Below are 919,567 nucleotides of genomic sequence, written 5' to 3'. Positions count from 1 at the left end.
TTGCTGAGCTGGAACGGGCACCATGTTGCCGTACTCGATGAGGGAGTGCTGTTTGAGAAGTTGCTGAGGAGTATCCAGTGAGCGGTGATTTGAGCGGCTTTTCCATGATGGAACTTTTCCGGATTGAAACGGAAAATCAGGCAGCAGTGCTGACTGAGGGGTTACTGGAGCTGGAGCGAGATCCGACGTCGGCGGCCACCCTCGAAGCCTTGATGCGGGCAGCGCACTCCATCAAGGGGGCGGCGCGCATCATTTCTCTTGATGGTGCTGTGCGCATTGCCCATCAGATGGAGGACTGTTTTGTTGCCGCCCAGGGCAGGGAGGTCACGCTTGGGGCTGCCGACGTTGATGTCCTTCTCTCCGGTGTGGATATGCTTTCTCAGATATCCAACCTGAAGGAGGGTGATGCAAGTGCATGGTTTGAAGGCCATGCGGAGGCAATGGATGCACTTGTGGCGGCCATGGCTGCGATCCTTGATGGGGGATCCGGTGATGTGGGAAAACAGGACTCTGCAAACAGGGCTGTGCAGAAGGGCGATGAAGAGGACGAGATGACCTCTGTCCCTGAAGTGAAAGCAGCTGTTAGGGAAGGCAGAGATGGCGATGGTGGCAGGGAGGAGTCGAAGGATCGGGTGTTGCGTCTGAGCTCTGAACATCTTGATCGCATGCTTGCCCTGGCCAGTGAGATGCAGGTGGGGTGGCAGTGGCTCAGGCCGTTCTCCGACTCCATGTTGATGCTTAAGCGCCGCCTGGGGGAACTGGAGAAAATGCTGGCAGGCCTGGAACCCGCTGTTACCCAGGCAGATCCATCTACAGGAAGTTACAGGATCAAAAGCGCCCGCAGCAAGGCTGAGCAGTGTCGGGCTCTGCTTGCAGAGCAGCAGGAAGAGCTGGAGATGCACAGTCGCTCTGTCTCCGGTCTGTCTCACCGCCTCTACCATCAGACGGTTGCCAGTCGAATGCGTCCATTTGGGGATGGGATACCTGGATTCCGGCGCATGGTGCGAGACTTGGCAAAAGATCTGGGAAAGAAGGTTCGTCTCGACGTCTCAGGCCTGGAAACCACTGTAGACAGGGACATTCTCGAAAAAATTGAGTCACCACTGAACCATCTCATTCGCAATGCCATTGACCATGGCCTGGAGTCGCCTGTAGAGCGTCGCGACCAGGGCAAGCCTGAAGAGGGGGTGATTCAGCTTGAGGCGATACATCAATCGGGAATGCTGCGTATTTCGGTGAGCGATGATGGTCGCGGACTGGATCTCGATGCATTGAGGGCGAAGGTGATCCGCAATGGACACGCGACCAAAGAGATGGTGGATCGCATGACTGAATCCGAGTTGATGTCATTTCTGTTCCTGCCCAAATTCACCATGAAGGAGAGCGTGACCGAGATTTCCGGCCGTGGTGTGGGTTTGGACATCGTTGCCAGTATGGTCAGGGATGTGCGGGGTAATATTCATTGCACTGCGCAGCAGGGAAATGGTATGCGTTTTGAGCTTCTATTGCCCATTACCCTTTCAGTTGTTCGCTCCCTTCTTGTGAATATCGCTGGTGAGCCTTATGCGTTTCCATTGGTTCATATCAACAGAACCCTGAGATGCAACCGGGATGAGGTTGAGCGGGTTGAGGGTCACCAGTTCATCACACTGGATGGTCAGCAGGTTGGACTGGCTTCAGCCAGAGAGGTGTTGGGGTTGCCGGGTGCAGACTCCGATGGCTGCTATTCGATCGTGGTGGTAGGAACCATGGAGTCGCGGTATGGCTTGATCGTAGATGATTTTCTCGGTGAGCGGGACCTGGTGGAGAAGGTGCTGCATCCGAGGTTGGGCAAGGTGAAAGATATCAGTGCCGCAGCAGTGACTGCAGATGGATCGCCGCTGCTGATTTTTGATGTCAGTGACCTGCTGCGATCTGTTGCCAAGCTGGTTGGCGACGGGAAACTCGGCCGCGCCAGCCATGGCGGCGCCAGCAGCAAGGCCGTTGCAAAGCGCATTCTGGTCGTAGATGACTCGCTTACCGTTCGGGAAGTAGAACGTAAGCTTTTGGTTTCCAAGGGTTATGAGGTTGAGGTCGCTGTGGATGGCATGGATGGACTGAACACGGTGCGCTCGGGAGCGTTTGACCTGGTGATCAGCGATGTCGATATGCCCCGTATGGATGGTATCGAGTTTGTCAGCCATATTAAGCGTGATGCCAGGCTCAGGGATACGCCGGTAATCATTGTATCCTACAAAGAGAGCGACGAGGACCGCATGCGCGGTCTGGAAGCGGGCGCCGACTCCTATCTGACAAAAAGTAGTTTTCACGATGAAACACTGGTGGAGACAGTGGAGGATCTCATTGGCAAGGCATCCTAGGGAAATGCGGATGCCGGCGGGGAGGGGCGTATGAGAATCGGCATTGTAAATGATGTGCCGATGGTTCAGGAGCTGTTGCGCCGAATTATATCCAAAATGTCCGGCCATGAGGTTGCCTGGCTGGCTTCGGATGGTGAAGAGGCGATAGCGAAATGTAGCAGTGACAAGCCGGATCTTGTGTTGATGGATCTGATCATGCCCGGTATCAATGGCGTGGAAGCTACGCGCCGTATCATGCAGGAGAGTCCGTGTTTGATCATGGTGGTTACAGCTTCTGTAGAGGCGAATCAGGGACTGGCTTTTGACGCGATTTCAGCAGGCGCCATCGATGTAGTGAAAACACCGGAAGCTGTTATGGAGAGCGAGTCCGGTCCTTTTCAGAAAAAGATAAATAATATCAGTCGAATTATTGGTAATGGTAACGTGGCTGCTGATGGTCGCAGCAATGGGAAAACTGGCATCAAAACCAGGCATGATGAAGTTCCATCCAAGGATGCGATGTTAATCGGTATCGGCGCTTCTACAGGCGGGCCGGCCGCATTGGTGGAAGTGCTGAAGACATTGCCTGCATCATTTCCGGCAGCCCTGGTCGTTGTTGTGCATGTCGATGAGGAATTTGCCCCGGGCATGGCTGAATGGATGGGCGGACAGATCAATCTTCCCGTTCACCTGGTGCGTGAAGGTGAGCGTCCCAAGGCGGGGGAGGTTCTGTTTGCCGCAACCAATGAACACCTTGTATTGAATCATCATCAAAGGTTCCACTACACGGCTGAACCGGTGGAGTGTCACTATCGTCCATCTGTGGATGCGTTCTTTTCAAGCCTTGCCCTGAACTGGCGGGGAGATGCGATTGGCGTATTGTTGACCGGTATGGGGCGTGACGGGGCAAAAGGGTTGAAAAGCATGCGTGAGCATGGTTGGCTGACCATTGCTCAGGACGAGGAGAGTTCCGCCATTTATGGCATGCCCAAGGCTGCCGCCATGATTGGGGCGGCTGTCAAGATTCTACCACTAGATAAGATCGGCCCGGAACTGGTTCGTAAGGCCAGAAAGTGAATAACAGGAAGTTGCGCGGCCATGGCTGCACTTACGGAGGAAGTAATGTCCAGCGATATCGATAATTCAGCGCCAGTTGGCATGCGTCAGTCGCACTCCATCATGGTGTTGCTGGTGGATGACCAGCCAATAATTGCAGAGACGCTTCGGCGAATGCTTGATGGTGAGAGTGACATCGATTTTCATTACTGTTTGGATGCCGGGGAAGCGTTGGATATGGCTGCTGCGATTCATCCGACGCTGATTCTTCAGGATCTTATCATGCCCCGTGTGGATGGGCTTGATCTGGTGCGAGAGTATCGCCGTCATCCCGAATGCAGGGAGATTCCAATTATTGTGCTCTCCGCCAGAGAGGACCCAAAAGTGAAGGCAGAGGCCTTTGCCAGAGGGGCTAATGATTATGTGGTGAAGCTTCCTGACAGGGTCGAACTGCTCGCGAGGATTCGCTATCACTCGCAATGGTATATTCATAAGCGTCAGCGTGATGAGGCGTATCGCTCTCTGCAGGAGAGCCAGAGGCAGATGGAGAACATGAACCTGAAGCTCATGCATCTCTCCACGCATGATAGCCTGACGAATATCCCCAATCGATATCATTTTGATCAGATGTTCAGCGGTGAGTGGAGTCGCTCAGGACGCGACAGCACGCCGCTCTCCATTGTGATGATCGATATCGATGAGTTTAAAAAATATAACGATGCACTGGGGCATCCGGCTGGGGACAAGTGTCTCGCGGCTGTGGCAAATGTATTGTCGAATAATCTGCATCGACCCGCCGATCTTGTTGCCCGCTATGGCGGAGAGGAGTTTGTTCTCCTGCTGCCGGGAACGGATGCGGCTGGGGCTAAGGTTATCGCCGAGAAGATGGCTTCCGAGATTGAAAAGCTAAAGGTGCCGCATCCTGATTCATCTGTATCAGACCACATCACAATCAGCCTTGGCGTGGCCGCTACTATTGCCGACAGGACGGGGCGACCGGATAGCCTGCTGCATGATGCGGATGAGGCGCTCTATGCCGCCAAGAAGGCGGGGCGCAACCAGATCAGGGTGGCTGGAGAGTGACAGGCGTGGATGCGACCCCGTCTACACCTGTTGCGGCCAAGGTGCCTTATAAGGTGCTTCTGGTGGATGACCAGGCCATTATATTTGAAGCCCTTCGCCGCATGCTGGCAGAGGCCAGGGATATTGAGCTGCACTATTGTGGCGAAGGTGCCAGGGCGCTGCAGATGGCCGGAGAGATCGAGCCGGATGTTATCCTGCAGGACCTGGTCATGCCGGATGTGGACGGCTTGATGCTGGTGAAATTCTTCCGGGCCAATCCGAATACCGCAGACATCCCCATTGTCGTGCTGTCGTCCAAAGAAGAGGCCAAAACCAAAGCTGATGCTTTTCACAATGGAGCCAATGATTATCTGGTTAAGCTGCCGGATCAGATCGAGATGGTTGCTCGACTGCGGTACCACGCAGCTACCCATAAAACACTTCTGGAACGAAATGCTGCTTTGGAGAAGTTGAAGAGGATTTCGCGAACCGATGGGCTGACAAATATTTTTAACCGCCGCCATTTTGACGAGAGGCTGGAAAATGAGTTCCTGCGTGCCAGGCGAAAGAAGTTGTCGCTTGCAGTTGTGTTGCTGGATGTGGATCACTTTAAACAGTTCAATGATAACTATGGCCACCAGGCAGGGGATGATTGTTTGGTGAAGGTGGCGGAGGCACTGCGTTCATCGATCAGGCGCCCTGCAGATGTGGTGGCCCGATACGGTGGTGAAGAGTTTGTCGTTATCCTTCCGGAAACAGACCGGGAAGGGGTATTGCATGTTGCTGAGAGAATCCGCAAGGCAGTCATGGAGATGAATATTCCGCATGAGCATTCATCCGTATCTGATGTTGTTACAGTAAGCCTCGGGATCGCCTACGCTGTTCCTTCCGAAGATGCAGAAGAGGGGCAGGCTGAGTCACTTGTAAAGCTGGCCGACCAGGGGTTGTACAAGGCCAAGGAGTCAGGTCGCAACAGGGTGGCTGAAGCGGCTTAACAGGCGGACTCTGAGCCTTGGCTCTCCGGTGACCATGGTGCATCACCCTTCATGAATCCGCGCTGACCGTTGGTAAGGACTACTTCCGGCCTCTTGTACGGCGTCGGTTTTGCCTGCGTCCGGGGTTTTCCGCATGTTTGAACGCTGGACGCCCACTCCTGTCGCTCCCCGCTGGAATCAGGTGGTCGGGTCCATTGCCGATCAGGTTGGAACGCCCCATTTTCTTAAGCATGTCACGAAGCAGCGGCCAGTTGGCGGGATCGTGATACCTGAGCAGCGCCTTGTGCAGCTCCCGCTGTTTTTTGCGCTTCGGCGTGAATACCTGTTCAGAGCTTCTGCTGATCTTGCGTAACGGGTTGCGGCCCGAATGGTACATGGCACTTGCCGTGGACATTGGCGATGGCAGGAATGCCTGCACCTGATCGGGCCTGAAATCGTTACGTTTAAGCCAGAGGGCGAGGTTCACCATGTCCTCATCACTGGTTCCGGGGTGTGCGGCAATAAAATAGGGGATCAGGAACTGTTTTTTGCCCGCTTTCTTCGAGTAGCGATCAAACATCTTTTTAAAGCGGTCAAAACTGCCGATGCCCGGTTTCATCATCTTGTTCAGTGGCCCATCTTCGGTGTGTTCAGGCGCAATCTTGAGATAACCGCCGACATGGTGGGTCACCAGCTCCTCAATATACTCGGGTGACTCCACCGCCAGATCGTAACGCAGTCCGGACGCGATAAAGATACGCTTGATGCCGGGAAGGGCGCGCGCTTTGCGGTAGAGGCGGATCAGCGGTGCATGGTCGGTGTTGAGGTTTTTGCAGATGCCCGGAAAAACACAGGAGGGCTTGCGGCATGCCGCCTCAATCTCGCGGGATTTGCAGGCCAGCCGGTACATATTGGCGGTTGGGCCTCCGAGGTCGGAGATGGTGCCGGCAAAGCCCGGGGTTTTGTCACGGATGTTCTCGATCTCCGTGAGGATTGAGTTTTCAGAACGGCTCTGAATGATGCGCCCCTCATGTTCGGTGATCGAACAGAAGGTGCAGCCACCGAAACAGCCGCGCATGATATTCACCGAATTTTTGATCATCTCGTAGGCCGGAATATGCATGCTGCCATAGGATGAATGTGGAGTCCGCGAATAGGGGAGGTCGAAGATGCTGTCGATCTCATTTGTGGTGAGCGGTATGGCTGGCGGATTGATCCAGACATCACGCTCGCCATGTTTCTGTACAATTGCGCGCGCATTACCCGGGTTGGTCTCCAGGTGCATCAGGCGGGAGGCATGCGCGTAAAGCACGGGATCCCCTTTGACCGCTTCGAACGAGGGCAGGCGGATGACGGTTTTTGAACGATCCAGCCGGATGTGGGAGATGGGAATGGTAACTTCATTCGCACCACTCTCTTCGATCTCAGTGGTTGGGCAGGCAACATCTGACATGGCATAGGGATTCGGGTGCGCGATCAGTTTTCCGGGAGTGTCGATTTCACTTGAGTCGACCTCAGACCAGTCGGGCGGGACTTCGCGCCGCATCACGGCAGTGCCGCGAATGTCGCCGATGGCAGTGATCTGTTCGCCGGAAGCCAGCCGGTGTGCTATCTCGATAATCTGCCGTTCACCATTGCCATAGACTAGAATGTCGGCCTTGGAGTCGGGCAGTACAGATCGGCGCACGTTATCTGACCAGTAGTCGTAATGGGCAATCCGGCGAAGGCTTGCCTCGATACTGCCAATAACAACCGGCACTCCCTTAAACGCTTCGCGGCAGCGCTGCGCATAGACCGTAACTGCGCGATCAGGTCGTTTGCCGGCCACGCCGTTCGGCGTATAGGCATCATCAGAGCGAATGCGCCGTTCAGATGTGTAGTGGTTGACCATCGAATCCATGTTGCCTGAGGTGACGCCGAAAAACAGATTTGGTTTGCCAAGCTGACGAAACGGATCTGCCGATTTCCAGTCGGGTTGAGAAATAATGCCGACACGGAATCCTTGAGCTTCCAGAATGCGGCCGATCACTGCCATGCCGAAGCTGGGGTGATCGATATAGGCATCGCCGGTAACAATAATGATATCGCAGCAATCCCAGCCAAGCGCATCCATTTCAACCCTGCTCATCGGCAGTTGCTGTGAAGCGGTGAGCTCAGGTCGGTGTTTCGGCCAGCTGTTCAGGGGGCGCGCTCCGGGAATGGGGATAGTGGTCATGGCCGCAGGCTAACAGCCAATCGCGATGGATGCTTATATTGGAAGTGAAGGGGCGTGTGGCGGCGTGCTGCTGTTCTCAGCTGCAGATCACTGTTTGCCGCAGCAGCGCTTGCTCTTCAGGCCGCTTCCACACGGGCATGGCGCATTTCTACCGACTTCACTGACACTGTAACTGCCGTCCAGATAGCGCCAGTGGCCATCAGCCTGTGCAAAGCGGCTGGTTTCGTGAAGCACCTTGATTTTGCCACCTTCGCGGAAGCCCGCGATAAATTCGACGCTGTTGTCTGAAGCTTTCACGATGGTGAGGCCAAGCCAGTCAGTTGAGGTTGGTGATACGCGAGATGGACGGGTTCTCGGGTGCCAGCTCTTATGCAGATAATCCCAGCAGCCGAGAACGTAGGCAGAGTAGCGCGAGCGCATCAATGCCTCGGGGTTTGGGGCAGTCGCACCTTGAATAATTGGTTCGCAACACTCGGCAAAAGCCCTGCCGCTACCGCAGGGGCATGTCTCCGTCTTAGCCATTGATCTCATCCGGATCGATGATATGGCGCACAATATCCTCTTCAGTGAAGTTCTCGCCGCATATCGTTTTTTTATGCAGTGATATGCCGGCCTCATGAACGGAGTTTCTGCTGCCTGAAATCAGGTGATGCCACTCGAAGAGGGGCTTTCCCTCATGCAGCAGGCGATAGGCGCAGCTTTCAGGAAGCCATGCATAATGGGCGTCACTGAGCTTGCGGATATTAATGCACTCGGGGATGAGTGCGGTACGGTTTGCGTAGTCAGTGCAGCGGCAGGTCGAGTCATTGAATAACCGGCAACGGATATCGGTATAGAGCACCTCTCCGCTATCTTCATCCTCAAACTTCCAGACACAGCAGCGGCCACAGCCGTCACAGAGGCTCTCCCACTCTTCACTGTTCATTTCCGATAACGTTTTTTCTTTCCAGAACATTGCGCCTTCACTCATTTTGCGAACCCTACCCACATTCCCCCACCCATAAAGCTTGTTGTTTGGTGCCGAAAAAGGCGGTTGTCAGCTGTGGCGGAATGGTTCTCTCAATGTGATATGCACCCGGATGGGGTTGACAAGGGTGGATTGGTGGCCAATATTGGCATTTGGTGGGGAATTGTGGGTAGGTGCTCCATTTCAGGGCGAGGGAGAGGAACAACGGCAATGTTTCAGGGTGAGTTCAGCAACAACATGGATGAGAAAGGGCGCGTCAGCATCCCTGCCGCCTTCCGTGATGTGTTGAAGAATTGCCATGCCGACGAGAAAATCATTATCACCCGCTCACACAATACGCCTTGCCTTATCGCCTATCCGACGCGTGAGTGGAAGCGCTTGCAGGTCGCGATCAAGGATATGCCGGCGAACCTCAAGCGCCATTTCATTCGTGCTGTAATTACGCCGTCCCAGATCTTTTCTCCGGACCGGCAGGGGCGCATTTTACTGGCAGGTGTGCTCAAGGAGCATGCATCACTTTCGCGCGAAGTACATTTTGCGGGAACTGGTGAGACATTCGAAATCTGGGATAAGAGCAGCTGGAGCAAGCAGGTCGAAGCGGCCCTTGTGGCTCTCCAGGATTTCGAGCTGGATATGTGATGTGGGCGACGACAACAGATATGCCGAACACATCCCCGTCCTTCGAGACGATTTTATCGAGGCGCTCTTTACCGACCCCGATGGCTGTTACGTGGACTGCACCTTCGGGCGAGGCGGCCACAGCCGGGAGTTGCTTGCCAGACTCTCCGAAAAAGGCCGACTGCTTGCCATCGACCGAGATCTTGAAGCTGTTGCAGAGGGAGAAAGGCTTGCAGCAGAGGATGCTCGCTTCACCATCGTGCATGCAGACTTTGCCAGTCTCGGCGAGACCCTCGATGAGTTGGGGTGGCTTCAGGTGAGCGGCATCGGCTTCGACCTCGGTGTCTCATCGCCGCAGGTGGATAGTGCCGAGCGCGGATTTTCATTTCAAAAGAGCGGCCCGCTTGATATGCGCATGGATCTATCTTCAGGCCAGCCATTGAGCGTGAAGCTTGCACATGTTTCTGAACGTGAACTGGCCGATATCATTTACCGCTACGGTGACGAGCGTTATTCGCGCCGCATTGCCAAGGCTATCCTCAGGGCGAGACACGACGGTGAATTGAATACGACCTCCGATCTTGAGAATATCTGTTTCCACTCCGTACCTAAGCAGGCGCGTCACAGTGGAGCCCATCCGGCCACACGTACCTTTCAGGCGCTACGCATCTGGGTGAATGCGGAGATGGAGCAGATTGATGCAGGTATCCAGGCAGCCGTGGATCATCTTGCTCCCGGTGGCCGTCTGGCGGTGATCTCATTTCACTCCGGCGAAGATCGACGCATCCGAAACCTTATTGATGCGCTGGTGCATCCCTGTACCTGTCCGCCTCAGATGCCGGTCTGTGTTTGTGGGAAAACCCCGTCCATGCGCTGGTTGCAGAAAAAGCCGGTTCGCCCGGGTGAGGCTGAAATTGCAGCCAATCCACGCAGTCGATCATCACTGATGCGTGTGGCTGAACGCATTTCGGAAGCTGAGGGTAAAAAGCTGGCTGGCTACAGCGGAAGGGTGCAGTGACGGGCTCCCTTCTGAGGCCGTGGCTATTGGTGCCTGTGTTGGCTGGCTCGCTCGCTGCCGGGCAGATTTGGCTTTCGCATCTTCGCTATGAGCTTTCACTGGAGACACAGAAATTAAACACTGAGAAGCAGGATGTGCTGAGTGAATCGGGCAAGCTTCGCCTCGAGTTGGCCAGTCTGACCCGACCTGAGCGCCTGCGTAAGCTGGCGCAGGAGAAGCTGGGCATGAAGCCGCCAGGTCCTGCACAGGTGGTTCATCCGTGAGTGACAAGCAGAAGGTGTATGTCCGCCGCCGCATCGAGGCGGTTGCAGGGCTGCTCGGCCTGGGGTTGCTGATGCTTGTGGTTCGTGCTGTGGACCTGCAGGTGTTGCAGGCTGATTACCTGACGTCACTTGCCGAAAAGCAGCATTATCGCCAGTACACAGCAGTTGCTCCTCGCGGACCAATTCTTGACAGCAAGGGTCGCACTCTGGCTGAGAGTATCGAAATACCATCTATTGCCGCTATGGCCGATGAGGTGCCGGAAGGGCGCGTAGGTGAGCTGGCCCGGGCTCTGGGTCTTTCCACATCAAAGGTGAAGCGGAAGCTGGAGAGGAGTCGTGGTTTTGTCTGGCTTGCCAGGCAGGTTCCCCCCTCAGTAGCAGACAAGGTCATGGCTCTGGATATTCCCGGCGTTCGCAGAGAGAGGGAGTGGCGTCGTTACCATCCGCTTGGCCCGGAGACCGGTCATCTGCTCGGCTTTGTCGGCGTGGATGGCAAAGGTCTTGAGGGTATTGAGCGAAGCTGGAACAAGGCGCTGACAGGAGAGGCGGGTATTCGCCAGGTGCGCCGTGATGCGCGCGGCCACTCCCTGCCGGATGGTGTCTGGGTGCGTGAGGCGACGGCAGGTGAATCGATCCAGCTTACAGTTGATGCATCAATCCAGAGTATCGCTTATGCGGCGCTGGCTGAAGGTGTGCGCAGCCAGAATGCCAAGGGCGGCTCCGTCGTTGTCATGAGGCCTTCTGATGGTGCTGTTCTCGCCATGGCCAACTGGCCGGGATATAACCCGAACAATTTCCGCCATTTTAAACCGGGGCAGTGGCGTAACCGTGCCGTAACCGACGTTTTTGAGCCGGGCTCGACCATGAAGCCTTTCTCTGTGGCTGCAGCGCTTGCATCGGGTAAATGGCAGCCTGATTCTATTGTCTATTGCGAGAAGGGGGCGATGCAGGTCGCTGACTACACGATCCATGATGACCATCCGGAAGGGTGGCTTGATCTTACCGGCATAGTGGTCAAGTCCAGCAATATCGGGGTGGCCAAGCTGGCGCTCGATATCGGCCCCGACCCTGTTTACGAGATGTTGAGGCGGGCTGGGTTTGGCCAGCGCAGTCACATGGGGCTGGGTGGAGAATCGCCTGGCATTGTCCTTCCCCCAGAGCGGTGGGGGCCAGTTGAGACAGCCAACATCGCCTTTGGCCAGGGTATCGCAGTAACGCCGTTGCAACTTGCAGCGGCCTTTTCCGTTTTAGCTAATGAGGGTTTGTACGTGGCGCCAAAGCTGCTCAAAAGCGGGGCGCCTGCTGCTGCTGAAGAGAATCACAGGGTGATGGATGCATCAGTGGCGCGACAGGTTGTGAGTATGCTTGAGTACGCCACCAGCGAGGACGGCACAGGCTCCAAGGCGGTGCCTGCAGGTTATCGCGTGGCGGGAAAAACCGGCACAGCCCAGAAGCCGGATGAGCACGGCCGCTACAGCAAGGGTAAATACACCGCCGTATTCGCAGGCCTGGCCCCTGTTGATAATCCGCAGCTGGTGATTGTGGTAGTGGTCGATGAGCCGCAGAAGAGTATGTATGGCGGCCAGGTTGCCGCGCCAGTCTTCCGGCATGTTGCAGAGAGTGCACTACCGTACCTTGGCGTTCCGGCCCAGATCAATAACCAGGGTCAGTGGCAGACCATCGAGGCAGCCGCTGAGCCGCCGGTCTTTGCTGCTGAAAGTGCTTACGGCATGTCGATGCGCGAAGTTCGCCGTTTTGCGGCTGAACGCGGACTGCGGCTGCATGTGCACGGTTCCGGCTGGGTGAGCCGGCAGAAGCCTGCTAACGTGGCAGCGCTCAGTAGCGGCGATGGCCTTGAGGTGTGGCTCAATGAGTAATCAGTGGCAACCGCATGCTGCGGAACTGGCTGAAGGGCTCTCGTTGATCGAGCTCTCAGACGGGCTTGGGCATCTCGATTTGGGCGACTCCGAGGATGTGATGGTTATGGGTGTTTGTGACGACTCCCGCCATGCCATGCCCGGTTACGCGATGCTCTGCCTGCCTCGCAGTGAGGGCAAGGCGACCCAGTTTGCAGAATCGGCAAAAGAGCAGGGGGCGATCGCTATCATCAGTGTCGGGGTTTCCGTTGATACTGATCTTCCCCACCTGCATCTTGAGTCAATTGCAGAGGCTGGCTTGTTGCTCCGCCGCATGTTTAAAACTGAACAGGCGTCGACCCATTTCTATGGCATTACCGGCACCGACGGGAAAACCAGTGTGGCCTGGATGTTGAGAGAGGCGCTGGCCAGATACCAGAGTGCACCTATATGGAGTAGCGGTACGCTGGGTTGGATGCGCAGTTCAAATAACATATGCGACATTGGCAATACCACGCCATCACTATTGACGATGCATGCCATGTTGAACGCGGCCTGTCAGGAGGGCGTTCATGCGGTTGTCTCGGAGATTTCATCACACGGTATAGCACAGGGTCGCATCGCAGGCCTGAACTTTAAAACGGCCATATGGACCAATATGGGGCATGATCATCTGCAGGACCATGGCGGTTATGAGCCTTATCTGGCAACCAAGGCCGGTTTTATAAGCGACTGCGCTGCGCATGGAGGCAGCGTGGTTGCCAACGCAGACCATGCCGATATTCGTGAGCGGGCTCCGGAGAGTACCAACTGGTACGGGCACGGGCTTGATCGTGATGATGTAAACCTGGGCTGGGAGCAGGAGTTGCCCGGATTGCTGCGCCTTAGCTGTGCTGGCGAAGAGGTGGTGATCGAAGATATCCCGATCGGTGATTTCCATGCCGAGAATGTCGCATGTGTGGCGCTGACACTGATGGTGTCGATGGGGATTGAGCTGCAGGCGTTGCCTGAACTGCTCACTGGCATTACCGCACCTCCGGGCCGCATGCAGGATGTGGCAGCCGGTTACGGTCAGGTCTTTATCGATTATGCACATACCCCTGAGGCACTGGAGCGCTGCCTGAAGGCGGCTCGCAAACTGGTGCGCAATCGCCTGATCGTCGTGTTTGGCTGCGGTGGTGAGCGAGACCGTGAAAAGCGCCCCCAGATGGGTGGCATTGCAGCCGAGTTTGCGGACGCGGTCTGGATCACGTCGGACAATCCGCGTGGTGAGCTTCCAGCTGTAATTGCCTCCGAAATCGAGGCGGGAATGGCTCAGCCTTATCGGGTGGAGCTGCACCTGCAGCTCGATCGAGAACAGGCAATTGCCGAGGCGGTAGAGGTCTTGGCAGAGGGCGACATTCTGGTCATCGCCGGCAAGGGGCATGAGGCATACATGGAGGTGTGTGGAAGGCGCATGCCATGGAGTGATGCCGAAGTGGCTGAGCGCTATCTGCACAGAAAACATCCGGGTTCTGGCTTTGATGGTGAAAGACTATGCGCCTGAGTGGAGTTGATATCATGACAGCTACCGGCGGCCGCTGGCATGGGTCTGTGCCTGAGATGGTCGCAGGCATTGCAACCGACAGCCGTAACTTCCAGCCGGGAGCCGCTTTCCTTGCCCTGCGCGGACCGAGTTTCGATGGACATGCATTTGGCGCATCGGTTGCAGATCGTGCGGTGGCGCTGATCGGTGACAGCGAGGGCGTTCCTCTCTGGGCCGACCTTGATATCAGTAAGCTTGAGGTGAAGGACACTCTGCAGGCGCTTGGCAATATTGCGCATGCATGGCGGTTGCGCCTTGAAAAAACAACGGTCATAGCGATTACCGGCTCATTCGGTAAAACCAGCCTGCGCTCCATTCTCGAGGCCGGCTTTACGGCGCTGGGATTCAACATCGCTGCGACCCGCGCCAATCTCAATAATCTGATCGGTGTGCCGCAGACGCTGCTTGCAGTGCCTGTTGAGGCCGAAATTGCCGTCATTGAGTGCGGGATAAGCGAAACCGGTGAAATGGCGCGCCTGGCTGCAATGGTGCAACCTGACATTGCGGTACTGACCGGCATAACGGGTGCCCACGCAGAGGGGCTTGGCGGCCTGTCCGGCGTAGTCAGCGAGAAGGCACTCCTGCTTGAGCACCTGAATGAGAATGGCTGGTGCGCACTGGGCGGGGGCGTGTCGGGCTTGCTCCGCTCGAACCGGATCAGCGCCCCTCTCAATGCAATTGATGTCGATCAAACGTCGGAAAGCGATGTTGTCTGCTGGCAGCTCGTCGGGCGTGAGTTGCTGATGTCATGGAGAGGCCAGGAAGCCTCGCTGCAACTGGCGCTGCCTGCTGCCCACTGGGCGTCAAACATTGCTTTTGCAGCATCCATTATGCTCCGTTATCTGGACAGTACCGGCCGAGAGGCTGAGCTCGCCAAGGTTGCAGACGCCATCTCCGGCTGGCAGCCGCCGGCTGGTCGCATGCAGCAGTGCGAAGGGGTAAACGGATGCCTGGTGCTTGATGACTGCTACAACGCCAATCCCACCTCCATGCAGGCCGCGATTAATACATTGCGTTCACTTGATGGCGGAAGAATTGCAGTGCTTGGTGATATGGGCGAGCTGGGGGAGGATTCTGATGCGGCACATGGCAGCATTAATCTTCAAGGCGTGGACCGCATCTATCTGATCGGCCCCCGTATGCAGGCGCTTGCAGCGATCCACCCTGAGGCCAGCTGGTTTGCCACATCCGATGAGGCCATTGCCGCACTTGCCAATGAAACGTTCGATGAGGGTGACACGGTGCTGGTCAAGGCATCACGCTCGATGCATCTGGAGTCGGTTGTGCAGCTGCTCTGCAGGGCGGAGGTGGCGCATGCTCTATAATCTTCTCTATCCGCTGGCTGACCAGTTCTCTATCTTCAATCTGTTCCAGTATATTACCTTCCGAACCGTGTATGCGCTGGTCACTTCACTGGCACTCTGCTGGATTCTCGGCCCCTGGTTTATCAATCGCCTGCGCGTGAATCAGGGTAAGGGGCAGCCGATTCGCAGTGACGGGCCGCAGACGCATCTGGTCAAGCAGGGAACACCAACCATGGGCGGCCTGCTGATCCTGCTGGTGATGACCATCGCCACGCTGCTATGGGCCGACCTCACCAACGGCTTTATCTGGCTGGCTCTGCTGGTGACGCTCGGCTATGGCCTGATCGGATTCCTGGATGACTATCTGAAGATCATGCGCCACAATCCGGACGGGCTTGCAGGGCGCTGGAAGCTGTTGCTGCAGTGCCTTTTTGGTGGGGTTGCGGCTGCCGGACTGATCATTATGACCGATCCGATTGTCGATATCCCGTTCTTCAATATGCAGTGGGATATGGGCTGGTTCTACGTGATCTTCGTCCTCTTCGTGTTAGTGGGGACCTCCAATGCGGTGAACCTGACCGATGGCCTCGATGGCCTGGCCGTGGCGCCAACATTCATGGTGGCAAGTGCACTGGCCGTTGTGGTCTACCTTGCCGGCCATGCCAAATTCGCCGCTTATCTGATGATCCCATTTGTACCCGGATCCGGAGAGCTGGCTGTATTCTGTGGCGCGCTCGTGGGCGGCTGCCTCGGGTTTCTCTGGTTCAACACCTATCCGGCACAGGTATTCATGGGCGATGTTGGCGCACTGGCGCTTGGCGGCGCACTCGGCTTCGTGGCATGTGCGGTTCACCAGCAGATTCTGCTGGCCATCGCCGGCGGTCTGTTTGTACTTGAGGCGGTCTCTGTGATGGTGCAGGTGGCCAGCTTCAAACTTACCGGTAAACGCGTGTTTCGCATGGCTCCGATTCATCACCACTATGAACTGAAAGGGTGGCCGGAGCCGAAGGTGATCGTCCGCTTCTGGATTATCTCGATACTACTGGCGCTGGTGGCGCTATCCACCCTGAAGATCCGATGAGTATGATGGAACAACATACAGGCAGTGACCACGATCGGCTGACCGCGGTGATTGGCATGGGTAAAACCGGGCAATCGGCGGCAGCTTTCCTGTTGCACCATGGCCTTGCCTGCGAAGCCTTTGATGAGAAACGGGTTGAAGTGCCCCGGGAACTTGATATGCCACTGCATATCGGAAAGCTGAAAGCGGCCGACCTGCAGCGTTTCTCGCGCATTATTGTCAGTCCTGGCGTCAACTGGAATCATCCGGCACTGGTCGAGGCACGAAACAGCGGTGTCCCGATGTACGGGGATCTTCAGCTGTTCGGTGAACAGTATCACGGCAACATTATTGCCGTGACCGGCACCAATGGTAAAACCACGACCGTGTCGTTGATCGGAACGCTGCTGGATACGCTACCTGGCGGCATCGAAGCGGGTGGAAATATCGGCACACCCATGCTGGATCTGCTGGGCGATGAAGAGCCGGCCAGAGTCGTGCTTGAGCTTTCCAGTTTTCAGCTGGAGCGCGCAGCTCCGATTCGTCCCCGCTGGGCCGCACTGTTGAATATTCAGCCGGATCATGCCGACATGCATGCTGATGCTGCTGCATACCGCGCTGCAAAACTACGCCTGTTTGCAAACCAGGGTGAAGGTGACAAGGCGATGCTTCCGTGTGATGTTGAATGGGATGCGCTGGCCGATGAGTTACGCGGGCGCGGTGTGTATGTGAGGCGTTTCGGTGTTGGCTATCCTGAAACGATGGACTGCGGCGTGCAGATGCTGCCAAACGGATCATGGCAGCTCTTTTGGCACCATTATGAGATTCCTGAGTTCATCTCTTCGGACGAGCTTCCCTCCAGGGGTGTTCACCAGCACCTGAACCTGGCCGTGGCAGCACAGGCCGCAACCGACTTCGGAGTCTCAATCAGCGTTGTTCGGCAGGCACTCACCTCATTCCGCGGTCTGCCACACCGTCTACAGTCGCTTGGTATTGTGGCTGGGCGCGAGTGGCTCAACGACTCTAAGGCGACCAATCCCGATGCGGCGATTGCAGCACTTAAATCATTTCACCAGGTGGTGTGGATTTGCGGAGGCCTAAGGAAGGGGCTGGATGTGTCGGTGCTTAAAGAGGCTGTTGCCAGCCATGTTGAGCACGTATACATCATCGGCAAGGATCCAAAGCCGTTCGTTGAGCTGGCAGACGCGGCTGGTGTTCCGGCCACATTCGCCAAAACAATGGAGCAGGCTGTGAAGCTGGCATCCAGGTCACAGGCCGGGCTTTCGGTGCTGCTTTCGCCAGCAGCTGCCAGCCAGGATCAGTTCGCGAATTATGCAGAACGGGGCAATGCATTTGTTAATGCGGTCAAGGCGCTGGAGGCGAAAGCATGAGTGCCAAGGGTGCAAAACATCTGCTGCCAGCAGATCCGATCCTCACCGGCTGCGTATTGGCACTGCTGAGTTTCAGTGTGCTGATGGTATACAGCACAAGCATCAGCGTGGCTGAGGTGCGTTATAATGATCCACTGCGTATCATCGGCCACTGGCTGGTCTATATTCCTGTTGGTCTCACAATCATGTGGCTGCTTTCGCGCGTGGAAGTAACCTGGTGGCGTGCGATTGCACTGCCGGTATTGGCAGTTGCCATTGTCATGATGGTCGCGGTGCTGGTGCCGGGTCTTGGGCGTGAAATAAATGGCGCCCAGCGCTGGTTCTCGCTGCTGGGGCTTACGCTGCAACCGGTTGAGTTGCTTAAGCCTGCCGTGGTGATCTACATGGCCTACTATATGGGCTCTTTCCCGGATCGTCTGAACAGTTTCTCAAGCGGGCTGGCACCGATGCTGGTAGTTCTGCTTGCCTCGTTGGCGCTGCTTCTTTTGCAGCCGGATTTCGGAAGCGCGGCACTACTCTCAGCTGTCTGTTTTGCCATGTGGTTTGTGGGCGGGGTACCAATACGCCACCTGGCTTTGTTAACCCTTACCTTTGTGCCGATGGCAGTCATTGTGCTGATCGCAGAGCCCTATCGCCTGAAACGTTTAACCAGCTTTCTTGAGCCGTGGAGTGATCCCTACGGAAGCGGCTATCAGTTAATCCAGTCGATGATTGCATTCGGAAGTGGCGGCGTGGTCGGTACCGGCGTGGGTCAGGGTGTGCAGAAGCTGTTCTATCTGCCTGAAGTGTTTACCGACTTTATCTCGGCCAGTATCGGTGAAGAGCTCGGGCTGGTCGGCATTGTGGCGTTGATCCTGCTCTTTTCACTGCTGCTTGGCCGCGGCATCTGGCTGGCTATCCAGTGCGAGGAGATGTTCCCCCGCCTGCTGGTGCTGGGTTGCGTCATGATTCTCGGTATTGCTTTCATTATTAACCTGGGTGCGGCCATGGGATTGCTGCCCACCAAGGGTATGCCGATGCCGTTTGTATCCTACGGTGGCAGTGCGTTGATAGGCGAGTGCGTACTCATCGGGCTCATCCTGTCAGTGCAGCGACACAGGCCCGGTAACATGCGCCTGCCGCGCAACCCGAAAGGCTCAAAACAGAAAAGCAGAAGCGCCTCGAACAACGGGCAGGAGCATTTCGCATGAGCCGCTCTGCCTTGCTATGTATTGCCGGTGGCGGAACCGGAGGGCATGTCATGCCTGCGCTGGCTCTGGCCGATGCTGCACGTACACGCTGGCCGGAGCTGAGGGTCTCATTTATCGGGGCCGAGCGAGGGCTGGAGGCGAAGTTGCTGCCGGAACGTGGTGAAGATGTGCTGCTGCTGGCCATGCACGGCGTCAAAGGCGCAGGTCTGTTGCAGCGTTTGCGTGCTGTGATCTGGGAGCTTCCCAAAGCGGTGGCGCAGATTCGCCGGTCGTGGCGGGATCGTCAGCCCGACCTGCTGGTCGGTGTCGGCGGTTATGCCAGCGTCTCCGGCGTGGTTGCGGCGCTGCTCAACAGGGTGCCGGTGGTTCTCTATGAACAGAACGCGATGCCAGGCCTGGTGAACAGGACGCTGGCCCGATTCTGCCGCCGTATCATGCTCGGCTTTAGCGAGGCATCTGAGCATCTGGGTGACAGCGTTGCCCGTTCCGTGACAGGCAATATCGTGCGTGACGAAATTGCGGCGGTGCAGTGGCAATCCCATACCCCTCCTTGCCTGCTGGTGATGGGCGGCTCGCAGGGAGCATTGGTGCTCAATCACAGTGTCCCTGAGGCGTGCGCCATGCTGGCGAAAGAGGGAAGGGAGTTCACCGTTGTTCATGTGGCAGGAAAGGATGAAGAGGCACGCAAGCAGGCTGCACGTATCTATGCGGATGCAGGCATCAAGGCGGATGTGCTGGGTTTCTGCGACGATATGGCCGGTTTTTATGCAAAAGGCGACCTGCTGATGGCACGAGCCGGGGCCATGAGCGTTACCGAAGCGGCCATCTGCGGCATGCCTTGCCTGTTCGTGCCACTGCCATCTGCAGCCGATGATCACCAGCGTTTCAACGCTGAAAGCCTGGCAGGTGCCGGCGGCGCAGGCGTACTGATTCAGGGTGCAATGACGAATGAGAGTCTGGCGGCTGATCTGGACGGCTTGCTGTTCGATCGCGACAGGCTTGCGAAGATGTCAGAAGCGGCCAGAGCATGGGCACCGCACGATGCAAGCAGCAGACAGCTGGATGTGCTGGCGGAGTTTTTGCCGCTGGCTGGAGATAAATCATGAAAATGCGTGTGCAGCATATCCACCTGATCGGTATCGGCGGTATCGGCATGAGCGGCATTGCCGAACTGTTATTCAATCAGGGTTTCAGTGTGCAGGGCAGCGACGTGGCCGAAAGTAACAATGTCAGGCGGCTGCGAAGCCTCGGTATTGCAGTTGCGATTGGTCATGCGGCAGAGAACCTCGGTGATGCGCAGGTGGTGGTGGTCAGCTCTGCAATCGACAAAACCAATCCGGAAATTGCTGCGGCGCACGCTGCCGGTATTCCCGTAATTCCACGTGCCGAGATGCTCGCCGAGTTGATGCGAATGAAGCAGGGGGTAGCTGTAGCCGGAAGTCATGGCAAGACAACGATGACGTCACTGATTGCACATGGCATGGAGGCTGCAGGCCTTGACCCGACCTATATTATCGGCGGTCGCCTGATCGCTACCGGTAGCAATGCCCGCCTCGGCGCCAGCGAGTGGCTGGTGGCAGAGGCTGACGAGAGCGATGGCTCCTTCCTTCGCCTCTCGCCAACTATCGCAGTGGTCAGCAATATCGATCCTGAGCATCTCGATCACTACGGTGACTTCGAAGCGCTGCTTGAGGCGTTCCACACCTTTGTCTCGCTGGTTCCATTCTACGGGCGTGTGGTGCTGCATCATGAGCATCCGTATGTGGCAGCACTGCGTGAGCGCCTGCACAAGCCTGTAACCACCTATGGCAGCAGCCCGCAGGCGGACCTGCATCTGATTGAGAGCAGCGCTGACAGCGAAGGGCAGGTTTTCCGGGCGGCGCATCGCGAACTGGGCGATCTGGGCCAGTTCAGGCTGCCGATGCCGGGTCGCCATAATGCCGAGAATGCACTGGCAGCCATTGCAGTCATGCTCGATCTTGGCATTGAAATCGACACGATTCGTGCATCACTTGCCACATTTGAGGGCATTCAGCGCCGCTTCCAGCGTACCCGTGTCGGTGAAGGCGTACTGGTGGATGACTATGCCCACCACCCCAAAGAGGTGATGGCTACCCTGGCAGCGGCACGCGACTGCTGGCCGGAGAGACATCTGAGTGTGATCTTCCAGCCGCACCGGTTCACGCGTACCCGCGACCTGATGGATGAATTTATGGGCTCCTTCGATGCCGCCAACAATGTGGCTCTGTTGCCGATCTATGCGGCAAGCGAGGCTGAGATCGAGGGGGTTAGCAGTCAGCGAATGCTTGAAGGCATGGTTGCGCGCGGGCATCGCGGTGTTTCTCTCGCGAATGATCTGGCAGAAGCGCACGCACTGGCCTCGCAGGCGCTTGCGCGCGGTGATGTCGTGTTATTGATGGGGGCGGGTTCAATCGGAACGCTGGCGCAACAGATGCGCGAGGAGAATGGCGCATGATCCCCTCGCAGGCGGAAACAGACGATGCGTGGCACATGCCGCTGGCAGCGCTCGGCTCGCTTCGTGAAGGCGAGTCGATGGCAAGGCACACGACGCTCGGCGTCGGCGGTCCTGCGCGCTGGTTTTTCAGGCCGGCCAACCGTGCGGCGCTTGTCAGAGCCATGCAGCTCTGTCCGGCAGAGATTGGGATTCTTCCGCTGGGGCGCGGCAGCAACATGCTGGTGCCCGATATCGGCATCTATGCACTTGTGGTGGACCTTAGTGAGCTCAACGAACTCTATCTGGAGGGGTGCATGGTGCGCGCAGAGGCGGGTGTGCGCATGAGCCGCTTTGCCCGCCAGTGTGCCGAGCATGGTCTTTCCGGTTGCGAATTTATGGCAACCGTACCGGGCGATATCGGTGGTGGTGTGGTGATGAATGCCGGATGCTTCTCTCAGCAGGTATCGGATACATTGAAAAGCGTTGATGTGATGCTGCGCAGCGGTGAGATGGTCGAGTTCGATGCCGATGAGCTTGAGATGAGTTACCGCCATGTCGAACTGCCGAACCAGAGTATTGTCGTCAGTGCAAGTTTTGAGCTGCGTCCGGACAGTCCGGATCAGATTCGCGAGCGCATGCGTACCATGCGTAGCCGCCGCAGCTCCACACAGCCGTTGGCGCAGCCCAACTGCGGATCGGTGTTCAAGAATCCTGAGGGGGATCATGCCGCCCGATTGATTGAGGCGGCAGGGCTCAAAGGATTTTCCATCGGAGGTGCCCGTATCTCCAGCCAGCATGCCAACTTTATTGTCAATGAGGGTGAAGCGAGCAGTGCCGATATCGTCGAGCTTATCCGGCGTGCACAGCGCGTGGTGAAAGAGAAATTCGAGATCGAACTGGAGCCGGAAGTGCGCATGGTGGGAGAGTGGATGTGAATATGTCGCGATTCGGCCGTGTTGGTGTACTAATGGGCGGCGTCTCTTCTGAGCGTGAAATTTCGCTTCGCTCAGGCCATGCTGTACTTAAAGCACTGCAGCATGCCGGTGTGGATGCCGTGGCTGTTGATCTGCAGCGCGACTGGAGCAGAAATATTGAGCAGGCAGGTATTCACTCTGCCTTTAACCTTCTACATGGCACGTTGGGCGAAGATGGTTGCGTGCAGGGAATGCTTGAGGTGATGGGGATCCCCTATACCGGTTCGGGGGTGATGGCCTCGGCGCTATGCATGAACAAGTTACTCAGCAAGCAGTTGCTCAGCAGCGCCGGTATTAAGGTGCCGTTGGATATCGCCATCAACGAAAACGGACCTTTGCGCTATCCGGTGTTCCTCAAGCCAGTATCGGAGGGCTCCAGTATTGGGCTGCACCTGCTCGAGTCGAAAGCGCAGTGGCTGGAGCTTAATATTCATGGCTCCGAGAGCTGGATGGCCGAAATGCCAGTGAATGGCGTGGAGATTGCCGTGTCGGTGCTTGACGGCAGGGCGCTGCCGCCTGTCGAGGTATCCCCGAAATCGGGTGTCTATGACTACACATCTAAATATACCGCTGGCGCCACTGAATACTTCTGTCCTGCCAGGCTGCCGGCTGAAACCGTTCGTTACTGCATGCAGCGCGCCGAAGAGGCGGTTGCCGCACTGCACTGCAAGGGTGCGCCACGCGTGGACATGATCGTTGATGGCGGTGGTGAGCCGCTCGTGCTGGAGATCAATACGCTGCCCGGCATGACTGAGACCAGCCTGCTGCCCAAGTCAGCCGCTGCTGCCGGCATCAGTTTCGAAGATCTCTGCCTGCGTATTCTGGCAACCGCATCGCTGGAGAACGGTGGTCTGATGGGGGGTGGAAGATGAGCAGCAGTCGTAGCAACCATCGCCGTGTTGACCCCGAGTTGATGAAGGCGCGTCGCATGCGTCTGATCTCCCGTATCGGAAAGATGTTTCTGTTCGCAGGCCTGACCACTGCAACGCTGGCTACCGGCTGGTGGCTCAATGGACAGATGAGCGTGACCAGTTGGAAGATCGAAGGAGAGATGGAACTGAAGAGGGCAATTGCAGAGCAGCTGGAAGCGATGGAGAACCGCGATTTCCTGCATACCCGGCCTGACCTGTTGCGGGCGACATGGATGCAGCAGCAGCCGGATCTGGCAGCAGTGGAGATCACGCGCGTATTGCCTGATGCCCTGCATATACGGGCTATCAAGCGGGTTCCGGTGGCGCTCTGGCAGGATGAGAAGGGCGAACTGCAGCTGATTGATGAGAAAGGAAGTGCTTATCGGGCATTGCGCCGCGGAGAGTCGCCAGACCTGCCTCTGCTGCGTGTAGCCAGGGATGAGCTGAATGGCGCACATAAGCTGCTTGGGCTGTTGGCCAAACATGAGTCCAGCACACTCACTTCACTGAGTGAAATCAGAGCGGGAAGCACCTTCTGGCAGATATATTTTTCGAAGGGCGTGACATGGAAGTTGCCGTTCGGTGAAGAGCGGGGCTCGCTTGCACAGCTTTCTACGCTGTTACAGCAGCCACGCTGGCGTAACCGGAACTGGCAGATCGATGCGCGTCTGCAGACGCGCTGGTACATCCGGCCAGCCAGATATGGGGGAGTGATCTAATGTTGAAGCATGATCAGCTACTGGTGGGGCTCGATATCGGCACAAGCAAGATTGCCTGTGTCGTAGCCGAGTCATCGCCGGACGGAAAAGTGGATGTCATCGGAATCGGCACACATCCGTCCAGAGGATTGAAAAAGGGCGTGGTCGTCAATATCGAAAGTACTGTGGAATCGATCAGGCTTGCTGTTGAAGAGGCTGAACTGATGGCCGGCGTCGACATACAGTCTGTTTTTACTGGCATTGCCGGCAGCCATATCCGCGGCTACAACAGCCACGGAGTTGTGGCGACCAAGAACGGTGAAGTGACACAGGAGGATGTGGATCGCGTGGTGGATGCGGCGCGAGCCATGAATATCCCTGCCGATCAGAAGATCCTCCATATCCTGCCGCAGGAGTACATTATCGACAGTCAGGACGGCATCCGTGAGCCGATCGGCATGAGCGGCGTGCGTCTGGAGGCGAAGGTGCACGTGGTCACAGGTGCGGTTTCTTCGGCCCAGAATATCGTTAAATGCTGCAATCGCTGCGATCTGGATGTCTCAGACATGGTACTCGAGCAGGTAGCCTCATCCGAGGCGGTACTGATGCAGGATGAGAAGGATATTGGCGTGGTACTGGTCGATATCGGCGGCGGCACCACCGATATCGCGATCTTTCTGAACGGTTCTATTCGGCACACTCACGTGATTCCGATCGGCGGCGATCACCTGACCAACGATCTGGTGATTGGACTACGCACCAGCGCACGCGAGGCGGATCAGCTCAAGCGCAAATACGGCGCGTGCATGACCACGCTCGTGCCGCCGGAAGACCAGATTGAGATCCCCAGCGTCGGCGGGCGGGCTCCACGGCCGATGCCGAGGCAGGTGATGGCACAGATTCTCGAGCCGCGCGTCGAAGAGCTGTTCGAGATGATCAAGGATGAACTGCAGCGCTCCGGTTTCCAGGAGCTGGTGGCTGCAGGCATGGTGCTGACGGGTGGCTCATCGCTGCTCGAAGGCATGGTTGAACTGGCGGAGGACATTTTCGACATCCCTGTGCGGTTGGGACGCCCGCAGGGAGTTGGTGGACTGGTGGATGTGGTATCCAGTCCGATGTACGCAACCGGTGTAGGGCTGATTCTGTACGGGCATCGCTACCGTCAGGGTCCGCAAAAACTGAGAGCGACAGACCGGAATATCTTCGGGCGCGTATGGAAGCGCATGCGAAGCTGGTTTGGCGATACAGCTTAAAAGGGAAACAGTAACAAAGAGAAGAAACACAAAACACAAAACACAAACGGAAAATATAAGGGAACTGGAGGACCAAACAATGGCAACACTTTTTACATTTGAAGATACATCGGCCCAATCGGCCAACATTAAAGTTATCGGTGTCGGCGGCGGCGGCGGTAACGCTTTGAACAACATGATTACCCAGAAGCTGCGCGGTGTTGAGTTTATTGTCGCCAATACCGATGCCCAGGCAATCGAGCGCAACGATGCTGACATCAAGCTGCAGCTTGGTGCAGATATCACCCGCGGCCTTGGCGCCGGCGCCAACCCCCAGATCGGTCGTGAAGCGGCTGCTGCTGAGAAAGACCGCCTGCGCGAATTCATGCAGGACACTGATATGGTCTTTATCACCGCCGGCATGGGTGGTGGTACAGGAACCGGTGCTGCACCGGTGATTGCAGAAGTGGCCCGTGAGATGGGCGTGCTGACCGTGGCGGTTGTAACCAAACCGTTCAACTTCGAGGGCCGTCGCCGTATGCGCCAGGCAGATGCAGGTATTGCAGAGCTGCGCAAATATGTCGACACCCTGATCACCATTCCTAACCAGAAGCTGATCGGTGCCGTAGGCAAGAATACCAGTATGCTGGAAGCATTCCGCAAGGCAGATGATGTGCTGCTGCAGGCAGTGCGCGGCATTGCCGAGCTGATTACCCATACCGGTTACATGAACGTCGACTTTGCCGATGTGAAGGCAGTAATGAGCGAGACTCGCGGTGTGGCGATGATGGGTTCGGGCGTGGCAACGGGCGAGAGTCGTGCCATGGAAGCCGCCGAACGCGCCATCTCTTCCCCTCTGCTTGAGGATATCGATATTCACGGTGCGCAGGGAATTCTGGTGAATGTGACCGGCAACGAGGATATGACCCTGGCCGAGTATGACGAAGCTGTATCGATCATTCACAACATGGCCGATGAAGATGCCAATATCATCTGCGGTATGGTATACGATAAGGATGCCGGCGAAGAGGTACGTGTAACCGTCGTGGCAACAGGTCTATCGGGCGAATCTCAGCTTCACCTGGCCACATCCGATATGAAACCGGAGAGCGTAAAGCTTCCGCAGATTCCTGCAGCACAGATCGGCGTGGTGCAAACAGCTCCGGTAGCGGCCAAGGTGACAACAAGTGGCCAGCCGCAGCCAAAACCGTTCGGCAATATCGACTTCAACGATGACGAATTTGCCGTGCCAACCTTCCTGCGCAGGCAGGCCGATTAAGCGGCCTGACAGGGTAGAATATTTGGCTTTTACGGTTTTTATGGCAGGGTTACGCGTTTGTTAAATGGCAGCAATGTTGTCGATAGTGGAATTGTGGGTTAAATCACATTGAATTTCAGCTATTTACATAGAGTTGCCGCCGATGATGTTCAAGCCATTGACGTCATACAAATGCTATGCCCATCACGGAAGGAGGCATAAATGATTGCACAGAGGACGCTGGATCATTCGATTCGCTGCAGTGGCATCGGTCTGCACTCCGGCCGCAAAATCAATCTGGTTTTGCATCCGGCAGACGAAGACACTGGTATCACGTTCGTTCGATCCGATCTCGGAGTTGAGATTCCGGCCAAGGCCGATTTCGTCACCGATACGCGTCTCTGCACAACCATCGGCCATGATGGTGCTCAGATCTCCACGATCGAGCATCTGCTTTCCGCATTTGCAGGGCTGGGCGTGGATAACGCCCGCATTGAAGTCAGTGGTCCAGAAGTTCCCATTATGGATGGATCATCCGCTCCGTTTGTGTTTCTGATTCAGTGCGCCGGTATCCGCGAACAGTCCAAGGCAAAGAAGGTCCTGCGAGTCCTGAAACGTGTAGAAGTTGAAGAGGGCGACAAACGTTGCGCGCTCTACCCTGCAGGCGGCTTTAAGATCAGCTACCTGCTCGATTATGATCATCCCCTGCTGCGCAAGCGCAAGGTATCGATCAATTTCGCCCACCAGGCCTATACCCGTGAAATTTCCCGCGCCCGCACCTTCGGCTTCCTGCATGAGGTTGAGGCGCTGCAGAAAGCGGGGTTGGCACTGGGCGGTTCGCTTGAGAATGCCATCGTGCTCGATACCCATCGTGTCGTAAACGAGGGGGGGCTGCGCTATGAAGATGAGTGCGTCCGCCACAAGATTCTCGATACGCTGGGGGATCTCTCCCTTTCAGGTTATCCGATTGTCGGTGCCTTCGAGGGCGAGTTGACCGGGCACGATATGAACCACAAGCTGGTAACAGCCATGCTTGCCGATCCTTCGAACTTCCGTATCGAAGAGTTGGTGGCGGAAGATGCTGCCGCTGAAGAGGCTGCAGGCGAAGCCCAGCACGCTTAACCTCCAACATCCGAATAATTTCTGTGTTTTGACTGGCCGGGCTTCCCTCCCGGCCTTTTTTATTCTATTTCGGCATTTGTTTCAGCCGGTTTCGTGGAGCCTTGCTCCGGTTCGTCAAATGCATATATACCCTGCATTGAAACCACTAACATTTGACCGGCAGTCACTTTGGCCTAATAGTGGCTAAGTAACTTTATTCAGGAGATAGATATGGCTAAAGGCTTAATGGACTTCGCCGCAGAGGCAAAAGCAAAGGTGAGTGAAATTTCTACCGACGAGGTCGATGCGCTCATGGGGAATAGTGCCCTCTTACTTCTTGATGTTCGTGAGCCTGGAGAGGTTCGCGAGGGCCACATACCTGGAGCAATTAATGTTCCGCGCGGCCTGCTTGAGGCAAAAGCTGACTTAACCTATCCGCATCGTGAGCCGACACTGGAAGACCGGGATCAGTGCGTGGTTGTCTATTGTGCAAGTGGTGTGCGCAGCCTGCTGGCTGCTGCTACGCTTCAGGAAATGGGTTTTTCCGACGTAGCATCTATGGCTGGTGGATTTGCTGCATGGGAAGCGGAAGGGCATGAAGTTGTTACTGAATCGTGGTGACGGGCAATGACAGGTTGTTTAAGGCTGTTCCGTTGATCGCTGAAAATTCATTCCGGTTGGAGCGAAAGTCGATTCGAGTGTAGGGGCAGCAGACTGGAAATGCGCCGCCCGAGCCGGACATATCCGCAACGCGCGTCATCCTGCTGCCGCTGCTTCCTTCCGGACCTGACGGGGTTCACAGGGGTTCACCGTGCGGGGCCCGACCCGGGCGACACCTTGGTTCCACATGCTGTGGAAACGGGTGAAAACTGGCGGAGAGAGAGGGATTCGAACCCTCGGTACTCCGTTCAGAGTACACACGCTTTCCAGGCGTGCTCCTTCAACCACTCGGACATCTCTCCAGTTTTCCATGCGGAGCTTCCCGCAAGGGCGGCGGATGTTAGGGGCTTAGGTGGCTGATCGCAAGGGATTAGGCACGTAATATTCCGAGGCTGCATTTCGGGCCTTCAGGCAGGCCGGAGAATGGTGGTGATCCACTTGCCGATCTGTTTGATCTCATCAAGACAGACACTGTGTTGCATCGGATAACTGTGCCATTCGATCTTGCAGCCTGCAGCAGCAAGTTTGCGTCGAGAGTTGTCACCCAGTGTATAGGAGACAACGGGATCGTGGATGCCGTGCGCCATGAAAATCGGTGTGGAGATAGCCTCGGGTTTGAGTTTTTCGATCTCATGAGGAAGGAGCAGGTAACCTGAGAGTGCCATGATGCCGGCAAGGGGTTCACTCTGCCGCAGTCCGACATGCAGGCTCATGGCTGCTCCCTGCGAGAAACCGGCAAGGATAATGCGACTGGCCTTGATGCCGCGCACCTGTTCCCTCTCGATCAGCATGCGTATATCGGCTGTGGAGGCCTTGATTCCTTCACGATCATGCTCGATGCCGAGGTCGGTCTGCTTGATGTCGTACCATGCCGGCATGATATAACCGCCGTTGAGCGTAACCGGCATGGAGGGCGCATGCGGAAAGATAAAGCGAACGGCAAGGTCGGCCGGCAGCCCGAGCTGCGGCACAATCGGTTCGAAGTCGTGGCCGTCGGCACCGAGGCCGTGCAACCAGATGACGGCGGCATCCGGACTGGGGCCGGTCTCGACCTTGATATGGGGAAGGGTGTGCAGGACCATGGGCATATCATGTACGATTTCTTTTCGCTTGTCTTTTTGATTTAATTTTTACGCGTTGTCCCTATGATGCATACCCCATGAACGGCAAACATATCCATATTCTCGGTGTCTGCGGTACGGCCATGGCGGCGATCGCATCACTGGCCAAATCCTGCGGCTATCGCGTCACCGGTTCCGATGCCGGGGTCTATCCTCCGATGTCCGATTACCTGGCCGAGCTTGGTGTGGCAATTGCCCCCTTCGATATCGCCAATCTCGAGCCTGCACCGGACCTCTGCGTGGTTGGAAATGCCATGGGGCGTGGCAATGTCGAGGTGGAGGCGATTCTCGAACGCGGGCTTGCCTACTGCTCCGGTCCTGAGTTTGTCGGCAACCATATCCTGCCGGGTCGCCACGCCGTGGTGGTGGCGGGGACGCATGGCAAAACCACCTGCGCATCACTTATGGCGCATATGCTGGAGGTGGCGAACAGAAAGCCCGGCTTCCTGATCGGTGGCGTACCGGAGAATTTCGGTGGCGGGGCTAGGCGAGGTGAGGGTGAGCCCTTTGTGCTGGAAGGGGATGAGTACGACACCGCCTTCTTCGATAAGCGCAGCAAGTTTCTCCACTATCATGCCCGCACGCTGATTCTCAACAATCTTGAGTATGACCATGCCGATATCTTTCCGAACCTCGAAGCGATCAAAACACAGTTCCATCACCTGATCCGCACCGTGCCTGCAAACGGTACAATCATCGCCAATGCCGATGAGGAGCATGTCACTGATGTCCTTAGCCGTGGCTGCTGGACGCCGGTGGTGCTCTTCGGCCGTTATCCGAATGCGCATACCCGCTGGCAGTGGGAGGCTCTAAGCGAGGATGGGGCGGCATTCCGTATCTACCGCGACAATAAAATCTGGCTTGAGGCGGAGTGGGAGATGATCGGTATTCATAATGCGGCCAATGCCTGCGCAGTGGCCGTGGCAGCATCGTCGATGGGAGTCAGCCGCGAAGATATTGCTGCTGCCTATGAGAGCTTTGCCGGCATCCGTCGCCGCATGACGCTGGTCGGCGAGGCGGGAGGCATCAAGGTGTTCGATGATTTCGCACATCACCCCACGGCCATCACCAATATGGTTGCTGCAGCCAAGGCCTCGATGCGCAGGGGAGGCAGCAAGGGCGAGCTATGGGTGATCGTTGAGCCGCGCTCCAACACCATGCGCACCAGAATACATCAGGAGCGATTGCCGCTCTGTTTTGCGGCAGCCGACCATGTGCTCCTTGCCGAGCCTTCGCGGCGAAACCTGCAAGATCACGAGGTGCTTGATGCCGGGGCAGTTTGCGCTGCGATCGGTTCTCATGCGTGGCTGTTGCCTGACGCCGATACGATTGTCGCCCAAGTCAGAGAACGAGCAAAAGCCGGAGATCATCTGCTGGTGCTGTCCAACGGCGGCTTTGATGGAATTCACGGGAAATTGCTCAAGGCGCTTGCCTGAAAGTAACAGGGCGCAGGGTTTTGTATTTATGCCATGCTTTGGATAGTATGAGCGCGCTTCAGTTTGAAGCCACACGGGAGGGGATATGCCGACGACAATGAATAATATTGCCAAACAGGGTGCCAATGGCGCTGCGATGATGCCGATCATCCAGGGCGTCGGACGTGCTGCGATTGAGATTGCAGCGGTTCTGCGCGGAGCTGTTTTCAGGGGCGCGCTGGGCGTGGCTGGCAGTGAAAATGTGCAGGGCGAGCAGCAGCAGATGCTGGATGTTCTCTCCGACGAGATATTCCTGGATGAGATGCGCTCCACCGGCTTTGTCTGTGCAGTAGGCTCCGAAGAGCAGGAGGAGCTGCTGGTGATCGACGAGTATGCGCATGCCGATTATCTGGTGTTGGTTGATCCGCTCGACGGCTCCTCCAACCTCGATGTTGACGGGCCTGTCGGCACGATCTTCTCCATCGTGAAGCGCAAAACCCCCAATAGTGAGCGTCCGCACGTATCCGATACGCTGCAGTCAGGTCAGGGAGTGATCGCCGCAGGCTATGTGCTTTACGGCCCTTCGCTGATGTTGGTCTGCTCGGTTGGTGATGGCGTGCATGGCTACACATTCAACCCTGCCGATGCGCGTTTCGAGCTGAGCCATGGAGATATCCGGATTCCTGAGACCGGCGGTTACTACTCGGTCAACGAGTCCAACAAGGATAAGTGGCTTGATGGCATGGGTGACAACCTTGACCGTATGAAGGCTGAAACAGGACTCGGTATGCGTTATGTCGGTGCGATGGTTGCGGATATGCACCGTACCCTTCTCAAGGGGGGCGTATTCCTCTATCCGGCTGATGACAAGAATGCGACCGGCAAGCTGCGTCTGCTTTACGAGGCAATTCCAATGGGCTTTGTGATGGAACAGGCCGGCGGCAAGGCGATGAGCAGCGGTATCAATGTGCTCGATATCGAGCCTGAAGCGCTGCATCAGCGTGTGCCAGTTTATCTGGGCTCAAAAACCAACGTCGACGCGCTGCTCGGCTGATTGGAAGGCTTTCCGGCCTTGGCCGATAATGAGCTGTTTCTAAAAACGTATTTAAGGGAAATCGGTGTGCAGACACCGGTTTCCCTTTTTACTTCAGAAGAGAGGATTGTGGCTGAACCTGCCGCTGCTGCAGAGAAGGGAACCGTCCCTGTTGCGGAAGGGGAAGTTTCTGTCGCGGCTCCTGCAATCGCCTCTGTCGATATTCCCGTGGTAGAAGCTGCTTCCGGATCGCTCGAAGATCTGGCAAGGCAGGCCTCAACATGCCGCCTCTGCAGTTTGGCCGATACGCGAACGAATGTGGTGTTCGGGGTGGGTAATCCGCAGGCTGATATCGTGTTTATCGGCGAGGCGCCCGGTCGTGATGAGGATATCAAAGGCGAGCCGTTTGTAGGTCGTGCCGGACAGTTGCTTGATCGTATGCTGACTGCGATCGGCATGGATCGTGAACAGGTCTATATCATGAATACGATCAAATGCAGGCCGCCGAATAATCGCGATCCCCGTGTCGATGAGGTGCAGGCCTGCAACCTCTGGTTCGAGCAGCAGCTTGAGCTGCTGCAGCCGAAACTGATCTGCCTTCTCGGTCGCGTAGCTGCACAGACGGTGCTGGAGACCGATTCGCCGCTCGGTTCGCTGCGTGGCCGCTGGCACGACTATCAGGGTATCCCGGCCTGGGTGACCTACCATCCCGCTTACCTGCTGCGTTCTCCGCAGCAGAAACAGAAGAGCTGGCAGGACCTGCAGGCCCTTCTCTCCCGCCACCGTGAAATAAGAGGCTGAATCAGTTACAGGTTTGCGGCTTTAGATCAGGACAGTGCCGACATAAAAGCCGGTCAGTGTAATCAGTGAAATGGTAATATCGAATTCTAACATGCTAACCCCTCCCAGAGTGTTGATGCGGAGAAGTATCTGTCGATTCGAAGCTGTGACTGTGTTTTATGTCACACAAAAGGTGTCTGCCAGGGCAGCCCTAGATGGAAGCGGCTACGAAAAAACAGGCCAGAGTCAGCGCAGTGTATGCGATATCGAACTTGATCATATTCTACTCCTTTAAACAGTGGGGGCGGCACCCTCTGCGGAAAAGCCGGTGGGGATGTGATCCGGATCACTACTATGGAAAGAGTTTAGGGTTGCAGAGTATCGCATGGATGAATCAGGGTTGTGCTCCTGTATTGTCTGGAAGTGGTAGCGCTTTTTTGCTGCTGCAGTTGTTTGGGGGTATCTGATGATGAAGCTGTTAATGAAGAGTCTTGTATTCGCAATGATATTTGCATCTGCTGTAGGTATGGCCAGTGCCGAGGATGCCCGTCGCCATGTCGAGATTCAGACAACGAAGGGCAGTATTGAAATTGAGCTGTACGCCGACAGGGCGCCTGAAACCGTGAATAATTTTCTCAGGTATGCGCTTGCCGCCGCATATGACGGTACCGTTTTCCACAGGGTAATTCCGGGCTTCATGATTCAGGGCGGTGGTTTTGAGGCGGACTTCAGAGAGCGGCCAACTGCTTCCCCGATCAGGAACGAAGCCGATAACGGCCTGAAAAACCTTCGCGGCACCCTGGCTATGGCGCGCACCGGCGACCCGCATTCGGCCACCTCGCAGTTCTTCATCAACCTGAAGGATAACGGCTTTCTCGATTTTAGATCCCGCAACATGAATGGTTGGGGGTATGCCGTGTTCGGCAAGGTGACCAAAGGCATGGATGTGGTTGACGAAATCTCCATGGTACAGACCACATCCGTAAGGCAATACGATGATGTGCCCGTCGTTCCCGTCGTGATCAAGGGTGTTACTGTCCGATAACGTACTATTGCAAGATGGAGCCGATGAGCGGATTTGAACCGCTGACCTGCTCATTACGAGTGAGCTGCTCTACCAACTGAGCTACATCGGCCGGCCTGATTTGCGGCTGCCTATTTTACCCGTTAAATGGCTTGGCTGTCGATAAGCGACTGAATCGCAGCCAGCAGGGCAGGGGCTGCTGTTTCGGTGCGCATAATGCGAGGGCCGAAGGTCAGGCTTTTAAAGCCAAGGGAAGCAAGGAGCTCTATGTCACGCGGGCTCCAGCCTCCTTCGGGGCCAATCGCCAGTGTGATATCTTTTGCAGCGATGATGTTCTCTTTTTCGGCAGACCAGTGGGTGTCGGTTTCCGGATGTAGGGCGTAACAGAGGCCTGTTGCGGGACTGTCGGTGAGTTTGTCGAGCCAGTTGATCTCCGGCATGGCGGTACGTTCGCTCTGCTCTGCGGCTTCTGAAATAATTTTCTGCCAGCGCTCCAGGCGCTTGTTCAGCCGTCCTCCTTCCAGTTTCAGGGACGAGCGCTCGCTTCGCACAATATGAAAGCTCGCCGCCCCCAGTTCTGTCCCTTTTTGAAGGATCGAGTCAATTTTTTCACTGCGACAGGCGGCCTGCACGATATGCACGCGACAGGGCATTTCGCGATCGATATCGGAAAATGATTGCAGGTGAATGGTCGCCCTCTGTTTGGAGAGGGTTTTGATCGTGCCTGAATATTCGCCTGCTCGGCCGTTGAAAAGAATCACGCAATCACCGGCGCCCAGGCGCATCACAGTGTGCAGGTAGTGGCTCTGATCGGCAGGCAGCTCAACGCTGCTGCCGGGAGCAAGATCGCAGTCGATATAAAGGCGGCATGTCATGGCTGGAATTGGGCCCGATTTGGAGTTGAAGCGCAAGCCGAAAACAAGCGGCAATGTTGTGTGATTCATCTTGACCCGGGCGCTGCTTGCAACAGGATGTGGAGATGTTCTTCGGGTCCCTTCAAATACAAAACTGGCAGCCGGTCCGTTACTGGAAAGCAGAAGAGGCGGGTGTGAGTCGCGACGTTGCTGCCGTACTGACAGTGGCCGGATCGCTGACACGGTTTCTTGAGCGTCACTACGGAATCAGGCTGGAAGTGCGCCTGCATGATCAGTTTGTGGATATAGCTCAGCCAGAAGAGGCCGAGCTGCTGGGTTGCAGCAATAACGCCACATCGCTGCGGCGCCAGGTGTCACTGATGCATCGGGGCTCGGTGCTGTTTGATGCCGAATCTGTGCTGCCGCTTGAATATCTGCCTGCCGATCTGATGTGCGATCTGGAGGAGGGGAAGAGACCGCTTGGCAACCTGCTTCTTGATCGCGGACTGTCGCTTTCTCGCTCCGATCTCAGTGTGACTCAGATTGAGTGCGAGGGAAATAATCATGGTCGCTGGGCTCGCCGCTCGGTTCTGCGTTCGCCATCGGGTACCCGGGCACTGGTTGTTGAGGTGTTCCACCCCGAGATGTGGAAGAGGCTTGAGTCTACCTCACGCCGGTACACCACTTGAGGCCCTGAGCTGTTGCAGTTTTTACCTGTTGGCTCCATCTCTGACTGGTACAGGCTTCTTCGTATCGATCGTCCTGTCGGGTACTGGCTGCTGCTCTGGCCGACGATGTGGGGGCTGTTTGCCGGTGCGCAGGAGCTGCCATCCTTTAAGAATCTTTTCATCTTTGTGGCCGGTGTATTCCTGATGCGTTCGGCCGGTTGCGTGATCAACGATTTTGCCGATCGCGAGTTTGATCCGCATGTCGAACGCACTAAACAGCGACCGGTTGCGGCCGGCAACATTGCGCCGGGAGCGGCACTGGCGGGCTTTATCCTGATGATGCTGACAGCCCTGTTGCTGGTCTCTCTGACCTCTCCCTATGTGATCGCGTTGTCGGTGGTCGGTGCCGTCCTGGCCGGGCTGTATCCTTTTCTTAAGCGTTACACCCATTTTCCGCAGGCGTGGCTCGGTATGGCTTTCGGCTGGGGTGCTGTGATGGCCTGGGCGTCCGAGACCGGTAGCGTCTTCGATTCGCCGGTTCCCTGGCTACTCTTTTTCGCCAATGTTTGCTGGTCGCTCTCCTATGATACGGCTTATGCCATGGGGGATCGTGCTGACGATGTGAAGATCGGCGTAAAATCGACGGCGATATGGTTTGGCGAGCGTGCGGTAGTCGCAGTCGTTCTGCTGGGGATGGCGACCATGTTACTGCTGGTGATGGCAGCATCGCTCGTCGATGGCTTCTGGGTGGCGGCCGGCTGGGGTGCCGCCATGGTATTGCAGGTGATGCTCTGCGCCCGTCTGATGCGCGAAGGGGAACCATGGGGCTTCCCGTTTTTCCTCAACTCGCACTGGGTCGGGGCGCTGTTTGCATTCGGCCTGATTCAGCAGGGGCTGTTCGGCTAGCCCACCTCCCGGTTCATCGTGAATCAAATCGGCGGCTTGTGGTTTGGTCTTCCTATACATTAGCATGTGCCGTTCACGGGGGCGATTTGGCTTCGACGAAGATGCTGAACCCTGTGGCGCATGTCGGGTTGTTGGTCCCGTAAAAAACTGGCAGTTTGTTATAATTGCAAACGACGACGTAGAACTAGCTTACGCTGCGTAAGTTACCCCGTTCCTGAGGTGCCCATCCATTGGGAGTCCGGGGCCATTTAGATGGGATCGCCACTACAGGCTGGAGACTCGTGGTCTGTAGGGTTAAACAGTTACGAATCGACCCCTTGGGCACTTTGTCCGTTCGGTTTCCTGGGGGTGCTGTCTGGACGGACTAAACATGTAGTGCCATTGGCTGATGGTTTTCGGACGCGGGTTCGAGTCCCGCCGCCTCCACCAAAACAGAAGGACCGCCGCAAGGCGGTTTTTTTGTTTTGGCGGAGATATCCGGAAGGGGAGTGTGCCAAGTCCGGTTCGATCATTCGGCTATCCTGCCGAATTGGATGATGTCCGGCGGAGAGGACAGGATCGCCGATCACCGTGACCGTAAAGTCGGCCCGATGTGGTTTTATTGCCCTCATGAGGGGCGAGGGCAGGATGGCTGAGATGGTTAGCTATTACTTTCTCTGCAATGCCTTATTGAGGGGCCCCTTCTGTAATACAGCCCGGTTTCTGTCGTGGCAAATAAACCCTCAAAATCTTTGGATATTTTTGCATGTTGCGGCCGTATTTAATGTTTATGTATCCATATTTCCCCTTAGCTTTCATAAGGTTAAGAGGCGTTAATAAACTTGACCGGATGGGTCTCCGGTGGTAGCAAGCACACCCTGCTTTTGAGGGTAAATGCAGGGGTTTCAGTTTAGAGAGGAGGGGGTTCCATGGGCGCGGCTTATCTCGCGAACGAATACGCACCAATCTTTATCTTTATTATTATCGCCATAGCTATGGGTGCGGCTCCGCTTGTTCTTACCCTTTTTCTGGCAGAGCAGAAGCCTGATGCTGAAAAGCTTTCTGCCTATGAGTGCGGCTTCGAGGCCTTCGAGGATGCCCGTCTTCAGTTTGATGTCCGCTTCTACCTTCTGGCGATCCTGTTTGTTGTCTTCGACCTTGAAAGCGCCTTCCTGTTTCCTTGGGCGGTTGTGCTTGATCAGATCGGTCTTTTCGGATTTGTTGAGATGGTGCTGTTCCTGCTGGTGCTGCTGGTCGGATACATTTATGCGTGGAAGAAAGGAGCCTTGCAATGGGAATAGAAGGCATTCTTGAGAAGGGGTTTATCACCACGACTGCTGATAAACTCATTAACGGTGCCCGTTGTGGCTCACTCTGGCCGATGACTTTTGGTCTGGCCTGCTGTGCGGTTGAGATGATGCATGCCGGAGCCTCCCGTTACGACCTCGACCGCTTCGGAATCGTTTTCCGCCCAAGTCCGCGTCAGTCCGACGTAATGGTGGTGGCTGGTACGCTCTGCAACAAGATGGCGCCTGCGCTGCGTAAGGTGTACGACCAGATGTCCGAGCCGCGCTGGGTGATCTCCATGGGGAGTTGTGCCAATGGTGGTGGTTACTATCACTACTCCTATTCGGTGACGCGTGGTTGTGACCGTATAGTGCCGGTGGATATTTATGTGCCCGGCTGCCCTCCGACAGCTGAGGCTCTGTTATACGGCTTTATCCAGCTGCAGGAAAAAATCAAACGTACCAACACGATTGCCCGGTAGGTTAAGATGACTGAAGAAAAGTTGCAGGATGATATAGGAGTGGCTGCAGCCACTGAAGCCTCGCCAGAAGAGAAGTCTCTGCGTGAGAAGTTTGGCGATCAGGTGTTGAGTGTTTCTGCCGGTCTGGATTGTGAAGTCGTGGTTCTGGCGCGCGAATGTATTGCTGAAGCCTGTCACTATCTGAAAAACACGCTCGGCTTTGAGCAGATCATGGATCTCTGTGGTGTTGATAACAGCGCGCTGCCGGGGTGGAGCGATGCCAGTCCGCGTTTTGAGGTTGTCTACAATCTGCTCTCTGTCTCCAAGAACAGGCGGCTTCGCCTGAAGGTTGGTGCGAACGAGCGTGATCTGGTCGACTCTGTGACCGAGGTCTGGCCGACTGCCAACTGGTTTGAGCGCGAAGCCTTCGATATGTATGGCATTATCTTCAACCATCATCCGGACCTGCGCCGCCTGCTGACCGATTATGGTTTCGAGGGCTATCCGCTGCGCAAGGATTTCCCGCTTACCGGGCGTGTGGAGATGTTCTTCGATGAGGCGCAGTGGCGCTGTGTTTATCGTCCGAACCAGTTGACTGAGCGCGTGCTTGTAGAGCGAACCTGGCCGGGGGTGGATCGTGGCTGAGATTAAAAACTATACCCTTAACTTCGGTCCCCAGCATCCGGCCGCGCATGGTGTATTGCGCCTTGTGCTTGAGCTGGACGGTGAGGTGGTTGAGAAGGCTGATCCGCATATCGGCCTGCTGCACCGTGGTACCGAGAAGCTTTTTGAATATAAAACCTACCTGCAGAACGTCCCCTATTTTGACCGTTTCGACTATGTCTCAATGATGGCCAATGAGCATGCTTATGCGCTGGCTGTTGAGAAGATGCTCGGCGTCGAGGCGCCGGAGCGTGCCCAGTATATCCGTACCATGTATGCCGAGCTTACCCGTATTCTCAACCACTGCCTCTGGCTTGGTGCGGTGGCTCTCGATATCGGTGCGATGACCGTGTTCCTCTACTGCTTCCGTGAGCGCGAGGATATCTTCGATTTCTACGAAGAGGTGAGCGGGGCGCGCATGCATGCGGCCTATTTCCGTCCGGGTGGCGTTTCCAAGGAGTTGCCGGATGGTCTGCTGGGCAAGATCAAGGCGTTCACCGAGCGTTTTCCGACCTATGTTGATGAGTATGAGACGCTGCTGACCGAGAACCGTATCTGGAAGCAGCGCAACGTGGATATTGCCATTGTTGATAAGCAGGCGGCGCTTGATTGGGGTTTCTCTGGCCCGATGATTCGCGGTTCGGGTATTGAGTGGGACCTGCGCAAGACGCAGCCTTATGATGCCTATGATAAGGTTGATTTCGATATTCCGGTCGGTGCGACCGGCGATTGCTATGACCGCTATCTGGTGCGCGTTGAGGAGATGCGCGAGGCCAATCGTATCATCGTTCAGTGCATCGAGTGGCTTGAAAACAACCCTGGCCCTGTAAAAATTGAAGATTACAAGCTGACTAATCCGAAGCGCGCAGAGATGAAGGGTGACATGGAAGCGCTGATTCACCATTTCAAATATTTCCAGGAAGGTTTCCATGTGCCTGCCGGAGACGTTTATCAGGCGGTAGAGCATCCAAAAGGTGAGTTTGGCGTTTATATCGTGTCTGATGGTTCCAATAAGCCATACCGGATGAAGGTTCGTGCGCCGGGCTTTGCCCATATCGAAGCGCTCGATTATATGTGCCGTGGCCACATGATTGCTGATGTTGTGGCGATTCTCGGTACGCAGGATATTGTATTTGGGGAGGTCGACCGATGAGTGCGGATACGGTTCGCTTCAGTGACGAGCGCCTGGCTGAAATTGCAGAGCTGGTAAAGCGTTACCCGGGCCCGCAGTCTGCCCTGATGCCCGTGCTCTATATGGCACAGGAAGATTTCGGTTATATCTCCATGCCGGCGCAGGAGATGATTGCCGATCTGCTGGGTATTCATCTGATGCGTGTGCGCGAGGTGGTGACTTTCTACACCATGTTCAAGGAGCAGCCTTCAGGGAAATATCTGCTTGAGGTTTGTACCAATGCGGGCTGCATGCTCAATGGGGCCTACGAGCTGGTTGACCACATGTGCGATTCGCTGGGCATCAAACTGGGTGAGACCACCCCTGACGGCATGTTTACCATTGCTGAAGTGGAGTGTGCCGGTGCCTGCGGTGGCGCCCCGGTGGTGCAGGTTAATAACATCTATCACGAGAAGGCGACGCCTGAAACAATGGATGAGCTGATCAGCAAGTGCCGTGCGGAAGGGGGTGAGGCATGACTATCTCCTCCGATCCTAAGCAGGTCACCCAGATCTGTTTTGACCGCATCAATATTCCTGATCAGCACAAGCTTTCAGTGGCGCGTGAAAATGGCGCTTATGAGTTTCTGCCTACTGTGCTCAAAGAGTTCGATTCGGCGAAGATTATCAATGAAGTAAAAACCTCCGGTATCCGTGGTCGTGGCGGTGCAGGTTTCCCGACTGGGCTGAAGTGGTCTTTTGTGCCGCGCAACACCGGCAAGCCAACCTATCTGCTCTGTAATGCGGATGAGGGCGAGCCCGGCACCTTCAAGGATCGCGACATTATGCGCTTTGATCCGCATCTGCTGATCGAGGGTATGATCATGGCCGGTTTCGCGCTTGGTGTGCGAGATGCCTACATCTATATCCGTGGAGAGTTTCTGCATGAGGCGAATGTGCTGAATGCAGCGATCAAAGAGGCGTATGATGCCAACCTGCTGGGCGAGAATATTCTCGGAACCGATTATTCGATGAATCTTACCGTACATCGCGGTGCGGGCGCCTATGTCTGCGGTGAAGAGACTGCGCTTATTGAATCACTCGAAGGCAAGCCGGGCCGTCCGCGCTTTAAGCCGCCGTTTCCCGCTGTTGAGGGTTTCTACCGCTGTCCCACCGTGGTGAACAATGTTGAGACGCTGGCCACGGTTCCGGCGATCCTTAAGTTCGGCGGTGAATGGCACGCTTCGATCGGTATTCCTAACAATACCGGCTGCAAGATTTTTTCGGTTTCCGGGCATGTTAATAAGCCGGGCAACTATGAAGTGCCGATGGGTACATCCCTGAAAACACTGATTGAAGATTACTGCGGCGGCCTGCAGCACGGCACCGTACCTAAGGTGATTATTCCAGGTGGCTCATCTACGCCCTGGCTGACTGCCGAGCACTATGATACCCCGTTGACCTATGATGATCTGATGAAGGCGGGCTCTTTCCTGGGTTCTGGCGCTATTATTGTCATGGATGAGACGGCTGATCTCGTGGCCGTGACACGCAGACTTGCTCACTTCTACGCCCATGAGTCGTGCGGACAGTGTACGCCGTGCCGTGAAGGTACCGGCTGGCTCGAGCGTGTGATGAAGCGTGTTGAGCACGGCAAGGGTCGGGGAGATGATGTGAAGGTTCTCAAGGAGGCCTCTGAGCATATGGCGGGCCGCACGATCTGTGCGCTGGCTGAGGGTGCTGCGGCGCCGGTGCTCTCCCTGCTTAAGTTCTTCCCCGAAGATGTCAAAGGCCGACTGGCGGAGAGTGCAGAATGACCTCGCTATTTATTAATGAGAATGAAGTCGAAGTAACACCGGGAACCAGTATTCTGGAGGCATGCCGTCAGAATGGCGTTGATGTTCCCTATTTCTGTTACCACCCCGAGCTATCCGTGGCAGCCAACTGCCGTATGTGCCTTGTCGAGGTTGAGGGTTGGGGTAAGCCTGCTGCGTCCTGTTGCACACCTGTTTCCGAGGGTATGAAGGTTAAAACCCAGACTGAGACGCTGGCCAAGGATCGCGAGATGATCATGGAGTATCTCCTGATTCATCATCCGCTTGATTGCCCTGTCTGTGACCAGGGTGGCAGCTGCAAGCTGCAGGATTATGCAGTTGAACATGGCGCCTCAAAAGGGCGTTATGTGGAGCCCAAGCGTGCGGTTGTAAACTACAACCTGGGCCCGTTCGTGAATACCTGCATGACCCGTTGCATTCACTGTACCCGTTGTGTCCGTTTTGCTGACGAGGTGGCTGGTACTGGCGACATCGGAATCCTGAATCGCTCCGACCACATGACCATTAATGGTATTGTCGAAGAGGCGCTCTCATCCGAGCTCTCGGGCAATCTTCCCGATATCTGTCCGGTTGGTGCGCTGCTTGATAAACCGTCTCACGATGTCTCCCGCCCATGGGAGATGACCCGTCACGGCAGCACATGTACCCAGTGTCCGAATGGCTGTGATATCTCCATTGAGTCGCGCGGTGACGAAGTGATCCGAATTCGTCCGGTGGATGGCAGCCCTGAGCCATGGATCTGTGACCGTGGCCGCTACGTTTATGATGCCTTCCGCTCCGACAACCGTATCCTTGAACCGAAGGTTCGCATTGATGGTGAGCTGCAGTCGGCCGACTGGGGCGACGCTTTTGACCGGACTATTGATCTCCTGAAAGATAAAAGGGTGGGTGTTGTTTTCTCATCGCAGTGGAGTGTTGAGGGGCTGGTGGCAATCCGCCTGATGCGTGATTCCCTGTTCCCGGATGCCAAGGTCTCTTTTGACCTGCATCGCCGTGACCTGCGTCCGTTTGCCTTTGAAGAGGGGCTGGCGATGACCACCGCTCAGATCGAAGATGCAGATCAGGTCGTGATCCTCGGTTCCGACCTGCGCCAGCGTCTGCCTCTGCTGATGCAGCGTCTGCGCAAGCGTAGTCGTGCCGGCAAGCCTGTGTCACGCATTGGCGCCATGAACTACCGTGCCGATATGAAGATCAGCAGCGATGCATTGATCCGTCCACGCGACTGGCCTGCTGTGATTGCACGTGCCATGGAGCAGGTCTCCGAGCTGGGTAAAACCGCCGCCGGTTTTGATGCCTGGGTGGGTGCTGTTTCCGAGCGCCATGAAGCAGGCAAGGTGCTAGCCGATGCATTGATGGGTGAGAGCTGTGCGCTGCTTGTGGGTGAAGAGATTCGTTCACATGAAGATGCGGCAGCGCTGATTCACGGGCTTGATCTTCTGATGCGTGCCTGTGGTCATGCCGAAGCCGGCAACGATGGCCGCAACCTGATTCCTGAAGGGGTTAACGCCCAGGTTCTCTCTAACGTATTTGCCGATGCGCGTAGCAGTGCAGGTGAGATTTTTGCAGCCGCATCTGCCGGTGAGCTTGATGCGCTGGTTCTGATTGGCAACGACCCGGTCGGCGATGGACTGTTCCCAACCGCTGCCAAGGCTGCATTGAAGAAGGTTCCGCTGGTTCAGATCGGTTCGATCTCCGGCGAGATGGGTGAGTATGCCGCGGTACAGCTTCCGGCTGCGGCCTATTCAGAGATCGAGGGTACCTTCGTCAATATGGAAGGGCGCGTTAGAGTGGCCAGCAATCCGCTCAAGTCACTCGGTCAGGAGCGTCCGCTCTGGAAGGTGATGATGCGCCTGATTCAGGTGATGGGTGGTGAAGTTCCAGTGGTTAGTCTGGATGAACTGCGACAGGCCGTTTGCAGCCGCATGTCCGGCCTCTCCGATGCATGGTGTGAAGGCGGGTCTGAGGTCTTCATAGCGCCTGCGCGCAACAAGGACGCCACAGCAACGCCTGCTGAAAGAAGGGATAGTTTCGAACTTGATGTGGTCAGTCGCTACTCAATGTACCGCGAAGGCATGTGGGCGAGGGCTTCGGCTCTTCTCTCCGAAGCAGGTCGTATCAATGCTCTGGACGATGTGCTGGTGCACCCGGAGACACTGGCGGCCAAAGGGCTTGCTGCCGGTTCGCTGAAGGTTAAAACCTTCCTTGGTGAGCAGCTGTTGAATGTCGGAGTGCGCGAGGATGTGGCACCGGGCGTTCTGTTTGTTGCCAAACGTGGCGTGGCCGGAGATCTGTCTGATGTGACGGCGGCCTCGATTGCTGGGGGTGCTGTATGACAATTGCTGATATGGCCATTCAGGCAGGTATCTGGGCGCTGGAGATCCTGGCGATTGCAGTGCCGGTCGCTCTTTCAGTTGCCTATATCACCTATTTTGAGCGTCGAATCATCGGTTGGGTACAGATTCGTAAGGGCTGTAACCGCGTAGGCCCTGCCGGCCTGCTGCAGCCACTCGCCGACGGCCTCAAGCTGTTCCTGAAAGAGACCATTATTCCGGCTCGTGCCAACAAGTTGCTGTTTGTCGCCGCGCCGATTCTGTCACTGGTGCCGGCACTTATTGCCTTTGCCGTGGTTCCGTTCGGAGAGACCTCACTGTTCGGTATCTGGGAAACCCCGCGTGTGATGGCAATCGCCAACCTGAACATGGGGCTTCTCTATGTGATGGCGATCTCTTCACTCTCCATCTACGGTGTGTTGATGGCGGGCTGGGCCTCCAACTCCAAGTATCCGATCGTCGGCTCGATCCGTTCTACCTGCCAGATGATCTCCTATGAGATATCCATGGGCTTTGGTCTGGTGACCGTGATGATGCTGGCCGGCTCCCTGAATCTTTCCGAGATCGTACATGCACAGGCCGGTGGAATCCTGCACTGGTATATGATCCCGCTCTTCCCGATGCTGCTGGTCTATTTTATCTCAGGCTGTGCAGAAGTAGGGCGTACGCCGTTCGATCTGACCGAAACAGAAGAGCTGGTTGCCGGTTATCACACCGAGTATTCAGGCATGTGGTTCGCGACCTTCTCGCTGGCTGAGTATGGCGCGATGATCCTGATCAGCCTGATGACATCGATTCTGTTCCTTGGCGGCTGGTATGCGCCGATTCCGGCCCTTGATTTTATCCCCGGGACAGTGTGGCTGCTGGGCAAGTCGGCATTCCTTATCTTTGTGTTCATCTGGTTCCGCGCCACGTTCCCACGTTACCGCTATGACCAGATGATGCGCCTGGGATGGAAGATCTTCCTGCCGTGGACCCTGGGCTGGATCTTTGTTGTCGGAATGTTCATCTACACCCCGGGACTGGACTCCATTATCGACTTCTGGCTGGCGTGGAGGTGACGGTATGCTGAAACGAGCTTTAAAAACCTGGTTTCTCTGGGAACTACTGATTGGTCTGTCTGTTACCGGCCGTTATCTGTTCAAGAAAAAGATTACCGTGGAGTACCCGGAAGAGCGCACACCGTTATCGCCACGCTTCCGCGGTCTGCATGCGCTGCGCCGCTACGAGTCGGGAGAAGAGCGCTGCATTGCCTGCAAGCTTTGCGAAGTGGTCTGCCCTGCAACGGCTATTCTGATCGAGTCGGAAGAGCGTGAGGACGGTTCGCGCCGCACCACCCGTTACGATATCGATTTTTCCAAGTGTATTTACTGCGGCTTTTGCCAGGAGGCCTGTCCGGTTGATGCCATTGTTGAGACGCAGGAGTTTGAGTACTCATGTGAAACACGCGATGGCCTCTACTACACCAAGGATATGCTTCTCGCCAACGGTGACCGCTTAGAGAAACAGATCGCAGCGAATCTCGCTGCCGATGCGCGCTACAGTTAAGCGCGGGAATTAGGAGGAGAGATGCTCGAAACCGCGTTTTTTTACATGTTCGCCGGCCTGACCGTGCTGGGCGGCATGGGTGTGGTGCTGGCGCGCAATACCATGCACTCGGTAATGTTCCTTGTGTTCTGTTTCTTTAATGCATCAGGCCTTTTCTTCCTGCTGGATGCTGAGTTCCTGGGCATTATCCTGATTCTGATCTATGTGGGTGCCGTGATGGTGCTGTTCATGTTTGTCGTCATGATGCTTGAAGTGAACGCCGCCAAGCTGCGTGAAGGGTTTCTGCAGTATCTGCCGCTGGGCGGCATGATCGCAGCGATTCTGATGATCGAGTTTATTGCGGCATCCAGTTCCGGCGTCTTTGCCGAGGGTGCTATGGCAACTGCTGCGCACTTCGGCCAGGAAGTTAATAATACCAAAGAGATCGGCCAGATACTCTATACCAAGTATCTGCTCGGCTTCGAAATTGCAGCGATTATCCTGCTGGTGGCGCTGATCGGCGCGGTCGTATTGACGATTCGTGAACGTAAGGACGCCAAGTACCAGAACATGACTGCACAGGTGAAGGTGCGCAGAGAAGATCGTGTGCGCAAGGTGAGTATGTAATGATTGGACTCTCTCAATACCTGATTGTTTCCGCGGCGCTGTTTTCTCTTGGCGTGATCGGTCTGTTTTTGAACCGGAAGAATGTAATTACGATTTTGATGTGCGTTGAGCTGCTTCTGCTTGCAGTGAACATCAATCTTGTAGCCTTTTCTCACTATCTGAATGACCTGTCCGGTCAGATATTTGTCTTTTTCGTGTTGACGGTTGCTGCCTGTGAAGTGGCGGTAGGCCTTGCGATTCTCGTTTCGTTCTATCGACTGCGTCGTTCGATCGAAATTGAAGATATCAACACACTTCAGGGATAAGGGGGAGTACCAGTGCAAGAGACCGCATTAACGCTGAGTACAACCGAACTGCTTGCAATTCCTGCGTTGCCGCTGATCGGCGCCATGGCTGCTGGACTGTTCGGCTGGGCTTTGAAAGAGAAACTCTCCCATACCATCACCTCCGGCTCGGTGATTCTCGCAGCCATCCTTTCCGTACATGTATTTGTGCAGGTGCTGGGTGGTGCCTCCTTCCACGGAAATTTCTGGACCTGGATGATTGCCGGTGACTTTGTTGTTCCTGTCGGTATGCTGATCGACCCGTTGACCGCCATCATGATGATGACGGTAACCATTGTTTCAGCATGCGTGCATATCTACACCATCGGTTATATGCATGGGGATCCGGGATATCCACGCTTCTTCGCCTACATCTGCGCCTTTACCTTCTCGATGCTCGTATTGGTGATGGGTAACAACTTTTTCACCCTATTCTTCGGCTGGGAGGCTGTGGGCCTGTTCTCCTACCTTCTGATTGGTTTCTGGTTCAAGCGTGAAAGCGCCAACAAGGCGGCCATGAAGGCATTTATTGTAAACCGCGTTGGTGACTTCGGTTTCGCGGTTGGCATTCTGGCTGTCTGGTACTATTTCGGTTCGGTTGAATACAAGACCGTTTTTGCCATGACGCCTGATTTCGTGGCACAGAATGTAACGCTCGGCTTTATGGGCTGGGAGGTTACGGCGATCACCTTTATCTGCCTGGCGCTGTTCGTTGGTGCAATGGGTAAATCGGGCCAGGTTCCCCTGCATGTCTGGCTGCCAGACTCCATGGAAGGTCCGACTCCGATCTCAGCACTGATCCACGCTGCTACGATGGTTACCGCGGGCGTATTCATGGTGGCACGTCTTTCTCCGATGTTTGAATTCTCCGAAACAGCACTCGCTGCGGTGGTTCTGGTTGGCGCTATTACCGCATGGATGTGCGCAACCATCGGCCTTGTACAGAATGACATCAAACGGGTAATTGCATACTCCACCTGTTCGCAGCTGGGTTACATGTTTGTGGCCTGTGGCGTATCCGCCTACTCAGCCGGTATTTTCCACCTGATGACTCACGCCTACTTCAAGGCGCTGCTTTTCCTGGCAGCAGGCTCCGTCATTCACGCGGTGATGGCCGAGCAGGACATCCGCAAGATGGGGCAGCTTCGCAAGTATATGCCGATCACCTATGTCACCATGTTCTTGGCTGCGCTGGCGCTGGCCGGTGTGCCGCCGTTCGCAGGATTCTTCTCGAAGGATCTGATCATCGAGGCGACCATGGCCCGCGAGTTCACCGAGTATGGATGGGTGGGTACCTTTGCCTCTTTCGCCGTGCTTACCGGTGTGTTCATGACCGCATTTTACACCTTCCGCATGTTCTTCCTCACTTTCCACAACTCGGATCGTGTCGATGAGCATACCAAACATCATCTGCATGAATCGCCGAAGGTGATCACCATTCCGCTGATCATCCTTGCGATAGGTGCCGTTGTATCAGGCATGTGGGGCGTCGTGGCGCTCGATATCGCCAATCCCGATGTTGCCATGGGTTTCTTCCGCGATGCAATTTTTGTACTGGATGAGCATAACCCGCTGATGGTTATGGCTGAGGAGGGTGGTGCTCACGGTGCTATCGGTCTGATGTTGCATGCCCCGTTTACGCTGCCGTTCTGGTTGGCGTTGGGTGGTATCGGCCTTGCATACGTCATGTATTTCAAGGAGACCAAGATACCGGCCAAGATTGCAGCAGCAGCAGGCCCTGTTTACACCTTCCTGCTCAACAAGTGGTACTGGGACGAGCTCTACGACAAGATTTTTGTGCGTCCGGCCCGCTGCCTCGGAACCATGCTATGGCAGGGCATTGATCTTGGAGTAATCGACAAGGGCGCGATTCACAAGGGTATTATCGACAATATCGTGGCCGGGGCTGCTCGCATGCGCGCTATGCAGACCGGCATGGTATACCACTACGCATTTGCAATGGTGATAGGTGTCTTCGGATTCCTGACCTATCTGCTGCTGAAGGCTTAAGGGGAGAGAGATGGAGTTGCATAACGTTCTGGACTTTCCGATTCTCTCGCTGAGCATCTTCCTGCCGCTGGCCGGCGCGCTGGTGATCTGGCTATTCGTGAAGGGTGATGATGCCGTGAAATGGGCGAGCCTGGCTGTTTCCATTGCCACCTTCGTTGTCACGCTGCCGCTTGCTCTGGTGTTTGATACAACAACTGCACATATGCAGTTTGAAGAGTTCCAGCCATGGATCAGCAGTTTTAACATTAACTACCATCTTGGTGTCGATGGTATCTCCATGCCGTTTATCGTGCTGACCAGCCTGTTAACCGTGATCTGCGTTATCTCGGCCTGGCGATGCATTGAGAAGCGCGTGAAAGAGTACATGATCGCATTTCTGGTGCTTGAGACCACGCTGATCGGCGTATTCTCGGCGCTTGATGCAGTTCTGTTCTACTTCTTCTGGGAGGCGCTGCTTATCCCGATGTACCTGATCATCGGTATATGGGGCGGCAAGAACCGTGTTTATGCAACATTGAAGTTCTTCCTCTATACACTGGCCGGCTCCGTACTGATGCTGATTGCACTGCTGGCGATGTATTTCGAAGCCGGTAAGACGTTCAGTCTGCTGGCTTTCATGGATTACCCGTTCAATCTCGAGTGGCAGATCTGGATCTTTATCGCCTTCTTCATCGCTTTTGCAGTGAAGGTGCCGATGTGGCCGGTGCATACCTGGCTGCCTGATGCGCATACCGAGGCGCCTACGGCAGGCTCTGTGATTCTGGCAGGCATTCTGCTGAAGATGGGAGCATATGGTTTCCTGCGTTTCTCTCTGCCGATGTTGCCGGACGCTTCGCAGTATTTTGTACCGTTTATGGTTGCGCTTTCGCTTGTCGCCATCGTTTACATCTCATTCGTGGCGATGATGCAGACGGATATGAAGCGCCTGATTGCTTACTCATCAATTGCCCACATGGGTTTTGTAACACTGGGTACATTCATGTTCACCCAGGCTGCCGTTGAAGGTGCGGTGATCGGCATGATCTCACACGGTTTCGTGGCTGCTGCACTCTTCCTCTGTGTCGGTGTCATGTACGACCGGCTGCATACGCGTGAGATCGGTGATTACGGTGGTGTGGTGAATGTGATGCCGGTATTTGCTGCTGTCATGCTCTTCTTCTGTATGGCCAATGTGGCATTACCGGGTGCATCTGCATTCGTCGGCGAAATCATGGTTCTGATAGGTACCTTTGAGGCTAACCCTGTCTATATGGATGTCTCCACCAAGTGGGTGGCGATTGCTGCCACGACAAGCGTGGTGCTTTCTGCCTGTTATACGCTCTGGATGTACAAGCGTGTTGTGATGGGTGACCTGGTTAAAGATTCGGTTAAATCGATGAAGGATATGACAGCGCGTGAGTTCGGTTTCTTTGTGCCGCTGATGCTGCTGACTCTCTGGATGGGTTTATATCCTGTGCCAGTACTCGATCTACTGCATGTATCAGTTGAACACCTGATTGCGCAGGCAACAACAAGTAAGCTGGATGCAGCTGCCGCACTGGTTCAGGCGATGCCTGTAGTCGATGCAGCCCATCATTGAGGAATTAAAACATGGCTAATGTGACTTTCCCGTTCCCGTTTCCTGATCACCTGATCACGCTGTTGCCCGAGATGATTGTTGCGATCATGGCAATGGCACTGTTGCTGATTGATGTCTTTATCACCAAGGGCAGCAAGGTGACCGCATATCTGGCAATTCTGACCACCATCGTTGCCGGTGTTGCAACCGTCAGCCTGCAGAGCAGCGAGCCGCTGGTGGCATTCTACGGCTTCTTTGTATTCGATTCGTTCGCGGTTTTCAGCAAGGTTCTGATCTATATCGCCACAGCTATGGCGATGATTCTCTCTCTGGAGTTCATGAAGGATGAGAAGCATGTCGGAGAATATTATGTGCTGATGCTGTTTGCCATGCTCGGTATGATGCTGATGGTCTCCTCCAACAACTTTGTCACCATGTATCTCGGTCTTGAGTTGATGGCTCTCTCCGTCTACGTGCTGGTTGCATTCCAGCGCGAGGTGTTGCGTGCCAACGAGGCTGCGCTGAAGTATTTTATTCTTGGCGCGCTCTCTTCCGGTATGCTGTTGTACGGTGTCACATTCCTCTATGGGGTAACGGGAAGTTTCGAGTTTGCCGTTATGGGTGAGAAGCTTACGCAGGGTGGCGGTGCGACATCTGCCGCAGTGATGCTTGGTCTTGTGTTTCTCATTGCCGGCCTTGGCTTCAAGGTCTCGATGGCACCCTTCCATATGTGGACTCCGGATGCCTATGAGGGGGCACCATCCCCGATTACTGCATTCATGTCCGTTGCTCCGAAGGTGGCGGGTTTCGTGGTCTTCATGCGTATCGTCGTTGACCTGCTGCCATCACTTCAGCCCCAGTACGAGGCAATCCTGACCGGCATGGCTGTGCTTACGATTGCTATCGGCAATCTGGCTGCAATTGCCCAGCGCAACATCAAGCGTATGCTTGCCTATTCTACCGTTGGTCATGTGGGTTTTGTAATGCTTGGCCTGCTGGCCGGAACGGCTGCCGGATTCTCAGGGATTCTTGTGTATCTCTCTATTTATCTGGTTATGACCATGGGTGTGTTTGCTGTCATTATCCTGATGCGTCGAGAAGGTATCCAGGGCGAACTGCTGGATGACTTTGCAGGCCTGTCAAGGGTCAGGCCCGGTTATGCGCTGGCGATGGGACTGTTCATGTTTTCAATGGCGGGCATCCCGTTTCTAGGCGGCTTCTGGGCGAAGTATGTTGTGTTCATTGCGGCAGTCGAAGCAGGGCATCTCTACCTGGTGCTGTTTGCACTTCTCTTCTCTGCGGTCGGTGCGTTCTATTACCTGCGCGTAGTGAAGTATATCTATTTCGATGAGGAGCGTGTTGCTTTTAACTTTATCGAAAGTAAACCAATGCAGGCTACCGTAATTGTTACTGCAATCCTTATTGTGGCTATTGGTGTATTCCCTGATCCGCTGCTTGAAATGTGCAGGCAGGCGTTGGGAGGGCTGGTATAATCAAGGCTGGTTTCTGCACTTCATCTGTAACTGTTGGATGGGTGAAAAGCGCAGAAAGTTAGCTTGCTAAGCGGGGTGGCTGCCGATATAATGCGGCACGCTCTATTCGAGGGGAGGGGTGATCACATTACATGTGGCTCTTCGCTCAACCTGAAGAGGCTTGAATGTCTTTAGTAAAAGTTGCTGCAGTATCACGAATTGTACGTCAGCAGCTGTTGGTCGGGCTTCTCGGGTTTGTCGTTCTGGCGCTGTTTGGTCAGATCGAAGGTGCGTTATCACTGGCATTCGGCGTGGCTGTAATGGTGGTGAACGCGATCTGGCTTGCAAGGCGGCTGGATCGAACGCAAGGCATGGATATTGATTCAGGCAAGCGGTCGATCTATACGGGGGCAGTTCTTCGTTTTGTTGCGATGATTGCCGCGCTGTCGATTGCATATCTGGCTGGTTTGCATCTGCTGTTTGTTGCAGCAGGAATATTCGCAGCGCAGGCGGTGGTATTCATCTCTGCGATAGTGAGTTTTAGAAAAGAACAGAAAGGAGAGGGACTTGGCTGATCAGAGTCACGGCGACGGCGGAATTGCCGGCCATCTGCAGTATTGGACTGTTAAGTTGGATGAGTCCAATCCATTTATGCAAATCCATGTTGATACGATGCTCATCACAATCGTTGTTGCTGCATCCATGTTCGGGTTTGCACTCTGGCTGAAAGGCCGGCTTGTTGAGGGTGCGCCAAAAGGCGCCCAGAATTTCATGGAGTCTGTAGTCGGGTTTGTCGATCAGACCGTGAAGGACAACTTCCCTGTGCATAACCCGCTGATTGCACCGCTTGCATTTACAGTGTTCTGCTTTATTGCGCTTATTAATACACTGGACGTTCTGCCTGCCTTCCTGCTCGGTAACGTTGCACATCTGTTCGGTGTTGACCACTTCCGTCCGGTGCCGACCAACGACCTTAACCTTCCGGCTGCAATGGCTGTCTCGGTCTTTGCGCTGGTGCTTTACTACGAGTTTAAGCTCAAACCTGTTCATTTTTGCAAAGAGCTTCTGATGGAGCCGTTCACCAATCTGGTGCCCGGATTCCTCAAGCCGATTGTGATGCCTATTAACCTTATTCTGAAAATCGTTGAAGAGCTGGCCAAGCCTCTGAGCCTCTCCTTCCGACTGTTCGGAAATATGTTTGCTGGTGAAGTTATCTTCCTGTTGATTGCCTTCCTGCTGCTTGGCGGCGGTGCGGTTGGCATGGCAGCTGGTTTCTTTGTTGGCTTGGCATGGTCTGCATTCCACCTGTTCATTGGTCTGCTGCAGGCATTTATCTTCATGATTCTCACGGTGGTGTACTTATCCATTGCACATCAGCCGGTAGAACACTGATTATTTATAACGATAGGAGTATATAAATATGGACGCAACAACAATCATCACAGCTGCAACCGCAATTTCGGTCGGCGTTATCCTGGCTGCTGCAGGCATGGGTTCTGCAATTGGCTGGGGTCTCATCTGCTCGAAGGCTCTGGAAGGCATTTCCCGCCAGCCAGAAATGCGCCCACAGTTGATGTTTAACATGTTCATCTTTGCAGGTTTGATGGAATCTTTCCCATTCATCATCATGGCTTTCGCTCTGTGGTTCCTGTTCGCAAACCCATTCCTGGGTTAATAGATAGAGCATTGGAATTTAAAGAGGAGGTCGTATGAGTATAGACCTGACATTTATCGGTCAGATCGTTGTGTTCCTAACACTGGTATTCCTGATGAAGAAGTACCTGTATGGACCAATGGCCGACCTTATGGAAGCTCGCTCGCAGAAGATTGCAGACGGACTTGCCGCAGCGGATGCTGGTAAAGAAGCCAAGGCGAAGGCCGAGGCTGAGATTGCCGAGCAGCTTAAGGTGGCTCGCACCAAGGCTTCAGAAGTGATTGCATCAGCTGAGAAGCGTGCAGCTGAAATCAACGAAGCAGCAGTGGTCAAGGCGCGTGAAGAGGCTCAGCAGATCGTTGACTCTGCACGTGAAGAGGTGAATGCCGAGCTTAATCGTGCTCGTCAGACTCTTCGTTCTGAAGTCGCTGACATCGCCATGCTGGCAGCTGAGCGTGTTGTGGAATCCGAACTGGATGCCAAGCGTCACGCCAAGCTGGTCGAGGGTATCGTCAGTGCAGGGTTTGGTAACGCATGAGCACGTCACAGATCTCTCGTCGATACGCCCGCGCGCTGTTCGATCTGATTCAGGAAGGCGCAGACCTGCGTGGCGACCTTGAGAAGGTCGCGGCAGTTGTAGCCACCGATGAGGTGGCTGACTTTCTGGCTTCGCCTGAGTATCCGGCTGAGCTGAAGAAGCAGGTGATAGTGAAGTCTGCTGGCGGCGTGTCGTCTGAAGTAGATCGTCTGGTCGCGCTGCTGGCCGATCGCGGTAAGGCATCGTTGCTTTCTGAGATTCACTCCTTTGTGGAGGAGATGCTGCATCAGGCTGAAAGCGAGCTTGAGGCAGACGTGGTTGTTGCGACCGCGATGGACCCTGCCCTGCAGGAGAAGCTGTCGGCTGCGCTGACCGCTTCAACCGGCAAAAAAGTTCGGCTTAATGTCTCAGAGGATAACTCTATTCTCGGCGGCATGGTTATTCGAATTGGTGACCGTAAAATTGATTACTCGTTGCGTGCAAAACTTAACGGCCTGCGCCGTACCTTGGCAGCGTAAACAAACAGATTGAGTATTAGAGGAATATACATATGAAGCTCGATACCGCAGAAATTAGTTCGATTATTAAGGAACAGATCAAAGGCTTTGAAGCTGCTGCTGCAGATGCCAATGTCGGTCGCATCATCTCCGTTGGTGACGGTGTTGCGCTGATTCATGGTCTCTCCGGGGCAATGGCCGGCGAAATGCTGGAGTTCCCGGGTGGAATCATGGGCATGGTGCTCAACCTTGAAGAGGACAGCGTTGGTGCTGTGATCTTCGGTGAGTTCACCGAGCTTGGTGAAGGCGACGAAGTAAAATGCACCGGTAAAATCTTTGAGGTTCCGGTTGGACCAGAGCTGAAAGGCCGCGTTGTTAACGCACTTGGCCAGCCAGTTGACGGCAAGGGTCCGATCAAGGCTTCAGGTTTCGACGCTGTAGAGAAGATCGCTCCTGGTGTGATCGAGCGTAAATCTGTGGATCAGCCGCTTCAGACTGGAATCAAGGCAATTGACTCAATGGTTCCTGTAGGTCGTGGCCAGCGTGAGCTTATTATTGGTGACCGCCAGACAGGTAAGACAGCAATCGCTATTGATACCATCATCAACCAGAAAGAGACTGGCGTAACATGTGTCTACGTAGCAGTTGGCCAGAAGGCCTCCACCGTTGCATCCGTAGTACGTACCCTGAAAGAGCATGGTGCACTGGATAACACCATCATCGTAGCTGCATCTGCATCCGAGTCTGCTGCACTGCAGTATATTGCGCCATACTCCGGCTGCACCATGGGCGAGTACTTCCGTGATCGCGGCGAAGACGCACTTATCGTATATGATGACCTTACCAAGCAGGCATGGGCATACCGTCAGGTATCTCTGATCCTGCGTCGTCCTCCAGGCCGTGAAGCATACCCTGGTGACGTATTCTACCTGCACTCCCGCCTGCTTGAGCGCGCATCACGTGTTGACGAAACCTATGTTGAGAAGTTCACCAATGGTGAAGTGACCGGCAAAACTGGTTCCCTGACCGCACTGCCAATCATTGAGACTCAGGAAGGCGACGTATCTGCATTCGTACCAACCAACGTAATTTCCATTACTGACGGTCAGATCTTCCTTGAGACCAGCCTGTTCAACTCTGGTCAGCGCCCAGCCATTAACGCGGGTCTCTCAGTATCCCGAGTTGGTGGAGCTGCACAGACCAAGGCGATGAAGAAGGTTGGTGGCGGTCTTCGTCTTGACCTTGCTCAGTACCGTGAGCTGGCTGCATTCGCCCAGTTTGCATCCGATCTTGATGCTGCTACCCGCATGCAGATCGAGCGCGGCAAACGTGGTATGCAGATTCTCAAACAGGATGAGAACAATCCTCAGTCCGTTGCTGAAATGACTGCTTCACTCTACGCCCTGAACAACGGCGACCTCGATGATATCGAAGTAAACAAGATTGTAGCATTTGAAAAAGCATACCTGGCTTACCTTAACTCTCAGTGTTCTTCGCTTGTTGAAGGACTGAATGCCAACCCGGCACTGAATGAGCAGGTAGAAGAGGGTCTTCAGAAAGCTGTCGCTGACTTCAAGTCAACCGGCACTTACTGATAGGAGTCTATTGTGGCTTCAGCCAAGGAAATTCGCACTCAGATCAAGGCCATCCAGAACACCGGTAAAATTACCAAGGCGATGGAGATGGTTGCGGCATCGAAGATGCGCAAGGCTCAGGATCGTGTGGTTGCTGCACGCTCCTACGCCGAAGGTGTCAAGCGCGTTGTCGGTAACATGATGAATGCACATGCTGAATATCAGCATCCATTCCTTGTTGAACGTGAAGAGATCAAGAAAGTCGGCGTTATTATTGTTACGACGGACAAGGGTCTCTGTGGTGGTCTGAATACTAACGCACTCAAAGCAGCGCTTGGTCTTATGAAAGAGCAGACGGCTGATATTGAAGTGTTCACCATCGGTCGTCGCGCTGGCATGTTCATGCGTCGGGTCGGAGCACACATAAGCGGTGTTGCTGAGAATATATCTGACAGCCCTGAGCTCTCCGATATTCTTGGTGTGGTAACACTTGCGATTGAGAAGTATGAGGCTGGCGAGCTGGATGCAGTTCATCTCGTATTCAGTGAATTCGTCAACACCATGACCCAGCAGCCAACTGTTATGCGTCTGATGCCATGCCCGGTTCCTGAAAATGAATCAACAGCAGGATATTGGGATTACCTTTATGAACCGGAAGCAAAAGAGGTTCTGGAAGGTGTTCTTCGACGTTACGTTGAGTCTCTGGTTTATCATGCAGTTCTCGAGAACAAGGCCTGTGAACAATCAGCACGAATGGTTGCGATGAAGGCTGCAACTGATAATGCGAAAGATATCGTTAAGGATCTCAGCATTACATATAACAAGGCCCGTCAGGCCGCCATTACGCAGGAGCTGGCAGAGATCTGTGCCGGCGCAGCTGCGGCTGGTTAAATAGTTTAGATTTTTAGGAGAGGTCGGAAAAATGAGTACAGGTACCATTGTTCAGGTGATCGGTCCGGTAGTGGACGTCCGTTTCAATGCAGGCGAGCTGCCAAAAATTTATAACGCACTGGTGATGTCAGACCCGCAGCTGACGATGGAAGTCCAGCAGCATCTCGGTGACAACACTGTGCGTGCGGTAGCTATGGGTGCAACTGACGGACTCAAGCGCGGTATGCAGATTAAGGATACCGGTTCTGCAATCAAGGTTCCTGTCGGAAAGGCAACCCTTGGCCGTATCATGAATGTGCTTGGCGAAGGAATCGACTTCGAAGGCGCTGACGTTCCTTCTGAAGAACGCTGGGAAATTCATCGTGCCGCTCCGAGCTTCGATGATCTCTCTCCTGCTGCAGAAATTCTTGAGACCGGCATCAAGGTGATCGACCTGATGGCCCCTATCGCCAAGGGCGGTAAGGTTGGTCTGTTCGGCGGTGCCGGCGTGGGCAAGACCGTAAACATGATGGAACTGATCAATAACATCGCGAAGGCGCACGGTGGTTTCTCCGTATTCGCAGGTGTTGGTGAGCGTACCCGTGAAGGAAACGACTTCTACTACGAGATGAAGGAGTCCAACGTACTGGACAAGGTAGCACTGGTATACGGCCAGATGAATGAGCCTCCAGGCAACCGTCTGCGCGTTGCACTGACCGGCCTGACCATGGCTGAGTACTTCCGTGAGGAAGGCCTCGACGTTCTGATCTTCATCGACAACATCTACCGTTACTCACTGGCCGGTGTTGAGGTATCCGCACTGCTGGGCCGTATGCCGTCGGCAGTGGGCTATCAGCCAAACCTGGCTGAAGAGATGGGCCGTCTGCAGGAGCGTATTGCTTCTACCAAGGTTGGCTCGATCACTTCCGTACAGGCAGTTTACGTACCTGCGGATGACTTGACCGACCCTGCGCCGGCAACGACTTTCGCGCATCTGGACTCCACCATCGTACTGTCCCGTCAGATTGCAGAGCTGGGCATCTACCCTGCAGTGGATCCACTCGACTCTACTTCCCGTCAGCTTGATCCTAAGATCATCGGTATTGAGCACTATGACGTTGCCCAGGGCGTACAGCAGACACTGCAGCGCTACAAAGAGCTTCAGGATATCATCGCCATTCTTGGTATGGATGAGCTCTCAGACGAAGACAAGATGACTGTACAGCGTGCCCGTAAGGTTCAGCGTTTCCTGTCACAGCCATTCCATGTTGCTGAGGTGTTCACAGGTTCTCCAGGTGTTTACGCCAAGAAGGATGAGACCATCAAGAGCTTCAAGGGTATTCTGGCTGGTGAGTATGATCACCTTCCGGAGCAGGCCTTCTACATGGTCGGCGGCATTGAAGAGGCAGTCGCTAAAGCTGAGAAGATGGCGGCTAAGGGCTAATGGCTTCTACCATGCAAGTGCTGGTCGCTACAGCCGAGCGCGAGGTCTATCGTGGCGAAGCTGAGTTTCTGGTTGCTCCCGGAGCGGCCGGCGAACTCGGTATTCTGCCAAAACATAGTCCTCTGCTCAGTGCTCTGACCACCGGTGAACTCCGCATCACCAATGGCGAAACCGTTGATGAGGTGTTCGTGTCAGGCGGCTTTATGGAAGTTCAGCCTGATATGGTTACTGTTCTTTCCGATTCGGCCGAGCGTGCCCATGATATTGATGAGGCATCTGCAATCGAAGCTGAACGCAAGGCGAAAGAGCTGCTCGATATGCAGAAAGACGATATCGATTATGCTGCAGCTGAAGCTGAGCTGGCCATGATGACCGCACGTCTGATCTGGCTCAGGAAGAAGAAGCAGAAGTAACGTTATACAATAATCAAAAAGGGCTGCACATCGTGCGGCCCTTTTTCGTTTGCAATTAAGTCACTGCAATCCTATTTTCTTGGCCTATAATTGGCCCTGAATCATCTTCAGTTCCCGTCGTTTCATTGGAGGATATCTATGAGCAAACTCCACCATCCGGACTTGCAGGTCTGCGTGCTGGCTGCCGGTAAGGGAAAGCGCATGCGCTCTAACCTGCCAAAAGTACTGCATAAGGTATTAGGCAGGGCAATGATTGATCATGTTCTTCACACGGTTGAGGGGCTGATGCCGAAGGCGATTGCAGTGGTGACCGGACACGGTTCCGAGATGGTGTGTGAGCATGTAGGTCAACCGGCCAACCTTGAGTGGGTGATCCAGGATCAGCAACTGGGAACCGGCCATGCCGTAAAACAGTGCGAGAAGGTGATCCGTAACGTTCGTGATGTGCTGATTGTATGCGGCGATACACCATTGCTGTCTGTCGAGACGCTTGCCATGCTCGTAGGCAGCCACCGCACATCCGATGCTGATGTTACTGTTCTGACGGCACGGCCAGCCAATCCATTTGGCTATGGACGCATAGTTCGTGACGATAACGGGCATGTCATGTGCATTGTTGAAGAGAAGGACGCAACAGATGAGCAGCGTCAGATCAACGAGGTAAGCAGCGGCATCTACTGCGTACGCCACGAAGTGCTGTTCGATCTTTTGCATGCGATCGGGAATACCAATGCCCAGGGTGAGTATTACCTGCCCGATATCGTGCCTCTTGCGCTTAAGGCCGGGCAGTCGGTCGAGGCCGTGACGATGGATGATGCCGATGAGATGCTGGGTGTGAATGATCGCGTCCACCTTGCTCATGTCGAAGATATTATGCAGCGCCGCATTATCGAGGACTGGCAGCGTCGCGGTGTGACGATCGAGAAGCCTGATACCGTGAGAATTGAGGCGGGAGTGAATATCGGTATCGATACAGTGATTCAGGCTGGCTGTTATCTGATTGGCTCTACGCAGATCGGAGATGAGTGCCGTATCGGCCCCAATGCTGTGCTGGTTGATGCATGGCTTGATGACCGGGTGAATGTTTATGCCTTCAGTCATATTCATCAGGCGAGCGTCGGTTCAGATGCGCTGATCGGACCCTATGCCCGTCTGCGTCCGCAGGCTCAGCTTGATGAAGGCGTTCATATCGGCAACTTCGTAGAGGTGAAGAAATCGGTGATCGGACGTGGCAGCAAGGTCAACCACCTGACATATATCGGGGATACCAATATGGGGGCAGGCTGTAATATTGGTGCCGGAACCATCACCTGTAACTATGACGGGGCCAACAAGTTCGTGACTGAAATCGGAGATAACGTATTTGTCGGCTCCGATACCCAGCTGGTAGCGCCAGTTAAGGTGGGAGACAATGCCACGATCGGAGCGGGCAGTACTATCGTCAAGGATGTTGCCGAGGGAGGGCTGACGCTTTCGCAACGCAACGCACAGCGTCATCTCGCAAGCTGGAAGCGACCTCAGAAGAAGGTGCGCTGATGTGCGGAATTGTTGGGGCAATTGCCGATCGTAATGTACTACCCCTGCTGCTGGAGGGTTTGCAGCGCCTGGAGTACCGGGGTTATGACTCTGCCGGCGTTGCCGTCAGGGATGCTGCCGGGGAAATGAAACGATTCAGGGCTCTTGGCAAGGTTGCTGTGTTGAGGGATATGGTTGAGCAATCCGATATTACAGGTAACCAGGGTATTGCCCATACCCGCTGGGCAACTCACGGGGCGCCGGCAGAACGTAATGCCCACCCGCATATGAGTGGCGTCCGGGTTGCGGTCGTCCACAATGGAATTATCGAGAATCACAATGCGCTGAGAGATGCCCTGCTTGCCAAGGGCTATGTATTTACCTCTGAAACGGATACTGAAGTGATTGCGCACTTGATGGCGGACAAGCTGGAGTCCGGCAAGGAGTTGCTGCAAGCAGTTGTGGAGGCAACTGCGGAGCTGGATGGGGCCTATGCACTTGCTGCCTCCAGTCCCGAGGACAGTGATCGTATTATTGTTGCGCGTGAAGGTAGCCCTCTGGTGATCGGACTCGGAGAAGGGGAGAACTATATTGCCTCCGACGTTGCAGCACTGCTGTCGGTTACCCGGAAGTTTATCTTCCTGGAAGAGGGTGATGTGGCTGAGGTTCGCCGCGATGGCGTATCCATCTACAACGCTGATGGTGAGATGGTTGAGCGACCTGTTAAGAACTCGATGCTCTCTAATGCCAGTATCGACAAGGGCCCATACGCCCACTACATGCTTAAGGAGATTTATGAGCAGCCGGCGGTGGTTTCGGAAACCCTTGAAGGGCGCATTCACAAGGGGCGGCTGCTGGAAGACAGCTTTGGCCATGAAACCAAGGCGCTGCTGGATAGCACAAAACATGTTCAGATCGTGGCCTGTGGTACGAGTTACCACGCTGGCCTTGTCGCACGATACTGGCTTGAAGAAGTAGGTATCCCCTGCAGCGTCGAGGTGGCCAGCGAGTACCGATATCGCAGGGTGGTGGTGCCGTCTGGTTCCCTTCTGATCACCATTTCGCAGTCGGGAGAGACAGCCGATACGCTTGCCGCACTGCGCGGCAGTCGTGAACAGGGATATATCGGCAGCCTTACTGTCTGCAATGTTCCTGAAAGTTCCCTGGTGCGTGAGTCGGATGTCTGTTTTATGACCCGTGCAGGTACTGAGATCGGGGTGGCCTCTACCAAGGCCTTTACCACCCAGCTGGTGGCACTGCGTCTTCTGACTGTCGCGCTGGGCCGCCGATACGGATTAACCACTGAGCAGGAAGAGGCCATGGTTAATGAATTGCACTCGCTGCCACGCCAGATTGAAGTGGTGCTTGAGCTGGCTGATGAGATCCAGATTATGGCCAGTGATTTTTCCGATAAGCACAATGCCCTGTTCCTCGGCCGCGGCCCGTTCTATCCGGTGGCCATGGAGGGTGCCTTGAAGCTGAAGGAGATCTCCTATATTCATGCCGAGGCTTATCCTGCAGGTGAACTTAAACATGGCCCGCTGGCGCTGGTGGATGAGAGTATGCCGGTGGTTTGCGCGCTGCCCGATGACCCGCTTCTGGAGAAGGTTCTTTCAAACCTGCAGGAGGTGCGTGCCCGTGGCGGTGAACTCTTCCTCTTCTCTGATCACAAGGTGAAAATCGGACTGGATCGTTACCAGAGCCTGACGCTCTCAGACATCTTTCCTGGCACAGCGCCGATTGTTTACAGTATTCCACTGCAGTTGTTGGCATATCACGTGGCCGTGATTAAGGGAACCGATGTCGACCAGCCGCGCAACCTTGCTAAATCAGTAACGGTTGAATAGCGAGACGATTACTGGCCGATGATAATGGGCGGCCTGCTGGTTCGCCCATTAATGTCTTGGACGTCAGTTACAGAAAGCTTGAGGTGTGCTCCTCTTTGAGTTCCTTTAGTTCCCTGTCCAGACGCGCGACAGTTTCTTCAAGGCGGCTGATGCGTTCGAGCACTTCATCAGAACTCCTGTTTGAAGGCGGGGAGGACGGTTGAGCCGGGATTGCAGCGAGATCAGGCATGCCGCAGAGCAGATGGGCATATCTGTCTTCACGCTGGCCATGGCTCCTGGGGATCTGGATGACCAGAGCTTCATCACGATCCATAAGCCCCTGTAGGGTTTGCAGAATTTCATCGTGATCGGTGAAATTGACCATGCGGCTGGTATTCACCTTGAGCTCATTCAACGTGTGTGGACCCCGAAGCAGCATAACACAGAGAATAGCACGTTCTTTGGATGACAGGTGCAGTTTGCGCGACAGGAACTGCTCGAAACGGTCGGCACGGGCGAGCGTATTGGCGGCAATTAAACCCTCATGGCGCAGTTCAGTGATAATGGTGCCAACCTGCTGCGGGGTAAGATTCAACACCGGATTACGGCTCGATTTTTGATTGCAGGCGGCTACCAGCGCATTAAGTGTGAGCGGGTAGTAGTCCGGCGTGGTCATCTGTTTCTCCATCAGGCAGCCGAGTACGCGCGCCTGAAGGTCGGTAAGCATGGCATCTGAATCCAAAACAATATCACTCATATTATCTCCTGTTGCGGGTCAGTGAGGAAGGATACACCGGGCAGGTTGCTGCTAAAACCAAAGGTTACCAGATAAGGCTGAATCCACTCTCAAAAGAGAGGTGCTTGCCAGTCAGGGGGTCTTCAAAAGCAAGTCTTTTAGCCAGTAGTTGCAGCGGGTTGTCATAGTTGGGGGGATCTTCGGGTGGCTGGTAGTCGGGATAGAAGCGGTCACCAATGATATGCGAGCCAATCAATCCCAGATGCAGGCGTAGCTGGTGCGTCTTGCCGGTGATCGGCTCCAGCTCGAATTTTGCCAACTCTCCCCGGGCTTCGCCGAGTTGAATACGGGAGCGGGCATTGCGCTCCCCCTCCACATTGCGGAAACGAACCCACGGCTCGCCGCGTTCAATGCGGCTCTCGATCAACCACTCCCTTTCTTCCGGATTGGCCGGAAGCGTGGCAATTGCCTCATAGGATTTCTCAATGCCGCCGTAGCGAAAAAGGTCAAACCAGGGACGCCGGTTTTTCTCATCAACGGTGAAAAGGACGAGCCCTGCAGTCTCGCGGTCCAGCCTGTGAACCGGAACCAGGTGATTCAGGCCGGTACGCCGCTTGAGCCGGTGCAGCAGGCACTCGTTGACATATGAGCCGCTCGGAGTGACTGGCAGAAAGTGCGGCTTGTCGGCAATGAGGATCGACTCATTCTGAAACAGAATGTGCTCTTCAAATGGGATGGGGTGCTCCTGAACTACTTCGCGAAAGTAGCGCAGGCGGGCATTGACTCGAAAAGGTGTGCCCTCGCTTACAGTTTTGCCTCGCTCGTCGCTTATCTTCCCCAGCTTCAGGCGTTCGCGCCAGATATCACGACCGACATAGGGGAAGTGGTTGTCAAAGAAATCGAGCAGGGAGGGGTAAGGTGCCGGCAGGTTCGGTAGTGTCACAAAGGATGGTGAGGGTGCTGTGCTCTGTGGCTCTCCGGAGGTCATGTCGCGAATGATGCTGAACCGTTACCAAGAGTGCCAGAGTCAAGGTTCCCTTTGACACTTTCTGTTACTGTTTCTAAGCTGACGAAGCATGAAAATTAACGGATCGACAAAGCTTTATGGGATTATCGGATGGCCGGTGAAACATTCACTTTCACCGACTTTTCAGGCATCTTTCCTTGAGCAGCAACAGATTAATGCTGTTTATCTTCCCTTTGCAGTGGAGCCGGATATGTTGCCAAAGGCCATGGAGGGACTGCGTGCACTGGGTGTTGAAGGATTTAATGTGACAGTTCCGCACAAGGAGTCCGTGTTTCGTATGGTTTCACCTGACGGTGATGCCGGGATTATCGGCGCCGTGAATACGGTGCGTCGTACGCCAGGCGGCTGGGAGGCGACCAATACCGACTGGCGCGGCTTTGTCGCCGTCATAGATGGTCTTGCCGTGGCTGTGGCCGGTAAGAGTGCGCTGCTGTTCGGCGCCGGTGGAACTGCGCGAGCCGTATTGCATGCCCTGGCTGTACTTAAGTTGAACAGCGTCTATGTCTGCAACAGAAACCCGGATCGATTGGCTGCTTTTGTGGAGGCAGGCCGACGCAACTATCCTGACATGGATATTCATGCTGTTGCATGGGAGCAGGAGGCTGTCACCCGTGCCTGTGGGGAGGCGATACTGCTGGTCAATACCACCTCGCTCGGCCTGGAGCCGGGCCAGCACTTTCCATTTGAACTTGGCGGGGAAGGTGTTGCAATTGATGCCGTCTACAAGCCGGATGGAAATACCGCTTTCTGCAGGGCAGCACAACCTGCGCGCAACAGTGTTGACGGTCTGCCCATGCTGATTGCCCAGGGTGCGGAGTCCTTTGCCTGGTGGCACGGATGCGCGCGCCCGGCTTTGATCGGAACCTTACGTAATATTGAGATGAGTCTGGGTAGAGACCCTCTGGCCCTGCCCGGCTGGCAGGCAAGCTGATGAATCGATCACGTCTGGGCGACATTCTTCTGCGTCAGCACCGTATCACACGGGAGCAGCTCGACCGTGTTGTGCGTGAAGCAAAGCTGAATGGCGAGTCGCTGACCAAACAGCTGGTTAAACAGGATATCTTTACTGAAGAGCAACTGGTTGCTTTTGTGGCGCGAACCTTCGGCTGTCCGGTGGTGGACCTGAATAAGGTTGAGATTGATGAGGGGGCTTCCAAGGTTCCGTTTGATATTCTTCGCAAGAATATTGTGCTGCCGCTTAGAACAGAGGGCAACATACTCAAGCTTGCTGTTGCCGACCCCTATGACATCAATGCACTGGATGAGATTGCCTTTATCAGTGGCAAGCAGATCAGTCTGGTAATAGCTCCGGAAAGTGAACTGATCAAGAAGCTTGATGCCCTTAACGAGACCGAATCACACCTTCATGATGTCATGGCCGATCTTGGCGCAATGGATGTCGAGGTGGTTGAGGTACTCGATGAAGAGGTCGATGAGATTTCACTCTCCGCAAAAACGGAAGCTGCTCCGGTCGTACGCCTGATCAATCTGATTCTGCTTGATGCGATCAAGCGCGGGGCCTCGGATATTCATCTCGAGCCTTACGAGAAGGTGTTGCGTGTTCGTTACCGTATCGATGGCGTGCTTCATGAAATTATGCGTCCGCGCATGAGTATGCGCGATGCGATGATCTCACGTCTGAAAATTCTGGCACGGCTCGACATCTCCGAGCGACGCATTCCACAGGATGGACGTATCAAGCTTCGCCTTTCACGCGCTAAAACTGTTGATTTCCGTGTTTCAGTCCTGCCCACGCTGTTTGGAGAGAAGGTTGTTCTTCGTTTGCTTGACCCCTCCAGCCTCCAGCTGGATATGACCAAACTCGGTTATTCTCTGCAGGCACTGGGATGGCTGAAGGAGAATATTAACCGTCCCTACGGCATGGTGCTGGTGACGGGGCCGACCGGTTCCGGTAAAACCGTGAGCCTCTATTCAGCAGTTGCAGAGCTGAATCAGCCCGGGGTTAATATCTCCACGGCTGAGGATCCCGTGGAATTCAACTTTATGGGTATCAATCAGGTGAATGTGAAACCCGATATCGGCCTCGACTTCCCTGCCGCCCTGCGCTCCTTCCTGCGCCAGGATCCCGATATTATTCTGATCGGTGAGATCCGTGACTATGAAACGGCCGCCATCGGCATCAAGGCCGCACTGACCGGACATCTGGTGCTGGCCACGCTGCACACCAATGATGCGCCATCCACCATGACCCGTCTGGTGAATATGGGGGTGGAGTCATTTCTGGTAGGCTCTGCTGTGAATCTGGTTTCAGCCCAGCGTCTTGCTCGCCGCATCTGTCCGGACTGCAAAGAGGATGAGAAGGTGCCCCACGCGGCACTGCTTGAGGCGGGCGTGCCAGAGGCGGAGCTTGATCAGTACCGCCCCATGCGAGGTAAGGGGTGTCCGACCTGCAGCGGTACAGGCTATAAAGGGCGTACTGGTATATATCAGGTGATGCCTGTGTTTGATCAGATTCGCGACGCGGTCTATGCCGGTGAAAATTCCGACAGGATTAATGCGATTGCGGTATCCATGGGTGTGAAGACATTGCGCATGGAGGCGTTGGAGAAGGTGAAACGTGGTGAAATATCTCTTGAGGAGTGTCTCAGAGTGACGGTGGCTGGTTGATGGCGATATTTGTCTGGCAGGCGAAGAACAAGCAGGGTGTTCCCCAGAGTGGCGAGATGGAGGCGAATAATCGCGAAATTGTCTCGGCAAAACTTCGGCGTGCAGGGCTTAGCGAAATCAAGGTTAAGAAGAAGCCGATAGAGATACACCTGTTTCCGGAAAAGGTGGATGAGAAGGATATCTCGGTTTTCTTCCGCCAGCTCTCAACCATGATTAATGCAGGTCTGCCGCTGGTGCAGTGCTTTGAGATGGCAGAGAAGGGCTCGGACAAGAAGGCGATGAATAAGCTGCTCAGAGAGGTGCGACAGAGCCTTGAGGGAGGTAATCAGCTTGGTGAGACGATGCGGAAGTTCCCCAAGGAGTTCGATCGTCTGACCTGTTCGCTGATCGAGGCAGGCGAACAGGGAGGTATTCTTGACTCGATCCTTCTCAGGCTCTGCAGTTATAAGGAGAAGGCGCTGAGTCTGAAGCGCAAGATCAAGTCCGCCATGGTTTATCCGGCATCGATTCTGGTCATCTCTTTTATCGTGACCAGCATCCTGATGATCTTTGTGATTCCGGTCTTCGGCGAAATGTTTGCCGACTTCGGTGCGGACCTGCCGGCACCGACTCAGATCACCATGGATATTTCAGAGCTGTTTGTGGAGTACTGGTATATTGTGGTCGGTACACCAGTTGCACTGTTTTTTGCCGTCAAGTCAATCTATAAAACGCCGAAGGGACGCTACCAGATCGACAAACTTCTGCTGGCGCTGCCGGTATTGGGTGATGTGCTTCGCAAAGCAGCCGTGGCAAGGTTCTGCCGTACATTTTCTACTCTGGCTGCGGCCGGCGTACCGATTCTTGAGGCGATGGACACTGTGGCCGAGACCTCGGGCAATGTGGTGATTGAAGAGGTTATCCTCTCATCGAAGGACTCCATTGCACAAGGTCAGACTCTGACTGCACCGCTTGAGGCCAGTGGTGTTTTCCCTATCATGGTTACCCAGATGATCTCGATCGGTGAGCAGACCGGTAGTCTGGAGGAGATGCTGGGCAAGATCGCCGACTTCTATGAGGAGGAGGTCGATACTGCAGTGGAAAACATGCAACAGCTGATGGAGCCGATCATTATGGCATTCCTCGGCGTGGTGATTGGCGGACTGGTAATCTCCATGTATCTGCCGATCTTCCAGATGGCCTCGATAGTCTGATCTTTGCGTATCATGTATTGGCTTAAGCCAAACAGCTTACCCAAGAGCCGGAAAAACTACTGTATATGATAACGCTATACCTCCGGGTGCTGGCGGGCAGTGCCATCGCACTAATTATTGCTACCTGGTTCTATCAGGATGCCGCCGAACTCCAGCAGCAGGTGATGGTTGCCGCGGGGTTGCTGTTTCTGCTTCTGCTGGTGATGCAGGCACTGCTCTCCTACAGTAATTTCACACCCCGCAACCAGCTGATGTTCTGCTATGGCGGTGATGCACTGCTGGCAGGGCTGCTGGTGTTTTCTACCGGAGGTGTGACAAGTCCGTTCGCATTTCTTTCAGGCCTGATCATTATTGCCTCAGGCCTGCATGGCATGCGTCTGCTTCCACAGTTGACGTCAATCATTGCCTGTATCTGCTACCTTGCTGCTGCATATGCGGCGGCGTGGAAGATACATTACTCACTGCTTGATGCGCAGCAGTCAACGCATGCACTGCTGCAGGTGTCGGCGCTGCTGCTGGTCGGTGGCGTGATGGCCTTTATCTCCAGACGGCACTCGGCACTGCGCGCGGTCAGCGTCCAGGCTGTGCGGCAGCATCGCCAGCTCAAGGATCTTTATGACCGTGTCATGCTATCCATGCATGAGGGGATGGTGGTGCTCGATGAGGATCGTCATCTCTCCGATATGAATGCTGCAGCGAGAAGGCTGCTTGGATCATTGCAGCTGGAAGAGTTACTCTCCATGCCTGACCTGAATAGATATTTTGAACGGCCTCACGCCCCCACGTGCCAGTTTGATTATAAACACAATGATAAGATCATTCTGGTGCGGGTGACCCGGCTGGATGCGGGCCATGATGCGATGTGGCTGTTAACTCTGGTGGATATCAGTGATGTGCGCAAAATGGAGCAGGAGCTGGTGCAGCAGGAGAAGATGGCTGCTTTGGGGCAGATGGCGGCGATGCTGGCACATGAGATCCGCAACCCGATTCAGACCATGACTCAGGGGCTGGAGTTTATCGATAAAGGGAAAAAAAGTGATGGCATAAATATTAAACATATCCTGCACGATGAGATGTTGCGATTGAATCGCCTGGCCTCAACAATGCTCGATTATGCCAAGCCGATGGTTCCGGCGCCGGAGTCTGTCGATATTTCCGAGCTGATAGCAGCTGCAGTCGCCCAGTATGAGATGACAGGTTCCAGCCGCATTCTATGGAGCTGTGATATTGACCAGATCAATCTCGATCCGGACCATTTCCGGGTGGTGCTTGATAACCTTCTTTCCAATGCCCTGGCCAACAGCAGTAAGGGCGCTGTGCGCATCGACATGCATGCAGAAACGGGTGTGTGGAAGCTTAAGGTTTGCAATCCCGGCAAGGTGCCCGAGAATATCAGGGGGCGGATATTTGAGCCGTTTGTAAGCGGCAGGTCTTCTGGAGTGGGGCTCGGGCTGGCCACTGTTCAGCAGGTGTGTCGAGTCAATGGTTGGCGAGTCGATATCAACTGTCTGAAAGAGTCCACCTGCTTTACGGTAACAGGTGAGATCGGGACAGCAAAAAACAGTGACGGTAAGCTGGCGGCCGCGGGAGAAAATAATGGCTGATATTCTGCTTGTTGAGGATGAGGCGAACGCCAGACAGATACTCTCTCTGGGGCTGAATATGCAGGGGCACCAGGTGAGTGGGTGCGCGTCGGCAGAAGAGGCTGAGCAGTTGATGCAGGCGCAGAACTTTGATGTGGTGCTGACAGACCTGCGCATGGATGGGCGTGATGCAGGCATTGATGTCATCAGGGCCGGAAAGCGTTTGTTGCCCGATGCCAGAATTCTCCTGCTTACCGCCTATGCCAGCGCCGATACGGCTGTGGCAGCGATGAAAGAGGGAGCATTCGACTATCTGACCAAACCGGTGTCGGCTGACGAGCTGGCTGTGGCTGTGGAGATAGCTCTTGCCGACATCGCTTCTGCCGACAGTGCGCATGAGGCTGAAGCGGAAGATGAACTGGCCGTGAAAAATGAGATGCTGATCGGTGAGTCAGAGCCGATGAAGCGGGTGCGTTCGCGGCTCATGCGCGCAGCACAATCCGATTTTACAGTTTTGATCGGTGGCGAATCGGGGACAGGAAAGGAGCTTGCGGCACGTACCGTGCACACCTCCTCCAGTCGTGCCGGTGGACCGTTCGTGCCGGTGCATTGCGGGGCGATTCCCGAGGGGCTGTTTGAATCTGAACTGTTTGGACATCGCAAGGGGGCATTTACCGGAGCTGACCTTGACCGGCCCGGTCTGATCGAGTCCGCCAATGGTGGCACCCTGTTCCTGGATGAGGTCGGGGAGATGCCGCTATCGGTTCAGGTCAAGTTGCTGCGTGTCTTGCAGGAGCGGCGTGTCCGGCGTGTTGGCGATGACCGGGAGCACGATGTGGATGTACGAATTATCGCCGCCACAAATCGCGACCTTGAAGCGGAAGTGCGTAAAGGCACCTTCCGTGAGGACCTTTTTTTCCGGCTGAATGTTGTGCCTGTGCACATGCCTCCCCTGCGTCAGCGCAGGGAGGATATCCCGGTGCTGGCCAGGGCTATTGTGCGGCAGTGGAGTGGGGGACGTTCCACCCTGAGTGAGGGCTGCCTGAAGCGTCTGTCTGAGTTTCCGTTTACGGGCAATGTTCGCGAACTTGAGAACCTTCTGCAGCGTATGCTGGCCCTCAGCGAGAGTGGCGATCTGGATGTTGCCCTGCTCAATGAACTCTACCTGGCACCGCAGCCTGTTTCTGAGATCTCGCTCTATCATCTTCAGCAGCAACAGCAGAATCTGGATGAGTGGATGGAACTGGTGGAGCGGCAGCTGATTGATGAGGCGTTGGCCAGAACCGGGGGGAATATTACGCGCGCGGCGGAGGAGCTGGGTATCAGCTTCCGCTCGTTGCGTTACCGGCTCAAGAAACTGGGGCTCTCCGGAGGAGATGAGTGACACTGTTTGTGTTGGCAGTGGGTATTCTCGGACTGATCTTCGGCAGCTTTGCCAATGTGTGTGTGCACAGGATTCCACGCCGCGAGTCGATCGCCTTTCCGGCCAGTCACTGTCCGGCCTGTAAGCATCCCATTGCATTCAGGGATAATGTCCCGCTCGTTTCATGGATCCTGCTAAAGGGGCGCTGTCGCCACTGTCACGAGCCTATATCGTGGCGTTACCCCCTGCTTGAGGCGATCATGGGATTGAGCTTTGCGGGGCTGGCCTGGCTCTATGGGCCGACGCCGATTCTGCTGATGGCGCTTTCACTGTTTTTTCTGCTCTGGATACTGACCCTGATCGACCTGGAGACATGGCTTCTTCCCAACGCACTGACCTTTCCCGGCATTGCACTCGGGCTCGCCTTTTCATGGTGGTTTGGTTACCTGCAGGAGGCACTGATTGGAGCCGTGGCCGGTTACTGGATCTTCTGGCTGGTCGCCCGCATATTCCTGCTGGTGACCGGTCGTGAGGGGATGGGATACGGTGACTTTAAACTGCTGGCAATGCTGGGCGCATTTATGGGCTGGCAGGCCCTCCCGTTTATTATTCTTGCTTCATCGGTTGCCGGTGTTGTGGTCGGTTCAATCTTTCTTCTGCTTTCACGTCGCGGCATGCGGGCCGAGATTCCATTTGGCCCCTACCTGGCGGTGGCAGGCATGCTCTGGTTTGTCGCAGGCGGGGAGATTGTGGCGTGGTATACAGGGCTGCTCGGGGTAAGCGGGTGAACAGACCGCTGCGAATCGGACTGACCGGCGGTATCGGCAGCGGCAAAAGCGCAACGGCTGTCATGTTTGAAAAACTGGGCGTTCCGGTTCTTGATCTCGACAGGGTGGGGCATGCGGTCATTGCGCCCGGTACAAACGGATCAGCACAGCTGATCGAGGCCTTTGGTGAAAACTTTCTCAATAAGGACGGCACAATCAACCGCGCAGCACTTGCAAACCACTGTTTTAGCAGTGATGCGGAGACCGCAAAGCTCAATGCCATTATGCATCCGCTGATCTGGCGGGCGGAGGAGCAGTGGCTTGAGAAGCTGCAGGCCCCCTATGTCATTGTTGAGGCATCCGTTCTGCTGGAGTCGGGAGGCGTGGGCCGTATGGATGGTGTGATCGTTGTTCTGGCCGATGAGAATGTTCGCCTGAACAGGGTACTGGCGCGTGGCGATCGCAATGAGAAACAGTTTCGCACCATAACGGCACGGCAATGCGGCGATGATCAGCGCAGGCGGGCCGCCACATGGCTTATAGAAAACAATGGCTCCCTGCAGGCACTCGAGGCCGAGGTGAATGCCATACACCGCAAGATTCTTGCTACACTATAGCTAAACGTCTGCCCGGGGAGATGGGAATCCGGAGGGCGGGGATAGTCAAAGAGAGGAGGGGGAAGTATGGCGGCCATCATGCAGAGATCCGGCTTGCCGCTGATGGTGGCGGCTGGAACAATGTGAATGATCCACTGCTGCAGGAGGGGCTGGCCGAGCACAAAGATTACTGATCCGCCCGTATCAAATCTTACTGTTACAGATTGATTCGTTGATGTAGTCTCTCAGGGTTGACATGGGCAGGATGCACATTTAGCAATGCATCCGTTGCCGGTTTTCTCTGGCGTTCCGGCTATCCGTAGTAACTGTCACCTATCAGTAATTCATCAAAGACGTATCAGGTTTCATCTATCCGACCCGTCTATTCACTTGGAGTATTCAATGTCTAACGAAATCGAAGTAGCGCAGGAAGTGGATGCTTCTGAGGCTAAGCCTGCTGATGAGAAACCTGCACGCCGTGGCAGGCCTCGCAAAGTGGTAGAGGCTGCTCCCGAGGCAGCTGTTGCTGCGGAGAAACCTCGTCGCCGAGGCAGGCCTCCCAAGGAGAAGGTTGAAGCTGATGCAGGCGAAAAAGAGGCGCCGCCAGCTGACGTGGCAGCTGAGGAGAAGCCGCGTCGGCGCAGCAGAACGCCCAAGGCCGAAACTTCGGAAAGTGAAGTTGAGGCAAAGGCAGATGCTTCATCCACAAACCATGATGAGGCAGCCAGGGATCAGTCTCAGGAGCATGGCAAACGCCCGCGCTGGAAGAAGGGTGACCGTAACAATAAACCAGACCGTAACGGTAAGCGCGGTCGCCGCGATGATTCCGATGAAAGAATTTCTGACGAAATGGAAGGGGTGACGCTGAACCTGAAGGAGGTTTCGGCCAAGTCACCTACCGAACTGCTGGAACTCGCCGACCAGTACGATATCGAGAATGCCGCCGGCATGCGTAAGCAGGAGCAGGTTTCCGCCATCCTTCGTGCCCACGGGCTGCGTGGCGGCACCATCTACAGTGAGGGCGTGCTTGAGATTCTGCCGGACGGATTCGGCTTCCTGCGCTCTCCCGATGCCAACTACCTTTCAGGCCCGGACGATGTCTATGTCTCGTCGCACCAGATCCGCCGCTTCTTCCTGCGTAAGGGCGATACCGTAGCCGGAGAAATCCGCTCGCCACGCCGCGGCGAGAAATATTTTGCACTGAAAACAGTCGACACCACCAATGGCCAGTCACCCGAGCAGGCGCGTACCAAGGTGCTCTTTGACAACCTGACGCCGCTCTATCCGGATGAGCGCCTGCATATGGAGGTCGAGAATCCAACCAAGAAGGATATCACCGGCCGTATCATCGATATCGTATCGCCGATCGGAAAAGGGCAGCGCGCTCTGCTGGTGGCACCGCCACGTACCGGTAAAACGGTGATGATGCAGTCGATCGCACACTCGATCGAGGCCAATCATCCGGCTGTGGAGCTGATCGTACTTTTGATCGACGAGCGTCCGGAAGAGGTGACCGACATGAAGCGTTCGGTGAAGGGGGAGGTTGTCTCATCCACCTTCGACGAGCCGGCACAGCGCCATGTACAGGTCTCCGAGATGGTGATCGAGAAGGCCAAGCGACTGGTGGAGACCGGCAAGGATGTGGTGATCCTGCTCGATTCGATCACCCGACTCGCGCGCGCCTACAACACCGTTGTGCCATCCTCGGGCAAGATTCTTACCGGTGGTGTGGATGCCAATGCGCTGCACCGCCCGAAACGCTTCTTCGGCGCTGCCCGTAACATCGAAGGTGGCGGCTCCCTGACCATTATCGCCACCGCGCTGATCGAGACCGGCTCCAAGATGGATGAGGTGATCTTCGAGGAGTTCAAGGGTACCGGTAACATGGAGATCAAGCTTGATCGCAAGCTGGCGGACAAGCGTGTATTCCCCTCTATCGACATCGCACCGTCGGGCACCCGCAAGGAGGAGTTGCTTACGCCGCGCGAAGATCTGCAGAAGGTGTGGATCCTGCGCAAGATACTCTCACCGATGGGCACCATTGATGCGATGGAGTTCCTGCTTGATAAGCTCGGCACCACCAAGAACAACGCCGAGTTCTTTGATCGCATGAATCAGTAGAACAAGATGTAGCTAAAACAAAAGGCCGGCTTTGCCGGCCTTTTTTATTGCCTTAATGCATCCGGAAGATGATGGAAGCGGGGGATATGGAAGTCCCAGTGGCCTTCCGGCTCCTGGGTGATCCAGACCGTTTTGCAGCCGAGCTCCCGCGCCACCTTCAGGTTATCGGCCATGTCGTCGACCACCAGCGTGCGCCCCGGATCGCACCCCTCATTTTCGATCAGCAGCGCCAGCGTCTCCTTGCACGGCTTGGGGATGTAATCGTTGAAGCGGATATCGTAGATGCGTTCGAAGTGATGGCGGATGCCAAGCGCGGCAAGAATCCTCTCGGCATGCTCGGTAATGCCGTTGGTGTGGATCACCTTACGCCCCGGCAGCCGGGCCAGCGCCGCATCGAGTTCCTCGTCCTTTTTCAGGATTTCATGTGCGTCGATGTCGTGTACGTCGTGCAGGAAGCCCTCCGGCTCCATGCCGTGGTGCAGCATCATGCCGCGGAGCGTGGTGCCGTACTCCTTCCAGTATTTCACCCTGAGCCGGTCCGCCTCTTTTGCATCGACACCGAGTTCTCTGGCGACATAGGCGGTCATGCGTTTGTCCATACGGGCGAAGACGCCGGTATCGGCGGCATAAAGCGTGTTGTCGAGGTCGATGACGGCTAAATCGAAAGGCACGCTCGGATGCTATCAGGTGACCGGGCGATCAATAACCACTGTTTTTTCAATGGCAGTTTCCGGCCGCGGTCTCAAGCGGACATTCGTTTACATGAATCATTATGTTCTCTCTATTGGAGGTTCAACTGGAGTAACAATAGCTACTCCTTTTCTATTAGAGGCAGATAAATGTGCACAGAGGTACCAAGGCCAGGTGAGCTGTTTATATCAATTATGCCATTGTGATTCTGAACTAGGCCATAGACAACAGACAAACCAAGGCCTTGCCCAATTATTTTATTTTTTGTGGTAAAAAATGGCTCAAAAATATGCTCCATATCTTCATGTGGAATCCCTGTTCCGTTGTCTTTAACTTCCAAATGAGCAAATAGGGTGTTTTTTTGCTCAGGATGACGGCTTCTGAAGTCATCATCTGCCTCAAACATGCCACTCTCAAACTGAATTGCCGGATGTAAAACATCAGCAATTGCATCAACCGCATTTTCGAGCAGATTGTTAACGATCTGTTTGATCTGCATGGGTGAACCACGTATGTAGAGGTCATTTTCAGCGAGGTCAATATAGAGGGAAATATTTTCAGAAACATCGAATTTATGTGTGCCCAATACCTCTTTAACACATTCGTTAAGGCTTATTTCATCTTCTTCAATCATCTCTTTCTGGGTAAAAGTAATGAGCTGTTTAATTACCCCCGTCATTTGAAAGCATAGCTCCTCTGCAATTTCCAGCTTATTAAAGATAGATGGAATAGCTAAAGCCTCTTTTTTTGCCAGATAAAGATTGCCGGTAATCCCCCCCATCTTGTTGTTGAAATCATGAGCTATGCCGCCTATCAGCGTACCCAGTGCCTCCATCTTCTGGGTATGATGTAGTCTCTGCTCTAGAAGTTTTTGGTCGGTAATATCTTCTCCGGAACTCAATGTTGAAACAATGTTACCCCTCTCATCTCTAAATACAGAATTATGCCATGCGACAATCCTTTCTTTGCCATCCTTGGTAACCACAGAGTTTTCATAAAACTCAACAGGTTCTATTTCTCCGGCAATAAGCTTTTCGAAAACCACACCTGCACCGTTTCTATGTTCTGCTGGTAGAAAGTTTTCAAACTAGTTTTTGCCTAGAATATTTTCTTCAGGGTATCCAAGAACTTCGCACGTTTTTTTATTAGCTAGAATGACCTCCTTATCTTTGTTGATTGCAACCATCATAACGCTGGCGGTGTTTAAATATGACTGAGCAATATCACGTTCCTTTTGTATGGCTAGTTCAGCTTTTTTTCGTTTATCTACCTCATGCTCTAGTTGTGAACTCAAGTCGATAAAGCGAGGGAGTTCGCCCATGACCTCTTTAATTAGCCTAGATGCTGGCAGTTGTAATTTTTCCATCCCCAACCAAGGTAAAGGTTCAATCTGATCTTTAGATGACCAGACAATCTCGAATTGCCCATTAGCATTAGCCTTTCCAATAAGCGCTAATTTTGGAGTGTGATTATTCTCTATTATTTGGAATTGACCAAGTGGGCTATCAATCCAAAGCTTTTTCAAGGCCCGATGAATATCTTCCCGTCGGATGCTACCAGCAGCGTTCGCAGCTTTTCCCCATAAGTGGAGTTGAGCATAGGCTGTAGCCATTGGATCGGAGGTTACGGCACATCTATTAATGTTGTTTTGAACCTTTTCAATAAAGGCTCGATTTTCAGCTGTATTAACTGTTTGGAAATAGCTCCAGCAAGTGTAGTGGCCATTGATTTCTTCTGTGATGCTTTCTGCCTCAGTCTCTCCTATGCTGACTGCCATCACAGGAAACTCTTCTGCATCCATACCTTTTTGATGTAACTGCTTATAGAAGAATAAGTTTGAATCACCGTTGAGAGTGTTAAATACAACATCCGGCTTGTGCTGCTTGATCAAATCAATGGTGCTAGAAAATTTCTTATCCCCAAGTGGGTGATAAATATCTTCAACTATTTTACCACCTGCTTGCAGAACAATGGAGCGAATAAGGCGATTAGCTGTCCGTGGAAACACATAGTCAGAACCGACCAAGAAAAAACTTTTCCCTAAGTGCTCAATGCACCACTGAACAGCTGGTTCGATCTGTTGGTTAAGGGTGCTTCCTGTGTAATAGATGTTCGGGGATTGTTCGATGCCCTCATACTGAATGGGGTACCAAAGCTGAGTGGAAGAACCCTCAATAACATCTTTCACTGCCTTTCTAGAAGCAGAGGTCCAGCAGCCAAATATGGTGGGTATCCCAGATTGCCTTAGTTCGCGAGCTTTTCTGGAAAATTCGAGCGGATCGGAAGCTCCATCTGCGATGACAGTTTCTACCTGTTCTCCTAGAACTCCACCTGTCTCATTTATCTCATCAATGGCCATTTTAATGATTTGTACAAGCGGAGCTTCACTTATGGCCATGGTACCAGTTAAAGAATGAAGGATGCCAATACGTATCATATAACTATTATAGCCTTTTTGCTAAATGTCTGCTTCTGGCCGCTTTCAGCCAGCGGCGACTCTTGATGTTAGCTGGCCGGCAAAGGAGTCGAGAAGGTTGCTTCTGAAGATCGAGACCAGAACCCAGAGCATGGCCAGCGGCAACAGCAAGACCTGCACGACAAAGATGGCGAGATAGGCGGTCATCAGGTTGAGCAACGAGGTGATGATGCTATCCGCATTCTCCACCATGGTATCCAGCGCTTCTTTCGTCCGTTTCACCTTGTCGGCAGCCCCGGATGTCATCGACGAGAAGAGCCCCTGATTCTGCTCCGGAGCCATGCTGCTCATCTCATCGTATCGATCTGAAACGATGCCGAGCTTGGTAGTCGCCTCCTCGATGCCGGGCTCAAGCCAGCCGCTATAGAGTGCATCGCTGACGATGGCAGAGAGCGGCAACATGAATCTCAGCAGCAGCAGGATCAGTCCCAGTTTAAAAATGAGCTGCATCAGCGGGGCGGATGCCTGCCCGAGCCAGAGTATCGGCACGGCCAGCAGCAACAGTAGCGCAATCGTCTTGAAGGATAGCGCTTCACCGATCTCGTAACCCAGCTTCTGGATGCCGAGCGAGGCGATGGCTGTCACCAGCATCGAGGAGAGCCGTTCGGTCATATCGTTGATCGGATCGAGCACCTGGCCGGCAGCGATCGAAAGGCCGAGGCCGCCGGGAGCCACCTCGATATGCGACTCCTGTACCACTGAAACCACCGCATTGACGCCGCGCGTGGTGGCGTAGGCGATGCCGGCCGCCTTGATCGATTCGGAGAAGTAGCTGTCGGCCGCCGCATCGACGGCAGGCAGTTTGATGAAGGAAGCGCCATAGAAGAGGGCGCTGGCGATGAGCAGCAGCAGGGCTGCTTTCAGCCGGTTATTCATGGCGCTGGCGGGATGGTTATCCCTTCTGGTCGGTAGCGACCAGCCAGACCGCATGCAGCACACCGGGCAGCACGCCGAGCAGGGTCAGCACGATATTGATAAAGAAGTGCTTGCTGGCGCCGACCTGCAGGAATGCGCCGACAGGTGGCAGAAAGATGGCAAGAATGAGGTTCACGATATTCATGGATCACTCCCGGATGGTGGAATTCAGCCGATTGTCATGATCGTGCAGCGGCTTGTCGATAGGCGTGGTTACAGGTGATGCACTCTGCCTCTAGTTGACCGCATTGCGGGCGTTTTCAATCTCGGCCATCGTCTGCCTGTACAGCGTGCTGCTGTCATCGATGCGGACAGCCTGCTCGATTGCCCGCATCGCCTCTTCAAAGTGGCCCTGCTCAAGATATACCTGGGCAAGGTTGTTGAGCGGCTGGGCGGCATCAGGATGGGTCTTTGTGGCAGCGCTGAATGCCATGGCGGCACCCTGCAGATCGCCCTGCGCATAACGGATATTGCCAAGGCCGATATGCGCCGCAAGGCTCTCCGGCCACTGTTTCGTGGCGGCTTCATAGGCCTTCATCGCCGCACTGTTTTTTCCGGATCGCTCGAGCGCCACGGCTGCGCGCAGATAGGCACCCTCTTCAGCGCCTGCAGGAAGCGATCCTGCAGTGGCAACGACCATGGCCCATGAGCCGGCCCTTACCCAGGTGCGTTCAAAGGTGGAGAGAGGAATCGTATAGCCGGGTATATCACCCGAATGCAGGCTGATGCTCTTGCTGCCAAGGTCGTAAGCGGTAACCACCGCATAGTGCCACTGCGGTGCAAAACTGAGGCCGAGGTTCTGGAATACCACTACCGGGTGGCCCGCTTCGATCTCTTTGAGGATCGAAGCCAGTTGCGGTTTGAGGGGGTAGGCCATCAGGCCGTAACTGCGCGGCAGCGCTTTCATCTCAACCTGCAGAGAACCCTGCCTGCCCGGAATGAACAGGCTGGAACGCAACGATTCAGGCGTAACCGCCACGCCGGCATGGTTCATTGCCATGGCCAGCGAGGCCGGTCCGCACTGGAAATCCTGCTGCGGATAAAAAGGGACACCGGCAACCTGCGCCGAGACTTTCATATCCGCCGGTTTATCATTGGCCAGCGATGCGCTCTGCCTGGCGGCACAGCCGCCAAGCAGGGTCGCAGCCAGCACTACACCTGCAAAAAGGCGGGTGTAGCGGAGCCTTTTAACGGCCATGATGGTTCACGAACGGGAAGACGCTGGTCAGACCAAGTACGTCGGTGATCAGCAGTACCAGAAAGATGAATACTGCAGCGCCGATCACTTCGCCGATAAGGCCGCCTGCGGGCAATTCATCAATCTTGCCGGCTAACATCTGTACCTCTTCATCGTTCAGCTGAGCAACGCGAATCTTTGCTTCATCCGCCGATACTCCGTGACTCTGGAGCTCCTGTTGTACCTCAGCGCGATCCAGGAACGCGACAAGCTTTTCGCGATCCGTCTCGCTCTGCTGTGATATCACGACCGCTTCAGTCGGAACCATGGCAGCATGGGCAGAGGGCAACTGGATGCTCATCACCGCCATGGTCAGGGCCATGAATGAAACAGCTGTTTTCTTAAGGAACTTTCTCATATGTTTACTCCTTGTTCATACGTTGAATATTTTTCATCTGTTCTACCAAGTATGAATATTGCGAGATGGTATGAGGAGGCGATGGCGATTCTGTGATGCAGCAGACAATTCACCGGTTATGCAAAATGCTTGAAAGCTGCTGTGGCAGGAGCTCCCGTTGAAAATGGAGACCCTGCTGATTCTTGGCTGCGGATATGTCGGCGAAAAGCTGGCCGTAGCAGCTGCCGCTGAAGGCATGCGGGTGATCGCCACGACCCGAAACAAGCATCGTGCAGATGCGCTGGCAGGAATCGGCATAGAAGCTGTCATTGTACCTTCTCCTGCCGATCTGGCGGCAACACTGCTGGCCGAGGTTGATGCGGTTGTCGACTCGATACCGCTAACCCGCAGCGAGGGCGGGCTGTACGCATCTCAGTTGAATTGGCTGACGCAGCTTGCACCCGGGCTCACTAACACCAAGTGGGCGGGATACCTTTCCACCACGGGCGTCTACGGCGATGCAGGAGGTGCCTGGGTGGATGAGGCCTATCCATGTCATCCCAGCAGTGCACGTGGCGGTGAACGCTTAAAGGCGGAGCAGTGCTGGCTTGAATCCGGACTTCCGGCCGAGGTGTTCCGGCTTGCCGGCATCTACGGGCCTGAGCGTAACATACTGGGGTGGCTCAAAGAGGGCGGTTACAAGGCGGTGGCCTGGCAACCGGCGCACTGGTCCAACCGCATTCATGTCGATGATATCGTGGCGGCACTCATGGCTGCGATGCATGCGCCCGTGATGGGGCGTATCGTCAACCTGGCCGACGATGAGCCGCTGCCGCACAGTGAATATGTCACGCAGCTGGCCAGCCTGATCGGGGCGCCGGCTCCCGAGATATTGAGTCCGGAGAGGGGGGAGCGGGAGTTGACTCCGATGGCGCTGGAATTCTTCCGCGATAACAAGCGCATCAGTAACCGGCTTCTGCACCGGGAACTGCTGCCCAACCTGAAGTATCCCTCATTCAGGGATGCCGTCTCCGAGCTCATGCAACATGAGCGGCTGCTTTTCTGCTAGAGTTACAGAATGGATGCTGAACAGTTTCAGGCCGCTGCCGAAAAGTTGCTCAACCAGTTGCCGGCCAGGTTCCGCAAGGCGATGGAGAATGTGGTGATTGTGGTGGACGATTTTGCCAGCAGCAGGGTACTGAAAGAGATGCATGCAGACTCACCCTATGATCTGCTTGGCCTCTATGAGGGGCATCCGATTACCGAGAGAGAAGCGGTCGATTCCGGCATGCTGCCCGATATGATTCACCTCTACCGCTTGCCTATTCTGGCTATGCAGAGGGATTCAGGGTTGAGTGTCGAGTCCTGTATCTATGATGTGCTTATCCATGAGATCGGCCACTATTTTGGCTTCTCCGATGCTCAGATGGAGGTGATCGAAGCAGAAAGGGGGGCAATACATTGAATAGCAGTTTTGAAACCATAGCGGTGCTGCAGGCGCAGCTTGCTTCTATTCTGGCAGGCAAGGATGGTGTTATCCGTCAGCTGCTGATCACGCTGCTCTCTGGCGGCCACCTGCTGATCGAGGATGTGCCGGGTGTGGGTAAAACCACGCTGGCACATGCGCTTGCCAACAGCCTCGACAGCGATTTCGGCCGCATCCAGTTTACCGCCGACCTGCTGCCGGCCGACATCGTCGGCGTGGAGATATTCGATCCGGCCAAGCAGCAGTTCGATTTTCATCCGGGGGCGGTATTTCACCACATCGTGCTGGCCGACGAGATCAACCGTGCCACGCCCAAGGCCCAGTCTGCACTGCTCGAAGCGATGGCCGAAGGGCAGGTGACGATCGAGCGGGAGACACGGAGACTTCCGCAACCATTTTTCGTGATCGCGACGCAGAACCCCAATGAACATATGGGCACATTCCCGCTGCCGGAATCGCAACTCGACCGCTTCTTTATGCGTATTTCGATCGGTTATCCGGATAGCGAGGCGGAACGCAAGGTATTGCTTGGCGAAGCTGGACAGGTGCGGCTTCATACACTGCAGCCGGTAGCAAACTGGCATGATATTCTGGCCGCACGTCAGTCGATTGCTGAACTCGATGTTTCCGAGGCGCTTCTGGATTACCTTCTGAAGCTGCTTGAAGAGAGTCGCAGTGGCGAGTGGCTGAAGCAGGGGATCAGTCCGCGAGCAGGACATGATCTGATGCGAGCCGCCCGTGCCGAAGCATGGCTGGCAGGTCAATCCTATGTCACGGCGGCTGACCTGCAGTCGGTTTGGCTGTCATGCCTGGCACATCGCGTGCTGGCTGCGGGCGACAGTGTTGAGGCACTTGCTGCGCTATTGGAAAGTGTCCCGGTTCCAGCCTGAAAGCGGGCGGATTCGTGTGAACAGGCTCTGAATTGGCTTACGATCCGGCTGATCTCAAGCTGCCACACTGGCTGTTACGTCTCCTTGATGTGCTGGTCGCCATCCGTATTCCGCTCGGTTTTGGCTGGAAGATCGGCCTAACCAGGCCCGGTATCATCTTTTCAGCGGCCATCACAGGCGTCTGGGCGGCCGCATTTTATTCCGGCAACAACCTGCTCTACCTCTGTGGCGCGATGATTACAGCGGTGAGCGTGGCCTCGGTCAGCAATACTGTTCGCATGCTTCGCCGCTTTCCTGATCCCGGATCGCTGTTGCCGATAGTGCAGGCGGGCAGTGTGACGGTGCTGCGCAGAAGCGGTGCCCTGACCTCTCCGGCAGCAGCGATGGTTGATGTCGATCTCTCTTATTCTACCGGGAACTTCTCCCTTATGGCCCGCTGTGAAGGTGAAGAACTTCGACTGGAGGGTCGTCTCAGGCCGCAGCGGCGAGGGGTCTACAGCTGCAGTTCGCTGACTCTCTCGACGGACGCTCCGCTTGGTCTGTTTCCGGTTGTTTTCCGGCGCAAGGGAGATGGCGATTTGGTCGTGATGCCTGAACCTGTGCCCTGGTACCCAAACAGAGGCAACGGCAGAACCCAGGCCGGGCAGACTCCTGCCGGCGGCGATGAGTGGCTTGATCTCCGCAGTTATGTGCCGGGCGATCCGCTTTCAAGGGTGCACTGGCGCAAGGCCTCCGGTGATATCAGCAGCTGGAAGGTCAAACGATTTGCATCGGAAACAGAGCATTCGCATGAGATGCTGCTGCGAGTTGATCTGCGATTGCCTGCGGGGATGGATGCATCTGCATTTGAGCGAATGCTCGGGCGTGTCTGGTTCTGGGTTCTGGAGCAGCGTGGTGATGCAACGCTGCTTCTTGGGCAGCAAACTTTTGAGTTGGTTGAAGGTTTAAAGTCAGGCGCACTCCAGCGTGCGATTGCCTCTGCATCTCCTGAAACGACCCCGGCCATCGGCGAGGGCGGCTTATTACTTGCGGTGGCCGATGAATAGCTCCAGCAGCCTGTTGCGAGCAGAGCGGTTGACGCTGGCGGTGCTGCTCTGCGGTGTGGCAGCGCTCGCATTATCGGATTTCGTGAGCCCCTTCTACTGGCTGCTTTCGGTCGTGGCGGCGCTGTTTCGCCTCTGGCGTGGACCTGAATTTAAATTGAGTGAAATGCAGGCCAGCCTTGTCGGCTGGTTCGGTTTCGTCTGGGTTATTCTTGAACTGTTTCTCGGCAGGGAGCTGGTGGTCGCATTTACCGATTTCCTGCTGATCCTCGCCTTTGCCATCGTCGTTGAAGCGGCCACGCCGCGTAATCACCTGCATCGCATGCTGGTAGGCGTTTTTCTCGTTCTGGCAGGAGCCGTGCTGACCGATTCAGTGCTCTATGTTCTGCCACTGTTTGCCATGATGTGGTCTCTTTGGCGTGCAGCATCCTGCCTTTACGGTCTGAATTGGCAGGGCGGCGACCTTGCCCTGCTGCCGCTGCGCCAGGAGATGCGCTGGATGTTGCTGATGATGGCGGTGACCGGACTGCTTTTTGTTATCCTGCCGCGTTTTGAGTTCCACTCGCTGCTCAAGGCCGCACAGCCACGTATGGAGACCAGTGGTTTTTCCGATCTGGTTCAGTTGGGCGACTTTGCCAGAACTCTCGATGCGCGGATTGCAATGCGGGTAGAGCCGGTCGACCTGACCGCAGATGGCGTTGCTGATTTTCAGAAGTGGGCAATGGGACGCTACTGGCGTGGCTCTGTTCTCTCCCGCTTTACCGGTAACGGTTGGCAGAAAGTGGTATCGAAAGAGCAGTTTCATCTGGGCAGGGGTGAAGACTTTGTGGCGGGCGGCGGGGAGTCGATCCGGGTGGCGATGTACAGGGAGGCCAGTGACCACGCTTATATCCAGCTGCCGCAGGGGTTGATTAGAATCCACGACCTGCCACAGCCTGTCCGTTTTGATTCGGCTATGGCCGTCCAGTTTGCCAAAGCACCATCGCGTCGTCTGCGCCTGTTGATGGATGTGGCTTCATCTCGGGAACTGGCTGTGATGCCGGAGCCGCAGGGGTGGGAGCGCTCTCAGTCGAACATTCCGGATGCTGTTCGCAGTTGGGTGGCGCAGTTTAGCAAAGAGGGGAGCGGGCAGGGCGAGGCACTCTCCCGTGTGGCGGCTGAATTGCGCAGCTGGGATTATGATCTGAATGCGCCCATCGATGCTGCAAGGCCGGTAGAATCATTTCTGAACCTGAAACGCGGCCACTGTGAACTGTATGCCACTATGCTGGCACTGGCGGCGCGAACGCTCGGAATCCCCTCCAGGGTAGTGAATGGATATCTGGGTGGCGACTGGAACGAGGTGGGCGAGTTTCTGCAGGTCAGGCATCTCAACGCACACAGCTGGGTTGAGGTGTGGCTGAACGGTCGCTGGCAGCGCATGGATGCTACGCCGGCAGCGCGCTCCGGATTGCTGGAAATAAGTTTCCCGACACTGGAGCAGCTATGGGAGTCGGTAAAACTGGGCTGGTACAGGTATGTGCTCGAGTTTCAGAATTCTGATCGCGTCAATTTCATCAGAGCGCTCTGGCAGAGCCTCAGGGTCTACGGGGAGTGGCTGCTTTCAGGAGTGCTGGCCACAGGCATACTGCTCATCTTCTGGCGTTACGGGAAAAGGTTACGTTTGTTGAATAAGCGGAAACAGGTCGGCTCACTCTGGCCTGAACTGGATCACTGGCTGACCAGGCGTGGTGTGGTGCGGCCGCCGCACGTTCCGCTCCGCAGTGCTGCCGTGCCAGAGGGTGTAAACCACGATTTGTGGCGGAGATTTGTTCGCCAGTGGGAGGCGCAGGTGTATGGAAAAGAGGCGGTATGGAAGAAATCCGACCTGAAGCGCCATTTACGTGCGCTTTTGAAAAGCTACTGATACTATTTCCGCCAAATCACTGAATTAGGGAGTTGCATGTGGGTATTCTTGAAGGCAAAAAAGGCCTGATTCTTGGCGTTGCAAACAATAAATCGATTGCCTGGGGCGTTGCACAGGCAGCCAAACGTGAAGGTGCGACACTGGGTTTTAACTATCTTGGCGAACAGATGGAGAAGCGTGTCCGTCCTCTGGCAGAAAGCCTGAATGCTGAGATCATCGAGCCGATGAATGTCTCTGAAGAAGCAAGTATTGATGCCTTTTTTAACAAGGTGAAAGAGACCTGGGGAGAGATCGATTTTCTTGTTCACTCCATTGCCTATGCGAACAAGGATGCCCTGCAGAATCGTTTTTCTACTACCACGCGCGAGGATTTCCATCTGGCACTTGATACCTCCGCCTACTCCTTTATCGCCTGTGCGCAGCGCGCTGCCCCAATGATGAAAGAGGGTGGCAGCATGGTGACCATGTCCTACCTTGGCGCCGAGCGCGCTGTTCCCGGTTACAACGTGATGGGTGTTGCCAAGGCTGCTCTTGAGGCCTCTACGCGTTATCTGGCTCAGGACCTGGGCGTGGATGGTATCCGTGTAAACTCCGTTTCAGCCGGTCCTATCCGTACGCTGGCTGCATCTGCCGTTGGCGATTTCCGCAAGCTGATGGAGAAAAGCGCCCGCGGTGCCATGCTCAAACGCAATGTTACGCAGGACGAGGTGGGTAATACGACCGTTTACCTGCTCTCCGATCTTTCGTCGGGCGTGACCGGCGAACTGCACTATGTTGATGCCGGATTCCACATTGGCGCCGGCGACACTGGCGTCGAGTAGAGCATCTGAATGTCAGGATCTTCTACCGGGCAGATATTCCGGGTTACCACTGCAGGTGAATCTCACGGCGCGGCTCTGGTCGCGATTGTAGAGGGGTGCCCGGCCGGTATCACACTTTCCGAAGCCGATATCCAGCCCGATCTTGATCGCCGCAAGCCCGGCCAGTCCAAGTACACCACCCAGCGGCGTGAGGCCGATGAGGTGGAGATTCTTTCAGGGGTCTTTGAAGGCAAGACTACAGGTTGTCCGATTGCCCTTTTGATCCGTAACACCGATCAGCGCAGCAAGGACTATTCGGAGATCATGGATAAGTTCCGTCCGGGCCATGCCGATTTTACCTATTTTGAAAAGTATGGTCTGCGCGACTACCGTGGCGGTGGTCGTTCGTCGGCGCGTGAAACCGCGGTGCGTGTGGCGGCCGGGGCAGTTGCCAAACGGCTGCTGGCAGAATCTGGTATTTCCGTTATCGGATGGGTCGATCAGATCGGGCCGGTCAAAGCGGATGCAGCAAAGTTCGACCGCGATGAAATCACCAGAAACCCGTTTTTCTGCCCCGATGCCGAGGCGGCAGGAAAGATGGCCGATCTGATGGATGGTATCCGTAAGCAGGGCGACTCCATTGGCGCAGGCGTTAGCGTTGAAGCACACGGTATGATTCCGGGGCTTGGCGAACCGGTGTTTGACAGGCTTGATGCCGATATTGCCAAGGCGTTGATGAATATTCCTGCCGTTAAGGCGGTAGAGATCGGTGATGGTATGCGCTGTATCGAAGCGAAAGGTTCTGAGTTTGGTGATGCGATACGCATGGACGGTTTCCAGAGTAATCATGCCGGCGGTATTCTCGGTGGCATCTCCAACGGTGATACGGTGCGAGCACGCATGGCGCTGAAGCCAACCTCATCGATCCTGAAGAGCCGGCCGACCATCGATATTCACGGCAACGAGACCGAGATTGTCACCAAAGGACGCCATGACCCTTGTGTCGGCATCCGTGCCGTACCGATTGCTGAAGCGATGCTTGCACTGGTGATTGCCGATCACCTGCTACGCCATCGCGCCAGCAGGCTTTAAGGGCAGCTGTTTTAAGGGCTAACGGGCTCCAGCCAGGCCGTCTGTATGCCTGTTCGGCTCCTGAGATCCTGCAGCTTTATCTTTGCATCCATTCCACTGACAAGCTCACTGCTGTGTAGGCGATACCAGCGCTGATTATCAATAGTCACCGTTTCCAGCTCAGAATCAACCATCCTGCTTCTCAACATATGCAGTGCATTGGTAGCAGCGGTTTCCGACCTGAATGATGCAAGGTTGATACGAAACATGTTGCCGGAGAGTGGTTCGGCTTCTTTTTCAGCCGGGGCATCAATGTTTTTATCTGAAGGGTGTGTGGCATTTTCAGGCTCAGCTGAATTTTCATCAGCTGCAGGTGCGCTTTCGATGCTTTCTGTTCCGGATTCAGCGGGGCGATCAAACTCATCCTCCTGCCAGCCATCATCCTTGGAGCCCCAGTCCTCCTCCTCCCAGCCATCATCACCGAGTGGTTCCGCTTTGGGCGGGTTGCCATCATGAATCAGATAGAGACGATTCTGCCGCCACGCCTCTCGCGTGAAGATATAGGGATCGAGTGCCAGTTCGTCGCGCATATCGGAGGCCTCAAGCAGCTGGGCACGCTGGTCGACATATTTAACCACCGCGATAGGAATGGTAACGGCCGGAACCATGGTGAATGAGAGCCAGAACAGTGGGTCGGTCGCTGTTGCAGTGATGAAATCGGGCGTGTTACGCAGCGAATTCGGTCCCAGCAGCGGATAGACGATATAGGCGCTCTCGCCGACGCCCCACACGGCCAGTGTCTGGCCGAGATCCTCATCGTGCCGTTCAAGACCCATTGAGGATGCAACATCCACGAGGCCACCAGCCCCGAGTGTGGTGTTGACCAGAAAGCGGAACAGGTCACTGAATCCCTGTTCCCCTTTGCCCTGCAGGAAGTCGTTGAGCACGGTGTTGAGATATGTCGCATTCTCAAAGAAATTGGATACGGCGGTTCGCATTGGTTTGGGAACTGCGGCAGTGTAACCGCGCGCCAGCGGTTTCAGCGTAACCCGGTCGATGCCGTCATTGACCTTGTCGGTGACGCGGTTGACCGGCTCGATGGGGTCGTAATTGTTCTGGGGGGTTGCGCATGCAGAGAGCAAGGCTGCCAGAAGCAGGGCAAGTATCAGGTTGAATGGGTGCCGGTTCATCACAGCCCAATTATGCCATCTGGGTGGACGATTGCACGAAATTGAAGGCGGTAGTGAAGCATCAGCCAGCAATTACGGACACGGATTGGAATAGCGCTGAAAAACCGCTTCAATGTCGGCAATACACTCATCTGTCAGGGTGACCTCGCTGCTTGCAATATTGTCAGACAACTGCTGCATGCAGGTTGCTCCTATGATTGTAGCAGAAACAAACGGCTGTTGCCGAATAAATGCCAGGGCCATCTGTGCAGGGTCAAGCCCGTGTTTTATCGCCACCTCCACATAGGCTGCAACCGCCTTTTCGGCAATGGGGCCGGAGTAACGGGTGTAGTGCTCAAACAGTGTTAGTCTGCATCCCTGGGGCCGCTTACCGTTCAGGTATTTTCCGGATAGCGCACCGAAGGCGAGTGGCGAATAGGCGAGAAGCCCCACCTTTTCGCGGCAGGCAATCTCAGCAAGGCCAATCTCGAAGCTTCTGTTCAGCAGGCTATAGGGGTTCTGTATTGAGACGATACGTTCAAGCCCCATCGTTTTTGCACATTGAAGAAACTGCATGGCTCCCCATGCAGTTTCGTTGGAGATGCCGATATGGCGCACCTTGCCTGCTGATACAAGCCCTGAGAGCGCTTCCAGCGTTTCAGGGATCGGGGTGAACGACTCTTGTTCATGGTGAGCATAATTCAGTTTGCCAAAATAGTTGGTGCTGCGCTCCGGCCAGTGGGTCTGGTAGATGTCAATATAGTCGGTCTTGAGACGCTTCAGAGAAGCATCGCATGCTGTCACGATATTGGAGCGATCAAGCTTTGCTTCGCCATTTCGGATATGCGGGCACCAGGCAGTCGGGCCGCACACCTTGGAGGCGAGGATGATGTTGCTGCGATTGCCCCTTCTGCTGAACCACTCGCCGATAATCGATTCTGTAGCGCCGTAGGTTTCCGGCCTGGGAGGAATGGCATAGAGCTCGGCCGTATCGAAAAAGTTGATGCCGTGCCCAACGGCATAATCCATCTGGGCGAAGGCATCATCCCTGCTGTTCTGCTCGCCCCAGGTCATGGTGCCCAGGCAGATTTCACTGACCTCTATCTCTGTATTACCGAGCCTGTTCTGTTTCATGCTGTGGCCATGGCTGATGAAATCGGGTTTCGCTTCGTCATAAGGGGCCTTTTCTGTCCAGCATTGTTGCCAGGGTATGATCGAGCAGCTCAACAGAGTAGGGCTTGTTGAGGATGACTGTTCCCTGCAGACGGTTATCCCGTTCAATCTCCTGGCGCTTGTCGTAGCCTGTTGCAAATATGATGGGAATGAAGGCATCCTGTTTTCGCAACCTGCCGGCCAGTTCAAGCCCGCCCATTTTCGGCATCACCACATCGGTAAGGATCAGGTCGATCCCGCCCTGTTTGCTGTTGAAGAGATCCAGCGCTTCAATGCCGTTCTCGGCTTTCTCTACCCTGTAGCCCAGTTGCTCCAGTACCTCCCCAATCACTTCAAGCACCGATGGTTCATCATCGACAAGCAGGATGGTTTCTCCGGCGCTGCTCCTTGAAAGGGTTTCCGTAGCGGAGTGCTCCTCCGGGTCTGCTTTAATAATTGGCAGGTAGATGTGGAAGGTGGTGCCCCTGCCAACCTTGCTTTTAACCTCAATGATGCCGCCGTGGGAGTGAATGGCCCCGAATACCATTGAGAGGCCAAGTCCTGTGCCTTTGCCAACCCCTTTGGTGGTGAAGAAGGGGTCAAATATGGATGACAGGTGCTCCTCGGCTATACCGTAGCCATTGTCCTTAATGGTGAGATGGGCGTAAGGGATGTTTTTGGCGGATTCATGCTGAGCCAGAAAAGCGGAGTCGGGAAGAAACCTGTTCAGGCGAATATGGATGACCGGCTGTTTTACATCCTCAACGGCATCACGTGCGTTGTTCATCAGGTTGAGAAGTACCTGTTGCAACTGCGTGATATCAGCTGAGACCTTCATGTTCTCACTGATCTCCAGCGTGAGATCGACATCCTCCGGGATCGAGACCTTGTGTAGTTTGTAGGTCTCATTGAGGAAGGGGGTAAGTAGAACGGTTCTCTTTTGTACCACATCTTTTTTTGCAAAAGTGAGAAGCTGTTTGATCATCTCGGCCGCCCTGCCGATCAGCTTCTGAACATTTTCGAGTTTCTCGGCAACCTTCGGTTGCCCCTCGGTCGCTTTTCCGATCAGGTACACATTGCCGGTAATGCCCGCCAGCATATTGTTAAAGTCGTGGGCAATGCCACCAACGAGTGTGCCGATGGACTCCATCTTCTGCGCCTGATAAAACTGCTCTTCCAGCGCCTGAATCTTGGAAATGTCCTCGTGTACGCCGACAAAGTGGGTGATTGTTCCATCGCCATCACGGATCGGCGACAGTGTCAGCATAGCTGGATAGGTAGAGCCATCCTTTTTCTTCTCGATGATTTTCCCCTGCCAGATATTACCCTGATGAATGACCTCACGAATCTCGTCTATCTGATCAACATACCCATCTGCCCGGAACAGCCCGGGTGTTTTACCCAGTGCCTCCTCGCTGCTGAAGCCGGTGATGCGGGTGAATGCCGGGTTTACATATTCGATCTTACCATCGCGATTGGTAATGGTGACCACTTCGCTGGCCTGTTCAATGGCGCTCGAGAGTTTCTGAAGCCGCTCCATGTCGATGCTGCGCTCAATGGCAAGGGCACAGAGCTTTGCTGCATTGGTAATGGCCTCGATCTCACTCTTGCTGGGTGACGCGGGATGGTCGTAGTACATTGCAAAAGTGCCCAGCACCTCACCCTTGGAGTCAAAAACCGGTTCGGACCAGCAGGCGCGCAGATGGTGCGACAGGGCAAGTTCCACATAGGGTGCCCAGAGCGGATCATGCTCAATATCATCGACGATGACGCGTTTTTTGAGAAATGCCGCAGTTCCGCATGAACCCACGGATTCCCCGATTTCCAGCCCCTCAACGGCCTGGGTGTATGCATCTGGAAGGCTGGGTGCGGCCCCGGTGTAAAGCTTCCCGTCTCTCAATCTGAGGATCGAAGCTTTCATGTTCGGATAGATGGCTTCGTAGCTATTCACGATCTCTTCAAGGATGTGGAGCAGCTTTTTGTCACCGACAATCATCTCAAGGATTCTGGTGGTCGATTGCATCAGCTGTTCTGTCTGTTTCTTCTCCGAGATATCGAATATATTCCCTTCCAGCCAGGCTACGCTTCCATTTTGTGAATAAACCGGTTTGCCGCGTTCGTGCACCCAGCGAACTGCGCCATCTCGACAGATGATTCGATATTCAAGATTATAGTGGTTACCCCCCTTCACGGCCTGTATCACTTGTGCTGAAACCGACTCCGTGTCATCGGGATGAATAATGCTGGCAAAGGAGCGAACCCGATTGCCTAAAAAGTCGGAAGCGGGATAACCGCTGAGCAGCGCAATCGAATCGTTGATGTAATCCATGGTCCAGCATTCATCACATGCACAGCGATAGGTGACACCGGGCACGTTCTCTACAAGCGTCCTGAAATGGGATTCGCTTCGTTTCAGAGCTTCGGTACGGGCCTTGACCATACGCCTTAGCAGGACGGTCTGCAGGGCAAAGATGGCAAGCAGAGCCAGCAGGGCGAATACAGTCAGCTGCCAGGCGTAGTGGCGAATGATGGTTTTCAGGTCGGTCTCAGGTTCGTAGAGCATGCCGTCGAGCTGGAAATCGGCGGGGATCAGCCCGAGGCCGCGGTAGGTTGCGGCGATCTTCTGCCAGCGCTCCTCGCTCATGTAGCCCAGAGCCACCACATCCTTGAGGATCAGTTCGCTGGTTTTTACCGCTTCGTGGTAGAGCTGGTGGCGTGACAGCGACTGGCTGTTGTACTTCTGAATGATCAGCTCGATCGCTTCATCCATATGATCCAGGGCGTACCGCCATCCGTTCATGCTGGCGCGGATCATTGCATCGACCCGTTTGGGGTGTTTGGCAACTTCAGCCTCTGAGGTGACAAGAATATCACCGTAGAAGTCGATGTCTAAATCCCGCGGGTCGAGGAGACGGTGGGGGATGCCCATCTCGTCGAGCTGGTGCGGCTGGTCGGTGGTGTAGACGCTGAAGGCGTCGGTATTGTGGTTGATCAGATCCTGCAGGTTGAAGCTGGTGTCCTGGCGGATAATGTCGCCTGGCCCCAGCCCAGCCTTCTTCATCGCCGCCAGTATCACCGCATCCATGTGGCCCGACTGCATCATTGCCCGCCTGCCCTTAAGCTCGGCAAAGGTATGGATGCCGGAGTCGGCGAGTACGGCGAGTGCCAGCGGCGAGTGCTGGAAGAAGGCTGCGAGCGTTTTGACCGGCTTGCCGGCTGAGCGAGCCATCAGCACGCCGGTATCGGTGATGCCGTAGCGCCCTTCGCCCTTGAGTACATGCTCGATCGGGTTGTTGCCCGGGCCGCCCTCCAGCAGTTTAACGTTCAGCCCCTCATCCCTGTAGTACCCTTTCTCGATCGCCATGTAAAAGCCGGCAAACTGGAAGGCATGCCTCCATTTCAGTTGCAGTTCGATCTGTTCTGCAGCGCCGGTGGAGGAAGCCCCCAGAAAAATGAGTGAGAAGAGGGCGAAAAGGGATCGAATCGGGTGCAGGGTTTTTACCATACCCATTTTATCATACCCTGCAGCACACTGCTGTTGAGAAAGCGGTTATGGTGATAATCCCATTCGATCCCGGCGGACAGGTTATCAAACTCCTGGCCGAAGAGATTGCCGATATCAAGCAGCAGCTGCGGCTGCATGCCAATTTCCGTACCGTTACTGTCAGAGCCATAAATATCGATAAACCCTTCAAATGACATCCATGTGCCGAAGGGGACGCTCCATACCGTGGTGGTCTGCCAGGTGCGGCGGTTAAAATTGTCTTTGCGAAGATAGGCGTGGATGCTGAGCAGGTTGAAGCCGGGAATCGAGAGATCCGTGCCCAGGCCGATCAATTCTGCATGAAACCCATCACCATCACGATTGAGCTGACCTGCGAGAAAAAAGTCTTTGAATATTCCGATCGACAAATCATGGCCTGAGATGGCGGAAAGGCTTAGACGGGGAGCCCACTCGGAGTAGATGCGCGTGTGGCTGCCGGTAGGGGAGCCTGCAAAGTCGAGGAAGTTTCCGGAAAGGAGATCGACAAAGAGATAGTTATCGCCATAAGACCAGGTGCTGAAATGCTCCAGCGTGAGGGTAGTCATATTGCCATCGGAAGTATTGTTGCCGTAATAGTTGTCGTGGAAATTAGTGCCGTATAAGAGTTGCAGGTTGGTGGTTGAGAAGTTGTCCGCGAGTGATGCCGCCGGGGCATAACAGAGCAGTGAAGCGCAGAGAAAAACAGTTCTGAACAGGCGCTTAAGATTGCCGTGCATTATAGATATCTCTGTTAAGTTCTGCGTATCTGTTTAGAACGCCGATAGCTTCATCCCGGCAGATGTCCGTTTCGACTGTAATTCCACGCTCATTCAGGGCAGCGCTCCAGTCGGACAGCTTCGGTCCCTCGTCAAAGCCGATGGCTCGCGCATCTTCATCGCGTGCGCCGCATGCAAGGTGGCGGATGCCTGACCACGGGATCGCCCCGAAACACATGGCGCACGGCTCACAGCTGGTAACCAGTTCAAAGCGGGGGAGCCCCTCCGCACCCAGGTCGAAGGAGCCGAGTTTCTGCTGGGCAATAGTGATGGCAACCATTTCGGCATGGGCTATTGAGCAGTTTGAAGGGACGACAAGGTTCACGCCTGCTGCCAGCAGGGTATGAGAGCTCATATCGAAGATTGCAGCCCCAAACGGACCACCGCTCTCCTGCTCGATATTGCGGCGGGCAAGCCGAATTGCCAGCTGCATGCGTGAGGTTTTGTCAGGATATACGCTCTTATCCTCCGCCATGAAATCCGAGAGCCACGCAGGCAGTTCAATGATGATGCTGGAGGGCGCCGAAGTCATGCTAAGAAGTTAGCAGGGTGAAATAGAACAATCAAAAAAAATGTCATTCACGCGCATTCAACCGGAGGCTGGTCATTCGGTGTCTCAATGAACCTTCAACAACTCAACCTCGAAAATAAGCGTTTCATTGGGGCCGATGGCATCACCAGCGCCGCGCGCACCATAGGCGAGATTTTCCGGAATAAAGAGCTGCCATTGCGCCCCCTCTTTCATCAGCTGCAGTGCCTCTGTCCAGCCAGGAATTACACGGTTGGTCTGGAAAATCATCGGGTTGCCACGGCTGTAGGAGCTGTCAAATTCGCGGCCGTCAATGGTGGTGCCGCGGTAGTGTACGGTGACATTGCTCTGCAGCGCAGGGGAGATTCCTGACCCTGCTCTCAGGACTTTGTATTGCAGGCCGCTGGGAAGGGTAATGACCCCCTCTGCCGAAGCGTTGTGCTGAAGAAAAGCGGCGCCTTTGGCGGCATTGTCAGAAGCCAGCTGGGGATCGAAGGGTTTGGCTGGTTCGGATGAACAACCGATCAGCAACAGGGTCAAGAGCAGCAGGAGTGATTTCTTCATCATCAGTTCATCCCCGGACAGCAGCCACCGGTTCCACAAGCCGGGAGAGGTGAGCAGGGCGCGGTTCCGCAAGCGGTATCGGGAGCGCCTGATGTGACGGCGTGAGCCGAAATCAGTTTCTGCAGGCTCAGGCTGTTGCACTGTTTGCAGGAAACAGGTTCAGAGCTGTTGCGCACCAGTGTCTCAAATTTATGCTGGCAGTCGTTACAGCGATATTCATAAATTGGCATGGCTATCTCCTTGGCTGCAATTGTACATACTGACCAGAGCGAGAGAAGCTAATATCAAGCAGCAGACTTGAATGGTATGCTGCTTGCCTGGGTATATCATGGGGGCTAGAAAGCAGGGATGAGTTTTACGATGGGAAGTGGGAGTGTATCGGTATTCGACGACAGGCGGAAAGTGCTGTTGCTGGTACACCTTATTTCTGCGATTACCCTCGCTTTTTTCAGCCTGATTCACTACTTCGACCCCGACTGTTTTGCCCTGTTTGCAGCTGAAGCCATGCTGGCAGTGGTGATGGTCGTCTCCTGCTGGTTTATCCGGAACGGTGCAGATCTCATCATCATTGAAAATTCGCTGATGCTTTGTGCCGTCACTCTTTTCACCGCACTGATCTTTTTTAACAGTATTGCGAACACGGGGATTTACTGGGTCGCGGGCTACCCGTTTGTGGCCAACTTTGTCCATCCGGCCAGGCAGGCTAAATACTGGGTCATCGCATTTGCGGTCGAGCTGGTCGCAGTTGGCGGGTTGATCTCATCCGGCGTGCTTACCTTGCCCTATTCAGCTATCCAGATTTTTTGTCTGGTCTCCGTAATACTCTTTTTCGGAATCCTTGCCTATATCTACAGGTCTCAACTGGAACTTCGGCAGCAGCAGCTGGCCGAGGCCAACAGCCATCTGGAGCAGCAGCAGTACCGCATGCAGGTGATTCTCGACCACTCGCCGATTGGTATCTGGATGGTTGATCGCAACCTTAATTTTCAGTTTGTAAACAGAACCTGTTCAGTGTGGGGGGAGATCTCTGAGTCTCAGCTTCAGCAGATAGAAGCCGGCTCGCTGCCTGTTCCCAAGGCGTTGGCAGAGAAGTGGATGGCATCGGATCAGCAGTGCCTTGATTCTGAAGAGGCATATCATGCTCAGGAAGAGATAGAGGTTGATGGTGTAGTCAGGACGTTTGATATTACCAAGGTAAAGGTGGTGGATAGCCAGGGAGATTTTCTGGGCATTGTTGGTTTTGCCAACGATATTACTGATAAGGTCATCGCTGAAATGGAGCATGAGTCTCTGGAGAGGCAGGTGCAGCACTCACAGAGGCTGGAGGCACTGGGGATCATGGCTGGTGGTGTGGCACACGATTTCAATAATCTTCTGACTGCCATTCAGGGGGGGGTTGAGCTGGCCAAGATGGAGACGGGTCTCAGTGATTCCATGCAGGAGTCGCTTGCCTGTATCAATTCGGCCGCATATGCAGCAACCGATCTCTGCAGGCAGATGCTGGCCTATTCGGGCAAGGGGCTGATGAAATATGAGCCGATCAATGTTCGTGGGTTGATTGAGGAGATGCATCCGCTTTTCGAAGTCTCAATTGGCAAGCATATCTCGTTTGAGCTTGATTTCGACCACTCTAAGGGGCTGATCGAGGGTGACAGATCTCAGGTCAGCCAGGTGCTTCTGAACCTGGTGACCAATGCGGCCGAGGCAATTGGCAGCGATAAGCAGGGGCGGATTCTTCTCTCACTTCATCATCAAGATATTGGAGAGGGGAGGGTTGATCCGGTTTCGGGTGTTGAGATGAAGCCGGGTTGTTATGTGGTGATCGCGGTCAAGGATAACGGCTGCGGCATGGAGCCTGCGGTGATCGAACACATGTTCGATCCCTTCTTTACGACCAAGTTTACCGGCCGGGGCCTGGGCCTGAGTGCCATTCTTGGTATTCTCCGTTCCCATCATGCAGGCATGGAGGTGCAAAGCATTCCCGGAAAGGGCAGTGATATTTCAGTCTGGTTCCCCTGCTATTGCAAGGATGGGTTGTTCCCTGAAACGGACAAGCAACCAGCGCTTGTCGCAACTGAAAAGGCAAAGGTGCTGGTGGTTGATGATGAAGGATCTGTGGCTGCAGTGGCCAAAAGAATGCTGGAGAAACTTGGGCAGCAGGTGGTTGTAGCCTCAAACGGCATGGAGGCGATAGAGCTGTTTTCGAAAGAGGCTGATATCGACTGGGTGCTGCTCGATGTCACCATGCCGGAGATGGATGGCGTGGCATGCCTGAAGGCGCTTCGAACGTTAGATCCGGATGTTTATGTCACGATGTCGTCGGGATATGACGCAGAGAGTGCGCTGAATAACTCCGCCGGCTGCCAGCCCGACGATTTCTTAAGCAAGCCTTATACCTTCGCTTCTTTGCGCACGGTTGTTGAGCATGCTGCAGCCCGGAAAAAGAATGGCGCAGCCTCGGCTTAAAGGGTGCCTGAAAACCACCTCTCTGTAGTTCTCATGATATGACTATTCGCAACTGAAGCCGATGGCTGCATGACTGCCATCGCAGTAGGGTTTGCTTTTCGATGCGCCGCAGCGGCACATTGCGCTTTTGCCACACACCCTTGCCGGCTTGCCGGATGAATCGCAAATGGTATGTGGGCCAACCAGATAGAGCGGCCCATTTCTCAGCGGTTTGATGTCGAGCTTACCTGCTTGGGGTTCCTCATCGGGATTGAACGGAGGAACCTCACCCGCATCGTTGAATCCGGCTTCGTTATGGGCGCCATCGCACCATGGTTTGTTTTTTGATGCGCCGCAGCGGCACAGAGTAGCTCGCGGGCTATCCTGCCCCTCACCATTGATCGTAAAATCAGCTCGGATATGCAGCGGTCCGTTGGCTTCTACGGTAACGCTGTTTGCCTCAGGAGCCTGCTCATTGTCCCCCTCCTTTCGTTCATAACGAAGGGCGCCGGATGGGCAGGTTGCAATCAATTGGGCCAGCGCTGTCACGTCGGCGGCATCCGGATAAATCCATTGCCCTTTGACGTCGGGCCTGAATACATCTGGCAGCCCCTGCACACACTTTCCAGAATGGATGCAGCGCGAAGCATCGAAACAGACTGTAATCGCATGGCCTTCGTATCTCTGCTGTTTGCTCATCATTGCCCCCTAATCTACAAACGGACCGTGCTGGTTGATCGGTTCGTGATGAGGGTTTCCGAAACACCACATGAGCCTCGCGCCCTGTTCACTTTTCAACTCAATCAACTGCTCACTCTCGATAAATAGTGCCTGGCCATTTTCGGACATTACTCCATTGGCTGTGAATTTTCCTGCAACAGCATAAACAAAGCCGCGAAAAGCGGAAGCAATGTTATGTCTGTAGGTGCTGCCAGGTTGAAGCTGGATATCGAGATACTCCACCTCGGTATGCAGCTCTAGCGGCGATCCGGTGCCAACTATAGTACGAACGGTTACACCATCACTGCAGTTCTCAGGGATCTCTCTTTCTTGTAGCTGCTGGTAGTCAGGATCAATTGATTTCAATCGCCTGGGCAGGTTAATCCAGAGCTGGATACCGTGGGCGTGACCATCCGGGAATTCCGAGTGAACCAGGCCGCGGCCAGCAGTAAAGCGCTGCGCACCGCCGCCATGGATGGCACCGTGGTTGCCGAGATTGTCGCTGTGATTCATGCCGCCATCAAAGAGGTAGGTGATCGCCTCAAAACCACGGTGCGGATGATCAGGGAAGCCTCCACCTGAGATGTCGAAGTGATCCCACAACACAAAAGGATCATAATTGCGCAGGCCTGCCAGCGGCATCAGCCTTTTGACTGTTACGCCATCGCCTTCAGGAACAATTGTTGCTGTATGAATGCTGATGCTCATGATCCGCTCTCTACGCCAGCGTAACGAATACCGGAGAGATCGCACACCTCTTTTTTCCAGCTGGTCAGGTCATTGATGTTGAACTCATTGAGGTGTTGGTGGCCACAGGCCCGGGCCATGGTCTGCATAAGCTCTACCGATGCGCTGAAGTAGCGCTGCAGTCGCAGGGCTGAATGTTCAACATTCAGACGCTGTCGCAACTGTTTATTTTGCGTGGCGATGCCTGCCGGACAGTTGTTGGTATTACACATTCTGGCGGCCACACAGCCAATGGCTTGCATGGCAGAATTCGCGATTGCGACACCCTCTGCGCCCAGGGCCATGGCTTTAATAAAATCCGGTGCAAGTCGTAAACCGCCGGTGACAATCAGCGTAACCCGGCCACTTGCTCCCTGCGCATCAAGGTATTTCCTGGCTCTGGCCAGTGCCGGAATGGTGGGCACACTGATATGATCCCTGAACAGTTCAGGTGCAGCTCCCGTACCTCCTCCGCGGCCATCAAGAATGATGTAGTCGGCACTTGCATCAAGTGCGAACTGGATATCTTTTTCAATATGATTGGCGCTGAGTTTAAAGCCAATGGGAATGCCGCCGCTAATTTCTCTGACATGATCAGCAAATTTCTTGTAATCGGAAGAGCTGGATAGATCTTTGAAGGTTGGTGGTGATATTGCTGGCTCCCCTTCTGGGATTCCACGTACCTGGGAAATTTTACCGATATTTTTGTTGCCTGGCAGATGACCACCGGTGCCGGTTTTTGCGCCTTGCCCCCCCTTGAAATGAAAAGCCTGCACCTTACCGAGTATATCTTCTGTATAGCCGAACTGAGCACTTGCCAGTTCATAAAAGTAACGTGAGTTGGCAGCCTGTTCTTCAGGCAGCATGCCTCCTTCTCCAGAGCAGATGCCAGTGCCGGCCAATTCTGCACCTATGGCCATTGCTGTTTTGGCCTCTTCAGACAAAGAGCCAAAGCTCATATCCGAAACAAACAGCGGGATATTCAGTTGCAGTGGTTTTTTTGTCTCAGGTCCAATCACCAGCGCAGTTCCTACCGGATGATCTTCCATGAGGGGTTTTGTGTGCATCTGGGCTGCCAGAATCTGAATGTCATCCCAGTGAGGAAGCAGGTGCCGAGGAACACCCATGGATGTCATCGGACCGTGGTGACCAAGCTTGGATAAACCTTCATTGGCCAGTTGATGAATCAGCGTCACAGTGGGCTCTTCAGGGGTGGGGACTGCCAAAGGGCGGTCTCCCTGTTTGGTTTTGATGCCGGGGCCTTCTTTGCCCACCTGCTGGTCAGAAAACTGGGCATGGGAGCCGTCACAGAATGGGGTGCTGCCTGTGTGTTTGCAGGCGCACAAAAATGCCTCCTGATCCTCATCGGAAACGATGACACGCGGAGTGAATGAAGTGCCGATATGTGAGCCATCACAAAATGGCTGACTCTTCGACCTGCCGCAGGTGCAGAAGTGGTACTCCTGACCTTTGCTCAGATTCACCTGAACGGGTTTGTTATCGGCAACGATTGGTTTGTCCATATGGGCTCCTGATCTTATATGATGAAGGTTCGGTTATGCGGCGCATCGAAGTCCAGTACAGGTCCTTTCGGAACGATGCGTGTCGGATTGATAGACTCGTGGCTAAAGTAGTAATGCTCTTTGATATGGCTGAAGTTCACGGTCTCGGCGATGCCGGGCTGTTGATAGAGGTCGCGCAGATAACCCGAAAGATTCGGCATATCTGCGATGCGGTTGCGGTTGCATTTGAAATGGCCAACGTAAACGGCATCAAATCGGATCAGTGTGGTGAAGAGGCGCCAGTCCGCCTCGGTAATGCGGTTGCCAACGAGGTAACGTTGAGCAGTCAATCTCTCCTCTACACTATCGAGTGCAGAAAACAGATTATCAAATGCCGCTTCATAGGCATTCTGGGCTGTGGCAAAGCCGCATTTATAAACACCATTATTAATGTTGGGGTATACAAAGGCATTAATCTCGTCGATCTGGTCGCGCAGATCGGCAGGGTAGTAATCATCCCGGTTGCCGGTCAGGTCATTGAAAGCAACATTAAAGATGCGAATGATTTCGGCCGATTCATTACAAACGATAGTTTCCCGCCTTTTGTCCCAGAGAATCGGTACGGTCACACGCCCCGTGTACTGTGAATCGGCCTTTGCATAGAGCTGATGTGCATGGTTAAAACCGTAGAGCGGTTCCGGCTCGCTAAACTGCCAGCCCCGGCTCAGCATATGCGGGTCAACAACTGTGACGGGAATAATATCCTCCAGCCCTTTGAGTTTGCGAAAGATCAGCGTGCGGTGTGCCCATGGGCAGGCCATCGAGACATAGAGGTGATAGCGATCCGGTTCGGCAGGGAACCCTTCTCCACCGAACTGGCAATGGAACTTCGATGGCGCGCGGTGAAATTTACCGTCTTTGGAGGCCCACTTTCCGTCATCTCCCTCCCAGCGGCCATCGATCATCATGCCCATCAATCGTTCTCCAGTATTGGATAGTCGGTGTAACCATGCTCATCTCCGCCGTAGAATGTGGTCTGGTCCGCTTCGTTCAGCGGTGCGTTGCGGCGGAAGCGTTCGGGAAGGTCAGGGTTGGCGAGGAAGGGCACACCAAAGGCGATCAGGTCGGCCGAGTCTGAATGAAGGGTATCTTCTGCACGTGTCTGATCAAAACCACCATTGGCGATATATGCGCCATCAAAACAGTCCCGAAGCTGCCGGCAGTCAAATTCGCTGCTCGCTTCGCCGGTCATGCTTACCTCCACGACATGCAGGTAGGCGAGCCCTAGGCCGCTGAGGCTGGTTGCTACATGGTTGAATGTTGCCTGAGGATTGGTGTCGCTCATGTCGTTGAAGCCGTTGACCGGCGAGATGCGCACACCAACCCTGTTGAATCCGATTTCACTGCCAACCGTGTTCACGATTTCAACCAGCAGGCGAGTGCGGTTTTCCAGTGAACCTCCATACCTGTCTGTGCGTTTGTTGCTGCCATCACGAATAAACTGATCGATCAGATAGCCGTTGGCGGCATGGATCTCGACACCGTCAAAACCGGCATCTTTGGCGCAGGTCGCTGCATGGCGGTACTGCGCTACGATGGCGGGTATTTCGGAAGTGTCCAGCGCTCGCGGCGTGACAAAGGGTTTGAGCCCTTCATAAGTGAAAGCATCACCTGCAGGCCGGATAGCCGACGGCGCAACCGGCAGCTCGCCAGCATGAAAATCAGGGTGGGAAATACGACCGCAGTGCCAAAGCTGTACAAAGATATGGCCGCCCTCTGCATGCACTGCATCGCAAACCTGTCTCCAGCCAGCAACCTGTTCAGCCGTGTAAATGCCTGGCGTGGCCGGATAGCCGACTGCCTGCGCGGATATCTGAGAACCCTCAGTCACGATCAATCCGGCTCCTGCGCGTTGCCGGTAATATTCAGCCATGATCGCGTTAGCAATGCCTTCAGGCGCCCTGTTACGCGTCATCGGTGCCATGACCATACGGTTATTCAGTGTGAGGCCTGCGAGGTTGGCAGGGGAAAGCAGTTTGTTACTCATCTTGGCTCCTATGTCCCGGTTTCGAGTGAAATTGATCACTATTTGCAACGCCTATGCTGACGATGCGTGGCATTTCTATATAAATGGGTTTAACATAAATGCCTGCACGCCGGGAGGAGAGGAGAGGGGATTCTCCCGGCGTGCATCTCAATCGCCTTACTGGCGGACCCCTTCAATGGAGAAGAAGAGCTCTACGTTTTCAGCTGCAGCGCCCAGCATGCCGCCTTTAAGCATATTGTAATCGGAGAGGTGCAGGGTGGTGGTGCCTGAAAAACCACGGCGGAACCCTCCCCATGGGTCTTTGCCAGCTCCTATCTGGGTCACATCAAAGGCGATCTCTTTGGTAACACCGCGCAACGTGAAGTTTCCTTTCAATACTCCTTTGCCGTTGCCTTTGTCTTCATAAGCGGTGCTGGTAAAAGTCGCCTTGGGAAATTTAGCAACATCAAAGAAATCTGCGCTGCGCAAATGTTTGTCACGCTCGGCATGGTTGGAGTCGATGCTTGCCACATCGATTTCGGCCGTAACGCTGTTGTTCGCCGGGTTGGTCTCATCATAGGAGTATGACCCGTTAAATGTGTTGAAGTTGCCGATCAGCCAGCTATAGCCCAGATGTTTGATCTTGAACTGGATAAAGGCGTGCTGCCCCTTGATGTCGAATGCATAGTTTTCGGCTGCCTGAGCGGGCATGATGAAGGCCAGTAGAAGCAGTAGTGGTGCAAATAGGTATTTCAGTTTCATTTCATTTTTCTCCTTGTTGTGTGTTGTTGCTATTAACGCCCAGCATACGCAGTAGCGTAATATCTTTGTCGATCACATGATGTTTCAGGGCAGCTCCCGCATGCATGACGGCAAGTCCGACAGCTGCCCATGCCGCATAGAGGTGAACCATGCCAATCAGATCAGCCTGATCTTTGGTGAATGACAGGGTGGCCGGCACAGTGAACAGGCCGAAGATATCAATACCGACACCTCCGGCGGTGGGGATCAGATAGCCCGTAGTGGTGAGGATGAAGAGAAGCAGGTAGTGCAGGCGATGAACTGCCAGGGCTACAAGTTTCTCCCATGTTTCTCCCATCAGCTTCGGGCGGACATTGTTCAGTCTCCAGCCGAAGCGGAAGATGAGCAGGAAGAGAAGTAGCATGCCCACAGCTTTGTGGATATAGGGCGCGTCGTGGTACCAGTTATCATAATAGTTGAGTTCCACCATCCAGAGGCCGAGTCCGAACATGCCGAAAATAGCAATCGCCATCAGCCAGTGAATGACAATGGTAACCAGACCGTAAGAAGTGGGTGTATTGCGCAACATTTGTACTTTGCCTCCGATACGCCTGTTCATTTAGCGTAGTGCAACTATCGTGGCCCTGCTGATATAAAAAAAGCATAAATAACCGATAGACATGATTAGTATTTCGAATCATTATGGTTGCATGACACTGGAACAGTTGCGTGCCCTCTGTGGCGTCGTGGAGAAGGGCGGCTTCCATGCCGCATCCGTTGCGCTCTTTCGCAGCCAGTCCGCGATCAGTATTGCCATCAAGAATCTCGAACAGGAGCTGGGTATCTCCCTGTTTGACCGGGGCGGCTATCGGCCTCAGCTCACTCCGCAAGGGCAGGTGCTCTACGGCAAGGCGAAAAGCATCCTGTCGCGCAGCGAGGAGCTCTCCAGCATTGCCCGTCACTTCGCTGAAGGGGAGGAGACGGAGGTCTCCATTGCACTTGGAGCGATTGCACCGGTTGAGAATGTGCTCGATGTAATCAAGCAGGTTTCGGAAGCCGCGCCAGCCACGCGCATGAGTCTTCAGATCGAGAATATGGGTGGCACATTGGAGCGTCTGCTTGAGAAGGATGTCGACTTTGCCATTGCAGAGCGTTTTATGCCGGTACCGTACACTGAGGAGGTGCGGCTAACCTCAACCGAGATGGTATCAGTCATCTCTCCTGACTTCCCGCTGGCCACGCACTATCCGGCCATCACAGTTGCCGACCTTGAACAGTATGTGCAGGTGGTGGTTCGCGATACCAGCCGGAATTCACCCAGACAGACAGCCGGCGTACTTGAGGGTGCGCACCAGTGGCTGGTGAATGATTTCGATATGAAAAAGAGGATGATTTTATCCGGTGCAGGCTGGGGTCGTATGCCACGCCATCGTGTTTCCGAAGAGCTGGACGATGGTCGACTGCTGGAACTTTCTGGCAAGGAACTTGATCCACTGAAGATCGATATCTATCTCTTCCGCCGCGCCAATGAGCCGATGGGCCCCGTCGGGGAACGCCTCTGGAAGCTTCTCCAGCAATGCCAGTTTTAACTGACGCCCAATTGCTGAATGTGGGTGTATTGTGTACACTGGCTACAGGATCGAGGGTGAAACTTATGCGTGTGAACAGATGCCCAAACTGAAGCATGAAGAGCAGCATCACGGCCATCAGTGGGGCTTGCGGGTCGGTACGGAAATTGTCGCCTCAACCATGATTGGGCTTGGCATCGGTTTCTTTCTCGATCGCTGGCTTGATACCCGCCCCATTTTCCTGATTGTGTTTGCCGTGTTCGGGCTGGCTGCAGGTTTCATTAACCTCTATCAGTTAATGGTGGTTGATATGCAGAAGAATAACGGAGTGGATGAACCGTGAGTCTGGATATGGGCGGGGCACTGGAGCATTTCAGGGTGATCGTTCATTACGAACTTCATCTGGGGCCGCTTGATATATCGATCTCCAACACTGCTGTTTTTATGTGGCTGGCGGTTGCTATCGTGGCGGGCACTCTGCGCCTGATGCTGGTCAGGCCGGAACTGGTGCCGAAGCCGGGCCAGTTGCTGGCTGAAATGCTTTACGGGTTTGTTGCCAGGCAGACATGCTTGAATATTCATGGAGAGGGCGAAAAATATATCCCCCTGATGTTCACTTTGTTCACTTTTATCCTTGGCTGTAATCTGGTCGGATTGATTCCCGGTGCATTCACGCCTACATCACAATTGGCAGTTACCGGCACGCTGGCAGTGGGTGTTTTTCTGTATGCCTCAGGGTTACGTTTCTATCGCCATGGCTGGGGCTTTTTTCATGCCTTTGCACCGCAGGGGGTGCCGAAGATCATGCTGCCATTGATGGTGCCGATCGAACTTCTCTCATTTCTAGCCAGGCCGGTTACGCTGGCGCTTCGTCTGTTTGCAAATATGACGGCCGGGCATATGGCGTTGGGCGTGTTGGCCGTGCTTGGTCTGGCAGCACCTTGGTTTTTACAGTGGTTGCCGCTCGGCTTTACCGTGGTGCAGATTGCGCTTGAGTTGATCATCGCCTTTATTCAGGCCTACATCTTTGTGGTGCTGTCGTGTGTGTACATAGATGATGCGCTGGCCGATCACTGAGTTATACTCTAACCTTATTACATTCCCGATGCGTTAGGAGGGTTTCATGGATGTTGCAGCAATGATTCCGATTGGTATGGGCCTGGCTGCACTCGGCATGGCTGGTGCCGCAGTTGGAATCGGCATGATCTTCAGCAAAATGATTGAAGCGGTTGCACGGCAGCCTGAGGCTGAACCAACACTCGCCAAATATGCCTGGATCGGATTTGCGCTGGTTGAGACCATCGCGCTCTATGCGCTGGTTATTGCATTCATTATCATGGGACAGGGATGACCCTTAATCGCTCCAAACAAGAACAATAAACAGGAAGTTTCATGCCACAGTTTGATACCACGTTTTTCTCATCACAGATATTCTGGACAATCATCTCATTTGTCCTTCTTTTTGTCGTGCTCAGCAGATGGGTGCTTCCGCGTATTGCCTCGATTCTGCAGGAGCGAACCCGCCTGATTGAGCAGGAGATTGAGGAGGCCCGCCAGAAACGCGAAGAGGTGGAAGAGCTCAGGCTCGATTACGCTGAGAAGCTTTCCAGTATCGACAGTGAAGCGAAAAAGCTTTTTGATGAATCTGAGAAACGGATTCTCGAACGGCGCAGTCAGCTCATGGGTGAATGGAAAGAGGAAATGGAGCGTCGCAAGCGCGAGTTCCGGGAAGAGTCCGAAGTGGCACGGCAGAAGGCGATCAGGGAGATTCGTGCACAGTCAGCAGAGCTTGTTGTGGAGGCTGCCGAAAAGGTGATTCACCAACGGCTCGATGAGCGCGAAGCCCGGCAGATTCTCGAGGAGACCATTGAGGATATGGAGAGGCATCCCCCTAAAAAAAGTTAGTCCTCTATATACATCGCTTTATCGTCCGATAGTGCAAGCCAGCCCTTGGCGATACGATAGATCACCCAGACTGCGGTGCCCATCATTATAAACCATCCGATACCCAGCATCAGCGTGACGATGCCGATAAATGACCAGAGCAGAGCAAACCAGAAGGTTCTCATCTGCCAGCGAAAGTGCGAAGCCACCCAGGTGTCTGCCACATCATCCTTTTTGACATAGTTAACAATGATTGCAGCAATAAATGTTACAGCCAGGAGAAATGAAGCAGCCTGCAGGGCATAAACGATGGTGGCGGCCTTTTTAGCCGATTCGATGGATGGTTCAGGCACGATTTCAGGCTGACTGTTCATTTTCATCCTCCTCCATCTGCTGCACCTCCAGGACTAATTTTCCGCTCATGCCGCCGGCCTCGATCCTGCGATGCGCCTCGGCCGCCTGCTCAAGCGGCAGGGTGTCGGAGACGAATACTGAGAGCTGTTTCTGATCAAACAGCTGGGCGCACTGTTCAAGTATATCACCCTGATGCGCTGCAGCCCCGTTCATGCCGAGCACCATTGGCGTCAGCATCAGTTCCTGAGAAATGCGGAGATTACGGAGACGGATGGTTTTCCAGTCAGCATCGTCTGGAACCTGAAGAATGGTAACAATATCTCCGTAAACCTTGGTGGCAGGTACCAGCTGGTTGAATGCATCGCCGCCGACAGTGTCGAATGCAATATCCACGCCCTCATGATGTGTCCACTCAAGCAGAGCTCCGGTCACATTCTCTGTCCGGTAGTTGATGATCAGATCAGCGCCTAATTCCCTGACCAGGTTTTTCTTTTCATCGGAACTTACCGAAGTTGCCACCTCACAACCGGCCAGCTTGGCCAGCTGGATGGCGACATGGCCGACGCCACCTGCGCCGGCATGGATGAATACCTTCTGGCCCGAGCCGATGCGGGCGCGGTCAAACAGTGACTCCCATGCCGTGATAAGTACAAGCGGAGCTGCAGCTGCATCGATGAAATCGAGATAGTCGGGCTTCATGGCCGCATAACATTCCGGAACAGCAATGTATTCAGCATAGTTGCCTGCTTTCTGCCCCAGGCCGCCGTAACAGTAATAAACCGCATCTCCCGGCTCAAAGCGGGTAACATCACTGCCTACTGCTTCGACGATGCCGGAACCGTCACAGCCGAGAATGGCGGGCAATCCATCAGGGAAGTAGAGGCCGCGACCACGCAGCTTGGTGTCGATCGGATTCACACCCGCAGCCATCACCTGAACAAGTATTTCTCCTGCTTCGCATGTCGGCTTTGCGACCTCTTCGATCGTTAGTACGTCCGGGTTGCCCGCTTGCTGCATGATTACTGCACGCATAAATAGATCTCCTGCCTGATGAATTGTGAATGTCATATTTCAGCATAGTTCGCCGATCATGGAAAGCCACTGACATTTCTGCAGCCAAGGCGTAAAATCGCGCCTCTATCCACTCAAGGCACAGGCTCTATTCATGAAAGCATCTCAGCAGGTTGAACTTTTCGATACCACACTCCGTGATGGTGCCCAGACCGCGGGTATCGCTTTTTCTGTTGAAGATAAGATGCGAATCGCAAACCGTTTGGCCGAGTTCGGTATGGATTGGATAGAGGGCGGATGGCCTGGGGCCAGCCCCAAGGATGACCTCTTTTTTGCGCAGATGAAGAATCGCAACTGGCCGAACAGCAGGCTGGTGGCATTTGGCTCTACAGCCAGGCCGGGTCACGCTGCAAGCAAGGATCGCGGCCTGAACAACCTTGTCGAGTCGGGGGCAGATGCCGCCTGTATTTTTGGGAAAAGCTGGGATATCCATGCCACCAAGGCGCTTGGCATCACACTGGAGCAGAACCTTGAACTTGTTTCCGAGTCGGTCGCTTACCTGAAACAGCGCCTCGATTACGTGATGTTTGATGCCGAACACTTTTTTGATGGCTACAGGGCCAGTCCCGACTATGCCATAAAGGTGCTTAAGGCGGCTGCAGATGGTGGTGCGGATGCGCTCGTGCTCTGCGACACCAATGGTGGCTCGGTACCCTCCTATCTGTTTGATGTGGTGCGCGAGGTTGTGGCCCGTTTCCCTGATAAAATCATCGGCATCCATGCGCATAACGACAGCGAGCTAGCAGTCTCCAACACTATTTCTGCAGTGCAGGCGGGGGCACGACATGTGCAGGGAACCGTTAACGGTATCGGTGAGCGCTGTGGCAATGCCAATTTGATTTCAGTAATTCCGATTTTGAAGCTGAAGCTGGGCATCGACTGCGATGTTTCCGATGTGGAGCTGCAACAGCTCTCGTCACTCTCCCGTTTTGTGAACGAAATGGCCAACCGGCTGCCGTGGCAGCATCAGCCGTTTGTCGGTCAGAATGCATTCGCTCACAAGGGCGGTATTCATGTCTCTGCGATCCGGAAGCAGAGCAGCCTCTATGAGCACATCGATCCGGCCCTGGTCGGTAACGAGCAGCGCGTTATGGTCTCCGACCAGGCAGGGAGAAGTAATATCCTGAGCAAGCTGCAGTTGCTGGAGCCAGAGGCGGGGCTGGCTGCGGATGATCCTGTTGTTGCCGAAGCGGTAACACGGATCAAGGAGTTGGAAGCTGCCGGATACGCTTTTGAAGGTGCAGATGCATCATTTCAGCTATTGCTGCGCAGGGCCATGGGTCGTTTCAGGCGTCATTTCGAGTTGGTGCGTTTCCGTGTTTATGATGAGAAACGCGGCCATCATGATATGCCTGAGGCTGAGGCAACTGTGCAGGTGCGTGTCGGAGGCAAACTGGTTCACTCAGCCGCGCTTGGAAATGGTCCGGTGAATGCCATGGATAAGGCATTACGGGCAGCACTGGTTGATGTCTACCCTGGCCTCAGTGCCATGCAGTTAAGCGACTTTAAGGTGCGTGTTCTCTCCACCAAACAGGCTACTGAGGCAATGGTTCGGGTGCTGATCGAATCGAGCGACGGGCATCGAAAATGGAGTACTGTCGGTGTCTCTACCGATGTGCTGGAGGCGGCCTATCGGGCGCTCAATGATGCCATCGAGTACAAACTTGTGATGGATCAGGTGCCGCCGCCTGACGAACAGGACAGACAAAGTAGCTCTTAGATCCTGGTTTTCATCTATCGATATTATAAATAATAATCTATAACAACTGCATTGGAGGTGGTGATGAGCCCTGAAAATTTGCAGAATAAAAGCTGTATGCCATGTAAGGGTGGCGTTGCCCCGATGGATCGCCAAGATGCGGAGCGGATGCTCATAGAAATTCGAGGATGGGAACTTTCAGATGATGCCCGGCAGCTACGACGAACCGTTACATTCAGCAATTTTGTTGATGCCCAGCTGTTTGCAACAACAGTAGGAGAGCTGTCGGAATCGGAGGGGCATCATCCGGATATAAGTTTTGGCTGGGGATATTGCACGATTACATTTTATACGCACAAAATTGGCGGATTGCACGAGAATGATTTCATCATGGCGGCCAAAGTAAATTCACTTATGAAGTGAAGGTGTCAAAAAGTCTGTCTGGCAGGAGAATTCTGGCCAGCCTGATGCGTTGTCTATAGTCCCAGTTCGAAAAAGCCGGCATCCTCAGAGGGCTTACTCTCTATTGGAGAGTTGATCGCTGGCGACTCCTCACTGGGGGCAGTGCCGCTGCGGAAGGCCTCAAGAAACACCTCTTCACTATCCGGGCCGGGCAGCAGCCCTGTTTTGGCATCGATAACAACCCACTCAACATCTTCCGGTGGTGTGAAATCCTCTACCGGACGACCTTCGTGGAATGCCTGCATTGATTCCAGCCATGCTGGCAGTGCGGCATGGGCGCCGGTTTCCCTGCGACCCATCGGGGTAGGGGTATCACGGCCTGTCCAGACGCCAGTCATGATTTGTGGGGTGTACCCCATGAACCATGCATCAACCTGTTTGTTGGTGGTGCCGGTTTTGCCTGCGGCTGGCCGATTCAGGGCTTTGGCGCGCTGGCCTGTGCCGCGTTCGATTACGCCTTTCATCATGTTGGTGATCAGGAAGCTGTCAACCGGATCAAGCACCTGTTCTGCCGGGCGCATGGCGTCATTGGCGGACATCGTAGGCGTGACATGGCAGACCTGGCAGCGGTTGCCTGATACTGAACGATGCAGGGTGTTGCCATTACGGTCCTGTACTTGCTGAACGGATACTGGTTCCCATCTCTTTCCCTGGCTGGCCATGATGGCGTAGGAGTTGGTAAGTGCTTCCAGTGACACCTCGGTGGCACCCAGTGCCAGCGCGAGTTGGGAGGGGAACTGGCGCTCCATTGGGTAGATCTGCAGATCATTCAGAAAACGGCTGATGCCGATATTCTGCAGTACCTTGATTGATGCGAGGTTGCGTGAATGCTCCAGTGCATTACGCAGCGGAACAGGTCCTGCAAAATTATCCTTATAGTTTTCCGGCCTCCAGAATTCGTCGCTCTGCTCACTGTCAAATACCACCGGTGTATCCATGACGATCGTGGCTGGAGTTGATCCGTTAGCCAGTGCAGATGCATAGAGGAACGGTTTGAAGGCACTGCCGGGCTGACGCATAGCCTGATGAACCCTGTCAAAGCCGGCGGCCTGATAATCATAGCCGCCAACGCGCGCCAGTACGGTGCCTTTCTCGAGGTCGATGGCGTAGAGCGCCGACTCAATCGAAGGTTCCTGAGCAAGCCGGACTCCGCCCTTTTCGGTTCCCTGCAGACGAATTTCATCACCAGCGATCCAGCTGCGCGAGCGCTTTCTGAACGCTGCAATCTGCTCTGCAGTAGCGCCATCTTCCTGATATTGGGATAGTGACTTCCATGTCCAGGAGGGTTTGCTCAGTTGCCAGCGGTTTCTGCCATCATCAACGGTCAGGTCGCCATTGGTTAGTTTGACAACCAGTGCGGGAATCAGTTCGTCCGTGGCTGGTGCTACAGGTTTATCTTCGCGGGCCTTTCTCCACGATTCCAAAAGTTCCGACCATGTTTCGGGGGCATGGTTAACCGGATAGCGGTAGAACTGGCGTTGTTCAATCTCAAGTACGTTATGGCGAACCGCACGGATAGCGGCCTCCTGCATCTTCGGGTTGAGTGGGACAGTGATGGTAAGCCCCTGTCTGCGCAGGGTTTTGAGGCCGAAATGATCCGTCAATTGGCGCAGAACGAGATCGGCATAGGCATCGTTAAGCTTGGGTGTCTCCAGCTCGGCTACCTCAAGCGGCTCGTTCAGGGCTGCTTCTACCTCGGCCTCTTCAGCGTAACCGCTGTCACGCATCAGGTGCAGGATGGTGTTGCGTCTCTGTAGCGCTTTTTCCAGGTTGATGTGGGGCGCATATTTCCCAGGTGCTTTCGGAAGTCCTGCGATCGTGGCGCATTCGCCAAGGGTCAGTTCATCCAGTGGTTTATGGAAATAGCGCCATGCTGCAGATGCAACACCGTACGATCCACGACCGAGATAGATGTGGTTGAGATAGAGGTAGAGAATCTCATCCTTTGAGAATGCCTCTTCAATACGATAAGCCAGAATCGCTTCGCGAATCTTGCGGGTGTACGAGCGTTCGGAACTGAGTAGAAAGTTTTTGGCCACCTGCTGGGTGATTGTTGAACCACCCTGTACGGTTTGTCCCGCTCGCAGGTTAGCCAGTGCTGCTGAGAGAATTCGGGCGGGGTTGATACCAGGGTGCTCGTAGAATTGTTGATCCTCAGCTGCCAGAAATGCCTTTTTGAGAGGACCGGGAATCTGTTCGAAAGGTGTCAGGATTCGGTGTTCATCTGCATACTCTGCGATGAGTTCGCCTTCACTGTTGTAAACGCGGGAGACAAGCGGAGGCTGATAATCTGATAGGGCAGTAAGTTTTGGCAGGTTGCTGGAGAACAGAAGATAACCTATCGTAATGCACATCACAGCAATAATGCTAAAGGAGAGTACGATTTTCGCGATAATGGATAGAATGCGCATTGATGCCAATTCAAGCGGAAGCATGGGAAGCAGGCAAGTCGAAGTTCTGGAGAGCAGGGACAGCTTTTCCGGACAGTACGGCTTCTCCCTGCTCGAGATGATTATTGTAATCGTTATTGTCGGCGTGATGAGTTCTGTCGCGATCCCGGCCTTCTCTTCGTGGAAAGAGAAGCAGTCGGTTCGAAGTGCATCACAATCGCTGCTATCCCACATGAAACAGGCTCGGGTTCAGGCAGTGGCGGAGAACCGTAGCGTGAGTCTTTCGTTTACTTCGACCGGTTACACCTATGATGCTGATTTGTCGGGAAGTTGTGGGCAGTGCAGTGCACAGGCAGTCAGCCTTGGACAATATTCCAGCAAGCTCTCCCTCTCTCCCACGACAACCCGCACATTTACCAGTCGTGGTACAGCCAATGCGGGAACAATTACTATTACCGCCGGCACTACCAGCCAGGCGATCAGCCTGAACATTATCGGCAGGGCATATCTGCAATGAAAGCCAAGAGCATGAGTTCCTCTTCCGGGTTTACGCTTATTGAGATCCTGATCGCACTGGTGGTTGTCTCCATTGGAGTGATGGCGTTAGGGAGCTTCGGCATTACCACGATGAGCAGTGGTCAGACCTCGCGCGAGCGATTGACTGCCGTGCATTTGGCCGAACAGGTTCTCGAATTCTGGCAGCAGGATGCCAATGACAGGGTTCCTTCGATTGCATCGGATTGTGCCATGACAACGATGGGGAGTGTCCCCACATATCCGACAAGTAATACTTGCACGCCCGCTACAGGAGTGGGTATTGAATATACAATAACTACCAACAAAACTACTGCCACAGGCCCGTTGGCATCCAATTTGAGCAGCATGCAGAACTTTATTCAGCCAACCGGTTACGCAAATGTGCCGCAAACCAAGCTGGTGACTGTAACCTGGGCGCGCAGGGGGCAGACCCGCTCAGTCTATCTTACCCATTTGACCAAGGTGTATTAGATGCGCACTCAAACTTTTCAGCGAGTGAACCGCATGGATCAGGAACGCGAACAGGGTTTCACCCTGATCGAGATGGTGATCGGTATGGCCATCGGGCTGATTATTCTGGCCGGGCTTACAGCGCTGTTTGTCTCCTATAACGATACTGGCAGGGCGGTTGCTTCCCGAACTGAACGGATGACAGACCTATATCTGGCATCCCATATTCTGCAGGCGGAGATTCGTCAGTCGATTAGTGCCCAGTCGCCGACCAGGAACGTGCTGGCTGACTTGACTGCACGGGGTGTGACCAACCCTGCAAGCTATCCAACCAACAATGCCACTTTTGCAGTGCTGCCATACTGGCATGCGGCCAGTAAAACGCTCACGTATCAGGATCTGGAAGGGAATGTGGGGATTGTTCAATACCAGAGAACGAGTAATGACAGGGTTTATTGGCTCCGCCCCGGCGCCTCTTATTCAACTTTTCAGGAGTTGATACGAGATCTTGATACAACAAATGGCATGACAGTTTCCTCAGGAAGCGGTGTGGTAACGGTAACTTTGAGCTCCAGTTATGTGAATGAGAACGATGAAACCAAAACGTTAAGTTTGACGTTCAAATCATGGCCGAGGAACTGAATATGCTGGCAACTCCTTTGACAAATCGGAACAGGGCGCGAGAAGAGGGTTTCGTGCTGGTTACGGCAGTGATAATGCTCGGATTGTTAACGCTTCTCTCGCTGGCGATGTTTTTCACTTCACGAACTGCGACACAGACCAGCGCATCTGCCCAGACTTCAACGGAAGCATACTATTATGCTGAAACAGCGGTCAATTATATCGCCTGGGCACTGGCCAATGATGCCGAGTTTGATGCCTATACCAATTACCCCGGCGCTTATGATCATGCCGGCTTTGGTGAGCCTCCACTTCCAGCAGGATTCACGGCGGGGTATTTCAGCACAGTGGGCGACTACTTGGAGTGGGGTGCTTACCGGTACCATCCAGGGCCTCTTTCCATCAGTGATTCAGGCAGCGGCATCACCGGACAGGTGCTCTATTTTGACAATTCGCCGATGAAGGATAGGGCGGTCTGCTTTCAGGATGATGCCATCTTTTCCAACTGTATTGATGTGGGGACAGATCCGGCAACACGTGTGGCGCCAACAATGTATCATATCAGTGTCAGTCTGCCTCGTTATATCAAGATGGATATTGCAGCAGATGGGACCATCACCCCATCCATTCCTCAGCTTCCGCATCAGAATCCACCCGTCGTTGGGCAGGATATTCCCGAAAACGGTGCAGTGGTCTGGATTACAGCAGGGGATCAGAACAACAGTGAGCGTGATATTGAGATTTACCCGCTGGATCCGGCTGGCATCTATTCTGGCGATGGCATTGTTGCACCGTCCACTTGTGCCGGTGGTCAGATGCCTTCCAACTGCCCTTGTGATGTCGCGACAATCACGCCAACAACAGCTGGCTGCAGTGCCCATGAGAAGGCGGATCCTGCAGTTCCAGATACACTCGGCGCTTATGGCGCAGCGGGTATGGGTGATTGGGTTTCCGGATACAGGATCGTGGCCTATGCAATTGGCTACGTAAATGGCAAGGCATCCCATATGATACGGGCAGTAATTCGATAAGCTGATGGAATCCAGGCGGTTTCCGGAGTGCTGTGATGCAGATTTTGCGTCAGTTAGTGTGATATCAGTCACTTCCATATTTATTGGAATGCTTTATGTTTGGTTGTGAAGTTGGTTTTATGTGTTGGCGCTTAATAATAAGACGCCGTAATCTGTGGTTGTGTGAGGGAAGATGCATGATCATATGTATCGAGGAGAAGGTATGAAGAACATGATGTTTCTAGCGGTGTTTGCGCTGTTTTATTCACTTTCGGTTGCTAATGTTGGCAACGGAATTTCGACGGGCATTCCTGCTGCACAAGCAAAACAAGAAGATAAGGTGACGATTTGTCATTTACCGCCAGGAAACCCGTCAAATGCTCAGACCCTTTCGGTTGGCGCATCTGCAGTAGCTGCACATCTGGCTGAGCATGGGGATTATCTGGGAGAGTGCGGTGCTGCAGTTGTAGAAGAGGATCGCTCCGGAGACTCTGGTTCGGATGACTCCGGCAAAGACAGCGGCTCTGATGATTCCGGTAAAGATTCCGGCAAAGAGAGTGTCTCTGATGATTCCGGTAAAGATAGCGGCAAAGACGGCGAATCAAAAGATGATGGCGAAGAGGCTAAAGTGGATGTCTGCCATGTTACCGTTACAGGTGGTGGCTCCAAGGATAAGGATGGTGGCGGTTCACAGACCACAGATGTTCAGACCCTGAACATCAGTGAGTCGGCACTGGCAGCACATCTTGCACATGGCGATATTGCTGGCGAATGCCCGACAACTCCCACCTGTTTTCTGTGTGGTGCTGGCGGTCCCGGTGATGGAACCTGCTCATGTCCTGACGGATCAGCTGGTTCGTTCGTCTCCGGTGCAGCGGTTGCACCTCAAAGTATCCGTTCGGTTCAAGGCCAGTGACCGATATAACCTAATCAGACCAGCTTTGGTCTTACAGGAGGTAATATGAAATATATTCGATTTGTGATGTATGCAGCTGTAGTTGCGATAAGCGTCCCATTTTCAGCTATCGCTGATGATATTGCGGGGTTCTGTGATTGCAGTGAAGCAGATACTTCCAGCAGCAAGGTGACCATCTGCCATTACCCTCCGGGTAAAGACAGCAATCGTCATACGATTGAGGTGGCACAGCCGGCAGTAAGTGCACATTTGGCACATGGCGATGTCTTGGGTCCATGTCCAGAGGACGAGGGTGAGGATAAGGATAGCTCACCTGAGGCTATTGCCGGGTCACCATGTACTTGTGCCGATGGTTCCGTGGGTTCTTGGGTCCATGGTGAGGTGAAAGGCCCCGAGTCTATGCGAGAAGTTCACGGTCAATAACCCTTTGCATGTGAACTGAAAACAAAAGCCGCCGTCTAATAGAGGGCGGCTTTTTTTATTCACAATGTTGGATGGGAGATGCCTTATCGGACTGAGGGAATGCTGTTTCTTTATGTTGCTTCTCTAGTTACGATCAGCTGATGCGACGCAACCTCTTTTTCGGATTGATGCTGGCATCGGGCCTTGCCGGCATCTCCTATGAAATTCTCTACGGTCGGATTCTCGGCAACCTGATTGGCGATCAGTTTGCCGTGTCAGCGGCGATTCTCATTACATTCCTTCTCGGTATCGGTGTCGGTTCCCGTTATGCATGGCGGCTCTGGCCATGGCTGTGGCTGATTGAAGCTGCCATCGGCATCTGCGGTGCAGGTTTTGTTCTCGGTGGCGATCTGATCGATCAGCTTCTCTATGCAGGCATTCCGTTCGTTCCATCCGGTTTAAGCGGAACCATTCTGATCTGTATTATGCTTCTGATTGTTCCGGCATTTCTGATTGGCTGCAGTGTGCCTCTGTTTGCAGGCTACATGAGCCGTCTCTTTTCCGGAGCTGTTTTTTCTGGGGTTTACGCAGTTTATAATGTCGGTGCAGCCCTTACTGCACTGCTGATCGAATACCTGCTGATTCGCTGGTTGGGAATTACAGGTGCCACGCTTGGCTTTGTGGCTGTTAATATTGTCATAGCACTGTTGCTTAAAGTCGCATTTGCCGATGTTGCCCAGCCTCCGGCTCTGTCCGACCAGGGTCGGTTAAGGCTGTCACCGCGTCGCTGGCAGGCTCTGATTCCCGTTAGCATGGCTTCGGCCGTTTTTCAGTTATTCATGATCAAGCTGGCTGAAATGTTGTTGGGACCATTTCGCGAATCATTTGCGCTGGTGCTCTCAATCATTCTTCTCGGTATTGCAGCCGGGTCCATGCTGGTGCGCAGTTTCGGGGTACGGTTTCACACACTGCTGCTCGCTGCGATGGCCGGCCTGCTTCTGCTGATTGTTACGGTTGAGCCGGTGGCATATCTCTATGCCGGCTACTATGAACAGGCATCCGAAAATTATATTACATCAGTGCTGCTGAAATGGAGTGTGCTTGCACTGCTGATGGGAATTCCTGCGATCGCTTTCGGAGCGACGATTCCCGCGCTACTTGGTCGAAAGAGGGGGGATGTGAGTCGCGAATCCGGCCACCTTCTTTATGTTGCTTCACTGGCGAATGTGACTGGCTTTTTGTTGATGGTGTTTGTTCTGCACCGCTATCTCGATTATGGCATACAGCTGGTCATGATTGCTTTACTGGTAGCACTCTCCTGGCTTATGTATGCCCGTTTGAATATCCAGGCAGTCACTGTAACGCTGTTGCTTCTTGTGCCTATGATGCTGTTTGAGAAGGTGAAGTGGGATGAGGATCTTCTCTATGTAAGTTATACGAAATTTCGTGCTGTCGATAAGCTGGAGCGGGCCCGAAAAGAGTTCGATTTCCCTGAGAAGTTCAAAGGCTATCAGGATGTTTTTTCAATCAACTGGATCAATGGAACGCCGTATTTCTTTATCAATGGTTACACCAGTATTCCACTCGACAGTCCGTCGGAAAAGGTAGTGGGTGCTCTCTCTTCTATCCATGCACCAGGGCTTAAGCGCGCTCTTGTTCTGGGGCTGGGGAGTGGTGCAACTGCTTCAGTTGTGGGTGAGATGTTTGAGGCTACCGATGTGGTTGAAATCAATCCTGTGGTACGGGAAAACCTGTTTCGCATGCGCAAGTGGAATCTTGAAATCGAATCCAATCCACGGGTGAATATTATAGTTGATGATGCCATTCATTTCAGCAAGGCGTCGGATGAGTCGTATGACCTGATTCTCAATACGGTGACCACGCCGCTCTATTTCAGCTCAGCCAAATTATATACACAGGATTTTTTCGATGTGGTAAAAAAACGGCTTAGGCCTGACGGTGTTTACGTGACTTGGATGGATGGACGGGTCGGAGACAGAGGGGCGGACATTATTCTCAATACCATTGCCGGCAGCTTTAACTACTGCGCGATATTTTATATCAAATCCTCCTATTTTATGCTGATCGCTTCCGACAAGCCGGTTTTACCATCACAGGTAACATCGATTGCAGCAAACAAGAAGCTGCGTGAGCACTTTCTCAAAGAGTATGGGTTGCTGGTTGAGTGGATGCCCTACCAGCTGCTGAACAGTCGGGCCTTTGATCTGGTCGGCAATGCGGGATTGCCGCTGAATAGGGCCGATTATCCGGCGCTCGAATTTGAGATGGCCAAACTCAGTAGTCGCGGCATTGGAGAGTTCAAGTTGCGGTTACTGGATGAGATGGGAATGCACCATTTTGATGAAGCATCGTTCGGCCAATCTGTTAAGTTTTCAGCAGCAGTGGCCAGACAGGCCGATATCATGCTTGGTGATAGCTCGATAACGAGGCGGTTTCATGCAGTCGCAGAGGGGTTGGACGGAAAGACGCTCTCTCTGGAGATGGCTGCCCACCGCGAATATGTAGAGGCGGTCGTGGAGGCAGGCAACGTCGATGCACTGCATCAATACGGCTATAAGCTGATGCGAAAGGGGCGTTATGGCTTGGCGCTGGAGGTGTTTCGACAGGTTGTGTTGCTGGATGCAAACCATAACAACAGCAATTTCAACATTGCTGCATGTTATGAGTACCTTGGCAACTATCCGCTTGCACTAAGCTACTACCAAAAAGAGCTGTCGGTTGATGCTGGCGATTTTGATGCCACTTACCGTATCGGGCGAGTGTATGTGAAATCAAAACAGTACGTTAAAGCGGTAGGATATTTACAGTCGATTCTGGAAGGTGCAGGTGCTTCCTATCATGGTCGGATATATCATTATCTCGGGCGTGCCTATGAAGGTTTGGGGCGAGACAAAGATGCAGAAAAAGCCTATGAAAAGGCAGAGCGCGCCACTGCTTCCGGCAACTGAATTCGGATGTGAGGCTGTTCATATGCAGTTGACTGCAAAGTTGGCTCACTTTGATATAAGTAACCTTGACTTAATCGCTTATAATAAGGTACTTTGCACGAGTATATGCCAGTAATGCTTAAGCTACGGAGGGCAAGTGTCTTTTTTTTCAAAGCGGTCTGAGGCGGTCATGGGTGTGGATATCAGTTCGACCGGGATCAAACTGATTGAATTAACCCGCTCAGGTTCAGGATATGAGCTCTCATCCCTGGCAACAGTCCCTTTGCCACGGGATGCCATCGTGGAAAATACAATCATTGATTCCACCGCCGTTGCAGAGGCGCTTCGTGAGGCGGTCAATATTGCCAAGCCTTCTACCAAGAGTGTGGCTCTGGCGGTATCCGGCAATGCAGTCATCATTAAGACGATCTCTATTCCTGAAGTCAGTGAATTTGAGCTTGAGGCCCAGATCCAGATCGAGGCCGATGAGCATATTCCGTACGATATCGATGATGTGTTCCTCGACTTTTATATTCAGGGCATGACACCGGATAACCCTGAATTGATCGATGTGGTTCTGGTCGCCTGTAAGCGCGAAATTATTGAAGATTATCAGATGGTTATGTCTGAAGCGGGGTTGACAGCAAAGTGTGTTGATTGCGCAGTATTTGCCTTGGAGAACGGTGCTGAGGCGGCTGGCGTTGAACCGGCATCCCCATCCGATGCCCAGGCGGTTGCTGAAGAGGATGCCGATGTATATGCACTGGTCAATATCGGCGCCAACATGATGAACATCAATGTGTTGATAAATGGTAAAACGGCCTTTGTCCGCGATCAGTTCTATGGAGGAAAACAGCTGACCGAAGAGATACAGAAAGAGCATGGCGTCAGCTATCAGGCAGCTGAACAGCTGAAAATTGAAGATTTCGAGAGCATTCACCCTGATGCGCTGGAGCATTTCTATCTGGGTCTTACTTCCGAACTTGTGCGTTCACTCGACTTCTATTCTGCCAGCAAAGCGGAGTTTCCTGTGCGCAGGATATTGTTATCAGGCGGTTGTGCACTGATCCCTGATATCGCAACCGAGCTTGAACAGCGGCTTGGTATTGATACAGCGATTCTCAATCCGTTCGATCATATCAAAATTCCATCGAAAAAATTCGACAAGAAGCACCTGCAGAGAATTGGCCCCATGCTGATGGTGCCGGTAGGCCTTGCAACACGGAGCTTTGACGAATGATCCGTATTAACCTGATTCCGTATCGTGCTGCTAAACGTCAGCAGCAGATTATGCAGCACCTATTTATCTTCGGCGGTGTGATATTAATCGCAGCACTGCTCAGTCTGGCTGCGTACTCCGCCGCTTCGATGCAGCTCTATGACCTTAAGGATGAGACGGTTAAGCTGCAACAGCAGAATGCCGAGTTGAAAAAGAAGATCGGTAAAATTCAGAATCTTGACAACCTGCGTGCGAATGTTCAGAGGAAACTGGATATTATCGACCGTTTGCAGGAGGGGCGTTTCCGTTCTTTGAAAACGCTGAACGAGATTGCCCAGGTTATTCCCGATAATGTCTGGATCAAATCGGTAAAAGATAGTGGTGATAAAATTGAACTCACCGGCCTTGGTGAAAGCAATAAGGCTGTCGCCAACTTTATGCGCAAGCTGGATAGCTCACCGCTGTTTACCGATATTCAACTGCTGGTGATCAGCCGGGTATTGGTGGATGGACTCCCGGTAAGAAGCTTCAGTTTGAACGTCAACCGAGCTGATGAGAACACAGAGAGAAACAGTGAGAATTCTGCTGTCAGCAAGAGGGGGGGAGTGTGATGTTTGATTCCCTGAAGGTTTCCCTTGTCGAAATGTTGCGGCCCGTGCTTCCGCTACCTGTCTGGCAGAAGTTGCTGGTGCTGGCTATCACCTTTGTTTTGATTGTTGGAGCCTATATCTATGTGGGCTGGCTTCCGATTCAGGAAGAGATTGTCAGGGAAGAGCAGGCACTTGAGATGCAGAAGGTGCTGCTGGCCAAGAACCAGCGGCTAGCACAAGACCTTCCCCGCAAGCAGAAAGAGTATGCCCAGCTCGAGAAGCAGCTGAAAGTGGCTCTAAACATGCTGCCGAAGAAGTCACAAATCCCTGACCTTCTGGAGAGTGTGTCATGGGCGGGTAAGGATTCGGGCCTCGAATTCAGTATCTTTAAGCCTGAAAGAGAAGTGGCCAAGCAGATTTATGCCGAGGTTCCCGTGGCACTGGATGTGACAGGGACTTTCCGCCAGTTGTTGACCTTTCTCAAGCGGGTAGGAGAGATGCCTCGTATTGTTGATGTGAAGAACCTGACCCTGACACAGGCGAATGATAATGAACTAACGGTAAAAGGACAGGCGGTTACATACAGGTTTGTTGAAGAGGCGCCCAAGAGTACAAAAACGGGCCGGGGCAACTAGGTGCGTGCTTTGGCCGGGAGACAGGTTATGGGGTATATCATGAAACAATGGAAAGATGACAGAATATTGGGTTGGTCCGGCAAGGTTGTGGGAATTTTCGCCTTTCTGCTACTGCTGAGCGCAAACAGTGTTCAGGTGAATGCAGCCACCATCCAGGGCATGCAGCTTCTTTCTGAGAGTGATGGGCAGCGACTGAACATTGCCATGGATGAGGCTGCTGAATACCAGGTGTTTAATCTTGAAGGGCCTACAAGGCTGGTGCTCAACTTCCCAGGTGCAGCTATGGCTGAAGGCGTGGATGATATCGCAGGTGCTGGCGCCGTGGAGAGTGTATACCCCAAGCGTGACAGCAGTGGCGTCCGTATCGAAATCGCGCTGGTCAAAGGGGCCAAATATGAGATCGTTGAAAAAGGTAATGATCTTCAGGTGTCAGTGACTCAGGTGTCCAGTAAACCAGCTGGCCAGAGTGATGGCGCGGTTCTGCAGGATATTACAGTAAAGGATAAGGGGAATATCACGGAACTTATTCTGCATGGGCGTAACATGGACTCTAACCACAATGCGCTTGTGACCAATGGTGGAAAAACCATGGTGGTTGATTTCTGGGGCGGTAGTTCAAGCCTTCCGAAAGAGCACTACACCTATTCTGCTCAGCGCCTGAATGATGTAACGGTCGGATCTGCCGAGGGCCGTATGCGACTTGTTGTATCCCTGCGTGGCGGTGATTCCAGCCACCAGATTGATGCGGACAGTAACACGATGGTGCTGCGGATTGGCCAGATTGATGCGAAGAAGAGCACTGCCGGACTCAGTGTTGAGGCGGTTGATTTTCAGCCGGATGACAGGGTGGCACACCTTGTTATTCGAACCAATGAGGCCAATCCGGTTGTTAAATTAAATGATGAAAACGGCAATGTAACGCTGGATATCAAGAATGCCTCGCTGGCGCCGGGGCAGGAACGTTCGCAGGATGTGAGCGCCTTTTCAGGCCCGGTTAAGCAGGTGGACAGTTACGCTGTAAACAGGAATGTACGGATTGTGGCAAGGCTGCGTCAGAAGGCCGAGGTCTCCTCCTTCCAGAACGGTAATGTGCTTACGCTGACTCTTACACCGGAGAGTCTCGTTGCTTCTGGAAAGGCGGATGCTGCAGCCAGAGATGAAAAGGCCTATACAGGACAGAAGGTCAGCTTTAATTACAAAGATATTGATATTCGCAATGCACTGCAGCTGATTGCAGAGATGAGCGAGCTGAACATTATTATGTCGGATGATGTTTCGGGTGTATTGACGATGAGACTGGTGGATGTGCCATGGGATCAGGCGCTGGATCTTATCCTGCAGGCACGTGGTCTTGGTAAAGAGCAGAGCGGTAACGTTATTCGCATAGCCCCGCTTGGTGTGTTGAAAGCGGATGCCGACGCTCGCAAGCTGGCCAAGGAGAGCGCCGAAGATGTGGCACCACTGGAAACAGAGTTTGTTACGCTCGGTTATGCCTCGGTGAATGATGTTCAAACCATTTTACAGGGTGGTTCGGTTGCAACAGCAACGACTACTGATGGTGCCACAACGACAGAAAGCACTGGCGGCAGCGGTGAATTGAAGCTGCTCTCCAGCCGAGGCTCCATTCTGCTCGATGAGCGTAGTAATACGATGATTATTACCGATACGCGCGAACGGCTGAACAATATCAAACGACTTGTTGCTGTTATAGACAAACCCACTCAGCAGGTTCTGATCGAGGCTCGCATTGTCGAGGCGTCAGACACTTTCTCACGCGAATTGGGTGTCAGATGGGGCGGGAATGCTACAAAAGCATTAAATAACAACTATACGCACAATGTATATGGAGCTGCAGGGCCTAATGCCGCTCTTGGTGGAGCTGCAGGCAATGTGGTCGATTTGGCTGCTGCTGGCACCGGGTTAGGAGCCGTTGGATATACATTGACGAAGTTGGGCGGCAACCTGAACCTGAATCTGGAACTTTCTGCTGCTGAACAGAATGGCGACATCAAGGTGGTATCAAGTCCCCGGGTGTTTACCAGCAATCTGGTTCCTGCAAAGATTGAACAGGATACGCAAATTCCTTTCCTTGTGACGACGGTAAGTGCCGGCGGAACAACTACTGCGACAGAGATGAAAAGTTCACTACTGTCTTTGAAGGTTACTCCTCAGGTTACCGCAGATAAACGAATCGTAATGGAACTGACCGTTAATAAGGACACGCCCGTACCGGATGCTGCCGGTGGCCCGCCATCTATCGATAAGAAAACCGTAGAGACCAAGCTGTTGGTTAATAATGGTGAGACGGTCGTACTGGGTGGCATCTACACCCAGACTGAGTCTGAACAGGTGAATGGTGTACCCCTTCTTAAGGATATTCCGCTTCTTGGGTACCTGTTCAAAAATAAGACGATAACGGATAACCGGAACGAACTTCTGATCTTTATCACCCCGACTATTATCGGAGATGAGCTCTCTACCCTCTGATTTGAAGAGGAATCAGTCAGGGAGGCGGCCAGCAATGGCCGCCTCTTCTGTTTTATAGTACTGATTCCGCTATTGCATCAGCCAGCGTTAACCCGCTTTCAGTCAATGCCAATGAATGTCTATTCAGGTTGAGCATTCCCTGTTTTTCCCATAATTCCAACTGAGCTGAGAAATGCTCCCAGACGTCGAATCCAAAGCGGCTTCTGAATGCAGGCCGGTCAATTCCGTTTGTGCGGCGGAGCCCAAGCCATACCGCTTCTGCTGCTGCATGCATGCAATCAAGCTGCTCCTGACTGTTAATCGCAGAGCCTTTGTCCGCAACCGAGGCGATATAACGCTCAGGCGTTCTGATATTGCTATAGCGGTTGATACCGCTGTTGCCATTTGCGCTCCATTCATCCCATTTTCCGGAAGCTCCGGCTCCGATACCGATATAATCGTGATATCGCCAGTAGCCGTCGTTGTGGCGACATTTGAATCCCGGACGTGAAAAATTGGAGATCTCATAGGCCGCTAAACCATAATCCAACAATCTTTTCCGGGTTTCAGTGAACATCTCCAGAGCCAACTCATCATTCGGCAGGGGTAAAGGGGAGCTGGCGTGGCTTGCGGCCAGCCTGGTATGCGGTTCTATAGTCAGCTGATAGCAGGAGAGGTGTTCCGGTTCCAGATTAATGGCGCTCTGCAGGGTGTAAAGCCATTGATCCATAGTCTGGTTCGGAAGGCCGTAAATCAGGTCAAGATTGATATTATCAAAGCCGGCCTTTCGGGCCGCATGAAATGCTGTGATCGCCGTACGACTATCGTGAATACGTTCCAGCCATTTAAGTTCATGGTCACGCAGGCTCTGTACACCGATCGAGAGACGGTTCACCCCAGCCTGACGAAATCCAGCGAAGTGCTCTACATCCACGGTTCCCGGATTGGCTTCGAGTGTGACCTCAAGATTATCCTCAAAGCCAAGCAGCTGTTCTGCCTGATCAATGAGCGATGCGATCAGCTCGGGAGGTGCCAGCGATGGAGTGCCGCCGCCGAAAAATATTGATGACAATTTCCTGCTGCTAAACATGGGGCTGCAGGCCCAATGAGTCATCTCGCTCTTTAGTGCCTGTTGATAGCTTTCCCAGTCGGGTTTTGTGCGTTCATGTGAATTAAAATCGCAGTAGTGACATTTATGTACGCAGAAGGGTGTATGAACATATAGAAGTAGTGGCGAACAGCGGAGTTCGGTCATGGTATGGATCGATGTGGAGGGTTACTGCAGGACGATTTCGTAGTGATCCGGTGCGAACTGCTCATTGCTCTCCAGTGTAATCTCCTTGCCGAGAAACTGTTCCAGTTGCTCCACACCTTTATTCTCTTCGCCAAGCATCAGATCAATTATCTCGGGGTGCGCAATGACCATCAGTTTTTCGCAGGGGTAGGCACGTGCCTCCGCAACTACCTCACGAAAGAGCTGGTAGCAGATCGTTGTGGAACTCTTGGCGCTGCCGACACCGTGGCAGCGGTGACACTCCTTCAGCAGTATGCGCCCAAGTGACTCACGCGTGCGTTTGCGGGTCATTTCGACAAGTCCAAGTTCCGAGAGTTGTACAATATGCGTTTTGGCCTTGTCCCGTTTCAGCGCCTCTTTCAGCACCTCCATCAGCCGCTGTCTGTTCTCCTGCTCTTCCATATCGATAAAATCGACAACGATAATGCCGCCCAGATTACGCAGCCGCAGTTGGTGAACGATCTCGTGCACGGCCTCAAGGTTGGTTTTGAAACCGGTCTCCTCCATGTTACGGGAACCGACAAAAGAGCCGGAGTTCACATCGATGGCGATCAGCGCCTCGGTTTGGTCAATAACGATATAACCTCCGGATTTTAGCGGTACGCGTCGCTGCAGCGCACGGTCAATCGCATCTTCAACCCCGTAAACATCAAAGATGGGGCGCTGTCCGGGGTAGTAATAGAGCTTTTTGGCGACCTCAGGCATAAAGCGACGGGCAAACTTTTTCATGCTCTCGTAAGCCTCTTTCGAGTCGATATGAATCTTTTCAACTTCGCTGTCGACATAATCGCGCATTACCCTCAGGTAGAGGTTAAGCTCTTTGTGAATCATGGTGCCGAGCGATGAACCTTTTGAGCGCTTCTCGATATCGCCCCATAACCTGAGCAGGAAATCCAGATCCTCGCGCATATCCTCTTCATTGCGCCCTTCGGCGACGGTGCGGATGATCAGACCACCATGTTTCGGGCTCAGTTTCTCGCCAATTTCCAGCAGTCGCTCGCGCTCTTTGGGCTCCTCTAGTCTGCGCGCTATGCCGATATGGTCGAGATGGGGGAGGTAAACAAGGTAGCGTCCGGCCAGTCCGATCTGGGTCGTAAGGCGTGGACCTTTTGACGCGATAGGCTCACGGGAAACCTGCACCATAAGCTCTTGCCCATCCTTGATCAGGCTGTCTATTGCCGGAGCGTTTCGGCGGGAGTAATGGGACTCTGGGGACTCATTGTCATTTCCGGTTTCATCACCACTCTCCATCTCATCGCTGATGACATCGTCATCCTGTTTGGCGGTTGCGATATCACCGGCATAAAGGAAGCCTGCCTTTTCCATGCCGATGTCGACAAATGCCGCCTGAATGCCGGGCAGTACCCGCTGCACCCTCCCCTTGTAGATGTTTCCTTTCAGGCCGCGTTCGCTCTCGCGTTCGATATATATCTCTTCAGCCAGATTGTTTTCAATCCGGGCGATCCGCGTTTCAAACGGAGCTACATTGACCAGCAGTTCAATACTCATTGCATATCCTTCATTTCAGCAATCATATGCAGGGTTGTGGCAACCGGCAAACCGATAACATTATCGAGAGGCCCTTCAATCGCTTCGATAAACGATGCTGCGCCCCCCTGAATGGCATAACTGCCCGCTTTATCCAGTATCTCGTTGTGCAGCAGGTAGGTCTCGATCTCGGTTTCACTGATTTCACGGAACCTCACACTGGTGCGAATACAGTCACTTGCGATGTTTTCACCCACCCGTACACATACGGCAGTGAGGACCTGGTGTTCATGTCCCGAGAGCTTCATCAGCATCTGTTTGGCATGGGTGAGGTCACGTGGCTGTCCGAGCGCTTCGCCGTGGATTGCAACCAGGGTGTCGGCCGCGATAACTGGGATATCGCTATCGACCTTGCAGGCAAGCGCCTTCTCTCTGCAGAGCCGTTTAACGGTATCCTCCACGCTTTCTCCAGTGAGAGCTGTTTCGTCGATATGCGATGGACGCACTTCGACGGCAAGGCCTGCGGCCTGCAAAAGGAAGAGGCGGCGGGGTGAACGGGAGGCGAGAATAACTTCCATGGGCGTAGCATAGCCTGCCTCAAGCTTGACGGCACGAACATCCCGCTTACGATGCACAGCCCGTGAGTGAGACAATGATTTCCCCGCTGGAGCGTGCAACCGAGCTGTGCAGGATGGATATGGAACGGGTAGATGCCTGTATCCATGAGAATCTGCAGTCCGATATCATGATGATTCCGGCTATCGGCCACTATATCGTTAATAGTGGCGGCAAGCGTCTGCGCCCATTACTCTCACTTCTGATTGCCCGCCTGTTTGATTACAGCGGAGACCGCCATATTCCGCTCTCCGTAGTAGTCGAGTTTATTCATACGGCATCACTGTTGCATGATGATGTTGTCGACTCATCGGATCAGCGTCGCGGCAGCCCGTCCGCCAACGGCGTCTGGGGCAATCAGGCCAGTGTGCTTGTGGGCGACTACCTCTTCTCCCGAGCTTTCCAGATGATGGTTGCCGATGGCGATATGGCAATGCTTAAGCTTATGAGTGATGTCACCAATGCCCTTGCAGAGGGGGAGGTGCTGCAGCTTTCACGCACCTTCCATATGGAGATGACTGAAGCCGAGTGTCTGGAGGTGATTGAGCGTAAGACAGCGGTTCTGTTTAAGGCGGCTACTGAGGTTGGGGCACATGTTTCCGGTGAGTCTGCCGATGTTGTGGCTGATCTTGCCGATTACGGAATGTGCCTCGGTGTCGCATTCCAGCTTATGGACGATGCACTCGACTATCTTGCTGAAGCGGAAGAGGCTGGTAAGCCTGTCGGTCACGATCTGGAGGAGGGGAAGATTACCCTGCCTCTGATCCATGCCATGCAACGCGATGCTGAGTTAAGAAAACGGGTTGAAGATATTGCCGAGCGAGGGTGCTATGAGGATGGCGATCGTGAGTGGGTGCGTGAGCGCGTGACGGCCCAGGATGGCGCTGGCTATGCAATGCAACGCGCCAGAGATTATGCCGAACGCGCCAAACTGCGTCTTCCTGAAAACAGCAACAGTGAAATCAGGTTGTTACTTGGCGAACTGGCCGATTTCTCTGCACACAGGCCTTTCTAGAGAGATTCCTGTTTGCACATTCGGTCTCCTTGATGTGCAGACTTCCCTTCATTAAAATGCGGCATCTTCGACCGGGCGGGGTGTGGCGCAGCCTGGTAGCGCGTACCGTTCGGGACGGTAAGGCCGGAGGTTCGAATCCTCTCACCCCGACCATTTTCTAATAATGGTATTCTTTATCAAGACCTTACAGCGCTAAAATTTATTGAACTCCTAACTTGTACATGTGGCTGGTACATCCGCCTGTACAACTAACGGAGTTTTCGTGGCTGTAGAGTATCTTCAGAAAAATAAATATTTTGTCTTTTATTACCGCAGAGTCGTTCCAGAAGATTTACGCCCCATCATTCGGAAACGGGAAATTAAAAAAAGCCTGAGGACTAGGGAAAGGTCTCTGGCTATTCTCCGTCATAATGCTTTAAATATTGAGGTAGAGAAGTATTTCCGAGAACTGAGGGGGAAGGGGAAAATGGCGGATTCTTTCGATCCACTTCGAGATATGAAAATCAAACAGGATGCGATTGCTACACATATAGCCCAAGGCGATGCAGTTCTTTCTGGCGTAGTGAATGCACTTAGAGGCCGCCTGCTATATTTCTCTGACCCTGCCAAGCCTATTCCAGCTGTTCCTATCGAAGTAAAGGGAGCTGAATTGTTTAGAGTGGGTGCTAGTGAGCCAATTCCCCAGATTACTATAGCTACTGCCCTAGCCCATGCGGATGCAGCAGGTATCCAAGCAATGATAGATGAAACTTCTTTTATTGGAGATGCCTCCGTTCAAGTCAGCTGGGAAGACCCTGAAAATGCTGACGAGTTTGATGCAATCCAAGAGAGACTGCTTACCGACAAGCTCAAGCGATTAGGGCTCTTTGAAGATGCAAAGATGCTTCAGGAAATTAAGAATAAAAAGACACCACAGGTTCCTTCTTCTGATTCCCAAGCAACAAAATTGTTGAATAATACGATGACTTTTTCAGAACTGGCTGAGGAATATCTGGCTACTAGACCTGATATAAAGCCAGAGACGTTGAAATTGTGTAAATCAGTATATGCTTTGTTCATTGAAATAATGGGTGATATCAAAGTGTCGTCCATAACACATAAGACAATTACAGATTTTCTATCAACGCTGAAAAACAAAATGCCAGCTAATGCGCGAAAAAAATATCCCAATCTATCTATTAGCGAAATTCTTGAACAAGATCATGAGAAAAATGGCGTGCCTTTGTTGGCAATAAAAACCATTAATAAATACAACAGCACTATCAGTCCCATGTTTAATTATGCAGTAAACAACGATCTGATGGATAAGAATTATACTGAGAATAAAACTCTTCGTTCGTCAAAAACTGAGGAGAATGAAAAAGAACCATTTACACAGCAAGAGGTTCAGAAGATTTTTTGTGAAATGGATGTTTGGGTGAAGAATGATAGGAGCAAGCCAGAGAATTTCTGGATTATGCTTATTGGGGCTTTTACCGGTGCAAGGCTTGGTGAAATTTGTCAGCTCAAAATTGATGATGTGAAACATATTGCCCAAGATGATAGCAGTGGTTGGGTTTTTGATATCAATGAACTGGATGACAAAGAAGTAAAAAGAACGTCAGCTATTCGGATGGTTCCAATCCATAGTGAATTAGTGAAATTGGGATTTCTTGACTATGTTGAGGAGAGAAAAAAGAAAGGGTCCAACCAAGTCTTTGATTTAAACAGGGGACCAAACGGATCATGGTCTTACTACATGAGCAAACGGTATGGATATCGCTTCAGAAAGGGGCGTTTTGGAAAGTCATTCCACAATTGGCGGCACACAGTCTGCGATATGCTGATGAAGAACCCAGGTGTTCTCTCAGAGGAGCAGGATGCGCTTGTTGGTCATAAGCTTTCCGGAGAGGGACGTACCACATACGGTAAGGGGTTTGGTTATATTACCCTGAAAAAGACAGTGGAAGCGATCAAATATGATGTTGATTTGTCCCATCTCTATACAAAGTAGGAATGCCTATACTGCAATATCTATGTATTGACTGAATATAGTCGCCAGCAACAAGTACATAACTCCTGTCAGACAACAGGAGGAATGACACATGCTTTATATAAAGGGAAAAGTAAATTCAGTAAGTCTAAAGGAACCGGATGGGAAAAAGCCGTTTTACAATGTTCAATTTGCCCATGAGAACGATAACGGCTCCATCTTCACAACTTGGTGCAAAATATATTCGACTAAGAAAATCAGCATCGGTGATGAGCTAGAGGTTCAAGTAAAGGTTAGCGCTTGGGCTAAAGATAAATTTCAGCTCGTTGGTTTTGTGAACTAAATGGAATCGGCGACTATGAAAACGATTCCAAAGCATTATCAGATAGATATCGAATCAATCACCGCAAATCACTTGGAAGCCTTGTGTGAAAGATACGGATTAAGTGATGAGCAATTGATATCTCATGCATTGAGATTGGCCGAGAAAGACTTGGTTGAGTTTGAGGCTCGTCTTGCTGCTGCACAGATGAGGTACTGCGATGAAGCTGAATAAGGCCAGGCCCCATGCAATTCCTAAAGACCCAGAAAAAGCTGCTGCTGAGAGACTTCAGAAACGGAAGTCTCTCGGAAGTGCGCTGCTATTTTTTATCGGCATGGGGTTAGCCATATGGCATCTCAAAAGCCCTGATACATTCAATGCAGCAGTTAACTATGTCATAAGAGTTTTGCAGTCATGAATGTAAAGCCAATAACAAAAAAAGAGCTGAGTGAATGTGTTGAGCTGTTCAATAATCTCAATCTATATGGAGAGGATGAGACCAATTGGATTTATCCGAACCTGTTTCGAGATGCGGACGCTGTGTTATATGTAGTGGCACCACATTGCATTGATCCAGATCGATTTGAGAAGGCCTTGTACGGGCTATCCACCATATTCAATCGAACAATTACAGGGGTGAAAGATTTAGGTTCTCATCGCTGGGAATTATTAGAGGATAAATTGCCTGAGTTGGTTCCTTACTCAGAGAGGCCTGACAATATCCCGTTCGGGAGCTTCTGGTTGGGAACATATGCGGATGGCTCTCCAATCATTTTAGACTTCGAACATAGCCCTGTATTGATGGTTGCGGGTGCTTCTGGATCAGGGAAGTCGATGTTGTTTCGTGTTCTCTTAAAGGAAATAGAGCGAACTTGGGGAGCTGAGGCCATCACAATTGTTGAGGGTACTAAAGATGGAAACGACTTTAGGCGCCAACCCTGTAAAAATCTGGCAACAGATCTTGAAGCTGCCCTTGAAGTATATCGGGAAATGGCTCGTGTCTTTGATGAGCGAAAGGAAGTTATTCGCGAGCTTGATGTCGATAATTGGTTGGAGGCTCGTGATATGGGCTATGAGTGGTTTCCACAGTATGTACTTATGGACGAATCACCGCTTTTCCTGACAGAGCCAAGAAAAGGGGATCAATTTTTTGATGAGAAATCTGAAATAATTCAAATAGCCACACACCTTGCAATGAGGGGGCGTTATGTTGGTTTGTTCCAAATATTTGGTACTCAAGATCCTAGCAGTTCTAGCGGTTTGCCATCGGGTATTATGAATCAGGTAAGGCTAAAAGTCGGCTATGGTATGAGAACGGCAGAAATGGCTAGAGCTTATTTTGGCCAATCGACTGCAATTGCCAGTGATCTTGTGAGTGGAAAGGGCATTGCCATGCTGGGAGCTGCACCAACCCTGTTTAGAGGTGCGTTATTAAAAGTTTGATCAGGAATGTAGTTTTTGTGCGACTGCGATGTTTAGGTCCTTGGCACTAAATGGCTTCCTTAACACCACTTCATCATTTTGTTCTAGAGCATTTGGTAAATCATAGCCACTGATATATAGGACCTTAACATCACTGCCTTGATCCGAACGGATGGATTTAATGGCATCAGGACCATTCATTTCCGGCATCACAATATCTGAAATGATAAGCTTAATCTTATCGCAATGGTCGTGATAAAGCTGAATGACTTCTTTGCCTGATTTGGCTAACAATACATTATATCCAAAGAGTTCTAACATCTCCTTAGTTGCTTCCCGAATGGCCTCATTGTCGTCAGCTAATAGGATGGCTTCACCATGTCCTTCGAGGAAATTCGTTTGTTCTAAATCAGTTCCGCTTATCTCCTGAGATATAATTGGGAGATAGATCTTGAATGTGCTTCCATGCCCAAGTTCGCTGCTTACGCCTATGCAGCCCATGTGAGATTTAATAGCACCATAGACCATTGCTAGCCCAAGGCCTGTTCCTTGTCCTGCGGGCTTAGTCGTAAAGAAGGGTTCAAAAATATGGTCAAGATTCTCAGGTTTAATGCCAGTGCCATTGTCAGAAATGCAAATGCAAACGGCACGCTTCAATGAGCATTGTTCATTAACATATAGTTGAATTGAGACGTCAGGCTCAGCTGCCTCCAACCTAACTGTTATCTTTGGGTTTTCTACTGAAGACACAGCATCTCTGGCATTGTTTAATAGGTTCATGAGAACCTGTTGAAGTAGATTAACATCTCCGTTGATGTTTAGTTCATCCGGAGAAATTTCTTGGATTAACTTGATGTTTTCAGGAAGAGCAACCTCATAAAACTTGATGATCTCCTTAACAAAGGTGGACAGTTTCAACGGATGCAATTCACCAGCATCAACTCGTGAAAAGGTCAGTAGCTGGCGTATCATGCCAGATGCCTGATCTGACTGCTTTTGAATCATTGATGCTTTCTCTTTGACTTTTGGTAAGTCTTTAACAGCACGTTCAATCAAATAGGCATTACCCATTATGCCAGCCAAAGTGTTGTTGAAATCATGGGCCACGCCTCCAACGAGGGTTCCTAAGGCTTCCATCTTTTGAGACTGTTGAAACATGCGTTCAATATCATTGAACTCGGTAAGATCCTCCTGAACTCCAACATAATGCGTAATGTTTCTATCATTATCTATGATAGGGGATATCGTGAGTTTCGCGGGATAGAGAGTGCCGTCCTTTTTTTTGTCGATAATGCTTCCTTTCCACACTCTGCCACTGCTAATTGTGTTCCAAAGATGCTGGTAAAATGCTTTATCTTGCTTGCCGCTATTTAGGATTGCGGTCGATTTACCAATTAATTCAGCTTCCTTATAACCTGAGAGACGCTCAAGGGCAGGGTTGACATATTCAATGATGCCATGGTTATCCGTTAGGATAACTGCCTCGTTAGCGCTTTCTATAGCTTTAGATAACTTAACCTGCTCTTCCTCAAGTTTTTTTCGCGCATCAATGTTGTGTAGGAATACAGTGAACCCATCAAAAATCGGGGTCTTGAAGTTAGATACGGATGCCTCAACAGCAAACGTTGAACCATCAAAACCTTTGGCTCTTAGCTCTTTGAATCGAATTGCCTCAAGGTAGTCAGTAGTAAACTCGGAAAGTTGAAGAATGTCTGTGATGTGCTTGCCCATCATGCCAACAGAGTTGGTGTTCCACTGATTTAACGCGGCTGGATTTGCATCGGTAATATATCCAGTTTTATTGCATGTGATAATGCTTTCAAGGGCGGAATTTTGAATCAACCCTTTTATATTTGCCTCGGATAGCTTTTGGTCCGCTTTATCGAATCGGGCTTTTATTATTAATAATCCACCAGCCAATAAAAGGGCAAAGAAATATTGTGCTAAAATTTTAGTGGCGAGCGTACTCTTTTCGGCTTGAAACTGACTCCGTGGAATATGGGCAACTGTAATCCAGTCAGCCCCCCCATGGCTTTTGTGCCTAAGCATAGAAGTTAGTTCATGAAATGGCTCAATATATTCATAAATAAACAATCCGTTTTCGGTTTCTAGTTGGGCATGAGCATCGGATGCATTCTTAATAATCAACCATTCATCTGGAAAGTCATTGGCAAAGTTGAACTCTTTACCTTCATCAAACATAAAGCCCCAAAGCTTTGCGCTGTCATTTTGATGGAGGTAAAATCCATCCTGATTCAGAATCATGATATTTCCAATCGATGCTTCATCAGAGGTCATATTATGAGCCTGCTCATAAGCGTTCAGTAGCTCTTGTGCTAGATAGTTGATGACCAGAACACTAGAAATTTTTCCTCTTGAATTGAAAATTGGCGTGGAAAACCTGATCATAGGCTTAAGAGGATATTCAACCTCTCCATGTTCAATATTGAGATCTAAAGGGGAGATATAAAATTCATTCTTGGCGAGTTTCAGGGCTTCAGAAAAGTAGTATCTGTCTCTCTTGTTTTGGAGTTCATGCGTCGGGACGATCACAGCACCATCTTCCGTCTTGTTGATGCGAACGATTTCCTGACCAGATAAATCAATTAGCCTGATTTGGTCATAGCGTGATTTCTCGGTTAAAATGATTTTAAATTGCTGGGCGATGGTGGGGATATCTCTTCCCTTATTGACTTCGTATAGAGAGGAGAGGATTTTCAAATCGCTGATAATAGATTGGAATCGTCCAGATATCGTGAATTCACTGCGTTCCATGTTCAACATTTCAAGATCAATGATCTGGGCTTTTCTAGCATTATATTCAAAGTCGTAATACTCGTAGGAGGCCCAGCCTATAACTGAAGCCATGGCTAAGAAGAGTAATACGGTTTTTCTATATGGCTTGCCCATTTCTTTTGAATGGTCTCCAAAGTTTATTAACTTTATCCCTGTGAACATAACTTTGGAAAGGAGCATTGTCTAGGACTTGATAGATAAGCCATATCTCAAAACATACTGTGTATAGCGAGTTTGCTCTGATTTAGCCGCCGCTAGGAAGTAGTTCTATGGATGGAAAAGAAAACACCATCAGAACTACTCACTCCACCAGAATATTATTACCTGCAGATATTTAAGGAGGATGTGGTTTACAAGACGCGATCTGACTACTGTGATATCAGGCGTCATAAGAATAAAACTAAAAAAGATGAGAGCGAAGAGTCTTCACGAGGCAGGATTCAGGAGTTCTCGAAAAAGTCCAAATATCGATTGATCCATCAACTCCGTAATTCTCAGCAAACATTCAAGCAGTTCATCACGCTTACCTATCCAAAGGACTATCCAATGGATGGGGCTATCGTAAAGAGCCATCTAAATACCTTACTCACTAGGCTTAGGCAGGAATTTTCTGGCATTCATTATCTATGGGTGATTGAAGCCCAAAGTAGAGGAGCTCCACATTTTCACATCATAATAAACCAAGCGATCCCCACGAAGAAGAAAATCGATAAGGATGGCCAATATTTTTATTCAGAGTGCTGGTCTAAGAGATGGTCAAAGATCACTGGCAATGAGAAGGATAAACATCACGTTCGACGTGGATTCAGGATTGATCCGATAACCACATCAAATGGAAAAAAGCTGGCCAGCTACATGGCCAAGTATTACTCCAAAAATGAGCAGAAAGAATTCGCAAAAGATTTTATTAATATTGGAAGGTTTTGGGGGGCTACAAGAGGCTTTACGCAGCCAATCGTGCAGGGGGTATATTGTGCATCAGAATTGAAATGGATGCTCAAGCTGTGTTTTCACTATGCCAATCTGGAGAGGTCAAAGGCTGGATTGAAGCGATATGCCTTTGATGCTGATCGGGGTTGTTCTATCTGGGGGTTCAGGAAAATCTTCTTCGAGAAAGTCGTCCCTCTGTTCGGAGATCGGTTGAGTCGGCCATATAAGGATCTGGAAAAGCCTCCGACTCTTTATGGATAGGCTTGTATTTGTACATTGGACTTGTACATTCCGTTATCATCGGAGTTCAGCAGGAGAAGCTAGGTCTTGCCTGAATGCCTTATTATTAAATGGTTCATTGGTGAAGTGGGTTAGGTATTGGTCAGAATCCTCTCACCCCGACCATTTCTTTTTTATATTCAACAGTTAGATCGGTTTTGACTGGCCTTTTGCGATGTAGATCACAGATTGACAGGTGTTTCCCCTCAAGTATGGCTGCAATCTGAAAGTAATGCGCGAGGTTTGATATGACTGCAGTGAGAAAGAAACCGGCAATAAAAAATGAGGTCAAGATACTGACCATTCCTAAAACTTCAGCCAGCCGCAAACTGGCGGATAAAGAGAGCGCAGTTGATCTGGTTGTATCCAAAGGTGATCTGGCCGTGGTACCGCAATTGGTTGCATCACGTCCAGCCAGCCGGGTGGATGCCAAGCCACTCGATCTCGATGTGATTATTGAAGATGTGGCGCATGCCATTGCCACTACCCAGGACCATTACAAGTGCATCATGTTTACGGATCTGGAGAGCTCCACTGAGTATAAGCGCTCCATGGGACACACCAAGGGCTATATGCGCAATCGCCTTTTCTGCGATATCTGTGAACGTGCAGTAGAGCGATATAACGGCCATGTCGTGAAGCGACTCGGTGATGGTGTCATGGTGGTGTTTGAACGTGCCATCGATGCCGTGATGGCTTCACTGATGATCAAGAGCAGTATTGCCAATGGTCGTAAGAAACTGAAGAAGATCGTCGGTGCGATGGATTACCGGATCGGCATCACCTGTGGTTATGTGAAAGAGATTCCGGGTGATACCAAGGATTATATCGGACATGCCATGGACAAGGGGGCACGTATTCAGAGCAGTGCACGCCGCAATCAGATTCTGATCGATGAGATCGTTTACGGTCTGATTCATACAAAAATTCGCGACTATTCAGGTGATATTGTGATTGGTTCGCCAAAGAATATGACACTCAAGGGTGTTGGAACCAGCACTCTCTATGAGGTTTCACCGAAGCAGATGGGGCTTGAATCGAGCCTCGGAAAACGCATGAAGAGCATGCTCAGCTAATTATTATTGGTTCCCTGTTAATTGCCCTGCAGCTTGCTGCGGGGCTTTTTATTGTATTGATGCGCCAGGTCACATCTGCCTTCCGGTCGGGTCGTTAAATTTTTTATGCAACCACGCAGTAGGAGGCGCACATGAAATCCATTACGCTATTGATATCTTCGCTGTTCATACTATCGGCATCTGCCATGGCTCAGGAGAAGATCGAGTCTCACAGGGCATTTGATACAAGGGCAGATAGAACTACAACAGAGGGTCAGTTTGTAACCAGTAGCAGTAAAGGTGCCTTGAACAGTGGCCGGTCCGCTTTCAATCGATCTGGCAAAGCCAGCAGGCATCAATTCGATGATGATGCTTATCTGCGTCGTATCTCCTACAGACGCTAATCAGATTCAGCTAAAACAAGTTCGAGTAGTGCTTGCGCAGAGGTGACTGTGTATTCGCCTTCACCAAGTCCACAAGCATCCAGTCCAAGCGCTCCGATGTGGGTGCGGGTAAGTGCGGTGACATGATTGCCGACAGCTGCAAACATGCGTCGCACCTGATGGTAGCGCCCCTCGTGCAAAACCAGTGATGCACTGGTTTCACCAAGCACGGTCAGTTCCGCAGGCAGGCATGGCTTATCATCGCCCTCGAGCAGCAGTTCACCGCTGGCAAAGATTTCAGATTCATTGCCTGCCAGCGGGCGATCGAGCGTCACCGAATAGGTTTTTGCAATATGTTTTTTAGGGCTGGTCAGCATATGGTTGAGCTGTCCATCATCGGTCACGATCAGCAGGCCTGATGTCTCTTTATCCAGCCTTCCTACACTTGATAGCGGCGGTTTGCGATCGATCCAGCGTTCAGGAAAATCAGCAAAGATAAGGCGGCCGTTTTCCTTGCGTGAGCAGACTGTTCCGATCGGTTTGTGGTAAATCAGGGTAAGGCCGTGCGGGTGATCAAGTGACTTACCTTCAAGCTGAACCTGATCGGGCAACACCTTCTGAGCGGGGGAGGTGGCCGGTTTACCATCCACGGTGACCCACCCCTCCTTGATCCATAAGCGCACATCCTTTCTGGCCCCGTAACCCAGATTGGAGAGCAGTTTGTCCAGCCTGTCAGCTTTCTGATTGTTCATCTTACCCCTCGTATTACTTTAAATCCTTCTGTCTCGATCAATGTTTGGCATGATTTCAGTGCCGATTTCAGCACCTGCTCATACGGTAGTTTACGATTGGCCACCAGATAGATCAGGCCACCCTGTTTTAGCGAGCGGCAGCCGTTTTCGATGATCCGTTGCCCAAGTTCGACATCGCGCGTCTGGCCGGTATGAAAGGGGGGATTGCAGACGATCCACTCCATATTGCCGGGCAAAACTTCACTGGCTGCGTCCAGCCAGTGGCTCTCATATTTCTCTCTCCACACGATACAATTCTGTTCACTACAATCGAGCGCCAGCCGATCGGCCTCGACCAGGTGGATCTTCTCAATGTTTTCATTTGTGCGCAGCAGGTAATTGCTGAGAAGCCCGTAACCACAGCAGAGGTCCATGCCGGTGCCGGAGAGCAGAGGCAGCTGCTTGAGCAGCAGTTCGGAGCCTCGGTCAGGCCGATCCCAGCTGAACAGTCCCGGCCGGGAGATCAGCCCGTGCGTTGCTACATGTTGAGATTCTCCAGCATTCAGCCAGCTATCGGCTGCTTCTCTATCGAGTGATGCTGTTTTTCTGGCCGAGAAGATGCGGCATTTCGATTTCGATGAGGAGACGATGTTACCGGCCAGTTTCTTAAGCGCTATTTCATAACTTTTAGCACCATGATTGTTTGCACATGCGACCATCAGCTTGCCGCCATCACCAAGCATCTGCATCGCCATGGCTATCCAGTAATGCGTCTGTTGCCTGTTCTTGGATGGAAGAAGAAGGATCAATTGGTAATTCCCGTTATTGCTCTGAAGCGTCTCAGTTGCATTCAACCCCATCTGCCGGATCGCATTATTTTCGGGTTTGAAGTGCTGCCAGAGATCAAGCTTGCTGCTTTGTTCATGCAGCGCTGTCAGTAGTGCATCAGCATGTGCATTGATGACCAGCGTTCGTCCGGCTGGCTGCTCAAGGGCGGTTTTGTACAACAGTTCGGTGGCAGGCATGGGCGCAGACTGTAGGAAGTGAGATAAGCGCTGTCTATGGATAGAGCGCTGGAAATGAAAAAGGAGCTGCATCTCTGCAGCTCCTTTTCATGTGGTGGGCAGGGAGGGAATCGAACCCCCGACACGTGGATTTTCAGTCCACTGCTCTACCGACTGAGCTACCTGCCCTCAGTCACCCCTTTCGGGAGGCCGGATTATGGGAGAAAGGCGCGCGGATGCAAGCATCAATTGCACCTCTTTCAGCCATCAATTGAAAACTGTCCCTCGAATGTTTTACTGACAATTCCTTCAAGAATTACATTGTCGATTGAGCCTGAAACGATCACCTCACCGCCCGGCATTTCGATCTTCAGCGGGCGGACCTCTCCTTCAACAGCCCAGACAGCAGCAGCGGTCGCACAGGCGCCGCTGCCACAGGCAGGTGTGCGCCCTGCACCGCGCTCAATGATGTCGATGTAGATATGGTCAACCACCTGGCCGGTGACGATTTCGACGTTACGGTCAGTTGGAAACTTCTCTGTGGCTTCGAAAAAGACGCGGTGTTCATTGCCGATCTCAACATCGACATGCGCATCTGTTTGATCGGTAATCGTGGCAGCACCCATTTCGACACGCACGCCGGTTTCGCCGCGCGATGCCGTGACGGTTCGATCAGCAAGCTTGATCGAAATGCTCTCTTTGCCAGAGTCATGCATCAGCAATTCGCCGACACAACGCAGGCCGTTGCCACAGTTGGCGGCTTCGCTTCCGTCACTGTTGAAGATGCGAAGGGATGCATCGGCACTCGCGCAATTTTCGAGAACCAGCAATTGGTCACAGCCGATACCGTAGCGGCGTTCGGTAATTTGGCGCACGAACGTATCTGTCAGTTCCGGAAGTTCGCAACTCAGGCCATTTAACACGACGAAATCGTTGCCCTGAGCCTGCATCTTGGTGAATGGAACAGAGCTCATTTGCGGTGCTCGACTTCGACTGTGGTGTAAACGCCACCACGCACATTAAACACGGCCTGTACTTTAATATAACGGGGATCGAGCAGTCCGATCAGGTCATTGGCGATCATGTTGGTCACTTTCTCGTGGAAGTGTCCCTCATCCCTGAAGCTCCAGTAATAGAGCTTGAGTGATTTGAGCTCCACACAGAGCTGATCCGGAACGTAATCAAGCTTGATCTCGGCAAAGTCAGGCTGGCCTGTTTTCGGGCACAGACAGGTGAACTCCGGTGAATCGATACGGACATGGTAGTCACGTTCGGGATTGGGGTTCTCGAATGTCTCCAGATAACGGGTCGGCTTGTTGATCACTGCGCCAAGTTTTTCACTCATGCTTAAACCTCAAAGTTTTCAATAATGTCGGTGTAGATCGCAGTCAGCGTTGCAAGCTCGCTCACGGCAACCTGCTCGCCGACCTGATGGATTGTACTGTTGGTGGTGCCAAGTTCCGCCACCGGCACCCCCGCTGCGGCAAGAAACCTTCCGTCGGAGGTTCCCCCGCCGGTATCGCGCAGAGTTTCGATACCGGTTACACGTCTGATGCTGTCCGAAACCAGATCGAGGAATGGACCGTCCGCAGTTGAAAATGCAATTGCAGAGTGATCAAACTCCAGCGTGACATCACACGCTTCGCAGCACGCCTCGATGGTGCATTTGATGCCATCAAAATTGTTGGCCGGATTATATCGGATATCAATCAACGCTTCGCAGAAGCCTGGGATAACATTGGTAGCGCCGGTGCCGCCGTTCACGTTGGTAATCTGGCAGCTGGTCGCCGGGAATCCGGCTGCAGGCGTGCCCCAGTCGATGGTGGCAATTTTGGCCAGTGCAGGGGCGGCGTGATGAATCGCATTGTCAGCATCCTGCGGATAGGCCGAATGCCCCTGCTTGCCGTGAAATGTTGCCTTGATCTGCACCACGCCGCGCCTACCGCGACGGATCGTGTCACCAACCATTTCAGAGCATGAAGGCTCACCGACGATGCACGCATCTGGCAGTGTGCCATCCGCCTGCATCCTCTCGATAATACGGATGGTACCGTCGACCGACTCACCCTCTTCATCGGAGGTGATCAGCAGCTGGATGGTTGGGATGGGAGTGTATTCACCGCACAGCTTGCCGACCGCAGCAATCCAGCAGGCGACTGCACTCTTCATGTCCTGTGCGCCGCGGCCATGTAATATGCCATCCACGATTTCACCGGAGAACGGATCAAACTGCCACTTCTCAACCGGGCCGGTTGGCACCACATCGGTATGCCCTGCAAAGGCGAGGGTTCCCGGAAGTTCACCCATGCGGGTATAGATACTGTTGGTTACACCACCGGCATCCACCGATGTACGTACAAAGCCGAGTGGGGCAAGCATGCGCTCAATGTAGTTCTGGCAGCCACCATCATCAGGCGTCACCGATTCGCGACGAATCAGTTTTACTGCAATATTGGTGGCGATTTCAGACATGCCGGCACCCTAATCAAAACCCGCTCCCGGTGGTACTCCTTATCTGAGTGATGGATGTTTGAGTGTGCGGTGAATACAAATTTAAAAACGAATGAATTAGAGCTCGTCAATTCTCAGAAAGCTTTCAGCGCGGCGGGAGATGCCGTTGAACAGCGGGTGGGCGGCAGCGAGCCCTTCGATGGCCATCGTGGTGGCAGGGGAGATATCTGCATAGCTCTCCATGAAGGTGGTCTTACCTTCCTTGCGGCGTACATAGAGCCTGCATTCGGCACCCGTCTGCTCTTTCACGAGCTTAAGCCATTTCTTCATTTCGGACATGTTAAGGTTTTCGGCGTGATACCAGATAAAGGTGGACTGTGACTCAGGCATGGCATGCCTCCAGAACCTCAACGGATGCGCCGTTCTCAAGCGACAGAGCCACAGATTCCGATTCTCCAACATCAACCGGCAACAGGGCTATACCAAAACAGTTCCCTTCGTGGTCGATAGCGGCACTCTTCAGCTCGCCGATCTTTGCTGTGGTTTGCACCGGACAGGGAATGGTGTCCGGCTGACCGCTAATCGATACGCGGTAGAGTTTTTTCTTGATGCCGCCTCGCCAGTTCATGCGGGCGGTCACCTCCTGGCCGACATAACACCCCTTATTGAAGGATACGCCATCGAATTCGATCAGGTTGGCATTAAGCGGATGTATACTCTCATCCCATTCGGTGCCGAAGTCGGGGAAACCGCGAATCACGCGCATCGCCTCAAACTCCGTTTCGTCCAGCATTACATGGTTCGAGAGTGCAACATCAATCTTTTCTTTGCTGCTGATAACCCAGAACCCGCGCGGACTTTTCGGCATCACCAGTGCAAAGGTGTCGTCAGATTCACTGCGGCTGCAGGCCAGCCAGCCATTGCCGGGTTCGGTCAGTTCGAACTTGTGCAGCAGTTCAGGCGCATTGGCCCCTTGTATGGAGCAGATGGCAAGGGTATCGACGATACCGATGCGAAGCGTATGGCCGAGCGCAAACTGGCGTAGTCGACCTACCGTGATTTCTGCCTTCGCAGAGGGAACGAGCAGAATCAGTTCCTCATCACGCCCCTGAATAATATAGAGTTCGGATACCGCTTTGCCCTGTGGGGTGAGCAGACAGGCGTGGATGCCGCACTCGGATGTCAGCTTGCCCATGTCCTGAGTGACCTGCCCCTGCAGGTAGTCGCGCACAGTCGAACCGGATGCCTTCAGTACGCTCCATCGGCTGCGTGGAGCGGCCACGGAAGATTGCAGAAGCCGGTCTGCCGTAGCGGAGGAAAGACGGGGGAGTTTGATGGTCATATGGCGGATTCTATCACTCTTCATCCGAAGCTATAAGTGTCTTTGCACACCTATTCATAACCCCTTCATCAAAAGTCCATCCTCACAACTGTAATGGTTTTCCGGATCGCGGCTATGCCCTAAGGTGCGACTCCGCTATAGTTTCGCCCCGCGGTATTTTGCCGCGTTTCTGGAGGAGTGAATGACACATCAGGCAAACAGCACGGATATCGCAGAAAACAGCTATGATGCAGAGCAGCCGTTTCCGAATTCGCGCAAGGTATATATCGAAGGCTCAAGACCCGATATCCGAGTGCCGATGCGTGAGATTACGCTCTCTCCCACGAAGACCACTGCAGGTATTGAAGAGAATCATCCGATTCTCGTTTATGATACCTCCGGCCCATACACTGACCCCGATGTCGAGATCGATCTGGAGAAGGGTATTCCGGCCGTGCGTGAGCCATGGATAGCCGAGCGTGATGATACCGAAGAGCTGACCGACCTCTCCTCTGATTATGGTCGTGAGCGCCGTGACGATGAGGCGCTGGATAGTCTGCGTTTCACTCATCTGCGCAAGCCGCGCCGTGCTAAAGCAGGTGGAAATGTCTCCCAGATGCATTATGCCAGAAAGGGGATTATCACCCCTGAGATGGAGTATGTGGCGATCCGTGAAAATCAGCGCCGTGAGCATCTGCGCGAGATCACCAGGCAGCATCCCGGCCAGAGTTGGGGTGCTTCGATTCCACAGGTGATCACGCCTGAATTTGTACGCGACGAGATCGCCCGCGGCCGCGCAATTATTCCTGCAAATATCAATCACCCTGAACTGGAGCCGATGATTATCGGTCGCAACTTTCTGGTGAAGATTAACGGTAATATCGGAAATTCGGCTGTCACCTCCTCAATAGAAGAAGAGGTGGAGAAGATGACATGGGCGACCCGCTGGGGCTCCGATACCATCATGGATCTCTCTACCGGCAAGAATATCCATGAAACGCGCGAGTGGATTATCCGTAATGCTGCCGTACCGATCGGCACAGTGCCGATCTATCAGGCGCTGGAAAAGGTGGATGGCGTCGCCGAAAACCTGACCTGGGAAATTTTCCGTGATACCCTGATCGAGCAGGCTGAGCAGGGTGTGGACTACTTCACGATCCATGCCGGCGTGCTGCTGCGTTATGTGCCGCTTACCGCCAAACGCCTTGCCGGTATCGTGTCACGCGGCGGCTCGATCATGGCCAAGTGGTGCCTTGCCCACCATAAAGAGAATTTCCTTTATACCCATTTCGAAGATATTTGCGAGATCATGAAACAGTATGATGTCGCTTTCTCGCTCGGCGACGGCCTCAGGCCGGGTGCCATTGCAGATGCCAACGACGAGGCACAGTTTGGTGAGTTGCGCACGTTGGGAGAGCTGACCAAGATCGCCTGGAAACATGATGTTCAGGTAATGATCGAAGGGCCCGGTCATGTGCCGATGCAGATGATCAAGGAGAACATGGACGAGCAGCTCAAGCACTGCGATGAAGCGCCGTTCTATACGCTCGGGCCGCTGACTACTGATATTGCCCCTGGTTACGATCACATTACCTCCGGTATCGGTGCCGCACAGATCGGCTGGTACGGCTGTGCCATGCTCTGCTATGTCACGCCGAAGGAGCATCTGGGATTGCCAAACCGTGACGATGTGAAAGCCGGCGTTATCACCTATAAAATTTCGGCACATGCTGCCGATCTGGCCAAAGGGCATCCGGGCGCGCAGCAGCGCGACGATGCACTCTCCAAGGCAAGGTTTGAGTTCCGTTGGGAGGATCAGTTCAATCTCTCCCTCGATCCTGATACGGCGCGCGCCTATCATGATGAAACGTTGCCGAAAGACAGCGCCAAGGTGGCCCACTTCTGCTCCATGTGTGGGCCGAAGTTCTGCTCGATGAAGATCACGCAGGATGTTCGCGACTACGCCAGGGAGCATGGCCTTGAAACGCGTGAAGCGATCGAGGAAGGGATGCACGAACAGGCCGAAACATTCCTGAAGACAGGTGCGGAGATCTACCACAAGGCCTGACAGAAGCTGTATCACGAAGAGCTCTAACCAGCGAATCCGTTGCATATTTGCATGCAGTAAACGTCACTTTACATGCGCAGCGCGCGAGTGCCACTGCAGTTGGATCGCACAGTAGTGATCTGAATATCCCGGCTCTTGAATGAAGTTCCCTGAAGATTATGATCGTTTGGTGAAAGGCGAAGTTTTATATCGCTCTCTTACGGTCTATAATCATGGTATCAGGAGGATATTATGCCCAATTCGAAAGTTCTTGCGCGCGATATCATGAATGAAAATCCACCTTACTGCGATCTGGACACTTCAGTTGATGAGATCGCCAGGCGTTTCGCCGAGGAGGATCTTTCCGGCATGCTGGTTGTCGATGAGGAGAAGCGGTTGCTGGGCGTCATTACCGAAAGCGATCTTATCGACCAGCAGAAGAATCTGCATGTGCCGACCGCAGTTGCGCTGTTTGATCTGGTGATTCCAATGGGTGAGGCGAGATTTGAAGATGAGCTTGCCCGCATGCAGGCGATGAATGCCGAATGCCTGATGAATGCCGATGTGTTGACCGTGAATGCCGACACAAGCCTCAATGAGATCGCATCAATCATGGGGGATCAGAAGATTCACCATCTGCCTGTGCTTGATGGTGAATCGGTTGTGGGTGTGATCTGTAAACACGATGTCATCAAGGCCCTGGTTGAGGCCCGATAATCTAGTGAAAATAAGCTGTAACAGTGAGGATGAGACTATCGCGATAGCGAGGCGGTTTGCCGCCACGCTCAAGCAGGGCAGCGTGGTGGCGCTATCCGGCGAACTTGGCGCCGGTAAAAGTTTTTTTTCGCGCGCGGTGATGCGCGCCCTTGGCGTGACGGACAAAGCACTTCCAAGCCCCACGTTTGCAATCATTCAGGAGTATAGCGGGTCGGATTGCCGGGTGGCCCATATGGACTGGTATCGTCTTGAGGATGCTGATGAGATAGAGATGCTCGGTGTGCGTGACTATTTTCAGCCACCGTGGATTACACTGATCGAGTGGCCGGAGCGCGCCCGTGGTGCGTTGCCGGATGCGGTGATCTGGGTGTCGTTCAGCACCACGGGGGTCGATTCGAGGGAGGTGGACTTTGGAGGCTTCTCCTTTGCCTGATCCGGTTCCGATGCCTGAAGAGCCTCCCATCAGGAGAATCAGGCGCCGCTTTATTGTTCTCTACCTGTTTGTCGCACTGGTCTCAGTAATGCTCACCATGCTGCCGCTTGTCGTGCATCAGGTGGCACTTTCATGGCTTGAAGATCACGGTGTCACTGAGGCACGAGTCGATAATATCGACATCAATATTCTGGTTGGAGCCTTTGTGATCGAAGGGTTGCAGGCAGGTGACGGTCTGAAAATAGATCGACTTGGCCTGGCAGTCGACTGGTGGCCTCTCTCTAAGAACCATATCCATGTTGTCGATCTGAATATCACAGGTTCAACCATCCATCTGCAGCAGAATGATCAAGGCGGCTGGCAGCTGGGCGATATTAAGCTTCCCGCTACTGCGGAAGAGAGCGCTGCCGGGAGTAGCGAGGTGACTGATCCATGGTATGCAGTTGTCGATAAACTGACGCTTGAAGATGTGACTGTGAAGGTTAACGGTAAGGCCTTTGTACTGAACCTGCCGGTTAAAAACCTCGAGCTGCATCTTTCCGCTCCGGATGGGGGTGTGCAGCTGCTGGCCCAGAGCCTGCAGACAGGCAGTACAAATTTCTCAGGCTACGGTTACAAGGTCGGATTGCAGTCACTGGATTTTTCAGGTGACCTCTCTTTTTCGGCCGCTGCGGGTGATATCACTGAATCGCTGAAGGTTGAGAATACTTCCCTTGCAATCAAAGGTGTTGGATTGGCCGATGAGCAGGGGGCTCAGCTACTCTCGCTTGCTGATTTCAATCTTAGCGGTCTTGCTGTCCGGCAGATGAAAGAGGTGGCCATTAATTCACTTGCTTTGCAGAGGGCCATCGTGGAAGCGGCACTGACCGGTGCGGGCCGGCTGTCACTGGGGTCAATGCAGGCAGGCGGTTTGGAGGCCACACTCAGAGAGGACAGAACTCCATCAGCGATCAGACTAGCGGATTTGAGCCTGAAGCGTTTCGATGTTGAGCAGCAGCAGGGTTCGACAGCCGCGGATCACATCACGCTCGGATCACTGCATGCAACCGGACTGGCAACGAAGCTGGGGGCTGCTTCGGCACCGGAATCGATCAGGCTTGCCCTGATTGAGCTTCGGGAGTTGGCTGTTCGGCAGCAGAAAGGTGCTGAGCCGCTTGGTACGATTGGCATGATTTCGCTGAAACAGTTTGGCATGCAGGGCAGCGATCGCGGTACATTTGATTCCCTCAAGCTGCAACAGGTATCTCTCCCCTCATCTGGCAACCGGTCGCTCGGTTCGATCGGTACGGTGACGGCTTCGAAGGCCGAATTTGATGAGGAGAATGGCTATCGGCTGCAGTTGCTTGAGGTTGATCAGCTGAAGCTCGACCTGCTGAAGCGAAATAACGGCAAAATGGCTGTGCTTGATGAGCTGGAGAGCAAGCCTGCTGCTGCCAGGCCAGAGCCGGCAAAAAAATCGGTTAAGGCCAAGTCAGCTAAAGGTGACCCGGTTGTCATAGTTGAACGGCTGCAGGTAAATGCCGGCAGCTATATCCGTTTTCGCGATGAGTCGGTTCGCCCGGCAATGGATACAAGTATTACGGTCAGCCGCTTTACCTTTGCGCCGCTGGACCTCTCCGGCAAACGCAGTGGCAGGCTCGATGTCAGGACCCGGGTGGGAAAAGCCGGCCGCCTGAATCTGGGAGGAAGAATCAACCCCTCCGAGCGCAGCTTTATGACCGACCTGACAGTTTCACTGAAAAGCTTCGATATGCCGCGTCTGACCGGATATCTGGAAGGGGATTTCGGCAAGACTATTGATACCGGCCAGCTCTCGCTCGATAGCAGAATAGGTATCAAGAAGAGCGTCATCGATGCAAAGAACACCTTGATGATACGAAAGCTCACTCTGGGAGACTCTGACAAGAAGGGAGAAAAGGCTGAAGAGATCGGCATGCCGATTAATATGGCGCTGGATATGTTGCGCGATGATCGCGGCGATATCGAACTGGATGTGCCGATCACTGGTGATCTGAATGATCCGAATATCAATATCAGCGATGCGATCAATCAGGCGCTGGCTTCAGCCCTGTCTGCCGGCGCACTGACTATGGCAACCATGTTCCTGCAGCCGTACGGGGCAATCATGATGGCTGCTGATCTGGCAGGGGATGCGCTAAGCAGCAGCTCAAAACCCAAACTGACGCCTGTGCAGTTTGCACCGATGGCGACATCCCTGAATGCAGAAATGGGTGGTTATGTCGGCAAGATCGGCGAGCTCTTAAACAGCAAGCCACTGAGGTTGCAGATATGTGGTTTCGCAACATCTGCTGAAGGTGCTCAAATTGCCGAGAAGCGTAAGGCAATGAGTGCCGAGGCTATCGAAGCCTGGCTTCTGGAGATGGCGGAAGCACGATCGGACTTTGTGATGAATGCGCTGCTTCAGAAAGGGATCGATTCGGAGCGGTTGTTCAACTGCCGAGCCCAGATAGATAAGCGCGAAAAAGGCGCGGGGCCAAGGGTTGACCTCCTTCTGGACTAAGTAGGAACTTAAATCGACAGCTCCAGGTCGTCATCATCTCCGGAACGTTTCTGAAGAATCTCATCGACCCCCGATTTTCCTTCGCCCTTGGAGTCATCGATGTTCTTCATCTTCATCTTAAGGCGCAGATTGTTGGCAGAATCGGCATTTCTGAGCGCCTCGATTTCTGAGATAACGCCATCCTGCCAGAAGTGGAACAGTGCCTGATCAAAGGTGCACATGCCGTGCTGCTCGCCCGCTTCCATTACCTCCTTAATCGTGCCGATTTCACCTTTAAGGATCAGGTCGGCAACGCGCGGGGTATTGATCAATACTTCAATAGCCGCCACTCGCTTACCTCCTGCGGTTTTTACCAGCCGCTGTGAGAGAATGGCGCGCAGGTTCATGGCAAGGTTCATATAGACCTGCTGATGCTGTTCCTCAGGGAAGAAGTTGATAATGCGCTCAAGCGCCTGATTGGAGTTGTTGGCATGCAGTGTGGCCATGGCCAGATGTCCGGTTTCGGCAAAGGCGATGGCATGCTCCATCGTGTCGCGTTCGCGAATCTCACCGAGCAGAATCACATCGGGAGCCTGACGCAATGTATTCTTTAATGCTGCCTGGAATGAAACGGTATCTGAACCGACTTCACGCTGCGTGACAAAGCACTTTTTGTGCTGGTGCATGAATTCAACCGGGTCTTCGATCGTAATAATATGGCCAGCCTGATTGGTGTTTCGCCAGTCCACCATGGCTGCCAGCGAGGTCGATTTTCCTGAGCCGGTGGCACCGACCATCAGTACCAGCCCGCGCTTGGTCATGGAAATATCCTTGAATACCTCAGGAAGGTTGAGCTGATCGATGGTGGGAATGTCGGTCGTAATCTGGCGGATTACCATGCCAACGGTGCCGCGCTGGCGATAGATGTTGACGCGGAAGCGGCCAAGGCCCGGAAAAGCGGATGAGAGGTTCATCTCCATGGTGGAGGCGAAATCGGCTTTCTGTTTTTCACTCATCAGTTCGCCGGCGAGTCGTTCGACGGTGATCGGATTGAACTCCTTATCACCGAGCCTGTGAATCACGCCATTGATGCGGTAACCCGGCGGGGTGCCGGCCATCAGGTAGAGGTCGGAGGCATCCTTATCCACCATAACCTGCAGTAGCTGACGAATGGAAATGTTCTCGGTCATGGTAATGCCCCTCAATGGAATGAACTTAACGCTATTATAGAAGAAAGTCTTGTTCTACAAAACAGCAACATTTTTATCTGAAGTTGATGCCTGATAACCTGCCGGCCAGACAGTCGTTCAGCCCCACGGTTTCTATGATGCTGAATTGGCCGTGTAAAGGGAGTGGTATGGGAAAAGCGGGTCATCAAAGGTTGCAGGTATCTCCGATTCTGATCGGGCTGATGGGGTGCGGGAAAAGTAGCATAGGCCGAAAGGTGGCCGGGCGCTTAGGAATCCCCATGATCGATCTGGATCACTATATTGTTGAAAAGGCGGGCAGGTCCATCCCCGAGATATTTGCCGAGCAGGGCGAAGAGGCCTTTCGTGATATGGAGAGTGAAGCGTTGCGCGAGGTGCTCGGCCGGCATGCGGTTGTCGCCACCGGTGGGGGGGCAGTGATGCGCGAAAAGAACCGTGTGTTGCTGAAAAAACATCCGCCGGTAATCTGGTTAAAAGCTTCGCCGGAATTTCTGGCCAGACGCATTGATGGCGACAGCAACCGGCCGTTGATTGCAGGGGGTGGGACGTTGAAGAAGTTGCAGCAGCTTGCTGAGGTCCGTTACCCGGTTTATGAAGCGTGTGCTGATTTTATTCTCTTACGCAGCGATATGGGCAAGAACAAGTCGACAAAGGCGATTATTGCATTTCTGAAAAAGTGGCAGGAAAAAAAGTTATAGCACCATCTTGACTTCAGGGTGCGCATTCATGGCCCGGTAGAGGCTGTCGATCTGTGATTTGCTTTCGGCGGTAAAGGTGACAGTGACCGAGAGATATTTTCCCGTTTTGCTCGCTTTCGACTGTACTGCCGCCTCGCCAAGTTGTGGAATAAACTGGCGGGCAATCATCACAATTTCACTCTCAAAGCTGTCGCTGTTGCTTCCCATCACCTTGATAGGGAACTGACATGGAAATTCCAGCAGGGTCTCTTCATGCATTGTCGGTCTCCGGCATTGAACTGGCGCCGCATCCTAGCATCAAGGTTTGCCAATGGTGAATTGCTGAGGAGCCCCGTTGTCTAGACCATCAAAGACGATTATCAGTTCATAATCCTGATCCGTCTCTTGCAGCAGTGCCATGCCCTCCGCTTTTCCTCCATCCGGCACTGCAAGCTCTCCGATCAGCGTGATGCGTCCAGCACCGTTCCGATCCTTGCCTGGCAGGAGATCTCTGCCGTTCCAGTGCAGCAACTGGAAACTTACCGGCTCATCGCCGACGGGGCCGGCCAGCAGAAGAAAGCCATCGGAAACCGTGGCCATGTCGCGGATACCGCGGCCGCCGAGGTTTACATATAGCGTTCTGGCGGTTGTGGCAGCATTGTCGAAATCGAACTGAAGCACCGGCAGGTAGCCGTCACGCAGTACCGGAGCGCGAAAACCCGCATAGAGCAGCCCGTCTCTGGCGGCAAGCCCTTCAATGTCGATGCCGTTCTCCTTGCCCGGGATTCTTGTGAACGGGGCCAGGACAGGGTCAGACTCGATAATTGGAAGCAGCGAAATCCGGTCCTGCTTCACGATATTTCCGGCGCCATCAAGGTGCAGGCGTATGAGGCTGTTGCGACTGGCTTCACGCTTGATTGATGCGATGCGTTTGCGGTTTTTTTCATAACTGGCATCCGGATCGAGCCGTTTTCTGGCCAGCGAGTGCGAGCCGATGACATAGATGTTCTGCGCATCAAGTGCGATAGCCTCAATGTCAATTTCCCTGCCTGTTGAATTGTCGCCACGGTGGATCGTGAAGGATGAGACAGTGCTGTAGTTGCTGGAGCCTGTTTTCTTGAGCCATTGAATGACATTTTCGCCATTGTGACGGGCTTCATCGGCGCCAATAACCAGCATGCCGTTATGGCCGCTGATGGCGCTGATATCTCGACTTGCCACGATATCTCCGCTGAAGCTGACCGCTGCAGGGGTCGGCAGGGAGCCGGCTTCAGCAGGAGATGATATCGTAATGAGCAACAGAAGGAGTCTGATCACTTACCTTTGTTTGAGAGAGGGCAATCCCTCTTTCCCTGCCAGCGCGCTTTTTTTGCCGCCGCATACTCATCCTTGGAGAGTTTGCCATCCTTGTCGGCATCAGCAGCAGCAAAAAAGTCGTCGATGCGTTTGGCCTTGCGCGCTTCCCGGTCGGCGTCAGTGATGAAGCCGTCACCGTTGGCATCGAGATGGCTGAACTTCTCTTTCATGCGTGCATCGTGCGCAGCGGTAAACTCTTTCAGAGATACTTTGCCATCCTTGTTGCTGTCCATGCTGGCTGAACCTGCTGTGCATTGATGCGGGCCGCTCGGACAGTTTTTGTGGTCATCGCAATCCTTATGGCCGAGCGGACATGTAGCATTGCTGTCGCAGGCGTGGCCGCCGTGCCCATGGCCGTGGTGTCCGGCAACGGCTGCGGCAGGCAGCGAGATGGCAGCAGCTGCAAAGATTGAAAAGAGAAAAGTTTTCATATTGATCCTCCGGATTGTGAAAAAGTTGAACTCAGGAGGGGACGATAGAAGGGCGTAGATGAATGTTCAATGAACTGTTCTGAGATCCGATATGATCAAGCGGCGCAAGCTTTACAGGTGATATGCGGCATAAACCGGCCTGGAATGACCCCAAAGATGTAAAAGTGTGGGTTTTATGCGGTGTACGCGCGTTAAGCATCCCCCTATACTCCGGCGCCATGACCGAAATCGCACTGATTCTGCTCTCAGCCGTACTGGTGAATAACTATGTGCTGACCAAGTTCCTTGGCATCTGCCCGTTTCTCGGCACCTCCAGCAAGGTGGAGACGGCGATCGGCATGTCATTTGCCGTGATGTTTGTCATGACACTGGCATCAACCGCCTCGTGGCTGGTGCAGCAGTATGTGCTGGTGCCGCTCGATCTCGAGTATCTGCAGACCATCTTCTTTATCCTGATTATCGCCTCACTGGTGCAGTTTATTGAGATGATGATCCATAAAACCAGCCCGGTACTTTATCAGGGTCTGGGTATTTTCCTGCCGCTAATCACCACCAACTGTGCGGTACTTGGTGTGGCGATTCTCAATGTTCAGCAGGAGCAGACATTTCTCACCTCGGCGCTCTATGGATTCGGGGCTGCACTCGGTTTTGCACTGGTGCTGATCCTCTTTTCCGGGATCCGCGAACGAATCGAGATCGCACCGGTTCCGGAACTGTTCAAGGGCTCTCCGTTGGCACTGATTACTGCCGGCATGATGAGCCTGGCATTCATGGGCTTCTCCGGCCTCGTGAAGCTCTGATAGCCCATGACACAGCTGTTGTATGCACTGCTCAGCCTGGGCGCATTCGCGCTTGTGGCCGGTATTGTCCTGGCTGTGGCGCAGAAAGTGTTCCATGTCGAGGGCGATCCGATGGTGGAGAAGATCGATGCACTGCTACCGCAGACACAGTGCGGCCAGTGCGGTTACCCGGGCTGCAAGCCTTACGCCGAAGCGGTATCGTGCGGGGCAGCCGATGTGAACCACTGCGTGCCTGGCGGTGAGCGTACGATGCTGGCGATTGCAGATCTGATGGGGGTGGAGCCGAAGGAGCTCGAGGAGGAGGCATCCGCACCGATGACCGCCTTTGTCCGTGAGGATGAGTGTATCGGATGCACGCTCTGCATCAAGGCCTGCCCGGTTGATGCGATTGTCGGCGCGCCAAAACAGTATCATACCATTATCTCCGATCACTGTACCGGTTGCACGCTCTGTATTGAGCCGTGCCCGGTCGACTGTATCGACATGTTGCACAAGCCTGAGTTGATAGAACACTGGTCCTGGCCGTTGCCGGATACAAAACGTGCACAGCTCGGTCACGAAAGGCGGGAAGCCCATGCCGGCCATGCTTAGAAAACTGGCCCAGCGGCTGGGCGTACTGCAGCACAGCTTTGCCGGCGGTGTGCATCCCGAGATGTATAAGGTGACGGCTGCCCTGCCGATCGAAGAGGCTGCGATTACCCCGGTGCACATCCTGCCGATGAAGCAGCATATCGGAGAGGCCTGCTCTCCACTGGTGCGGGTGGGTGACAGGGTGTTGCGCGGCCAGAAGATTGCCAAGTCGGAAGGCTATCTCTCCGTGCCGGTACATGCGCCGACTTCAGGGCGTGTTGTAAAGATTGAAGAGCACGCCATCCCGCATCCGTCGGGTATGGGCATGCCATCCATCTTTATCGAGTCCGATGGCGACGACAAGCGTGATGAGAGTCTCGACCCGCTATCGGGCTGGCGCGAGATGAATCCGGCCACGTTGCGTGAACGAGCCCGTATGTGCGGCCTTGCAGGCCTTGGTGGAGCGGTGTTCCCGACTTTCATCAAGCTGATTCAGGATAAGCGTTTTCCGATTGAGACGGTGATTCTCAATGGTATCGAGTGTGAACCCTGGCTGACCAACGACCACCGCCTGATGCTTGAGCAGCCGGATGAGATTCTCAGTGGTTTGGCCATCATCATGCATATGGTGGGTGCCTCCTCCGGCATCATCGCCATTGAGGACAACAAGCCGGATGCGGCGGATGTGATGCGCGAGGCCCTGGCACGCACACCCGATATGGAAGGCGTGCGTGTTGTCGTGCTGCCAACCCGTTATCCGCAGGGTAGTGAGAAGCAGCTCATCTATTCACTGACCGGAAAAGAGGTGCCGGCAGGGCGCCTGCCGATGCATATCGGTGTGATCTGCCAGAATGTCGGAACCAGCAGGGCATTGCACGATGCGGTTGTACTCGGACATCCGCTTACCGAAAGACTGGTGACTGTCAGCGGCGATGCGGTTACCAATCCAGCCAATATGCGCGTTCGCCTCGGCATGCCGGTGCGTAGCCTCTTTGCCAGCCGTGGCCTGGATGATCTGAATGGTCTGCATATCCTGCATGGCGGCCCGATGATGGGTGAGCGGCTGAAGAGCGTGGATGTTCCGGTCATCAAATCGACCACCGGACTGCTGGCCATGCGCACCGAAACGATGATGCTGGCGCATACCGAGGAGCAGCCCTGTATCCGCTGTGGCCACTGCAGTGAGGCGTGCCCGATTCATCTGGTCCCCAATCTTCTGGCCGATGCCTGTCGCAGCGATCAGTTCGACAGGGCTGAGAATTATCAGCTTTTTGACTGCATTGAGTGCGGCAGCTGCTCCTATGTCTGCCCGGCCAATATTCCGCTGGTACACTACTTCCGTTACGGCAAGGGGCAGATTGCGCAGCAGCGCCGCGAACAGGTTTTTGCCGAGGCATCCCGTAAACGCTCTGAGGCGCGCGATGCTCGTATCGCCCGTGAAAATGCGGAGAAGGCGGCGCGCCGTCAGCGTGTGCGCCGGGAGAAGGCACCGGTGAAGCCGGTCGAGAGTAAGGGTGATATTAACGCCGGAGATGAACAGAATCGTGAGGAGAAGAGCTGATGCCGGTGATGCTTAGCCCGCCGCATGCACATGGCGGCGATTCAATTCGCATGACCATGCTGACCGTAGTGCTGGCGCTGTTGCCGGCTACCGCCATGAGTGTCTACCTTTTCGGCTGGCTTGCGGTTCTTTTGATCCTCACCTGCATGGTTACCGCCCTTGTGACCGAGGCGATCTGCCTGAAATGGATGGGGCGACCGCTCTCCACGCTGCTTGATAATTCGGCGGCACTGACCGGCCTGTTCCTGGCACTGACACTGCCTGCGGCGGTGCCGTGGTGGATGGCGCTGCTCGCCTCCGTGTTTGCCATCGTACTCGGCAAACAGATTTATGGCGGGCTTGGCTATAATATTTTCAACCCGGCGCTCTCTGCACGGATTATCCTGCTGATCTCTTTTCCGCTGCATATGACGACCTGGATTGTGCCGATGTCGGCGGCCGGGCCGGTTCTCGATCTCTATGACTTCCAGCTCTGCCTGAGTTTCTTCCTGACAGGCCCCGATGCCCTGAAGGTCGGCTTCGATGCGATCTCGATGGCAAGTCCACTGGGATATGTGAAGACCGAGGCGACACTTGGCGTGCCTGTAGCTGAGGCTTTGAAGGCGTACGACTACAGTTATCTGGATGCATTCCTCGGCTTTGAGGCGGGCAGCATTGGCGAAACCAGCGCACTGGCGCTGCTGATCGGAGGCATTTTCCTGCTTACCCGCCACACCATCACCTGGCATATCCCGCTCTCCTATATCGCCACCGTACTGCTGCTGGCCGGGATCTTCAATGCAATCAGCCCGGATCAGTTTACACCGCCACTATTTCACCTCTTCGCCGGTGGTCTTATTCTCTGCGCTTTCTTCATGGCCACCGATCCTGTTTCATCTCCTGTGACGCCGATGGGGCAGGTCATCTTCGGAATCGGTTGCGGCATCCTGACATGGAGCATTCGCAGCTTCGGGGGCTATCCGGAGGGCGCGATGTTTGCCGTGCTGCTGATGAACTGTGCGGTGCCACTGATCGATCACTACTTCCGTCCGCGCGTATTCGGTTACGGCCGCGGGGAGAAGTCATGATTTTTGATCGCGATCAGGGACGCATGGTGTTGGCGATTGTTGTCGTGGCCGTGGTTGCCGCGGCGATTCTCGGCGTGACCGATATCGTGACCCGTGGCCCGATTACCCAGGCACAGAAAGAGGCGCTGCACAATGCGTTAACGCAGGTGTTGCCCAGGCATGCCAACGACCCGCAGGCCGATCTTCTCTCGGTTGACGGGGTGGAGATCTACCCCGGAAAGGATGCGCTCGGTAACGTGCTCGGTTTCGCCTGGGAGGTGATTGCACCTGATGGCTATTCAGGCTCCATCCGTATTCTGGTCGGCACAAAACCGGATGGAAAAGTGTACGCCATTCGCGTCACCGATCACCGCGAAACGCCGGGTCTTGGCGATGGTGTCGTGAAAAACAGCAACTGGCTGCAGAGTTTCAGCGATCGCGAAGTTGAAGGGACCCGCTGGAAGGTAAAAAAGGATGGCGGTGACTTCGACCAGTTTACCGGAGCGACGATTACGCCGCGTGCCGTCGTTAAAGCGGTGGCCGCTGCTCTGGGCTTTTACAACAGCCACAGGCAGGCTATCTTCGATGCTGTGACTCAGCAGAATAGCGATCCGGAGGCAGCGAAGGTTGAATAGATCTGAAATCTTTTACGACGGCTTCTGGCACAACAACACCATCTTTGCCCAGTTACTCGGCATGTGTCCGCTGCTTGGCGTGACCACTTCGGCCGAGAATGGATTCTGGATGGGTGCGGCAACCATGCTGGTACTGCTGGGCTCGAACCTGGTGGTGTCGCTGGTACGTGATCTGATTCCGAAGAATGTTCGTATTCCGGCCTATATCACGATCATTGCAGCCTTTGTGACTGTGGTCGGCATGGCGATGAACGCCTGGATGCATGAGATGTATCTGGTGCTCGGTCTGTTTATTCCGCTGATCGTGGTGAACTGTGCCATCCTTGGCCGTGCCGAGGCATTTGCCAGCAAGAACTCCGTATCCGATTCGGTGGTCGATGCGCTGGCTGTCAGTGCGGGATTCACCTTTGCGCTGGTGGTTCTCGGAGGTGTGCGCGAGCTGTTCGGGCAGGGGGAACTTTTCGGCTTCGTGGTGTTTGGCGAATCGTATCCCGACGTGCTGATGTTTATCCTGCCGCCCGGGGCATTTATCGCGCTCGGATTTATTCTGGCCGGCGTGAACCTGATTAACCGCAAACTTAAAGCGCGTGCAGCTGCAGCCCCTGTGGTGGCTTCAGAGGCATTGGAGGCTCAAACATGAGTACGGAAGAGTTCTGGGGCATTGTTGTTATTGTCGGAGCATTCCTCTGGTGGCTCTCCTATGTTGCAACTGCAAGGATGCGTCATGGAAAAAACAAGGAGCGCGAGGAGCAGGCGCGGCGAAACCTTGAATGGCTTGCCAAACAGCAGGCCGAAGAGGCTACGTCTGAACAGGAGTCGCAACAGAAGGAGGGGAGCTGATGCCTTACCTGCATATCCACACCAATGTGAAAATCGAAAATCATCCGGATTTCCTGGCCCGCTGTTCGCATCTGGCTGCGGTGGCACTGGAGAAGCCGGAGTCCTATGTCATGGTTGAACTCTCCGATAACTGTTCGATGGTCTTTGCCGGTTCCGATCTGCCGCTGGTCTTTGTCGAGCTGAAAAGTATCGGGATTTCGCCGGCCGACACCTCGCACGTATCCAATAAATTTTCCAAAATGATTCACAAACTGCTCGGCGTGGATATGTCCCGTATCTATATCGAGTTCGAATCTCCGGAACGTGACATGTTCGGCTGGAAAGGCGGAACGTTCTAAGGATGGCGGTTCGTGAAATCCTGATTCATCCCGATGATCGGCTGCGCGAGATAGCCGGTCAGGTTGAGTTTCCGCTCTCCGAAGAGGTAAAGCAGATCATCCGGGATATGGCTGATACCATGTACGATGCACCGGGCGTGGGCCTTGCCGCCACCCAGATCGGCGTGGCTTTGAAGATTGCTGTTACCGATACCGTCTGGCGCAAGGAAGAGGTGCGCCATGATGGGGATGAGCCCGGCGGTGTACGGGATCTGAAGGTGTGGATCAATCCTGAGTTTATCTGGAAGTCCGATGAGATGGCCTCATGGGAAGAGGGATGCCTCTCGGTGCCAGAGGTTTACGGTGATGTGTCGCGGCCGGCCGCCGTCACCCTGCGCTGGCAGGATATTGATGGAGCAGTGCATGAGCGCGATTTCGAAGGTTTCGAGGCTGTGGCACTGCAGCACGAGTTTGATCATCTGATCGGCAAACTCTTTATCGATTATCTCAGCCCGCTGAAGCGACGCATGATCACCAAGAAAATGAAGAAGCTGTATAAGCAAGGAAATTAGACCAATGGGTATTGGTCTAATTTCCGCGATAGTGAAAAAGAATTGATTTGATGCGCATTGTATTTGCCGGAACTCCCGGTTTCTCCGTCCCCTGTCTGGAAGCGCTGATCGAGGCTGATGGCGTCGAGGTGGTCGGCGTGGTGTCGCAGCCGGATCGTAAAGCAGGCCGCGGCATGAAGCTCACCCCCTCTGCGGTGAAGCAGGCAGCAATGGATGCCGGTATCGATGTCATCACCCCGGATCGGCTGCGCGATAACAGTGAAGCACTGGAGTGGCTGAGGGATAAGGCTCCCGATTTTCTGGTTGTGGTCGCCTTCGGCATGATTCTTCCCAGGCCGTGGCTCGATGCAGCATCGATTGCACCGCTCAATGTGCATGCATCGCTGTTGCCGCGCTGGCGTGGTGCGGCCCCGATTGAGCGCAGCCTGCTGGCCGGTGACCCTGAAACCGGTGTCTGCATCATGCAGATGGAGGAGGGGCTCGATACCGGCGGCGTTTATGGCTGCAGAAAACTGCCGATCAGCGAAACAACGACCGGAAGCGATCTCTGGTTTGCGCTTGCGCCGCTCGGCGCCGAGCTGCTGATCGAAATGCTGCCGAAGATTGCAGCAGGGCTTAAGCCCGAGCCGCAGCCGGATGCGGGCGTAACCTATGCTGCGAAGATCAGCAATGAGGAGCGTATTATCGACTGGTCAAAGCCGGCTGCCGAGATCGACCGGCTGGTGCGCTGCTTCAGCCCGCGTCCGGGCGTGCGCACTCAGCTTGCGGGAAAATGGCTGAAGCTGATTGCAGGCAGCGTGGTCACAGGCGCGCACAATATGCTGCCCGGCCAGATCGTGAAGGTGGAGGGCGGCCTCGATATCGCCTGCGGTGATAAATCTCTCTACCGCATCAGAGAGCTGCAGCCGGAAGGAAAAAAGGCGATGGCCGCAGTCGATTTTCTGCGTGGCGCGCAGCTGCAGAAGGGTGACTCCCTTTCCTGAGGCGAGGCTCTGCCGATACCAAAGCGCGCCTTTTGCGCTAAACTTAAACCATGTATCTGATCAAGCGGCTCCTGTTTGTTGTCATGATGACCTTTGTCGGCGTGTCGGGTTACATGGCGCTGTTTGAGGATCAGTTCATCTATTTTCCCAGTCGGGATGTGCAAGCCACGCCGGCTGATTATGGCATGACTTTCGAGGAGTTGTTGGTAGGAACGGAGGACGGTATAACGCTGCACGGCTGGTATATGCCAGAGCCGCTGTCGCATTTCACCGTGCTCCATTTCCACGGCAATGCCGGCAATATCAGCCACCGCCTGTCGCTGTATAAAGCATGGCAATCACTGGGTCTCTCCGTTTATGCATTCGATTACCGTGGTTATGGAAAGAGTGAGGGCACACCGGGTGAGGCGGGTCTCTACGCGGATGCACGTGCCGTATGGTCTGATCTGACGATTCGCCTTGGCGTTAAACCGCAGCATGTGATTATTGCCGGGCGCAGCCTGGGCGCAGCAGTGGCTGCAAAGCTGGCCAGTGAGGTCAATGCCGCGGGTGTTGTACTGGAGACGCCGTTTTCAAGCATCCCCGATATGGCCGCCCTGCATTATCCCTGGTTGCCTGTTCGCTGGCTCGCAAGGACGAACTTTGATACTGAGAGCATGGTGCGCGATGTACATATGCCCCTGCTGATGATTGCTGCACGTGATGATGCCATTTCCCCTGCACAGATGGCTGATTCGATCTTTGCCGCAGCCAATGCGCCGAAGACGAAAGTAGAACTGCCGGGAGGTCATAACGATTTCGATCACTACTCCTCGATGGCATATGGCGAGGCGTGGCGTGAATGGATTGCAATGCTGGGGAGGCGTGACGGCTCAGCTGTTCCGGAGCGCTGAAGCCGGTTCGTTCAATCGCCGTGGTGGATGCCGTCAACTTGTCGGACAGCAGATGTTTGTAGTTACTGCATGAATCTTCGTAGTAGCCATTTTTCAAGTTCGACAAGAAACAGTACCGAACTGGCCACTGCAACGATCCTGAGCCATGCATCCGGACCGATATCTGCGGTTCCGAACATCATCTGCATCGGAGCCGCATAGGTGAAGGCGATCTGAAACAGCAGCAGCAGAGCGATGGCATAGAAAACATACCTGTTGCCGCCGATCCCCTCTCTGGTCAGGGAGGGGGCCAGCAGATAGCGGGCATTGAACAGGTAGAATATTTCGAACATCACCAGCGTGTTAACCGCTATGCTGCGCGCGACGGCCAGATCGGCACCATGAATCCGCTCCCATACAAACAGACCGAATGTGCCGGTTACGATCACCAGAGACACAAACAGGATTCGCCAGATCAGGAAGCCTGACAGGATCGGTTCCATCGGTTTTCGAGGTGGCCGTCGCATGACATCGCTCTCCGGCGGCTCGAAGGCCAGCGTCAGGGCCAGCGTGACTGCCGTGATCATGTTGACCCAGAGAATCTGCGCAGCAGTGATGGGCAGCGCTCTACCCATGATAATGGCTGCAACGATGATAAAGGCTTCGCCGCCATTGGTCGGAAGAATAAAGAGGATGGATTTCTTGAGGTTGTCGTAGACCGTGCGGCCCTCCTCGACAGCCTTGGCGATGGAGGCGAAGTTGTCGTCGGTGAGTACCATTTCCGAGGCCTCTTTGGCGACTTCCGTGCCGTTGATTCCCATTGCCACGCCGACATCAGCACGCTTGAGAGCGGGGGCATCGTTCACACCGTCACCGGTCATCGATACCACTTCGCCGTTCGCCTGCAGGGCAGTTACCAGCTGCAGTTTCTGCTCAGGTGACACGCGGGCAAAAATATCGTGGTCGCCGGCCACTTTCTGCAATTCGCTATCGTTATACTCCCGCATCTCCACGCCGTTGATGACCGACCTGCCAAGGCCAATACCCATCTGTTCTCCGATGGCAGCAGCGGTAACGCCATGGTCGCCGGTAATCATCTTTACCCGGATGCCTGCCTTCTGACAGGCCTGAACCGATGCGATCGCCTCGTTGCGGGGCGGGTCGATAATGCCGACAATACCAAGCAGCGTCAGTCCCGATTGCACATCATCGAAGTTGAGCATCTGCTGTTCAGTTGGGACGGCTCGAAATGCGATGGCAAGCAGGCGCTCTCCGCGGACGGCCATCCGGTACATCTCATCTTCCCAGAATCGGCGGTTCAGTGGCACATCTTCACCAAACCTGCGTTCCATATGGCACATCTCCAGCACTGATTCGGGAGCACCTTTCAGGTAGATAAACCCGTGCCCTGCATGATCATGGTGCAGGGTAGCCATAAACCGGTGTTCCGATTCGAATGGGATGGCATCGATACGCGGAAACTGTCTCTGCATCAGCGCCTGATCCAGGCCGGCTTTCAGGGCCAGCGTGATAAGCGCACCCTCGGTAGGATCGCCGTGAATCTGCCAGAGGCCATTCTTCTCCTTCAGGCTGGCATCGTTGCAGAGCAGAGAAGCCAGTGCCAGCTCCCTCAGCTGCGGATGCTGATCAAGGCTGGTCTCTTCACCACTCCTGATAAAGGTGCCGTGCGGGTCGTAGCCGCTGCCGCCCACCTCGATCAACCCGGTGGCGGTGATGACGCTTTTCACGGTCATCTCGTTGCGGGTCAGCGTGCCGGTTTTATCCGAGCAGATGACAGTCACCGAACCCAGTGTTTCGACCGCCGGAAGGCGACGGATAATGGCATTGTTTCGGGCCATGCGCTGTACGCCGATAGCCAGCGTAATGGTCATAATGGCCGGCAACCCCTCAGGTATGCCCGCTACGGCAAGGCCCACAGCAGCCAGGAACATCTCGCTGGCTGTATAGCTCTGGAAGAGAACGCCGAATGCGAAGGTAAGCATGGCCAGCACGCCGATGCCGATGGAGAGCCAGCGACCGAACTGGTCCATCTGCCTGAGCAGGGGTGTGGTCAGTGTCTGTACTGTCTGCAGTAGTCCGCTAATACGGCCGATTTCGGTGCCATCGCCTGTTGCGACGACAATGCCAAGTCCCTGACCGTAGGTTACAAGCGTACCTGAGAAAGCAAGGTTCTTTCTGTCACCGATCGAAGCATTTTCAGCGACCTTGCCGGTCATCTTCTCCGCCGGCATCGACTCGCCGGTGAGCATCGCCTCCTCTATTCGCAGTTCACGCAGCTTGAACAGGCGCAGGTCTGCCGGCACCTTGTCGCCGGATTGAAGCGACACCACATCACCCGGCACCAGCTGTTCAGCCGGCAGATTCATAAAATGACCATCCCGTTTTACCATCGCCTGCTGCGAGAGCATGTTACGGATGGCATCGAGTGCCTTTTCCGCCTTGCCCTCCTGTATGAAGCCGATGATGGCATTGATAATCACCACGCCGAAGATCACGCCGCTATCCACCCAGTGGCCCAGCATGGAAGTGATAATGCCTGCACCGAGCAACACGTAGATGAGCACATTGTGGAACTGCATCAGGAACCGCTTGAACGGGCTCTGTTTCGGCGGAGGTTTGAGGCGATTCTCTCCGAAGCGGTTTAACCGCTCTGAAGCCGCCGTGGAACTCAGGCCATCCATGCCGGAAGCCATGGCAAGAAATGCCACTTCGGCATCGACTGAATGCCATGAAAGATTCTGTTCGATATCAGGCCCGTTCACAGTTTCATCTCATCAAATATAAGGCATAGCTTGATCCTCTACCTTATATGAGTATCGCACTGGAGGTGTTGATTGTCCATTGCAGCCGAAGGAGGGCTCTAGCCAACCGATAGGATCGGATCAACAATGATGTTGGCCATGTGAGGGGATTTGCCTGCATCACTTATGCAATAAAAAAGGCCCCGGGGAAAATCCGGGGCCTTTTTTCTGAAGGGGATTACAAAGTCTACTCTGCCAGTTCAGCGTTGTGGTAAACGTTCTGCACATCGTCGCAGTCGTTGAGCATGTCGAGCAGCTTCTCGAAGGTGGCCGCATCCTCACCACTGATGGTGACCGCGTTCTGTGGCACGTAGGAGATGTCCTCCACGTCGAATTCAAGGCCGGGCATGGCATCAAGCAGTGCGGTGCGGGCGTTGTTGAATTCGCTGCTCGGGGCAAAAACAGTAATGATGCCACCCTCATGCTCGATGTCGGTCACATCGACATCGGCCATCATCAGCGCCTCCAGAACCGCATCCTCATCATCACCCTTAAAGGAGAAGATGGCGAGATGGTCGAACATGTGGGCAACCGCACCGGGCCCCCCGAGCTTGGCATCGTTTTTGGTGAAGCAGAGGCGCACGTCGTTGAAGCTGCGGGTACCGTTATCGGTGAGGCAGTCGACAATCAGCATGGTTCCGGCGGGGCCGAAGCCCTCATAGCGCGTGCTTGTAAAATCCTCGCCACCGGCGCCGCTCGCTTTATCGAGTGCCTTGTCGATGATGTGTCCCGGCACCTGATCCTTTTTCGCTTTCTCCATCAGGCGGCGCAGGGTCAGGTTGGTATTCGGATCGGTGCCGCCGTTCTTGGCGGATACATAGATCTCACGGCCATATTTCGAATAGACCTTGGTCTTGGCTGCGGCCGTTTTGGCCATCGATGCCTTGCGGACTTCAAATGCTCTTCCCATAGCTGGTAACTCTCTCTGCTCTGACTGGATTGGCGGCGAAAGGTAGCAATTCGTCAGCGCTCACGCCAGAAGGGTATGGATCGTTGTGTTACAGCTTCATTTTAAAACAGACCGATATAGTATAATATAGTGAATGGGTACCCGTTCACCTGAAGCGGAGTAAGTCAGGAGCGCCGATGATCAGGCTGGAAATGATTCGCGGCAAACTGATTATGCTCGCCATTGTCATGGTTGCGGCCGTTCTTGTTGCCACGGCCAGCGTGGTCTGGATTCTCTACCAGACGTCAATCACCGAAACAGCCGAGCGGCTTACCGAAAGCGTGCAGAGCCATGCCAGAATCATGGAAACGATTGCAGAGCACGACCGACAATATCAGCTAGACCTTGAAGACAGCCATGATAGCGCGCTGGACCAGATCAGGCGGGCGAACGAGCAGTTCCAGTTCGGCCATGGCGGCGAATTCACGCTGGCCAGAGAAGAGGGGAATCAGATCGTCTTCCTGCTCAGAAACCACCAGGAAGGCATGGATATTCCTAAGCCAGTTTCATTTTCTGAATCAAACCATGCTGAGCCGATGCGGCGGGCACTGAATGGGGAGTCGGGCTGGATGATTGGCCGTGATTAGCAGGGCGTCGAGGTGATGGCAGCCTTTGAACCGGCCAGAACCCTCAACTACGGCATTGTCGCCGTGGCCGATGTGGTGGAGGCAATAAGCAGCCACCGCCCATATCGCCCGGGACTGGGCATCGGTGTGGCCCTGGATGAGATCAGGTCGAAACGTGGAGCGCAGTTCGATGCCGAGGCTGTGGATGCCTGCCTGAAACTGTTCGAAGAGAAGGATTTCGAATTTTAACGATGCTCTATCACGGATAAAACCGGATATAAGGCCTGGATCACCCCCTGTGAAGGCTGCGCCAGGATTCAGCATAGGGGCTCTTACACAGGTTCCGGATAAACAGGCTGGCCGCTTCCAGGTTCTCCGAAGCATCGCTACTCAGGGCTTCACCGAGTTCGAACTGGTAGCCGCGGATGCGCATCAGGAAGGCGGGCGGGGCATCTTTTCCATAAACGGTGTGGAAGGCGTGTAGCAGGGCATGCGGCGTCATCGCATGGCTGGTGTAGCTGTCATCCTTCTCGGCTGAAATTTCCGAGAAGTGGAAAGGGGCAACGCACGATGCATCGGCATCAATGAAAAGGATCGCATCGCGGCCGGTTAAATCGGTGACATGCTCCACCTGCAACTGCATATCATCCTGGCACTCTATGCCGGGAATATTCTCCGCCTGAATGGCAGCAACAAGCTCCGGGCCGAGCGCATCATCGCCGCGACCCGGGTTGCCATAACCGAAGATCAGGATGTTCAAAGTGTCCGGGTAATCGAGCCGTTTGACCCTTTGGCGACGCGATCGACCATGCGCCCGTCAGGCGCGAGAAGCTCGACCACCAGCGGCATCTTGCCAAGCGCATGTGTGGCACAGGAGAGGCAGGGGTCGTAGGCGCGGATCGCAACTTCCAGATGATTCAGCAGCCCCTCGGTGATCTCGTTGCCATCGAGATATTCGTTGGCTACCGAGCGCACCGATTCATTCATTGCCTGATTATTGCTGGTGGTCGATACGATCAGGTTGGCCTTTTTGATCGTGCCATCTTCATTGACCTTGTAGTGGTGGAACAGGGTGCCGCGCGGCGCTTCAATCACGCCGATGCCCTCCTCCTGTTTCTCGCCCTTAGTGATCAGGTCGGTGCCGAGGATATCGGGGTCGAGCAGCAGTTCCTGAATCGCCTCGGCGCAGTGGAGTACTTCGATCATACGCGCCCAGTGGTAGGCGAGCGTGTCGTGCACGAAGCCGCCTCCAGCGAACGCCTTGAAACGCTGGCGTGCACTTTCCGCCAGTGGTGTGGAGATAAAATCGCAGTTATTGATACGCGCCAGCGGACCGACGCGGTACCAGCCGTTGTCACGGCCGAGTTCGGTGAGATATGGGAACTTCATGTAGCTCCACGAGCGCACCTCTTCACGGATAATGTTGTAGTAGCCGCGGTAGTCGAACTGGTCGAAGATGTTGCCGCCGTCGGGGCGGCTGGCACGCAGTCCGCCGTGGTAGAGTTCCAGCTCTCCGTTTGTGCCGACCATGCTGAGGTAGTTGCTGATGAGCCTGCCGAAACCGTGGTTCTCCGGATGCTCCATGTGGATCTTTTCGTTCAGCGCCACGGCATCCGCCGCCCAGCCGAGGACGTCGTCGATATCGCCAAGCAGCCGGTCGCGCTCTTCGATAGTGAGCGACTTGTTCATGCCGCCCGGCACGGTGGCCGCACCATGCACACGTTTACCGGCGATCACCTCGATCACCTGCTGCCCGTACTTGCGCAGCCGTACACCCTTGAGTGCCAGATCGGGGAAATCCTCGATCACGCCGACGATGTTGCGGTGTTCGAGATTGGAGCCGAAACCGAAGAGCAGATCGGGTGATGAGAGATGGAAGAAGTGCAGCGCATGGCTCTGCAGTGTCTGCCCGAAGTGGAGCAGTTTGCGCAGCTTCTCGGTGGTAGGTGTCAGGTCATAGACGCCGACCAGCTGGTCAACCGCCTTGGCCGCCGCCAGATGGTGCGAGACAGGGCAGATTCCGCACAGTCGCTGCACGAAGTAGGGGACCTCCCAGTAGGGTCGTCCCTGAATAAACTTTTCGAAACCGCGGAACTCGACGATATGGAAGCGCGCCTCGCGCACATGGTTTGCCTCATCGAGCAGCAGCGTGACTTTGCCGTGGCCTTCGACGCGGGTGACCGGATCGATGGCGACACGGCGCAGGTTTGACTGGTTCTGTTCCATTTCCTGGTTCCTCAATCGTAATGCAGCATGCTCTTGGGCAGGCTGGGCTCTTTTCCTTCGAGAAGGTCGGTCAGTACCTTCACAAATGCATCGGCAGATGGTGGGCAGCCGGGCAGGTAGTAGTCCACCTTCACTACCTCGTGCAGCGGATGCACCTTTGATAGCAGCAGTGGAATCTCCACATCATTCGGAATGTGCGGGTTATCCACGCCGATCATATCGAGGAACGCCTCTTCCAGGCACTCCTGAAGGGTGAAGTGGTTGCGCATGGCAGGCACGCCGCCGTTGATGGCACAGGCGCCAACAGCGATCAGGATCTTGCAGTTCTCCCGGAACTCCTTGAGCACGTGAACATTATCTGCATTGCAGAGTGCCCCTTCGACAAGCCCGATATCGCAGGGATCGCAGTGCTTGATATCATTGATAGGGGAGCGGCTGAACTCAACATGCTCAAGTAGCCCTACAATGCGTTCATCCATATCGAGGAATGACATGTGGCAGCCGAAGCAGCCGGCCAGTGAGGTCGTGGCAACTCGAACTTTAGACACCGTAAACACCTCCCTCATTTGGATCGCGCTCTTCACCCTCATCGTGATGCGCACTCTTCTTCAGAATGACCTCTTCGAGATCGGTCTCGGCGACAGAGTGCAGGTCGAAGGTGCGTCGACCGATCGGCACCTCATATCCGTGATCCTTGATCAGGATCGCACCGACCGGACAGATATGGGCGGCCAGATCATCCAGTTCGATATCGGAGTCGCCCAGCTTGCCGGTGGGTGAGTTGACAATCAGATGGCGTCCGGTGCCACGACCTGAAATGGCGAAGACATCCTTGCCATCAATCTCCCGACTGGCGCGCACGCAGAGTTCGCACATGATGCAGCGGTCACGATCGATCACCAGCGAGGAGTGGGAGGCATCCACCTCACGGCGCGGATAGAACTGCGGAAAGTGGCCATCGAGCATGTCCAGATGGTATGCCACCGCCTGCAGCGTGCAGTCGCCGGTCTTTTCGCATGATGGACAGAGGTGATTGCCTTCGACGAAGAGCATCTGGGTGATTGTCTTGCGAACCTTTTTGAGTGCAGGGGTATCGTTTTCGATCTCCATGCCTTCACTTGCCGGCATCGTACAGGAGGAGACGGCGCGGCCGTTGACATCGACGGTACAGAGTTTGCAACTGCCATGAGGGCTTAGCCCCGGCCTGTGGCAGAGGTGCGGGATATAGATGTCTGCAGCCAGTGCTGCATCCATGATGGTCTGCCCCTCCTCGAAGGGGACTTCTACGCCATCGATTTTAATGAATTTACTCATAGGTGTGCCTCAGCATCATCACGGTGTGTAAGTTGCCGGGCCTCTTCAAGCGATGCATCCAGATTGAACTCCGGTTCCATCTCCTGATGCAGCAGGCGTGCTTCAAACAGTTCAGGGAAATATTTCAGACCGTCACGGATCGGATTAGGCGCCGTCATGCCCAGGCCGCAGTGGGAGCGGCGGGATACCAGTGCTGCGGTAGCTTTCAGCTCATCAAGGTCATGGGCAGTGCCGTGGCCGCTGGCAACCTTGTCCATGCCGTTTTTCAGCAGTGCCGTACCGACACGGCACGGGGTACAGAAACCGCAGCTCTCATGCGTGAAGAAGCAGGTGAAGTTGCGAATCACCTCCAGCAGGTTGCGGGAGTGATGGAAGATCATCAGAGAGCCGCCGGTGGCGAGATCTTCAAAGGCGATATGGTGATCGAAGTGGGACGGATCAACCAGTCGACCGGAGGGGCCGCCAACCTGTACCGCCTGCACCTGCACCGCACCGCAATCCTTCAGGATATCGTTGATCGAGACACCGAAGGGGTATTCGTAGATGCCGGGGCGTGCGCAGTCTCCTGAGACGGACAGAATCTTGGTGCCTCGTGATTGCCATGTGCCTGCTCCACGGAACCAGCGTTCACCATGAAGTACGATCGCAGCGGCGGCAGCCAGCGTCTCGACATTGTTGACCACGGTCGGTTTGCCCATGTAGCCGTGGGTAACGGGAAATGGCGGACGGATGCGCGGATTGCCCGGTTTCTCTTCCAGCGATTCGATCAGTGCGGACTCTTCGCCGCAGATATAGGCGCCGGCGCCAACCACGATCTCAATATCGAAATCAAAACCCTCGATGCCGAGTATCTTCTCGCCGAGGAGGCCGGCTTCACGCCGTTCGGCAAGCCTATTCTCCAGCCGGTCAAGCAGATAGCGGTATTCGGCACGCAGGTAAATATATCCCTGTCTGGCACCGATAATGCGGCCGCAGAGAGCCATGCCCTCAAAAACGGCATCGGCATAGGAGGTCAGCAGTACACGGTCCTTGAAGGTTCCGGGCTCGCCCTCATCTGCATTGCATATGACATAGCGGGTATCGCCCGCCGCCTCACGGCAGAATTGCCATTTCTGGGCCGTGCTGAAGCCGGCACCGCCGCGCCCCCTCAGGTCGGAGAAGCGGATTTTCTCAAGGGCGGCATCGGCACCACCTGCTTCAACTGCATGCAGTGCAGCACCCGGGGTAAACGACTCTTTCAGCAGCAGATCGGAACGGTGGATGTGGTTGTTGATCTCAAACCACTCTGCAGGCCACTGTTCTACAGGGGTTGCAGCCTCTATGAGCTTTGCGATCGCCTCGATTCGACTGCCGTCCAGTGAGTGCAGCGGACGGCCGTTGACAAGCAGCGAGGCGCCATGATCGCACATGCCGATGCAGGAGGTCTCGCCAATACTTACTGCTCCGTCACTTCGTGTTTTGTCGGCTGTGACATGCAGCAGTTCGCACAACTGGCGCATCAGGGACGGGCTGCCGCAACTGGTACAGTTGCTGAACAACAGATCGTATGTTCCGCGAGGCTTGCTATGGAAGAAGGCGTAAAACTCCCTGACTGCTTCCACCTGTGCGCGCGGCAGCTTCAGCTTTTCAGCGATGCTGTTCACCGCCTGATCTGAGATAAAGCGGTGCTCTTCCTGATGTGCATGCATTACATGCAACAGGTGCTCGGGTGGCTGAGTATTCATGGTCATAGGATTCAATTATAGTGGATTGGACGATGTTTTGTCAGAGGGGATTCTACTCCTCCTTTTCTCTACTGTGAAGGGGGCATGCTGGTTTGACCGGGAACTTCGCAGCGATAATTACGGGTATAAACAGGCTGGGGCTATAGCTGCACCTGAAAGCCCGGGAAGATCTGCCTAACGGAGCTCCTGCCAGAGCGACTCCAGCTTCTTGAGCGAAACCGGTACGCTTGTTTTCAGCTCCTGTGCAAAGAGGGATACGCGCAACTCTTCAAGTAGCCACCGGAAGGCGTCGATGGCAGTGGTATCGCCCTTCGTTTTTTGCAGGGTTTCAAGTCTGGCAGCACAGTGGCTCCAGAGTTGTGCGATGGCGGCGGTATGCTGGCCATCCTGCTTCAGATTGCGGCCGGCTTTGCCAAGCCGGATTTTGGCCGCCTCGATGAAGCGGGGGTAGTGGTAAAGCCATTCGGCGGGTGTTGCGGCTACGAAGCCGGGGTAAACCAGGCGTAGAAGCTGCTGCCTGATGTCATCGACCACGGGCTTGAGTTGGGGGGACCTGCTCGCTGCAAGTGCTGCAATTAGCTCGGTGTGGGCAGTGAGGGCTGTGCTCACGCAATCGGCCAGTTTCCTGGCATTTGCGACGATATCCGCTCTCCCCCGGTCAAGACGGGCAAGGAATGCCTCCTCGCTGCGAGGCAGAGGGTCGGTCATGAATGTCGCATCGAATGCGGCTGAAATCAGTTCATCCTTAAGTGTTGCGGGATCGGCAATCAGGGCATACTGCAGGGCCAGTTTCTGCAGCTGCGGTGTACTCTTCTTCAGCATCTCCACCTGCTGGTGCAGGTGCAGCATGAAGAGCCGGCAGAGGCCTGTGCGCATGCTTGCTTGTGCTTCATGGCGGCTTTCGAAGATGCGTATGGCGACACTGTTGCCGCAGTCACAGAGGGCCGGGAAGAGCACGATCTGTACCCCCTTGCGCACCACCTGAATCGCTTCCGAAAGATCACCGAGATCCCAGCGGGTGATCCCTTCGCGCTGAATCTCTTTTGCCGCATCGAGCGACTGCACGCTGCTGCGACTGGCTTCGGCAAACTGCTGCTGCAGCGCGATCAGGTCATTGCCAATGGCAACGGTCTTGCCGCCATCGCCGATGATGCGGAACTTCATCTGCAGGTGGAGCGGCAGCGCCCCGTTGTTCCAGTCGCTGTGGTACGGTGTTATGCCGGTCATCGTTCCAAGTGTGCGGGAAAATTCATCAAGCAGATTCCCCTCTCCGAATGCCATGCGTTCGGCAGCGGCTTTGGCGAACTGCGGCGCGGGAACGAAGTTCCGCCTGAGCGACTTGGGCAGCCCCTTGATCAGCGCGACGAGCTTCTCCTCCAGCATGCCCGGTACCAGCCAGTCAAATCGGTTCGCATCAAGGCCGCCGAGCGCCGCCATCGGCACGCTTACGGTGACGCCATCGGCCTTGTGAGTCGGATCAAAGTGATAGCCGAGTTTCAGCTTCGCCGGCCCGTCGCTGAAGTAGTCCGGGAAAGCCGTGTGATCGACCTCTGCATCCTTATGATGCAGCAGGGTATGACGGTCGAGATAGAGCAGTTGCGGCTTTTTCTGCTCCGCCTGTTTGCGCCACTGTTCGAAGAGCTTGCCGCTATGAACACCCTCCGGAACGATGGCATCGAAGAAATCGAAGATGGCCTGCTCCTCGGCCAGCAGATCGCGTCGCCGTGATTTGGCTTCAAGCCCCTCAAGTTCGCTAACCAGGCGGCGGTTGTGCTGCATGAATTTTGCATGCGTGCGATATTCGAACTGCACCAGAGCATGGCGGATGAAGAGTTCGCGACAGAGTTTCGGATCGACAGGACCATAGTGAATATGGCGTCTTCCGATAATGGCAAGGCCGTAAAGGCTTACCTTTTCATAGGCCGCTACCTGTGCCCGTTTTTGTGACCAGTGTGGTTCGCTGTAGCTTCGTTTGAGCAGGTGCGGTGCAAGTCCCTCCAGCCAGGCCGGGTCGATGGCGGCAGCAGTACGGCCATAGAGGCGGGCGGTTTCAACAAGCTCGCCGCATACCACCCATTTCGGCTGTTTCTTAAAAAGAGCGGAGCCGGGGAAGAGTGCGAATCTCAGGCCGCGGGAACCGAGATAGTTGCGTTTTTCCTGATCGTAGAGGCCGACATGGCTTAGAAGGCCCGCGAGAAGGGCGCGATGGATCTCATCGCTGCTGGCAGGCTCTCTGTTTGGCGTCATCTTCATTTCGCGCACCAGCCCGAGCAGCTGGCCGTGCAGGTCGTGCCACTCCCGCAATCGTATATAGGAGAGATAACGTTCATGGCAGAGCTTGCGCAGTTTGGAGCGGGAGAGGTGACGCGCCTGCTCGTGATACCAGTTCCAGAGCTTCAGCCAGCCGATAAAGTCGGATGCCGGATCTGAAAATAAGCGGTGTTTCTCATCGGCTTGCTGCTGCATATCCATCGGCCTCAGGCGCGGATCCTGCACCGACAGGGCTGCGGCGATGATCAGCAACTCATGCAACGAACGTTCACGATCGGCCTGCAACAGCATGCGGCCGATACGCGGATCGACCGGCAGCCGCACAAGCCTCCTGCCGATCGGAGTGAGTCTCTTTGCCTCATCGACCGCCTGCAGCTCTTCGAGAAGCAGATAGCCATCACGAATGGCCCGTTTGTCCGGCGCATCCATGAAGGGGAACTTTTCCAGATCGCCGAGTCCCAGGTTGCTCATCTGCAGGATCACACTGGCCAGATTGGTGCGGCGAATTTCCGGATCGGTCTGAGCAGGGCGGTTGTTGAAATTATCCTCAGCATATAAGCGGATACAGGTGCCTGCAGCAATGCGTCCGCAGCGTCCTGAACGCTGGTTGGCCGAGGCCTGCGAAATCGGCTCGATCGGCAGCCGCTGCACCTTGGTGCGGGCGCTGTAGCGGCTGATGCGTGCCAGCCCCGAGTCGATGACAAAGCGGATGCCAGGCACGGTCAGGGATGTTTCCGCCACATTGGTGGCGAGCACGATGCGGCGCCCCTTGTGTGACTGGAATACGCGATCCTGTTCGGCAGGCGAGAGGCGGGAGAGCAGCGGTATGATCTCGGTGTCACGCATGGTGTGGCGATGCAGCACCTCCGAGACTTCCCGGATTTCCCGCTCGCCCGGCAGGAATACGAGAATATCACCCAGCGGGTCCGCTCCTGCCAGTTCATCCACTGCCTCGACGATTGCATCCGGTAGTGCCCGATCCTGCTCATCCTCATCTCCCTGAAGCGGTCGATAGTGGATATCGACCGGATAGCTGCGTCCGGAGACCTCAATGACGGGGGCATTGTTGAAGAAGGATGAGAAGCGTTCCGTATTGATTGTGGCGGATGTAATGATCACTTTAAGCTCGGGACGATGAGGTAACAACTGCCTCAGGTAGCCGAGCAGGAAGTCGATATTGAGGCTGCGCTCATGCGCTTCATCGATGATGATCGTGTCATAAGCGAGCAGTTTCGGATCACTCTGAATCTCGGCCAGCAGGATGCCGTCGGTCATCAGCTTGATGTAACCACTCTTTTTTGTCTGGTCGGAGAAACGCACCTTGTAGCCGACATGTTCTCCGATCCGGCTGTTCAGTTCCGTGGCGATGCGCCCGGCCACAGAGCGGGCTGCAATACGGCGTGGCTGGGTATGGCCGATCTGGCCAGCAACACCTCGCCCCAGCTCAATGCATATTTTGGGGATCTGTGTGGTTTTACCCGATCCTGTCTCACCTGCAATGATCACTACCTGATGGGCCTTTATCGCCGCTGATATTTCGTCACGCTTTCCCGATACCGGCAGCTCTTCCGGATAGGTGACAGCAGGTCGGTTTTCGGTGCGCCGGCTGAAGCATGCAGTGGATGCAGCGATCTCTTCGGCCAGTTTGGCAAGTGAGCGGTCAACGGGTTTCCCCTGTTTGTGACGCTGCCGTAGTCCGTGCAGCCGTTTGGAGAGGCCACGGCGATCGGTCAGCATGCAGGTTTCCAGCTGTGCGGTGAGGTCGTTAATGGTTTGAAGGTCTCTGCCCATAGGAGCGCGGCAGTATATCGGATTGCGGCTTCAGCGCACCCTCAGTCTGGTTGCCTGATGTTGATCAGTATTAGGCTGGAGAGGCTCAGTCCTGTTTGTTGAGCGTGTAGTGGTTTCGCAGTTCTGCATCGCGATCTGCCAGCTTTTTCGCCAACTCGGGCTCATCTTCCAGCAGATCCTGCAGGTCATCGCGATCGAGAACATTGACCACGCTTGGAATCATCGCTTCCACCTCGGCTTTCAAAAGATCGGCCATCACCGCATCTTTATCCATCAGTGCTCTTTCGCCGAAAAACTCGCCTGCCATCAAGGTCCCCTCATGGCTGGATCCATTCAGGTCGAAGGAGATGCGTACTACGCCGCGGGCAATGATAAACAGGCTGTCGCTTGCCTCATCAAGGCGCACGAGAAACTCGTGCTCGAGCAGGCTTCTGGTTTTTACCAATGCTGCAATCAGTTCGAGTTCCCTGCGCTCCAGTGTCGAGAATAGCGGCACCTGCCGCAGCATGCTGACCGGATCGTTGTGGATCGGCTCCACCTGTTGACCACGCAGGGCGCTTAACTGCCGGGAGATTTCACTCTCAATATTCTTGGCAATCCCCTCGGGAAGGATGCCCTGTTCCGCCTTCTGTTCTGCCGTTTCAAGCTCGGTCAAAAGGATCATGCGCTGCCCGAGCCTTTTCTGCATCGAGGTGACGAACTCCGGATACTGCTCTCCCACCCGGTAGAGTTGCTTGGTGGCCAGTTCATGCCATGCGTGGTATTTTTTTATGACCTCGTCGGCGGCCTCTTCACTCATGAGTTCGCTTTTTGCGAGTTTTTTCAATGATTTGATAACATGCCTGCTACCCAGAAAATGGGCCCATATCTGTTCATAATCGCGAATAATGCGGGACATGCGCATCTTCTCGGCGACCGGCATCAGCCAGGGCATGGCATCGGCCATGCGAAAGAATGTCTGCTCGAGCGCCCGTTTGATGCGGTGGGAGTGCACGTGCTCAAAGGCGCCGTTGTAGCGCAGGGCATCAATCTGCATATTCAGCACCAGCGACAGCTCCCGGAAAGCACCTTCGCTGATGTGTCCCTGATTGTACATTTCGGTATAGAAACCTTTCTCCTCTGTAAGAGCACGGAGATAGAGCAGGTTCACTTCATTCAACTTGTCCATCTCAGTGGCCCGCAGTTGGCCGATCTGCTGCATGGCCGAGCTGATGGCATGGTCACACTCTACGGTCAGGTTATGGGCTATTCGGCTTGAGAAGAAGCCACCCTCCTTAAGCCTGGGCAGCTGCTTCATCGCCCGTCGCCTGGAGACCAGGCCGAGTTCAATAAATGCAAGCCGGTCGGCAAGCGGCGGAATATCAAGCCCGAATTTTCGCATAATCGTTTCGATCGAGAGCCCCTGTACCAGCAGGGTAAAGAGCACCGCTCCCATCACCATGGCGACAAAGAGATCGGAGTACTCAAAATTCGGCAGGCTGAGTACGATTGCCAGCGCGATGGCGCCGCGCAGCCCGCCCCAGTACATGATAAACTGGTAGGGAAAACTGATCGGCCGCGAACCGGGTAGTCGCCCGATCAGTGGAATAAGCAGGAATACCACGATTGCCCGCGCCACCAGCATGGCCAGAACAACCCAGGCAAGCATATCGAGTGTCTCCCACAGGGCATTCAGATCCACCTTCATGCCGACCAGCAGAAAGAGCAGCGCATTGGCGATAAAGGCAAGAAGTTCCCAGAAGTGTTCCAGATAGATGCGAACCGATGCGGAGATACGGATGCGTCCCCAGCTTCCCAGCATGAGTCCGGCGCCGACTGTGGCCATCACGCCGCTGACATGAAAAATCTCTTCAGCCAGAAGGAATGAGAGGTAGGCAAGTGCAGTGGTCAGGCCGATTTCGATAAACGATTCCGACTCGATCCAGCCGATAATCTTACCGGTGAGGTATCCAAGTCCTATACCAACCGCCAACCCGCCGAAGAAGAGGACGAAGAAGCTGACAATGCCGCTGGCGACCGAGGCATCACCATTATGCTCGATCACCATGCCGACCAGAATGCCGGCCACAACGATTGAAGTAGCATCGTTAAAGAGGCTCTCGCCTTCGATCAATGTGTTAAGGCGGTCCGGAGCGCCGATCTGGCGGAAGATCGAGATTACAGCGACCGGATCGGTGGCGCTTAAAATTGCGCCGAGAAGAAGTGCGATGGTAAACGGCATGGCCGTTGCCCACCAGAGAATGCCGCCGATCACGAAGGTGGAGATCAGCAGTCCAGGCACTGCCAGCGTCATCACCGGCCCGATATTATGGATCAGCCGCCGGGCATCGAGGTTGTAGCTGGATTCGAAGATCAGGGCGGGAAGGAAGACGTAGAGAATGATATCCGGGGATATCTTCAGCGCCTGGAAAATCGCGAAACTGTGTGGATATATCTGAAAAAGTGAGTTCAGGGCAATGCCGACCAGAACCAGAAGAATGGTAAATGGCATGCGGACACGCTGAGCCAGAAACTGTATAAACAGTGCAACGAGAAGCAGGCTGAAAATACTCCATACGACGGCACTGACCAGAGAGGTGTGTTCCATATCCTTATCATAGACCATGGCGGCTGTTAGCTTAAGCGGAAACAGCTGTGGGTTGGGCTAATATGAGTCGCAATTTAAGGCGGTGCTTCCAGTTGAATGCGGCGCTGCTATACTGAAAACAGTCGCCTGTCTGAAAAAATGTTCAATGGGCAGGCAGGCGACTTCCTTAAGCTGCTGCTGTTTCCAGTGATCACGGCTGTAGTTCGGGGCCTTTGCCGGCAGTAGCAGTTTCCCCGAGGCAAACGGAGGGTGTCATGAAGGTGATTTATCTGCATGGATTTGCCAGCTCCGGAGAGAGCAGTAAAAGCAACTGGTTGCGCGACTATTTTGCTGGCGGTGCAAATGAATTTATCTCACCCGACCTGCCCAACAAGCCTGGTGAGGCGGCACTGTTCCTGGATGGTTATCTGGCTGACTTTGCAGATGAGGCGGTTTGTCTGATCGGGACTTCACTTGGCGGTTTTTTTGCTGCCTGTTATGGCGGGCGATTTGGCTGGCCTTGCGTATTGATCAACCCTTTGGCCGATATCGACGACCTGACCGGCTCAGCTATGGGTGAAAACACCAATTTTGCCACAGGTGAGCGATTTATCATGGATCAGAATGACGCCGACATGCTGACCGCTATGAGTGAAGCACTGGATGTCGGAAAGGTTCAATCACTGCTTCTGCTCGACAAGGGAGATGAGTTGCTCGATTATCGCAAAGCTCTGGCGCGCTATGGTGAATCATCTCAGGTACACCTTTTCGAAGGCGGCTCCCACCGCTTCGATCATCTGCCTGAGTCAATTTCGGAGATCATGGCACTCACAAGCTGCTAAAGAACCGGGGTTTCATTTCTCACTGATATTTTTTATTAGACATCCGGCTAGCTATCGGTTTCCAATATTTACTCTATAATGAGGACAGGAAGTTTATTGCTGGACCATCGGAGATGGGTTAAGTGTTTGAAAAACGTAAAGAAAAACGCCTGATTGTACGTGATCTTACCAAGGGGGAGCTCTATCACCCCGGCACAGGTCAGTATTTCACAGTGGAAAAGGTGCGGGATGTATCATCAAAGGGCGTGGGCCTGAATGTTAACGGCTATCTGCGCCAGGGAGAGCAGGTGCGCATCGGGTTTAAGCATGGGCGCACCCATCTGCAGATGTACGGGCATGTAGCCTGGTGCTCACAGGCGATGGATGACTTATCTGACGGCGATGTTAAGAGCAGCTCATTCATGATGGGGATCAGCCTGTAACCGGGGACAGGGCTCGGTGCGCTGTGGAGGGGGAGCAATGCAATACGATCTCATATTTGAAGGCGGCGGGGCCAAGGGCTCGGTGTTTGTCGGTGCCATGGATGAATTTACCTCGCGTGGCCATACCGCAAGACGGTTTGTCGGCACATCCGCAGGTGCAATCACTGCAACATTGATGGCGGCAGGTTTCACGCCGGCCGAAATGCTTGCGGCAGTGAACGAGAAACAGGCGGATGGCTCGCCCCGTTTTGCCAGCTTCATGGACATCCCTGAATCGTTCGAAGAAAAGGATGTCCGTGAGAGCCTGACCTGGTCGATACTGGATAAGGCCAGCCCCTCTTCCGAAGGTCTGTTGGCGCGGATGGTAGGCAGAACCAACGAAAAAATTGTTGCACAACTGATGAAAGTGGATGCCTACCGTGAGACCTTTTCATTTCTGGAGCGCGGCGGTCTCTATGAGGGGCGGAAATTTCTCGAGTGGATGGCCGAAAAACTGGATAGCAAAATAGCAGGATTAGGAAATGCCACTTTTGCGCAGTTTCATGAGAAAACAGGAAGTGATCTGAGTCTTGTCGTGACTGATACGGCAGCGAAGGAGATGCGGGTTCTCAATCACCGCACCGCACCCGACTGCCCTGTTGCATGGGGCGCCCGCATGTCGATGAGTATTCCGTTTGTCTGGCAGGAGGTGCGCTGGGACGCTTCGTGGGGAGAATATATGGGGGAATCGATCGCCGGTAACACCATTGTCGATGGTGGCGTACTCTCCAACTTTCCGCTCAAGCTGCTCACCTCAAATGATGAGGCGGTAAAGGCGATCATGGGTGACGAGGATCCCGATGAGGTAGCGAACCTCGGCTTCATCATTGATGAGTCGTTGCCGGTTCCAAACTCAGGAGATGCAGCGGCGGCAGGGGAAGCTGAGAATGGTGGCATGCTGGGCAATATCAAGCGGATCAAGACCGTTCATCGCATCACCCGTCTGGTCGATACCATGACCGATGCGCACGACAAGCTGGCCATTCTGGCGCATGAAGATCAGGTCTGCCGCCTGCCTGCAAAGGGTTACGGCACCACGGAGTTCGATATGAGCCAAGAGCGACTCGATGCGCTAGTCGAAGCCGGCCGCCAGGCGATGCGCTCCTATTTTGAGGCACGCAGATAAAACTTTAGGGCTTGATCTATCTCGGTACTCTGCTGGCTTGACCGCAAGAGGGGGGATCAATACGATTCGCCGCCCTTGCAAAAGGGTTACCCAGAATAGGCTCGTAGCTCAGGGGTAGAGCACCACCTTGACATGGTGGGGGTCGGCGGTTCGAAACCGCCCGAGCCTACCATTTCCTAGCCAGTGCAAATGGAAACTAGGGTCGGACTGATTCCAATCAGCCCGGCCCTTTTTATTTTCAGGGCCTTGGCGCTAGGATGCAGCGCCTACACGCTTGGAGGATCACCACTGCCATGAACATTAATCTGCCTGACGGCTCATCACGCACCCTGAATGAGGGCGCAACCGCCTATGATCTTGCCGCCGATATCGGAGCGGGGCTGGCACGTGCAACGATTGCCGCTACGGTGAACGGAAATCAGGTGGATGTTTCCCATGTATTGCGTGATGGCGATGCCGTGTCCCTTATTACCGAGAGGTCTGACGAAGGGCTTGAGATTATCCGCCACTCCACTTCTCACCTGATGGCGATGGCGGTGCAGGAGCTTTTCCCGAAATCACAGGTAACCATCGGCCCTGTGATCGAGGATGGCTTCTACTACGACTTCGCATTCGACCGCGCTTTCACCCCTGACGATCTGAGCAAGATCGAGGATAAGATGCGTGAGATTTCCAATCGCAAGCTCGATATCAGCCGGGAAGAGTGGGACCGCGATGAGGCGATTGCACATTTCGAATCCCTTGGCGAGATATACAAGGCGAAGCTGATTGGTCGAATCCCTGCCGGTGAGACCGTGAGTCTCTATAAGCAGGGTGAATGGTCCGATCTCTGCCGTGGCCCGCATGTGCCGAATACCTCCATTCTCAAGCATTTCAAACTGATGAAGGTGGCTGGTGCTTACTGGGAAGGCAACTCCGACAATGAACAGCTGCAGCGTATCTACGGTACCGCTTGGGGATCCAAGGGGGATCTTAAGGCCTACCTGACCCGCCTTGAAGAGGCAGAGAAGCGCGACCACCGTAAGCTTGCCAAGGCGCTGAATCTGTTCCACCTGCAGGAGGAGGCGCCGGGCATGGTGTTCTGGCATCCGAAGGGGTGGAGCGTCTGGCAGACGGTGGAGAACGAGATCCGGCAGGTGATGCGCGATAACGGTTATCTGGAGATCAAGACGCCGCAGGTGGTCGATCGCAAGCTGTGGGAGAAGTCCGGTCACTGGGACAAGTTCCGCGACGATATGTTCACCACCAGTACCGATAACCGTGAATACGCCATCAAGCCGATGAACTGTCCGTGCCATATTCAGGTATTCAACCAGAATCTGCACTCATACCGTGATCTGCCGCTCAGGCTGGCCGAGTTCGGCTCCTGCCACCGTAACGAGCCATCAGGAACACTGCATGGCCTGATGCGTCTGCGTAACTTTGTGCAGGATGATGCCCATATCTTCTGTACCGAAGGGCAGATTCAGAGTGAGGTCTGCAATTTCATCGATCTTACCTATGAGGTTTATAAACGCTTCGGTTTTGAAGACGTCATCATCTTCCTCTCCGATCGCCCTGAAAAGCGCGTTGGCACCGATGAGCAGTGGGACAAGGCGGAGTCATCTCTGCATCAGGCGCTGCAGTCGAAGGGGATCGAGTACGGCCTTAATCCGGGTGAAGGCGCTTTCTACGGCCCGAAGATCGAGTTCTCACTGAAGGACTGTCTGGGCCGTGTCTGGCAGTGCGGCACAATCCAGGTCGATTTCTCAATGCCGGGCAGGCTCGATGCGGAATACGTGGCTGAGGATTCTTCACGCCAGACGCCCGTGATGTTGCATCGCGCGATTCTCGGATCGATGGAGCGCTTTATCGGTATCCTGATTGAGCATCACGAGGGTAAATTCCCGTTCTGGCTGGCACCGGTTCAGGCTGTGGTCTGCAATATCACCGATTCGCAGGCCGAATATGTCTCTGAATTGACGCAAAAGTTGCTGAATGCGGGATTTCGTGTAGATATGGACTTGCGAAACGAAAAGGTCGGCTATAAAGTGCGCGCCCACACTTTGGAGCGGGTGCCGTTCATTCTTGTTGCCGGCGATCGGGAACGCGATGAAGGAACCGTGAGTGTACGTGACCGCAGCGGTCAGAATCTCGGTACTTTCAGTGTCGATGATTGGATCGCGAAGATGCACGAGATGCAGGCTGATCACGCATAGAGTGTTGAAAAGAAAGACGTTTTTGGAGATTTAAGGAGTCTTGTATTAAAAAGGAATTGCCAATCAACCTGAATATCGACGCCCGCGAGGTTCGAGTGGTTGACGATACAACAGGTGAGCAGCTGGGAGTGCTTGCACTGGCTGAAGCAGTAGCAAGAGCAGAAGCAAAGGGTCTCGACCTTGTGCTGATGGCAGCAAAAAGTAATCCGCCGGTCTGCAAGATCATGGATTACGGCAAGTACAAATACGAGCAGAGCAAGAAAGCCAACCTTGCAAAAAAACGTCAGCATGTGATGCAGGTAAAAGAGGTGAAGGTGGGTGCCAACACCGACGCGCATGACATGGAAGTGAAGATGAAGGCAGCGAAGAAATTCCTGTCTCAGGGTAACAAAGTGAAGGTTTCACTGCGTTTTCGGGGTCGTGAGATGGCTCACACCAGTCGCGGTCTGGACCAGATGAAGTTTGTGGCAGCACAGGTTGAAGAGTTTGGTAAACCTGAAAAGATGCCGAATATGGAAGGGCGACAGATGATCATGATCATCGCGCCGATTAAGAAATAAGAGTTACTCTCCGTGGTGTAAAAGGCCCCGGAGGGGCTTTTTATGTTTATAAGAGAAGGAAGATAGAATCATGCCTAAGATGAAATCAAACAGTGGTGCAGCGAAGCGCTTCTCCAAAACCGGCAGCGGCAAGTGGAGGCGCAATAAGGCTTTTTCAAGCCATATTCTGACCAAGAAGTCACCGAAGCGTAAACGTAATATGCGCGGTACTGAAATGGTATCAGCTGCAGATTCAAAAGCGCTGGAACGTCTGGTTCCAGGTCGCGGTTAAGTAGTTTTAGGTTAGGAGAGAGATATGCCTCGCGTTAAATCCGGAGTTCAGGCGCACGCCCGCCATAAGAGCGTTATCAAAGCTGCAAAAGGTTACCGTGGTCGTCGCAAGAGCTGCTTCCGCGTAGCAACCCAGGCGGTTGATAAGGCGCGTCAGTACGCCTATCGCGACCGTAAGGTTAAAAAGCGTGATTTCCGCAGCCTGTGGATTGTTCGTATCAATGCGGCTGCTAAAGCCAATGGTATGAACTACTCAACCTTCATGCATGGTCTGAACAAGGCTGGCATCGAGCTGGACCGCAAGGTTCTGGCCGATATCGCGGTTCGCGATGCTGATGGTTTTGCGAAGCTGGCAGAAACAGCTCGCACACAGATTCAGTAAATAGACTTATCCGGTTTCGACCGGTCATAAGTGGATGATGAAATCGAAGGCAGGGCTGTTCGCAGTCCTGCCTTTGTGTTTTTATAGATGCGGCCTCAGAGCGTCCTGCCTTCGGCCTTGGGCGCATGGCGAAAAGTGTGGTTGTCACCATGCTTGCTAAAGCCACCCATCCAAGGGTGGATAGGGGGAGTAATAGATGAGTGAGATTGAATCTCTGAAGAGTCAGCTGGAGGTGCTGCAGTCCAAGGCGCTGGATGCGTTTTCTCAGGCAGCAAGCCTGAATGATCTGCAGCAGCTGCGTGTTCACTATCTTGGCAAGAAGGGCGAGTTGACCGAAGTGCTCAAAGGCGTGGGTAAGCTGCCACCCGAAGAGCGTCCGGTAATTGGTCAGTTTGTGAACAGAACCAAACAGGCATTGGCTGAAGCGCTTGATCTTGCTGAAGCCGAGCTTGCAGTGAAAGCGAAGAGTGAGCGCATTGAAGCTGAGCGTATCGATGTGACACTGCCTGGACGAAGCTCCCCGCGCGGAGCGCTGCACCCTGTACAGAAGGGCCTGGACGAGATGACCGAAATCTTCTCGCAGATGGGCTTTCAGGTTGCCGAGGGGCCAGAGGTCGAGGATGAGTTCCACAACTTCGATGCGCTGAATATCCCGCCGGAGCATCCGGCACGTGCCATGCATGACACCTTTTTCATCAAGAATGCGGGTGACCAGCCGCTGCTGCTGCGCACCCATACTTCGCCGGTGCAGATTCGTGCCATGAAACGTTTTCTGGAAGAGGGGCATGAGCCGCCGCTGGCCGTGGTTGCGCCGGGGCGTGTCTACCGCTGCGATTACGATGTGACTCACTCGCCTATGTTTCATCAGGTTGAAGTATTCAAAGTTGACCGCAATGTCTCCATGGCGCATCTGAAAGGCGTACTTAAACATTTCCTCTCCACCTATTTTGGCAAGGAGGTTTCGATCCGCCTGCGTCCGCACTATTTCCCGTTTACCGAGCCATCCGCTGAGGTGGATATCGGTTGCGTGTTCTGTTCCGGTAAAGGTTGCCGTATCTGCAAGAACAGCGGCTGGATCGAGGTGTTGGGTAGCGGCATGATCCATCCGCATGTTTTGAAGTCGGTCGGTATCGATTCAGACGAGTACTCCGGATTCGCGTTCGGCCTCGGTGTGGAACGGCTGGTGATGCTCAAACAGGGCATTCCGGATCTGAGGCTCTTTTTTGAGAATGATGTTCGATTCCTGCGCAGAATGGGGGCGATGTAAGATGAAAATTCCATTTTCTTGGTTGAAGAAACATGTTGAACTTACCAAGTCGCCTGCAGAAATCGCAGATGATCTGGTGCGTCTGGGGCATGAGGTTGAGGGTGTCGAAGAGCCGCGTGCTGCGGTAAAAGGGGTGCTGGTAGGCCATATCCTCTGCAAAGAGCCACATCCCGATGCCGATAAACTGAGCCTGCTGAAGGTTGATGTTGGGCAGGATGCTCCGCTGGCTATCGTTTGCGGCGCTTCAAACATGGATGCTGGTGACAAGGTTCCCGTCGCCACTATCGGCACTTGCCTTCCCAACGGCTTGACCATCAAGAAGGGAGCGATCCGCGGACAAACCAGCTTCGGTATGTGCTGCTCCGAAACCGAACTCGGCCTTGCCGATGAGTCGGCAGGCCTGCTGATTCTTCCCGAAGATGCACCGGTAGGGTGCGAGGTGGGTGAATATCTCGGGTTTGAAGAGGCGGTGATTGATCTCTCCATTACCCCGAATCGAGGCGACTGCATGAATGCGCGCGGAATTGCCCGTGATCTGGCCGCTGATGGCGATCTGAAGCTTGCAGAGATCGATGATGTTGCGCTTGCGCCGGATGGCGCCGTTTCTGCGCCCTCGATCAGCATCGATAACGAGACGGACTGCCCGCTCTATCTTGGCCGCCGTATTGAGGGTGTAACGGTGCAGGACTCTCCGTCCTGGATGCAGGCCGGGTTGATCATGGCAGGCATGCGTCCGGTCAATGGTATCGTCGATGTGCTTAACTATGTCATGCTCTTTTTCGGCCAGCCGATGCACGCTTTTGATGCCGATAAGTTGAACGGCTCTGTCTCTATTCGTTCGGCGATGAAGGATGAGCCCTTTGCTGCACTCGATGGCCGTTCACTGAAGCTTCACGCAGGTGACCTGGTGGTGAGTGATGCATCCGATGTGATTGCGCTTGCCGGTATCATGGGCTCCGAGCCGTCCGGTGTGACCGAAACAACAACAAATATTTTGCTGGAGTCGGCTTTCTTCCGCCCTGCACGTGTAAGTGAAACCCGCCGCTCGCATGCGATGGTTTCCGAGGCTTCCATGCGTTTTGAGCGCGGGGTTGATCCTCAGATGGTGGCCACCGCCATGCAACAGGCGACAGCAATGATAACCGATCTGTTCGGAGGCAAGGCGGGTGAGTTAACTGTGTGTGGCAGTAGTGACAATATCAATGCCGGCAAGACGGTTCACTGCTCTGTAGCCAAACTCGAAACGAGACTCGGGGTGGAAATACCCGAATCGGTAGACGATGTGCTCCGCCGAATGGACTTCGGCATTGCACGCAGCGGTGATAAGCTGGAGGTGCAAGTGCCACAGTTCAGGCACGATATCTCGATCCCGGAGGATATCTCTGAGGAGTACGCGCGCGTAATCGGCTTTGATGCCATTCCTGAGGTTCTTCCTGCACTGGCAACGACAGCACCTGCCAGAAAGGATACCTCGATCCATGAAGCGGTAGCCGGCGGTTTCCTGCAGGTAGTGACCTATGCATTCATCTCTCGCGAAGAGCAACGCCTCTTCGTGGACAATGACGGTGCGGATATTGAGCTTGAGAACCCGATCTCCGATGCGATGAGCGTGATGCGCCGCAGTCCCTGGCCGGGCCTGCTCAATGCAGCGAAATACAACCTGAATCGCCAGCAGGCGGGAGTGGCTCTTGCTGAGCAGGGGCGTACCTATATGCGCACAGCCAAGGGTAACAGTGAGCGCAATGTTCTGGCCTGGCTGATGACAGGTGAGGTGGAGTCCGATGCATGGTACGGCAGTGCCAGGAGTGCCACATTCTTTGATCTTAAGGGGGCAGTGGAGTCCTGGCTTGCAGGTCGAGGACTTACTGGCCGTTTTATCGCTGATGATTCCATTCAGGGGCTTCAGGCAGGCCAGAGTGCGAAGATCCTCATTGGTCGCAACGAAGCTGGCCGTATCGGTCGCGTCGATGGCGATATTGCCGAGAAGTTCGATATCGATGCTCCGGTCTTCGTTGCAGATATCGATCTGGATGCATTGCATGCAGGAAAACAGGCGAAGTTTATGGCGTTACCGGAGTTTCCGGGGGTCGAACGTGATCTGGTATTCCTGATGGATCGCAAGGCGTTCGTCCATGGAAGTGGAAACGATGCCATCCTGCAGCAGGTTAGAAAGGCTGGTGGTAAACTGCTCACTGATGTGAGTATCTTTGACCTCTATGAAGGTAAGGGGGTGCCGGAAGGGATGATCAGTGTAGGTGTCCGTTTTACCCTGCAGGATCCTTCCCGTACACTGACCCAGCAGGACTCCGATGCCACTTCCAAGGCGATTATCAATGCCATGCAGAAAATGTTTAGTGCGGCCCTAAGGGGTTAATCTTGGGTTGCGCTCACCGAGCATCCTCTCCCCGGGTTTTTAGCGTTTGGCAAGCGTGTGGTTTTGCTGCACTTGCAAAAGCCGCCCGTGAATGGGCGGGCCGCCATCGCTCGACAACTGGGCTCTTTTCAATATGACTTTGCTGGCGGGAGTCGATGAAGTAGGGCGGGGGCCGTTGGCCGGTCCGGTAGTCACGGCTGCAGTGATTCTGTCGCCGGACGACCCCTATCTGGGCAAGTACCGCGATTCAAAGAAGGTGGCTGAGAAGAAGCGGCTGAAGCTCTATCATCATATCCGCAGGCATGCAGTGGCCTATTCAGTTACTATGGCTTCAATCGAAGAGATCGACGAGCTCAATATCCTGCATGCAACCATGCTCTCAATGCGGCGCTCCGTGGAGGGTCTGTCTGTTGCTCCCTCAAGGGTGCTGGTCGATGGCAACCGGATTCCTGATCTCACCGTGCCTGCCGAAGCGATTGTCGGTGGCGATGATTCGGTTCAGGAGATCGCAGCAGCGTCAATCATTGCCAAGGTGGTTCGCGATCGTTTGATGCAGCGTCTGGATTATCTGTTTCCCGGCTACGACCTTTCAAAACATAAGGGGTACGGTACCAAGGTGCATATGGATGCTCTCAGAGAGATCGGCCCCTCTCCGGTGCACCGTAAATCCTTTGCCCCAATCGCCAGGCTTCTCTGAGGCCTGCTTATAAAATATAACGCGACAGATCCTCATCGGCACTGATTTCGCCGACCTCCCTGCGCACATAATCCGCATCCACCTCAATGGTGCTGCCGCCCCTGTCCGATGCTTCAAAACTGATGTTTTCCAGCACACGCTCCAGCAGCGTATGCAGGCGACGGGCGCCGATATTTTCGGTTGTTTCGTTCACATGCACCGCAATGCGTGCAATCTCCGAGATGCCATTATCGGAAAATTTGATGCTGACATTCTCGGCATCAAGCAGGGCGGCATACTGGCGCGTCAGCGAAGCCTCGGGCTCAACCAGAATGCGGCGGAACTCCTCCTCGCCGAGTGCTCCGAGGTTAACGCGGATCGGGAAGCGCCCCTGCAGCTCAGGAATCAGATCCGATGGTTTGGCCAGATGAAATGCGCCGGAAGCAATAAAGAGAATGTGATCGGTTTTGAGGTGTCCGTAACGGGTATTCACCGTTGTCCCCTCTACCAGTGGTAGAAGGTCGCGCTGTACCCCTTCACGGGAAACCTCACCACCAGAGGCGCCAGCCCCGCTGCGGTGGGTGATTTTGTCCATCTCATCGAGGAATACAATGCCATCGTTTTCGGCGCGAAGAATCGCCTCCTCCTTGATGCTATCCATATCGAGAAGGCGATCGGCCTCCTGTTGCTGGATGACTTTCAGCGCATCTGCGACATTCATGCGTTTGCTTTTTTTCTGGCCGCCCATCATGCCACTCAGCATATCCTTGAGATCCATTGCTTCGGTGCCCTGGCCGGAGAAGAGCTGCATCATTGGCGCTTCCTGCTGTTGCTCCACATCAATCTCAACCTGACGCTTGTCGAGCTCGCCCAGGCGAAGCTTGTGGCGCATCTTCTCGCGAGAATCATTGCTTACTGCATTCGGTTCGCTGCTGTGCGGACCGTTCGGTGCAACAGGATGCGGAATAAGGATATCGAGCAGACGATCCTCGGCCATCTTCTCGGCTTTGGTTTGCACCCGCTTCAGATGCTCTTCGCGTACGATCTTGATGGCGGTATCCACCAGATCGCGGATGATCGTCTCGACATCCCGGCCAACATACCCGACTTCTGTAAATTTGGTCGCCTCCACCTTGATGAAGGGGGCATTGGCAAGTCGTGCCAGTCTGCGGGCAATCTCGGTCTTGCCGACACCTGTGGGGCCGATCATCAGGATGTTCTTGGGTGTAATCTCTTCACGCATAGGTGAGGGGACCTGCTGACGACGCCAGCGGTTGCGCAGGGCGATGGCCACTGCACGCTTAGCATCATCCTGGCCAACGATATAGCGATCCAGTTCGGAAATAATTTCACGCGGGGTCATGGAGTGGCTCACTGCTTCGGCTCCTTGTTAATCGATTCAATGGTGATATTGCTGTTGGTGTAGATGCAGATATTGGCGGCAATGTTCATTGCCTCGCTGATCGCCTCTCTGGCAGAGAGATCACTATGGTTGACCAGCGCCGTGGCTGCAGCCTTGGCATAGGCGCCACCGGAACCGATCGCAGCCACACCATCGTCCGGTTCGAGCACATCACCGTTGCCTGAGATCAGCAGTGTGTTGTCGATATCGGCGACAATCATCATCGCCTCGAGCTGGCGCAGGTATTTGTCGGTACGCCACTCTTTTGCAAGAGAGACGGCAGCACGCATCAATGAGCCGCCATGCTCATCGAGTTTGGCCTCAAAACGTTCAAACAGATTCATGGCATCGGCGGTGGAACCGGCAAAACCGGTGAGAATAGCGCCATCTCTAATCGTGCGAACCTTGCGTCCACCATGCTTAACGACGGTGTCGCCTAACGTGACCTGGCCATCGCCGCCAATGGCGACTTCTCCATTTTTCCGGATACAGCAGATCGTGGTTCCACGCATTTTAATCGAGCTCATGGTACACCTCACTTGCAACAGAAACAGAAGCCCAACTCTAGCGATGATCAGAAGTGACGTCAGCTGCGATTCAGGGATTGACGAACGGGGTTCAGATGCCTATTGTCCGCCGCCTTCGAACAGAGGATCAATCGGGGCGTAGCGCAGCCTGGTAGCGCATCTGCTTTGGGAGCAGAGGGTCGGGAGTTCGAATCTCTCCGCCCCGACCATTCCTTTTTTGAAGTTGTATCAAGCGATTGACGCGATCTGGCGAGCGCCTGTAGCTCAACTGGATAGAGCAACGGCCTTCTAAGCCGTAGGTTGCAGGTTCGAGCCCTGCCAGGCGCGCCACTGGATAATGTATGGTGGACGTAGCTCAATGGTAGAGCCCCGGCTTGTGATGCCGGTGGTTGGGGGTTCGAGTCCCCTCGTCCACCCCATTTATACATGATTCAGATATGGGCCGTTAGCTCAGTTGGTAGAGCAGCTGACTCTTAATCAGCGGGTCGTAGGTTCGAGCCCTACACGGCCCACCATATAAGACCTTGTTTTATAAGGTGGAATTTAAAAGGAGCCCTTTGTGGCTCCTTTTTTCTTTATCCTGATTTATTGTCATCTGATAAAGAGCCCGTAAATCGCCAGCATCAGAAGAGCTAAACCCACAAGATAGGGTAGCAGGCGCATGATTTGGGGTAGCAGCAGAACCACAATCATGGCCAGGGCAAATGATCCGGCAATATCAAAAAAGAGTGGATCCGCAATAATCTCATCAAATGTCATTTCTACATTCTAGGTGCGAGGTGATGGTGTTAGCAAATGAGTACCTTTGCCCGGGTGAAAAAAAAGCCCTCCCGGAGGGGAGAGCCTTGAAACTGTCGTCATCAGCTATCAAAAGCTGGTGGTTGAATCGGCACCTGTATCATTACAGGTAGGAGGTGATGACTCCCAGGGTGCCGATTACTGCTGTCACCATGACAATGGTGAATATCTGGTCTTTTTTGATCTGCTGAGCGGTCATGTTATCCTCCTGTGATTGCATAGCGGGGTGAACTGTATCGAGGCCAAGGCGATGAGATGTGATGCAAGTCACGGGCTATCTCTTCACTTAAGTCTTACGGCAAGCGACAGGTTAAGGGGATGATGCGACCGGGGCTCCCGAAAAACTTAGGGATGATTTGTAACTTCGGTTGTGTATATTTATCACATGATTGTTTAAGGGGTTCCTTCATAAAGATTGAACATGAAGCCATGGAGGTTATCATGAAAGTTGCCGAAAAATTCAAGTCTGAGAACTGGGCGCTGATTATTGCCAGCGTTATTATGATTGGCCTGGTTGGGGTTGCTTCAACAGTTCTTTAGCTCTCGTATGGGGCATTATAGTTTGCCTGCTGAGTGTTAACAGTTAGAAACACGCGACATCGCAGGGGTTTCGCGTATACACTTTCCCATCATGGACGCCGTAGACAACGACATTATCGATAAAATTAGTGATATCGCCGATCAGTTGCCAAAAGAGCAGCGCCGGCAGCTTCTCGATCTGATCTCCACCTGGCAGACCAATACGCGCTATGCCCCGCGTGAGGCTTATTATGAGATGCTCACCTTCACCTCGAATCGAGGCAAGCACTCCGGACATGCCCGAGATGTCAGCACTACCGGGCTATTCATTGAGACCACAGAGAGCTTCGAGGTTGGCGACAGGGTTAATCTCGAACTTACATTTATTTCAGCCCCCAACCCTCTCCGTTTAAAGGGGGCCGTTGTGCGCAAGACAGAAAATGGAATAGGTGTGCGTTTCGACATGAGAAGCAAGTCGCATGTGAGAGAGATGGAGTCGATCGTTGCCAAGATGAGGCTTATCTTCAGAGGGGGCTAGTCCCGCATATTCCGGCTCACTCTTGCTTCTCAGTTTTCACAGCCGCTTGGAATCTCTTCAGGCTTACAATTCTTATTTAAATTTGGTTCTAAAAACGGTCTTTTCTATCCCGGATATCTGTAAACACCTTTTCGGGGTTTGCATCAACGCCTCTTAAGCTGGCGTAATAACGACAGAATTCAGCATTTAATGGCCTGAGAAAAGGGTTGGTGCTGATCTCATCGGCGATGGTGGAGGGAATGGTTGGCTGGTGATCTGCCCTCAACTGTTTAGTGCGAACAGTGCGTTCGACCAGTAAGCCATTGCTGGGATCCACTGTTTGTGCAAACTCAAGATTGGCAAGGGTATATTCATGAGCGCAGTAGATTCGGGTTTCCCCGGCCAGTTCTGCCAGCCGGGTTAAACTGTTCCACATCTCTGTTCTGGTACCTTCGAAAACTCTTCCGCAGCCCGCACCGAACAGCACATCACCGCAGAATAGGGCATCGTCTATCACATAAGCGATGTGGCCACTGGTGTGCCCGGGCAGTTGAAGAACCGTGATCTCCAGACCGGCAATGCGGGGAGGGGACTTTTCTGAAACTGCAATATCGATGGCCGGAATGCGATGCGCATCATTTGCAGGCCCGATCACCTTGCAACCGAACTTCTGTTTCAACGCCTTGTTGCCATCGGTGTGATCCCAGTGATGATGGGTGTTGATAATGTGAGTCAGCGTCCGGTCATGCGCTTTGCAGAACCGGGAGATGCTTACGGCCTCTGCCGGATCCACTGCGATAAGCGCACCGGAATTGTGTGCATCAATCAGATAGATATAGTTATCCTTCAGTGCGGCAAACTGATGGACTGTGAAATTACTATGTTGGTATGACCACATGTGCAGTAGCTTAGCTCGATTTAGGTCAACAGGGGAGTAGTCATGTCGAACGGTTCAACAAGGGCGGTGTTAACGGCCGTTGCCGGTAATAGCATGGTAACCGTTGCCAAGTTTATCGGTTTTGCACTGTCCGGCTCCAGCGCGCTACTGGCCGAAGCGGTGCATTCGCTGGCGGATACTGCCAATCAGGCGCTGCTCTATCTCGGTCTTCGGCGCTCTCAGCGTGAGGCCGACACAAGCCATCACTTTGGCTACGGGCAGGAACGCTATTTCTGGAACCTGGTCTCCGCCGTTACCATCTTCTTCCTTGGCTGCGTTTACACGGTTATGCATGCGGTTGAGCAGTTGCAGGACGAGCATACTCCTGAACTGACATGGATTCCGTTTCTGATTATCGGTTTTGCCTTTATCGTCGAGGGCTACTCTTTCTTCGTAGCCCTCGTTGAATTCCGTCGTCAGAGCAGGGAGGCCGGGAAAACATTCCGGACATATTTTGTGGAAACGCGTGATCCGACGACGCTGGCTGTGCTGATTGAGGATGCGGTGGCTGTGTTTGGCCTGATTCTGGCACTGGCCGGTATGGCGCTGGCCGCATATACCGGTTCAGCCATCTTCGATGGTGTTGCCGCGATCTGCATCGGCCTGTTAATGGGCGGATTGGCCTGGTTTCTTGCCGCCACAAACAGGAAATATCTGCTTAACCGCTCCGACGATGAAGTCAATAATGTGGCGATCCGCCTCTGGCAGGCAGATGATAAGGTTCAGCATATCGAGCGGGTCAACAGTATTGTACTATCTCCCGATGACACACTGCTGATGGCGGAGATCGAACTGCGCGAGGAGGCGATATTCTCCAACATGAGTGATGAGGAGATTCGTCAGGCAATCCGCTTTATGCGTAAACTTGGGGAGATTCGTCATGCGCTTGAGGAGGATGTCAGCCGTATTGCTCCTGTGACGCGTCATATCTTTATCGAGTTCACAACCCCGAAGGATAAACCTGATAATGAGTAGGGTGGTGCGGTGACGGAAAGTTTACTACAATTGCTTTTCAAGATTTTAATTCAAATATTTCCGGAGGAATGAATAATGAGTGTACTGGTAGGCAAACAGGCCCCTGACTTTACTGCGGCTGCCGTGATGGCGGACGGTTCGATCAATGAGGGCTTCTCCCTCTCAGACTATAAAGGAAAGTATGTTGTCCTTTTCTTCTATCCGCTGGACTTCACCTTTGTGTGCCCATCCGAACTGATTGCATTCGATCATCGTATCAAGGAGTTCGAGGCGCGTGGTGTTCAGGTAATCGGTTGCTCGATCGATTCCCACTTCAGTCATGTGGCATGGCGCAATACTGCCGTTGATGCTGGCGGTATTGGTCCAGTGGCTTACCCGCTGGTTGCGGATCTCTCCAAAACCATCGCTGCCGACTATGATGTGCTGATCGATAACGATTCTGTTGTGGATGAAGATGGCGATGCCATTCACCTGCTGGGCGGCACCATTGCGCTGCGTGGCTCTTTCCTGATCGACAAGGATGGTGTGGTGCAGCATCAGGTAGTTAATAATCTGCCGCTGGGTCGCAATGTGGATGAGATGCTGCGCATGATTGATGCCCTGCAGTTCACCGAAGAGCACGGAGAAGTATGTCCTGCCGGTTGGAACAAGGGTGATAAAGGCATGGTTCCTGATGCGGACGGTGTTGCATCCTACCTCGCGTCCGAGGCAGGCAAGCTCTGATTTTTCACTGCTTATAAAAAAGGCGGCTCGAATGAGCCGCCTTTTTTATTGCCTGAAATAGGCTTTAAACGTGTCTGGCAACAAGCTCCAGCCAGTAGTGAACAAGTGTTTTACTGTATTCATCTTCGCCAGCATTTTCCAGACGAGTCAGTAGATCATCAACGTAATCAATCGGAATGTGATATGCCGATCCGGAAGTTTCCCAGCTGTCGCCAGACTGCATCAGTCGCAGGCCTACGATATCATCGATATCGAAAATGCTGCTGGCAGAACTGTCTTCAATGGTGATTGGTTCAGAGCCAGCATCTGGGTGCCGCTCTATTGTAAAGCTCTTGTTGGTTTGCACATCGCTGACACGATAGAGGCGCAGAGGGCGCTCTGCCAACTGGGAGAGGTAGCTTTTCTGTTCATCATCCAGGCCAAGGTCGGCATTCAGAATCAGTTTCAAGGCGCTGTTCTCGCCTTCGATTTCATCGAACTTACCTTCTGCGACCAGCTCTTCAAGAAGGTTTACATCATGGATACTACGGATGCCAGGGTGGGCGGTGCTGATCCCCTGTCTTTGCTGTGGCGACAGGTCTTTCAGCCATACCTTGTCAACCCAATTAGAAATCTCTACCTCATGGGCGCGATTGATCCAGCCGAGTGCAATCTGGACGCCGCGGCGACGGTTGGAACGGCTTGCTCCTGCGCCGCTATCTTTGGCCAAACAGCACTGCTTGTATTTTTTTCCGCTGCCGCAGGGGCAGGGATCGTTGCGTTGAACTTTACGGGCCACAATATCTCCTGATGTACGCTGTGAGGATTTCTGCGGCGACTCTAATGCAAAATGCAGGTAGATGTTAAGCCTGAAACCAAATTATTATTCATTCCCATCTCTGATGATGATTGCCATTGCCATCTCACAACTCCATGCTATCTTTCCGGCCCTGAAATTTCCGGGCTGGAAAGTTTCGGATTTGTAACGAAGGAAGGGTGACAGAGCTGGCCGAATGTACCGGTCTTGAAAACCGGCGTAGGGAAACCTACCGTGGGTTCGAATCCCACCCCTTCCGCCAGTTATCGTGGCATGATATTGCTACGATGAGGATGACGAGATGGTCCAACGGAGAGATGGCTGAGTGGTCGAAAGCGCGCCCCTGCTAAGGGTGTATAGGCTAAAACCTATCGAGGGTTCGAATCCCTCTCTCTCCGCCACTCGTGTGATGGGGCGTTTCAACTCGGTTGTTCTGCTTCTTCTTGTTTTCGCTATGGGCCTGTTGTTAACGGGCTGTGAGCAGGAAAAGGCTAACCAGATCGAGTGGCAGCTGCCGCTGGAGAAAAAGCAGGATCCTCATTCCGGTCAGGTTGCGGATGCAGTGCCTGAATGGGCTGCTCTACAGCGTGGTGAAGCGGAGTTTGTCTGGCTTGAAAAGGCCACGGCCCGTCTTCACAGTTCGACGGTTGCTTCAGGCGGTGTGGCAGAATTTTCAGGCTGGGAAATCCGGCTGTTAGGTTTGGCCACGGGTCTCAGGACCGAAAATAGAGCTTTTCTGAACGATGGAAATGTGGATAATCCCGCCGCCTTCGTAGTGATCAGCCGGGATGGAGAGATTCACTACCGCGGCTGGCTCTATCAGAAATTTCCGGAGTTGTTCGGTATGGACGATCCGGCATGGAAAGTTTGGCTGAAAGGCATTACGCTTCGGCCCGCTTCGCAAGAGGCACACAATTAGCTCCCTTAGCTCAGCTGGATAGAGCATCTGACTACGAATCAGAAGGCCGGGCGTTCGAATCGCTCAGGGAGCGCCATATAGAAAGGGCTCGCGGAAAACCGCGGGCCCTTTATCTTTTCAACCGATTTCAATTTTTTTGGCACTCAATTTCGATGTGTGGATTTGAGACATGATGCAAATCTGTTGTTCATTCACTGGAATTATGTCTATAGTGATTCTCCAGATAATCCTATCAAGGGGGAAATAATGAAATATTTACTAATGATGTTTATGGCTTTGGGCCTGACGCTTGCCGGATGTTCAAGTGAAAAAGCGGAAGCTCCGGCTCCAGCACCTCAGGCTGAAGCTCCGGCCGATGAAGGCATGGTTTCCGATCAGGTTACCGAAGTTGTGGATGAGGCTGTTCAGGCAGCCGGTGAGGCAGCTGACGCGGCTGTCGAAGCAGGCGAGGCCGCAATGGATGCAGCAGCTGAAGCCGCAGGTGATGCGGCCGATGCTGCCAGTGAGATGATGGCTGATGAGCCGGCACCAGTGGCACCTGAAATGCCAGCTGCACACTGATTGTGTCGATGCGGGGCGCTTAGTTTCCCGCTAGTTGAAATAGAAGGCCCACAGAAGACTGTGGGCCTTTTTTTATTACAGATTCACTCCGAAATCAAAATCCTGGGCTATACTTATAGTTCGCACACCCAATCAGGAGGGAACGAATGAGATATATTTTAACAATTTGCATTGTTGCAGCCATAGCGATAATCGGCTGTAAAGGTGAAAAGGAGCAGGCTACAACATCTGCACCAGCGGTTACCACTCAGAGTGAGATCTCTTCAGAAGTTTCAGCTGACGCCGAGGGGGCGGTCTCAGAAGAGGAACTGTCCATAGATGTTGAGGGGGAGGCGGGTACAGATTCTCCTGCTGAAACAGCCGGGATCGTAACAGCCGATTCGAGCACTGCTGAAACCGATGCTCTGGCGGCAGATAAGGCAGCAGACAAGGCAGCAGCAGACAAGGCAGCAGCAGACAAGGCAGCGGCAGATAAGGCAGCGGCAGACAAGGCAGCGGCAGACAAGGCAGCAGCAGACAAGGCAGCAGCAGACAAGGCAGCGGCAGATAAGGCAGCGGCAGATAAGGCAGCGGCAGATAAGGCAGCAGCAGACAAGGCAGCGGCAGACAAGGCAGCGGCAGATAAGGCGGCGGCAGACAAGGCAGCAGCAGATAAGGCAGCAGCAGATAAGGCAGCAGCAGATAAGGCAGCAGCAGATAAGGCAGCAGCTGCAAGTGCGGGTAGTGCCACTGCAGGTGCCGGAAAGGTTGGCAAGTGCAAGGCATGTCACACCTTTGATTCCGGCGGGGCCGATAAGATGGGGCCAAACCTCTTCGCCATTCACGGCAGGAGTGCCGGTAAGGCTCCCGGTTTTAAATACGGAAGCGACCTTCAGGCAGCAACATTTGTCTGGGATGAGCAGAAACTCGCTTTGTGGGTTTGTGACTCACCATCTGCGATTAAGAGTCTGACCGGAAACAGCGGCGCAAAAACCAAGATGAGTAAACAGAACAAATGTGGTGGCGATGCGCAGGATATCGCTGCTTATTTGAAGTCACTCAAGTAGAAATTTCTATATTGCAATGAAAAAGGCCTCCGCTCCGGAGGCCTTTTTTGTGAATCTGTTCTAGTTGCCAGCCTGCTGCTTGGTAAGTCGGACCCGCCGTATCCATTCGCCGCGAAAGCTCAGCACTTCAACGTTCAGGTCGGCAATAGCCAGACATAGCCTTCCTTCGGGAACATCGCCGAGAAGCTGGACGATCAGGCCGCCTATGGTGTTTGCACCCTCTTCAGGCAGGTCGCTATCCAGAGTCTGATTTATATCGTGCAGTGCCACTGTTGCCGCAACCACGATGCTGCCATCCGGTTGGGGCCACATGTCCAATTGGGGTGGAAGGTCAGATTCATCGTGAATTTCTCCGACGATCTCCTCAATGATATCCTCAAGTGTTAGCAGGCCTTCAATATCTCCGAACTCATCCACGACAACTGCCATGTGCTGGTGGTTGGCCTGAAAATCGAACAGCTGCGCCAGTGCATTCTTGCTTGCCGGAATATAGGAGGGCGTTTTCCAGATCAGGGCATCACGCAAAGGGATCTCCCGGTGCTTCAGCTTGAGCAGATCGCGCAGATGAACAATGCCGATGAGATTGTCCGGCTCGTTGAGATATACCGGATAGCGGGAGTGGGGGGCTTTGGAAACCTCCCTCAATGTTTTCCCGACGCTTAAGTCGCCATCCAGCAAGTGCATGTTCGGCCGCGGAGTCATCAGCGCTTTGACCGCCACCTCGTGCAGCGTAAGGCTGTTGTTGAGCATCTGCTCACGTGCCTGATCAAGTACGCCTGATTCGGCGCTCATATCGATCAGGCTGGCAAGCTCCTTGTGGGTGAGTGGCGTATCCTCTTTTGCAGGCACACGCATGAGACGTTTAAGGATGCTGATAACCATGTTCAGGATTTTCACCAGTGGCCCCAGCATGGTCTGGGTCATGTGCATGGGGCCTGCAACCCGGCAGGCAATGCTCTCCGCATGCGCTACAGCGATCGTTTTGGGAAGGATTTCGGCAAAAATCAGAACGACCACGGTCATGGCGACAGTTGCATAAAGGATGCCCGCTTCACCGAACTTGGCGACAAACAGGGCTGTTGCCAGTGCCGATGCGGCGATATTAACGAAGTTATTGCCCAGCAGAATCGTGGAGAGCATGCGCTCGGGGTGGTCCAGCAGTTTTTCGGCTTTCTGTGCGCCCCTGTCACCATGCTCCTGGCGGACGCGAAGTTTAACCCTGCGAGCGCGAGTCAGCGCTGTTTCAGAGCCAGAAAAAAATGCGGAGAGCAACAGCAGGAATATGAGGATTCCAACTGTCAGGGGGATTGAGAGATTTGCAATGTCCATTTTTAGGGGGTCAGTTTATCCAGGTGTTAATCAATTTGACGCCAAAGTAGGCAAGAATGAACAGCACATAGGCCGTCAGAACTGCCCGACTGGCAATTCTGGTCGGCCAGCTCGCCTGGCTGCGCTTAATCAATAGCATAATGAGTACTATCAGGGTGAATACTGCCAGCAGAACCTTGTGATTGAGTAGTGCAAAATGCTGGTACTCTGTCCACTGCCAGAGCAGTCCGGTAAGGATACTGATCGCAATCATGCCGGTGGCAATTTTAACCTGCGCGATCATATGACGCTCGATCTCAACCAGGGAGGGGAGCGCCTGTATCAGGCCGAAGGAGCGTTTTTTCTTCAGTGCCCGATCGAGAAGAATCTGCATCAATGCATGAATCGCCGCCAGTGTCAGTACTGCATAGGAGGTAAGCGCAATCAGCAGATGTCCGGTCTCCAGCAGCGATGAGGTGCGCACCCAGTTCGGCGCATGCGCTTCCGGAAGAATCGGGGTCAGCAGTAGCGGAATGGCAGTCAGCGGCAGCAGGAAAAGGCCTAGCCCCTGAATACCGTGGCGGAGAATTCCAAATGTATAAACCACCTGCACAATCAGTGTAAATACCGCCGTACTGGTGGCAAGCGTAAAGTTGATGCCTTCAGTAGTAACCGATTCCAGCAGGTGGATGGCCCAAACATTTGCACCGATCGCAACTGCCATAAGGCTTGCGATGGTGCTGGAAATCGTGCTGCTTTTTCTGTCATGGGGCTGTTTTGCATCGCGCCAGAGCATGAATGCACCGACCAGTGTGATCAGGGCGGCTGCAAAAAACAGAATCGATGACGTCATTTCACTTCCTTAAATAGGCACTTGTGCTCTTGAAATACTGAACAGGCGGCATGATAGCAGGGTTATATCCGATGAATAGTAACTGTGCAACGGCGTGGACATCGGACTGATGCTAACCAAGTTGACCATGTCGGTAAAAGCCGCACAATCGGGACAATGAAAGTTGGCCTCTTATTACTCGCTGCCGGTAGTGGTAGCAGATTCGGTGGTCCGGTGCCCAAGCAGTATGTCGAGGTGCAGGGAAAGCCGCTGTTTCTCTATACGCTGGAGCATCTGGCAGCCGATTCACGTATCAAGGTTGTGCAGCCGGTTATCTCGGAAGGAGATATCCGTTTTGAGCAAATGATCAAGGGGCAACACTATCCGTTTGATTTGAGAAAACCTGTAAGCGGTGGGGCAGAGCGTTCGATCTCCATGCAGCGCGGGTTAAATGCGATGCCGGATGATGTGGAGCTGGTGGCGGTTCACGATGCGGCAAGACCCTTGCCCAGCCCTGAACTGCTGGCCGATGTGCTGGATGTGGCCGAGCGCTTTGGCGCGGCTGTGCCGGGATTACCTCTGACCGATACGGTGAAACGGGTGGATGCAGAAGGGAAAGTGATAGAGACACCCGACCGCAATTTCCTCAGAGCGGTGCAGACGCCGCAGGTAGCCCGAAAAGCGTGGTTTGAAAAAGCACTGGAACTTGAGGAGGGGCGGTTGCATCTGCACACCGATGACGCCTCACTGCTGGAGGCGGCCGGCTTTGAGGTCCATGTCAGCCGGGGCGATATAAAGAACAGGAAAATCACTACTCAGGAAGATCTCGGGTGGCTGGAGTCGCAGTTATTGGCAAGGGGGCTATAACAGTGAAGTTGGATATTCGGATCGGACACGGTTTTGATGTGCATGCGTTTGCGAAAGGCCGGAAGCTGATACTTGGCGGTGTCGAGGTTCCTTATGAGATGGGGCTTGCAGGCCACTCTGATGCGGATGTGCTGATCCATGCACTGTGTGATGCCCTGCTGGGAGCCGCCGGTATGAATGATATCGGCCACCATTTTCCAGACAGTGATATGCAGTATAAGGATGCCGACAGCACGCTCCTGCTGGTCCATGTCATGGGGCTGCTCAGAGAGAAGGGGTGGGGTGTCGGAAATGTGGATATTACGCTGATGGCTCAGGCTCCCAAACTGGCCAGCTATATTGGGAATATGAGAGCGAGGATGGCTGGCCTGCTTCAGCTTGAGCAGGATGCAGTCAATATCAAAGCGACAACAACTGAGAAGCTCGGCTTTGTTGGGCGCAAAGAGGGTATTGCCTGCGAGGCTGTTGCCCTGATCGCAAAACTCTAAGGCGCAGTTATCCCAGGCGCGGGGTGAGCATGATATCACCTGCGGATTCCGGCACAGATTCGATTACAAGAACAAATTCCCTGCGGCTCAGCGGTGCCGCACGCTTCAACTGGTCCGGCATAGCAAACGGGGCATGGGTGATGGTTTCGGTGCCCGGTATTTCACTGATCGGAAGAAGTCTTTTCTCCAGAACCTGATCCGGTTGAGTGTTCGAATAGAAGGTAACCTCAATCGCTGGGTAGGGAACACTGCTATCCAAGAGGTTTTCAATGGCGCCTGATACAACCAGAACCCGGCTTGAATCATCACGGGTTGTCCAATCCATGCCAACACTCTCAGGAACGATCAGCCAATCCTTCTCTCTGGTCTGTATCGGAAGATGAATATTGATCAATGTGCTGCGCAGCCATCTGTTATCCAGCCATGCATCTTTCTGAAACCAGATGCCTGCGGCTGAAATAATAAGCAGGACTGTAATCAGCCATGGCCAGAGATGGGGTGGATTATGCGCCGGAGCAGTGAGCTCAGGCGCCGCTTCTTCAACGGTAGTTTCGGTCAGCGGGTTGATATCCGGGTGCTCCTGGGTCGGCTCAGGCGCGAACGCGGATCCGCACTGACTGCAGATTACGCTGTCGACCCCGATTTCAGTCTCGATTTGGTAAGTTTTCAGGCAGTGAGGACAGGTGATTTGCATGCCCGCATCTTGAATCGTCGTTTTCGATTTGTCAGCAAAGCGGCAATGACTTATCTGTTTGATCGGACATGGTGACATTGCTGCTGCCGCAGGCTACCGTTTCCACATGTCGCACGAATTACCCCTGATCCAGATGCAGCAGCTGATGTTACGTTACCCGACGGGCAAGGTAGCGCTTTCCGGCGTTACTCTGGATATTCCACAGGGCCAGTTTGTCTATTTGATCGGCGAAAGTGGTGCGGGAAAATCGTCATTGATGAAGATGCTCTACGGCGGTGTGCGTCCAAGTTCCGGTCAGCTTTCCATACAGCAGATTGATATGCGCCAGGCGAGTGAGGCCAAAATCCGAAACATCCGGCAACGCACCGGCATCATTTTCCAGGATCACAAGCTGCTCTTCTCGCGCACCGTATTCGAGAATGTGGCGTTACCGCTTCGTGTGCAGGGTTGGAAAACCGATCGTCTGATTCCGCGCGTGCGCAAAGTGCTGGAGTATGTCGGCCTTGCCGATCGTCTCTGGTCCTATCCGGAAGCGCTTTCTGGCGGCGAACAGCAGCGTGTGGCGATTGCCCGGGCAATGACTGCCAATCCCACCGTTATTCTGGCCGATGAGCCCACCGGAAACCTTGATGTTGATACCGCAAGCAGGGTACTCGACTATCTAATGGACCTTAACCGGCAGGGGACTACTGTCATTATGGCGACGCACGACCTGCATCTTCTTGAGTCACACCCCGGACGCGTTATTCAACTGCATGCCGGATCTCTGGCAAGGGATAGCCTGTGAAAAAAAACAGTGCAAACGAACTGATTCCCGAGAAGGTGAATCCGAGGCTTCCGGGCGGATTTCATCTGCCTCCATTTGGAATTCACCAGACACTTGCGGTGATCATTGTCTGTATTGCCCTCTGGGCGGTAGGGGCAATATGGCTGGGCGTACAGGCGGCGAGCCAGTGGGTAGGCGGCTGGCAGGATGATATCCATGTTCATGTTTATCTCGACAACTCCAAATCGGCTCAGGAGGAGGAGCTGGCTAGCGCCCTTGAATCAATCCCACAGGTCTCCTCTGTGCGCAGGATATCTCAGGCTGAGGCGGCTCGCTGGATGCAGGAGTGGCTGGATAGCGCCGGTCTGAGTCAAAAGGAGTTGGCCGAGCGTTTGCCGATCACATTTGAACTCTCTATCAATGATGAGAAGGCGGAGTTTCTCTTCACAGATATTCGCGATGCAGCCATGCGGTATGGTGGCGAGGTGAATGAGAGCGAAGTCAGCATGGCAAAGGCACACGAGTGGATTTCCCGGGCGGAATACCTTGCCTTGTTCGCCTCGCTGATTCTGGCACTGGCCATGGCCCTGATTATCTCGAATACCCTGCGTATGATGCTGTTGGCCCGTGCTGACGAGATCCATCTGATGCGTCTGATGGGGGCCAAGGAGTGGTTTGTGCGTATGCCTTTCATTCTTGAGGGAATGCTCCTTGGCGGAGTGGCAGGCATTGCTGCATGGCTTATGCTCTGGCCGTTGATTCTTGGGGGAGAGGAGTGGCTCGGGATGCTTCAGGTTGATCTCAACGCCTGGGTTCTGTTGCCGCCTCTGCTGCTTGGGGGGGCTTTAGTTGGTGCTTTCGGCGCAGTTGTTGCGACTGCACGTGTGGTTTCCACCGAACACTCTGGTTGAATTTTCAGGAATTGACGAAGCGCTCAGGTCACATTAAGGTGCGCGCCCATCGTAATTGGGGGATCGTCTAACGGCAGGACAGCGGACTCTGACTCCGTCAATCAAGGTTCGAATCCTTGTCCCCCAGCCAAATCGTATAAGGGCCTTCGAGAAATCGGAGGCCTTTTTTATTGACTCTAAGGGGAGATTAATTGTTTTCCAGGTAGGCGGAGCACCTGCTCTGTCAAGGTCATGTGATCAAATGCATCGATGTCCGTTTACGTTCTGTCTGTTGAGTCGTAGCATTGAGAAGTATGTTAAGCATAATCCGTTTCCCGGTCGGTAATGGCTACTTGGTATGTTTTCTTGTTTGATTCTCAGTATCTGCCGAATGAAGTGTTCTTAGAGGCCAATTTTAGTGTTTGAAACGTTTGAAACAGTGGTTCTGGTCATCAATACTGGCAGCTCTTCCATCAAGATGGCGCTGATTGATATGCCGTCTGAACAGATGCTGGCCGAGGGTGTTGCCCAGCGTCTGGGTGAGGCCGATGCGGAGCTGAGCTGGAAGATTGCGGATGAAATACAGCAATTCGATCTCAATTGCTGCACTCTCGAAGATGCCATGCAGAAGATGCTTGATCTGCTGTTCGGCAAAGTGGGTAAGGGGCTTGTTACAGCCGTTGGCCACAGGGTGGTGCACGGTGGCGAACGGTTTGTTGCGCCGACACTTCTGGATGATGAAGTCATTGCCGAGATCGAATCCCTGTCGCATCTTGCCCCGTTGCATAACCCGTCAAACCTTCTGGGGGTTCGGGAGGCGATGCGCTATTTGCCGGATGTTTCCCATATCGCGGTTTTTGACACCGCCTTTCATTACGCCATGCCCAAACACGCAAGCCTTTATGCTGTGCCATACCACTGGTACAGCCAGTATGGGGTGCGCAGATACGGTTTTCATGGCACCAGCCATCACTATGTGGCCGAGGCGGCGGCGAAGTGCCTTGGTCGCCCGCTTGGCGAACTTCGCTTAATAACAGTTCACTTGGGGAATGGCTGCAGCGCGGCAGCGGTAGCCAATGGTGTAAGTGTCGATACCACGATGGGGATGACTCCGCTTGAGGGGCTTGTGATGGGCAGCCGCAGTGGTGACGTCGACCCGGGGCTGCACGAATATATGGTCAGAGAGAGCGGAGAATCACTGGCATCTGTTACCGATGCTCTGAATCGTCAGTCAGGGCTTTTGGGAATCTCTGGTCTTAGCAATGATATGCGCACACTGCTCAATGCAGCTGATTCGGGGAATGAACGGGCTGCTTTGGCAATTGAGATATTCTGCTATCGGCTGGCAAAATCTTTGGCCTCTCTTTCTGTTGCGCTTGGCCATGTCGATGCTGTTGTGTTTACAGGCGGTATCGGTGAGCACGCCAGTGTGATACGGGAAAAAACTACTGAGCAGCTTGCATTTCTCAGCATAAAACTCGATGAAGAGAGGAATAGCAGGCATGGCAGGAGTTCAGGCGGGTTTATCACGCATCCTGAGAGCTCCACGCCTGTTCTGGTTGTTGCAACCAGTGAAGAGAAGATGATTGCGCGCTATGTGTGCAAAGTTGTAATTCAAGAGGATATAGCCACATGAGTCACGCCTTTTTACTTGTTTCAACAGGATCAGGCGCTGGGCTGACCACTGTCAGCCTGGGCTTGGTGAGGGCGCTGGATCGGTTGGGTATCCGAGCAGGTTTCTGCAAGCCTGTGGCACAGCTGCATGACTATGACCGTGGCCCTGAGCGTTCTACCCGGTTGATCGAGCATATGACAGATATTGATGCACCTCAGCCGATCAATCTGAGGCGGGCAAAGGCGCTGCTGGGGTCCGGCCGGGAAGGGCTACTGATGGAAGAGGTGATTGCCCTGTTTCAGCAGAGTGCCCGCCATTCCGATGTGGTGGTGGTTGAGGGGCTGGTGGCAGATGCGCATGCCGGGTATGCCACAAGACTCAATACCGCCATAGCCCGGGCTCTGGATGCCGAGGTTATCCTGGTCGGCAAACCCGAGGCCGACCTTGAAGAGTATGTCGATATTGCTGCCAATGCCTTCAGCGGTTCCAACGGAACTGCACTGATCGGCACCATTCTGAACAGGGTAGGGGAGAGCAGTGAAGAGAAACCATGTCTGCAAGCCGATCTGTTACAGACTGGCTCAGGTGGCAATGAGGCAGTTCGCACGGATGAGATGTGCAAAAAAATGGTTGAAAAACCATTTCACTTTATTGGTGCTATTCCCTGGCTGCCTTCACTGGTTGCGCCGCGTACAGCTGATGTAGCCCATTATCTTGGCGCTGAAGTTCTGCACGCCGGTGAAATGCAACAGCGCCGGGTGCAGTGTATGGAGCTGTGTGCCCGTACGCTTGCCAATACACTTAGTGTATATCAACCGCATACGCTATTGATATTCCCCGGTGATCGCGAAGATATCTTTGTGGCAGCGTGTATGGCGGCTATGAACGGGGTGCAGATTGCAGGTATCCTGCTGACCGGAGGCTTGCGCCCCAGTTTCGGTGTCATGAACCTGTGCGAGCAGGCGATTCGAACCGGTATTCCACTGCTGCTGGTCGAGAGCAGCTCTTATCAGACCGCTTCTAAACTGGCTCACATGCCATCGGCCGTGGCTGTTGATGATTTCGATCTGATCGACCAGGCGATGGATCATGTTGCCAATCACCTCGATGCTGAGTGGATTAAGACTCGTTGTGCTATTGATCGCAAACCGCGCCTGTCGCCTGCGGCGTTTCGTTATCAGCTTATTCAACAGGCAGTTCAGGCAAGAAGGTCGATTGTGCTTCCGGAAGGGGATGAGCCGCGCACCATTTTGGCGGCTCAGCAGTGCCAGCAGCGACAGATTGCTGACTGCGTGCTGCTCGGGGATCCGGAAAAAATTCACCAGAGTGCGCTGTCACAGGGTATAACACTCGATGATGGCATCACTATCATCGATCCGACTGTTGTTCGTCACCGCTATGTTGAGCAGATGGTGGCCCTAAGGCATCACAAAGGCATGACACCTCAAATCGCAGAGGATCAGCTTCAGGATCGTGTTGTGCTGGGTACCATGATGCTGGCGATGGGCGAAGTGGAAGGACTGGTTTCAGGTGCTTTGCACACGACAGCAAACACTGTGCGGCCCGCCTTTCAGCTGATCGGAACCAGTGAAACCGCCAAGCTGGTTTCATCCATCTTTTTCATGTGTTTGCCTGACCAGGTGGTCGTGTATGGTGACTGTGCCATCAATCCTGATCCGGATGCGGCGGAACTTGCCGATATTGCAATTCAGAGCGCAGACTCCGCTATCCGTTTCGGTCTTGAACCCAGAGTGGCGATGATCAGTTACAGTACTGGAGAGTCGGGATCGGGGCAGGATGTCAACAAGGTGCGGGAGGCAACCAGAATTGTTCGCCAGCGCAGGGCAGATCTGATTGTTGATGGGCCCATGCAGTATGATGCTGCAGCCATTGCTTCTGTTGGCAGAAACAAGGCGCCGCAAAGCGAAGTGGCAGGCAAGGCCAACGTGTTTATCTTTCCCGACCTAAATACCGGCAACACCACCTATAAGGCGGTACAGCGAAGTGCCCACGTGGTCAGTATCGGTCCCATGCTGCAGGGCTTGCGCAAACCCGTGAACGACCTCTCACGAGGGGCGTCGGTAGAGGATATCGTTTATACCATTGCCCTGACAGCCATTCAGGCGCAGTGATCTGAATGCGCTCCTAAAAAGGTATCACTACTGATTGTTCAATGCTCCTTTACAGATTGATGTGAAAGCTTTTTTTGCTTGATTTATTCAGCCGAAAACTGTATATTGTATTCGGAAGCTGAAGTGGCGTTGTGACTTATATCTTTGAGCCGATACGCTAATTTTGGGAGCTTACCTATTCCGGCTGTGTGAACACCTTAACTGGAGTGCCTGATGTCGGAGTGCTGCGCCCACCTGAACTTAAAGGGTTCAGTCCATATAGGTCACAGCGCCACTGCAGCTTCCGCTGAATCCTCCAGAGCCCGCGCAAATAGCGGGCTCTGTTTTTTGTGCCTACCCCCGCCAATGTCTTTGTGATTTTGACTGTCGTCAATGTGAATAACTTTTAACATATGGTTAACCAGACTCTCAGGTGATAGCCGATAATGTCCGTCGTGTCTGGCGCTATTCCTCCCTCCCCTCCCTAGTGTTTCGCGTCAGACATTAGGCTCCGGCATCCGCCGGAGCCTTTTTATTTGCTCCTCTGTTTCCATTCTGCTGATTGCTGATAGAGGCTTATTACGGTTTGATCCGACTGATGGTTGTTCCATTTTTTTTGCATCGAACATGCTGCTGACTGCTGCTACACTCTCGCCTGATGAGATGTTTTCAGCGATATGTATTGGTCAGTCTGATTCCGCTACTAGCGGGTGTTTTTTTTGCTGCCTGTAGCCCCGCTTATGCAGAGGGCTCGAGCGAATTAGAAGTTATTGTCGATGAAAAGGTCATCTATTGCTCTGCCATGCTAAACGGTAGCGATGATGCATTTTTGCATGCCATGAAAGATGGTATTTCGGTGAGCACGGTATGGTACGTTCGGGTGGATAGGGTGCGCGATTACTGGCTTAACAAGAACATTGCCAAGATCGCTGTGGTTCGCCGAGTTGTGCCCGACCTCCTGTCAAGAAGTTGGTTGCTGGAGGATGTGGCCAGCGGCATCTCACAAAGGGTTTATGATCTTTCGGCTGCAACGCGATTTCTGGCAAACCTTGAGCAGTTCCCAGTGCTGGATAAAAGTCTCCTTGAGTCTGGTGCGTTGTATGTCATGAACGCTTCGGTAGAACTGTATACGGGCGAAGTGAATGATGCATGGTGGGCCAGCCTGTTGAAGCCGGAAGAGGCATCAATGAAACAGGTGTTTCAGCTTCCGTGAAGCCAACCGGGGTGATGCGTCTGATCCCGCTGATGCTGGCGGCAGCACTATTGACGCTGACCGTTGTTCTCTGGCCAGCTTCAAATGGGGAATCGGTTCTGCTTGCATGGGTCAACGTGTCGATCATGCTGATTCTTTCGCTATTTCTTGTTCAATATGGGATCAAGTTGATCCGGGAGAGGAAGGCACCACCACCCGGATCGCGCTTAAGAGCCAAACTGGTCATTGCTCTGGTCGGCATGCTGCTTGTGCCTGCGATGATGATTCAAATGGCTGCAAATCAGATGGTCGAGCGAGGCATGGATGTCTGGTTTGATGTGCGAGTGGATAAGCTTCTTGATCGTGCGCTTACCTTGGCTCAGGGGTTCTATGAGCGCGTTGAGAAAGATATGAAACGCAGCATGTTGAACTATATCAGCGACGCTACCCTGCTTGCAGCGGCTTCCGGCAAGCTGGATTACCGAACGGTTTCAACCTATCTGAACGAGATCAGGGAGCTTGAGGGTTGGCAGAAGGCGGAGCTTTTCGATATCAATGAGCTGCTGATCGGAGGTGTTCAACTGGGTGAGTTGACCTCGTTGAAAGCAACTCCCTTAAGTGATGCTGCCAGATTATCAATGCGGCTGGGCAGGCTATCAACGGAGTTGATTACGCGTGGAGATGGAGAGGTTGCTGTCGGTTATGCCCCCATCGTTGGTCCGACAACCGTGATAGGTTTGCTACGAGTAGAGGTTCGTTTGCCTGCAGGAATGATTCAGAATGCGAGGGCAGTGGAAGCAGATTACCGCAGCTACAGGCAGTTGGAGCATAACCGCCAGAATATTGGTGAAACTTTTACCCACGTCATGCTGTTTGTAACACTTCTGGTTGTACTCATCGCAGGTCTGGTAGGGCTGTTGTTTGCACGCAGATTGACAACGCCGGTCGGTGATCTGGCCAATGCGCTCAGACGCGTAACCGAAGGTGATCTGAATGTGGTCATCTCAGAGTCATCCAGCGATGAGTTGGGTTCCCTGGCTCACTCTTTTAACACCATGGCGAATCGCCTGAAGTTGAACGTTGAGGCTATTGAACAGGCGCAGCAGGAACTGACGAAAGCGCTGGATAATAGCCGACAGCGACAATATGTACTGGAGTCGCTGCTGGCCAACCTTCATACGGGTGTGCTGCTGGTAGATGGCGATGGACGTGTCCGCCTTCTAAATCAGGCGGTAAGGGACATTCTGCTCCTCCCCGATAACTGGATGCCAAGTGTTGATATTCTCAAGGCAAGTAAAGGGAATCTCCGTGATATCGGGGAATTTTATGCCGAACTCAGCCACCAGCAGGAAGACCATCTTCAGCGTGAGTTCGACATCGACCTTTCCGAAGGGCGGAGCCTGCATGTTCTCGCTAGAGGAGCCCGCCTGGCCGAAACCGGCTCGACCGGTTTCTCAGGATATCTTCTGGTGATTGATGATATTTCCGAACTTGCAGAGGCGCAGCGAAATAAGGCATGGGCCGAAGTGGCCAGACGCCTTGCGCATGAGATCAAGAACCCGCTGACACCGATCAAGCTATCGGCAGAGCGATTACAGCGGCGTTTTCGGGGTCAGGTTGATGACGAACCGGTCTTCGACACCTGTACCCATGCCATTATTGCACAGGTAGAGCGGTTACAGCGCCTCATTGCAGACTTCTCTACACTGGCAAGAATGCCACAGCCAAAAGTTCGTCAGGCTTCTGTCTGCTCCCTTCTGTTGGAGATGCTGGAGCTGTTCAACACCTACGACCGGCTACAGGTGGCAGAGTGTGATATGGGCTGGACCTGTCTGTGTGATCCGGATCAGGTGCGTCAGGTTCTGATAAATCTGGTGGATAATGCTCTGACCGCAACTGATGGCGTTGAAGGGGGAGCGGTCCGTCTCTACGCAGCCACGTCGGAGGAGTTTGCCGAATGGCATGTGGAAGATGATGGTGAAGGTGTTGAGGCTTCAGTAGCATCTCAGCTATTTGAGGCATATTACTCCACCAAGGAGAATGGTTCCGGTCTTGGGTTGGCGATTGCCAAGCGTATCGCAGAGGATCATGGAGGCAGCCTGATTCTTGTTTCCCCGGCAAAACCGACACACTTTTGTCTTCGCCTGCCCAGGCATTGTGAACAGATGGAGGAATCATGACTGCACGAATCATGATTGTGGATGATGAACAGCCGATTCGCGACTCGCTGCAGGGGTTGTTCGAAGATGAAAATTACCTGGTTGTCAGCGCTGCATCGGGCGAAGAGGCAATTGCCAGATTACGCAAACAGAGCGTCGATTGCGTACTGCTCGATATCTGGATGCCGGGCATTGACGGCCTGGAGACATTAAGCCGCATCCAGCAGGTCGATGCTGGCCTGCCGGTGATTATGATGAGCGGGCACGCCACAATCGATACAGCTGTGCGTGCAACACGCCAGGGTGCGTTTGATTTTGTTGAGAAACCACTCTCTTTCGACCGTCTGATGATACTTGCGCGAAATGCTGTGCAGAAACGGCGTCTGGAACAGGAAAACAGTGATCTCAAGCAGCAGGAAAAAGAGCATCAAAGCCGCAGGGAGTTGATCGGCAACAGCGCTGTGATCAAAGAGGTGAAAGCGTTGATCAAAAGGGTGGCACTGTCGGATACGCCTGTCCTGATACTTGGTGAGCATGGTACCGGAAAGGCCGTGGCTGCAACGCTGCTGCATGAGGCCTCCAAGCGAAAAGAGGGTCCTTTCATTGAAGTGAATACAGCCAGTGTGATGGCCAACCGCCTCGATTCAGAACTTTTCGGCCATGAAAAGGGGGCATTTACAGGTGCCCTGCATTCACAGCGTGGTCGTTTTGAAGCGGCGCATCAGGGAACCCTCTTTTTTGATGAGGTGGCTGAACTTAGCCTGAGTGCTCAGGCCAAGATATTGCGCGTTTTGCAGGAGAGGGTGGTACATCGACTGGGCAATCCCGCCCCTATGCCGGCCAATGTCCGGCTGCTGGCTGCAAGCTCACGGGATCTCGAACAGGCGCTAAAAGATGAGCAGCTGAGAGAAGATTTCTACTATCGACTGAACGTTGTTTCGATTCGCATGCCGTCTTTAAGAGAACGGATTGAGGATTTGCCGTTACTTGTCGAAACACTGGCGACTGAGCAGGCTAACGAACTGGGAGGAAAGCCGGTGCGTTTCAGTTCAGAGGTTCTTAGTCAATTAATGCGATACAGTTGGCCGGGTAATGTGCGGGAGCTGCGCAACTATATCGAACGTTGTCATATCCTGATGCCCGGTGAGGAGATGTGCAGCGGCAACATGCTGCCGCCCGATCAGTCAACGGCACAGGTCATGCAGGCTGCTGCTCCGGCAAAGCCTGCAGTCACTCTTCCGGGAGTCGATGCTGACAGTTTCCATGAAGCCCGCGAAGTGTTCGAGCGCACCTTCCTTTTGCAGAGTCTGGAGAAGCATGACTGGAATATCAGCCGCACAGCCTCTGATATCGGCATGGAACGAAGCCAGTTGCACCGAAAGATCAAGGCATTCGGGCTGGTTCCGCCTGAGAGGGAGTCACTATGAATGTTGTAATTCTTGGCGCCGGTGAGGTTGGTTATCACATTGCCCATCGACTGGCTCGGGAGGGCAACAATGTGTCAGTTGTTGACCAGGATGGAGAGCGCCTGCAGGTCATTGCTGATGCCATGGATGTGAAAACGATCTGCGGCAAAGCCTCGCATCCGAGTATTCTTGAGGCTGCCGGGGCGGGGAGTGCCGATCTGCTGATTGCCGTCACCACCAATGACGAGGTGAACATGCTAGCCTGCCAGGTGGCCCACTCACTGTTCAAGGTGCCTACCAAGCTGGCGCGAGTGCGTGAGGCTGACTATGCGCAGAACCGGGAACAGCTGATCGGTCGTGATGACCTTCCTATCGATGTCATTATCTCTCCGGAGGGTGAGGCGGCCAAGGTGGTGATGGGGCGTCTGAATGTATCCTCGGCCCTGGATGCGAGGGAATTTTTTGACGGTGAGATTCAACTGGTTGAATTTGTAGTGCGTCCCAAGAGTCTTCTATCCGGCCTCTCGTTAAAGGAGTTTCCGGAGGTGATGGGAAACCTTGGTGTTTATGTCGTAGCCCACGAACATAATGGGCGCTGGACGGTTCCAAAGGGTGATACCGTACTACTTGCCGGCGACAGCATCTATGTGGCGGTATCCCGCAGGCAGCTTGATAAGCTGATGGAGATGCTGGATATGGCATGTCATTCACCGCAAGGTCGCAATATTATGATAGTTGGCGGTGGACACATTGGCTTTAAGGTGGCGAGTGAACTGGAGCGTGCCGGAGCAATGGTCAAGTTGATTGAGCATAGTAACGAGCGTGCCGAATGGCTCTCCGATCAGTTTAAGAATGTTGTGGTGATTCAGGGAGACGCACTGGATCAGAAGCTTCTTGAAGAAGAGAATATTGATAAGATGGATGATTTTCTGGCGCTGACCAATGATGATGAAACAAACATCCTCAGCAGCCTGATCTCCAAACGGTATGGCGTCCCGCATGTGGTGACACTGGTAAACCGTTCAATCTATACGCAACTGGTGCGCCAGATTGGCCTGGATGTCACCGTTTCACCGCGCCTATCTACTGTAGCCTCCATTCTCAGCTATGTGCGCAAGGGTCGCATCCATGGCATGGCGTCTATTGCGGATGGTAATCTTGAGGTGCTTGAGGCTGAAGCCCTGGAGACCAGTGCAGTCCTGAATCGCCCCCTGAAAGAGCTGGCATTGCCTGAGGATACCGTGATCGGTGCCATCCTGCGTGATGGTAAAATTATTGTGCCCAATGGCTCCGTAGAGGTGGAGACACATGATCATGTGCTGATCGTTACTACGAGTGCTTCGATCTCAGCAGTTGAGAAGCTGTTCGAAGTGCATCTTGAATTCTTTTAGGATTATACATTGCATCCCAAAGGCGTAATCTGGACGATCGGAATTCTTGTTGCTCTCTATGGGGGCAGCATGATGATTCCTGCATTGGTGGCGCTCTATTATGGCGCCGGCCACGCAGTTGAGTTTCTCGAAGCGGGAGCCATTGTGATTCTGTTTGGCGCTTCCATGATGCGCTACGGCGGCAATCCTCCCAAGCAGCTTAGCCACCGCGATGGATTTTTGATTGTTGCTCTGGCATGGCTTGTCCTCTCTCTGCTGGGGGCAGTTCCGTTCTGGACCACCGGCACCTTGCCCTCTGTTATTGATGCCATGTTCGAATCAGCTTCCGGCCTGACAACTACAGGAGCAACCGTACTGTCAGGACTGGATAATCTTCCGCACTCGATCCTCTTCTGGCGCTCCATGCAGGAGTGGCTGGGCGGAATGGGAATCATCGTACTGGCGGTAGCGGTCATGCCGCTTCTGGGAGTCGGTGGCATGCAGCTGTTCAAGGCTGAAACACCGGGACCGGTGAAGGATAAATTGACTGCCCGGGTAACTGAAACGGCCAAGCTGCTCTGGTATCTCTATCTCGGCCTGACCGTCGTTTGTGCCGTCTCCTATTGGCTGGCAGGAATGACTCCATTTGATGCGATTAACCATGCCATGTGCACAGTCGCCATCGGCGGATTCTCGACCCACGATGCAAGTTTCGGCTATTACCACGACATCCCTTTGCAGTTAATGGCGATTCTTTTCATGATTTTTGCAGGTATTAACTTCACACTGCACTTTGCCGCCGCCCTGCATGGTTTCTCACTGCGTACCTATCTGGAGGATGAGGAGTTCAAGGCCTATATCAGCTGGATTGCCGTGATGCTTATCGTCATTGGCGGCATGATCGCATGGACCGGGCAGGATGAGGCTATCCATGTGGTGTTTAACGTCGTCTCCATTGCCACCACGACCGGTTTTGCCGTCAGTGATTACAGTCTCTGGCCACCGGGTGCCACGATGCTGCTGTTGATGACAATGTTTGTCGGCGCCTGCGCAGGATCTACGGGTGGAGGCATGAAGGTGGTGCGTATCCTGTTGCTGTTTCGACAGGGTATGCGTGAGATCCGCAGGTTGGTGCATCCGCACGGTGTGATTCATGTCAAAATGGGCAGCCAGCGCATCTCCTCCAAGGTGACGGAAGCGCTTTGGGGCTTTGCTGTTCTGTTTATCGTCTGTTACATCATTATTGCCACATTGCTCGCCTTTACCGGCGTGGATATTGTCACGTCATTTACTGCTGCAGCGGCCTGTATCACCAATACCGGACCGGGTTTTGGCGAGGTCGGCCCTTCCGGTACCTATGCGGGGCTCCCTGATATGGCCAAGAGCGTACTGATTTTCGGTATGATTCTGGGCCGTCTTGAGATCTACACATTCTTCGTATTGCTGGTGCCGGAGTTCTGGCGCGATTAACAAGCGGTTGAAACATTCCATATTTCATTGAAGGGGTTGATATGATTGAAATTTCAGTAAAAGCAGGGCATGCCCACAAACAGCGTGATGACGCGGTTGTTATTCCGCTGCTTGAGGGACGCAAACTGACCGAATCCGGAAAAACCCTGCAGCAGGAGACAGGCAAGGTATTGCCTTCATTCCTGCGTAAGTTTGACCTCACCGGCAAATTCGGCGAATCGGCAATACTGTACGATGTCGATGGCGCGCATAGCCAGCGAATTGTCCTGCTCGGGGCAGGCGAAGAGAAAAAGCTGAACCTTCAGAAGCTCCGGACACTCGCAGCAAAAGCTGCACGCGGACTTGATAAGAGCGGTGCGCGCGATGTCTCTTTCTACCTCCCTGAACTGCAGGTGCGTGGTACAGATGTGAGCGAACGTGTGCAGGCTATCGCAGAGGGTGTCTGGCTGGGGCTCTACAGTTTTGAGAAGTACAAGAGCAAACCCGAAGAGAACAAGCGGGCGCTGCGTTCGCTGACTATCATGATTCCATCGCGCAAGGACCTGGATGATGCAGCTGATGCAGTATCACGGGCAAAAGCGGTTGCGCTCGGCACCAACTTCGCCCGCGACCTTGCAAATGAACCGGGTAATGTCTGTACACCTGAGTATCTTGGTGATCAGGCCAAGGCCCTGCGTCATAACAAACTGAAAGTCACTGTCATGGACAAGAAAGCGATCGAGAAGGCGGGATTCAGAGCGCTGCTGGCAGTGAATCAGGGTTCGGCCAAAGAGCCCCGTTTTATCGTGCTGGAATACAGTGGTGGCAAGAAGGGCGATGCACCTGTCGCACTGGTCGGTAAGGGGTTGACCTTTGATGCCGGCGGCATCTCTATCAAGCCCGGGCCGCAGATGGATGAGATGAAGTTCGATATGTGCGGGTCTGCTTCCGTGCTCGGCATTTTCAAAGCGGTGACAGAGATGAATCTGCCGGTCAATTTACTTGGCGTGATTCCCTCCACCGAGAATCTTCTCGGATCTGCCGCCTACAAACCGGGCGACATTATCACCAGCTACAAGGGGATCACCATAGAGGTGCTCAATACCGATGCCGAGGGGCGTATCATCCTTTCCGATGCACTTGCCTATGCTGCTGAGAAGAAGCCGGCAGAGATCATCGATTTTGCCACCCTGACCGGGGCATGTGTGATTGCTCTGGGTGCACATGCATCCGGCTTGATAGGTACAGATGAGAAGTTGAAGAGGTCGTTAATGCTTTCCGGTGACTACACATACGACCGGGTGTGGGAGTTGCCGATGTATGAGGAGTATCAGGAGCAGATCAAGTCCGAGATTGCCGATATCAAGAACATCGGCGGCCGCGAAGCGGGAACCATTACTGCAGCCTGTTTCCTCTCCCGGTTTGTTGATGATATCCCTTGGGCACATCTCGATATTGCCGGCACAGCCTGGAACATGAAGGGAACTGAAATCTCAGCCAAGGGCGCAACCGGTGCAGGTGTACGGCTGGTTGTCGATTATCTCTCCAGAAAGGTTGCTTAAAGCCTCTATCTTCCCCCCATCTCTGCAGCAAAAAATGCCGGAGAGGTGGGGGGTATTTTCCTGTTATATTGCCGTGTATTGTTATAACACATTGAAATAAAAGGGCTTCTTCTCTGGCCTGCGTCTTGCTTCTGATCTGATATGCAAGCCATTCCGAAATTGACGCCATTTCCGCAATCTTTCGCCGTTCAGAAGGCGAAGCCAGCTGCGTTAAAAGAGCACTCTGCTGCGCAGCTCACGCCTGCAATGGCGCCGGCCAAACCTGCAGGGGCAGGGGAACCGGCCAAGTTTGGCCTTCTTGATTTTATCGATATGATTAATCCGCTGCAGCATCTGCCGGTCATCTCTACGATCTATCGTAAACTGACCGGGGATGAGATTGGTGATGAAGCCCGCATTGTGGGCGGCGCTATCTTTGGCGGACTGCTTGGCAGCTGGATAACAGGCGTTGCTTCAGCGGTAGCGAATGTCTTTGTCAGTCACTCAACAGGCAAAGATATCGGCGATCATGTCATGGAGGCAGCAGATGCGCCGAGTCGAGTCCACTCTCAGGGAGTGAATACGGCAGCTGATTCACAATTCTCGCACTCATTTGCAGAAACGGCTGAAGCCAGAGTGGAAAGTGCAGAAACCGCCATGCCCAAACAGCCTCTTCCTGCTTCACATGCTGTTAAGGGTGGAAGGGGAGCAAGCCACGACATGATAGTGGGCCGGTATTCTGGTTCGGAAACGCTTGCACCACAGGAGAAGCACGGAGAGATGCTTTTTGCCATCAACCTGTACAGGGAGCAGATGGATATTGATGACTTCAGGAAAGATGTTCACTTCTGGGTTTAATCCACACTGGAGATAGAAACCAGAGAAGGGTAGCCCAAAGCGCTATCGTACAAATGTTTCACAGTAAGAATCTGGTGTGTATAGTCGCTTTGGGATTGAGGCGTGCAGCGAGTTTGTTCATGATATTCGCCTGTATGTCCTGCTGGAGGGTGTGGCTTGTGAACAAGAAAAATCTGCAGAGTCGTTATCAGAAAGTTATCATCAAGCTGGTAAACGGAAAGAGCCTTGATGGATATCTGTTCGGCTTTTCCCCTATCATGACAAAACTCCACTATATCGAAGTAGACAAGTCCGGAGAGGAGCATGCCAGTAAGCTCGATGCTCAGGATATTGCCTATATAGGTATGCAGGACTCCAAAGATGCGTCTCCTGAACGACCTACAAAACTTCTGCATATGGACGAGTTGAAGGTTGTAACAGTGCATTCGGAATCTTTCAGGGTGATGGCACTGCCACCTGCAACACATGCCCTGGGTTTTTTCGCCATAGGAAAGGATAGTGACTTCCCCTTTCAGCGGATATTTTTCTATGACCATGGCATTCGTCTTCAGGAGAAACCCGACCGGCTTGGAGATCTGCTTGTGGATCAGGCGATTGTTTCAGCCGAAGATATTGAAAGGGCGCTGAAGGAGCACTCACAGAAGGTACTCCCGATCGGCACAATTCTGAAAGAGCATGGTAAGCTTAGAGATAAGGAGCTGGATCACGCGGTCAACTTGCAGCACAAGTCCAAAATGAAACTTGGCGATCTGCTGGTAGATCAGGATCTGGTGACCATCACTGATGTTGAACAGGCGCTGGAGGAGCAGGCAGAACACCAGAAGAGTAGCAAGGAAGATAAGCCGTTAGGACATATTCTCGTCAATCAGGGCAAGGTTCAGCGGGCTGATATCGACTCTGCACTGCTGGTGCAGAGCCGCCGTAGAATGCGGCTTGGAGAGCTGCTCATAGAGGCTGGACTCATTACTGATAGTGACCTTCAGTTTGCACTGGAGGAGCAGAAGGTGCGCGGCCAGCGTATTGGCGAGATCCTGCTCAATTCGCAAATTATTTCCGAAGATCAGCTGTTGTCGGCGTTGGCCAAGAAGTTCCGCCTGCCAACGCTTGATCTGGATGAATATGAGATAAACTCGATGGCAAGCTTTGAGGTAGGGCCGGATATTATCGAAAAGTATCAGGTTTTGCCGATCGATTCTGACCATCGCTCGATTACCATCGCTCTTGCCGACCCGATGGGGCTGGATGCCTACGATGGCATCAGTTTCAAAACCGGAAAGAAGGTGAATGAGGTTCTGGTGAAAACCTCCCAGTTGAAGGCGCACCTTGAACAAATGATGTATGAAGAGATCGATTCCGACGAACTGGATGTTGAATTTGTTCATCAGGAGGATTTGGAGGAAGAGGAACCGATCGATGAACTGGAGATTTCTCAGTCGGCCAAAGAGTCGCCGATCATCAGGCTTGTAAACAGATTGATTCGCAGCGGTCTTCGCAAGAAAGCATCTGATATCCATATTCTTCCACAGGCCAAGAAGATCACGTTGGCCTATCGCACGAACGGCGAACTGATATCCGAGAATGCTCTCGATAAAAGTTTGCACCGCCAAATCGCCGCACGCATAAAAATCCTTTCAGGCATGGATATCTCCGAGCAGCGGTTGCCGCAGGATGGCCGGCTGATTCTTAAAGAGGGTAAACATACCTATGAGTTCCGAGTCTCCTGTATCCCTAACACTTTCGGAGAATCACTCGTTCTTCGCGTACTGAGCAAGGAGGTGGCTGCAGATCTCGATACGCTTGGACTGCGCGACGAGGACATGAAACAGCTGGCGGTCATGTCACGCAAACCCTTCGGGCTTATTCTTGTAACAGGTCCAACCGGTTCCGGTAAATCAACCACGCTATTTGCTGTGCTTAAATCCATCTCGGACCTTCCGGCTCATATCCTTACCATTGAGGATCCTGTGGAGTCGGAGATTGAGGGGGCCAACCAGATTCAGGTGCACCAGAAGATCGGTATGACCTTTGCAAGAATTCTTCGCAATGTGCTGCGCCATGATCCCGATATTATCATGATTGGTGAGATGCGTGATGCGGAGACAGCCGAGATTGGTATCGAAGCGGCACTGACAGGACATCTAATGCTCTCCACACTGCACACAAACTCTGCTGTGGACACGATCATCCGCCTTAATGATCTAGGCATTCCCAACTACCTGATTGCCCCGGCACTGCTCGGTATTATAAGCCAGAACCTTCTCAAGAAACTCTGCCCGGATTGCCGTCGCGAGATCGATAAGAGTGACCCCTCTTTCACCATGATTCGAGACCTTGGTCTGGAAGAGCCCGAGCACCTGTATGAGAAGGTGGGTTGCGACAATTGCGATCAGAGCGGTTATACAGGCAGGGTCATGCTTTACGAATTCCTTGTTGTGAATGAGGCAATTCGTCAGGCCATTCACGACGGTATTAGTGGAGGAGAGCTGAAGAAAATCGCTATGGAGAATGGATTGCAGCCAAAATCAGTGCACGCACTGAAGATGGCGGCAGCTGGTGAGATCGATCATCACGATTTTATTTACTCTCTGGTATAAACAGCATCGATGTTCCGCATTAGTAGAATAGCTATCGGCAGATGAGTAGGCTCTCACCTATGCAGGATATGGACAGTTCCCATGCGCTTTTCCGACTGATCAACGATTCCCATTCACCCATTGGTGATGCCTTCTTTGGCGTTGTCAGTGGTCTTGGCGACGGACTGGTGATCGCTCTGCTTGCCTCTCTGCTCATGTTATATCGCCTGCGTCTCGGCATGGTTGCTTTGAGCGGATATCTGCTGTCCGGTTTGATAGCCCAGATATTTAAGCGGATTTTTGATATGCCGCGCCCGCCTGCGGTCCTTGAAAATGTCCATGTGCTGGGTTCCGCATTCACATCCCACAGTTTTCCATCAGGGCATGCCACCTCGGATGGCGTTCTGGTGCTGGTCGCTTTTCTTCTCTGGTCGGTGAAAGATTGGCGCAGCTGGGCACTTGCCACGCTGTTCCTGCTTGCTGCTGTAGGGCGCGTCTATGGTGGCGTCCATTTCCCGATTGATGTTGTTGCAGGTCTGGGCATAGGCATTATTACCACCTGGTTGCTCTGGCGCTGGTCGGAGAAGTGGCCAGTTAACCATTGGTTAAAGTCCGACTGGTCGTGGAAAATTCCCGCTCTGATCGTAGCTGGTGAAGCGGCAGTTCTGGGGCTTGGATATCGCATGCAACCGGACACAGCGCAGTCACTGGCACTTGTGTTGCCGATAGCGTCACTGATTATCCTGATGCAGGTGTGGAAAAGACGTTCATGAGTGATGATATGAAGGTTCATTTTGAGCTTCTGGAAAAGCCGGACCGGGTGGAGGGGATTGCACGCCTATTGCTGAGAAGGGGAAGGTTGACCCCGCATCTGTTGGTTCTATGTCCCGATAAGGGGTTTGCAGCCCAGTTGAGTGAACGGCTCTGGACTATTCACCCCGAATCGTTTCTGGCCAATGCAGTTGCAGGGTCGGACAGTCAGGCCAATGCGATGCAGCCGATCCTGCTTGCCACCGGGATCGTACGGGACAACAATCCCGAGGTGGTAATAAACGGTTGCCTGGAAGTGCCGCCTGATATCTCCGGATTTTCCCATCTGGTTGATTTTGTCGATGGCTGGGATGAGTCATTGAAGCAGATGTCACGAGAGCGCTTCCGAACCTATCGACAGATGGGGCTGGATCCAAAATATCTGGGGGTGAAGTCATGAGCGACTCCGAGCACGATATGGAACGTAGAGAGTACTACCGCCATCCGGTAGATGTGCCAATTCAAATCTTTCCTCAGAAAGAGCCGCCTGAACAGGTTTCCGTACACGAAATGAGCGAGGGTGGCCTCTCCTTCCAGACCAATGTCTTCCTTGAAAAAGGCGCTGTGCTGAAGATCAGGATCCCCTATATCAAGCCAAAATTTGAGGCGCTGTGTGTGGTTCGCTGGAGACACGTTTCAACCGGCGGCGGACTGTTTGAGATAGGTGTGAGGTTTCTCAGCGAGGAGACCTCATTCCGTGCCAGAATGGTGGAGCAGGTCTGCAGCATCAGGGAGTACCAGCAGCAACAGACAATAAGGAATCGCAAGCTCACATTCGAAGAGGCGGCAAGCGAATGGATTGACAAGTTTGCCGACCATTTCGGAAAATCCTGAGTGGATCGCTTCTCCAGCGAAACCTTCGCATTTCTCGAAGCTCTGAGTGAGAACAATAATCGCGAATGGTTCGCCGATAACAAACAGCAGTACGAAAACCTGGTCCGCTCACCGGCACTGCATTTGATTCAGTCGGTGGGCGAACGTCTGCCGGAGATATCGCCTCACTTCAGAGCTGATGCGCGCAAGATGGGCGGTTCACTGATGCGCGTATTCCGTGATACCCGCTTTTCAAAGGATAAAGCCCCCTACAAGACCAATATCGGCATTCAATTCAGGCATGAGGCGGGCAAGGATGTCCATGCGCCGGGATATTACCTTCACATCAGTGCAGCCGAATGTTTTGTCGGGGTCGGTACTTGGCATCCTCCGGCTGATGCACTTCTGAAAATACGTAAGCTGATCGCTGATGAACCCGATCTTTGGCTGGAAGCCCGTAATGATGGTGACTTCAGCCGCTGGTTTAACCTTGTAGGCGATAGCCTGAAATCTGCACCGCGAGGTTTTGAAAAAACTCATCCGATGATTGATGACATTAAGCGAAAGGATTTCATCGGCCTTAGTGATCTTGCACCCGCCCTGATCGAGCAGGATGATCTGGCAGATATCGCCTGCGACTATTTTAAAGCGGGGCACTCTCTGATGCGGTTTCTCTGCAGGGCTCAGCGGGTTCCGTTTTAACAAAGAATTTCACAGGTTGCCCGTTGGTTAGCAGGCCGTAGGATGGCGCTCCAATCTGCAACCTGTACCGAGGATTCTCCATGAGCCAGCACGAGCTTGCTAAAATTTATGACCCGCAGGCGGTTGAACCCGCCGTAAACGACCAGTGGCTGAATTCGGATGCCTTCCGCCCGAAAGCTGCCAGTGGGGAACAATCCGATGATGCTTACTGCATTGTGATTCCTCCTCCGAATGTCACCGGAAGCCTGCACATGGGTCACGCCTTTACTTTTACGATTCAGGATATGCTGATTCGCTGGCAACGCATGAAGGGCAAATCGGTGCTCTGGCAGCCGGGTACGGATCATGCCGGAATTGCAACGCAGATGGTGGTTGAGCGCATTCTCGATAAAGAGGGGGTTCATCGCAGGGATCTTGGCCGTGAGCGTTTCCTTGATCGTGTATGGGAGTGGAAAGAGGAGTCTGGCGGAACCATCGTCTCTCAGCTGAAGCGACTCGGCGCATCATGTGACTGGAGCCGTGAGCGTTTTACCCTTGATGAGGGTTTGTCCGATGCGGTTCGTGAAGTGTTTGTCCGCCTCTATGAAGAGGGGCTGATCTACCGAGGCAAGCGTCTGGTCAACTGGGATCCGGTGCTTGAGACGGCGGTTTCCGATCTTGAGGTTGAACATGATGAGGAGCAGGGGCATTTCTGGCATATCCAGTATCCGCATGCCGATGATCCGACCAAACATGTGATTGTTGCCACCACACGTCCTGAAACCATGCTTGGTGACGGTGCGGTGGCAGTACACCCTGATGATGAGCGTTACAAAGATCTGATTGGTAAACAGCTGATCCTGCCGCTCTGTAACCGTACGATCCCGGTAATTGCCGACGAGTATGTTGATCCTGAGTTCGGTACAGGCTGTGTGAAGATTACACCGGCGCATGATTTCAACGATTATGATGTCGGCAAACGCCATGATCTGCCGCTGCTGAATATCTTCACCAATCGCGCCCATATCGCTGAGGAGGATTGGATTCCCGAGCAGTATCACGGTCTGGATCGTTATGAGGCGCGTGAGCGCATGGTGGCTGATCTGGAGGCTGAGGGGCTTCTGTACAAGGTTGAGGATCATATGCATAAGGTCGGTCGCGGTGACCGCTCACACGCGGTGATTGAGCCATATCTGACCGATCAGTGGTATGTCGATATCAAACCACTTGCAGAACCTGCCATTGCCGCCGTTGAAGATGGTGATATCAAGTTTGTGCCGCAGCACTGGGAGAAGACCTATTTCGAGTGGATGCGCAATATTCAGGACTGGTGCATCTCCCGACAGCTCTGGTGGGGGCACCGTATTCCTGCCTGGTACTGTGAGGATTGTGATCATATTACGGTAAGCCGGGAGGCCGCCGTGTGCTGCAGCGGCTGCGGTTCTACCAAGATCAAGCAGGATGAGGATGTTCTCGATACCTGGTTCTCTTCCGGCCTCTGGCCATTTTCCACCCTTGGCTGGCCTGAAAATACGGAGGAGATGGAGAGGTTCTACTCCACCAATGTGCTGGTCACCGGCTTTGACATTATCTTCTTCTGGGTTGCCCGCATGATCATGATGGGCATGAAGTTCACCGGCAAGGTTCCATTCAAGGATATCTATATCCACGCACTGATCCGCGATGCACAGGGACAGAAGATGTCCAAGTCCAAGGGTAACGTGATCGATCCGCTGGAGATTATCGGCGATTATGGTGCCGATGCGCTGCGCTTTACACTGGCACATATGGCGACACCGGGTCGTGATGTGAAACTCGACGTCAAACGTATCGAGTCGAACCGCAACTTCATGAACAAGATCTGGAATGCGGCACGCTTCGTATTCATGAATCGTGGTGATGCCAGGCCGGATGCATTAATCCAGCCAGAAAATGATGTGAATCGCTGGATTTTGAGCGAGCTGGACAGTTGCACCCGTGATGTCGAGAAGGCACTGACCGAATACCGCTTCAACGAGGCGGCCGGCACCCTCTACAACTTCATCTGGGGCAGTTACTGCGACTGGTATGTGGAAGCGGCCAAGGTGGCCCTCTACGGTGATGATGAGGCGGCCAAGTCGGAAACGCAGATTGTGATGCTGACGGCCCTGGATGGCTGGCTGCGCCTGTTGCACCCGATCTGCCCGTTCATTACTGAAACGCTGTTTCAGGAGCTTCATGGTCCCGATGCGAGGCTCGTGACCGATAACTGGGTTCAGGGTTATGCGACAGATGCACAGGCCGTTTCACGCATGAATCGTGTGATGGAGGTGGTTACTGCGATTCGTTCGGTGCGTGGTGAGATGAATGTGGCACCTGGCAAGCGCATTGATGCGATTATCGCCTGCGGTGCTGATGTTCAGGCCGATCTTGAAGCAGAGAAAAAACTGCTGATGAGTCTGGCCAAGCTTGAGTCACTTGCATGGCAGGATGCCGATTCCGAGGTTGATGGTGCTGCCGTTGCGCCTCTGGCTCATGCCAAGGTATACCTTCCATTGGCTGGTCTGATCAATGTTGAAGAGGAGACCGCCCGTCTAGAAAAGAATATTGCCAAGCTTGAGAAGGATATCGCCTTGAATGAAGGTAAACTTGCCAATCCGAAGTTCTGCGGCAGTGCACCCGAGGCCGTAGTGGCCAAGGTCCGGAGCGATCTTGATGAGGCAATAGCCAAACGGGATGAAATGGTCGCAGGCATAAAGCGTTTGAGTTCGCTATAGCCATCTTCGGAACCATGTTGGTTGATAATAGAGGGGGCTTCGGCCTCCTTTATTAATAATATGCCCCTGGCTGTTTAACAGTTGCAGGCATTTCAGTTTTACAGTTTCGGAAGCGTGATGGTGACGCAAAGTCCTCCATCAACATGGTTGGCGGCTGTGATCGTACCACCATGCAGTTCGATAGCATTTCTGGCAATCGCCAGCCCCAAGCCGTAACCGGAAGCGCGCTGATGGCGCTCGCGGGCTTCGGAGCCGCGCACAAATGGCTCGAACAGTTTCAGAAGAATCGATTCATCCACACCATCACCATGGTCCCGGATCTCGATTACTGCATTATCTCCGGATGTAACCAGCGAAACTTCGACACCATTTCCGGCAGGTGTATGCCTGATGGCATTTCGAATCACATTGTCGAGCGCACGCGTGATCCATAAGCGGTCGCCTGTAATGCGACCTGGCGCCTGCTCAGTAAACAGAATGGATTTATCTTCCGCTTCCGCCTCAAAAACCGCATCGGCAACCACCGCATTAACAATCTCGTTCAGATTGAGGGGCTGTCTCTGAATTTCTACGCCACCCTGCTCGATCCGGGCTAGTGTAAGTACTTCTCCGATCAGTTCGTTCAGTAGCTCTGCCTCTTTTTCAATACGATCCAACTCTTCGTTCGTGCTTTCAGAAGCGGAATTTCTTGCCAGCTGCAGTGCCACTTGCAGGCGTGCCAGTGGAGAGCGAAGTTCGTGCGATATGTCGCGCAGGAGCTGTTTATGGCTCGCGAGCAGTTGAACAAGCTGATCGGTTGTGCTGTTGATGCTTCTGCCCAGCTCTCCCAGTTCGTCGGTTCTGCCAGTAACGGCACTCTCCACGCGTCTATCAAGTTCACCTTCACCAAGCCGTTCGGTTGTGTGCTGCAGGCTTTTAATGGGTCGGGTTAGCATGCGTGTAAGAATAGTGCTGACTGCAGCAATGGTGAGCAGTGCAACAAGAAGTTGCAGAAGCCGCATGGTGCCGCCGCTCTCCCGCATCTCATCATCTGAGAGAAGCGTGCTTGCCACCCAGAAATAACTGCCTTGCTGACCCGACAGAGGCAGCGCAACAGCCAGCATGGGGGGGCGGATCAGGGTGATTTGGCTGCCTTCAGCTTTAGCCTGATCCAGCAGCTCAGACAGATGTTCAGGCAACGGTCTGACATGCCTTCCCTGGCCGAAACCGCCAAGTAAGGCTCCATCACTCTCCAGAAGCCTGCCGTAGGCATTCTTGCTGCGCATGTTCTGGCGAAACCATTGCCGGTAACCCTCTCTGCCTTCAAGCTCGTAAATCTCGACAGCGACTTTTCCAAGAGAGGTGAGTTGGGAGACGCGTGATTCAATGATGATGCTCTCCGAGCGCCACTTCTCGCCAAGCCAGCTGGAGAGGCCGGCAGTGACAAGCAGTGTTGCCATAAGCAGAAGGAAAACTTTTGTGAAGATGCGCACTGCTTATTCCGGTACGAACAGCCAGCCGACACCGCGTACGGTTTTGATGCGCGGTTCATCATTGCCAAGCGGTGAAAGTTTTTTGCGCAGGTGACCGATGTGCACATCCAGCGTACGGTCGAATGGACCATAGTGTTTACCGAGTGCCGCCTTGCTCAATGCCTGTTTGTCGACCACTTCGCCAGCCTTTTCCATGAGGGCTGCCAGGATATTGTATTCGGTGGCGGTTAGATCAAGCGGTTGCTCCCGTTCGGAAATTGTGCGCGATTGCGGCTGCCATGTAATGCTGCCAAAAGACTTCTCTGCATTCGGTTTCTGTTGCTCCGGCATTTCGCTTCTGCGGAGGATGGCCCGGATTCTGGCTGCCAGTTCGCGTGGATTGCACGGCTTGGGCAGGTAATCGTCTGCCCCGAGTTCAAGGCCGATGATGCGATCCATCTCTTCGCCACGCGCCGTCAGCATGATCACCGGCACCTGGCTGAAACCGCGCAGCTCGCGCAATACATCCATGCCGTTTTTTACCGGCATCATGATATCGAGAATCAGCAATTCGAAATCGTTGGCCCTGACCTGCTCCAGTCCGGCCTCACCATCATGGGCGCAAGCCAGTTCAAAACCTTCACCGGCAAGAAAGCGCTGCATCAGTTCACAGAGTTCAACATCGTCATCGATCATCAGAATAGCCATGTCGCCATATTGCCACGAAAAAAGGGTTCGGGAAGCTGCTTTTACGCTTCCTTTACATTGATTTGCATATCTTTTGCACAAGCAATGCCCAACTTTGCATGCAGAGGATCACCATTCGTCATGCGCCGGAGAGCGTAGTGAATTGACCAAGGAGCATATAATGAACGAGCAAAAGGTAATGAAACGAGAAAACGGATTGAGAACTGTCGTCTTCTTTGTGGTTGCATCGGCGCTGTTTGTCGCGGGTGCCAATATGGCCTACGCGTTTGGCGGACCCGGTGGTGAAAAGAGCATGGAGCGCCGCGTCGAGAGAATGGCTGAGAAACTGGATCTGAGTGATAGCCAGCGCAACCAGTTCAAACAGATTCACGAAGAAAACAGAGCTGAAGGGAGAGCACTGCATGATGCCATGCACAAAAACCGCCAGGCACTGCGCAGCCTTGACCCTTCAGCCAAGGATTACAGCAAACAGGTGGCAAGGCTTGCCAGTGAAAAAGCGGAGCTTACCCGGCAGATGGTGATCCACAGAAGCGAAGTGCGTGCCGAAGTGCATGCGATGCTGACACCCGAGCAGCAAGAGAAAGCCAGACAGATGAAAATGGATCGCAAAGGAAAACGCTTTGCTGACGGATCGGGAGGCGAAGGCCGGGGTCACTGCAAATAAAATCGTGTCTGCTGAATGAACTGGCTCAGGCACTGATGAAACGCCCTGTAAATGCAGGGCGTTTCTTTTGCTGTTTAACGGCTATTATGCGCCCATGCCACTAATGACCCTCAACCATCTCGACAAAGCGTTCGGCCCGCAGGTGCTTCTCGATGACGTGAATCTCGCTATCGGACGCGGTGTGCGTATCGGTCTTATCGGCCGCAATGGCGAGGGAAAATCCACACTGCTCAAGATTATGGCCGGCTTGATCGAAGCGGATAGCGGCGAGGTGACACTGCGATCGGGAACAAGGGTAGCCTATCTGCCGCAGGCACCTCACTTCGATGCAGGGGTTACTGTTTTTCATGTGGTGGCCGACGGGCTCGGTAACGTGGCGAAGAGTCTGGAGTCCTATCACGATGCACTTAAGAAGCTGGAAAATGACAGCTCGGATGCCATGCTGAAAGAGGTGGAACGCCTGCAGGAGGAGCTTGAACACAGCGGAGCCTGGAAGCTGCATACGCGAATCGAGACGGCAATATCGAAGCTTAAGCTGCAGGCAGATCGCGATGTGGGTGAACTCTCCGGTGGCTGGTTGCGCAGGGTGGCGCTGGCTCGTGCCGTGGTGGCAGAGCCCGATGTGCTGCTGCTTGATGAGCCGACTAACCATCTTGATATTGAGTCAATCGAATGGCTGGAGGAGTTCGTTGCCTCTTTTCCGGGATCGGTACTGTTTATCACCCATGATCGCTACTTCCTTGATGCCGTGGCTGAGGAGATTATCGAACTGGATCGTGGTCACCTGACCCATTTTCCCTGTTCCTATGCAGAATATCTGGAGAAGAAGTCCGAGTTGCTGGCGATGGAGGAGAGCCGGTTTCGTAAATTCGACAAACTTCTGGCCGGAGAGGAGCGCTGGATCAGACAGGGGATTCCTGCCCGGCGTACCAGGAACGAGGGGAGAGCACGGGCGCTGGAGGATTTGAGGAGGCAGCGGGCGAGTCGAAGGCTTCGTGGCGGTGATGTGGACCTGCGCGTCTCATCCGGCATTAAACCCGGTAAGATGCTGATGGAGGCTATCGAGGTTTCGCACGCATTTGACGAGACCGTGATCTGCCAAAAGTTCAGCCACAAGATCATGGCGGGCGATCGGGTGGGGCTGATTGGCCCCAACGGTATCGGTAAAACGACCCTGCTCAATATTCTGCTTGGAGAGCTGGCCCCCGATTCAGGCAGGGTGCGCCACGGTGTTCGCCTTGCCCCTGCATTCCTTACCCAGATGCGTGAATTGAATGCGGATATAAAACTAAAGGATGTACTGCTGCCGCAGGGCGGCAACTATGTGCATATCGGCGGACACGAGCCGCGCCACATTGTCAGCTATCTGCAGGATTTTCTCTTCGACAAGGAGCGTATGAACACACGTGTGGCGGCGCTTTCAGGCGGTGAGCGGGGGCGATTGATGCTGGCAAAGCTGCTGCTGGAGCCTGCAAATGTTCTTGTTCTTGATGAGCCGACGAATGATCTCGATATCGGCACACTTGCCGTACTGGAAAAAGCATTGGCCGATTATGAAGGCACCGTGATTCTTGTTTCGCATGATCGCGCTTTTATGGATCGGGTCGCCTCGCGTGTACTCGCCTTTGAGGGAGATGGCGTGATCGTTCCGATCGAGGGCGGTTATTCCGATTACCAGGCGTGGAAGATTCGACAGCAGGAAAAGGCGCAGCTGCAGACAGAGCAAGAGAAAAAGCGGGCGCCTGCCCAGAGCGCGCCCAAACCGGTGAAAAAGGCGACCAAGCTTTCCTACAAAGAGCAGCGTGAACTGGATCAGCTGCCGCAGGATATTGAATTGATGGAGATGGAGAAGGGGGAGATCGAGGCTCATTTCTGTGATCCTGACTATTTCACTACTGATCCCGAGGCTTTCCAGAAGGATCAGCTACGCCTGCAGGAGCTGGAAGCAGGGCTTGAAGCAGCCTATGGCCGATGGGAAGAGCTGGAAGCCAAGCAGGAGATGCTGGCAGCTTAAGGTGCGCTCAGGTTAATCCAGCAGTAAGCGGATTGTGCTGCTTAGCTCTTGAATTCTAAATGGTTTGGAGAGGACAGGTATCGATTCAATGCCTTGCAATGACTGTAGCGAGTCAGCTTTGTCGTAACCTGTTGCAAAGATGATTTTTGCCATGGGGTCTCTTGCCAGAATCTCCCGGGCAGCATCGGGGCCTCCGACTTCGGGCATCACGACATCCAGAAGAATCAGATCAACTTTAATTGACTTGCAGAGCTCCACAGCCTCTCTGCCGTTTTCTGCCATCATGGTTTTATAGCCCAGCATTTCGAGCGCTTCTGCTGTTGTGTGACGCAGATGGCTGTCATCATCAACAACCAGGATGATTTCGCCGTGACCCTCTGCAGCTTTTGACGAGATGCCAATCTTTCTGGCGACCTCTTTTTCATCGGAAAGGGGGAGATAGATATGGAACTCAGTTCCAAAGCCGGGATTGCTTTTTACCTCGATAAAACCGTGGTGGGATTTGACGATGCTCATCGACATTGAGAGGCCGAGGCCGGTGCCTTTTCCTACCTCCTTGGTTGTAAAGAAGGGGTCAAAGATACGATCAAGATGGGCTTTTTTAATGCCTTGGCCGTTGTCGCACAGCAAAATATGAGCGTATCGTCCCACTTTGGCATCCAGATGTTTTGTACAGAATGACTGATCGGCCTCAATCTGTTCAATCTGAAAGCTGATGGCGGGATCTTTGACCTTCCTGACTGCATCCACGGCATTGCCGAAGAGGTTCAGAATAAGCTGCTGAAGCTGGGTCGGATTGGCAACAATGACCATCTCATGCGAGCTGATCTGTTTATTCAGTTTGATATTCTCAGGAATCACAATCTGATGCAGCTTGAATGCCTCTTTGATAAAGCTGGTGAGTGAAATCGGACTCATTTCCACCTCTTCACTGCGGGCAAAAACCATCATCTGTTTGATCATCTCGGCAGCCTGAAAGCCCACCTTCTCAACATCCTCAATTTTCTCCTTCATTTCAGGCATGCCATGCATCTTCTTTTTCACCATGAACAGGTTGCCGATCATACCTGCCAGCATGTTATTGAAGTCATGGGCGATGCCACCAACCAGGGTTCCAAGCGCCTCCATTTTCTGCGCCTGACGGAACTGTGCCTCCAGTGTTTTATGCTCACTAAGGTCTTCATGAATGCCGACGAAATGGGTGATCTCTCCACTGTTGTTGCGGATCGGAGATATGGTCAGCATTGCAGGGTAGAAGCTGCCATCCTTACGTTTTTCGATGATTTCGCCCTGCCATACCTCTCCGGATTTGATCGTTTTCCACATATTCTCGTAAAATTCATCATCCTGATTCCCGCTGTTAAGCAGGGCCGGGGTTTTGCCGATCACCTCATCTTCGCTATAGCCTGTATTGGAGCAAAATGCCTGATTAACGTATTCAATGACGCCATCGTAGTCAGTAATCAGGACTGCTTCACCAGCTTGGTCAATGGCTTTGAAAATCTTATCAGCCTGACTCTCCAGCTGTTTATTCTGGATGATATTGGCAATCGCATCGGCAACTGCAGTCAGGAATGTCGATTCTTCCTCATTGGGTTTGTGGCCGGGTTGTACATAGAGATTGATTACACCAAGCAGCCCTGCGGGCCTGAGAATCGGAACACAGTAATGGCCATGGTTTTCCATCTCATGCGTACGTGTGGTGTGCTCGGCATCCAGGGATGGCTTGAAGATCAGCGCCTTCTGTTCGGCAGCCATGCCGCAGAGACAGCGGCCGTACTCCACGCTTGAACAGAGGCTAAGCAGCTGATCTCCGAGGTTGCGTTTAGCTATCATCGTTAATTCCGATTTTTTGTCATCGGCAAGAAAGATGCTTCCTTTTTTATCCAGAGCCAGCCATTCAATCTCCAGAATCTCATCCAGAACTTTGTCGAGTGTTTCGGAAAGAGTGAGGTTTTCCAGTGCAAGCGATAGAATTTTAGAGAGGGAGTGGTTGATATCTGCACGCTGCTTCATCGCAACGGCAGCTTTTTCCGAGATCGAATAGGCCTCGTCGAAAAGGGCAATGATAATGATGGTGCCCTGAACCAGAAATGCGACGATCAGGATGAATATTGCCAGGATCAGCGGATCAATCGTTGCTTCAAAGTGAAGCTTTTCTGCACGCTCAAAGAAAGTCATGCCCTCCATGGCAGTGTAGTGCATGGCTGATACTGCAGTACCCATCACAACGGCCGCCGCTGATTTGGTGCCAAGCTGGCTGAAGATGCGGCTGTCACGCAGCCTGTTGGCAATCAAGAGGGCGGCGGTTGAGGCGACAATGGCGATCACAATAGCCAAAATAACGATGGAATGATCGTGGTGCATGGTCGCATTCAACCGTATGGCAGCCATGCCGGAGTAGTGCATGCCCGCAATTCCAAGTCCCATGACCGTTCCGATCAGATAGGTTGTCGGGGAAGATGGACTCAGCCCGACACCTGAGTGAAGAGGATAGATGGCAATGGCGCTGACCACGACTGCCAGCAGCAGAGACATAGCGGTAAGTGCGATATCGAACTGCACCGGAATCGGCATCTGCAATGCAAGAATGGCAATAAAGTGCATGGTCCAGATGCCTGCACCGAGACTCAGGCCGAATGTGGCCACCCATGCCAGCGACTGTTTGTTGGAACTTGAGGCGTAGATACGGGGAACAGTCGCGAGGGCGACAAACGAGGCGCCCATTGCCGCCATAACAGAGACAACGACCAGCAGCCAGTTATATGTTCCCAATATTTCCATTCCGGCCCCTAGCCTATATCAGAGAAGTAAGGCTAGCGCAGGAAGGGGCTGGCTTCAAACGCCTGTTGTTTGCTTCTGACTGAAGAATATTACTCTGAGAATGGTCGAAAGCATAATGGTGGAAAAGGCTGATCCCTCCCTCCGTTTGTTTTAACAGCTCGAAAGATCAGAATATAAACGCTGAATGATCTAAAACACTGCAACTTCCTTGATCTGGAGTTAGATTGCCGCACTATGCCAAAATTACTGTTTCATTTCGGAGAGCTCTCTTTAAAAGGGAAGAATCGCTCCATCTTTGAGCGCCGTATGGCGCAGAATATCAAGCGGGTGATTGAGCCGGTGCTCAAACGCGGTGGCTTCTATCGCGAGTATGGCCGTATGACCGCCGATGTTGTGTCGGTCAGCGATGAGTTGCTCGATCTGCTTGCCCTGATTCCCGGTATCCGTAATTTCTCTGTCGCCCATGAGTGTGCCCTCGATCTTGAGGCAATACAGAATAAGGCGAAAGAGGCGGTGGTTGCTGATTTCGGGCCCGATGTTGCAGGCAGACCATTCCGGGTCACCAGCAGGCGCAGCAATAAACAGTTTCAATTCACATCACCTCAGCTCAATTTCGAGGTCGGCGGTTTTCTGAAGAACCAGCTCAATCTGGCCGTGAACCTGAATAACCCCGAGATCGATATACGTGTTGAGGTGGCGAAGAACTCCGCCTATATCTATACCCGCAAGATTATAGGTATCGGCGGACTGCCGGTTGGTTCATCTGGACGTGGAGTCGTGCTCTTCTCCGGCGGCATTGATTCGCCGGTTGCTGCCTACTCCATGATCAAGCGTGGTATGGAGGTGGTGCTGGTGCACCTCTACAACAGCACAATCAACCGTGATTTTGTTAAGATCAGGGACCTTGCGCGTCAGATATCCCTCTATCAGGGTCGTGTGAAACTCTATCTGATCGATCTGGAAGAATTTCAGCGCCATGCCATTGCCCATGTGCCAGCCGAGTATCGTATGATTATCTACAAGCGGCAGATGATTCGTTCGGCAGCCAAGATTGCTCACCAGGAGAAGGGGCAGGCACTGGTTACCGGTGATTCGCTCGGTCAGGTAGCAAGCCAGACCCTGGCCAATATCCACGCCATATACGATGCCTCCGACCTGCCGCTTCTGTCACCACTTATTGCATGGGATAAAGAGGAGATTATCGCACTTGGCCGCCGAATCGGGACCTATGAAATCTCTATCGAGGAGTATTGCGACATCTGCTCCTTCCTGATTGCCAAGCATCCAGAAACCAACGCCAGGCGGGATCGTGTGGCGGAACTCGAGAGCCTGCTACCGGTTGAGGGTCTGGAGTGCCCGACCCGACTTATCCGCTTTGATGGAGGACGGGAGCTGGATGCCTGACGGTAATTCTCCGAACGGTTTCAAACGAGGTCTCGGACTATTTCTGTTCTGGATATCGTGGCTGCTGTGGGGATTGATGCTGGTCGCGCCGTTCCTGATTGATGCAGAAGCATCCACAATCGCTGTGGCTGCCACGACGCTGCTGGTGGCTGCCGAATTGAGCTTTGCGGCAAGCCTGCTTCTTCTTGGGCGACCCTTTTACGATGCCTTTAAGGCGAAACTGAGACCGCTGTGGCGGAGGGTTCGCGGCAGTAACGAATAACTATTTTCCGGTTTTCTTCTCTTTTGCGGTTTGATCAGGTTTATCTTTAAGTCGGCGCGAGATGTTTTTTTCACTGCTGCTGAATGTGAAACGACCTGAAAGCGTACACCCCTTCATGCCGGGGTCACACTTCCTGTCCGGTACCCTGCGACACATGCCGTCCACCTCGTATGGACAGCCCCAGCCACTGCTCAACTGCCACCTCTCTTTTTGCGGCTGCGAACGAATTTCACCACCAGAAGAACAGTTGGTAGCAGATGCCAGAAGAGATCAAAGATATCGATCGGTTTTGACAGCGTGCCGTCAGCCAGCATCTTCAGTTTTTCGATCAGGTGCGGTTCCGGTTCAAATGGCAGCATAGCCATCAGTACTGCAATTGCGATCAGGGCCAACCAGGGCAGTTCATCCAGCCATTTCATCATTGCACTCCTGTTGGTCAGCTATTGGCGACAAAGGCATGGAAGTCCTTTGTCAGTGTTTCAACCGCAAGCTGATAGAAGCGTTCACCATCTGCAACTGTGGCAAGCTGGGGGCTGGAGCCAATGCGCCCGTCGGGAAATTTGCGCCTGAAATCTGCCGCATCGTAGAACTCATCCGTCGGAGCAACTGCCGGCTCCATCTCGGCATGTTTTACCGCTTCCGGGTGAGCATGATAACTTAATGCCACTTCGCTGACTGTGGCATGGTATCCCTCGGCGTTTCCATATAGCTCTTTTGCCAGTGCTGCAATTGCCGAGTCGCGCCACCAGTTGGCCAGCCGGCAGCGGGGGCTTGTTTTATCATTGCCATGGCCGGCATAGATCTCGGAAAAAGCTGAAGTGACGGGTGCGATGTTGCCACCGTGGCCGTTAAGGAAATAGAAGTGGGTAAAGCCGTGTTGTCTGAATGAACCTACGATGTCGATTACAACTGCCATCAGCGTGGACGGGCTGAGTGTGGCGGATCCGGCGAAGGCCATGTGGTGCTGCGACATGCCGTAACTGATGGTTGGCGCCACCAGCATATCCTCTTTCTCAGCCATGCCGGCTGCAATATGGGTCGGGCAGATACTGTCGGTGCCGATCAGACCGTTCGGACCATGCTGCTCGGTTGAGCCGATAGGGATTATGATCGCTGTCGAGCGCTCCAGATAAGCTTCGATCTCCTGCCAGGTGCTCAGTGCAAGTAACATGGTTACCTCCGCATCACGTTTTGTGGCACGCTAACCGGAAACATTTATTTTTCGAGTCCGCTGCGCATCGGAAAAAAAGCGGCTATAATAAAAGTGTAGTCAGGAGCAGACGATGCCGGATATTCGTATACTACAGACCGACATAACCCGCCTGCATGTTGATGCCATCGTCAACGCTGCCAACAACACATTGCTCGGTGGTGGCGGGGTGGATGGTGCGATTCATCAGGCTGCAGGCCCCAAGCTTCTGGAAGAGTGCAGGAGGCTGGGTGGTTGTGTGACCGGCGATGTGAAGGTGACTCAGGGTTATGAGCTGCCTGCAAAGTGGGTGATTCATGCCGTCGGCCCTGTCTGGCAGGGGGGCATTTACGGCGAGCCGGAACTGTTGGCCAGCTGTTATCGCAATGCGCTTGCAGTTGCCCACTATAAGGGACTGGAGTCGATCGCTTTTCCTGCGATCTCTACAGGAGTATTCGGCTATCCTGCAGTGCGTGCGGCCAAGGTGGCTGTGCGCGAGGTGCTCGATTTTCAGGATTTTCACGGCGGGTCTGAACTGGTCATCTTTGCCTGTTTCGACGCTGCGATGCTGGACCTCTACCGGGGGTTGCTGATTTAACCCTTATCCTCTTCTTTCAGTTCTTTAAGGCCGGTGATCATGGCGCGCGGCAGGTTTTCTCCATGCAGCAGGCTTGAGACTGCTACGCCGGCAAGATGCAGGAAGATCAGTATCAACATCAGGTTGACCGTGAATTCGTGTATCTCCTCCCAGAACTCCTCATCGCCGTGATCTCCATAACCGCCATTCCAGTCATCATCGGCATGGACGACAGATATCTCCATCGACACACCTGCCAGCGGCCCCTTGCCCTCGGCAGCGTAGGCTTCAAGGCCGGTCCAGGTGACGAGTGAAAGCACCACCAGCATGACTACCACCATCACTCCTCCAGCCGGATTGTGGCCGAGGTAGTGTTTGGGGTGTCTGGTCGCCAGGCTCCTAAGATAGGCTTTGACCTCTGATGGGCGGTAGATGAAGTTGGAGAAGCGGGCATATTTCGTGCCGACCAACCCCCAGATCAGGCGCAGGGCGATCAGGGCAGCGATAATATATCCAGCCCAGGCATGCAGAGATTCAACCTCTCCTTCACCGCTGAGGTAGGCGAGGACGAAAAATATCACCAGGGACCAGTGAAACAGGCGTACAAAAATATCCCAGACCTTAATCGATTGCGGCATTCAGTGGCCTCCTGATAGAAAAACTGTGCGCAGGGTAGTGCCGGTTTCTTAAACCAAAATGAATCGACTTCTTTGGATCGCTCATCTGTAAACGGGAACCCTTCCACTTGCGGCTTTTTTGCATAGAGTGCGCGCATGAATAATGCAATCGGTATAATTCTCGTTTTTTTCATTCTCGTTGCAGTTGTGGTGGTGACGAACTGGCAGGAGAAAACAGGCAAGAAACTCAGTGATTTCACATGGTATCGTTATGCCAAGTGGCTGGTTCTCAGCGTTCTGGTTCTTGGTGTCCTGAGTGTCCTGATTCTTTCAATCTACGGTGCAGCCACACTCTGATTTTGCAGTTGTGGAGGCACCTGTTAAGCAGGCCTCTTCATCCTGATCACCTCGGATAGTGAGGCATACTCATCTGCACCGAGTCTGGCGACTGGATTCAGTTTCTCTGCATCCACTTTAATACGCCCTTCGATCGTTCTGTCGATAACGGATTCATCAAGATGGATCGATTTAATCTCTCCGAAAATCAGCGATTGGCTGCCATGGCCGATCTTCCGGATTTCGAAAAGTTCGCACCCGTAAGCCACCTTTGCCGCTTTCAGGCGGGGCAATGGAAAGCCATCAAATGGCACAGTTTCCAATCCCAGTCGATCCACCTCGGATACATCCGCGGGTAACGTTTCGGCACTCGCATTCATCGCATCAATCAGTGACATATCAGGGATATGTACTACAAAGTTGTTGCGTGCCTCGATATTTCTGCAGGTGTCCTTCTCTTCGTGCTCCGATTTTCTGCCGACTGAAATCATGATCAGGGCCGGGTCTGAGCAGACGGCTGAGAAGTAGGAGAAGGGGGCGATGTTAAAGCTGCCGTTGCTGTGTTCTGAGAGTATCCAGGCGATCGGGCGTGGTATCAGCGTCTGAATAGTGTGGAAATATCGCTGGCCAGGTGTCAGTTCATCAAAGTTGATAATCATGATTGCTCTCCTTTTGGCCAGTTTATCTCTCGGGGTTCACCGGGTACAAGTCTCGATTTAGGTTCTCGGCATGAACCGGTTTCTATGTGATGAGATGATGGTGCGGTTGGGGAAATGGCTCAGGGCGGCGGGTTACGATACTGAGATTGCTGGCGCTGGAAGCAATGATAGTGATCTGCTTGAGGCTGCCATTGTTGAGTCGCGAATCCTTCTGACCCGTGATCGCAAGTTTCTTGAGCGAACAGGAGCTTCCGGCGTGGTAGTTTTGCTTTCTGGCAATGATCTGCAGGGCTGGATTGTGCAGCTCTCTCGATTGCTGGGGCTCAACTGGCTGCATGCCCCGTTTTCCCGCTGTCTGCTCTGTAACGGTGTGCTGGAGGCGGGGCCAGGCCCGTATCTCGACAGAGTGCCGGATTACGTGGTGCGGGAGCATATTCCATGTTACCACTGTGGAAGGTGCGCCAAGCCCTACTGGGAGGGAGGGCATGTGGAGCGCATGCGGCGCCGGCTTATCTTATTTCAGACGATCTGTGACGTTTAAGTGATCAGCAGGAAGACCGAGCAGCTTGAAAATGGCTATGGCGAGAATCAGGCATGCGGCAACAAGGAACCAGACTGCCCAAACGGGTGGCGTGATAAATGCTGCGGTCATGCAAAGCGGCGCCAATGGTCCGGGGTTTCTCATCATAAGCAGCTCCTTGCTGCTATTATAGCAGGTCTTATTGAGACTGCTTTGATTTGAGCGATGAGGCGATTAGTTTGTGGGTATGAGCGCTGTTCCGAATTTTTATCTGCTGGATGAATGCGGCCTGAATATGCAGGCAATATTTAACCTTGCCGAGTTGCCGGAAGAGATACGGATCGCTGTTGAAGATCAGGTTCAGGACTATTCAGATTACACTCAGCTGATCCTCATTGCCCACGGTGGCAGATGCATGTGGAAGGCTGTACAGGCCTCTGAATTCAGGGGGGTGGCTGATCCGATCGATAGTTTTTCGGTCAACAGGGTGAAGCGCTGGGCAGCCGAGGAGATGCCTGAGGTCTGCTCAGAGATAATCTATCCGGCACCAAATCGTATTGTGCCGCTGCAGGCCCTGGGAGGGTTGGCCGGCTGGCACCACGACTCTCCATTCCGAATTGGCATCAACTGGAAATGGGGTTCATGGTTTGCCTATCGTGTGGCTGTCCTTGTCGACACTGATTTCGATCCGACAGAGCGAATGGATGATCCTTCCCCCTGCGATAGCTGTATCGAAAAACCCTGCCTTACTGTCTGCCCTGCATGTTTGCCTGATTGCGGCGAAATTTCCATGGGCTGCTGCATCAATTACAGGCTGTCGGACGGGTCTGCTTGCAAGACTCAATGTCTTGCCCGTTCAGCTTGCCCTGTCGCCCCTGAGCATCGCTATTCGAACGAGCAGATCGACTATCACTATGGCCGCTCAATGCGGACCATTGAGGCATGGCAAAAAAATCGCTGAACCTTTCCCGACTGCAATATTCCCTCTTTCAAATAATATTCAGCTGTTGACACAGCAGGGTGGACTCCCACCATTGGCACTCCTCTTTGGAGAGTGCTAAATAAATTCACTCGGGGGGTTGAATCGGCGTAAGCTGATTCCTATATACCAGTTTCCATATTAACTTATTGAAAGGAGAAACATCGATGGCAACAACAGTCCGTCCTTTACACGATCGCGTAATCGTCCGCCGCTTGAACGAGGTGGAGAAATCAGCTGGAGGCATCATCATCCCTGATTCCGCTAAAGAGAAGCCGATTGAAGGTGAAGTGATTTCAGCAGGTAAGGGTAAAATCCTCGAGAACGGCGATGTTCGTCCGCTGGATGTCAAAGCAGGCGACAAGGTGATCTTCTCCAAGTACGCAGGTACTGAGATCAAGCTTGACGGCGAAGAGTTCCTGATGATGCGCGAGGATGACATCCTCGGCGTAATCGAAGGATAATAAACCTGCACACTTTGCACTGATGATTTGCCGTCTGATATTGGCGAGAAATCACAGGGATTTTAATTATTTCATAAACTGAATTAGAAAACATAGGAGAAAAAAGAATGGCTAAAGACATTCAATTCGGCGAAGAGGCCCGTGCTAAAATGATGGTCGGCGTCAACAAACTTGCTGACGCAGTAAAAGTGACTCTCGGCCCGAAAGGCCGTAACGTTGTACTGGATAAATCTTGGGGCGCACCAACCATCACCAAGGATGGTGTTTCTGTAGCGAAAGAGATCGAACTGGAAGACAAGTTCGAGAACATGGGCGCTCAGATGGTAAAAGAGGTGGCTTCCAAAACTGCGGATATCGCAGGTGACGGCACCACCACAGCTACCGTTCTGGCACAGTCCATTGCCAAAGAGGGTGTAAAAGCAGTTGCTGCCGGCATGAATCCGATGGATCTCAAGCGCGGTATCGACAAAGCAGTTACTGCTGTGGTTACCGAACTGGCAAGCCTCTCCAACGAAGTACAGAATCAGGAAGAGATTGCTCAGGTGGGCACCATTTCCGCCAACGGCGATTCCGAAATCGGTCAGATCATTGCGAATGCCATGGAGAAGGTTGGCAAAGAGGGTGTGATCACTGTCGAGGAAGCGAAGGGTCTGGAAACAGAGCTGGATGTGGTTGAAGGCATGCAGTTCGACCGCGGCTACCTCTCCCCTTACTTCGTCACCGATACAGAGCGCATGGAAGCATCTCTGGATCACCCGTACATCCTGCTGTTCGAGAAGAAGATCTCCAACATGCGTGAGCTGCTGCCGGTTCTGGAAGCTGTTGCGCGTACCGGCAAACCACTGCTGATTATTGCAGAAGACATTGAAGGCGAAGCGCTTGCAACGCTGGTTGTGAACAAGGTTCGCGGTGTGGTTAACGTGGCTGCAGTGAAGGCACCTGGCTTCGGTGATCGTCGTAAGGCGATGCTGGAAGACATGGCTATCCTGACCGGAGGTAAGGTGATCTCTGAAGATCTCGGTCTGAAGCTTGAGAATGTTACCCTGGAAGACCTGGGTACCGCCGGCAATGTGAAGATCAGCAAAGACACCACTGTTATTGTTGACGGTGATGGTGAAAAGAGTGCGATCGAAGGTCGCGTTGCTCTGATCCGCAAACAGGTTGAAGATTCCACCTCCGATTACGACAAAGAGAAGATGCAGGAGCGTCTGGCCAAGCTGGCTGGCGGTGTTGCCGTGATCAAGGTCGGTGCTGCGACTGAAGTGGCGATGAAAGAGAAGAAGGACCGTGTCGATGATGCACTGCATGCAACCCGCGCCGCGGTTGAAGAGGGAATTGTCGCTGGCGGTGGCGTTGCTCTGATCCGTGCACGCAAGGCGCTTGATAATGTTGTGGGTGTTAACCACGATGAAGATACCGGTGTGAAGATCATCCGTCGTGCGCTCGAAGAGCCACTGCGCCAGATCGTTTCCAACGGTGGTGGTGAGGCATCTGTTGTGGTCAATGAAGTATCCAATGGTGAAGGCCACTACGGATATAACGCACAGACCGAAGCCTACGGCGACCTGGTCAAGATGGGCGTAATCGATCCGACCAAGGTAACCCGCTCTGCTCTGCAGCATGCGGCATCTATTGCTGGCCTGCTGATCACCACTGAAGCGATGGTTGCGGAGATCCCGAAGCCTGAAGCTGCTGCGCCAGATATGGGCGGCATGGGTGGTATGGGCGGCATGATGTAAGCTCTCCTAAGGGAGTTTCATTCAGCGGCATTATCGCGATGCATTTAAAGGGCGATCCGGAAGGGTCGCCCTTTTTTGTTTTAACGGAACAGGAGATGCATCCATTGTTCAGGTTTTAGGGTTATCGGACTTTTCAGGGCTACAGCCGTTGCTCTGAAAACGTTGCTTCGGTAGCGTCGCCAGTCCTTATATTTATAGGGGAGCGGGGGCCATTGCCGGTTTCAGTTTCTCCTGATTTTTGAACCGGGGTTTATCATGCTCGAATCGATGCGTAATCACGCGCAAGGCTGGATCGCTAAAATCATTCTCGGCGGTATTGCACTCTCATTTGTACTATGGGGTGTCGGCGACTATTTCATGGGCGGGGGCGCTGAACCGGTAGCTTCAGTGAATGAGAAGCCGATCGGCCAGAACGAGTTCTATGTTGAGTATAACCGGCAGCTTGAAGCCTATCGTCGTATGCTGGGCAACCAGTTTTCCAAGGAGCTGGCGGAGTCTCTGAACCTGAAAGAGACAACGATCCAGACCATGATCAATCGCAGACTTATGGTCGATACAGCCAGCAAGCTTGGGCTTGTTGCACCTGAGGCTATCGTGCTGGCCACGATACAGAATGAGCCCTCATTCCAGTCTGCAGGCAGCTTCGATCCACAGCGCTACCAGATTCTTACCCGCAATATGGGTTACGGATCGGCTCAGGACTTTGAGAACGAGATGCGCATCAATATTATGGTTGATGCACTGCAGCAGGCCCTTACTCAGTCCGTACACATCTCCGAGGCCGATATTCGTGATGCCTTCAACAGTGAATATGAACAGCGTGTGCTTGCCGCCATCATTGTTGATCCGGATACTCTTCTTTCATCAGTGAAGGTTGAGGAGGCCGATGCCAAGGCTTGGTACGAGGCACATAAAGAGGCCTATATGTCTCCGGTTCGTGTCCGTCTTGACGCAGTGGAGATCAACCCGATCGATCTGGCTGCCGATATCTCGGTGAGCGAAGCCGAACTGCAGAGTGCTTATGAAGAGCGTAAGGCCGAATACACTGAAGAGGAGAGCCGCAAGGCTTCTCACATCCTGGCAAAGGTGGCCGGTGATGCATCCGAAGCGGTTCGTCTTGCTGCTCGCGAAAAGATCGAGAAGGCACTGGCACGTATCAAGGCCGGCGAATCTTTCGCAGCCGTGGCCGAGGATGTCTCTGAGGATGTGACAGCAAGCAGTGGTGGTGATCTGGGATGGTTCAAGGCGGGCGTCATGACCGCAGCATTTGATGAAGCGGCCTTCTCTCTCGATAAGGGCGATCTCAGTGAGATTGTGGAGAGCGAGTTTGGATTCCACCTGATTATGCTGGAGGATGTTCGCCCCGCAGCGGTTAAGTCTTTTGAAGAGGTGAAAGAGACGCTACGCATGCAGTTGCTGCAGGCACGCGTGATGGACGAGGCCTATAAGCTTTCTCAAGATCTTGATGAAGCTCTCGGCATGGAGGATTCACTCAAGGCCGCTGCCGAATCCGTGAACCTGAAAGTGACGAGTATTGATCCTGTCAGCATGGATGAGGCGATCGCCCAGCCTCTCCTGTTCGATTCCGAGGTGCGCGCCAAGGTGTTTGCCACCATGCCGGGCCAGGCAGTAGAGATCATTGAAGCCGGAAAGGGGCGCTATGTTGCATTCGAGGTGCTTGAGCGCATAGATCCTGAGGTGATTGATTTTGCTAAGGTGGCTTCGCGTGCATTTGAGGATGCCCGTCAGGATGAAGCACACAAGCAGGCGAAAAAACTGGCCGATGAGATTCGTGGGATCAGCGACAAATCACTGGACGATCTTGCGCAGCAGTATGGGCAGGCCAAATATATCTCTAAGCCGGTTCGCAGCAATGGCGATGGTGACAACGCTGCTGGCTGGTTAACGCCTGAGCTGTTGAGTAAGGCATTCCTTACTGCATCCGGCAGCTGGGTGGATGACAGTCTGAGCGTCTCACAGGGTATTGCCGTGGTGCGTGTGGAGCAGGTTATTGCTCCGGATGAGACAGAGTATGAGGCGAAGCGTGAATCGATTGCCAAGACGGTCAGGCAGGCTGAAGGTCAGGCCCGTTTTGCTCGCTGGATGGCCTCTGTTCGCGACCGTGCTGAAATCATGGTGGACGAGAAGGTTCTGGACAGGTTCTGACAGCTCTCTGAGCTATAAAAAAGCCGCCTTCGGGCGGCTTTTTTTATGTGCCAGCGAAGGCTTCTTTTTCGACTACCAGATAGCTTTAAAGCGGTGGTGGATGTTCATACCTTTTTCGGAACATTGACCAGCCATGGCTCGATCTCGGCCATTATCCGTTCCAGTACATCTCCTTTGTCGCCCATAAAGAGAGCGGCACTGGCATTGAGCTCTTTCAGTTCATCAGGATGTGTCAGCAGGCGTGAAATAACCTGTTCAAGATCAGAATCGTCAGCAGAAATAATGGCTGCCTGGTGGCGCTGCATCTCATCCATGATTTCGCGGAAGTTCTGAACGTAGGGGCCAGTTACAGCGCCGCGACCGCAGATGGCTGCCTCCAGAGGATTGTGGCCGCCAATATTGGTCAGGCTTCCGGCAATGATCACGGCATCAGCCACCGTATAGAGTTTTCCCAGAACACCCATGGCATCGATCAGGATAACATCTGAATCGGCCGCTGCAGAAGCTTCGCCTTGCCGTTCCGACCAGCGAGCCAGCTTCAGTCCTCGTGCTCTGATTATCTCAGCCACCTGATCGAAACGTTGCGGATGGCGTGGCACGATGACCGTTAGTAAATCCGGGCACACGGCATGCCATGCCGGCCACATATCGAGAACTTTTTCATCCTCGGATTCATGGGTGCTGGCTACGAGCAGAATCGGGCGATTGGCACCGGAGTCGAGTTGCAACCGCAGTTCATTAGCATCCACTTCAGGAGCGGTGATCGCATATTTCAGGTTGCCTGCTACATGCACCTTGCTGTGTTCTACACCCATTGCAACCAGGCGTTCAGCATCAATTGAACCCTGTGCCAGAAAGAGAGAGACGGGTTTCAGGAACCGTTTCCAGAGGAAGCGGCTGGCGTAATAGCGGGGAAAAGAGCGGTCGGAGATACGTGTATTAATGCCCACGACAGGGATTTCCGCCCTGCGGCATGCTGAGAGCATGCCGGGCCAGAATTCGGTTTCAGCGAGCAGCAGCAGGGCAGGTTTCAGGACTCGAACAAATCGAGTGAATGCCGAAGGGATATCCCAAGGCAGATAGGAGAGGGAGATATGCTTGCCAAGCAGTCGATCAGCATGGGCATAACCTGTTGCTGTGACTACTGTAAGGTGGATTTCATAACCTCTGTCGAGAAGCCTACGGATCAGTGGCGCAACCGAGCCTACCTCACCAACCGAACAGGCGTGCACCCAGATGCAGCCCGGCAGTGATTCAGGCAGTTGTAGCATCAACTGCTGCTTCCATTTGATTATATCCCGGTTCGGTTGTTCTGCAGCCTCGCTCATAGCCCTATTCGAACAGGAACGCACCGCTTGCGCCAGTTTGAAGCGCGCATTTCATTACAGCATGGAGGGAACAAGCTAAAGCCGAAAACGATAAAGGCCCCGTTTTCACGGAGCCTTTATCTTAAAGGGTGTCTGATGTCGGGGAGGGAGGGGAGGGAGGGTGACACCAGACAATGCGGACTTTAGCGGTGCTGCAATGAGAAGGCGGTGAATCCGGCATTAAAAAATATTTATAATACCCGAGTAAAACAGTGCGATAATATCAGTTTTGCGTCACCTTTCTTCCCATCATTCTCTGCACCCTGTGCTTGATATCCATGGCAATGCCTAGTGCAGCCGGCACTGAGAAGAGCGTGATGATGGTTGAGAACATCAGGCCCCAGGAGAGCGCCAGCGCCATTGGTGCAACGAATGGATCGTGGCCTCCCCAGCCGTATGCGGTCGGCAGAAGTCCTACCACGGTTGTAATGGCTGTTAGCAGTACGGCGCGCAACCGGCGTTTGCCGCTCTCGATAATCGCATTGCGCCAAGGCACACCATCAAGGATCTGACGCTGGATAAACACGGCCATCACCAGTGATGAGTTAACCACTACGCCGGTCAGTGCCACAAACCCCATCATTGCCATGAATGAGAGAGGGGCACCGTGCAGGAAGAATCCGACAACAATACCGATTACTCCGAAAGGGATGGCCAGCATGACGAGGATGGGATAGCCGACGCGGTTAAACTGCACGGCGAGGATGGAAAAAATACCAAGCAGGGCGAAGAGGAAGCTGAATACCAGTCCGCGTACTGACTCGTCAGTCTTCTCCTGTTCACCACCAAGATTGAAGTGAACCGCCTCCGCATCACCTGCGAGCCACTTCTGCTTATTCTCGAGTACGATATCGTTAAGTTCCTTTGAGGTAATGTTCTTCTTATCCACCTCGGCAGAGACATTGATCACGCGCCTGGCATCCTTATGGCGGATGCTGCTGGTGCCTTCGTGCTCCTCAAGTTTGGCGATGCGGTGCAGCGGAATCAGGCCTCCCCTCTTGTTGGGGATCTCAAGCTTCATCAACGTGTCGACATCGTGTTGGGAGGCCTCGGGATAGCGAACCGTAACATCTATCTCCTCTTTGCCGCGCTTGATTGTTGAGACACGCAGGCCGTCGAATGCCGCCCGGATATGTGTTCCAGCAGTGGCCAGATCAACTCCTGCATATGCCGCCAGTTTGCGATCCATCACAATACGGATCTCGGGATCTCCCGGTTCCAGATCGCTCTCTACCGCATAGACGCCATTGATAGTCGCAAGCATGGCGATCAGTCGCTCGGCAACCCGTGACATTGTTGCTTCATCGCCGCCGGTCAGCTCCACCTGCAGGGCGCGGCCGACCGGAGGGCCGGGACTCTCCATGGCGAAGCTGATGTCCACATTCTGGAAGAGGGGCGGTATCTCCTCTTTGAGCAGGCTCATGACATCGTGTGCCTTCACATCGCGCTCAGTGAACGGGATCAGGATAATGCGTTCGAAGCCGAAGCGATCGCCGATCTGTTTCAATGCTTCCCGCTGGTCGGCACTGTTTTCGCCGGCAATCATCGTGGTGGTTTCCAGGATCGCCGGATCGATGCGTTTACGCACCTCGGTATCGAGCTTCTTCAGGGTGTCGCGCATCTCTTCCAATGTTGTGCCGGTCGGCATGGTGAGGCGCAGGTAAAAGGTGCTCTCTGCACCGGAAGGGAAGAGCTGGAACTTCATCGTGCCGGCCAGAGCAAAGGCGGCAATCAGGCCTGCAACGGTAAGCAGTATGGTGAGGTAACGCAGCTTGACAGCCTTCTCAAGCAGCCAGGTATAGATATTGGTGATCCAGATAAAGAGCGTTCTCTCTTTCGGATGTTTGTTGGGATTGGCCACATCACGGATGTGGTTGGGCAGGATAAAGATCGCTTCGAACCATGAAAAAGCAAGCAGAATGACTACCACCAGTGGAATATTGGCAATAAATTTGCCGATAATTCCATCCATGAACAGCAGCGGCATGAATGCGACGATCGTGGTCAGTACGGTTGCAGTAACCGGTCCGATCAGTTCATAGGTTCCTTCAATGGCAGCCTGTTCGGGCGAGAGGCCCCGCTCCATGTGATAGGTGGCGTTCTCACCGATAATGATCGCATCATCGACCATCAGTCCCAGCACCATAATAAAGCCGAACATCACCAGCAGGTTGAGGGTTATACCCATGGCGTAGAGGACGCCGATGCCGGCGAAGAAGATGATCGGCAGTCCCCATGCGGTTGTCAGTGCAACGGCCGGGCGCAGGAAGAGCATCAGCATAACCAGAACGAGTGCCAGACCTATGGTGCCGTTGCTGGTAAGAACACCCAGCCGAAGCCGGGTAATGGTGGAGAAGTCATTGTAGGCACTGACGTTCACTTTTTCGCCGTATTTCTGTGGGATTGTACCAAGATAGTCACGCACCCGATCCACCAGATCGATAATATCAGCATCGCCCTTTTTAATGACGATCATCGTAATCGCCGGGTCGCCCTTGGCGCCGACGTAGCGGTAGGGACGCTCAAGCGTTTCGGTGACATCCGCGACATCCTTCAGATAGAGCGCCTGCCCCTTCTCATTGGAGCGCAGGACAAGGTTGCCTGCATCTGCAGCCGATACAAATTCACCGGTAATACGGATAATGCTCTGACCGTCGGGCTCCTTCAGACGACCACCCGGCGCATTTACATTCCAACCCTTGACCAGTGCGATGATATCGTTGATCGAAACACGACTGGCGCGCATCTTCTCCGGATTAGGAACAATGCGGATCTCCTCTTTGCGGCTACCCTGAACGAAGACGTTGGCAACACCTCCGATATCGCGGATATCATCCTCGATCTGCGAGCTTAAATGTTTGAGCTCCAGATCTTCGAAATCGCCGAAAATGGAGAAGGTGAGAACAGGCGTCTGTTCCGATTTTACCTCCATGATGGTCGGATCGAAAGGGAGGTCGATCGGGAGATCAGCACGGTTGATCGCCTGTTGAATATCTGAAACGAGACGCGAGCGGTCGGCAAAATTGGGGTCAACCTCAATGGTGATCTGCATGGTGCCGGAGAAGGCGGTGGAACGGATCACATTGATACCGTCGATCCCCTTAAGCTCCTGCTCGATCGGGGCAACCATCAGCCGCTCCACTTCACGAGGGGCGGCGCCCGGATAGGCACCGGAAACGGCAATCACATCGAAATTCACGCTCGGGAATGCTTCGCGTTGCATGCTGATGCCTGCATAGATTCCACCCAGCAGCAGAATGATGGAGGTGAGGTTGACCAGAACCCCATGCCTGACGAAGTAGGCGATCATATTTTTCATGAATTATTGTCCGTTGCCACTGATGTCGATATGCAGCGATTCAAGCAGGCTACCTTCTGCCCAGCGCAGCTGTGTGGCTGCCAGTTGGAGGGTAAGTGCCTGTAGATCGGCATTGAGTTCAGCACTCAGCAATTCGCCTTCAAACTGCACCAGCGTGGCGGTGTCGGAGCGCCCTTCGCGATAGCGCTTCATTTCGGCTCTGAATTTTCGCCGTTCAGCTTCAGCCTGTCTGCGGGCTGCCTCAAGTGTGGGTCTGCCATTGCGCAACGAAGTAATGGCGGTGGCAAGGTCATTGCCGATCTGTTCAAGGGTGCTTGCGCGTTGTGCAATGATGCGCTGCCTCTGCAGTTCAGCTTTCCGGACAGCGGCGCGCGCAGAATTTCGACCAAGCACTTCAGACAACTCGACAGAGAGTGCTGCGTAGTGGTCGTTGGGGCTGAAGCCACCGGCTGCGGCCCCGCCTGCACTGGTATCAAGTGCCCGGGTGCCGATCTCTGCGACCAGATCCAGTTGCATATTGTCATTGTTGCGTGCGATTGCGAGTTGCGCTTCTGCAGAGTCCAGCTGTGCCTGCAGCAGTTTTAATTCAACTCTCTTCTGTTCGGCAACCTCTCGCGCCAGTTGCATGGAAGGGATAGTGAATTCCGTGACGGGTTCGTTCTGCAGTGTGATATCACTCTCCGGATTGCGAAGCATCAGTCGGTTCAGATTGTTCTGGCTGGATGCCCGGCGTGCATGCGCTCGCTGCTGGTCTGTCTTACGTGCCGCCAGCAGCGCTTCCGCCTGCAGGCGATCCGCGGTTTCGATTAAGCCGAACCCCTCACGTACGCGCTGGTAAGCAAGCAGATCTCTGGCGCGCTGCACCGCCTGTTCGGCAATACGGATGCTGATATCGTCGGAGGCGAGCTGATACCATGCGTTGGTGGTATTCAGCGCCAGCATGCGGGCGGTTACAACCTGCTGCAGATCGGCTGTGCGCAGGCCGGCCTCGTTGGCCAACAGCGACTGGCTGTAGTCGGGCCGGTCGTTGCCTTTCAGGAGCGGGTGACGGTAGTTCAGATTGATCTGGTTGCGGTAGGCCGGATTGAAAGCATTGAGCTGGGCAGCCAGAGGCGATGGCGGGTAGGCCTGACTGGTGCGGTTGTATTTGAAATTAGCCCCCAGTGTGCCGCCATTCTCAAGTGGTTTGGCTATGCTGCCTGAGAGCTGGCCAAGCCGGGTTTCGGAGGGTTGAAAGCTGCTGGAAGTTGGAGTGGTCTCCTCGCTGGCACCTATGCGGGCGGTTATCACCGGATCGAGCATTCCTTCAACAGACCTGATGCCACTTTGGGCAATCTGACGGTCAATACGCTTGATCTCCAGATCAGGGTGTTTGGCAATGACTGTTTCAATCGCTCTTTTCAGATCCATCTCTTCGGCCATGGCAGGCAGAGTTATGCCGGCAAACAGCAGAGTGGTGAAAATCATACGGTAGAACGATATGCTCATATGGCTCCCTTCACAGAAAAAATCGCACTTTACGTATCTAAGATGAATGCTTGGTAAAAAATTGATGATGTCAACTGTTGGCAAGGTCAACCTTTTTTGATTATGGTTCAGGGATGGGTATTGAAATGCCAAAACGGTTTGAAGATGGATTGGGATACCTTATTCATCATCTGATGTATGCGCTGCGCCAGAGGCTGGCCGAGCAGTGCGCTGCGTCCGGTTACCCTATTACCGCCGATGAACTGGCTCTGCTGATGATTGTTTATCAGTCCGGTGACAGGTCAGGTCTTTCTCAGAAGGAGCTGGGAGACACGCTGGCCAAGGATAAGGCAGTGATCACGCGACTTATCAACAGTCTTAGTAGCAAGGATCTGGTGGTTCGCAGCAGTGATGAGAAAGATCGCCGAGTCATGCGCGTCTGCCTGACCAAGGTGGGAAAAAAGGCGGCAGAGACGTTGCATCCGGGCCTTATTGATATACTCAGTCAGGCTTATAGCGGCATCAGCCAGGAGGAGTTCATGCTTGCCCGTGATGTGCTCGGTCGCATGCTTAAGAACGTCAGGGAAAGTTCCTGCAAATAAGCGGTTTCTGCACAAAAAAACGCGGCCCTCTTCAGGGCCGCGCTTATCTTTTCAAGTATGTTGTGAATTTCGATCAGGCGCGTTCGACGAATTCACCTGTTTCGGTATTAACTTTCACGCGAGTGCCCGATTCCAGATACGGCGGCACCATGATTGAGGCTCCGGTTTCCAGACGTCCAGGTTTGTAGGAGCTGGTAGCAGTCTGTCCCTTCAGTGCCGCATCGCACTCGATAACTTCGAGAACCACGGTCTGCGGTAACTTTACATTCAGGGGGCGATCTTCATGAAACTCGACCTGAACCATCATCTCAGGCAGCAGGTAGGCAAGCGCATCTTCCAGGATCTCTGAATTCAGTGTGATCTGGTCGTAGGTCTCCATATCCATGAAATGGTAGTCATCGCCATCTGCGTAGAGGTACTGCATATCCCGCTGGCTGAGCACGGCGCGCTCAACACGTTCGCTCGAGTTAAAGCGCTTGTTGGTTTTGGTGCCGGTTTCGACATTGCGCATCTCAAGCTGCATGCAGGCCACGCCTTTACCCGGAGTGACATGGGTGGCTTTCATTACGCGCCAGAGACCGTTGTCGATTTCGAGAATATTGCCGACTCTTACGCTGGTTACATTCATCTGCATGGGTACTTCCTCGTTGTTGCTCTGCTGAGTCGCGATCAGTCAGAGTCAAACTCTCTTGTGAAATGGGGCGGGACAATAGCTATTTGCATCATTTCCGGCAACAATTCGCAGCAGGCCACTTCTGGCCGTTGCAGGGAGTCATCATGGTTTTCCATCAAATTCAATCTGTGCAGATGAGCCAGTGAGCCGTTCCCATACGCTTCAGGAGGCGATGGATGATTTTGTGCAGGCTCGGTCTTCGCACTTTTCCATCGACTCTTCCGTGCACTCCTATGAGGAGCAGTGCATGGAGATGCTGTCGCAGTATCTGATCCACTACTCCGATCTGTTTCAGGACACTGAATTCAGCGATGAGGCTGACTTTGCCGAATGGGAAGAGGGGCTGGAGCAGCATATGGCCGACCTGCTCGAAGGTGATGTCGAGCCATCGAGCGACCTTGGCATGCTGCCACTGGATGCGCTTGACCCTGAGCACCTGCGCGATTTTCTCGGCTGGTTCGCCGTGCGCGAGTCGAGCAATGCCGAGCTGATTCAGGCCTTTGCCAATGTGCTGCAGGCATGGATCAAGTTTATATATCAGCGAGGCTGGTTCAGTCACGATGAGTACCGTACTTTTCATGAAGAGCTTGCCGAAGTGGCTCCGGATGCAGTTCGGGTGGCGCGCCTTTCCCGGGTGCTGTTTCATTTTGTCCGAACCGGCGGTGGCGTCTCTCCGCGCCTGCGCGGTAAGCGCTTCTCCCGCTTTGTTGAGGGGCATGGGCGCATCGTCGAGGTTAATTCGAAATCGATTGTTTTCGACTTTGATAACATGAATGAGAAGATCGGCCCTGTTCTCCTGCCGCAGGTCATACTCGAGATGATCGAGGAGGGCGACGTCTTCGATGTCGAACTGGGGCTGCGCGATGACAGCTGGGTGATTGTCGATGTCGGCCCGGTCTATCCTGCATCCGTCTATGTCGAGGTGGAGGAGTATCAGGGGTTGGAGAAGATCTCCTAGTAGATAAGCCGGATAGTATCCGCGATCCGGCGCGCTTTTGCCCTTGCGGCCTCAATGCTCTCATCCCTGGCAAGGGTAACGGCCATGCGTCGCTTGCCGTTCAGCCCCGGTTTCCCGAACAGCCGCAGTTGAGTGTCGGGCTCGGCCAGTGCTGTACCAAGATTCCCGAACGCGAGCAAGTCAGACTCTCCTTCCGCGACAATAGCATATGAGGCGGATGGGCCGTGCTGTGCAATATTCGGGATCGCCAGTCCAAGGATGGCGCGTACATGCAGTGCAAATTCGGAAATATCCTGGGAGATCATGGTTACCATGCCGGTATCATGCGGCCTGGGTGACACCTCACTGAACCAGACCCGGTCTCCTTTGATGAACAGCTCTACCCCGAACAGGCCGAAACCGCCCAGGTTTTCAGTAATGAGATGGCCGATCCTCTGGGCTTCGGCCAGCGCGGTGTCGCTCATCGCTTGCGGCTGCCACGACTCCCGGTAATCGCCATCAATCTGGGTATGACCAATCGGATCACAGAAAGAGGTGCCTCCGGTATGACGGATGGTGAGCAGGGTGATTTCATAATCGAAATCGACGAAGCCTTCGATAATCACTTTGCCGCGTCCGGCCCTTCCTCCTTCCTGAGCATAAATCCAGGCTGCAGCAATATCTGCTTCGCTACGAATCAGGCTCTGCCCTTTACCTGATGAACTCATTATCGGTTTGACGATACAGGGCATACCTATTGCTGCAACAGCCAACCTGAACTCCTCCTCACTGGCTGCAAAGCGATAGGAGGAGGTGGGTAGCCCCAGCTCTTCTGCAGCAAGGCGACGAATGCCTTCGCGATTCATGGTCAGGTTGGCGGCGCGTGCCGAAGGGATAACTGTAAAACCCTCATCCTCGAGTTCAATCAGTGTGGCGGTGGCAATCGCTTCCACCTCAGGAATAATAAAATGCGGCTGCTCGCTTTCGATCAACGAACGTAAGGCTGTTGCATCGAGCATGTCGATCACATGGCTGCGGTGTGCCACCTGCATGGCCGGAGCATTGGCATAACGGTCTACAGCGATCACCTCGATCCCGAAGCGCTGCAGTTCGATCGCAACCTCTTTGCCAAGCTCACCCGACCCAAGCAGCAGGGCGCGCCTGGCAGTGGATGAGAGAGGGGTTCCGATGGTGATTGATGAAGTAGGCATGGGGGCTCCAGGTTTGCAGTTCTGAGGGGCGTTGTTTGGCGGCTCGTCCTCGGGGGCGAATATATCTCCTTTCTCGAACAGATGAAGCGGTTATAGTTCAGGCAGATTGAGATGACCCCTGTCAACAGTGCGCGGTGTGCACTCAGGGGGTCATAATTCGGAGGCAGGCATGTTCCATGGTACGATGACCGCACTGGTCACACCATTCTCGAACGGAAACATTGATGAAGAGGCGTTTCGCGAGCATCTGGAACGGCAGATTGAATCCGGTGTTAATGGTCTGATTCCTGCCGGCACAACCGGTGAAGCGGCCACGCTCTCATTCGATGAGCACAAGCAGGTGATTCGTATTGCGGTAGAACAGGCGGCCGGCCGCGTGCCGGTGATTGCGGGAACAGGTAGCAACAATACGGCTGAATCGATTGAACTGACGGCTGCCGCAAAGGCGATTGGAGCCGATGCAGCGCTGCTGATCTCCCCCTATTACAACAAGCCGACCCAGGAGGGTATCTACTGCCACTACAAGGCGGTAGCCGATGCTGTGCATCTGCCGCAACTGGTTTACAATGTTCCAGGACGCACCAACTCCAATATTTTACCGGAAACTGTCGGCAGACTTTCCCATATTGCCAATATTGTCGGTATCAAGGATGCCACGGCGAACATGGAGCAACTTGCCCAGACCTTGGCTGCCTGTAACGATCGCATTGAATTCTATTCAGGAGACGATGCATCTGTGTTGCCGTTCATGGCAATGGGCGGCAAAGGGGTGATCTCGGTTGTCTCCAATATTGCGCCCAGGACGATGCTGGCTGTGACCGATGCCATGCGCGCGGGCGATCTGGCACGCGCTCGTGCTGCTCAGTTTGCCATGTGCGAACTTAATCGCATGCTCTTCGTGCAGTCCAATCCGATTCCGGTGAAGGCTGCTTGTGCTGCACTCGGCTGGATGCGCGGTGAAATGCGCCTGCCACTGTTGCCGATGAGTGGTGAACCGCGCGATAATCTATACCGGGTAATGGAATCTTTTGAATTCGAAGGCGAACGGCTGGAGCTTGCTTAAAACCGAGGCTTCAATGTCTCGCCTTCGCCTGATCTTCAGCTTCAGGCGGCTGGTACACTCCTTCGCCTATTTCGGCGCCACGCTGGCGGCGATTGCGGTTTTCGTGCTGGTGCTGATGCTGGCCGAATCGGCCGTATATCTGAGTACGGGACAGCCGGTTTCGGTCTGGGCGATGGTGATTGCGGCTGTTGCTGCCGCTTTCGGTTTCGCACCGCTTGTGCAGTCGATGCAGCGTGTACTCGACCGTCTCTTCTTCCGCCACCAGCTCGACACGCTGGCTGCAATCAGGCAGCTGGGGGCGGGCGACCTTGCCCAGTTGCCCCTGCAGGATATCGAAACAGCACTTCTGGAGCGCATCTGCAGCGTGAGTCATCGCCGTTATGCCGCACTTGATGAGCGCAACAGGCCCGATGGTGGCTGGTACACCTTTCCTGCCACCGCGCCGCTGATTGATCACCAACCTGAGGATGGTACGCATAAGGATTATGATCTCTGCCTGAAACTGCCTGATGCCAGCGGCGAGGCCTATCTCTGGCTGGGGCCGAGGCTGGATGGCTGGCCAATGGACAGCGAGGAGCGGGCGAGCCTGGAAAGTCTGGCGAAATTCTCTGCCGTGAGTCTGGAACATGCACGCCTGACGCACCAGCAGGCTGAGGCTGCCAGGCTTGATTCGCTTTCGCGTATTACCAAACAGCTGCACTCTCACGATATGAAGAACCGCCTGCACGACCTTTCGTTTCTGGCCCATCACCTTGGATCCGGCAAGCTTGATGAGGAGGATGTGGTGCGCATGCTGACAGCGATCCGCAAAGTGACCGGCAGGATGCAGACGCTGATGCAACGCATGAATGATCCCAACGCGCCGGTCGACCTTGCTATTGCTCCGATCGATCTTGTTGCCCTGCTCAAAAGAAGTGTGCGGGATCGCCTCTGGCCAGAATCCATCACCATTGCAGCGCACTACGAAGTGCTCCCGGCTGTGGCCGGGGATGCCGATCAGCTGCAGGGCGTTTTCGAGAACCTCTACGATAATGCTGTGCAGTCGATGCAGCGGCAAGGGGAGGTTCGTATTGAGACACGCGTGGTGAAAAATGAACAGGGTGAAGATGTGGCCGAGGTCAGGGTGAGCGACCAGGGCTGCGGCATGAGTAAGGATTTCCTGAATAACAGGCTGTTCAGGCTGTTTGCCACAAGCAAGAGCAATGGCCTTGGTGTGGGGCTCTATCTTTCACGCCGGATAGTCAATGCCCATGGTGGAAACATTGCGGCAGAAAGTGATGGGCCGGGCAAAGGTTCCACCTTTTTCGTACGTCTGCCACTGTGGCAGGATCAGCTTGCAGAATAGGTGACAAATGGAGAATCGGATATGAAGCAAACGGTGCTGGTTGTAGATGATAACGATATCAATCGGCTGAATCTTAAACTGCTGTTGAAAGAGTCCTACCAGATTCTCGAGGCGGGTGATCTGGAGGTAGCGGACAGCATGCTCTCTGGAAACCGGGTTGATCTGGTGGTACTTGATCTTGCTCTTCCTCCCGAACCTGACAATCCGGAGATCGGCATGGGTTATCTGCAGCGACTCAGAAAAGAGAGTCCCGATACGCCGGTGGTTGTCATTACCGGCCACGATGAACGCTCGTTTGCCTTGCGTGCCCAGAAAATGGGAGCGCTGGATTTTTTCGGCAAACCGTTCGATCCTGATGAGGTAAAGGCCACCATTGATCGAAGCATGGAGGCACGCTGGAAGGCAATGCGCGAGCAGGAGATGGAGCGCGCGCTGCAGAGCCAGCTCAACACCGAACTGCTCGGAGAGTCCGGGGAGATGTGTGAGCTCAGGCAGTTGATCGAACAGGTGGCCTCGGCACCTTCGACCGTGCTGATCAGGGGGGAGACCGGTACAGGCAAGGAGCTTATTGCCCGCACACTGCATGCTGCAAGCAGCCGTGCAGAGCAGCCCTTTATTGCCATCAACTGTGCAGCCATGAGCGCCGACCTTCTGGAGAGCGAACTGTTCGGATATGAGATGGGTGCTTTTGCCGGTGCCGGTAAGCGTAAACTGGGCTGGTTTGAACGAGCCAGTGGCGGCACGCTTTTCCTCGATGAGGTGGCAGGGTTGCCGCTGCCTGTTCAGGCCAAACTGCTGCGGGTGCTTGAAACCGGCGAGTTTTCACGACTGGGTGGCGATGCAATGCTGCGTTCGGATGTGCGCCTGATCTGTTCGACCCGTGAAGACCTGGAGCGCAAAGTCTCCGATGGCTCATTTCGGGATGATCTCTACTACCGTATTCATGTGGTAGAGATTGTGGTGCCGCCGTTGCGTGAGCATCTCGACGATCTGCCGAAACTTGCCGATGCAATCCTGCTGCGTAAGGCGGCCATGTGCGGTAAGCGTATGGAGGGGTTCAGCGAGGATGTGATAGAACAGTTTTCCCGTTACAGCTGGCCCGGCAACGTACGCGAACTGGAAAATGTGATTGAACGTGCCGTGGTGCTTGCGGCCGGTGATGTGGTTGAATCAATCCCGTCACTGGTCGGTCCGCAATTTGTGGCCTCAGATGATATCGATCCTTTGCAACTCTGGTTTCAGCAGCTTCCCGAGAGTGGTATCAAGGCTGAAAAGGCGGTTGCAGAGTTTGAGCGCCAGCTTGTTGAGGCGGCGCTTGAGCGTAACCACCATATCAAGGCGAGGGCAGGGCGCTGGCTTGGGTTTGGCGAGCGGGCGAAGGACAAGATGCGCTACCTCTGTGATAAGTATGATATCGATGTGCAGGAGGGTTTATGAGGGCCATGTTCCGGCACCTTCTGGCAGGGCTGATCGGCCTCTTTGTTGTTTGGCAGGTGGATATTACGCATGCGAACGAATCGGACTATCTTTACTATCGCGATGCCAATGTTCCGCCATTTCAGAAGTCGCGAGAATTCTTTGATATGCCGGACCGCCCCGGAATCTACGAGGTCACCATGGTTTCAGATACCGTTGGGCCGCTCACCTTCAGGGTTGTACGGGTGCATGGTGACAAAGAGGAGACCCAGCAGCAGAGCCGCAGCTACAAGATTGGCGCGCATGAGTTTCAGGCTCGCTTCAACAATCCGAGTGGTGCGGATGATCTGATTGTCGAGATTGCCAACTCCAACCCGGCAGCTGTTGCCAAGGTTGCTGTTTTTGTCGTAGAGCTTCCCAAGCACTGATTAGATTGGGTTTGCCCTCTCTGTTCACAGCCTTTAACCTGTTTCCCATGCGTCTGTTATATCCCGTTATAGCACTGTTGTTCCTGCTGCAGTTTTTCCCCGTAGTGATCTCCGCTCATGAGGGTGATCTGGCGCCGGTGAAGCTGCACCTGAAATGGAAACATCAGTTTCAGTTTGCAGGTTACTATGCCGCGATTGAGAAGGGTTTTTATGCCGATGAAGGGTTACATGTCGAGCTGATTGAGGGAGGTCCAGACAAGTCTCCGACAGCGGCCCTGTTGTCAGGTGATGTGGAATTTGCTGTTGGCAACGCCAGCGCAGTGCTGGATCGATCAGAGAGCAAGCCAGTTGTCATTCTTGCCTCCGTTTTTCAACATACGGCTCAGGTAATCTACACCCGTCCCGAAATCAGCTCCCTCAAAGATCTGAAGGGCAAGAAAATAGTCATGCTTCAAAACGGACGGCGTGAACTGGAAGCTTATGCCCTGTTGAAGAAATTTAACATTCACAGATCGGACTTCATTAGCCTGCCGGCCGGCAGTGCAGAAGATCTCGTCTCTGGAAAGATCGATGCATGGCCGGGATACAGCAGTAACGAGGCGTTCCTTTTTACCCAGCGCAAGGTGCCGTTTCGTATGTTCAGGCCGCAGGACTTTGGCATGGATATTTACGGAGATACGCTGCTGACTACTGAATCGGTAATCAACAACCAGCCAGAGCAGGCAGACGCTTTCTATCGCGCCACGATCAAAGGGTGGGAGTATGCGCTGGGGCACGTCGATGAAATGATCGAGTTGATCAGGGCAAAGTATGATACCCAGAAGAGATCGCATGAATACCTGAAATTCGAGGCCGATATCATCATTGGCCTGGTTGATGCGGATTTGATCCCAGTTGGTTTTTCAAACATAAAGCGCTGGCAGCATATAGCAGATCTGTTTGAAGAGATGGGCTACCCGGTTGCCGGGGTCGATTGGGATAAATTTATTTATCGCCCTCAGCCGCCGTTGGCGCATTTACTGAATAACCACCTTTATCCCTACCGGTTCTGGATAGGTATCGGGCTGCTGCTGCTGCTGATTATGATCCTCTTCACCTATAACCGGCAACTTCATCGTGGCATTCGAAAGCGGACGCATGAACTCGAGGAGCTCTCGACCGAGTTCAGGGAAATTCTCGATCATATGCAGGATGCTTACTACCGTGCCGATCTGGATGGAAAACTGATTTGGGTGTCAGCTTCGGCTGAACGACAGCTGGGCTACAGGCGCGACGCGATGATCGGCAGGATCCTGGATGATTTCTATTATGAAAAGGGTAGCCGGGAGAGGTATTTGCAGGCGCTCGAGGATAGTGGAGGTAGGCTCAGCCACTATGAGATATGCCTGAAACATAAAGATGGCTCCCGCTTTTGGGCAGAGGTGAACTCCCACTACTGGCATGATGGTGAGGGTGAGCTTGCCGGTGTCGAGGGCAACGTCCGTGATATCAACGAGCGTAAAAGGGCACAGCAGGAGAGCGAGGAGCTAACCGGCCAGCTGCAGCAGGCACAGAAGATGGAGAGTATCGGCGTGCTTGCCGGAGGCATTGCACACGATTTCAACAATCTGCTGGTAGGTGTCATGGGCAATGCCGAACTTGCCCTGCTTGATGCACCTGAAAATGGAGATATGCGCCACTATCTGCAGCAGATATTCAAGGCATCGAGCAAGGGGGCTGATCTGGTAAGGCAGATGCTTGCCTATTCCGGCCAGGGTCGCTTTACGATGGGGGAGCAGAATCTCAACGCAGTGATTCGAGAGGTGTCGGAGCTGTTGAGCACAGTGATTGGAAGAAAGATTACTCTGAATATGGAGTTTCAAGACGGGCTGCCCAAGCTGCAGGGCGACCGTAACCAGCTGACACAGATGCTGATGAATCTGATGACCAACGCTGCCGAATCCATGGAGGGGAAAACCGGAACGGTGACACTGAGAACCGGTGTACAATACCTGACTGCGTCTGATTTTTCTCGCGTCTATCTCAAGGATGATCTGAAGGATGGAGAGTACATCTTTGTTGAAGTTCAGGATAGTGGCTGCGGCATGGACAGTAATACCCAGAAGCTGATTTTTGACCCTTTCTTTACTACCAAAGAGACCGGAAGCGGGCTTGGACTGGCAGCACTTCTCGGGATCGTGAGAAGCCATGGTGGAGCTTTGATGCTGAAGAGTGAAGTGGGTGCGGGTTCCTGTTTCACGATCTATTTCCCGGCCCTTGCCACGACCGCGATAACAGATGCAGAGGAGGCTCATCTGCCGGGGAGCGAGCTTCCCGGGCAGTTGCAGGGAACAGTGTTGGTGGTGGATGATGAGGAGTCGGTGAGCGATGTTGCGAGAAGAATTCTTGAACGCGAAGGGTTGAATGTGATCTCTGCCGCTAATGGGGAGGCGGGCCTGGAGCAGTTCAACAAACATGCCGATGAGATTTCATTGGTGCTGCTTGATCTGACCATGCCTGTGCTGGACGGTGAGCAGACCTTCCGCATGATGCATGCAGTGCATCCCGAGATCCCCGTACTGCTGAGCAGCGGCTTTTCAGAAACTGAGGCTGTTTCCCGATTGCAGCAGCAGGGGTTGGCAGGTTTTGTGCGTAAGCCCTATACCCGTAATGCGCTGTTGCATGCAGTCGTTGAAGCCAGAGCCAAAGCAACATCCTCCTGAAACCTTGGAAATCAGTTCCTCGGGCCCTATAGAGATATTAATCGATTTGTTACGAGCAGGAGTTGATGTATGGATATGAACAGGATGACACAAAAGGTGAGCGAAGCGATCGCCTCTGCCCAGACGCTGGCTACCCGGCTGTCTCATCAGGAGGTGGATGGTGAGCACCTGCTGGCAGAACTGCTTTCACAAGCCGATGGTCTGGCACCTCGCCTGATCGAACAGATCGGCACTTCAGTCGACCTTGTCAAATCCAAGGTGGAAGCATCACTCTCCAGGCGACCGAAGGTGACGCTTGGCGCCACCCAGGCCAACACACTCTATGTGACCCATCGTCTTCAGCAGCTGTTTATCCACGCTGAGAGTGAGGCGAAGCAGCTCCAGGATGAGTATATCTCGGTGGAGCACCTGCTTCTCGCATTTATCGAGGAGGGGAGCAAAAGCGATGCCGGCAGGATTTTTAAAGAAACGGGGATCACGCGCGACTCTTTCATGAAAGCGCTGGAGAAGGTTCGTGGTCATCAGCGCGTTACCAGTGATGCCCCCGAGTCACAGTACGATGCACTGAAAAAGTACGGCAGCGATCTTGTTGAACTGGCCAAACGCGGCAAGCTTGATCCGGTGATCGGTCGCGATAGCGAGATCCGTTCGGTGATCCGCATTCTGTCACGCAAAACCAAGAACAACCCGGTGCTGATCGGCGAGCCAGGTGTGGGAAAAACGGCAATTGCCGAGGGGTTGGCGCAGCGCATTGTTTCCGGCGATGTGCCGGAAGGGCTTAAGGACCGCAATCTTTTCTCACTCGATATGGCTGCCCTGATGGCCGGTGCCAAATACCGCGGTGAGTTCGAAGAGCGGTTGAAGGCGGTGCTCAAGGAGATCAAGGAGTCGGAGGGGCGCACGCTGCTCTTTATCGACGAGTTGCATACGATCGTTGGCGCGGGCAAGACCGAGGGAAGTTCTGACGCGGGCAATATGCTCAAACCGATGTTGGCCAGAGGCGAGCTCCACTGTATCGGGGCAACGACGCTGGACGAGTATCGCAGATATATCGAGAAGGATGCAGCACTTGAGCGCCGCTTCCAGCCAATCATTGTTGATGCACCCAATGTTGAAGACACGATCTCAATTCTGCGTGGCCTGCGCGAACGTTTCGAGCTGCATCACGGTGTACATATCGCCGATGCCTCCCTGGTTGCGGCGGCCACCCTCTCAGATCGCTATATCTCCGACCGGTTCCTGCCCGATAAAGCGATCGACCTGGTCGATGAGGCGTGCGCATCAATCCGCACCGAGATGGACTCGATGCCCGCTGAACTGGATGAGATTACCCGTAAAACCATGCGTCTGGAGATTGAGGAGACCGCACTTAAGAAAGAGAAGGATGCCTCAAGCCTTGAGCGGCTGAAACAGCTGCGCAAGGAACTTGCCGACCTTCAGGATCGTCGCGATGTGATGCGCGCGCAGTGGGAGAAGGAGAAGGGGGCGATCGGACGTGTTCAGGAACTGCGGGAGAAGATCGATAAAACCCGTTTAGAGATTGAGGCGGCCGAGCGCAAATACGAACTGGAGAAGGTGGCGAGCCTTCGTTACGGCACATTGCCGGAGCTGGAGAAGGAGCTGTCTGAGGTGGAGAAGCAGGCCAGCGATCATCGCAGCCTGTTGCGTGAAGAGGTGAGCGAGGAGGAGATCGCCCAGGTGGTGGCTCGCTGGACCGGTATTCCGGTCACACGGCTGCTGGAGGGAGAGCGCGATAAACTGCTCAGGCTGGAGTCGCTGCTGCACGAGCGGGTAATCGGTCAGGATGAGGCGGTAAAAGCGGTGGCAGATGCCGTGCTGCGTGCCCGTGCAGGCATTCGGGACCGACAGCGGCCGATCGGATCATTCCTCTTTCTCGGCCCCACAGGCGTGGGTAAAACCGAACTGGCCCGTACCCTGGCGCGCTCCCTGTTCGATGCCGAGTCGAACATGGTGCGAATTGATATGTCCGAATATATGGAGAAACACACGGTATCCCGACTGGTTGGCGCACCTCCGGGTTATATCGGGTTTGAAGAGGGGGGGCAGCTGACCGAAGCGGTACGGCGCAAGCCTTATTGCGTGTTGCTGCTCGATGAGGTGGAGAAGGCGCATCCGGATGTGTTCAATATCCTGTTGCAACTGCTCGATGATGGACGCCTGACTGATAGCCATGGCCGTACGGTCAACTTCCAGAACACCATTGTGATCATGACCAGCAATATCGGCTCCCAGTACCTGCTCGATGGTATCGATGTGCATGGAAATATCAGTGAATCGGCTCGCGCGGAGGTGATGGGGGCGCTGCGCAGCCACTTCCGTCCCGAGTTTCTTAATCGCGTCGATGATACGGTGCTCTTCCAGCCACTGGGTGAAGCAGCCATTGCAGAGGTCGTGGGACTGTTTCTGGGTGAGTTGAGGGGGCGGCTTCATGATCAACAGGTTGAGCTCGAGGTAACCGATGCCGCTGTGGCATGGCTGGTCAGCGAAGGTTACGACCCTGTTTACGGGGCCAGGCCTTTGAAACGCTTTATCCAGCAGCAGCTGGAAACACCCGTTGCCCGACTGCTGATCGCAGGCGAGGTAATGCCGGGAGGCTCTATCGTGGTGGATGCGGATTCTGCCGGGATAAAGGTGAGCAATACCATTTCAGGATAATTTGGAGGCGAAAAACCTGTGAGTTCCCCCACAGGGGGGAGAATTTTCGACTGCCTATCTTTTTTAGACGACTTAGGGTTGACACCATGAGGCGGCATGCGTAGCAAGTCATCTCCAAATTCGAGAGGAGGATTTTTTCATGAAAAAAGCACTGATGATCGCAGCTGCAGCTGCATTCGCAATGGGCGCAATGGCAGCATCTGCCGATGCGAGCGCACTGGGCAAATGTAAGGCTTGCCACAACCTGGATTCTGCTGACAAGAAAGTTGGCCCAGGCCTGAAAGGTATTGCCGGCGGCAAGCAGGGCGCTCTGGAAGGCTTCAAGTATGGTTCATACCTGAAGGCTCAGAACGCTGCTGGCGGAGTATGGGATGACGCAGCTCTGGAAGCATGGGTTTGCGGTTCCAAGGACGTAGCTAAGGCTGCCGGTGGCAAGTCCAAGATGCCTAACCAGAAGGTTTGCGGCGACGATGCCAAGGCTGCTGTTGCTGAGCTGAAAGCTCTGTAATAGGTCTTAACCTAAATCAAAGCGGCCCATGTTTTCATGGGCCGCTTTTTTTATGCCTGCTATTAGAGACGATATACAAAAACAAGACCGGACGCTTTTCGAAGGGGAGGGGAGGGGAAAGGCGCCCGGTCCGTGCTTCTCAGCAAGAAGAGAGTGAAGCACTGTTGCCAGTTATCCAGTGAGCAAATCCTGTGCTGTTACGATTATAGACCACTTTTCCCATCGTGGATAGGAGAAAATGGAAATTATGCTGATCAAGTTGGCAACTGTTGCTTTTGCCTCGGATAATCGAAGCGGGAGAAGCACAGTTAAGCGGCTTTAGTACTGCTTCGGATTGGTGAGCAGCTCAATGATCGGTTTCGAATACCCCATCTTGGACAGCTCTTTTAGTGCAATATCCTGATCAATTGCATCCACGAAATTGGTGTCAGGTGCGAACAGCTTGCAGATGCGGTGATACTTGATGTAGTAGGTGTTACCCGCTTCGAATTCAAATATCTCTCTACCCTGGTCGAACTGCGTGTAACGGGTCAGCATATTCTTGATCTCTATGACATACATGCCGGGTGTGGCCTGCACATGGGTGTAGGCGTTATTGCCGAGCGTGGCGACATCCTCGCCATTGGCCAGGAAATAGAGCGGGTCGGTCAGGTTGCAGAGATCGGCAGGGCGGTAAAGGATCACCAGCGCCTTGCTCTGATCGCTTAATGCTACCGGCTTGAACTTCTCACCGAGTGAAATACAGCCTGCAGTGAAGAGGATAAGACCGATGATAACGGCTCGGGAGATGAGGCGACTACCACTCATATGACGTAATATCCTCCACGTTTCATCTTTGTTCAAGTGATTCCATCATGGCTTCACGCATGCGGAACTTCTGCAGTTTGCCGGTTACGGTGATCGGGAACGCATCCACAAAGCGGATATAGTGAGGCACCTTGAAGTGTGCCAACTGTTCCCGGCAGAAACAGCGCAATTCATCCTCGCGCATCACTTCCCCTGCATGGAGCTCAACCCAGGCGGCCACCTCTTCACCATAGAAGTCATCAGGAACCCCGAATACGGCGACTTCGGCCACCTTCGGGTGTGAAAAGATCACATCCTCGATTTCGCGCGGATAGATGTTCTCCCCGCCGCGGATAATCATCTCTTTCAATCGCCCGGTGATGCGGAGATAGCCATCCGCATCCATCGTGCCGAGATCGCCGGAGTGCAGCCACCCTGCACCATCAATTGTTTTAGCCGTAGCCTCATGGTCGCCGTAGTAGCCCTGCATGATGTGGTAGCCACGGAAACAGATCTCACCGACTTCACCGATCGGCTGTATTGCACCGCTCTCTGTATCGATAACTTTGACCTCCTGATGCGGCAGGTTAACGCCTACTGTTTCGGTGCGCCGATCAATGCTGTCCTCCGGGTGGGTCAGATGGGTTAGTGGCGAGGCCTCAGTCTGGCCGTAGCCGATCAGGATCTCATTGCAGTGCATCTCTTCAATCACCCTTCGCATCAGTACCGGTGGGCAGGGGGCGCCGGCCATGATGCCGGTCCTCAGGCTTGTCAGGTTAAACTGTCTGAATGCGGGATGCTCCAGTTCGGCGATAAACATTGTCGGCACACCGTGCAGTGCTGTGCAGCGTTCCTGATCAACGGCTTTGAGCACAAGTTCAGCATCGAAATGTTCGCACGGGATCACCGCACAAGCCCCGACGGAGAGGCAGAGCAGGTTGGCTAGCACCATGCCGAAGCAGTGGTAGAAGGGAACAGGTATGGCCAGGCGATCGGCTTCGGTGAAATGCATGGCGCGAGCAGAGAACCAGGCATTGTTAAGAATGTTGTGATGGCTCAGGACGACCGCCTTGGGGAAGCCGGTCGTGCCTGAGGTATACTGGATGTTGATCGCGTCATCGATATCGAGACTCGCGGTGGCCTCATCAAGCCGGGCCGGCTCAATTTTCTCTCCGGCGGCGAGAACCTTCCGCCATGTGCTGAAACCGGTGCAGGGAGGCTGTGTGGCTTCAGGATTCATCGGATCATAGAGCACCACATGCCGCATGTTCGGAAATTTTTCGCAGCCAAACTCGTCTGCAGACAACCTCTCCAGTTCGGGAATAAGATCTGTCAGCATCGATACGTAATCACTCTTTCTGAACGATGGAATGGTGAAGATGGCTGAAAGCTCAGAGTGCCCGATGGCGTAGGCAAGTTCATTCGGACGGTAGGCGGGATTGATGTTGACCAGCACTGCACCGATGCGGGCGGTGGCCATCTGCAGTTGCAGCCACTCGATATTGTTGGTGGCCCATATGCCGACACGCTCCCCCCGTCTAATGCCGATGCCGAGCAGGCCGAGCGCCAGCCTGTCGACCTCTTTGCCCAGTTCAGTGTAGGTCAGGCGCCGCTGCTGCGGAAGCGATACCACCGCCTCGCGATCACCAAAGCGGGCAACAATGCTTGCAAAGTGTTCCGGAATTGTTACCCCCAGCAGGGGCATATCGCCGCCGCGGTGAAAATAACTGTGCTTCATGAGGTCTCGATCTGCTTCCAGTAGCTGTCAATACGCTGCTGGATCTCTGCAAGCAGCTTCTCGTTGCGGCTGGGGCGGAAGAGGTGAGCAAAGCGCGTCTGCCGTTCCAGATACGCCTCTACCGGCAGACGTTTGCGCACTACCTTGGTATGTACGACTTTGCCATCGACATACTCCTTCAGTGGCCAGATACCTGTTTTAACAGCCAGTTCACCGATCTCCACACTCTCCTGCGGATCAAATCCCCATCCGGTCGGACAGGGGGAGAGGGCAGTAATCAGTTTCGGCCCCTTCAGTTGCGTTGCCCTCTCGACCTTGCGTGCCAGGTCGAGAGGCTCAGCCCCGATCACTGTTGCGGCATAGGCCGGACGACCTGCAATCCAGATGTCGAAGATCGACTTCTTGTAACCAGGGTAACCGCGAGGGCCGGTGCTTGTGGAGGTTCTGGCACCATGTGGCGTCGCCTCTGAATACTGCTGGCCAGTATTGCCGTAACCCTCGTTATCGTAGCAGAGGTAGATGAAATCCAGCCCGCGTTCGATGGCGCCCGAGGTGGCGGAGAGGCCCATGCCGTAGGCGCTGCCATCACCGGTCAGTACCACTGTGGTGAGGTCATCACTTTTCTCCATGCGTCCCTGCTCTAACAGGATGTCGAGCGCATCGCGAACCCCCTGTGCGCCGGCAGGCGCGCTGGCCATGGCGGTGTAGAGCCATGAGCCGCGAAACGGTGTGAAGGGGTAGATGGCAAGCAGGGTCATGCAGCCTGCTGCATTGATGAATACCGTCTTCTCACCGAGGATATCATAGAGCTGGTGAATTACCTCCAGGCCGCCGCAGCCGGCACAGGCCGGGGTGCCGCTGCCGAACAGGTGGGTGGAGGGGATATCTTTCAGTCGCTTAAAGCGCTGTTCACTCAATGGTTACCTCCTGTGCGCTCGACATGGGCGATCGTCTGCAGCTTTTCGATCTGTTTTAACTCATCCTCACTGTAGAGCAGGCGTGGCGGTGGTGTTACGCCCGAGTCGACTGCACTCTTCAGTATGGTGGCAATCTCGAAAAACTCCTCGCTGCTGATGTCGCGCCCGCCAAGTCCTCCGATAAAGCTGGCTACGACAGGGGGCATGTCGGGTCGACCGTAGAGCGCGGATGTAAGTTCGCTATAGAGGACGCCGCCGCTTCCCATTGAAATATTCTGATCGATCACCGCCACGCCCTGTTTGCCGCGCAGCAGCGATCGGATTGCCTCAGCCGGATAGGGACGAAGCAGGCGGGGACGAAGCAGGCCGATCTTCCACCCAGCCTCGCGCAGACGGTCGACCGCAGCTTTCGCTTTGGTGGCAAAGCAGCCGATCATTACAAAGGCCATGTCTGCATCCTCTGTCCTGTATGCTTCCACGGCAGGGTAATCCCGCCCGAAAAGTGTATTGAATTCGGCCGCGATCTCTTCAAAGCCCTGCACTGCCTGCATGGCGGCCAGATGCGTTTCGTAGCGGAAGTAGGAGTAGGGGGAGCCCCCGAGCACGGCCATCGCCTGGCTGGTGGGGGCACTTGCACGGAAACGTACATTTTCAGCATCATAATCGCCGACAAAGGCGGCTGCCGCATCAGGATCGGGAATCTCCACCGGTTCGCGGGTGAAGGAGAGGTAGAAGCCATCAAGGTTGACGATCACCGGCAACCGCACCTGGCTCGATTCGCCCAGGCGGTAGGCAATCAGTACCGCATCGAGCACCTCCTGGCAGGTGGCGCAGTGAATCTGCAGAAAACCACAATCCCTTGCCGCCATGATGTCGTTGTGATCAGGCTCGAGGGTGATGGGTGCAGCCAGGCCGCGCGACACATTGACCAGTACGAACGGAGCGCGCCAGCCAGCCACGGTATAGAGCATCTCCATGCCGTAGAGCAGCCCCTGACTCGAGGTTGCAGAGAAGACACGCACACCGGTTGCGGCAGCCGCACCCGCAGCGGTGATCATTGAGTGCTCCGAATCGAGAGTCACCAGTCGGCCAGGCATGGCGCCATGGTCGATCCAGTCGGAAAGGGTTTCGATAATCTCGGTCTGCGGTGTGATCGGGAAGGCCGGGATGTAAGCGGCTCGCGCCAGCCTTGCGCCCCAGGCGGCAGCTCCGTTGCCGGTCAGCAGGGTTCGCTTCACGATTTCTCTTCCTCCGGTTTCGATTTGGCCGTCGATTCCGCAATCGCCGAAATGGCATGAGAGGGGCACTGGGCAAGGCAGACAAGACAGCCCTTGCAGTGGTCATAATCGATCTGCGGCTCTCCAAGTTCGGAGACGTTGATGACTCCGTCGGGACAGAAGCTGCTGCAGATCCACCAGCAGCGCTTGCACTGCTCCGGATCGATCATCGGACGCATCGTCCGCCACAGTCCGGTATTGACCAGTACGCTGGTGGCGCCTGCATGTATGGCGGGGGCCGAGATACGCGCCGCTTCGAACGGCATATCGACCCATGCCGGAGCTTTGTAACTGGCGAATGCCACATCGTCACTGCCTGAGACAATGCCATGGTAGCGGGATACCTGTTTATAGCTTTCAAATGCGTTGTGAAGGTTTTTCTTGATGGTCTCAGAAGCCATATCTTCAAGTTCCTGCCTGATCGCTCTATCCAACCCGTCTTTGGAGATCAGCCCGGTCAGCTGTGCGGCAGCGGCCGCGCAGATGGTGCCGAGATAGGGTAGTGCACTGCGATCGGCTTCACTTTCGCCTGCCGCGATGACAATGATGGTGCTCTCCAGATTCAGTCTTTTTCCCCAGGTTTCTGCATCGATACTGCTGTAGATCAGCAACACCGTGTGGCTGTCAATGCCCTGCAGGATACCTGCTGCAGGCATGCCGATAAGGGAGTCATCAGCTACGGCAACGAGATCGGGGCGGGATATGATGCCACGCTCATAGATCGGTTCTTTGTCTGCACGCACATAGGCGAAGATCGGTGCTCCGCGTCTCTCGGCGCCGTAACGTTGGGCATCCTGAACCTCGAATCCGGCATTGAAGAGGGCGGTGCCGAGGATACGGCTTGCCGTTTTTATTCCCTGACCACCCCTGCCATGGAAACGGATGCGCAACACGGGCTGCTCTAGATGAATCCAGGCGCACTGGAGAATGTGTTATAACGGCGGAAGCCCATCACCTTGTGAATGCGCTTAAGTGCCAGTTCCACAGCCGCCTGCCGGGGCAGGATCTTCTGAGCACGTGCAGCCTCCAGTACCTGTTCTGTATTGCGGCGTACTTTCTCCTCGATTGCAGCGAACACCACCGACTCGCTTGCACCGCGGTACTCCATCGCGGCACAGATCACGCCCCCTGCGTTGGCGATGAAGTCGGGAACGATCAGAACACCTTTTTCGTGCAGCCGGCGCTCAGCATCAGTGGTAACCGGGATATTGGCACCCTGTACCATCAGCTTTGTGTTTAGCCGTTCGACATTGTCGGAATTGATGACATCGGGACGGGCTGCCGGAATCCAGATATCGCACTCGATATCGATCACATCATCGCGGCCAAGCGATTCCCCGCCGATATATTCGGAAACAGAGTGACCTGCCTTTTTCAGTTCAAGCAGGCCATCCAGATCGAGTCCCTGCCTGTTACTGACAGCACCGTGGGAATCGGCAACGGCAACAATGCGGGCACCTTTCTCAGCCAGATAGCGGGCGGCATGTCTGCCGACAGCACCAAAGCCCTGAATCACCACGCGGGCATCCTCAATATTGAAGGCGCAGTAGTTGAGTGCCACATCGGTGGCATGGCTCAGCCCCCAGCCTGTGGCCCCGATCTGGTCAAGCGGGATGCCGCCAAGCTCACGCGGCAGACCGACCACACGCCCGATCTCATCGCGCACCCAGGCCATGCACTCCTCATCGGTGCCCATGTCGGGCGCGAAGATGTAATCCTCTTCATAACGCAACGAACTGGCCATGGCGCGCAGCAGTTTCTCTTTTCTCTTTTTCGGCATCTTGGGGTCGCCCACCAAAACGGCCTTGCCGCCGCCGTGGGGGAGTCCGGCGGCGGCGTTTTTCATGGTCATGGCACGGGCAAGGCGGACACACTCTTGGATGGTGACATCCCTGGCCATGCGTACGCCACCGATTGAAGGGCCGGCGGCGACATTGTCGACTACCAGAATACCCTTCAGTCCGAGCAATGGTTCATAGACATGGATGATTTTGGCGGGGCCAAGGTCATCACCCAGTTTGAACAGTTCCTTCATAGATTCGCCTCTCAGTCGATGAAATGACTTAACAGCATGGCTTTCATTACTAATAATAGCATACCTTCGACATCTTTGTGCGGAGGGAGGGGTATATCTATGACCATATCGATAGCGGATATCAGAGAGGCGGCAGAGCTTATTCAAGGCGTTACGGTTGACACCCCATGCACCCGTTCCCGACTGCTTTCCAAGAGATGTGCTGCCGATATTGTGCTGAAGTTCGAGAATCACCAGTTCACCGCATCGTTCAAGGATCGTGGTGCGCTGGTGAAACTGCTTTCGCTCAGTGAGTCCGAAAAGCAGCAGGGTGTCATTGCCATGAGTGCTGGCAACCATGCACAGGCCGTAGCCTACCATGCCAGCAGGCTCGGTATTCCCGCCACGATCGTGATGCCTGCCCATACGCCACACCTCAAGGTGAAGAACACCCGCGCCTTCGGTGCCGATGTGATCCTCTTCGGTGACGGTTTGAAGGAGGCGCGTCAGCGGGCCGAGGAAATGGCCGCCGAGTCGGGGCTCACCATGATCCACCCCTATGATGATTTGAAGATTATGGCGGGACAGGGAACGGTTGCTGTTGAGATGCTTGAATCATTTCCAGATCTTGAAATGCTGGTTGTGCCGATAGGTGGAGGCGGGTTGATATCAGGAGTTGCAGTCGCTGCTAAAGCAATCAATCCGGAAATCAGGATTATCGGTGTGCAGACAGAGCGCTTCCCCGCCATGAAGCAGGCGCTGGCGGGTAACCCTGTTGAGTGCGGTAGCCGTACAATCGCTGAAGGTATTGCCGTAAAAACTCCGGGAAGGCATACACTTCCGATTGTTCGTGAGCTGGTGGATGAGATTCTGCTGGTGGATGAGGATCTGATCGAAGCGGCGGTTGAGATGCTGCTCGAGGTCGAGAAGAGTGTTGTCGAGGGGGCTGGAGCAGCGGGGCTGGCAGCAGTGCTGGCGCATAAAAACAGGTTTCAGGGCAGACGTGTCGGGCTGATTCTCTCAGGCGGCAATATCGACATGTTTACCCTCTCTTCCGTCATCCAGCGGGGACTGGTGCGCTCAGGCTCTCTGGTACGGATTTCCGTCGATATTCCTGATGAACCGGATGCACTTGCCAGAATTACAGCACTGTTCGGCAGAGAGAATGCCAATATTGTTCAGGTCTATCACCAGCGCGATTTTACCCACCTGTCCATTCGCCAGGTGCGGGCCGAATTTCTGCTGCAGGTGCTCGGCAGAGCCCATCTGGATGAGCTGCTCGAACTGTTGGTTGCCGAAGGCTACGAGGCAACCGTTCACGGCTCTGAGTAATATGGGCTCCATTGTTTTCTGCGCCACAGTATTTGAAATTCTCTGCTATAATGAATCTGTAATTTGAACGCAGTATCGGGACGTTCAGTTTAACACCAGATCAGGCTGGAGGAGAAGATGCCCATACCGAGCCCGTTTTTCCTGCGTAACTGTTCGGCTGCACTCGAGAAGAGGTCTGTCGAGGAGTTACATGAAATGATTGAGGTTGCGGCCTACTTCCTTGCCGAGAAGCGGGGCTTTGAGGGTGATCACCGGTTATATGATTGGCTGGAGGCAGAAAAGATGATCTGCCACATTTATGGTGAGGGGCGATGCCAAAGCGAGATGTGAAACTCATGGGATCTGGATGGAAGAGCGGATGGTTTCCAGCTGACCAGTGATGGAGGAGGAGAGCGATGCGAAAACTTGTGGCAACAACAGTGATTCTGTTTGCTGGCTGTCTGATGGCGGCATGTGCTTCCGAGCCCGCGCCCAAGGCGGAGTTGAAGAATATGGGTGATGCCGATACGCATGCGGTATCCGACCAGGTGATCAGGGCAGTCATGCAGAATATGAAGTCCAAAGCCATAGAGAACGAAGAACTGGTATTTAACAGTGAAGAGGAGAAAGAGCGCTATTTCCGTGAGGCGTTCGATGTTGCCAATTCGGTGCAATCATCTGCTGATTTCATCACAGGCATTGGTGAGCGCCTGGAGTTAACCCGTCAGGAACAGCTGGAGTTTTCCAGGCTTGCCTACCAACTCAGCCAGCAGGCAGGTGAAGTCAGGAAGCTTGCCGTTTCAGAGAAAGCCAATGCGGTGCGCAACAAGATGAATCAGATGATCGGCACCTGTAACAGCTGCCATGATCGTTTCAGGGTGATGCCTGCTGCTGAGTGAGTGTAAGCAATATGCACTAGCTAGAAGTTAAGCCAATAGACTTATTTCCTTAAAAGACAAAGGGCCTGCAGTGATCAGCTGCGAGCCCTTTATTTATTTGGTTGCGGGAGCCGGTTTTGACCAGCTTTTACTGGAACGTGGTTGCTTTAGCAGGGTGATTCTCAGGCTGGAATTTCCATAAATACCTTATCAACCGACAGGGTGAATTGGTTGGCAGCTTTGGAGCCGTGTGAAGCTTGGGAATTCTAAGCTGGAACGTGCTATTATAAGAGTACTGAAAGGGGGATAGTCAGTATGGGTATTAAGCCGAAAGTAGTAGTTAGTCGTTGTCTGGGATTTGAAGCTTGCCGATACAATGCTCAATCAATTCAGGATGATTTCGTGAACAGAATAAAGCCGTTTGTTGATCTGACAACGATCTGCCCTGAAGCAGATATAGGGTTAGGAACGCCACGGCAGCCGGTGCGGCTCGTCCAAATACAAGGGCAGGTGAGAATGATACAGCCAGCTACAGGTAACGATGTGACTGATGCCATGCGCGACTATATTAGCGAGCAGTTACCTAAGTTTAGCAATGTGGATGGGTTTATCATGAAGGGCAGGTCACCATCATGTGGGCCATCAGTGGTAAAGGTATATTGCAGCAGCCAAAAAGGTTCATCGGCGATAAAAGGTGTTGGCTTGGTTGCTCATGCAGTGAAGGAAAAGCTCCCTTTTATTGCAATGGAAGATGAGGGGCGGTTAAAAAATTTCCATCTTCGGGAAGCATTCCTGATGCGACTCTATGCTCTGGCCCGGTTGCGCGAACTTCTTACCGCACCTTCAATAATGGCATTAACTGAATTCCACGCCAGGCATAAGTTGCTGCTGATGTGTTATCATCAGGAGAATATGCGACTGTGCGGCCGTATAGCAAGCAATGGGGATAAAGAGTCGTTATCAATAGTCATGCACAAATATGCTGAGAACTTTCGGAAAGCATTGCAGAGGGAACCTAGCCAAAAAAATATTATCAACGCTCTTTACCATGGATATGGCTGGATTTCTGATGAATTGAAATCGGAAGAAAAGAAAATGTTTGTTGATGCTATCGAGGAGTATCGGGATGACCGCATCACTCTGGCGACGTTGCAGCACCTTCTCAAATCGTACGTTATTCGGTTTGATCACATGTACCTTGGCTCTCAATATTTTCTGGATCCTTACCCGAGAGGGTTGTGTGATCTTTCAAACTCTGGACATTAAGGGATATCGCCTTGTGAGATCCAACTGGCGGTTTTGATGAAGAAACGAATCATTTGGATAGTAGCAGCTTTGCTGTTGATTTCTTTCGCGCTTTGGGGGCCTATTGTGAGTAATGTCGAGCAAGCTAGGTATACTGTGATTGAAACGTACGGAGAGATCGAAATCAGGGATTATGCTCCGATGATTGTGGCGGAAACCGAAGTGGCCGGTGAACGGAAAGATGCCATCGGCCAAGGGTTCAAAGTTATCGCCGATTATATTTTCGGCAATAACAGACAGTCTAATAAGGTGGCGATGACTGCGCCGGTCATGCAGCAGCCCAGTGGAAAAATAGCCATGACCGCACCAGTCATGCAGATGGCTGAAAACAGTGTATGGAAAATTCGATTTGTGATGCCGTCAAGTTATACTATGGCCACATTGCCAATTCCGAATAATGATAAAGTGAAGTTGCGGGAACTTCCTGGAAAACGCTTTGCGGTTATCCAGTTTTCTGGAACAGCAAGCCAATCAAGCATCAAAGAGCATAGTGAACTTCTTGCTGGTTTTATAAGCAGGCAAAATATGGCTGTGTTGTCTGAGCCAATATTCTCTTTTTTTAATCCACCCTGGACGCTCCCTTTTTTGCGAAGAAATGAAGTTATGCTGGAAATTTCTCGGTAAATGGTAATGCGTTAAATACAATCGACTGGGCGCTTGTTGATAAGAAAGACAAAGGGCCCGCAGTGATTAGCTGCGAGCCCTTTGTATGTTTGGTTGCGGGGGCCGGATTTGAACCGACGACCTTCGGGTTATGAGCCCGACGAGCTACCACTGCTCCACCCCGCGTCAGGGAGGCCGAACTATAGGGAGGCAACGCTCTCTGTCAACCGCTTAAAACGATGTCTGCTGTCTGCTGTTGACCGGCCAAAGCGTATCTCTAAAATCGGGATGTAACAGGGCGGCTGAACGGATGGCTGCATGCAAAGGATAGAAGATCATTACTCCCCAACCTTCATTGATACTTTTCGATTGTGACGGCACGCTGACCGATTCCCATGGCGCTATTGTTGAGGCAATGCAGCAGGCTTTTGAGAACAACGGCATTGCCAAGCCGGACGCTGAGTGCGTCAACCGGATTATCGGCCTCTCGTTACGTGAGGCAGTAAGAAGGCTGCTTCCGGAATCATCTGATGAAGCATTGCAGGAGCAGGTGAGGCAGGGCTACCGCGAGAGTTATCGCATCGCCGAGCAGCAGATCACCCTCTATCCGGGCGTGCGAGAGGTGCTCGATGAGCTCAAATTGCGCGGTTACTGGCTTGGTGTGGTGACCGGCAAGTCGCATCCGGGGCTGTTGCGTGTTCTTGAGAACTTTAATCTGCGCGATTACTTCTATGTGATCCGGACCGCAGACTGTACCCATTCCAAACCACATCCTGCCATGGTGAGCGAGTGTATGGTGGAGATGGGGGTACGGCCCGAGCAAACAACGGTAGTGGGCGATGCGCTCTATGATGTGCAGATGGCCAGGGCTGCCGGGGTGAGGTGCATCGGGGTATCCTTCGGTGTTGGCGAAAGTGAAGCGCTGCTGCAAGCGGGTGCCGAATGCGTGGTCGACGACTTTTTCAGCCTGCTGGACCATTTTCCCCCACTTCCGTGACCCATCGCTTTGGCCCACGATGCCACTGTCACTGATCCATGCTAGACTACCGGTAAGCAGGTCGTAAAAAGCGATTGATACAAGGAGTTTGCTATGACAACAGCGGTTACTAAAACAGTCCGTTATTCCCTAATAATTCTCGGACTACTGATTGTCGCACTGTTGGTCGCGCCTTTCTTTATCGATGTGAATACCTATAAAACCCAGATTGAGCAGGGTGTTGAAGATGCCACCGGGCGTAAGCTTACGATCGGCACGATCAGCGCATCACTTTTCCCTTGGATCGGCGTTGAACTGGAGGATGTGCATCTCGCGAATCGGGATGGCTTTGCTGCACGCGATTTTGCCAGCGTACAGAAGCTGAATGTGAAGCTGGCACTGTTGCCGCTGCTCTCGAAAAATATTGAGATCAAACACTTCGAAATTACATCACCCAATGTTTATCTTGAGCGCCATAAGGATGGCCAGACCAACTGGGGCGATCTGGTTGCATCCGAAGCAAGCTCTGGCGCTGCTCCTGCTGATTCGGCAGAAATGGCTACGGCAGATGCACCTGCATCTCCGGCACTGGCTGCCCTGCAGGCGGAGTCGCTGACACTTACAGATGGCGAGTTTACCTGGGCCGACGCTGAATCTGATCCTGTTGTGCTCTCCGCGTTGAATGTTGAACTCAATGATGTGCAGCTTGAGCGCCCTGTGGGTGTTAAGGTTTCAGGAAAACTCTCCGGTAACGCCTTTGATGTGGATGCCACAGTCGGGCCGCTCGGCGATCTCGCCAAACTCGATCCGGTGCAGCTGCCTGTACAGGGGCAGATCAAGGCCGACAAGGTCGAGCTGAAGGCTTTCAAGGAACTGATTAAGGAGTGGCCCGAACAGCTGGGCGATATCAACAGCGCATCGATCGGGCTGAATGCCAAGATGGAGCAGCGACCGGATGGGTTGAGGCTGGGTGAGGGCGAGGTTGTTCTCAATTCGCTGCTCAATATCAAGCTGGGCTGGAAGGTCGATATGGCCAAGCCTGATACCCTTGAGGTGCGTCGCGCTGCGCTTGCCGTCAACGGCAAGGATCTCTTGGAAGCACGCGGTAGTGTGAACCGGCTGACAACAGAGCCTGCATTCCAGCTGCGTGTTGACGGACAGCCGCTGGAACGCAGCTGGCTGGCCGCTTTTGCTCCTGAATTGAACAGCCTCTATGCGGGGCACCCTTCGCCATGGAAACAGATTAAGTTCGGGACACTTCTGGCAGGTGATGCCAAACAGGTGGAGATCCGGGACATGCAGCTGATGCTTGACCAGGAGCTGGTGCAGATCTCCGGTGCCGTGGTTTATGCTGTTCCCGATATACGCCTGCGCATTGCAACACGTGCACTGCACATGGACCCGTGGCTTCCACAGCCTAAAGAGGAGCAGGCAGCGTCAGGTGGAGTTGCTGCGGGCGGCCCCGCTTCTCCTGCTGCTGCAGGCAAGGTTGCGACCAAAGCCGCTGAAAAACCAGCTGAAGAACCTGATCTGCGTTTTCTGAAGCCGTGGCGAGTCACAGCCAAGGTGCAGGCAGATACCCTCTATTTGCGCGGGCTGCAGATGGGTAACTTCAATGTGAATATTAACGGCTCCGGAGGACAGTTCGATCTCAATCCGCTCCGTTTCAACCTTGCCGGCGGTAGCGTCACAGAGACGGCGAGCCTTAATGCGGCAGCTTTTCCGGCCAGCTGGAAAGAGTCGGTTCATATTACCGATGTGCAGGTCGGACCGCTTCTCAAGGCGCTGGCCGATATGGATATGCTCGAAGGCAAACTCTCGATGGATACCAATCTTAAGGCGACCGGCCTTACCCCAGCCGCTATGAAAACGCTGAATGGCGGTGGTAATGTGCTGATGGGCAATGGCAAGATCAAGGGTTTCGATATTGCCGGGGCGATTCGTAAATTTACCAATCCAATGGCGGCAATGGGACCTAAAGAGACAGACTTTTCACAGCTGTCAGGGAGTTTTACCGTCGACAATGGTATCGCCACCAATCAGGATCTTTTCATGGCATCTCCGCTGCTGCGTGTTACCGGCAACGGCACGGTTGACCTGGTCAGAAAACTGCTGGACTACCATATCAAACCACGTGTGGTCGGAACGCTGATAGGGCAGGGCGATTCAGCGGCAGTACGCCGCGGCCTGACCGTGCCGCTGCATATTACAGGACCGTTTGATGCACCGAGTGTAAAACCTGAGATCAGTGCATCGACAATTATTGAAAATGCACCTGCACTGCTGAACAAGGGCAAGGTTGGCGGCGCGCTCGGGAAAATTCTCGGCGGTGGAGCGCCTGCAAATCAGGATGCACCTGCCGATCAGCCGGCACCACCCCCTGAGTCACCTGAGAAGAAACTGCTGAAAGGGCTTGGCGGCGCCTTCGGTTTTTAGGAGCGTATAGCGTCAGGTGGTAGGGGTCGTCTCCGGGCGACTGAAGAGGAGAGGGAATTAATGCATCTGTTTGAACATCTCCGGTTGCATCCGGAGCGCCCGCAGATACGACAGATCAGGCGTGCTGTCGAACTGCTAAGGCAGGGACTGTTTGTCGCCGTGCCTACCGAGACTACCTATGTGCTGCTCTGTCTTCCTGAGTCGGGGAAGGCAGTCGCCAATATCACCAGATTAAGGCAACTGGATAGTTCGCACATGTGGTCGGTGGTATGTGCCGATCTGTCGCAGGCTGCCACCTGCGTGCGTATGGACAACCATGCCCACCGCATCCTTAAACGCTGCCTTCCTGGCCCCTATACCTTCATCCTGCCTGCCAGTTCATCATTACCTAAACGTATTTTCGGGAAACGCCGCGATGTCGGCATCCGGATTCCGGCACATCCTGTCTGTCAGATGCTGCTTGATGAGATAGGAGAGGTGCTGCTGGCTACAACGCTTCAGCTGCCCGGTAGCGCTGAACCCGAATATGATCCGGATGAGTTTGTGTTGCGCATCAAACACCTCTCCTGCGCTATTATGGATGCAGGATGGTGCGGCATGGTGCCGACTACAGTTGTCGATCTCTGTGGCGATGAGCCCGAGCTGCACCGGCAGGGAGCAGGAGAGTGGCCTGCCTGAGGGGTCATTTCTGTTCAAGTATGCTGACGATCGGAAGAAAAAAGTCTAAAGTCTGCAAAATTTTTTCACGATGAGGTTTTGAATGAAAAATTTTCTAGAGAAGCTGCTGTGGAGCTCGCGATACATGACAATTCTGGCCGTCTGGTCCTGCATTGTCGGCATGGCGCTTCTGTTTACGCTATCTGCCATAGATATGGGCAAGCTGCTTGTCGAATTTGTCGACGTTTATGTCTTTGGCCATGATGTTCCGAACTTCCATACTGTAGTGGTAAGCCATGTGATTACGGCCGTGGATGATTTCCTTCTCGCCATAGTGCTGCTGATTTTCGCCCTTGGTGTCTATGAATTGCATATCGATAAGCTCGACTTTATCCGTGAAAATGAGACGGCCGGTAAACTGCTGCAGATCGAAAGCCTTGATGACCTTAAAGACCGTCTTGGCAAAGTGATTCTGATGATCCTTATCGTCTCATTCTTCAAGAATGTGCTGAGCGTCAAATTCGATGACCCGCTCAATATTCTCTATATGGGTGGCGGCATATTCCTCGTAGCGCTGGCGAGTTATTTCGGCCATAAGGGCAGTCACTAACAAAAGGCTGTGACCAACAGAGATCTGTTTCGCCGCATTCTCGACGTCGGCCTGTTTGCGGCGACGATTGCAGCAGTTGCCCTCTCCTTTATCGAGGGTCTGCCTGAATGGGGGCTGATGGCGGTTCTGATTCTGTTTGTGGTGATGTTCTTCACCCGCTGGTGGGTGGCTGAGGATCGCAGAACATGGATGAAATCCAACTGGTTCGACCTGCTGCTGGTGGTTCTGCTTTCATCGCCGCTGCTGCGAATGCTGATGGCCCTGCGTATAGCCCACCTGCTACCGGCATTGAAGATCGGTGCATTGATCCGCTCCAACAAGGAGCGGCTGTTGCGTCTGCTGGTGCTCTCGGGTGAAAGCCTTCCCGCGGCGATGGCGACGCTTTTCGGTCTGGTCTTTGTTTTCGGCGCAGTCACTTTTTCTCTCGAGCATGGACATAATCCGCAATTCGGCGAACTCTCCGATGCGCTCTGGTGGGCTTTTGTGACCATTACGACCGTTGGTTACGGCGATATCGTTCCAATCACTGCTGGTGGCCGTGTGGTGGCCGTGATGACCATGGTTTTCGGAATCATCATCTACTCGCTGCTGGTGGCTAACCTGACCGTGTTCCTGAATGAGTACGGCAGGCGCCAGATGAAGGTATCTGCTATCGCTGTTGAGGATGACGCTGTGGATCGCGAATCGGATCAGAAGTAACAGGCCTTTGTCTTTGTCGCATGACCAGTGAAGCACTTAAACATCAAAATAAAAAAGGAGACCATTTGGTCTCCTTTTTAATGGTTCAGGTATCAACTAGCTGAGTGTGGTGGCTGCTTTAGCGATACGGTTAACAGCATCCTCAAGCACCTCCTGGCTGACGGCATAGGAGAAGCGAATGTGTCCCGGGGAACCGAACTCGGTGCCCGGCACCAGTGCAACACCGGCCTCTTCCAGTAACCACTCACACACCTTCACATCATCACTCAATGTGATTCCGCTTGGCGTGGTTTTCCCGATCCAGCCGTCCACTGAGGGGAAAACATAAAATGCACCATCAGGCATGATGGCATGCATGCCGGGGATGGCATTGATTGCCTCTACCAGCCAGGTGCGACGGGTCTCATAGGTGCGGACCATCTCATCAAGCTCATCGGTCGGGCCTGTCAGGGCAGCCAGGGCCGCCTTCTGGGCAATCGAGTTGGGGTTTGAGGTGCTCTGCCCCTGAATCTTGCCCATCGCCTTGATGATGACGGAAGGGCCTGCACAGAAGCCGATACGCCAGCCGGTCATGCAGTAGGCCTTGGATACACCATTGAGAGTGACAGTCTGATCCTTCAGGTCCGGGTTGACCTGCGCAAACGTGGCGAACTTCTTGCCATCAAAAAGGATCTTTTCATACATGTCGTCAGTCGCAACAATCAGGTCGGGATATTTACGAACGACCCTGCCGATATCGGCCAGCTCTTCCGCCGTATAGGCCATGCCTGTCGGGTTAGAGGGGGAGTTCAGGAAGAGTACTTTGCTATTCTCGCAGAGCACCTCTTCCAGCTGCGCTCCGGTTATCTTGAAGCTGTTCTCCGCTGTCGTGTTGACGATTACCGGAGTTCCCTCTGCCAGTTTCACCATATCCGGATAAGAGACCCAGTAGGGGGCGGGAATAATGGCACGGTCACCGGGGTTCATCACCGCCATCAGCAGGTTGAAGATACACTGTTTGCCGCCGGTGGAGACCATAATATCTTCAGGTGAGTAGTCGAGATCGTTGTCCCGCTTGAACTTTTCGGCAACTGCCTTGCGCAATTCAGGGATGCCCGCCACTGCAGTGTAGCGTGTGAATCCGGAGTTGATCGCCGCTATGCCTGCTTCACGGGCAGCCTTCGGCGTTTCGAAATCGGGTTCGCCAACGGAGAGTGAAATCACACTTTTTCCGGCAGCCCTCATTTCTGCAGCCTTGGCTGTGATCGCCAGTGTGGCGGATGGTTTAACCTGTTGAACGCGATTGGAAAGTCTTCTCATAATACCCTTAATGATGCCACGGAAACGGGAATGCTCAAGTGGCTTCGCGAGCCCGTTGCCTTACTGCAGCAGCTGCCACGAAAGTAGCGGCCAGTTGCCTCCGAGTGAGTAGGTTTTCGCCTTATCTTTGCTCTGCACTGCGCCGGATGTAGCGCCATCCATGGCGATTTCCGCTTTGCCGAGAAGCCTGACGCCATTGTAATCGAGCATCAGGTTGCTGATCTCTGTCTGATGTTCATTGATGCGGAAGCGGAAGCCGAATTGCTTGAATGCGTGCGAGATTCGTTCGGGCTTTTTAATGCCGAGATGCTCGCTCAGTGTGTCGGCTTCGCTCTGCCTGTTCCATTCTCCGCTATAGATCAGGATATCACCGTTGCTCTGCAGCCAGCTTTGCGCATTTAACTCGGGCAGTTTCCCATGCAGTTCGATGTTGGCATGAAGCCTTCCTTTCAAATCGGCCTGCAGCAGTGGTTTCACACCACCCAGTTGCTCTATTTGGATAGCTTTCAGGCGAACCACGCCAGCAATACCATAACTTCCCGATGCCGGGATGATCTCCAGTTTGGATGAGATAAGATGACCGTTGGCAAGCGAACCCTGAACATTCTCCAGTGCAATACTACCTTTGTGGACGCGGTAGTAGCCGTGTATGGCGCGGATACGGTTGCCCAGCAGAGCAACTTCGCCTTTGTGGATACGGCCGCGGATGTTCAACCCGTCGAGAAAAGAGGGAAGAGGCGGAAGCGCGTTGAAATCGAGCGATGCATCTAGGACATCGACATCGCCGGCATTTCTGGCGAAGTTCACCTCGCCCTGCAGTTCTGACTCTCCATAAGTTCCTTTGAGTAGCAGTTGTGATGATTTCAACAGCCCGTTTGTGGCTGTGACTGAGCCACTGTAGTGCCACTCGGGTGTTCCGAACGCATTCAGCTTCAAGTTTCCGCTCATCTGGTCGAACCAGTTGATATCTTTCTCTGAACCCTTACTCCAGGCAGTTTTGCCACTGCCTTCGACGTCGCCACGGTATTCGCTCAGTCCGCCGGGTAACAACACAGCATGGTTGTGCAGCTGATCGAAATGGAGGTGAAGCCCCTCAACTTCGATTTTGTGATTCTTTGTGTTCAACCATCGCGCCACCTGCAGTGATGAGTTGTCCAGAGTGCACTCTCTCAGCGTGATGACGTCCGGAATATTTTCAACCTTCGGCCACCTCAACTCCACATTGCAGGCAGCATCGATATTGGCGGGTTTGTCGAACAGAGATGGATAAGAGAGGGATGCCTGTTTCGCATCAAGATCCATTCTCAGGATTTTGCCGCTGATATGCTGCTGCAGTTCAATGCTTCCATTCATCATGCCTTTGGCATCAAGTTGCGGCTCGATCTCCAGCGAACTGAGCAGAAGGTTGGCAAGTGGCTCCCAGAGCGGCGCTTCGACATCACTTGCCTGAATACGCATCTCCTTTTTCCCGGATTGTAGCTGCATGCTTTCAATCGAAAGCTCCCCTTTAGCCTTTGGCGAAGTGAGAAGTACTCTGGCCAGCCAGCTTTTGCTGTCGCCCCGCAACTCAGCGGTTTGCATCTCAATCTCCGGTAGCGGGTACTGCTGCTCTTTGTGCAGGAACGAGGCATCTTTCAGTCGGAAGGCTGCGCTGCTGTCCCACCCCTGAGCACTCCACTGAACGAAGGCATTGATATCGGTCAGGCCGCTGATCTGTTGGTGGAAGGAGACAGATTCCGGCACAAGCGGGAACCATGTTTCCAGTTCGATGTTGTTGGCATCGAGACCCGTTTCGCACGCATCCTTCCGGCACTCGCCATTGATCGCGATCACCGCAGTCTCATTGAAATGGATGAAGCTGTCGTGCCAGATCAGTACGCCTGCTTCGGGATGCTCAAGCTTGCCGCGCAGTCTTAGCGGGGGGTCGCCGCTCTCCTCCAGAAGGGTCAATTCACCGAAAACCGCCCATGTCTGGTTGCGGGTAATGTCGAGTGTCAGTGAGCCGCTGATTTTCCCCGGAGACCCTTCAAACCAGGCGAAGACCGACTTTGGCGTGACTGTGCGCAGCCGGGTGGCCGGCACGCGATCGAATTTAAGTTTGCCGAAACCAGTTGAAATCTCGCCGTTGTAGAAGTTCAGCCGTCCATGCCCACCAACCGAGTGGCCGTCCTGTTTGGCCTGCAGTTCCCACAAGGTTTCCCTGTTGGCACCAATGTTTCTCAGCTCCAGATGCAGATTGTTCAGCAGGTCTTCGTCATCAAAGGTGCGAATCTGGCATCGAACCAGGTTGATGCGTTCAAATGGCAGCGAAGAGACCGCAGTGGAAGTCGGTTGCAGCGCTCTCGGTTGTACTTGAATCACGGCATCGTGGATATCCAGAGTATCGACCTCGATCTTCCCGAGCAGCAGCGGCAGCAAGCGGATGCCGATATTCATGTGACCGGCATTAACCCTGTAGTGCTCCTGCTTAAGCGTCACCTGATCCAGTCTCAGTCCGATACCATGCAGAAAAGAGAGCGAAGCCTTTTCTGCTTGCAGGCCGGCATCACTATAGCTCTCCATTTCGCGCTGCACATGGCCGTTGATGCTCTCAATATTGAGCCGGATAAGCAGCGTAATCGTAACGACAAGCAGAAGTGCGCCGGCTATAGCTATCCTGCGCACTTTCCTGGTCACTAAACGAATCAGCCTTGAAGCAGTTCTATCAGACGCTGATTGACCACTCCCGGATTGGCCTTGCCACGAGAAGCCTTCATCACCTGACCGACAAAGAAGCCGAGCAGCTTATCCTTGCCGGCGCGATAACCGGCCACCTGATCCGGATTGGCATCCATGATCTCTTTGATGATCGTGTCGATTGCACCGGTATCGGTCACCTGCTTAAGCCCCTTGGCTTCGATGATCTCATCAGCGGAGTCCTTTGAGGCCATCATGGCATCGAGTACATCTTTAGCAGTTTTTCCGTTAATGGTGTTGTCGGCGATACGCTCCAGAAGGCCAGCCAGACGGCTTGGAGATACCGGCGACTCGGTGATCTCCTTACCCGCCTCTTTCAGGCGTCCGAGCAGCTCATTGGCCATCCAGTTGGCACAGCGTTTCGGATCGGCCGGGTGGGCTGCAACCAGTGATTCATACCATGAGGCCAGTTCGCGTGTCTGGGTCAGCACATCGGCGTCGTAGGAGGAGAGGCCGTATTCTGTTTCGAAACGGTTGCGCAGCTGCCCTGGAAGCTCAGGCATGCCGGCGCGGATCGCATCGACCTCTGCCTGAGAAATACGCAGCGGCGGCAGATCAGGCTCGGGGAAGTAGCGGTAGTCGTGCGCCTCCTCCTTGCCACGCATGGAGCGTGATTCGCCCTTGTTCGGATCGAAGAGGCGGGTCTCCTGCACCACTTTACCACCATCTTCGATCAGTTCGATCTGGCGATTCACTTCATACTCGATCGCCTGTTTGATAAAGCGGAAAGAGTTGAGGTTTTTCAGTTCGGCACGAGTACCGAGCGGTTCACCCGGGCGGCGGACTGATACATTTGCGTCACAGCGGAACTGCCCCTTCTCCATATTGGCATCAGAGACATCAAGGAAGCAGACCAGCTGATGCAGTTGTTTAAGGTAGGCGATCGCTTCATCCGCAGAGCGCATATCAGGTTCTGATACAATCTCCATCAGCGGCACGCCGGAGCGGTTGAGGTCGATGTGAGAAACCCCGTCCAGCCCTTCGTGCATGGATTTTCCGGCATCCTCTTCCATGTGGATGCGGGTGATGCCGATACGTTTCTCGCCATCCTTGACCGGGATATCAAGATAGCCGTGCTCGACGATCGGCAGCGGGAACTGCGAAATCTGGTAGCCCTTCGGAAGATCCGGATAGAAATAGTTTTTGCGATCGAATTTCGACTCAAGATTGATGCGGGCATTAATCGCAAGCCCGGTCAGGACCGACTTGGTAGCCGCCTCCATATTCAGAACCGGCAGCTGCCCCGGCATGCCGAGACAGACCGGGCAGGTCTGAGTGTTGGGGTCGGCACCGAATTCGGTGGAGCATCCGCAGAAGAGCTTGGTCTTGGTGTTGACCTGAACGTGAACCTCGAGTCCGATAACAACTTCCCAACTCATGCTTCACCTCCAAAACCTGCCGGGACCCTGAGCCAGTCGGTGGCACCTTCATATGCCGATGCAGCCCCGAGAATCAGATCCTCGCGCCATGCCGGTGCAATCCACTGCAACCCGACAGGAAGCCCGTCAACAAAGCCACACGGCTGCGAGAGCCCCGGCAGCCCCGCCAGATTGACGGCAATAGTAAAGATATCGGCGAGGTACATGGTCAGCGGGTCATCCGTCTTTTCGCCCAGCTTGAAGGCGGTGATCGGGCTGGTCGGTGTGGCAATCAGATCAACCTTTTCAAAGGCGTTGATGAAATCCTGACGGATCAGCGTGCGCACGCGCTGCGCCTTGATGTAGTAGGCGTCATAATAACCGGATGAGAGTGCAAAGGTGCCGGTAAGAATGCGTCGTTTGACCTCAGAGCCGAAACCTTCATCGCGGCTGCGGGTGTACATGTCGAGCAGATCCTCAGGATCCTTGCAGCGATGGCCAAATCGAACACCATCGTAACGAGACAGGTTGGCCGATGCCTCACTAGGTGCGATGACATAGTAAGCTGCCACAGCCGCTTCGGTATGCGGAAGCGAGATGTCGATAATCTCGGCACCGAGCTCTTCACACTTGGCCAGTGCAGCTTCGATTGAGGCGCGAACATCCGCATCCATACCATCGATAAAATACTCTTTAGGCTTACCGATCTTTATTCCCTTCATATCTGTTTTGTCGCAGGCGCCCAGCCAGTCGACACTTGGAGCATCGGTAACCGAGGTGGAGTCCATCGAATCGTGGCCGGAGATCGCTGCTGTGATCATGGCGGAGTCTTTTACTGTGCGCGTCATTGGCCCTGCCTGATCAAGGGAAGAGGCGAAGGCGATGATGCCGCGGCGGGAGACGCGGCCGTAGGTTGGTTTAAGTCCTGTAATGCCGCAGATAGAGGCGGGCTGGCGGATTGAACCACCGGTATCTGTGCCAAGCGCTGCCGGGGCAAGGCCCGCGGCTACAGCTGCAGCGGAGCCGCCTGATGAGCCGCCCGGAATACGGTCGGTATCCCAGGGATTGCGACAGATGCCGAAGGCGGAGGTTTCAGTGGATGAGCCCATGGCAAATTCATCCATATTGGTCTTGCCGACCAGCACGGCACCGGCCGCTTTCAGCCTGGTGATTACATGTGCATCGTAGGGGGCATGGTAACCGCGCAGAATGTTTGAGCAGCACTGGGTAGGCCCGTCCTGTGTACAGAAGATATCCTTGATGGCAATCGGCAGCCCTTCCAGTGGACGGGGGCCATGTTTGGTGCGGTAGGCATCAGAGGCCTCGGCCTGTTCAAGTACATGCTTGGCATCGATATCGACAAAGGCATTGAGCGTTTCGTTATAGGTATCAATGCGGCCAAGGTAAAGTTTGGCCAGATCAACAGCAGTCGTTTCGCCGCTATCAAGCTTCGTTTTCAGTTCGGAAAGGGAGGTAAATGGCATTATTCGATCACCTTTGGGACAACATAAAGTCCTGATTCGGTTTTAGGAGCAGGGGCCTGCAGTTCATCACGGCGGTTGCTGTTGGTTACAACATCTGCGCGCTGCGGTATGGCGACATCGTGGGGGTGTGCGGTCGGCTCGATGCCATCGGTATCGACGCCGCTCAGGTGCTCCACATAGCCAATAATACTGGTCAGCTGCGGACCGAGCTCGGCGGCCTCGTCATCGGTCAGGCGAATGCGTGAAAGCATCGCTACTTTTCTTACGTCAATTTCCATACTTTTGCCTCTCTCTGAAATCGCTGCGAAGCATAGCCAAAATCAGGTTCTTACTCCACCGGTAAGCTTAGCCGCAGAATCTGCTAGTATTGCGGCATGGTCACCGAATCAGGAGGGTGTTTCAGTTGAACAGGGTGTTCACCATAGCAGTGGTTTTGCTTGCCTTTACACTTGCCGGTTGCTCTGCTCATAAGCCGGTTTCACAGGGTGCGGAACAGCAGAAGATCGATGCGTTGACCGCTGATCTTCTGTTGCTGGATCGCGCCATAGATCGACAGGCTGCAGTTATTGTTGCACGCACAGCGGTTCACTACTCCCTTGAACTGGCCGAAAAGTATGAAATTTTCGGCCCGCCGCGCATGCATAATCTGCTGGTTAATTTCGGCTTCAGGGAGCGTGGCCTCTGCTACCAGTGGGCCGATGACCTGCTGAAAAAGTTACTAAGCCTGAACTCGACCCGTTTTGATTTCTTCTACGCGGTAGCCAATCTGGGCAGTGATCTGCGTGAACATAACTCGGTGGTGGTGAGCGCCAAAGGGGCGGCTTTCGAAACAGGCATTGTTCTTGATGGCTGGCGGTATTCGGGTGATCTCTACTGGTCTGCAGTGAGCGAGGACAGCTACGAATGGTCGCAGCGCTATCCTGATCCGGGGCAGCAAACGTTGCGTTAAAGCCCTGTTTCCAGACACGACAGTAAGAATTTACAACATGGGGCAGGTCACAGAAATGTGATTTGGCCCCGCATAGGCTCTGCACTGAATTTTGCTGTGAGGTAGTGGCATGAGTGCAGAAAAGAGACCGATGGCTGACAACGGTGATGGTATGGAAGAGGAATCTAAGAGGCATCTGAACACTCGTCTTGATGAATTCATTTCGAGAGAGAAGCAGGAGCTGGTCGCCGGGGATGAGGATGAGGGGCAACAGCAGCGGCTGGATGACTTTCTGGATAAGCTGCATAAAGTCCATGATGAGGCTGCCGTGGCCGTCAATGAAGAGCCCTCACGGGAAAGTCGCTTCAATGTGTATAATATCGAAGAGCTGAACGAAAACAGAGCCTCTGGCAGGGGAGGTTCCAAGGCCATTCAGGCAGTCGCTGCGATTGTGGTGGCAGGCGTATTGGCAGGCGTTCTTTGGCTGGCGGGAGAGCAGCCCCCAAGGGCTGAAAAGAGGTTGGCAGATACTCCGGAAGCCAGCCAAGCAGAAGCGGTATCTGCTGCACCTCCGGCAGAGGAGAAGGCGAGAGCTGAGGAGCCGGTAGTCGCAGCAGTCCAGGCTAAAAAGCTCACGGTGGTGCTTTCGTTCGGCAATGTCAGAAGTGGCCCGAGCGGAGGGGCGGATGTGATCACCCAGTTGAAAAAAGGGGATGTGGTTACCGAACTGGAGGCCAAATGGGGATGGCATAACATCCGTCTGGCTGATGGTCGGGAAGGGTGGGCATACCAGAGCCTGTTTGTAGTGCCGGCAGCGGCAAGCGTGGCGCAAGATGTTGCAGCAGAGGAGTCTGAGGTAAAAGCAGCTGCCGTTGAAGCATCGCAAGCCACGCCGGAAGCGTCCGTTTCGACGTTGCAGGTTAGCCCGGAATCAGAAGTGGCTTCAGAACCACAGACGAAGCCGGAGGTTGCGGTAGCAGAAGAGGCCGCGACCCTTTCGGATGAGCCTGCCAGTAGTAGCGTGACGGATATGGCACCGGTTCAGGAACAGCAGGAGAAAACCTCCGAGTAGCCCGCCATTGCCAGGAAACAGAGAAGGGTGCTAGCTGAGTCAGGAGCGGCTATCATTACCTTATGGCGTTATTGATTCAGCGAACTCTGTATGGCCTGTTGGCATCACTGCTGTTGCTCTCCTGTTCCTCGCAGCCGGAGTTGCCAAAGCTGTCCCCCGGAGCGGTGATTCTGGCATTCGGTGATAGTCTTACCTACGGAACGGGTGCAAGGCGGGACGAGGCCTATCCGGCGATTCTTGGGAACCTGACCGGCCACAGGGTTGTCAATGCAGGTGTGCCGGGCGAGGTGACTGAGGATGGGCTCAAGCGCTTGCCCGGCGTGCTTGATGATCTGCGTCCGGAGCTGCTGATTCTCTGCCACGGCGGCAATGACCTGATCAGGAAAAAGGGGAAAGCGCAGGCATCGGCCAATCTGCGCAGTATGATTGAAGAGGCACGGCAGCGCGGTATTCCGGTATTGCTGATAGCTGTGCCGGAACCGGGCATCCTGCTTTCTGTTCCAGAGTTTTACAGCGCGATTTCTGAAGAGATGCACCTTCCGCTTGAAGATTCCATTCTGGCAGAGCTGCTATCATCCAGATCACTGAAATCCGATGCAATTCATCCCAACGCTGAGGGCTATCGGCTTATGGCCGAGGCGGTGTACCGGAGGATGGCGGAATCCGGGGCGCTGTAGCGGCCAGGGTGGCATGCTGCTATAATGAATCTGCTGCGGTGCTGCCTTTTGCCGCAACTGGAGGTCACCATGAATCCGTTGTCTGCTGTTTTGCTGACCAGCTTGATGATACTCTCATCCCCTGCACTGGCGGCGCATCCCGATGCCCCCTCTAAACAGGTCGGAACGCTGACCTGTACCATCCTGCCTCACACCGGAATCAATCTGCTGATTCATTCAACCAGGGATATCCGTTGTGAATTCAAGTCGACCTCAGAAGGGGCTGTCGAGCGATATAAGGGAGAAACCGGAATCGGTTTTGGTCTTGATGTTACTTTCAAGAAAGGTTCGGTTCTGGTTTATTCGGTTCTTGCCGATCATTTCAAACAGAACACGAACCAGCTGGCAGGAAAATATTCCGGTGCCAGAGGCAGCGTTACCACCTTCGGTGCAACGGTTGGGGATATCGCCCCGATTGAGAAGGATGACGGAACTGTTTCCCTGCAGCCGATCAGAGTCCGGAACAAGGGGGTCGGAGCAACACTCGGCTTCACCTATATCTATCTGGAGCCGGATAGTGATTAAGCCGCTGAATTAACCGCCTGAGTCTGTTACCGATTCAAACATCTCCAGTTTCGAGGGGGCGATAAACCATGCTGGCGGTGTCTGCCCGGCCTTTTCATGTGCTTTGCGGAAGGCCTCCGACCTGGTCCATGCTTCAAAGGCTGAGCGGGACTCCCACATGGTCATCACCACATGCTGATTTGTCGTATCAGATTCTGGCCTTAATACAGCGTTACGGATAAATCCCGGTTCGCCATCGACAAGGCCCGCGCGCTCCCTGAAACGCGCCTCAAAGGCTGGCCAGTGTTCGGGATCGATTGTGAAGCGATTCATGGTTACAAACATGCTCTCTCCTTCTTTGCAGCGCTCTCCGCTTTGATCCATTCGCCGATATCGCGATATACAGGGAGCATATCGAATGGCGTCCGCTTTCTGAAGGGGTTGAACCAGAAGTTGCGCCGGATCAGTTCAAAATGGTCGCAGGGGAGTGTGGCGATATGATCTCCCCACTGTCCCGAAGTAACGGAAACCTGACTGTCGTTGTCACCCTCATGCTGCTGAATACAGCGGCCATAACGGCGGACTATCCACGGTTGCTCATGCAGCGGCCGCTTTGCAGTGTAGCTGCGATAGATGATATGCGGCTGATCGGGAGTGGTGCTGTTGAAATGCGCCATCTTTTTCATAGTCAGGCAGCGGATGCCGGCAAAGATTCGAAACGGGGATATATGGCGGCAGATGTGGTCTGCAGCAGAGGAGCCGTGGTGAGGCGAAGCCAGCGTTGTCAGGCTTGCCACTTTCTCACCGCCACCAAGCCGGCTTATCCAGAAACGGGCATCAATTCCGCCCATGGAGTGGGCAACCAGGTGCAGTGCTCCCGCTTCCTGTTGCAGTTGGCGGGCAAGAGAGTTGCCACGTGCCTCAACGCTTCCCGCCCATGGCAGTCGTGGTGCGATGACGCGCATCCCCATGCTTTCAAGCAGCGGGCGTACGCCCTGAAAATATTCTGACCAGAGGAGTTTTCTGAAACCAAACAGGCCATGAATCAGTACGACCGTTGGTCGTGAACTCATTGCTTCTTGTTATGAATCTTCAACAGTGAAAGCTGTGGTGAGCGTGGCCCCTCAATCGGTACGGGATAGTCACCCGAGAAGCAGGCATCGCAGTGTGCCTCACGGGGCTTGCCAACTGCATTGTACATGCCTTCGAAGCTGACAAAGGCGAGCGAGTCGGCGCCGATCGCCTTGCGCATCTCTTCCAGATCCATTTTGTTGGCCATCAGTTCATCGGCATCCGGTGTGTCGACGCCGTAGAAGCAGGAGTATTTGGTCGGCGGGCTGGAGATGCGCATGTGAATTTCAGCAGCACCTGCGGCGCGTACCATCTCGACAATCTTTCGGCTGGTCGTGCCGCGAACAATAGAGTCATCCACCAGAACCACGCGTTTGCCGGCGATAAGTTCGCGGTTGGGGTTCAGCTTCAGTTTTACGCCAAAGTTGCGGATCGACTGTTTGGGTTCGATAAACGTGCGGCCGACATAGTGGTTGCGGATCAGCCCCATCTGGAAGGGGATGCCGGAAGCTTCAGCGAAGCCCATAGCAGGCGGAACACCGGAGTCAGGAACGGGAACAACGATATCTGCCTCGGCGGGTGACTCTTTCGCCAGTTCCATGCCGATTTTATACCTTGCCTTGTAGACATTGATGCCCTCAAGCGTGGAGTCAGGGCGAGCAAAATAGACATATTCGAAGACACAGAAGTGCGGCTTGCATGGGCCAAATGGCCGGTAGCTTGTCAGGCCGGTATCCTCAATAACAACCATCTCGCCCGGTTCAATATCGCGCACATATTTGGCGCCGATCAGGTCGAATGCACAGGTCTCCGATGCCAGCACCCAGGAGTCGTCCAGTTTGCCGAGCACCAGTGGGCGGATGCCGTCACGGTCGCGAACGCCTACCAGTCGTTTCTCCACCAGCACCAGCAGCGAGAAGCCGCCGGCCAGCTGCCTGACTGCTTCGATCAGGCGTTCAGGCATGGTGGCTGCCTGACTGCGCGCTACCAGGTGAATCAGCACCTCGGTATCAGAGGTGGACTGGAAGATCGAGCCGTTTTTCTCAAGCTCTTTGCGCAGATCAGGGGCATTGACGATGTTGCCGTTATGGCACATGGCGATGCCGCCATGGGCATATTCATATGAGAAGGGCTGACAGTTGCGCAGGCCTGAGTCACCGGAAGTGGAGTAGCGCACATGGCCGATACCATGTCTGCCCTTAAGTTCCTTGATCTCGGATTTGTGGAAGATGTCAGCAACAAGCCCCATGCCGCGATGGGTGTGGAAGCTGTGGCCGTCGGTGCAGACCATGCCGGCAGACTCCTGGCCGCGGTGCTGCTGCGAGTAGAGACCGAGGTAGGTAAGGTTGGCCGCCTCGGGGTGATCGAACACGCCGAATACACCGCACTCGTCGTGGAAATGATCGTTCTTGTCGCATTCAACGCTCATAGATGCCTCATTGTGTACTGTTTTCCAGAATGGCTTTCAAAGCTTCCTTGTCTTTAACCGGAATTGCAACATCCGTCAGACGGGCGCTGCTGTTCTGCGGAGCTGCTTTTTTCGCTGCTCCCTGTCTCGAGAAAGGGTAACCTTCAGGGATCACGCCACCGAGCATTTCACCCAGTTCAATGGCGTAGGGGCTGAGCATGCTCTGTTTCAGCCAGGGCGCATCGGGCTTGCTGTAGGATGTGTAGACCAGAAATGCGAGCGCGATCAGCAGCATGCCGCGGGCGGCACCGAAAAAGATTCCGAGCGTACGGTCTGTTGCGGTGAGTGCAGCCAGATCAACCAGCCGGCGGATAATCGCGCCGATCAGTCCGACCAGAATCATAACAATAATAAAAACGAGGGCGAAGCCGGCAATGTCTGCGACGGTTGCATTGCCGATCCACTGACCGAGGAAATCTCCGGTCTGGCCGGAGAGGCGGCTGGCGGCCAGAAATGCCAGGACAAGCCCGATCAGAGAGATCACTTCGCGAACAAATCCGCGCCAAAGCGACAGGACCATCGAGAGGCCGACAATTGCAATCAGAATATAATCAACAAAATTCAATGTTGTCCTCTATTAATCCGCACCCGAAATCCTTTCAGGTCAACAGTTTCTGTACTGCGTCAGACAGGTGTCTGACCGCTGACAGCCGGAGTGGGGAACCGCTTTCGCCGCGCATGTTAGCAATGATATTTGCCTTCTGCACCCTCTGGTGATTTTCCCCGGGCAGCAGCAGATGCGTGAAGCCCAGGTTTGCCGCCTCCCTTGCCCGAGACTCCGGCTGCCCGACCGGGCGAACCTCACCAGTCAGGCCGACTTCGCCGAACAGCGCCACATCATCAGCCACAGGCCGCTCCTGAAATGCAGAGACCATGGCCAGCAGCACGGCAAGATCGGCAGCAGGCTCGGCAATGCGGGCGCCGCCGGCAATGTTGACGTAAACATCGTGCTGCGAGAGCGGTATCCCGATGCGCCGCTCCAGCACGGCAGTGAGCATGGCGACACGGCCTGTATCGAGGCCGACCGCTGAGCGCTTTGGTGTGGAGTAGACCGTTGGCGCAACCAGTGCCTGCACCTCCACCAGCAATGGGCGTGTTCCCTCCATGCAGGCAAGCACGACGGAGCCGGGGGTGTCGGTGCTGCGTTCGGCAAGAAAAAGGCGCGAGGCGTCGCGGATGCCGATCAGGCCGCGGTCGGTCATTTCAAAAACGCCGATCTCGCCTGCCGGACCAAAACGGTTTTTAACCGTTCTCAGAATTCTATGGGCGTGGCCGCGATCCCCTTCGAAATAGATCACCGCATCCACCATGTGCTCGAGCACGCGCGGGCCCGCCAGCGCCCCCTCCTTGGTCACATGTCCGACCAGGATCAGGGCATGGCCTGTCTGTTTGGCATTCTGGATCAGGGCTGCAGCACAGTCGCGCACCTGTGAAACCGTGCCGGGCGCACTGCTCAGGCGATTGCTTACCGTGGTCTGGATGGAGTCGACGATCACCGTTTCCGGTTTGACTTCACCGATAGTCGCCAGCATCGATTCCAGTTCGCATGCGGAAACCAGCAGCAGGTTCTCATGCATCGATTCGATACGTTCGCCGCGCAGGTGCACCTGCGTGATCGACTCCTCGCCGGTAATATAGAGTACCGGTCTGTTGCCATGAGCCGCCAGTCTGGCCGCTGCCTGCAGCAGCAGGGTCGATTTTCCGATGCCCGGGTCACCTCCGATCAGGACGGCGGAACCCGGCACAATTCCGCCCCCCAGAACCCGGTCCAGCTCTTCAATGCGTGAGGAGCGACGCGGGTTCGATTCGCGGTTGATGCTGGTGATCGGTGATGTGGCAAGTGCTTTGCCTTTACCGCCGGTTCGTTTCAGGCCGGCCTCTATCACCTGCTCACTGATGCTGTTCCAGTCGCCGCAATCGGGGCACTGGCCTATCCATTTGCGATGTTCTGCACCGCAGCTTTGGCAGACAAATATCGATTTCGCCATCCCTCTGTTAACCCACTGAAAAGTGACGTGCGCCGAGCAGCTGCAGCCCTGCAAGGGTCAGGTACGGGTCAATATGGTTGATCTCAGGAAGATCCTCTTTAAGCAGCGTTATCAGTCCGCCCGTCGCTACAATCGGAGCATCCCCGTAACCGGGCTCTTCGCGAAGCCTTCTGATGATGCCGGCATAACTTTCCACCGCTCCCCAGTAGCTGCCTGCCTGCATGCTGCTGGCGGTATCGCGGGCAATCAGGGCTTTGCTTTTGCTTACGGATACCTCGGGCAGTTTGGCCGCACGTTCGCAAAGCGCTTTCAGTGAAATCTCAATGCCCGGCAGGATAAGGCCGCCTGCATAGTGGCCGGAGGGTGAAACGATATCGAAGGTGGTGGCGGTACCGCAGTCGAGTACGATTACCGGCGCACCGAACGATTCCCTTGCCGCAATCGCATTGACGATGCGATCGGCACCCACCTCGCGCGGGTTTTTATAGTCGACCGCCATCCCCGTTCTGACCTCGGATGAACCGACAAAAGCAGGGCTCCTGGCGAAGGTGCGCTGGCAGGCCACCTTAAGCGTGCCATCCAGGTGGGGGACCACACTTGCGACCAGAATGCCGTCAATATCGCTGGCAGCCTGACCGGACTGCTCGAACATGCCATGCAGCTGCCAGGCAAGTTCATCGGGTGTCATCTGCCGCTGGCTGGAAAGACGCCAGTGGGTGAGCAGCTCCTGACCCTCATAGAGGCCGAACACCATCTGAGTATTGCCGATGTCAGCAACAAGCAGCCGCTGTCTGTCTGGTGGATATTTGCTCATCTTAACTCCAGGTCGCCCGCAATGATGCGCTCTGTGCCGCGGATTGTCTTCAGCAGCAGGGCGCCATCCTGATCCAGCGCCGTGGCGATGCCATCGATGTAATCTTTGCCGTTGTGGACGCGCACCTTCTGTCCTGATGCGGCATGCGCTCGCCACCAGGCGGCATGAACGGGGGCAAAACCCTGCTCCAGATAGATGTCGTACCAGTAGTCCAGCGCATTGATCACTGCAGCAGCGACATCGAGCCGCGATGCTCTGCTGCCGGATATGGTGAAGAGGTCGGTGGCTCTCTGGGTGATGTCGGAGGGCCACCCCTCGACGGGGGCCCCGAGGTTGATGCCGAAGCCGAGCACGACCGAATGAACGCGCCCCGGTTCGGCGCGCATCTCGGTGAGAATACCGGCCAGTTTGGCATTGCGATGAAGAATGTCGTTCGGCCACTTGATGCGAAGATCCTGCGCGAAATCACCCAGTCCGTCATGCAGGGCAACCGAGGTGAGCAGCGAGAGTTGCGGCACCTGTTCCGGCGGCAGGTCGGGGCGAAGCAGTACGCTGCATGCGAGCGAATCGGCCACGGTATGCCAGCGGCGCCCGAGGCGCCCTTTGCCGGCACGCTGCCGCCGTGAAATTATGACCAGTCCCTCTTCAGCCCCTTTTTCCGCCTCAGCCATGGCATCGCGGTTGGTTGAATCGGTCTCGTCGAGTACCAGGATCTGGCGGCCTATCCGCTTTCCGTTACAGCGTCCAGCCAGCACGCCGCTGCTGAACACTTCCGATGCAAGCGAATACCCCTGTCCCGAGTGGGCCACGATATCTGCACCACTCTTGCGAAGCTGTTCGATATGTTTCCAGATGCCGGTGCGCGACAGCCCCAGCTCTTTGGCAAGCATGTCTCCGGAGACCGGTTCCGGACTTGCATCAAGCCTTGCCAGAATCTTTTCGCGGACAGCGTTCACGACTGTCTGCCGGTAATGCGCATGGAGAGGTCGAGCGCAGGGGCCGAGTGGGTAATGGCGCCGATGGCGATGCGGTCGATGCCGGTTTCGGCATAGCTGCGGGCGTTGGCAAGGGTGATGTTGCCTGAGGCCTCGAGGATGATTGATGCGGGCACGAGAGTGCGGGCAACAGCAACGGTTTCAGGAGTCATGTTGTCGAGCAGGATAATGTCCGGGAGGGCAGATACCGCCTCCTCTACCTCATCCATGGTTTCGCACTCAACCTCGACCCAGATGCCGCTGCTCTCTTCCCTGCAGGCGCGAATCGCACTGCTGATCGAGCCGCACGCCTCGATATGATTCTCCTTGATCAGCATGCCGCTCTCAAGGTCAATGCGGTGGTTGATGCCGCCACCGTGAAGCACTGCCTGTTTTTCAAGCCGGCGCAGCCCCGGCGTCGTTTTGCGCGTATCGGCCACTTTGCAGCCGGTGCCGTTTACCGCCTCGACAAAAGCACGGGTGGCGGTGGCAATGCCTGAGAGGTGCTGCAGGAAGTTGAGCGCCGTGCGTTCGGCAGCCAGCAGGGCGCGAAGCGGGCCGGTGAGTTCACAGATAATATCCCCGGCATTCACCTGCTCAGAATCATTGCGATGCCAGTTGCGGCCGATTGCGGCATCAACAGTGGCAAACACCTCGTCGGCAAGGGTGATGCCCGAGAGTGTGCCCGATGCCTTGGCGCTGATACGGGCGCTGCCAACCGCATCCGCAGCGATAGTGGCCATGCCTGTCAGGTCGTTGAAGGCGGCATCTTCGGCAAGTGCGGTCTGGATGAGTTGGCTGTTATTCGTCTGCATTCTGTGAACTCTATGAACCTGCGGTTAAATGTCATCTTAAGGTTGTTCAAATGGGTGTAACTGCTGACGGTTCGTGTATATATTGTCGGCATGAGCGACCAATCGGATAGCGCTGCAACGGTGATGGCGCCGGAGCAGGAGAAGGCAACCATTCTGGTTGTTGATGACACCCCTGAGAATATTGATGTGTTACGCGGTATTTTGCGGTCGGAATATAAGGTCAAGGTGGCGATCAACGGAGAGCAGGCACTGAAACTCTGCTTCTCTGATTCACCGCCCGATCTGATCCTTCTCGATATCATGATGCCGGGCATGGATGGCTACGAAGTGTGCAGGCGATTGAAGGAGAGCCCGCGCAGCGAGGGGATTCCGGTGATCTTCGTGACTGCGATGAATGAGACCCGCGACGAAGTTCAGGGCTTTGAAGTGGGGGCTGTCGATTATATCAATAAACCGATCACGCCCGCGATCGTGCATGCGCGGGTGCGAACCCACCTGAAGCTCAGATCCGCTTACCGGTTTATTCGCGACACCTTCGGTCGTTACCTTTCAGAGGAGATTGTCGACAGCCTGATCGATTCGCCGCACGGCCTGAAGCTTGGTGGTGAAAAGCGTGATGTGACCGTACTGATGTCCGATCTCAGGGGCTTTACCTCGATCGGGGAGCGGCTGCCCGCCGAAACCGTGGTCGATATGATCAATATCTATCTCGGTGAGATGACCGAGGTGATCCAGAAACATATGGGCACCATCGATGAGTTTATCGGCGATGCCATCCTGGCCATCTTCGGCGCACCGATTGAGCGTGAGGATGACGCGCTGCGAGCGGTGCGCTGTGCGGTGGAGATGCAGCAGACGATGGAGAGGGTGAACGGGCGATACGTGGAGCTTGGGTATCCGGCACTGCAGATGGGAATCGGAATCAACAGCGGTGCAGCCATCGTCGGCAATATCGGCTCGAAAAAGCGCAGTAAGTACGCCGTGGTCGGCAGGGTGGTGAATACCGCATCGAGGATCGAGTCCTATACCGTAGGGGGGCAGATCCTGATTTCCGAAGAGACGCGCGATGCTTGTGCGGTTGAGGTGCGCATCGACGATGAGCTGAAGGTAACACCGAAGGGTATCAGCGAGGAGATGACCATCTTCGACATCGGCGGTGTTTATGGGGATGAACCGTTGCTGCTGCCGGAAAAAGTCGATGAGCCATTGGTCGAGCCCGCTTACCCGCTGGATGTGCAGGTGTGCCGGCTTGAGGGCAAGTTTGCACGCGAACCGTTTGGTGGGAAAATACTCAGGCTGAGCCATTCGGTGTTCGAGATGCAGCTAGAGAAGGAGAGCACGCCGCTTACCAGCCTGAAGGTGATACTGCCGGATGGCATATCCGAGTTATATGTCAAAACGATGCCCTCCCGTTCAGATGACCCATACAGGGTGCATGTCCGGGTGAGTTATATGCCGGAGGAGGCGGAGGCTTTTGTTAGCAGGCTTCTCACGGAGGTGGGGCAGTGAGCCTGCTGTTGCACATCTCTGATTCGCATCTCTATGAAGATCCGGCTGGCGAGTTGAAAGGGGTGCGTCCACGTGACAGCTATGCGTCTGTGCTTAAGGCTGCACATGATCGCTTCCCCAATCCCGATGCGGTCGTGCTCGGAGGCGACATGGCGCAGGATGAGGCTGCTGCCACGTATCGGAAGGTGGCTGAGATGCTTCCATGGCGTGTGCCTGTGATGATCTCTCCCGGCAACCATGCCAATATTTCCGTTCTCAAGGCGTCGCTGATCCCGGCCCTGGAAGAGCACTCCGTTTATAGCGACCATCTGCAGCTTGAGCACTGGCAGGTGATTACGCTCAATTCGCACAGGCCGGGAAGCATTGCCGGATTCTTGCGTCTCAGTGAGCTCAACCGTTTGCGTGCGCTGCTGCAGACCGGTGGTGACAAGCACACGCTGATCGCACTGCATCATCCTCCGCTCGATGTGGGCAGTCGCTGGCTGGATGCCATCGGGCTTGAGAACAGGGATGAGTTTTGGGAACTGATTGCTGATTTTCCGCAGGTCAGGGTAATCCTTGCCGGGCATATTCATCAGGCATTCGATACTTTCCATGACGGGGTTCGGGTGCTCGGATCCCCATCGACATGTATCCAGTTTAAACGCAGGAGTGATGATTTCGGCATGGATGATATCTCCCCGGGCTATCGCTGGATAAGGTTGATGGATAATGGCCAGATTCAGACAGCGGTGGAGCGCATTAACGGGTTTATTCCACCGGACCTGAACAACATCGAACCCTATTGATCATCTGATTGGCATAGGTGTGAGCTGCTGCTTCCGGCCATTCGGCAACTAAGGGTTGCCCGGTAGTGTGCAGATAGGGTTTCAGGAGGTTGTTTTGCCAGATGTCAGTGCACTGATTCAGTTGGGTTGGAAGCCATATTACCAGCAACAGCTCACGCTTGAGGAGTGGGAAAGCGCCACAATGGGGCGAGTGATCTCGCAGGAAAGAGGCGTAATCCATGTGCAGACTTCAGAGGGCAGGAGATCGATTCATATCTCTAAAGGTATGCCTGCGTTCGCGGTCGGCGACTGGGTTGTACTCGACGCATCGGGAAAATTTATCCGTCTGCTCGAGAGGCTTTCGCTTTTTTCCCGCAAGGCCGCCGGCACGAAGGTTTCAACTCAATTGATTGCTTCCAATATCGATACGGTGTTTATCGTCAGCTCCATGAATCAGGATTTCAACCTCAATCGTATTGAACGCTACCTGGCGTTGGCCAATGAGGCAGGCGTTGAGCCTGTAATTATCCTGACAAAACTTGATACCTGCGAAGATCCGGATCAATACATAGAACAGATAAATGCGATGGATCGGTTTCTTGAAACAGTTGCCGTGAACAGCCTTGATTCGGACAGTGTGCGCAAGCTGGATGCCTGGTGCGCAGAAGGGAAAACACTCGCCTTTCTTGGCTCGTCCGGTGTTGGCAAATCAACACTGATCAACACCCTGCTTGGAGAGCATGTCCAACATACCAGTTCTATCCGGGAAGATGATGCAAAGGGTCGCCACGCCACGACATCGCGATCCATTCACATGCTCCCCTCGGGCGGACTTCTGCTCGATACGCCTGGTATGCGGGAACTTCAACTGGCCGGCTGCGAGCAGGGGGTCGATGAAACCTTCCGCGAAATCGGTGAGCTTGCCGGGCAGTGCAGGTTTAAGAACTGCCAGCATGAGAATGAGCCCGGATGTGCCGTCCGTGCTGCAATTGAATCAGGGGATCTGGATGGGCGGCGCCTTGCCAATTACCTGAAGCTGATGAAAGAGCAGGAGCTGAATGCCGCCACCCTGGCGGAGAAAAGGGCGAAAGAGAGGGAGTTCGGGCGTTACATACATGCCTACAAAAAGTCTAAGTCAGGTAAAAAATAACCGCGCCATGTGAACAGATAGAGCCATGCAGGGCTTTCATGTCCAATGGTGGCTGACTCCTGCAGGTCATCAGGGAGCAATCTCGGCCATTCGTTCGAGTCCTGCCTGGCTCCCCAGTCCGGACAAATCTGGGCACTATTGGAATGAGGTGATTCCTATCAACTTTTGACTATCTCAAACCAGTCAGATGCAGCCATCTCTTCAAATTAACGATTATCATTGCTACAATAATAATGATAAGGAGCTATTTGTTTAGTTAGAAGTCGATTGGAGAAAGACATGGAACAATGCTATGAGTACTTAGGTTGTCACAATGTAGATTGCCCAATGTATAGACTGAAGGCGCCCATGCGCTGCTGGGAAGTAGAAGACACATTATGCAACAACCATGGCATTGAGCTTGAAAGGAGTAGTCACCCATACGCAAAGAAAGAAGATGTGTGTGCGCTTGGCTGCATCTACTACCATGAAGCAAAGGGTAGGGTATAAACTCCCAATTCAGTAACATTTAAATCTAATTATGGCCGCAAGTAGTCATTCAACTCAGTTGGTTCGAGTGACTCAAGGTTCCCCAGTCCGGACAAATCTGGGTGCCACTGGATTGAGACTAGCGCTCTAGCATTCTGACCGTCTTAGAACGGCCAGAAGCAGGCATTTGTATATCATGCTAAAGTAGGCTGAAACAGGATGGTTTTTCAGTTCACCATATTTAGTCGCAACTCAATCAACCGGAGGGAAGCAATGACAAGTTCAAATAATGAACAGGTTCAGAGTTTTCTGGACGATATTATTGTCAGCGATCCTGATAAATCAGATATCATAGAGAAACTTCGCAAAGTCGTATTCCAGACTGATTCGAATATCAATGAGCGAATGATGTATGGCGGCATAATGCTCTCTCTAGAAAGGGATTTTGGAGGTATCTTCGCTTACAAAAACCATGTCTCGTTCGAATTTTCTTTCGGAGCCAGCTTGGATGATCCAAGCAACATACTGGAGGGAGGTGGTAAGTTTCGCCGCCATATAAAAATCCACGGCTTGGCTGATATTGAGGCCAAGAAAGTAGCGTCTTTTGTTAAACAGGCATTAGAGCTATCGATAAACAGCTAAGGCTATGAATGACAGCTCTCGGCCAGCAACAGACACTCGACCTCGCCAGCTTCACCAAGTCAGAATAGTCACCAAAATGGTGTCTAATATATGTTATATTCCAAAACGATAAGAGCAGAAATCTTGAAAGGTAAGGCATGATTCATCGAATCTTGGACAAATCAAAACAAAAAGAGGTAGAAGAGCTATTCACTTCTGTATTCACCTCATCAGAGGGCGAAAAGGAAGGAAAATTGATTGGCAGCCTTTCTTTACAGTTGGCATCAAACATCGACAATAAAGAAATAATCTGTATCGGCGCATACGAAGATGAAACACTCATCGGTTGTATTTTTTTCACTCGCCTTCATTTTAGTAAGCCTATTCTGGTTTACATGCTCGCCCCAGTTGCAGTGAGCGCTGAACATCAGGGCAAAGGAATCGGTCAGGCTTTAATCAATTACGGGCTTGATGAACTGAAAAGGCGCGCTGCTAATGTTGCTGTTACATATGGAGATCCATCCTTTTATTCAAAGGTAGGGTTTCAGGCGCTTTCAGAAAATGTAATTAAGGCTCCGCTAAAGCTCTCAATGCCTTTTGGCTGGCTTGGGCAGTCTTTAACGGGAGAGCCAATTCCTACTATCAGTAAACGTCCCCTGTGCGTTAAGGAATTCATTGACCCCGTCTATTGGTAACCAAAAAAACATAATAATCACATGCACCCGGACAGAAAAAGCGCCGCGCGTTCCCCGCGCTGCTTTTTTGCTGCTGGTGATGTGAAGCGTTATACCTGATAATTGAATGACCGAAACTGGCCGGAAGCAGCCCTTCGTGAAGTTGATGCAGGCAGAAAAACAGAAACGGGCGCAGCCAGTGCGCCCGTTTTTTCATCGTTTCATGGGTTTATCCCGTCGCTTTAGTTGCTGTAATCGAAGTCTTTGTAGGAGATGTAGAAGAAGGCCAGTATATATAGGATGATAAAGACAACCGGGGCCACCTTGATAAACAGCGGCAGCTTCTTGGCCTTCTCTTTCAGGTTGCGCAGCAGCGGTGCGAGCGTGACGCGCTGGGACATAATGATACTGGTCTGGCGATCCATGATGGCGGTAAGGATGGTGTAGGCCAGTTCATGATGATTCTTCATCAGTTCGGTGAAATCTTCCTGTTTAAGATCGTAAACCACGCAATCTTCGAGGGCGGTTACGTCGGCACTCTTGCGCTTGCTGTTCAGGAAGCTGAGTTCGCCGAAAATGGTTCCGGATTCGATCTCGGCGAGAATGACGCGGCCCTCGTAGCGGTTATTATCCTCAACCTTGGCCTTGCCGGAGCGCATGATCTCTAGCGTGCCACCGGCCTGCCCCTCGGTAATGATCTTCTCTCCGGCAGAAAAGTTGGAGACGGTTATGCAGTCAAGGGCGCTGCGTTCAGCCGCCGTGACCTCTCTTTTCAGTATGTTCTTTTCCAGCCATGAAATATCAATTGCCATCTGTTTCTCCTGTGAAACCATCTCTGCACACCACTGTTTTCATGCGCTGTGCCATACCTTTTATGTTGCGTACGCTGACCTTTAGCACTCTTCCTTCAGTGAGATTAATCACCAATGCACAGGCCCTGACTGCAGCCTGATTATAGCAGCCACATCACGGCACCGGTAGTAAACATCGCAGCCGGTGCATTCCAGCGCCCCGGAACCACCGCGCGGCTCGCTGAGGTGGTCATGGCCGCGATCAAAGTGGCAATGAAAAGTATCTGCCAATCCGTGCCGTGGTAAACATGCAGGCTCCAGCAGAGCAGGATGGTGCAGGCCGCAATCAGAATCAGATGGCCGGCGAGCGTCTGGCTGGGGTGGGCCGGAAAGCCCAGCCTGCGGAAATTGAATTTAACGCTTCCGAAGCGGTCAATGAGGGCTGCAGCAGGAAATGCCAGGCAGAAACAGAGGGCCAGCCCGAACCCGAATTCAGGTATCGCCTGAAACCATAACGCGGCGATGAATATTGAGGCGATAGCCTGGGTCAGTGGAGGCAGGTTGGGGCGGAAGTAGATATCCATACCCAGATCATCCGCATCAGGGCTCCATGTCCAGGCCGCCCGCAGATGCTGCCAGAAAGGGGAGTTCACCGTGACGGCAGCGAGACTGAGAAGCGCCAGAAGGGCAACCCCGATCCAGAGCCAGCGGCTGTCCGTATAGACCGGCCACATCAGAACCCAGATCGCCAGCAGCGGGGGGATGGCGTGCTGGATGGTGTCCGGTGCAATGCCGCGGCGCAGCATCATGACCGAGAACCAGGCCAGTTGCAGGATACCGAACAGTACCAGTGCACTCAGGACAACGTCGCTCATAACTATGGATTCCAGCATGGCGGCAGGTTAGGGGCTGGAGGCGATTACAGCAAATGGGTTGTGAAGCTGCCTGCCTTTGCCGAAACTCCGCGAAGCCGTTAGATTGCTGTTCGAGTTTTAAGAGGAGGGATGGATGACCCAGGACGAAATGAAACGGAAAGTAGCTGAAGCAGCGCTGGCATATGTGAAGCCGGGTACGATTGTCGGTGTTGGTACCGGCTCTACCGCCAATATGTTTATTGATGCGCTGGCGGGTATGAAGGATGAAATTCTCGGCGCAGTCGCAAGCTCCGACGCCACTGCGGAACGGTTGGCCGGGCACGGAATTCCGGTTCTCGACCTCAATGATGCCCTGACGAGGGTGGATACTTTGTCCGTCTATATTGATGGCGCAGACGAATTCGATCCTGAGCGCAACCTGACCAAGGGCGGGGGCGGTGCCCTGACGCGCGAGAAGATCGTCGCGGCAGCCTCTTCACAGTTCATCTGTATCGTTGATGAGAGCAAAAAGGTCGAGTATCTGGGCGCATTTCCGCTGCCGATCGAGGTGATTCCGATGGCGCGTGAGCTGGTTGCATTTGAGGCGGCCAAGCTAGGCGGCAGGCCTGTATTGCGTGAAGGTTTCACGACCGATAACGGTAACATCATTATCGATGTGCATGACCTTAAGATTTATGAGGCCCGTAAGATGGAGGATCACCTCAACAGTATTCCGGGCGTGGTTACCAACGGTATCTTCTCGCATCAGGGGGCTGACATCGTTCTGATGGGTACACCTGCAGGCGTCGTTAGCCTCTGATCGGATCACGCAGCAGGCGTAGCGGCTTCATGGCCGGGACGGCTTCTGGGTGACGCCTCCTGCTGCCGGGTGATTCGAGTCTGTTCTATTAGAAAATCCGCACTAGAGTCCGCCGCATGCAGGTCAGCGATTTCGATTTCGAGCTTCCGGAATATCTAATAGCCAAAAGGCCGTTAGAGGCACGTGATGCCTCGCGCCTTCTCTGTATCCCCGAAGATGGCGGCGCGCTTGTCGACTCAATGATCCGCGATCTTCCGCTGCTGGTGAAGCCGGGTGATGTCTGGGTGCTGAACGATACCCGCGTGATTCCCGCCCGGCTGGTTGGCAATAAGCCGAGCGGCGGCAGGGTGGAGATACTGCTGCTGGAGCCTGCCGGCGAGAACAATGTCTGGCTCGCCTGGGGTAAATCGAACAAGCCGCTGAAGCCGGGCACCATCGTTGTGTTTTCAGACAGTTTCAGTGCTGAGGTGCTCACGCGTGATGGCAAGAATGTTGAGGTGCTGTTGTGTGCCGATGATGTGCCGGCCGCCATTGAATCGCATGGTCACATGCCGCTTCCCCCCTATATTGACAGGCCTGATTCCCGGGAGGACCGTGAACGTTACCAGACCGTGTTTGCCAGGCATGCCGGCGCTGTGGCGGCGCCAACTGCCGGGCTGCATCTGACTTCAGAGTTGATGGCGGCCATGCAGCAGGCGGGAGCAACCTTTGCCCATGTGACACTGCATGTCGGCCCAGGCACCTTTCAGCCGGTTCAGGTTGATGATGTGAACAGCCATGTGATGCATGAAGAGGCGTATATTGTGCCCGAGCAGACGGCCGAGACAGTCAATCGTGCCAAGGCGGAGGGGCGACGTATCGTGGCTGTGGGTACCACCTCCCTGCGTACGCTGGAGGCTGCCTCCGCTGCAGGGGAGCTGAAAGCAGGTGCGGGGCGTACTTCCATCTTTATCTATCCCGGTTACCATTTCCGCACTGTGGACGCACTGCTGACCAATTTTCATTTGCCGAAATCGACCCTGATCATGCTGGTGGCCGCACTTGCCGGTCGTGCAAGGGTGCTGGATGCCTACACCCATGCAAGGGAGTCCGGTTACCGCTTCTACTCCTATGGCGATGCGATGTTCGTGCCGAAGTTGTCTGACGCATGAAGCTGTTGATTGCCCAGATAGCCCCCAGAGTCGGTGATCTTGAGGGTAATGTCCGCCTGATACATGAGGCGTTGCGGGAGGCTGAGCATCAAGGGTGCGATCTGGCTGTTTTCCCGGAATTGACTGTTACCGGCTATCCGCCTGAAGACCTTCTCAAACGACCGGCATTTATGATCGCCGTGGATAAAGCGGTTGGGCAGGTGATTGCAGGCACATCTGCCGTATGCGCTGTATTTGGTGCCCCCCGTCGTGACGGAGAGTCGCTGCGCAACTCGGTGCTGTTGGCGCAGAACGGCAAACTGCTGGGTGTTTATGACAAACAGCGATTGCCCAACTACGGCGTTTTCGATGAGCAGCGGTATTTCTCCGCAGGCAATGGCACGAATGCGGTTGTGGAGGTGAACGGCCACAGGATTGGCGTTGGCATCTGTGAGGACCTTTGGCACGACGATCTGGCCAGGCGGCAGGCCGAAATGGATTGTGACCTATGGGTCAATCTCAATGCTTCCCCTTTTCATACCAATAAGCAGCTGGAGCGCGAAGCGCTGGTCAGACGCCGGGCAATGCAATTCGGCGTGCCGCTTGTCTATGTGAATCCGGTGGGTGGCCAGGATGAGATCGTATTTGATGGCGGCTCCCATGTGGTGGATGGTGCAGGAGATCTGGTTCTGCGTGCCCCCCTGTTCGAGAGCTGGGTCGGCACTGTCGATACCGAATCAGAGGAGGGGAGGATCATAAGCCCGCTTCCTGAAGCCATTGAGCAGGTGCACAGGGCACTGGTGATGGGGGTGCGCGACTACGTACACCGCAATGGATGCAGACAGGTGGTGATCGGCCTCTCGGGCGGTATTGATTCGGCACTGACTGCGGTGATCGCTGTGCAGGCGCTTGGCGCTGAGAATGTACTGGGTGTGCTGCTTCCCTCACGTTATTCGAGTGATCACTCGATTTCGGATGCCGAAGCCCTGGTCGCCAATCTTGGCATTGAAGCGGTTACACTGCCGATTGCCTCAGGAGTATCTGCCGCTGAAGATATTTTGGCCGACACCTTTGCCGAATGGGGCAAGAGTGAAGCGGATGTGACCGAGGAGAACATCCAGGCGCGCATCCGGGGTTTGCTGCTGATGGCGATCTCCAATAAAACCGGGCGCATGCTGCTGACTACCGGCAACAAGTCGGAGATGGCGGTTGGATATGCCACCCTCTACGGCGATATGGCCGGTGGCTTCGCCGTTCTCAAGGATGTCTATAAGACACAGGCCTTTGAACTTTCCCGCTGGATCAACCGGAGTGAAGAGGTGATTCCGTGGAATACAATTAGCAAGCCTCCATCGGCGGAGCTTCGCCCCGATCAGAAGGATTCCGACTCACTGCCCGATTACGAGGTGCTCGATGCAATCCTGAAGGCGAATATCGAGGAGCGGCTGGGCGTGGATGAAATTGCTGCGCGAGGTTATAATCGGGCGGAAGTTGAGCGTGTGGTACGTATGCTGCAGCTGGCGGAGTACAAGCGCAGGCAGGCGCCACCGGGTGTGAAAATTACCGAACGTGCCTTTGGCCGCGATCGTCGTTACCCGATCACACACCACTTTTATGAGTGGGAGAAATAAACTGCAGGATGATTAGTGGGTGCAGGCCTCTGCCTGCAGTCGTTATCAAGGAGAGTCCATGAAGAAGATCGAAGCAATTATCAAGCCGTTCAAAGTCGATGACGTTAAAGATGCACTCAGTGAGCTTGGTATTGACGGCATGACTATTACAGAAGTGAAAGGTCATGGTCGCCAGAAGGGGCATACCGAACTCTATCGTGGTGCCGAATATGTGGTTGATTTTGTCCCGAAAGTGAAGGTGGATGTGGTGGTTGGCGATGATCGCGTCGATGAGGCGCTTGCGGCGATCTGCTCTGCTGCTTCAACCGGCAAGGTGGGGGACGGCAAGATCTTTGTGTCACCGGTTGAGCAGGCCATCCGTATCCGTACAGGCGAGCGAGACGACGAGGCACTTTGATTCTCAGGCGATTGCCTTTTTGTGCGGCTTGTGACAAAGTCGCGCTTCTCATTTTACCGGGTGGGACTTTCTAATTGAACAGGAGAAATAGTTGTGAGTGACGCAATCAAAAAAGTCTTCGACATGATCGAAGAGAACGAGTGCGAGTTTGTCGACGTACGTTTTACCGATACGCGCGGCAAGTGGCAGCACGTTACCTATCCAATTCATCAGTTGAGTGAAGATTCATTCGAAGACGGTTTCGCCTTCGACGGCTCATCCGTTGCCGGCTGGTGTGATATTAATAATTCAGACATGGCGCTGATTCCTGATCCGACAAGTGCGAATATCGATCCATTCTTCGAGTCTTCCACGCTGGTGCTGGTTGCTCAGGTGATCGATCCGATTACCGGCCAGGAGTATAACCGCTGCCCGCGTCAGATTGCCCAGCGCGCACTGAACTACATCCGTTCAGCCGGTATCGCCGATACCGCATACTTCGGTCCTGAACTGGAGTTCTTCATTTTTGACGGTGTAACCTTCAGCAACGAGATGGGTAGCTGTGGCTACCAGATCGAATCCGAAGAGGCCGCCTGGAACTCCAACAAGAACTTTGCCGACACCTCTGAAGGTCTGATGCGTAACTCAGGTCACCGTCCACGTGTGAAAGGCGGTTACTTCCCGGTTCCCCCAATCGACTCACTGCACGAGATTCGTAACGACATGTCCCTGGTGATGTCCGATCTCGGTATTCATATGGAAGCGCATCATCATGAAGTTGCTACTGCCGGTCAGTGTGAGTTGGCGATGAAATTCGCTGAGTTGATCCAGAAGGCGGATGAGGTTCAGTGGTACAAGTATGTTGTGCACAACGTAGCCCATGCCCACGGTAAGACTGCAACCTTCATGCCTAAGCCGATCTACGGCGACAACGGCACTGCCATGCACGTGCACCAGTCCCTGTGGCTGAATGGCAAGAACCTGTTCGCAGGCGACAAGTATGCCAACCTCTCACAGGAAGCGCTCTGGTACATCGGTGGTATCATCAAGCATGCCAAGGCACTGAATGCGATCACCAATGCCTCTACCAACTCCTACAAGCGTCTGGTTCCGGGCTTTGAAGCACCGGTTATGCTGGCTTACTCCAACCGTAACCGTTCCGCCTCTATCCGTATCCCGGTTGTAAACTCCGATCCGGCTCGCCGCATCGAGGTTCGCTTCCCGGACTGCACCGCCAACCCGTACCTGGCATTCACTGCCATGATGCTGGCTGGTCTGGACGGTGTGGCCAACAAGATCGATCCGGGCGAAGCTGCAGATAAGAATCTCTACGATCTTCCACCGGAAGAGGGCAAGAAGATTCCAACCGTCTGCGGTGGTCTGGAAGAGGCTCTGAAAGCGCTGGATGCAGATCGTGACTTCCTGAAAGTCGGCGGTGTCATGGATGACGACATGATCGATGCCTACATCGAACTGAAGATGGAAGAGCTCAATGAAGTTCGTATGCGTCCGCATCCGAAGGAATTTGAACTGTACTACTCAGTATAATTCCATTTCCGGAAACAATAAAAAGGCCGCCCCATGGGCGGCCTTTTTTATTGGCGATGAAGGGTTCAGTGGGTTTGCGGATCACTCCACTTGATTAGAAAGTTCTGGTCCGCATGCAGATTGACCCAGCGCTGAAAATGGTTGCGCTCGATAAGTATCCACGGACCGGGCCTGGTGGAAAACAGGACGTGATCGGCCACTCTCCGTACATTCCAGGGGTTTCCCATTTTATTTGACCAGCGTCTTCCGAAATTGGAAATACCGGTTACTTTAACGATCTGCTGCTGCATAACTGGTCCTCCATTCTGTTTGTTGGATCAGTCCGGAGCGTCTCTGTCTGATCCTTTACTCTCTCTATCGGTCCGCTTGAGAAGAAATTAAGGGAATCACTCCCAGCCTCTCTGAAGGTTTTCACTCTGAGGATTGAACAGGTATAGTTATGCAATGAGTGAGCAGATCGATTCCATCCTCCAGTATGTACCTGAAAACCTGCATGGCGATGTACGGCGCCTGTTTAACATTTCCCCCCAGTTCTCGCAGCTGATGCGCAGTGCCGGAGAGGAGGAGTGCAGGCTGTTGTTCAGGCCGCTTGAAGAGGCAGTGCTGCCGGATGCCGGAGAGACATGGGTGCCGCCAAGCCAGAGCAGCGATCTGGTTGCCTGCATGTCTCATTTGCGCCGCTGCAAGCATCGCGGGCACCGCCACCTGATCTGGTGGGAAATGGGTCTGCGGGGTGACATGGATATCTCCTGCCGAGCCATCGCCGACCTTGCGTCAGGGCTTATGGGCGAGGCGGTAAGGATGGCAGAACGCCTGATCGCACCCCGTTACGGCCATGTTGAAGGAGGCTCTTTCTGTGTGATAGGGCTTGGTAAACTCGGCGGCCGTGAGTTGAATCTCGGCTCGGATGTCGATCCGCTCTTTATATGGCAGGGCAACGGTAATACGGTGGGCGGGCGACAATCGATTCCTGCTCCTGAATATTACATGCATCTCTCACGCATGCTGATTCGCCTGATGAGCGAACGTACTGCGGACGGCATTGTCTGGCCGGTGGATATGCGTCTGCGGCCGGGCGGCGACGGATCCGCCATAGTCCAGCACCTTGAAGCAACCCTTTCCCACTATCTTGAATATGGCCAGACCTGGGAGCGGGCAATGTTGATCAAGGCGCGTCCCGTGGCCGGAGATATGCAGCTGGGTGACGCCTTTATCGAGGGTATTGCACCCTTTATATTCAGACGTTACCTCGATTATACCACGGTGGCAGCACTGGCGGAGATGAAGCGGCGTATTGATGGCCAGGCAGGTTCTGGCGGTATTGCCCCGGGTTATGATGTGAAGCGCGGCAGGGGCGGCATACGCGAGATCGAATTCATCATCCAGTCGATGCAGCTGCTGCATGCCGGACGCAACAAGGATCTGAGGATTCAACCAAGCATGCAGGCGATCGATCGGCTGATGGATGCGGGTGTGATTGCAGAAGAGGATGTAAGCGAATTGAAAGCGGCCTACCGCTTCTGGCGCCGTATCGAGCACGCGATTCAGTCCCGTCGTGGCGAGCAGACCCATAAATTGCCTGATGATTATGCCGATTACCTGAGTACCGCGACCGGCATTGCGGATATTGAGCAGCAGATGGTGCACCACGCCGCCATTGTTGAGAGCGCATTCGGCAAGTTTGTGAAACCGGTCGGCGAAGAGCAGAAGGAGAGGGACTGGCTCTCCGGCGCAAATGAGGGGCTGCAAGGTCGCTCTGATGAGGATCGTGATCGTATGCTGCTGGCGCTTGAGAGGGTTGATGCATGGCTGTTACGAGGGCTGCTTCCAGAACGGAGCAGAGCCCAGGTGAGCCGTATCCTTGATCAGGCGATGCCGAAATGGCTTGATGATGAAAATGGTGTTACAGCGCTTGAAGCGTTTGCAGACCTTATCCGTTCGGTTTCAGGGCGTGCGACCTGGATCGATCTTCTGGCCACGCATCAGGGTGCGCTGGATTGGCTGATCGGTGTGCTTTCGGCCAGCCGGTATCTTGCTGACCACATTGTAAAAGACCCTTCCTGGCTGGAGTGGCCGCTGATGACCGAGCATAGCGAAGCGGATATCAGGGATATCTGTGCCGGCCTTGATTCACTGGATCAATTTGATGATATCGAACAGGCTCTGGCCGATATCGGGCGCTGGGTGGATCGGGCGCGCCTTCTCTGTGCTCTGGCAGTGGATGCGCATACGGCAGATGCAATGACTGTCGGCGGATGGATGGCAGATATGGCTGATGCTGCAACGTCTGCAGTGATTCGCCTCTGCCTTTCTCAGATGGATTTACCTAAGGATTTCCCGTTCGTGGCATTGGCGATGGGTAAACACGGATCGCATGAGATGGGGCTGGTTTCCGATCTCGATATGGTGTTTGTGCTGGTGCATGACAATCCCGGAGAGATGTGCGGTAAACGGAGTTTCGGTGAGCATGCCCAGCGTATCGGTCGCAGGGCGATCCAGTACCTGACAGCAGCGCCACCGTTTGGTGCCGGTTTTGAATTCGATGCCAGGCTTCGGCCATCGGGCAGTAGCGGCGTGCTGGTGACCAGTCTGAAGGGCTTCCATGACTATCAGCTGGGTGAAGCGCAGACATGGGAGCACCAGGCGCTCTGCAGATCCAGGGCGGCGGCTGGCCCCCAGGATGCAAAGGCGGCAGTGGAATCCGTTGTTGCTGAGGTATTGAACAAGCCTCGGGATCGAAAAGCGCTGGCAGCCGATGTATTGGAGATGCGCAGCAAGATGGTTGAACACCTCTCCAGCAGATCTGATGAGATCATCAACCTGAAACAGGATGAAGGCGGCCTCGTCGATATCGAGTTTCTGGCACAGTATGCCAGGCTGGCATTTGGAGGAGCTGCGCGCAGGACGATCGATGTTCTGCGTGACATTCCGGACTGCGCGCCGGCTGCCTGGAGAGAGGAGGGTGGCTGGCTGGCCGATAGCTATCTCGATTACCGCCAGATGGAGAATGCATTGCGGGTGGAGCTTTGGCGCTCTATCGGAAAACTTCCCAACAGAGCGGAGGCGACCGAGTGGGAGACGATGCGCCGTCATGCCGCCATCACCACGCCTGATGCGCTGAAAGATCGCATGCAGAGGGTTCGCGCAGCTTACAATCGCTTACTTGTCACCTGAACTTTTCAAGAGATTGGTTGGAGGCAGGGGCGAGAATCGAACTCGCGAATAAAGGATTTGCAGTCCTCCGCCGTACCACTGAGCCACCCTGCCGTTATCAACCACTTACATAAGGGGATTATCCCTTTTAAACCTGGAGCGGGTAACCGGGCTCGAACCGGTGACCTCGACCTTGGCAAGGTCGCGCTCTACCAACTGAGCTATACCCGCGAAGAGGGCGAATATTGCCTTCTGTTCAGGCGTTGTCAAAGGGGATCGTGGTTTTACAGTGAAAATGCAGGGTCTGATTTGCCAGTGATAAGGTTTCTGTTTCGATCCGATGGATTGGTTGGAGGCAGGGGCGAGAATCGAACTCGCGAATAAAGGATTTGCAGTCCTCCGCCGTACCACTGAGCCACCCTGCCGTTATCAACCATGAAGAAAAAAAAGGGGGGCGCTGCCCCCCTTTAATCTGGAGCGGGTAACCGGGCTCGAACCGGTGACCTCGACCTTGGCAAGGTCGCGCTCTACCAACTGAGCTATACCCGCGAACGGCGCGAATAATGGCGAATGATCGGGTGGTGTCAAGCATTGACTTTCGGGATGAAAGTAGATCAGATTGTATCTCATGGCCTGCAGTCGATATGACGATATCCACCCGATGTGTCAGGCCCTGATCTTATCCAGCAATATCCATAACCAACTACCGGGAGATGTCTCTTGATCGATATACAGCAACGCAAGATCTACATTCTTGATACCAATGTGCTGGTGCACGACCCGAATTCCCTGCAACACTTCGATGAGCATGATGTTGTGCTGCCGATTGTGGTGCTCGAAGAGATGGATAAGGTGAAGAAGGGTCTGGATGAACTGGCCCGAAATGTGCGCGAGGCTTCACGCCAGCTCGATGAGTTGAGTGAGGCGTGCGATGACCTTTCAAAAGGGTGTGAGTTGCCTGGAGGCGGCAGGCTCTTTTTTGAAATGTCTCACCAGAAGGCGCTGGACCTGTTGCCGGAGTCTCTGGCCAGAGGTGGTGGTGATAACCGGATTATCGCGGTCTGCCTGTCGGTAAAGCAGGAGCATCCTGATCGTCAGGTCATTCTGGTATCCAAGGATATCAATCTGCGTGTCAAAGCGCGTGCTCTCGGGCTGAAAACTGAAGATTACCGCTCCGATCGTGTGATCAGCGATCTCTCCATTCTGCCAAGCGGCAAGGTTCGTCTGGATGAAGAGGTCTGGACGGCAATGGCTGAAGGAATGGAGATGCTGGAGCATGACCGCGGCAATCACTTTGTGGTTACCTGGCCTGAAGGGATGGATATGCCATTTCTTAAATCATTCGTGGTTCTTCCCGGTGAGCGCGAAATTGCCATGCATTGCACCCAGATCGATGAGAATCGCAGGGTACATCTGTGCGATATCACCTCATACCGTACAGAGCGGCATGCCATCTGGGGCATTCAGGCCAGAAACCTTGAGCAGAACATGGCGATGAACCTGTTGATGGATGCCGAGCTCGATCTGGTCGCGATGCTGGGGCTTGCCGGTTCCGGTAAAACCCTGCTGGCGCTTGCAGCAGGTCTGCATCAGACGCTGGATATGGGCTTGTATGAGAAGATTCTGGTTACCCGCGCCACCGTTCCTATGGGGCAGGATATCGGCTTCCTTCCGGGTACCGAGCGTGAAAAACTGGAGCCGTGGATGGGTGCAATTACCGACAACCTCTCCATCCTGCTTGGCGATGAAGCCCAGAATATCGGCGATGTCCTGGGCCAGCACCGGATCGAGATTGCCGCACTCTCCTTCGCACGAGGGCGAACTTTTACGAAGACATGGCTGATTGTAGATGAGGCGCAGAACCTGACGCCGCACCAGATGAAAACGATTGTAACGCGTATGGGTGAAGATTCGAAAATTATCCTGCTGGGTAACAATGCACAGATCGATACGCCATATCTCACCGCGCACACCAATGGCCTTACGCTTGCAGTGTCAGCCTTTGCCGGCTGGGAGCATGCCGGACATATCGCACTGAAGGCGAGTGAAAGGTCAAGGCTTGCCGCCAAGGCTGTCGAAGTTCTTTAACAGGGCGAGCTGGATATTACCCGGGACTTTACGATTCAACAGGGGTTCTGAGCCAGGTGAACGCATCATCCTTGGTTTTCACCACTTTCATGATCTTGCTGCTGGAAAGCAGGTTCCGATAGGCGACATACATTCTGGCAAGGCCAAAGGTGAGCGGTGAGGTTGCAATGATGGCGAGCCTGGTCTGTACCCCCTCGACATCCGATTGATGAGAGAGCTTGCTGAGCTCAATGATCCCTTTTGTTGTCAGGTTGATTTCGGCGGCGTGACTGAAGTCGAGCAGCTCGTCGTAGTTGTGGTATTCGCTGTCGCACCGGTACTCCTGCAGGTAACTGCTGAGCGCAGCAATGAGATCCTGGTCTGACACGTGGCCGTCCCAGGTGGTAATAATCACTCTGTGCTCTCGATCAACGTAGTGTTTGGCGGTCATCTCATCCCATTGTAATGCATACGCGCATCACGTCCCTTCAGTTGTCTTGAAATATAGTATAGACCAGAAAATGGGAGCTGCCAGTCAGATTGCCCCGGTTGGCGCGTGGGTGATGAAAACAGCAAGATAGAGAATGGTGCCCGCGACCATCGGGTGTTTCATCAGATTCTTGAATTCAACCATGCTCTCCTCCTTGTATAACCTGTCTGGCTGGGTGCGATCATAATGGAGGGGTGATTGCTGGATGTAAGACCTGTCACAATTGCTTGTCCCGCATGCAACAAGGCGTTTTAAAGCAGAAGGGGCGTTTGTGGCCAGCTGTTGCTTGAACCGAGAAAATGAACCCACGCCTCATCTGGTCGGCGATATTCTGCAAGTTGCAGTGCGAGTACATGCAGGTCTGCATCGGAGATGTCGCTGGTTTGCTGCTGGCGCGCTTTGATTCTCTCCCTTAACAGGGAGGGCTCTATATCCAGCCAGTAGAAGTAGGGTGGTGTGTCACAGGTATCGGCGAGTGCTTTAAGCCGCCGGCGTGAATCAGGATGGATAAATGTTGCATCGAGGATGACCGGGAAGCCCGCATCAAGGGCGGTATTGGCAGCAGCAAACATGGCCCTGTAGGTGAGTATATGCATCTCCCGGCTGTAGAGCTCCAGCTCAGGGTATAGCGGGGCAATCCGTTTGCGTGTGGCATCGCTGCGAATGATGACCGCGCGCTCAATGCCACAGCCGATGAGCGCCAGGTGGCTCTTGCCGCTACCGGAGAGGCCGGCGACTGCGAACAGGTTGCCCCTGCGTGATTCGGTGTATTGCAGGGCCAGGTCAAAATATTTTGCCGCTTCGTCAAGTTGTGCCTGACGCTGAGGGCCATCCAGTTCATCAGCCAGCAGGCAGGCTACCTTGCCGCGTACCGAGGCGCGGTAGAAGAGGTAGAGCGGCAGTAGTTCAAGACCATCGTAATCACCCGAAAACTCAAGGTAACGGGAGAGAAAGCGCATGCCCAGATCGGCTCTTCCGTGGGCATCGCAATCCATGATCAGGAATGCCACATCATTCATGGTATCGATGGTGGCAAAGTCATCATTGAACTCAATACAGTCGAACAGGCGCGGGCGATCATCAATCAGGGTGATATTTTTCATATGCAGATCGCCATGGCAGTGGCGAATGCATCCTTTACGCTGACGAATTTCAAGCAAGTGCTGCAGTGGTGGCAGCTCCTCTTCTGCAAATTGCATTAAGACTTCGATCGTCTGCCTGTTCAAACCGCTCTCCAGATGCCTTGATGCTGAATTCAGGTTCGTTTCGATATGGGATCTGAGCAGCCCGATATGATCGATATCGTAATTGGGTTCGGACTCGGCATGAAATTCTGCGGTATCGGCAGCGAGCCGGTCCATCCATGCTGCATTGAAGCTGTCTGATGCAAGTCTTTGATCGAGCAGGTCATTCTGGGAGAAACGGCGCATTTTCAGGCAGTAATCGACAATGTTTCCACGCTCCCCGAATGAATAGTTACCGTGCTCTTCGCTGACCGGAACGGTATCGATATAGATTTCCGGCGAGATCCTGCGATTGAGCTCCAGCTCCCGTTCACAGAAATATTTGCGTTTGGCGAGTGTGGTGAAATCAAGAAAGCCGAAGTCGACCGGTTTCTTGAATTTATAGGCGTAGTCACCGGCCAGGATCACCCACGAGATATGGGTCTGGATCATCTCGATATGCGCTGCCGGATGCGGATAGATGGCAGGCTCGAAAAAAGGGCGGATATGGTCAGGGAGCTGTTCCATGTTTAATCCTTACCTTTAAACAAAACAGGCCCCGACAAAAGCCGGGGCCTGAAAGTTGTGCAGCAACAAAAAAATCAGCCGTTATGGATAAACATGCCACGGTTGATATCACCAATGCTGATCATGCCGACAAGCTTGCCATCATCGACAACCGGGATTCGACGCAGGTTCTTCAGGCCCATATAAGAAGCTGCTTTCAGCACCGGAGTGTCGGAGGCGACGGTCATCGGATCGGGTGTCATGACATCCCTGATCTTCATGCACATGACACGCTTATAATTTTCTTCCATATCCTCGAAATCGCGAGCGGTTTTTGCGTCATGGATATACTCGCCGAAATTCGGATACAGCGGCAGCATGGTGTCGCGAATGGTGACGATGCCGATCAGCTTGCTCTCATCTTTGTCATCAACCACAGGCAGCGAGCCACAGCGGCGCATAACCATTTTTTGCGTTGCATCGTGCAACGAGTCGCCTGCCTTGCAGGTTAGACTGCCCCGAGACATTACATCTGAAACTTTCATGATTCCCCCTAACAATCGAAACTTTCCATAATGCGTCTGCATTACAGTGGCGAGCATAGACCCATTTTTCATTTTGTGCACCCGCTTTATCAGCAAGTAATCAGTTGACAGTCTAGTGCGAAACGGTATTGTTCCGCGCCCATATCAAGGGCAGTTGAGAGGCTGCAAGGAGCAAGTAAACGTGGCAAACCATGCATCTGCACTGAAACGTGCACGACAGGATCAGAAAAAACGTCTGCAGAACCGCACGCAGAAATCTTCTATGCGTACTGCAATCAAGAAGGTACTGGCTGCTGTTGATGCCGGCGACAAAGAGAACGCAACTGTTGCACTGCGTGAGGCTACTTCGCTGATCGATCGTGCCGGCCGCAAGAACCAGATTCATTCCAATCAGGCAGCCCGTCGCGTCTCCCGCCTGAATGCAAAGGTTAAAGCGATCGCCTGATAGCGCGCATCCGATTTTCTAAAGCCCGTCCGACTATTTGTCCGGCGGGCTTTTTTTTGTTCCTGATAATGTAGGGTTCGTTCAGCGGAATCCGGAATGGAGTTTAGGAGAGCGAATGAAAATCCTGATCATTGGCGCATCGCGCGGCATCGGCCTGGAACTGGTGAAACAGGCAATTGATGCAGGACACTATGTAACGGCTTTAATGCGTGACAAGTCGGTATTCGACGACCACCCGCATAAACGGCTGAAGGTGCGACAGGGGGATATCCATACCCGTAAGATCGTTGAGGGGGCATGCGTCGGGCAGGATGCCGTGTGCATTACCGTGGGTATGGTTCCATCCAGCAAACCGGTCAACCTCTTCTCTGAAGGGAGCAGGAATGTTCTGAGCGGCATGAAGCGTGCCGGGGTCAAACGGCTGCTGGCGGTAACCGGAATCGGCGCAGGCGATAGCGAAGGCCATGGTGGTTTTCTTTACGACAAAGTGACGCGTCCGGTTTTGCTGAAACATCTATATGACGATAAGAACCGTCAGGAGGAGATCATCCGGGCAAGCGATTGCGACTGGACCATTATTCGCCCTGCACTGCTGACCAGAACAGCCAAAACAGGTAACTATCGCGTGTTAACCGACCTGACGGGCGTTAAGGCGGGAAAGATCTCGCGTAAAGATGTTGCCCATTTCATGCTGGGAGAACTGGAGCATCCCGAGTATATTCACCAGACACCGCTGCTGACCTACTGATTCAAAGGCGGTACGCTTTTCAGGCTTGAATCAGCGTCCCAGTGCCTTGATCTCTTTGGCCGCCTTTTTAGCGATATTGGATGCCGCCTCCAGCTGATCCACCAGTGCAGAGTCGATTGCTGCTTCAATCAGCAGGGCCAGCTCTTCGTAATGCTCGGCGCTCAGGATTGAGCTGGCATCGTCCGGAATTATTTTCTTGAACGATTTAACAACATGGTGTGCATGTTTTGACTGGCTGGATTCCATAAATGTTCTCCCGATACTTCCGATTAAAATGACGATGGCAGAGCGTCTTTGCTGAACAGTTCGGCGGCACTTCCCACCAGTTTCGGATCGGGTGGAAGAACCACTTCCGGATCTTTGTCAGGGTAGGGCAGGCTGTTAAGTATGTAGCGCATACAGTTGATGCGGGCACGCTTTTTGTCATTCGACTTGATCACGGTCCATGGAGCATCGGCGGTGTCGGTATAGAAGAACATAGCCTCTTTCGCTTCTGAATAGTCATCCCACTTGTCCAGCGAAGCGATGTCGACAGGGCTCAGCTTCCACTGTTTGAGAGGATCCTGCTTGCGAGACTGGAAACGGCGCAGCTGCTCATCACGCGATACGGAGAACCAGAATTTGAAAAGTTTGATGCCGCTGCGAACCATCAGGCGCTCCAGTTCAGGGGTCTGGCGCATGAATTCCAGGTAATCGGTGGGCGAGCAGAAGTTCATCACCCGCTCAACACCGGCACGGTTATACCAGGAGCGGTCGAAGAGCACGATTTCGCCCTCGGTTGGCAGGTGTTGAATGTAGCGTTGGAAATACCACTGTCCCTGCTCGCGGTCATTCGGTTTTTCCAGTGCAACAACATGGGCGTGACGAGGATTGAGGTGTTCATTAATACGTTTGATGGTGCCGCCCTTGCCGGCGGCATCGCGCCCTTCGAAGATCATGACAATCTTCTGGCCTGAATCACGAACCCAGTTCTGCATCTTCAGAAGTTCGATCTGCAGCTTGTTTTTCTCTTCCTCGTAATCGGCATTTTTCAGTTTCTCTTTGTACGGATATTCACCGCTCTTGAAACTTTGCAGGAGGGCCGCTTTCGATGAGAGATCCAGCTTCTCATCCAGCGCTTTCGCAGCCGCTTTCGGCTCCTTGTTTAACTCCAGGACATTATTCTCTTCCTGTGTTTTAGCGGTTGTCATGGCAAGCCCTCCTAAAGGACTTGGCATTATATCGAATGATTCTGGCGAATCAATGATAGCGACTCAGCGTGTGACTTATTGGTTCAGTCATCCCCTTTGCCGGGAACAAGATCGGGATTGGCGGCCCTGAAGCCGAAGAAAACGCCGATGATGGCAAGTGGTATGCCAAGCCCCCACAGTATCTTGTCGCCAGCCTCAGCCCGGTATTCAAACAGTATCAGGACGCCGAACAGGCAGACGCCGAAAATAATAATGTCCATAACCCGGGTACTCTTTTTCATAAATAATCACTCCAAATGACCGATTGGCCGCCATGGTAACCGCCCCGGGATACATTGAAAACAGAGCTGTTCGGCAGAACTCCCTGCTCTCCTCTGTGCGATTCGGGGTGGCCCAAACAGGCATTTATTGTGAATTAAGGTTTTATTCATCTCCTGTCACCATTATGCTGCGTGCGCGTCAGAGCTGAACGCCGAACACATGGAGTACTGTTTGTCCGAGAATATCCGCGAGATACCTTACAACTACACCTCATATTCAGATCGGGAAATTGTCATCCGCTTTTTGGGCGAGGATGCATGGGATGATCTGAATGTGCTGCGTACCCAGCGGCGTACCGGCCGTTCCGCCCGTATGCTGTTCGAGATTCTCGGCGACCTCTGGGTGGTGGAGCGCAATGTGTTTCTGCGTAACGACCTTCTGAATAACCAGAAACGGCGCCAGCAGATGCATCAGCGCCATTACGACCGACTGGCGCGCATCACCAAGGGTGCTTCGGACAATCCGCGTGCCCAGAAGGTGGCGGCCTGCACCGGCCGTATGCTGGAAGATTTTTATACATGGTTCGACCAGGAGCCGGTCAAACGAAAAAAGGCTCGCCGTGCTTTTGCCAGACACACCCACCCGAACAATGTTCATTTCGATGCGTTTACGCTGACCCATCATGCCACTGATGCCACCGATTGGCGTCACCATGCACCGTTCTGTGTGTTAACCCCCGATTCGGCCGATGAGATCCCGGGATTGATCCGTGCGGTCGCCGAACTGGAGCTGGTGGTCATTCCACGTGGCGGCGGTACAGGCCTCTGTGGCGGCTCGGTACCGCTCTCCAATAATGCGGTAATGATCAACCTGGAAAAACTGGATTTTATCGGTGATGTCGAAACAAATGATGTCGGTAAGATGGGTAAAGTAGCCACGATCAAGGCAGGTGCTGGTGCGGTTACAGGCAAGGTGATGGAGGCGAGTCTCCCCAATGTGTTTGCTACCGATCCGACCAGTCTATGGGCTTGCACCATCGGTGGTAATGTCGCCTCCAATGCCGGCGGCAAACATGCAGTGATATGGGGAACCTGTGTCGATAACCTGCTCAGCTGGAAGATGGTGACCGCAGAGGGTAACTGGCTTGAGGTTACCCGCATGAACCACAATATGGGCAAGGTGCATACCGAGAAGGAGGTGGAGTTTCACCTCGTGCATACCGATTCGATATCCGGCCACAGGATCAGCGAAGAGAAGCTGCTGCTTCCCGGTTCGGTATTCCGGAAGGAGGGTCTCGGCAAGGATGTTACGCGCAAGGCAATGGGTGGTCTTCCCGGTATCCAGAAAGAGGGTACTGACGGGCTGATTGTTGAAGCGACATTCGTACTGCATCGTCCGTTTGCGGTCACGCGTACCGTCTGCTGTGAATTTTTCGGTCAGGAGCTCTCCGATGCGACCAAAGCGATGGTCGATATCAAACACCATGTTGATGGATTGCCGGAAGCCCATCTGGAAGGGCTCGAACATTTCGACGAAAAGTATGTCAAGGCGATAGAGTATATCTCCAAATCGACCCGTCGAGAGGCGCCACGTGTTGTCCTGCTGATCGACGTTTCCGGTGATGATGAGGCTGCTGTCGGCAGTGCCTGCGCCGATATCTGCCGCATTACCTCCAAGGGCAATGGCGAAGGCTTTGTGGCCATTACACCTGCCGACCGTAAACGCTTCTGGGGCGATCGTGGCCGTATGGCAGCTATCGCACGCCACACTCGGGCCTTCAAACTCAATGAAGATGTGGTGATTCCTCTCGATCGCCTCTCCGAGTACAACGATTACGTTGAACATTTGAATATCGAGAACTCGATCACCAACAAGAAGGAGGCGCTGGAGTCGATTGCCGCCTATCTTCACAATGCCCGTGACCGCATCAGCGGCAACCGGCTGGAGACAAGCGACCTGGATCTGGATGATGATCCATACCTGACCGAAAAGCTGGACGGCTGCCTGAAACTGATCGCCACAACGCGTGAGAACTGGTGTCGCCTTCTGAAAAAACTGGATGAGCCGGCCAAAGAGGTGGCGCATCTTCTTGAGGGGATCGAATACAAGCGCAATGAATCTCTTTTTCGGGTGATCCAGCGCGGTGCCAAGCGCATCTCCTATCGCAATGAGGTGGAGGGGCCACTCTGCGACATGCTGCGGGGCCATGAATCGCTGACCGAAGGCGTGAAGAAGGCGCATAAGCAGGCGCTTTCGGGCCGAATTGTGGTCGCCACCCATATGCACGCAGGCGATGGTAACGTACATACCAATATTCCGGTCAACTCGAACGATTACCCCATGATGAAGAAGGCGCACCGTGTGGTGGAGAAGGTGATGGCCAAGGCGGTGGAGCTCGGTGGCGTGATCTCCGGTGAGCACGGAATAGGCATCACCAAGCTTGAATACATGGACAGGGAGTTGCTGAAGGAGACGGCTGATTACCTCAAGCGCGTCGATCCCGATCACCTCTTTAACCGCGGTAAGCTGATGCCCGATACAGATCTGCAGCTTAGCTATACGCCGAGTTTCAACCTGCTGAAGATGGAGTCGATGATTCTTGAGGCGGCGGATCTGACCGAGCTCTCCGATGAAATCTCACCCTGCCTGCGCTGTGGAAAGTGCAAGCCTGTCTGCAATACGCATTTTCCGCGCGCCAATATGCTTTACAGCCCTCGCAACAAGATTCAGGCGACCGGTGCGATGATCGAGGCATTTCTTTACGAGTCGCAGACCGGATCGGGAATCTCGTTCGAGCAGTTCTCCGGCATGCAGGATCTGGCCGATCACTGCACAATCTGCCACAAGTGCGAAACACCGTGTCCGGTCAATATCGATTTCGGCCATGTCACCGAAAACATGCGCGCGCTGCTGAAATCCAAGGGGCAGGCGAAGATGAACCTCGGTTCGAAGCTCTCGTTGATGTTCCTTACCCTGCAGAACCCCAATGCCGTCCGCTTTATGCGCGAGACTGTGATTCGCTGGGGTTATTCGGGCCATCGCATGCTTAACAGGCTGGGCAGAATGAGCGGGCTGGTGCGTAATACTCCGGCAGCGAGCCGTAACCTCGAAGGCGTACAGGCCCAGGTGATTAATTTTATTGAACGGCCACTACCGGCTCTCAAGGCTGGCACTGCACGCCAGCGGCTCGGTATCGAGTCGAGCGACAAGAACATGATTCCGGTTCTTCGCGATCCCAACAAGGCCAATGGACGGGCGGTATTCTACTTCCCCGGCTGTGGCTCGGAGCGACTATTCTCAGAGGTTGGGTTGGCTACACAGGCGATGCTTTTCGATCTCGGCGTCAATGTGGTGCTTCCTCCCTCCTATCTCTGTTGTGGTTACCCATCAACGGCCAGCGGCGACCATGAGCAGGGTGACAAGATTTCATACGACAACAGGGTGCAGTTTCACAGGATCCGCAATGCGCTCTCCTATCTCGATTTCGAGGCGGTGATTGTTTCCTGTGGTACCTGTTACGACCAGTTGACCAAGTATGAACTGGAGCAGGTTTTCCCCGGGGCACCACTGATTGATATCCACGAATACCTGATGGAGCAGGGTGTGAAAACCGAGCGAGTAAGCGGTGCAGAATACATGTATCACGTGCCTTGCCACTCTCCGCTGAAACGTCACGGCAGCAAGGCGGCGATTGAGTCGCTGCTGGGTCAGGATGCGGTGAAATCGGAAGAGTGTTGCGGCGAAGCGGGCACCATGGCGGTGGCGCATCCGGCTATTGCCGGCAAGATCCGCACCCGCAAGGAAGAGCAGATGGAGCTCGCGCGCGCCCAGTTGCCCGGCAAAGGGGAGCAGAAGGTGCTTACCTCCTGCCCGTCGTGTCTGCAGGGCCTCTCGAGACTGGAGGGGCAGAGCGGAGTGCAAGCCGACTACATCGTCATTGAACTGGCCCGCCATCTGCATGGTGAAGAGTGGCAGAAGCAGTTCATTAAGAAGGTGAAGAGCGGCGGCATTGACCGCGTACTAATGTAATCATGCCGGCTGCAAGGCTGCTGCTGATCGCATGCCTCTTTTCGCTGGCAGCCTGTGCCAGCGGACCACCGAGAAATGTTGATAATGCCTGCGCCATATTCAAAGAAAAGGATGACTGGTACGAGTACAGTTACGACTCATTCAAGAAGTGGGGCGTGCCGGTACACGTGCAGCTGGCAATTATCTGGCAGGAGTCCCGTTTCCGCGCTGATGCCAAGGCCCCTAGGGATTATCTGCTCGGCTTTATTCCATTTGGTCGCAAATCCGATGCCTACGGTTATGCGCAGGTGAAGGATGATACCTGGGATTGGTACAAGGATAAGGCTGGCAGCTGGGGAGCCGATCGCGATGATTTCGAGGATGCCACCGACTTTATCGGCTGGTATGGCAACTACTCCTATAAAACACTCGGAATCTCCAAATGGGATGCCTACAACCAGTACCTTGCCTATCACGAAGGACACGGCGGCTGGAAACGCAAAACCTATAATAGAAAACCGTGGCTGATTCAGGTGGCCAAGAAGGTGAAGGCGAAGGCCTCGATCTACAGTGCCCAGCTCAAACAGTGCCAAAATGACCTGGATCGTGGCGGATGGTTCTGGTGAGTAATCACAATGCATCAGAGCTTGAAATGAACCGGGGCTGACTACCCTTGCCGGCATCGTATGCCGGAAATGAAAGGGCCCGGATCAACCGGGCCCAGTCTGTTTTTTTATACGTTGGAGTTATCTTCCACTGGGGTGTCACCATTGCTCTCGGGTGCTTCCTCAGGGGCTGCCTCTTCATCAGCCGGGGCTGCTTCTTCATCAGCCGGGATTGCCTCTTCAGTAACAGCAGCATCGGCTTCATCAGCTGCTGCAGAAGTTTCTACTGCCGCAGGTGCTTCAGCTACAGCTTCTGATGCAGGAGCGGTACTGCTTGCGTCATTGTTTCCGCTGCAGGCAGACAGTGTCATGGCCGCAACAGCAGCGAGTACCAACAGGTGGAGCTTATTCATATCTTTTGTGTCCTTGAAGGGCGCGTGTACGCCAAATAATTCCCCCACGGGGAGGCCGCACTGTAGGGTCAAAAAAATCACAGTGTCAACTGGGATATTTGGGGCTCTGTGCCGGGTTGATACAGCAGCAGATAAGCGCGATGCCGGTTATTCGGAGTGCAGCAGGAGTGACAGCAAGAGGGCGAGTAGCAGTATCCAGAAAAGAACCACGAAAACTGCCGCGCTCCTGTTTTTTGGCAGCCGTATCGGATTACGGATCGCCTCATCACGACACGCTTTCCAGACATGGTCTGGGATCAGGTATATGGCGAGCCAGATGCCGGCAGATACCAGCAGCAGGTCATCAAGGTAACCGATCACCGGGATGAAATCTGGAATCAGATCAATGGGTGAGAGTGCATAGGCGACAACCGCGGCGGCAATCATGCCGGCCAGCCATGGTGTTTCAGGATGTCGGGCAGCAAGATAGAGTGCCTGCAGGTTGGTTTTGAGTTCGCCAGCCCATGCCCGCAGCCGGGCTCTTATATTACGCCTCTCCATCTTCGATAATGGTGCAGACAATCGAGCGGCTCTTACGGGGACCATCAAACTCGCAGAAGAAGATATTCTGCCAGCGCGACAGGCCAAGACGCCCATCGATCAGCGGAATGGTTTCCGAGGGGCCGACAAGCCCCGCCTTGAGGTGCGAGTCGCCGTTGCCATCCTGCTGATCGTGCAGCCAGATCCCCCTGGGGATCAGTTTCTGCAGCAGGTGAACCACATCACCCTGCACACTCTCATCCCAGTTCTCCTGAATCATTATGGCGCAGGTTGCTCCCTGTGCATAGACGGTAACGATACCGTTTTTGATGCCTGATTCGTGCACCATGGCCTCAACCTGATGTGTGATATCAACCAGCTGCTCACGGCGATCGCTGGAGATCTGAATCGTAGAGCGCATGCCTTCTCCTGAAACAAGTTTCTTCCTTTGCCATATTATAGTCCAATATGGAGAGTGTCATTTTATGAATGCCACGATTATATCCCGCCGCGGAGTATCCGAGTGAGCCTGTTGCAGCTGTACCCAGGGCAGCGGATGTGCGACCTGAAGGGGCTTTACCTCGGATTGAACCTGCACAGGCAGGCTGCCGACGGAGATCTGCTGATCTACTCGAACTACATCGCCAGTCTGGATGGACGCATTTCACTGACACTCGATCACGAGCACGACACCGAGGTTCCCTCAGCCATCATCAACAAACGCGACTGGCGCCTCTATCAGGAGCTGGCTGCACAGTGCGATGTCATGATTACCTCAGCCCGCTATTTCAGGCAGCTGGATCAGGGCAAAGCTCAGGATCTGCTGCCGGTGGGGCAGGAGCCTGAGTATGCCGATCTTGTGCAATGGCGAGAGCAGAACGGGCTCAAACCTCAGCCCGCTGTGGCTATTCTCTCTAATAGCCTTGATATTCCTGTAGCTTCGCTGGAAACATTGGCCGGACGACGGATTCTGATCTTCACCGGCATAGATGCCGATGGCTCGAAAGTTGTCCCGCTGGAAGAGGCAGGGGCCGAAGTGATTGTTATGGAGAGTGCCGAGGTATCAGGCACAGAGTTGAAAGCCGCGCTATCAGGGCTTGGTTATCGCAGCGCCTACATGATCGCAGGCCCTAAAGTGCACCGCACCCTGCTTGCCGACAGGGCAGTCGATTACCTCTTTCTCACAACCCGCTTGCGCTTGATTGGCGGCTCTGGCTTTGACACCATTCTGACCGGGGATATAGGGAATGCTCTCGACATGCATCTGTGCACGCTCTATCTGGATCAGGATGAGACAACTGCACAGCTCTTCTCACAGTTTGCGTTGCATGAGGATTAACAGAGGTTCATATTATCCGACCCGGGCCATGGAAGGCGCGGTCAGGCATGTTGCCTGATTGGGAGGATTGATGCTGCAACGGATTGGCTTTAGCGGATTGGGAGTTATATTGGCGGTGCTGTTCTGGCCCGCTGAGGCACTGCTGCATGTTATTGTCTATGGCGATGAGAGTTTTCTGGAAAACCTGCTCAGTGGCGATGCCAATGAAACCTGGATGCGCTTGATGATTTCCTCAACCCTGATCGGCTTCGGCTTTTTCGCACAGCGCGCATTTGGCCGGCAAAAATCCCTCCAGACGCGGTTGCAGAAGAAGAGCGAGCGGTTGCAGGAAATTATCGACCGCAGCTACGATGCCTATGTCAGCGCTGATGAAGGTGGGAATATCATTGAGTGGAACCGCAGTGCCGAAATTCTGTTCGGCTGGCCACGTCAAAAGATTATCGGCAAACCGCTTGAGACCATAATTCCGGAGCGTATGCGTGAAGAGCATCGGCGTGGCATGCGCCAGTATCTGGAGAATAATATCGGTTCCTGGCTTTATAAGCCGATGCGGACTCAGGCACTGCATCGCGACGGTTTCGAGTTTAATGTCGAGATGGTGGTCACGCCGCTAAACAGCGAAGGCTCCATCGAATTCTTTGCCTTTATCCGCGAACAGACGGACTGAAACTTCCCCTCATTATCAAGGAGTATAGATGATTAACCTCTACGGCATTCCCAATTGCGATAGCATGAAAAAGGCGCGCAAATGGCTGCATGAGCATGCTGTCGATTACACCTTCCATGATTATAAAAAGGAGGGGGTGGATGCTGCCCGGCTTTCTGGATGGGTGGAGAGGGTGGGCTGGGAGCCACTGCTTAACCGGCGCGGACTTACCTGGCGTAAGCTGCCGGATGCAGCTAAAGCTGATCTCGATGAGGTGCGTGCAGTCGCGTTGATGCAGGAGTTTCCCTCAATGATCAAACGACCTGTTCTTGTTGTTGGTAAACGAATAGAGGTGGGCTTCTCTGAGCAGCGCTATAGTGAAATCTTTCAGTGAGTTCGCACCAGCATAGAAAAATCACGATCCCCGGACCTGTCGGGGGTCTGCAGGCACTTTATCATCCTGGAGAAGAGGGGAAGCCAGCGGTCGTGGTCTGCCACCCGCATCCGCAATTTGGCGGCACAATGCGCAACAAGGTTGTCTACTGGATGGCCCGCGCCTTTGAGGGGCAGGGGTGCTCCGTGCTGCGTTTCAATTTCCGCGGTGTCGAGGAGTCTGAAGGAGCGTGGGACGAGGGTCGTGGTGAAGCTGATGATGCCAGGGCGGCACTTGAGTGGATATCTCAGATGCATCCTGATGAAGCCCTCTGGCTGGCCGGTTTTTCGTTTGGATGTTATGCAGGGCTTCAGGCGGCGAGAACGGATAGCCGCGTATGCCATATGTTTGCCGTTGCACCGGCAGTAAACTACTGGTCATTCGCATTTATGCGGGGTGAGACGCGCCCGGTAACGGTGATTTCAGGAACCGATGACGAGATCGTCCCGTTTGAACGGGTCAGGACCAGTGTAAGGGGTAAACCGCACATCCACTTTTATGCCATTGAAGGGGCGGGACACTTTTTTCCGAACCACATGCCGCAGATGACCGAAGCGCTGCTCAAGGATGCCTTCGGCAATCATTAGACCTCTCTCCTATTTTACACTCTTGATCAGGGTGCCCGGAGCCGGTTTTTCATCTACGCCCAAGCCATTGAGCGCAGCCAGCTTTTCAGCGGTAAAGCGGCCGAGCAGATTGTTTCGCTGTGCTGCCAGACTTTGCCATGAATCGCCTGCCTTCCACTTGTAAATTGTAATCTTCGGAATATCCCCGTCTTTGACTTTGTCGTAGCGGCGGAAACTGTTGGCAATCTGACTGAACTGGTCGACATAGTTGTTAAACTGATCGCGATCGCTCCACATCGAAAGCATGTAAGCCTTTCTGCCGTCAATAAAGACATGTGCATCAATCATGGCCTGACTGACCTTGGGAGCAGACTGACGAACCTGCCCGTGCGCATATGGCATACCGCTTCGAACACCCTTCTCAAGCTTGAGGATATGTCTGTCGGTGAACATTCTTTTCACAATCTCTTCAGCCGTCAGCCGCTTCTGCATCTCATTCATGGTGAGCATAAAATAGACATCCTTCTGCCGGATACGGGCTGTCAGTGCCATGGGAGAGTTGGTGATCACCCAATCCTTTGGAAAGGCAAGCTGAATGCCCAGCTCCGGATGCAGGAAGCGGCGCCCGACTACCGCACCCTGTTCGGCACTGTCGCCATAGGCATACCCATCGACTGCGGCCAGCAGTGCTTCCCTGTTGACCATGCCGGTGCGACCCTGCAGTGCGGAAGCATTGGCGATAGCCTCTTCAATACGCTGGGATGTTTCAGGGTGCGAAGCGAATGCGCCGTGATATTTCTCGACCTTTTCGCCTGCATCGGTCCTCTCTTTGGTGTCGATATCATCCAGCCGTTTCAATGTTTTCAGAATGCCGATCGTCGCTTTCGGATCGTAACCGGCCCTGGTCAGGTAACGGATCGACAGCTCATCGGATTGCAGTTCGGCATCTCGGCCATATCCCTGCAAGATGGCAGTGGCCATCAGATCACTGACCATTCCGGCAGCTTGCGGAATCGGAACAAAGATTGAGGTGATCATCATGCCTGTCTGATAGGCGCGAGCCTTGGAAATCTGCTGCACCGAGTGGCGGGCGGTGACATGGCCCGCCTCATGCCCCAGCACGGCAGCCAGTTCCGCTTCATTGTTCATGTGGTTGATCAGCCCACGATGGATGAAGATATAACCGCCGGGCAGCGCGAATGCATTAATGGTGTCGTCATCAACGACATGGAAGCGGAAAAAGAGATCCTTGCGATCTGCCGTGGCGGCAACTCTCTGTCCGACCGAGTCGACATACCTGGCCAGCGGATCGGAATCAGGAAGCAGGACCATGTTTTTTCTCATCTCGGCAAACACCTGTTTACCGATGGCCAGTTCCTCCTCCTCCGTCATCATGACGAAGTCCTGCTGGCCTGTGGCTGGATTGGTTGCACAGGCAGAGAGCAGGCATATCAGAACTGTCAGGACGATGTGGTTGAATTTCATCTTTAGGCCTCCTGATATTTCATGCGTGAACGGGGCTGGGTTGAGTCATACTATTCCAGATCGTAGGGGGAGTGCAAAGCTAGAAATAGTCCGCCATTAGATGAAGTGCGTATTTTTCCCCGCACCATGACGAGTTGTCCCTGCTCCACAATACTCGATGCCCTGAACCACTTTCTGCTGCTTCGCGGCACTGTGACGGTCAGCTTTCCAAGCTGAAACCGCCACTTCTCTACCGTTTTGGCTTCACCGCGAATCAGGTGGAACTGGCCGATATGCCTGTCTGTGACATTGTCGGCATCAAGAACAGCGAAGGTGTCGGTTTTCCAGATGCCGCGTCTGGCATTGCGTGCCTCTGCTTCCGCTTTCAGAAGCCTTTCACTCCACCTGAAATTTGGAGCGAAGGTGTAAACGTGGGCCATGCCACTGCGCAGAAGCTGTTCGTTTATCCAGATGCCATTTCGCAAGTAAATCTGGGCCAGGGTGCGATCATAACTGTCTTTCATGTCCCGATCGGTTTTAAGACGAACCGTTTTGCCGGATATCAGCTGTTCAAGAAGTCGTTTTGCCTCGCCACCGAGTGGCTGTCCGGGCTCTTCGTTGTGGGCCACTTCGGGGGTGTTGATGCCGAGCAGGCGAATTTTTTCACCAGTTGTGGTGCGGAAGGTGTCGCCGTCGAATACTTTGTCGACCTCCACCCATCGTGACTGACTGACAACCGAGAGGGTGCCGGCATGCGCGCTGCCTGCTGCGAATAGCAGCAGCGCGACAAGCGTGTTAACCGTTTTTAGTAACAAGGCTTCCTACAAGCTCTGAATAGGAGGCAAGGCCGTGGCGCTGCAGGTATTCGGAGAGGCCATCAAGCAATTTTCCGCACATCAGGGGATCGTAGAAGAGTCCGGTGCCGATGCCGATGGCATCAGAGCCTACAACTGCAAATTCAATGGCATCCCTGGCACAGGTAATGCCTCCCTGGCCGAGAATAGGGATGCTCTGTTTTGCTGCAATGGCGCGTGTCTGGTGAATCTTCCAGAGAGCCACCGGCTTGATAGCGGGTCCCGAGAGACCGCCGGAGATATTGTCGATGACCGGTTTGCGTTTCTCGATATCCACCGCCATGCCGACCAGCGTATTGATCACAGAGAGTCCGTCACTGCCCGCCTCAATGACCAGCCGTGCGGTTTCAGCGATATCGGCACTGTTGGGTGAGAGTTTGGTGATCAGAGGCTTCTTTGTCATCGGGCGCATCGCCTCAACGACACGGGCTGCCATGCAGGGATCGTTGCCGAAATGGACACCCCCCGCCTTAACGTTGGGGCAGGAGATATTGATCTCGATTGCCGTGACCGGTGAATCATCAAAAATGCGTGCCACCTCGGCATACTCTTCGGGTGAAGTGCCGTTTGCATTGGCCCAGAACTGGGTTTCGTGATGTGGCAGTCCGGGAAGAATATGCTCCACCACGTAACGGGCACCCGGATTCTGTAGCCCGATCGCATTTAGCATGCCGGACGGGGTCTCGTAAACGCGGTGTGGTGCATTTCCCATGCGCGGCTCCACCGTGGTTCCCTTGAGGATGACGGCGCCGATGTCACGATTGTCCCAGCCCTCGACACGGGTGTACTCTTCTCCGAAGCCAACACAGCCAGAAAGCAGGACGAGCGGAGTCTGAAGCGTAAGGCCGGCAAAGGAGACGGAAAGATCAGGTGTATTTGACATGGGGCAATGCTAACCTGATCGTATGTTGCAGCCTAGCTTGTTTGTGACGTCTGCCATAGCATTGGATGAGATTCAGACCTGCATTGCCGGCAATGGTGGTCAAGTCGTATAAGGATTGTGTCGATGAATGAAACCGAGTTGAAGAGCAATCTCTCCATGCGTAAAGGCATCCGCTGGAAGCTGATGATAGCCGGGGCCGGCACCATCGTCGCAATTGTATCGCTGCTGACTGTGCTGCAGGTAGCCAGCCAGAAAGAAGTCATGAAAAAGTCGCTTGATGCTCACACATCTTTCCTCAAGGCACAGATGGATAAAAAAGCGGACAGGGCATCTGTGCAGATGGCCGGCCATCTGACCGATCTTGTCGCAACCTTTCGATTGTCGCTTGCCTACCAGTATGTCAGTGAACTGGTGCGCGATGTTGATGATCTTAAATATGTGATCCTGATGCAGGAGGATCAGCCCAAAATTGCGTTTGGCCCCAATCTGAGCAGTGAAATCAGGCAGGAGATTCTCAGGGGGCATGCATCCGAATTTGCAGTTAGTCAGACCGGGAGCATCAAACACGACTTTGTCGTTGGTGATCTGGCCTTTATGGAATCGATCGTGCCGATCCGGATAGAGGGTGAGCAGTGGGGCGTTCTCCGTCTCGGGTTTTCACTGCAGGAGCTGAACCAGTCGCTGAAAGAGTCGGAGGCCTATGTCGCGGAAGAGATCAATAACCTGGTACTGCAGGCAACACTGACAGCGCTGCTTTTTCTGTTCGTTGGCTCGATTCTGGTCTACTTTCTGGCTGGCATGTGGACGCGTCCGATTAGGCAACTGGTGGCCTTTTCCCATGAGATCGCCAATGGTGATTTCGATGCCACGCCGCATATCAGCACAAGGACCAATGATGAGATCGGTGTGCTTGTATCCTCGCTGGAGGAGATGGCAGCCAGCCTTCGCGAATCCTATGCCAAGCTGGAAGATCACAGCCTGTTGCTGGAGGAGCAGGTCGAGATTCGCACCAGGGAGCTTGCCGAGGCGCGTGACAAGGCCATTGCCGCCACGCAGTCAAAAAGCGAGTTCCTGGCCAATATGAGCCATGAGATCCGTACGCCGATGAATGCCGTGATCGGGCTGACCCACCTGACGCTAGATCGTGAAACCGACAAACAGCAGCGCAACTACCTGACGAAAACGCTTGAGGCATCCGAGGTGCTGCTCTCCATTATCAATGACATTCTTGATTTCTCCAAGATCGAGGCGCATAAAATGGAGCTGGATCGGATCGATTTTGAAATGGATGAGGTGATGCACAATCTCGCCAGTATCGGTGGTGTACGCGCCAGTGAGAAGGGACTCGACTTCCTGATCGATTTCCCTCCGCATATGCCTCGGCTGAATGGAGATCCGCACCGGCTTGGCCAGGTGCTTCTGAACCTGGTGAACAATGCGGTTAAATTTACCGAAGAGGGGCAGGTTATCGTTTGTGCCCGCCTGCAGCAGTCCGATGTTTCCGGCCATTTGATCCGTTTTACCGTGACCGATACCGGCATCGGTCTTACCGAGGAGCAGCAGTCCAGGCTATTCCAGGCATTTACCCAGGCCGACAGCTCGATTACCCGCCGCTTCGGAGGTACGGGCCTCGGTCTTGCCATCTGCAAGCAGCTGGTTGAGATGATGCACGGTGAGATCGGCCTGGACAGCGTTGAAGGCAAGGGTAGCAGCTTCTATTTCACTGCCCGGTTTGAGGCAGCAAAGGAGAGTGAATCACAAACATTCGATGTTCCCCACGAACTGCAGAGGCTACGTACTCTGGTTGTCGATGATAATCCTACATCCAAGCTCATTCTCTCACGCTTTATCGAAAGCTTCGGCATGCGACCGGAGTGTGTCTCGACTGTGAAAGAGGCAGCCAAAGAACTTAAAGCGGCTGATGATCCATATGGTTTGATGATTGTTGATTGGACACTGGAAGAGACACAGGGTCTTGAAACACTGGGCCTGATTAAGAAGGCAGCCAGAGTAAAAGCGTTTCCACCGGTCATCCTGACTGCCAACTACGGACAGAGCATTTCTGATGAAGATGCCAGGGCGGCAGGGTTTGCGATAACGCTGTTAAAACCCGTGACTGCCTCCTCGATTCTGGAGTCGATCGTATCCGTATTCGGTTACAATAATGTAAGTGAACAGACGCAGGAGCAGGAGAAGAGCGCAGGCAAGAGTGTGAGCCTGCATGGCGCAAGGCTACTGCTGGTCGAGGATAACCCGATTAACCAGATGGTGGCCGAAGGGCTGTTGATGCGGGCCGGTGTAAGCCTGTTTGTGGCCCATAACGGTCAGGAGGCTATCGATGCTGTACGCAGTGACAGCTTTGATGGGGTACTGATGGATATGCAGATGCCGGTCATGGATGGCCTTGAGGCAACGCGTATTATCCGCTCGGAACCGGCGTTTGCCGATTTGCCGATCATCGCCATGACGGCCAACGTGCTGCCTTCAGATGTGCGAGACTGTTTTGAGGCTGGCATGAACGATCATATTGCCAAACCGATTGATCCTGCAGACCTCTACTCCAAGCTGGAGAAGTGGATCAGCAGCTTCCGGCTTGGTGAATCGGGGATCAGCCAGAGTATAGAAGGGGGTGGCCTGCCGAAGTTTGAGGGTATCGATACGGCCGATGGTCTAAGGCGTGTAGGTGGCGATCCGCAGCATTACCGCAACATTCTCGGCAAGTTTGTTGAGAGTCAGGGAGATGTGATTGCCGAGCTTCGACAGGCAATGGCTGGCGGTGATGGTGAGAAAGCGATCCGGTTGATGCATTCGCTCAAGGGTGTGGCGGGTAATATCGGTGCTAAAACGTTACATGCTGAGGCAGCTCGTCTGGAGGGGCTGCTTCAGGATGGTGGCACGATAGCAGAAGATGATTATTCCAGTGTTGAAAAAAGTATGGCAGAGGTCATTACATCAATAAGTAGCGGGATCGGGGGAGAGCAGGCGGAGATCGAGCCGGAGTTTCCCGAAGGTCAGGAGGAGGCCGTTGAGGCCGAGCTCAGTGGTGAGTTTGACCGTGAGCAGGCCGATGCCGTACTCGCACGCATGCGTGCTATGCTTGAGGATTATAACGGTGATGCGGTGGATCTGCTTGGTGAGCTTGAGGCTGTGCTGGCCAATACAGCCATTGCTGCGAAACTTCCGCGCATGAAAAAGTATCTCGACGGTTACGATTTCGACGCCGCACTGCTGCTGCTCGAAGGGGTTGAGCAGGATGTCAGGAAAGCCTGACAGGCCTAGCTGGGCTGCTCGGGAGATGAGCCGATCAGGTCGCGGGCATGCAGGGTCTGTCCACGCATCTCTTTAGAGTCGTCCGACAACAGGTAGAGATAGGCGGGAACCACGGTTGCCGCTTCCGGCACCATATCCGGATGTTCGCCGCCGTAGGTGCGCTTGAACAGCTTGGTGCGGACACGCCCCGGATTTAGCGTATTGAACCGGTAAGGTTTTTCGGGATGTTCCATCTGCCACATGGCTGCAGCATAGGCCAGCGCACGTTTGGCCAGTCCGTAGCCGTGCCAGTTGGCCTTATCCTCGGAAACCATTTCGCACGTGGTAAAGATGATCGATGCGGAAGGGGCGCGCTTGAGTAACGGCAGCATGATCTGGGTCAGCATGTTCGGTGCCGTGAGATGGATATCGAGCATTTTCCTGAAATCCTTCGTTTTCACATACTGCATCGGCGTGCAGCGCTCGATCTCGCCGGCGCAGTGCACCAGCCCGTCGAGATGCGGAATCTGATCTTTCAGGGCGAGGAACAGTTTGCCGTAATTATCGAAATCATGGAGGTCGAAAGGGATGCAGAGGCAGCGCCCGCCCAGTGACTCGATGCGCTCCATTGTCAACTGCAAACCCTCTTCGTTGCGTCCCAATGCAATCACGTTGGCACCTGCTTCACCCAATGCCGCCGCAACCTGCTGGCCGATACCATCGGATGCGCCGGTTACCATAATGATTCTATCTTTGAATTCTGACATCTGATTCCCCCTGCCTGCGGCATAGTAACGATAGCTTCCGAAAAGCACATCCTCTGATATGCGCTGCGAATTCGAAGCCGATACTGATCTTGCGAGGGGCGGCTGAATCGAAACACTGCTTTTGATCCATGGAGATATTTCTCACTACAGAAATCGAGTCTGGTGCCGATAAATAGATATTATGGGGCTGCGATCATGTTGATCTTCTTTTTCGTATTTACTGTGGTTCTTATCGCCATCGTGGGGTACATCAGGTTTGTTGCAGGGACGAACCGCTCTAAAGGAACGATGAATTAATACTGTTACAGTTTCGATTCAAGATTCGAATAAATGAAACAAATACACACTTTGCATATGGTTTGCAGATTCAACAGGTGGGGCTAAAAAATATAATATGTTTCATGTTGTAGATGATAACGAGCACGTTCGTGAGCTCATTGTTGAGTTGCTCGATGTCGCCGGATATGGCGGCAAGGCTTTCTCCTGCCCGTTTGAATATCTCGATTATGTAAACAGTGACAGCTACATCTCCCCGGTTGCGATAATCACTGATGTCCGGATGCCCAGGATGAACGGCTATGAACTGATTGAAGAAGTTCGAGAGAAATTTCCGAATCAAAAGTTCGTGGTTATTTCCGGCTATGAGGGAAAAGATGGAGCAGTTAGAACAGATCCCTGCCACTTTTTGTCCAAGCCGTTTAACCCCGAGCAACTCATAGCCGTAGCGGATGCAATCGTAAGATGTGATATGTAGAGTCTTTCAGCAGTCGGTTCGGTATCTACAGCCTTGCTAGAGGAGTCCGATCAGGAAGCGTGGCGTTGTGCATCGGGCTGTTTTCGATTGTCAAAATAACAGAAAACAGTAACGGCACGCGGTATATATCAGAAAGAACATACTCTTATAGTCCCGGGACAGGTGCCTGATACCACACTCTGGCTTGAATCGTTCTGCTTAACCCATAGCTTGCGCGGACATTTTTTCCGGAGGCTCATCATGGCCGATTATCAGTATATCTATTCGATGCAGGGGGTCGGCAAGGTTGTTGCCGGCAAGAAAGAGATTCTCAAGGACATCTGGCTCTCCTTTCTGCCGGGTGCGAAAATCGGCGTGCTGGGCCTGAACGGTGCCGGCAAATCGACACTGCTCAAGATCATGGCCGGTATTGATACGGAGATTCTCGGTGAGGCGCGTCCTGCTCCGGGTATCCGCATCGGTTATCTTTCGCAGGAGCCGGAGCTCGACCCTTCCAAGGATGTGCGTGGCAATGTCGAGGAGGCGGTGCAGCCGATCAAGGATGCACTGGCTGAACTCGATGCGGTCTATGCAGCTTACGCCGATCCCGATGCCGATTTCGACGCCATTGCCACCAAGCAGGCCAAACTCGAAGCAATTATCGAGGCGGCCGACGGCCACAATCTCGATCGCAAGCTGGAGATCGCTGCGGATGCACTGCGTCTGCCTGCATGGGATGCCGATGTGACCAAGCTGTCCGGTGGCGAACGCCGCCGTGTGGCGCTCTGCAGGCTGCTGCTTTCAGCCCCCGACATGCTGCTGCTGGATGAGCCGACCAACCATCTCGATGCCGAGTCGGTGGCTTGGCTGGAACGCTTCCTTCATGACTATTCAGGCACCGTTGTGGCAGTAACCCATGACCGTTATTTCCTTGATAACGTAGCCGGCTGGATTCTTGAACTCGATCGCGGCCGCGGTATTCCGTTCGAGGGCAACTACTCATCATGGCTGGAGCAGAAGGAGAAGCGCCTTGCCATTGAGGAGAAGCAGGAGACTGCACGCCAGAAGGCGATGAAACATGAATTGGAGTGGGTGCGTCAGGGGGCCAAGGGGCGCCATGCCAAGTCCAAGGCGCGCTTGAAGGCATTTGATGACCTCTCAAGCCGCGAGGTGCAGGAGCGTAACGCTACCAAGCAGATCTATATCCCGGTCTCCGAGCGTCTGGGCGATACCGTGATCAAGGCTGAAGGAATCAAGAAGGGTTTCGGTGACAAGGTGCTGGTGGAGAACCTCTCCTTTAACCTGCCCAGAGGAGGTATTGTCGGCATTATCGGTGCCAACGGTGCTGGCAAAACCACGCTCTTCCGGATGCTCACCGGCCAGGAGCAGCCCGACTCGGGCACGCTGACCATCGGCGAGACGGTTCAGCTCTCCTATGTCGACCAGTCGCGTGATGCGCTCGACGGCAACAAGACCGTCTGGGAGGAGATTTCCGGCGGTGCTGATTCAATGCTGCTCGGCAGGGTCGAGGTGCCGAGCCGTGCCTACTGTGGACGCTTCAACTTCAAGGGCGGCGATCAGCAGAAGAAGGTGAGCGTGTTATCCGGCGGTGAGCGCAACCGCGTGCATCTGGCCAAGATGCTGAAGTCGGGTGGCAATGTACTGCTGCTGGATGAGCCTACCAACGACCTTGATGTTGAAACCCTGCGTGCGCTGGAAGAGGCGCTACTCGACTTCCCGGGTTGTGCTGTGGTGATCTCGCATGACCGCTGGTTTCTCGACCGTGTCGCCACGCACATGCTTGCATTTGAAGGTGAGGGGCATGTCGAGTGGTTCGAGGGCAACTTCGAGGATTACGAGGCGGACAAGCGCCGCCGTCTCGGTGACGACGCCACCGAGCCGCACCGCATCAAGTACAAGAAGCTGGTCTGATCAAATCAACAAGGGCGGCCATTGGCCGCCCTTTTTAATGTCCCGTTCTGTATTCGGGTGGTTTTTTCCTGAGGCACAGATGCGTACACTTTGGCGGCAAAGAGTCTGGAGGTGTGTATGGATAAACCAGTAATAGTGATCGGGATCGGGGAGATCGGGTCGGTGTTTGCTCGGGGTGTTATGAGACTCGGCTACCCGGTCGTTCCTGTGACCCGAGAAATGGATATGACGCTGGTGGCGGATGATTTTCCGGAGCCGGAGATGGTCGTGGTCGCCGTGGCTGAGAAGGATCTGCATTCCACGCTGGCGCAGATCCCCGATGCATGGTGCGACCGGCTGGTGCTTTTGCAGAATGAACTGTTACCGCGCGACTGGGAGCCGTACGACTTCGAGAATCCCACCGTCATTTCGGTCTGGTTCGAGAAGAAGAGGGGGATGGATTCGAAGGTGGTGATCGCATCACCCGCCTTTGGCCCCAATGCAGGCGTGTTGCGCGAGGCTCTGGCTACGCTCGATATCCCGGTGCGCGAACTGGATAGTGACGAGTCGCTGCTGTTCGAGCTGGTGCTGAAAAACCTCTATATCCTGACCACCAATATCGCGGGACTGGAGTGCGGCGGCAATGTGCGCCAGCTCTGGTTGGAGCATAATGACCTGGCCTGCTCGGTAGCTGGCGATGTATTCGATATCCAGGAGTACCTCACCGGCAAGAAGCTCGACCGAAAATTTCTTATCGAAGGGATGCTGAAAGCATTCGACGGCGACCCTGAGCATGGCTGTATGGGACGTTCGGCACCGGCACGTCTGGAGCGGGCGCTGGCCATCGCTGATGAGGCGGGGCTGGAGGTGCCGACCCTGCGCCGCATTGCCGCGGCACAGAAGTAAGGCTGTCTGAACAGGAGGGCGGTATGAAAAAATATCTGATCGGAAAACCGATGCGATTCTTTTTCCTTGTAGTGAGCACGATTCTCTTGACAGGTATCTGGCTCACCGGCTTTGGAACGGCGCACTGGCTGCTCTATATTCCGGCGATCTTTTTCCTCTTTGCCGCTGCTACCGGCATCTGCCCAGGAATTATCTTCTCTAATCTGCTTTTTGGTGGGAAGCGCGATACTGAGTAACAGGTCACAATACTTCTGAGTAGAAACGATAAGTATTTCGTCCTGCTTCCTTGGCTTTGTAGAGAGCTTTGTCGGCGTGATTGATCAGCCTATCTTCATTGTCAGCATCGGCTGGATAGGCGGCCAGACCGATACTGATTCCGATATTGATTTGTTGATTCTCTATCGTGAATGGCTTGGTTAGCTCGCTGATGATTCTCTCGGATATTTCAGATGCGCGATCTCGAGAGTCGGGATGCACGAGAATGATGGCAAATTCGTCGCCACCCAAACGCGCAACGACATCGGTATCACGGCAATTTTTTGCCAGAATAGCAGCGGCCTGCTTCAGTAGCGAGTCACCAACCTGATGGCCAAAGGTATCATTAACAGGTTTGAACCTGTCGAGGTCAAGCAGCATCAGAATGACAACTTTCTTCTCGCGACGAGCCAACTTTAAAATTTCATCAAAACGACGGTGGAATTGATTGCGATTGGCAATGCCGGTTAACTGGTCGGTCATTGCCAAGCGTTGAATCTCATCCTGAGCAAGCTTGCGTTCCGTGATATCCTGCACTGTTCCATCAGAGCGGATTACATTGCCATTGTTGTCGCGCTGGTGCGCGCATACCTCATGCACCCAGCGTACTTCTTTGTTATCTTTTCGTATAATGCGGTGAATGATGTCATACGGCATATCATTATTGAGCGACTGCTGGTATCGCTGGCCCACCATATCAAGGTCGTCTGGGTGGATGGTGCTTAGGAACCCTTCGTAACTGGCCTCGAACTCACTTTGGTCAATGCCGAAAATATTAAAGATCTGATCCGACCAGCTGAGTTCATTATTTGTCAGATTAAGGCTCCAGCTACCTATATTGGCTACTTTTTGAGCCTGTGATAAGTCATCCTGCATCTTCTTTTGTTCTGTGATATCGGTTCGAATGGCAACGTACTGGAAGGGTCGGCCTGCCTCGTTTAAAAAAGGTACAATTGTGGCATTGACCCAGTAGTACCCCCCATCTTTTCGTCTGTTTTTGATCTCTCCGTGCCACACTTTGCCTGAGCCGATAGTTTGCCAAAGTTTCTCGTAGAATGCTTGGGAGTGTTCCCCAGACTTCAGAATACGGTGATTCCGATGAAGCAGTTCCTCCTGATGATAACCACTGATTTCGCAGAACTTACTATTGGCGTAGACAATGTCACCGGCGGCATCCGCAATGCTGACGATAGCATGCTGATCTAGGGTCGCCTTTTGAAAGGCTAGCTCCCTGTTGACCTCAAGAAGCTTCCGCTCCTTGTCTCTTAATTCCAAAGTAAGGGAAAGCACTGAGGTGCAGCGTGTCAGGAAGTCGACATGTTTCTGATTATACTCAGTGCCGTGGGGAAGGTAGAGGACCAGCACACCAAGTACGTGCTTGCCAGAGAGAATCGGTACGCTGTAGTGCCCATGCGGAGGCATGTCTGCATACATTTTTTCGTGGCCCTCGTTAATACAGCTAGCATGAACTGGCGAGCCTGTTGACGCAGCCTTGCCACAGAGACATTCACCAAAACTGATTTTGGCACAGCCGTCGATGATGGAGTCATCCAAATTGCGTTGTGCTTCCAGCTTCAGAACCGGCTTTTCACCGGGGCGCTTAATAGTGAGAAAAATGCCTGCCTTGGGCTGCAAAGAGAGCCAGCTTAGCGAAAGTAGTTCATCCAGAAAAAGGTGCAGCATCTGATTCTGATCAACACTTGTAGATGCGATCGAGAATAACCGGCTCAGTGTACGGCTGTTCTCTTCATGTTGATTTATGGGCTCACTCTTGGCCATTTTCGCCTCCTAATTGCTGGCAAATGGTGCATTTGGCGACTGTAAGCCTATTTTCTATGCGATCTTTTTGCCGCTTGCAAGGGCTAGTGGAAGTCAGTATTCACTGCAGTTCAATCGGATTCGGTCACCAGGTCGGCACCGAGTTCCTTCGCGAATAGTTATCTAGGCCAGCGATTACGGCACCCGGCGTCTGCAAGGATGTGTCGTGTATTGCGTCGACGCGGCAGAAACAGAGAGGCCCGGTAATGCCGGGCCTCTCTGTATATTGAGAGTGATAAGCTTAGCTGATCTCCATCAGACACTCGTCCGGGTTGACGCTGTCACCCTCGGCGACATGGATTGCCTTGATGGTACCGGAGACAGGTGCAAACACCTGATTTTCCATCTTCATCGCCTCGACTGTCATGACGGTATCACCGGCCTCGACATGGTCGCCAACGGCAACGCTGACGGTCACCACGCGACCCGGCATCGGTGTGGTAACATCGCTGTCACTCCGCGCTTTAGGCCTGCGAGAGCCTTTGGATGCCTTCCTGGTGTCGATCCTTCCCTCGATGGATGGCACCACCTCGGTGAGCGATTCCACCATCACCTCTTCAAGGATGTTATCCACCTTCACATAGAACGGACGCACATCCTCGCTCTTGTGGCCGGAGCCCTCGATCTTGATGTTGTACTGCTCGCCGTGGATGGTGATATTGAACTCGGTAGGCGCCAGCGATTGTGCTGTAACCACCTCTGAGTGTGCTCCAGCCGGTTCTGTCGGGGCCTCAAGCGGTTCCGGGTTGAAATGACCGCTTTCGCGCTCTTCGAAGAACTGCAGTGCTATGGTCGGAAACATCGCATAGGAGAGAACATCCTCCACCGATTTCGCTTTGTCACCGATTTCCCGGGTCAGGGCGTCCATCTCATTCTGCAGCAGATCGGCCGGCCGCACATCAATCGGTTCCTCATCGCCAATCGCCAGCTTTCGTACATCCTCGTTGATTATGCCGAGTGCCTTGCCGTACATCCCCTTGAGATAGGACTTGGTTTCATTGGTAATCACCTTGTACTTCTTGCCCGAAACGACATTGAGTACCGCCTGAGTGCCGACGATCTGGCTGGTCGGGGTGACCAGTGGCGGGTAACCAAAATCCTTGCGCACGCGAGGAATCTCATCGAGCACCTCATCCATCTTATCCTGTGCACCCTGCTCTTTGAGCTGGTTGGCGAGATTGGAGATCATGCCGCCGGGAATCTGGTTGATGAATACACGGGTATCCATGCGGGTGGCATCGGACTCGAAGCGGGAATATTTCTTGCGTACTTCACGGAAGTGGGCAGCTACAGCCTGCAGTGCCACCAGATCGAGCCCTGTGTCGTACTCGGTGCCGGCGAAGGCGGCTACCATCGATTCGGTCGCCGGATGGCTGGTGCCGCCTGCAAGCGGGCTGATAGCCGTGTCGATAATGTCACAACCGGCATGCACAGCTTCCCACTGCACCATCTCGGCAACGCCGGATGTGGCGTGGCAATGAAGGTGCAGCGGAATCGAGACCTCGTTTTTAAGTGCTGAAATCAACTCACGGGTGTTGACCGGGGTCAGCAGGCCGGCCATATCCTTGATTGCCAAAGTGTCGCACCCCATATCCTCAAGCCCTTTACCGAGATCGACAAAATACTCAAGCGTGTGCACGGGGCTGGTCGTGTAGCAGATCGTGCCTTCGGCGTGACGGTTATTGGCCTTCACCTGTTTGATTGCCGTACGTACGTTGCGCAGGTCGTTCATGGCATCGAAGACGCGGAATACATCCACACCGTTGGCCGAAGCCATATCGACGAACTTCTGCACCACATCATCGGCATAATGGCGATAGCCAAGCAGGTTCTGACCGCGCAACAGCATCTGGATACGGGTGTTCGGCAGCGCTTTGTTCAGCTCGCGCAGGCGTACCCAGGGCCCCTCCTTAAGGTAACGCAGGCAGGTGTCGAAAGTGGCGCCGCCCCAGGCCTCGACCGACCAGTAACCGATTTTATCCAGTTTGTCGCAGATCGGCAGCATATCATCGAGCCGCATACGAGTGGCCAGCAGCGACTGGTGGCCGTCACGCAGGGCCAGTTCGGTAATCGCCAGTTTTTTCTTTGCTTCATTCATAATTATATTCCTTCAGCAGGGTGCATTTTTCGGCACACGGACGTGCCGCAGCTAAGCCGTAAGCGACTGCAAAACGACGCTTTTGCAGTCGCATCCAAAGGGACATGACAGGAAGCCATGAACCCATATCCATTATGCGTCACAGACCGCAGTGGGCTGCAATCGCCACTGCTACAGCCGCCGCGATATCTTCACGCGTCTTCTTCTGTTTGTAGTTGAGCAACTCGGGATGCTTGTCCATAAAACCGGTATCGAATTCGCCCTGCATGAACACATCCGATCCGGCAATCGCGCTGTAGAATGGCAGAGTGGTGCGTACGCCGCGGATGTCGTACTCGGCCAGGGCACGCTTGGATCGGCGAACGGTGCTCTCCCAGTCAGGACCGGAAACGGTCAGCTTGGCACACATTGAGTCGTAGTGGGGCGGGATCTCGTAGCCGGCATAAACGCAGCCGTCGACACGGATACCCGGTCCGCCGGGCGAGTTATAGCGGGTGATGCGGCCCGGTGTCGGCAGAAAACCGTTCTTCGGATCTTCTGCATTGATCCGGAATTCGATGGCGAACCCGTGAAACGAGAGCTCCTCCTGTGTGAAGGGCAGCGGCTTGCCTTCGGCAATGGCAATTTGCTGTGCCACGATATCCACATCGGTGATGGTTTCGGTAATGGTGTGCTCTACCTGCAGGCGCGTGTTCATCTCCATAAACCAGAAGTTGTGATCCTTATCGACGAGGAATTCGACCGTACCGGCATTGACATAGTTGACTGCTTTTGCCGCTTTCACGGCCACGGCACCCATCTCAGCTCGCAGCTCAGGCGTCAGAAAATTACTCGGGGCAATCTCGATGAGCTTCTGGTTGCGGCGCTGGATTGAGCAGTCACGCTCGAAGAGGTGCACCACGTTGCCATGCGAATCGGCCAGTATCTGGAATTCGATATGGTGCGGCTCGACAATGCACTTCTCCATGAACAGGGCATCATCGCCGAATGCGGCAGTGGCTTCTCGTTTGGTGATATCATAGTTCTCGCGCAGCTCGGCATCATTGTCGCAGCGACGGATGCCGCGTCCGCCGCCACCGGCAGCAGCCTTGAGCATCACCGGATACCCCATGTCGTTGGCAAGCACGAGAGCTTCATCAATGCTGGAAAGTTCACCCTCGGACCCGGGGATGACCGGCACGCCGGCAGCAATCATCGACTCGCGCGCCTTGGTCTTGCTGCCCATGTCGCGGATGGCATCGGGGGAGGGGCCAATATAGGTCATGCCAGCTTCGGTCACGCGCCGTGCAAACTCATCGTTTTCGGAGAGGAATCCGAAACCGGGGTGCACGGCATCGCAGCCGGTCTCAACAGCGATGGTCACAATACGGTGGATGTTGAGATAGCTCTTGACCGGATCAGGTCCGATCATCACCGCGAAATCGGCCTTTTTTACATGCAGCGCGTTGGCGTCGGCCTCGGAATAGATGGCAACTGCCTTGATGTCGAGTTCACGACAAGCGCGAATAATTCGGATGGCACATTCGCCGCGATTGGCGATGAGAATGCGTTTAAACAATGTCACGCTCCTTGCCCTGATGGGGTGGCGATCATACCGGTTGGCCTGCCTCGCAGTAAACCGGTTTGTTTCTCAAGTGGAGGGTGTTCCAGACGACAAAAATGATGCGACCTGATCCGGAAATGCGCGCGTATCAACAGGCTTGGCAATATAACCCGTAAAGCCCGCCTCAAGAATTTTCTCCATGTCGCCACTCATGGCGTGGGCAGTCAGAGCGACAACAGGGGTGTTGCAGAGCGCGGGTATCGCTTTGATCTGCTGCAGGATCGCGTAACCATCCATTTTCGGCATCTGAATATCGAGCAGGATCAGATCCGGGAATAGGTTCTCGATCTGCTCAAGGAATGCTTTGCCATCCTCTGCTGTGGTCACTTCTGCACCGTGGGCCTCCAGGATGGCGCTGAAGAGCATCAGTATGCCCTCGGTATCATCCACGACGGCTATTTTTATGCCTGAAAAGTCCCTCATTTGATGACCACTTCACCATGGTGACAATAGGCGAGCCTGTTGCCCCCCTTTGCTTTGGCGATCTGAATCAGGCTGTGGCAGTTTTGCATAAGTTTTTCAGCTGTATCACCATCCTCCGGGAAGAGAGATATGGACGCGCAACAGGTTAGGCCATGTTCACCCAGCATATCTTCGCCAGGGAACGGGTAGGCCTCGATCAGGTTTTTCAGCCGTTTTGTCACCAGTAGTGCCCCCTCCAGTTCGGTCTGGGTCAGGATCATTGCGAACTCATCTGTCCTGTGGCGGGTGGCAATGTCGGAGCCTCTCAAATTCTTCATGAAAAAGTCGCCTACCTTGCGCAGGGCCGAGTGTACATAACCCTCGTTTGCGCATTCACTGAAACGGGCAAACTCATCAAGATCAACAAGTATGCAGGCGAGATTCTGATCGTTGCGTTTGGAGCGGGAGAGCTCCTGTCCAAGGCGGATCTGGAAGTAGCGATGGTTGAGCAGTCCGGATATTTCATCTTTGAGGCCGGCCTGATACGGGTAGAGGGTCTCAAAATAGTGGATCTCCTGCAGCAGTTGTCCCTGGGTGAAGGCCTCCTTGCTGACACACTCTTCAATATGTCCCATCAGGCGCATCCTTTCGGCAACCGTCAGTTCTTTGGCTGTGACAACGATGATAGGGATATCCTGGGTGCTGGGATGCTGCTTCAGTTGCTCTGTCACCTCAAATCCATCCATGCCGGGCATCATGAGGTCCAGAATGATAACATCCGGCTCAACCTGTTCGGCCAGCCTCAGGCCATCAGGGCCGTTGGCTGCAGCGTGCACCCTGTATCCCTGTGCTGAGAGGGTGGCGGTATAGAGTTCACGGATGTTTTCGTCATCGTCGATGGCCAGCACATGCATGGTGCGGTGTTTGCTGTGCAGGCCTTTGCCGAGATTATGCAGCTTGGAGGTGAGTAGTTCACGGTCAATCGGCTTGGTCAGATAGTCGGTGGCACCCAAGGCAACGCCCAGCTCCTGATTCTCTGAAACGGAGCAGATGATGACAGGAATATCGCAGGTCTCTGCCTCACTCTTTAGTTCCTGGAGTACTTCCCAGCCATCTTTGTCGGGCATCATGATATCGAGAAGAATGAGAAACGGCCGTTTTTTGATGGCAATATTCAACGCTTCATCGCCATTTCTGGCATGGCAGACCCTGTAGCCGGCCCCGGAGAGGTAGAGGGTGGTTATCTCCAGCGAGTGGGCATCATCATCGACGACAAGAATCAACGGCGCATTTTCCCTGACTCTGCTCGAACCCAATGGAGGTTCTCCAATCAGGTCAGGCCCAGTTGCCGGGATACCAGATGATTTGGCCGCTTTAGGTCGCTTGGTTTCCACCGGCAGCGTGAAGGTAAAGCAGCTGCCTTGGCCAACCGCACTCTCCACCGTGATGGTGCCGCCATGCATTTCAATCAACTGTTTGGTGAGTGTCAGTCCAAGTCCGGTGCCCTCAAAGTTACGCGAATGAGATCCGTCAACCTGCTCAAACGGATTGAAGATGATCTTCTGATCCTCAGGGCTGATGCCGATACCCTGATCGTATACTGCGATCGATAGGGAGGCGTAAAGCTCCTCCTCGCCACTGATAAAGGAGGCCTTGTCGAAATTGACGACAATCGTGACCTCACCACCCTCGGGACTGAACTTGATCGCATTGGAGCAGATATTGTAGAGGATCTGCTTGAACTTCGTGCGGTCGAGGAAGATGTCAGGCAACCCGGCGTCACACTGGAGGTTCAGTGTGACGTTCTCTTTGGTTGCATACCCCTCAAGCACCAGCATGATCTCCTCAAAGAGCGTTGCAACGCTGACCTTCTCTAGCTTGAGACTCATTTTTCCGGCCTCTATCTTCGAGAGATCAAGGATGCCGTTAATCAGCTCCAGGAGATGTTTGCCGGATACATTGATGTTCTTCAGGTACTTGCTCTGGGCCTCGTTGAGGGGGCCGATAAAGCCGTCGAGAAGAAATTCGGAGAAGCCATTGATCGAGGTGAGCGGGGTGCGTAGTTCGTGTGACATGTTGCTCAGGAATTGCGATTTGGCCTTGTTGGCGCGGGTTAGTTCCTCGTTGGCCTTCGTCAGGTCTGCAGTGCGCTCCATGATGCGAGATTCCAGATGTTCGTTGAGCGACTTGAGTTCCTCTTTCTCCTGTTCAATGGCCTGAAAGAGATGTGCTTTCTGGATCGCGTGTGCCGCCTGATTGGCAAGCAGATCAAGAATGCAGACCTGATTCTCATCATAGTCACGGGGGGTGAAGTCATTGACGTAGAGGATGCCAACAATATCACCGCCCAGCGTCAGCGGTACTGCAACAAGCGCTTTTACCCCTTCATTGGCAAGGACGGTGTTGAGAGAGAATGTGTCTGATTTGGATATATCGTTGATCACGAATGGTTTGCGCTCGGTAAGGATGCGCTCGGTCAGCCCTCCCTCCCTGATGATCCACGGCTCCTGCGTTTCAAACCCTTCGGAGAAGCCGGAAGCCGTATGCAGGGAGAGGGCCCGGGTTGAATGATTGTAGAGCGAAATGGTTCCCGCCTGGGATCCGGTAACCTGCATCGCTTCGTGCAGCACAAGCTTGAGCATCAGTGACAGGCTGCCGCTGGTGTTGAGCTGGCGCCCGACACGGTTGAGTTTCTCGAACTCGGCGAGCATGCGCTCAACCTGTTCCTTTTCATTTTTTCGCTTGCGTACCTGATCATAGAAGAAGTGTGCGGCCTTCCCCTCCATTATCTCCACATCGGTTGAGAAATGCTGGCGTAACTGTTTGGAAACTTCGCTGCAGCCTGTGACATTAATAGCCATGTCACATTCAGGAAGTTTATCAACACTGTAACAGATGGGGATGGCTCTGGTTTCAGCCAGCTGCAGTGCCGGCGCATCAATGCGGGAGTCAGAAATTGCAACCACCTCAATGTTACTGTCATCCAGCAACACATCGAGTAGGGCTTTGCCGCCTTGGCCCGCCCCCGCAATTGCAAGCCTGAATGTACGCTGCTGCGTCACGCCACTTCTGGCTGCTGCAGGTATTGCCTGACACACTGCAGGACTGAAGGTATATCGAATGGCTTGCTGATAAAATCCGTTGCGCCGCGAGAGATGGCTGTTTCGCGTTCTTCATCTTCAGGAAGAGCGCTTACCATGACGATGGGCAATTCAGTACCATAGAGTTCGCGCAACCTGGCCAGTACCTGGTAACCGGTCATGCCTGGCATGGTGATATCCATCAGCACGAGCGACGGACGTCTCTCTTCGGCAAGGGCTAGTGCGCGGGCTCCATCAGCCGCCTCCCTTACGACATAGTTCGAGGACTCAAGAACTGCGACCTGCATTTCACGGATCGAGTCGTTATCATCAACAATTAGAATCATGGTCACTCCTGTGAGTGGATGGAAAGTTGACGCAATGTCTATCTATATAATTTCTAAATAACAAGCCATTTTGTCTGATTTGGTCATTAATTTGACGAAACAGCCTTGCCTGACGGCAATCAGGTGCCAGGCAGGGCAGAAGATCGTCATATTTTCGACATGGATCACTTTTGATCCGGCCTGATTGTCATCAGTTCCGCCGCTTGCCGATATTGTGAAATCGCGTAATGTCCGCAATCATCTTTACTGGTAACTTCAGTTGCTTGTAAAGGCCGTTATTGGGGGAGTACTGCAATGTTTGGACTTGGAACAACAGAGCTGATTTTGATCCTGATTATTGTCGTGGTGCTATTCGGCGCCAAGCGGTTGCCACAGGTTGGGGCAGGGCTTGCCAAGGGAATCAAGAGCTTTCGCAGCAATATTTCTGATGATGACAAAAAGGACGAATCTTCGGTCGATTCTGCTGACGAGTCTGTCGAGAAAAAGTAACAGCTCCCATTGGGGTTTGAACTACCATGCCTGATATCGGATTTTTGGAGCTGCTTCTTGTCGGCGTAATCGCCTTTCTGGTGCTGGGGCCTGAGCGTATGCCAGAGCTCTTCTCACAGGTCGGTCGCGTGGTGCGCAAAGGACGCGACTGGGTCAGTGATGTAAAACGCCAGATCGATGAGGAGACCGCACCGCTATCAACACCGGTTACCGAGATCAAGGATGCTCTGAGCGAAGGCGATATCAGCGACATCAACAAAGAGATTATGAAAAAGCACGGGCAGGTGATCGATCCGGCCGTAGCGCTTGGTTCTGCAGCCGGCAAAGCTAAAGATGGGGATCCGCAGAATAGAGATGAGGCTTCGAAGTGAGCCGGGATGAGATGGAAGAGAAGGGGGCGCTGGACGATTCGGGCAAGAGTATTCTCCTGCATCTGGCTGAACTGCGCCGCCGCTTCAGCATAGCCGTTGTCGCATACATGATCGGCGTCATGGTGCTGATAAATTTCTCTGAGCCGGTATTCGATTTCATCTCTGAACCACTCAGGGCAGCACTGCCTGAAGGCACGCCATTGGTGTTTCTCAATGCTCCTGATGTCTTTTTTACCTACCTGAAGATCGCGCTGGTATTAAGCCTGTTTGCCACTTCACCTGTAACCCTCTATCAGTTCTGGGCTTTTGTAGCCCCCGGCCTCTACCGTCACGAGAGAGAGGCATTCTCATCCTACTTCTTCGGCAGTCTGGGGTTGTTGCTGGCCGGCGGTGCTTTCGCCTTTTATATTGTATTTCCACTGATCTTCGAGTTTTTCCTCAGCTTCTCCACGGAGAATATCCAGGCCATGCCGGCGGTGAAGGAGTACCTCTCGCTGGTGCTGAAGCTGCTCTTCGCCTTTGGTGTCAGCTTCCAGATCCCGATTGTGATCATGCTGCTGGTTCGGCTGAATATTGTGGATGCCGAGTCACTGGCGGACAAGCGTCGCTATGTGATAGTATGGGCATTCGTCTTTGCAGCCATTCTCACTCCGCCCGATATCATCTCTCAGGTACTGTTGGGGGTTCCGATGTTGCTGCTCTATGAGGTCGGTCTCTATCTCGCGAAGATGAAAAAACGGAAAACCGAAAAGGAAATTGAAAATGTCTAAGCTGTTCGTCGCGATTGCCATTATGCTCATGCCAACACTCGTCCTGGCCCACAGCGGCCATGGTCATATCGAGGCCGTATCCATCTGGCACTGGTTACTTGAATTCGATCACATCGGCTGGATTGTCCCGGTAGCAATTGTTCTGTTTGTGGCTGTAAAGCGTGGATGGCTGAACAAAAGCGTGTGAATCATATCTTCACTTCTGATCAGGAGAGGCTCTGTAAGAATGCGTTAGAAGATATCGGGGCTGTTTCTCAAGCAATTAATGGGGATGGGGTGGATTCCCCTGCCGGAATGTGCTCATTTTCCCTAAACTGATTTTTCACCTATACTCGTTGTGAGCAGGGTATCTCTCAGGTGCACTGCTTGGAGCCGCTTCAACCATTATCGCGAGACAGGGCAGAAGGCGTGGCAGTTTGCATGATCGTTATATCAAGGTGTCTGCACCAGCCGCTGAATTATGGCTGAAACTCTTATATCTATTACGGAGAAGCTTATGGGGTTTCTGAACAGACAGGTGTTTCTACTGGGGAACCTTGTAGAGCGCCTTTGGCCATTTAATAGGGAGGCCGGGACAAAAATGCTCCTTAGCCATGGGGGCGATACAGATGAATTTTATTCGGGTAGTGAGAAGCGCAGGCATGTGCGCTTCCCGGTCTCCCTCTCGGTGCGGCATAACCTGGAGTTGCCACTGCTCTGCAAGGATTATGTGCTCAATGCGAGCAAGGGCGGCGTTTTTATTCAGTGCGAGGATCCTTTTCCGGTCGACACAATTCTTATACTCCACTTCTATATCCCGCCGGAGGAGAAGCTGCTGGCCGAATTCAGTGGTGAGGTTACTGAGATTAGTGACGGCTCGAAATATGCAGCCGGTATGCATATAAAGTTTTTTCACTACAGTGATGAAGATATGAAACGCTTTTTATCGTATCTTGAAGAGAGCAAGAAACTGCTGGATGTTAATGGCTGACACGCTTCATGCTTAGCCGTTGATCAGGACAGCCTCTCCGACAGCACTGTTCTCAAACAGGTCAAGCATATCTTTGTTTTTCATGCGGATGCAGCCGTGCGAGGCGGGGGTGCCGATCTTATCCTCTTCGTGGGTGCCATGGATGTAGATAAAACGCCGATGTGTATCAACCTTGCCGCGGCGGTTTTTACCGGTTTCGCAACCTGTCAGCCATAAAATGCGGGTAAGAATCCAGTCCCTGTCCGGATCATCGTTTTCAGGATCATAAATGCAGAACGGCTCGCGTGACCGGAATGCCGTGAGCAGTGGCAAGCCATCCCCGATCTTTTTGGCAATGCGGTGCCTGCCAAGCGGTGTTTTAAAACTCCCCGAAAGGTTGCCAGCACCTTTGGCTGCAGTGGAAACAGGGTAAGCGTACCAGACGCCTGTTTTACGCCGGTGGTAGAGCATCTGTTCAGAGAGCGAGATAATTATCACTGGGCCAGTGTAGCCCGAACATTTGAATATTTCACGACTACTATTGCATTGTCTCTGGCAGTCGCTTCGCTAGAGTGCCAGTCCCTGATGACGAGAAAGGCATTCAAGCGATGAAAGAGAGACACGAACATATCCTCGGCGAAGTGGTGCGGGCCTACCTCGGCTCCGGCCAGCCTGTTGGATCACGCACGATTTCCCAACAGGGAGACCTTGGTCTTTCCCCTGCATCGATCCGCAATGTGATGGCCGAGCTCGAACGGCAGGGAATGCTTGCCTCACCGCATACCTCTGCTGGACGCGTGCCGACCGATTCGGGGTTGCGTTATTTTGTTGATTCACTGATGGCGGTCGATCCAGATATCAATCGTCAGCTGGAGACATCCATGCCGGGGCACCTCGGCAACGCATCCGAGCGCAGCATGCTGTTGAAAAAGGCCACCGATGAGCTGGCGAGTCTGACCCATTTTGCCGGCATGGTGTGGGTCCATGAACAGGGGTTCAACCGCATCAACAGGATCGAGTTGGTGCCGGTCTCATCCGAAAAGGTGCTGGCGGTGATTGTGACCGATAGCGGCGAAGTGCAGAACCGCCTGGTTGCACGCCCCAGGGAGATCGGTGACCAGAGGCTATACGAAATCTCTCAGCGGCTTAACGAACTGCTCTCAGGCTGCAGCCTTGAAGAGGTACGGTCACGACTGCAGCGCGAGATGGAATCAGATCGCCTGAGGGTGCGACATCTTCTCGAGGACTTGAAACGTTGGGCCGATGCCCCCACAGAGGGTCAGACTGAGATGTTTGTCAGCGGTCAGCGCCAACTGCTTGAGATGCCTGAGTTTGCCGTGGTGGATACGATCCGCTCGCTGATGGCTGCGATTGAAGAGCGTGAACAGCTGTTGCATCTGGTTGAACAGGTGGAGCGTGAAGAGAGTGGCGTGAAGGTGTTTATCGGCTCCGAGCATGCGCTGGTGAACATGGAGCAGGTATCCGTGGTGCTGTCGCACTATTCGGGACCGGCCAATATTGTCGGCACGCTTGGTGTGATCGGGCCAAGACGCATGCACTACGAACGTGTGATGCCGATCGTGGATTGTACGGCCAAGTGGGTGAGCAGAATGCTCTCCGGTGGCCTTAACGCGAAATAAGACAGGTAGAGTAGGAGTGGCACATTGACTGCAAAGAAGAAAAAAGAAGCGAAAGCGACAGTGGAAAAGGATCAGGCGATTCAGCTCGATGAGAATGGCGATGAGGTGATGCCTGAAATCGAGATTGAGGTCGATCCGCTCGAGGCTGCCGAGGCAGAGATTGCTGAGCTCAAAGACAGGCTTCTGCGCACGCATGCAGAGATGGAAAATCTGCGCAAGCGTACCGAACGCCAGATTGCTGATGCACATAAATTCGGCGTAGAGAAATTCGCCACCTCACTGCTCGATGTCATGGACAATCTTGAGCGTGCTCTGGCCGTTGAATCGGGTAACGAGGAAGCTGTGCGTGAAGGTATTCAGCTGACGCTGAATAGCTGGCACGAGATGATGAAACGCTTCGAAGTGGTTCGCATCGATGCAACTGGCGAGGTGTTTGATCCGCACCTGCACGAGGCGCTTTCACAGATGCCGAGTGAGGAGCCGGCAGGTACGGTAATCGCCCAGCATGTTGCCGGTTACACGCTGCACGGCCGCCTGATCAGGCCGGCCAAGGTGCTGGTCTCCAGCGGCCCTGCATGATTCTAACGGGTGGCAAGAGGGCTGTGGCTTTCAGCCGGAGCAGGGTTCTCTTACTCAAAATATTTTTATTAAGGGGTTGAAAACGGGAAATCCTCCCCCCATAAACACTTTCAAGACAGTTTTAACGTAAGTTTTTACCTATATTCAGGAGTACGAAGAAATGGCAAAAGTAATTGGAATTGACCTCGGCACCACCAACTCGTGTGTAGCCGTAATGGAAGGCGACAAGGCTAAGGTGATCGCCAACAGCGAAGGCGACAACACCACCCCGTCCGTTGTTGCATTTACCGCTGATGAGCGGTTGGTTGGCGCATCTGCCAAGCGCCAGATGGTGACCAACCCGGACAAGACATTCTACGCGGTGAAGCGACTGATCGGCCGCAAGTTCGATTCGGCAGAGGCGAAGCACCATAAGGAGCTGGTCTCCTATCCGCTGGTAAAAGCCGACAACGGCGATGCCTGGTTGGAGGCTGACGGCAAGAAGATGAGCCCGCAGGAGATCTCTGCGATTACGTTGCAGAAGATGAAAAAGACTGCCGAAGATTATCTGGGCGAAACTGTAAAGGATGCGGTGATTACCGTTCCTGCCTACTTCAACGACTCCCAGCGCCAGGCGACCAAGGATGCCGGCGCAATCGCCGGCCTGAATGTACTGCGTATCGTTAACGAGCCGACGGCTGCGGCACTCGCTTACGGTCTGGATAAAACCGAAGAGAATCACCTGATTGCCGTTTACGACTTGGGTGGTGGTACTTTCGATATCTCGATTCTTGAGATCGGTGACGGTGTTTTCGAAGTGAAGGCGACCAACGGCGATACCTTCCTTGGCGGTGAGGATTTCGACCAGGTGCTGATCAAGTATCTGGCAGCAGAGTTCAAGAAAGAGCATGGTGTTGACCTGATGAAAGACAAGCTGGCTCTGCAGCGTCTGAAAGAGGCAGCCGAAAAGGCCAAAATCGAACTCTCTTCAAGCACTCAGACCGAAGTGAACCTGCCGTTTATCACGGCTGACGCATCCGGACCGAAACATCTTCTGATCAAGCTTTCACGTGCCAAGTTCGAGAGCCTTGTTGGTGATCTGGTCGAGAAATCGATCGAGCCATGCAAGCAGGCGCTCAAGGATGCCGGTGTCAAAGCTGCAGATATCCACGAAGTGGTGCTGGTCGGTGGTATGACCCGTATGCCGCTGGTGCAGCAGAAGGTGCAGGAGTTCTTCGGCCGTGAGCCGCATAAGGGTGTAAATCCGGATGAGGTGGTTGCGATCGGTGCTGCGATTCAGGGTGCGGTACTCACAGGTGATGTGACCGATGTACTGTTGCTGGACGTAACCCCGCTATCCCTCGGTATTGAGGTTGAGGGTGGCCTGTTCAACAAGATTATCGAGAAGAACACCACCATTCCGACCAAGAAGAGCCAGACCTATACTACGGCTGCCGACAACCAGACGGCCGTGACCATCAAGGTGGCACAGGGTGAGCGCGATCTTTTCGCGGCCAACAAGCAGCTCGGCCTGTTCAATCTTGAAGGTATTGCGCCGGCACCGCGCGGCATGCCGCAGATCGAGGTGACCTTCGATATCGACGCCAACGGCATTATGCACGTGCATGCCAAGGATAAGGGTACCGGCAAGGAGACCTCCATTCGCATCGAGTCCGGCTCCGGCCTCTCTGAGGAGGAGATCGAGCGCATGAAGAAGGATGCTGAGGCCAATGCTGATGCGGATAAGAAGCTGAAAGAGAAGATCGAAGCGAAGAATCGTGCCGATGCACTGGTCTACTCCACCGAGAAGTCGCTGAAAGAGCATGGTGACAAGGTGGATGAGGCGACTCGCAAGGAAATTGAGGAGGCACTCGAGGCGCTGAAGAAGGCGATCGAGGGTGGAGATACCGACACCATCGCTGCCGCTGAAGAGAAGCTTGCTGAGAAAGCACAGAAGCTGGGTGAGGCGATCTACCAGCAGATGCAGCAGGAGCAGGCTGAAGCTGCAGGTGGCGAAGCTGCCGGTGCGTCATCCAAGAAGAATGATGATGATGTTCTCGATGCTGAAGTCGTGGATGAAAACGACAAAAAGTAAGGCGTGAGCCGAGACGTGAGAGGAGCGGGGGCTTTAGGGTCTGCCGCTCCTTTTCACATCTGTTCGATGTGAGCAGAGAGCGTGAACGAGTAACGATAGCAGGGAGTGAGTGTGTCCAAACGCGATTATTATGAAGTACTGGGTGTAGCCAAGGATGCCGATGAGAACGCCATCAAGCGTGCTTATCGAAAACTGGCGATGAAATACCATCCGGACCGTAACCCGAACGATGATAAGGCGGCGGAAAACTTCCGCGAGGTGACCGAGGCCTACGAAGTGCTCACCGATGAATCCAAACGCAAACGATACGACCAGTATGGCCATGCAGGTGTGGATGAGCAGATGCAGGACTTCTGGGGCCGTGGGGGCGCCCAGGATTCACATGCCTTCCGTGATTTCGGCGATATGTTCGGTGATGTGTTCGGCGATATGTTCGGTTTCGGCGGCGGTGGTCGTGCCACGCGTGGTGCAGACCTGCGCTACAATCTCACAGTTACCCTCGAAGAGGCGGCGAGTGGAAAAGAGGTTGAACTCAATATTCCCAAGCATGAAAACTGCGACACATGCCATGGCAGTGGTGCCAAGCCCGGTTCTAATCCGGTTCCATGTTCTACCTGTGGCGGCCATGGTCAGGTACAGATGCAGCAGGGTTTCTTCGCCGTGCGCCGTACATGTCCTAGCTGCCACGGTTCCGGCACACGTATCGAATCGCCATGCCAGAGTTGCGGTGGTTCGGGCCGAACAAGAGTGAACAAGAAGCTGAAAGTGAAGGTGCCGGCCGGTGTTTATGATGGTGCACAGGTGCGTGTCAGCGGTGAGGGCGAAGCGGGTGAACATGGAACGCCGGCGGGTGATCTCTACATTGTTATTTCACTCAAACCGCACAAGATCTTCGAGCGCGATGGTGCCGACCTCTACTGTACGATGCCTGTGACATTCCCGCAGGCCGCTCTGGGTGCGGAGGTCGATGCTCCGACGCTGGAAGGCAAGATCAAGATCAGGATTCCTGCCGGAACCGAGGGTGGGCGCGTATTCCGTCTGCGCGGCCACGGTGTGCCGGATGTGCGTGCCGGTGGCCAGAAGGGTGACCTCTATGTGCGCATGCAGATTGCCGTGCCGAAGAAGATGAGTTCGAAGCAGGAGCAGTTGCTGCGTGAATTTGCCGATGAGACAGGTGATGATGTCTATCCGGAGCGCTCCTCTTTTCTGGGAAAGGTTAAGGATTTCTGGGAAGATCTTTCCAAGGAGGGCAGGTAATGTCTGACATGAGAATCATTGTAGTCGGTGCTTCCGGACGCATGGGACGTATGCTGGTGCGTGCGGTCAGCGGCAGTAAAGGCACCATTCTGGCCGGTGCGACTGAGCGGCCGGGTTCACCGTTTATCGGTCGCGATGCAGGAGAACTGGCCGGTGTCGAAACACTGGGTGTTGGGGTTGTCGACGACATCAACAGCTGTGCGGAGGCTGATGTGGTGATCGATTTCACTTCCCCGGTGGCGACGCTGAACCATGCCAATTTTGCGGCCAGTCGCGGCATGGGTATGATCATTGGGACAACCGGGTTTGAACCGGGGCAGCTCGACGAGCTGAAGGAGATCCTTTCCGGATCACCTGTTGTGATGGCAGCCAACTATTCGGTAGGCGTGAATCTGGCGTTAAGCCTGATTGAGCGGGCTGCTGAGGTGCTGGACGAGGATTACGATGCCGAGATATTCGAGGCGCATCACAAGCATAAGGTGGATGCTCCGAGTGGTACGGCACTGGCTATGGGGCGTGCGCTGGCAGCAGGCCGCTGCGTACCGCTGGAAGAGGTGGCGGTTTACTCCCGTGAAGGCATTACCGGTGCCAGAAAGCCCGGATCGATCGGCTTTTCGGTGGTACGAGGCGGCAATATAGTCGGCGAACATCAGGCGATGTTTATCGCCGATGAAGAGCGTATCGAGATCAACCATGTCGCTGCTGATCGTATGGTTTTCGCCAAGGGCGCCGTACGCGCTGCCTCGTGGTTGATGGATAAGAGTGCAGGCTGGTACGATATGCAGGATGTGCTGAACCTGAGAAACTGATCAGCTCCGGCATTGTGTAGCATTGAATTGAACCCGGCCTGCGTGGCCGGGTTCTTTGTTTTACTGCCCATATTCAGGGGTGCGACAAAATGTCGCGCCCTCTGATTGTTCCTGCTAAGCTTATCCTTAATGAAACACATCCCGGGGAACGGATAAGGAATTCGCAATTAACATCACGGAGGTGTATGAGTATGGATAGAGATCAGACGGAACATCTGGATATAGAGCGTCGTACGATGCTGAAAGGGGCCGGTGCACTGGGGCTGGGTGCACTGGCATCGAGTGCGGCACTGGCCGGCATCGGTGAGGCGTTTGCCGCCGATGACCATTCGATGCACCACGGCCATGCCACCGGCGCCAAGAATGCAAAGATGATCGAAGCGCTACACAACTGTATGCGCACCGGGGATGACTGCATTCACCACTGCCTGATCGAGTTCAAGGCGGGCGATACCGCCATGGCCGACTGCGCCAGGATCGTGCTGGAAACCGGCGCTTTCTGTGCAGCCCACGCCAAGCTGGTGACGATGGACTCAGCATATATGAAGGAGTTGTGCGAACTCTCCATCAAGATGTGCGGTGCCTGTGAGAAGGAGTGTCGCAAGCACGAGAAGAAACATTCGACCTGCAAGGCGTGCGCCGATGCCTGTGCTGATTGTATCAAGGAGTGCAAGAGCTACCTGAAGGCGTAGTTCTTAGTACGCTGAAAACATACTGGCCCGGGTTTGTCCCGGGCTTTTTATTATCTGCGACAATTTGCCCAATTGGATGCAAGGCTACGATGGCTATTGTTTCACCCCAAGTCGGGCATGAGGGCTGGCCCAAGCCAACTGGCTCTCTTGTCCGCACAATTCTCGTGCCATATTTCCCTCCGGAACATATTCGCAAGCCCGGTCCTCACTCAGGCCGGGCTTTTTGCTGTTTGAAGTGTAATTGTAAATGATTCTATGCGCTGAAAATGGAAGGTTGTGCCGGAGCAGCAGGACTATCCCGGGGATGAGACAACGACCATGCCCCTCCGGCACATGCGTATCATGTGGGACAGGCTGTTGATGGGAATGCGACAATTTGTCACATCTGCTGGCGCTCTCTCTTATGTAGCCTGCCAGCTTATTTTCAGAGAGGCTGTCGGCATGGTAGTTTGCAAGCAATGAAGGGTTCGGATGTTTGTTGATAACGCGCTTCGGGATGTGGCAGGTGCCTATAACCTGAAACGTCTTTTCGTCTTCAGAAGTGCTGTGATTGCAAGTGAACTGGCCGCTACCGGTCTTGCCGTCTATCTGCTTGCGGTGGAGCTGCCTCTGCTTCCTATGCTTGCAGTCATCGCAGTATATGCCGTGTCAAATGTGATACTTTGGCTTCGAATCCAAAATAGACCTTCGGCATCGGCAAATGAATTCTTTCTGCATCTGGTGGTTGATGTTATTGCGCTTGCTGCTCTGCTCTATTTTGCTGGCGGCTCAAGCAATCCTTTTGTATCCCTGTTCTTGCTGCCACTGGTTATTGTGGCGGCGACGCTTCCCAAGCGCTACGTCTGGGCGATGGCTTCAGTAACACTTGGCTGTTACACGTTCCTCATGCTGATCAATGTGCCATTAACACAGGAGATGGCGGTTCACGGACATGCATCGCATGGCACTCATGCTGGCCATGCAGCCCCAGCAGGCGACTTTAGCCTGCATGTGTTGGGTATGTGGTTCAGCTTTCTGCTGGCTGTCGGATTGATCCTCTTTTTTGTAGTCTCAATGGCTGAAGCACTGCGCCAGCGAGACCAGAAACTGGCTGAAGCACGCGAGAAAAACCTGCGCGATGAGCATATGGTTTCACTTGGTACGCTGGCTGCGGGAGCTGCACATGAACTCGGTACTCCGCTGGCAACCATGGCCGTGCTGACCAAAGAGATGGAGCAGGAGTACAAGGGCCAGCCAGAATTGGTGGAGAAAATTGAAATCCTTCGCTCACAGGTAGACCGCTGTAAGGCGACCTTGGGTCAGATTAGTGCCAGTGCAGGGCAGATGAAAGCCGAGAGCGGACATAGTGAAGATGTCAGAAGCTGTTTGAATCACTGTATTTCGCGCTGGCAGGAGTTGCATCCCTCGACATCAATACATGTTTCGTTGGAGGGAGATGAGCCGGTTCCGAGTATTGTTGTCGACGAGACCCTGAATCAGGCTGTAATCAATGTGCTGAACAATGCTGCCGATGCCTCGCCGGAACAGATTGAACTGAACGCCATGTGGTCTGTTGCGGAACTCAGACTGGAGATACGGGATTTTGGCGAAGGGCTTACTGCGGCTGCATTGGATGCACTAGGGAAACCATTTTACACCACCAAAAAAGATGGGCACGGGCTTGGCTTTTATCTGGCCAGTGAGGTGGTGCGAAGGCTTGGCGGTGAGATGAATATCAGTAACCATCCCGATGGTGGTGCCCTTGTTAACATTCGTCTGCCACTGCAGAAGTTGAAAACGGAGTAGCTGATGGAGTCAAACAGAGATCTGCCGAATCTGCTGCTGGTCGATGATGATGCGCTGTTCTGCCGCATCCTCTCATCTGCGCTGGAGAAACGCGGGTTTGCCGTTCAGGTGGCGAACAATGTTGCTGATGCTATTGAACTGGTGGGTGATGCAGCACCGGAATATGCCGTGGTGGATCTGAGTATGCCTGGTGATTCCGGTCTGGTGCTGGTCGAGAGGCTTCATCAGCTGGATGAACACACCCGCATTGTTGTGCTTACCGGTTATGCCTCAATTGCTACGGCAGTGGAGGCGATCAAGCTTGGCGCCACGCACTATCTGGCTAAGCCTGCAGATGCTGATGAGGTGGTTGCGGCACTACAGAAAAAGAGTGGCGATGCCGCTGCCGAAGTTGCCGAGCAGCCGATGTCGACCAGACGGCTGGAGTGGGAACATATCCAGAAGGTGCTGATGGAGTGCGACGGCAATATTTCAGAAACTGCCAGAAGGCTTGGTATGCACAGGCGTACCCTGCAGCGAAAACTGGCCAAGCGACCTTCCAAAACATAAATGGCTTCTACCTGGACATATCGCTGAAAGCAGGGTGATCAGAAATTGGCAATTGCCCTGATCATGTTCTCTTTTTCATTGTTACTCAGGTGGCCGAAATGATCATCTACCCACCTGACTGATGTGACAGGACAATAGGTTCTGCACTCGTGTCTTCTGACAGGGTTTGCACCATGACAGCAGATGCCATCAACTTTATAGAGGCAGTTCGGGTCCGAATGAAAATGAATCGGAATATCTAGTTTTGTGACATCCATGTCTAACATAGGTCGGTAACATAGGAAAAAATCCCGTGCTGTTCCAGAGAAATGTTCAGCTCCATTCTGATATAGATCGATGCGTCAATGAAGCCTGATTCAGGAGGCCCAAACGCATGCGATCCGGAAAGCATGCGACAAATTGCCATGCGGCAAAATGCCGCGCGACATTTTGCCTAATTTTCACTTTATAACTTCCTCCTAACCTTCGCCTCCACTTCTGGAAGGGGAGGTAAAGCGATGGATATAAGTATGCTGATCGACAAAGGCGGCCCGGTAATGTGGGTGTTGCTCGGTTACTCGGTTGTGGCAGTCGCTATTGTGGTCGAACGACTTATACATCTGCAGCTGTTGCCTAAAGTAAACAGTGGCCTCGACAACCTCTACACAGCAGAGGGAAAACGCGTTTCTCCTGAAACTGCGATTGCTGTTGGTGTGAAGGAGGCAGCTGAACAGGGTGTAAAGGATCTCGCCAGGGTGGCCTCGCGTATTGGTTCCGAGCAGTTGGCTCGTATGGAGACAGGGCTGCGCACGCTGGCATGGCTCGGTAATACCGCACCGTTACTCGGGCTGTTCGGCACCATCACCGGCATGATCAAAGCGTTTCAGGTGATCGAGGCCGCTGGCGGCAAGGTGGATGCAATGGTTTTGGCCGGAGGTATCTGGGAAGCGATGGTGACTACCGGAGCAGGCCTCGCCGTAGCGATCCCCATTCTTTTTCTGCTGCACTTTCTCGAAGGTCTGGTGGATAAACGCGCCAAGTCGATGCAGCGGGTGGCATCCATGGTGATTGAGCAGCTTCCACATGCTCCGGAATACAGTGTCAGCGATCAGATTAAACACGGGGACTCTCTGGCCCATGCAATTTGAGGGAACACGCAGGAGTGGCCAGGCCCCGAATCTGACACCGCTGATCGATATCGTTTTCCTGCTGCTCGTCTTTTTCATGCTTACCGCTCACTTTATCAATGATGAGGGGTTGCCGATTGAGTTGCCCGAAGCGGTGAGCGCCACTGCACTTGACGAGAAGGAGCCGCTGGAAGTGGTGATTGAACGTTCCGGCGCACTGCGCATTGATGGCAAGGTGATCTCTTATGAAATGCTTGCCGGGCAACTGGCCGATGTGCTGGCTGGTCGCAGTGACAAGCGGGTGGTGATCCGCGGTGATAGCGGTGTGACGCTGGGCGATTCGGTGCGCGTGATCGATGCTGCGCGTCAGGCCGGTGCCACTGGCGTCGATATCGTTACCGAGAAACCCAAGGGGTAGATGATGTCCGGGGAGGGGAGAGGCATACGGCAGATCGGACTGCGCTCAGCGGCAGTTACACTCTCCCTGCTGCTGCACGGGCTGCTCTTTATCGGCTTTGGCGGCGTAACCTCTGCTCCCGCACCGGATCCGATCAATCCATCTGTAACACGCCTGAGTTTTCTGACCCATGCTCCCGAGCCTGCCCCGGTGCCGGAGCGGATTCAGGAGAAGCCTGAGAGGGTGGAAGCGAAAAAGATCGAAAAGGTAAAACGTCCTGAAGCGAAGAAGGTAGCGAAGGTGAAGCCGCAGGAGGCGAAACAGGAAGCACAGCCTGAAACGGCAGTGCTCCAACAGGCGGTAGCGGAAGCAAGTCAAGCTGCTCCCCAGATTAATGAAGGGGTTATCCAGCTGGAAAAGGAGCGCTATCTGGCTGATGTAATGGCACGTATTGAGGAGCACAAGTGGTATCCGAAAGCGGCACGACGTCGGGGAATAGAAGGCGAGGTGAATGTTCGCTTTGTCCTTTTTCCGGATGGATCAGCACGCCAGCTGATGGTTGATAACGGCCCTTTGCTGCTGCTGTCGGCGGCCAAAGAGGCAGTGGAGAGGGCTGTTCCGTTACCGAAACCACCATCAAATGTTCACTGCCCGCTGGAGTGCGAGTTTCGTATGCGCTTCAGGCTGGATGCGACCTGATAAAACGATTTTATTAATACTTAAGAGGAAGGTGGTACGATGAACCTGAAAATGAAAAAGCATGTGACAGCGGCCGCATCGCTGCTGGCCATGCTGATGACACCATGGATGGCCGAAGCAGAAGATATGGGGCTGATGCGAGTCGATTCGACAACGATCGATGACCGTTTTGAATCCAAGCGCGGAGAGCCCTCCAATGTCGCAGTGATTTCCGGAGCCAAAGTTGAAAAAGCGCATGCCGAGAACATCAAGCAGATCCTTGATGCTATTCCGGGAGTGACGGCGGAGCTGCAGAGTCAGGATTCGCTGAAGATTCATATCCGCGGTGTCGAGAACCAGCGTTTCATGGGTGAGAAGCCGGGTGTGGCCGTGGTGATTGATGGCGTACCGGTGTTTGAGCGTACGGGACGAGTGAATATCAATATGGACGACATCGAATCGATCAAGGTGATCAAGGGTGGCGCCTCCTATCTCTTCGGTGACGATGCGCTGGCAGGAGCGGTGATTATTACCACCAAACGCGGCGCCAAAATGGCTGGTGGTAGCGTTTCCGCTGAAGCTGGCAGTTTCGGTTATAAACGTGGCATGGCACGTGCCGGTTTTGCTACGGATGTGGCATCGGGCCATGTGCAGGCCAGCCGTCGCGATGCCGACAGTTATTACTTCCAGGGAAAATATAAAGCCGACTACCTGAACGGAAAACTGCAGTTTTACACATCCGACTCCAGCGACCTCACCTTCGGCTGGGAGGTGGCCAAGCGTTTCAAGGACAGCCACGGAACAGTCACAGGTGTGACGCAGGCGGCAGTCGATCCGACCAGTGTCGATGGCCGCGATTTTGCCCGTAACTACAATGTCGACCTCGGCAAGTTCTACCTGACCTATGCCAATGACATCTCCGAAACCAGCAACCTGATGGTTAACCTCTACCAGTTCGGTGATCACACCCGCTTCTGGACCGCTCCGATTCGCTATGATGTGAACCGTCTGCCTGTGACCGATGTGAATGCCTACCAGAACGATAACGACTACAAGCAGATTCAGCGCGGCATCAAGGGCGAGTGGCGTGGTAGCAGCGAAAGTGTCGGGTGGATGGGCGGAGTCGACATTCGCGATAACAGCTACAAGAACCGGGTGACCATTCTGGCCGATCACCGTACCAGCCCGAGTCCGTTCGGCGGCGTGGTTACTGCCGGAACGCTGATTACCAGCGACAGGACGAAAGAGCGTATGTATGCCGGATACGGGGAGCTTAAATTCCGTGTAACCGATGCATTGACGGCGACCGCAAACGGCCGTTACGACCATATCCGACTCAGTTATGAGGATTACCTGCCGGCTGCAGCTGCACCCTTCCTGCAGAAGAAATTCAATGTCGGCTCCTGGCGTGGCGGCTTGAACTACGATATTAGCGACTCGGTATCACTATACACCAATGTATCGACCGGTTTCCGTGCCCCGACCATCCAGCAGCTTTTTGCCGGCACCATTTCGCTGACCGGCACTGTGGCTGCAAATCCGAACCTGACACCTGAACAGGCTACTAACTATGAGATCGGCCTGCGCGGCAAGGTCGACATCGGCGCAGGTGATGTCGAGTGGGACATCGCGGCATTCCAGATTGATCGCAAGGATTTCATTCTCAACGTGGCGGGTCAGTATGCCAATCCGGCGACCGGTGTGATGGACCAGTACCAGAATATCGGCGGCATGCGTAACCGCGGCATGGAAGTCTCCCTGAAGAGCGACCAGAGCCAGTTCTTCTCCATGGATGTGGCCTACACGCTTCTTGATGCCAACTTCACCCGCTACGACAACTTCAACCTGCTGCTGGGCAACCGCTTCAGCCCGATGCCCGGAGCGAATGCCATCGTCAACTACAACAACAGCGGCAAAGTGGTTCCACGTGCGCCGAAACATAAGCTGTTTTTAGCGGCGCGTATCAAGCCGTTCGAAGGCTTTACGCTCACCACCGAAATGAACGCCCAGAGCAGCTACTTCGCCGACGAGATCAATCAGGAGAAGATCGGCGGGCATGCCATTTTCGACCTGATTGCCAACTACGACTTTGCCACCGGCAGCAACAACCGGGTGAAATGGTCGCTCTATGGACGCGTGGATAACGCCTTTGACCGCACCTACTACAACACCGCACGCGGCTACTACGACAGTAATGCCGACTTCGTCTACAACGCCGAGGACCTCTCCATCGTGGTCAATCCGGGCCGCCGCTGGAACGCCGGTATTACGGCAACATTTTAATCCATAGAACGAGGGAGAAGGATATGAAAAAACAACTGCAACATCTGATGATTGCAACTTCGGCAGCTCTGCTGCTCTCCGGCACGGCTATGGCCTGTGGTGGAAAGCAGTGCTCTGCTGAGGACTGCAGCTTTAAAGGTGAAAAGGCAGCAAGCTGTTCAAAGGGAGATGCAAAGTCCTCCGGATATCATAAGAGGTCGGGACACCACAATATTCCGGGCAACAGCCCGGACTATGTGCGCAAGATTCTCAAGAATGGAAACCTGAACGACAAACAGCGTAAAGAGGTAGGAGAGCTTCTGGTTGCAGCCGAGACCGGTGCAGCCAAAGCACATGCGGAAGCACAGATTACGGTTGCCGAGTTCCGTACAACGCTGCATAGCGGCGATCTGAAGGATCGCGATATCAAGGCGTACGCGAAGCGTATGGGGGAGCTGCGTGCAGCCAAACTTGAAGCGAACCTGATGGCATCGGTGAAGGCTTCACGCCTGCTTACCGATGAGCAGAAAGCAGGGCTCTATTCCGGCAAGAGCTGGAAAGGCAGCAAAAAGTGAAAGCGAGATTATTGATGGGAGCCACGCTTGTCGTGGCTCTTTTCTCCTTCACCGCCGAGGCGTCGATGCACTGGGTACCTGCGCCAGCAGTGAAGGGTCATGGACATGCCGGTCACGGCGGCGGCCACGGTGGCGGGAACAGTCGCCATGCAGGTGAAACATACCTGCTGCATGGTGGCGAAGGTGCAGAAACTCAGCTGATGAGCCCTCATCTGGCTGTTAAGGCACTGCAGCCGGAGCAGGGCAGGGTCAGCGTGAAAGCGATGGGTACGGGCAATTATCATGCATTGGTAGCAAAACGCAGTGCGGGTGAGCTGCATGAGTCGGCCATTCGTTATATCTACATGAATGGTAAACCATCGGGTGTGTCGCCATCGCTTTTGATCGGTCACGAAAAATCGGCACTGGAGATTGAACCGGCGCCATTGGCACGGGAACACTGGCGCTACTACTCCGGAACGGATGCCGTGTTTGTGATTCGCTACAGGGGTGAGCCGCTTGCCGGAGCCAGCATGTCAATGACAACGGGCAATGGCAGTAGCGCAGAATTCACAGCCGATGCCACAGGCCGTGTGACTGTTCCGTTGCCTCAGGATTTTACCTATGAAAAACCGGGGCGGGCTGCCAATCCACCAGCTGAATTTTTACTGACAGCCAGGCATGGCGATGATGGCCAGAGATTTATCACGACCTTCTCATATGACTATCACATCAATCCTCAGCACTGGCAGTCCACAGAGCTTGGTCTTGCTATGGTTGGCGGCGGTATGTTGCTCGGTGGCTTTATGACGCTAAGGAAGCGTCGTCGTAAGGAGAAAAAGTAATGCCTGTCTGGAAAAATTTATCGGTCATTCGCAAGGTGGTACAGCTGCTGGCATTCCTGTTTCTGGTTTATGGGTCGGTGTTTGTCGGCTTCTACTCGGCGGATAAAATCTCCGGCGCATTCCCGGCGCTTGCCTGTGCCTATGATGCGAAGACAGCGGATTACTGCGTACTGATTCCGCTTCAGCATCAGCTCGGCCACGGCGTCGGGCGCGCTATCGGTGCAGGTACCTTCGCCCTTAGCATGCTGCTTCCGGTTCTGACGACGCTGGCGACATTCCTGCTGCTCTTCGTGCTGCTCAACAAGGCATTCTGCGGCTGGCTCTGTCCGCTCGGCTTCTTCCAGGAGGTGCTCGGTATGATCGGACAGAAGCTGCGTCTGAACCGTACAGAGTCTCTGGATGAGAAAGTCGTGGATCGCATACGGCCTGCCAAATGGCTGATGCTGGGGCTCTTGGTAATCCTCTTTCCGCTCGCTTCGGGAATCGGCTTTGTCGGCCATGAACTGGGTGATCCCTTCTGTAAAATCTGTCCGAGCCGCATTCTCACCTCGCTTGCGGCAGGGCAGCTCAATCAGCTCTATATTGATACCTCGTCAACCGGTTACATGATCCTCTCGATTATTGCCGATACGCTCTTTGGTCTGATTCTGGTGCTGTCGCTCACCATGCGTCAGCCCTTCTGCCGCATCTGTCCGATGCTGGCAATGCACGCGATCTTCAAGAAGATCGGGCTGGTCAGGCTTGTGAAGAACTACACGCCCCGCTGTGACAAGTGCGGCCTCTGTGCCAAGGCTTGCCCGATGGATATCCGCGAGATCCACACATCGAAAGAGAAGGATATCCTGATGCCCGACTGCACCCTGTGCGGACGTTGTGTGGAGTTTTGCCCTGATAAAGGGGTCATGGCGATGAAGTATGCGGTGATTCCGATCAAGGTCTCCGATCCACAATACTTCAAAGAGCGCAACAGGGCACAGAAGCAGTGGGAGGGTAAACAGAAACCTTCCCGTCGAGTCAAAAAGGATTGATGGTGGAGGTGCTTCTCTCATCCATGCTGGCAACATTCATCATCGGCCTCTCATTCGGGGCCGGTGCATGTATGTTCACCTGTATTCCGACACTGGGCGTGATGCTCTTATCCCAGGACCTTGGAGCAAAAGAGACATCACTGCAGACGTGGCGCTTTAATGCCGGCCGCATGGGCGCTTATGCACTGCTGGCAACAGTATCAGGTTTGGTTGGCGCATCACTGGTCGGGCTGCTTGATATGAGTCATGCCAACCTGATCTTTGCTGCCATGCTGCTCTTCTCTGCCGTGCTTTTATGGCGTAAGGGGAGAGTCGCTGGCTGTTCTTCCCGCAAGAAGAAACAGATCAGGGCTGGACTCTTCGGCATCGGCTTTGCGATGGGGTTGCGTCCCTGTGCACCGCTTGCCGGTGTGATGGCTGCCGCCGCAGCTACCGGTTCAGGCGCATACGGTTTGCTATTGGGCCTCTCATTCGGTGCGGGTGCAATTGTGGTTCCACAGCTTGTCTTCGGCTACGGATTGGGAAGGGCTGGCGGCGAAATCCGCTCGCAGCTAAGGGGACGTCAGCAGCAGCTTTCAAGAGTCGGTGCATCGGTGCTGGCCTTTGTCGGCATCAGCGTTGGTATGGGGTGGTTGTCGCTTTAATTTCCTGAGAATATTTTTCCTTGCAGGGTGTACGTTCGTACACCATACTGCAGCGCATGGTGAGTAAAGACCCTTTCTACCTCGGCCGACTGCAGGATTATTATGCACTGCACCGCCTGATTCCATCCTATGCGGAGATCGCCGCCCTTGTCGGCGTGAGCAAGCAGGGGGCGGTTAAATTTGTCGATCGCATGATCTTTGCCGGTTACATCAGCAAGGGGCCGGGCGGTCGCCTTTCACCGGCCAATATGTTTTTCGCACGTCCGCATGTCGGTAAGGCACCGGCCGGTTTTGCGAGCCCTGCCACCGAGGCGCTTGGCGATGCGATTACCATCGATGAATATCTTGTTGAACATCCATCCAAGACCGTATTGGTCGAGGTGCGTGGCGAGTCGATGATCGAGGCGGGTATCCACGACGGTGATTTCCTGATCGTTGAACGCAACACCAACCCCTCTCTGGGTAAGGTGGTGGTGGCTATCGTCGATGGCGATTTCACGATCAAATACCTGCGTTCGGGCAAAGATGGCATGTATCTCGAGCCTGCCAATGCCGATTACCCCAATATCTATCCAGAAGAGTCTCTCGACATCTACGGCGAAGTCGTCGGCCAGTTTCGTAAATTTTAACAACGGGCAACGCTCCGGTTGCCCACTCGGGTTGGTGGAAACATGACAATGGTCAGCAACTGGCCCAATGCGATTGCGCATATCGATTGCGATGCCTTTTATGCCTCCTGCGAGATGGCGCGCCGACCCGATCTGAAGGGGAGGCCGATCTGTGTGTTGTCGAGCCAGAATGCGATCGTAGTCGCCAAGAGTTACGATGCCAAGGCGCTCGGAATCACCACCGGCATGCCGGTATGGGAGGCGAAAAAGCTTGCCCCTCATGCCGAATACCTTGCCGCCGATTTCCGCTACTACGGCCAGATTTCCGATAAGATGTTTGCCATCCTGCGACGCTACAGCCCCGAGGTCGAAGTTTACTCGATTGATGAGGGGTTTATGGAGATGAACGGTATTCGCACACTGTGGCGAAAATCGTTCCGCCAGCTTGCCGACGACATTCGGCTTGCTATTGTCCGCGAAACGGGCATTACCGCCTCGGTTGGTGTCAGCGTGACGCGTACGCTGGCCAAGATGGCATCTGAGTCGAACAAGCCGAATGGTACGACGGTGATACCCGGGAAGCGTATCGAACGCTTTCTCGCCGATATTGCAGTTGCTGAAATTCCCGGCATCGGCAGAAACCGTACAGCGCTGTTGCGCAAGTTCGGTGTTCATACTGCACTACAGTTCACATGTGTTGAGGATGGCATGATGACCCGTCTGTTGGGGCGGCATGGTCTGGCCCTGAAACGGGAGCTTTGCGGAATTTCAGTCACAGGCGTGGAAACAGAACCGCCGTTGCCGAAAAGTGTCGCCCGCACCGCCTCGATAGGGCAGCTGACAACCTCGCGCGAGATTGTGAGTGCACACCTGAGCTATCACACGATGCGACTGGTATCTGAGCTTGTTGCCAAGCACCTGCTGACCCGTCACATCCATGTCTTTCTGACGCTGGCAACATTCGAGCGCAATGGAGCCGATATCCGGCTCGAGATTGAAACCGGCAGTCTGCGGCGGATTATGGCGGCGGTGAAAACGGGGTTTGCTAAACTGTTCCGGGCAGGGGAGAGCTATCGCGGCTGCGGTGTGGTGGCGACCCATATCAGCCACGCAGCTTCGGCCACGCCCGACCTCTTCGGTTTCTCGAAAGAGGATACCCGTCAGCTTGATCTGATGCTGACGGTCAACCGTATCAATAAGAAGTATGGTGATTCCACAGTCTCTCTCGCCGCCATTCAGATGGTGAAAGGGAGGAAAAACCGACCGCGCTTTCACTATCCGCTGATTATGGCTGGTTAACGCGAAGCTTGCTCAATGGCGACGGATAACAACATATCAAACCTGCAAACTGTTACAGAGGTGTTATAATCAGGTGTAAGGCCGCTGAACATAGGCTTACAGGAGGTCTCCTATGCATAAATTATTGTTTGTATCACTCTCCACATTTCTGATGCTCGGACTGAATGCAGCATGTATAGATACAGCATATGCGGGCATTACATCGGTCACCCACAAAGTGGTGCGTAGCGACGGTTCCCAGGCCACGAAGGATGATAAACACGAATTCAATGGCGGAAGCAGAAGTTTCTTCGAGAATATCAATGAGCCAAGCACCATGCTTGGGTGGGTGGAGGATGTAACCGAATCCGAGGCCTACCGGGAAGGGTGGGTACGCATCTATCTTGACTGGCCGGTCACCCTCAAATCAATCGTCCTTCACAAGGCTACTACTGGCGATAAGAGCATAGGCGATGGTTGGGTGAATCTTGAAGTGCAGACGGTTAAGGGCAAGTGGGTCAGGGTGTTTAATCGTCAGGCTCAGGATGTGAAGAAACCCGTGAGCATCAGTAAAGAGCTGCAGGCGATCGGGCCTACCAAGGGTGTGCGCATCACGTTCAGGTCGCCAACCAGTATCAGGGTCGGGCCTATCGATCTCAATTTCTAAGCACCTTTTCCTGCTAAAGCGTCGGCAAAGATTATCGCTTGCGCTTTGGCGCTCTTCTTCTACCATTTCAGGCCGCTGATCAGGAGGGGATTATGGGCGTTGTAGATGTGATTGCGCAGATTAAAGAGGGGAAAAGCCTTGCAGGATCCGATCTTGCCGGCCTCGATTTTTCGGGTCAGGACCTTTCAGGAGCCGATCTCTCCGGTGCCAACCTTCACGGTTCAAAGTTCAATGGAGCCACGTTGAAGAACGTAAACTTCTCCGGAGCTGATCTGGGCCACTGTGATTTTGGCGGCTCTGATATGAGCGGCTCTGACATCACCGGAGCGAACCTCGATGGTGCCGAGATGATCAATGTGAATCAGAAGGGTATGCGTATTGATCGTGATCGCCTGATTTCCCGCGTACGCAGTGGCTGGACATTGGACGGTGTCGACCTCTCAGGCATGAACCTGTCCGGTGAGGATCTGCGATATGCCAAAATCACCTATGCAAATATGCAGGGGTGCAACCTTGAGGGTGCTGACCTTCGCGGTGCGGTGCTGTATGAGACCGACCTCTCCTGGTCGAACCTGACGAATGCTGACCTGCGCGGCGCAAGTCTGAAAAGGGCCAACCTGACCAAGGCCAACCGTCAAGGTGCCAAGATACGCAAATGGGCACTCAAGCGCGCATTTATTGCTGGTAAGACCGCTTACCTCGATTAATCACACTACCAGTGCAGTAGTAGGCGCTATTCACGACAAACAAGAGCTGCTTGCAGTTGCATGCATCCATCTCCTGCATGAGAAGCTGAGCGCATAACGCTATTTTGGCGCTTTCAATCTGCTTTCTACTCACCGTTACCCATCTCCGGTGTCCTCAAATAATTGAAAGCACGCTTGCTATTTCACCGGCTTTTCGTTAGAAAGCGCGCCCGCTCGAAGGGGCAAATTCGCACACCGTCATTTCCATTGTGCCCGGAAGGGTGAGAGGCGGTGGAGGATAATAACAATCGGAGGACTTAAATGTCTCAGTTTACTATGAAGCAGCTGCTTGAAGCAGGTGTGCACTTCGGTCACCAGACCCGCCGTTGGAACCCAAAAATGGCACCGTATATTTTCGGTCAGCGTAACGGCATTCACATTATCGATCTGCAGAAAACTCTGCGTCTGGCCAATGAGGCCTACTCATTTATGAACGCGCTGGCAGCTGCCGGTGGTCGTGTGCTGTTCGTTGGCACCAAGCGTCAGGCCCGCGATGCGGTTAAAGAGGAGTCACTGCGTGCCGGTCAGTTTTATGTAAATCACCGTTGGTTGGGTGGTACGCTGACCAACTTCTCAACTGTTCAGCAGTCTGTTCGCAAGATGAAAGATCTTCAGCGCCAGAAGGAAGAGGGCGTGTTTGAGCTGCTGACCAAGAAAGAGGCCCTGCAGATGCAGCGCGCACTGGATAAGCTGGAGCGTTCACTCGGCGGTATCAAGGATATGGTTGAGCTTCCTGACTGTCTGTTTGTGGTTGATGTGCGCAAAGAGGACCTGGCTGTGAAAGAGGCCCAGAAACTGGGTATCCCGGTTGTCGCTGTCGTGGATACCAACTGCGACCCATCCGGTATCGATTATGTTGTTCCTGGTAACGATGATGCCATTCGTGCTGTTCGCCTCTTCTGCAGCAAGATTGCTGACGCGCTTCTGGAAGGTGCCGAAGCATGGACACTTGAGAACAGTGAAGATGGCGCCGACATCGTTGAGGCGATGGCTGCAGGCAGTGAAGAAGTTGAAGCAGACGTTGCAGCCGAGCCTGCAGCCGAAGCTTAATAATATTGAGATTACGGAGAATATAGAATGAGCATTACGGCCGCAGATGTAAAAAAACTGCGTGAAACGAGCGGCGCAGGCATGATGGATTGCAAAAAAGCATTGACTGAAACCGGTGGTGATTTCGATGCAGCGGTTGATCTTCTTCGCAAGAAGGGACTGGGTGCCGCATCCAAGAAAGCCGGGCGCGTAGCAGCAGAGGGCGTTGTTGTATCCGTATCCGAAGGCAATGTCGGTGTTGTACTGGAAGTAAATGCCGAGACCGATTTCGTAAGTAAGAACGAGAAATTTGTTGGATTTGCAAATGCTGTTGCCGAGCTGATCATCAAGCAGAACCCTGCCGATGTTGATGCGCTGAAGGCTATGGACTTCGACGGGGAACACACTGTTGAACAGGCGCTTTCGCAGCTGATTGCGACTATTGGCGAGAATATGAGTATCCGTCGTTTTGAGCGCACTGAAGCAAGTGGCGTGGCCTCCTATGTGCATGGCGCCGGAAAGATCGGCGTGCTTGTCGGTTTCGATGGTGATGTTGATACCGATCTGGCTCGTGGTATTGCCATGCATGTGGCCGCTGCCAATCCGCTATTCATCGCCCGCGGCGATGTTGATGCGGATACCGTAGAGCGTGAGCGTGCGGTGCTTTCCGAGCGTGCTATTGCCAGTGGCAAGCCTGAAGCGATCGTAGACAAGATCGTGACCGGTCAGCTGAACAAGTTCTACTCTGACATCTGCCTGCTTGAGCAGGATTTTGTTATGGATACGGACCAGAAAGTCGGCAAGGCGCTGGGTAATGTAACAGTAACCGCCATGACTCGTTTTGCGCTTGGTGAAGGCATCGAGCGGAAAGAGGAAGATTTCGCTGCAGAAGTTGCTGCTCAGATTCAGGGCGGTTGATTGCAGATGAGTGATGTTCGTCTCGAAAGCAGTGAGCAGCGCCCCTATAAGCGGGTGCTGCTCAAGCTTTCCGGCGAAGTATTAATGGGGGAGACCTCATACGGTGTTGATCCCGAAACCATAAACCGGCTGGCCAGAGAGATAATCGAGGTACAAAACGCCGGTGTTGAACTGGCCATCGTAATCGGTGGTGGCAACATTTTTCGGGGCATGAGCGGCACCGCCTCTGGAATGGATCGCGCCAGTGCCGATTACATGGGCATGCTGGCTACGGTCATGAACTCTATCGCCCTGCAGGATGCAATCGAACGCAATGGTGCAACTGTGCGAGTGATTTCCGCCCTGCATATCAGGGAAATAGCCGAACCCTATATCCGGCGCCGTGCTGTACGCCATCTTGAGAAAGGGCGTATTTTGATCTTTGCTGCAGGCACAGGTAATCCCTATTTCACAACAGATACAGCTGCCAGTCTTCGCGCCATGGAGATTCAGGCCGATGCAGTGATCAAGGGAACCAAGGTGGATGGTGTTTACACATCCGATCCGGCCAAGAACCCTGATGCCATACGTTATGAAACACTTACATTTACTGAAGCGCTGACCAAGCGTCTGGGAGTCATGGATGCTACAGCCATGTCACTCTGCCGTGACAATCATATGCCGATTGTGGTGTTTGATGTGACTACACCGGGTCAGATGCTGAAAGCCGTGTCCGGTGAGCCTGTCGGCACACTGGTTCAGGAGGGGTGAGCATGTTTAAAGATGTCGAAAACAGAATGCAGAAATCCATTGCTGCGCTGAAGTCGGATCTGGCAACGATCCGGACGGGACGAGCCAATGCGGCTCTGCTCGATCATGTTCGGGTCTCCTATTACGGGTCTGAAGTTCCAATCAATCAGGTGGGAAACCTTTCCGTGCCCGAGCCGCGTATGTTGATGATTACGCCATGGGAAAAGAACCTGATTGCTGATATCGAGAAGGCCATTCTTAAATCTGACCTCGGCCTGAACCCCACCAGTGATGGTGAAGTTGTGCGTCTTGTGCTTCCAGAGCTCACCGAGGATCGACGCCGGGATTTGGTGAAGCAGGTGAAAGCCGCGGGTGAAAAGTCCAAGGTGTCCATTCGCAATATCCGTCGTGATGCCAATGATGAAGTGAAGCATCAGGTGAAGGATGAGGGGCTTCCTGAAGACGAGAGCAAACGTTTGCAGGATCAGATTCAGAAGATTACCGACAGGTTTATCGCTGAAGTTGACGAGATTATCGAGCATAAAGAAACTGAAATCCTGACTGTCTGATGTCTTCATCAAAACAGGCGGCCAAGCCTGGCATTCCATACCATGTCGGTATTGTCATGGATGGCAATGGACGATGGGCTAAGGCGCACGGCAAGCCTCGCCTGGAGGGACACCAGAAGGGTGCCGAAGTTGCCCGTAGCGTCGTAAAGTGGGCAAAAGAACTGGGTGTTCGCCAGCTCTCCCTGTTTGCCTTTTCAACTGAAAACTGGAACAGACCAAAACTCGAAGTGCGCGGGCTTATGAGCCTGCTTGCGATAATGCTGCCGAAAAGTGTTCCTGACATGATGGAGAATGGTGTCCGCTTCAGGGTTCTGGGCGACGTTTCGCCACTCCCTGCCAGTGCCAGACGTGCGGTAGAGAAGGCTTCTGTCGAGACCGAAGGAAATGATGGGATGGATCTGGTTCTTTGCCTTAATTATGGCGGTCAGCAGGAGATTGTTGCCGGTGTTAAACAGGCTGTTCGATGGATTGGTGAACAGAGCGACACTGAATCGGCCCTTGCAGAACTTACCCCGGAAAAGTTCCGCTCTCTGCTCTGGAGGCATGATCTGAATGAGCTAGACCTGTTGATCCGGACCGGTGGAGAGCGCCGCATCTCCAACTTTCACCTCTGGGATGCGGCATATGCAGAGCTCTACTTCAGTGACGTGTTCTGGCCGGAGTTTACCAAACAGGATCTGAAAGTTGCCTTGGATGATTATGCAGAGCGCGAGCGGCGCTATGGCAAGACCAGCGAGCAGGTTAGCTGATGAGTGAACTGAATAAGCGCATCATTACAGCCCTGGTGCTGGTTGCCCTTGTCTGGGTCTGGTATTTCAGGCTGCCGTCACCATGGTTTGAAACTGTACTGGTACTGATCGGGTGGGGGGCTACCTGCGAGCTGATCCTGATGATGAAATTAAGAGGTTCGATGATCTATATGGTTTCCTCTTTGCCTCTCTGGATTGCCTTTCTGGAGTCGCCGCAGGTCACCTGGCTTCTTCTGGCGGCAATCTTCTGGTTCGGCCTGTTCGTTATGACATCCCGGGAACACGAGGCCTCTTTCGGCAGCTTTTTCGCCTTTATCTGGCTCTTCTCCTGGATATATCTGTTTGCCCTTGCCGTTGCTTCAACGCACGGTTCAGAGATGGGCCAGGGGCTGGTGATTGGTGCCTGTCTCGCAGTCTGGGCTTCTGATATAGCGGCGTATTTTGTTGGGCGCGCAATTGGCAGGCGCAAACTCTGTCCTGCAATCAGTCCGGGAAAATCGATAGAGGGGCTGGCAGGAGGGGTGCTTTTCGCTGTGCCTGTGGCAGTGGTGTGCTGGCTGGCATGGGGTGTTCTTCCATTTGGGTTGGCTTTGATGCTTGCTATTATCACGGTATTTTCAGGCGCACTTGGCGACCTTTCAGAGTCAGCGGTGAAACGTTTGGTCGGCGTCAAAGATAGTGGGCGCTGGTTGCCGGGCCATGGCGGTATTCTTGATCGAATTGATGCCATTATCATGGCTGTGCCGGTGGCGTGGCTGCTGTGGGGGGTGATGGTGTGAAGATAACGTTGCTCGGTGCCACGGGTTCCATCGGCTGCAGTACAGCCGATGTGATGCTGCAGCATCCCGATAAGTTCTCCGCCCATGCACTCGTAGGACATCGCAATCATGGGAAGATGCTTCAGCTTGCTGAACAACTCAGGCCCGAATGGGTTGTTATGACTGATGAAAGTGCTGCCTTGGAGCTGCAAGGGCGACTTCCTGCAGGTGTCCGACTTGAAGCGGGTATGGCTGCAGCAACAGAGCTCGCTGCAGCCTCTGAGACAGATATGGTGATGGCCGCCATGGTCGGATCTGCCGGGTTGCCGGCTACGCTTGCAGCGGTAAAGGCCGGAAAACGGGTCGGGCTTGCCAATAAGGAGTGTCTGGTTACTGCCGGCAGAATATTCATGCAGGCTGCGCGCGCCTCGGGTGCCGAGGTAGTGCCAGTGGATTCAGAGCATGCTGCTGTACATCAGTGTATGCATGGGCATGACCATGGTTCGGTTACACAGGTAATTCTGACTGCATCGGGAGGTCCGTTCAGGGATCGTGATCCAGCCTCGCTTCGTAATGTGACGCCGGAAGAGGCGATTGCCCATCCGAACTGGGATATGGGAGCAAAGATCAGTGTCGATTCAGCGACCATGATGAACAAAGCGCTGGAGCTGATCGAAGCGCATTGGTTGTTTGATCTTCCTGCCGAAAAGCTCTCTGCCATCATTCATCCTGAGAGCATCATCCATGCCATGGTAGAGTATCATGACGGTTCGGTGCTGGCGCAGTTGGCGATGCCTGATATGCGTATGCCGATTGCCTATGCGATGCAGGCTGAACCGAGACTTTCAACCGGTATTGCGTGGCTCGATATGGCAAAAACAGGAGCGCTGCATTTCCAGGCTGTGGACAGTACACGTTTTCCGGCTATGCGACTGGTGAAAGATGTCATGCAGGGTGAGGATTCGCTTTCCATTGCATTCAACGCTGCCAACGAGGTGGCCAATGCAGCTTTCCGCGAGCGACGCATCGGATTTACTGATATTGTGATGACTGTCGAAAAGGTGCTCTCGCAGGTGGAAAATGTCCCCGTAGGGCAGTTGAGCGATGTATGGTTGCATGATGAGCATGCCAGGGATCTGGCCAACGAGGTGATATCCTGATGCCGGAAATTCTGCATACAACTTTGGCCTTTGTCGTGGCGATCGCTCTGCTGATCGCCGTGCATGAATACGGCCACTTTTCTGTAGCCCGCAGGCTTGGGATTAAAGTGGAGAAGTTCTCCATCGGATTCGGTCCTGCACTCTTTTCTTGGCGCAGCCGCGACGGAGAGGTGTTGTATGTTATCGCGGCTATTCCTCTCGGCGGTTACGTGAAAATGCTCGGTGAGAATCCCGATGAGAAGGATCAGCAACTGAGTGAAGCTGACAGGATCAGAGCTTTCAATAACCAGCCGGTTTGGAAACGTGCAGCTGTTGCTGCAGCGGGGCCTGTATATAATTTTCTGTTTGCCATCGTTGCATATATGATTGTCGCCTGGCTTGGACAGGCAGTGCTTCCCCCGACCATAGGTTATGTTGCACCCGCTTCGATTGCCGAGCAGGCAGGGCTTCAGGTTGGAGACCGCATTGTACAGGTGGGAGAGCGTGAGGTGAACTCCTGGCAGCAGATGGAAGAGTTGCTGAAGGGTTATGTTGGCGATTCAGCCACCCTGCATGTGGATCGCGACGAGAGGCCTCTTTCGCTTTCCCTGTCACTGCCTGTTCAGGAAAAGGATGCCCTGCTGATAGACGTGGCTGACGAAGTGCTCGGTTTCAACCCCGGCCTCACTGTTTCGATTGAAGAGGTGATGCCGTCATCTGCGGCAGAGCGCGCCGGGCTGAAGAAAGGCGATATTATTGAGCAGGTGAACGGATACACGATAGGCAATGTGAATCAGTTTATTGCCCAGGTGCAGAGGCACGCCGATGAAAATCTGAGCATGGTGGTAAAGCGTGACAGAACTACGCTGAGCCTGACTGTTATACCGGTTGCAGATGAGGATCAACAGGGGCGACTGGGCGTACGCCTGGCATCACAGTCGCTGCATGGGACTGAGATCTACCGCATGGGTGTTTTTGAAGGGGTTCAGTACGGTTTTGTCAGAACCTGGGAGATGACGGTGCTAACCCTTGGGGTGTTTGGCAAAATGGTGACATCGGCGATTTCACCGGATAATCTCGGGGGGCCGATAGCCATTGCCCAGCTGGCGGGAAAGACCGCTGATCTGGGTCTGGTCTATTTCATGAGTTTTCTGGCATTGATTTCAGTGAATCTCGGGGTGCTGAATTTGTTGCCAATCCCTATTCTGGATGGTGGTCTTCTGGTTTATCTGGGATTGGAGAAATTGAGGGGCAGGCAGCTGTCACCACGTTTTATGGAAATTACGCAGGTGATTGGGCTGGCACTGATCGTTACGTTGATGGTATTTGCATTTTATAACGATCTGTCGCGCCTGTTCAGGGGATAATATGTTTCGCTTAAGACAATTACTGCTGAGTATGGGGATAGTGCTGTCGCTGATTTCAGCTGCTACACCACCTGCCACAGCTGAAGCAGCTGCTCAGCCAGTGGTTTCTCAAATTCTCTCCATTGAAGTTGAGGGTAACCGCTTTGTCGAAAAAGAGATGGTGCTTTCCAAGATGGGAAGCAAGGAGGGACAGGAGCTTAGCCGCAAACAGTTGAGCCGGGATGTTCGTACCCTCCACAGGTCCGGTTTTTTCTCCGATGTGCGTTTTACTGGTACCAGGGTAGAGAAGGGCATTCATCTGGTTTGCCATGTGACTGAATATCCGCTAATCGCTTCACTTGAATTTGAGGGTAACGAGGAGCATACGAGCAAGGATTTGCAGTTACGCATGAAACTGAAACCCGGCCAGATGTTCAGCCCGTCGAATCAACAGTCAGATCTGAACACCTTTCGCAAGGGCTACCTTAAGGATGGATATTACCAGGTTGATGTAAAGTTTATCGCCACCCCGAGAAACGATGGTCGTGTTGATCTGCTGGTTAAAATACACGAGGGAGAAGTTACGCACATTGAACGTATCCGCTTTGTTGGCAACGAGATATTCAGCGATGATACGTTGAAAGGTGAGATTTTTTCGAGCGAATCAAATCTGGCCAGCTGGTTTTCTGATAAAGACGTCTTTGATCAGAAGCGCTTTGGTGCAGATGCTGAAATGCTGCGGCAGTTTTACCTGAACAATGGTTATCTCGATTTTCAGATCGAGTCTCAACAGATCAGCATGACTCCGGATAAAAAGGCCTTCAATCTTACCTTTAATGTTCATGAAGGTAATCAGTACACGGTGTCGGGCGTGGATGTTCAGGGTGATCTGGTCCCAGATAGAGATGCGCTGATTGATCTCTTGGAAGTAGAGGCTGGTGACACCTACGATCATTCTGACATGCAGGCTACGCTTCAGGCACTGACCGAGAGGGTCAATGATGAAGGCTATGCCTTTGCGACAGTAACCCCTTTGATGAACCGCAAGCTGGATGAGCGAACAGTTGCGATAAATTTCGACATTGAAAAAGGTGCCGAGGTTTACGTTGAGAGGATCGAAATCCAGGGTAATGAGAAAACCGAGGACGCTGTTATTCGCAGGCTGGTGCAACAATCGGAAGGGGAGCGTTATTCCGGTTCGCAGATACAACAGAGTAAAGAAGATGTGATGCGTTCGGGTCTGGTTGAAGATGTGCGCACCTCTATTGCAAAAGGCAATACAGCTGGCAAGGCTACGATGAAGGTGGATGTGAAGGAGAGAAGAACCGGTTCAATCTCCGGGGGTATTGGCTATTCACAGCAAGAGAAGGTGATTTTTAACGCGAAAGTAAATGAAACCAACCTGTTCGGGAAAGGCTATAAGGCAAGCTTGAATGGTGAATATGGACGTATTACCAAGAATGTTACCGCAAACCTGACAGACCCTTATCTGTTCGCTGATAATATCAGTGGTTCAATCAATGCGAGCCATACTGCTACTGATCCTATAGCAACGACTAACTATCGAACGACTAAAAAGGGTGTCGGATTAGGGTTGGGAGTGCCCATCTCAAGTTATGTTTCTTACGGGCTCAATTATCAGTACAATCAAACTAACCTGACCATCGCGAATGCAGCCCAGGTAACTTCATTATTCGTTCTGGCTCAGCAGGGTAAACAGACCACGGGTGAATTGACCCAGCGTCTGACTTGGGATAGCAGGGATAGAATGATTGCAACTACCGAAGGTTATTATGACCAGTTGACATTCAGCGTCGCTGGTCTTGGTGGTAATGAGAAGTTTTATGAGGCGGCTTTTGAAAGCAAATCTTATTTTTCATTTGGCGACAAAAATGTCATAACTTTCAATCCCAACCTCTCAGCATCCATGATAAGCGGTTATTCAAATATGGATACTCCCCTATACCGGCGCTACTCCATGGGTGGCGTCGGAAGTTTGAGAGGTTTTGACACCCTTGGCGTATCTCTGCGTGACCCTGTAACCAAAGAACCCGTAGGTGGTGATAAACAAGTATCCGCATCGCTTAATGTTTTCTTTCCGATTCCGTTTATTGATACGACAGGGGTTCGTGCTGTTGTTTTTGCGGATGCGGGAACAGTTTGGGGCGCTGTTAATGCAACTGTCGGCGGAACTACAGTGAGTGTGACAGAGGCACTGTCTTTATCACGAGTCAGATATTCGGCAGGGTTTGGCTTTGAGTGGATGTCACCCATCGGACCTATTGGTGTAATCTGGGCCTATCCGATCCGTAAGGTTGCCGGAGATGTCGAAAGAAGTTTTGAATTTGTATTAGGAACGTCATACTAGTAGAAGAAATGGTTGGAAAGGAGTTGTTTAAATGAATAAGAAGATAGGAATTCGATCATTGCTGTTATCGATGGTGGCTGTCTCATTTGTAGGCATTTCAGCGGTGCAGGCAGAAGGCTTGAAGATTGGTTATATCGATGTCAAAAGCGCAATGGAAAACACAGCTGACCATCAACGGGGAATGAAGCGCTTGCAGGCTTTGCAGGATCAGAAGGTCAAGGAGTTGCAGGCACTGGGTGGAAAGATAAGCCAGCAGGAAAAAGATCTTCTGGGGCAGTCGATGGCCATGTCTCCTGACCGCCTGGCACAGAAGCAGCAGGAGCTGAAAGCAATGCGTACGGATTTTCAGCGCAAGCAGCAGGATGCTCAGGAAGCACTTCAGGCAGAACAGAATCGTCTTCAGATGAGCATTGGATCTAAGTTTGAAAAAGTTGTCGGCAGCTATGGAAAAAAGGGTGGCTTCGACATGATCATTGCCAAACCAGTAACCCTCTACATCAATCCGAAGCATGATATCACCGCTGATATCACCAAGCTCCTTGATGCAGAAAAGTAAGAGCATCGTTTGAAATCAATTACCCTCGGTGAAGTTGCCGGTATTGTCGGCGGCAAGCTAGGTGGCCCTGCCTGTGAGAAGCCTGAGCTTCGAATCACTGGCGTTAATACCCTTGCGGATGCAGGAGAGGGTGAGGTTTCGTTTCTGGCCAACCAGCGCTACAAAAGTGAACTGGAGAGCACATCGGCAGCGGCGGTGCTGATTTCGGATGCAGCGGCTGCACCCGATGGCCTGGGAAGCATTATTGTCGATGATCCGTATCTTGCATTCGCCAAGCTGCAGCGGTTCTTTTATCCGAGGGCTATTGCATCAGGTCAGCGCCATGCATCGGCAGTTATCGATGGTTCTGCAAAATTGGCGGATGATGTGGATGTTGGCCCCTTGGCAGTGATTGGGGCGAATGTGACAATTGGCTCCGGAACAATTGTCGGGCCGGGTTGCGTTATCGGTGAAAACAGCCGCATAGGAAGTATCTGCATCCTCCATGCCAACAGCGTGATTGCGCATAACTGTGTGCTTGGGAACGAGGTGATTCTACAGCCCGGAGCCACAGTAGGGGCGGATGGTTTCGGGTATGCCTGGGCAGGCAAACGGTTTCTGAAAATACCGCAGGTGGGGCGGGTAATTATTGAAGATGATGTTGAGATCGGTGCCAATGCGACAGTGGACCGCGGTGCCATAGGCGACACCGTGATCGAGCGCGGCGTTAAGCTTGATAACATGGTTCAGATTGCGCACAACGTGAGGGTCGGGGCCTATACCGTGATGGCCAGTCAGGTAGGTATCTCCGGCTCTACAAAGATCGGGAAAGGATGCCAGTTCGGAGGTCAGAGCGGTACAGCCGGCCATCTTGTGATTGGTGACGGATGCAAGCTTGCCGGACAAAGTGGTGTGATAGGAGATCTTGATGCGGGCGGCGTCTATGCCGGAACCCCGGCAATTCCACACCGACTCTGGCTGAAGGTTTCAGCACTGATGATGAAACTGCCGGATATGTGGAAGGCACAACAGAAATAACCCCATTGGCGGGAATCAGTAATACATTGTTTATGGAGAGTAACATGCCGGAATTTAACATTGACGAGATTATGCAGTATTTGCCTCATCGTTATCCGTTTCTGCTGATCGACCGCATTCTCGACTTTGAGAAGGAGAAAAGCATTCGTGCTCTGAAGAATGTAACGATCAATGAACCACAATTTACGGGCCATTTTCCAACGCATCCGGTGATGCCTGGAGTCCTTCTTGTCGAGGCGATGGCGCAGGCCGGCGGCATGCTGGCATTTCAGTCTGTAGAGGATGATCGTGATTACCTGGTCTATTTCACAGGCATAGATGGCGTTCGATTCCGCAAACCGGTTCGTCCTGGCGATCAGGTGATTTTTGAGCTGACCTGTCTCAGGCGACGCGGCTTTATGTGGAAACTTCGTGGTGAGGCATTTGTCGATGGCAAACTTGTTTGCGAAGGTGATCTGACGGCTACATTGGTGCCGCAAGAGAGCGCATGAGTCCGCAAATTCATCCTACCGCGATCGTCGATGCCGGAGCGGAGATCGGAGATGGAGTAAGCATCGGCCCATATTCCATAGTTGGTGCCAATGTAAAGATTGGTAATAATTGTGAACTGATGAGTCACGCTGTCGTTACCGGCAACACTACAATGGGAGAGGGTAACCGTGTATTTCCCTTCTCATCCATAGGCCAGATTCCCCAGGACCTTAAATATCACGGTGAGCCTTCAGAGGTAATTATCGGCGATAACAACCAGATTCGTGAAAATGTAACGATCAATGCCGGCACTGAAGGGGGCGGCATGGTGACCCGGATTGGCAACAATAACCTGCTGATGGCTTATACCCATATCGCCCATGACTGTATTCTTGGCAACAACATCGTGCTGGCGAACTGTGCAACTCTTGCCGGTCATGTCGAGGTAGATGATCAGGCCATCATCGGTGGTCTTTCCGCAATTCAGCAGTTTGTTCGAATCGGAAAGCTTGCCATGATCGGCGGCATGAGCGGCGTTACCAAGGATGTTGCTCCTTACTGTCTGCTGGCCGGCGGATATAGAGCCGGGCTATCTGGTCTGAATCTGGTTGGCCTTAAACGCAAAGGGTTCAATGCCAGTCAGGTGGGCCGGCTGAAAGAGATTTACCGTATCCTGCTGCAGGAGAGTGGCAAGCGGGATGAACGGCTTGCCGAGGCCGAAGCCCTGTTGCAGGAGGGGGATGATGTCGCACGCGAGATTATCGAGTTTGTGCGCAGTGCCAAACGTGGACTGATGACTCACGGTCGCGAGTCGGACTAAACAAGCCTTACCGTCATGAACAGGATCGGACTCATCGCCGGATATGGCCACTTTCCGCTGGAATTGGCCAGGGCACTGACCAATGCCGGTTTTGAGGTTCATACGGTTGCGGCACGTGAAGAGACATTTCCTGAGATTGAGAAACTTACCGCCTCAACCTGCTGGCTTCATGTCGGTCAGATTGGTGGCATGATCAAGGCCTTTAAGCGAGCCGGTGTCGAGCAGGTGGTAATGGCCGGCAAGGTGCGCAAGCTCCACCTGTTTCGCAATTTCAGACCTGATTTGACCGCCATGAAGGGGTTGATGCGGCTGAAAGACAGGCGCGATGACTCCATTCTTAATGCCATAGCTGACCTTCTGCAAGAGGGTGGACTTACCCTCATCGATCAGACCCTTTATGCCGGAGAGATGCTGGCTGGCAGTGGCCACCTGGCTGGTCCGGTGGCAAAAAAGCGCATGGCCGACATCGAATTCGGTTTTGCGCAGGCCAAGGGTATTGCGGGTTTGGATATCGGTCAGACCATTATTGTTCAGAATCAGGCGGTTCTTGCTGTCGAGGCGATTGAAGGCACGGATGAATCGATCAAGCGCGGTGGTTCACTCGGGAGTGGAGAGGCCGCGGTGATCAAGGTGGCAAAACCTGATCAGGATCTTCGCTTCGATGTTCCTGCAGTCGGTCCGGATACGCTTGAAACGATGAAAGCATCGGGATGCAACCTTCTTGCTGTTGAAGCAGGAAAAACACTGATGATCGAGCGGCAGCGCTTCTTCGAACTGGCGGGGCAGTACGGTATTTCTGTCTATGGTTATTCAGAAGATTAATCTTCTCAATTTCTGTGCGGGTTTGATCTGATGACTCGCTTCTTTATCAGTGCTGGCGAAACCTCAGGTGACCTGCATGCTGCAACCGTGGTGAAAGAGCTGAAGGCCCGTTTTCCTGATTCAACCATTCATGGTATTGCAGGCAGCCAGATGGTCGACGAAGGGTGTTTGCCGGTACGCCACATGAGCGAACTCAATGTGATGGGGCTTGCCGATGTGCTCCGCTCTCTCTCCAGAATCAAGGAGATTGAACGCTCTGTTCTCGACTGGTGCTCAAATGAGAGGCCGGACGTCGCCATCCTTGTGGACTTTTCTAGCTTTCATATGCGACTGGGGCGAAAGATACGTGCGCTAGGTATTCCTGTATTGCACTTCATCGCCCCCAAGTTATGGGCATGGGGCGGTTGGCGGGTCAGGAAGCTGAAAAGATCGCAGGATCGACTGGCCTGTATCCTGCCCTTCGAGCCTGAGTGGTTTCAAAAGCACGGCATCGAGCATGCTGCCTATGTCGGAAATCCAAGTGCGGCAGGTTGTGCGGATGGCTGGTCAGCCGCTGAATTAAGAGAGAGGCTGGAGGTGGGTGAGAAGCAATCGCTGCTGGCGTTGCTCCCGGGAAGCCGGCCGCAGGAGCTCAGGGCGCACGTGCCGATTCTGGCAGAGTTGCTGCAGCGTGTTCGAGGTGAAGCCCCCGACCTTGCATGCGTGGTTCCTGTTGCTCCCGGAGTCGACAAGGCCGTCCTGGAACCATTACTGAAACTGGGTGCAAAGCAGATCGATCGTACAGCCGATGGATATGCGATGCGGGCAGATGCTGCGGTTGCCGTGTCGGGCACGGCAACGCTTGAGCTTGCGCTCTGGAATACCCCCACCGTACTGGTTTACCGCGGATCACCCCTGATGGTGTTTCTGGCGCGAAAACTGGTCAGCCTGCAGTGCGCAGGCCTTGCCAACATCATTCTTGGTGACCGTTTTGTGATGCCTGAATTGATTCAGGAGCATTGCACGGTCGATAACATCATGGCCGAGCTTATGCCACTCCTGTGCCATGAGGAGGCTGCCCGAAAGCAGCGTGAAGAGTTCTCCGAACTTCGGCGCATTTTAGGCGATAAACAGGCCGCTTCAGGTGTGGTGGAAATGGTAGAAGAGCTGCTCTGATTACCCCTCGTATTTTTTCGTCCATTTGATTTTCTGGTTGCAGTCGTAGCCAGTGGGAGTGGGTATTGTGGCCGGATCAGGCAAACGTATTGATCGCAAGAATTCGAATAATACGTTGTGCCCAAGGGGGTAGGGCATCAATACCACTGGACAGAAGAACATCTCCGTAGTTTGCCCGCGCACGAGATTGTCATGGGTCACACCAGAGCCAGTGTGAATGATGATAGGAATTAAACAGCTTCCGGGTTCCTCAGCGGGGGATTCGTACCTTCGCCATGCGCTCCTGGATTATCTCGATTTTCCTGTCGATCCAGTCAGTGCTGCGCCTGTCGTAGAAACGCGGGTTGGGCAGGATCGCTGCCAATCGGGCAGCCTGCCATGACGAAAGCATTGAGGCAGGTATTCCGAAGTGGTGGCGTGCCGCAGCTTCGGCGCCGTAGATACCGCGGCCCCACTCTGCATAGTTGAGGTAGAGTTCTAAAATGCGATGCTTGGAGAGTGTTGTCTCAATCATCACTGTAATGATCGCCTCCTCACCTTTGCGCAGCAGCGAACGATCACCGGACAGGAAAAGATTCTTGGCCAGCTGCTGACTGATGGTGGATCCCCCGGCGGCAAAACGTCCCTTTTCGATGTTTTTCTCAAGCGCATTCTGGATTCCCTCCCAGTCAAAACCGCTGTGCTCGACGAAGGTGGCATCCTCGGCGGCAATTACCGCACGTTTCAGGTTATGCGAGATACGGCTGTAGGGAACAGGCATATGCGAGAGTTTTGCATTGGGATTCTTTTCTTGCAGCACTTCAAGCGATTGCTGCATAAATGCACTCATCTCAGGATATTCACTGCGCCATTGCAGCAGCTGTGCAAGCACCCAGAGGTGCCAGATGATCACAACCAAGGCCAGCGCCAGTAAAGCCCCCCTGATCCAGCGCCGTAGCCGGTCAAAGCGGGGGCGCTTGGCAGGTTTCCTGTATTTTATCTGATCCGGCATGGCTGGAGAGTTATACATTCTGTTGTAAACTATTCAATGAGGAGTGCTCTGTCTCTGTACGTTATATCACAACGAAAAAAAGAGGGCCGGCTAAATGCCGGCCCCAGGATTGTGCAGGGAATGGGTGGGGGGAGATTATGTATGCTTCTTAATCCACATCTCATACATCGAGACGACCCACATAAAGGCAAAAGCGATCGCCATTCCGATTCCGCCAAACATCACCAGCCATGCAAATGCAGGGTCGAACTTCGTTAGCCACCACGATGCAATATCGAGTACCTGCGAAACATAGGGCATCGCAATGGCGGACGCCTTCAGCCAGAGCGGCACTCCGGTGGAGAATGAGAAGATCAGTCCGACAAACATGAAGATAAAGGCGATGCCGAAGAGGTGGATATGCGATACACGTGTCAGTGATGCGAAGCTTGCACCACTGTCGGTTTCTGAAACGTGTTTTACGCTCTCATAGGTGCTGAAGTCAGGCAGCCCCATATCAGCGTTATGACAGGCCAGACAGTTGTTTTCAAAGATTGGTTTGATGGTTGCATTGAACTGCTGTTCATCCGCTCCGTCGCGGGCCCACTTGATGATCTTGAATCGATCCTCTTCAGATGCATTCTCTTTCATTGAGCCGTTGAGCTTATTCTCAATGACGGAGCCGTTACGGTTGCCATAGTAACTGTAGACGATGTCATCAATGGAGAGGCCGATTTTTCCATCAGCCATACCGTGGGTGAAAAGGATCTGGGTAAAGGCCATCATATAGCCGATACCTACGAGGATCAGGTAGCTGCTGAACAGAACCTTTAGAGAAATGTTGATATTGCTGAATGACCAGTTTGGCATGTTTACTCCCGTTTCCAGCTTGGTTTGAATGAATAATCGGCGATATAATACATGGTATTATTATATTATCAACAACTTATATAAGAGTGTTGAGATGTGAATAGGAAACTGGCAGCCGGAATAAATAACAGCAGGTGAGGCGGTCGATTCGGATATGCCGGTATGTATGAGGTGAATAGAAAAAAGCCAGATTTTCATTCAAATTTCAGGAGAACGCGATACTTGACCGGCTACCTGCATTATTGATAATGCGCGCCTGCTTTAAATCGCCCGGAGGTAAGCATGCAGCGACAGTGGCTCGTGACATTGCAGAATCTTCCGGCAGCGGGCAGAAGCTGGGACATCGATGTGCCCCGGAGAGTGTTGCAGGACGAGCAGTTCGGAAGCGTCAATGTGGTTTCTGACCTGTGCGGGGATGTACACTGGAATGTGTCACTTGAGCATACAGGTCAGTTGTATCGGCTCTGTGGAGAGTGGCGTGCCGTAATAGCACGCGAATGTTCCCGCTGTAATGCGGCATTCAGCTGGCAGGTAACCGGCCAGACTGAGCGCCAGTTTCAACTTGGTCGTGAACCGGTTGACGATGAGAGCGGGGTGGATTGTGAATACATCGCACCGCCCGGTGAAGTCAATCTGGTGGACGTGCTGCGCGAGGATATCTGGCTGGCATGGAAGGCCGATGTGATTTGCAGTGAAACCTGCAAAGGCTTGTGTCAGGGTTGTGGGAGCAATCTCAACAGTGAAGCCTGCAAGTGCAAGCGTGATGAGAGTGATCATCCATTTGCCGCACTGCGCAATTTGAAGCTTGATGGTTAATATTTCACCACTGGTGAAAGGAGAGTAAGTAATGGCAGTTCCAAAGAGAAAAACAAGCGCGTCCAAGCGCAACATGCGTCGTGCACATGATCGTATCGTACCTGCTGGCATGAGCGAGTGTCCTGAGTGTGGTGAAATGATGCGTCCGCATCATGTATGTCCTCATTGCGGCACCTACAAGGGTCGCGAAGTTACCTCTTCAAGCGAAGATTAAACCGGTCTTTTGAACAGTATCAGCAGACGAGGCAATTTCATTGTCTGAACCTGCTCACACGACAGGCGAGGGGAGCCGGGAAATACGAATCCTGGTTGATGGACACGGCGGCGATGCGGCACCCGCGATGGTGCTTGACGCGCTTCAGATGGTCCTCGCTCCAGGCTTCTCCGCACAGTTCTCTGGAACGCTGACGCTTGGCATCGTAGGCCAGGAAGAGGTGCTTGCACCCCTGCTGCGCGCGCGCGGAATTGATAGTCGGGTTTCACTGATCCCGGCTACTGATGTTATCGGTATGTGCGACTCTCCGTCGCATGCGTTGCGACGCAAGAAGGATTCATCAATCCACGTCGGCGCACGCATGGTGCGGGATGGTTACTGGGATGCACTGGTTTCTGCCGGCAATACCGGCGCACTGATGGCGATCTCCAAACTTGTTCTGAAAACCCTTCCTGGCATCGATCGCCCTGCGATCGCTTCAATGATTCCGGCTGTTGATGATGGCCGCACGCTGATGCTCGATGCCGGCGCCAATTCCGAATGTACCTCTGACCATCTTGTCCAGTTCGCAATCATGGGTTCCTGTTATATGCAGGCCACCGAAGGACTGGATGCACCGCGTGTCGGTCTGCTTAATATCGGCAGTGAAGATATCAAGGGCACTGATGTGATTAAGCTGACCTCCAGCAAGCTGGCTGAAACCACCCTCAACTACATTGGTAATGTTGAAGGTACCGACCTGTTCGGCAACGATGTCGATGTCGTGGTCTGCGATGGCTTTGTCGGTAATGTGGCACTGAAAACGATGGAGGGAACTGCCCGTTTTCTGGCCCACAGCATGAAGAAGGAGTTAACCAGCGGTGTCGTGGCCAAGGCCGGAGCTCTGATGGCCAGAAGTGCTTTGAACCGTTTCAAGGACCGCGTCAATCCGGGCAAGTACAATGGAGCACCGCTACTGGGTCTGAACGGTATTGTGGTGAAAAGCCATGGTGGTGCTGATGCCGAAAGTTTCGTCAGCGCTGTTTCTGTTGCCTGCCGCGAGGTGGATGAGAATCTGACCGATCGTATTACCCAGTCCGTACAGGAGATGGTCGAATCATGAGCTTGCGATCGGTCCATATAACCGGTATCGGTGGATATCTTCCCGATCGTATCATGACCAATGCCGATCTCGAGAAGATGGTGGATACCACTGATGCCTGGATCCGAGAGCGTACAGGCATTCGCCAGCGCCATATTATTGCCCCGGAGCAGATGACCTCCGACCTTGCAGTCGAGGCGGCAAAAATTGCGATGGCCGATGCCGGTGTCACAATCGATGATATCGATGCATTGATCGTGGCGACCACGACCCCAGACCTTATTTTTCCGGCCACGGCAACTGTGGTTCAGTGTAAGCTGGGTGGTAAGGATTTTCCGGCCTGGGATATCCAGGCGGTCTGCTCAGGTTTTGTATACGGGCTGGCTCAGGCTGAAGGCATGATGCGGGCCGGTATGTTCAAGCGCGTCCTGCTTATTGGCGCTGAGGCGATGAGCCGTATTATTGACTGGAGGGATCGCGGTACCTGTATCCTTTTTGGTGACGGAGCAGGTGCAGTTGTTCTTGAGGCAGGGGAGCCTGATGCTGAGAATGGCATGATCGGTTCCGTGCTGCATGCTGACGGCGCCTACCGCGACCTGCTTAAAGCACATCACCCTCATCCCCCGTCAAGTCCGGAGATGCATCACTCTGAAAAACATCATGAAGCTGCTGATTTTGAGATCGATTCTGCTGGCGCCGCTGCTGTCGAGATGAAGGGCAACGAGGTGTTTCGCGTTGCAGTAACCAAGCTTGGCGATGTGGTGAAAGAGATTCTGGCCAAGTACGATATGAAGGATTCCGATATTGACTGGCTCGTTCCGCATCAGGCCAATATCAGGATTATTCAGGCGACAGCGAAGAAGCTAAAGATGGATCTGGATCGGGTAGCGCTGACAGTTGAGAAGCATGGAAACACCTCATCAGCAAGTGTTCCGATGGCACTGAACGACCTCTATATATCTGGGCGCCTTGAGAAAGGGCAGTTGATTCTACTTGAGGCATTTGCAGGCGGTTTCGCCTGGGGTGCGAACCTCGTGCGCTGGTCCAAATAATTTTTCGAATTTAGGATTTTATCATGGCTGATTTTGTATTTCTGTTTCCCGGTCAGGGTTCACAAAGTAAAGGTATGCTCGACCCGTTTCAGGATGTCGATGTTGTAACACAGACACTGGAAGAGGCATCGGACGCACTCGGTTACGATATGGCTGCACTCATTCGTGATGATGCCGATGAGAAACTCGGCCAGACCGAGTTTACTCAGCCGGCACTTCTGACTGCTTCTACTGCCATGTTGCGTCTCTGGCAGCAGCGAGGAGGTGCCGCCCCGTCACAGGTGGCCGGTCACTCTCTGGGTGAGTACTCCGCACTGGTGGCAGCTGGAGCGATCAGTTTCTCCGATGCGGTGCAGCTGGTGGCGTTTCGCGGCAAGGCGATGACCGAAGCAGTGCCTGCCGGCGTAGGCAGCATGGCCGCGATTCTTGGTTTGGCTGACGATATAGTCGAAGGGCTCTGCGATAGTGCATCAAGTGAAGACGAAAAGGTCTGGGCGGCCAACTACAACTGTCCCGGACAGCTGGTTGTTGCCGGTCATGCTGCGGCAGTCGAGCGCATGATGATTATGGCGAAAGAGGCGGGAGCCAAACGTGCTTTGCCGCTGGCTGTCAGTGCGCCATCACATACGCCCCTGATGCAGCCTGCCGCAGATGCCATGGCTGCGCGGTTGCAGGAGATTTCATTCAATACGCCTGTTTGCCCAGTATGGGGTAATGCAAGCGCAACGCCTGAACAGAATATCGAGAAAATCAGGAATGCACTGGTTGCTCAGCTGGTGTCACCTGTGCGCTGGACAGAAACCGTGCAGAAGCTTGCTACATCCGGCATCACCATGGGTGTGGAGATGGGGCCGGGCAAGGTGCTTTCAGGACTCGTCAAACGAATCGAGCGTGATATGCTTGTTGGGGTAAGTGTCAACTCGGATCAGATTGATGCTAGCATTGCACTGATTGCAGGGGAGTGAGGGGATTATGAGCGAAACAAGAACTGCACTGGTCACCGGCGCAAGCCGCGGCATAGGCCTGGTTGTTGCCAAACAGCTGGCAGCAGCCGGATATAACCTTGCCATCTGTGGTACTACTCAGGCCACCATCGACAAGGCAGCCGACGCTATTCGTGCAGAGAGTAATGTGGAGGTTCTGGCTAGCGCTGTTGATGTCTCCGATCGTGATCAGATTCAGGGCTTTGTGCAGGCAACTGCCAAACATTTCGGTCGCCTTGATGTGATGGTCAATAATGCCGGTATTACCCGCGATAATCTCGCCATGCGCATGAAGCCGGAAGAGTGGGATGCAGTGATCAATACCAATCTGTCATCCGTGTTCAATGCCATGCAGGCGGCGCTCAAGCCGATGATGCGTGCACGTGGCGGCCGCATTATCAATATCTCGTCGGTTGTCGCTGGAATGGGTAACCCCGGTCAGCTCAATTACTGTGCAAGTAAAGGCGGCGTAGAGGCGATGACCCGTTCCCTGGCCCGCGAAGTGGGTTCGCGCGGCATAACCGTAAACGCTGTAGCACCTGGTTTTATTGCAACCGACATGACTGCAGAACTGGGCGATGATGCCCATGCCAAGCTCTCCGAGCAGATTCCTCTGGGTCGCCTCGGACAGCCGGAGGATATTGCTGCTGCCGTAGCCTTTCTGGCCAGTGACGCAGCCGGTTATATTACCGGCCATGTTCTGCATGTGAATGGTGGCATGTACATGTAAAAATATATTTATGCGGCACATGGATGTGCCGCTTGTTTCAATTCTGAAAAAAGGGTTGAAACGTTTAACAGAGTCAGAATCATATTATTGACTTTGTCTGGTTGGAAAATAGATGGACATGTTTTCTGACTATAACTATTTTATCTGTGCGCTGCTGAGCAGCAGGCAGAAGTGGTTCAGACTTGTGTGGCTATGAACCATATGATAGAAGCCGCATCTATTTTTTTCGGGAGGACTTTATGTCTGCAGAAATCGAAGCTAAAATCATTAAAATTGTTTCCGATCAGCTGAATGTTGATGAGGAAGAGATCAATCCTGATTCATCATTCGTAGATGACCTGGGCGCTGATTCACTGGACACCGTAGAGCTGGTGATGGCTTTCGAAGAGGAGTTCGGTGTTGAAATTCCGGACGAAGATGCAGAAGGCATCCAGAGCGTACAGAACGCAATCGACTATATCGCTGCCAAAGCTGAATAATATCTTATGACCAGACGCGTAGTCGTCACTGGTGTTGGGCTGGTTACCCCGCTCGGCACCGGTACCGATGTAACATGGGAAAACCTTAAGGCCGGCAAATCAGGTATCCGTCGCATCAGCCACTTTGATGCTGAGGCGACGGGTATGGCCTGTACCATTGCCGGTGAGGTTCCGGACTTCAATGTTGAAGATTTCATCAATCGCAAGGATGCGCGCAAAATGGATAAGTTTATCCAGTTTGGCGTAGCCGCGTCATTGATGGCGCTTGAACAGTCCGGCCTGACCATTGATGAAACCAATGCAGAACGTGTCGGTGTCGCTGTAGGCGCCGGCATGGGTGGTCTGGTGAGTATCGAGAATACCATGCGCGCTTATGAGGCCGGTGGTGCCCGTAAAATCTCACCATTCTTTATTCCGCAGACGATTATCAATATGACATCAGGCTGGGTATCGATGCTGACCGGTGCCAAGGGCCCGAATACTGCTGCAGTAACGGCCTGTGCCACAGGTACGCATGCTGTCGGTGATGCCTTTGAGATCATTGCGCGCGGCGATGCCGATGCGATGGTAGCCGGTGGTACAGAGGCTGTTGTCTGTGAGCTGGCTATTGGCGGTTTTTCCGCTGCCCGTGCACTCTCCACACGCAATGACGAGCCTGAACGCGCATCCCGCCCCTGGGACAAGGATCGCGACGGTTTCGTGATGGGTGAAGGTGCAGGTGTGCTTGTACTCGAAGAGCTTGAGTCAGCCAAGGCACGCGGTGCTGTGATTCTTGCTGAAGTGATCGGTTATGGCATGAGCGGCGACGCCTACCACATGACTTCACCATCTCCGGGAGGCGAAGGCGGCGGTCGCTGTATGAAGGCTGCAATGCAACGTGCCGGGATCAATCCTGAGGATGTCGATTATATCAATGCACACGGCACATCAACACCAGCAGGCGATGTGGCTGAAACACAGGGTATCAAATCGGTATTCGGTGATCATGCCAGAAAACTGATGGTTTCATCATCGAAATCGATGACAGGCCATCTGCTTGGCGCTGCCGGTGGTATTGAGGCTGCGTTCTCGGTGCTGGCTGTACACAATGGTGTGGTTCCTCCAACCATTAACCTGGACAACCAGGATCCTGAGTGTGATCTGGACTATGTCCCGCATGAAGCAAGGGACGCTAACATTAAGGTGGCTATATCCAATTCATTCGGATTTGGTGGTACCAACGCAACAGTCATCGTTCGCAAGTTCGATTAATCGGCGAGTAATCTGACGTGATATTCCGCGTCATATCGAATCATGGCCGTAAGCTTTCCGCTTACGGCCTTTTTTCTGCCTTTCCAAGCCACTTTTCCGCCATTCTTGAAGACCCCTCAGGAGCAGGTCGGCAATTCCTGGTCTCCCGGCATGGCCACTCCGTCTCGTTGCAGCAGGATGCCAGTGACGAACATGCTGAGCTTTTTTTCAATAGCTGGAAATCTGCTGTTAGCGGAAATCAGGAGCAATCACCTGCTATCCGTTGTCTCTTTTATGCTGCCTATGAAGCAGGTTCACTGATTGAGGAGCTTCCTGCTGCCAAGACAGCCGTTCCCGGCCCAATACTGTGGACCCACTATCCTGGCTTCTCACTCTGCTTTGATCATGAGTCGATCTATCTTGCGGCCAGGGATGAACAGGCGGTGACAACAGTGCTGATGATGTTCGATGAGGTGGGAGATTTGTGTGTTCCGGCCACATCGTTGCAACTTCTGACCAAGCCGTCAGTGACTTCGGCGGAGTCGTATAAAGCGTCAGTATGCAAGGTGAAGGAGTACATCGGAGCAGGGGATATCTTTCAGGCCAATATCGCACGTTTTTGGTCAATGCCGTTTGCGCACAGGGATCTTGCCTGCCTCTATGATCAATTGCGCAGTGTAAATCCGGCACCATTCTCCTCATTTGTGCGGATTGGCAGTGGCAGGGGGCAGTTAAGCCTGATTTCTGCATCACCGGAGCGACTCTTCCGCATCCATGCCGATGGCGAGGTGGATACAAGGCCGATTGCAGGCACGAGAAGGCGGGCTGAGGGCGATAAGGACGCATCGTTAAGGGCTGAGCTACTGCTATCGGAAAAAGAGCGCGCAGAGCACATTATGCTCGTTGATCTCGAGCGCAATGACCTTGGTCGGGTTTGCAAACCGGGCAGCGTAGAGGTGAATGAGCGCATGGTGGTCGAACAGTACGCCACGGTTCAGCATATTGTCTCCAATGTCCGCGGCCAACTGGCTGAGGGGAGGGATGTGGTTGATCTGTTTATGGCCATGTTTCCCGGAGGCACGATTACCGGGTGTCCCAAGGTGCACTGCATGGAGATTATCCGTGAACTTGAGAATAATGCCCGAGGCCCCTATACCGGCGGACTCGGTTACGTGGCATGGGATGGCTCAAGTGACATGAATATCCTGATTCGTACATTCTGGCACTATCAGGGGCAGCTGAACTGGGCAGCAGGAGCGGGCATTGTCGCAGACTCTGATCCCGAACATGAACTGATCGAAACCGAACATAAGGCTGAAGGGCTTCTCAGGGCGCTATCATCTCACTGAGGCCATCTTTATAAGCAGCCAAACCATGATTTGTGCTATAAATAAAGTATGACCGGATTAGGTACTTTATTTGTTTCAATCGGTGCAATATTTCTTGCCAGTCTTGCCATTGACTATCTTGGACGACGAACATGGCTTCCCCGCGTTACCCTTCTGTTGCTGTTCGGCCTTCTGATCGGACCTTCCGGCCTAAACTTACTTACAGCTGACTCCCAACAGTGGTTCCCCTTGATGACGGATATTGCACTACTGATGGTTGGTTTCCTGATTGGAGGGAATTTAAGTAAACGCAATTTTGAACAATACGGCCGGCTGGTGTTATCTGTTTCGTTGTTTGAATCGACACTGACCGCCCTGCTGGTTCTGATTGGACTGTTGTTCATGGATGTTGATTTGGCGGTTGCATTGATGCTGGCTGGTATTGCCACGGCAACGGCGCCAGCTGCTACTGTGGCGGTTGTAGATGAAATCAAAGCCAGAGGGGTGTTTACCCAAACCCTTCTCGGGATTGTAGCTATTGATGATGTGTGGGGGCTTGTCGTATTCAGCGTGTTCTTAAGTGCTGCGGCAGTTTATGTGGGAGATGGCGCAAGTGCTGCCCCTATTTTAATGGGATTATGGGATGTGTTTGGAGCTATTCTGGTCGGTATGCTTCTTGGTGTTCCTGCAGCATATCTTACCGGACGTGTCCGCACAGGTGAACCAACCCTGATCGAAGCAATAGGGGTAATTTTCCTTTGCGGAGGAGTTGCTATATTTCTTGAAGTTTCGATCTTGCTCGCAGTGGTGGCAATGGGGGCGACAATCATCAACCTTGCCAGTCATCATAATCGTCCATTTCATGCAATTGAGCACATTGAGTGGCCATTCATGATTCTGTTTTTTGTACTGGCCGGTGCGTCTCTTCATGCGGATGCGCTTCTGCACATAGGGCTGCTTGGCATGGCATATATTTTACTGCGTGCGGCAGGTAAAATATTGGGTGCCTGGGTTGGTGCGACGATAAGCAGAGCTCCGGCTCCAGTCAGGACATGGACTGGAATCGCATTAATGCCACAGGCTGGCGTGGCGATGGGCATGGCGCTCGTTGCCTCGCAACGCTTTCCCGAGTCCGCTGAGACGATTCTCACGGTTGTAATTGGCGCGATCGTAGTGTTCGAACTGCTCGGGCCGATTCTGACACGTATCGCACTGACCCGTTCAGGGGATGTGACAGAGTAAGAAACGGAATAGTGGTATCCGGGAGTAATGCACCATAGCTCTGGGTTTTCTTCTCAGGCAGGGACATATGCAGGGAGATATTATGCTACAATCCAGATATGGATCTCCTGCTTAGAGAAGACAAGGTTTTTCTTGTTAAAATCATGGCTGTCATGATTGTGCTGGCAAGCGCAGTCATCCTCTTGGGGTGGGTCTTCGAGCTGTTCGATATTTTTCTTTACCCACCGATTATGCCGCAGTGGATAGGTGTGAGATTCAGCGCTTCACTTTCATTTCTGTTCAGTGGCTTGCTGCTGCTTCAAATTGCCAGAGCGCATCAAAGCCGCCATGGCGACTTCAGTAATGTCATGGCCGTATCGTGCATGGGGATATTTCTGATTATCATCGGCATGCTGTTCACCTCGTTTTATGCCCAGACCTCAGTTGACCAGATGCTGCTTGGCAATGCGGCCAATGCAATCAAGGGGGATCTCTCTGCCGCACCCTCCATCGGAGCCATGGTTGCCTTTAGCTTGATTGCGCTGGTTGGTGTTCTGAGCATGATCAACCTGCCAAAGCCTTCGCGGCTTTTTACAGCAGGTCTTGTTGTCGCTGCTATCGGAGGAATGTCGGTTGCCGGATATTTTCTCAATATTCCAATCCTCTGCCTGGATCTTGCAGGTGTCTGTACCGGTATGGAACTGACATCGTCAGTGCTGTTCTTCATGCTGGGACTGGGATTTGTTATTCTCGGTACGATCAGAAAGAGGCCCGGCAGTTAAAGCAGGCTGTTTATTACTGTAGGTGGCAGGCAGACAACTCCCCATCATCTGATAGGGGTGTTAATCGTCGAAGCCGCCCGGTGCATTGTTCTCGAAACGGGTGTAACGATGGATAAAGGTGAGTTTCACATCACCGATCGGGCCGTTACGCTGTTTGGCAACGATAATCTCGGCGAGCCCTTCGTTCTCCGGCTTTTTGTGATAAACCTCATCGCGGTAGATAAACATGATGACGTCCGCATCCTGCTCAATCGCACCGGATTCACGAAGATCGGACATCACAGGACGTTTGTCGGCACGCTGCTCAAGCGAACGGTTGAGCTGTGACAGGGCAATTACCGGCACATCCAGCTCTTTGGCCAGCCCTTTCAGAGAGCGGCTGATCTCGGATACCTCCTGTGCCCTGTTCTCCGAGTCAGAGCGACCACTCATCAGCTGGATATAGTCGATCAGAACCAGATCGAGCCCCTTATTTTCGCGTTTAAGCCGGCGACACTTGGAGCGAAGTTCCATCACCGAGATGGCAGGAGTGTCATCGACAAAAATTCGCGACTCGGCCAGTGAGCCGCTGGCTGCAGCCAGTTTGCGCCAGTCATCCGATGAAAAGCGGCCGGTTCTCAGGTGTTGCATGTCGACGCGCGCCTCACAGGCGAGCATACGCATGGCGATCTGCTGACAGGACATTTCGAGTGAGAAGACGGCAACGACACCGGAGTTACTATCATCAGATCGCAACGAAGCATTCTGGGCAAGATTCATTGAAAAAGCGGTTTTACCCATACTTGGACGGCCGGCAACGATAACCAGGTCACCGCGCTGCATGCCCGATGTCATCTTGTCGAGATCATCGAAACCTGTGGTGACACCGGTAACCAGTTTCTTGGAAGCATAACGCTCTTCAAGCTCTTTGTAGCTCTCGAGCATCAGGTCACTCATTCTGCTGAAGGCAGGGCGGGAGCGATTATAGTTTTCGGCGATAGCGAGAATATCCTTCTCGGCAAGATCAAGGTGGTCATTGACGTCGCGAGCAGTCTCTTCATAGACGTTGCGCGTGATCTTGCTGCAGGTGCTGAGAAGGTCTCGCAGTACGGAGCGCTCGCGAACGAGGTCGGCGTAGTGTTTAACGTTGGCAGATGTAGGGACAGCAGTGACCAGGTCAGCCAGATAGGCTTCGCCACCGCATGAAGCAAGTTCATCCCTGCGTTCGAGCTGATCTTTGATGGTCAGCGCATCGACCGGCTGGCCGCGCGATGAAAGCTCCAGAATTACATTGAATATCCTGGCATTGGCTTCGACATAGAAATGATCCGAATGCAGTGAGCCTTCCAGTCTCTCCAGTGCCTCAGGATCAAGCATGATTCCCCCGAGCACCGCCCGCTCAGCATCATGGGCGTGAGGCGGGGTACGCTCTCTGAGCGTATCGGGGCGCAGGGGAATCGCTTGACTCAAAGCTGCTCGGAAGTGACCTTGATTGTCAGTTCAGCCGTTACATCCGGGTGCAGGCGCACACGGAACTGGTGATCACCAACAGCCTTGATCTGGTCATCCAGCAGAATATTGCGGCGTTCAACAGCATAGCCGTTCTCAACCAGCAGTTCAGCCAGGTCGTGGGTGCTTACAGAGCCGTACAGGTGCGTACCGTCAGATGTGGCACGTACGATTTCAAGACTCAGTCCGGCCATCTTGTCGGCCTCTGCCTTGGCGGCAGTGAAAACCTCTTCCTGCTTTTTCTCCAGCTGAGCACGACGACGCTCAAAAATACTGCGGTTACCTGCAGTAGCGAGCGAGGCCTTACCATTCGGGATCAGGTAGTTACGGCCATAGCCAGGGCGAACTGTTACTTCGTCACCAACATTACCCAGACCCTCTACGCGTTCCAAAAGAATCAATTGCATTTTATCCTCCAGCAGCCGGAATGTTCCGGCGATAATCAAACCAAATATCCATCAGGCCGACAATCACAAAAGGTACGATCATTGCAGACCAGATGAGTAACATCAAATACATCAGACCGATCGAGAAAGTGAGTCCTTTCGCTTTCAGCCAGCTGTGAGCTACTGCCACACCCTGAGCTGCCAGCAGACCGCCTATGACGATCGCGGCATTGGCTACAAGGTAGAGCAGATCACCCGTAACAATCATCACCAGCAGCATCAACAGAACAAACAGATACGCCAGTGTCTTGCCAAATCCGAGTGTGAGCATACTTGCCTCACTTCCCCGGTAAAAACCAAATTTCTTTGCCCAGTGGCGGGCTGTGCCCGTATTGCCCCACCAGGTCATCCACAGTGCCAATACCAGCAGGGCCGGCATGACGGCTACCATCGACTCTCTGAACATCTGCATTGCCTGCATCTGTTCGGCTGGCATCGTTTGCGGCAGTTCCGCAAACATCGGTGCCAGCAGCAAATCAATCCATTCACGCACGCCGGTATCCTGAACTGCGGCAGCAAGCAATAGTCCGATAAGTGCCATCAAACCACTACCAATCGCCACATACTCGGCACTGCGGCGGATGCCGTTCTCCTGCATCATGGCAGTTGCCGAGAGAATCGGCAGCAACCCGTAAAGCAGAAGTGTTACAATACCTGCCGTAAGCGAAAACCCACTCACCAGGGTGATCGCAGCGGCACTGATTGCTGCTACATGCAGCGCAAAGGTAAACCCTCCACCAAAGGTGACCAGTGCAACAAGAGCAGGGGTCATCAAATTCAGTGCCATGCCCAGCATCATAAGCAATAGGGCAATGGCCGGATTTGCAACCGGAATCACTATCGGCAGCCACATAGCCAAAAGCATGGCGGTCATCACTGCCGCACAGGGCAGCCGCCGGGTCAAAATAAAATCGACCAGCGGCGGCATGGCCTGTGGTTTTGGTGCCTGACTTTCCATCAGATCACCCTGCGATCAAATGGATCAATCGTGATGCAGCGGGGTGAACGCGACCAGAGCCAGAACGCGGGCACGTTTGATAGCCGTGGTCAGCGAACGCTGGTGCTTGGCACAGGTGCCAGTTACGCGCGAAGGCAGGATTTTGTAACGCTCGGTAATGAAACCGCGCAGCATATCCGGATCCTTATGGTCGATGGTCAGGCTCTTGTCTGCACAGAATTTGCAGAACTTGCGACGGCGCTGAAAACGGCCCTGAGGGCGGTCGCCCTGTGGGCGGCGAGGACGGTCGCCCTGTGGGCGGTCGCCTTGCGGACGTTCAGTGCGCTGCTGGCGGTCACCCTGAGCTGGTGCAGCAGTTGTTTTTACTTCTTCACTCATGTTTCTACTCCTAAATCTCTTCTCAGGCTTTATTCCGGATCATCAGCCTTTCGGCATGAGTCGACCCAGATCTCTACCTGTCCCCAGCAGGGTTCACCGTCCCTGCTGTAAAATCGTCTGCGCAAACACCCTTCCACGATCACATGCTTCTCTTCGAGTGCAGAGATACGGTTGCATATCTCTCCGGTTGCCCGAAGTGGCATCGGCTGTTCATCCTGAACACCAGAACGAACCGGGCCCAGTTGTGGGCGTGGAATTACCAGTTCTGCAATCAGTGCCAGAGAACCATCCGGTGTCCAGCGTTTACGCAAATTGCGTAGCCGGCCCGTAAGACGGGCGCGGTTAAACTCAGGCGCTTGCTTCTGCTCCATCAGCAGCCTCAACGGCTTTCTCTTCAGCAGCGGCCTCAGCGGCAGCTTCAGCTTTCTCTTCAGCAGCAGCCTCTTCACGCTTGGCAGCAGCCTGTGCGCGACGCAGCAGTGGAGATGGCTTGTCAGAAAGTTCGGTCAGCTTGGTGGTCAGGGTGCGGATAATGCGCTCTTCAAGGCTGATGGCGTGCTCAAGCGTCTTGATCGCTTCAGCGCTGCCGTCAGTTACCAGCAGCATGTAGTTGCCACGCTTACGGTTGGCAATGGAATATGCCATCGGACGTGAACCCCAGTTTTCGCGTTTGACAATGCGACCACCGACTTTTTCGACTTTGGCGACCAGTTCATCGGTCAGCTTCTCGGTGTTTTCCTGAGAGATATCAGGATTAACGATAAAAATAGTTTCGTAATACAAAACGGCGCTCCTCTCGGTGTACAAACGTACGCCCCGGTACCCATATGCGCGTCCGGAGCAAGGTATGTAATCTGCATGGTTATCCACGCAGTGGCGCCGCATCATAAGCAGTAAAGTGACGATTGCAAGCATGTGATGGCTCATCTTTCTGCTACGGCTATGTGGCAGTCATTCAAGAAGCGGAGTTGCAGCATGGATATGATACATTTTCTTACCATTGGCGTATTGGCCTGCTGGATTGCCGGAACAGCTTGCTGCAGCGGTGCCGGGCGCCCTGGGTTCCGATCTTTCTTGTGAGTTGGCTGACGCACTGACTTCCTGCACCCCGTTGCGATCCATATGCTATAATCATTAGTGATAATAGTTGCAGGCAAAAACACTTCAGGCCGAGTATCGGTTGTCACTCTCTTGGCAAGCCGGATGCTGATACGATCAATCAGGAGGAGCGCATGAAATATATCCGATTTTTTGAGGAGCTGGGTCTATCCGATGTTGCTCTGGTCGGCGGCAAGAATGCTTCTCTTGGTGAGATGTACTGCAAGCTGACAGCGAAGGGGATTAAGATTCCCAACGGTTTTGCAACTACGGCCGATGCTTACTGGCACTATATTGAACAGAATAACCTGAGCGATGAGATTGCTTCAACGCTTGAAGGGCTCGACACAGGCAATATGAAGCGTCTGGCTGAGTGCGGCCAGCACCTTCGTTCTATCATTGCCCATGCCAAAATGCCGGACGATCTCGAGGAGGAGATCATTGAGGCATACAGGCGGTTAAGCAAGCAGTACGTCGAGCATCCGCTGGCTGTTTCCGTGCGTTCATCGGCAACGGCCGAGGATCTTCCCGAAGCATCATTTGCAGGCCAGCAGGAGAGTTATCTTAATGTGCGTGGTGCAGCCCATGTCGTCGAACATGTCAAACGGGTGTATGCCTCGCTGTTTACCAATCGTGCCATTTCATACCGGGTCGATAAGGGATTCGACCATATGAAGGTCGCACTCTCGGCCGGTATTCAGAAGATGGTGAGGAGTGATCTTGCATCGGCAGGTGTGATGTTCTCCATTGATACGGAGACAGGATTCAACGATGCGGTTTTTATCACCGGCTCCTACGGTCTCGGTGAGAATGTAGTGCAGGGTACCGTTCGCCCGGATGAGGCATATGTATTTAAACCGCTGCTTAAAGAGGGATACCGGTCGCTGCTTGGCCGTACTCTGGGTGAGAAGGCGCAGAAGATGGTCTATTCCGAATCGCTGAAACACCCGACCAAGAACGTTCATGTGCCGCTGGAGGAGCAGCGGGTCTACTGCCTCAGCGAGGATGAATTGATAACGCTGGCAAAGTATGCGGTCGCCATTGAAGAGCACTACTCCGGGCTGGCAGGTCATCTGCAGCCGATGGATATCGAATGGGCCAAGGATGGCGTATCGGGCGAACTGTTCATTGTTCAGGCCAGGCCGGAAACCGTTCACTCCCAGCGTGATTATCAGGTGCTCGAGTCCTATAAGCTCAAGGAGTTGTCAGCCATTCTCGCTCAGGGCAAAAGTGTGGGTGGCAAGATCGCCGCAGGTCGTGCCCGTGTGATCAAGGATGTATCGCAGATCGAAGAGGTGGAGGCAGGCGAGGTACTGGTTACCGACATGACCGACCCGGACTGGGAGCCGATCATGAAGAGTGCGGCAGCCATCGTTACCAATCGTGGTGGCCGCACCTGCCATGCCGCCATCATTTCACGCGAGTTAGGGTTGCCTGCCGTGGTGGGAACCGGCAACGGTACCGAAACGATTACCGACGGAGATATGGTGACCGTCTCCTGTGCCGAAGGTGAAACCGGCTATGTTTATGAGGGGGAATTGAAGTTCAGGTGCAAGACGCTGAATGTGGGCAAGCTGGAGCGCCCGAAAACCAAGATCATGATGAATGTGGCCAGCCCCGACCGCGCATTCGCTTTCAGTGCCATCCCCAACGATGGTGTCGGCCTGGCGCGTCTGGAGTTCATTATCAACAACAGCATCGGCATCCATCCCAATGCGATTCTCGAGTTTGATAAGATTATCGAAGCCAGAGTGAAACGGGAAATCAGAAGCCGGGCCTCGGGCTACAATTCACCGGTCGACTTCTATGTGAAGAAACTGGCAGAGGGTGTCGCGACAATTGCCGCCGCTTTTTACCCGGCCAAGGTGATTTTCCGTATGTCCGATTTTAAATCGAATGAGTATGCCAATCTGATTGGTGGCGAAGGCTTTGAGCCGAAGGAAGAGAATCCGATGATTGGTTTCCGCGGTGCATCACGCTACTACTCCGATGCATTCAGAGAGGCCTTTGCGCTCGAGTGCCGTGCCATGCGTCTGGTGCGCGAGGAGAAAGGGCTGAAGAACGTCTGTCTGATGATTCCTTTTACCCGCACACCTACCGAAGGAGAGAAGGTGCTCGAGGTCATGGAAGAGCACGGCCTGAAGCGGGGCGAAGATGGTCTGGAGATCTATGTGATGTGCGAGATACCAGCCAACGTGATTGCTGCCGACGCATTCCTGGATATTTTCGACGGGTTTTCGATCGGCTCCAACGACCTTACCCAGCTGACCCTTGGCGTCGATCGCGACTCAGCCCTCGTTGCACATATTTTCGATGAGCGCGAACCGGCCATTCTGGAGATGCTGAAAATGGCGATATCGGCCTGCAAGCGGCGGAATAAATATATCGGCATCTGTGGCCAGGCACCGTCGGATTATCCCGAGATCGCAGAATTCATTGTACGCGAGGGAATTGAGTCAATGTCGCTTAACCCGGATTCGGTGCTTGAGACGACGCTGCGCATTCTGGAGCTGGAGAAAGAGTTGGGCCGCTAGCAGCAGGATGGCGTCATTATGACAGACATTGAAAATCCCATGGTTGAGGCATGCCGGGCGGAAGTTCCGCCGGAGCTGCTTAAGCGTATTCATCAGGTTCCAACCGATGAGGTGCTGGAGCAGCTGAGCACTTCTGAACAGGGACTCGAAAATGCCGAGGTGCGGGCACGGCGCAAATGTTACGGCATCAATCGCCTGTCCGAGAAAAAAGAGATGCTGATCGTACTGCAGTTTCTGCTGCAGTTTCACAATCTATTCTCCTATCTGTTGCTGGCAGGTGCAGCACTCTCCTTTCTCAGTGAATATCTGGTGCCTGGAGAGGGCTCGTTTTACATCGCCTGGGCGCTGCTCGGCGTCACGTTGCTCAATGCGATCTTCACCTTCTTCCAGGAGCAGAAAGCCAAGAAGGCGATGAAGGCTTTCAGGAACCTGATGACCTCTCAGGCGGTGGTGTTGAGGGGTGGCGAGCGGATACAGATTGAGTCCGAACATCTGGTACCGGGCGATATCATAGTGCTTGCGGAGGGGGACCGAATTACCGCAGATGCACGCCTTATCGAGCAGAGTATGCTGAAGGTGGATCACTCCGCCCTCACCGGTGAAAGCGAGCCTCAGCTGAGAAGTCTCAATGCCACCAGTGGCAATGTGTTGCGCAGCCGAAATATGGTCTTCAGCGGTACGCTGGTTCAGTCGGGAACAGGCACAGCGGTGGTGGTGGCAACCGGCGACCATACCCAGATCGGTAAAATTGCCCGCGAGACCAGCGAAGTCGAACAGGTGGAGTCTCACCTGCAGCGCCAGATCGCCCATTTTATCCGTATCATCTCCTATATCGCCATCTCCCTTGGTATTTCGTTCTTCCTGCTGGACTACTTAATAGCCCGTAACCCGATCTGGATCGATCTCGTGTTTGCCATCGGTATCATCGTTGCCAATGTGCCGGAAGGGCTATTGCCAACGGTGACACTGACCCTCTCGCTGGCCGCCCAGCGTATGGCGAGGCTCAATGTGCTGGTGAAAAATATCGATGCGATCGAAACCCTGGGAAGCCTTACCGTGATCTGCTCGGATAAGACCGGTACCCTGACCGAGAACAATCTCAACGTGCATGCCATCTGCATGAACGATCTCTGCTACGACTTCGACCGCAGCCAGGGTCGCCTGTTGCTGGAGCAGAAGCATGTACATCTGCGCAATATCCCCGGCATGCAGGATTTCAACGATATTCTTGTGCTCTGCAATAACAGTACGGTGAGTCGGGAAAAGAGCTTCGGCGATGCCACCGAGCTCTCCCTGAAAAGTTTTGTCAGCGCTTTTAGCAATATCAGCTATATCGCTGAGAACCAGCCACGGCTTCACGAAATCCCATTCTCATCAGAGAGCCGCTTCATGGTGACAGTTAACAGCTACAACACCAATGCCCGCGCTTATCTCAAGGGAGCGAGCGAGGTGGTGCTGGAGATGTGTACGCACTATTTCGAGAACGGCCGCTGCAGCGAACTGACTGATGAGGTGCGTAAAAAATTATTGGAGTGGGATGTCAGTTATGCCGGGCAGGGGTTCAGGGTTCTCGGCTGTGCTATCAAGGAGGTGGAGGATGAGCATGGCGATCTTGAAGGAGGATTCTGTTTCTACGGACTGGTAGTGATGCAGGATCCGCCACGCCCCGAAGTGGCCGAGTCTGTGCGCCTCTGCAAGGAGGCGGGTATCAGGGTGATCGTGATTTCGGGCGACCAGGAGTCGACGGTCGAACATATCGCGCGCCAGACCGGGATTATCGAGGGTGATTCGGCGGTGGTGGTTAACGGTGCCGATCTTCCCGAGCTCAGTGATGAGCGGCTGAAAGAGCTGCTGCAGAGTCCCGAGCTTCTCTTTGCCCGTACGCTGCCGCGCGACAAGCTTCGCATTGTTACCCTGCTCAAAGAGATGGGGGAGGTGGTGGCTGTAACCGGTGATGGTGTTAATGATGCGCCGGCGCTGCGCAGGGCAGATGTCGGTATTGCCATGGGGCGAAGCGGTACAGAGGTGGCCAAAGAGGCGGCGGATATTGTGCTGCTTGATGACAACTTCACGTCAATCGTCAGTGCAATCAAGGCAGGGCGCGCTGCCTACGACAATATCAAGAGTTTTATCACCTACATCCTCACCAGTAACACCCCTGAGATCGTTCCGTTTCTTCTCTTTATCCTGCTCGGCTGGCCGCTGGCACTGCCGGTGCTTCTGATTCTGGCTATTGATCTCGGTACCGACATGATCCCGGCCATCGGACTCGGTGTGGAGAAGCCGGAGTCGGATATTATGCAGCGGCCGCCTCGCGACCCTTCAGCAAGGCTGCTTACATGGCGCATGATTGCCAGGTCTTACGGCTTTATCGGGCCGCTGCAGACGGCGTTCTCTTACATCATCTTCTTCGACATTCTTTTTGCCGGCGGCTGGAGTTGGGGCAGGGAGCTTGCGGTGAACGACCCGCTCTATATGCAGGCGATCACCGGCTTCTTCGCGACGATTATCATTACGCAGATGTTCAATGTCTTCGCCTGCCGCACCACCAAGCTTTCCGCCTTCAGCAAGGGGTTGTTCAGCAACCGCCTGATTCTTGCCGGTATTGGCAGCGAACTGCTGCTTCTTGTCGTTATCGCTCTGACGCCTGTAGGTCAGACGATATTCGGTACGGCAGCGTTTGATCCCGGCTACCTACCGCTGATGTTGCTGTTCGGAGCGGTTATCCTGCTCTGCGAGGAGCTGCGTAAATACCTTTACAGAACGCGCGGCATCTTCGGTCTGGAGTAGGCCGCCGGCCTGTTAAAGAAGCGGCATGAATGTATAGGATGCTTCTGTACAATATTGAGGGGAAGTCATAGATGAAGGTTGTGGAAACGTACAGCGTGGCGACCGAAGGTGTATCGCATGATCCGGATATCCTGAAACGGGTGCTGTTGCACGAGTCGGAGCTGCCAGGCTCAGTACGCTTCTCCCATGCAACATTCACGCCAGGCCAGAAGGTGGCTGCACACTGCCATGAGGATATATGCGAGGTGTTTTATATCCTTTCAGGCACCTGCAGGTTCACCGTGAATGGGGAGGCTGTTGACGTGCGAGAGGGGAGCGTGATCCGGATTGATGCGGGTGAGATGCATGAGGTGATCAATGTCTCCAATATGGATTTGACTATGATCTATTTCGGCCTGAAAGTCGAAAAAACAGGCCCCGTTGTGAGGGGCCTGTAGTTCCAATGGCATTATTTCTCTTTGTAGTTTCCGAGTACGCAGTACTTGGTGAAGGTGCCGGCATCGTTGGCTGACCACTCACCTTTCGGTGTCTCTTTCATCTTCTCGCACCACGCCTTGGTTCCCGGTTCCGGCGAACATGCGGAGAGAGAGATCAGGGCGATCAGGGCAAAGATGGCTGTGATAATTCTGTTCATAACGGATTCTCCTGAAAGTTGGTACTGCAATTAATCTAGAAGATGTTTGATCTCTTCGAAAGTAAGCGGTGCAGGCAGGCGTGCGCCAAGCTGGGAGACCACGACACCTGCTGCATGCGATCCGAGGTGGCCTGCTTTCTGCCAGGGGATGCCATTGGTGATACCGTAGAGCAGGCCTGCGGCATACATGTCACCGGCACCGGTGGTGTCGATGGCTTCAACCTCAACTCCTTCAACTGGGTATGCCTTACCCTCATGCATGATGATCGAACCGTTTTTGCCGAGTGTAAGCGCAACGTTTTCGCAGTGAGCATGGATGGCATGGGCGCAGTCGATAGGGTCCTCCAGGCCGGTCAATGCCTTGGCCTCCTCCTCGTTGCAGAAGAGAAGATCGACAGGGCCTTCGATCAACTGCTGGAACTGCTCCTTGAAGAGATGGATCAGGAATGGATCGGAAACAGTCAGTGCCACCTTTACGCCATGCTTCTTGGCGAATTCGATCGCTTTGAGTGCGGCTGCCTTGGTGGAATCTCCGGCAAAGAGATAACCCTCAACGTAGAGATATTTTGCCTTGGCGACCTCGCTCTCGACGATGTCATCTTCATCAAGGGATGAGGAGATACCGAGATGGGTAAGCATGGTACGTTGAGCATCCGGTGTGATCAGTACCACGCAGGTACCGTTTTGTCCCTCGGTCTGTGGAACTTCGATGGTGATGCCGAGGTTTTTCATCTCATCGAGATACTGCCTGCCGAAACTGTCTGCACCCGTTTTGCACGCATAGGCCGATTTCCCCCCCATATCGGCAATGCCGACAATGGTGTTGGCCGCAGAACCACCAGAGCAGTAGTTCACGCTGTGATTGGCCAGTGCAGCCAGGATCTCTTGCTGCCGCCCCTCATCAACCAGTGTCATGACCCCCTTCTCAATGCCCATCTCCTCAAGAAATGCATCATCGCAACGCACCTGCATATCCATAATGGCGTTGCCTACGCCGAAAACATCGTATCCCATCTGTTTCTCCCAAAAGTAATATGCGGCGTATCCTGCCACTGCGCCTCTTGAATACCACTCTAACGATGCCGAGTGAGCTTCTGATGGAGGGTGAGGGCTCAAGGCGCTATGAAACCAGGGGAAAATATACACGCTACAATCAGCTTTTCCCGGCTGGTTAGAGTCTGTTCTATTGTCTATACTGGATGACATGACTCTGCGGATATCACTTATATTACTCGCTGTTTTATGCTTCTCCCCGCAACCTTCCCGGGCATCCGCTGATCCACAGGCGCACCAGTATCGTCAGCTGATTGAGCAGTTTAAAAAGAATATTCGGGGCCCCTTTCATGGCGTACAGTGGTTCTGTAAAGACGGGTCAGTCTTGCCACCAAAAGAGAATGCATGCCGTTTACACGGAGGGGGGCGTCAGCACGGAGACTGGAGCGATCAGGCCTATGCGATGCGTGCCAACGGTTATCTTATTGCCAATCTGGTCGCAGGGCTTAACCCCGAAGATTATATTGGTCTTGCTCCCAAACTGGATGAGTTCAAGCAGGTTCTTCTCGAGCGTTATCTGATCAGGGCGGATGATGGCTGGGTATTTCGCAGGGCCCGTTATTATCGTGGCGCCATCCAGGTTGAGGATGAGCAGGTGGCAGCGAACAAAATCGTGACAACACTGCTGGATGACCCTGCCTGGACGTCGCCAGAACGGTACCTTTTATTGCGTGAGACGGTACGGCTGCTTCCTCTTGCCGTGGAGCCGCAGCTGGGAGCGAAAATTCGTCAGGCAGCTACAGAAATTTCTGAGGAGGATGAAGGCTTTTATGGCCTTCGCATCAAAATCCACAGTATGCCTGATGCCGCAGACCCGCAAAGGGTTCGTACCTATGCGCTCAAGTCGGGCCTTGGAAACCTGCAGGGGGCCTATGAGTCGCTGGCCGCTGATATGGATGCCCTTTATGCCCCTCATACTGCGATCAGTCAGCTCAATCAGCTGGCCGAAGAGTCTTGGAACAGGCGTTTCAAGCAGGAGATGCTTGATACTGTAGAGGCTCTTGGCTCTGCAAGAGGGGCTGCAGAGACCATTGCCGTGGCCGCCTCCAGATCTCAGAGGTTTCGCTCCATGCTGCAGAAGCAGAACAGGTATACGGTACACAACAGATTGAGGTTCTTGAGAGCATCGCTGGTTCTGGAGCAGGAGATCTATGCCCGGGGCAATCAGCTACTTGAAACGCCGGGGCGGGCGAGCCGTTCTGACAGGCTGTCATGGCTGCGCCATCTGGCCGCTGCAGTGCATGCAACAGGCCTTATCTCTGATCGCCAGTGGCGGGCGGTTCGGGATCAACTGGACAGGTTGATTGCAAACGATTCACTTACCGCAGCTGAATATTACAGAGGGCTTCGTTATGTGGCGCGCATGACCCAGTGGTCACAGCGTGCAATGGAGTACCATTTTGCAACCACAGTAGAACGATGGGGGGATTTGAGTGAGCTGGTACAGAACTATGTTCCTGATCGGGTTCGCAGCTCGCCTCTGTTGCCATTTACCCGCGTACTCGACACCCTGATAGCCGATGCCGGGCAGCTAAGCGGAATAAGACACACGGTTTTTGGCCGTGAAGTTGCGACAGGTGTGCGAGGGCTTAATCCGGGGCTGCAGCGGGGAGTCTTGCTGCTGGATCCTGAGCAGGGCGGAGATTTGCGCAGTGATGGCATCTATATTCTCCAGTCAACGCGTCAGGAGCTGACGCCGGTTGCAGGCATCATTACCCGCGGTGAGGGCAGTTCCATGTCTCATGTGCAGTTACTTGCACGCAACATGGGCATCCCCAATCTGGTTGTTGATGAAAGGCTGTACAGAAGGATCAAGGGCCATGTGGGTGAGCGTATTGTTGTAGCCATCAGCCATCAGGGCGTGGTTTCTATAGAGCAGGATAGTCCGAAGTGGGAGGCGGTGTTCGGTACAGAGTCTCCTTCTGAGATGGTCAGTATCAATGCTGATATGGATAAGCTGGATCTGAATGACACGGCGCTTAAATCACTTGGCTCCATTCGCAGTCGTGATTCGGGACGAACAGTCGGCCCTAAAGCTGCCAATCTCGGGGAGCTGCATCACTTCTACCCGCAGATGGTCAATCCGGGCATTGTCATTCCGTTCGGGTTTTTCAAACAGCATCTGGAGCAGCCTCTGTTTGATGGTGGCCCTTCCGTGCTAACCTGGATTAAATCCGAATATGACCGTCTTGCTCTTGTTACGGATGGCGATCAGAAAAGCCGTGAAACGCAACTGTTTCTCGATCGTTTGAGAAAATGGATTGTGAACAGTAGCCCGGACAATTCGCTTAAGAACAGCCTGCGAAATATGCTTAATGAAACGTTCGGAGATGATGGCAGTTACGGTGTGTTTGTCCGCAGTGACACCAATGTCGAGGATCTGCCCGGCTTTAGCGGCGCAGGCCTTAATCTCACAGTTGCCAATGTGGTCGGTTTTGATGCGATTCTCAAAGCGATCCTGCATGTATGGGCCTCACCATTTAGTGATCGTTCCCATGCATGGAGGCAGTCATATATGGAGGAGCCGGAGCATGTTTACCCGGCTGTGCTGCTGATGAAAAGTTTCCCCTCGGAGAAGTCGGGAGTTCTGGTTTCCGCCGCCATCGAAAGCGGAGATCGCAGCTTGCTCTCAGTCGCCGTCAATGAAGGCATAGGTGGTGCCGTTGAGGGGCAGGCAGCCGAGGAGATCAGGGTGGAGCGAATCAGTGGCGGCGTTGAACTTATTGCTCAGGCATCCTCTCCTGTACAGAAGGTGCTTAACCCGGAAGGAGGGCTTCAGGTGATGCCTGCCTCAGGAAAGCAGAGCCTGCTCAGTAGTGCGGAGATCGAACAGTTGCTGAGCCTGATTGCCGATGTAGAACGGCGGTTTCCCCTGCCCAGAAATGCGCAGGGTGTGCCGGTGGTGGCAGATATCGAATTCGGGTTCCGGCAAGGCAAGCTGGCGCTGTTCCAGATTCGTCCATTTGTTGAGAGCAGCAGGGCCAGAAGCAGCCAGACTTTGATCGATATGGACCGAGATATATCTCGAAGGGGTGCGCGTTTGGTTCAGATGAATCGGCCGCCGCTGGTTTCGGAGTTGTTATGATGATTAGGCCGCTGCTGCTTATGCTGTCAATGATGGTTCCCTCTCTTCTGCACGCTTTCCCTCTGGATGGTGCGGAAGAGACAGGTATATACCGTCTGGAGGGCTATCGCCTTGCCCAGCAGGGACGGGTTCCGGGTAACCGGCTTCACAGCGGGGCGCAGTTGAAGACCGAGCAGGTGCAATTAAGGCTGCAGGGGAAACTGGAGCGGGGATTGCCTGCTGCAGATCCGTGGCTCACAAATGAGGTGGTGAAATTGCTGGGAGAGGATGCCCCGTATTACAGTATCTCGCTTCTTGATATCACGGATAGTGAACAACCCAGATATGCGGAGCATCAGGCCAGTGTGATTCATAATCCTGCCAGTGTCGGAAAGATGATGGTGCTGCTAGCTCTGTTTCAGGCTCTCGCCGACATTTACCCCGACGATATAAATGCCCGCAAGCGCATTCTTCGCGACACGGAGATTGTCGCAGATGAATTTATCGGGCGCGATCATCACAAGGTGCCATTCTGGCTGCCGGGTGAAATGCGCCTGCTGAAGCGGCGGCTGGCAGAAGGCGATCGTGGCAACCTCTGGACCTATCTTGACTGGAGCGTTTCTGCCAGCTCCAATGCCGCCACGGCCATGGTACAGAAACAGCTGTTGTTGCTTCGCCATTTTGGCAAAGCCTATCCTGTAAGCAGGGCGGAAGAAGATGCCTATTTCGGGCAACATTCAAGGCGGCAGTTGGGGGATCACCTGTTGCAGGCACTGCTGGGGCCAATACTTCGAAACGGCATGGATACCGACCTGTTGCGGCAGGGAAGTTTTTTCTCATCTACCGGCAAACGCCGTGTGGCAGGAAAAACCAGTGTCTGTACAACGCGGGAGTTGATGAACTACCTGCTTCTTATGGAGCAGGGGCGGCTTGTCGATGCGTGGTCCAGCCTGCAGATCAAACGCCTGCTCTATATGACGCAGTATCGAATCCGTTATGCCCATTCGCCGGCTCTGAATGATGCAGCACTCTATTTCAAATCCGGATCATTCTATAAATGTAAGCCGGAAGAGGGATATCAGTGCGGTGCATACAAAGGCAATAAACTGAATCTGATGAATTCTGTGGCAGTTATTGAGGCACCGGCAGGAGCACCAAAGCTCAATTATATCGTGACCCTTACATCAAACGTTTTGAGGAAGAACTCCGCGGATGAGCAGCAGAGGCTAGCGACTCGTGTGCACCGGCTGTTGCAAAAACTTCATCCTGCTCATGCAGGTCAACAATAATCTCATCCATCTCCCGGATCAGTTTTTTCATCCACTCGCCACCTTTGGGGTCCCGGGCAAGCGCGACGGCAATGTAACGGCGGCCATCATGTTCGATCAGCGCACTGTCGGCATGATAGGAGCGCCATGTTCCCGATTTCCGGTACATCTCCAGATTTCCATGGGGGCTATCCTCCAGTCCCTTGACAAATTTATGGCTGATGCCGGGTTTTGAGAGAATAGTTTTCATCTCCCTGGAGTGTTTCGGAGAAACAAGCTGTCCGGTTTCCAGAAGGTAGTAGTAGCGTGCTGTCTGAAGTGCAGTAGCCCCATGCGACAGCTGATGCAGCGGATCGCGGTGAAATGCCTTGCTGCCTGCGTACTCCTTGCCGACCCAGAGGCCGCCGTTGTGGTTCGGGTCGTAAAGCCTGTATTTCGGGGAGGCCAGTACCTTGTTGATATAATCGCCGCCAACCTTTCTGATCATCTCCGTTGCAGCTGTATTCGATGAGTGCCGGATCATATCGGTCATCGTTTTACGCAGCTCATCATCCAGCGGCAGCTTCCCTTCCGATATGCGTTCGAAGGCGGCCAGCAAAATAGCGATTTTCGGCAGACTGGCAGCGTACATCATTTCGTCACCGTTGATCTGGGCCATGGCGGGAGCAGAGGGGTCAGTGACGTCCACGAGCGCTACGGACAGCCGTTTGTCATGAATTGCTCTGCTCAGGTGAAGGGAGGCGATGCGCTTCTCCAGCATTCTCTGCATCTTCGGGCTGGCATGATCGCGAACAGTCGGGTGCGTCTTCTTGAGTGTCGTGGTTTTATGGTGGCGGGTTTGATGGTGGGAGCTGTCGACGGCGACTGATTTATGTGGCACCAGCATAAAGAAGAGCAGGCCGGTCATTAATCGGAACCATAATTTGACTGCCATACGAGACTTGCGTGCCATGTGAACACTCCCGCTGAAACGGTGTTCCAGCTGTACAAGTGACTTAACTATACGCCATAATCGTTATATATGTCAAAGCTTCGCTATCGGCCGTTTTTGCGCTGCGCACTTCTTTTCAGTAATTTTTTTCTGATTATCACGGCACTCTACCACCTCAAGCCGGTCAGCCGTTCGATCTTTCTGGAGGCGATTGGCAGTGATCTGCTTCCCTACGTCTGGATCGCCACGGCCCTGACTCTCGGGGCTATTGTCTCCTTCTACTATCGGCTGGTGGCGCGTTATTCCCGCCTCCATGTGGTGATTACAAGCGTACTTATCGTTATTGCGCTGCTGGTCGTTTTTCGCCCCTTATTGGTTGATCCGGATCGGATAACTGCTTTCGCCTTCTATATTTTTGTCGACATTCTCAGCGTGGTCCTGGTGGAGCAGTTCTGGAGCATCACCAATTCGGTCTACTCTGAAGAGGAGGGGAGGCGCTGGTACGCTTTTATCGGAACCGGAGGACTGGTCGGGGGTGTTGCCGGAGGTCTGGCTACCGGTATCCTGATCAGGCAGACATCACTACAGAGCACCGATCTGCTGCTGGTAGCAGCAGCCATCCTCTCTCTGCTTATTCTGCTGACCATGGTGATGTATCGAACAGGCCTCTACCGCGATGATCATGCAAAAGAGAACGGCAGACATGTTGAAGAGGGCAGCTGGCGCGCAGTACTTTCGCATCGTTACCTGAAACTGATTGCCGCAATCGTACTTCTGGCCCAGATCATTGAACCTCTGATCGAATACCAGTTCATGACAGCCATCGAATCGGCGATATCGGGCAGGGAAGAGCGCACGGCCTATCTGGGCGAGTTTTTCAGCCTTCTCGGGCTGATTGCGATATCCGTGAATCTTCTCATTGTCCCTGTTGTGCACCGCTGGCTGGGGGTAATGGCTGGTCTGGCAGCGCAGCCGCTTGCCGTTGTGGTAAGTTCACTTTTCTATATCTCCGCGCCGGGCCTTGCTGCCGGGGCCGCACTGAAGATTGCCGACCGCGGACTCTCCTATTCAATTAATCGTGCTTCAAAAGAGCTGCTGTATGCATCCGTCAATCCGTTGCTGATTTTTCAGGCCAAGGCGTGGATCGATATGTTCGGATACCGTTTGTTCAGGATCATCGGCTCACTGTTGATCCTGCTGCTGACGCAGTGGCTGCCGCTCTCTATTGCAAGCCAGGATCTGAGCTGGCTGGTTCTGCTGGTCTGTATGCTTTGGGGTCTGTCGCTGGTGATGCTGGGCAGGGAACATGCCCGGAGAATGTTGCATGGAGAGAAGTCGTAACTCCTGAAAATAGAGGAAACTGCAAGCGGCTCCCTCTGCTGTTGAGATTACATCAAGCCGTTCGTGGTCGTGTGTGCAGAGGCCGAAACCATCTGCGGTGCAGCGGCATCAGCCGAGGCGAAGCCGGCATGTTTGAAAATAATATCATCCATTTCGCGGATCAGGCGGGTCATCCACTCACCACCTTTCGGGTCGTTGGCCAAAGCGACGGCAATATAGTGGCGACCGTTATGTTCGATCAGGGCGCTATCGGCGTGGAATGAGCCCCAGCTTCCGGACTTTCTGTACATCTCAATGTCGGGGTAGCTGGCAGAGAGGCCTTTGACAAATTTGTGGTTGATGCCCGGTTTCGACATGATGGCTTTCATTTCCTGAGAATACTCAGGAGAAACAAGGCGGCCGGTCTCAAGCATGTAGTAGAAGCGTGCAACCTGGATGGCGGTTGCTCCGTGCGACAGCTGGTGCAGGGGATCGCGATGGAAGGCGCTGCCTTTGGCATACTCTTTACCTACCCAGAGGCCACCATTGTGGCGAGGGTCGTAAAGCCTGTATTTCGGGGAGGAGAGGACCGTGTTGATATAATTGCCGCCAACTTTTCTGATCATGGCCGTGGCAGCACTGTTGGAGGAGTGGCGGATCATGCTGGTCATGGTCTCACGGGTGTTGTCGTTGAGCTGGAGTTTTCCCTCTGCGATGCGCTCAAAAGCGGCCAGCAGGATGGCGATCTTCGGAAGGCTTGCTGCATACATCATTTCATCGCCATTGATTTGTGCCATGCTCGGGTCTGACGGATCGGTTACATCCACGAGAGCAACGGAGAGGCGCTTCTGCTGAACGGCTGAAGTGAGCTTGAGCTGCTTGATACATCTGTTCAGTCGCTGCTGCAGCGCGGGATCATGTTGCTGGCGAATGGAGGGGGCTGAGGTATCCGATGAGAAGGCAATGCCGGGCATAAGAAGCATAAGGCCGGAGCAGAAAATCATCAGCAATTTCGTTCTCATGGCCTGCCTCCTTTGAAATTAAGCGGCTGCATCATATTTGCGCCTTTTATCTTTAGCAACTTTCCGGCCACTTACGCAAACACAATCCGCTTTTTTCCTGTGTGCAAATCTACAGTAGTGGAAAAGTAATAAAGTGACTTTGCTTACGCTTTTGAATCGCCCTTATGCGGCGTATGGGGTGATCAGGAGTCCTGCTTGTGGTCCTGAACGAAGAGGGAGTTCATGCGCCGGATAATCTGCGGCAGCACGTTCATGCGGGAACGATCCAGGTGCAGGCGCAGGCGAGGCAGGTGATCGAAGCAGTGGTCGTCTGACTTCGGCCAGTGGAACACCTGGTCGATCTCACCTTCACTCAACACATCAGAGAACTCCGCATTCAATCGATCCAGCGCATCTGCTGATAACGGGTTGAGGATGCGCAGCAGTACTGCCTTGCCGACATAACGGAAACTGTGGTAGTTGACGTAGTAGTCGCGAATATGGGCTGTCGCCACCTCAATGCTGTCGGTATGGAAGAGCAGGTGGTTGTCATCGGCATCGATCACCCCATCCTTGACCAGCCTGCGCATCCAGGAGTGCATAAACGGGCCCCAGAAATCGTCACCCGGTGCCTCCAGAAGCACGACCGGTATTGGCGGATTGCGACCGGTCTGCAGCAGTGTCAGTGTCTCAAAAGTCTCATCCAGCGTGCCGAAGCCGCCCGGGGTCAGCACCACCGCATCGCTCTCCTTCAGAAAGAAGAGTTTGCGGGTGAAAAAGTACTGGCAGTAGAAGTGGCGGGGGGACCCGATCATTACCGGGTTGGGCTGCTGCTCCATAGGCAGGTTGATATTGATGGCAAAGGAGTTCATCTCGCCGGCCCCCTCGTTGGCCGCCTGCATCATGCCGCCGCCACCGCCGGTGATGATCATGAAACCGGCATCGCGGAGTGCTGCGGCACAGTTCATCGTCTGGATATAACGCGGATGGTCCGGTTTGGTACGCGCCGAACCGAACACGCTCACCTTGCGCAGTGCCTGATAGGGCTGGAATACGTCGAGCCCCTTGCGAAGCTCGCCCATGGTTTTGGCCAGCATTTTTACATCGGCATTGCTGTATCCGTCCGAGACCAGCCGTAGCGCCTCGACAAGGATCGCCCTTTTGTAGGGGGAGTCGTGGGCGTAGTCGGCAATCAGCTTGCGGGCATGCTCGTGGACCTTTTCGGGAAGCCCCTCAAGGCCTGAAGGATCAGTCAGTTCCGAGTTCAAAGTGTTGGTCCGTATGTCGGCTTACTGGGGAGCGTCGATGACGATATCGATACGACGGTTCATGGCCCGACCCTGCGGGAACTCATTGCTGGCGATCGGGCGCACCTCGCCGTAACCAAGCGCTTTCAGGCGGCTTCCATCGGCTCCGGCTTCGATCAGGACATCACGCACCGATTCGGCCCGCTTCAGCGAGAGTTGCTGGTTCGGCTTCACATCGCCCTGGTCGTCGGTGTGCCCCTCGATGCGAACCGTTCTGTCGGCATAGACATCAAGGGCGCCTTTGAGGCGGGAAATCAGATCGAAATATTCAGAGGTGACTTTGCTGCTTCCTGATGTGAATTGCAGTCCGACCATGCGCAGCAGCAGCGAACCGTCGAGGTTGACGAAGATCTCCGCATCACCCTCTTTGAACTGGTTGCGCAACCGCTCCTGCATTTTTTTATCGGCGGTTTCCCGCTCCAGCTTGGCGCGGAATACCTCTTTCATGTCGGTCAGCTGACTGCGCTGCGCCTGCATCTGCTCATCGCTCTCGACAACCATTCTGGCTTTTGCCTCAGCTTCGCGCTCTGCCTTCTTGCGAGCTTCGCGCTCTGCAGAGAGGCTGCCTTTCAGCCGCTTGGTTGCATCAAGAAGCTCCCGGGGTGAATTGGTGACCAGCAGAACGTTATCGGGCGTCTCAATGTCGAGCTCTTTGGCGAGATTGTGACGGAACGTCCTCTCCCTGATAATGATCTCTTCATAACTGCTGCTCTCTTTTTTCCAGAGCTTGACCTGTTCACACACCGCATTCGCTTCGGCTGCAAGCGCGTAGGCCTCGCTCGGTTTGGATGGCGGAGTGGCAAAGAGGCCGTCGATATAACCGCGCAGCTCGGCCAGCTTCTCGCTGGCTGCCTGGTGGGTGACCGGCGCATAGCGTTTGGAGCCGCATGACCTGGCCTTGGAGATAAGACGTGCCGTGATAACGGATAGCTGATCAAGGTTGCTGTTCAGCACCTTGCTGTAGGCCGATTTTGCGGTGGCAGCATGCTCAAGGGTCCTGTTCAGTTCACCGCGTTCGCGGGTCACGATGGCCTGGTTCAGTGCGTTCTCGGCTTCGACCATCTGCTGGGAAGCAAGCGGCTTTCCCTCTTCAGGGGTAGTGGAGACAATCTCTGCAACGGCACTGGTTTCACTGCGTAGCGCCAGCAGCGATGCGAACTGTTGGCGGAAGCCTGCTGCCGTGGATTTCGCCTCAGCAAGCTTCTCTTCCGCCTTCTTCACTGCAGCAGCAGCTTCACCTTCTCTCTGCTCCCCATCTGCAAGCATGGCGGCACCAAGGTAGGCCTCCACGCGCGAGGTGGTGAGGGGAGCATAGCGGTGGTCGCCACTCTTTTTGAATGCGAAGATCTCCTGCTCGAGCGATTTAATGGTGCCGGCCTGGGCTGCGACGGGCAGCGCGATCAGGGCGGTGAGCAGGAGATAAAGAGCACGTTTAACCAAGGTTCAACATCCTTTCGAGCGAGAGTTTGGCCCAGCGTTTCTGTTGTGCAGGCACTGTGATCTGATGCGTGATATCACCATCCCTGATCGAGGTGAGGGCTGCACAGAGGTGTTGCGGATCGGTGCGGAACATCGTCGAACACATGCAGACCATCGGCGAGAGGAACCAGACCGGTTTGTCCGGGAACTGCAGCCGCAGGCGGTTGACGAGATTCAGCTCGGTGGCGATGGCAAAGCTGGTGCCGCTCGGGGCTTCGGAGACATGCCGGATGATCATCTCGGTGGAGCCGACAAAATCGGCCGTTTCGCACACCTCGCGCGAGCACTCGGGGTGGGCGAGGATCTCGATGCCGGGATGGTTTTTGCGCATGGTGTCGGAATGCTCAGGCTTGAAGAGCTGGTGCACCGAGCAGAACCCCTTCCAGAGGATCAGTTTCGCCTTTTCGATCGCTTCAGGGGTGTTGCCGCCCAGCGGCAGCGCCGGATCCCAGATGATCATCTCGGCGTCGGGGATACCCATCGCCAGCGCCGTGTTCTCGCCCAGATGCTGGTCGGGGAAGAAGAGAATCTTTTCGCGGTTGCCCCAGCTCCACTCAAGGATGCGGCGCGCATTGCCGGAGGTGCAGACGATGCCGCCATGCTCACCGCAGAACGCCTTCAATGAGGCGGTGGAGTTGATGTAGGTGACCGGAGTAACGCACTCATCCGGATTGATCACTTCGGAGAGCTCACGCCAGCAGCGGTTCACCTGCTCATCATCGGCCATGTCGGCCATCGAGCAGCCGGCAGCCAGATCGGGCAGGATCACCGCCTGATCATCGCCGGTGAGGATATCGGCGGTTTCGGCCATGAAGTGAACGCCGCAGAAGATGATGTAGGGGGCGGAGGTTTCAGCCGCCTTCTGCGCCAGCTTCAGCGAGTCGCCTGTCACATCGGCAAAGGCGAACACCTCTTCGCGCTGGTAGTGGTGGCCGAGGATCAGCACCTTGTCGCCCAGTTCGGATTTGAGGCTTCTGATCTGCTCGATAATGTCTGTTTCAGGGGTGTCGTATAGCTGCGATAGCAGCGCCTGTGTCGTCATTGGCAAAGTGTCCGACCGCAATGTGGCGATGTCAAATATTCTGCTCGGAAATCAGGAATAACAGATGCACGTGCATCGCATGCTGCCTGCGGTTACGCTTCGCCTACATCAACTTCGGAGAGTTCCATGCCTGTTTACCGTTCACGCACATCCACCCAGGGCCGCAATATGGCCGGTGCCCGCTCGCTCTGGCGCGCCACCGGCATGAAGGATGGTGATTTCGAGAAGCCGATCATCGCCGTGGTCAACTCATTCACCCAGTTCGTACCGGGTCATGTGCATCTGAAGGATATCGGCCAGATGGTGGCGCGCGAGATCGAGGCGGCCGGCGGAGTCGCCAAGGAGTTCAACACCATCGCCATCGATGACGGTATCGCCATGGGTCACGGCGGCATGCTCTACTCGCTGCCCAGCCGCGACCTGATCGCTGACTCCGTCGAGTACATGTGCAACGCCCATACCGCCGATGCCATGGTCTGCATCTCCAACTGCGACAAGATCACGCCGGGCATGCTGATGGCGGCGCTGCGCCTGAATATCCCGGCCGTATTCGTCTCCGGCGGCCCGATGGAGGCCGGCAAGATCACGCTGAACAACCGTGAACTGCATCTCGACCTCGTCGATGCCATGGTGATGGCGGCAAGCCCCGATGAGACCGATGCCGATGTCGAGGCGGTCGAGCGCTCGGCATGCCCGACCTGCGGCTCCTGTTCCGGCATGTTCACTGCCAACTCGATGAACTGCCTTGCCGAGGCGCTCGGCCTGGCCCTGCCCGGCAACGGTTCGCTGGTTGCCACGCACGGCGATCGTCGCGAACTTTTCCTCAAGGCCGGTCGCCTGATCGTCGAGAATGCCAAACGCTGGTATGAGAAAGAGGATGCGAGCGTTTTACCGCGTTCTGTGGCCACCTTCGAGGCGTTCGAGAATGCAATGGCGCTCGATATCGCCATGGGCGGCTCATCGAATACCGTGCTTCACCTGCTCGCCTGTGCGCAGGAGGCGGGGGTTGCCTTCACCATGGCCGATATCGACCGGCTCTCCCGCAAGGTGCCGAACCTCTGCAAGGTTGCACCAGCCACTCAGGCCTACCATATGGAGGATGTGCACCGCGCCGGCGGCGTGGTCGGCATCCTCGCCGAGCTGGATCGTGCCAATCTGATCCATCGTCACGTGCCGACCGTGCACGCCACAACCCTTGGCAATGCGCTGGATGGATGGGATGTGATGAATCCGGCCAATGAGGAGGCGCGCCACCTCTACAGGGCGTCACCGGGCGGCATCCCGACCCAGGAGGCGTTTATCCAGAGCGAGCGTTACAAGAGCCTCGATGATGATCGTGCATCCGGCTGCATCCGCGATTATGAGCACGCCTACTCGAAGGAGGGGGGATTAGCGGTTCTGTTCGGTAACATTGCCGAGCGTGGCTGCATCGTGAAAACCGCAGGCGTGGACGAGTCGATCTGGCAGTTCACCGGTACCGCACGCGTATTCGAAAGCCAGGAGGATGCGGTCAACGGCATTCTCAATGATAAGGTCGCTGCAGGCGATATCGTCATCATCCGCTACGAAGGGCCGAAGGGTGGCCCCGGCATGCAGGAGATGCTCTACCCGACCTCCTATCTGAAGTCGAAGGGGCTGGGTAAGTCCTGCGCTCTCTTGACCGACGGTCGCTTTTCCGGCGGCACCTCCGGCCTCTCCATCGGCCACGCGTCGCCTGAAGCGGCCGAGGGCGGTGCCATTGGTCTGGTGCAGGAGAATGACAAGATCGCCATCGATATCCCGGCCCGCTCGATCAACCTGCTCGTCTCCGACGAAGAGCTGGCCAGCCGCCGCGCGGCGATGGAAGCCAAGGGCACTGCAGCCTGGAAGCCTGTGAATCGTGAGCGTGTCGTCTCCAAGGCGCTGCAAGCCTACGCAGCGCTGACTACCTCTGCCGACAAGGGCGCTGTCCGCGATCTCGACCAGCTGAAGTAATCCAACCTTACTTCGACAACTCAAAGCCCTCTGCGAAAGCAGGGGGCTTTTACTTGATATAGAGCGGCAGATTCTCCGACAGGAAATCGACCAGCAGCTTCACCTTGCGTGAGAGGTGCTGGCGGGAGGGGTAGAGCGCCGAGATCGAGGTGGATGGCGGGGCATACTCCGCGAGCAGCGGTACCAGTCTTTTCGAAGGCTTATGCGCGCTGGCGATACACCTTCAGCACATTCGGTAACTGCCGGATTTTATCGGAGACCTTCTGCAGCTGTTCCAGATCTTCGATCTCCATCATGATCTGCATATCTGCCGTTTGCGTATCTCTGTTGGAGAGGGTCTGAACAGCGACTACGTTTACCTTCAGATCGGAAAGGATGCTTGTGATGTCTTTTAACAGGCCCGTGCGATCAATGGCCTCGATTGCCAGGGTGATAGCAAAGGTCTGATATTCATGATCCGCCCACTCGACAGAGATCAAGCGTTTCTGCTTTTCCTCTTCGAGGTTGAGGATGTTGATGCAATCCCGCCTGTGAACCGAGACCCCTTTGCCGCGTGTGATGAAGCCGATAATCTCATCTCCGGGAACGGGCCTGCAGCAGTTGGCCATATAGGTAAGCAGGTTGCCGACTCCGCACACGTGGATCGCTTGATCATGCGAGCCTGTCTGTTTCGGTCTCGGTTTCTGAGGTAGTGATTGAGCCGGATCATCAAAATAGATCTGATTCAGGGCGGAGGTGAGCTGACGGACTGTGATATCGCCGCGTCCGACCTTGGCGTGCCACTCTTTTTCACTGTTCACCCTGAAATGGGCGAGCAGTTTCTGTGTATCGGGATTGGAGATGTGCATGCGTTTGAGCTCGCGATCGATGGCGGTTTTGCCATCGATCACGTTCTGCTCGTAATCCTGTTGCCGGAACCACGCCTTGATTTTCGAGCGAGCCCGGCTGCCGGTGATGTAACCCAGGTTGGGATTGAGCCAGTCGCGGCTGGGGCTGGCGTGATTGGTGGTCAGAATTTCAACCTGTTCACCATTCTGAAGCTGCGTGGTCAGCGGTACGATATGACCGTTCACCTTGGCGCCGCGACATCTGTGACCGACCTCTGTGTGGATCGCGTAGGCGAAATCAAGCGGGGTGGCACCCTGCGGCAGGTCAATGATTTTACCTTCCGGGCTTAACACAAAGACACGATCCGAGAAGAGCTCTGTCTTAAAGCTGGCAAGAAACTCCTCATCACTGTTTTCAGGTGTTTCCAGCAGTCGTCTGATCGAGTGAATGGTTTTTTCCAGTACCTCATCCTGTTCGGTGCGCTCTTTATAGCGCCAGTGTGCCGCGACACCAAATTCTGCGAATTCGTGCATCGCTCTGGTTCTGATCTGAATTTCGACAGGTTTCCCTTCCGGTCCGTAAACGGCCGTGTGCAGGCTTTGGTAGCCATTGGCTTTGGTGTTGGCGATATAATCATCAAACTCGTTGGCGATATAGTGCCAGCGGCCATGGATCAGCCCGAGCGCGGTATAACACGCTGCGATGGACTCCACCGTGACCCTGATGGCCAGCACATCAAACAGCTCTGAAAACTGTTTGTTCTTATGCGTCATCTTTGACCAGATACTGTAGATATGCTTTGGCCTGCCATAAACCCTGGCCTCAATGTCAGAACTCTTCAGCAGCGTATCAATCTCTGTAACCACCTGTCGGATATAGGACTCACGACCTGCTCTTTTCTCCTCAAGCAGTGTTGCAATGCGCTTATAGGTTTCCGGTTGCAGATAGCGAAAGGAGAGATCTTCGAGCTCCCACTTCAGTTGGCCGATACCGAGTCTGTTGGCAATGGGTGAAAAGATTTCAAGTGATTCAGATGCGACCGCTTTTTGTGTCTCTGTATCTGCTTTTGCCAGCTCCCTGAGCCGCTGCACCCGGTAGGCCAGTTTGATGAGCACCACGCGCACATCATCAACCATGGCCAGCAACATTCTTCTCAAGCGCTCAGACTGTTCATGCCCATCCGATTTGCCGGCTCTGAATTCATGAAGCTTTTCGAGGCTTCTGACCATCTGAAGTATTTCGTCAGAGAACTCACGTTGAATCACCTTGTGAAATTCCGGGCTACGCAGGCGGCTGTCACTGAGCAGGCATACAATAATCGTTGTCTCATCAGCGCTTAAATGGCTGAGCAGTATCGCCACATCGAGGCTGCTGGGCAGTTCAGATGCAACATCCTGTGCTCCCCAGACATAGTGGCATGCCTTTTCCAGCAGGGGTGAACTTTGATAAAGATGCGCTGAATGATTGACGAGCATGTCGATATATTCCGGGATAGAATATTGCGAGGTGAGATTGTGCTGTTCTCTGGTCTTATTCATCAATCGTATGGGTTACATTCCTTTCATGCTGTTTGCACATCATATGCAAGGTCAATGGGGAGGCTAGCCTTTTTGTGCACAGGATGAGGGGACAATCAGCTTTCACGTAAGCCGGGCAGGAAAAAGATTCAGAAACGGGTAGGGTGCCGCCGGATTATTCGAATGATCCGATCTTCTTTTCAACGGTACCCAATCAATGACTGATAAAACAATCGTAACGCACAACGGCAATTTTCATGCTGATGATGTATTCAGTGTCGCACTGTTCAGGAGCCTTCTTCCATCCTTTACGCTGATCCGCACACGCGACCCGGAGCTGATCGCCAAGGCCGATATCGCGATCGATGTGGGTCTTGAATATGATCCGGAGCGAGACCGTTTCGATCATCATCAGCGAGGTGGAGCAGGGGAGCGTGAAAATGGCATTCCCTACTCCTCATTCGGCCTGATCTGGCAGAAGTATGGGCTGGAGCTTTGCCACGGTAATCAGGAGGTAGCGGATGGTGTGGATGCAGGACTGGTCTCCACGATTGATGCCATCGACTGCGGACATGTGGAAGGGGTCCAGCAGGGCATCAGTCTCAGCCATGCCATCGGCATGTTTAACCCCACCTGGCAGGAAGAGCCCCGCTTTGATGATGCATTTAACGAAGCGGTCGATTTTGCCGCACGCGTGTTAACGCGCTTTATTGCGGCCGCGAACGGCGGCATCAGTGCCAAAGCCATTGTGGCGAAAGCGATCGAGCAAGCAGCCGATCCTCGCGTGATCATTTTGGAACAATACACCCCGTGGAAACGCACTGTTCGGAATCTTTCTGAAGAGGCGCTCTATGTGCTTTACCCGTCCCAGACCGGCGAGTGGCGCATCCAGACCGTACCGGTTGAGCACGGCTCATTTGAAAACAGGAAGCCGCTGCCTGCGGCATGGGCAGGGCTATCCGGCGCCGAGCTGCAGAAGATGACCGGTATCGATGATGCCATGTTCTGCCATAATGGCCTCTTTATTGCAGGTGCGGTATCATTTGAAAGCACCATGAAGATGGCCAATATGGCCCTTGAAGCAGCGTAAAAGAGGAGCAGGGTTCCCCAGCATGAGCCAGGGTTTTGAGATTCAGGTATTCAACCGTTACCGGAACGCGATGGAGATCGAGAAGGTCTATGGCGACGGCATGGTGAAGTTCGCCTACGGCAATCCGATCGGGCGGCTGCTCGGCCCCGTTATTGCCAGTAAACTGCTCAGCCAGATATACGGCAAGTCCCAGGATAGCCTGAGCTCGGCCGGGAAGGTTGCCCCCTTTATCAAGGCCTTCAACATCCGGATCGATCAATTCGAGAAGGGATCGTTCGCCGACAAGCCGATCGAGGCATCCTACCGGTCATTCAATGAGTTCTTTATCCGGGCGTTCAGGGAGGGAGAGAGAGCCTTTACCCCCAATGATCACGAAATGGGTGCATTTGCCGAAGCGCGCTACTTCGGCCATGCGGCCATGCACGATGAACTCACGGTCCCGGTGAAGGGAGCGATGCTGCGCGCGGTTGACCTGATCGGTGATCATGCACTGGCCGAAGACTTTATCGGCGGCCCGCTGATGATCGCACGGCTCTGCCCGGTCGATTATCACCGCTACCACTATCCCGATGATGGCAAAACTCTGAAAGCATTCTCCGTTCCCGGCGATCTGCATTCGGTCAATCCGCTGGCGCTGAGATACAGGCATGATATCTTCATCAAGAATGAACGCCGGGTCGCAATCCTTGAGACCGAACATTTCGGCAAGCTCGCCTACATCGAGGTGGGGGCCACCTGTGTGGGAAAAATCGTGCAATCCTTTGATGAATCGAAAGCGTTCAAGAAGGGTGATGAAAAAGGCTACTTCCTCTTCGGCGGCAGCACCGTGGTGCTATGCGGAGAGAAGGGACGGTGGGTGCCTTCCGATGATATCCTGACCAATACCAAGGCAGGTGTAGAGACCTATATCCAGCTTGGCGATGTCGTTGCAGAGACCTACTGATCAGGGCGTTGAGAGCCAGTTACACGGACACAATAGTTCATACCGCCAAGCCTTCTGCGAAAGCAGCGGGCTTTTCTATTTCGCGCATCGGTTCGGTCGGGGAAAATCTGCAGCGGAGCGCCGTACCCGATGTGGAGACCGTTGAGTTCGCGGGTCACCGAGCCGTAAAAGGCGAAGTGGCGGGGGTGCAATGCGCCTTGCGCAGCTATGCAGCGTTGTTCTTTCTCCGCCTTTCGGCCACTGCCGCCAGCAGGGTAATGGCAACGGCGGTGAGGATGGTGCCGATCGCAACGGAGACCCGGCTCAGATATTCCGGTGCCAGCGTCAGCAGCAGTCCCAGCCCCAGCATCATCAGGCCGGAGAGCAGCTTGAGCAGACGCCCCTCCCTGGGCTGCAGTTTGCGGCTCCCCATCGTGCGCACGAACAGCAGCACGATGAGCAGCAGCGGCAGGACGTAGATAACATTATAGGCCACCAGATAGAGGTAGTATGTGCTTGTCGGCAGTTCTGCCAGCGTCAGCGTGCGGGTGTAGATGAGCGGCAGGCCGGAGGTGCAGAGCAGCTCGTAGCTGTTGGCCGCGATGGCCAGCACGATGGTGCCCAGCAGCGTTGCTGCAAGGCTCCTTGCCTGTATCAGCCTGCGCATGCGCTCAAACAGCGCCGGCTTGGCCGCATCTGAGATCGAGAGCGAAGGGCCGGCTCCGGCAAACAGGTAATCCTTGATATTGAAGAGGGCCATGGCGATGGCGATCAGGCCGGCGGTGAGCGTGATCCAGCGCATCTGCCCGAAGAGCAGGAAGATATTGAGCCATGCGGCCATGAAGAGGAAATAGATCAGGCCGGAGAAGAATACGAATACCGTGCCGATCAGCAGCATCAGGCGCTGATTGCGTGCATGCACCAGCAGGCTCAGCAGCAACAGCAACACAAAGAAGGCGCAGGGGTTGAAGGCATCCAGTCCGGCCAGCATCAGGGTGATAACCGGCAGCGACATCCCTTCCAGCTCAATGTCGGTGGCCGTCGTCGCCATCTGCTGCTGCTCGGGGGCTCTGCCCGCCGCAAGCGCGCTGTGGCAGGCGCTCAGTTTATCGCGCAGGTAGGTGCCGGTCGTCGCCTCCCTGTCGAAGCCGACAACCATCTCGCCACAGAAGAAGAAGGCAGGTACGGCACCTTTTTTCTCGCCGAAGGGGGCGGCCATCTGCTGGTAGCGTTGCTGATGTGCAGGGTTGCCGCGCAGGTTCATCGACTGCAGCGCAAGCCATGGATGGCTTGCTGCCAGCTTCTCGACGACAGGCTTGGCCTCGAGGCAGTGGGGGCATGCGTCGGACCAGAAGAAGTAGAGCACCACATCAGCTTTTCCGGCAGCACTGCGATCAATCGGGGGGGATCCCTCCTGGCCATAAAGCAGCGGCGCTGGCAGCAGCAGCACAAGCAGGCATAGTGCCTTGAGCATTCTGTTCATGGCTGCAGGCTATCCGTTCTCATTACGCTTATGATAGCAGGGTTTCAGGCAGTCGGCTTCCGGTGTGCCGGTGTGATCTCCGGGCTCTGCTCCCCATCGGTGAGGGAGGTGGTGCCATCCTGAATGGTGCACTGCAGGCAGATGGCGCTTGTGCTGATTGCTACCTGCTCTCACGCGGCGATGAAATGATCGGGAGAACCAAATTGTTCGGTTGCTTTCGAATCTCTATAGGCATGGCCCTGATCTTTTCATAAATGTTGTGCAGGCGTCGAATCGGCCACCAGTCGTAGAGGTAGATCTGGATCGGACGCCACATCGCCACCCAGCCACAGATCATCAATCCCTCCTCAACAATATCGTGCAGTAGCCCTGCATCCAGCGCCGTAGAGAGCAATTCGCGTAAAAACAGGCAGCCGAACAGAAACAGCAGGCCGATCATCAGTGAGGTGCGCCCTTGCAAGAAGATGAAACGCAGGTTCATATCGGCCTGATGGGCGCGGTAACCGAAATAGTTTTCAATGGCTTCGGGAATCGAAGCGGCATCCTGACCGGCGTACTCATCTTCAGGCAGGTAGATCACCAGCTTCAGCGGCGTGGCCAGCGGAAAGTCCTTCGCTGTGTCGAGGATGTAGTTCTCGGCATCGGCATCCAGATCCTTTTCGATAAAAGGGGCAGGATCGAGAGAGTTGAAAAGGCGCTTTGCCTCGCGCAGGTGAACCTCAATAAGGTAGCGGCCATCCTCGCGGCTGTAGTGCTCAGCAAGGCGTGCTTCTGTTGAGAAGATATGCATTCCCTTAGCGAAGATGGCGCAGTGCCAGATGGCAGGTATGGAGAAAGATAAATGACATAGCCTAAACCTCGATCCCAAGCAGCTGTTCGCAGATTACTCCAGGGATATGTTGCTTGCCAAGCATGCAGCTGTTTTTACGGTTTTTCGGTGACCTGTAAAACAGGGGGAGCAGAGCCGGTTGGTTTTCGCCATTCAATGGAGAGTCTGCTTATTTCCAGTTCGGGGGCCTATTCATCAGGAAAAAAGATCCCTGCAGGGACGGAAATATTTTCCCCCCGGCAAACAACTCCACCCTTCATGGAAAATGTAATATATTGATATTAAAGGGGTTTGTTCCAAACCGGCCGTTGGCCGAGAACTTGCAGCAGTAATCCCAGATAAACGTCAGATATCCGGGGGGCAGACTATGCAACTAGGCTCAAGAATTTCAGGTACACCAAGGCAGCTGCCTCAGAACAGGGTGGGAGGCATAGCATCCAAGGGTAACCCGGAAGCTTATCTGTTAGGCCAATTTGACCAGCCTGAATGTTCAATAAATGAAATGATTGAGATGACAGGGGCCATTCCTCTTTTTGATGACATCGATGGCTCGCAGATCAGAGCCATTGCTGCACGCATGAAAACCGCGCACCTGGCTGAGAAGCAGCCTCTGTTTAGCGAGGGCGAAGAGAGCGATTTCATGTGCTTTATTGTGTCCGGAACAGTCGACGTCTACAAACGCGCGCAAACCGGAAACCTGATCGCTGTCTCATCGCTTTCCCGCGGCCGCAGCATTGGCGAAATGGCACTGATGGATAGCTATCCGCGCTCTGCCACTGTGATTGCCCGTACCCCGTGTACCTTGCTGATGATCACGCGTGAAAACTTCGATAAGATTTTAGCGGACCATCCACGTGCCGGGATCGCCTTCATGAAGGCGCTTTCCCAGGGGCTTAGTCTGCAGCTGCGCAGGACATCGGGGCAGCTTGCCGATGCGTACGAATCCTCGGGCTCAGGCGCGATCCTTCCTGATCCGAAGGAGATGACAGCATTGAGTGTCGCAAACAAAACCACGAAACTCATCGATCACATCATCAACAGAAAACCGACCGACTGGACACCGCTGATCAGGCGCTTTATCTGACCGAGGTGCTCACTTCAGTGATAGCTGCAGAAATGACGTAGCCGGGAGGATGGTTCAATGCCTATACAAAATTCTGTAGATACCAATGAGCGAATTGTTTACTCCACTTGTGTCGGAAAAATGAGTAAGGAAGATTTTATTGAGTACGTGAAGGAGATATGGAGCCATGGCGATTATTATGGCTTCAATGAACTGTTCGATGTGACCCGGGGCGACTGGAGCGAGTTTAACTTTTCATATCTCATCGAGGTGGCAAAGAATGCGGCTATGTTGCGCACGATCGACCCTGAATCGAAATTGGCCTGGGTGGTACTTGAAGGCAAGCAGAGGGAACTCACAGAATTTTACAAGTCGGTGAAATTACTGACTCAGGGCAACAGGTCACGCTCTCTGGAGGCTTTTTACTCAAAGGGTGATGCCATGCGTTGGCTAAGGAAAAAATAGAGTCGCCTGACTGCCGCGACAATGAAAAAGGGCAGCTACCGTAATCGACCACGCGTGACGGCTGCCGAAATTGTTTATCGCACTTACGAAATAGTACTTTTAGGCTGCAGATCACTGCCTTCATGGCTGAAATCCGCCTTGAGAACAGTATGCCATGCTGTCGGAACAGCTTTTTCGCGCATTGAGGAATTGTCTCTATAGGGCTATCTTCCCACGCGCTTAAGAATTCCCCGGAAAAGGATAGGTAATCATGGCAAGAAAGTTTAATTTCAGTGCAGGCCCGGCAATGCTGCCGACTGCTGTAATCGAGCGCGCGCAAGCCGAAATGCTGGATTGGAACGGCTCAGGCATGTCCACGATGGAGATGAGCCATCGCGGTAAGGAGTATATGTCCATCGCGGCAAAAGCTGAGGCTGACCTGCGCGATGTGATGGGTATTCCCGACAACTACAAGGTGCTCTTCCTGCAGGGCGGCGCCTCTTCCCAGTTCGCCATGATTCCACTGAACCTGATGGGCGATAAAACCAGTGCCGATTACATCAACACCGGTATGTGGTCGAAGAAGGCGATTGCCGAGGCCAAGCGTTACATTACCGTCAATATCGCTGCCGACACCTCCGATAACGGCTTTACCTCCGTACCGACACAGGCGGAGCTGAAACTGGACCCGAACGCCGCCTACGTGCACTACACGCCCAACGAGACCATCGGCGGTGTCGAGTTCGATTACATCCCTGAAACCAACGGCGTGCCGCTGATTGCCGACATGTCCTCCACCATCCTGTCGCGCCCGATCGACGTCTCCAGGTTCGGCATGATCTATGCCGGTGCGCAGAAGAACATCGGTCCTGCGGGCCTGACCATCGTCATCATCCGTGATGATCTGCTCGGTAAGGCGACCGATATCTGCCCGACCATGTTCAACTACGCCACCCATGCCGACAACGACTCGATGTACAATACGCCTGCCACCTACAGCTGGTATATGGCCGGGCTTGTATTCGAGTGGCTAAAAGGGCTGGGCGGTCTGGAAGGGATGGCTGCGATCAACAAGCGCAAGGCGGAGAAGCTCTATGCGGTTATCGACGGCAGCGACTTCTACGCCAACCCTGTGGCGATAAACGCCCGCTCTTGGATGAACGTACCGTTCACGCTGGCCGATGCCGAACTGGATGCGGCATTCCTGAAAGGGGCTGCAGAGAGGGGACTCGTGACCCTGAAAGGGCACCGCTCCGTCGGCGGTATGCGTGCCTCCATCTACAACGCCATGCCGGAAGCCGGTGTCGATGCACTGGTTGCCTATATGCAGGAGTTTGAAGCGGCCAACGCTTAAGACCAAACTGCTCAGACGGTTTGCGACGTTTGAGCCCGTTCAATCAAAGCCCCCTTCCGATCCGTATTGGCAGGGGGCTTTGTCGTTTCAGATGTACTATGGTCCTAGGGGCTACTAGAATTTGGGCATGGGAACATCAGCGTCAATGCCATCAACAGAACCACAATATTTTGAGATCGTCATTATCGGCAGCGGCTTTTCGGGGCTGCTTGCGGCTGTCCGTCTGCAGAAAAAGGGGTTTGACGATTTTGTCCTGCTGGAGCGCAGCCCCGAGTTAGGGGGTACCTGGCAGGTTAACTCCTATCCCGGGGCCGAGGTGGATATTCCCACCAGCCTGTATTGCATCTCCTTTATCCCCTTTCCGTTCAGTAAAACCTTCGCCCCGCAGCGCGAACTGCTCGCATATACCAACCACATCATCGACAGGTTCGGCCTGAAAAAATACGCCAGAACAAACCAGACAGTCACCAGCCTCACCTATGACGAAAGCAGATGCCTGTGGCATGTGCATACCGAGTCGGGCGAGCACTACAGCTGCCGCTTTGTGATCGACAGCAGCGGCGTGCTGGCCAACCCGCATATTCCCGATATCAACGGTGCGGAGACCTTCAAGGGCGCGATATTCCACGCCGGTCACTGGGATCATTCGGTGGCTTATGAAGGCAAACGTGTCGGGGTGATCGGTTCGGGATGTTCCGGGGCGCAGATCGTGCCCGCCATGGCCGACAAGGTTTCCCGCTTAACCCTCTTTATGGGCAAGGCGCAGTGGATCCTTCCGCGCTCGGACAGGGAGTACAGCCCCCTTGAGCGCCATATCCGCACGCTGCCGGGCATCCGCCATCTCATCCGTCTCTTCGTCTTTATCTTCTATGATATCCGGTTTATCGCCTTTCGCCGCTATCCGCTGATCTCAAGGCTCGCACCCTTCATGAAAAGCCATTATCGCAGAAGGCTGAAAAAGCAGCTCGAAAAATATATTCAGGATGAGACGTTGCGTGCGCATATGATGCCCGATTACGAGCTGGGCTGCCGTCGTGTTATCCCGACCAACAGCTATCTGCCGGCGCTTGCCAAAGCAAATGTCGATGTCGATATCAGCGGCATTGATCGCATCACGCCTGCAGGCATCAGAACCAGAGATGGCAAAGAGATCGACCTGGATATCATCGTCTATGCCACGGGCTATTACGCCTATTCGGATATGAAACGGGCGCTGACCTTTCAGGTGTTTGGCAAGGGTGGCCGTAACCTCAACAGTGAGTGGGAGAGCAGCGCCATCTCCTCTTACAAGGGCATCACCATGGCGGGTTATCCCAACTACTTTAAAGTGAACGGCCCGAACACCGGCTCCGGCCACAGCTCGCAGATCTCCTATATGCAGGTGGCGACCGATTATATCGTGCAGGCGATCAGTGCCGTGAAGGCGGATGCGAGCATCAGGGCGATCGAGCCCAAACAGGAGCTTCAGGATGCCTACGTTGCTGAGATGAGAGCGAAGATGCAGAAGACGGTCTGGCAGGAGGGCAGTACCACCGCCTTCTACAGAAAGAACATGTGTGAGGAGGTGACCAGCCTGTCGCCTGAACCGGTGACCGGTTTTATCTTGTCACGCAGATGGTTCCACCTGCGTGATTATAATCTGCTGAAGTAACACACGAGCTACTCCGCCACATCATACTGCTCCGAAGGCTCTCTGCTGACTCCCGGAATATTGGCAGTTTTTTCCCACGCGCTTAAACAGCGTTTTTATGCTGTGAGTTGCGGATAACCTTCAGGGTCACTATCCAGTGCTCCGAGAAATGTGATGGAGTGGATCTTGTCCCTCGATATTCTGGCGGTTTGATTATTCGCAGCCAGTACAAATGAAATTGTCAGGGTTTGTACCAACTTGCCTTTGATATCATCGCCGTGAATGGTCCTGATCTCATCCGTGGCCGGGAACCCTGTTTCATCTGCCCGCTTCAAACAGATATGGGAGATGTTCTCTTTTTTCACGGTGACAACACCAAAGGAGGTTTTGATTTTATAATCATTTTTAAGAACTTTCCCAGCCAGAGTCTGACCGTTGCGTAATATAAGTTGATCTTCTGCGTATGCCATCTGTTGCTCCATTGTTGCCAGAAACCAGTCCGGCTAAATCGTATCGCCCTCAATAATGCACCCATATCTCACTGGACAGAGGTGAAAAGGGGAGACAAGCAACTCGACTTACTCATCAATCGGACATCTTACACCAATATTGCAGGATTACCGAATGGTAGACGCATACGCCTTCGAACTGTCTGTGGAGCTCACCGGTTTCTTTTAAGGAAGGCGATGATGTTATCCAGATCATCACCGGAAAGGCCTCTGAAATTCATCTTGGTGCGGGCATCCGGATTGCCTGAAACCTTCTTGACGGCCTCTTTTGTATTCTCGCCAAGCCAGATCTTCAGGTTCTCCTTATCCCAGCTCCATTTTCCGGCCCCTAACCAACTGCTGTAGTTGAAATCATCCATGCTGCCGGCCTTGCGGCCATAGACGCCTTTCAGGCCGGGTCCGAATTTCTTTTTGGTCGAAGTGATATTATGGCAACTGGCGCACTTCTTCATGGCCAGAGCTTCGCCTGCAGCCGCATCGCCGCGAGGTGTCACTGTTATCTTTCTCTCGATAATTGTCCGGTTATCGGCCCTGTCGGCGACAAAATATTTCAGGGTGTAGGTACCGGGCCGAGCTGTGTTGACCATGCCGCCCTGTTCAACCCTGGCAGTGAGGTCGCCATCAACTTCGTCCATTGCCGTAAAGCCGGCTTCGATATACTTCTCATCTTCAACCAGAGTGAGTGAATCACCGCCTTTAAGGGTGATGACCGGCGGAGTCATATCGACGGTGCGAAGGACCGTGACAAAGCGCGAAACCTTTTTGGCGCTGTTACCGGCCCTGTCGCTGACGTTGTAGCTGATCATATAGGCAGCTGGGCGTGATGTGTTGACCTCGCCGCTTACGCGAATACGACTGGTAAGGTTACCATCCACCATATCCCACGCTGTGGCTCCCGGATCGATAAACTCCTCCCCCTCATTGATGGAGATGGAAGCCTCGCCCCTAAGCTTGATCACCGGAGGTCTGGTGTCGGCTTTGGCAGCGGGCGCCGGCTTGGTTTCGGGAGCGGGTTCGGCGACCTCTTCAACTACAGTCTCAACCGCCGGTTCGGTGGCAGGCTCAGCGGTGTCCTCAATGACAGTCTCAACTGCCGGCGCTGTAACGGCAGTGGCTGCTGGAGCAACAGGTTCCGGAGCAGCTTTCACTGCAGGTTCGGCAGCGGGTTCAGCAGCGGCCTCAACCACCTTCACAAACCTGAATACGGAAGCTGCCGCGTTACCGGCCGCATCGTTCACATTGTAGGCCACGGCATAGGTGCCTGGTTTGGAGGTGTCGAGCGTGCTGACAGAGCGGATGCTGGCCGAGATGTCGCCATCGACATCATCGCTGGCTTTGGCTCCGGCATCCCTGTAACTCTCCCCAACCTGGATCGTGACCGAATCGGCACCGATCAGCTTGATTACCGGCGGTGTCGAGTCAGGTTTTGCGGCAGCAACGCTCGCAGGCGCTGCCAGCATCATGAAAGTAATTGCGAGTGTAAAAGATAGTCCGATCACAGTGTCCTCCCTGAACCAATCCCCTAAATTAATAGCGTATGGCATCAAATTGTCAATGTTGGTTATTGCCGGCGACCGCAATTTTCCAGGCCGGGCAGATGCGGGCGCGGCCGGTTAGCAGGCAATAAGCCCGCGCTGGCTGAACTGGTCGATGACCCGCTTCACAAGCGCAGGGGAGGGTGGCTGAACCTCTTTAAGCTGGTATGTAAATCCCAGTTCTTCCCATTTGTGCTCCCCCATCTTGTGGAATGGCAGCACCTCCACGCGTTCGACTCCCTGCAGCGCCGCGACGAAATCGGCCAGCTTTTCAACATCATCGAATCCATCGCTGTAACCCGGCACCAGCACGTAGCGAATCCACATCTTCTTGCCCATGGTGGAGAGGCGCTGTGCAAAATCCAATGTCGGCTGCAGCGGCTGGGAGGTCAATGCCAGATGCTTATCCGGGTCGATATGTTTGATATCGAGCAGAACCAGATCCACATCATCAAACCACTCATCTTCCAGATGTCCTGCCAGAAAGCCCTGCGTATCCAGCGCGGTGTGCAGATGCAGATCGTTCTTTGCAAGATAGAAAATCTCGCGGATGAAATGGGCCTGCATCAATGGCTCGCCACCGCTGATCGTCACTCCGCCGGCAAAGCGGAGGAATGATGCGTACTCGGCGATCTCTCCGAGCACGGCATCGACAGTCATCACTCTGCCGTTATGCAGTTTAATGGTGTCGGGGTTATGGCAGTAGAGGCAGCGGAACTGGCAGCCGGAGACAAACAGCACAAAGCGCATGCCGGGGCCATCGACGGCGCTCCCCATTTCAAAGGAGTGGACAAAACCGGACAGGCGACCCTGCTCATCAATACAGGCAGGCGTGATATGTCCCGGCGGTTTTTGTTCGCTGTCCTGAATCATGCGTGGAATGTGTATGACCTCTTGATATGGCTGCCTTGCCATCAATAGTGATAGCAAGGCAGCGCTGAGTTTAAAGCTCTTTAGAAGCTCAGGTGGAAAGTGCGGTTGATGACATCGAGTTGTTGCTCGCGGGTCAGCTTGATGAAGTTCACCGCATAGCCGGATACGCGCAGCGTCAGCTGAGGATAATTCTCGGGATGCTCCATCGCATCAAGCAGGGTATCCCTGTTCAACACATTCACATTGACATGGAAGCCGTTGGCATTGCAGAACAGATCAACGCAGTTGGTCAGATTACTTACACGGTCAGAGAGGGTGTGCCCGAGTGCGCCCTCCGTGCAGGTCGCAGTCCATGAGATGCCGTCGAGTGCGGCATGGTAGGGTAGCTTGGCAACCGAGGCGCCCGAGGCGATAAAGCCTTTTGTGTCGCGTCCGTTCATGGCGTTGGCCCCGGGCGCAAAAGGTTCGCCGGTGCGGCGACCATCCGGTGTATTACCGGTTTTCTTGCCGTATACCACATTGGAGGTGATGGTCAGTACCGACTGGGTTGGCACACTGTTACGATAGGTTTTGTGTTTGCGGATCTTCTCCATGAAAGTCTCAACCAGCCAGACGGCAATACTGTCCGCACGGTCATCATTGTTACCATATGCCGGATATTCGCCTTCGATCTCGAAATCCCGGGCCAGGCCCTGTTCATCACGGATGACACGCACCTTGGCGTGCTTGATGGCGGAGAGCGAGTCAGCTGTTACGGAGAGGCCGGCAATGCCGCAGGCCATGGTGCGCAGGATGTCACGGTCATGCAGCGCCATCTCGATGCGCTCATAGTGGTATTTGTCATGCATGTAGTGGATGGCGTTAAGCGCTTTGATATAGGTTCTGGCAAGCCACTCCATCATCGCATCGAACTTCTGCACAACCTCATCGTAATCAAGGAACTCTGAATCGATCGCTTCAAAACCGTCGACAACCTTGACGCCGGACTTTTCATCCACGCCGCCATTGATTGCATAGAGCATGGTTTTTGCCAGGTTGCAGCGGGCACCGAAGAACTGCATCTGCTTACCGATACGCATGGCCGATACACAGCAGGCGATGGCGTAGTCATCGCCCCAGTGTTCGCGCATCAGGTCATCAGACTCATACTGGATGGCACTTGTTTCGATGGAGACCCTGGAGCAGAAATCCTTAAACCCCTTGGGCATCGCATTTGACCAGAGAACGGTAAGGTTGGGCTCGGGAGCAGGGCCAAGATTAAAGAGCGAGTTAAGGAAACGGAAACTGTTCCTGGTTACAAGTGTTCGCCCATCTTCACCCATACCTCCAATCGCTTCGGTAACCCACGCCGGGTCGCCCGAGAAGAGCTGGTCATACTCCGGTGTGCGCAGGAAACGCACGATGCGAAGCTTGATGACCAGGTCATCGATCAACTCCTGTGCAGCAGATTCATTGAGGACTCCGGACCGGATATCGCGTTCAATGTAGATGTCGAGGAATGTTGAAATACGGCCGATCGACATGGCGGCGCCGTTTTGCTCTTTGATCGCAGCAAGGTAACCGAAGTAGGTCCACTGCACTGCCTCCTGTGCTGTGGCTGCCGGCCTGCCGATATCGAAGCCGTAGCTTGCCGCCATCTGCCTGAGCTCTTCCAGTGCTCTGATCTGTTCAGATAGCTCTTCGCGGCTGTGCAGCACCGCTTCGCTGAACTCCACATCATTGAGTTCGGCCTTTTCGCGCTGCTTGTCCGCAACCAGAAAATCGACGCCGTAAAGTGCCACACGGCGGTAGTCGCCGACGATACGTCCGCGGCCGTAGGCATCCGGCAGACCCGTGATGATACCGGAGCGGCGGCATGCGAGGATATCGGGGCTGTAGACATCAAAAACACCCTGATTGTGATCTTTGCGGTAGCGGCTATAAGCCTCCCTTACGGACTCAGCAAGCTCAAAACCGTAGGCCTTGAGGCCTGCTTCGACCATGCGCAGGCCACCGTTTGGTACGATAGCGCGCTTCAGGGGCGCATCGGTTTGCAGGCCCACAATCAGTTCAATATCCCTGTTGATGTAGCCGGGTTTGTGCGCAGTAATGGAAGAGCCAATTTCGCTGGAAACATCCAGTACACCCTTCAATCGCTCCTGCTCAAGCAGTGCCGAGATTTCCGTCCAGAGCTGTCTGGTGCGCTCTGTTGCATGGCTGAGAAAGCTCTCATCCCCCGTGTATGGGGTATAGTTCTGCTGAATAAAATCGCGCAGATCTATACGCTCTTGCCACTGGCTACCCTGAAACCCAAGCCAGGCTTGCGAATCTGAAGCTGTTTCTGATGAATTCATGATGTTCCTCTTAGTAAAATACATTTCAATAGCCGTAGGCCTTGAAATTGTTGTGATCGCATGAATGCGATCAGGTGTTAGCGGGGAATGGACGGAGCCTGTCAGGCGTCAGGCTGCGGGGATACGGGAATATGCCTCAACAGCGCCCATACAGGTCGCAGTGGTGGCGAACCGAAGCAGGCGCCACACTTAATGGTTTACGACTTGTATATACGGAAGACATGGGTTTGATCTCTCTGGTTGGAACATATTGTAACTGGAAACGCATTATAAAGCTCCCTCCCTTTCAGGGTCAACTTATAAACGGCATTAAACTTTCAAAATGGTACTGTTTAATTGTGACAGCAATATGTTTTGGCTAGGCGGGATGGATCGTGATCGCCGGACTAGGTGGAATAAAATATGATTATACCGGCCACCAGCGTACAGACAACGAAATAGGGCAGGGCCATGTAAACCATACGTCCGTAACCCAGGCGTATTTTGGGGGCCAGTGCAGAGGTGAGCAGAAACAGGAAAGCGGCCTGTCCGTTAGGTGTGGACATGCTGGGGATGCCAGTGCCCATCACCACTGCCACCGACTGCGCATCAAAGGTCTCGCGCGTGATCAGCCCCTGATCGAGCAGCAGTGTGATCTGATCCATGTAGATGGTGGCAACGAATACATTATCGCTGATTGCGGATAGAAAGCCGTTGGTAATGAACACCATGAAGACCTGAATACTGCCATCAAGACTCATCACCCAGTGCATAATCGGATTGAACATCGACTGGCTCTGAATCATCGCCACGATCACATAGAACATCACCAGCAGTGCTGCGAACGGTAACCCCGGCATGAACGCTTCTGCGATTTTGTGCTCATCCGTCACGCCGGTGATAGCGGTTGCAAGAATGATAACACCAAGGCCGATCAGACCGATCTCGGCAAGATGCATGGAGAGGGCCACCACCATAAGCAGCCCCACGATCGCCTGAAATTTCATCACCAGCCGCTGGGTTGGGGTGGTGGATTCTCGCAGTTTTCTGTCTTCGTCGGCAAGAATCTGGCGAACGTTGACAGGCAGCTCGGCGCCATAATTGAACCAGCCGAACCTCTCAACCACCAGACATGTGGCAATGCCGGCCAGCAGGGTCGGGATGGTGGCCGGTGAAACCATGGCGAGGAAAGTAACAAAATCCCAGCCGGCCTCATTGCCGATCACTAGGTTCTCAGGTTCGCCTACAAGTGTGCATACGCCACCGATGGCCGTGCCGATGGCGCCATGCATCAGCAGCCCGCGCAGGAATGCACGGAAGTTGTCCAGGTCCTGGCGGTGCAGTTCATCGATATGATTATCATTCGGGTCGGGGTCTTCATGGTATCCGACTTTGGAAACCACCAGTTCGTAGACATCATAGAAGCTCGTGGCGATGGCAATAAGGATGGCGAGAATGGTGAGTGCATCGAGAAACGCGGAGAGGATGGCGATCACCACGAGCGTGGTCACATTCACGATGAGGCGTGATTGAATCCCCAGCAGCACATGATTGATGACACGGAACAGCACATCCCTGAGAAAGTGGACGCCGGCCACCATAAAGATCACCAGCAGTATTACGGGCAGACCATGCTCGACCTCTTCGTATACCATATGGGTGTCGGTCAGTTGCAGAGCCAGCGCCTGGATTGCGAACAGGCCTCCCGGCTGCAGAGGGAAACATTTCAGTGCCATAGCCAGCGTGCCGATAAACTCGACAAGGATAAACCAGGATGTGATCAGCGGGCCTGCGGTGAAATAGAGGACGACGTTGAGTGCCAGACAGAAGAGAACGAGCTTTTTGTACCAGAGGGGCGATCGACCGAGAAAAAGATGAAGCGATGCTGAAACAGTAGGATAAGCGGGGGATGATGCGGTGTTGGTGCTGCTCATGATTTTCTCCATTTTGAAAACGGGCGGCATACTACACGATAAAGAATAAAAATCAGGCGTAAAAACAGAGACAGGTGTTCGCAAGAGATCAGGTGTGTGCGCGCACTCCTCAGTGGCGGTTGCGCATGAAGTCAGCGATGCCGTAGAGGGCTTGCATCAACTCATCGCGCAGGCAAGCGTCTTCGACAACCTCATCGAGTGCATGCCTCATGCAAAGCATCCACTGGTCGCGGGCCGATTCATCGATGGCAAACGGCATGTGGCGCATGCGAAGGCGCGGGTGGCCATACTTTTCGATATAAAGTGAAGGGCCGCCCATCCAACCGGAGAGAAACATGAAGAGCTTCTCTTCTGAAACCTTAAGGCTCTTTGCATGCATATCACGGATCGGCCTTGCCTCTGCCAGTTCATCCATGTGTCGGTAGAAGCGCTCTACCAGAAGGCGCAGCGGAACTTCGCCGCCAATGCGCTCATAAAGTGTTCGGGTGTCCCTGCTGATTTGCATGGCTGCAGGCTATCTGCAGCGTGGCAGTGGTGAAATAGCTTTGCAGAAGCTAATCTGGAGCTGTGGAGCGACAGCGTAGAAGAGGGGGTCAGTCAGCCAGTCATGAAACAGGTTACCGTTTGCATCAACCATCGCGCCAACCCCAGTCAACCCTCTTGCGAGGCGAGGGGGGTGGCGAAGCCCTGGCGCAGTGGCTGGAGCGGGAGGTTTCGGCCAGAGGGTGGGATATCGAGGTTGATCGTTTTGAATGTCTGGGACGTTGCAAAGATGGTCCGGTTATCAAGCTCTCTCCGGGCGGAGGCTTTATCTGCGAAGTTACTCCGGACAGGCTGAACGAAGTACTGCCGCAGATCGAAGCATTCCTGGAGGCTGCCGATTAAACCGCACGCTATCCTTAAAATGGGGCAGGTAGTTCAAACGCCATTCGTTTTTGGCTGAGCGGATGGATAAAGCTGAGGCGCTGAGCATGCAGCATCAGTCGTTCACCCGCCTCTCCATAGAGCTCGTCACCAACAATCGCAGCATTCAGCCCATCGCGGTGTGAGGCATGAACACGCAGCTGATGGGTCCGTCCGGTATGTGGATAAAACCAGATGCGGGTGGTTTCACCCTCCCGCCTGATCACCTGCCAGCGGGTTGTTGCAGGCTTGCCATATTCAAAGCAGACAAGTTGCCGTGGTCGATCGTCAAAGTCGACACGCAGGGGCAGCTCGATCATTCCCTCAGAGTGCCCCGAAAGCGGCCTTGATAACAGCGCCTCATATCGCTTTTCGACACTGCGCTGAATAAACTGGCGCTGCAGGGATTTGTTGATACAGAGGTTTTTTGCCACCAGCAACAGGCCTGAGGTGGCCATATCCAGTCTGTGCACAAGTCGCAGCTCAGGATTGTCTGGATAGCGCTGTTGCAGACGGTGGTAAACAGAATCCTTTATCTCCATACCGGGCGCCGACATCAATCCTGCAGGTTTGTTGATCACCAGCAGGGTCTCATCTTCATAGACAATTTCTGGCTCATCGGCATCAATGTTCTGACCGTAACAGGGCTCGGGTTCAACCTTAAGGCCGCGTAACATAAAGGGCAGAATCGGCCGGCACTTGCCGCGGCAGGCCGGATAAAACTGTCCGTGGTGTCTGACTCCGCTGGAGGGGGAGGCTCCCCACCAGAATTCGGCCATGGCCAGGGGTTGCATCTGATGACAATGGGCATAGTGAAGCAGCTTGGGGCCAGCGCAATCCCCGGCTCCGGCCGGAGGGGTGGCATCGGCAAAAAAGTGGGTGATGGCCTTCTCTTCATGAAGAGGGTTGTTGAGCAGGTAGGATTCAAAAAACTGCTGATGCAGCCGGCGTGACAGTTCGCTTCGTTGATCTTTTATCTCTCTTATCCGCTGTTCAATCGCATCCAGTGGCTGCTGCAACTGCTGCACACTTTTATCCCATTTGGCTCTGGTGTTGGTCGCTTCGCGTTTATGATGCTGACTGGCCAGCGCCAGTGCTTCCATCTTTGCCAGCCGTTCGGCTTCCGGAAGGGCTGCAAGCGCCTGCCGTTCTGACTTTCTGGCTTCTCTGGCCCGAATATGGCGCTGCCTCAGTTCAGACAGTGCCATGTCACGCTGCTGCTGCAGAAGTGCTACCTCCCTCACAAGGGTGGCGTGCTCTTCAGAGGCCTCCAGTTTTTTCAGCTCTTCTGTCAATTCTGCCAGCTGCCTGTTTCCGAATGATAATGCGCTATCCTCTCCGGCCAGTTCAAACAGCTGAGGAACGAACCCCGGGTGCTGCCACCTGCCACCCATCATGCCTGAAAAGGCACTTAAATATCCGATGGCGCCATCCACATCCCGCACGACCAGCACGCCGAACATTTTTCCGTGAAGCTGAGGAGAATAACCGCCAGGCCAGCAGCTCTCCGTCGCAAGCTGCTGCTGAAGCAGCAGGGCTGCATGCCGGGCCAGCGGATGTGGTCGGCTTGAAAAAGGGGAGGGCATCACTTCCGGAACATCACCTGCAGCCGGGGGTGTGGGAAAGAGGGAGATCAGCTTATTGCGTCCTGCGTTCTTCATGGTTCGCAACGCTAACCGGTTTTCCGCATTTCGAAAAAGCTACTGTTATGTTTGAGGTGTCGGGATAGTGGTTTCTTCTCTGAGCAACTAGCTCCTTGTCATCCACGGAGAAGATGTATTCAAAGCAGAGAAATATTGTCATGGTTGCACTGTAGAAGAACCTCTTCTTGGTGTTGACGCGAGGTGTTTACAATATGAGGGAAGTTACAATTTCAAGTGAACCGATCGAACTCAATAAATTGTTGAAGTACGAAAGCATGGTTGCCAGCGGTGGTGAAGCAAACCAGGTGATCACTGAAGGGCAGGTGCGGGTCAATGGCCAGGTGGAGACCCGCAGAAGGAAAAAGATCGTTGCCGGCGATATCATTGAGTATCGCTCCGAAAAAATCCGTATCCGGCTTGCATGAGGCTTTGCGTGGTTTATCTGCTTCTGTAAAGCAGCGGCATGGCCCTATTTGGCCACTGTAACCTGCATGCTGTTGGAGGGCTTGGAAACACCGCTGCTGTTTCTGGCGATCACCCGGTAGTGCCAGACACCTACCTCCGGATTATCACTGAAAAGCGGCAGTTTTGCGACTGCATCACCGTAAAATATGACCGGAATTGCATCGGATATGTCACTGGCAATGGTCTGCCAGTCGCCGTCATCGCCATGTTTGCGCTGAACATCGTATGAAACTGCGCCAGCTGAACCTTTCCAGTTGATCTCAGCTGGTTTTTCAACTGGCAGGAGTGCAGGGGCTTCGGGCAGAGGTTCCGGTGGAACCGGCAGCCCCTGAATGGTGTAAGCGCCCTTTTTCAGCGTGGCAATCACCCCGGCTTCATCAGCCGGCAAGGTGGAGGGGAAGCCGGGATAGTGCAGCGAATCGCTGGCGCCATTGAAATCAGAGTGGTAGTAGAAGCCACCCTGTTCGGTGCGGAAACGCAGCGACCACGCTAGGCAGCCTGCGGCCCCGGAGTCGATGGTGCGCCTGACGATATCTCCGACAGTGAATGCCTCCGAGGGGTTGAACTCACCATAGAAATAGGCCTTGCCGGCTTTTGCCGCAGAGGCGGCGAAGTCGGTGAACTCAGCATCGGTATAGTGAGTGGTGACGATGTCGATATTCTTGTCCTGCAGTGAAACGTCGGGAATATGCTTGTGTCCGCCATCGATGATCAGATGGTTCTGGTCATGCTTTTTGATAAATGCGGCCATCTCACTGATCCAGTCGGGGCTCGCTTTGTCGATCTCATTGCCGAGTTCCCATGCCATGATAGTCGGATCGTCCCTGTATTGAATGCCTGTGATCGTGTTTTTGCGCTTCAGCAGCCAGCTGATAAATTTTTTAAACTCTGATCTGGCCTTTGCATCGTTCCAGAAGTCAGCTGTGCCTGCCAGCGCTGCCCACTCTGCAAAGCCGCCAAACCATGCCCAGTTATCAACCAGTGGAATGATCACCCGGACACCTTCGGCCGCTGCAATGGCGAGCCCACGGTCGACATCTTTGAACAGCTCCTCGTTGTAGCGAATGCGGCCATCCTTGTCGGCATAAATATGCGCCAGGTCGCCCGCAAGGTTTTTGCCACCCTCAACCGAAAAGGTGTAGGAACGGAACAGCTGTCCACCAAGGCGTTTGACTGCTTTGACAGCATCGCGCTGCTCAAATTCAGTGACTCTGTGCCACTTGTGTCCCTGTTGGCCGGCACGATCCTCGAGAATAAAGTAGTTGGGGATATTGACCGAAATGAAGCGGAATGGCTTGTTGCCATCGAGAAGGGTGCTGTCATCGCGAGAGATAAAATGATCAAAGGCCATGGCATGATTGAGCGGAAGCAGCAGCGCGAACAGCATCAGGAGAGCCGAAGGGGTTGTAAGGAGTTGTCTGTCGAAGAATGCTCTTATCATCGCTGTTTCTACTTATAGAACATAACTGACCATTGTCCACTGAATGCGCGGCTGGAAAGAGCTATCCTGGTTGCTTCCTGTGTCATGGTATGGGGGGTCAATGTGCTTCAGCCTTCTGTTTGTTTGACACAGTCACGGCTGAAAATCCGGTACTGCTGCTTGCCGGAGCTCTTGGCCAGGTACATGGCCGTATCCGCTTTCTTGACCAGATCATCCGCGTTATTACTGTCATCTGGAGCGATGGCAATGCCGATGCTGCAGCCAATATTACATGATATTTCAGCAGCCATGGTAGGGTTGCTGAAACGGTTAAGTATCTTCTCGGCAACCTGAATGATGTCTTCAATGTTGTTCAGGTTCTCAAGGATGATGACAAACTCGTCGCCGCCAATGCGTGCTACGGTGTCGGAGTCACGTACCATATCTCCCAGCCGCGTGGCGATAACACAGAGCAGCGCATCACCGATGTCGTGTCCATGGTTGTCGTTCACAGCCTTGAACCCGTCGATATCTATAAACATGAGTCCGACCTTGTGGTTTTCACGAACAGCATGAGTCAGTGCGTGCTCCAGCCGGTCGGTGAACAGGGTTCTGTTCGGAAGTCCGGTGAGCTGGTCGTGATGTGCCAGATGCGACAGCTTCTGTTCCAGGTTTTTCTGTTCCGAGATGTCATTAAATATACTGACGAAGTTGGTTAGCTCTCCAGCTTCATTGCGCAGTGCGGTGATCGAGAGCCATTCTGGATAAATATCACCGTTTTTGCGCCGGTTCCAGATTTCCCCGGCCCACATCCCATCGCGAAGCAGGGTTTCCCACATGTTGCGGTAGAAGTTTGCCGACTGTTTTCCCGATGAGAGGATGCGCGGATTGTTGCCAATCACCTCCTCTCGGCTGTAGCCGGTAATCTCACAGAATGCCGGATTGACCAGCACGATATTGGCTTTGTCGTCGCAGACCAGGATGGCGTTGGAGTCGCTCTCCATCACCTTGGCAGCCAGAATCAACTCTCGTTCGGTTCGTTTCTGTAGGGTGATGTCACGTCCGGCATGGATAATATGAGATGGCTTTTGCGAATCGTTTTGCATGACTGACAGGGTAATCAGCACTGGAATCTCATGGCCATCGTGATGAAGAAAGTTGCGTTCAATGCTCTTGATTTCATTCTCTTGCAACAGTTTCTGACGCCCAGGGAGCGTCAGCTCCTGTCCACCTTTGATCAGTTCATCGATCGGTTTTCCGAGCAGTTCATCCATTGAATAACCCAGGGTGGTCAATACGGCAGGATTAGCAAACTCGATACGCTGCTCCATATCAGTGACGAATAGCATTTCACCCATTGAACGCATGACTGTTTCAAAATACTCCCTCGACACGGTTGTACGGTTCAAGGCATCTGTCATATGGTTGAAAGACTCTCCGAGCCTGCCTATTTCGGTTTTGTATCTTGTTTCCACTCTGGTCTGAAGGTCGCCATCAGCAATGCTCGCAGTTGCTTCAGCAATACTCTCCAGTGGTGCAAGAATCTGTCTGCGAATGAATATGAAGAGCAACAGTCCAATGACGAATGCAACCGACAGGCCGTAGATGATTGTGTCTTGCAGTGCCTGAGCGATCCGATCTTGTGCATGAGCAACCGATGTAGTGACACGGAGTACGCCACGAACAGGGGATTTGTCATAGCCGTGGCAACTCATACAGGCTTCGCCGGATTTGATCGGAAGCAGGAAGGTAAGCTCAGCGCGCTCCTCATCCAGGCTGCTGAACGACTTGCCCCGCAACGGTTCGGCAAAAGCGTCGCTGTCGATATCTGATATTTTACGAGTGGGAAGCAGTGGGCGATTGAATGCATCGGAATCAAGAAAGCGATTAACCTCAGCAATGGTATGACCATCCCGAAAGGCCTCACTCTGATCTTTGCGGAGAACCTGCACAGAGAGAAGCTGCGGGCTCTCCGAGACACGCTCTATCCAGTCGATGGCGAATTCAGCATTACCTGAGAGCATAAGGGTCTGCAGGCTGCGGGAGAGGCCATCGGCCATAAAGGAGGCGCGCTCTACCTCCTCTTCATAGATCGAAGACTTCTGATTGTTGAACAGCAGGAACTGACTGACAGCAAGGGTCGACAGCAGCACCAGAATCAAGGTGATCTGGAAACGGGTGTTGAGCCGGTTAAGCCAGCGTATCCTGTTCGGTTTCGAAATACTTTTTTTCAGAGCCCTTCCCCTGATTCGTGCTGTTCTCATATAATACTATCGGCAACATACAGGAAACCATGAGTTTGAATATAGTTTCACGGAGTTAGGCGCGGTTATCGAGTTCTGAGCAACAGAAGAGACAATAACGCCCACTTCATGACCGCTGTGACCGGTGTGTTGAATATCGATCGCGTTGTTATGGTTTATATACCCAGCCATCTTTGATGCCGTATTGGGATGCCAGCTTCTGCCTGTATAACTCGGCTGTCTCCTTGTCGGGGAAACCGCTGATGCGGATACGGTACTTGAGGGTCTTATCAATATAGAAGGGGCTGATCTCGGCCGGAATCTCGAGCGCAATCAGTCGATCCCTCTCTTTTGCGGCCGCCTCTTTGTCCTCCATGGACATCAGGTTGACAGCCCAGCCGGTAACCGGTGCAGTTGTCGGTGCCGGGGATGGCTCTTTGGTGAGAGTTTCTGGAGAGGGCTCTGAAATCACCCTGCCGAATTTCGAGTCGATACGCTTGGACTGCATCTGCAGCGAACCTTCCAGATGCTCCTGTTGCGACTCCAGTACACGTACACGCCTGTTCAGCTCCTGGGTAACCTCAAGATAACGTGCTTCGCTCCGCTCTGCTGCTGCTTTGAGCAGTGCTTTCTCCTGCTCCCAGGTGGATGTGTCGCTGCTGGCGAAATGGAGAAGCATGGCTGCTGATGAGATCAGGATAGCGATGATCGAAAGAGCAGCGGATAGCTTGCCGCCTCCTGCCTGTTGCAGTGGTTCGCTATCTTTTTCCGGTTCAACCTCCGGCTCCGGAGCGTAAGGTGCACGCATTACCGGCTCACTGCGATAAGGGGCAACCGGCTCCATCTCCGGGATGGTACCTGTTTCCGGCACGTTTCCAGTCTCACTTTCTACCCCAAAAGGGGAAGATTCAGGGTGATCAAAGTCGATATCCACCTCATCCAGGGATGTTTCACTGGCAAACGGCGTGGTCCAGGTGAAGGTGTCATCATTCGTGTCTTGATCGGCGCTGTTGTTGGGATCCAGCTCTTTTTCCATCTTGTCACTCATCGTCAGTGCTCCCGACTAGGATATACTTTTATTGTAGCGAAAACCTGGCCATTCGCGAGCAGGTGTTACGCCCCGTTAGCTGCCCGTGTTGATCGACTCCTTCATTGCGGCGACGCCCGTCTCGCCGACCCAGCCGCTGCTGGCATCGGGGAATGCATCGGCATAGGGGAGATAGGGTTTGATATCGAGCACAGGAGTACCATCGAGCATGTCGTGGCCCTGGATATGCAGGGTGCGCCCCTCGACCCTGGTCAGACGCACTGCCGAAAGTCCGATGCTGTTAGGGCGGTGCGGGCCACGTGTGGCGAATAGACCGCGACGCACCTTGGGACCGCGGGGTGGTGTGACGGTCGGATTCCAGCCCTGGTTCAGATGCATCCAGTAGATCACCCAGATATGGGAGAAGCCATCAAGATCCTTGACCGCCTGGTCGAGGTTCATGCCGTCGTTAAGTTCAATGGTTGCAGACTGTGGATCATCCAGCGAAGGCTGACGCGGTACGGCAAAACGCTCACGATAGCTACTGTGCACGACGCCAATCGGCTGCATGGTGATCTCAAGTTCACTACTTTCTGAATGCGAGAAATCGTCCGTGTAGTTTTTTGGAGGGGTGCCTTTTGGCGGCTTGCGTCCCCAGCCCGGTTCGGCAGGGGAGGCCGGTCTCTTTTTACTCATGCCGTTTCGGGTTCCTGCTCACGTACCACCAGCTTGCCAGCTTCGCAGTCGATGGTGGCAATGCCGCCTTTCTGTAGAGCACCGAAAAGAATGGCATCGGCCAGAGGTTTTTTGATCTGCTCCTGGATCAGCCGCGCCATTGGCCGGGCACCCATCAGCGGATCGTGGCCGTTGCGGGCCAGCCAGCGCTTGGCTGCATCGGATACGTCGATCTCCACCTTTCTCTCCAGCAGTTGCGCTTCGAGTTCGATCAGCAGCTTGTCCACCACATGAAGGATCACCTCTTCGGAGAGCTGTGAGAATCCGATTATGCTGTCCAGCCGGTTGCGGAACTCGGGTGTGAAGATGCGCTTGATCGCATCCTCATCCTTGCCCTGCTGTGGGTTCGGATTAAAGCCGATAGAGCCCTGCTGGATCTCGAAGGCACCGGCATTGCTGGTCATAATCAATACGATATGACGGAAATCCGCCTTGCGTCCATTGTTGTCGGTCAGGGTGCCGTGATCCATGACCTGCAGCAGCAGATTAAAGAGGTCCGGATGCGCCTTCTCGATCTCATCCAGCAACAGGACCGCATGAGGGTTTTTGCTGACCGCTTCAGTAAGCAGGCCACCCTGATCGAAACCGACATAACCAGGAGGTGCGCCGATCAGGCGGGAGACGGTGTGCGACTCCATATATTCGGACATGTCAAAACGAATCAGCTCCACGCCCATAATGCGCGCCAGCTGGCGTGCAACCTCGGTTTTCCCCACACCTGTCGGGCCGGTAAAGAGGAATGAGCCGATCGGCTTTTCGGGGTGTGAAAGGCCTGCTCGTGAGAGCTTGATGCTGGCAGAGAGCATGTCGATCGCTCTGTCCTGACCGAAAACAGAGAGTTTGAGGTCGCGATCAAGATGAGCCAGCCGTTTTTTGTCGGATGCGGATACCTGCTGCTGCGGGATGCGGGCCATCGTGGCGATCATCGATTCGATATCGTGAACGTTGATCTGAGTGCGCCGTTTCTCTTCGGGGCGAACGCGCATGGCCGCACCAGCCTCATCAAGCACATCAATGGCTGAGTCGGGAAGATACCGTTCATGAAGGTGACGCTTGGCGAGTTTGGCGGCCTGTTCTATGGCTGCCTGGCTGTAGCGCACGTTGTGGTGCTCCTCAAATCGGGACTTCAGCCCTTTCAGGATGTCGATTGTCTCTGCAATACTCGGTTCCGGCACATCGATCTTCTGGAAGCGGCGGGAGAGCGCGCGATCCTTCTCGAAGAGGTTGCGGAACTCCTGATAGGTGGTGGCACCGATGCAGCGCAGTTCACCGTTCGCAAGTACAGGTTTAAGCAGGTTGGAGGCATCCATGGTGCCACCACTGGCGGCACCGGCACCGATAATGGTGTGAATCTCGTCGATAAAAAGGATGGCATGATCCTCTCTCTCCAGTGCGTGCAATACTGCTTTAAGCCGTTCCTCAAAATCGCCTCGGTATTTTGTGCCGGCCAGGAGTGCACCCATATCGAGCGCATAAACCGTGGCATTGCGAATCACATCAGATGTTTCACCCATCGCGATTTTCAACGCCAGGCCTTCGGCAATGGCTGTTTTTCCTACACCTGCCTCACCGACCAGGAGCGGGTTGTTTTTTCGACGACGGCAAAGGGTCTGGATGCAGCGGTCAAGCTCGATTTTGCGACCGATCAGTGGATCGATCTTTCCTTCAGCAGCACGCACGGAGAGATTGATGCAGAAGCGTTTAAGTGGCGATGCGTTGGAGTCGCCCTGTTCGTGTTCAATAGCCGGCGTGTTCCTGCCCTGCTCATCCTGAGCAGGCTCGTCGCTGTAGGCTCCGTGGGCGATAAAGCTGACCACATCGAGTCGGGTGATGCCCATGCGATTAAGAAAATGGACAGCGTGCGAATCCTTTTCGGAGAAGATAGCCACCAAGACGTGGCCACCATTTACCTCATGTTTTCCCGATGCCTGTACATGCATGACTGCTCGCTGAATTACACGCTGCAGACCAATGCTGGCCGTGGTTTCACCGGCATCATGCGGCAGGATTGCAACATGGTCCCGGATAAACCCTGTAAGTTCCTGACGCAATTTTTCGATGTCGGCACGGCAGCCGAGCAGTACACCGAGCGCATTGGGGTTATCCAGCAGACCGAGCAGGAGATGTTCAACAGTGACAAACTCATTCCTGCGAACATGTGCATTGTGGAATGTTTCGTTCAGTGTCTCTTCAAGCTCTTCACTCAATATTCCCATGGTCACATCCTTGATCCGATTTCAGCACCATCCATGTGCATCATTCATCGTCCATCCAGTAGTTCATACACTGCAACAGCAATAACTGTGCCGTCAATATTGTCGCTGCGCCGACTCTATAATTATAGCACGAAACTATTCGTCCGGTTCGCGCTCCATGATGCAACGCAGAGGGTGGCCACCACTGCGACTGGCAGCCTCGACCTGATGTATCTTTGTCTCAGCAATACCCCTTGGGAATACGCCACATACGGCACTTCCCTGCAGGTGAATTTGCAGCATCAGCGTGTTGGCCGTCTCTTCCGATTTATGGAAGTAGCGCACCAGAATATCAACCACAAAGTCCATCGGGGTAAAGTCATCGTTAAGCATAACCACAGAATACATGGGGGGTCGTTGCAGTTGAGGTTCGGTCGTTTCTGCATCAGGCTTATGCACTATTTCCGGCATATGGATATCGCTCATGGCAGCGATGTTAGCGGGCTGGAAAATTCTTCCAAGGGATAAGCGACACGGATCGACCTGTCTCTTGGAAAACTCTGACAAGAGGAGCGAACAGATGGCAGAACTGAAATGCATCCTGTGGGATGTGGATGGAACTCTGGCGGACACCGAGCGTGATGGGCACCGTGTAGCTTTTAATATGGCTTTTGACGAGGCGGGACATGCGCGTGAATGGGATGTGCCAACCTATGGTGAGTTGCTGGAGGTGACCGGCGGCAAGGAGCGTATCAAGTTCGATATCGAGCGCGGCGGCATGCCAGATATGGAGCATGAGGAAGTTGCAGGATTGCATGCGCGCAAGACCATTCATTACCAGAGTCTGATTGCCGAGGGGCGCATTCCACTGCGACCGGGTGTACGCCGTCTGCTGGAAGAGGCTTATGAGGCTGGTATTACTCTGGGTGTGGCCACGACCACCACGCCTGCAGCACTTGATGCCCTGATCGAGCACTCGCTCGGCAAGGAGTGGTTCGACCGTTTTGCCGTGCTGGCTGCGGGTGACATCGTACCGGCCAAGAAGCCTGCCCCCGACATCTACACCTATGCGATGGAGCAGCTTGGTGTAAATCCTGAAAACACACTGGCTCTCGAGGATTCCGAAAATGGCTGGAAAGCAGCCAATGCTGCCGGGCTCAAATGTGTGGTAACGGTGAACGATTATACCCGAAACCATGATTTCACCGGCGCTGACCTGGTGGTGTCCGAGTTGGGCGAGCCGGAAGGCGAAGCAGTCGAGGTTCTGCAGGATTTACACACACTCGATGTTCACCATGTGAAACTGAGTCACCTGAAAGCGATCATGCATGACTGATCCTATCGCACTCTTCGACACCCACTGCCATGTCGATTTTTCGCATTATGCGGATGATCGTGACGCCATGTTTGAACGTATGGCGGCAGCGGGGGTCGAAGGGTGCGTTGTGGTTGGTGTCGATTTCAGCCACATCAATGATCTCAGGGCACTGTCCGAGATGCGCAGCAATGTCTGGTTCAGTGTGGGCGTGCACCCCAACCATGAGGTGGAAGTCGAACCCTCCATCAAGCAGTTATGCGAACTGGCCGCTCATTCACGCTGCGTGGCGATCGGTGAGACCGGCATGGACTTCTTTCGACATCATGTGGCGCCTGAAGTGCAGGAGCAGCGTTTCCGAACCCATATCCGGGCGGCAAAGGCCATGCGTAAGCCGGTCATTGTGCACAATCGCGATGCCGACAGTGAATCGATCCGTATCCTGCAGGAAGAGAACGTATCGGAATGCGGGGGTATCATGCACTGCTTTTCGGCCGATATGGAAACAGCCAATGCAGCTATCGATATGGGTATGTCGATCTCCTTTTCAGGCAATGTAACCTTCAAACGAAATGAGGAGCTAAGGGAAGTGGCGGCGATGGTGCCGGACGATCTGTTGCTGGTAGAGACCGACGCACCCTATCTGGCGCCCGTGCCTTTTCGCGGTAAACGCAATGAGCCGGCATATGTGAAATATATCGCCGAGTGCATTGCCGGGGTGCGGGGTGTAACGCTCGCTGAGCTTGCTGCCCGGACCACCCGCAATGCAAGAGCACGTTTCGGAATCTGAGCCGTAGCCCCATCGCCAATATGGAAACTCCTGCCGTTTGAGGGTGCGGGAGAGTTGAACTATACTTGTTATTAGACGGGGCAGGGATTTGACTCTTCCGCACGGTTGTTCTGCAGGCTGGTGAAACCTCCGTTCGGTTGTCGCCTTTTCCGGAGGTGTTTCATGCAAAGGCTTCTTGGTGATCAACTTAGGGACAACCAGCTTGTCACTGATAAGCAGATTGAGCAGGCGCTTGAAAAACAGAGGCTGCACGGGGGCAGCCTTGGTAAAAACCTTGTTGATCTTGGCTTCCTTGCCGAGGAAGAACTCGATGCATTTATAAGCCGCAGACCGCAACCACCACAATCAATTGAAGAGACCGGATTAAGACGCTCATTTATTGTCGATCTGGTCATCAAGCATCTCTCTACGCTAGGCGATTTCACACTGGAGGATGTTGTGGATCGGGTGAAACTTCCGGCAACAGTTATCGATGAGGTTCTGGAAGAGCTTCAGCATAAGAAGCTGATAGAGGTTATCGGGTCATCCGGATTTGGCAGGCTCTCCAATCGTTATGTGCTGACTGATCATGGGAAAACCCGGGCACAGACCCTGATCAAGAGCTCGCACTATATTGGCCCTGCACCTGTCTCACTGGATGCCTATCGCCGAATGATAGAGATGCAGCCGGTGCAAAACATCAAGGTGAGGGCATCTGATGTAGAGGAGTCATTTTCACACCTGGTCATCACTGACGATCTGCGAGCCCGGCTGGGTCCAGCTGTCAATTCCGGCTGCGCACTGTTTCTTTACGGCCCTTCAGGTAATGGCAAAACGTCGATTGCTGAAACCATTGCGAACATGATGCCGGAGACCGTTTATATCCCCTACGCAGTTCTTGTCGATGATGATGTGATAGTTCTCTACGATCCGGTGACGCATGTGGCAGTCGATCAGGAGGAGCCGGAGAGTGATGCCCGCGAGGTAATGAGGCATGATCTTCATGATTCGCGCTGGCTGGAGATTGAGCGCCCGATTGTGATGACCGGTGGCGAACTTGTTCTTGATATGCTTGATCTTGAATTCAATCCGATTACCCACTTTTATCAGGCACCGCTGCAGATGAAGGCGAATAACGGCATTTTCATTGTCGATGATTTCGGTCGCCAGCAGATGAACCCGCAGGATCTGCTCAATCGCTGGATCGTGCCACTTGAACGGCATACGGACTTCCTCTCGCTGAAGAGCGGCATCAAGTTCGAGATCCCATTCGATCAACTGGTCGTTTTTGCCACCAATATTGAGCCGAAAAAACTTGTCGATGAGGCCTTCCTGCGGCGTATCCGGTATAAAATCAAGATCGATCATCCAGCCGAGCATGAATTCAGACAGATTTTCAAAAGCGTTTGCGAATACAATGGCATTGTCTATCGGAAGGAGATGGTCGATTTTCTCTTAGAGCGTTTCTATCGGCCTACGGGAAGGAAGCTTAATGCCTGCCATCCACGCGACCTGATCAACCACATCATCGACTATGCCGAGTTTAACGAGCATAAGCCTGAGCTGACGGAGGCAAGTCTGACAGCTGCCTGGAACAGCTACTTCGTAGATATGTAGGGGGCTCTCTGCAGCGTAAATTGAGGGCAGGGGCACAGTAGACTATACTGGAAGTACCCTGGCTCGGGTTGCTGATGATGCCGTTCGGCCACTTTGAGTATCAATGGAGTCGCCGTGGAGGTGAGAGATGGAAAGACTGCTTGGAGATCAACTCAAGGACAAACGCCTGCTGACCGATGATCAGGTAAAACAGGCGCTTGAAAGACAGCGTCTGCATGGTGGGCGTCTGGGCGACAACCTGGTTGCACTTGGATTCCTGAGCGAGGAGCAGCTGGGGTCATTCTTCCATCGCAAGCCCCATTCACCTGACTCAATCGAGGATACCGGGCTCAGGCGTACGTTTATCGTTGACCTTGTCATGAAGCATCTCTTTACACTGCGTGAATTCACGCTGCATGATGTGGTTGAGCGTTTGAAACTTCCCACCCCGATTATAGATGAGGTGCTGGAGGATATTCAGCGCCACCAGATGATCGAGGTGAAAGGGTCATCCGGCATGGGGCGGATGACCTATAGATACACTTTGACCGACCGTGGAAAGGCTCGTGCACAGGAGCTGCTGGGTATTTCCCGCTATGCGGGTCCTGCACCAGTACCGCTCTCCGTCTATCGGCGCATGATCGAGGTACAGACAGTCAAAAACATTCTCGTGGAAGAGTCATCGGTTCTGAAGGCATTTTCTCATCTGATCGTCAGCAATGAGCTGCTGACCCGGCTGGGGCCGGCCGTAAGCTCCGGTCGTGCCCTGTTTCTCTATGGGCCACCTGGAAACGGTAAAACAGCGATTGCCGAAACCATTGCCAGGGTGATGCCGGAGACGGTCTATATCCCATACGCGGTACTGGTCGATGATGATGTGATTATGCTTTACGATCCGGTGACGCATCGGGCTGTGGCACAGCAAGGGTCGCCGGAGAATGAACTGATCAAGCGAAATCTGCCTGATGCCCGCTGGCTGGAGATTGAACGGCCGATCGTGATGGCAGGCGGCGAACTCGACCTCTCCATGCTTGATCTCGAGTTCAATCCGGTTTCCCGCTTTTATCAGGCTCCGCTGCAGATGAAAGCCAATAACGGTATCTTTATTATCGATGATTTCGGGCGCCAGCAGATGGATCCGCAGGATCTTCTTAACCGCTGGATTGTGCCGCTGGAACGTCACACCGACTTTCTCTCTCTGCAGAGCGGCATGAAGTTCGAGATTCCGTTCGATCAGCTGGTGGTCTTCTCCACCAATCTTGAACCCAAGAAGCTGGTGGATGAGGCGTTTCTTCGCCGTATCCGCTATAAAATCAAGATCGATCATCCGACCGAGCAGGAGTATGAGAAGATCTTCAGGGCCGTCTGCGATGCCAACGGAGTGGAGTATAAGCAGGAGATGCTCACTTTCCTGATGGAGCGCTTCTATCGACGTTCCGGCAGGCCTCCGAATTCCTGTCACCCCCGGGATCTGATTGATCACATCATCGACGATTCGCACTACCATGGCCATAAACCGGAGCTTACAGAGAAGAGCCTGACCGCGGCATGGGAGACCTATTTCGTAGAGTTGTAGTCAATTACAATACCGTAGCTGCTGGCTGTCGCAGCAGTCATTACGCGCGTTATCCGCAAGCGTTAATTAAGAGCGTTATTGGACTTATTCTCCCCTGAGACGCTTGATAAATACGCACCCGTAGACTATAGATATACAAGCCGTTGATGGCTGGGGGAAGTGATGTTTGAGTTAATGAGCGGGCAAGATGCAAAGGCTGCATTGAAATTTCTATTTAATGCGGCACTCGATATTGAGGTGGAAACTGATCATCAGAAATTCATTGATAAGGTACTGTATCATGCAAGGCTGATATTTAATGCATCGGCTGGAAGCATCTCTCTGATCGACGGCGAACATCTTCAGTTCATGACGCTGCAGAATGATGAAATTGACATCACTCAGCTTATCGGAAGCCATCGCAGGATTCCTCTTCGTAAAGACAGTATTGCAGGCTATGTGGCGGTCACTGGCAAAATGCTTCATATCAGTGACCCATACAATCTGCCAGAAGGTGTTCCATACCGCTTCAATTCAGCCGTTGACAAGAAAACCGGATTCAGAACCGAAGCGATTCTGGCTGTTCCTCTGCGCCATCCCTCGGAAGGGGTGATCGGAACGCTCGAAATTTTGAATCCAAGGGAGAAGATATTTCATGAGCTGAATATTGGCATCGCCAAGGGTTTTTCATCGATTGCTGCTGCGAATATTGTCAGTAAGCGTCTTCAGGGGTCATTAAAGAATGCCTATCTGGAAACCCTGGCGCGACTGGGCCTTGCCGCTGAGTATAAGGATGAGGACACATTCCAGCATATCCAGAGAATCAGGCACTCATCCAAGATTATTGCGCGTCATCTGGGGTTTTCTGAGGAGGAGCAGGAGAATATTTTTCATGCGTCAGCCATGCATGATGTTGGAAAGGTGAGTATTCCGGACGGGATCTTGAACAAAAAAGGCAAACTTGATGCAGAGGAGTGGAAAATCATTCAGACCCACCCGGAAAAAGGCGCATCGATACTGGGGGGATCCGACACAGAGATACTCCAGATGAGTGAACAGATTGCCAGGTATCACCATGAGAAGTGGAATGGGAAGGGGTATCCCGAAGGGCTGAGGGAGGAGCAGATTCCGCTGGTTGCCAGAATTGTTGCGGTTACCGATGTATTTGATGCGCTTGTGCAGGAGAGACCCTACAAAAAAGCGTGGCCATTGCAGGATGCTCTCGACCTGATACAGAGAGAGCGAGGCGAACACTTTGATCCAAATGTGGTGGATGCCTTTTTTGCCTGCCAGAAAGAGATCGTCAATATCCAGCGGGAGAACGGGACGATTGTTGAATAATCGGCAGGGGTAGTCCGCCTCGATACTATTTGACTGCGTAAACCTGAATGGGTTGTGATTTGCCATGCACGTGTGTTGTCGGCATCGCTTCAACTGTCAACGATCCTTCCATGGCTTTGGCGATATCCTCACTGATCAGAATATCGGTTCCCCATTTTTTGTTCAGCCCCTCAATACGCGAGGCCATGTTTACCGTATCGCCGATGACGGTGAACTCCATGCGCTCCCGGCTACCGACACTGCCGGCCACCATTTTTCCGCAGTGGAGCCCCATGCCGATTCGGAGTGAGTGTTTGCCAGCTGCTTCCTGCGTGAGGTTGAATTCGTGCAGGGCATGTCGCATCTTCAGGGCTGCCTGAACTGCATGGTTGATATGATCGGGTTGTGGTGTCAGTACGCCGAACACAGCCAGCAGGCTGTCACCGCCGAATTTATTGATCCAGCCACCTTCCTCCTTGATGGTGGGTTCAACGACCGAGAAGTACTCATTGAGTATGGCGACAACCTCTTCGGCTGACATCGTTTCGGACATGGCGGTAAAATCACGGATATCCGCGAACAGCACGCTGGCATTGACCTCTTTGCTGTTGAAGCTGGTGCCGTTCTGCATGACATCATCTGCAAGTTCCCTGGCCACATAACGGCCAAATGCATCACGCAGCCGTTCACGCTCCATCAGTTCATTGACCATCCGGTTAAAGCGCCTGTAGATGTCGGCAAACTCATCCGTTGTTCGCTCAACCAGCGAGATGTTGAGATTGCCTTCCTCCACTTTGGACATGGCATCGGAGAGCTCGGTTACCGAGTCGCCTGCCTCATCTGCCATGCGCAGAAATATCAACAGAGATATAACGAAACCCACGGTCACCACCAGAAGCATCCAGCCGACCATGCCGGGAACAAAACCGAGCGCGTCGTCGTAACCAAGCTGCAGCAGAAATTGGCGGATATCGATCAGCATGGTGGTGCCGAGAATGATCATCGGGGGAAGTACCACAAAGGTCGATACAAACAGCAGCTTACGCCTCATGTCGAGGGGGATAACCCTGTTTCGCTGTTCGGGTGAAAGATCGCCACACACCTTGTGAGCCATCCTGACAACGTGAAACATGATGCCAGCAACAGCATAATATTCGAATATTGCGTGTGCGATACCCATCATGACGGCAACCAGCAGGGCAACCATGGCCTGCCATAGCTCTAAGCCGAATCCCATAAAGAGGTTGGCAATAATCGCCATCAATGAGAAGGCGACTGCAAATGCGGGTGCCTGAAAGAGGAGAATGCGTCGCACAGAATAGATCTGAAAATTCTTGGCCTGAATAGTTGCCGCTGCAGCCATATCGCTATCAGCCTCAACCTCAGGCGCTTGCAGAAAACGCCGGATCGGAAGGAAGTCGCGCCGCATGGTAATCCGGCCGGCAAAATACATGGCCACCCCTCCTGCTGGCAGGATCAGGAATAACCCCAGAAGCTGCTGATATGTGGTCAGCGAGAGGCCGAAGTAGAAGAGCAATGCACCAATGCAAATGGGCCAGAACGCGCCTGCGATACAGATGCCCCGTAGTTCCTGATATACATCTTCAGCCGGTAAGTCGTTGTAGCTGACATTAAAAGGCCAGAAGAATCTTCGAATAAACTCCATGAAAATCCCTTCCCGGTAACTTTCCGCTGTATCTCCGTTAACTCAATTATAACAGGAAGTTCAATGATTGTTAGCGTTTGGTATGTTGCTCTGAAGCATCTGGCGTGTTCCTTCAGATGGCCGAATAGATTTCGAATGGCTCGAACTTGGGGCGGGCTTTTTTTTCTGCTATAAACATAAGAGTGCCGGCTTTGCGTCATTCTGGCCGGCAGTCAGGGAAACAGTGCAAGCTCTATTTATTACAGACACAGCTTGCTGCCGGGGGGGCAGGGAATCATGATTTCAGTGAGCAAATTATTCTTTTTGCAGAAAACTGTGTTAAGGGCTGTGGTATTGCTGCCACTGGCGGCCGCGCTGATTTTTTCCGCATGTGCAAAGCAGGAGCAACCGGCCGAGGCGAAGCTTCCCGTACCGGAAGTGTCGGAAAGTGATAAGCGATTGATCGAATCCCTGCCGGAAAAGACGCTGACATTTAATGATATCAGACCGGTTCTGGAGAAGCGCTGCATCGTCTGCCACGGCTGTTACGATGCCCCGTGCCAGCTCAAGCTCTCTTCGCATGAAGGTGTTACACGTGGCGCCAACAAGCTGAAGGTATATAACAAAATGCGCTTTTCCTATCAGGCGCCAACCCGCCTGTTTATTGATGCCAACTCAACCGAAGCGTGGCGTCAGAAGCAGTTCTTCAGTGTGCTGAACGATGATGGAAATCATTCGGCGGAGGAGAACCTGAAACGCTCACTGCTGTATCAGATGCTCAACCTGAAGCAACACTACCCGATGCCTGATTCCGGCCCATTGCCGGCGGATATGGATATCAGCCTTGATCGCGAACAGGTCTGCACACGGCTTGATTCGTTTGGCGATTTCGCCGACAAACACAGGAACTGGGGCATGCCTTATGCAGTGCCCAACCTTTCCGAAAAGGAATATAAACAACTGGTGCAGTGGCTGGCGCAGGGTGCACAGCCATCAGAAGAGACAAGGCCATCTGCCGAAGCGGTAGCTCAGGTCAGGAAGTGGGAGGCTTTTTTCAACGGCAGTAGCCTGAAGGAGAGGTTGGTAAGCCGATATATCTACGAACATCTGGTGCTTGGCCATCTCCACTTCGAGGGGACAGGACGCGAGTTTTACCGGCTGGTGCGTTCGCGAACTGAAACCGGAGCGATCGCCGAAATTCCATCGGTACGACCCTATGATGATCCGGAGGGGTCGTTCTATTATCGCCTGAGGCTTTATGATGCGAGCATCGTGGAAAAGAGCCATATCGTCTACGAACTATCGGATGCACGCATGGCCCGTTACCGTGAACTGTTCCTGGAACCGGACTATAAGGTGACGAAACTGCCGCCCTATAATCCACCCGAAGCATCGGATAAAGGCGACAGGTTTTGGGTCAAAGTGAAGAAGCTGTTCGGGCTATACGATGATAAAATGCTTACGCCCTTCACCATCTTCAGGGAAATCCCTGCCCAGGTTCGTTACCAGTTCCTGCTTGATGACGCGCGCTTCTTTATCAATGGCTTCATCAAGGGGCCGGTCTGCCGCGGTTTGAGCGCACTCAGTGCGATCGAGGATCACTTCTGGCTCTTTTTCCTGAAGCCTGAAAATCCGCCTGCACCGTACAGTCAGCATGGCCTGGATGGTGAATTCCTTGCCGACATGGACCAATACCTGCATCTGCCCACGGAACTGGCTGATACAAGTCGCCTGTTTGCAGGCTGGATCAAGTATTGGCCCGATGAGCAGAAGTATATGCAGGCCAAGCTTGATTATTACAGGAGCCAGAAGCTGCCACGCCTTGCGTTCGACAAGGCACTGGATGATTTTGTCTGGAACGGCGTGAACATGGAAGGAGAAGCCAACAGGAATGCGGCGCTAACTGTGTTCCGCCACTTTGATAGCGCTTCAGTTCACTACGGGATGCAAGGAGGAACCCCGGAAACAGCCTGGTTTATCGATTATCCTGTGTTTGAGCGCCTGCACTATCTGCTGGTGGCGGGGTATAACCCGTTTGGCACCCTCGGTCATCAACTGGGCGCACGCCTCTATATGGATTTTATGCGCATCGAAGGGGAAGACAACTTCCTCTACTTCCTGCCCATGGATGACCGTGAGCTGCTTTACTATTCGTGGCATAAACTACGCGGAAAAACTTCGCCCGAACAGCGCAAGGCGACCCGTGCATGGCTAAAGGTGGATTCGGTAGGCGGATACAGTACGCAGCAGGAGCAGCCACCTGCAAACGACGAGCAGAAGATGGCGAAAGCGAAGCGCTCCAGGGACGAGCTTTTCAAAAATCTGAAACAGCATCTTTCAGCAGTCGAATCTGAATGGAGCAGCCCAGGCCGCAATGAGCGAAGTCAGTGTGCTGACGCAGCCAGCGATCGAGCTATGCAAAGGGTGATCGATAGCCTGCACAATAAAGTGCTGAAGAATTTCCCTGAGGTGTCATTTGTCAGGGTGAAAGGGAGCGTTCACACGTGCGATCGTGCCTACACCTTGATTCGCAACAAATCGTATAGGGAAGACAGCTTTGCAAAGCCGGGACAGCGCTCCGTGGAGGCAATGCAGGAGGATACGTTTACCCTGATCAAAGGGCTTGCCGGCTCTTATCCCAACTTTTTCTTCGATCTGAATCTGCAGGAGCTGGATGCGTTCGTTGCCGCCAGTGAAGAAGCACGCACCGAACTGGATTACCGGCGTGTGTTGAACCGCTACGGCATAAGGCGTAGTAACCCTGAATTCTGGGAGATGTCCGACTGGTTTCAGGGGCAGCATGTCAGTGCGCAGCCGGTTGAAGCAGGCATTCTTGATCTGAGCCGTTACATGGATCCACAGCCGGAGGATGCCAGCCCGAATCCCTGATTCTGCGCACCGGCTGTTGCCGCTAATGCTGATTCGATGGAAACGGCGGTGAAAGACGCTACTATTCGCCGATGTTCACTGGAATTATTCAGGACGTCGGCACGATTTCGGCTATTCGACGCGAACCTGAACAGACCCACATTGTATTCAAAACGAAACTCGCGATGGGCAACTGGGCACTGGGCGATTCAGTTGCCTGCAACGGTTGCTGCCTGACCATCACTCAATTCCCGGCAAACGATGCCTTTGCTGCAACGCTGTCGCAGGAGACACTGAACCTCACCATATTCTCGGCCGCACACGAGGGTGATGCAGTCAATCTGGAGCCCGCACTGCGCATGGGTGATGCGCTTGGTGGTCACATGGTGACAGGCCATGTTGATGGCGTTGGTTTGGTGAAGTCGGTCAAAGCGATCGGAGAGCATCGTGAATATGCCTTTTCGCTGCCTGAAAAGCTGGCACGCTATGTGGTAGTGAAGGGATCAGTGGCGATCAACGGGGTGAGCCTGACGGTGAACCGCGTGGATGGTTGCGACTTTACCGTCAACCTGATTCCCCATACCTTGTCGCACACGAATCTGGGGGCCCTCAAAGCGGGCGATCGGGTGAACATCGAAACTGATATGTATGGTCGTTATGTCGAACGGCTGATGCACTTTCCAACGGAGAATTCATGACACTGGCTACAACTGAAGAGTTGATCGATGAGCTGCGCGCTGGACGCATGATTATCCTCGCCGATGACGAGGATCGCGAAAATGAGGGCGATCTGGTCATGGCGGCCGAGTGGGTGACACCTGAAGCGATCAACTTTATGGCAACGCACGGACGCGGCCTGATCTGCCTGGCACTGACGCAGGAGCAGACGGATAAGTTGCAGCTGCCGCTGATGGTCTCCAATACCAATTCAAAGTTTAAAACCAATTTCACCATCTCGATTGAGGCTGCCGAAGGGGTGACCACCGGCATCTCAGCATACGATCGTGCCCATACCATCCGTACCGCCATTGCCGATGGCGTGAGGGCGGATGACATTCATACGCCGGGGCATGTTTTCCCGCTGGTCGGGCGCGATGGCGGGCTACTGGTGCGTGCGGGTCACACAGAAGCGAGTATCGATCTTGCCCGCCTTGCAGGGCTCAAGCCTTCAGGTGTGATCTGCGAGATCATGAATGAAGACGGAACCATGGCGCGCATGCCTGAGCTGAAGAAGTTTGCGAAAAAGCACAATCTCAAGGTTGGTACTATTGCCGATGTGATCCGCCATCGCCTGCAGCACGATTCACTGGTCAGGCGTGAAGTTGAGGTGCGCATGCCGACCGAGTTCGGTGAGTTCCGCATGATTGGCTACACCAATGCGGTCGACAAGGCCGAACATGTGGCGCTTGTAATGGGTGAACCGGTTGCGGACCGGGCATGTATGGTGCGTGTGCACTCGGAGTGTCTCACCGGTGATGTCTTCGGATCGCGCCGCTGTGACTGTGGTTCTCAGCTTCATGCCGCAATGCGGCAGATTGCCGAAGCAGGAGAGGGTGTCATTCTCTACCTCAGACAGGAGGGACGCGGTATCGGGCTTCTGAACAAGCTCAAAGCGTACAACCTGCAGGATGCCGGCCACGATACGGTATCGGCCAATGAGAAGCTCGGATTCAAGCCGGATCTTCGCGACTACGGCATCGGAGCACAGATTCTGCGTGAACTGGGGCTGCGTAAGCTGAAGCTTTTGACCAATAACCCCAAGAAAATCGTTGCACTGGATGGTTATGGACTTGAGGTGAGTGAGCGCGTGCAGCTGCAGAGCAGTCCGCATGAAGATAACATCGCCTACCTGACCACCAAGAAGGAGAAGATGGGCCATATGCTGAATATGAAAGGTGAAAAATAATGAGTCTTGATGCACCACATTTGGCCGGCAATGTCGATGCCAGAGGTTTGAAGGTCGGTATCATTGTCAGCCGGTTCAACAACGATATTACCGAAGCACTACTTTCCGGGGCGGTTTCAGCCCTGCTCGAACATGGTGGCTGTGAAGAGGATATGACCATTGTGCATGTACCGGGCGCTTTCGAGATCGGCACTATTGCAGCAAAGATGGCCAACAGTGGTCGTTTCGATGCGATTGTCTGCCTTGGCTGCGTCATTCGCGGCGATACGGCCCATTTCGATTATGTCTGTCAGGGGGCGATGGATGCCATCGGCAAGATTGCCCAACGCGGTGATGTCGGTGTCGGTAACGGTGTATTAACGGTAGACAGCAACGAGCAGGCATTTGAACGTATCGGCGGTGCCCACGGGCATAAGGGCGAGGAGGCTGCGTTGACTGCCGTTGAGGTTGTCAGGCAGTTGCAGGCGCTCGATCAGGGAGAGGGGGCATAATGGCTAATCGGCATCAGGCAAGGGAATCGGCACTGGAGACATTTTATGCCTGGCACAGCGCCCAGCAGGACGGAGGCATGATTCCGGGACTGATCAGCAGTCGGCTTCAGCATGAAGAGCGTGATGATCAGGATGAAAACTACCTGCGAGAGCTGGTTTATGGCGTTACTGACAATGTCGATGCGCTGGATGAGATCATCAAAACGGCTGTACGGGGCAGGAGCCTGCGGTCTGTGGCTTCGATCGAGCTGAATGTAATCCGTATGGCGGTGTGGGAGATGCAGAACCGGCTTGAGATTCCTTATCGTGTAATCATTAACGAGGCGCTTGAATTAACACGTGATTATGCGGGGGAATCACCGCGTGGTTTTATCAATGGCGTGCTGGATAACCTGGCCAAACAGCTGCGCCCGAATGAGGCAGGTGTCCGCTAGCGCACAGCTGTCTCTCTTATTTCTCTAATTTAACCCTGTTGCGCCAGAGGGTCGCTATTTCGATTTTTATGTAGTTGAGGATGACGCCGGCAATGACACCGTAGGCGGCAGCGATCAGGATGCTTAAAGCTCCCTGACGCAGTGTGATAATTTCGATAAGTTGCAGGTCAAACCAAGCCAGAGAGTTGCCGACCAGTGTGATGAGCAGCGGGCTGACAAACATCACGGCTGCCATGATGGCAAGTTTTTTCAGGTAATCTTTATCGAATGTCATCAACAGAATCAGCAGGGCAACAATACCTGCGGAACCAAGAAAAATGCCTGAAATGATTGCCATATCCATCGATATATCTCCTTGCATCGGAAAAGTGCGGAGGCGATTTATGCCATCAATTTGATGAAATAGACATGAAATTCGCATGCGGCTGGAGTAGTCGATGAAATTTTCAGGAAGGTTGCTCTGTGTATGGATCGGCCGATATGCAAGAATAGCGACATGGATGCAGTATCCCTGAAGAATATGATCCGCGATAAGGCTAAAGCACACGGCTTTTCGCTCTGTCATGTAACGCGTCCCGAGATTCGAAATATTCATCGTGGAGCGCTTGAGTACTGGACGAATGCCGGCATGCAGGGTGAGATGGCATGGATGGCAGAGCCTGTTCGGCTTGACAGGCGTAAGGATCCGGCAACGATGCTGGACGGGGTGAAAAGCGTTATCTCCCTGGCCATGCGCTATACGCCACCTGAACATTCTCTTGACGAAGCGAGAAGCCGGAAGCATTCCGGCGTAATTACCGCTTATGCCCACGGTGCCGACTATCACGACATCATGAAAAAACAGCTTAAGGCTCTGGCGTTTGAGCTCGATACGCTGCTTGGCGTACATAACCAGCGTATTTTCGTGGATACGGCGCCGGTTCTCGAACATGCCATTGCAGAGAGTGCTGGTCTTGGTTGGCAGGGTAAACATTCGCTTACCATTCAGAAAAATCTCGGCTCCTGGTTCTTGCTGGGTGAGATATTCACTACGGCTGAACTTGAGCCGGATCAACCGGCCAGTAATCACTGCGGCAGTTGCTCGGCCTGTATTGATATCTGTCCTACGCAGGCGATTGTTGCCCCCTACGTGGTCGATGCGCGTCGCTGCATCTCCTATCTTACAATTGAATTTGACGGCTTTATTCCTCGTGATCTGCGGCCGCTGATGGGTAATCGTATTTACGGCTGTGATGACTGTCAGGTGATCTGCCCGTGGAATGGGCATGCTGCGAAAGAGGGGGTTCAGTTTGACGATCTCCTCACGCCAAAAGGGGAGAATATTCTTCCCGACCTTGTTAGTCTGCTGCAGCTTGACGAAGAGGCGTTCCGGATACGGTTCCGCAAATCGCCGATCAGGCGGACAAGGCGGCGCGGCCTGCTGCGTAATGTCTGCATTGCCATGGGCAACTCCGGCGAAGCGGATTTTATTGTTGTACTGCTGGATGCCCTGCATGACGGGGAACCTCTGATCCGCGGCCATGCGGCGTGGGCTCTGGCCAGATTGACCGCTCCGGTTAACCGGCAAATGGTATTGTCGGCTCTTGCAGAGCAGGCCGACCACGAAAAAGAGCCGGCTGTTGAGCAGGAGATTCAGTCGGCCATTAACGACATAAGGGGAGTGTGATGACAACACCCAAAGCTTTTATTTTCGATCTCGATGGAACTCTGGTGGATGCACTGCCGGATATTCAGGCCAATGCAAACCGCGCCCTGGAATCGCTCGGTTATGATTTGCGCCTGAGCCTGGCTGATACCCAGCCGCATGTTGGCGGAGGCGCACATAAACTTGCCTCCAATGTGCTGGGGCTTCCGATGGAGCACGAAGAGACCATGGCGCTTTATCACGCCTTTGCGGATATCTATGAGCAGCACCCGGCCGATTTCGGCAAGCCGTTTCCAGGTGTGATGCAGGTGCTCGACACCTTGAAAGAGAAGGGGATTCCGATCTCCTGCGTTACCGCCAAGCCTGCCAAGGCACGCGTTAAGGTGCTTGATCAGATGGGACTGACCCCTTATCTCACACTGGCACTTTCCCCCGAGGACGGCTTTGCCAAGAAGCCTGCACCGGATATGCTGTTCGAGTGCTGCAGGGCGATGGGCGTGTCCCCTTCCGAGACGGTCATGGTTGGTGATACACGTTTTGATGTTGAAGCGGGTTTTAATGCCGGATGTATGGCGGTTGCTTTTGCCGAGCACGGTTATCAGGACGTCCCTCCTGAGTATGCCGACCGTGTTATTTCCCTGCCTGATTTTACGGACCTTCTGAAACTGCTTGATGACTAAAGTCAGCGGTATCTACGGCATTTTGCCTGCAGACCTGCAGATGGCCGATCTTCTGGCAAAGGCCGAGGCGGCTCTGAAGGGTGGTGTCCGAACTCTGCAGTTTCGTGATAAGAAGCAGGGCTACAAGCGGGCAATCAAGCGGGCCAGGGCACTGCGTGATTTGACCCGGGATTATCAGGCGCTGCTGATCGTCAATGATTCGGTCAAGCTGGCCGTCGATTCGGAGGCGGATGGCGTGCATCTGGGGCGCGACGATGCCCCGAACCTGATTCAACTCAGGAGTGAGGTGGGGGATGACCTGATTGTCGGAATTACCTGCCGGGCCGATGCCGCATTTGCAAAAACGGTGCTGAAAGAGGGGGCAAACTATGTCTCTTTCGGGGCTGTCTGGACGACAATGACCAAGCCGGAAGTTCCGGAGCTTGGACTGGCGAGGCTTGCCAAGGCATGCCAGATGTTTCCCGATGCCGATGTCTGTGCCATTGGCGGTATCACGGCTGGCAATGTGGTGCAGGTTAAGGCGGCCGGTGCAGATTGCGCAGCGGTGGTTTCCGGGCTCTTTGCAGCTGACGATATTGAGGCGAGGGCACAACTGCTGACAGCGTTGTGGAGCCGGGCATGAGTGCAGCCGGTCGCCCTGTCTGTCTGACCATCGGTGGCTCGGACTCCTGCAGTGGGGCAGGTGTTCAAGCTGATCTGAGGGTGTTCGAGGCAATTGGCGTACATGGATGTTCTGCCATTACAGCGCTAACTGCACAGAACCCTGCTGCCATCACACGCGTTGAACCGGTTTCTCTGGCGCAGCTTGATGCCGAAATCCATGCCATTTTTGACTATTTTGATGTTGCCGTGGTTAAAACCGGGATGCTGGTCGATGCGGAACATGTGGCGCTTGTTTCAGCTCTGCTTGATCAGCTGCATGATGGCCTTTTGGTTGTTGATCCGGTGATGGTCTCCAGCAGCGGCAGGTCTCTGCTGGACCAAGGCGGAGTAGATGCTTTGCAGCAAGCACTGTTGCCGCTGGCAACGCTTGTAACCCCGAACCTGAACGAGGCTGCAGTGCTGCTGGGTGAATCAATCACCGATGCTGAGAGTGCTGCCACTCAACTCTCTGAACGGCTGGGACGCGCCGTGCTTCTTAAAGGCGGCCACTCGGAAGGAGATGTGCTGATTGACCTTCTCTGTGACTCTGATGGTGATACCCGGCGGTTCTCGCATGAGAGGCAGCCTTGGAGCGAACTGCAACGCCACGGCACCGGCTGCCGGCTTGCTTCTGCCATTGCCGCGCATCTTGCTGCAGGCGACCTTCTCTCTGAAGCGGTTGCCAGATCAGTCACGTTTCTGCAAAATCAATAATCTCCATAACTGCTTGAAAATAAAAGAGAAATGCGAAAAAGCTTTATTTTTCCTACTGCGACGCTACAATGCACAACCATTTTGACAGGCTGAAGCCTGCCCGGAGGATTTAATGATCAAGCTTTATTCCGATGCACACTGCCCCAATTCGCATCGCACACGTATCGTACTGGCCGAAAAAGAGTTGCCGGTTGATACCGAAGAACTGGAGTCGGAGAACCTTCCTGCGGAATTCCTGAGGATCAATCCGTACGGCAAACTCCCTACAGTGATCGATCGGGATATCGTGTTTTTTGAATCTTCCGTGGTTAACGAATACCTCGATGAGCGCTACCCGCATCCGCCTCTCAAACCCGGTTCGCCCGCTGAACGTGCCCAGATGCGTTTGGCTGTTCTGCAGCTTGAACGCGAACTCTATGTCCTCTATGAAGAGTGCCAGAACGGGCGCAAAAAGAAGGATGCCGTCAAGAAGATGGAAGCCTATTTCGATTCCCTGAATACCTACCTCGGCCGTACTGAGTATTTCATCGGAGAACAGTACACACTGGCGGATGTTACCTTGGCGCCGATTCTGTGGAGGCTGCCATCTATCGGTATTGATACGGCCAAATGGAACAACCTCGAAGGTTATATGGATCGCCTGTTCGAACGTTCGGCGTTTGAACGTTCGCTCTCCGAACATGAGCAGATGCTCCGCGACTACTGATTATGGCTCCGGAGAGGTGTTCTAGTCAGAACACCTCTCCATCTTTTACTACTCTGCCTGAGGAAATGTGACTCGCCTCATCGATGCTTGAGGGTGTAGCACGCAAGGTACTTAAATAATGCGCGATGGAGTTGTACATGTTTGAAGTACTTCACAAAGGGCAAGCAGGTTATGATTCAGCAACCGCCTTTGTACATAAGGTTTTTGCCCGTGTTTATGGTGCGGATATCCAAAGGTTTATGCCCAACTTTATCCGTATTCATGACAGCAAAAACCGGACTGTTGCAGCAATGGGCTTCCGTGATGCCGCAACCGGACCTCTCTATCTTGAAAACTATCTGGACGAACCCATTGAAGTAGCCATCTCTCGCTATATGGGTGTCGCGATTGATCGTTCCGAGATCGTGGAGGTTGGTAATCTTGCTGAAGCGAAACCGGGAGATGCGCGCATGGCAATTATCGGGGCGACCTCCTATCTTTATACTGCCGGGTACCGCTGGGTTGTATTTACCGGTGTAACGCGCCTGCGTAATGCATTTGTGCGTCTCGGGCTTTCGCCCAAGCAGCTGCTCGAGGTGGATGAACGGCGTTTGCCTGAGGATGAGGTGAAACAGTGGGGAAGCTATTACGACGGTGATCCGGTTGTCTGTTTCGGATCGATTCAGGGTGGTCATGACAACCTGCAGGAGCTGTGGGCTGCACTGCGCGATACATGGGCTGCAGCGGAGATTGAAGGCGAGAAAGCAGCCCGGATTAAAAAACAGACATGAGCAGGGTTCTTGATGCCATTCGGCAAGTTGCCGCCGAGTCTCCGGAGAGGATTGCAGTTGAGAGCGGTTATCCGGCTGTCTGTCTGAGTTACGCAACCCTGTCTGACGATATTGAGCTGCTTGCTGATGCGGTTCGTGATGCTGATGTGAGCGCATTGGCAGTTGTCGGTGATAACGGCGCAGGATGGATTATATCCGATCTGGGCTCTCTTTCGGCAGGGATTCCTGTCATTCCCGTACCTCACTTTTTCTCTCCCTCCCAGACTTTCCACCTGTTCAGGGCGGCGGGCATCGATGGTGTGCTATCCGAAAAGGCCGAGCCGGTTCACAGGCTTTGCGAAGCGATGGGGCTGGGATCTGTCGAGCCGAAAACGATCGAGCTGGGATCACTTACGCTCCATCTCTTCAAACTCCCTGTTCTGAAGGCTCACCTCCCTGCAGGCTGTGCCAAGGTTACTTTCACCTCCGGTTCGACAGGTGATCCCAAAGGGGTTGTGCTCACGCAGTCGGCGATGGAGCAGGTTGCAGCATCGCTCGCCTCTGTTACCGGAGCCGAGAGCCAGGATCGTCACCTCTCCCTGCTCCCCTATGCGACGCTGCTTGAGAATATCGGCGGACTTTATGCGCCGTTCCTGGTCGGGGCGACAGTCTGCGCACCGGGGCTTGCCGCTGTCGGCCTTAGTGGTGCTTCAGGGCTGGATGTGCAGCGATTCGTCGGCATGCTGGTGGCTTCAGGGGCGACCACCTGTATCATGATCCCGCAGATGCTGCATGCACTGGTCGCTGCGGTCGAAGCGGGAGCCCCGAAGTCTGCATCACTGCGCTATATTGCAGTGGGTGGAGCGCCGGTTTCCCCCAATCTTCTTGAGAGGGCAGAAAGGCTGGGGATGCCTGTCTACGAGGGTTATGGCCTTTCCGAAGCGGCCAGTGTGGTTGCCGTAAACAGTAAGGCGGCAAACAGGCCGGGCAGCGTCGGCAAACTGCTGCCGCATGTTGAACTCTCCTTTGCCGAGGATGGCGAGATTCTTGTCGGCGGCAGCCTCTTCGAAGGCTATCTTGGTGAACCCCGTGTTGCCGGAAAGATGTGGGCGACCGGCGATATCGGTCATCTTGATGATGATGGGTTTCTCTACCTTTCCGGTCGCAAAAAACATATTTTTATTACCGCTTATGGGCGAAATGTGTCGCCGGAGTGGGTCGAGCGCGAACTCTCTATTGAATCTGCCATTGCGCAGTGCTGCGTATTCGGAGAGGCGCGCCCGTTTAATGTTGCAGTTCTCGTGCCACGTGCAGGCGTAACTGAAGAGCAGATAAAAGCTGCTGTTTCTGCAGCCAACGCACGTCTTCCCGATTACGCGCAAATATCACGCTGGCTGGTTGCCGATAGCCCGTTTAGTATTGCCGAAGGCCTCTGGACCGGAACCGGAAGGCCTCGTCGGCAGCAGATTTATGTACGATACCAAGAGGCGCTAAACGCCCTTTTTGAGGAGTCCTGAATGGCATTTTACGATGATCTAATTGCGTCAACCGAAGTTGAACGCAACGACCTTCTTTCCATTCCTTTTATCCAGATGGGGGCGGCAGGAAAACTTAGTCTTGAGAGTTATATCGCTTTCCTGACACAGGCCTACCACCATGTGAAACATACCACGCCACTGCTGATGGCTACAGGTGGCCGCCTGCCCGGACGGCTCGAGTGGCTGCGCGATGCTGTGGCTGAGTATATTGAGGAGGAGTTGGGGCATCAGGAGTGGATTCTCAATGATATCGAGGCATGCGGCGGTGATAAGGAGGCGGTGCGCCATGGTACCCCTGCGGTTGCAACTGAACTGATGGTGGCCTATGCATACGATACGGTTTACCGCATTAATCCAGCCGGATTCTTCGGCATGGTGCTGGTGCTGGAGGGGACCAGTGTGTCGCTGGCGACGCATGCGGCCGGCAATATCGAAAAGAGCCTTGGCCTGCCGAAAAAAGCGTTCTCCTACCTCAACTCGCACGGTTCTCTTGATGTCGGTCATGTTGATTTCTATGAGAAACTGATGAACCGTCTTGATAGTGATGAGGATAAAAAGGCAGTCATTCACTGCGCCAAGGTATTCTATAAACTCTATGGTGATATTTTCCGTTCTTTGCCATTGATTCCACTGGGAGATAAGTGATGAATATCAGCGGAAAAAGGGTGGTTCTTACCGGTGCTGCAGGCGGTATGGGTAGAATCCTGACCACGGAACTGGCTAAGCGTGGAGCAAAGCTGGCGCTGATCGATGCCAACGGCGAGGCACTGGAAGCTATTGCAAACCGAATTGAGGGTGCGCATGCCGTAACGGGAGATCTTGCTTCCGTGCAAGGCTGCAAGAAAGCTGCCGACCAGTGCAGTGAACTGCTGGGCGGCATAGATCTTTTGATTAACCTGGCAGGGCTGAACAGCTTTGCCGCTTTTGAAGATGAGCGTGCTGAGAAGATAGAGTTGATGATGCATGTGAATCTGCTTGCTCCTATGTGGCTGACCCGGGCTTTTCTGCCTGCCATGCTGGATCAGGGCAGTGGTCGCATCGTGAATGTCGGATCCATTTTTGGATCCATCGGTTTTGCCTACTTTTCAACCTATTCAGCCAGTAAGTTCGGCCTGCGTGGTTTTTCCGAGGCGTTGCGCCGTGAACTTGCCGACAGCGGTGTCGGTGTCACCTATATCGCGCCAAGGGCAGTGAAGACACCGATGAACAGCGATGCTGTGATGCGAATGGGTGAGGCGACCGGCATGAATATGGATGAGCCGGTCGAGGTGGTTGAAAAAATTATCGCTGCCATAGAAAATGATAGAAAGGATGTTTACCTGGGTTTTCCGGAATCGCTGTTTGTACGCATCAACGGACTTCTGCCGCGTATCGTGGATGGTTCACTTGCAGCCAAGGATCGCATAGCACGAAAATTTGCCAAAGGAGAGAAATAGGAGATGAAATTGATCAGATTGTTCTCAGCAGGAATTATTGCTTTGTCACTGTCACTGTCGCTGATGCAGGCGTCTGTGGCTGTTGCGGATGAGGTGGATGAGGCCGTGCGTGGCCTGCAGGCGGAGTGGGCTATTGCCAACTACAAAACCGCTGAAGAAAACAAAGAAGCTGCATTCAAGGCCCTGGTTGATAAAGCGGCTGCTGTGAGCAGTAAACATCCAGAGCGTGCCGAGCCTAAGATATGGGAAGCGATCATCCGCGCTGGCTTTGCCGGAGCCATGGGGGGACTCTCTTCCATGACCAATGCCATGCCGCAGATGGAGAGGGGGCGTGACCTTCTGCTGGAAGCAGAAAAAATTGATGCCACATCCATGAATGGTTCCGTATATACAACGCTTGGCAGTTTTTATTATATGACACCCGGCTGGCCAATTGGATTCGGTGATGACGACAAGGCCGAAGCGTACCTGAAGAAAGCGATCGAGCTGGCACCGGATGATATGGACGCAAACTATTTCAACGGCGATTTTCTGCTGGAGAAGAAAAAGTACAAAGATGCGATTCCATACTTCGAGAAAGTGGTAGCACTTCCTGATGTGGAGGGGCGTCCGATCTACTCAGAGGGCCGTAAAGAGGAAGCCGCGGCCAAGCTGGAAGTTGCCAGAAAAAAAGCACGCTGACCTGTTTGCAAACTGATTATAACCGGGGGCTGCGGCCCCCGGTTGTTTTTTTGTACCCATGCTGAAACATGCATATTGCCTGCTGTTCATTGTAGGTTGGCATGAAGTTGGAGCGCAGGGTGTTTTGTTTGCGGGCATTCTTTGGAGTAGGCGCTCTGTCCAGGCATCTTCGCATCCAGTGGCCGCCTTGATATAAAGGTCAAACCGGGCTTCCGACTCAGCAACACGTTGTTTCAGGATAAAATTCAAGCTATTATAGAAGTATGAGTAAGGATAACGTGTTTGCGGGAAAGCGTCGCGCCCTCGTCAAAAGGGTGGGGGATAAAACAGAGAAGATCTATTGTGATGATCATCCTGCTAACCAGGCTACATTCAAATGCGTGAAATGCGGACACCTCTTCTGTGAAGAGTGTGTTGGTGGCGAGGATGAGGGAAAAGCCTACTGTGTGGGCTGTAAAGGCTTTTATAAGCAGGAAGAGCAGAAACAGCTGCAGGCGGAGAAGAAGAGGAGCAGGAAGGCTTCATCAGGGGCGAAAAAAGCTGAATTTATTCTTGCCGGCCTGATGATTTGCCTGATTCTAGTGCTCGGAAATTATGTCTATCAAAACAGCGAGTCACCGATTGCAGCAGACACCGAGGTGTTTACAGCTGAAGAGCTGGCGGAAGACCAGCAGCTTCTCAATACGGCAGATCGGGAGCTTGCTGAACTGGACCTGGAAATTGAGGCCATGCTGCAGGATGAAAATGTGGCTGTTGAGTTGCCTGGTGCGACCAATGAGTAGGCGTGAATCCGGATTTACTCTGATTGAAATCATGATTGCAATAGCCATCATGGGAACGCTTGCAAGCATCTCCATACCTGCCTATCGAATATATAAACAGAATGCAGAAATGGATGTGGCTGAAATCAATCTCCGTAACGGCCTGAAATATTTCGCGGCAGGCGAAGAGTATCACCCTCCGACCGGGTCCCTCGGCGATCTGGTTCTCATGGGTTACCTGCCAAATATTCCAAACGATCCGTGGACTTCGAAAGCGCCAGTGGTTGATGGCACCGAGGAGTTGGTTGACTGGTTCTACTCCAATGATGGACAGCAGATTACCCTCTATGCGATAAGCGGTAGAGGTTCAGGTATCATCTTGATGGAGAGCCTTGGCACGGCTGCACCCGGAACGATAGGTGCGGTTGGTGGCGGCGGCGCTGGTGGTGGAGCCGGTGGTGGGGCCGTAGCTCCACCCGCTTCTGTTTCCAAGGCTGCAGCTGCAGCCTTGAAGAAGGCCGCAAACTGGACAGCCAAGGCAACCAAGACCCAGAAGCAGCTTACAACGCTTGCCTCTACACTGGCCAAAATGGAGGCGGCACTGGCTAATGCACAGGCTAAGGCTGCAAATAACCCGACAAAGAAAAATAAAGATGCTGTGAAAACAGCCCAGCAACAAGTAAACAATACGAACAAGAGCATCGCCAAAGCCCAGAACAATCTGGCGAAATATCAGACCCAGGTTGATAAGTGGACGGCAAAAGCAGCCACCCTTTAACTTCCCTGTGCCTTTTTTCATATAAGCTAGTAAGGTTTGCCTTCTCTGCTTAATGCACGTTCGAGGTGACCATGTTGAAAATCGCACTGATCATTGCTGCTCTTTTCGGGCTCTCGGGTTGTGTCGTCGGGGCGGTGGCCGGGGCTGCTGTCGATGTTGCGGTTGAGGTGGTTAAAGTGCCGTTCAAGGTGGGCGGGGCAATTGTCGATGCGGTCAGTGATGATGAAGGGGAAGAAGCTGCAGAATCTGATGCTGCTGACCCTGAGGAGCAGGCTCAGATGGCCGGTGATATCCCTCCAGACGAAGGCGCTCATCTGTCAGCCGATACAGCCCCGCTGGACGAGTAACTCTTTAGCACTTTTGTGCATCTTCTTGATATTTATCTCTGCTTTCAGTGCATCAGAGTGGTTGCCAACTTTTTCTGAAAAAACCAGCTGAAGCGGTCCTTTGCCGCGCAAAAATTTGGCCCCTTTGCCTGAGCAGTGTTCTTCGAATCTGCGATCCACATCGGTGGTGATGCCTGTATAGAGCTGGCCACCACTGCAGCGGACCAGGTAGAGGAACCAGCCGCCTTCACTCTCCGGCAACTTCAAGTTCCTCGCCGACTTCCATCCACGCCTGCTCAACCTCCTGAAGTTTTATTCCAAGCTGTCTGTGTTCGATGGTGAGCCTTTTCAGATGTTCGGCGCCGGCACTTTCATAGAGATCGGGATCTGCGAGTGCTGCATCGAGCTCATCTTTGCGTTTGTGCAGCAGTTCAAGTTCCGACTCCAGCTTTTTCAATCGGTTTCGCAGTGGTTGCAACGCTCTGCGCTGTTCAGCCTTGCTTCGCCGTTCATCCTTTCTCGATGGTTGGGCAGGCTGTTTCTCCTGTGCATCGCGTTGCTCTAGAAGCCATCTGGCGTAATCGTCCAGATCTCCGTTAAAAGATATGACAGAGCCTTTAGAGACAAGCATCAGGCTGTCGCAGACACTCCTGAGCAGGTGTCGGTCATGGGACACCAGTATCATCGCTCCTTCAAAACTCTGCAGAGCCAGATTCAGCGCATGGCGCATCTCAAGGTCCAGGTGGTTGGTCGGTTCGTCCAGCAGCAGAAGGTTGGGTTGCTGGTATACAATCATGGCCAGAACCAGGCGCGCTTTTTCCCCTCCTGAAAACGGTTTGACCGGGGCCAGAGCCATGTCACCGCGGAAATCGAAACCGCCGAGAAACTGTCGCGCCTCTTTTTCCGACAGCTGCTCATCAAGCAGCCGCAGATGCTGAACAGGTGAGAGTTCATCATGAAGCTGCTCCAGCTGATGCTGGGCGAAGTAACCGATCGAGAGCTCCTTTGCCCGTTCGCAACTGCCGTGCAGCGCATCAAGCTCTCCTGCCAAAAGCTTTATAAGCGTCGATTTACCCTCACCATTTGGCCCGAGAAGGCCGATTCTCTCCCCCGGCAGCAGGGAGAAAGAGATATCAGAGAGAACAGTTGTATCGCCATATCCTGCCGCGGCCTTATGCAGGCGCAGTAGCGGGTTTGGGATTTCACCAGGATGGCTGAATTCGAAGGAGAAGGGGGAGTCTACATGCGCCGGCGCTATCAGCTGCATGCGTTCCAGCGCCTTGATGCGGCTCTGCGCCTGCGTGGCCTTGGTCGCCTTTGCCTTGAAGCGATTGATAAAGCTGGTCATGTGAGCAATCTCTTTCTGCTGTTTTTCGTAGCCGGCCTGCTGCAGTGCAAGCTTCTCGGCTCTTAAGCGCTCAAAATCGGAGTAGTTGCCTGAATAGAGTGTTAGCTGCTCATGTTCGATCTGGGCGATCTTGTTGACACAGCGATCAAGGAAATCACGGTCATGTGAAATCAGCAGCATCGCCCCTCGATAACTATTCAGCCACTTCTCAAGCCAGACCACTGCTTCAAGGTCGAGATGGTTGGTCGGTTCATCGAGTAGCAGAAGGTCGGAGCGGCACATCAGTGCATGTGCAAGGTTCAGGCGCATGCGCCAGCCGCCGGAGAAATCGGCCACGGGTTTCTCTTCACTGCCCACGGCAAAGCCAAGGCCATGCATCAGGCGTGCGGCACGGGCGTGGGCGCTGTATGCGTCGATGGCGGCCAGTTTGTCATGTAGTTCGGCAACCCTGATGCCATCACCTGATGCTTCAGCCTCTTGCAACAGTCTCTTTAAGCGGGTTAGCTCCCCGTCACCCTGCATAATGAACTCAATGGCAGGAATCTGCAGGGCAGGGGTCTCCTGAACAACATGCGCAACGGCGATGTTTCTATCCATGCGGAAATTGCCACTATCCTCTTCAAGCTTTCCCTGTACGAGTGCGAAGAGTGATGATTTTCCAGAGCCATTGGCGCCGGTGATGCCGATGCGGTCTCCGCTGTTCACCGTAAAACTCATCTCACCGAACAGCAGTTTGCTGCCACGCCTTAGTGATACCTTGTCAAAATAGAGCATGCGGCATTTTAGGGGGATGCGAATGAATTGCATCCATGCATTTTTTTTACACAGATGGCAGAATAATCGCATTAAGGAGGGGGACGATGTGGTTACAGAAGCGAGTTCGACTACAGGCTAAGCAGAGAGGTTTTCATCTTGTAACACACGAGCTTGTCGCACAGTTGCCCGAACTTTCGCAATTCAGGGTGGGGATTGCTCATCTCTTTATTCAACATACCAGTGCCAGCCTGACGATCAATGAGAATGCCGATCCTGATGTTCGCAGGGATATGGAGTCTCACTTCAATCACTTTGTACCTGAAAATCAGCCATACTACTTTCACACGCTGGAGGGCAGCGACGATATGCCGGCGCATATCAAGGCGAGCACAATTGGCGCCTCGATCTCTGTTCCGATCAGTAATGGCCGCCTGGCGCTTGGCACCTGGCAGGGTATTTATCTCGGAGAACACCGTGACCATGGGGGCTCCCGGCAGGTGGTTATCACGCTGCATGGCGATGCCGCTTGAGGCGGGCTTGGTTGATTAACGGACTGGATACATTTGCTCGATAAAAGCATTAAACCTGCAAAGGCCTTGTCGCATAAGGGTTTCCGGATTCTCTCCACAGAGGCTGTGGATAACTCAGTGGATAGAATTCGCTCCAGTCATGAAAGTCATACGGTTGTCACATCCTTCCGTTGCCTGCCTAAAAAATAATCATATTTAATAGTATATATAATTCAATATCTTATGCTTTCTGGTTAAAGTTTATTTTATTCTGCCGAGGTAACTTCTGCAAGTAAGTGTTGAAGAGTTTCCGGCGGTGGATAAATCTGCTGTTCCCTAGCTGGAGGTATATGTTTCAGCGATTTGATATGGCTGTAACCGGCACTGCAAGTGCTCCCCTTGCCTGCAAATCAACCTTCATGTTTTTGGTGCGGCACTATTGATAACGAGCAATAAATTGACCCGGCATTCAGCCGTCGTAGCATCCCGGAATGCGCATCGCGGTCTATATCTCCGGACACGGCTTTGGCCACCTTGCTCAGATGGCGCCGGTGCTGAATCGTTTGTATCAGAAGAGGCCTGAGTGCCAGTTCCTGATCCGGTGTGCCCTTCCCGAATCGGAGTTGCGGGGACGACTCGATTTCGACTTCGAATTAGAGTCCGAGGTGGTTGATCTTGGCGTCATCCAGAAAAGTGCTGTTGATGAGGATCGGGAAGGCTCCATTGATCTGATGCGCGGGTGGACCTCCATGATGCCTGAACTCATCGCACGCGATGCAGCATATCTGAAAAACTTTGCCCCCGATCTGGTATTATCGAACATCTCGCCGTTAGCTTTTCCGGCTGCTAAAACACTAGGCGTTCCTGCTGTCGGACTTGCGACACTGGACTGGCATACCATCTATTCACACTGGCTGGATGCAGGAGATCCGGTGATTAAGTCACTGAAGCAGGCATATGAAGCGTGCGATCTGTTGCTTACACCGCCAATGGCGATGGATATGCAGGTGTTTTCAAAACAACAGCATATTCCGTTGCTTGTAGCCAGCCCGAATGATAATGCGTTTGCATTCAAAGCCGGCTATGCAAAGCGGGCGCTGGTAATCTTCGGCGGTTCAAGGCATCCCGCCTATGATATATCTGCTCTGGCTGATATGCCTGAATGGCTCTTTATGATTCCTGATGCACCTGCCGGTGCCCCTGAAAATGTACAATCGGTAGGTTTCAGCAAAGCCCTGAGGCCGATTGATCTGATGCCGCATGTGGATGCGGTTGTTTGTAAGCCCGGTTACGGAGTCTTGGCTGAGTGCTGGCGGACGGAAACTCCGATGGCATGGGTGGAGCGCCCAGACTTTCCTGAGTTTCCGATGCTTAAAGTGTGGCTGGAAAAGTGTTTTCCAAGCTGTGGCATGAGTCGCAGCAGTTTCCAGATGGGCGACTGGTTACCGGCTCTCGATGGTGCGCTTGCTTCTCAGCGGCAGTTTCCAGCGCTGGAAGAGGATGGCGCAGATGTGGCGGCGCGAGCCATTCTCTCTCTCTGCCAGCAACGCAACTAACCTCGGAATCCGCCAATCTTCTATCAAAGTGCCATATCTATATGGCGTAAGGCGTGACCCACCGCTACACTGCCGCGCCAATGAGTAAGATCAATCAATCCCATATCCGAAATTTTTCTATTATTGCCCATATCGATCATGGCAAGTCCACGCTTGCCGATCGTCTGATCGAGGTGACCGGGGCACTCTCTGAGCGCCAGATGAAGAAACAGGTGCTCGACTCGATGGAGCTTGAGCAGGAGCGCGGCATTACCATCAAGGCACAGACCGCAACCCTGAATTACAAGGCGAAGGATGGAGAGATCTACCAGCTTAACCTGATCGACACACCGGGCCATGTCGATTTCACCTACGAGGTATCCCGTTCGCTGCAGGCGTGCGAAGGTGCGCTGTTGATTGTCGATGCTGCCCAGGGTGTGGAGGCACAGACGCTGGCCAATGTCTATCTGGCCATGGAGAACGACCTCGAGATCATTCCGGTGATTAATAAGATCGACCTGCCAAGCGCCGATATTGAAGAGGCCAAGCGCCAGATCGAGGATGTGATCGGGCTGGATGCCTCTTTTGCGATTCCGGTCTCCGCCAAAACAGGGCAGGGCATTGAGGATGTGCTTGAAGCGATTGTTGAGCATGTACCGCCGCCGCAGAACCTGGATGAGAAACCGCTGCGTGCGCTGGTGGTTGACTCATGGTTCGACTCCTATGTGGGAGCAGTGGCTCTGATCCGTGTCTTCGAGGGTACAATCAAGAAGGGGGACCGCTTCCGGCTGATGTCGATGCCGACTGCCGCCTCCTACGAAGTGCAGGATCTCGGATACTTTGTTCCGGCACCATTCTCCACGCCGCATCTGGATTCCGGAGCCGTGGGCTTCCTGATCGGCGGCATCAAGAAGCTGGCCGACCTGAAGGTGGGTGATACGGTAACCACACTGAAGAATGGCGCCACCGAGCCGCTGCCTGGATACCGGGAGCCGAAACCGATGGTGTTCTCTGGCCTCTATCCGGTTGATTCCGCAGATTACAACGAGTTGCGTGACTCGCTTGAGAAACTGCATATGAATGATCCCGCCTTCACCTTCGAGCCTGAAAACTCCTCGGCGCTGGGGCTGGGGTTCCGCTGCGGGTTCCTCGGAATGCTGCATATGGAGATCGTGCAGGAACGACTTGAACGCGAATATGATCTTGACCTGATCACCACGGCTCCCTCGGTGATCTATCGCATCTATAAAACCGATGGCACCATGATCGAGATATCCAATCCGAGCGAGTTTCCGGATCCCGCAGGCATCGACCGCATTGAGGAGCCGACGGTGCTGGCCAATATCTTCATGCCCGAAGAGTTTGTCGGTGCGATGATGAAGCTCTGTCAGGAGCGCCGCGGTATGCAGCAGGATATGAAATTTATCGGACAGGGGCGTGTCATGCTCACCTATCGTCTGCCGCTGGCTGAGATGGTGATCGATTTTTACGATAAGCTGAAATCGGTTTCGCGCGGTTATGCATCGATGGATTACGAGCTTGCCGACTTCTCGCCTGACGACGTTGTGAAGCTCGATGTGCTGGTGCATGCCGAGCCAGTTGACGCACTCTCCCTGATCGTTCACCGCTCGATCGCCGAGTCGCGCGGACGTGATCTGGTAAAGAAACTGCGCGAGCTGATTCCGCGCCAGCAGTTCGATGTTCCCTTGCAGGCTGCAATCGGGGGCCGTATCTTGGCCCGCGAGACAGTCAAGGCAGTTCGCAAGAATGTGACGGCCAAGTGCTACGGCGGCGATATCACCCGTAAACGCAAGCTGCTGGAAAAGCAGAAGGCGGGTAAGAAGCGGATGAAGTCGATCGGAAGTGTTGAAGTGCCTCAGGAGGCATTTCTGGCTGTACTTAAGCTTGGGGAGGGTAAGTGAGCAGAGCAAACAAACCTGTATGGCGTGAGTGGATCGAGAGTCTGCTGATTATTGCGGCTCTGGCTGTTGTGATCCGTAGTTTTGTGGTTGCTCCGTTCAAGATTCCCTCGACCAGCATGGTGCCGACACTTGAGATCGGCGATTACCTTTTTGTGCTGCGCTATCCCTACGGTTTCCGAATTCCCTTTACCGATACCCAGATTCTCTCCAAGCAGGCCAATCGCGGCGATGTGGCTGTATTTGTCTACCCTGAAGACAAGAGCAAGGATTATATCAAGCGTGTGGTGGGCATCCCCGGCGATAAAATCACCTATCGCGACAATATCCTCTTTGTGAATGGCAAAGAGATGCCGCTACAGCAGAAGGGAAAACGTGCCTATTACATGGCTGACGGTACGGCCGATGTTTCCGACGTCTTTGTTGAGAATCTGACGGGCATCAGCCATGAGGTGTTGCTCAAGCACTATTCGATCAAGGATGGTGAGTGGGTAGTGCCTGAGGGGCACTACTTCGTGCTGGGCGACAATCGCAACAATTCGCGTGATTCACGCTTCTGGGGATTTGTCCCTCAGTCTTACATGGTGGGGCGTGCGGCTATCATCTGGTGGTCATGGGACGGCATCAAAGGTTCCGTTCGCTGGGATCGTCTGGGTCATGTTATTGAATAATTCACCGTTTGCAGCTGGATCCCTTGCCGCAGCACGGAGAAGCGAGCAGGGCATTTTCAATGCTTAAGGTAGCCTTCTGGCTGACAGTGATCGGTTTTTCTGTCTGGACGGGTGCTCAGGTTTTTCATGCCCACTACATCAACTGGAAAATTGAGGATGTATTTCATGGCGTGGTGAAAAACATGCGCGATGCCAGCGGCGTGGAAATTCGCGAGCAGCTGCCCAAACTCTACAAAATCAACTATCTCGCCCCCTCCGATCTGCCGGAGGAGTTTCGTGATAACCTTCTGATCAGGCGTGAAGGGGAGCTGCTTGAGATATCCTCCGTCTATTCGGTTGTGATCTGGCCATTCGGGCCGGTGCAGCAGCTTGATGAGAGCGGGGAGTATGATCCCGATCAGCTGGAAGGTATGGATATCGTGCGTGACAAATCACGCATCGACATCAAATTTGAGCCCTATGCATTTTCCGAGTGAGGCAGTCAGGCCGCCTCTTTTTGGAGTGAAATCGTGATGAATAATGCAGAATCACTTGAAAAGAGGGTTGCATACAGTTTTTCAGACAGGTCCCTTTTAGAGCGTGCCCTGACACACCGCTCGGCATCGATTGCCATGCAGGTTCAGCACATGGAACGACTCGAGTTTCTCGGTGATGCAGTGTTGGGGCTGGTGATCTCCGAATTCCTGCATGACACCTTTCCTGAAAAAGCGGAGGGCGACCTCTCACGCATGCGTTCAGCACTGGTCAGGCGTGAGAGCCTGCTGGAGGTGGCTGCAGCATGGCGGTTGATTCCACATCTGATTGTCGGTGACAGTGAAAAGAGCAAACAGGGGATCAAGTCGCCATCTATTGCTGCCAACGCAGTTGAGGCGGTGATCGGAGCCGTTTTTGAGGATGGTGGCTGGGAGTCTGCACGCAGAGTGGTGAAGGCGGCATGGAAACCGCTGATCGTTGGTATCGGGCGTGTGGATACACGCGATGCCAAGAGCCGGCTGCAGGAGTTGACTCAGGCCAGGGGTTGGGGTCTTCCGGAATATGAATTGAAGGATAATGGGGTCGGTGTAACCCCCCGTTTTGAGGCGGTCTGCCTGGTGCAGGGAAAAGTGAGCGGTAGCGGAAGTGGCGGGCGCAAGAAGTTGGCGGAGATTGAAGCTGCCGAGCAGGCATGGAGTAGTTTGAATGACGAGTAACAGCGATTTTCATTGTGGTACAGTAGCACTGCTAGGGCGTCCTAATGTTGGCAAGTCGACGCTGATGAACCGGATCATCGGGGCCAAGGTGGCGATTGTGACGCCTAAGCCGCAGACCACACGCCATCGCATTCTCGGTATCTTTACCGATGAAGAGCGCCAGATCGTATTCGTTGATACGCCGGGTATTCACAAGGGCTCCAAACAGCTTAACCGCAATATGGTTCGCATCGCCTATGCGGCAGCCGAAGAGGCCGATGTGCTGGCCATCATGCAGGATGCCAGCCAACCGATGGATGTCGGTACCCGCATGCTGATCGAACGCTTTGCCGACGGCAGGCTTACGCAGCCGCGTATTCACGTGCTCAACAAGGTGGATAAGGCCAACAAGGACAGGCTGCTGCCCCGCCTGCTGGAGACGCAGCGTCTTGATCCGGGTGCGGTGGCCTATGTGCCGGTATCCGCAAGAAAAGGGACCCAGACCGATGAGCTGCTCAAGGAGCTGACGAAGTGCCTGCCTCAGCAGCCGGCGATCTACGATCCGGATTGGTTTACCGATCAGAGCCAGCGCCAGCTTGCTGCCGAATATGTACGCGAGCAGGTGTTTCTCTCCATGCATCAGGAGATTCCGTTCCAGACAGCCGTTGATATCGAGCGCTTCGAGGAGGCCGATGACCTGATTGAGATCGATGCTGTAATTCTGGTCGGTTCCGAGCGACACAAGCCGATGCTGATCGGCAAAGGCGGGGAGCGCATGAAGGCGGTGGGCACCAGGGCGCGTATGGGCCTTGAGGAGATTCTCGGTTGCCGCGTTCGTCTTAATCTCTGGGCCAAGGTGGATGCGGACTGGTTCGATCATCCGGGTAAGCTGATGGATCTTGGCCTTGGAAGTGAGTCCTAGGTTGAAGCTCAGAAACTCCTGCTCATGGGTGGGTGAACTCAGTAAACCAAGTATAACCACGAATTTATTTCATCTCAGCAGAGAGAAATGAAGCCTCTCGACATATCTGACAATGAGTGAAGCGACAGATCAGGCGCTGCTGGTCAGGCGAATCCCTTATGGCGACACATCGCTGATATGCCACTTTTTCACCGAGAAGCACGGCCGTATCGCTCTGATGGCGAGAGGGGCCAGACGCCCAAAAAGCAGTTTTCGGGCCACCCTTGAACCGCTCTATGAACTGCAGATCAGCTGGCATCCTGGCAGAAGCGGCATGGGTACACTCACCGACGTGAACAGGGGCAGAGCTCTGCTGAATCCGGCGCAGGTTCTGGATGGGCAGGAGCTTGTCGCCATTGCCTCGCGGCTGTTTCAGGAGGGGGACCTTCACGGTTTCAATGAGTTGAACTCTGGCTTTGAAGTGCTCTCATCCTGCAGTCAGCAGCCGCTTCCCGCCGCTGTATGGAAGCTCCTGGAGCAGACCGGCTGGTTGGGGGATATGTCGCACTGTTGGCTCTGTTCAGTCCATGTGGAGGGGAGCATGTACTGGAGTGAGGGGCATCTGCTCTGTAGCGCATGCGGCAAAGGTATGGAAATATCCGCAGGTCTCAGGAAGTCGATTGCGGCGCTGATGCATGGCGAGCGTGTGCTGCTCTCCGAGCAGAATGCTGTAAGGTGGCGCGAGATGATTCGCCTGATCCTGCAACAGCATGGCGTCAAGGCGACAGACAGTTTTAAGTGTTAGGGAAGGTTTATGATTCATCTGGGTGTAAATATCGATCACATTGCCACTATCCGGCAGGCGCGCGGAACCGCTTATCCCGATCCGCTTGATGCGGTGCCTGTCTGCATGGCCGGTGGTGCCGACAGTATTACTGCACACCTGCGTGAGGATCGCCGACACATTCAGGATCACGACATGGAGCGGCTTGCCGCTATCGAAGGTCTGCACCTGAATATGGAGATGGGTGTAACCGATGAGATGGTGGCGATATGTGAACGACTGAGGCCTGCCGCCTGCTGCCTTGTTCCGGAGAAGCGCGAAGAGCTGACCACCGAAGGCGGCCTTGATGTGGTTGCGCACAAGGCGCGTCTGGCTCCTGCAGTTGCGCGCTTGTCAGCTGCCGGTGTTCGCGTCTCGATGTTTATCGACCCGATCCCTGAGCAGATCAGGGCGAGTCGCGAGATCGGAGCTGCGGTGGTGGAGTTGCATACCGGTCACTACGCGAACTACTCGGGTGAAGCGCAGGCCAAAGAGCTGGCTGCTCTTGCCGATGGCGCCAAGCTTGCCAGTGATATCGGCCTGATCGTGCATGCCGGCCATGGACTGACGATTGAGAATACACCTGCGATCTGTGCAATTCCCGAAGTCGAAGAGCTCAATATTGGCCATGCCATTGTTGCCGATGCGATTTTTAAGGGGTTACAGCAGGCGGTGGCTGATTTCAGGGCGGTGATGGTTCGCTGATGGCGATTATCGGCATCGGTACCGACCGGGTGGTGATCGCCCGCATTGCTGCTTCAGTCGAGAGGTTCGGGGATCGCTTCGTGCAGCGCGTTTATAGCGAAACCGAGATCGAGCAGGCCAATGCCAAAGGGAATGTCGTACGCCGGCTGGCAATGCTGTTTGCCGCCAAAGAGGCCGCATCCAAGGCGCTGGGAACCGGTTTCAGGCGGGGTGTCAGATTGCAGGATATTGAAACGGTACACCTTGCCTCAGGTAAGCCGGAAATCTCTCTGCATGGTGCTGCAGCCAGTATTGCAGAGACTCTCGGTATCGAGACTGTTCACATCTCGTTAACCGATGATGACGGCATCGCCATGGCCTTTGCCATTGCCGAGGGTGCTGGAAATATTGCATAGGGATGCAGCTTTGGAGGGAAGGTACTCAAGAGCGGCCTGGGCTCTATTACTGATCTGCTACTGTGGCCTGATTTTCTACCTCTCCGACCGATCCATGGTGGCGGTTCCCGATCTTTTCAGCTGGCAGGATAAGTTTATTCATGCCCTGGCATATGCCCTGATGGCATTTTTCTTCTGGAGCGCTGCCGTCGGCGCGATTTCAACCCATGCAAAACTGGCGCTGTTGACGCTGCTGTTCTGCGCTATCTATGGCGCGACCGATGAGTGGCATCAGTCGTTCATCGCCGGTCGAGACGCCAGTCTCTTTGACTGGCTGGCTGATATCACGGGTGCTTTGCTATTGACAGCTGCCCTTTGGAAAAGAGAGCGTGGGCTATTAGAACGCGAGTAAAAACTTAAGAGGGAGCTGTTGATCGGGAACTCTTGGGGTAGGGGGTATGAATGGGAATTACCAGGATTTTAACCGCCGCTCAGATGCGCAAAGCGGATGAGATTACCATAGCATCAGGCTTGTCTGGATTTGATCTGATGGACAGGGCCGGCCGTGCAGTTGCCGCTTCAGCACTCAAGTGTATACCCGATTACAGCCGTATCGTTGTCATTGCCGGCCCCGGCAATAATGGCGGCGATGGCTTTGCTGCAGCCCGCCATCTGCGTAAATACAGGATTCCAGTAACCGTTGTTTCGCTCGTCCCCGTTGACTCACTCACTGGCGATGCCAAAGAACATGCCGTGCAAGCCATCAAGAGCGGCGTGAAGGTCAGAGAGTCTCTGTCGAATGAGGCTATCGGTGAGGTGGAGCGCTGGCTCGGTCGCTCATCTATCGTGATTGACGCCATTTTCGGCACCGGCCTTGGCCGGCCAGTGGAAGGATTCATGGCTGAAGTGGTCGCCAGAATCAATGCCTGTGACAGGCCTGTATTCAGTATCGATATTGCCACCGGGATCTGTGCGGATAGTGGAAGTGTGCTGGGTACTGCGGTGAAGGCTGATGTTACGCTGCCCATTGCCGCTTCCAAGTGGGGGCACTGGCTTTTAGACGGACGCGATTATACAGGCAGGCTTCTTGAAGTGGCTGATATCGGCATCAGCGATGAGGCCATTCAGGCTGCATGGCGTGATACCTGTGATTGTGATGAGAGCGAAGATCACTGTTTCTGTGTGAACAGTACCTGTCTTATTAATGATACTTACCTGAATACTGCCTGGCCGCCGCGTCCGCGGCTTTCGCACAAAGGTTTTTTCGGGCATGTCTGGATCTTCGGCGGCTCGCCCGGATTTACCGGTGCTCCGCAGCTTGCCGGACTGGGGGCATATGCTGCCGGTGCAGGTCTGGCCAGTATCGCATGTCCAGAAGATGTATGGCCGGTCATTGCCGCGGCAAACCTTGAAGTGATGACGCACCCGGAGTCATCCACAGCCTGGCAGAGAGGAGATGCCATTGTGGCCGGACCCGGCTGGGGCAGGGAGCGCGGCGAACTGCTTTCCACATTGCTGGATACAGACAAGCCGCTGGTTGTGGATGCGGACGGGCTTAATATTATTGCATTTACCCCTGCTTTGCAGGAGAAGCTGGCCGCTCGGGCTGCACTGACAGTGATAACGCCGCATCCTGGTGAGGCTGCCCGCCTGCTGGGTAAGGATGTCGGAACTGTTCAGGATGATCGTAAGCGGGCAGTGCTTGAACTGGTTCAACGCTACAAATGCTGGGTTGTGCTCAAAGGTTCTGAAACACTGGTTGCCTCTCCCGAACGTGATATTTATCTGAATCCGTTTGGTTCACCTCAGCTGGCCATTGCGGGTTCAGGCGATGTGCTTGCCGGCATGATCGGAGCCCAGTTGTCACGCAAGAAAGGGGATGGGGCCACACTTGCCGAGCTTATCTCATCGTGTGTGGCGCTGCATGGAAAGGCAGGGTCACTGGAGGGGTGGTATCTTCCCGGCGAACTGGCTAAGCTTGTTTCTGTAATGCGCCAGAATCTTGAAAGGGGTGATGGCAAGGAGAAGTAGTTGCGACACGCTTTGGTGATCTCAAAATTATTTCATGCGGCAGCAACCTGATTATGGCTGAACGTCCACTCTCTCCACGCATCAGTATCTATCGCTGGCATCCGACCATGATCGCCAGCCTTGCACACCGTGCCAGTGGCCTTGTCCTGGTTCTCTTTGTTCCACTCTATCTATGGCTTCTGCGTGGCATGACCGGCAGCAGTGAGCAGTTTGAAGCCACCTCCGCGTGGCTGCATTCAGGCCTGGGTCAATTGTTTCTCTGGGTTGCGGGTGTCTCACTGGTCTATCACTTTGTAAACGGTGTTCGTTTTCTCTCTATCGATACGGGCTGGTTTGAGAGTCGCTCAGCCCTCCGCTCCAGTGCCTTTGTGGTGCTCGGGATAACTGCAGTTGCCGCTGTGATACTGGCGGTGATTCTGTGAGGACGGTGAAGGAGCCGGGGGCGGCACACAGCGGTCTCTCCGACTGGTACTGGCAGAGGCTCTCTGCTGTGGTCCTGCTATTGCTGCTGCCGCTTCCTTTTTATCTTCTTACCGCCGTTTACAGTGGCAATCTCGATCAGCAGGCTCTGCTTGATATTATCGATCATATCTACTCGAGGGTTCTGCATACGTTGCTGATCCTGGCGTTGATTGTGCACGCCTATATGGGGCTCAAGGTGATTCTTGAAGATTACGTACACCGTATCTTCTGGCGCGTGCCGCTGATCGGAGCGATGCTGGTGATTATGACCGGCTTTGGCGTCTGGTGGCTGGCACTGATCTGGGCCTGGGCGTGAGGAGGTTCGGATGACCTATCTCTCAAACGAGAAGGTAACCAACCACTTTCACGATGTGGTGATCATCGGCTCAGGTGGCGCCGGCATGCGCTGTGCACTGCAGCTTGCCGATGCCGGACACCGCGTCGCCATTGTGACCAAAGTGCTGCCGACCCGCTCCCACACTGTGGCGGCACAGGGCGGCATCAATGCCTCGCTCGGCAATGTCCTATCCGACCACTGGCAGTGGCATATGTATGATACGGTCAAGGGTTCCGATTATCTCGGGGATCAGGATGCGATTGAGTTTATGTGCCGTGCAGCTCCACGCATTGTGCGCGAACTGGAGCATCAGGGGGTGCCGTTTTCGCGTCTTGATAACGGCTCAATCTACCAGCGTCCGTTCGGAGGGCAGTCGCGCCAGTTTGGCGAGGGAGGTCAGGCTTCACGCACCTGTGCGGCAGCCGACCGAACCGGACACGCCATCCTGCATACTCTCTACCAGCAGAATCTGCGTGCCGGCACCCATTTCTATGAGGAGTATTTCGCACTCGACCTGATTACCGACGATGACGGCTGTCACGGTGTGATGGCCTGGGATATTGCAGGTGGCGGCTACCATCTGTTCCAGGCCAAGGCCGTGATTCTGGCTACCGGTGGCGCAGGGCGAGTGTTCAAGGTGACCACCAATGCCCATATCTGTACAGGCGATGGCGGTGCACTTGTGCTGGATGCCGGGCTGCCGATGGAAGATATGGAGTTCTTCCAGTTTCATCCCACCGGCATTGCCGATGTCGGTCCGCTGATTACCGAGGGGGTGCGCGGAGAGGGCGGTTACCTGCTCAACTCTGAAGGTGAGCGGTTTATGGAGCGTTATGCGCCGACTGCCAGGGACCTGGCCAGTCGCGATGTGGTGTCGCGCGCTATTGCGCTGGAGATTCGCGCCGGCCGCGGTTGCGGACCGAAAAAGGATCATGTCCTGCTGAAACTCGATCATCTGGGCGAAGACCTGATTATGGAACGGCTGCCCAATATTCACGAACTGGCGCTTCGTTTTGCCGGTGTGGACTGCACGAGGCAGCCGATTCCGGTGCAGCCTACGATGCACTATACCATGGGTGGAATTCCGACCAACCTCCATACCGAAGTCGTGCGTTGCGGCGGGGATGGGGAAGTGGCGGTGCCGGGACTCTATGCGATTGGTGAGGCCGCATGTGCATCGGTGCATGGCGCCAATCGCCTGGGTGGCAACTCGTTGCTTGAGATTGTCGTGTTTGGCCATGCCTGTGGTGAGCGGGTGAACGGTTTCCTGAAGCAGCGCCGTTATCATCCTCCGCTTGACCCCGATTGCTGGAAGCCTGCCGTGGCGCGGGTTGAACGCTGGTTTAATTCGATCGGCAGGAGTGAGAGCGGCCCCAGGATTGCCGATGTGCGTGTCCGCATGCAGTCGATCATGTCCGACCATTTCAGCGTCTACCGTACTGAGGGTGTGATGCGTGAAGGGGTTGAGATGATCGAGGCACTTGCTGAAGAGATGTCGGAAGCCCATATCGAGGATGGTTGCCGGCTGTTTAATACCGAACTGATCGAGGCGATGGAGCTGGAGAATCTCATGGCACTGGCACGCGTTACTGCCGCCGGAGCGCTGGCACGCACCGAATCGCGCGGCGCCCATGCGCGTGATGACTGGCCTGAACGCGATGATGAGAAGTGGCTGAAGCATACGCTGGCCAGTATCAGGGATGATGCGGTTGAGCTCGATTACAAGCCGGTACGGATGAAACCGATGACCATCGAATCCTTCCCGCCGAAAAAGAGGGTTTACTGATGGCTGAGATGATCAGGCTGTCCGTATTCCGTTACGACCCTGAAAAGGGTGGCGAGCCCCATATGCAGTCGTTTGAGGTGCCCTTGTTGAACGCTGGTATGAAATTGCTCGATGCGTTGAACTACATCAAGTGGGAACTGGATGGGACGCTCACTTATCGCCGCTCCTGTGGTGAGGGCATTTGCGGCTCAGATGGGCTAAATATCAATGGTGTCAACGGGCTTGCCTGTATTACCCCCATCGAAGGTTTGAAGCAGCCGATTCATGTGCGGCCGCTGCCGTCGATGCATGTGATTCGTGATCTGGTTGTCGATATGGATCACTTCTTCGACCAGTACCGCCAGATTCAGCCCTGGTTGCAGACCATTACACCGGTGCCTGAGCATGAGCGACTGCAGTCGCCCGAAGACCGGGCACGGTTGGATGGCTCCTATGAATGTATTCTCTGTGCCTGCTGCACCACTTCCTGCCCGTCCTGGTGGTGGAACGGCGATCGTTTCCTGGGCCCTGCAGCACTGTTGCACGCCAATCGCTGGATTATCGACTCACGTGATGAGGCTACGGGTGATCGCTTGGATCAGGTGGAGGATGCATTCCGCCTCTATCGTTGCCACCAGATCATGAACTGCATGGAGGCATGCCCGAAAGAGTTGAATCCGACAGCGGCAATCGACCATATCAAGCGCAAGCTCTTGGCGCGAAAATCCTGATATCAGCTTTCCTATGGGTGAGACGGAGTTAAAGCTTCGCCGTATGCGTTACCGCTTGAACAGGCAGGGAATGCTTGAGCTTGATGCATGGCTATCTCCGTTGCTGGAGGCGGAGACGGATGATGTGCGGGTTTTGGATGCCATCGAGATGCTGCTAAAATGCGAACCGCCCGAATTGCAGAACATGATGGCGGGGAGATCCGAGATTCCGAAAGCGCTGGAGAGGTGGTTGTGCAGGTAAATATTCGTGCTGTAACAGTGTTGTTGCTGACCATATTCGTGGCCGCCTGCACGCAGGCGGTGAAGCCTGCCACCGAGGTTGAACCCGAAGCTGCAGCCTCTCTGCTGCTGTTTGAACCGGATCATGTCGATATGGGTGCGGTTAGGGAAGGTGATGACGCCGTTGTCTACCTGCGGGTGCGCAACTCCGGCGACTCGATGCAGCAGATTGCCGATGTGCAGACCTCTTGCGGCTGCTCCGTGGCCGAGCCCGAGGAGCGCCTGATTATGCCGGGCAATTTTACCCGCATTAGGGTGTCGATCGATACCTTTGCCAAGCTGGACGATGTCAGAAAGTGGGTGCTTCTTACCGATGCAGAGGGAAGAACCAGCAAGGCGTGGCTTACACTTACAGTGCGCCCCAATCCGCATATGGGTAAAACGTCGCGTTCGATCTTCGATGGCAAGTGCGGTGCCTGCCATTTTGAACCGGCCAGCGGCAAGGTGAAGGGGCCTGATATCTATGCGGCTGTCTGTTCCATGTGCCATGGCGAAGGGGCTATGGGGGGGGTAGCACCGGCCATCGCACATATCCGGGAGAAGGATGTTTTGGCCTCCCTGATTGCCAACGGTACAGGCTCACAACATATGCCCGGATTTGCCACGCATGCAGGTGGTCCGCTCACTGATAAGCAGATCAATGCACTGAGCGACTGGTTATCGAAGCTGGACGAATAGAGCAAAAATCGCTATTTTCCGGCCTCTCAAAGAAGGGGGCCTTTTCATGAAAAAAGATACTGTAATTGCACCGTCCATCCTGTCGGCCGATTTCGCTCGTCTGGGTGAGGAGATCGCTGCTGTCGACAAAGCTGGCGCTGACTGGATTCATTTCGATGTGATGGATGGCTCGTTTGTGCCGCCGATTACCATCGGTGACAATATCTGCAAGGCGATCCGCAGCTATACCGACAAGCCGATCGACGTGCATCTGATGGTCAACCATCCTGATACGCAGGTTGAGGCCTTTGCCAATGCCGGTGCCGATATCATTACCGTGCATCAGGAGGCGTGTACCCATCTTGAACGCACCCTGCAGCTGATCCGTTCCTACGGTAAAAAGGCGGGTGTGAGCCTGAATCCGGCTACACCTGTTTCCACCATCAAGCATGTACTGCACTGCACCGATCTGGTGCTGCTGATGAGTGTGAACCCGGGTTACGGTGGTCAGTCCTATATTCATGCGGTCACTGAAAAGATTCGTGAGGCGCGTAAGATGCTCGACGATGCCGGTTCTGATGCGTGGCTGGAAGTTGATGGCGGTGTGAATGTTAAGACCGCTGCCGAGGTTGGTGGCGCTGGAGCTGACGCGATCGTGGCCGGTTCGGCTGTTTACAATGCACCGGATTATGCCAAGGCAATCAAGGATATCAGGGATCTGGCCGAAAAGGGCTGACAACTTTCTGATACGTTCTCCTTCCTGAAAGGTTGGGTTCGTAAGCATTGAAGCCCGCTACTCGTACTACGAGTAGCGGGCTTTTCTTTTACTCATCGGGGATCCGAATTCAGGGTAACCCTGCACGGCTTGTGGTTTGTGCGGCTTGCCTTTTTATTTTCTCATTTTATCTTCCAGAATCCGGAGATCCTGTTAGTATCAGGGGTTGACCGGATATTGAGGGGCTGATAGTCATCACCCTTTAGATTTATCTGAAAAATAGGGAGGGGGTTCTATGACAGATCAAGCAGATCAGTCGCGTCGTAACTTTCTTTATGTTGCTGCCGGAGGCCTGGGTGCAGTAGCTGCAGCCGGAACCGTGGTACCGTTTATAGGCAGCATGCTGCCTGCTGCGGATACACTGGCGGCTGCAAAGACAGAGTTTGACGTATCGACTGTTGAAGCGGGACAGCTTGTCACTATTCAGTGGCAGGGTAAGCCTGTATTTGTTGTTCACCGTACAGCTGAATTGCTGGCACAGGTGGATGGGCACGACGATAGTTTAAAAGATGCCAATTCAGAGGCGATTGCCGAGGTTCAGGCTGAGTGGATGGATACTGCTGAGAAACGCAAGTACCGCGCAATCAAGCCGGAGTACCTTATCGTAGTTGCAAGCTGCACGCATCTGGGTTGCATTCCATTATTTAAGCCGAGCGCAGGGCGCAAGGACTGGGGTGATTCGGTTCCTGCCGACTGGCCGGGTGGATGGCACTGCCCGTGTCATGGTTCCTACTATGACATTTCAGCGCGCGTTATTAACGGATCACCTGCACCGCATAACCTGCATGTGATGCCATATACATATACATCCGACACCACTGTGGTGATCGGTTAATTCAGGGGGAGGGAAAAAGTGTTAGATAAAATTATGAAAACACAGCTGTTCGCCTGGATTGACAAGCGAACTGGTGCTGAGGCGATCATCAAGTCTCAGTTGACGGAGTATCCGGCACCAAAGAATCTGAACTACATGTGGAACTTCGGTTCCCTGGCACTGCTGGTGCTGGTACTGCAGATTCTGACCGGTATTTTTCTGGTGATGTATTACAAGCCATCGGCTGAAGCTACATTCGGCGGTTTTACCGTCGCATTCGATTCGGTTGAACGTATCATGCGAGACGTGAACTTCGGCTGGCTGATCCGCTATATGCACGCGGTCGGCGCTTCGATGTTCTTTGTTGTGGTCTATATGCATATCGGCCGCGGTCTTTACTACGGATCATTCAAGAGTCCGCGTGAGTTGCTCTGGATCATCGGTGTTGTGATTCTGCTGATTATGCAGGGTGCCGCATTCTTCGGTTATCTGCTGCCATGGGGCCAGATGTCCTTCTGGGGTGCAACGGTGATTACCAACCTGTTTGGTGCGATTCCGGTGCTCGGTGAGTATATCGGCCAGTTGCTGGTTGGTGGCTTTGCTGTAGGTGACCCTACACTGAACCGCTTCTTCTCGCTGCACTACCTCTTCCCGCTGCTGCTGGCGGCGATTGTTGGCGGACATATCCATGCGCTGCATGTGGTTCACTCCAACAACCCTGAGGGCATCGATCTGCACAAGCCTGAAGAGCAGATTCCGTTCCATCCTTACTACACCATCAAGGATGCATTCGGCGTAGCGTTCTTCCTGCTGTTCTACTGCTACATCGTATTCTTCAATCCGCAGATGGGTGGCTACTTCATCGAGGTGGATAACTACGTGCCTGCGAACAACCTGCAGACGCCTGCGCACATTGCGCCGGTCTGGTACCTGACGCCTTGGTACACGATTCTGCGTTCGTTCGAGAGTAAGCTGCTTGGTGTGGCTGCAATGGGAGCATCGCTTGCGATCCTCTTCGTGCTGCCGTTCCTCTGCCGCTCTGCAGTTCGTTCGGCCCGATACCGTCCTGTCTACAAGATCATGGTCATCATGTTCTTCGTTGATGTGATTGTGCTGGGCTACTGCGGTCATTCGGCTCCAACAGCTACGCTGAAGGTTGTCGGCCAGATTGCCACTGCATACTACTTCCTCTTCTTCGTAGCTCTGCCGTTCCTGCCGAAATTCGAAAAGACGAAGCCTTTGCCGGAGGGGATTTAAGATGAAAATGACTAAATTCTTGATGGCAATGATTGCTGCAGCGGTGATGGGTTTCTCCACACAGGCCGTGGCCAGTGGTGGTGGCGCTCACCTTGAGCATGCCAATGTTGATACAACCGATCAGGAGCAGATTCGCCGCGGCCTGACCGTATTCACCGATGTCTGCATGGGCTGCCACTCAGCAAAGTATCTGACCTACCGTGGTCTGATGGCTTACCCTGAAATCGGCCTTACGCGTGAAGAGGTGGATGAACTGCGTGGTGAGAAGTCACTGATGAGTGGCATGATCTCCGATCTCTCCATCGAAGATGCTGTGGTATCCTATGGTAAGGCTCCGCCTGATCTTTCACTGATCGTTCCGGGCCGTCGTGGTGGTGCAGACTATGTCTACTCACTGCTGACTGCTTATGAGCACGACCCTGAAGGGAAGGTTCCGGACGGTAACTGGAATAAGGTATTCCCGGGTAACCGTATCGCGATGCCGGATCCGCTATCATGGCTTGATCATGATGCAGCCGATGAGGCTGAGCTGAGGCAGCAGGCAGAAGATGTTGCTGCGTTCCTCACCTTGGTCGGTGATCCACACCAGAACACCCGTCGTGCCATTGGCTGCTGGGTAATGGGCTTCCTGATCCTGCTGACGCTGGTGCTCTGGCGCCTGAAGGTGGAAGTCTGGAAAGACGTAAAGAAACACTGATCTGAAAAGTCAGCAGCATAAATCGAAGGCCCGCCAATAGGCGGGCCTTTTTTATTGTGTGATACATGCCTTGAAGGCGGGGTATTTGGTATATATTCGTTGTGAGTCAGCAAAGCCAAGGCCAGAACAGGTTCACCCTGTCAGGATTTCGCTTGTGACCAGTAACAGCAGTACGAGCAGAATGGCGAGTATCAATTGGAAACGCCTTAACCAGAAATTTTCCATGGTTCGGTTGCCTCCAGTCATCAACATGAGATTCTGCCATTATAGCATAACGTAAATCACCTGCACTTTATCAGTGCTGTTTCAACTGCCACTTCAGTCCAGATTGCCCGTGAAGTAATGCGATGAGTGGTAATTGTTTTATTTTAATGATATTTCGCTGTATTATCTCGTTCTTTCTGGCTGCAAGCTTTCAATGTGAAAGGAGATTGAAAACCATGCAGTAGATGGGTGGTAAGCCATGGATGGTGAGTTGGACAGGCTAAGATTGCTGAAGCACGAGCAGGTTAAGCTGCTCTACGCAGCCATGCCTGCATCCGCTTTTGCAACGTTTATCAATGCTGCAGTGCTGGCTTTTGTTGAATGGCGTGTGGCAGATCCGCTGCTGTTGAGATCCTGGCTGGCTGTAATCCTGATCGTCACATCTTTCCGTTTGGCTATGGCGCTTAAGTTCAATAAGGCTCAGCCGGGCCCTGATCAAGTAGCCAAGTGGAATATCGGCTTCAATATCGGTGCCGCTTCTGCCGGCCTGATGTGGGGCAGCGCATCGCTCTTGCTGTTCAGTGAAGCATCCCTCGTACATCAGGTGTTTCTGGCGTTTATTATCGGGGGGATGTGCGCCGGTTCAGTGACCTCGCTGTCACCGCTGCGACTACCGGTATTCAGCTTTATACTACTCTCTCTTGTCCCGCTTATTGTCCGTTTCTTTATGGGTGCTTCAGAAGTGTCCTATGCCATGGCAGGTATGCTGTTTCTGTTCCTGATTGTGGTGCTGGTGAGTGCAGGCAGAATCCATCTCAATTTCAGGCAAAACATCGAACTGCGGATGCAGAGCGAGTTCAATGCCGCGGCACTTGTTGAGAGCGAGGAGCGCTTTCGCGAACTCTTCGAAGGCAACCGCAGCGTTGAACTGGTGATAGATCCTGATGATGGCAGCCTTGTCGAGGTGAACCGCGCTGCTGAGGAGTTTTACGGCTATGGCAGGGGGCAGCTGCTGGCCATGAATATTTCCGACATCAATACCCTTTCAAAGGAAGAGGTGAAACAGGAGATGGCGCTGGCCAGATCGGAGAAGCGCACCCACTTCATGTTCAAGCATCGCCTCGCAAGTGGGGAGGTCAGGGATGTGGAGGTGCACTCCGGCCCCATCGCATGGAACAAGAGGAGGCTCCTGTATTCGATCGTTCATGATGCGACCAAACGCGTACGCGCAGAGTTTATTAATAGACGAACCTCCGAAATCCTCGAGATGATCGCCTTGGCGGAGCCGGAGCAGAAGGTCCTGGATGCGATCTGCCTGATGTATGAAAAGATCAACCCTGAGATGAAAGCATCCATTCTGAAGCTGCAGGGCGATCAGCTGTTTCATAGTAGTGCCCCAAGCCTGCCGGAAGCATATTGCAAAGCGATCAATGGTATGAAGATCGGGGAAGGTGCCGGTTCCTGTGGTAGTGCGGCTTATCTGGGCAGGCAGTTTATTGTTGAAGATATCGCCAGCGATCCGCTGTGGGCCGATTACAAGGATGCAGCACTGCATCATCATCTGCGTGCCTGCTGGTCAGAGCCGATTTTCGGGCATGACAGGAGAGTGCTTGGTACCTTCGCGATGTATTTTGATCATTCTGCTGCTCCGGACAGTGATCAGATGAATGAGATCAGAAATGCCTCGCGGCTGGTTTCTCTTGTCATGGAAAAAGAGCGGCGCGAAGCAATGCTGCGTAAGCTTTCACAGGCCACCGAACAGGCCGGTGAATCTGTCCTTATTACAGACAGGCATGGAAATATTGAGTACGTGAACCCCTCATTTACCCGAATCACGGGCTATGCAGCGGAAGATGTGCTGGGTAAAAATCCCAGGGTCCTCAAGAGCGGCAATCAGACAGATGAGTATTACAAGCGGCTGTGGGCAACGATCTCGAGCGGCAATATCTGGCACAATGCAGTCATCGACCGGCGCAAGGATGGCAGCCAGTACCCTGCAATGATGACAATCTCACCGATTCTGAATGAGTCGGGGGAGATTACCCACTATGTCGGCATCCAGCAGGATATGACAGATCATGAACTGCTGGAGGAGAAATTCCGGCAGGCCCAGAAAATGGAGGCGCTGGGAACCCTGGTCGGCGGCATTGCCCATGACTTCAACAACATGCTTGCAGGTATGACCGGCAATATCTACCTGATTAAACGGAGCCTCGCAGGCTCTCCGGAGATTGTAAGGAAGCTTGATGCGGTTGAAGCTCTCAGCTTCCGTGCTGCTGAGATGATCAAGCAGCTGCTTGTCTTTGCCAGAAAAGGGCGGATCGAGATGAAGCCTTTCGGGCTGACCTCATTTGTTAAAGAGGTGGCAAAACTGCATAAGGCGAGCATTCCCGAAAATGTCAGCTTCCAAAGTGACTATTGCAACGATGAACTGGTGGTCAACGGTGATGCCACGCAGTTACAGCAGGTGCTGATGAACCTCTTGAACAATGCCCGGGATGCCGTGGCCGGCATTGATGATCCGATGATCACGCTGAAGATTGAAGAGTATATTGCCGATGAAAGGTTTGCCGGCCGCCATCCCGATATTGAAAGCAGACAGTTTGCCCACCTGATCGTTGCCGATAATGGGTGTGGAATCAGCGATGCCGAAAAGGAGCATATCTTTGAGCCCTTCTTTTCCACCAAGGAGGTCGGCCTGGGTTCCGGGCTTGGACTCTCCATGGCATATGGGGCGATCCAGAGCCATCACGGCATGCTCGAAGTGGAGAGCAAGATTGGCAAGGGGAGTTCATTTCATATCTACCTGCCACTGCTGGAGGAGAAAACGATCCAGGTCGTTTCTGATGAAATCAGGGAAGCTGTTTCCGGCAAGGATGAACTGATTCTGGTTGTCGATGACAATGCCGAAATACGGGAGACCAGCAGGGAGGTGCTGGAGAGTATAGGCTATCGGGTAGTAGAGGCCTCAAACGGTCTTGAGGCTGTCGATGCCTATATTGCAAAGCAGCAGGAGATTGCAGTCATTATCATGGATGTGGTGATGCCCAGACTTAGTGGTGTGAAGGCGGTCGAACGCATCAAAGCACTCAACCCTGATGCTAAAGTGCTCTTTTCCACCGGATATGACAGGGATGAAACATTGAAGGGTGAAATGCCTTCGGACGACTATGTGGTTCTTTCCAAGCCGTACAGTATTGTGAAGCTGAGCAATGCTATCCGGGAGCAGATTGACTCATAAGGGGTGTTCCCGTCTGCAGGTTTGGGTCAGATCCATGGATGGGGATGGCGGTTTTTCCCTTCCTTGACCGTAATCGGCCTGCTTCGTAGTCTCAGCAACCCTTTACGGGCCACCTTCCAGCGGAGAAAAAACCTTATTCATGCGCGAATTTGAAAAGATCAAACGCCTTCCACCCTATGTGTTCGCAGTTGTAAACCAGCTGAAAATGGAGCTTCGCCATGCTGGTGCGGATATTATCGATCTCGGCATGGGTAATCCTGACCAGCCGACACCACAGCATATCGTCGATAAACTCTGTGAAGCAGCGCAGGACGGACGCAATCACCGCTACTCGATGTCCAAGGGCATTCCCGGGCTTCGCAAGGCAATCTGTGGCTGGTACAAGCGCAAGTTCGATGTCGATCTTGATCCCGAGACGGAGGCGATCGCCACCATCGGTTCGAAAGAGGGGTTGGCACACCTGGCTGTGGCAATTACCAGTCCCGGCGACCTGATTCTGACTCCGAATCCCGCCTACCCGATCCACCCCTACGGTTTTATCATTGCCGGTGCCGATATCCGCCATGTTCCTATGGGACCCGGACGTGACTATTTTGAAGAGGTGCAGAAGGCGGTTAAGGACTCATGGCCGAAGCCGAAGATCCTCGTGGTCAACTTTCCCTCCAATCCGACTGCCGAGGTGGTCGACCTCGATTTCTATGTGAAGCTGGTCGATTTTGCCCGCGAAAACGATCTTATCGTTATCTCAGACATTGCTTATGCAGAGATCACCTTCGATGGTTACCAGTGCCCATCCATTATGCAGGTGCCAGGCGCCAAGGATGTGGCGGTCGAGTTTTATTCGCTCTCCAAGACATATAACATGCCGGGCTGGCGTATGGGTTTCATGGTGGGCAACAGGGAAATTGTCGGCGCACTTGCCAAGATCAAGTCCTATCTCGATTACGGTACCTTCCAGCCACTGCAGATTGCTGCCTGCGCAGCACTGAACGGCCCGCAGGATTGCGTGGATGAGATTCGTGCCATGTATCAGTCGCGCAGGGATGTGCTGATCAATGGTATGCACCAGATGGGCTGGATGGCTGAGAAGCCGAAGGCGTCAATGTTTGTCTGGGCTGAAATCCCCGACGAGTTTAAGGCGATGGGTTCGCTTGAGTTTTCCAAGCGCATGCTTAAAGAGGGTGGGGTTGCTGTCTCACCGGGAATCGGTTTTGGCGATTACGGAGATCACTACGTTCGTATTGCCCTGATTGAGAACGAGCACCGGACACGGCAGGCACTGCGAGGCATGCGACAGTTCCTGAGCGCTGGCGGCTGATTTGCAGATACGGTCCCGGAGCATCATGCCCCGGGCCTTGAGCGCTTCACGAATTTCGCACAATTCTTGAAGCTTGCTGAAGCCGCCATGCATCGGTGGGGGAGTTTTCTCCCGTCAGGTACGCTTCGCTGAAAAGTAGATTGGAGAGAATAGATGACTGAATTGAGAGTAGGGCTGCTGGGACTGGGTACGATCGGTATCGGTGTTGCCCGTATTCTGATAGAACAGCAGGATCTGATCAGCCGTCGCCTCGGCAAGCAGGTGCGACTGGTGGCTGCCGCTGATCGTGTTCTGGACCGTGATTTCGGACTCGATCTTTCCGGTGTTCGCTTAAGCAGTGATGCATCCGAAATTGTAACTGCCGATGATGTTGATCTGGTGGTCGAACTGATCGGCGGATATGAGCCGGCCCGTACCTTTGTGGTGACTGCACTTGAGCATGGCAAGCATGTGGTTACCGCCAACAAGGCGCTGATTGCCAAGCATGGTGAGGAGCTTTTTCCGCTGGCGGCAGCCAAGGGTCTGCAGATCGGTTTCGAGGCCGCTGTAGGTGGCGGCATTCCCTGCATGAAGGCGCTGCGTGAAGGTCTTGCGGCCAACGCCATCGAATCGGTTTACGGTATTCTCAACGGCACCTGCAACTTTATCCTTACCAAGATGGAGAACGAGGGGGCCGACTACGCGGATGTGCTGAAAGAGGCGCAGGCGCTCGGATATGCCGAGGCCGATCCCACCTTTGATGTCGAGGGCATCGATACCGCGCATAAACTATCGATTCTGGCCGCCATGGCCTTTGGTTCGAAGATCAAGTTCGACGAGGTCTATACCGAGGGCATAAGCAAGATTACTGCTGCCGATATCGCATCTGCGCATGAGATGGGTTATCGCATCAAGCTGCTCGGTATTGCCAAGCCGCATGCCAACGGTGAACTGCAGCAGGTGGAGATGCGTGTGCATCCCACACTTGTTCCTGTCGATTCGCAGATTGCACAGGTATCCGACTCCTATAATGCCGTACAGATCTCCGGTGACTTTGTTGAGCACACCATGTATTTCGGCCGCGGTGCCGGCGAGCGCCCGACCGCATCGGCTGTTGTGGCTGATATCATGGATATCACAAGTGGTTTTCCGGATGGCATTGCCCATCTGGCGCCACCGATGGGATTTGTGGAGAGTTCTCGCCGCGAAATACCGACCATGCCGATCGAAGATGCCGTCTGTGAATATTACATTCGCCTGATGGTGAAGGATCAGCCGGGCGTGATTGCCGCGGTCACCTCGATCCTTGCTGATCACCGCATCAGCCTGGAGGCGCTGATCCAGAAAGAGCGCCATGCCAGCAACACCGTCCCGATTGTCATGATGACACACGAGACAACCGAAGGAAATCTGCAGGCGGCGGTCAGTCGCATTACCGGCCTTGATGCCGTAGAAGAAGATGTGCTGATTCTCAGAAAAGAATCAGCTGTCGCTTAAGGAAGGGTAAAATGCCTCGATATGAAGGAATCATTAACCGTTACCGCGCTTTTCTGCCTATAGAGAAGGATGATGCGGTCATCACACTCTATGAGGGCAACACCCCGCTGCATGAGTCGCATAACCTGCGCAATGCGATCAATCCCGAACTGAAGATTTTCCTCAAGTTCGAGGGTCTGAACCCGACCGGCTCGTTCAAGGACCGCGGCATGACCATGGCGGTGACCCAGGCCTACAACAGCGGTTCACGCAAGATCATCTGCGCCTCCACAGGCAACACCTCCGCATCGGCTGCCGCCTACGCCGCCAACTGTGGTATGGAGGCCTATGTGCTTATCCCCGATGGCAAGATTGCGCTCGGCAAGATGAGCCAGGGCATGCGTTACGGCGCCAAGGTGATCCAGATTCGCGGCAACTTTGATGATGCGCTGGAGCTGGTGCGCGAGATCTCCGCTGACGGTTCGATCTCGCTGGTGAACTCTGTCAATCCATACCGTATTCAGGGCCAGAAAACCGCATCGTTTGAAATTGTCGATGAACTCGGCTTTGCCCCTGACTTCCACGCATTGCCGGTCGGCAATGCCGGAAATATTACCGCCTACTGGATGGGTTATAAGGAGTACCACGAAAAGCGTGTCTCCAAAAACCTTCCGAAGATGCTCGGTTTCCAGGCTGCTGGAGCTGCCCCCATCGTGCTGGGGCACCCGGTGAATAATCCTGAAACGATCGCAACCGCCATCCGAATCGGCAAGCCCGCTTCATGGAAGCAGGCTGAGGCTGCGCGCGATGAGTCGGGTGGTGTCATTGATATGGTGACCGACGAGGAGATTCTCGAGGCATATAACATGCTGGCATGCCTCGAAGGTGTATTCTGCGAGCCTGCCTCTGCGGCATCGGTAGCCGGCATTATCAAGCTCAACAAGGCCGGTTACTTCCAGCCGGGTCAGAGCATTGTCTGCACGCTGACCGGTAACGGACTGAAGGATCCCGATACCGCAATGAAGGGCGTTGCATCACCGGTCACCATCGATGCCACCGAAGATGCGGTGCGCAGGGTTCTGGAGTCCTGATTCGGAAACTTCGATGACGCCTTCGCTGCTGATTATTACTCAGGCGTTTATTTCAAATCAGGATGGAGTCACGCTCCATCCTGATCTTTTTTTGTGGCAGCAGCAGTTGACTTCTCGCAAGAAGGTCTGGTTCCAATGCGCTGAGCGCACGCCTGTCGAATGGTATGCACTGCTGCAGGGTGTTGATGCAACAGCGCTGCTCGCCGGCAGGGTTGATAATCTGTCCGATAATATCTCTCAGTGCTGGAGTGTTACCCCGTATCACGCCATGCTGGGCCGTGATTCGGTTCGGCTCTATCCTGAAGGGCTTTTCACATGGTCTGAGGCTGACGCAACATGGCTCTGCGATACACTCAATCCGTTGCTGGGCGAAGAGGGGATGAGTCTGCACCACCATGGTGCGGCACTGCTGCTTGGCTGCCAGGAACCACTTGATGCCAATCCACTCTCCTTTGCCGCCATCTCCGGAAAAGCGATGCCGAACCGTCATCACGAGGGGGCGGATGGTGGCCGGCTCAACCGGCTGATCGCCGAGATTCAGATGGTTCTGCACCAGCAGCAGCCGGAGCAGCGGCAGGCAGGTGAAGTGGAAATAAGCGGCCTCTGGTTCTCGAATCCCGTTGCATGGCCGCAAAACCCGGAGGAAAAAAACTACGGGGTGGCGACACGCAATCCGCACCTCGCAGCCATGGTTGATGGCCGTAATGCCGCAGTCATTATCAGCGAAGCAGAACGCGTGGAGGGGCTGCTGAAGGGGAGTTCGCCACTGCCCAAGCATGTGGTTTTGGCAGGCGAGGGGTATGCACTGCTTTTAACGAAATCGTTACTGCCAAGGATAGGGGCGGTTTTATGCTCCCCTAAGTCGTCGAAGCCTGAGTCCGAACTGCTGGCATATGCACGAGCATGGCTTTAACTATTAATTAATCTTGCCCAACCATTGCCTGTGGGTGTTGTCTGAAAGGGCAGGCCATGCTTATCGGGAACCTTTCAGCAATCATGATGCATGCCGACCCATGTTGTTTTAAAAGCCGCTGATATGATCTCTTTTAGCTGTTGTTGAGGGTGATCTCGGCTCTGAGATAGCCGTTTTCCCGAATATTGAATGTGAACCACTCCTGAAAGAGTAACATCACCATGCCAGATGGAGCCCACTCTTCGTGGTTTTGTAATACCCGTATTTTTCAAATTCCCTGATGTCCAGATTTAGATGTGCCATGGCATTAAACCTGCTTGGAACACTTTACATGTGGCAAGTAAGCTGAATCCGAATGCTGTTTCGGCTAATGGAAGAGCAATTGTTGCCGATACCATATTTGATGATGTTGGAAATAAGCATGATGAAACTAATACATAGAAGAGGGCACTTATGAAAAAAAACCTTCCGGTTAACCAGCAGGAGAGAGATTATGATGCCAAGGCAAGCATCCTCTCTACAACCAATGCTAAGGGAGTTATCACCTATGTGAATGATGACTTTCTTGATATCAGTGGCTTCGAAAAAAGTGAACTGATCAATAAAAGCCATAATGTTGTAAGGCACCCCGATATGCCTGAGCTGGCCTTCGGAGATCTCTGGGCCACGATCAAATCAGGCAAGTCATGGATGGGCATCGTCAAGAACCGCTGCAAGGATGGCAGCCATTACTGGGTTGATGCCTATGTTTCGCCGATCAAGACGAATGGTGTTATCTCTGAGTATCAGTCAGTGCGGCGCAAGCCGGATCGCAAGCTTGTTAATCGGGCCGAGCGCTTCTATAAGAAGATCTATTCAGGCTCTCTTCCATGGTATTTCAACATTCCGGTACCGGGGCTCAGGACAAGACTGATTCTGGCTATGGCCGTTGTGCTCTATGCTCTGCTTTTCCATCTGGTTGAGGGTATTGATCCATCTGCTGCATGGCAGGCTTTTGGCACTGGCCTGCTTTTGTCCGCCGTGATGATTTATGCCATTTCATGGCCGTTTGCAAAACTCGTATCTGCATCCCGCAAGGTGATAGATAATAAGGTGATGCAATATGTTTATACCGGTCGACGGGATGATATGGGTCAGCTCATGCTGGCAATGAAAATGCTGGAATCAGAAAGCGGTGGCATTGTCGGGCGTATGGCAGACTCATCAGATAGGATTGCCGGAGACTCTGGACAGCTTCGACATGCGGTGGATCAGAGTCATCAGGGTCTTGAATCGATGTTCTCTGAAACCAATCTTGTAGCAACGGCCATGACTGAAATGACATCCAGCATCCAGGAGGTGGCGCGCAACGCCCAGAATGCATCCGAAGCTGCTCACAAGGCAAACGAGGAGACAAATATTGGCAGGCAGACGGTTAATGAGGCCACAGGTAAAATTAATGCTCTGGCGACCCTGGTGGAAGAGTCTGCCGGAGTAATCAAAGACCTGGAAAAAGAGAGTGATGAAATCTCCAACATCCTTACGCTCATTCGCGAGATTGCCACACAAACCAGTCTGCTTGCCTTGAATGCAACCATCGAGTCGGCCCGTGCCGGTGAGGCAGGCAAGGGCTTTGCCGTGGTTGCCTATGAGGTGAAAACCCTGGCTACCAATACGCAGGAAGCAATCGTTGAGATTGAGAGTATGATCAGCAAGCTTCAGGGGCACTCCAAATCAGCTGCGGATAAAATGGCAGTGGGTCAGAAGCAGGCTCTCGATACGGTAGAGCAGTCGCAAAAAGTGGCCGATTCTCTGTCAGCTATCGCCTCTTCGGTTAATATGATCAATGAACTGAATGCCCAGATTGCTGCAGCTGTTGATGAACAGGGCTCTGCAGCTGAAGAGATTAATAGAAGCGTCCTTTCGATCAGGAATGCTTCCGAAAGTAATATGGAGGCTTCCACTGAGACTGAAGCATCGAGTGTTTCCCTCAATGATTTGGCTCAGGAACTCAAGGTACTGTCCGAACAGTTCTGGGATAAGCGCATGGAGGCTGATGCCTAGAAGTCATAGGCGCTATTTTACGATCCGGCTGATCACTATGATATGTGGTGTTTGAGAATGTTCTTGGGATAACAGGTTGTCTTGATGGTGAAAGCAGGAGAGTCTTGCGAACACACCATGATCAAGAGTTGTATTCCTAAATGCCCGCTGTAAATACCATCAAACAGCCCGGCGCTACCATAAACTTTATTGGCAGCACCGGGCTTAAATTCTGCTCTTCTGAAAGTGAATCGCCTCTGGCAGCTAGACTGGAGAGGTGGGAATAGATGCTGCCTGAGGGGAGAACAGCCAAAGGCTTTCGACTGATCTGGCGCAACGGATCGCTTGTTGCCGATGATCCGGTGACTGCGTGGGATGGACTTCTTGCTGCCCGCGGCCTCAGCGAAGCGGATCCGTTCTTTTCGCCAAGGCTTGCTGATCTTCCCAATCCGTTTGCAATGACCGATATGGCAAAAGCTGCCGCACGCGTAGCCGATGCTGTGCAGTGTAGTGAATCGATCCATATTTTCGGTGATTTCGACGCCGACGGTGTCAATGGCACGGCGATCCTTGTCGAGGCGCTGAAAGCGGCAGGCGCAACTGTCACGTTTTCGATTCCGCACCGCGCTGACGAGGGGCACGGCATCGGCGTGGAACCGGTGCGCGAGGCTGCCGAATCAGGCGTTCATCTCGGTATCAGCGTCGATACCGGCACCACCTGTTTTGATGCCTGCAGTGAAGCAACTCGCATGGGTCTTGACCTGATCGTTACCGACCACCATCTGCCAGAGGCGACACTTCCCGGTTGCTTTGCACTGCTTAATCCGGCTCGCAGCGACTGCGGTTTTGCCGACCGCCAGCTTTGCGGCACCGGCGTTGCATTCTTCCTGCTGATGGCGGTCTGGAAACTGCTGGCAGAGAGGGGAGTACGCCCCGATTTCGATCTGCGCCTGCTGCTAGATCGCGTGGCTGTGGCAACAATCGCCGATGTTATGAACCTTGTCGGCGTGAACCGCATTCTCGTTCATCATGGGCTCAACAAGCTCAACAGTGCCCCATCGGTCGGCATGCAGGCGCTGCTCAATGTTGCCAGGGTGAAAAAGAGTGTAACGGCTGAAACGATAGGTTTCTATCTGGCACCGCGCATCAATGCGGCAGGGCGCCTGCAGCATGGTGAAGCGGCAATGCGACTTCTCTCAACCCATGATGCGAATGAGGCTGCAGCGCTTGCTGCCGAACTGGATGAAACCAACAAACAGCGACGGCAGGTGGAGGCCGAGGTGTTTAAACAGGCCGAAGCCAAACTGGCCGATTCCAGTGTACTGGCCGTGTATGATGAACGCTGGCATGCCGGCGTGGTGGGGCTGGCTGCAGGCAGGCTGTCACGGAAACACGGCAAACCTGCTGCGGTCGGTTTTGTTACGCCTGACGGCGCTGTGAGGGTTTCTCTGCGCGGCAGGCCGGGATACCATGTCGGAGAGCTGTTAAACGGCTGTGGCGCGCATCTGGAGGGCTTTGGCGGCCATGCAGGGGCCGGCGGCGGCACGGTGAAAGAGGGTGCATGGGAGGCATTTGCCGCCACCTTCGAGAGGGTGGTCGAGGAGCAGGGTGAAAATGCTGCCGATCACATGCAACAGGCGGTGGATGGCGTGCTTGGCCTGTCAGCGATGCATATCGCACTGGCCGATCGTCTTTCCAGATTCGAGCCGCTTGGGCGCGGCAATCCCGCCTGCACATGGCTGGTCGAGAACCTCCATATCGCCGACCGGCGTGACCTCAAAGGTGGTGTTTCACGGCTGAAGCTTACCGACGGAAGCCACTGGATCGACGGTATTGTATTCGGTGCGGGCGGTATGGGCGATGCGATTGCGCCTGGGCTGACCGTCTCGGTGATCGGGCAACTGCAGAAGGATGAGTGGCGCGGCAATGGTGCCGTACAGTTCGTCGTTGAGGATGTTATTTCCTCAGCCTAACTTCTGTCTGAGATCAAAGGGTGTGATTGTTTCAATCTTCTCTTCTTACAAAGCGGATGATCTGTCGACGCGCTTTCTTGTCCGGACGCCTCTTAGGCGCAGGAGCACTGGCGGCATCCAGCCTGCGTAGTTCTCTGCGCACTTCCCGAGCCTTCAGGCTCTCCTCACTCTCTTCATAGAGTGTTTGTGCAGCAGCGGCCGAACCCCGTTTCTCGGCAAGGCTGGTTACGGTGACGATATAGGTTTCATCACCGCGTACGATGCTCAGAACATCGCCTGGCTGCACCTGTCTTGAAGGCTTGAGTCGATCGCCATTCATCTGAACATGGCCGCCATTGACCATCTCGGTGGCCAGCCCGCGCGTTTTATAAAAACGTGCCGCCCAGAGCCATTTATCAATACGAACAGCCATTTCAGCTGCTCCTTCGCTGCTTGGTTGTGACAGGTGCGATCTCCAGCGACTGTTCGCCGCCAGAGAGCAGGGTGGTTCCATCCTGAATCATGAATTGCAGCTGCATGGTTCTTTGGCTGAAACCGGCCAGCGCTGTTACGGCGGCATCATCGATATGGAAGATGGAGAGGTTTGAAAAGCGCTGCAGTTTTCCCTGCATCTTTTCCCACCATGCCGCTGCACCGCTGTTGCCATAGCTGTAGATAATCACCTGATCAGCACGGCCGCAGGCGCGCCTGATACGCTTCTCATCCGGCATGCCGAGATCGATCCAGAGTTCGATCTCATCACTGAAATTCTTCTGCCAGATATCCGGCTCATCCTCCGAACTCAAGCCTTTGGTAAAAGAGAGGTTTTCGCTCGCGTGCAGGGCAAAGGCGAGAATGCGCAGCATCATGCGCGCATCGTTCTCGGAGGGGTGACGGGCAATGGTTAGCGCATGGTCGTTGTAATAGTTGCGATCCATGTCGGTGATCTGCAGTTCAGCTTTGAAAATTGTCGATTTAATGGCCATTCCCCGATTCCATGGCAGATGCAGCCTGATGGCAAGATAAACAGCTGAAATGATCGCCTGCCGGTTGATTTGAGCGGGCAGATATGTAACTTCCACACCCTTTCAGAACTGCTTATTTTTGGAGTAAATCGATGAATATTGAAGACCGGATTGCAGGATTCAGAACGCGGGCGGAAGATTTCGGCAGCCGCTTGGATACTATGCGGAGGTCACTTTGACGTCGAAGCCAAAGAGGAGGACCTGCGCGAGCTGAATGCCCGCATTGAGGATCCGACCCTGTGGGATAATGCAGAAGAGGCACAGCGCCTGATGCAGGAACGCGCCCGGCTGGAGAAGGTGATCAACGAATATAAAAACGCGGTCTCTGAGATTGAAGATGCCTCCATGCTGTTTGAGATGGGTCTGGAAGAGGACGATCGCGACTCTCAGATTGAAGCTGTAGAGGCGCTGGACGCCGTGCAGCCGCAGATCGAGGCGCTCGAGCTTGCCCAGATGCTGGGTGGCGAAACAGATGCCGAATCTGCCTTTCTTGATATCAATGCCGGCTCAGGTGGAACCGAGGCACAGGACTGGGCCGAGATGCTGCTGCGCATGTACCTTCGCTGGGCTGAGCGCAAAGGATTCAAGACCGAGTTGATGGAGTGTACTGCAGGTGAAGAGGCGGGCATTAAATCTGCCACGGTTTCGATCAAGGGTGATTATGCCTACGGGTTTCTTAAAGCTGAGATCGGCGTACACCGGCTGGTGCGGAAGTCGCCGTTCGATTCCGGCAACCGCCGCCACACATCCTTCTCATCTGTTTTTGCTTACCCCGATATTGAGCGCGAAATCGATATCGATATCGATCCGTCCGATGTGAGGACTGATACCTATCGCGCCAGTGGTGCAGGCGGACAGCATATCAACAAGACCGACTCTGCCGTTCGACTGACCCATATTCCAACCGGTATCGTCGTGCAGTGTCAGAATGACCGATCCCAGCACAAGAACCGCGCGGCGGCGTGGAAGATGCTGCAGGCACGACTTTACGAGCGCGAGGTTGAATTGCGCAACTCAGAGAAGCAGGCGCTGGAGGACACCAAGACTGATATCGGCTGGGGTCACCAGATCCGCTCCTATGTTCTCGACCAGTCACGCATCAAGGATCTGCGTACCGGCATGGAGACCAGCAATACACAGGGTTTTCTCGATGGTGATATTGACGGCTTTATCCAGGCGGAACTGATGGGTATTCGCAGGGGTGAAAACAGCGAGTAAACAAAGCTGGCACTAACGATACAAACAGAGAAGGCGCCTCAATGAGGCGCCTTCTCTGTTTTGCTTATTCCGGACGGGATGAACGTTTACGTTCGTGCTCTTTCAGGTAGCGCTTACGCAGTCGGATCGATTTGGGTGTGATCTCTACCAGTTCATCATCGGCGATGAACTCGATAGCACGCTCCAGGCTCAGGTTCAGAGGTGGAACCAGGTCAATCGACTCATCTTTACCCGAGGCGCGGACGTTGGTGAGTTTCTTCTCCTTGATCGGGTTAACGGTCATATCGGAATCACGGCTATTGATACCGATGATCATGCCTTCGTACAGCTTCTGGCCGGCACCGATAAACATTTTACCGCGCTCCTGCAGTTTCCAGAGCGCGTAGGCTACGGACTCACCATTCTCCATGGAGATCAGTACGCCGTTGGTACGGCCGGGCAGGGCGCCGACATAAGGGCCATAGGAGTGGAATACATGATGCATGATGCCGGTACCGCGGGTGTCGGTGAGAAACTCCGAGGTGTATCCGATCAGGCTGCGGGTAGGGGACATAAACTCGATTCGGGTAGTGCCATCCGCATTGGTCGCCATGGAGGTCATTTCCGCGCCGCGTTTGCCCAGCTTTTCGATCACTGAACCCTGATATTCGGATTCAACATCAACAGTCACATGCTCATATGGCTCCTGTTTAACGCCATCGATTACACGTACAATTACGGTTGGACGGGATACCGCCATCTCGAAACCTTCACGGCGCATGGTCTCCAGAAGGATGCCGATATGCAATTCGCCGCGTCCTGAAATCTTATAAATATCAGCAGAACTGGTCTCTTCAACACGCATGGCCACATTGGTGCGGATCTCTTTCATCAGACGGTCGCGAATCTGGCGGGTAGTAATCAACTTGCCCTCTTTGCCTGCCAGCGGCGAATTGTTCACATGCAGTTCCATGGAGAGTGTCGGCTCATCCACATGGATAACCGGCAGTGCTACAGGATTATCCTTGGAGGCAATGGTTTCACCGATATTGATATGTTCGATGCCGGCAATGGCAATAATGTCACCTGCTTCAGCCTCCTGAATCTCAATGCGGTTCAGGCCAAGGAAACCAAGCAGTTTGGTGACCTTGAATTTCTCTTTTGATGAGTCGGCGTGCACAACAGTGATCTCTTCGCCTGTTCTGACGCGACCATTGGCTACGCGGCCGATTACGATACGGCCAATATACTCGTCCCAGTCCAGTGTGGTAGCCAGCATCTGCAGGGGGGCTTCCGGATCACCTTCAGGTGGCTGAACGTGCTTGAGAATGGTCTCGAACAGGCAGATCAGGTTGTCCGACTTTTCGGAGAGATCGAGCATGCCGTAACCGTTCTTGGCGGATGCATAGACAACCGGGAATTCAAGCTGCTCATCGGTTGCACCAAGGGAGGCGAAGAGGTCGAAGGTGAGATCAACTACGGCATCCGGATCAGAACCTTCACGGTCGATTTTGTTCACAACCACAATCGGCTTCAGGCCCAGAGCCAGTGCTTTGGAGGTTACAAACTTGGTCTGTGGCATCGGGCCTTCGCGTGCATCTACCAGCAGTACGACGCCATCGACCATGTTCAGGACACGTTCCACTTCGCCGCCGAAATCGGCATGGCCAGGGGTGTCGATAATGTTGATATGGGTGTCGCCGTAGCGGATGGCGGTATTCTTGGCGGTAATAGTAATGCCGCGCTCTTTCTCGAGGTCGTTGGAGTCCATGATGCAGGTTTCCATCGTTGCGCGCAGGCTGTCCATGGTGCCGGACTGCTTGAGCAGTTCATCAACCAGGGTGGTTTTGCCATGGTCAACGTGGGCGATGATGGCGATATTGCGCAGCTTGCGGGACATAATGTTACCTCGATTCAAAAGTGGCGCGCATGGTAGCGTTTCACCGCTTATATGGAAGTAATATCCTGTGAAGGGCACCGGGTAGAGGCATTCTGCCTCTGCTGGCAGCTCTCCTTCGAGATCATCGCCTCAATTTCATCTCTTCCTGACTGGCGGCATCAAGCACACCTTTGCCACTGAGTTCAGATACATCATATCGGCAGATCAGCGCTGAACATATTTCTCAGCTTCGAAGCAGATGCGTTCAATCGCCACGGTATTACTTGGATGGAATTGTCAGTACTTCGCAGCCATTTTCGGTGACGGCCAGTGTATGTTCGAACTGGGCGGAAAGTGATTTGTCGCGGGTAACTACGGTCCAGTTGTCACCCAGCAGCTTCACTGCTGCACGTCCGATATTCACCATCGGCTCGATGGTGAATACCATGCCCTTTTGTAGTTTCAGTCCATCACCGGGCCTGCCGTAGTGCAGTACCTGCGGCTCTTCATGGAAGCTCCGGCCGATGCCATGCCCGCAATATTCTCTAACAACCGAACACTTCTCACCCTCAACATAGCTCTGGATGGCATGGCCGATATCGCCGAGTGTTGCGCCGGGTTTCACGACTTCAATTCCGATCTCCAGCGCCTGACGCGCCACTTCGACCACTTTCTGCGCCTTGATCTTCGGTGTGCCGACAAAGAATGTTTTGCTGTTGTCCCCGTACCAGCCGTCAATGATACTGGTGACATCGACATTGATGATGTCGCCATCTTTGAGCGTTTTGTTGCTGGGGATACCGTGGCAGACCACGTGGTTGACGGAGGTGCAGACCGACTTGGGAAAGCCGTGATAGTTCAGCGGGGCGGGGATGGCGCCGGCCTTGACCGTGTAGTCATGTACCAGCTCATTGATCTCATCGGTGGTAATGCCGGGCTGAATGTAGGGTTCGATCATCACCAGCGTATCCGCCGCGTGATGACAGGCGGGCCTCATCGCATCGATATCTGCTGCTGTTTTGATCTTAACCATGCTCTCTCCGCAACCATATTCTCAGGTTATACCGAGCGGGTTTCCCGGCTGCCCCTTGATCAGGAGCGCTACTATGGCGTAATCTGGTGCCAAGGTCATCCTCGGGAGGGAAATATGCGGCTCTATCTGGTTCAGCACGGTTTGGCGAAAGCTGAAAGCGAGGACTCCAATCGTCCGCTCTCCGATCAGGGACGGGAAGATGTAACCCGTGCGGCGGGTTTTTTGAGCCTGTTCGAGAAGCCGAGACCAGCAAAGATTCTGCACAGCGGAAAACTGCGGGCGCAGCAGACTGCCGGGATGTTTTCCGAGGCGTGGGGCGGCATTGCGGTCGAGAAGACGCTCGATCTTGCGCCCAACGATGACCCCTCTGTCTGGGCAGCACATTTGGCCTCCATGAATATGGATGTGATGCTGGTCGGTCATCTGCCGTACCTTCGGCGCCTTGCCGGCTTACTGATCTGCGGCGATCCGGACCGAGAGGCGGTTCAGTTCAGGAATGGGGGTGTGGTCTGTATGGAGAAGAGGGAGCATGGCTGGACGCTACTCTGGCAGATCAATCCCACGCTTTTTTATGGCGAGGATTAAAGTAGGTATGGTGATGCTTAATATGGTCTATACTAGCTAGGTAACGGCCCCTATAGTCAGGAAGATGTGAGGGAGGCGAATAGAGAGAAAGCATGAGTGATTCGACAGAGGTGACTCGATTCCGGCCCAACCGCTGGGTGGCGATCCTGATGTTTATCTGGACGCTCTTGGTGATGGTCTCCCTGGTCTGGAACCTGGATGATGTCGAAGAGAAAGCCAACGAAGAGGCCAGGGTTCATCTGAAGGCGCTTTTCAATCAGGATATCGTTTACCGGCGCTGGAATGCCGGGCATGGCGGGGTCTATGTGCCGGTGTCCGACAATGCTCAACCCAACCCTTACCTGAGCCACATTCCGGATCGGGATGTAACCACGACCGATGGCAAGCAACTGACGCTGATGAACCCGGCCTATATGACGCGCCAGGTGCATGAAATCCTGAGAAAACAGAAGGGCCGGCGCGGCCATATCACCAGCCTTAATCCGATCAATCCACTGAATGCTCCCGATGCGTGGGAAATAGCCGCGCTCAAGCGTTTCGAAGCGGGTGAAGTCTCCTCCTTCTCGAAACAGCCTATGGACGATGGCAAAGAGTATTATCGTTACATGGAGCGGATGCTGGTCGAGAAGCCCTGCCTGAAATGCCACGAAGCTCAGGGCTATAAAGTTGGCGATGTAAGAGGTGGCATCAGCGTTTCGATTCCTGTCGAAGAGGCAATCCTGATGTTTGAGGATGATACCAGCGGATTGATCTCCGGTCACTTGGCACTGTGGGTCTTCGGTCTTGCTGCCTTGCTTATCGGCGGGCGCAGGCAAAGCCGTGCGGAAGAGAGAGTTCTGCAGGAGAAGTATTTTTCCGACAGCCTTGTTGAAACCGCCCAGACAATTGTGCTGGTGCTGAATCCGGATGCCACGATCCGCTATATCAATCCCTATATGGAGATGCTCTCCGGCTTCAAGCAATCCGAGGTGGAGGGTAAGGACTGGTTCGACACCTTCCTTCTCAAGCGCGACTGGAGTGAAGTAAGGGCTAAATTTTCATCGGCAATTGCCGATCAGCAGACTCGAGGCAATGTGAATCCGATCGTCACTAAGGATGGTCGTGAGATACTGATCGAGTGGTATGATAGAACACTCAAGGATCAGGATGACCGAGTTATTGGCCTGCTGGCCACCGGACAGGATGTAACACAGCGTAAGCAATCGGAACAGGAGCTGAACAGCTCGCGCAGCCTGCTCAATGGTATTATCGAAAATATCCCTGCAATGATATTTCTCAAGCGGGCCAGCGATCTCAGGTTTGAACTGTTCAACAAGGCTGGTGAGGAGCTGCTTGGATATGATCGCAATGATCTGATCGGTAAGAGCGACTACGACTTCTTTGACAAGGAGCAGGCCGATTTCTTTGTCGCCAAGGATCGTGAGGTGCTTGCCAGTCACAGGGTGCTTGTGATTGACGAGGAGCTTGTTACTGCGGCCAGTGGTGAGGAGAAAATACTCAACACCTTCAAAGTAGGTCTCTATGCGGCCGATGGCACGCCAACCCATTTGCTCGGTATTTCACTGGATATTACAAACAGGATAAAGACTGAGCGTGCCCTACAGGAGAGTGAAAAACGCTTCCGCGACACATTCGATCATGCCGCAGTTGGGATAGCCCATGTTGCAACTGATGGCAGATGGTTGAAGATCAATCAGCGGCTTTGCGAAATGTTGGGTTATTCTCACGATGAGCTTCTTAAAATGACATTTCAGGACATTACATATCCTGACGATCTTAACCTTGATCTAGATTACGTAGAGAAGATGCTGAACAAGGAAATCAGTAACTATTCGATGGAGAAGCGATATATATATGTAAAGACCGGTCGATTCTTTGGGTCAATCTTACCGTAGCTCTTGTCTTTAAAAAAGATGGAACCCCAGATTACTTTATTTCGATTGTTGAGGATATAGACCGGAGAAAGAAGGCAGAGGAGAATGCACAAGAAAGTGAGGCCAGATTCAAAAACCTTTTCGAAGGTAATAAGTGTGCACAGCTTCTTATCGATCCCGAGGGTGGGCAGATTATCGAGGCCAATTTGGCTGCGGAACAGTTTTACGGCTACAACCTCGAGCAACTGAAAGGGATGAATATTTCCGATATTAACATCCTTTCAAAGCAAGAGGTGCAAGCCGAGATGGAGCTGGCGAAAACTGAGAAACGCAGCCACTTTATCTTTAAACATCGCCTTGCCAGCGGAGAGGTGAGGGATGTCGAGGTTCATTCCGGGCCAATCAGATGGGAATCGAGACCCCTGCTTTACTCAATTATTCACGATATCTCCGATAAGAAACGAGCAGAAGAGAAGCTCGTTAAGAGCGAACAGCACCTCAGACAGGCGCAGGCGACAGCCCATATCGGTAGCTGGATCATGAGCATGGATAGAGAACTTATCTGGTCGGATGAGCAGTATCATATCTTTGGTGTTGAAAGAGATACATTTGTTCCGGATGAGGAGAGCCTCTACAAGCTGATCCATGACGAGGATCGAGAGCGGCGCCACGAGTGGATCGATGCCGCCCTTGCTGGCAAACAGAGCGAACCGCTCGAATACCGCATTGTATGGCCGGATGGCGATCTGCGCTTTGTTCTTGGACAGTGTGAGCTGATCAGGAATGCAGAGGGTCAGCCAATACACCTTAGCGGAACCACGCAGGATATCACCGAGAAGAAGAGGCTGGAAAACCAGTTTTATCAGGCCCAGAAGATGGAGGCACTGGGGACGCTGGTCGGTGGAGTTGCTCACGATTTCAACAACATTCTCGCCGGTATTACCGGCAACCTCTATCTGGCCAGAAAGCATGTGAAAGGATTGCCGGAGGCTGTGAAGAGTCTGGATACGGTGGAGAAGCTTTCATACCGTGCATCAGATCTGATTAAACAGCTGCTTGCCTATGCCCGCAGGGATATGGTTGTTTTGAAGCCTTTGCCACTGACACCATATATCGAAGATGTTCTCAAGTTTCTCCGCTCATCGCTTCCCGAGAATATTGAGTTAAATGAGCAGGTGTGCAGTGATTCGCTCACCATAAATGGTGATGACACGCAGCTTCATCAGGTGCTGATGAATCTGGTGAATAATGCCCGCGATGCAGTAGCCGGGAGGGAAAATCCGACCATTACCGTCGCTCTTGAGATGTTTGAAACAGACGATCCGTTTATCCACCGTTATTCATACTTCAAGCGCGGCAGATATGCCCACCTGAGTGTAAGGGATAATGGTTGCGGTATTCCTGAGAGTCATATCGAACATCTGTTTGAACCTTTCTATACCACCAAAGAGATCGGTAAGGGTACTGGTCTTGGCCTGGCCATGGTGTTCGGAGCGATTAAAACCCACCGCGGCTATGTGGAAGTAGATAGCGTTGAAGGCGAAGGCTCCACCTTCCACATCTATCTGCCGCTTATAGAGGGGGCTCGGGAGAGCGACCTGCCACAGGCATCTGCTTCAATCGTAGGGGAGGGGGAGACCATCCTTATTGCGGATGATGATGCGAATGTCCTGGAGACGAGCTGTGAGGTGCTTAAGGCGCTCGGCTACCGCGTGCTGACCGCAGAGAATGGAGAGCAGGCGCTCGAACTGTTCAGGGAGAATGCTGAATCGATAGACCTGGTAATCTCAGATCTGGTCATGCCGGTGATGGGTGGCCACGAGGCTGTGCAATCTATGCGCCAGATCAAGCCGGATACGAAAGCCATTTTTGCGACCGGTTACGACAGTAATGGCGATGCCCATCTGAATGGTGAACTGGTGATTAAAAAGCCATTTGTGGTCGAAGAGTTAAGTCGCCTGATCAGGCAGGTGCTTGGTCAGTAAGAGACGACCATATCGGGATGATCTGTTCCGGTTCTGATTAATGAAATTGATTAAGTGCCACATCAACCTTGCTGTCGCGCTCTCCTCTGGCCAGCGGATTGCGTTCGGCACGGATCCGTTTCAATACCTTGACCGGAATGCGTAATCGGGTACCTGCAGCAGGCTGCATGGCGACGCCGGGATTGTCAGAACGCAGCGACTGTATTGAGACCTTCAGCCGTTTAGAGATTGCTGTCAGTGATTCACCCCCGGTTTCGATCATCATGTGCCCGGAGGGCTTTGAAGGGATGTGCTGTTTCACTCTGGCCACACGGGTTTTCGAAATACGCAGTGACAGGGTTTGCGGTTTGCCATCGTAGTACTGCTTCAATTTCAACTTCGGGTTGAAATGGAATATCTGATTCTCCGGTAGCCCGGCCAGATCCTGCAGGTGATCAAGATCGACAGGTGTCTGCAGTTTGACTGTGCGGGTCGGATAGGGGGCCGGAAAGTGGATAGTACCCTGCTCATGCAGCGCAATCAGACCGATAATATGACGGATATAGGTTTTGGTGATCGGAGGCAGAGGCATCCTGTGCAGGCCATCTCCGGGTTTCCATGGCCTGCGATTCAGCCGCTGCTGCACGGCACTCGGGCCGAGATGGTATGCAGCAAGGGCCATAGGCCAGTTGCCGAATCGGCGATGCTGCTGTGTCAGGTACCTGGCCGCTGCACGGGTGCTGGCACGGATATCGCGGCGGCCGTCAAAATTACTATCACTGCTTACCTTCAGGTCGCCGGCGGTTTCAGGCATCAATTGCCAGAGGCCTGTCGCCCCGACCGAGGAGATGACATAGGGGTTGTAGCTTGACTCCACCACCGGAACCATCTGCAGTTCACGAGGTGCCCCAGCCTGATCGAGAGTCTCCAGCAGCGGCTGACGAACATAGCGGGAGCGGTTTGCAACACCACGCCAGAAACGGCCATATTCGCGCCAGGCCTCATGTTTGATGCTGCCAATCTCTTTTTCACTCAGGCCTTTGAGGAAAGGGTTGGATGAAGCCTGCTTTTCTTCCACGCTGGCCGGTTGAACCTCAGGTTTGCTCTCCTGCTCACTGCTCCAGAAATTACTGTTACCGTGACTGCATGAGATCAGAGCCAGTGAGAGGCTGATGAGTAGCAGGCGGGGTAAATGGAAGCTGCGCGCTTGAATAGACATGCAGCCACAGTAGGGAGGGGGCGGCACGCTGGCATTGAGCCAGATCACACAAAGTCTGAGCGTAGTGTCTCAAGGAAAGTGCTGCTTCGATCAGGTCAGTTGCGGTATGTGACGGACGGCCTTAGATGCGTTTATAGAGCCTGTTAAGCTGACGGGCCAGCTTCCAGCAGCAGCAACCGGCTCCCGGAATATCCTGCATACGCCATGACCAGTTGTTATCAAGCGTGCCGGGCGTATTGAATTTGGCCTCGGATCCGAGCTCGAGAATATCCTGCATAGGAATTACCGCCAGCCTGGCAACAGAAGCCAGTGCACATTCGATCATGGCCCACGGCATATCCTCGGCCCTGGCATTGTGAAGCTCTTTCAGGGCCCGTTCCCGTGTGCCCTCATCGGTTGATTGAAACCAGCCCAATGTCGTGTCGTTGTCGTGGGTGCCGGTATAAACGACACTGTTCTTTTCATGGTTTTTCGGCAGATAGGGGTTGTCATCATCGCCACCGAATGCGAACTGCAGGATTTTCATCCCCGGCAGCCCATATTTTTTACGCAGTTCGGTCACCTCATCGGTGATGATTCCGAGATCCTCAGCAATCAGAGGCAGCTTGCCGAGCTTTTCCTGCAGTGTTTGCATCAGCGCATCACCCGGGGCCGGTCGCCATTCACCGATAATGCCATCCTCACTTTCGCCGGGAATGGCCCAGAATGCCTCCAGCCCCCTGAAGTGGTCGATACGCATCATATGCATGCGCTCAAGCTGCTGGCGCACGCGTTCAGTCCACCAGCTGAATCCCTCCTCCTGCATGTGATTCCAGCGATAGAGTGGATTTCCCCAGCGCTGCCCGGTTGTGGAGAAGTAGTCGGGAGGTACCCCGGCAACTTCGGTACACAGTCCTTTTTCGTTGATGGTGAAAAAATCACGGTTTGCCCAGACATCGGCTGAATCATGCGCGACATAGATCGGCAGGTCTCCGAAAAGCTGGAGTTCCATTGATTCGGCATATGCCTTGAGGTCATGCCACTGGCGATCGAACAGGTACTGCTCAAAAATGGCCTGTTTGATCAGATCGCCATGTTCGAGTTTTTCCTGGTCAATCGATTCAGGATTGCGGTCACGCAGTCCTGCCGGCCACTGCCACCATGCCCGGTCCTGATATACCGTTTTCAGCGCAGAGAACAGTGCGTAGTCCTCAAGCCAGTAGGCGTGGGCCTGTCGGTAGCTCTGCACGCTGTCAGCCAGTTCAGTGTCGGTGGCTGTCTGCAGCCAGAAATTACCCGCAGCGATTTTCCGCTTTTCGGCATGCTGCTCGGCTGTGTCACAGCCGTTAAGCTGTTCAGTATCCAGCCATCCGCAGCTGACACACTCGCGCAGATCTATAAATTCAGGGTTACCTGCAAACGAGGAGAGGGACTCATAAGGGGAGCCGTGCCCGTGCGTCGGACCAAGCGGAAGAAACTGCCAGATTGAGAAACCGGCAGTTTTTATCCGGTCAATAAATGTTCGTGCCTCACTGCCCAGGACTCCCTTGTGGAAGGGGCCTGGAAGCGAAGAGATGTGTAGCAGAACAGCCGACCGGCGGCGATCTATCCATGATTTCATGAAGTCGGATCCTTAATTGATAATCCACATACGGATGTGTGGGTGACACCGTGGCTGTCTCAGAGGCAAATCGTGGTAATTCACGAGTCGGCTCCGCCTCTGCGCATGGTTCCGCCACCTTCGGCATCACCACCACCACGTGAGATGCTTTCATCCAGTGAAGGAGGGATGTTGGCGCCGAGCAGGTGGTAGAGCTTTTTCAGATGGCGCCTGTAAAGCTGGTCGAAATCACGGACGACTGTGCCTGGATTGTAATCGCCGAACCACCAGCACCAGTCAGACCCCTCACAGATTCGTAGCTGTTCATCTGCCGCTTCACGCTGCTCATCGGTCAGCTGGTTGATGTGGCTGTCATAGGCCTTTTTGGCCTCAATCAAAAGCTCCCAGCCGCGTGTTTTAGCATGATCGCCGATCCAGGTGGAGAGGTTACCGTAAACCCAGGAGCCTGATACCAGGTGCTCCAGCTTTTCGGATGCCGGATAGGATGCAAGATAGTCGCTGAAGGTGGTCAGCTCATATTCATCGTGCTCTGCTATCGACTGGTAGAGGTGGGTGAGGAAGGGGAGCGCATTCTCATGGTAGTGCTCCCATGCATTCTCTCCATCCATGATGATGGAGACGACAGGCGCCTCCATACCTTTGGTGCGATGACGGATATTTGCCAGCTCATGCATGAAGTTGTTGATCGCATCCTTCATGTCCCAGCGGGAATATTCGAATCCGAGCAGGTCGGAGAGGCGATCATCACGGAAAAAGCATGTGATTTTCTCACCCTCTTCACCTACCACCCAGGGGTGGTAGAGGTCGCGATTGCCCTGCTGTTCACGCAGGTTGTATTTCAGCGAGTGGTGCAGCACCGATTCGCCGGTTGCACACCACTGGAACCCCGATTGGCCGAGCAGTTTAAGTGTATCTTCAGACACTGCACCTTCAGCGGGCCAGACACCCGCAGGCGAGTGTCCGAAAATCTCTTCATGACTTTTGCGGGCAAGGGCGATGTGATTCAGTGCCCGATCGCGCCCGCCCGGATAGGGCTCGTCCGGAATCAGTGCATCAGAAACGGTTTCTCTCGCTGTGTTGAAATCGAGCATCAGTGGAATGATTGGATGTGCGTACGGGGTTGTGGTCAGTTCAATTTTACCTGACTCCACGAGGCGACGGTGGGTGGCCGGGATGTCGCTGAGCAGCGAGGTGATAAGCGTGAGAAGGTCGCGGCGGTCCTGATAGGAGAAGTAGCGCTCCTTCTCGATCAGGCGGCGTGATACAAAATTACGCCCCCGAACCGTTTCACCCAGCCATGCCAGATGATACCAGGTGACCAGATCCGTGAAGAAGCTGTTTCCAAGGTAGTCGAGCGCATCGCTGTTTTTGGCATGTTCGGCCAGATTCCACAGCCTTGAGAAGGCCGGATAGCGGTGCAGGTTGCGTTCGTGATTCAGGCGGAAGCAGGCTTCGAGCAGGAAGGTGCGCTGATCACTGTCATATTCCCCCGTTTTATGTGCCAGTGCAGCCAGCAGCGGATCATTGATGTTCTTGGTGTCGCCATTGAGGAAGTCACGGAGGTGTTCAGCATAATCCTCAATCTGGGCAGTTAGCGAAGGCACATAGTTAATGACAGCCTTGGCCCTTGGCAGTTGAGAGATAATCTCGGCCATATCGGTATAATCTTTCATGGCATGCAGATAGACCCACGGCAGGTGGTAATTGCCGGTATCAGCTTCGCGATAAAATGGCTGGTGCATATGCCAGTAAAAAATGACCGATAGTGGTTTGCTCATAAGATGCCTCCTGGATGGCTGGCAGTTCCATTAAATTCTGAACCGCAGTTTATAGATCGTTTTTCAGGTGTGATTGACGATCCGTGCCCGCACCTCCATGTGCAGGCTGCAGGGGGGGGCTGGCATGAACCAGCCCCCCCCTGCATTTCCAACTCGAAATTGGCGGGGATGCTACAGCTGATGGATGCCCTGTCCCAGCATGTCTGGAGTAACAAGAACAATGCCATTTTCAGTGACCTCGAAGAGTTCACGATCTTTCTCCAGATTGTAACCGATCTCCGTGCCTTCAGGGATCACGGTACCTTTATCGATAATAGCGCGTCTGATGCGGCAGTTGCGACGAATCTCCACATCAGGCAGCACCACTGAATCCTCTACTTCGGAATAGGAGTGGACGCGGACATTGGAGAAGAGAACGGTTCTGCGCACCGTGGCACCAGTAATCAGGCATCCGCCTGAGACAAGAGAGTCAACAGCGTGACCGCGGCGGGTGTCTTCATCGAAGAAGAACTTCGCCGGAGGTAGCTGCTCCTGTTTGGTCCAGATCGGCCAGTTGGTGTCATACATGTCCAGTTGCGGCTGTACCGAAACCAGATCCATGTTGGCCTCCCAGTAGGCGTCGAGCGTACCCACGTCGCGCCAGTACTGAGGGGCACCGGTGTTGGCATGCATGAAGCGGAAGCCGAATACATTGGCATTCTGAATGGCTGTTGGAAGAATATCCTTGCCGAAATCATGGCTGGATGATTCAAGGCTGGCATCTTCGAGCAGACGGTCACGCAGGAAGCTGGCTGTAAATACGTAGATACCCATTGAGGCCAGCGCCTTGTCGGGATTATCCGCCATCGGCTTGGGATTCTCGGGTTTCTCAGCAAACTCGGTTACGCGCAGGTTTTCATCAACAGCCATAACGCCAAAGGCCTTTGCCTCTTCGATGTCAACCGGGATGCAACCTACAGTGATGTCAGCACCGGTAGCCGCATGGGCTGCAATCATCTTGCCGTAATCCATCTTGTAGATGTGGTCACCGGCAAGGATCAGAACATATTCAGGGTCGTACTGACGGATAATGTCGAGGTTCTGGTAAATCGCATCGGCTGTGCCTTCATACCAGCCTTCACCGGTACGCTGCTGCGCCGAGAGTACCTCCATGAATTCGCCGAACTGGCCGGAGAGAAACGACCAGCCGCGCTGGAGGTGGCGCTGAAGGGAGTGAGACTTGTACTGGGTGAGAACGGAGATCCTGCGGATGCCGGAGTTGATGCAGTTGGACATCGGGAAGTCGATAATGCGGAATTTGCCGCCAAAAGGCACACCAGGTTTTGCGCGCCACTCCGTCAAACCTTTCAATCTTGACCCTTTACCGCCTGCCAGAACCATGGCAACCGTGTTGGCTGTGAGTTTACTGATATTACGTTCCACCTGAGTCGGACTCATGGGTACCCCTCCATCTGAATGATGGGCTAGAGTATATCAGGATTTTTCCGATCGTGCATGTTTTGAGTGATGTTATTTGTCCGCATCTCAGCTATGCTTAGCAAAATATGGAAGAGGGGGAGTAGATGAAAATCCATACGATTGCGACCGAACCTTTTGAGGGGCAAAGGCCGGGCACTTCCGGGTTGCGTAAAAAGGTTAAAGTCTTTCAACAACCACATTATCTGGAGAACTTTGTTCAGGCGGTTTTCGACAGCATCGGCGATTTTCAGGGCCAGACGCTGGTGGTGGGTGGCGATGGACGCTTCTACAACCTGCAGGCGATCCAGACCATTCTGAGGATGGCTGCTGCCAACGGTTTTTCTCGTGTGCTGGTAGGCCAGAACGGCATTCTCTCCACGCCTGCCGCATCGAACGTGATTCGCAAATACAGGGCGTATGGCGGACTGATTCTTTCCGCCAGTCATAACCCTGCAGGCCCCGACGAGGATTTTGGCATCAAATACAATATCGGCAACGGTGGTCCGGCCCCGGAGGGTGTGACTGAAGCGATTTTCGAGCAGACCCGGAAGATCGAGTGGTATCAGACGGTTGAGTGCGATGATCTTGATCTTTCTCTGGCAGGCAACTTTGAACTTGCAGGAATGCAGGTGGAGGTGATCGATCCGGTCGCTGATTATGCTGAGTTGATGCAGAAGCTGTTCGATTTTAATGCCATCAGGAGTCTTCTGGCGGATGATTTTTCCATGGCTTTCGATGCTATGCATGCGGTTACGGGCCCTTATGCCAAGGTGATTATTGAGGATATCCTCGGAGCGCCTGCCGGCACGGTCATGAATGGTGAACCGAAAGAAGATTTTGGCGGCGGTCATCCTGATCCGAACCTTACCTATGCCCATGAGCTGGTAGAGATTCTCTATGGAGATGATGCTCCAGATTTCGGTGCCGCATCCGATGGTGATGGCGACCGCAACATGATTCTCGGCAACCACTTTTTTGTAACGCCCAGTGATTCACTTGCGATCATGGCGGCCAATGCACATCTGATTCCGGGCTATAAAAACGGCATTAACGGTGTGGCCAGGTCAATGCCGACATCGGCTGCTGCAGACCGCGTTGCTGAAGCGCTGGGGCTGGAGTGTTTTGAAACCCCGACCGGATGGAAGTTTTTCGGCAACCTCATGGATGCAGGTCGAGTAACGCTTTGCGGTGAGGAGTCATTTGGCACCGGCTCGGACCATGTGCGCGAGAAGGACGGTCTCTGGGCCGTGCTCTTCTGGCTGAACATTCTTGCAGTGCGCCAGGAGTCGGTAGAGGCGATCGTCGTCGAACACTGGCAGAAGTTCGGCCGCAACTACTATTCCCGCCACGATTATGAGGGTGTGGACTCAGCCGCCGCCGAGCAGGTTTTGCAGAATGTGCGTGACCAGTTTGCAACACTGCCTGGTCAGATGTTGGCTGGACGGAAGGTAGGCAAATGTGATGATTTCGCTTATACCGATCCGGTTGATGGAAGCGTCAGCACCAATCAGGGTGTGCGCGTACTTTTTGACGATGGTTCAAGGCTTATCTTCCGTCTCTCGGGAACCGGCACGAGCGGTGCAACTATTCGCATCTATCTCGAGTCTTATGAAGCTGATGCCGATAAGCAGGGGCTTGATGCCCAGGATGCGCTGGCGGATATGATTGCTGCTGCCAACGAAATATCCGGTCTGAAACAGCTGACCGGACGCGATAAACCCACTGTAATCACCTGAACCGATTGTTAACACGAACGGCAAAAAACGGAGAAGAGGTATATAATGAATAAACCGATCCTGTCACCTGAAGCGTGGGCCATTGTTGAAGCGCGTAGTCACGATCCGTTCGGCTGGCTGGGACGCCACTACCACTCCGAAGGCGGGGTGGTGATTCGCGCCAATAAGCCGCGGGCGGAGAAGATGTGGATTCTGCCTGAGGGGGATGGTGCAGTTGCCATGCAGCGCATCGAAGGGACGGATATCTTCGAGTATCACTGGCAGGAAGGGGATTTCGATTCAGTTTATCGTCTGAAGATTGAAAACATTGAAGGCCATACCTGGGAGGAGGAGGATGTTTACCGTTTCTCCCCGATCCTCGGCGAGATGGATCTGCACCTGATCGGTGAAGGCAACCACTTCGAGAAATACAAAATCATGGGAGCGCATGTGCGCGAGCATGAAGGGGTATGGGGCGTCGGTTTTTCGGTATGGGCTCCATCTGCGGATCGCGTCAGTGTGGTTGGTAATTTCAACCACTGGGACGGACGCGAGCACCAGATGCGAGTGCGCGGCTCTTCCGGAGTCTGGGAGCTGTTTATTCCGGGCCTGCGTGAAGGCGAGGTGTACAAGTTCGAGCTCCGCGCTAAAAACGGCGATGTCTTCGAGAAGGCAGACCCATACGCACAACAGATGGAGTTGCGTCCTGCCACCGCGAGCGTAGTGCACTACCCCAATGCTTATCAATGGAAAGATGATGCCTGGGTGAAGAAGAGGGCGGAAACTCAGGCTTTTGACAAGCCGATGAGCATCTATGAGGTGCATCCGGGGTCATGGCGCAGAGACGGTGGGGATTACATCAACTACCGCGATATGGCGCATCAGCTTGTCGAGTACTGCCAGTGGATGGGATATACCCATATCGAACTTCTACCGATCACGGAACATCCGTTTGATGGTTCCTGGGGTTACCAGACCGTCGGTTATTTTGCACCGACCAGCCGTTTCGGCACACCAGATGATTTCCGTTATTTTATCGACTACTGCCATCAGAACAGCATCGGTGTGTTTCTCGACTGGGTTCCGGCGCACTTCCCGAAAGATGCGTTTGGCCTGGCCCGTTTTGATGGTACGCCGCTTTATGAGCATTCCGATCCGCGGCTTGGCGAACATAAGGACTGGGGAACCTATATCTTCAACTTCGGCCGCAACGAGGTGCGCAATTTCCTGATCGCCTCCGCGCTGTTCTGGCTGGACGAGTTCCATATCGACGGCTTGCGCGTGGATGCCGTCGCCTCAATGCTCTACCTCGACTACTCGAGAGAGGAGGGGGAGTGGGTACCTAATAAATACGGCGGCCGCGAGAACCTTGAAGCGGTTGAGTTCCTCAAGCAGTTCAATCATCTCGTACATGAGCGTTTTCCAGGGGCGGTAACCATGGCCGAGGAGTCCACCTCGTGGCCGATGGTGAGCCGGCCTACCTATCTTGGCGGACTCGGCTTTACGATGAAATGGAACATGGGCTGGATGAACGACACCCTCTCCTATTTCGAGAATGATCCGATCTATCGCACCTACCATCACCATCAACTCACCTTCTCGATGGTTTACGCATTTACCGAGAACTTTATCCTGCCCTTCTCACACGATGAGGTGGTGCATGGCAAGGGCTCCATGCCGGGCAAGATGCCGGGTGACGACTGGCAGCGCTTTGCCAACCTGCGCCTGCTCTATGGCTACATGTACACCCATCCGGGCAAGAAGCTGCAGTTTATGGGGCTGGAGTTCGGCCAATGGCCGGAGTGGAACTTTGACACCTCACTCTCATGGGATCAGTCCAACTTCATGCCGCACCGGGGACTGCAGCTGATGCAGCGTGATATGAATCATCTCTACAAGAATGTGCCGGCTCTTCATGAAGTCGATTTCGAAAGTGGTGGTTTCCAGTGGATCGACTGTAACGATGCAGAGCATGCCATTCTAAGTTATATCCGTCGCGACAAGAATGGCGGTATCGTTGTGGTCTCCCTGAATCTAACTCCGGTGCCGCGCTATGGTTACCGGCTGGGTGTTCCAAAACCGGGCCACTACAGGGAAGTGATGAATACCGACTCGGAACTCTATGGGGGCGCCAATATCGGTAATGCGGGCGGCGTGGATACGGATGATTACGGATTCATGGATCAGCCGCATTCAGTTACCCTGACCCTGCCACCGCTCTCCTGCGTAATCTTGAGGCCTGACGAAGAGTAAAATAACACTCAGGGAATCAGTGAAAGCCTGCGCTCCATCTTTTTCTGGTGGACGCCTTCCGGATTGTGGTCTATTACATAGTCAGGGTAGGGAGGCTTTGCATGGATACGGAGTTTCATTACTACATCACTGGTTTTCTGGCCAGGTGTTCCGGATTTTCCGATAGCGAAGCCACCACAATCGCTACCGCATCGGAGTATGTCGATTATAACTGTACGGAGTGCACGGTTTATCAGAAGCGTAGCGCTAAGCCTTACCGCAACCAGATCAGCCAGACGATGGATATCACCAAGCCAAGGTCCGAACGAATTCGCATTTATCCGTTGTTCCATTTTATTCCTGGAGATCCGAATGCAGATTCGGCACGTCGTATCGACAATCGGATCCATCAGTTGAATACCACGCCAGACAACGAGATAGCAAACAGGATTATCGATCATGCCCTTGGTGGCAATATGGTGGAGAGCGAGGATCAGTTGCTGCACGCTATCGGTATCGCATCACACGCCTACATCGATACCTGGGCACACCAGAATTTTATTGGCATTGAGGATAGCTTTAACCATGCCGGTAGCATCCTGCCCAATATCGGACACGCCGATGTTGAACACAAACCGGACATACCATGTCTGATATGGCAGGACGAGCGACTGCTTGATCCGTTGATCGACAACCGTAAACGCTTTATCGATGCAGGCATGGCTCTTTACAGGAAATATCTCAGCTTTAACGAGGGGCGAAATATCCGTTCGGGATATTCCCCCGAACGGATGGAGGATGAACTTGCAGCAATGCTTGGCCCCTCCTCGAAGGCCAGTTCGATGGAGATGAACCGCTACCAGCGCTACAGGAAATACAGGATCGAACTCTACTATCTGGGTCAGTTTGATCCCGACGGCTGGTTTGATGCTGCGGTGCATCGTAAGGCGGGGTCATATTTCTGGAGATCCCCCTCCAACATGAAGTCAACAGAGTGGTACCGCTTTCAGGAGGCCGTGAAGCGGCATGCTGAATTTGCCTTTGAGTTGATCAAGCCGCGCTTTGAAGCGGAAGGTATCAACGTCTGATCACAGGGCGCCGGATGGCACTGTTAAGCAGGTTCAGATCGAATCCATAAATTTATGGAACAGCGGCCTGGTCATTGCCGGTTCCCCGACCATGTCGTGGACAAGCGAGAAAAGGGGAAATGTCCGGAAATCGAAGAGTCTGAATTTCTCCACCATCTGCAGCGTATGGATACCTTCTCCGGTGATGCCCTCAGTTTCACCCCGCGCCAGCTTGATGCCAAGTTCATGGTGATGGGAGCCCTTGCTGGTGGCTGTGGTGATCAGGTCTCCCAAGCCTGCCAGTCTTAGCGGCGTGGCCGCGTTGCCTCCCATCTGCAGCATGATCGCACTGAGCTCATCCATGGCGGTAACTGCCAGAAAACCCCGAACGTTGTCTCCCAGCTTCAGTTCATCGGCGGCACCAAAGGCGATGGCATAGACATTCTTCAGGATTACCGACCAGGAGATGCCGGCTATGTCACTGCTCTTGTCTATTCCCAGGGCTGAACCGCTGAAGAGGGATTTTACCTCCTCAAAAATGGCATGATCAGAACATCCCAGCTGGGCAAAGCCGTAGCGGCCGGCACGAATCTCCTCGGAGATCATCGGCCCGTAGAGCAGGCAATAGCGGTGGTCGGAGTGAAATGTCTGTTCATAGATCTGGGCAGGTGAACGTCCAAGATCATCCAGTCCCTTTGAGATACTCAGGCATATCGCATGGTTCTGCAGGTGAGGTCCGACCTTCAGAAGCATCTCCTGCAGCGGCTGTGCAGGGATACAGAAGAGGATAAAGTCGGCTGATGCGGCTTCCTGTTCCAGATTGACAGGCTCGAGCCCCTCGACAGGTCGCGAATCGTAGATGGAGAGCTGGTGTCTTTCACTCAGCAGGTATTGCATGGCATGGCCCATCTCTCCATAGCCGATAATCAGCACACGTGACACCCTGTCTTCTGCCATGGTTCACCCTCTATCCCAACCGAACGGATCGTGTAGATTCAGCCGATATGGTGATTCAGCCCATATCTGTACCTGACTGTTACTACTATAGATAGCATGCTGCATTTATGCAAAGAGAGTGCCTGTTTGTGAGAAGAGGAATACCGAGTGCGTGAAAAGTCTTATGAGAGGCGTGGGCCGAATGCGTTTCTGCGCTGGTTGAACCGGCTTTTCTGCCGCGGCTGGCATCGGCTTGGCAGCATCGAGTGTGAACTGCCGGAGGGGCCTGCGATTCTGGTGGGGAACCATATCTGCGGACTTGACCCCCTGCTGATTCAGGCATCGGTTAACCGGCCTCTCTCATTCCTGATGGCACGAGAGTATTATCTGAAGATTTCCTGGTTACGCTGGGGCTTCGATATGGTCGGAGCGATCCCTGTGTCTCCCGGTGGCGCCAACCGCTATGCCTTGCGGGAAGCGGTCGAGGTGGTGAACAGGGGAGGGGCAATCTGCATATTTCCGGAGGGGGCGGCCAATCCTCCGATTCCTATGCACAGGATTCTTCCGGGTGCCGCGCTGATCGCGCGCGAAACCGGCGCACCGATTATTCCGTTCAGGGTATCGGGAGTCTGGCCCTTTGATCATATCCATCTCTGGCGCGCTTTTTATCGCCGCAGTCGTGCCAGAGTGGTGATTGGCGAGCCATTTCATCTTCCCAGACAGCATCCGGATGAGGGTATCCGCAGTGACACGGCACTGATCAGACATGCCATCAAAAGCCTGAATCGGGCGAACAGGGACTAATTGCGTCCGAGCCGGATGGTGAAATCTTCCGGGAAAACGGCATTGAGAAGCGCCTCGTTGTAATCAACAAGATCATCTTCAACCAGCTGCTGCAGATGCTGGTCGAAGGTCTGGCTGCCATACATGGAGTGCCCCTCTTCCATGGCCCGGGGGATCTCGCTCCAGTGGTCGGGATTGAGGATGAAGTGCTTGATGACGGCATTCTTGACCAAGACTTCAAGCACAACGATACGCCCTTTGCCGTTTTTCATGGGAAGCAGTTTCTGTACGATGATGGCGCGCAGGTTTTCAGCAAGCCGTTCGCGAATGCTGATCTGCTCATCACTGTTGAACGAGCCCATAACGCGGCGCATGGTGCCGATTGCAGTGGTTGCGTGAACGGTGGACATGACAAGATGCCCTGTTTCACTCGCCTCCAGTGCCAGTTGCACCTCATCGCGACCGCGTGCTTCTCCAGCCACAATAATGTTCGGCGTCTGACGCATGGCATCGATCAGCCCCTGCTTGTAACTTTCAACATCGGTGCCGATCTCACGCTGGCTGACCGAACCCTGATGGCTGGTGCTGTAGCGGAACTCGATCGGATCCTCGAGTGTCACCGCGTGTACGGCTCTCTGTCTGATGATGTGGTTGAGCATTGCAGCAAGCGTCGTGCTTTTACCTGAACCTGCTGAGCCGGCCATCAGGATCAGTCCGTTGCGGTAGGTGGTAATCTCCTTGATCACTTCTGGCAGCCGTAAGGCTTCGAAACCCGGAATCTGCTGCGGGATCAGGCGGGCGACAATGCCGAAGTTGTTGTTGGTGCGCATCACGTGGATACGGAAATGGGAGGTGCTTTTCAGGCTGTAATGGAAATCGAGATGTTTCATCTGCTCGATATCCGGTCGCTTGGGAAGCTCGCGGACCAGGTGTTTGATCATCTCGACAACCTGCTCCCGGCCGACCTCTGCGACTTTTTCAACCGGGATGGTGACGATTTCTCCGGCGATTCGCATGCGTACACGGTCCCCGGTCCGGACAATCAGATCCGAAGCACCGTTCTTGTTGGCAATCAGTAGAAGTTCGTCGATCAGGGTATATCCGTCCATCAGATTCTCAGCCCTTCCGAGCTGCCATCATTCGACAACTGCTCAAGGTCATTTGCACTGCCGCCCTGATCCTCAAGTTTCACCATCTTGATCTGCAGCCGCAGGTTGTTAACCGAGTCGGCCTGGCGCAGTGCCTCATCCTCGCTAATGACGCCATTCGCCCAGAGACTGAGCAGGTGCTGGTCGAAGGTCTGCATACCGTAGTTGCCGCCGCTCGCCATTGTCTCTTTAATCTCGGCAATATCCCATTTTCCGATCAGATCGGAAACGCGCGGCGTATTGATCAGGATCTCAATGGCGGCAACACGTCTGTCGGCAGGCGTTTTTACCAGCCTCTGGGATAGAATGGATTTGAGATTCAGGGCCAGATTCAGACACACCTGCGGATGCATCTCCTCAGGGAAGAAGTTGATTATGCGCTCCAGCGCCTGATTTGCGTTGTTGGCATGCAGGGTTGCCATGCAGAGGTGGCCGGTTTCAGAGAATTCGAGCGCATGCTCCATGGTTTCACGGTCACGAATCTCTCCGATCAGGATTACATCGGGTGCCTGTCTGAGGGCGTTCTTCAGCGCTTTGTGATACTCCAGTGTGTCGGTGCCGACCTCGCGCTGGGTGATGACGCTCTTCTTGTGTTCATGCACAAATTCAATCGGGTCTTCGATGGAAATAATATGGCCCGCCTGATTCGAATTGCGCCAGTCAACCATGGCCGCCAGTGAGGTGGATTTTCCTGAACCGGTGGTGCCGACCATCAGTACCAGCCCACGCGGAGACATGGCAATATCCTTGAAAATCTCGGGCAGTCCCAGTTGATCAATGGTCGGAACTTCCGTTTTCACTTTGCGAATAACCATGCCGATATGGCCGCGCTGGCGGAAGATATTGACGCGGAATCGTCCGATGTCGGGGTAGGCGAGCGCCATATTCATCTCATATTCGGCGGCAAAGGAGGCGCGCTGGCGTTCGTTCATGATTGAGGTGGCCAGCTTTTCGCACTGCAGTGCGCTCAGTGGTGGTTGTTTCAACGGCTGAACAACGCCATTAATGCGGTAGGAGGGGGGCATGCCGGTCGTGATATAGAGGTCGGATGCCTCGCGTTTCTCCATCACCTGCAGCAGCTGCTTGATCGACAGGGATGTTTCAGCAGCACTCATAAACAGGCTCCTTTAGAAAGAGGCAAATAATATGCGGAAAAATCAGATGGCACCGCCACCGAACAGTTTCTTGTTAGCCGCTTTTTCCATAGCAGCCTGTTGGGTTATTTTCCTTGCATTGACCAGCGACTGCAGGTTTGAGTCCAGTGTTTGCATGCCATCGCGAAGTGATGTCTGCATCACCGACACCATCTGGGCGATCTTGTTTTCGCGAATCAGGTTTCGGATGGCGGGTGTGCCGATCATGATTTCATGGGCTGCAATACGGCTGTTGCCATCGGCTGTTTTAAGCAGTGTCTGTGAGATGACGGCCCGAATCGATTCGGAGAGCATGGATCGCACCATCTCCTTTTCAGCAGCAGGAAATACATCGATCACACGGTCGATGGTTTTGGGCGCTGAAGAGGTGTGCAGTGTGCCAAATACCATGTGCCCGGTTTCGGCAGCGGTCAGGGCCAGCCGAATGGTTTCCAGATCGCGCAATTCGCCGACCAGAATGACATCCGGGTCTTCACGAAGCGCACTGCGCAGGGCGTTTTCAAACGAGTGGGTATGTGGTCCCAGTTCACGCTGGGAGATCAGGCAGTTTTTCGATTTATGTACAAACTCAATCGGGTCTTCAATGGTCAGTATATGTCCGCGTTCACGCTCATTGCGGTGATCGATCATGGCGGCAAGCGTTGTGGATTTGCCCGAACCGGTCGGGCCTGTCACCAGACAGATACCGCGCGGGGTCATGGCGATATCCTTGAAAATATCAGGGCACTTGAGGTTTTCAAGGGTCAGTACTTCGCTTGGAATGACGCGGAATACCGCACCCATGCCGCGCCGCTGCTGGAATACGTTGACACGGAAACGGGCGATCTCACCGAGTGCAAATGAGAAATCCAGCTCCATATGCTCCTCGAACACCTTGCGCTGGGTGTCGCTCATGATGTCGTAGACCATCGACTGGATATCGCGTTTGTCGACCGGAGGCATCTTGATGCGAGTCATGTCGCCGTTGATGCGGATCATCGGCGGTTCGCCAGATGAGAGGTGCAGATCCGAGGCTTTGTTCTTTACGGTAAAGGCAAGCAGCTCTGAGACTTCCATGATTTCTTCACTCCTGGTGCATTCGGCTTAAGGTGCATAGCAGAGCATAAGAGTGTTCTCCTGTGCCCGCAAGTTCCAGCCGTTTTGAAAGCAAAAAAAGCTATGTTGGTCTTATCGATGCTGCTTATGAAGCGTGCTTGTAAGAGGTGTGTTCGTAGTGGTAAGACAGGAAACGTTAAATCGTTGTCCACTATCGCGCCAATAATGATATTTAATATATTGGCTTGCTGGTACCAGAGGCCGGACTCGAACCGGCACGCTATCGCTAGCAATGGATTTTGAGTCCATCGTGTCTACCAATTCCACCACTCTGGCATTGCAATTGAACTTTCGGAGACGGCGCGAAGCATTGTCATCCTCTGTAAGGCTGTCAAGCTGATTGGCGGCTGATCAGTCACCTCCGGCATGCGCGGCTTGCAATCCGCTTTAATCCCGCAAGGATAATGCGGTTACGGATGCGTTGTGGGGGAGTGCATGGGCGAAGCACAACATTTTGATATTGTGATTGTCGGTGGTGGCGCGGTTGGTGCAACGCTTGCGCTTGAACTGGAGCGCCTTGCTTATCGCGTGGCTGTGATTGAGCACGCCGACCCCTCGTTTGCATCGACCGATCCCGAGCGGGTGATTGCCTTGAATTACGGCTCCAGGCTGCATCTCGAACGTCTTGGGCTTTGGCAGGGGGTGGAGGCGCAGGGCGTTGGGAATATTCGCCATATCATTGTTACCGAGCCTGGCAATCGCGGTCGGGTCGATCTTGATGCCAGCGATGGCCGCAATGAATTTCCCGGGATGAATGAGCTCGGATATGTGGTCGAGATGGGGGTGTTGCTGAGGCCTCTCTACGAAAAGCTCCGGAGATCTTCGGTGACACTTTTTTCACCCGCATCCCTGCGCAAATTCGAGACGTTCAGTGATCGTGTCGAGATCGAGGTTGCATCAGGCGATGAGAAACAGCGTATCACTGCCTCGCTGATGGTTGCAGCCGATGGCACGCACAGCCAGATCCGCCGCATGGCAGGCATAGGACTGTTTGGCTGGGACTACAATCGCTTCGGCCTGGTGGCATCGGTAAGCTGTGAAAAGGGACATCGCGATACCGCACATGAATGTTTTCGGGGCTCCGGTCCACTGGCTTTTCTGCCGCTGGCAGATGGTCGCTTCTCCATTGTTTGGGCAGCCACCCCCGCCGAGGCGACTCAACTGCTTGCCATGAACGATGACTTATTCATCACCGCGCTGCAGAAGGCTGCGGGCGAGCGAACCATGGACGAGATCGGCGCCATCACAGGGGTTTCAAAACGGGCTACCTATCCGCTCGAACTCTCCATTGCCAAACAGTTTACAGCTCAGCGTATCGCTCTGGTCGGCAATGCCGCTCACACCATCCATCCGGTTGCCGGACAGGGGATGAATCTCGGTTTCCGCGATGTGGCGGACATGGTAACGATGCTTGAAGGGGAGCTGGCGCATAAGGATCCCGGCCAGCCGATTATTTTGCAGGGTTATGCCGAGAAGCGCCGTGCCGATGTTGCGGCGGTGGCGACCTTTACCGAATCGATGTCGCATACCTTCGGCAGCGAAATTCCGGGAGCAAAGTTTCTGCGTGGACTGGCACTGGAGAAAATGGCCTTTGCACCGACGCTGCAGGGCTTGCTGCTCAGGCAGGCATCAGGCGTCGGACAGATTAAACAGGGGGTATCATAATGCGGACGCATGCCGATCACGCAGACCTGATTATTGTTGGCGGGGGCATGGTGGGGCTCGGGCTAGCCTGTGCACTTCGCCATAGCGGGCTGCATATCGTGATTATCGAGCGGGGCGAACCGCCCGTGTTCAAATCACTTGACCGTGACTGCCGGGTATCCGCCATCGTGATGGGCAATGTGAAGATTCTGCAGGGTATCGGTGTCTGGAAATACCTTGAGAAAGATGCCGGCCCAATGCGCGCCATGCGTATATGGGACAATCAGGAGCAGGGGGGCATCCGCTTTGATAGTCATGAGATCGGTGAAGAAGCGCTGGGTTACCTGATCGAGAATTCATGTACGCAACGGGCCATGCACAAGGCGCTGCTGGAGAGTGAGAACATTGAATTCTGCTCGCCGGCGGAAATCAGCGAGATCAACTGGCTTGGCGAGCATGTCGAGGTGCATCTGGCAGATGGGCGAATGCTGACCACGCCGCTGGTTGTTGGCGCCGATGGCGGCCGATCATGGATTCGGGAACAGGCCGGAATAGGGGTCTGGCAGCGCGATTACAGTCAGAAGGGGATTGTTGCCACGGTGCGCCCCGAGCGAGGCCACAATGGTGTTGCCTTTCAGCGTTTTCTGCCGACAGGTCCGCTGGCCATGCTGCCGATGACCGATGGCCTCTGCTCGATTGTATGGAGTGCAGAGAACAGTGAAGCCGATCGACTGATGGCGATGGATGAGGCTGCGTTCCTTGACGCCCTGAATCTCACCTTCGGCCCTGTACTGGGGCGTATCACTGAAACGGGAGAGCGCGCTGCATTTCCGCTGATAGCACGGCTTGCCAAGCATTTTGTCCGAGAGCGGGTGGCGCTGGTGGGCGATGCAGCCCACTGCATCCATCCATTGGCAGGGCTCGGTGTGAATCTCGGCCTGCGCGATGCGATGGTGCTGGCTCAGGAGATCTCCGATGCCAGACGTTTCGATGAGGATTGGGGTAAAATGGATGTGCTTGAGCGCTATATGAAGCAGAGGCTTCCGGATGTGCTCTCGGTGATGGGCTCAATGGAGGGGCTGCATCAGGTATTCACCGCTACGATTCCCGGGCTCAAAGAGCTTCGAGGCGCTGGTATGCGGCTAATGGGCAATTCCGGCGCGATCAAAGAGCTCCTGATGCGTAACTCTACCGGTCTTTCACTCCCTGTACCGAAACAAATCAGCTAAGTCGAAGGAGCCTCTGCTTTTGAATCCTGCTGCGTTGTTTTTCACTCAATTGCTTATGGCTACATATCGTTCAAAACGACTTGTACCTGTTCAATAACAGAAGCTCTTATCATTCTGTAATATAAAGACTTTTAATTATGCATGATCTGCAAACCTGGCAATACATTGCCACGGCCCTGATCTTTGTCTGGACCGGATTTGTGCGCTCGGGGCTCGGCTTTGGCGGTGCTGCACTCGGGCTTCCACTGCTGTTGCTGGTGGTGGATGATGCCCTGATCTGGCTGCCGCTGATCGGTATCCACCTGCTATTCTTCTCATCCATTACCGTCAGCTCTCGCATCGAACATGTGAACTGGCCCTATCTGAAGAAGGCGTTCGGCATCATGATTATCCCAAAACTGATCGGGGTGTTCGGATTGTTAACGCTCCCCTCCGAGTGGATTGTGGCATTTGTCTATCTGACCACACTCTTTTACGCCTTCTGCTATCTGTTCCGCTTTGAACTGAGCAGTCGCAGTCCCTGGATTGACTATCTTCTGCTTATTGCCGGTGCTTACGCCGCAGGCGTGTCACTGATCGGCGCACCATTGATCGTGGCTGTATTCGCACGCCATGTTGCGGTTGGGGAGTTGCGCAATACGCTCTTTGTCCTCTGGTTTATCCTCGTTGTGATCAAGCTCTCGGTGCTCTACTGGGCCGGTATCGACTTCTGGTGGGTCCACCATCTCTGGCTGCTTCCATGTGCCGCCATCGGTCATCTCATCGGTCTGAAACTGCATGAACAGCTGATTGCAGAGGGTACGGCCAGCTTCAAGCAGGTGATTGGCGGCGCACTTGTTGTGATCAGTGTTGTGGGTCTGTTGCGCTGACAGCGGGTTGATTGCCGTAGGGTTTGAAGTTTCTTAGCAGGATCGGCAACACGGTAATGTTGGTGAGCAGGGCAGTCATCATGGCAAAGGCGGTGAAGAGGCCGAAGTAGATGGTCGGCACGAAGTCGGAGAGCACCATGGCGATGAAACCGATGGTGATGGTAATCGAGGTGTAATACATCGCCCGGCCGATGCTGTTGTGAGCCCGAAACACGGCAGCATGGTAGTCGCCATCCTTCTGCCACTCCTCATGGTAGCGGTAGACATAGTGAATGGTGTCGTCCACGGCAATACCCACCGTGATGGCTGCAATGGTGATCGTCATGATATCGAGCGGAATGCCGAGCCCGCCCAATAACCCCAGCACAAGAACAACCGGAATGATGTTGGGAATGATGGCGATGGTGGCTACTTTGAAAGAGCGGAAGAGCAGGGCGAAGGTGATCAGAATTACCATAAAAACAAAGCCGAGGGTCTGGATCTGGGAGCGAAAGAGGCTCTGCAGCAGATTGTTATAGAGTACGACCATGCCGCTCAGGTGTACCTGCTCTCCATTTTCCGCACGTTGATCTGTCAGATGATTGCGGATCTTTTCCAGCAGCTCCTTGCGGTTAAGGCCGACATCGGATTCATAGACGCGGACGGCAATGCGTAACTGCTGTCCGTCGGCGGAAAGGTAGGGGGTGATCATCTGCGACATCACCTCTGGTGGCATGCGTTTATAGAGCACAGAGAGGAAGAGGTTGTCCACGACCTCATCCCCTTTAAGGGTGTCCAGCATGGTCATGGCAGTGTGCAGTGAGAGCACCTTGCCTGTCTCGGGAAGTGCATCAATAAAGTTGTGTATAGAGGCGATGTCATCCTGCATGCGTGTATTGAACCAGTAGCTACGATTGGCAAAACCTCCCTCTTCATCGTCTTCGAATTCATCCTCCCAACCCGCTTCGAATGGATTCTCTTCAGGTGCATCGATGATGACATCGAGAGGTGTTGTGCCGCCAAGTTTTTCGTCAATCAGTTTCATGCCCTGAAAGATCTCTGTGGAGCTGTGAAAGTAGTCGATAAACCGGTTCTCAACCGTCAGGCGCGACATGCCCAAAGTTCCAAGGGTTGCGAGCAGGGCTGCGATTAGCAGCAGCTTGCCGCTGTGCTGTTCAACAAGGCGTGCGAAGAACGCAGTGATGCTGCCCATGATGTCTCGCCCCTGTTGCGGTTGGCCGGGCTGAACAAACATCAGGGTGGCGGGAAAAAGGGTAAAGGAGAGCAGCATCGACGCGCCAACGGCAAAAAACATAATCCAGCCGAAGTCGATGACCGGACGAATATCACTGACCACAAGTGAGCCGAAGGCGACCATCGTGGTCAGCGCATTGAACAGGCATGGCATCGCCTTGCTGCGCACCGTAATGCTTACGAGCCGGCTTTGCAGGGCTTCCGGCTCAAGCAGGTGCTGCTCGCGGTAGCGCACAATCAGGTGGATGGTGAGAGAGAGACTGAAGATCAGCACCAGTGCCAGAAAGTTCGAGGAGACAACGGTGACAGGCCAGCCGACCATGCCGAGAAAACCGGTGGTTACGATACCGGTTGCTGCAGCTGTCAGAAGCGGCAGCAGCACCCAGTGCAGTTTGCCGAATACAATCACCAGCATCAGCGCCAGAATCGCCAGTACGGCAAAGCCGAAAAGCACGAGGTCGTGACGGATAAAACTCATCATATCGGAGACGATCATTGGTACACCGCCCAGATGCATCTGGGCATAGGGGCGATACTCATCCATGGTGGCGCGTACGGCGTTGATCAGCTCCGCCTCTTTTTCCGTCACCTTCTGGCTGTAGCGCTCAAACTCACCCTCGATGCGTGGCAGCTGCGCTTTCTCGCTCTCGGTCAGTGCACCGGTCAGTTTTCTCTCACGCAGCCGGTCGCGCTGTTTGCGCAGGTTCAGATAGGTCTCATCTCGCTGCAGCACGATCTGCAGTGCACAGGTTTTTCCGTCCGGACTCATCAGGTGGTTGCGATAGAGCGGACTCTGACGCAACTCCCTCTTGGCCAGTGCAGGGTCTGTCGTTGGCTGCTCAAGCATCGGGGCACTCTCACTGAACTCACTGAGCGAGATCGGCGGGCTCTCCAGGAGCGGCACATCGAGAATGGTGACCACAGATTCAACATGATCGATGCCACGCAGCCGGTCGCGCATGTTGCGAAGCCGCGCAAGTTCATCTTTTGAAAAGAGTTCGGCATTGGGTGTATAGGTAAGGATCAGGGAGTCGTCGGAACCATAGCGGGCACGGATAGAGCGGTAATATTCAAGATCGGCATCGTTTTCCAGCACCAGCGAGTCAGCAGAAACATCGAGCTCAAATCTTGGTATGAAAGCTGCAAAGATCAGCAACAACAGGCCGAGAAGGGTCAGTGTCAGTTTGGGCCTCTCTATGACCAGTTTTTCATACCAGACAACCAGCTTCATCGCTCTCCTTCTGTTGCTGTTACGCAATCCTGCAACCACATGCATGAGGCGGCCCCGTGTAGCGCTACCCTCTGTCTCCATTATAGATCAAACCGGGTATAATGGAGAGCCACAGTTTTTCATCGCTCCTCTCTCTGAACAGTCAAAATAACCGTTCACAACGTGGGGTGGACGCAGAGGGTGCTTCCTCTCATCATGTTGGGTTATGGATGGGGAGAAAAAAGAGCGGCTGCTGAATAAACTTTCGGAGTTTGTTCCCTCGGCCTCTATTCTGACCAGTCGAGAAGAGCTCGGTCCTTATGAGTGTGATGGACTTTCAGTTTGCCGTCAGCTGCCGGCGCTGGTTGTGCTGCCTGAAAGCGTGGAGCAGGTGGCCTCGATTCTCAGGTTATGCCATACCGAGAAGGTAGAGGTGGTTGCACGAGGTGCAGGTACGGGACTTTCCGGCGGAGCGATGCCGGTCGAAAACGCGGTTCTCCTGTCGCTGGCAAAGTTCAACAATATCCTCTCCATAAATTCCGATAACCGAACCGCTGTCGTACAGCCCGGCGTTCGCAATCTGGCGATATCGCAGGCGGTTGATTATCTCGGGCTCTATTATGCCCCGGATCCCAGCTCCCAGATCGCCTGTACCATCGGCGGCAACGTGGCCGAGAACTCCGGCGGCGTACATTGCCTTAAATACGGCCTGACGGTACACAATGTGCTGGGCCTGAAAATACTCACCATGCAGGGCGAACTGATCGAACTGGGCGGTGCGGCGCTTGATGCAGCCGGTTACGACCTGCTTGCTCTCATGCACGGCTCGGAGGGACTGCTCGGGGTGATTGTCGAGGTGACGGTGAAGCTGTTGCCGAAACCGGAAGTCGCGCAGGTGGTGATGGCTGCTTTCGATGATATTGAGAAGGCGGGACGGGGCGTTGCCGATATTATTGCTGCGGGCATTGTGCCGGCAGGGCTGGAGATGATGGACAAACTGGCCATTGAGGCGGCCGAGGCATTTGCCCATGCTGGATATCCGGATGATGCCGAGGCGATCCTTCTCTGCGAAATCGATGGTACCCTTGAGGGGGTGACGGATCACATTGCGGCGGTACAGAAGGTGTTGAATGGAGCCGGTGCAACTGCAATAAAAACATCGAACAATGAAAGCGAACGCCTGCAGCTCTGGGCCGGACGCAAGGCAGCATTTCCCGCCGTGGGGCGTCTGGCACCCGATTACTACTGTATGGACGGGACCATCCCCAAGGCAGCACTTGCGAATGTACTGCGGCAGATCGCTCTCTGGTCGGATGAGTACAAGCTTCCGGTCGCCAACGTTTTTCATGCCGGAGACGGCAATATGCATCCGCTGATTCTTTACGATGCCAATAAGCCGGGCGAACTTGAGCGTACGGAAGCGTTCGGCGCTAAGATCCTCGAGCTCTGTGTGGCGTCGGGCGGCAGCATCACCGGCGAGCACGGTGTCGGCGTGGAGAAGCTCGATTCGATGTGCATCCAGTTCGGAGCGCTTGAATTAAATCAGTTCTTTGCTGTGAAGGATGCCTTTGATCCTGATCGCCTGCTTAATCCGGGCAAGGCGGTGCCGACACTGCACCGCTGTGCAGAGCTTGGTCGCATGCATGTTCACAACGGCCAGCTTCCGCACCCTGAACTGGAGCGTTTCTGATGGGCAGTAGTGAGATCAGGCAGCAGATCGAGGATGCCTTCCGGGGCGGCAGGGCGCTCAATATTATCGGAAACGGAACCAAATCGTGGTACGGACGTGAACCTCTGGGTGAGCCGCTTTCGGTATCAGCGCATAGCGGTATCATCTCCTATCAGTCGACCGAGTTGGTGATCACGGCACGCGCCGGGACGAAGCTTTCTGAGCTTGCAGATGCCCTGGACGGTCATCGCCAGCGGTTGCCCTTCGATCCACCGTATTACGGCGAAGATGCCACTATTGGCGGCACCGTTGCCTGCGGATTTTCCGGCCCCAGACGTCCCTATGCGGGCGCCTGCCGCGATTTCGTGCTCGGCTGCCACATGATTAACGGCAGGGGCGAGGAGATGCGCTTCGGCGGTGAGGTCATGAAGAATGTTGCCGGTTTCGATGTTTCAAGGGCGATGGCCGGCAGTCTCGGCACGCTCGGCGTACTGCTGGATGTGTCGCTTAAAGTGCTGCCGCACAGACAGGCCGAACAGACCGTAATGATTGAGGCTGGCTACATTGATGCGATCCGGATAATGAACCGCTGGGCTGGAACCCCGTTGCCGGTTACTGCCATGGCGGCCGATGGTGAACGGGTCTATTTCCGAATTTGTGGTACGGAATCAGCGGTGCGCAAATCAGCCGCTCTGATCGGCGGCGAAATTTACGTGGATGGGTTGAATTTATGGAAGGATATTCGTGAGCACAACCTCTCTTTCTTCGACGACCTTCGCCCCCTCTGGCGACTCTCCGTACCTTCGGATGCTCAACATCCGCTTCTTGCTGCATCAGAAGATACAGACTGGTTTATCGGCTGGGGCGGGGCTCAGCGCTGGCTGAAGTCGGATCTCCCTTCCGAGCAGATATTTGCTGTTGCATCAGAGGCTGGCGGTCATGCCACGCTGTTTCGTGGCGGTGATCGAACTGCAGAGATTTTTGCTCCGTTAAGTGATGGAGAGATGAAGTTGCATAGACAGCTGAAGGCGGCTTTCGACCCCAAAGGGATCCTCAATCCCGGTCGCATGTACGGCGGTATCTGAGCCATGCAGACGAAGATTCCAGCCGGTAAACTTGCCAGCGAAGCTGGGAAAGAGGCGGACCGTATCCTTCGCTCCTGCGTGCACTGTGGGTTCTGCACCGCGACATGTCCGACCTACCAGCTGCTCGGCGATGAACTTGACGGGCCGCGCGGGCGTATCTACCTGATCAAGGAGATGCTGGAGAGCGGCAGTGCCAGCGAGAAAACGCGCGAGCATCTTGATCGCTGCCTTACCTGTCGCAGCTGTGAATCGACCTGCCCCTCCGGTGTGGAATATGCCCACCTTCTGGATATCGGACGTGAATTGTGCGAGGCGGGAACAGAGCGGCCAATGGTGGAGCGGATCCAGCGCAAAGCTATGACTGCCATACTTCCTAACCGCACACGCTTCTCCCTGCTTCTCAAGGGGGCAGGCTTGTTCAGGCCGCTGTTGCCGCAGGGGCTGAAAGCACTGCTTCCCGCTGTTTCCCGGACGAAGCTGGATTGGCCGCCGCGCAGGCATAAGCGCACGGTATTGATGATCGAGGGTTGTGTGCAGCCGGTGCTCGATGCGGGTATCGACCGCGCTGCGGCAATCGTGCTGGATCAGGCTGGTATTTCTCTGCAACGTACAGGTATTGCCCAATGCTGCGGCGCGCTGGAGCATCACCTGAATGCATCTGAGGCAGCACTGGAGCGTATGAGAAGCAATATCGACCACTGGTGGGCAGATATTGAGGCGGGAGTGGAGGGGATCGTGTCGACGGCCAGCGCCTGTGCCCTGCAACTCAAGGAGTATGGCTACCTGCTGCGTAACGATCCGGCATATGCAGAAAAGGCAAAGCAGATATCAGCACTTGCTGCCGACATTTCCGAACTGGTGGCAGGGCAGGATCTGCCTGCAGCAAACGGTGGTGGCGAAAAGATCGCCTTCCATGCTTCATGCACGCTGCAGCATGGCCAGAAGCTGAGCGGCGTGGTTGAGACCATACTGGAGAAGTCCGGATTTGAACTGGTGCCGGTGAAAGGTGGCCATCTCTGCTGCGGTGCCGCCGGAACCTATACGCTGTTGCAACCGGAGATTGGAGAGGCGCTGAGAGCGAATAAAATAGAATCACTTGAGGCAGGGCGGCCGACACGGATTGCGACTGCCAATATCGGTTGCATGAAACATATCGAGTCAGCAAGCGAGATTCCGGTGGTCCACTGGATTGAGTTGCTGGCCGAACTGTATGAAAAACCACAAACAGATAGAGGGTGATGCGGGCGATACATTTTTCTAGTCTGCAGGCAGCCAAATTGAGAGGTAGAGTATGACAACATCATTTTATCCACCACAACGCACCCTGATGGGGCCCGGCCCGTCGGATGTGAATCCGCGTGTTTCACAGGCGATGGCAAGGCCCACGATCGGTCATCTCGATCCAATGTTCGTTGCCATGATGGATGAGATGAAGGAGTTGCTGCAGCAGGCATTCCAGACCGGCAACCAGCTGACGATTCCCGTATCAGCACCCGGATCCGCCGGTATGGAGACCTGTTTTGTCAACCTTGTCGAACCGGGCGATACCGTGATCGTTTGCCAGAACGGTGTTTTTGGTGGCCGCATGAAAGAGAATGTCGAGCGCTGCGGCGGCACAGCTGTCATGGTACAGGATGAGTGGGGCAGGGCGGTCGATGCCAACAAGCTCGAGGATGCACTGCAGGCGCATCCGGAGGCGAAGGTGGTGGCATTCGTGCAAGCGGAGACCTCCACCGGCGCATCCTCGGATGTCAAAACGCTGGTGGAACTGGCACACAGGTATGATTGCCTGACCATCGTTGATGCAGTGACCTCCCTCGGCGGCACCGAGTTGCGCGTCGATGCGTGGGGCGTGGATGCAATCTACTCCGGTACCCAGAAGTGCCTTTCATGTGTGCCCGGCCTCTCTCCTGTCTCCTTTAACGATCGAGCTATTGCGGCGATCAAGGGGCGCAAATCGCCCGTACAGAGCTGGTTCCTCGATCTTAATCTGGTCATGGGTTACTGGGGGCAGGGTGCCAAGCGTGCCTACCATCATACCGCTCCGGTAAATACCCTGTACGCACTGCACGAATCGCTGGTGATTCTGCACAATGAGGGGCTGGAGAACTCGTGGGCAAGGCATCGCCTGCATCACAATGCACTGAAGGCGGGGCTGGAGGCTATGGGACTCACATTCGTGGTGCCGGAGGCCGAGCGGCTGCCGCAACTCAATGCCGTCACCATTCCTGACGGTGTTGACGATGCCGCAGTGCGTGGTGCCCTGCTCAATGACTACAACCTTGAGATCGGCGCAGGCCTTGGACCGATGGCCGGCAAGGTTTGGCGAATCGGCCTGATGGGTTATGCCGCACGCAAGGATAATGTGCTCAAATGCCTGGCCGCACTCGATGAGGTGCTGGGCCGGATCAATGCGCCGGTAAACAACGGCGTTGCTGTATCTGCAGCCCTTGCCGCTTACAAATAACTGACAACCGGAACATTCAGAGATAATCAGCCTGATGCGAAGCGCAATGGCAAAACATATTCTGGTGAAAACGAAAGATGAGGCCGAGAAGCTGAAAGAGCGTCTCGGCAAGGGTGACGATTTTGCCAAGCTGGCCCGCAAACACTCGATCTGTCCTTCCAGGAAGCGCGATGGTGATCTGGGCGAGATCTACCCCGGTCAGCTGCTTAAGCCGATCGAGGATGTGATTTTCAAGAAGCCATTATTGAAGGTGCACGGGCCGATCAAAACAAGGTTCGGCTATCATCTGGTGGTTGTCTATTTCAGGAGTTAGACCTCTCTTTGAGGGGTGGCCCTTCGGCATAAACCGGAAGGCCACCCCACGCTGTACCACTACAGCCTTTTCGAGAGGAGATCTGCAGATCAGAAGAAGTGGTACTGCAGCGAGAGGGTGTACATGCTGGCGCTGACACCCTTGTAGTTGACTGAGGTTGCTCCCTTAGGTTTTGTGTTCAGGTGTGACCACTCTCCGGAGATACCGAGGTTCTCCATGGCGCTGTAGGAGAATCCCAGGCCGTAGCCGAGGCCGCTGCGGCTTTTGCTCGAGGAGAGTCCTGCAACAGGGTAGTGAGTGGCGCGGATGGTGCCCATGCCAACCAGAGCGTAAGCGGTGAAATCCTCAGCGATTTTGATCTGCGGCTTCAGGAATGCTGCGGCGAAATAGTCAACCTTATTACCCGGAATGATGGCGAACTCTTCCTTGGTGTTGCCGCTGGTTCCGATGCGGATTTCACCACCCAGAAACTCCGAAAAATTATCTCCGACCTGCAGATATGTTCCGATAGTGCTGGCTTTTTTCGAGATGCCGTCATTAAGAATGAATGAGCCGACGCCGACGCCGATGTAAGGGTCGCTTGCATGTGCCGCAGGCGCCACTGAGGTGATGGCAGCCAGAGCGGCGATAAAGGATGTCACGGTTTTTTTCATTGAATGCTCCATATCAGATTGATGCCGGACGGAACGGCCGGACGTGACGACGCTATGGCGTGATGCTGAAATGAAACTGAAAGGGGAGGATTATTGTTTAGTGGATTCCTGGCTGCTTTGAAGAGGCAGTGATAGCTCAACCCGAAGACCCCCAAGCATTTCGGATCTGCCGGCACTGATCCGGCCACCATAAGTGGTGACGATATCGTTTACTATCGCCAGCCCCAGTCCGTGTCCGGGCCTCGATTCATCGCTGCGCATGCCGCGCTGCAGCAGCTCCTGCCATGCACCCTCAGCCATACCGGGTCCATCATCCTCAACAATGAGTTCAAGCTCACGACTCATCCGCAGGGTACAGCGAACCTGCCGACTGGACCATTTACAGGCATTGTCGAGCAGGTTTCCGATTAGCTCCAGCATATCCTCGCGGTCGGCCGGCAGATGCAGGCCGGACTCCATCTCCAGTTCGATCTGGACCTTTTCACCATGCACTTTCTTCAGCATGGCTGCCATATCCCTGAGATCCTGCTCCGGCTCCGGCCAGAAACCGCCGGGAGCCGTACCGGCCAGGCGTGCCCGTGAGAGTTCACGCTCGATCAGGGACTCGATCTTTCCCGTCTGTTCACTGATCACATTGATTGCCGGGCCGCCCTCCAGTGTGCGCCTGATAACCGCAAGCGGCGTCTTTAGGGCGTGTGCGAGGTTTCCTGTGGCTGAGCGGGAGCGGGCCAGACGCTCCTGCATTACCAGAAGAAGGCGGTTTACCTCCTGTACAAGCGGGTTGATCTCGCTCGGCAGATCGAGTTGCAGCTGGCTGTTCTCTCCCTGTTCTAGTTTCAGCAATGCCTGTCGCACCTGTCCGAGTGGCCGCATTGCACGCCTGATTACCCAGACCTGCAGGCCGAGAAGTGCCAGCAGGGTGAAAAACAGCAGCAGCAGCAGTCGTTTCTGGTATTCCTGTGCCTGGTGATAGAGGTCTGACATATCCTCTGCAAGGGTAAGGGTTACCGGGCTTTTTCCGATCCGGAACTCACGGCTCAGTATCAGAAGGTGCTGGCCGTCAGGGCCGGCAACATCCCTGTGAACACCAGCATCGAAGCTGTTCAAGCTCTGGTCCCAGAGTGAGCGTGATCGGATGACACCTTCACCCGAATGAAGCTGAAAGTAGTGGCCCGAGAGAGGGCGCTCATAGATGGCATCAATTTTGGTTGCATCGAGCTGGATTTGTTCTCCCTGTAACTGGGTGGCTGACAGAACGCTCTCCATATCGTGCTCCATGCGGGAGAGAACTGTTTTTTCGCTCAATGATTCGCTTTCAATGCCGAAAATGAATGCCAGCAGCAGGAAGAAGAGAGCCAGGCTTGCAGCCAGGCTCAGGCTCAGGCGCTGGCTCAGTGAACGCATATACCATCCGGGTTGAATACATATCCCTGTCCTCGCTTGGTCAAGATGGCGCTTTTCCCAAGCCGTTTGCGCAGGCGACTGATGTAGACCTCAATGACATTCGACTCCTTCTCATCATTGTAGTCGTAAACGTGTTCAATGATTTGGCTTGCACTGAGGATCTTGCCCGGCTGCAGCATCATGTATTTGAGCAGCCGGAACTCAACTCCGGATAGTTCGATCTCCTGCCGCCCATCTGCACAATGAATGGAAACGCTCTGTCTCCCCTCATCGAGTTTAAGCGGGCCAGCCTGCAGTTCGCCTCCGGCATGACCGTGTGCCCTGCGTACCAGTGCCTGAAGTCGTACAAGCAGCTCTTCGGAGTGAAACGGCTTGGTGAGGTAGTCGTCGGCACCAGCGCGGAATCCGTCCACTTTCTCATGCCATGCACCACGCGCGGTCAGGATCAGTACCGGTGTTTTGATTCCCGAAACCCGCCACTGTTGCAGCACCTGCAAGCCGCTTATGCCGGGTAACCCCAGGTCGAGGACGATAACGTCGTAAGGTTCGCTACTGCCCAGAAAGGCGGCTTCAGTTCCATCCTCAGCGAGGTCCACCGCATAGCCATGGCTGCGCAGGAAATCGGCTACGGTGGTGGAGAGTGCTGCATCATCTTCAGCCAGAAGTAGTCGCATCAGTCATCAATCTCGCTTTCCAGAATGTTTCCGGTACGGGCATCCACCTTGATTTTGCGTACTCCCCGATCCTTACCCAGGATCTTCATTTCATACACAATCGCTTCATTATCTTCCTCTTCCAGTTCAACATCGAGGATCTTGCCGGGATAGGGGCCGGATATCATTTCCACTATACGGCTGAGCGGAAGCACCTGATGCTCATGCATCAGCCTGTGTGCCCGCTCGTGATCCTTCTCATCTCCCCATGCCGCCGGTGATAACAGCGGCAGAGAGAGCATCAGCAGGATGAGCAGCAGGCGCATCAATCAGTCATCCCAGCGACCGAAGCCAGGAACTACGACACGATGCTCGTTGAAGTCACCCTTGGCTGCCTGTGTGTGGCAACTCTGGCAGTTGGAGAAGGAGCGCACCTTCGGATTATCCCTGACGAGCCTTTTCGGCAGTTCATGGTGTTCACCGGTAAAGAAGCGGGTCTCGGTGATACGCAGCGGCGTGGTTTCCTGCGGAATGGAGCGAAGGATACTGCGGCTGAAACGCTGATTCTTCCGATCAGCTGCATTATTGCTGAGATAGTCAAGGATCTCTTTGCTGGTGACGGCATCGAGTGTCGCATTGTCACCGAAATGATCTTCAAGGTTGCCCATCATTTTTACCCAGGAGCGCACGGGAAGGAAGCCGGGCTGATAGGCGAAGTGGCACGCACCACACTCGGTTTCGTAGGTTTTGTTCATTACAGCCGCCACTGTTGCGCTTCTCTCACCATAACCACGATCCTTATCGCCCCACCAGTCATCGTCGCCTGCGGCAACAAAAGAGACCGAAAGGCTAATGCATATTGCCATGACTGCTGTGCCTGTCGCAATTTTTTTATTCATACATCTACTCCTCTGTTAGTAATTCTGGATGAACAGCAGAAAGTCGCCTTTCTCCTGCGCTGTGCAGGCGCGGCCATAGGTCCAGTGACAGTTGCGGCCGAACCATTTCTCTATTTTCACAGGGTCTGTCAGGCGCCCCGCATTGGTGCGAACAGCCAGGGGCTCGATCAGCTTACCTGTTTTAATATGGCTGCCTCTCTGTGTCAGGTCTGTTCCGTGGCAGGAGGCACAACTTACCGCCTTGCCAAGCTGCGGCTGCTGGTGCTGTTCCTGCCACATGGTTTTACCGCGCTTGCCGTCAAACGCAGCAGCTCCTTCGGCGCGATAGCTGTTGAGCAGCTCTTCGATAACGTCTGAGGCCATGGCGGGTTGCGCCAGTAGCAGCAGAGCAAAGGTGATAGCAATTCTTTTCATGGTTGTTTCTCCATTCTTTTTTTTCTGCCGGTAATCATGGCCAGGGCCAGGTTCTGTTTTTGCAGAAGGCTTTCGAACAGCACGCCCCCCACATGCAGCAGGGCGAGGAGTGTGATGGTGTCGGCGAGCAGTTGGTGAATTTTCGTCAGCCATATCTCGCGCTGGAAATCGACCGATTCTGCCCAGCTGGCAAGCGGTCCGTGCCCGGTTTGCAGCGCATAAACGGCCACACCGCTCAGACTCAATAGCAGGAGTAGAAGTAGCAGCGTGATAATCATGAGGCTGCCTGCAGGTGTATGACCCGGATAACTCTCCTTGCGCAGTTTCCACAGGCTGTTGAGGTGGGATAGCAGCATTCGGGGTGAAAGCGGAAAGTCGCTGAACCGAGTGTGGGGCGTGCCGGTTATGCCCCAGATCATTCGGAAGAAGATCAAGCCAAGCACGATGCTCCCGCACAACAGGTGCAGCTTCAGGTAGTCGTCCTCGAACCACCAGGCCAGTACAAAGCAGGTGATGAGCAGCACATGAAAAATGCGTATTAGCGGATCCCAGATTTGAATCTCTTTTTCAGTCATGGCCGCAACTTTAGTGCGGTTATCTGAACTCAAACTGAAAAGAGGTGGTTATTGAGGGATCAGTGAAGTTGAAAGGGTGGAGAGGCCGATGCCGCTTGAGCCTTACCTGCCATAAACCTTAATCATGCCGGCTTCACGCAGCCGTCGTGCAAAGTCGGGATGGGTGTTGCAGAGCGATTGAATCAGTTCGAGCGGAAAAGAGACAGCTTCGACATCATCAATTGCTATGACATCGGCAACCGGCGGGCTGATTCCAGATGAGGAAATTTCACCGACGGTATCGCCGCTCTGTTGCCTGTCGACCTCGGTGCCATTGCTGACGATCTTTACTTCGCCGCGAGTCAGAAGAAACAGTGAGATGTTGTCCCCGTTCTCCCTGATCAGAAAATCTCCGGCACTGAATGACTGGATGCTGCAGTGACCGGCCAGTTCGTTGAGGAGCGCGTCTGGAAGCGGGGCAAAGAGCTGGCTTCCCCGCATCCAGGCAATGGTAAATGCCTTCTCTCCCATATCTGCTCCTCCTCTCAAACAATGGCATCATGCTAATCAGAGTGGAGAAAAGTGCATCCGTTCACTACGAAGGTGGATTGTTGCGACCAAAGCTTGCAGATTTGGGCTACCAAGCGTGCAAGGAGCTCAACCATCTCTCGTTCTGTAAATCCTTCGGGGCAACGTATCAATGCCTGAACAGCTGATCCATATTCTATCCCCACAGGTGGCCAACCAGATTGCTGCCGGTGAAGTGGTGGAGCGTCCCTCCTCAGCCGTAAAAGAGCTGGTTGAGAACTCACTTGATGCCGGGGCGACAAAGATCATTGTGCGTATTACAGGAGCGGGAAAAAAATCGATTGTGATCGAGGATGACGGCTCGGGAATGAGTGCGGCGGATGCCGAGCTTGCACTGCAGCGACATGCTACCAGTAAAATCGAGACCTCCGAGGACCTGCACCATATCGCCAGCCACGGTTTCCGCGGTGAGGCACTGCCATCAATCGCCTCGGTTTCACGTTTCCGCATGCAGACCGCGCTTGCCGGCAGTGGTGAAGGGGTCGAAGTTCGTGTTGATGGCGGTGGTGCAACCGAAGTTCGCCCGACGGCTCCCAGGCGTGGCACGCGTATCGAGGTGCTTGATCTCTTCCTCAACACCCCGGCGCGCCTGAATTTTATGCGCACCGACAAAACCGAAGAGGCGTCGATCATAGAGGCTTTCCGCTCGCTGGCACTTGCCAATCCATCCGTGGCAATGCAGCTGGAACTCGATGGCCGCACACGCTTCGATTTTGCACCGCAGGATGAGCGGGCTCGCGTTGTGGCAATCATGGGCAACGATTTTGCCGACAACAGTATCGACATGGCGATTGAGCATGAGGGGATGCAGATCTCCGGCCATCTGGGATTGCCGACCTTCCATCACCGCGACTCCACCCGCATGCTTTTCATGATCAACGGCCGCGTAATCCGTGACAAACAGCTGATTGCTGCGGTGCGCGCAGGATATCGCGATGTCATGTTTCATGATCGCTATCCGGTAGCGGTGATGAAGATCGAGATCGATCCGGCCGATGTTGATGTCAATGTGCACCCCTCCAAGCGGGAGGTGCGTTTCAGATCGCCACAAACGGTGCGTGCAGGCGTGGTCTCCTGTATCCGGGCCGCCATTGATCAATTCGGGCGCTCGGTCTCATCCACAACTACGGCTGATGCGATGCGCTCGATGCAGTACGGGGGCGGTCGTTATGCAGCCCCTTCCCCGGGGGGAGTGCCGCGACCCTCCTCCAGTGGCTTCAGGACTCCGGCTGCATCCGGAGCGATGCCGGGCAATATGCAGCACAGGCTATTTTCGCATGCGGAGGCTGCAGAGCCGGAGACAGGCTACCGGACGGGACACCCTGATCTTGGTCATCCACTGGCCCAGATTCACCGCTGTTATATACTGGCACAGACTGAGTCGGGTGTAATCCTTGTTGACCAGCATGCCGCACACGAGCGCATGACCTACGAAAAGCTCAAAAAACAGCTGGCAGGTAAAAAGGTCTCCAGCCAGAAACTGTTGACCCCCGAAACTTTGCACCTGGGCGGCAAACAGGCGGCATGGCTACATGATCATCACGAACTGTTGCATCCGTTCGGCGTAGAGATTGAAATCGTCGGTGAGGAGTCGTTCCGAATCGTTGCTGTTCCTTCGATGCTGGTGAAAGAGCCTGCAGCTGAACTGGTGGTCGAGCTTATCGAGAGCTGCATGCTGATGGGGGCTGATGCCGAGAGTGACGGCCGCGGACTTGGCAGGGTTCTCGAACGCTGGCTCGGCAACCGGGCCTGCAAGGGTTCGATCAAGTCCGGACGAATTTTATCGCATGACGAACAGGAGTCGCTGCTGCGGGCGATGGAGGGGACCCCTAATATTGCGCAGTGCAATCACGGGCGGCCCACCTATGTGTCACTCTCGCTGAACGATCTCGACCGCCTTTTTGGCAGGAAAGAGTAGAGGCAGATGCATCTCGATCCCGCCATACTGATTATCACCATTGTACTCTTCTTCGCCATGCTTACGGCATATGTTGCCATGCGTTTGAAGCTGCCGATTGTGGTCGCCTATATTCTGACCGGTATCCTGATCGGCCCCTCCGGATTCGCCGTGATAGAGGACCATGATCTGGTAACGCGTATTGGGGAGATCGGTGTGATCATGCTGCTCTTTTTCGTCGGTATGGAGGTCTCCATTCCGCGCCTGATGGAGGGGTGGAAGATCGCTTTTGTCGGCACCAATATCCAGATTCTGATCAGTGTGGCCGCCTGCGTGGGGCTGGCTATGCTGGTGGATATGACATGGCAGCAGGGGGTGCTCTACGGCTTTATTATCAGCCTCTCCAGTACTGCCGTGGTGCTGAGGATGCTGCAGGACTCCGGAGAGCTGGAGCTGCCGCTGGGCCAGAACGCGCTCGGTGTCTTGCTGGTTCAGGATATGGCGATCATTCCGATGATGGTCATCCTCAGTATGCTTGGCGGCGGCGAGGATGTCTCAGTTTCAGCTGTTGCTGTGCAGGTTGTGGGCGGTGTCGCGATCCTGCTGTTTGTCATCTGGTTGATGCGTTCCGGCCGTTTCCACATTCCGGAGGTGTTGCTGGGGAGCTTTGAGCACAGGATGATGCTTGGGCTGCTCCTCTGCCTGGGTTCGGCATCACTGACAGGCTGGCTGGGGCTCTCTCCGGCGCTGGGGGCATTTCTGGCCGGCGTAGTGCTGGCCTCCTCGGATCAGTCCAAATGGGTGCATGAACATATTGGTCCGGTACAGGTCATATTCATGGCCATGTTTTTCCTCTCTGTCGGTATGCTTGTGGAACTCGAATATCTGTTTTCCCATGTTGAGGTCGTGCTGGGCGTGACCTTGCTTGTCTTTCTTTTTAATTCGGGGACCAACGTCTTTGTCATGCGCGCGCTGGGTGAGCAGTGGGAGCCGGCTCTGGTCACTGCCGGTCTGCTCAGCCAGATCGGTGAATTCTCATTCCTGCTGGCGGCGGTTGGACTGCACGTGGCACTGATCGATCAGACACTGCATACAATGACCGTGCTGGTGATTGCGCTGACGCTGTTGCTCAGTCCCCTCTGGCACTCCCTGATTAAACGCTTTGCCCGTATTCACGGCGTATACACATCCGACCGTTTATGAGTAATGAACTGCGGGCCGCTGCCCTGATGGGTGCAACCGGCACCGGCAAGTCGGCACTGGCTATGCAGCTTGCCGGTGAAACAGGGGGTTCGATCATCTGCTGCGATTCGATGCAGCTCTACAGGGGACTCGATATTGGCACGGCCAAGCCGACGCAGGATGAGCGGGCAGAAGTGCCTCATTTCCTGGTCGACTGCTGTGACCTTCCCGACGTCTACTCAGCTGCACGCTGGGCGGAAGAGGCGAGGGAGATCATCGGGTCGGAGAACAGCCAGGGAAGAGTTCCGCTGATTGTCGGTGGCACCGGCTTTTACCTGAAGGCCTTGCTGGAAGGGTTTGCAGAGATTCCACCAGAGTTGCCAGATATTAGAGAAAAATTCGAGCAGATGCAGCGTGAGCAGGGTACGCAAACGATATATGCCTATCTGCAGGAGCATGACGCTGTGATGGCCGAAAGGCTGAAGCCGCTGGATACCCAGCGTATTATGCGCGCGCTCTGCGTATTGGAGAGCACAGGTCGCTCGCTGTCCGATTGGCAGCGTGATGCGCTACGGGCTGCTCCTGTAATCAACTGTCCGGTGTTTGTGCTTGATGTGCAGCGCGAGGTTTTGCGGGAGCGTTTAGCCGGGCGTTTTCATACAATGGTTAATGCCGGTTGGCTGGATGAGGTGAAATGGCTGGCCTCATTGAAGTTGGCCGACACCCACCCGGCTATGCGGGCGGTCGGCTACCGACAGCTTCTGGACTACCTGAATGGCGACATGGATCTTGAAACAGCGATTGCTGACGGCATTACGGCGACACGACGCTATGCCAAGCGACAGGTGACATGGTTCAACCATCAGACTGCCGATGCCGTTCATGGCACAGCGGATGTTTTAAAAGAGATGATAAAGGGGCTGTTGCAGAGATCATGAGTGGAGAGTGGACCCAGACCGAAGATCAGCCGGATGTGGTGATAAGTGTGCACCCCGAACTGGCCAGTAAGCGCGTCGGAGAATATGCATGGAAGGCGCGTAGCGAGGAGTTTGACCGGTTGGTGGAGTCCAGTGGCTGCAATCTTGTTCGCTCTGAGCGATTTACGGTGCGCAGGGCGAATTCCGGTACACTGCTCGGAGAGGGGCAGGTGGATGAGGTTGCCCAATTCGTCGAGGTTGAAGAGGCGGTGGTTGTATTTGTTGATCATCCGCTTTCGCCGGTGCAGCAGCGCAATCTTGAGAAGGCATGGAATGCCAAGGTGGTGGATCGTACCGGTCTGATCTTAGAAATTTTTGCATCGCGCGCCCGTACCCGTGAAGGTGTGCTGCAGGTGGAGTTGGCCAGTCTTAACTATCAGTTGGGACGTCTGGTGCGCAGCTGGACACATCTGGAGCGGCAGCGCGGTGGTTTCGGTTTTATGGGCGGCCCTGGTGAGCGCCAGATCGAGTTGGATCGCCGTATGATCAGGGTAAAAATCAAATCGCTTGAAAAGGATCTTGAGAAGGTGCGCCAGATGCGCGCTACCCAGCGGATGGGCCGCAAAAGAAAAGATATCCCGACCGTGGCTCTGGTCGGTTACACCAATGCGGGAAAATCGACCCTCTTTAACCGCCTCACTGAGTCCGGGGTTTACGCGGCAGACCAGCTCTTCGCCACACTCGATCCGACACTGCGTCTTCTCGAGTTGCCCGGTGGCCTGCGCCTGATGTTTTCCGATACTGTGGGTTTTGTGCAGGAGTTGCCGCACGAACTTGTAGATGCCTTTCGCGCCACGCTGGAAGAGGTGGTTGAAGCCGATCTCGTGCTGCATGTGCGCGATGCAGCCGACCCCATGCTGGCCGAGCAGGGGAAGGTCGTTGAGGAGACGCTGGAGCAGCTGGGGCTGGTCGGTGATCTGTCTCCGCCGGTTGTTGAGGTGATGAACAAGAAGGATCTGGTGCCGGGGATTGAGAGCTGGCGAGCTGAAACTGTACCGGGCAGCCGCATTGCACTCTCCGCCATCACCGGTGACGGCGTGGACGAGCTGATTGCTCTTTTGACCGACTGGCTGCAGCAGGATATGCATGAGATGCATCTGAAGCTGGACCTGTCGGACGGGCGCACAATGGCTTTCTGTCATCAGCACGGTTCAGTGCTCTCAAAAACAGTCCATGAGAGCGTTGTCGACATGGTTGTGCGCATGAATCCGGCAGAAGCGGGACGGTTGATTCTGGAAGAGGGGGTGCACCGTTTGCGCTGATAAACGGCTATGCATGCAGGCTCACCCTGCCGGTGGAAATCGAAGGTGACGCGGCTGCTTTGATTCGACATAATACGCACCCCGAATTCCTCACAGGTCGGGAGTAGAGAAAAAGGCGGGTGAAACATCGCCTTTTGTTATTTCAGGAGTCTTCATGTCTGATCGCAGTCAGTTTTTTAATGCACCGCTTGCCGATACGGTTGTCAAAGATGCCATAGCCGCCGAACTTGGCCGCCAGCAGCACACGCTGGAGCTCATTGCCAGTGAAAATATCGTATCCCGGGCCGTGATGGAGGCGCAGGGCTCCGTGATGACCAATAAGTATGCCGAAGGCTATCCTGGCCGTCGTTATTACGGTGGTTGTGAGCATGTGGATGTGGTTGAGTCACTGGCGCAGCAGCGCGCCTGTGAGATCTTCGGCGTCAAGCATGCCAACGTACAGCCACACTCTGGCTCCCAGGCCAACATGGCCGTTTATATGGCGACCCTTAACCCGGGTGATACTGTCATGGGTATGGATCTCTCGCACGGAGGTCACCTGACCCACGGTTCTCCGGTTAACTTCTCCGGCCGCCTCTACGAGGTTGTTGCCTACGGTGTACGTCAGGATAACGAGCTGATCGATTATGATGTGATGCAGAAGATGGCAGAAGTACAGCGTCCGAAGATGATTATCGGCGGTGCATCGGCTTATGAGCGCGGAATCGATTTTGCGCGTATGCGCGAAATTGCAGACAAGGTGGGCGCGATCCTGATGGTGGATATGGCGCATTATGCAGGTCTGATTGCGGCTGGCGTTTACCCGAGCCCGGTAGGACATGCGCATGTAATCACCACGACCACCCATAAAACACTGCGTGGTCCACGCGGCGGCATGATCCTGACCGACGATGATGAATTGGCGAAGAAGATCAATTCGCGCATCTTCCCTGGCATTCAGGGCGGCCCGCTGATGCATGTGATTGCAGCCAAGGCGGTTGCATTCGGCGAGGCGCTTGGCGATCAGTTCAAGGAAGACCAGAAGCAGGTGATTGCCAATGCGCGTGCACTGGCTGCAACCCTTACAGAGGGAGGTCTGCGTATCGTTTCTGGCGGTACCGACTGCCATATGTTCCGCGTTGATGTCCGTCCGCAGGGAATCACCGGCAAGCAGGCCGAAGAGGCACTGGAAGCTGCCGGCATTACCACCAATAAGAATACCATTCCGTTCGATCCTGAATCACCGTTTGTCACCTCCGGTATCCGTATCGGTGCATCGGTCATCACAGCGCGCGGCATGAAAGAGTCGGATGCCTCCCTGATTGGCGAAATGATCCTGCAGGTATTGAAAGCACCGGAAGATGCGGCGATCCATGCGGCAGTGCTGGATGAGGTTCATAAGCTGACGAATCGGTTCCCGATTTACGAGAGTTAAGGATAGCCAAACATTTCACGGTTGATCTGAATGTATTGCCCCTATTGTGCCAATGACGATACGCGCGTGGTTGATTCACGCGTGGTCGAGGATGGTGCGGCTGTTCGCCGCCGCCGTGAGTGCGAGAAGTGTGGTAAGCGATTCTCCACATATGAGCGTGCCGAACTGAAGCTGCCGCTGGTAGTAAAGAAGGATGGCACGCGTCAGGCCTTCGATGTGGGCAAAATCCATGCCGGCATGCAAAAGGCGCTGGAGAAGCGGCCTGTTTCGGCAGATCAGCTTGAGAAGGGTGTCAATGCGGTGTTGCGCGCCGTTCAGGAGCAGGGTGAGTCGGAGATTGCCGCTGAGAGTGTCGGCGCTTATGTGATGGAGCAGTTGCGCAGGCTCGATGGCGTGGCCTATGTGCGTTTCGCCTCGGTGTATAGAGAATTCAAGGATGTGGATGATTTTCTGGCAGCGGTCAAAACCGCAGTCGGAAAGAAGGAGTAGAGATGGCTGTAAAGATTGCAGTATTGCCCGGTGATGGTATCGGTAAAGAGATTGTCGATGAGGCCCTGAAGGTGCTTGAGGTGCTGAATCGCAACTTTGGTCTGGATGCTACATGGGAAGAGGCCGCGATTGGCGGTGCCGGTTACGATGAAGCGGGTGATCCATATCCTGAGGCGACTCAGAGGCTGGTAAAAGCGTGTGATGCAGTGCTGCTCGGTGCAGTGGGTGGACCGAAATGGGAGCCGCTTGCAAAACCGCTACGTCCTGAGGCTGGGCTGCTGCGTATCCGTGAGGATCTCGGCCTGTTTGCCAACTACCGTCCGGCCAAGGTGCATGATCAGCTTCTGAACGCCTCCACGCTTAAGCCGGAAGTGATCAGCGGTGTCGATATCCTGGTGGTGCGTGAACTGGTTTCAGGCATCTATTTCGGCCAGCCGCGCGGCATTGAAGAGCTTCCGAATGGTGAGAAGCGTGGTTTTAATACACTGGCCTACAAGACCAGTGAGATTGAGCGTATTGCACGCAAGGCGTTTGAGGCAGCCCGTCTGCGCTCTAACCGTGTCTGCTCGATCGACAAGGCGAATGTGCTTGAGGCAACCGAGTACTGGCGTGAGGTGGTTACAGCCCTGCATGCAGCTGAGTACAGCGATGTCGAGCTTTCACACATGTATGTTGACAATGCGGCGATGCAGCTGATCCGTAATCCGAAACAGTTCGACGTCATTGTTACCACCAATATGTTCGGCGACATTCTCTCCGATGAAGCATCTATGCTGACCGGTTCCATCGGCATGCTTCCATCAGCCTCGATCGGCGAAGAGTTTGCCATGTATGAGCCGATTCACGGCTCGGCTCCTGATATTGCAGGCCAGGACAAGGCCAACCCGCTGGCAACCATTCTCTCGGCTGCCATGATGCTGCGATTCTCACTGAATCGCCCCGACCTGGCTGACAAGGTGGAGCAGGCGGTAGAGAATACGCTCAACAACGGTGTGCGCACCGTTGATCTTGCCGATGGCGGAGCATCCGTAAGCTGCTCGGGCATGGGTGATGCAGTCTGTAAGGAACTGGAGGCGCTGGCGTGAGCACAGAACCGTTTTTGCCGAAAAAAGATGAGGGCTATGTCGTAGCCGTGGTGGGGGCGACCGGTGCGGTTGGTAAGACCATGCTGGAGATTCTTGCGGAGCGTAATTTCCCGATTGACGAACTTTATCCGGTGGCGTCGAGTCGCAGTGCCGGCTCAACCATTGAGTTCAGGGGCAAGGAGTATGTTGTCCAGGATCTCGAAACCTTTGATCCGACCGGTGTTGATATCGCACTGTTCTCTGCAGGTGGCGGCACCTCAAAAACACATGCTCCTCGTTTTGCGGCAGCGGGATGCTACGTAATTGACAACTCAAGCGCCTGGCGGATGGATGATGATATCTGCCTCGTTGTTCCAGAGGTGAATCCCCATGCGCTGGAGATGGCGCGTGAGAACAAGATCATCGCTAACCCCAACTGCTCGACCATTCAGATGGTTGTGGCGTTGAAACCACTACACGATGCCGTGCCGATTGAACGGGTGGTGGTCTCCACCTATCAGGCAGTGAGTGGCGCCGGCGGTAAGGCGATGGATGAACTGGCCAAGCAGACGGCACAGCTGCTCAATGGCCAGAGTGCTGAAGTGAATGTTTTTCCTGCCCGGATCGCTTTCAATGTGATTCCACATATCGACGTCTTTATGGATGACGGATATACCAAAGAAGAGCGAAAGATGATGGATGAGACGCGCAAGATCATGGAATCTGAGATCGCCGTCACAGCAACGACCGTTCGCGTTCCCGTATTCTATGGTCATTCGGAATCCGTCAATATCACCTTTTCCGGACCGATGGATGCAGTAACGGCACGCAGGTTGCTGGCTGATGCTGAAGGTGTTTGTGTTGTCGATGATCCTGCAGGAGAAGATTATCCGATGCCGAGTGAGGCCGCTGGAACTGATCCGGTTTGGGTGGGCAGGATTCGCGATGACCAAAGCTGCGCAAACTCTTTGCATTTATGGGTTGTTGCCGATAACGTACGTAAAGGCGCGGCTCTAAATGCTGTGCAGATAGCGGAAATTCTGATTCCTCACTCATAGGAGAAGAGCTCCTGCAGGGTGATGGAGGGAGCACAATGAATCGAGTAGGACACATTTTTCGACTGGTCTGGTTTGGCCTGGCACTGTATCTGTTCACAGGCGTTACCTTTGCCGCATCGCTTGAGAAAATCGAGGTCAACTCCCGACTGGGAGAGCCTTTCTACGCTGAAGTTCCGCTGCAACTGGAAGAGAGCGAGCTGGTATCCAAGGTCTTTGTCGAAATCGCTGCGGCTTCCGATTACAGGATTTTCGAGGTTTACCGCGACGCTGCGGTTAACGGTATTCGTGCTGAAGTAACCAGTGATTCCCGCGGTGCCCGTGTCAAACTCAGCTCAAGTAATGCGATTCGAGCGCCATTTTTCAATCTGATCGTCAAAATCCGCCATGGGCGCGTAGCCCATTTCAAGAAGTACCCTGTTTTTCTCGAAACCCCGAAAAATGTGGTTCAGGCTGCTGAAAAAGCACCGCTTCCTGCTGTTAAGGTGGAGACGGCAGATGATTCTGTAAGTTCTGCCGCCGTAGTTGCCGTTGAAGATGTGCCGGTCGAGGAAATTAAAAAGGTCGAGTACTTTGAGGGATGGGCAAGAACCAGTCGTTATGGACCGATTGTTCGTGGCGATATGCTTAGTACCGTCGTTCATCGCCTGCGTGTTGATAAGCGCTATACGCTTTCTCAGATTTCGGTTGCGCTTTTTGAAAAGAACAAAGCGAAATTTGATAAGGAAAACATGAACCTGCTGCTCAGTGGCAGCTATCTTGATGTTCCGACTGCGGCAGAAGTAGAGAGACTCTCCACCAGTGAAGCTTATAAGGTCTTCAAAGAGCATGATAAACAGTTTCAGGAACTTAAGAATCAGCCGCGATATGCGGCTGAAGCTGAAGCACAGCGTACCCGTTACAGCAAGCGCGTTAGCGTAGGACAGGTCGCAGACGGGGTGGCATCGGCACCTGTTGCGGCCCCAGCAGCTGCTGTAGATGAGAAATCTGAGCCTGTTGTTCCTGCCAGGGATAAAGTTGATGTAACCGTTTCAGGGGAGGTGGCGCCTGTTGCTGCTGATAACCTGATACCAGAGGGTGGTGAGAGCAGCCAGAGCGCGATTCTTTCTGAACTGAGTATGCAGAACGAGATACTGCAGCAGAAACTTGCAGAGAGTGAGAAACGTATCGAGGCGCTGAGCCAGAAGGTGGATCAGGCCGGAGCAGCTGCATCCGATGCCAAGGTTGAAAGGCTGGAGATTCTTGTGTCCCGCTTGCAGGAGGAGTTGGTGCAGGCAAGGGCCCAGGCCTCGCAGTCTGGAGGCTTGGACTGGATTGTCTGGGTGTTAATTGGCCTGGTTGTTATTCTGTTGGTGGTGGTTGTGCTGTTGATGCGCAGGGAGCCAGCGCACCCATCTGAAGCAGCTGCTGTCAGTAAAGCAAGTGAACCGGTTGAGCATGAGATGTCGTCCGAAATGGAAGAGCCCTCCGTCACAGATGTGAGCGAAACAGAGGAAGGGCATGGTGAAGCTGCTCCTGTAAATGAAGGGGGGGACAAGGCTGACGTTTTCAATCTCTCTGAGGACCTTACCGAGACCGACACTGCTGAGATGGTGATGCTGGATTCAACTACATTGGAAGGTGACACGCACACCGATTATCTCTCTGAGGTTGATGTCTATATCCGCTATGGCATGGAAGAGGAGGCGTTGCAGCAATTGGAACTTGCCCTGCGTGCAAGCCCGAGCAATGTTGAGGCCCATATTCGTAAGGCTGAACTTCTGCATACCAGAGGTGATACGGATGGTTTTAATGCAGCCAAGGATGCAGCCATGGCTGCTCTTACCGGTGCTGCACTGGCGCAGTTCAATGCTACGATCACAGGGCTGACTTCCGCCGAATCTGAATTGGATACATATGATTTTTCTTCTGGAGAGGCCTCTTCTCAAGAGAGCTCTTCTGAAGAGGGGGCTGAAGGATTTGACTCCTCTGAGACAGCCGGAGCTGAAGAGGGGCCGGTGCTGGATTATGACATTTCCTATCTGGATTCGCCTGAAGATGAAGTTGCAGAAACGGATGAGCCAGAGGTTGAAACCTCTCAGGCTGAACCGGCTTCTGAAGCCGATAAACAGGACGATGAACTTGATTGGCTTCATGCTGCCCCGTTTGAAGATGAAGCTGCTGAAACGGGTGAACCTGAGGTTGAAACCTCTCAGGCTGAGCCGGCTTCTGAAGCCGATAAACAGGACGATGAACTTGATTGGCTTCATGCTGCCCCGTTTGAAGATGAAGCTGCTGAAACGGGTGAACCTGAGGTTGAAACTTCTCAGGCTGAGCCTGCTTCTGAAGCCGATAAACAGGACGATGAACTTGATTGGCTTCATGCTGCCCCGTTCGAAGATGAAGCGGAGCATGATTCAGAGGGAAATGAGGATGATGAAGCCATTACTCTGAATGTTATGGATGACGAGAACAGTGAGATCGAAGCGATTCTTGATGAATTTGAGGATGACAGTTCGAAAGAGATATCCCTTGAAGGTGACTCTATCAATATGGAGCGCACAGCAGAGGAGCTTCCGGAGTCTGAAGGCACCATTGAGATTGAGTCTGATACCGGAATTGGTGAGGAGCTGGGCAATCTGATTGAGGACTTTTCAAGTGATCAGGAAGAGCCGGATGAACTGTCTGAGTCTTCTGAGACAAAGGCGGAACAGGATGCTGATGAACTGGAAAAAGAGCTTACCGCCACCCAGCATCTGGATAACTTGCTTGGCGCTTTCGATAGTGAAGACGATTTCGATTTCAGCAGAGATAATGAGTTGATCTCATTCGATGTTGATGAGGACCTGCAAGCGGAGAGCAAACCTGAAGAGGATGATGACGAATTCGGAGCTACGCAGCATCTGGATTCATTTATTAGTGGTTTTTCCGGCAATGAAGAAGGGAGTGATTTGATCGAGTTCGAAGAGAGCAGCGCATTAAATGGCGCTGAAGATATCTCATCCGAAGATCAGGATTCAACCCAGCAGTTCGAGAATAATAGTGCCCTTTTAACAGACCAGGAGGGCGAACCGGAAGCTGACAGATCGGCAGGTGGTGAGAGGGTTGATCACGATGCAACCCAGGAGCTGGACCAGTTGTTGAGTCAATTCGGCGATGAGGATGAGGACAAGGATAAAAAACCCTGAATCTTCTGATTCTCTGTAAGTGATGACAGCCAGCAACTACTACGCAATCCATCCTCTCTCCAGGTTTCTTGTGGGGCTTGCCATGCTGAGTCTTGCAATTGCCGCGCATGCAGTCACATATGGCCTGTTATTCATGCTGCTGTCTGCACTGATGATTCGATTTATCGAGGGCGGGTGGACTCGTGTTATTCGGATTTCCGGTTTGTTACGCTGGTTTGTTATTCCAATAATCGTTCTGCATTCATGTTTTTCTCCCGGTCAGTTTCTATTCCCGGATATTCCACTTCTACCCCTGACGTATGAGGGGCTGTTGCAGGGAGTACGGTTGTCATTGCATCTCTCTGCAATATATCTTGGCGCGGCCCTCCTTTTTCTCTGTTTAAGGCAAAGCGAATGGTTCAAAGGGTTGCTACTACTGCCATTTATCAGCAGAGAGCTGCTGATCTACTTGATGATAATGGCACCGCTTAAACGCAGTGTGGGAGCAGTGCTGCTCTCTGTAAAACATCAGTGGCAGATGCGAAAAAGCTGGCGGAGTGCTCCGCAGCTCCTTGTTTCTGCATTTCGTTCCACCCTCATGGTTGCTGCAGATCAGTCGCGACTGTTATGGCTGCGCTGGCCTGGTTCTCCTGTTTACATTGAAGATCAAACAATGAAGGCGGGTGGATCCCTTGTGGGAGCGAATCTGCTCACTGCTGCTTTCGGGGTTGCAGGGCTGGTGATGGCATGGAAGATATAGTTCAACGGCAGAGAATTGCTATGGCACTGGAATTTGATGGCAGTGCGTTTCACGGCTGGCAGCAGCAGGATAACGCCGTTTCTGTGCAGGCTTCGTTGCAGGAAGCCTTGGCAGAGATCGAGGGTAAACCTGTTTCTACTGTTGCTGCAGGACGAACCGATAGCGGTGTTCATGCTGAGGCACTGCTGGTACATGCGGATGTCTCGGCAGAGCGATGGCAGCGATCACACCTGGCCTATATACACGGGGTTAACAGCAAGCTTCCGGATACGGTCAGGGTAGTGGGAGTACGCGCTGTAAACTCCGATTTCCATGCCCGATTCGATTGCAGAGAGAGGGCATACCGCTATCAGATATGGAATCGCAACACCCCTTCTGCGATCTATCGCTGGCGACACTGGTGGATGCCCCGGCCGCTCGATGTTGATGCGATGTGCGAAGCTGCTTTATGCTGCCTTGGCACGCACGATTTCAGCACGCTTCGAGCTTCAGGATGTCAGGCGGCCCACGCAATCCGGACAATCAGCCGGATTAATGTGAAGCGATCCGATGGGGTGATTACCATCGAGGTGGCTGCCGATGCCTTCCTCTATCATATGGTCCGTAACCTGGTGGGGAATCTGGTAGATGTTGGATTGGGAAGGCAGAGCCCGGAAGGGTTTGCGCGACTGCTGGATCAGAAAGACAGAAGCAAGGCCGCAGCGACTGCACCTGCCCATGGCCTCTACTTTGTCGATGCAGTCTATGATGGCTTCAGCTCCCGTGAACTGATTGGCAATAGCTGAATCAGGGGCTGATCAGTGACCCTGATTCGGGGTCTGAGTCAGTGCCAGCCGAATCCCGGTTTCCATCTTGTTGATAGATACCGGTTTACTGATCAAATGAACGCCGTAGCTGGCTGCCTGTTGCAGCTGCTCATCTTCACCGTATGCAGTGATCATTAAAATCGGAATTGTCGGGTCTTTCTGCCGGATCTCTTTGACCATCTGCAGGCCATCCTTACCGGGCATGCGGAAGTCCGTTATAATCAGGTCGAACTGCTGCTGTTCGTCATTGAACAGTTGCATGGCCTGATCGGCAGACTCTGCCATTGCTGCGCTGTGGCCCATGCGGGCGAGCATCGCCTTGTGAATATGCAGGATATCGAGCATATCGTCGACAAGCAGCACGTGCTGTGGCTGGACCACCACATGATCGCCAGCTGATTGCTCCTCTATCCGGTTTACATAGGAGCTCTGCCCGGATTTTGTTTTCTCTTCAGTTTGGAAGGAGGGGATGCAAACCGTGACTGTTGTCCGGTGTTCACCGGCAGGAGATGAGATGTCAATGCGGCCGTGGTGAAGCTTTACGATGCGCTGAACCATGGTCAGGCCGATGCCGGTGCCGCCAATGTTTTTTCTGGATGTCCAGAAGGGTTTGAACACCTTATCCAGATCCTCTTTGCTGATGCCTTCACCATTGTCGGTTACGTTGATGCAGAGTTCAGATAAACCGCTTTCCTTGTTGGAAGCAGTGCCGATGTTGACCTCGATCCTGCCTGTTCCGGTGATCGCCTGCCTTGAGTTGTTGATCAGGTTTAGAAGGATCTGTTCGATCTCAATGACGTTGATTGCAACATCCGGCAACTGCGCATCAATGTGGCAGATTAGACGGATGTTGTGGGGCAGTTGCAGACGTGCAAGCCCGATAATGTTGTCCAGTGGCTGCTGAAGCTCGATGCCAGCGGTGCAAACACTGGTCTGATCGGGGTCGCTTTTTCTGCTCAGTTTCAACAGATGGGTAACCAACTCCGAACCCCGCTCGCCGGCTTCGATAATCGACTCAATCTGCTGTTTCTCAGCTGCATCATTGCTGTTCATCTGGAGCACTTCAGCATTGCCGATCATGTTGGTCAGTACGTTCCTGAAGTCGTGAACAATGCCTGCAACAAGTGTGGACATGTAGCCTTCCTTGTACACGGCCTCCAGCTCCTCCTGAAGGGTTTCACGTTCGGTGATATCGAGCAGGAAGCAGACGCCGATCCAGTTCTCATGCCAGCGCATGCGGATGGCTGAAGCCATCAGTTTGATGATACGATCCGATGCATCAATGCCTCTTAGGTAGCTGGTCTTCGGACGGATTAAATTCTTACTAGTCCCATCGAAAAGTGCTGCACGACAGAATTTATTCATCTCCTCAGCGTCTTCAGGCAGCACCAGAATCTCAGCAGGCTTGCCGACAATATCTGACTGCTTATTATGAAATAGCTGAAACATGGCCGCATTGGCATAGAGCATCTGCGGGTTCTGGCCTGCATCGAGTTCAAATGTGAAGACCGGCAGGGGACCTTTGTCTATCAGCTGGAAGGAACTTTGCTCTGCAGCATTCCGTTCATAGATCGCCGTCTCCACCTTTTTTACGATCAGGTAGACATAAAAGGGTACGGCCAGGAGGGTGAATACCTGCCAGAAGAGAAGCGTGTAATCGATCGGTAGTTGCAGCGAATAATGCCCATAGGCGGTTGAGCCAAACAGTCCGATCAGGCACAGTATCTGGGAGTAGATCAGCATCGGGTTGCCGAAGCGCAGTCCGTTGCCAATAATGATTATCGGCAGGATGAAGTAGATGCCGCTGGCATGGCCGCCGTCGATGAGCATGCCGAAAGCCACAATAATAACATCAAGAAGCGGATAGAAGAGGGAGCCGAGAATCGTGAAGGGCTGCTTGCGCAGGCTGATCAGTGCAGCGGCATTCATGATAAAGTAGAAGCCCGTATAAATCAGAGCCTCAACTTTATAGAACTGGAAGTATTCACCATGCAGGATTACATAAGTAAGGCTGGCTATGGTGAGCAGAATGCGCGCCTTGGTCTGCTGCAGCTGAAGTTCGGCAAGGGGCTTGTCACCCGTATAGGCTTCATTCTGAAGCCACGCTGCAACGCTGTTGAAGTATGACATGAGCCCTCCACTCACAGGATTTGCTTCGAACAGGAGGTAGATCAGGCCGCTCCCATGTTGATGAGTGTAGTTCTATTTGATGCGCCTGCAAGGTGGCGGGGCTGCGCAAATAATTTTGGCGTACATTTTCGATCATCCTTGATATGGTTCGCGACCCGATCGGGTTCTGCCCATAGGTCGGCTGTTTCAGGAGTGGATAAGTGTTATATGTAGCTGTACGGGCCGCCAGGCGTGCCGGGGATCTGATTGCCAGGGCTTTTGATGAACGCGATAGTTTTAAAGTGCATCAGAAATCGGATCGGGACTATGTCACCGATGTAGATCAGCGTGCTGAAGCGCTGATCCTGAGGGAGATTGCCCAGCACTATCCGGATCACGGCATTGTCGCCGAGGAGAGTGCGAAGCGGATCAATCCTGCCGCATCCGTGCAGTGGTATGTCGACCCGCTTGATGGCACAACCAACTTTATTCACGGCTATCCCCATTTTGCCGTATCCATTTCTGCATGGAAGGATGGCAAGCCTCTGCTGGCAGTGGTCCACGATCCGATTCGTGATGAAACGTTTGAAGCAAAGAATGGCGGCGGTGCTTTTGTAAATAGGCGTCGCCTGCGTGCAACCTCAGAGAAGCGGTTGGATCATGCTCTTTTTGCTTCGGGTATGCCATCATATCAGCGTGAACATATTGACCTTTTCCAAGCGCGTATGGATATCTGTATGCGTGCTATGGATGGATACAGGCGTGGTGGTTCAGCAGCTCTAGATCTCGCATATGTGGCAGCCGGGCGCCTTGATGTTTACTGGGAGGCTGGCCTTAAGCCCTGGGATATTGCAGCCGGATATCTGCTGGTTCAGGAGGCGGGAGGCCTTGCGACAGGGCTTGACGGTGCAACTATCGATCTTGAAAAGGGCGATATACTGGCAGCCAATCCACACCTGCACAGCGAAGTGTGCACCCTTCTGCAGTCGGTCTGATTGAGCCCTGTCAGGGTTTAATGTCCCTCACGTTTAAGTAGCAGGAACATGCCGAGCCCTCCGAAAACAAGGCTGGGGAGCCACGCCGCATAGGCGGGCGGAATCTGCTCGTTACTGGCCAGCAGGTTCCCTGCATTACCAATCATATAAAAGAGCAGGCCGAGGGAGAGCGCGGAGACAATACCCCAGGACATCTTGCTGTTGCGGCTGCCTGTATGCAGACAGAGGGCGGCGGCAAGAATCACCATGAGCATACAGGCCAGAGGTGCTGCAAGCTTTCTGTGCAGGGCGTATGTGTAGGAGCCCGTCGAAAGTCCTGCATGCTCCAGGTCGGAAATGTAGTGGTATAGTTCGCCAAAGTGCATGTGCCTGGGTTTGGGAAGCTCGGCTGTTTCAGGGCCGATCGCCGAGTTGATTGTCATGGTTTCCATCTTCTCCTGAACCATGCCCTGATCTGGGGATGGTTCAGCTATCACTACATCGGAGAGCTGCCACTGCCGGTTGGCGTAAGTGGCGCTGGCCGCATCGATACGCTTGAGCCACTCGCCGCGACTACCTGTCTCAAGAATGATCATGGCAAACGTGTTCTCTCTTAACGGTGTCAGCCGGAAAAAACGATGTCCATCCTTCAGCCACTGAACGCCCTGGCTGGCGCTCTTCAGCTGTTTGATATGTATATTCTCGATGACATCCAGCCGTTTATTGGTGATCGGGGTAACCCACTCACCAACCACAAAGCTGAACGATGAGGCGAGGAACGCTACGGCAAGCAGTGGCATCAGCAGCTTGTTGATGCCGAGGCCGGCGGCCCGTACGGCGACCACCTCGTGGTTTCGGGAGAGCTCGATCAGGTAGATGCTGGCTCCGATCAGCACGATGACCGGCATGAATTCACTGATCATGAAAGGGATTTTAAGCAGCAGGTACTCTGTCATAAGGCCGGGAGTCAGCCCCTGGCCGAGATAGCGGGCTTTATCAAAGCTTTCGATGATTGCATAGATGGCCAGCAGAGCCAGCATGGTGACCAGTGAGCGGCTCATACAACCGGAAAAGATCCATCGGAATATGACAGGCATGGGGGGAGACTAGGCATCTGCTGCCTGCAGGGAAAGTGTGCAGTGGCTTTTTCTCTCCATGCGGCTTTTTGCTCATTTTTCCTGTTCCTGTTTTAATACAGGCGTAAGGTTCTGTGTTGGTGGGGAAACTGTTACACTCCCGCAAATTTTTCAGGGTGCTAACCTTCTTTTGAATGTAGTCCCGATACAAAAGGATGTATCAATGAACGAAAATGAGATTCTGGCAATGTACGAAGATGCTGGTGCATTACTAAACGGCCATTTTATTCTTTCCAGCGGCAGACACTCGGCGCGATATCTTCAGTCGGCGCTGGTGTTGATGAATATCGACAATGCAACGGCCCTGGCTGCAGAGTTAATTACCAAAGTCGATGCCGATCAGGTTGATATGGTGGTTTCCCCGGCCATTGGTGGTCTGGTGATCGGTCAGGAGGTGGCACGCCAGCTGCATAAACCATTCATTTTCACGGAGCGCAAAGAGGGCGAAATGCAGATGCGTCGCGGTTTCTCTATACCTGAAGGGGCAAGGCTTCTGGTGGTCGAAGACGTGATTACCACCGGCGGTTCAGTGCGTGAGTGCATGGCGGTTGTGCGTGAGCATGGTGGCGAGCCTGTGAAGGTGCTGGCGGTTGTCGACCGGGCACCGGATGTGGATGGCCGTTTTGATGTGCCTTTTGCAACGGCTATCAGCCTGAGTGTGGAGACCTATGCTGCGGATGCGTGCCCGATGTGCAGTGAGGGTCTGCTCCCTGCGATTAAACCGGGCAGCAGGGGTTCGGCCTGACGGGAGCACCCCTGTTGAGCTTGTGATGAAGGGCACGGCAGCGTTGCAGTCATCTGTTACGTTCGATGCCGATTGATATGAGGAGTGTAAATGAGTAAACCTGTGCTGAGATGTTTCCCGTTTGGCGGCGTCGGCGAATTCGGCAAGAACATGATGGTGTATGCCATTGATGATGATGCGGTGATTGTCGATTGCGGGATGGGCTTCCCCGAACCCGGTCAGCATGGTGTTGATATTGTTGTTCCGGATATCTCGGCGCTAGATGAACTTGGCCTGCACATTCACGCCATGCTTCTGACCCATGGCCATGAAGATCATATCGGTGGATTGCCACATCTGTTGCCGCGCCTGAATCTGCCGGTTTACGGCTCTGAAGTGACCATTGCACTGGTCAGGGCAAAACTCTCCGAACGTGGCTATAGAGGGGATCTGAATCTTCTGCCTGACGATGGTACACAGGTGGATGTCGGCCCATTTAAGGTGGAGGGGGTGCCGGTAACCCATTCGATCATGGATGCAGTTTCAGTTGCCATCCATACCGAACTCGGTGTCATTATCCATACCGGGGATTTCAAATTCGATCCGGCTCCTATTGATGGACGTGCCACGGCCATTCACCGTTTCTCGCAGCTTGGAGATCAGGGTGTGCTCCTGCTCGCCTCGGATTCCACCAATGCTACGCGTTCGGGAAGTGGTGCGTCTGAGCGCGTTGTGGGCCCGGCCCTGAAACAGGCAGTATCACAGTGCAGCGGCAAGGTTGTAGTGACGACATTTGCCTCCAATATGTTCCGTATTCAGCAGATTGTCGACGCGGCAGTCGCCTGCGGCCGGCGGGTGGCCGTTGCAGGACGAAGTCTGGAACGCAATATGGATATCACCCGCAACCTCAATCGCCTTAACGTGCCTGCAGGTACCATGGTTGATATCAAGCAGACAGAGGGTATTGCTGCCCATGAGTTGCTGATTATTGCAACCGGGTCGCAGGGTGAGTCACGGGCAGCACTGGCGCGACTGGCGCAGGACCGTTTTACCGGCCTGAAGCTTGGTCAGGGTGACCTTGTCATCTTCTCTTCCAGCAGCATCCCGGGTAACGAGCGGGTGATTGCCGGCCTCTACAACCATATCTATCGCCGAGGAGCCCGTATCATGCATGCCGGACAGGCACCGCTGCATGTTTCCGGGCATGCCCAGGCGCATGAACTGAAGATGATGATTCAGCTGACCAGGCCGGACTACTTCTATCCGGTACACGGTGAATACCGCAACCTGATCGAACACCGGGATCTGGCCGTGGCCACTGGCATTGCATTTGACCATTCAGTCATTGCTGAGAACGGTTACAGTGTGATCATTGATGAGCAGGGGGTCAGGCATGGCCCTGAATTCCATGCCGGTGCCGTATTTGTCGATGGTGACAGTCGCGACGAGATTGATGATCTTGTGCTTCGTGACAGGCGCGTTCTGGCAGGTGACGGCATGATCTCCGTGACCGTACTGCTCAGCCGTCATGAAGGCCGGCTGCTGTCTGAACCTGAACTGGTGGCGCGAGGCGTGCTGCATGAAGATGTAAGTGACGACGTGTTGTCTGCGGCAGGGAAGGCGCTGCAGCAGTTTCTCGAAGGCATGGACAGGGAGTGGCTTGCCGATATGGATTCGGCAAAGGAGGAGGTTCGTCTCTTTCTGCGCCGCTGGTGCAAAAAGCATATCGGACGCAGGCCCATGGTGCTGCCTGTGATTCTGGCAGTCTGATCGGATATGGATGTGCGTCTGGTTGTTCGTGAGTCGCTGGCACTGCTTCTTGCCGGCATTGTTATTGTGCTGTTGCTGGCCATGTACAGTTTTTCACCGCTGGACCCTTCACTGAATCGTGAAACAGATGCTGTGGTGCAGAACCTGACCGGCATGGCGGGCGCCTATGTTTCCGATTTTATCTATCAATTGTTCGGGTATGCCGGCTGGTTATGGGTGACGTTGTTGGGTGTGCTGACCTTCCGTATCGCTATGGGTCGACACCCTTATCTTGGCAGCTGGACGTCACTGTTCTGGGTTCCAGTTGTTCTTTCTCTGGCCGCACTGATGCACGCCTATGTGCTGCAAGGATCAAGCCTTGATATTCTCGAGCTTCCTGCCGGCCCCGGCGGGGCACTCGGTTCGATGCTGGGCGAGACAGTGCAGGAGCCATTGCGCAGCCTTGGTCGTGATATACTTCTGGTGACCCTGCTGCTTTCCAGTCTTGTGGCGGCATCCCGCTGGTCGCTATTGGCGTTGCTTAAGCGCTGTTATCTGCTGTTGGCTGCAGCATCTGCCTATATTGCCGGTATCCTGAGGTCGATATTCTCCAAGGCATATGAGCGCAAGGATCGCATGGAGGCGCGCGAGGTTCGTAAAGAGATTCGAAAAAAGCGGCCCGAGCGTATCGCCAAGTCTGAGCCCGCTGTAAGCAAGCAGCAGAAGGTGACTGTGTCGCGTCAGGCCAAACAGCAGCAGCAGGCAGAACTTGGCTTTATCGAGCCGGCTGCTTCCGGATTCAAGCTGCCATCATTGAACCTCTTCAACCGTGGTGAAGGACACCAGAAATCGCATGATCCGAAAGTGCTGCAGGCAGTTGCCCGCATGCTGGAGAAGAAACTGCTGGATTACAGGGTCGAGGGGCAGGTGATTGCGGTGCAGCCGGGTCCGGTGGTGACCCAGTTCGAGCTGGAGCCGTCACCGGGCACCAAGGTGAATCGAATCGTTGCACTACAGGATGATCTGGCTCGCTCAATGGCGGCAATCAGTGTGCGTGTGGCCGGTAATATTCCCGGCAAAAACGTGATCGGTATCGAGCTCCCCAATGAAGAGCGCGAGACCGTGGTGCTACACCAGGTGCTTGCGAGCCCTGAATTCGCCAACCGCAAACATATCCTTCCGATTGCACTCGGTGTCGATATTTCTGGCCAGCCGGTAGTCACGGATCTGGCCCGCATGCCGCATCTGCTTGTGGCTGGTACCACAGGTTCCGGCAAGTCCGTTGCAATCAACGCCATGATCTGCTCCCTGCTGATGGTGAAAACGCCGCAGGATCTGCGCATGATAATGGTCGATCCGAAAATGCTTGAGCTTTCGGTTTACGATGACATTCCGCATCTGCTCGTGCCGGTGGTGACCAATCCGCATAAGGCGGCCAAGGCCCTTGCCTGGGCGGTTTACGAGATGGAACGGCGCTACCAGCTGATGAGTGATGCCAAGGTACGTAATATCGATGGTTACAATAAAGCTGCCGAGAAAGATGCCGATGCTGAACGTCTGCCATATATTGTCATTGTGATTGATGAGCTGGCTGACCTGATGATGGTGGCAGGCAAAGAGGTGGAGCAAGCGATCTGTCGTATTGCCCAGAAGGCGAGGGCGGCAGGATTGCATCTTGTGCTGGCTACACAGCGACCAAGTGTTGATGTGATTACCGGCCTGATCAAGGCCAATCTGCCCAGCAGGCTCTCTTTCCAGGTCTCCTCGAAAATTGACTCAAGAACGATTCTCGACCAGATGGGCGCGGAACAGCTACTCGGTCAGGGCGACAGCCTTTTTCTCAGTGGCGGGCGTGATCTCAGGCGTGTCCATGGCGCATTCGTTTCCGATGCCGAGGTGATAAATCTTGTTGAACATCTGAAGGCACAGGGTGAGCCGGACTACCGTGAAGAGGTGTTCGAGGTGCCGACTGCATCGGACGGTGACGGTGCCGGTGGTATGGGCGGCGATGATCATGATGAGAAGTATGATGAGGCAGCTGCGCTGGTGATCGAGAAGGGGCAGTGTTCCGTATCGATGGTGCAGCGCTATCTGCGAATCGGCTACAATCGTGCCAGTCGGCTGGTTGAACAGATGGAGCGCGAAGGGCTTGTTTCCCCTCCCGGCTCAGGTGGTATGCGCAAAGTGCTTGCCCGATCTGAATCGGGTGGCGGCGGAGTGATAGAGTGAGAAGGATTTCCATTACAATTGCATTGTTTGTCTGGGTGTTTCTGTCACCGCTGCATGCCGCTGAGGTGGTAGAGGTGAAAAGTGCTCCGCTGGCGGATGAGCTTTTTGTCCAGAGCATCAAGCGTCTTTCTGAACTGCCCGGGTTCCAGTGCCAATTTGACCAGCTGATGCGTTTCAGTGATGGAGGAAGTCAGCAATATTCCGGTGAAGTTGCCATGCTTAAGCCCAAACGGTTCAGGTGGAGCTATACGTTGCCATACGAACAGCTCTATGTCGGGGATGGTTCTGTAATATGGCATTATGAGCCGGATCTGATGCAGGCGGAGAGACTTAATGATCTCGATCAGGTGGACCCTGCTGTGATGAAGCTGCTCGATGGGCGTGTTTCGCTGAAGGACCTGGATGTGCTGGACAGCGATAAGAAGAGCAAATCTGGCATTAATCGTTATCAGGTCCGTATCGGCGACTCTCCGGAAGTCTGGCTCGGTTTTGACAATAAAGGGGATCTTGTTTCGGTTGAACGCATCGATATGTTGGGGAACAGCAACCAGATGACCCTTTCCGGATGTTCTTACGTTGCACCTTCGACAAATCTATTTAGTTTTACGCCACCTGAGGGAGTGGATCGAATTGATTTGCGCTCAGCAAACAGTGAATAGGGACCTTCAATGAAAAAAATATTTTGTCTGATCGCCATGATGATGGCGGGTACAAATGCGCATGCCGCCGGTTTTGCACAGTCAGGCCACTCTGCAGCTGCAGCGGGCGTGGCAGATGCTTTTGTTGCAACCGCAAACGATGCATCTGCAGTGGTGTATAATCCGGCTGGAATTGCCTGGTTGCCAGGTGTGTCGGCCACTGTAGGCGGCACACTTAATTACCGCGACTCATCGGTAAAACTTCCAGGCGGCATCGCCCCCAACACAGGTACGGAGGCCACTGTCGGGCATATCTACGCAACCTGGGCCCCGCTGGATAGTCGCTGGGGTGCAGGTTTCGGATTCGCACCGCTATACCAGATCAATAACAACTGGAGCAGCGCACCATTCGGCACGCCTGCCGCAGACACTACCAAGTTAATGGTGGATCACGCTTCCTTTGATGCGGTCTATGCCATTAGCAGCAGCCTCGCGGTGGCTGCCGGCTTGGACTGGTATCTCACGCGCGCCACCTTTTCTCAAGGCGCCAACAATTTTAACAACAACAACTTTACCACCTTCGGCGGCCATGCCGCACTGATGTGGAAACCTGCACCTGCGTGGAGTGTCGGGTTGACAGGGCGCTCCGGGGCGAAAGTGAATGTATCAGGATTGGCCAACCAGAAGCTCTCCATTAAACTTCCCGATGAGGTGACAGTTGGTGTGGCACATGATTTTGCCGATGTCTGGCGCCTTGAAGTGGATGCGAAATGGACCCGCTGGTCGGCATTGAAGAGCATGAGTGTGACCGGCCCTGCAGCACAGCCGAATTCTTTGAATCTTCGCGACACATTGACTGCCATGGCTGGCCTGACATGGACCTGGTATCCGAAATCGCAGTTCCGTATCGGTTACGCCTACGAACAGGGAGCCAACAAGGCTTCAGGTTTCAATCCCATTATTGCCGATCAGGATGGCCATCGTGCCACGCTTGGTTTTGGCAGCGAAATAATGAATATGCATATGGATCTGGCTTACAGCTATACCTACTATAGCAAGAAAACTGCGACCGGCACTTATGCGGGAACCTATCGTGATCGCAGACAGGCGCTGGTTTTCTCTGTAAGCAAAACTTTCGAGTAAGGGTGTCTCGACAGGTCTCTTTTCTTCAGCCTGAGGCAGGGGTCTCTGAGTCGGATATTGCTGTACCGTTGGCGCACCGTATGCGGCCACGGACGCTCTCAGAGGTTACAGGCCAGGATGAGCTGACCCGACCAGATTCATGGTTCTCAGCCATGCTGAAGGAGGGGCGGGCAATCTCCTGTATCTTCTGGGGTGCACCTGGCGTGGGTAAGACCACGCTGGCGACAATGATGGCCGATGCAGCAGGCGTGCCGTTTACCCATCTTTCAGCCGTATCCGCGGGTAAGGCTGAGGTGCAGCAGGTGGTCCGTCAGGCCAAGGAGCAGGGGAAAACATGGCTGCTTTTTCTTGATGAGATACATCGCTTCAACAAGGCACAGCAGGATGTTTTGCTCCCCTATATCGAGGATGGCACACTGGTTCTGGTAGGAGCCACTACCGAAAACCCATCCTTTTCACTGAATAATGCTCTGCTTTCCCGTTGTCGGGTAATTGTTCTTAAATCGCTTCAGCCATCCGATATCGAATCCATTCTTCAGCGTGCGGCCACATTTCTGCAGCAGGAAGCTCCAATGTTCAATGTGGAGTCCGATGCACTTAAATGGCTGGCTGCAGGAAGCGATGGCGATGCCCGCTACGCGCTTAATGCCCTGGAAGCATTGTATGAGTCTGATCAGAAAAGAAGCTGGGATAAGGATGCGGTTAAAGCTCAGGGCATGAGAAGGGCCGCACGGTATGATCGTGATGGCGATTCCCACTATGATCTGATATCTGCACTGCATAAGAGTGTGCGTGATTCTGATGCCGATGCATCCGTTTACTGGCTGGCGCGTATGCTGGAGGCCGGTGAGGAGCCGCTCTATATAGCCAGGCGTCTGATTCGCATGGCCACCGAGGATATCGGACTGGCCGACCCTAAGGCCCTGAATGTGGCACTCGATGCCCATCGCATGTATGAGATTCTGGGCTCGCCAGAAGGGGAGCAGGGACTTTTCGAGACAGCGATCTACCTGGCACTCGCTCCGAAAAGCAATGCCGCTTACATGGCTGAAAAGAGGGCGAGACGGCTGGCCAGAGAGACACAGCAAACCGATGTCCCGACACATTTGAAGAATGCACCGACCAGGCTGATGAAAGAGCTTGGGCATGGCGCCGGTTACCAGTATGCCCATGATGCTGAGGATGCGGTGGTTACGCAGCAGCATTTTCCTGAGGGTGTGAATGCGGAACTGTACAAACCGGTCGACCGCGGCTTTGAACGCACACTCAGGGAGCGCATACATTGGCTGAATGAGCGAAAGGGCAGGGGAGATAAATCGTGATGAGACAATTGATTGCTGTCGCGATTGGCGGTGCAGCAGGCGCGGTAATGCGCTGGCTGATGGCATCGGGTATTCAGAAGATGGCTGGCGGCGCCTTTCCTTGGGGCACTTTCGCCGTAAATGCTATTGGCAGTTTTCTGCTCGGTTTCCTGTTTTTCTGGTTGATTGAGCGTTCCACGGTGAGTGAAGTGGCTCGGCTTGCGCTTACTGTTGGTTTTCTTGGCGCTTTCACCACCTTCTCCACCTATTCACTGGAGTCAGTAAGGCTTCTGCAGGAGGGGGCTGTTTCCCTCGCATTCGGTAATGTGATTGGTCAGGTGGTTGTCTGCCTGACACTGACCTGGCTGGGAATTCAGATCGCAAGGGCAATATGAGGGGGTAACTTGGCGAAGGAGAAGATGGTGTTTTATCATCCCTTTGTTTGGTTGCAATAATCAGGGCAAAAAAAAGCCCCGGCAAGCCGGGACCTCTACTGGTACATGTTGTGCATTTGGTGACTAAATAACGCCACCTACGAATAAAAAGAACGCCACTGCGGTGCCGCACACTAAAGTGCCCAGTATAATTCCATCCATCGAGCCTGATAATACTTCACTCATGTTGCTCTCCTATGTCGCCTCTCGGGCGATCCAATTTTCCAGTATGTAAAAGTTGAGTAAAATTATCAAGAATTATTAATTTAATAATATTCTAAATAACGTTTGCCGACTTGCATCGATTCAATTGCTGTTTCCTGATGATGGAAATATTAAGTTGACATATAACGATATTATAATATATTCACGCAATAATTTTGAGATTTAGTTATAAGAAATGAGGAATAAGCAGGAGGAAACATGTCTCGAATCGTAATATTAGGCGCAGGAATTTCAGGCCATACCGCAGCCAGATACCTTGATAAATGGCTGGGTAAGAAACATGAAATCATCGTTGTTTCGCCCAATGCCAAATGGAACTGGATACCATCCAACATCTGGGTGGGTGTTGGCCAGATGACGGAAGAAGAGGTCACCTTCGATCTTGCCGAGGTTTATAATAAAACCAATGTGAAGTTTCTCCAGGCCAAGGGGTTGTCGATCAATCCGGAAGGTGCCGGAGAAAATTCAACTCCGTTTATTACCATTGAATATACGCTGCCGGAGAAAGCCGGTGAGCAGGAAAATGTTGAGTACGATTACCTGATCAATGCAACTGGTCCGAAGCTCAACTTTGGTGCCACAGAGGGCCTGGGTCCGGATCACGGCCATACCGTATCGGTATGTACCGCGGGCCATGCCATTGAAGCGAACCAGAAGCTCCAGGCGGTCATTGAGAGAATGAAGTCTGGTGAGCACTGCACCATCCTGATCGGAACAGGTCACGGTATGTGTACCTGCCAGGGTGCTGCATTCGAATATATCTATAATGTCGACCATATTCTGCGTGAAGAGGGTGTTCGCGATATGGCCCGTGTTGTTTGGATCAGTAATGAGTACGAACTGGGCGATTTCGGTATGGGCGGTGTTCATATCAAACGTGGCGGTTATGTCACCAATGGCAAAACCTTTGCCGAATCCCTCATGGTTGAGCGTGGAATTGAGTGGATTACCCGTGCTCACGTGAAGAAGGTTGAGGCCGGTAAGGTTCATTATGAGACGCTGGATGGGGAGTTCCACGAGCAGGAGTTCGACTTCTCCATGCTGATTCCACCGTTTGCCGGTGTAGGTCTGCAGGCATTCAATAATGCGGGTGAGGATATTACCAGTGAGGTATTTGCACCCAACGGTTTCATGAAGGTGGATGCCGATTACACGCCACGTCCATTTGCAGAGTGGAGTGCCAAAGACTGGCCAAGAAAATACCAGACGCCGAAGTATAAAAATGTATTCGCGGTCGGCATTGCTTTCGCACCTCCGCATCCGATCAGTAAACCGATGCAGAGTACCAATGGCACAGCCATCAATCCGACACCGCCAAGAACCGGCATGCCTTCGGCGACAATGGCGAAAGCCGTGGCCATGAGTATCCGCGATATGGTCAATGGTGCTGCTGAACCAACGCATACGGCATCCATGGCGGAGATGGGAGCAGCCTGCGTGGCTTCAACCGGATCGCACATATTCAAGGGTACAGCTGCCACGATGACTGTGTTCCCGGTAGTACCGGACTTCGAAAAATATCCGGATACAGGGCGCGACCTTGAGCTGACGACCGGTGAAATCGGTTTGGCAGGCCACTGGATGAAGTATATTCTGCATCATACCTTCATCTATCAGGCCAAGCTGAAACCGGGCTGGTCAGTGCTGCCAGATTAATTAAATCGATACCAAGAATTCTGAGGAGCAAGATATGGCAAACAAAATCACCAATAAGGAGCCTTACCAGCAGGCTTACTATCCGCCGGCCCCGACCGGTTTTACCCGCTACATGCGTACATCCCTGATCTGGCAGGGTATCCGCTTTATCGTCATCAATCTGAAAATGCTCAAGCTGATGTCGAAGTCGCATCATTAATGACGTTTGATTAAAACGTTGTAGCTTTTCAAAGCCTCCTGCTTGTGCAGGGGGCTTTGTTATTTGTTCAGCGTAGCAGGCGTCGGGCGGCCAGATGAGCCGCGAAGATGAATCCTGTGACCGCATAGAGTGCGAGTACGCCGATATGCAGAAGTGGCATACTCAAGGGCAGCTCCGTCAACAGAGGGCGAATCAGGGCTACCGCATGGGTGAGCGGCAGCACCTGCGCAATCACCTGGATAAACGCGGGCAGGGTATCAATCGGGTAGAAAACACCGCAGAAGAGGAACATCGGTGTGACGGCCAGCGTGAAATAGTAGAGGAAGAAATCGTAGCTGGGGGAGATTGCGCAGATCGCCAGAGCGGGTCCTGCAAAAGCGAGGCCTGTCAGGAATATCACCGGCAGCGCAAAGAGGGCGGTTTCCCACTGCTGGATACCGCCAAGCACTCCTGCAACGATAAAGATTGCCGTGCCGCTGATCAGGCTTTTGGTGGCTGCCCACACCTGTTCACCGGCAATGACCTCCTGAATGCGCACTGGAGTGCAGAGCATCGATTCCCAGGTTCCCTGCTGGTTCATGCGGGTAAATGCCGAATACAGCCCTTCAAAGGTCGCAGTATTCATCGCGCTGGAGCAGAGGATGCCGCTGGCCAGGAATGCCATGTAGGGGATGCCGTTCATGTCACCGATGTAGAGGCCGAGGCCATAACCAAGTCCGAGCAGGTAGAGGAACGGATCACCGAAGTTGCCGAGCATTGAGGCGCCTGCCAGTTTTTTCCAGACTAGGAAATTGCGCCGCCAGACGGCCACGATGTGGGCTGGTATCACCTTATAGCTGCTCATGCATCTTCCCTCAGGTCACGACCTGTAAGTTTCAGGAATACATCTTCAAGAGAGGCGGGGCGGTGAATATAGATCAGATCGTTTCGTTCGGCGCAGCGGGATACCAGCGGTCTTGCATCAAGGCCATAGCAGAACCAGGTGTCTCCGACATGATCGAGACGGATATCCAGCCCTTCGCACAACTCAATGGCATCAAGCTCATTGCTTAAGCCGCGAACTGCCACCACCTCCGGTTCGACATGCTCGGCAATCAGTTCACGCGGTGAGCCCCGTGTCAGAATATGTCCGCGGTCGAGCACCATCAGTTCGTCGCACAACTCCGCAGCCTCCTCCATGTAATGGGTGGTCAGGATGAGGGTTTTGCCGCTGTTTTTGAGTGATCGCAGCCGCTGCCAGATCAGGTGACGTGCCTGCGGGTCGAGCCCGGTTGTCGGCTCATCGAGTACTATCAGATCCGGGTTGTTAATCAGGGCGCGGGCGATCATCAACCGTCTTCGCATGCCGCCGGATAGCGATGAAACCTGATCATCGCCGCGCGAGGTGAGGGCGGCAAACTCAAGCAACTCCTCTATGCGGGGCTCAGCTACGGAGGCAGGAATACCGAAATATCCTGCATATACCTTCAGATTCAGACGAACGGAGAAGTCAGGGTCGAGATTGTCCTGTTGCGGTACGACGCCGACCCGGGTGTGAATCGATGCCTCGGAAACAGGCTGGCCAAACAGTGTGTATTCGCCCGATGTTACCGGGGATAGCCCCAGCAGCATACGCATCAGCGTGGTTTTACCCGCGCCATTAGGGCCCAGGATGCCGAAGCAGATGCCGCTCTTCACATCAAAGTTAACAGCGCACACCACCTCTCGATCCGCGAATGTTTTGCGTAATGCTTTTGCGCTGACGATCACACTTTCCATGCCCTTAATCTCCCATATCCGGAGCTAACTTCAATGTATGGAATCTCATTCATATTACATCTTGCTAATATAACAAGAATCGAATATATTTCGTCCTATGAATGAGACAATCCAAATTCCAGAAGATCGAATTAAAGCAGCCAGCCAGGGGCTGAGAGCTATCGCACACGAGTTGCGTCTCTCTGTGCTCTGCCTGCTGCTGGAGCGCCCAATGTGTGTTCATGAACTGATTGAGGCCACTGGTGCTGCTCAGTCCAACCTGTCACAGCATCTTTCCAAGATGCGTATGCTTGGCATTCTTGAAAATGAGAAGAGGGGACAGGAAGTCATCTATCGCATTGCCAACCCGGCATTTGCAGATCTGGTGCATGCGTTGAAATTCATCTATTGCCCGGAAATGTGCGTACCCTCTAACGGAGAGGGGTAAAGGCGATGAGCGACCGTACTGCACTGCGCGCAGAAGTATCAGTAAATTATAATTATATAATAAAATCGACACTGTTTGCTGCAGTCATGATCTTATCTGCAACCGCTGCCGTTGCCGGTGAAATTTCGACCTTGCGTCAGAGTGTCGAGTACGCCCTTGAACATAACCGCATGCTGGGCGCCAATGCGCAATCGGTTGAGCAGGCAAATGCATCCGTTTCCGATGCCACGGGCCGTCTGCTGCCGCGTGTAGATCTCTCAACAGGCGTGGCACGAACCAATGCACCGGGAGATTATTTCGGTATCAAGCTGAACCAGAAGGCGATTACAGCTGCAGATTTTAACCCGGTACTCATGAACAATCCCGGATACATAAACAACTACCAGACCCGTATCGGTGTCACGATGCCCGTATTTCAGGGTGGTGCACTATGGGCAGGCAGGTCTATCGCTTCGCATCAGGCCGAAGCGAGCCAGTATGGTCATCACTACATGAGGCAGCAGGTGGTGTTTCAGACGGTTTCCGCTTATGCCCGTGTTCGCCAGGCACAGGCGCAGATTGCTGCGATGGAGAGTGCTGTCACGGCTGCCAGTAAGCGCTTGCAGGATACCGAAGCCATGCAGAATCGCGGCGTGTTGATTAAGAGTGATGTGATGGATGCACGTGTTCATCTGCTTCGTATGAGCGTCAAGCTGGAGGAGGCGAAAAACGGTTTCTCCTCTAGCAAGGATAGACTTGAGCAGGTGATGGGTCTTAATGGTGATGTGCACCTGAATACTGAAGAGGATCCGAAGTTGAAGATGCCGGCTCTTTCACTGGATGAGGCAGTAGAGAAGGCACTTGCCAGCCGTCCTGACCTGATGGCGATTGAAAATCAGCATAAGGCGGCATCGGCCGGCGTTCATCAGTCGCGCGCTTCTTTTTTGCCACATGTAAATCTGGTTGCAGCCCAGGATTGGAATTCACCTACCTTTGGTATGAATAACCGCAATACAATGGTTGGCGCTACAGTAACCATGAATCTCTTCTCCGGCGGTTCCGATACCGCGAAGATACGTGCCGCTCAGGCAGAAGAGGTGTCGCTGGAGTACAGGGTAGGCGACCTCAAGCAGCAGATTCACAACGAGGTTTCACATGCATGGCGCCAGCTTGCCGAATCTCAAATGCGCCATGAAAGCGAAAATGAGGCCATGCAGCAGAGTATTGAGTCTCTGCGGATCAAGTCATTGCGCTATGAACAGGGTTTGACCAGCACCTCCGACCTGCTCGATGCACAGGTGCAGGCGGATTCCATGCGCGTTGCGGCTATTCAAGCCAGATATGATGTAACGGTTGCTCAGGCGGCATTGCTGCTCTCAATCGGCATGCTCAATGAAGAGGTGATTCAATGAACAGATATTTCGCGTTTGCATCGATGCTTACTGCAGGGCTTCTGCTTGCAGGCTGCAGTTCCGATGATGGCACAGGCGAATCTGCCACTAAGGCGGTCTCCAAGGCTGAAATTCTGACACTTGCTGCCGCTGACCTTCCTGTCCGCTATGTCACCAGTGGCACTGTGACCTCAGATCACCGTGTATCCATTTCATCACGTCTCTCCGGATATATTCGAGAATTGCCGGTTCGTGAAGGGGACAGCGTTAAGGCGGGCGATGTGCTGGTTCGCGTTGACCCTGTGAATGCCCGTCAGGGTGTTGTGCAGGCCGAGGCAGACATGTCCGATGCAAAAGCGGATCTCAACCGGTATGAGGAACTTTTCAAGGCGAGCGCCGTAAGTAAGCAGCAACTGGATCGTATCCGCCTGCGTTACAAGGTGGCTCGCTCACAGCTGGAACAGGCGCGCAACCAGCTCAGTTATGCCGAGGTGCGATCTCCTGTTGATGGGGTTGTCGTCGAGAAAAAGATGAACAAGGGCGATCTCGCATCTCCCGGAGCGCCGATTCTGACACTGGAGGATCCGGCCAGCCTGCTGGTTGAGACCTATGTCTCCGAGCAGTATGTCAGTGGCATCCATGCGGGCGATGAAGTTGAAATCGAGGTTGCTTCTCTGAAGCAGGCTTTTGCCGGTACGGTTCGCCAGGTTGTGCAGGCGGCCGATGCGGTTACACACCAGTTCCTGATCAAGATAGCACTTGAACTGCGCGATGATGTGCATCCTGGCATGTATGCGCAGGTCGCTTTCAAGGTTGGCAGCCGTAAGGGGCTGCAGGTGCCTGCAGCAGCTGTGATCGATCGCGGTGGCCTTAACGGCATCTATGTGGCAGACAGCGAAGGTATCGTTAACTACCGTCAGATTCGTATCGGTCAGGTGCGCAATGAACTCGTCGAGGTGCTGGCCGGTCTGCATGAGGGTGACACAGTGGCATGGAACGGCTCACCGGCTCTTGTTACCGGTATGAAAGTACAGGCTAAATAATGAGCGACAATCATTCATTGAATATTGCAGGCCGCCTGGGGAAGGCGGCGATGTTCACCAACCTGACGCCTATGCTCAGTATCCTGATCTTCCTGATCGGTGCTGTGGCACTGATGGTGACACCGCGTGAAGAGAATCCGCAGATCGATGTGCCTGCAGCCAATGTCTTTGTCCAGATGCAGGGCGCCAGCCCGGAAGAGGTGCAGAACCTGATTGTTCGTCCGCTGGAGATGGTGCTGCGTGAGATTACAGGCGTGGAGCACACCTATGGCATGGCGATGGATTCCCAGGCCGTGGTTACCGTGATGTTTGAAGTGGGCGAGGATAAAGAGGTGAGCCTCGTTAAGCTCTACGACCGCATTATGCAGAACATGGACCGCATTCCGGCCGGTGCCTCGCAGCCGCTGGTGAAGCCGGTTGATGTCGACGATGTGCCAGCTTCAGTCATTACACTCAGTTCTCGCGATCTTGACGGGTTGGCGCTCAAGCGCCTGGCCGAGCGGGTTCGTGATCAGCTGGCTCCGCTGGAAGGTGTATCTGTAGCCGAAATTATCGGTGGCCGCGATCATGAGATCAGCATCCGCCTTGATCCTGCCCGTCTGGCAGCTTACCGCATTCCGCTGGATCAACTGCACAGTGTGCTGGTCTCCGCCAATGCAGGCGGCCCGGTCGGCTCACTGGTGGGCAATAACCGTGAAACCAAGATATGGCTTGATGGCTATCTGAAAACTGCTGATGAGGTCGGGCAACTGATTGTCGGCCAGTGGCAGGACAAGCCGATCTACCTCAGGGATATCGCCACCATCACTGATGGTCCGGCCGAGGTGGAAAACTTCCACCGTATCGGTTTCGGAAGTTCAGTCGCAGGCGGTTCCACAGACGTTGAACCTGAGCTTCCAGCCGTTTCGATTGCACTGGCCAAGAAACGGGGTACAAATGCCGTAGTCGTTACCCAGCGCATTGAGGCGAAGCTGAACGAGCTGAAGGGTGATTTTATCCCCAACAATGTGACAGCTACGGTTACCCGTGACTCCGGTCAGCGTGCCAATGCCGCAGTGAACATGCTCATTGAACATCTCGGTATTGCGATTGGCACCGTCATTCTTATTTTGCTGCTGTTCCTGGGTTGGCGTGAAGCGACGATCGTTACGCTCAACATCCCGCTGATTCTATTCGTGGTGCTGGCGATCGGGCTTATGGCCGACCAGACGATCAACCGTATTACTCTCTTTGCACTGATTCTGTCGCTGGGCCTGCTCGTTGATGACGCCATCGTGGTGATTGAAAATATCCACCGCCATCTCCACAAAGGTGTGAGGGATGCGGCGGATAAGGCACGGCTGATTGTCATGGCTACTAATGAAACGGGCAAGCCGACCATTATCGCCACGATTGCCGTGATACTCGCTTTTGTGCCGATGGCATTTGTAACCGGTATGATGGGGCCGTACATGGGGCCGATTCCGTTCAATGCGCCGGTAGCCATGGCCGCATCACTGGTGATCGCATACATGTTCACGCCGTGGATAGCGCAGCGTTTTCTGCCAACGAAAAATGTGTCTGCCGTACAGAATCATAACAACCATAACGAGAAAGATTGGGTATATCGCACCTACATGCGTTATGCCGTGCCGCTGATTGAGGATAAGCGTGTTCGCAAGCTTTTCTGGATTGCAACGCTACTGCTCTTTGTCGGGGCGATGATTCAGCCGGGTTGGCAGTTCATCCGTCCTGCCGGCATCAACGGCCCGCTTACCTTTGGCAGCGTTGAGCTGAAGATGCTGCCAAAGGGCAATAACAACACCTTTAATATTACCATCGACCTGCCGGAGGGTTCGACTCTCGAGGAGAGTGACCGTGTTGCCCGTCAGGTGGGCAGTGTTCTGCGCGCCCATCCGATGGTGGTTGATTACGAAACATTTGTAGGTCAGGCAGGTCCTGTCGACTTCAATGGCATGTTGCGCGGTGCAGTGCTCAGGCAGGGCTCTAACCTTGCCGAGATTCGCGTCAACCTGGTGGACAAGCACCAGCGCTCGATCCGCTCTGCAGCTATCGTTCTGGAACTGCGTGAGCTGATGGTCCCTGTGATTGATGCCAATCCGTCGGCTAATATCAAGCTGGTGGAAGATCCGCCGGGCCCACCGGTTCGTTCAACGCTGCTGGCCGAGATCTATGGGCCTGATTACGAAACCCAGCGAGAACTGGCCAAAGAGGTGCGTAAGAGGTTTGCCGAAACCTACGATGTGACCGATATTGATGATTCTGTCGGTGACGATCAGCAGCAACTCAATGTTCGTCTGGATAAAGAGAAGGCGTCGCATCTTGGCGTTGCCACCCAGCAGGTGGTTACAGCATTGCACGATTTCCTGCAGGGCTATGATTTCGGTGCCGTACATATTGACGAGGAGCGCCATCAGGTGCGCCTGCATGTGCAGTTGCCGAAAGCACTGCGTGCCCATGCCGAGGATCTGAGCCGCATATATGTCAGCGGTGCGCAGGGGGCGGTTCCGCTTTCAGCAATCGCTGTGATTGAGGAGGGCATTGTCGCCAAACCGATCTACACCAAGGACGGGCATCAGGTTACCTACGTCATGGCTGAGCCGAAGCAGGGGTCACAGGTCTATCCGCTGCTTGAGATGGATGGCAAGCTGGATGGGCAGGAGGTAGTGCCGGGTGCGACCGTAATGACCGGCGGCATGCGCTTTACCGACACTGCACCTGAGAACACCTTCGGCTATCACATGCTGTGGGATGGTGAGATGCGCCTCACCCTCGATGTGTTCCGTGATCTGGGAGCCGCCTTTATCGTGGCACTGGTGCTGATCTACCTGTTGATGGTGGCATATTATGGTGAATTTGTTCTGCCGATGATGGTGATGGCGCCAACCGCTCTGACCATGATCGGTATCTTTCCCGGCCACTGGATTACCGGCCAGCCATTCACCGCTACTTCGATGATCGGCATGATCGCACTTGCCGGCATTGTGGTGCGTAACTCGACACTGCTGATCGACTTTATTGTTGATTACCGTAAGCAGGGAAATGGCGTAAAAGAGGCTGTTCTGGAAGCGGGTGCAGTTCGGGCTCGTCCGATTCTGTTGACTGCCCTTGCCGTGATTGCCGGAACCTCGATCATGATTACCGATCCGGTATTCGGAGGTCTCGGTGTATCAATGGCATTCGGAACTCTGGCGGCCACGATCTTGACCCTCTTTGTGACGCCTCTGATGTACTACCTCTGGCATAAAGATCGTCCGTGGGAGTCCGAACAGGACTACTCGACGCTGCCATCGAACAAATAAAAAAAATCAATCCAAGGAGCACTATTGTGACGATTCAACGCACTATTCGTATTATTGCAGGCTCATTTATACTACTGAGCCTATATCTGGCCCACCTCTATAACGGCGTGGTACTGACCGAGCCGACCTGGCTCTGGTTCACCGCATTTGTCGGTGCAAACCTGCTGCAGTCAGGTTTCACCAACTGGTGCCTGATGGAAACCATTCTTTCCAAGCTGGGCATGAAATCCTGCTGTGAAGCAAGTAAATAAGAGCAATGGGTGTTGCTCTTATTTGCGCGATAGTGAAATAAAGAACGAGCAATGGCTGTTGCTGCTGTTTGCACAATAGCATAAGAGCGCTCCATTGCCATGTTTCGGCGGGTGCAGGCGGATTTCTCTCCCCCCCTCCCATACGTGAACCGTCTGTACCCGCTGATAATTAATTTCAGGAATTGAGGAAAGATAGATGCAATTTATGCAACAGAATGCTGTTTACATTTTCATCGCTCTGCTGATCGGCTGGTTTCTCTGGCAGCGGGTGATTGGCCCTAAAATGTCGGGCGTAAAATCACTTTCGGCGGCCGATTACATGCAGATGCGTAATCAATCACATACGCTGGTTGATGTGCGCCAGCAGCATGAGTGGGACGCAGTACATGCTGCAAATGCGGTTCATATTCCTTTAGGGGAAATAAAGGAGCGCATGCATGAAATTCAGAAAGAGAAGCCGGTTGTAGTGATCTGCGCCTCCGGTGGCCGCTCATCGATGGCTGCAACTGCACTGGCCAACGCCGGTTATGAAGAGGTCTACAACTTCTCCGGTGGCATGGGTGCATGGAGCAGTGCCGGATTACCGGTACGCAGTCGTGGTTAAGTGACATTGTCACAGAAACGAAGCACAGGCATATTACGATTTGCTTATATATAATAATGAAAGGAAAGAGGAGTAGATGATGGTTGCAAAGAAGGTCTGGATCATGCTGATCGCACTGTTTCTGTTGCCGGTAACGGCTGCAGCATGCGGATTTGGTGAGAAAGTTGCCGAAGGTTACGAAAACACCGAGGTGAAACACGCATATCAACACTGGAATCAGGGGGCCTCGTCTGCCGTACCTTTTGAGTTTATCGATGTGCGAACGCCCGAGGAGTATGCCGACGGGCATATCGAGGGCGCCAGGCTTATTCCGGTGCAGGAACTGGAAGTGCGCATGAATGAGGTGCCGAAAGATAAGCAGGTATATGTCTACTGCCGTTCAGGCAAGCGCTCAGCTCAGGCGGCTGGCATTCTGGCCAGAGCAGGCTACAGTAATATTGAGAATGTGCTGGGCGGGATCACTGCCTGGAAAGATGCAGAATATCAGGTGGTGAAATAATGTTGGATGCAGTAACAGTAGATCAGCTCTATCCACGTTGGCTGGTGGCGCGCGAAAACAATCGCCCATTTACACTGATCGATGTGCGTTCACCGGAAGAGTATCGCGCCTGCCATGTTCCTGGCGCCAGACTGATCTCGCTCAATACTTTGATGTCTCGTGCCAATGAGGTACCGAAAGAGGGTGATGTTTTCCTTATCTGCCACTCCGGAGCACGTTCTGCACAGGCTGCTGTTTACCTTAAACAGCAGCTTGGATTTAATAACCTGATCAATGTCGATGGGGGAACCATGGCATGGAGCAACAGTGGTTATCCGGTCGAAGGAGGTGTGAATTGAACAGCTATGGCATAAGAGCCGTGTATGACGGCAGCCTCGACGAGGCGGAAGCAGCCATTACAGCAGCCTTGAAAGAGGTGGGTTTCGGAATTCTTACCCGTATTGATGTGGCTGCAACACTGAAAAACAAGATCAATGTGGATCGCAGGCCCTATGTGATTCTGGGTGCATGCAATCCGAATCTTGCCAATAGAGGGCTGAATGCCGAGGCAGAGCTTGGGCTGTTTTTGCCCTGCAATGTGATCGTCTATCAGAATGAGAGTGATGAGACTGTGGTGTCGGTGATTGATCCGTTGGCCATGGTCGGCATGCTCGATAACAGTGAATTGAATCAACTGGCCGACGATGCGAGGCCACTGCTTGAGCAGGCGCTCGAAAGCATCAAATAAAAAAATATAAATTAGACAATGGAGAGATGATATGAAAGCAAATGTAGGAACAGTGGATCGCGTAATTCGTCTGGTTGCCGGTGCGGCATTGATCGCATTCGGTTATATGGGTGGCCTGGCTTCCCCTTGGAATGCTGTGGCAATCGGTGCCGGCAGCGTATTTGTACTGACAGTGCTGATTAAGTTCTGCCCGCTTTATCCGCTGCTGGGTATCAACACCTGCGGCAACAAGGGTTGATCAGAATTACAGACAAAACAGAGTAATAACTGGGGCAGAGCCCTTTGCTAATGAGGAGAGAAATATGGCGCATATTGTAGTCGTGGGAGCAGGTATCGGGGGCATGCCGGCTGCTTATGAGATGAAAGAGGCCCTCAACAAAATCGGCAAGGATCACGAAGTAACAGTGGTATCAAATGTGGACTACTTCCACTTTGTGCCCTCAAATCCGTGGGTGGCAGTCGGCTGGCGCACCAAAGAGGATATCAGCTTTAAGGTTGGTCCGTACCTGAACAAGAAGGGGATTAACTTTGTTGCCAGTGGCGTGAAAGAGATCCATCCGAAAGAGAACAAGCTGACCCTGCACAATGGTCACGATCTCGAGTATGACTATCTGCTGATCACCACCGGTCCGCGACTTGCATTTGAACTGGTGGATGGACTGGGGCCTGACGGCCATACCCATTCGGTCTGCCATGTCGATCATGCAGTTGAGGCCTACCACGCATTTGAAGAGTTCTGCAAGAACCCCGGCCCGATCGTTGTTGGTGCCGTACAGGGGGCTTCCTGCTTCGGTCCTGCCTATGAATTCGCCATGATTCTTGATACCGAACTTCGTCGCCGCAAGATTCGCGATAAGGTTCCGATGACTTTTGTGACCAGTGAGCCATATATCGGCCACCTGGGTCTCGGTGGTGTCGGTGATTCAAAGGGTATGCTCGAGTCCGAGATGCGACAGCGTCACATCAAGTGGCTTACCAATGCCAAGACCACCAAGATCGAAGATGGCCTGATGCACGTTGAAACCGTCAACAGTAAGGGTGAAACCGAGGATACGCATGAGGTGGCATTCAAGTACGCCATGATGCTGCCGCCGTTCCGCGGTATTCCCGCCGTGGCACAGGTGGAGGAGATGTGCAACCCGATGGGCTTTGTCATGATCAATGATCAGCAACAGAACCCGACCTATAAGAATATCTACTCGGCAGGTGTATGCGTGGCTATTCCGCCGGTAGAGGCCACACCTGTACCATGCGGAACCCCGAAGACCGGTTACCTGATAGAATCGATGGTGACAGCTGCAATTCACAATATCTGCCACGACATTCTCGGTGAAGAGCCCGAGAAATGCGGAACCTGGAATGCGATCTGCCTGGCTGACATGGGAGATACCGGCGCGGCGTTCGTGGCGCTGCCTCAGATTCCACCGCGCAATGTTCAGTGGATGAAGAAGGGTAAGTGGGTGCACACTGCCAAGGTGATGTTTGAGAAGTATTTCATGCGCAAGATGAAGACCGGTGTTTCCGAACCGTTCTACGAGAAGGCGTTCCTGAAGACTCTGGGTATTACACGCCTGGATGGCGAGTAGAAATGGCAAGGCTTACTGCCACGTTTAAGAGTGGGGCGGCATTCAATATTGAGTGCCGCGGCCACTCGGTGATGACTGACCAGCCAACGGACAATGGTGGCGAAGATTCCGGCATGACGCCGCCGGAATTCTTTGCCGGCTCTTTGGCCGGTTGTATCGGCTTTTATGTTGCCCGTTACTGCCAGCAGGCCGGTATCGACACGGATGGCTTGCGTGTCGATTGTGACTGGTCTGTCAGTGAGGATGCGCCGCGCAGAATTGGTGCGTTCACCATTGCTGTGCATCTGCCGGGACTTCCCGAGAAACGCAGAAAGGCCGTGGAGCGTGTCGCTTCATCATGCCTGATTCACGCAACCCTGCACCACACGCCTGAAATCAATATCAACCTGTCGACTGACTGAGCAACCGATGCGCACCATCACCTTGCAGCTGTAGCGAGGTATTGCATCGGGCCATTGTGATTGTCGAAACAGGTTAAGCTTGGAGGAGTTTATTCTAATGGGAACTGAATCATTAGAGAACGCGATTGAAGAGACAAAATCTGAACTTGATAAGCGCGAACCGAGAAGGTTGATCGCCTGGGCAGTTATAACGCTAGTCATCTTTTTTGTGCCGATCGTCCTGTTTTATAAACTTGCATCCGGCAGCGTCTTTGAAACAAGTTATGCACCAGTTGTGATCGTTTGGCTGATGGTTTCATTGGGTGTCAGTAATGTCATTGCGGCGGCTCTGTTTTCGGCCAGAACTGTAGAGCTGAGACTTGCTGTGGAGACAGCGACGGCGGTTCTGAAACTTGCAAAGTCAGGTGATGCAACAACAGGCGAGCCGGATGCTGAATTGAATAAGAATGCTTGAGTATGTCTTTTTTGATCCGCGGCCGCGGGATCTTTTTATAGCGCAGGTCAATGAACTCGGAGTTGCAACCCTGTTGAAAGAGAAGGGTGATGAGCTGCTGGTGCTGCTTCCGGATGATCTGGATGAGGTGACCAATGACAGAATTGAAGCACTCTTCATGGCTACACTGGATATGTCCGAGGCATTGATGGCTGAGGCGGAAGGGGTGAAGAGCTTCAATGCTACCGGCGTTGAGGTAAAACTTGCCAACGGTGATTCGGTCATGGCCAGTGTCGATGCGAAGATTCTTGCCAAACTGCTATCCGTTCTCAGTTTCGATGAACTGGCAAGTTTTGTTGACTCCATCACCCGTGCGGTGGAAGAGCCCGACTATCGTCCGATCTGCAAACGTGATTAAGCCGATGTCAGGCGCATTGCGGGTAATGTGGATTGGTTCACAGCATCAATCTGAGCACGCCTGCGCATTATGAGCGGCCGTTTTAACCCCCAGTATACCTACTACCGTCGCGACAAGCTGGCGGAGGTGTTTTTTTCGATCTTTCTGGTGGCCCTGTTTTTCCCGAAACGGATGTTCAAGGGCATGCCTGAGGCAAAGAACCTGAAGGATAGTGCGATTCTGCTCGCCATGTACCTCTCCATTCCATCAATCCTTATGACCACAACATTCGGTGCGATTGCATCGAGTCTGGCTCCGAACATGGTAGTGGGGGCACTGATCTTTATCTCGATTCTGCCTGTGTCACTTGCCATTGGTCTCTCCACTTCGTTGCTGTGGAGCAGATGGTTGAGCTGGTCGTTAAGCAAACTCTCCGGAAAACCTGTTTCTATGGCCTCGGTATTTCAGGTATGCGCTTATAGCGGACCACCATTCGTGATTGCCTGGGGTCCTTATCTGGGGCCGGTGATGGCACTCTGGAATCTGGTTCTGAACTGGAAGGGCTTGCGTTTCCATTGTGGACTCGGTGGCTGGAAAGTCTTTTTTGCCATGATATCAGGCATCCTGCTGCTTTTCCTGATCATGGTAGCCATAGCCTTTGTGCTCTTTTTGTTTCTGCCGGAAAATGTAAATATGCTGCTCGAAACATTCGAATTTCTTATGCATCAGCGAGGTTGGTTATGATTCGGAAGCAGGGATATAAGTGAGTCCGCTACTTCAGTCATTGTTGATCTATGCACTGGTTCTCGTTGTATTTGCCACCATGGTCCACTCCAAAGGACGCCACTTCAACGCGATACACCCCTTTGAAGCCGCCTTTCTGTTCATGCCGTGGATTACTGTGGTCGGCATGGCATACATCTTTTTCGGCTCGGTAGATGCGCTCTATCAGGGCACCGGTATCTGGACATTCTTCTGGGTGATGCAGGTGATCGGGGCAGCGGTGGTTGGAAGTTTTGTGCTCACGCCGCGTTATCTTGTCAAGGCGGATACAGTGGCTGCCAAGCTGTTGGTCAATGTGATCGCCAGCCTGAGTATCTCGGGCATCTTTGCCATGAGTCGCGTATTTCTTTTTGCCCTCTCCGGCGACGCCTATTTCAATGGCTGGCCGACCGAGTAAAGCTTATACTGTCAGTTCCGGTCTGCGGCGAGAAGCTCCTGAACCGTGTGCGATAACAGATCAATATCAAATGGCTTGTTAACCACGCGGCAGAAATCCATCTGCGCATCCTCATTCAGAACATGGTCCCTGTCGTAACCGGTTACCAGGATTACCGGAAGCTCTGCATTAATCTGGCGCACTGCCTCTAACAGCACGGCACCTCCAATTTTAGGCATTACAACATCCGAGATAATGAGATCGATTTCACTGCGGTGTTTCCTGAACAGGTTCAGTGCTGATTCTCCGTCTTCCGCTTCAATGATCCGATAACCCAGACTGCGCAATACCTCGCAGGTTGTCTGACGGACATCTTTATCATCATCCGCAATCAGGATGGTTCTGCCTGCTCCATCCATGACATCGGCCTTGCTCACTGCGGAAGGCTCACTTTTCTGCTTGCTCAATGGCAGGAAAATGCGGAACAGAGATCCACCGTTCACCTTGCTTTCGACCTCGATCGCGCCATCGTGCGTCTGCACCGCACCGTAGAGCATGGCAAGACCAAGTCCCGTACCTTTGCCGACCTCCTTGGTGGTATAGAAAGGCTCGAAAATATTCGACAGCTGATCCTCAGGAATGCCATGGCCGTTATCGGCAACGCTTATACAGGCGAACCTGTTGCCGGTTAATGTGGGATGTTTTTTAAGGAAGGCAGGATCAGCGCAGAAAGGTGTAAGCGAGCATTGAATCGCAGGGTTCGGAACCTCGGCAACTGCATCAACCGCATTGGTCAGCAGGTTCATCAACACCTGCTGCAGCTGCGTGGCATCTCCTTCGATTCTCAGTGGTTCACTGCAGATGCTGGTCTGGTGGTCGATGTTCTCCGGGATGAGGGTTTTAGCCAGCTTGAAGCCCTCTTTCATGAAGGGGTTGAGGCTGAATACGCGCTTCGTCACGCTGTCCTTTCGGGCAAAGGTGAGAAGCTGCTGTACCATTTCGGCTGCACGGTTGCCCAGTTTCTCGATGTTGCGCAACCTGTCACCCAACTGAGGATGGTCCCTTAACTGCATTTTTGCCAGATAAACATTCCCCTGAATGGCTGCCAGCATATTGTTGAAGTCATGGGCGATGCCTCCGACCAGCGTGCCTACCGCCTCCATTTTTTGTGAATGACGCAGCTGCTCTTCGAGATCCTTGCGATCGGAAACATCTCGTGCAATCGCAACAAGCAGCTCCCTGCCATCTTCCTTAAAGGATCTCAGGCGAACCTCCACCGGGAATTCCGAGCCATCCTTGCAGGCGTGAACCGTGTCGATGGTGCTGCTATCACTTCCATCCCTGAACATCTGGTCAAAGGAGGCCTCAAGCTGTTCGCGACTCAGGTATGGCGTGATGTCACCGGGGCCCATGGCGAGCAGTTCCTGCCGGGTATAGCCCATTCTGTTGCATGCGGCTTCATTCATATCGATAAACATCATGGAGCTGCGATCTATGATGAAAATCGCGTCTGCACTGTTATCAAGGGCAACACGGAAGCGCTGCATGGCTGCTTCAGCCAGTTTGCGATCGCTAATGTCCCTGTCAAAGGCAACATTATAGGCCTTGTCGCCGAACTCCATGTAGTTGGCCATGACCTCGATCGGAAATATTTCTCCACTCTTTCGCTGATGCTGGGTTTCGACAATGAGTGATTTTCTGGCCTTCAGGTCGGCCCAGTGTTCCCCCCATATCTCGATAGGAAAGAGGGGGTCGATATCGGGGATGCAAAGATTCAGCGCCTCCTCCTGTGAATACCCCAGTGTTTCACAGCCCGTCCCGTTCAGGTAGCGAATGCGGGCATCGGAGTCGATGAAGGTGATATTGACCGGAGCATGATCCATCACGAATTTGGCGAGCTGCAACTCCTCTTCAGCTTTTTTTCGATCGCTGATATCACGAAGCACACTGTAAAACACCGGTTCGCCGTCGAGCTCGATAATCCTCGAGTTGATTTCTACCGGCATGATGGAGCCATCTTTTCTGTAGTGGGCGGTTTCAAAGGTGGCGGCACCATGTTTTTTGATCATGGCGATACGTTCGGGAACCCTTGCGGCGAATTCGGGCGGATCGAGCTCCCTGATGCTCATCGCCATCATCTCATCCTTGCTGTAGCCCAGCCGTTCATGTGCAGTGCGGTTGATGTCGATGAAATGGCCATGCATATCGAGAATGAAGATGCCGTCGCTGGAGGATTCAAACAGCATTTTAAAGCGCTTGCGCTCATCACTCAGCAGGCGCTGCTGCACTCTGTGCTCGGTGACATCCTGAATCAGTGCGAGCACACAGGGTGTGCATTCCTCCTGGTAGATGGCAGAGGAGGAGATGTGCACGGTTCGTCTTTCTCCGCTCTTGGTAACGATTTCGAAGTCCTTTCCAAAGTTGGGGTTACCAGCGATGACGCTCTGCATGGTATCTCTGGCTCGGTTTCGTTCGGTTTCGTTGTCGTAAATGGTTTCAAGCCAGCCGTGTCTGTTGATCTCATCCCGTGTGTAACCGGTGATCTCCTGCATACGCCGGTTCCAGGTAATAAATTTTGCAGAGCCCTCATCACCTTCGGAGCACCACACAGCAATGCCCTCCGAAGCACGATCCATAAGCTGGTTGCGGAAGGCTGCCTCCTGATGCAGTTCCTGTTCAGCCAGTTTACGATCAGTGATATCGAGAACGGTACCGGTCGAATAGAGCGCTGTTCCATCCTCGGCATAACTGGTTTCACAGCGCCCGTTTACCCATTTGATACGGCCATCCTGCAGCAGCAGCCGGTGTTCGATGTCGAAGCCGGTTCTGTTGTTAAGAGAGTCGGAATAAGCCGTGTTGACATAATCGCGATCCTCGGGATGGACAGCATCCAGAAACGCTTCGTAGGAGGCGCCGAACTGCTCCGGAGTGATCTCAAAGATGAGGAATACCTCTTCGGACCAGGTCAGTGCATTGTTGGTCAGGTCGAGTTGCCAATGGCCGAGGTGGGCAATGCGCTGCGCCTGCTGATACCTGTGGCGAATATCCCTAAGGTCCATTTCTACCTGCTTCTGCTTTGTTACATCCCTGATGGTGCCTTCTACCCCGGTAACATCTCCTTGCATGTTGCGGAAATAGTGGGCGTTGGTCGATACCCAGATGATTTCACCATCCACTCTTCTGATCTGAGCTTCAAAGTTGTAAACAGTGCCGTTATTTTCATGCAGCTCTTTGAGGAATTGCTCGCGGCCGCTTTCATGGAGATAGAATTGAGCAATTTCCTGACCTAAAAGCTCTTCCGCCTCGCAGGCCATCATTGCACCTGCGGAAGGAGAAACCTTGATTATCCGCCCCTCAATGTCGGTGCGGTAATAGGCCTCCTGAAGGCTGTTGAAAATATGGTTAAGTGTCTTTTCAGAGTTTTGCAGGGCTATCTGCTTGTTTTTTTCTGCGGTGATATCTTCATAGATGCCAAGAATGCCAATGACTTCATCGTTTTTGCCGCGCAGCGGCACCTTCGAGGTGCGCAGCCAGATTGTCTCGCCTTCCGGTGTTGTTCGTTGCTCCTCATACGCCAGTCGGGAGTTGCCGGACTCCATGATGCTGAAATCATCTGCGTGATAGCGTTCCGCCTGATCCTTCCACATCAAATCGAAATCGGTTTTGCCGACCAGTCCCTCCGGGCGGGATACACCTGCATCCCAGGCAAAGATGGTGTTGCAGCCCAGGTAGCGGCAGTCACGATCCTTCCAGAAGATACGGATAGGGACGCCCTCAATAATATCCTGCAGCAGGTCATGTGAGGCGAGCTGGTCTATAATTTCTTTCATGAGGCCATCCTTAGTGACATTTTCTGTCAGGTCTGAAGGGCTCCATGCCCGGTTTAATCAATTTCCATCAACATCCTTAAGCATACAACCAATTTTCGTGCCAACATGAACCTCCGGAGAGGTTCATCGGCTTAATCAGGTGCAATCAGCGCTTTGGGATTGGCAAAGGCTGCCATCAGGAAAAACATTTTCAGGCAGAACAGCCCGACCAGGAATGCGGATGCTGCTGACACTGTTCCATCTGGAACATCCGTGTTGGGAAACAGGATCCGTGGCAGCAGTGTGAGGCCTCCGAGAAAACCGCCTATGCCTGCAATCATCGCCACGGCAACGGGATGGAACCCCATCTCTATTACCCCCTGGTGAATACTTCCAAAGGTCAGCACGATATAGATCAGCACCATCAGAAAGGGGACTGCCATCACGACCGGCTCCCAGATTTTCCAGTCAATATTGCGCTCACGTCCTACCCATAATGTGAGGCCACCAACCAGTGTTGCCGGCACGGCATAGGAGACGATGGTCAAAGAGGTAGGAGAGATCATCTGCTCTGCATCATCTCTTTCTGGATAAGGAAAGGCTCGATTGGCATGGTTAGAAATATATACAATTAAGTAACATTGACTACAAATTACAGCGATTTAGTCTTCAATGGATCGAATTTCAAAGGAGTTTGCCGTGAAAAACAAGTCCATGATTACCATAACTATACTGGCGATGTTCTCTGTAGCAGCAGTTGGCTGTTCGGACTCATCCAAGGATACACCTGCCGTCCAGCAGGCAGCACAACCGGCAGCACAGCCGGAACCTGCACCAGCACCACCAGCCGATCTTCCCGAGGGCATGGGCCCGCTGCCAACCGAAGTGCCTGTTCCGGCCGACAATCCTCAGACAGAAGAGAAGGTTGAGCTGGGTAAGATACTCTACTTTGAACCGGCACTCTCCAAGAGCGGCAACTTTTCCTGCAACTCCTGCCACAACCTCGGCACTGGCGGTGTGGACAATCAGCAGTTCTCTATCGGTCACAAATGGCAGCGCGGTGGGCGCAATGCACCAACCGTGCTGAACTCCGCTTTCTGGAGCGCCCAGTTCTGGGATGGTCGTGCACCACAGCTTGAAGATCAGGCCAAGGGCCCGCCACTGAACCCGGTCGAGATGGCCAGCATGGATGAGACTGAAGTGGTTGCCCGCCTGACTGAGGCAGGTTACGGACCGCTGTTTGAAAAGGTGTTTGGTGCCAATGCGTTGAACTACGATAACATGGCCAAAGCCATTGCCGCTTTTGAACGCACACTGATCACGCCGGATGCTCCGTTCGATCTCTATGCCCAGGGTAAAGCTGATATCAGCGAGGCTGCCAAGCGCGGCATGCAGAAGGTGGTCGAGGTCGGTTGTACCTCATGCCACTCCGGTGCCCTGTTCACCAACAACACCTTCCAGAAGTTCGCCTATGGCACCGATGAGGGTGTGAAATCCGTATCCGGCAAGGATGAAGATGATCATCTCTTCCGCGTACAGTCCTGGCGCAATGTGGCACTCACTGCCCCGTATTTCCACGATGGTGGCGTTAAAACGCTGGATGAGGCCGTTCGCGTGATGGCCAAGACCCAGCTCGATACCGAACTCTCTGATGGGGATACTGCGGATATCGTCGAGTTCCTGAAAACCCTGACCGGCACGCAGCCACAGGTGACATTCCCGGTGCTGCCACGACCAGAAGGGCATGCACTTAGCTGGAGTGATTAAGGGCTTTCAGCTGTAAGATATAAACAAGGGCCTCTTCGGAGGCCCTTGTTTATGCTGTTTGATACAACTCAGGCTGTATCAATGAAGTCTTCTCCACGATACTGCAGCGCTTCGGCGATATGCGATGCAGTGACGCTTTCAGAGGCATCAAGATCGGCAATGGTGCGGGCGACTTTCAGAATACGGTGGTAACTGCGGGCAGACAGGGCAAAATGGTTCATGGCTCGATCGATCAGCTTTGCACCCTCCTCATCCGGTTTGGCGTCACGTTCGATATCGCTGGAACTCATGCGTGCATTGACGTTTCCGCTGCCCAGTCGCCCATACTGCCTGGCACGCGCCAGTTTTATGCGTTCGGCCACCTTTTTCGAAGGCTCTCCAGGCTGCATGCGACTCAACTCGTGATGCTCTACTGGCGGCACATGGATACGCAGGTCGAAACGATCGAGCAACGGACCTGAGATGCGACCCATGTAACGTCTGATCTCTGCCTGTGAACAGCGACACGGTTTCACGGGGTGTCCGAGGTAACCGCACGGACATGGATTCATGGCTGCGATAAGCTGGAAGCGGGCAGGGAACTCAACGGTATCAGCGGCACGCGCCACGGTGACGCGACCATCTTCCAGGGGCTGCCTGAGTGTTTCCAGAACAATCCGCTTATGTTCGGGGAGCTCATCGAGAAACAGGATGCCATGGTCGGCCTTGGATACTTCTCCCGGTCTCGGATTGCTGCCGCCACCAATGATTGCGACATCGGATGCAGAGTGATGCGGTTGCCGAAGTGGAGGACACCTGCTCATTGGAAAGCGGGAGTTGTCACCGGAAACACTGTAGATACGGGTCACCTCCAGCGCCTGTTCCATCGTTAACGGAGGCAGAATGCCGGGCAGGCATTTTGCCAGCATGCTTTTGCCGACACCGGGAGGACCGCTCATCAGGAGGTGATGACCTCCGGCAGCGGCGATCTCAAGTGCTCTTCGCGCCTGCTGCTGGCCACGAACATCGGCCATATCGATATCAATTTCTCGATCATGAGAACCCTCTTCGGGTCGTGCAGCGCTCTGTAGAAGCGATTTGCCTGACAGGTGCTCAGCCACTGCAAGCAGGTGTTCTGCCGGGTATGCAGTCAACCCTGTAACGGCTACGGCCTCGCGAAGGTTATCTTTTGGCAGGATGATGCTGCTGAACCCCTGTTGGCGTGCGAAAAGGGCCAGTGAAAGTACACCGTTAACCGGATTGAGGCGTCCATCCAGTGCGAGTTCGCCGATCAGAAACGGGGTTTCAGCATCTTTTGCTGGTGCGCTGCTGCCATTCAACAGCGGCAGCCTGGGTTGTTCTGAAAGCTGTCCGGACGCCTTGAGCAGGGCGATAGCGATTGGCAGATCGAAATGTGAGCCATCTTTACGCCGATCTGCAGGAGAGAGGTTGACCGTGATGCGGCGCAGCGGGAACTCAAAACCGGAATTAACGACTGCAGAACGGATACGGTCGCGCGCTTCGCGAACTGCCCCCTCAGGAAGTCCGACTAAGCTCCAGCACGGAAGCCCTTTTGACAGATCCACCTCGACATCGACGTGTTCGGCATCGAGTCCCCGCAGGGATGCACTATATAATCTGGCCAGCATATTCAGATTGTAGACTATAATTTGTATTTTTCATGTTACTGGATATGAACGGTTATTGCTCGGATCCGATTGTTCGGATCTGTTCCTGAGCCGCGGATATTTACTGGTTACCGTCTCCCTTCGGGTGATAGGCATCGATATCGACCTGCTGTTTATCGAGAAAACGGTGCCCATAGCTGAGATAGATTTTTTTATCGATAAACAGGTCGAAGAGGTCGGGATCGATATGCCCTTCACCCTTCATGGTTTCGAGAATGGAGAGGGCTCTGGAGAGCGGCATGCCGGGTTTATAGGGGCGATCCGACGCCGTCAGCGCCTCGAAGATATCTGCGACACCGAGAATACGGGCCTGAACGGACATCTGATCGCGGGTGAGACCATTGGGGTAGCCTTTGCCGTCCATGCGCTCATGGTGGCCGCCGGCGATTTCAGGAACATGTTGAAGGTGTTGCGGGAAGGGGAGCGCTTCAAGCATACGAATGGTTGAGACGATGTGGAAATTGATGATTTCCCGCTCTTCATCGGTCAGCGTGCCTTTGGCCACATTCAGGTTGTAAGCCTCATCATCGGTAATGAACGGGTGTATCTTTCCGGAGGCATCCTGCCAGGAGTATTCGGCCGCAATGTTATGGATGCGCTGCTGCCTTTCGGGCGCCATAAATTCGCCCCCCATATTACTCTGGTGAATGAACGCCATATCCTCCTGCAGTTTTGATAGCGGTTCCTGAAGTGATTCCAGTACCGAATCCGGTTCTGCAACCTGTTGCTGAAGCTTTTCGATCATCATATCACGCCTTATCAGTTCATGACGCAGATCCAGCAGGTCGATTCGGTCGTGGATAGTCTCCAGTTTAGTGGATTTGTCGACAATATGGACCGGTGTCGTGATTTTTCCGCAATCGTGAAGCATGGCGGCAATTTTCATCTCATACATCTCTTCTTTCGAGAGTCTGAAGCCGGCAAGTGGACCGCTATCTGTTTCACTTGCCGCCCTGGCGGTCATCATGGCAAGTTCCGTAACACGGCGGCAGTGGCCACCCGTGTAGGGGGATTTTTCATCAATCGATTTCGAGATCACATCGATAAAAGATTCCAGTAACAGTTGCAGCTCTTCATTTAGCCGTTTATTGGTCAGTGCAACGGCGGCCTGGGAGGCAAATGATTCCGCCAGCTGCTGATCCTCTTCTGAGAAACTGGTGATCTTACCACTGTCCGGAGAGATCGCATTGATCAGCTGCAGGACACCGATCAGCTCTTTTTTCTGATTATGCATCGGTACAGTCAGGAAGGATTGGGATCGATAGCCGTTTTTACGGTCAAAGGCCCGGGTGCCTGTGAAATTATAGCCGTCAGCCTGATAAACATCCGGAATATTGATTGTAGATCCATGCAGTGCGGCACTGGCAGCCACAAGTCGGTCATTGGGATTGCCACGCATATCGTATAGCGGGATCGGCTCGATATTGCTCAGGTTGCCATCCGCACTGCTCAAATGAATATCAAGGGAGTCGGTCTGCATCACCTCAAAATGGAGCTTGTTGTCCTTGTGCAGATACAGTGTGCCAGCATCGGCAAAGGTAAGCGCTTTGGCACTGATGACAATCTCTTTGAGCAACTGCTCGGTGCTCTCCTGAGAGGAGAGGGAGATGCCGATCTGGTTGAGCCGTGTTACGCGGTCAAGCAACTTCTCAGACTCTGCATTTATACGGGCATTGGTGATATTTGTGCCTGCCTGAAATGCCAGGGCCTCAGCCAGAAGCAGGTCGGCTTCTGAAAAGGGTTCAGCCTGTCCGCTATCTTTATTAACCGAATTGATCAGCTGAAGGACGCCGATAACCCCCCATGTCTGATTGTGAATGGGAATTGTCAGCAGTGACTGTGTCCTGTAATTCATCTGCTCGTCAAAAGCCCTGATACCCGATGTATGAATGCCTTCTGCTGCGTAGACATCCGGAATATTGGAGCTGTTGTTCTCTATGGCTGCGCGGGCAGCGAGATTTTCCTGATTCGGGTTTCCCTCTTTGTCATACAGGGGAATGGGAATAAAAGAGGTGCTTTTTTCGGAAGGTTCGACATGTGAGATTTTCAACGTCTCATTCTGCATGACAGTGAAGTGGAGCTGATTATCGCTTCCCAGCAGGTAAATGGTTCCGCCGTCAGCCCCGGATACCCTTCTGGCACCTGTCAATAATGAGGAGAGCACATCGCCGGTGCTCTGCTTCGTGGCGAGTGTGTGCGCGATATTCTGTACTTCCGAGAATCTGCTCAGCAGCTTTCCTTTCATGCGTAAGCTCCTATGGCAGCGGCTGGATATATCATGTTATCGGGTTTGGGTCATGACAGTCAGATACCGACTGTTCCTTTCTCTTACCACAACAGGCACATCCCTTGAAAGGCGTTGTGTAACAGCTCCGGCCCGCTCCCGGGGATTACCATGGGTTCCGGAAATGCCGCTTCCAATAGCACTGAGCCTTGAGAGTACATGCGGGAAGCGGGTGGGGTCGTAGCCTGCCGTGCGAAGGATGGTGAGAGCTACCATGTCCGCATCCTGCTCCTTGGCGCGGCTGTAACCTTTGGCTGCAAAATCGACCAGCAAGCCAGAAAGGTTGTTCAGACCGCCGGCAAGCTCAGCCAGTTTTTTTACCTTCTCAGAGGCATATCTCTCACTTGCCTCACTGAGAATGTCTCTCATCAGTTTGTCCCTGTACTGTTTTTTGATCGAGCCGACAGGGTGGTCGAGGACAATATGGGATATCTCATGGGCAAGCACTGCTGCAAGCTCATCCTCGTTTCTGGTCTTGGCGATCAGGCCGGTGGTAATAAAGATAAACCCGCCAGGTACTGCATAGGCATTCACCCGCTGCGGCTCATCCAGCACAATGAAGTGGTAGCCGGCATAAACTTCCGGTCTGCCCGAGGCCATAGCCAGTGTCTGCCCGATGGCAGAGACGTACTCCTGCAGTGCTGCCCTGCCAAGCAGGCGATGGTTGGACAACAGACGTGCACCACTGGCTCGTCCAATATAGTAGCGCTCCTCATCAGAGAACGAGCGCACCGCCTTGGAGGCTGTCTGACCAAACTCTATGACCTTACCGACATCAATATTCTGAAGATCTTCAAAACTGAAATCAAAAGCATGGGAGATCGATGCCGGGAGCAGGAGCATTGTCAGCAGTACAAATGTTCTCTTATTCATCTGCATACTCCCCGAGCTTGCCCTGCTCACGGAACTTCCTCAGATAGGTGTCGGGGTTGCTCACAGTGGAGACCTGTTCGGCCCGATCCATCAGGTCGTAACGCAACTGCCTGTTCTTGCGGTTTTCTCTCTCAACCTCAGGGGAAAAACCTTTGGTGGCAGCTGCCATGTCCGACTGCGTCACCTCTCCGGAACGGGAGAAGCTTGTAAACGTTCGTTCTTCCGCCACAGCCTTCGAACTGATATATCCACTCTGGCGCCCGTCGCTGACGTGGTAGAAAATCCCTGTACTGCCGAGATAGGTGACAGATGCACCCTTGGGCAGTGTTCTTATCACGCTGCTTCCAAAGGCACGGGGTGCACTCTTCATAACCGCTTTGGAGAGAGAGATACGCAGTATGCTGCCTTTGTCCGGCACATCTGCGGCAAGCGCCGGGGATGCAGGCAGTAACAGCAGGAGTGCAGTTATCAGGCTACATCTTGGAATCGGGCTTAAAAACGCCATCCCATCCTCCTTGAACCATATTCTTATCTGCTGCTTCTATTCTGCGCAGAAACTCGGCTGTAGCCGGATCCTCAGGTATGTGATCATATACTTGCGCGAATTGCTCCTTCGCAGCAAACAGCTCACCTTTACGATAGCATATTAATGCCTGTTCGAACAGTTGAGCGCCATGTTGCAGCGATTTTCCAACCTCGCCCTCTTTACCAAGCAGTTCATACACAAACACCGGCTTTTTCTTGCCGACGACCTGAATGGCATCAAGCTCCCTGGTGACGAAGCCATCGCCTGCAAGCGCCCTGGTTTTTTTCGAAATCATCAGGTTGGTGCCATAGAATTTATTTGCAGCTTCTAGCCGTGAGGCAAGATTCACCGCATCACCCATGACTGTGTAATTCATTCGGGTACGTGAACCCATGTTGCCGACCAGCATCGGACCACTGTTGATGCCCATTCTCACGAACAGTTGATCCCTGCCTTCGGCGGCCCATTTTGTGCGCAGCACCCGCAACCTCTCCTGCATCTCGAGTGCTGCCAGCAGCGCCAGACGGGCATGGTCGTGCCGGTAGATCGGCGCACCCCAGAAAGCCATGATCGCATCACCTTCAAACTTATCGACGGTACCATGATATTTGCCGATGATGTCGCACATCTCGCTGAGATACTCGTTGAGCAGGGCAACCAGCGCTTGCGGCGACAGCCTTTCAGATATCGTGGAAAAACCGGCAATATCTGAGAAAAATGCAGTCATGGTTCGTACGTCGCCGCCAAGCAGTAGTCGATTGGGGTCATCGACCAGGGCTTTGACCACATCGGGGGAGAGGTACTGGCCAAATGCACTGGTAACAAAGTGTCGCTGCCTGGCCTCGGTCACGTAGTTAAATCCGGTGGCGAGGATAAAGCAGCCAATCAGGTTGATGGAGGTGGCTGTTACATCGATCAGCAGGCCATGATGTTTGAACATGTAGATTGCAGTTACAGCGTTCAACGCCAGCAGCAGGAAGGTGAAGGCAAAACCTGTGGTGGCACGGAACCTCGCCGTGACAAGCGCCAGCAGCAGAGAGGTTAGGAAGAGTACGGGGAGCACATAGATTGCTTCATAACGGCTCTGCAAAAAGTCTCCTGCAAGAATATTATGGATGGCGGTACCGTGGTAGTGGGCACCCGGATCATTAGACTTGTTGAATGGATTGGGCCTGAAATCTTTCAACTCTGTAGCATCGGCACCAATGATGACGATCTTGTCTTTGAACAGCGCAGGGTCGTAGTAGGGGGGGCTGCCCTCATCTATGCTGATCTGCGATTTGATGACTCTTAACAGAAGGTATTTGTCGTAGATGCCGGAGTCGCCGTAGTAATGGCTTCGTGCCATGCCTTCGGCATCCAGTGGAATCGACCGCTCAATGCCCGGGCCGGTAAGCACAAGCTCGTTTTCTTCGATACGGTACGCGGTGATGCCGAGAGCAGATGCTGAAGCTGAGAGGGATAGTGATGGGTGGTAGCGATTACCACTTCTGATCAGCATGGGAATTCGCCGGCCAATGCCATCCCTGTCCTGTACAAACTTCACATCACCAACTGCTTTTACACGCTCAGTGAGTTCAGCAACAGGCGCCCTGATATAAGGGTAATCCTTAAACATGGTTGCATCAGTTCCTTCCACCGGCAGGGCAAAACGATCTGTTATTCGCAGGTTCTCCAGGGCTCTCTGTTCCGACATGGCACTGCGATGGCTGCTGGAGAGGTTGGCCAGGATCACGCCAGCCTCCTCAACTGCCGAAGCAAAGCCGACATCATCCTCATATCCATGCACGGAGCGCTCACTAAAAATCATATCGAAGATGATCTCTTTTGCGCCTGCGTTATTAAGGAAACGAACGGCTTCTGCATAGGCGGAGCGTGGCCATGGCCAACTGATCCCGTCTACTTCGTCAGCCTCGATGAGGCTGGCATCAGTGATCAGAAGATAGACAACAGGTTTCTCGTCTGGGGGGGATGAGATGTGGATCTGTAACTGGTCGGAAATGGCGTCATGGGCAGATTCAAACGCATCAACCAGATAAAAAATGGATAACAGGGATGTGAACAGTGTACATAACAACAGTAACCTGGGCGTGCTAGCGGCACCCTGCTTCTCCCGGGCAGAGGAGCTTTCATTCACCGTCGGTTGCCAGTTGTTCCAGGATCAGCTGTGGCTGACACACTCAGGAATGTAAGCTGCAGCTGCCGGCAACGGCAGGAGAACTTAAACATGGGTTGGAGGAACCAGCCTGACATATGTTCAGTTTAGACCAAGACGAATCCATTTTCACTGTTGGTTCGGTCAGAGAAGCGATGCGGCTGCAACTTCATTGCAATACGCAGCATTGCTTTAACAGGTGCGGAGCTGTCCGGCGCTTACTGCGAGAGTTTTTTGAGCGCCGCTTCCAGCTCGGCGACGCGTGCCTCAAGCGCATGCAACTCCTCTTTCGCCTTTTTCAACATCACTTCCTGTACCTGCATGCGTTCATGGGTTACCACATCGAACTGCGACAGGGCATTCTCTACGATACCGCGCACCTGCGCTTCGGCACCCTGTTTCAGGCCGCCAAGCATGCGAATGCCGCCGGCAATTTTTTCTGCAATGTCATCCAGAGGTTGCTGTTGATGGGTCATCTGTTACTCCGATTTGCTCAGGATAGTTTTTCTTTTTTGTGCAGGATCGCCCTCTTTGATTGCCCCTTTCAGGTAGGCGTAATCGCCGGAAGGCAGCTTGATTTTCAGCCACTCCCTAGCCCCGCTTTGTGTGACCTCAAGACTTGCTCCGGGGCGGAACCAGCCGACACGGGGCGATTTGACACTGGGGTCTTGTCTGAGATTGTTGTACTTGGATGTGTCCATATGGGCTGATGCAGGGAGGCGCTTCAATTTTTCGTCGATGACCTCGATAATAGCGTGCTCAACCGACTCCTCTCGCGAGCTACCTTTCACCTTTATATAAACTGTGGTGAGTTCCGGTGTCTGAGTGCGTAAGGTGATTTCACCATCCAGACGCTCATTGCCAAAGCCGATGCCATAACCGCCATCTTGCTGAATCTCCAGTACATCGACATCCAGTTTCAATGATTGCAGGCTCTGCTGAACACCTGTCAGCGTTTTCCGCATGTTGGCAGGATAACTCTTCTCTTTACCAATAAACTGATTGGCTGCCACTTCAAACAGTGCCCCAGGAATGGCAGAGACGGCGGTTAATGCAACGCAGCCTGGAAGCATCATCAGCAGGAGTAAGGAAAAAGCCCGAAACATCAAGATGAACCCCACTGTTTTGCTTCAGGATTCACTACTTTCAGGTGATCAAGGACCCGGTCAACAAGATAGTCGACTATCTCATCAAGTGAGGTCGGACGATGATAGAATGCAGGCATGGCAGGGATAATATCAACACCCATACGAGAAAGCTTCAGCATATTTTCCAGATGAATGGTGGAAAGGGGCGTTTCCCGGGGTACGAGAATCAGCTGCCGTTTCTCCTTCAATACCACATCAGCTGCACGCTCTATCAGGTTGCCGGACAAACCTGATGCAATCCTTGCCAGCGTGCCCATTGAGCAGGGAATCACGACCATTCGCCTGATGCTGGCAGAACCGGATGCAGCGGGTGAGAACCAGTCAGAGAGGCTATAACAGCAAAGCCTGGAAGAGGGGATGGTTAGGTGCTCGGCAAGGGCTGCAGTTGTGGCATCCGTATCAGCTGGCAGTTCCAGATCCGCCTCCTGTTTAAGCACCACGCGTGCGGCATCGGAGAGGATAAGGTGTTGGGTGATGCCGGCATCGGCCAGTCGTTGAATCAGTCGCAGGCCATACGCCGCTCCCGATGCGCCTGTCATGGCTACGATGATCGGTTCCTGTTGTGGAGCGTTACTCATGGTCGGCCGCTGTCTCCTCAAGTTGCATTGAAGTGATACTGTAAAAGATATGGAGATAAGGGCAATGCCCGGTTCGTCCCCATCATCAGCCAAAGTGGCGGAAAGCCTTCCTGGCCTCCACGGTCCATCGTCACATCGAAAAACTTTCGCCCAGATAGAGGCGACGGGCATCGGGATGGGCAATGACCTCATCAGAGGTGCCGTGAACAATAATCTCGCCGGCGCTCATCAGGTAGGCCCGGTCACAGATCGACAACGTATCGCGGACATTGTGGTCGGTAATCAGGATGCCGATACCCTTGCTCTTCAGCTCGGCGATAATGGCCTGGATATCTTCAACGGCAATCGGGTCGACACCGGCAAAAGGCTCATCCAGAAGCAGGAACCGTGGCTTGCTTACCAGCGCGCGCGCAATCTCGGTGCGTCGCCTCTGACCACCTGAAAGTGTATAGGCCTTCTGGTCCCGTACCGCCTCAATACCCAGTTCGACAAGCAGATTCTCAAGCTCTTCTTCAACCTGCACATCAGGAAGATTCAGGGTTTCAAAGATTGCCAGCAGGTTTTCACGAACAGTCAGTTTACGGAAGATGCTCGCTTCCTGCGGAAGATATCCGATTCCACTTCTTGCCCTCTGATACATCGGCTGAGCTGTAATGTCATGGTCATCCAGTGATACCTGCCCACTATCGGCGCTGATTAGTCCGCATACCATGTAAAAGCTTGTGGTTTTACCGGCACCGTTTGGTCCCAGCAGGCCGATACACTCCCCGGAGAAAAGGTCGATATCGACACCGGAAACCACCTGCTTGTTGCGGTAGCTTTTGCATAATCCTTTTGCTGACAGGTGGTGAACGCTGCTCATGTTATTTGGCCGCCTTGGGAAGAGGGGTGCCAGCAGCCTTGTCCGATTCGATGGTCATATGCGTTCTGCCTCCTTTACGGGGCTGGACAACGGTTTTTTCATTGCGCATGTCATGGATGATTGTTTCGCCCGTTATCCTGCTGCCATCCTGTTCCAGTACGGCATTGCCAATCAGGGTAAGTCTGTTGTTTTTCTGGTCGAAGATCGCCTTGTCAGAACTTCCGGTAATACCTTTCTGGGCAAGGCGCACATGACCGAAAGCCTCAGTATGATCCAGCTGGCTGTTTTTGTAATAGGCGAGAAGTTTGTCACACCAGAGCTCGAAATCATCGCGTTTCAGATGAACATTGCTGATGAATTCAGCCCGCTCGCTTTTGTGCTGAAAAACCATCCTGTCAGACTCAATCTCCATTGCTCCGGCCCACAGGAGGGACGGCATCATAAAGATCGCTACTATTATCGCAAATCTGACCACTATTTTACTCCCTGCCATTGTGGGTTGCTGTCCTGAATCCAGATGCCACCATCCACCTTGATCTGATCGCTGCTTCGCTGCAAGCGCATATTATTCCCTTTTGCCGAAATAGTTTCCCCGACGACTGCGAAGTCGTCAGGCACCTGAATCTCATCCTTTGTGCTGTCATAGATCAGGGTCTCGGTAGTCATCTTCCAGGTTTGATAATCAACATTCACCTGATCCTGAAAATGGATGTTTCTCTGCAGCGGCTCAAACCATGCCTGCTGGCTGCTGATGTTGATCTCGACACCGGAATCAGTAAACAGCGTCAGGGTGGGGATGAGCAGATGCATCCTGCCATCCAGTTGCTGTTTCGCTTCGCTGGCACGCAGCTGCCAGATGATTTTTCCATCCTTACGCTCGACAATCACCGGGCTCTCCACCTCGGTTTTTGGGCGCTCCGTATTATCTTCTACCTTCTCAACTTCTGCAGGTCCTGCCAGCCACATCATTAAAATTGCCACGACAATACTTCCTGCTGAAACAGCAAGACTGATCCACTTTGCCCATCGCCAGAGAGATCGCTGCATTCAGGCGCAGGTCAGGAGGTTGCCCAACCACAATCTTCAGGCGAGACACCGTAACGCGAGTGAACAACCTCCTGCCATGCATCTTTTGCCAGCAGCAGTCCTTCAGCCGCCTGACGGATGGCTCCACGACCACCCGGGCAATCGGACACCCAGTCGACATGGCCCAGCACTGAGATATGTGCATCACTGGGTGCAAGACTCAGTCCGCACTCGTACATTGGCGGCAGGTCGAGAACGTCATCGCCCATCATGGCGCACTGGGAAGCAGGAATACCCGATTCCTTGACCAGTTGCGCCAGTCCCTCGGCTTTATTAAGACACTTCTGGATAACATACCCGATGCCGAGATCTGCTGCCCGTGCCTCAACAACAGGGGAGGTGCGACCGGTGATAATAGCGACCTGTATGCCGGCACGCTGGATAAGTTTGATGCCATGGCCATCGCGCACATTAAAGGCTTTAAGCTCGTCACCGTTTCTGTCCATGATGATAGATCCGTCGGTCATCACCCCGTCGACATCGAGAATCAGCATTCGGATAGCTGAGGCTTTCCTGAATGGGAAATCAAAACCTTTTTTCTGTGTCATCAGATGCCTCCCTGAAGAATGTCATGCATATGCACAATACCGACAATGTTATCTTCACTTCCCTCATGGACGAAAAGCACCATGATCTTCAGATCCTCCATCAGCCTTAATCCCTCGCTGGCAAGTTTTCCGGCTTCAATTTTCGTCGGGTTTATATGCATCAGCTCTCGAACCGGAGCATCGAGATCCATATGGCCGGACTCGAGAATTCTGCGCAGGTCGCCATCGCTCAGACAGCCGGTGAGTTTGTCATTTTCGCTGATACCGGTGATGCCGAGGCGGTGCCTGCTCATCTCCATAATTGCATCACGCAATTTCGCATCATGGGCAACCATCGGCAGTTCGCTACCCTGATGCATGACATCGGCAATACGCAGCAGTTTTTTACCAAGGCTTCCGGCGGGATGCACGCGGGCAAAGTCCTCCTCCCGGAAACCGCGCTGATTCAGGATGACTACCGCCAACGCATCGCCAAGCGCCAGAGTGGCAGTCGTGGAGGCGGTCGGGGCAAGGTTAAGCGGGCATGCCTCACGTGTTACCGGTATGTGCAGCACAGTGTCGGCATGCTGGGCCAGTGTTGAACTTCTGTTGCCGGTGATGGCAATAACGCGGGCACCACGCCGTTTGATCTCCGGCAGAAGTCCGCATACCTCTCTTGTTTCACCGCTATGAGAGAGCGCCAGCACGGCATCAGCTCCGGTAATCATGCCGAGGTCGCCATGCTGTGCTTCGGCGGCATGCACGAAGAATGCCGGAGTGCCGGTTGAGGCGAAGGTGGCGGCAATTTTTTTCGCGATAATACCTGATTTCCCCATGCCAACGACCACCAGCCTGCCTTTGATATGGAGGATGGTTTCAATCGCCTGCACAAAGCTCTCATCCAGAGATTCACGCTGGGTTTTCAGTGCGTCGATTTCGATATCTAGCACATCGCCGGCTTTTGCAAGCCACTGCTGTTTCTTTTCGGTTGTGGTCATATTTAGGCCTAGTCCCAGGCAAGCTGGACTGGATTTACTTTCAGTTGGGCGAGGAGCGGTGCGCTCTGTGCCTCAAACCTTTCCTTCTCAGTCGTTGCCACCGGTTGTGCCGGCGGATGTTTGACCGTTAGCGGATTCACTGCCATGCCACGGGAGCGGAATTCGAAATGGAGGTGGGGGCCGGTTGCAAGTCCCGACATGCCGACATAGCCGATAATTTTGCCCTGACGCACCTTCATGCCACTCTTTAACCCTTTGGCATAACTGCGCAGATGTGCGTAGGCGGTGGTGTGGTTGCGGTTGTTGTGGCGGATTGAGACGTAGCGCCCGTAGCCGCCTTTCCACCCGACAAAGGTGATATAGCCATCACCGATAGCATGGATCGGGGTACCGCTCGGGGCAGCATAATCAACACCACGATGGGCACGTGTATAACCGAGCACAGGGTGTTTGCGTTTGGTTTTGAATGTTGAGGAGATGCGTGAGAACTTCACCGGTGCTTTCAGGTAGGCCTTGCGCATGCTCTTGCCTTCCGGTGTGAAGTAGTCGGTTTTTCCATCGGCCTGCTCATAACGAACGGCGCGAAACTTTTCACCCTGATTGATGAATTCTGCAGCCAGTATGGTGCTCTCAAGCATTTTGCCTTCATCATTATAGCGCTCTTCGTAAACAAGCTGGAAGCTGTCTCCGGTTCGCATATCACGAGCAAAATCGATGTCCCAGGCAAAGATGTCGACAAGGTTCATGGTTGTACGCGAGTCCATGCCCGCCTTGTCAGCAGCAGCGAAGAGACTGTCAACAATTACGCCGGACGCAGTGCGATGGCGGGTTAACACCCTGCGCTCATCCAGTGTGGCCTGCCAGTTTTCGGCACCTTTCTCCTTCTGGAGATGCAGTCGTTTTGAGCCATCGATATTGTAGTAGGTGGAGGTGCCGTTTTCGTTGTCTATACGGGTAAAGCTCTGGCCCACACGGATGTTTCTGAGTTTGTAGATTCCGTTTGCCGTACTGATCATGGCATGGCTGGTGGCGTAGTCGAAGCCAAGCCGCTCAAGCGCGGAGATGGCATTATCGCCACTCACCACGGTTGTAGTTGTTGTGCGGTTCAAATGTTCATTCTGATCCAACTGCGGGGTGATCCACTCCTCCTGCGGAATGGAAACGCTGGCATCAACATTTCGTCCACCCCCGACGACGAAGAGCATGATAGCTGCAAAACCGATAGCGGTTCCGATCAGCGGGAACCAGCCGGGGGCCGGGATGCGGGGCAGTCTGGAGGTGGCAGGCGATTTTTCTGCATGAGCATCCTTGATTCGCAGCACTGGCAAGGAAAATCTCGGTAGAGAAGGGAGCTTGAAGTTCGCTTTTTTCCTTTTTTTGCGACGGCGATTCGAGCCGACCTTGGCGTCGGATGAAACCCGGTCTGAAAAGTCCTGTTTGAACGTGTTCGGCAACAGCTCCTCCTGATTGCTGCAAGCTTAAGTGTGGCGCATTGCTTGTCAAAGCTTCAGAGGGCATTATTTTGTTTTTTTCAGCCATTTTCAGGGAGTGAACATGCCAAGTTTCGATATTGTCAGTGAAACCGATATGCAGGAGATGAGCAATGCGGTGAATCAGGTGATCAAGGAGATTACAACCCGTTACGATTTTAAGGGCAGTAAGGCCAGTATCGAGTTGGGGGATCAGAGCATCACTGCGATCGGGGATGACATCAACAAGCTCAACACCGTAACCGAGATCCTCCGCGCCAAACTGGTACGCCGGAACCTCGAGCCCAAATGCCTCGAGTATGGCGATCCACAGGATGCCAGCGGCAGTACAAAACGGCAGGTGATCACCATCAAACAGGGGGTGAGCACCGAGTTGGCCAAAAAGATCGTCAAGAAGATCAAGGATGAGAAGATGAAGGTACAGGCCGCGATTCAGGGCGATCAGGTGCGCGTCACCGGCAAGAAACGCGATGATCTGCAGGCCGTGATGGCACTGGTGCGCGGCATGGATACGGATCGCCCGCTCTCGTTTACCAACTTCAGGGATTAGAGGTTGTATATCGATGCGGAGTTTCCGCTCGATCCGGAACTTGTCTATCTCAACCATGCCGCTGTCGGTGTATGGCCGAGGCGAACGGCGGATGCTATCAAGGCCTTTGCAGAGCAGAACATGGTGCGTGGAGCGGCCGACTACCCGCAGTGGTTGAAAACAGAACGCGAACTGCGCGGCAGGCTGAGGCGGCTGGTGAATGCCGCCTCTGCGGATGATATCGCACTCTGCAAAAACACCTCCGAGGCGCTCTCTCTGATCGCCTACGGTCTGGATTGGCAGGCGGGCGACAATATCGTCTCAACCAGCCAGGAGTTCCCCTCAAATCGTATCGTTTGGGAATCGCTGCAGGGGCAGGGCGTCGAACTGCGTCCTGCAGATATCTCTGTTGATGATCCTGAAGCCGCAATGATTGCGCTTTGCGATGAGAATACCCGCCTGATTTCTGTCAGTTCGGTGCAGTACGCCACCGGTATTCGTATGGATCTGAATCGTCTGGGATCATTCTGCCACGACAATAACATCCTCTTCTGTGTCGATGCGATCCAGAGCCTCGGCGCTCTGCGCTTCGATGCACAGGCGTGCCATGCCGATTTTGTCGTGGCTGACGGCCATAAGTGGATGCTGGGGCCGGAAGGGGTCGCACTTTTCTATTCAAGAGCGGCTGCACGTGATCAACTGCAGCTGTTGCAGTATGGCTGGCATATGGTTGAGCGGGCAGGGGATTTCGATGCCCTTGAGTGGTCTGCTGCGAAATCGGCCCGCCGCTTTGAACCGGGTAGCCCCAACATGGTCGGTATCTATGCGCTCAATGCTTCTCTTTCGCTGCTTGAAGAGGTCGGTTATGAGGCCGTTGAGAATGCGGTTCTTGCCAATGCCTCCAGCCTGATTGAATGGGTTCAACGCAGAAGCGACCTAGAACTGATAACTCCGGCAAACCCCGATCGCCATGCCGGCATTGTCACCTTCCGTCTTCAAGGTCTTGATAGCGCCGGTCACACGGCCCTCTACCGTAGCCTGATGGCAGGTGGCCTGATCTGCGCCAACCGCGCTGGCGGCATCCGTTTATCTCCGCACTTCTATTCTGATCTGAGCCGTTTCGAACTGCTTTGGGATCGTATCTCAGTTCAGCCTCATGCATAACAATCAGGTCCGTTTGTGGGCCAGGAAAAAATCACGCAAAATTCCTCTGTTTAGGCTATAATCATTTCAGATACACTCTGAATACCCCGCATTAAGGAGGTCCCGGTGTGATGGAAGTGAGCCTCAGGTTTGAACAAGCGCTGGCGGATATGGACAGGGTTGCGGCCCGGGAGATCATGATGGCCAGTGCGAATGAGCAGGGGGCACTGGCATGTGTCTCCAATATCGTTGTTCCGGCACTTGAAAAGATCGGCCTCGGCTGGGAATCGGGAAGGTATGCCCTGGCTCAGATCTATATGAGCGGCACCATCTGCGAAGAGCTTGTGGACGAGATTCTTCCCCCCGCCGATCCCAATCGTATCAAACAACCTGAGATGGCTATTGTGGTTCTTGAGGATTTCCACGTGCTTGGTGAGAGAATCGTCTATTCGACGCTGCGCGCCAGCGGTTATGAACTGCAGGAGTTCGGACACGGCATGCATGTCGATGCGGTAATTGAAAAGGTCAAACAGCACGGCACGAAGATCCTGCTGGTCTCCGTTTTGATGTTGCGATCAGCCCTGCTGGTCGGCGAACTGGTGAAGCGGCTGAAGCAGGAGGGGCTGGATGTGAAGGTGGTCGTAGGCGGCGCGCCGTTCCGCTTTGATCACAACCTCTGGAAAGAGGTCGGGGCCGATGCCTCAGGCAAGGATGGCATGGAGGCCCGTGATATTATTTCCGGTATGTTAGGGGGTATGTCATGAACGGCGAATCGATGACGTCACTACAGCGCGTGCTGACCACCCTCGGCCATCAGGAGGCTGATCGGGTGCCATTCTTCCTGCTGCTGACCATGCATGGCGCCAGAGAGATGGGGCTCTCCATCGAGCAATATTTCTCAAGGGCGGAGCATGTCGTCGAAGGACAATTGAAACTTCGGGCAAAATACCGTGACGACTGCATCTACAGCTTCTTCTATGCCCCGATCGAGGTGGAGGCATGGGGCGGCGAGGTGATCTATTTTGAAGATGGACCACCCAACTCAGGTCGTCCGTTTATCCACGATCCGAAACAGATCAGTGATCTTTGGGTGCCGGATATTCATGATACCGCCTGTCTGGCCAAGGTGTTGAGGGCCACCGAGATGCTCAAGGCTGAAATCAGGGATGAGGCCCCGATTATCGGCGTGGTGATGTCGCCCTTCTCGCTGCCGGTGATGCAGATGGGGTTCCCCGCTTATATCCGGCTGATGTATGAGAACAGGCCACTGTTTGAGAAGCTGATGCAGGTTAACGAGGCGTTCTGTGTGGCATGGGCCAATGCCCAGCTCGAGGCAGGAGCAACTGCGATCTGCTACTTCGACCCGGTCGCATCGACAACTGTTACCAGCCGAGATATGTATCTGAAGACCGGATACAAGGTGGCTCAAAGCACGATCTCCCGCATCAACGGACCAACGGCCACCCATATGGCTTCCGGATGCTGCCTGCCGATTGTTGATGATATCGCACAGACCGGCACTGCCGTGGTCGGCACCAGCGTGATGGAGGATCTTGCCACCATGAAGAGTGCCTGCAGAGGCAAGCTTACGATACTCGGAAACATGAATGCGATCGAGATGCGTAACTGGACACCCGAACAGGCCGAATCGGCGGTGAAAGATGCAATCAGTAAGGCGGGTCCAGGCGGAGGGTTCATCCTCTCCGATAATCACGGTGAAATTCCCTGGCAGGTGCCCGATGAGGTGCTGCTCAATATCTCCCAGGCGGTGCATGAATGGGGCAGATATCCACTAAAGATATGACAGGAGGTCGCCATAATAGTCGTCGTCTGCAATAACTTCAGGGCCGAGACTGAACAAGCACTCAAGCTAGCAGGGCTTGAAGGCAAGGTTGTGAATTTCCCCACCAGCTGTGGGCATCCACCGACCGACTGGCAAAAGGTGATTGAGGCTGATGAAGAGGGCGATGACGCTGTTCTGGTACTGGGAGGCTGCTGCACAAGTAACCTTGATCCTGCCCAGTGGCCGGATCGAAGGATCAAGGTTCACCATGTCGAACAGTGTTTCCACCTTTTCATGCAACCGCAACTGGTCAATCACTACATGGCGAAAGGTTATTACCTGATTACACCGGGATGGCTATCCGGATGGAAGAACCAGATTGAGCGTGTGATGGGCTTTGACCAGAATAATGCCAGAGCCTTTTTTCAGGAGACGGCAAAGCTGCTGCTGCTTGTTGATACCGGAACCGATGCAGAGAGTGTTCAGAGGCTTGCCGGGTTGGCAAATTATCTTGATATTCCATCGGACCGGATGGAGGTGGGGCTGGGCTATTACAGCCAGCTTCTCAAGTGCTTATACCATGAAATGTCGTCAGGGGAGATTCAGGAGAGGCTTGATGAGGCACTCCGGCAGCAGGCGGAGTATGCGATGGTGGCTGACCTGCTCGGCAGGCTTACCGACCAGAAAAGTGAATTCGACATCATCCATACATTGATCGACACCTTCCAGATGCTGCTGGCACCAAAGCAGTGCTCCTATACCCCATGGGAGGAGGGCGATTTTGGCCAACCTCTCTGTTCGGAGCCGGATCACGCCACTGCCGCACGGGCATCGATTGACCCTGCCGGCGGCGATTATGGCTGGATTGATGACACTGGTTTCTGGGTAAGAATCAGCAGTTCCGATGAAACATTCGGATTTATCGCAGTTGAGAAGATCGCCTTTCCCCAGTATCGCAGTCGTTACCTGAATATGGCGCTCCTGATCCGTAACGTGGCGAGTCTTGCCATCAGTCATGCCCGCGATTTCCAGATGATTGCCGACCTTTCTCACGATTCCGGCAAGGGGGAAGTAGCCCGCGAAGTGATCCACAATGCCGGCAATACGCTTAACAGCATCAATATATCCGTGCAGCAGCTGCAGTCACTACTTGAGAGATCTTCGATCAGAAGCCTTCCTGCCATCGTGGCGCTGATGCATGAGCAAGGGGACAGGCTAGGCGAGTTCATCGCCTCTGACCCCAAGGGTCAAAAGATTCCAGCCTATTTCGATCAACTTGCCAGCGCATTGGATACTGAGCAGATGCAGTGGCGTGATGAACTCGGGTGGCTGGCCGAGTATGTTGAACATGTCAGGGCTATCGTGCAGTCACAAAGCGGAGCGCTGGCAAACGATGAGCCTCTGGAGCCGGTTAGCCCGGCGAAGCTGTTGAAGATTGTCCTGAATCAGAATGCCCAGCGTATTCATGAATTGGATATCGAACTGGATCAGGAAATTGGCCCTGTTCCCACCTGCGCGCTGCAGAAGCACAAGGTGTTACAGGTGCTTGGGAACCTGTTAATGAATGCGACAGAAGCGCTTTCTCAGGTCGATGGCCGGAAGAGGTTGCTCAAACTGAGTGTGCAGATGGCTGGTTATGACCACTTCTACTTCGAAGTTGCTGATAATGGCCCCGGGATCAGTGATGAATTAAGAGAGAAGGCGTTCTTGCATGGGTTCACTACCAAAGTGGGTCACTCCGGTTTTGGGCTGCACAATGCTGCCAATCTTGCCTTCGAGATGGGCGGCAGATTATCACTGGCACATGGTGACACAGACATGGGCGCCTGTTTCAGGCTTGAATTGCCGCTTACGGTGAAACATGGTTAAGGTACAACGATGGATGAGATAAACAGAAGAATCCTTGTCATTGATGACATGGCCGAGATTCAGGCTGATTTCAGGCGTGTTCTGAGCTCTCCTGTTGCTTCCAGTGCAGCCGATTCCCTGGCTGCCGACATTCTTGGCCATGAAGCTGAAAATGAGGTTGCAATGCCGGTCTATGAAGTCGACTGCGCTTCTCAGGGCAGCCAGGGCGTGGAACTTGTGCAGAAAGCGGGGGAAGAGGGTCGCCCCTATGCCGTGGCTTTTGTCGATGTGCGCATGCCGCCGGGCTGGGATGGTGTCGAAACAATCAAACATATATGGCAGGTCGATCCGGATATCCAGGTCATCATTGTGACAGCCTACTCCGACTACAGCTGGGAACGTATTCAGAAGGAGCTGGGCGCTACCGATCAGCTGCTGGTGCTGAAAAAGCCCTTTGAGAGTGTCGAGATTCAGCAGATCGCCGCGGCACTGGTCCAGAAGTGGAACCTGATGCGCAGGGTGAAAGAGCAGCGGCAGGAGCTTCAGGATAAAAACAGCACCTTGAGAGCAGAGCGCGATTTTTCTGCGGGACTTCTTGAGACTGCCCAGACGATCATGCTGCTTTTGAACAGGGATGGAAGCATTGAATATATCAATCCGTTCATGGAGCAGTTGAGCGGCTATACGCTGGAAGAGGTGAAGGGGAAGGACTGGTTCGATACCTTCCTGCCGCCCGCCGATCACAGCGAAATCCGCGAGCTTTTTTCCGCGGCGATCAGTGATATAAAGACGCGCGGCAACATCAATCCGATCATCGCCAAAGATGGCCATGAGATTATTGTTGAGTGGTATGATCATACCCACAGGAATACGCAAGGGGAGGTGATCGGCCTGCTCTCGATCGGTTACGATGTAACCGAGCGCAAGCGGGCTGAAGCTGAACTGTTGCAGACCAAAGAGCGATTCAGGCAGGTGGTTGAGCAGGCTTCCGACGGAATTTTCATAGCGGACATCAATGGACAATATGTCGATGTGAATAGTGCCGGTTGTCAGATGCTCGGTTTCGAGCGCGATGAAATCATCGGTAAAACGATTGTTGATCTGTTTCCTCCGGAAGATCTTCAACGCCTTCAGAAATCAAAGGATGAGATGCTTGATGGCGGCACCAATACCTCGGAATGGAGGCTTAAGAGAAAAGATGGCACATACGTTCCGGTTGAGGTGAGTGCCAACATCCTTCCAGATGGCCAGTGGCAGGGATTTGTCAGAGATATCAGCGAACGCAAGCAGGCCGAGGCTCAGGTGCGCAGGCTCTCGCAGGCGATTGAGCAGTCCGGTGAGGCGGTAGCGATCACCGACCTTGAGGGTACCATCGAATATATCAATCCGGCCTTTACCACGCTGACCGGATACAGCGAAGAGGAGGCCATCGGGAAAAATCATCGCCTGCTCAAGGGTGGTGGCCAGCACAACCAGGCCTACAGGAGCATGTGGGAGACGATTTCGGCTGGTCGGATGTGGCAGGGCAAGGTGATCAACAGGGCGAAGTCCGGGGAGCTCTACCCTGCGATGCTCACTATCTCACCGATCAGGGATGAGGATGGCAACATCACCAATTACATCGGTATCCAGCAGGGATTGAAGGAGTACGAGGCGTTGGAGGAGCAGTTCCATCAGGCCCAGAAGATGGAGGCGATCGGCACGCTGGTGGGCGGCATTGCCCACGATTTCAACAACACGCTGGCAGGCATCACCGGCAACCTCTATCTCGCCAAAAGAAAGGTCGCCGCCATGCCGGAGGTGATCAAGCACCTCGACGTTGTCGAGAAACTGTCATTCAGTGCCGCAGCAACGATTCGGAAGCTGCTCGCCTTCTCCCGCAAGGATGTTGTCCAGATGCAAACCCTGTCGATCTCATCCTTTCTCAAGGAGGCGATCAAGCTGCAGAGGGTATCCCTGCCGGAGAACATCGCATTCAATCTCGATATTAAAGAGAAGGATATGCTGGTCAGGGGCGATATCAACCAGCTGCAGCAGGTGCTGATGAATCTGGTGAACAACGCCTTCGATGCGGTTGCAGAGGCGGCATCCCCTTCCATTGAGGTGGTGCTGGAGCGATTCCATGCCGATGACTATTTCATGCAGCACCATAACGTTGTCGATGGTAAAGATTTCGCTCTGATCAGGGTGAGGGATAACGGCATGGGGATCAGCGAAGAGCACCTCGATCATATCTTCGAACCTTTCTTTACCACCAAGAGTGTAGACAAGGGGAGCGGACTTGGCCTCTCGATGGTGTATGGCACAATATGCAGCCATGGCGGTGTGATCGATGTCGAGTCAAAGCCCGGCTCAGGTGCGGTGTTCTCACTCTATCTGCCGCTTGTAAGTGCTGAAGAGGCTATCCATCTCCAGGCTGAAACCGATGAGGTGGTGATGGGAGAGGGCGAAACGATCCTGCTGGTCGATGACAACGAGAGTGTGCTGGAGATCGGCAGGGATATTCTCGAGGGGCTGAATTATCACGTGATCACAGCCCTGGACGGGCAGCTTGCAGTGGCAGAATACCGGCGTCATTTCCAGGAGATTGATCTGGTCATTCTCGATGTGGTGATGCCGCATCTCGGAGGTCCTGAGGCTCTTCGGCAGATGCGGATGATCAACCCCGATGCCAAGGCGATCTATGCCACCGGTTACGACAAGTTGAGTGCGCTTGGTAAAGAGAGGGAAAAGATTGATGAGCGGGTGATCTCCAAGCCCTATGCCGTATGTGAAATAAGTCAGGTTATACGTCAGGTGCTGGAGGGTTAGTCACCAGAGCGCTTAATTGTTTACTACAATAAGTTTAGAAGGAGATTGCCATGAATAAACTGTTAGTAGCGCTGTGCCTGTTATGCTCATTCGGGATTCTCTCACATGCTTCCGCCGCTGATTATAAAATTGTCAAACCTGAGAAGGTGGGGCTCTCCTCCGAACGGTTGAAAAATATGGATCGGCTGATTGACGGCTACGTGGCTGAAAAGAAGATCGGCGGTGCGGTAGTGCTGGTCGCACGCAAGGGCAAGATCGCCTACCTGCATGAGTCGGGGCTGGCCGATGTCGGCAAGCCGATGCGGACGGATACGATCTTCCGTATTGTTTCGATGACCAAGCCGATTACCAGTGCTGCGATCATGATGCTTTACGAAGAGGGCAAGCTTCTGCTCTCGGATCCTGTCGCCAAATATATCCCCGAGTTCCGCAACCAGAAGGTGCTTGTGCCCAATCCGGCGGGTGCCGATTTCCCTTACCGGCTGGAGCCGGTCAAGCGTGAGGTGCAGATCCGTGACCTGCTGGCCCACACATCCGGCATCCTTTATCTCTTTTTGAATGACGTCTATCCCAATCCTGCCCGCAATATGGTGGTCGATCTCTACAAGGAGGCAGGCATTACCGATGGCTTCTGCCGACCGAATGAGACAATCGGCGATATGGTCAAGCGGCTGGCAAGACTGCCGCTCTATGCCCATCCGGGCGAGGTGTGGGACTACGGACTGAATTCCGATATCCTGGGATATCTCGTCGAAGTGGTTTCCGGCATGCGTTTCGACAAGTTTGTCGTCGAGCGCATCTTCAAGCCTCTGAAGATGAACGACAGCCACTTCTATATTCCAAAAGAGAAACTGCCACGGCTGGCTGCCGTCTGGAAGAGTGACTGGAAGGGGCACCTTGAGCGTGCGAAGCCTGAGCCGATCATCAGCGGCGATCTCTGCCTTAATCCGGGTGATGCCGAGGCGCTTTACGGCAAGTATCTCGCCGGTGGTGCCAATGTGCTCTCCACCCCTTATGACTATTTCCGCTTTGCCCAGATGTTTCTCAATGGTGGTGAACTCGATGGTGTCCGCTTGCTGAGCCGAAAAACGGTTGCGCTGATGGCGGCCACCAACCATATCGGCGAGCATGAGGCAGAATTCCTGCACAGCAAGGGCTGGAAGTTCGGTCTCGGTTTTGCCATTCAGGCAGATCGTGAACATCCGGTGGATAGCGGGGCAGTCGGTGCTTATGAGTGGGCCGGTATCTACTCGACCCGCTTCAGTGTTGATCCTAAGGATGAAAAGATTACCATCTTCATGAGCCAGACCAATCCGTTCGGGCATCACTTTGAACTTTGGGACAAGGTGCTGGTGATCTCGGCTTCGGCCGTTGCAGATTAGGTGAATTCGCCTGCGAAGAGGTTATGCCCTGAGGTAAAAGGAGAATATTATGAAACGGATGACTACTAGACTGAGCCTGTTCACCTTGACACTGCTGTTTCTGGCATCCCTGACCTTCCCGGTGACGGCCTCGGCAACAGGGCCCAGAGTGACAACCACCCTGTTTACAGTCGATAAGGATGAGATTCATACGGTCGATTTTCCCCCCCTTTATCTCCAGCGAGGTGGCTGATGGCGGCCCCTTCAGCGAGATCGTGCGCACCGCTCTGAGCGATGCCGGTATCGATGCTGTTATCGCCACCCATCCGATCCAGCGCATGGTGAGATACTATCTGCTGCAGGAGCAGGCTATGGCCGTGATGGGGAGACATCTCAATTTCAGCAGTGAGGAGAAAAAAGAGCTGATCTACATCCCGGTGGCAGTATTGGTTGAGAAGTTCTTTTACTACAAACCAACCTATCCGGATGGCCTGAACTGGAGCGGCAGTCTCGATGCCCTGAAAGGGAAAACCTACGGTGCGCATAAAGGTGAAAACACTGCCCTGTTCACCAAGGCAGGCGTGTCGGTGAAAGAGGGAAGAAGCATAGGGCTGCTGAAGCAGATTGCGGCAGGTCAGATCGATTTTGCGGCCATGCCGGTGTTGACCGGAAACTGGCTGTTGAAGAAATACATGTCCGAGCAGAAGGATAACTTTGCCACCATGGAGAGGGTTGCCGGAAGCGATGTCTTCTACATCATCTTCAACAAAAAAGATGAGCAGGGTGTGGCCCGGGCAGCAAGCTTCAGAAAGGCGCTGAGCAGAATGGTGGATGATGGCCGCTATGCCGAGATTATGAAGAAGCATCTTGGCAATGGCGATGTGCTGAAACTCTATATGGGTGATATCAAGGGCCTGTTGGCCAGATAAGGGGATGAAGCTGCAACCACTATTCGGCAGGCTGATCTGCGGCCTTGCGATGCTCCTTGCCCTGGGAGCAGGCAATGGCTTGGCCGGTGACAGGGGGTCAAGCATCAGCCTTGATGCCAACGAAAGTCCGCCATTCTGGTCTGAAAGTATGCCGAACGATGGCCTTTGCGGTGAGATCGTGCATGCAGCATCAGAGGCTGTCGGTCTTGTGTCGCAAATTAACTACAAACCACTGAAGCGGATGATCGAAGATGACTCCAACAACGACCTGGGCAATCCGGAGTTCTATATGGGCAACCAGGATTTTGCCGCGGTTGTCCCTGTCTGCATCTATCATGTCGGCCTCTTCTACTATGCGCCGAACCATGCTGAGAAGGTAGAGGTCAGCAGGATCGAGGATCTGAAAGGGTACAAAGTCGGTATCCTGAAGGGGACAATGGTAGATGATAGTCTTTTCACCACAGCCGGCGTAACCTTCGAGGAGAGCTATTCGCAGGAGTCCCTGTTCAAGAAACTCATACGTGGCCGAGTAGACCTGGTGATTGAGATCGATCTGGTGGGGAAGAAGATTATTGACCGTCTCTTCCCGGCCGAGCATGACAACTTTGTTGCCACCACAATACCCGGTTCAGCCATGCCGATCGCCGTGCTGATCTCGGCCGATTACCCTGATGCAGAGAGGGTTGGCGCTCTCTACAGACTCGGGATGGCGCGCATTAAGCAGAGTGGCCGCTACCGGGAGATCCTGGAGACCTATTATGGCAAGGGGAAGGTTCCGGATCAGATGGATGAAGAGATGAAGCGGTTCGAGTATATCTATAGTCTTGTTGAAGATCAGGAGTAGTTGATGGGGCGGCTGTTTAACAGTATCCGGATAAGAATCACGCTTGCACTGCTGGTTGTGGTGCTGAGCGGTGTCTTTGCATTCGAGTATTTCGAGTACAGTCGTGAAAAAATGCAGGTGATCAGTGAACTCAGTGATCTGGCTGAAAAAAAGGTTCATCGCCTTTCCGAGACACTGGAGCTTCCTCTCTGGGAAATCGATAACAGGTGGACCTCGGAGGTGATCGCTAATGAGATCACTGATCGCGTCGTATATGCCATCATCGTTTATGCAGATGGCGAACTCTTCGAAGGGAAAAAACGGGATGCGCAGTGGCGCCCTGTCAGTGCCATGGATGATATCGAAGGGGATTACATCTCCATCAGCAGGGATGTTCTCCACGAAGATGAAGTGATCGGCCGCGTTACAATCTATGTGACGCCGCAGTTTGCGCTGGCTGAGCTCAATGAAGGGACCATCATAGAACTCTCCGTAGCCCTGCTTCTGGGGATATCAGGGCTGCTTCTGCTGGTGCAGATGCTGAATAAGCTGGTGATTGCTCCCATCGAGAGAATGCAGAAAAGCACCATGGCGATTGCAGCCGGTGATTACAGCGCCGATATTAAAGTGGGTCGGGAAGATGAGATCGGAGAGCTGGCCAAAAGCATTAATATTATGAAGTTTAAGATTCAGCAGCGGGAATCAGAGCGCGATGAGGCGCTCTTGTCGGTTCGCAAGAGCGAAGCCCGGATCAGATCGCTGGTCGAGAACATCCACACGGCCGTAGTGGTTCACGATGGTGAAATGAGGGTGACAACCTGCAACCCGCTTGCCCAACTGCTGTTCGGTTTGAAAAGAGACCAGATGGTGGGGAAAACCGTTGCTGATATTGATTGGTGCTTCGTCGACAAAGATGGCCAGGAGATGGGAATCAGCGACCATCCCGTAAACAGGGTTATCAGCAACGGGGTGGCGGTCAGGAGCCTGATGGTCGGTATCCGCAAGCCGGAGAAGAGAGAAACGGTCTGGCTTCTGGTCAATGCGGAACCGGTGCGTGGCGATCATGGAGAGATTGCCTCGGTGATTGTCTCCTATGCCGATATCTCAGCCTTGAAGGCGGCAGAAAACGCGTTGGTTGAGAGTGAAAAACGGATACGCTCGTTTGTTGATAATGCTGCAAATGCCTTCTTCCTGATCGACATGGAGGGCAGGTTTGTCGATGTAAACCGGCTGGCATGTGAAAGGCTCGGCTACAGCCGGGATGAGCTGTTAACCATGAAGGTGCCCGATATCGAACTTGCACTGAGCATTGAGAAATTGATGGCGTTGTTTGCCTCGATGCAACAGGGTGACATGAAAACGATTACTGGTGAGCATCAACGCAAGGATGGATCAATTTTCCCTGTCGAAGTTCGCATCGCTATGATCGAGCAGCTTGGCCAGCGTTTGGTTCTGGCCTACGCACGCGATGTTTCGGATCGCAAACAGGCAGAGGAGAGGGTGCAGCGATTCTCTCAGGCGATGGAGCAGTCGGGCGAAGCGATCATGATTACCGATTCCGAAGGCACGATCGTACATATCAATCCTGCGTTTACCGAGATCACCGGTTATTCGGAGGAAGAGGCGCTGGGGCAGAATCCGCGTATTCTGAAGAGCGACAAACAGGATGCCCGGTTCTTTAAGGAGATGTGGCAGAGCTTGCGCGATGGCAGGGCATGGCAGGGCAAGGTGGTCAACAGGAAGAAGAGTGGCGATCTCTATCCCGCCATGCTGACCATTTCACCGATCAGGGATATGGCGGGTGAGATCACCCATTACGTCGGCCTGCAGCAGAACCTTGAGAGGTTCGAAGAGCTGGAGGCGCAGCTGCATCAGGCTCAGAAGATGGAGGCGATCGGTACGCTGGTCGGAGGCATCGCGCATGATTTCAACAACGCACTTGCCGGCATTACCGGCAACCTCTATCTCGCCAAGCGCAAGGCAGCAGAGCTGCCTGAAGTGGTGGCGCGGCTGAATAGTGTGGAGAAACTCGCATTCCGTGCCGCGGCCACGATTCAGCAGCTGCTGGCCTTCTCCCGCAAAGGAATTGTGAACATGGTTCCGGTTTCGCTGGTTCCGTTCATGAAAGAGATAGTCAAGCTGCAGCGGGTATCCATTCCGGAAAATATCTTGCTGCTGCTTGAGGTCGAAGATGCTGACCTGTTTGTGAAGGGGGATGTGAATCAGCTGCAGCAGATGCTGATGAACCTTGTGAATAATGCCAACGACGCCGTGGCCGAAGCAGAAAATCCATCTATCACGATTTCACTGGCCAGATATACACCGGACCCGCTATTTCTCCACGCCAATCCGAAACTGACTGCCAATGAGTATGCCTGTATCAAGGTGGAGGATAACGGTATGGGTATCCCGCGGGAGGATTTTGCTAAAATCTTCGAACCCTTCTATACAACCAAGGCGGTCGGCAAGGGTAGTGGACTGGGGTTGTCCATGGTTTATGGAACAGTAAAGAGCCATGGCGGCGTGGTAGATGTTGAATCCGAACCCGGTGTGGGCACGTCGTTCAAAATCTATCTGCCGCTGATGGAGGGTGAAGCGCTGTTCAAGATAAGCAGTGAGAATGGGGAGGTGTTCGAAGGGCATGGCGAAACCATTCTGATTGCAGATGATAATGACACGGTACTGGAGAGCGGCAGAGATGTGCTTGCGGGACTGGGCTACAAAGTGCTGACTGCGGAGGATGGCCTGCAGGCGGTTGAGCAGTACAGGTCACATGCAGAAGAGATCGCGCTTGTTCTTCTCGATGTGGTGATGCCGGGTATGGGTGGCATTGAAGCGATGAAGGAGATACGAGGGATCAATCCCGATGTCAGGGTGCTGTTTGCAACCGGTTACGACAAACTAAGCAGCGTGGCTGATAAAGAGGCGATCATGAGTGAGGCTGTCATCTCCAAGCCGTTTGCTGTCAGCAAGCTCAGCCAGATGATTCACGAACAGCTGGAGAAGAGCAGCAACTGACTTCTCGGAATGAGCGTATGCTCCAGCCCGATTGATGCTGAAAATCATTTGGCGTGGGCTCGAACAATCCTGCATCTGCAGAAGTTCGGGCCTCTCTCATCCACTTCAAGCACCTTGAAATGGATATCCTCTTCACGTCCGCTGATAATGAAAAGCATGTCAGGAAAAATAGTCGCTTCCGGGAAGTAGGCAAAGAGCTGCTGGTTGTCGGGAATGATGAGCAACGGCCATTTTCGTATAACCCCCATATCATCGCTTCCCCCGGTTTTTGCGTAGCCGTGGAGCCGTTTAAAGGCGTGCCTCAGGAACATCAGGCCTAGCCTTGTTTCACCGGTTTTGATCTGTTTTGTCCAGCGAACCAGGGCCAAAGAGGGGTGATCGCCTGAGGACCAGGTTAGTTCGACGATGCTGCCCACGCCCGTGGAATCGACATCCTCATGCAGGCGCTCGATGCAGGCGCCTCCCTGGCTGATATCTACAACCCGCCAGGCATGTCTGGGATCCGGCGTTGCAGTGGAGCCGGATGTTCTGGAGAAGGCCTTTCGGCTGTCCCACTCAATATGAAGGTGCGTTTTAGAGCAGGGAATGCGCGGATCCCGATGCTGACTGGGTGACAGCCTGTTAAGAATAGCGGATCCGCCGACCAGCGTGGTCAAAATGGTATCCTCGGTGTAGAGCTCACTTCCCTGTTTTTCATGCTCTTTTGTTGCGGCTTCGACAACTTCAACTGCTTCGCTAACTTCCCGGATCAGCTTATCTACCGGTATGACAATGGCATCGTAGGCGAGGTTGTTCTCGAACTGTTCAATCAGTTGCGGGGGATCATTGGGGCGATTCATATTGCTGACCAGGCAGGATCTTCCGCTAAACTCCGTGACCGGTTTTTCACGGCTGTAGAATTGGGCATCCAGTAGCGACAGGTGATGCTCCAGTTCGTTAATGATCATAAGCTGCTGATCGCTGGTCTTGCTGAACAGGTCCAATGCCCGCAGCAGTTCATGTCTGCAGATGGCGCTGACCAGGCGTTGCCGCGTAGTCGTCGAGAATGGATCCAGGGCTGCTGCGACATTCAGGCCGAGGCGTGCCAAGTCGAAAAAGTGGCGGGTGACGATGACCAGTGTGGTTTTGTAATCCTTTACCGTAAGCTGAAGTATCTTCGCGGCCAGTTCGATGGCATTGGCTACCATCTCCACCAGGGGGCCGTAGTATTGGCTGTCTTCTCTGGCCTCCTTCTGCACCAGATCGATGCCGATTTTGTGCGCATTAAGTACGGCGGAAGTTATCTCACCGTCAAACAGGTTCAGCTCTTTTTCAAACCGGTTGAGCACCTTCAAACGAAAGTTGATCGGGATCAGCGGATTGGCATTAAGACGGCCAAGATAGCCCTTCATGCTGCTGCGCAGTTTCTGCTGATCTGTCTGTGAACTGTGAACGAAGTACTGGTTCAGCCTGCTCTCAATGTCCTCGAAAGGAAGTGTAATGGCATCCGTTAACAGTTCAGCGCGACCGAGATCGATACGCTGAGGGTGAAGGCGCAGGTCGGTATCAAGCGTTAGCTTCAGTTCAGGCCGGTCAGGCTGATTCATCTTGGGCCGGAACTCTCATTGCCTCGAGGGGCGTAAACTGATTGAGGATCGCTCGCAGGCAGTGCATCAATCCCCGGTGCGGATTCGATCCACCAGTTGTTTGACTGTGGGGATGAACCCGTTGGCATAAAATGGATCACTGCCGAAGCGGTAGGCGGCATGGCCTGCAAACATCAGGTTGTTGTCGGGGTTATCGCCATGGCCGATATCCTGCAGTGTTTTCTGGATACAGAAACTGCGCGGATCGGCTTTATGGCCGGTGGTGCCTTTATCATTGGCGGCCCAGTTGCTGAACTTGCACTGTGAGAGGCAGCCCATGCAGTCGAGCTGATCCTGACGAATCTCCTTCGCCTTCTCAGGTGTAACGAAGATAAGCGTAGAGTCAGGTGTCTGCAGCGCCTTGCTGAAACCTTCGGCGATGAACTGCTTGGCACGCTTGAGGTCCTGACGGGTCAGGTAGACCTCTTTATTGCGGACACCGAAGGTGAACAGCTCGGAGTGATCGCCGGCCGGATGGTCGACAAATGCAGTCTCGCGATCGGAGCGGTCATAAAGTTCGTGCAGGAAAGAGTTGTAAACAGCCGAGCTGTAGAAGCCGGTCGGTGAGAAACGGTTGAGGCGGACATCCCCCTCTTTGAGCCTGAGCAGGCGCTGTTTCCAGGCATCCGAGATGGGGCTCTCCTGTGTCAGCAGTGGGCGGGTACCGAACTGGAACGTGATCGGGCCGATTTCAGGGTTGTTCAGCCAGTTGCTCCATTCGCGCAGACACCAGACGCCGCCAGCCATCACGATCGGTACACTGCTCAGGCCAAACTCGTTCATGGTCTTGCGCAGTTCGGCAACACGCGGGTAGGGGTCTTCCGGGCTTTCCGGGCTTTCCGAATTGGAGAGGCCGTTGTGGCCACCGGCCAGCCAGGGATCCTCATATACAACACCGCCAAGCAGATCGGGAAGTTTGCGGTAGGAGCGCAACCAGAGTGCGCGGAAAGCTCGTGCCGAAGAGATGATCGGGTAGTAGTGAACATTGTATTTTGCAGCCAATGGTGCAAGACGGAATGGCATGCCCGCACCGCATGTAATGCCGTGAACCATCCCCTTGGCACCCTCCATGACACCTTCAAGAACGCGCTCGGCACCACCCATTTCCCACAATACGTTCATGTGCAGGCGGCCTTCACCACCGGAGACCTCGTGGGCGATCTGAGCCTGTTTGATACCGCCCTCAATACCCTGGGCCACCAGCTCATCGAAACGCTCCATTCGGCTTCTGCCATGGTAAACCGTGCGGATAATTTTTCCGTTCTCATCAACCCGATCCGCATTTACCGCTGAAAATGTGCCGACACCGCCGGCGGCGGCCCAGGCACCGGAGCTCTCTCCGGTTGATACTGCAACACCTTTGCCGCCCTCTATGAGCGGGAGGACTTCCTTGCCGGAGATCATGATGGGTTGTAGGTCAAAAGACATGTGGGGTTCCTTAATTGGCTTCCTTCATGGCGAGGGAAAATTTTATAAATTGCACTCCATGCATTCAGAACGAGGAACCTAGCAAAGGCAGCGATGGGTGGCAAAGTTATCGATGTCATGAACTGTTGCGGCTGATAGCCTTGCGTGATGGAAAAGCTCCACTGTTTCGCTGTCACGTTGCCCGGCCTTGAAAATATCGCGGCCAGAGAACTGGAATCACTCTCGGTCGATGAAATCTCTGCAGAGGAGGGGGGCGTCTCCTTCCAGTCAACCATGGACGGGGTGATGCGGGTTAATCTTCGAATGCGCGTTGCTACGCGCATATTGATTCGCCTGGCCGAGTTCAGGGCGCACTCGTTCCCGGAACTTTTCAACAAGGCCGCCAGGATTCACTGGGAGCGCTATATCGGACCCGCTACTGCGCTTGAAATGCATGCTAGCAGCCACGGATCGAAACTGCTGCACACCGGACGGGTGGAGAAGGCGGTATCAGATGCCATTGCACAGCGGTGTGCCGGCACCGCTGAAGGCGGACCGATCGGTCAAGCGCAACGGATTCTTGTGCGAATGGATGACGATATCTGCACGATCAGCATCGACAGCTCGGGTGAACGGCTGGATCGACGCGGTTACCGGATGCACTCAGGCCGTGCACCGCTGCGAGAGACCATCGCGGCAGCAATGCTGCAGTGGATGAACTGGCAGCATGATGAGTCTCTGGTCTTACCCATGTGCGGCTCAGGCACCTTTGCGATTGAAGCCGCCTGGAGTGCACTGCATCGCGCAGCGGGGCTGGATCACGAGTTTCCGTTCAGGCAGTGGCCGAGTTTCAAGAAGAAGCGGTGGCAGCGTATCTATGCGAAAGCAGAGGCTATGCGTCGTGATGTGGCTCTGAATATCTGCGCCAGTGATCTGGATCCGGAGATCATTCATCAGGCTGAACGCAATGCAGAAGCCGCAGGCGTTGCCGGACAGATCCGTTTTTCTGTTGAAGATTTCACGAAAACTGCTGCCCCCGAAGGGGCACCCGGCGTACTACTCTGCAATCCACCCTACGGGGATCGTATCAAGGGTGATGTGCGTGGTCTCTATCGCCAGCTTGGCGAAATGTTACGGGAGCGTTTTGGCGGTTGGCGTATCGCTGTGATTGTGCCCGATCAGGGTTGCGAGAATGCGCTGGCGATGCCGGTCAGGGATCGCCTGAAAATCAAACACGGCGGCAAGTGGGTTTATATCCTACGGCTGTAACAGCCAGAAATGGCATGGCTGTTTTAATCATTAATATCAAATATTTACGAATAAACATTAATGTTTAACATAGCTTTTCACAAGAGGTTTTAGTGTTGCCGATTGCACCCGGCTGAAAGTTGTTTCAGCATGCAAACGTGCAACATGATCTACAACATGACAAGGCCATGAGCGTCTGTTTCCCGGCCGATTATAAGCGGGCTCGCGAGGCCTTTGTCGCTGCGGCCCGGGCTGCCGGTGCGACGCTGAATAGTTATCGCCATCCGTTGCAGGGTCCTAACGGGGAAGCGCTGGCCACAGATGTCGCATGGCTTGGCCCTGAAGATGCCGAAGCGGTACTTGTTCTGCTCTCCGCCACGCACGGGGTCGAGGGGTTCTGTGGTTCCGCTGCACAGGTTGATTTTCTTTCCAGGGTTCCGGAACTTCCCGATGGGGTTGCGATACTCGTTGTTCATGCAGTAAATCCGCACGGGTTTGCATGGCTCAGGCGGGTAACTGAAGAGGGTGTAGATCTCAACCGAAACTACATCGATTTTTCGCACCTTCTGCCGATCAATGAAGGCTACGATGAACTGGCGGATGCAGTGGTTCCTGCCACCCTCGATGCCGAAACCTTGCAGTTATGCGACGCAAGGCTTGCCGGTTATCTGTCCTCTCACGGCAGCGAATCTTACGAAAGGGCACTCACAGGCGGCCAATATGACTATCCGCACGGTCTGTTTTATGGTGGTCTCGAACCCACATGGTCACGCAAGACATGTGAAAATATTATTGCGGCCTATGCGCTGTCCGGCCGCAAGCGTGTAGCACTGATCGATTTCCACACCGGTATCGGCCCGTTCGGGTATGGTGAACCTATCTGCGATCACCCTCCCGGTTCCACGGGGGTTCGTCTGGCACGTCAATGGTATGGTGATTCGGTGACGGAACCGGCGCTCGGCACCTCGGTATCTGTGGCCAAGCACGGGCTATCCGACTACGGCTGGATGCATTTGGTGGGAAGACCCTTGGTGTTTATTGCACTGGAGTTCGGCACATATCCGTTCGACAACATGATGCAGGTGTTGCGCGCGGACCACTGGCTTCATGCGCAGGGCAATGTGGAGTGGCATGCTGAACAGACTCAGCGGATCAAGTCGGCGATCCGCAACCATTTCTACCCGGCCACGCCTGGCTGGCAGGAGATGGTGCTGAAGCGCTCCCGGCAGTGTATCCGGCAGGCAATTGAGGGGCTGAGCAACACTCACGGATAGGTGGATGGGTTCAGGATAGCATGCCGGTTTCACTCAGTACCAGATAGCTGTTGTATGCGATGAAAGCCAGCAGAAGCAGGGTACCCTCAAGTCGATTGATCCGCCCCGCACCATTTCTGAATCCGTATGCCATAAACATCAGCGCCACGGTAAGTGCCATCATCGTGCTCCAGTCGCGTAACAACACCTCTGGCGTAATAGCCGACATCGGAGCGATGGCGCCGGCGATGCCTACCACGGCCAGAGTATTGAACATATTCGAGCCTACGATATTGCCGATGGCGATATCGTGCTCTCCCTTGCGGGCGGCAATCACGGAAGCGGCAAGCTCAGGTAGCGAGGTACCCAGTGCCACGATCGTCAGGCCGATAATCAGGTCGCTGATACCCATTGCTTCTGCAATGGCGACGGCTCCCCATACCAGAACCCGTGAACTGACAATCAGCAGAATAAGCCCGGCCAGCAGCCAGAACAGCGCCTTGCCAAGCGGCATGGCGTGCACTTCCAGCTCCATCTCCATTTCGCTCTCCAGCGTATCACCGCGCCCCCGCAGTGCTGAAAAAACACTCCAGCCGAGCAGGGACAGAAAACCGCCCAGCAGCAACATGGCCTCGATACCTGTCAGGCTGTTGTCCCACAGCAGCAGTCCGAGCAGAGCTCCGATGGCAAGCAGCAGGGGCAGTTCCTTGCGTACGATGTTCGAGTGTACGGCAATCGGCGCGATCAGGGCGGTAACGCCAAGAATAAGGCCAATGTTAACGATATTTGACCCCAGGGCGTTGCCCAGAGCCAGGCTTGGGTTGCCGTCAAGTGCAGCCATCGCCGATACCACCATTTCAGGCGCCGAAGTACCGAAGCCGACGATCACCATGCCGATCAGCAGCGATGGCATGCCGAAAAGGCGTGCTGTGGCAGCAGCACCCTCGACAAAACGGTCAGCGCTCCACACCAGCAGGGCAAAGCCGGAGAGAATAGCCAATATGGGGAGTGTCAAAATGGGTCCGGCTGGAGTTAGAAAACCTTCAGCAGGTCGTGGCCAAGGAAGATGAATATCTCGATGGCAATCAGCCAGATGATGATCCACTCAAGCATGGATGAATGTTTATGTTTCTGTTCGTCGGCAAGCATGTCGAACATCTCATGAATGATCTGCAGTTTTTTGCTCAGCACCTCGACACGGGGGGTGGTGTCCAGATAGCTGGCCATGCGTCTGTAGTGCTCTTCCAGTTCAGGGTACTCCCAGAAAAATTCCGGTGTGTCGAGCAGGGCATGGTGAAGCAGGATATCGCTTTCAACCAGAAAAAGCTGGCCGCGCATGCGGGCGATCTCTTTTCTGCCCATTCTGCTGGATCCCGACTCTGCCATATTGCGCGGGATGTAAGAGGTATCCTCAATGGTTTTTTCCGCATACGCTTCAAGCTCGGAGAGTTTCAGTGACTGTGCAATGCCATGCGAAATGGCGAGCTTTACCATCACATCGTCATCATTGAGGGTGATGTGGTCGGAGCGGATTCGTGCAGTTGCCTCGGGATCGATTTCGTAGGTGAAAAAGTCGGAAATAGGCACCTGCAGTGTTCCGTTCAGGAAAGGGGTGAGCTGGCTGAGTAGGCGCTGTTCACTGTCGTGATCCATGCCCCAGAAAACGACCACTCCGTAATCAAACATGAAGACATCGCCACTGTTCTCATCGAGGTGAATGGCATTGCGATAGGTGCAGGCTCGGTGCGACCCTGATAACTGCTCACAAAGCGGTTCGAAATGGAAATGTTTCGCAAGCACGTAGGCATTACATCTTTGCTGCATCTGCGAACTCCTCGCCAGTAGTGTTATTCATTACGCATCGATTCGATGCGCTGAATAAATTCGGCCATAATCGTCTCATAAAGCCCTTTTTTCAGAATCTTATCCTCAACACCATAGTCGATATTCGGATTGTCGTTGATCTCGATTACAAAGATGCCGTCATCATTCTGCTTCAGGTCCACACCGTACAGGCCATTGCCGATCAGGGCAGCGGCGGCGAGTGCGGTATCGACCACATCTTTCGGCGCATCTTCGACAGGCATGGTGGCAAAGCCGCCCGGAACGGTTGAGCCATCTGCCTTGTGGTTGACGATCTGCCAGTGACCACGCGCCTGTTTGTACTGGCATGCAAAGAGCGGCTTGCCGGCGAGGATGCCGATACGCCAGTCGTATGCGGTGTACATGAACTCCTGCGCCAGAATGATGCGCGAACGAGAGAAGAGTTCCCGGGCTGCCTCAGCGAGCCTGGCCCGAGTGTCGACCTTGAACATACCGCGTGAAAAGGAGCCGTCGGGAATTTTCAGCACCATCGGATAACCCAGTTCCGTTTCGAGATGTTCCATGGCTCTGTCATCGAAACGATGGCGGTTCAGGGGTATGGTTTTGGGTGTCGGCAGCTTCTGTGCACTCAACCGTTCCCACATATAGACCTTGTTGGTGCAACGAATGATCGATTTCGGATCATCGATTACCGGCATACCTTCCGCTTCCGCTTTGCGGGCAAAACGGAAAGTATGGTTGTCAATTGATGTTGTTTCACGCAGTAGCAGGGCATCGAACTCGGAGAGCCTGTTGTAATCCTTCTTCTGGATCAGCTCGACATCGACGCGCATCTTCTGTCCTGCACGAATAAACCGCTCAAGCGCCGCCTTATTGGATGGCGGAAGTTTCTCGTTCGGATCATAAAGAATAGCCAGGTCATAAAGCGCCGGTTTGCGTCCCTCATTGCGCTTACGTGGCATGCGCGTATAGCTGCGCAGCGCCGATTCGAAGAAGTCGGAGAGGGCAGTGGTCACCTGATGCAGTCCAATCGGTCGAATCGATCTGATTTTCCAGGTTTTCCCATATTCGATGCGCAGTCGCAGAAGAGGGTAGCGGAAGATATCAAAGACCTCAGCTGCGAGGCGGCGGAAGCGGTGATCATCGCTGCTGCCAAAAAAGATATAGAGATCGAATGACTCTTCAGGCGGCGAGGCAAGACGATTGAGCGTATTCGCAAGCATCCGCTCCAGGTCGGGTATGGAGAAGGCGTAGAGGCTCTGGCGGGAGAGATCGACGATATCCGCAACTGTCGGCATGGGAATGTCATTACGGGCTTCTGCCAGCAGAGAACAGTAGTAGCCGCCACTGAGGTAGGTGTAGTGTCTGCACAGGTTGATAATTCGGATCGGCCGTTTCTGGGCACCCGCCTGCCTGGTCAGGTAGTCGTTGGCCAGTGTTACCTCCAGTCCTTCAATCTCCCATTTCCAGTCTTTCAGACGATCCACAATGACGGTATGACGTACCGGCATGTTATTTGTCCCCTTTTTTATATATTAGCAGTGTGGCGTACTGACGTTTGCTGCCGTAGAAACGCATGCGTTCAAACTCTTTGCGGGTGACGGGAATACCAAAACATGTTGTTTCGCTCTTGCCCTCTTTAACGTCGACGTAGGGCTCGTGGATATAGACGAAGTTTTTATCGAAACCACTGACAACAACCCAGTGCGGTGACTTGTCTCCGGTTAACCGGTAGGCACTGATCAACAACACAGGGATGGCACCCTTTTTAAATTTCTTCTCAAGCATGTCGAGAGACAGGTGCCGCTCGGTCAGTGGAATTTTCAGCCGGCGGATTTCCTTAAGGAAATCGTTCTGTACGATTCGGATGACTTCGCGCTTCTCTTCGTTGCGCACAGAGTCGATGAACATCTCGGCATCGCAAGGAACATAGAGCTTGACTTGCAGCCCTCTGTGATACGCGGAAAGCGCTAGTCCGAAGGGGCTGCAGCCACCGTGGCCGCTTGTCATATAGATGCTGGTAGCCTCACGCCAAAGGCGCAGTTCCAGCTCGCGGCTCAGTTCCAGTTTTGGCTTTAGTGATTTCATCGCCATCATCAGGCAGGCCGGACCACAGGTGAACTCTAGGGTCTGGCCGTAAAAGGGCACCCGACTCTTTTTCGGAGCCAAATGCGGGGCCAGAGGCTTCTCCATGCGCAGGGCGGCGGCATGATCCTCGTAATAGTCAGGGAATACAGCGAACTCTTTGTAGCCCAGCTTATGGTAGAGGGAAATGGCTCCGGAGTTGTTGACATGTACCTCAAGCCGCATCGAAACCACACCGTGCTTCAATGCATCAGCCTCGGATGCATTGATCAGAGCTGCGGCTATACCTTTGCCCCGGCACTCTGGAAGCACTGCCAGTGAGTAGAGGCGGGCCATCGAGGTGTTCTGATGAAACAGCACAAGCGAGTAACCCAGTAGCCGCATATCTTCTTCAAAAACGAAAAAAGAGGCATGGCCACGTGTGAGTAAGTGGCGGAAGCTGCGTTCGGAGAGACGGTCAATCTCAAAGCAGCTGTTTTCCAGGCTTACCAGGGCCGGAACATCGTCTAACCGGGCGGGCCGAATCATCTGTTATAAGAAATAAATATTTCCATTGGCGTCAGGCTGGAACTGTGCGGTTTGGCCGTCAATAGGTGTGTGTAAGATAGTTGAAATCCCGGCGTATTTTTGCCCCCGGGATTGAGCAGCGGGAGGGGGCCAGCTTAGAGGAAAAGCTTGTACGCGGGGTTGTCGCTCTCGTTGACGCAGGGGTAACCCAGCTCTTCGAGGTATGCCTCGAATGCACTACGCTCTGCAGGCGGCACCTCGATACCTGCAAGCACCCGGCCATAAGCCGCGGCATGGTTGCGATAGTGGAAGAGCGATATATTCCAGCGCCCTGCGGCACGGGTAAGAAACTCCAGCAAGGCTCCCGGACGTTCAGGAAACTCGAAGCGATACAATACCTCGTTCTTAACCAGCGGGCTGCGGCCACCGACCAGGTGGCGGATATGCAATTTGGCCAGCTCATTATCCTGCAAATTCAGGGTTGGCAGGCCGGCATCGATCATCGCCTTCTCAAGCTTATCCACTTCTTCATTGTTGGCTACACTGATACCTGCAAAGACATGCGCCTCCTCCCGACTGGAGAGGCGATAGTTGAATTCGGTAATGTTGCGGTCGCCGATAATTCGGCAGAAATTCAGGAATGAACCCGGCGTTTCAGGGATGGTGACGGCAAACAGCGCCTCACGTCCTTCACCCATTTCGGTGCGCTCTGCAACATGGCGCATACGGTCGAAATTCATGTTGGCACCACTGTTGATCGCGGTCAGCAGCTGGCCGCGCGCACCGGTGTTGCGTACATACTTTTTCAGCGCTGCCACGCCGAGTGCTCCGGCAGGCTCGACGATGGAGCGGTTCTCCTCGTAGATATCCTTGATTGCTGCACAGATCTCGTCGGTATCGACGAGTATGATCTCATCGACATATTGCCGGACCAGATCGAAGGTGATTTCACCGACCTGTTTCACAGCCACGCCATCGGCAAAGATGCCGACCTGTTTCAGTGTCACGCGTTCGCCAGCCTTGATCGAGTCGTACATGGCCGCTGAATCGAAAGGTTCCACACCGATGATTTTCGTGTTCGGGGAGTGGGTTTTGAGATACACGGCCATGCCGGCAGCCAGGCCGCCGCCACCAATCGGAATAAATACAGCATCGAGATCGCCCGGGTACTGGCGCATCATCTCTTCGGCAATCGTGCCTTGTCCTGCAATCACCAGGGGATCATCGTAAGGGTGAATGAACACTTTGCCGCTCTCTTTGCAGAGCCTGTAGGCGTGATCACTGGCATCGGAATAGCTGTCACCGAAGAGTACCACCTCCGCACCCATGCGGGCGACCGCTTTCACCTTGATATCCGGCGTGGTGCGCGGCATAACAATGGTCGCTTTAATGCCGAGCCTGTGGCTGGAAAGGGCCACGCCCTGGGCATGGTTGCCAGCAGAAGCGCAGATAACACCGCATTCACGCTCCTCACTGCTCAGGTTGGCAATCTTGTTGTAAGCGCCGCGAATCTTGAAGGAGAATACCGGCTGCATGTCTTCACGTTTGAACAGGACCTCGTTATGAAGTCGGGAAGAAAGTTTCGGCGCCAGCTCCAGCGGTGTCTCTATCGCTACGTCATAGACGCGTGCTTGTTCGATGGCCTCAAGGTATAAATCGCTCATGGGGCGGCTTGCTACCATGAACGCGGTGAGGATTCGAGTTTGAAGATAGTATCTGCAGACAAATTGGAGAGGGGACTGGCCTACGGAGAGGCCTGTTTCGAGACCTTTCGTGTCATTCACGGTGAAATATTTGCCTGGGATGCGCATTGCCAGCGGCTTGCAACAGGGCTTGCCGAGTTTGGCATCACGCTCTCCGATGCAGATTCCGAACGTTTACGTGATGCCAGCCTCAAACAGGCAGAGCAGGTCGGCAGTGATGTGCTGGTACGCGTTACGGTAAGTGGCGGCAGTGCGGAGTGGGGGCTGGCAAACGTCAGTGAGGCACCTGTCGCCTATATTCAGGTGGTGTCGGCTCCCGTCAGACAAAAAATGGCGATTCTGATGATGAGAAACTGGCCTTTCCCGCTCAAAGCCAAACCCGCCAAATTCACCTCGGATTATGCCGAGACGCTGCGGGTGCTGAAGGGGTCAAAAAATCTCGATCTTCTGTTTGAGCAGGATCAGAAGCTGATCGCCACTGCAACGGCCAACCTGCTGATCTACAGGGGTGGTCACTGGTGGACACCCCTGGCTGAGAGGGGGGTGTTGCCGGGCGTGATTCGCGGTCACCTGATCAAAGCTGGCCTGGTGCATGAAGCGGAGTGTCCGGTATCGTGGGTCAGTGACTGCGAAGCCATGGCGCTTTGCAACAGCGGTATATTTATTCGACCGGTGGCTGCAGTTTCAGAAATCAAAAAAATTGCTGTCGATCATCCGGCACTTGGAGAATTGACAGGAGCACTGGCCGGTAACGCGGGCGTGCCAAAGGAATTGATGTGATTAAAAAGCTGGTTGGATTTTCGATTATCGGAGCCGTGTTGCTGATTGCACCGCTGGTTTGGCTTCTCTGGCAGGCATCTGCCATACATCAGCCTTCAGAGCCGGTAGAGGTGATGATCTCCAAAGGTTCTTCAACGATCAAAATCGGGCGACTGCTTGAAGAGCAGGGCGTGATTCCGTCAAAACTCGCCTTCCGCTTTGCGGCACGATTGAAAGGTGTTTCGGCAGGGCTGAAGAGCGGCCTCTACCGGTTTGAGGAGCCTGCCAGCATCAATGCAGTTCTCGACCGGCTTGAGCGTGGTGATGTGATGCGGTTCCAGGTTACAGTACCGGAAGGTCTGAGAAACGATGAGATCGTAGCTCTGCTGGTTGAAAAAACAGGCGTGAAGGCAACGGTCTGGCAGTCCGAGATCAACAAGCTTCTGCCGGACGGCGCAGAAGGCCGTCTGCTGCCTGAGACCTATCAGTATACCAAGCCGCTGAATGCGTCCGAACTGCTGAATGCAATGGTCAGGGCTCAACAGGAGGTTCTGGCTGCTCTTACTTCCGACCCTGTCAGGCAGCAGCAGCTTAGAATCGCTGCCTCGATCATCGAGAAGGAGACCATGCTTGAGAACGAACGGCCGCTGGTCTCCGCGGTGATTCGCAACCGGTTGAAGATCGGCATGCCGTTGCAGATGGACCCGACCGTTATCTACGGGATCTGGAAAACCACGGGAAGTTTTTCAGGAAATATCCGCAAAAAGGATCTCGCTGCCGATACGCCGTGGAATAGTTATACCCGCAAGGGGTTGCCTCCTACACCAATCGGCAACCCTGGTGCAGCATCTTTGAAGGCTGCGGCAGCACCTGCCGATGTGGATTATCTCTATTTTGTTGCTGATGGTACGGGCGGCCATAAGTTTGCAGCCACCCATGAAGCGCATCTCGATAATGTTGAACAGTGGATAAAAATTGAGAGAAAGAAAAACAGTGGCAAGTGAGGATACTGTTATCGTTGAGGTTGAACTTCCTCCCGGAAACTCGTTCAGATTTCAGACGCTGCTGGAGGGAGAGGCCGGGCTGGCCGTGGCCCGTTGTTTCGATCCCGAACATAAAAAACAGCAGCTCTGGACAACGCCATCTCAGCGCGACGACCTTCTTGCTTGGCTGGCTACACTGCCTGAATCACTTGAGGTTATGGTTTGCGGTGAGTGGATCTGGAGTGATGGGAGTGCAGACAACAAGCACAGATGACAATGAGTCCGGCTATTCATCAACCTTCTTGCGTAATGATTTAAGCTCGCCGCGGCGGGTCTTGCTGTTCAGTCGTCGCTTGACTGAATTAAATGATCTGCGCGTTGGCTTCCGCTTTTTCTGAACAGCCATGGCTCCATGAATCAGCGTTCTAAGCCGGTTCAGCGCATCCGTTCTGTTCTTCTCCTGCCCCCTGTACTGCTGGGCCTTGATCACAATCACGCCATCGGCCGTAATGCGATGGTCTTTAAGTTGAAGCAGCCGCTGCTTATATATATCGGGAAGGGAAGAGGCCATGATGTCAAAACGCAGATGTATGGCAGTTGAAACCTTGTTGACGTTCTGGCCACCCGCACCCTGGGCGCGAATGGCGTGCATCTCGATTTCACAATCAGGGATGGCAATCAGCGGCGAGATCTCCAGCATTATTCGGCGTCAAATTCCCTGATGGAGAATCTCTCTTTTGCCGAGATATCCCTGAAAGTGAATTGCGGTGTTTTGCCGCTATATACCGTTTCGCTAAGCCACTGTTGTTCAGTTTCTATTTCAGGTTCTGCGACCGACTTGCTCCAGACACCTTTTTTCTGTTTGCCGCGGTCGTTATAGATGAAATCGGCCATCCATCTGTAGCCGCGGGATTTCAGCTCATCCTTTCTGTCAAACGGTGCGCCGACTGCAAAAAAGCGACGACTCTTTTCGCGTGCGCGTGCGAGAAGTGCGTGCATGGCCAGCTTTCCGGAAACGGGAAGCGTTTTGGTCAGCAGGTGAAGGGTTGCCTGAGCATCGTTGACGGCACGGTGGCCTTCGAAGAAGAAGCCAAGTTTATATGCGATGTAATCGAGTTTGAGGCTGGAGATATCTTCATCCTGCCAGTCGATATCGCTAAAGGTACAAGCCCAGTTGGCCCTGCTTGCGGTCGGAAGACGTCGCTCGATCATCTGGCGGTCAAATGTGGCGTTGTGGGCAATGATCAGGTCCGCTTTTTCCAGCCACAGGTTGATGAGGTCGTCATCCAGTTCCTGACCCTTTAGCATCGTATCCGTAATGCCGGTGATCTGGATGATCAACTCGCTCAGCGGCTCAAGAGGGTCTTCAAAACCGGCATAGCTGTGCAGAATACGGTAAACCAGACCGGTTGCTGCATCATATTCAAAGGCGACAAAACCCAGCTCGATGATTTTATCATTGATCGTATCAAGCCCTGTGGCCTCGACATCAATCACAATGCCGGTACGAAGGGTGGCGGGATCCCCCTGATTGTAGAACGCAGGCGTGTTTAACCGCTCAATAACCCTGTAGTTGCCGGACTGTTCCAGCTGCTGAATCGCTTCCTTATCGTTCATATCATTTCCTGTAGGGCCAAGATTGTTTCTCTTTCTCCCTGAGCATGTCGAGATAGAGGTTCTCGACCTTTGTTCGTGCCCACGGAGTTTTGCGCAGGAATTTAAGGCTAGACTTCACCGACGGATTGTCGTTAAAGCAGCGTATTTTGACGTATATGCCCAATTCGCCCCAGCCGTAATGCTCAACCAGTGCGTTGAGGATTTTCTCAAGCGTCATGCCGTGCAGCGGATTGTTGGGTTGCTCATGCATTTGCAGATACTCCATCTATTGCTCAACCCTGCACGCCACCTGACAAAAATAAAGCCCTGCATCTTGCTGCAGGGCTTTATTCGGGATGCTGCCACCAGGCGGGGGAGAGATTACAGGTGCACCACATCCCAAGAGCGATCGCTACGCAGGATTGCCCTGTGATAACTGGTTTCTGTTCTGCCATAGCGGGTAATGCTCTGCTTGAACTCGCGGAATTCGTGGCCATGACGGTCATATCCGATATGGATTACTGTCACCGAACCATAGGCTGATCCATGGCGCCAGTAGACGCGCTCACCAGGGCGAGCCGTTGTTGCTGTGATCAACGCGTGTTCATGTAAACGCTGCTGGTGCTGATCCAGATGGTCAACAATGGCCAGTGAGATTGTAGTAAACGCCAGCCAGCGGAATGCGTCGGAGTCACTGTAGTAGAAGCCGAAGCCTGGATAGAGGTGGCCGAATGGACGGTGTACATGGATACCGCGATACCAGCGACTCCTGGGGGGATGATGGCCGATATAATGGCCGGCATAATATGGCTTCTGCACCTGAATGGTCCGTTTAACATGCAGGTTTCGGTCTGCTCTGCTGTGTGTTGCCGAGGCCCGGTGCGCCTGTCGCTGTTGATATAACAGTTTCTGGTTACGGGGAGCTACTGAGTTGCGGGGATTATGTTCCACGTGCTTGCGAACTGCCGGCCCGTGTTCCCGAGCCGTTCGCTGACCCGTCTGAATATTGCGGCGCTGTTTTTGCTGCTCGTTAATATTCCGGTTGCCTCGTTCCCGGCTTTCACTTCTTGCGCTCCTGTTCAGGGCTTCTCTCTGCCTTACAGGCCGCTCAGCATGCCTTGGCTGGTGTTGCCGCTCACCTCTGATATCTCGCTCATGCGAACGGCCATCTCGATCGGCATGTGCCGGAATTGGATTCATTGCCAACAATCCGGCAAGCAGTGCAATGATGACAGGTATCGTTCTCTCTCTGTTCATGGGGCACCTCCATCAGGTTGCTTCCTGGAGGTTATGCTGACCGTTTTTCTGTAAATGGTGGGTTTCGACAGTGTAAAAATATGTAAATCCCAGTTTGTTGAACTGATTGCTGCAGCATGCTGTAGCTGAATGGCGGGCCTTAAGTATGCAAAGGCGCCTGGCTGCTTAAGAGCCTGTTTTGCAGGCTTGGTCCACCGGATCCCCTGGAGCCGCGCATGCGATGAGAACGCGTGTGGCCAGAGGAGAAATTCCCATCAGGCCGGTCGTACAGCCACCCATATCGTGTGGCGATTGCCGCTCTGACTTTTGTGCGCCCGCACCCTGTGCTCCTCTACATCAAAACCCACCTTGATCAGGCGCTGTGTAAAGCTGCTGTCGGCAAAGGCAGACCAGACACTGAGTACGCCGCCGGGCTTGAGTGCATCATAGGCGTCATTTACGCCGCGCAGGCCGTAGAGTGAATCGTTGTCATCACGGGTAAAGGCGTCAGGGCCGTTATCAACATCGAGCATGATCGCATCAAAGCTGTTTCTATGCTCTTTCATCACTCTGCCCACATCCTGTTCCAGAACCACGACACGTGGATCGTTTAACGGAAAGCCTGCAACAGTCCCGATATAATCGCGATTCCAGCGCACCACTGCCGGCAGAAGTTCGGAAACCATGACAGTAGCCGTAGGCGCTGAGTGGGTGAGGGCGGCAGCCAGCGTGAAACCGATACCAAGTCCTCCTACCAGCAATCTGGAGTTTTCCCTGCCATGTATCTTCTCGCAGGCCAGCTCAGCAAGCGCATCCTCGGAGTTATGCTGGCGACTGTTCATCAATTCGCCCGCCCTGTCGACACGGATCGAGAACTCATCCCCGCGCTGGTAAAGCCTTAGCGTGGTGCCGTGTTCGGTGGCTGTATCGATGAGTTTATATGGGATCATTGTGTTCCTCTCGCCAGCAACTTATAGGGCCGGATAAGGCGGCAACCCTGCATGCCGAATGGGGAAAATAAAACGTATGCAGAGAGAAACCCGTAAACAGGGCAATATTCATCTTGCTGGGATGCAGCGAAAGCCTCACAGTATGTTTACTTTTCGGGAGGGACTATGAGTGCAAAGATTTCTAAACTTAATCACAACTTTGGTATTGCCGGGCAGATTCTATTTCGGGACGCCGGAGATGGCTTTATTGTCATCGATATTAAAAACAGTTTTTGCAACGCAACTATTGCCGTACAGGGCGCGCACCTGATGACATGGAACCCGAAAGGGCAGAAGCCGGTGATCTGGATGTCGCCTGTGGCCAAGCTTGCGCCTGGCAAGTCCATCCGAGGCGGGGTGCCGATCTGTTGGCCCTGGTTTGGCGCACATGCTTCTGAACCCTCTTATTCCGGTCACGGATTCGCACGCACGGTGGCGTGGGATGTGATCGATACAGCCGCCCTTGATAATGGTTCCACCTTTGTTGCATTCCGAATTGCGGAGGTGAATAAAGAGCAGTGGCCCTATAATGCCCCTGCCGAAATGTATATGACGATCGGTGCCACCCTGGAGATGGAACTCGTAACAGATAATCTGGGCAGCAGGGAAATTACCGTCGGCGATGCGCTGCATACCTATTTTTGCGTCAGTGATGTAAGCAAGAGCACCATTCGCGGCCTCGACGGATGTGACTATCTCGACAAGGTCGGGCCTGCCGCCAGACGAACTCAACAGGGCGACATCACGATTGGTTCAGAGGTGGATCGCATCTATCTGGACCAGGGGCAGGATGTGGTGATTGAGGATCCGGGGCTGAAACGCGCTATCCGCATCGAGAAGCGCGGCAGCAATTCAACAATTGTCTGGAACCCTTGGATCGAGAAGTGCATCAAAATGGGCGACTTCGGATCGGATGACGGCTATCTCGGCATGGTCTGCGTGGAGAGTGCCAATGCCGCCGAGGATGTTGTGAAGTTGGCGCCAGGCGACTCCCACCGCCTCTGGGTTCGCTACAGCGTCGAGTAGCGATATATCCAGGTATATGTGTTGCTTCTGCTGTCCCTGATGCCGCTGACTGCCTTCACTGAAGTCAGGGCGCAGGAGGTTGTCTACCGGGTCAAAGGGGTCGAATACACAGGTTAAATGGCCTTCGACGATGCGGATGGGTTTGCTGTCCGTTTCGGTATGCCGGTGGCGTATGACAAGGCCGCCGATGAGGACTCCTGGCAGAAAATGCAGGCGTTCTTCAAAAGAGTTTTATAAATAACACAAAACCAAAAAAGACACCTCCCAATTTGGGAGGTGTCTTCCGGGGAGAATCAGTCGTTATATCTGATTAACTTAGTGCCTGTCACCACGCTCATGGCCATGGCTGTGATGATCGTTATAACGATTGTAGCGGTCATAACGATTGTAGCGGTCATGACGATTGTAGCGGTCATGACGATTGTGTTTATACGAACGATGCTCATAGCGGTGTGTTACAGGTTGGCGGTAGTGTGTGCGTGGCTGGTGAACCACATAAACCGGCTGGTGCTGGCTGGAGATCACTGCGCCTGCAATGGTGCCGAGTACGGCGCCGAAGATGGCGCCCTCTACCGCCTGATTCTGACCTGAACCGATGACCGCTCCGGAGGTTGCACCGATGACGGCACCGGTTGCCATGGCCCGGTCCTGGTAGGATGCAGCCTGCGCAATAGGGGCTGCAAGCATGGCTGTGGAAATCAGGGCTGCTGTAATAATTCGTTTCATGTTGAACTCCTTCGGGAATGTCTCCCTTCTGGTGGAGAACGCTATCGGTCCAAATGCAAACGTGTGCACAGGCTTCGTAAATGGCCCGCAAAAAGATGTAAAGGAATTGTAAAACAGTGGCGCCCAATTCGCGGGTTTACGAAATGGACACTATTGAGCAGCGTTAAGCTTTCAGGCCAATAGCTGAAGCAGGGGAGTAGACCGGTGAACAGATTAATCACATTCGAGGGCGTTGACGGTTGCGGTAAGAGCACACAGCTGGCCCTTGCTGCTAAAGCACTGAAATCGCAAGGTGAGAAGGTGGTGACCACTTTTGAACCGGGCGATACGCCAATGGGTAAAAAGATCCGCAAACTTCTGCTGTCAGGTAAATACGTGCCGGTTCCCGAAGCAGAGTTGCTTCTGTTTCTTGCTGATCGCGCTCAGCATGTCTGTGAAGTGATCCAGCCGGCACTTGCATCCGGTGCCTGGGTGCTATGCGACCGCTATTCAGATTCCACCCTGGCTTATCAACTTGCGGCGCGTAAGCTGGGTAGCAGGACAGTCAATATCAGAGAGATGCTCACCTTTGCCGAGTGCAGGGTGGCGCCTGCCATGACGCTCTGGTTCGACCTTCCGGTCGATGTGGCTGCAGAGCGCATGAAGAAGCGCATGGCGGCGGGTGAAAAGAGCACACGCCTGGATGACGAGGCGCTCTCCTTCCACCAGCGGGTATCTGCAGCATTCGCCAGCCAGTTCGAAGCCGATGCCAGCCGCATTGTCCGTATCGATGCGAGTCATGATATTGAAGCGGTACGCATTCAGGTGGAAACTGCCCTGAACAGCAGGTTTTCCATATTTTCATGAAAGAGGTGCTCGGCCATCAGGCGATTGAGTCGCGCTTTCGTGAGGCGATGGCGCGAGGACGGGTGCATCATGCATGGCTGCTGCACGGCGTCTCCGGTATCGGGAAATTTGCCCTAGCCGAGAAACTGGCGGCAATGCTGCTCTGCGAGCATCAGTCTGCTTGCGGGGAGTGCCACCCCTGCCAGATGTTCCGGGCCGGTTCGCATCCCGACCTTTTTACTGTGGGACTGTTGGAGAAAAAGCGGGATATCAGCATCGATCAGGTACGTGAACTGCTAGGCTTTCTTGCCCTGAGCGGTGCTGAGGGCGAGCAGCGAGTAGTCATCCTCGATGAGGCTGAGCGGTTGAATAACCAGTCGGCCAATGCGCTGCTCAAAGGCCTTGAGGAGCCATCGGCCGGAAGTGTGCTGATCATGGTCTGCAGCGATGCGATGAAGCTTCCTGCAACGGTGCGTTCCCGCTGCCTGATGCAGCACTGCTCACCGCTCTGCGACGATGATGTGCGAACGGTTCTGTCTGCGAAACTCGATGCCGATATGATCGATCTGGCCGTCAAGCTTGCCGACGGATGCCCGGGTAGTGTGAGTTGCCTGGAGGATGATAAAGTTGCACATGCTTTGAGTGAGTGGCAGGGGTTGGTTGCCAATGTTACGGAGGCCGATGTTGGCAGAATTGAGAACTGGTGCAGGCAGCATGTGGTTTCGGTTCCGCATGAGCTGATTATCAGGGCACTGTTGCAGCCGGTTTATCCCAGGTTGCAGGCGTATAGCCAGAGCAGCTTTGAGGCAGTTGAGACGCTGCACAGGTCAGTCAGGGATTGTCTGCGCTGGCCGGGGGATGTGATTCGTCAGAGCTTGCGCGCATCGCCAACGCTGCTCTGCTGTGTGTTAGAACTAAGAACGGCCTTGAGAACTGCGGGCTAGGATTCATCGCCGCGCAGGTTAGACTACGCGGGAACTACTCAGGAGAGCTATCCACAGCATGGCAAACTACTACGTCACCACCCCGATCTACTATGTGAACGATGAACCACACCTTGGCCATATCTACACCACGATTGCTGCCGATGTGCTGGCCCGTTACAAGAGGCTTTGCGGTGACGATGTCTTTTTTCTGACCGGTGTGGACGAGCACGGACAGAAGGTGCAGCAGGCTGCTGAGAAGAGGGGCATCGAGCCGATCGAACTGGCCAATCAGGTCGTGGCACGTTACGAGAGTCTGTGGCCGGAACTCTCCATCACCAATGACGATTTTATCCGTACCAGTTCCGAGCGACACAAGAAGGGCGTACAGGCGATGTGGCGCAGACTCGAGAATGCCGGAACCATCTACAAGGACTACTACGAGGACTGGTACTGCGTTCCATGCGAAACCTATTGGACCGAGACGCAGCTCAAGGATGCCGACTGCTGGGACTCAAAACACTGCCCCGACTGCAAACGAGAAGTGGAGAAGATTCAGGAGGAGTCTTACTTCTTCCGTCTCTCCGCCTTCCAGGATCGCCTTGTCGAACATATCAAGCAAAACCCTGATTTCATAATGCCGGCTTCCCGCCGTAACGAGGTACTTAGCTTTGTTGAATCAGGGCTTCGTGACCTCTCCGTCTCCCGTACCACCTTTAGCTGGGGTGTGCCTGTACCGGGCGACGAGAAGCATGTGATCTATGTCTGGATCGATGCCCTGACCAACTATATTTCAGCACTCGGATTTCCAGATAATGAGGCACCTTCACACTGGCCAGCCGATGTTCACCTGATCGGCAAGGATATTCTCCGTTTTCATGCTGTTTACTGGCCGGCGATGCTGATGGCGGCAGAACTGCCGTTGCCTAAACGTGTTTACGCACATGGCTGGTGGACTGTTGAAGGTGAAAAGATGAGTAAGTCGAAGGGCAATGCACTGAGTCCTGCCGAACTGCTGGCTGATTACGATGCCGATGTGCTGCGTTATTTCCTGCTGCGCGAGGTACCGTTCGGCCATGATGGTGATTTCTCGTTTGCAGCCCTGAAACAGCGTTATAACACTGAACTGGCCAACGATGTCGGCAACCTGCTCAACCGCTCACTGGCGATGCTGAATAAATACAGTGATGGTGTGTTGGGCGAGGCGGGAGAGGAGACGGAATCCGACCGCGCCCTGATTGCTGATATCGAGGCGATGCAGCGCGATGTTAGCGATGCAATGGATCGGCAGGCATTCCATCTGGCACTGGAGCGGATCAGCGTCGTGGTTCGCCACGGCAACCGCTATGTTGAAGAGAATGCGCCATGGGCGCTGGCCAAAGAGGGCAATGAGGTGCGCTTGAACTCTGTACTCTATCACCTCGTAGAGACCTTGCGGCTGGTGGCCCTGCAGCTGCTCCCGTTTATGCCTGGCAAGATGGCTCAGATGCTGGTTCAGATTAATGGTGGCGAAGTTGCCGTCGATACGATCTCCTATGCGAAACAGGGCGGCTGGGGCGTTCTCAGGGCTGGCCATAAGTGTGCCAAGCCGAGTCCGATTTTTCCGCGTATGGAATAGAGCACGCAGGATGCGTGCTGGCAGGAGGAAAGGGTGCCGAGAAAATTACTGAAACGGTTAATGCCTGATCACAGAAAGATTAGAGATCATAAGCATTTACAGATTTTTGGTAAACTTCTGCATAACCCTGCACTGTGGCATCTTAATCGCCACTCCGTAGCCAAGGCATTTGCCGTCGGCCTCTTTTTTGCCTGGGTGCCGGTACCGTTCCAGATGGTGTTGGCTGCCGGTGGTGCCATAATTTTTCATGCCAATCTGCCGCTCTCCGTTGCACTTGTCTGGCTCACCAATCCCCTCACCATGCCGCCGATGTTTTATGGCGCATACAAGCTCGGCGCTTTCGTGCTCGGGAGGGAGATGCAGCATTTCGAGATGGAGCTCTCCTATGAGTGGCTTGAGCACGAGATGTCGCTGATCTGGGAACCTTTCCTGCTTGGCTGCCTGATTGTCGGAGTGCTGAGCTCCATCATCGGATATATCGGCATTCAGATTGCGTGGCGCAGCATAGTGATGAAGCGCTGGCGCAAGCGTATGAATAAACATGTTCGGAAACAGTAATGGCGGCCTATGGGAACTGATCACCGCATCCCTGGCTGATGAAGGGCGTGGTGAAATCGTTGATTACCATGCTATCTCCGGCGGCAGTATTAATTCAGCGTATCGGGCGACAACCGAATCGGGCGACCATCTTTTTGTAAAAACCAACCATGCAAACGGCCTTGCAATGTTTGAGGCCGAGTTTGACGGGCTCAATGAACTGGCCGATGCCGAAGCCATTCGTGTTCCCAGGCCCATTGCAACCGGTAGCGGAGCAGGCCGGGCATGGTTTGTCAGCGAATATATCCGGATTGGTCGTGGCAGGGGTGATTCAGCGGCAGAGATGGGAAGGCAGATGGCCGCGCTGCATCGGAAAACAGCCGACAGATTCGGCTGGTTTCGAGACAACACCATCGGCACAACGCCTCAGCCCAATGCGCAAACATCGAACTGGGTCAATTTCTATCGTGATCAGCGTCTTGGGTTCCAGCTTGAACTGGCTGGTCACAACGGCTTTGGAGGCGCCTTGCTGCGCAATGGTGAACGGCTGCTGTCCGACCTGGATCGCTTCTTTTCCAGTTACACCCCTGAGCCCTCACTTTTGCACGGCGATCTGTGGGGAGGCAATCACGCTTTTGATGAAAATGGTGCTCCGGTGATCTTTGATCCTGCGGTATATTATGGTGATCGCGAGGCGGATATCGCCATGACCGAACTCTTCGGCGGCTTTGGTTCTGACTTCTATGACGCCTACAACGAATCCTGGCCGCTAGATGAGGGCTACAGAGTGCGCAAAACGCTCTACAATCTTTACCACATCCTCAACCACGCCAATCTCTTCGGCGGCGGCTACGCCTCACAGGCATCCTCAATGATCGATATGCTTCTTTCAGAGGCTTCATTCGAACGGATCTAATATACTTTCAGAATTTATTCGGATGATATCTTGACCCATTTGCGAGCATCATCAACAGTGTTGAAAATCCGATATTCAAATAACTTGTTGTTCGTTATAGCGCAAAGTCTCCTGGCGAGACCAACATAGGCATCCTGAGGTACAATCAGGGCAATTTTAAATTCGTGCTTAAGCTGAGATATCATCTCATCTGTTGATGCAAAGGCGGACAAATGATCGGGTTCAATTGCGTGGCCTGATATTTCTGTGAAGTTATTAATAATATACCTGGCGCTTTCGAAACGAACATCATCGTACAACACAAGATTGGATTCCAGAATCTCCTCTCCGCTGACTATGCCGGAGAATGCCCTGAATATACCTTCAGGTTCCCAAACTATTGAATGCGGCACGAAACGTTCTCCTTAGCAGCAATAAACTAAAATTTCTATTTCCCGGCGACGGTCATGCCCGAGATGGCGATGGTGGGCACAGCGCTGGAGCCGAACCATGTGAGATCAGAGCCAACCATTTCAATATTGGCAAACATCTCCTTCAGGTTGCCTGCGATGGTAATACCGGAAACAGGGCGCACGATCTTGCCATTCTCGATCAGAAAGCCGGCTGCGCCGCGCGAATAGTCGCCGGTAACACCATTGATGCCGAACCCGATCATCTCGGTGACCAGCAGGCCGTGATCGATGTCGCCGATAATTGCCTGTTGATCCATATTGCCGGGGTGCCAGATCAGGTTTGATGAGCCGATAGCGATATCACCGGTCAGTCCGCGAACGGCGCTTCCTGTCTCAGCCATTTTCAGGCGTTTGGCGGCGTAGCGGTCGGTCAGAAAGAAGTTCAGTTTACCGTTTTCAATCAGTTTATGGCCGACGCAGCGGGTGCCTTCGCCATCGAAAAGACGGTTGCCCATGCCGTCCGTGTGGTTGGGGTTATCCTCAATGGTGACAAATTCAGGAAAGATATTCTGTTCGAGCGCATCGGCCAGAAAGGTGCGCTGCTGTAGCACTGCGCGTCCGTTGATGGCGCTGATGAAGTGGCCGAGCATGGATGATGCCGTGCGCGGCTCAAAAACCACTGTCGCTTTACCGCTTGCCATCGTGCCGGGATTAAGTCTTGCCACTGCGCGAGTTGCAGCCTCTTCAGCAATACTATCCGGCGTTCTCAGGTCGGATGCGTTGAAGGCACGGTGCCAGGCGTAATCGCGCTGCATGCCATCACCGTGGCCTGCAATCACTGAAACGCTGAGTGAAGCCGAAGACTTACTGTAATCATCACAGAAACCGTCGCTGGATGCGTAGGCGATATGGGTGTTGCCGAAGCTCGCATCCGCTCCTTCGGAGTTGCTGATCTCTGTCGAGTGGGTGCGTGCCAGCTCTTCACAGGCAAGTGCGGCATCTCTGGCCTTTTCAATGCTCCAGCCGTGGTTCCGGTCGGGGTGGGAGGTTTGCCATGCCTTCTGCTCTGTCCTGCTTGGATGATTAGCGCCGGTTGGCGGCACCGCATCGGGATCGGGCTCGGATATTTTTGCCATCGCCACCACCTGCTGTGCCAGCTTCTGAAGACCTGCCTCGGAGAGGTCTGAGCTGGACGCGGTAGCAAAAGCCAGGCCGTTGCTCGTTTCGACAAAGGCGCGCAGGCCAAAGCCCTGAGCATCCTCATGCTCGACCGACTCGATATGGCCATTCCGGACGGATATAGAGTCTCCCGTATTACGGATAGCAAGTGCATCGACATGGATAGCGCCCGCTCTCTTTGCCGACTTGATCAGCCGTTCCGCATAACTTGTGATGGTATCGGATTTCGGATTCACAGAACTCATGCCTCGGTTCCTCCCACGGTCAGTTCATCAATGCGAAGGGTAGGGAGTCCTACACCAACCGGCACCGACTGCCCGCCTTTTCCGCAGGTGCCGACGCCGGGGTCGAGTTCGAGATCGTTACCGATCATGGATACCTTTTGCAGCACTTCATGGCCTGAGCCGATCAGTGTGGCCCCCTTAACCGGGTACTGGACCTTGCCGTTTTCCACGTAGTACGCCTCTGAAGTGGTGAATACAAATTTACCCGAGGTGATGTCGACCTGTCCGCCGCCGAAGTTGACCGCATAGATTCCTCGATCAAGCGATGCAACGATATCACCGGGGTTATCATTGCCTGCCAGCATAAATGTGTTGGTCATACGCGGCAGTACCGGATGGGAATAGGACTCACGCCGGCCGTTACCGGTCGGCTGCATGCCCATCAGGCGGGCATTCTGTCGGTCGAGCAGGTAGCCGGTGAGGATGCCATCCTCAATCAGTACGGTTCTGTTGCTTGCAGTTCCTTCGTCATCTACATTAAGTGAACCGCGTCGATCAGGAATGGTACCATCATCGACCACGGTAATACCCCTGGCTGCAACCTGTTTGCCCATCTTATCAGCAAATACCGAGGTTCCCTTGCGGTTGAAGTCGCCTTCAAGTCCGTGGCCGATCGCCTCATGCAGCAGGATGCCTGGCCAACCAGGGCCAAGTACGACCGGCATGGTGCCGGCAGGGGCCTCGTGTGCATCGAGATTCAACAGGGCAAGCCGGACTGCCTTGCGTACCAGCTCCTCGGCATGATCCTGTTCGACGAGTCGGGCGAGTGAAAAACGACCGCCACCACCTGCCGTACCTGTTTCTTTTTTTCCGTTTTGTTCGACCACAACCGAAACATTGAGTCTTACCAGAGGCCTGGCATCGCGAATATATGCCCCATCCATGCGCACGATATGGATGTCTGAAAAGGATGATGCGATGCTGGCAAAAACCTGTTTGACGCGCGGATCAATGCTTCGGGCCAGTTGATCCAGTCTCTCCAGCAGTGCTTTGCGTTCACCAAAGCCGAGCGCGGCAGCAGGATCAGTGGCGGCATAGAGCAGCGGAGCCTGCGCCTCCCTGTGGATGGCGACAGGGGAGCGCTGTTGGCCCGATTCTGCGATGGCACGAGCTGAGCCGGCAGCCTGCATCAGGGCTGCAGTATCGAGCCTGTCTGTAAAGGCGTGGCCGCCTGCTTCCCCTTTGATGACGCGGGCTCCCAACCCCTGATTGGTTGAAGCAGAAACATGTTTGACGCGCCCCTCTTCGAGGGCAAGCGACTCGGAAACAGTGTGTTCAAGGTAGAGGTCTCCGTCATCGGCACCGGCTGGAAGCATATGTGAAAGAACGGCTTGCAGGGTTTCAATAGGGAGCGGTGAATGATCTGGGTTCTGATTGCTTTGTGGATCGGACATATTGGCAATCGTCGTGGACTGCCACTTTCTGTCAAGCGTGACTGGTTGCGAGTTACAACCTAGCTTGCCGGCGATGGTGGAGTTACTGAAGATTTCCGATCAGGTGCTGTTGCAGGTAATCAGCGATGCACTGACCTCGCGCTCAATCCGTTTCCGGGTCGAAAATGCAGGCATGCAGGCACTTATGCCGCTGCCGGGCATTATGGATGCGCGTATTCTTGTTGAAGAGGATGATCTCTCTGCAGCAGCATTGATCCTGCAGGATTTGGAGATTGAAGGGTGATCAAAGGTGTGCTGGCTTTTATGGCAGGCCTGAAACTGCTGTTTGCACGCTCTGAACTGCGCAGCATCCTTATGCGTATGGCCGGGCTGCTGTTGCTGTTTATGGTGCTGCTCTCCGGAGCCGCTTTCTGCATGGTGGATTATGTGGCGACCCTCTGGATTCCCGAAGGGGAGGCGTGGTACTGGCAGGTGGTTTCCTGGTTCGCCTGGCTGCTGGCACTGCTGCTGGCACTGTTCACTGCGGCCATTTCATTTGTCATGTTCGGCTCTGCTGCTGTGGCGCCGTGGCTTGATGAACTGGCCGCCCGTACTGAAGCAGTTGCCGGAAAGCCATTGCAGCCGGCCTCAGCAGCATGGCCGGCAATGGTACTGCAGAGCCTGGTCCACTCGATTCGACCGCTGCTGGGCTTGCTGGCCTGGGGAGTGATTGCGCTTCTTTTTTTCTGGTTGCCGCCGCTGGCAACCGCAATCTGGGGATATGCCGGTATTCGTTTCCTGATGTTTGAACTGATCGATACACCTGCCTCACGGCGGAACTGGAGTTTCGCCGATCGTAAATCGAGACTGGATGAGAGTCGCTGGTTCTATGTCGGTTTTTCAGGAGTGGCAGCCCTGATGCTCTTGGTACCGATAGTAAACCTTACCGTCATTCCTGCAGCGGTTGCGGGCCTGTCACTGCATTTTTCCCGGCAGGAGCCCTGATCATAGAAGCCGCTAAAACGCAGGGGATGCAATGGTCGATTCAGGCCGCTACACTGCTGCGCTCTACTTCTTTGGAGGTCAGCAATGCCCTGGAGTAACAACGATAACAATCAGAATCAGAACCCGTGGGGACAGCGTCCCGGCGGTGGTAACCAGACTCCGCCGGATCTGGATGAGGTGATCCGCCGTCTGCAGGAGCGCTTTGGAGGCCTCTTCGGTGGTGGCGGCAAGGGCGGTTCCGGTGGTCCAAGTCTGAGCAAAGGGATGATTTCTGGAATTCTCGGAGCAGTTCTTCTGTTCTGGGGCCTTACGGGATTTTACATGGTGGCGGCGGACGAAGAGGCCGTAGTGCTGCGTTTCGGCAAGCATGTGGCAACCAAGGGTCCCGGCCTGAACTGGGCGATTCCTTATCCGGTTGAAACCGTCGAGAAGCTGCCTGTAACCCGTGTTCAGCGTCTTGAGATCGGCTTCCGCCAGTACGAGGATGGTGCCATCCGTAAGCGTACCAATGAGTCACTGATGCTGACCAAGGACGAGAATATCGTCGATATCTCATTTATCGTTCAATACAAGATCAAGAGCGTCGAGAATTTCCTCTTTAATATCGAAAACGCGCCAAAGACTGTTCGCGATGCTGCAGAGTCGGCTATTCGTGAAGTGATTGGGCGTACCTTCATTGACGATGTGCTGACCACCAAGAAAGCCGAGGTGGAGGTTGAAACGCAACAGTTAATCCAGCAGATCCTCGACAGTTATGGGGCAGGTATCTCTGTGAGCACCGTCAAACTGCAGGATGTGCAGCCACCAGAGCGCGTGATCAAGGAGTTTAAGGATGTGGCGAGTGCGCGTGAGGATCGCGAGCGTGCCAAGAACGAGGCAGAAGCCTATGCCAATGACATTATTCCAAAAGCGCGCGGTGAAGGTAAAAAGATGGTTCTGGATGCCGAGGCCTATGCCAAGGAGGTGGTTGAACGCTCCAAGGGTGAGGCTGATCGCTTTGAAAGCATTCTCGGCGCCTACAAGCTGGCACCTGAAGTGACGCGTAAACGTCTCTATATGGATACGATGCAGTACGTGCTGACTCGTGCTGATAAAATTATTGTTGATGGCTCTGTAGCCGGCAATGTGTTGCCATATCTTCCGCTCGATCGGGTGGGTAACAAGGTGGAGGTGAAGTAATGAGCCCGAAACAGACTTTGATTGCAATTGTCGCAGTGGCGGTGGCCACCATCATTGGCATGAGTGCTTTTGTTGTGGATCAGCGTGAACAGGCATTGGTGCTGCAGTTCGGTAATCCGAAAGATGTGGTGAAAGAGGCTGGTCTCCACTTCAAGTTGCCGTGGCAGAGCGTTGAGACCTTTGATTCCCGCCTGCTTGAAAACGATGTGCCGCCTAATGAGGTGATTACCAAGGACAAAAAATCGATCCTCGTGGATAACTATGCCCGCTGGCGTATTACCGATCCGTTGAAGGTGTATCAGGTTGCACGTACCCAGACGGGTGTTGCTGCACGAATGGACGACGTTGTTCGCGGTAAGGTGCGTGAGGTGCTCGGTCAGCATACCCTGCATGAGATTGTCTCCGGCGGGGACAAGGAGAACCTGCGTGCCGAACTGATGCAGTCGATCCGGGATCGTGCCGATGAGGGTGTGCAGGAGTACGGTATTACGGTGGTTGACGTGCGCATCAAGCGTGCCGACCTGCCACAGGAGAACTCGGAGGCCGTATTCCAGCGTATGAAAGCTGAGCGTAACCGAATCGCCAAGGAGTATCGTTCCGAGGGTGAAGAGGCTGCCAAGGAGATTCGGGCAACTGCCGAAAAGACGCAGAAGACCGTGCTGGCAGAGGCCTACAAGGAGTCTGAGATTATTCGTGGTAAAGCGGATGCGTTGACCACGGCAATCTATGCCAAGGCATTTGAGAAAGACCGCCAATTCTATGCCTTTACTCGCTCGCTGGAGGCGTATCGTAAGTCGATTGACGAGAATACGCGTCTGGTCATTTCACCTGATTCGGAATTCTTTAACTTCTTCCAGCAGTCCAGAAAGTAACAAGAGAGGGGTAGCGGGGGAGAAGTACCATGGATGATCTCTGGGCTGCATTAGGCCTGGTGCTGGTGATTGAGGGGGCGATCTACGCCCTCTTTCCGCAGGCGATGATCGACATGATGCGAAGGCTTCCCGAGATTTCGCCGCGCAGTATTCGCTTGGCAGGAATAGTGGCAGTGGCTCTGGGCTGGATGGTTGTCCGATTTATCCGAAGCTGACCATCTGATTATACAATGGGGCTCTTAACCTATCCTGTTTTAAGTCCCCGCTTGATCGGATTGCAATTCGTTGAGTTTGCTCATGATCTGGCTCTGATTTTTCTCGGCATAGGCGAGCAGTGCCCTGCTCAGCGGAGGATAGGCTTCGGCCACACTGGTAAATTCGGAGTAGGGGATTTCAACAATTATCAGCGTGCTGTTGGCGACCATCTCGGCAGGCGCACCCTGTTCATGGGTGGTTGCCGATTCACCCACCAGTGAACCCGGCCCTAGTGTTTTCAGTTCCTTGAATATCCCTTTCTCCAACAGCTGAAAACTGGCACTTCCCTTGGCCACAAGATCGACGTGGTCAAACTTTTCTCCCGGCTTGTGAACCGTATCTCCGGCAGCATACTCGCGGGTGCGGCTTACTTCAGCCAGTTGCTTACGCATCTCCAGCGGTACATTCTGCAACAGCGGACATACCGAGATTCTGGCAACTGTACGGCGCACATCGGCCTTGCGCTGCAGGGCAGACTTGAGGATCGGGTGCGTATCGAGTGTGGCCAGCATCCTTTTTCGTGGCAGTTTGGCAATAATGGAATCCTTGTTGGCCACGATATCCGACAGATGGGGGCCGGGATTGAAGAGGTGTCCCTCTCCAACGACATTGCCTGCCCCGATCAGGTTCAGCAGTACAGGTTTACCCTCAGAGTTCCGGACGAACTCGGCGAGTTCGCCTTCGCAGACCAGATAAACCGTCTCTTCATGGTCGCCGCGATGAATCAGGTGGCGACCCTCCTTCAGCTTATGCTGGTGAAGGCGAAGCCAGAGGTTGTTCTGCATCATCGAGGGCAGAAGCAGGTTGATGTTATCCTCATAAGGGGCATTGCCGCTACGAATGCGACCTATTTGCGGAAATTCGCTGGTCAGGTTGTCTGCCGCTTCCTCTCTGCCGCTGCTTAGAAGCAGGCTGTGAAGCTGACGTATGGCTTCTGCCGCAGCGGAGTGTCTCTCTTCCTGCAGAAGTATATCGATATATTTCCTGAGATATGTCTCATTTTCCGGGTAAAGTTTTACCAGATCGGCATAGACATTCAGCTCGTTTTTCTGCTCGTTGCTCATTGTTGGTTTGCGCTCCCGGAATGGAGTTTACACTAGCCTGAATTTTTCCTGAGATCACGGTTCAATTGCAACAGGAGTGAAAAGGCTTCGCATTTGATACTCTGGATAATTAGTGTTCATCCCTCTGAGGAGGATGTTGCATGGCCTTGATGATTACTGACGACTGTATCAACTGTGCGGTTTGCGAGCCGGAGTGCCCGAATCTTGCCATTTATGAAGGTGATGAGATTTTCGAGATCGACCCTGATCGTTGTACCGAATGCGTAGGCCATTTCAGTGAGCCGCAGTGCCAGCTGGTCTGTCCTGTTGACTGTATTCCTCAGGATCCCAAACATGTTGAGTCAGAGCAGGATCTGCAGGCGAAATATGAGTATCTGATTGGTGTGGCGGCATGAGTGGCCGTCTGTTTATTGTCTCAGGACCATCCGGGGCCGGCAAATCAAGCCTCTGTGCATCCCTGTTGCAACATACACCCGACCTGCAGCTTGCCATCTCCTGTACGACCAGGGATCCAAGGCCCGGTGAAGAGAACGGGCGAGAGTACCATTTCCTCTCCATTCCGGCGTTCAAGGAGCAGCAGGAGGCGGGTGATTTCCTCGAGTGGGCCAATGTGCATGGTAATCTGTATGGCACCAGGCAGAGCGACGTCGAAGCGATTATGAAATCAGGCAGGGATGTCCTGCTTGAGATCGACTGGCAGGGAGCTGCCCAGGTGGCTGAAAAGATTCCAACCGCCATCCGGCTGTTTATCCTGCCACCATCCCTGGATGAGTTGCGGCGACGCCTGACTTCTCGCGGGCAGGATGATATCGCCATTGTACAACGGCGTGTGGCAGCCGCTGAAGCGGAGATGGCACATGCAGGTGAGGCGCACTTCCAGATCATCAATGATGACTTCGACATCTCGCTTCAGCGGTTGATAGGGATAATTCAACAGTAACAGATTTTAGACGGTTGCTTTTTGCGCAACCACTTCTAGGTTTAACCCATTGTTTATTTGGAGGTAGCCGTATGGCTCGCGTAACAGTTGAAGATTGCATTCGTTATTATCCGAATCGCTTTGAAATGGTTCATCTTGCATCCAGGCGTGCTCGCCAGCTGCTTAACGGCATGCCGGCTATGCTTGAGACTGAAGATGACAAGCCTACTGTGCAGGCGCTGCGCGAAATGGGTGACGGTTATATCTCCTGGGATGTCCTGTTCGAGCAGGGCGATTTAGAGCGTCGTCGCCTCGACCAGTTTGCCGATGATGAGGGCGAAGTCTGATTTATGCTATGGCTTACACGTTTCTGATCCATAATCAGCATTAAGTTGTGAGCCGCATTTTTGAAATTACAGAACGAGTTGCATCGTATTCGCCGAAGGCCGATCTTGATCTGATCAATCGCGCCTATGTATTTGCCGCCCATGCCCATGCCGGGCAGGTGCGCAACTCAGGCGAGCCATACATTGTGCATCCGCTAGCCGTGGCCGATATTCTGGCCAGCCTGGGCATGGATGATTCGACCATAGTTACAGCTCTGCTGCATGATACCGTCGAGGATACCACTGTTACGCTCGAAGAGGTCGAGCGCCATTTCGGAAGTGATGTGGCCCGACTTGTTGATGGCGTCACCAAGATCGGTCAGATCCACTTTAATACAAAAGAGCAGAAGCAGGCGGAAAACTTTCGCAAAATGATTCTGGCTACAGCCCAGGATCTGCGCGTGCTGATCGTTAAGCTTGCCGATCGCCTGCACAATATGCGAACGCTCGGCTTTATGCGTGATGAGAAGCGCAAGGCGATCGCCGAGGAAACCATTCAGATCTATGCGCCGCTCGCGCACCGGCTGGGCATTCACTGGGTCAAGCAGGAGATGGAGGATCTCGGCTTCTCCTATATCGAAACCGATGCCTATAAAGAGCTGTTAAGCGAAATGGCAGGTCGTCTTGAGAGCCTTAATCAGACCAGAGAGCGACTGGAGAGTATTATTCAGGAGGCCTTGCAGCGGCAGGGGCTGAAAGCGCGCGTGCAGGGTCGTATGAAACACCTCTACAGCATTTACGAGAAGATGCAGCGCAAGCATGTGAATTTCGATGAGATTTTTGATCTGGTGGCCTTCCGTGTCATCGTCGACGATATGCAGACCTGCTATAAGGCACTCGGTGTGGTGCATAGCCTCTATCGTCCGGTGCCTGGCAGGTTTAAGGATTATATCGCATTGCCCAAACCGAACGGTTACCAGTCACTGCATACAACGGTGATCGGGCCGGAAAATTTCCGTATTGAGGTTCAGGTTCGAACCGAAGCGATGCACTCCTATGCCGAGGATGGTGTGGCCGCGCACTGGGCCTACAAGGAGGGGAGCAGCGCCGATGGCGAGGGAGAGAGCTATAAGTGGCTGAAGCAGTTGACAGAGCTGCTGCACGACACGGAAAGCCCGAATGAGTTCCTTGAGAATGTTCGCCTGGATTTGTTTGTGCAGGAGGTTTATGTATTCAGTCGCGACGGCGATATCTTCGCCCTGCCACGCGGGGCGAGGCCGCTCGATTTTGCTTATGCTGTGCATACTGATATTGGCCATCACTGCATGGGTGTTCGTATCAACGGTGAAATGGCCGATTTTTCTACTCGGCTGAGAAACGGTGATTCGATTGAGATCATGACCTCCCCTGATCAGACGCCAAGCCGCCAGTGGCTGCAGTATGTGAAAACACCGCGTGCCCGTCATTCGATCCGTCAGTGGTTCAGAAGGCAGGAGCGCGAAACCTGTATTCGCATGGGAGAGAAGATTCTCAAGGAATCGATCGGCAAGAAAGAACTCGACAAGAATACCCTTGAGAAACTGAACTGCCGCAGCATGGAGGATTTGAAGATATCCCTGGGCAGCGGCGATATTCCGATTCACAAGCTGCTTGACACCGTTGATCAGGAGCAGCGCAAGTTGCCGCTGAAGCTGAGAGGACTCAAGCGTTCGATTATGCAGCCGGCAGAGTGCTGCCATCCGATTCCGGGCGATCCGGTGCTTGGTCAGTTCAGCACCGGTGAAGGTATGATTCTTCATCATCGCAAATGCTCCGAGGTCGCCGACATGGATAACAGGGACTGGCTTGAGGTGGAGTGGGGGGCGCAGCCCGGACAGCTGTTCCGTACAGGTATCGTAGTGCATGCGCATAACGAGCGCGGCATGCTGGCAAGGGTAACCAAGAGTATTGCTGATGCATCTTCGGGAATCGAAGACCTGAGGCTGAAGCAGCGTGGCGGTTCAATGACTGAACTGCTGTTCCTGGTTGAGGTGGAGGATCGTACCCATCTGGCCAAGGTGATGCGTTCGCTCAAATCGATTGAAGGGGTTATCACGGTAGGACGTCGCAATCAGGTGGGGCTGGGTGAGAACAGACCGAGTTCCAAGGCGCTTGGTGAAACGCTGCGTGATTTCTTCAGCAGGAAATCATCATCAAAATCAACTAAAAAGGAAAAGCAGATATGAGTTCAATAGAGGTAATTCATTCAGAGCGTGCACCGAAAGCGGTCGGGCCCTATTCACAGGCGGTGGTGAGTGGCGGCGTTCTCTATGCATCGGGCCAGATTGGCCTTGATCCTCAAGCAGGCACGCTGGTGGCTGACGATGTTGAGTCTCAGGCCGTTCAGGTGACAAAGAACCTCTCGGCTGTATTGGCTGAGGCGGGCGCATCACTAACCGATATTCTCAAGGTGAATATATTCCTGACCGACATGGGCGATTTCCCGAAGGTGAATGGGATTTATGCGCAATGGCTTGGTGATCACAGGCCGGCACGCGCCACGGTCGCGGTGGCCGCACTGCCGCTCGGTGCAAAGGTGGAGATGGATCTGGTGGCCAAAGCCGGATAACTGCTGTTGCGGCAGCGCAGACATGAAACAACAAAAAGGGCGCCTTAACAGGCGCCCTTTGAATAATTAAGAATGCGGTAAATCAGGCAGCTTTTTCGATCTTGCCGGAACGCAGGCAGCTTGCGCATACCTTCACTTTGCGTGTCTGACCTTCAACAATAGCACGAACCTGCATCAGGTTAGGCAGAAAACGACGACGAGTCGTATTATGCGCATGACTGACATTATTGCCGGCCATTGGACCTTTTCCACATACTTCACAACGCTTAGCCATGACTAATACCTCCAAAAACGGGGCGCACTTTAGGTGAACGGAACAAGACATACAAGCAAAATATGACGCTTTTTTGACTGTGGCCGGGGTTGCTCACATTTAATATGAGCATTGCCTCAATTCAGTTGCATATCCCCAAGGTATGGGAGGCATCCGGTAAGCTGCCAACAACATCTTGTGCAGATCGCTGTTTTTTTACGCTGCGCCAACCGATTTCATTCCCATTCAGCTGTGCTGGGCCATTCATCACTGGCAGCATGGTTACACTATGCTGGTTGAGTGCGTTACCTCAATCGTTCAAGATAAGGCGATGTACGATTATCTGGCTCAGCCGCTGACCCGCATACCTGGGGTAGGCACCGCACTGGAAAAGCGATTCATTGCTCGTGGCATTGCCTGCCTTGGGGATCTGTTGCTACATCTGCCCAAGGAGTATGTTGATGATCGGCACATCTGCTCAATCACCCGGCTGCAGGAGGGGGCCAGCGCCCGCATCATAGGCCGAATAGTCAGCAAACAGGCGCGAGGATTCGGGAGAAACCGTCAGGTATGCATCAGACTGGCGGATGATACCGGCCAGATCTCCCTGAACTTCTTCCACTCCGGTTACATGATGAGCGATGCTCGTCTCTCAGAAGGCAGGGAGATATCCGTACGCGGAGTTGCCGAGCGCTGGAAGGGGTACTGGCAGATGAGCCATCCCGAGTGGTGTGTGACCGAATCGTTTCAGCCCGGATTTCAGCCGGTCTATGCCAGCCTTGCAGGGCTTGGCGGCAGGCGGGTGGGTTCCATAGTCAGTCAGGCACTTTCACTGATTCCTGACACATTAAAGAGTCCGCTTGATCAACGACTGGCCGAACAGTTCCATCTGCCTGCCATGCTACAGGCCTTCAGGCAGATCCATCACCCGGACAGCATTGGCCATGAGATGCTGGAACGAGCTATAGGGCGCCTGAAAAGCGAAGAGATTATCATCTACCTTCACCTGATGCGTGAGAAGAAGCTGAAGGCGGTCTCTCCGGCGGCTGCATTAACTGATGGAATCAAGAGTCAGAGCATGCTTGAGGAATTCCCTTTTCCGTTGACCGAAGCGCAGGAGCTGGTCTGGTCCGATATTTCATCTGATCTCGAATCGGGAAGTCGGATGCACAGACTTCTGCAGGGTGATGTGGGTGCAGGCAAGACCTGGATTGCTGCACTGGCGATGGCAAAGGTTGCCGGCAGTGGAAGTCAGGCAGCACTGCTTGCACCAACCGAGGTGCTGGCCAATCAGCATGCAGAAACACTGCAGGCGCTGTTTTCACCGCTGGAGATGGAGGTGGCGCTATTGACTGGCAGTACACGCAGCAGAGCGCGGCGGGAGATGGTTGGCCGCTTGCAGGATGGCTCGCTACAGTTGATTGTCGGAACGCATGCCCTGCTGAGCGAAGATGTGCAGTTCAAGCATCTGGCGCTGGCACTGGTGGATGAACAGCATCGATTCGGAGTGAAGCAGCGCTGGGCGCTGGCCGAAAAAACGAGTGGAAACCATGGGGCGGTTCATCTGCTCGGCATGACAGCAACGCCAATCCCCCGATCGCTGGCGCTGGCACTCTACGGCGATATGGATCTCTCCATCATGCGAGGTATGCCGCCGGGCAGAAAGCCTGTGGAGACGCGCGTGATTGCTGCGGAGAAGATGAAACCTCTGGCTGAAGGCATGAAGCGAATTCTGGACGCTGAGGGACGCATCTACTGGATTGTACCGCGCATCGATGAGGATGAGGATGGAATCTCCGTTGATCAGCGGGTGGAGTTGCTGAAACGTTACTTTCCCGATGCCAGTGTGATCGGCCTGCATGGGCGTATGAAGGCCAGGGATAAGAACAGTGCGTTGGAAGCCTTCTCCTCTGGAGCCTGTAAGATTCTTGTTTCCACTACCGTGGTCGAGGTAGGGGTCAATGTACCGGAGGCGCGCCTGATTGTGATCGAGCAGGCGGAAAACTACGGGCTTGCGCAACTGCATCAGTTAAGGGGCAGGGTAGGTCGCTCATCCGATCAGGGTTACTGTATGCTGGTCGCCGGCAGCGATGTGTCTGATGCTTCCATGGCCAGACTCAAAAAAATGGTTAACTGCCACGACGGGCTCGAGCTTGCTGAAGCCGATCTCGCTATCCGTGGCGGCGGTGATGCCGTCGGAACACGCCAGCACGGCAATGCGGGCTTCCGACTGCTCGATACGGCCGGGGATGCTGCCCTGATTCGACAGTGGTATGCCAACCTTCCGGATTTTGCTCCGGATGAGTCGATGCAGCGCTTCTGGCGCCCTTTTGCCGAAGCAACCGACTGATGCTGCTGTCCGGCGTGACGATGCGATTTTTTACAGGGGAAATCTTCAGCCGGTGATCAGCTCGGCAGTGATAAGAATCAGGACAATTGCCATCAGGCCAACAATGATTTGAATACGGTTAAACAGAGTGCAAAACAGACCTGTTTTCAAATGTTTATGATAGCACTATGAGTAGATGGTTGAAGCTATAATGCCTCCATCATGATTCATGTTTTCATCACTGGGCGCCCCATGTAGAAATGGGTTGTAATAAAAGTTGATTGGCCACGACTCACGAAGCGTTCAGATAAAGATAGAGGAGAAGCCCCCGGATGCATGCAACGCTGCCATTACTTAAAGAGACAGATTTTCCAGCCATCAATCGTGGCAAGCTGGATACGTTGCAGGTCAATCTCGGTTATCTCTGCAATCAGACCTGTCTGCACTGCCATGTCAATGCTGGTCCCCGGCGTAAAGAGGTGATGTCCGATAAGACCGTACAGTCGGTCATTGATTACCTCGCTACTCATCATGTAAAAACCCTTGATCTGACTGGCGGTGCTCCGGAAATGAATGTCCATTTCCGGTATCTTGTCCGTAAAGCAAGAGAGCTGGGGCTGCGCATTATTGATCGCTGCAACCTGACGATCCTTGAAGAGGAAGGGTTTGAATGGGCTGCCGGATTTCTGGCTGAGCACAAGGTTGAGGTGGTTGCTTCGCTACCCTGTTACCTGAGCGATAATGTCGATGCACAACGTGGCAAAGGTGTTTTCGATAGCAGTATCAGGGCACTCAAAAGGTTAAACCAGCTTGGATATGGTGTGGATGGCTCAGGGCTGACACTGACTCTGGTGTACAACCCGCAGGGGGCCTGTCTGCCTCCGTCGCAAGCGGAGCTTGAAGTGGCTTATAAACGTGAGCTGCATATCCGCTACGGGATTCAGTTCAACAAGCTTTTCACCATTACCAATATGCCGATACAGCGATTTGGCAGCACCTTGATTTCACGTGGGGAATTCGCCAGTTACATGCAGCTTCTTAAAGAAGCTTATAGCGAAGATAACCTTCCGGGAGTGATGTGCAGGAATCTGATCAGTATCGACTGGCAGGGGTATGTATACGACTGCGATTTTAACCAGATGCTCGACCTTCCAATGCAGCAGGAGGAAACCGGAAACAGATTGCACCTTCGAGACCTGATGTGTGAAGAGTTATCGGGTCGGCCAGTTATCGTGATGGATCACTGTTACGGCTGTACGGCCGGTCAGGGTTCAAGTTGTGGAGGCGCACTGGATGGGTGAATGATCTGAACAGATCAGATCAGGAGATTTCAGGCGAACATACTGTAATTGTTACCGCAGGCGATATGGGTTCTGCATTGATCCGGCAGCCAATCAGGGTAATGACCGCTTTGAACTGCCAGTGCCGGCAACTTATATTGTAGGCCGTGATGGTATTGTGATTCACAGATTTGTGAATGTGGATTACACCAGACGTATGAGGCCGTCAGAAATCATTGCGATAGTTAATAACCTGTAACGGAGAGTCAGATGAGTGTGAAAGCCGATAGTGTACGCCAGCAGGTACGGAAAAGTTATGCAGAGGTGGCCGAAGCGAGCAATACGGGTGGTTGCTGCGGCGAGGCATCCAGCTGCTGCGGCGTTTCCGATGATACGGCGATCAACCGGCTGATCTCCACTCGCCTCGGGTACTCCGATGATGATCTTTCAAAAGTTCCTGAGGGGGCTGATATGGGGTTGGGGTGCGGCAATCCACGCGCCATTGCCAGCCTTAAACCCGGAGAGGTGGTGGTTGATCTTGGTGCCGGCGGTGGTTTCGATGCGTTTCTGGCCGCTCAGGAGGTCGGTGAGGGCGGCCGGGTGATCGGAATAGACATGACCCCGGCGATGCTCTCTAAAGCGCGTCAGAATGCCGAGAAGGGCGAATTCAGTAATGTGGAGTTCAGGCTTGGCGAGATCGAACACCTGCCGGTGGCCGACAATACAGCTGATATCATCATCTCCAACTGCGTGATCAACCTCTCGCCTCACAAAGAGCTCGTCTTTGCCGATGCCTTCAGGGTTCTGAAGCCGGGGAGTCGCCTTGCTATCTCCGATGTGGTGGCGACTGCAGAGATGCCGGAGGAGATGAAAAACGATCAGGTGTTGCATGCAGGCTGCATGGCCGGCGCATCCATGATTGATGCACTGGAGACGATGATGACTGATGCAGGGTTTGAGAAAATCCGCCTTGTCCCCAAGGATGAATCGCGCGAATTTATCCGCGACTGGGCGCCGGGCCGGGGGGTGGAGGCCTATGTTGTTTCCGCTTACATCGAGGCAGAGAAGCCGGGCGGCGGCTGTTCATCAAGCAGTTGCTGCTAACCTGCGCAACCTGGAGGAGAGGAAAAAGCCACCCTTCCTGTGATATTAGCCGGCAACCTGTCCGGACTTGATGTGAATGTCGCGTTGTGGGTAGGGGATGGTGATACCCGCCTTTTTGAAGGCTTTCCAGATAGCCAGATTCACTTCAGAACGTACACCACCCAATCCGTTTTCAGGATCAAGTATCCAGATGCGCAGTTCCAGTACGATGCCGTTATCACCGAACTCCATCAGGCGTGTTAGCGGAATCGGATCATCCTGCACTCGCGGACTGGCTTTGGCGCATGCCAGCATGAGAGCCATGGCCTCTTCCGGATCGTCATCATAACTGATCTGCACACGGATCTTCATGCGGATGTCGGGGTCGGTATAACTCCAGTTGATCACTTCGGATGTCACCAGGTTTTCGTTGGGGATCAGTGTTTCCACGCCATCGCGGTCACGCACGACGATGTAGCGGGCCCTGAGTTCCTGAACCCAGCCGAACTTGTCGCGCACCGTAATAACATCACCCGGTTTAATAGAGCGGTCGAAAAGCAGAATGAAACCGCTGATAAAGTTGCTTGATATGCGTTGCAGGCCGAAGCCGATACCGACACCAACCGCACCACTGAATACAGTGAGAGCTGTCAGATCGATGCCTGCCGCATCAAGTGCAACGAAGATGGCGATGGCGATCAGGAAGAATTTACTGAACTTGGAGAGGGCCACGCGTGCACTGCTGCTGAAATGCTCCGATTGATTCAACCGACTCTCAATCAGATTGGCCAGCCAGAGAGCCAGAACCCAGAAGAAGATCACCGTCATAATCAGTTTCATAACCAGCAATAGGGAGATGCGGCTGGTTCCCAGGCTGAAAGCAAGGCTATCGAGTGCCGCCAGCACATCCGGAAGCCAGCCAAGCAGATGAAGCGCAACCATTCCCCAGACAGTTGAGGCGATAATGTTTTCTGATGCCTTGACCAGCGGACTCGGTGCAAAACCTTTACGGAGCATATAGATGGCAATGCGAATGCCGGCCAGAGACAGAAGCAGAGGCGTTGCAAGCTCTAAAATGTTTGCCTGGAACCCAAGATGAGTGAATATCGACTTCCCGATCAAGGTGACCATGAGCATCGACAATGGGAACTGGATGCGCTCCAGACTTTTGATCGACATTTTACGCAGCCTGCTTCTCTCATCTCCAGGCTTGTTGTTGTCAATAATGGCATCCATGCGGCTGCGGATGAACAGGGCGCAAGCTGCACCGATTGCCAGCACAACCATTTGCCACCAGAAATCGGACTGGTAGATGTGGGATTGCCATGTTGCAAGAGTTTCCAAGAGCTTATCCGGCATGTGTTCTCCTGATGTAACCGCTGAGACACTACTATGTTCACGGTTATGTTGTGAAGCAGTCTCAGAGTCATTGTGAAGTCATGACAACTGTCAGGGCCCTCTTCCGATCACAGGTAGCAAATCTCCTCCCCGGATGTAGCCTGCCGAATATGTCAGTACGCCAGGCCGCCATAGAGATATTGAACAGGGTATTTTCCGACCGGATCAAGGCTGGAGAGGCGCTTGAGTCGATAGGAGCAACTTTTCAGGATCGTGACCGAAGACTGCTGCACGAGATGGTTTATGGTGTACTGCGTCGCTTCTATTCACTGGAAGCTGATTTTTCCCGATTCAGCAGAGTGAAACCTGATCCGGTTTCTCATATCGCTCTTCTAACCGGAACCTACCAGTTAAGACACATGCGAATTCCGACTCACGCAGCAGTCTCCGAAACGGTGTCAGCTGTAAAATGCCTTCAACCGAAGGCGGCCAACTTTGTTAATGCGGTACTGCGCCGTGTGGCTGAAAGTGAGGCGCCGAAAAAACTTAAGCCCCATCAGCGTATGGAATTGCCAAAATGGATCTATACCGAATGGCGCGATGCATTTGGTGCCGAGGCCGTAAGCGAGTTCGGTCAAGCGCTGAAGGAGCCGCCGAAGCTATCGCTGGCACTGTTTGTGGATCGTGAAAGCTGGATCGAAACTGTGACGGGCATGGGGATTGCAGCTGTTGCCGGAGAACTTTCTCCCTATGCAGTTCTACTGCCTTCGGGAACCGATGTGGCCAGACTTCCCGGCTTTGAAGAGGGGGCGTTTACGGTGATGGATCAGGCTGCTCAGGCTTCTGTTATGGCATTGGAACTTTCAAAACCGGATGGCCTGATTCTCGATATCTGTGCTGCACCCGGTGGCAAGGCTTCACTGTTGGCACATCGTTTTTCCAGTGCAAAAATATTAGCAATCGAACTGAACCCCCGTCGGATTCCGCGTCTGCGGGAGAATCTTGACCGCCTGAACTGCAGCAATGTGACTGTTATTCAAGCCGATGCCGGTACTTTACCTTTGCGGAATCAGAGCGCAGACGCGATCATGCTTGATGCACCTTGCTCAGCATCTGGGGTGCTAAGGCGTCATCCCGATGCCAAGTTCATGCACGATAGTGAGGCGGTGGAGAGGCTTGCAGATGTACAGAAAACTTTGATTTCGGAGTCATTGCGTGTCCTTAATCCGGATGGGGAGATGATCTACGCTGTATGCTCAGTCCACCCTCGCGAGAATGAGAAGGTAATAGAGGGCGTTTCTGAGCTGAGAGCAGCAGAGCGACTGTTGCCTTCAGAGAGCCACGATGGATTCTTTTTTGCCCGTATAGGCGGTAGTGCATCGATACAGTCCATATCAGAGTGTGAGAGTCATGAGTGATAACGAATTTGAACTGATCGAAAGCTGCTTTAAAGGCAAGGGGGGGCATTCCAGCCCTTTTACGCGATTTGCCATAGGAGACGATGCTTCGATCCATCACCCGCGCGCAGGTTTTGATCTGGTTGTGAGTAGCGATACATCCGTTGAAGGGGTGCACTGGCCGGTCGATTTCCCGCGTTCCAGAGCTGCAGACAGGGCGGTCTGTGCTGCGCTTTCCGATCTTGCCGCCATGGGCGCTGATGCGGTGGCTGTCTGGGTCAATGTGATGGCAAAGGATGAATCCTCGGTAAGGAAAATGGGGAAAGGGGTCAGCAGTGCTCTGAAACGATATAACGTTGAGCTGGTGGGCGGAGACACATGCCGTTCTCCCGTAAACGCTATCGCGGTCACGGTTGCAGGCGAGCTTCCTGAAGGAACCGCCATGCGTCGCGATCTGGCCAGGTCTGATGATAATGTCTGGCTCTCCGGCAAGCTTGGATTCCATGCGCTGGGACTGCAGCAGTGGCTTCATCATCAACGCGACGGTGAGTATGTGCACCATCTGGAGGAGATCACGCCGCTGATATCGGCAGGAATTCATCTGAGGGAAATGGGGGTCCGCTGCTGTATCGATGTCAGTGATGGTCTGCTGCAGGATGCCGGTCACATAGCAAAGGCTTCCCGTATTGGTATCGATATCGAGTTGCTGCAGCTACCGAACTGGATTCATATGTGTCGATCGGTTGGCCGGAAAGCGTTTTACGAAGCGGTACTCCATGGCGGCGAAGATTATGCCCTGCTCTTTACCGCTCCGGCGGAGATGGAGATACCCGAGGCACTTGCAGTGAAAATCGGCTGCTGCCGTGAGGGTAGTGGGGTGTCCGTATTCCGTAATGGCGAACCCTGCGAAGTAGAACAGCGCGGATTCCTGCATTTTGGCTGAATCACGAACCATTCATCACTGGCTGGCTGCAGGCTTCGGCAGCGGCTGGTTGCCCAGGGCTCCCGGCACCTGGGGTTCTCTCACATCGCTGTTGCCGGCGTGGTTTCTGGTTGAACAGTCTGGTGCCTTAACGTTGATTGCCGCCTCACTCATGCTGCTGGTTCTGGGCTGCTGGAACTGCTCAATTGTGTTGCCACAGCTTGCCGACAAGGACCCTGGCTGGATCGTAATCGATGAGTGGGTGGGGCAGTGGCTATGCCTTGGAGTGATTCTGATATTCCTCGACTCCTCCTTCGCCCATATGGCAGTTGCGTTTATCGCATTCAGGGGGTTCGATGTCTTTAAACCCTGGCCGGTCTCCTACGTCGAAACCCTAGGGCCTCCGTGGTGGTCAATCATGGCGGATGATGTGGTGGCAGGTCTGATGGGCGCAACCGTAGTGGTTGTCGGATCAATGGCTTTGGGGGGCTGAATTGACCATTCGTTCGCAATGGATCTTCAGTGAAACCGGTTTGCAGAGTCTGACTGCTGCGGGGCACTCAATCGGTTGGCTGAAGGCATGGGTTCGATCGGCGGGTGCGGATAGCATCTCTGTTCACCTTCTGGAGTCGGAAAGGTGGCAGCATGAGCATGCCGATTGGCGCATCATCTTTGCCGATGAGTCTGAACTGGCCGGGGCTGCAATTGCTCTTGGGCTACAGGTCGGGTTCGACCAGTTCGGCCGGCTGGAAATTGCTGATGCATCCAGTTTCGGGCTCGATAATCCGCAACGCACCTGCTGGGTATACCGGAATGGTGAAAGATTAATTCTCTTTATACCTAAGGGAGATATCGCTTATCAGAGAATGCAGTACCTTAAGCATATCAATGGTGGCAGGCCGCTTCGCTCGCTGGCCATTCTGCCCGATGAATCAGGTGCAATGAAGCTGGAGCCGGGCCTGAGCGGAACACTTGTTTCAGGTACAGAGCTGCCGCCGCACAACGCTTTGAACTGTGATGGAGTGCTGCTAGAAGAGCAGGTGGTTGATCAGTTGCGCAAGCGTGGGCTATCTCTTCGAACCGTTGAGTCCTGTACTGCCGGTGCGATTGCTGCACGAATCGGACGTGTTCCAGGTGCATCGGATGTTCTGGAGCGTGCCTGGGTGACCTACAGTAACGATGCAAAATCCGATGAGGTTGATGTTCCGGCTGAAATGATCGAAAAGTGCGGCGCAGTTAGCCGGGAAGTGGTTTCTGCAATGGCAGAGGGGGGCATCAGTGATGGCTGTGTATGCATCGCCGTCAGCGGAGTTGCAGGACCCGCCGGTGGCTCTGATGAAAAACCGGTGGGTACCGTGTGGGTTGCCGTAGCTATGACGGGAGAAAATGCCGAAACACAACAGCTGCAGTTATCCGGAAGTCGCAATGAGATTCAGTGGCGAACGGTCAATGCCGCCTTGAGCATGTTAATTGAAAGATTGAAATAGTTGTTGCTATAGAAGCTTTAAGGCATCTGGCAAATCGGCGATGGAAGGGATGACCAGATCGGCCCGAATACCGCTGCGTTTAACGAATTCAGAACGGTATTTTCCAGTCTGCACCAAGGCCGTTCTCAATCCCGAGTCCCGGGCTCCGGCGATATCCGATTCTATATCGTCTCCGACCATCAGGGCTTGTTCGGGGCGTACATTCACAGCTTCACATACGCCGTGAAAGAAGTCGCGTGATGGCTTGCCTAGGATTGCAGCTTCCTTGCCTGTGGCATATTCGACAGCTGCCACAAACGGGCCGATATCGAGATGCAGCCCATCCGGCTTCTGCCAGAAGCGGTTTTTGTGCAGCGCCAGTATTTTTGCACCGTTCATCACCAGGCGGAATATCTCCAGCAGCGTATCAGGCGGGTATCCTTCGCCACCGATATCACCCATGACAACATAATCCGGATTGCTGTCTGAGATGCGAACACTGTTAAAATCTTCCAGCAGTGGTTCCCGCACATAGAGCCGGGCACTTCTGGCTCCTATGGCCTTCAGGGCCAGTGCGGCCGGGGTGAAGATTTCCGTTTCGGTAATGGGGATGCCGAATCCAGCCAGTTTGGCAGCAATGATGCTTCTTGGCTGAGTCGTGGTGTTGGTAACACCTGCGACAGGCAGAGCAAGCTCCCGAATATGTCGAACCGCAGATGCGCCGCCGCGAATGATTTTGTCACCGACATATAACACACCGTCCAGGTCCAACAATACGGCTTGGATAGCTTCTCGATCTCGCTGCTTCATAAACGGAGTTTAGCACTATATTTGCAACCTTGCTGTTGCAGTCACCCTGGCAGAAGAGACTACATGGAACGGATCTGAGGTTATGCCATTAGACGGGCGATTCGGACGAATCAATCCGCTGGCATAACCTCAGATCTGCTGCTAAATTAAATTCATGGGCAACTTTTTAAAATTTCAGGCGCCTCTCTGGTCTCTGTTGATAGGGGTTATTCTATCTGCCCTAGTGTTTTATCAGGTTAAAAGCTGGGAGAATGCCCATTTTCAGCACACGTTTGAATATCGGGCAGATACCCGAACATCTGCAATTAAGAGTGTGCTGGATCATGTGTTTGAAACTGCGGATCATGTGGTTGCAGTTATTCATCATGAGCTTGTAGTTGAACGGCGAGATGAACTGGTAAGTGCTGAGATTGGAGCTCTGGCAGGAATCTCTGACCCGAAAAACCCGGAAGTAGGCATGCTGGCATGGCTTCCCCGTTTGGATTCCGCCGACGCAAACCATCATCGTGCGCCTGAATACAGTGATTTTGATTATCAACTGTTGATGGCTGACCAGAATAGAGAGAACTGGTTCAAACCCGAACACCTCTCGATTCCTAGCCGTTGGGAGCATATGCTGATGGCCATGGATACTGGCCACCATCAGATAGATATCTACACTGAAGGAGATGACCGCCATGTGCTGGTTATCTTCTCGCCTGTATATAAACGCAGCGCTGCAGATAACCCAGCTGAACGAAGAGAGGCCCTGCTTGGTTTTGTCGTTAGTGAATGGGATGTGGCCCCATTAATCGATGAATCGCTCAGAACCATGCCTGTTGGTGCAATCGACTATTATCTAAGCGATGCGTCGGATCCTCAAAACATGCCTTTTTACTTTCACTCGTCGCGCACCCGTTCAGGAAAAGATCAGGCTCTGAAAACAGGGGTCAGCACAGAGAAGTTTATCGTGACAGGCGAACACCGGTGGCGTGTCCGGTTCGAGGCTGCTCCTGCTTTCCTGCAGCAGCATCAAAGTTTTACAGCCCTGCAAAGCATGGGGCTGGTGTTATTGCTGTCGTTCATGTTGTCAGGATACCTCTGGATGACAACACGCAGAACCAAAGAGATTGCCGAGACGGTAAAACAGCGAACCGCTGAGCTCCATGCAGAAAAGAACAAGTTGAGTGATAGCATGGCCCGCTACGATAATCTGGTGAAGTCCATTCCGGTCGGTGTCTATCTCTTCCGCTTTTATAACGATGATTCTATGGGCTTTGAGTATGTCAGTCCGAACTTTTGCAAGATTCTAGGCCTTGACGCTGATGCGGTCCTGCAAGATGGCAGCATAGCCTTTTCTGCCGCTCACCATGACGATCTGGATAACCTGATCCGGGCTAACAAGGCAGCGAAGGAAAGTCTGGAACCTTTTCGATGGGAAGGCCGCTTTATCATCAACGGCAATACACGCTGGGTGCAAATCGAGTCCGACATCACGGCAGTGGACGAATCAGGAAGCCTGTGGAGCGGCGTGGTTAGCGACATCACTGAACGCAAGAAGGCTGAAACAAAACTTAAAACACTGACTAAGGCTTTAGAGTATGCCGGTGAAGCTGCCGTGGTTACCGACCACGATGCTGTCATCGAATATATAAATCCTGCATTTACTAAAATCACCGGATACTCTTTTGAAGAGATCGTCGGCAAGAAGCCGAATATTCTTAAGAGCTCGGCTCAGGATCCATCTTTCTACAAGGTTCTGTGGGATACGATTCTACGCGGAGATGTCTGGCAGGGTACACTGATTGACCGCCGCAAGGATGGAACGTACTACCCGGCATTGATGTCTGTGGCGCCTATTCATGACGATAGTGGCAAAGTCACCCACTTCGTTTCACTGCAACAGGATATGAGCGAGTACAAGAGGCTTGAGGAGCAGTTCCTGCAGTCACAGAAGATGGAGGCCATTGGCGTTCTTGTCGGCGGGATTGCCCACGATTTTAACAACATGCTGGCAGGCATTGTGGGCAACACCTATATGGCCAAGACCCGAATCAAGGATGATGAGAAGCTGTTGGGGAATATTGAGGCGATCGAAAGGATCAGTATGCGTGCAGCAGGCATGATCAAACAGTTGCTGACCTTTGCCCGCAAAGAGCATGTGGAAATGAGCACTTTCTCATTAACCAATTTCCTGAACGAAGCCATAAAACTCGCTGCCACGGCAATTCCGGAGAGCATTGAAAGGAGCTGCGAGACGTCACCTGAAGAGCTCTACATTCATGGCGATTCAACCCAGTTACAACAGGTTATAATGAACCTTATCAACAACGCTAAAGATGCGCTTGAGGGCATCAAAAACGGAAAAATATCCTGTTCTCTCAAGCCATACATCGCTGATGACTCTTTCTGGCAGCGTCACCCTAACTGCAAAGGGGAAATGTTTGCCTGCCTGACCGTGAGTGATAATGGCGGAGGCATCCCGGAGAATGTTGTATCTAAAATCTTCGATCCTTTCTTTACGACGAAAGGCGTTGGAAAAGGGACGGGGCTTGGATTGGCAATGGTTTATGGTGCTATTGAGGGGCACATGGGAGCAATTGAGGTGGATAGCGTTCCAGGCGAAGGTACGACATTTACGATCTACCTGCCTCTTGTCGATGCCAAGCCGGAGCAAGAGCAGGTTTCCCTGCAGCAAGCCGTAACAGGTCAAAATGAACTGATTCTGGTTGCCGATGACGAAGCATTGATTCTGGAGATGTACAAAAGCGTATTGAGTCATCTCGGTTACAGGGTCATTGCCGCCCACAATGGCGAGGAGGCCGTGCAGCAGTTTGAACGGAATATGCGAGATATCTCTCTTGTCGTTCTTGATGTTGTTATGCCGGTTATGGGTGGAATGGATGCCGCCAAGAGGATCAGGGAATTGGATGAAAAACTTCCCATAATTTTTGCCACAGGCTATGACAGAGGCAGTCTGGATGATGCGGGCAGAGAGATCTCCGACCATGAGATCATCAATAAACCATTCACTGTAGAAAGCCTGTCGCAATTGATTATACGCTCACTTGATACACGCAAGCAGAATTAGCTTCCCGTACAACCACTCGAGCATATTTATGTCAGTTTTTCATCTGATCATGGCAGGCAGCAGATGCCCGCATACACCCTTGCCGGGATTAGAAGGTGCGTCTTTGGGAGCGCTCTTTCGGGCGTGGCTCTATGAGGATCGGTTTATAGGTGAAAGGGCCGAAAATCGTATTGATGGTAGGGCGGATCTTTAAGGCTACGCCCTGAGGAATGCCACCGCCCTCGCCGGCAAAGGCAAGTGCCAGATCAAGCATGTCCAGGGCGTTTTTTTCATCGAAGAACTGGAACATATTCAGGCTCAGTCTGAGTGGGATATCGCTGGTTTCTCCAGCCTGCAGTGTGATCTGATCCTGTAATACACCGCTGATGGTGTCACGCCCATCCAGCATAAGCGTCCACTCCATTCGCGTCAGCGTGGCCGCCACCTGGTTAATCACAGGATTTTCGGTTTTCAGGTGCAGTGTAATGTCTAGAGGAAGGTTTTCCCGTGCTGTAGCCAGTGTGATGCGGCCAACCTGATAGACATTGAGCTGTTGAGCATCAGAGAAATTCATCACATCAATTCCGGCAATGCGCACATCCGAAACACGATCGAGAGTGAATTTCACATTCGAGAGCTCTGATACATGTTGCATGGTTGCGCATGAGGCAAGAAACAGACTCGCCAGAAACATTGAAATAATGGGTAAGCGACTGATTGGGGCCATGCCACACCTCCGGATGATATGATGCTAACTCTACCTGTTTGTGGTGAAGAAAGTGTGTGTTGCATTACACTCCCCGCATTGAAAGCGGCCCGAGGTGGAATCATGCTGCTTTCATCATCTCTTCGGCACGAGCAAGATCTTCAGGTGTGTCGACACCGATACAGTGAAAATCACCTACAGTGACGGCGATGTCATAGCCATGGTGAAGGACACGCAGCTGCTCAAGCTGTTCTGTTTGTTCCGCCTGGCATGAATCGAGCGAAGAGTAGATCAGCAGAAACTCTTTGCGGTAAGCGTAGAGGCCGACATGCTGCAGAGCCTTTGGAAGCCCTGAACGTGGATAGGGAATCGCAGCACGGCTGAAATAGAGGGCGCGACCCTTGGCATTGCACACTACCTTAACGACATTGGGTTCATGCAGGTCAGCACTCTCCCTGATCGGATGAGCAAGCGTTGCCATAGGAAGATAGGCGTCTTCATCGAAAGGTTTGACGACGGATCGGATGGCTGCCGGGTCAATTAACGGCTCATCACCCTGAACGTTCACGATGATGTCGAAATCGAGCTCCCGGAAGGCCTCTGCCAGTCTCTCAGTGCCGCTGTTGTGATCGGGGGAGGTCATGCGGACCTCGCCCCCGTTGCGGGTAACAACCTCTGCGATGCGTTCGTCATCGGTAGCGACAAATACAGGTCCTATAGCTGCTGCATGTGCTTTTTCGATGACATGAACAATCATCTCCTTGCCGGCAATCTTCGCAAGCGGTTTGCCGGGAAAACGGGTGGAGCCCATGCGGGCCGGAATACCGATGGCGGTTTTTATGGCGTGCATATCAGTGGCTCTCGATTTCGTCCCAGTTTGCAGTTGCTGTGCCGACTTTGCCAACCACAACGCCTGCTGCACGGTTTGCGATTATTGCGGCGCTCAGGGGATCGTCGCCTCGAGCAAGACAGGCGGTAAATACTGCGATCACCGTGTCACCAGCACCGGTCACATCGAATACGTCTCGGGCTGCAGTCGGGATATGGTGGCTCTGCTTGCCGTCATAAAGGGTCATGCCGCGTTCGGAGCGCGTAAGCAGCACATATTTCAGCTCGAGCTCTGCATGTAGCTTCTTGGCAATCGCTTCGGCATTGGCATCGTCATTGCGTGGCTGCATGCCAGCCATAGCCGCGGCTTCGGTAAGGTTGGGCGTGATGAAGGTGGCACCGCGATAGGCATCAGTATGTTCGGGTTTCGGGTCGACGCCGATAATAGCACCATGTAAGCGCTGGATGAGCTGGCGAATGAAATCGGGGGTGAGTACACCTTTCCCGTAATCGGAAAGGATGGTGGCCGTTGATTCTGGCAGTACAGCTTCAAGGCTTGAAAGAATCTTCGCCTGAGTCTCAGGCATTGCTGGCTGCGTCCATTCGCGGTCATAGCGCACCACCTGCTGGTGGCGGGCAATAATGCGGGTTTTGATAGCAGTGGGGCGGTCATTGGATTTCGTTACCACGCCACGGTTATCCGAGTCCAGTTCGGAGAGGCGGGTTTTCACCCACTGGCCCGCTTCATCATCACCAACAAGCCCGAACATGGCAGAACGGGTGTTCAGTGCATGCAGGTTACGCACGACATTGGCCGAGCCGCCAAGTCTGCGGTCGATACGGTCGACATTGACGACAGGAACAGGCGCCTCGGGTGATATGCGCGAGACATCGCCCCAGATAAATTCATCCACAATAATATCGCCGATAACAAGAATCAAAATGCCTCTCCTCGCCTCATCTTATCTCAGTAAAGTCGACAGTATAGGGTTTTTAGTTATTGCAGGGTAGCGACACAGGCTGTTCTGTTACTTATTAAGATGGAAAAGTGCTCTCTCAATGACATACGGCTGCTGTTCTTCCAGCCCGGGCCAGAGCGGCAGGCGAACAAGTCGGTCTGAAAGCTGCTCAGTTACAGTCAGGGAACCATGTGCTCGGCAATATTTTTTCCCCGCCGGCGCCAGATGCAGTGGAACATAGTGAAAGACACTCATGATGCCATCAATTTTCAGCCCTGAAATGAGCTGCGACCTCTCCTCAAGCGAATTGAGAAGCAGATAATACATGTGTGCATTATGCCGGCATCTGTCAGGAATAATCGGCCGCCTTATTCTGCCTGTCGTCTCTATTGAAACGAAAGCCTTGTGATAGTTCTGCCAAATTTGCAGACGCCGATCAGTGATTTCATTGGCGTGCTCAAGTTGTGCCCAGAGAAAGGCTGCAATCAGTTCGCCCGGGAGGAAAGATGAGCCGACATCAACCCAAGTGTATTTATCAACTTCACCTCTGAAGAAACTACTGCGATTGGTGCCTTTTTCCCAGATGATTTCGGCACGTTCAATAAAGCGCTCATCGTTGATTAGAAGAGCACCACCTTCACCTGAGATGACATTTTTGGTTTCGTGAAAACTGTAGGCGGCAAGGTGGCCAATGCCGCCCAACGGTTTTCCTTTGTACTCGGCCATGACACCTTGAGCCGCATCTTCAATCACAAACAGGTCATGCCTTGCAGCCAGCGCCATGATTGTATCCATTTCACAGGCAACGCCGGCATAATGGACGACTACAACCGCCTTGGTTTTAGCAGTAATTGCAGCCTCGATCAGGGTCTCATTAATATTAAGCGTGTCCTCACGAATATCGACAAAGACAGGTATAGCGCCGCGGAGAACGAATGCGTTAGCAGTTGAGACGAAGGTGTAGGAGGGCATGATCACTTCGTCGCCGGGCTTCAGGTCAATCAGGATTGCTGCCATCTCCAAGGCTGCAGTACAGGAGTGGGTAAGCAACGCCTTTCTGCTGCTGGTTTTATTCTCCAACCAGTGCTGACATCGTTCTGTGAATGGTCCGTTGCCGGCCAGCTGTCCGTTGCTGTGAGCCTTAAGAATATGGTCGACTTCATCACCGGTCATAAATGGTTTGTTGAAGGGGATTATTCTGTTGTTCATTGGATGTTTATTCCCCTTTCCAGTAGAGATAGAGGTTGTCACCGCGCAGCCGCCATGATTTTATCAACTTTCCTAGATGGGGTGATTCAACCTCAGCTAGAATATACACATTCTGAACTTTGCCACGGTACCAAGTGACTGGCTGGCGATCCTGTCGCCAAACATCAATGTAAGCTGTAACTGCAAGGCCTGATGCCACATCATTTTGTGAGAGAAGTGGAGCATTTTCGGTCAGCTTGATTACCTCTTCAGCTACTAATTTCACATTCCGTTCGGGTCGCCAGTCCTTGATATAGGGGAGGACAACGAAGCTGTAAGGAATCTTCAGCAGTATGAAGAGTGCGATCAGGGTTACACTCTGACGAAGTCGCGTTGCGCTCAGCTGTAGTGTAAGGCCGGTTAGTAGTAGTGCAAAGAGACCGTAGAATGGGACGAGATAACGCGGAGTGGCATTGGCAGACAACCAGAATGGAAGCAGACATACGAACAGGATAAGTAGCAGCGTGGTCAGGTTCTGATCGATGAAAAACTGCTGTTTTCGCCGCAGCCACAACCATATGATGAATAGACTCACTGGCAGTGCACGTGAGGCAAAGAGCAGCGGAAAAGTTATCCAGTGATTCAGATAATTCAGAATGCCATAACCGATAAAGTTGCGAAGTACATCGTTGATAGTTGTTGTGGCGGTATTGGCGCCGGATGGAACGATAAAACTTTGCCACAGCCAAGGAACAGCAAGTGCAGCAACTCCGGGAACTATGTAGGCCGGCGATTTTAGTAGATGCCATTTGTTGCATCGCCAAAGAAGAACAAATCCAGACAAACCGAATAGTGCATATGCGGTAATATTCTTGGTCAAAAAAGCGAGTGAAACCAGTAGCAATGAGATCAACAGCCACTTTAGACTCTCTTCACTGATTGCACGCCACAAGGCAACAATTGATGAAAAAACAAACAGGCCAAAGGTGGCATCAAGATAGCCAAGCCACCCATACCAGAATGCGATTTCTCCCATACTCAGGTAGATCAATGCCCCTAACCAGTTGGCATGAGGTGTTTCTCGGAAAAGCCAGGAGGCTGTAAATCCGACAACGCATGCGCTTATCCAGGAGGAGGTGACTGAAACCAGACGTATGGCAATATCAACGTGTTCCCAGCCGATCAGGTTGCTGATGATCATCACCGGCCAGTGCCAGAGTGGAGAGTGAGGCCAGACACTCCCCAGAATAGAGGGGTGCAGCCAGTCTCCTCGAACATGCATCTCATAGGACTTGATCGCCATTAGTCCCTCTTCACCGACATACTGCATGATCGGGAGTGGCAACAGCATCAGCAGGGCTGCGAGTAGCGTCAGTCGTTTATAGAGTTGTAGTGACGGTTCAAAGGAGATGGGCATGTGTCATTATCTTGTTAATCGGTGATAGACATCGACTGCTTTATTGAAGCGGAAGCCGAGTGAGCAGTAGAGGTTGAGTACAGCCAGATTGCTTGCGGAGATCGAACTGCGAAATTCAGTAATGCCACGCTCTATCAGTTCTTGGCAGGCTGCTGACCAGAAATATTTGGCTAGCCCTTGGCTGCGAAATTTCCTATCAATGGCGTGCAGCAGAAGGTTCCCGTTGTTGTGGGCGATAAATCCAGCCAACTGGTTACAGTGATAAAGGCCAAGTACGTTTTCCTCATCGGCCAGTTGCTTCAGCCAGTTCTTGTAGCGACGGTCGGCCATATCATGGTTCAGGTTAAAATCGCGGTGAAAACGTCCGTACAAGAAGCTGGCATCACACATCGCTAGTAGCAGATTGATATCCACTTGGTTGTCGACACTTACCTCCGGATTATTATACATGGTGATGTCGCTACTGTTGCAGTAAGGCTCGATCAAAGTGTCGGTGTAGTAAAAGCCGTACTTGTTCAGAAGCGCCTTGGAGGCCAGAGGGTCGACCTTGATGCTGTAGTGACCTGGAGTTGTGGATGCTTCGGCAAGCGCAGATGCGTTACTAGGATCACTGATCTCAAAACAGTCGATTCCAAACACCGCTGAATCCCATGGTACTGGGTGGATGGCAGGATCACTCATGGTTAAAGGTGGTGTGATTGATAATGTAGAGCGGCCGGTTCTTTGTTTCGTCGAAGGTCTTTCCGAGATATATGCCGACAATGCCAAGGTTGGCAATAATGATGCCACCGAGGAAGTAGAGTGAAACAATCAAGCTGCTCCAGCCCATGATTGGAGTATCATAAAAGATTGCGTAAACCATTAGTGCGATGCCTGCGATGAATGCGAGTCCTGCAATCGAAAAGCCGAGTTTAATCGACAAGCGTAACGGCTTATCGGAATATGCGATAATTGTATCGGTGGCCAGCGAGAGCAGTTTTCGGAAGGTGTAGGTTGATTCACCTGCATAACGGCTTCCGTGTTCCACCTCGACCTTGGCTGCCGGGAAGCCTATCCACTCCACCATGCCAGGCAAGAACCGAAGCCCCTCGCGCATGTTGCGGCAGTTATTTACAACCTTGGCGGACATGATGCGGAAATTACCTACCTTGGGGTCGTATTCCATGCCGGTGAGGTAGTTAAAAAGTCTGTAGAAGATCCTGGAAGAGAGTGTTTTACCTGCATCGTCCTTGCGGTTAATGCGCTGGGCAAGCACAACTTCAAAGCCCTCCTGGGCTTTAGCGTAAAGTGCAGGGATGGCTTCAGGGGGATCCTGAAGGTCGCAGTCCATTACCACTGTCCAGTCACCGCTACTGATATCCAGTCCTGCCGTGATGCCGTAGTGCTGGCCAAAGTTGCGACTGAACTGCACGCCCTTGAAGCGGGAATCCTCAGAGGCAATCTGCTGAATGATCTCCCATGATCTGTCACCGCCGCAATCCTCGATCAGCAGGCATTCAAAATCCTCGCTGATCTTTGTAAGCGAAGCAGTAAGCCTGCGCTGCAACTCATGCAGGCATCCTTCGGCCTTATAGACGGGTATGACGACTGAGATATGTGCCATGCAGCAACCTTATCACATGAATTGTCGATATCTAAAAGATTTAGATACCATTATTTTCTACACTCTAGTATCAAGTGGGAGTAGGGGATGTGAAGCATGTCATGACGCACGGTAACTTTAATATCAGTGAAGTGAGACAGGGCAAGTTCTTGGTAGGCTTCAGCTGTGCGGATGTTCTGCCCTCGATCCTTACTGATGATCCAGCGTGCCAGTGAGCGCTGGTCAGGAACATAAACAGGATCAACAGTAATCAATTTCCCACCGGGCTTCAGCGCCTGCCTTGCGAGAGAAAAGAGGGTTTCACCCTCTTTGTCATCAAGATGATGCAGTAGACCAAATGCAAGCACCAGATCAAATGGCTGCATCTGATCAAGTATTGCCTCTCTGACCAGTTCCGCCTTAAATGTGCCCCTGTTACCGAACTGGCGGCACGCCTCGGTAATATATGTGGCCGAGGCATCGAAGCCGACATAGTCGAGGTCATATGGAAGGTGGCGAAGGATTTCCGCAGTGCCGCAGCCGATATCAAGCATGCGATAACTTTCAGATTTGGGAAAATAATCTTTCACAAGGATAGTGCGCGCCTTTTCTGCACCAACCAGGCGTTGCGCAATGTTATATACCGATGCATGCGAGAAGATGGCGCGGATGCCAGAAGTATTCTGGGCCACTATTTAGCCCCTGTCTGCGATTTTCTGATCTCGACTATCAATGGTGTTGATAGTGCAGGCGGAATGCGTTTGATAAGTGCTCCCATCCCTGATCTTATGATCAATGAGGCCACAGTGGCAACCAAACCTTTGTGACGCTCCCTGAATGCAGTGTCTTCATCAATTCTCTTGATAGCATTGAACAACAATTCTTTTCTAAATAGATAACTTAGGTTGTTTTTGTTGCAGTAGTTTCTGATCTCATTGCAAGTGATGAAATTGAGAGAGTCCCAGATTTCCGGGTCGCTTCCGGACGGCAAAAAAAGCTTCCTGCTGAATGAAGGGAAGTGCCGAAATACCGGTACGCCATAGTGCGGTTCATAGGGGATAGAATAGTTCGGGCAGGCATGGATCATCAAGCCGGATGGCTTTAAAACTTCAACCATCGATTCCATTGCATCATGCCAGTCCGGAATATGCTCGATAACATTATTGCTGAAGATTAGGTCAAATGGGCCATCCTCTTTTGCATTCAGGTTTTGGGCGGGTTTATCAAGCACAGTAAGGTCAATGTGAGAAAGTTCGCTAAGAATTGCTGCTTTCAACCGCTCAAAGAGGCCAAACCCTCCCAGTGCAGGCTCTAATGCAACAATCCGGAAGCCCTGCTGCGTTAGGAACAGGCTTAGCAGGCAGAGGCCAGCCCCCACTTCAAGCATTCTCTTTTCTGGATCAAGCTTATCTATCACAAGATCAAGTGTAATACGGCTTTCATTGCTGAAGGTATTCATCAGTGCCGAGATCTCATTCCGATCGTGACCTGATTGCTCTGCAACCCGGGCGGAAATGCTCTCAACAGGGAGCTGTTCAAGAAAACGCTCCTGTGCAGATTTCAATGCTGATTGCTGTGTGGCTGTAAGAATTGGTCGCACTCCTGATAGATGTTTAGAAAATCGCCCTTACCAAACGTGGACCGGATGCTATCATCGCACATGTTTCAAATCCAAAGCAATCACGGAGAGTTATGATACTGGACCGATATATTCTGCGACTCTGGATGGGTCCGTTTCTCGGGGGGTTGCTTCTTGTGCTGGGTGTCCTGCTATTGGGACGAGCTCTTAAGTTGCTTGAAACGGTCAGTGACAGTGGACAGGCATGGGTATTGATAGGCGAGCTGCTGATTTTAACCATGCCATACTTTCTTCTTTTAACTGTTCCCATGGCTTTTTTCCTCTCCATGCAGAATACCGTCACATCACTGCAGCAGAGCAGTGAAATGGATGCATTGCGCGCGTCTGGAGTTTCGTATACGCGTATGTTCCGAAGTTTCTTTCTCGTGGTTGCACTGCTTTGGGCCGGATTGACCTTTACCTCTATGGTATTGCTGCCGCAGGGGCAGCTTGGTTTTAACAATATTCTGGTCAAGGTCTATGCAATGAAGGGTGCAATCACCTTTTCTCCCCAACGGTTTACAGAGGGCCTGGACGGCGTGACAGTATATGTTGACGGTGAGGATGACTCGGGTCTTTACCGCGGTGTTATCCTTGAGGATGCTCGTGACAATATCTCCGTGATTTATACAGCTGAGTCAGCCCGTTTTGAGATGCGCGGAGATTATCTTGAGCTGCGCATGAATGACGGAGTTAGGCTGGAGGGGAAGGGGGCAGACCAGCGCATGCTCGCATTTGAGCATTATCAGGTAACTATTCCCGTCTCTGGTGGAAGGTGGCAGGAACGACAATCAGGTGATCATGTGACGATGATGACTGTCTCGGAGTTGTGGGATCATCTGCAAGCCTTAACGAAACCGGATGCTGTAGCAGAGTGGAACCGTAGGCTTCTGCTTCCGTCAACCGTACTGATATTGCTCTTTTTTTCTCTTCCATTGTCATTGACTCAGAAGCGTTCGGGTAAGGCGGGATCGCTCATAGTCGGTATCGCCGTACTGGTGTTGGTCTACAATATTCAGTTGATGTTGCATCGTCAGGTCAGTCAGGGGGCATATCCGGGCTGGTCTATGTGGGCTGCTCAGATCGCCATGCTTGCGATGGGCGTTTTCCTCTGGATACGGGCTGAGGCAGATCGGCTGCCCAAAGTGTTTTCAGCGGCTGGTGAGTGGTTTTACCTTCTGCATCAGGCCTCGACCCACTGGTTTGCTCACCGCTGGTCTAAGAAGAATAAGCTCTGATATCTTGGTTCTCGGTATTAATTAACCTGTAGAGGTTTGCGTATTCGAGTGCAACCTCCCTCCAACTGTGTTGATAGGGGGGTGGGGGCTCTGAGCGGTTGAGCAGTTCATTGCATGCCTCAACCCATTTTGATCTGTTTTCGGACTCATCCAGGACCATCCCTTGCTTATTGCCAATCTCACTTGCAGCGCCGCATTGCCTCGATACAACGGCTGGCACATTCGCAGCTAAAGCCTCGGTGATCACCATACCGAAAGGCTCTCGCCGAGCCGGATGAATCAACAGGTCCAGTTGTGGCATGATCTCCCGGCTATCGGTCAGGCCCAGCAGCCGGTAGCCGCCATCCCAAGTCTTGAATAGATGAGCAACATCATCAGGAGCCGGTCCCGCAACCCATAGTTCGCATTCCGGCCGCGACTGACGCAGTTTTTCGACGATAGCTATTGCTCTGTCCAGTCCCTTACGCTGCCACTCCTTACCGATAAAGCCGATCACACCGCCTGTGGGAGGAATGATGCGATCAGGGCGCTCTATACATTTGCCAACACCGGGAATGACCGGATCAGTAAGGCGCGCTTTGATAGAGGGGTAGGCGGCGAGCAACTCCTTGGCGATCAGTGCTGAATTGGGAACCACTTTTTGAACCTGATCCCCGCACAATTCGCGCTGTTCCAGCCAGAGGTTGGCATAAACGCGAAGCGATACGCGCTTCCACCATGGATATTGGCGGATGCGTGCGAAAGGAGGGCCATGGAAGGTGGTGATGTGGTGAACAGCTGTTGTTTCATGGCTGTGAATGATTGTTCCCTTTTGCGGATGCTTACGAATCCACCTTGTCACCCTGCGGGAGAAAAGAAGGGCGGCCAGCCATCTTGGCTTTCGCAATCCCTTTCCGAGTTGGAAAACATTAATGTTTTCATGGCCATTACCATGAACTTCTTCGCATAGAACATTAACTTCCATGCCGAGCTCTGCCTGTGCCCGGCTAACCTCCCAGACATAGCGCTCCATGCCACCGACCGGGCCATACTGGCGAACGATGTGCAGCACCTTCACAATGGCTGCTATTCCTTTTCCCTGTTCTGTAGTTCGTATGCCTTGGCGTATTTCAGGTAGGAGGTGAGCGTGGATGTCATGCTGTGGGTTAAGCCTGCAACGCCATCCAGAAAACCAAGTCTTAAAATATAACCTCTCAGAAAGCGCCACAAAGACCGGGTAAACAGCTGGGGGAATGTTACCCTGACTCCGGATTGTAGAACAATTTCCGCCTGTAGATCGGTATAGCGGTTGATTTTATCAATATATTCAGCGAGCGATTCAACCGTTCTGTGGCGAATCGTTCCTTCCAGTTTTCCGATTTCACCGCTGATCTCGATATGTTCGTGGATTGGGCGACTGTTCCAGTCGCCATGTTGGCGATTAAACAGGCGAATATGCGGATCAGGGAAGGCTTCACCATGACGAAGCCACTTTCCCATCAGAAAGTGTTCGAAGTTGCATTCAAAGGCAACCGGGGATTCCGGGGATGTCGTACTAAAGGCAGAACGGATGCTTTCCGCCAGTTCCGGAGTGATATACTCGTCCGCATCGAGGTTTAGAATCCACTCATTCTTTGCCTGGCTGCTCGCAAACTGCTTCTGTTCGCCATATCCCGGCCATGGATTATGAATGACCCTTGCGCCATGTGATTCTGCAATTTCAACGGTTCTGTCACTGCTGCCGGAATCAACGACAACAATATCATCTGACCACTGTACGCTGCTTAGACACTCCCCAATGCGTTTCTCTTCATTGCAGGCAATGATCGTTACGGTAATCGGAAGTTTTCCGGTCTGGTTCATTCAGGTTGAAATACCAGGAACGGCCCGAGGATCAGGGCATCAAGTTTTGCGTCGAGGAATGCTCGAATTGCATCCGATGCAGTGCAGACAATCGGCTCCTCATGCATGTTGAAGCTGGTATTGATCACGCTGGCGACACCTGTAAGTGCATGAAACTCATGAAGGATATCGTAATAATCCCTGTTGTCCTCACGTCGAATGACCTGCGGTCGGGCGGTCTGGTCAACATGGACGGCGGCGGGGATTTTCTCTTTGGCAACATCCGCAGCATCGTAGGTGAGTGTCATAAAGCGGGCGGCTTTATGGTCCGGAACCCAGGCTGGGAAGTATTCGGCACAGTGCTCCTCCAGTATGACTGGAGCAAACGGCATGAATTCGGTGCGCTGAAACTTTTTGTTGAGCCAGTCATTGATGGTTGGATCAGAGCATGCAGCCATTACAGTTCTGTTACCGAGTGCGCGCGGACCATACTCCATGCCGTCGCAGGCGCGTGCGACGACCTTGCCATCTGCGAGAAGTCCGGCAGCTGCCTTGGCCATATTCTCCGGAGCCTCAAAGCCAAGGCCGCTCTCAACCAGCGCAGCTTCAGCACTCTCTCTGGTGATTCTGGTGCCAAGGTAAACATTGTTCATGAACATCGGCATACGCTCAGGATTCAGGTTGGCATATGCCTGCAGTGCAGCACCGGCGGCCAATCCGCCATCTCCCATATTGGGATGGATATAGATGTTATCGATTGCAGGCAGTTCTAGGATTCGCTGGTTGAGTTTTACATTGGCAAAAATACCGCCTGCCAGAGCCAGATAGCGTACATCCAGCTCTTTTGCGTAAGACTCAACCTTGTCACATACAAGTTTCTCGGTGAATGCCTGCAGGCCTGCGGCAATGTCCTCCTTGCACAACCCTTCAGTCAATTCGCGAATACTGTTCTGGGCCATATCGCCGTGCTGCCTGAGCGTGCATTTTGCCAGTCTGGGATGCAGAAGGTGATCCCAGTCATCAGGGTTCACCAAATCCATCAGTCGGCTGTAGAGCGGTTCGGGCTTCCCGAATGCTGCAAGACCGAGCACTTTTCCTTCATGGCGGGTAGCCTTGAATCCGAGGAATATGGTGAATGCAGAGTAGAGCAGGGCAAGGCTATTCAGGGCATGCAGATGCTCCACATGCTCCATTTTTCCGTTTTCGCCAACCCAGACAGAGCCCCATGAGAAGTCTCCCGATCCATCCAGAGAGATCACGCCAACCTTTTTACCTTCAAACGGTGAAGCAAAATAGGCGGATGCGGCATGTGCCTGATGATGTTCGACGATGGTGGAAACCTTGTCTTTGAAAGCCTTGGGTAGCTTCGGTCGAGAGCGCAATAGACGGGAGTAGCGGTCTAGCTGTTGCTTACGATAGAAGCGACGAATCTCATCATCCTCTTTGGCCAGTTCGGCGATATGGTCAAACATGAGGTTCAGAGCTGGGCGCTGCTGGACATGATCCAGTCCGGCCAGTGCAACATGATCGATATCACCTGCCGACAGGCCGGCGATCTCAAGCACCTCATTGATAGCTGCATAAGGATAACCATTGTCCAGCTTGATCCTGGAGATGCGTTCCTCTTCGATGGCGGCGACAATCTCTCCATCTTTGACGATGGCTGCAGAGGTGTTGTGATGCGCGATGTCGTTAATGCCAAGTATGATCATGGTGCTCCTCTGCCTGGGGATTGAATTTGTTCGGGCGTTCAGTCTTTGATGGCTTGAAGTTCAAAGTAGACGCTGGAGGCTGGAAATATCCATGACAGGCGTCGCTCAAACTGCCATGAAAAGGTGTTGGCGATAACGCCGACGCCCAGGGCGGTGTAGAGGTCATCAAAGAAAATCTTGCTGTCGGCAAGTTTGAAGCGGCAGTTGTAGAACTCCCACTCATGGGAGTCTTCACAAAAATAGTCAAACGAGCCGCGTGCAAAGAAGTGGCAGTGCTGCCAGTGGCGGTAGGCCTCAACGCTTGAAAAGTGGGGTGTATTGATGACCAGTTTCCCGCCCGGTTTTAACAGGCGGTAAAACTCCTCCATGATCTTTGGCAGATCCTGGAAATGCTCGAGAAAGTGGAAGCACCAGATCATGTCAAAACTGCTATCTTCAAATGGATAGGGGAACTGATTGAGATCATAGGTGATATCGGCCTGCAGCTCCTGAGGCATATAGGAGCGTACGTTGTAATCGAGACCGGTGGCGCCTTTAAATTTGACGCAGCCACAGGCCACATCGAGCACCTTTCTGTCTGCATATTCAGCTTCGTAACGAGCTTTCCGCTTCAGCGGATGATCAAATAGTCGGGCCATTTCAATCCGTTCCTTGGTTACATGTATAGGTCAGCAAAGGCTATGTAATAGAGACGTATCTTACCAGCTGGCATGCAACAGTCCCAAAGTGGCAAAAATTAGCAGTGCGGCAGCAAGACCAATGATATTGTTCAGCTCCCGATGCTGGGCTACCAGGGCCGGATTAAAGCTTCCTGCATTTCTTCCCTTCGCATTCCAGCGAGGAATGACGCGTGGGGTCGTCTGCATGTATCTGCGGTATTCATCACCGAACATTTCGGTCAGCTGGGTCTCCTCTCGCTGCATTGTCGGGATGAAAATCAACCAGAAAATCACAATGCCGGATATGGCTACCCATATCTGGTTGCCTGCAATCATGAAGCCAATCAGGATAAGAAAGTGGCCAAGGTAGAGCGGGTGCCTGCAGAGCGCATAAGGGCCGGTACGGGTCACCTCCTTGAATTTGTGAATGTGGCCGGATGCCCAGATGCGAATAAGCTCGCCGCCCACAACAAATGGCAGCCCCCAGATCATCGCTTCCAGACTTGGACGGATAAATATCAGGGCCAGAATGGCGAACGCATAAGTGAGCTTAATGCGGTGCTCAATAACCAGTCGGTGCCATGCGGATTTATTTGCAATCTCAGTGCTCATTTGCTGTTTTCTCTTATGGTGCTTGATTTCGTTGGTGCTGTGTACTGGTAGGACGTCAAGTGTGCAAAGATACTTCCAAATTTTATTTTTGCAGCCACTTTGATCGGTATGTGTCGTTCATCATTGGAGAGCCAGAGCGTCATCTCACCTTTATTGGTAAAGATTCCTTCAGATTTCAAGAGAGGACGGACCACAATACACTCCACTTTCTTACCCCACGGAGCAGTTAAAACTTCTCTTTCTGGCAAGACAGTCACTTCGATCTCGTAACGTTTGCGCGAGTCGAAGACCGGAACTTTAAGCTTCTGGCCCGGGATGAGTTTAAGGTTGCGCACGGCAAAGAATGCGTCGATCACACTAAGGTGGCCGGCTGGTACATCGAAATCCTCGACCACCTTGTTTTGTGAATGCCTGACCCTGTTCTCCTGCCAGAGAAATTCGGTACGTTTTTTTGCAACGTATTTGCGCTCGTGCAGATTGGCATCAAAAAGTGTGCTCTGCATGCGCCCGTTCACACAGAGGCCTTCAGCCGTAATGTAGTCGCGCACCTTTCTGAAAATATCGAGAGCCTTGTTCGTTTTGGCAACGGTATTGACCTGCCAGCCTCCACTCTTGGGAAGTACATCCATGCTTGCTGAACCGGCATTGATGAACTCCCAGTTAACGTCGAACTCCAGGTGCTCGCCTATATATGGCATGCAGTGAGCCGCTCTGATCTCCACTGTTTCAGCATGGGCGGAGTAAGAGGAACAGATACCAAACATAAAGGGGATGAGCAGCAGCAGTACTTTGCCCGGAAAGTGCTGATGGCGTTGCCCTAATAAAAATTCACAGCTCATCTATTGCCCTTAAAATCGACTCAGGGAGGATCATGTCCATGCAGACAAAGTTGTCGCATGTCCGCTTAAAGCATGGGCCGCATGCGGGATTTGATTCGATATGCAAGTGCAATGGTCTACTCATATCGTGTTCAACCTCCAGGGGGGCAGATCGCCACGATGCCGAAGGGCCCCAGAATGTAACCGTTGGCTTTCCTAAAGCCGCTGTCAGATGAAGCATGCCCGTATCTGCACCGACCACGGCACGGGCATGCAAAATCAGTGAGCATAATGATGGCATAGTTAAACGTTTGGGTAAGGCGAAGCCATTGCTCCGATCGGCGTAACTTTCCGCCTGGGCGCGCTCGGCGTCGTTACCCCAGGTAAACAGGGGGGTGATGTTTTTTTCTTTCAGCCCCTTAGCCACGCTGATCCAGGTGCTTGCCGGAAGTTGTTTGGTTTCCCAACCGCCGGCCGCATGAAGTATCACATAGCTTTTCTCCTCAAGCCCCAGAAGGGCGATGATCTCGCCATCGTCTGGACAGCGGCTGTCAGCAAGGTTGATAGAGGGTTTCGCATAGGGAATGGCAACAGATGCGGGTTCAGAGGTGAACGGGCCTGTGGCAATTCGACGATATTGCTGCACAACATGTCGCTCATCAGGGTGGAAAGTGACATTGTGCAGAAGCAGACTGGCCGGTTTTTCCCGCATAAGGTTGTTATCGAAACCATAAACCGGGCTACCGCAAAGGCGCGAAAGCACTGCTGATTTTATCAACCCCTGCAGATCAATCACCGCTCCAAAGCCAGTGGCGCGAAGTGTTCGAATAGCCTTCCATGCAGAGTGAATGGGGTGATCACCTTTCAGGGCGACGGCATGTACATGCACCTGCTTCGGAAGGATATCCGTGACAAATTTATAGCGCTCATCAACCAGCCAGTGCACCTCGGTTACCTCAGGACGCGCCAGCAGGTCATCAAGTGCGGGCAGACAGTGGATGATATCGCCGAAGGCCGAAAGCCGAACAATCAGGATCTTCATGGCCAAGGGCTAGTGTTCCAGCATATTGAGGCAGGCATCGGTCAGTGTTTGCGGTGGAATATTGGCCATGCAGGGGTGTCCAGGAACCGAGCATTCGCGCTGAAGGCAGGGACTGCAATCTGCCGGTTCGTAGAGGATGGCAACCTTATCCCCGCTGGGTGATGTGCGCTCAGGATCAGTGGCACCAAATGGGGCCACGGTTGGAATGCCAAGCCCCGCTGCAACATGCATCAGGCCAGAGTCATTGCAGAGCATCAGCTTTGAAGCGGCTATAAGCTGCAGCGCTTCACTCAGTGCTGTTTCACCAGCGGCGTTCCAGGCTGGGGAGCCAATACCTTCAAGAATTGATTCGGCGACGTTTCGGTCCTCCTGCATGCCGAGAATCAGCGGTTGCCATCCTTTTTCGGCCAGTGCGTGGACTACCGCTCTGAAGCCGTCAGAAGGATAGCATTTGGCACCCCCGAACTGTGCGCCAGGTGCAACAGAAATGGTTCGTTCCGGATTCATTCCATGCTTCTCTATCGCTGCTCTGCCAAGCTCAAGGCCATTTTCGGGAACGGATAGTTCAACCCTGTCACTGCCTGTGGTGATGCCTGTCTGGCGTGCCAGATCGAGGTGGAAAAGGCGATGATGATCGGTTCTGGTGTCGATGCGGTGTCGCACGGGCTGGCTCAGGAGAAGAGAGCGCCACTGCCCGCGATAGCCGATGATCTTTTTTACCCCTGCCCGTTTGCATTGCCACGCGACCCTGAAACTGTTGGGGAAGAGGTAGGCGGTGTCAGCGGCAGGGATGTCGCTGGCATACTCTGCCCCTTTGATATTCAGCCATGGGAGCAGCTCTTTCAGCCAGCTTCGCCCGCAGAGTGTGATCCGGCAATGCTCATGATGCATGCGGTAGTGGGTGGCGATAGCTGACATTGCAGGTTGCGCCATGACAACATCCCCAATCCAGTTGGGTGGCATCAATAGAAGCTGATGTTCATTGCTCATGAAGGGGAGACCGTTTTCCTGTGGCTGTCATTTCTGCTGCAGATAAACAGCATCTGCTGTCGTTTAAAAGGAAACCAGAATTTGAACCTGCTCTGATTAAGTTCCTCTTCGATCTTGAAATGGCGGGCCAGAGTACGGCGGATACCCCTGAGGGAGTAGTAGTAGGGGCGGGTTTTTGAGCAGAGGCTGGGGATCAGCTGCTCTGCCCAGTAGTGCAGCCTTGCTTCCAGCGGACTGTGGGTTCGCATATCGACAACCAGTGTTCCCTCTGGTTTAAGGACGCGTTCAATCTCATGCATAATCAACTCGGGATTGAGAGAGAACGATATTGTATTCAGGCAGATTACCATATCAAAGCTGTCAGCCGGTTTGTTAATGCGTTCCGCTGTTGTGGCAAGAAACTCTCCATCGGGGAGGACTCCTGGAAAACGCCTGCGAAAATCTTCAATAAGTGGATCAAGATAGGTTTTGTTCTTTTGCGGCAGGTTCTGGCTCAGGCAGACGGGGCCGCAGCCAATCTCAAGAATGAATCCATCTTCAGGATACTGGGCTGCATATCGCTGAATAACCGGAAGTATATCCCTCTCCTGTTGCTCACGGTCGATGTTGGGGCTGTGTTTTCTCCACCTGGCCATGGTTTCATTCTGGGATGCCTGCCAGCGGTTGCGGGAAATGGGCTTGTGTCTGTTGCTCATTTCAGGCTCTCTTGTTGTTTCTGTTCCAGCTCATCGAGATAGAGCCAGCGCCTGTGCACCCAGAGCCACAGCTCGGGACGCTGGTGGATGGCGGGAGCAAAGGAGTCACAAATTGTGCGCATGATTTCAATATCGCTGTGTTGATGGCCCTCGCTGAGCGCTGGAAGCTCAATCGGCCAGAACTGGAGCTTGAAGCGGAACGATCTGCCAATGCGATCCAGTCGCACGCCGAAAAGAGGTGTGGCGTATTTGGCGGCAAAGGTGGCTGGAAGGGTGGTCGTATTTCCAAGGTGTCCAAGAAAGGGAACCGGTGTGCCGTTGGAGAGATGCTGATCGACCATGACTGCAATGGCATGTCCGTTTTTCAGTGCTTTAGGAAGCCAGCGCAATCCTTCGTTTCTAGACCGCAGATGGGCACCGAACCGGGTACGGGAATCCAGAAGAAATTTGTCCAGACTCTCCTGCCTGAGGGGGCGGTAGATAATGTCTGTTTCATACCCCATCATTGAAAACGAGAGTGCGCCGAGTTCCCAGTTGCTGTGGTGCATGGCCGTCAGGATAACCCCTTTACCTTGTGCTACAGCATCTCTGAAAGCCTCTTCACCCTCCATCTCAATTCGGGAGAGCAGGTATTCACGCGAACGCATAAATACATGCGGTGTCTCCAGCATGGTTCGTCCGAGTTCAGCAAATGATTCATGGGCAATGCGGATTTTCCAGGCACTCTCCCTCTCCGGATAGATACGATCCAGATTCCGAAGCACAATTGTCCTGTGGCGGCCATCAATCAGGTAGAAGAGACGCCCGAGCCCGGCCCCGAAGGCACCCACAAGGCGCACCGGCAGTAACTGCAGCAGAAAAAAGAGGGATTTGACGAGGAGGGCCAATGTCGATTCCGAGCCGGCTGTTTTTGTTAATCGGTAAGCTCTTTTGCCTCGTCGATCAACATGACGGGAATATCATCGCGGATCGGATACTCAAGCCTGCAGCTGTCGCACACCAGTCCGTTTTTTTTGTCGTTATAGCGGATGTCACCCTTGCATTTCGGGCAGGCGAGAATTTCCATCAGTGCTTTATCCAACATGGTTCACTCCATTGGTACGGTAACAAAGGGGGGTATGATAACGAAAATGCGGCCCGAAAACAGGCCGCATTGTTGATCAATATGCAATTTCTCGATTTATTCGTCGCTGAGTATGCCAAACATGGAGAGCAGATGCTGGAATAGCAGGAAGACATCGAGATAAAGCGTCAGGGCTGCGGCGATAAATTCATTATTCGGATAGTCGCGCAGGATGTTCGACGTGTCATAGAGAATGAATGCCGAGAAGAGCAGTACGCCAACACCTGACAGGGTCAAGGCGAGCATAGGGGACTCAAAGAAGAAATAGTTGGAAAGCCCGAGCACGATCATGGCGATCAAGCCGGTCCAGACAAAACCCTTGAGAAAAGAGAAGTCGCGTTTGGAGATAAAGGTGTAAGCGGTCAATGAAACGAAGGCAACGGCAGTCGTCATATAGGCCTGCAGAACAAGTGTTCCGGATTTTGCGGCCACCATGCCAACGAGAGGTGAAATGGCCATGCCGGTAATGGCGCCGAAAGCGAGCAGGGCGATGAAATTGATGCCTTTGACATGGCGAACTGCCTGCACAGCGAAGATGCCACCGATCATGATGAACAGCATCATCCAGGGGTGTTCATACGGAAAAGCCATGCCGAGAGAGAGATAGGCGCCGATGCTGCCAGCTGCAATGCAGAGGGCGAGCATGCCGTAGGTTTTGCCGAGAAATGAGATGCGTGCGTCAGCCAGTTGGGTGGATGAAATTGTAGCCGTGTTCATGAGTACCTCCGAAAGATCAGTCGTAATGTAGGGGCTAAATAGTGCGGGTCAAGGCGATTAGGGGCGATGTCTCTCTTCCGAAACTATTTCCGCATCGATAATGAGCGGATCATGCGTTTTTCTGGAGCTGCTGTTTGGCGCCCCCCCGGCAGGTCTGCCGATCTGCTGGACGGGCATCACCCTGTTGATGATGAGCTGGCGAAGCTGCGGAACCAGCAGCAGGAAACCGAGCGTGTCGGTGATAAAGCCCGGTGTGAAAAGCAGGAGGCCGGAAATTGCCAGCATAAGCCCGTGAAAGCCGTGATCAGCGGGAAGCTCTCCTTGCGCCATGCGATGCTGTGCATCCACCAGTGTGCTGATGCCCTGCATGCGGATCAGCCATCCACCAAGTGCCGCGGTAAGCAGGCAGAGTGCGATGGTAGGGAGTCCGCCAATGCCGCTGCCAACCTCGATCAGCAGCCAGAGCTCCAGCAGTGGAATGGTGATAAACAGTAGGAACAGGATTCTTAACATAGGCTATGTATAGGGGCGATGGACAGGGGAATCAAGGGGGAGTAAACCTGCCTGGCGTTTATTCGATGCCCTGACTCCTGAGGTACTCTTCATAGCTGCCGTGATAATCGACAATTCCGTCCGGCGTCAGTTCAATGATGCGGGTGGCAATTGAGGCGATCAATTCACGGTCATGGCTGACAAAGATCAGGGTGCCCGGGTAGTTCTCGAGCGCAGTGTTCAGCGATTCGATGAACTCCATGTCCATGTGGTTGGTCGGCTCATCCAGCAGAAGCACATTGGGGTTCAGGAACATGAATTTTCCGAAAAGCATACGCCCCTTTTCGCCGCCTGAGAGCGCCTTGACCGACTTCTTGATCTCATTCTGAGAGAAGAGCATGCGGCCAAGGTTGCCACGCACCTCCTGCTCGCCATGCTCCTTTTTCTTCCACTGTGCCATCCAGTCAAAGAGGCTTATCTCCTCGGAAAAATCTGCGGAGTGATCCTGCGCGTAATAACCCATTTTCACATTTTCAGACCATTTAATCTCACCGCTGGTCGGCTCAAGGTCACCCGCAAGACAGCGTAGCAGTGTGGTTTTACCAATACCGTTGGGGCCGATCACGGCAACGCGTTCCCCAACAGGCACCATCAGATTAAAATTTTCAAACAGTGGTTTGTCATCAAAACCCTTGCTCAGCCCCTTCAGTTCGAGTGCATTGCGGTAAAGTTTTTTGTCCTGAACGAAACGCATGAACGGGTTCACGCGGCTCGAAGGTTTTACCTCATCCAGCTTGATCTTTTCGATCTGTTTCGCACGCGATGTGGCCTGACTCGACTTGGAGGCATTGGCCGAGAAGCGGCTGACGAATGCCTGCAGCTCCTGAATCTGTGCGGTTTTCTTGGCATTGTCTGAGAGTAATTTCTGCTGCACCTGGGATGCAGCTGTCATGTACTCATCATAATTGCCGGGATAGATGCGTAACTCTCCGTAATCAAGATCCGCCATATGGGTGCAGACGCTGTTGAGGAAGTGGCGGTCATGGGAGATGATGATCATGGTGCTGTTGCGCGCATTGATCACCCCCTCAAGCCAGCGGATGGCATTGATATCCAGGTTGTTGGTCGGCTCATCCAGAAGGATGATCTCCGGGTCACCAAACAGTGCCTGTGCCAGCAGCACGCGCAGTTTCCAGCCCGGCGCAATCGATTTCATCAGGTTGTAGTGGTTTTCCACCGGAATGCCCATGCTGATCAACAGGTCTCCTGCATTGGGTTCCGCACTGTAGCCATCCAGATCGGCGAAGTGACTTTCCAGATCGCCGGCGCGCATGCCATCCTCTTCGCTCAATTCGCTCTGGGAGTAGAGGTGATCACGTTCCTGCTTGATCTTCCAGAGCTCCTCATGGCCCATCATCACGGTATCGAGAACAGTGAACTCTTCGAATGCGAAGTGATCCTGGCGCAGCTTTCCGAGCCGCTCGTGCTGGTCGATGATTACATTGCCCGCAGTCGGTTCCAGATCCCCACCGAGAATCTTCATCAGGGTGGATTTGCCGCAGCCGTTTGCGCCAATCAGGCCATAGCGGTTGCCATCTCCGAATTTGACCGAGATGTTTTCAAACAGGGGCTTATCCCCGAACTGCATTGTAATACCGGATGTAGAGATCAAGATGAAGTTCCGTTGTCGCGTGGATTAACCATGTGTACCTATGGCTTGAAGGGTGGCGCAGCTTAGTGATGGGCATGATATATACAAGTGCGGCTGCTTTTCTCACGCTCTCCTGCTATACTAAGCACAGGGAATTGAAGGAGGTGTGATGGAAGGGGCACCATGGAGAATTGCGTGGTCAGATGCACTCAGCATGTCGAATCCGGAGATTGATGCGGAACATAAACAGTTTGTACAACGGGTGAATGAGTTCAACGACGCCATCGTAAGCAGGCGTGAAAAAGAGGATGTTCTCAACATTATGATGCAAATGCTCGATGAGGCGGTAGCGCATTTTGCACATGAGGAGGATCTTTTCGAGGAGAAGGGTTTCCCTTCTGCTGAAGCGCATGTCCAAGCTCATGTAGAACTCACCGAAACCTTTGTTCAAATTCTGAAGGACATTCAGGATACAGAATTCAGTCGTGAGTGGATTGAAATGGGATTGAAAATCAAGAATCTTCTGGTTGAACATGTTCTGGTTGAACATGTTCTGGTTGAGGATACCCAGTACATCGATTACCTGCGAACTGATAAATAAGCTCCGTAAAGGTTAACCGCTCGCTACTTCCGGCGCCTTGGTCTCTTTTTGTTCAGCCATGCGTCATGTTCTTCGACAAGTGATTTAAGGTCAGCCGCTTCAGGTGAAAGCGCGATGGTCGCGGCATAATCCTCTTTGCCGATACTCAGAACCTCGATCGGTTTATTGAGGAAGCCCTGAATCTCTTCAAGCAGTGCTTTCTCTTTCTGGCTGCAAAATGAGATGGCTGTTCCTTTGTTAACACCTCGACCGGTACGGCCAACCCGGTGTACATAGTTTTCAGGCTTTTCAGGAAGATCATAATTAATCACATAGCTCACATCCGGGATATCGATGCCTCGTGCACTGACATCGGTGGCGACCATAATGCGACACGCTCCATCCCTGAACTGCTGCATTGCCTCTGTGCGTTCTTTCTGCTCCTTGTCACCATGAATGTTCACAGCAGTGATGCCTACACGCTCCATGGCCTTTACAACGCGTTCAGCGCGCACTTTGGTGCGAACGAAGACAATCATTTTACTCTCAGGGTTTTCATTGAGCAGTCGCTCAAGAAAGAAGCGTTTGTCGTCCTGCTCAACGAACATCACGGCATGGGATACATTCCTGGAAACCTTGTCCTCGGGCGAGACCTGAATGCGGATGGCGGCACTCTTTACCTGCGAGTAGGCAAGTTTTCGAATCTCATCATTGATGGTGGCAGAGAAGAAGAGGGTCTGGTGCGGGCGCGTCAGCATCTTCTTCACGTACTTGATATCCTCGATAAAGCCGAGATCAAGCATGTGGTCGGCCTCATCGAGCACGAGCGTATCAACCATGTGCAGGCGGATCACCTCCTGATTGATCAGGTCGAACATGCGCCCGGGTGTGGTGACAAGGATATCGATACCATCCTGCAGCCTGGCGATCTGTCGCTCCTGCTCAACACCGCCGAAAAGCGCAAAGGTTTTGACCTTGGTATGGTTGGCGAGCGTTTCGAACACCTGGCCGATCTGCTGCGTCAGTTCGCGGGTAGGGGCCATGACGATGCACTTGATGCCGCGGCTACGCTTGCTGGTCTTGGCGCGATGCACCTTGTCGATCACCGGAATGGCAAAGGCTGCCGTTTTTCCTGTTCCGGTCTGAGCAATGGCCAGCACATCCTCTCCGTTCAGAATCGACGGAATCGCCTTGAACTGGATGTCGGTAGGTCGTTTAAATCCTAGACTTTTCAGGTTCTTCTTCAGCTCTGATGAGATGTAATAGCGATCAAATTTCATGGGGCCTCTTTGGTTTGACTCTGCTGCTGGCGGATAGCCCCAACGCTCAGCGATTTGGTTGGGCATGGCAAATGGTGAATCTGCAAGTTGGCAGCTGCCTTCCACATTCTATAATGGCGCTTATGGAAGAGGTTCGATCAATTCGCTACGCGGTACGACAGGCAAATGCAGGTGATGCAGAGGCGATCAGTGTGGTTGGTTCCACCACCTTTGCGCGTGCTTACGGTGCCATCGTGCGACCTGAGGATATGGCCGAATATCTGGAGCGTATGTTCGATCCATTGCAAATTGCCCTTGAAATTAAGCACTCCAGGGCCATCTACTTTGTCGCTGAAGATGAAAAACAGGTGTTGGGGTATGCCAAATTAATGGTAACCACCACTCCCCGGTTGTTACCTGATAAAGGCTTCATTGAACTGGTGCGTCTCTATGTCGATGCGAATCACTACGGTAAAGGCATTGGTGAGCGACTCTTGTCCGCAGCACGATCAAAGGCAGTTGCTTCCGGCTATTCCGGCTGGTGGCTGCGCGTATGGGAGAAGAATGAGGGGGCGATCCGCTTCTACCAGCATCATGGATTCGCTACAGTCGGCAGCGAACCCTACCTGATAGGTGAAACTGCCAATCCGGTCGCTCTGATGTTCGAAGCTTTGCAGAGCTGAATCCGTTTACTGGTTCAGCGCGAGCGCTGCGAAGGCGGCTATGCCGGAGCGCATTGAGGACTCATCAATATCGAAATTGGGGTGGTGCAGAGGGTAACGGGTTTCCGGCCCGCCTCCTGTGCCGAGGCGGAACAGGCAGCCTGGAATCTCACGCATGAACTCGGCGAAATCCTCGCCGCCCAATGATGGTTCAGGAAGATCTACCTGGGCAATATCAGGAAATGATTCGCTAATTATTTCAGCAGCTTGTGATAATAGTTTCGAGTCGTTGGTTAATACGGGCGTGGCCTGTTTCAGGGTAAAGCGGGCGGTGGCCCCCCAGGCTTCACAGGTCTGGCGGATGATGCGATCCATCAGCGCACGAATCTCTTCATGCGACTCCGGATGCAGGCTGCGGATGGTGCCGGAGAAGCCAACCCGATCGGGAATCACATTGCCCGCATATCCGCCCTGAATCTGTCCGATGGTAAGCACAGCCGGATGCAGCGGATTAACCCGGCGACTGACAATGTGGTGCAGCGCCTGAATGACGTGGCTTGCGATCAGGATGACATCTATACATTCGTGCGGTCGGGCAGCGTGGCCGCCACGCCCTTGGATCTCGACATCAAACATGTCAGCTGCCGCACACATAGGGCCCTGCCTCATGCCGACGGAGCCGGCGGGAAGATAGGGGAAGACATGCATGGCATAGATCTGCTCAGGTTGTCCGGTCGATTCGAAAAGGTGTTCACGCAGCATGGCTGCAGCGCCTTCACAGGTCTCCTCTGCAGGCTGGAAGACAAACGCGATATTGTGATTCAGCGTCTCTTTGTGGCTGCAGATTACTTTTGCGGCGCCGAGCAGGACTGCAGTGTGCACATCGTGGCCGCAGCTGTGTGAAATGCCCTCAAAGTGGGATGCATAGGGCAGCTGTTTTCCATCACGGATCGGCAGGGCATCCATGTCGGCACGAAAGGCGATCCACGATTTGGCGGGATCAATGCACAATGTGGCCAGAACTCCGAAGCCGCCAATGTTTTCACGCACTTCCAATCCCAGCTTCCGGCATTCACCGGCGACCAGCAGGGCCGTTTTCTCCTCCGCTCCCGAGAGCTCCGGATGTTCATGAATATGGCGGCGGATTCTGATGATCTCCGGTATCATCCGGTCTACTGTGGTAGCCAGTATGTTGTTATCTACTCGCATCTGTTGCTCCAACCATCCAGTTCACGCATGGCTCGTATCATGGCTGAAAAATCGTCAGTTGTATCGAACAGTTCGCGCTGTGATTCGGCTCCGCCCCCATTGTTCCGCCAGCGATCGATCTGGGAAGAAACCAGTTCAAGTTCGCTGGCTGCATATCCCTGATCGGCAAGCTGCTGTAATCTGTGTTCAAGCCAGTCCAGAACCGGAACAAGCTCTTCGGTGAAGGGATCGATAATCGTTGCTCGTATGCCGTAGCGGCATGCACGCCAGCGATTTTCTCTGATCAGGGAGGGGTGAACCTTGGGGCGCTCAGAATCCTGTGCGGCAGCCATTGCTTCCGCACGGACATAGGCGATATAGGCAGCCGTGTCGTTATAACTGGTCGGCATATCTCCGATACGGACTTCAAGTGTTCCGAAATCGGGATGTGGGCGCATTTCCCACCATATATCGCGTACCGATTCGATGCTGCCTGTCGCAGTAAGCCGGGCGGTACAGTGTTCGAAATCTTTCCAGTCTGCAAAGTAGAAGGGCATGCCCCCCTGGCTCAAACCCTCAAAAATTTTGATGCGACTGGCAGCCAGTCCAGTTTTTTCTCCGTGCCAGAAAGGAGAGTTGGCGGATATGGCCAGGAAAATAGGCATGATCGGAAGCAGGTGGTTCATTGCTTTGATGCAGGTATCTCCGTCGGGCATGCCGACATGGACATGAATGCCGCAGATATTGAAGCGGCGTGCGACCCACTGCAGGCGTTTAAGCAGTTTGTAGTAACGCGTGTCGTCACTGACCACCTGTTCACGCCAGTGGGATACCGGATGCGTTCCGGAGGAGAGCAGGGCGGCATTCTCTTTTCTGAGCACCGCATCAACATCCCTGTAGAGTTCGGCCAGCTGCCGCATGGCATCAGGAGTATTGCGCTGGATGTCCGTGTTGGTTTCGACAATCGATGTGAAGAGTTCCGGCTTGATACGCGGTGTATTGCCAACCGCAGCAAATACGTTCGGAGCTGCGGGAATCTGGCTGCCCGAATTCCCATCTACACACATCCACTCCATCTCCACGCCCAGCGTTCCGAAAGCGGAGCTGTTAAAGGGGATTGTGGAATCAGGAGTGCCCATTGCTGTTAATTATAGCCTAAGTGGCTGTCTCTATAAAAGCTTTTGGAGAGAGGCCAGAGATATGTTGTGATGTTTGACGCCTTTGGTACATTGCGCAGCGCACGAAGCACCCGGTATATGAATCGCACATCCGGGTAGAGGGGACAGCCATTCATGTGGTTTAAAAATATACATTTTTATCAATTCGAGGCGCCATTCAAGCTGACCGGTCAGCAACTGAACGAGGCACTGTTTAAACAAAAGGCGCGTCGCTGCGGACAGATGGAGATGACAAGTCAGGGCTGGTGTCCACCACTTGGCATGAGCAGCGAGATGCTTGTGCATCAGAGTGGCGCCAACCTGATGATCTGCCTGCGCCGTGAAGAGAAGGTGCTGCCTTCCTCACTGGTTCGCGAACGTGTTGAGGAGCAGGCTCTGGCTATTGAAGCGGAGGCGGGGCGCCCGGTTGGCCGTAAAGAGCGCCGGGATATCAAGGATGCCGTATTGCAGGAGTTGATGCCCAAAGCGCTGGTTCGTGCCAGCCAGACCTTTGCCGCTATTTTGCCCGAGTCGGGCTGGTTGATTATTAATGCCGCCAGCGCCAAAAAATGTGAAGAGTTGATGGAGACGCTGAGGAAAACGCTCGGTACGCTCAACGTTGTGATTCCGGCAACGGAGGAGTCGCCGGAAGGGGCGATGACGCGCTGGCTTCAAAACGAAGCAAGCCTGCCTCAGGGGTTTTCGCTTGAAGATGCCTGCGAGTTGTATGCTGCAACTGATGCAGGAGGTGTTATTCGCTGTCGCAATGTGGATATTTCTCGTGACGAGGTTCGAGCCCATCTTGCCGCAGGTTACCGGGTTCGGCGTATGGCGATGAACTGGCAGGAGCGGATGAGTTTCATCCTGCACGAGGATCTGTCGGTGCATCGCATGCGCTTTGATTCTGCTGTGCTGGATGAGTCTGAGGGCGATGATGATGCAAGCCGTTTCGATGCCGACTTCACCATTATGGCTTCAGAACTGGCAGAATTCATCCCGATTCTATTGGCTGCGTTGAACAGCAAAGCGTAGGGTTTTGCTATGACAGTATATGCGGTTGGGGATATTCAGGGCTGTTATGATCAGCTGAAAGAGCTTTTGAATAAAGTGAGATTCAACCCCGAAAAAGACACGCTCTGGTGTGCAGGTGATCTGGTAAATCGCGGGCCAAAATCGCTTAAAACGCTCCGTTTTCTCAAATCGTTGGGTGATGCCGCAGTCTGTGTTCTGGGCAACCATGATCTGCATCTGCTTGAACTGGCGGCAGGTGGACAGAGCTACCGACGTGATACGCTGAGAAAGATTCTCAAGGCAGATGATCGTGATGAACTTATTGAGTGGCTTCGCCACCTTCCTTTGCTGCATCACGACAAAAAGCTTGGCTGGTGCATGGTGCATGCAGGTCTGCATCCTGACTGGAGCCTGAAAAAGGCAAAGAAGCGTGCCAGAAAGGTGGAAAAGAGGCTTCAAGGCGCGCAGTGGAAGGGGTTCTGCAAACAGATGCACCACCGAATGTTTCCTCTTCGTGAACCGAAGAGGGGTGGAGATGAGCGAGCACTGTTTTCTGCTGCCGTATTTACGAGGACCCGTTACTGCACCAGAGATGGTAAATTCAACTGGGATGTTCGATCGGGGAAAAGCCGCAACAGACGTGAAAAACCCTGGTTCGAACACAGTCGGTTGGCCTGGCATAGAAACTGCCATGTCGTCTACGGCCACTGGGCAGCAATGGGGCTAGTGGTAGATAAACCCTATGTGCTCGGACTGGATACCGGATGCGTCTGGGGGGGGAGCCTGACGCTGGCCAAGCTCAAACCGAGAGGGCAGTGGGTGATTGCTGCACAGACAATGTAACAAGAGATAAAGAAAATGCGGACGGTTTCACGCGATGGCTTTCACTGCCGTCTCATCTGTCGTTAAGTGGTACTGTTCGTCGGCAAATATGCGCATGCACCCCTTGCCGGCCTTTTTAGCCATGTAGAGCGCTTCATCCGCCTGTTTCAGAATGCCTTCAGCATCCACCGTTTCACAGGACTGTGTGCAGATCCCGATCGAGACACCTGCTCTTAACTTGGGATGGTTGGCAAGACGGAGCTTTGACACCTTTTCCAGGATTCTCATACCTATAGCTTCAAGCCCGGAGCCTTCAATGCCATTGTCGCTGGGAATAAGCATTACAAACTCATCGCCGCCATAGCGGGCACAGGTGTCATAGTCGCGAAGGCTCTCACGGATACTGTCTGAGATATGCTTAAGCACCTGATCGCCGACCTGATGGCCATAGGTGTCATTGATATGCTTGAAATTATCCAGGTCGATAAAACCGCAGGAGAGTGTGCCATTTCTTGTTCGTTTGGTACGGCTGACTTCATGATAGAGCTGCATATCGAACTTTCGCCGGTTAAAAACCCCAGTCAGTCCGTCGAAGATCGCCATCTCTTCCAGCGTATGCAGATGATCAAGCGTCTTGAAAGTCATGTTAAGGTGAATTGAAGCCAACTCCAGGGAGGTTTTCTGATCTCTGGAGAGCGCATGCTGGAAGTCGAACAGCAGTGCGCCAGCAAGCCTTTGATCCTGCCAGACCGGCAGGATAATATTGTAGCTGACATCCAGCTCTGTACAAGCAAGCTGAATGGGAGGATGGAGCTCTTTATAGCGGTCGCTCCACGTAAGTGTGGCACATGCCTCGCCAATATTCTTACAGGCCGAAAATCCGCAGGAGTGACTCGCACATTCAGGTTTCTTGCTGCCAATGGCGCCAATAAATTCAATCTTGCCTTGCTTGTCGATCATGATAGCCAGGCCTTTGCTGGCATTCATGTGAGAGTGAATGCCTTCGAAAGATTTGCTGGTCAGTTCAGATAGCGGCGGCCTCTCTTCAAGCAGCAGCGATATATCCATCATCTGGTCAAGCAGGTTTAGGCGGGAGCTCTGCTTCTGAATGGTCTGTTCATCTTTTAGCAGGTGATTTGCCTGATCAAACAGTAGCTTGGCCGACTTGGCTGATATCAGTTCTATATGGTGGGGTTCGGTATAATCACGAAGTTTTTTATAGAGGTCCGGATCGCCAGTGACATCAATGACAATATCGCCCCTGAATGCTTCCAGTGCTGTATCGAAATCGGTAGATGTTTTAACACCCAGCATTCTGGCTAACTCAAAGGCCGGTGCATTCTCTACCTTGTCCACAATGGTGGACACTGAAACGCCATCGTAACCGCTAAGCACATCCAGAATCGACAGCCCGCCGATACCACCACCGAAAACAAGCACCTCCAACGTTTTAGCATTGTTGGTGACGCTAGCTATCGTTTCCGAAAGCTTCTGAAGCTCCTCTTCGCTTCTGATATATTTCACGGGACACCTCCGTCGCCAGGGCCTGATTATGGTATATCGGAAAATAACTCCGACTCTTTAATAATTTGTGTGGGCGGAAGTGATGAATAGAGGCGTAAAGGCTGGTAAACAGAACTGCAGCAGCCAGAGCGCATGGACTCACCTCTCCATAACTTGCCCTTGGCAATTATTGAATCAGGCTATTCGTGTGACCAGTTCCGGATCGCTTCGACATAGTCAGCCTCATCTTTCAGCTTTTCAGCATCGGGAACAAATACATTCATGTTTGATGAGTTGAGGTGATCCAGCCAGCCGCCTAGAAACTGGCGGTAGAGTTCATCCATCATCTTATCGTCACGGGCAGCCCTGGCACCTATATAGTCACCACTTGAAGCGATCTCACCGCGAACTGCAATATCGAGATTGGATATGATTGAAACGGTACTTGTATCGAGAGCAGCGAAGTGACCGGAAACATTAAGGTAAACCAGCCACGGTGTGCCTGGTTTAAGGACTGCGATGCACTCAAGCATCTGTCTCTTGTCCGGCAGCGGCGCACTTGAATTACGGTGCAGAACGGCATGGGCAAAGATGCCGCGCATCAGAAAATCAAATGTGCCGGCTTTCTTCTGGGGTATCAGTACCTGAGACATATCTTTTGTCAGTCGGCGACCACTCCACTCTTCGGCTGTTTTCTTATCCGTAATGCACGCATCACCATCTTCCAGGGGTTCGGCATAGGTGCATTCGCGCCATGTCTGATCCTTCTGCAGTCGCCATGCATGGGCGCCGGAGGGGGAGAGGGCATCTATAGAGAAGCAGAGTTTCATCACTGGCATGTCTGATCAAATTCTGTGATGACTGGCATGCCGGTATTCGGATCAAGGTGCAGGCATATCTCACCGCGTAAAAGCCGCAACAGATCATGGCCAACGAGTTCGTATCGCCAGCCATGCAGGCAGGCCACCTCGGGAACATCTCCCTTGCAACGATAGCCCCATGAAGCAAGTTCTGAGAGGTCCGACTTGCTGGCAAGTATCGGGGAGGCGATCTCTCCATCTTCAGCCTTCAGCCGCACCAGCGTGTCCAGCATCTCCAGCCTCAGTTCGGTTCCTTTTGTATTGTGGCGGCGTGCAGGAAGCTTTGGCCAATGCTCTTCAGGGCACTCCATGCCACTCTGCCATGCATTGATAATCGCATCGCCATGGCGTTTGACGAAACCAGAGTTAACGCCGCGGATCCCACTCATGCTCTCCAGAGTCAATTTGTCCCTGCGTGACATTTCAAGCAGTTGCTCATCCGCAATCATGCGGCGCCTCGGAATATTGTGGTGCTGTGCCTGGCGCTCCCGCCATGCCGAAAGAGCCCTGAGTGTTGCCAGTTGCCTGCCTTTCAGGCGGTTAGAGCCTTTTACACGCCAGAAAACATTCGCTTCATCACTTTCGTATGTGGCCGGGTCACAGAGCGAAGCCTGCTCTTCGATTAGCCAATTCATGCGGCCCTGGGCTTCCAGCCGCTCTTTCAGGTGCTGGTAGACAGGCATCAACCAGATTACATCGTCAGCAGCGTAATCAAGCTGCTTCTGCCGTAGCGGCCGCGCTTTCCAGTCGCTGAAAGACTCCTGTTTGGCCAGTGTTTTCTTGGTGATGCGCTGTACAAGGTTGCCAAAGCCTATCTGCTGTCCGAATCCGAGCAGTGCAGCAGCAATCTGCGTGTCAAACAGCGGCAGAGGCATGAATCCCGATTCCTTGACAACAATCTCAACATCCTGTCGGCCGGCATGAAATACTTTCAGAATCTCGGGATTGGCCATGATTTTCCAGATGGGGGTCAGGTCTGGTAATTCTATCGGGTCGATAATCCAGCACTGGCCACAACCGTAAATCTGAAGCAGCGCAAACTCAGGATAGTAAGTTGATTCACGGTGAAACTCTGTATCGACACAGAGTACACGGCAGCGGCTGATCTCGATGCACGCTTTCTCTAGCTGCGTCTGGGAGTTAATGAACTGGTAGGATGAGTCGGACATGGCGAGAGCCTAGCTTGGAATTCTGATAAGAACAGTTTCTAGTCTGCAGTTTGGCATTTCCGGTATCGCGATGTGCCACACTCTCACAGTTTAATCTTTGCAAGTTGACCGTTGGGACTCTGGATATAGAGTGCCCACGCACTCCGGTTCGCTAGACGCCTGATGGCCCGAAAAACGGGCATGTCGCATATTCGTCCTCCTGGCGTGCAAACAGCTATTTGCCGAGGAGTTAATAAAGTGCCCAAAGTCTGGATTGCTGACAAGATGTCCTCCCGTGCGATTGAAGTGTTCAAGGCGCGCAATATCGAGGTTGATTATAAACCCGGCCTCTCCGATGAAGAGAAGTTGTCTATTGTCGGTGACTACGATGCCATTGCGGTTCGTTCTTCGACAACACTGAAGGGTGAACTTCTCGAAGCAGCCAAGCGCGTAAAAGTGATCGGACGTGCCGGCATCGGTGTCGATAATGTCGACGTTGAGGGGTGCTCCAGGCGCGGAATCGTGGTGATGAATACGCCTTTCGGCAATACCATCACCACCGCTGAACTTGCCGTGGCACACATCGTGGCGGCTGCCCGTATGATTCCGCAGGCTTCCGAATCGACCAAGGCCGGCAAATGGGAGAAGTCCCGTTTCATGGGAATGGAGTTGACCGGCAAGAAGGCGGGTGTGATTGGTGCGGGCAATATCGGCGCGATCGTATGCGATCGCCTGAAAGGGCTGCATATGTCGGTGTTTGTCTATGATCCATTTATCTCCGACGAGCGCGCATCAGCGATGGGTGTCACCAAGGTGGAGACAGTTGCTGAGCTTGCCGAAACCGTTGATATCCTGACCATCCATGTTCCGCTTCTTGCAGCCACCCGCAATTTGATCAATGCCGACATCATCGGACGTATGAAGAAGGGCTCTATTCTCGTCAACTGTGCCCGTGGTGGTATTGTTGATGAGGATGCACTTTATGACGCATGTGCATCGGGCCATCTCAGAGCGGCGGCTCTGGACGTGTTCGCGACTGAACCGGCACGTGAAAATCGCCTGTTCGAACTGGACAACATCAGCTGCACGCCTCATATCGGCGCCTCAACCAACGAGGCACAGGAGAATGTGGCGGTACAGGTGGCCGAGCAGATGGCCGATTACCTGCTTTCAGGTGTGGTATCCAATGCGGTCAACGTACCTTCGCTGACCCAGGAAGAACAGCGCCTGCTCGCACCATACCTGTTGCTGGCCGAGCGCATGGGAAGTTTTATCGGCCAGACCATGAAGCCGGGTTATTCGCGGGTTAAGGTCTCCTTCGAGGGTAAGGCGGCATCAATCAACCGCAAACCGTTGATCAACGTAATACTGCAGGGACTGCTCTCCCAGAGTATGGAAGAGGTCAATGCTGTTAATGCCGGTATGCTGGCCAAGGATCGCGGTATTGATATTTCGGAGACGGGGTCTGATTCGTCGGATCACTTTGCCACCCTGATCAAGCTGGAGGTGGAAGGTGATGAAGGGGTGCGTACGGTTTCCGGCACGCTGTTCGATGAACGTCGTCCGCGCCTTGTGAATATCGATACCTGCGAGGTTGAAATTGCGCCGGTAGGTAACCTGATCTTCTTCCAGAACGAAGACAAACCGGGCGTGATTGCATCAATCGGTGCAGTGCTTGCAGATGCCGGCATCAATATCGGAGACTTCAGGCTTGGTCGCCGTGAGGACACCGGTAGCGCCGTAGCCCTGATTCAGGTGGATACGCCACCAAGTCAGGATGTTCTCGATCGTATGTCTGAACTCAGACATGTTCTGGAAGTCCGGTATGCCGAACTGGGGGATATGTGAAACATAAACCGATCATCGGGCTGGATGATGCATTTGGCTCCCGTGCAAAAGCGCTGCGAAACATGCAGGGCAAGCTGCTTGAGCTTTTTGAGGCAGCCGGCTACGAAGAGGTTATTCCACCGATTCTGGAGCGTCCCGATGCATTGAAATCGGGCGCTGGCCGTTTTCTGGCTGACCAGACCGTTGTGTTTTCCGACCCTGCCGGTGCAGGAACCCTGGCAATTCGATCTGATATGACACCTCAGATTGCCCGCATCGCCGCCACCCGTCTGCAGGCTGAAGCTGTCCTCAAACTATGCTATTCAGGCACGGTGATGCTGGCACGTCCGGATGTGCGAGGCGGTTCGCGTCAGCAGTGGCAGACCGGTGTGGAGTGTCTCGGCGTGGCAGGAGCGGCCGGGGATATCGAGGTACTGCATCTGGCAGCCCGTTCGATGCTCGCAGCAGGCTTTAACAAGCCGGTGTTGCAGGTGGGCCATATCGGGCTGCTGAAGGCACTGGTGGCCGGTTGTTCAACGCCGCTTGAGAAGTGGACCGCTCTTCTGGCGCGCCGCTCACCTGATGACCTGCTGGAGATAACCCGCAATGAACCGCTTGCACAGGATCGTGTTGATGCGCTTGTTGCGCTTGCCAGGGGCAGGGGAGACCAGCACTGGATTGCCGAAAATGTTGGTAAATTCGGGGCTGATTTTGACCAGGCCGCCAATGAACTGCTTGAGCTTGTTCAGCAGGTGGGAGAAAGGGTTGAGGGCGACGTCAGCCTCTACGCTGATGCTGCTGTGATGCCGCGCTTCCTTTACCACAGCGGCATCCTGTTTGCCGGTTACGCTGCAGGCGCTTCACAGGCTCTGCTTTATGGCGGACGTTACGATGCGATGATGAAGGCACATGGCCGTGATATGCCGGCGACTGGATTTTCATGTGACCTCTGGGCACTGATCGACGAAGTTTGAATGGATGCCCGTAAGGGTGTGAGCCATCTCGTGATGGCATGTAAAACAAGAGGAATGATATGACAAATACAGTTGCAATCGGAATCCAGTGGGGCGATGAGGGAAAAGGTAAGATCGTTGATCTTATGGCTCCTGAAATGGATGTGGTAGCCCGCTTTCAGGGCGGTCCCAATGCAGGACATACACTGGTTATTGGTGACCAGAAGACCGTATTGAACCACATTCCGTCCGGTATTCTTCATGACGAGACACTCTGCCTGATCGGTAACGGCACTGTGGTTGATCCGTTCCGACTCGTGGAGGAGATGGACATGCTGCTCACTGCAGGTATTCCTGTAGCAGAGCGTCTGAAAATTTCCGAGCGTTGCCAGTTGATCCTGCCGTATCACCGTTCGCTTGATGCGGCGCGTGAAGCGGCCAAAGGCAAAGGTAAAATCGGAACCACTGGCAAGGGCATCGGCCCCTGCTATGAAGATAAGACCGCTCGCCGTGGTATCCGTCTGGTTGACCTGACTTCTGCCGACCTTGATGCGCGAATCGATTCAAATCTCGAATATGTGAACTTCATGCTTACCCAGTACCTGAAGGCGGAACCGGTAAGCCGAACTGAAGTGGACAAGGCACTGGATTTGGCCAGAGAACGTCTGCTGCCGCTATCAGCCGATGTGCCGTTGATTCTGCAGAAGCGCATCAAAGCGGGAGACAAGGTGCTTTATGAGGGTGCACAAGGTTCGATGCTCGACGTTGATCACGGTACATACCCGTTTGTGACATCCTCGAACACTGTAGCCGGTGCAGCGCTTGCAGGTCTTGGTGTCGGGCCAGGTCAGGTGGATGCGGTTCTCGGCATTTGCAAGGCATATACGACGCGTGTCGGTTCGGGTCCTTTTCCTACTGAACTCTACAATGCAGAGGGTATGGATTGCCCATCCGGTCGCCACATGGCTGAGAAGGGTAACGAGTTTGGCGCCACAACCGGACGCCCTCGTCGAACTGGCTGGTTTGATGCCGTCGTGGTTAAACATGCGGTGCGCATCAACGGCGTGACCGGCCTTGCGATTACCAAGATGGATGTGCTTGATGGCCTCAAAGAGGTGAAGCTCTGTACCGGCTATGAGCTGAATGGTGAAGTACTGGAATCGGTGCCGGCCTGCTGCCAGCAACTGGATCAGGTCACGCCTGTCTATGAGACGCTTCCGGGCTGGAGCGAGAACACGTTTGGTGCCACATCACTGGACCAGCTGCCTGCCAATGCGGTTGCGCTGTTGAGAAGGATTGAAGAGGTATGTGACTGCCCGGTATCGATGCTCTCAACGGGTCCGGATCGTAACCATATCATTCACCTCTGATTATCATCGCTAAGGGGTTTTCCACCCCTTGCTGGAGAACCACTCCGGATCAAGCTCATCAAGCAGAGAGTAGGGCGCTTTCTGTTTCAACAGCCACTCTGCAAGTGATGAAAAATCGGAGTGTTTGACCGGAAGAGATCGGTAGCGGATCTCGGTAAGCAGTTGACTGTGGGTTATTTCGGGCAGGAGAAGCGGGGATGCATCCAGCTTGATATGATCTATCGGTTCAAGCCTATCTTCTGATACGCAGAGCAGCGAAATATTGGCCCTGTTTCTTATATCGTTCAGGTCATCAATAAAGCGGCGAGGATAACTCTCCTGCAAATGATTGCTGCACCAGAGTTCGTCAAAATTATGCAGAATAAGCAGCGCGTTCAGACTCTTCTCCTGCATCTGATCGAATATATCTCCGAGAGAAGATATCTGATCATCATGATGCCAGAAGTTGCTTGATATGGCCTTCAGAAGCCCTTTGTAATCAAGACGATAGAAGCACATATTAATCTGAATGATCAGAATGGAGGGGGGGATGTATTGCTGCAGATCCTCCAGTGTCCGCCTGCGTCCCTGACCATGCGGACTTATCAGGTTGATCGACTCACCCAAACATAACCTGTCGGCCAGAGAGATTGTGAACTCGGGCCTCAGGATGCTGGGAGATTCATGCTGCATCAGGTAAGTGGCGGCTCCGAAATCCGCACAGGTTGAGGGCGCTCGATCTCCTGCCGTAACTCATCTTCAGTAATAATGCCTTTCTGAATCAGGAGACGGGTAATGGCATGCAGTTGTATCTGATGATCGCGGTCATCTGGGAGGGCCTTATCCGTAGCCTTGACGGCACTGCTTCTGGCTTGCACATCGATTCCGAAATTCTGGCGCAGCATGTTCAAAAGCGCTTCATCAACCACACCAGTGGGCTTCAGGCCTTTCTTTGACTGGAAATCTTTAACGGCATCGCGGGTTGAAACGCCAAACAGGCCGGGTCGGTCGTTCATGGGGTAGCCCATGCGTTGCAACAACTCCTGAAGCATTGATACGCCCTTGCCACGCACATACATTTTCAGATCTCTGCCCATCAGCGAATACCTTCTGCTTAAGCTGCTGCTGCAAGTATAGCATTAAATGTAGTACTTGGACGCATAAGCTTTTCCAGTACGTCCGGGTCGGCGTGGTAATAACCGCCCATCTCTGCCTTTTGCCCCTGTACTGCATTGAGTTCGGCTACGATTTTCTCTTCATTTTGAGCAAGCTGGTCGGCAATTGGAGCAAATTGCAACTGCAGCTGCCCATCATCGTTTTGTGCTGCCAGTGCCTCTGCCCAGTAGAGGGCCAGATAGAAGTGGCTGCCGCGATTATCCAGTTCATTGACCCTGCGCGACGGGGACTTGTTCTGCCTGAGGAACTCGCTGTTGGCGCGATTAAGTGCATCCGCTACTACCTTGACCTTTGTATTACCGGTTTTTTCCGCCAGATCTTCAAGGGATACAGCGATAGCCAGAAACTCTCCGAGCGAGTCCCAGCGTAGATGGTTCTCCTGCACAAACTGCTGCACGTGTTTGGGTGCTGAGCCACCTGCACCCGTCTCAAACAGACCGCCACCAGCAAGTAGCGGCACGATAGAGAGCATTTTGGCGCTGGTTCCCAGCTCAAGAATAGGGAAGAGATCAGTAAGGTAATCTCGCAGTACGTTGCCTGTCACGGAGATGGTGTCCTTTCCACTTCTGACACGCTCAAGTGCATGGCGTGTGGCCTCAACAGGGGACATGATCTGAATATCAAGGCCGCTGGTATTATGCTCGGGAAGATATCTATTCACCTTGTCGATCAGATTGGCATCGTGTGCACGCCTTGGATCAAGCCAGAAAATGGCCGGATTGCCGGTTGCCCTGGCACGATTGACTGCCAGCTTAACCCAGTCACGAATCGCCGCATCTTTGCTCTGGCACATACGCCAGATATCACCCTCAGAAACCAGATGCTCCATCAGGATGGTATCATCACTGTCAATCACGCGAACAGTTCCGTCGGCAGGAATTTCAAAGGTTTTATCGTGCGAGCCGTACTCTTCAGCCTTTTGCGCCATCAGTCCCACATTCGATACGCTGCCCATGGTTGACGGGTCAAACGCACCATGCGCTTTGCAGAAGCTGACAGTCTCCTGATAAATGCCGGCGTAGGAACGATCTGGAATCATGAACTTGGAATCGTGCAGCTTGCCGTCGGCTCCCCACATTTTCCCTGAGGCGCGGATCGCTGCCGGCATGGATGCATCAATAATGATATCACTTGGCACATGCAGGTTGGTAATGCCCTTGTCTGAGTCGACCATCGCCAGCCCGGGATTCTTTTCATAGAGCGCCTGGATATCGGCTTCGATGGCGCGGCGCTGGCTATCCGGAAGAGCGGCAATTTTGGCACAGACATCGCCAAAGCCGTTGTTGGGGTTAACGCCCAGTTCTTCAAACAGCACGGCATGTTTGTCAAACAGTTCCCTGAAATAGACGGTGACGGCATGGCCGAACATAATTGGATCGGAGACCTTCATCATGGTTGCTTTCAGGTGCAGTGAAAGCAGTACGCCTTCATTTTTTGCAGCTTCGGTCTCTTTTGTGTAAAAATCGCGTAACGCTTTGCGGCTCATTACGGCTGCATCAATCACTTCCCCAGTTTGCAGTGCAGTAGTCTCTTTCAGGAGTGTTGTGCTGCCGCTCACATCGGTGTGTTCAATCCTTACAGAGCACGGCTTGTTGACGACAACAGACTTTTCACTGCCGTAAAAATCGCCTTCGGACATGTGTGCAACATGTGATTTTGAGTCGCGACTCCAGGCTCCCATCGTGTGGGGATTCTCTCTGGCATACTGCTTGACGGCCGCAGCGACACGACGGTCGGAGTTGCCTTCGCGCAGCACCGGGTTTACTGCACTGCCGAGAACTTTGGCGTAACGGGAGCGGATATCATTCTCTTCATCACCCTGTGGGTCGACAGGGTAGTCGGGCAGCTCATACCCCTGCGACTGCAGCTCCCTGATGGCGGCAACCAGCTGAGGAATCGAGGCACTGATGTTGGGTAGCTTGATAATGTTGGCTGAGGGTCTCTTGGCGAGTTCGCCCAGCTCGGCGAGCGCATCGGATTGTCGCTGCGCATCGGTCAGCCTTTCAGGGAAATTGGCAATAATCCGGCCGGCCAGTGAAATGTCACGGCTCTCTACATTGACACCGGCCGTTGCAGTAAACGCCTGCACGATCGGCAGCAGGGAGTATGTGGCCAGAGCCGGGGCTTCATCGGTTTTGGTGTAGATGATAGTTGGAGTCTTGGTTGTCATTCTCAATCCTTTATGGCTGCGAAGCATGCAAAAAATTGATGCGGCCTGATTCAATAGTAATAAAGGGCGAGGCACTGCCTCACCCTTTATCGGAGCGTTTCTCTGTTATATTCAGCGTTAGTGGGTGGTTTCTGCAGCTTTTTCCTGAGCTGCTATCTGCTGGCGATTATGCTCAAAGGCAGCAGAAAAGTTGACCGGATCCAGCATCAGCGGGATGAAGCCACCGTCGCCGGTAAGCTGGCTGATCAGCTGTCGAACATATGGGAAAATGGTGGCAGGACAGTCAACGCCCAGAAGAATTTCCAGGTGCTCTTCAGGGATGTTTTTCATGTAAAACAGGCCGGCATATTCCACTTCAACTTCGAAAAGAAGCTTGTCGTTTTCTGTGTCGTGAGCCTGGGCTGACACCTTAATGGTCACCTCACAGTGCTCAGCATCGATCTGCCTGTTTTTCGTGGAAAGGTTCATGTCAATTTTTGGTTGGCCCATTGACCCTGCAAATACAAAAGGAGCGTTGGGGTTCTCAAACGAGATGTCCCTGGTGTACAACTTTTGCAGGCTGAAAACGGGGGTGTTCTCATCGGGTGTGGTGGTGTCTATATCGGTCATAATCATTCCTCGTGTTATTATGTAGAACTTTTAAATCATTAGAGCCCTACAGTATCTGTTTTTTCGCGTATTTAAATAGTGAATCCTAATATCCCAGATTAGGTCCGAGCCATTTTTCGGCTTCTTCAACAGCCAGCTCTTTTCGTGTGGCATAATCTTCGACCTGATCCTTATTGATTTTGCCAACGGTGAAGTAGTGCGCTTCGGGGTTGGCGAAGTAGAGGCCTGAAACGGCCGCTGCAGGCGTCATGGCATACGATTCGGTGAGTCCCATGCCGATATTGCCCTCAACATCGAGAAGCTTCCAGAGCGTCCCTTTCTCGGTGTGTTCGGGGCAGGCCGGGTAGCCGGCAGCAGGACGGATGCCCTGATACTTCTCTCTGATCAGCTCTTCACTGCTGAGCGATTCATCACTCGCGTAACCCCAGTGAACGGTTCGCACATCGCGATGCAGTTTCTCGGCCAGCGCCTCGGCCAGACGGTCCGCCAGTACCTTGACCATGATGGCTGCGTAGTCGTCATGTTTGGCTTCGAAATCCCTGGCCTTCTCTTCGGCACCGAAGATCGCGCATGCAAAAGCGCCGATATGGTCACGTTCTCTGCTTACGAAATCGGCAAGGCAGAGGTTGGCTCGGGAGTCCTTCTTATCCTGCTGCTGACGCAGGAAGTGGAATCGAACTGCCTCCTCGGCCCGATCCTCATCGCTGTAAACGATAATGCTGTCCTCATCGGTGGATGCTGCTGCATAGAGGCCGAAGATGGCACGGGCCTCGAACCAGTTCTCAGAGATAATGCGGTCAAGCCAGGCCTGTGCATCAGCAAAGAGCTTTTGTGCCTCTTTACCTTTGTGTGGATCATTCAGGATGCGAGGGTAGGCACCATTGAGCTCCCATGCTGAGAAAAATGGTGTCCAGTCGATATAGTCACGCAGTTCGGCAATGGAGATGTGATTCAGAACCTGAACCCCATCCTGTTTTGGAGCCTGAGCGATCGTTGCTTCATTCAATTCGCTTCTGTTTGCGCGCGCATCAGCAAGCGAAAGCCACTCGGTCTGCCCCTGGCGGCCCAGATAGCGTTCACGAACTGATATATACTCTTCACGGGTTTTACGCACAAACTCAGCACGGTTGGCAACGGATATGAGGTTCTGGGCAACGCCAACGGCGCGTGAGGCGTCTTTTACCCAGATTACCGGCTCATCGTACTCCGGCAGGATTTTAACGGCTGTGTGCGCCTTGGAGGTGGTGGCGCCACCAAGCATGACCGGCTTGGTGAATCCCAGTCGCTTCATCTCTTTCGCCAGGTGCACCATCTCATCGAGTGACGGGGTAATCAGGCCTGAGAGACCGATGATATCCACATCGTGTTCTCTGGCTTTTTCAAGAATGGTTGCTGCAGGCACCATGACGCCAATATCAATTACCTCAAAGTTGTTACACTGCAGAACCACACCAACGATGTTCTTGCCGATGTCGTGCACATCGCCCTTAACCGTTGCCATAAGAATCTTGCCGTTGGATGAGGAGACGCCACTGGCCTTTTCGGCTTCGATATATGGCATCAGGTAGGCGACAGCCTTCTTCATAACGCGTGCCGATTTTACCACCTGTGGCAGGAACATTTTGCCGTCGCCAAACAGATCACCGACCACGTTCATGCCATCCATCAACGGTCCTTCAATCACCTCTATCGGGGTACTGAAGTGCTGACGCGCCTCTTCGGTGTCCTGATCGACGTAGCTATCAATACCCTTGACCAGGGCATGCTCAAGCCTTTTCGCAACTGGCAGTTTACGCCACTCCTCATCAGCCTTTTTGGCGATGGTGCCATCGCCGCGGTAGTTGTCGGCAATGGAGAGCAGGTGATCGGTGGCATTGACATTGCGATTGAGTACTACATCTTCGACTGCATCACGCAGCTCTTTCGGCAGCTCCTCATATACCTCGAGCATGCCTGCATTGACGATGCCCATGTCCATGCCCTGTTTGATGGCGTGGTAGAGGAACACCGAGTGGATCGCTTCGCGTACCGGGTTGTTGCCGCGGAAAGAGAAGGAGACGTTGGATACGCCGCCGGAAATCATCGCATGCGGCAGGTTCTTTTTGATCCAGCCGGTCGCTTTGATGAAGTCGACCGCATAGTTGTTGTGCTCTTCGATACCGGTGGCAATGGCGAAAATGTTCGGATCAAAGATGATATCTTCAGGCGGGAAGCCGCACTCATCCACCAGAATGCGGTAGGAGTTTTCGCAAATCTCAATCTTGCGCTCATAGGTGTCTGCCTGACCATCTTCGTCAAAGGCCATGACCACAACCGCTGCACCGTACTTGGCCAGCAGCTTGGCGTGGTGTACAAACGCCTCTTTGCCCTCTTTGAGCGAAATGGAGTTAACGATGCCTTTGCCCTGGATGCATTTCAGACCCGCCTCGATAATCTCCCACTTGGACGAGTCGATCATCACCGGAACGCGTGAGATGTCCGGTTCGGAGGCGATCAGGTTCAGGAAAGTCACCATCGCTTTCTTGCCGTCCAGCATCGCCTCATCCATGTTGATATCGATGATCTGGGCTCCGTTTTCCACCTGATCACGACAGACATCGAGTGCTTTATTGAAGTCTCCCTCAAGAATCAGCCGCTTGAAGATGGCGGAGCCGGTTACATTGGCACGCTCACCGACATTCACGAATAGTGAGTTCTTATCAATGTGCAGAGGTTCCAGTCCGGACAATCGACACATCACTTCGCGATCAGGGGTCGGGCGGGGAGCGATACCATCTACAGCTTTGGCCATGGCACGGATATGGTCGGGGCCGGTTCCACAGCAGCCACCGATCACATTGAGGAATCCGGACTCGGCCCACTCCCTGATCTCGGCCGCCATCTCTTCGGCTGTTTCATCATAGCCACCCATAGCATTGGGGAGGCCCGCATTGGGGTGGGCATTGATTCCGCAGGAGACTGTATCAGAAAGCTCTTCAATATATTGGCGTAACTCTGCGGCACCTAAGGCACAATTCAGGCCAATAGAGATCGGCTTGGCGTGCGCAAGCGAGTTGTAGAATGCCGTGGCAGTCTGTCCTGAGAGTGTGCGACCTGATGCATCAGTGATGGTGCCGGAGATCATGATCGGAAGCTCAATGCCTGAATCCTCGAAATACTTCTTTACGGCAAAAACGGCCGCCTTGGCATTCAGCGTGTCGAAGACCGTCTCGATCAGCAGGATATCCGCGCCGCCATCGATCAGGCCGCGGGTTGCATCAGTGTAGGTTTCAACCAGTTCGTCAAAGGTAACATTACGGAAGCCCGGATCATTCACATCGGGCGAGATCGAACAGGTGCGCGACGTCGGGCCCAGTACACCAGCTACAAAACGGGGTTTGTCATCACTGGCGATGGCGTCACAAGCCTCTCTGGCAACTTTAGCGCCGGCTACATTCAACTCATAAACCAGAGACTCCATGCCATAGTCGGCCATTGATGCCGAGTTGGCGTTAAAGGTGTTCGTTTCAACAATATCGGCGCCCGCTTCGAGGTACTTGGTGTGAATTTCCCTGATGATATGGGGCTGGGTAAGCGAGAGCAGGTCGTTGTTGCCTTTCAGTTCACTCGGCCAGTCGGCAAAGCGATCACCGCGATAATCGGCCTCCTGCAATCCGTAGGACTGGATCATCGTGCCCATGGCACCATCCAGGATCAGGATCTGTTTTTTCATCTGCTGCTGTAAAAGGAGGGCTCTGTTCATGGCGGCGCACGCTATCAGTTTGAGGTCAATGGAGAAATATTGAAATAACGGGGCACTTTATAATTTATTCTGTTTCGATTTTCAGCGCAGTCGCTAGGTTTATGCCCATGAGTTCTCCATCAATATCCAAAAGCAGCAACGTCGTCTGGCATCAGGCGGAAATTACCCGTAAGAAACGGGAAGAGTCCAATGGCCATCGCAGTGCAGTACTCTGGTTTACCGGCCTTTCAGGTGCCGGAAAATCGACACTCGCCCATGCAGTTGAAGAAAGGCTGCACGAGATGGGGGCAAAGACATTTGTCATCGATGGCGACAATGTGCGTCATGGCCTCTGTGGCGACCTGAGTTTTTCGGATGAAGATCGGGTGGAGAATATCCGCCGGGTGGGTGAGGTGACCAGGCTGTTTGTTGAGGCGGGCCTGATTACGCTGACCGCATTTATTTCGCCGTTTCGCTCCGACCGGGCAAAGGTGCGCGCTCTTCTTGCCGAAGGCGACTTCATTGAAGTCTATTGCAGGACTCCGCTTGAAGTGTGTGAGTCCCGTGATGTGAAGGGGCTCTATGCAAAGGCCAGGGCAGGGGATATTCCTGCATTTACCGGCATCTCCTCCCCATATGAAGAGCCGGAAAATCCGGAGATCATTGCAGAAACCGGTACACTTGAGTTGGATGAATGTGTCGATCATGTTATTTCTTATCTGCGTGAACAGTGCATTATCCGTCATATGGACGTGCAGCCATAAAGGGAGCAGGTCGATCCCGGGCTGACTGAGCCCAGACAATGCATCTGTGCTGAGAAATCGGATTTATTGTATTAATAAAATTGCATTAAAATTTCTGGAGGGAGTCCGTGCCAAAGCAGTGGTTTGCCGTGCGCACCAAGCCGAGAAAAGAGAGCGTTGCACGCGATCAGCTTGAAAATCAGGGCTTCGAGGTTTATCTGCCGCTGGTGAACAGGCGCATTACCCATGCTCGCAAGGTGAGCTGGCAGCCGCGACCATTTTTCAGCGGTTATCTTTTTGTGCACCTTGGCGTGGATGAGCGGCGCTGGAGCTCCATTCGCAGTACCGTCGGCGTGCTGGCTCCGGTCTCTTTTGGCAGCTTTTATCCACCGATTCCGGACAGTGCAATAGGGATGCTTCAGTCAAGTCAGGATGAGAACGGATTTATCGCAATATCGGGAACGCCCAGAGCTCCATTTGCATCAGGGGAGGCGGTGCGACTGCGCGACAGTTCCCTGAAGGGCCTTGAAGGGGTGTTTGTCGAGATGAGAGGCGATGACCGGGCGCTTATTCTGCTGGACTGGATGCAGAAAAAAATACGAGTTGAAACCACTATCGATAACCTATCGTCAACCACATGATATCTTCTCTATCAACCTTGCAAACAAGCGGGGATGGTCTATAAACAGTTCAGCAAAGCTTTGGGGGAGTTTCACTGGTAAGATTTTCCATGGAGGAAAAGGGTGTTTCGCTGTCGATTGACAGGCTATCATCCGGCTTCAATTCTTCTGTGTATTATTGAACTGCAACACCTCACCAGGGTGTTGCTTTTTTATTATTGATCGGCGAGTTGATCTTCCGGTCACCGGGGCTGTTTGCGCCCTGTATATACTGTGCCTTTTTGCCCGCAATCAGTTCAGCTGCGAATGCACCTGAATTGCGGTAGCGTGCCTGCCGGTAAGTGGTTCCATGTTAATATTAATCGAGGTTGTAAAGAAAGCGATGAAGATTGCGATTGCAGGAACAGGATATGTCGGCCTCTCCAATGCCATGCTCCTTGCCCAGCACAATGAGGTGGTGGCGCTTGATATCGATGCGGAAAAGGTAGCGCTGCTCAACATGAAGCAGTCGCCGATCGAAGATGCGGAGATCGAGACCTTCCTGCGCGATAAAGCGCTCAATTTCAAAGCAACACTGGACAAGCATCTGGCATACCAGGCGGCTGATTTCGTCGTTATCGCTACACCTACAGATTACGATCCTGAAACAAATTATTTTAATACCGGTTCGATCGAGGCAGTAATCCGCGATGTGCTCGATATCAATCCTGATGCGGTGATGGTGATCAAGTCGACCGTGCCGGTGGGCTATACAGCCAGGATGCGGGACCACTTCGATTGCGAGAACCTGATCTTTTCCCCTGAATTTCTGCGCGAGGGCAGGGCGCTGCACGACAATCTCTATCCGTCGCGCATCGTGGTCGGCGAGCGCTCCGATCGGGCCGAAATGTTCGCCTCACTCCTTCAGCAGGGTGCACTGAAGCAGAATATCGATGTTCTCTTTACCGACTCGACAGAGGCGGAGGCGATCAAGCTCTTTGCCAACACATATCTGGCCATGCGCGTTGCCTATTTCAATGAGCTTGATACATACGCGTTGACGCATGGCCTTGATACGCGCCAGATCATTGAAGGGGTGTGTCTCGATCCCCGCATCGGAGACTTTTATAACAACCCCTCTTTTGGATACGGCGGTTACTGCCTGCCAAAGGATACCAAGCAGCTGCTGGCGAACTACAGCGATGTGCCGCAGAACCTGATCAATGCCATTGTTGAGGCCAATACGACGCGCAAGGATTTCATTGCCGACTCCATTCTCAAGCTTAAGCCGAAGGTGGTAGGGGTCTATCGCCTGATCATGAAGAGTGGATCGGATAACTTCCGTGCATCCAGCATCCAGGGCATCATGAAGCGGATCAAGGCGAAAGGTATCAAGGTGGTTATTTACGAACCGGCCCTGGAAGAGGATAGCTTCTTTAACTCGCTCGTGATCACTGACCTGGATGCGTTCAAAAATGCCTCCGACATAATCATTGCCAACCGCATGTCGGATGAACTCTGTGATGTCGAGAGTAAGGTCTATACGCGTGACCTGTTCGGAAATGATTAACCTTCGAAGGGCTGGCAACATACCCTCGGTTTCTTTGGCATCTCATGGCAAGGTTCACATCGTCTGAACCGGACAGGGTTGATAATAGCAATTATCGACCCTTAGCGAAGCCTTATTTTCCAACGTTTTCCGCATCCAATGGGTTTTAGGGCTTGCCAAATGGCAAGCGTAGAGTGGATTTTCCAAGTTTTGCCAAATGGCAAAATATTTAGCCGTTTGGCAAATAAAATCTATTCCAATTGGCAAATTAAACTGCTTCTGAACCGAAGTGAAAGCTCTATCGCCAGATGAAAAGAATTGGACATATGGCGAATGTGCGTAGGTATGTCTCTTCTGCTCGTTCCGAATCAGTTTGGAGCAGCAACAGGGGGCCAGGTTCCTTTATTCTGAAGAATGGGTATTCTTCCGTCACCAAACAAATGATCACTTCGTATTTGATGTGACATGAAATATTTAAGATCATCAGAAGAGATTAGGGGTAATATCTGTAATGAATTGTTTTAAAATTAACCCGTCAATCATGCTCGGGGGTGTGTTTTCGCTGCTGCTCCTGGTCATGGCTGTTGCACCTGCTTTTGCAATCACGCTTACTCCTGATCAGATTCAGAAGATTCAGCAGTTGTCACCAGCTGAACGTGAAGCCCTGGCCAAACAGGCTGGTGTTTCTTCACCAGAGGCTTCAGCAAGGAGTATTGAATCTCCTCAAACAGTACAACCTCGTCCTGTAAGTAGTGGCCCTTTGGAAGGAGAAATGACTGGTGCCACTTCGGATGCCTCTCAGCAGGCACAGGAAGTCGCAAAATCGGCAGGTGTTGACGTTCCAGTAGAAAAGGTGGCCGGAACAGCAGGTGCAGACGCACTTGAGGTCAGGCGTGCATTCGCAGATTTTGTCAGTGAGTCCAAGCCCCTGACTGTCAATGCAGGTAATCTCAAGCAGTTCGGTTATGATCTGTTTGCCGGCTCACCAACGACATTTGCTCCGGCAACTGATGTGCCCGTTCCCCCTGAATATGTGGTGGGGCCCGGGGACGAGTTGGTCGTGCAGCTCTTTGGTGGAAAAAATGATCAGTTCACTTTGGTTGTCGATCGAGAAGGTGTAGTCGCTTTTCCTGAGGTGGGGCCGGTTATGCTAGCAGGAATGAGTTTCGCGGATGCTAAAGCAACGCTAGCTCAGCAGGTTGGCGAAAAGATGATTGGCGTTACAGCCAGTATTAATATGGGTAAGTTGCGTTCCATCCGTATTTTTGCTCTCGGTGAGGTTGAGCAGCCCGGCTCTTATGTTGTTAGTGGCTTGGCTACGCTTTCTCATGCGCTTTTGGTGTCCGGAGGTGTTAAAAAAATCGGGTCGCTGCGCAATATTCAGCTTAAACGTGGTGGACAAGTGGTTGCTGCCATTGATCTCTACGATTTCCTTCTCAGAGGAGATACTAGCGGTGATGTGCGCCTGTTGCCCGGTGATGTGGTGTTTGTACCTCCAATCGGTATCACGGTAGGTATCGCCGGTGAAGTGGTTCGTCCGGCTATCTATGAAGTGGGAAGGCGCACAGATGTGTCTGATATGATCAAGCTGGCGGGCGGATTCCTTCCCAAGGCTTATCGTGACAAGGCTTTGATTGAGCGTATTAATCCATCCGGAGATAAGTCGGTAGTTGGTTTGTCCCTAAAAGGAAAGAGCCCAAATAAAACTCAAGTCAGAAATGGTGATATAATCAAGGTTTTTTCAGCTCTGGATTATGAAGATAACCCGGTATTGTTGATTGGCAATGTTAAACGGCCGGGAAAATATGCCTGGACTAAGGGGATGAGCCTTTCCGCACTGCTACCTGATCAGGACATGCTTCTTCCTGAAACATTTATGGACTATGGCCTGATCGAACGTGAGGCTGAGGGTAACCGTGAGCCGGAGGTGATCCGTTTCAAGGTTAGTGAACTCTTTATGAAAGGCAGTGAGCAGGTTGATCTCTATCTGATGCCACGAGATAAGGTCTATGTCTTTCACCGCGCCCATTTCCGTGAAGCCCCGCAGGCTTCCATTGCCGGCAGTGTGAAGTCGCCCGGCCAGTACGAACTAAAGAAGAGTATGCGCATATTGGATCTGATCTTGGCAGCGGGTGGAACAATCCGCAGCAGCTCTTTTGATGACGCAGAGCTCTACCGTACAGATCCTGAAACCAAGGAGGTATCCATCTCCCGCTTTTCGCTTGCTGCTGCTCTTGATGGTCAAGCAGATGCAAACATCCTGTTGCAAGATATGGATAAGGTGGTTGTTCACTCTGTATGGGAAGATAAACAGAGGCATACTGTTCGAATTCATGGGGAGGTAAACAACCCTGGAGAATTTCTATTTGCAGATTCAGAAATGCGTGTCTCTGATCTGATCTTTGCTGCAGGAAGCGTGACCGAACAGGCTTATATGCATAAAGCTGAAATCACCCGATATGAGGTTATTGATGGAGAGAAGCGACAAACATCCCATCTTTCCATAGATCTTCGCGATGCCCTGCAGGGGAAGGAGCAGGCAAATATATTGCTTCAACCTTATGATGTTCTGATGGTACGGACCATCAGTAATTGGCGCTCGCATGAACAGGTTACACTGAAGGGTGAATTCAGGTTTCCAGGCACATACACAGTTGAAGAGGGTGAAACGCTTGAGCAGGTCATAGAGCGTGCCGGAGGGCTTACAGAAGATGCCTTCACCCAGGCAGCTGTGTTTTCACGAGAATCAATTCGGGCACAACAACAAGTGAATCTCAATGAATCAATTAGTCGACTGGAAAAAGATATTGCTCAGGCTGAAATTACAAACTCCACAATCAGCAACCGTGAGGTTTTGGATGATAAACAGAAGGGACTAATCGCTGCTGAAAGGGCATTAGCGAAATTGCGTGAAGTGAAACCGACCGGACGACTTCTTGTTGAACTTGGAAGCGATGGTAAGCTGATAGGTGACTCCACCTTGAAACTTACAGATGGAGATGTCCTCTATGTGCCCAAGAGGCCTGATCAGGTGCTTGTTATGGGCGAGGTCTACAACCAGAACGCCATGCTTTACCGCAAGGGCATGGATCGGGATGACTTCATTGATCTTGCAGGTGGCACGACTGCCATGGCTGACACTGATAGGATCTATATTGTCAGGGCGAACGGCTATGTGGAATCAGGCAGTGGATGGAGCAGCAACCACAAAATCTATCCAGGAGATACAATTATCGTTCCTCAAAGGCTAGATGTATTTAACCTTCTCGATACGACACTCGACTGGTCTAAGGTGCTAATGCAGATCGGTATCTTTACCGCATCCATGGTTACAGTGGGTATTCTCTGATGTCTGATAAGAAAAAAGAGAATGCTAATCCAGAAAATCAGCCGCAATTGCCCCCATTTGATCCTCGCATGATGGCCGCTATGTATGGCATGCAGCAGGAAGATGAAATTGATCTTCTAGAATACTGGAGGGTTATCTGGAATAAAAGAAAACTTATTTTTTCTCTATCTATAGCAGTGGCGCTGTTAGCAGCTGGAGTATCTCTTTTAATGCCAAACATTTACCGTGCTGAGACTCTTCTCGCTCCGGTTAGTGAGGAGGGGGCTAACGGGGGGATCTCCTCAACATTGAGTGGCTTAGGAGGCTTAGCCTCGCTTGCTGGCATTTCTTTGCCCAGTGGAGGTAACGTGCAGGAAAACCTTGCTGTACTGAATTCACGCGAATTTATTTGGCTTTTCGTGAAGGAACAGAAGTTGATGCAGGTTTTGTTCGCAGATGATTGGAACTCAGAGACTGGAAATTGGAAAGATACTGATCCAGAGGAGCAACCAACCCTTTGGGATGCATATCGGATGTTTACCAAGAAGGGTTTGCTCTTTGTATCCATCAACAAAGATTCCGGACTAATTACCATCGGTATTGCATGGAAAGATCCTGAAGTTGCTGCTAGTTGGGCTAATCAACTCGTGGCTCGGCTGAATGAATATCTGCGCCAACAGGCAATCGCTCGAAGTCAGGAAAACCTCAAGTATCTTTACGAGGAACTGACTAGGACTCAGGTAGAGGATATGCGTCGAGCGCTTTTTGAGTTGATAAGTCAGGAACAGCAAAAGGCCATGCTTGCAAACACCCAGAAGGAGTTCGCCTTCCAAATCCTGGACGGTGCTGTTGCTCCGGATGAAAAGTCTGAGCCGAAACGAATCCTTATTGTGATTTTATCTGCTCTTATTGCAGGCTTTTTAGGAATAATTTTCGTGTTGGCTCAAAGCTGGACGGCGAAAGGAGGTGAGGGTTATGCCTCCGAGTGAAGTGTCAGGAAAACAGTGTTGTGGAATTAATAAACAAGATGGAGCGTTTTAGTGAAAAATAAACTGGGATATGGTGATTTCTCCGGTGCTGAAAAAAAACCTCTTTTTGATCAACCTCTGCATGTCGGGCGTCCCAATATTGGCAGTCGCGAAGCATTCATTGGATATGTAAACGATATATTTGACCGATGTTGGCTAAGTAATAATGGCCCCTTGGTGCAGGATCTAGAGAGGCGTATAGCGGATAAACATGATGTAAAGCACTGCATTGCTATGTGTAATGGAACTATTGCACTCGAAATAGCTATCCGGGCTCTTGGCCTAGAGGGTGAAGTCATCGTACCCTCGTACACATTTATTGCCACGGCTCATGCCCTTAGTTGGCAGGGCATTACTCCAGTCTTTGCTGATATTGATCCAGACACTCATAACCTTGATCCTGATTCCGTGTGTCAAATGATTACACCACGGACTACTGGTATAATAGGGGTTCATCTTTGGGGGCGGCCCTCTCCAGTCGAGGCATTGCAGAGAATTGCAGATGATCATGATTTGAAGCTCTTATTTGATGCAGCGCATGCATTTGGTTGTTCATATAAAGGGAGGCAGATAGGAAGTTTTGGTTCATGTGAAGTATTGAGTTTTCATGCTACGAAGTTTTTTAATGCCTTTGAGGGTGGGGCGATACTCACTAACGATGATCAGCTAGCTGAGACTATGCGTCTAATGCGTAATTTTGGGTTTGCTGGTCTTGACAACGTTATTCACCCAGGGACGAATGGAAAAATGGTTGAAATCTCCGCCGCTATGGGTCTTGTCAATCTCGATGCTCTCGACGAGGTGATAGCTGCTAATCAAAAAAATTACCAAACCTATAAAAACGGATTGGAAGATTTTCCGGGTGTCACTCTTCTAGAGTTCGATCAGGCTGAGGCTAACAATTATCAATATGTAGTGATGCAAGTTGACGAATCTAGCCCTGTCAGCAGAGATAGGATTATTCAAGCTCTACATGCAGAGAATGTGCTTGCCCGAAAATATTTTTGGCCAGGTTGCCATAATATGAAACCATATCGTGATCTTTTTCCTCATGCCGGGTTGATGCTCCAGAACACTCAAAGGGTTGCGGATAGCGTAATAGTATTGCCAACAGGGACAACTGTTACGCCAGAAATGGTCGACATAATTGTCACTATTATTCGTTCTGCTAAATAGATGGCACACCTGACTAGAGAACAAATAGAACAAATGGGGTTCAAGTCTATAGGGGACAGAGTGTTACTCTCCGACCGAGCTTCATTTTATGGTTGTTCAAGAATTTCCATTGCTAATGATGTTCGCATTGATGATTTTTGTGTTATATCCGCCGGTGAGAGAGGAATAAGCATTGGAAATTATGTCCATATGGCAGTTTATACCTCACTTATTGGGGCTGGCCGGATAGTGCTGTCTGATTATTGCAATTTATCATCGCGTGTTTCGATCTATTCAAGTAGCGACGATTATTCCGGTGAATACATGACCAATCCAATGGTTCCTGTGCAATGTACAAATGTTAAGCATGCTGATGTTTTCCTAGGGAGGCATGTTATTGTTGGATGCGGAAGCGTTGTTCTTCCAGGTGTGACACTGGAGGATGGTGTTGCTGTGGGGGCTCTGAGTTTAATTGTAAATAGTTGCAGTTCATTTGAGATATATGCCGGTAGTCCGGCAAAACGAATCAAACCGCGCAAAAGGGATCTATTGCTGCTGGAAAAAAATATTTGTATCAGCACAGTAGAGTCGAAGCAGTAGAATATACTGCAGAAAGTTAGGACTATTGATATAGTTATTATTCGGTTAATTGATGGTAAACACTGATGTATTGTGATTATTAAAGTAGGCTGGAAGGGGTTTGTCTGTCGTGGTATCCTGTAAAGAAATTGATCTTGTCTTAATAGTAGGCGCTCAAAAGTCTGGTACTTCAAGCCTCTATAAATACCTTTGCTATCATGATCAGGTCTTAGGTTCAACTATGAAGCAGTCTTTTTATTTCATGTCACCTGAATTTTACAAGTTGAATAAATCAAGAGTACCAAGAAAATTTTCAGAAAATATTGATGACTTCTTGAGTTTATTCCCTCCTATTGGTCCTAATGTGAAAGTTCTTGTTGAATCTACTCCTGATTATTTGCACACCCCTGGAGTTATCGATCGCATTCAGTCTATAGGGAGTCATTTCCGCTCTGTATACATTATCGCCATCCTGCGCCATCCTGTATATAGGTTTATATCGTGGCACAGGTTTGCTATTCAACAAGGGTCAATAGTTGACGACACTTCCCTTGAGAGTTTTTATAAGATGAACCGTCCTATCTGTGTAGCTTTCAAAGATACAGACTCCTGTTTTTTTGCTAAGGACTCTGGAAGGTATGAGAAATTCATACCAAGTTTTTCCAAGGCTTTCGGAGAAAAGTTTAAAGCATATGATTTTGATCAATTGCAGAAGAATCCATGCGAATTGATGAAGGGGCTATGTAGTGTTATTGGATTAGATTCTAGTTGTTACAATGACTATGAATTCAATGTATCCAACAAAACTGTGATTGTTCAGTCTCGTTTCATATACAATGCATATATGAGATTAAGGAGTGTTTATATAGCCATTTTGGATACTCCTTTACTATATATTGTGAAACCAATAAGGAATGTTATAAGCAAAATGTATCACCGTATGAATGATAGGAGTCGATTGTCACATGGTGGCATATCTGACTCCGACTTTTTTATTAAAAATGAACTATTTAATGAGTATTTGAAAGATATTGAGTTTTGTAATTCTCAATATGGCTTTGCATGGTCAAATAAGGCGGAGTCAGAATGAATATTGTGATATTCGGCAGAGGCAATTACAGCCTTTTAAATCGCAGGGTTGATTCGTTAAGAGAGAAAGGGCACAGAGTTTTTTTTGTTTCACTTCAGAAACACTCAAAATATCATGAGGACAATCATTATTTTAAGCCATTTATGAGAGGGCTTGCAGGGTATTTGCTTTCGATGCCAAGCGTGTACAAGCTATTAAAAAGATTAGATTTTCAAGCCTTAGACTTTCATGGGGCATCATCGTATGCTTTGTTTGGTTTATTGGTTCGACGCAACTTTATGATCAGTGTCTATGGTCCAGATGTATATGTTGAAGCTTTAAGGAATATTTTTACGAAGTTGGTCGTCAATTATTTACTTAGCCGGGCACACACACTTTCATCTTCTACAAGTACTGTTCATGATTATCTTGCCACTTTCAAAGGGATACAAAATAAGCGATATGCTATAGTGCCTTATGGTATTAAACCCCTTGGGGGGAATGAATGTTATAATAAAAGGCGAAATAAGTTTAGAGAGCAATACGGTATTGATAGCAGTGCTACTGTATTCCTTCACTGCAGGCGTTTCACACGCTTCTGGCGTGTAGATATTATAGCCAAGGCATTTTCAACCCTACACTTAGATAATTCGGTTTTATTATTTGTTTATCCTTCCCCTTCGACAGAAGAGCAGGCGCTGATATCTCAAGTTAGGCAAGAGTTGGATGAAGCAGGTGTGCTTGATAGGGTGATTTTTATTGATGGCCTTGAGTATGATTCATACCTATCAGCTCAATGTGGATCCGACTGTTTTGTTTGCATTGGTGAGAATGATATGTTGGCCAACTCTGTGCTTGAGGGGATGTTATGTCGAAATGTGATGATTTTGAATGACCTAAATTCGTACATAAATGTATTGTTGAAAGATGAGATTGTCTGGTTGGATAAAAAACTTGTCGATGTTGAATCTTTAGCATTACTTATGCAGCAAGCATATGAATTACCCGCATCAAGGAAAGTAGAAATGACCCAGCGTAATTCTCAATATATTGAGCAAATGTACCTTGAAAGCAACTGTACTGATCTGCTGATTGCTGAATATGAGGATTTGTGAAGCACCTTCTTATTATACTGGGGTCGTTCGCATTTGCCTCAATTCTTCAGGTTGCGAATACTGTTCTACTGGGAAGGGCCCTTGGTATCTCAGCAGTAGGGGAGTATGGTGTTTTCCTTAGTTCTATAATGTTAATGGCTGTACTTTTCCAGTTTGGAGTCAGAGATTTTTCGACAATTCAATTCAGTGGTGGCGAAGAGAAAACAACGCACATGGGCGCACTCCTAAGGGTGGCATTAATGATGTGTTCAATTATGGCTGTCCTTCTCTTTGTTGTAAGTAGTGAACCAGGTCTGTCTTTAGGCTCATATGAATTCATTCTTGATCATTCAATTAGTTTCTCTATAGCTGTTGCACTTCTGGTGATTTCCAGTTTCTTCAGTGGCGTTGCACTTGTAAAAAAAGACTTTGTCCATCTTGGCTTTTTCCGTGATTATGGTCGGCATTTTGCAACGTTTTTACTGGTTATTGCTCTTTATGCACTTCCTGAACTGAAAAACCACTTTTACTTTGGCTGGACAGCTCTTTTCTTAATATTATTTTTCATATTCTCACTACGCTATATGCCGATATTGAAAGACACTTTGCGAGATAAGGGAGGCTGGTCTGCTTCTTTCAAGAAGTCATCAGCTTATTATTTCAATGATGTACTATTGAACATCACGGCACTCGGGGATGTTCTTCTGTTGGCTCTGTTTCTTGCCCCAACAGATCTGGGTATTTACTTTGTTTGTTCCCGTATTGCAGTTTTAATGAATATCTTTTTAACGGTTGTAGGAAGCCATAATAGCCCAGCCTTGGCCAAGCTTCTTGTTAAAGGTGACCATGTCTCAGCCGCGGATATAATGTCTTTAACCAGCAAGATGCTGGTTTTCGTGTCAGTACCATTAGTTGCCCTGATTTTTTTATTCGGTCCAGAACTCCTATTGTTGTGGGGTATAGATGAAACCAATGTGTTGATACTTGAGTTATTGTTTCTCGGTCGTTTTTTCAATATTATTACTGGGAACATAGGAAAGTATTTTGTCTATTCGGAAAAACGTCATGTGGAAGTTGTGAATAACTTGATAAGCATTGCCTTGATGTTTGCTCTAATCATATGGTTGGTTCCTTCTTATGGCGTTCTTGGTGCTGCAATTGCTAATGCACTGGTTCTAATCATAGCGAACATAATTAAATATATAGAATTTAGATATTTCTTCTCTATTGGTTATATCGGTTTTATACAAGTTTATTATTCAATAATTCTTATTGCTGCATGTGTTCTTTTTGCTTATTTTGTTGATGTCGAGCCAATATTGATGACTTTTCTTTTTTTCTTCATATATTTGGGACTAACTTTTCCTTTTGCGAATAAAGACTTCCGAAAGTATTTAATTGCTGTAAATTAATTAGTAAAGAATTTACTTCGCTGGGCGGTATCACAATGTGGAATAATGATTAAATACAAGGTAAGTAGTTAGAATGGGGGCCTCCATCGCTTTTGGCTTGCTGTCCTCTTGCATTACTACAATTAGTTATTTGGGTCTGTCTATGCATAGAGGTCGCATTCACCCCTTCTCTCCACCATTTGTTTTGTTTTTTTTGGTCTTGGTAGGTTGTGTGTTGCGTTTGCCATATTATCTATATGAGCAACCACCTTACTTTCTTTATGGTAGTTTGGCGTTGTTTCTTGGAATGCTAGGTTTTCTGATTGGTTATCTTATACCTCAGAACTATCACATTGCCACTAGAAATATCTGGAAAACAATGTGTTTCCCACGCTCTAAATTTTTTTACTTTCTAACTATAATAGGAGGATTCACCCTCTTCATCCTGTTTTTCCAGAAGACTGGGGTGATTGGAGCTAGGTTTCTTCTAACAGAAGAAGGGAGCCGCACATCATACGCCTACCTAGCATGGGGGGGGGACATTTTATTTGTAGCTTTTCTGTTGAAGGTTGCACAAGTTCGCCAGTTTAAATGTGTTGGATACTTACACTGGCTAATGCTTACAGCTGCGCTTATTTGTAGTGCCATGTTAGGGGCGAGGCTATCCATCCTTCTTTATATATTAGCAGCTTTTATGGTAAGGCGCCTTGTTAGTGGATGTAAGCTACCTATTGTAACGCTTTTTGTAGGAGCTTTGATAGTTGTAGGGGGACTTGGAGTTTTGCGTTCACTTGCTCAAGGCGTAGAGGATAGCAAAAGTGTATGGGGGACAGCGCTAGAGCATATCATGACCAAGCCATACATGCTTAGCATGGATAAGTTATCTCTTATCGTTGGCACTATTGCAGAGCGAGGTGAATATTGGTACGGAAGCACCTACATTTCGACCTTGGTAATGCCGATTCCAAGAACATTGTGGAATGATAAGCCATCCGTAGAATCTCGGATGTTTGTTTCTCAACAGGTTTATAAACTGAATAATTTGTCGGGTGTTCCACCTGGACTGTTGGGTGAGTTGTTCCTTAACTTTTCTTGGTTTGGTATAATCCTAGGTATGTTTATATTTGGTCTCGCTTCTAGACTGGCTTGGAACACTTGGCGCGCATCTCTTGGTGACCCACTTTTGGCTGTGTTTTATACAGTATTTTTTCTTTCGCTGATCATTTTGATAGGTGTAGACTTTCTTGGAGCTACCGTTTTTTTCTTGAAGCTTTTCATCCCAACCATATTGTTGGGACGTTATTATCTTCGAAAGAAGGGGGGGCTAATTTTAAGTCCTGCTAATCAAGCAGGGCCAGTATCATTTGGTTAATTATTATCGCTTGTGTAGTTGTTATAATGTTTTATCTATTTACACCTCTATGTTTTTTTAACCCTCAACCGGATTAGGCGTAATAAAGACTGAGAGTTTGTTGTTAATGCATTTATTTTTTAATACATGCTTTTTATAAAAAAGGAGTACTACTGTGTTTTACAAAGTTTCTAGGTTATCTGTGTTTCATAATATTTTAAGGAGAATTGCTAACTCTATTCTCTTTGTTTTACCTGTAAGCTTGAAGTATGGCGTTGGTGAGATGTTTCGTTCCACGCGATTGCCATATAAGATGATTGAGAAAGGCTGGACGGTTGTCCAAATTGGAGCACCTTGGGACCTGTTAAAAGCAGGCAGGTCGCGTTCGATCTATTTTTCCAAGAGAGTTGGTGATGATGGACGCGTTGTCGTAATTGAAGCTGATGAGGCAAACGTTAAGGCCTTAAATGTATTCATAGAAAACCATGGGATTAATAATATTACAGTTGTTCAAAATGCAGCATGGAGCAAGGCAACTCAATTACGATTTCTGATTGACGATAAGCACCCCGCATCAAATTTGGTCGAAGAGGTTTATGACTCGGGTAGGGTGGATCGCTCCAAATACAGGGAGGTTCTCGTAGATGCTAACAGTGTCGATAACATTCTAGATAGCCTTCAGATTGATTCAGTCGACTTTCTTAGCGTGACCAGCAATGGCTCCGAAGATGAGATTTTGAAAGGGATTGAGAGAAGAGCGACAAAGGTGCGCTATATATCCATTATCGGTGAACCGGAAAAATTCAAGACAATTTGTGATTATGGGTTTGTTCAATTTGCAGAAGATGACCGAGGGGCTCTTTATCGCCTAGTAGAAAAATAATCAATCCGGTTATTCTATTGGGTGTATAAGGTTTAGAGGATTGCATCATGGCTTTGAAGAATACTAGGCGCACTGAAGTTGCTGCAGGTGGGGAATATATGCTTACGGATAAAGTTGTTCTGATAACAGGAGGTACGGGTTCGTTTGGTAAAACAATGGTGCACCATTTGCTGGACAAGGGATGTCAGGAGGTTCGTATCCTCAGCAGGGATGAGGAGAAGCAAGATGCAATGCGTACCGACCTTAATTCTACCAATATAAAGTTTTATATTGGTGATATCCGTGATCGGGCTAGTGTGGATGATGCCATGCAGGGTGTGGATATGGTTTTTCATGCAGCAGCGCTGAAACAGGTTCCGTCGTGTGAGTTTTTTCCTATGCAGGCAGTTCAGACAAATATCGTTGGCAGTCACAATGTTCTGCTATCTGCCGTTGAGCATAAGGTGGCGAGTGTTGTGTGTCTAAGTACTGATAAAGCAGTCATGCCTGTAAATGCAATGGGCATGAGTAAAGCGATGATGGAGAAAGTGGCGCAGTCCGTGAGCCGTAATCTTGGAGAGACTGATACAATTGTATCATGTGTTCGCTACGGCAACGTCATGTGTTCGCGTGGTTCAGTGATTCCACTGTTTATAAAACAGATCAAGGCCGGCAAACCGATCACAATTACTAACCCTAAAATGACACGATTCCTGATGCCTTTGCGTGAGGCGGTGAATCTAGTCGAGTTTGCCTTTATAAATGCAAGACAGGGGGACCTGTTTGTGAAGAAGGCCCCTGCATCTACAGTGGCAGATTTGGCTGAAGCGCTGATACAACTTTTTAACGCGAATGATCAGATCATAAACATCATAGGAACTCGCCATGGTGAGAAACTTTTTGAAACACTGGCCAGCACAGAAGAGCTTGTCCGATCGGAGGACATGGGGGATTACTACCGTGTTTCAATGGATGCACGTGATTTGAATTATGGCAAGTTCTTTACCGAGGGCGATATTGAAGAGTCTGAGATGGAAGACTATCACTCTCACAACACTTACCGCTTGAGTATTGACGAGATCAAGGAACTTCTGTTGAGCCTGCCAGAGGTTCGGGAAGAACTAGACGGTTGGGTTGGACAGGTAAGCTAAGATGAGTGCTCTAAATGTGGGAATAACAGGTGCTAATGGATTTGTTGGGTGGCACATGCGCTGTTTTATGTCAACGCTTGATGACGTTATTGAGGTTAGAACTGCAGATCGAAACACTTTTGCAGATCCAAAAAAACTCGATGCCTTTGTTGATGGGCTGGATATTGTATTTCACCTTGCCGGAGTGAACAGGGCAGATGAGCAGGAACTGCTTGATGGCAATATACTTCCGGCAAAGCAGTTGATCGAATCGATGGAACGGGTTGATTGTACCCCCTGTGTGATCCTCTCATCCAGTACACATGCAGAAGAGCCTGTAAATGCGTATGGTAATGGTAAAGCCGGTGCTGCCAATGTTCTTTTCGAATGGGCTGAGAATAATGGCGCTCGTTTTATCAATATGATTATCCCTCATGTTTTTGGTGAATATGGACGCCCGTTTTATAACTCAGGGATTGCAACATTCTGTCATCAGATTGTCAGAGGCGAGCAAACAACGGTAAATGGCAATGGACAGCTGGAGTTGGTACATGTGCAGGATCTGGTTGAAGAGATGTTTGCTGCCTTTAAGAAGGGGGGCTCTGGAGATATCCGAGTAAGTGGGCATGCGATAAGGGTTGCTGAAGCAGAGGCGGTTCTTCAGAACCTCTGGCATACCTATCGAGTTCAGGGGCAACTTCCCGATCTAAGTGATTGTTTTCAGCGAAGTCTCTTTAATTCCCTACGAGGGGCAATGCAGAATGATGATCGCATGAGTACACCGAAAAAGCACAGCGATGAGCGTGGTTGGTTGATAGAAACAGTAAAGGCTGGTTCAGCAGGGCAGTGTTTTGTTTCAACTACCAGACCGGGTATTACCCGGGGGAATCATTTTCACAGAAGAAAGGTTGAACGCTTCTTTGTACTACAGGGGCAAGCCGAAATTCGTTTACGCAAACTATTCACGGATGAAGTGATTACCTACAAGCTCGATGGAAATCACCCCTCATTCGTGGATATCCCGACATTGCACACACATTCAATCAGCAATATTGGAGACTCTGAACTTATTACGCTCTTTTGGTCCAATGAGTTTTTTGACCCCGAAAAATCTGACACCTATTTTGAACCCGTATTGAGATAAGGTTATGTTATGAAAAAATTAAAAGTAGTCACTGTGGTTGGAACGCGACCTGAGCTTATTCGTCTGGCAAGCGTGATAAAAACGTTGGATCAATTTGTTGATCAGAAGATTGTTCATACCGGACAGAATTATGATTATGAGTTAAACGAAGTGTTCTTTGAAGATTTAGGGATTCGTCAGCCGGATTACTTCTTGGGTGTTGATACCAGCACGCTCGGAAAGACATTGGGCGAAATATTGATCAAGATGGAAGAGGTCCTGTTGAAAGAGAGGCCTGATGCTTTCCTGGTCCTGGGTGATACGAACAGCGCGATTTCACTTATCATGGCCAAGAGAATGAAGATTCCTTCATACCATATGGAAGCAGGCAATCGCAGCTTTGATGCGAATGTGCCTGAAGAGAATAACCGTAAGCTTGTAGACCATATGGCAGATTATAACCTTGTATATACTGAACATGCGCGCAGGCATCTGATCAGTGAAGGGCTTCCACATCGATTCATCTATGTGACGGGTTCTCCAATGCGAGAAGTACTCAACAGTAAAATGGATCAGATAAGATCATCCGATGTGCTTAATCGCCTTGAACTTGAACCTGGAAAGTATTTCATAGTAAGTGTCCATCGTGAAGAGAACGTGGATAGCAAGAGTAACTTGAAGACGGTAGTTAAATGCCTTGCAGAGCTCCATAAACGCTATGGTTATCCAGTGATTGTTTCGACTCACCCCCGCACTCGCAACCGACTGGAAGCTTTGGCACCGGACCTTTCAGGTGCGGACATAAGGTTTTTAAAACCATTTGGTTTTTTCGATTACAATAAGCTTCAGATGGATGCTTATTGTGCCATCTCTGATAGCGGCACTATCAGTGAGGAGTCCGCCATGTTGGATTTCCCTGCAGTAACCCTAAGAAACTCTATTGAACGCCCGGAGGCACTTGATGCAGGATCGATTGTCATTACTGGTTTGAACCCAGATGTTTTACTGCAATCAATCGAGATTGTCATCAAAGAAAATGAGATGTTTCTTAAGCGAGAAATTCCAATTGAGTATGAAGTCGAAAATACTTCATTGCGTGTGTTGAAACTCATTGTTGGAACAGCAAAACTAACAAACCGTTGGAGAAACATGGAAAATTTTAGTCGATATGATTGGTGATGGCTCTTCTCGGTTGATGATCATTCACCGTTACTTCTGGCCTCAAAACTACCCTTATGCTCAGATGTTAAAATACATTGCCCAAAGGGCTTCAGAAGAAGGGAATATGGTAGAGGTACTTACTACCCATGAAAACAAATCGGAAATTGATGAACGTAAACAATTAGAAACTGAATTAGGTGGTCTAAAGGTCCGCTCCATTAAAGTTGCTGGTGGCAGAGGATTGTCACCTGTTAGAAAAATAATTGATGCACTTTATTTTGGAATATGGGTATTTATTGGTTTGCTCAGGCACAGACCAACTCTTGCTATGGTAGCAACAACGCCTCCTGTCATCATGGGGGCAATTGTTAGATGGGCAAGTAAATTGGGCGGGTTTGAGTATATATATCACTGTCAGGATATCCATCCAGAGGCAATGAAACTCAATGGTAACCTTTCTCAGGGCTGGGTGTATCGATGGCTTAGTTTTCTGGATAAAAACAATGTAAATCAGGCACTTCATGTCATTGTATTGTCAAATGACATGAAGAAAACTCTGCTTAAACGTGGATGTAGAATCGATCATGTGAAAATTATTAATAACTTCGTGTTTGAGAAGCCAGAAGAGCCGAAGTCTACTTCACTCAAAAATAACTCGGTGGTTCATTTTTTGTTTGCTGGAACTATGGGACGTTTCCAGAACCTTGATCTTCTAATTGATGCGATCATGCGCTATAAAGATAGAACAGATGTGGAGTTTTATTTTATGGGGGATGGTGTTTGTCGCAAAGCACTTGAAAGTCGCATTCGGTCTAACGATATACATAATGTCTTTTTTTTGGGGCAAAAAAGTGTTCATGAAGCAATTTCAGCCATGGCAAATGCGGATTTTGGGATTGTTTCATTAGCTCCGAATATTTCTGAGGTTGCTTATCCCAGCAAGACAATGATGTACCTCTCAAATGGGCTGCCGTTATTCTCAATAGTAGATAAAGGAACAGAATTATTTGATTTTATAAATGAAAACGGTTTAGGTATTGCTGTGACACCAGATTCTATAGATGAAGTTGAAAATGCAATTGAGAGGGCGATTAATTTGCATAAGGAAAAATTCTTTGTTAAAGCTGATGTTGCAAAAATTGCAGAGCTACACTTCGGTAAAAAGGTCGTGCTAGATAAATTTGCAGAGGTATTTAGAGAATGCAAAAGTTAGATAATAAGGAGTTGATGCCGGTAATCCTATTAGGAGCAGGAAGGTCAGGAACTAAATTTCTGCGTTCAGTTCTGGCATCCAGCAGTGAGGTTGTGGCTGTTCCCTATGATGTTGGTTATGTGTGGCGCTATGGAAATGAATCCATCTCTCACGATCAATTTACTAGTGAGATGCTTAAAAATAATATCACCGCATATATCCGAAATACTTTACCAAAATTAGCAAATAGAATAGGAAAGCCGCATGCTAGGTTTATGGTTGAAAAATCAGTTCCAAATACTTTAAGACCGAATTTTGTATATAGTATATACCCTGAAGCAAAATATATTCACCTTATTCGTGACGGAAGAGCTGTTACAGAATCTTCGATGAGAATGTGGGTGCAGCCAGCTGATAAATCATATCTGATGAAAAAACTGAAATACTTTCCTTGGTCGAATTATAAATATGCCTGGTGGTATTTATCAAATATGGTTAAAGGAAAGTTTTCTGGAAAAAGAGGTCAGCATATCTGGGGTCCACGATACATTGGCATAGATGAAGATGCCGCAAACCTTCCATTGGCCACTGTCTGTTCAAAACAGTGGCGCATGTGTGTTGAAATTGCTCAACAGCAATTGAAACAGATACCTACTTCTCAGATTATGGAAGTAAGGTACGAAGAGTTAATGAATGATTCCTCTTGTTTGGAAAAACTGTGTGATTTTATAGGTATTAAGGATAAACAAAACGTATTGCAATACTTTGAAAGTCATGTGGATGTGAAAAATTTAAGTGCATGGAAAAGTCGCCTTTCCCAAGAGTCCTACGACCTAATTATGACTGAAATAAGTGAGACACTTAACCGCCTAGGTTATAATCACTAGGATAAGCGCTTTGGACTACTGCAACAATGTGTGTGGGCAATGAATTTGTTTATATTTTGAGCATGCTCCTGGCCAAATGGGATATGCAAAAGGAATCTTTGAATGTGGAATATACAGTTATTTAAATTAAATTTTGATGACCTTGAACGTGAGGCTGCAGCACAAGTGGTTGAGGGTGGCTGGCTGACGATGGGCGAGCGAATCCTTGGGTTTGAATCAACTTTTTCTGACTACCTGGGGGGTGATACAAAGTGCGTTGCGGTTTCTAATGGTACTGCTGCACTGCATATGGCTTTATTGGCTTTGGATGTAGAGGCAGAAGATGAAGTAATTATTCCTGCTTTGACCTTTGTTGCTGATGCCAATGTTGTACAGATGGTTGGCGCTAAACCTGTCTTGGCCGACTGCAGATCATTAAGTGACTGGAATGTTTCTGCAGAGTCGATCAAGAAATGCATCACTTCACGTACAAAGGCTGTGATTGTGGTGCACTATGCTGGTTTTCCTTGTGATATGCCTGCTATTGCAGAGTTGTGCCGAGAGTACGGAATCCATCTGATTGAAGATGTGGCTCATGCACCTGGTGCATCGGTTGGTGGACGCAACTGTGGCACTTGGGGGGACATCAGCTGCTTCTCATTTTTTAGTAACAAAAACCTATCGATCGGTGAAGGTGGAATGGTAGCGACGCAGGATGAAGGCTTGCACCAGCGTTTGGGCTATCTGCGCTCACATGGAATGACCACATTGACTCTGGATCGGCATAAGGGTCGAGCTATAACTTATGATGTGGCTGAACCGGGTTTGAATTATCGTATGGATGAAATTCGGGCTGCGATTGGTCTGGTACAATTAGATAAGCTGCCTGCCGGTAACGCTCGGCGTGCAAAGTTGACGGCCCGTTATAGGGCCAACCTTGTGAATTCACCGGTAACTATTCCCTTTGATGTCATGTTGCCAGATAGTGTTTCAGCTTATCATATTCTACCAGTGTTGTTGCCAGAAGAAGTTGATCGGGTGAAAGTGATTGAGGCGCTGAAGCAGAAGGGGATCCAGTCGAGCATCCACTATCCACCATTCTGGAGTTTTTCCGCTTACGAAGGCTATTTTGACCCTGCAGATACTCCAGTGGCTGCCGAGATTTGTGCGAGGGAGCTGACTTTGCCGCTATTTCCTTCCCTGACTATTGATGAGGTAGATTCTGTTACCTCGGCGCTACTGGAGGCTCTGGTATGAGTCTGGATACGACTACGCTACAGCTGATAGGCAGAAGTTCTCCGCTGTTTGATGCAGATATTTCCCGGTTGAATGATCGATTGCTTGAGCAGGTAGCTGGTGCCCGGTTTCTGGTCATTGGTGGCGCTGGTTCTATTGGCCAGGCCGTGACACGTGAGATATTCAAGCGTAAGCCTAGAGCCCTGCATGTGGTTGATATCAGCGAGAACAACATGGTGGAGCTGGTGCGCGATATTCGCAGTACGCTCGGATACATTGATGGTGACTTCCGTACATTTGCCATTGACTGTGGGGGACGTGAGTTTGAAGCGCTCATGGTAGCAGAAGGCCCTTATGACTATGTGTTGAACCTTTCGGCTCTGAAGCATGTGCGAAGCGAGAAAGACCCCTTTACGTTAATGCGCATGATCGAAGTTAATGTGTTCAACACTGTAAAGACTATGAATTTAGCGAGAGCCAGCGGGGCCCGTAAATATTTTTGCGTCTCTACCGACAAGGCCGCCAATCCGGTCAATATGATGGGTGCCAGCAAGCGCATCATGGAGATGTTCCTGATGCGGGAGAGTCTGACGTTGCCAGTATCGATGGCACGTTTTGCCAATGTGGCCTTTTCTGATGGCTCACTGCTGCATGGTTTTAATCAGCGGTTTGCCAAGCGACAACCAATTTCTGCTCCTTACGATGTTCGCCGCTATTTTGTCACGCCACAGGAATCCGGCGAGTTGTGCCTGCTGTCATGCCTGTTAGGAGAGAACCGAAATATTTTCTTTCCCAAATTAAGTGAAAAACTTCACTTGATCTCCTTTTCTGACATTGCAGTTCGTTATCTGCAGCAACTTGGATTTGAACCCTATGAGTGCGCCAGTGAAGACGAGGCTCGAGAGAGGGCTGATGAGTTGATATTGAAAAAGCAGTGGCCCTGTTACTTTTTTAAGAGTGACACAACTGGCGAGAAGGACTTCGAGGAATTTTTTACCGACGAAGAAGATTTGGATATGGGGCGACTTGAAAGTATCGGGGTGATTCGTAATCAGCCACAGTTTGATGGTGATAAGCTAGATAGTTTTATGCAAGGTATGGCTGCGCTAAAGACAAATGCAAGTTGGTCAAAGGACGATATTGTCCGTCTATTTTTTGGATTGTTGCCTGAATTTGCACATAAAGAAACCGGCAAATATCTTGACCAAAGGATGTAAGCATGCAACGACTCTTAGATGTACTCTTCTCTGGCCTCTCTCTTCTTCTACTTTCACCATTACTAATTCCAATAGTGGTTGTGCTGAAGTTTAGCGGTGAAGGCGAGGTGTTCTTTCTTCAAGAACGTGTTGGCAAAAATGGTAAGCTTTTTAAGCTCTATAAATTTGCAACTATGCTCAAAGACAGCCCGAACATTGGCAGCGGCACAGTGACTATGAAGGGAGATCCGCGCGTGCTTCCTGTTGGCCGCTTTCTACGGAAAACGAAAATTAATGAGTTGCCTCAATTACTGAATGTTTTCTTGGGTGATATGAGCATCGTTGGTCCGAGACCACAGGCAGAGCGCTGCTTTAATGCTTTTCCAGATGATATGCAGAAAATAATAATAAAAGTAAAACCGGGGCTTTCTGGTATTGGACCGATCGTCTTTCGAGGAGAAGAGGATATACTCGCTGGGCATGCTGGTTCACTGGACTTCTATGATCAGGTTATCGCTCCATACAAAGGCATGGTCGAGGCATGGTACGTTGACCACCAAACCTTGAGGGTCTATTTCTCTGTGATTGCTGTGACTGTATGGGTAGTACTTTTTCCAAACTCCGATTTAGTGTGGCGGGCATTTGATGGGCTACCTGTCCCCCCAGATGAGCTCAAATCAGCACTCAATCACAGTGGCTGATTGGATCAAAGTTTATTGACAAGGGTTTAGATATGAAAAAAGCGTTGATAACAGGTGTAACAGGACAGGATGGTTCCTATCTGGCTGAATTTCTTTTGGAGAAGGGGTACGAGGTGCATGGTATTAAGCGCCGTGCTTCATCATTTAATACGCAGCGCGTTGACCATGTCTACCAGGATCCGCACGTCGAAAACAAAAACTTCATTTTGCATTATGGCGATCTAACTGATGCATCTAATCTGACCCGTATCCTGCAAGAGGTGCAGCCGGATGAGGTCTATAATCTGGGTGCACAGTCGCATGTGGCAGTGAGTTTTGAGGTCCCTGAATATACCGCCGACGTGGACGGCATAGGCACACTCCGTTTGCTTGAGGCGATCCGCCTGCTGGGCATGGAAAAGAAGGTGAAATTCTACCAGGCCTCCACCTCCGAACTATTTGGTAAGGTACAGGAGATACCCCAGAATGAGAGCACTCCATTTTATCCGCGCTCTCCTTATGGCGTAGCCAAGCTGTATGCCTATTGGATCGTGGTGAACTACCGTGAGTCTTACGGCATGTATGCCTGTAACGGCATCCTCTTCAACCATGAGTCACCGCGTCGAGGTGAAACCTTTGTAACGCGCAAAATCACACGAGGCATTTCAAACGTTGCCCAAGGGCTAGAGAAATGCCTCTATATGGGTAATATGGATGCTCTACGTGACTGGGGACATTCCAGAGACTATGTGCGTATGCAATGGATGATGCTGCAACAGGATGCTCCTGAAGACTTCGTAATTGCCACCGGCGTTCAGCATTCGGTGCGTCAGTTTGTTGAGTGGTCAGCTAATGAACTTGGAGTCACCCTTCGTTTTGAAGGCTCCGGTGTTGAAGAGATAGGTATAGTTGATGCTATAGAAGGTGATAAAGCTCCAGCACTCAAATTGGGGGATGTGGTGGTGCGGGTTGATCCTCGATATTTCCGCCCCGCAGAGGTTGAAACATTGCTAGGAGACCCAACAAAGGCAAAGGAGAACCTTGGCTGGATACCTGAGATCACCGTACAGGAGATGTGTGCCGAGATGGTTGCTGAAGACCTCAAGGTGGCTCAACGTCACGCTTTCCTGAAAGAGAATGGGTATGACATGCCTGTATGCATTGAAAACTAACTGGAACACAAAAAAGTGAAAATCTATGTAGCAGGCCATCGTGGGATGGTGGGCGCAGCAATTATTCGCCAACTCGAAGCACGCAAAGATGCAGGTGAAAAACTCGACATTCTAACGCGAACGCATGCAGAATTGGACCTGACCGAGCAGGCCTCAGTGCGTGAGTTTCTTGAAACAGAACGTCCGGACATGGTGATTGTAGCTGCCGCCAAAGTAGGGGGCATTCATGCCAACAACACCTACCCGGCTGAATTCATCTATGACAATCTGATGATCGAGTGCAACCTGATTCATCAGGCATGGAAAGCAGGGGTGCAGAAGCTCCTGTTCCTTGGCAGCTCCTGCATCTATCCGCGCATGGCAGAGCAACCCATGCGCGAGGATGCACTTCTTACGGGTACGCTGGAATCAACCAATGAGCCATATGCCATCGCCAAGATTGCCGGCATAAAGCTTTGCGAGAGTTATAACCGCCAGTATGGCGTTGATTATCGTTCCGTCATGCCGACGAACCTCTATGGCCCGGGTGACAACTTTCATCCGGAGCACTCACATGTGGTGCCGGCTCTGATCAGGCGTTTCCATGAGGCGGTGGAGTCTGGTGTATCCGAGGTGGTGATCTGGGGCAGTGGAAAGCCGTACCGCGAGTTCCTTCATGTGGATGATATGGCTGCTGCATCCCTGTTTGTTCTCGACCTGCCATCCGATATTTATCAGACAAATACCCAGCAGATGCTCTCCCATATCAATGTGGGTAGTGGCCAGGAAGTAAGCATTGCAGAGTTGGCCGGGCTCATTGGCGATGTTACAGGCTTTAAAGGCCAGATTCGTTTCGATTCAACCAAGCCTGACGGCACACCGCGTAAATTGATGGACAGCAGTCGCCTTGCCAACATGGGGTGGTGTGCATCTATAAGCCTTCGTGATGGGCTGGCAAATGCCTACCGATGGTTCCTGGAGTCACAGGCTACAGCACGGAAATAGGGCCGCTAGTGCAGAAGCCGCTGGCTCGAGATGAGGTGTAATGCTGTGGCGGTAGTCAGGTGGATACTCTTTCTGTTTACGCTTGTGTGGGTCACTGTTTCCATGACCTTGTCGAGCACATCATTAGAAAGGTTACGATCGGAATTCAGCTGGATCGGGCAACCTCTAAATTGGATTGATAGTTTTTGGCCATCTTCAGATATCATGCACGCTCTTCTATTTGCACTACTGAGTTTTGTAGCAAGGGTCGCACTTCCGACTTTGTCTCTGCGCACCTTAGTTGTCTGTTTGGCACTATTTGCCGGTGCCAGTGAACTTGTTCAATTTTGGGTGCCGGGCCGAGAGCCCTGGATGAGCGACTTTGCCTTGGATATGGTTGGTGTACTGGCAGGGCTTTTATCATGCACTTTGTGTGTCATCGGTTGGGGAAGGATTAGCGCACGATTGTGTGTTAAGTGATTTATTCGTATCAGTCGTACTACGGTTTGTGGCGAAACAAGAATAGTGAAAAAAGGTGAAACTTCAGTTATGAGTTTATCAGTTAAGGGAATTATTTTGGCAGGCGGGTCTGGAACACGACTTCATCCGTTAACGCTTTCAGTTAGTAAACAATTGATGCCGGTGTACGACAAACCGATGATTTATTACCCGCTCTCCACCCTGATGCTGGCAGGTATTCGTGAAATCCTGATTATCTCCACGCCGATAGATTTGCCGAACTTTGAACGACTACTTGGTGATGGTTCGCAATGGGGGCTGAAGCTCTCCTATGCTGAACAACCGAGTCCTGATGGGCTGCCACAGGCATTTACCATTGGTAGGGACTTTATAGGGGAAGATTCCGTTGCCCTGATTCTCGGCGATAACATTTTCTATGGTCAGGGTATGGTTAATCAGCTGCGGACAGCTGCACAGCAGACTTCCGGTGCCACAGTTTTTGCTTACCGAGTGCAGGATCCGGAACGTTACGGCGTTGTGGAATTTGAAGAAGATTTTCGCGCCGTGTCGATTGAAGAGAAACCTCAACAACCGAAAAGTAACTGGGCAGTCACCGGACTTTATTTTTATGATAACCGCGTGGTAAATATCGCGGAAGATCTGAATCCATCTCCTCGAGGCGAGTTGGAGATTACTGATATTAACCGCATCTATCTTGAAAGCGGTGAGCTGCAAGTTGAACTATTCGGGCGTGGCATGGCGTGGCTGGATACGGGTACGCACGAATCTCTCATGGATGCTGCACGCTATGTGGAAGTCATCGAGCACCGTCAGGGGTTGAAAATTGGCAGCCCGGAAGAGGTGGCCTGGCGTATGGGTTATATTGATAATGCTCAATTGGAAAGTCTCGCCCTGTCTCTGGGTAAAAGCGGATATGGGGCATACCTTAGTTCACTATTGAAGGGATTCTGATGAAATTTAAACCTGAAGTGATGCTGGTTACCGGTGGCGCCGGATTTATCGGCTGTAACTATGTACGTTACATGTTGGCTACTGATTCGGATGTGAAAATCATTAATCTTGATTTGCTGACTTATGCTGGTTCGCTGGAAAACCTTAAGGAATTGCCGGATGAGTCGCGTCATACCTTTGTGCAGGGTGATATCTGTGATCGTGAATTGATTGAACGCCTGTTGCGTGAATATGAAATCGATACTGTGGTTCATTTTGCAGCTGAATCTCATGTGGATAATTCTATTTCAGGCCCTGAAATATTTATTAAAACTAACGTACTGGGTACATTCACGCTGCTTGAAGCTGCCCGCCAGTACTGGCAACAGGAAAAGGCCTTTGATCAGAGCCAGTGTCGTTTTCATCATATTTCGACTGATGAGGTGTACGGAACACTTGAAGCAGATGATCCTGCATTTTCCGAAACGACACCATATGCGCCTAATTCTCCATATTCTGCCTCTAAGGCTGGCTCCGATCATCTGGTGAGAGCTTATTTTCATACCTATGGATTGCCGGTAACAACAACGAACTGTTCCAACAACTATGGCCCTTATCAGCACAGTGAAAAGCTGATTCCTACGATTATTCGCAACTGTCTAAATAGTACTCCGATCCCTGTTTACGGCGATGGTTCCAATATTCGCGACTGGCTCTATGTAGAGGACCACTGCTCCGGTATTGATGCGGTTATCCGTAAGGGCACATTGGGTGAGGTCTATAATATTGGCGGTATCAATGAGTGGAACAATATCGATATCGTGAAATGTATTTGTGGATTGATGGATGAAGCCAACGAACAGAATTCTCCGCACGAATCACTAATTTCGTTTGTGACGGATCGCCCCGGACATGATTGGCGCTACGCCATTGATGCTACAAAAATGGGCAAGGAGCTTGGTTGGCAGCCTTCTGAAACATTTGAAACGGGTATTCGAAAAACCGTGCAATGGTATCTAGAGCCTTAGGACGCATGATTGCAGTTAGATCTCTGACCATGTCCTCAAGTACCTCAGTGCGGTTGATTCGGTACGCCAACCTCCTCTCAGCATAATCTTCTCTAGACCATATCCATCGTTAAGAAGATCGAGTGCAGCTCCCACACGGAATGAGTGGCCGCTCAGTTCCCGCTCAATGTGTTGAAATGCTTGCTGCTGAATTTCCTTCAAGAGTTTGCTGATTGATGAGGGGGACAGGTGATCTCCAACCTGTCCATGCCGGTTGATGCGTCTCAGGATGTAACCATCCGTTGCAGCAATGCTTTCTTTCCAGTTTAAGATCGTGTCATAAAGCTCTCTGCTAATTGGTATTACCTTTCCTTCGCCGTACTGATCTGTTTTGGAGAAGTTGAGCCGAATCGCGGTCTGTTTGTTTGGCAGGATAGTAACGTCCTCAAATTTAAAGTCGCAAATCTCTGAGCGCCTTCTCATCGTTTCATAGCCAAGCAGAAGCATGACGCGGTTGCGCTGGCCGATAAGGCTGCCATCACAGGTGGCTAACATCTGTTCAAGAATATCTCGGGTAAGGGGAGCAGCCTGCTCCTGAGCCCTTCCAATCCTCCTGTGCATCCTTTTCAAAGCGAGTATGACCTCAGGGTCATTCGTTGGGTCAGGATTCCTTGAGAGCTTAAATATGGAGCAGAGGCTTGCGATTCGCCTGCGTATGGTGGCACTCTTTAATGTGAGCGACATTTCATCGACGTACTGAGCAAGTGTTTCAGCATCCGTTGGGATTGGCTCCTTTCCCTTACTCCTGCACCACAGCTCAAACTGGATGAAGTCGGACCTGTATGCCCGGATCGTATTCTCCGCAAATGCGCCATCAAACTTCTTTATAATTTCATCAATCATAATTTACCTCCACTGAGCCGAGTTGCTCAGTGATTCAGAGAAGCTATTTGGTATAGCCGCCTCTGATGGCCGCCAAAACCGTTGGTCGGTTATGGGGTGTCTTACATGGTTCCTCCAAGTTTCTTCTACTGAAAAAGGCTGTTTTTCCATATTGAGATTAGTACTAATTCGATCCGCCATTTGAACCACTGTTGCGATAGACATCTTTTCCTCATATTCCCAATGCCTAGTGGGTTTATTCAAACTCCAAATATCACGCAATGCCTTGCCGAAATTTGGACAGTCATGATCCAAGCCTAATAGTGACCAGTGCAACACCTTAAGCGTATCAATCATCTTTATGTGGGAAGCATTTCCCCCAATCTTCCTTGGCAGTATTTTTCCAGCGTCATGAAATAGGGCGGCGACCGTGGCAATGTCCCGGTCAATGATTCTCAAGTATGGGCAGCCAGCGACTATTTCTGCACATTCAACACTATGTTTTAATAACCCGCCTTCTATTGAGTGTTGGGGATTATGAGTGGCAGCTAGCGTACAAAATGGCAGGGCGAACTCTCTACTTGAAAATACTTCATATACAAAATCTTTCAATTCTTCTGAACAGATAGAGTCTACAAGCTCAATTAGTTTATGAATGTCTTCGGGGCAGCCAACTAAGGACTCAGGAATCGTTATAAGGGCATCTTTTCCTGTAGGAGTAACTACATCTGCAGAATAGACATCTACGGTGTCAGTGGAGGAACTCAACTTATTTTTCTTTCCGGTAATCCTTACAACTTCATTGGTGTTAAATCTCAAGGGGCCACAATAGTTACTCATCCAGCAGTTTGCGATTAGGCGTTCATGGGCGTTTTCTAGTATTAGTCTAAGGTAGTCATGCTGATTATTTGATGCCCGCATTTTGTATTCTATTACCGAATAGACTCCTTCAACTTTATTTTCCATAATCCTGCTCTGCATGTTAATATTCTCCAATACGATTGCATACATGATATAATATATATCGTTGGGAGTCAATGGTTGATATCCTCATCGCAAATTAAGGCTGCAAGAGCACTGTTAGGTTGGACTGCATTAGATCTCGCGGAAAGAAGTGGGATAGGACCTGCGACGCTGAGAAGGTGGGAACTGCAAGAAGGGATTCCTGCTGCAAAGATTCAAAGCTTAATGATGGTGAAGGAAGCACTAGAAAATACAGGCATTGAATTCACCGGCGATCCACTAGTGAATCCAGGTGTAATCCTTCACCTGGACCATCAACGAAAGTAGATAAGCTTATGGTTTCGTAGACAGGACCATTCCTTCAAAGAGTTTTCTGAGACTCTTGCTTTGACGAATTCCCTCATAAGTAACATCGAGCAAGGCGTTTATCGTTTTATCCTTGTATTTTCCTGCCCGGGTGGTTCCGGATTTCCTTTTAGGCAGTAGGGTACCAATAGTTTTACCATTTAATTCCTCATCTCCAAAAACATCAGATACCCTTGTCATGGCATGTGCCTGTATGGCATGAAAGGTGTGGATATAAGTCCTGAATGTGGTTTGTTGGCCCAGGTGCCCCATAAGTTTGCTGAGCCTGATAAGGGAAGAACCGCAATAATTAGGTATTTCATCTACAGATTTCCCAGAGAAAAGGTATGCAGCTCTTGATCTGTATTCCGGGCTAAATATTTCGTGATCTCTAACTACTAGTGAATCGGTCATAGCAGGGTATCTGGCGCTATACATGCGTAGAAGCAAAAATGAGCAGCCGCTATGGCGAAGGGAGTGCAGTGCGAAGGATTTTCCGAAGAATGATTGTAAGAGTCTGATGGCTTGATCAGCCAATGCACTTCTTGTAAATCGATTCCTGTTCTTCTCCGGACCAAATAGGGCAATCCCTTTCAAGAGAGCATCATCGCGAAACTGTGTTCGCCTATAAGCGTAATAATCTGAAATGATTTTCTGAGCATATTCAGGGGCTAAAAGGTGGTAGGGCACTCTTCTGCGGGCAGATGCCGATTTTCCTTTCAGTATATCAATCCAGAGAAAGTCTTGGCTAATATCCAGATCCTTAAGAGTGAGTCTGCTGATCTCACCTGATCTCATGCATCCGTAGTAAGCCAAAAGACAAACGACAGCCAGCATGTGCATGAAGTGTGAAGGGTCATTTTTTTCCATAACAATTTTAATAAATGAATCAAAATCTTTTAAGCCGATGATCTCATTTCTCGGAGTGCCGCCTCCCCATTCCTGTTTAATATATTTAAGGTTTACGTCACTAAAGTATCCATGATCGTTAGCGTATTTGTATGCCTGAAGGTAAGGGGTTGTAATGGACTTCCTTGTTTTCTCAGATTTAATTGAGTCACGGGATAAGATATCCTCTAGTAGCAGTTCGTGGTCTTCTGGCTCCCATTCATCAAGGTTTGCACTATCCGGGTCATTTAGCAGGCCATTATAAAATACACGGTATAGGTAATCATGGAACGTTGATGCGGCAATTGGATTTGAGCCTGTGGCTTTACTTTCAATCCAGTTCAAAGCGAGGTGAAGTGCACTTTTTGGATTGCCTGTGATTTTATCGGCTTCTGCTTTTGCTTCATTGATAAGCTGAGTTACTTTTGCTGTCACTCCGTCTGCAGCTATTTGTTGGTGTTCTTTTACGGTGCTTTTGACTTTCTTACAAAGCACTTTAATGACCAACTTGCTTTTACCGCACCAATCATTGTCATCAATTGATTCGACGGGTAATTCCTTTACTGCAACAGATGAAAGTGATTTCTTGGCCTTAAAAGTCTCTATCCCATTCCAATTGATACGCCTGTTTCCTGATGTGTTGTTTTCATCCGTCGTTAGTGCACATGCAAGCTCTCTAGGGTGAGCTACTGGCAAAGCGTACCCAGATTGTACGGTTGCAATGTATGGCTCTAATCCAATTTCCCTGTTCAATACAGTAATCAATGGCGCCACATTGCCAAACTGCTCCCAAGTCTCGGGTACACTTACGACTGGATGCTCTTTCTTAAAGCCTTCAATAAAACCCTTATACATATCTTTGAGAAGTTTGAGCGCCTTTTTGCGTCGTTCTTTTTTGCTACTGCTGTTGCTATCGGTTAAAAACAAATACTTTTCTTGTTGCCACTTAGGCTTCTTCAGCAGAAAAGAGGTGAGAATGAACTGGGTAGTTGTTGGTAAATATAGGATGCTGTATTTATCCGACTTATCATCTGGGTGTATCCTGGTTCGGAACGAGAAATTACTCATAAGATCGGTCGGCTTAAGCTCTGAAAGCATGGAGTAGATGATGGGTTTACCAAATCCGGCCTCACAGGAGGCTGAGAATGCAACGGCAAATGGAAACAAGATTTCTTGATCTATTCCGGCATTGATGGATGAGGCAAGCCATGTGTCCCAGAAGAATTTTCGCAATTTAACAACCGCACCTGAATGTACGAACTCAATTTCTTTCCTGGTTAACATGGATTTACGCGGTTTTTTTATGGGGATTGCTGGCAATGCTGCATCGGAAAGCCCCATTTCATTCAACCAGTTCAGTACATCGTGAATGTAGCCGTCAGCCTTTCTTTTAGTGTGCTTGATCTCTTTTGAAGCAGCGATTTCATTCTGGATCACGGAAAGGCGGAATGCATCAATATAAGGGTTTATGTTGATGTGGGGCAGGCATACCTCTAAATATATAATTCTGTTTGCCGTCCAGAAACGAGGATCACTATTGATGATTCCATAGGCTTTAGTCTCAAACATGGAAGTTTACCTTTAAGGGCTTACCGACAAGCCCTTTAATGAGTTCATCAATTTTATCCTCAAGTGTTGGATAGCATGTGAACGATGTGGTGGACCAAGGGTTGAACATGTCGAGGCCTTCACGCCCATGTGCCATGTATTCATCCAGTAAAATATCAGGAACATCCTGATAGAGGGCGGTTGCATTTTTGTGGCGAAAGAGATTGTTGGCTTTGACTGGCAAGCTAAAACTGAGACCATTCTCGGCTGTTAATTTGGTAACGATGTCTCTTACCTTTGCTCCGGTCATCCTTTCGGGGACAATCATTCTGGAATTTTTGCGAAGGCGGAAAGTAAGGGCAAGATCGTGATGAAATTTTCGAGTTTGATTCAATATCAATCCTCTCTGCTTAGCCCATAGCTCAAGCTTTTCCAGATCCTCTCTACACTGCATGATTTGCGCTTTAAGGACCTTGTGCACGGGCGCTACATTTATCTCAGTGAAATCTGTGGAAGGTTTAGTGTCGCTATATGCCAGATCAAAATGCTCGTTTGCTGAAAACGTTGTTTTTTTACCAGGCGGTCGAAGGGCTGTTGCGACCTGAGTCAGGAAATAAAGGTTTAGATGCTGAAGTTGAAGCGTCAAAAACACGTGCTGGATTTCACGTTCACCTCTGTACCAGTCAATCCTGTCGTTGTGATCATGGAATTCACTTCGTATGAATGCCATGAATTTAAAATATTCATCTCTATCAGCATCCAGTCTGCTGCCAATGGATCCAGAGGGTGAACTTTCCTGATTGAACTGACGGAACAAAGCAATGTATTGCATGAACTCGACTGATCCTTGGCCATTCCAAATCATGTTTTCTACTAAATCGAGAACGCCCTGTTGGTATTTCTGGTTGAGCTTCTCCATATCAAACCGGTAATAATGCGCTTGAGCTGCATATTGATAGGGGATCGTACCACTCAGAAATGATGCCTCTAAAGGGCCTTTAAAACAGTCTGCTGCAAAGACAGTGTGAAAGGAGCTTTTAATTCGCCGTGCTGTGGGGGTAAGACCTGGGTGATGCTGTCCGAATGCTTGTGCACGATAATCAAATTTATCGGCAATCACTTTAAAAGGATGCTCATCCTTTGAACTTTTAATAACTCTGCATACCTCTGCAGGTAAAAGAATTTCCATGAACTGATCTGCATGGCCTCCATCTGCATCAGGCCAGGTGGCATGACCATTGTTGAGGGAGACGTATAAAATTTCTGTGTCGCATCTGAAGTAAATAAGCCCCTCTTTGAATGCCATTTGTTCAGTAGTTGAGACCATCTCAGCCAGCCTGTCTTCTGGGACTCCGCAAGAGAGCAGAATAAACGCATACGCAATATCGAGTTCGGTGGCATCCTCATCCTCAAATAACTCACTAAGGAAACGGGATAGAGCTAGCAGGGTTAGTCTGTGTACATCTGTAATTGCAAAATTATTACGTGCACCCAGTGCTTGATATTTGTACATGAGTGTACGCTGATCATCTTTTTTTGTGAGTCTGGATCCTGCCTTTCCGGTCTTTCTCTTGTACGCGGCCTCAGATTCCGCTGAGTCGTATGGATCAGATGTTTCTTCGACATCAAATGGCATGGAGGAGGGGGCATCAGCTGAATCTATAGTATCATTGCTTAAGGTTGGCAGTGATTCACATTCTGGTTCATCCGCTCGTAATGGACATGCAAAAGTTCTAGTATCACATAATATACTTTCTATAACCTCCCATTTTTCATTGTCATTTATTGTCTTACATAGAGGTGTATGCTTAAGTTCAGTAATGAACTGCAAAATGCGTATGCGAGAGGATTTAATTGAACCTGAAAGAAGTTCAGGATGCTTGTCGGCAATCTTAATAAGCACATCCCGGACTCGGTATGTATGTTCATAGTATTGCCTACCGTTACAGGGGGTCGAGAAATCAACCTGACAAATTGATAGGAAAACTTTGCATGCACTAACGTAGGCGTCATCCTTGTTTTTCAGTAACCATTTTTTATGAAATTTAAGGATTCCAAATAGGGCGGGGAACTTTTTTGCGCCGTTGTTCGCATCTTTCCAGATTACCTTCGATGCTGCTTGGCTTGCCCAGTGCTTTTTGATAGAGAATAGCTGATCTTTGGAGATGTGATTAGGATCATAAATTTCCATATCAATTAACATCTGACAAAGAAGTGATAAATACTTTGAGGGTGATGGGATTTGAAAAATAAGCAATTGAGTTAATTCCCTTATATCATCCTGAGCGCTGTCAGCCATCAACGTAATTAAATCCGCCATAGCCTGATCTGGTAGGGTGGCGATAGGATCTCTCTCTATATTGGATAAAGATTTATTTTCCATTGTGACTCAATTTTTCAATGTATTTGTTTAGTCGTTGAATAGCTTGGTCAAGTTGGTTGTCACTAATGAGAGCGTCGAATGTTTTGATCTTTTCTTCTGAATTCAAAAGTTTAATGACTTCTTCGTAACAAAGGGCGCCTTTAGTACGCGCAAATTGATTCCACAGCTCTTCATTTGATTTTGGATGCGCTTTATCAGAACTATCAGATGATGACTGTTTTTGAGAAGCAGCTTCTGGACTCTCGACTTCTTTTTTATGGGGAGTAACAGCGTCATGTTTTGCTTTTCGCCGGCCTAGTGTCCTAAGCGTTTTACCCCACGCGCCCAAAAGGCTGAAAAAACATTCGTCAGTCATATTTCTGCCTAGAAAGAAGAACCTTTGTATTAACCCTTTAAAATATGGATTCGTGTAATATTCCTCAATAAACCTTTCACATGATACTGAGCTCCGAGTGGCTGGGATGTAAAACTCACACATGATTTTCAGTTCCTGTGTTTCCACTACTGAATGTTTCGAATCATCGACAACAAAGCATCTTAAATGGGTGGCCTGATACTGCTTTGTAATGCTCGCCCAATAGGAGGCATCATCCAAACATTCGAACTTGCCTTCGCCTCTCTGAATTAGAATAGGGAAGTGGGGGCAGTCCACTTCATGTTTTTCTGATGGATATTCATATCCATTTGGAAGGTGAATATTATCGATACATTTAATCTCGATGTGGCAATATTTTCCAGAAGACTTAAATGAAGGTGAAATATAAAGAAAGGCATTCATGCGGAAAATGTCCCGCCGGCTAGACAGTGGGGTGCAAAAAAACTCATGCCCCAACACCCTTCAAAATGATGCCCTTTAAGATATGATCAATATGGGAGGGAGAAGGGTCAGTTGAAGGCTCAGTGATAACTACAAATTCACCGTTCACTTTGAATCCAAGAACTCCAACGCCCTCCGGTATTAAATCTGGATCAAGTTCAGATATGGTCTCAGGTATAATCAACCAGGCAACATTGCAGTACCTGCTCATCTCATGAAGTTGCTTCATTTTTCCTGGTGTGAGTTGCAGTGATATCTCAATACCATGAACTACCATGGGAGAATATTTTGTCTCTTTTACAAGCGCAACCAAGCCGGGCGCATAATAGGTGGGTTCATAGGGATTCTGGAAATCACCTACTTTAATTCGGCCTTCAGCCACCACATCAGAAAGCAATTGATAATAGATTGGCTCCTGAATATTAAGCCAGGATGGGCCTAGCTTCCTAAGTGCGTCTAGAATCTTCGCCTTCATTATGGCATTGAGCTGGGTTTGATTCTTTCGATCCACCTTGGGTGTAGAAATGTTGCCCCTAGCAGTTTGTCCTTCCAGTGCAGGCTTAAATGCATTCCAGCGATCTCGAAGTTCTTTTCTTCGGATAGTACCAGCAAGAATCTCATCCATTGTTAAATAGATATCCTCTTCATCTACAACCCTTGAAATCTTTTCTAGAAGCTCAAAGTTTTCTGCACTAACGTGTTTCTGTAGCTCTTCTAGGGGTGGATATTCGCGGCCCCTAAATGCTGCTGACCTTCTTAAATTATTGTACTTCCTGCCGACTGAAAAATATCGCCAAAGCGTTGCCATTCCATAACCAATTTCTTTGCCGAATTCATCAAGCCATTTGCTGAATGAGTCAGACTTTCCTTCCCAATATTTACTTTCATGCACTGCAATAATGAGTGCCGCCAATTGACTCCAGGTTCTTTCCTTTCCATCCAGAATGGCTGAAATCGCTTCCTCAATTTGTTTGTTGGATGATGAAATCATGGCCGCATTGTAGCTGGATTCGGTCATTATGTCTAGCCGGCGAAATAGATGCTGTGTACTGAAGCAGTATCTCAATCTGAGGCAATAGCAGTGAATTCTGAAGTTCGCACTTCAACTGGCTATGGGACTATGTTTTTTCTGAATGAGGCACCCGCCTTGACAGTCATCCTTTTGGGGAAGGGGTTGTTCAATTGAAACAAGTCCACATAGATGAAACCGGGTATGTCATAAATAGATTTACTTATCCCCATAGGCTTTATGAACTCTTTAAGCAGAACGAATAAAGGTGCTACTTCTCAAGTTTTTTTCGCTGCCTCTCAATGTATGAGTTAAAGTACTGAATCTGATCTGCCGGCACACCATAGTTTGAGCATACACCTGGCCAGTTGGTGGCAACTATCTCAACAACCTCATCTACAATCTTTTCAGCAGTTGAAGTAGCCATCTTAAAGCGGGCGGCAAGGTTTCCTGTCGCCTCGCTTCTATATGGGCCAACATCGTTATTACAAAATGAGAGGGTATGAGTTGCCCTTTGGTTCACATCAGGCAACAGATCGTAGGCCGGAGTGAGGCAGTATCCATCTCGGTAGTACAGGGAGAAGTTCTTTAAATGATCATCCGTGTTGCCGATAACTGCATTAAATATCATCTGTTTGAATAGTGCCTGTAAGTCATCTGCGGGCACTCTAGAAACCGTACGAATAACGTCGGCCATTTGTACATAACTGGAGTGATAGTATCCAGTCACATTCAGTAGGCTTTGCATACTTATCATGTGCCGACAGCCATCTTCTGTTCGATCAAAGCGGTCAAGACACAAAACCTTCGTTTTACTTAACTCCAGAACTTTAAACTCGGGAACTTTCATGCCTGCCATACGAGCAAGATCAAGGCATGCAGCCTCTAAGCCGACCACATCATAGATGTCCCGAACACTTGAGAACTTTACGATCTTAAGGCTTTCATCTTCTCCAATAACGTTTACCTTAGGATGTGCTCCACCGGATGATCCTGCGGATCTGAATAAGCGCTGCAGCATGGCACTGTCCTGTAGTTCACCTCGTTCAAACGCCGTGGCTGCCTGTACAAGCTCGTCAATTGAATTGATTGACTCCTGATATCGCTCTTCAGGATGATTTCCTTCAAGCCGCTCATAGCTAATCGCTCCAATTGCTTTGTGATCAAGGTATTGCAGAAGAAGGTGAGGGGACTGCTGGGCATGAGATAAGTTTAAAGCCCTTCCCATCAAGGCTCTGCCCCAACCATCAGGCAAAGAGTCCTCAAACACGCCAAATAGGACCTTATTTGTTTCATGGGAGTTTTTTTGCGTGGGGAGATTGATCGGATCTATTGCAAACGATGAACTTAATTTCCGGTATGTGTTTGCATAGCGAAATGCGCACACCTCTCCCGTGCTGACGAGGTCACCAACCTCAAGGGTGGATCCAGACTCGCCTGTCAGGCGAACTTTATAAAGAGCTCGTTCCATTAAGTCTTTCGCACCCTTTTTCGTTTAGCGGTCTTATTGGTTGCCTGATCGAACTGATCAAACAAGCTCTTCTCTTCAGTAAATAACGAGATCCATCGATCTATTTGGCGAGTGATCTTTGCGGCCTCGAGCCAGGTTCCGATTTTCACCGTTGGATCTCCAGCCTCCATACGGCTGTATGTGCGTAGTGATACGCCTAGCCGTGTTGCCATGGTTTCTTGTGTATCTTCGAAACTGTTAATCCGAAGATCCTTTAGGTTTAGGCCCATCTGCTTACAGGTGTTTACGATGTCGTTTGAAAACGCCGTTTTTTTCATGGCTGTATTATGTCATATATTGCCTATTAAAGTATACATATATATTTAATGAGCAATATATAGCATGTTGTGCGGATTTCCTATGGCCCTGAAGGTATGCTGGCTCCTATGGTTGATAGTAATTTTTTCAACAGCCTTGGAAGGGTGAGCGTGTTTGTCAGGGAGAAGAAAAAAACAGCAACAGAAGGAGTGGCGGGGTTCAGGTAGCACTGCATCTTATTGCTGTTCACTCATTGACTGGTTTACGTTTTATTGGAGATTAATGGCTAAATAACCCAATAGCCAAATCTATTGTAAAAACTAATAAAAAAAGGAGGTGGTTCAATGTTTACTATCATCAACAATAAATCTAAAGTGAAATTTAATGTAAAAATTTTAAATAAAGGGGACCAATACGGTTTAAATAAATGTTTAAGGCATGATGAAGAAGAACCAGTAGTTGAGTTTTACGATGCAAGACATAAGAACTCTGATCCAGAAGGTCAATTTATATCACGTTACTATGTTAAAACATTACTCGGCATGGATGATGAGTTATTATCTGAGGACATCACATTGGGGCAGAGGGGGCTTTGCTTGGATGGGAATCACTCAGATACATGGTATCTCACTCCAGAAAATTGTATGTGTGTCGGAACTTGGATACGTAGTGAATTAGGCTATTTTTAACCATTGGATACCTCTTACGGCATCGCAAAGCCTTCTGCGATCGGGTGATCTTGAGGCCGAAAATCTTCAATCGGCAAAATCGGGTTAGTCAGATGTTGGCGCGTGATGATTGACCTGATTGGCGATGAACCTGCTTTCTTTTCTGCTTTGGATAATCCTCCAAGGCCAAATTCTGCTTTGGTTAATGCAGTGAAGGAACACAGAAGTAATTGAGTAATGTGTTCGAGCCACTGCCGTTCGCCAATGTCATAATTAGTAATAGTTCAGCAGGGTGCAGGTTTGGAAAGTGTGTGTCAATTTGGCACAGAATCGTCATTTTTTTATTTATTTTGAAATAATAGCCCCTCATCAGGGTGCATCATTTTTATCTTGAAGGGAATTACCTGGTGTTTATCGATTGGCATGCCAACGTATAAATATAAAATGTCAGTATAACGTATCGCAAATAAATACATTGACATTGGTGTACCTATTTTGGTACACTTCGACGAATAAAGAGACTTAAGCCAATTCCAGCAAAATTCTACCGAACCGCGAGAGGGAATGAGCCGGTGAGAGAATGGCTGAAGGGCTTAGATTTGGAAGATCGGAAGGTAATTGGAAGAGATATCCAGACCGTTCAGTTTGGCTGGCCAATTGGGATGCCATTGGTCGACAACATTGAAAGAGATATCTGGGAAGTTCGCTCAAAGATGAAAAATGGAATTGGCCGAGTTCTTTTTGCGATGATAGAAGGCGAAATTGTGTTGCTACACGGATTTGTAAAGAAAACTCAGGCAACGCCTGATAACGATAAGAAATTGGCTCGCAACAGATTGAAAGAAGTTAAAGGAGAGAAATGATGAGTAAGCATATTGGTTCGAATTTTGAAGACTTTTTAGTCGAAGAGGGAATGCTTGCTGATGCAAAGGCAACTGCGATCAAGCGTGTTCTCGCTTTCCAGTTACAGCAAGAAATGGAAAAAATGCATATCTCCAAAAAAGCGCTTGCAGAAAAAATGAGCACGAGTCGTTCATCTGTAGATCGCCTTCTTGACCCAAACAACCCTTCGGTAACTCTTCTGACACTGGAGGCTGCAGCTGAGGCTATTGGAAAGCGGCTGACTATTTCACTGGCTTAAGCTATCAGGCAACCCCTTGGCCCTGGCTCCTAGCCAGCTGTCCCTCATGGTGATTTCTGATCTTGAAATGCAAAAGCCATTCATTTGAAAAAGCGATGGTTCATTTGACACAAGTCGGCTCAGATGAAACCGGGTATGTCATTTGAAAGAATGGATTCTCAAATGAGAGAAGCAGGGCAGGGTCAATATTATCTCTCATTTGAGCAATGAGTTAGTCATCTGACAAAAAGAAAATGTTTCAAATGACACACCTGTCTTTCAAATGAAAAAACACAAAATGTCCACTAGGCGCTTGTCATTTGACACATTGGTTACTCAATAGAGTAGGGAGGAGATGTCCATCGACAGTGCCTAGCTTGCGATAATGCACCTTATACAAACCGACATTTGCGACTGATTGTTTGAACAGTAGCCAGTTCAAAGAAAAGGGGAGCCCATCCGGCTGCTCCCCTTTTTCGTTCCTCGGCTGTTTGTTATCGATTGTAACGCTGTTTTAAACGCTGATCATCAAGCCACGACTCCAGCTTCTCCAGGCAGCCATGCTTTGCAGCACAATCACGACTGAACTGCTCAAGCTCGGGATGCATCAGGCTAAGGGCAGCCACATCATGCATATCCTGCTGCCCTGCGGCGATACACTTGCTGGTGATGAAATCTGAGATGATGGCAATGCGGAGGCCAGCCTTCATCTCAAAGCGCGCCGGTGAGATTCCTGTTTCCGAAGCCGGAAGCACCTGAAAGTCGATACCTTCATACGCCCCATGAACCACCCAGCTCAGATCCCCTGGCTCACTGCTGCGCCGCACATCCGAGGCGATGCCTGCATCATGCAATCGCTGTACAATCACATCGGGATCGAGCTCTGCGGCAATATCGACACCGGGGGTGAATCGCTCCACGCCGTAGACGGCGCCGCAGATGCCGCCGATCAGCACCCCCTCGGGATCGAGCAGGGCCAGCAGCCTTGACGCAGCCTCACTGAGCTGCATCGATGCTCACCTTGAATGCAAACATGTCGTCGAGCCTCTGCAGCCGCTGCTGATAGATGCTCTCGACAATGGAGACCTTACGCCCGTTGCGGATGGCAGGGCGGATACTGATCAGTCCGGCAGCGGCCAGCTCCTTTACATGATCGAAAACGCGCCGGTAGTTGCGCCCCGTTTGGTTCGCCAGCTGGTAGATCGGCAGTGGCGGGGATGCCTCGATCACAGCCAGCAGTTCACTTTTCCTTCGCGTCATTTTTGGCATATATGACATTCTGACGATCAGCGTCATGAAAAGCAACGGAAAGATTGGTTAACGGAGTGTCAAATGAGAGCCTCCAGCAAGAGTGTTTGACACTTCGCAAGATTGATAACTTATCTAGGTTTTTTGGATTAAACTGCCAAGTGCAGCTTCAGGAAGTTCAAGTTGTGGTATTGAAATCAATGTAAATTGACTCTCGATAACTGCTGTTATTACGATTGTGGGCGATAGGTGGAACCCGCTCAGGAAAGAGCCGCATACATAAATAATGGGTAGTACCCTTCATTAGATTGACGTACGGATTCTAAGCACTAGGTTTTCCTTGCTGGTGACTTTGACAACCTTCAAGGCACCATCTATAAGTAGTAGCACGAAACTAGAAGGATCTTATCAAATGTCACTGGAAGACTTGGGACTACTTTTTTTCACTGTCCTTATCCTGTCACTACTGCTTACGCCTCTGTCTGCACACTTCGCCGCTTTTGTAGGTGCTGTTGACCATCCTGTTGAAAGAAGTGTCCACAAGACTGTCATGCCTCGAATGGGTGGGCTGGGCATGGCGCTGTCTCTTCTTGTTATTCTGCCGCTACTTGTCGATATCGACCGGATACTCCTTGGGTTTCTGGCAGGGTTGCTGATTGCCACGCTTACCGGCGTTGCTGATGATATCTGGGCAATTTCCCCTAAGCTTAAGTTCGCCGGTCAGGTCATTGCCTCTGTTGTCTTCATAGAGCTATCAGGCGTGCAGATGGACTCTTTCGGTGACCTGTTCTCTTTCGGTGATATTACCTTTCCGGGTCTATGGGCCTTTCTGATCACACTGGTCTGCCTCTTAGGTGTTACTAATTCGATGAATCTGTCTGATGGCCTGGACGGCCTCTCCGGCGGCATAACGGCAATCTCCTGCTTCTTCTTAGGAGCGTTTGCCCTGGGTATCAACAACGGGAATGCATTCCTTCTCCTGACTGCAATACTTGCCGCTGTTCTGGGTTTCCTGAAGTTCAATACGCATCCTGCTAAACTGTTTATGGGTGACACCGGAAGCCTTATGCTCGGTTTCGCGCTTGCCAGTGTAGGTGTCATGCTTGGGTCTAGTGGGAAGATGGCTCCGATCAGCGTTGCAATAATTCTGGGTATACCCGTTGTTGATACGATTCTTGTAATGAGCCGCCGCATAGTGAAAAGAAAAAGTCCGTTTCATCCTGATAAAACGCACATTCACCACCGTCTGCTGGCTTTAGGGTTCTCACATGCGACTGTGGTTTCCATGATCTACGTTGGCATGATTTCTTTTGGCCTGCTGGCACTGGTTGTAAAGGATCTTCCGGAATACTGGCAGCTTGCCAACGGTGTGGCCTTGATGGCGGTTTTCTATGGCGTTTTGTTCCTGTGTGAACATCATCAAATATCGTTTAAAACTATTGTGAAGGCGAACAAGGAAACTGAAGTTTTGCGTCATGATCTGGTAGTCATGCTTGGAAAAACTACAAGCTTCTTTCCATATGTGATCCTTGCCGGACTCAGTGTGCCGCTTCTCTTCTCCACAGCCATAGAAGCGGAGATGGCAACAGTGGGGTTTGCTGTAGTGGTGTTTGTCGCATTGGCCTTTCCGTGGAAAAATGAAGCAAAACAGCTGGCGGTTGTCTGTGGTCTTTTCTACCTCAGTGCATACGTCATCCTCTTTGCCTGGGGAGTCTCCTCATATGAGCAGTTCGATCTGACGTTATATGCTGTGATATTTATGGTCTTCATCTCGATCTGGGCGGCTTTGAAAATCAAATTCAAGCAACGCAAAACAAAGTTCCTGACATCCAGTTTTGAGATATTGCTTATTTTTACCTCCTGGTTTATTCCTTTCGTGGTGCTGCCGGCCATTGAAGTCCCTGAAAAATTTTCAGTGGCGACAAAACTGGCCTGCCTTGGTGCTGTCCCGCTGTTCATAGCGATTAAACTGGTTGTTAGAAGAAAATCAGCTGATGGCTGGCCCACGGATGATCGAAGGAAGGCAACCAAAAATTGGCCCATGGCAACGGGTATGATTATGATACTTTGCATCATCATCTTAAAAAGTATTTAAAAGCCGTTGATCCCTGAAACCATTGGGCGCTAATAGCGAATCACTGCGATTATTAACTGTTGGTCTGGCACTGTTTTCCGGTGTTCGTGAGGATGCTCAATCGTGGAATCCTTAAAGAATTACCGGCTTATCATCATGGCATTAACAGGCATACCTGTACTTCTGATGACTGACAGCCAGTATGGAGATAAGCTTCTTCTGGGTTATGGTCAGGAGTTTGCAACACTACTGGTTTTTATTGCATTCACTGCTGCATATCGCGCATATCCGCTACGCATAAAGCATGTGATGTTGATTGGCATGTTTGTCGGCATGGCCGGTGAGCTGTTTCTCTCCCTTGGTTTAGGGATGTATCATTATAGGCTGGAAAATGTACCCCTTTGGCTACTTTTTGGCCATGGTCTTATCTTCGCACTGGTATTCAGGATCTCCCATAAACCGTGGATTATCAAAAAAACAGATGTCATTCAGAATACACTGCTGCTTCTTGCTGCTTTCTATAGTACGTTATGGCTGATTTGGGCCAATGACTGGTTTGGCTTCCTGTGTGCGATTGCTTTTATGGTTATCCTTTTTTCTGCAAAAAAATCACGGCTGTTTTTTTTAATAATGTTCACGGTTGTCTGCTATATTGAACTCATTGGTACAGCGACAGGTTGCTGGTATTGGCCTGAGACTGCGTTTAATGTGCCCGCATGGCCGACCAGTGGCAATCCACCCAGTGGTATTGCTGTGTTCTACTTTGTTTTTGATGCGATTGTTTTCTGGGTCTATATGCATCTGTTGCACCCAAAAACAAAATTGCGCTATCAGAATAGCATCCTTAGAAAATCATCATGACTTTCTTGCTAATCCAAAGCGCTTTAGTGTTTTTATCTATATCTTATTAGCGAGGCGTTGCCTGATTGCTTTAAAGATAGCTAAAGTGTTTGCCGTACGCCTAGACTCAGGAAATGGTTGTGGGCAGCATTAACTGCACAGGAAAGGGGAAATTAACCAACATGGCTGTTCAATCGCATCGTTTTTTTCGGCTCTGCTTTGCTCTCATCGTTCTATCTTTTTCAACACTCGTCGTTTCTCCGGTTATACTGCATGCGGCCGACAAGCAGTCAGATCAGAGCATTAAGCCTACTGCCGCAAAGTTCCGCCTTACCTACGAAAGCGTAACCCTTCCTGCCAATGAAAAAATGGGCTTCATGGGAGGTGGCTTCCTCTACGACATCAGTGACTGGTTCTCCATTGGGCCGTTTGCGTACGGAGCTTTAACCGGGCAGCGCGGTGGGTTTATTACTCTCGGTGGTGCTGCCGAGCTCAAGAGAGAGTTAACCGACGCACTCGAGTTGAACAGTGGCCTGTTTGTCGGGGCAGGCGGTGGCAGGGGAGGTTTCCAGCTTTCCGGTGGCGGTCTGATGCTGCGATACCATGCCGGTGTAACACTCAAAACGGATCACTTCGGCCATTTCGGGGTTGGTGTCAGCTACCTCGACTTCCCGGATGGGACTATTCACAGTACCCAGCCTTATTTCGCTTATGAGTACCCGTTTAATACACTTGTTGGATCTGGCTGGGATTATTCGAATGAAGCGGAGTCAGCACCGGTAGGGCGGGCATTTCAGGCTGAGCAGGAGCTGGCTCCAGTTTTTCGCACTTACCGGATACCTTCAGGAGTACTGGCGGACAATGGTGCGGCTCAGCATCGAACGATTCATTTAATGGGTGCCGAGTGGAACCGCTACCTCGATGACAACTGGTTTTTGCGCATTGAATCTGAAGGGGCAATGGGCGGCAAGAGTAATGGCTACATGCAGATCCTGCTCGGTGCGGGATATCGCATGGAAGTTCTGGATGGTACATGGCTGAAACTTTCCGCATCAGCAGGTGTGGCTGGTGGCGGCAATGTGGCGACCGGTGGCGGTTTTATTGTCGATGGCGTGGTCTCTCTGCAACAGCGGTTGTCTGAACACCTCTATGCAGAGGTTTCAGGCGGCTATGTAAAGGTTCCAGAAACCAACTTCAGGGCCATCAGTCTGGCAGGAAAGATTGGATATCACTTCTTTACCCCTGATCTTGGTGAGGAAACCATCCCCATGTCGGATCTGGCCTCGTTCAACGGATCAAGGTTCAGAATCAGGGCAGCCCATCAGAGCTACCTGAAGGATGCCCCGAACTGGAGAACGCATCACGCCAATCTCAACGTGAATAATCTGGGAATACAGCTGGATGCTTTCCTTCATGAAAATTTCTTTCTTACCGGTCAGGGACTCGCTGCATATTCAGGAAAGGCCGGTGCCTATATGACCGGACTTGTCGGCGCCGGCGTTCATTTACCCCTGTTTGGCTCGCCTCTTTTTATCGAAGCTGAAGGCCTCATAGGTGCGGCCGGTGGCGGAGGCATGGCTGTTGGAGGAGGGCTTGTGTGGCAGGGCAATGCAGGATTGGGCTACCAGCTGACCGATGCCCACAGCATGATTGCACAATATGGTTATATGGCTGCACCCAAAGGAAATTTCAGGGCCAGAGTGTTAACGCTGGCGTTTGCCTATAACTTTTCACTCTTTACGCGTTAAAGGACCTATATCCGGCCGAAAACAGGATCCTGTAGCCTATGCCTGTGGCAGATAAAGGAAAACAGGCTATAGATGCCGACATGGAAGACGACCAGCAGCGGCACTGCTAAGAGCGGTACGCCGAACATCTGATAATCCCAGGAGTAATTCCAGACCCCGAAATTAATCGCAATGATCTCGCCCCAGGTTGGCAGAATCGCAGATAGTGTCACGGCCAACACTATTTTATCCTTCAGTGTCCTGAGCCCCAGAAAGTGAATACAGAACTCCTCAATCCGGTAGAGGGCTACAAATGCGAAGCCCCATGCGAAAGGCAACCAGGCCGGAAAATTGCGGCCATCGGTAAGACCATTGTAGCTCCAGTAGCCATTCTTGATGCCCCACAGTTCAACCAGTGAGCCCAGAGCTCCGGTCAGGATCGTGCCACAAATGAGAATAAACCCGCGTGCAAAAGTAGGCCTTGTTTTGTAGGTGCTCCAGCTGATCAGGGATCCAATCACCAACAGAACCCCGGCTGCGGCCAGATCATACTGGTGAAGCAGACCAATACATGCACCACCGACAAACAGTGTGGTGAACGATCTCAGCAATCTTAGCAGTAGTGGGTTGAAATCACGCATTTTATTCTCTGGCTGTTTTCTCTCTTCATTTATATGGTCAGGTGGAACCCTAGTTTCTTAATACTCAGTATCAAGGGTTCTGGTGTTGATCAGTATAGCACAGATACTTCTACAGTGTATTGATGATAATTTCCCCTTTATAATCAATAATTAAAGACTTTATGTTAATGCCATCAATAACGGCCGGGCTTTGATTGCCCAGTATAAACAGGGCAGTGCTCCATGCATCTGCGAGCATGGCACTCTCTGCCATGACGGTTGAACTTTGAACCTCAGTTGCCGGCATACCCGATTCGGGATTTAGAATATGGTGATAGCGCGCACCGCCATAAATATAGAACCGCTCGTAATCGCCCGATGTCACCACTGCCACATCACCTTCAAGCTCCAGGGATTTGATCACTTCGCCCTTGTTTCGCGGATGGCGGATACCGATTCGCCATGGCCGATCCCCATGACGTCCGATCAGTCGGATATCGCCGCCAGCGTTGATGATCGCATTATGGATGCCGTGCTGTTTCAAGGTTTCGATGCCGCGGTCAATGGCATAACCCTTGGCTATGGCGCCAAAGTCCAGAACGCAGCGCTCATCTGATCTGATCCAGCCAGCTTCAGTTTTTTCGATGCAGTGGAGTGGGGGAATGGCAGCTTCAATCTCCTGTTTCCCAGGCGGCAAAGAGGGTGAGTCCGGCTGGGAAAAGCCCCAGAGCATATTCAGCTTTCCAAGCGCAGGATCATATGCGCCATTGCTCTTTTTCTTTATCTCTAATGAACTGTTCAGCAGTTTGCTGACCTCATCAGGCAATAAGAGCGGAACGCCAATCTCACTTCTGTTGAACTGTTTGATACTGTTGTCGTGATCACCGTAGATGGTGAACAGATCCTCGATACGCTGCATCTCGTTCGCAGCCTCGGAAATGGCAGTCGTTGCGGTTGCTTCATCCATCCCTGTTACAGTGAACTCCACCAGTGTGCCCATGATAAAACGGCTGTCGCGTATATCGGCAGGCGCAGAACATGAAGTAATAATCAACGAGAGGATCAATAAGCAGGAGCGCAACATGGCGCTATTGTTGCCTCTGAAAGGGCATGTGCAACAAAACAATAATTCTTATGGGTTTGATATCTGCCGAAAATTCCTGATAATTTCGCTCGGGTATACAGAATCCATGTTTCCCGACAGTTATACGAGGTGATGATCAATGACAGTAACGCTGACTGAAGCTGCAGCTGATAAAATACAGGGCCTTCTGGACCGTGAGAATAATGCAGAGCTGAACCTGCGCGTATTCGTATCCGGTGGCGGCTGCTCCGGTTTCCAGTACGGTTTCACCTTCGACGACCAGATCAATGATAATGATACCATTGTTGAGAACCACGGCGTTAAACTGCTGGTGGATCGCTCAAGCCTCGATCTGCTTAACGGTGCAGAGATTGATTATCAGAGCTCCATTCAGGGTGAATCGTTTGTCATTCGCAATCCGAATGCGGCCTCCACGTGCGGCTGTGGCAAATCATTTACGCCGTCCGAATCCGGCAGCGGCTGCGCCAACGCCGGCTATTGAAAACTGACATATCTGACAACGGGGCCTGAAGGCCCCGTTTTTGTTTATAGCAAGCGCCGTAAAACCTCTGACTTCAGTCAGGGGATCACAGGCGCCTCGTGCGGTTGATTAACCGCCACGTGCAGGTACAATCGTACACCATGGAGATACTGAAAGCATACCGGTTCCGGCTTGAGCCGACTCCCGAACAAAGACAATCGTTTGTCGAGTTCGCGGGCTGCCGTCGCTTCGTTTGGAACAAGGCGCTGGAACTGAATCTCTACCGGCTGGATCACAAGCGCCCGATCATCCGGTACCGCGACATAGCCGGTATGCTCCGGCTGTGGAAACAGTCGGATGAGTTCGGCTTTCTGGCTCAGGCACATTCGCAGGTATTACAGCAGTGTCTCAAGGATTTAGACCGGGCATTCGCTGATGCCTTCGATAAAAAACAACCTGGTAAGCGAATGCCTCGATTTAAGCGGAAAGGATTGAACGATTCGTTCCGGTTTCCGCAAGGCATCAGGGTGGATGGAGCCCGTGTCTTTCTTCCGAAGATCGGGATGGTTCGCATGCGCTTGTCCCGGCCTCTGGCCGGAGAGATCCGGTCTGCCACAGTGTCCAGGCGCGGCAAGCACTGGTTTGTATCCATCCTCTGCCGGGTAGAAGTGGATACGCCGGTTCATCCGTCCGATTCGATTGTCGGAATCGACCGCGGTGTGGTGAATCTGGCAACCCTGTCCGATGGCTCAGCGTTCGAGGGATCAAAGCCGCTTCGCCGGCTGTCGCGGAAGCTGGCCAGGCTGCAGCGTCAGCTTGCCCGTAAGAAGAAGCTCTCTGCCAACTGGCATAAGCAGCGGGATCGAATCACCCGACTGCACATCAATATCGCGGATGCCCGAAGCGACGCGATCCACAAGGCAACCACCACGATCAGCAAAAACCACGCGATCGTGTGCCTTGAGGAGTTGCGTACACGCAATATGACGGCATCTGCAAAAGGCTCAGCTGATGAGCCCGGCTCCAACGTCCGGCAGAAAGCCGGGCTCAACCGATCCATACTCGATATGGGTTGGTTCGAGTTCGGACGGCAGTTGGAGTACAAGCAGCAGTGGCGCGGTGGACAGGTGATCCTGATCGACCCGCGCAATACGTCACGGAAATGCTCGGCCTGTGGGTTCACCGACAAAGGGAACCGCGCCGATCAGGCATCGTTCTCATGCATGGCCTGTGGCCATGCGGAGAACGCAGACGTGAACGCTGCAAGGAACATTCTGGCGGCAGGGCTTGCCGCTACTGCCTGTGGAGGGATAGGCCGCAAGGCTCCCCGCGAAGCAGGAACCGGAGGCGCAGCAATGCAGCCTCTCCCGTTAGCCGCGTGATCGGTTTTGGGAATCCCCTGACTTTAGTCGGGGGAGGATGTCAAGCATATAGGGAGTATGATTCGCCACTATGAATGCGCTTGAAATCACCGGCCTGAGCAAAACCTACAGCAATGGCAAAACTGCCCTGAACAATGTGAACCTCACGGTTCCGCAAGGTAGCTTTTTTGCGCTGCTCGGGCCCAATGGTGCCGGTAAAAGCACCCTGATTAACATGCTGGCGGATACGGTCAGGCCAACATCTGGCAAGGTAAACCTCTTCGGAAAAAACCTGTTTCTCGATCGCGCATGGTGCAAAAAGCGCATAGGGGTTGTGCCTCAGGAGATCGCTTTCGATCCCTTTTTTACGCCACGTGAGGTACTTCGCTTCACATCCGGCCTGTTCGGCTGTAAGCCTGATGAAGCCTGGTTTGATGAACTATTCGAGCGGCTCGAGCTGAAGGAACACTGCAATAAAAACACCCGCCAGCTCTCCGGAGGCATGCGGCGCAGACTGCTGGTGGCTCAGGCGCTGGTGCATCGCCCTGAACTTGTCATTCTCGATGAGCCCACAGCCGGCGTGGATGTCGAACTGCGCAGGCGTCTCTGGTCCTTCATGCGTGAACTCAATGAGAAGGGGATTACGATTCTTCTGACCACGCACTATCTCGATGAAGCCGAAGAGCTATGCGACCATGTGGCAATCATAGATCAGGGTAACCTGCTGACCGCTCGCCCCATGCGTGAGATGATGCGTGAAATTGCTTCATCGCATCTATGCCTCAACTACGGCAGGGCAATAGAACTCACGGACGATGATCTGGCTGCACTGGCATCGTTTGAACCCAGGGCGACGGAAGATGGCGTCTGTATGAAGCTCGGCCGCCTGGAAGGGGACAGATCGACCTTTCATGTTGCCTATGAAGCAGCCGTTTCGCGTTTCGGTCCACCTGTTGATGCCGGTGTTCGCTCAGAGGATCTTGAGGACGTTTTCCTGCGCCTGACAGCCAAGGAGAAGGCGTCATGAGACCAATGAACCCCAGAGGCACCTGGACACTGTTCCTGCGTGAAATACGCCGCTTCCTGAAGGTGAAGATGCAGACCATCCTCACGCCTGCACTTACAGCCATCCTCTATCTGGTGATATTCCGTTATGCGATGGGCGACAGGCATGTGCCCGGCCTTGATGTGGATTACTTCACCTTTCTGGTGCCGGGGCTGGCCATGATGGCGATGCTGCAAAACGCCTTTGCCAACACCTCAAGCTCCATGATTATGGGGAAGGTGATGGGGATGCATATCTACCTGCTGATGGCACCGCTCTCCGCTATTGAAGTGGTCTTTGCCTTTCTCGCTGCTGCAGTGGTTCGTGCTGTAATCGTCGCGACTGTGTTTCTGGCTGTTCTGCTGCCATTCGTTGACCTTACCCTCATGCATCCGGGCATCATTCTTCTCTACGGCATCTGCGGGAGTGTCATTATGGGAGGATTTGGTCTCGTCGCAGGTATGTGGGCCAAGGATTTCGATAATGTCGCGATGATTACCAACTTCGTGATTCTGCCTCTAACCTTCCTTTCCGGCGTCTTCTACTCTGTAAAACAGCTGCCTGAGTTCTGGCAGCATTTTAATTACGCCAATCCGTTCTTCTATCTGACTGACGGGTTCCGCTACGGCTTTCTTGGTACCGGGGATACCGATCCCTTTGCATCGGTTGCTATTGTCATCGGCTCAGTTGCGGTTACGTTTATCGCTTGCTGGTACCTATGGCAGAGTGGCTGGAGGATGAAGGAGTGAGCTTTATGCTTTGCTTTAACGTTGAATTGTTTCGTATATGGTGATAATATACGCACATGGTTGATTTCAGCTTAATCACAGGGTTTGACTGGGATAGTGGTAACAGCAGGAAAAATGCAGACAAGCATGGAGTGACACAAGAAGAGGCTGAGCAACCGTTTTTCAACCAGCCGTTGATTGTTGTTTTAGACAATGCTCATAGCTCCAGTGAACTGAGGTTTCATGCGCTAGGTATAACAGACTATGAGAGACGTCTTCACATTACATTTACTTTGCGTGAACGTGAAAAAAAGATCCGGATAATTTCAGCCCGGGATATGCATCGCAAAGAAAGGAGGATCTATGAGCAAGCATCAAAAGAAGCGTCCTGAATTTAAAGATGAAGCAAGTGAGCGTGAGTTTTGGGAGTCTCATGATTCTTCCGACCTGGTTGACTGGAGTAACTCTGTTCAGTTGCGTCTTCCGAATTTAAAGCCATCTACCAAAGCAATTTCTATTCGACTGCCCGAATCTATGCTTGAGAGAATCAAAATTGAGGCCAATAAGCGTGATGTTCCATACCAGTCTCTTATCAAGATATGGCTTAGTGAACATTTAAGCAAAGCCGCATAAAACTCGTGGGTTACAGTTCCAAGAATAAAGCGGCGCGCAAAACCTCAGCCTGGTACCAGCGCCATGCCAATGACCCGCATGTGAAACGGGCCCAGAAAGAGGGGAAACGCTCACGCGCAGCATATAAACTGACTGAAATACTCGATCTGCATAAGCTGGAGATTAAAAAGGGAAGTGTAGTCGTCGACCTTGGCTGTGCGCCCGGCTCCTGGAGTGTTGAGCTTGCCAGTCGGGTGGGCGCTGAAGGGCTTGTTATCGGGATCGACCTGCTTGAATTGACCCCGATTACCGGCGTAACCCTGATCAAGGGTGATTTCGACTCTCCTGAAGGGCAGGAAGCCCTGAAAAAGGCCCTGAACGGACGTCAGGTGGATGTAGTCGTCTCGGATATGGCTCCAGAGATGAGCGGCAACAAGCTTGTGGACCAGATGCGTATGATCGGGTTGAATGAAATGACACTGCACTTTGCTCGCCAGTACCTGCGACCGGGTGGTGATATCCTGATGAAAACCTTTATGGGTGAGGGATATGACAACTTCCGCCGCGAACTCGGAAAATCATTCAAGCGCATTAAAAACATTAAACCGGATGCCAGTCGAAAAACGTCTCCGGAGTTCTTTCTGCTCGGACTTGACTATAAAGGAGAGTAGGGCGTTAAGCCTTTTGTCGCCTGCTGCGGAAAAACCCCTTTAACAGATCACCACACTGATCGGCCAAAACGCCTCCGGTAACTTCCGGCTGATGATTCAGGCGCTCATCAGAAAGAACTTCGTAAAGTGACGCTACAGCGCCTGTTTTCGGATCTCCTGCTCCATAAACAACACGGCCTATTCGCGCATGTACAATTGCGCCGGCGCACATCAAGCATGGCTCAAGGGTTACATAGAGCGTGCTGCCGGTAAGGCGATAGTTCTCCGATATCCGGCAGGCCTCGCGAATAACACGCATCTCAGCATGGGCTGAGGCATCATGAAGGGAAATCGGAGCATTGTGGGAAAGCACTTCTGTGCCATCTGCAAGCAGCAGCAGGGCACCTACTGGAACCTCGTCATTTTCTGCTGCAATTTCAGCCTGTTGCAGCGCAAGATTCATGTAGAATGTGTCGTCTTTCATTAGCGTTTCAGCTTCGGATCAAAGTAGTCCCGCAGACCTTCACCCAGCAGGTTATATCCGAGTACGGTGATTAAAATCGCGAGGCCGGGAAACATGGATAGCCACCATGCAATCTGAATATTGTCTTTACCCTCGGTAAGAATATTCCCCCATGAAGCATCGGGGGGCTGCACACCAAGCCCAAGAAATGAGAGGCCCGACTCGACAAGCACGGCACCGGCGATGCCGAGTACAGCCGAAACCAGCACCGGCCCCATGGCATTGGGCAACAGGTAGCGCCACATCATACGAATCGAAGATACGCCCAATCCCTGGGCGGCCATGACAAACTCCCTATGGCGAAGCGAAAGGAATTCAGCCCGCACCAGTCGTGTTACCCCCATCCATGATGTCAGGCCGATAACAATCATGATATTCCAGATAGAGGGCTCAAGAAATGCAATGACAGCGAGAATCAGGAAGAAGGTGGGGAAGCAGAGTACCATATCGGTAAGGCGCATCATGACAGCATCGGTTTTGCCGCCTGCAAAGCCCGCAACAGCACCCAGTATCAGCCCGATCAGTAAAGAGATACCTACGGCCACAAAACCAACGGCAAGCGACACACGGGCTCCGTAAAGCATTCTGGAAAAGACATCACGCCCAAGGGTGTCGGTGCCGCACCAGTGCTCCCAGGATGGCGGCATCAGGATCACCTTAACATTGATGGCAGAGGGGTCGTAAGGCGCGATCCAGGGTGCCAACAGCGCCAAAACCGTAACGATGGCGACGATCAGGCCACCGGCAAACATCAATGGGAAGGATCTGGCGAATGCAATCATCTGCCTCTCCCGTGCCGAATGCGCGGGTCAGCCCACGCATAGGAGATGTCCGCGATCAGATTGCCCAGCAACGTCAACACCGCACCAATCACGGTAATGCCCATCACCAGCGGGTAGTCGCGCGACATGACCGCCTCAAAAAAGAGTAGCCCCATTCCGGGGAGAGAGAACAACTGCTCGACGATGACAGAGCCGCCAATCAGGCCGGGTATAGAGAGTCCGAGAAGGGTGATAATGGGAAGCAGCGCGTTCTTGAGGGCCAGCCTGTAGCGGATACTCTGTTCCGGAACCCCCATTGCCCTGGCAGTTGTGATGTAGTCAGAACTGATCACCTCCAGCATGCCGGTGCGCATAAAGCGGCTCATACCTGCAAGCCCTCCGATTGCGGAGACGAAAATAGGAAGCAGAAGGTGGCTTAACAGGTCGAACTGCTGCTGCCAGAAACCCATCTGCTGCCAGTTGTAGTCGTGAAGGCCTGAAATTGGCAGCAGGTTCATGTTAACGCCGAGGGTGATCATGAGCAGCAACCCAAGCCAGAAAGAGGGGATGGCAAAACCGATAAAGACGAATACCGTCATACACTTATCAAGCCATGAGTCACGTTTTACCGCACTTATAATACCGATAGGAATGGCGATAAGGATAATCAACAGCATGGCGAGGATATTGATCCACAGGGTCACAGGAATGCGCTCAGCGATTTTATCGATAACATCGCGCCCATCAGCCGAGAACGATTTACCGAAATCAAGCTGCACGAGCCTTTTGAGCCACTCCAGGTACTGCTCATACAGGGGCTTATCGAGACCGTAATAGGCACGAAGGCGCTCAATATCCTGTGCCGAAACCTTGGGATTAAACTCCTGGCCAACGACAACCGGCTCGCCCGGCGCAAGGTGCATCATGCCGAATGAAATGATTGTGATCCCGAAGAGCAGGGGAATCATGCCGGCAAGTCGTTTGAGCAGATAGTTAGTCACAGCGGGACTATAGCGAAGGCAGATCAAAATAGAACAGATTGCAGCCATTTGAATGGCTGAATAGAAGTTTGCCATTGACGCAGAGCGCAGAGATCATTACAAATCGCCCTCCGCAAAACATGCTCCGTTCGTCTAGCGGTTAGGACGCTGGCCTCTCACGCCGGTAACAGGGGTTCGATTCCCCTACGGAGTACCATATCAATCAAGCACTTACGGAATTCCGTGAGTGCTTTTTTTATGCCTTGAAATCCTTGTTAGCTGTAGCAGGCATTCCACTGGATCACCAGCCCCCATGAATCGGCTTTCTGAAAGGGGAAGGGGCCTTCATAACATATTCTCTGTGATAAACTTTAAGATAAGGAACCAGCATGTACTCATAATAATGACATGTGCGCATGTGTTGGTTCTTTTATCTGTTGTTTCCCCCTGTTTTCTTAAATATGATAGGGACCAACAAAAGAACCAACATACTATCTTGTTGGTTCTTTTGTTGGTTCTTAAAGCGTATTATAAAGACCAACAATGAGGTCGAGCATGCCACTAACTGATGCGGAAATAGAAGCCACTAAAGTGCCTTATGGAAGAAACCAGTATAAGGTCAGCGATGGTGGCGGACTCTATCTACTGGTGAAATCTTCAGGCAGGTACTGGAAGCTGGCCTACCGTTTTGAAGGCAAGCAGAAGAGCCTTGCCTTAGGTGTCTATCCCTCAGTAGCGCTCGAAGAGGCACGGGAAAAACGTGATGCTGCCAAGGCACTTCTTGCGCAAAACATCGATCCGGGTGAACTGAGAAAACAGGAGAGGATAGAACAACGCGCGGCTACTGACAGCCAGGAAACGTCGGAAGAGCCTTCTAATAAGCTCAGATCAGAAAGGCCGGCAGCATTGTCCCAGGAAGAGCAGCAGAACCTTGAAGATCGCCGCTTGTGCATTCTAATGATTCTTGCCGGCTCAAAAACATACGCGACCAATGAAGCTCAACTGCTTCAGGATCTTGAGGATCAAGGGCACGGCATCTCATTTGATAGACTGCGAACTGATATTGCCTGGCTGTATGAACAACATGCCGTACAACTAAAGAGCGGTGCGCTCTGGGGTGTTTATCTCACGCACTCAGGCCTTGATGCAGCACAAGGTCGCATGTGGATCCCGGGGATTAAGCGGCCCGAAACGGACGTTCAGGCAGATTGAATGCATCAACAGTAGTGGCAATCAATCAGGCTGATTGGCCTGTTCTTCCTTATATTCGGGATCATTCCTTTGTTCTTGTTTCTGCGGATCCGGTAGCGGAATATAGATACTCACACCCGGAACCGGACTAACACTGACACCACAACCGGTTACAAGGCCCCCAAAAATCGTTAACGTCATAACAGTCAGAATTAGTCTCATAGATCCTCGCTCGGCCAATTAAACAAATGCCAATGCTAACCCTTAATGAATATGGCTCCAATGGTTTGATGGCACTTGTAAGGATCTCAACAAACGACTTGAATTGCCATATGAAAAACAGGGTGCGTTACTGCCATTATTGCGACAGAAGAACCGCACATAAGCCTCGAGTAGGAATCGGCTCCTGGTTACTAGTTATTTTAACGCTTGGTCTTTGGGCGATTGTCATCAAGTTGTTTTACAGAAACCGTTGTTCCGGATGCGGCCTGACACGGAAACAGGCCAATAAGATTGCGTTCCCGGCAGAGTACTGGGCACCAGTGGTTATGCTGCTGTTTGTTCTGTTCTTTTTGATCATCATGGCTGCGTCTTTGTGATTGGCTTGGGCGCTGCTGAATCGATCTACGCTTTTTTACTTTCCCACACATCCTGTTAAAGTTTATACAGCGCAAGAGGGGATGATTCGACAGCCATCGGTTTCCGTCTTATCCGACCTCCTGTCTAATATTACAGAACGTCGCATAATGGATATTATGTAAAGTTATGGAGAGAGCAAGTGCCAGAGCGGATTAGAGGCAAAGATAATTATTACGATAAGTTATATGCCCTGATGAAGGTTTTGCGTGAAGAGTGCCCATGGGATAAAGAGCAAACCCTGCTCTCGCTTCGTCGCTACACGCTCGAAGAAGTTCATGAGGTACTCGAAGCCATTGAGCTCGCCGAATCTGATAACAACTGGCAACCGCTTAAAGCTGAACTGGGCGACCTTCTTATTCAGGTTCTGTTCTATTCCCGGATCGCTGAAGAAGCTGGCGAGTTTAATCTGGCCGATGTAATCGATGCCCTGATCGATAAGATGATTTACCGTCATCCACACGTGTTCGATAAAGCAGATCCTGATGATTTGACTGACCAATGGAACAGGCTCAAGGATGCCGAGCATAAAGGTCGCAAGAGCCTGATGGATGAAATTCCTCCTCTTCCCGCACTGAAATATGCCCAAAAACAGCAGCAGAGAGCTGCCAGAGTCGGTTTTGACTGGGTCAAGGCAACCGATGTGCTGGCAAAAATGCGTGAAGAGCTCGAGGAGCTTGAGCATGAGGTTACCCATCATGGTGATTTGAAACGTATTGAGGATGAGTTTGGCGATGTGTTGTTTACGCTGACCAATCTTGCCCGCAAGCTAAACCTTGATGCTGAGCTCTGCCTTATGAGCACCAACAGAAAGTTTGCCGAGAGATTCAAGACCATGGAGCTCCTTGCCGATCAAAAAGGAATCTCACTTGATGAGCTTGATATTGATCAACAGGAAACGTTGTACCAAGAAGCAAAAAAGCTTCTGATTTAAGCAGTTAGGACAGTTACAACAATGTAAAACTGGCTTCTATTGACTCTTTGATAACAGATAAATACACATTATTTTCCGGTTATTTAGAATGAATACTTTACGACACAAGAACAACGGTAATACTTAACATCATGCAATGGACAATATCGAACCAACTCACCTTTGGCCGCGTGGCAATTATTCCGGTTTTTATAGTGGTATTTTATCTTCCGGGTGAGCTTAGCTACTGGCTGTCCTCCCTGCTGTTTGTTCTCGCCGCTATAACAGACTGGCTCGATGGTTATCTTGCACGTACTCGCGGTGAGGTAACCGCGTTTGGTCGTTTCCTTGATCCGGTTGCCGATAAACTCCTTGTTGCTGCTGCTCTTGTCCTGCTTGTTTCTGAAGATATGGCTCCGGCCATTCTTGCTGTAATCATTATTGGCCGTGAAATTGCCATTGGCGCGTTACGCGAGTGGCTTGCTGAGCACGCAACGGTGGTGCATGTGTCATGGATTGGTAAATGGAAAACCGCCCTTCAAATGATTGCCATCTCCGCCCTGCTTCTGCACGTTGAGGTCACAGGCGTCTCCATGCATGACGTTGGCCTCTCGCTATTGTGGGTTGCCGCAGCCTTAACCCTCTGGTCGGGGTACGATTACATGAAAGATGCATGGCCTGAATTGATGAGTCGACCGGAAGAAGCTGTTAAAGCCGAGAGCGAAGAAGCTCCATAATCTCCGATTCCTCCAGCTTAATTGGATTGGTGGCCATGCTGCCACTGCTGATATTGGCAATAATCCTGGAGAAATCCCCTTCTTCAACGCCGTAATCAGAGAGCCTTGGCATTGCCAGCTTCACAGTCCACTCTTCCAGAATAGATAACAGGGCATCTCTTGCCTGGTTGTCTGATATGTTGGAACTGTTGCAGAGCAACCGCCCTACTTCTGCGTACCTGAACAACGCTCTGTTGTTTGGATCGCGCTTATGCATCGCTTCAATATTGATGCGCACCGCATGGAACAGCAGTGATCCACACACCTCACCATGCGGCATTGGAAAAAAAGCACCCAGTGGCGATGCCAGACCATGTACCGAACCGAGTCCGGCATTGGCCAGGGTAAGACCAGAGATTGAGGAGGCGTAAAGCATGCCTGCCCTCGCATCAATATTTTCGCCATTCTCAACGGCTGTCAGAAGCGAATCTCTGATCTGTTCAAGGCCACTTAAAGCCAGAGCATCGGTCATAGGTGATGCATTGCTTGAAACGTAGGATTCTAACAGTTGTGTAAATGCATCCATGCCGCAGGAGGCGGTCACCTTTTTCGGACAACTGAGCGTCAATTCAGGATCGAGAATAATATGCCTGGCAACCAACGACTCATCCCGGAAGGATTTCTTATATCCATCAGCCCCTACAATCGACAGCACGGCATTTTTGCTTGTCTCACCACCTGTTCCTGCTGTTGTTGGAAGTGCAATAAATGGTGTCGAAGGCCCTTTAAATGCCTTGCCACGCCCTACCCCTTCCAGATACTCCATGACCGAGTCCCCGCTTGGAAGTAGCCCTGCTATAGCCTTGGCGGCATCGACTACGCTTCCGCCCCCAATGGCTACAACGGCATCGGGATTCCAGCTTCGATGCTCTGCAACCGTATCATCTACCAGTTGCGGAGAAGGCTCTCCGCTCACTCTTACCCGGCGTAATTCAAACCCGGATTGCAGCTGCCGCCACAGTTCATCGCACATTACTGACTCATCGAATGATCTGCCACCGGTCACCAACAGAATTCGAGACCCATAAACTTGTGCAATATCAGCAAGTTTTATGCGCATACCGGCGCCGAATTGAATGTGTGGAGTCGAAGCAAAACTAAACGGGAAAATCATTGCTGTAACATAGCAGAGAGGCCACTTTGCGGCCATATCCCTGTATCAAAATATCATGTGCAAAGAAAAAGGGATGCCTTTCGGCATCCCTTAAGATTGGCGCCCCCAAGGTATGTAAACACCAGTTGGAGTTGTGAAATATTTGTGTTTTCTTCAACTGTTTTTATTTGAGGTGAGTTATACTCGACAGATATATAGCTCATATTTCATTGATATATGAGCTATAAGATGCCATTGTATGCCTCATGATATGGAATTGGCAGCAAAAAGAATGGCCTGAATTTGAATATGAGGCACATCAACTAATGCCCAAAGAAGAAGCTTTTCTGCTTGAAGAAGGCAAGCTTCTGGGCGCACTTAAACATTTTAGTGACAGTGAAAAATCTGAACTGACAGTTGAACTTATCAGTAACGAGGCTTTGAAAAGCTCGGAAATTGAAGGTGAATACCTGAATCGGGAAAGCCTGCAATCATCAATCAGAAAAAACTTTGGTCTATCGACAAACAAGCAAGCACCCTCCCCTCCTGCAGAGCAGGGAATGGCAGAAATGATGATTGCCCTTTACTGTGATTATGATTGCCCTCTTACGCATGAAGAAATATTTAGTTGGCATGCAAAGCTAATGATGGGACGTAGAGATATACATGATGTCGGCATCTATCGTACTGGAGAAGATCCGATGCAGGTAATTTCCGGATCCATCCATAAACCAAAAGTCCATTTTGAAGCGCCGCCATCATCTGAACTACGTGAAGAGATGGAGGGCTATATCCAATGGTTTAACGATTCGTCTCCGAATGGAAAGCATCCCTTGCCAGCATTAACCCGTTCAGGTCTGGCACACCTGTACTTTGTAACCATTCATCCTTTTGAAGATGGTAATGGGCGCATTGGCAGAGCTTTAAGTGAAAAGGCTCTATCGCAAGCATTAAAGCAACCGTCATTGATTGCATTGTCTCAGATTATTGAGAGGCAAAAGAAAGAATACTATGCTCAGTTAAATAAACATAACCATACTCTGCACGTTACTTCATGGTTATCTTATTTTGCTGAAACAATTTTGGAGGCAAACAGATACTCGCAAAACCTTATTGAGTTTCTAATAAATAAGGCAAAGCTGTATGACCGCATTCATGGGCAGATCAATGAAAGACAGGGAATGGTGCTTGCTCGCATGTTTAAAGAAGGGCCCGAAGGGTTTACAGGCGGCCTATCTGCAGAGAATTATATTAAGATAGCGAAGACATCGCGAGCAACTGCTACACGAGACCTGCAAAAACTTCTCGAGCTTGGCGCACTTTTTCGGACGGGAACACTTAAAGGAACCCGTTATTGGTTAAAGCTGAGTGAGTGATATTGATTCAATAAAAGGATTGTAGTGCGCTGAAAAACAAGGTTTTTTCTATACCTGTCAGAAAATAAAAAAACCCCAGCTATGGAAAACCATAACTGGGGTTGTCTGGCGTGCCGTAGGGGATAAATCTGGGCACTATTGGAATGAGGTTGTTCTTATTAATTAATGAATGACTACTTCCGGCCAAATGCATCGATAATCAGCATGGGGTACCGATCACTTAACCATCTCCCACCCCAAAATATTTAGGCTATACTAAACATAGGAAGGTGAGTCTATGTCAGGCATTTTTCCATTCTCACGAAATAATGAGCCGTCGAGCTTAACTCTCGAAGATGTTCATAGTGTTACTCTTCTGGGGGGGCATGGAAAGGTTGGACAGAAAGAGACTGTAACTGAGGTTAAGTTCGAAATGGGCAACGTAGTTAGCATTGTTGGTCCTACTGGCTCTGGTAAAACAGCCCTAATTAATGACATCGAACTATTCGCTAATGCCAATACGCCCACCGGCAGGCGGATGCTTATCAATGGCGCCACACCTCCAGAAGAACTTATGGATGATCCCTCCAAAAATCCAATTGCTTTGATTACGCAGCACACTAATTTCCTCTCGGATCTGCCTGTGGATGTTTTTTTACGTATGCATGCAAAAATAAGAAGGGCACATGAACATGAAACCATTGTTGAGGAGACTCTGGATTTTGCTAACCAGCTAACAGGTGAACCGATTATTCAGGAAAACTCAATGACCGAACTCTCTGGCGGTCAAACTCGTGCGCTATTGATTGCTGACGCTGTAATTATTGGCAATTCACCTATTTTATTACTAGATGAAATCGAAAATGCCGGAATTCACCGAGGTCGAGCTTTGGAGTTGCTGAGGAACTACCAGAAGATTTTTGTCTTCGTAACCCACGATCCACGCATTGCGTTGCTATCCGATTTTAGAATCGTGATGTCGCGGGGAGCTATGGAAAAAATTATTTATCCCGATGAGGAAGAGGCTATTATAATTGATAGGATCGGTAAGCTGGATGACCTTATGTTACGTTTTAGAAAGCGGCTGTGGGAGGGGGAGCGTCTTAGCGAAAAAAATCTGGGCGGTGATTTGAGTGCATTACTCTCAAGCAGTAAGGAGACATTGTCATGAAACTCATTATCTGCGCCGGCCCCCCGACCTGTGGCAAGACCACAGTTTTAAAACAGGTTACGAATAAGCTTCTCGCACAAGGCCGAAGAGTCGCTTACTTGAAAGAAGATGTGCAATTTGCCGAAGAAGCAACGATGTTCAGCGAGGAGTTCGGCATTCCTAGTAAGGCGGCTTATTCCGGTGAGATCTGTCCTGATCACAGCCACGTATTGATTCTAAAGGAAGCTGTTGAATGGGCAGAGAAAAACCAGGCGGATATCTTTATCGTTGAAACTGCTGGATTATGTCTACGCTGTGCCCCATATGTCGAAGGTGGATTCGCCATATGCGTACTGGAAGTGACCAGTGGTATGAACCTACCACGCAAAATCGGACCGATGTTAACACTGGCAGATATCGCTGTGGTAACTAAAATTGATCTGGTATCGCAAGCGGAGAGAGAAGTCTTTCGCATGAATCTTACTGAAGTGGCTCCAATTCCTGTTATTGAAACTGATGCCCTACATGGAATCAATATTGATCGCATCGTTCGCGAAGTCGAGAAGTCACCAGAGATCAAACAACCCATGGTCTTGAGGGGTAACCCCCCATTGGCCGTCTGCACAATCTGTGCGGGCAAAAAGGAGATCGGTTGGGAAAATCATTTCGGTGTAGTCCGAACATTGGAGTCCGACCCCTTTTATCAAGGGGAGTGATCTATGGCTGTTCTCATTGAATTACTCGATATCCTGGAACGTGGTGAGGTGACTGATGCTAAAGAGTTATCCCGACTTCTTCCTGGTAAAAACTGTGGCATGTGTGGCTTTAAAAGTTGCGAAGACTTGGCCGAACATGCGCTCACTGACCCAGAAATCATTAAACGCTGCATCCATTTGATTGAACATGAAATTGAACTAGCGCAGCCGATACGGAGGATGGAGACACCAACGTGGAAAGACATCCTTGATCGGGAGTATGACTTCATTTTGGATCAATTTGACGATGACCCGGGGCCCCGTGAGCACATTCTGTTGGGCAATCCTGCTAATATGGAAAAACTAAAGATAAAAAAGGGTGACATACTCTTTGGGAGACCTGCCATGGGTGTAGGCTGTCCTGTAACACATTGTGGCGTTGTGATGGAGGAACCAGACTATTTTAACGGTGCGCTGGTTTGGTGCATTACCGGACCTATGGGTGCAAGAGAGAGTGGGCGTGAGATTGGATTTTATCATATTCTGGCCTATGAAGGCATGGTTATACAAAGCCAAAGAAAAATTGAGTATGGTCGCCGTTACAACTTTCTTCCCCGATACTGCATGTTACAAGCCCGTCACTCTGGACTTATTAATATGATGATTAAAACTGAACAAGGTTATCGTGTGCGACTGGAAGGAATTAGTTTGGGATAATTCAAGCATATTGAACGCTTCTATGGCCCTTGATTGTTCTACTGCTTGGCAGGCAGTTTACTTCACATGGAAGAAACTATTACAAGGACATTCCCCTGCCTACCCAAAGCTCACCAATGCAAATTCACAACAAAAAAGGAGCTGCATTTCTGCAACCCCTTTATTTTATTGCCTTAATTTGGCGTCCCCAAGGGGATTCGAACCCCTGTTGCCGCCGTGAAAGGGCGGTGTCCTAGGCCGACTAGACGATAGGGACTTGTTGGACGCGGCGAAGATTAACGAACGGTTTTTTCTCGTCAATCAAAATATGATGTTTAATTTCATCTTCCGTATCTATAGGTCGAACAAACGACTCGCTGTGCGTGGTCGATCTCTAGCAGAACATCTGCAAGTTCTGGCAGATGCTCCATGCTATGACGCGTCAGCCGTTCATAGTGTTGAATAAACCTTATCAGTTGCTGTGTATTCATCCCATCATTCTGCCTATCAATGAAGGTTCTACGCTCCTGAGCGCTTCGCCATTTTACAACACAATCAAATCCTGGGGGTTGGAGGAAAATCAGGTGATCAATCATATCAAACAGCTTCTGATACTGCTTTGACAGGAGGTCATTTACCGCCCTCCTCCACACCCCATCTTTGTCCTCCTGAGCCTCCAGGCTGTTCATTGGTTCAACCAGTTCATCCTGAGTCTGAGGAGGCGTTGAAACGCACCACCCTTCAAACAGGATAAAATCGACAGGGGCCCTGCAATACGTCCACTGGTCTACGGGCAAACGATCATCAATTCCCTTATCGAAGCGAGGGATGGCTACCTCTCCCTTCCAGCTTTTCAGCCTGTTGATAGTCTCGATACCCAAATCAACATCATGAGTACCCGGAACCCCTCGCGTTTTAAACAGGGGATGCACAGATTCTGACAGTTTTTGTCGTTCAAGATGCGTCAGATATAGATCATCAATGGAGAGAACTGCTACACGATATCCGCTCTCCCGAAGAATGATCGACAATATTCCGGCGATCGTCGATTTGCCGCTACCCTGGGCGCCGTTAATGCCGATCACGAGTGACTTTTCCTGTTTCCGCGAGGCAATCCAATCAGCCAATGGCAGTAAATGCTCGCGCACAATATTATAATAGGTCTCCGGCAGGTGCTCCTGCCTGATATATGCGTTCAGGGCCTCACCAAGGGCTGCACCCTTCTCAGTGATTACAGGGCTCACAGCAGTGATGGTTGCAGGACTCATCAGCCGATTCAGGCTGCAAGGTAACATGTTCGACCCCCGCTTCCTGCAATCCTCTTTGAAGGGCTGCCAGCGTTTGATCCCAGTGCAAAAGATTCTCCACAACAACGTGGGCAGAGAGTGCCCGTCCACCATCTGGCAGCTTCCAAACATGGACATGATGGGTGCTGTCTACCCCTTCTGTTCCACACATAATATTTTCAAGCCTCTGAAGGTCGACATCAGAAGGTGCAGCCGCCATCAACTCAGCTGTTGTTTCGCGGAGAAGGTTCCAACCTCCCCATGCAAGAATACCTGCCACCAGAAATGAGAGGATCGGATCGATCGGCATCCAGCCACTAAAAAAGATGACGAAACCGGCAACTATTGCTGCCACCGAGCCAAGCGCATCGCCGAGCACATGCCAGTATGCCGCACGCGTATTGATATCATGTTCGCCGTGCAGCCATTTAAGGATCACCAGATTGACCACGAGTCCTGCAAAGCCCACGGCAATGACAATCCAGCCACGAACTTCAGGAGGATCAATCAATCGACCAAACGCTTCCCATACAATCCAGCCACTCAGAAACCAGAGCGCGACACCGTTAGCCTGCGCAGCCAGCACTCTTGCCCGTCCGTAACCGTAAGTCATACCGCTGTGTGCAGGCCTCATAGCCAGGCGACCTGCAAACGCAGCCAATCCCAGTGCCACCACATCGGAACTCATGTGCACTGCATCTGCCAGAAGTGCCAGGGAATTGGATATCCAGCCTCCCGCAAACTCGACAACAGCAAAGAGAGCCGTCAGTCCCAGCGCCATATCCAGATGATGATGATGAGAATGCCCGTGGTGACCAGACATTACTCCTCCCTTTCCAATGCAGTACTCATCACTAAATCATTCTGGTTTCGCCCGAACATTTCAACCATTGGAAAATGATGCATTTCCGTCCGGGTGTTCGGAATCGTTATTTGGGTTGCTTATCTGGAGCAGGAAACCCATCACAAGGGGATGCATACCTGCGTAATCTTGAAATAAGAAACGGTGAAGCGAGCAGCGAGACAACAATTACGGCAACGGCAAGCTGATAATCGGCCTGTGTAATTACAGCCGAGGAGACTCCTATAGCTGCCAGATGCCACCTATTCTCCGTTACGCTCTATATTTAGGACGAATGCCTCCCAGGAATGGTCACACTTACAATGCGATCCATATTGGGCTATAACCAATTGTTACCTTTTGCTAATGCGATGCGTCTGATTGGATATCAACTCAATGAAGGAGAGAATCATGCAAAGAAAATATGTTCTAAACGCAATAGTCGCAGCCCTGCTGCTGTTACCTGTCAGCGTGGGGGCTGATGAATTCAGTTCTCTGCTAGAGGAAGCCGATGCGGTGCGGGCAGAGGAATTTTCCCCTGCTGCATATGCGGCAACCAAAGATGCAGTACGGAAACGTTGGATAGATGAGGCGCAAATTCAGGCAAAGCGTGCTATCGCTAACAGTCTGACAGTCAGCAACAGGTTCTCAAAGCTGGTCGAGTCGCGCGACCGTATGCATGTATCGGGTGCAGTAGATGCACGCAGGGACCTTGCCGAACGTGCTGAAGAGGCTTTCAGCCGTGTAGTCGCGGCAGTAGAAAGCGACGACCTTACACGAGCCAATAAAGAGGCCGAGATGGCAGCGCTGTTGACCCGTCAGGCTGAAATCGTTGCGGCTCGTGAACAGCTGACACGTCCTACCTCCAAAATGCTTGCAGAAGCCCGCAAGCATGATGGAAACCGTTTTGCGCCAGAAAACTTCAAAAAAGCCGATGAGGGCATGAAGAAAGTGGATCGTCTGGTCAGCAGCAATCCGGCAGCCCGTGGCCAGCTGGTAAATGAGAGCCAGAACAGCCTTAAAATGGCAGAGCAGTCGAAAGAGATCGGCATGATGGGCAACCAGATGAAGAAAAACCCGGGCATGCTTGAGAAGTGGGTTGTTTCACGAGACAATGATCTTCATGCCATTGCTGCAGCTATTGGGATAAATATTGATGGCGCCAAGTCACGCGAAGATCAGGCTGCCATGATTCGCAAAGCCATTGAGCAGATGCTGAACGGATATGAAACACAGCTTGCAGATGCACACAAGAAGATTGATGAGCTTGAGGGCAACAGTGCTGAGCTTGGAGAGGCACGCTATAGGCTCAAACTGAAACGTGAGGCTGAAGCTAAAATTGCGCAGCTTGCCTCGCTGTTTGATGCCTCACAGGTTGAGTTGTTCCTGACAACCGATGCAGATGTGATTATTCGCATGAAGGCGATGAAATTCCCAAGTGGAAGTTCGATTATTCCATCCGCATCTTATGACCTTCTCGAGCTTGCCAGCCGGGCAATTGATCTGTTCCCGGACCGTGTTGTCCATGTTGAAGGACATACCGATTCAATAGGCAATGATGCTTACAACCAGGGTCTATCCGAGCGCCGTGCCCTGACAGTCAAGGACTACCTTGATGCCCGCTACGCTGAAAACAACAGGAGTATCACATCAGCAGGCCTGGGCGAGGATCGGCCTATTGCCAACAATGAGAAAGCTGAAGGGCGTCAGAAAAATCGTCGAATCGACATCGTGTTAGTCGCTCCGCCAATGAAAAACTGAGTCAGGTTACGCCTAACTCAGAACAGAAAAAGGTGATGCGAAACCGCATCACCTTTTTTCTTGCTCGGAAATCTCTGGAGATATCGAGATTTTACTTATTCAGGTCTGAAAGCGCCGCATCAGCTGCGGTAGCCAGAGCACGACCAATCATCTCTCCGCTTTTTTCATCAGATGGTTTCCAGGCGAATTCATCCTCAACTGCCGCTTTATAAGTCCGGGTTGCATTCGAGTTGTTTGCCTTTGCCTCCAAAGCCACCCCGACCTTCACATTACTTTTCACCATCTCTTTTACGCTATGATAACGGACAGTGCGAATTTGAATAAGCAGCCCGCCGACCAGTTCAGCAGAGTACGGAACAACGGTGTATCCAGCCTGTTTCAGTGAAGAAACCATGTAGGCATAAAGTGATGATGCGACGTCAGATGATGCAACCAGTGCTACTCCATCCACGCTCTTTCCAAACACCTTGCCTTCTCTGGCATCTTCAACCCATATCGCCACTTCTCCGCTGCCATGTTCAATCATTGAGCCACTTTTCGGATAGGTAATATCCAGACTGATCTCATCAGCATGTGCAAAACATGGCACAACAAGCATCACCAGCATTAACATAATCTGTTTTTTCATAAAATAATCCTCATCAATATCAGTAATTTATACAAAAAACCTCATGAGAAATATTTCAAAAAGATCATGAGGGGAAATCCGATCTGGTTTATTTCATTGAACGTATCAGGAGATAGATAGCAAAGCCACACCTGTATTTAAAGAACGCTATCCGCATCAGATAATCGCTGCATCTTCAGGGTAACTCTCTTCGTTATCTCACTCTGGTTCCATTTCTAACTGGAATGTAACAACCAATTCCTTCATTTATATGGGGTTGCGTCCGGCTGTGGCAAAGGACTACAATAGAATAGTACGAGAGAAACCTTCTCTTAAATGAACGAACAGGAGTAATGCCATGCCCTTTGAACTGCCTGAACTGCCTTATGCCCGGAACGCACTCGAGCCGCATATTTCTGCGGAAACGCTCGATTATCACTACGGCAAACATCACAATGCATATGTCACCAATCTGAATAACCTGATTGCAGGAACAGGGCATGAGAATAGCTCTCTGGAAGAGATCATACGCAGCTCAACCGGTCCCCTGTTCAATAATGCCGCCCAGGTCTGGAACCACACCTTCTACTGGAACTGCCTCTCACCTCAGGGAGGCGGCGAACCTTCAGGCGAACTTGGCGATGCTATCAACAGGACATTTGGCTCATTTGGCGCATTCAAGGAGAAGTTCACTGCATCAGCAGCAACCAACTTTGGGTCAGGCTGGACATGGCTGGTGAAGAATGAAGACGGAACCATTGAGATCGTTAACACCAGCAACGCAGGCAATCCTTTGACCAACGGCCAGAAGCCGCTGCTAACCTGCGATGTCTGGGAGCACGCCTACTACATCGACTACCGTAATGCCCGGCCCTCCTATCTGGAGGCATTCTGGCATTTAGTAAACTGGAATTTTGCAGACAATAACCTATAAATATCAGATACTTATAAATTCACATTAAAGTTGTACTCTTCCGTTAATCTGCTTGAGCCGGGCAATTTGTCCGGCTCTGCATTGATCAATCCTTGCCATTGCCATATCTCGAACGTGGAATAGGCACATGACGGATCAACCCGAAAGCAAAATCATATTAAATGTCCCATCCCTGCCAGAGCCACTGCTCACACTTTGTAGTAAAGTCGCTGATGCAGGAGGACGCGGGTGGCTTGTGGGCGGCTCTGTTCGTGACATGCTGCTCGGCCTTTCTCCCAAGGACTTTGATCTTGAGGTCTACGGCCTTCCAGCAGAAAGGCTTGAGCTCCTGCTTAACAAGCTTGGGCGAACTGAAACAGTAGGCAGACAATTCGGCATCCTGAAATTCTGGTCGAACAATATTGAAGTTGATGTGGCCCTTCCCCGTACTGAGCGCAAAACAGCCGGCGGCCATTGCGGTTTTGCAGTGCAGACCGACCCCCTTCTCTCTCCTGAAAAAGCCAGTATGCGCCGTGATTTTACCATCAATGCGATGATGTTTGACCCCCTGACTTCGCAAATTCTCGATTTCCATGATGGTAAAAGCGATCTCGATAAAGGCATTCTGAGACATGTCAGCCCTGCATTTGCCGAGGATCCGCTACGACCCTTACGCGCCATGCAATTTGCCGCACGTTTCAGACTGACACTGGACAAGGAGACAGCAGAACTTTGTAAAGCCCTGCTTGCTGAAGCGAAGAATCTCCCCCCCTCCCGTATCTGGGATGAGTGGAAGAAGTGGGCGCTTTCGCCGTATCCCTCATATGGCCTTGTGGCGCTGGCTGAAAGCGGCTGGCTTACCTGTTATCCCGAACTGGAAGCAATGATAGGCTGTGATCAGGAGCCGCACTGGCATCCAGAGGGTGATGTCTGGAAACACACACTGCAGGTGGTCGACCAGGCCGCCACCCTTTGCCATAGAAGAGGCTTGAACAACAAGACTCGCAAACTTCTCCTGCTTGCTGCGCTCTGTCACGATGTGGGCAAGCCGGAAACCTCTTTTGTGAATGACCGGGGGCGCATCAGCTCTCCGGGACATGCCGATGCCGGCGTTCCTATTTCCAAGGCGTTTCTGCAGAAGATATCAGCTCCCGCCAAACTCATAGAACTGATTCTGCCGCTGGTAAAGGAGCATATAACCCACCTGCACGGAAAACCTACTGAGCGCGCTATCCGAAGACTTGCCGCTCGACTGGAGCCGGCAAATATAGAACTGTGGGAGATGCTCGTTGAAGCTGATGCTTCAGGACGATTCCCTGCACCCACATCTCGCCCCGCCCATGGATGGCTTCAGTTGGCAAAGGAGATGCGGCATGAACATAGTAAACCAGAGCCGCTTCTAACTGGAAAAACGCTTATCGGATTCGGTCTGGATCCGGGCCCTGAAATGGGCGACATACTCAAAGAGGCCTATCAGGCACAGCTTGACGGAGAGATTGTAGATCACGCCTCTGCATTAGGCTGGTATCGGGATTTTATTTCTTCCAAGTAATACCCAAGGATAATTATCAACTATTTGATTTTATTGCTGTTTCATTGACGATTTTGTTCCTCACGCTATAATGCCGTTGCAATTGAAATAAGGAGCTCACATGCCCCATTACCGTCGTTTTTCCGACGCATCTGTCAGTGAAAAAATTCTTGATACCATGTTCCTGATTACCATTGGACTCGGCTATCTGTTTGCCCTTGCCCACACCTTTTTCTCTCATGAGGGTCGCGATGGACAACCAGGCCTCTCAGTAGAGGATGTAAAAATCGCCTACTACGGAGAACATCAGCAGACCCGTCTCGGTGCCGCACTGAATGGTGCCATGGCGGGCAACCTCGATAATGATGAGCAGAAACAGGTCATTGTCGACTGGATTGAGGATGGCACCGACAAGGCTCGGTTCGAGGTCGATGTTGCTCCGATCCTGAACAGCAACTGTATTGCCTGCCACTCTGCAGAATCCGGCATGGGGCTACCCGCTCTTACCAGTTATGAAGAGGTTAAAAAGCTCACTCATGCCGACACAGGCGCATCTGTCCAGAGCCTGGTTCGCGTATCCCATATTCATCTCTTTGGCATCGCCTTCATTCTCTTCTTCGTAGGCCGTATTTTCATTCTTTGTGAGATGCCGGTATTGACCAAGCGTATCACAGTTGCTGTCCCGTTCTTGGCAATTCTGATTGACATCCTCTCCTGGTATATCACCAAAGCGATCCCTGGTTTTGCATTTGTCGTGGTAATTGCCGGTGGACTGATGGGCATTTCGTTGACCATTCAGATTCTGGTTTCACTCTATCAAATGTGGCTCTATAAACCCAAGGTGGAACCGATTGAGATGTAAGACGGTGTAATGTTTGAGCAGTTATGTGTAAACATTGCGCTTACAGACAGTGTTAAAAGCAAATAAAATCCTCCCATAGTGGAGAAACAAGGAGAACCCCCATGAAAAAAACAATCGTAATGATGATGGCTGCAGCCTTCTTCGGTCTTACTGCCCAGTCTGCACTGGCTTCTGACATTGATGCCGAAAAGATCTTTAATGGCAAATGCAAGATGTGCCACAAGATTGACAGCAAAAAAATGGGCCCTGCCGTCAAGCTCATGAACCCTGACGAGGCAGTCTTGAAAGCCACTATCACCGATGGTCGCAAAATGATGCCTGCATACGGCAAGAAACTCACTGGTGAAGAGATCGATGCACTGGTTGCATTTATCAAGGGCCACCAGGGCGCCGCCGAGTAACAAGCTAATATCAAAAGCCCCGCAGTTGCGGGGCTTTAAAATCAGCTGGCAGAAGATGTCAGGGCCGGGATATATCCGGCCAGAAATTTGCAAAGCTAACCCTTGCGCTAAGAATCCGTGTGGTAAATAGTTAGCACTTCACACGGGAGGATACTACTTATGGATTTTAAACGACTCACAGGGGTTACACTGGCCCTTCTGATTATGCCTTTCTCAGCTTCGGCAGATGATAGCCTGAATGGCAAAGCGTTATATGAGGCCAATTGTTCGGCCTGTCATGGTACAGATGGTACCGCAACGGAATTTGGCAAATCCCTGAAGCCGTTCCCTGCTCGCGATCACAAAGCACTTGCGGGCCTGGTAGAGCGGGATGAGCTGCGTCGCATTATCACTTATGGTATTAATGGCACCGACATGACCCCTAAGAAATACGATCTCGACGGTCTTCAGATCGAAGCTGTGATCGATTACATGCAGACATTCAGCTATAAGCCTAATCTGGCTAATGGTAAGACCCGCTTTGAGGCTGTCTGTGCAAGTTGCCACGGCATCGACGGCCGCGCCCAGACAGGCATGGGTGCCAAGAACCTCGTGTATTCGGAACTGACACTGCAGGAGATGGCACACACCATGCGTTATGGTCGCCCCGGCACCAAGATGACCAGCAAACGTCACCAGTTGAGCAATGAAGACATTGCAGATGTGGCGAATTATGCCTATTCATTGCGCTATAAAGCTGACGCAGCCAAGGGAAAGACTCTCTATGCCAATAACTGCGCCTCCTGCCATACCACTCCGTCAGAGATCAAAATGACCGGCAATGCAGCTTCCAAGACTCAGCTCTCCAATCTGAGTGATCGCCTGCTTGATCTGCGTATCCGCCATGGCCGCCATGTTGACCGTGCAGGCAAACATGTCGCCAAGCTCTCTGCTGATGATATTCAGGACATTATCGCCCATATGAGGAAGAGTACAAAATAATGACGTTTAACTCCGAGAGAGGCGCCTCCCAATTGGGGGGCGCTGATCTTTTTGATCTGGAAATTATCAAAAAGTATGACAAGGCAGGGCCTCGCTATACCTCCTACCCTACAGCACCAATGTTCCATACCGGCATTGGGGCCAAAGAGTATGTGAAGACGCTTGGGGATGTTGCAGGTGATAATGCCCCGCTGTCGCTTTACATTCACATCCCGTTCTGTAACACCGTCTGTTACTACTGTGGCTGCAGCAAGATTGTCACCAAGCAATATGACCGGGCAGCCCCCTATCTGGAGCTGCTGCTCAAAGAGATCGACATGGTTGCCGATGCAATGGGAAACACAAAGCGACCGGTCACCCAGCTTCACTTTGGCGGCGGTACTCCGACTTTCATGAGCAACGACCAGATGCGCGTGATCATGAGCAAACTTCGCGAGCGTTTTAACTTTGTACCCACCAAAGAGGGTGAGTTCAGCATTGAGATTGATCCGCGCGAATGCGATGAAAATACTGTCCGCGTACTGCAGGAGATCGGTCTGAACCGTATGAGCATGGGCGTGCAGGATTTCGATCCGATCGTTCAGAAGTCGGTCAACCGCATTCAGAGCAAAGAAGAGACGCTTAGAGTTCTTAATGAAGCCCGCAACCACGGCTTTGAGTCGATGAACATCGACCTGATGTACGGCCTTCCACACCAGACTGTCGAGACATTTGATGCCACGCTAAACACTATTATTGAGTTCAGCCCGGATCGTATTGCACTGTTCAACTATGCACACCTGCCGCACATGTTCATGCCACAGCGGCGTATCGATGAGGCATCGCTCCCCTCACCTCAGGAGAAACTGAACATCCTCGAGCACAGCATCAATAAGCTGCTCGATGCCGGTTATGTATTTATTGGCATGGATCACTTCGCCAAGCCTGAAGATGAACTCACCATCGCCCAGCAGGAGGGCAAACTCTACCGTAACTTCCAGGGCTACAGCACTCAGGCCGATTGTGACCTGATCGGCTTTGGCGTCACCTCCATCGGTTATGTCGGCGGCGGCTTCTTCCAGAATGCCAAAGAAATGGACGGTTATGCAGATGCCATTGAAAAGGGCGAATTCCCTGTGTTCCGCGGTTATATCCTCTCCGAAGAGGATCATCTTCGCCGCCAGGTGATTATGCGTCTTATGTGCGATTTTGCACTTGATTACAGTCAGTTCGAGAGCGAATTCGGCATCAATTTCAAGGAGCACTTTGCCGATGGCATTGCCGACCTCTCAGACATGGCAGCTGACAACCTGGTTGAGTTGCGCGATGATGGCCTGACAGTCCTGCCTGCAGGACGCCTTTTAATCCGCAACGTCGCCATGGTATTCGATGAGTATTTGCAGAAGAAGAAAGAAGGAACCAGCTTCTCTAAAACGATCTGATTACCGCTCGACCAACTACAAGGCCAGGCATTTGCCTGGCCTTTTTGTTTGCACCTACGTGTTCGGAAAACCTACGAGTTCACTATTGCTTGCTCTCCGGTCAACACGGAAATCGGAGAGATCCATTGATGGAGCTTCGCCCATAATCCAGCGACTCATAATATCTGCTGTTCCGGGAGCAAGGGCGACACCATTACGATAGTGGCCGGTTGCAACCCAGAGGCCTGGGTGGCCCTCTACAGGGCCGAGATACGGCATGCCGTCGGGGCTGCCGGGACGGAACCCCATCCACTGCTCAACAATCCGTGCATCCTTCAGGCCCGGTGTGATGCGATATGTTGCATCCAAAAGTTTATTTACAACTGGCTCAGTGGTTCCGGCCTTAAATCCGACGCGCTCCATGCTGGCACCAACCAGGATATGACCATCAATACGAGGCACCAGATATACATCGTCATGTTTGATAATGTGCTTTACCCTGCCCGGCTCATCCTTAAGCAGCACAATCTGCCCTTTTACCGGCTCTACAGGCAGCTCCAGACCGATCTGGCGCGCCAGATCACCACTCCAGCTGCCTGCTGCCAGCAGCACGGCATCCACGTCAACAGATCCGCCATCTGCAATTTTTACCGATGAAACATCACCCTGCCTGTTTTTGCCGACACCGATCACCTCGGCATGTTCACGGATCTGAACATGGGTATTTTCCAGGGCTTTCCTGACTGCTGCCAGCAGACGCGGATTGCGCACCTGCCCCACTTCAGGCCACAGCAGTGCGCCACCAACCTGTTTGCTCATGGTCGGCTCGTGTTCACAGCACTGATTCGAGTCGAGCTCTTCAACCTTCCAGCCAAAGCGCTTGGACCATGCCAGCGCATCCTCTCCATGATGAATGCGGTCATCTGCAAACATCGGAATTAACAGCCCTGATCTGCACCACTCGGTCTTCAGGCCACTTAACTCTTCCAGCATGGCATTCATGGCAGAAAACATGGAAAGACTGCTATCAACCAGTTGGGTAAAGCTGTCCGGGTAGAGCCACGGGTGAATCGGACAGAGAATACCGGCACCTGCCCAGCTCGATTCGCGGCCGCTGGCTCCCTTCTCAAATATGGTGGGAACTGCGCCAAGGCGTTTCAGGTAAAGAGCTGTCAGGCAACCGATAATACCGCCTCCGACGACCGCTACCCGTTTACCATCAGCCTGTTTAAAACCGGTCACAAGACTCTCCCTGGATAAATTACTGTAATGCGCTTGCGGAATGGCTGCTGCGCCGCCAACATGCCGCCATGCAGGCATCAACCGGCCAGCCAATGCAACTAGCGCAAGCTTATCAACATTGCCTGGATATCGCACGAAACCACTATGAGAACTTTCCTACAGCATCCCGACTGCTGAAAGCTGATCTGCGCCCGGCTGTAGCCGCCATCTACGCATTTGCCCGCCATGCCGATGATCTTGCCGATGAGGGGGATGCGTTACCGGAAACGAGGATCAAGCAGCTCGATGCCTGGGAAATCCTGCTCGAGCGTTGCGAAACCGGTGAGGTGGTTGACCATCCCGTTTTCATGGCCTTGAGTGATGCCATCACAAAACATCACCTTCCCATCGAAGAGCTCCACAACCTGCTAATCGCATTTCGCATGGATGTGACACTGCATGCCTATGCAACCTTTGATGAGTTACGCTTTTACTGCAAACACTCGGCCAACCCGGTAGGCAGACTGATGCTTGCACTGCATGGTATCCACGACTCAGAAGCACAACGCTGCTCTGACAATATCTGCACTGCGCTTCAATTGATCAATTTCTGGCAGGATCTGAGTATCGACCTTCCCCGCGGACGCTGCTATCTGCCGCAAACCTGGTTGCAGGAGAACGGCATTGAGAGCCAGCAGATGCTTGATGGCACAGTTTCCGTTGAATCGCTGCGCCCAGTGCTTATGCAGGCGCTATTGAAAACCGGTGAGCTTCTAGAGAACGGTGTTCCTCTTCTAAACCGCCTGCCATTCCGCTTGCGTCTGCAGATTGCATCTACGATACATGGTGGCCGTCGCATGCTAAGCAAGGTTGAAAATCTGGATAACCCTCTGCAGCAGCGAGCATCACTCTCGGCCCAGGACTGGCGAGGTATGATGCTACCGGTTCTGAAAGACACACTCTTCCCTTCATTTGCGCAAAAACGAGAGACTGCATGACCCCTGAACAGTACTGCCGCAACAGAACCCGTGGTTCAGGCTCATCCTTTTTCTACGCCTTTCTCTTTCTTCCCGAGGATCAGCGGCGAGCCATCATGGCGCTCTATGCCTTCTGCAGGGAAGTGGACGATATCGCCGATGAGGTAAAAGAGCAGGAGGTCGCCCTTTCCAAACTCGCCTTCTGGCGCGAAGAGGTATCGCAAGCGTTCAAAGGCAAACCCCAGCACCCTGTAGGCAAGGAACTGGCCTGGGCACGTAGCAACTTTTCCATCAACGAGGAGCTGCTGGTGGAGATTATCGACGGCATGCTGATGGATGTCATGCGCAAACCGATCCTTAAGCGCGCGGACCTGTCGCTCTATGCTTATCGCGTTGCCGGTGCAGTGGGCCTGTTGAGCATAGAGGTGTTCGGATACCGTAACCGTAAAAGCCGTGATTTTGCGACCTCGCTGGGTGAAGCGCTTCAGCTGACAAATATTCTCAGGGATGTAGCCGAAGATGCGCGCATTGGTCGCATCTACTTTCCGCAAGAGGATCGGATCCGGCTTCGTGTCAGCGACCAGGACTTCAAGGATGGGAATATGAGTGATGGCATGCGACAGCTGCTGCATGAATATGCAGATCGGGCTGAATGCGCGTATCAGGATGCACTCGCCAAACTCAGTGATGAAGATCGGGAAAGTCTGCGCCCCTCCATCCTGATGGGCACGATCTACTACACCTACCTTCAGCGGCTGCGCGAAATCGACTTCGATGTATGGCACCGGCCGGTTCAGGTGCTACCTCTTCGGAAAATATGGACGGCGTGGAAAACCTGGCGATATGAGAGCATGGCTGCCAAAAAAGGCATGCCGCTCAAGCTGGAGTTCTAAGATTCAGGGTAAACAGGTTGCTGTAATCGGAGCCGGATTATGCGGTCTGACTGCTGCTATTCGACTGGCTGAGTCTGGAGTCGCAGTCACTCTCTTTGAGGCTGCGCCGCAACCGGGTGGCAGAACCCGCTCTTTCATCGACAAAACGACCGGTGAGCTTTGCGATAATGGCCCCCACCTCCTGACAGGCGCTTATGAAGCTACACAGAAGCTTCTAAGCGACTGTGGCGCTGCAAAGCATGTCACATGGCAGTCATCGCTTGAGCTGCCGCTGTGGGACAATAAAAGGGATCGTTTTATACTCAGGCCCGCTCCTTGGATGCCGCTCTCTCTGGCTCTGCTTGTTGCAATCAAAGGTGTGCCAGGTCATGGCTGGAGTTCGGCACTGGCAATGCTGCGACTTGCAAGTGCACTGAAGCGTGAGGATCATGGTCTAAAGTCTGTCGCCGATCTGATCAGCCACTGCAATATCCCTTCACTGCTTGTTACCGACATGCTGGAGCCAATATGCCTAGGCACCATGAACGAAGGTCTTGCAACGGCCAACGCAGCCACCTTTAAACGCGTATTAAGAGAGTGCTTTGCATCCCATAAGGCGGCAAGGCTCGGCTGGTTCAATGATCCGCTACAACAGGCGCTGATCGAACCGCTTGCAACGAGAGCACTTCAACTTGGCGTAATAATCAGGACAGGCTGTCGTATTCATCGTGTAAAGGATCAGGGTGAATCTCTGTTGGTTGATGAAATGATGTTCGATGCAGCAGTGATTGCACTCCCCTCTTATGCAGCTGCCAACCTTTTCGAAAACGAAAGAATCTGTGAAACACACTGCATTACCAATATTCACCTCTGGTACGAGAACCATGTCGGGCTTCCTGAGCCCTTGATCGGCGGCATTGGTACAACAGGTCAGTGGTTCTTCGATATATCTGCTCAGATGGGGCAGCAAGGCTCATCTTCCAGACACCTTTGCGCCGTCATTAGCGCTGATGAATTAGATATCGGGGATAAGGAACTTGTTGCGTTAATTAATCGGGAAATCGGCCAAATCACCGGAGAACAGCAACAGCCATTCCATCACCGCATCGTTCGTGAAAAACGTGCGACCGTGCTGGTACGGGATAATCAGAGTCGTTACGAGTCAAAGCGGATTATTGATGCCACCGAGGCCCCTGGCCCCGGCGATCTGCCTGCCACCATTGAGTTTGCGGTGCAAAGGGGTGATAAAGCAGCCTCCGATACCCTTAAGGCTCTCTGATAATTCGATTTATCCACTTATGAGCCCTGATTTCAGATAATCTTCACCTACTCCACGCTCCTCCTGTTTTTTGCAACAAATTTCCTGTAAACTATTGTTATATATAGACTATCTTGAATGCCTAATATTTGTGCATAGCAGGGTGGTGTCACGCCAGTGTAATAAATGGCGGTACTAAGCACTGTTTTCAACAAAGTTATCCACAGCATCTGTGGACAGAACCCAAAGGGGTTGAAAACAAAGGCGTGAAGCCGCCGATATCCATTCTTGCACTAAGGAATAGCTGTTTTATGATTGCAGTCATGAGCAAATCATTTCGTAACCCAACCGCTGCAGATCGTATCATCGGAGAAGTTGACAGGGCCTTGAACAACATCTTCTGCAAGCAACCCACATCACGGATATATCCGGCATCACAGGTTTCAGAAGAGGAGAAACCTCTGACTGCAGAGCAGAAACGTCTTGCTGCAGGCCTGATGCGCGTGAACCACTCTGGTGAAATGGCTGCACAGGCGCTCTATCAGGGCCAGAGCCTGACCGCTCGTGATCCCAAGCTGGTTGAAAAACTACGCCATGCTTCAATTGAGGAGAGTGATCACCTCAACTGGTGTCGAAACAGGCTTGAGGAGCTGGGGGAACGCCCTTCCCTGCTTGATCCGCTCTGGTATGCCGGATCTTTTGCAATCGGCATGGCTGCAGGCATAGCCGGTGATCGCTGGAACCTTGGCTTTTTAGCCGAAACAGAACATCAGGTTGTTCGCCATCTCGACAGCCATCTCGAGCGCCTCCCTGCAAATGACACCCGCAGCCGTGCCATTGTTGAACAGATGAAGATTGATGAGCAGGGTCATGCTGAACTGGCTGAAGACCTGGGAGCAGCGGATCTTCCGGAACCTGCCAAGCAAATGATGAAGCTTACATCCAAAGTGATGACCACCCTGGCTGAAAAGATCTGATTTTTTATCACCTTGCACTAAGTTTATTTATTGATCTGCTGTGACGATCTACCCCTAAGCTGTTATGGTTCGATTGGAAATGGTGAAGGGGTAAGCAACCATATGGCAGTACTCATGAAATGGTTCAGAAACGATGATGAGGCTTTATCGTCCCAGTGAGAATACTCGGTGTTGATCCAGGATCACAGAAAACAGGCGTGGGCATTATCGATGTGCAAGGCAACCGCATTCGCCATGTACACCATGCCATGATTCGAACCGGCAAAGGTGAATTTGATGAACGACTTCATATTCTGTTTTCCGGCCTTTGCACGATTATCGATCAGTTTAATCCGGAGTGTGCGGCTATTGAGGATGTGTTTGTCTCCAAAAATGTCAGCTCTGCGCTGAAACTTGGCCAGGCACGCGGTGCGCTTGTCGCCGCATGCGGACATTATGGCCTGCGCGTAACCCCCTACTCACCCACCAAGGTTAAACAGGCGGTGGTCGGCTTCGGCCGTGCCGAAAAAGATCAGGTCGGCCACATGATTCGTATGCTGCTGCATCCACCTGAGCCGTGTCCTGAAGATGCAGCAGATGCCCTTGCAGTGGCCATCTGCCATGCGCATCATACCCCCATGCAAAAATTGGCAGGAAAACAGTGATATTTGTGAAGCAAAAAATCTGCACGCTCTGGGTGAGTACCCAAATCAAGACATTGATTCGCGAGGAATGCAATCATCGCGGTCTCGCATTCCGAGCAGCAATATTGCCCGGAATGGAAATATTGCGGGGTGAAATAAATTGATTGGCTGGCTATCAGGAACAGTTCGCGAGCTCGATCCGGCTGGCCTTGTGATTGTAGAGTCCGGAGGTGTCGGCTATGAGATTGCTCTTAGCCTGCAGACGCTTTGCAAACTGAAACAGGGGCAAAAGGCGGAACTCTCCATTCACACCTATGTGCGTGAAGATCAGATCACACTATTCGGGTTTGCGAACAGTGCTGAGCGCAAACTGTTTCGAAAACTGAACACGGTTTCCGGTATTGGTGCACGCATGGCGTTGAATCTGATGAGCGGCATGTCGACCGATGAGCTGGTGAATGCCATTGAAAGTTCCGACGACATCGCTATTGCCCGCACACCGGGTATTGGCAAACGGACAGCACAGCGGCTTATTATTGAATTGCAGGGTAAACTCGATGCAGGGACCACCTCAGGCGGAGCAGCAATTAGCAGCAGCAATGAAGATGTGCGTTCAGCTCTTACCAACCTGGGCTACAAACCTGCACAGATTGATGCAGCACTGAAAAAGGTGGAGCCGGCAGACTTTGAGACCATGTTCCGCAACACACTGAAGGCACTAGGCTGATGGCTGATATGAAAGAACTCCAGGAAGAGCGACTAATCGATGGAGTCTCATCCAATAGTGATAATTGGGATGCAGCGCTTCGCCCTAAATCCCTTGATGAGTACGTAGGTCAGGAGAAAATCCGTGCCAACCTGAAGGTCTATATTCAGGCAGCCAAGGCGCGCAATGAATCACTCGATCATGTACTCCTCTACGGGCCGCCGGGACTTGGCAAAACCACGCTTGCCAACATTATCGCCAATGAGATGGGGGTGAATATTCGCGCCACTTCCGGGCCGGTGATTGAGCGGCCAGGCGATCTGGCTGCCATGTTGACCAACATCGAAGAGGGAGACGTTCTCTTTATCGATGAAATTCACCGTTTAAGCCCCCAGGTCGAGGAGATCCTCTACCCTGCCATGGAAGATTTTCAACTCGATATCGTGATTGGTCAGGGCCCTGCGGCCCGCTCCATCAAGATGGATATCCCTCGCTTTACACTGGTTGGGGCCACCACCCGGGCCGGCCTGCTCACCAATCCCCTGCGCGACCGTTTTGGTGTCATTGAAAGACTGGAGTTCTATTCGCATCAGGAACTGGCAGCCATCGTGTCGCGCTCTGCACGGCTACTGCAAATTCACTCCGGAGAAGATGGTGCCTTTGAAATCGCACGCCGTTCCCGAGGCACACCACGCATCGCCAACCGTCTGCTGCGCCGCGTACGTGATTTTGCCGAGGTGGAACACAGCGGCTTAATCAACAAAGACGTGGCTGACGCATCCCTGAAGCGGTTAGAAGTCGACCACATGGGGCTGGATCACCTTGATCGTCGACTGCTGCTTGTCATTATCGACAAATATAACGGCGGCCCGGTCGGACTCAATACACTGGCAGCTTCATTATCTGAGGAGCGTGACACGATTGAGGATGTACTTGAGCCCTATCTGTTGCAGGAGGGGATGATCGCTCGTACGCCGAGTGGCCGAACCGCCACACCACTTGCCTATGCGCATTTGAAGCGGGAGTTGCCGGGCAGTGGCAAACAGGAGTCGCTGCTGTGACCTCTTTCACCGAAACCCTTGATATCCGAGTATACTATGAGGATACCGACCATGGGGGAGTCGTCTATTATGCCAATTATCTCAAGTTCATGGAGCGTGCACGCAGCGAATTCTTGCGCACAGCAGGCCTTGAACTCGATGCGATCGAAGCGGATTTCGGTGTCATGTTTGCGGTAACTGAAGCACACCTGCTCTACCATGCACCTGCCCTGTTCAACGATATACTGGAGGTAGAGAGCAGCCTGACCTCCATGCGTGGAGCCCGTATCGCTTTTGAGCAGAAGATATACCGCAAGTCAGACCGAAAACTACTAACTTCAGGTGATATCCACCTTGCCTGCCTTACACGTGAAGGCCGGGCAGGCCGCATCCCCTCACCTGTATCAGACACGCTGCGCAATCATTTGAATCCGAAGGAGAACTCATGAATCAGGATCTTTCTATCCTCACCCTTGTCCTCAATGCAGGCTTTGTTGTTCAAGGCGTCCTTGTGCTGCTTATGCTTCTCTCCGTCATGTCATGGGCGATTATTTTTAACAAATGGCGCCTTTACAGTAAAACCCGCAATGAGGCTGAGCAGTTCTCGCACAACTTCTGGGGCGGAACGGATATGGACACCATCATGACCGGCATTCCCCAGCAATACCCTGATTCGCCTTTGCCGAATATTTTCCAGGCCGGATATCGTGAATTTATGCGCTCGCGTCGCGATGCGACACAGGAGATTGCAGGAAAAATTGTTGCAGCCGGCGGCATAGACGGCATTCGCCGTGCCCTTGATGCAGCATTCTCCCGTGAGATGGAAAAACTGTCACGCAACCTTGCCTTTCTTGCCACGGTAGGCTCCACATCACCGTTTATCGGACTGTTCGGTACCGTCTGGGGAATCGTGAATGCATTCCAAAGTATCGCACTGACCAAAAACACCTCGCTTACTGCGGTGGCACCTGGAATTGCCGAGGCACTTGTAGCCACTGCCTTCGGCCTGATAGCGGCCATCCCTGCGGTGGTGGCTTACAACAAGTTCACTTCCGACCTTAAACGCATGGCGGCCAATATGGAGCAGTTCAGCTCAGAATTTCTCAACATTATCGCCCGCCACATCAAGGGATAATCAGCCATGTGGGCCGGACAGAGCAAATGGAGCAAGGACTCCGAACCGATGGGAGAGATCAACGTCACACCTCTGGTTGATGTGATGCTGGTACTGCTGATTATTTTCATGGTAACCGCTCCCCTGCTCACCCAGGGAGTCAATGTCGATCTTCCTGATGCCGAATCCCCTGCGATGCAGCAGAACGTTGAACCTCTGGTTGTCACCATACGTGCTGACGGTGCCATATTTATGCAGAAGCTGCCGATCGATATCAAACAACTTGCACCGCGAATCAAGGCGATGCGCGAACAGAAGCCGGGGCTACCGGTCTTTATTCGCGGCGATGCCAAAACGCCATACGGCCGCGTTGCCGAAGTGATGAGCCTGCTGGAGAGTGCAGGCATCAGGAAAGTTGGCCTTGTCACTGAGCCACACCGTTAAAAAAGAGTTATCTCAGGATAGTTCGGCAGACCTTACCAGGCTGGATCTGATCTATGCCGCGCTTCTTCACCTTCTTGTTATTATCGTGGCTGTAGTGCTCGCCTACTGGCAAAACGAGAAGCAGGATGAACCACTGCAGCGCATTGAGGTGATGATGATCTCCGCGCAACAGCTATCTGAGATCGAACATATGGCGCGGCGCAAAGCCAAGCCGGTAAAACAGGAAGCGCCCAAACCGAAGGCGACTGAAAAACCAAAGGTTGACCCCAAGAAAGAGCCTGTGCTGAAACTGGAAGAGAAACCGAAACCCAAGCCAAAGGCAGAGCCGAAGCCGGAGGTGAAAGCAGCCCCTGCCCCGAAAGCCGCCGCAAAAAAACAGCAGCTCGATTTCGATCCGTTCGCCCCCATTGCTTCGACTACCGACCGTAGTGCAGAAAGCCGCAACAAGGCCTCTACATCACGGCCTGACATTGCAAATATTGCCGGCCAGCAGCTCTCAAGAAACGAAATTGAACGCTATATCGCGCTGATGCAGGCAGCAGTGCAGGAGCACTGGAAGGTTCCCGCAAGCAGCAGCGAGGTTACTGATCCGCTCGTTGAGATGGAGCTCTCCCGTACCGGTGAAGTGGTATCGGTGAAAATCATGGAAAGCTCAGGCAATGATATGATGGATGCCTCATTGATCCGCGCCATCCAGGCAGCAGCACCTTTCCAGCTTCCGAAGGAGCAATTTGAGTATTTCCGTGTTAACCAGCTCCGTTTCCGCCCCCTGAAGTAGCTCTTTTGACCTGTCGCTCCAAGCGCGTTTGATCTATAGTAATATCAGACTGCCCAAGCATTACACGAGTGCAGAGGAGGAGACATGAAGGTTTCCGAAACTGAGCAAGGCCTGTCGGTCGAAGATACATGGTGGGGAATGATTGTTCTCTTATGGATCGGGGGTCTTCTCCCTTTACTTCTGATTCTACGCTACGGAATTGGCGACCTGCCATTTAAACTGGTGACCATTCCCGTACTTGTCTTCGCTTCAGGCCTGCTGATCTATAGTGCCGCACAGATATCTCTCAGATCGCGCTGGCATTTCGATTTTGCTGCAAACGTACTGAACTGGTCGCAGCGAGGCCCGTTTATTCGACGGGGCGGCACGATCGCGATCCCGGACATCGAAAAGCTCTTCATCCAGGCCGATTCCGGCATTGCACCTGACAGCAAGCGATACCGCCTTGCAGTTGTTCACGCCAACGGGCTTCTGCCATTAACCCCCTATTATCTTCGTGACAGTGCCAATTACGATAAATTGAAGGGTATCTCACTGAAAATCAGCAGCCATATGGAGCGACTCAAGATCGACGATGATGAAACAATACGCGATCTGCTGGCACGCCAAATGCGCACCGCCGCACTTCGACAGGCCCGCATCATGCATAAACTCACGGCCGATGAAGCTGAAGCCTATCTGTCTGGGATTGAAGGATGTTGAAACTGTAGCCGGACAAGCATAAAAAAAGCCGCCCAATATGGACGGCTTTTCACTGACCTTTCATTAATCAGAATATCGATCGATGTGCCCAGGCAGTCGTTCCGCTATCCAGCTTAACCTGATACCAATCCTTCTTTTCGCCCATCTTCGTGATATAGGCACCCTTCTTCAGACGAGTGACGATTTCACCTTTACTGTTCGGCTCGCTGCGGATATTCCCCAGATCGACAGTCACCTGAAGACGCGGAGCAAATACACTGTGGTGCACCCAGGCAACTGAGTCGTTGTTCAGCCTGACATGGAACCATCCATCGTTCTCTTCCAGCTTGTAAACCACATCGCCCTTTTTAAGGCGTGAAATCACCTTGCCTGTGTTATCCGGCGCATTTCGTACATTGCCAAAGTGGGCAGTCACCGTGATCTTTTGACCCTTCGGCTCTGATGCAGCCTGTTTCTCAACAGGTTTGCTCTCCGGGGCAACCTCACGCTTGGCCGCTTCCTCAACTTCGGGCGTACTCTCTGTCACGCTTTCTGCAACAGGTTCAGGTTTAACTTCTTCCACAACGACAGCAACCGGTTCAGTTATGATTTCTGGCTCACGCTGTAGTTCAGTCACCACCACTTCTGGCGCAATCACATTCGCATCTGCTGTGGCATCTTCAGCATCAGTAACGGTTGTATCAGGCAGGGACGATTCGATAGTTGTCTGAGGAGCCTCTACAACAACCGCCTGCTGCTCTGAGGTTGGCCAGAACACCCACAGCAGAGCAGCCGCAATGGCAGTACCGACTGCTGCCTGTATCAGGGTATGGGAGAGTGGCTTCTTCTCTTCATCAATGCCGTTGGCCTTCGTAATACCGTAGGTGTGGAACTCCTTCTCCAGATTGATCACCTCAGAGCCTTTGGGGGCTGGCTCTTCTGCCGATGCTGAATCAATAGATGGTGCTGCTTCGGATACCGGCTCGGCATTCTCTTTCTCGATTTCGTGGATATAACTGTCAAAGTGGATCTGCAGGTTTTTCATAAAGCCATCGACCTTATCCTGCAATTCACTTACCTCGCCAATTCGATCTACATCAGCAAAAGCCTCCAACTCATGGCTAACGATCGCGTGCAGTTGCTCCCTCAGGTTTGCACCCTCATGTTGAATCTCAGTTTCAGACTGACGTTTGCCGCTCATCTATCTATCTCTCCCATTCGATAATTTCGTTCAACTCTGACAATAGCTATCTGGAAAAATGTGACCCAAATCATCATGGCTGCATGATATAAATATGGAGGTGAATTCATTTGGTACTCTCATTAAGAGCCTTCCAGGATGTCAAACGCCTCAGGAAATGAAAAAGGGCCACGAAAATTCGTGACCCTTTATGAATATGGTGCGCCCACTAGGACTCGAACCTAGGACCCACGGATTAAAAGTCCGCTACTCTACCAACTGAGCTATAGGCGCGCTCTGTTGCGGCGCGAAGTGTGCGAATTTAGAAGGACGTGTCAAACCCTTTATCTCCCCTCTTCGCCGAATACGTGATGATTGCTCAAAAAAATACACCGGAAGGCAATTTGCAACAGTTGTGATGCAGGTCACATATGCCGCGTCGAAAGAGACTAAAAATCGATCTGTAATTTGAAATCAGATCATTCATGGAGGCCGCAATGCAGAAGTCGTTTAATCCAGTCAGCCAGACCGAAGATCGAGCAGTTATTATCGCTATCGTGGTGCTAGTTGCTTTTTACGGTGTTGTTTCATCACTGATCTGAACTCTAAATAAACTCCGGTCCTGTGCCGGCTGTTATTCATGGACATTGAATTCCAAGGGGCGCGAATCATCTCGCGCCCCTTTTCGTTGCCCTTTTCTATGCAAAGTTGCCAGCTTGCTCCGCTGCTTTAGGATAGCTGCATGCGCTATCAACCCGTTCCCGATTACCATATGCACACGCCTCGCTGCAATCATGCTACAGGTACCGTTGCCGATTATGCTGATGCTGCCATTGCTGCCGGCTTGAGAGAGATCGGCATGTCCGATCACAGCCCTATGCCAGGCGACTATGATAAGGCCTGGCGCATGGGTCACTTCGAGCTGAAGGACTATATCACCGAGGTAGAGCATGCACGAAAAAAGTATGCGGAGCAGCTCACCATCAGGCTCGGCATCGAAGCGGATTTTCATCCCGGCACCGAAACCTATGTCATGGAGATGATTGAGACCCATCCGTGGGACTATGTCATCGGATCAGTCCACTATATTGGTGACTGGGGTTTTGATAACCCGGACACGATACAGATTTGGGACACCTGGAGAATCGAGGATGCCTACTGTGCCTATTTCAAACTGGTAGAGCAGTCAGCCCAGTCAGGACTTTTCAACATCATCGGTCATCCGGATCTCATCAAGAAGTTCGGGCACCGCCCCCCTTCCGACTCTAAAGCGGTGAACGATGCAATTGAATCAATGCTTCAGGCTGTGAAAAAGGCAGATGTGGCCCTGGAGATAAGCTCAGCAGGGCTGCGAAAACCAGTCGGGGAAATCTACCCGCAGGCCAGAATCGTAAAACGGGCAGCAGAACTTGGCATCCCTTTCTCCTTCGGCTCAGATGCGCATGCGCCAGCTGAAGTTGGCCACGCCATGAACGAATGCCTTGATCATTTGATCTCACTGGGTGTGACTGAAATTGCCTGCTTTGAAAAAAGGCAGCGAATGATGCTGCCAATCCAGACTACATCCTAAATGGGGAAGCAGCTTGCCGTACTGATCACCGGTGCATCCGGCGGTTTTGGAATTGAATTCGCCAGACAGATTGAGCCGCTGGGGTATCGCCTTATTCTTCACGGCCGCGATCTTCCCCGCTTGAAGATGACCCTGGGAAGCCTCAAGCATCCTGAGCGACACAAGCTCATTCAGGCGGACATGAATGCCAAAACCGGTATCACTAGTTTGCTTGAATCGGTCGCCGATGAACAACTTGTCGGGCTGGTCAACAATGCCGGATTCGGCATCTGGGGAAGCTTCGAGAAAACAGGCATTGTACCGCAGATCGATGTCATCAAGACCGACCTGAAGGCACCAATCGCCATCACCCATGCACTTCTCCCCTGCCTGATGAAAAACCGCGGTTTCATTATCAACGTATCGTCACTGGCAGGCGAAGCGCCGCTCCCTTACATGAGCACCTATGCAGCCGCCAAAACAGGGTTGACCTACTGGAGTGAAGCACTTCGCTTCGAGTTGGCCGGAAAGGTTCGCGTTGTCACGCTGGCTCCCGGCCCCTCTCCAACCGGATTCAGGGATGTATCCGGCATGCCATCCGGGCCCGGTAGTTTCTTTCGCACCCCGATAGCGTTGATTGTCGAAGCTTCACTGAAAAAACTGGCCAGTGGAGGCGGCTACTGCGTGCCCGGATGGCGCCATAAACTTCTGTTTCTTTTGCAGAAAATAGTCCCAAGATCTTTGGCACTTAAAATCATGGAGGGGCATCTGCGCCCCTGATAATCCATGGTTTTTTTTCTAAGGTTTTTTTGTCAGCAATGATGGTGGAGAATTGTCTTCACTTTCGCTAGATTGCGCCTCCTTTTCGCTCCGGGGGGAGTGATAGAAGTTTGAGTGATGCATTCAGATTCATACATATCGTGCGACCGGTTCTGCCGATTGTCTGAGTCTTAATCTGTGAGGTTAGAAGCATGAGCAATTCACCAAGTGTGAACAGGAAGCCAGTCAAGCAGGGACTGTACGATTTCAGGAATGAGCATGATGCCTGTGGCGTAGGTTTTGTAGCCAATATCAAAAACATAAAAAGCCACGACATTGTCGAAAAAGGCCTTGAAATCCTCGTACGGCTCACCCACCGCGGTGCTGCAGGTGCAGATCCTCGCGAAGGCGATGGTGCGGGCATTCTGCTGCAGATTCCCCACCAGTTTTTTGAAGCCGTTACAGCCGATCTCGACTTCCAGCTTCCAGCCGAAGGAGAATACGGCGTCGGCATGGTCTTCTTTCCCCAGGATAAAGCGTATCGCAAAGCATGCCAGGAGATCATTGAGCAGACGGTTGCAGATGAAGGACAGACACTGCTGGGCTGGCGCGATGTGCCGGTGGATTCCGTACGTGCAGACCTGCCGGAGAGTGTCACCTCTTGTGAACCGGTAATTCGCCAGTTTTTCGTGGCTCGCGGAGACAATTGTGCTGACCAGGACACCTTTGAGCGCAAGCTGTTTGTCATCCGTAAGGTTGTGAGCAATTCCGTTGCGGCACTGGGCATGAAAGATGGCGCCAACTTCTATATCGTATCCTTCTCCAGCCGTACCATTGTATACAAGGGCATGTTCCTGTCCCATCAGGTGGCGGCCTACTACGAGGACCTTGCCGATGCACGCATGACCTCTGCGCTTGCACTGGTGCACCAGCGCTTCTCTACCAACACCTTCCCTTCATGGGAACTGGCACACCCGTTCCGCATGATGGCACATAATGGTGAGATCAACACCGTTCGTGGCAATATCAACTGGATGAATGCGCGCCGCCACTCGATGAAATCGGAGCTGCTGGGTGCAGATCTTGATAAACTCTGGCCAATCAGCCAGGAAGGACAGTCAGATACCGCATGCTTTGATAATGCTCTGGAACTGCTGGTTGCAGGCGGCTATTCACTGGCACACGCAGCCATGCTGATGATCCCGGAAGCCTGGGCAGGCAATAAGCTCATGGATGAACAGCGCCGTGCTTTCTACGAGCATCACGCTGCCTTGATGGAGCCATGGGATGGCCCTGCTGCCGTAGCCTTTACGGATGGCCGTCAGATCGGCGCAACGCTTGACCGCAACGGTCTTCGTCCTGCCCGCTACCTGGTTACCGACGATGATCTGGTGCTGGGTGCATCGGAGATGGGCGTTCTTGATATTCCAGAAGAGAGAATTGTTAAAAAGTGGCGTCTGCAGCCGGGTAAAATGCTGCTTATCGACCTTGAAGCAGGCCGAATCATCGATGATGCCGAGATCAAACAGCAGCTTGCATCCGCCAAGCCTTATCAGGAGTGGCTGGCCAAAACCCAGATCCAGCTGGAGAACCTGCCTGAAGAGGTGGCTCCGCAAGCTCCCGATCGCGAAACCATGCTGCATCGTCAGCAGTCATTCGGTTACACGCAGGAAGATATTAAATTCCTGATGACACCGATGGCGGTTTCAGGCCAGGAGGGCACCGGCTCCATGGGTAATGACAGTCCCCTGACTGTTCTCTCCAACCGTGCCAAGCCTTTCTACAACTATTTCCGCCAGCTCTTTGCACAGGTAACAAATCCACCTATCGATCCGATTCGCGAAGAGATGGTTATGAGCCTGACCTCAATTATCGGGCCCCGCCCTAATCTTCTGGGCCTGGAAGAGAGTGAGCCACAGCTGCGCCTTGAGGTGCATCAGCCGATCCTGTCCAATGTCGATGTGGAGAAGATTCGCCATATCGATCAGTACACCGACAACCGTTTCCGCACCATCACCCTCTGCTCCTGTTACACTATAGACCAGGGTGCCGCAGGCATGGAAGCGGCGATTGAAGACCTCTGCAAACAGGCCGAAAAGGCGGTTAATGATCGTTACAACATCATTATCCTCTCTGATCGCAAGATGGATGCGCAGCACATTGCCATTCCTGCCCTGATTGCAACATCTGCAGTCCACCATCACCTGATCCGCAAAGGACTCAGAACCGAAACCGGACTGGTTGTCGAGACAGGCTCTGCCCGTGAAGTACACCATTTTGCCTGCCTGGCCGGCTTTGGTGCAGAAGCGATCAATCCTTACCTCGCCTTTGAAACGCTGGTGGATATGAAACGTCATGGTCAGCTGCCTGAAGATCTCTCCGAACAGGAGATTGAAACCCGCTATATCAAGGCGATCGGCAAGGGCCTGTTCAAGGTGATGTCGAAGATGGGCATCTCCACCTATCAGTCATACTGCGGAGCCCAGATCTTCGAGGCTGTCGGTCTGGCCAGTGATTTTGTCGAGAAGTACTTCACCGGCACAGCCACTCAGATTGAAGGTGCGGGTCTTGCAGAGGTTGCCCAGGAAGCGACCCAGCGTCATATCGATGCATTCCGCGGCGTGATGATCTATAAAGATGCCCTGGATGTCGGCGGTGATTATGCATGGCGTGCACGTGGTGATGATCATACCCTTACCCCTGAGGTAATCGCTAAAGTTCAACATGCAATACGCACATCTAACTATTCATTATATAAAGAATATGCCGACTCCATCAACAACCAGGCTGGAAAGCTGAAAACACTGCGTGGCCTGTTCAAATTTAAAGACAGCAATCCGATTTCAATCGATGAAGTTGAGCCTGCAGCTGAAATTGTGAAACGTTTTGCTACCGGTGCAATGTCGTTCGGTTCGATCTCGCATGAGGCGCACAGCACGCTAGCCATTGCCATGAACCGTATCGGTGGCAAATCGAATACCGGTGAAGGTGGCGAAGAGCCAGCCCGTTTTAAACCAATGGCCAATGGCGACTCCATGCGTTCTGCTATTAAGCAGGTTGCATCGGGCCGTTTCGGTGTAACCACCGAGTATCTGGCCAACTCCGACCAGATTCAGATTAAGATGGCTCAGGGTGCAAAACCGGGTGAAGGGGGGCAGCTGCCTGGCCACAAGGTCGATAAGCGCATCGGTCGCGTTCGTCACTCCACACCTGGCGTGGGCCTGATCTCCCCGCCTCCGCATCACGATATCTACTCGATTGAAGATCTGGCTCAGCTGATCTTCGATCTCAAGAATACCAACCCAGTTGCCGATATCTCTGTAAAACTGGTATCAGAAATCGGAGTTGGCACGGTTGCAGCCGGCGTGGTCAAGGCGCATGCCGACCATGTGGTCATTGCCGGGCATGATGGCGGCACCGGCGCATCGCCTCTGACATCCATCAAGCATGCAGGTTCTGCATGGGAGCTGGGACTGGCTGAAACGCAGCAGACACTGGTTCTCAACCGCCTGCGTGGTCGCACAATTTTGCAGGCCGATGGCCAGATGCGTACCGGACGCGACGTTGTCATTGCGGCACTGCTTGGCGCCGATGAGGTTGCGTTCGGCACCATCGCTCTGATTGCAGAAGGCTGCATCATGATGCGTAAATGCCACCTCAACACCTGTCCAGTCGGCGTTGCCACTCAGGATCCGGAGCTGCGCAAGAAGTTCGTCGGCAAGCCTGAGGATGTGGTCAACTTCTTCATGTATGTTGCCGAAGAGGCGCGTGAGATCATGGCTGAACTGGGCTTCAGAACCTTCGATGAGATGATCGGAAGATCTGACCTTCTCGATACCAACGAGGCGATCAAACACTGGAAGTCGAAAGGGCTGGATCTCTCCCCTATCTTCCATCAGGTCGATGCCAACGGCACCTCTGTTTATCACACTGAGAAACAGGACCACGGTCTCGACAAACTGATTGACAATAAACTGATCGAACAGGCGCAGCCGGCACTGGAGAACGGTACTCCTGTGGTGATCGAAACACCGATTTGCAATGTTGATCGCAGCTTCGGCACCATGCTCTCCGGCCAGGTTGCCAAGCGTTACGGCCATGCCGGGCTTCCTGAAGACACGATTGCCATTAAAGCAAAGGGTATAGCTGGGCAGTCACTCGGTGCATGGCTTACGCGCGGTGTATCGATTGATCTGGCTGGTGAAGGCAACGACTACGTTGGTAAAGGACTGTCAGGCGGTCGTATCGCCATCTATCCGCCAGCCAATTCAAAGATCATTGCTGAAGAGAACATCATTGTCGGCAACACTGTGCTTTTCGGTGCGATTGCCGGCGAATGTTATTTCCGAGGAGTCGGTGGAGAACGCTTTGCCGTTCGCAACTCAGGCGCCGTGGCCGTAGTCGAGGGCGTGGGTGACCACTGCTGTGAGTACATGACCGGCGGAACGATTGTTGTGCTCGGTGAAACCGGCCGCAACTTTGCTGCAGGCATGTCCGGCGGTATCGCGTATGTACTGGACCGCGACGGTACTTTCGAGAACCGCTGCAACATGGCGCAGGTCGCACTTGAGCCGGTTGCCTCTGAAGCCGATGCACTGGAAGAGTTGGATCATCAGGGTGCAGACCTTGAAACACATGGTCGCGTTGATATTAAACATGGCCTCTCCCAGAACGACCAGAAGATCCTGCGTACGCTGATTCAGCGCCATGTCCACTACACCAATTCGGCTGTGGGCAAACGTATTCTGGAGAACTGGAACGACTACCTTGGTCAGTTCGTCAAGGTAATGCCGGTCGAGTACCGCCGTGCACTGGCAGAGATGGAAGCCGAGAAGGCTGCAGAAAAGGAGCAAGCAAATGGGTAAGCCAACCGGATTTAAAGAGTTCTCACGTGAAAACCTGAGTTATGCCCCGGTCGCTGATCGCATCACCCACTATGGCGAGTTTTTCAAACTGCCTGAGGATATGAGCACACAGGGAGCACGCTGCATGGATTGTGGCATTCCTTTCTGCCATAACGGTTGTCCGATCAACAACATTATTCCGGACTGGAACGATGCGGTGTACCACGGCCGCTGGCGCGAAGCGCTGGATATTCTCCACTCCACCAACAACTTCCCTGAGTTTACCGGCCGTATCTGCCCTGCCCCGTGTGAAGAGGCGTGCACGGTCAACCTGATCGGCGATGCCATCTCGATTAAAAATATCGAGCTCTCCATTGTTGAGAAAGGGTGGGCTGAAGGGTGGATTACACCGCAGATTGCCAAAGAGAAAACGGGCAAGCGCGTGGCCATTGTCGGATCTGGCCCTGCCGGCCTTTCCTGTGCACAGCAGCTGGCACGCGTCGGACACGAAGTGGTTGTTTTCGAAAAGAATGACCGCATCGGTGGCCTGATGCGCTACGGTATTCCCAACTTCAAGTTCGATAAATCCGTGATCGACCGCCGTATGGCGCAGATGCGCGCTGAGGGCGTGGAGTTCCGGGTCAACTCTGCCGTAGGTGATAATGTTTCGGCATCCGACCTGCTCAACCGGTTTGATGCTGTGGTGTTAACAGGTGGTTCAGAGAAACCGCGTGATCTTCCGATTGAAGGGCGCGACCTGAACGGCATCCACTTTGCCATGGAGTTCCTGACCAAGAATACCAAACGTGTACTGGGCGACGATATTCCTGAAGAGGAGTTTATATCGGCAGCTGGTAAACATGTGGTAGTCATTGGTGGTGGTGATACCGGCTCTGACTGCATCGGCACATCAAACCGTCACGGTGCTGAATCGGTGACACAGCTGGAGATTCTTCCTCGTCCTGCTGACAACCCTGACAAGCTGGTAACATGGCCGAATTATCCGATGAAGATGCGCACCTCCACTTCCCAGGAAGAGGGATGCAATCGAGATTGGGAAGTTTCTACCCGCCGTTTTATTGGCGATGAGAATGGCAACGTACAGGCGATCGAGTGTGTTCGTGTCAAATGGAGCAATGAAAACGGCCAGTGGAAAATGGAAGAGATTCCTGGCTCCGAATTCGAACTCCCTGCACAGCTGGTAACACTTGCAATGGGATTTGTGCATCCCGTGCACGAAGGCATGCTGGAAGAGCTCGGTGTCGAGAAGGATGGTCGCGGTAACGTGGCTGCCAATGACACCGGCTATGCAACCAGTATCGATAAAGTGTTTGCAGCCGGTGATATGCGTCGCGGCCAGTCACTGGTGGTCTGGGCTATCCGTGAGGGTCGCCAATGTGCCCATGCGGTAGATGAGTACCTGATGGGTACAACCACCCTGCCCCGCTAAGTAATGCCATCAACAGATTCAGGGCTGCCTTCATAGGCAGCCCTTTTTCGTTTACACTCAATCACGATGAAACAGAACCTTCTTGAAATCATTAAGCAGGCCACAGGCGCATCAAATGCAACCAAAGGCGAGGTGATCCAGTCACTGTGGAGCGGATATGGTGAGATCGTACGCATTCACCTTGAGGGTGCTGCAATCGACAGCGTCATCCTCAAACATGTGCGCTTTCCCACTGAAGCGGATCACCCGTATGGCTGGCACTCTGACCTGTCGCATTCGCGCAAGGTAAAGTCATACGATGTCGAGATGACGTGGTACGCCGACTACGCCAATCGCTGCAGTAAGGATTGTTACGTCCCCCACTGCTACTACTCGGCAACCCTGGCTGACGATGAGCATGTAATGGTGCTTGAGGATCTCGATGATGCAGGTTTCCCTGTTCGCCGCACTGAAATGGATCGCCCAGCAGTGGAACTCTGCCTGAACTGGATAGCAAACTTTCATGCGACATTCCTCAACGAATCGCCTGCCGGCCTCTGGCATACCGGAAGTTACTGGCACCTTGCGACACGCCCTGATGAACTAAGCAGGATCGGGGACCCGGCTTTAAAGGCAGCCGCAACCGGCATCGATGCGTTGCTGGAAAAGTGCCGCTATAAAACATTCGTGCATGGTGATGCCAAGATCGCAAACTTCTGCTTCTCCTCCGACTCCCGTTTAGTGGCCGCCGTTGATTTCCAGTATGTCGGTGGTGGTTGCGGCATGAAAGATGTCGTCTACTTTCTAGGCAGTTGCCTTGATGAGTGCCTCTGTGACGCGTGGGAGCAGGCGTTGCTGGACTGTTATTTCAGCTGTTTGAGACAGGCCATCAGCAAACAGGGAAAAGCGGTTGATGTCGATGCCCTTGAACTGGAGTGGCGCGCCATGTTTCCGGTTGCCTGGGCCGATTTTTACCGGTTCCTGGCCGGCTGGATGCCTGGGCACTGGAAGGTCAATGACTATAGCCGCCGTTTAACCGCACAAGTCATCTCCCAGCTCTCAACTCAGGCTAACATGGGGTGAATCAGGGTTTGGGTACTTTTATGTAGGTGTCCAGTGGTTTATGACAGATTGGGCAATCTTCCGCAGGCAGTTCCATGACGGTAGCCCCGCAATTCTGATTTACATAATAGACGCTCTTGTTTTCACGGAATCGATCCAGAAGCGTACTAAAAAAGAAGCCTGTACCGCTCTTGATCTCCTTGATCAGTTCGCGGTGCTGCCGCTCCGCTTCCCAGGCGTAATTGATATACTCATTGGCTTCCGGGTGATTTTCGGTTGCAGTACGCTTGATATATCGCGGATACTCCTTATCGATCTCCGAGAGTTCAACGTCGGTCGCATATTTGAGGTTTTCCTGCGTGGTCGAAGATTTGATGGCGCTCAAATCGATCTCAGGAACCTCCGCGCCCAGACTTTTCAGGATTCGACGAAAATTCCCTGCATGCACCTGTTCTGAGGCAGCGATTGCCTTGAAAAGGTAGGCGATATTGGTGTGTCCATCCGCTTTAGCCGTATCAGAGTAGAGCTTATAGCGGTGGTCGGCACGTACTTCATTACCGTACAACAGCTGTAATACTGCGATGGTCTCAGGATATTTCTGCTCAACAACTGCATCTTCCTGCAGTGAAACAGAGGATTCGGAGGACTCTTCGGCATGTAGGAGAGGCATGCTGCCGGTCAGGGCAAACAGGGCTGCAATAAACATATACACTGCAGCAGGAAGAAGGAAGGAACGCTGCACAGGTCGATCATACACCCTTTTTGATTTTTATTGCAACCCGGCACCGATCTGTGAGCAGAGCAATATGGAGGAGGATCATCTATACTAATCCTATCGACAACATTCAGGTCATCAGGCCGCTCAGGAGAACAGGATGAACAGACGTTTTTTGCTTACACTTTCCATGCTTATCATACTGCCACTCATCAGCAGCTGCATGGTTCTGGTTGCCGGCGGTGCCGGAGCAGGATCTGTTGCCTATATCAAAGGCGATCTTAACGCCAATCTTGAGGCCCCTCTGAATCGGGCTGTATCGGCGACAAACCGGGCCATAACAGCCCTGAAGTTTGCCAAGATAAGCGATGCATATGATGTCTACTCAAGCCGCATCATCGCCCGCACGGCAAGCGACAGAAAGATTACCATCAAGCTGGAGAAGGCAAGCGAGAGCACTACACGCATCTCGATCAGGGTCGGCATGTTTGGTGATGAAGAGGTATCAAACACCATCTTAAGAGAGATCAATAAACGACTGTAACAGAAAGATAATCTGTATATTCAGTCAGGCAGATAGGCAGTCTCGAACTCAGCCTTCATCTTCTGCAGGTGGCCGTAAATGACCAGTTCATCACCCTCCTGGAGTACATCCTGCATTTGGCGGGCAGGCAGCCATGAGTGATTGCGTTCGATACCGAGGATCAGCACCCCCTTGCGTTCGCTGCCGATCTCGATAATCGTCTGGCCAATCAGTGGCGAATCCGCACGCATCTCCAGTTTGACCAGCCCATAACCGTCGGCGAGATGGAGAAGCTCCTCAACAGGCTCGAATTCGAAGAACAGCCTCTTCCTTAACAGCCGCTCAATAAACGCCTCCCAGTAGCCCATCAGCCCCGAACTGCGCGCGATCAGGTAGATGATCAGAACCCCTGCCGTGAGAATCAGGGCTGCTTCTGGCAATGTCTGACTGGAAGTGGTGGCAAATGCGATGGTTGCACCCACAATCACAGTAGCCACACCGGCATAACCTCCGATCATCAGGATGCTTATGATTTTTCGCCGTACCGGATGATTGACCACGCGCTCAGCCTCACGCGTGGTAAACCCAGTAGCGGTGAAGGCCGAAAGCGCCTGGAATTTCGCCTGTTCATAGCGCATCCCGGTCAGCACCAGCATGATAGCTCCGGCACGCACAAACAGCATCGAAAGCAGGATGGCCAATAGTGTTGGCGCAAGAAAATAGAGACCTTCCATCAGAGACCCCTTACAGCACAACCATTCATGAGTTTTCTGCTGTACACCTATTATAGATGATTTTTGGCAGTGCAGCAGAATAGATACCTATTCCCTCATGATTGTTCTATGCTAGCAATGAAGGGGGCTCCCCATGAACAGACAGGTCAACGAACTGATTGAGAAGATCCGTAAACTGGAAGATGAGCTTGAAAATGAACTGGCAGCGCGTCGCGATGAACTCCGTTTCCAGATCGTAGGACAGAGGATCCGATTCGAACAGGAGATTCTCGAACGCCACAGAGAGCTGAAAACAAACCTTCTCCGCTATATTGCTGAAGCTCGACCACTTGTCGCGCTAACAGCCCCTTTTGTCTATGCCCTGCTCTTCCCGTTTGTTCTTCTCGACCTGTTTGTCACGCTATATCAGCTGGTCTGTTTTCCGGTCTACGGCATCCCGAAGGTTCGCCGCCGGGATCACATGATCTATGACCGACACCAGCTTGCCTACCTGAACATACTCGAGAAGTTCAACTGCTTCTACTGCGCCTATGCCAACGGACTGATCTCCTACGTCAGGGAGATCGGGGCCCGCACCGAACAGTACTGGTGTCCGATCAAGCATGCCCGCCGGGTCGCCGGGTCACATCGCCGCTACAGCCGCTTCCTCGATTATGGAGATGGCGAAGGCTACCATGATACGCTTGAGGAGCTGCGCTGCGATTTTGACAACCGTAAAGCAAACGGCAGGAAAAAAAACAGGGATTAGCCGGTTTCTCCCGCACCGGTTTTAGTTCAGATTTCGCCGCATGAGCCGCGACGCCATCTACATCGACAAAATCCACGAAAACGGTTTTACCTTTGATGACAGGGTTGCCTCCGTTTTCGCGGACATGATCAGTCGTTCGGTACCGGGATATGGGCAGACGCTGCAGATGGTTGAGTTGCTGGCGCATCAGTACGCGCAGGAGAACTCCAACCTTTACGATCTCGGCTGCTCACTCGGAGCTGCAACCATGGCGCTGAGCCGCGGCGCTGCCGGCAAGCAGTGCGCTATTATCGCTGTGGATAACTCCCCTGCCATGGTCGAGCGCTGCAGGGAGATGCTGAAAGATGAGAGTGTGGAGATCATCTGCGGGGATATTGTCGAAGCCGGGATCGAAAATGCTTCCGTTGTGGTGCTCAATTTCGTATTGCAGTTTGTGGAGAAATCGCAGCGTCTGAAGCTGCTGACAAAAATCTGCGATGGCCTTAGGCCCGGTGGCGTACTGATCCTCTCCGAGAAAATCGCCTTTGAGGATGCAGATGAAAACCTGCGCCAGATCGAGCTGCATGAGGCCTTTAAACGTGCACAGGGCTACTCCGATATGGAGATCAGCCGTAAACGCACTGCCCTGGAGAATGTACTGATTCCTGAAACGCAGAGCGTGCACCATGCACGCCTCAGGGAGGCCGGATTTTCCGCCTCCTACACATGGTTCCAGTGTTTCAACTTTGCATCCGTGATCGCCATCAAATGAGAGCCTATAAGGATCGTGAAGGCATAAAGCTGCAGCAGGCAGTGGCTGACTCCGCACTGGCAGGGTTTTCCGAGCTGTTGATGGCTCTGCACGAGAAGGGATGGCATAAAATCCTTAAGCACGGTGACCTGAAGCGCTGGCAAGGCGGTTTTGATGCCCTGCCCGACATCACCCCTTCTGAGATCGATTTCAACGCCTCAGCGCTGAAAATCGGCACGCCTGCCGACACTGGCATGCATGAACGGGAGATCGAATCAGCGCTGAAACAGATGCACCCCTGGCGCAAGGGACCTTTTGATATCTTCGGCGTTCATATCGATACCGAGTGGCGCTCGGACTGGAAGTGGGATCGCCTCAGCGAGGCCATCTCTCCGCTGCAGGGCCGGACCATCCTCGACGTCGGCTGCGGATCAGGTTACCACCTCTGGCGCATGCTCGGGTGTGATGCCAAACTGGTGATTGGCATCGACCCCACCCCCCTCTTCTCGATGCATTTCGCAACCATCAAGCGATACGCCCCCGATGCGCCCGCCTTTATCCTGCCGGTCGGCATCGAAGATATGCCTGTGAAGATGCACTGCTTCGACACGGTCTTCTCGATGGGCATTCTCTACCACCGAAAATCCCCGATTGATCATCTGATCGAACTGAAAGGGTTGTTAAATGAAGAGGGTGAACTGGTAATCGACACACTGGTAGTTGAGGGCGATGAGCAGACCTGCCTGATTCCACATGGCCGTTATGCCAAGATGCGCAATGTCTGGTTTATTCCGAGCGTGGCAATGCTGAAGATCTGGCTGAAACGGGCAGGATTCACGCGCATCCAGATCGTTGATGTCTGCCCCACCACCACAGATGAGCAGCGCGGCACGGAGTGGATGACCTTTGAGTCACTGCCTGAGTTCCTCGATCCGAATGACTCCTCTTTAACGATCGAGGGGTATCCCGCCCCGATTCGAGCCGTAGTGACCGCAAAAAGATAGCACGAAAAAGGGCAGGTATTCACCCGCCCTTTTCATTCGTGAACGGCGCCTGTTAAGGCAGTACGGAGACCCTGGTCATCACATCACCCTGGCGAATGTCATCCACAGCCTGCATGCCTTCGATCACCTGTCCGAAGATGGTGTACTGGCCATCCAGATGCGGCTGCGGACCAAAACAGATGTAGAACTGGCTGCCTGCCGAATTGGGATTGGCTGAACGTGCCATCGCCAAAGTGCCCCGTACATGCTTGCGATCGTTGAATTCGGCATCAATCGCGTAACCCGGTCCGCCTGTGCCGTTGCCGTCAGGGTCACCACCCTGCGCCATAAATCCGGCGATCACACGATGGAATGATAATCCGTCATAAAAACCCTTTCCGGCCAGGCTCTTGAAGTTGGCCACATGGTTCGGTGCCGAATCGGGGTATAGCTCAATCAGGATCTCTCCCTTCTCGGTCTCGATCTTGATGTGATTACCTTCCGGAATATCCTTGTCACCCGCTTTCGGTGCTGATGTAAATAGTCCCACGCTCTTCTCCTTTCTGTTTAAACGTTATCAATCATCTGTTCTTTAACCCTGCCTACAGGTATAGCGCCTGTGCAGAGGGCAGAATCCGGACCGGATGCAGCACCATATGCCGCATGCCGGATTTTAACTGGCCGGTTCCCAGCAGGGTTGCAGCCTCGAAAACCGCAACCTCCAGCTCCGCTTCCCCGGCTGATGAGTTTTTCAGTTGAATGCGCTGCCCCTGCAGGAAACGCTTCGGCTCATCATCCGACAGTTGCACGGGGGTCAGGTTGCGCAGCCACACCGCCAAAGGCAACAGGCACTGATCTTGTCGCGTTTTTAACTCATCGATGTTGACCATCATCGCCTCGGGCCAACCGCCGGTTGAGAGGCGCCTGAGTTCTGTCACGCAACCGCCAAGGCCGAGCCGTTCACCGATATCGCGTGCCAGGGAACGGATATAGGTGCCCTTGGAGCAGCGCACCTCCAGGGTGACCAGTGGAAATTCAAATGCGACCAGATTCAACGCAAGAATGGTAATCCTGCGCGATTTCATTGCTACCGTTTCGCCCTTGCGCGCCATCTCATGCGCACGCCTGCCGTCGATACGTATCGCCGAATAGGCCGGTGGCACCTGATCGAGATCACCCCTGAAAGCGGCCAGGGCATCTTCCAGGGTTTCACGGCCGATGACCTGTTCAAAACGGGCTGTCACCTCACCCTCAAGATCCAGCGTGTCGGTCTGGTAACTGAGGTCGAATGTAACCCTGTAGCTCTTTTCAGCAGAGAGCCCCAGCTCAGCATAGCGGGTCGCCTCACCGATCAGGATCGGCAACATCCCGGTAGCCAGTGGATCGAGTGTGCCGCCATGGCCGGCCTTGATGCGCTTCTCCCCCGCACGGGTGAAGATGCGCACAACCGAATTCACGGCCTGGCGTGAACTCCAGCCAAGCGGCTTATCAAGAAGAACGATGCCTGAAACAGGTGGTGAAATGGAAATGGTAGTGCCCTAGGAGAGTGTCGTGCTGACGGCGCTGCGAACGCGATCGCGAACCTCATCGAAACTTCCGCGCATCAGGCACCCTGCAGCATAGTGATGGCCGCCGCCGCCAAGCGTTCCGGCCAGTTTTCCGACATCCGCAAAGGTTTTACCCCTGAAGCTTACCTTCCAGCAATTACTGTCGTTCTCATCGCTGCGGATGAGCACGGCAACCTCAACACCGTCGATACTGCGACCGTAATCGATCAACCCCTCAGAGTCCTCAACATCGGCTCCGGTGTCTTCATACATCTCTCGGGTAATGAACAACCAGGCCGAGCGCCCCTCATCGTGAATCTCCAGCGTCTCGAGACAGGCGGAGAGGATATGGAGCCCTGCCAGCGGACGACTCTCGTAGATGCCCATGCTGATCGGCCAAGGTTTGGCGCCGGCATCCACCAGATCCGCAGCCATGCGATAGACACTGGCCGTGGCTGAAGCAAGACGGAAACTGGCTGTATCGGTCAGAATCGCTGTATAGATCGCACTGGCGCTGGCCACTGTCAACGGCATCTCCATCGCGATCATCAGGTCGAAAATCATCGCGCCGGTCGCGCAGTAGCGGCTGTCGACGAGATTGTAATCCCCGTAAAGCTTGTTGCTGGCGTGGTGGTCGATATTGATCAGCGTGCTGCCTTCAAAAAAGTCGTCGGAGAGACCGAGTCGTCCCTTGGCACCACTGTCGAGGCTGATAATCAGGTCGCAGTTATGGGTTTGCGGCTGCAGATGGCCGCGTTCCACATTCCAGGCATGTTCGAGAAAGGTGTAGATGCGCGGAATACCGTCACGATTAAACATACGCACACGCTTGCCCATGGCTGTCAGGGTATCGTAGAGCGCGAGCTGGGATCCGATACCGTCACCATCGGGATTGCAGTGGGTGGTAAGGATAATCGAATCAGCCTGTTCGATGGCTCGAATGACGGGTTCCCAGTCCACATCGCAAAACTGCGGCTGAAGCGTTGAGCTCACTGTTCGGACTCCAGCTTTTTCAGCAGCATCAGCACATCACCGCTCTTCTCGAACGCTTTATCCCACTTAAAACGAAGCCTGGGAAGCCGCCGTTTTGGCAGTGCTCGCCTGAGTTCATGTTCAAAGTGAGGCGTAATCCGTTCCAGTGCATGCAGCACCGATCCGGAATCCTCTTCGTTAGCCCGGTAAACCCAGACATCAACCGTCTGACGCCCGGGCGATTCAACTCGCGTAATCGAGATATTGAAAAGCCGCGGATCTGCAACATCGCGAAGCAGAAGTGTGGAGAGCAGACGCTGAATATCAGTCAGCAGGCGCTGTTGCGCAGGAGCCAGATGTCTCATCCTGTCTTACAGAGTAGCCGCAACTTCCTCAATGATATAAAACTCGAAGCGATCTCCGACCTTCACGTCATTGAACTTCTCGATGCTCATGCCGCACTCGTAACCACTCTTCACCTCTTTCACGTCATCCTTGAATCGACGCAGGCTTGCCAGTTCACCGTCATAGATAAGCACGCCTTCGCGCAGTACACGCACCTTGGCACCACGTGTGACAAATCCGTCTGTCATGTAGCAGCCGGCAACCGCGCCGACCTTCGGTGTCTGGAAGACATCGCGAACTTCGGCTTCACCGATCACCTTCTCCACCTTATCCGGTGAAAGAACACCGGCCATTGCAGCCTTGATCTCGTCAATGGCATCGTAAATAACCTTGTAGAAACGGACATCTACGCCTTCTGTTTCAGCCACCTTCTTAGCTTTCGCTTCTGGGCGGACATTGAAACCGATAATGATGGCGTTGGCGGCAGATGCCAGCATCACATCCGACTCGGTAATACCACCGATCGCCTTGTGAACCACTTTCACCTTCACCTCGTCGGTACCCGCCTTGGCCAGTGATTCGGCCATCGCTTCAACCGATCCGGTCACATCACCCTTGATAAGCACAGGAACTTCCTTGATGCCGCTCTGCATGTTGGCAAAGAGTTCATCCAGGCTTGCACGTTTCTTCGCCTCGGCACCCTGCTCGCGTTCGATATTCTTACGATAACTTACGATATCACGAGCCTGTTTCTCATTCTCAACTGCGTAGATCTCCTGACCGGCTTCGGGAACCGAATCGAGGCCGAGCAGTTCGAACGGGATGGAGGGTCCTGCAGTCCTGTGCTGCACGGAGTTTTCATCCACAATCGCACGCAAGCGGCCGGTCGCAGAGCCTACAACAACGGTATCGCCCTGATGGAATGTTCCGTTCTGAACCAGCACGGTTGCCACGGGTCCGCGGCCGCGATCCAGTCGTGATTCAACCACGATACCCTTACCGCGACGTTTCGGATTGGCTTTCAGCTCCAGAATCTCGGTCTGCAGTGCAAGCATCTCAAGCAGGTCATCCAGACCCTGGCCGGTATGCGCGGATACCGGTACGAAGATCGTATCGCCGCCCCAGTCCTCAGGAATCACCTCATGTTCGGCCAGCTGACGCATCACCTTCTCAGGATCAGCCCCCTCTTTATCCATCTTGTTCACTGCAACGATCATCGGTACACCGGCAGCGCGGGCGTGGTTCAGTGCCTCGACAGTCTGCGGCATGACACCGTCATCGGCAGCCACAACAAGTACAGCCACGTCGGTCATGCTGGCACCGCGGGCACGCAGACCTGTAAAGGCCTCATGACCAGGCGTATCGATAAAGACAACGCGCTCACCGCTCTCCAGTTTCACCATATAAGCACCGATATGCTGGGTGATGCCACCGGCTTCGCCATCGGCCACATGCGCCTTGCGCAGGGCATCGAGGATGGAGGTTTTGCCGTGATCCACATGACCCATCACTACAACAACCGGCGGACGAGGGCACAGATCTTCCGGGTCATCCTCGGTAGTATCCTCAACCAGAACATCTTCAACAGCACCGGCATTGATAATCTTCGGGGTATGGCCGAACTCTTCAACGATCAGTACGGCAGTTTCAGCATCGATCGCCTCATTCACGGTAGTAGGCATACCCATCTCGAACAGTTTCTTCACCACCTGTGAACTCTTGATCGCCATACGGCTGGCCAGTTCGGAGACGAGAATCGGATCGGTCACTTCAACCGTACGAATGACAAAGGCTTCATCATCCTTGGAGATGCCGATGTCACGCTTTCTGCCACCGCGAGCCAGACGCGACATGCGCTCTTCCATTTCCGGCGTGAGGATCTCATGGCGCTTCTCGGCATAGGCTCTGCGTGCCGCCTTCTCGGCCGGAGAGAGTCTGCGCTGAGGCCTTGCTCCAGCCGGACCACCTGCCCCGCCGGGACGGCGACGCTGTGGACCTGCAGGTGCAGCTGGTGCCGTTGCATCGGGAGATACAGCGACGGACGGGGCCCGACGGGTTGCTGCCTGCTGGGCTGGTCCGCCACTGCGGTCGGGACGCTGTTGCGGCCCGGCCCTGCGCTGGCTTGCCCGATCCTCTGAAATCTTCTTCTCAATCTGCTTCACCGATGAACTCGGCGCCTTCGATGCAGCAATCTGGGCCGGGGTCAGGCCGCGACGGATGGTTGTGCGGGGGCCCTTATGCGTCGCTTCAGGCCGTGCGCCGGCAGGACGGTTTCCCGGGCGGGCACCGGCAGGACGATTGGCCGCCGGACGGTTGGCAGCAGGTCGCTCACCGGCGGGACGGTTGGCAGCAGGACGATTACCGGCAGGACGATTCTCTGTGCGTGCTGCAGCCGGACGGCTTACAGGCGGTGCCTGTTTGATCGCTGCGGTAGCTGCAGCTGCACGCTGGGCCGGGGTCAAAGCCGGTTTCTTGGCAGCAGGTTTCGTCACGACAGCAGCGGCTTCAACAGCAGGTGCCTCTGCAGCTTGTGCTGCTGCGGCCGCCTTCTCCTGAATTCTGCTTACCTCTTGCTGTTTTTTCTGCTCAACGGCAGCAGCGGCACGCTGGGCCGGAGCCAGTGGTTTATTCGCAGCAGCGGCAGTAGCAGGCCTGCTCACTGGTGCGCCCGGCTTGGCGACGGGTGTATGGCGACGGCGTACGGCGACTTCAACGGTGCGCCCGCGACCCTCAACCTGGGCGCCGCCGCGAGCCTGGCCGGCCATCATCGGACGGTTCAGGGTCAGCGTTTTGCCGCCTCCAGGTTTAGCGCCAGGCTTGGCGCCCTTTTTCAGTGCGGCTCGAATCTTCGCCTGATCATCGGCATCCAGTGCACTGGTTGGTCCGCTCACCACGATATTGCACTGCACGGCAACACGCTGAATGTCGGACGCGTCTACGCCGAGTTCTTTTGCCAGATCGAGAATACGTTTTGCCATGTTTACTACTTACCCTATCGCCTTTAGTTGTCCATACCAGCTGCAGAACTTCACCAGTTTTCCAGCATTGGATGCCATACTGCCTGCCACATCCATGCCTGCCACTGCCACAGCCTCTCGTCCGAGCTTCTCTCCAAGCCAAAGCCTGGATTCCACCTGAACAACGAGGGTGTGCTGCCCTGCCTGCTCTCTCTTCTCTACGGCGTCCTCTATCTGCCGGACTACCGCACTGCCCGCATCAGCTGCAATCAGCAGCATGAATGGCGCATTATTCCACAGTCGATGCATCACTGCATCCCTGCCAATCTCAGTCTTCACGCGCAAACGCGCAAACATCTGCGACAACTGCTTCTCAAGGATACACAGCATGCGCTCCTTAAGTTCAGGCCACTGTGGCAAGTTCACCCTGAACTTGGCCTTCAGCGGCTGCAGTCGCCTGTCGTTTAAAGCCGCCAGACACTCCGCCTGCATGCAGAGGTAAACACCCCTGCCCGGCAGTTTCTGCGTCAGGTCCGGCCAGATGACACCTTCGTCATCGACAATCAACCTGAGCATCTCCTGCTTGGCAGCTGTGCCTCTGCAGGCAATGCAGCGCCGTTCGGCGTTCGCCAACGACTTACTCGTCAAACCAGCCGGAGGCCTCACGTGCCGCGATAATCAGCGCATCCGCCTCTTCACGGCTGAGCCCCTCAATATCCTCGATCTCGTCACCGGCCGCATCGGCCAGCGCCTCAACCGTAACCATGTCACGCGCAGCCAGCTGCTCTGCGATTTCACGTGTCATGCCGGGCAGATCAAGCAGCGACACTTTGACCTCGCTCTCACTCTCGGCACCCTGCAGCGCCTGATCGAGCAGCACGTTACGGGCACGCTTCTGCAGCTCCTGGGCAATCTCTTCATCCAGTCCTGCAATGCCTGCGATATCTTCGATCGCGCAGTAAGCCAGGTCCTCAAGGTTGAAGAAGCCCTCATCCACCAGAACCGCTGCAAAGTCTTCATCAACATCCAGTCCTGCCTGGAAGATGGACTTGGCCGTTGTGATCTCCTCACTACGACGCTCCTTCTCTTCGCCCGCACTCATCAGCTCGATGTTCCAGCCGGTCAGTTCGGATGCCAGGCGCACGTTCTGGCCGCGACGGCCGATAGCGATGGCAAGGTTCTCCTCGCTTACAGCCACTTCGATGGTGTTGGTGGTTTCATCCACCAGTACACGCTCGATCTCGGCCGGTGCCAGCGCATTCACCACGAATACAGCCGGATCCTCAGTCCACTCAATGATATCGATCTTCTCACCGTGCAGCTCATTGACCACAGCCTGCACGCGCGCGCCGCGCATGCCGACACAGGCGCCGACAGGGTCGACAGCAGCATCGGTGGAGATCACTGCGATCTTGCTGCGCGAGCCCGGATCACGGGCAATCGCCTGAATGGCAACCACGCCATCCTCGATCTCAGGAACCTCCTGTTCGAACAGACGCAGCACCATGCCTGCATCGGAACGGGAGATGAAGACCAGCGGCCCCTTGGTCTGGTTACGCACTTCGCGCAGGTAGGCACGAACACGGTCGCCCTGGCGGAAGGTTTCGCGTGGCAGCAGATCTTCACGGTACATCACCGCTTCACCGCGACCCAGATCAACATAAACATTGCCGCGCTCAACACGTTTGACGATACCGGTGATCAGTTCGCCCACACGTGGCTCATACTCGGCAATCACACGATCGCGCTCGGCTTCACGAATCTTCTGGTTAATCACCTGCTTGGCGGTCTGGGCTGCAATACGGCCCAGTTCGATCGGCGGCAGCGATTCACGGAACTCGGCTCCGATCTCGGCACTTTCATCAAGCTCTTTGCCCTGCGCCAGGGTCAGATGATTCTCTTCCTCTTCAAACGCTTCCTCTTCGACGACGGTGCGCACGTGGAAAAGGCGAATCTCGCCTGTCAGGCGGTCAATCTCCGCCACAACGTCCTTGCCCGGATAGGTTCTGCGTGCAGCGGTCTTAAGCGCCTGTTCCATCGCTTCAAGCACCAGCTCACGTTCTACTGATTTTTCACGCGCGACTGCGTCCGCAACTGCTAAAATTTCTACATTCATGCCTGCATCTCACTCACCCAGTTTGAACTTGGAATCTCCTGACCCGTCAGGAGTTCCTGCTATTTTTTACGGGAGACCTCTTTCCAGTTAATCGCCCGTACTACTCTGGCCACCTCGATCAACGAGATCACCTCGTCCCGGCTGTCGCCGGGCCGTTTGCCCTCAAGCTGCAGGGTGAACGCATCACCCGACTCCAGAGGACCCAAATTCCTGCCCTCAAGCGTGCTGCCGTCGATAAAGGAGACCTTCACCCACTCACCGCTGTAACGCTTGAAATCGGCACTGTTCTCAAAGGCGTAATCGAGCCCCGGAGATGTCACTTCCAGGCGGTATGCACCCGGAATCAGATCCTCCGCATCAAGCTGCAGGGAGAGCCCCCTGCTGACCCGTGCCAGGATATCGGAGTCGACACCACCGGCCCGGTCCACGATCACCCGCAGAAGCTGGCTCTTGCCGCCACTACCAAGACTCACCCTGATAATATCCAGCCCCAGCTCTTCGGTAATCGGCTCAAGCAACGAACGAATCACTTCTTCCAACGCTATACCCACCTTCAGAAAACAAAAAAAGCGGGCCGCGGCCCACTTTTAACGCAGCGAATCATAGGGTGATCTCTATAAATAGCAACATACGATATGGCTTGCAGCCGTTTCATCGCCATCTGGCTCATGCCATGCGGCAGAAGTTTTAAAAAAGCAGCACCTTGAATCCGATCAGGATCAGGACAGTACCGCCGAACAGCTCCGCCCTGCTCTCAAGCCGGGTGCCGCTGCGGTATCCCACGAATACGCCGATCCAGCTGAAGATGGATGTGGTCACGGCAATGATCAGGCAGGCAAGCCATGCATTGACCTCAAGCAGCGTCAGTGAAAAACCCGCCGCCATGGCGTCGATACTGGTGGCGATGGCCAGCATCAGCATCACGCGGTTGCTGGTCGAGACGATATCCTCCTCAACCCCTTCACCGAACGACTCGTAGATCATCTTGGCGCCGATCAGGGCAAGCAGCCCGAAGGCGATCCACGGCGCATACGCCTCGACCCAGCCGAGCACCCCGTGCCCGGCCATATAGCCGATCAGCGGCATCAACCCCTGGAAGAGACCGAACCAGATCGCCGCTTTCACTGCCAGCCCGGTGAGCTTTGCCTTCTCCTGCTTGGAGCCCAGCCCGATCGATACAGCAAATGCATCCATCGACAACGCCACTGCCAGCAACAGAACCTCGATCATCATCCCACCTTCCCGGACAAAAAAGTCGGCGCATCGTACACGCGAGCGTGAGAAGACCAAACCATCTGTTTAATCATGGCTTAAGCTTTGCACAGCACCATGCCGCGCCATGTACAATCACGACACTTCACACCTCGCCGAACTGCGCTATATCGAGAGCTGGAAGATGGTGGCGCTGGCGCTTGTCACCTTCGGCCTCTACCTGGCCTATTTCATCCGTCGCCAATCCGCCATTATCAACCGTGCCGCCGGCACAGCGGATGCGCGACTGCCCGCGTGGGCGGCGGCTCTGCCGCAACTGCTGGCTCCCGCATCGCTACTCACCTTTATCGCACAGCTGCTTGTGCCCGGGGAGCTGATCGAGCATGTCGATCAGGCGGCAGGCCTGCTGTTTAACATCTCCCTGGTCATCTGGGGTTTTGCCGCCCGCAGCGCCATGCATAGCATCACGGCAGCAGGCGAGCGTTCAAAGCTCCGCTTCGACGGCATCTGGACGCTGCTGATCTCGCCCTTCTACTTCAACTACCGCGTCAACGGGATATTCGAAGAGGAGCGGATTGCGGCATGAACCCTGAAAACCTGAGCGCTGATGCGCTGACCATCTTCAATAACCTGCCCGCCGAGCTGCAGCGGCAGGCCATCGCCCTGTGTGAATCACACTCCGAGGATGAGGCGGTCTACCTGATTGCACTGCGTAATATGAATGAACGCGAACGCCGCAAGTTCCTTTTCCGCTTAAGCCGCAACCGCTGGGGGCTATAGGGGCGTCTCACCCCTGATCGCTGCAGTGATCGCCTCGATCAGCCCATCCTCGGCGACGGCCTGCTGCTCCAGCACCCACAACGGCGACTCCGGTGGCCAAAGCGGCAGGAGTTTCACCGCATCCTTGGCGGTTGTGACAACCGACTTATGCGTTTGCAGAAGCAGCGCCACATCCTGCACGGAATATTCGTGGTGATCGGCAAAGCGGCTGAACTCAGCCACCTCAAAACCGAGCCCCTGCAGATCGTGAAGCACGCGTCCGGGGCGCGCGATGCCCGTAACCAGATGCACCGGTTTCGTGGCCTCCAGCAGAACAATATCCTGACGCATCCAGTCCCGCACCAGGGCAGGCTTCGCCGACCAGCTCCACTCCCGCTGCCCGGAGAGCGGCGTGAAATCTCCGCTACCGCTGCGGACAACAAGATCGGCGCGCGCCAGTGCCGACAGCGGCTCCCTCAGCGGGCCGGCAGGAAGCAGGCAACCGCTGCCCACCCCCTCCTTCGGCACCAGCACGATATCGCATATCCGGTCCAGCTGCCGGTACTGGAAACCGTCATCAAGGATAACAATATCGCCGTGATCGGCGGCAAGCCTGGCGCCGGCGACACGATCGCGCCCGGCAATGACCGGGCAGCCACTGAGCCGGTTTAGCAGCACCGCCTCATCGCCCACCTCACGGGCCCTGGAGTATTCTGTAACCAGATGCGGCTCCTGGTTATTGGCCCCGTCGCCGCGTGAGAGCAGCACGGGATTGCGCCCCTGCTTTTTCAGTTCGGCGGCCAGCCAGATGACAAAGGGGGTCTTGCCGCTGCCACCGACTGTAATATTGCCGACCGAGATCATCGGAATCGGTGGTGTGACGGCGCGCCTGGCGCGCTGCCTCTGGTCAAGCCGCATCAGCACGGCATAGATCGCGGCGAGCGCGCGCAGCAGGGCATTCGGCCTGCGCCTGCTATGCCACCAGTAATTCTCGATACGCTGATGCAGCATCCACTCTCCCCTATCTCAGCCTGACCATCGCATGACATGTTGCAGCTTCAACACCCAAATGCAATGCGGAGAGGTGAGACAGCGGCAGAGTACCCTGAAAATCCCTGTTCCTTATCCTGCGCTGAATACGTAGTCTGCCGCGCCGGTGATCAGAGCGTCACCGCTTCAGGAGAGAAAGATGCAGATCACTGACAACAAGGTTGTTTCATTCCACTACACGCTGACCAACGATGCCGGCGAGATTGTCGACACATCAGCAGGCGGCGAGCCGATGCCCTACCTGCATGGCGCGGCGAACATCGTTCCCGGGCTTGAACTGGCACTGGAGGGCAAACGCGTTGGCGACAAGCTGAATGTGACGCTTGAGGCCGCAGATGCCTACGGCGAATTCGATCCGGCGCTGGTCGAGGTCGTTTCCGCCGAGCTGTTTGACGGAATCGATAATATCGAGGCCGATATGGAGTTCGAGACCGAAACAGAGAGTGGCGACATTGAGTTTGTCCGCGTCACCAACGTCGATGGCGACAACATCACCATTGATGGCAACCATCCGCTGGCGGGCCAGAATTTAACCTTCGCTGTCGAGATCACCGACATCCGCGATGCCACCGCAGAGGAGCTTGAGCACGGCCATGTGCACGGCGACGATGACGATGATGAGTGCTGCGGCGAAGGGTGCGGCTGCCACTAAGCCCCTGCTTCTCCATCGAAAAGGCCACCCCTTCGGGTGGCCTTTTTCATTCATCTCCATGGCGCATAAATCTACAGAAGGCCAATTCAAAGTCGTCATAGCGACTCCGAATAGTAAGGACACCTGTCCTCACGCTTGCCTGCCTCTCTTTGCCGATTCGATAAAGAGGCGAATCAGTGGTGCATGCCTTCCGTGCACCATCGCATGCTCCATGGCTGCGTAATAGAGCGCTCTGTTTTCGCCATCAAACAGCGGCGGCATTAATCCGGCATTCAGGCATTGCGCCATCACCAGCCCACGCCCCACGCGCCCATTTCCATCTCCGAATGGGTGAATCGCAATAAAATAGGCATGGGCTCTGGCAATCTCATCCATCGTTTCCACACCCTTGCATTTGAAGACCCAGCGATTCATCTCCTCTGGAATATCCTCCGGTAATGTCGTATGCACCGCCTCAAGGCCACCCATCACCCGCACTTTGCCGGAATAGAACCCGGCATCATCGCGCAGGCCGCGCATGAAATCGCCATGCAATGAACGAATACCCTCTTCGCTGATCACGAATCGCTCACCATGCGTAATGCATTTCTGCCAAAGCCACTTGTGCGTCAGATAGGTATTTACCGCCTCATGGAATACCTCAATGCTCATATTTTTCGGCAGTTTTTTCGCATCGACCGCCCGCTCGAAATCATCCCTCGCCATGCCGGTTTCGATCTCGATCGTTCCATAACTGATTCGCCGCAAAAACGGCGTCAGCAGCAATTCGTTGCTGGAAAGCTCATCCGGTAACAGCACAGGTGTAAACGACTGCTTCTTTGTATCCCACACGGGAATCACAAAATGTTTGCAGTAAAGCACATCAATATTAAAGCGATGTTCCACCTTGATTGAATCCGGCCTGTCACGCCAGTTGAGAAGCGAACGACGGGAAACACCGATCGCTTCCGACAATGCAGCAGACATCGGATAGACTTCCTGAAGTCGGTCAAGCTTATCAATATAGGCTATATCATTGTAATACATAGTATCTCCTGACATTTTCACGGCAATGCCAGAGTATACAGCAAATGGGAAGTTTATTGCAAATAATGCATTTCACTTCCCATTTCACTTCCCAACTCCCTGCCACCGTTATGACAAACAGGCAGCTTCTGATAGTCTTCTGATTCATGTCACAGAAGCATGGATTGGAAGACAACACCCCCATTAAACAGATTTGTGAAGCCGTTGAAGAGGCGCATGCGCAGATTCAGGCCGATTTCGATCATATCAATCCCGTTGTCGGGGTGATCAACCGGATGCGCAACTATGGCATTCCAACCGATCTGATGACCATCGACTGCCTGAAGAGCGGCAGGCGCATCCTGATTGCCGTTCATGATAATAAGCCCGGGATCGCCGACTACCAGTTCTGCCGCCGCGATGAAGATCCCGCCGATGAGTTCGCGTCCATCGCCGCATCGAGTGCGGCGCGATCAACACCCGTTTGGCCACCGGAGATGATCTTTATCATCTACGATCTCACAAACTGCAGCAGCGGTGCATAGTCACCCCGATCTGCTGCCTGCAAAGCCCGGACATACTGAACCCGGCACTCGTTCGCATCGGCAATATCCTCACCGCCCCAACTGAACCTTGCTTGCCCCAGTCGCTTCTCCAGCAGCAGGTCTGCAAGCATGCGGGCATGGCGACCATTGCCGTTGGCAAACGGATGAATCGCCACCAGCCGATGATGAAAGCGAGCTGCAATCTCATCGGCTACGAATGTCTTATGCTCTATCCACCAGTTCACATCCTCGCAGAGATGACGAAGCTCGATGCCAATCATCTCACGCGCTACGCCGATATTTTTATTGGATTGGCGGAACTTTCCTGCCCATTTCCAGACGTTACCAAACATCTTTTTGTGAAGCAGGCATATAAAGCTCTCACTCACAATATCCTTGCGGCGGGAGCGCCATGCCCACTCCATACCTGTACGAATATTCTCCGCTTCGAAGATATTTAACTCTTCGCGGGTAGTGATATGAGTCAGTCGCAACCCCTCCGCCTCATCTGGATCCAGAGGGGTTGCTCCTTGTGGATAGTCGAACTGCACTAATTGATCTCCCAAATATCCTTGGGTGTTTCACGAATGAACTTCTCCGTATTCGCCTTAATACCCTGGCCGCTCTCATCAACAGTGAGTCCCTGCTGCTCCAGCACCATCGAATGCTGAATAGCTGAGTGAATCTTCTCGGCATACTTGCGCGCCTGTTGCTCTACATTGGCCTCCAGGCTGTCACGCGGCACCAGTGCATAAACAAACACACAATCCATCGCTTCAGCAGCTTTCTTAAGGGAGTTGATTGTAGCCGTTCCAGCAACCTCACCCTTCTCCAGTGCAGCTACACGCTGCTTTTGCACGCCAATACGCCGCGCAAGCTGTTCTCCTGTCATGCCAAGGGCATCGCGTATGGCACGAATCCATCCTCGCACTGGAGGATGTGACCTTATAAGCCCTGAAAATGATTCCAGCTTTTGATCCAACTGTTTGCGGGCAAAAGCTCTACTTTGTACGTTCATAACTTGCCTCCTGCCACTCATGACAATCTATATGTTGTCACAACAAATCTTTTAGTCAACATATATAAATACTATATGTGGTATTTTGACAACTTATATATTGTCTATAATTATGAAAACAGGAATTTGTATAGGGGGGGGGAATGGATAAAACGAAAGACAAATTGGCTCATTGGATTCAGGAGTAAATCACAAATGCATAAACAAAAGCACCCTGCTCTACAGGGTGCTTTATTACTTTATCCTATGAAGCTACCCCTTGTAATTATGGGCGAATTACCTCTAAACCACCAACATAAGGACGCAGCGATTCGGGGATACGAACCGAGCCATCCTGCTGCCAGCCGTTCTCAAGCAGGGCAACCAGCGTGCGGCCGATGGCAAGTCCCGAACCGTTGAGCGTTGCGGCCGGTTGCGGCTTACCCCCCTCCTCGCGGAAGCGGATGCCTGCCCGTCGACCCTGGAACTGGCCGAAGGATGAGCAGGATGAGATTTCACGATAGCACTGCTGGCTCGGCAGCCATACCTCGAGATCGTAGGTTTTCTGGGATGAGAAACCGATATCGGCGGTGCAGAGCTCCACCTTGCGGTACGGTAGCTCCAGCGCCTGCAGAACAGCCTCGGCATGCGCGGTAAGCTCCTCAAGATCGGAGAGCGCACGCTCAGGCGTGGTGATATGCACCAGCTCCACCTTATCAAACTGGTGCTGGCGGATCATACCGCGCACATCACGTCCTGCCGAACCCGCTTCACGCCTGAAGCACGGGGTATAGGCGCAGTGACGCTTCGGCAGCTCCGAGGCATCAAGAATCTTATCCTGGTAGAGATTGGTGACCGGCACTTCGGCTGTCGGGATCAGATAGGCATCCTCCTCCTCCAGCTTATAGAGATCCTCGGCAAATTTCGGCAACTGGCCTGTACCGGTCATCGTTCTGGCATTGGCAATGGCAGGCACCCACACCTCTTCATAGCCATGATGATCGGCATGCAGATCGAGCATAAACTGCATCAGTCCGCGCTCCAGACGCGCTGCGGCCCCCCTGAGCACCGTGAACCGGGAACCTGCAAGGGTCGCCCCCGCCTCGAAATCGAGAATGCCGAGATCGGTTCCGATATCCCAGTGGGCAGGCACAGCATCCGTTCTCGGGCTGCCCCAGCGGCTGACCTCAACATTATCCTCTTCACCCGATCCGTCCGGCACCGAGTCGTGCAGCGGATTGGGAATCTCAAGCAGGGCCGCGGCAAACTGGGCCTCCGCCTCTTTGGTCAGGGCATCGAGCTCTTTCACACGACGGGAAACCTCCCCCATCGCAGCGATTGCCGCGGATGCATCCTCGCCCTTGCCCTTCCTGAGCCCGATCTCTTTGGAGACGCGGTTGCGCTCTGCCTGCAACGTCTCCGATTCGGTCTTCAGTTCGCGCTGGCGCGCATCGAGCTCGGAAACACGCGCCCACGGGGAGCCTTCGCCCACCACATCGGCACCGCGACGGGCAAGCGCTGCCTGCATCGCATCAAAATCTCGACGTAAAGCCTGTCTGTCTATCATGCCTCTTCGGTTCCCTCTCCATTGGCCTCTCCAATGGCCTCTTCCTCGGACTCTTCATCCTGCTTCTCAACCACGCGCACCGCACCGATGACACGTTCACCCGCTTCACAGCCGATCAGCTTCACACCCTGGGTGTTGCGGCCGATGACCGATACGGAGTCGACCTTGATGCGTACCAGGCGCCCGGTATCGGTCATCATCATCACCTGATCCTCATCGATCACCAGCAGTGCCCCGATCATTTTGCCGTTACGGCCGCCGGTCTTGAGCGTAAACACACCCTGACCACCGCGTTTCTGCACGTTGTACTCGCCGACCGAGGTGCGCTTTCCGAATCCGTTCTCGGAAACCGCCAGCAGGCTGGCGCGATCATTTACAAGCGTCATCGAGATCAGATGCTCGCCCTTGGACATGCGCATGCCGGTGACACCGCGTGTGGAACGTCCCATCGGGCGCACATCACTTTCCGAGAAGCGGATCGCCTTACCGTTACTGGCGCAGAGCATGATATCCTGCTCGCCGTTGGACACGGTGACCGCGATCAGGTCGTCATCATCATCGATATTGATGGCGATAATGCCGTTGGCACGGATATTCTTGTATTCGGAGAGCAGCGTCTTCTTGATCACGCCGTTGCTGGTGGCCATGACGATGTACTGGCCGCCATCGAATTCACGGATCGCCAGTGTGGCTGAGATCTTCTCATCCTTCTCCACCGGCAACAGGTTCACCAGTGCCTTACCTCGTGCTGCACGACCCGCCTGCGGCACCTCATAGACCTTCTTGCGGAATACACGACCGCGATCGGAGAAGAAGAGCAGGAAGTCGTGGGTGGAGGCCACCATCAGCTGCTGCACGAAATCCTCTTCCTTGGTGGTCATGGCAGTCTTGCCTTTGCCGCCGCGACGCTGGGCCCGGTAGAGCGATGCCGCATTACGCTTGATGTAACCCTCATTGGAGATGGTCACCACCATATCCTCTTCGGTGATCAGATCTTCAACGGAGAGTTCGGCAGTTTCATCCATGATCTCGGAGCGGCGCGGATCGGCGTACTTGTCGCGCACCTCCTCCAGCTCCTCAACGATCACATCCATGAGTAGTTTTTCATCGGCGAGAATCGCTTTCAGATGTGCAATCAACAGCTGCAGCTCATCATATTCGCCCTGGATCTTGTCACGCTCCAGGCCTGTCAGGCGATGCAGACGCATATCGAGAATCGCCTGAGCCTGTTTCTCCGACAAGCCGAAACGATCCATCAGGCCAACCTTGGCGTCCGCCGGCGTAGCACTGGCCCTGATCAGCTTGATCACCTCGTCGATGTTATCGAGTGCAATCAGCAATCCTTCCAGGATATGGGCACGCGCCTCGGCCTTGGCCAGATCGAAGAGACAGCGGCGTGTAACCACCTGACGGCGGTGATCGAGGAAGTGCAGCAGCAGTTCGCGCACTCCACAGAGTTTCGGCTGACCGTCAACGAGTGAGAGCAGGTTGCAGCCGAAGTTGCACTGCAGCTGGGTGTGTTTGTAGAGGTTATTGAGAACAACCTCCGGAATCTCGCCCCGCTTCAGCTCGATACAGATGCGCATGCCGTCGCGATCCGACTCGTCACGCAGGTCGGAGATCCCCTCCAGCTTCTTGTCGCGTACCAGATTGGCGATATTCTCGATCAGGTTCGCCTTGTTCACCTGATACGGCAATTCGGCAATAATCAGTGCTTCGCGCTTGGTGCGCGGATGGATCTCAACCATCGCCTTGGCGCGCATGGTGACCGAGCCGCGGCCGGTGAGAAATGCATCACGGATACCCTTGCGACCATAGATAAAGCCGCCGGTAGGGAAATCGGGACCCGGCATGATCTGCATCAGCTCATCTTCATCAATATCGGGATTGCGTACCAGTGCGATCGATGCGTTGATCGCTTCGCCGAGGTTATGCGGCGGAATATTGGTTGCCATACCAACTGCGATACCCTGCGAACCATTGACCAGCAGGTTCGGATACTTGGCAGGCAGCACCTTCGGCTCTTTCAGCGACTCATCGTAGTTGGGTGCAAAATCGACGGTATTCTTATCGATATCGGCAAGCAGCTCTGCAGCAACGCGGCTCATGCGCGCTTCGGTATAACGCATCGCAGCCGGTGAATCGCCATCGACGGAACCGAAGTTGCCCTGCCCGTCAATCAGGAGATGACGCATGCTCCACGGCTGCGCCATACGCACCATGGCATCATAGACAGCAGAGTCGCCGTGCGGATGGTACTTACCAATGACGTCACCAACCACACGCGCCGATTTCTTGAACGGTTTGTCATAGGTGCATCCAAGATCCTGCATGGCGAAGAGAATGCGACGGTGAACCGGTTTCAGTCCGTCCCGGGCATCAGGCAGCGCACGCCCTACGATCACGCTCATGGCGTAATCGAGATAGGAGCGCTTCATCTCATCTTCGATCAGTACGGGTATGGACGGGTTGAGTGTCTCTTCCATTATTCAGCCTCGATACATCAAAATAAATCTCTCTCAAGCACCCTGAACAACTCAGAGGCTCCCGCAGCCCGTGAAGGGGCTGCCAATATCATGCAGATCAACCGCATGATTTTCATGCCACACATCCATGTGTGGCCCATGGATCACTTTCCTGTAATCCTCTGCGAGCAAAGACAACATCAAACCTATACCTTTGCATATATAAACACATACGTGTGCTTATCTCATTTCTTACAATACTGGTGCCCTCGGCGCGATTCGAACGCACGGCCTGCCGCTTAGGAGGCGGCTGCTCTATCCAGCTGAGCTACGAGGGCATTTCATGCCATTTTTTTGCGGCATGAATCATAGCGGCATCGCTCCGCTTCTGCACGACCCAACATCCCCTGTTCGCGAATCAGAACTCCTAATCGCAACGCAGCAGACTCTTCACCTCTACCCCGTCAAGCGAAGCCCTGCCATTCAGAAAAGCAAGCTCAATGGCAAAGAGGCAGCAATCCACCTCCGCACCCAGCTTCTGCACCAGCTCCACCGTCGCGTTAGCGGTACCTCCGGTGGCCAGCAGGTCATCAACGATCACCACCCTGTGACCGTGACTTAACGCATCGCGATGGATCTCCAGCCGGTCGACACCATACTCGAGCTCATACTCAACACTGTGGATATCGGCAGGCAGCTTGCCGGGCTTGCGTACGGTCACCAGCCCCAACCCCAGCTTCTGTGCCAGTGCCGCCCCGAAGATAAATCCGCGCGACTCGATGCCGACAACGGCATCGACATCGGGGCCGACCAGCGCCGCCATCTCGGAGATGGCAGCGGAGAATGCAGGGCCGTCGGCCAGCATCGGCGTAATATCCTTAAAAACAATGCCCGGCTTGGGAAAGTCGGGCACATCGCGAATCAGAGCCTGCCAATCCACCGTTTCACCATGCATCAGATAATCTCCTCAAAATTGACATGATCGCTGTCCACCATCCGGCGCAGCTTCTGCAGCGCGGCCACCTGGATCTGGCGGATTCGCTCACGCGTTACCCCCATATGTTCACCGATCGCCTCCAGTGTCCATGCATCGTCCTCGATTCCGAGTCCGTAACGCAAGCGAACCACCTCGCGCTCCTTCGCAGTCAGCTGCTGCAACCACACAGCCAGCATCTCATCGCGACGGCTCTCTTCCATATTCTGACTCGGCGCAGGCGCATCCTCATCGGCGGTGATATCGAAGATGGTAAAATCACCATCCTCGTGGCGCACCTCATCGGCACTCTCGGTGGTCAGCGAGCTGCGCAGCAGCGCCTGCACCTTCTCCAGCGGAACCTGCAGCTCTTCGGCCACCTCAGATTCGGTGGGCTCGCGGCCAAGATCAGCGCGCAGACGGTTGGTGCTGGCAAGCACCTGATTATACTCCTTGGCCACGTGTACAGGCAGCCGGATGAGCCGCGACTGGTTCATGATCGCGCGCTCCACAGACTGGCGAATCCACCAGGTGGCATAGGTGGAGAAGCGGCAGCCATAGGCGGGATCGAACTTTTCAACCGCCCGCATCAGCCCCAGGTTGCCCTCTTCGATCAGATCGGCCAGTGCCAGCCCGCGATGCATGTAGCGGCGGGATATCTTTACAACCAGACGCAGGTTCGCTTTGATCATGTAGTGGCGGGCATCCTCATCACCGGCAGTGATGCGTTTGGAGAGCTCTACCTCCTCTTCAGGGGTCAGCAGCTCATAACGGGAGATATCCCGCATGTACATGGCCATAGGCTCAAGGCTGCGTTGCCTGACCATCAGCAGTTAAATCCTTGATAAAAAGCCATTATTGTCCCATCCAAAGACAGATCGTTTCCACACGTGGACTATCTCACCGACGTGGCAAATAGGCAAGAGGATCGACCGGCGTACTGCCCTTGCGAACCTCGAAATGGAGATGTGCACCGGTTGTGCGCCCTGTACGCCCCACCCTGGCAATCGTGTCACCCGCCTTCACCCTGTCCCCTTTCTTGACCAGGTTTCGCTGATTGTGGGCATAAGCGGTGAAGAGATTGCGGCCATGCCGGATAATCACCAGTTTGCCATATCCCGCCAGCCGCTGATCTGAGTAGACCACCTCACCGCTGCCTGCTGCCCGCACCGGTGTCCCCTCATCAGCCTTGATATCGATGCCATCATGCATGCGGCTGCCGCGTCGACCGAAGCGACTGGAGACCTTGCCATTGACCGGCCAGAGCAGTGTACCCTTGCCGTAACTGTCCGCCTTGGCCTTATGGGAGCTGTTGCCCGCCTTGCTCTTGCGTGCAGGAGGACTCTTTGCGACAGGCGCCCTGTAAGCCCGCTTCACCTCGCTCTTATCCCATGGTGCGGTACGATCGATATAGAGACGCTGGCCGACACTGATTGTATAGGGCTTCCGGATATGGTTGCGTCGGGCAACCAGGTGATAGTCAATCCCGAAGCGCCTGCCGATACTGTAGAGCGTGTCACCTGGACGGACGTAGTAGATCACCGCTTTGCTGCTGACCCTGGAGACCCCTGTCTCTCTGACAGGCGTGGTGCTGTAGCAGCCTGCCAGCGAGAGCAGCATCAGCAGCGAGAGCAGCCGGATCACTACAGCCACAACAGGGCGAAACCTCCAATCACCGCGATGGTGACAACAGCCGTAAGCAGCTGGAAATGTTTCTCAACCAGATTCCGCAGCGGCTCGCCACCCCAGCGCATTACTGCCGCTTCCATATAAAAACGGGCGGCACGCGCCAGAATCGCGGCAATAATAAAGGGGAGAAATGCGAGATCGAAAGCGCCAGCGGCAATCGTGATGATCTTGAACGGGATCGGTGAAAAGCCGGCAATGACGACAAACCAGACGCCCCACTCATTGAATCTCTCCTGCACCTGGTTGAAGGTCTCCATGGCGTGATAAAACTCCAGCACAGGCTGGGCAACCGCGACAAAGAGGAACATGCCGATTGCATAACCGATCACGGCACCGAGTGTCGAACCTGCCGTGGTAATCGCTGCAAAACGGAATGCATCCTGAGGACGACTGATCGACATCAACAGCAGCAGCACATCGGGCGGAATCGGGAATACGCTCGCCTCGATCACCGCAATAAAGAAAAGTGCCAGCCCGGCCTTGGGATGTTCAGCCCAGGCAAGCGTCCAGTCATAGAGCCGGCGCAACAGCGAGCGCCGCTTCTCCGTCACTTCCGGCTCAGCGATGACTCAACCCCTTCAAGTAACGGAACAAAGGTACATGCATCGAAATACTCCTCGTTGATACCGTGTGCCAATTTGGTGCGCCTGACCAGCCTGTGGGCACCATTCTCACCCTCGGGCAGCAGCAACATGCCGCCGGTTTTCAACTGCTGCAACCATAACTCGGAAGCAAATCCGCCGGCTGTGACAATAATCGCATCATAGGGTGCATATTCTTCCCAGCCCAGACGCCCATCGGCACATTTGAGCATCACATTGGCATGCCTGGCCGCGCGCAGGTTCTGGCGTGCCCGTTCATGCAGGGGAGCAATACGCTCAATGCTGTAGACTCGACGACAGAGGCGTGAAAGCACGGCGGTCTGGTAACCGCATCCGGTACCGATCTCCAAGACCCGCTCATGCCCTTGCAGCTCAAGCAGCTGTGTCATGCGTGCAACCATGTATGGCTGTGAGATGGTCTGACCGCTGCCGATCGGCAGTGACGCGTCCTGATAGGCACGTGAGACAAGTGCCGGATCCACAAACAGATGCCTGGGCACCGTACGCATGGCGGCCAGAACACGCTCATCGTGGATGCCCCGGGCCTGTATCTGCTCGCCCACCATGCGCTGGCGGGGACGCTCGTAGGAGAGGGCCGCATGCAGGCTCATTGCCGGGACCTGCGAACTGCCTCGCAGTCGATGAGGCCATTCAGCGTTACGCATCGTTCAGTTGTAACCACCAAATGTCTCCCCTTTTGTCTGTTCCGGGGCCACCTGGAAAAGCAGGTGTCCGCATCAAATGCATGAAGTCCTACAGCTCTATCTGAATGCAGACCCCGGAAAAAAATGGTCGGGACGAGAGGATTCGAACCTCCGACCACACGGCCCCCAGCCGTGTGCGCTACCAGACTGCGCTACGTCCCGATGAATTGGCGCTGAAGCATACTGAATTTACGGCAGATTGTAAGAGGGTTAAGGCATCAAACAAGTCGAGCGATGAAGTGAAGATGCAGTAAGCCGTGGACCTCTAGTCGAGCAGCTTATTGATCTCAATCAACTCCTGCTTTAACTGCCTGAGAATCGTCTGGCTGTCCTTCTGCTCGACGATCTCTTCAAGGTCACCGTTCAGCAGCCGCTTCTTGGCCCCGCGAATGGTGAAATTCAGATCATAGAGCAGATGCTTGATCTGCAGAACCGCGTAGATATCGCGATGGCGGTAGAAACGACGGTTGCCGCTCTTCTTCACCGGCTTGATATGCTTGAACTCACTCTCCCAATAGCGCAACACATGCGGCTCAACCCCGCAGATATCACTTACCTCACGGATGGAGAAAAAGAGTTTGTCAGAAAGTTCAGGAACCTCGAGACCAAGATTGGCAAGCGCCTGTTTGGGGTTCATTCATCGGCCTCGTGCAGCTTGTTTTTCAGCAGAGGGCTGGCCCGGAAGGTGACAACAGAACGGGGCCCGATGGTAATATCGGAGCCCGTTTTCGGATTCCGGCCACGGCGGGCATGTTTCTTGCGCACGATGAAATGGCCAAAGCCTGAGAGCTTCACATTCTCGCCCTTCTCCAGCGACTGGCGAATCTCGCTGAGCACCGACTCAACGATCTGCGAGGACTCTTTTTTTGTCAGCCCCACACGCTCATGAATAGCTTTTGCAATTTCGGCTTTGGTCACGTTCCCTCTTCCCTCGCGTTGCATACGGCGAGAAACAGGTGCCTCTCGCTAGAATTACCTTATGAACATTAGCAGAAGGTATTGATCTGTCAAAGATTTTTGTTGTTTCGGCAAAGGCCCTGATGAATCAGGCCGGCACATCTGCCAGCACGGTCAGGCCGGCACCAGTACGCCGTCATGTAACATCAGCATACGATCGCACGCTTTTGCGAGCGCCCTGCTGTGCGTCACCATCACCACGGCAGCACGCTCCTCCCGGCAGAGCTGTTGCAGCAGGTCGAACACCTCACCGGCCGTATGTTCGTCCAGGTTGCCGGTCGGCTCATCAGCGAGGATCAGCCGCGGGCGGGCTGCCAGCGCCCTCGCCACAGCCACACGCTGCGCCTCACCACCCGAGAGTCTTGCCGGTACATGCTTCGCACGCCCGGCAAGCTTCAGTCGCTCCAGCAGTTGCATGGCACGTGCCTCGGCATCGGCAACAGTCATCCCCTGCACCAGCAGTGGCAGGCTCACATTCTCAACTGCCGTAAGCTCAGGAATCAGATGATGCGCCTGATAGACAAAACCGATCTTGCGGTTACGCACCTCGGCCTGGGCCGCCTCACCCATGGCAATCAATGATCTGCCCTCAAGATGGATCTCACCACTATCGGGGCGCTCCAGAGTTCCGATGATCTGTAGCATGGTTGACTTGCCGCTTCCCGACTCTCCGACCACTGCAAGAAATTCGCCCTCGTTGAGCGAGAACTGCAACCCTTTAAGGATTTCGAGCCGGCCTGCCGGTGCATCAAACCCCTTGCAGAGCCCGGTCACCTCAAAAAGAGCATTACTCATAACGCAACGCCTCGGCAGGCGGTACGCTGGCAGCGCGCCAGGCAGGATAAAGCGTTGCCATCACGCCCATGATCAGGCTGACAACGACAATCACGCCAACCGATACCGGATCAATCTTTGATGGAATATGATCGATAAAATAGACCTCGCCGGACATAAACTGCACACCGGTCATGGTCTCAATCCATGCCAGCAGCACATCCAGCTTCCACGCCAGCAGCAGACCCATCACCGCACCGGCAAGTGTGCCGATGCCGCTGAGCATCGCCCCCATCAGCATCACCACCCGCATTACGGAGCTCCGCGTAGCGCCAATCGTCTTCAGGATAGCGATCTCCTTGCGCCGCTCCATCACCACCATCACCAGTGAGGCCACCATATTGAAGACGGCCACCATAATAATCAGCGAAAGAATCACGCCCATCGCGACACGCTCGGTTTTCAGCGCATTGAAAAAGGCCCTGTTACGCCGCTGCCAGTCGATAATCCATGCTCCGGGTGGAAGTGCTGCCTGCGCCTCAGCAGCAACTCTGGCGGCCACCTCGCGGTCATGCAGGAAAACTTCAATCCCTGTCACCGCATCCCCCATCCTGTTCAGCCGCTGAATAGCCGGAATCGGGGTAAGGATCACGCCGATATCATACTCATGAAAGCCGGAATCAAAGATGCCAACCAGTTCAAAGGCCCGCATGCGCGGAGCCGCCCCTGATGGACTGACCCCGCCGGATGGGGACATCAGACGCACCTGATCCCCGAGCTGCAGACCTAGCTTCCTGACCAGTGTTTTTCCCATCACCACCTGAAACGGAGATCCCTCACTGCTGACAAAGCGGCCATGGGTGATATGGCGGGCGATATCATCGCTGCGGGAGACATCCACCCCCTTCAGAAGCGCGCCGAAAGCGCGGGAGCCGTAGGAGGCCAGCACCTGCCCCTGAATATAGGGGGCCGCGCGTTTCACATCCGGAAGCGCTTCCACAGTAGTCAGCCACTGCTGCCACCCCTCAAGCGTATCGCCGGGCCCCTGAATATCGATATGGGAAGAGAAACCGAGAATCTTATCCCTGATTTCAGCGGCAGCGCCGTTCATTACGGAGAGCACCACGATCAGTGTCATCACACCAATGGCGATCCCAATACCCGAGCTCCAGCTGATCAATGAAACAAACCGTTCACTGCGACGCGAACGAAGATAACGGCGGGCCAGCATCCGCTCATGCGGAGTGAACAGTAAACCGCTCAAGAACACGCTCCTGACTGTAGATGTAGATTCGGCACAAAGCTCTCCCAATACCCTAATCTTTAAGGACAAGTAGCGCAGACACAAGCAGATTTGTTAAACAGTGATGGAGTTCAGTTGCACAAAGGCGGGATTCATGAAGAGGCGGACTGACAACAGCCGGCCCGCAGCGGCAAACTACTCCGGCCTCATATGCGGGAAGAGCAGCACATCCCGGATGGAGTGATTACCGGTCAGCATCATCACCAGTCTGTCCACACCGATGCCGACACCGGCTGCAGGTGGCATGCCGAACTCCAGCGCTCGCAGGTAGTCCTCATCAACGCCTGCGGCCTCGAGATCACCCGCAGCCTTGGCCTGTGCCTGCGCCACAAAACGACCGCGCTGATCATCCGGGTCATTCAACTCGGAGAAGCCGTTGGCCATTTCACGACCCGCCACAAACAGTTCAAAACGATCGGTTACGGTCGGTTCATCGTTATTACGGCGTGCCAGCGGAGAAACATCCACCGGATAATGGGTGATAAATGTCGGCTGATTCAGCTCCGGCTCGACAAACTCCTCGAACAGCGCAACCAGGTAGTGGCCGGCCTTCCAGGTAATCAGTGGTTTAAAATCAGGGATAACACGCATGCAGACCGTCGCCAGCAGCGCCTTGTCATTGGCATGCCCGCGCACTTCGGGAAGCTTCTCGAACACAGACTCATCCAGTCGGACACGCCTGAACGGCTTGGAGAGATCGATCTCGACCCCCTCCCACTCCACCAGAGTCACACCCAAGCCGTCGGCAATGCCGCGAATCAGCGCCTCGGTGGTATCCATGGCATCATTGAAATCGGCATAGGCCTGATAAAACTCCACCATGGTGAATTCCGGATTATGGGTTGCATCCAGACCCTCATTGCGGAAGTTGCGGTTAATCTCGAAAACACGCTCGAAACCACCGACCAGCAGTCGCTTCAGATAGAGTTCCGGCGCAATGCGCAGGAACAGCTCCATGTCGAGTGCATTGTGATGGGTCACAAACGGCCTTGCTGCTGCACCGCCCGGCTGCGACTGCAGCATGGGTGTCTCCACCTCGATAAAATCGAGCCCTTCCAGGCCGCTACGCAGCAGAGATACGACCCTGGAGCGGGTACGGAAGGTTTCACGCGATTCGGGTGTCACCATCAGATCGACGTAACGCTGGCGATAACGGGTTTCAATATCGGAGAGACCATGCCACTTCTCAGGCAGTGGTCGCAGGCATTTGGATACCATTTCGATATGGGAGACTCGCACAGAGAGCTCTCCGGAACGGGTCCTGAACAGTACACCTTCAGCACCCACGATATCACCCAGATCCCACTTTCGGGTCGGATTGTAGATATCGGGGCCACCCATCTCATCCCGGTTCAGGAAAAGCTGGATCTGGCCGCTGCCATCCTGAATTTTGAGAAAGCTGGACTTGCCCATGACACGATGTGCCATCATACGGCCGGCAACACGAACGCGGTGTGCCGCCGCTTCCAGATGCGCCTCATCCTGCTCTTCAAAACGCTCGAATATCGCCCCGATGGTATGATCGGTGCGCCAGGTATTCGGATAGGCCTGACCAGCCTCACGCATTCGCTTCAGCTTTTCACGACGAACCAGAATCTGTTCGGAAGTCTGCGGTGTGGCCTGGGACTGCTGCCCCTTCCCCGCTACGTTATCACTCATAAAAAGGATTAACCGCGGCTATGCAAGTCCAGATCAGAAAAGAAGAAATTGATCTCAATTACTGCGTTCTCTTCGGAATCGGAGCCGTGAACAGCATTGGCATCAATGGAGTCGGCATGATCAGCACGAATGGTGCCTGCATCCGCCTCTTTCGGGTTGGTAGCACCCATCAGCTGACGATTCAGGGTAACGGCATTCTTGCCTTCCAGAACCATGGCCAGGATCGGGCCGGAACTCATAAAAGCGCAAAGGTCGGCATAGAATGGACGAGCGGCGTGGACAGCATAAAAACGACCGGCCTCAGCTGCACTCAGGTGCGTCATGTTGGTCGCAATCACTTTGAGGCCATTCTCTTCGAAACGGCGGATAATGTCGCCGATCACGTTTTTGGCAACCGCGTCAGGCTTGATAATTGATAGTGTGCGTTGAACTGGCATTTAAGGATTCCCCCTTTGTTTAACCGGCAGCTTCCGCTGCGGGTGCGGCACTCTAAAGGAGCCACCCCCAACTTCCAAGACTAAAAAGCCCGTAGCCAGAGCGCATTGATCATAGCCGACAGTGTGAGATCACTCCTGCGGATAAGTTAAAGGATCAGACCCACCCAACTCGGCAAAGCCCTGTTTTCGATAGTGGCATGAATCGCAGTGACCGCAAGGCATTCCATTCGGCAACGGATCATAACAAGATCGTGTCAGCCCGTAATCAAGACCAAGGCGCAGACCAAGCGCTATGATTTCCGACTTGCCCAGTTCGATAAGCGGGGCTGATATCTCAATATCACCCCCCTCGCTGCCAGCCTTGGTTCCCAACCGGGCAGCCTTGATAAAGGCGTCGAGGAATTCGGGACGACAATCCGGATAGCCTGAGTAATCAACCACATTGGCGCCGATCACCAGCCGTGTTGCACCCACCGCTTCGGCAAGCCCTGCTGCCAGCGACAAAAAAATCAGATTGCGAGCTGGCACATAGGTAGAGGGAATCCCTGCCCGTCCAGCCTCATCCTTGGGCACGGGCGTTTCTGAAGTCAGCGAAGAACCGCCGATGGCTCGCAGATCAACTTTAATGACACGATGATCCACAACCCCAAAGAAACGGGCGACCGCTTCGGATGCCTCAAGCTCGATGCGGTGTCGCTGACCGTAGTCGAAAGCAACGGTATGGCACTGCCACCCCATCTCTTTGACCGCCCATGCCAGCGCTGTACTTGAATCAAGTCCGCCTGAAAGCAGCACAACAGCCTTTACATTGCTCATACGCCCTCACACACCCTTGGCTTCCGCGCCCCAAATCACCTTATGAAGCTGCAACTGCATCCTCGCCGGCAGATGGTCTTCCAGCATCCAGGCACAGAGCTCTTCCGCTGACACACTGCCCCATGCGGATGAGAGCAGTGGCGGCACTTCCCCAAGGCCGAGCTTGTGGGCCCGGATAAAGTCACGGGACCACTCATAGTCAGACCTGCTGCAGATGACGAACTTCAACTCGTCCCCACTTCGGAGCAGATCCAGATTATCCAGCTGATTTCTCTCCACTTCGCCGCTATCTGGGGTTTTGATATCGATTATTCGGCGCACTCCCTCTGGCACAGAAGCAACCGAATAGGCACCCGAAGTTTCAAGCTGCACTTCAACCCCGAGTTCGACAAGCCGCTGAAGCAGCACAATGCAGTTGCGCTGCGCCAAAGGCTCGCCTCCGGTCACCAGCACGAGGGGACGCCCCCTCTTTTGAACGTCGGCGACAATCGCATCAATCTGCATCCACGAACCGCTGTCGGTCGGAATGGCCTGCTCGGTATCACAATAAAGGCACCTTAACGGGCAACCGGCCAGGCGGATGAAGGTGCACGGCATACCGGCCAGCGTGCTTTCGCCCTGGATGCTGTCGTAAATTTCATGAATACGGAGACGTAAGGACGGAACGCTTATTGCTCTTTCCCCACAGCATCACCCTGATCTCGTTGCAGATCATTAAGTGCAGCCTGCGCCTGCTCAGCCAGCGCATTTTCCGGATGCTCTTTGAGCAGCCGACTGTAGTAACCTGTTGCTGTTATTTTTTGCCCGGCAGACTCGGCGAGTTGACCCAGCTTCAACAGTGCTGCCGCATGCTTTACGCTCTCCTGATAGTGATCCACCACATATTTGAAGGCATGCAGCGCATTGTCATCGGCCCGCTGGGCAAGCCTTGCCTCACCGAGCCAGTACCAGGCCTGATCTGCGTATTCACCATCAGGGAATGCATCCAACTGCTCGTTAAAGCCCCTGGACGCCTCTTCAAAACGTCCGCTCTTTAGCGCCAGATAGGCGGCAGTATAGGCATTCTTTTCAGCCTCAGCCTGCGCACCACGATCCACAACCGATTCAGTCGCGCTTGCAGCAGGAGGTGCAACCGGAGCCTTGACCGGAGTCGTCCTGTGGGTTGGTGCAATATTATTATCTGCAGCAGAGGTGACAGCCACACCTCGGACCCGCCCTATTTTCGCAATGCGGGCTGTCAGCGCATCAATTTGAGCCTGCTGCGCCCTGTTTACCTTCTCAAGATCCTTCAACCGCTTACTTACCTTGATGGCATCAAGCTCGTCCAGCCTGGCGCTGTTCGCCTCGATGGCTACATCTGCCCTTTGCTGGGCTGTCCTGTTCGCTTCAACCGAACTGATGACGCTCTCTTTTTCCTGCTCCCAGGTGATGCCGGGCTTCTCTTTTGTGCACGCGCCCAATGTCGCTGCGCATAACAAAAGAACGGCCATTGGATAAACCAATGGCCGTTTCTCTAGTCGGGTGCTAATTGAATTAGCGGGTGACAATGTCACCACGACGATTCTGGGCCCAGCACGCTTCGCCTGAGTCCTGACATACGGGACGCTCTTCACCAAAGGAGACGGTATCAAGACGATCACCAGATACACCGCGGGAGATCAGGAAATCACGAACGCTGTCCGCACGACGCTGACCCAGAGCAAGGTTGTACTCACGGCTTCCGCGCTCATCACAGTTGCCTTCAATAGTGGCATTCACATCACCGTTGGCATTGAGCCATGCCGCGTTGGCATCCAGTGTTGCTCGGGCAGCAGCATCCAGATCGGATTTATCAAATGCAAAGTATACTGAGTTGGTGGATGGCTTCTCAACGGTTTCAACAACCGGCTGAACTTCCTGTACTTCTACAGGCTTCTCTTCAGCAGCCACTTCAACTTTCTTCTGACAACCTGCAAAGAGCAATCCAGCCGATGCAATGGCAATCAGAATCATGTGTTTTTTTGAACGATTGAAATTCATATTTTTTCTCCCTTAGCACTTCTAATTAGCGTATAGTGACATTCACATGTTTCTAGTCAACCGTGAAGCTACACTGGTATTCTAGCATCTACATGTGACCTGTGCCACAACACGTTGGACGAATTTCATCCTCATAATTGTCACCATGCTGTTCACAAACAGACAGATCATCTTGTTGCTCAACCCTGGTTATACATGCCGTGGCATAAGACAGGTTCAGCGACGAGACCACGCAGGATCGGAAGCATCAATGGCAGGTGAGGTGATCGGCTCGGCCCTGCCCCCCCAGCTGGGCACACGAAATACCCGTCTGATCCTGTGCTCTTCAGCTGAAAAAAGGATCATCTGGCCATTAGGTGACCACGAAGGCGACTCTACCCGCTGCCCGGCTGAGAGATAACGGATATCACTCCCGTCAGAACGCACAGTCGCGATGGCATAGGACCAGTTCTTCAGCGAAACCATGGCAATACGATCTCCGGTCGGCGACCATGCAGGTGAAGTGTTATAGCTGCCCTGCGTACTGACCAGCTGAGTTGCACCGCCACTGACCGGCTTGCGATAGATCTGAGGGTCGCCACTGCGATTGCTGACAAACGCGATCCATTTACCATCCGGTGACCAGGTTGGCGTAGTATCTATCCCCTCATGGTTGGTAAAGCGGCGCCAGGTTCCATTCTTGATATCGTAGATATGGATATCGGTATTGCCGGTTTCATGTGATAACGTGGCAGCTACAAAACGACCATCAGGAGAGAACTCCGGTGTACTGTTCAACCCTTTGAATTCACCAAATGACGTGCGCGTACCACTCTGCAGGTCAAAGAACTCAAGCCGCGGCCGATTGCCGACATAGGTATTCAAAGCCACAGTTCGTCCATCCGGCGACCAGTCCGGTGAAAGCAGAAGTGTGAAGCTTTTGCCGACCACCTGACGGTTGGCGCCATCGTGGTCCATGTAGATCAGATCTGAAAATTCGCCATGCTTATGCACATAGAGCAGATGACTTGTGAAGTACCCCGGAATACCAAGTGCCGCGCTGTATATCTGATCGGCAAGCAGGTGCGCAAACCTTCGCACCTGGGTAGCACTACCCTCAACGCTCACGCTGGCCAGCTCTTTCGTCCTGAACAGATCGTAAACCCTGAGCTCTGCTTTCCAGACCCCCTCCTCCTTACGAACCTTGCAAAGCGCAAGGATGTCAGCCCCCAGAATGCGCCAGTCTCCATACTCCACCTTTTTCCAGCTATCCTCGAAGGTAGCAAGATAAGCCAGCGGATCGATGACCTTGAAAGACTGACTTGACTCGAGATCGTTTCCAACGACACCGTTGATCAGTTTCAGGTCATTACTCTGCTCTTCCCCCTGAATCATCAGGCCCACCTGAAGCGGCCGATACCCTGATTGATAGATATCAAATTCAGCGGCAAAAACAGAACTGGAAAATGAAAAAACTAATAGAAAGAGGGTGAACAAACGCATGCCGGATTTCTAGCCGTTGCTTCGAGTGAAAACAAGTGACGCAGTGCATATCTGTACACGAAATGGGACGGGGCCGCATGCAGCGGCCCCGTCCTCTATTTGCATCGATACAGCAGCGATCAGTGGTTCGCCATATCCTGTTCCGGCGTTGCGCTGATGTTGTGAATAGCCAGGTCGGCACCCATGTATTCATCCTCTTCAGAGAGGCGAATGCCGATGGTCGACTTCACGACCCCATACACGACAAATCCACCTGCAGCTGCAATTGCCACTCCTGCTACTGTTCCGATCAGTTGCGATACGAAGGTAACGCCGCCTGCGCCCCCCATTGCCACCGTCCCGAAAATGCCGGCAGCGATTCCACCCCATGCACCACACACCCCATGCAGTGGAATCACACCAAGCACGTCATCGATTTTAAGCTTGATCTGGATAAACTCGAACCCGAATACAAACACGACACCTGCAACGGCTCCGATCGTCAGAGCACCTATCGGATGGACGATGTCGGACCCCGCGCAGATCGCCACAAGCCCTGCTAGCGCACCATTGTGTACAAAGCCCGGATCATTCTTGCCTGCAATCAGTGCTGCAATCAATCCACCCACCATCGCCAGAAGCGAATTGATCGCCACAAGGCCGGAGGCGCCTTCAGCGGTGCCTGCACTCATCACATTAAAGCCGAACCAGCCGACACAAAGAATCCATGAGCCCAGAGCCAGGAAAGGAATATTGGAAGGGAGAATCGCCATCATACGACCACTCCTGGAATAACGGCCTTTTCGTGCTCCCAGCAACACGACAGCCCCAAGTGCGAGAAATCCACCCATCGCATGGACAACCACCGAGCCGGCAAAGTCGTGGAATGCAGCGCCAAAACTGGATTCCAGCCAGGCCTGAAAACCGAAGTTACCGTTCCAGATCATACCCTCGAATAAGGGATAAATGATACCGACAAGCAGTACCGTAGCCAGCACATTGGGCCAGAACCTGATGCGTTCTGTAACACCACCGGAGATAATAGCCGGAATAGCGGCAGCAAAGGTGAGAAGAAAGAAAAAGTGCACCATTTTATAGCCGTTGGATAGGTCAGCCAGGTTATTCAGCTCCGAAACCGGGGCAAAAAAGTTTATACCGTAAGCTACGGCGAAACCGACAAAGAAATAGGCCACGGTGGAGAATCCGAAATCGGTAATAACACGTACGAGTGCATTGACCTGGTTTTTTTTGCGCACCGTCCCTACTTCCAGAAACGCAAAACCTGCATGCATCGCCAACACCATGGCTGCACCCATGGTGAGAAAAAAGACATCAAAACCTGCTGTATTCATTTTATTTCAACTCCCTGATTTTTTTTTAGTTATAATCTTTAAAGCGCTTCTTCGTTCTCTTCACCGGTACGAATACGAACCACTCGCTCCACCGGAGTCACGAAAATTTTTCCATCGCCAATCTTATTCGTGCATGCCGCCTCCTGGATCACCATCAGCGCCTGCTCCACAATATCCTCGCAGACAACAATGGAAATCTCCGTCTTCGGTACAAAATCGACACTGTACTCGGCGCCGCGGTAGAGCTCTGTGTGCCCTTTCTGACGCCCATGTCCACGCACCTCGGTGACTGTCATTCCGGTCACCCCTATTTCAAGCAGTGCATCTTTCACATCATCCAGCTTGAATGGCTTGATCGCCGCTTTGATCATTTTCATCTTTATCTCCTATTACTCAGATTGGTCAGACAGAACGGTCTGCATCAATTTTTCCAGCAGTATCTGTTGACCTGCCAGCATGCGTGAGTGCATCAACGGCTGAAGAATCTGTGTCTGTTTTTCAGCCTGCATCAGCATCTCTTCAAATTCATCAATAGTGTCCTGCACATGGTCAAAAGGTGTCAGCATGCGATTGGCCAGTGATGGCAGCCCCTGCATCTCATGCACATCAAGCTCTGCCAGAATGACATCAAACAGGCGCCGGATTCCTTTAAGTCTCGCCTGCAGCTTTCTGCTCTGGTTTCCCTGTGAAGCGATACGTAACGCAATAGCCCCGTTTCTGCGCACCAGCTGATCCCACTGCAGTGGTTCAGGTGACTCTCTTTCAACCACCGCCATGATCTCCAGCAGCTGCTGGCACAGCTCCGTGGCCGTGCTGTTTTCGGCCATGCTGTCGTAGATATTCATGACACTGCTCATCAATCCCATCAGGTTGCGCAATGAATAGAGCGCGTGGCGAATCTCATGGCGCACGAAATTCTGCATATGGCTTGCCGGACAGATCACAAACTTACCGGATGGAATAGGATAGGCCTCGGTCATGCCACAAAGATAGAGACCATCGCCATACAACCGCTGCGCGAAGACTTCTCCACCTATCATTTTCCTGATTTCCGACAACTGCAGAGGCTCGGCGGCAAAACGAACAGAATAACTCATCGCCGGCTGCAGAAGATCCTCCTCCTGCCAGGAGATCAGATCACTCATCAGCTCAAGTTCAGACTGGGCAGCTGATTGAGGGCGAATCCAGATACCCAAAAAATAGAAGTAGTCGGAGGTCAACGAATCGTCCTGCAGGGAGATGATCACCGTGGCAGGCTGCCCTTTGCGGGTAACATCAAAGGCCATGATATCGTCGTCCCAGTTGATCTCCGCATCCTGAATATGGAGAAGAGAGAGCATGCTGATGCAGTTGCCGACAAACTCTTCCCGGCTGGTGTGCTCTTTATCATATCCCCAAACATGGCCGGAAACCGGCAACTGGTTGGGCTCAAGAATACGGTCATTCAGTGAAAGTGCATGCAACAACAGTGATGTACTCATATTCACTCACCTCTTTGGTAAACCGGAACTCCTGGCTCCGATTATTTTTTATTTAAACACGAATCGGGAGCGGACTAAATCCGCTCCCAACTCGTTTACAGCAGGCATGATATTTCTATACCGGGTGGAAATATTTTATTTACCAGCTGTAATCCTTTATTTGGCCCTGTTCTGGGTGAATTCAGGGTAGGCCTCAAGACCGCACTCACCCACATCAAGACCTTCATACTCCTCCTCTTCGGAGACGCGGATACCGACAGCAGCCTTCACAATAGCCCAGACGATCAGGCTGGTGATAAACACCCATGCGAAGATCACGCCAATACCGAGAAGCTGCGCGGAAAGCGTTGCATCCGGATTGGAGAGACAGACTGCAAGCAGACCCCAGATACCGACCACACCATGCACCGAGATCGCACCGACCGGATCGTCGATCTTGAACTTGGTATCAAGTGTAATGATCGAAGCAACCACCAGTGCACCACCGATGGCACCAATCAGGGTGGCCAGCTCCGGGCTTGGAGTCAGCGGCTCAGCGGTAATGGATACCAGCCCGGCCAGAGCACCGTTGAGCGCCATGGTCAGATCGGCCTTGCCGAACCAGAGACGTGCAATCAACAGAGCAGCAATACAACCACCGGCTGCAGCCATGTTGGTATTCACAAACACCATCGCGGTTGCATTGGCCTCGGCAATATCGGAAACCTTCAGCTCGGAACCGCCGTTAAAGCCGAACCAGCCCATCCAGAGGATGAAGGTACCAAGCGTTGCCATAGGAAGGTTGGCACCGGGGATAGCGTTTACCGAGCCATCCTTGCCATACTTGCCTTTACGGGCACCCAGCAGCAGTACACCTGCAAGCGCTGCAGCAGCACCTGTCATATGAACCACACCGGAACCGGCAAAATCAAGGAAGCCTGCCTCATCAAGGAAACCGCCGCCCCACTTCCACATACCCTGTACCGGATAGATGAAACCGGTCAGCACGATCGCAAAGGCGAAGAAGGCCCAGAGCTTCATGCGTTCGGCAACAGCACCGGAAACGATCGACATGGCAGTAGCCACAAACACAACCTGGAAGAAGAAGTCCGACAGATTGGAGTAGTATGGAGCATCCTCGCCACCTGCCAGAACAGCAGCCGCCTCGTTGTCACCACCGAGACCGAAGCTAATCCCCGGGATCAGTGATGATATTGAATCACCATACATAATATTATAACCGACCAGCATGTACATCACACATGCGATCGAATAGAGCACGATATTCTTGGTCAGAATCTCGGCCGTGTTCTTTGAGCGGACCAGGCCAGCCTCAAGCATTGAGAAGCCGGCGGCCATCCACATCACGAATGCGCCCATCACCAGGAAGTAAAAGGTGTCGAGTGCGTATTTGGTTTGGAGAATATCTCCAGCGATCTGTTCCATCTTTTTCCTCCTTTAACTTAGCGCTTCCACATCGGTTTCACCGGTGCGGATACGAATTACTTTTTCAACATCGCTGACGAAGATCTTGCCATCGCCAACCTTTCCCGATCGGGCTGCCTCAACGATGGCATCCACCACCGCGTCAACCATATCAGCCATCACCACCACGGAAATCTCGGTTTTCGGCACGAAGTCAACGCTGTACTCCGCACCACGGTAGAGTTCTGTGTGACCTTTCTGTCGACCATGACCACGGACTTCTGTCACTGTCAGGCCGGTCACACCGATCTCCAGTAGCTTGTCTTTCACATCATCCAGCCTGAATGGCTTGATAATGGCTCTTATCATTTTCATACTTGCATCTCCTTGAAGTTTCTCTCAGACGTTTGAACTTTAGGGTCCGGGGGACGGTTGCAGCCGTCCCCCTTCCTCTTTCCAACCAGGGAGGGGGTGGAAAATCAGTAGGCGAAATTCACACCAGCGACGAATTGGCTGGCACCATTAGGCTTGCCCGTATAGGTAGGAACTGACACCAGCAGAGATGGGGTCATTGTCACGCCGCCGCCCAACTCAACGTCCTTACTCAGAGACAAATCGATGTGGCCCAGTTCATTCTTGGTGGTTGGAAATGCAGTTGGATTGTTTACATCATTTGAAGGAAGGTAGAAACCGAAGTTTGCTCCCATATCGAATCCTCCATATGAATGGGACAGACCCAAGTCTACATAAGCATCCTTTTTCCACCCGTTCTTATTCGCATTTACAGCATAGTAGTAAGTCGCCGAAACAGGGCCGTAGCTTAGGCCTGCATAAAGCTCTCCAGTGTTCAGAGAAGAGGCATTTTGATACAGGTAGTAGATGTAACCAACTGACACCCCAACGCCTCCGAACTCAGTTGAATAGTCTACGGTAAAGTCAAACTCGGTGGTGTTGTTACCATTTGCTGCATTGCCCAGTGGTGCTGCAAACCAGACATTCGCTGAAAGACCAAAGTCTGATTCTACTCCCAGGTCACCCTGTACAGATGCACTTGGAGAAGCCTGCATACCACGCCACATGTATTGGCTATAAACACCTATGTCGCCAGCAATTGGAAGATCTTCAGCTTGGGCTGTTGAAACACTTCCTGCACCGAGCAACATCAAGGCGGCCACAGTGCTCACTATGTTCTTCTTTGATTTCATTTTTCGCTCCTTTAAATAAAAAGTTTCTCTTCAGACACTCTTTATAAAGCATCCGGTATGCCATCCGTACCAACTTTCTTAGATTCCTTTATTTTCAATGGTTTATGAAAGCCATGCCAATCACACTCGCCCCTTTTGTGATTAATATATAGGCAGTGACGCACTATATTTATGCACCATGCCGGTATGCGTACGGGGCTCTAAAGGCCATGAATATGAATCGGCGTGATTTCGATAGAGGGAGCCGCTAGAGTTTGTCCATCAAGTGGTTAAAAGGACGTAGCATGAATATTGATTTCAGTTTGGCGCCATGGGGCATGACATTTGCAGCAGCAATGTTTGTGATCGGCAACGGCGTCTGGATGAACCGGCTGGCAAGAAACAGCGCCTGGATGGGATGGATCATGTGGACACTCTCAGCCATTGTAGTTCTTGTTGCTGCCGCAGCCATTGAGCAGCAACTGGGCAACGGCGAAGGCATCTGGGCGAGCCTTACCAGCGTCAATGCCGAAAACCACTGGATTGTAGTGACACTCTATGCACTGATCTCCATACCCGGTGCAGCCAGTATTCTGTTCAGACAACCGGTCGGATGGACACGACTGGCAGCACTTGCAACGGTCATTATCGTACTGATTCCGCTAGGCAGCCAGTTGCAGGACCCGAATGATCCAAGACTTGCCTTAAGCCTCGGCATCACTTCTGCTGCCTGTGCGCTGATCTGGCTCTGGTCGAAGCTGCTGGACTGCGAACCGGAGCATGTGCGTAAAACCGTACCCGTTGAGGAGATGGATCAATGATGAGACACAGCGAAGCCCGCGCCGCCACACTCGTAGAGGCGCTCCCCTACCTGCAACGGTTTGCCGACCAGACCATCGTCATCAAATACGGCGGCCATGCCATGGTCGACGAGCAGCTCAAGGCAAGTTTTGCTGCCGATATAACCCTCCTCAAGCAGGTAGGCATCAATCCGGTAATTGTACACGGTGGCGGGCCCCAGATCGGCCAACTGCTGAAAAAGATCGGCAAAGAGGCTAAATTCATCGAAGGCATGCGGGTCACCGACAGTGAAACCATGGACATCGTAGAAATGGTACTGGCCGGCCTTGTAAACAAAGAGATTGTCGCCAACATCAATAAAGCGGGCGGTAAAGCCGTAGGGCTCTCCGGCAAAGATGGTGGATTGATCTGTGCACGTAAGATGCAGATGGAGAGAAATGCGCCTGAGCTGGATGTACCGGAGATCATTGATCTGGGTCATGTTGGCAAGGTTCATTCGATCAACACAGCCATTCTGGAACTGCTCGATCGCGACCGGTTTATCCCGGTGATCGCTCCTGTCGGCTACCACAAGAGTGAAGGCCACAGCTATAATATCAATGCAGACCTTGTGGCCGGAGCCATTGCCGAAGCATTGGGAGCAGCCAAACTGATTTTGCTGACCGACGTGCCCGGCGTACTCAACCGTGAGAAGGAGCTCATATCCAAACTCAGCGCCAGTGAAACCAACGGCCTGATTGAGGACGGAACCATTGCCGGCGGCATGATTCCCAAGGTGCAGTGCTGCCTGGATGCAGTAGCTTCCGGCGTTGGCCAGGCACATATTATTGATGGCCGGGTTCCCCACGCCTTGCTGCTTGAAATCTTTACAGATGAGGGTGTCGGTTCGGTATTCAGCCAGGATTGAATAGAGCCTGACTTCAACTGATCAAAAGTGGATGAATTATGGCGGCGAAACGTATATGCTGCGCCGCCTTGAATTTTAGAACAAACATTGTACAGGAGAATGCCTCATGGCTCTAAACGTCTATTACGATAAAGACGCAGATCTTTCCATTATCCAGAACACCAAGGTAGCTATCCTCGGTTACGGTTCACAGGGTCACGCCCATGCCAACAACCTGAAGGATTCTGGCGTTGATGTTACTGTCGGCCTGCGTGCCGGATCCGGCTCTATCGCCAAAGCTGAGGCCTGTGGCCTGAAAGTTGCCAGCGTTGCTGATGCTACAGCGAATGCCGATCTGGTAATGGTACTGACTCCGGATGAGTTCCAGTCCGACCTGTACAAGAACGAACTCGTGCCTAACCTGAAACAGGGCGCAACACTTGCTTTTGCACACGGCTTTGCGATCCACTACAACCAGATCGTACCACGCGCCGATCTCAACGTGATCATGATCGCACCAAAAGCTCCGGGACACACTGTTCGTAACGAGTTCGTCAACGGCGGCGGCATCCCTGATCTGATCGCAGTTTTCCAGGACGCATCCGGTAACGCGAAGGATATCGCCCTCTCCTACGCATCTGCGATTGGTGGTGGCCGTACCGGCATTATTGAGACCACATTCAAGGATGAGACCGAAACCGACCTGTTCGGTGAGCAGGCAGTTCTGTGTGGTGGTGCTGTTGAACTGGTGAAGGCCGGTTTTGAAACCCTCACCGAAGCGGGTTACGCGCCTGAAATGGCATATTTCGAGTGCCTGCATGAGCTGAAACTGATCGTTGATCTGATGTACGAAGGCGGTATCGCCAACATGAACTACTCCATTTCCAACAATGCCGAGTATGGCGAGTATGTAACCGGTAGCCGCGTAATTAACGAAGAGTCTAAAAAGGCGATGCGTGAGTGTCTGAAAAACATCCAGACCGGCGAATACGCCAAGCAGTTCATCGTTGAGGGCGCGACCAACTACCCGTCCATGACTGCCATGCGCCGCCTCAATGCTGCTCACCCGATCGAAGTGACCGGCGCCAAGCTGCGCGGCATGATGCCTTGGATCAAAAAGATTGTGGACAAATCCAAGAACTAATTGGTTCTGAATCCAGTCAAAAAGGGAGCCTTCTGGCTCCCTTTTTAGTTTTTGCGCCCCAACCCAGCCTGACAATCAGCAGTGCAATTATTGCACGTTTACATATAATAATTTCATAATATGCTACTTCCATTATTCCAGTCACAGGAGCGTGATATGAAAAAAAGCACGATGATCATTACAACCGCAGTAATTATGAGCAGCGCCTTTGCCGTCGGCGAAGCCGTCGCCGGAGCCGAAGGCAAGTGTAAAGCGTGCCATACATTTGAACAGGGCGGCAGCAGCAAGGTCGGCCCTAACCTCTTCGGAATCATGGGTAAGAAAGCAGGCTCAGCTGAGGGCTTCAAGTATGGTAACTATCTTGCAAGCGCAGACTTCGTCTGGAATGAGGATAACATGAAGGCTTGGATTGCAGATTCAAAAGGGATGGCGAAAGATGCCGGAGGCAAGACCAAGATGAATTCCCAGAAAGTTGAAGGCGCAGCGGCAGATGAGGTCATCGCATTCCTGAACAGCCTGAAATAAACGAATTCATTCAGACAAAAAAGCATTAAAAAGGGAGGCCCGCTGGCCTCCCTTTTTAATGCATGACAAAGAACAGAATCAATCAATCGCACCTGTAGAGTTAGGCCTGTGTGCTGCCTTGATAGCGATCGCACTGAAACAGTGCCGGCACCCGTCGGTCATCGAATCCTTCACCATTTCCGGCTCATCTATCTTCTCCCTTTCGCGCCCGGGCCTGTTAACCCCCTTGAAAAGCAGGCGCCAATTCTTGCTTCAACCTCAAAAAATGACCGGACACCTAGCCTGAAAGAGTCACTTTCTCCCTTTAGAGCGGCGAAATTTCCCAACAGAAGAAGATGATTTCGGGGACTTTTTACCCATTTCTGGAAACAGCCCCCATAGCGATTGCTCCTCCACTTCTGAGCACCCCCCCGGCTTCAGCCCATCAAGCGTGATCGGACCAATAGCGTAACGGATCAGGCGTAGGGTCGGGAAACCGACCGCCGCTGTCATACGGCGAACCTGACGGTTGCGCCCTTCGCTGATCTTCAGTTCGATCCATGAAGTTGGAATTTCAGCCCGGTAACGGATCGGAGGATTGCGAGTCCATAGCATGGACGGCGGATCGATTTTTTTCGCTCTGGCTGGCCGGGTCATACCGTCTTTCAGCTCAACGCCATTCCGAAGCTTCTGGATCGCTTCAGTGGTGATCTCCCCTTCCACCTGAGCCCAGTAGGTTTTTTCCAGCTTATGCCTTGGATGGGCAATACGATGCTGCAGCTTCCCGTCATCCGTCAACAGCAGCAACCCCTCGCTATCACGATCCAGCCGGCCGGCAGCATAGATGCCGGGAATATCGATGTAGTCTGCAAGGGTTTCACGCCCCTGCTGGTCAGTGAACTGGGTCAGAACCCCATACGGTTTATTGAATCGGAATGCAGCCATGGATACCCCCAACTCTGGGTCAGCAGAGATGGCATCGCAATTCCGTATTATATCTTGAATCGAAATGGGGACCGCAGTTACGCCGACTTAACCCGCACACCTCACCCAACGTAATATTGCTGCGAATCTCTCATGGAAAAAGTTATTTAATTTTAAGCCTCAAGTATATTGGCGATAATGCGATAGATAGTTGATTGTGGATCACCCACCCGAACAGAAGGGGCTGGAGTGACAGGAGAGAAGAACAGATGCGGGGAAATTTGTTCGTAGATACAGGGATCGACATGATGAAGCCCACCCTTCTGTACCAGCAGGATGGCCATTCCATCTACTGGCTTGGCATCACTGATGACACCGCCTTCCGCTGTAATGCCTATCTGATTGTCGATGGCGAAGAGGCAATTATTGTCGACCCCGGCTCCAGGAGCTATTTCGAGCAGATTAAAAGCCGTGTACAACAGATCATGAATCCGGAATCGGTCTCCGGCATGATCCTTTGCCATCAGGATCCTGATGTTGCTGCCTCGATGGTAGACTGGCTGGCATTAAACCCGAAAGCCAAAGTATTCACATCGCCGCGTACAATGGTGCTACTGCCCCACTACGGCGAGATGGAGTTCACTGCTTTCGATATTGAGGAGAACCCTCGTTATCAGCTCTCTTCCGGCATGGCCCTGAGATTTATTACCGCGCCATTTCTTCACTCTCCTGCCGCATTTGTAACCTATAGTGAAAGTGCCCGTTTTCTCTTTTCAGGGGATATCTGGGCCGCCCTGACCACCGACTGGAATCTCGTCACTCAGGACTTTGAAAAGCACGCACTCAACATGGATCTTTTCCATATCGACTACATGGCATCAAATATTGCTGCCAAAGGCTTCGTCAATAAGATCGCCGATCTCCCGATTGATGCAATCCTGCCGCAACACGGCTCGATTATTGCCGGCGAGCATGTTCCTGCCGCGCTCGACTACCTGAGAACACTTCGATGCGGAACGGATATTGCATATCCAGAACTGGGATAAGTGCCAATGAGCTCTGATCTGGAACTGGAAAACAAAACACTTAAACAACGCGTAGAGCTTCTCGAGCAGGCCATGAAACAGTCAGCTCGAATTCGCCAGCAGTTCAATGATGCGGAGATTGCACTCAAGGAGAGCCGCAGCCGATACCGCTCCCTGATACAGCACGCCTTCGACGCCATCCTGATTATTTCGGCCAATGGCGATGTCCGTGAAGCCAATCCAGCTGCATGCAGGCTTTTCGCCATGTCTGAGCAGGAGCTGGCAAGGTTGAACATCGATCAGCTGATTCCAGACCTGAATCCCGGATCGATTGCCAGTAAGAAGGGACAGAAAGTCTGTGAACTTGAAGGGCGTCGAAAACATCTCTCCCCGCTTCCGCTCGAAATCACCGCATGCACCCTGAACCTTGAAAATGACCCATGCTATGCGGTTACCGCCCGTGATATTACCGAGCGAAAGCACGCCGAAGAGCTCCGACAGCAGATACAGCATGAGCTTGAGGCGCTTGTGGCCAGACGTACCAGCGAACTTAGCAAGCTCAACGCAGCGGTGCAGCAGGCATCCGAAATCCTCATGATTACCGCTCCGGATGGGACGATCGAGTATCTAAACGATGCCTTTGAAACGATAACCGGTATTCCAAAGCAGGAGGCTATAGGAGCAAAACCTTCGATTCTGCGCAGTTCACATCATGACAATGCCTTCTTTGAAAAGATGTGGAAAACCATCACCCGGGGCAACAGCTGGGAGGGGCGCATTATCAATAAACGAAAGGATGGCAGCCTGTATCCCGCACTCACATCTATCTCTCCTGTGTTTGATACCTCTTCCGATCAGATTTCCGGTTACGTATGCATTTCACAGGATATCTCCGAGCAAGAGCAGATGGAGCAGCAGATGCGTCAATCACAGAAGATGGAGGCCATCGGCACACTGGCCAGCGGCATTGCTCATGAATTCAACAACATGCTGGCCGGCATCCTAGGCAACCTCTATCTGATTAAAACGAGGGCAGCTCTCTCACCAAAGGCTGCCGGACAGCTCTCTGCTGCGGAGGAGCTCTCTTTGAGGGCTGCGCAGATGATCAAACAACTTCTCACCTTCGCCCATAAGGACTCTGCCAGCATGAAGCCGGTTAATCTCTCGCTCTTGCTTAAAGAGGCATACAAGATTTCCAGCGTCGCAATCCCGGAAAGCACCACGCTTAAAGGAGACTTCACACCTGAACCATTGACGGTACAGGGCGACGCCACACAGCTACAACAGATTCTGATTAACCTGCTAAAGAATGCACATGATGCATGTGGCGAGAGCGCTCTGGTTTCCGTCTCCCTTAAATCGTTCAAAGCAGATCGCTCATTTAGAGAGCAACACCCTCAAACCATAGCCTCGCACTTTGCGCTGCTTCAGGTGAGAGATAGCGGATGTGGCATTCCTACAGAGGATGTTGGGAAGATCTTCGAACCCTTTTATACCACCAAAGCAGCAGGAGAAGGCACCGGCCTCGGACTCTCCATGGTCTACGGGGCTGTCCAGCAGCACAACGGCATTATCGAGGTTGAAAGCACTCCCGGCGACACCTGTTTCAACATCTATCTCCCCCTGATTGAGAAGGCTGAAGAAAGTTTACATGTAAATAGACATGCTATTGAAGGCGGACTCGAAAAAATCCTTCATGTTGATGATGATGGAAACATCCGGGAAATCACATCTGAAATATTAACCAGCCTGAACTATAGCGTAGTTGAAGCCTGCAACGGAGCGGAAGCTCTAGAAATTTTCATGCAAAACCCAGATGAATTCTCACTGGTAATTCTTGATGTCGTGATGCCGAAGCTGGGTGGCGTTGAGGCCGCCAAGGCGATCCGCAGGATGAGGCCAGAGATCCCCCTCCTGTTCATGACAGGCTATGGTGAACAGCAGATAAATCCGGATGACTTGGATATGGGATCGGTTGCAGTGATCTCCAAACCTTGCAATATACCGGAGCTAAGTCGCACCATCAAAAATATTCTGCTGCAATAATTGCTTACGAGCTGTAATAACAGCCGTTCCTGCAATTCAGGATGATCGCCTTAATGAGTATTTCAGCCATAGATAACCGCACAGTGATGAGAGAATCGAGGCAATAATAATTCCCAGGCGTTCATCGAAGAAGCGATCATCACCACTACCCTCAAATGCGAGCGAACCAATGAAGAGGCTCATTGTAAAACCAATGCCGCATAAAATCGCCACACCATACAGCATTGACCAGTTCACACTGGATGGCAATTTGGCCAGGCCTGCTTTTACAGCCAGCCATGCAAATGAGAACACTCCGATCTGCTTGCCGACAAAGAGGCCGAGAGCGACACCGAAAGTTACCGGGTGCAGCAAGTTATCCATGCCCGTATTTCCGAGGTAGATGCCTGAATTGGCAAAAGCAAAAAGAGGCAGGACACAGAAGGCCACAAAACCGTGCAGGTCGTTTTCAAGTTCCTTGAGAGGCGCCCGACCGCTTTCATCTTCCGGAGCCAGTGGAATAAACATGGCCAGAAGTACGCCGGCCAGCGTGGCATGGACTCCGGATTTGAGAACTGCCACCCACATCACCACACCGACAAAGATATAGGGCACCAATGAGTAGACTTTCATACGATTAAAGAGTGCCAGTACAACGACAGAGATTGCGGCCACAATCAGGCTACTTGTAGCAAGATCCCCGCTATAGAAGAGTGCAATAATGATGATGGCCCCGACATCATCGAATATTGCCAGTGACACGAGAAAGGTTTTCAGCGCCACAGGAACCCGGCTGCCAAGCAGTGAGAGAATACCGAGCGCAAAGGCGATATCAGTTGCGGTCGGTATAGCCCATCCCGCCATGGTGTCCGGATTGTCACCGTTGATAACGATATAAATTGCAGCTGGCACAACCATGCCACCGATGGCGGCAAAGGCAGGTAGCGCAATAGCGCGTACAGATGAAAGTTCACCTTCGAGTATTTCCCGCTTCAGTTCCAGACCTACAATAAAGAAGAAAACGGCCATCAATCCATCATTGATCCAGAGCAGCAGCGGCTTAGCGATCTGCAGCGGGCCGACACGAACCTCGACCGGAACATCTAGCAGCAGGTCGTAATAATGCGACAGAGGCGAGTTTGCCAGCAGCATGGCCATCAACGCAGCACCGATCAACATGATGCCGCTGGCAGATTCAAGTTTCAGAAACCGGTTTATTGCAGAAATCATCAATCCTCCAAATAGCTGGCATCTGATGTTGCTACATAGTGATTAAAAAGAAATTAAAAAATAAAAAAGGCCGCTCAATGAGCGGCCTTTAAACAGGTTGAGTTCAGCCTTACTGGTGATATTTCACGGACTCTTCGCGTACAGCCTTGAAGAATTCGATCGCATGCTCAGGCGGCACGTCCGGAGTAATACCGTGGCCGAGATTGAACACATGTCCGTTACCATGACCGAATCGAGCCAGAATATCCTTCACCTCTTCGCGAATACGCGCTGGTTTAGCATAGAGCATGGTTGGATCCATATTGCCCTGCAGGGCTACCCTGTCTCCCACACGACGGCGTGCTTCGTCGATATCAATCGACCAGTCCAGCCCCAGAACATCACAGCCGGTATCGGCCATCGCCTCCAGCCAGCCCATGCCCCCCTTGGAGTAGAGGATCACCGGCACACGACGCCCCTCATTCTCACGGGTCAACTGCTCAACGATACGCTGCATATATTTCAGCGAGAATTCCTTGTAATCACGGGTGGTCAGGATTCCTCCCCAGGTATCGAATATCTGTACAGCCTGTGCGCCACTGGCGATCTGACCGTTCAGATAAGCCGCAACCGAATCAGCCAGTTTTTCAAGCAGCAGGTGCATGGTTTCAGGCTCGTTGAACATCATCGCCTTAACCTTGGAGAAGTTCTTGGAACCGCCACCTTCAACCATATAGGTAGCCAAGGTCCAGGGGCTGCCGGCAAAACCGATCAGAGGCACCCGACCATTCAGATCACGACGAATTGTACTCACTGCATCCATCACATAGCCAAGCTCATGGCTTGGATCATCCAGAACCGGAAGCTTCTCAACATCGGCACGACACTTGATCGGGTCAGGGAATTTCGGACCTTCTCCGACGCCGAAGGTAAGCTCCATACCCATCGCTTCAGGCACCACCAGAATATCGGAGAACAGAATGGCCGCATCCGCATCCAGAATATCAATCGGCTGCAAAGTCACTTCGGAACACATTTCAGGCGAGCGGCAGAGGTTCAGGAAACCGCCGGCGCGGGCTCTGGTTGCCCGGTATTCAGCCAGGTAACGGCCAGCCTGGCGCATCATCCATACAGGTGTGCGCTCGACATCCTCTCTAAGGCAGGCACGCAAAAATAGATCATTCTTCAATTCAGTCATTTTAATCCCTTTTCATGATTACCAGTGAACCATTAATAGATATCAGCTTGAAATATTGTTCGAGAACAAAGCGCAAGCGCTATCGCGGCGCGGAGTGTATATGAAAACGATCGAGCACCGAAGAGGCGATTGCAACAAAGGGGACCGAACAATCGGGGCGCTGATCAGTCCCAGATATAACCTTCAGTTGGCGATGATGCGCTCGCAAAGGCGCGCTTAGGCATGCGCCCTGCCAGATAGGCCATGCGCCCTGCCCTGACCGCATCACGCATCGCACGCGCCATCAAGCACTCATCCTTCGCCTCGGCAATTGCCGTATTGATCAGAGCAGCATCGGCGCCCAACTCCATCGCTTTGGCAGCATCAGAAGCTGTTCCGATACCTGCATCCACAACGATCGGAACGTTGGCACGCTCTTTAATCACACGAATATTAAACGGATTGGCCAGCCCGCGACCTGATCCGATCGGGTTTCCCAGAGGCATTACTGCAACGCAGCCGATCTCCTCAAGCCTGGTGGCCACAATCGGGTCATCATTGGTGTAGACCATCACTTCAAAGTTTTCGGCAACCAGAGTTTCAGCCGCTTTTATCGTCTCGACAACGTTGGGGTAAAGGGTCTGCGTATCACCTAGCACCTCAAGCTTCACCAGATTCCACCCGCCAGCTTCACGTGCCAGACGCAGGGTGCGCACTGCATCTTCAGCATTAAAGCAGCCAGCGGTATTGGGTAAAATGGTGTACTTTTTGGGGTCAATATAATCGAGAAGGTTCTCCTTGCCCGGGTCGGTAATATTCACGCGACGTACAGCCACAGTAATCATCTCCGCTTCTGAAGCCTCGGTGGCCTCTTTGGTGGTTTGAAAATCTTTATATTTACCGGAACCGACAATCAGTCGCGATTTGAATTCAAAGCTACCAACCTTAAAGATATCTTCAGACATGAATCAAAACTCCCCTTTCCCCATCCATGAGGGATTTAGTAAGCATTTCAAAAACACCTTTGAAATGCGTTAGAGGCTGCAGGCAGAAGGCCCTGAGCCGTTGCAACCAAGTCATCCGCCACCGATCATGTGTACCAGCTCTATACGATCACCCTCTTTCAACAGGGTGGCATCATATTCACTCTTGGGAACAACTTCGAGATTGCATTCAATAGCGATCATGCGTTTTTCAAGACCCAACTCAACAACCAGTTCACTCAGTGATCCAGCATGCACCGTGCGGTCCTCTCCATTTAGATGTATGGTAATTTTGTCAGCCATGTCACTCTCACTGAAATTTACAAAAACCAACCACAATGAACCTTTTTTGGGCTGGAATCGATCATTTTTTACCAGTTTTCACTTTCAACCCGATTGACCCAGTTTATGCGAACACTTAGTGTGAGGCACATGCTAACAGCAAGCGCCAGCGCACCCAACACCCGGCAAGGCAGTGCAAAGTCGACTCCAACTCCCGACAACTGGTTTGGTGTTGCAGGAGGCATGAGTGCAGCCAAACAGGCGATAGCAGATAGCCGCTTTGAAAAAGCTGAGCAGATCCTGACTGAAATGCTTGAATTCGCGCCTTCTGAAACAGCAGGCTGGAAACTACTTGCCCGTGTACAGCGCAAGCTTGGTCATATTGAAGCGGGCATTGCAAGTGCCGAGCGCGCTCTGCAGCTGCAGAATGCCAATGCGACAATGGAACCGCCAGTATCTGCAACGCTGGCCAGGCTTCTCTGGAAGCAGGGCGAGAGGAATCAAGCGCATGAAATGCTTGATATACTTATTGCCCGCCAGCCCGAAGATCATGCGCTTGTCATGCTCAAACATGCCTGGAACCAGGAGTCCGATTCATGAAAACTTTGCGTATTCTTGTGATTCATGGACCCAACCTGAACTTGCTCGGCACCCGAGAACCCGGGCATTACGGCCACACCACACTTGCTGATATCAACCAGTCATTGATTAACCTGGGCGACTCCCTCGGCCTTGAAGTCACCACATACCAGAGCAACCACGAAGGAGAGCTGGTTGACCGCATTCATCAGGCTGCCAGTGAGAGTATTGATGGCATCGTCATTAACCCTGCCGCCTACACACACACCAGCATTGCACTTCGTGATGCCATGCTTGCGACCAACATCCCGTTTATAGAGGTGCATCTCTCCAACATTCACCGTCGTGAAGATTTCAGGCATCGCTCTATGCTGGCAGATGCCGCCACAGGTATCGTGGCCGGATTTGGGGGAACATCGTACCTTCTGGCGCTGCGCGGGCTGCAAGATCACTTATATCAAATTACAGAACAAAATAGAGGAGAATAACTTGGATATTTCCCAGATTCGCAAACTTATCAAACTGATTCAGAGCTCGGATGTTACCGAGATTGAGCTGACTGAAGGCGGCGAAACCATTCGCATTTCTCGCCAGGGCAGCCCTGTGGTTTCCGTAGCCCCTGCCCCGGTTGCAGTTGCTGCGGCCCCTGCTGCGGCCCCTGCCACTGCTGCGCCTGTTGCCGAGGAGGCATCTCCGAGCAATGAGCATCAGGTAACGTCTCCAATGGTGGGTACATTCTACGCGGCTTCGAGCCCCGATTCGGACGATTTTGTCACCGTTGGGCAGAAGGTAAAGAAAGGTGACACACTCTGCATTATTGAAGCGATGAAGATGATGAACGAGATCGAATCTGAGTATGACGGCGTTGTGGAAGCGGTTCTTGTTTCCAATGCTTCGCCGGTCGAGTACGGCCAGCCTATTTTTGTTATCACACCACTGGGCTGATCGGGGGAACCATGTTTCACAAAATTCTGATCGCCAATCGAGGCGAAATCGCCGTACGTATTATCCGTGCCTGTAAAGAACTGGGAATCCGTTCGGTAGCGGTCTACTCAGAAGCAGACCGTGATTCGATGCATACAAGGCTTGCTGATGAATCGGTCTGTATCGGCCCTGCTGCCAGCAATCTCTCCTATCTGAATATTGCAGCCATCATGGCTGCTGCAGAACTCACTGATGCCGAAGCCATCCATCCAGGCTTCGGTTTTCTGGCTGAGAATGCCGGATTTGCCGACATCGTCATTGAATCGGGGCTGACATGGATCGGCCCAAGACCTGAATCGATGCGCATCATGGGTGACAAAGTAACTGCCAAGAAGAAAATGGCAGATGCAGGCGTGCCACTTGTGCCGGGTTCGGACGGTGCAGTCAAAGATATCGAAGAGGCCAGAGCCATTGCCAAGAAGGCTGGGTTCCCGATCATCATCAAGGCCTCTGCCGGCGGTGGCGGTCGCGGCATGAAGGTGGTTCACTCTGAAGCATCGCTGGCCAATGCATTCCAGATGTGCAAAGCGGAAGCGGGTGCAGCCTTCGGCGACGATACGGTGTTTATCGAAAAGTTCCTTGTAGAACCTCGTCATATCGAAGTGCAAGTACTCGGTGATACCCACGGCAATCTTGTACACCTCTTCGAGCGCGAATGCTCCCTGCAACGCAACAACCAGAAAGTTATTGAAGAAGCACCAAGCCCCTATCTCGACCCTGAAACACGTGAGAAGATATGTGCGGCAGGACTTGCTGCTGCCAAGGCAGTTGATTACGTCGGCGCAGGCACCATTGAATTCCTCATGCATGCAGACAAGTCATTCTATTTCATGGAGATGAATACCCGGATTCAGGTAGAACATCCGGTTACAGAATGGATTACCGGCGTTGATCTTATTGAGTGGCAGATCCGCGTAGCGGCAGGTGACAAGCTTGCCTTTGCGCAGAAGGATCTGAAGATCAAGGGTCATGCGATCGAGTGCCGTATTAATGCGGAACATCCGTTTAAATTCACACCATCACCGGGAACAGTGGAGCTCTATCACGCTCCGGGCGGTCGCAGTGTGCGTGTCGACTCACAGCTATACACAGGCTATAAAATCCCTCCGAACTACGACTCAATGATTGCCAAGATCATCACCCATGCCCGCGATCGTGAAAAATGCATCCGCCGCATGCAGCGCGCCATTGATGAACTGGTAATTCTGGGCGTAACAACCAATCAGGAACTGCATCACCGCCTACTGGCCAATCCAGCTTTCCAGAAGGGTGAATTCAACATCCATTTCCTGGAGAAGTGGTTGAACCAGATGCACCTGTAAACGGGGGTACAAAAAAGAACAAAGGCCGGGCATTCGCCCGGCCTTTTTCATTCCACCAGAGTGGGGCTTTAGCAAGCATTTGAAATTACATTTTCAAATGTGCATCAGGTATCGGGCAGGAACCCAATACCGCATCAGTAGAATCAGACGCCTGAGTACTGTGCATGCACCTCTCTGGCATGCATATTCGGAAGCTTATTGAGCGCAGCAATCAGTGCCTTGGCCGATGCCACGACAATATCGGTATCCGATCCCTGACCGTTCACGATGCGATCGCCATCCTGCAGTCGTACCGTCACCTCACCCTGCGCATCTGTGCCGGCGGTAATGGCGTTCACGGCATAGAGCAATAGTTTTCCGTTAGGCTCCACCAGCGACTTGATCGCCTTGAATGCCGCATCAACAGGACCGTCACCCTCCGCAGTTGCTTTATGGCGCTGACCTTCAATTTCGAGTTCCACAGCAGCCACAGGCGTGTCGTTGGTTCCGGAGGCAGCATGCAGATTAAGCAGTTTGACGCGCTCGTGATCAATGCCTGAATCGTCTGACAGAATGGACATCAGGTCCTCGTCAAAGATATCTTTCTTCTTATCCGCCAGTTTCTTGAAACGCTCAAACACCACGATCAGGCGCTCGTCATCCAGTTCCACACCCAGCTCAACATAACGGGACTTCAACGCTGCACGACCTGAGTGTTTGCCCAGCACCATACGATTAGTAGACCATCCTACAGACTCAGGGGTCATGATCTCATAGGTTTTCTTATGCTTAAGCACACCATCCTGATGAATACCTGACTCATGCGCGAAAGCATTTGCACCGACAATCGCCTTGTTCGGCTGAATCGGCATGCCGGTAATCTGGCTAACCAGCTTCGAAGTCGGCACAATTTTCGTTGTGTCGATACCTGTATTGATATCATATCGATCCGACCGTGTTTTCATGATCATCACGATCTCTTCCAGTGAGGCATTACCTGCCCGCTCACCAAGGCCGTTGATGGTGCACTCCACCTGACGCGCACCGTTTTCAATTGCAGCCAGGGAGTTGGCAACAGCCAGGCCAAGATCATTATGGCAATGTACCGAGAATATCGCCTGATCCGAGTTGGGAACACGTTCAATCAGGCTGCGGATGCGCCAGCCGAACTCATCCGGCGTCATGTACCCGACAGTATCCGGAATATTGATCACGCGAGCACCTGCAGTAATCACCGATTCAACGATCCGACAGAGGAAATCGATTTCGGATCGACCCGCATCTTCCGCTGAAAACTCCACCTCAGGCGCCAGAGAGCGGGCCTGTTTCACAGCAACTACAGCACGCTCAACCACCTGATCCGGCGTCATGCGCAACTTGGCCTCCATATGGATAGGGCTTGTCGCAATAAAGGTGTGAATTCGGCCATTATCCCCAGCCGGTTTCACAGCTTCGCCTGCACGGGCAATATCGCGTTCCGCCGCACGGGCAAGACCTGCGATCTTCGGACCATGAATTTCACTGGCAATGCGATGAACCGCCTCGAAGTCACCCGGTGATGCAATCGGGAATCCAGCCTCGATAACGTCAACACCCAGTGCCGACAGAGCGTGCGCCACGCGCATTTTTTCATCGATATTCATTGAGCAGCCAGGTGACTGCTCGCCATCTCTTAACGTCGTATCAAATATATAGAGACGATCTGACATCATGTTCTCCTATCACCCTTCAAATCCAGCACAAACAAAAAAGGCCGCGGAATTCCGCGGCCTGTACATCATCAGCTAACTGTTAATCAGCAGACGCACAGACCCATTCGAAGTAGCAGGTACTTCGTTGCAACAGCAAGATTTGAAAAGCATCTCTTCATGGCCCAAATTAGACCACCAAGGCCGTCATCGGTCAAATCCCGTCATTACCATCCTGCTCCGAGTCGCCTTTCTGCTTTCTATCCAGTTTACGCCGCTGCCGGTACTGACTCACACGTCTGTTCTGCCACAAACTCATAATCGGCCCATGCAGGCAGTAAACAAACAGTATACCGAATGGAACACGGTAAGGATCCACGGCAATCAACCCAATCACCAGGATCATACCCACCAGCATACCGGTAGAGCGGCGTTGTTTCAGATCGACATCCTTGCCTGATACAAAACGAACATTACTCACCATTAACCAGGCCAGAGTAAGTGCCATAAAGAACCAGAGCCATGGCCATGGTTCAACACGAGAATCAACATGATAGAGCACGGCTGTCGCAATCAGCAGCGCAACACCCGGTGTCGGCAACCCCTGAAAATAACGCTTATCCTGATGCTCCAGCTGCACATTAAATCGCGCCAAACGTATTGCCGCCCCGGCCACCAGGAAGAAACCACCCAGCCAGGCCAGCTTATGCAGATCGGGCCCAAGGTTCACCAGTGCCCACATATAGAGAAGCACGGCAGGCGCCACACCAAAGGAGAGCATATCGCAAAGGGAGTCATACTCTGCACCAAATGATGTTTCGGCGTGCAGCAACCTGGCCACTCGCCCATCCAGCATATCAAAAATTGCAGCAGCAAGAATTGCCCATGCCGCAAGCTCAAAGCGGCCTTGTACTGCCGCGATCAGTGCATAAAAGCCTGCAAAAAGACCCATCGTGGTAAACAGGCTCGGTAGCAGATAAACGCCTCGGCGTGTCACCTCCCCCTTAATCGGCATCACTTTCTCCTCTCACATCTTTCTGCTTGCGCGCAACTATCGTCACACCAGCCGTAACATGATCGCCCACTTTCACATTAAGAGTGTAGTCAGCGGGAATTTCACAGTTCACACGCGACCCGAACCGTATCATGCCGATGCGCTGGCCTGCTTCAACATGGTCCCCCACTTCAACGTAGGAGACGATACGTCGTGCCAGAAGGCCGGAAACCTGGGTAAAAGCGATTTTTGCACCGTTATCACACTCCATCTCAAAACGATTACGCTCATTTTCATCGCTGGCGTGGTCGAAACTGGCATTGACGAACTTGCCGGGAACATACTGCATATGGGTAATCCGTCCCGCCAACGGAGCCCTGTTCACATGCACATTAAACACATTCATAAAGATATCGACACGCTGATGCCCCTGATCAGTTATTTCAGATCTAATCACTTTTCCATCTGCAGGGCAGACAAACAGGTCTTCACCCTGAGGCACACTACGCTCAGGGTCCCTGAAGAAATTCAGTTCAAACAGTAGTAAAACAAACAGCAGAGGAGCAATCACACTCCAACTCAGTGCCCAGGCAACAAGCAAGAGAATAGTGGTAGGTATAACAAAACGCCACCCCTCTGGGGCGAATGGAATGGAACCGCGTGGTTTGCCGAAAAGAGGAAGTTCTTTTGTCATGGCGCAAGGATAGCGACAACCATGGCCGTACCCAAGCAATGTATGACATTCAAAAAAATCGGGCTATGATATGAGCATGTCACTGAATGAAGTAAAGTTAATGCACAGCTATCTGAGATTACATCACGTTTTCCCGGATGACTTGCATATTGCCCGCCCATTGATCCAGATGTTGCAGAAAACGGATAGGATTAAAGAGGCGCGCGCATTCGCCCTTCAGATGGCCAGGAAGATGCTCGCTATCGGGAAACCAGGCTTTGCCACTGGCTTTCTTGCCCTCTGCAAACAGCTCAACCACCCGAACCTTGAGGAGATTGAGGCACTCTCTAACATGGCAGAAATCACCCAAGCAGGTGGCGAGGAAACTGGCGGAGAACGAGCCAAACTTTTTGAACTGATTAATCAGCTTTCCGACTCTGAAGCACTTAATTTTATTAGTCAGGCGAACCTGATCAGGGTAAACATAGGAGATAATATTGTCACTCAGGGTGAAGCCAGTGAAACCTTTTACCTTATTCTGGAAGGCGATGTGGACGTCCAGCTTGAACTGAAGAATGGGGGCACAACCACGTTGAAAACACTAGGCCCCGGTGACTTCTTTGGAGAGTTCGCCTGTGTTTACAAGTTAAAGCGCTCAGCAACCGTTACAGCCAAAACCCAAACCATACTTCTTGAGTTCTCAGCACAATCTGTTTTGCAGCTGATGAAAGAGTTCCCGATAGCCGGAGAGTATCTAATCCAGACAGTTCAGACCAGAATGGTGCATGCTACAACACACTTCATGCCTGCATTCTCTGAACTGCCTGAAGAGGACAAACAGTGGCTGGTTGAAGAGTCTGAAGTCAATGAATACGCCGGAGGAGTCGAAGTTCCGGCATCAGCACTACTCGACTCAGCTTGCCATGTTATTATATCCGGAACAGCTGAAGTATATATGAGCAATGGAAAAACCCTTTCTCTTTCAACTGGTGATATGTTCGGCTCCATTAGTCCATATATTGAGATTCCAGCCGACGCTGTTATTCGCACCAGGGATCGACTGCTCATCTGCGAAGTTCCGGAGAAAATATTCCGAACCTTTATGAATCTTTACGCATCATTTGAAAAGCAAGTTAAACATGAAGGGGAAAAGCGAAAAGCTTTATAGCCCATCTAAAAGTAGCTTCGCACCTCAATGCTCATCGAACTTGGATAGAGACCGAATTCACTACGGATGCTCCCTCCAACCGGCCTTTTCCCTTTTGCAAATGCTCCGCTGATGGCAAGCTCAGACTCATCACTAAGTGAGTAGAGTGCATAGGCCGCGATCAGGGCTGAGTTATCACCCCAGTTGTAGATCAGGGTCATGTCGCCGTTTAACAGTGGTGTGAATTCAAAGCTCGCACCGATTGCGCTGTAATGGCGTCCCAAATAATAGCTCTGCGCAAGCAGAGCTGTGTTATACGCAGAAGTGCTATTCGCCCCTCCACCATGATAGAACTGCTCTGCACGCAAGGTTAAACTGTTCTCCCAGCGGTGCTCAATACCAAAGGCAAACTCGATGCGGCGCTTTAACCCGGCCTGATCGGGAATATTCACATGCCCCTCTCCTCTGATTCCAAGCCATTCGAAAAGTTCCCCCTGAAAATCCGTACCGATCACAATATCTTTTTTTACAGTGCCGGCTAACAGTGCCAATTCGAAGTCACCAACAACGCCCGAGGTGCGAGCCAGATAGGAGTTACGGGCAGCCGTATTAGCGTTACTCCAGCCATTGTCACTGACCGGATCAGCGCTGTAACCAAGGACAGAGATCAGTGAAATCTGTGAAAGGTCAGCCAGCTGAATATCCGCCCGCAATGCATCTACGCCCGGCTTATAGGCACGGAAAAAGGCCTGAGCGGCGAATGGGGCAAAGAAGTCGTTGGGGGTGAAAAAGAAGGTCGCGGCAAGGTTCACCGGCTGACGACCGATCTTCAGATTCAGCTTTTGGGAAGCGTACTGCAAATTCAGCCGATCGATCAGGAGATGAGCGCGCCGGGAATCGAAACTCCAGTCCAGCAGATCACTGCGTTCAACATCGCGCAGTACGGCGAGGTTGCTGCCACCGTTCTGCATATCCAGAGGGACATAGTTCTGAACCGCATGCATCTCAAAACTGAACGCCCCGCCAAAACCGGCATCCATCATAAGGCGGCCTGAAGCTGCCGCACCCGCAATTGAGCTCTTGTTGTAATAAAGAGGGTTGTCGGGATTGTTCAGCCAGAGTGCCGAGCCAGTAAGCATGGCCCGCATCTCGACTTCGCTGTCACTATCATGCCAGGAGTAGAAAGCATGAGCCGGTTGTGAAACGGCAACAACCAGTAACAGCGAAAATATCAGCGTTCGAAGGAGGCTAATTCCTGATCTCATCCGACTCGATCTTGCCGTCATGCAGCGTGATTATGCGCCTCGCACGATCCATTACATGCTGGTCATGGGTTGAAAAGAGAAAGGTGATGCCCTTTTCACGGTTAAGCTTCTGCATGAGATCAAGCAGTGCCTCGGCCGTATGCGAATCAACATTGGCGGTCGGCTCATCGGCCAGAACAATCGCAGGATCGGTTACAATGGCGCGCGCTATCGCCACCCGTTGCTGCTGACCGCCACTCATCTCATCGGGCCTGCGATGTTCCAGCCCCTGAAGCCCCACTGCCGCCAGCGTTTCCATCACCCGCTGCCTGCACTCCGCTTCACTGACACCCTGCAGATTGAGCACGAACTCGGCATTTTCGTAGGCGGTCATCACCGGAATCAGGTTATAGGCCTGAAAAACAAAGCCGATACGATCCCGGCGAATTCTGGAGAGTTCGGTTTTATCCATCGTTGAGAGGTCGATCCCGTCCACCAGCACACTACCGGAGGTAGGCACATCAAGGCCTCCGATCAAATTCAGAATACTGGTCTTGCCTGATCCTGAAGGGCCGCAAAGCACGGCAAAATCGCCATTCTCGATCTCAAGGGAAACATCGTTCACCGCATGCACATCGACCTTCCCCTGGCGGTAGGTTTTCAGGACACGCTGCATCTGGACTATATGTTCACTACTACTCATCTCATCGCCTTCATATCGTTTTCAGGCTATCCACCGGTGGTACACGCCCTGCCCGCCAGGCCGGATAGAGGCCGGCCAGCAGCGCCAGCATAAAGAGCGTGCCGAGAATGGCTATAATGCTCTCCTTGAACAGCCTTGCTTTGAAAACAGGATCAACCAGCACGCCGCCATAACTGAAATCGTCTCCGAAGGCGCCGGTAAAATCGATACCGTAATGATAGAGGAAATAGTACCAGGGCGCGGTTATGATTATACCCAGTATCAGGCCAACTATGGAGAGCCAGAATGACTCCACCATTACCAGCTTGAACAGCACCTTCGGCGACATGCCGACCGCCATCATCACACCAAACTCTCGGGTGCGCTCAAGTACGCTCATCAGCATAGTATTAAGAATACCTACAGAAATCAGCAATCCGACAAGAAACTGGCTGATATAATTGCCGGCCTTGTCGAAAGCGATCACTGCAGCAAGATCCGGCTGCGACTTTTTCCATGTCAGTACGGCAACACCGCCTGCTTCCGGAAGTGCTGCAATCCTGTCACGTACCTCCTCGGCATGTCGCTGATCCTTGATGATCACAGCAACCACCGTGGCCTCGTCAGGCGCATAACTTAATGTCTCCTGCACAGCGGCAATCGGCAGCAGCGCCAGGATCCCATCAATCGTATCCTCTCCGGTAGTAAATATTCCGGTTACCCGTGCAATGTTACTGACAATCTCACCTGTCGCATCGGTCGTCGTGTAAACCACCTTTTTGCCAATTTTAACCTGCAGCTTTTGGGCCAGTCTGCTGCCAATTACGATCCCACGGCCATCACGTTCAGTGAAAAGGTCCCCTTCAACAAGTGAGCGCACCAGCAGGTTGTTTTCTGCTGTTTCAAAAGCCGGATCGACGGCAATAAAGGCACCGCCAACACTCTTGCGGGCACTGGCAAACATCGCCTGTCCGGTGATGCGGACCGTGGCATCAGAAACATCATCCAGCGCAGCAATTCGTTGACGCAATGCATCGACACCGGAGAGCCTTTTATCGAGAGTCGGTTTAAGATGATAACCGACCGGTTCCACCGTCACATGACCCATGCCCATGCTCGCACCCGTATCGATCATATTGGTATAGGTGTAGTCGCCCGAGCCGGTAAAGGTAACCGCCAGCATCACACCAAAGCCTATAGAGAATGCCGTAATCAGCGTCCTCCGCTTTCTGCGCCAGATATTGCGCCATGCCAGCTGGTTCAGGTTCATCGGAAGTAGATTGCCTTGACCGGCCTCAGCATAGCCGCTTTAACTGCCGGGTAGATCACCGCCACTGCGGCTATAATGAAGAGAAAGAGTACCGGATAGACCAGCGCCTCTGTTGTAATCGCCGCATACCATAGTGGATCAAATGCGATGCCGCCATAAGCGATCGACTCCGCCATGGATGAGAGGTCAATGCCGTGAATCCGGTAGTAGTCAGATACCCACCAGCCACCGGCGAGCCCCACAATAGAGGCCAACAGGGTAAGAATGAATGTTTCTGCAAACACAAGAGCAACAAGTTGCCAGGGGGAAACACCGAGCGCTTTCATGATGCCGAACTCATGTATCCGTTCAAACACATTCATCAGCATCGCATTGAGTACCACGGTAGCCACAGCAATATAGAAGATCACCAGCATGATCATGATCTGCACATCAGCCGTCTCGATCATGCGCGCAATTACCGGCATCAGCTGTTTCCAGTTTTTCACCTCAAGCCCTTCCGCCAGCGCCTCAACCCTTGCGGTTTCAGCGCTCAGATCCGTTGTCCGATCCGGGCGAATGATCACTATCTCATGCACCCCCTCAGGAATCACCAGCAGATTACGTAGTGTCTGCATCGGCATGAACATACCCATTCGGTCGATACCATCGGATACGGACTTAAGCACCCCCCTTACCCGGAACAGTTCATTGGCCATATAGCCGTCGGAACTCTGACCGACGAACACCAGTTCATCCCCCAGTTCAACGCCAAGCGTGCCTGCCAGTTTCTTCCCCAGAACCACGCCTTTGCTTTCACTTTCATCCAGCCACTGACCACTGCCGACATGCCTGTGCAGTTCGGTGACCTTCACCTCCTGCTTCAGGTCGATGCCGCGAAGGTGCACGCCGCTTGATGCCATCTTTGCAGCCAGAAGCCCGTAGCCGTAGATGCGCCCTGCTGCCCGGAACCCCTCCCTCTCAATAGCTGCAACCAGTGCTGTGTCGTTATCGATTCGGGTATAGAGGTCAGGATCATCCCGGTATCCGTGTGCATGAATCTGGATGTCGCCCATATTCATCGAGACCACACTGCGCTCGCTACCCTGAATCATCCCCTCCATCAACGATGCAAAGAAGATCATAATCAGGCAGGCAAAGGCCATGGCCAGCATTGTCACCAGTGAGCGATGCCAGTTCCTGCGCACATTCCTTGATGCAAGAGTAAGGATTCGCATCAGCGACGCTTCAGACTTGAGATAGAGAACATCTCGTCGCTGACCGGAATGTCCAGTTCAAGTTGTTCGTAGATAAATTCAGTGTACTCATCCGGCTTGTCAGCCGGAATAACGCGGAGAACCGCAGGCCTCTCCATGCCTCCGAGCATTTTCATACCGGAGAATGTGAATGTGCGCGCCAGCTCCATATCCTCATCGTAGTAATACTCTAGCAATGGTGTGTAGCTCTCAGCCATGATGATAAGCTGCAATTTCCCCCATACCACTGGCGCATCCGGTTTTGGCGTCAGCGTAAATTCGATTATGTTTCGGCCATCTCTTTCACCTTCGAAGCTGATAAGCGCATCATAATCCTCCTCCAGTCGCGCCTCTTTAACGAGATCATCATTGGTGAGATGGCTACCCATCCATGATCCCATCATCATGCCGCTGGTCAGGCGAATCGTTCGATCCGTCTTGGGAAGGTAGGTGTAGATGTGGTTCTCGGATTTAAGCGTCATTGTGCCTTTTTCGCGCAGCGGCTCTAACACGCGAAACAGCGTTTTTTCCTTGCCTTTGGACCATCCCTCCATACGCATGGTTCGGGTATAGTGTTCAGTTTTCACACGCATGGTGACCACAGCAAAGGAAGATTCGCCGCGCCAGAGGTCATCGACCATGTTCAGGATATAGCTCGTCCGCTCTTTGATCACCTTCGGCTCATCAGCATCGGCTGGTAGAGCCGAGAGTAGTAACAGCAAACAGATCAGAACTCTCATATCTACAGTTTAGAAGATGGGTGAAGAATATAAAAGCGAAGAGTGTGCAACAAAGGGGGTTATTTCCCGAAATTCAGAAACGGGCTAAGGCTTGCGTACAGTATAAACAGTGTCAGGAGCAGAAAAACGGCTACAAGCACAGGGTGCTGCCTGAATCTGTCGAGGAGTGTTGGCTGCACCCCCTGTTCTTTTCCTGCCTGGTACTCTGCTCGGGCCGCTGCATAACGTTCCTTTTGATATGCATCGATCAGATCCATCGCATGCTCCAGTTCTGTTTCATCATGCAGCCAGATTGCCGGTGTACCTACACCCCAGCCTCCGGCGTGGGTTTCGTAAAATGAAATACTATTTTCATGCAATAGCTGACGCACATCTTCTGCCTCATCTTCCGGAACATCCCTGAGTGTAAACAACCTGACAGCCATACGATTCCCCCACACAGCAACACTATGCGTAAACAGAGGCCAAAGAGAAACCTCTTCAGAGCTGAAACTATCTGGGCAGTTGACCACATCCAGTTTTGACACATGGAAGTGACGTTTTTTGTCACTATTGCCAGAATAATGCTATGGTATCACGAAATTTATTGGCATCATGCTTGCGATGAGATTAGTGAATTAGAGTGTACCAAGAAGGTGCAAAACATATATGGGAGATATTCAAATGACGAACATGATTAAAAATAATGAGAAGGGCTTCACACTGATCGAGCTGATGATCGTTGTGGCCATCATCGGTATTCTGGCAGCAATCGCGATTCCGCAGTTTGCAAGCTACCGCGTAAAAGCATTCAACTCTGCAGCACAGGCTGACCTGCACTCCGCACAGACCACGTTTGAGGTATTCTTCAACGATAACAATAAATACCCTAATGCTAATGCGGCAGCGTCAACCAGCCCACTTACTCTGACTGACGGTACCAACACGGCAACAATGAACCTCTCAAGCAGCGTATCCTTCGGTAGCACTGCTGGTACTGGCAACCAGACATATGGTGCCGCAACCAAACACCTTGCTGGCGATACAGTTTATAAAACCACCAGCGCTGCACCAACCATTACAAACGCAACAGGTACTGCTGGTACTGCTCTGGCAGCCGGCGATCTTCCTGCCGCGCCTTAATCGGCTTCTGCAAACAACAGAAAAGAGGGCCTTTGGCCCTCTTTTTTTATGCGCCGAGAACACTGCTTGAATCATCATCGCATTCATTGATAATCCGAAACATGCCCACCGTGCTATCCGTATCCTCTTTACATAAACGCTATCGTGAGAAGCATGCAGTTAAGAATGTGAGCTTCTCGATTCAATCAGGAGAGGCTGTAGGCCTGCTTGGCGCCAATGGCGCCGGAAAAAGTACGCTGATCAAATGTATACTGGGGCTTACCCGTTCCAGTGAAGGGAGCATTGATCATCCGGGCACCTCCCCCGCCTACCTCCCGGAACTTCCCCAACTGCCAACTTCGATCTCCGCCCTGAATCTGCTCCGCTTTAAATGTAAAGCATCGGGATTAATCCCGACACTGGCAGAGGAGAGCCTTGCAGCAATGAATCTGGCACCGGATGCCCGGAGTCGGCCAATCGGCCAGTATTCAAAAGGGATGCGCCAGCGCACAGCCCTTGCCCTGACCCTTTGTGGTGATCCACAACTGGTCTGCCTGGATGAGCCGATGTCGGGGCTAGATGCCCTTGGACGGGCCGAGGTATTGAGTCTGTTGGGTGAAAAGAAGCAGCAGGGAGCGGCCTTTCTTATGTCCAGCCACATTGTCTCCGACATGGTTCAGTTATGCGACAGGGTTCTGATCATGGCGCATGGCTGCATCTGCGAAGAGGTTCGTCTGCATGAGCACTCGCTTGCTGAAGCTAAAGTGCTCGAGGAGAAACTTGCCCGGTGGACCAGACAATGAACCAGCTGTTTTCACTGATCTGGTTTACCCTGAAAGAGATGGCTGGACAGCGCATCTACAAGACGATTCTGCTGACGCTGATCATCATTCCCTGGCTGATGCTGATCCCGACCTCCCTGTTCATGCTCGATCTGGGTAAAGTATTTATGGACATGCTGTTTGCATCACAGCATGCGTGGCTGTCGGCCTATCTTTTCTTTCTCGCCGTGCCTCTGCTGGCAAGGGATATTGAACAGGGCATATGCAGCATCTTCCTGACACTGCCGATGTCCCGTGAAAAATATCTCTGGGGGCGCTTTATCGGTGTTGTCAGCAGCATACTTCCCCTTCTTGTTTGCTATATCTCATCATCAATTGCCGCATTTATCTGGGCTGAAAGTACCTGGCCGGTGTATGTCAGCGCGAATGCCTCACTCTCTTTCAGCTTCGGAAGCCTTTTGATTCTCATGCCCTATCTCGCACTTGCAGCCATCCTCTTCCTGATTGCTGCAGGCGCAACCGGCTCAGCTGAGATCACCGTATTCCTCTTTTCAATATGGCTGATCTGCTGGTCTCTACCGCCGGTACTGGATGCCATGCAATCATCCGAAGTGGCCAAAGAGACGCCCGCATGGATAGGCATGCTGCTGCACAGTATTAACCAGCTCCTGCCCGATCTCTCCAGCAGCCAGATTTCGCTCAGACTGGCCCACAGCCTCCCTCTATCAGCAAGTTCAGTTATCTCTTACTGCCTTCAGCACATCGCCTATGCCGCAGTTGCCATTATGGCTGCCACAGCAGTGTTCAATCGTCGTGACCTGAAATGATTATCCGCCTGGCAATCGTACTCCTTCTGATTGCCGGCATCGCATGGGGGCGCACCAACACGCCGCCAAGACAGGAGTTTACGCCAATTCACTCTGCGCCATGGAGTGAGAAACAGGCGTTATGGTACCATGCAATGGCAGGTCCTGTTCCGGCTTTTGCAGCTGATCTTGCGGTACTAAACGTTTACAACATATATGCACAAGCCATGGCCCTGCCAGTTGAAAAGAGAGCCCCATGGTGGTCGGCACTAAGGTATGAACTCTATCTTGGACAGGAGATGGACCCATATTTCAGGGACATCTACCGCCTGACTGAAGGCCTGCTCGCCTATGAGGCGCAGGATATTGAGGAGGCCATTACCATCCTATCCATGAGCGAAACCTATATGAAAAGCTCTGACCCCCTGCTTGCAGCAGCCTTTCTGGCACATCAGGAACTGAAAAATGAGCAACTGGCCCTCTCTTTGGGTAAGCGCGCTGCCAGTCAACCCGACAGCACTCCTTTAGTAATGGGGTTTACAACCGCTATATTAAAAAGGCAGAGTGGATGCAGGGCTGCAATTGTTTTTCTGAAAAGCCGATTGGAAACCATGCCTGAGAAGTATCAGCAGGGAATCATCCGGCGCATCAGAAAGCTGCAGGAGGAGGAGGAATGCAGAGAAGGGATTTAGGATTCACGCTTATCGAACTGATGATCGTTGTAGCCATCATTGGTATTCTGGCAAGTATCGCCATACCCTCCTACAACAGTTACAGACAGAAAGCATATGTTTCTCAATCAGTGGCAGACATATTTCACATCAATCTCTTTGAGAATCAATTCTTCAACGACAATAAGGTTTATGTTGCGATTAATGTTGCTGACAAACAGGCAGATGGATTGATCAGTAAAAACATTACACTTCCAGATAGTAGCGTAGAACTATTTGAAATAAGAAGCCTCAGCCTTGATGTGAAAGTTGCAGCTAATGTTGATGCCAGCAAACAGACCATTGTCATCGGAGGTAAACACGATGCAAGCCCCACCATTGTAGCAATGGAACTTGAAGACGGTAATTATCGCAAAAAGAGCATTTCCGGTGCTTTTTCCAACGCTGATATACCTGCAGCAACGACTGGCAGTGATTTATCGTCGTGGGCGCTGTACCAGTAACTCCAGAGCGAAAACAATTATGTCTGCAATGTCCATCTGGGCGTAGCATCCCACTCTTCCGGAGCATTACGACCCGCAAACAGATGCTGGAATCCGGCATAGGCAATCATTGCGGCATTGTCGGTACAGTGCTTGGGATGTGGCAGATGAACCTCAACCCCTTTTGATTCAGCCAGCTTGAAGAGCATTGATCTCAGCGTCTGATTGGCAGCCACTCCACCCGCAATCACCAGCCTCGGAGCATCTTCGCGCAGACAGGCGCGAACACTCTTCTTCACCAGAACCTCGCAGATCGAACCTTCAATGCCGGCCGCCATATCTTTCATTGCCTGCAGATCAAAGGATTCAATTCCGCCCGCATTCTTCACGGCATACATCACCGCCGTTTTCAACCCCGAAAAACTGAAATCGAGATTATCCCTGTTGAGCATTGGCCGAGGCAGGCCAAAACGTTTGCGGTCTCCACCTTTAGCCAGCAGAGCAACCTCTGGCCCTCCCGGATAGGGAAGCCCGAGAAGCCTGGCCGACTTATCAAAACATTCACCCGCCGCATCATCCACGGTTTCACCGATCACGCTGTAGCTCCCTATTCCGTCAACCCGTACCAGCATTGTATGGCCACCGGACACCAGCAGCGTGATAAAAGGAAACTCGGGCAGTGCGCCAGCCAGTCCGGGTGCAAGCAGATGACCCTCCATGTGATGAACCGGCAGAACCGGTATGTTGTGAACCAGCCCGGCAGCCCTTGCATAGGAGGTTCCGACAAGCAGTGCCCCCATCAGTCCAGGGCCAGCCGTAACTGCGATATAATCGACCCGACTCCAGGGCAGACTCGCTTCAGCCAGTACCGACTCAACCATCGGTGGAAGAGCCAGAAGGTGTTCTCGAGAAGCGACCTCGGGCACCACACCGCCAAAACGCGCATGCGTCTCGATCTGCGAAGCAACCTGTTCTGCCAGAAGCTCCCCTTTTCCGGTTGCCACATCACCCTCATAGATCGCCACCGCTGTCTCATCACACGAGGTCTCAATTCCTACTATTATCATCGTTTATCCTTCTTGCCGAAGCCACCACCACCGGGCGTTTCAAGCCTGATCCTGTCGCCACGCTGAAGCTCAAAGCTGCCTTTTGCGGAGAGAGGATGCCACTCGCCGTTTCGCCACAGGCTGTTGCTGCCGCACTTTCCAGCTTCTCCACCTGCAAGTCCGTACGGGGCTGTATTTCTTCGCTCGGTTAACAGGGAGAGGTGACAATCCTCCATGATCATCCACTCACGGATCAACCCGTCTCCACCGTGGTAAATACCCTCTCCGCCAGAACCATGACGGAGTGAATAGGAAGCAATTCGCAACGGATAGTGCATCTCAAGCACCTCAATTGAGGAGTTCTTGGTATTGGTCATATGGCACTGAACAGCAGCAAGACCGTTTCCCTCTGAGTGCCCCCCCATACCTCCGGCCACCGTTTCGTAATAGACCCACTCCTCATTGCTTGTTCTGCCACCAAAGATGACATTATTCATGGTTCCCTGTGCCGCGGCGGGGATATGTTCCGGGATCGCATTGGCCAGGGCCCCGAGCAGCACATCCACAATACGCTGGCTGGTCTCCACATTGCCTGCAGCCACTGCCGCTCCATTGCCAGCATTAACAAGACAACCTTCCGGAGCACTAATCGTAATCGGATGAAATACTGCTGCAGCCTGAGGCGTATGGGCTGGCATCAGGCAGCGAAATACGTAGTAGACACTCGCGGCAGTCACGGCCAGAGGACAGTTTACCGGCCCCCTGCTCTGACCTGCAGTGCCGGTAAAATCGACATGGGCAGATTCACCACTTACACTCACTTTGACACGTATGGTTAGCGGGCCGGAGCCACAGCCGTCGTCCTCAAGTCGATCCTCAAAGCTGTAACTTCCATCCGGAATCTTCTTCACTGCAGCGCGCCCGTATCCCTCAGTGATGTCACAGAGCGCCTGAAACATCCCCCTTAAGTTTATCGCATTCAATTCATTCAGCCGTTCGCCGCCTAGCAGGGCAGCCGCCCGTTGGGCTGAAAGATCACCCATGCGTTCAACAGGTGCCCGCACCCGATCAAAAAACACTCTGGCAAGCAGTGGATCTTCAACTGCCGCCCGGTACCAGTAACAGGGTGAAATGACCACCCCTTCATCTTCAAGGGAGGTCTCCACACCCATGGAACCGGGAGAGAGGCCACCAATATCGGCATGATGCGCCCTTGCGGCAGTGAAAGCGACCAACTCACCCCCTACAAATACCGGAGTTACAACGGTGATATCGGGAAGGTGTGTACCACCCAGAAACGGGTCGTTGAACACCACCACGTCGCCGGCCTGCCAGGAAAAGCGGGGGATCACATCGCGCATGGCAAAAGCCATTGAACCCAGATGCACTGGGACATGTGCAGCCTGTGCGATTAATTCACCTTTCTCATCAAACAGGGCACACGAAAAGTCCTCACGATCCCGGATATTGGGTGATATGGCACTTCGCTTGAGCACTGCCCCCATCTCCTCACAAATCGCAGACAACCTGTGTGCAAAAAGGCTTATCTTTACCACATCAAAAGCCATGACATCGCTCCAGCAAAAGGTGGCCAAAGGTCGTGGCGTTCATCCTCCATCCTGCAGAAATCCAGAGAGTAGAGGTCTCTTCGATCACCAACGCAGGGCCTGCAATGTCACAACCGGGCCTGAGCTCTGATCTCAAATATTGCGGCACTTCACCGACCCCATAAATGGTGGAGAAGTCGCAAGGTTTAGTCTCTTTTTCAGATGCAGAGAGATTCGGAAAACTGAGTTCGGGTCGTTCGACAAATGCGGTCAACCTCGCAGTAACGATCTCGACAGGGCGATCCAGACTATGACCATAGGCTTTCAGATGCGCCGCAGTGAAACCCTCAATCATTGCACTGATCTCACCATGCATAGGAACAGTAAGTTGAAATCCCTGCCCCATGTAACGCATATCTACACGACGCTCGAATTGAAGAGTCAAACCCTCCATTTCAGCTGCAGCCTCCTGTTCAAGTTCGCCAAACAGATGTTGCAGCTGAGGCATCGCATCACCATCGAGTGCAGCAATTGGCTTGCTACGTGAGTAATCGCCCTGCTGCCTGCCGGCCAGCATGCCAAGCGCCGAAAACGCGCCACTGGCAAGTGGAACAACCACCCTTCGCATACCAAGCGCATCCGCCAAAGCACAGGCGTGCAGACCGCCTGCGCCGCCAAAACAGAGTAACGCAAAGTCATCCGGATTATGTCCCCGCTGCACCGATACCACACGCAGGGCGCCAGCCATGTGCTCCTCGGCAATTCGAATAACAGCTTCAGCGGCTGACTCCGGCCCAAGACCAAGCGTTTCGCCATACTTCTCAAAGGCTACGAGTGCCGCCTCCCGATCAAGCAGCATAGATCCGGCAAGCTTTGCCGTTGGCGGAATACGGCCAAGCACAAGGTTGGCATCAGTCACGGCTGGCGTTTGCCCCCCCAACCCATAGCAGACCGGGCCGGGAGAAGCCCCTGCAGATTCCGGCCCCACCTGAGGGAGTCCGGCCTCATCAATCCATGCGAGTGAGCCGCCGCCAGCTCCGATGGTATGAATATCGAGCATTGGCAGAGCGATGGGAATTCCTGCAATCTCCGATTCGGTGGTTTTTGCTGCTTCACCACGAATCAGCGACACATCGGTGCTGGTCCCTCCCATATCAAAGGTTATCAGCTTTGATTCTCCTAACTGTCTGCCGATTGCCTGTGCAGCTACAAGACCGCCTGCAGGACCTGACAGTGCAAGCTTAACAGCCTGACATCCTGCAGCTTCCGCAGCCATCACACCGCCCGAGGAATGCATGACAAACAGATGTTTTGGAGCCAAGGTATGCTCCAGATGCTTCAGGTAGCGCTGTACCAGCGGCCCGACATAGGCATTGAGAAATGTCGTCGCTCCACGCTCGTATTCGCGATATTCCGCCACCACTTCGTGGGACAATGAGACAAACGGACCATCAGGGATTCCTGAAGCAATCTCCTTCTCGTGACTGTTATTAAGGAAGGAGAAGAGCTGGCAAACGGCAACTGCTTTGTAGTCGCCCTTTTCGATGATATTGGCCAGCGCCGCAAATTCATGCCGGTTCGTAGGTTCTATCTCAACCCCGTCAGCATTGATGCGCCCGGACAGCCCCATACAATCATCACTGTGAATCCAGGGAACCCTCTCATCCGGGGTAAGCGAATAGAGTTCAGGGCGCGTCTGGCGGCCAATAATAAGCAGATCCTCAAGGCCTTTGTTGGTGATGAAGAGCGTTTTTACACCTTTACGTTCGAGAATTGCATTGGTGGCAACGGTGGACCCGTGAATAAGATGCAGATCCCTCGCATTCAGCCCAAGATTCTGTATGCCCCGCTCAATGGCCAGCGACGGATTCTCAGGGGTTGAGAGCTCTTTATGGAAACGAACCGATGCACCATCAAACAGCACAAAGTCGGTGAACGTTCCGCCGGTATCAACCCCCAAAAACATGGCTGCATAGTAGCCTCAGATACTGCTAAATGCTAACAACGTCAGGAAAGAAACAGCATCCGGAAACTGTCAGCAACAAACAGTGCGTGATTCAAATCACATTCTTTCAGGCGCTGCATCAGAGACTTCGCCAGCTAGGGTTTGGAACACAACTTAGAATCTTTCGACCGGAGTCTTATTATGAAATTGAAAATATTAGCTGCGCTATCTGCCATGATGTTCGGCTTTGCAAACCATGCCTATGCAGATGAGACCGTTGCCATCAAAGTTGGCTACATGGTTCTCTCTCCATCCGGCCAATTTGCAGCATCCGCCATCAATGCAGGTACACGCGTGGATATGGAGACCGATCTGGGGCTGAAAAACAGCAAGCAACCCACAGGTGAAGTCATCGTCAACCTGGGCGACTCGGCCCTTTCACTCGGCTTTGTTCCCATGACCTTTAGCGGCACGGCAGTACTTAATCGCAATATTACCTACAATGGCCAGAACTATGCGGCCGGATCAACGGTAAGCAGTGATTTCAAAGCCGACATGTTCGATATCGGTTACACCTATTATTTCATCAATATGGATGACCTGCCATCACGCTTCCAGCTCGGCGTTGAAACAAGCCTGAAAACCATCACGGCCAAAACTTCGATCACCAGCGCTGGAGTTACAACCAGCCGCAATGCAACCGTTCCGATTCCAACGCTTGGGTTGCGTGGCCGTGTTGCACTTGCCGACTTTGTCGGAGTAGCAGGCCGCGTCGGCTACCTCGGTTATTCAGGCAACAGCATCCTCGATGCGGATGCACAAGTGGAATTTTCACCGCTTCCTACGCTTGGCATCTATGCAGGATACAGGCAGCTGAAGCTGAAAATCGACTCTAACAGCGTCTATGTTAACACCACATTCAGCGGCCCCTATGCCGGAGCCTTTTTCCGTTTCTGATATTCCAGTACGTCAAACTAAAAAGGCCGGATCATTCGATCCGGCCTTTTTTATTGCGGTTACTGTAAATCAATAACTCTTGCGGAACTCGGTGGCATGACATTTCGGACATGGTGGCACACGGCCAGTCTTCTTGAAATGCAGCTCATGCCCGCAGGCGTTACAGGTCAACGTGCCTGCACTGGTAATCTCACCCGAACGGCAGCTGATCGCCTTCTGGGTGCGCTCAGCTATCGAAGATATCGCACTACCGGCCATATTCAGAAGGGCTGACAATGAAGCCATCGCTCCGGCACCAACACGGGCCGGATTGAGCTTCTCTTTCGCCTCATCGCGCATGGTGTTGGCCATCTGTGAAAAATCACGCTCCAGGAAACGCTTAAGGTTTTTACCCTGCTCTTCACTGAAAGCACCTGCCGCAGTTAACTGCTTTCGTGCCTTCTCCATCGCAATCTGTGCAAACTCGCTGCTCTTCTCCGCGCCCGCCTCAAACAGCTCCTTAAACCTCTCAGCCAGTTCATCGTATTGATCCTCAGGCCGGGGCTCTTCGTCACTACCCATATGAGAAATCACAGCGTCGCCAAACGCAGAGGTGGAGAGTTTTGTGGCTCCATCCATCAGGCGGTGGAAATCGTAGGTCACGGTTTTCGCAGAGATCGCTCCATTAATACCCTGCAGGATCAGATCGGCAGCCTCCGTCCATCCCATATAACGCAACATCATCTCACCCGACAGTACAACCGATGAGGGATTCACCATATCTTTATCGGCATACTTAGGAGCTGTTCCGTGCGTCGCCTCAAAAATCGCATGGCCGCTCAAATAGTTGATGTTGGCTCCCGGTGCGATGCCAATGCCGCCCACCTGAGCTGCGAGTGCATCAGAGAGATAATCGCCATTCAGGTTCAAGGTGGCGATCACATCGAATTCCGTGGCGCGAGTCAGCACCTGCTGCAGTGCGATGTCGGCAATAACATCCTTGATAATGATGCCGTTCGGAAGCTGACACCATGGGCCACCATCAATCTCAACAGCTCCGAACTCGTTTTTGGCGACCTCATATCCCCAGTTGCGGAAGCCCCCTTCGGTAAATTTCATGATGTTGCCTTTATGTACCAGCGTTACCGAATCACGCATATTGTCGATCGCATACTGGATGGCGGCTCGCACCAGACGTGCTGTCCCCTCCTGTGAAACCGGTTTGACTCCGATGCCACTCGACTCGGGAAACCTGATCTTGGTAACACCCATCTCATCCTGCAGGAATGTAATCACCCGCTTCACTTCATCGGATCCCGCTGCCCACTCGATCCCGGCATAGATATCCTCTGAGTTTTCGCGAAAGATCACCATGTCCACATCTTCAGGGTGCTTGACGGGTGACGGCACCCCATCGAAATATTTCACAGGGCGCAGGCAGGTGTAGAGATCGAGCTTCTGGCGCAGTGCTACATTCAGAGAGGTGATTCCGCCGCCGATCGGAGTCGTCAGTGGCCCTTTGATACCGATCAGGTATTCGGAGAATGCATCCAGAGTCTCCTGAGGCAACCAGGCATCATCGTTCTGACCATACAAATTCCAGGCCTTCTCACCGGCAAAGACCTCCATCCAGGCGATCTTGCGTGAGCCGCCGTAAGCCTTATCGACAGCAGCATCCAGAACACGCTGTGAGGCTCTCCAGATATCGCGACCGGTTCCATCACCCTCGATAAATGTCACGATCGGGTGATCGGGCACATTCAGCTTTCCGCCTTCGCCCATGGTTATTTTTTCGCCACTTTCCGGCACAGATATCTTATCAAAGGTCATGCTTGTACCTCGCTGAAGAAAACTTGATTAGTGCTTACTTTCCTGGGGAGTTTCTGGAGCAGAAGCTTGCTTCAGCCTTGCAGCTGACTGTGCATTACGCTTGGCTTCCAGAGCCTTGTTTCGTGCGCTCTCATAGCGCTCCTGACGAATGGCTTCTGCCGCCTCTTCCAGAGCCGTTTCAGCAGATTTCAGGTAGGAGTCTGATTTTTCGTTGCTGCCCGGCAACTCCTGCGCCGCCATAATTGCAGCACGTGCGTTGGACATCTCCTGCACAGGCGGTTTGGTCGCACAGGCAGAGAGCATGATTAGCAGGATGAACAGACCACGTTTCATACCTTGAATGATTGGCCTGTTCACCGACGATGTCAATCAGCCGGCCAGAGAAAAAGGTATCAGCTCTCCTGAAGGATACGACGCTTGCGTAGACCCAGCTCTTTCAACTGCTCTTCAGAAACCTCGCCGGGTGCCTCGGACATGGGGTCAGCTGCTTTCTGCGTCTTGGGAAATGCGATGACATCACGGATTGAATCGACACCGGCCATCAATGCCAGTACCCGGTCGAGACCGAATGCCAGACCACCATGTGGAGGAGCTCCGTACTTCAACGCTTTGACCAGGAATCCGAACTTTTCGTTCGCCTCTTCATCGGAGATACCGAGGGTTTTAAAAACACGAGACTGTACTTCAGGGCTATGAATACGAATCGAACCGCCACCGATCTCGGTGCCGTTCCAGACCAGATCATATGCCTGAGAGCAGATATTCAGTGGATCACTCTCCAGCTTGTGCAACTCATCCTCGCGTGGTGCGGTAAACGGGTGGTGCAGCGCCTCAGGGCGCTTCTCATCCTCATTCCAGGCGAACATCGGAAAGTCGACCACCCATACGAAACGATGATCATTTTCAGCGATCAGGTTCAGATCATGGCCAAGCTTCACGCGCAGGTGACCCAGCGCATCATTGACGATTTTGGTGTCTCCGGCACCGAAGAAAAGAATGTCGCCGTTCGCGGCACCGCACGCATGCAGCAGTTCGGACAACACATCTTCAGGCAGGAATTTCACGATCGGTGACTGCAGGCCACCCGGCAGGTCGGACAGATCGTTCACCTTGATCCAGGCAAGGCCACGTGCGCCGTAAATGGATACAAACTTGGTGTAGTCGTCGATCTGTTTGCGGGAGAGTTGCTCGCCGCCATTCGGCACACGCATCACCTTAATCAGGCCGCCATTGTCTGCAGGCTCGCGGAACACCTTGAATTCCACCTTTTTCATCAATTCGGTGACATCAACATGCTCAAGACCAAAACGGACATCGGGACGATCAAGGCCATACCTCGCCATTGCATCGTTATAGGTAATACGCGGAAACTCCTCAGGCAGGCGAATACCGACGCCGGCATCGAACATGGCGCGCAGAAGTCCCTCAGCGACAGCCATCACATCCTCCTGATCTACAAAGGAGAGCTCCAGATCGACCTGGGTAAATTCAGGCTGGCGATCTGCGCGCAGATCCTCATCACGGAAGCAGCGGGCAATCTGGTAGTAGCGGTCCATGCCTGCGACCATCAGCAGCTGTTTGAATATTTGCGGGCTTTGCGGAAGTGCATAAAATGAACCGGGGTAAACCCTTGAAGGAACAAGGTAATCACGTGCACCTTCAGGCGTGGACTTGTTCAAAATCGGGGTCTCGATTTCGAGGAACTTCTGGCTGTCGAGATAGTTGCGAGCAGCATGGGTTACTCGGTGACGCAACTCCATAAACTTCTGCATCTTCGGCCTGCGAAGATCAAGATATCGGTACTCAAGCCTGATCTGTTCGGAAGTATCGCAATCATCCTCAACGAGAAACGGAGGAGTTTCGGAGCTGTTCAATACGACGATATCAGAGGCCTTCACCTCAATCTCGCCGGTAGGAATGCTGCCATTCACCGTAGCATCGGAACGGGCGATCACCTCGCCAACCACTTCAATCACATCCTGCTGACGCATCGCATGTGCAAGCTTGTGAATTTCAGGGGTGTCAGGGTGGACCACTATCTGTACCAGCCCTGAGCGGTCACGCACATCCAGGAAGGTTACACCACCGTGGTCGCGATTGGTCTGCACCCAGCCATTCAAACGAACAGTCTGTCCGATATGCATCACTCTGAAGTCTCCGCATTGTGTGCGTGGTAGCATGGATACACCTCCAAAAAGTCATCCGATCACTTGAAGATCAAACGGTCGCGCAGACTAGCGCCGCCGGTCTGATCAGGCAAAGAAACTGTCAGGCCCTCCGGCAGTGCTGCAATCAAAAGATGCAAGTCCGATACAGAAGTGGTTATTTCCTTAATTACCAACCCATCACGCGACTTATACAGACCAATGAAATCGATAGCGATTTAGACTATTATTCGCCCGAAACCATATCAGGGGCCCCATTTTGGACAGTAACCAGACGCAACATACGGCATCGAAGTGCGATCTTTGCGGAGGATCGACTTTTGAAGAGATAAGCAATCGAGACCGCCGGGACGAAGAGCTGTTTACTGGCGTCTGCACCGGCTGTGGCCTGGTAGCCCATATTCCGGTTCCGAGTGAGGAGGAGGTTTCCGCCTACTACGCTGAGCAGTATCGCCGCGATTACCATGGTGAATCGACCCCCTCTCAACGCCGCATCATGCGCGCCTGGAAAAATGGCGAGCGTATTCTCAAACAGCTCTTTCCACGCCTGAATAAAGAGATGAAAGTGTTCGAGATCGGTGCCGGTATCGGCTGTACTGTCAAAGCATTTGAGCTGCAGGGCTTTGATGCCAGCGGCATTGAGCCGAACAAGGATTTCAATGCTTTTACCCGTGAACAGCTGAAAGCATCCGTCGAAAACCGCAATCTCTATGACCTGCCTGCCGAACCAACCTATGATCTGGTACTGCTGATCCATGTGATTGAGCACTTTTCAAGCCCTACCCGGGCGCTGACTCAGATCCACAACCTGATAAAAGAGGATGGTTTCTTCTATGTGGAGTGCCCTAATCTCGCGGCACCATTCGCCACTTACGATCGTCTCTTTCACTATGCACACATCTACAACTTCACTCCTGCAACGTTGATCGCACTGGCGAAGAAGTGTGGTTTTGAACTTGTCAGTCAGTTCACTGATGAAAGCCATCCCGACATTCACATGCTGTTCCGCAAGGTTGATGAGAAATCACTTGATGTTAGCCCTGCAGAGGCTGAACGATCAAAGGCTGCTGTACATCGCTACAACAATCTCACCTACCACCTGCGCCCAGCGTATCTAGGCCGCCGCATCGTTAAACTCTTCAGCTACCTGCAGGAGTTTATTTTTGCCCGTGCATTCGTGAAAGGACTACTGAAATTCTGTAATAAAAAGAAGTAAGCAACAGAGCCCTCGTTCCCCTGCATGCTTTTCATGACACGCGGATGTCATTTTCATCCGTTAACATTTTCGGCGACCAACCAACATGGAGGCTGTATGTCTGCAAACCTTTCACCAATTTCTAGGATTGTACTTGGGCTATTCCTGATATTTTCCCTGATGGTGTCCCTCGGCACGGATATTATTCTCAAGTAACGCGCAACTCTGAGAAGAGAGTCCAGACACTCATTAAATTACTGGGCCAAATCGACTTCACGCATTACATCTAACATTGGAAAATAGAGTGCCGTCCTGATTTTCCGCGCCGGCTCAAGCATTCGCAGGATTGAAGCGTAACGGCTAAGTTGTGGCGCATGACGCTTCGCCTCCTCGGCAAGGAACCCTTCAAGATCACCGCCCTCATGGCTGGCGGTTTTGTAGTCGATGATCCATCGGACTCCGTCTGCATCAATAAAGCTTCGATCAATAACGTGGTGTACAACATGTCCATCTTCGTTGCTGCTCAAGGACCATTCACAATGCGCGTCATGGCTCTCACCGGAGAGTATCCAGCACCCCGTTTCGCTCGCAAGGGTTCTCTGTAGTGCTGTAGCGGCCCGTGTTTCTGCCTGATCCAGCATCTCGCCTGACAGCCCCTCTCCGACCAGCAGACGCCGGATCCGTGCAAGTTCCTGAGTGCTCTCTGCTTCACCCCAACGCTCGGCGCCCTGCTCACCTATACGCTGGAGTGCAGCATGAACGGCATTACCGACTGGTGCCGCTTCAGCACCGGACCAGAAGTATTCTCTCTCTGCTGCGACATTCGCCTCGGTAATATCGTTTGCAGGCTCAGGCACCGTACTGATACGGTGCAGTGGACGCCTTTGGTGCATCTCATCCGCCATCTGCTCATCCATCATCGCAACGGTTGCTCCGAAACAGTCGCCTGCGGCCCCATCCGGCAACAGCAGTTTTAACAGTGAACCGGAAGCCCCCTCCTCCCTGTCACCGTTGAGGTGGCCGAACATGTAGAGCGCAGATTCCGCCCGCGTGCATGCAACATAAAGAAGTCTGGCAAATTCATTGTTCTCCCGTGTTTTTTCGACCCCCCTTACGAGATCGTAGATCGCATCACTGCTGCGTACCGCGCCTCTGACAGCAACAAGAGGATGTGCTCCTCCCTGCACCGGCACATCGGTGAAGGCAAGCAGTGGCGAATCACTTCGGCTGTTACCGTGTCCCAACCCAGGAAGAATTACTACATCCCACTGTAACCCTTTGGCCCCATGCATGGTCAGCAGCTCCACACGGGAGGCTTCAGCGGAATTATCCGGAGATGCATATAGTTTCTCTAATCGCTCGTCGAGGTGAGAAAAACTGATCACTCCCCCCTCATCCAGTTCCTCGATGAGGTCAAACATCGCTTCGACATTGGGGGCCGCATTGGCATCGATCAGGCCCGGCATTGCCAGCCTCTTCCATGCCGTTGTCAGCAGTGACCTGAGCGGTATTCTGCCTGCCACTGCAAGGCAGGGGGCAAGAGCGCTACGCAGGTGGCAAATTCGGGACCTCGTATCTTCATCGAGCCGTGCAAGCACTGTTTCGTCGGCAATAATCACCTCAACAGGCCGCAAATCTCCAATCAGCAGTTGATGAAGCTCTGAAGTTGAAAGTCCGCAACACAGGCCTCGCAACAACGCCGCCCACGATTCGCGATCGGCAGAATGCAACAGAGCCCTGAGCAGTGCTCTCAGGATGTGAACTTCAGGACGCCTGTTCAGCGGCAGGATATCTACAGCCCTGAATGGAATCCTGGCATCTTCCAACGCAATCAGGATCGCGTGCAGGTGCTTGCGGGAACGCGCCAGAACCGCAATACGCTTTGCATCCTTATCCAGCTCCCGACGGATCGTTGTAACCACTGCGGACGCCTCTGATATCACATCCTTTTGCCGTTGCAGATGTAGCTGCACCTTGCCGTCATGATCCAGCGCCGCATGGGCCTCAGCGTGACCGACAGCTGCCAACAGAATATCGGGCTCTGCAGGAAATATGGATGCAAAGGCCCTGTTCACCCAGTCTACAATCACCGGCGATGAGCGGAAGTTGCGGGTCAGGTTGAGCGCTTCGACCTGAGGCAATCCTGCCCGATTGGCCGCGGCCAGCAGGAACAGCCCCACCTCAGCCTTACGGAAGCGGTAGATCGACTGCATCGGGTCGCCGACCATAAACAGGCTGCGATCCGTGCCATCTCCCGCCTGCCATCCTTCGGTGAGATTTTGCAGCAGACGCATCTGCAGTAGCGATGTATCCTGAAATTCATCGACAAGGATATGATGAATACGGTAATCGAGCCGCAGAAGAAGATCCGTCGGCCTCCCCTTTTCATCCTCCAGCGCCCGCATCGCACGAAGTGATATTTCGATAAAGTCTGCCTCACCACGCTGCTCAAACAGCTGCTGCAGCTGCTCGTTTGCCAGCTGCAGCAGAGAAAACAGCCCCTCAAGCACCTGCCACTGGGATTCATCGAAACGGGGCTCGGCCGGAAGTTTTCTGATACCGTCGAGCAGAAGATTAAGTCCATCGATCCCTGACAGGCACTCCAGCAGTGATACGAACTTCTGCTTGTTGTCTGCGAACTCTTTTCCTGTCGGGAATCCCGTGTTTTTATTGACCTGCTTACGAATGTCCGGCCTGTCCTTTGTCAGGATGAACCCGGCAATCTTCTGCCAGCGGGCCAGATGTTCGATGCCGCTGCCGGGCCAGGAGTGCAGCGCCATCAGCTCATCATCCGCCAGGTTTTCACCTGCGAACCGGAGCAGTGCTGGCATCTCCCCCCGTACCCCGATCGGAATCTTCTCTGAACAGCCATTTAGTTGCTGGGCGATGATATCCGAGAGGTTTTGCTCGAGCATGGCACGCAATCCCGCTGTATCCTGTGCATACATTTCAACGTCATGCAGCCACTGATCCCGTCGGCCGAGCATCTCTGCCAGCAAGCCGATCAGCGACACCATGTTGTGGTCCTGATGCAGCAGTACCACAGCCGCCTGCCCGGGGTTTCGCCGCACAAGCTTTGCCACTGCCGCTTCCGATGCCTCGCGATAGAGAGGGGCAACATGTGTTGATGGCGTTGGCATATCACCAAGGCCGGATAGCAGTGGCATTTGCCTTGCCAGGGCATGCGTAAAGCTGTCCAGCGTCATCATACGAAGTCGCGATGGATGCTCGGAAAGATGCCAGCCGCGCTGTTCGGAACGGGCATTGGCTTCGCAGGCGAGTTGCCATGTCTCCATTCTGTGCGAAGCCGGATCATCCGGCTTACCCATGGTCAGTGCCTCTATGACGCGCCCGCGCATCTCAGCTGCAGCCTTGCGTGTAAAGGTAAGCGCCAGGATCTCCTCAGGCTCATCCACGATAGCCAGCAGTTTCAGGATCCTGCGGGTCAGCAGTTCCGTCTTACCGGATCCTGCCGGTGCCTGCACCAGATACGAGGCCGAGGGATCGATGGCCCTCAGACGGACTTCTGCACTCACGCCTCCCCCTCCCCTGCATCCGGCTCAAAACCGATCTCATCAATACGGCAAACCGCTTCAAGGTAACAGTAGTCACAAGCCGCAACACTCCTCGGTGACACCTCCGAGCGACCTGCAACGAACTCGGCAGCAAGCAAATTGATTCTCTGTCGCCACAGATCCAGCAGATCCTCCCACTCTTCCGCCGCCTCATCCTTGCCGCTGTATACGGCAATGCCATTGATGCCGGTCTTCTCACCGCTTAGACCCTCAAAGCCCATATCACCACTGCGTACACGCGCAAAACAGACCGCATCAGCCTCGCTCAGCGATTCTGCCATGCTGTAAAGCGGTAACTGCGGTTCAGCCATGCGCTCACCGATCCATTTTCCAATGCTCTGCTTCTGGCCACTTTTATAATCGATAAGGATCTTGTGCCCGTCACCATCCCGGTCGATACGGTCAGCTTTGAGGCGGACTGGAAAATCCACTGTGCCGGTCTCCGGCAGCCTCAGGCAATACTCTTTTTCACAGCACGCCACCTCGAACGGAGGCCTGGCCCGCTCCGTCTCCAGCCATGCCAGCAGAACATTTGCCATACGCGATGTTTCAAAACTGCGTGCAGCATCCGTGACAGTGACCTTGCCGTTGCTCCATGCATGCTCAATCGCCTCGTCGATCAGGCTCCGTGTCTGGGCATCATCCAGCGCCAGCAGTTCACGATGTGAGTGCAAATGAGTCCAGATGAACTCCAGCGCCAGATGTATCAGCGAGCCCTTGCTGGCGGCATCGATACCGGGTTCCGGTTCGCCGAGCGGCCTGATATTCAAGCGATGCGTGGCAAAGGCCCGAAACGGACAGGCAGACTGGTTTTTGATGATAGCTGCGCCCCCGCGTATCCTCTCCTCCGCGCTCAGCGGCACGGCTGGTGCATCGTCAAACACCTCAGTCGGCACGACAGTCGCAGTTTTCTCCGGTGCATTACACGGCTTTATTCGAACATCTGCCAGCATCGGCGAAGCACGCAGTTGCCTCTCTTCCCTGCTGCAGGCAAAAGAGCAGCTAACTACCGGTGCAGCTTGTTGTACCTGCTGCCAGAGGAAACATGAATCGGCATAGGCCTGTGCTGCCGTAGCGCCTGGCAGCCGGTGTTTCCGCTGCAGCGAGAGTGGTAGCAGAGAGGCCGGAGAAGCTGGTTGCGGCAGCGCATCCTCATCAAATCCGACTGCAAACAGGATGTCGAACTTCAGACCAGGCACACTTTCCAGCGGCACAACAGCCACCTGCCGGTAATGAGCCGGCAGCTGAACCGTGGCCTCGTTACAACTCGTACGCAAAAGCGTCAGGAAGGTGGACCACTCCACCTTTTCGCTAACTGAGTCGACGGCAACAAGCGATGCAAGGCAGTCCTTGAAAGCATTGAGTTGCCGAACCTCGCTGTTGGATCCGCTGGCCGTGTCAGCCTGTAGAAAACCGGTTGTCTGTAACAGCTGATGTACCGCTTTTACCCATTCAGCGGCTGACCTCGCGCTACTGCTCCAGAGCAGCAGACTTTTAAGCACTGAAGAGAATAGAGGCAACTGCTGCATCTCTTGCATCACCAGCAGCGATTTGAATGTCAGATAATGGCGATTATTTTCGCGCAAGTGCGCATCAAAAGCTGCCCTGATAAGTCGCTCCTCGGCATACCCTTTCAGACCCGGTGAAAACAGCAGGTGTGACAGATCGGCAAAGGAAGCGCCCTGTTTGCCGACCATCTGTAGCAGATGCATTAACTGACTGATCACCGGTGCCTCAGTTAGCGGCAAGCCGGCCATGGTTACCGCCTGCATCTCTTCAAACCCTGACGAATCCGGAAGCAGCACCTGATTGAGGATACGTCGCAACAGTTCACTATCAGTCACCTGGCGACTGGTCACCACACCGATTCGGGCATCTGGAGTCTCTTTCAGCATCCCGGCAATCGCTACCGCAACGTGCAGGTACTCACTTTCGGCATCGGCACAGCTGGTCAGTGTCATCTCCACTTTTTCAGGATCTGATACAACAGATCGCAACACAACCCCTGCCGAATCCAGAGCCTGAAGTAGTGCCAGCTGAAGCGGTGTATGGGTATTGAAACCATCCAGCAGCAGTGTTCGGTGCTGCACAAGCGAACCGACTTTCCTAATCAGGAGATCGGGAAGCTCTGCGCTGAGGATCCGCCCCCGCTTTGTAAGCTCCCGTTGCATGGAAGATATCCAACGCTCAAGCGCTTCAGCCTCATCGCCACAGCCATTGAGCTCGCCCCTGTCGATGCAGTATTCCCTTATCAGAGCATAAGCCGCTGATGCATGCCGCGCGAGTCCGCGTGCAGATGCACCATGACCGGCATGATCAGCACGTATGACACCTTCCCAGAGCAACAGCTCCTGCATCCGGCTCAGCGGAACAGGTACATCCGTTAAATCGCGTGACAAAGCGGCCAGCCAGTGGCGCCACTCCTCCACGGCAGGGGTAGCTACCACCCGGGCCGCAGAAGCACTGACCAGGCGACGCTTCCAGTCTGTGGCCAGTTGCGGCGTTGCAGTGAGCAAGAGAGAACCTTCTGCCAGTGCGGCAGCTACATCGGTTTCATTGATTGCTTCGATTTTCAGAAAGTTGTCAAACAGGAAGGGTTGCACTTGTTATGAACGAATAATCACTGATCGGTTTCCGGAGCCTTCGGCCGCCAGTGACCGGGCACGATACTACCCGTCTCATCGGTATAGGCCGGCACATACTCCTGTGGCACAACCTCATCTTTCTTCTGAAGCTCTAAAAAAACAGTCACTGCACATGTCAGACTGACAATGACAACGATAATGACATACCAGTTCGGATGACTGTGTTTATGGATCGGCGTAATATCGATAACCTGTTGCTGGCGTGCCCTGCGTTGGCGGTTTTTCAGCCAGATCATTCCCATTACTGTCAGATTACGGGCCAGAAACATTAGCAGCGCAGGGCCAACAAAAAAGAAGATCGAAACAAGTATGTTTCTGAACATCAGGCCGCCAGCTCCTTCATACGCCGTGCATAAGCCTCAACATCGGGCTCCTGGCCGGCGCGCTGTGCGTAATATACCGTTTCGGCAAGCACCTCGAGCAGTTTATGCAGTGCATCGTGGCGATCCATCTTTTTCACCGCCACCATCTGATCCATGGCGTTCGCGGCCTCGGGCGGATGCTTGGTCGCCAACTGCTCCTCAAGGGCAAGATGCAAGGATAGGTGGAGATAGGGGTTCATGCCGTCATCCACCTGAAAATCGCGATCGAGAAAATCTTCCATATCATCGAAGAGATGATGGTATTCGGGGTGCATCTCAATGACACGCGCGATGCGCACCTCCAGCGCATTAATCGGTAATCCCGCCTGCGCCTTGTGCCATGCATCCCAGAATATCTGCCGATGCGCCCTGAGCTGCTCGCGACTCGGACCGTTCTCTTCACTCATGCTAGCTCCCTGTTCTCATGCCGGGAAACTGTAACACGTTCATGGCAAGGATAAACGCGCATTATTCACCTGGGCCATTGAGAGGGGAGAGCCAGAACCTGCCCCCGCGCCTGATATCCGCCTTCTGTTCAGCTGCCTTAAACAGATCAGTTGCCAAGCAACCCTTTAAGCGCTTTGTCTGCCCCTCCGGCTCCGCCGATGCCACCCGTCGCTTTCTGCAGTGCACCGCCCGTCACTGCATCGGCTGACTTGCCGAGATACTGGTTCACACCGAGTTTCATTACCGATCCCTGAACGTTATTCAGCAGCTTCGACGAGAGAATCTGGGCCACTTCGGCAGCCGTTGCCCCACCACTCTTCTTGCCGACATCGGTCAGCTGAATCCTCGGCAGTTTCACAATCTGGTTTTTGTCGCCAAGGGCTGCAATGCGGACCGTTGCCTGACCGCCCTCCACCACAAGCTTGCGGATGACCATCTTCACTTCATCTCCACCCTTGCTGCCGGATTCGCCGGCGCTCTTTCCAAGACTCTTCTTCAGCACATCGACATTGGAAACGCCTGACTTGTTGATCTCATAGACCACTGCCGGTGCAGAGATAATGATTTCATCAATCACAACCGGGTTTTCTGTCACCGTGGATGTATCGATTTTCGTGCTGATCATGCCGAGTTCGAAAATATTCGGATTACTGAATCCGGGCGGGTTTCCAACTTTCAGCCCCTTAATTGTGCCTGATCCGGTTTCCAGCTGCAGCTTCACATCAGCCACACTCACCTCTGTTTTCACAGCCTCGGAACCGTAAGTCTGGATCGCCTCTTTGACGATACTATCCAGGTTGGACCAGACGAATACGAACGCACCCGCCACAACCACAAGCAGGCCCACAATACCAATCAACACCTTTTTCATGCATACCTCCTGTTCATGTTAGGATAATAGAGCAAGTATAGCATACTTCCCTGCCTAAAGTTTATTTGAGCAGCGGCGATAGTTATAGGATTGTACATTTTCTGGTCAGGAACGGGGTCATAATGAGCAACAAAGATACGTCATATTTTTATCTTCACTGCGTTGCCCGCCTGACGATAATCATTCTGGTTGCTGAAGTAATCGATATGATGATCTTCGAAGCAACCATCCACGGCACCCTCCACCCGTTTACTGAAGCCATCCTGGATGGCCTGCTGCTCATCATCCTGTCTATTTACCCCCTCTACCTCTTTGTCTACACACCCATCCTGCAACGATTCAGGAAGAGCCAGCAGCAGATCGAAATGCTCGCCGAGGCGCTGCAGGGTGCTGGCGAGAGCGTCATCATTACCCGCCCTGACGGGACAATCATTTACGTTAATCAGGCCTTCTCTGAGATTACCGGCTATTCACAGGAAGAGGTGATCGGAAAAAACCCGAGGATTCTGCAATCAGGCAAGCAGGATCGTAATTTCTACGAACGCATGTGGGGCTCGATCAGACGTAACGGACAGTGGAAAGGCGAACTCTGGAACAAGCGTAAGAATGGTGAACTCTACCCGGAAGCACTTGATGTCAGAGCGATTCCTGATGATGCAGGCAAAACAAAATTCCTGGTTGGTGTCTTCTCTGACCTGACCGAACAGAAACGCGTGGAGAATGCCCTGCTTCATAGCCAGAAACTGGAAGCGATCGGAACACTGGTCGGCGGTGTTGCCCACAATTTCAACAACCTTCTGGCTGCGATCTCAGGCAAGGCCTATATAACCCAGATGAAGGCGAAGAAAAATGGCGTACCAGCTGAAATTACTGGTCATCTGGATGATATTCAGTCGCTCTCGTTCGAGGCATCACATCTGATCAAGCAGCTTCTAGCATTCTCCCGCGAGTCACAGCACGACAAAGAGAATACTGACTTGAAGGCGCTGGTTATGAGTGCATTGACGACCGCGCAGATTGGCATCCCAGAAGATGTGGAGGTGGAGCTGGACCTTTCCGATGAGCCGATGACCATATTCGCCGATCAGGCACACATCAAACAGGCGATCATCAATATCATCAACAACGCCCGTGATGCCGTCATTGATAGTGAAAAGAAAGAGATTTGCATTCGCCTCTCACGAACCATCCCCAGCAGCTGTGATGATAATGGCAGCTGCAACATTCATTGTAAAAACATGGCGCGTCTGGAGATCCACGGCAGCGGCATCAATTCGGCAGATATTGAAAAGGTATTTGAACCCTTCTTTACTACCAAAGATGTTGGCAAAGGGACAGGGCTCGGACTATCCACGGCCCATGGCATCATCGCATCCCACAATGGCACCATTCATGTCAGCAGCACCTTCTCCAAAGGTACTACATTCAGGATATGTCTGCCGCTTGTAGAGACTGAAGAGAATAAAAAAGAGAGTACAAAACGCAGCACTGTCAAAGCCAGTCAATCAGCCACGATTCTGGTTGCAGATGATGCTGCCGAGGTTCGACAGACTATAGCTTCCATTCTTGAAAGCTTCGGCTATCAGGTTGTTCAGGCCTGTGATGGTGTCGATGCGCTCGAGAAATTTTGTGCCCATCAGCGCGACATATCTCTGCTCATCACCGATATCGTCATGCCAAAGAAGGATGGGCTGGACAGCGCGCTTGAGATGAGAAAAGCCAACCCGGAACTGCCTGTTATTTTTATAACCGGCTACGATGCATCCAGAGAGAGGACCAGTCACCTTGTCGATGATGAAACCTCCCTGCTTCTCAACAAACCCTTTAAATCTGAAGAGTTGATTGGCCGTGTAACCAAGCTTCTCAAAATAGGGAAATAGACTTTTCCAAAGAACTGCTATAGTGGTGAAAGGTCAGTGCTTTGCGTTTCCGGATACCCGCTTCTGATCTGCATGTAAAAAGTGTTTGAGCAGGAACTCCTCCTCGCAGGGGGAAAGGTCATACCGACGGCATGCCTCCTCTATAGTCTCGACATCGTACTGGTGTATATCCGAAATCCAGCGAATGGCCTGACGAATCATATCACCCCTGGGAAAGATCGATTTTGCACCACCCATCTCGGCACCTCTGATATGAGTATAGCACAAAACGAATTCGGCCAGATTTGGCGTTGATTAACTCAGGTGAGCAGATCCTGCATGCGCTTTCCGAGCAGAGTCGGATTACGCTCAACGGTCACGCCAGCCGCATTCAGCGCCGCAAACTTGGCTTCTGCCGTTCCCTTGCCACCGGAGATAATAGCTCCGGCATGGCCCATGCGCTTACCCTTCGGAGCAGTTGCGCCGGCGATAAATGCCACGACTGGTTTTTGGATATGATTGCGAATAAATTCAGCGGCACTCTCTTCATCACTGCCGCCGATCTCGCCAATCATGATCACACCTTCGGTCTGCTCATCCGCTTCGAACAGCTTCAGGGCATCGATAAAATCGAGCCCGTGAATCGGGTCTCCGCCCATACCGATACAGCTGCTCTGCCCCAGACCTGTTTCAGTCAACTGGGCAACCGCCTCATAGGTGAGCGTTCCGGAACGGGAAATCACGCCCACCCGCCCCGGCCTGTGAATATGGCCGGGCATGATACCGATCTTTGCTTCGCCCGGTGTGATAATACCCGGACAGTTGGGGCCGATCAGCGTACACGGCTTGCCTGCGATCTCTTTTTTAACACGCAGCATATCGAGAACAGGAATACCCTCGGTAATACAGCAGATCAGCCTGATACCGGCGTCCGCTGCCTCGATAATCGCATCGGCTGCAAAACGGGGCGGCACAAAGATCACCGTAGCCTCCGCCCCCTCCTCCCTGACCGCATCGGCAACCGAATTGAATACAGGGCGATCAAGATGGCTCTGGCCACCCTTGCCGGGAGTTACGCCACCGACAAAACAGGTGCCGTAATCGATCATCTGACCGGAGTGAAAGCTTCCCTGTTTGCCGGTAAAACCCTGGCAGATGACGCGTGTATTTCGATCAAGCAGAACACCCATTTACGCAACCTCCCTGGCAGCAGCAACAGCCAGCTCTGCGGCCTGATCAAGGTCGTTCGCCCAGCGCACATCAAGCCTGGCATCCTTTACCATCCTTCTCCCCTCTTCCTCGTTGGTACCAACCAGCCGCATCACCACCGGAACACGCATCGGATGCGTTTTGATCGCTTCAAGCAGCCCCCCGGCAATGATATCGCAGCGTACAATGCCGCCGAAAATATTCACAAGTACCGCTTTCACATGATCGTCGGAGAAGAGTAGTTTAAAGGCCTCGCATACCGCATCGACCGTTACGCCGCCACCCACATCGAGGAAGTTGGCAGGCCTGTCCCCCTTGAGCTGGATAATATCCATGGTCGCCATGGCAAGTCCTGCACCGTTAACCATACAGCCGATATGGCCGTCCAGCGCGATGTAATTAAGACCAAACTGTGACGCTTCAATTTCGCGCGGATCCTCCTCACTCAGATCGCGCAGCCCGACAATTTCGGCATGACGGTAGAGTGCATTACTGTCGGCAACAAACTTGGCATCAAGCGCCATCAGCTTGCCGCCTCCGGTCAGAATCAGCGGATTGAGCTCCAGCATCGAGCCATCCTTTTCAGTAAAAGCGCGGTACAGCTTCTCAAGCAGGTCGGCGCACGCCTTTTCCTGCTCCCCTTCAAGGCCGAGGAAGGCGGCAATCTTCTGCGCCTCGTTTTCCGAGACCTCATCTCCAGCTATAGAGAGCGTAAGAATTTTCTCTGGTGACGATGCGGCCACCTCTTCAATATCCATACCACCGGCAGGACTGGCCACAAAGGCCACACGTTCGGTTTCACGGTCGACCAGCAGGCTCAGATAGAATTCGCGGGCAATATTCAGCCCCTCTTCGATATAGAGACGGTTTACCTGTTTACCAGCCTCGCCTGTCTGCTTGGTGACCAGCACTGAACCGAGAAGATCAGTTGCTGCCGCCTTCACTTCACCGATGCTTTTGCAGATTCGAACACCACCTGCCTTGCCGCGTCCACCGGCATGAATCTGCGCTTTTACAACCCATACGGAGCCATTCAGCGATTCGGCTGCAGTTACCGCTTCTGCCACCGACAATGCCAGTTTGCCGCGCGGAACGGGTACGCCGAACTCCGCCAGCATCGCTTTGGCCTGATATTCATGAATGTTCAAGGCTGACTCCTTGTGAGACTGGAAACTTCAGATCGCCAAGGATGTACTGCAGCTGTTAAATCTTCAATAGAGCCTGAGCGCATCGACTGCTTTCACAAGTTCGGCCACAGCCTCCAGAGAACGGGATAAATCGCGCTGTTCATCCTCAGTAAGATCGAGTTCGACAATCGCCTCAAGCCCCCCTGCCCCCAGTTTGCACGGTACGCCGAGATAGTAACCGTCCACTCCGTATTCACCCTCAAGATAGGCGCAGCATGGCAGTATCCGCTTATTGTCACGGATGATCGCCTCTGCCATCTGCACTACCGAAGCACCCGGCGCATAGAATGCTGAACCGGTTTTAAGCAGCCTGACAATTTCCGCACCGCCATCTGCCGTACGCTCGCAGATCGCCTGAACCCGCTCATCCGGCAGCAGTTCGGTGATCGGAATACCGGCCACGGTGGAGTAGCGCGGCAGCGGCACCATGGTATCGCCATGGCCTCCAAGCACGAAAGCGTGCACGTTGTTGATCGATACCTGCAGTTCATCAGCGATAAATGCCCGCATACGCGCTGCATCGAGCACACCGGCCATACCGATGACACGGTGCTTGGGAAATCCGGAAACCTTGAGTGCAGTATAGACCATTGCATCAAGCGGATTGGTCACCACAAGAAGAATACAGTTGGGAGAATGGGCCACAATATTGCGAGTCACCTCTGCAACAATGCCAGCATTGATCGAGAGCAGGTCATTGCGGCTCATGCCCGGCTTTCTGGCGATTCCGGCAGTAATGATCACCAGATCGGAGTCGGCGGTATCGGCGTAATCGTTGGTGCCGATCACCGAGCTGTCAAAACGCTGGATCGGAGAAGACTCGTACATATCAAGTGCCTTGCCCTGCGGCACTCCCTCAACCACATCAATCAGCACAATGTCGGCCAACTCTTTCTGGGCAGCCAGAAAAGCAGCCGTGGCACCAACATTACCAGCCCCGACCACCGTGATCTTTTTAGGGGTAAACACAGAACTTTCCGAACTCTTGATATCAGACCAGCGCATAGGACGCCTCCAAGTTTCTCTCTTGATTCATACTATAGCAGCAATACTCCCTATACTGGAGAGTGAGATGCAACATGCCAATGGCCAAAGCTTGGCTTGCACTGCTTCTCAGGTAACGTAACATCGAGCGCCCGAAGAAACTGACCGGAATTCGTCAGGAATAAGCCTTCAACCAAGGATACAGAGTCACGATATGAACAATATTCAAGCCCTTCCCGGCGCATTCCCCCTCCACGAAGATCGCAACTTCATCTCTGAGAGTGAATGGGTAATTTTCAAACTGCTCTGCCGACCTATCGACGCCATTGCTGACGACAATCCCGAGGAGCTCTCTGCTGCTACCGGCCACCAGGTGACCAAAGAGCGCTGTGGCGAGTTGATTCGTATCGTGCGCATTCATCAGCTGTCGGGGCTTGGCTCCTGGATCTCCCGCCTGTTTGCCGAAGCTGGCCTCAGCGATACCGATGTTCGCACCCTGCCTGCCGATGAAATCACCGCTCGTGTCAACACCAAAGCGGGATACAATATCTGCAACGAGGCCACGACCCGTGCTCTGGCAGCGCTGCAACTGCAGTGGAAAGGCGAAGAGGCGGAAGGATAATACTATGAGTGAACGTATTCTGGTCACCGGCGGTGCCGGTTATATCGGCTCCAATATCGCTGCAGCGCTTCTGAAGCGCCCTGCTACCGATGTGGTGGTGGTAGACGACTTCTCATCCGGAGACTGGCGCAACCTGATCCATGTTGATTGTGAGGTGCGTGCTGCCGATTGCGATGACCCGCTCCTGCTTGAAGAGATCGCCGACGGCGCTTTCTCCGCCATCTTTCATCAGGCTGCGATTACCGACACCACTGTCATGGACCAGCGCCTGATGGTTGAGGTCAACACCAATGCATTTGCCGGGATTCTTGCTGCCAGCAGTCTTTCAGGCACACGTGTCACCTACGCCTCCTCTGCCGGCACCTACGGCAACTCCCCAGCTCCCAATCGGATAGGCCATGGCGAAGAGCCTGAAAATATCTATGGGTTCTCCAAACTTGCCATGGATCGTGTCGCCTGCCGCTGGTACGACAGGCATCCTGCACCGATTATCGGACTGCGTTACTTCAATGTTTTCGGGCCGGGCGAAACACACAAGAATGAGCGGGATGGCAACAAAACCGCTTCCATGATCCTGCAGCTATACGAGCAGGTAAAAGCAGGCAAACAGGTTCGCCTCTTCAAGTATGGAGAGCAGAAGCGCGATTTCGTCTATATCCGTGATGTGGTTTCAGCCAACCTCGCAGCCCTTGATGCTCCCCGCTCCGGCGTCTGCAATGTAGGCTCGGGTGAAGCGCGCAGCTTTAATGATATTGTATCCAATCTCTCCGACCTGCTCGGCAGACAGATCGATGTCGAATACTTTGATAACCCTTTTACATTCTATCAGGAGCATACCGAGGCTGATCTTTCCGACAGCAAAATGCTTCTGAACTGGAAGCCTGCCTGGACACTGGAAAAAGGGATGCAAGACTACATTTCACTTCTGGAAAACGGCCATCGTGGCCCCGCGGAGATCGCCTGATGAAACATCTAATCGCAGCCCTGACTATGGGCACCCTGCTTCTTGGCGGCTGCATGCAGCAGCCCATCCATCAGGGCAACCGGCTGGCGTATGGTAAAGTCCTGCAGATTCAGGAAGGTGACTCCAAATTCCGCGTGGAACAGATGCTGGGCAGCCCGATGCTCGACAGCACTCTGCATCCCAACCGCGTTACCTACTACGAAGAGTTCGAAGATGAAGAGAGCGGAGATATGGTCAAGCGTGGTGTTGAAATCGTCTATGACGAGGCCCTGCGTGTAAAATCGATCCGCGAATTCGGCTTCGAGGACAAACAGTAGTCCAGGTCACGGTTCAGGAGTCGTTGCTCCCCTAGGGTTGCCGAAAATCGCATCCGTGGGCTTTAACCGCTGATGCATGATCGGGGGCCGCAACATTGAGTTTTTATAAACAAGCCTGCCACAGGGAACTTGAACTCCTTTTGCAAAGGGAGCCAAATCTTGAAGCCGCCCTGCTCTGCAGTTCGGACGGACTTCCCATCGGTTATGCAGCCACAACTGATATCGAAGCCGATTCGCTCTCGGCAATCTCCTCCTCCATGCTCTCACTGGCCGATGCGCTTGCCATCCAGAGTGGCGATAAAGGTGCCGGTCAGTTAATCAGCCAATCCAACAACCAGACTGTTCTCCTCGTCCATGCCGGAGAAGATGCTCTGCTGGCACTGATCGGCAACAGCCAGCTGGAGTTTAACAGACTACTGGCTCATGCTGCCAAGGAGGTGGCTATTATCAGCAGCCTGATCAATGCGCACTACCGTGAAATCCAGGAGGAACAGCACCCCCTCTCCACATCAGCACTCGGCAATATTGTCAGCCAGGCCGTACATGACATACAGGAGCACCATGTATAGATGAATCTCCGGGGTGGCCCTGAATTTCTCTCTGACCAGGAAACCCGGAGTGCCGCCGGAGTAATCATACCGACAAATGACAAGCTGAAACGCCAGGAAACAGATGCCATTTAGCTGGCATCAATGAGCCAGTTTATTCTTTATAGCACGGCTCAGTTCTGCCACATTGAAGGGTTTCGAGATAACCAACGCTGAATCGATACTCCCAGCCTCTCTCAGGCTGTCCCGATCATAACCGGTTGAGAAAATAATTTTTATTCCGGGTTCTATCTCACGAAGATGTTGCACGGCTTCGATACCGCCCATGACAGGCATCACCACATCGATAATCACAAGATCAATTGCTTCCCTGTTTATATTGAATTGAGCGATTGCCTCCTGCCCGTTTGTTGCCGTTAATACCTTGTAGTTCAAACTCTCCAGAACATCCGATGCTGTCGAGAGAACATTGCTGTCATCATCAACCAGCATGATCGTCTCCCCATTGCCATTCTCAACCTGTTCCTGCTGTTGGGTGGCGAATTCATTCTCAATACTTCTGTCCACTGCAGGCAGGTATAGGCGAACCAGAGTACCAACCTCGGGGACCGACTCGATTTCCACAGCACCACCATGGGTCTGCATGGCACCGTACACCTGGGAGAGCCCCAGGCCAGAACCCTTACCGACTTCCTTGGTCGTATAAAACGGTTCAAAAATATGTGGCATATCCTCGTGTCTGATGCCGCAGCCACTGTCTCTGATGGATATGATTGCATAGTCACCAGATTTGAGCTCAGGATGCATTTCCAGAAACTCCTTATCTGCAACAAACTCTCCCAGTTTAATCGATATGACGGGGTCTTCACTTTTCAGAACAGCATCTCGCGCATTGTTTATAATATTCATCACCGTCTGCTGAAGAAGGGTTGCATCCCCATAAACCACCATAGGCAGAGTAATATCTGTATTCAACTTGATATTCTCAGGCAGCGAGGTTTTATATATCTTGATGATCTCTTTCAAAAACGGGGCTAAGGGAATATCTGTTTTCTGGACAATTCCTTTGCGGGCAAACGAGAGCAGGTTTTTAATCAGTTCGGCACTTCGAAATGAGAGCTTCTCTACCGATTCCAGTCGCTTAACAACCCCCGGAAGCGCTGATGCCTCTCTCTTTGCCAGATATAGGTTGCCGGTCATGCCAGCCAGTGCGTTATTGAACTCGTGTGCAATGCCTCCAACGAGTGTCCCGAGCGCCTCCAGTTTCTGAGACTGCCGCAACTGCTCTTCCAGGTTTTCATGTTCCGTAAGGTCCTGCTGGACCCCAACAAAGTTGACGATTTTACCGTCATCACCCTTAACCGGAGACACGGTCAGCATGCACGGATATTGTGATCCATCCTTTCTCTCACTCATGATTCGTCCGTGCCAGATATTGCCCAGGATCATGGTCTCCCACAGTGCTCTGCCGGCTGGATCAGCCCTGTTTCTAAACCAGAGCGCCAGATCTCCCACTATCTCTTCACTGGCGTAACCTGAAATGCGGCAAAATGCAGGATTCACATACTCTACACACCCCTGATAATCCATAATAATCATGGCCTCACTGGACTGTTCGACCCCCTGCGACAGCTTAACGAGCCTTGCCTCAGCCTTGCCCCACTGCATTACCATCGAATCGATCGCAGAAGCAACTTGCCCGACCTCATCCTCTCCTGCAACATTGGTCTGTGCATTCAGGTTGCCTTCCGAAACAAGGCGGGTTGTGTCGACTATCCTGCGTATTCTTGCCGTCACCAGGAAATGGAGGGTCATCGAAAGCAGAATCGTAAACAGGCTCAGCATGGCGACAAACTGGATGATCTGGCGCGTAACGCCCTGCATTGCAGCCTCTTTAACTCTTGCCATGCTTCGCTGGGAATAAAGTATTCCAATGAGAGTCGGCCTTAATTCGCCCTCCTTACGTCCCATGACAACTGGGTAGATGCCAATCACCTTCTGATTCACACCTTCTCCTTCGACAAAAACAGTGCTACTCAGGCTGTTTTTTGTCTTCTCGAACTGCTCAAGTCGAATATCACGGCTATTGCCAAGGTGTTGATTGGCCATCTCTTCAACTGTATTTCCAACAGTTGCAAAAAAAATCGAGGCAACAATTTCATCGTGATGATCACTTAAAAAAGCGATCTCCACATCAGGATCAACACCCAATGTGCTGATCTCCTCCTGAACCGATGCAATCATCCCCTCCCTCAGTTGAAGTTCGATATGCCTCTGCAGCTGATCCATCTCCAAAGTGATATGCTGAAGTTGGTCTTGCTCCACATTTAACTCGGCAATCCTGCCGTTGGTCTGATAGCTCCAGACAGAGAGGATCACTGTACAGGCGACCAGAAGAGATGGCAGAAGCCAACGCAGAGAGAGTTTCATCAGTTACCTCTGAGCATCGCCTTGCTTGAATTGCTTAAGCGGTTCGACAGCAATCATCTGTTTCAGATTAAGCCGGCTCTTTAACAGCTTGGATTTATACATGAGCTCACTCATCCGTGTTGCAGTCAGATACAGTGGCGATGGTGGTGGATCCATCATGCTGATGTTCTCATCCAGATCAGGAAGATGCAGCCCCTTATATGCTTCCAAAAGCTCGGCAGTTGATATTTTCTGTCGTGCAGCCATGATCCCGGCAGCTTTCTCAGGATAATCATCAAGATAATCAAGCCCCCGAAACCAGCCGCTGAACAGTGCGTTGAGTTCTTTGTTATGGGACAGCAGTGACTCCTCACTGACCACCAATACATCCACAACTTCATCAGGAATATCTTTGCTGGTGAAGAGCTCATGATACCCTTCTGCCATCAGGCGACTACGCACAGGATCGAATGTGACCAGTGCATCGACCTTGCCCGTTTTAAATGCTGTATCATGCTCGTTGATTGGCAGCGAAACAATTTCAACATCTGAAAGTTGCATGCCGTTAAGCTGCAGTGCCCGCATCAGCATAAATGCCCCCAACGCAGTATTTTCAACTCCAATGCGTTTGCCTTTGAGGGCTTTCATATCAGAAAACTCCCTCTTGGACAGAATCACATCGGCACCATCAGAGGTGTCGAACACAAGAACAACCCTGGGGTCGAGACCGTAGTCCTTCAGCAACAGCACCTCATCAAGGGTGAGGGCAGCAGCTGCAATTACTTTGTTCCGAAATGCATGCAGCACCTGGGTTGCTGAGGCGAACTCAATCAGCCGAACACCTTTGCCATCATAGTAGCCCAGTTCTCGCGCCAGGTAGAGAGGCTCATAACCGGGCCAGATATTGGTTCCGACCGCCAAGGGAACGCCCTGCCTGACATCACCTTTCTCCGCGATTCCTCCAGAAAAAAACATAACCGCTGCAATTACAGCGGCAACAGCAGCTAACCCGATCCAAACTGATTTCATTTTCATAGGGCTCTCCTCTAAGCATTCCGGATCATCCAAGCGGGACACTGCTATCTATAGTTCTGCATTTCTTCTCTATTAGTATAGCAAATTTTTCCAAGCTTTTGACAATCTGGGGGGGGGGGAGCGAAAAGCCCTGCCTGCCCTGAAATGTATGGGCTTTCGATATCACCATATCAGTTAAAAACCGGGTGAATATTTTCGATCGGCCCCTGCCCTGCAGCAGTCGCCTAGGCGAATGATCAGGCTCCTGAGAGAGATGCCAGGAACGCTTCCGGCTGAATAAAATATGGGTTGTGAACTACCCGACCCTGAACAACCATCACCGGGTGCACCCTGAGCACATCCAGAATTGTAGAACCATCAAATCTGCGAGCATCGTACTGGCAGATTGCAATGACAGGGTGGGTTCTGAACGCAATATTTACTTTGGCCTCATACTCCATCAGGCGGTCGGAACCCGGAACTCCTCTAAGCGCCCAACTCATCTCACCACTGACCCTTAAACCCGGATAACCGTCATCACACGACGCCTGATAACTACTCTTCAGCGTATGGATCATGTCATCAGGCTCAAATTTTCCCTCTGGGCAGTAGACCTCCAGTGCATTCGAGCAGATGAACTGTCCACTTTCTTCCCGGTCCGGCAGTACCAGGTCATAACTTCCGAGCCACTCCTTAACCTCAACCGGGCTCATCTCATCTGCAAAGTATCCGACGCGCTCCCCGCCCTTCAATCCACTATCGAGAAACTTGGAGATGGTTTCACGTCTCTCTTCTTCATTACTGTAAATCAGGCACATATGGGTACCCGGCGGGAACCTTTCACTGGTAAATCCGAGATTAACCTTCAGCTCACTGCTACACATCCGGCACCCCCTTAGTCTCTGAGTCGAAACAATAGATACATGTCCACTCAATGCTCTGCTTAATTATTATAGTCGAAACTCACGGTTTGTGTAGTAGGCCTGAGCATCAACAGAACGGCATTCCGAGAGCAGATTTGAACGAAAAGTGCTCCAACTCACGGTAACGAGGCGGGATACAGGGAAGATCAGCACATGTATTTTTGTAACGTAACAGAAAAAGGAGCGCGCAATGGCAGAGATATCCGGGCACAGCATACATGTGCGTCACCACCCAGGGATCAGGAACTCATGGTTCTGAACAGGATTACCCCATGAACTCGCTTATTCCCCTTCGCCGCATGATCATCCAGCAGAAACCTGCACGGGTCGACTACCGATTCGGCTCAGAGACCAACAGCCTCTTTTACGATCGCTCCGGTTTTGCCGGCAACCATGACGATGTCGTCCATAAACTCAGAGAGATCTTAGCCTCCGACTCGGTCAAAGTGAGCAGCGGTATCAACTGTGCACCAGTCACGGAGCAGCGCACCTTTGCACCACAGGCAGTCGCAGATGCATTGAGAGGCTTCTCGTTCAGTGCTGAGCTTCGCGCCGCCCTGCTCAGCTTCGCCATGCGTATGCCGCCACTGATTGTCAGGCTCTATCCGATGCAGCGCTACGCATTTGCCGATCACCCTACATATATCAACATGCACAGGAGTTATCAGCAGAACGGATCGCTGAAGATTCAGGATTTCATCTCCCAGGCCGACCATGAATTTGATGAAGCGAGCCGCCTGAGGGTGATGATCGCCACCTATCTGCTCGGCCTTATCGCCCCACTGAAAGTGGAATCAACAACCGAGCGCAGGATGAGCAGACCAGCCCCGGAAAGATCAAACAGCACGAGAAGTGAAGCGGGCCGGACGGAAACCCCTTCCAGAGAGGTTGTAAACCGTAACAGCAGGGTATCCATTCTGAGCCGGATCATCGATCGAATCAGGGGTCTGTGATGATTGACAAACAGGTTGTAAAACTGGTGATCACAGGGCCTGTGAACTCCGGCAAAACCACGATGGTACAGAATCTCAGCGATTCTCAGGTGACGGCTACGGATGTGGTGCCGAGCGATCAGGTGGCAAAGCTGAAAAGCATGACCACGGTCGGGCTCGATTTCGGCATTCTCAAGATCGATGAACAACTTGAGCTGCATCTTTTTGGAACCCCCGGTCAGGCACGCTTTAATTTCATGTGGAATATCCTCTCCAAGGGGGCGATTGCAGCCATTTTCCTGATCGATTCCACATGTGATGATTCACTTAATGAGATGCGCAAGATGTACAAATATTACCGCGAGCAGGTCGGGCTGCCGGCGATTGTCGGGGCAACCAAACAGGACCTACCCGGGGCCAAAAGTGTTGAAGAGATCGCCTCACAGCTAAACCTCGGTGAGATCATGGTGATTCCGGTCGATGCGCGCGAAAAAGAGGCCAGCAAGATGCTTGCGCTCACCGTACTCGGTAATGCACTGGTCGAGGCAAGTGCAGAGGATGAGAATAATGATGGCAATTATGGCGATCTCTTCTAATCTTTATGCCTGTCATGACAGCCCGTATTACAGGACATCAACAACACAGACGCCTTAAAGCGTATTTTCTGATACAGCCGCTTCTCGCAGCCGGGATGATGATGCTTGCCTCATACCCGGCTTCGGCTGTGGAGTTGCTGGCCTCTCTCGATCCGGCACAGACACAGGCTGGCAACGCCCACAGGCCAATACTCAGACCCCTGCTCTACGGCATCAATGAAAATGACCTGGAGATGGCTAAAAACAGATCCAGCATCCGCTACTCAGATCGCTGGGAGATGGTATCTGAGCGTTCCCGCTATGTACGCCACCGCCTTGTAGAGAGCCTCAGAGCTAAGCATGTGCCAGATGCACTGCAGGTGATTCCGATCGTGGAGTCCACCTACAACCCCTATGCCCTCTCGCGTTCCGGTGCAGTGGGTCTATGGCAGCTGATGCCGAAAACTGCAATGAGCCTCGGCATCAGTCCGGACAGAAAGATCGATGGGCGACGCAGTGTCGAGAAATCAACTACGGTTGCAGTGCAATATCTGATCGACCTTTATGACCGCTTTGATAACTGGCCACTCGCCATTGCCGCCTACAATCTCGGCCCCAATGCGGTCGCTGCACGCCTGAGAAAAGAGCCGTGGGATATCGGCAATCCACTTGAGAAGCTGCCGGTGCCGGAAGAGACGAGAGATTATGTCATCCATATTATCGGGCTGGTGGCCCTTCTTGAGGAGGGAGCTCTCGCATTTCCCGATCCGATCAAAACACTCCCCGTCAACCTGCAACCGCCGGTTGACCTTCACCTTCTGGCAGGCCTTAGCGGCATGGAGAAGGATGAGATTTTCCATTTCAATCCATCGCTCAATCAGGCCCAGTATCTTAGCCGTCCGGTCACTATCCATGTGCCCGAGTCACTGCACGCGCAGGTGCAGGAGAGTGCGGCCAAGGCAGGGCCTAAATTTGTTTATGCCACAGTAAAGAAGGGTGATTCGCTCTGGAGTATTGCCAAAACGCACAGCTGCAGCGTGGAGAGCCTTAAACAGCTGAACAGGGGAAGTTCCAAGGTGCTTCGCATCGGTCAAAAGCTGAAAGTGCCGGCCAACCAGCTGGCCAGGGCAAGCGCCAACATCAATCCGCTGCTTAATAGCGACCGCCGCATTCGCTACCGTGTGCGCAGTGGTGATTCTCTCTGGCGCATCGCCAGCCGTTTCGGCACGACAGTCAAAGCGATCACCAAGATCAACAACCTTTCCAGTAAAAGCATTATTCGCGCCGGAGACACACTATGGGTTCTCGCCCGCATTCGCCCAGGCTGATCGCAGCCGGGCTTGCTGCCCTGCTGCTCATCGCTTGCGGCAACAGTGATACGCCATCCGACGCCTCATCTGCAAAAACCGCACTTGGCCAGTACGAGGATATCCCTGCGCGCGGAGACCGGCTGGTTGATGCCTCGATCGGTGATGCCAGCAACCTGATCCCGATGATTGCAGGCGATGCATCAAGCCATGCCATTGCCGGGCAACTCTACCTCTCTCTACTGAAGTACGACAAAAACCTCGACCTTACCGGCCAGTTGGCCGAATCATGGGATGTTTCGCCAGACAATCGCACCATCATCTTTCATCTGCGCAAAACGTTGCAGTGGACCGATGGCAAACCTCTGACTTCAGATGACTGCCTATTCACCCTCAATTTAATTCAGGCCGATTCAACCCAGAGTGCATACAAGGCAGATTATATTCTGGTTAAGCGCGCTGAGGCACCTGATCCGCACACCTTTATCGTGCACTACGATGAACCCTTTTCACCCGCTCTCTCATCCTGGTCATCGCTGGCGATTCTGCCGAAACATGTCTTTGAAGGTGAAAACATCATGGACACACCGCTCTCGCGCTCCCCCAAAGCCTCCATCGGTCCATACACGCTTGCCGAGTGGCAATCGCAGCAGTCAATCCTGATGCGCGCCAATGAGAGCTACTTCGATGGCCCGGTATGGATCAGCGAAAGACTGACCCGCATTATCCCTGATCGCGCCACCCAGTTTCTTGAACTCTCAGCCGGACGCCTTGATTCGGTGGGCTTAAGCCCGATGCAGTATGCCCGCCTGTTTCAAACGCGCGAGGCGCTGAAAAACAATTTCAATCGCTACAAATATCTCGACTTCGTCTACACCTACCTCGGCTTCAACCTCAGCCGCAAACCATTCAGCGATATCCGCATTCGCAGGGCGATCGCTTATGCCATCGACCGGCAGGAGATTCTCGACGGAGTTCAGTTGGGATTGGGCGAAACCATCGCCAGCCCCTATAAACCGGGCACCTTCTGGGTGAACGAAAACCTCAAACCACGAAGCTATGATCCCGAAAGGGCCAGGGCTCTGCTGGCTGAGGCAGGCTGGAGAGATTCCGATGGCGATGGCATTGTCGATAAAGGCGGCGAATCGCTCTCTTTCACCGTACTCACCAACAACGGTAATAAACAGCGTGCTGATGCAGCCACGATTATGCAGCAACGGCTTAAAACGGTAGGTATCGACATGAAAGTGCGGCTGGTTGAGTGGTCCGCCTTTATCCAGAACTTTATCAACACTCGCAACTTCGATGCCGTCATTCTGGGCTGGTCCCTCTCACCTGATCCGGATCAGTACACCATCTGGCACTCATCCCAGACCGGCCCTCGCCAGTTCAATTTCCTCTCCTACAACAATGAAAAGGTGGATGCAGCACTCGATGCGGCGCGCAGAACCTTCGACCGCAACGAACGTAAAGCGCATTACGATCGTATGCAGGAGGAGATATACAGTGATGTTCCGATGGTCTTTCTCTTTGCTCCCTACTCGCTGCCGGTGATGCACAAACGCTTCCACGGCATCAAGCCTGCACCGGCCGGTATCGGTTACAACAGTGAAAAGTGGTATGTTCCCGAAGCGCTACAGCAATACAAAGTGACGGCAGTCACGCCATAAACCTTTAGTTGCATCCACAATCGGTTTTGTCACTACCGACTGAAGAGGCAATATATGATGCAACACAGCAATAGAACCGGTTTCAACCCTCAACGCGTCCCTGAAGATGGCGCACTGGCTTCTGCGATCACCGGGGAGCTTGAACACATTCGCATGCAGCACAATCTTTCCTGCATTATCGTCATTGATGGTGACGGTAAACTGATCGCGCAGGTGGGTGATCATCCCAAGGGTGATGAGTTTGCGCTCTACTCCCCGATGGTCATGGAGACAACGCGCACCATGGCCAGATGCGGTGGCTTCGGAGAGCCTGTCTGTAATGGCGTGATCCTCAATAGCGGCCGCATCCTGATCACGCATCAGGAGGTTGTGAACGGCCGGGTGATCTATCTATCGTTGTTATGCAGGAAAAAGGTGCCAGAGGGGCTTCTGGCACTGCTGCAGCACATCACAGCAATGGTTGCGGAGAACGAACTGCCTTAAACCTGGCCAGCCAGCGCCGACCTGACCCCTTCGTGAACAATGTTTCCATCCCTGATATTGATACCCAGCTTCAAGGAGGGATCAGAAGCTACTGCAGCATCCAGACCCATATCCGCGATTTTCCGAACATAGGGTAACGTGGCATGGGTCAGTGCCGCCGTACTGGTCTGCGGCACGGCAGCAGGCAGGTTCGGCAGGCAGCAGTGAATCACCCCCTCTTCCAGATAAACCGGATCCTCATAACTGGTCGGACGGCTTGTCTCGCTCATCCCCCCCTGATCAATAGCAACATCGACAAAGACACTTCCCGCTTTCATCAATGCGATATCTGAACGCTGCAGCAGCATCGGGGCATGCTTACCCGGAATCAATGCTGCACCGATCAGAAGGTCACAGGTCGGCAGCAGCCCGATCAGATTCTTATGGGTGTAGTGATGCACTTGAATGTTCTTATGCGTCTTCTGCTGCAGGGTATGAATGCGCGTCTCATTGGCCTCAAGAAGAAGCACCTCGGC

877 protein-coding genes, 24 tRNA genes, 2 other RNA genes and 3 pseudogenes (2 of these 906 only partly in view) are annotated in these 919,567 nt (G+C 53.1%); 548 read left to right on the top strand and 358 right to left on the bottom strand.

Annotation, left to right across the window (positions count from 1 at the left end; all coding sequences use genetic code 11):
- The 5 genes in view from Ga0123462_RS09195 to Ga0123462_RS09175 are tightly spaced (at most 45 nt apart) and all read left to right on the top strand, a layout consistent with a single transcriptional unit that may run on beyond the window.
- Positions 1-81 carry the final stretch of a chemotaxis protein CheW gene (locus Ga0123462_RS09195; protein ID WP_157821324.1) on the top strand. The gene continues 432 nt to the left of window position 1, outside the view, so 81 of the gene's 513 nt are visible here — the last part of the coding sequence; its start codon lies off the left edge, out of view; the stop codon is at positions 79-81.
- Positions 78-2,360 (top strand): hybrid sensor histidine kinase/response regulator, encoded by a 2,283-nt coding sequence (locus Ga0123462_RS09190; protein ID WP_198507331.1) that lies wholly within the window; start codon positions 78-80, stop codon positions 2,358-2,360. Before Ga0123462_RS09195 ends, Ga0123462_RS09190 begins: the two co-directional genes overlap by 4 nt.
- Before the next feature lie 30 nt (positions 2,361-2,390).
- Complete coding sequence (gene cheB / locus Ga0123462_RS09185) at positions 2,391-3,416, top strand: chemotaxis response regulator protein-glutamate methylesterase (RefSeq protein WP_100266021.1); 1,026 nt, start codon at positions 2,391-2,393, stop codon at positions 3,414-3,416.
- Positions 3,417-3,461: 45 nt separating this feature from the next.
- Positions 3,462-4,478 carry a GGDEF domain-containing response regulator gene (locus Ga0123462_RS09180; protein WP_198507439.1) on the top strand — a complete coding sequence of 339 codons (1,017 nt, stop codon included), beginning with the start codon at positions 3,462-3,464 and terminating at the stop codon, positions 4,476-4,478.
- Between the two features lie 5 nt (positions 4,479-4,483).
- The gene (locus Ga0123462_RS09175; RefSeq protein ID WP_232726434.1) at positions 4,484-5,452 is read left to right on the top strand and encodes a diguanylate cyclase; all 969 of its coding nucleotides are present in this window, start codon (positions 4,484-4,486) and stop codon (positions 5,450-5,452) included.
- A gap of 79 nt (positions 5,453-5,531) precedes the next feature.
- Here the strand turns inward: Ga0123462_RS09175 and Ga0123462_RS09170 are convergent, their stop codons facing one another.
- The 3 genes from Ga0123462_RS09170 to Ga0123462_RS09160 all read right to left on the bottom strand — a co-directional run bounded on the left by Ga0123462_RS09170 (position 5,532) and on the right by Ga0123462_RS09160 (position 8,616).
- A complete protein-coding gene (locus Ga0123462_RS09170; RefSeq protein WP_100266020.1) occupies positions 5,532-7,646 on the bottom strand; it encodes a YgiQ family radical SAM protein in 2,115 nt (704 codons plus the stop codon).
- Positions 7,647-7,733: 87 nt separating this feature from the next.
- Positions 7,734-8,168, bottom strand: coding sequence for a YchJ family protein (locus tag Ga0123462_RS09165; RefSeq protein ID WP_100266019.1), 435 nt, complete (start codon positions 8,166-8,168; stop codon positions 7,734-7,736).
- Complete coding sequence (locus tag Ga0123462_RS09160; protein ID WP_232726433.1) at positions 8,161-8,616, bottom strand: YcgN family cysteine cluster protein; 456 nt, start codon at positions 8,614-8,616, stop codon at positions 8,161-8,163. Before Ga0123462_RS09160 ends, Ga0123462_RS09165 begins: the two co-directional genes overlap by 8 nt.
- 207 nt (positions 8,617-8,823) lie before the next feature.
- On the opposite strand from Ga0123462_RS09160, the gene Ga0123462_RS09155 reads away from it, so the two are divergent.
- The 18 genes from Ga0123462_RS09155 to Ga0123462_RS09070 all read left to right on the top strand — a co-directional run bounded on the left by Ga0123462_RS09155 (position 8,824) and on the right by Ga0123462_RS09070 (position 28,148).
- The gene (locus Ga0123462_RS09155; RefSeq protein WP_100266017.1) at positions 8,824-9,252 is read left to right on the top strand and encodes a division/cell wall cluster transcriptional repressor MraZ; all 429 of its coding nucleotides are present in this window, start codon (positions 8,824-8,826) and stop codon (positions 9,250-9,252) included.
- Position 9,253: 1 nt separating this feature from the next.
- The gene (gene rsmH / locus Ga0123462_RS09150) at positions 9,254-10,249 is read left to right on the top strand and encodes a 16S rRNA (cytosine(1402)-N(4))-methyltransferase RsmH (protein ID WP_100266016.1); all 996 of its coding nucleotides are present in this window, start codon (positions 9,254-9,256) and stop codon (positions 10,247-10,249) included.
- Positions 10,246-10,512: a cell division protein FtsL gene (ftsL, locus tag Ga0123462_RS09145; protein ID WP_100266015.1), complete on the top strand. Its 267-nt coding sequence runs from the start codon at positions 10,246-10,248 to the stop codon at positions 10,510-10,512. The genes rsmH and ftsL overlap by 4 nt, the downstream gene beginning before the upstream one ends.
- Positions 10,509-12,389, top strand: coding sequence for a penicillin-binding transpeptidase domain-containing protein (locus Ga0123462_RS09140; RefSeq protein ID WP_100266014.1), 1,881 nt, complete (start codon positions 10,509-10,511; stop codon positions 12,387-12,389). The genes ftsL and Ga0123462_RS09140 overlap by 4 nt, the downstream gene beginning before the upstream one ends.
- Positions 12,382-13,914, top strand: a complete 1,533-nt coding sequence (locus tag Ga0123462_RS09135) for a Mur ligase family protein (RefSeq protein WP_100266013.1) — start codon at positions 12,382-12,384, stop codon at positions 13,912-13,914. Before Ga0123462_RS09140 ends, Ga0123462_RS09135 begins: the two co-directional genes overlap by 8 nt.
- Entirely contained in the window at positions 13,905-15,278 is a 1,374-nt protein-coding gene (locus Ga0123462_RS09130) for a UDP-N-acetylmuramoyl-tripeptide--D-alanyl-D-alanine ligase (RefSeq protein ID WP_100266012.1), read from the top strand. The genes Ga0123462_RS09135 and Ga0123462_RS09130 overlap by 10 nt, the downstream gene beginning before the upstream one ends.
- The gene (gene mraY, locus Ga0123462_RS09125) at positions 15,268-16,338 is read left to right on the top strand and encodes a phospho-N-acetylmuramoyl-pentapeptide-transferase (protein ID WP_100266011.1); all 1,071 of its coding nucleotides are present in this window, start codon (positions 15,268-15,270) and stop codon (positions 16,336-16,338) included. Before Ga0123462_RS09130 ends, mraY begins: the two co-directional genes overlap by 11 nt.
- Entirely contained in the window at positions 16,251-17,708 is a 1,458-nt protein-coding gene (gene murD / locus Ga0123462_RS09120) for a UDP-N-acetylmuramoyl-L-alanine--D-glutamate ligase (protein ID WP_232726432.1), read from the top strand. The genes mraY and murD overlap by 88 nt, the downstream gene beginning before the upstream one ends.
- On the top strand, positions 17,705-18,898 hold the full coding sequence (ftsW, locus tag Ga0123462_RS09115) for a putative lipid II flippase FtsW (protein ID WP_100266010.1): 1,194 nt from the start codon (positions 17,705-17,707) through the stop codon (positions 18,896-18,898). The genes murD and ftsW overlap by 4 nt, the downstream gene beginning before the upstream one ends.
- Entirely contained in the window at positions 18,895-20,004 is a 1,110-nt protein-coding gene (gene murG, locus Ga0123462_RS09110) for an undecaprenyldiphospho-muramoylpentapeptide beta-N-acetylglucosaminyltransferase (RefSeq protein ID WP_100266009.1), read from the top strand. The genes ftsW and murG overlap by 4 nt, the downstream gene beginning before the upstream one ends.
- Positions 20,001-21,374 carry a UDP-N-acetylmuramate--L-alanine ligase gene (murC, locus tag Ga0123462_RS09105; protein ID WP_100266008.1) on the top strand — a complete coding sequence of 458 codons (1,374 nt, stop codon included), beginning with the start codon at positions 20,001-20,003 and terminating at the stop codon, positions 21,372-21,374. The genes murG and murC overlap by 4 nt, the downstream gene beginning before the upstream one ends.
- Positions 21,371-22,288 carry a UDP-N-acetylmuramate dehydrogenase gene (gene murB, locus Ga0123462_RS09100; RefSeq protein WP_232726431.1) on the top strand — a complete coding sequence of 306 codons (918 nt, stop codon included), beginning with the start codon at positions 21,371-21,373 and terminating at the stop codon, positions 22,286-22,288. Before murC ends, murB begins: the two co-directional genes overlap by 4 nt.
- Positions 22,289-22,290: 2 nt before the next feature.
- Complete coding sequence (locus Ga0123462_RS09095) at positions 22,291-23,199, top strand: D-alanine--D-alanine ligase (RefSeq protein WP_100266007.1); 909 nt, start codon at positions 22,291-22,293, stop codon at positions 23,197-23,199.
- Entirely contained in the window at positions 23,196-23,957 is a 762-nt protein-coding gene (locus Ga0123462_RS09090; protein ID WP_100266006.1) for a cell division protein FtsQ/DivIB, read from the top strand. Before Ga0123462_RS09095 ends, Ga0123462_RS09090 begins: the two co-directional genes overlap by 4 nt.
- Positions 23,957-25,189: a cell division protein FtsA gene (gene ftsA, locus Ga0123462_RS09085; protein WP_100266005.1), complete on the top strand. Its 1,233-nt coding sequence runs from the start codon at positions 23,957-23,959 to the stop codon at positions 25,187-25,189. Before Ga0123462_RS09090 ends, ftsA begins: the two co-directional genes overlap by 1 nt.
- A gap of 79 nt (positions 25,190-25,268) precedes the next feature.
- Positions 25,269-26,447, top strand: a complete 1,179-nt coding sequence (gene ftsZ / locus Ga0123462_RS09080; RefSeq protein WP_100266004.1) for a cell division protein FtsZ — start codon at positions 25,269-25,271, stop codon at positions 26,445-26,447.
- 201 nt (positions 26,448-26,648) lie between these two features.
- The gene (lpxC, locus tag Ga0123462_RS09075) at positions 26,649-27,548 is read left to right on the top strand and encodes a UDP-3-O-acyl-N-acetylglucosamine deacetylase (protein WP_100266003.1); all 900 of its coding nucleotides are present in this window, start codon (positions 26,649-26,651) and stop codon (positions 27,546-27,548) included.
- A gap of 210 nt (positions 27,549-27,758) precedes the next feature.
- Complete coding sequence (locus Ga0123462_RS09070; RefSeq protein ID WP_100266002.1) at positions 27,759-28,148, top strand: rhodanese-like domain-containing protein; 390 nt, start codon at positions 27,759-27,761, stop codon at positions 28,146-28,148.
- 108 nt (positions 28,149-28,256) lie between these two features.
- On the opposite strand, the gene ffs is transcribed toward Ga0123462_RS09070, so the two are convergent.
- From ffs to Ga0123462_RS09055, 3 genes are all read right to left on the bottom strand, one after another.
- An RNA gene (gene ffs, locus Ga0123462_RS09065) (signal recognition particle sRNA small type) lies at positions 28,257-28,353 on the bottom strand.
- Positions 28,354-28,397: 44 nt separating this feature from the next.
- Positions 28,398-28,489 (bottom strand) — tRNA-Ser (locus Ga0123462_RS09060).
- A gap of 105 nt (positions 28,490-28,594) precedes the next feature.
- Positions 28,595-29,269 carry an alpha/beta hydrolase gene (locus tag Ga0123462_RS09055; RefSeq protein ID WP_100266001.1) on the bottom strand — a complete coding sequence of 225 codons (675 nt, stop codon included), beginning with the start codon at positions 29,267-29,269 and terminating at the stop codon, positions 28,595-28,597.
- Between the two features lie 77 nt (positions 29,270-29,346).
- Between Ga0123462_RS09055 and mpl the strand changes: the two genes are divergently transcribed.
- The 4 genes from mpl to Ga0123462_RS09030 all read left to right on the top strand — a co-directional run bounded on the left by mpl (position 29,347) and on the right by Ga0123462_RS09030 (position 33,581).
- On the top strand, positions 29,347-30,744 hold the full coding sequence (gene mpl / locus Ga0123462_RS09050; protein ID WP_100266000.1) for a UDP-N-acetylmuramate:L-alanyl-gamma-D-glutamyl-meso-diaminopimelate ligase: 1,398 nt from the start codon (positions 29,347-29,349) through the stop codon (positions 30,742-30,744).
- Positions 30,745-30,829: 85 nt separating this feature from the next.
- Entirely contained in the window at positions 30,830-31,777 is a 948-nt protein-coding gene (locus Ga0123462_RS09045; protein WP_100265999.1) for a class 1 fructose-bisphosphatase, read from the top strand.
- Between the two features lie 108 nt (positions 31,778-31,885).
- Positions 31,886-32,557 (top strand): uracil-DNA glycosylase, encoded by a 672-nt coding sequence (locus Ga0123462_RS09040; RefSeq protein WP_232726430.1) that lies wholly within the window; start codon positions 31,886-31,888, stop codon positions 32,555-32,557.
- 445 nt (positions 32,558-33,002) lie between these two features.
- The gene (locus tag Ga0123462_RS09030) at positions 33,003-33,581 is read left to right on the top strand and encodes a peptidylprolyl isomerase (protein ID WP_100265996.1); all 579 of its coding nucleotides are present in this window, start codon (positions 33,003-33,005) and stop codon (positions 33,579-33,581) included.
- Positions 33,582-33,596: 15 nt separating this feature from the next.
- Here the strand turns inward: Ga0123462_RS09030 and Ga0123462_RS09025 are convergent.
- Positions 33,597-33,672: transfer RNA gene (locus Ga0123462_RS09025), tRNA-Thr, on the bottom strand.
- A gap of 31 nt (positions 33,673-33,703) precedes the next feature.
- Positions 33,704-34,504, bottom strand: a complete 801-nt coding sequence (locus Ga0123462_RS09020) for a 16S rRNA (uracil(1498)-N(3))-methyltransferase (protein WP_232726429.1) — start codon at positions 34,502-34,504, stop codon at positions 33,704-33,706.
- A gap of 35 nt (positions 34,505-34,539) precedes the next feature.
- Here Ga0123462_RS09020 and Ga0123462_RS09015 point away from each other — a divergent pair, with 35 nt between their 5' ends.
- The 28 genes from Ga0123462_RS09015 to glmS all read left to right on the top strand — a co-directional run bounded on the left by Ga0123462_RS09015 (position 34,540) and on the right by glmS (position 61,521).
- On the top strand, positions 34,540-35,103 hold the full coding sequence (locus tag Ga0123462_RS09015; protein WP_100265995.1) for a chorismate--pyruvate lyase family protein: 564 nt from the start codon (positions 34,540-34,542) through the stop codon (positions 35,101-35,103).
- A 12-nt stretch (positions 35,104-35,115) separates the two neighbouring features.
- Positions 35,116-35,988 carry a 4-hydroxybenzoate octaprenyltransferase gene (locus tag Ga0123462_RS09010; protein WP_100265994.1) on the top strand — a complete coding sequence of 291 codons (873 nt, stop codon included), beginning with the start codon at positions 35,116-35,118 and terminating at the stop codon, positions 35,986-35,988.
- A 77-nt stretch (positions 35,989-36,065) separates the two neighbouring features.
- Positions 36,066-36,417: a transfer-messenger RNA gene (gene ssrA, locus Ga0123462_RS09005) on the top strand.
- Positions 36,418-36,896: 479 nt separating this feature from the next.
- Positions 36,897-37,268, top strand: coding sequence for an NADH-quinone oxidoreductase subunit A (gene ndhC, locus Ga0123462_RS09000; RefSeq protein ID WP_100265993.1), 372 nt, complete (start codon positions 36,897-36,899; stop codon positions 37,266-37,268).
- A complete protein-coding gene (locus Ga0123462_RS08995; protein ID WP_100265992.1) occupies positions 37,259-37,735 on the top strand; it encodes a NuoB/complex I 20 kDa subunit family protein in 477 nt (158 codons plus the stop codon). The genes ndhC and Ga0123462_RS08995 overlap by 10 nt, the downstream gene beginning before the upstream one ends.
- A gap of 6 nt (positions 37,736-37,741) precedes the next feature.
- Complete coding sequence (locus tag Ga0123462_RS08990) at positions 37,742-38,359, top strand: complex I 30 kDa subunit family protein (protein ID WP_100265991.1); 618 nt, start codon at positions 37,742-37,744, stop codon at positions 38,357-38,359.
- A complete protein-coding gene (locus tag Ga0123462_RS08985; RefSeq protein ID WP_100265990.1) occupies positions 38,352-39,530 on the top strand; it encodes an NADH-quinone oxidoreductase subunit D in 1,179 nt (392 codons plus the stop codon). The genes Ga0123462_RS08990 and Ga0123462_RS08985 overlap by 8 nt, the downstream gene beginning before the upstream one ends.
- Positions 39,527-40,027, top strand: coding sequence for an NADH-quinone oxidoreductase subunit NuoE family protein (locus Ga0123462_RS08980; RefSeq protein ID WP_100265989.1), 501 nt, complete (start codon positions 39,527-39,529; stop codon positions 40,025-40,027). Before Ga0123462_RS08985 ends, Ga0123462_RS08980 begins: the two co-directional genes overlap by 4 nt.
- Positions 40,024-41,304 (top strand): NADH-quinone oxidoreductase subunit NuoF, encoded by a 1,281-nt coding sequence (nuoF, locus tag Ga0123462_RS08975; RefSeq protein ID WP_100265988.1) that lies wholly within the window; start codon positions 40,024-40,026, stop codon positions 41,302-41,304. The genes Ga0123462_RS08980 and nuoF overlap by 4 nt, the downstream gene beginning before the upstream one ends.
- Entirely contained in the window at positions 41,301-43,655 is a 2,355-nt protein-coding gene (nuoG, locus tag Ga0123462_RS08970) for an NADH-quinone oxidoreductase subunit NuoG (RefSeq protein ID WP_100265987.1), read from the top strand. The genes nuoF and nuoG overlap by 4 nt, the downstream gene beginning before the upstream one ends.
- Positions 43,652-44,713 (top strand): NADH-quinone oxidoreductase subunit NuoH, encoded by a 1,062-nt coding sequence (nuoH, locus tag Ga0123462_RS08965; protein ID WP_100265986.1) that lies wholly within the window; start codon positions 43,652-43,654, stop codon positions 44,711-44,713. Before nuoG ends, nuoH begins: the two co-directional genes overlap by 4 nt.
- Before the next feature lie 4 nt (positions 44,714-44,717).
- Positions 44,718-45,200, top strand: a complete 483-nt coding sequence (nuoI, locus tag Ga0123462_RS08960) for an NADH-quinone oxidoreductase subunit NuoI (protein WP_100265985.1) — start codon at positions 44,718-44,720, stop codon at positions 45,198-45,200.
- A 21-nt stretch (positions 45,201-45,221) separates the two neighbouring features.
- Positions 45,222-45,806, top strand: coding sequence for an NADH-quinone oxidoreductase subunit J (locus Ga0123462_RS08955; RefSeq protein ID WP_100265984.1), 585 nt, complete (start codon positions 45,222-45,224; stop codon positions 45,804-45,806).
- Positions 45,806-46,111 carry an NADH-quinone oxidoreductase subunit NuoK gene (gene nuoK, locus Ga0123462_RS08950; RefSeq protein ID WP_100265983.1) on the top strand — a complete coding sequence of 102 codons (306 nt, stop codon included), beginning with the start codon at positions 45,806-45,808 and terminating at the stop codon, positions 46,109-46,111. Before Ga0123462_RS08955 ends, nuoK begins: the two co-directional genes overlap by 1 nt.
- Positions 46,112-46,123: 12 nt before the next feature.
- Positions 46,124-48,139 carry an NADH-quinone oxidoreductase subunit L gene (gene nuoL / locus Ga0123462_RS08945; RefSeq protein ID WP_100265982.1) on the top strand — a complete coding sequence of 672 codons (2,016 nt, stop codon included), beginning with the start codon at positions 46,124-46,126 and terminating at the stop codon, positions 48,137-48,139.
- Positions 48,140-48,149: 10 nt separating this feature from the next.
- Positions 48,150-49,718, top strand: a complete 1,569-nt coding sequence (locus Ga0123462_RS08940) for an NADH-quinone oxidoreductase subunit M (protein WP_100265981.1) — start codon at positions 48,150-48,152, stop codon at positions 49,716-49,718.
- 11 nt (positions 49,719-49,729) lie between these two features.
- Positions 49,730-51,190 carry an NADH-quinone oxidoreductase subunit N gene (locus Ga0123462_RS08935; protein WP_100265980.1) on the top strand — a complete coding sequence of 487 codons (1,461 nt, stop codon included), beginning with the start codon at positions 49,730-49,732 and terminating at the stop codon, positions 51,188-51,190.
- Between the two features lie 164 nt (positions 51,191-51,354).
- A complete protein-coding gene (locus Ga0123462_RS08930; RefSeq protein WP_100265979.1) occupies positions 51,355-51,744 on the top strand; it encodes an ATP synthase subunit I in 390 nt (129 codons plus the stop codon).
- Positions 51,737-52,561 carry a F0F1 ATP synthase subunit A gene (gene atpB, locus Ga0123462_RS08925; RefSeq protein WP_100265978.1) on the top strand — a complete coding sequence of 275 codons (825 nt, stop codon included), beginning with the start codon at positions 51,737-51,739 and terminating at the stop codon, positions 52,559-52,561. Before Ga0123462_RS08930 ends, atpB begins: the two co-directional genes overlap by 8 nt.
- Before the next feature lie 28 nt (positions 52,562-52,589).
- Complete coding sequence (atpE, locus tag Ga0123462_RS08920; protein WP_100265977.1) at positions 52,590-52,844, top strand: F0F1 ATP synthase subunit C; 255 nt, start codon at positions 52,590-52,592, stop codon at positions 52,842-52,844.
- 34 nt (positions 52,845-52,878) lie between these two features.
- On the top strand, positions 52,879-53,361 hold the full coding sequence (locus tag Ga0123462_RS08915) for a F0F1 ATP synthase subunit B (protein ID WP_100265976.1): 483 nt from the start codon (positions 52,879-52,881) through the stop codon (positions 53,359-53,361).
- Complete coding sequence (gene atpH / locus Ga0123462_RS08910; protein ID WP_100265975.1) at positions 53,358-53,879, top strand: ATP synthase F1 subunit delta; 522 nt, start codon at positions 53,358-53,360, stop codon at positions 53,877-53,879. The genes Ga0123462_RS08915 and atpH overlap by 4 nt, the downstream gene beginning before the upstream one ends.
- A gap of 32 nt (positions 53,880-53,911) precedes the next feature.
- Positions 53,912-55,453 carry a F0F1 ATP synthase subunit alpha gene (atpA, locus tag Ga0123462_RS08905; RefSeq protein ID WP_100265974.1) on the top strand — a complete coding sequence of 514 codons (1,542 nt, stop codon included), beginning with the start codon at positions 53,912-53,914 and terminating at the stop codon, positions 55,451-55,453.
- Between the two features lie 12 nt (positions 55,454-55,465).
- A complete protein-coding gene (atpG, locus tag Ga0123462_RS08900) occupies positions 55,466-56,323 on the top strand; it encodes a F0F1 ATP synthase subunit gamma (RefSeq protein WP_100265973.1) in 858 nt (285 codons plus the stop codon).
- 31 nt (positions 56,324-56,354) lie between these two features.
- The gene (atpD, locus tag Ga0123462_RS08895) at positions 56,355-57,746 is read left to right on the top strand and encodes a F0F1 ATP synthase subunit beta (RefSeq protein ID WP_100265972.1); all 1,392 of its coding nucleotides are present in this window, start codon (positions 56,355-56,357) and stop codon (positions 57,744-57,746) included.
- The gene (locus Ga0123462_RS08890) at positions 57,746-58,159 is read left to right on the top strand and encodes a F0F1 ATP synthase subunit epsilon (RefSeq protein ID WP_100265971.1); all 414 of its coding nucleotides are present in this window, start codon (positions 57,746-57,748) and stop codon (positions 58,157-58,159) included. The genes atpD and Ga0123462_RS08890 overlap by 1 nt, the downstream gene beginning before the upstream one ends.
- Before the next feature lie 138 nt (positions 58,160-58,297).
- Entirely contained in the window at positions 58,298-59,695 is a 1,398-nt protein-coding gene (gene glmU / locus Ga0123462_RS08885) for a bifunctional UDP-N-acetylglucosamine diphosphorylase/glucosamine-1-phosphate N-acetyltransferase GlmU (protein ID WP_100265970.1), read from the top strand.
- Positions 59,695-61,521 (top strand): glutamine--fructose-6-phosphate transaminase (isomerizing), encoded by a 1,827-nt coding sequence (gene glmS, locus Ga0123462_RS08880; protein ID WP_100265969.1) that lies wholly within the window; start codon positions 59,695-59,697, stop codon positions 61,519-61,521. Before glmU ends, glmS begins: the two co-directional genes overlap by 1 nt.
- A 67-nt stretch (positions 61,522-61,588) precedes the next feature.
- On the opposite strand, the gene Ga0123462_RS08875 is transcribed toward glmS, so the two are convergent.
- Both Ga0123462_RS08875 and Ga0123462_RS08870 read right to left on the bottom strand, forming a co-directional pair.
- Positions 61,589-62,257 (bottom strand): YceH family protein, encoded by a 669-nt coding sequence (locus tag Ga0123462_RS08875; protein WP_100265968.1) that lies wholly within the window; start codon positions 62,255-62,257, stop codon positions 61,589-61,591.
- 64 nt (positions 62,258-62,321) lie between these two features.
- Positions 62,322-63,179, bottom strand: coding sequence for a pseudouridine synthase (locus tag Ga0123462_RS08870; protein WP_232726428.1), 858 nt, complete (start codon positions 63,177-63,179; stop codon positions 62,322-62,324).
- A 133-nt stretch (positions 63,180-63,312) separates the two neighbouring features.
- Here Ga0123462_RS08870 and Ga0123462_RS08865 point away from each other — a divergent pair, with 133 nt between their 5' ends.
- The 9 genes from Ga0123462_RS08865 (at position 63,313) to rho (ending at position 73,514) form a co-directional block, all read left to right on the top strand.
- Positions 63,313-64,194, top strand: a complete 882-nt coding sequence (locus tag Ga0123462_RS08865) for a shikimate dehydrogenase family protein (protein WP_100265966.1) — start codon at positions 63,313-63,315, stop codon at positions 64,192-64,194.
- On the top strand, positions 64,194-65,891 hold the full coding sequence (gene pilB / locus Ga0123462_RS08860; protein WP_100265965.1) for a type IV-A pilus assembly ATPase PilB: 1,698 nt from the start codon (positions 64,194-64,196) through the stop codon (positions 65,889-65,891). The genes Ga0123462_RS08865 and pilB overlap by 1 nt, the downstream gene beginning before the upstream one ends.
- Positions 65,891-67,084 carry a type II secretion system F family protein gene (locus Ga0123462_RS08855; protein ID WP_100265964.1) on the top strand — a complete coding sequence of 398 codons (1,194 nt, stop codon included), beginning with the start codon at positions 65,891-65,893 and terminating at the stop codon, positions 67,082-67,084. The genes pilB and Ga0123462_RS08855 overlap by 1 nt, the downstream gene beginning before the upstream one ends.
- 65 nt (positions 67,085-67,149) lie before the next feature.
- A complete protein-coding gene (locus Ga0123462_RS08850; RefSeq protein WP_100265963.1) occupies positions 67,150-68,688 on the top strand; it encodes a sensor histidine kinase in 1,539 nt (512 codons plus the stop codon).
- A complete protein-coding gene (locus Ga0123462_RS08845) occupies positions 68,681-70,051 on the top strand; it encodes a sigma-54-dependent transcriptional regulator (protein ID WP_100265962.1) in 1,371 nt (456 codons plus the stop codon). Before Ga0123462_RS08850 ends, Ga0123462_RS08845 begins: the two co-directional genes overlap by 8 nt.
- Positions 70,048-70,818 (top strand): prepilin peptidase, encoded by a 771-nt coding sequence (locus Ga0123462_RS08840; RefSeq protein ID WP_100265961.1) that lies wholly within the window; start codon positions 70,048-70,050, stop codon positions 70,816-70,818. Before Ga0123462_RS08845 ends, Ga0123462_RS08840 begins: the two co-directional genes overlap by 4 nt.
- Positions 70,815-71,414, top strand: a complete 600-nt coding sequence (gene coaE, locus Ga0123462_RS08835; protein ID WP_100265960.1) for a dephospho-CoA kinase — start codon at positions 70,815-70,817, stop codon at positions 71,412-71,414. Before Ga0123462_RS08840 ends, coaE begins: the two co-directional genes overlap by 4 nt.
- A gap of 20 nt (positions 71,415-71,434) precedes the next feature.
- Positions 71,435-71,587 (top strand): hypothetical protein, encoded by a 153-nt coding sequence (locus tag Ga0123462_RS11385; RefSeq protein ID WP_157821323.1) that lies wholly within the window; start codon positions 71,435-71,437, stop codon positions 71,585-71,587.
- A gap of 655 nt (positions 71,588-72,242) precedes the next feature.
- Positions 72,243-73,514: a transcription termination factor Rho gene (rho, locus tag Ga0123462_RS08830; protein ID WP_232726694.1), complete on the top strand. Its 1,272-nt coding sequence runs from the start codon at positions 72,243-72,245 to the stop codon at positions 73,512-73,514.
- 44 nt (positions 73,515-73,558) lie between these two features.
- Here the strand turns inward: rho and Ga0123462_RS08825 are convergent, their stop codons facing one another.
- From Ga0123462_RS08825 to Ga0123462_RS08795, 8 genes and pseudogenes are all read right to left on the bottom strand, one after another.
- Positions 73,559-74,185 carry a pyrimidine 5'-nucleotidase gene (locus Ga0123462_RS08825; RefSeq protein ID WP_100265958.1) on the bottom strand — a complete coding sequence of 209 codons (627 nt, stop codon included), beginning with the start codon at positions 74,183-74,185 and terminating at the stop codon, positions 73,559-73,561.
- A 140-nt stretch (positions 74,186-74,325) separates the two neighbouring features.
- Positions 74,326-74,985 (bottom strand): sensor histidine kinase, encoded by a 660-nt coding sequence (locus Ga0123462_RS11675; protein ID WP_418287837.1) that lies wholly within the window; start codon positions 74,983-74,985, stop codon positions 74,326-74,328.
- Between the two features lie 81 nt (positions 74,986-75,066).
- Positions 75,067-75,270, bottom strand: a pseudogene (locus Ga0123462_RS11595) (PAS domain S-box protein); the annotation flags it as partial.
- Between the two features lie 21 nt (positions 75,271-75,291).
- Positions 75,292-76,641 (bottom strand): transporter substrate-binding protein, encoded by a 1,350-nt coding sequence (locus Ga0123462_RS08815; protein WP_100265956.1) that lies wholly within the window; start codon positions 76,639-76,641, stop codon positions 75,292-75,294.
- 45 nt (positions 76,642-76,686) lie between these two features.
- Positions 76,687-77,610, bottom strand: coding sequence for a hypothetical protein (locus Ga0123462_RS08810; protein ID WP_232726426.1), 924 nt, complete (start codon positions 77,608-77,610; stop codon positions 76,687-76,689).
- On the bottom strand, positions 77,573-77,740 hold the full coding sequence (locus Ga0123462_RS08805) for a YqaE/Pmp3 family membrane protein (RefSeq protein WP_100265954.1): 168 nt from the start codon (positions 77,738-77,740) through the stop codon (positions 77,573-77,575). The genes Ga0123462_RS08810 and Ga0123462_RS08805 overlap by 38 nt, the downstream gene beginning before the upstream one ends.
- Positions 77,741-77,830: 90 nt before the next feature.
- Entirely contained in the window at positions 77,831-78,793 is a 963-nt protein-coding gene (locus Ga0123462_RS08800) for a PA2778 family cysteine peptidase (protein WP_100265953.1), read from the bottom strand.
- Entirely contained in the window at positions 78,783-79,190 is a 408-nt protein-coding gene (locus Ga0123462_RS08795; protein ID WP_100265952.1) for a PA2779 family protein, read from the bottom strand. The genes Ga0123462_RS08800 and Ga0123462_RS08795 overlap by 11 nt, the downstream gene beginning before the upstream one ends.
- A gap of 163 nt (positions 79,191-79,353) precedes the next feature.
- Here Ga0123462_RS08795 and Ga0123462_RS08790 point away from each other — a divergent pair, with 163 nt between their 5' ends.
- From Ga0123462_RS08790 to aroC, 7 genes are read left to right on the top strand one after another with little or no spacing between them, the layout of a single operon-like run.
- Positions 79,354-80,238 carry an SDR family oxidoreductase gene (locus tag Ga0123462_RS08790; protein ID WP_198507434.1) on the top strand — a complete coding sequence of 295 codons (885 nt, stop codon included), beginning with the start codon at positions 79,354-79,356 and terminating at the stop codon, positions 80,236-80,238.
- A 9-nt stretch (positions 80,239-80,247) separates the two neighbouring features.
- Positions 80,248-80,634, top strand: a complete 387-nt coding sequence (locus Ga0123462_RS08785) for a metallopeptidase family protein (RefSeq protein WP_100265951.1) — start codon at positions 80,248-80,250, stop codon at positions 80,632-80,634.
- A complete protein-coding gene (locus tag Ga0123462_RS08780; protein WP_100265950.1) occupies positions 80,631-81,545 on the top strand; it encodes an AAA family ATPase in 915 nt (304 codons plus the stop codon). Before Ga0123462_RS08785 ends, Ga0123462_RS08780 begins: the two co-directional genes overlap by 4 nt.
- Positions 81,546-81,577: 32 nt before the next feature.
- Positions 81,578-82,591 (top strand): DUF58 domain-containing protein, encoded by a 1,014-nt coding sequence (locus Ga0123462_RS08775; RefSeq protein ID WP_100265949.1) that lies wholly within the window; start codon positions 81,578-81,580, stop codon positions 82,589-82,591.
- The gene (locus tag Ga0123462_RS08770) at positions 82,584-84,494 is read left to right on the top strand and encodes a transglutaminase TgpA family protein (RefSeq protein ID WP_100265948.1); all 1,911 of its coding nucleotides are present in this window, start codon (positions 82,584-82,586) and stop codon (positions 84,492-84,494) included. The genes Ga0123462_RS08775 and Ga0123462_RS08770 overlap by 8 nt, the downstream gene beginning before the upstream one ends.
- 38 nt (positions 84,495-84,532) lie before the next feature.
- The gene (locus tag Ga0123462_RS08765; RefSeq protein WP_100265947.1) at positions 84,533-85,315 is read left to right on the top strand and encodes an enoyl-ACP reductase FabI; all 783 of its coding nucleotides are present in this window, start codon (positions 84,533-84,535) and stop codon (positions 85,313-85,315) included.
- 9 nt (positions 85,316-85,324) lie between these two features.
- Complete coding sequence (gene aroC, locus Ga0123462_RS08760; RefSeq protein ID WP_100265946.1) at positions 85,325-86,386, top strand: chorismate synthase; 1,062 nt, start codon at positions 85,325-85,327, stop codon at positions 86,384-86,386.
- Between the two features lie 11 nt (positions 86,387-86,397).
- On the opposite strand, the gene Ga0123462_RS08755 is transcribed toward aroC, so the two are convergent.
- The 7 genes from Ga0123462_RS08755 to Ga0123462_RS08725 form a co-directional block, all read right to left on the bottom strand.
- The gene (locus Ga0123462_RS08755; protein ID WP_100265945.1) at positions 86,398-87,555 is read right to left on the bottom strand and encodes an MlaA family lipoprotein; all 1,158 of its coding nucleotides are present in this window, start codon (positions 87,553-87,555) and stop codon (positions 86,398-86,400) included.
- 72 nt (positions 87,556-87,627) lie between these two features.
- Positions 87,628-88,668 carry an NADP(H)-dependent aldo-keto reductase gene (locus Ga0123462_RS08750; protein WP_100265944.1) on the bottom strand — a complete coding sequence of 347 codons (1,041 nt, stop codon included), beginning with the start codon at positions 88,666-88,668 and terminating at the stop codon, positions 87,628-87,630.
- A 37-nt stretch (positions 88,669-88,705) separates the two neighbouring features.
- Positions 88,706-92,197 carry an ABC transporter substrate-binding protein gene (locus Ga0123462_RS08745; RefSeq protein ID WP_100265943.1) on the bottom strand — a complete coding sequence of 1,164 codons (3,492 nt, stop codon included), beginning with the start codon at positions 92,195-92,197 and terminating at the stop codon, positions 88,706-88,708.
- Positions 92,185-92,946, bottom strand: coding sequence for an outer membrane protein OmpK (locus tag Ga0123462_RS08740; RefSeq protein WP_100265942.1), 762 nt, complete (start codon positions 92,944-92,946; stop codon positions 92,185-92,187). The genes Ga0123462_RS08745 and Ga0123462_RS08740 overlap by 13 nt, the downstream gene beginning before the upstream one ends.
- Positions 92,930-93,517 (bottom strand): nucleoside deaminase, encoded by a 588-nt coding sequence (locus tag Ga0123462_RS08735; RefSeq protein ID WP_100265941.1) that lies wholly within the window; start codon positions 93,515-93,517, stop codon positions 92,930-92,932. The genes Ga0123462_RS08740 and Ga0123462_RS08735 overlap by 17 nt, the downstream gene beginning before the upstream one ends.
- An 84-nt stretch (positions 93,518-93,601) precedes the next feature.
- Positions 93,602-94,081, bottom strand: a complete 480-nt coding sequence (locus tag Ga0123462_RS08730) for an FKBP-type peptidyl-prolyl cis-trans isomerase (RefSeq protein WP_232726425.1) — start codon at positions 94,079-94,081, stop codon at positions 93,602-93,604.
- Positions 94,081-94,308: an FmdB family zinc ribbon protein gene (locus tag Ga0123462_RS08725; RefSeq protein WP_100265940.1), complete on the bottom strand. Its 228-nt coding sequence runs from the start codon at positions 94,306-94,308 to the stop codon at positions 94,081-94,083. Before Ga0123462_RS08725 ends, Ga0123462_RS08730 begins: the two co-directional genes overlap by 1 nt.
- A 118-nt stretch (positions 94,309-94,426) precedes the next feature.
- Between Ga0123462_RS08725 and Ga0123462_RS08720 the strand changes: the two genes are divergently transcribed.
- Positions 94,427-96,544 carry a hybrid sensor histidine kinase/response regulator gene (locus Ga0123462_RS08720; protein ID WP_100265939.1) on the top strand — a complete coding sequence of 706 codons (2,118 nt, stop codon included), beginning with the start codon at positions 94,427-94,429 and terminating at the stop codon, positions 96,542-96,544.
- 42 nt (positions 96,545-96,586) lie between these two features.
- On the opposite strand, the gene Ga0123462_RS08715 is transcribed toward Ga0123462_RS08720, so the two are convergent.
- The 7 genes from Ga0123462_RS08715 to Ga0123462_RS08685 form a co-directional block, all read right to left on the bottom strand.
- Positions 96,587-97,222 (bottom strand): CDGSH iron-sulfur domain-containing protein, encoded by a 636-nt coding sequence (locus Ga0123462_RS08715; protein ID WP_100265938.1) that lies wholly within the window; start codon positions 97,220-97,222, stop codon positions 96,587-96,589.
- A gap of 9 nt (positions 97,223-97,231) precedes the next feature.
- Positions 97,232-97,951 carry a pirin family protein gene (locus Ga0123462_RS08710; protein ID WP_100265937.1) on the bottom strand — a complete coding sequence of 240 codons (720 nt, stop codon included), beginning with the start codon at positions 97,949-97,951 and terminating at the stop codon, positions 97,232-97,234.
- Positions 97,948-99,492 (bottom strand): glutamate synthase-related protein, encoded by a 1,545-nt coding sequence (locus Ga0123462_RS08705; RefSeq protein ID WP_100265936.1) that lies wholly within the window; start codon positions 99,490-99,492, stop codon positions 97,948-97,950. The genes Ga0123462_RS08710 and Ga0123462_RS08705 overlap by 4 nt, the downstream gene beginning before the upstream one ends.
- A 14-nt stretch (positions 99,493-99,506) precedes the next feature.
- The gene (locus tag Ga0123462_RS08700; RefSeq protein ID WP_100265935.1) at positions 99,507-100,445 is read right to left on the bottom strand and encodes a glutathione S-transferase family protein; all 939 of its coding nucleotides are present in this window, start codon (positions 100,443-100,445) and stop codon (positions 99,507-99,509) included.
- Positions 100,445-101,518, bottom strand: coding sequence for an alkene reductase (locus Ga0123462_RS08695; RefSeq protein ID WP_100265934.1), 1,074 nt, complete (start codon positions 101,516-101,518; stop codon positions 100,445-100,447). The genes Ga0123462_RS08700 and Ga0123462_RS08695 overlap by 1 nt, the downstream gene beginning before the upstream one ends.
- A gap of 156 nt (positions 101,519-101,674) precedes the next feature.
- Positions 101,675-102,259, bottom strand: coding sequence for a YceI family protein (locus tag Ga0123462_RS08690; RefSeq protein ID WP_100265933.1), 585 nt, complete (start codon positions 102,257-102,259; stop codon positions 101,675-101,677).
- Position 102,260: 1 nt separating this feature from the next.
- On the bottom strand, positions 102,261-102,857 hold the full coding sequence (locus Ga0123462_RS08685) for a cytochrome b (RefSeq protein ID WP_232726424.1): 597 nt from the start codon (positions 102,855-102,857) through the stop codon (positions 102,261-102,263).
- A gap of 91 nt (positions 102,858-102,948) precedes the next feature.
- Here Ga0123462_RS08685 and Ga0123462_RS08680 point away from each other — a divergent pair, with 91 nt between their 5' ends.
- The 5 genes from Ga0123462_RS08680 (at position 102,949) to atpF (ending at position 105,711) form a co-directional block, all read left to right on the top strand.
- Complete coding sequence (locus Ga0123462_RS08680) at positions 102,949-103,827, top strand: LysR family transcriptional regulator (RefSeq protein ID WP_100266567.1); 879 nt, start codon at positions 102,949-102,951, stop codon at positions 103,825-103,827.
- Positions 103,828-103,906: 79 nt separating this feature from the next.
- The gene (locus Ga0123462_RS08675) at positions 103,907-104,149 is read left to right on the top strand and encodes an AtpZ/AtpI family protein (RefSeq protein WP_100265932.1); all 243 of its coding nucleotides are present in this window, start codon (positions 103,907-103,909) and stop codon (positions 104,147-104,149) included.
- Positions 104,146-104,883, top strand: a complete 738-nt coding sequence (locus tag Ga0123462_RS08670) for a F0F1 ATP synthase subunit A (protein WP_100265931.1) — start codon at positions 104,146-104,148, stop codon at positions 104,881-104,883. Before Ga0123462_RS08675 ends, Ga0123462_RS08670 begins: the two co-directional genes overlap by 4 nt.
- A gap of 46 nt (positions 104,884-104,929) precedes the next feature.
- Positions 104,930-105,157 (top strand): ATP synthase F0 subunit C, encoded by a 228-nt coding sequence (gene atpE / locus Ga0123462_RS08665; protein ID WP_100265930.1) that lies wholly within the window; start codon positions 104,930-104,932, stop codon positions 105,155-105,157.
- A gap of 41 nt (positions 105,158-105,198) precedes the next feature.
- Positions 105,199-105,711 carry a F0F1 ATP synthase subunit B gene (gene atpF / locus Ga0123462_RS08660; protein WP_100265929.1) on the top strand — a complete coding sequence of 171 codons (513 nt, stop codon included), beginning with the start codon at positions 105,199-105,201 and terminating at the stop codon, positions 105,709-105,711.
- Here the strand turns inward: atpF and Ga0123462_RS08655 are convergent.
- A complete protein-coding gene (locus tag Ga0123462_RS08655) occupies positions 105,708-106,064 on the bottom strand; it encodes a DUF4870 family protein (protein WP_198507330.1) in 357 nt (118 codons plus the stop codon). The two genes, atpF and Ga0123462_RS08655, sit on opposite strands and share 4 nt — an antisense overlap.
- Entirely contained in the window at positions 106,048-107,076 is a 1,029-nt protein-coding gene (locus Ga0123462_RS08650; RefSeq protein WP_100265927.1) for a zinc-dependent alcohol dehydrogenase family protein, read from the bottom strand. Before Ga0123462_RS08650 ends, Ga0123462_RS08655 begins: the two co-directional genes overlap by 17 nt.
- 133 nt (positions 107,077-107,209) lie before the next feature.
- On the opposite strand from Ga0123462_RS08650, the gene cimA reads away from it, so the two are divergent.
- Entirely contained in the window at positions 107,210-108,835 is a 1,626-nt protein-coding gene (gene cimA, locus Ga0123462_RS08645) for a citramalate synthase (RefSeq protein ID WP_100265926.1), read from the top strand.
- Between the two features lie 63 nt (positions 108,836-108,898).
- Positions 108,899-109,237, top strand: coding sequence for a 4a-hydroxytetrahydrobiopterin dehydratase (locus Ga0123462_RS08640; protein WP_100265925.1), 339 nt, complete (start codon positions 108,899-108,901; stop codon positions 109,235-109,237).
- Between the two features lie 53 nt (positions 109,238-109,290).
- On the opposite strand, the gene Ga0123462_RS08635 is transcribed toward Ga0123462_RS08640, so the two are convergent.
- Positions 109,291-111,687 (bottom strand): penicillin-binding protein 1A, encoded by a 2,397-nt coding sequence (locus tag Ga0123462_RS08635; protein ID WP_100265924.1) that lies wholly within the window; start codon positions 111,685-111,687, stop codon positions 109,291-109,293.
- On the opposite strand from Ga0123462_RS08635, the gene Ga0123462_RS08630 reads away from it, so the two are divergent.
- The 11 genes from Ga0123462_RS08630 (at position 111,671) to pilQ (ending at position 123,481) form a co-directional block, all read left to right on the top strand.
- Complete coding sequence (locus Ga0123462_RS08630; RefSeq protein ID WP_232726423.1) at positions 111,671-112,183, top strand: pilus assembly FimT family protein; 513 nt, start codon at positions 111,671-111,673, stop codon at positions 112,181-112,183. The genes Ga0123462_RS08635 and Ga0123462_RS08630 overlap by 17 nt on opposite strands.
- A gap of 11 nt (positions 112,184-112,194) precedes the next feature.
- Positions 112,195-112,674: a type IV pilus modification PilV family protein gene (locus Ga0123462_RS08625; RefSeq protein WP_100266565.1), complete on the top strand. Its 480-nt coding sequence runs from the start codon at positions 112,195-112,197 to the stop codon at positions 112,672-112,674.
- Positions 112,675-113,295: a PulJ/GspJ family protein gene (locus Ga0123462_RS08620; protein WP_232726422.1), complete on the top strand. Its 621-nt coding sequence runs from the start codon at positions 112,675-112,677 to the stop codon at positions 113,293-113,295.
- Positions 113,280-114,305, top strand: coding sequence for a hypothetical protein (locus tag Ga0123462_RS08615; protein ID WP_100265923.1), 1,026 nt, complete (start codon positions 113,280-113,282; stop codon positions 114,303-114,305). Before Ga0123462_RS08620 ends, Ga0123462_RS08615 begins: the two co-directional genes overlap by 16 nt.
- Before the next feature lie 202 nt (positions 114,306-114,507).
- The gene (locus Ga0123462_RS08610; protein ID WP_100265922.1) at positions 114,508-115,200 is read left to right on the top strand and encodes a hypothetical protein; all 693 of its coding nucleotides are present in this window, start codon (positions 114,508-114,510) and stop codon (positions 115,198-115,200) included.
- A 45-nt stretch (positions 115,201-115,245) separates the two neighbouring features.
- Positions 115,246-115,623, top strand: a complete 378-nt coding sequence (locus Ga0123462_RS08605; protein ID WP_100265921.1) for a hypothetical protein — start codon at positions 115,246-115,248, stop codon at positions 115,621-115,623.
- A gap of 140 nt (positions 115,624-115,763) precedes the next feature.
- Complete coding sequence (locus Ga0123462_RS08600; protein WP_100265920.1) at positions 115,764-118,571, top strand: spermine/spermidine synthase domain-containing protein; 2,808 nt, start codon at positions 115,764-115,766, stop codon at positions 118,569-118,571.
- Positions 118,572-118,707: 136 nt separating this feature from the next.
- Complete coding sequence (gene pilM, locus Ga0123462_RS08595; RefSeq protein WP_100265919.1) at positions 118,708-119,790, top strand: type IV pilus assembly protein PilM; 1,083 nt, start codon at positions 118,708-118,710, stop codon at positions 119,788-119,790.
- Positions 119,787-120,380: a PilN domain-containing protein gene (locus tag Ga0123462_RS08590; protein ID WP_100265918.1), complete on the top strand. Its 594-nt coding sequence runs from the start codon at positions 119,787-119,789 to the stop codon at positions 120,378-120,380. Before pilM ends, Ga0123462_RS08590 begins: the two co-directional genes overlap by 4 nt.
- Positions 120,380-120,994, top strand: coding sequence for a type IV pilus inner membrane component PilO (locus Ga0123462_RS08585; RefSeq protein WP_100265917.1), 615 nt, complete (start codon positions 120,380-120,382; stop codon positions 120,992-120,994). Before Ga0123462_RS08590 ends, Ga0123462_RS08585 begins: the two co-directional genes overlap by 1 nt.
- Positions 120,995-121,033: 39 nt before the next feature.
- Positions 121,034-123,481, top strand: a complete 2,448-nt coding sequence (gene pilQ, locus Ga0123462_RS08580) for a type IV pilus secretin PilQ (protein ID WP_100266563.1) — start codon at positions 121,034-121,036, stop codon at positions 123,479-123,481.
- 52 nt (positions 123,482-123,533) lie between these two features.
- On the opposite strand, the gene hemW is transcribed toward pilQ, so the two are convergent.
- Genes hemW through Ga0123462_RS08565 form a run of 3 tightly spaced genes read right to left on the bottom strand, consistent with a single transcriptional unit; the run spans position 123,534 to position 126,820 of the window.
- On the bottom strand, positions 123,534-124,715 hold the full coding sequence (gene hemW / locus Ga0123462_RS08575; protein WP_100265916.1) for a radical SAM family heme chaperone HemW: 1,182 nt from the start codon (positions 124,713-124,715) through the stop codon (positions 123,534-123,536).
- 21 nt (positions 124,716-124,736) lie between these two features.
- Positions 124,737-126,263: a ribonuclease G gene (rng, locus tag Ga0123462_RS08570; protein ID WP_100265915.1), complete on the bottom strand. Its 1,527-nt coding sequence runs from the start codon at positions 126,261-126,263 to the stop codon at positions 124,737-124,739.
- Positions 126,260-126,820: a Maf family protein gene (locus Ga0123462_RS08565; RefSeq protein WP_100266562.1), complete on the bottom strand. Its 561-nt coding sequence runs from the start codon at positions 126,818-126,820 to the stop codon at positions 126,260-126,262. Before Ga0123462_RS08565 ends, rng begins: the two co-directional genes overlap by 4 nt.
- Before the next feature lie 62 nt (positions 126,821-126,882).
- Between Ga0123462_RS08565 and Ga0123462_RS08560 the strand changes: the two genes are divergently transcribed.
- From Ga0123462_RS08560 to Ga0123462_RS08530, 7 genes are all read left to right on the top strand, one after another.
- The gene (locus Ga0123462_RS08560; RefSeq protein WP_232726421.1) at positions 126,883-127,872 is read left to right on the top strand and encodes a polyprenyl synthetase family protein; all 990 of its coding nucleotides are present in this window, start codon (positions 126,883-126,885) and stop codon (positions 127,870-127,872) included.
- Positions 127,873-127,948: 76 nt separating this feature from the next.
- Positions 127,949-128,025, top strand: a tRNA-Pro gene (locus tag Ga0123462_RS08555).
- Positions 128,026-128,134: 109 nt separating this feature from the next.
- Entirely contained in the window at positions 128,135-129,865 is a 1,731-nt protein-coding gene (locus Ga0123462_RS08550) for a site-specific integrase (protein WP_100265913.1), read from the top strand.
- Between the two features lie 91 nt (positions 129,866-129,956).
- On the top strand, positions 129,957-130,187 hold the full coding sequence (locus Ga0123462_RS08545) for a hypothetical protein (RefSeq protein WP_100265912.1): 231 nt from the start codon (positions 129,957-129,959) through the stop codon (positions 130,185-130,187).
- 15 nt (positions 130,188-130,202) lie between these two features.
- Positions 130,203-130,400, top strand: a complete 198-nt coding sequence (locus Ga0123462_RS08540; protein ID WP_157821322.1) for a hypothetical protein — start codon at positions 130,203-130,205, stop codon at positions 130,398-130,400.
- Positions 130,387-130,584, top strand: coding sequence for a hypothetical protein (locus tag Ga0123462_RS08535; protein WP_100265910.1), 198 nt, complete (start codon positions 130,387-130,389; stop codon positions 130,582-130,584). The genes Ga0123462_RS08540 and Ga0123462_RS08535 overlap by 14 nt, the downstream gene beginning before the upstream one ends.
- Complete coding sequence (locus tag Ga0123462_RS08530) at positions 130,581-131,609, top strand: hypothetical protein (protein WP_100265909.1); 1,029 nt, start codon at positions 130,581-130,583, stop codon at positions 131,607-131,609. Before Ga0123462_RS08535 ends, Ga0123462_RS08530 begins: the two co-directional genes overlap by 4 nt.
- On the opposite strand, the gene Ga0123462_RS08525 is transcribed toward Ga0123462_RS08530, so the two are convergent.
- Positions 131,610-134,498 (bottom strand): PAS domain S-box protein, encoded by a 2,889-nt coding sequence (locus tag Ga0123462_RS08525; RefSeq protein ID WP_198507329.1) that lies wholly within the window; start codon positions 134,496-134,498, stop codon positions 131,610-131,612.
- Positions 134,499-134,657: 159 nt separating this feature from the next.
- Between Ga0123462_RS08525 and Ga0123462_RS08520 the strand changes: the two genes are divergently transcribed.
- The 3 genes from Ga0123462_RS08520 to Ga0123462_RS08510 all read left to right on the top strand — a co-directional run bounded on the left by Ga0123462_RS08520 (position 134,658) and on the right by Ga0123462_RS08510 (position 137,052).
- Positions 134,658-135,575, top strand: a complete 918-nt coding sequence (locus Ga0123462_RS08520) for a rolling circle replication-associated protein (protein ID WP_100265907.1) — start codon at positions 134,658-134,660, stop codon at positions 135,573-135,575.
- A 266-nt stretch (positions 135,576-135,841) separates the two neighbouring features.
- Positions 135,842-136,669 carry an adenylate/guanylate cyclase domain-containing protein gene (locus tag Ga0123462_RS08515; RefSeq protein ID WP_100265906.1) on the top strand — a complete coding sequence of 276 codons (828 nt, stop codon included), beginning with the start codon at positions 135,842-135,844 and terminating at the stop codon, positions 136,667-136,669.
- A gap of 131 nt (positions 136,670-136,800) precedes the next feature.
- Positions 136,801-137,052 (top strand): hypothetical protein, encoded by a 252-nt coding sequence (locus Ga0123462_RS08510; RefSeq protein ID WP_100265905.1) that lies wholly within the window; start codon positions 136,801-136,803, stop codon positions 137,050-137,052.
- Here the strand turns inward: Ga0123462_RS08510 and Ga0123462_RS08505 are convergent.
- The 8 genes from Ga0123462_RS08505 to ygfZ form a co-directional block, all read right to left on the bottom strand.
- Positions 137,049-137,783 carry a pseudouridine synthase gene (locus tag Ga0123462_RS08505; RefSeq protein WP_100265904.1) on the bottom strand — a complete coding sequence of 245 codons (735 nt, stop codon included), beginning with the start codon at positions 137,781-137,783 and terminating at the stop codon, positions 137,049-137,051. The genes Ga0123462_RS08510 and Ga0123462_RS08505 overlap by 4 nt on opposite strands.
- On the bottom strand, positions 137,780-138,787 hold the full coding sequence (locus Ga0123462_RS08500; protein ID WP_198507328.1) for a class I SAM-dependent methyltransferase: 1,008 nt from the start codon (positions 138,785-138,787) through the stop codon (positions 137,780-137,782). The genes Ga0123462_RS08505 and Ga0123462_RS08500 overlap by 4 nt, the downstream gene beginning before the upstream one ends.
- A 92-nt stretch (positions 138,788-138,879) precedes the next feature.
- Positions 138,880-138,955: transfer RNA gene (locus Ga0123462_RS08495), tRNA-Phe, on the bottom strand.
- A 71-nt stretch (positions 138,956-139,026) separates the two neighbouring features.
- Complete coding sequence (locus Ga0123462_RS08490; RefSeq protein WP_100265902.1) at positions 139,027-139,740, bottom strand: diaminopimelate epimerase; 714 nt, start codon at positions 139,738-139,740, stop codon at positions 139,027-139,029.
- Positions 139,737-140,111: a preQ(1) synthase gene (gene queF, locus Ga0123462_RS08485; RefSeq protein WP_100265901.1), complete on the bottom strand. Its 375-nt coding sequence runs from the start codon at positions 140,109-140,111 to the stop codon at positions 139,737-139,739. Before queF ends, Ga0123462_RS08490 begins: the two co-directional genes overlap by 4 nt.
- A 2-nt stretch (positions 140,112-140,113) precedes the next feature.
- The gene (gene dapE, locus Ga0123462_RS08480; protein WP_100265900.1) at positions 140,114-141,238 is read right to left on the bottom strand and encodes a succinyl-diaminopimelate desuccinylase; all 1,125 of its coding nucleotides are present in this window, start codon (positions 141,236-141,238) and stop codon (positions 140,114-140,116) included.
- Between the two features lie 96 nt (positions 141,239-141,334).
- Complete coding sequence (locus Ga0123462_RS08475; RefSeq protein ID WP_100265899.1) at positions 141,335-141,607, bottom strand: hypothetical protein; 273 nt, start codon at positions 141,605-141,607, stop codon at positions 141,335-141,337.
- Positions 141,600-142,559, bottom strand: a complete 960-nt coding sequence (gene ygfZ, locus Ga0123462_RS08470) for a CAF17-like 4Fe-4S cluster assembly/insertion protein YgfZ (protein WP_100265898.1) — start codon at positions 142,557-142,559, stop codon at positions 141,600-141,602. The genes Ga0123462_RS08475 and ygfZ overlap by 8 nt, the downstream gene beginning before the upstream one ends.
- A gap of 181 nt (positions 142,560-142,740) precedes the next feature.
- Here ygfZ and thiC point away from each other — a divergent pair, with 181 nt between their 5' ends.
- The 4 genes from thiC (at position 142,741) to Ga0123462_RS08450 (ending at position 148,256) form a co-directional block, all read left to right on the top strand.
- Positions 142,741-144,606 carry a phosphomethylpyrimidine synthase ThiC gene (gene thiC, locus Ga0123462_RS08465; RefSeq protein WP_100265897.1) on the top strand — a complete coding sequence of 622 codons (1,866 nt, stop codon included), beginning with the start codon at positions 142,741-142,743 and terminating at the stop codon, positions 144,604-144,606.
- A 231-nt stretch (positions 144,607-144,837) separates the two neighbouring features.
- Positions 144,838-145,302 carry a CBS domain-containing protein gene (locus Ga0123462_RS08460; RefSeq protein ID WP_100265896.1) on the top strand — a complete coding sequence of 155 codons (465 nt, stop codon included), beginning with the start codon at positions 144,838-144,840 and terminating at the stop codon, positions 145,300-145,302.
- Between the two features lie 4 nt (positions 145,303-145,306).
- Positions 145,307-145,735, top strand: coding sequence for a tRNA (adenosine(37)-N6)-threonylcarbamoyltransferase complex ATPase subunit type 1 TsaE (gene tsaE, locus Ga0123462_RS08455; RefSeq protein ID WP_232726420.1), 429 nt, complete (start codon positions 145,307-145,309; stop codon positions 145,733-145,735).
- The gene (locus tag Ga0123462_RS08450; protein WP_100265894.1) at positions 145,728-148,256 is read left to right on the top strand and encodes a DUF748 domain-containing protein; all 2,529 of its coding nucleotides are present in this window, start codon (positions 145,728-145,730) and stop codon (positions 148,254-148,256) included. Before tsaE ends, Ga0123462_RS08450 begins: the two co-directional genes overlap by 8 nt.
- Positions 148,257-148,264: 8 nt before the next feature.
- On the opposite strand, the gene Ga0123462_RS08445 is transcribed toward Ga0123462_RS08450, so the two are convergent.
- The gene (locus Ga0123462_RS08445) at positions 148,265-149,425 is read right to left on the bottom strand and encodes a PilT/PilU family type 4a pilus ATPase (RefSeq protein WP_100265893.1); all 1,161 of its coding nucleotides are present in this window, start codon (positions 149,423-149,425) and stop codon (positions 148,265-148,267) included.
- Between the two features lie 278 nt (positions 149,426-149,703).
- Here Ga0123462_RS08445 and Ga0123462_RS08440 point away from each other — a divergent pair, with 278 nt between their 5' ends.
- Positions 149,704-150,141 (top strand): shikimate kinase, encoded by a 438-nt coding sequence (locus tag Ga0123462_RS08440; RefSeq protein WP_232726419.1) that lies wholly within the window; start codon positions 149,704-149,706, stop codon positions 150,139-150,141.
- On the opposite strand, the gene Ga0123462_RS08435 is transcribed toward Ga0123462_RS08440, so the two are convergent.
- From Ga0123462_RS08435 to Ga0123462_RS08425, 3 genes are read right to left on the bottom strand one after another with little or no spacing between them, the layout of a single operon-like run.
- The gene (locus Ga0123462_RS08435) at positions 150,136-150,399 is read right to left on the bottom strand and encodes an HP0495 family protein (RefSeq protein ID WP_100265892.1); all 264 of its coding nucleotides are present in this window, start codon (positions 150,397-150,399) and stop codon (positions 150,136-150,138) included. The two genes, Ga0123462_RS08440 and Ga0123462_RS08435, sit on opposite strands and share 6 nt — an antisense overlap.
- Before the next feature lie 39 nt (positions 150,400-150,438).
- The gene (locus Ga0123462_RS08430; protein WP_198507327.1) at positions 150,439-151,419 is read right to left on the bottom strand and encodes a DUF3616 domain-containing protein; all 981 of its coding nucleotides are present in this window, start codon (positions 151,417-151,419) and stop codon (positions 150,439-150,441) included.
- Between the two features lie 14 nt (positions 151,420-151,433).
- Positions 151,434-151,907 (bottom strand): EF-hand domain-containing protein, encoded by a 474-nt coding sequence (locus tag Ga0123462_RS08425; RefSeq protein WP_100265891.1) that lies wholly within the window; start codon positions 151,905-151,907, stop codon positions 151,434-151,436.
- Positions 151,908-152,125: 218 nt separating this feature from the next.
- On the opposite strand from Ga0123462_RS08425, the gene rsxA reads away from it, so the two are divergent.
- The 11 genes from rsxA to Ga0123462_RS08370 are packed head-to-tail and all read left to right on the top strand — an operon-like array spanning position 152,126 to position 160,124.
- Positions 152,126-152,707 carry an electron transport complex subunit RsxA gene (gene rsxA / locus Ga0123462_RS08420; protein ID WP_100265890.1) on the top strand — a complete coding sequence of 194 codons (582 nt, stop codon included), beginning with the start codon at positions 152,126-152,128 and terminating at the stop codon, positions 152,705-152,707.
- Positions 152,708-152,713: 6 nt separating this feature from the next.
- Positions 152,714-153,298, top strand: a complete 585-nt coding sequence (gene rsxB / locus Ga0123462_RS08415; protein ID WP_100265889.1) for an electron transport complex subunit RsxB — start codon at positions 152,714-152,716, stop codon at positions 153,296-153,298.
- Positions 153,282-154,838 (top strand): electron transport complex subunit RsxC, encoded by a 1,557-nt coding sequence (gene rsxC / locus Ga0123462_RS08410; RefSeq protein WP_100265888.1) that lies wholly within the window; start codon positions 153,282-153,284, stop codon positions 154,836-154,838. Before rsxB ends, rsxC begins: the two co-directional genes overlap by 17 nt.
- Positions 154,838-155,905 carry an RnfABCDGE type electron transport complex subunit D gene (locus Ga0123462_RS08405; RefSeq protein WP_100265887.1) on the top strand — a complete coding sequence of 356 codons (1,068 nt, stop codon included), beginning with the start codon at positions 154,838-154,840 and terminating at the stop codon, positions 155,903-155,905. The genes rsxC and Ga0123462_RS08405 overlap by 1 nt, the downstream gene beginning before the upstream one ends.
- Positions 155,902-156,519, top strand: coding sequence for an RnfABCDGE type electron transport complex subunit G (locus Ga0123462_RS08400; protein ID WP_100265886.1), 618 nt, complete (start codon positions 155,902-155,904; stop codon positions 156,517-156,519). Before Ga0123462_RS08405 ends, Ga0123462_RS08400 begins: the two co-directional genes overlap by 4 nt.
- Entirely contained in the window at positions 156,512-157,159 is a 648-nt protein-coding gene (rsxE, locus tag Ga0123462_RS08395; RefSeq protein WP_100265885.1) for an electron transport complex subunit RsxE, read from the top strand. Before Ga0123462_RS08400 ends, rsxE begins: the two co-directional genes overlap by 8 nt.
- Positions 157,156-157,359, top strand: a complete 204-nt coding sequence (locus tag Ga0123462_RS08390; RefSeq protein WP_100265884.1) for a hypothetical protein — start codon at positions 157,156-157,158, stop codon at positions 157,357-157,359. The genes rsxE and Ga0123462_RS08390 overlap by 4 nt, the downstream gene beginning before the upstream one ends.
- Positions 157,359-157,697: a phenylpyruvate tautomerase MIF-related protein gene (locus Ga0123462_RS08385; protein WP_100265883.1), complete on the top strand. Its 339-nt coding sequence runs from the start codon at positions 157,359-157,361 to the stop codon at positions 157,695-157,697. Before Ga0123462_RS08390 ends, Ga0123462_RS08385 begins: the two co-directional genes overlap by 1 nt.
- Before the next feature lie 2 nt (positions 157,698-157,699).
- Positions 157,700-158,248, top strand: coding sequence for a peptide deformylase (gene def / locus Ga0123462_RS08380; protein ID WP_100265882.1), 549 nt, complete (start codon positions 157,700-157,702; stop codon positions 158,246-158,248).
- Between the two features lie 50 nt (positions 158,249-158,298).
- Positions 158,299-159,231, top strand: a complete 933-nt coding sequence (gene fmt, locus Ga0123462_RS08375) for a methionyl-tRNA formyltransferase (protein WP_100265881.1) — start codon at positions 158,299-158,301, stop codon at positions 159,229-159,231.
- Between the two features lie 50 nt (positions 159,232-159,281).
- Positions 159,282-160,124: an alpha/beta hydrolase gene (locus tag Ga0123462_RS08370; protein WP_100265880.1), complete on the top strand. Its 843-nt coding sequence runs from the start codon at positions 159,282-159,284 to the stop codon at positions 160,122-160,124.
- 62 nt (positions 160,125-160,186) lie between these two features.
- On the opposite strand, the gene Ga0123462_RS08365 is transcribed toward Ga0123462_RS08370, so the two are convergent.
- On the bottom strand, positions 160,187-162,886 hold the full coding sequence (locus Ga0123462_RS08365; RefSeq protein ID WP_198507326.1) for a cation-transporting P-type ATPase: 2,700 nt from the start codon (positions 162,884-162,886) through the stop codon (positions 160,187-160,189).
- A 226-nt stretch (positions 162,887-163,112) separates the two neighbouring features.
- Entirely contained in the window at positions 163,113-163,835 is a 723-nt protein-coding gene (locus tag Ga0123462_RS08360) for a YebC/PmpR family DNA-binding transcriptional regulator (RefSeq protein WP_100265879.1), read from the bottom strand.
- A 176-nt stretch (positions 163,836-164,011) separates the two neighbouring features.
- Between Ga0123462_RS08360 and Ga0123462_RS08355 the strand changes: the two genes are divergently transcribed.
- On the top strand, positions 164,012-164,461 hold the full coding sequence (locus tag Ga0123462_RS08355; RefSeq protein WP_100265878.1) for a hypothetical protein: 450 nt from the start codon (positions 164,012-164,014) through the stop codon (positions 164,459-164,461).
- 15 nt (positions 164,462-164,476) lie between these two features.
- Complete coding sequence (locus Ga0123462_RS08350) at positions 164,477-164,689, top strand: hypothetical protein (protein WP_100265877.1); 213 nt, start codon at positions 164,477-164,479, stop codon at positions 164,687-164,689.
- A gap of 40 nt (positions 164,690-164,729) precedes the next feature.
- On the opposite strand, the gene Ga0123462_RS08345 is transcribed toward Ga0123462_RS08350, so the two are convergent.
- The 7 genes from Ga0123462_RS08345 to Ga0123462_RS08315 all read right to left on the bottom strand — a co-directional run bounded on the left by Ga0123462_RS08345 (position 164,730) and on the right by Ga0123462_RS08315 (position 176,353).
- The gene (locus tag Ga0123462_RS08345; protein WP_100265876.1) at positions 164,730-165,200 is read right to left on the bottom strand and encodes a hydrogenase maturation protease; all 471 of its coding nucleotides are present in this window, start codon (positions 165,198-165,200) and stop codon (positions 164,730-164,732) included.
- On the bottom strand, positions 165,197-166,666 hold the full coding sequence (locus tag Ga0123462_RS08340; RefSeq protein ID WP_100265875.1) for a Ni/Fe hydrogenase subunit alpha: 1,470 nt from the start codon (positions 166,664-166,666) through the stop codon (positions 165,197-165,199). Before Ga0123462_RS08340 ends, Ga0123462_RS08345 begins: the two co-directional genes overlap by 4 nt.
- Before the next feature lie 11 nt (positions 166,667-166,677).
- Positions 166,678-167,232, bottom strand: a complete 555-nt coding sequence (locus Ga0123462_RS08335) for an NADH-quinone oxidoreductase subunit B family protein (protein ID WP_100265874.1) — start codon at positions 167,230-167,232, stop codon at positions 166,678-166,680.
- A complete protein-coding gene (locus Ga0123462_RS08330; protein WP_100265873.1) occupies positions 167,207-167,980 on the bottom strand; it encodes a 2Fe-2S iron-sulfur cluster-binding protein in 774 nt (257 codons plus the stop codon). The genes Ga0123462_RS08335 and Ga0123462_RS08330 overlap by 26 nt, the downstream gene beginning before the upstream one ends.
- A complete protein-coding gene (locus tag Ga0123462_RS08325) occupies positions 167,977-169,710 on the bottom strand; it encodes an NADH-ubiquinone oxidoreductase-F iron-sulfur binding region domain-containing protein (RefSeq protein WP_100265872.1) in 1,734 nt (577 codons plus the stop codon). The genes Ga0123462_RS08330 and Ga0123462_RS08325 overlap by 4 nt, the downstream gene beginning before the upstream one ends.
- Before the next feature lie 168 nt (positions 169,711-169,878).
- On the bottom strand, positions 169,879-173,766 hold the full coding sequence (gene hrpA, locus Ga0123462_RS08320; protein ID WP_100265871.1) for an ATP-dependent RNA helicase HrpA: 3,888 nt from the start codon (positions 173,764-173,766) through the stop codon (positions 169,879-169,881).
- Positions 173,767-173,851: 85 nt separating this feature from the next.
- Positions 173,852-176,353, bottom strand: coding sequence for a cation:proton antiporter (locus Ga0123462_RS08315; protein WP_198507325.1), 2,502 nt, complete (start codon positions 176,351-176,353; stop codon positions 173,852-173,854).
- A gap of 254 nt (positions 176,354-176,607) precedes the next feature.
- On the opposite strand from Ga0123462_RS08315, the gene Ga0123462_RS08310 reads away from it, so the two are divergent.
- The 11 genes from Ga0123462_RS08310 to rnhB all read left to right on the top strand — a co-directional run bounded on the left by Ga0123462_RS08310 (position 176,608) and on the right by rnhB (position 186,509).
- Entirely contained in the window at positions 176,608-177,174 is a 567-nt protein-coding gene (locus Ga0123462_RS08310) for a YqiA/YcfP family alpha/beta fold hydrolase (protein WP_100265869.1), read from the top strand.
- A gap of 122 nt (positions 177,175-177,296) precedes the next feature.
- The gene (locus tag Ga0123462_RS08305) at positions 177,297-177,596 is read left to right on the top strand and encodes a PilZ domain-containing protein (RefSeq protein ID WP_100265868.1); all 300 of its coding nucleotides are present in this window, start codon (positions 177,297-177,299) and stop codon (positions 177,594-177,596) included.
- A gap of 37 nt (positions 177,597-177,633) precedes the next feature.
- Positions 177,634-178,761: a patatin-like phospholipase family protein gene (locus tag Ga0123462_RS08300; protein ID WP_100265867.1), complete on the top strand. Its 1,128-nt coding sequence runs from the start codon at positions 177,634-177,636 to the stop codon at positions 178,759-178,761.
- Positions 178,762-178,858: 97 nt separating this feature from the next.
- Positions 178,859-178,933: transfer RNA gene (locus Ga0123462_RS08295), tRNA-Val, on the top strand.
- Positions 178,934-179,054: 121 nt separating this feature from the next.
- Positions 179,055-180,959 carry a threonine--tRNA ligase gene (thrS, locus tag Ga0123462_RS08290; RefSeq protein WP_100265866.1) on the top strand — a complete coding sequence of 635 codons (1,905 nt, stop codon included), beginning with the start codon at positions 179,055-179,057 and terminating at the stop codon, positions 180,957-180,959.
- Positions 180,960-181,015: 56 nt separating this feature from the next.
- Positions 181,016-181,519, top strand: coding sequence for a translation initiation factor IF-3 (infC, locus tag Ga0123462_RS08285; protein ID WP_232726416.1), 504 nt, complete (start codon positions 181,016-181,018; stop codon positions 181,517-181,519).
- A 70-nt stretch (positions 181,520-181,589) separates the two neighbouring features.
- The gene (rpmI, locus tag Ga0123462_RS08280) at positions 181,590-181,790 is read left to right on the top strand and encodes a 50S ribosomal protein L35 (RefSeq protein WP_100265864.1); all 201 of its coding nucleotides are present in this window, start codon (positions 181,590-181,592) and stop codon (positions 181,788-181,790) included.
- Between the two features lie 24 nt (positions 181,791-181,814).
- Entirely contained in the window at positions 181,815-182,171 is a 357-nt protein-coding gene (gene rplT / locus Ga0123462_RS08275; RefSeq protein ID WP_100265863.1) for a 50S ribosomal protein L20, read from the top strand.
- A 196-nt stretch (positions 182,172-182,367) separates the two neighbouring features.
- Positions 182,368-183,438 (top strand): phenylalanine--tRNA ligase subunit alpha, encoded by a 1,071-nt coding sequence (gene pheS / locus Ga0123462_RS08270; RefSeq protein ID WP_100265862.1) that lies wholly within the window; start codon positions 182,368-182,370, stop codon positions 183,436-183,438.
- A 1-nt stretch (position 183,439) separates the two neighbouring features.
- Positions 183,440-185,812, top strand: coding sequence for a phenylalanine--tRNA ligase subunit beta (gene pheT, locus Ga0123462_RS08265; RefSeq protein ID WP_100265861.1), 2,373 nt, complete (start codon positions 183,440-183,442; stop codon positions 185,810-185,812).
- A gap of 91 nt (positions 185,813-185,903) precedes the next feature.
- A complete protein-coding gene (rnhB, locus tag Ga0123462_RS08260) occupies positions 185,904-186,509 on the top strand; it encodes a ribonuclease HII (protein WP_232726415.1) in 606 nt (201 codons plus the stop codon).
- 7 nt (positions 186,510-186,516) lie between these two features.
- On the opposite strand, the gene hslU is transcribed toward rnhB, so the two are convergent.
- Together hslU and hslV are read right to left on the bottom strand one after the other, a co-directional pair.
- On the bottom strand, positions 186,517-187,851 hold the full coding sequence (gene hslU, locus Ga0123462_RS08255; RefSeq protein ID WP_100266557.1) for an ATP-dependent protease ATPase subunit HslU: 1,335 nt from the start codon (positions 187,849-187,851) through the stop codon (positions 186,517-186,519).
- A gap of 8 nt (positions 187,852-187,859) precedes the next feature.
- The gene (hslV, locus tag Ga0123462_RS08250; RefSeq protein ID WP_157821321.1) at positions 187,860-188,417 is read right to left on the bottom strand and encodes an ATP-dependent protease subunit HslV; all 558 of its coding nucleotides are present in this window, start codon (positions 188,415-188,417) and stop codon (positions 187,860-187,862) included.
- A gap of 132 nt (positions 188,418-188,549) precedes the next feature.
- Between hslV and Ga0123462_RS08245 the strand changes: the two genes are divergently transcribed.
- The 4 genes from Ga0123462_RS08245 (at position 188,550) to Ga0123462_RS08230 (ending at position 188,932) form a co-directional block, all read left to right on the top strand.
- Positions 188,550-188,626, top strand: a tRNA-Pro gene (locus tag Ga0123462_RS08245).
- A gap of 44 nt (positions 188,627-188,670) precedes the next feature.
- Positions 188,671-188,747, top strand: a tRNA-Arg gene (locus Ga0123462_RS08240).
- Positions 188,748-188,761: 14 nt separating this feature from the next.
- A tRNA-His gene (locus Ga0123462_RS08235) sits at positions 188,762-188,836 on the top strand.
- A 20-nt stretch (positions 188,837-188,856) separates the two neighbouring features.
- Positions 188,857-188,932 (top strand) — tRNA-Lys (locus Ga0123462_RS08230).
- Between the two features lie 76 nt (positions 188,933-189,008).
- On the opposite strand, the gene Ga0123462_RS11380 is transcribed toward Ga0123462_RS08230, so the two are convergent.
- Positions 189,009-189,176 (bottom strand): hypothetical protein, encoded by a 168-nt coding sequence (locus Ga0123462_RS11380; RefSeq protein ID WP_157821320.1) that lies wholly within the window; start codon positions 189,174-189,176, stop codon positions 189,009-189,011.
- Between the two features lie 670 nt (positions 189,177-189,846).
- Here Ga0123462_RS11380 and Ga0123462_RS08225 point away from each other — a divergent pair.
- Positions 189,847-190,272: a PilZ domain-containing protein gene (locus Ga0123462_RS08225; protein ID WP_100265860.1), complete on the top strand. Its 426-nt coding sequence runs from the start codon at positions 189,847-189,849 to the stop codon at positions 190,270-190,272.
- Positions 190,273-190,360: 88 nt separating this feature from the next.
- Here the strand turns inward: Ga0123462_RS08225 and gloB are convergent, their stop codons facing one another.
- Complete coding sequence (gene gloB / locus Ga0123462_RS08220; protein WP_100265859.1) at positions 190,361-191,149, bottom strand: hydroxyacylglutathione hydrolase; 789 nt, start codon at positions 191,147-191,149, stop codon at positions 190,361-190,363.
- A gap of 42 nt (positions 191,150-191,191) precedes the next feature.
- Here gloB and Ga0123462_RS08215 point away from each other — a divergent pair, with 42 nt between their 5' ends.
- Complete coding sequence (locus Ga0123462_RS08215) at positions 191,192-192,163, top strand: cation diffusion facilitator family transporter (protein WP_100265858.1); 972 nt, start codon at positions 191,192-191,194, stop codon at positions 192,161-192,163.
- Between the two features lie 75 nt (positions 192,164-192,238).
- Positions 192,239-192,886 (top strand): peroxiredoxin, encoded by a 648-nt coding sequence (locus Ga0123462_RS08210; RefSeq protein WP_100265857.1) that lies wholly within the window; start codon positions 192,239-192,241, stop codon positions 192,884-192,886.
- A gap of 64 nt (positions 192,887-192,950) precedes the next feature.
- On the opposite strand, the gene Ga0123462_RS08205 is transcribed toward Ga0123462_RS08210, so the two are convergent.
- Complete coding sequence (locus tag Ga0123462_RS08205) at positions 192,951-193,664, bottom strand: YecA family protein (protein WP_100265856.1); 714 nt, start codon at positions 193,662-193,664, stop codon at positions 192,951-192,953.
- Between the two features lie 191 nt (positions 193,665-193,855).
- Between Ga0123462_RS08205 and Ga0123462_RS08200 the strand changes: the two genes are divergently transcribed.
- The 6 genes from Ga0123462_RS08200 to Ga0123462_RS11495 all read left to right on the top strand — a co-directional run bounded on the left by Ga0123462_RS08200 (position 193,856) and on the right by Ga0123462_RS11495 (position 196,208).
- Positions 193,856-193,944 (top strand) — tRNA-Ser (locus Ga0123462_RS08200).
- A gap of 49 nt (positions 193,945-193,993) precedes the next feature.
- A tRNA-Ser gene (locus Ga0123462_RS08195) sits at positions 193,994-194,083 on the top strand.
- An 8-nt stretch (positions 194,084-194,091) separates the two neighbouring features.
- Complete coding sequence (locus tag Ga0123462_RS08190) at positions 194,092-194,601, top strand: DUF2155 domain-containing protein (RefSeq protein ID WP_100265855.1); 510 nt, start codon at positions 194,092-194,094, stop codon at positions 194,599-194,601.
- Positions 194,601-194,677 (top strand) — tRNA-Arg (locus Ga0123462_RS08185). The genes Ga0123462_RS08190 and Ga0123462_RS08185 overlap by 1 nt, the downstream gene beginning before the upstream one ends.
- Positions 194,678-194,847: 170 nt before the next feature.
- Positions 194,848-195,162, top strand: coding sequence for a hypothetical protein (locus Ga0123462_RS08180; RefSeq protein WP_157821319.1), 315 nt, complete (start codon positions 194,848-194,850; stop codon positions 195,160-195,162).
- Between the two features lie 146 nt (positions 195,163-195,308).
- On the top strand, positions 195,309-196,208 hold the full coding sequence (locus Ga0123462_RS11495; protein WP_198507324.1) for a c-type cytochrome: 900 nt from the start codon (positions 195,309-195,311) through the stop codon (positions 196,206-196,208).
- Positions 196,209-196,268: 60 nt separating this feature from the next.
- Here the strand turns inward: Ga0123462_RS11495 and Ga0123462_RS08170 are convergent, their stop codons facing one another.
- Complete coding sequence (locus tag Ga0123462_RS08170) at positions 196,269-197,537, bottom strand: HlyC/CorC family transporter (protein WP_100265853.1); 1,269 nt, start codon at positions 197,535-197,537, stop codon at positions 196,269-196,271.
- A gap of 10 nt (positions 197,538-197,547) precedes the next feature.
- A complete protein-coding gene (locus Ga0123462_RS08165; RefSeq protein ID WP_100265852.1) occupies positions 197,548-198,369 on the bottom strand; it encodes a cytochrome C assembly family protein in 822 nt (273 codons plus the stop codon).
- 156 nt (positions 198,370-198,525) lie between these two features.
- Here Ga0123462_RS08165 and ispD point away from each other — a divergent pair, with 156 nt between their 5' ends.
- Complete coding sequence (gene ispD / locus Ga0123462_RS08160) at positions 198,526-199,215, top strand: 2-C-methyl-D-erythritol 4-phosphate cytidylyltransferase (RefSeq protein ID WP_100265851.1); 690 nt, start codon at positions 198,526-198,528, stop codon at positions 199,213-199,215.
- Between the two features lie 8 nt (positions 199,216-199,223).
- Positions 199,224-199,703: a 2-C-methyl-D-erythritol 2,4-cyclodiphosphate synthase gene (ispF, locus tag Ga0123462_RS08155; protein WP_100266555.1), complete on the top strand. Its 480-nt coding sequence runs from the start codon at positions 199,224-199,226 to the stop codon at positions 199,701-199,703.
- A gap of 7 nt (positions 199,704-199,710) precedes the next feature.
- Here ispF and Ga0123462_RS08150 read toward each other — a convergent pair whose 3' ends face one another.
- On the bottom strand, positions 199,711-200,397 hold the full coding sequence (locus Ga0123462_RS08150) for a DUF3426 domain-containing protein (RefSeq protein ID WP_100265850.1): 687 nt from the start codon (positions 200,395-200,397) through the stop codon (positions 199,711-199,713).
- Between the two features lie 106 nt (positions 200,398-200,503).
- On the opposite strand from Ga0123462_RS08150, the gene Ga0123462_RS08145 reads away from it, so the two are divergent.
- From Ga0123462_RS08145 to Ga0123462_RS08060, 18 genes are all read left to right on the top strand, one after another.
- The gene (locus tag Ga0123462_RS08145) at positions 200,504-201,184 is read left to right on the top strand and encodes a cell division ATP-binding protein FtsE (protein WP_100266554.1); all 681 of its coding nucleotides are present in this window, start codon (positions 200,504-200,506) and stop codon (positions 201,182-201,184) included.
- Positions 201,181-202,074, top strand: a complete 894-nt coding sequence (locus tag Ga0123462_RS08140) for a cell division protein FtsX (RefSeq protein WP_100265849.1) — start codon at positions 201,181-201,183, stop codon at positions 202,072-202,074. Before Ga0123462_RS08145 ends, Ga0123462_RS08140 begins: the two co-directional genes overlap by 4 nt.
- A gap of 56 nt (positions 202,075-202,130) precedes the next feature.
- A tRNA-Gln gene (locus Ga0123462_RS08135) sits at positions 202,131-202,204 on the top strand.
- 267 nt (positions 202,205-202,471) lie between these two features.
- On the top strand, positions 202,472-203,689 hold the full coding sequence (locus Ga0123462_RS08130) for an acetate/propionate family kinase (RefSeq protein WP_232726413.1): 1,218 nt from the start codon (positions 202,472-202,474) through the stop codon (positions 203,687-203,689).
- Positions 203,686-205,800: a phosphate acetyltransferase gene (gene pta, locus Ga0123462_RS08125; protein ID WP_100265848.1), complete on the top strand. Its 2,115-nt coding sequence runs from the start codon at positions 203,686-203,688 to the stop codon at positions 205,798-205,800. Before Ga0123462_RS08130 ends, pta begins: the two co-directional genes overlap by 4 nt.
- A 637-nt stretch (positions 205,801-206,437) precedes the next feature.
- Positions 206,438-206,992: a DUF4390 domain-containing protein gene (locus tag Ga0123462_RS08120; protein WP_100265847.1), complete on the top strand. Its 555-nt coding sequence runs from the start codon at positions 206,438-206,440 to the stop codon at positions 206,990-206,992.
- Positions 206,989-209,151: a sensor histidine kinase gene (locus Ga0123462_RS08115; RefSeq protein WP_232726412.1), complete on the top strand. Its 2,163-nt coding sequence runs from the start codon at positions 206,989-206,991 to the stop codon at positions 209,149-209,151. Before Ga0123462_RS08120 ends, Ga0123462_RS08115 begins: the two co-directional genes overlap by 4 nt.
- Positions 209,148-210,557 (top strand): sigma-54-dependent transcriptional regulator, encoded by a 1,410-nt coding sequence (locus Ga0123462_RS08110; RefSeq protein ID WP_100265846.1) that lies wholly within the window; start codon positions 209,148-209,150, stop codon positions 210,555-210,557. Before Ga0123462_RS08115 ends, Ga0123462_RS08110 begins: the two co-directional genes overlap by 4 nt.
- Positions 210,554-211,927 (top strand): Trk system potassium transporter TrkA, encoded by a 1,374-nt coding sequence (gene trkA / locus Ga0123462_RS08105; protein ID WP_100265845.1) that lies wholly within the window; start codon positions 210,554-210,556, stop codon positions 211,925-211,927. Before Ga0123462_RS08110 ends, trkA begins: the two co-directional genes overlap by 4 nt.
- 69 nt (positions 211,928-211,996) lie before the next feature.
- Positions 211,997-213,376 carry a TrkH family potassium uptake protein gene (locus Ga0123462_RS08100; protein ID WP_100266551.1) on the top strand — a complete coding sequence of 460 codons (1,380 nt, stop codon included), beginning with the start codon at positions 211,997-211,999 and terminating at the stop codon, positions 213,374-213,376.
- Between the two features lie 41 nt (positions 213,377-213,417).
- The gene (locus tag Ga0123462_RS08095; RefSeq protein WP_100265844.1) at positions 213,418-214,917 is read left to right on the top strand and encodes a leucyl aminopeptidase; all 1,500 of its coding nucleotides are present in this window, start codon (positions 213,418-213,420) and stop codon (positions 214,915-214,917) included.
- Between the two features lie 141 nt (positions 214,918-215,058).
- The gene (locus Ga0123462_RS08090) at positions 215,059-215,754 is read left to right on the top strand and encodes a hypothetical protein (protein ID WP_157821318.1); all 696 of its coding nucleotides are present in this window, start codon (positions 215,059-215,061) and stop codon (positions 215,752-215,754) included.
- A gap of 158 nt (positions 215,755-215,912) precedes the next feature.
- Positions 215,913-218,348, top strand: a complete 2,436-nt coding sequence (locus tag Ga0123462_RS08085) for a GspE/PulE family protein (RefSeq protein WP_100266550.1) — start codon at positions 215,913-215,915, stop codon at positions 218,346-218,348.
- A 41-nt stretch (positions 218,349-218,389) separates the two neighbouring features.
- On the top strand, positions 218,390-219,100 hold the full coding sequence (locus Ga0123462_RS08080; RefSeq protein ID WP_100265842.1) for a phosphatase PAP2 family protein: 711 nt from the start codon (positions 218,390-218,392) through the stop codon (positions 219,098-219,100).
- Positions 219,097-219,537, top strand: coding sequence for a DNA polymerase III subunit chi (locus Ga0123462_RS08075; RefSeq protein ID WP_100265841.1), 441 nt, complete (start codon positions 219,097-219,099; stop codon positions 219,535-219,537). Before Ga0123462_RS08080 ends, Ga0123462_RS08075 begins: the two co-directional genes overlap by 4 nt.
- Positions 219,534-219,971, top strand: coding sequence for a PilZ domain-containing protein (locus Ga0123462_RS08070; protein WP_198507323.1), 438 nt, complete (start codon positions 219,534-219,536; stop codon positions 219,969-219,971). The genes Ga0123462_RS08075 and Ga0123462_RS08070 overlap by 4 nt, the downstream gene beginning before the upstream one ends.
- The gene (locus tag Ga0123462_RS08065; RefSeq protein ID WP_100265840.1) at positions 219,972-220,652 is read left to right on the top strand and encodes a DUF2461 domain-containing protein; all 681 of its coding nucleotides are present in this window, start codon (positions 219,972-219,974) and stop codon (positions 220,650-220,652) included. It abuts the gene before it with no gap.
- 80 nt (positions 220,653-220,732) lie between these two features.
- Complete coding sequence (locus tag Ga0123462_RS08060; protein WP_100265839.1) at positions 220,733-223,387, top strand: valine--tRNA ligase; 2,655 nt, start codon at positions 220,733-220,735, stop codon at positions 223,385-223,387.
- 98 nt (positions 223,388-223,485) lie between these two features.
- Here the strand turns inward: Ga0123462_RS08060 and Ga0123462_RS08055 are convergent, their stop codons facing one another.
- Together Ga0123462_RS08055 and Ga0123462_RS08050 are read right to left on the bottom strand one after the other, a co-directional pair.
- A complete protein-coding gene (locus Ga0123462_RS08055) occupies positions 223,486-224,826 on the bottom strand; it encodes a sensor histidine kinase (RefSeq protein WP_232726411.1) in 1,341 nt (446 codons plus the stop codon).
- Positions 224,827-224,862: 36 nt separating this feature from the next.
- Positions 224,863-225,546: a response regulator transcription factor gene (locus Ga0123462_RS08050; RefSeq protein ID WP_100265837.1), complete on the bottom strand. Its 684-nt coding sequence runs from the start codon at positions 225,544-225,546 to the stop codon at positions 224,863-224,865.
- Between the two features lie 160 nt (positions 225,547-225,706).
- Between Ga0123462_RS08050 and Ga0123462_RS08045 the strand changes: the two genes are divergently transcribed.
- Positions 225,707-226,210: a Spy/CpxP family protein refolding chaperone gene (locus Ga0123462_RS08045; protein WP_232726410.1), complete on the top strand. Its 504-nt coding sequence runs from the start codon at positions 225,707-225,709 to the stop codon at positions 226,208-226,210.
- A 103-nt stretch (positions 226,211-226,313) separates the two neighbouring features.
- Positions 226,314-228,224 carry an ATP-binding cassette domain-containing protein gene (locus Ga0123462_RS08040; RefSeq protein ID WP_100266547.1) on the top strand — a complete coding sequence of 637 codons (1,911 nt, stop codon included), beginning with the start codon at positions 226,314-226,316 and terminating at the stop codon, positions 228,222-228,224.
- Between the two features lie 12 nt (positions 228,225-228,236).
- Here Ga0123462_RS08040 and Ga0123462_RS08035 read toward each other — a convergent pair whose 3' ends face one another.
- Positions 228,237-231,008 carry an MHYT domain-containing protein gene (locus Ga0123462_RS08035; RefSeq protein WP_100265836.1) on the bottom strand — a complete coding sequence of 924 codons (2,772 nt, stop codon included), beginning with the start codon at positions 231,006-231,008 and terminating at the stop codon, positions 228,237-228,239.
- A gap of 234 nt (positions 231,009-231,242) precedes the next feature.
- On the opposite strand from Ga0123462_RS08035, the gene thiI reads away from it, so the two are divergent.
- Together thiI and Ga0123462_RS08025 are read left to right on the top strand one after the other, a co-directional pair.
- Entirely contained in the window at positions 231,243-232,412 is a 1,170-nt protein-coding gene (thiI, locus tag Ga0123462_RS08030; RefSeq protein ID WP_100265835.1) for a tRNA uracil 4-sulfurtransferase ThiI, read from the top strand.
- The gene (locus Ga0123462_RS08025) at positions 232,405-232,674 is read left to right on the top strand and encodes a hypothetical protein (RefSeq protein ID WP_100265834.1); all 270 of its coding nucleotides are present in this window, start codon (positions 232,405-232,407) and stop codon (positions 232,672-232,674) included. Before thiI ends, Ga0123462_RS08025 begins: the two co-directional genes overlap by 8 nt.
- Here the strand turns inward: Ga0123462_RS08025 and Ga0123462_RS11490 are convergent, their stop codons facing one another.
- From Ga0123462_RS11490 to Ga0123462_RS08010, 3 genes are read right to left on the bottom strand one after another with little or no spacing between them, the layout of a single operon-like run.
- Positions 232,675-232,830, bottom strand: a complete 156-nt coding sequence (locus Ga0123462_RS11490; protein ID WP_198507322.1) for a hypothetical protein — start codon at positions 232,828-232,830, stop codon at positions 232,675-232,677. It abuts the gene before it with no gap.
- Positions 232,831-232,865: 35 nt separating this feature from the next.
- Positions 232,866-233,093, bottom strand: coding sequence for a hypothetical protein (locus tag Ga0123462_RS08015; protein ID WP_100265832.1), 228 nt, complete (start codon positions 233,091-233,093; stop codon positions 232,866-232,868).
- 17 nt (positions 233,094-233,110) lie between these two features.
- The gene (locus Ga0123462_RS08010; protein ID WP_100265831.1) at positions 233,111-233,845 is read right to left on the bottom strand and encodes a creatininase family protein; all 735 of its coding nucleotides are present in this window, start codon (positions 233,843-233,845) and stop codon (positions 233,111-233,113) included.
- Between the two features lie 112 nt (positions 233,846-233,957).
- Between Ga0123462_RS08010 and Ga0123462_RS08005 the strand changes: the two genes are divergently transcribed.
- Positions 233,958-234,461 (top strand): O-acetyl-ADP-ribose deacetylase, encoded by a 504-nt coding sequence (locus tag Ga0123462_RS08005; protein WP_100265830.1) that lies wholly within the window; start codon positions 233,958-233,960, stop codon positions 234,459-234,461.
- On the opposite strand, the gene Ga0123462_RS08000 is transcribed toward Ga0123462_RS08005, so the two are convergent.
- A complete protein-coding gene (locus tag Ga0123462_RS08000) occupies positions 234,458-235,078 on the bottom strand; it encodes a cytochrome b/b6 domain-containing protein (protein WP_100265829.1) in 621 nt (206 codons plus the stop codon). The genes Ga0123462_RS08005 and Ga0123462_RS08000 overlap by 4 nt on opposite strands.
- 135 nt (positions 235,079-235,213) lie before the next feature.
- Between Ga0123462_RS08000 and Ga0123462_RS07995 the strand changes: the two genes are divergently transcribed.
- The gene (locus Ga0123462_RS07995; protein WP_100265828.1) at positions 235,214-235,414 is read left to right on the top strand and encodes a hypothetical protein; all 201 of its coding nucleotides are present in this window, start codon (positions 235,214-235,216) and stop codon (positions 235,412-235,414) included.
- A 23-nt stretch (positions 235,415-235,437) separates the two neighbouring features.
- Here the strand turns inward: Ga0123462_RS07995 and Ga0123462_RS07990 are convergent, their stop codons facing one another.
- Positions 235,438-236,052: a flavin reductase family protein gene (locus tag Ga0123462_RS07990; RefSeq protein ID WP_100265827.1), complete on the bottom strand. Its 615-nt coding sequence runs from the start codon at positions 236,050-236,052 to the stop codon at positions 235,438-235,440.
- A 70-nt stretch (positions 236,053-236,122) separates the two neighbouring features.
- Here Ga0123462_RS07990 and Ga0123462_RS07985 point away from each other — a divergent pair, with 70 nt between their 5' ends.
- Positions 236,123-236,593 (top strand): DUF5615 family PIN-like protein, encoded by a 471-nt coding sequence (locus Ga0123462_RS07985; protein WP_100265826.1) that lies wholly within the window; start codon positions 236,123-236,125, stop codon positions 236,591-236,593.
- Here Ga0123462_RS07985 and Ga0123462_RS11375 read toward each other — a convergent pair.
- Complete coding sequence (locus Ga0123462_RS11375) at positions 236,567-236,740, bottom strand: hypothetical protein (protein ID WP_157821317.1); 174 nt, start codon at positions 236,738-236,740, stop codon at positions 236,567-236,569. The genes Ga0123462_RS07985 and Ga0123462_RS11375 overlap by 27 nt on opposite strands.
- Positions 236,741-236,819: 79 nt before the next feature.
- Between Ga0123462_RS11375 and Ga0123462_RS07980 the strand changes: the two genes are divergently transcribed.
- From Ga0123462_RS07980 to Ga0123462_RS07965, 4 genes are all read left to right on the top strand, one after another.
- Positions 236,820-237,533: a hypothetical protein gene (locus Ga0123462_RS07980; protein ID WP_100265825.1), complete on the top strand. Its 714-nt coding sequence runs from the start codon at positions 236,820-236,822 to the stop codon at positions 237,531-237,533.
- Positions 237,534-237,718: 185 nt separating this feature from the next.
- On the top strand, positions 237,719-238,015 hold the full coding sequence (gene groES / locus Ga0123462_RS07975; RefSeq protein WP_100265824.1) for a co-chaperone GroES: 297 nt from the start codon (positions 237,719-237,721) through the stop codon (positions 238,013-238,015).
- Between the two features lie 107 nt (positions 238,016-238,122).
- Complete coding sequence (gene groL, locus Ga0123462_RS07970) at positions 238,123-239,754, top strand: chaperonin GroEL (RefSeq protein ID WP_100265823.1); 1,632 nt, start codon at positions 238,123-238,125, stop codon at positions 239,752-239,754.
- A 255-nt stretch (positions 239,755-240,009) separates the two neighbouring features.
- Positions 240,010-241,920 (top strand): SurA N-terminal domain-containing protein, encoded by a 1,911-nt coding sequence (locus Ga0123462_RS07965; RefSeq protein ID WP_100265822.1) that lies wholly within the window; start codon positions 240,010-240,012, stop codon positions 241,918-241,920.
- Positions 241,921-242,024: 104 nt separating this feature from the next.
- On the opposite strand, the gene Ga0123462_RS07960 is transcribed toward Ga0123462_RS07965, so the two are convergent.
- From Ga0123462_RS07960 to Ga0123462_RS07950, 3 genes are all read right to left on the bottom strand, one after another.
- Positions 242,025-243,248 carry a 3-deoxy-D-manno-octulosonic acid transferase gene (locus Ga0123462_RS07960; protein WP_232726408.1) on the bottom strand — a complete coding sequence of 408 codons (1,224 nt, stop codon included), beginning with the start codon at positions 243,246-243,248 and terminating at the stop codon, positions 242,025-242,027.
- Between the two features lie 262 nt (positions 243,249-243,510).
- Positions 243,511-246,606 carry an efflux RND transporter permease subunit gene (locus Ga0123462_RS07955; RefSeq protein ID WP_100265821.1) on the bottom strand — a complete coding sequence of 1,032 codons (3,096 nt, stop codon included), beginning with the start codon at positions 246,604-246,606 and terminating at the stop codon, positions 243,511-243,513.
- Positions 246,607-246,609: 3 nt separating this feature from the next.
- Complete coding sequence (locus Ga0123462_RS07950; protein ID WP_232726407.1) at positions 246,610-248,073, bottom strand: TolC family protein; 1,464 nt, start codon at positions 248,071-248,073, stop codon at positions 246,610-246,612.
- Positions 248,074-248,207: 134 nt separating this feature from the next.
- Here Ga0123462_RS07950 and Ga0123462_RS07945 point away from each other — a divergent pair, with 134 nt between their 5' ends.
- Positions 248,208-248,675 (top strand): MarR family winged helix-turn-helix transcriptional regulator, encoded by a 468-nt coding sequence (locus Ga0123462_RS07945; RefSeq protein ID WP_100265819.1) that lies wholly within the window; start codon positions 248,208-248,210, stop codon positions 248,673-248,675.
- A gap of 73 nt (positions 248,676-248,748) precedes the next feature.
- On the opposite strand, the gene efp is transcribed toward Ga0123462_RS07945, so the two are convergent.
- Entirely contained in the window at positions 248,749-249,309 is a 561-nt protein-coding gene (efp, locus tag Ga0123462_RS07940; RefSeq protein WP_100265818.1) for an elongation factor P, read from the bottom strand.
- Between the two features lie 181 nt (positions 249,310-249,490).
- Between efp and Ga0123462_RS07935 the strand changes: the two genes are divergently transcribed.
- A complete protein-coding gene (locus tag Ga0123462_RS07935) occupies positions 249,491-250,306 on the top strand; it encodes a hypothetical protein (RefSeq protein WP_157821316.1) in 816 nt (271 codons plus the stop codon).
- Here Ga0123462_RS07935 and purT read toward each other — a convergent pair.
- Positions 250,303-251,496: a formate-dependent phosphoribosylglycinamide formyltransferase gene (gene purT / locus Ga0123462_RS07930; RefSeq protein WP_100265816.1), complete on the bottom strand. Its 1,194-nt coding sequence runs from the start codon at positions 251,494-251,496 to the stop codon at positions 250,303-250,305. The two genes, Ga0123462_RS07935 and purT, sit on opposite strands and share 4 nt — an antisense overlap.
- Positions 251,497-251,665: 169 nt before the next feature.
- On the opposite strand from purT, the gene dapA reads away from it, so the two are divergent.
- The 7 genes from dapA (at position 251,666) to Ga0123462_RS07895 (ending at position 261,634) form a co-directional block, all read left to right on the top strand.
- Positions 251,666-252,559 (top strand): 4-hydroxy-tetrahydrodipicolinate synthase, encoded by an 894-nt coding sequence (dapA, locus tag Ga0123462_RS07925; RefSeq protein WP_100265815.1) that lies wholly within the window; start codon positions 251,666-251,668, stop codon positions 252,557-252,559.
- Positions 252,560-252,572: 13 nt separating this feature from the next.
- Positions 252,573-253,904 carry an ATP-binding protein gene (locus Ga0123462_RS07920; RefSeq protein WP_100265814.1) on the top strand — a complete coding sequence of 444 codons (1,332 nt, stop codon included), beginning with the start codon at positions 252,573-252,575 and terminating at the stop codon, positions 253,902-253,904.
- 21 nt (positions 253,905-253,925) lie between these two features.
- Positions 253,926-255,341, top strand: a complete 1,416-nt coding sequence (locus Ga0123462_RS07915) for a sigma-54-dependent transcriptional regulator (protein WP_100265813.1) — start codon at positions 253,926-253,928, stop codon at positions 255,339-255,341.
- A 5-nt stretch (positions 255,342-255,346) separates the two neighbouring features.
- Positions 255,347-255,748: a hypothetical protein gene (locus tag Ga0123462_RS07910; protein ID WP_232726406.1), complete on the top strand. Its 402-nt coding sequence runs from the start codon at positions 255,347-255,349 to the stop codon at positions 255,746-255,748.
- A 47-nt stretch (positions 255,749-255,795) separates the two neighbouring features.
- On the top strand, positions 255,796-258,450 hold the full coding sequence (locus tag Ga0123462_RS07905; protein WP_100265812.1) for an ABC transporter substrate-binding protein: 2,655 nt from the start codon (positions 255,796-255,798) through the stop codon (positions 258,448-258,450).
- A 69-nt stretch (positions 258,451-258,519) separates the two neighbouring features.
- Positions 258,520-261,126, top strand: a complete 2,607-nt coding sequence (gene clpB / locus Ga0123462_RS07900; protein ID WP_100265811.1) for an ATP-dependent chaperone ClpB — start codon at positions 258,520-258,522, stop codon at positions 261,124-261,126.
- A 139-nt stretch (positions 261,127-261,265) separates the two neighbouring features.
- Positions 261,266-261,634 (top strand): c-type cytochrome, encoded by a 369-nt coding sequence (locus Ga0123462_RS07895; protein WP_100265810.1) that lies wholly within the window; start codon positions 261,266-261,268, stop codon positions 261,632-261,634.
- Positions 261,635-261,952: 318 nt separating this feature from the next.
- Here Ga0123462_RS07895 and Ga0123462_RS07890 read toward each other — a convergent pair whose 3' ends face one another.
- The 6 genes from Ga0123462_RS07890 to Ga0123462_RS07865 are packed head-to-tail and all read right to left on the bottom strand — an operon-like array spanning position 261,953 to position 268,387.
- On the bottom strand, positions 261,953-262,441 hold the full coding sequence (locus Ga0123462_RS07890) for a DUF2846 domain-containing protein (protein ID WP_100265809.1): 489 nt from the start codon (positions 262,439-262,441) through the stop codon (positions 261,953-261,955).
- 22 nt (positions 262,442-262,463) lie between these two features.
- The gene (locus Ga0123462_RS07885; RefSeq protein WP_100265808.1) at positions 262,464-264,158 is read right to left on the bottom strand and encodes an AMP-binding protein; all 1,695 of its coding nucleotides are present in this window, start codon (positions 264,156-264,158) and stop codon (positions 262,464-262,466) included.
- The gene (locus Ga0123462_RS07880) at positions 264,155-265,075 is read right to left on the bottom strand and encodes a thiamine pyrophosphate-dependent enzyme (protein ID WP_100265807.1); all 921 of its coding nucleotides are present in this window, start codon (positions 265,073-265,075) and stop codon (positions 264,155-264,157) included. Before Ga0123462_RS07880 ends, Ga0123462_RS07885 begins: the two co-directional genes overlap by 4 nt.
- Complete coding sequence (locus Ga0123462_RS07875) at positions 265,072-266,313, bottom strand: pyruvate synthase (protein ID WP_100265806.1); 1,242 nt, start codon at positions 266,311-266,313, stop codon at positions 265,072-265,074. The genes Ga0123462_RS07880 and Ga0123462_RS07875 overlap by 4 nt, the downstream gene beginning before the upstream one ends.
- Complete coding sequence (locus Ga0123462_RS07870) at positions 266,310-267,242, bottom strand: 2-oxoacid:acceptor oxidoreductase family protein (RefSeq protein ID WP_157821315.1); 933 nt, start codon at positions 267,240-267,242, stop codon at positions 266,310-266,312. Before Ga0123462_RS07870 ends, Ga0123462_RS07875 begins: the two co-directional genes overlap by 4 nt.
- 11 nt (positions 267,243-267,253) lie before the next feature.
- The gene (locus tag Ga0123462_RS07865; protein ID WP_198507320.1) at positions 267,254-268,387 is read right to left on the bottom strand and encodes a Glu/Leu/Phe/Val family dehydrogenase; all 1,134 of its coding nucleotides are present in this window, start codon (positions 268,385-268,387) and stop codon (positions 267,254-267,256) included.
- 99 nt (positions 268,388-268,486) lie between these two features.
- Here Ga0123462_RS07865 and Ga0123462_RS07860 point away from each other — a divergent pair, with 99 nt between their 5' ends.
- The 5 genes from Ga0123462_RS07860 to Ga0123462_RS07840 all read left to right on the top strand — a co-directional run bounded on the left by Ga0123462_RS07860 (position 268,487) and on the right by Ga0123462_RS07840 (position 272,484).
- The gene (locus Ga0123462_RS07860; RefSeq protein WP_100265804.1) at positions 268,487-269,698 is read left to right on the top strand and encodes a threonine ammonia-lyase; all 1,212 of its coding nucleotides are present in this window, start codon (positions 268,487-268,489) and stop codon (positions 269,696-269,698) included.
- Positions 269,699-269,815: 117 nt separating this feature from the next.
- Positions 269,816-270,028 (top strand): DUF2934 domain-containing protein, encoded by a 213-nt coding sequence (locus Ga0123462_RS07855; protein ID WP_100265803.1) that lies wholly within the window; start codon positions 269,816-269,818, stop codon positions 270,026-270,028.
- 65 nt (positions 270,029-270,093) lie between these two features.
- Entirely contained in the window at positions 270,094-270,576 is a 483-nt protein-coding gene (locus tag Ga0123462_RS07850) for a cytochrome c (protein ID WP_100265802.1), read from the top strand.
- A gap of 294 nt (positions 270,577-270,870) precedes the next feature.
- A complete protein-coding gene (locus Ga0123462_RS07845) occupies positions 270,871-271,821 on the top strand; it encodes a YbgA family protein (protein WP_100265801.1) in 951 nt (316 codons plus the stop codon).
- A 36-nt stretch (positions 271,822-271,857) separates the two neighbouring features.
- On the top strand, positions 271,858-272,484 hold the full coding sequence (locus Ga0123462_RS07840) for an SOUL family heme-binding protein (protein ID WP_100265800.1): 627 nt from the start codon (positions 271,858-271,860) through the stop codon (positions 272,482-272,484).
- 90 nt (positions 272,485-272,574) lie between these two features.
- Here the strand turns inward: Ga0123462_RS07840 and Ga0123462_RS07835 are convergent.
- A tRNA-Met gene (locus Ga0123462_RS07835) sits at positions 272,575-272,649 on the bottom strand.
- Positions 272,650-272,818: 169 nt separating this feature from the next.
- On the opposite strand from Ga0123462_RS07835, the gene Ga0123462_RS07830 reads away from it, so the two are divergent.
- From Ga0123462_RS07830 to Ga0123462_RS07810, 5 genes are all read left to right on the top strand, one after another.
- Positions 272,819-273,460, top strand: coding sequence for an HAD-IA family hydrolase (locus Ga0123462_RS07830; protein ID WP_232726405.1), 642 nt, complete (start codon positions 272,819-272,821; stop codon positions 273,458-273,460).
- A gap of 93 nt (positions 273,461-273,553) precedes the next feature.
- The gene (locus Ga0123462_RS07825; RefSeq protein WP_100265798.1) at positions 273,554-275,875 is read left to right on the top strand and encodes an AsmA family protein; all 2,322 of its coding nucleotides are present in this window, start codon (positions 273,554-273,556) and stop codon (positions 275,873-275,875) included.
- A gap of 60 nt (positions 275,876-275,935) precedes the next feature.
- On the top strand, positions 275,936-276,553 hold the full coding sequence (locus Ga0123462_RS07820; RefSeq protein WP_100265797.1) for an L-threonylcarbamoyladenylate synthase: 618 nt from the start codon (positions 275,936-275,938) through the stop codon (positions 276,551-276,553).
- An 82-nt stretch (positions 276,554-276,635) separates the two neighbouring features.
- Positions 276,636-277,142, top strand: a complete 507-nt coding sequence (locus Ga0123462_RS07815) for a YqhA family protein (RefSeq protein WP_100265796.1) — start codon at positions 276,636-276,638, stop codon at positions 277,140-277,142.
- 9 nt (positions 277,143-277,151) lie between these two features.
- Positions 277,152-277,841 (top strand): potassium channel family protein, encoded by a 690-nt coding sequence (locus tag Ga0123462_RS07810; RefSeq protein WP_198507319.1) that lies wholly within the window; start codon positions 277,152-277,154, stop codon positions 277,839-277,841.
- 96 nt (positions 277,842-277,937) lie between these two features.
- Here Ga0123462_RS07810 and Ga0123462_RS07805 read toward each other — a convergent pair whose 3' ends face one another.
- The 5 genes from Ga0123462_RS07805 to gatC are packed head-to-tail and all read right to left on the bottom strand — an operon-like array spanning position 277,938 to position 284,996.
- Complete coding sequence (locus Ga0123462_RS07805) at positions 277,938-279,140, bottom strand: pyridoxal phosphate-dependent aminotransferase (RefSeq protein WP_100265795.1); 1,203 nt, start codon at positions 279,138-279,140, stop codon at positions 277,938-277,940.
- A gap of 60 nt (positions 279,141-279,200) precedes the next feature.
- A complete protein-coding gene (locus Ga0123462_RS07800; protein ID WP_157821314.1) occupies positions 279,201-281,816 on the bottom strand; it encodes a hypothetical protein in 2,616 nt (871 codons plus the stop codon).
- A gap of 8 nt (positions 281,817-281,824) precedes the next feature.
- Positions 281,825-283,255, bottom strand: coding sequence for an Asp-tRNA(Asn)/Glu-tRNA(Gln) amidotransferase subunit GatB (gene gatB, locus Ga0123462_RS07795; protein ID WP_100265793.1), 1,431 nt, complete (start codon positions 283,253-283,255; stop codon positions 281,825-281,827).
- Positions 283,252-284,718, bottom strand: a complete 1,467-nt coding sequence (gatA, locus tag Ga0123462_RS07790) for an Asp-tRNA(Asn)/Glu-tRNA(Gln) amidotransferase subunit GatA (RefSeq protein ID WP_100265792.1) — start codon at positions 284,716-284,718, stop codon at positions 283,252-283,254. The genes gatB and gatA overlap by 4 nt, the downstream gene beginning before the upstream one ends.
- On the bottom strand, positions 284,718-284,996 hold the full coding sequence (gatC, locus tag Ga0123462_RS07785) for an Asp-tRNA(Asn)/Glu-tRNA(Gln) amidotransferase subunit GatC (RefSeq protein WP_100265791.1): 279 nt from the start codon (positions 284,994-284,996) through the stop codon (positions 284,718-284,720). The genes gatA and gatC overlap by 1 nt, the downstream gene beginning before the upstream one ends.
- A gap of 125 nt (positions 284,997-285,121) precedes the next feature.
- Between gatC and Ga0123462_RS07780 the strand changes: the two genes are divergently transcribed.
- From Ga0123462_RS07780 to Ga0123462_RS07765, 4 genes are all read left to right on the top strand, one after another.
- Positions 285,122-285,667, top strand: coding sequence for a hypothetical protein (locus Ga0123462_RS07780; RefSeq protein WP_157821313.1), 546 nt, complete (start codon positions 285,122-285,124; stop codon positions 285,665-285,667).
- 109 nt (positions 285,668-285,776) lie between these two features.
- The gene (locus Ga0123462_RS07775; protein WP_100265789.1) at positions 285,777-286,718 is read left to right on the top strand and encodes an SH3 domain-containing protein; all 942 of its coding nucleotides are present in this window, start codon (positions 285,777-285,779) and stop codon (positions 286,716-286,718) included.
- Between the two features lie 62 nt (positions 286,719-286,780).
- Positions 286,781-287,395: an arylesterase gene (locus Ga0123462_RS07770; RefSeq protein WP_100265788.1), complete on the top strand. Its 615-nt coding sequence runs from the start codon at positions 286,781-286,783 to the stop codon at positions 287,393-287,395.
- A gap of 69 nt (positions 287,396-287,464) precedes the next feature.
- Positions 287,465-287,959, top strand: coding sequence for a DUF992 domain-containing protein (locus Ga0123462_RS07765; RefSeq protein ID WP_100265787.1), 495 nt, complete (start codon positions 287,465-287,467; stop codon positions 287,957-287,959).
- 9 nt (positions 287,960-287,968) lie between these two features.
- Here Ga0123462_RS07765 and Ga0123462_RS07760 read toward each other — a convergent pair whose 3' ends face one another.
- Genes Ga0123462_RS07760 through nadC form a run of 8 tightly spaced genes read right to left on the bottom strand, consistent with a single transcriptional unit; the run spans position 287,969 to position 295,068 of the window.
- Positions 287,969-288,283 carry an antibiotic biosynthesis monooxygenase family protein gene (locus tag Ga0123462_RS07760; protein WP_100265786.1) on the bottom strand — a complete coding sequence of 105 codons (315 nt, stop codon included), beginning with the start codon at positions 288,281-288,283 and terminating at the stop codon, positions 287,969-287,971.
- Positions 288,274-289,011: an esterase/lipase family protein gene (locus Ga0123462_RS07755; RefSeq protein WP_100265785.1), complete on the bottom strand. Its 738-nt coding sequence runs from the start codon at positions 289,009-289,011 to the stop codon at positions 288,274-288,276. Before Ga0123462_RS07755 ends, Ga0123462_RS07760 begins: the two co-directional genes overlap by 10 nt.
- Positions 289,008-290,438 carry an amidophosphoribosyltransferase gene (gene purF, locus Ga0123462_RS07750; protein WP_100265784.1) on the bottom strand — a complete coding sequence of 477 codons (1,431 nt, stop codon included), beginning with the start codon at positions 290,436-290,438 and terminating at the stop codon, positions 289,008-289,010. Before purF ends, Ga0123462_RS07755 begins: the two co-directional genes overlap by 4 nt.
- Before the next feature lie 7 nt (positions 290,439-290,445).
- Positions 290,446-291,042 carry a CvpA family protein gene (locus tag Ga0123462_RS07745; RefSeq protein WP_100265783.1) on the bottom strand — a complete coding sequence of 199 codons (597 nt, stop codon included), beginning with the start codon at positions 291,040-291,042 and terminating at the stop codon, positions 290,446-290,448.
- Positions 291,043-291,076: 34 nt separating this feature from the next.
- Positions 291,077-292,465 (bottom strand): DNA repair protein RadA, encoded by a 1,389-nt coding sequence (gene radA, locus Ga0123462_RS07740; RefSeq protein ID WP_100265782.1) that lies wholly within the window; start codon positions 292,463-292,465, stop codon positions 291,077-291,079.
- A gap of 7 nt (positions 292,466-292,472) precedes the next feature.
- Positions 292,473-293,279, bottom strand: coding sequence for a type III pantothenate kinase (locus tag Ga0123462_RS07735; RefSeq protein ID WP_100265781.1), 807 nt, complete (start codon positions 293,277-293,279; stop codon positions 292,473-292,475).
- Positions 293,276-294,235, bottom strand: coding sequence for a biotin--[acetyl-CoA-carboxylase] ligase (locus tag Ga0123462_RS07730; protein ID WP_100265780.1), 960 nt, complete (start codon positions 294,233-294,235; stop codon positions 293,276-293,278). The genes Ga0123462_RS07735 and Ga0123462_RS07730 overlap by 4 nt, the downstream gene beginning before the upstream one ends.
- Positions 294,232-295,068 (bottom strand): carboxylating nicotinate-nucleotide diphosphorylase, encoded by an 837-nt coding sequence (gene nadC / locus Ga0123462_RS07725; protein WP_100265779.1) that lies wholly within the window; start codon positions 295,066-295,068, stop codon positions 294,232-294,234. The genes Ga0123462_RS07730 and nadC overlap by 4 nt, the downstream gene beginning before the upstream one ends.
- Positions 295,069-295,158: 90 nt before the next feature.
- Here nadC and Ga0123462_RS07720 point away from each other — a divergent pair, with 90 nt between their 5' ends.
- The 5 genes from Ga0123462_RS07720 (at position 295,159) to Ga0123462_RS07700 (ending at position 300,278) form a co-directional block, all read left to right on the top strand.
- Positions 295,159-296,577: a response regulator gene (locus tag Ga0123462_RS07720; protein WP_232726404.1), complete on the top strand. Its 1,419-nt coding sequence runs from the start codon at positions 295,159-295,161 to the stop codon at positions 296,575-296,577.
- Complete coding sequence (locus tag Ga0123462_RS07715; RefSeq protein ID WP_100265777.1) at positions 296,574-297,365, top strand: metallophosphoesterase; 792 nt, start codon at positions 296,574-296,576, stop codon at positions 297,363-297,365. Before Ga0123462_RS07720 ends, Ga0123462_RS07715 begins: the two co-directional genes overlap by 4 nt.
- A 94-nt stretch (positions 297,366-297,459) precedes the next feature.
- A complete protein-coding gene (gene rsgA / locus Ga0123462_RS07710) occupies positions 297,460-298,494 on the top strand; it encodes a ribosome small subunit-dependent GTPase A (protein ID WP_232726403.1) in 1,035 nt (344 codons plus the stop codon).
- A gap of 741 nt (positions 298,495-299,235) precedes the next feature.
- Positions 299,236-299,604 (top strand): DUF1801 domain-containing protein, encoded by a 369-nt coding sequence (locus Ga0123462_RS07705; RefSeq protein WP_100265776.1) that lies wholly within the window; start codon positions 299,236-299,238, stop codon positions 299,602-299,604.
- A gap of 137 nt (positions 299,605-299,741) precedes the next feature.
- Positions 299,742-300,278: a GNAT family N-acetyltransferase gene (locus Ga0123462_RS07700; protein ID WP_100265775.1), complete on the top strand. Its 537-nt coding sequence runs from the start codon at positions 299,742-299,744 to the stop codon at positions 300,276-300,278.
- A gap of 221 nt (positions 300,279-300,499) precedes the next feature.
- On the opposite strand, the gene Ga0123462_RS07695 is transcribed toward Ga0123462_RS07700, so the two are convergent.
- Both Ga0123462_RS07695 and Ga0123462_RS07690 read right to left on the bottom strand, forming a co-directional pair.
- Entirely contained in the window at positions 300,500-301,069 is a 570-nt protein-coding gene (locus Ga0123462_RS07695) for a Crp/Fnr family transcriptional regulator (RefSeq protein ID WP_157821312.1), read from the bottom strand.
- A 140-nt stretch (positions 301,070-301,209) separates the two neighbouring features.
- Complete coding sequence (locus Ga0123462_RS07690) at positions 301,210-301,941, bottom strand: hypothetical protein (protein WP_100265773.1); 732 nt, start codon at positions 301,939-301,941, stop codon at positions 301,210-301,212.
- A 115-nt stretch (positions 301,942-302,056) separates the two neighbouring features.
- Here Ga0123462_RS07690 and rpiA point away from each other — a divergent pair, with 115 nt between their 5' ends.
- The 5 genes from rpiA to glnA all read left to right on the top strand — a co-directional run bounded on the left by rpiA (position 302,057) and on the right by glnA (position 307,407).
- Complete coding sequence (gene rpiA, locus Ga0123462_RS07685; RefSeq protein WP_100265772.1) at positions 302,057-302,722, top strand: ribose-5-phosphate isomerase RpiA; 666 nt, start codon at positions 302,057-302,059, stop codon at positions 302,720-302,722.
- Between the two features lie 116 nt (positions 302,723-302,838).
- Positions 302,839-303,873 (top strand): tRNA preQ1(34) S-adenosylmethionine ribosyltransferase-isomerase QueA, encoded by a 1,035-nt coding sequence (gene queA, locus Ga0123462_RS07680; RefSeq protein WP_100265771.1) that lies wholly within the window; start codon positions 302,839-302,841, stop codon positions 303,871-303,873.
- Positions 303,870-305,483, top strand: a complete 1,614-nt coding sequence (locus Ga0123462_RS07675) for an NAD+ synthase (protein ID WP_100265770.1) — start codon at positions 303,870-303,872, stop codon at positions 305,481-305,483. The genes queA and Ga0123462_RS07675 overlap by 4 nt, the downstream gene beginning before the upstream one ends.
- 58 nt (positions 305,484-305,541) lie before the next feature.
- Entirely contained in the window at positions 305,542-305,880 is a 339-nt protein-coding gene (locus Ga0123462_RS07670) for a P-II family nitrogen regulator (RefSeq protein WP_100265769.1), read from the top strand.
- 93 nt (positions 305,881-305,973) lie between these two features.
- Entirely contained in the window at positions 305,974-307,407 is a 1,434-nt protein-coding gene (gene glnA / locus Ga0123462_RS07665) for a type I glutamate--ammonia ligase (RefSeq protein WP_198507318.1), read from the top strand.
- A 65-nt stretch (positions 307,408-307,472) separates the two neighbouring features.
- Here the strand turns inward: glnA and Ga0123462_RS07660 are convergent, their stop codons facing one another.
- Positions 307,473-307,697, bottom strand: coding sequence for a hypothetical protein (locus Ga0123462_RS07660; RefSeq protein WP_100265768.1), 225 nt, complete (start codon positions 307,695-307,697; stop codon positions 307,473-307,475).
- 154 nt (positions 307,698-307,851) lie between these two features.
- Here Ga0123462_RS07660 and glnE point away from each other — a divergent pair, with 154 nt between their 5' ends.
- A complete protein-coding gene (gene glnE, locus Ga0123462_RS07655; RefSeq protein ID WP_100265767.1) occupies positions 307,852-310,581 on the top strand; it encodes a bifunctional [glutamate--ammonia ligase]-adenylyl-L-tyrosine phosphorylase/[glutamate--ammonia-ligase] adenylyltransferase in 2,730 nt (909 codons plus the stop codon).
- 18 nt (positions 310,582-310,599) lie between these two features.
- Here glnE and Ga0123462_RS07650 read toward each other — a convergent pair.
- The 4 genes from Ga0123462_RS07650 to Ga0123462_RS07635 all read right to left on the bottom strand — a co-directional run bounded on the left by Ga0123462_RS07650 (position 310,600) and on the right by Ga0123462_RS07635 (position 311,109).
- A tRNA-Cys gene (locus Ga0123462_RS07650) sits at positions 310,600-310,674 on the bottom strand.
- A gap of 41 nt (positions 310,675-310,715) precedes the next feature.
- Positions 310,716-310,791 (bottom strand) — tRNA-Gly (locus tag Ga0123462_RS07645).
- Between the two features lie 119 nt (positions 310,792-310,910).
- Positions 310,911-310,985 (bottom strand) — tRNA-Cys (locus tag Ga0123462_RS07640).
- A gap of 48 nt (positions 310,986-311,033) precedes the next feature.
- Positions 311,034-311,109 (bottom strand) — tRNA-Gly (locus Ga0123462_RS07635).
- Between the two features lie 171 nt (positions 311,110-311,280).
- Here Ga0123462_RS07635 and Ga0123462_RS07630 point away from each other — a divergent pair.
- A complete protein-coding gene (locus Ga0123462_RS07630; protein WP_100265766.1) occupies positions 311,281-312,648 on the top strand; it encodes a PhoH family protein in 1,368 nt (455 codons plus the stop codon).
- Between the two features lie 28 nt (positions 312,649-312,676).
- Here the strand turns inward: Ga0123462_RS07630 and Ga0123462_RS07625 are convergent, their stop codons facing one another.
- From Ga0123462_RS07625 to Ga0123462_RS07615, 3 genes are all read right to left on the bottom strand, one after another.
- The gene (locus Ga0123462_RS07625) at positions 312,677-313,078 is read right to left on the bottom strand and encodes an STAS/SEC14 domain-containing protein (protein ID WP_100265765.1); all 402 of its coding nucleotides are present in this window, start codon (positions 313,076-313,078) and stop codon (positions 312,677-312,679) included.
- Between the two features lie 290 nt (positions 313,079-313,368).
- A complete protein-coding gene (locus Ga0123462_RS07620) occupies positions 313,369-314,868 on the bottom strand; it encodes a bifunctional aminoglycoside phosphotransferase/ATP-binding protein (protein ID WP_100265764.1) in 1,500 nt (499 codons plus the stop codon).
- Positions 314,869-314,942: 74 nt separating this feature from the next.
- Positions 314,943-315,392, bottom strand: coding sequence for a CBS domain-containing protein (locus tag Ga0123462_RS07615; protein ID WP_100265763.1), 450 nt, complete (start codon positions 315,390-315,392; stop codon positions 314,943-314,945).
- Between the two features lie 181 nt (positions 315,393-315,573).
- Between Ga0123462_RS07615 and rpsT the strand changes: the two genes are divergently transcribed.
- Positions 315,574-315,837, top strand: a complete 264-nt coding sequence (gene rpsT, locus Ga0123462_RS07610) for a 30S ribosomal protein S20 (protein WP_100265762.1) — start codon at positions 315,574-315,576, stop codon at positions 315,835-315,837.
- A gap of 115 nt (positions 315,838-315,952) precedes the next feature.
- Positions 315,953-316,585, top strand: a complete 633-nt coding sequence (locus tag Ga0123462_RS07605; protein ID WP_100265761.1) for an NAD(P)-dependent oxidoreductase — start codon at positions 315,953-315,955, stop codon at positions 316,583-316,585.
- A 30-nt stretch (positions 316,586-316,615) separates the two neighbouring features.
- On the opposite strand, the gene Ga0123462_RS07600 is transcribed toward Ga0123462_RS07605, so the two are convergent.
- The 3 genes from Ga0123462_RS07600 to Ga0123462_RS11370 all read right to left on the bottom strand — a co-directional run bounded on the left by Ga0123462_RS07600 (position 316,616) and on the right by Ga0123462_RS11370 (position 318,056).
- Complete coding sequence (locus Ga0123462_RS07600) at positions 316,616-316,831, bottom strand: hypothetical protein (protein WP_100265760.1); 216 nt, start codon at positions 316,829-316,831, stop codon at positions 316,616-316,618.
- 23 nt (positions 316,832-316,854) lie between these two features.
- Positions 316,855-317,775, bottom strand: a complete 921-nt coding sequence (gene ppk2 / locus Ga0123462_RS07595; RefSeq protein ID WP_198507317.1) for a polyphosphate kinase 2 — start codon at positions 317,773-317,775, stop codon at positions 316,855-316,857.
- Between the two features lie 83 nt (positions 317,776-317,858).
- Complete coding sequence (locus Ga0123462_RS11370) at positions 317,859-318,056, bottom strand: hypothetical protein (protein ID WP_157821311.1); 198 nt, start codon at positions 318,054-318,056, stop codon at positions 317,859-317,861.
- A gap of 211 nt (positions 318,057-318,267) precedes the next feature.
- On the opposite strand from Ga0123462_RS11370, the gene Ga0123462_RS07590 reads away from it, so the two are divergent.
- Together Ga0123462_RS07590 and Ga0123462_RS07585 are read left to right on the top strand one after the other, a co-directional pair.
- Entirely contained in the window at positions 318,268-322,065 is a 3,798-nt protein-coding gene (locus Ga0123462_RS07590; RefSeq protein ID WP_100265758.1) for a DUF3683 domain-containing protein, read from the top strand.
- A 2-nt stretch (positions 322,066-322,067) separates the two neighbouring features.
- Complete coding sequence (locus Ga0123462_RS07585; protein WP_100265757.1) at positions 322,068-322,670, top strand: transglycosylase SLT domain-containing protein; 603 nt, start codon at positions 322,068-322,070, stop codon at positions 322,668-322,670.
- Between the two features lie 107 nt (positions 322,671-322,777).
- Here Ga0123462_RS07585 and Ga0123462_RS07580 read toward each other — a convergent pair whose 3' ends face one another.
- The 3 genes from Ga0123462_RS07580 to Ga0123462_RS07570 all read right to left on the bottom strand — a co-directional run bounded on the left by Ga0123462_RS07580 (position 322,778) and on the right by Ga0123462_RS07570 (position 324,002).
- Positions 322,778-323,062, bottom strand: a complete 285-nt coding sequence (locus Ga0123462_RS07580; RefSeq protein WP_100265756.1) for a hypothetical protein — start codon at positions 323,060-323,062, stop codon at positions 322,778-322,780.
- 147 nt (positions 323,063-323,209) lie between these two features.
- The gene (locus Ga0123462_RS07575; RefSeq protein WP_100265755.1) at positions 323,210-323,602 is read right to left on the bottom strand and encodes a YkvA family protein; all 393 of its coding nucleotides are present in this window, start codon (positions 323,600-323,602) and stop codon (positions 323,210-323,212) included.
- Positions 323,589-324,002, bottom strand: coding sequence for a secondary thiamine-phosphate synthase enzyme YjbQ (locus Ga0123462_RS07570; RefSeq protein WP_100265754.1), 414 nt, complete (start codon positions 324,000-324,002; stop codon positions 323,589-323,591). The genes Ga0123462_RS07575 and Ga0123462_RS07570 overlap by 14 nt, the downstream gene beginning before the upstream one ends.
- Before the next feature lie 102 nt (positions 324,003-324,104).
- Between Ga0123462_RS07570 and Ga0123462_RS07565 the strand changes: the two genes are divergently transcribed.
- The 4 genes from Ga0123462_RS07565 (at position 324,105) to Ga0123462_RS07550 (ending at position 326,586) form a co-directional block, all read left to right on the top strand.
- On the top strand, positions 324,105-324,920 hold the full coding sequence (locus Ga0123462_RS07565) for a RibD family protein (protein ID WP_100265753.1): 816 nt from the start codon (positions 324,105-324,107) through the stop codon (positions 324,918-324,920).
- Between the two features lie 70 nt (positions 324,921-324,990).
- On the top strand, positions 324,991-325,587 hold the full coding sequence (locus tag Ga0123462_RS07560; protein WP_100265752.1) for a PAS domain S-box protein: 597 nt from the start codon (positions 324,991-324,993) through the stop codon (positions 325,585-325,587).
- A gap of 28 nt (positions 325,588-325,615) precedes the next feature.
- Positions 325,616-325,960 (top strand): ArsC family reductase, encoded by a 345-nt coding sequence (locus Ga0123462_RS07555; RefSeq protein WP_100265751.1) that lies wholly within the window; start codon positions 325,616-325,618, stop codon positions 325,958-325,960.
- Complete coding sequence (locus tag Ga0123462_RS07550) at positions 325,957-326,586, top strand: alpha/beta hydrolase (RefSeq protein WP_100265750.1); 630 nt, start codon at positions 325,957-325,959, stop codon at positions 326,584-326,586. Before Ga0123462_RS07555 ends, Ga0123462_RS07550 begins: the two co-directional genes overlap by 4 nt.
- Positions 326,587-326,595: 9 nt before the next feature.
- On the opposite strand, the gene Ga0123462_RS07545 is transcribed toward Ga0123462_RS07550, so the two are convergent.
- Genes Ga0123462_RS07545 through Ga0123462_RS07535 form a run of 3 tightly spaced genes read right to left on the bottom strand, consistent with a single transcriptional unit; the run spans position 326,596 to position 329,766 of the window.
- Positions 326,596-328,050, bottom strand: coding sequence for a M48 family metalloprotease (locus Ga0123462_RS07545; protein WP_100265749.1), 1,455 nt, complete (start codon positions 328,048-328,050; stop codon positions 326,596-326,598).
- A gap of 50 nt (positions 328,051-328,100) precedes the next feature.
- Positions 328,101-328,844, bottom strand: a complete 744-nt coding sequence (locus Ga0123462_RS07540; RefSeq protein ID WP_100265748.1) for a thermonuclease family protein — start codon at positions 328,842-328,844, stop codon at positions 328,101-328,103.
- A complete protein-coding gene (locus Ga0123462_RS07535) occupies positions 328,825-329,766 on the bottom strand; it encodes a dihydroorotate dehydrogenase (RefSeq protein ID WP_100265747.1) in 942 nt (313 codons plus the stop codon). The genes Ga0123462_RS07540 and Ga0123462_RS07535 overlap by 20 nt, the downstream gene beginning before the upstream one ends.
- A gap of 123 nt (positions 329,767-329,889) precedes the next feature.
- Between Ga0123462_RS07535 and Ga0123462_RS07530 the strand changes: the two genes are divergently transcribed.
- Positions 329,890-333,036, top strand: a complete 3,147-nt coding sequence (locus Ga0123462_RS07530; protein ID WP_100265746.1) for a response regulator — start codon at positions 329,890-329,892, stop codon at positions 333,034-333,036.
- 5 nt (positions 333,037-333,041) lie between these two features.
- On the opposite strand, the gene Ga0123462_RS07525 is transcribed toward Ga0123462_RS07530, so the two are convergent.
- Positions 333,042-333,782: an SDR family NAD(P)-dependent oxidoreductase gene (locus Ga0123462_RS07525; RefSeq protein WP_100265745.1), complete on the bottom strand. Its 741-nt coding sequence runs from the start codon at positions 333,780-333,782 to the stop codon at positions 333,042-333,044.
- Positions 333,783-334,176: 394 nt separating this feature from the next.
- Here Ga0123462_RS07525 and Ga0123462_RS07520 point away from each other — a divergent pair, with 394 nt between their 5' ends.
- The 4 genes from Ga0123462_RS07520 (at position 334,177) to Ga0123462_RS07505 (ending at position 337,568) form a co-directional block, all read left to right on the top strand.
- On the top strand, positions 334,177-334,536 hold the full coding sequence (locus Ga0123462_RS07520; RefSeq protein ID WP_100265744.1) for a response regulator: 360 nt from the start codon (positions 334,177-334,179) through the stop codon (positions 334,534-334,536).
- 240 nt (positions 334,537-334,776) lie between these two features.
- Positions 334,777-336,447: an energy-dependent translational throttle protein EttA gene (ettA, locus tag Ga0123462_RS07515; RefSeq protein ID WP_100265743.1), complete on the top strand. Its 1,671-nt coding sequence runs from the start codon at positions 334,777-334,779 to the stop codon at positions 336,445-336,447.
- Between the two features lie 117 nt (positions 336,448-336,564).
- Complete coding sequence (locus Ga0123462_RS07510; protein WP_100265742.1) at positions 336,565-337,332, top strand: hypothetical protein; 768 nt, start codon at positions 336,565-336,567, stop codon at positions 337,330-337,332.
- A 23-nt stretch (positions 337,333-337,355) separates the two neighbouring features.
- Positions 337,356-337,568: a hypothetical protein gene (locus tag Ga0123462_RS07505; RefSeq protein ID WP_100265741.1), complete on the top strand. Its 213-nt coding sequence runs from the start codon at positions 337,356-337,358 to the stop codon at positions 337,566-337,568.
- Positions 337,569-337,572: 4 nt separating this feature from the next.
- On the opposite strand, the gene Ga0123462_RS07500 is transcribed toward Ga0123462_RS07505, so the two are convergent.
- From Ga0123462_RS07500 to Ga0123462_RS07475, 6 genes are all read right to left on the bottom strand, one after another.
- Positions 337,573-339,366, bottom strand: coding sequence for a sensor domain-containing diguanylate cyclase (locus Ga0123462_RS07500; protein ID WP_100265740.1), 1,794 nt, complete (start codon positions 339,364-339,366; stop codon positions 337,573-337,575).
- 280 nt (positions 339,367-339,646) lie between these two features.
- Entirely contained in the window at positions 339,647-341,503 is a 1,857-nt protein-coding gene (oadA, locus tag Ga0123462_RS07495; RefSeq protein ID WP_100265739.1) for a sodium-extruding oxaloacetate decarboxylase subunit alpha, read from the bottom strand.
- A gap of 139 nt (positions 341,504-341,642) precedes the next feature.
- Positions 341,643-343,061, bottom strand: coding sequence for an acetyl-CoA carboxylase biotin carboxylase subunit (locus Ga0123462_RS07490; RefSeq protein WP_100265738.1), 1,419 nt, complete (start codon positions 343,059-343,061; stop codon positions 341,643-341,645).
- A 72-nt stretch (positions 343,062-343,133) separates the two neighbouring features.
- On the bottom strand, positions 343,134-343,496 hold the full coding sequence (locus Ga0123462_RS07485) for a response regulator (RefSeq protein ID WP_232726401.1): 363 nt from the start codon (positions 343,494-343,496) through the stop codon (positions 343,134-343,136).
- 29 nt (positions 343,497-343,525) lie between these two features.
- A complete protein-coding gene (locus Ga0123462_RS07480; RefSeq protein WP_232726400.1) occupies positions 343,526-346,606 on the bottom strand; it encodes a response regulator in 3,081 nt (1,026 codons plus the stop codon).
- Positions 346,567-346,935 (bottom strand): response regulator, encoded by a 369-nt coding sequence (locus Ga0123462_RS07475; protein ID WP_100265735.1) that lies wholly within the window; start codon positions 346,933-346,935, stop codon positions 346,567-346,569. Before Ga0123462_RS07475 ends, Ga0123462_RS07480 begins: the two co-directional genes overlap by 40 nt.
- A gap of 294 nt (positions 346,936-347,229) precedes the next feature.
- Here Ga0123462_RS07475 and tatA point away from each other — a divergent pair, with 294 nt between their 5' ends.
- From tatA to Ga0123462_RS07450, 5 genes are all read left to right on the top strand, one after another.
- The gene (tatA, locus tag Ga0123462_RS07470) at positions 347,230-347,424 is read left to right on the top strand and encodes a twin-arginine translocase TatA/TatE family subunit (RefSeq protein WP_100265734.1); all 195 of its coding nucleotides are present in this window, start codon (positions 347,230-347,232) and stop codon (positions 347,422-347,424) included.
- A 26-nt stretch (positions 347,425-347,450) separates the two neighbouring features.
- Positions 347,451-347,795, top strand: coding sequence for a Sec-independent protein translocase protein TatB (gene tatB / locus Ga0123462_RS07465; protein ID WP_100265733.1), 345 nt, complete (start codon positions 347,451-347,453; stop codon positions 347,793-347,795).
- A complete protein-coding gene (gene tatC, locus Ga0123462_RS07460) occupies positions 347,792-348,565 on the top strand; it encodes a twin-arginine translocase subunit TatC (RefSeq protein ID WP_198507315.1) in 774 nt (257 codons plus the stop codon). The genes tatB and tatC overlap by 4 nt, the downstream gene beginning before the upstream one ends.
- Positions 348,558-348,752: a hypothetical protein gene (locus Ga0123462_RS07455; RefSeq protein ID WP_100265732.1), complete on the top strand. Its 195-nt coding sequence runs from the start codon at positions 348,558-348,560 to the stop codon at positions 348,750-348,752. Before tatC ends, Ga0123462_RS07455 begins: the two co-directional genes overlap by 8 nt.
- A 309-nt stretch (positions 348,753-349,061) precedes the next feature.
- Positions 349,062-349,535, top strand: coding sequence for a PilZ domain-containing protein (locus tag Ga0123462_RS07450; RefSeq protein WP_100265731.1), 474 nt, complete (start codon positions 349,062-349,064; stop codon positions 349,533-349,535).
- A gap of 12 nt (positions 349,536-349,547) precedes the next feature.
- Here the strand turns inward: Ga0123462_RS07450 and Ga0123462_RS07445 are convergent, their stop codons facing one another.
- Positions 349,548-350,012 (bottom strand): L,D-transpeptidase, encoded by a 465-nt coding sequence (locus Ga0123462_RS07445; RefSeq protein WP_100265730.1) that lies wholly within the window; start codon positions 350,010-350,012, stop codon positions 349,548-349,550.
- 74 nt (positions 350,013-350,086) lie between these two features.
- Between Ga0123462_RS07445 and hrcA the strand changes: the two genes are divergently transcribed.
- From hrcA to lpxB, 35 genes are all read left to right on the top strand, one after another.
- Positions 350,087-351,154, top strand: a complete 1,068-nt coding sequence (gene hrcA, locus Ga0123462_RS07440) for a heat-inducible transcriptional repressor HrcA (RefSeq protein WP_157821310.1) — start codon at positions 350,087-350,089, stop codon at positions 351,152-351,154.
- Between the two features lie 24 nt (positions 351,155-351,178).
- Complete coding sequence (grpE, locus tag Ga0123462_RS07435; protein WP_100265728.1) at positions 351,179-351,733, top strand: nucleotide exchange factor GrpE; 555 nt, start codon at positions 351,179-351,181, stop codon at positions 351,731-351,733.
- Positions 351,734-351,893: 160 nt separating this feature from the next.
- Entirely contained in the window at positions 351,894-353,807 is a 1,914-nt protein-coding gene (gene dnaK / locus Ga0123462_RS07430; protein WP_100265727.1) for a molecular chaperone DnaK, read from the top strand.
- Between the two features lie 111 nt (positions 353,808-353,918).
- Positions 353,919-355,064 (top strand): molecular chaperone DnaJ, encoded by a 1,146-nt coding sequence (gene dnaJ, locus Ga0123462_RS07425; RefSeq protein ID WP_100265726.1) that lies wholly within the window; start codon positions 353,919-353,921, stop codon positions 355,062-355,064.
- Positions 355,064-355,873 carry a 4-hydroxy-tetrahydrodipicolinate reductase gene (gene dapB, locus Ga0123462_RS07420; protein ID WP_100265725.1) on the top strand — a complete coding sequence of 270 codons (810 nt, stop codon included), beginning with the start codon at positions 355,064-355,066 and terminating at the stop codon, positions 355,871-355,873. Before dnaJ ends, dapB begins: the two co-directional genes overlap by 1 nt.
- A gap of 191 nt (positions 355,874-356,064) precedes the next feature.
- Positions 356,065-356,565, top strand: a complete 501-nt coding sequence (locus Ga0123462_RS07415; protein WP_157821309.1) for a Csp1 family four helix bundle copper storage protein — start codon at positions 356,065-356,067, stop codon at positions 356,563-356,565.
- A gap of 471 nt (positions 356,566-357,036) precedes the next feature.
- Positions 357,037-358,350 (top strand): ATP-binding protein, encoded by a 1,314-nt coding sequence (locus Ga0123462_RS07405; RefSeq protein ID WP_100265722.1) that lies wholly within the window; start codon positions 357,037-357,039, stop codon positions 358,348-358,350.
- A gap of 3 nt (positions 358,351-358,353) precedes the next feature.
- Positions 358,354-358,899 carry a response regulator transcription factor gene (locus tag Ga0123462_RS07400; protein ID WP_100265721.1) on the top strand — a complete coding sequence of 182 codons (546 nt, stop codon included), beginning with the start codon at positions 358,354-358,356 and terminating at the stop codon, positions 358,897-358,899.
- A 497-nt stretch (positions 358,900-359,396) separates the two neighbouring features.
- Entirely contained in the window at positions 359,397-360,026 is a 630-nt protein-coding gene (locus Ga0123462_RS07390) for a MotA/TolQ/ExbB proton channel family protein (RefSeq protein ID WP_100265719.1), read from the top strand.
- Positions 360,016-360,423 (top strand): ExbD/TolR family protein, encoded by a 408-nt coding sequence (locus Ga0123462_RS07385; protein ID WP_157821308.1) that lies wholly within the window; start codon positions 360,016-360,018, stop codon positions 360,421-360,423. The genes Ga0123462_RS07390 and Ga0123462_RS07385 overlap by 11 nt, the downstream gene beginning before the upstream one ends.
- 3 nt (positions 360,424-360,426) lie before the next feature.
- Positions 360,427-361,101: a cell envelope integrity protein TolA gene (tolA, locus tag Ga0123462_RS07380; RefSeq protein WP_157821307.1), complete on the top strand. Its 675-nt coding sequence runs from the start codon at positions 360,427-360,429 to the stop codon at positions 361,099-361,101.
- Between the two features lie 39 nt (positions 361,102-361,140).
- On the top strand, positions 361,141-363,363 hold the full coding sequence (locus Ga0123462_RS07375; RefSeq protein WP_100265716.1) for a TonB-dependent receptor: 2,223 nt from the start codon (positions 361,141-361,143) through the stop codon (positions 363,361-363,363).
- Positions 363,364-363,386: 23 nt separating this feature from the next.
- Entirely contained in the window at positions 363,387-363,917 is a 531-nt protein-coding gene (locus tag Ga0123462_RS07370; protein WP_100265715.1) for a Spy/CpxP family protein refolding chaperone, read from the top strand.
- Entirely contained in the window at positions 363,914-364,741 is an 828-nt protein-coding gene (locus tag Ga0123462_RS07365; protein ID WP_157821306.1) for a hypothetical protein, read from the top strand. The genes Ga0123462_RS07370 and Ga0123462_RS07365 overlap by 4 nt, the downstream gene beginning before the upstream one ends.
- On the top strand, positions 364,741-365,769 hold the full coding sequence (locus Ga0123462_RS07360; RefSeq protein WP_100265713.1) for a 4Fe-4S binding protein: 1,029 nt from the start codon (positions 364,741-364,743) through the stop codon (positions 365,767-365,769). The genes Ga0123462_RS07365 and Ga0123462_RS07360 overlap by 1 nt, the downstream gene beginning before the upstream one ends.
- On the top strand, positions 365,769-366,413 hold the full coding sequence (locus Ga0123462_RS07355) for a sulfite exporter TauE/SafE family protein (RefSeq protein WP_100265712.1): 645 nt from the start codon (positions 365,769-365,771) through the stop codon (positions 366,411-366,413). The genes Ga0123462_RS07360 and Ga0123462_RS07355 overlap by 1 nt, the downstream gene beginning before the upstream one ends.
- Before the next feature lie 56 nt (positions 366,414-366,469).
- On the top strand, positions 366,470-367,042 hold the full coding sequence (locus tag Ga0123462_RS07350) for a LexA family protein (protein WP_100265711.1): 573 nt from the start codon (positions 366,470-366,472) through the stop codon (positions 367,040-367,042).
- Between the two features lie 42 nt (positions 367,043-367,084).
- Positions 367,085-368,320, top strand: coding sequence for a DNA polymerase IV (locus Ga0123462_RS07345; protein WP_100265710.1), 1,236 nt, complete (start codon positions 367,085-367,087; stop codon positions 368,318-368,320).
- 112 nt (positions 368,321-368,432) lie between these two features.
- Entirely contained in the window at positions 368,433-368,966 is a 534-nt protein-coding gene (locus Ga0123462_RS07340; protein WP_100265709.1) for a hypothetical protein, read from the top strand.
- Between the two features lie 92 nt (positions 368,967-369,058).
- Positions 369,059-369,673 (top strand): pentapeptide repeat-containing protein, encoded by a 615-nt coding sequence (locus Ga0123462_RS07335; protein ID WP_100265708.1) that lies wholly within the window; start codon positions 369,059-369,061, stop codon positions 369,671-369,673.
- 300 nt (positions 369,674-369,973) lie between these two features.
- Positions 369,974-370,762, top strand: coding sequence for a 30S ribosomal protein S2 (gene rpsB, locus Ga0123462_RS07330; protein ID WP_100265707.1), 789 nt, complete (start codon positions 369,974-369,976; stop codon positions 370,760-370,762).
- 27 nt (positions 370,763-370,789) lie between these two features.
- Entirely contained in the window at positions 370,790-371,659 is an 870-nt protein-coding gene (gene tsf, locus Ga0123462_RS07325; protein WP_100265706.1) for a translation elongation factor Ts, read from the top strand.
- Positions 371,660-371,665: 6 nt separating this feature from the next.
- Positions 371,666-372,409 carry a UMP kinase gene (gene pyrH, locus Ga0123462_RS07320; RefSeq protein WP_100266539.1) on the top strand — a complete coding sequence of 248 codons (744 nt, stop codon included), beginning with the start codon at positions 371,666-371,668 and terminating at the stop codon, positions 372,407-372,409.
- A 2-nt stretch (positions 372,410-372,411) separates the two neighbouring features.
- Positions 372,412-372,957: a ribosome recycling factor gene (gene frr, locus Ga0123462_RS07315; RefSeq protein ID WP_100265705.1), complete on the top strand. Its 546-nt coding sequence runs from the start codon at positions 372,412-372,414 to the stop codon at positions 372,955-372,957.
- Entirely contained in the window at positions 372,957-373,706 is a 750-nt protein-coding gene (gene uppS, locus Ga0123462_RS07310; RefSeq protein WP_100265704.1) for a polyprenyl diphosphate synthase, read from the top strand. The genes frr and uppS overlap by 1 nt, the downstream gene beginning before the upstream one ends.
- Positions 373,706-374,485 (top strand): phosphatidate cytidylyltransferase, encoded by a 780-nt coding sequence (locus Ga0123462_RS07305; RefSeq protein WP_100265703.1) that lies wholly within the window; start codon positions 373,706-373,708, stop codon positions 374,483-374,485. Before uppS ends, Ga0123462_RS07305 begins: the two co-directional genes overlap by 1 nt.
- Positions 374,482-375,624: a 1-deoxy-D-xylulose-5-phosphate reductoisomerase gene (gene dxr, locus Ga0123462_RS07300; RefSeq protein ID WP_100266538.1), complete on the top strand. Its 1,143-nt coding sequence runs from the start codon at positions 374,482-374,484 to the stop codon at positions 375,622-375,624. The genes Ga0123462_RS07305 and dxr overlap by 4 nt, the downstream gene beginning before the upstream one ends.
- Positions 375,624-376,970 (top strand): RIP metalloprotease RseP, encoded by a 1,347-nt coding sequence (gene rseP, locus Ga0123462_RS07295; RefSeq protein ID WP_100265702.1) that lies wholly within the window; start codon positions 375,624-375,626, stop codon positions 376,968-376,970. Before dxr ends, rseP begins: the two co-directional genes overlap by 1 nt.
- 1 nt (position 376,971) lies before the next feature.
- Positions 376,972-379,317, top strand: coding sequence for an outer membrane protein assembly factor BamA (gene bamA, locus Ga0123462_RS07290; RefSeq protein ID WP_100265701.1), 2,346 nt, complete (start codon positions 376,972-376,974; stop codon positions 379,315-379,317).
- A 31-nt stretch (positions 379,318-379,348) separates the two neighbouring features.
- Positions 379,349-379,873: an OmpH/Skp family outer membrane protein gene (locus tag Ga0123462_RS07285; RefSeq protein ID WP_100265700.1), complete on the top strand. Its 525-nt coding sequence runs from the start codon at positions 379,349-379,351 to the stop codon at positions 379,871-379,873.
- A gap of 9 nt (positions 379,874-379,882) precedes the next feature.
- Positions 379,883-380,890, top strand: a complete 1,008-nt coding sequence (gene lpxD, locus Ga0123462_RS07280; protein WP_100265699.1) for a UDP-3-O-(3-hydroxymyristoyl)glucosamine N-acyltransferase — start codon at positions 379,883-379,885, stop codon at positions 380,888-380,890.
- Positions 380,891-380,934: 44 nt separating this feature from the next.
- The gene (fabZ, locus tag Ga0123462_RS07275) at positions 380,935-381,381 is read left to right on the top strand and encodes a 3-hydroxyacyl-ACP dehydratase FabZ (protein ID WP_100265698.1); all 447 of its coding nucleotides are present in this window, start codon (positions 380,935-380,937) and stop codon (positions 381,379-381,381) included.
- Entirely contained in the window at positions 381,378-382,181 is an 804-nt protein-coding gene (gene lpxA, locus Ga0123462_RS07270; RefSeq protein WP_100265697.1) for an acyl-ACP--UDP-N-acetylglucosamine O-acyltransferase, read from the top strand. Before fabZ ends, lpxA begins: the two co-directional genes overlap by 4 nt.
- A 15-nt stretch (positions 382,182-382,196) precedes the next feature.
- Entirely contained in the window at positions 382,197-383,003 is an 807-nt protein-coding gene (locus Ga0123462_RS07265; RefSeq protein WP_100265696.1) for an LpxI family protein, read from the top strand.
- 30 nt (positions 383,004-383,033) lie between these two features.
- Positions 383,034-384,158: a lipid-A-disaccharide synthase gene (lpxB, locus tag Ga0123462_RS07260; RefSeq protein ID WP_100265695.1), complete on the top strand. Its 1,125-nt coding sequence runs from the start codon at positions 383,034-383,036 to the stop codon at positions 384,156-384,158.
- Positions 384,159-384,408: 250 nt separating this feature from the next.
- Here the strand turns inward: lpxB and mtgA are convergent, their stop codons facing one another.
- Both mtgA and Ga0123462_RS07250 read right to left on the bottom strand, forming a co-directional pair.
- The gene (gene mtgA, locus Ga0123462_RS07255) at positions 384,409-385,167 is read right to left on the bottom strand and encodes a monofunctional biosynthetic peptidoglycan transglycosylase (RefSeq protein WP_232726399.1); all 759 of its coding nucleotides are present in this window, start codon (positions 385,165-385,167) and stop codon (positions 384,409-384,411) included.
- A gap of 117 nt (positions 385,168-385,284) precedes the next feature.
- Positions 385,285-385,998, bottom strand: coding sequence for an elongation factor-1 alpha (locus Ga0123462_RS07250; RefSeq protein ID WP_100265693.1), 714 nt, complete (start codon positions 385,996-385,998; stop codon positions 385,285-385,287).
- Between the two features lie 282 nt (positions 385,999-386,280).
- Here Ga0123462_RS07250 and Ga0123462_RS07245 point away from each other — a divergent pair, with 282 nt between their 5' ends.
- From Ga0123462_RS07245 to Ga0123462_RS07195, 11 genes are all read left to right on the top strand, one after another.
- Complete coding sequence (locus Ga0123462_RS07245) at positions 386,281-386,814, top strand: YceD family protein (protein ID WP_100265692.1); 534 nt, start codon at positions 386,281-386,283, stop codon at positions 386,812-386,814.
- Between the two features lie 31 nt (positions 386,815-386,845).
- Positions 386,846-387,028 carry a 50S ribosomal protein L32 gene (gene rpmF / locus Ga0123462_RS07240; protein ID WP_100265691.1) on the top strand — a complete coding sequence of 61 codons (183 nt, stop codon included), beginning with the start codon at positions 386,846-386,848 and terminating at the stop codon, positions 387,026-387,028.
- Positions 387,029-387,068: 40 nt separating this feature from the next.
- Positions 387,069-388,130, top strand: a complete 1,062-nt coding sequence (plsX, locus tag Ga0123462_RS07235; protein ID WP_100265690.1) for a phosphate acyltransferase PlsX — start codon at positions 387,069-387,071, stop codon at positions 388,128-388,130.
- Positions 388,127-389,161 (top strand): beta-ketoacyl-ACP synthase III, encoded by a 1,035-nt coding sequence (locus tag Ga0123462_RS07230; RefSeq protein ID WP_100265689.1) that lies wholly within the window; start codon positions 388,127-388,129, stop codon positions 389,159-389,161. Before plsX ends, Ga0123462_RS07230 begins: the two co-directional genes overlap by 4 nt.
- Before the next feature lie 23 nt (positions 389,162-389,184).
- The gene (fabD, locus tag Ga0123462_RS07225; RefSeq protein ID WP_100265688.1) at positions 389,185-390,126 is read left to right on the top strand and encodes an ACP S-malonyltransferase; all 942 of its coding nucleotides are present in this window, start codon (positions 389,185-389,187) and stop codon (positions 390,124-390,126) included.
- A gap of 7 nt (positions 390,127-390,133) precedes the next feature.
- Positions 390,134-390,874 carry a 3-oxoacyl-ACP reductase FabG gene (gene fabG / locus Ga0123462_RS07220; RefSeq protein WP_100265687.1) on the top strand — a complete coding sequence of 247 codons (741 nt, stop codon included), beginning with the start codon at positions 390,134-390,136 and terminating at the stop codon, positions 390,872-390,874.
- 239 nt (positions 390,875-391,113) lie between these two features.
- Positions 391,114-391,353 carry an acyl carrier protein gene (acpP, locus tag Ga0123462_RS07215; protein ID WP_100265686.1) on the top strand — a complete coding sequence of 80 codons (240 nt, stop codon included), beginning with the start codon at positions 391,114-391,116 and terminating at the stop codon, positions 391,351-391,353.
- 6 nt (positions 391,354-391,359) lie between these two features.
- Positions 391,360-392,604, top strand: coding sequence for a beta-ketoacyl-ACP synthase II (fabF, locus tag Ga0123462_RS07210; protein ID WP_100265685.1), 1,245 nt, complete (start codon positions 391,360-391,362; stop codon positions 392,602-392,604).
- Between the two features lie 17 nt (positions 392,605-392,621).
- On the top strand, positions 392,622-393,932 hold the full coding sequence (locus Ga0123462_RS07205; protein WP_100265684.1) for an anthranilate synthase component I family protein: 1,311 nt from the start codon (positions 392,622-392,624) through the stop codon (positions 393,930-393,932).
- Positions 393,933-393,980: 48 nt separating this feature from the next.
- The gene (locus Ga0123462_RS07200) at positions 393,981-395,153 is read left to right on the top strand and encodes a cation:proton antiporter (RefSeq protein WP_100265683.1); all 1,173 of its coding nucleotides are present in this window, start codon (positions 393,981-393,983) and stop codon (positions 395,151-395,153) included.
- A gap of 98 nt (positions 395,154-395,251) precedes the next feature.
- The gene (locus tag Ga0123462_RS07195; protein ID WP_100265682.1) at positions 395,252-395,914 is read left to right on the top strand and encodes a hypothetical protein; all 663 of its coding nucleotides are present in this window, start codon (positions 395,252-395,254) and stop codon (positions 395,912-395,914) included.
- Positions 395,915-395,974: 60 nt separating this feature from the next.
- Here Ga0123462_RS07195 and dnaB read toward each other — a convergent pair whose 3' ends face one another.
- The 6 genes from dnaB to rpsF are packed head-to-tail and all read right to left on the bottom strand — an operon-like array spanning position 395,975 to position 399,967.
- A complete protein-coding gene (gene dnaB, locus Ga0123462_RS07190) occupies positions 395,975-397,363 on the bottom strand; it encodes a replicative DNA helicase (protein WP_100265681.1) in 1,389 nt (462 codons plus the stop codon).
- Complete coding sequence (gene rplI / locus Ga0123462_RS07185; RefSeq protein WP_100265680.1) at positions 397,360-397,809, bottom strand: 50S ribosomal protein L9; 450 nt, start codon at positions 397,807-397,809, stop codon at positions 397,360-397,362. The genes dnaB and rplI overlap by 4 nt, the downstream gene beginning before the upstream one ends.
- A gap of 1 nt (position 397,810) precedes the next feature.
- Positions 397,811-398,806, bottom strand: a complete 996-nt coding sequence (locus Ga0123462_RS07180) for a DUF2232 domain-containing protein (protein WP_100265679.1) — start codon at positions 398,804-398,806, stop codon at positions 397,811-397,813.
- 24 nt (positions 398,807-398,830) lie between these two features.
- On the bottom strand, positions 398,831-399,184 hold the full coding sequence (rpsR, locus tag Ga0123462_RS11670; RefSeq protein ID WP_100265678.1) for a 30S ribosomal protein S18: 354 nt from the start codon (positions 399,182-399,184) through the stop codon (positions 398,831-398,833).
- 29 nt (positions 399,185-399,213) lie between these two features.
- The gene (locus Ga0123462_RS07170; protein ID WP_232726398.1) at positions 399,214-399,555 is read right to left on the bottom strand and encodes a hypothetical protein; all 342 of its coding nucleotides are present in this window, start codon (positions 399,553-399,555) and stop codon (positions 399,214-399,216) included.
- The gene (rpsF, locus tag Ga0123462_RS07165; protein ID WP_198507314.1) at positions 399,533-399,967 is read right to left on the bottom strand and encodes a 30S ribosomal protein S6; all 435 of its coding nucleotides are present in this window, start codon (positions 399,965-399,967) and stop codon (positions 399,533-399,535) included. Before rpsF ends, Ga0123462_RS07170 begins: the two co-directional genes overlap by 23 nt.
- A 449-nt stretch (positions 399,968-400,416) precedes the next feature.
- On the opposite strand from rpsF, the gene ppsA reads away from it, so the two are divergent.
- The 3 genes from ppsA (at position 400,417) to Ga0123462_RS07150 (ending at position 406,043) form a co-directional block, all read left to right on the top strand.
- The gene (gene ppsA / locus Ga0123462_RS07160) at positions 400,417-402,816 is read left to right on the top strand and encodes a phosphoenolpyruvate synthase (protein WP_100265677.1); all 2,400 of its coding nucleotides are present in this window, start codon (positions 400,417-400,419) and stop codon (positions 402,814-402,816) included.
- Between the two features lie 18 nt (positions 402,817-402,834).
- Positions 402,835-405,606 carry a cation-translocating P-type ATPase gene (locus Ga0123462_RS07155; RefSeq protein ID WP_100265676.1) on the top strand — a complete coding sequence of 924 codons (2,772 nt, stop codon included), beginning with the start codon at positions 402,835-402,837 and terminating at the stop codon, positions 405,604-405,606.
- A 71-nt stretch (positions 405,607-405,677) separates the two neighbouring features.
- Complete coding sequence (locus Ga0123462_RS07150) at positions 405,678-406,043, top strand: cupin domain-containing protein (protein ID WP_100265675.1); 366 nt, start codon at positions 405,678-405,680, stop codon at positions 406,041-406,043.
- A gap of 11 nt (positions 406,044-406,054) precedes the next feature.
- Here the strand turns inward: Ga0123462_RS07150 and Ga0123462_RS07145 are convergent, their stop codons facing one another.
- Both Ga0123462_RS07145 and Ga0123462_RS07140 read right to left on the bottom strand, forming a co-directional pair.
- Complete coding sequence (locus Ga0123462_RS07145; RefSeq protein WP_100265674.1) at positions 406,055-406,240, bottom strand: DUF3012 domain-containing protein; 186 nt, start codon at positions 406,238-406,240, stop codon at positions 406,055-406,057.
- A 30-nt stretch (positions 406,241-406,270) separates the two neighbouring features.
- Positions 406,271-407,254 (bottom strand): adenosine kinase, encoded by a 984-nt coding sequence (locus tag Ga0123462_RS07140; protein ID WP_100265673.1) that lies wholly within the window; start codon positions 407,252-407,254, stop codon positions 406,271-406,273.
- Between the two features lie 364 nt (positions 407,255-407,618).
- On the opposite strand from Ga0123462_RS07140, the gene Ga0123462_RS07135 reads away from it, so the two are divergent.
- Both Ga0123462_RS07135 and Ga0123462_RS07130 read left to right on the top strand, forming a co-directional pair.
- Positions 407,619-410,378, top strand: a complete 2,760-nt coding sequence (locus Ga0123462_RS07135) for a PEP/pyruvate-binding domain-containing protein (protein WP_157821305.1) — start codon at positions 407,619-407,621, stop codon at positions 410,376-410,378.
- Complete coding sequence (locus tag Ga0123462_RS07130; protein WP_232726397.1) at positions 410,375-411,646, top strand: serine hydrolase; 1,272 nt, start codon at positions 410,375-410,377, stop codon at positions 411,644-411,646. The genes Ga0123462_RS07135 and Ga0123462_RS07130 overlap by 4 nt, the downstream gene beginning before the upstream one ends.
- Here the strand turns inward: Ga0123462_RS07130 and Ga0123462_RS07125 are convergent.
- On the bottom strand, positions 411,537-412,577 hold the full coding sequence (locus tag Ga0123462_RS07125) for a serine hydrolase (protein WP_232726396.1): 1,041 nt from the start codon (positions 412,575-412,577) through the stop codon (positions 411,537-411,539). The two genes, Ga0123462_RS07130 and Ga0123462_RS07125, sit on opposite strands and share 110 nt — an antisense overlap.
- A gap of 69 nt (positions 412,578-412,646) precedes the next feature.
- Here Ga0123462_RS07125 and Ga0123462_RS07120 point away from each other — a divergent pair, with 69 nt between their 5' ends.
- Positions 412,647-413,897, top strand: a complete 1,251-nt coding sequence (locus Ga0123462_RS07120) for an Npt1/Npt2 family nucleotide transporter (RefSeq protein WP_100265671.1) — start codon at positions 412,647-412,649, stop codon at positions 413,895-413,897.
- 47 nt (positions 413,898-413,944) lie between these two features.
- Here the strand turns inward: Ga0123462_RS07120 and Ga0123462_RS07115 are convergent, their stop codons facing one another.
- From Ga0123462_RS07115 to nadA, 4 genes are all read right to left on the bottom strand, one after another.
- Positions 413,945-414,898, bottom strand: coding sequence for a serine hydrolase (locus Ga0123462_RS07115; RefSeq protein ID WP_100265670.1), 954 nt, complete (start codon positions 414,896-414,898; stop codon positions 413,945-413,947).
- 182 nt (positions 414,899-415,080) lie between these two features.
- Positions 415,081-416,145 carry an LOG family protein gene (locus Ga0123462_RS07110; RefSeq protein ID WP_232726395.1) on the bottom strand — a complete coding sequence of 355 codons (1,065 nt, stop codon included), beginning with the start codon at positions 416,143-416,145 and terminating at the stop codon, positions 415,081-415,083.
- 21 nt (positions 416,146-416,166) lie between these two features.
- Positions 416,167-417,624: an OmpA family protein gene (locus Ga0123462_RS07105; protein ID WP_100265669.1), complete on the bottom strand. Its 1,458-nt coding sequence runs from the start codon at positions 417,622-417,624 to the stop codon at positions 416,167-416,169.
- Positions 417,617-418,705 (bottom strand): quinolinate synthase NadA, encoded by a 1,089-nt coding sequence (nadA, locus tag Ga0123462_RS07100; RefSeq protein WP_100266532.1) that lies wholly within the window; start codon positions 418,703-418,705, stop codon positions 417,617-417,619. The genes Ga0123462_RS07105 and nadA overlap by 8 nt, the downstream gene beginning before the upstream one ends.
- A 126-nt stretch (positions 418,706-418,831) precedes the next feature.
- On the opposite strand from nadA, the gene ilvD reads away from it, so the two are divergent.
- Positions 418,832-420,679, top strand: a complete 1,848-nt coding sequence (gene ilvD / locus Ga0123462_RS07095) for a dihydroxy-acid dehydratase (RefSeq protein WP_100265668.1) — start codon at positions 418,832-418,834, stop codon at positions 420,677-420,679.
- Between the two features lie 200 nt (positions 420,680-420,879).
- On the opposite strand, the gene Ga0123462_RS07090 is transcribed toward ilvD, so the two are convergent.
- Positions 420,880-423,045 (bottom strand): RelA/SpoT family protein, encoded by a 2,166-nt coding sequence (locus tag Ga0123462_RS07090; RefSeq protein WP_198507313.1) that lies wholly within the window; start codon positions 423,043-423,045, stop codon positions 420,880-420,882.
- Positions 423,046-423,241: 196 nt separating this feature from the next.
- Here Ga0123462_RS07090 and Ga0123462_RS07085 point away from each other — a divergent pair, with 196 nt between their 5' ends.
- Both Ga0123462_RS07085 and Ga0123462_RS07080 read left to right on the top strand, forming a co-directional pair.
- Entirely contained in the window at positions 423,242-424,114 is an 873-nt protein-coding gene (locus tag Ga0123462_RS07085; RefSeq protein WP_100265667.1) for an MYG1 family protein, read from the top strand.
- A gap of 22 nt (positions 424,115-424,136) precedes the next feature.
- A complete protein-coding gene (locus Ga0123462_RS07080) occupies positions 424,137-425,057 on the top strand; it encodes a phosphatidylserine decarboxylase (RefSeq protein WP_100265666.1) in 921 nt (306 codons plus the stop codon).
- A 205-nt stretch (positions 425,058-425,262) separates the two neighbouring features.
- Here the strand turns inward: Ga0123462_RS07080 and Ga0123462_RS07075 are convergent, their stop codons facing one another.
- Positions 425,263-426,519, bottom strand: coding sequence for a thioredoxin family protein (locus Ga0123462_RS07075; RefSeq protein WP_100265665.1), 1,257 nt, complete (start codon positions 426,517-426,519; stop codon positions 425,263-425,265).
- Positions 426,520-426,679: 160 nt separating this feature from the next.
- On the bottom strand, positions 426,680-427,309 hold the full coding sequence (locus tag Ga0123462_RS07070) for a hypothetical protein (protein WP_100265664.1): 630 nt from the start codon (positions 427,307-427,309) through the stop codon (positions 426,680-426,682).
- A gap of 541 nt (positions 427,310-427,850) precedes the next feature.
- Between Ga0123462_RS07070 and Ga0123462_RS07065 the strand changes: the two genes are divergently transcribed.
- The 4 genes from Ga0123462_RS07065 to Ga0123462_RS07050 all read left to right on the top strand — a co-directional run bounded on the left by Ga0123462_RS07065 (position 427,851) and on the right by Ga0123462_RS07050 (position 431,860).
- On the top strand, positions 427,851-428,432 hold the full coding sequence (locus Ga0123462_RS07065) for a cyclic nucleotide-binding domain-containing protein (RefSeq protein WP_157821304.1): 582 nt from the start codon (positions 427,851-427,853) through the stop codon (positions 428,430-428,432).
- Positions 428,433-428,489: 57 nt separating this feature from the next.
- Complete coding sequence (locus Ga0123462_RS07060) at positions 428,490-428,876, top strand: hypothetical protein (protein ID WP_100265662.1); 387 nt, start codon at positions 428,490-428,492, stop codon at positions 428,874-428,876.
- A gap of 250 nt (positions 428,877-429,126) precedes the next feature.
- Positions 429,127-430,209 (top strand): 3-phosphoserine/phosphohydroxythreonine transaminase, encoded by a 1,083-nt coding sequence (gene serC / locus Ga0123462_RS07055; protein WP_100265661.1) that lies wholly within the window; start codon positions 429,127-429,129, stop codon positions 430,207-430,209.
- Positions 430,210-430,336: 127 nt separating this feature from the next.
- Positions 430,337-431,860, top strand: coding sequence for a flavin-containing monooxygenase (locus Ga0123462_RS07050; RefSeq protein ID WP_232726394.1), 1,524 nt, complete (start codon positions 430,337-430,339; stop codon positions 431,858-431,860).
- Positions 431,861-431,955: 95 nt separating this feature from the next.
- Here the strand turns inward: Ga0123462_RS07050 and Ga0123462_RS07045 are convergent, their stop codons facing one another.
- The 6 genes from Ga0123462_RS07045 to Ga0123462_RS07020 all read right to left on the bottom strand — a co-directional run bounded on the left by Ga0123462_RS07045 (position 431,956) and on the right by Ga0123462_RS07020 (position 439,507).
- Positions 431,956-432,309, bottom strand: coding sequence for a hypothetical protein (locus Ga0123462_RS07045; RefSeq protein WP_232726393.1), 354 nt, complete (start codon positions 432,307-432,309; stop codon positions 431,956-431,958).
- 191 nt (positions 432,310-432,500) lie between these two features.
- Positions 432,501-433,847, bottom strand: a complete 1,347-nt coding sequence (locus Ga0123462_RS07040; protein ID WP_198507312.1) for an immunoglobulin-like domain-containing protein — start codon at positions 433,845-433,847, stop codon at positions 432,501-432,503.
- Positions 433,848-433,961: 114 nt separating this feature from the next.
- Entirely contained in the window at positions 433,962-434,756 is a 795-nt protein-coding gene (gene pflA / locus Ga0123462_RS07035; RefSeq protein ID WP_100265657.1) for a pyruvate formate-lyase-activating protein, read from the bottom strand.
- A gap of 80 nt (positions 434,757-434,836) precedes the next feature.
- A complete protein-coding gene (gene pflB, locus Ga0123462_RS07030) occupies positions 434,837-437,089 on the bottom strand; it encodes a formate C-acetyltransferase (RefSeq protein ID WP_100265656.1) in 2,253 nt (750 codons plus the stop codon).
- Positions 437,090-437,475: 386 nt separating this feature from the next.
- Positions 437,476-439,002, bottom strand: a complete 1,527-nt coding sequence (gene nhaB / locus Ga0123462_RS07025) for a Na(+)/H(+) antiporter NhaB (RefSeq protein WP_100265655.1) — start codon at positions 439,000-439,002, stop codon at positions 437,476-437,478.
- A 109-nt stretch (positions 439,003-439,111) separates the two neighbouring features.
- Positions 439,112-439,507, bottom strand: coding sequence for a group II truncated hemoglobin (locus tag Ga0123462_RS07020; RefSeq protein WP_100265654.1), 396 nt, complete (start codon positions 439,505-439,507; stop codon positions 439,112-439,114).
- 62 nt (positions 439,508-439,569) lie between these two features.
- On the opposite strand from Ga0123462_RS07020, the gene Ga0123462_RS07015 reads away from it, so the two are divergent.
- Positions 439,570-439,887, top strand: coding sequence for a (2Fe-2S) ferredoxin domain-containing protein (locus tag Ga0123462_RS07015; protein WP_157821303.1), 318 nt, complete (start codon positions 439,570-439,572; stop codon positions 439,885-439,887).
- Positions 439,888-439,901: 14 nt separating this feature from the next.
- Here Ga0123462_RS07015 and Ga0123462_RS07010 read toward each other — a convergent pair whose 3' ends face one another.
- On the bottom strand, positions 439,902-441,566 hold the full coding sequence (locus tag Ga0123462_RS07010; protein ID WP_100265652.1) for an RluA family pseudouridine synthase: 1,665 nt from the start codon (positions 441,564-441,566) through the stop codon (positions 439,902-439,904).
- 194 nt (positions 441,567-441,760) lie between these two features.
- On the opposite strand from Ga0123462_RS07010, the gene Ga0123462_RS07005 reads away from it, so the two are divergent.
- Positions 441,761-441,973, top strand: coding sequence for an RNA-binding S4 domain-containing protein (locus tag Ga0123462_RS07005; RefSeq protein WP_100265651.1), 213 nt, complete (start codon positions 441,761-441,763; stop codon positions 441,971-441,973).
- Positions 441,974-442,017: 44 nt separating this feature from the next.
- Here the strand turns inward: Ga0123462_RS07005 and Ga0123462_RS07000 are convergent, their stop codons facing one another.
- The 6 genes from Ga0123462_RS07000 to clpS all read right to left on the bottom strand — a co-directional run bounded on the left by Ga0123462_RS07000 (position 442,018) and on the right by clpS (position 450,119).
- The gene (locus Ga0123462_RS07000; RefSeq protein ID WP_157821302.1) at positions 442,018-443,400 is read right to left on the bottom strand and encodes a cellulase family glycosylhydrolase; all 1,383 of its coding nucleotides are present in this window, start codon (positions 443,398-443,400) and stop codon (positions 442,018-442,020) included.
- A 161-nt stretch (positions 443,401-443,561) separates the two neighbouring features.
- Positions 443,562-445,697 carry a diguanylate cyclase domain-containing protein gene (locus Ga0123462_RS06995; RefSeq protein ID WP_100265649.1) on the bottom strand — a complete coding sequence of 712 codons (2,136 nt, stop codon included), beginning with the start codon at positions 445,695-445,697 and terminating at the stop codon, positions 443,562-443,564.
- 148 nt (positions 445,698-445,845) lie between these two features.
- Positions 445,846-446,724 (bottom strand): SPOR domain-containing protein, encoded by an 879-nt coding sequence (locus Ga0123462_RS06990; RefSeq protein WP_100265648.1) that lies wholly within the window; start codon positions 446,722-446,724, stop codon positions 445,846-445,848.
- Between the two features lie 75 nt (positions 446,725-446,799).
- Entirely contained in the window at positions 446,800-447,399 is a 600-nt protein-coding gene (gene tsaA / locus Ga0123462_RS06985) for a tRNA (N6-threonylcarbamoyladenosine(37)-N6)-methyltransferase TrmO (RefSeq protein WP_100265647.1), read from the bottom strand.
- Positions 447,396-449,654 (bottom strand): ATP-dependent Clp protease ATP-binding subunit ClpA, encoded by a 2,259-nt coding sequence (gene clpA / locus Ga0123462_RS06980; protein ID WP_198507311.1) that lies wholly within the window; start codon positions 449,652-449,654, stop codon positions 447,396-447,398. The genes tsaA and clpA overlap by 4 nt, the downstream gene beginning before the upstream one ends.
- Before the next feature lie 135 nt (positions 449,655-449,789).
- Positions 449,790-450,119: an ATP-dependent Clp protease adapter ClpS gene (gene clpS / locus Ga0123462_RS06975; protein ID WP_100265646.1), complete on the bottom strand. Its 330-nt coding sequence runs from the start codon at positions 450,117-450,119 to the stop codon at positions 449,790-449,792.
- A gap of 94 nt (positions 450,120-450,213) precedes the next feature.
- Here clpS and Ga0123462_RS06970 point away from each other — a divergent pair, with 94 nt between their 5' ends.
- The 5 genes from Ga0123462_RS06970 (at position 450,214) to Ga0123462_RS06950 (ending at position 456,209) form a co-directional block, all read left to right on the top strand.
- The gene (locus Ga0123462_RS06970) at positions 450,214-450,969 is read left to right on the top strand and encodes an HAD-IA family hydrolase (RefSeq protein ID WP_100265645.1); all 756 of its coding nucleotides are present in this window, start codon (positions 450,214-450,216) and stop codon (positions 450,967-450,969) included.
- Positions 450,962-451,738 carry a TatD family hydrolase gene (locus Ga0123462_RS06965; RefSeq protein WP_100265644.1) on the top strand — a complete coding sequence of 259 codons (777 nt, stop codon included), beginning with the start codon at positions 450,962-450,964 and terminating at the stop codon, positions 451,736-451,738. Before Ga0123462_RS06970 ends, Ga0123462_RS06965 begins: the two co-directional genes overlap by 8 nt.
- A 162-nt stretch (positions 451,739-451,900) precedes the next feature.
- Positions 451,901-453,334 carry an ATPase gene (locus Ga0123462_RS06960; RefSeq protein ID WP_100265643.1) on the top strand — a complete coding sequence of 478 codons (1,434 nt, stop codon included), beginning with the start codon at positions 451,901-451,903 and terminating at the stop codon, positions 453,332-453,334.
- Positions 453,335-453,461: 127 nt separating this feature from the next.
- Entirely contained in the window at positions 453,462-454,889 is a 1,428-nt protein-coding gene (locus tag Ga0123462_RS06955) for a P-loop NTPase family protein (RefSeq protein ID WP_100265642.1), read from the top strand.
- Positions 454,890-455,051: 162 nt separating this feature from the next.
- Positions 455,052-456,209, top strand: a complete 1,158-nt coding sequence (locus tag Ga0123462_RS06950) for an HD-GYP domain-containing protein (protein WP_100265641.1) — start codon at positions 455,052-455,054, stop codon at positions 456,207-456,209.
- A 25-nt stretch (positions 456,210-456,234) separates the two neighbouring features.
- Here the strand turns inward: Ga0123462_RS06950 and Ga0123462_RS06945 are convergent, their stop codons facing one another.
- Positions 456,235-457,854: an adenylate/guanylate cyclase domain-containing protein gene (locus Ga0123462_RS06945; protein ID WP_100265640.1), complete on the bottom strand. Its 1,620-nt coding sequence runs from the start codon at positions 457,852-457,854 to the stop codon at positions 456,235-456,237.
- Between the two features lie 285 nt (positions 457,855-458,139).
- On the opposite strand from Ga0123462_RS06945, the gene Ga0123462_RS06940 reads away from it, so the two are divergent.
- From Ga0123462_RS06940 to nusB, 5 genes are all read left to right on the top strand, one after another.
- A complete protein-coding gene (locus Ga0123462_RS06940) occupies positions 458,140-460,722 on the top strand; it encodes a fatty acid cis/trans isomerase (RefSeq protein WP_198507310.1) in 2,583 nt (860 codons plus the stop codon).
- Positions 460,723-460,793: 71 nt separating this feature from the next.
- Positions 460,794-461,399, top strand: a complete 606-nt coding sequence (locus tag Ga0123462_RS06935) for a riboflavin synthase (RefSeq protein ID WP_100265638.1) — start codon at positions 460,794-460,796, stop codon at positions 461,397-461,399.
- Positions 461,396-462,607, top strand: a complete 1,212-nt coding sequence (locus tag Ga0123462_RS06930; RefSeq protein ID WP_100265637.1) for a bifunctional 3,4-dihydroxy-2-butanone-4-phosphate synthase/GTP cyclohydrolase II — start codon at positions 461,396-461,398, stop codon at positions 462,605-462,607. The genes Ga0123462_RS06935 and Ga0123462_RS06930 overlap by 4 nt, the downstream gene beginning before the upstream one ends.
- On the top strand, positions 462,607-463,098 hold the full coding sequence (gene ribH, locus Ga0123462_RS06925; RefSeq protein ID WP_100265636.1) for a 6,7-dimethyl-8-ribityllumazine synthase: 492 nt from the start codon (positions 462,607-462,609) through the stop codon (positions 463,096-463,098). Before Ga0123462_RS06930 ends, ribH begins: the two co-directional genes overlap by 1 nt.
- Positions 463,098-463,532, top strand: a complete 435-nt coding sequence (gene nusB / locus Ga0123462_RS06920; RefSeq protein ID WP_100265635.1) for a transcription antitermination factor NusB — start codon at positions 463,098-463,100, stop codon at positions 463,530-463,532. Before ribH ends, nusB begins: the two co-directional genes overlap by 1 nt.
- Before the next feature lie 16 nt (positions 463,533-463,548).
- On the opposite strand, the gene Ga0123462_RS06915 is transcribed toward nusB, so the two are convergent.
- Entirely contained in the window at positions 463,549-463,875 is a 327-nt protein-coding gene (locus Ga0123462_RS06915) for a hypothetical protein (RefSeq protein ID WP_100265634.1), read from the bottom strand.
- Positions 463,876-464,028: 153 nt separating this feature from the next.
- On the opposite strand from Ga0123462_RS06915, the gene queG reads away from it, so the two are divergent.
- The 13 genes from queG (at position 464,029) to Ga0123462_RS06855 (ending at position 474,209) form a co-directional block, all read left to right on the top strand.
- The gene (gene queG, locus Ga0123462_RS06910) at positions 464,029-465,198 is read left to right on the top strand and encodes a tRNA epoxyqueuosine(34) reductase QueG (RefSeq protein WP_100265633.1); all 1,170 of its coding nucleotides are present in this window, start codon (positions 464,029-464,031) and stop codon (positions 465,196-465,198) included.
- A complete protein-coding gene (locus Ga0123462_RS06905; protein ID WP_100265632.1) occupies positions 465,198-465,857 on the top strand; it encodes an HAD family hydrolase in 660 nt (219 codons plus the stop codon). Before queG ends, Ga0123462_RS06905 begins: the two co-directional genes overlap by 1 nt.
- Positions 465,850-466,479: a thiamine phosphate synthase gene (thiE, locus tag Ga0123462_RS06900; protein ID WP_100265631.1), complete on the top strand. Its 630-nt coding sequence runs from the start codon at positions 465,850-465,852 to the stop codon at positions 466,477-466,479. The genes Ga0123462_RS06905 and thiE overlap by 8 nt, the downstream gene beginning before the upstream one ends.
- Positions 466,476-467,213, top strand: coding sequence for a bifunctional hydroxymethylpyrimidine kinase/phosphomethylpyrimidine kinase (gene thiD, locus Ga0123462_RS06895; protein WP_100265630.1), 738 nt, complete (start codon positions 466,476-466,478; stop codon positions 467,211-467,213). The genes thiE and thiD overlap by 4 nt, the downstream gene beginning before the upstream one ends.
- 112 nt (positions 467,214-467,325) lie before the next feature.
- On the top strand, positions 467,326-467,919 hold the full coding sequence (locus Ga0123462_RS06890) for a glutathione S-transferase N-terminal domain-containing protein (RefSeq protein ID WP_100265629.1): 594 nt from the start codon (positions 467,326-467,328) through the stop codon (positions 467,917-467,919).
- Between the two features lie 137 nt (positions 467,920-468,056).
- Positions 468,057-468,689 (top strand): thermostable hemolysin, encoded by a 633-nt coding sequence (locus tag Ga0123462_RS06885; protein WP_157821301.1) that lies wholly within the window; start codon positions 468,057-468,059, stop codon positions 468,687-468,689.
- Complete coding sequence (locus Ga0123462_RS06880; RefSeq protein WP_100265627.1) at positions 468,686-470,185, top strand: AMP-binding protein; 1,500 nt, start codon at positions 468,686-468,688, stop codon at positions 470,183-470,185. The genes Ga0123462_RS06885 and Ga0123462_RS06880 overlap by 4 nt, the downstream gene beginning before the upstream one ends.
- The gene (locus Ga0123462_RS06875; RefSeq protein ID WP_100265626.1) at positions 470,186-470,851 is read left to right on the top strand and encodes a TenA family transcriptional regulator; all 666 of its coding nucleotides are present in this window, start codon (positions 470,186-470,188) and stop codon (positions 470,849-470,851) included. It abuts the gene before it with no gap.
- On the top strand, positions 470,851-471,642 hold the full coding sequence (locus Ga0123462_RS06870) for an SDR family oxidoreductase (RefSeq protein WP_100265625.1): 792 nt from the start codon (positions 470,851-470,853) through the stop codon (positions 471,640-471,642). The genes Ga0123462_RS06875 and Ga0123462_RS06870 overlap by 1 nt, the downstream gene beginning before the upstream one ends.
- Before the next feature lie 3 nt (positions 471,643-471,645).
- Positions 471,646-472,323 carry a hypothetical protein gene (locus Ga0123462_RS06865; protein ID WP_232726392.1) on the top strand — a complete coding sequence of 226 codons (678 nt, stop codon included), beginning with the start codon at positions 471,646-471,648 and terminating at the stop codon, positions 472,321-472,323.
- Between the two features lie 263 nt (positions 472,324-472,586).
- Positions 472,587-473,105 (top strand): B-box zinc finger protein, encoded by a 519-nt coding sequence (locus tag Ga0123462_RS11365; RefSeq protein ID WP_157821300.1) that lies wholly within the window; start codon positions 472,587-472,589, stop codon positions 473,103-473,105.
- Positions 473,098-473,862: a prepilin-type N-terminal cleavage/methylation domain-containing protein gene (locus Ga0123462_RS06860; protein WP_198507309.1), complete on the top strand. Its 765-nt coding sequence runs from the start codon at positions 473,098-473,100 to the stop codon at positions 473,860-473,862. The genes Ga0123462_RS11365 and Ga0123462_RS06860 overlap by 8 nt, the downstream gene beginning before the upstream one ends.
- A 71-nt stretch (positions 473,863-473,933) precedes the next feature.
- On the top strand, positions 473,934-474,209 hold the full coding sequence (locus tag Ga0123462_RS06855) for an NF038104 family lipoprotein (RefSeq protein WP_198507308.1): 276 nt from the start codon (positions 473,934-473,936) through the stop codon (positions 474,207-474,209).
- Here Ga0123462_RS06855 and Ga0123462_RS06850 read toward each other — a convergent pair.
- Complete coding sequence (locus Ga0123462_RS06850) at positions 474,180-474,449, bottom strand: GIY-YIG nuclease family protein (protein WP_198507307.1); 270 nt, start codon at positions 474,447-474,449, stop codon at positions 474,180-474,182. The two genes, Ga0123462_RS06855 and Ga0123462_RS06850, sit on opposite strands and share 30 nt — an antisense overlap.
- Positions 474,436-476,310: an ATP-binding cassette domain-containing protein gene (locus Ga0123462_RS06845; RefSeq protein ID WP_100265622.1), complete on the bottom strand. Its 1,875-nt coding sequence runs from the start codon at positions 476,308-476,310 to the stop codon at positions 474,436-474,438. Before Ga0123462_RS06845 ends, Ga0123462_RS06850 begins: the two co-directional genes overlap by 14 nt.
- Positions 476,311-476,396: 86 nt before the next feature.
- Here Ga0123462_RS06845 and Ga0123462_RS06840 point away from each other — a divergent pair, with 86 nt between their 5' ends.
- The 29 genes from Ga0123462_RS06840 (at position 476,397) to recJ (ending at position 506,920) form a co-directional block, all read left to right on the top strand.
- The gene (locus Ga0123462_RS06840) at positions 476,397-476,822 is read left to right on the top strand and encodes a secondary thiamine-phosphate synthase enzyme YjbQ (protein ID WP_100265621.1); all 426 of its coding nucleotides are present in this window, start codon (positions 476,397-476,399) and stop codon (positions 476,820-476,822) included.
- 470 nt (positions 476,823-477,292) lie between these two features.
- Complete coding sequence (locus Ga0123462_RS06835; protein ID WP_100265620.1) at positions 477,293-478,357, top strand: hypothetical protein; 1,065 nt, start codon at positions 477,293-477,295, stop codon at positions 478,355-478,357.
- Between the two features lie 80 nt (positions 478,358-478,437).
- The gene (lepA, locus tag Ga0123462_RS06830; RefSeq protein WP_100265619.1) at positions 478,438-480,258 is read left to right on the top strand and encodes a translation elongation factor 4; all 1,821 of its coding nucleotides are present in this window, start codon (positions 478,438-478,440) and stop codon (positions 480,256-480,258) included.
- Entirely contained in the window at positions 480,255-480,926 is a 672-nt protein-coding gene (gene lepB, locus Ga0123462_RS06825; protein ID WP_100265618.1) for a signal peptidase I, read from the top strand. The genes lepA and lepB overlap by 4 nt, the downstream gene beginning before the upstream one ends.
- Before the next feature lie 8 nt (positions 480,927-480,934).
- Positions 480,935-481,402 carry a hypothetical protein gene (locus tag Ga0123462_RS06820; protein ID WP_157821299.1) on the top strand — a complete coding sequence of 156 codons (468 nt, stop codon included), beginning with the start codon at positions 480,935-480,937 and terminating at the stop codon, positions 481,400-481,402.
- Between the two features lie 36 nt (positions 481,403-481,438).
- Positions 481,439-482,116: a ribonuclease III gene (gene rnc, locus Ga0123462_RS06815; RefSeq protein WP_100265616.1), complete on the top strand. Its 678-nt coding sequence runs from the start codon at positions 481,439-481,441 to the stop codon at positions 482,114-482,116.
- A complete protein-coding gene (era, locus tag Ga0123462_RS06810; protein WP_100265615.1) occupies positions 482,106-483,017 on the top strand; it encodes a GTPase Era in 912 nt (303 codons plus the stop codon). The genes rnc and era overlap by 11 nt, the downstream gene beginning before the upstream one ends.
- Before the next feature lie 112 nt (positions 483,018-483,129).
- Positions 483,130-483,801 (top strand): DNA repair protein RecO, encoded by a 672-nt coding sequence (gene recO, locus Ga0123462_RS06805; protein WP_100265614.1) that lies wholly within the window; start codon positions 483,130-483,132, stop codon positions 483,799-483,801.
- A 12-nt stretch (positions 483,802-483,813) separates the two neighbouring features.
- Positions 483,814-484,524, top strand: a complete 711-nt coding sequence (locus Ga0123462_RS06800) for a pyridoxine 5'-phosphate synthase (RefSeq protein ID WP_100266528.1) — start codon at positions 483,814-483,816, stop codon at positions 484,522-484,524.
- Positions 484,524-484,919, top strand: coding sequence for a holo-ACP synthase (acpS, locus tag Ga0123462_RS06795; RefSeq protein WP_100265613.1), 396 nt, complete (start codon positions 484,524-484,526; stop codon positions 484,917-484,919). The genes Ga0123462_RS06800 and acpS overlap by 1 nt, the downstream gene beginning before the upstream one ends.
- On the top strand, positions 484,861-485,310 hold the full coding sequence (locus Ga0123462_RS06790) for a VanZ family protein (protein ID WP_232726391.1): 450 nt from the start codon (positions 484,861-484,863) through the stop codon (positions 485,308-485,310). The genes acpS and Ga0123462_RS06790 overlap by 59 nt, the downstream gene beginning before the upstream one ends.
- Before the next feature lie 50 nt (positions 485,311-485,360).
- Positions 485,361-486,929 (top strand): NAD(P)H-hydrate dehydratase, encoded by a 1,569-nt coding sequence (locus tag Ga0123462_RS06785; RefSeq protein ID WP_100265611.1) that lies wholly within the window; start codon positions 485,361-485,363, stop codon positions 486,927-486,929.
- Positions 486,930-486,982: 53 nt separating this feature from the next.
- Positions 486,983-487,351, top strand: a complete 369-nt coding sequence (gene sdhC / locus Ga0123462_RS06780; protein WP_100265610.1) for a succinate dehydrogenase, cytochrome b556 subunit — start codon at positions 486,983-486,985, stop codon at positions 487,349-487,351.
- Positions 487,348-487,707, top strand: coding sequence for a succinate dehydrogenase, hydrophobic membrane anchor protein (gene sdhD / locus Ga0123462_RS06775; protein ID WP_100265609.1), 360 nt, complete (start codon positions 487,348-487,350; stop codon positions 487,705-487,707). The genes sdhC and sdhD overlap by 4 nt, the downstream gene beginning before the upstream one ends.
- A 10-nt stretch (positions 487,708-487,717) precedes the next feature.
- Positions 487,718-489,514: a succinate dehydrogenase flavoprotein subunit gene (sdhA, locus tag Ga0123462_RS06770; protein ID WP_100265608.1), complete on the top strand. Its 1,797-nt coding sequence runs from the start codon at positions 487,718-487,720 to the stop codon at positions 489,512-489,514.
- Positions 489,514-490,224 carry a succinate dehydrogenase iron-sulfur subunit gene (locus Ga0123462_RS06765; protein ID WP_100265607.1) on the top strand — a complete coding sequence of 237 codons (711 nt, stop codon included), beginning with the start codon at positions 489,514-489,516 and terminating at the stop codon, positions 490,222-490,224. Before sdhA ends, Ga0123462_RS06765 begins: the two co-directional genes overlap by 1 nt.
- 13 nt (positions 490,225-490,237) lie before the next feature.
- Positions 490,238-490,465, top strand: a complete 228-nt coding sequence (locus Ga0123462_RS06760; RefSeq protein WP_100265606.1) for a succinate dehydrogenase assembly factor 2 — start codon at positions 490,238-490,240, stop codon at positions 490,463-490,465.
- Positions 490,456-491,181, top strand: a complete 726-nt coding sequence (locus tag Ga0123462_RS06755) for a DUF1573 domain-containing protein (protein WP_232726390.1) — start codon at positions 490,456-490,458, stop codon at positions 491,179-491,181. The genes Ga0123462_RS06760 and Ga0123462_RS06755 overlap by 10 nt, the downstream gene beginning before the upstream one ends.
- Before the next feature lie 46 nt (positions 491,182-491,227).
- On the top strand, positions 491,228-491,896 hold the full coding sequence (gene rpe, locus Ga0123462_RS06750) for a ribulose-phosphate 3-epimerase (RefSeq protein ID WP_100265604.1): 669 nt from the start codon (positions 491,228-491,230) through the stop codon (positions 491,894-491,896).
- Positions 491,897-492,170: 274 nt separating this feature from the next.
- Positions 492,171-492,770 (top strand): ubiquinol-cytochrome c reductase iron-sulfur subunit, encoded by a 600-nt coding sequence (gene petA / locus Ga0123462_RS06745; RefSeq protein ID WP_100265603.1) that lies wholly within the window; start codon positions 492,171-492,173, stop codon positions 492,768-492,770.
- A gap of 33 nt (positions 492,771-492,803) precedes the next feature.
- A complete protein-coding gene (locus Ga0123462_RS06740; RefSeq protein WP_100265602.1) occupies positions 492,804-494,006 on the top strand; it encodes a cytochrome b in 1,203 nt (400 codons plus the stop codon).
- 1 nt (position 494,007) lies between these two features.
- Entirely contained in the window at positions 494,008-494,703 is a 696-nt protein-coding gene (locus tag Ga0123462_RS06735) for a cytochrome c1 (protein WP_100265601.1), read from the top strand.
- Positions 494,704-495,166: 463 nt separating this feature from the next.
- On the top strand, positions 495,167-498,148 hold the full coding sequence (locus Ga0123462_RS06730) for a PAS domain S-box protein (protein WP_100265600.1): 2,982 nt from the start codon (positions 495,167-495,169) through the stop codon (positions 498,146-498,148).
- Positions 498,149-498,287: 139 nt separating this feature from the next.
- Positions 498,288-499,466: an alanine transaminase gene (gene alaC / locus Ga0123462_RS06725; protein WP_100265599.1), complete on the top strand. Its 1,179-nt coding sequence runs from the start codon at positions 498,288-498,290 to the stop codon at positions 499,464-499,466.
- Positions 499,467-499,619: 153 nt separating this feature from the next.
- Complete coding sequence (locus Ga0123462_RS06720; protein ID WP_100265598.1) at positions 499,620-500,942, top strand: homoserine dehydrogenase; 1,323 nt, start codon at positions 499,620-499,622, stop codon at positions 500,940-500,942.
- Between the two features lie 11 nt (positions 500,943-500,953).
- The gene (thrC, locus tag Ga0123462_RS06715; protein WP_100265597.1) at positions 500,954-502,012 is read left to right on the top strand and encodes a threonine synthase; all 1,059 of its coding nucleotides are present in this window, start codon (positions 500,954-500,956) and stop codon (positions 502,010-502,012) included.
- A 13-nt stretch (positions 502,013-502,025) separates the two neighbouring features.
- On the top strand, positions 502,026-502,925 hold the full coding sequence (locus Ga0123462_RS06710) for a threonine synthase (RefSeq protein WP_100265596.1): 900 nt from the start codon (positions 502,026-502,028) through the stop codon (positions 502,923-502,925).
- A 453-nt stretch (positions 502,926-503,378) separates the two neighbouring features.
- On the top strand, positions 503,379-504,968 hold the full coding sequence (locus Ga0123462_RS06705) for a methyl-accepting chemotaxis protein (RefSeq protein WP_100265595.1): 1,590 nt from the start codon (positions 503,379-503,381) through the stop codon (positions 504,966-504,968).
- Positions 504,969-505,234: 266 nt separating this feature from the next.
- The gene (gene recJ / locus Ga0123462_RS06700) at positions 505,235-506,920 is read left to right on the top strand and encodes a single-stranded-DNA-specific exonuclease RecJ (RefSeq protein ID WP_100265594.1); all 1,686 of its coding nucleotides are present in this window, start codon (positions 505,235-505,237) and stop codon (positions 506,918-506,920) included.
- Between the two features lie 31 nt (positions 506,921-506,951).
- On the opposite strand, the gene Ga0123462_RS06695 is transcribed toward recJ, so the two are convergent.
- Both Ga0123462_RS06695 and Ga0123462_RS06690 read right to left on the bottom strand, forming a co-directional pair.
- Positions 506,952-507,332: an RNA-binding S4 domain-containing protein gene (locus tag Ga0123462_RS06695; protein ID WP_100265593.1), complete on the bottom strand. Its 381-nt coding sequence runs from the start codon at positions 507,330-507,332 to the stop codon at positions 506,952-506,954.
- Between the two features lies 1 nt (position 507,333).
- On the bottom strand, positions 507,334-507,885 hold the full coding sequence (locus tag Ga0123462_RS06690) for a YaeQ family protein (protein ID WP_100266527.1): 552 nt from the start codon (positions 507,883-507,885) through the stop codon (positions 507,334-507,336).
- Positions 507,886-508,016: 131 nt separating this feature from the next.
- Between Ga0123462_RS06690 and prfB the strand changes: the two genes are divergently transcribed.
- Positions 508,017-509,142, top strand: a protein-coding gene (prfB, locus tag Ga0123462_RS06685; RefSeq protein WP_198507304.1) for a peptide chain release factor 2 whose coding sequence is annotated in 2 segments (ribosomal slippage) — positions 508,017-508,091 and positions 508,093-509,142 — 1,125 coding nt in all. Because the reading frame shifts where the segments join, the coding sequence is not laid out codon by codon here.
- Between the two features lie 64 nt (positions 509,143-509,206).
- On the opposite strand, the gene typA is transcribed toward prfB, so the two are convergent.
- Both typA and map read right to left on the bottom strand, forming a co-directional pair.
- Entirely contained in the window at positions 509,207-511,021 is a 1,815-nt protein-coding gene (typA, locus tag Ga0123462_RS06680) for a translational GTPase TypA (protein ID WP_100265592.1), read from the bottom strand.
- A 259-nt stretch (positions 511,022-511,280) separates the two neighbouring features.
- The gene (gene map, locus Ga0123462_RS06675; protein WP_100265591.1) at positions 511,281-512,033 is read right to left on the bottom strand and encodes a type I methionyl aminopeptidase; all 753 of its coding nucleotides are present in this window, start codon (positions 512,031-512,033) and stop codon (positions 511,281-511,283) included.
- Between the two features lie 114 nt (positions 512,034-512,147).
- Here map and sixA point away from each other — a divergent pair, with 114 nt between their 5' ends.
- The 3 genes and pseudogenes from sixA (at position 512,148) to Ga0123462_RS11660 (ending at position 516,477) form a co-directional block, all read left to right on the top strand.
- Positions 512,148-512,618 (top strand): phosphohistidine phosphatase SixA, encoded by a 471-nt coding sequence (sixA, locus tag Ga0123462_RS06670; protein ID WP_100265590.1) that lies wholly within the window; start codon positions 512,148-512,150, stop codon positions 512,616-512,618.
- A gap of 92 nt (positions 512,619-512,710) precedes the next feature.
- Positions 512,711-515,578: pseudogene (locus tag Ga0123462_RS11665) on the top strand (PAS domain S-box protein); the annotation flags it as partial.
- Between the two features lie 89 nt (positions 515,579-515,667).
- Positions 515,668-516,477: an ATP-binding protein gene (locus tag Ga0123462_RS11660; RefSeq protein WP_418287836.1), complete on the top strand. Its 810-nt coding sequence runs from the start codon at positions 515,668-515,670 to the stop codon at positions 516,475-516,477.
- Between the two features lie 37 nt (positions 516,478-516,514).
- Here the strand turns inward: Ga0123462_RS11660 and Ga0123462_RS06655 are convergent, their stop codons facing one another.
- The 4 genes from Ga0123462_RS06655 to glgC form a co-directional block, all read right to left on the bottom strand.
- Positions 516,515-517,675: a lytic transglycosylase domain-containing protein gene (locus tag Ga0123462_RS06655; protein ID WP_100266525.1), complete on the bottom strand. Its 1,161-nt coding sequence runs from the start codon at positions 517,673-517,675 to the stop codon at positions 516,515-516,517.
- Positions 517,676-517,796: 121 nt separating this feature from the next.
- Positions 517,797-519,275, bottom strand: a complete 1,479-nt coding sequence (gene malQ / locus Ga0123462_RS06650) for a 4-alpha-glucanotransferase (RefSeq protein ID WP_100265587.1) — start codon at positions 519,273-519,275, stop codon at positions 517,797-517,799.
- A gap of 80 nt (positions 519,276-519,355) precedes the next feature.
- Positions 519,356-521,053 (bottom strand): glycoside hydrolase family 57 protein, encoded by a 1,698-nt coding sequence (locus tag Ga0123462_RS06645; protein ID WP_100265586.1) that lies wholly within the window; start codon positions 521,051-521,053, stop codon positions 519,356-519,358.
- Positions 521,054-521,224: 171 nt separating this feature from the next.
- Positions 521,225-522,490 (bottom strand): glucose-1-phosphate adenylyltransferase, encoded by a 1,266-nt coding sequence (gene glgC, locus Ga0123462_RS06640; RefSeq protein WP_100265585.1) that lies wholly within the window; start codon positions 522,488-522,490, stop codon positions 521,225-521,227.
- 125 nt (positions 522,491-522,615) lie between these two features.
- On the opposite strand from glgC, the gene Ga0123462_RS06635 reads away from it, so the two are divergent.
- From Ga0123462_RS06635 to Ga0123462_RS06625, 3 genes are all read left to right on the top strand, one after another.
- Complete coding sequence (locus Ga0123462_RS06635) at positions 522,616-524,247, top strand: alpha-D-glucose phosphate-specific phosphoglucomutase (protein WP_100265584.1); 1,632 nt, start codon at positions 522,616-522,618, stop codon at positions 524,245-524,247.
- A gap of 45 nt (positions 524,248-524,292) precedes the next feature.
- On the top strand, positions 524,293-526,479 hold the full coding sequence (glgB, locus tag Ga0123462_RS06630) for a 1,4-alpha-glucan branching protein GlgB (protein WP_100265583.1): 2,187 nt from the start codon (positions 524,293-524,295) through the stop codon (positions 526,477-526,479).
- A gap of 101 nt (positions 526,480-526,580) precedes the next feature.
- On the top strand, positions 526,581-527,546 hold the full coding sequence (locus Ga0123462_RS06625) for a DUF6765 family protein (protein ID WP_100265582.1): 966 nt from the start codon (positions 526,581-526,583) through the stop codon (positions 527,544-527,546).
- Between the two features lie 33 nt (positions 527,547-527,579).
- Here the strand turns inward: Ga0123462_RS06625 and Ga0123462_RS06620 are convergent, their stop codons facing one another.
- Entirely contained in the window at positions 527,580-528,482 is a 903-nt protein-coding gene (locus tag Ga0123462_RS06620) for a hypothetical protein (RefSeq protein WP_100265581.1), read from the bottom strand.
- A gap of 147 nt (positions 528,483-528,629) precedes the next feature.
- On the opposite strand from Ga0123462_RS06620, the gene Ga0123462_RS06615 reads away from it, so the two are divergent.
- Positions 528,630-529,265 (top strand): lysophospholipid acyltransferase family protein, encoded by a 636-nt coding sequence (locus Ga0123462_RS06615; protein ID WP_100265580.1) that lies wholly within the window; start codon positions 528,630-528,632, stop codon positions 529,263-529,265.
- Here Ga0123462_RS06615 and Ga0123462_RS06610 read toward each other — a convergent pair.
- From Ga0123462_RS06610 to Ga0123462_RS06595, 4 genes are all read right to left on the bottom strand, one after another.
- Positions 529,262-530,353 (bottom strand): type IV pilus twitching motility protein PilT, encoded by a 1,092-nt coding sequence (locus tag Ga0123462_RS06610; RefSeq protein ID WP_100265579.1) that lies wholly within the window; start codon positions 530,351-530,353, stop codon positions 529,262-529,264. The genes Ga0123462_RS06615 and Ga0123462_RS06610 overlap by 4 nt on opposite strands.
- Positions 530,353-531,507 carry a PilT/PilU family type 4a pilus ATPase gene (locus Ga0123462_RS06605; RefSeq protein WP_100265578.1) on the bottom strand — a complete coding sequence of 385 codons (1,155 nt, stop codon included), beginning with the start codon at positions 531,505-531,507 and terminating at the stop codon, positions 530,353-530,355. Before Ga0123462_RS06605 ends, Ga0123462_RS06610 begins: the two co-directional genes overlap by 1 nt.
- Positions 531,508-531,549: 42 nt before the next feature.
- Entirely contained in the window at positions 531,550-532,602 is a 1,053-nt protein-coding gene (locus Ga0123462_RS06600; RefSeq protein WP_100265577.1) for a type IV pilus twitching motility protein PilT, read from the bottom strand.
- Between the two features lie 228 nt (positions 532,603-532,830).
- A tRNA-Leu gene (locus Ga0123462_RS06595) sits at positions 532,831-532,917 on the bottom strand.
- A 159-nt stretch (positions 532,918-533,076) separates the two neighbouring features.
- Here Ga0123462_RS06595 and Ga0123462_RS06590 point away from each other — a divergent pair.
- The 3 genes from Ga0123462_RS06590 to Ga0123462_RS06580 all read left to right on the top strand — a co-directional run bounded on the left by Ga0123462_RS06590 (position 533,077) and on the right by Ga0123462_RS06580 (position 536,383).
- Positions 533,077-534,306, top strand: a complete 1,230-nt coding sequence (locus Ga0123462_RS06590) for an FAD-dependent oxidoreductase (RefSeq protein ID WP_100265576.1) — start codon at positions 533,077-533,079, stop codon at positions 534,304-534,306.
- Positions 534,306-535,514 carry a UbiH/UbiF/VisC/COQ6 family ubiquinone biosynthesis hydroxylase gene (locus Ga0123462_RS06585; RefSeq protein ID WP_100265575.1) on the top strand — a complete coding sequence of 403 codons (1,209 nt, stop codon included), beginning with the start codon at positions 534,306-534,308 and terminating at the stop codon, positions 535,512-535,514. Before Ga0123462_RS06590 ends, Ga0123462_RS06585 begins: the two co-directional genes overlap by 1 nt.
- Before the next feature lie 137 nt (positions 535,515-535,651).
- Positions 535,652-536,383, top strand: a complete 732-nt coding sequence (locus Ga0123462_RS06580; RefSeq protein ID WP_100265574.1) for a TSUP family transporter — start codon at positions 535,652-535,654, stop codon at positions 536,381-536,383.
- Here Ga0123462_RS06580 and Ga0123462_RS06575 read toward each other — a convergent pair.
- A complete protein-coding gene (locus tag Ga0123462_RS06575) occupies positions 536,358-538,892 on the bottom strand; it encodes an efflux RND transporter permease subunit (protein ID WP_198507303.1) in 2,535 nt (844 codons plus the stop codon). The genes Ga0123462_RS06580 and Ga0123462_RS06575 overlap by 26 nt on opposite strands.
- A 160-nt stretch (positions 538,893-539,052) precedes the next feature.
- Here Ga0123462_RS06575 and Ga0123462_RS06570 point away from each other — a divergent pair, with 160 nt between their 5' ends.
- The 5 genes from Ga0123462_RS06570 to Ga0123462_RS06550 are packed head-to-tail and all read left to right on the top strand — an operon-like array spanning position 539,053 to position 544,360.
- The gene (locus Ga0123462_RS06570) at positions 539,053-540,516 is read left to right on the top strand and encodes an FAD-linked oxidase C-terminal domain-containing protein (RefSeq protein ID WP_100265572.1); all 1,464 of its coding nucleotides are present in this window, start codon (positions 539,053-539,055) and stop codon (positions 540,514-540,516) included.
- Positions 540,516-541,580 (top strand): glycolate oxidase subunit GlcE, encoded by a 1,065-nt coding sequence (gene glcE / locus Ga0123462_RS06565; protein WP_100265571.1) that lies wholly within the window; start codon positions 540,516-540,518, stop codon positions 541,578-541,580. The genes Ga0123462_RS06570 and glcE overlap by 1 nt, the downstream gene beginning before the upstream one ends.
- A gap of 3 nt (positions 541,581-541,583) precedes the next feature.
- Complete coding sequence (gene glcF, locus Ga0123462_RS06560) at positions 541,584-542,819, top strand: glycolate oxidase subunit GlcF (RefSeq protein WP_100265570.1); 1,236 nt, start codon at positions 541,584-541,586, stop codon at positions 542,817-542,819.
- A 52-nt stretch (positions 542,820-542,871) separates the two neighbouring features.
- Positions 542,872-544,047 (top strand): pyridoxal-phosphate-dependent aminotransferase family protein, encoded by a 1,176-nt coding sequence (locus Ga0123462_RS06555; protein ID WP_100265569.1) that lies wholly within the window; start codon positions 542,872-542,874, stop codon positions 544,045-544,047.
- A gap of 34 nt (positions 544,048-544,081) precedes the next feature.
- Positions 544,082-544,360 carry a peptidylprolyl isomerase gene (locus Ga0123462_RS06550; protein ID WP_100265568.1) on the top strand — a complete coding sequence of 93 codons (279 nt, stop codon included), beginning with the start codon at positions 544,082-544,084 and terminating at the stop codon, positions 544,358-544,360.
- 89 nt (positions 544,361-544,449) lie between these two features.
- Here the strand turns inward: Ga0123462_RS06550 and Ga0123462_RS06545 are convergent, their stop codons facing one another.
- From Ga0123462_RS06545 to Ga0123462_RS06510, 8 genes are all read right to left on the bottom strand, one after another.
- Entirely contained in the window at positions 544,450-545,013 is a 564-nt protein-coding gene (locus Ga0123462_RS06545) for a porin family protein (protein WP_157821298.1), read from the bottom strand.
- 90 nt (positions 545,014-545,103) lie between these two features.
- Positions 545,104-546,417 carry a sensor histidine kinase gene (locus Ga0123462_RS06540; protein WP_100265566.1) on the bottom strand — a complete coding sequence of 438 codons (1,314 nt, stop codon included), beginning with the start codon at positions 546,415-546,417 and terminating at the stop codon, positions 545,104-545,106.
- Positions 546,405-547,091: a response regulator transcription factor gene (locus Ga0123462_RS06535; RefSeq protein ID WP_100265565.1), complete on the bottom strand. Its 687-nt coding sequence runs from the start codon at positions 547,089-547,091 to the stop codon at positions 546,405-546,407. Before Ga0123462_RS06535 ends, Ga0123462_RS06540 begins: the two co-directional genes overlap by 13 nt.
- Positions 547,091-547,396, bottom strand: a complete 306-nt coding sequence (locus tag Ga0123462_RS06530) for a PepSY domain-containing protein (RefSeq protein ID WP_157821297.1) — start codon at positions 547,394-547,396, stop codon at positions 547,091-547,093. Before Ga0123462_RS06530 ends, Ga0123462_RS06535 begins: the two co-directional genes overlap by 1 nt.
- A 3-nt stretch (positions 547,397-547,399) precedes the next feature.
- Positions 547,400-547,969 carry a diheme cytochrome c gene (locus Ga0123462_RS06525; protein ID WP_100265563.1) on the bottom strand — a complete coding sequence of 190 codons (570 nt, stop codon included), beginning with the start codon at positions 547,967-547,969 and terminating at the stop codon, positions 547,400-547,402.
- Between the two features lie 15 nt (positions 547,970-547,984).
- Complete coding sequence (locus tag Ga0123462_RS06520; protein ID WP_100265562.1) at positions 547,985-548,383, bottom strand: DUF1924 domain-containing protein; 399 nt, start codon at positions 548,381-548,383, stop codon at positions 547,985-547,987.
- The gene (locus Ga0123462_RS06515) at positions 548,380-548,958 is read right to left on the bottom strand and encodes a cytochrome b/b6 domain-containing protein (RefSeq protein ID WP_100265561.1); all 579 of its coding nucleotides are present in this window, start codon (positions 548,956-548,958) and stop codon (positions 548,380-548,382) included. The genes Ga0123462_RS06520 and Ga0123462_RS06515 overlap by 4 nt, the downstream gene beginning before the upstream one ends.
- A gap of 102 nt (positions 548,959-549,060) precedes the next feature.
- The gene (locus Ga0123462_RS06510) at positions 549,061-549,468 is read right to left on the bottom strand and encodes a cyclic nucleotide-binding domain-containing protein (RefSeq protein ID WP_100265560.1); all 408 of its coding nucleotides are present in this window, start codon (positions 549,466-549,468) and stop codon (positions 549,061-549,063) included.
- A gap of 169 nt (positions 549,469-549,637) precedes the next feature.
- On the opposite strand from Ga0123462_RS06510, the gene mutL reads away from it, so the two are divergent.
- From mutL to truA, 11 genes are all read left to right on the top strand, one after another.
- Positions 549,638-551,443 carry a DNA mismatch repair endonuclease MutL gene (mutL, locus tag Ga0123462_RS06505; protein WP_100265559.1) on the top strand — a complete coding sequence of 602 codons (1,806 nt, stop codon included), beginning with the start codon at positions 549,638-549,640 and terminating at the stop codon, positions 551,441-551,443.
- Positions 551,444-551,449: 6 nt separating this feature from the next.
- Positions 551,450-552,625 carry a cation:proton antiporter gene (locus Ga0123462_RS06500; protein WP_100265558.1) on the top strand — a complete coding sequence of 392 codons (1,176 nt, stop codon included), beginning with the start codon at positions 551,450-551,452 and terminating at the stop codon, positions 552,623-552,625.
- Positions 552,622-553,542: a tRNA (adenosine(37)-N6)-dimethylallyltransferase MiaA gene (gene miaA / locus Ga0123462_RS06495; RefSeq protein ID WP_100265557.1), complete on the top strand. Its 921-nt coding sequence runs from the start codon at positions 552,622-552,624 to the stop codon at positions 553,540-553,542. Before Ga0123462_RS06500 ends, miaA begins: the two co-directional genes overlap by 4 nt.
- Positions 553,539-554,843, top strand: coding sequence for a GTPase HflX (hflX, locus tag Ga0123462_RS06490; RefSeq protein ID WP_100265556.1), 1,305 nt, complete (start codon positions 553,539-553,541; stop codon positions 554,841-554,843). The genes miaA and hflX overlap by 4 nt, the downstream gene beginning before the upstream one ends.
- Positions 554,844-554,997: 154 nt before the next feature.
- Positions 554,998-556,257, top strand: coding sequence for a serine hydroxymethyltransferase (gene glyA, locus Ga0123462_RS06485; protein WP_100265555.1), 1,260 nt, complete (start codon positions 554,998-555,000; stop codon positions 556,255-556,257).
- 30 nt (positions 556,258-556,287) lie between these two features.
- A complete protein-coding gene (gene nrdR / locus Ga0123462_RS06480) occupies positions 556,288-556,746 on the top strand; it encodes a transcriptional regulator NrdR (protein ID WP_100265554.1) in 459 nt (152 codons plus the stop codon).
- Between the two features lie 2 nt (positions 556,747-556,748).
- Positions 556,749-557,831, top strand: coding sequence for a 3-isopropylmalate dehydrogenase (gene leuB, locus Ga0123462_RS06475; RefSeq protein WP_100265553.1), 1,083 nt, complete (start codon positions 556,749-556,751; stop codon positions 557,829-557,831).
- Positions 557,828-558,868 carry an aspartate-semialdehyde dehydrogenase gene (locus Ga0123462_RS06470; protein WP_100265552.1) on the top strand — a complete coding sequence of 347 codons (1,041 nt, stop codon included), beginning with the start codon at positions 557,828-557,830 and terminating at the stop codon, positions 558,866-558,868. The genes leuB and Ga0123462_RS06470 overlap by 4 nt, the downstream gene beginning before the upstream one ends.
- 35 nt (positions 558,869-558,903) lie before the next feature.
- Positions 558,904-562,032 (top strand): FimV/HubP family polar landmark protein, encoded by a 3,129-nt coding sequence (locus tag Ga0123462_RS06465; protein ID WP_100265551.1) that lies wholly within the window; start codon positions 558,904-558,906, stop codon positions 562,030-562,032.
- Between the two features lie 19 nt (positions 562,033-562,051).
- Complete coding sequence (locus tag Ga0123462_RS06460; RefSeq protein WP_157821296.1) at positions 562,052-562,771, top strand: energy-coupling factor transporter transmembrane component T family protein; 720 nt, start codon at positions 562,052-562,054, stop codon at positions 562,769-562,771.
- A gap of 20 nt (positions 562,772-562,791) precedes the next feature.
- Positions 562,792-563,556, top strand: coding sequence for a tRNA pseudouridine(38-40) synthase TruA (truA, locus tag Ga0123462_RS06455; protein WP_232726387.1), 765 nt, complete (start codon positions 562,792-562,794; stop codon positions 563,554-563,556).
- 12 nt (positions 563,557-563,568) lie between these two features.
- Here truA and Ga0123462_RS06450 read toward each other — a convergent pair whose 3' ends face one another.
- Entirely contained in the window at positions 563,569-565,707 is a 2,139-nt protein-coding gene (locus Ga0123462_RS06450; RefSeq protein WP_100265548.1) for a hybrid sensor histidine kinase/response regulator, read from the bottom strand.
- A gap of 200 nt (positions 565,708-565,907) precedes the next feature.
- Here Ga0123462_RS06450 and Ga0123462_RS06445 point away from each other — a divergent pair, with 200 nt between their 5' ends.
- On the top strand, positions 565,908-566,681 hold the full coding sequence (locus Ga0123462_RS06445) for an inositol monophosphatase family protein (RefSeq protein ID WP_100265547.1): 774 nt from the start codon (positions 565,908-565,910) through the stop codon (positions 566,679-566,681).
- A 17-nt stretch (positions 566,682-566,698) separates the two neighbouring features.
- On the opposite strand, the gene lptG is transcribed toward Ga0123462_RS06445, so the two are convergent.
- The gene (gene lptG / locus Ga0123462_RS06440) at positions 566,699-567,757 is read right to left on the bottom strand and encodes an LPS export ABC transporter permease LptG (RefSeq protein ID WP_100265546.1); all 1,059 of its coding nucleotides are present in this window, start codon (positions 567,755-567,757) and stop codon (positions 566,699-566,701) included.
- A gap of 202 nt (positions 567,758-567,959) precedes the next feature.
- Between lptG and pyrE the strand changes: the two genes are divergently transcribed.
- The 9 genes from pyrE to Ga0123462_RS11485 all read left to right on the top strand — a co-directional run bounded on the left by pyrE (position 567,960) and on the right by Ga0123462_RS11485 (position 578,094).
- Complete coding sequence (gene pyrE, locus Ga0123462_RS06435; RefSeq protein WP_100265545.1) at positions 567,960-568,541, top strand: orotate phosphoribosyltransferase; 582 nt, start codon at positions 567,960-567,962, stop codon at positions 568,539-568,541.
- Positions 568,542-568,631: 90 nt separating this feature from the next.
- Positions 568,632-570,290 carry a ribonuclease J gene (locus tag Ga0123462_RS06430; RefSeq protein ID WP_100265544.1) on the top strand — a complete coding sequence of 553 codons (1,659 nt, stop codon included), beginning with the start codon at positions 568,632-568,634 and terminating at the stop codon, positions 570,288-570,290.
- 6 nt (positions 570,291-570,296) lie between these two features.
- Positions 570,297-572,498, top strand: coding sequence for a DNA translocase FtsK (locus Ga0123462_RS06425; RefSeq protein WP_100265543.1), 2,202 nt, complete (start codon positions 570,297-570,299; stop codon positions 572,496-572,498).
- Entirely contained in the window at positions 572,495-573,157 is a 663-nt protein-coding gene (locus tag Ga0123462_RS06420; protein WP_232726385.1) for a LolA family protein, read from the top strand. Before Ga0123462_RS06425 ends, Ga0123462_RS06420 begins: the two co-directional genes overlap by 4 nt.
- Before the next feature lie 9 nt (positions 573,158-573,166).
- Positions 573,167-574,279 (top strand): OmpP1/FadL family transporter, encoded by a 1,113-nt coding sequence (locus tag Ga0123462_RS06415; RefSeq protein WP_100265542.1) that lies wholly within the window; start codon positions 573,167-573,169, stop codon positions 574,277-574,279.
- Between the two features lie 2 nt (positions 574,280-574,281).
- Complete coding sequence (locus tag Ga0123462_RS06410) at positions 574,282-575,601, top strand: replication-associated recombination protein A (protein WP_232726384.1); 1,320 nt, start codon at positions 574,282-574,284, stop codon at positions 575,599-575,601.
- Entirely contained in the window at positions 575,601-575,975 is a 375-nt protein-coding gene (gene crcB, locus Ga0123462_RS06405; RefSeq protein WP_232726684.1) for a fluoride efflux transporter CrcB, read from the top strand. Before Ga0123462_RS06410 ends, crcB begins: the two co-directional genes overlap by 1 nt.
- 462 nt (positions 575,976-576,437) lie before the next feature.
- Complete coding sequence (locus Ga0123462_RS06400; RefSeq protein ID WP_100265540.1) at positions 576,438-577,895, top strand: NAD(P)/FAD-dependent oxidoreductase; 1,458 nt, start codon at positions 576,438-576,440, stop codon at positions 577,893-577,895.
- 34 nt (positions 577,896-577,929) lie between these two features.
- Complete coding sequence (locus Ga0123462_RS11485) at positions 577,930-578,094, top strand: hypothetical protein (RefSeq protein WP_198507302.1); 165 nt, start codon at positions 577,930-577,932, stop codon at positions 578,092-578,094.
- Positions 578,095-578,161: 67 nt separating this feature from the next.
- Here Ga0123462_RS11485 and Ga0123462_RS06395 read toward each other — a convergent pair whose 3' ends face one another.
- Positions 578,162-578,938 (bottom strand): ABC transporter permease, encoded by a 777-nt coding sequence (locus Ga0123462_RS06395; RefSeq protein ID WP_100265539.1) that lies wholly within the window; start codon positions 578,936-578,938, stop codon positions 578,162-578,164.
- Positions 578,935-579,852, bottom strand: coding sequence for an ATP-binding cassette domain-containing protein (locus Ga0123462_RS06390; RefSeq protein ID WP_100265538.1), 918 nt, complete (start codon positions 579,850-579,852; stop codon positions 578,935-578,937). The genes Ga0123462_RS06395 and Ga0123462_RS06390 overlap by 4 nt, the downstream gene beginning before the upstream one ends.
- A gap of 97 nt (positions 579,853-579,949) precedes the next feature.
- Here Ga0123462_RS06390 and Ga0123462_RS06385 point away from each other — a divergent pair, with 97 nt between their 5' ends.
- The 16 genes from Ga0123462_RS06385 to Ga0123462_RS06310 all read left to right on the top strand — a co-directional run bounded on the left by Ga0123462_RS06385 (position 579,950) and on the right by Ga0123462_RS06310 (position 592,072).
- A complete protein-coding gene (locus tag Ga0123462_RS06385) occupies positions 579,950-580,279 on the top strand; it encodes an ArsR/SmtB family transcription factor (protein WP_100265537.1) in 330 nt (109 codons plus the stop codon).
- A 5-nt stretch (positions 580,280-580,284) separates the two neighbouring features.
- Entirely contained in the window at positions 580,285-581,670 is a 1,386-nt protein-coding gene (locus Ga0123462_RS06380) for a TolC family protein (RefSeq protein WP_100265536.1), read from the top strand.
- Complete coding sequence (locus tag Ga0123462_RS06375; protein WP_100265535.1) at positions 581,667-582,692, top strand: efflux RND transporter periplasmic adaptor subunit; 1,026 nt, start codon at positions 581,667-581,669, stop codon at positions 582,690-582,692. The genes Ga0123462_RS06380 and Ga0123462_RS06375 overlap by 4 nt, the downstream gene beginning before the upstream one ends.
- Entirely contained in the window at positions 582,692-585,994 is a 3,303-nt protein-coding gene (locus Ga0123462_RS06370) for an efflux RND transporter permease subunit (RefSeq protein ID WP_100265534.1), read from the top strand. The genes Ga0123462_RS06375 and Ga0123462_RS06370 overlap by 1 nt, the downstream gene beginning before the upstream one ends.
- Before the next feature lie 26 nt (positions 585,995-586,020).
- Entirely contained in the window at positions 586,021-586,245 is a 225-nt protein-coding gene (locus Ga0123462_RS06365) for a YgaP family membrane protein (RefSeq protein WP_100265533.1), read from the top strand.
- 196 nt (positions 586,246-586,441) lie between these two features.
- Positions 586,442-586,849, top strand: a complete 408-nt coding sequence (locus tag Ga0123462_RS06360) for a rhodanese-like domain-containing protein (RefSeq protein ID WP_100265532.1) — start codon at positions 586,442-586,444, stop codon at positions 586,847-586,849.
- Positions 586,850-586,925: 76 nt separating this feature from the next.
- The gene (locus tag Ga0123462_RS06355; RefSeq protein ID WP_232726383.1) at positions 586,926-587,348 is read left to right on the top strand and encodes a rhodanese-like domain-containing protein; all 423 of its coding nucleotides are present in this window, start codon (positions 586,926-586,928) and stop codon (positions 587,346-587,348) included.
- Complete coding sequence (locus Ga0123462_RS06350) at positions 587,348-587,686, top strand: rhodanese-like domain-containing protein (protein ID WP_100265530.1); 339 nt, start codon at positions 587,348-587,350, stop codon at positions 587,684-587,686. The genes Ga0123462_RS06355 and Ga0123462_RS06350 overlap by 1 nt, the downstream gene beginning before the upstream one ends.
- Positions 587,683-588,075 (top strand): DUF302 domain-containing protein, encoded by a 393-nt coding sequence (locus tag Ga0123462_RS06345; protein ID WP_198507301.1) that lies wholly within the window; start codon positions 587,683-587,685, stop codon positions 588,073-588,075. The genes Ga0123462_RS06350 and Ga0123462_RS06345 overlap by 4 nt, the downstream gene beginning before the upstream one ends.
- A gap of 31 nt (positions 588,076-588,106) precedes the next feature.
- Positions 588,107-588,313 carry a YgaP family membrane protein gene (locus tag Ga0123462_RS06340; RefSeq protein WP_100265528.1) on the top strand — a complete coding sequence of 69 codons (207 nt, stop codon included), beginning with the start codon at positions 588,107-588,109 and terminating at the stop codon, positions 588,311-588,313.
- A gap of 64 nt (positions 588,314-588,377) precedes the next feature.
- Positions 588,378-589,661, top strand: coding sequence for an NAD(P)/FAD-dependent oxidoreductase (locus Ga0123462_RS06335; RefSeq protein WP_100265527.1), 1,284 nt, complete (start codon positions 588,378-588,380; stop codon positions 589,659-589,661).
- A 2-nt stretch (positions 589,662-589,663) separates the two neighbouring features.
- Positions 589,664-590,062: an OsmC family protein gene (locus Ga0123462_RS06330; protein WP_100265526.1), complete on the top strand. Its 399-nt coding sequence runs from the start codon at positions 589,664-589,666 to the stop codon at positions 590,060-590,062.
- 97 nt (positions 590,063-590,159) lie between these two features.
- Positions 590,160-590,516, top strand: coding sequence for a hypothetical protein (locus tag Ga0123462_RS06325; RefSeq protein ID WP_100265525.1), 357 nt, complete (start codon positions 590,160-590,162; stop codon positions 590,514-590,516).
- Positions 590,517-590,589: 73 nt separating this feature from the next.
- Positions 590,590-590,913 (top strand): hypothetical protein, encoded by a 324-nt coding sequence (locus Ga0123462_RS06320; protein ID WP_157821295.1) that lies wholly within the window; start codon positions 590,590-590,592, stop codon positions 590,911-590,913.
- A 69-nt stretch (positions 590,914-590,982) separates the two neighbouring features.
- The gene (locus tag Ga0123462_RS06315; RefSeq protein ID WP_100265523.1) at positions 590,983-591,636 is read left to right on the top strand and encodes a hypothetical protein; all 654 of its coding nucleotides are present in this window, start codon (positions 590,983-590,985) and stop codon (positions 591,634-591,636) included.
- A gap of 19 nt (positions 591,637-591,655) precedes the next feature.
- A complete protein-coding gene (locus tag Ga0123462_RS06310) occupies positions 591,656-592,072 on the top strand; it encodes a hypothetical protein (protein WP_157821294.1) in 417 nt (138 codons plus the stop codon).
- 11 nt (positions 592,073-592,083) lie between these two features.
- On the opposite strand, the gene Ga0123462_RS06305 is transcribed toward Ga0123462_RS06310, so the two are convergent.
- Positions 592,084-595,881 carry a PAS domain S-box protein gene (locus Ga0123462_RS06305; RefSeq protein WP_100265521.1) on the bottom strand — a complete coding sequence of 1,266 codons (3,798 nt, stop codon included), beginning with the start codon at positions 595,879-595,881 and terminating at the stop codon, positions 592,084-592,086.
- Between the two features lie 131 nt (positions 595,882-596,012).
- Positions 596,013-596,426: a hypothetical protein gene (locus Ga0123462_RS06300; RefSeq protein WP_100265520.1), complete on the bottom strand. Its 414-nt coding sequence runs from the start codon at positions 596,424-596,426 to the stop codon at positions 596,013-596,015.
- A gap of 133 nt (positions 596,427-596,559) precedes the next feature.
- Between Ga0123462_RS06300 and Ga0123462_RS06295 the strand changes: the two genes are divergently transcribed.
- On the top strand, positions 596,560-597,627 hold the full coding sequence (locus Ga0123462_RS06295) for a cytochrome-c peroxidase (RefSeq protein ID WP_232726382.1): 1,068 nt from the start codon (positions 596,560-596,562) through the stop codon (positions 597,625-597,627).
- A 68-nt stretch (positions 597,628-597,695) separates the two neighbouring features.
- Here Ga0123462_RS06295 and Ga0123462_RS06290 read toward each other — a convergent pair whose 3' ends face one another.
- From Ga0123462_RS06290 to Ga0123462_RS06225, 14 genes are all read right to left on the bottom strand, one after another.
- Positions 597,696-599,255 carry a YifB family Mg chelatase-like AAA ATPase gene (locus Ga0123462_RS06290; protein ID WP_100265519.1) on the bottom strand — a complete coding sequence of 520 codons (1,560 nt, stop codon included), beginning with the start codon at positions 599,253-599,255 and terminating at the stop codon, positions 597,696-597,698.
- Between the two features lie 100 nt (positions 599,256-599,355).
- Complete coding sequence (locus Ga0123462_RS06285) at positions 599,356-601,539, bottom strand: HD family phosphohydrolase (RefSeq protein WP_100265518.1); 2,184 nt, start codon at positions 601,537-601,539, stop codon at positions 599,356-599,358.
- 36 nt (positions 601,540-601,575) lie between these two features.
- Positions 601,576-602,451 (bottom strand): M48 family metalloprotease, encoded by an 876-nt coding sequence (locus Ga0123462_RS06280; RefSeq protein WP_157821293.1) that lies wholly within the window; start codon positions 602,449-602,451, stop codon positions 601,576-601,578.
- Entirely contained in the window at positions 602,444-602,956 is a 513-nt protein-coding gene (locus tag Ga0123462_RS06275) for an SH3 domain-containing protein (RefSeq protein ID WP_100265516.1), read from the bottom strand. Before Ga0123462_RS06275 ends, Ga0123462_RS06280 begins: the two co-directional genes overlap by 8 nt.
- The gene (locus Ga0123462_RS06270; RefSeq protein WP_100265515.1) at positions 602,925-605,114 is read right to left on the bottom strand and encodes a CHASE2 domain-containing protein; all 2,190 of its coding nucleotides are present in this window, start codon (positions 605,112-605,114) and stop codon (positions 602,925-602,927) included. The genes Ga0123462_RS06275 and Ga0123462_RS06270 overlap by 32 nt, the downstream gene beginning before the upstream one ends.
- A 236-nt stretch (positions 605,115-605,350) precedes the next feature.
- Positions 605,351-605,608 (bottom strand): accessory factor UbiK family protein, encoded by a 258-nt coding sequence (locus tag Ga0123462_RS06265; protein WP_100265514.1) that lies wholly within the window; start codon positions 605,606-605,608, stop codon positions 605,351-605,353.
- A gap of 3 nt (positions 605,609-605,611) precedes the next feature.
- The gene (locus Ga0123462_RS06260; protein ID WP_232726381.1) at positions 605,612-606,208 is read right to left on the bottom strand and encodes an SH3 domain-containing protein; all 597 of its coding nucleotides are present in this window, start codon (positions 606,206-606,208) and stop codon (positions 605,612-605,614) included.
- Between the two features lie 29 nt (positions 606,209-606,237).
- Positions 606,238-606,858, bottom strand: coding sequence for a UbiX family flavin prenyltransferase (locus Ga0123462_RS06255; RefSeq protein ID WP_100265512.1), 621 nt, complete (start codon positions 606,856-606,858; stop codon positions 606,238-606,240).
- Positions 606,859-606,988: 130 nt separating this feature from the next.
- Complete coding sequence (lptB, locus tag Ga0123462_RS06250) at positions 606,989-607,720, bottom strand: LPS export ABC transporter ATP-binding protein (protein WP_100265511.1); 732 nt, start codon at positions 607,718-607,720, stop codon at positions 606,989-606,991.
- 1 nt (position 607,721) lies between these two features.
- The gene (gene lptA / locus Ga0123462_RS06245; protein WP_232726380.1) at positions 607,722-608,195 is read right to left on the bottom strand and encodes a lipopolysaccharide transport periplasmic protein LptA; all 474 of its coding nucleotides are present in this window, start codon (positions 608,193-608,195) and stop codon (positions 607,722-607,724) included.
- Positions 608,195-608,701 (bottom strand): LPS export ABC transporter periplasmic protein LptC, encoded by a 507-nt coding sequence (gene lptC / locus Ga0123462_RS06240; RefSeq protein ID WP_232726379.1) that lies wholly within the window; start codon positions 608,699-608,701, stop codon positions 608,195-608,197. Before lptC ends, lptA begins: the two co-directional genes overlap by 1 nt.
- A 77-nt stretch (positions 608,702-608,778) precedes the next feature.
- Complete coding sequence (locus Ga0123462_RS06235; protein WP_100265509.1) at positions 608,779-609,354, bottom strand: KdsC family phosphatase; 576 nt, start codon at positions 609,352-609,354, stop codon at positions 608,779-608,781.
- Positions 609,354-610,331, bottom strand: coding sequence for a KpsF/GutQ family sugar-phosphate isomerase (locus Ga0123462_RS06230; RefSeq protein ID WP_100265508.1), 978 nt, complete (start codon positions 610,329-610,331; stop codon positions 609,354-609,356). The genes Ga0123462_RS06235 and Ga0123462_RS06230 overlap by 1 nt, the downstream gene beginning before the upstream one ends.
- Positions 610,332-610,339: 8 nt before the next feature.
- Positions 610,340-611,785 carry a peptidoglycan DD-metalloendopeptidase family protein gene (locus tag Ga0123462_RS06225; RefSeq protein WP_232726378.1) on the bottom strand — a complete coding sequence of 482 codons (1,446 nt, stop codon included), beginning with the start codon at positions 611,783-611,785 and terminating at the stop codon, positions 610,340-610,342.
- A 100-nt stretch (positions 611,786-611,885) separates the two neighbouring features.
- Here Ga0123462_RS06225 and Ga0123462_RS06220 point away from each other — a divergent pair, with 100 nt between their 5' ends.
- From Ga0123462_RS06220 to Ga0123462_RS06175, 11 genes are all read left to right on the top strand, one after another.
- Entirely contained in the window at positions 611,886-612,371 is a 486-nt protein-coding gene (locus Ga0123462_RS06220; protein ID WP_100265507.1) for a YajQ family cyclic di-GMP-binding protein, read from the top strand.
- 3 nt (positions 612,372-612,374) lie between these two features.
- Positions 612,375-613,514, top strand: a complete 1,140-nt coding sequence (locus Ga0123462_RS06215; RefSeq protein ID WP_198507300.1) for an aminotransferase class V-fold PLP-dependent enzyme — start codon at positions 612,375-612,377, stop codon at positions 613,512-613,514.
- A 110-nt stretch (positions 613,515-613,624) separates the two neighbouring features.
- Positions 613,625-614,257 (top strand): cobalamin B12-binding domain-containing protein, encoded by a 633-nt coding sequence (locus Ga0123462_RS06210; RefSeq protein ID WP_100265506.1) that lies wholly within the window; start codon positions 613,625-613,627, stop codon positions 614,255-614,257.
- Positions 614,254-615,297 carry a uroporphyrinogen decarboxylase family protein gene (locus Ga0123462_RS06205; protein ID WP_100265505.1) on the top strand — a complete coding sequence of 348 codons (1,044 nt, stop codon included), beginning with the start codon at positions 614,254-614,256 and terminating at the stop codon, positions 615,295-615,297. The genes Ga0123462_RS06210 and Ga0123462_RS06205 overlap by 4 nt, the downstream gene beginning before the upstream one ends.
- A 90-nt stretch (positions 615,298-615,387) precedes the next feature.
- On the top strand, positions 615,388-617,145 hold the full coding sequence (locus tag Ga0123462_RS06200; protein WP_100265504.1) for an ATP-binding protein: 1,758 nt from the start codon (positions 615,388-615,390) through the stop codon (positions 617,143-617,145).
- Positions 617,146-617,154: 9 nt separating this feature from the next.
- Positions 617,155-619,935, top strand: coding sequence for a hybrid sensor histidine kinase/response regulator (locus Ga0123462_RS06195; RefSeq protein ID WP_100265503.1), 2,781 nt, complete (start codon positions 617,155-617,157; stop codon positions 619,933-619,935).
- 50 nt (positions 619,936-619,985) lie between these two features.
- Positions 619,986-621,317: a serine hydrolase domain-containing protein gene (locus tag Ga0123462_RS06190; RefSeq protein ID WP_100265502.1), complete on the top strand. Its 1,332-nt coding sequence runs from the start codon at positions 619,986-619,988 to the stop codon at positions 621,315-621,317.
- A 49-nt stretch (positions 621,318-621,366) separates the two neighbouring features.
- Positions 621,367-621,549 (top strand): hypothetical protein, encoded by a 183-nt coding sequence (locus tag Ga0123462_RS11480; RefSeq protein ID WP_198507299.1) that lies wholly within the window; start codon positions 621,367-621,369, stop codon positions 621,547-621,549.
- Positions 621,497-622,225 carry a substrate-binding periplasmic protein gene (locus tag Ga0123462_RS06185; protein WP_100265501.1) on the top strand — a complete coding sequence of 243 codons (729 nt, stop codon included), beginning with the start codon at positions 621,497-621,499 and terminating at the stop codon, positions 622,223-622,225. Before Ga0123462_RS11480 ends, Ga0123462_RS06185 begins: the two co-directional genes overlap by 53 nt.
- A 4-nt stretch (positions 622,226-622,229) precedes the next feature.
- A complete protein-coding gene (locus tag Ga0123462_RS06180) occupies positions 622,230-623,069 on the top strand; it encodes a substrate-binding periplasmic protein (protein ID WP_198507298.1) in 840 nt (279 codons plus the stop codon).
- Positions 623,070-623,072: 3 nt separating this feature from the next.
- Entirely contained in the window at positions 623,073-626,066 is a 2,994-nt protein-coding gene (locus Ga0123462_RS06175) for a PAS domain S-box protein (RefSeq protein ID WP_100265500.1), read from the top strand.
- Positions 626,067-626,110: 44 nt separating this feature from the next.
- Here Ga0123462_RS06175 and Ga0123462_RS06170 read toward each other — a convergent pair whose 3' ends face one another.
- Both Ga0123462_RS06170 and Ga0123462_RS06165 read right to left on the bottom strand, forming a co-directional pair.
- A complete protein-coding gene (locus Ga0123462_RS06170; RefSeq protein WP_100265499.1) occupies positions 626,111-627,652 on the bottom strand; it encodes a hypothetical protein in 1,542 nt (513 codons plus the stop codon).
- 66 nt (positions 627,653-627,718) lie between these two features.
- Positions 627,719-629,119 (bottom strand): NAD(P)H-dependent flavin oxidoreductase, encoded by a 1,401-nt coding sequence (locus Ga0123462_RS06165; RefSeq protein WP_100265498.1) that lies wholly within the window; start codon positions 629,117-629,119, stop codon positions 627,719-627,721.
- 147 nt (positions 629,120-629,266) lie between these two features.
- Here Ga0123462_RS06165 and Ga0123462_RS06160 point away from each other — a divergent pair, with 147 nt between their 5' ends.
- Positions 629,267-630,367 (top strand): THUMP domain-containing class I SAM-dependent RNA methyltransferase, encoded by a 1,101-nt coding sequence (locus Ga0123462_RS06160; protein ID WP_100265497.1) that lies wholly within the window; start codon positions 629,267-629,269, stop codon positions 630,365-630,367.
- A 137-nt stretch (positions 630,368-630,504) separates the two neighbouring features.
- Positions 630,505-631,620 carry a M14 family metallopeptidase gene (locus Ga0123462_RS06155; RefSeq protein ID WP_232726377.1) on the top strand — a complete coding sequence of 372 codons (1,116 nt, stop codon included), beginning with the start codon at positions 630,505-630,507 and terminating at the stop codon, positions 631,618-631,620.
- 10 nt (positions 631,621-631,630) lie between these two features.
- Here Ga0123462_RS06155 and Ga0123462_RS06150 read toward each other — a convergent pair whose 3' ends face one another.
- From Ga0123462_RS06150 to ilvA, 5 genes are all read right to left on the bottom strand, one after another.
- Positions 631,631-632,614 carry a calcium/sodium antiporter gene (locus Ga0123462_RS06150; protein WP_100265496.1) on the bottom strand — a complete coding sequence of 328 codons (984 nt, stop codon included), beginning with the start codon at positions 632,612-632,614 and terminating at the stop codon, positions 631,631-631,633.
- A gap of 17 nt (positions 632,615-632,631) precedes the next feature.
- Positions 632,632-633,423 (bottom strand): RMD1 family protein, encoded by a 792-nt coding sequence (locus Ga0123462_RS06145; RefSeq protein WP_100265495.1) that lies wholly within the window; start codon positions 633,421-633,423, stop codon positions 632,632-632,634.
- A gap of 23 nt (positions 633,424-633,446) precedes the next feature.
- The gene (locus tag Ga0123462_RS06140; RefSeq protein ID WP_100265494.1) at positions 633,447-634,934 is read right to left on the bottom strand and encodes a RimK family protein; all 1,488 of its coding nucleotides are present in this window, start codon (positions 634,932-634,934) and stop codon (positions 633,447-633,449) included.
- 1 nt (position 634,935) lies between these two features.
- Positions 634,936-636,036, bottom strand: coding sequence for a GNAT family N-acetyltransferase/peptidase C39 family protein (locus Ga0123462_RS06135; protein ID WP_100265493.1), 1,101 nt, complete (start codon positions 636,034-636,036; stop codon positions 634,936-634,938).
- A 134-nt stretch (positions 636,037-636,170) separates the two neighbouring features.
- Complete coding sequence (ilvA, locus tag Ga0123462_RS06130; RefSeq protein ID WP_100265492.1) at positions 636,171-637,679, bottom strand: threonine ammonia-lyase, biosynthetic; 1,509 nt, start codon at positions 637,677-637,679, stop codon at positions 636,171-636,173.
- A 39-nt stretch (positions 637,680-637,718) separates the two neighbouring features.
- On the opposite strand from ilvA, the gene Ga0123462_RS06125 reads away from it, so the two are divergent.
- From Ga0123462_RS06125 to Ga0123462_RS06115, 3 genes are read left to right on the top strand one after another with little or no spacing between them, the layout of a single operon-like run.
- On the top strand, positions 637,719-638,498 hold the full coding sequence (locus Ga0123462_RS06125) for an aminotransferase class IV (RefSeq protein WP_157821290.1): 780 nt from the start codon (positions 637,719-637,721) through the stop codon (positions 638,496-638,498).
- Positions 638,495-639,481 (top strand): endolytic transglycosylase MltG, encoded by a 987-nt coding sequence (gene mltG / locus Ga0123462_RS06120; RefSeq protein ID WP_232726375.1) that lies wholly within the window; start codon positions 638,495-638,497, stop codon positions 639,479-639,481. The genes Ga0123462_RS06125 and mltG overlap by 4 nt, the downstream gene beginning before the upstream one ends.
- Positions 639,471-639,734, top strand: coding sequence for a DUF4911 domain-containing protein (locus Ga0123462_RS06115; RefSeq protein WP_100265490.1), 264 nt, complete (start codon positions 639,471-639,473; stop codon positions 639,732-639,734). The genes mltG and Ga0123462_RS06115 overlap by 11 nt, the downstream gene beginning before the upstream one ends.
- Before the next feature lie 12 nt (positions 639,735-639,746).
- On the opposite strand, the gene arfB is transcribed toward Ga0123462_RS06115, so the two are convergent.
- The 5 genes from arfB to Ga0123462_RS06090 form a co-directional block, all read right to left on the bottom strand.
- On the bottom strand, positions 639,747-640,160 hold the full coding sequence (gene arfB, locus Ga0123462_RS06110; protein WP_100265489.1) for an alternative ribosome rescue aminoacyl-tRNA hydrolase ArfB: 414 nt from the start codon (positions 640,158-640,160) through the stop codon (positions 639,747-639,749).
- The gene (locus Ga0123462_RS06105; RefSeq protein WP_100265488.1) at positions 640,160-641,077 is read right to left on the bottom strand and encodes a 3'-5' exonuclease; all 918 of its coding nucleotides are present in this window, start codon (positions 641,075-641,077) and stop codon (positions 640,160-640,162) included. The genes arfB and Ga0123462_RS06105 overlap by 1 nt, the downstream gene beginning before the upstream one ends.
- Position 641,078: 1 nt before the next feature.
- Positions 641,079-641,327, bottom strand: a complete 249-nt coding sequence (locus Ga0123462_RS06100; protein ID WP_100265487.1) for a VF530 family protein — start codon at positions 641,325-641,327, stop codon at positions 641,079-641,081.
- 110 nt (positions 641,328-641,437) lie between these two features.
- Positions 641,438-642,313, bottom strand: coding sequence for a hypothetical protein (locus tag Ga0123462_RS06095; protein ID WP_100265486.1), 876 nt, complete (start codon positions 642,311-642,313; stop codon positions 641,438-641,440).
- 254 nt (positions 642,314-642,567) lie between these two features.
- A complete protein-coding gene (locus tag Ga0123462_RS06090; RefSeq protein ID WP_100265485.1) occupies positions 642,568-643,242 on the bottom strand; it encodes a spermidine synthase in 675 nt (224 codons plus the stop codon).
- A 165-nt stretch (positions 643,243-643,407) separates the two neighbouring features.
- Between Ga0123462_RS06090 and Ga0123462_RS06085 the strand changes: the two genes are divergently transcribed.
- The gene (locus Ga0123462_RS06085) at positions 643,408-644,307 is read left to right on the top strand and encodes a D-hexose-6-phosphate mutarotase (RefSeq protein ID WP_100265484.1); all 900 of its coding nucleotides are present in this window, start codon (positions 643,408-643,410) and stop codon (positions 644,305-644,307) included.
- Between the two features lie 315 nt (positions 644,308-644,622).
- On the opposite strand, the gene Ga0123462_RS06080 is transcribed toward Ga0123462_RS06085, so the two are convergent.
- Complete coding sequence (locus Ga0123462_RS06080; protein ID WP_100265483.1) at positions 644,623-645,033, bottom strand: glycine zipper domain-containing protein; 411 nt, start codon at positions 645,031-645,033, stop codon at positions 644,623-644,625.
- A 204-nt stretch (positions 645,034-645,237) separates the two neighbouring features.
- On the opposite strand from Ga0123462_RS06080, the gene tmk reads away from it, so the two are divergent.
- From tmk to Ga0123462_RS06055, 5 genes are read left to right on the top strand one after another with little or no spacing between them, the layout of a single operon-like run.
- Positions 645,238-645,879 carry a dTMP kinase gene (gene tmk / locus Ga0123462_RS06075; RefSeq protein WP_100265482.1) on the top strand — a complete coding sequence of 214 codons (642 nt, stop codon included), beginning with the start codon at positions 645,238-645,240 and terminating at the stop codon, positions 645,877-645,879.
- Positions 645,876-646,802 carry a DNA polymerase III subunit gene (locus Ga0123462_RS06070; protein ID WP_100265481.1) on the top strand — a complete coding sequence of 309 codons (927 nt, stop codon included), beginning with the start codon at positions 645,876-645,878 and terminating at the stop codon, positions 646,800-646,802. The genes tmk and Ga0123462_RS06070 overlap by 4 nt, the downstream gene beginning before the upstream one ends.
- 58 nt (positions 646,803-646,860) lie before the next feature.
- A complete protein-coding gene (gene metG / locus Ga0123462_RS06065) occupies positions 646,861-648,399 on the top strand; it encodes a methionine--tRNA ligase (RefSeq protein ID WP_100265480.1) in 1,539 nt (512 codons plus the stop codon).
- 33 nt (positions 648,400-648,432) lie between these two features.
- On the top strand, positions 648,433-648,957 hold the full coding sequence (locus Ga0123462_RS06060) for a DUF2062 domain-containing protein (RefSeq protein WP_100265479.1): 525 nt from the start codon (positions 648,433-648,435) through the stop codon (positions 648,955-648,957).
- Positions 648,941-649,852, top strand: coding sequence for a fructosamine kinase family protein (locus Ga0123462_RS06055; RefSeq protein WP_100265478.1), 912 nt, complete (start codon positions 648,941-648,943; stop codon positions 649,850-649,852). Before Ga0123462_RS06060 ends, Ga0123462_RS06055 begins: the two co-directional genes overlap by 17 nt.
- Before the next feature lie 14 nt (positions 649,853-649,866).
- On the opposite strand, the gene Ga0123462_RS06050 is transcribed toward Ga0123462_RS06055, so the two are convergent.
- Genes Ga0123462_RS06050 through tldD form a run of 3 tightly spaced genes read right to left on the bottom strand, consistent with a single transcriptional unit; the run spans position 649,867 to position 653,101 of the window.
- A complete protein-coding gene (locus Ga0123462_RS06050; protein ID WP_100265477.1) occupies positions 649,867-650,244 on the bottom strand; it encodes a hypothetical protein in 378 nt (125 codons plus the stop codon).
- 35 nt (positions 650,245-650,279) lie between these two features.
- Positions 650,280-651,668, bottom strand: a complete 1,389-nt coding sequence (locus tag Ga0123462_RS06045) for a TldD/PmbA family protein (protein ID WP_100265476.1) — start codon at positions 651,666-651,668, stop codon at positions 650,280-650,282.
- A complete protein-coding gene (tldD, locus tag Ga0123462_RS06040) occupies positions 651,665-653,101 on the bottom strand; it encodes a metalloprotease TldD (protein WP_100265475.1) in 1,437 nt (478 codons plus the stop codon). The genes Ga0123462_RS06045 and tldD overlap by 4 nt, the downstream gene beginning before the upstream one ends.
- Positions 653,102-653,174: 73 nt before the next feature.
- Between tldD and Ga0123462_RS06035 the strand changes: the two genes are divergently transcribed.
- The 5 genes from Ga0123462_RS06035 to Ga0123462_RS06015 all read left to right on the top strand — a co-directional run bounded on the left by Ga0123462_RS06035 (position 653,175) and on the right by Ga0123462_RS06015 (position 656,351).
- On the top strand, positions 653,175-653,384 hold the full coding sequence (locus Ga0123462_RS06035; RefSeq protein WP_100265474.1) for a putative signal transducing protein: 210 nt from the start codon (positions 653,175-653,177) through the stop codon (positions 653,382-653,384).
- Positions 653,381-654,085: an EI24 domain-containing protein gene (locus Ga0123462_RS06030; RefSeq protein WP_100265473.1), complete on the top strand. Its 705-nt coding sequence runs from the start codon at positions 653,381-653,383 to the stop codon at positions 654,083-654,085. Before Ga0123462_RS06035 ends, Ga0123462_RS06030 begins: the two co-directional genes overlap by 4 nt.
- An 84-nt stretch (positions 654,086-654,169) precedes the next feature.
- The gene (hflK, locus tag Ga0123462_RS06025) at positions 654,170-655,264 is read left to right on the top strand and encodes an FtsH protease activity modulator HflK (RefSeq protein WP_100265472.1); all 1,095 of its coding nucleotides are present in this window, start codon (positions 654,170-654,172) and stop codon (positions 655,262-655,264) included.
- Complete coding sequence (gene hflC / locus Ga0123462_RS06020; RefSeq protein WP_100265471.1) at positions 655,264-656,136, top strand: protease modulator HflC; 873 nt, start codon at positions 655,264-655,266, stop codon at positions 656,134-656,136. The genes hflK and hflC overlap by 1 nt, the downstream gene beginning before the upstream one ends.
- A 29-nt stretch (positions 656,137-656,165) precedes the next feature.
- A complete protein-coding gene (locus Ga0123462_RS06015) occupies positions 656,166-656,351 on the top strand; it encodes a DUF2065 domain-containing protein (RefSeq protein WP_100265470.1) in 186 nt (61 codons plus the stop codon).
- Positions 656,352-656,390: 39 nt separating this feature from the next.
- On the opposite strand, the gene Ga0123462_RS06010 is transcribed toward Ga0123462_RS06015, so the two are convergent.
- On the bottom strand, positions 656,391-657,455 hold the full coding sequence (locus Ga0123462_RS06010) for a cyclic nucleotide-binding domain-containing protein (protein WP_100265469.1): 1,065 nt from the start codon (positions 657,453-657,455) through the stop codon (positions 656,391-656,393).
- A 140-nt stretch (positions 657,456-657,595) separates the two neighbouring features.
- Between Ga0123462_RS06010 and Ga0123462_RS06005 the strand changes: the two genes are divergently transcribed.
- The 5 genes from Ga0123462_RS06005 (at position 657,596) to Ga0123462_RS05985 (ending at position 661,308) form a co-directional block, all read left to right on the top strand.
- Complete coding sequence (locus Ga0123462_RS06005; RefSeq protein ID WP_100265468.1) at positions 657,596-657,850, top strand: YfhL family 4Fe-4S dicluster ferredoxin; 255 nt, start codon at positions 657,596-657,598, stop codon at positions 657,848-657,850.
- The gene (gene gmk / locus Ga0123462_RS06000; RefSeq protein WP_100265467.1) at positions 657,847-658,395 is read left to right on the top strand and encodes a guanylate kinase; all 549 of its coding nucleotides are present in this window, start codon (positions 657,847-657,849) and stop codon (positions 658,393-658,395) included. The genes Ga0123462_RS06005 and gmk overlap by 4 nt, the downstream gene beginning before the upstream one ends.
- A 71-nt stretch (positions 658,396-658,466) precedes the next feature.
- A complete protein-coding gene (gene rpoZ, locus Ga0123462_RS05995; RefSeq protein WP_100265466.1) occupies positions 658,467-658,721 on the top strand; it encodes a DNA-directed RNA polymerase subunit omega in 255 nt (84 codons plus the stop codon).
- A 47-nt stretch (positions 658,722-658,768) separates the two neighbouring features.
- Positions 658,769-660,925: a RelA/SpoT family protein gene (locus tag Ga0123462_RS05990; RefSeq protein ID WP_100265465.1), complete on the top strand. Its 2,157-nt coding sequence runs from the start codon at positions 658,769-658,771 to the stop codon at positions 660,923-660,925.
- Positions 660,922-661,308 (top strand): RidA family protein, encoded by a 387-nt coding sequence (locus Ga0123462_RS05985; RefSeq protein WP_100265464.1) that lies wholly within the window; start codon positions 660,922-660,924, stop codon positions 661,306-661,308. Before Ga0123462_RS05990 ends, Ga0123462_RS05985 begins: the two co-directional genes overlap by 4 nt.
- Before the next feature lie 82 nt (positions 661,309-661,390).
- Here the strand turns inward: Ga0123462_RS05985 and rpmB are convergent, their stop codons facing one another.
- Entirely contained in the window at positions 661,391-661,582 is a 192-nt protein-coding gene (gene rpmB, locus Ga0123462_RS05980; protein ID WP_100265463.1) for a 50S ribosomal protein L28, read from the bottom strand.
- A 268-nt stretch (positions 661,583-661,850) separates the two neighbouring features.
- On the opposite strand from rpmB, the gene Ga0123462_RS05975 reads away from it, so the two are divergent.
- From Ga0123462_RS05975 to Ga0123462_RS05960, 3 genes are all read left to right on the top strand, one after another.
- Positions 661,851-663,911 (top strand): ATP-dependent DNA helicase RecG, encoded by a 2,061-nt coding sequence (locus tag Ga0123462_RS05975; protein WP_232726374.1) that lies wholly within the window; start codon positions 661,851-661,853, stop codon positions 663,909-663,911.
- 311 nt (positions 663,912-664,222) lie between these two features.
- Complete coding sequence (gene arsS / locus Ga0123462_RS05970; protein WP_100265462.1) at positions 664,223-665,191, top strand: arsenosugar biosynthesis radical SAM (seleno)protein ArsS; 969 nt, start codon at positions 664,223-664,225, stop codon at positions 665,189-665,191.
- 249 nt (positions 665,192-665,440) lie between these two features.
- Positions 665,441-666,274, top strand: a complete 834-nt coding sequence (locus Ga0123462_RS05960; RefSeq protein ID WP_100265460.1) for an arsenite methyltransferase — start codon at positions 665,441-665,443, stop codon at positions 666,272-666,274.
- Positions 666,275-666,319: 45 nt separating this feature from the next.
- On the opposite strand, the gene Ga0123462_RS05955 is transcribed toward Ga0123462_RS05960, so the two are convergent.
- Positions 666,320-667,612, bottom strand: coding sequence for a mechanosensitive ion channel family protein (locus Ga0123462_RS05955; protein ID WP_100265459.1), 1,293 nt, complete (start codon positions 667,610-667,612; stop codon positions 666,320-666,322).
- A 149-nt stretch (positions 667,613-667,761) separates the two neighbouring features.
- On the opposite strand from Ga0123462_RS05955, the gene Ga0123462_RS05950 reads away from it, so the two are divergent.
- The 4 genes from Ga0123462_RS05950 to Ga0123462_RS11475 are packed head-to-tail and all read left to right on the top strand — an operon-like array spanning position 667,762 to position 671,397.
- Complete coding sequence (locus Ga0123462_RS05950) at positions 667,762-669,009, top strand: transcription antitermination factor NusB (RefSeq protein WP_100265458.1); 1,248 nt, start codon at positions 667,762-667,764, stop codon at positions 669,007-669,009.
- A complete protein-coding gene (gene thiL / locus Ga0123462_RS05945) occupies positions 669,002-669,931 on the top strand; it encodes a thiamine-phosphate kinase (RefSeq protein WP_100265457.1) in 930 nt (309 codons plus the stop codon). The genes Ga0123462_RS05950 and thiL overlap by 8 nt, the downstream gene beginning before the upstream one ends.
- The gene (locus Ga0123462_RS05940; RefSeq protein ID WP_232726373.1) at positions 669,924-670,403 is read left to right on the top strand and encodes a phosphatidylglycerophosphatase A family protein; all 480 of its coding nucleotides are present in this window, start codon (positions 669,924-669,926) and stop codon (positions 670,401-670,403) included. The genes thiL and Ga0123462_RS05940 overlap by 8 nt, the downstream gene beginning before the upstream one ends.
- A gap of 1 nt (position 670,404) precedes the next feature.
- Positions 670,405-671,397, top strand: a complete 993-nt coding sequence (locus Ga0123462_RS11475) for a CinA family protein (RefSeq protein WP_198507297.1) — start codon at positions 670,405-670,407, stop codon at positions 671,395-671,397.
- A 6-nt stretch (positions 671,398-671,403) separates the two neighbouring features.
- On the opposite strand, the gene Ga0123462_RS05930 is transcribed toward Ga0123462_RS11475, so the two are convergent.
- Complete coding sequence (locus Ga0123462_RS05930) at positions 671,404-672,186, bottom strand: TIGR01458 family HAD-type hydrolase (protein ID WP_100265455.1); 783 nt, start codon at positions 672,184-672,186, stop codon at positions 671,404-671,406.
- A 223-nt stretch (positions 672,187-672,409) separates the two neighbouring features.
- Here Ga0123462_RS05930 and Ga0123462_RS05925 point away from each other — a divergent pair, with 223 nt between their 5' ends.
- Positions 672,410-675,256: a PAS domain S-box protein gene (locus Ga0123462_RS05925; RefSeq protein WP_198507296.1), complete on the top strand. Its 2,847-nt coding sequence runs from the start codon at positions 672,410-672,412 to the stop codon at positions 675,254-675,256.
- An 88-nt stretch (positions 675,257-675,344) separates the two neighbouring features.
- On the opposite strand, the gene Ga0123462_RS05920 is transcribed toward Ga0123462_RS05925, so the two are convergent.
- The 9 genes from Ga0123462_RS05920 to Ga0123462_RS05880 form a co-directional block, all read right to left on the bottom strand.
- Positions 675,345-675,962 carry an LEA/WHy family protein gene (locus Ga0123462_RS05920; RefSeq protein WP_100265453.1) on the bottom strand — a complete coding sequence of 206 codons (618 nt, stop codon included), beginning with the start codon at positions 675,960-675,962 and terminating at the stop codon, positions 675,345-675,347.
- A gap of 100 nt (positions 675,963-676,062) precedes the next feature.
- Positions 676,063-676,782 carry a 3-deoxy-manno-octulosonate cytidylyltransferase gene (kdsB, locus tag Ga0123462_RS05915; protein ID WP_100266513.1) on the bottom strand — a complete coding sequence of 240 codons (720 nt, stop codon included), beginning with the start codon at positions 676,780-676,782 and terminating at the stop codon, positions 676,063-676,065.
- A 10-nt stretch (positions 676,783-676,792) separates the two neighbouring features.
- Positions 676,793-677,710, bottom strand: a complete 918-nt coding sequence (gene rfaE1, locus Ga0123462_RS05910) for a D-glycero-beta-D-manno-heptose-7-phosphate kinase (RefSeq protein WP_100265452.1) — start codon at positions 677,708-677,710, stop codon at positions 676,793-676,795.
- An 87-nt stretch (positions 677,711-677,797) separates the two neighbouring features.
- The gene (gene rffA / locus Ga0123462_RS05905) at positions 677,798-678,937 is read right to left on the bottom strand and encodes a dTDP-4-amino-4,6-dideoxygalactose transaminase (RefSeq protein ID WP_100265451.1); all 1,140 of its coding nucleotides are present in this window, start codon (positions 678,935-678,937) and stop codon (positions 677,798-677,800) included.
- Between the two features lie 7 nt (positions 678,938-678,944).
- Positions 678,945-680,333: an ArnT family glycosyltransferase gene (locus Ga0123462_RS05900; protein WP_100265450.1), complete on the bottom strand. Its 1,389-nt coding sequence runs from the start codon at positions 680,331-680,333 to the stop codon at positions 678,945-678,947.
- A 6-nt stretch (positions 680,334-680,339) separates the two neighbouring features.
- Positions 680,340-681,014: a GNAT family N-acetyltransferase gene (locus Ga0123462_RS05895; protein ID WP_100265449.1), complete on the bottom strand. Its 675-nt coding sequence runs from the start codon at positions 681,012-681,014 to the stop codon at positions 680,340-680,342.
- The gene (locus Ga0123462_RS05890) at positions 681,007-681,936 is read right to left on the bottom strand and encodes a glycosyltransferase family 2 protein (RefSeq protein WP_100265448.1); all 930 of its coding nucleotides are present in this window, start codon (positions 681,934-681,936) and stop codon (positions 681,007-681,009) included. Before Ga0123462_RS05890 ends, Ga0123462_RS05895 begins: the two co-directional genes overlap by 8 nt.
- A 50-nt stretch (positions 681,937-681,986) precedes the next feature.
- Positions 681,987-682,607: a class I SAM-dependent methyltransferase gene (locus tag Ga0123462_RS05885; RefSeq protein ID WP_100265447.1), complete on the bottom strand. Its 621-nt coding sequence runs from the start codon at positions 682,605-682,607 to the stop codon at positions 681,987-681,989.
- Positions 682,607-683,479: a class I SAM-dependent methyltransferase gene (locus Ga0123462_RS05880; RefSeq protein ID WP_232726371.1), complete on the bottom strand. Its 873-nt coding sequence runs from the start codon at positions 683,477-683,479 to the stop codon at positions 682,607-682,609. Before Ga0123462_RS05880 ends, Ga0123462_RS05885 begins: the two co-directional genes overlap by 1 nt.
- A gap of 128 nt (positions 683,480-683,607) precedes the next feature.
- Here Ga0123462_RS05880 and Ga0123462_RS05875 point away from each other — a divergent pair, with 128 nt between their 5' ends.
- Positions 683,608-684,771 (top strand): LptF/LptG family permease, encoded by a 1,164-nt coding sequence (locus tag Ga0123462_RS05875; RefSeq protein WP_100265446.1) that lies wholly within the window; start codon positions 683,608-683,610, stop codon positions 684,769-684,771.
- Here Ga0123462_RS05875 and Ga0123462_RS05870 read toward each other — a convergent pair.
- The 14 genes from Ga0123462_RS05870 to Ga0123462_RS05805 all read right to left on the bottom strand — a co-directional run bounded on the left by Ga0123462_RS05870 (position 684,752) and on the right by Ga0123462_RS05805 (position 697,124).
- Positions 684,752-685,828: a glycosyltransferase family 4 protein gene (locus Ga0123462_RS05870; RefSeq protein ID WP_232726370.1), complete on the bottom strand. Its 1,077-nt coding sequence runs from the start codon at positions 685,826-685,828 to the stop codon at positions 684,752-684,754. The genes Ga0123462_RS05875 and Ga0123462_RS05870 overlap by 20 nt on opposite strands.
- An 8-nt stretch (positions 685,829-685,836) precedes the next feature.
- Positions 685,837-686,613, bottom strand: coding sequence for a glycosyltransferase family 2 protein (locus tag Ga0123462_RS05865; RefSeq protein ID WP_100265445.1), 777 nt, complete (start codon positions 686,611-686,613; stop codon positions 685,837-685,839).
- On the bottom strand, positions 686,610-688,304 hold the full coding sequence (locus Ga0123462_RS05860) for a carbamoyltransferase family protein (protein ID WP_100265444.1): 1,695 nt from the start codon (positions 688,302-688,304) through the stop codon (positions 686,610-686,612). The genes Ga0123462_RS05865 and Ga0123462_RS05860 overlap by 4 nt, the downstream gene beginning before the upstream one ends.
- A gap of 38 nt (positions 688,305-688,342) precedes the next feature.
- On the bottom strand, positions 688,343-688,942 hold the full coding sequence (locus tag Ga0123462_RS05855) for a methyltransferase domain-containing protein (protein ID WP_100265443.1): 600 nt from the start codon (positions 688,940-688,942) through the stop codon (positions 688,343-688,345).
- A 60-nt stretch (positions 688,943-689,002) separates the two neighbouring features.
- Positions 689,003-689,575, bottom strand: coding sequence for a methyltransferase family protein (locus Ga0123462_RS05850; protein ID WP_100265442.1), 573 nt, complete (start codon positions 689,573-689,575; stop codon positions 689,003-689,005).
- A complete protein-coding gene (locus tag Ga0123462_RS05845) occupies positions 689,572-690,414 on the bottom strand; it encodes a DUF3108 domain-containing protein (protein WP_232726369.1) in 843 nt (280 codons plus the stop codon). The genes Ga0123462_RS05850 and Ga0123462_RS05845 overlap by 4 nt, the downstream gene beginning before the upstream one ends.
- Positions 690,404-691,435: a lipopolysaccharide heptosyltransferase I gene (gene waaC / locus Ga0123462_RS05840; RefSeq protein WP_100265441.1), complete on the bottom strand. Its 1,032-nt coding sequence runs from the start codon at positions 691,433-691,435 to the stop codon at positions 690,404-690,406. The genes Ga0123462_RS05845 and waaC overlap by 11 nt, the downstream gene beginning before the upstream one ends.
- A 9-nt stretch (positions 691,436-691,444) precedes the next feature.
- Positions 691,445-692,425 (bottom strand): lipopolysaccharide heptosyltransferase II, encoded by a 981-nt coding sequence (gene waaF, locus Ga0123462_RS05835; protein WP_100265440.1) that lies wholly within the window; start codon positions 692,423-692,425, stop codon positions 691,445-691,447.
- Complete coding sequence (locus Ga0123462_RS05830) at positions 692,422-693,120, bottom strand: class I SAM-dependent methyltransferase (protein ID WP_100265439.1); 699 nt, start codon at positions 693,118-693,120, stop codon at positions 692,422-692,424. The genes waaF and Ga0123462_RS05830 overlap by 4 nt, the downstream gene beginning before the upstream one ends.
- Positions 693,117-694,007 carry a lysophospholipid acyltransferase family protein gene (locus Ga0123462_RS05825; RefSeq protein WP_100265438.1) on the bottom strand — a complete coding sequence of 297 codons (891 nt, stop codon included), beginning with the start codon at positions 694,005-694,007 and terminating at the stop codon, positions 693,117-693,119. The genes Ga0123462_RS05830 and Ga0123462_RS05825 overlap by 4 nt, the downstream gene beginning before the upstream one ends.
- Before the next feature lie 26 nt (positions 694,008-694,033).
- Positions 694,034-694,204 (bottom strand): Trm112 family protein, encoded by a 171-nt coding sequence (locus Ga0123462_RS05820; protein WP_100265437.1) that lies wholly within the window; start codon positions 694,202-694,204, stop codon positions 694,034-694,036.
- Positions 694,205-694,300: 96 nt separating this feature from the next.
- The gene (locus tag Ga0123462_RS05815) at positions 694,301-694,960 is read right to left on the bottom strand and encodes a Bax inhibitor-1/YccA family protein (RefSeq protein ID WP_100265436.1); all 660 of its coding nucleotides are present in this window, start codon (positions 694,958-694,960) and stop codon (positions 694,301-694,303) included.
- Between the two features lie 57 nt (positions 694,961-695,017).
- Positions 695,018-695,473, bottom strand: a complete 456-nt coding sequence (locus tag Ga0123462_RS05810) for an FxsA family protein (protein WP_100265435.1) — start codon at positions 695,471-695,473, stop codon at positions 695,018-695,020.
- Positions 695,474-695,531: 58 nt separating this feature from the next.
- A complete protein-coding gene (locus Ga0123462_RS05805; RefSeq protein WP_100265434.1) occupies positions 695,532-697,124 on the bottom strand; it encodes an ABC-F family ATPase in 1,593 nt (530 codons plus the stop codon).
- A 148-nt stretch (positions 697,125-697,272) separates the two neighbouring features.
- Here Ga0123462_RS05805 and Ga0123462_RS05800 point away from each other — a divergent pair, with 148 nt between their 5' ends.
- Positions 697,273-697,704, top strand: a complete 432-nt coding sequence (locus tag Ga0123462_RS05800) for a bacteriohemerythrin (RefSeq protein WP_100265433.1) — start codon at positions 697,273-697,275, stop codon at positions 697,702-697,704.
- Between the two features lie 23 nt (positions 697,705-697,727).
- Here Ga0123462_RS05800 and Ga0123462_RS05795 read toward each other — a convergent pair whose 3' ends face one another.
- Positions 697,728-698,963 (bottom strand): DEAD/DEAH box helicase, encoded by a 1,236-nt coding sequence (locus tag Ga0123462_RS05795; RefSeq protein ID WP_100265432.1) that lies wholly within the window; start codon positions 698,961-698,963, stop codon positions 697,728-697,730.
- 122 nt (positions 698,964-699,085) lie between these two features.
- Here Ga0123462_RS05795 and Ga0123462_RS05790 point away from each other — a divergent pair, with 122 nt between their 5' ends.
- Complete coding sequence (locus Ga0123462_RS05790) at positions 699,086-699,625, top strand: GNAT family N-acetyltransferase (protein WP_157821289.1); 540 nt, start codon at positions 699,086-699,088, stop codon at positions 699,623-699,625.
- Positions 699,626-699,631: 6 nt separating this feature from the next.
- On the opposite strand, the gene Ga0123462_RS05785 is transcribed toward Ga0123462_RS05790, so the two are convergent.
- Positions 699,632-700,813 (bottom strand): M20 metallopeptidase family protein, encoded by a 1,182-nt coding sequence (locus Ga0123462_RS05785; RefSeq protein ID WP_100265430.1) that lies wholly within the window; start codon positions 700,811-700,813, stop codon positions 699,632-699,634.
- Complete coding sequence (locus Ga0123462_RS05780; protein WP_100265429.1) at positions 700,804-701,931, bottom strand: carboxylate-amine ligase; 1,128 nt, start codon at positions 701,929-701,931, stop codon at positions 700,804-700,806. Before Ga0123462_RS05780 ends, Ga0123462_RS05785 begins: the two co-directional genes overlap by 10 nt.
- Before the next feature lie 153 nt (positions 701,932-702,084).
- Between Ga0123462_RS05780 and Ga0123462_RS05775 the strand changes: the two genes are divergently transcribed.
- Both Ga0123462_RS05775 and Ga0123462_RS05770 read left to right on the top strand, forming a co-directional pair.
- Positions 702,085-702,981: a recombination-associated protein RdgC gene (locus Ga0123462_RS05775; protein WP_100265428.1), complete on the top strand. Its 897-nt coding sequence runs from the start codon at positions 702,085-702,087 to the stop codon at positions 702,979-702,981.
- 9 nt (positions 702,982-702,990) lie between these two features.
- Positions 702,991-703,803, top strand: a complete 813-nt coding sequence (locus Ga0123462_RS05770) for a symmetrical bis(5'-nucleosyl)-tetraphosphatase (protein WP_100265427.1) — start codon at positions 702,991-702,993, stop codon at positions 703,801-703,803.
- 27 nt (positions 703,804-703,830) lie between these two features.
- Here Ga0123462_RS05770 and Ga0123462_RS05765 read toward each other — a convergent pair whose 3' ends face one another.
- The 3 genes from Ga0123462_RS05765 to rnd form a co-directional block, all read right to left on the bottom strand.
- Positions 703,831-705,306 carry a GGDEF domain-containing protein gene (locus tag Ga0123462_RS05765; RefSeq protein ID WP_100265426.1) on the bottom strand — a complete coding sequence of 492 codons (1,476 nt, stop codon included), beginning with the start codon at positions 705,304-705,306 and terminating at the stop codon, positions 703,831-703,833.
- A gap of 179 nt (positions 705,307-705,485) precedes the next feature.
- Complete coding sequence (locus tag Ga0123462_RS05760; RefSeq protein WP_232726368.1) at positions 705,486-706,124, bottom strand: hypothetical protein; 639 nt, start codon at positions 706,122-706,124, stop codon at positions 705,486-705,488.
- Complete coding sequence (gene rnd, locus Ga0123462_RS05755) at positions 706,115-707,314, bottom strand: ribonuclease D (RefSeq protein ID WP_100265424.1); 1,200 nt, start codon at positions 707,312-707,314, stop codon at positions 706,115-706,117. The genes Ga0123462_RS05760 and rnd overlap by 10 nt, the downstream gene beginning before the upstream one ends.
- A 237-nt stretch (positions 707,315-707,551) precedes the next feature.
- Here rnd and serA point away from each other — a divergent pair, with 237 nt between their 5' ends.
- From serA to Ga0123462_RS05740, 3 genes are read left to right on the top strand one after another with little or no spacing between them, the layout of a single operon-like run.
- Positions 707,552-709,141, top strand: a complete 1,590-nt coding sequence (gene serA / locus Ga0123462_RS05750) for a phosphoglycerate dehydrogenase (RefSeq protein ID WP_100265423.1) — start codon at positions 707,552-707,554, stop codon at positions 709,139-709,141.
- Positions 709,138-710,094 carry an ATP phosphoribosyltransferase regulatory subunit gene (locus tag Ga0123462_RS05745; RefSeq protein ID WP_100265422.1) on the top strand — a complete coding sequence of 319 codons (957 nt, stop codon included), beginning with the start codon at positions 709,138-709,140 and terminating at the stop codon, positions 710,092-710,094. Before serA ends, Ga0123462_RS05745 begins: the two co-directional genes overlap by 4 nt.
- Before the next feature lie 59 nt (positions 710,095-710,153).
- Positions 710,154-711,443 carry an adenylosuccinate synthase gene (locus tag Ga0123462_RS05740; protein WP_100265421.1) on the top strand — a complete coding sequence of 430 codons (1,290 nt, stop codon included), beginning with the start codon at positions 710,154-710,156 and terminating at the stop codon, positions 711,441-711,443.
- 9 nt (positions 711,444-711,452) lie between these two features.
- Here Ga0123462_RS05740 and Ga0123462_RS05735 read toward each other — a convergent pair whose 3' ends face one another.
- The 5 genes from Ga0123462_RS05735 to metH all read right to left on the bottom strand — a co-directional run bounded on the left by Ga0123462_RS05735 (position 711,453) and on the right by metH (position 719,119).
- On the bottom strand, positions 711,453-712,115 hold the full coding sequence (locus Ga0123462_RS05735) for a hypothetical protein (protein ID WP_100265420.1): 663 nt from the start codon (positions 712,113-712,115) through the stop codon (positions 711,453-711,455).
- Positions 712,115-712,519, bottom strand: coding sequence for a peptidoglycan-binding domain-containing protein (locus tag Ga0123462_RS05730; protein ID WP_198507295.1), 405 nt, complete (start codon positions 712,517-712,519; stop codon positions 712,115-712,117). Before Ga0123462_RS05730 ends, Ga0123462_RS05735 begins: the two co-directional genes overlap by 1 nt.
- Positions 712,520-712,536: 17 nt before the next feature.
- Positions 712,537-714,768, bottom strand: coding sequence for an NADP-dependent isocitrate dehydrogenase (locus tag Ga0123462_RS05725; RefSeq protein WP_100265419.1), 2,232 nt, complete (start codon positions 714,766-714,768; stop codon positions 712,537-712,539).
- Positions 714,769-714,885: 117 nt separating this feature from the next.
- Entirely contained in the window at positions 714,886-715,377 is a 492-nt protein-coding gene (gene secB, locus Ga0123462_RS05720) for a protein-export chaperone SecB (RefSeq protein ID WP_100265418.1), read from the bottom strand.
- A gap of 85 nt (positions 715,378-715,462) precedes the next feature.
- Positions 715,463-719,119, bottom strand: coding sequence for a methionine synthase (gene metH / locus Ga0123462_RS05715; RefSeq protein ID WP_100265417.1), 3,657 nt, complete (start codon positions 719,117-719,119; stop codon positions 715,463-715,465).
- 107 nt (positions 719,120-719,226) lie between these two features.
- On the opposite strand from metH, the gene cysC reads away from it, so the two are divergent.
- From cysC to rfbB, 25 genes are all read left to right on the top strand, one after another.
- Positions 719,227-719,862 carry an adenylyl-sulfate kinase gene (cysC, locus tag Ga0123462_RS05710; protein ID WP_100266508.1) on the top strand — a complete coding sequence of 212 codons (636 nt, stop codon included), beginning with the start codon at positions 719,227-719,229 and terminating at the stop codon, positions 719,860-719,862.
- A 107-nt stretch (positions 719,863-719,969) separates the two neighbouring features.
- Entirely contained in the window at positions 719,970-720,482 is a 513-nt protein-coding gene (locus Ga0123462_RS05705) for a transcriptional activator RfaH (RefSeq protein ID WP_100265416.1), read from the top strand.
- Positions 720,483-720,843: 361 nt separating this feature from the next.
- Complete coding sequence (locus tag Ga0123462_RS05700; RefSeq protein WP_100265415.1) at positions 720,844-722,010, top strand: nucleotide sugar dehydrogenase; 1,167 nt, start codon at positions 720,844-720,846, stop codon at positions 722,008-722,010.
- A gap of 532 nt (positions 722,011-722,542) precedes the next feature.
- On the top strand, positions 722,543-725,338 hold the full coding sequence (locus Ga0123462_RS05695; RefSeq protein WP_198507294.1) for an SLBB domain-containing protein: 2,796 nt from the start codon (positions 722,543-722,545) through the stop codon (positions 725,336-725,338).
- On the top strand, positions 725,338-726,306 hold the full coding sequence (locus Ga0123462_RS05690) for a Wzz/FepE/Etk N-terminal domain-containing protein (protein ID WP_100265413.1): 969 nt from the start codon (positions 725,338-725,340) through the stop codon (positions 726,304-726,306). The genes Ga0123462_RS05695 and Ga0123462_RS05690 overlap by 1 nt, the downstream gene beginning before the upstream one ends.
- A 51-nt stretch (positions 726,307-726,357) precedes the next feature.
- On the top strand, positions 726,358-727,521 hold the full coding sequence (locus Ga0123462_RS05685; RefSeq protein WP_198507293.1) for a DegT/DnrJ/EryC1/StrS family aminotransferase: 1,164 nt from the start codon (positions 726,358-726,360) through the stop codon (positions 727,519-727,521).
- Entirely contained in the window at positions 727,522-728,100 is a 579-nt protein-coding gene (locus Ga0123462_RS05680; protein WP_100265412.1) for an acyltransferase, read from the top strand. It abuts the gene before it with no gap.
- A gap of 100 nt (positions 728,101-728,200) precedes the next feature.
- Positions 728,201-729,169, top strand: a complete 969-nt coding sequence (locus tag Ga0123462_RS05675; RefSeq protein ID WP_157821288.1) for a sulfotransferase family protein — start codon at positions 728,201-728,203, stop codon at positions 729,167-729,169.
- A complete protein-coding gene (locus tag Ga0123462_RS05670; protein ID WP_100265410.1) occupies positions 729,166-730,263 on the top strand; it encodes a glycosyltransferase in 1,098 nt (365 codons plus the stop codon). The genes Ga0123462_RS05675 and Ga0123462_RS05670 overlap by 4 nt, the downstream gene beginning before the upstream one ends.
- On the top strand, positions 730,260-731,654 hold the full coding sequence (locus Ga0123462_RS05665; RefSeq protein WP_100265409.1) for a lipopolysaccharide biosynthesis protein: 1,395 nt from the start codon (positions 730,260-730,262) through the stop codon (positions 731,652-731,654). Before Ga0123462_RS05670 ends, Ga0123462_RS05665 begins: the two co-directional genes overlap by 4 nt.
- Before the next feature lie 130 nt (positions 731,655-731,784).
- Complete coding sequence (locus Ga0123462_RS05660; RefSeq protein WP_157821287.1) at positions 731,785-733,005, top strand: O-antigen polymerase; 1,221 nt, start codon at positions 731,785-731,787, stop codon at positions 733,003-733,005.
- A 154-nt stretch (positions 733,006-733,159) separates the two neighbouring features.
- Positions 733,160-733,867 (top strand): FkbM family methyltransferase, encoded by a 708-nt coding sequence (locus Ga0123462_RS05655; RefSeq protein WP_100265407.1) that lies wholly within the window; start codon positions 733,160-733,162, stop codon positions 733,865-733,867.
- A gap of 47 nt (positions 733,868-733,914) precedes the next feature.
- Positions 733,915-734,997, top strand: coding sequence for an SDR family NAD(P)-dependent oxidoreductase (locus tag Ga0123462_RS05650; RefSeq protein WP_269467072.1), 1,083 nt, complete (start codon positions 733,915-733,917; stop codon positions 734,995-734,997).
- A gap of 1 nt (position 734,998) precedes the next feature.
- On the top strand, positions 734,999-736,120 hold the full coding sequence (locus Ga0123462_RS05645) for a polysaccharide biosynthesis C-terminal domain-containing protein (protein ID WP_100265406.1): 1,122 nt from the start codon (positions 734,999-735,001) through the stop codon (positions 736,118-736,120).
- Positions 736,121-736,129: 9 nt separating this feature from the next.
- Positions 736,130-737,278 (top strand): non-hydrolyzing UDP-N-acetylglucosamine 2-epimerase, encoded by a 1,149-nt coding sequence (gene wecB / locus Ga0123462_RS05640; RefSeq protein WP_100265405.1) that lies wholly within the window; start codon positions 736,130-736,132, stop codon positions 737,276-737,278.
- Positions 737,268-738,473, top strand: a complete 1,206-nt coding sequence (locus Ga0123462_RS05635) for a glycosyltransferase family 4 protein (protein ID WP_100265404.1) — start codon at positions 737,268-737,270, stop codon at positions 738,471-738,473. Before wecB ends, Ga0123462_RS05635 begins: the two co-directional genes overlap by 11 nt.
- The gene (locus tag Ga0123462_RS05630; protein WP_100265403.1) at positions 738,461-739,339 is read left to right on the top strand and encodes a sulfotransferase family protein; all 879 of its coding nucleotides are present in this window, start codon (positions 738,461-738,463) and stop codon (positions 739,337-739,339) included. Before Ga0123462_RS05635 ends, Ga0123462_RS05630 begins: the two co-directional genes overlap by 13 nt.
- Before the next feature lie 102 nt (positions 739,340-739,441).
- Complete coding sequence (locus Ga0123462_RS05625) at positions 739,442-740,575, top strand: DegT/DnrJ/EryC1/StrS family aminotransferase (protein ID WP_100265402.1); 1,134 nt, start codon at positions 739,442-739,444, stop codon at positions 740,573-740,575.
- Positions 740,572-741,771: a UDP-N-acetylglucosamine 4,6-dehydratase gene (locus tag Ga0123462_RS05620; protein ID WP_100265401.1), complete on the top strand. Its 1,200-nt coding sequence runs from the start codon at positions 740,572-740,574 to the stop codon at positions 741,769-741,771. The genes Ga0123462_RS05625 and Ga0123462_RS05620 overlap by 4 nt, the downstream gene beginning before the upstream one ends.
- A gap of 2 nt (positions 741,772-741,773) precedes the next feature.
- Positions 741,774-742,451, top strand: coding sequence for a sugar transferase (locus Ga0123462_RS05615; protein ID WP_100265400.1), 678 nt, complete (start codon positions 741,774-741,776; stop codon positions 742,449-742,451).
- A gap of 32 nt (positions 742,452-742,483) precedes the next feature.
- Positions 742,484-743,602: a GDP-mannose 4,6-dehydratase gene (gmd, locus tag Ga0123462_RS05610; protein ID WP_100265399.1), complete on the top strand. Its 1,119-nt coding sequence runs from the start codon at positions 742,484-742,486 to the stop codon at positions 743,600-743,602.
- A gap of 15 nt (positions 743,603-743,617) precedes the next feature.
- Positions 743,618-744,586, top strand: coding sequence for a GDP-L-fucose synthase (gene fcl / locus Ga0123462_RS05605; protein WP_100265398.1), 969 nt, complete (start codon positions 743,618-743,620; stop codon positions 744,584-744,586).
- 30 nt (positions 744,587-744,616) lie between these two features.
- Positions 744,617-745,045: a VanZ family protein gene (locus Ga0123462_RS11655; protein ID WP_100265397.1), complete on the top strand. Its 429-nt coding sequence runs from the start codon at positions 744,617-744,619 to the stop codon at positions 745,043-745,045.
- Positions 745,046-745,114: 69 nt separating this feature from the next.
- Positions 745,115-745,996, top strand: a complete 882-nt coding sequence (gene rfbA, locus Ga0123462_RS05595; RefSeq protein WP_100265396.1) for a glucose-1-phosphate thymidylyltransferase RfbA — start codon at positions 745,115-745,117, stop codon at positions 745,994-745,996.
- Positions 745,996-747,003 (top strand): dTDP-glucose 4,6-dehydratase, encoded by a 1,008-nt coding sequence (gene rfbB / locus Ga0123462_RS05590; RefSeq protein WP_100265395.1) that lies wholly within the window; start codon positions 745,996-745,998, stop codon positions 747,001-747,003. The genes rfbA and rfbB overlap by 1 nt, the downstream gene beginning before the upstream one ends.
- A gap of 15 nt (positions 747,004-747,018) precedes the next feature.
- Here the strand turns inward: rfbB and Ga0123462_RS05585 are convergent, their stop codons facing one another.
- Together Ga0123462_RS05585 and Ga0123462_RS05580 are read right to left on the bottom strand one after the other, a co-directional pair.
- On the bottom strand, positions 747,019-747,885 hold the full coding sequence (locus Ga0123462_RS05585) for a tyrosine-type recombinase/integrase (RefSeq protein ID WP_100265394.1): 867 nt from the start codon (positions 747,883-747,885) through the stop codon (positions 747,019-747,021).
- 3 nt (positions 747,886-747,888) lie between these two features.
- Positions 747,889-748,845, bottom strand: a complete 957-nt coding sequence (locus Ga0123462_RS05580) for a hypothetical protein (RefSeq protein ID WP_157821285.1) — start codon at positions 748,843-748,845, stop codon at positions 747,889-747,891.
- A 60-nt stretch (positions 748,846-748,905) separates the two neighbouring features.
- On the opposite strand from Ga0123462_RS05580, the gene Ga0123462_RS11650 reads away from it, so the two are divergent.
- A complete protein-coding gene (locus Ga0123462_RS11650; RefSeq protein WP_100265392.1) occupies positions 748,906-749,154 on the top strand; it encodes a helix-turn-helix domain-containing protein in 249 nt (82 codons plus the stop codon).
- A gap of 6 nt (positions 749,155-749,160) precedes the next feature.
- Here Ga0123462_RS11650 and Ga0123462_RS05570 read toward each other — a convergent pair whose 3' ends face one another.
- From Ga0123462_RS05570 to Ga0123462_RS05545, 6 genes are all read right to left on the bottom strand, one after another.
- Complete coding sequence (locus tag Ga0123462_RS05570; RefSeq protein WP_100265391.1) at positions 749,161-751,629, bottom strand: site-specific integrase; 2,469 nt, start codon at positions 751,627-751,629, stop codon at positions 749,161-749,163.
- Entirely contained in the window at positions 751,622-753,991 is a 2,370-nt protein-coding gene (locus tag Ga0123462_RS05565; protein WP_100265390.1) for a hypothetical protein, read from the bottom strand. The genes Ga0123462_RS05570 and Ga0123462_RS05565 overlap by 8 nt, the downstream gene beginning before the upstream one ends.
- The gene (locus tag Ga0123462_RS05560; RefSeq protein ID WP_157821284.1) at positions 753,981-754,769 is read right to left on the bottom strand and encodes a hypothetical protein; all 789 of its coding nucleotides are present in this window, start codon (positions 754,767-754,769) and stop codon (positions 753,981-753,983) included. Before Ga0123462_RS05560 ends, Ga0123462_RS05565 begins: the two co-directional genes overlap by 11 nt.
- A 43-nt stretch (positions 754,770-754,812) precedes the next feature.
- Positions 754,813-755,799: a hypothetical protein gene (locus Ga0123462_RS05555; RefSeq protein WP_157821283.1), complete on the bottom strand. Its 987-nt coding sequence runs from the start codon at positions 755,797-755,799 to the stop codon at positions 754,813-754,815.
- Positions 755,800-756,088: 289 nt separating this feature from the next.
- Positions 756,089-757,288, bottom strand: coding sequence for a type II toxin-antitoxin system HipA family toxin (locus Ga0123462_RS05550; protein WP_100265387.1), 1,200 nt, complete (start codon positions 757,286-757,288; stop codon positions 756,089-756,091).
- Positions 757,288-757,605: a helix-turn-helix domain-containing protein gene (locus Ga0123462_RS05545; protein WP_100265386.1), complete on the bottom strand. Its 318-nt coding sequence runs from the start codon at positions 757,603-757,605 to the stop codon at positions 757,288-757,290. The genes Ga0123462_RS05550 and Ga0123462_RS05545 overlap by 1 nt, the downstream gene beginning before the upstream one ends.
- 324 nt (positions 757,606-757,929) lie before the next feature.
- Here Ga0123462_RS05545 and Ga0123462_RS05540 point away from each other — a divergent pair, with 324 nt between their 5' ends.
- The 3 genes from Ga0123462_RS05540 to Ga0123462_RS05530 all read left to right on the top strand — a co-directional run bounded on the left by Ga0123462_RS05540 (position 757,930) and on the right by Ga0123462_RS05530 (position 759,394).
- The gene (locus Ga0123462_RS05540; RefSeq protein WP_100265385.1) at positions 757,930-758,274 is read left to right on the top strand and encodes a hypothetical protein; all 345 of its coding nucleotides are present in this window, start codon (positions 757,930-757,932) and stop codon (positions 758,272-758,274) included.
- Positions 758,275-758,825: 551 nt separating this feature from the next.
- Complete coding sequence (locus Ga0123462_RS05535) at positions 758,826-759,116, top strand: type II toxin-antitoxin system RelE/ParE family toxin (protein WP_198507409.1); 291 nt, start codon at positions 758,826-758,828, stop codon at positions 759,114-759,116.
- Positions 759,113-759,394: an XRE family transcriptional regulator gene (locus Ga0123462_RS05530; RefSeq protein ID WP_100265383.1), complete on the top strand. Its 282-nt coding sequence runs from the start codon at positions 759,113-759,115 to the stop codon at positions 759,392-759,394. Before Ga0123462_RS05535 ends, Ga0123462_RS05530 begins: the two co-directional genes overlap by 4 nt.
- Before the next feature lie 473 nt (positions 759,395-759,867).
- On the opposite strand, the gene Ga0123462_RS05525 is transcribed toward Ga0123462_RS05530, so the two are convergent.
- Both Ga0123462_RS05525 and Ga0123462_RS05520 read right to left on the bottom strand, forming a co-directional pair.
- Entirely contained in the window at positions 759,868-760,383 is a 516-nt protein-coding gene (locus tag Ga0123462_RS05525; RefSeq protein ID WP_100265382.1) for a hypothetical protein, read from the bottom strand.
- Complete coding sequence (locus Ga0123462_RS05520) at positions 760,370-760,642, bottom strand: MarR family transcriptional regulator (RefSeq protein ID WP_157821282.1); 273 nt, start codon at positions 760,640-760,642, stop codon at positions 760,370-760,372. Before Ga0123462_RS05520 ends, Ga0123462_RS05525 begins: the two co-directional genes overlap by 14 nt.
- A 391-nt stretch (positions 760,643-761,033) precedes the next feature.
- On the opposite strand from Ga0123462_RS05520, the gene Ga0123462_RS05515 reads away from it, so the two are divergent.
- From Ga0123462_RS05515 to Ga0123462_RS05505, 3 genes are all read left to right on the top strand, one after another.
- Positions 761,034-762,716 (top strand): MraY family glycosyltransferase, encoded by a 1,683-nt coding sequence (locus tag Ga0123462_RS05515; RefSeq protein ID WP_100265380.1) that lies wholly within the window; start codon positions 761,034-761,036, stop codon positions 762,714-762,716.
- A gap of 102 nt (positions 762,717-762,818) precedes the next feature.
- Positions 762,819-763,556 carry a hypothetical protein gene (locus Ga0123462_RS05510; RefSeq protein WP_100265379.1) on the top strand — a complete coding sequence of 246 codons (738 nt, stop codon included), beginning with the start codon at positions 762,819-762,821 and terminating at the stop codon, positions 763,554-763,556.
- 161 nt (positions 763,557-763,717) lie between these two features.
- A complete protein-coding gene (locus Ga0123462_RS05505) occupies positions 763,718-765,283 on the top strand; it encodes a hypothetical protein (RefSeq protein ID WP_198507407.1) in 1,566 nt (521 codons plus the stop codon).
- Positions 765,284-765,288: 5 nt separating this feature from the next.
- On the opposite strand, the gene Ga0123462_RS05500 is transcribed toward Ga0123462_RS05505, so the two are convergent.
- Together Ga0123462_RS05500 and Ga0123462_RS05495 are read right to left on the bottom strand one after the other, a co-directional pair.
- Entirely contained in the window at positions 765,289-765,903 is a 615-nt protein-coding gene (locus tag Ga0123462_RS05500; RefSeq protein ID WP_100265378.1) for a hypothetical protein, read from the bottom strand.
- A gap of 109 nt (positions 765,904-766,012) precedes the next feature.
- Complete coding sequence (locus Ga0123462_RS05495) at positions 766,013-766,966, bottom strand: FAD:protein FMN transferase (protein WP_100265377.1); 954 nt, start codon at positions 766,964-766,966, stop codon at positions 766,013-766,015.
- Positions 766,967-767,105: 139 nt separating this feature from the next.
- Between Ga0123462_RS05495 and erpA the strand changes: the two genes are divergently transcribed.
- The 7 genes and pseudogenes from erpA to Ga0123462_RS05460 all read left to right on the top strand — a co-directional run bounded on the left by erpA (position 767,106) and on the right by Ga0123462_RS05460 (position 771,864).
- Complete coding sequence (gene erpA / locus Ga0123462_RS05490; protein ID WP_100265376.1) at positions 767,106-767,468, top strand: iron-sulfur cluster insertion protein ErpA; 363 nt, start codon at positions 767,106-767,108, stop codon at positions 767,466-767,468.
- A 140-nt stretch (positions 767,469-767,608) separates the two neighbouring features.
- Positions 767,609-768,821 (top strand): annotated as a pseudogene (locus Ga0123462_RS05485) (RNA-guided endonuclease InsQ/TnpB family protein).
- A gap of 78 nt (positions 768,822-768,899) precedes the next feature.
- Positions 768,900-769,835 (top strand): ABC transporter ATP-binding protein, encoded by a 936-nt coding sequence (locus Ga0123462_RS05480; RefSeq protein ID WP_100265375.1) that lies wholly within the window; start codon positions 768,900-768,902, stop codon positions 769,833-769,835.
- Positions 769,832-770,602, top strand: a complete 771-nt coding sequence (locus Ga0123462_RS05475; RefSeq protein ID WP_100265374.1) for an ABC transporter permease — start codon at positions 769,832-769,834, stop codon at positions 770,600-770,602. The genes Ga0123462_RS05480 and Ga0123462_RS05475 overlap by 4 nt, the downstream gene beginning before the upstream one ends.
- 56 nt (positions 770,603-770,658) lie before the next feature.
- Positions 770,659-770,973 (top strand): BrnT family toxin, encoded by a 315-nt coding sequence (locus tag Ga0123462_RS05470; protein ID WP_100265373.1) that lies wholly within the window; start codon positions 770,659-770,661, stop codon positions 770,971-770,973.
- A complete protein-coding gene (locus Ga0123462_RS05465; protein ID WP_100265372.1) occupies positions 770,945-771,214 on the top strand; it encodes a BrnA antitoxin family protein in 270 nt (89 codons plus the stop codon). The genes Ga0123462_RS05470 and Ga0123462_RS05465 overlap by 29 nt, the downstream gene beginning before the upstream one ends.
- 5 nt (positions 771,215-771,219) lie before the next feature.
- The gene (locus tag Ga0123462_RS05460) at positions 771,220-771,864 is read left to right on the top strand and encodes an RlmE family RNA methyltransferase (protein WP_100265371.1); all 645 of its coding nucleotides are present in this window, start codon (positions 771,220-771,222) and stop codon (positions 771,862-771,864) included.
- A 4-nt stretch (positions 771,865-771,868) separates the two neighbouring features.
- On the opposite strand, the gene tadA is transcribed toward Ga0123462_RS05460, so the two are convergent.
- From tadA to Ga0123462_RS05445, 3 genes are read right to left on the bottom strand one after another with little or no spacing between them, the layout of a single operon-like run.
- Entirely contained in the window at positions 771,869-772,327 is a 459-nt protein-coding gene (tadA, locus tag Ga0123462_RS05455; protein ID WP_100265370.1) for a tRNA adenosine(34) deaminase TadA, read from the bottom strand.
- Entirely contained in the window at positions 772,327-773,148 is an 822-nt protein-coding gene (locus Ga0123462_RS05450; RefSeq protein WP_100265369.1) for an ABC transporter permease, read from the bottom strand. Before Ga0123462_RS05450 ends, tadA begins: the two co-directional genes overlap by 1 nt.
- Positions 773,145-774,128: an ABC transporter permease gene (locus Ga0123462_RS05445; RefSeq protein WP_100266504.1), complete on the bottom strand. Its 984-nt coding sequence runs from the start codon at positions 774,126-774,128 to the stop codon at positions 773,145-773,147. The genes Ga0123462_RS05450 and Ga0123462_RS05445 overlap by 4 nt, the downstream gene beginning before the upstream one ends.
- Positions 774,129-774,249: 121 nt before the next feature.
- On the opposite strand from Ga0123462_RS05445, the gene Ga0123462_RS05440 reads away from it, so the two are divergent.
- The 4 genes from Ga0123462_RS05440 (at position 774,250) to pgsA (ending at position 777,584) form a co-directional block, all read left to right on the top strand.
- Positions 774,250-774,324 (top strand) — tRNA-Glu (locus tag Ga0123462_RS05440).
- Positions 774,325-774,662: 338 nt separating this feature from the next.
- A complete protein-coding gene (locus Ga0123462_RS05430; RefSeq protein ID WP_100265367.1) occupies positions 774,663-775,319 on the top strand; it encodes an Arm DNA-binding domain-containing protein in 657 nt (218 codons plus the stop codon).
- 757 nt (positions 775,320-776,076) lie between these two features.
- The gene (mazG, locus tag Ga0123462_RS05420) at positions 776,077-776,868 is read left to right on the top strand and encodes a nucleoside triphosphate pyrophosphohydrolase (RefSeq protein ID WP_100265365.1); all 792 of its coding nucleotides are present in this window, start codon (positions 776,077-776,079) and stop codon (positions 776,866-776,868) included.
- A gap of 131 nt (positions 776,869-776,999) precedes the next feature.
- Positions 777,000-777,584: a CDP-diacylglycerol--glycerol-3-phosphate 3-phosphatidyltransferase gene (gene pgsA, locus Ga0123462_RS05415; protein ID WP_100265364.1), complete on the top strand. Its 585-nt coding sequence runs from the start codon at positions 777,000-777,002 to the stop codon at positions 777,582-777,584.
- Here the strand turns inward: pgsA and Ga0123462_RS05410 are convergent.
- Positions 777,556-778,737, bottom strand: coding sequence for an iron-containing alcohol dehydrogenase (locus Ga0123462_RS05410; RefSeq protein WP_100266503.1), 1,182 nt, complete (start codon positions 778,735-778,737; stop codon positions 777,556-777,558). The two genes, pgsA and Ga0123462_RS05410, sit on opposite strands and share 29 nt — an antisense overlap.
- 245 nt (positions 778,738-778,982) lie before the next feature.
- Here Ga0123462_RS05410 and Ga0123462_RS05405 point away from each other — a divergent pair, with 245 nt between their 5' ends.
- From Ga0123462_RS05405 to Ga0123462_RS05390, 4 genes are all read left to right on the top strand, one after another.
- Complete coding sequence (locus Ga0123462_RS05405) at positions 778,983-780,092, top strand: Fic family protein (protein ID WP_100265363.1); 1,110 nt, start codon at positions 778,983-778,985, stop codon at positions 780,090-780,092.
- A 277-nt stretch (positions 780,093-780,369) separates the two neighbouring features.
- Positions 780,370-781,242 (top strand): ATP-binding cassette domain-containing protein, encoded by an 873-nt coding sequence (locus Ga0123462_RS05400; protein ID WP_100265362.1) that lies wholly within the window; start codon positions 780,370-780,372, stop codon positions 781,240-781,242.
- Complete coding sequence (locus Ga0123462_RS05395; protein ID WP_100265361.1) at positions 781,239-781,937, top strand: GTP-binding protein; 699 nt, start codon at positions 781,239-781,241, stop codon at positions 781,935-781,937. Before Ga0123462_RS05400 ends, Ga0123462_RS05395 begins: the two co-directional genes overlap by 4 nt.
- A gap of 3 nt (positions 781,938-781,940) precedes the next feature.
- Positions 781,941-782,633 carry a (Fe-S)-binding protein gene (locus tag Ga0123462_RS05390; protein WP_100265360.1) on the top strand — a complete coding sequence of 231 codons (693 nt, stop codon included), beginning with the start codon at positions 781,941-781,943 and terminating at the stop codon, positions 782,631-782,633.
- A 179-nt stretch (positions 782,634-782,812) separates the two neighbouring features.
- On the opposite strand, the gene Ga0123462_RS05385 is transcribed toward Ga0123462_RS05390, so the two are convergent.
- The 3 genes from Ga0123462_RS05385 to Ga0123462_RS05375 form a co-directional block, all read right to left on the bottom strand.
- A tRNA-Glu gene (locus tag Ga0123462_RS05385) sits at positions 782,813-782,889 on the bottom strand.
- Positions 782,890-782,953: 64 nt separating this feature from the next.
- Positions 782,954-783,760, bottom strand: a complete 807-nt coding sequence (locus tag Ga0123462_RS05380; protein WP_198507405.1) for a hypothetical protein — start codon at positions 783,758-783,760, stop codon at positions 782,954-782,956.
- Between the two features lie 76 nt (positions 783,761-783,836).
- On the bottom strand, positions 783,837-784,721 hold the full coding sequence (locus Ga0123462_RS05375) for a cation diffusion facilitator family transporter (RefSeq protein ID WP_100265359.1): 885 nt from the start codon (positions 784,719-784,721) through the stop codon (positions 783,837-783,839).
- Positions 784,722-785,150: 429 nt separating this feature from the next.
- Here Ga0123462_RS05375 and Ga0123462_RS05370 point away from each other — a divergent pair, with 429 nt between their 5' ends.
- The gene (locus Ga0123462_RS05370) at positions 785,151-786,500 is read left to right on the top strand and encodes an OmpA family protein (RefSeq protein ID WP_100265358.1); all 1,350 of its coding nucleotides are present in this window, start codon (positions 785,151-785,153) and stop codon (positions 786,498-786,500) included.
- A 91-nt stretch (positions 786,501-786,591) separates the two neighbouring features.
- Here the strand turns inward: Ga0123462_RS05370 and Ga0123462_RS05365 are convergent, their stop codons facing one another.
- Entirely contained in the window at positions 786,592-787,128 is a 537-nt protein-coding gene (locus Ga0123462_RS05365) for a YajG family lipoprotein (protein ID WP_100265357.1), read from the bottom strand.
- A 337-nt stretch (positions 787,129-787,465) separates the two neighbouring features.
- Here Ga0123462_RS05365 and Ga0123462_RS05360 point away from each other — a divergent pair, with 337 nt between their 5' ends.
- The 6 genes from Ga0123462_RS05360 (at position 787,466) to hemN (ending at position 793,216) form a co-directional block, all read left to right on the top strand.
- The gene (locus Ga0123462_RS05360) at positions 787,466-788,041 is read left to right on the top strand and encodes a superoxide dismutase (RefSeq protein ID WP_100265356.1); all 576 of its coding nucleotides are present in this window, start codon (positions 787,466-787,468) and stop codon (positions 788,039-788,041) included.
- A gap of 235 nt (positions 788,042-788,276) precedes the next feature.
- Complete coding sequence (locus Ga0123462_RS05355) at positions 788,277-789,572, top strand: CCA tRNA nucleotidyltransferase (protein ID WP_232726667.1); 1,296 nt, start codon at positions 788,277-788,279, stop codon at positions 789,570-789,572.
- 100 nt (positions 789,573-789,672) lie between these two features.
- Positions 789,673-790,413, top strand: a complete 741-nt coding sequence (locus Ga0123462_RS05350) for a hypothetical protein (RefSeq protein WP_100265354.1) — start codon at positions 789,673-789,675, stop codon at positions 790,411-790,413.
- A gap of 101 nt (positions 790,414-790,514) precedes the next feature.
- The gene (locus Ga0123462_RS05345) at positions 790,515-790,814 is read left to right on the top strand and encodes a c-type cytochrome (RefSeq protein WP_100265353.1); all 300 of its coding nucleotides are present in this window, start codon (positions 790,515-790,517) and stop codon (positions 790,812-790,814) included.
- Between the two features lie 159 nt (positions 790,815-790,973).
- Positions 790,974-791,795, top strand: a complete 822-nt coding sequence (locus Ga0123462_RS05340; RefSeq protein WP_100265352.1) for a cytochrome c — start codon at positions 790,974-790,976, stop codon at positions 791,793-791,795.
- Entirely contained in the window at positions 791,795-793,216 is a 1,422-nt protein-coding gene (gene hemN / locus Ga0123462_RS05335) for an oxygen-independent coproporphyrinogen III oxidase (RefSeq protein ID WP_100265351.1), read from the top strand. The genes Ga0123462_RS05340 and hemN overlap by 1 nt, the downstream gene beginning before the upstream one ends.
- 54 nt (positions 793,217-793,270) lie before the next feature.
- Here the strand turns inward: hemN and thiO are convergent, their stop codons facing one another.
- Positions 793,271-794,437 (bottom strand): glycine oxidase ThiO, encoded by a 1,167-nt coding sequence (gene thiO, locus Ga0123462_RS05330; RefSeq protein ID WP_232726665.1) that lies wholly within the window; start codon positions 794,435-794,437, stop codon positions 793,271-793,273.
- 68 nt (positions 794,438-794,505) lie between these two features.
- Between thiO and hpnC the strand changes: the two genes are divergently transcribed.
- The 12 genes from hpnC (at position 794,506) to Ga0123462_RS05270 (ending at position 803,907) form a co-directional block, all read left to right on the top strand.
- Positions 794,506-795,414: a squalene synthase HpnC gene (gene hpnC, locus Ga0123462_RS05325; RefSeq protein WP_100265350.1), complete on the top strand. Its 909-nt coding sequence runs from the start codon at positions 794,506-794,508 to the stop codon at positions 795,412-795,414.
- Positions 795,411-796,286, top strand: a complete 876-nt coding sequence (gene hpnD / locus Ga0123462_RS05320; RefSeq protein ID WP_100265349.1) for a presqualene diphosphate synthase HpnD — start codon at positions 795,411-795,413, stop codon at positions 796,284-796,286. The genes hpnC and hpnD overlap by 4 nt, the downstream gene beginning before the upstream one ends.
- Positions 796,237-797,544, top strand: coding sequence for a hydroxysqualene dehydroxylase (locus tag Ga0123462_RS05315; RefSeq protein WP_100265348.1), 1,308 nt, complete (start codon positions 796,237-796,239; stop codon positions 797,542-797,544). Before hpnD ends, Ga0123462_RS05315 begins: the two co-directional genes overlap by 50 nt.
- A 302-nt stretch (positions 797,545-797,846) precedes the next feature.
- The gene (gene coq7 / locus Ga0123462_RS05310; RefSeq protein ID WP_232726663.1) at positions 797,847-798,500 is read left to right on the top strand and encodes a 2-polyprenyl-3-methyl-6-methoxy-1,4-benzoquinone monooxygenase; all 654 of its coding nucleotides are present in this window, start codon (positions 797,847-797,849) and stop codon (positions 798,498-798,500) included.
- A gap of 155 nt (positions 798,501-798,655) precedes the next feature.
- Entirely contained in the window at positions 798,656-799,144 is a 489-nt protein-coding gene (gene ruvC / locus Ga0123462_RS05305; protein WP_100265346.1) for a crossover junction endodeoxyribonuclease RuvC, read from the top strand.
- A 139-nt stretch (positions 799,145-799,283) separates the two neighbouring features.
- A complete protein-coding gene (gene ruvA, locus Ga0123462_RS05300) occupies positions 799,284-799,850 on the top strand; it encodes a Holliday junction branch migration protein RuvA (RefSeq protein ID WP_100265345.1) in 567 nt (188 codons plus the stop codon).
- An 8-nt stretch (positions 799,851-799,858) separates the two neighbouring features.
- The gene (gene ruvB / locus Ga0123462_RS05295) at positions 799,859-800,890 is read left to right on the top strand and encodes a Holliday junction branch migration DNA helicase RuvB (protein WP_232726661.1); all 1,032 of its coding nucleotides are present in this window, start codon (positions 799,859-799,861) and stop codon (positions 800,888-800,890) included.
- On the top strand, positions 800,887-801,318 hold the full coding sequence (locus Ga0123462_RS05290; protein ID WP_100265343.1) for a YbgC/FadM family acyl-CoA thioesterase: 432 nt from the start codon (positions 800,887-800,889) through the stop codon (positions 801,316-801,318). Before ruvB ends, Ga0123462_RS05290 begins: the two co-directional genes overlap by 4 nt.
- Positions 801,315-802,004 carry a protein TolQ gene (tolQ, locus tag Ga0123462_RS05285; protein ID WP_100265342.1) on the top strand — a complete coding sequence of 230 codons (690 nt, stop codon included), beginning with the start codon at positions 801,315-801,317 and terminating at the stop codon, positions 802,002-802,004. Before Ga0123462_RS05290 ends, tolQ begins: the two co-directional genes overlap by 4 nt.
- Positions 802,005-802,010: 6 nt before the next feature.
- Positions 802,011-802,427 carry a protein TolR gene (tolR, locus tag Ga0123462_RS05280; RefSeq protein ID WP_100265341.1) on the top strand — a complete coding sequence of 139 codons (417 nt, stop codon included), beginning with the start codon at positions 802,011-802,013 and terminating at the stop codon, positions 802,425-802,427.
- On the top strand, positions 802,405-803,205 hold the full coding sequence (locus Ga0123462_RS05275) for an energy transducer TonB (RefSeq protein WP_100265340.1): 801 nt from the start codon (positions 802,405-802,407) through the stop codon (positions 803,203-803,205). Before tolR ends, Ga0123462_RS05275 begins: the two co-directional genes overlap by 23 nt.
- Before the next feature lie 84 nt (positions 803,206-803,289).
- Positions 803,290-803,907 carry a hypothetical protein gene (locus Ga0123462_RS05270; protein WP_100265339.1) on the top strand — a complete coding sequence of 206 codons (618 nt, stop codon included), beginning with the start codon at positions 803,290-803,292 and terminating at the stop codon, positions 803,905-803,907.
- Positions 803,908-803,974: 67 nt separating this feature from the next.
- On the opposite strand, the gene Ga0123462_RS05265 is transcribed toward Ga0123462_RS05270, so the two are convergent.
- Both Ga0123462_RS05265 and Ga0123462_RS05260 read right to left on the bottom strand, forming a co-directional pair.
- Positions 803,975-805,087, bottom strand: a complete 1,113-nt coding sequence (locus Ga0123462_RS05265) for an SH3 domain-containing protein (protein WP_100265338.1) — start codon at positions 805,085-805,087, stop codon at positions 803,975-803,977.
- 197 nt (positions 805,088-805,284) lie between these two features.
- Positions 805,285-805,360: transfer RNA gene (locus Ga0123462_RS05260), tRNA-Lys, on the bottom strand.
- Positions 805,361-805,808: 448 nt separating this feature from the next.
- On the opposite strand from Ga0123462_RS05260, the gene hisJ reads away from it, so the two are divergent.
- The 5 genes from hisJ to Ga0123462_RS05235 all read left to right on the top strand — a co-directional run bounded on the left by hisJ (position 805,809) and on the right by Ga0123462_RS05235 (position 814,730).
- Positions 805,809-806,636 carry a histidinol-phosphatase HisJ gene (gene hisJ / locus Ga0123462_RS05255; RefSeq protein ID WP_232726660.1) on the top strand — a complete coding sequence of 276 codons (828 nt, stop codon included), beginning with the start codon at positions 805,809-805,811 and terminating at the stop codon, positions 806,634-806,636.
- A complete protein-coding gene (locus Ga0123462_RS05250; RefSeq protein ID WP_100265337.1) occupies positions 806,637-807,395 on the top strand; it encodes an SDR family NAD(P)-dependent oxidoreductase in 759 nt (252 codons plus the stop codon).
- Positions 807,396-807,586: 191 nt separating this feature from the next.
- On the top strand, positions 807,587-812,239 hold the full coding sequence (gltB, locus tag Ga0123462_RS05245; protein ID WP_100265336.1) for a glutamate synthase large subunit: 4,653 nt from the start codon (positions 807,587-807,589) through the stop codon (positions 812,237-812,239).
- A complete protein-coding gene (locus Ga0123462_RS05240; RefSeq protein ID WP_100265335.1) occupies positions 812,232-813,668 on the top strand; it encodes a glutamate synthase subunit beta in 1,437 nt (478 codons plus the stop codon). The genes gltB and Ga0123462_RS05240 overlap by 8 nt, the downstream gene beginning before the upstream one ends.
- 66 nt (positions 813,669-813,734) lie before the next feature.
- The gene (locus Ga0123462_RS05235) at positions 813,735-814,730 is read left to right on the top strand and encodes an oxidoreductase family protein (RefSeq protein WP_100265334.1); all 996 of its coding nucleotides are present in this window, start codon (positions 813,735-813,737) and stop codon (positions 814,728-814,730) included.
- 1 nt (position 814,731) lies between these two features.
- Here the strand turns inward: Ga0123462_RS05235 and Ga0123462_RS05230 are convergent, their stop codons facing one another.
- Positions 814,732-815,451, bottom strand: a complete 720-nt coding sequence (locus Ga0123462_RS05230; protein WP_157821280.1) for a rubrerythrin family protein — start codon at positions 815,449-815,451, stop codon at positions 814,732-814,734.
- Positions 815,452-815,584: 133 nt separating this feature from the next.
- Between Ga0123462_RS05230 and Ga0123462_RS05225 the strand changes: the two genes are divergently transcribed.
- Positions 815,585-815,968: a DUF3568 family protein gene (locus Ga0123462_RS05225; protein WP_100265332.1), complete on the top strand. Its 384-nt coding sequence runs from the start codon at positions 815,585-815,587 to the stop codon at positions 815,966-815,968.
- A gap of 20 nt (positions 815,969-815,988) precedes the next feature.
- On the opposite strand, the gene Ga0123462_RS05220 is transcribed toward Ga0123462_RS05225, so the two are convergent.
- On the bottom strand, positions 815,989-816,681 hold the full coding sequence (locus Ga0123462_RS05220; RefSeq protein WP_100265331.1) for a TrkA C-terminal domain-containing protein: 693 nt from the start codon (positions 816,679-816,681) through the stop codon (positions 815,989-815,991).
- A gap of 133 nt (positions 816,682-816,814) precedes the next feature.
- Here Ga0123462_RS05220 and Ga0123462_RS05215 point away from each other — a divergent pair, with 133 nt between their 5' ends.
- Genes Ga0123462_RS05215 through cmoB form a run of 3 tightly spaced genes read left to right on the top strand, consistent with a single transcriptional unit; the run spans position 816,815 to position 819,163 of the window.
- Positions 816,815-817,429: a hypothetical protein gene (locus tag Ga0123462_RS05215; RefSeq protein WP_100265330.1), complete on the top strand. Its 615-nt coding sequence runs from the start codon at positions 816,815-816,817 to the stop codon at positions 817,427-817,429.
- Between the two features lie 40 nt (positions 817,430-817,469).
- A complete protein-coding gene (gene cmoA / locus Ga0123462_RS05210) occupies positions 817,470-818,180 on the top strand; it encodes a carboxy-S-adenosyl-L-methionine synthase CmoA (RefSeq protein ID WP_100265329.1) in 711 nt (236 codons plus the stop codon).
- The gene (gene cmoB, locus Ga0123462_RS05205; RefSeq protein ID WP_100265328.1) at positions 818,177-819,163 is read left to right on the top strand and encodes a tRNA 5-methoxyuridine(34)/uridine 5-oxyacetic acid(34) synthase CmoB; all 987 of its coding nucleotides are present in this window, start codon (positions 818,177-818,179) and stop codon (positions 819,161-819,163) included. The genes cmoA and cmoB overlap by 4 nt, the downstream gene beginning before the upstream one ends.
- 52 nt (positions 819,164-819,215) lie before the next feature.
- Here the strand turns inward: cmoB and Ga0123462_RS05200 are convergent, their stop codons facing one another.
- The 9 genes from Ga0123462_RS05200 to Ga0123462_RS05160 all read right to left on the bottom strand — a co-directional run bounded on the left by Ga0123462_RS05200 (position 819,216) and on the right by Ga0123462_RS05160 (position 828,309).
- Positions 819,216-819,692: a peptidylprolyl isomerase gene (locus Ga0123462_RS05200; protein WP_100265327.1), complete on the bottom strand. Its 477-nt coding sequence runs from the start codon at positions 819,690-819,692 to the stop codon at positions 819,216-819,218.
- A gap of 52 nt (positions 819,693-819,744) precedes the next feature.
- Positions 819,745-820,644 (bottom strand): tRNA pseudouridine(55) synthase TruB, encoded by a 900-nt coding sequence (truB, locus tag Ga0123462_RS05195; RefSeq protein ID WP_257790534.1) that lies wholly within the window; start codon positions 820,642-820,644, stop codon positions 819,745-819,747.
- A 36-nt stretch (positions 820,645-820,680) separates the two neighbouring features.
- On the bottom strand, positions 820,681-821,682 hold the full coding sequence (locus tag Ga0123462_RS05190) for a DHH family phosphoesterase (protein ID WP_100265325.1): 1,002 nt from the start codon (positions 821,680-821,682) through the stop codon (positions 820,681-820,683).
- On the bottom strand, positions 821,679-822,026 hold the full coding sequence (locus tag Ga0123462_RS05185) for a ribosome-binding factor A (protein WP_100265324.1): 348 nt from the start codon (positions 822,024-822,026) through the stop codon (positions 821,679-821,681). Before Ga0123462_RS05185 ends, Ga0123462_RS05190 begins: the two co-directional genes overlap by 4 nt.
- A gap of 6 nt (positions 822,027-822,032) precedes the next feature.
- The gene (gene infB, locus Ga0123462_RS05180) at positions 822,033-824,984 is read right to left on the bottom strand and encodes a translation initiation factor IF-2 (RefSeq protein ID WP_100265323.1); all 2,952 of its coding nucleotides are present in this window, start codon (positions 824,982-824,984) and stop codon (positions 822,033-822,035) included.
- Positions 824,985-824,993: 9 nt separating this feature from the next.
- Complete coding sequence (locus Ga0123462_RS05175; protein WP_232726658.1) at positions 824,994-825,596, bottom strand: YlxR family protein; 603 nt, start codon at positions 825,594-825,596, stop codon at positions 824,994-824,996.
- 4 nt (positions 825,597-825,600) lie between these two features.
- Positions 825,601-827,079 (bottom strand): transcription termination factor NusA, encoded by a 1,479-nt coding sequence (gene nusA / locus Ga0123462_RS05170; RefSeq protein ID WP_100265321.1) that lies wholly within the window; start codon positions 827,077-827,079, stop codon positions 825,601-825,603.
- A 59-nt stretch (positions 827,080-827,138) separates the two neighbouring features.
- Positions 827,139-827,609, bottom strand: a complete 471-nt coding sequence (locus tag Ga0123462_RS05165) for a ribosome maturation factor RimP (RefSeq protein WP_232726657.1) — start codon at positions 827,607-827,609, stop codon at positions 827,139-827,141.
- A 157-nt stretch (positions 827,610-827,766) separates the two neighbouring features.
- Positions 827,767-828,309, bottom strand: a complete 543-nt coding sequence (locus Ga0123462_RS05160; RefSeq protein ID WP_100266500.1) for a manganese efflux pump MntP — start codon at positions 828,307-828,309, stop codon at positions 827,767-827,769.
- 109 nt (positions 828,310-828,418) lie between these two features.
- On the opposite strand from Ga0123462_RS05160, the gene Ga0123462_RS05155 reads away from it, so the two are divergent.
- The gene (locus Ga0123462_RS05155) at positions 828,419-828,877 is read left to right on the top strand and encodes a DUF4234 domain-containing protein (protein WP_100265319.1); all 459 of its coding nucleotides are present in this window, start codon (positions 828,419-828,421) and stop codon (positions 828,875-828,877) included.
- On the top strand, positions 828,874-829,071 hold the full coding sequence (locus tag Ga0123462_RS05150; RefSeq protein WP_232726655.1) for a hypothetical protein: 198 nt from the start codon (positions 828,874-828,876) through the stop codon (positions 829,069-829,071). Before Ga0123462_RS05155 ends, Ga0123462_RS05150 begins: the two co-directional genes overlap by 4 nt.
- On the opposite strand, the gene lpxK is transcribed toward Ga0123462_RS05150, so the two are convergent.
- Positions 829,066-830,061, bottom strand: coding sequence for a tetraacyldisaccharide 4'-kinase (lpxK, locus tag Ga0123462_RS05145; protein WP_100265318.1), 996 nt, complete (start codon positions 830,059-830,061; stop codon positions 829,066-829,068). The two genes, Ga0123462_RS05150 and lpxK, sit on opposite strands and share 6 nt — an antisense overlap.
- Before the next feature lie 178 nt (positions 830,062-830,239).
- On the opposite strand from lpxK, the gene Ga0123462_RS05140 reads away from it, so the two are divergent.
- Entirely contained in the window at positions 830,240-830,752 is a 513-nt protein-coding gene (locus Ga0123462_RS05140; RefSeq protein ID WP_100265317.1) for an FKBP-type peptidyl-prolyl cis-trans isomerase, read from the top strand.
- A gap of 129 nt (positions 830,753-830,881) precedes the next feature.
- Here Ga0123462_RS05140 and Ga0123462_RS05135 read toward each other — a convergent pair whose 3' ends face one another.
- Positions 830,882-831,778: a Fic family protein gene (locus Ga0123462_RS05135; RefSeq protein WP_157821279.1), complete on the bottom strand. Its 897-nt coding sequence runs from the start codon at positions 831,776-831,778 to the stop codon at positions 830,882-830,884.
- Positions 831,779-831,924: 146 nt separating this feature from the next.
- Between Ga0123462_RS05135 and Ga0123462_RS11690 the strand changes: the two genes are divergently transcribed.
- Positions 831,925-832,302 (top strand): hypothetical protein, encoded by a 378-nt coding sequence (locus Ga0123462_RS11690; protein ID WP_232726653.1) that lies wholly within the window; start codon positions 831,925-831,927, stop codon positions 832,300-832,302.
- Here the strand turns inward: Ga0123462_RS11690 and Ga0123462_RS05125 are convergent.
- The 28 genes from Ga0123462_RS05125 to Ga0123462_RS04990 form a co-directional block, all read right to left on the bottom strand.
- Positions 832,269-832,853, bottom strand: a complete 585-nt coding sequence (locus tag Ga0123462_RS05125; RefSeq protein ID WP_100265315.1) for a mobile mystery protein B — start codon at positions 832,851-832,853, stop codon at positions 832,269-832,271. The genes Ga0123462_RS11690 and Ga0123462_RS05125 overlap by 34 nt on opposite strands.
- The gene (locus Ga0123462_RS05120) at positions 832,853-833,320 is read right to left on the bottom strand and encodes a mobile mystery protein A (RefSeq protein ID WP_157821276.1); all 468 of its coding nucleotides are present in this window, start codon (positions 833,318-833,320) and stop codon (positions 832,853-832,855) included. The genes Ga0123462_RS05125 and Ga0123462_RS05120 overlap by 1 nt, the downstream gene beginning before the upstream one ends.
- Positions 833,321-833,585: 265 nt before the next feature.
- A complete protein-coding gene (serS, locus tag Ga0123462_RS05115; RefSeq protein ID WP_100265313.1) occupies positions 833,586-834,866 on the bottom strand; it encodes a serine--tRNA ligase in 1,281 nt (426 codons plus the stop codon).
- A complete protein-coding gene (gene gyrA, locus Ga0123462_RS05110) occupies positions 834,863-837,352 on the bottom strand; it encodes a DNA gyrase subunit A (protein ID WP_100265312.1) in 2,490 nt (829 codons plus the stop codon). Before gyrA ends, serS begins: the two co-directional genes overlap by 4 nt.
- 240 nt (positions 837,353-837,592) lie before the next feature.
- Positions 837,593-837,669, bottom strand: a tRNA-Arg gene (locus Ga0123462_RS05105).
- Between the two features lie 89 nt (positions 837,670-837,758).
- Positions 837,759-838,286 carry an adenine phosphoribosyltransferase gene (locus tag Ga0123462_RS05100; RefSeq protein WP_100265311.1) on the bottom strand — a complete coding sequence of 176 codons (528 nt, stop codon included), beginning with the start codon at positions 838,284-838,286 and terminating at the stop codon, positions 837,759-837,761.
- Positions 838,286-839,131, bottom strand: coding sequence for a sigma-70 family RNA polymerase sigma factor (locus Ga0123462_RS05095; RefSeq protein ID WP_100265310.1), 846 nt, complete (start codon positions 839,129-839,131; stop codon positions 838,286-838,288). Before Ga0123462_RS05095 ends, Ga0123462_RS05100 begins: the two co-directional genes overlap by 1 nt.
- Before the next feature lie 73 nt (positions 839,132-839,204).
- Positions 839,205-839,957, bottom strand: coding sequence for a M23 family metallopeptidase (locus Ga0123462_RS05090; protein ID WP_100265309.1), 753 nt, complete (start codon positions 839,955-839,957; stop codon positions 839,205-839,207).
- Positions 839,948-840,544 (bottom strand): YqaA family protein, encoded by a 597-nt coding sequence (locus Ga0123462_RS05085; protein ID WP_100265308.1) that lies wholly within the window; start codon positions 840,542-840,544, stop codon positions 839,948-839,950. Before Ga0123462_RS05085 ends, Ga0123462_RS05090 begins: the two co-directional genes overlap by 10 nt.
- Positions 840,541-841,206: a protein-L-isoaspartate(D-aspartate) O-methyltransferase gene (locus Ga0123462_RS05080; RefSeq protein WP_100265307.1), complete on the bottom strand. Its 666-nt coding sequence runs from the start codon at positions 841,204-841,206 to the stop codon at positions 840,541-840,543. Before Ga0123462_RS05080 ends, Ga0123462_RS05085 begins: the two co-directional genes overlap by 4 nt.
- 178 nt (positions 841,207-841,384) lie before the next feature.
- Positions 841,385-841,461 (bottom strand) — tRNA-Pro (locus Ga0123462_RS05075).
- Positions 841,462-841,564: 103 nt separating this feature from the next.
- Positions 841,565-841,936, bottom strand: a complete 372-nt coding sequence (locus tag Ga0123462_RS05070) for a MerR family transcriptional regulator (RefSeq protein WP_100265306.1) — start codon at positions 841,934-841,936, stop codon at positions 841,565-841,567.
- Positions 841,933-842,217 (bottom strand): integration host factor subunit alpha, encoded by a 285-nt coding sequence (locus Ga0123462_RS05065; RefSeq protein WP_100265305.1) that lies wholly within the window; start codon positions 842,215-842,217, stop codon positions 841,933-841,935. Before Ga0123462_RS05065 ends, Ga0123462_RS05070 begins: the two co-directional genes overlap by 4 nt.
- A 153-nt stretch (positions 842,218-842,370) precedes the next feature.
- The gene (locus Ga0123462_RS05060) at positions 842,371-843,051 is read right to left on the bottom strand and encodes an ABC transporter ATP-binding protein (RefSeq protein ID WP_100265304.1); all 681 of its coding nucleotides are present in this window, start codon (positions 843,049-843,051) and stop codon (positions 842,371-842,373) included.
- Positions 843,044-844,294, bottom strand: a complete 1,251-nt coding sequence (locus tag Ga0123462_RS05055; protein WP_232726649.1) for a lipoprotein-releasing ABC transporter permease subunit — start codon at positions 844,292-844,294, stop codon at positions 843,044-843,046. Before Ga0123462_RS05055 ends, Ga0123462_RS05060 begins: the two co-directional genes overlap by 8 nt.
- Positions 844,295-844,468: 174 nt before the next feature.
- Positions 844,469-845,992 carry a lysine--tRNA ligase gene (gene lysS, locus Ga0123462_RS05050; protein WP_100265303.1) on the bottom strand — a complete coding sequence of 508 codons (1,524 nt, stop codon included), beginning with the start codon at positions 845,990-845,992 and terminating at the stop codon, positions 844,469-844,471.
- An 8-nt stretch (positions 845,993-846,000) separates the two neighbouring features.
- Positions 846,001-846,429, bottom strand: coding sequence for a nucleoside-diphosphate kinase (ndk, locus tag Ga0123462_RS05045; protein ID WP_100265302.1), 429 nt, complete (start codon positions 846,427-846,429; stop codon positions 846,001-846,003).
- A 129-nt stretch (positions 846,430-846,558) separates the two neighbouring features.
- Positions 846,559-847,245 carry a 7-cyano-7-deazaguanine synthase QueC gene (queC, locus tag Ga0123462_RS05040; protein ID WP_100265301.1) on the bottom strand — a complete coding sequence of 229 codons (687 nt, stop codon included), beginning with the start codon at positions 847,243-847,245 and terminating at the stop codon, positions 846,559-846,561.
- A 6-nt stretch (positions 847,246-847,251) separates the two neighbouring features.
- Complete coding sequence (locus tag Ga0123462_RS05035) at positions 847,252-847,842, bottom strand: radical SAM protein (RefSeq protein ID WP_100265300.1); 591 nt, start codon at positions 847,840-847,842, stop codon at positions 847,252-847,254.
- 71 nt (positions 847,843-847,913) lie between these two features.
- Positions 847,914-848,705, bottom strand: a complete 792-nt coding sequence (locus Ga0123462_RS05030; RefSeq protein WP_100265299.1) for a tetratricopeptide repeat protein — start codon at positions 848,703-848,705, stop codon at positions 847,914-847,916.
- A 73-nt stretch (positions 848,706-848,778) separates the two neighbouring features.
- A complete protein-coding gene (gene pal / locus Ga0123462_RS05025) occupies positions 848,779-849,264 on the bottom strand; it encodes a peptidoglycan-associated lipoprotein Pal (RefSeq protein WP_100265298.1) in 486 nt (161 codons plus the stop codon).
- A gap of 216 nt (positions 849,265-849,480) precedes the next feature.
- Complete coding sequence (gene tolB, locus Ga0123462_RS05020; protein ID WP_100265297.1) at positions 849,481-850,746, bottom strand: Tol-Pal system beta propeller repeat protein TolB; 1,266 nt, start codon at positions 850,744-850,746, stop codon at positions 849,481-849,483.
- A 119-nt stretch (positions 850,747-850,865) separates the two neighbouring features.
- On the bottom strand, positions 850,866-852,077 hold the full coding sequence (locus Ga0123462_RS05015) for an ammonium transporter (RefSeq protein ID WP_100265296.1): 1,212 nt from the start codon (positions 852,075-852,077) through the stop codon (positions 850,866-850,868).
- Between the two features lie 38 nt (positions 852,078-852,115).
- Entirely contained in the window at positions 852,116-852,454 is a 339-nt protein-coding gene (locus tag Ga0123462_RS05010) for a P-II family nitrogen regulator (protein WP_100265295.1), read from the bottom strand.
- Between the two features lie 12 nt (positions 852,455-852,466).
- On the bottom strand, positions 852,467-853,558 hold the full coding sequence (locus Ga0123462_RS05005; RefSeq protein ID WP_100265294.1) for a hypothetical protein: 1,092 nt from the start codon (positions 853,556-853,558) through the stop codon (positions 852,467-852,469).
- Between the two features lie 156 nt (positions 853,559-853,714).
- A complete protein-coding gene (locus tag Ga0123462_RS05000; protein WP_100265293.1) occupies positions 853,715-854,983 on the bottom strand; it encodes an ammonium transporter in 1,269 nt (422 codons plus the stop codon).
- Positions 854,984-854,995: 12 nt separating this feature from the next.
- On the bottom strand, positions 854,996-855,337 hold the full coding sequence (locus tag Ga0123462_RS04995; RefSeq protein WP_100265292.1) for a P-II family nitrogen regulator: 342 nt from the start codon (positions 855,335-855,337) through the stop codon (positions 854,996-854,998).
- A 104-nt stretch (positions 855,338-855,441) separates the two neighbouring features.
- A complete protein-coding gene (locus Ga0123462_RS04990) occupies positions 855,442-856,167 on the bottom strand; it encodes a TorF family putative porin (protein WP_100265291.1) in 726 nt (241 codons plus the stop codon).
- Positions 856,168-856,451: 284 nt separating this feature from the next.
- Here Ga0123462_RS04990 and Ga0123462_RS04985 point away from each other — a divergent pair, with 284 nt between their 5' ends.
- From Ga0123462_RS04985 to Ga0123462_RS04970, 4 genes are all read left to right on the top strand, one after another.
- Entirely contained in the window at positions 856,452-856,967 is a 516-nt protein-coding gene (locus Ga0123462_RS04985) for a hypothetical protein (RefSeq protein WP_100265290.1), read from the top strand.
- A complete protein-coding gene (gene argB / locus Ga0123462_RS04980; RefSeq protein WP_100266497.1) occupies positions 856,967-857,854 on the top strand; it encodes an acetylglutamate kinase in 888 nt (295 codons plus the stop codon). Before Ga0123462_RS04985 ends, argB begins: the two co-directional genes overlap by 1 nt.
- 106 nt (positions 857,855-857,960) lie before the next feature.
- Positions 857,961-858,977, top strand: a complete 1,017-nt coding sequence (gene ilvC, locus Ga0123462_RS04975) for a ketol-acid reductoisomerase (RefSeq protein WP_100265289.1) — start codon at positions 857,961-857,963, stop codon at positions 858,975-858,977.
- A gap of 156 nt (positions 858,978-859,133) precedes the next feature.
- Positions 859,134-859,502: a c-type cytochrome gene (locus tag Ga0123462_RS04970; RefSeq protein WP_100265288.1), complete on the top strand. Its 369-nt coding sequence runs from the start codon at positions 859,134-859,136 to the stop codon at positions 859,500-859,502.
- Between the two features lie 291 nt (positions 859,503-859,793).
- Here Ga0123462_RS04970 and Ga0123462_RS04965 read toward each other — a convergent pair whose 3' ends face one another.
- Positions 859,794-860,426 (bottom strand): rRNA large subunit pseudouridine synthase E, encoded by a 633-nt coding sequence (locus Ga0123462_RS04965; RefSeq protein ID WP_100265287.1) that lies wholly within the window; start codon positions 860,424-860,426, stop codon positions 859,794-859,796.
- 248 nt (positions 860,427-860,674) lie between these two features.
- On the opposite strand from Ga0123462_RS04965, the gene Ga0123462_RS04960 reads away from it, so the two are divergent.
- Positions 860,675-861,451, top strand: a complete 777-nt coding sequence (locus tag Ga0123462_RS04960; RefSeq protein WP_100265286.1) for an oxygen-binding di-iron domain-containing protein — start codon at positions 860,675-860,677, stop codon at positions 861,449-861,451.
- Positions 861,452-861,457: 6 nt separating this feature from the next.
- The gene (locus Ga0123462_RS04955; RefSeq protein WP_100265285.1) at positions 861,458-863,476 is read left to right on the top strand and encodes a PAS domain-containing hybrid sensor histidine kinase/response regulator; all 2,019 of its coding nucleotides are present in this window, start codon (positions 861,458-861,460) and stop codon (positions 863,474-863,476) included.
- Between the two features lie 36 nt (positions 863,477-863,512).
- Here the strand turns inward: Ga0123462_RS04955 and nhaA are convergent, their stop codons facing one another.
- From nhaA to thiS, 4 genes are all read right to left on the bottom strand, one after another.
- Positions 863,513-864,685, bottom strand: a complete 1,173-nt coding sequence (gene nhaA, locus Ga0123462_RS04950) for a Na+/H+ antiporter NhaA (RefSeq protein ID WP_100265284.1) — start codon at positions 864,683-864,685, stop codon at positions 863,513-863,515.
- A 109-nt stretch (positions 864,686-864,794) separates the two neighbouring features.
- A complete protein-coding gene (gene hemE / locus Ga0123462_RS04945) occupies positions 864,795-865,862 on the bottom strand; it encodes a uroporphyrinogen decarboxylase (RefSeq protein ID WP_100265283.1) in 1,068 nt (355 codons plus the stop codon).
- A 164-nt stretch (positions 865,863-866,026) separates the two neighbouring features.
- Complete coding sequence (locus tag Ga0123462_RS04940) at positions 866,027-866,806, bottom strand: thiazole synthase (protein ID WP_100265282.1); 780 nt, start codon at positions 866,804-866,806, stop codon at positions 866,027-866,029.
- 111 nt (positions 866,807-866,917) lie between these two features.
- Positions 866,918-867,127 carry a sulfur carrier protein ThiS gene (gene thiS, locus Ga0123462_RS04935; protein WP_100265281.1) on the bottom strand — a complete coding sequence of 70 codons (210 nt, stop codon included), beginning with the start codon at positions 867,125-867,127 and terminating at the stop codon, positions 866,918-866,920.
- 129 nt (positions 867,128-867,256) lie between these two features.
- On the opposite strand from thiS, the gene Ga0123462_RS04930 reads away from it, so the two are divergent.
- Genes Ga0123462_RS04930 through accC form a run of 4 tightly spaced genes read left to right on the top strand, consistent with a single transcriptional unit; the run spans position 867,257 to position 869,991 of the window.
- Positions 867,257-867,706 carry a hypothetical protein gene (locus tag Ga0123462_RS04930; protein WP_232726646.1) on the top strand — a complete coding sequence of 150 codons (450 nt, stop codon included), beginning with the start codon at positions 867,257-867,259 and terminating at the stop codon, positions 867,704-867,706.
- Entirely contained in the window at positions 867,703-868,173 is a 471-nt protein-coding gene (gene aroQ / locus Ga0123462_RS04925) for a type II 3-dehydroquinate dehydratase (RefSeq protein ID WP_100265279.1), read from the top strand. The genes Ga0123462_RS04930 and aroQ overlap by 4 nt, the downstream gene beginning before the upstream one ends.
- Position 868,174: 1 nt before the next feature.
- Entirely contained in the window at positions 868,175-868,630 is a 456-nt protein-coding gene (accB, locus tag Ga0123462_RS04920) for an acetyl-CoA carboxylase biotin carboxyl carrier protein (protein ID WP_100265278.1), read from the top strand.
- Between the two features lie 11 nt (positions 868,631-868,641).
- Positions 868,642-869,991 carry an acetyl-CoA carboxylase biotin carboxylase subunit gene (gene accC, locus Ga0123462_RS04915; RefSeq protein ID WP_100265277.1) on the top strand — a complete coding sequence of 450 codons (1,350 nt, stop codon included), beginning with the start codon at positions 868,642-868,644 and terminating at the stop codon, positions 869,989-869,991.
- Between the two features lie 143 nt (positions 869,992-870,134).
- On the opposite strand, the gene Ga0123462_RS04910 is transcribed toward accC, so the two are convergent.
- From Ga0123462_RS04910 to Ga0123462_RS11470, 4 genes are all read right to left on the bottom strand, one after another.
- Entirely contained in the window at positions 870,135-871,679 is a 1,545-nt protein-coding gene (locus tag Ga0123462_RS04910; RefSeq protein ID WP_100265276.1) for a 2-isopropylmalate synthase, read from the bottom strand.
- A gap of 193 nt (positions 871,680-871,872) precedes the next feature.
- Positions 871,873-872,673, bottom strand: a complete 801-nt coding sequence (pssA, locus tag Ga0123462_RS04905; RefSeq protein ID WP_100265275.1) for a CDP-diacylglycerol--serine O-phosphatidyltransferase — start codon at positions 872,671-872,673, stop codon at positions 871,873-871,875.
- The gene (locus Ga0123462_RS04900; protein WP_100265274.1) at positions 872,663-873,346 is read right to left on the bottom strand and encodes a phosphatidylserine decarboxylase family protein; all 684 of its coding nucleotides are present in this window, start codon (positions 873,344-873,346) and stop codon (positions 872,663-872,665) included. Before Ga0123462_RS04900 ends, pssA begins: the two co-directional genes overlap by 11 nt.
- Positions 873,347-873,464: 118 nt before the next feature.
- Positions 873,465-873,644 carry a hypothetical protein gene (locus Ga0123462_RS11470; protein WP_198507403.1) on the bottom strand — a complete coding sequence of 60 codons (180 nt, stop codon included), beginning with the start codon at positions 873,642-873,644 and terminating at the stop codon, positions 873,465-873,467.
- Between the two features lie 33 nt (positions 873,645-873,677).
- Here Ga0123462_RS11470 and Ga0123462_RS04895 point away from each other — a divergent pair, with 33 nt between their 5' ends.
- Positions 873,678-874,493, top strand: coding sequence for a cyclic nucleotide-binding domain-containing protein (locus Ga0123462_RS04895; protein WP_198507402.1), 816 nt, complete (start codon positions 873,678-873,680; stop codon positions 874,491-874,493).
- 5 nt (positions 874,494-874,498) lie between these two features.
- Here the strand turns inward: Ga0123462_RS04895 and Ga0123462_RS04890 are convergent, their stop codons facing one another.
- The 6 genes from Ga0123462_RS04890 to Ga0123462_RS04865 are packed head-to-tail and all read right to left on the bottom strand — an operon-like array spanning position 874,499 to position 880,068.
- Positions 874,499-875,737 carry a hypothetical protein gene (locus tag Ga0123462_RS04890; RefSeq protein ID WP_100265272.1) on the bottom strand — a complete coding sequence of 413 codons (1,239 nt, stop codon included), beginning with the start codon at positions 875,735-875,737 and terminating at the stop codon, positions 874,499-874,501.
- The gene (locus Ga0123462_RS04885; protein ID WP_100265271.1) at positions 875,721-876,419 is read right to left on the bottom strand and encodes an ABC transporter ATP-binding protein; all 699 of its coding nucleotides are present in this window, start codon (positions 876,417-876,419) and stop codon (positions 875,721-875,723) included. The genes Ga0123462_RS04890 and Ga0123462_RS04885 overlap by 17 nt, the downstream gene beginning before the upstream one ends.
- A gap of 10 nt (positions 876,420-876,429) precedes the next feature.
- Positions 876,430-877,668, bottom strand: a complete 1,239-nt coding sequence (locus Ga0123462_RS04880; RefSeq protein WP_100265270.1) for an ABC transporter permease — start codon at positions 877,666-877,668, stop codon at positions 876,430-876,432.
- The gene (locus Ga0123462_RS04875) at positions 877,665-878,885 is read right to left on the bottom strand and encodes an ABC transporter permease (RefSeq protein ID WP_232726644.1); all 1,221 of its coding nucleotides are present in this window, start codon (positions 878,883-878,885) and stop codon (positions 877,665-877,667) included. Before Ga0123462_RS04875 ends, Ga0123462_RS04880 begins: the two co-directional genes overlap by 4 nt.
- A complete protein-coding gene (locus Ga0123462_RS04870) occupies positions 878,885-879,643 on the bottom strand; it encodes an outer membrane lipoprotein-sorting protein (protein WP_100265269.1) in 759 nt (252 codons plus the stop codon). Before Ga0123462_RS04870 ends, Ga0123462_RS04875 begins: the two co-directional genes overlap by 1 nt.
- Before the next feature lie 59 nt (positions 879,644-879,702).
- Complete coding sequence (locus tag Ga0123462_RS04865; RefSeq protein ID WP_100265268.1) at positions 879,703-880,068, bottom strand: DUF6164 family protein; 366 nt, start codon at positions 880,066-880,068, stop codon at positions 879,703-879,705.
- Positions 880,069-880,315: 247 nt separating this feature from the next.
- Between Ga0123462_RS04865 and Ga0123462_RS11610 the strand changes: the two genes are divergently transcribed.
- The 5 genes from Ga0123462_RS11610 (at position 880,316) to Ga0123462_RS11615 (ending at position 883,506) form a co-directional block, all read left to right on the top strand.
- On the top strand, positions 880,316-880,765 hold the full coding sequence (locus tag Ga0123462_RS11610) for a type IV pilin protein (RefSeq protein WP_100266495.1): 450 nt from the start codon (positions 880,316-880,318) through the stop codon (positions 880,763-880,765).
- A gap of 101 nt (positions 880,766-880,866) precedes the next feature.
- A complete protein-coding gene (locus tag Ga0123462_RS04855; protein ID WP_157821274.1) occupies positions 880,867-881,547 on the top strand; it encodes an ABC transporter ATP-binding protein in 681 nt (226 codons plus the stop codon).
- Positions 881,532-882,353, top strand: coding sequence for an ABC transporter permease subunit (locus Ga0123462_RS04850; protein WP_157821273.1), 822 nt, complete (start codon positions 881,532-881,534; stop codon positions 882,351-882,353). The genes Ga0123462_RS04855 and Ga0123462_RS04850 overlap by 16 nt, the downstream gene beginning before the upstream one ends.
- On the top strand, positions 882,350-883,024 hold the full coding sequence (locus Ga0123462_RS04845; protein WP_100265265.1) for a hypothetical protein: 675 nt from the start codon (positions 882,350-882,352) through the stop codon (positions 883,022-883,024). Before Ga0123462_RS04850 ends, Ga0123462_RS04845 begins: the two co-directional genes overlap by 4 nt.
- The gene (locus Ga0123462_RS11615) at positions 883,006-883,506 is read left to right on the top strand and encodes a type IV pilin protein (RefSeq protein ID WP_100265264.1); all 501 of its coding nucleotides are present in this window, start codon (positions 883,006-883,008) and stop codon (positions 883,504-883,506) included. The genes Ga0123462_RS04845 and Ga0123462_RS11615 overlap by 19 nt, the downstream gene beginning before the upstream one ends.
- A 17-nt stretch (positions 883,507-883,523) precedes the next feature.
- Here Ga0123462_RS11615 and tsaD read toward each other — a convergent pair whose 3' ends face one another.
- Genes tsaD through Ga0123462_RS04825 form a run of 3 tightly spaced genes read right to left on the bottom strand, consistent with a single transcriptional unit; the run spans position 883,524 to position 888,044 of the window.
- Positions 883,524-884,552 (bottom strand): tRNA (adenosine(37)-N6)-threonylcarbamoyltransferase complex transferase subunit TsaD, encoded by a 1,029-nt coding sequence (tsaD, locus tag Ga0123462_RS04835; protein WP_100265263.1) that lies wholly within the window; start codon positions 884,550-884,552, stop codon positions 883,524-883,526.
- Positions 884,549-886,099: a hydantoinase B/oxoprolinase family protein gene (locus Ga0123462_RS04830; RefSeq protein WP_100265262.1), complete on the bottom strand. Its 1,551-nt coding sequence runs from the start codon at positions 886,097-886,099 to the stop codon at positions 884,549-884,551. The genes tsaD and Ga0123462_RS04830 overlap by 4 nt, the downstream gene beginning before the upstream one ends.
- Positions 886,089-888,044: a hydantoinase/oxoprolinase family protein gene (locus tag Ga0123462_RS04825; protein ID WP_100265261.1), complete on the bottom strand. Its 1,956-nt coding sequence runs from the start codon at positions 888,042-888,044 to the stop codon at positions 886,089-886,091. The genes Ga0123462_RS04830 and Ga0123462_RS04825 overlap by 11 nt, the downstream gene beginning before the upstream one ends.
- 180 nt (positions 888,045-888,224) lie before the next feature.
- Between Ga0123462_RS04825 and Ga0123462_RS04820 the strand changes: the two genes are divergently transcribed.
- Entirely contained in the window at positions 888,225-888,980 is a 756-nt protein-coding gene (locus tag Ga0123462_RS04820; protein ID WP_100265260.1) for a porin family protein, read from the top strand.
- Positions 888,981-889,049: 69 nt separating this feature from the next.
- On the opposite strand, the gene icd is transcribed toward Ga0123462_RS04820, so the two are convergent.
- Genes icd through aspS form a run of 3 tightly spaced genes read right to left on the bottom strand, consistent with a single transcriptional unit; the run spans position 889,050 to position 892,969 of the window.
- The gene (icd, locus tag Ga0123462_RS04815) at positions 889,050-890,789 is read right to left on the bottom strand and encodes an NADP-dependent isocitrate dehydrogenase (RefSeq protein WP_100265259.1); all 1,740 of its coding nucleotides are present in this window, start codon (positions 890,787-890,789) and stop codon (positions 889,050-889,052) included.
- A 27-nt stretch (positions 890,790-890,816) separates the two neighbouring features.
- Positions 890,817-891,122 carry a DUF4398 domain-containing protein gene (locus tag Ga0123462_RS04810; RefSeq protein ID WP_100266494.1) on the bottom strand — a complete coding sequence of 102 codons (306 nt, stop codon included), beginning with the start codon at positions 891,120-891,122 and terminating at the stop codon, positions 890,817-890,819.
- Between the two features lie 59 nt (positions 891,123-891,181).
- Positions 891,182-892,969, bottom strand: a complete 1,788-nt coding sequence (gene aspS, locus Ga0123462_RS04805; protein WP_100265258.1) for an aspartate--tRNA ligase — start codon at positions 892,967-892,969, stop codon at positions 891,182-891,184.
- A gap of 244 nt (positions 892,970-893,213) precedes the next feature.
- On the opposite strand from aspS, the gene Ga0123462_RS04800 reads away from it, so the two are divergent.
- Positions 893,214-894,170 (top strand): class I SAM-dependent methyltransferase, encoded by a 957-nt coding sequence (locus tag Ga0123462_RS04800; RefSeq protein ID WP_100265257.1) that lies wholly within the window; start codon positions 893,214-893,216, stop codon positions 894,168-894,170.
- Between the two features lie 233 nt (positions 894,171-894,403).
- Here Ga0123462_RS04800 and Ga0123462_RS04795 read toward each other — a convergent pair whose 3' ends face one another.
- From Ga0123462_RS04795 to Ga0123462_RS04775, 5 genes are all read right to left on the bottom strand, one after another.
- Positions 894,404-897,685 carry a UvrD-helicase domain-containing protein gene (locus tag Ga0123462_RS04795; RefSeq protein WP_100265256.1) on the bottom strand — a complete coding sequence of 1,094 codons (3,282 nt, stop codon included), beginning with the start codon at positions 897,683-897,685 and terminating at the stop codon, positions 894,404-894,406.
- Entirely contained in the window at positions 897,682-900,327 is a 2,646-nt protein-coding gene (locus Ga0123462_RS04790) for a PD-(D/E)XK nuclease family protein (protein ID WP_232726643.1), read from the bottom strand. The genes Ga0123462_RS04795 and Ga0123462_RS04790 overlap by 4 nt, the downstream gene beginning before the upstream one ends.
- Positions 900,328-900,344: 17 nt before the next feature.
- Positions 900,345-900,692 (bottom strand): hypothetical protein, encoded by a 348-nt coding sequence (locus Ga0123462_RS04785; RefSeq protein ID WP_100265255.1) that lies wholly within the window; start codon positions 900,690-900,692, stop codon positions 900,345-900,347.
- The gene (locus Ga0123462_RS04780) at positions 900,692-901,138 is read right to left on the bottom strand and encodes a DUF1841 family protein (RefSeq protein WP_100265254.1); all 447 of its coding nucleotides are present in this window, start codon (positions 901,136-901,138) and stop codon (positions 900,692-900,694) included. The genes Ga0123462_RS04785 and Ga0123462_RS04780 overlap by 1 nt, the downstream gene beginning before the upstream one ends.
- Positions 901,139-901,284: 146 nt before the next feature.
- Positions 901,285-902,049 carry an AsmA family protein gene (locus Ga0123462_RS04775; protein ID WP_100265253.1) on the bottom strand — a complete coding sequence of 255 codons (765 nt, stop codon included), beginning with the start codon at positions 902,047-902,049 and terminating at the stop codon, positions 901,285-901,287.
- Positions 902,050-902,171: 122 nt separating this feature from the next.
- Between Ga0123462_RS04775 and Ga0123462_RS04770 the strand changes: the two genes are divergently transcribed.
- On the top strand, positions 902,172-903,929 hold the full coding sequence (locus tag Ga0123462_RS04770) for a PAS domain S-box protein (RefSeq protein ID WP_100265252.1): 1,758 nt from the start codon (positions 902,172-902,174) through the stop codon (positions 903,927-903,929).
- 33 nt (positions 903,930-903,962) lie between these two features.
- Here Ga0123462_RS04770 and Ga0123462_RS04765 read toward each other — a convergent pair whose 3' ends face one another.
- From Ga0123462_RS04765 to mdh, 4 genes are all read right to left on the bottom strand, one after another.
- Positions 903,963-904,166, bottom strand: coding sequence for a hypothetical protein (locus Ga0123462_RS04765; protein ID WP_100265251.1), 204 nt, complete (start codon positions 904,164-904,166; stop codon positions 903,963-903,965).
- A gap of 62 nt (positions 904,167-904,228) precedes the next feature.
- Entirely contained in the window at positions 904,229-905,098 is an 870-nt protein-coding gene (gene sucD / locus Ga0123462_RS04760; RefSeq protein ID WP_100265250.1) for a succinate--CoA ligase subunit alpha, read from the bottom strand.
- Positions 905,099-906,265, bottom strand: a complete 1,167-nt coding sequence (gene sucC / locus Ga0123462_RS04755; RefSeq protein ID WP_100265249.1) for an ADP-forming succinate--CoA ligase subunit beta — start codon at positions 906,263-906,265, stop codon at positions 905,099-905,101. It lies immediately after the preceding gene.
- Positions 906,266-906,328: 63 nt separating this feature from the next.
- Positions 906,329-907,309: a malate dehydrogenase gene (mdh, locus tag Ga0123462_RS04750; protein WP_100265248.1), complete on the bottom strand. Its 981-nt coding sequence runs from the start codon at positions 907,307-907,309 to the stop codon at positions 906,329-906,331.
- 193 nt (positions 907,310-907,502) lie between these two features.
- Here mdh and Ga0123462_RS04745 point away from each other — a divergent pair, with 193 nt between their 5' ends.
- The 4 genes from Ga0123462_RS04745 to Ga0123462_RS04730 all read left to right on the top strand — a co-directional run bounded on the left by Ga0123462_RS04745 (position 907,503) and on the right by Ga0123462_RS04730 (position 909,760).
- Positions 907,503-907,910, top strand: a complete 408-nt coding sequence (locus Ga0123462_RS04745) for a hypothetical protein (RefSeq protein ID WP_100265247.1) — start codon at positions 907,503-907,505, stop codon at positions 907,908-907,910.
- A gap of 4 nt (positions 907,911-907,914) precedes the next feature.
- On the top strand, positions 907,915-908,874 hold the full coding sequence (gene rfaD, locus Ga0123462_RS04740; RefSeq protein WP_100265246.1) for an ADP-glyceromanno-heptose 6-epimerase: 960 nt from the start codon (positions 907,915-907,917) through the stop codon (positions 908,872-908,874).
- Positions 908,874-909,191: an outer membrane protein assembly factor BamE gene (locus Ga0123462_RS04735; protein ID WP_100265245.1), complete on the top strand. Its 318-nt coding sequence runs from the start codon at positions 908,874-908,876 to the stop codon at positions 909,189-909,191. The genes rfaD and Ga0123462_RS04735 overlap by 1 nt, the downstream gene beginning before the upstream one ends.
- Before the next feature lie 95 nt (positions 909,192-909,286).
- Complete coding sequence (locus tag Ga0123462_RS04730) at positions 909,287-909,760, top strand: roadblock/LC7 domain-containing protein (RefSeq protein ID WP_100265244.1); 474 nt, start codon at positions 909,287-909,289, stop codon at positions 909,758-909,760.
- 120 nt (positions 909,761-909,880) lie between these two features.
- Here the strand turns inward: Ga0123462_RS04730 and Ga0123462_RS04725 are convergent, their stop codons facing one another.
- The 3 genes from Ga0123462_RS04725 to Ga0123462_RS04715 form a co-directional block, all read right to left on the bottom strand.
- Positions 909,881-912,169 carry an ATP-binding protein gene (locus tag Ga0123462_RS04725; protein ID WP_100265243.1) on the bottom strand — a complete coding sequence of 763 codons (2,289 nt, stop codon included), beginning with the start codon at positions 912,167-912,169 and terminating at the stop codon, positions 909,881-909,883.
- A 3-nt stretch (positions 912,170-912,172) separates the two neighbouring features.
- Positions 912,173-913,183 carry an ABC transporter substrate-binding protein gene (locus tag Ga0123462_RS04720; protein ID WP_100265242.1) on the bottom strand — a complete coding sequence of 337 codons (1,011 nt, stop codon included), beginning with the start codon at positions 913,181-913,183 and terminating at the stop codon, positions 912,173-912,175.
- A 236-nt stretch (positions 913,184-913,419) separates the two neighbouring features.
- The gene (locus tag Ga0123462_RS04715; protein ID WP_100265241.1) at positions 913,420-914,046 is read right to left on the bottom strand and encodes an MEDS domain-containing protein; all 627 of its coding nucleotides are present in this window, start codon (positions 914,044-914,046) and stop codon (positions 913,420-913,422) included.
- A 311-nt stretch (positions 914,047-914,357) separates the two neighbouring features.
- On the opposite strand from Ga0123462_RS04715, the gene Ga0123462_RS04710 reads away from it, so the two are divergent.
- The 5 genes from Ga0123462_RS04710 to Ga0123462_RS04690 are packed head-to-tail and all read left to right on the top strand — an operon-like array spanning position 914,358 to position 919,052.
- Positions 914,358-915,038 (top strand): hypothetical protein, encoded by a 681-nt coding sequence (locus Ga0123462_RS04710; RefSeq protein ID WP_100265240.1) that lies wholly within the window; start codon positions 914,358-914,360, stop codon positions 915,036-915,038.
- Positions 915,038-915,613, top strand: coding sequence for a GTP-binding protein (locus Ga0123462_RS04705; RefSeq protein WP_232726642.1), 576 nt, complete (start codon positions 915,038-915,040; stop codon positions 915,611-915,613). The genes Ga0123462_RS04710 and Ga0123462_RS04705 overlap by 1 nt, the downstream gene beginning before the upstream one ends.
- A 14-nt stretch (positions 915,614-915,627) precedes the next feature.
- Entirely contained in the window at positions 915,628-916,920 is a 1,293-nt protein-coding gene (locus Ga0123462_RS04700) for a lytic transglycosylase domain-containing protein (protein ID WP_198507401.1), read from the top strand.
- Complete coding sequence (locus Ga0123462_RS04695; protein ID WP_100265237.1) at positions 916,890-918,569, top strand: peptide-binding protein; 1,680 nt, start codon at positions 916,890-916,892, stop codon at positions 918,567-918,569. The genes Ga0123462_RS04700 and Ga0123462_RS04695 overlap by 31 nt, the downstream gene beginning before the upstream one ends.
- A 54-nt stretch (positions 918,570-918,623) precedes the next feature.
- A complete protein-coding gene (locus Ga0123462_RS04690) occupies positions 918,624-919,052 on the top strand; it encodes a hypothetical protein (RefSeq protein ID WP_232726641.1) in 429 nt (142 codons plus the stop codon).
- On the opposite strand, the gene ald is transcribed toward Ga0123462_RS04690, so the two are convergent.
- Positions 919,049-919,567 carry the end of an alanine dehydrogenase gene (gene ald, locus Ga0123462_RS04685; RefSeq protein WP_100265236.1) on the bottom strand. It continues 582 nt past the right edge of the window, so only the last 519 of its 1,101 coding nucleotides appear in the window; the start codon falls outside the window, past its right edge; it ends in the stop codon at positions 919,049-919,051. The genes Ga0123462_RS04690 and ald overlap by 4 nt on opposite strands.

Source organism: Mariprofundus ferrinatatus (assembly GCF_002795825.1).
GTDB lineage: Bacteria > Pseudomonadota > Zetaproteobacteria > Mariprofundales > Mariprofundaceae > Mariprofundus > Mariprofundus ferrinatatus.
The sequence above is the reverse complement of the archived record's forward strand: the minus strand, read 5'-3'. Positions and strand labels throughout refer to the sequence as shown.

Bases quoted from the DNA above. Each gene is read 5' to 3' on its own strand.
- cheB (WP_100266021.1), top strand. From the start codon at position 2,391: ATGAGAATCGGCATTGTAAATGATGTGCCGATGGTTCAGGAGCTGTTG.
- Ga0123462_RS09180 (WP_198507439.1), top strand. From the start codon at position 3,462: ATGTCCAGCGATATCGATAATTCAGCGCCAGTTGGCATGCGTCAGTCG.
- Ga0123462_RS09170 (WP_100266020.1), bottom strand. From the start codon at position 7,646: ATGACCACTATCCCCATTCCCGGAGCGCGCCCCCTGAACAGCTGGCCG.
- Ga0123462_RS09165 (WP_100266019.1), bottom strand. From the start codon at position 8,168: ATGGCTAAGACGGAGACATGCCCCTGCGGTAGCGGCAGGGCTTTTGCC.
- Ga0123462_RS09160 (WP_232726433.1), bottom strand. From the start codon at position 8,616: ATGAGTGAAGGCGCAATGTTCTGGAAAGAAAAAACGTTATCGGAAATG.
- Ga0123462_RS09155 (WP_100266017.1), top strand. From the start codon at position 8,824: ATGTTTCAGGGTGAGTTCAGCAACAACATGGATGAGAAAGGGCGCGTC.
- Ga0123462_RS09135 (WP_100266013.1), top strand. From the start codon at position 12,382: ATGAGTAATCAGTGGCAACCGCATGCTGCGGAACTGGCTGAAGGGCTC.
- Ga0123462_RS09130 (WP_100266012.1), top strand. From the start codon at position 13,905: ATGCGCCTGAGTGGAGTTGATATCATGACAGCTACCGGCGGCCGCTGG.
- mraY (WP_100266011.1), top strand. From the start codon at position 15,268: ATGCTCTATAATCTTCTCTATCCGCTGGCTGACCAGTTCTCTATCTTC.
- ftsW (WP_100266010.1), top strand. From the start codon at position 17,705: ATGAGTGCCAAGGGTGCAAAACATCTGCTGCCAGCAGATCCGATCCTC.
- murG (WP_100266009.1), top strand. From the start codon at position 18,895: ATGAGCCGCTCTGCCTTGCTATGTATTGCCGGTGGCGGAACCGGAGGG.
- murC (WP_100266008.1), top strand. From the start codon at position 20,001: ATGAAAATGCGTGTGCAGCATATCCACCTGATCGGTATCGGCGGTATC.
- murB (WP_232726431.1), top strand. From the start codon at position 21,371: ATGATCCCCTCGCAGGCGGAAACAGACGATGCGTGGCACATGCCGCTG.
- Ga0123462_RS09095 (WP_100266007.1), top strand. From the start codon at position 22,291: ATGTCGCGATTCGGCCGTGTTGGTGTACTAATGGGCGGCGTCTCTTCT.
- Ga0123462_RS09090 (WP_100266006.1), top strand. From the start codon at position 23,196: ATGAGCAGCAGTCGTAGCAACCATCGCCGTGTTGACCCCGAGTTGATG.
- ftsA (WP_100266005.1), top strand. From the start codon at position 23,957: ATGTTGAAGCATGATCAGCTACTGGTGGGGCTCGATATCGGCACAAGC.
- ftsZ (WP_100266004.1), top strand. From the start codon at position 25,269: ATGGCAACACTTTTTACATTTGAAGATACATCGGCCCAATCGGCCAAC.
- lpxC (WP_100266003.1), top strand. From the start codon at position 26,649: ATGATTGCACAGAGGACGCTGGATCATTCGATTCGCTGCAGTGGCATC.
- Ga0123462_RS09070 (WP_100266002.1), top strand. From the start codon at position 27,759: ATGGCTAAAGGCTTAATGGACTTCGCCGCAGAGGCAAAAGCAAAGGTG.
- Ga0123462_RS09055 (WP_100266001.1), bottom strand. From the start codon at position 29,269: ATGGTCCTGCACACCCTTCCCCATATCAAGGTCGAGACCGGCCCCAGT.
- mpl (WP_100266000.1), top strand. From the start codon at position 29,347: ATGAACGGCAAACATATCCATATTCTCGGTGTCTGCGGTACGGCCATG.
- Ga0123462_RS09045 (WP_100265999.1), top strand. From the start codon at position 30,830: ATGCCGACGACAATGAATAATATTGCCAAACAGGGTGCCAATGGCGCT.
- Ga0123462_RS09030 (WP_100265996.1), top strand. From the start codon at position 33,003: ATGATGAAGCTGTTAATGAAGAGTCTTGTATTCGCAATGATATTTGCA.
- Ga0123462_RS09020 (WP_232726429.1), bottom strand. From the start codon at position 34,504: ATGAATCACACAACATTGCCGCTTGTTTTCGGCTTGCGCTTCAACTCC.
- Ga0123462_RS09015 (WP_100265995.1), top strand. From the start codon at position 34,540: ATGTTCTTCGGGTCCCTTCAAATACAAAACTGGCAGCCGGTCCGTTAC.
- ndhC (WP_100265993.1), top strand. From the start codon at position 36,897: ATGGGCGCGGCTTATCTCGCGAACGAATACGCACCAATCTTTATCTTT.
- Ga0123462_RS08995 (WP_100265992.1), top strand. From the start codon at position 37,259: ATGGGAATAGAAGGCATTCTTGAGAAGGGGTTTATCACCACGACTGCT.
- Ga0123462_RS08990 (WP_100265991.1), top strand. From the start codon at position 37,742: ATGACTGAAGAAAAGTTGCAGGATGATATAGGAGTGGCTGCAGCCACT.
- Ga0123462_RS08980 (WP_100265989.1), top strand. From the start codon at position 39,527: ATGAGTGCGGATACGGTTCGCTTCAGTGACGAGCGCCTGGCTGAAATT.
- nuoF (WP_100265988.1), top strand. From the start codon at position 40,024: ATGACTATCTCCTCCGATCCTAAGCAGGTCACCCAGATCTGTTTTGAC.
- nuoG (WP_100265987.1), top strand. From the start codon at position 41,301: ATGACCTCGCTATTTATTAATGAGAATGAAGTCGAAGTAACACCGGGA.
- nuoH (WP_100265986.1), top strand. From the start codon at position 43,652: ATGACAATTGCTGATATGGCCATTCAGGCAGGTATCTGGGCGCTGGAG.
- nuoI (WP_100265985.1), top strand. From the start codon at position 44,718: ATGCTGAAACGAGCTTTAAAAACCTGGTTTCTCTGGGAACTACTGATT.
- Ga0123462_RS08955 (WP_100265984.1), top strand. From the start codon at position 45,222: ATGCTCGAAACCGCGTTTTTTTACATGTTCGCCGGCCTGACCGTGCTG.
- nuoK (WP_100265983.1), top strand. From the start codon at position 45,806: ATGATTGGACTCTCTCAATACCTGATTGTTTCCGCGGCGCTGTTTTCT.
- Ga0123462_RS08940 (WP_100265981.1), top strand. From the start codon at position 48,150: ATGGAGTTGCATAACGTTCTGGACTTTCCGATTCTCTCGCTGAGCATC.
- Ga0123462_RS08935 (WP_100265980.1), top strand. From the start codon at position 49,730: ATGGCTAATGTGACTTTCCCGTTCCCGTTTCCTGATCACCTGATCACG.
- Ga0123462_RS08930 (WP_100265979.1), top strand. From the start codon at position 51,355: ATGTCTTTAGTAAAAGTTGCTGCAGTATCACGAATTGTACGTCAGCAG.
- atpE (WP_100265977.1), top strand. From the start codon at position 52,590: ATGGACGCAACAACAATCATCACAGCTGCAACCGCAATTTCGGTCGGC.
- Ga0123462_RS08915 (WP_100265976.1), top strand. From the start codon at position 52,879: ATGAGTATAGACCTGACATTTATCGGTCAGATCGTTGTGTTCCTAACA.
- atpH (WP_100265975.1), top strand. From the start codon at position 53,358: ATGAGCACGTCACAGATCTCTCGTCGATACGCCCGCGCGCTGTTCGAT.
- atpA (WP_100265974.1), top strand. From the start codon at position 53,912: ATGAAGCTCGATACCGCAGAAATTAGTTCGATTATTAAGGAACAGATC.
- atpD (WP_100265972.1), top strand. From the start codon at position 56,355: ATGAGTACAGGTACCATTGTTCAGGTGATCGGTCCGGTAGTGGACGTC.
- Ga0123462_RS08890 (WP_100265971.1), top strand. From the start codon at position 57,746: ATGGCTTCTACCATGCAAGTGCTGGTCGCTACAGCCGAGCGCGAGGTC.
- glmU (WP_100265970.1), top strand. From the start codon at position 58,298: ATGAGCAAACTCCACCATCCGGACTTGCAGGTCTGCGTGCTGGCTGCC.
- glmS (WP_100265969.1), top strand. From the start codon at position 59,695: ATGTGCGGAATTGTTGGGGCAATTGCCGATCGTAATGTACTACCCCTG.
- Ga0123462_RS08875 (WP_100265968.1), bottom strand. From the start codon at position 62,257: ATGAGTGATATTGTTTTGGATTCAGATGCCATGCTTACCGACCTTCAG.
- Ga0123462_RS08865 (WP_100265966.1), top strand. From the start codon at position 63,313: ATGAAAATTAACGGATCGACAAAGCTTTATGGGATTATCGGATGGCCG.
- pilB (WP_100265965.1), top strand. From the start codon at position 64,194: ATGAATCGATCACGTCTGGGCGACATTCTTCTGCGTCAGCACCGTATC.
- Ga0123462_RS08855 (WP_100265964.1), top strand. From the start codon at position 65,891: ATGGCGATATTTGTCTGGCAGGCGAAGAACAAGCAGGGTGTTCCCCAG.
- Ga0123462_RS08850 (WP_100265963.1), top strand. From the start codon at position 67,150: ATGATAACGCTATACCTCCGGGTGCTGGCGGGCAGTGCCATCGCACTA.
- Ga0123462_RS08845 (WP_100265962.1), top strand. From the start codon at position 68,681: ATGGCTGATATTCTGCTTGTTGAGGATGAGGCGAACGCCAGACAGATA.
- Ga0123462_RS11385 (WP_157821323.1), top strand. From the start codon at position 71,435: ATGGGAATCCGGAGGGCGGGGATAGTCAAAGAGAGGAGGGGGAAGTAT.
- rho (WP_232726694.1), top strand. From the start codon at position 72,243: ATGGAAGGGGTGACGCTGAACCTGAAGGAGGTTTCGGCCAAGTCACCT.
- Ga0123462_RS11675 (WP_418287837.1), bottom strand. From the start codon at position 74,985: ATGGGGGGGATTACCGGCAATCTTTATCTGGCAAAAAAAGAGGCTTTA.
- Ga0123462_RS08815 (WP_100265956.1), bottom strand. From the start codon at position 76,641: ATGATACGTATTGGCATCCTTCATTCTTTAACTGGTACCATGGCCATA.
- Ga0123462_RS08810 (WP_232726426.1), bottom strand. From the start codon at position 77,610: ATGCGGTCTGGCTGGTCGCTACCGACCAGAAGGGATAACCATCCCGCC.
- Ga0123462_RS08805 (WP_100265954.1), bottom strand. From the start codon at position 77,740: ATGAATATCGTGAACCTCATTCTTGCCATCTTTCTGCCACCTGTCGGC.
- Ga0123462_RS08800 (WP_100265953.1), bottom strand. From the start codon at position 78,793: ATGGCCGTTAAAAGGCTCCGCTACACCCGCCTTTTTGCAGGTGTAGTG.
- Ga0123462_RS08795 (WP_100265952.1), bottom strand. From the start codon at position 79,190: ATGAGAAAGTTCCTTAAGAAAACAGCTGTTTCATTCATGGCCCTGACC.
- Ga0123462_RS08790 (WP_198507434.1), top strand. From the start codon at position 79,354: ATGGAGACCCTGCTGATTCTTGGCTGCGGATATGTCGGCGAAAAGCTG.
- Ga0123462_RS08785 (WP_100265951.1), top strand. From the start codon at position 80,248: ATGGATGCTGAACAGTTTCAGGCCGCTGCCGAAAAGTTGCTCAACCAG.
- Ga0123462_RS08770 (WP_100265948.1), top strand. From the start codon at position 82,584: ATGAATAGCTCCAGCAGCCTGTTGCGAGCAGAGCGGTTGACGCTGGCG.
- aroC (WP_100265946.1), top strand. From the start codon at position 85,325: ATGTCAGGATCTTCTACCGGGCAGATATTCCGGGTTACCACTGCAGGT.
- Ga0123462_RS08755 (WP_100265945.1), bottom strand. From the start codon at position 87,555: ATGAACCGGCACCCATTCAACCTGATACTTGCCCTGCTTCTGGCAGCC.
- Ga0123462_RS08750 (WP_100265944.1), bottom strand. From the start codon at position 88,668: ATGAAACAGAACAGGCTCGGTAATACAGAGATAGAGGTCAGTGAAATC.
- Ga0123462_RS08745 (WP_100265943.1), bottom strand. From the start codon at position 92,197: ATGGGTATGGTAAAAACCCTGCACCCGATTCGATCCCTTTTCGCCCTC.
- Ga0123462_RS08740 (WP_100265942.1), bottom strand. From the start codon at position 92,946: ATGCACGGCAATCTTAAGCGCCTGTTCAGAACTGTTTTTCTCTGCGCT.
- Ga0123462_RS08735 (WP_100265941.1), bottom strand. From the start codon at position 93,517: ATGACTTCGGCGCCCTCCAGCATCATCATTGAACTGCCTGCGTGGCTC.
- Ga0123462_RS08730 (WP_232726425.1), bottom strand. From the start codon at position 94,081: ATGATGAAGAAATCACTCCTGCTGCTCTTGACCCTGTTGCTGATCGGT.
- Ga0123462_RS08725 (WP_100265940.1), bottom strand. From the start codon at position 94,308: ATGCCAATTTATGAATATCGCTGTAACGACTGCCAGCATAAATTTGAG.
- Ga0123462_RS08720 (WP_100265939.1), top strand. From the start codon at position 94,427: ATGAGTTTTACGATGGGAAGTGGGAGTGTATCGGTATTCGACGACAGG.
- Ga0123462_RS08715 (WP_100265938.1), bottom strand. From the start codon at position 97,222: ATGAGCAAACAGCAGAGATACGAAGGCCATGCGATTACAGTCTGTTTC.
- Ga0123462_RS08710 (WP_100265937.1), bottom strand. From the start codon at position 97,951: ATGAGCATCAGCATTCATACAGCAACAATTGTTCCTGAAGGCGATGGC.
- Ga0123462_RS08705 (WP_100265936.1), bottom strand. From the start codon at position 99,492: ATGGACAAACCAATCGTTGCCGATAACAAACCCGTTCAGGTGAATCTG.
- Ga0123462_RS08700 (WP_100265935.1), bottom strand. From the start codon at position 100,445: ATGGGCATGATGATCGATGGCCGCTGGGAGGGAGATGACGGAAAGTGG.
- Ga0123462_RS08695 (WP_100265934.1), bottom strand. From the start codon at position 101,518: ATGAGTAACAAACTGCTTTCCCCTGCCAACCTCGCAGGCCTCACACTG.
- Ga0123462_RS08690 (WP_100265933.1), bottom strand. From the start codon at position 102,259: ATGAAACTGAAATACCTATTTGCACCACTACTGCTTCTACTGGCCTTC.
- Ga0123462_RS08685 (WP_232726424.1), bottom strand. From the start codon at position 102,857: ATGAACAGGCGTATCGGAGGCAAAGTACAAATGTTGCGCAATACACCC.
- Ga0123462_RS08680 (WP_100266567.1), top strand. From the start codon at position 102,949: ATGACACTGGAACAGTTGCGTGCCCTCTGTGGCGTCGTGGAGAAGGGC.
- Ga0123462_RS08675 (WP_100265932.1), top strand. From the start codon at position 103,907: ATGCCCAAACTGAAGCATGAAGAGCAGCATCACGGCCATCAGTGGGGC.
- atpE (WP_100265930.1), top strand. From the start codon at position 104,930: ATGGATGTTGCAGCAATGATTCCGATTGGTATGGGCCTGGCTGCACTC.
- atpF (WP_100265929.1), top strand. From the start codon at position 105,199: ATGCCACAGTTTGATACCACGTTTTTCTCATCACAGATATTCTGGACA.
- Ga0123462_RS08655 (WP_198507330.1), bottom strand. From the start codon at position 106,064: ATGAACAGTCAGCCTGAAATCGTGCCTGAACCATCCATCGAATCGGCT.
- Ga0123462_RS08650 (WP_100265927.1), bottom strand. From the start codon at position 107,076: ATGCGTGCAGTAATCATGCAGCAAGCGGGCAACCCGGACGTACTAACG.
- cimA (WP_100265926.1), top strand. From the start codon at position 107,210: ATGAAAGCATCTCAGCAGGTTGAACTTTTCGATACCACACTCCGTGAT.
- Ga0123462_RS08640 (WP_100265925.1), top strand. From the start codon at position 108,899: ATGAGCCCTGAAAATTTGCAGAATAAAAGCTGTATGCCATGTAAGGGT.
- Ga0123462_RS08630 (WP_232726423.1), top strand. From the start codon at position 111,671: ATGGATAGAATGCGCATTGATGCCAATTCAAGCGGAAGCATGGGAAGC.
- Ga0123462_RS08635 (WP_100265924.1), bottom strand. From the start codon at position 111,687: ATGCGCATTCTATCCATTATCGCGAAAATCGTACTCTCCTTTAGCATT.
- Ga0123462_RS08625 (WP_100266565.1), top strand. From the start codon at position 112,195: ATGAGTTCCTCTTCCGGGTTTACGCTTATTGAGATCCTGATCGCACTG.
- Ga0123462_RS08620 (WP_232726422.1), top strand. From the start codon at position 112,675: ATGCGCACTCAAACTTTTCAGCGAGTGAACCGCATGGATCAGGAACGC.
- Ga0123462_RS08615 (WP_100265923.1), top strand. From the start codon at position 113,280: ATGGCCGAGGAACTGAATATGCTGGCAACTCCTTTGACAAATCGGAAC.
- Ga0123462_RS08610 (WP_100265922.1), top strand. From the start codon at position 114,508: ATGAAGAACATGATGTTTCTAGCGGTGTTTGCGCTGTTTTATTCACTT.
- Ga0123462_RS08605 (WP_100265921.1), top strand. From the start codon at position 115,246: ATGAAATATATTCGATTTGTGATGTATGCAGCTGTAGTTGCGATAAGC.
- Ga0123462_RS08600 (WP_100265920.1), top strand. From the start codon at position 115,764: ATGCGACGCAACCTCTTTTTCGGATTGATGCTGGCATCGGGCCTTGCC.
- Ga0123462_RS08590 (WP_100265918.1), top strand. From the start codon at position 119,787: ATGATCCGTATTAACCTGATTCCGTATCGTGCTGCTAAACGTCAGCAG.
- Ga0123462_RS08585 (WP_100265917.1), top strand. From the start codon at position 120,380: ATGTTTGATTCCCTGAAGGTTTCCCTTGTCGAAATGTTGCGGCCCGTG.
- pilQ (WP_100266563.1), top strand. From the start codon at position 121,034: ATGAAACAATGGAAAGATGACAGAATATTGGGTTGGTCCGGCAAGGTT.
- hemW (WP_100265916.1), bottom strand. From the start codon at position 124,715: ATGACCGAACTCCGCTGTTCGCCACTACTTCTATATGTTCATACACCC.
- rng (WP_100265915.1), bottom strand. From the start codon at position 126,263: ATGAGTATTGAACTGCTGGTCAATGTAGCTCCGTTTGAAACGCGGATC.
- Ga0123462_RS08565 (WP_100266562.1), bottom strand. From the start codon at position 126,820: ATGGAAGTTATTCTCGCCTCCCGTTCACCCCGCCGCCTCTTCCTTTTG.
- Ga0123462_RS08545 (WP_100265912.1), top strand. From the start codon at position 129,957: ATGCTTTATATAAAGGGAAAAGTAAATTCAGTAAGTCTAAAGGAACCG.
- Ga0123462_RS08540 (WP_157821322.1), top strand. From the start codon at position 130,203: ATGAAAACGATTCCAAAGCATTATCAGATAGATATCGAATCAATCACC.
- Ga0123462_RS08535 (WP_100265910.1), top strand. From the start codon at position 130,387: ATGAAGCTGAATAAGGCCAGGCCCCATGCAATTCCTAAAGACCCAGAA.
- Ga0123462_RS08530 (WP_100265909.1), top strand. From the start codon at position 130,581: ATGAATGTAAAGCCAATAACAAAAAAAGAGCTGAGTGAATGTGTTGAG.
- Ga0123462_RS08525 (WP_198507329.1), bottom strand. From the start codon at position 134,498: ATGGGCAAGCCATATAGAAAAACCGTATTACTCTTCTTAGCCATGGCT.
- Ga0123462_RS08520 (WP_100265907.1), top strand. From the start codon at position 134,658: ATGGAAAAGAAAACACCATCAGAACTACTCACTCCACCAGAATATTAT.
- Ga0123462_RS08515 (WP_100265906.1), top strand. From the start codon at position 135,842: ATGACTGCAGTGAGAAAGAAACCGGCAATAAAAAATGAGGTCAAGATA.
- Ga0123462_RS08510 (WP_100265905.1), top strand. From the start codon at position 136,801: ATGAAATCCATTACGCTATTGATATCTTCGCTGTTCATACTATCGGCA.
- Ga0123462_RS08505 (WP_100265904.1), bottom strand. From the start codon at position 137,783: ATGAACAATCAGAAAGCTGACAGGCTGGACAAACTGCTCTCCAATCTG.
- Ga0123462_RS08500 (WP_198507328.1), bottom strand. From the start codon at position 138,787: ATGCCTGCCACCGAACTGTTGTACAAAACCGCCCTTGAGCAGCCAGCC.
- Ga0123462_RS08490 (WP_100265902.1), bottom strand. From the start codon at position 139,740: ATGAGCTCTGTTCCATTCACCAAGATGCAGGCTCAGGGCAACGATTTC.
- queF (WP_100265901.1), bottom strand. From the start codon at position 140,111: ATGAGTGAAAAACTTGGCGCAGTGATCAACAAGCCGACCCGTTATCTG.
- dapE (WP_100265900.1), bottom strand. From the start codon at position 141,238: ATGTCTGAAATCGCCACCAATATTGCAGTAAAACTGATTCGTCGCGAA.
- Ga0123462_RS08475 (WP_100265899.1), bottom strand. From the start codon at position 141,607: ATGCCTGAGTCACAGTCCACCTTTATCTGGTATCACGCCGAAAACCTT.
- ygfZ (WP_100265898.1), bottom strand. From the start codon at position 142,559: ATGACCATCAAACTCCCCCGTCTTTCCTCCGCTACGGCAGACCGGCTT.
- thiC (WP_100265897.1), top strand. From the start codon at position 142,741: ATGACACATCAGGCAAACAGCACGGATATCGCAGAAAACAGCTATGAT.
- Ga0123462_RS08460 (WP_100265896.1), top strand. From the start codon at position 144,838: ATGCCCAATTCGAAAGTTCTTGCGCGCGATATCATGAATGAAAATCCA.
- Ga0123462_RS08445 (WP_100265893.1), bottom strand. From the start codon at position 149,425: ATGACCGAGAACATTTCCATTCGTCAGCTACTGCAGGTTATGGTGGAT.
- Ga0123462_RS08440 (WP_232726419.1), top strand. From the start codon at position 149,704: ATGATCGATCTGGATCACTATATTGTTGAAAAGGCGGGCAGGTCCATC.
- Ga0123462_RS08435 (WP_100265892.1), bottom strand. From the start codon at position 150,399: ATGCATGAAGAGACCCTGCTGGAATTTCCATGTCAGTTCCCTATCAAG.
- Ga0123462_RS08425 (WP_100265891.1), bottom strand. From the start codon at position 151,907: ATGAAAACTTTTCTCTTTTCAATCTTTGCAGCTGCTGCCATCTCGCTG.
- rsxA (WP_100265890.1), top strand. From the start codon at position 152,126: ATGACCGAAATCGCACTGATTCTGCTCTCAGCCGTACTGGTGAATAAC.
- rsxB (WP_100265889.1), top strand. From the start codon at position 152,714: ATGACACAGCTGTTGTATGCACTGCTCAGCCTGGGCGCATTCGCGCTT.
- rsxC (WP_100265888.1), top strand. From the start codon at position 153,282: ATGCCGGCCATGCTTAGAAAACTGGCCCAGCGGCTGGGCGTACTGCAG.
- Ga0123462_RS08405 (WP_100265887.1), top strand. From the start codon at position 154,838: ATGCCGGTGATGCTTAGCCCGCCGCATGCACATGGCGGCGATTCAATT.
- Ga0123462_RS08400 (WP_100265886.1), top strand. From the start codon at position 155,902: ATGATTTTTGATCGCGATCAGGGACGCATGGTGTTGGCGATTGTTGTC.
- Ga0123462_RS08390 (WP_100265884.1), top strand. From the start codon at position 157,156: ATGAGTACGGAAGAGTTCTGGGGCATTGTTGTTATTGTCGGAGCATTC.
- Ga0123462_RS08385 (WP_100265883.1), top strand. From the start codon at position 157,359: ATGCCTTACCTGCATATCCACACCAATGTGAAAATCGAAAATCATCCG.
- def (WP_100265882.1), top strand. From the start codon at position 157,700: ATGGCGGTTCGTGAAATCCTGATTCATCCCGATGATCGGCTGCGCGAG.
- fmt (WP_100265881.1), top strand. From the start codon at position 158,299: ATGCGCATTGTATTTGCCGGAACTCCCGGTTTCTCCGTCCCCTGTCTG.
- Ga0123462_RS08370 (WP_100265880.1), top strand. From the start codon at position 159,282: ATGTATCTGATCAAGCGGCTCCTGTTTGTTGTCATGATGACCTTTGTC.
- Ga0123462_RS08360 (WP_100265879.1), bottom strand. From the start codon at position 163,835: ATGGGAAGAGCATTTGAAGTCCGCAAGGCATCGATGGCCAAAACGGCC.
- Ga0123462_RS08355 (WP_100265878.1), top strand. From the start codon at position 164,012: ATGATCAGGCTGGAAATGATTCGCGGCAAACTGATTATGCTCGCCATT.
- Ga0123462_RS08350 (WP_100265877.1), top strand. From the start codon at position 164,477: ATGGCAGCCTTTGAACCGGCCAGAACCCTCAACTACGGCATTGTCGCC.
- Ga0123462_RS08340 (WP_100265875.1), bottom strand. From the start codon at position 166,666: ATGGAACAGAACCAGTCAAACCTGCGCCGTGTCGCCATCGATCCGGTC.
- Ga0123462_RS08335 (WP_100265874.1), bottom strand. From the start codon at position 167,232: ATGAGGGAGGTGTTTACGGTGTCTAAAGTTCGAGTTGCCACGACCTCA.
- Ga0123462_RS08330 (WP_100265873.1), bottom strand. From the start codon at position 167,980: ATGAGTAAATTCATTAAAATCGATGGCGTAGAAGTCCCCTTCGAGGAG.
- Ga0123462_RS08325 (WP_100265872.1), bottom strand. From the start codon at position 169,710: ATGACCATGAATACTCAGCCACCCGAGCACCTGTTGCATGTAATGCAT.
- hrpA (WP_100265871.1), bottom strand. From the start codon at position 173,766: ATGGGCAGAGACCTTCAAACCATTAACGACCTCACCGCACAGCTGGAA.
- Ga0123462_RS08315 (WP_198507325.1), bottom strand. From the start codon at position 176,353: ATGGAACACACCTCTCTGGTCAGTGCCGTCGTATGGAGTATTTTCAGC.
- Ga0123462_RS08310 (WP_100265869.1), top strand. From the start codon at position 176,608: ATGAAGGTGATTTATCTGCATGGATTTGCCAGCTCCGGAGAGAGCAGT.
- Ga0123462_RS08300 (WP_100265867.1), top strand. From the start codon at position 177,634: ATGCAATACGATCTCATATTTGAAGGCGGCGGGGCCAAGGGCTCGGTG.
- thrS (WP_100265866.1), top strand. From the start codon at position 179,055: ATGAACATTAATCTGCCTGACGGCTCATCACGCACCCTGAATGAGGGC.
- rpmI (WP_100265864.1), top strand. From the start codon at position 181,590: ATGCCTAAGATGAAATCAAACAGTGGTGCAGCGAAGCGCTTCTCCAAA.
- rplT (WP_100265863.1), top strand. From the start codon at position 181,815: ATGCCTCGCGTTAAATCCGGAGTTCAGGCGCACGCCCGCCATAAGAGC.
- pheS (WP_100265862.1), top strand. From the start codon at position 182,368: ATGAGTGAGATTGAATCTCTGAAGAGTCAGCTGGAGGTGCTGCAGTCC.
- pheT (WP_100265861.1), top strand. From the start codon at position 183,440: ATGAAAATTCCATTTTCTTGGTTGAAGAAACATGTTGAACTTACCAAG.
- rnhB (WP_232726415.1), top strand. From the start codon at position 185,904: ATGGGCGGGCCGCCATCGCTCGACAACTGGGCTCTTTTCAATATGACT.
- hslU (WP_100266557.1), bottom strand. From the start codon at position 187,851: ATGACCCCGCGTGAAATTATTTCCGAACTGGATCGCTATATCGTTGGC.
- hslV (WP_157821321.1), bottom strand. From the start codon at position 188,417: ATGAGCTCGATTAAAATGCGTGGAACCACGATCTGCTGTATCCGGAAA.
- Ga0123462_RS11380 (WP_157821320.1), bottom strand. From the start codon at position 189,176: ATGACATTTGATGAGATTATTGCGGATCCACTCTTTTTTGATATTGCC.
- Ga0123462_RS08225 (WP_100265860.1), top strand. From the start codon at position 189,847: ATGGACGCCGTAGACAACGACATTATCGATAAAATTAGTGATATCGCC.
- gloB (WP_100265859.1), bottom strand. From the start codon at position 191,149: ATGTGGTCATACCAACATAGTAATTTCACAGTCCATCAGTTTGCCGCA.
- Ga0123462_RS08215 (WP_100265858.1), top strand. From the start codon at position 191,192: ATGTCGAACGGTTCAACAAGGGCGGTGTTAACGGCCGTTGCCGGTAAT.
- Ga0123462_RS08210 (WP_100265857.1), top strand. From the start codon at position 192,239: ATGAGTGTACTGGTAGGCAAACAGGCCCCTGACTTTACTGCGGCTGCC.
- Ga0123462_RS08190 (WP_100265855.1), top strand. From the start codon at position 194,092: ATGGGGCGTTTCAACTCGGTTGTTCTGCTTCTTCTTGTTTTCGCTATG.
- Ga0123462_RS08180 (WP_157821319.1), top strand. From the start codon at position 194,848: ATGAAATATTTACTAATGATGTTTATGGCTTTGGGCCTGACGCTTGCC.
- Ga0123462_RS11495 (WP_198507324.1), top strand. From the start codon at position 195,309: ATGAGATATATTTTAACAATTTGCATTGTTGCAGCCATAGCGATAATC.
- Ga0123462_RS08170 (WP_100265853.1), bottom strand. From the start codon at position 197,537: ATGGACATTGCAAATCTCTCAATCCCCCTGACAGTTGGAATCCTCATA.
- Ga0123462_RS08165 (WP_100265852.1), bottom strand. From the start codon at position 198,369: ATGACGTCATCGATTCTGTTTTTTGCAGCCGCCCTGATCACACTGGTC.
- ispD (WP_100265851.1), top strand. From the start codon at position 198,526: ATGAAAGTTGGCCTCTTATTACTCGCTGCCGGTAGTGGTAGCAGATTC.
- Ga0123462_RS08150 (WP_100265850.1), bottom strand. From the start codon at position 200,397: ATGCAAATCACCTGTCCTCACTGCCTGAAAACTTACCAAATCGAGACT.
- Ga0123462_RS08145 (WP_100266554.1), top strand. From the start codon at position 200,504: ATGTCGCACGAATTACCCCTGATCCAGATGCAGCAGCTGATGTTACGT.
- pta (WP_100265848.1), top strand. From the start codon at position 203,686: ATGAGTCACGCCTTTTTACTTGTTTCAACAGGATCAGGCGCTGGGCTG.
- Ga0123462_RS08120 (WP_100265847.1), top strand. From the start codon at position 206,438: ATGAGATGTTTTCAGCGATATGTATTGGTCAGTCTGATTCCGCTACTA.
- Ga0123462_RS08110 (WP_100265846.1), top strand. From the start codon at position 209,148: ATGACTGCACGAATCATGATTGTGGATGATGAACAGCCGATTCGCGAC.
- trkA (WP_100265845.1), top strand. From the start codon at position 210,554: ATGAATGTTGTAATTCTTGGCGCCGGTGAGGTTGGTTATCACATTGCC.
- Ga0123462_RS08100 (WP_100266551.1), top strand. From the start codon at position 211,997: ATGATGATTCCTGCATTGGTGGCGCTCTATTATGGCGCCGGCCACGCA.
- Ga0123462_RS08095 (WP_100265844.1), top strand. From the start codon at position 213,418: ATGATTGAAATTTCAGTAAAAGCAGGGCATGCCCACAAACAGCGTGAT.
- Ga0123462_RS08090 (WP_157821318.1), top strand. From the start codon at position 215,059: ATGCAAGCCATTCCGAAATTGACGCCATTTCCGCAATCTTTCGCCGTT.
- Ga0123462_RS08080 (WP_100265842.1), top strand. From the start codon at position 218,390: ATGAGTAGGCTCTCACCTATGCAGGATATGGACAGTTCCCATGCGCTT.
- Ga0123462_RS08075 (WP_100265841.1), top strand. From the start codon at position 219,097: ATGAGTGATGATATGAAGGTTCATTTTGAGCTTCTGGAAAAGCCGGAC.
- Ga0123462_RS08070 (WP_198507323.1), top strand. From the start codon at position 219,534: ATGAGCGACTCCGAGCACGATATGGAACGTAGAGAGTACTACCGCCAT.
- Ga0123462_RS08060 (WP_100265839.1), top strand. From the start codon at position 220,733: ATGAGCCAGCACGAGCTTGCTAAAATTTATGACCCGCAGGCGGTTGAA.
- Ga0123462_RS08055 (WP_232726411.1), bottom strand. From the start codon at position 224,826: ATGGCAACACTGCTTGTCACTGCCGGCCTCTCCAGCTGGCTTGGCGAG.
- Ga0123462_RS08050 (WP_100265837.1), bottom strand. From the start codon at position 225,546: ATGGCTATTCTGATGATCGATGACGATGTTGAACTCTGTGAACTGATG.
- Ga0123462_RS08045 (WP_232726410.1), top strand. From the start codon at position 225,707: ATGAACGAGCAAAAGGTAATGAAACGAGAAAACGGATTGAGAACTGTC.
- Ga0123462_RS08040 (WP_100266547.1), top strand. From the start codon at position 226,314: ATGACCCTCAACCATCTCGACAAAGCGTTCGGCCCGCAGGTGCTTCTC.
- Ga0123462_RS08035 (WP_100265836.1), bottom strand. From the start codon at position 231,008: ATGGAAATATTGGGAACATATAACTGGCTGCTGGTCGTTGTCTCTGTT.
- thiI (WP_100265835.1), top strand. From the start codon at position 231,243: ATGCCAAAATTACTGTTTCATTTCGGAGAGCTCTCTTTAAAAGGGAAG.
- Ga0123462_RS08025 (WP_100265834.1), top strand. From the start codon at position 232,405: ATGCCTGACGGTAATTCTCCGAACGGTTTCAAACGAGGTCTCGGACTA.
- Ga0123462_RS11490 (WP_198507322.1), bottom strand. From the start codon at position 232,830: ATGTGTCGCAGGGTACCGGACAGGAAGTGTGACCCCGGCATGAAGGGG.
- Ga0123462_RS08015 (WP_100265832.1), bottom strand. From the start codon at position 233,093: ATGAAATGGCTGGATGAACTGCCCTGGTTGGCCCTGATCGCAATTGCA.
- Ga0123462_RS08010 (WP_100265831.1), bottom strand. From the start codon at position 233,845: ATGTTACTTGCACTGAGCACCTGGCAGGAGATCGAAGCTTATCTGGAG.
- Ga0123462_RS08005 (WP_100265830.1), top strand. From the start codon at position 233,958: ATGCCGGATATTCGTATACTACAGACCGACATAACCCGCCTGCATGTT.
- Ga0123462_RS08000 (WP_100265829.1), bottom strand. From the start codon at position 235,078: ATGCCGCAATCGATTAAGGTCTGGGATATTTTTGTACGCCTGTTTCAC.
- Ga0123462_RS07995 (WP_100265828.1), top strand. From the start codon at position 235,214: ATGAATAATGCAATCGGTATAATTCTCGTTTTTTTCATTCTCGTTGCA.
- Ga0123462_RS07990 (WP_100265827.1), bottom strand. From the start codon at position 236,052: ATGATTATCAACTTTGATGAACTGACACCTGGCCAGCGATATTTCCAC.
- Ga0123462_RS07985 (WP_100265826.1), top strand. From the start codon at position 236,123: ATGAACCGGTTTCTATGTGATGAGATGATGGTGCGGTTGGGGAAATGG.
- Ga0123462_RS11375 (WP_157821317.1), bottom strand. From the start codon at position 236,740: ATGATGAGAAACCCCGGACCATTGGCGCCGCTTTGCATGACCGCAGCA.
- Ga0123462_RS07980 (WP_100265825.1), top strand. From the start codon at position 236,820: ATGAGCGCTGTTCCGAATTTTTATCTGCTGGATGAATGCGGCCTGAAT.
- groES (WP_100265824.1), top strand. From the start codon at position 237,719: ATGGCAACAACAGTCCGTCCTTTACACGATCGCGTAATCGTCCGCCGC.
- groL (WP_100265823.1), top strand. From the start codon at position 238,123: ATGGCTAAAGACATTCAATTCGGCGAAGAGGCCCGTGCTAAAATGATG.
- Ga0123462_RS07965 (WP_100265822.1), top strand. From the start codon at position 240,010: ATGCTCGAATCGATGCGTAATCACGCGCAAGGCTGGATCGCTAAAATC.
- Ga0123462_RS07960 (WP_232726408.1), bottom strand. From the start codon at position 243,248: ATGAGCGAGGCTGCAGAACAACCGAACCGGGATATAATCAAATGGAAG.
- Ga0123462_RS07955 (WP_100265821.1), bottom strand. From the start codon at position 246,606: ATGAAAAATATGATCGCCTACTTCGTCAGGCATGGGGTTCTGGTCAAC.
- Ga0123462_RS07950 (WP_232726407.1), bottom strand. From the start codon at position 248,073: ATGATTTTCACCACTCTGCTGTTTGCCGGCATAACTCTGCCTGCCATG.
- Ga0123462_RS07945 (WP_100265819.1), top strand. From the start codon at position 248,208: ATGGGTATTGAAATGCCAAAACGGTTTGAAGATGGATTGGGATACCTT.
- efp (WP_100265818.1), bottom strand. From the start codon at position 249,309: ATGCAGATGAATGTAACCAGCGTAAGAGTCGGCAATATTCTCGAAATC.
- purT (WP_100265816.1), bottom strand. From the start codon at position 251,496: ATGCCTACTTCATCAATCACCATCGGAACCCCTCTCTCATCCACTGCC.
- dapA (WP_100265815.1), top strand. From the start codon at position 251,666: ATGTTCCATGGTACGATGACCGCACTGGTCACACCATTCTCGAACGGA.
- Ga0123462_RS07920 (WP_100265814.1), top strand. From the start codon at position 252,573: ATGTCTCGCCTTCGCCTGATCTTCAGCTTCAGGCGGCTGGTACACTCC.
- Ga0123462_RS07915 (WP_100265813.1), top strand. From the start codon at position 253,926: ATGAAGCAAACGGTGCTGGTTGTAGATGATAACGATATCAATCGGCTG.
- Ga0123462_RS07910 (WP_232726406.1), top strand. From the start codon at position 255,347: ATGTTCCGGCACCTTCTGGCAGGGCTGATCGGCCTCTTTGTTGTTTGG.
- Ga0123462_RS07905 (WP_100265812.1), top strand. From the start codon at position 255,796: ATGCGTCTGTTATATCCCGTTATAGCACTGTTGTTCCTGCTGCAGTTT.
- clpB (WP_100265811.1), top strand. From the start codon at position 258,520: ATGGATATGAACAGGATGACACAAAAGGTGAGCGAAGCGATCGCCTCT.
- Ga0123462_RS07895 (WP_100265810.1), top strand. From the start codon at position 261,266: ATGAAAAAAGCACTGATGATCGCAGCTGCAGCTGCATTCGCAATGGGC.
- Ga0123462_RS07890 (WP_100265809.1), bottom strand. From the start codon at position 262,441: ATGAGTGGTAGTCGCCTCATCTCCCGAGCCGTTATCATCGGTCTTATC.
- Ga0123462_RS07885 (WP_100265808.1), bottom strand. From the start codon at position 264,158: ATGAAGCACAGTTATTTTCACCGCGGCGGCGATATGCCCCTGCTGGGG.
- Ga0123462_RS07865 (WP_198507320.1), bottom strand. From the start codon at position 268,387: ATGAAGGAACTGTTCAAACTGGGTGATGACCTTGGCCCCGCCAAAATC.
- Ga0123462_RS07860 (WP_100265804.1), top strand. From the start codon at position 268,487: ATGACCATATCGATAGCGGATATCAGAGAGGCGGCAGAGCTTATTCAA.
- Ga0123462_RS07855 (WP_100265803.1), top strand. From the start codon at position 269,816: ATGCCCATACCGAGCCCGTTTTTCCTGCGTAACTGTTCGGCTGCACTC.
- Ga0123462_RS07850 (WP_100265802.1), top strand. From the start codon at position 270,094: ATGCGAAAACTTGTGGCAACAACAGTGATTCTGTTTGCTGGCTGTCTG.
- Ga0123462_RS07845 (WP_100265801.1), top strand. From the start codon at position 270,871: ATGGGTATTAAGCCGAAAGTAGTAGTTAGTCGTTGTCTGGGATTTGAA.
- Ga0123462_RS07840 (WP_100265800.1), top strand. From the start codon at position 271,858: ATGAAGAAACGAATCATTTGGATAGTAGCAGCTTTGCTGTTGATTTCT.
- Ga0123462_RS07825 (WP_100265798.1), top strand. From the start codon at position 273,554: ATGACAACAGCGGTTACTAAAACAGTCCGTTATTCCCTAATAATTCTC.
- Ga0123462_RS07820 (WP_100265797.1), top strand. From the start codon at position 275,936: ATGCATCTGTTTGAACATCTCCGGTTGCATCCGGAGCGCCCGCAGATA.
- Ga0123462_RS07815 (WP_100265796.1), top strand. From the start codon at position 276,636: ATGAAAAATTTTCTAGAGAAGCTGCTGTGGAGCTCGCGATACATGACA.
- Ga0123462_RS07805 (WP_100265795.1), bottom strand. From the start codon at position 279,140: ATGAGAAGACTTTCCAATCGCGTTCAACAGGTTAAACCATCCGCCACA.
- gatB (WP_100265793.1), bottom strand. From the start codon at position 283,255: ATGAGTTGGGAAGTTGTTATCGGACTCGAGGTTCACGTTCAGGTCAAC.
- gatA (WP_100265792.1), bottom strand. From the start codon at position 284,718: ATGCCATTTACCTCCCTTTCCGAACTGAAAACGAAGCTTGATAGCGGC.
- gatC (WP_100265791.1), bottom strand. From the start codon at position 284,996: ATGGAAATTGACGTAAGAAAAGTAGCGATGCTTTCACGCATTCGCCTG.
- Ga0123462_RS07775 (WP_100265789.1), top strand. From the start codon at position 285,777: ATGAGTGCAGAAAAGAGACCGATGGCTGACAACGGTGATGGTATGGAA.
- Ga0123462_RS07770 (WP_100265788.1), top strand. From the start codon at position 286,781: ATGGCGTTATTGATTCAGCGAACTCTGTATGGCCTGTTGGCATCACTG.
- Ga0123462_RS07765 (WP_100265787.1), top strand. From the start codon at position 287,465: ATGAATCCGTTGTCTGCTGTTTTGCTGACCAGCTTGATGATACTCTCA.
- Ga0123462_RS07760 (WP_100265786.1), bottom strand. From the start codon at position 288,283: ATGTTTGTAACCATGAATCGCTTCACAATCGATCCCGAACACTGGCCA.
- Ga0123462_RS07755 (WP_100265785.1), bottom strand. From the start codon at position 289,011: ATGAGTTCACGACCAACGGTCGTACTGATTCATGGCCTGTTTGGTTTC.
- purF (WP_100265784.1), bottom strand. From the start codon at position 290,438: ATGAGCGTTGAATGCGACAAGAACGATCATTTCCACGACGAGTGCGGT.
- radA (WP_100265782.1), bottom strand. From the start codon at position 292,465: ATGGCGAAATCGATATTTGTCTGCCAAAGCTGCGGTGCAGAACATCGC.
- Ga0123462_RS07735 (WP_100265781.1), bottom strand. From the start codon at position 293,279: ATGAGCAAATATCCACCAGACAGACAGCGGCTGCTTGTTGCTGACATC.
- nadC (WP_100265779.1), bottom strand. From the start codon at position 295,068: ATGCAGACGAATAACAGCCAACTCATCCAGACCGCACTTGCCGAAGAT.
- Ga0123462_RS07720 (WP_232726404.1), top strand. From the start codon at position 295,159: ATGAGCGACCAATCGGATAGCGCTGCAACGGTGATGGCGCCGGAGCAG.
- Ga0123462_RS07705 (WP_100265776.1), top strand. From the start codon at position 299,236: ATGACAAGTTCAAATAATGAACAGGTTCAGAGTTTTCTGGACGATATT.
- Ga0123462_RS07700 (WP_100265775.1), top strand. From the start codon at position 299,742: ATGATTCATCGAATCTTGGACAAATCAAAACAAAAAGAGGTAGAAGAG.
- Ga0123462_RS07695 (WP_157821312.1), bottom strand. From the start codon at position 301,069: ATGGCAATTGATATTTCATGGCTGGAAAAGAACATACTGAAAAGAGAG.
- Ga0123462_RS07690 (WP_100265773.1), bottom strand. From the start codon at position 301,941: ATGCTGGAATCCATAGTTATGAGCGACGTTGTCCTGAGTGCACTGGTA.
- rpiA (WP_100265772.1), top strand. From the start codon at position 302,057: ATGACCCAGGACGAAATGAAACGGAAAGTAGCTGAAGCAGCGCTGGCA.
- queA (WP_100265771.1), top strand. From the start codon at position 302,839: ATGCAGGTCAGCGATTTCGATTTCGAGCTTCCGGAATATCTAATAGCC.
- Ga0123462_RS07675 (WP_100265770.1), top strand. From the start codon at position 303,870: ATGAAGCTGTTGATTGCCCAGATAGCCCCCAGAGTCGGTGATCTTGAG.
- Ga0123462_RS07670 (WP_100265769.1), top strand. From the start codon at position 305,542: ATGAAGAAGATCGAAGCAATTATCAAGCCGTTCAAAGTCGATGACGTT.
- Ga0123462_RS07660 (WP_100265768.1), bottom strand. From the start codon at position 307,697: ATGCAGCAGCAGATCGTTAAAGTAACCGGTATTTCCAATTTCGGAAGA.
- glnE (WP_100265767.1), top strand. From the start codon at position 307,852: ATGAGTGAGCAGATCGATTCCATCCTCCAGTATGTACCTGAAAACCTG.
- Ga0123462_RS07625 (WP_100265765.1), bottom strand. From the start codon at position 313,078: ATGACCGCCAAACACTACGTTGATCGAGAGCACAGAGTGATTATTACC.
- Ga0123462_RS07620 (WP_100265764.1), bottom strand. From the start codon at position 314,868: ATGGAACAGCTCCCTGACCATATCCGCCCTTTTTTCGAGCCTGCCATC.
- Ga0123462_RS07615 (WP_100265763.1), bottom strand. From the start codon at position 315,392: ATGAAAGTTTCAGATGTAATGTCTCGGGGCAGTCTAACCTGCAAGGCA.
- Ga0123462_RS07605 (WP_100265761.1), top strand. From the start codon at position 315,953: ATGAAAATCCTGATCATTGGCGCATCGCGCGGCATCGGCCTGGAACTG.
- Ga0123462_RS07600 (WP_100265760.1), bottom strand. From the start codon at position 316,831: ATGGAATCCAGCCAGTCAAAACATGCACACCATGTTGTTAAATCGTTC.
- ppk2 (WP_198507317.1), bottom strand. From the start codon at position 317,775: ATGACAACCGCTAAAACACAGGAAGAGAATAATGTCCTGGAGTTAAAC.
- Ga0123462_RS11370 (WP_157821311.1), bottom strand. From the start codon at position 318,056: ATGAAAAAGAGTACCCGGGTTATGGACATTATTATTTTCGGCGTCTGC.
- Ga0123462_RS07585 (WP_100265757.1), top strand. From the start codon at position 322,068: ATGCCGGCTGCAAGGCTGCTGCTGATCGCATGCCTCTTTTCGCTGGCA.
- Ga0123462_RS07580 (WP_100265756.1), bottom strand. From the start codon at position 323,062: ATGAATAAGCTCCACCTGTTGGTACTCGCTGCTGTTGCGGCCATGACA.
- Ga0123462_RS07575 (WP_100265755.1), bottom strand. From the start codon at position 323,602: ATGGAGAGGCGTAATATAAGAGCCCGGCTGCGGGCATGGGCTGGCGAA.
- Ga0123462_RS07570 (WP_100265754.1), bottom strand. From the start codon at position 324,002: ATGCGCTCTACGATTCAGATCTCCAGCGATCGCCGTGAGCAGCTGGTT.
- Ga0123462_RS07560 (WP_100265752.1), top strand. From the start codon at position 324,991: ATGCTGCAACGGATTGGCTTTAGCGGATTGGGAGTTATATTGGCGGTG.
- Ga0123462_RS07555 (WP_100265751.1), top strand. From the start codon at position 325,616: ATGATTAACCTCTACGGCATTCCCAATTGCGATAGCATGAAAAAGGCG.
- Ga0123462_RS07545 (WP_100265749.1), bottom strand. From the start codon at position 328,050: ATGAAATTCAACCACATCGTCCTGACAGTTCTGATATGCCTGCTCTCT.
- Ga0123462_RS07535 (WP_100265747.1), bottom strand. From the start codon at position 329,766: ATGTCAAATACACCTGATCTTTCCGTCTCCTTTGCCGGCCTTACGCTT.
- Ga0123462_RS07530 (WP_100265746.1), top strand. From the start codon at position 329,890: ATGAATGAAACCGAGTTGAAGAGCAATCTCTCCATGCGTAAAGGCATC.
- Ga0123462_RS07525 (WP_100265745.1), bottom strand. From the start codon at position 333,782: ATGTCAGAATTCAAAGATAGAATCATTATGGTAACCGGCGCATCCGAT.
- Ga0123462_RS07520 (WP_100265744.1), top strand. From the start codon at position 334,177: ATGTTTCATGTTGTAGATGATAACGAGCACGTTCGTGAGCTCATTGTT.
- ettA (WP_100265743.1), top strand. From the start codon at position 334,777: ATGGCCGATTATCAGTATATCTATTCGATGCAGGGGGTCGGCAAGGTT.
- Ga0123462_RS07510 (WP_100265742.1), top strand. From the start codon at position 336,565: ATGGATAAACCAGTAATAGTGATCGGGATCGGGGAGATCGGGTCGGTG.
- Ga0123462_RS07505 (WP_100265741.1), top strand. From the start codon at position 337,356: ATGAAAAAATATCTGATCGGAAAACCGATGCGATTCTTTTTCCTTGTA.
- Ga0123462_RS07500 (WP_100265740.1), bottom strand. From the start codon at position 339,366: ATGGCCAAGAGTGAGCCCATAAATCAACATGAAGAGAACAGCCGTACA.
- oadA (WP_100265739.1), bottom strand. From the start codon at position 341,503: ATGAATGAAGCAAAGAAAAAACTGGCGATTACCGAACTGGCCCTGCGT.
- Ga0123462_RS07475 (WP_100265735.1), bottom strand. From the start codon at position 346,935: ATGATTCTAATTGTTGATGATAACGACTCGATCCGTGAAATGCAGGTC.
- tatA (WP_100265734.1), top strand. From the start codon at position 347,230: ATGTTTGGACTTGGAACAACAGAGCTGATTTTGATCCTGATTATTGTC.
- tatB (WP_100265733.1), top strand. From the start codon at position 347,451: ATGCCTGATATCGGATTTTTGGAGCTGCTTCTTGTCGGCGTAATCGCC.
- Ga0123462_RS07455 (WP_100265732.1), top strand. From the start codon at position 348,558: ATGTCTAAGCTGTTCGTCGCGATTGCCATTATGCTCATGCCAACACTC.
- Ga0123462_RS07450 (WP_100265731.1), top strand. From the start codon at position 349,062: ATGGGGTTTCTGAACAGACAGGTGTTTCTACTGGGGAACCTTGTAGAG.
- dnaK (WP_100265727.1), top strand. From the start codon at position 351,894: ATGGCAAAAGTAATTGGAATTGACCTCGGCACCACCAACTCGTGTGTA.
- dapB (WP_100265725.1), top strand. From the start codon at position 355,064: ATGTCTGACATGAGAATCATTGTAGTCGGTGCTTCCGGACGCATGGGA.
- Ga0123462_RS07415 (WP_157821309.1), top strand. From the start codon at position 356,065: ATGGATAGAGATCAGACGGAACATCTGGATATAGAGCGTCGTACGATG.
- Ga0123462_RS07405 (WP_100265722.1), top strand. From the start codon at position 357,037: ATGTTTGTTGATAACGCGCTTCGGGATGTGGCAGGTGCCTATAACCTG.
- Ga0123462_RS07400 (WP_100265721.1), top strand. From the start codon at position 358,354: ATGGAGTCAAACAGAGATCTGCCGAATCTGCTGCTGGTCGATGATGAT.
- Ga0123462_RS07390 (WP_100265719.1), top strand. From the start codon at position 359,397: ATGGATATAAGTATGCTGATCGACAAAGGCGGCCCGGTAATGTGGGTG.
- Ga0123462_RS07385 (WP_157821308.1), top strand. From the start codon at position 360,016: ATGCAATTTGAGGGAACACGCAGGAGTGGCCAGGCCCCGAATCTGACA.
- tolA (WP_157821307.1), top strand. From the start codon at position 360,427: ATGTCCGGGGAGGGGAGAGGCATACGGCAGATCGGACTGCGCTCAGCG.
- Ga0123462_RS07375 (WP_100265716.1), top strand. From the start codon at position 361,141: ATGAACCTGAAAATGAAAAAGCATGTGACAGCGGCCGCATCGCTGCTG.
- Ga0123462_RS07370 (WP_100265715.1), top strand. From the start codon at position 363,387: ATGAAAAAACAACTGCAACATCTGATGATTGCAACTTCGGCAGCTCTG.
- Ga0123462_RS07360 (WP_100265713.1), top strand. From the start codon at position 364,741: ATGCCTGTCTGGAAAAATTTATCGGTCATTCGCAAGGTGGTACAGCTG.
- Ga0123462_RS07355 (WP_100265712.1), top strand. From the start codon at position 365,769: ATGGTGGAGGTGCTTCTCTCATCCATGCTGGCAACATTCATCATCGGC.
- Ga0123462_RS07350 (WP_100265711.1), top strand. From the start codon at position 366,470: ATGGTGAGTAAAGACCCTTTCTACCTCGGCCGACTGCAGGATTATTAT.
- Ga0123462_RS07345 (WP_100265710.1), top strand. From the start codon at position 367,085: ATGACAATGGTCAGCAACTGGCCCAATGCGATTGCGCATATCGATTGC.
- Ga0123462_RS07340 (WP_100265709.1), top strand. From the start codon at position 368,433: ATGCATAAATTATTGTTTGTATCACTCTCCACATTTCTGATGCTCGGA.
- Ga0123462_RS07335 (WP_100265708.1), top strand. From the start codon at position 369,059: ATGGGCGTTGTAGATGTGATTGCGCAGATTAAAGAGGGGAAAAGCCTT.
- rpsB (WP_100265707.1), top strand. From the start codon at position 369,974: ATGTCTCAGTTTACTATGAAGCAGCTGCTTGAAGCAGGTGTGCACTTC.
- tsf (WP_100265706.1), top strand. From the start codon at position 370,790: ATGAGCATTACGGCCGCAGATGTAAAAAAACTGCGTGAAACGAGCGGC.
- pyrH (WP_100266539.1), top strand. From the start codon at position 371,666: ATGAGTGATGTTCGTCTCGAAAGCAGTGAGCAGCGCCCCTATAAGCGG.
- frr (WP_100265705.1), top strand. From the start codon at position 372,412: ATGTTTAAAGATGTCGAAAACAGAATGCAGAAATCCATTGCTGCGCTG.
- uppS (WP_100265704.1), top strand. From the start codon at position 372,957: ATGTCTTCATCAAAACAGGCGGCCAAGCCTGGCATTCCATACCATGTC.
- Ga0123462_RS07305 (WP_100265703.1), top strand. From the start codon at position 373,706: ATGAGTGAACTGAATAAGCGCATCATTACAGCCCTGGTGCTGGTTGCC.
- rseP (WP_100265702.1), top strand. From the start codon at position 375,624: ATGCCGGAAATTCTGCATACAACTTTGGCCTTTGTCGTGGCGATCGCT.
- bamA (WP_100265701.1), top strand. From the start codon at position 376,972: ATGTTTCGCTTAAGACAATTACTGCTGAGTATGGGGATAGTGCTGTCG.
- Ga0123462_RS07285 (WP_100265700.1), top strand. From the start codon at position 379,349: ATGAATAAGAAGATAGGAATTCGATCATTGCTGTTATCGATGGTGGCT.
- fabZ (WP_100265698.1), top strand. From the start codon at position 380,935: ATGCCGGAATTTAACATTGACGAGATTATGCAGTATTTGCCTCATCGT.
- lpxA (WP_100265697.1), top strand. From the start codon at position 381,378: ATGAGTCCGCAAATTCATCCTACCGCGATCGTCGATGCCGGAGCGGAG.
- Ga0123462_RS07265 (WP_100265696.1), top strand. From the start codon at position 382,197: ATGAACAGGATCGGACTCATCGCCGGATATGGCCACTTTCCGCTGGAA.
- lpxB (WP_100265695.1), top strand. From the start codon at position 383,034: ATGACTCGCTTCTTTATCAGTGCTGGCGAAACCTCAGGTGACCTGCAT.
- mtgA (WP_232726399.1), bottom strand. From the start codon at position 385,167: ATGTATAACTCTCCAGCCATGCCGGATCAGATAAAATACAGGAAACCT.
- Ga0123462_RS07250 (WP_100265693.1), bottom strand. From the start codon at position 385,998: ATGCCAAACTGGTCATTCAGCAATATCAACATTTCTCTAAAGGTTCTG.
- Ga0123462_RS07245 (WP_100265692.1), top strand. From the start codon at position 386,281: ATGCAGCGACAGTGGCTCGTGACATTGCAGAATCTTCCGGCAGCGGGC.
- rpmF (WP_100265691.1), top strand. From the start codon at position 386,846: ATGGCAGTTCCAAAGAGAAAAACAAGCGCGTCCAAGCGCAACATGCGT.
- Ga0123462_RS07230 (WP_100265689.1), top strand. From the start codon at position 388,127: ATGAGCTTGCGATCGGTCCATATAACCGGTATCGGTGGATATCTTCCC.
- fabD (WP_100265688.1), top strand. From the start codon at position 389,185: ATGGCTGATTTTGTATTTCTGTTTCCCGGTCAGGGTTCACAAAGTAAA.
- fabG (WP_100265687.1), top strand. From the start codon at position 390,134: ATGAGCGAAACAAGAACTGCACTGGTCACCGGCGCAAGCCGCGGCATA.
- acpP (WP_100265686.1), top strand. From the start codon at position 391,114: ATGTCTGCAGAAATCGAAGCTAAAATCATTAAAATTGTTTCCGATCAG.
- fabF (WP_100265685.1), top strand. From the start codon at position 391,360: ATGACCAGACGCGTAGTCGTCACTGGTGTTGGGCTGGTTACCCCGCTC.
- Ga0123462_RS07200 (WP_100265683.1), top strand. From the start codon at position 393,981: ATGACCGGATTAGGTACTTTATTTGTTTCAATCGGTGCAATATTTCTT.
- Ga0123462_RS07195 (WP_100265682.1), top strand. From the start codon at position 395,252: ATGGATCTCCTGCTTAGAGAAGACAAGGTTTTTCTTGTTAAAATCATG.
- rplI (WP_100265680.1), bottom strand. From the start codon at position 397,809: ATGCAATTGATTCTTTTGGAACGCGTAGAGGGTCTGGGTAATGTTGGT.
- Ga0123462_RS07180 (WP_100265679.1), bottom strand. From the start codon at position 398,806: ATGGAAAGTCAGGCACCAAAACCACAGGCCATGCCGCCGCTGGTCGAT.
- rpsR (WP_100265678.1), bottom strand. From the start codon at position 399,184: ATGAGTGAAGAAGTAAAAACAACTGCTGCACCAGCTCAGGGTGACCGC.
- Ga0123462_RS07170 (WP_232726398.1), bottom strand. From the start codon at position 399,555: ATGGAGCAGAAGCAAGCGCCTGAGTTTAACCGCGCCCGTCTTACGGGC.
- ppsA (WP_100265677.1), top strand. From the start codon at position 400,417: ATGAAATATATCCGATTTTTTGAGGAGCTGGGTCTATCCGATGTTGCT.
- Ga0123462_RS07155 (WP_100265676.1), top strand. From the start codon at position 402,835: ATGACAGACATTGAAAATCCCATGGTTGAGGCATGCCGGGCGGAAGTT.
- Ga0123462_RS07150 (WP_100265675.1), top strand. From the start codon at position 405,678: ATGAAGGTTGTGGAAACGTACAGCGTGGCGACCGAAGGTGTATCGCAT.
- Ga0123462_RS07145 (WP_100265674.1), bottom strand. From the start codon at position 406,240: ATGAACAGAATTATCACAGCCATCTTTGCCCTGATCGCCCTGATCTCT.
- Ga0123462_RS07140 (WP_100265673.1), bottom strand. From the start codon at position 407,254: ATGGGATACGATGTTTTCGGCGTAGGCAACGCCATTATGGATATGCAG.
- Ga0123462_RS07130 (WP_232726397.1), top strand. From the start codon at position 410,375: ATGATGATTAGGCCGCTGCTGCTTATGCTGTCAATGATGGTTCCCTCT.
- Ga0123462_RS07125 (WP_232726396.1), bottom strand. From the start codon at position 412,577: ATGGCACGCAAGTCTCGTATGGCAGTCAAATTATGGTTCCGATTAATG.
- Ga0123462_RS07120 (WP_100265671.1), top strand. From the start codon at position 412,647: ATGTCAAAGCTTCGCTATCGGCCGTTTTTGCGCTGCGCACTTCTTTTC.
- Ga0123462_RS07115 (WP_100265670.1), bottom strand. From the start codon at position 414,898: ATGAGAACGAAATTGCTGATGATTTTCTGCTCCGGCCTTATGCTTCTT.
- nadA (WP_100266532.1), bottom strand. From the start codon at position 418,705: ATGACGACACAGGCGCTGCTATCGCAGCTATACGACACCCCTGAAACA.
- ilvD (WP_100265668.1), top strand. From the start codon at position 418,832: ATGCCTGTTTACCGTTCACGCACATCCACCCAGGGCCGCAATATGGCC.
- Ga0123462_RS07090 (WP_198507313.1), bottom strand. From the start codon at position 423,045: ATGAATAAGACCAGAGAACAGCACAATCTCACCTCGCAATATTCTATC.
- Ga0123462_RS07085 (WP_100265667.1), top strand. From the start codon at position 423,242: ATGACTGATAAAACAATCGTAACGCACAACGGCAATTTTCATGCTGAT.
- Ga0123462_RS07080 (WP_100265666.1), top strand. From the start codon at position 424,137: ATGAGCCAGGGTTTTGAGATTCAGGTATTCAACCGTTACCGGAACGCG.
- Ga0123462_RS07075 (WP_100265665.1), bottom strand. From the start codon at position 426,519: ATGAACAGAATGCTCAAGGCACTATGCCTGCTTGTGCTGCTGCTGCCA.
- Ga0123462_RS07070 (WP_100265664.1), bottom strand. From the start codon at position 427,309: ATGCATATCTTCTCAACAGAAGCACGCCTTGCTGAGCACTACAGCCGC.
- Ga0123462_RS07065 (WP_157821304.1), top strand. From the start codon at position 427,851: ATGATTGAGATGACAGGGGCCATTCCTCTTTTTGATGACATCGATGGC.
- Ga0123462_RS07060 (WP_100265662.1), top strand. From the start codon at position 428,490: ATGCCTATACAAAATTCTGTAGATACCAATGAGCGAATTGTTTACTCC.
- serC (WP_100265661.1), top strand. From the start codon at position 429,127: ATGGCAAGAAAGTTTAATTTCAGTGCAGGCCCGGCAATGCTGCCGACT.
- Ga0123462_RS07050 (WP_232726394.1), top strand. From the start codon at position 430,337: ATGGGAACATCAGCGTCAATGCCATCAACAGAACCACAATATTTTGAG.
- Ga0123462_RS07045 (WP_232726393.1), bottom strand. From the start codon at position 432,309: ATGGCATACGCAGAAGATCAACTTATATTACGCAACGGTCAGACTCTG.
- pflA (WP_100265657.1), bottom strand. From the start codon at position 434,756: ATGATTCAGGACAGCGAACAAAAACCGCCGGGACATATCACGCCTGCC.
- pflB (WP_100265656.1), bottom strand. From the start codon at position 437,089: ATGAATTCATCAGAAACAGCTTCAGATTCGCAAGCCTGGCTTGGGTTT.
- nhaB (WP_100265655.1), bottom strand. From the start codon at position 439,002: ATGAGCAGCACCAACACCGCATCATCCCCCGCTTATCCTACTGTTTCA.
- Ga0123462_RS07020 (WP_100265654.1), bottom strand. From the start codon at position 439,507: ATGCAAATCAGCAGGGACACCCGAACACTTTATGAGCGCATTGGCGGC.
- Ga0123462_RS07010 (WP_100265652.1), bottom strand. From the start codon at position 441,566: ATGAAGAACGCAGGACGCAATAAGCTGATCTCCCTCTTTCCCACACCC.
- Ga0123462_RS07005 (WP_100265651.1), top strand. From the start codon at position 441,761: ATGAGGGAAGTTACAATTTCAAGTGAACCGATCGAACTCAATAAATTG.
- Ga0123462_RS07000 (WP_157821302.1), bottom strand. From the start codon at position 443,400: ATGCTGTTCGCGCTGCTGCTTCCGCTCAATCATGCCATGGCCTTTGAT.
- Ga0123462_RS06995 (WP_100265649.1), bottom strand. From the start codon at position 445,697: ATGAGAACAGCACGAATCAGGGGAAGGGCTCTGAAAAAAAGTATTTCG.
- Ga0123462_RS06990 (WP_100265648.1), bottom strand. From the start codon at position 446,724: ATGAGTGACAAGATGGAAAAAGAGCTGGATCCCAACAACAGCGCCGAT.
- tsaA (WP_100265647.1), bottom strand. From the start codon at position 447,399: ATGAGTAAAAAGAGACCGGCCTCCCCTGCCGAACCGGGCTGGGGACGC.
- clpA (WP_198507311.1), bottom strand. From the start codon at position 449,654: ATGGGAATATTGAGTGAAGAGCTTGAAGAGACACTGAACGAAACATTC.
- clpS (WP_100265646.1), bottom strand. From the start codon at position 450,119: ATGAGCGATATCCATATGCCGGAAATAGTGCATAAGCCTGATGCAGAA.
- Ga0123462_RS06970 (WP_100265645.1), top strand. From the start codon at position 450,214: ATGGCAGAACTGAAATGCATCCTGTGGGATGTGGATGGAACTCTGGCG.
- Ga0123462_RS06965 (WP_100265644.1), top strand. From the start codon at position 450,962: ATGACTGATCCTATCGCACTCTTCGACACCCACTGCCATGTCGATTTT.
- Ga0123462_RS06960 (WP_100265643.1), top strand. From the start codon at position 451,901: ATGCAAAGGCTTCTTGGTGATCAACTTAGGGACAACCAGCTTGTCACT.
- Ga0123462_RS06955 (WP_100265642.1), top strand. From the start codon at position 453,462: ATGGAAAGACTGCTTGGAGATCAACTCAAGGACAAACGCCTGCTGACC.
- Ga0123462_RS06950 (WP_100265641.1), top strand. From the start codon at position 455,052: ATGTTTGAGTTAATGAGCGGGCAAGATGCAAAGGCTGCATTGAAATTT.
- Ga0123462_RS06945 (WP_100265640.1), bottom strand. From the start codon at position 457,854: ATGGAGTTTATTCGAAGATTCTTCTGGCCTTTTAATGTCAGCTACAAC.
- Ga0123462_RS06935 (WP_100265638.1), top strand. From the start codon at position 460,794: ATGTTCACTGGAATTATTCAGGACGTCGGCACGATTTCGGCTATTCGA.
- Ga0123462_RS06930 (WP_100265637.1), top strand. From the start codon at position 461,396: ATGACACTGGCTACAACTGAAGAGTTGATCGATGAGCTGCGCGCTGGA.
- ribH (WP_100265636.1), top strand. From the start codon at position 462,607: ATGAGTCTTGATGCACCACATTTGGCCGGCAATGTCGATGCCAGAGGT.
- nusB (WP_100265635.1), top strand. From the start codon at position 463,098: ATGGCTAATCGGCATCAGGCAAGGGAATCGGCACTGGAGACATTTTAT.
- Ga0123462_RS06915 (WP_100265634.1), bottom strand. From the start codon at position 463,875: ATGGATATGGCAATCATTTCAGGCATTTTTCTTGGTTCCGCAGGTATT.
- queG (WP_100265633.1), top strand. From the start codon at position 464,029: ATGGATGCAGTATCCCTGAAGAATATGATCCGCGATAAGGCTAAAGCA.
- Ga0123462_RS06905 (WP_100265632.1), top strand. From the start codon at position 465,198: ATGACAACACCCAAAGCTTTTATTTTCGATCTCGATGGAACTCTGGTG.
- thiE (WP_100265631.1), top strand. From the start codon at position 465,850: ATGACTAAAGTCAGCGGTATCTACGGCATTTTGCCTGCAGACCTGCAG.
- thiD (WP_100265630.1), top strand. From the start codon at position 466,476: ATGAGTGCAGCCGGTCGCCCTGTCTGTCTGACCATCGGTGGCTCGGAC.
- Ga0123462_RS06890 (WP_100265629.1), top strand. From the start codon at position 467,326: ATGATCAAGCTTTATTCCGATGCACACTGCCCCAATTCGCATCGCACA.
- Ga0123462_RS06885 (WP_157821301.1), top strand. From the start codon at position 468,057: ATGTTTGAAGTACTTCACAAAGGGCAAGCAGGTTATGATTCAGCAACC.
- Ga0123462_RS06880 (WP_100265627.1), top strand. From the start codon at position 468,686: ATGAGCAGGGTTCTTGATGCCATTCGGCAAGTTGCCGCCGAGTCTCCG.
- Ga0123462_RS06875 (WP_100265626.1), top strand. From the start codon at position 470,186: ATGGCATTTTACGATGATCTAATTGCGTCAACCGAAGTTGAACGCAAC.
- Ga0123462_RS06870 (WP_100265625.1), top strand. From the start codon at position 470,851: ATGAATATCAGCGGAAAAAGGGTGGTTCTTACCGGTGCTGCAGGCGGT.
- Ga0123462_RS06865 (WP_232726392.1), top strand. From the start codon at position 471,646: ATGAAATTGATCAGATTGTTCTCAGCAGGAATTATTGCTTTGTCACTG.
- Ga0123462_RS11365 (WP_157821300.1), top strand. From the start codon at position 472,587: ATGAGTAAGGATAACGTGTTTGCGGGAAAGCGTCGCGCCCTCGTCAAA.
- Ga0123462_RS06860 (WP_198507309.1), top strand. From the start codon at position 473,098: ATGAGTAGGCGTGAATCCGGATTTACTCTGATTGAAATCATGATTGCA.
- Ga0123462_RS06855 (WP_198507308.1), top strand. From the start codon at position 473,934: ATGTTGAAAATCGCACTGATCATTGCTGCTCTTTTCGGGCTCTCGGGT.
- Ga0123462_RS06845 (WP_100265622.1), bottom strand. From the start codon at position 476,310: ATGCTCTATTTTGACAAGGTATCACTAAGGCGTGGCAGCAAACTGCTG.
- Ga0123462_RS06840 (WP_100265621.1), top strand. From the start codon at position 476,397: ATGTGGTTACAGAAGCGAGTTCGACTACAGGCTAAGCAGAGAGGTTTT.
- Ga0123462_RS06835 (WP_100265620.1), top strand. From the start codon at position 477,293: ATGCGCATCGCGGTCTATATCTCCGGACACGGCTTTGGCCACCTTGCT.
- lepA (WP_100265619.1), top strand. From the start codon at position 478,438: ATGAGTAAGATCAATCAATCCCATATCCGAAATTTTTCTATTATTGCC.
- rnc (WP_100265616.1), top strand. From the start codon at position 481,439: ATGAATAATGCAGAATCACTTGAAAAGAGGGTTGCATACAGTTTTTCA.
- era (WP_100265615.1), top strand. From the start codon at position 482,106: ATGACGAGTAACAGCGATTTTCATTGTGGTACAGTAGCACTGCTAGGG.
- recO (WP_100265614.1), top strand. From the start codon at position 483,130: ATGAGTGAAGCGACAGATCAGGCGCTGCTGGTCAGGCGAATCCCTTAT.
- acpS (WP_100265613.1), top strand. From the start codon at position 484,524: ATGGCGATTATCGGCATCGGTACCGACCGGGTGGTGATCGCCCGCATT.
- Ga0123462_RS06790 (WP_232726391.1), top strand. From the start codon at position 484,861: ATGATGACGGCATCGCCATGGCCTTTGCCATTGCCGAGGGTGCTGGAA.
- Ga0123462_RS06785 (WP_100265611.1), top strand. From the start codon at position 485,361: ATGGGAATTACCAGGATTTTAACCGCCGCTCAGATGCGCAAAGCGGAT.
- sdhC (WP_100265610.1), top strand. From the start codon at position 486,983: ATGGCTGAACGTCCACTCTCTCCACGCATCAGTATCTATCGCTGGCAT.
- sdhA (WP_100265608.1), top strand. From the start codon at position 487,718: ATGACCTATCTCTCAAACGAGAAGGTAACCAACCACTTTCACGATGTG.
- Ga0123462_RS06765 (WP_100265607.1), top strand. From the start codon at position 489,514: ATGGCTGAGATGATCAGGCTGTCCGTATTCCGTTACGACCCTGAAAAG.
- Ga0123462_RS06760 (WP_100265606.1), top strand. From the start codon at position 490,238: ATGGGTGAGACGGAGTTAAAGCTTCGCCGTATGCGTTACCGCTTGAAC.
- rpe (WP_100265604.1), top strand. From the start codon at position 491,228: ATGAAAAAAGATACTGTAATTGCACCGTCCATCCTGTCGGCCGATTTC.
- petA (WP_100265603.1), top strand. From the start codon at position 492,171: ATGACAGATCAAGCAGATCAGTCGCGTCGTAACTTTCTTTATGTTGCT.
- Ga0123462_RS06740 (WP_100265602.1), top strand. From the start codon at position 492,804: ATGAAAACACAGCTGTTCGCCTGGATTGACAAGCGAACTGGTGCTGAG.
- Ga0123462_RS06735 (WP_100265601.1), top strand. From the start codon at position 494,008: ATGAAAATGACTAAATTCTTGATGGCAATGATTGCTGCAGCGGTGATG.
- Ga0123462_RS06730 (WP_100265600.1), top strand. From the start codon at position 495,167: ATGGATGGTGAGTTGGACAGGCTAAGATTGCTGAAGCACGAGCAGGTT.
- alaC (WP_100265599.1), top strand. From the start codon at position 498,288: ATGCGCGAATTTGAAAAGATCAAACGCCTTCCACCCTATGTGTTCGCA.
- Ga0123462_RS06720 (WP_100265598.1), top strand. From the start codon at position 499,620: ATGACTGAATTGAGAGTAGGGCTGCTGGGACTGGGTACGATCGGTATC.
- thrC (WP_100265597.1), top strand. From the start codon at position 500,954: ATGCCTCGATATGAAGGAATCATTAACCGTTACCGCGCTTTTCTGCCT.
- Ga0123462_RS06710 (WP_100265596.1), top strand. From the start codon at position 502,026: ATGACGCCTTCGCTGCTGATTATTACTCAGGCGTTTATTTCAAATCAG.
- Ga0123462_RS06705 (WP_100265595.1), top strand. From the start codon at position 503,379: ATGAAAAAAAACCTTCCGGTTAACCAGCAGGAGAGAGATTATGATGCC.
- recJ (WP_100265594.1), top strand. From the start codon at position 505,235: ATGCTGCCTGAGGGGAGAACAGCCAAAGGCTTTCGACTGATCTGGCGC.
- Ga0123462_RS06695 (WP_100265593.1), bottom strand. From the start codon at position 507,332: ATGGCTGTTCGTATTGATAAATGGCTCTGGGCGGCACGTTTTTATAAA.
- Ga0123462_RS06690 (WP_100266527.1), bottom strand. From the start codon at position 507,885: ATGGCCATTAAATCGACAATTTTCAAAGCTGAACTGCAGATCACCGAC.
- typA (WP_100265592.1), bottom strand. From the start codon at position 511,021: ATGTCCCGCAAGCTGCGCAATATCGCCATCATCGCCCACGTTGACCAT.
- map (WP_100265591.1), bottom strand. From the start codon at position 512,033: ATGGTTAAGATCAAAACAGCAGCAGATATCGATGCGATGAGGCCCGCC.
- sixA (WP_100265590.1), top strand. From the start codon at position 512,148: ATGCGGCTCTATCTGGTTCAGCACGGTTTGGCGAAAGCTGAAAGCGAG.
- Ga0123462_RS06655 (WP_100266525.1), bottom strand. From the start codon at position 517,675: ATGTCTATTCAAGCGCGCAGCTTCCATTTACCCCGCCTGCTACTCATC.
- malQ (WP_100265587.1), bottom strand. From the start codon at position 519,275: ATGAAATCATGGATAGATCGCCGCCGGTCGGCTGTTCTGCTACACATC.
- Ga0123462_RS06645 (WP_100265586.1), bottom strand. From the start codon at position 521,053: ATGAGCAAACCACTATCGGTCATTTTTTACTGGCATATGCACCAGCCA.
- glgC (WP_100265585.1), bottom strand. From the start codon at position 522,490: ATGAGTCCGACTCAGGTGGAACGTAATATCAGTAAACTCACAGCCAAC.
- Ga0123462_RS06635 (WP_100265584.1), top strand. From the start codon at position 522,616: ATGAAAATCCATACGATTGCGACCGAACCTTTTGAGGGGCAAAGGCCG.
- glgB (WP_100265583.1), top strand. From the start codon at position 524,293: ATGAATAAACCGATCCTGTCACCTGAAGCGTGGGCCATTGTTGAAGCG.
- Ga0123462_RS06625 (WP_100265582.1), top strand. From the start codon at position 526,581: ATGGATACGGAGTTTCATTACTACATCACTGGTTTTCTGGCCAGGTGT.
- Ga0123462_RS06620 (WP_100265581.1), bottom strand. From the start codon at position 528,482: ATGGCAGAAGACAGGGTGTCACGTGTGCTGATTATCGGCTATGGAGAG.
- Ga0123462_RS06610 (WP_100265579.1), bottom strand. From the start codon at position 530,353: ATGGACGGATATACCCTGATCGACGAACTTCTACTGATTGCCAACAAG.
- Ga0123462_RS06605 (WP_100265578.1), bottom strand. From the start codon at position 531,507: ATGAGTGCTGCTGAAACATCCCTGTCGATCAAGCAGCTGCTGCAGGTG.
- Ga0123462_RS06600 (WP_100265577.1), bottom strand. From the start codon at position 532,602: ATGGAAGTCTCAGAGCTGCTTGCCTTTACCGTAAAGAACAAAGCCTCG.
- Ga0123462_RS06590 (WP_100265576.1), top strand. From the start codon at position 533,077: ATGGGCGAAGCACAACATTTTGATATTGTGATTGTCGGTGGTGGCGCG.
- Ga0123462_RS06585 (WP_100265575.1), top strand. From the start codon at position 534,306: ATGCGGACGCATGCCGATCACGCAGACCTGATTATTGTTGGCGGGGGC.
- Ga0123462_RS06580 (WP_100265574.1), top strand. From the start codon at position 535,652: ATGCATGATCTGCAAACCTGGCAATACATTGCCACGGCCCTGATCTTT.
- Ga0123462_RS06575 (WP_198507303.1), bottom strand. From the start codon at position 538,892: ATGCATGTGGTTGCAGGATTGCGTAACAGCAACAGAAGGAGAGCGATG.
- Ga0123462_RS06570 (WP_100265572.1), top strand. From the start codon at position 539,053: ATGGATGGGGAGAAAAAAGAGCGGCTGCTGAATAAACTTTCGGAGTTT.
- glcE (WP_100265571.1), top strand. From the start codon at position 540,516: ATGGGCAGTAGTGAGATCAGGCAGCAGATCGAGGATGCCTTCCGGGGC.
- glcF (WP_100265570.1), top strand. From the start codon at position 541,584: ATGCAGACGAAGATTCCAGCCGGTAAACTTGCCAGCGAAGCTGGGAAA.
- Ga0123462_RS06555 (WP_100265569.1), top strand. From the start codon at position 542,872: ATGACAACATCATTTTATCCACCACAACGCACCCTGATGGGGCCCGGC.
- Ga0123462_RS06550 (WP_100265568.1), top strand. From the start codon at position 544,082: ATGCGAAGCGCAATGGCAAAACATATTCTGGTGAAAACGAAAGATGAG.
- Ga0123462_RS06545 (WP_157821298.1), bottom strand. From the start codon at position 545,013: ATGAAAAAAACCGTGACATCCTTTATCGCCGCTCTGGCTGCCATCACC.
- Ga0123462_RS06540 (WP_100265566.1), bottom strand. From the start codon at position 546,417: ATGCGTTCACTGAGCCAGCGCCTGAGCCTGAGCCTGGCTGCAAGCCTG.
- Ga0123462_RS06535 (WP_100265565.1), bottom strand. From the start codon at position 547,091: ATGCGACTACTTCTGGCTGAAGATGATGCAGCACTCTCCACCACCGTA.
- Ga0123462_RS06530 (WP_157821297.1), bottom strand. From the start codon at position 547,396: ATGCGCCTGCTGCTCATCCTGCTGATGCTCTCTCTGCCGCTGTTATCA.
- Ga0123462_RS06525 (WP_100265563.1), bottom strand. From the start codon at position 547,969: ATGAATAAAAAAATTGCGACAGGCACAGCAGTCATGGCAATATGCATT.
- Ga0123462_RS06520 (WP_100265562.1), bottom strand. From the start codon at position 548,383: ATGAAAAGAATTGCTATCACCTTTGCTCTGCTGCTACTGGCGCAACCC.
- Ga0123462_RS06515 (WP_100265561.1), bottom strand. From the start codon at position 548,958: ATGACTGAAAAAGAGATTCAAATCTGGGATCCGCTAATACGCATTTTT.
- Ga0123462_RS06510 (WP_100265560.1), bottom strand. From the start codon at position 549,468: ATGGGAGAGAAGGCATTTACCATTGCCTGGATGCGGGGAAGCCAGCTC.
- mutL (WP_100265559.1), top strand. From the start codon at position 549,638: ATGCCTGAACAGCTGATCCATATTCTATCCCCACAGGTGGCCAACCAG.
- Ga0123462_RS06500 (WP_100265558.1), top strand. From the start codon at position 551,450: ATGCATCTCGATCCCGCCATACTGATTATCACCATTGTACTCTTCTTC.
- miaA (WP_100265557.1), top strand. From the start codon at position 552,622: ATGAGTAATGAACTGCGGGCCGCTGCCCTGATGGGTGCAACCGGCACC.
- hflX (WP_100265556.1), top strand. From the start codon at position 553,539: ATGAGTGGAGAGTGGACCCAGACCGAAGATCAGCCGGATGTGGTGATA.
- glyA (WP_100265555.1), top strand. From the start codon at position 554,998: ATGTCTGATCGCAGTCAGTTTTTTAATGCACCGCTTGCCGATACGGTT.
- nrdR (WP_100265554.1), top strand. From the start codon at position 556,288: ATGTATTGCCCCTATTGTGCCAATGACGATACGCGCGTGGTTGATTCA.
- leuB (WP_100265553.1), top strand. From the start codon at position 556,749: ATGGCTGTAAAGATTGCAGTATTGCCCGGTGATGGTATCGGTAAAGAG.
- Ga0123462_RS06465 (WP_100265551.1), top strand. From the start codon at position 558,904: ATGAATCGAGTAGGACACATTTTTCGACTGGTCTGGTTTGGCCTGGCA.
- truA (WP_232726387.1), top strand. From the start codon at position 562,792: ATGGCACTGGAATTTGATGGCAGTGCGTTTCACGGCTGGCAGCAGCAG.
- Ga0123462_RS06450 (WP_100265548.1), bottom strand. From the start codon at position 565,707: ATGTCATACTTCAACAGCGTTGCAGCGTGGCTTCAGAATGAAGCCTAT.
- lptG (WP_100265546.1), bottom strand. From the start codon at position 567,757: ATGCCTGTCATATTCCGATGGATCTTTTCCGGTTGTATGAGCCGCTCA.
- pyrE (WP_100265545.1), top strand. From the start codon at position 567,960: ATGAACGAAAATGAGATTCTGGCAATGTACGAAGATGCTGGTGCATTA.
- Ga0123462_RS06430 (WP_100265544.1), top strand. From the start codon at position 568,632: ATGAGTAAACCTGTGCTGAGATGTTTCCCGTTTGGCGGCGTCGGCGAA.
- Ga0123462_RS06425 (WP_100265543.1), top strand. From the start codon at position 570,297: ATGGATGTGCGTCTGGTTGTTCGTGAGTCGCTGGCACTGCTTCTTGCC.
- Ga0123462_RS06415 (WP_100265542.1), top strand. From the start codon at position 573,167: ATGAAAAAAATATTTTGTCTGATCGCCATGATGATGGCGGGTACAAAT.
- crcB (WP_232726684.1), top strand. From the start codon at position 575,601: ATGAGACAATTGATTGCTGTCGCGATTGGCGGTGCAGCAGGCGCGGTA.
- Ga0123462_RS06400 (WP_100265540.1), top strand. From the start codon at position 576,438: ATGTCTCGAATCGTAATATTAGGCGCAGGAATTTCAGGCCATACCGCA.
- Ga0123462_RS11485 (WP_198507302.1), top strand. From the start codon at position 577,930: ATGGCAAACAAAATCACCAATAAGGAGCCTTACCAGCAGGCTTACTAT.
- Ga0123462_RS06395 (WP_100265539.1), bottom strand. From the start codon at position 578,938: ATGAGCAGCTATAAGGTGATACCAGCCCACATCGTGGCCGTCTGGCGG.
- Ga0123462_RS06390 (WP_100265538.1), bottom strand. From the start codon at position 579,852: ATGGAAAGTGTGATCGTCAGCGCAAAAGCATTACGCAAAACATTCGCG.
- Ga0123462_RS06385 (WP_100265537.1), top strand. From the start codon at position 579,950: ATGAATGAGACAATCCAAATTCCAGAAGATCGAATTAAAGCAGCCAGC.
- Ga0123462_RS06380 (WP_100265536.1), top strand. From the start codon at position 580,285: ATGAGCGACCGTACTGCACTGCGCGCAGAAGTATCAGTAAATTATAAT.
- Ga0123462_RS06375 (WP_100265535.1), top strand. From the start codon at position 581,667: ATGAACAGATATTTCGCGTTTGCATCGATGCTTACTGCAGGGCTTCTG.
- Ga0123462_RS06370 (WP_100265534.1), top strand. From the start codon at position 582,692: ATGAGCGACAATCATTCATTGAATATTGCAGGCCGCCTGGGGAAGGCG.
- Ga0123462_RS06360 (WP_100265532.1), top strand. From the start codon at position 586,442: ATGCAATTTATGCAACAGAATGCTGTTTACATTTTCATCGCTCTGCTG.
- Ga0123462_RS06355 (WP_232726383.1), top strand. From the start codon at position 586,926: ATGATGGTTGCAAAGAAGGTCTGGATCATGCTGATCGCACTGTTTCTG.
- Ga0123462_RS06350 (WP_100265530.1), top strand. From the start codon at position 587,348: ATGTTGGATGCAGTAACAGTAGATCAGCTCTATCCACGTTGGCTGGTG.
- Ga0123462_RS06340 (WP_100265528.1), top strand. From the start codon at position 588,107: ATGAAAGCAAATGTAGGAACAGTGGATCGCGTAATTCGTCTGGTTGCC.
- Ga0123462_RS06335 (WP_100265527.1), top strand. From the start codon at position 588,378: ATGGCGCATATTGTAGTCGTGGGAGCAGGTATCGGGGGCATGCCGGCT.
- Ga0123462_RS06330 (WP_100265526.1), top strand. From the start codon at position 589,664: ATGGCAAGGCTTACTGCCACGTTTAAGAGTGGGGCGGCATTCAATATT.
- Ga0123462_RS06325 (WP_100265525.1), top strand. From the start codon at position 590,160: ATGGGAACTGAATCATTAGAGAACGCGATTGAAGAGACAAAATCTGAA.
- Ga0123462_RS06315 (WP_100265523.1), top strand. From the start codon at position 590,983: ATGAGCGGCCGTTTTAACCCCCAGTATACCTACTACCGTCGCGACAAG.
- Ga0123462_RS06305 (WP_100265521.1), bottom strand. From the start codon at position 595,881: ATGAAAGAAATTATAGACCAGCTCGCCTCACATGACCTGCTGCAGGAT.
- Ga0123462_RS06300 (WP_100265520.1), bottom strand. From the start codon at position 596,426: ATGATCTCTCCTACCTCTTTGACCATCGTCTCCTATGCCGTGCCGGCA.
- Ga0123462_RS06290 (WP_100265519.1), bottom strand. From the start codon at position 599,255: ATGCTGGCCAGATTATATAGTGCATCCCTGCGGGGACTCGATGCCGAA.
- Ga0123462_RS06285 (WP_100265518.1), bottom strand. From the start codon at position 601,539: ATGAAAGGAAAGCTGCTGAGCAGATTCTCGGAAGTACAGAATATCGCG.
- Ga0123462_RS06280 (WP_157821293.1), bottom strand. From the start codon at position 602,451: ATGAATAAGAGAACATTTGTACTGCTGACAATGCTCCTGCTCCCGGCA.
- Ga0123462_RS06275 (WP_100265516.1), bottom strand. From the start codon at position 602,956: ATGGCGTTTTTAAGCCCGATTCCAAGATGTAGCCTGATAACTGCACTC.
- Ga0123462_RS06265 (WP_100265514.1), bottom strand. From the start codon at position 605,608: ATGACCCATCAACAGCAACCTCTGGATGACATTGCAGAAAAAATTGCC.
- Ga0123462_RS06260 (WP_232726381.1), bottom strand. From the start codon at position 606,208: ATGATGCTTCCAGGCTGCGTTGCATTAACCGCCGTCTCTGCCATTCCT.
- Ga0123462_RS06255 (WP_100265512.1), bottom strand. From the start codon at position 606,858: ATGAGTAACGCTCCACAACAGGAACCGATCATCGTAGCCATGACAGGC.
- lptB (WP_100265511.1), bottom strand. From the start codon at position 607,720: ATGAGCAGCGTTCACCACCTGTCAGCAAAAGGATTATGCAAAAGCTAC.
- Ga0123462_RS06235 (WP_100265509.1), bottom strand. From the start codon at position 609,354: ATGACACAGAAAAAAGGTTTTGATTTCCCATTCAGGAAAGCCTCAGCT.
- Ga0123462_RS06230 (WP_100265508.1), bottom strand. From the start codon at position 610,331: ATGACCACAACCGAAAAGAAACAGCAGTGGCTTGCAAAAGCCGGCGAT.
- Ga0123462_RS06220 (WP_100265507.1), top strand. From the start codon at position 611,886: ATGCCAAGTTTCGATATTGTCAGTGAAACCGATATGCAGGAGATGAGC.
- Ga0123462_RS06210 (WP_100265506.1), top strand. From the start codon at position 613,625: ATGGAAGTGAGCCTCAGGTTTGAACAAGCGCTGGCGGATATGGACAGG.
- Ga0123462_RS06205 (WP_100265505.1), top strand. From the start codon at position 614,254: ATGAACGGCGAATCGATGACGTCACTACAGCGCGTGCTGACCACCCTC.
- Ga0123462_RS06195 (WP_100265503.1), top strand. From the start codon at position 617,155: ATGGATGAGATAAACAGAAGAATCCTTGTCATTGATGACATGGCCGAG.
- Ga0123462_RS06190 (WP_100265502.1), top strand. From the start codon at position 619,986: ATGAATAAACTGTTAGTAGCGCTGTGCCTGTTATGCTCATTCGGGATT.
- Ga0123462_RS11480 (WP_198507299.1), top strand. From the start codon at position 621,367: ATGAAACGGATGACTACTAGACTGAGCCTGTTCACCTTGACACTGCTG.
- Ga0123462_RS06185 (WP_100265501.1), top strand. From the start codon at position 621,497: ATGAGATTCATACGGTCGATTTTCCCCCCCTTTATCTCCAGCGAGGTG.
- Ga0123462_RS06180 (WP_198507298.1), top strand. From the start codon at position 622,230: ATGAAGCTGCAACCACTATTCGGCAGGCTGATCTGCGGCCTTGCGATG.
- Ga0123462_RS06175 (WP_100265500.1), top strand. From the start codon at position 623,073: ATGGGGCGGCTGTTTAACAGTATCCGGATAAGAATCACGCTTGCACTG.
- Ga0123462_RS06170 (WP_100265499.1), bottom strand. From the start codon at position 627,652: ATGAATCAGCCTGACCGGCCTGAACTGAAGCTAACGCTTGATACCGAC.
- Ga0123462_RS06165 (WP_100265498.1), bottom strand. From the start codon at position 629,119: ATGTCTTTTGACCTACAACCCATCATGATCTCCGGCAAGGAAGTCCTC.
- Ga0123462_RS06160 (WP_100265497.1), top strand. From the start codon at position 629,267: ATGGAAAAGCTCCACTGTTTCGCTGTCACGTTGCCCGGCCTTGAAAAT.
- Ga0123462_RS06145 (WP_100265495.1), bottom strand. From the start codon at position 633,423: ATGCAGCAAAGATGTAATGCCTACGTGCTTGCGAAACATTTCCATTTC.
- Ga0123462_RS06140 (WP_100265494.1), bottom strand. From the start codon at position 634,934: ATGCCGGTACGTCATACCGTCATTGTGGATCGTCTGAAAGACTGGAAA.
- Ga0123462_RS06135 (WP_100265493.1), bottom strand. From the start codon at position 636,036: ATGATTCGGCCCGCCCGGTTAGACGATGTTCCGGCCCTGGTAAGCCTG.
- ilvA (WP_100265492.1), bottom strand. From the start codon at position 637,679: ATGAGCGATTTATACCTTGAGGCCATCGAACAAGCACGCGTCTATGAC.
- arfB (WP_100265489.1), bottom strand. From the start codon at position 640,160: ATGCTGGAGATCTCGCCGCTGATTGCCATCCCTGATTGTGAAATCGAG.
- Ga0123462_RS06105 (WP_100265488.1), bottom strand. From the start codon at position 641,077: ATGAACGATAAGGAAGCGATTCAGCAGCTGGAACAGTCCGGCAACTAC.
- Ga0123462_RS06100 (WP_100265487.1), bottom strand. From the start codon at position 641,327: ATGCATGAGCAACCCAACAATCCGCTGCACGGCATGACGCTTGAGAAA.
- Ga0123462_RS06095 (WP_100265486.1), bottom strand. From the start codon at position 642,313: ATGAACAGAGAGAGAACGATACCTGTCATCATTGCACTGCTTGCCGGA.
- Ga0123462_RS06090 (WP_100265485.1), bottom strand. From the start codon at position 643,242: ATGATCCCATATAAACTCATCGATACAGCCACCGAACACGGCACCACG.
- Ga0123462_RS06085 (WP_100265484.1), top strand. From the start codon at position 643,408: ATGAGTGCAAAGATTTCTAAACTTAATCACAACTTTGGTATTGCCGGG.
- Ga0123462_RS06080 (WP_100265483.1), bottom strand. From the start codon at position 645,033: ATGAAACGAATTATTACAGCAGCCCTGATTTCCACAGCCATGCTTGCA.
- Ga0123462_RS06070 (WP_100265481.1), top strand. From the start codon at position 645,876: ATGAAAGAGGTGCTCGGCCATCAGGCGATTGAGTCGCGCTTTCGTGAG.
- metG (WP_100265480.1), top strand. From the start codon at position 646,861: ATGGCAAACTACTACGTCACCACCCCGATCTACTATGTGAACGATGAA.
- Ga0123462_RS06055 (WP_100265478.1), top strand. From the start codon at position 648,941: ATGTTCGGAAACAGTAATGGCGGCCTATGGGAACTGATCACCGCATCC.
- Ga0123462_RS06045 (WP_100265476.1), bottom strand. From the start codon at position 651,668: ATGAGTTCTGTGAATCCGAAATCCGATACCATCACAAGTTATGCGGAA.
- tldD (WP_100265475.1), bottom strand. From the start codon at position 653,101: ATGTCCGATCCACAAAGCAATCAGAACCCAGATCATTCACCGCTCCCT.
- Ga0123462_RS06035 (WP_100265474.1), top strand. From the start codon at position 653,175: ATGGTGGAGTTACTGAAGATTTCCGATCAGGTGCTGTTGCAGGTAATC.
- hflK (WP_100265472.1), top strand. From the start codon at position 654,170: ATGCCCTGGAGTAACAACGATAACAATCAGAATCAGAACCCGTGGGGA.
- hflC (WP_100265471.1), top strand. From the start codon at position 655,264: ATGAGCCCGAAACAGACTTTGATTGCAATTGTCGCAGTGGCGGTGGCC.
- Ga0123462_RS06015 (WP_100265470.1), top strand. From the start codon at position 656,166: ATGGATGATCTCTGGGCTGCATTAGGCCTGGTGCTGGTGATTGAGGGG.
- Ga0123462_RS06010 (WP_100265469.1), bottom strand. From the start codon at position 657,455: ATGAGCAACGAGCAGAAAAACGAGCTGAATGTCTATGCCGATCTGGTA.
- Ga0123462_RS06005 (WP_100265468.1), top strand. From the start codon at position 657,596: ATGGCCTTGATGATTACTGACGACTGTATCAACTGTGCGGTTTGCGAG.
- gmk (WP_100265467.1), top strand. From the start codon at position 657,847: ATGAGTGGCCGTCTGTTTATTGTCTCAGGACCATCCGGGGCCGGCAAA.
- rpoZ (WP_100265466.1), top strand. From the start codon at position 658,467: ATGGCTCGCGTAACAGTTGAAGATTGCATTCGTTATTATCCGAATCGC.
- Ga0123462_RS05985 (WP_100265464.1), top strand. From the start codon at position 660,922: ATGAGTTCAATAGAGGTAATTCATTCAGAGCGTGCACCGAAAGCGGTC.
- rpmB (WP_100265463.1), bottom strand. From the start codon at position 661,582: ATGGCTAAGCGTTGTGAAGTATGTGGAAAAGGTCCAATGGCCGGCAAT.
- Ga0123462_RS05975 (WP_232726374.1), top strand. From the start codon at position 661,851: ATGCTGGTTGAGTGCGTTACCTCAATCGTTCAAGATAAGGCGATGTAC.
- arsS (WP_100265462.1), top strand. From the start codon at position 664,223: ATGCATGCAACGCTGCCATTACTTAAAGAGACAGATTTTCCAGCCATC.
- Ga0123462_RS05960 (WP_100265460.1), top strand. From the start codon at position 665,441: ATGAGTGTGAAAGCCGATAGTGTACGCCAGCAGGTACGGAAAAGTTAT.
- Ga0123462_RS05955 (WP_100265459.1), bottom strand. From the start codon at position 667,612: ATGCCGGATAAGCTCTTGGAAACTCTTGCAACATGGCAATCCCACATC.
- Ga0123462_RS05950 (WP_100265458.1), top strand. From the start codon at position 667,762: ATGTCAGTACGCCAGGCCGCCATAGAGATATTGAACAGGGTATTTTCC.
- thiL (WP_100265457.1), top strand. From the start codon at position 669,002: ATGAGTGATAACGAATTTGAACTGATCGAAAGCTGCTTTAAAGGCAAG.
- Ga0123462_RS05930 (WP_100265455.1), bottom strand. From the start codon at position 672,186: ATGAAGCAGCGAGATCGAGAAGCTATCCAAGCCGTATTGTTGGACCTG.
- Ga0123462_RS05920 (WP_100265453.1), bottom strand. From the start codon at position 675,962: ATGGCCCCAATCAGTCGCTTACCCATTATTTCAATGTTTCTGGCGAGT.
- rffA (WP_100265451.1), bottom strand. From the start codon at position 678,937: ATGAACAACAGAATAATCCCCTTCAACAAACCATTTATGACCGGTGAT.
- Ga0123462_RS05900 (WP_100265450.1), bottom strand. From the start codon at position 680,333: ATGCCCATCTCCTTTGAACCGTCACTACAACTCTATAAACGACTGACG.
- Ga0123462_RS05895 (WP_100265449.1), bottom strand. From the start codon at position 681,014: ATGAGTGATCCTGCCATCCACCCAGTACCATGGGATTCAGCGGTGTTT.
- Ga0123462_RS05890 (WP_100265448.1), bottom strand. From the start codon at position 681,936: ATGGCACATATCTCAGTCGTCATACCCGTCTATAAGGCCGAAGGATGC.
- Ga0123462_RS05875 (WP_100265446.1), top strand. From the start codon at position 683,608: ATGATACTGGACCGATATATTCTGCGACTCTGGATGGGTCCGTTTCTC.
- Ga0123462_RS05865 (WP_100265445.1), bottom strand. From the start codon at position 686,613: ATGAACCAGACCGGAAAACTTCCGATTACCGTAACGATCATTGCCTGC.
- Ga0123462_RS05860 (WP_100265444.1), bottom strand. From the start codon at position 688,304: ATGATCATACTTGGCATTAACGACATCGCGCATCACAACACCTCTGCA.
- Ga0123462_RS05855 (WP_100265443.1), bottom strand. From the start codon at position 688,942: ATGGCCCGACTATTTGATCATCCGCTGAAGCGGAAAGCTCGTTACGAA.
- Ga0123462_RS05850 (WP_100265442.1), bottom strand. From the start codon at position 689,575: ATGAGCACTGAGATTGCAAATAAATCCGCATGGCACCGACTGGTTATT.
- Ga0123462_RS05845 (WP_232726369.1), bottom strand. From the start codon at position 690,414: ATGAGCTGTGAATTTTTATTAGGGCAACGCCATCAGCACTTTCCGGGC.
- waaC (WP_100265441.1), bottom strand. From the start codon at position 691,435: ATGAAGATCCTGATTGTTCGGCTTTCGGCCTTCGGCGATATCATCCAC.
- waaF (WP_100265440.1), bottom strand. From the start codon at position 692,425: ATGAGCAATGAACATCAGCTTCTATTGATGCCACCCAACTGGATTGGG.
- Ga0123462_RS05830 (WP_100265439.1), bottom strand. From the start codon at position 693,120: ATGAGCAACAGACACAAGCCCATTTCCCGCAACCGCTGGCAGGCATCC.
- Ga0123462_RS05820 (WP_100265437.1), bottom strand. From the start codon at position 694,204: ATGTTGGATAAAGCACTGATGGAAATTCTCGCCTGCCCGAAATGCAAG.
- Ga0123462_RS05815 (WP_100265436.1), bottom strand. From the start codon at position 694,960: ATGAACACGGCTACAATTTCATCCACCCAACTGGCTGACGCACGCATC.
- Ga0123462_RS05810 (WP_100265435.1), bottom strand. From the start codon at position 695,473: ATGTTAAGAATCCTGTTCCTACTGTTTATCACCATTCCACTGCTGGAG.
- Ga0123462_RS05800 (WP_100265433.1), top strand. From the start codon at position 697,273: ATGGAAGGGGCACCATGGAGAATTGCGTGGTCAGATGCACTCAGCATG.
- Ga0123462_RS05795 (WP_100265432.1), bottom strand. From the start codon at position 698,963: ATGAAATTTGATCGCTATTACATCTCATCAGAGCTGAAGAAGAACCTG.
- Ga0123462_RS05790 (WP_157821289.1), top strand. From the start codon at position 699,086: ATGGAAGAGGTTCGATCAATTCGCTACGCGGTACGACAGGCAAATGCA.
- Ga0123462_RS05785 (WP_100265430.1), bottom strand. From the start codon at position 700,813: ATGCGAGTAGATAACAACATACTGGCTACCACAGTAGACCGGATGATA.
- Ga0123462_RS05780 (WP_100265429.1), bottom strand. From the start codon at position 701,931: ATGGGCACTCCTGATTCCACAATCCCCTTTAACAGCTCCGCTTTCGGA.
- Ga0123462_RS05775 (WP_100265428.1), top strand. From the start codon at position 702,085: ATGTGGTTTAAAAATATACATTTTTATCAATTCGAGGCGCCATTCAAG.
- Ga0123462_RS05770 (WP_100265427.1), top strand. From the start codon at position 702,991: ATGACAGTATATGCGGTTGGGGATATTCAGGGCTGTTATGATCAGCTG.
- Ga0123462_RS05760 (WP_232726368.1), bottom strand. From the start codon at position 706,124: ATGCCAGTGATGAAACTCTGCTTCTCTATAGATGCCCTCTCCCCCTCC.
- rnd (WP_100265424.1), bottom strand. From the start codon at position 707,314: ATGTCCGACTCATCCTACCAGTTCATTAACTCCCAGACGCAGCTAGAG.
- Ga0123462_RS05740 (WP_100265421.1), top strand. From the start codon at position 710,154: ATGACAAATACAGTTGCAATCGGAATCCAGTGGGGCGATGAGGGAAAA.
- Ga0123462_RS05735 (WP_100265420.1), bottom strand. From the start codon at position 712,115: ATGCAGCATGAATCTCCCAGCATCCTGAGGCCCGAGTTCACAATCTCT.
- Ga0123462_RS05730 (WP_198507295.1), bottom strand. From the start codon at position 712,519: ATGGGCAGAGATCTGAAAATGTATGTGCGTGGCAAGGGCGTATCAATG.
- Ga0123462_RS05725 (WP_100265419.1), bottom strand. From the start codon at position 714,768: ATGACAACCAAGACTCCAACTATCATCTACACCAAAACCGATGAAGCC.
- secB (WP_100265418.1), bottom strand. From the start codon at position 715,377: ATGACCGATATAGACACCACCACACCCGATGAGAACACCCCCGTTTTC.
- metH (WP_100265417.1), bottom strand. From the start codon at position 719,119: ATGAACAGAGCCCTCCTTTTACAGCAGCAGATGAAAAAACAGATCCTG.
- cysC (WP_100266508.1), top strand. From the start codon at position 719,227: ATGAGTTCTCCATCAATATCCAAAAGCAGCAACGTCGTCTGGCATCAG.
- Ga0123462_RS05700 (WP_100265415.1), top strand. From the start codon at position 720,844: ATGAAGATTGCGATTGCAGGAACAGGATATGTCGGCCTCTCCAATGCC.
- Ga0123462_RS05690 (WP_100265413.1), top strand. From the start codon at position 725,338: ATGTCTGATAAGAAAAAAGAGAATGCTAATCCAGAAAATCAGCCGCAA.
- Ga0123462_RS05680 (WP_100265412.1), top strand. From the start codon at position 727,522: ATGGCACACCTGACTAGAGAACAAATAGAACAAATGGGGTTCAAGTCT.
- Ga0123462_RS05670 (WP_100265410.1), top strand. From the start codon at position 729,166: ATGAATATTGTGATATTCGGCAGAGGCAATTACAGCCTTTTAAATCGC.
- Ga0123462_RS05650 (WP_269467072.1), top strand. From the start codon at position 733,915: ATGGCTTTGAAGAATACTAGGCGCACTGAAGTTGCTGCAGGTGGGGAA.
- Ga0123462_RS05645 (WP_100265406.1), top strand. From the start codon at position 734,999: ATGAGTGCTCTAAATGTGGGAATAACAGGTGCTAATGGATTTGTTGGG.
- wecB (WP_100265405.1), top strand. From the start codon at position 736,130: ATGAAAAAATTAAAAGTAGTCACTGTGGTTGGAACGCGACCTGAGCTT.
- Ga0123462_RS05635 (WP_100265404.1), top strand. From the start codon at position 737,268: ATGATTGGTGATGGCTCTTCTCGGTTGATGATCATTCACCGTTACTTC.
- Ga0123462_RS05630 (WP_100265403.1), top strand. From the start codon at position 738,461: ATGCAAAAGTTAGATAATAAGGAGTTGATGCCGGTAATCCTATTAGGA.
- Ga0123462_RS05625 (WP_100265402.1), top strand. From the start codon at position 739,442: ATGTGGAATATACAGTTATTTAAATTAAATTTTGATGACCTTGAACGT.
- Ga0123462_RS05620 (WP_100265401.1), top strand. From the start codon at position 740,572: ATGAGTCTGGATACGACTACGCTACAGCTGATAGGCAGAAGTTCTCCG.
- Ga0123462_RS05615 (WP_100265400.1), top strand. From the start codon at position 741,774: ATGCAACGACTCTTAGATGTACTCTTCTCTGGCCTCTCTCTTCTTCTA.
- gmd (WP_100265399.1), top strand. From the start codon at position 742,484: ATGAAAAAAGCGTTGATAACAGGTGTAACAGGACAGGATGGTTCCTAT.
- Ga0123462_RS11655 (WP_100265397.1), top strand. From the start codon at position 744,617: ATGAGGTGTAATGCTGTGGCGGTAGTCAGGTGGATACTCTTTCTGTTT.
- rfbA (WP_100265396.1), top strand. From the start codon at position 745,115: ATGAGTTTATCAGTTAAGGGAATTATTTTGGCAGGCGGGTCTGGAACA.
- rfbB (WP_100265395.1), top strand. From the start codon at position 745,996: ATGAAATTTAAACCTGAAGTGATGCTGGTTACCGGTGGCGCCGGATTT.
- Ga0123462_RS05585 (WP_100265394.1), bottom strand. From the start codon at position 747,885: ATGATTGATGAAATTATAAAGAAGTTTGATGGCGCATTTGCGGAGAAT.
- Ga0123462_RS05580 (WP_157821285.1), bottom strand. From the start codon at position 748,845: ATGCAGAGCAGGATTATGGAAAATAAAGTTGAAGGAGTCTATTCGGTA.
- Ga0123462_RS05570 (WP_100265391.1), bottom strand. From the start codon at position 751,629: ATGTTTGAGACTAAAGCCTATGGAATCATCAATAGTGATCCTCGTTTC.
- Ga0123462_RS05565 (WP_100265390.1), bottom strand. From the start codon at position 753,991: ATGGAAAATAAATCTTTATCCAATATAGAGAGAGATCCTATCGCCACC.
- Ga0123462_RS05560 (WP_157821284.1), bottom strand. From the start codon at position 754,769: ATGAATGCCTTTCTTTATATTTCACCTTCATTTAAGTCTTCTGGAAAA.
- Ga0123462_RS05555 (WP_157821283.1), bottom strand. From the start codon at position 755,799: ATGATTTCATCATCCAACAAACAAATTGAGGAAGCGATTTCAGCCATT.
- Ga0123462_RS05550 (WP_100265387.1), bottom strand. From the start codon at position 757,288: ATGGAACGAGCTCTTTATAAAGTTCGCCTGACAGGCGAGTCTGGATCC.
- Ga0123462_RS05545 (WP_100265386.1), bottom strand. From the start codon at position 757,605: ATGAAAAAAACGGCGTTTTCAAACGACATCGTAAACACCTGTAAGCAG.
- Ga0123462_RS05540 (WP_100265385.1), top strand. From the start codon at position 757,930: ATGTTTACTATCATCAACAATAAATCTAAAGTGAAATTTAATGTAAAA.
- Ga0123462_RS05530 (WP_100265383.1), top strand. From the start codon at position 759,113: ATGATGAGTAAGCATATTGGTTCGAATTTTGAAGACTTTTTAGTCGAA.
- Ga0123462_RS05525 (WP_100265382.1), bottom strand. From the start codon at position 760,383: ATGCAGCTCAGTGAGGCTGCGTCAAGGCTGCTGGCCCTGCTCGATCCC.
- Ga0123462_RS05520 (WP_157821282.1), bottom strand. From the start codon at position 760,642: ATGCCAAAAATGACGCGAAGGAAAAGTGAACTGCTGGCTGTGATCGAG.
- Ga0123462_RS05515 (WP_100265380.1), top strand. From the start codon at position 761,034: ATGTCACTGGAAGACTTGGGACTACTTTTTTTCACTGTCCTTATCCTG.
- Ga0123462_RS05505 (WP_198507407.1), top strand. From the start codon at position 763,718: ATGGCTGTTCAATCGCATCGTTTTTTTCGGCTCTGCTTTGCTCTCATC.
- Ga0123462_RS05500 (WP_100265378.1), bottom strand. From the start codon at position 765,903: ATGCGTGATTTCAACCCACTACTGCTAAGATTGCTGAGATCGTTCACC.
- Ga0123462_RS05495 (WP_100265377.1), bottom strand. From the start codon at position 766,966: ATGTTGCGCTCCTGCTTATTGATCCTCTCGTTGATTATTACTTCATGT.
- erpA (WP_100265376.1), top strand. From the start codon at position 767,106: ATGACAGTAACGCTGACTGAAGCTGCAGCTGATAAAATACAGGGCCTT.
- Ga0123462_RS05480 (WP_100265375.1), top strand. From the start codon at position 768,900: ATGAATGCGCTTGAAATCACCGGCCTGAGCAAAACCTACAGCAATGGC.
- Ga0123462_RS05475 (WP_100265374.1), top strand. From the start codon at position 769,832: ATGAGACCAATGAACCCCAGAGGCACCTGGACACTGTTCCTGCGTGAA.
- Ga0123462_RS05470 (WP_100265373.1), top strand. From the start codon at position 770,659: ATGGTTGATTTCAGCTTAATCACAGGGTTTGACTGGGATAGTGGTAAC.
- Ga0123462_RS05465 (WP_100265372.1), top strand. From the start codon at position 770,945: ATGAGCAAGCATCAAAAGAAGCGTCCTGAATTTAAAGATGAAGCAAGT.
- tadA (WP_100265370.1), bottom strand. From the start codon at position 772,327: ATGAAAGACGACACATTCTACATGAATCTTGCGCTGCAACAGGCTGAA.
- Ga0123462_RS05450 (WP_100265369.1), bottom strand. From the start codon at position 773,148: ATGATTGCATTCGCCAGATCCTTCCCATTGATGTTTGCCGGTGGCCTG.
- Ga0123462_RS05430 (WP_100265367.1), top strand. From the start codon at position 774,663: ATGCCACTAACTGATGCGGAAATAGAAGCCACTAAAGTGCCTTATGGA.
- pgsA (WP_100265364.1), top strand. From the start codon at position 777,000: ATGCAATGGACAATATCGAACCAACTCACCTTTGGCCGCGTGGCAATT.
- Ga0123462_RS05410 (WP_100266503.1), bottom strand. From the start codon at position 778,737: ATGATTTTCCCGTTTAGTTTTGCTTCGACTCCACACATTCAATTCGGC.
- Ga0123462_RS05405 (WP_100265363.1), top strand. From the start codon at position 778,983: ATGATATGGAATTGGCAGCAAAAAGAATGGCCTGAATTTGAATATGAG.
- Ga0123462_RS05400 (WP_100265362.1), top strand. From the start codon at position 780,370: ATGTCAGGCATTTTTCCATTCTCACGAAATAATGAGCCGTCGAGCTTA.
- Ga0123462_RS05395 (WP_100265361.1), top strand. From the start codon at position 781,239: ATGAAACTCATTATCTGCGCCGGCCCCCCGACCTGTGGCAAGACCACA.
- Ga0123462_RS05390 (WP_100265360.1), top strand. From the start codon at position 781,941: ATGGCTGTTCTCATTGAATTACTCGATATCCTGGAACGTGGTGAGGTG.
- Ga0123462_RS05375 (WP_100265359.1), bottom strand. From the start codon at position 784,721: ATGTCTGGTCACCACGGGCATTCTCATCATCATCATCTGGATATGGCG.
- Ga0123462_RS05370 (WP_100265358.1), top strand. From the start codon at position 785,151: ATGCAAAGAAAATATGTTCTAAACGCAATAGTCGCAGCCCTGCTGCTG.
- Ga0123462_RS05365 (WP_100265357.1), bottom strand. From the start codon at position 787,128: ATGAAAAAACAGATTATGTTAATGCTGGTGATGCTTGTTGTGCCATGT.
- Ga0123462_RS05360 (WP_100265356.1), top strand. From the start codon at position 787,466: ATGCCCTTTGAACTGCCTGAACTGCCTTATGCCCGGAACGCACTCGAG.
- Ga0123462_RS05350 (WP_100265354.1), top strand. From the start codon at position 789,673: ATGCCCCATTACCGTCGTTTTTCCGACGCATCTGTCAGTGAAAAAATT.
- Ga0123462_RS05345 (WP_100265353.1), top strand. From the start codon at position 790,515: ATGAAAAAAACAATCGTAATGATGATGGCTGCAGCCTTCTTCGGTCTT.
- Ga0123462_RS05340 (WP_100265352.1), top strand. From the start codon at position 790,974: ATGGATTTTAAACGACTCACAGGGGTTACACTGGCCCTTCTGATTATG.
- hemN (WP_100265351.1), top strand. From the start codon at position 791,795: ATGACGTTTAACTCCGAGAGAGGCGCCTCCCAATTGGGGGGCGCTGAT.
- hpnC (WP_100265350.1), top strand. From the start codon at position 794,506: ATGCAGGCATCAACCGGCCAGCCAATGCAACTAGCGCAAGCTTATCAA.
- hpnD (WP_100265349.1), top strand. From the start codon at position 795,411: ATGACCCCTGAACAGTACTGCCGCAACAGAACCCGTGGTTCAGGCTCA.
- Ga0123462_RS05315 (WP_100265348.1), top strand. From the start codon at position 796,237: ATGAGAGCATGGCTGCCAAAAAAGGCATGCCGCTCAAGCTGGAGTTCT.
- coq7 (WP_232726663.1), top strand. From the start codon at position 797,847: ATGAGCAAATCATTTCGTAACCCAACCGCTGCAGATCGTATCATCGGA.
- ruvB (WP_232726661.1), top strand. From the start codon at position 799,859: ATGAAAGAACTCCAGGAAGAGCGACTAATCGATGGAGTCTCATCCAAT.
- tolQ (WP_100265342.1), top strand. From the start codon at position 801,315: ATGAATCAGGATCTTTCTATCCTCACCCTTGTCCTCAATGCAGGCTTT.
- tolR (WP_100265341.1), top strand. From the start codon at position 802,011: ATGTGGGCCGGACAGAGCAAATGGAGCAAGGACTCCGAACCGATGGGA.
- Ga0123462_RS05270 (WP_100265339.1), top strand. From the start codon at position 803,290: ATGAAGGTTTCCGAAACTGAGCAAGGCCTGTCGGTCGAAGATACATGG.
- Ga0123462_RS05265 (WP_100265338.1), bottom strand. From the start codon at position 805,087: ATGAGCGGCAAACGTCAGTCTGAAACTGAGATTCAACATGAGGGTGCA.
- hisJ (WP_232726660.1), top strand. From the start codon at position 805,809: ATGCGCTATCAACCCGTTCCCGATTACCATATGCACACGCCTCGCTGC.
- Ga0123462_RS05250 (WP_100265337.1), top strand. From the start codon at position 806,637: ATGGGGAAGCAGCTTGCCGTACTGATCACCGGTGCATCCGGCGGTTTT.
- gltB (WP_100265336.1), top strand. From the start codon at position 807,587: ATGAGCAATTCACCAAGTGTGAACAGGAAGCCAGTCAAGCAGGGACTG.
- Ga0123462_RS05240 (WP_100265335.1), top strand. From the start codon at position 812,232: ATGGGTAAGCCAACCGGATTTAAAGAGTTCTCACGTGAAAACCTGAGT.
- Ga0123462_RS05235 (WP_100265334.1), top strand. From the start codon at position 813,735: ATGAAACAGAACCTTCTTGAAATCATTAAGCAGGCCACAGGCGCATCA.
- Ga0123462_RS05225 (WP_100265332.1), top strand. From the start codon at position 815,585: ATGAACAGACGTTTTTTGCTTACACTTTCCATGCTTATCATACTGCCA.
- Ga0123462_RS05220 (WP_100265331.1), bottom strand. From the start codon at position 816,681: ATGGAAGGTCTCTATTTTCTTGCGCCAACACTATTGGCCATCCTGCTT.
- Ga0123462_RS05215 (WP_100265330.1), top strand. From the start codon at position 816,815: ATGAACAGACAGGTCAACGAACTGATTGAGAAGATCCGTAAACTGGAA.
- cmoA (WP_100265329.1), top strand. From the start codon at position 817,470: ATGAGCCGCGACGCCATCTACATCGACAAAATCCACGAAAACGGTTTT.
- cmoB (WP_100265328.1), top strand. From the start codon at position 818,177: ATGAGAGCCTATAAGGATCGTGAAGGCATAAAGCTGCAGCAGGCAGTG.
- Ga0123462_RS05185 (WP_100265324.1), bottom strand. From the start codon at position 822,026: ATGAGACATCTGGCTCCTGCGCAACAGCGCCTGCTGACTGATATTCAG.
- infB (WP_100265323.1), bottom strand. From the start codon at position 824,984: ATGGCAAAACGTATTCTCGATCTGGCAAAAGAACTCGGCGTAGACGCG.
- nusA (WP_100265321.1), bottom strand. From the start codon at position 827,079: ATGAATGTAGAAATTTTAGCAGTTGCGGACGCAGTCGCGCGTGAAAAA.
- Ga0123462_RS05160 (WP_100266500.1), bottom strand. From the start codon at position 828,309: ATGATCGAGGTTCTGTTGCTGGCAGTGGCGTTGTCGATGGATGCATTT.
- Ga0123462_RS05155 (WP_100265319.1), top strand. From the start codon at position 828,419: ATGTACAATCACGACACTTCACACCTCGCCGAACTGCGCTATATCGAG.
- Ga0123462_RS05150 (WP_232726655.1), top strand. From the start codon at position 828,874: ATGAACCCTGAAAACCTGAGCGCTGATGCGCTGACCATCTTCAATAAC.
- lpxK (WP_100265318.1), bottom strand. From the start codon at position 830,061: ATGCTGCATCAGCGTATCGAGAATTACTGGTGGCATAGCAGGCGCAGG.
- Ga0123462_RS05140 (WP_100265317.1), top strand. From the start codon at position 830,240: ATGCAGATCACTGACAACAAGGTTGTTTCATTCCACTACACGCTGACC.
- Ga0123462_RS05135 (WP_157821279.1), bottom strand. From the start codon at position 831,778: ATGTATTACAATGATATAGCCTATATTGATAAGCTTGACCGACTTCAG.
- Ga0123462_RS11690 (WP_232726653.1), top strand. From the start codon at position 831,925: ATGTCACAGAAGCATGGATTGGAAGACAACACCCCCATTAAACAGATT.
- Ga0123462_RS05120 (WP_157821276.1), bottom strand. From the start codon at position 833,320: ATGAACGTACAAAGTAGAGCTTTTGCCCGCAAACAGTTGGATCAAAAG.
- serS (WP_100265313.1), bottom strand. From the start codon at position 834,866: ATGATAGACAGACAGGCTTTACGTCGAGATTTTGATGCGATGCAGGCA.
- gyrA (WP_100265312.1), bottom strand. From the start codon at position 837,352: ATGGAAGAGACACTCAACCCGTCCATACCCGTACTGATCGAAGATGAG.
- Ga0123462_RS05100 (WP_100265311.1), bottom strand. From the start codon at position 838,286: ATGCATGGTGAAACGGTGGATTGGCAGGCTCTGATTCGCGATGTGCCC.
- Ga0123462_RS05095 (WP_100265310.1), bottom strand. From the start codon at position 839,131: ATGGTCAGGCAACGCAGCCTTGAGCCTATGGCCATGTACATGCGGGAT.
- Ga0123462_RS05080 (WP_100265307.1), bottom strand. From the start codon at position 841,206: ATGAGCCTGCATGCGGCCCTCTCCTACGAGCGTCCCCGCCAGCGCATG.
- Ga0123462_RS05070 (WP_100265306.1), bottom strand. From the start codon at position 841,936: ATGAACCCCAAACAGGCGCTTGCCAATCTTGGTCTCGAGGTTCCTGAA.
- Ga0123462_RS05060 (WP_100265304.1), bottom strand. From the start codon at position 843,051: ATGAGTAATGCTCTTTTTGAGGTGACCGGGCTCTGCAAGGGGTTTGAT.
- lysS (WP_100265303.1), bottom strand. From the start codon at position 845,992: ATGAGTGATAACGTAGCGGGGAAGGGGCAGCAGTCCCAGGCCACACCG.
- ndk (WP_100265302.1), bottom strand. From the start codon at position 846,429: ATGCCAGTTCAACGCACACTATCAATTATCAAGCCTGACGCGGTTGCC.
- queC (WP_100265301.1), bottom strand. From the start codon at position 847,245: ATGAGCAATGTAAAGGCTGTTGTGCTGCTTTCAGGCGGACTTGATTCA.
- Ga0123462_RS05035 (WP_100265300.1), bottom strand. From the start codon at position 847,842: ATGCCGTGCACCTTCATCCGCCTGGCCGGTTGCCCGTTAAGGTGCCTT.
- pal (WP_100265298.1), bottom strand. From the start codon at position 849,264: ATGAATTTCAATCGTTCAAAAAAACACATGATTCTGATTGCCATTGCA.
- tolB (WP_100265297.1), bottom strand. From the start codon at position 850,746: ATGCGTTTGTTCACCCTCTTTCTATTAGTTTTTTCATTTTCCAGTTCT.
- Ga0123462_RS05015 (WP_100265296.1), bottom strand. From the start codon at position 852,077: ATGAATACAGCAGGTTTTGATGTCTTTTTTCTCACCATGGGTGCAGCC.
- Ga0123462_RS05010 (WP_100265295.1), bottom strand. From the start codon at position 852,454: ATGAAAATGATCAAAGCGGCGATCAAGCCATTCAAGCTGGATGATGTG.
- Ga0123462_RS05005 (WP_100265294.1), bottom strand. From the start codon at position 853,558: ATGAGTACATCACTGTTGTTGCATGCACTTTCACTGAATGACCGTATT.
- Ga0123462_RS05000 (WP_100265293.1), bottom strand. From the start codon at position 854,983: ATGGAACAGATCGCTGGAGATATTCTCCAAACCAAATACGCACTCGAC.
- Ga0123462_RS04995 (WP_100265292.1), bottom strand. From the start codon at position 855,337: ATGAAAATGATAAGAGCCATTATCAAGCCATTCAGGCTGGATGATGTG.
- Ga0123462_RS04990 (WP_100265291.1), bottom strand. From the start codon at position 856,167: ATGAAATCAAAGAAGAACATAGTGAGCACTGTGGCCGCCTTGATGTTG.
- Ga0123462_RS04985 (WP_100265290.1), top strand. From the start codon at position 856,452: ATGAATATTGATTTCAGTTTGGCGCCATGGGGCATGACATTTGCAGCA.
- argB (WP_100266497.1), top strand. From the start codon at position 856,967: ATGAGACACAGCGAAGCCCGCGCCGCCACACTCGTAGAGGCGCTCCCC.
- ilvC (WP_100265289.1), top strand. From the start codon at position 857,961: ATGGCTCTAAACGTCTATTACGATAAAGACGCAGATCTTTCCATTATC.
- Ga0123462_RS04970 (WP_100265288.1), top strand. From the start codon at position 859,134: ATGAAAAAAAGCACGATGATCATTACAACCGCAGTAATTATGAGCAGC.
- Ga0123462_RS04965 (WP_100265287.1), bottom strand. From the start codon at position 860,426: ATGGCTGCATTCCGATTCAATAAACCGTATGGGGTTCTGACCCAGTTC.
- Ga0123462_RS04960 (WP_100265286.1), top strand. From the start codon at position 860,675: ATGCGGGGAAATTTGTTCGTAGATACAGGGATCGACATGATGAAGCCC.
- Ga0123462_RS04955 (WP_100265285.1), top strand. From the start codon at position 861,458: ATGAGCTCTGATCTGGAACTGGAAAACAAAACACTTAAACAACGCGTA.
- nhaA (WP_100265284.1), bottom strand. From the start codon at position 864,685: ATGATTTCTGCAATAAACCGGTTTCTGAAACTTGAATCTGCCAGCGGC.
- hemE (WP_100265283.1), bottom strand. From the start codon at position 865,862: ATGACTGAATTGAAGAATGATCTATTTTTGCGTGCCTGCCTTAGAGAG.
- Ga0123462_RS04940 (WP_100265282.1), bottom strand. From the start codon at position 866,806: ATGTCTGAAGATATCTTTAAGGTTGGTAGCTTTGAATTCAAATCGCGA.
- thiS (WP_100265281.1), bottom strand. From the start codon at position 867,127: ATGGCTGACAAAATTACCATACATCTAAATGGAGAGGACCGCACGGTG.
- Ga0123462_RS04930 (WP_232726646.1), top strand. From the start codon at position 867,257: ATGCTAACAGCAAGCGCCAGCGCACCCAACACCCGGCAAGGCAGTGCA.
- aroQ (WP_100265279.1), top strand. From the start codon at position 867,703: ATGAAAACTTTGCGTATTCTTGTGATTCATGGACCCAACCTGAACTTG.
- accC (WP_100265277.1), top strand. From the start codon at position 868,642: ATGTTTCACAAAATTCTGATCGCCAATCGAGGCGAAATCGCCGTACGT.
- Ga0123462_RS04910 (WP_100265276.1), bottom strand. From the start codon at position 871,679: ATGTCAGATCGTCTCTATATATTTGATACGACGTTAAGAGATGGCGAG.
- pssA (WP_100265275.1), bottom strand. From the start codon at position 872,673: ATGCCGATTAAGGGGGAGGTGACACGCCGAGGCGTTTATCTGCTACCG.
- Ga0123462_RS04900 (WP_100265274.1), bottom strand. From the start codon at position 873,346: ATGACAAAAGAACTTCCTCTTTTCGGCAAACCACGCGGTTCCATTCCA.
- Ga0123462_RS04895 (WP_198507402.1), top strand. From the start codon at position 873,678: ATGGCAGAAATCACCCAAGCAGGTGGCGAGGAAACTGGCGGAGAACGA.
- Ga0123462_RS04890 (WP_100265272.1), bottom strand. From the start codon at position 875,737: ATGAGATCAGGAATTAGCCTCCTTCGAACGCTGATATTTTCGCTGTTA.
- Ga0123462_RS04885 (WP_100265271.1), bottom strand. From the start codon at position 876,419: ATGAGTAGTAGTGAACATATAGTCCAGATGCAGCGTGTCCTGAAAACC.
- Ga0123462_RS04880 (WP_100265270.1), bottom strand. From the start codon at position 877,668: ATGAACCTGAACCAGCTGGCATGGCGCAATATCTGGCGCAGAAAGCGG.
- Ga0123462_RS04875 (WP_232726644.1), bottom strand. From the start codon at position 878,885: ATGCGAATCCTTACTCTTGCATCAAGGAATGTGCGCAGGAACTGGCAT.
- Ga0123462_RS04870 (WP_100265269.1), bottom strand. From the start codon at position 879,643: ATGAGAGTTCTGATCTGTTTGCTGTTACTACTCTCGGCTCTACCAGCC.
- Ga0123462_RS04865 (WP_100265268.1), bottom strand. From the start codon at position 880,068: ATGGCTGTCAGGTTGTTTACACTCAGGGATGTTCCGGAAGATGAGGCA.
- Ga0123462_RS11610 (WP_100266495.1), top strand. From the start codon at position 880,316: ATGATTAAAAATAATGAGAAGGGCTTCACACTGATCGAGCTGATGATC.
- Ga0123462_RS04855 (WP_157821274.1), top strand. From the start codon at position 880,867: ATGCCCACCGTGCTATCCGTATCCTCTTTACATAAACGCTATCGTGAG.
- Ga0123462_RS04845 (WP_100265265.1), top strand. From the start codon at position 882,350: ATGATTATCCGCCTGGCAATCGTACTCCTTCTGATTGCCGGCATCGCA.
- Ga0123462_RS11615 (WP_100265264.1), top strand. From the start codon at position 883,006: ATGCAGAGAAGGGATTTAGGATTCACGCTTATCGAACTGATGATCGTT.
- tsaD (WP_100265263.1), bottom strand. From the start codon at position 884,552: ATGATAATAGTAGGAATTGAGACCTCGTGTGATGAGACAGCGGTGGCG.
- Ga0123462_RS04830 (WP_100265262.1), bottom strand. From the start codon at position 886,099: ATGGCTTTTGATGTGGTAAAGATAAGCCTTTTTGCACACAGGTTGTCT.
- Ga0123462_RS04825 (WP_100265261.1), bottom strand. From the start codon at position 888,044: ATGTTTTTGGGGGTTGATACCGGCGGAACGTTCACCGACTTTGTGCTG.
- Ga0123462_RS04820 (WP_100265260.1), top strand. From the start codon at position 888,225: ATGAAATTGAAAATATTAGCTGCGCTATCTGCCATGATGTTCGGCTTT.
- icd (WP_100265259.1), bottom strand. From the start codon at position 890,789: ATGACCTTTGATAAGATATCTGTGCCGGAAAGTGGCGAAAAAATAACC.
- Ga0123462_RS04810 (WP_100266494.1), bottom strand. From the start codon at position 891,122: ATGAAACGTGGTCTGTTCATCCTGCTAATCATGCTCTCTGCCTGTGCG.
- aspS (WP_100265258.1), bottom strand. From the start codon at position 892,969: ATGCTACCACGCACACAATGCGGAGACTTCAGAGTGATGCATATCGGA.
- Ga0123462_RS04785 (WP_100265255.1), bottom strand. From the start codon at position 900,692: ATGTTCAGAAACATACTTGTTTCGATCTTCTTTTTTGTTGGCCCTGCG.
- Ga0123462_RS04780 (WP_100265254.1), bottom strand. From the start codon at position 901,138: ATGAGTGAAGAGAACGGTCCGAGTCGCGAGCAGCTCAGGGCGCATCGG.
- Ga0123462_RS04775 (WP_100265253.1), bottom strand. From the start codon at position 902,049: ATGAAAAAGGTGTTGATTGGTATTGTGGGCCTGCTTGTGGTTGTGGCG.
- Ga0123462_RS04770 (WP_100265252.1), top strand. From the start codon at position 902,172: ATGAGCAACAAAGATACGTCATATTTTTATCTTCACTGCGTTGCCCGC.
- Ga0123462_RS04765 (WP_100265251.1), bottom strand. From the start codon at position 904,166: ATGGGTGGTGCAAAATCGATCTTTCCCAGGGGTGATATGATTCGTCAG.
- sucD (WP_100265250.1), bottom strand. From the start codon at position 905,098: ATGGGTGTTCTGCTTGATCGAAATACACGCGTCATCTGCCAGGGTTTT.
- mdh (WP_100265248.1), bottom strand. From the start codon at position 907,309: ATGCGCTGGTCTGATATCAAGAGTTCGGAAAGTTCTGTGTTTACCCCT.
- Ga0123462_RS04745 (WP_100265247.1), top strand. From the start codon at position 907,503: ATGAACAATATTCAAGCCCTTCCCGGCGCATTCCCCCTCCACGAAGAT.
- rfaD (WP_100265246.1), top strand. From the start codon at position 907,915: ATGAGTGAACGTATTCTGGTCACCGGCGGTGCCGGTTATATCGGCTCC.
- Ga0123462_RS04735 (WP_100265245.1), top strand. From the start codon at position 908,874: ATGAAACATCTAATCGCAGCCCTGACTATGGGCACCCTGCTTCTTGGC.
- Ga0123462_RS04725 (WP_100265243.1), bottom strand. From the start codon at position 912,169: ATGAAACTCTCTCTGCGTTGGCTTCTGCCATCTCTTCTGGTCGCCTGT.
- Ga0123462_RS04720 (WP_100265242.1), bottom strand. From the start codon at position 913,183: ATGAAAATGAAATCAGTTTGGATCGGGTTAGCTGCTGTTGCCGCTGTA.
- Ga0123462_RS04715 (WP_100265241.1), bottom strand. From the start codon at position 914,046: ATGTGTAGCAGTGAGCTGAAGGTTAATCTCGGATTTACCAGTGAAAGG.
- Ga0123462_RS04710 (WP_100265240.1), top strand. From the start codon at position 914,358: ATGAACTCGCTTATTCCCCTTCGCCGCATGATCATCCAGCAGAAACCT.
- Ga0123462_RS04705 (WP_232726642.1), top strand. From the start codon at position 915,038: ATGATTGACAAACAGGTTGTAAAACTGGTGATCACAGGGCCTGTGAAC.
- Ga0123462_RS04700 (WP_198507401.1), top strand. From the start codon at position 915,628: ATGACAGCCCGTATTACAGGACATCAACAACACAGACGCCTTAAAGCG.
- Ga0123462_RS04695 (WP_100265237.1), top strand. From the start codon at position 916,890: ATGGGTTCTCGCCCGCATTCGCCCAGGCTGATCGCAGCCGGGCTTGCT.
- Ga0123462_RS04690 (WP_232726641.1), top strand. From the start codon at position 918,624: ATGATGCAACACAGCAATAGAACCGGTTTCAACCCTCAACGCGTCCCT.